Origin of the sequence: Cytobacillus sp. FSL R7-0696 (assembly GCF_038006865.1) — a bacterium.
GTDB lineage: Bacteria > Bacillota > Bacilli > Bacillales > Cytobacillaceae > Cytobacillus > Cytobacillus kochii.
Map to the genome: position 1 here is coordinate 519,043 of NZ_JBBOWA010000001.1, position 922,746 is coordinate 1,441,788.

The 922,746-nt window shown below is 37.1% G+C and carries 947 protein-coding genes, 12 tRNA genes, 6 rRNA genes, 19 pseudogenes, 19 riboswitches and 3 other annotated features; of the genes and pseudogenes, 230 read left to right on the forward strand and 754 right to left on the reverse strand.

Features of this window, described 5'->3' with window-relative positions; all coding sequences use genetic code 11:
• Window positions 1-6: 6 nt before the first annotated feature.
• The gene (locus MKX29_RS02690; protein ID WP_224935210.1) at window positions 7-354 is read right to left on the reverse strand and encodes a DUF3147 family protein; all 348 of its coding nucleotides are present in this window, start codon (window positions 352-354) and stop codon (window positions 7-9) included.
• Window positions 338-760, reverse strand: a complete 423-nt coding sequence (locus tag MKX29_RS02695) for a MarR family winged helix-turn-helix transcriptional regulator (RefSeq protein ID WP_224935207.1) — start codon at window positions 758-760, stop codon at window positions 338-340. The genes MKX29_RS02690 and MKX29_RS02695 overlap by 17 nt, the downstream gene beginning before the upstream one ends.
• A 175-nt stretch (window positions 761-935) precedes the next feature.
• Here MKX29_RS02695 and MKX29_RS02700 point away from each other — a divergent pair, with 175 nt between their 5' ends.
• On the forward strand, window positions 936-1,445 hold the full coding sequence (locus MKX29_RS02700; RefSeq protein WP_224935203.1) for a DUF6241 domain-containing protein: 510 nt from the start codon (window positions 936-938) through the stop codon (window positions 1,443-1,445).
• A gap of 412 nt (window positions 1,446-1,857) precedes the next feature.
• On the opposite strand, the gene MKX29_RS02705 is transcribed toward MKX29_RS02700, so the two are convergent.
• On the reverse strand, window positions 1,858-2,943 hold the full coding sequence (locus MKX29_RS02705) for a citrate synthase/methylcitrate synthase (protein ID WP_341103803.1): 1,086 nt from the start codon (window positions 2,941-2,943) through the stop codon (window positions 1,858-1,860).
• Between the two features lie 112 nt (window positions 2,944-3,055).
• On the opposite strand from MKX29_RS02705, the gene MKX29_RS02710 reads away from it, so the two are divergent.
• The 3 genes from MKX29_RS02710 to MKX29_RS02720 all read left to right on the forward strand — a co-directional run bounded on the left by MKX29_RS02710 (window position 3,056) and on the right by MKX29_RS02720 (window position 6,391).
• Window positions 3,056-3,934 carry a LysR family transcriptional regulator gene (locus tag MKX29_RS02710; protein WP_341103805.1) on the forward strand — a complete coding sequence of 293 codons (879 nt, stop codon included), beginning with the start codon at window positions 3,056-3,058 and terminating at the stop codon, window positions 3,932-3,934.
• A gap of 125 nt (window positions 3,935-4,059) precedes the next feature.
• The gene (locus MKX29_RS02715) at window positions 4,060-5,520 is read left to right on the forward strand and encodes an aldehyde dehydrogenase family protein (RefSeq protein WP_095370174.1); all 1,461 of its coding nucleotides are present in this window, start codon (window positions 4,060-4,062) and stop codon (window positions 5,518-5,520) included.
• Between the two features lie 19 nt (window positions 5,521-5,539).
• Window positions 5,540-6,391, forward strand: coding sequence for a methyl-accepting chemotaxis protein (locus MKX29_RS02720; RefSeq protein ID WP_095370175.1), 852 nt, complete (start codon window positions 5,540-5,542; stop codon window positions 6,389-6,391).
• A gap of 85 nt (window positions 6,392-6,476) precedes the next feature.
• On the opposite strand, the gene aspS is transcribed toward MKX29_RS02720, so the two are convergent.
• The 7 genes from aspS to pruA (MKX29_RS02755) form a co-directional block, all read right to left on the reverse strand.
• Window positions 6,477-7,793 carry an aspartate--tRNA(Asn) ligase gene (gene aspS, locus MKX29_RS02725; RefSeq protein WP_445662688.1) on the reverse strand — a complete coding sequence of 439 codons (1,317 nt, stop codon included), beginning with the start codon at window positions 7,791-7,793 and terminating at the stop codon, window positions 6,477-6,479.
• A gap of 104 nt (window positions 7,794-7,897) precedes the next feature.
• Window positions 7,898-8,130, reverse strand: a binding site (T-box leader).
• Between the two features lie 51 nt (window positions 8,131-8,181).
• Window positions 8,182-8,889, reverse strand: coding sequence for a GNAT family N-acetyltransferase (locus MKX29_RS02730; protein ID WP_445662689.1), 708 nt, complete (start codon window positions 8,887-8,889; stop codon window positions 8,182-8,184).
• Window positions 8,890-8,894: 5 nt separating this feature from the next.
• Window positions 8,895-10,010: a mandelate racemase/muconate lactonizing enzyme family protein gene (locus MKX29_RS02735; RefSeq protein WP_341103808.1), complete on the reverse strand. Its 1,116-nt coding sequence runs from the start codon at window positions 10,008-10,010 to the stop codon at window positions 8,895-8,897.
• A gap of 67 nt (window positions 10,011-10,077) precedes the next feature.
• Window positions 10,078-11,505, reverse strand: coding sequence for a Na+/H+ antiporter NhaC (nhaC, locus tag MKX29_RS02740; protein ID WP_341103810.1), 1,428 nt, complete (start codon window positions 11,503-11,505; stop codon window positions 10,078-10,080).
• Window positions 11,506-11,537: 32 nt separating this feature from the next.
• On the reverse strand, window positions 11,538-12,626 hold the full coding sequence (locus MKX29_RS02745; RefSeq protein ID WP_224935185.1) for an amidohydrolase: 1,089 nt from the start codon (window positions 12,624-12,626) through the stop codon (window positions 11,538-11,540).
• A 405-nt stretch (window positions 12,627-13,031) separates the two neighbouring features.
• Complete coding sequence (locus tag MKX29_RS02750; RefSeq protein WP_224935182.1) at window positions 13,032-14,231, reverse strand: ornithine--oxo-acid transaminase; 1,200 nt, start codon at window positions 14,229-14,231, stop codon at window positions 13,032-13,034.
• 77 nt (window positions 14,232-14,308) lie between these two features.
• Window positions 14,309-15,856 (reverse strand): L-glutamate gamma-semialdehyde dehydrogenase, encoded by a 1,548-nt coding sequence (gene pruA / locus MKX29_RS02755; RefSeq protein WP_341103814.1) that lies wholly within the window; start codon window positions 15,854-15,856, stop codon window positions 14,309-14,311.
• A 217-nt stretch (window positions 15,857-16,073) separates the two neighbouring features.
• Here pruA (MKX29_RS02755) and MKX29_RS02760 point away from each other — a divergent pair, with 217 nt between their 5' ends.
• Window positions 16,074-17,477 carry a sigma-54 interaction domain-containing protein gene (locus MKX29_RS02760; protein WP_341103815.1) on the forward strand — a complete coding sequence of 468 codons (1,404 nt, stop codon included), beginning with the start codon at window positions 16,074-16,076 and terminating at the stop codon, window positions 17,475-17,477.
• A 186-nt stretch (window positions 17,478-17,663) separates the two neighbouring features.
• On the opposite strand, the gene MKX29_RS02765 is transcribed toward MKX29_RS02760, so the two are convergent.
• The 4 genes from MKX29_RS02765 to MKX29_RS02780 all read right to left on the reverse strand — a co-directional run bounded on the left by MKX29_RS02765 (window position 17,664) and on the right by MKX29_RS02780 (window position 23,028).
• Window positions 17,664-19,475: an ABC transporter ATP-binding protein gene (locus MKX29_RS02765; RefSeq protein WP_341103817.1), complete on the reverse strand. Its 1,812-nt coding sequence runs from the start codon at window positions 19,473-19,475 to the stop codon at window positions 17,664-17,666.
• Window positions 19,468-21,192: an ABC transporter ATP-binding protein gene (locus MKX29_RS02770; RefSeq protein ID WP_341103819.1), complete on the reverse strand. Its 1,725-nt coding sequence runs from the start codon at window positions 21,190-21,192 to the stop codon at window positions 19,468-19,470. Before MKX29_RS02770 ends, MKX29_RS02765 begins: the two co-directional genes overlap by 8 nt.
• A 158-nt stretch (window positions 21,193-21,350) precedes the next feature.
• Window positions 21,351-22,241: a cation diffusion facilitator family transporter gene (locus tag MKX29_RS02775; protein ID WP_224935166.1), complete on the reverse strand. Its 891-nt coding sequence runs from the start codon at window positions 22,239-22,241 to the stop codon at window positions 21,351-21,353.
• A gap of 577 nt (window positions 22,242-22,818) precedes the next feature.
• A complete protein-coding gene (locus MKX29_RS02780) occupies window positions 22,819-23,028 on the reverse strand; it encodes a hypothetical protein (protein WP_341103823.1) in 210 nt (69 codons plus the stop codon).
• 138 nt (window positions 23,029-23,166) lie between these two features.
• On the opposite strand from MKX29_RS02780, the gene MKX29_RS02785 reads away from it, so the two are divergent.
• From MKX29_RS02785 to MKX29_RS02795, 3 genes are all read left to right on the forward strand, one after another.
• Window positions 23,167-24,543, forward strand: coding sequence for a HAMP domain-containing sensor histidine kinase (locus MKX29_RS02785; RefSeq protein WP_341103825.1), 1,377 nt, complete (start codon window positions 23,167-23,169; stop codon window positions 24,541-24,543).
• Entirely contained in the window at window positions 24,518-25,189 is a 672-nt protein-coding gene (locus tag MKX29_RS02790) for a response regulator transcription factor (protein ID WP_095370188.1), read from the forward strand. The genes MKX29_RS02785 and MKX29_RS02790 overlap by 26 nt, the downstream gene beginning before the upstream one ends.
• Window positions 25,190-25,289: 100 nt before the next feature.
• Window positions 25,290-25,868, forward strand: a complete 579-nt coding sequence (locus MKX29_RS02795) for a YdhK family protein (protein ID WP_341103827.1) — start codon at window positions 25,290-25,292, stop codon at window positions 25,866-25,868.
• Between the two features lie 221 nt (window positions 25,869-26,089).
• Here the strand turns inward: MKX29_RS02795 and MKX29_RS02800 are convergent, their stop codons facing one another.
• Together MKX29_RS02800 and MKX29_RS02805 are read right to left on the reverse strand one after the other, a co-directional pair.
• Window positions 26,090-26,575, reverse strand: coding sequence for a GNAT family N-acetyltransferase (locus MKX29_RS02800; RefSeq protein ID WP_341103829.1), 486 nt, complete (start codon window positions 26,573-26,575; stop codon window positions 26,090-26,092).
• Window positions 26,576-26,602: 27 nt separating this feature from the next.
• Window positions 26,603-27,226, reverse strand: coding sequence for a Type 1 glutamine amidotransferase-like domain-containing protein (locus MKX29_RS02805; protein WP_341103831.1), 624 nt, complete (start codon window positions 27,224-27,226; stop codon window positions 26,603-26,605).
• A 167-nt stretch (window positions 27,227-27,393) separates the two neighbouring features.
• Here MKX29_RS02805 and MKX29_RS02810 point away from each other — a divergent pair, with 167 nt between their 5' ends.
• The 3 genes from MKX29_RS02810 (at window position 27,394) to MKX29_RS02820 (ending at window position 31,060) form a co-directional block, all read left to right on the forward strand.
• On the forward strand, window positions 27,394-27,888 hold the full coding sequence (locus MKX29_RS02810; protein WP_095370192.1) for a sigma-70 family RNA polymerase sigma factor: 495 nt from the start codon (window positions 27,394-27,396) through the stop codon (window positions 27,886-27,888).
• Window positions 27,881-28,723, forward strand: coding sequence for a DUF3298 and DUF4163 domain-containing protein (locus tag MKX29_RS02815; protein ID WP_322910009.1), 843 nt, complete (start codon window positions 27,881-27,883; stop codon window positions 28,721-28,723). Before MKX29_RS02810 ends, MKX29_RS02815 begins: the two co-directional genes overlap by 8 nt.
• A 423-nt stretch (window positions 28,724-29,146) precedes the next feature.
• The gene (locus MKX29_RS02820; protein WP_341103835.1) at window positions 29,147-31,060 is read left to right on the forward strand and encodes an acyltransferase family protein; all 1,914 of its coding nucleotides are present in this window, start codon (window positions 29,147-29,149) and stop codon (window positions 31,058-31,060) included.
• Between the two features lie 375 nt (window positions 31,061-31,435).
• On the opposite strand, the gene MKX29_RS02825 is transcribed toward MKX29_RS02820, so the two are convergent.
• From MKX29_RS02825 to mtnK, 6 genes are all read right to left on the reverse strand, one after another.
• Window positions 31,436-31,621, reverse strand: a complete 186-nt coding sequence (locus MKX29_RS02825) for a hypothetical protein (protein ID WP_341103837.1) — start codon at window positions 31,619-31,621, stop codon at window positions 31,436-31,438.
• Between the two features lie 146 nt (window positions 31,622-31,767).
• Window positions 31,768-32,766: an ABC transporter permease gene (locus tag MKX29_RS02830; protein ID WP_251162915.1), complete on the reverse strand. Its 999-nt coding sequence runs from the start codon at window positions 32,764-32,766 to the stop codon at window positions 31,768-31,770.
• A complete protein-coding gene (locus MKX29_RS02835; protein WP_341103838.1) occupies window positions 32,735-34,273 on the reverse strand; it encodes a sugar ABC transporter ATP-binding protein in 1,539 nt (512 codons plus the stop codon). The genes MKX29_RS02830 and MKX29_RS02835 overlap by 32 nt, the downstream gene beginning before the upstream one ends.
• Window positions 34,274-34,347: 74 nt before the next feature.
• A complete protein-coding gene (locus MKX29_RS02840; RefSeq protein ID WP_341103841.1) occupies window positions 34,348-35,424 on the reverse strand; it encodes a sugar ABC transporter substrate-binding protein in 1,077 nt (358 codons plus the stop codon).
• Window positions 35,421-36,473, reverse strand: a complete 1,053-nt coding sequence (gene mtnA / locus MKX29_RS02845; RefSeq protein WP_341103843.1) for an S-methyl-5-thioribose-1-phosphate isomerase — start codon at window positions 36,471-36,473, stop codon at window positions 35,421-35,423. Before mtnA ends, MKX29_RS02840 begins: the two co-directional genes overlap by 4 nt.
• Complete coding sequence (mtnK, locus tag MKX29_RS02850) at window positions 36,470-37,654, reverse strand: S-methyl-5-thioribose kinase (protein WP_289433118.1); 1,185 nt, start codon at window positions 37,652-37,654, stop codon at window positions 36,470-36,472. The genes mtnA and mtnK overlap by 4 nt, the downstream gene beginning before the upstream one ends.
• A 145-nt stretch (window positions 37,655-37,799) precedes the next feature.
• Window positions 37,800-37,953, reverse strand: a riboswitch (SAM riboswitch).
• A gap of 202 nt (window positions 37,954-38,155) precedes the next feature.
• Window positions 38,156-38,259, forward strand: a riboswitch (SAM riboswitch).
• A 98-nt stretch (window positions 38,260-38,357) separates the two neighbouring features.
• On the opposite strand from mtnK, the gene MKX29_RS02855 reads away from it, so the two are divergent.
• Genes MKX29_RS02855 through MKX29_RS02870 form a run of 4 tightly spaced genes read left to right on the forward strand, consistent with a single transcriptional unit; the run spans window position 38,358 to window position 41,387 of the window.
• Window positions 38,358-39,572 (forward strand): 2,3-diketo-5-methylthiopentyl-1-phosphate enolase, encoded by a 1,215-nt coding sequence (locus MKX29_RS02855; RefSeq protein ID WP_341103846.1) that lies wholly within the window; start codon window positions 38,358-38,360, stop codon window positions 39,570-39,572.
• 3 nt (window positions 39,573-39,575) lie between these two features.
• On the forward strand, window positions 39,576-40,241 hold the full coding sequence (locus MKX29_RS02860) for a 2-hydroxy-3-keto-5-methylthiopentenyl-1-phosphate phosphatase (protein WP_341103847.1): 666 nt from the start codon (window positions 39,576-39,578) through the stop codon (window positions 40,239-40,241).
• A complete protein-coding gene (locus MKX29_RS02865; protein WP_224935127.1) occupies window positions 40,238-40,867 on the forward strand; it encodes a methylthioribulose 1-phosphate dehydratase in 630 nt (209 codons plus the stop codon). Before MKX29_RS02860 ends, MKX29_RS02865 begins: the two co-directional genes overlap by 4 nt.
• Window positions 40,854-41,387, forward strand: a complete 534-nt coding sequence (locus MKX29_RS02870; RefSeq protein ID WP_341103851.1) for a 1,2-dihydroxy-3-keto-5-methylthiopentene dioxygenase — start codon at window positions 40,854-40,856, stop codon at window positions 41,385-41,387. The genes MKX29_RS02865 and MKX29_RS02870 overlap by 14 nt, the downstream gene beginning before the upstream one ends.
• A gap of 35 nt (window positions 41,388-41,422) precedes the next feature.
• Here MKX29_RS02870 and MKX29_RS02875 read toward each other — a convergent pair whose 3' ends face one another.
• From MKX29_RS02875 to MKX29_RS02885, 3 genes and pseudogenes are all read right to left on the reverse strand, one after another.
• Window positions 41,423-41,962, reverse strand: a complete 540-nt coding sequence (locus MKX29_RS02875) for a GNAT family N-acetyltransferase (protein WP_341103854.1) — start codon at window positions 41,960-41,962, stop codon at window positions 41,423-41,425.
• Between the two features lie 60 nt (window positions 41,963-42,022).
• Window positions 42,023-43,008, reverse strand: a pseudogene (locus MKX29_RS02880) (acrylyl-CoA reductase family protein).
• 388 nt (window positions 43,009-43,396) lie between these two features.
• The gene (locus MKX29_RS02885) at window positions 43,397-44,248 is read right to left on the reverse strand and encodes an SDR family oxidoreductase (RefSeq protein WP_224935116.1); all 852 of its coding nucleotides are present in this window, start codon (window positions 44,246-44,248) and stop codon (window positions 43,397-43,399) included.
• A 127-nt stretch (window positions 44,249-44,375) separates the two neighbouring features.
• Here MKX29_RS02885 and MKX29_RS02890 point away from each other — a divergent pair, with 127 nt between their 5' ends.
• The gene (locus tag MKX29_RS02890; protein WP_341103857.1) at window positions 44,376-45,305 is read left to right on the forward strand and encodes an AEC family transporter; all 930 of its coding nucleotides are present in this window, start codon (window positions 44,376-44,378) and stop codon (window positions 45,303-45,305) included.
• 164 nt (window positions 45,306-45,469) lie between these two features.
• On the opposite strand, the gene MKX29_RS02895 is transcribed toward MKX29_RS02890, so the two are convergent.
• The 7 genes from MKX29_RS02895 to MKX29_RS02925 all read right to left on the reverse strand — a co-directional run bounded on the left by MKX29_RS02895 (window position 45,470) and on the right by MKX29_RS02925 (window position 51,639).
• Complete coding sequence (locus tag MKX29_RS02895) at window positions 45,470-47,839, reverse strand: penicillin acylase family protein (RefSeq protein ID WP_341103859.1); 2,370 nt, start codon at window positions 47,837-47,839, stop codon at window positions 45,470-45,472.
• A 127-nt stretch (window positions 47,840-47,966) separates the two neighbouring features.
• The gene (locus MKX29_RS02900; RefSeq protein WP_224935107.1) at window positions 47,967-48,506 is read right to left on the reverse strand and encodes a GNAT family N-acetyltransferase; all 540 of its coding nucleotides are present in this window, start codon (window positions 48,504-48,506) and stop codon (window positions 47,967-47,969) included.
• Window positions 48,507-48,531: 25 nt separating this feature from the next.
• Complete coding sequence (locus tag MKX29_RS02905; RefSeq protein ID WP_224935722.1) at window positions 48,532-49,575, reverse strand: ArsR/SmtB family transcription factor; 1,044 nt, start codon at window positions 49,573-49,575, stop codon at window positions 48,532-48,534.
• Window positions 49,576-49,772: 197 nt separating this feature from the next.
• Window positions 49,773-50,225, reverse strand: coding sequence for a GNAT family N-acetyltransferase (locus MKX29_RS02910; protein ID WP_289433110.1), 453 nt, complete (start codon window positions 50,223-50,225; stop codon window positions 49,773-49,775).
• The gene (locus tag MKX29_RS02915) at window positions 50,226-50,744 is read right to left on the reverse strand and encodes a YfiT family bacillithiol transferase (RefSeq protein WP_341103866.1); all 519 of its coding nucleotides are present in this window, start codon (window positions 50,742-50,744) and stop codon (window positions 50,226-50,228) included.
• A 33-nt stretch (window positions 50,745-50,777) separates the two neighbouring features.
• Complete coding sequence (locus MKX29_RS02920) at window positions 50,778-51,437, reverse strand: HAD family hydrolase (protein ID WP_224935099.1); 660 nt, start codon at window positions 51,435-51,437, stop codon at window positions 50,778-50,780.
• A gap of 37 nt (window positions 51,438-51,474) precedes the next feature.
• Window positions 51,475-51,639 (reverse strand): hypothetical protein, encoded by a 165-nt coding sequence (locus MKX29_RS02925; protein WP_224935096.1) that lies wholly within the window; start codon window positions 51,637-51,639, stop codon window positions 51,475-51,477.
• A gap of 304 nt (window positions 51,640-51,943) precedes the next feature.
• Between MKX29_RS02925 and MKX29_RS02930 the strand changes: the two genes are divergently transcribed.
• Both MKX29_RS02930 and MKX29_RS02935 read left to right on the forward strand, forming a co-directional pair.
• Window positions 51,944-52,570: a metal-dependent hydrolase gene (locus tag MKX29_RS02930; protein ID WP_224935093.1), complete on the forward strand. Its 627-nt coding sequence runs from the start codon at window positions 51,944-51,946 to the stop codon at window positions 52,568-52,570.
• 60 nt (window positions 52,571-52,630) lie between these two features.
• Window positions 52,631-52,864, forward strand: coding sequence for a DUF2651 family protein (locus MKX29_RS02935; protein ID WP_095370216.1), 234 nt, complete (start codon window positions 52,631-52,633; stop codon window positions 52,862-52,864).
• Between the two features lie 123 nt (window positions 52,865-52,987).
• Here MKX29_RS02935 and MKX29_RS02940 read toward each other — a convergent pair whose 3' ends face one another.
• The 6 genes from MKX29_RS02940 to MKX29_RS02965 form a co-directional block, all read right to left on the reverse strand.
• Window positions 52,988-53,380 carry a thiol-disulfide oxidoreductase DCC family protein gene (locus MKX29_RS02940; RefSeq protein WP_224935090.1) on the reverse strand — a complete coding sequence of 131 codons (393 nt, stop codon included), beginning with the start codon at window positions 53,378-53,380 and terminating at the stop codon, window positions 52,988-52,990.
• Between the two features lie 75 nt (window positions 53,381-53,455).
• Window positions 53,456-53,791 carry a DnaJ family domain-containing protein gene (locus tag MKX29_RS02945; protein WP_307319327.1) on the reverse strand — a complete coding sequence of 112 codons (336 nt, stop codon included), beginning with the start codon at window positions 53,789-53,791 and terminating at the stop codon, window positions 53,456-53,458.
• A gap of 79 nt (window positions 53,792-53,870) precedes the next feature.
• On the reverse strand, window positions 53,871-54,434 hold the full coding sequence (locus MKX29_RS02950) for a DJ-1/PfpI family protein (protein ID WP_341103873.1): 564 nt from the start codon (window positions 54,432-54,434) through the stop codon (window positions 53,871-53,873).
• 3 nt (window positions 54,435-54,437) lie between these two features.
• The gene (locus MKX29_RS02955; protein WP_224935082.1) at window positions 54,438-55,073 is read right to left on the reverse strand and encodes an HAD family hydrolase; all 636 of its coding nucleotides are present in this window, start codon (window positions 55,071-55,073) and stop codon (window positions 54,438-54,440) included.
• Between the two features lie 6 nt (window positions 55,074-55,079).
• Window positions 55,080-55,430, reverse strand: a complete 351-nt coding sequence (locus MKX29_RS02960; RefSeq protein ID WP_224935080.1) for a YunG family protein — start codon at window positions 55,428-55,430, stop codon at window positions 55,080-55,082.
• Between the two features lie 199 nt (window positions 55,431-55,629).
• Window positions 55,630-56,499 carry a R2-like ligand-binding oxidase gene (locus tag MKX29_RS02965; protein WP_307319337.1) on the reverse strand — a complete coding sequence of 290 codons (870 nt, stop codon included), beginning with the start codon at window positions 56,497-56,499 and terminating at the stop codon, window positions 55,630-55,632.
• Window positions 56,500-56,623: 124 nt separating this feature from the next.
• Between MKX29_RS02965 and MKX29_RS02970 the strand changes: the two genes are divergently transcribed.
• Window positions 56,624-57,106, forward strand: coding sequence for a GNAT family N-acetyltransferase (locus tag MKX29_RS02970; RefSeq protein WP_341103878.1), 483 nt, complete (start codon window positions 56,624-56,626; stop codon window positions 57,104-57,106).
• Between the two features lie 24 nt (window positions 57,107-57,130).
• On the opposite strand, the gene MKX29_RS02975 is transcribed toward MKX29_RS02970, so the two are convergent.
• From MKX29_RS02975 to MKX29_RS02985, 3 genes are read right to left on the reverse strand one after another with little or no spacing between them, the layout of a single operon-like run.
• Window positions 57,131-57,436, reverse strand: coding sequence for a hypothetical protein (locus MKX29_RS02975; protein WP_341103880.1), 306 nt, complete (start codon window positions 57,434-57,436; stop codon window positions 57,131-57,133).
• 15 nt (window positions 57,437-57,451) lie between these two features.
• Window positions 57,452-57,577, reverse strand: a complete 126-nt coding sequence (locus MKX29_RS02980) for a hypothetical protein (protein WP_341103882.1) — start codon at window positions 57,575-57,577, stop codon at window positions 57,452-57,454.
• Window positions 57,578-57,628: 51 nt separating this feature from the next.
• Entirely contained in the window at window positions 57,629-57,934 is a 306-nt protein-coding gene (locus MKX29_RS02985; protein WP_341103883.1) for a hypothetical protein, read from the reverse strand.
• A 202-nt stretch (window positions 57,935-58,136) separates the two neighbouring features.
• Between MKX29_RS02985 and MKX29_RS24430 the strand changes: the two genes are divergently transcribed.
• Window positions 58,137-58,466: a transposase gene (locus MKX29_RS24430; protein WP_251161713.1), complete on the forward strand. Its 330-nt coding sequence runs from the start codon at window positions 58,137-58,139 to the stop codon at window positions 58,464-58,466.
• Window positions 58,463-59,314, forward strand: coding sequence for an IS3 family transposase (locus MKX29_RS02990; protein WP_445662690.1), 852 nt, complete (start codon window positions 58,463-58,465; stop codon window positions 59,312-59,314). The genes MKX29_RS24430 and MKX29_RS02990 overlap by 4 nt, the downstream gene beginning before the upstream one ends.
• A gap of 64 nt (window positions 59,315-59,378) precedes the next feature.
• Here MKX29_RS02990 and MKX29_RS02995 read toward each other — a convergent pair whose 3' ends face one another.
• The gene (locus MKX29_RS02995; protein WP_251162903.1) at window positions 59,379-60,002 is read right to left on the reverse strand and encodes a DedA family protein; all 624 of its coding nucleotides are present in this window, start codon (window positions 60,000-60,002) and stop codon (window positions 59,379-59,381) included.
• 618 nt (window positions 60,003-60,620) lie between these two features.
• Between MKX29_RS02995 and MKX29_RS03000 the strand changes: the two genes are divergently transcribed.
• Both MKX29_RS03000 and MKX29_RS03005 read left to right on the forward strand, forming a co-directional pair.
• A complete protein-coding gene (locus MKX29_RS03000; protein ID WP_341103885.1) occupies window positions 60,621-62,159 on the forward strand; it encodes an AbgT family transporter in 1,539 nt (512 codons plus the stop codon).
• Between the two features lie 48 nt (window positions 62,160-62,207).
• The gene (locus MKX29_RS03005; protein WP_224935061.1) at window positions 62,208-63,416 is read left to right on the forward strand and encodes a M20 family metallopeptidase; all 1,209 of its coding nucleotides are present in this window, start codon (window positions 62,208-62,210) and stop codon (window positions 63,414-63,416) included.
• A gap of 48 nt (window positions 63,417-63,464) precedes the next feature.
• Here MKX29_RS03005 and MKX29_RS03010 read toward each other — a convergent pair whose 3' ends face one another.
• The 3 genes from MKX29_RS03010 to MKX29_RS03020 form a co-directional block, all read right to left on the reverse strand.
• Complete coding sequence (locus MKX29_RS03010; protein ID WP_224935058.1) at window positions 63,465-63,839, reverse strand: VOC family protein; 375 nt, start codon at window positions 63,837-63,839, stop codon at window positions 63,465-63,467.
• 635 nt (window positions 63,840-64,474) lie between these two features.
• Complete coding sequence (locus MKX29_RS03015; protein ID WP_251162900.1) at window positions 64,475-65,713, reverse strand: MFS transporter; 1,239 nt, start codon at window positions 65,711-65,713, stop codon at window positions 64,475-64,477.
• Window positions 65,714-66,086: 373 nt separating this feature from the next.
• Complete coding sequence (locus MKX29_RS03020) at window positions 66,087-66,509, reverse strand: Lrp/AsnC family transcriptional regulator (RefSeq protein ID WP_251162899.1); 423 nt, start codon at window positions 66,507-66,509, stop codon at window positions 66,087-66,089.
• Between the two features lie 162 nt (window positions 66,510-66,671).
• On the opposite strand from MKX29_RS03020, the gene MKX29_RS03025 reads away from it, so the two are divergent.
• The 4 genes from MKX29_RS03025 to queE all read left to right on the forward strand — a co-directional run bounded on the left by MKX29_RS03025 (window position 66,672) and on the right by queE (window position 69,152).
• Complete coding sequence (locus tag MKX29_RS03025; protein ID WP_251162898.1) at window positions 66,672-66,872, forward strand: DUF1272 domain-containing protein; 201 nt, start codon at window positions 66,672-66,674, stop codon at window positions 66,870-66,872.
• A gap of 341 nt (window positions 66,873-67,213) precedes the next feature.
• Window positions 67,214-67,258, forward strand: a riboswitch (PreQ1 riboswitch).
• Window positions 67,259-67,310: 52 nt separating this feature from the next.
• Window positions 67,311-67,970 (forward strand): 7-cyano-7-deazaguanine synthase QueC, encoded by a 660-nt coding sequence (queC, locus tag MKX29_RS03030; RefSeq protein WP_224935043.1) that lies wholly within the window; start codon window positions 67,311-67,313, stop codon window positions 67,968-67,970.
• A complete protein-coding gene (queD, locus tag MKX29_RS03035; RefSeq protein ID WP_251162897.1) occupies window positions 67,967-68,443 on the forward strand; it encodes a 6-carboxytetrahydropterin synthase QueD in 477 nt (158 codons plus the stop codon). The genes queC and queD overlap by 4 nt, the downstream gene beginning before the upstream one ends.
• On the forward strand, window positions 68,436-69,152 hold the full coding sequence (queE, locus tag MKX29_RS03040) for a 7-carboxy-7-deazaguanine synthase QueE (protein WP_224935038.1): 717 nt from the start codon (window positions 68,436-68,438) through the stop codon (window positions 69,150-69,152). The genes queD and queE overlap by 8 nt, the downstream gene beginning before the upstream one ends.
• Before the next feature lie 421 nt (window positions 69,153-69,573).
• Here queE and MKX29_RS03045 read toward each other — a convergent pair whose 3' ends face one another.
• Entirely contained in the window at window positions 69,574-71,316 is a 1,743-nt protein-coding gene (locus MKX29_RS03045) for a helix-turn-helix domain-containing protein (protein ID WP_224935036.1), read from the reverse strand.
• Between the two features lie 109 nt (window positions 71,317-71,425).
• On the opposite strand from MKX29_RS03045, the gene MKX29_RS03050 reads away from it, so the two are divergent.
• Window positions 71,426-72,037 carry a DUF3298 and DUF4163 domain-containing protein gene (locus MKX29_RS03050; protein ID WP_224935034.1) on the forward strand — a complete coding sequence of 204 codons (612 nt, stop codon included), beginning with the start codon at window positions 71,426-71,428 and terminating at the stop codon, window positions 72,035-72,037.
• A gap of 69 nt (window positions 72,038-72,106) precedes the next feature.
• Here the strand turns inward: MKX29_RS03050 and MKX29_RS03055 are convergent, their stop codons facing one another.
• Window positions 72,107-72,889: a sulfotransferase family 2 domain-containing protein gene (locus MKX29_RS03055; RefSeq protein WP_341103898.1), complete on the reverse strand. Its 783-nt coding sequence runs from the start codon at window positions 72,887-72,889 to the stop codon at window positions 72,107-72,109.
• A 158-nt stretch (window positions 72,890-73,047) separates the two neighbouring features.
• Between MKX29_RS03055 and cysC the strand changes: the two genes are divergently transcribed.
• On the forward strand, window positions 73,048-73,644 hold the full coding sequence (gene cysC, locus MKX29_RS03060) for an adenylyl-sulfate kinase (protein ID WP_224935030.1): 597 nt from the start codon (window positions 73,048-73,050) through the stop codon (window positions 73,642-73,644).
• A gap of 16 nt (window positions 73,645-73,660) precedes the next feature.
• Window positions 73,661-74,803: a sulfate adenylyltransferase gene (gene sat / locus MKX29_RS03065; RefSeq protein WP_224935028.1), complete on the forward strand. Its 1,143-nt coding sequence runs from the start codon at window positions 73,661-73,663 to the stop codon at window positions 74,801-74,803.
• Window positions 74,804-75,046: 243 nt separating this feature from the next.
• Here sat and MKX29_RS03070 read toward each other — a convergent pair whose 3' ends face one another.
• Window positions 75,047-75,967 carry a LysR family transcriptional regulator gene (locus MKX29_RS03070; RefSeq protein ID WP_224935026.1) on the reverse strand — a complete coding sequence of 307 codons (921 nt, stop codon included), beginning with the start codon at window positions 75,965-75,967 and terminating at the stop codon, window positions 75,047-75,049.
• 128 nt (window positions 75,968-76,095) lie between these two features.
• On the opposite strand from MKX29_RS03070, the gene MKX29_RS03075 reads away from it, so the two are divergent.
• Together MKX29_RS03075 and MKX29_RS03080 are read left to right on the forward strand one after the other, a co-directional pair.
• Window positions 76,096-77,142 carry a 2,3-butanediol dehydrogenase gene (locus MKX29_RS03075; protein ID WP_224935024.1) on the forward strand — a complete coding sequence of 349 codons (1,047 nt, stop codon included), beginning with the start codon at window positions 76,096-76,098 and terminating at the stop codon, window positions 77,140-77,142.
• Between the two features lie 199 nt (window positions 77,143-77,341).
• The gene (locus tag MKX29_RS03080; RefSeq protein WP_095370240.1) at window positions 77,342-78,208 is read left to right on the forward strand and encodes a sulfite exporter TauE/SafE family protein; all 867 of its coding nucleotides are present in this window, start codon (window positions 77,342-77,344) and stop codon (window positions 78,206-78,208) included.
• A 47-nt stretch (window positions 78,209-78,255) separates the two neighbouring features.
• On the opposite strand, the gene MKX29_RS03085 is transcribed toward MKX29_RS03080, so the two are convergent.
• A complete protein-coding gene (locus MKX29_RS03085; RefSeq protein WP_095370241.1) occupies window positions 78,256-79,017 on the reverse strand; it encodes a kanamycin nucleotidyltransferase C-terminal domain-containing protein in 762 nt (253 codons plus the stop codon).
• A 667-nt stretch (window positions 79,018-79,684) separates the two neighbouring features.
• On the opposite strand from MKX29_RS03085, the gene erm reads away from it, so the two are divergent.
• On the forward strand, window positions 79,685-80,542 hold the full coding sequence (gene erm / locus MKX29_RS03090) for a 23S ribosomal RNA methyltransferase Erm (RefSeq protein ID WP_224935020.1): 858 nt from the start codon (window positions 79,685-79,687) through the stop codon (window positions 80,540-80,542).
• Between the two features lie 266 nt (window positions 80,543-80,808).
• Here erm and MKX29_RS03095 read toward each other — a convergent pair whose 3' ends face one another.
• From MKX29_RS03095 to MKX29_RS03125, 7 genes are all read right to left on the reverse strand, one after another.
• Window positions 80,809-80,937 (reverse strand): hypothetical protein, encoded by a 129-nt coding sequence (locus tag MKX29_RS03095; protein WP_263624095.1) that lies wholly within the window; start codon window positions 80,935-80,937, stop codon window positions 80,809-80,811.
• 87 nt (window positions 80,938-81,024) lie between these two features.
• The gene (locus MKX29_RS03100) at window positions 81,025-81,480 is read right to left on the reverse strand and encodes an N-acetyltransferase (protein ID WP_224935017.1); all 456 of its coding nucleotides are present in this window, start codon (window positions 81,478-81,480) and stop codon (window positions 81,025-81,027) included.
• A 136-nt stretch (window positions 81,481-81,616) separates the two neighbouring features.
• A complete protein-coding gene (locus MKX29_RS03105; RefSeq protein WP_224935015.1) occupies window positions 81,617-82,072 on the reverse strand; it encodes a DinB family protein in 456 nt (151 codons plus the stop codon).
• A 26-nt stretch (window positions 82,073-82,098) separates the two neighbouring features.
• Entirely contained in the window at window positions 82,099-82,794 is a 696-nt protein-coding gene (locus tag MKX29_RS03110; protein ID WP_224935013.1) for a DsbA family oxidoreductase, read from the reverse strand.
• 15 nt (window positions 82,795-82,809) lie between these two features.
• A complete protein-coding gene (locus tag MKX29_RS03115) occupies window positions 82,810-83,391 on the reverse strand; it encodes a TetR/AcrR family transcriptional regulator (RefSeq protein ID WP_224935011.1) in 582 nt (193 codons plus the stop codon).
• A 245-nt stretch (window positions 83,392-83,636) separates the two neighbouring features.
• Window positions 83,637-84,563 carry an AEC family transporter gene (locus tag MKX29_RS03120; protein WP_224935008.1) on the reverse strand — a complete coding sequence of 309 codons (927 nt, stop codon included), beginning with the start codon at window positions 84,561-84,563 and terminating at the stop codon, window positions 83,637-83,639.
• 88 nt (window positions 84,564-84,651) lie between these two features.
• Complete coding sequence (locus MKX29_RS03125) at window positions 84,652-85,548, reverse strand: LysR family transcriptional regulator (RefSeq protein WP_095370250.1); 897 nt, start codon at window positions 85,546-85,548, stop codon at window positions 84,652-84,654.
• Window positions 85,549-85,672: 124 nt separating this feature from the next.
• Between MKX29_RS03125 and MKX29_RS03130 the strand changes: the two genes are divergently transcribed.
• Entirely contained in the window at window positions 85,673-86,407 is a 735-nt protein-coding gene (locus tag MKX29_RS03130) for an O-methyltransferase (RefSeq protein WP_341103908.1), read from the forward strand.
• Here the strand turns inward: MKX29_RS03130 and coaA are convergent.
• The 6 genes from coaA to MKX29_RS03160 form a co-directional block, all read right to left on the reverse strand.
• Window positions 86,394-87,344, reverse strand: coding sequence for a type I pantothenate kinase (gene coaA / locus MKX29_RS03135; protein ID WP_224935004.1), 951 nt, complete (start codon window positions 87,342-87,344; stop codon window positions 86,394-86,396). The two genes, MKX29_RS03130 and coaA, sit on opposite strands and share 14 nt — an antisense overlap.
• 355 nt (window positions 87,345-87,699) lie before the next feature.
• Window positions 87,700-88,416, reverse strand: coding sequence for a hypothetical protein (locus MKX29_RS03140; RefSeq protein ID WP_224935002.1), 717 nt, complete (start codon window positions 88,414-88,416; stop codon window positions 87,700-87,702).
• A gap of 1 nt (window position 88,417) precedes the next feature.
• The gene (locus MKX29_RS03145; protein WP_341103911.1) at window positions 88,418-89,293 is read right to left on the reverse strand and encodes an ABC transporter ATP-binding protein; all 876 of its coding nucleotides are present in this window, start codon (window positions 89,291-89,293) and stop codon (window positions 88,418-88,420) included.
• Window positions 89,286-89,654: a GntR family transcriptional regulator gene (locus MKX29_RS03150; protein ID WP_224934998.1), complete on the reverse strand. Its 369-nt coding sequence runs from the start codon at window positions 89,652-89,654 to the stop codon at window positions 89,286-89,288. Before MKX29_RS03150 ends, MKX29_RS03145 begins: the two co-directional genes overlap by 8 nt.
• A gap of 165 nt (window positions 89,655-89,819) precedes the next feature.
• Window positions 89,820-90,257 carry a CotD family spore coat protein gene (locus tag MKX29_RS03155; protein WP_224934996.1) on the reverse strand — a complete coding sequence of 146 codons (438 nt, stop codon included), beginning with the start codon at window positions 90,255-90,257 and terminating at the stop codon, window positions 89,820-89,822.
• Between the two features lie 108 nt (window positions 90,258-90,365).
• Complete coding sequence (locus tag MKX29_RS03160; RefSeq protein ID WP_251162893.1) at window positions 90,366-91,196, reverse strand: class I SAM-dependent methyltransferase; 831 nt, start codon at window positions 91,194-91,196, stop codon at window positions 90,366-90,368.
• An 88-nt stretch (window positions 91,197-91,284) separates the two neighbouring features.
• Between MKX29_RS03160 and MKX29_RS03165 the strand changes: the two genes are divergently transcribed.
• Together MKX29_RS03165 and MKX29_RS03170 are read left to right on the forward strand one after the other, a co-directional pair.
• Entirely contained in the window at window positions 91,285-91,866 is a 582-nt protein-coding gene (locus tag MKX29_RS03165; RefSeq protein ID WP_224934992.1) for an LOG family protein, read from the forward strand.
• A 99-nt stretch (window positions 91,867-91,965) separates the two neighbouring features.
• Window positions 91,966-92,400 (forward strand): organic hydroperoxide resistance protein, encoded by a 435-nt coding sequence (locus MKX29_RS03170; protein WP_224934991.1) that lies wholly within the window; start codon window positions 91,966-91,968, stop codon window positions 92,398-92,400.
• Window positions 92,401-92,436: 36 nt separating this feature from the next.
• Here MKX29_RS03170 and MKX29_RS03175 read toward each other — a convergent pair whose 3' ends face one another.
• The 3 genes from MKX29_RS03175 to MKX29_RS03185 form a co-directional block, all read right to left on the reverse strand.
• Window positions 92,437-93,882 carry an MDR family MFS transporter gene (locus MKX29_RS03175; protein ID WP_341103922.1) on the reverse strand — a complete coding sequence of 482 codons (1,446 nt, stop codon included), beginning with the start codon at window positions 93,880-93,882 and terminating at the stop codon, window positions 92,437-92,439.
• Window positions 93,883-94,227: 345 nt separating this feature from the next.
• Window positions 94,228-95,067 (reverse strand): YitT family protein, encoded by an 840-nt coding sequence (locus MKX29_RS03180; RefSeq protein ID WP_251162892.1) that lies wholly within the window; start codon window positions 95,065-95,067, stop codon window positions 94,228-94,230.
• Between the two features lie 250 nt (window positions 95,068-95,317).
• Entirely contained in the window at window positions 95,318-96,775 is a 1,458-nt protein-coding gene (locus tag MKX29_RS03185) for a SulP family inorganic anion transporter (protein ID WP_251162891.1), read from the reverse strand.
• Window positions 96,776-96,897: 122 nt separating this feature from the next.
• Between MKX29_RS03185 and MKX29_RS03190 the strand changes: the two genes are divergently transcribed.
• Both MKX29_RS03190 and MKX29_RS03195 read left to right on the forward strand, forming a co-directional pair.
• Window positions 96,898-97,506, forward strand: a complete 609-nt coding sequence (locus tag MKX29_RS03190) for a recombinase family protein (RefSeq protein WP_251162890.1) — start codon at window positions 96,898-96,900, stop codon at window positions 97,504-97,506.
• A gap of 123 nt (window positions 97,507-97,629) precedes the next feature.
• Complete coding sequence (locus MKX29_RS03195) at window positions 97,630-97,956, forward strand: hydrolase (protein ID WP_224934981.1); 327 nt, start codon at window positions 97,630-97,632, stop codon at window positions 97,954-97,956.
• A gap of 39 nt (window positions 97,957-97,995) precedes the next feature.
• Here MKX29_RS03195 and MKX29_RS03200 read toward each other — a convergent pair whose 3' ends face one another.
• The 3 genes from MKX29_RS03200 to MKX29_RS03210 are packed head-to-tail and all read right to left on the reverse strand — an operon-like array spanning window position 97,996 to window position 100,471.
• Window positions 97,996-99,072, reverse strand: a complete 1,077-nt coding sequence (locus MKX29_RS03200) for an LLM class flavin-dependent oxidoreductase (RefSeq protein WP_341103925.1) — start codon at window positions 99,070-99,072, stop codon at window positions 97,996-97,998.
• A complete protein-coding gene (locus MKX29_RS03205) occupies window positions 99,072-100,016 on the reverse strand; it encodes a ring-cleaving dioxygenase (RefSeq protein ID WP_224934977.1) in 945 nt (314 codons plus the stop codon). The genes MKX29_RS03200 and MKX29_RS03205 overlap by 1 nt, the downstream gene beginning before the upstream one ends.
• An 11-nt stretch (window positions 100,017-100,027) precedes the next feature.
• A complete protein-coding gene (locus MKX29_RS03210; protein ID WP_341103927.1) occupies window positions 100,028-100,471 on the reverse strand; it encodes a MarR family winged helix-turn-helix transcriptional regulator in 444 nt (147 codons plus the stop codon).
• A 153-nt stretch (window positions 100,472-100,624) separates the two neighbouring features.
• Here MKX29_RS03210 and MKX29_RS03215 point away from each other — a divergent pair, with 153 nt between their 5' ends.
• On the forward strand, window positions 100,625-101,512 hold the full coding sequence (locus tag MKX29_RS03215; protein ID WP_341103929.1) for a diacylglycerol/lipid kinase family protein: 888 nt from the start codon (window positions 100,625-100,627) through the stop codon (window positions 101,510-101,512).
• 69 nt (window positions 101,513-101,581) lie between these two features.
• Here MKX29_RS03215 and MKX29_RS03220 read toward each other — a convergent pair whose 3' ends face one another.
• The gene (locus tag MKX29_RS03220; RefSeq protein WP_341103931.1) at window positions 101,582-102,178 is read right to left on the reverse strand and encodes an isochorismatase family protein; all 597 of its coding nucleotides are present in this window, start codon (window positions 102,176-102,178) and stop codon (window positions 101,582-101,584) included.
• Between the two features lie 267 nt (window positions 102,179-102,445).
• Here MKX29_RS03220 and MKX29_RS03225 point away from each other — a divergent pair, with 267 nt between their 5' ends.
• Window positions 102,446-102,607, forward strand: coding sequence for a hypothetical protein (locus MKX29_RS03225; RefSeq protein WP_157733771.1), 162 nt, complete (start codon window positions 102,446-102,448; stop codon window positions 102,605-102,607).
• 389 nt (window positions 102,608-102,996) lie between these two features.
• Here the strand turns inward: MKX29_RS03225 and MKX29_RS03230 are convergent, their stop codons facing one another.
• The 4 genes from MKX29_RS03230 to MKX29_RS03245 form a co-directional block, all read right to left on the reverse strand.
• Window positions 102,997-104,211, reverse strand: a complete 1,215-nt coding sequence (locus tag MKX29_RS03230; RefSeq protein ID WP_095370268.1) for a Bcr/CflA family efflux MFS transporter — start codon at window positions 104,209-104,211, stop codon at window positions 102,997-102,999.
• A complete protein-coding gene (locus tag MKX29_RS03235) occupies window positions 104,201-104,908 on the reverse strand; it encodes a YjjG family noncanonical pyrimidine nucleotidase (protein WP_341103934.1) in 708 nt (235 codons plus the stop codon). The genes MKX29_RS03230 and MKX29_RS03235 overlap by 11 nt, the downstream gene beginning before the upstream one ends.
• A 20-nt stretch (window positions 104,909-104,928) precedes the next feature.
• Entirely contained in the window at window positions 104,929-105,615 is a 687-nt protein-coding gene (locus MKX29_RS03240) for a Crp/Fnr family transcriptional regulator (RefSeq protein ID WP_341103936.1), read from the reverse strand.
• A gap of 208 nt (window positions 105,616-105,823) precedes the next feature.
• Window positions 105,824-106,723, reverse strand: coding sequence for an NAD(P)/FAD-dependent oxidoreductase (locus MKX29_RS03245; RefSeq protein ID WP_341103938.1), 900 nt, complete (start codon window positions 106,721-106,723; stop codon window positions 105,824-105,826).
• Between the two features lie 417 nt (window positions 106,724-107,140).
• Here MKX29_RS03245 and MKX29_RS03250 point away from each other — a divergent pair, with 417 nt between their 5' ends.
• Both MKX29_RS03250 and MKX29_RS03255 read left to right on the forward strand, forming a co-directional pair.
• Window positions 107,141-109,105 carry a bifunctional 2',3'-cyclic-nucleotide 2'-phosphodiesterase/3'-nucleotidase gene (locus tag MKX29_RS03250; protein ID WP_341103939.1) on the forward strand — a complete coding sequence of 655 codons (1,965 nt, stop codon included), beginning with the start codon at window positions 107,141-107,143 and terminating at the stop codon, window positions 109,103-109,105.
• Window positions 109,106-109,196: 91 nt separating this feature from the next.
• Window positions 109,197-110,249 carry an ATP-binding protein gene (locus MKX29_RS03255; RefSeq protein ID WP_095370272.1) on the forward strand — a complete coding sequence of 351 codons (1,053 nt, stop codon included), beginning with the start codon at window positions 109,197-109,199 and terminating at the stop codon, window positions 110,247-110,249.
• Between the two features lie 37 nt (window positions 110,250-110,286).
• Here the strand turns inward: MKX29_RS03255 and MKX29_RS03260 are convergent, their stop codons facing one another.
• The 5 genes from MKX29_RS03260 to MKX29_RS03280 all read right to left on the reverse strand — a co-directional run bounded on the left by MKX29_RS03260 (window position 110,287) and on the right by MKX29_RS03280 (window position 113,849).
• Window positions 110,287-110,580 carry a MazG-like family protein gene (locus MKX29_RS03260; RefSeq protein WP_095373515.1) on the reverse strand — a complete coding sequence of 98 codons (294 nt, stop codon included), beginning with the start codon at window positions 110,578-110,580 and terminating at the stop codon, window positions 110,287-110,289.
• Between the two features lie 14 nt (window positions 110,581-110,594).
• Complete coding sequence (locus MKX29_RS03265; protein WP_095370273.1) at window positions 110,595-111,077, reverse strand: tetratricopeptide repeat protein; 483 nt, start codon at window positions 111,075-111,077, stop codon at window positions 110,595-110,597.
• Between the two features lie 87 nt (window positions 111,078-111,164).
• Window positions 111,165-112,022: a putative RNA methyltransferase gene (locus tag MKX29_RS03270; RefSeq protein WP_095370274.1), complete on the reverse strand. Its 858-nt coding sequence runs from the start codon at window positions 112,020-112,022 to the stop codon at window positions 111,165-111,167.
• Between the two features lie 35 nt (window positions 112,023-112,057).
• On the reverse strand, window positions 112,058-112,690 hold the full coding sequence (locus tag MKX29_RS03275) for a class I SAM-dependent methyltransferase (RefSeq protein WP_341103942.1): 633 nt from the start codon (window positions 112,688-112,690) through the stop codon (window positions 112,058-112,060).
• Between the two features lie 397 nt (window positions 112,691-113,087).
• Window positions 113,088-113,849: an SDR family oxidoreductase gene (locus MKX29_RS03280; RefSeq protein ID WP_251162884.1), complete on the reverse strand. Its 762-nt coding sequence runs from the start codon at window positions 113,847-113,849 to the stop codon at window positions 113,088-113,090.
• A gap of 189 nt (window positions 113,850-114,038) precedes the next feature.
• Between MKX29_RS03280 and MKX29_RS03285 the strand changes: the two genes are divergently transcribed.
• Window positions 114,039-114,644 carry a TetR/AcrR family transcriptional regulator gene (locus MKX29_RS03285; protein WP_224934948.1) on the forward strand — a complete coding sequence of 202 codons (606 nt, stop codon included), beginning with the start codon at window positions 114,039-114,041 and terminating at the stop codon, window positions 114,642-114,644.
• Between the two features lie 922 nt (window positions 114,645-115,566).
• Here the strand turns inward: MKX29_RS03285 and cyoE are convergent.
• Window positions 115,567-116,487, reverse strand: coding sequence for a heme o synthase (gene cyoE, locus MKX29_RS03290; RefSeq protein WP_224934946.1), 921 nt, complete (start codon window positions 116,485-116,487; stop codon window positions 115,567-115,569).
• Window positions 116,488-116,719: 232 nt separating this feature from the next.
• Here cyoE and MKX29_RS03295 point away from each other — a divergent pair, with 232 nt between their 5' ends.
• On the forward strand, window positions 116,720-116,911 hold the full coding sequence (locus MKX29_RS03295; RefSeq protein ID WP_191815185.1) for a hypothetical protein: 192 nt from the start codon (window positions 116,720-116,722) through the stop codon (window positions 116,909-116,911).
• Between the two features lie 23 nt (window positions 116,912-116,934).
• Window positions 116,935-118,122 carry a hypothetical protein gene (locus MKX29_RS03300; protein WP_341103948.1) on the forward strand — a complete coding sequence of 396 codons (1,188 nt, stop codon included), beginning with the start codon at window positions 116,935-116,937 and terminating at the stop codon, window positions 118,120-118,122.
• A 377-nt stretch (window positions 118,123-118,499) separates the two neighbouring features.
• Here the strand turns inward: MKX29_RS03300 and MKX29_RS03305 are convergent, their stop codons facing one another.
• The 3 genes from MKX29_RS03305 to MKX29_RS03315 form a co-directional block, all read right to left on the reverse strand.
• Window positions 118,500-119,615 carry an NAD(P)/FAD-dependent oxidoreductase gene (locus MKX29_RS03305; RefSeq protein ID WP_341103949.1) on the reverse strand — a complete coding sequence of 372 codons (1,116 nt, stop codon included), beginning with the start codon at window positions 119,613-119,615 and terminating at the stop codon, window positions 118,500-118,502.
• 384 nt (window positions 119,616-119,999) lie between these two features.
• Window positions 120,000-121,070, reverse strand: coding sequence for a threonine aldolase family protein (locus MKX29_RS03310; RefSeq protein ID WP_341103950.1), 1,071 nt, complete (start codon window positions 121,068-121,070; stop codon window positions 120,000-120,002).
• Window positions 121,071-121,202: 132 nt separating this feature from the next.
• Window positions 121,203-122,117, reverse strand: coding sequence for an NADP-dependent oxidoreductase (locus MKX29_RS03315; protein WP_341103952.1), 915 nt, complete (start codon window positions 122,115-122,117; stop codon window positions 121,203-121,205).
• Between the two features lie 139 nt (window positions 122,118-122,256).
• On the opposite strand from MKX29_RS03315, the gene MKX29_RS03320 reads away from it, so the two are divergent.
• Window positions 122,257-122,760 (forward strand): hypothetical protein, encoded by a 504-nt coding sequence (locus MKX29_RS03320; RefSeq protein WP_341103955.1) that lies wholly within the window; start codon window positions 122,257-122,259, stop codon window positions 122,758-122,760.
• A 30-nt stretch (window positions 122,761-122,790) separates the two neighbouring features.
• Here MKX29_RS03320 and MKX29_RS03325 read toward each other — a convergent pair whose 3' ends face one another.
• From MKX29_RS03325 to MKX29_RS03345, 5 genes are all read right to left on the reverse strand, one after another.
• Window positions 122,791-123,201 (reverse strand): MarR family transcriptional regulator, encoded by a 411-nt coding sequence (locus tag MKX29_RS03325; protein ID WP_341103958.1) that lies wholly within the window; start codon window positions 123,199-123,201, stop codon window positions 122,791-122,793.
• An 82-nt stretch (window positions 123,202-123,283) separates the two neighbouring features.
• The gene (gene prpB, locus MKX29_RS03330) at window positions 123,284-124,189 is read right to left on the reverse strand and encodes a methylisocitrate lyase (protein ID WP_224934934.1); all 906 of its coding nucleotides are present in this window, start codon (window positions 124,187-124,189) and stop codon (window positions 123,284-123,286) included.
• Window positions 124,190-124,202: 13 nt separating this feature from the next.
• Window positions 124,203-125,642 (reverse strand): 2-methylcitrate dehydratase, encoded by a 1,440-nt coding sequence (prpD, locus tag MKX29_RS03335; RefSeq protein WP_341103961.1) that lies wholly within the window; start codon window positions 125,640-125,642, stop codon window positions 124,203-124,205.
• Window positions 125,643-125,658: 16 nt separating this feature from the next.
• Window positions 125,659-126,780, reverse strand: coding sequence for a citrate synthase (gene mmgD / locus MKX29_RS03340; RefSeq protein ID WP_341108185.1), 1,122 nt, complete (start codon window positions 126,778-126,780; stop codon window positions 125,659-125,661).
• Window positions 126,725-127,000, reverse strand: a complete 276-nt coding sequence (locus MKX29_RS03345) for a hypothetical protein (protein ID WP_095370286.1) — start codon at window positions 126,998-127,000, stop codon at window positions 126,725-126,727. The genes mmgD and MKX29_RS03345 overlap by 56 nt, the downstream gene beginning before the upstream one ends.
• A gap of 163 nt (window positions 127,001-127,163) precedes the next feature.
• Window positions 127,164-127,366, reverse strand: a riboswitch (cobalamin riboswitch).
• A 228-nt stretch (window positions 127,367-127,594) separates the two neighbouring features.
• Between MKX29_RS03345 and MKX29_RS03350 the strand changes: the two genes are divergently transcribed.
• Both MKX29_RS03350 and MKX29_RS03355 read left to right on the forward strand, forming a co-directional pair.
• On the forward strand, window positions 127,595-128,038 hold the full coding sequence (locus MKX29_RS03350) for a MarR family winged helix-turn-helix transcriptional regulator (protein ID WP_341103963.1): 444 nt from the start codon (window positions 127,595-127,597) through the stop codon (window positions 128,036-128,038).
• A 17-nt stretch (window positions 128,039-128,055) separates the two neighbouring features.
• A complete protein-coding gene (locus tag MKX29_RS03355; RefSeq protein WP_341103965.1) occupies window positions 128,056-129,267 on the forward strand; it encodes an MFS transporter in 1,212 nt (403 codons plus the stop codon).
• 59 nt (window positions 129,268-129,326) lie between these two features.
• Here MKX29_RS03355 and MKX29_RS03360 read toward each other — a convergent pair whose 3' ends face one another.
• Window positions 129,327-129,512 (reverse strand): hypothetical protein, encoded by a 186-nt coding sequence (locus MKX29_RS03360; protein ID WP_224934926.1) that lies wholly within the window; start codon window positions 129,510-129,512, stop codon window positions 129,327-129,329.
• A gap of 89 nt (window positions 129,513-129,601) precedes the next feature.
• Here MKX29_RS03360 and MKX29_RS03365 point away from each other — a divergent pair, with 89 nt between their 5' ends.
• On the forward strand, window positions 129,602-130,471 hold the full coding sequence (locus MKX29_RS03365) for an aminoglycoside phosphotransferase family protein (RefSeq protein ID WP_341103970.1): 870 nt from the start codon (window positions 129,602-129,604) through the stop codon (window positions 130,469-130,471).
• 76 nt (window positions 130,472-130,547) lie between these two features.
• Here the strand turns inward: MKX29_RS03365 and MKX29_RS03370 are convergent, their stop codons facing one another.
• The gene (locus MKX29_RS03370) at window positions 130,548-131,372 is read right to left on the reverse strand and encodes a MetQ/NlpA family ABC transporter substrate-binding protein (RefSeq protein ID WP_289433050.1); all 825 of its coding nucleotides are present in this window, start codon (window positions 131,370-131,372) and stop codon (window positions 130,548-130,550) included.
• Between the two features lie 89 nt (window positions 131,373-131,461).
• Window positions 131,462-131,572: riboswitch (SAM riboswitch) on the reverse strand.
• A gap of 241 nt (window positions 131,573-131,813) precedes the next feature.
• Between MKX29_RS03370 and MKX29_RS03375 the strand changes: the two genes are divergently transcribed.
• A complete protein-coding gene (locus tag MKX29_RS03375) occupies window positions 131,814-132,977 on the forward strand; it encodes a pyridoxal phosphate-dependent aminotransferase (RefSeq protein ID WP_341103973.1) in 1,164 nt (387 codons plus the stop codon).
• A 278-nt stretch (window positions 132,978-133,255) separates the two neighbouring features.
• On the opposite strand, the gene MKX29_RS03380 is transcribed toward MKX29_RS03375, so the two are convergent.
• From MKX29_RS03380 to MKX29_RS03410, 7 genes are all read right to left on the reverse strand, one after another.
• Window positions 133,256-134,029, reverse strand: a complete 774-nt coding sequence (locus MKX29_RS03380; protein ID WP_341103975.1) for an STAS domain-containing protein — start codon at window positions 134,027-134,029, stop codon at window positions 133,256-133,258.
• Entirely contained in the window at window positions 134,016-134,666 is a 651-nt protein-coding gene (locus MKX29_RS03385; protein ID WP_224934916.1) for a cobalamin B12-binding domain-containing protein, read from the reverse strand. The genes MKX29_RS03380 and MKX29_RS03385 overlap by 14 nt, the downstream gene beginning before the upstream one ends.
• Window positions 134,663-135,034: a hypothetical protein gene (locus MKX29_RS03390; protein WP_289433046.1), complete on the reverse strand. Its 372-nt coding sequence runs from the start codon at window positions 135,032-135,034 to the stop codon at window positions 134,663-134,665. The genes MKX29_RS03385 and MKX29_RS03390 overlap by 4 nt, the downstream gene beginning before the upstream one ends.
• Window positions 135,031-135,336, reverse strand: a complete 306-nt coding sequence (locus MKX29_RS03395; RefSeq protein ID WP_224934911.1) for an antibiotic biosynthesis monooxygenase family protein — start codon at window positions 135,334-135,336, stop codon at window positions 135,031-135,033. The genes MKX29_RS03390 and MKX29_RS03395 overlap by 4 nt, the downstream gene beginning before the upstream one ends.
• Window positions 135,337-135,345: 9 nt before the next feature.
• Window positions 135,346-135,843, reverse strand: coding sequence for a GNAT family N-acetyltransferase (locus MKX29_RS03400; protein WP_289433045.1), 498 nt, complete (start codon window positions 135,841-135,843; stop codon window positions 135,346-135,348).
• A 564-nt stretch (window positions 135,844-136,407) separates the two neighbouring features.
• The gene (locus MKX29_RS03405; protein WP_341103983.1) at window positions 136,408-137,013 is read right to left on the reverse strand and encodes a TetR/AcrR family transcriptional regulator; all 606 of its coding nucleotides are present in this window, start codon (window positions 137,011-137,013) and stop codon (window positions 136,408-136,410) included.
• A gap of 27 nt (window positions 137,014-137,040) precedes the next feature.
• Entirely contained in the window at window positions 137,041-137,475 is a 435-nt protein-coding gene (locus MKX29_RS03410; RefSeq protein WP_224934904.1) for a DUF5392 family protein, read from the reverse strand.
• Window positions 137,476-137,924: 449 nt separating this feature from the next.
• Between MKX29_RS03410 and MKX29_RS03415 the strand changes: the two are divergent.
• The 3 genes and pseudogenes from MKX29_RS03415 to MKX29_RS03425 form a co-directional block, all read left to right on the forward strand.
• Window positions 137,925-138,020: pseudogene (locus MKX29_RS03415) on the forward strand (MerR family transcriptional regulator); the annotation flags it as partial.
• Between the two features lie 33 nt (window positions 138,021-138,053).
• On the forward strand, window positions 138,054-138,272 hold the full coding sequence (locus tag MKX29_RS03420) for a hypothetical protein (RefSeq protein ID WP_251162868.1): 219 nt from the start codon (window positions 138,054-138,056) through the stop codon (window positions 138,270-138,272).
• Between the two features lie 138 nt (window positions 138,273-138,410).
• Window positions 138,411-139,745 carry a hemolysin family protein gene (locus tag MKX29_RS03425; protein WP_251162867.1) on the forward strand — a complete coding sequence of 445 codons (1,335 nt, stop codon included), beginning with the start codon at window positions 138,411-138,413 and terminating at the stop codon, window positions 139,743-139,745.
• Between the two features lie 21 nt (window positions 139,746-139,766).
• On the opposite strand, the gene MKX29_RS03430 is transcribed toward MKX29_RS03425, so the two are convergent.
• From MKX29_RS03430 to MKX29_RS03455, 6 genes are all read right to left on the reverse strand, one after another.
• Complete coding sequence (locus MKX29_RS03430) at window positions 139,767-139,985, reverse strand: hypothetical protein (RefSeq protein WP_263624089.1); 219 nt, start codon at window positions 139,983-139,985, stop codon at window positions 139,767-139,769.
• A 262-nt stretch (window positions 139,986-140,247) separates the two neighbouring features.
• Window positions 140,248-141,441: a thiolase family protein gene (locus MKX29_RS03435; RefSeq protein WP_289433041.1), complete on the reverse strand. Its 1,194-nt coding sequence runs from the start codon at window positions 141,439-141,441 to the stop codon at window positions 140,248-140,250.
• Complete coding sequence (locus tag MKX29_RS03440; protein ID WP_251162936.1) at window positions 141,438-142,082, reverse strand: 3-oxoacid CoA-transferase subunit B; 645 nt, start codon at window positions 142,080-142,082, stop codon at window positions 141,438-141,440. The genes MKX29_RS03435 and MKX29_RS03440 overlap by 4 nt, the downstream gene beginning before the upstream one ends.
• Window positions 142,083-142,089: 7 nt before the next feature.
• The gene (locus MKX29_RS03445) at window positions 142,090-142,776 is read right to left on the reverse strand and encodes a CoA transferase subunit A (protein WP_289433040.1); all 687 of its coding nucleotides are present in this window, start codon (window positions 142,774-142,776) and stop codon (window positions 142,090-142,092) included.
• Window positions 142,773-143,492 carry a carboxymuconolactone decarboxylase family protein gene (locus tag MKX29_RS03450; RefSeq protein WP_341103995.1) on the reverse strand — a complete coding sequence of 240 codons (720 nt, stop codon included), beginning with the start codon at window positions 143,490-143,492 and terminating at the stop codon, window positions 142,773-142,775. The genes MKX29_RS03445 and MKX29_RS03450 overlap by 4 nt, the downstream gene beginning before the upstream one ends.
• A 202-nt stretch (window positions 143,493-143,694) precedes the next feature.
• On the reverse strand, window positions 143,695-144,540 hold the full coding sequence (locus MKX29_RS03455) for an alpha/beta fold hydrolase (RefSeq protein ID WP_341103999.1): 846 nt from the start codon (window positions 144,538-144,540) through the stop codon (window positions 143,695-143,697).
• A 458-nt stretch (window positions 144,541-144,998) separates the two neighbouring features.
• Here MKX29_RS03455 and MKX29_RS03460 point away from each other — a divergent pair, with 458 nt between their 5' ends.
• Complete coding sequence (locus tag MKX29_RS03460) at window positions 144,999-145,307, forward strand: hypothetical protein (RefSeq protein ID WP_095370307.1); 309 nt, start codon at window positions 144,999-145,001, stop codon at window positions 145,305-145,307.
• Window positions 145,308-145,765: 458 nt separating this feature from the next.
• Here MKX29_RS03460 and MKX29_RS03465 read toward each other — a convergent pair whose 3' ends face one another.
• Window positions 145,766-145,891 (reverse strand): FbpB family small basic protein, encoded by a 126-nt coding sequence (locus MKX29_RS03465; protein ID WP_095370308.1) that lies wholly within the window; start codon window positions 145,889-145,891, stop codon window positions 145,766-145,768.
• A gap of 530 nt (window positions 145,892-146,421) precedes the next feature.
• On the opposite strand from MKX29_RS03465, the gene MKX29_RS03470 reads away from it, so the two are divergent.
• Window positions 146,422-146,865, forward strand: a complete 444-nt coding sequence (locus MKX29_RS03470) for a GNAT family N-acetyltransferase (RefSeq protein ID WP_224934892.1) — start codon at window positions 146,422-146,424, stop codon at window positions 146,863-146,865.
• A 117-nt stretch (window positions 146,866-146,982) separates the two neighbouring features.
• Here MKX29_RS03470 and MKX29_RS03475 read toward each other — a convergent pair whose 3' ends face one another.
• On the reverse strand, window positions 146,983-147,249 hold the full coding sequence (locus MKX29_RS03475; protein ID WP_251162862.1) for a hypothetical protein: 267 nt from the start codon (window positions 147,247-147,249) through the stop codon (window positions 146,983-146,985).
• A 700-nt stretch (window positions 147,250-147,949) separates the two neighbouring features.
• Window positions 147,950-147,994, forward strand: a riboswitch (PreQ1 riboswitch).
• 6 nt (window positions 147,995-148,000) lie between these two features.
• Between MKX29_RS03475 and MKX29_RS03480 the strand changes: the two genes are divergently transcribed.
• Complete coding sequence (locus tag MKX29_RS03480; protein WP_224934888.1) at window positions 148,001-148,519, forward strand: QueT transporter family protein; 519 nt, start codon at window positions 148,001-148,003, stop codon at window positions 148,517-148,519.
• 36 nt (window positions 148,520-148,555) lie between these two features.
• Here MKX29_RS03480 and MKX29_RS03485 read toward each other — a convergent pair whose 3' ends face one another.
• From MKX29_RS03485 to MKX29_RS03500, 4 genes are all read right to left on the reverse strand, one after another.
• Complete coding sequence (locus tag MKX29_RS03485; protein ID WP_224934886.1) at window positions 148,556-149,377, reverse strand: TerC family protein; 822 nt, start codon at window positions 149,375-149,377, stop codon at window positions 148,556-148,558.
• 317 nt (window positions 149,378-149,694) lie between these two features.
• Window positions 149,695-151,320, reverse strand: a complete 1,626-nt coding sequence (locus MKX29_RS03490; RefSeq protein ID WP_224934884.1) for a M20/M25/M40 family metallo-hydrolase — start codon at window positions 151,318-151,320, stop codon at window positions 149,695-149,697.
• 324 nt (window positions 151,321-151,644) lie between these two features.
• The gene (locus tag MKX29_RS03495) at window positions 151,645-153,015 is read right to left on the reverse strand and encodes an aspartate kinase (RefSeq protein WP_224934882.1); all 1,371 of its coding nucleotides are present in this window, start codon (window positions 153,013-153,015) and stop codon (window positions 151,645-151,647) included.
• 431 nt (window positions 153,016-153,446) lie between these two features.
• The gene (locus MKX29_RS03500) at window positions 153,447-156,194 is read right to left on the reverse strand and encodes a GTP-binding protein (protein WP_341104006.1); all 2,748 of its coding nucleotides are present in this window, start codon (window positions 156,192-156,194) and stop codon (window positions 153,447-153,449) included.
• 330 nt (window positions 156,195-156,524) lie between these two features.
• Here MKX29_RS03500 and MKX29_RS03505 point away from each other — a divergent pair, with 330 nt between their 5' ends.
• The gene (locus MKX29_RS03505; protein WP_224934877.1) at window positions 156,525-157,442 is read left to right on the forward strand and encodes a DUF1002 domain-containing protein; all 918 of its coding nucleotides are present in this window, start codon (window positions 156,525-156,527) and stop codon (window positions 157,440-157,442) included.
• Between the two features lie 402 nt (window positions 157,443-157,844).
• On the opposite strand, the gene MKX29_RS03510 is transcribed toward MKX29_RS03505, so the two are convergent.
• The 3 genes from MKX29_RS03510 to MKX29_RS03520 form a co-directional block, all read right to left on the reverse strand.
• Window positions 157,845-158,738, reverse strand: a complete 894-nt coding sequence (locus MKX29_RS03510; protein ID WP_341104009.1) for a M23 family metallopeptidase — start codon at window positions 158,736-158,738, stop codon at window positions 157,845-157,847.
• A 111-nt stretch (window positions 158,739-158,849) separates the two neighbouring features.
• Window positions 158,850-159,203 carry a hypothetical protein gene (locus MKX29_RS03515; RefSeq protein ID WP_224934873.1) on the reverse strand — a complete coding sequence of 118 codons (354 nt, stop codon included), beginning with the start codon at window positions 159,201-159,203 and terminating at the stop codon, window positions 158,850-158,852.
• A gap of 1 nt (window position 159,204) precedes the next feature.
• On the reverse strand, window positions 159,205-159,672 hold the full coding sequence (locus tag MKX29_RS03520; RefSeq protein ID WP_341104011.1) for a GNAT family N-acetyltransferase: 468 nt from the start codon (window positions 159,670-159,672) through the stop codon (window positions 159,205-159,207).
• Window positions 159,673-159,866: 194 nt separating this feature from the next.
• Here MKX29_RS03520 and MKX29_RS03525 point away from each other — a divergent pair, with 194 nt between their 5' ends.
• Window positions 159,867-161,525: a glutamine--tRNA ligase/YqeY domain fusion protein gene (locus MKX29_RS03525; protein WP_289433025.1), complete on the forward strand. Its 1,659-nt coding sequence runs from the start codon at window positions 159,867-159,869 to the stop codon at window positions 161,523-161,525.
• A 149-nt stretch (window positions 161,526-161,674) separates the two neighbouring features.
• Here the strand turns inward: MKX29_RS03525 and MKX29_RS03530 are convergent, their stop codons facing one another.
• From MKX29_RS03530 to MKX29_RS03555, 6 genes are all read right to left on the reverse strand, one after another.
• Window positions 161,675-161,845 (reverse strand): hypothetical protein, encoded by a 171-nt coding sequence (locus tag MKX29_RS03530; protein ID WP_341104014.1) that lies wholly within the window; start codon window positions 161,843-161,845, stop codon window positions 161,675-161,677.
• 12 nt (window positions 161,846-161,857) lie between these two features.
• Window positions 161,858-161,998, reverse strand: a complete 141-nt coding sequence (locus MKX29_RS03535) for a hypothetical protein (RefSeq protein WP_341104017.1) — start codon at window positions 161,996-161,998, stop codon at window positions 161,858-161,860.
• 369 nt (window positions 161,999-162,367) lie between these two features.
• Window positions 162,368-162,559: a hypothetical protein gene (locus MKX29_RS03540; RefSeq protein WP_341104020.1), complete on the reverse strand. Its 192-nt coding sequence runs from the start codon at window positions 162,557-162,559 to the stop codon at window positions 162,368-162,370.
• A gap of 12 nt (window positions 162,560-162,571) precedes the next feature.
• The gene (locus MKX29_RS03545; protein ID WP_341104021.1) at window positions 162,572-162,712 is read right to left on the reverse strand and encodes a hypothetical protein; all 141 of its coding nucleotides are present in this window, start codon (window positions 162,710-162,712) and stop codon (window positions 162,572-162,574) included.
• A 269-nt stretch (window positions 162,713-162,981) separates the two neighbouring features.
• A complete protein-coding gene (locus tag MKX29_RS03550; protein WP_341104023.1) occupies window positions 162,982-163,332 on the reverse strand; it encodes a DUF4260 domain-containing protein in 351 nt (116 codons plus the stop codon).
• On the reverse strand, window positions 163,325-163,759 hold the full coding sequence (locus MKX29_RS03555; protein ID WP_289433021.1) for a MerR family transcriptional regulator: 435 nt from the start codon (window positions 163,757-163,759) through the stop codon (window positions 163,325-163,327). The genes MKX29_RS03550 and MKX29_RS03555 overlap by 8 nt, the downstream gene beginning before the upstream one ends.
• Window positions 163,760-163,979: 220 nt before the next feature.
• On the opposite strand from MKX29_RS03555, the gene MKX29_RS03560 reads away from it, so the two are divergent.
• Together MKX29_RS03560 and MKX29_RS03565 are read left to right on the forward strand one after the other, a co-directional pair.
• Entirely contained in the window at window positions 163,980-164,576 is a 597-nt protein-coding gene (locus tag MKX29_RS03560) for an SIMPL domain-containing protein (RefSeq protein ID WP_341104027.1), read from the forward strand.
• Between the two features lie 56 nt (window positions 164,577-164,632).
• Window positions 164,633-164,878 carry a DUF2164 family protein gene (locus MKX29_RS03565; RefSeq protein ID WP_095370322.1) on the forward strand — a complete coding sequence of 82 codons (246 nt, stop codon included), beginning with the start codon at window positions 164,633-164,635 and terminating at the stop codon, window positions 164,876-164,878.
• Between the two features lie 44 nt (window positions 164,879-164,922).
• Here MKX29_RS03565 and MKX29_RS03570 read toward each other — a convergent pair whose 3' ends face one another.
• A complete protein-coding gene (locus MKX29_RS03570; RefSeq protein ID WP_341104029.1) occupies window positions 164,923-165,642 on the reverse strand; it encodes a glycerophosphodiester phosphodiesterase in 720 nt (239 codons plus the stop codon).
• A 157-nt stretch (window positions 165,643-165,799) separates the two neighbouring features.
• On the opposite strand from MKX29_RS03570, the gene MKX29_RS03575 reads away from it, so the two are divergent.
• The 3 genes from MKX29_RS03575 to MKX29_RS03585 all read left to right on the forward strand — a co-directional run bounded on the left by MKX29_RS03575 (window position 165,800) and on the right by MKX29_RS03585 (window position 169,343).
• Entirely contained in the window at window positions 165,800-166,642 is an 843-nt protein-coding gene (locus MKX29_RS03575) for an MBL fold metallo-hydrolase (protein ID WP_341104031.1), read from the forward strand.
• A gap of 93 nt (window positions 166,643-166,735) precedes the next feature.
• Window positions 166,736-167,695 carry a D-2-hydroxyacid dehydrogenase gene (locus MKX29_RS03580; RefSeq protein ID WP_341104033.1) on the forward strand — a complete coding sequence of 320 codons (960 nt, stop codon included), beginning with the start codon at window positions 166,736-166,738 and terminating at the stop codon, window positions 167,693-167,695.
• 89 nt (window positions 167,696-167,784) lie between these two features.
• Window positions 167,785-169,343, forward strand: a protein-coding gene (locus MKX29_RS03585; RefSeq protein WP_224939358.1) for an IS3 family transposase whose coding sequence is annotated in 2 segments (ribosomal slippage) — window positions 167,785-168,439 and window positions 168,439-169,343 — 1,560 coding nt in all. Because the reading frame shifts where the segments join, the coding sequence is not laid out codon by codon here.
• Window positions 169,344-169,464: 121 nt separating this feature from the next.
• Here the strand turns inward: MKX29_RS03585 and MKX29_RS03590 are convergent.
• The 5 genes from MKX29_RS03590 to MKX29_RS03610 form a co-directional block, all read right to left on the reverse strand.
• Complete coding sequence (locus MKX29_RS03590; protein ID WP_341104035.1) at window positions 169,465-170,412, reverse strand: DMT family transporter; 948 nt, start codon at window positions 170,410-170,412, stop codon at window positions 169,465-169,467.
• 151 nt (window positions 170,413-170,563) lie between these two features.
• Window positions 170,564-171,961 carry a M20/M25/M40 family metallo-hydrolase gene (locus tag MKX29_RS03595; RefSeq protein WP_341104037.1) on the reverse strand — a complete coding sequence of 466 codons (1,398 nt, stop codon included), beginning with the start codon at window positions 171,959-171,961 and terminating at the stop codon, window positions 170,564-170,566.
• 418 nt (window positions 171,962-172,379) lie between these two features.
• Complete coding sequence (locus tag MKX29_RS03600) at window positions 172,380-172,940, reverse strand: NAD(P)/FAD-dependent oxidoreductase (RefSeq protein ID WP_289433015.1); 561 nt, start codon at window positions 172,938-172,940, stop codon at window positions 172,380-172,382.
• A gap of 85 nt (window positions 172,941-173,025) precedes the next feature.
• Window positions 173,026-173,475 (reverse strand): GNAT family N-acetyltransferase, encoded by a 450-nt coding sequence (locus MKX29_RS03605; RefSeq protein ID WP_251166493.1) that lies wholly within the window; start codon window positions 173,473-173,475, stop codon window positions 173,026-173,028.
• Window positions 173,476-173,491: 16 nt separating this feature from the next.
• A complete protein-coding gene (locus MKX29_RS03610; protein WP_289433013.1) occupies window positions 173,492-173,725 on the reverse strand; it encodes an excisionase family DNA-binding protein in 234 nt (77 codons plus the stop codon).
• 175 nt (window positions 173,726-173,900) lie between these two features.
• On the opposite strand from MKX29_RS03610, the gene MKX29_RS03615 reads away from it, so the two are divergent.
• Window positions 173,901-175,553 (forward strand): PAS domain S-box protein, encoded by a 1,653-nt coding sequence (locus MKX29_RS03615; RefSeq protein ID WP_341104045.1) that lies wholly within the window; start codon window positions 173,901-173,903, stop codon window positions 175,551-175,553.
• A 162-nt stretch (window positions 175,554-175,715) separates the two neighbouring features.
• Here MKX29_RS03615 and MKX29_RS03620 read toward each other — a convergent pair whose 3' ends face one another.
• The 9 genes and pseudogenes from MKX29_RS03620 to MKX29_RS03660 form a co-directional block, all read right to left on the reverse strand.
• Window positions 175,716-176,897, reverse strand: a complete 1,182-nt coding sequence (locus MKX29_RS03620; RefSeq protein WP_224934841.1) for a toxic anion resistance protein — start codon at window positions 176,895-176,897, stop codon at window positions 175,716-175,718.
• Window positions 176,894-177,550, reverse strand: coding sequence for a 5-bromo-4-chloroindolyl phosphate hydrolysis family protein (locus tag MKX29_RS03625; RefSeq protein ID WP_224934839.1), 657 nt, complete (start codon window positions 177,548-177,550; stop codon window positions 176,894-176,896). The genes MKX29_RS03620 and MKX29_RS03625 overlap by 4 nt, the downstream gene beginning before the upstream one ends.
• Before the next feature lie 297 nt (window positions 177,551-177,847).
• Entirely contained in the window at window positions 177,848-179,290 is a 1,443-nt protein-coding gene (locus tag MKX29_RS03630) for a PAS domain S-box protein (protein ID WP_224934837.1), read from the reverse strand.
• Between the two features lie 61 nt (window positions 179,291-179,351).
• Window positions 179,352-180,275: a ketopantoate reductase family protein gene (locus tag MKX29_RS03635; RefSeq protein WP_224934835.1), complete on the reverse strand. Its 924-nt coding sequence runs from the start codon at window positions 180,273-180,275 to the stop codon at window positions 179,352-179,354.
• A 140-nt stretch (window positions 180,276-180,415) separates the two neighbouring features.
• Complete coding sequence (locus MKX29_RS03640; protein ID WP_373370947.1) at window positions 180,416-180,949, reverse strand: class D sortase; 534 nt, start codon at window positions 180,947-180,949, stop codon at window positions 180,416-180,418.
• A 358-nt stretch (window positions 180,950-181,307) separates the two neighbouring features.
• Window positions 181,308-181,790, reverse strand: a complete 483-nt coding sequence (locus tag MKX29_RS03645; RefSeq protein ID WP_251162848.1) for a hypothetical protein — start codon at window positions 181,788-181,790, stop codon at window positions 181,308-181,310.
• A 614-nt stretch (window positions 181,791-182,404) separates the two neighbouring features.
• Window positions 182,405-182,853, reverse strand: a pseudogene (locus tag MKX29_RS03650) (hypothetical protein).
• A 45-nt stretch (window positions 182,854-182,898) separates the two neighbouring features.
• Window positions 182,899-183,924 (reverse strand): DUF3231 family protein, encoded by a 1,026-nt coding sequence (locus MKX29_RS03655; protein ID WP_341104051.1) that lies wholly within the window; start codon window positions 183,922-183,924, stop codon window positions 182,899-182,901.
• 376 nt (window positions 183,925-184,300) lie between these two features.
• Window positions 184,301-185,038 (reverse strand): membrane lipoprotein lipid attachment site-containing protein, encoded by a 738-nt coding sequence (locus MKX29_RS03660; RefSeq protein ID WP_224938899.1) that lies wholly within the window; start codon window positions 185,036-185,038, stop codon window positions 184,301-184,303.
• Between the two features lie 631 nt (window positions 185,039-185,669).
• Between MKX29_RS03660 and MKX29_RS03665 the strand changes: the two genes are divergently transcribed.
• Both MKX29_RS03665 and MKX29_RS03670 read left to right on the forward strand, forming a co-directional pair.
• Window positions 185,670-186,299, forward strand: a complete 630-nt coding sequence (locus MKX29_RS03665) for a hypothetical protein (protein ID WP_341104054.1) — start codon at window positions 185,670-185,672, stop codon at window positions 186,297-186,299.
• A 135-nt stretch (window positions 186,300-186,434) separates the two neighbouring features.
• On the forward strand, window positions 186,435-186,830 hold the full coding sequence (locus MKX29_RS03670) for a DUF3888 domain-containing protein (protein WP_224938897.1): 396 nt from the start codon (window positions 186,435-186,437) through the stop codon (window positions 186,828-186,830).
• Between the two features lie 48 nt (window positions 186,831-186,878).
• Here the strand turns inward: MKX29_RS03670 and MKX29_RS03675 are convergent, their stop codons facing one another.
• From MKX29_RS03675 to MKX29_RS03685, 3 genes are read right to left on the reverse strand one after another with little or no spacing between them, the layout of a single operon-like run.
• On the reverse strand, window positions 186,879-187,316 hold the full coding sequence (locus tag MKX29_RS03675) for a hypothetical protein (RefSeq protein WP_224938896.1): 438 nt from the start codon (window positions 187,314-187,316) through the stop codon (window positions 186,879-186,881).
• Between the two features lie 44 nt (window positions 187,317-187,360).
• Window positions 187,361-187,972 carry a hypothetical protein gene (locus MKX29_RS03680; protein WP_224938895.1) on the reverse strand — a complete coding sequence of 204 codons (612 nt, stop codon included), beginning with the start codon at window positions 187,970-187,972 and terminating at the stop codon, window positions 187,361-187,363.
• 26 nt (window positions 187,973-187,998) lie between these two features.
• Window positions 187,999-188,568, reverse strand: coding sequence for a recombinase family protein (locus MKX29_RS03685; RefSeq protein ID WP_009336472.1), 570 nt, complete (start codon window positions 188,566-188,568; stop codon window positions 187,999-188,001).
• An 809-nt stretch (window positions 188,569-189,377) separates the two neighbouring features.
• Between MKX29_RS03685 and MKX29_RS03690 the strand changes: the two genes are divergently transcribed.
• Genes MKX29_RS03690 through MKX29_RS03700 form a run of 3 tightly spaced genes read left to right on the forward strand, consistent with a single transcriptional unit; the run spans window position 189,378 to window position 193,237 of the window.
• Window positions 189,378-190,943, forward strand: coding sequence for a spore germination protein (locus tag MKX29_RS03690; RefSeq protein ID WP_095373807.1), 1,566 nt, complete (start codon window positions 189,378-189,380; stop codon window positions 190,941-190,943).
• On the forward strand, window positions 190,943-192,133 hold the full coding sequence (locus MKX29_RS03695; protein ID WP_341104058.1) for a Ger(x)C family spore germination protein: 1,191 nt from the start codon (window positions 190,943-190,945) through the stop codon (window positions 192,131-192,133). The genes MKX29_RS03690 and MKX29_RS03695 overlap by 1 nt, the downstream gene beginning before the upstream one ends.
• Before the next feature lie 33 nt (window positions 192,134-192,166).
• Complete coding sequence (locus tag MKX29_RS03700) at window positions 192,167-193,237, forward strand: GerAB/ArcD/ProY family transporter (RefSeq protein ID WP_281203336.1); 1,071 nt, start codon at window positions 192,167-192,169, stop codon at window positions 193,235-193,237.
• Between the two features lie 144 nt (window positions 193,238-193,381).
• Here the strand turns inward: MKX29_RS03700 and MKX29_RS24435 are convergent.
• The 3 genes and pseudogenes from MKX29_RS24435 to MKX29_RS03710 all read right to left on the reverse strand — a co-directional run.
• Window positions 193,382-193,498: pseudogene (locus MKX29_RS24435) on the reverse strand (tyrosine-type recombinase/integrase); the annotation flags it as partial.
• A gap of 56 nt (window positions 193,499-193,554) precedes the next feature.
• A pseudogene (locus MKX29_RS03705) lies at window positions 193,555-195,312 on the reverse strand (Tn3 family transposase); the annotation flags it as partial.
• A gap of 187 nt (window positions 195,313-195,499) precedes the next feature.
• Window positions 195,500-196,069, reverse strand: a complete 570-nt coding sequence (locus MKX29_RS03710; protein ID WP_223254522.1) for a cupin domain-containing protein — start codon at window positions 196,067-196,069, stop codon at window positions 195,500-195,502.
• A gap of 300 nt (window positions 196,070-196,369) precedes the next feature.
• Between MKX29_RS03710 and MKX29_RS03715 the strand changes: the two genes are divergently transcribed.
• Window positions 196,370-197,287, forward strand: a complete 918-nt coding sequence (locus MKX29_RS03715; RefSeq protein WP_224938870.1) for a class I SAM-dependent methyltransferase — start codon at window positions 196,370-196,372, stop codon at window positions 197,285-197,287.
• A 161-nt stretch (window positions 197,288-197,448) separates the two neighbouring features.
• Here MKX29_RS03715 and MKX29_RS03720 read toward each other — a convergent pair whose 3' ends face one another.
• From MKX29_RS03720 to MKX29_RS03735, 4 genes and pseudogenes are all read right to left on the reverse strand, one after another.
• Window positions 197,449-197,922, reverse strand: coding sequence for a GNAT family N-acetyltransferase (locus MKX29_RS03720; RefSeq protein WP_036578618.1), 474 nt, complete (start codon window positions 197,920-197,922; stop codon window positions 197,449-197,451).
• Window positions 197,923-198,180: 258 nt separating this feature from the next.
• On the reverse strand, window positions 198,181-198,537 hold the full coding sequence (locus MKX29_RS03725; RefSeq protein ID WP_036578620.1) for a glyoxalase superfamily protein: 357 nt from the start codon (window positions 198,535-198,537) through the stop codon (window positions 198,181-198,183).
• Between the two features lie 207 nt (window positions 198,538-198,744).
• Window positions 198,745-199,095: a VOC family protein gene (locus MKX29_RS03730; protein ID WP_141130782.1), complete on the reverse strand. Its 351-nt coding sequence runs from the start codon at window positions 199,093-199,095 to the stop codon at window positions 198,745-198,747.
• 215 nt (window positions 199,096-199,310) lie between these two features.
• Window positions 199,311-200,576: pseudogene (locus MKX29_RS03735) on the reverse strand (DUF4158 domain-containing protein); the annotation flags it as partial.
• A gap of 285 nt (window positions 200,577-200,861) precedes the next feature.
• Here MKX29_RS03735 and MKX29_RS03740 point away from each other — a divergent pair.
• Complete coding sequence (locus tag MKX29_RS03740; RefSeq protein ID WP_010731423.1) at window positions 200,862-201,707, forward strand: AraC family transcriptional regulator; 846 nt, start codon at window positions 200,862-200,864, stop codon at window positions 201,705-201,707.
• 139 nt (window positions 201,708-201,846) lie between these two features.
• Window positions 201,847-202,182: pseudogene (locus MKX29_RS03745) on the forward strand (recombinase family protein); the annotation flags it as partial.
• Between the two features lie 62 nt (window positions 202,183-202,244).
• Here the strand turns inward: MKX29_RS03745 and MKX29_RS03750 are convergent.
• From MKX29_RS03750 to MKX29_RS03770, 5 genes and pseudogenes are all read right to left on the reverse strand, one after another.
• A pseudogene (locus tag MKX29_RS03750) lies at window positions 202,245-202,475 on the reverse strand (DUF4158 domain-containing protein); the annotation flags it as partial.
• Window positions 202,472-203,137 carry a recombinase family protein gene (locus MKX29_RS03755; protein WP_251162682.1) on the reverse strand — a complete coding sequence of 222 codons (666 nt, stop codon included), beginning with the start codon at window positions 203,135-203,137 and terminating at the stop codon, window positions 202,472-202,474. The gene MKX29_RS03755 and the pseudogene MKX29_RS03750, both read right to left, overlap by 4 nt.
• A gap of 806 nt (window positions 203,138-203,943) precedes the next feature.
• Window positions 203,944-204,111 (reverse strand): YtzI protein, encoded by a 168-nt coding sequence (ytzI, locus tag MKX29_RS03760; RefSeq protein ID WP_251162683.1) that lies wholly within the window; start codon window positions 204,109-204,111, stop codon window positions 203,944-203,946.
• A 73-nt stretch (window positions 204,112-204,184) separates the two neighbouring features.
• Window positions 204,185-204,643, reverse strand: a complete 459-nt coding sequence (locus MKX29_RS03765; RefSeq protein ID WP_251162684.1) for a DNA mismatch repair protein — start codon at window positions 204,641-204,643, stop codon at window positions 204,185-204,187.
• Between the two features lie 148 nt (window positions 204,644-204,791).
• The gene (locus MKX29_RS03770; protein WP_251162685.1) at window positions 204,792-204,995 is read right to left on the reverse strand and encodes a hypothetical protein; all 204 of its coding nucleotides are present in this window, start codon (window positions 204,993-204,995) and stop codon (window positions 204,792-204,794) included.
• A gap of 578 nt (window positions 204,996-205,573) precedes the next feature.
• Here MKX29_RS03770 and MKX29_RS03775 point away from each other — a divergent pair.
• The 4 genes from MKX29_RS03775 to MKX29_RS03790 all read left to right on the forward strand — a co-directional run bounded on the left by MKX29_RS03775 (window position 205,574) and on the right by MKX29_RS03790 (window position 208,547).
• Window positions 205,574-207,334 carry a SulP family inorganic anion transporter gene (locus MKX29_RS03775; RefSeq protein WP_307317466.1) on the forward strand — a complete coding sequence of 587 codons (1,761 nt, stop codon included), beginning with the start codon at window positions 205,574-205,576 and terminating at the stop codon, window positions 207,332-207,334.
• 27 nt (window positions 207,335-207,361) lie between these two features.
• A complete protein-coding gene (locus tag MKX29_RS03780) occupies window positions 207,362-207,700 on the forward strand; it encodes an ArsR/SmtB family transcription factor (RefSeq protein ID WP_251162687.1) in 339 nt (112 codons plus the stop codon).
• Window positions 207,701-207,902: 202 nt separating this feature from the next.
• Window positions 207,903-208,247 carry a zinc ribbon domain-containing protein YjdM gene (locus MKX29_RS03785; RefSeq protein ID WP_251162688.1) on the forward strand — a complete coding sequence of 115 codons (345 nt, stop codon included), beginning with the start codon at window positions 207,903-207,905 and terminating at the stop codon, window positions 208,245-208,247.
• A 39-nt stretch (window positions 208,248-208,286) separates the two neighbouring features.
• Window positions 208,287-208,547, forward strand: a complete 261-nt coding sequence (locus MKX29_RS03790) for a hypothetical protein (protein ID WP_251162689.1) — start codon at window positions 208,287-208,289, stop codon at window positions 208,545-208,547.
• Window positions 208,548-209,463: 916 nt separating this feature from the next.
• Here MKX29_RS03790 and MKX29_RS03795 read toward each other — a convergent pair.
• Together MKX29_RS03795 and MKX29_RS03800 are read right to left on the reverse strand one after the other, a co-directional pair.
• Window positions 209,464-209,745 (reverse strand): heavy metal-binding domain-containing protein, encoded by a 282-nt coding sequence (locus MKX29_RS03795; protein WP_251162690.1) that lies wholly within the window; start codon window positions 209,743-209,745, stop codon window positions 209,464-209,466.
• 15 nt (window positions 209,746-209,760) lie between these two features.
• Window positions 209,761-210,129: pseudogene (locus MKX29_RS03800) on the reverse strand (C40 family peptidase); the annotation flags it as partial.
• A gap of 271 nt (window positions 210,130-210,400) precedes the next feature.
• On the opposite strand from MKX29_RS03800, the gene MKX29_RS24440 reads away from it, so the two are divergent.
• The 3 genes and pseudogenes from MKX29_RS24440 to MKX29_RS03805 all read left to right on the forward strand — a co-directional run bounded on the left by MKX29_RS24440 (window position 210,401) and on the right by MKX29_RS03805 (window position 210,902).
• Complete coding sequence (locus tag MKX29_RS24440; RefSeq protein ID WP_373370939.1) at window positions 210,401-210,472, forward strand: ZinT/AdcA family metal-binding protein; 72 nt, start codon at window positions 210,401-210,403, stop codon at window positions 210,470-210,472.
• Window positions 210,473-210,531: 59 nt separating this feature from the next.
• Window positions 210,532-210,636: pseudogene (locus MKX29_RS24445) on the forward strand (hypothetical protein); the annotation flags it as partial.
• A gap of 17 nt (window positions 210,637-210,653) precedes the next feature.
• A complete protein-coding gene (locus MKX29_RS03805) occupies window positions 210,654-210,902 on the forward strand; it encodes a ZinT/AdcA family metal-binding protein (RefSeq protein WP_281202960.1) in 249 nt (82 codons plus the stop codon).
• Between the two features lie 115 nt (window positions 210,903-211,017).
• On the opposite strand, the gene MKX29_RS03810 is transcribed toward MKX29_RS03805, so the two are convergent.
• From MKX29_RS03810 to MKX29_RS03880, 15 genes are all read right to left on the reverse strand, one after another.
• The gene (locus MKX29_RS03810; protein ID WP_224934831.1) at window positions 211,018-211,845 is read right to left on the reverse strand and encodes an STAS domain-containing protein; all 828 of its coding nucleotides are present in this window, start codon (window positions 211,843-211,845) and stop codon (window positions 211,018-211,020) included.
• Window positions 211,846-211,961: 116 nt separating this feature from the next.
• Window positions 211,962-213,227 carry a dicarboxylate/amino acid:cation symporter gene (locus MKX29_RS03815; protein WP_251162692.1) on the reverse strand — a complete coding sequence of 422 codons (1,266 nt, stop codon included), beginning with the start codon at window positions 213,225-213,227 and terminating at the stop codon, window positions 211,962-211,964.
• A 142-nt stretch (window positions 213,228-213,369) separates the two neighbouring features.
• Window positions 213,370-214,287 carry a phosphotransferase gene (locus tag MKX29_RS03820; RefSeq protein WP_251162693.1) on the reverse strand — a complete coding sequence of 306 codons (918 nt, stop codon included), beginning with the start codon at window positions 214,285-214,287 and terminating at the stop codon, window positions 213,370-213,372.
• A gap of 220 nt (window positions 214,288-214,507) precedes the next feature.
• The gene (locus MKX29_RS03825; RefSeq protein ID WP_251162694.1) at window positions 214,508-215,227 is read right to left on the reverse strand and encodes a glycerophosphodiester phosphodiesterase; all 720 of its coding nucleotides are present in this window, start codon (window positions 215,225-215,227) and stop codon (window positions 214,508-214,510) included.
• 4 nt (window positions 215,228-215,231) lie between these two features.
• Window positions 215,232-216,557: an ABC transporter substrate-binding protein gene (locus tag MKX29_RS03830; RefSeq protein ID WP_224934823.1), complete on the reverse strand. Its 1,326-nt coding sequence runs from the start codon at window positions 216,555-216,557 to the stop codon at window positions 215,232-215,234.
• 22 nt (window positions 216,558-216,579) lie between these two features.
• Window positions 216,580-217,392 carry a carbohydrate ABC transporter permease gene (locus tag MKX29_RS03835; protein ID WP_224934821.1) on the reverse strand — a complete coding sequence of 271 codons (813 nt, stop codon included), beginning with the start codon at window positions 217,390-217,392 and terminating at the stop codon, window positions 216,580-216,582.
• On the reverse strand, window positions 217,389-218,300 hold the full coding sequence (locus MKX29_RS03840) for a carbohydrate ABC transporter permease (RefSeq protein WP_251162837.1): 912 nt from the start codon (window positions 218,298-218,300) through the stop codon (window positions 217,389-217,391). The genes MKX29_RS03835 and MKX29_RS03840 overlap by 4 nt, the downstream gene beginning before the upstream one ends.
• Window positions 218,301-218,319: 19 nt before the next feature.
• The gene (locus MKX29_RS03845) at window positions 218,320-219,405 is read right to left on the reverse strand and encodes an ABC transporter ATP-binding protein (RefSeq protein WP_224934818.1); all 1,086 of its coding nucleotides are present in this window, start codon (window positions 219,403-219,405) and stop codon (window positions 218,320-218,322) included.
• A gap of 339 nt (window positions 219,406-219,744) precedes the next feature.
• Window positions 219,745-220,005 (reverse strand): YciI family protein, encoded by a 261-nt coding sequence (locus MKX29_RS03850; protein WP_224935714.1) that lies wholly within the window; start codon window positions 220,003-220,005, stop codon window positions 219,745-219,747.
• A 39-nt stretch (window positions 220,006-220,044) separates the two neighbouring features.
• Complete coding sequence (locus MKX29_RS03855) at window positions 220,045-221,364, reverse strand: GntP family permease (RefSeq protein WP_251162695.1); 1,320 nt, start codon at window positions 221,362-221,364, stop codon at window positions 220,045-220,047.
• Window positions 221,365-221,401: 37 nt separating this feature from the next.
• Window positions 221,402-222,685, reverse strand: a complete 1,284-nt coding sequence (gene hisD, locus MKX29_RS03860) for a histidinol dehydrogenase (RefSeq protein ID WP_251162838.1) — start codon at window positions 222,683-222,685, stop codon at window positions 221,402-221,404.
• A gap of 208 nt (window positions 222,686-222,893) precedes the next feature.
• Window positions 222,894-223,877, reverse strand: coding sequence for a LacI family DNA-binding transcriptional regulator (locus MKX29_RS03865; protein ID WP_224934814.1), 984 nt, complete (start codon window positions 223,875-223,877; stop codon window positions 222,894-222,896).
• A 144-nt stretch (window positions 223,878-224,021) separates the two neighbouring features.
• Window positions 224,022-224,564 carry a signal peptidase I gene (gene lepB, locus MKX29_RS03870; RefSeq protein ID WP_095370347.1) on the reverse strand — a complete coding sequence of 181 codons (543 nt, stop codon included), beginning with the start codon at window positions 224,562-224,564 and terminating at the stop codon, window positions 224,022-224,024.
• 81 nt (window positions 224,565-224,645) lie between these two features.
• Window positions 224,646-224,831 (reverse strand): cysteine-rich CWC family protein, encoded by a 186-nt coding sequence (locus MKX29_RS03875; protein ID WP_224934812.1) that lies wholly within the window; start codon window positions 224,829-224,831, stop codon window positions 224,646-224,648.
• A gap of 102 nt (window positions 224,832-224,933) precedes the next feature.
• On the reverse strand, window positions 224,934-225,812 hold the full coding sequence (locus MKX29_RS03880; RefSeq protein ID WP_251162696.1) for a helix-turn-helix domain-containing protein: 879 nt from the start codon (window positions 225,810-225,812) through the stop codon (window positions 224,934-224,936).
• 386 nt (window positions 225,813-226,198) lie between these two features.
• Between MKX29_RS03880 and MKX29_RS03885 the strand changes: the two genes are divergently transcribed.
• The gene (locus tag MKX29_RS03885; protein WP_251162697.1) at window positions 226,199-227,218 is read left to right on the forward strand and encodes a beta-carotene 15,15'-monooxygenase; all 1,020 of its coding nucleotides are present in this window, start codon (window positions 226,199-226,201) and stop codon (window positions 227,216-227,218) included.
• Window positions 227,219-227,281: 63 nt separating this feature from the next.
• Here the strand turns inward: MKX29_RS03885 and MKX29_RS03890 are convergent, their stop codons facing one another.
• From MKX29_RS03890 to MKX29_RS03910, 5 genes are all read right to left on the reverse strand, one after another.
• Window positions 227,282-228,478 (reverse strand): aminotransferase-like domain-containing protein, encoded by a 1,197-nt coding sequence (locus MKX29_RS03890; RefSeq protein ID WP_224934806.1) that lies wholly within the window; start codon window positions 228,476-228,478, stop codon window positions 227,282-227,284.
• A gap of 35 nt (window positions 228,479-228,513) precedes the next feature.
• The gene (locus tag MKX29_RS03895; protein WP_095370352.1) at window positions 228,514-229,290 is read right to left on the reverse strand and encodes an ABC transporter ATP-binding protein; all 777 of its coding nucleotides are present in this window, start codon (window positions 229,288-229,290) and stop codon (window positions 228,514-228,516) included.
• Window position 229,291: 1 nt separating this feature from the next.
• Window positions 229,292-230,089 carry an ABC transporter permease gene (locus MKX29_RS03900; protein WP_224934804.1) on the reverse strand — a complete coding sequence of 266 codons (798 nt, stop codon included), beginning with the start codon at window positions 230,087-230,089 and terminating at the stop codon, window positions 229,292-229,294.
• 111 nt (window positions 230,090-230,200) lie between these two features.
• Window positions 230,201-231,190: an ABC transporter substrate-binding protein gene (locus MKX29_RS03905; protein WP_251162698.1), complete on the reverse strand. Its 990-nt coding sequence runs from the start codon at window positions 231,188-231,190 to the stop codon at window positions 230,201-230,203.
• A 29-nt stretch (window positions 231,191-231,219) separates the two neighbouring features.
• On the reverse strand, window positions 231,220-232,314 hold the full coding sequence (locus MKX29_RS03910) for an iron-containing alcohol dehydrogenase family protein (protein WP_224934800.1): 1,095 nt from the start codon (window positions 232,312-232,314) through the stop codon (window positions 231,220-231,222).
• Window positions 232,315-232,623: 309 nt separating this feature from the next.
• Here MKX29_RS03910 and MKX29_RS03915 point away from each other — a divergent pair, with 309 nt between their 5' ends.
• On the forward strand, window positions 232,624-233,511 hold the full coding sequence (locus tag MKX29_RS03915) for a carbohydrate kinase family protein (RefSeq protein WP_251162699.1): 888 nt from the start codon (window positions 232,624-232,626) through the stop codon (window positions 233,509-233,511).
• A 435-nt stretch (window positions 233,512-233,946) separates the two neighbouring features.
• Here MKX29_RS03915 and MKX29_RS03920 read toward each other — a convergent pair whose 3' ends face one another.
• The 9 genes from MKX29_RS03920 to MKX29_RS03960 form a co-directional block, all read right to left on the reverse strand.
• Entirely contained in the window at window positions 233,947-234,723 is a 777-nt protein-coding gene (locus tag MKX29_RS03920; RefSeq protein ID WP_224934796.1) for a sulfite exporter TauE/SafE family protein, read from the reverse strand.
• 68 nt (window positions 234,724-234,791) lie between these two features.
• Complete coding sequence (locus tag MKX29_RS03925) at window positions 234,792-235,919, reverse strand: MBL fold metallo-hydrolase (RefSeq protein ID WP_341104091.1); 1,128 nt, start codon at window positions 235,917-235,919, stop codon at window positions 234,792-234,794.
• Window positions 235,920-235,986: 67 nt separating this feature from the next.
• A complete protein-coding gene (locus tag MKX29_RS03930; protein ID WP_341104093.1) occupies window positions 235,987-236,556 on the reverse strand; it encodes a sulfurtransferase TusA family protein in 570 nt (189 codons plus the stop codon).
• Between the two features lie 50 nt (window positions 236,557-236,606).
• Window positions 236,607-236,903, reverse strand: coding sequence for a rhodanese-like domain-containing protein (locus tag MKX29_RS03935; RefSeq protein ID WP_341104095.1), 297 nt, complete (start codon window positions 236,901-236,903; stop codon window positions 236,607-236,609).
• Between the two features lie 71 nt (window positions 236,904-236,974).
• Entirely contained in the window at window positions 236,975-237,184 is a 210-nt protein-coding gene (locus MKX29_RS03940) for a hypothetical protein (RefSeq protein ID WP_289432995.1), read from the reverse strand.
• An 18-nt stretch (window positions 237,185-237,202) separates the two neighbouring features.
• Window positions 237,203-237,682 (reverse strand): DsrE/DsrF/DrsH-like family protein, encoded by a 480-nt coding sequence (locus MKX29_RS03945; RefSeq protein WP_095370362.1) that lies wholly within the window; start codon window positions 237,680-237,682, stop codon window positions 237,203-237,205.
• A 13-nt stretch (window positions 237,683-237,695) separates the two neighbouring features.
• Window positions 237,696-237,923 (reverse strand): sulfurtransferase TusA family protein, encoded by a 228-nt coding sequence (locus MKX29_RS03950; RefSeq protein WP_341104098.1) that lies wholly within the window; start codon window positions 237,921-237,923, stop codon window positions 237,696-237,698.
• A 78-nt stretch (window positions 237,924-238,001) separates the two neighbouring features.
• Window positions 238,002-238,259: a metal-sensitive transcriptional regulator gene (locus MKX29_RS03955; RefSeq protein ID WP_341104099.1), complete on the reverse strand. Its 258-nt coding sequence runs from the start codon at window positions 238,257-238,259 to the stop codon at window positions 238,002-238,004.
• Between the two features lie 74 nt (window positions 238,260-238,333).
• Window positions 238,334-238,957 carry a M15 family metallopeptidase gene (locus MKX29_RS03960; RefSeq protein WP_341104102.1) on the reverse strand — a complete coding sequence of 208 codons (624 nt, stop codon included), beginning with the start codon at window positions 238,955-238,957 and terminating at the stop codon, window positions 238,334-238,336.
• 418 nt (window positions 238,958-239,375) lie between these two features.
• Between MKX29_RS03960 and MKX29_RS03965 the strand changes: the two genes are divergently transcribed.
• The 5 genes from MKX29_RS03965 to MKX29_RS03985 all read left to right on the forward strand — a co-directional run bounded on the left by MKX29_RS03965 (window position 239,376) and on the right by MKX29_RS03985 (window position 243,309).
• The gene (locus MKX29_RS03965; RefSeq protein ID WP_341104104.1) at window positions 239,376-239,885 is read left to right on the forward strand and encodes a DUF4178 domain-containing protein; all 510 of its coding nucleotides are present in this window, start codon (window positions 239,376-239,378) and stop codon (window positions 239,883-239,885) included.
• A gap of 33 nt (window positions 239,886-239,918) precedes the next feature.
• Complete coding sequence (locus MKX29_RS03970; protein ID WP_341104106.1) at window positions 239,919-240,584, forward strand: PspA/IM30 family protein; 666 nt, start codon at window positions 239,919-239,921, stop codon at window positions 240,582-240,584.
• A gap of 74 nt (window positions 240,585-240,658) precedes the next feature.
• Window positions 240,659-241,258: a DUF4247 domain-containing protein gene (locus MKX29_RS03975; protein WP_289432989.1), complete on the forward strand. Its 600-nt coding sequence runs from the start codon at window positions 240,659-240,661 to the stop codon at window positions 241,256-241,258.
• A gap of 27 nt (window positions 241,259-241,285) precedes the next feature.
• Window positions 241,286-241,681 carry a DUF350 domain-containing protein gene (locus MKX29_RS03980; protein ID WP_289432988.1) on the forward strand — a complete coding sequence of 132 codons (396 nt, stop codon included), beginning with the start codon at window positions 241,286-241,288 and terminating at the stop codon, window positions 241,679-241,681.
• Between the two features lie 14 nt (window positions 241,682-241,695).
• Window positions 241,696-243,309, forward strand: a complete 1,614-nt coding sequence (locus MKX29_RS03985) for a polyamine aminopropyltransferase (protein ID WP_341104112.1) — start codon at window positions 241,696-241,698, stop codon at window positions 243,307-243,309.
• 354 nt (window positions 243,310-243,663) lie between these two features.
• On the opposite strand, the gene MKX29_RS03990 is transcribed toward MKX29_RS03985, so the two are convergent.
• Window positions 243,664-244,227 carry a DNA-3-methyladenine glycosylase I gene (locus tag MKX29_RS03990; protein ID WP_341104114.1) on the reverse strand — a complete coding sequence of 188 codons (564 nt, stop codon included), beginning with the start codon at window positions 244,225-244,227 and terminating at the stop codon, window positions 243,664-243,666.
• Between the two features lie 251 nt (window positions 244,228-244,478).
• On the opposite strand from MKX29_RS03990, the gene MKX29_RS03995 reads away from it, so the two are divergent.
• On the forward strand, window positions 244,479-244,859 hold the full coding sequence (locus MKX29_RS03995; RefSeq protein WP_224934775.1) for a hypothetical protein: 381 nt from the start codon (window positions 244,479-244,481) through the stop codon (window positions 244,857-244,859).
• Between the two features lie 61 nt (window positions 244,860-244,920).
• On the opposite strand, the gene MKX29_RS04000 is transcribed toward MKX29_RS03995, so the two are convergent.
• Window positions 244,921-245,559 carry an O-methyltransferase gene (locus MKX29_RS04000; RefSeq protein ID WP_224934773.1) on the reverse strand — a complete coding sequence of 213 codons (639 nt, stop codon included), beginning with the start codon at window positions 245,557-245,559 and terminating at the stop codon, window positions 244,921-244,923.
• The gene (locus MKX29_RS04005; protein ID WP_341104118.1) at window positions 245,546-245,866 is read right to left on the reverse strand and encodes a hypothetical protein; all 321 of its coding nucleotides are present in this window, start codon (window positions 245,864-245,866) and stop codon (window positions 245,546-245,548) included. Before MKX29_RS04005 ends, MKX29_RS04000 begins: the two co-directional genes overlap by 14 nt.
• 170 nt (window positions 245,867-246,036) lie before the next feature.
• Here MKX29_RS04005 and MKX29_RS04010 point away from each other — a divergent pair, with 170 nt between their 5' ends.
• On the forward strand, window positions 246,037-246,852 hold the full coding sequence (locus MKX29_RS04010) for an STAS domain-containing protein (protein ID WP_341104121.1): 816 nt from the start codon (window positions 246,037-246,039) through the stop codon (window positions 246,850-246,852).
• 102 nt (window positions 246,853-246,954) lie between these two features.
• On the opposite strand, the gene MKX29_RS04015 is transcribed toward MKX29_RS04010, so the two are convergent.
• Entirely contained in the window at window positions 246,955-247,389 is a 435-nt protein-coding gene (locus MKX29_RS04015) for a carboxymuconolactone decarboxylase family protein (protein WP_341104123.1), read from the reverse strand.
• A gap of 126 nt (window positions 247,390-247,515) precedes the next feature.
• Here MKX29_RS04015 and MKX29_RS04020 point away from each other — a divergent pair, with 126 nt between their 5' ends.
• Entirely contained in the window at window positions 247,516-247,950 is a 435-nt protein-coding gene (locus MKX29_RS04020; protein ID WP_307317228.1) for an Lrp/AsnC family transcriptional regulator, read from the forward strand.
• A 30-nt stretch (window positions 247,951-247,980) separates the two neighbouring features.
• Here the strand turns inward: MKX29_RS04020 and MKX29_RS04025 are convergent, their stop codons facing one another.
• The 22 genes from MKX29_RS04025 to MKX29_RS04130 all read right to left on the reverse strand — a co-directional run bounded on the left by MKX29_RS04025 (window position 247,981) and on the right by MKX29_RS04130 (window position 266,011).
• Complete coding sequence (locus MKX29_RS04025) at window positions 247,981-248,289, reverse strand: SDR family NAD(P)-dependent oxidoreductase (protein ID WP_341108193.1); 309 nt, start codon at window positions 248,287-248,289, stop codon at window positions 247,981-247,983.
• A 236-nt stretch (window positions 248,290-248,525) separates the two neighbouring features.
• Window positions 248,526-248,930, reverse strand: coding sequence for an NUDIX hydrolase (locus MKX29_RS04030; protein WP_341104125.1), 405 nt, complete (start codon window positions 248,928-248,930; stop codon window positions 248,526-248,528).
• Window positions 248,931-249,120: 190 nt separating this feature from the next.
• The gene (locus MKX29_RS04035) at window positions 249,121-249,531 is read right to left on the reverse strand and encodes a hypothetical protein (RefSeq protein WP_341104128.1); all 411 of its coding nucleotides are present in this window, start codon (window positions 249,529-249,531) and stop codon (window positions 249,121-249,123) included.
• A 151-nt stretch (window positions 249,532-249,682) separates the two neighbouring features.
• Entirely contained in the window at window positions 249,683-250,936 is a 1,254-nt protein-coding gene (locus tag MKX29_RS04040; RefSeq protein WP_341104130.1) for an acyl-CoA thioesterase/bile acid-CoA:amino acid N-acyltransferase family protein, read from the reverse strand.
• An 8-nt stretch (window positions 250,937-250,944) separates the two neighbouring features.
• A complete protein-coding gene (locus MKX29_RS04045) occupies window positions 250,945-251,151 on the reverse strand; it encodes a hypothetical protein (protein WP_224934755.1) in 207 nt (68 codons plus the stop codon).
• A gap of 410 nt (window positions 251,152-251,561) precedes the next feature.
• The gene (locus tag MKX29_RS04050; RefSeq protein WP_445662702.1) at window positions 251,562-252,602 is read right to left on the reverse strand and encodes a hypothetical protein; all 1,041 of its coding nucleotides are present in this window, start codon (window positions 252,600-252,602) and stop codon (window positions 251,562-251,564) included.
• Window positions 252,603-252,923: 321 nt separating this feature from the next.
• Window positions 252,924-253,568, reverse strand: a complete 645-nt coding sequence (locus MKX29_RS04055; protein WP_341104133.1) for a cupin domain-containing protein — start codon at window positions 253,566-253,568, stop codon at window positions 252,924-252,926.
• 108 nt (window positions 253,569-253,676) lie between these two features.
• Entirely contained in the window at window positions 253,677-253,916 is a 240-nt protein-coding gene (locus MKX29_RS04060; protein WP_341104135.1) for a hypothetical protein, read from the reverse strand.
• Between the two features lie 427 nt (window positions 253,917-254,343).
• Window positions 254,344-254,934, reverse strand: a complete 591-nt coding sequence (locus tag MKX29_RS04065) for an ankyrin repeat domain-containing protein (protein ID WP_341104137.1) — start codon at window positions 254,932-254,934, stop codon at window positions 254,344-254,346.
• Window positions 254,935-254,981: 47 nt separating this feature from the next.
• Window positions 254,982-255,803, reverse strand: coding sequence for an SPL family radical SAM protein (locus MKX29_RS04070; protein WP_341104139.1), 822 nt, complete (start codon window positions 255,801-255,803; stop codon window positions 254,982-254,984).
• Between the two features lie 22 nt (window positions 255,804-255,825).
• The gene (locus MKX29_RS04075) at window positions 255,826-256,431 is read right to left on the reverse strand and encodes an ABC-2 transporter permease (RefSeq protein WP_341104141.1); all 606 of its coding nucleotides are present in this window, start codon (window positions 256,429-256,431) and stop codon (window positions 255,826-255,828) included.
• Window positions 256,424-257,293 (reverse strand): ABC transporter ATP-binding protein, encoded by an 870-nt coding sequence (locus MKX29_RS04080; protein ID WP_289432966.1) that lies wholly within the window; start codon window positions 257,291-257,293, stop codon window positions 256,424-256,426. Before MKX29_RS04080 ends, MKX29_RS04075 begins: the two co-directional genes overlap by 8 nt.
• A complete protein-coding gene (locus MKX29_RS04085) occupies window positions 257,293-257,670 on the reverse strand; it encodes a GntR family transcriptional regulator (RefSeq protein ID WP_224934739.1) in 378 nt (125 codons plus the stop codon). Before MKX29_RS04085 ends, MKX29_RS04080 begins: the two co-directional genes overlap by 1 nt.
• Window positions 257,671-257,860: 190 nt before the next feature.
• Window positions 257,861-258,934, reverse strand: coding sequence for a helix-turn-helix domain-containing protein (locus MKX29_RS04090; RefSeq protein ID WP_341104146.1), 1,074 nt, complete (start codon window positions 258,932-258,934; stop codon window positions 257,861-257,863).
• A 160-nt stretch (window positions 258,935-259,094) separates the two neighbouring features.
• Window positions 259,095-259,889 carry a fumarylacetoacetate hydrolase family protein gene (locus MKX29_RS04095; RefSeq protein WP_289432963.1) on the reverse strand — a complete coding sequence of 265 codons (795 nt, stop codon included), beginning with the start codon at window positions 259,887-259,889 and terminating at the stop codon, window positions 259,095-259,097.
• Window positions 259,890-259,908: 19 nt separating this feature from the next.
• Window positions 259,909-260,520, reverse strand: a complete 612-nt coding sequence (gene ttdB, locus MKX29_RS04100; protein ID WP_224934735.1) for a L(+)-tartrate dehydratase subunit beta — start codon at window positions 260,518-260,520, stop codon at window positions 259,909-259,911.
• Window positions 260,517-261,431, reverse strand: a complete 915-nt coding sequence (ttdA, locus tag MKX29_RS04105) for a L(+)-tartrate dehydratase subunit alpha (RefSeq protein WP_224934733.1) — start codon at window positions 261,429-261,431, stop codon at window positions 260,517-260,519. Before ttdA ends, ttdB begins: the two co-directional genes overlap by 4 nt.
• A gap of 571 nt (window positions 261,432-262,002) precedes the next feature.
• Complete coding sequence (locus MKX29_RS04110; RefSeq protein WP_224934731.1) at window positions 262,003-263,277, reverse strand: SLC13 family permease; 1,275 nt, start codon at window positions 263,275-263,277, stop codon at window positions 262,003-262,005.
• Window positions 263,278-263,764: 487 nt separating this feature from the next.
• Window positions 263,765-263,941: a hypothetical protein gene (locus tag MKX29_RS04115; protein ID WP_289432960.1), complete on the reverse strand. Its 177-nt coding sequence runs from the start codon at window positions 263,939-263,941 to the stop codon at window positions 263,765-263,767.
• 453 nt (window positions 263,942-264,394) lie between these two features.
• The gene (locus MKX29_RS04120) at window positions 264,395-265,009 is read right to left on the reverse strand and encodes a DedA family protein (RefSeq protein ID WP_341104154.1); all 615 of its coding nucleotides are present in this window, start codon (window positions 265,007-265,009) and stop codon (window positions 264,395-264,397) included.
• Window positions 265,010-265,113: 104 nt separating this feature from the next.
• Window positions 265,114-265,593, reverse strand: coding sequence for a GNAT family N-acetyltransferase (locus MKX29_RS04125; protein ID WP_224935708.1), 480 nt, complete (start codon window positions 265,591-265,593; stop codon window positions 265,114-265,116).
• Window positions 265,586-266,011 carry a VOC family protein gene (locus tag MKX29_RS04130; RefSeq protein ID WP_224934721.1) on the reverse strand — a complete coding sequence of 142 codons (426 nt, stop codon included), beginning with the start codon at window positions 266,009-266,011 and terminating at the stop codon, window positions 265,586-265,588. The genes MKX29_RS04125 and MKX29_RS04130 overlap by 8 nt, the downstream gene beginning before the upstream one ends.
• A gap of 137 nt (window positions 266,012-266,148) precedes the next feature.
• Between MKX29_RS04130 and MKX29_RS04135 the strand changes: the two genes are divergently transcribed.
• Together MKX29_RS04135 and MKX29_RS04140 are read left to right on the forward strand one after the other, a co-directional pair.
• Entirely contained in the window at window positions 266,149-266,991 is an 843-nt protein-coding gene (locus tag MKX29_RS04135; RefSeq protein ID WP_341104159.1) for a hypothetical protein, read from the forward strand.
• Between the two features lie 299 nt (window positions 266,992-267,290).
• The gene (locus tag MKX29_RS04140) at window positions 267,291-268,610 is read left to right on the forward strand and encodes an alkaline phosphatase (RefSeq protein ID WP_289432954.1); all 1,320 of its coding nucleotides are present in this window, start codon (window positions 267,291-267,293) and stop codon (window positions 268,608-268,610) included.
• A 40-nt stretch (window positions 268,611-268,650) separates the two neighbouring features.
• On the opposite strand, the gene MKX29_RS04145 is transcribed toward MKX29_RS04140, so the two are convergent.
• Window positions 268,651-269,031, reverse strand: coding sequence for an SLAP domain-containing protein (locus MKX29_RS04145; protein WP_341104162.1), 381 nt, complete (start codon window positions 269,029-269,031; stop codon window positions 268,651-268,653).
• Between the two features lie 418 nt (window positions 269,032-269,449).
• Between MKX29_RS04145 and MKX29_RS04150 the strand changes: the two genes are divergently transcribed.
• Window positions 269,450-270,142, forward strand: a complete 693-nt coding sequence (locus tag MKX29_RS04150; protein WP_341104164.1) for a toxin regulator — start codon at window positions 269,450-269,452, stop codon at window positions 270,140-270,142.
• 410 nt (window positions 270,143-270,552) lie between these two features.
• Here the strand turns inward: MKX29_RS04150 and MKX29_RS04155 are convergent, their stop codons facing one another.
• From MKX29_RS04155 to MKX29_RS04175, 5 genes are all read right to left on the reverse strand, one after another.
• Window positions 270,553-270,762, reverse strand: coding sequence for a hypothetical protein (locus MKX29_RS04155; protein ID WP_095370390.1), 210 nt, complete (start codon window positions 270,760-270,762; stop codon window positions 270,553-270,555).
• Between the two features lie 262 nt (window positions 270,763-271,024).
• Window positions 271,025-271,885: a helix-turn-helix domain-containing protein gene (locus tag MKX29_RS04160; RefSeq protein WP_289432950.1), complete on the reverse strand. Its 861-nt coding sequence runs from the start codon at window positions 271,883-271,885 to the stop codon at window positions 271,025-271,027.
• A 357-nt stretch (window positions 271,886-272,242) separates the two neighbouring features.
• On the reverse strand, window positions 272,243-273,520 hold the full coding sequence (locus MKX29_RS04165) for a histidine--tRNA ligase (protein ID WP_341104167.1): 1,278 nt from the start codon (window positions 273,518-273,520) through the stop codon (window positions 272,243-272,245).
• A 593-nt stretch (window positions 273,521-274,113) separates the two neighbouring features.
• Window positions 274,114-274,572 (reverse strand): DUF3888 domain-containing protein, encoded by a 459-nt coding sequence (locus MKX29_RS04170; protein ID WP_341104169.1) that lies wholly within the window; start codon window positions 274,570-274,572, stop codon window positions 274,114-274,116.
• Window positions 274,573-274,627: 55 nt separating this feature from the next.
• The gene (locus MKX29_RS04175) at window positions 274,628-275,044 is read right to left on the reverse strand and encodes an NUDIX hydrolase (protein WP_224934710.1); all 417 of its coding nucleotides are present in this window, start codon (window positions 275,042-275,044) and stop codon (window positions 274,628-274,630) included.
• Between the two features lie 414 nt (window positions 275,045-275,458).
• Between MKX29_RS04175 and MKX29_RS04180 the strand changes: the two genes are divergently transcribed.
• The 4 genes from MKX29_RS04180 to MKX29_RS04195 all read left to right on the forward strand — a co-directional run bounded on the left by MKX29_RS04180 (window position 275,459) and on the right by MKX29_RS04195 (window position 278,417).
• Window positions 275,459-276,016, forward strand: coding sequence for a copper resistance CopC family protein (locus MKX29_RS04180; protein ID WP_251162715.1), 558 nt, complete (start codon window positions 275,459-275,461; stop codon window positions 276,014-276,016).
• A gap of 3 nt (window positions 276,017-276,019) precedes the next feature.
• Window positions 276,020-277,120, forward strand: a complete 1,101-nt coding sequence (locus tag MKX29_RS04185) for a copper resistance D family protein (protein WP_341104172.1) — start codon at window positions 276,020-276,022, stop codon at window positions 277,118-277,120.
• A 393-nt stretch (window positions 277,121-277,513) separates the two neighbouring features.
• Window positions 277,514-277,798, forward strand: coding sequence for an autorepressor SdpR family transcription factor (locus MKX29_RS04190; protein WP_095370398.1), 285 nt, complete (start codon window positions 277,514-277,516; stop codon window positions 277,796-277,798).
• Complete coding sequence (locus MKX29_RS04195) at window positions 277,779-278,417, forward strand: SdpI family protein (protein ID WP_224934704.1); 639 nt, start codon at window positions 277,779-277,781, stop codon at window positions 278,415-278,417. Before MKX29_RS04190 ends, MKX29_RS04195 begins: the two co-directional genes overlap by 20 nt.
• 48 nt (window positions 278,418-278,465) lie before the next feature.
• Here MKX29_RS04195 and MKX29_RS04200 read toward each other — a convergent pair whose 3' ends face one another.
• From MKX29_RS04200 to MKX29_RS04215, 4 genes are all read right to left on the reverse strand, one after another.
• Window positions 278,466-280,115 (reverse strand): SLC13 family permease, encoded by a 1,650-nt coding sequence (locus MKX29_RS04200; protein ID WP_341104174.1) that lies wholly within the window; start codon window positions 280,113-280,115, stop codon window positions 278,466-278,468.
• Between the two features lie 154 nt (window positions 280,116-280,269).
• A complete protein-coding gene (locus MKX29_RS04205) occupies window positions 280,270-280,599 on the reverse strand; it encodes a DUF3870 domain-containing protein (RefSeq protein WP_224934700.1) in 330 nt (109 codons plus the stop codon).
• 66 nt (window positions 280,600-280,665) lie between these two features.
• Window positions 280,666-281,775 carry a muconate/chloromuconate family cycloisomerase gene (locus MKX29_RS04210; RefSeq protein ID WP_289432945.1) on the reverse strand — a complete coding sequence of 370 codons (1,110 nt, stop codon included), beginning with the start codon at window positions 281,773-281,775 and terminating at the stop codon, window positions 280,666-280,668.
• A gap of 571 nt (window positions 281,776-282,346) precedes the next feature.
• Window positions 282,347-282,928 (reverse strand): TetR-like C-terminal domain-containing protein, encoded by a 582-nt coding sequence (locus MKX29_RS04215; protein WP_341104177.1) that lies wholly within the window; start codon window positions 282,926-282,928, stop codon window positions 282,347-282,349.
• A 160-nt stretch (window positions 282,929-283,088) separates the two neighbouring features.
• Between MKX29_RS04215 and MKX29_RS04220 the strand changes: the two genes are divergently transcribed.
• On the forward strand, window positions 283,089-283,841 hold the full coding sequence (locus MKX29_RS04220) for an SDR family NAD(P)-dependent oxidoreductase (protein ID WP_224934695.1): 753 nt from the start codon (window positions 283,089-283,091) through the stop codon (window positions 283,839-283,841).
• A gap of 123 nt (window positions 283,842-283,964) precedes the next feature.
• Here the strand turns inward: MKX29_RS04220 and MKX29_RS04225 are convergent, their stop codons facing one another.
• Window positions 283,965-284,405: a cytidine deaminase gene (locus MKX29_RS04225; protein WP_341104181.1), complete on the reverse strand. Its 441-nt coding sequence runs from the start codon at window positions 284,403-284,405 to the stop codon at window positions 283,965-283,967.
• A gap of 101 nt (window positions 284,406-284,506) precedes the next feature.
• Between MKX29_RS04225 and MKX29_RS04230 the strand changes: the two genes are divergently transcribed.
• On the forward strand, window positions 284,507-285,028 hold the full coding sequence (locus MKX29_RS04230) for a topology modulation protein (protein WP_341104183.1): 522 nt from the start codon (window positions 284,507-284,509) through the stop codon (window positions 285,026-285,028).
• A gap of 314 nt (window positions 285,029-285,342) precedes the next feature.
• Here the strand turns inward: MKX29_RS04230 and MKX29_RS04235 are convergent, their stop codons facing one another.
• The 6 genes from MKX29_RS04235 to kdgD form a co-directional block, all read right to left on the reverse strand.
• Window positions 285,343-285,666 (reverse strand): nucleoside triphosphate pyrophosphohydrolase, encoded by a 324-nt coding sequence (locus MKX29_RS04235; RefSeq protein ID WP_251162721.1) that lies wholly within the window; start codon window positions 285,664-285,666, stop codon window positions 285,343-285,345.
• Between the two features lie 351 nt (window positions 285,667-286,017).
• Window positions 286,018-286,560 carry a competence protein ComK gene (locus MKX29_RS04240; protein WP_289432938.1) on the reverse strand — a complete coding sequence of 181 codons (543 nt, stop codon included), beginning with the start codon at window positions 286,558-286,560 and terminating at the stop codon, window positions 286,018-286,020.
• A gap of 1,094 nt (window positions 286,561-287,654) precedes the next feature.
• Window positions 287,655-289,013, reverse strand: coding sequence for an enolase C-terminal domain-like protein (locus MKX29_RS04245; RefSeq protein ID WP_341104185.1), 1,359 nt, complete (start codon window positions 289,011-289,013; stop codon window positions 287,655-287,657).
• A gap of 18 nt (window positions 289,014-289,031) precedes the next feature.
• Complete coding sequence (locus MKX29_RS04250; protein WP_341104186.1) at window positions 289,032-290,387, reverse strand: MFS transporter; 1,356 nt, start codon at window positions 290,385-290,387, stop codon at window positions 289,032-289,034.
• A 95-nt stretch (window positions 290,388-290,482) separates the two neighbouring features.
• Complete coding sequence (gene gucD / locus MKX29_RS04255) at window positions 290,483-291,943, reverse strand: alpha-ketoglutaric semialdehyde dehydrogenase GucD (protein ID WP_341104188.1); 1,461 nt, start codon at window positions 291,941-291,943, stop codon at window positions 290,483-290,485.
• Window positions 291,944-291,947: 4 nt separating this feature from the next.
• Window positions 291,948-292,880, reverse strand: coding sequence for a 5-dehydro-4-deoxyglucarate dehydratase (gene kdgD, locus MKX29_RS04260; protein ID WP_341104190.1), 933 nt, complete (start codon window positions 292,878-292,880; stop codon window positions 291,948-291,950).
• Between the two features lie 175 nt (window positions 292,881-293,055).
• Between kdgD and MKX29_RS04265 the strand changes: the two genes are divergently transcribed.
• On the forward strand, window positions 293,056-293,742 hold the full coding sequence (locus MKX29_RS04265) for a FadR/GntR family transcriptional regulator (RefSeq protein ID WP_251162722.1): 687 nt from the start codon (window positions 293,056-293,058) through the stop codon (window positions 293,740-293,742).
• 56 nt (window positions 293,743-293,798) lie between these two features.
• On the opposite strand, the gene garD is transcribed toward MKX29_RS04265, so the two are convergent.
• Window positions 293,799-295,334 carry a galactarate dehydratase gene (garD, locus tag MKX29_RS04270; protein WP_341104192.1) on the reverse strand — a complete coding sequence of 512 codons (1,536 nt, stop codon included), beginning with the start codon at window positions 295,332-295,334 and terminating at the stop codon, window positions 293,799-293,801.
• A gap of 291 nt (window positions 295,335-295,625) precedes the next feature.
• Here garD and MKX29_RS04275 point away from each other — a divergent pair, with 291 nt between their 5' ends.
• Complete coding sequence (locus tag MKX29_RS04275) at window positions 295,626-296,576, forward strand: zinc-binding dehydrogenase (RefSeq protein WP_289432933.1); 951 nt, start codon at window positions 295,626-295,628, stop codon at window positions 296,574-296,576.
• 334 nt (window positions 296,577-296,910) lie between these two features.
• Here MKX29_RS04275 and MKX29_RS04280 read toward each other — a convergent pair whose 3' ends face one another.
• The 12 genes from MKX29_RS04280 to MKX29_RS04335 all read right to left on the reverse strand — a co-directional run bounded on the left by MKX29_RS04280 (window position 296,911) and on the right by MKX29_RS04335 (window position 307,713).
• Entirely contained in the window at window positions 296,911-298,524 is a 1,614-nt protein-coding gene (locus MKX29_RS04280; RefSeq protein WP_409338354.1) for a glycerol-3-phosphate dehydrogenase/oxidase, read from the reverse strand.
• A gap of 102 nt (window positions 298,525-298,626) precedes the next feature.
• Window positions 298,627-300,117 carry a glycerol kinase GlpK gene (glpK, locus tag MKX29_RS04285; RefSeq protein ID WP_224934650.1) on the reverse strand — a complete coding sequence of 497 codons (1,491 nt, stop codon included), beginning with the start codon at window positions 300,115-300,117 and terminating at the stop codon, window positions 298,627-298,629.
• 19 nt (window positions 300,118-300,136) lie between these two features.
• Entirely contained in the window at window positions 300,137-300,847 is a 711-nt protein-coding gene (locus MKX29_RS04290) for an MIP/aquaporin family protein (RefSeq protein ID WP_341104197.1), read from the reverse strand.
• A gap of 453 nt (window positions 300,848-301,300) precedes the next feature.
• Window positions 301,301-301,843 carry a glycerol-3-phosphate responsive antiterminator gene (locus tag MKX29_RS04295; protein WP_307319033.1) on the reverse strand — a complete coding sequence of 181 codons (543 nt, stop codon included), beginning with the start codon at window positions 301,841-301,843 and terminating at the stop codon, window positions 301,301-301,303.
• 277 nt (window positions 301,844-302,120) lie between these two features.
• A complete protein-coding gene (locus MKX29_RS04300; RefSeq protein WP_251162726.1) occupies window positions 302,121-302,780 on the reverse strand; it encodes a DUF975 family protein in 660 nt (219 codons plus the stop codon).
• A gap of 417 nt (window positions 302,781-303,197) precedes the next feature.
• Window positions 303,198-304,166: a serine hydrolase domain-containing protein gene (locus MKX29_RS04305; RefSeq protein ID WP_341104200.1), complete on the reverse strand. Its 969-nt coding sequence runs from the start codon at window positions 304,164-304,166 to the stop codon at window positions 303,198-303,200.
• Window positions 304,167-304,254: 88 nt separating this feature from the next.
• Window positions 304,255-304,686 (reverse strand): pyridoxamine 5'-phosphate oxidase family protein, encoded by a 432-nt coding sequence (locus MKX29_RS04310; RefSeq protein WP_251162728.1) that lies wholly within the window; start codon window positions 304,684-304,686, stop codon window positions 304,255-304,257.
• A 12-nt stretch (window positions 304,687-304,698) separates the two neighbouring features.
• Entirely contained in the window at window positions 304,699-305,055 is a 357-nt protein-coding gene (locus tag MKX29_RS04315) for a carboxymuconolactone decarboxylase family protein (protein WP_224934642.1), read from the reverse strand.
• Window positions 305,056-305,210: 155 nt separating this feature from the next.
• Window positions 305,211-305,387 (reverse strand): hypothetical protein, encoded by a 177-nt coding sequence (locus tag MKX29_RS04320; RefSeq protein ID WP_341104206.1) that lies wholly within the window; start codon window positions 305,385-305,387, stop codon window positions 305,211-305,213.
• Window positions 305,388-305,498: 111 nt separating this feature from the next.
• On the reverse strand, window positions 305,499-305,963 hold the full coding sequence (locus MKX29_RS04325; RefSeq protein ID WP_341104208.1) for a YfmQ family protein: 465 nt from the start codon (window positions 305,961-305,963) through the stop codon (window positions 305,499-305,501).
• Between the two features lie 21 nt (window positions 305,964-305,984).
• The gene (locus MKX29_RS04330) at window positions 305,985-306,176 is read right to left on the reverse strand and encodes a hypothetical protein (protein ID WP_224934635.1); all 192 of its coding nucleotides are present in this window, start codon (window positions 306,174-306,176) and stop codon (window positions 305,985-305,987) included.
• Window positions 306,177-306,282: 106 nt separating this feature from the next.
• Entirely contained in the window at window positions 306,283-307,713 is a 1,431-nt protein-coding gene (locus MKX29_RS04335; protein WP_224934633.1) for an aminotransferase-like domain-containing protein, read from the reverse strand.
• A gap of 703 nt (window positions 307,714-308,416) precedes the next feature.
• Between MKX29_RS04335 and MKX29_RS04340 the strand changes: the two genes are divergently transcribed.
• Complete coding sequence (locus tag MKX29_RS04340) at window positions 308,417-309,337, forward strand: MBL fold metallo-hydrolase (protein WP_341104212.1); 921 nt, start codon at window positions 308,417-308,419, stop codon at window positions 309,335-309,337.
• A 61-nt stretch (window positions 309,338-309,398) separates the two neighbouring features.
• On the opposite strand, the pseudogene MKX29_RS04345 reads toward MKX29_RS04340, so the two are convergent.
• From MKX29_RS04345 to MKX29_RS04390, 10 genes and pseudogenes are all read right to left on the reverse strand, one after another.
• A pseudogene (locus MKX29_RS04345) lies at window positions 309,399-309,514 on the reverse strand (DUF1801 domain-containing protein); the annotation flags it as partial.
• A 120-nt stretch (window positions 309,515-309,634) separates the two neighbouring features.
• Window positions 309,635-311,146, reverse strand: coding sequence for a tripartite tricarboxylate transporter permease (locus MKX29_RS04350; RefSeq protein WP_224934629.1), 1,512 nt, complete (start codon window positions 311,144-311,146; stop codon window positions 309,635-309,637).
• Window positions 311,147-311,162: 16 nt separating this feature from the next.
• Entirely contained in the window at window positions 311,163-311,612 is a 450-nt protein-coding gene (locus MKX29_RS04355; protein ID WP_095370437.1) for a tripartite tricarboxylate transporter TctB family protein, read from the reverse strand.
• 15 nt (window positions 311,613-311,627) lie between these two features.
• Window positions 311,628-312,605: a tripartite tricarboxylate transporter substrate binding protein gene (locus MKX29_RS04360; protein WP_224934627.1), complete on the reverse strand. Its 978-nt coding sequence runs from the start codon at window positions 312,603-312,605 to the stop codon at window positions 311,628-311,630.
• A 230-nt stretch (window positions 312,606-312,835) separates the two neighbouring features.
• Window positions 312,836-313,513, reverse strand: a complete 678-nt coding sequence (locus tag MKX29_RS04365; RefSeq protein ID WP_224934685.1) for a response regulator — start codon at window positions 313,511-313,513, stop codon at window positions 312,836-312,838.
• Window positions 313,506-315,116 (reverse strand): sensor histidine kinase, encoded by a 1,611-nt coding sequence (locus MKX29_RS04370; protein WP_224934625.1) that lies wholly within the window; start codon window positions 315,114-315,116, stop codon window positions 313,506-313,508. Before MKX29_RS04370 ends, MKX29_RS04365 begins: the two co-directional genes overlap by 8 nt.
• Before the next feature lie 251 nt (window positions 315,117-315,367).
• Window positions 315,368-316,438 (reverse strand): zinc-dependent alcohol dehydrogenase, encoded by a 1,071-nt coding sequence (locus MKX29_RS04375; RefSeq protein WP_224934622.1) that lies wholly within the window; start codon window positions 316,436-316,438, stop codon window positions 315,368-315,370.
• Between the two features lie 21 nt (window positions 316,439-316,459).
• Window positions 316,460-317,137 carry a cyclase family protein gene (locus MKX29_RS04380; RefSeq protein WP_224934620.1) on the reverse strand — a complete coding sequence of 226 codons (678 nt, stop codon included), beginning with the start codon at window positions 317,135-317,137 and terminating at the stop codon, window positions 316,460-316,462.
• Between the two features lie 15 nt (window positions 317,138-317,152).
• Complete coding sequence (locus MKX29_RS04385; RefSeq protein ID WP_224934618.1) at window positions 317,153-318,484, reverse strand: short-chain fatty acid transporter; 1,332 nt, start codon at window positions 318,482-318,484, stop codon at window positions 317,153-317,155.
• Window positions 318,485-319,423 (reverse strand): 3-hydroxyacyl-CoA dehydrogenase NAD-binding domain-containing protein, encoded by a 939-nt coding sequence (locus tag MKX29_RS04390; RefSeq protein ID WP_341104214.1) that lies wholly within the window; start codon window positions 319,421-319,423, stop codon window positions 318,485-318,487.
• Window positions 319,424-319,750: 327 nt separating this feature from the next.
• On the opposite strand from MKX29_RS04390, the gene MKX29_RS04395 reads away from it, so the two are divergent.
• Complete coding sequence (locus MKX29_RS04395; protein ID WP_095370442.1) at window positions 319,751-320,098, forward strand: DUF3870 domain-containing protein; 348 nt, start codon at window positions 319,751-319,753, stop codon at window positions 320,096-320,098.
• 142 nt (window positions 320,099-320,240) lie between these two features.
• Here MKX29_RS04395 and MKX29_RS04400 read toward each other — a convergent pair whose 3' ends face one another.
• Entirely contained in the window at window positions 320,241-320,906 is a 666-nt protein-coding gene (locus MKX29_RS04400) for a YczE/YyaS/YitT family protein (protein WP_224934614.1), read from the reverse strand.
• Window positions 320,907-321,036: 130 nt separating this feature from the next.
• Here MKX29_RS04400 and MKX29_RS04405 point away from each other — a divergent pair, with 130 nt between their 5' ends.
• Entirely contained in the window at window positions 321,037-321,921 is an 885-nt protein-coding gene (locus tag MKX29_RS04405; RefSeq protein WP_224934612.1) for a LysR family transcriptional regulator, read from the forward strand.
• A gap of 310 nt (window positions 321,922-322,231) precedes the next feature.
• A complete protein-coding gene (locus tag MKX29_RS04410; RefSeq protein ID WP_251161429.1) occupies window positions 322,232-323,587 on the forward strand; it encodes an IS1182 family transposase in 1,356 nt (451 codons plus the stop codon).
• 114 nt (window positions 323,588-323,701) lie between these two features.
• Here the strand turns inward: MKX29_RS04410 and MKX29_RS04415 are convergent, their stop codons facing one another.
• Both MKX29_RS04415 and codB read right to left on the reverse strand, forming a co-directional pair.
• A complete protein-coding gene (locus tag MKX29_RS04415) occupies window positions 323,702-324,973 on the reverse strand; it encodes a cytosine deaminase (protein ID WP_341104217.1) in 1,272 nt (423 codons plus the stop codon).
• Complete coding sequence (gene codB, locus MKX29_RS04420; protein WP_224934608.1) at window positions 324,942-326,219, reverse strand: cytosine permease; 1,278 nt, start codon at window positions 326,217-326,219, stop codon at window positions 324,942-324,944. The genes MKX29_RS04415 and codB overlap by 32 nt, the downstream gene beginning before the upstream one ends.
• A gap of 715 nt (window positions 326,220-326,934) precedes the next feature.
• On the opposite strand from codB, the gene sstT reads away from it, so the two are divergent.
• Entirely contained in the window at window positions 326,935-328,155 is a 1,221-nt protein-coding gene (sstT, locus tag MKX29_RS04425) for a serine/threonine transporter SstT (protein ID WP_224934606.1), read from the forward strand.
• 239 nt (window positions 328,156-328,394) lie between these two features.
• Window positions 328,395-329,743, forward strand: a protein-coding gene (locus tag MKX29_RS04430; RefSeq protein WP_224935613.1) for an IS3 family transposase whose coding sequence is annotated in 2 segments (ribosomal slippage) — window positions 328,395-328,839 and window positions 328,839-329,743 — 1,350 coding nt in all. Because the reading frame shifts where the segments join, the coding sequence is not laid out codon by codon here.
• A 180-nt stretch (window positions 329,744-329,923) separates the two neighbouring features.
• Here the strand turns inward: MKX29_RS04430 and MKX29_RS04435 are convergent.
• Entirely contained in the window at window positions 329,924-330,874 is a 951-nt protein-coding gene (locus MKX29_RS04435) for an NAD(P)H-dependent flavin oxidoreductase (protein ID WP_341104221.1), read from the reverse strand.
• Window positions 330,875-330,956: 82 nt separating this feature from the next.
• Here MKX29_RS04435 and MKX29_RS04440 point away from each other — a divergent pair, with 82 nt between their 5' ends.
• Window positions 330,957-331,481, forward strand: coding sequence for a gamma carbonic anhydrase family protein (locus MKX29_RS04440; protein ID WP_289432919.1), 525 nt, complete (start codon window positions 330,957-330,959; stop codon window positions 331,479-331,481).
• 13 nt (window positions 331,482-331,494) lie between these two features.
• Here the strand turns inward: MKX29_RS04440 and paaX are convergent, their stop codons facing one another.
• The 13 genes from paaX to MKX29_RS04505 all read right to left on the reverse strand — a co-directional run bounded on the left by paaX (window position 331,495) and on the right by MKX29_RS04505 (window position 343,184).
• The gene (gene paaX / locus MKX29_RS04445; RefSeq protein ID WP_095370450.1) at window positions 331,495-332,379 is read right to left on the reverse strand and encodes a phenylacetic acid degradation operon negative regulatory protein PaaX; all 885 of its coding nucleotides are present in this window, start codon (window positions 332,377-332,379) and stop codon (window positions 331,495-331,497) included.
• 71 nt (window positions 332,380-332,450) lie between these two features.
• Window positions 332,451-333,227, reverse strand: a complete 777-nt coding sequence (locus MKX29_RS04450; RefSeq protein ID WP_095370451.1) for an enoyl-CoA hydratase-related protein — start codon at window positions 333,225-333,227, stop codon at window positions 332,451-332,453.
• A 287-nt stretch (window positions 333,228-333,514) separates the two neighbouring features.
• The gene (locus MKX29_RS04455; RefSeq protein ID WP_224934595.1) at window positions 333,515-334,720 is read right to left on the reverse strand and encodes a thiolase family protein; all 1,206 of its coding nucleotides are present in this window, start codon (window positions 334,718-334,720) and stop codon (window positions 333,515-333,517) included.
• On the reverse strand, window positions 334,717-335,592 hold the full coding sequence (locus MKX29_RS04460) for a 3-hydroxyacyl-CoA dehydrogenase (protein WP_341104225.1): 876 nt from the start codon (window positions 335,590-335,592) through the stop codon (window positions 334,717-334,719). Before MKX29_RS04460 ends, MKX29_RS04455 begins: the two co-directional genes overlap by 4 nt.
• An 81-nt stretch (window positions 335,593-335,673) precedes the next feature.
• Window positions 335,674-337,191: an aldehyde dehydrogenase family protein gene (locus MKX29_RS04465; RefSeq protein WP_341104227.1), complete on the reverse strand. Its 1,518-nt coding sequence runs from the start codon at window positions 337,189-337,191 to the stop codon at window positions 335,674-335,676.
• 18 nt (window positions 337,192-337,209) lie between these two features.
• On the reverse strand, window positions 337,210-337,983 hold the full coding sequence (locus MKX29_RS04470) for an enoyl-CoA hydratase-related protein (RefSeq protein WP_341104229.1): 774 nt from the start codon (window positions 337,981-337,983) through the stop codon (window positions 337,210-337,212).
• Window positions 337,984-337,997: 14 nt separating this feature from the next.
• Entirely contained in the window at window positions 337,998-338,774 is a 777-nt protein-coding gene (locus tag MKX29_RS04475) for an enoyl-CoA hydratase/isomerase family protein (RefSeq protein ID WP_224934587.1), read from the reverse strand.
• Window positions 338,771-339,076, reverse strand: a complete 306-nt coding sequence (locus MKX29_RS04480) for an EthD family reductase (RefSeq protein WP_341104232.1) — start codon at window positions 339,074-339,076, stop codon at window positions 338,771-338,773. Before MKX29_RS04480 ends, MKX29_RS04475 begins: the two co-directional genes overlap by 4 nt.
• Window positions 339,077-339,091: 15 nt before the next feature.
• Window positions 339,092-339,592: a 1,2-phenylacetyl-CoA epoxidase subunit PaaD gene (paaD, locus tag MKX29_RS04485; RefSeq protein WP_224934585.1), complete on the reverse strand. Its 501-nt coding sequence runs from the start codon at window positions 339,590-339,592 to the stop codon at window positions 339,092-339,094.
• A 31-nt stretch (window positions 339,593-339,623) separates the two neighbouring features.
• Complete coding sequence (paaC, locus tag MKX29_RS04490) at window positions 339,624-340,433, reverse strand: 1,2-phenylacetyl-CoA epoxidase subunit PaaC (protein WP_289432915.1); 810 nt, start codon at window positions 340,431-340,433, stop codon at window positions 339,624-339,626.
• Window position 340,434: 1 nt separating this feature from the next.
• Complete coding sequence (gene paaB / locus MKX29_RS04495; protein ID WP_095370460.1) at window positions 340,435-340,773, reverse strand: 1,2-phenylacetyl-CoA epoxidase subunit PaaB; 339 nt, start codon at window positions 340,771-340,773, stop codon at window positions 340,435-340,437.
• A gap of 13 nt (window positions 340,774-340,786) precedes the next feature.
• Entirely contained in the window at window positions 340,787-341,737 is a 951-nt protein-coding gene (gene paaA, locus MKX29_RS04500; protein WP_224934581.1) for a 1,2-phenylacetyl-CoA epoxidase subunit PaaA, read from the reverse strand.
• Between the two features lie 121 nt (window positions 341,738-341,858).
• Window positions 341,859-343,184 (reverse strand): phenylacetate--CoA ligase family protein, encoded by a 1,326-nt coding sequence (locus MKX29_RS04505; protein WP_095370462.1) that lies wholly within the window; start codon window positions 343,182-343,184, stop codon window positions 341,859-341,861.
• A gap of 495 nt (window positions 343,185-343,679) precedes the next feature.
• Here MKX29_RS04505 and MKX29_RS04510 point away from each other — a divergent pair, with 495 nt between their 5' ends.
• The gene (locus MKX29_RS04510) at window positions 343,680-343,925 is read left to right on the forward strand and encodes a ferredoxin (RefSeq protein ID WP_095370463.1); all 246 of its coding nucleotides are present in this window, start codon (window positions 343,680-343,682) and stop codon (window positions 343,923-343,925) included.
• 344 nt (window positions 343,926-344,269) lie between these two features.
• On the opposite strand, the gene MKX29_RS04515 is transcribed toward MKX29_RS04510, so the two are convergent.
• The 6 genes from MKX29_RS04515 to MKX29_RS04540 all read right to left on the reverse strand — a co-directional run bounded on the left by MKX29_RS04515 (window position 344,270) and on the right by MKX29_RS04540 (window position 349,676).
• The gene (locus MKX29_RS04515; protein WP_341104235.1) at window positions 344,270-344,398 is read right to left on the reverse strand and encodes a hypothetical protein; all 129 of its coding nucleotides are present in this window, start codon (window positions 344,396-344,398) and stop codon (window positions 344,270-344,272) included.
• Window positions 344,395-345,255 carry a hypothetical protein gene (locus tag MKX29_RS04520; protein ID WP_341104237.1) on the reverse strand — a complete coding sequence of 287 codons (861 nt, stop codon included), beginning with the start codon at window positions 345,253-345,255 and terminating at the stop codon, window positions 344,395-344,397. Before MKX29_RS04520 ends, MKX29_RS04515 begins: the two co-directional genes overlap by 4 nt.
• Window positions 345,256-345,542: 287 nt before the next feature.
• Window positions 345,543-346,526 (reverse strand): ABC transporter substrate-binding protein, encoded by a 984-nt coding sequence (locus MKX29_RS04525; protein WP_341104239.1) that lies wholly within the window; start codon window positions 346,524-346,526, stop codon window positions 345,543-345,545.
• Between the two features lie 15 nt (window positions 346,527-346,541).
• On the reverse strand, window positions 346,542-347,852 hold the full coding sequence (locus MKX29_RS04530; protein WP_224934575.1) for an NtaA/DmoA family FMN-dependent monooxygenase: 1,311 nt from the start codon (window positions 347,850-347,852) through the stop codon (window positions 346,542-346,544).
• A 240-nt stretch (window positions 347,853-348,092) separates the two neighbouring features.
• Complete coding sequence (locus MKX29_RS04535; protein WP_224934573.1) at window positions 348,093-348,998, reverse strand: ABC transporter ATP-binding protein; 906 nt, start codon at window positions 348,996-348,998, stop codon at window positions 348,093-348,095.
• Complete coding sequence (locus tag MKX29_RS04540) at window positions 348,999-349,676, reverse strand: ABC transporter permease (protein WP_224934683.1); 678 nt, start codon at window positions 349,674-349,676, stop codon at window positions 348,999-349,001. It abuts the gene before it with no gap.
• 145 nt (window positions 349,677-349,821) lie between these two features.
• On the opposite strand from MKX29_RS04540, the gene MKX29_RS04545 reads away from it, so the two are divergent.
• The gene (locus MKX29_RS04545) at window positions 349,822-350,529 is read left to right on the forward strand and encodes a response regulator transcription factor (protein WP_095370469.1); all 708 of its coding nucleotides are present in this window, start codon (window positions 349,822-349,824) and stop codon (window positions 350,527-350,529) included.
• Entirely contained in the window at window positions 350,526-352,229 is a 1,704-nt protein-coding gene (locus MKX29_RS04550) for a sensor histidine kinase (RefSeq protein WP_224934571.1), read from the forward strand. The genes MKX29_RS04545 and MKX29_RS04550 overlap by 4 nt, the downstream gene beginning before the upstream one ends.
• 94 nt (window positions 352,230-352,323) lie before the next feature.
• Here MKX29_RS04550 and MKX29_RS04555 read toward each other — a convergent pair whose 3' ends face one another.
• Window positions 352,324-353,085 carry a TerC family protein gene (locus tag MKX29_RS04555; protein WP_224934569.1) on the reverse strand — a complete coding sequence of 254 codons (762 nt, stop codon included), beginning with the start codon at window positions 353,083-353,085 and terminating at the stop codon, window positions 352,324-352,326.
• A gap of 389 nt (window positions 353,086-353,474) precedes the next feature.
• Window positions 353,475-355,157 carry a YrzE family protein gene (locus tag MKX29_RS04560; protein WP_251162741.1) on the reverse strand — a complete coding sequence of 561 codons (1,683 nt, stop codon included), beginning with the start codon at window positions 355,155-355,157 and terminating at the stop codon, window positions 353,475-353,477.
• 130 nt (window positions 355,158-355,287) lie between these two features.
• Between MKX29_RS04560 and MKX29_RS04565 the strand changes: the two genes are divergently transcribed.
• Window positions 355,288-355,992 carry a polysaccharide deacetylase family protein gene (locus MKX29_RS04565; RefSeq protein WP_341104248.1) on the forward strand — a complete coding sequence of 235 codons (705 nt, stop codon included), beginning with the start codon at window positions 355,288-355,290 and terminating at the stop codon, window positions 355,990-355,992.
• Window positions 355,993-356,177: 185 nt separating this feature from the next.
• On the opposite strand, the gene MKX29_RS04570 is transcribed toward MKX29_RS04565, so the two are convergent.
• From MKX29_RS04570 to MKX29_RS04580, 3 genes are all read right to left on the reverse strand, one after another.
• Window positions 356,178-357,134, reverse strand: coding sequence for a hypothetical protein (locus MKX29_RS04570; protein ID WP_341104250.1), 957 nt, complete (start codon window positions 357,132-357,134; stop codon window positions 356,178-356,180).
• A gap of 225 nt (window positions 357,135-357,359) precedes the next feature.
• Window positions 357,360-358,277: a macrolide 2'-phosphotransferase gene (locus MKX29_RS04575; protein WP_251162744.1), complete on the reverse strand. Its 918-nt coding sequence runs from the start codon at window positions 358,275-358,277 to the stop codon at window positions 357,360-357,362.
• A 13-nt stretch (window positions 358,278-358,290) separates the two neighbouring features.
• On the reverse strand, window positions 358,291-359,751 hold the full coding sequence (locus MKX29_RS04580; protein ID WP_341104254.1) for an Msr family ABC-F type ribosomal protection protein: 1,461 nt from the start codon (window positions 359,749-359,751) through the stop codon (window positions 358,291-358,293).
• Window positions 359,752-360,141: 390 nt separating this feature from the next.
• Between MKX29_RS04580 and MKX29_RS04585 the strand changes: the two genes are divergently transcribed.
• Window positions 360,142-360,543, forward strand: coding sequence for a nuclear transport factor 2 family protein (locus MKX29_RS04585; protein WP_341104256.1), 402 nt, complete (start codon window positions 360,142-360,144; stop codon window positions 360,541-360,543).
• Window positions 360,544-360,554: 11 nt separating this feature from the next.
• On the opposite strand, the gene MKX29_RS04590 is transcribed toward MKX29_RS04585, so the two are convergent.
• The gene (locus MKX29_RS04590; protein WP_445662691.1) at window positions 360,555-361,079 is read right to left on the reverse strand and encodes a dihydrofolate reductase family protein; all 525 of its coding nucleotides are present in this window, start codon (window positions 361,077-361,079) and stop codon (window positions 360,555-360,557) included.
• Between the two features lie 176 nt (window positions 361,080-361,255).
• On the opposite strand from MKX29_RS04590, the gene MKX29_RS04595 reads away from it, so the two are divergent.
• From MKX29_RS04595 to MKX29_RS04605, 3 genes are all read left to right on the forward strand, one after another.
• Entirely contained in the window at window positions 361,256-361,669 is a 414-nt protein-coding gene (locus tag MKX29_RS04595; RefSeq protein WP_341104261.1) for a VOC family protein, read from the forward strand.
• A gap of 412 nt (window positions 361,670-362,081) precedes the next feature.
• Entirely contained in the window at window positions 362,082-362,612 is a 531-nt protein-coding gene (locus tag MKX29_RS04600) for a TetR/AcrR family transcriptional regulator (RefSeq protein ID WP_341104263.1), read from the forward strand.
• A gap of 67 nt (window positions 362,613-362,679) precedes the next feature.
• Entirely contained in the window at window positions 362,680-363,804 is a 1,125-nt protein-coding gene (locus MKX29_RS04605; protein WP_341104265.1) for an MFS transporter, read from the forward strand.
• A 935-nt stretch (window positions 363,805-364,739) separates the two neighbouring features.
• Here MKX29_RS04605 and MKX29_RS04610 read toward each other — a convergent pair.
• The 6 genes from MKX29_RS04610 to MKX29_RS04635 all read right to left on the reverse strand — a co-directional run bounded on the left by MKX29_RS04610 (window position 364,740) and on the right by MKX29_RS04635 (window position 371,516).
• Entirely contained in the window at window positions 364,740-364,862 is a 123-nt protein-coding gene (locus tag MKX29_RS04610; RefSeq protein WP_341104267.1) for a hypothetical protein, read from the reverse strand.
• 112 nt (window positions 364,863-364,974) lie between these two features.
• Window positions 364,975-365,217, reverse strand: a complete 243-nt coding sequence (locus MKX29_RS04615) for a hypothetical protein (RefSeq protein WP_224934545.1) — start codon at window positions 365,215-365,217, stop codon at window positions 364,975-364,977.
• Between the two features lie 33 nt (window positions 365,218-365,250).
• The gene (locus MKX29_RS04620; protein WP_341104270.1) at window positions 365,251-365,883 is read right to left on the reverse strand and encodes an HNH endonuclease family protein; all 633 of its coding nucleotides are present in this window, start codon (window positions 365,881-365,883) and stop codon (window positions 365,251-365,253) included.
• 452 nt (window positions 365,884-366,335) lie between these two features.
• Complete coding sequence (locus MKX29_RS04625) at window positions 366,336-366,827, reverse strand: GNAT family N-acetyltransferase (RefSeq protein WP_341104272.1); 492 nt, start codon at window positions 366,825-366,827, stop codon at window positions 366,336-366,338.
• A 12-nt stretch (window positions 366,828-366,839) separates the two neighbouring features.
• On the reverse strand, window positions 366,840-368,507 hold the full coding sequence (locus tag MKX29_RS04630) for an FAD-binding dehydrogenase (protein ID WP_341104274.1): 1,668 nt from the start codon (window positions 368,505-368,507) through the stop codon (window positions 366,840-366,842).
• Between the two features lie 996 nt (window positions 368,508-369,503).
• Entirely contained in the window at window positions 369,504-371,516 is a 2,013-nt protein-coding gene (locus MKX29_RS04635) for a methyl-accepting chemotaxis protein (RefSeq protein WP_341104276.1), read from the reverse strand.
• A gap of 225 nt (window positions 371,517-371,741) precedes the next feature.
• Here MKX29_RS04635 and MKX29_RS04640 point away from each other — a divergent pair, with 225 nt between their 5' ends.
• Window positions 371,742-372,614: a glucosaminidase domain-containing protein gene (locus MKX29_RS04640; protein WP_341104278.1), complete on the forward strand. Its 873-nt coding sequence runs from the start codon at window positions 371,742-371,744 to the stop codon at window positions 372,612-372,614.
• Window positions 372,615-372,776: 162 nt separating this feature from the next.
• Here MKX29_RS04640 and MKX29_RS04645 read toward each other — a convergent pair whose 3' ends face one another.
• From MKX29_RS04645 to MKX29_RS04720, 16 genes are all read right to left on the reverse strand, one after another.
• Complete coding sequence (locus MKX29_RS04645) at window positions 372,777-373,940, reverse strand: Ger(x)C family spore germination protein (protein ID WP_341104280.1); 1,164 nt, start codon at window positions 373,938-373,940, stop codon at window positions 372,777-372,779.
• Window positions 373,937-375,379: a spore germination protein gene (locus MKX29_RS04650; RefSeq protein WP_251162757.1), complete on the reverse strand. Its 1,443-nt coding sequence runs from the start codon at window positions 375,377-375,379 to the stop codon at window positions 373,937-373,939. The genes MKX29_RS04645 and MKX29_RS04650 overlap by 4 nt, the downstream gene beginning before the upstream one ends.
• Window positions 375,357-376,457 (reverse strand): GerAB/ArcD/ProY family transporter, encoded by a 1,101-nt coding sequence (locus MKX29_RS04655; RefSeq protein WP_341104284.1) that lies wholly within the window; start codon window positions 376,455-376,457, stop codon window positions 375,357-375,359. Before MKX29_RS04655 ends, MKX29_RS04650 begins: the two co-directional genes overlap by 23 nt.
• A gap of 357 nt (window positions 376,458-376,814) precedes the next feature.
• Window positions 376,815-377,543 carry a hypothetical protein gene (locus MKX29_RS04660; RefSeq protein WP_341104286.1) on the reverse strand — a complete coding sequence of 243 codons (729 nt, stop codon included), beginning with the start codon at window positions 377,541-377,543 and terminating at the stop codon, window positions 376,815-376,817.
• Window positions 377,544-377,632: 89 nt separating this feature from the next.
• Window positions 377,633-377,800: a hypothetical protein gene (locus MKX29_RS04665; RefSeq protein ID WP_341104288.1), complete on the reverse strand. Its 168-nt coding sequence runs from the start codon at window positions 377,798-377,800 to the stop codon at window positions 377,633-377,635.
• A 36-nt stretch (window positions 377,801-377,836) separates the two neighbouring features.
• A complete protein-coding gene (locus MKX29_RS04670) occupies window positions 377,837-378,004 on the reverse strand; it encodes a hypothetical protein (RefSeq protein ID WP_341104290.1) in 168 nt (55 codons plus the stop codon).
• Between the two features lie 300 nt (window positions 378,005-378,304).
• On the reverse strand, window positions 378,305-379,183 hold the full coding sequence (locus MKX29_RS04675; RefSeq protein ID WP_289432890.1) for a hypothetical protein: 879 nt from the start codon (window positions 379,181-379,183) through the stop codon (window positions 378,305-378,307).
• Window positions 379,184-379,196: 13 nt separating this feature from the next.
• Entirely contained in the window at window positions 379,197-380,147 is a 951-nt protein-coding gene (locus tag MKX29_RS04680; RefSeq protein WP_341104293.1) for a hypothetical protein, read from the reverse strand.
• A complete protein-coding gene (locus tag MKX29_RS04685) occupies window positions 380,140-381,015 on the reverse strand; it encodes a cell division protein FtsX (RefSeq protein ID WP_341104296.1) in 876 nt (291 codons plus the stop codon). Before MKX29_RS04685 ends, MKX29_RS04680 begins: the two co-directional genes overlap by 8 nt.
• Complete coding sequence (locus tag MKX29_RS04690) at window positions 381,005-381,652, reverse strand: cell division ATP-binding protein FtsE (RefSeq protein WP_341104297.1); 648 nt, start codon at window positions 381,650-381,652, stop codon at window positions 381,005-381,007. The genes MKX29_RS04685 and MKX29_RS04690 overlap by 11 nt, the downstream gene beginning before the upstream one ends.
• Window positions 381,653-381,654: 2 nt before the next feature.
• Complete coding sequence (locus MKX29_RS04695; protein ID WP_251162763.1) at window positions 381,655-382,263, reverse strand: hypothetical protein; 609 nt, start codon at window positions 382,261-382,263, stop codon at window positions 381,655-381,657.
• The gene (locus MKX29_RS04700) at window positions 382,260-382,895 is read right to left on the reverse strand and encodes a phosphate starvation-inducible protein PhoH (protein ID WP_341104300.1); all 636 of its coding nucleotides are present in this window, start codon (window positions 382,893-382,895) and stop codon (window positions 382,260-382,262) included. The genes MKX29_RS04695 and MKX29_RS04700 overlap by 4 nt, the downstream gene beginning before the upstream one ends.
• Before the next feature lie 3 nt (window positions 382,896-382,898).
• Window positions 382,899-383,693 carry an ABC transporter ATP-binding protein gene (locus tag MKX29_RS04705; RefSeq protein WP_341104302.1) on the reverse strand — a complete coding sequence of 265 codons (795 nt, stop codon included), beginning with the start codon at window positions 383,691-383,693 and terminating at the stop codon, window positions 382,899-382,901.
• Window positions 383,690-385,378 carry a dipeptide/oligopeptide/nickel ABC transporter permease/ATP-binding protein gene (locus MKX29_RS04710; protein ID WP_341104303.1) on the reverse strand — a complete coding sequence of 563 codons (1,689 nt, stop codon included), beginning with the start codon at window positions 385,376-385,378 and terminating at the stop codon, window positions 383,690-383,692. Before MKX29_RS04710 ends, MKX29_RS04705 begins: the two co-directional genes overlap by 4 nt.
• A complete protein-coding gene (locus MKX29_RS04715) occupies window positions 385,371-386,384 on the reverse strand; it encodes an ABC transporter permease (RefSeq protein WP_341104305.1) in 1,014 nt (337 codons plus the stop codon). The genes MKX29_RS04710 and MKX29_RS04715 overlap by 8 nt, the downstream gene beginning before the upstream one ends.
• Window positions 386,385-386,399: 15 nt before the next feature.
• Window positions 386,400-388,046 (reverse strand): ABC transporter substrate-binding protein, encoded by a 1,647-nt coding sequence (locus tag MKX29_RS04720; protein WP_341104307.1) that lies wholly within the window; start codon window positions 388,044-388,046, stop codon window positions 386,400-386,402.
• A gap of 564 nt (window positions 388,047-388,610) precedes the next feature.
• On the opposite strand from MKX29_RS04720, the gene MKX29_RS04725 reads away from it, so the two are divergent.
• A complete protein-coding gene (locus MKX29_RS04725; protein ID WP_341104309.1) occupies window positions 388,611-388,916 on the forward strand; it encodes a putative quinol monooxygenase in 306 nt (101 codons plus the stop codon).
• An 88-nt stretch (window positions 388,917-389,004) separates the two neighbouring features.
• Here MKX29_RS04725 and MKX29_RS04730 read toward each other — a convergent pair whose 3' ends face one another.
• Window positions 389,005-390,498: an FAD-dependent monooxygenase gene (locus MKX29_RS04730; RefSeq protein ID WP_341104310.1), complete on the reverse strand. Its 1,494-nt coding sequence runs from the start codon at window positions 390,496-390,498 to the stop codon at window positions 389,005-389,007.
• A 181-nt stretch (window positions 390,499-390,679) separates the two neighbouring features.
• On the opposite strand from MKX29_RS04730, the gene MKX29_RS04735 reads away from it, so the two are divergent.
• Entirely contained in the window at window positions 390,680-390,811 is a 132-nt protein-coding gene (locus MKX29_RS04735; protein ID WP_341104312.1) for a hypothetical protein, read from the forward strand.
• Window positions 390,812-390,821: 10 nt separating this feature from the next.
• On the opposite strand, the gene MKX29_RS04740 is transcribed toward MKX29_RS04735, so the two are convergent.
• From MKX29_RS04740 to MKX29_RS04820, 17 genes are all read right to left on the reverse strand, one after another.
• Window positions 390,822-391,667 (reverse strand): GNAT family N-acetyltransferase, encoded by an 846-nt coding sequence (locus tag MKX29_RS04740; protein WP_341104314.1) that lies wholly within the window; start codon window positions 391,665-391,667, stop codon window positions 390,822-390,824.
• Between the two features lies 1 nt (window position 391,668).
• Window positions 391,669-392,217, reverse strand: a complete 549-nt coding sequence (locus tag MKX29_RS04745) for a GNAT family N-acetyltransferase (protein ID WP_341104316.1) — start codon at window positions 392,215-392,217, stop codon at window positions 391,669-391,671.
• A gap of 995 nt (window positions 392,218-393,212) precedes the next feature.
• Window positions 393,213-393,383: a hypothetical protein gene (locus MKX29_RS04750; RefSeq protein ID WP_341104317.1), complete on the reverse strand. Its 171-nt coding sequence runs from the start codon at window positions 393,381-393,383 to the stop codon at window positions 393,213-393,215.
• A 20-nt stretch (window positions 393,384-393,403) separates the two neighbouring features.
• Window positions 393,404-393,778 (reverse strand): permease, encoded by a 375-nt coding sequence (locus MKX29_RS04755; protein ID WP_341104318.1) that lies wholly within the window; start codon window positions 393,776-393,778, stop codon window positions 393,404-393,406.
• 1 nt (window position 393,779) lies between these two features.
• A complete protein-coding gene (locus tag MKX29_RS04760) occupies window positions 393,780-393,992 on the reverse strand; it encodes a helix-turn-helix transcriptional regulator (RefSeq protein WP_095370514.1) in 213 nt (70 codons plus the stop codon).
• Between the two features lie 121 nt (window positions 393,993-394,113).
• A complete protein-coding gene (locus MKX29_RS04765; protein WP_095370515.1) occupies window positions 394,114-394,341 on the reverse strand; it encodes a helix-turn-helix domain-containing protein in 228 nt (75 codons plus the stop codon).
• Between the two features lie 9 nt (window positions 394,342-394,350).
• Entirely contained in the window at window positions 394,351-394,824 is a 474-nt protein-coding gene (locus MKX29_RS04770) for a DUF2975 domain-containing protein (RefSeq protein WP_224934506.1), read from the reverse strand.
• A gap of 292 nt (window positions 394,825-395,116) precedes the next feature.
• Window positions 395,117-395,920, reverse strand: a complete 804-nt coding sequence (locus tag MKX29_RS04775) for a nucleotidyltransferase (protein WP_341104319.1) — start codon at window positions 395,918-395,920, stop codon at window positions 395,117-395,119.
• A gap of 305 nt (window positions 395,921-396,225) precedes the next feature.
• Window positions 396,226-396,375 carry a hypothetical protein gene (locus MKX29_RS04780; RefSeq protein WP_341104320.1) on the reverse strand — a complete coding sequence of 50 codons (150 nt, stop codon included), beginning with the start codon at window positions 396,373-396,375 and terminating at the stop codon, window positions 396,226-396,228.
• 26 nt (window positions 396,376-396,401) lie between these two features.
• A complete protein-coding gene (locus tag MKX29_RS04785; protein ID WP_224934491.1) occupies window positions 396,402-396,554 on the reverse strand; it encodes a hypothetical protein in 153 nt (50 codons plus the stop codon).
• A gap of 710 nt (window positions 396,555-397,264) precedes the next feature.
• A complete protein-coding gene (locus MKX29_RS04790; protein ID WP_224934489.1) occupies window positions 397,265-397,915 on the reverse strand; it encodes a protein kinase family protein in 651 nt (216 codons plus the stop codon).
• A 251-nt stretch (window positions 397,916-398,166) separates the two neighbouring features.
• Window positions 398,167-399,300, reverse strand: coding sequence for a M20 family metallopeptidase (locus tag MKX29_RS04795; protein ID WP_224934487.1), 1,134 nt, complete (start codon window positions 399,298-399,300; stop codon window positions 398,167-398,169).
• Between the two features lie 20 nt (window positions 399,301-399,320).
• Complete coding sequence (locus MKX29_RS04800; RefSeq protein WP_341104321.1) at window positions 399,321-400,319, reverse strand: ABC transporter ATP-binding protein; 999 nt, start codon at window positions 400,317-400,319, stop codon at window positions 399,321-399,323.
• A 7-nt stretch (window positions 400,320-400,326) separates the two neighbouring features.
• The gene (locus MKX29_RS04805) at window positions 400,327-401,304 is read right to left on the reverse strand and encodes an ABC transporter ATP-binding protein (protein ID WP_341104323.1); all 978 of its coding nucleotides are present in this window, start codon (window positions 401,302-401,304) and stop codon (window positions 400,327-400,329) included.
• Window positions 401,305-401,318: 14 nt separating this feature from the next.
• Window positions 401,319-402,227: an ABC transporter permease gene (locus MKX29_RS04810; RefSeq protein ID WP_409338351.1), complete on the reverse strand. Its 909-nt coding sequence runs from the start codon at window positions 402,225-402,227 to the stop codon at window positions 401,319-401,321.
• 15 nt (window positions 402,228-402,242) lie between these two features.
• Window positions 402,243-403,160, reverse strand: coding sequence for an ABC transporter permease (locus MKX29_RS04815; protein ID WP_095370522.1), 918 nt, complete (start codon window positions 403,158-403,160; stop codon window positions 402,243-402,245).
• A gap of 80 nt (window positions 403,161-403,240) precedes the next feature.
• The gene (locus tag MKX29_RS04820) at window positions 403,241-404,803 is read right to left on the reverse strand and encodes an ABC transporter substrate-binding protein (protein ID WP_251162777.1); all 1,563 of its coding nucleotides are present in this window, start codon (window positions 404,801-404,803) and stop codon (window positions 403,241-403,243) included.
• A 444-nt stretch (window positions 404,804-405,247) separates the two neighbouring features.
• On the opposite strand from MKX29_RS04820, the gene MKX29_RS04825 reads away from it, so the two are divergent.
• Window positions 405,248-405,730 carry a hypothetical protein gene (locus tag MKX29_RS04825; protein ID WP_341104326.1) on the forward strand — a complete coding sequence of 161 codons (483 nt, stop codon included), beginning with the start codon at window positions 405,248-405,250 and terminating at the stop codon, window positions 405,728-405,730.
• A 71-nt stretch (window positions 405,731-405,801) separates the two neighbouring features.
• On the opposite strand, the gene MKX29_RS04830 is transcribed toward MKX29_RS04825, so the two are convergent.
• The 4 genes from MKX29_RS04830 to MKX29_RS04845 are packed head-to-tail and all read right to left on the reverse strand — an operon-like array spanning window position 405,802 to window position 409,498.
• A complete protein-coding gene (locus MKX29_RS04830; RefSeq protein WP_289435118.1) occupies window positions 405,802-406,509 on the reverse strand; it encodes a DNA alkylation repair protein in 708 nt (235 codons plus the stop codon).
• Window positions 406,510-406,528: 19 nt separating this feature from the next.
• Complete coding sequence (locus tag MKX29_RS04835; protein WP_341104328.1) at window positions 406,529-407,500, reverse strand: quinone oxidoreductase family protein; 972 nt, start codon at window positions 407,498-407,500, stop codon at window positions 406,529-406,531.
• 16 nt (window positions 407,501-407,516) lie between these two features.
• On the reverse strand, window positions 407,517-409,001 hold the full coding sequence (locus MKX29_RS04840; RefSeq protein ID WP_341104330.1) for a PH domain-containing protein: 1,485 nt from the start codon (window positions 408,999-409,001) through the stop codon (window positions 407,517-407,519).
• Complete coding sequence (locus MKX29_RS04845; protein WP_341104332.1) at window positions 409,001-409,498, reverse strand: PH domain-containing protein; 498 nt, start codon at window positions 409,496-409,498, stop codon at window positions 409,001-409,003. The genes MKX29_RS04840 and MKX29_RS04845 overlap by 1 nt, the downstream gene beginning before the upstream one ends.
• Before the next feature lie 474 nt (window positions 409,499-409,972).
• Here MKX29_RS04845 and MKX29_RS04850 point away from each other — a divergent pair, with 474 nt between their 5' ends.
• A complete protein-coding gene (locus MKX29_RS04850; protein WP_341104334.1) occupies window positions 409,973-410,998 on the forward strand; it encodes a serine hydrolase domain-containing protein in 1,026 nt (341 codons plus the stop codon).
• Between the two features lie 242 nt (window positions 410,999-411,240).
• Here MKX29_RS04850 and MKX29_RS04855 read toward each other — a convergent pair whose 3' ends face one another.
• Window positions 411,241-411,705, reverse strand: coding sequence for an SRPBCC family protein (locus tag MKX29_RS04855; RefSeq protein WP_341104337.1), 465 nt, complete (start codon window positions 411,703-411,705; stop codon window positions 411,241-411,243).
• Window positions 411,706-412,386: 681 nt separating this feature from the next.
• Here MKX29_RS04855 and MKX29_RS04865 point away from each other — a divergent pair.
• Together MKX29_RS04865 and MKX29_RS04870 are read left to right on the forward strand one after the other, a co-directional pair.
• Entirely contained in the window at window positions 412,387-412,863 is a 477-nt protein-coding gene (locus MKX29_RS04865) for a DUF2243 domain-containing protein (RefSeq protein ID WP_409338375.1), read from the forward strand.
• Window positions 412,864-412,881: 18 nt separating this feature from the next.
• A complete protein-coding gene (locus MKX29_RS04870) occupies window positions 412,882-413,664 on the forward strand; it encodes a cytochrome c oxidase assembly protein (protein ID WP_341104339.1) in 783 nt (260 codons plus the stop codon).
• A 62-nt stretch (window positions 413,665-413,726) separates the two neighbouring features.
• Here the strand turns inward: MKX29_RS04870 and MKX29_RS04875 are convergent, their stop codons facing one another.
• Both MKX29_RS04875 and MKX29_RS04880 read right to left on the reverse strand, forming a co-directional pair.
• Entirely contained in the window at window positions 413,727-414,086 is a 360-nt protein-coding gene (locus tag MKX29_RS04875; RefSeq protein ID WP_224934464.1) for a n-acetylglutamate synthase, read from the reverse strand.
• On the reverse strand, window positions 414,083-414,454 hold the full coding sequence (locus tag MKX29_RS04880; protein WP_224934462.1) for a DUF3221 domain-containing protein: 372 nt from the start codon (window positions 414,452-414,454) through the stop codon (window positions 414,083-414,085). The genes MKX29_RS04875 and MKX29_RS04880 overlap by 4 nt, the downstream gene beginning before the upstream one ends.
• A gap of 188 nt (window positions 414,455-414,642) precedes the next feature.
• On the opposite strand from MKX29_RS04880, the gene MKX29_RS04885 reads away from it, so the two are divergent.
• A complete protein-coding gene (locus tag MKX29_RS04885; protein ID WP_251162784.1) occupies window positions 414,643-415,782 on the forward strand; it encodes an endonuclease in 1,140 nt (379 codons plus the stop codon).
• A gap of 69 nt (window positions 415,783-415,851) precedes the next feature.
• Here the strand turns inward: MKX29_RS04885 and MKX29_RS04890 are convergent, their stop codons facing one another.
• The 6 genes from MKX29_RS04890 to MKX29_RS04910 form a co-directional block, all read right to left on the reverse strand.
• Window positions 415,852-416,994: an MFS transporter gene (locus tag MKX29_RS04890; protein WP_224934458.1), complete on the reverse strand. Its 1,143-nt coding sequence runs from the start codon at window positions 416,992-416,994 to the stop codon at window positions 415,852-415,854.
• A 166-nt stretch (window positions 416,995-417,160) separates the two neighbouring features.
• Window positions 417,161-418,552, reverse strand: coding sequence for a sodium/glutamate symporter (locus MKX29_RS04895; protein WP_341104346.1), 1,392 nt, complete (start codon window positions 418,550-418,552; stop codon window positions 417,161-417,163).
• 586 nt (window positions 418,553-419,138) lie between these two features.
• Window positions 419,139-419,315, reverse strand: coding sequence for a GntR family transcriptional regulator (locus MKX29_RS24450; RefSeq protein ID WP_445662703.1), 177 nt, complete (start codon window positions 419,313-419,315; stop codon window positions 419,139-419,141).
• A 174-nt stretch (window positions 419,316-419,489) separates the two neighbouring features.
• Window positions 419,490-420,068, reverse strand: coding sequence for a hypothetical protein (locus MKX29_RS04900; RefSeq protein ID WP_341104348.1), 579 nt, complete (start codon window positions 420,066-420,068; stop codon window positions 419,490-419,492).
• Window positions 420,069-420,498: 430 nt separating this feature from the next.
• Window positions 420,499-422,394 (reverse strand): endonuclease MutS2, encoded by a 1,896-nt coding sequence (locus MKX29_RS04905; RefSeq protein ID WP_341104350.1) that lies wholly within the window; start codon window positions 422,392-422,394, stop codon window positions 420,499-420,501.
• A gap of 397 nt (window positions 422,395-422,791) precedes the next feature.
• Window positions 422,792-423,760 carry a tRNA dihydrouridine synthase gene (locus MKX29_RS04910; RefSeq protein WP_251162843.1) on the reverse strand — a complete coding sequence of 323 codons (969 nt, stop codon included), beginning with the start codon at window positions 423,758-423,760 and terminating at the stop codon, window positions 422,792-422,794.
• A gap of 211 nt (window positions 423,761-423,971) precedes the next feature.
• Here MKX29_RS04910 and MKX29_RS04915 point away from each other — a divergent pair.
• Both MKX29_RS04915 and MKX29_RS04920 read left to right on the forward strand, forming a co-directional pair.
• Window positions 423,972-424,193: pseudogene (locus MKX29_RS04915) on the forward strand (cyclase).
• A gap of 117 nt (window positions 424,194-424,310) precedes the next feature.
• The gene (locus MKX29_RS04920) at window positions 424,311-424,946 is read left to right on the forward strand and encodes a DUF998 domain-containing protein (protein WP_224934450.1); all 636 of its coding nucleotides are present in this window, start codon (window positions 424,311-424,313) and stop codon (window positions 424,944-424,946) included.
• 15 nt (window positions 424,947-424,961) lie between these two features.
• Here the strand turns inward: MKX29_RS04920 and MKX29_RS04925 are convergent, their stop codons facing one another.
• The 15 genes from MKX29_RS04925 to MKX29_RS04995 form a co-directional block, all read right to left on the reverse strand.
• Window positions 424,962-425,111, reverse strand: coding sequence for a hypothetical protein (locus tag MKX29_RS04925; RefSeq protein ID WP_341104354.1), 150 nt, complete (start codon window positions 425,109-425,111; stop codon window positions 424,962-424,964).
• Between the two features lie 256 nt (window positions 425,112-425,367).
• Complete coding sequence (locus tag MKX29_RS04930) at window positions 425,368-425,649, reverse strand: hypothetical protein (protein WP_251162791.1); 282 nt, start codon at window positions 425,647-425,649, stop codon at window positions 425,368-425,370.
• Between the two features lie 10 nt (window positions 425,650-425,659).
• Window positions 425,660-426,049 carry an SHOCT-like domain-containing protein gene (locus MKX29_RS04935; protein WP_341104356.1) on the reverse strand — a complete coding sequence of 130 codons (390 nt, stop codon included), beginning with the start codon at window positions 426,047-426,049 and terminating at the stop codon, window positions 425,660-425,662.
• 14 nt (window positions 426,050-426,063) lie between these two features.
• The gene (locus MKX29_RS04940) at window positions 426,064-426,429 is read right to left on the reverse strand and encodes a DUF2089 domain-containing protein (protein WP_341104358.1); all 366 of its coding nucleotides are present in this window, start codon (window positions 426,427-426,429) and stop codon (window positions 426,064-426,066) included.
• Between the two features lie 151 nt (window positions 426,430-426,580).
• Window positions 426,581-427,078, reverse strand: coding sequence for a YehS family protein (locus MKX29_RS04945; RefSeq protein ID WP_341104360.1), 498 nt, complete (start codon window positions 427,076-427,078; stop codon window positions 426,581-426,583).
• 154 nt (window positions 427,079-427,232) lie between these two features.
• Entirely contained in the window at window positions 427,233-427,421 is a 189-nt protein-coding gene (locus MKX29_RS04950; protein ID WP_341104362.1) for a hypothetical protein, read from the reverse strand.
• Window positions 427,422-427,610: 189 nt separating this feature from the next.
• Window positions 427,611-428,411, reverse strand: coding sequence for an SMI1/KNR4 family protein (locus MKX29_RS04955; RefSeq protein ID WP_341104364.1), 801 nt, complete (start codon window positions 428,409-428,411; stop codon window positions 427,611-427,613).
• Between the two features lie 304 nt (window positions 428,412-428,715).
• Window positions 428,716-430,245, reverse strand: a complete 1,530-nt coding sequence (gene ahpF, locus MKX29_RS04960; RefSeq protein ID WP_341104366.1) for an alkyl hydroperoxide reductase subunit F — start codon at window positions 430,243-430,245, stop codon at window positions 428,716-428,718.
• Between the two features lie 13 nt (window positions 430,246-430,258).
• Window positions 430,259-430,822, reverse strand: a complete 564-nt coding sequence (gene ahpC / locus MKX29_RS04965) for an alkyl hydroperoxide reductase subunit C (protein ID WP_095370569.1) — start codon at window positions 430,820-430,822, stop codon at window positions 430,259-430,261.
• Window positions 430,823-431,213: 391 nt separating this feature from the next.
• The gene (locus MKX29_RS04970; RefSeq protein ID WP_341108206.1) at window positions 431,214-431,441 is read right to left on the reverse strand and encodes a zinc-binding dehydrogenase; all 228 of its coding nucleotides are present in this window, start codon (window positions 431,439-431,441) and stop codon (window positions 431,214-431,216) included.
• Window positions 431,442-431,532: 91 nt separating this feature from the next.
• Window positions 431,533-432,012 (reverse strand): GNAT family N-acetyltransferase, encoded by a 480-nt coding sequence (locus MKX29_RS04975; protein WP_341104368.1) that lies wholly within the window; start codon window positions 432,010-432,012, stop codon window positions 431,533-431,535.
• Between the two features lie 2 nt (window positions 432,013-432,014).
• A complete protein-coding gene (locus tag MKX29_RS04980) occupies window positions 432,015-432,206 on the reverse strand; it encodes a hypothetical protein (RefSeq protein WP_341104370.1) in 192 nt (63 codons plus the stop codon).
• 33 nt (window positions 432,207-432,239) lie between these two features.
• Window positions 432,240-432,479 (reverse strand): hypothetical protein, encoded by a 240-nt coding sequence (locus MKX29_RS04985; protein ID WP_341104372.1) that lies wholly within the window; start codon window positions 432,477-432,479, stop codon window positions 432,240-432,242.
• 81 nt (window positions 432,480-432,560) lie between these two features.
• Window positions 432,561-433,025: an NUDIX domain-containing protein gene (locus MKX29_RS04990; protein ID WP_341104374.1), complete on the reverse strand. Its 465-nt coding sequence runs from the start codon at window positions 433,023-433,025 to the stop codon at window positions 432,561-432,563.
• Between the two features lie 167 nt (window positions 433,026-433,192).
• The gene (locus MKX29_RS04995; RefSeq protein ID WP_341104376.1) at window positions 433,193-433,747 is read right to left on the reverse strand and encodes a GNAT family N-acetyltransferase; all 555 of its coding nucleotides are present in this window, start codon (window positions 433,745-433,747) and stop codon (window positions 433,193-433,195) included.
• A 113-nt stretch (window positions 433,748-433,860) separates the two neighbouring features.
• Here MKX29_RS04995 and MKX29_RS05000 point away from each other — a divergent pair, with 113 nt between their 5' ends.
• On the forward strand, window positions 433,861-434,169 hold the full coding sequence (locus MKX29_RS05000; RefSeq protein WP_341104378.1) for a hypothetical protein: 309 nt from the start codon (window positions 433,861-433,863) through the stop codon (window positions 434,167-434,169).
• A 418-nt stretch (window positions 434,170-434,587) separates the two neighbouring features.
• Here MKX29_RS05000 and MKX29_RS05005 read toward each other — a convergent pair whose 3' ends face one another.
• Entirely contained in the window at window positions 434,588-434,917 is a 330-nt protein-coding gene (locus MKX29_RS05005) for a hypothetical protein (protein WP_341104380.1), read from the reverse strand.
• A gap of 131 nt (window positions 434,918-435,048) precedes the next feature.
• Here MKX29_RS05005 and MKX29_RS05010 point away from each other — a divergent pair, with 131 nt between their 5' ends.
• The gene (locus MKX29_RS05010) at window positions 435,049-435,531 is read left to right on the forward strand and encodes a hypothetical protein (RefSeq protein WP_341104383.1); all 483 of its coding nucleotides are present in this window, start codon (window positions 435,049-435,051) and stop codon (window positions 435,529-435,531) included.
• 691 nt (window positions 435,532-436,222) lie between these two features.
• Here MKX29_RS05010 and MKX29_RS05015 read toward each other — a convergent pair.
• From MKX29_RS05015 to MKX29_RS05025, 3 genes are all read right to left on the reverse strand, one after another.
• Complete coding sequence (locus tag MKX29_RS05015; protein WP_341104385.1) at window positions 436,223-436,732, reverse strand: hypothetical protein; 510 nt, start codon at window positions 436,730-436,732, stop codon at window positions 436,223-436,225.
• Between the two features lie 589 nt (window positions 436,733-437,321).
• The gene (locus MKX29_RS05020; RefSeq protein ID WP_341104387.1) at window positions 437,322-438,368 is read right to left on the reverse strand and encodes a 5-methylcytosine restriction system specificity protein McrC; all 1,047 of its coding nucleotides are present in this window, start codon (window positions 438,366-438,368) and stop codon (window positions 437,322-437,324) included.
• A gap of 111 nt (window positions 438,369-438,479) precedes the next feature.
• Window positions 438,480-440,456 carry an McrB family protein gene (locus MKX29_RS05025; protein ID WP_341104389.1) on the reverse strand — a complete coding sequence of 659 codons (1,977 nt, stop codon included), beginning with the start codon at window positions 440,454-440,456 and terminating at the stop codon, window positions 438,480-438,482.
• A gap of 635 nt (window positions 440,457-441,091) precedes the next feature.
• Between MKX29_RS05025 and MKX29_RS05030 the strand changes: the two genes are divergently transcribed.
• Window positions 441,092-441,487, forward strand: coding sequence for a VOC family protein (locus MKX29_RS05030; protein ID WP_341104391.1), 396 nt, complete (start codon window positions 441,092-441,094; stop codon window positions 441,485-441,487).
• A gap of 86 nt (window positions 441,488-441,573) precedes the next feature.
• Here MKX29_RS05030 and MKX29_RS05035 read toward each other — a convergent pair whose 3' ends face one another.
• Window positions 441,574-441,945, reverse strand: coding sequence for a VOC family protein (locus MKX29_RS05035; RefSeq protein WP_341104393.1), 372 nt, complete (start codon window positions 441,943-441,945; stop codon window positions 441,574-441,576).
• 245 nt (window positions 441,946-442,190) lie between these two features.
• Between MKX29_RS05035 and MKX29_RS05040 the strand changes: the two genes are divergently transcribed.
• The gene (locus MKX29_RS05040) at window positions 442,191-442,568 is read left to right on the forward strand and encodes a VOC family protein (RefSeq protein ID WP_341104397.1); all 378 of its coding nucleotides are present in this window, start codon (window positions 442,191-442,193) and stop codon (window positions 442,566-442,568) included.
• A gap of 457 nt (window positions 442,569-443,025) precedes the next feature.
• On the opposite strand, the gene MKX29_RS05045 is transcribed toward MKX29_RS05040, so the two are convergent.
• The 3 genes from MKX29_RS05045 to MKX29_RS05055 form a co-directional block, all read right to left on the reverse strand.
• Window positions 443,026-443,478 carry an SgcJ/EcaC family oxidoreductase gene (locus MKX29_RS05045; RefSeq protein ID WP_341104399.1) on the reverse strand — a complete coding sequence of 151 codons (453 nt, stop codon included), beginning with the start codon at window positions 443,476-443,478 and terminating at the stop codon, window positions 443,026-443,028.
• Window positions 443,479-443,745: 267 nt separating this feature from the next.
• A complete protein-coding gene (locus MKX29_RS05050) occupies window positions 443,746-444,453 on the reverse strand; it encodes a DNA alkylation repair protein (protein WP_341104401.1) in 708 nt (235 codons plus the stop codon).
• A gap of 136 nt (window positions 444,454-444,589) precedes the next feature.
• Entirely contained in the window at window positions 444,590-444,967 is a 378-nt protein-coding gene (locus MKX29_RS05055; protein WP_341104403.1) for an iron chaperone, read from the reverse strand.
• Between the two features lie 902 nt (window positions 444,968-445,869).
• Here MKX29_RS05055 and MKX29_RS05060 point away from each other — a divergent pair.
• Window positions 445,870-446,892: a DUF3231 family protein gene (locus MKX29_RS05060; protein ID WP_341104405.1), complete on the forward strand. Its 1,023-nt coding sequence runs from the start codon at window positions 445,870-445,872 to the stop codon at window positions 446,890-446,892.
• Between the two features lie 5 nt (window positions 446,893-446,897).
• The gene (locus tag MKX29_RS05065; RefSeq protein ID WP_307315096.1) at window positions 446,898-447,353 is read left to right on the forward strand and encodes a hypothetical protein; all 456 of its coding nucleotides are present in this window, start codon (window positions 446,898-446,900) and stop codon (window positions 447,351-447,353) included.
• 617 nt (window positions 447,354-447,970) lie between these two features.
• Here the strand turns inward: MKX29_RS05065 and MKX29_RS05070 are convergent.
• From MKX29_RS05070 to MKX29_RS05085, 4 genes are all read right to left on the reverse strand, one after another.
• Window positions 447,971-448,411: a DUF4275 family protein gene (locus tag MKX29_RS05070; protein ID WP_341108208.1), complete on the reverse strand. Its 441-nt coding sequence runs from the start codon at window positions 448,409-448,411 to the stop codon at window positions 447,971-447,973.
• A 78-nt stretch (window positions 448,412-448,489) separates the two neighbouring features.
• Complete coding sequence (locus tag MKX29_RS05075) at window positions 448,490-449,314, reverse strand: SMI1/KNR4 family protein (RefSeq protein WP_281203136.1); 825 nt, start codon at window positions 449,312-449,314, stop codon at window positions 448,490-448,492.
• Window positions 449,315-449,512: 198 nt separating this feature from the next.
• Complete coding sequence (locus tag MKX29_RS05080) at window positions 449,513-449,746, reverse strand: CPCC family cysteine-rich protein (protein WP_341104410.1); 234 nt, start codon at window positions 449,744-449,746, stop codon at window positions 449,513-449,515.
• Window positions 449,747-449,777: 31 nt separating this feature from the next.
• Window positions 449,778-449,999 (reverse strand): hypothetical protein, encoded by a 222-nt coding sequence (locus tag MKX29_RS05085; protein WP_341104412.1) that lies wholly within the window; start codon window positions 449,997-449,999, stop codon window positions 449,778-449,780.
• 25 nt (window positions 450,000-450,024) lie between these two features.
• Between MKX29_RS05085 and MKX29_RS24455 the strand changes: the two genes are divergently transcribed.
• From MKX29_RS24455 to MKX29_RS05095, 3 genes are all read left to right on the forward strand, one after another.
• Window positions 450,025-450,132 (forward strand): hypothetical protein, encoded by a 108-nt coding sequence (locus MKX29_RS24455; protein WP_445662692.1) that lies wholly within the window; start codon window positions 450,025-450,027, stop codon window positions 450,130-450,132.
• Window positions 450,122-450,445 (forward strand): DUF3885 domain-containing protein, encoded by a 324-nt coding sequence (locus MKX29_RS05090; RefSeq protein WP_341104414.1) that lies wholly within the window; start codon window positions 450,122-450,124, stop codon window positions 450,443-450,445. Before MKX29_RS24455 ends, MKX29_RS05090 begins: the two co-directional genes overlap by 11 nt.
• 155 nt (window positions 450,446-450,600) lie before the next feature.
• Window positions 450,601-450,837 (forward strand): hypothetical protein, encoded by a 237-nt coding sequence (locus tag MKX29_RS05095; RefSeq protein WP_341104416.1) that lies wholly within the window; start codon window positions 450,601-450,603, stop codon window positions 450,835-450,837.
• A 368-nt stretch (window positions 450,838-451,205) separates the two neighbouring features.
• On the opposite strand, the gene rlmD is transcribed toward MKX29_RS05095, so the two are convergent.
• From rlmD to MKX29_RS05110, 3 genes are all read right to left on the reverse strand, one after another.
• Window positions 451,206-452,579 (reverse strand): 23S rRNA (uracil(1939)-C(5))-methyltransferase RlmD, encoded by a 1,374-nt coding sequence (gene rlmD, locus MKX29_RS05100; RefSeq protein ID WP_341104418.1) that lies wholly within the window; start codon window positions 452,577-452,579, stop codon window positions 451,206-451,208.
• A 115-nt stretch (window positions 452,580-452,694) separates the two neighbouring features.
• Entirely contained in the window at window positions 452,695-453,405 is a 711-nt protein-coding gene (locus MKX29_RS05105; protein ID WP_289432859.1) for an alpha/beta hydrolase, read from the reverse strand.
• 73 nt (window positions 453,406-453,478) lie between these two features.
• A complete protein-coding gene (locus tag MKX29_RS05110; RefSeq protein ID WP_095370585.1) occupies window positions 453,479-454,402 on the reverse strand; it encodes a diacylglycerol kinase in 924 nt (307 codons plus the stop codon).
• A 290-nt stretch (window positions 454,403-454,692) separates the two neighbouring features.
• Between MKX29_RS05110 and MKX29_RS05115 the strand changes: the two genes are divergently transcribed.
• Together MKX29_RS05115 and MKX29_RS05120 are read left to right on the forward strand one after the other, a co-directional pair.
• Entirely contained in the window at window positions 454,693-455,793 is a 1,101-nt protein-coding gene (locus tag MKX29_RS05115; RefSeq protein ID WP_341104422.1) for an MBL fold metallo-hydrolase, read from the forward strand.
• Window positions 455,794-455,808: 15 nt separating this feature from the next.
• A complete protein-coding gene (locus MKX29_RS05120; RefSeq protein ID WP_341104424.1) occupies window positions 455,809-456,066 on the forward strand; it encodes a DUF3006 domain-containing protein in 258 nt (85 codons plus the stop codon).
• Between the two features lie 78 nt (window positions 456,067-456,144).
• On the opposite strand, the gene MKX29_RS05125 is transcribed toward MKX29_RS05120, so the two are convergent.
• The 6 genes from MKX29_RS05125 to MKX29_RS05150 form a co-directional block, all read right to left on the reverse strand.
• Window positions 456,145-456,435, reverse strand: coding sequence for a hypothetical protein (locus tag MKX29_RS05125; protein WP_281203145.1), 291 nt, complete (start codon window positions 456,433-456,435; stop codon window positions 456,145-456,147).
• Window positions 456,436-456,442: 7 nt separating this feature from the next.
• Window positions 456,443-456,904: an ASCH domain-containing protein gene (locus MKX29_RS05130; protein ID WP_251162826.1), complete on the reverse strand. Its 462-nt coding sequence runs from the start codon at window positions 456,902-456,904 to the stop codon at window positions 456,443-456,445.
• A complete protein-coding gene (locus MKX29_RS05135) occupies window positions 456,882-457,040 on the reverse strand; it encodes a hypothetical protein (RefSeq protein ID WP_289432855.1) in 159 nt (52 codons plus the stop codon). Before MKX29_RS05135 ends, MKX29_RS05130 begins: the two co-directional genes overlap by 23 nt.
• A gap of 95 nt (window positions 457,041-457,135) precedes the next feature.
• Complete coding sequence (locus MKX29_RS05140; RefSeq protein WP_341104427.1) at window positions 457,136-457,279, reverse strand: hypothetical protein; 144 nt, start codon at window positions 457,277-457,279, stop codon at window positions 457,136-457,138.
• 589 nt (window positions 457,280-457,868) lie between these two features.
• Window positions 457,869-458,468 (reverse strand): TetR/AcrR family transcriptional regulator, encoded by a 600-nt coding sequence (locus tag MKX29_RS05145; RefSeq protein WP_341104429.1) that lies wholly within the window; start codon window positions 458,466-458,468, stop codon window positions 457,869-457,871.
• Between the two features lie 47 nt (window positions 458,469-458,515).
• On the reverse strand, window positions 458,516-459,130 hold the full coding sequence (locus MKX29_RS05150; protein ID WP_251162831.1) for a GNAT family N-acetyltransferase: 615 nt from the start codon (window positions 459,128-459,130) through the stop codon (window positions 458,516-458,518).
• Between the two features lie 232 nt (window positions 459,131-459,362).
• On the opposite strand from MKX29_RS05150, the gene MKX29_RS05155 reads away from it, so the two are divergent.
• Window positions 459,363-460,214 carry a pentapeptide repeat-containing protein gene (locus MKX29_RS05155; RefSeq protein ID WP_341104432.1) on the forward strand — a complete coding sequence of 284 codons (852 nt, stop codon included), beginning with the start codon at window positions 459,363-459,365 and terminating at the stop codon, window positions 460,212-460,214.
• 317 nt (window positions 460,215-460,531) lie between these two features.
• Here MKX29_RS05155 and MKX29_RS05160 read toward each other — a convergent pair whose 3' ends face one another.
• The 11 genes from MKX29_RS05160 to MKX29_RS05210 all read right to left on the reverse strand — a co-directional run bounded on the left by MKX29_RS05160 (window position 460,532) and on the right by MKX29_RS05210 (window position 469,617).
• A complete protein-coding gene (locus tag MKX29_RS05160; protein ID WP_341104435.1) occupies window positions 460,532-461,782 on the reverse strand; it encodes an FtsW/RodA/SpoVE family cell cycle protein in 1,251 nt (416 codons plus the stop codon).
• A complete protein-coding gene (locus MKX29_RS05165) occupies window positions 461,779-462,210 on the reverse strand; it encodes a PadR family transcriptional regulator (protein ID WP_341104437.1) in 432 nt (143 codons plus the stop codon). Before MKX29_RS05165 ends, MKX29_RS05160 begins: the two co-directional genes overlap by 4 nt.
• Before the next feature lie 2 nt (window positions 462,211-462,212).
• A complete protein-coding gene (locus tag MKX29_RS05170; protein ID WP_341104439.1) occupies window positions 462,213-462,758 on the reverse strand; it encodes a sigma-70 family RNA polymerase sigma factor in 546 nt (181 codons plus the stop codon).
• Between the two features lie 433 nt (window positions 462,759-463,191).
• Window positions 463,192-463,653, reverse strand: a complete 462-nt coding sequence (locus MKX29_RS05175; RefSeq protein WP_341104441.1) for a GNAT family N-acetyltransferase — start codon at window positions 463,651-463,653, stop codon at window positions 463,192-463,194.
• Between the two features lie 158 nt (window positions 463,654-463,811).
• Complete coding sequence (locus tag MKX29_RS05180) at window positions 463,812-464,303, reverse strand: DUF3291 domain-containing protein (protein ID WP_095370607.1); 492 nt, start codon at window positions 464,301-464,303, stop codon at window positions 463,812-463,814.
• Between the two features lie 123 nt (window positions 464,304-464,426).
• Window positions 464,427-465,203: a class I SAM-dependent methyltransferase gene (locus tag MKX29_RS05185; protein WP_341104442.1), complete on the reverse strand. Its 777-nt coding sequence runs from the start codon at window positions 465,201-465,203 to the stop codon at window positions 464,427-464,429.
• Window positions 465,204-465,522: 319 nt separating this feature from the next.
• A complete protein-coding gene (locus MKX29_RS05190; protein ID WP_341104444.1) occupies window positions 465,523-466,449 on the reverse strand; it encodes an AraC family transcriptional regulator in 927 nt (308 codons plus the stop codon).
• Window positions 466,450-467,017: 568 nt separating this feature from the next.
• Window positions 467,018-467,767 carry a formylglycine-generating enzyme family protein gene (locus MKX29_RS05195; protein WP_341104447.1) on the reverse strand — a complete coding sequence of 250 codons (750 nt, stop codon included), beginning with the start codon at window positions 467,765-467,767 and terminating at the stop codon, window positions 467,018-467,020.
• A gap of 223 nt (window positions 467,768-467,990) precedes the next feature.
• On the reverse strand, window positions 467,991-468,278 hold the full coding sequence (locus tag MKX29_RS05200) for a CPCC family cysteine-rich protein (protein WP_341104449.1): 288 nt from the start codon (window positions 468,276-468,278) through the stop codon (window positions 467,991-467,993).
• Window positions 468,279-468,509: 231 nt separating this feature from the next.
• Entirely contained in the window at window positions 468,510-469,235 is a 726-nt protein-coding gene (locus MKX29_RS05205) for an HAAS domain-containing protein (RefSeq protein ID WP_341104451.1), read from the reverse strand.
• A 55-nt stretch (window positions 469,236-469,290) separates the two neighbouring features.
• A complete protein-coding gene (locus MKX29_RS05210; RefSeq protein ID WP_224938945.1) occupies window positions 469,291-469,617 on the reverse strand; it encodes a PadR family transcriptional regulator in 327 nt (108 codons plus the stop codon).
• 294 nt (window positions 469,618-469,911) lie between these two features.
• Here MKX29_RS05210 and MKX29_RS05215 point away from each other — a divergent pair, with 294 nt between their 5' ends.
• Window positions 469,912-470,862, forward strand: a complete 951-nt coding sequence (locus MKX29_RS05215; protein ID WP_251163228.1) for a lytic polysaccharide monooxygenase — start codon at window positions 469,912-469,914, stop codon at window positions 470,860-470,862.
• 152 nt (window positions 470,863-471,014) lie between these two features.
• On the opposite strand, the gene MKX29_RS05220 is transcribed toward MKX29_RS05215, so the two are convergent.
• The 5 genes from MKX29_RS05220 to MKX29_RS05240 are packed head-to-tail and all read right to left on the reverse strand — an operon-like array spanning window position 471,015 to window position 475,340.
• A complete protein-coding gene (locus MKX29_RS05220; RefSeq protein WP_251163229.1) occupies window positions 471,015-471,617 on the reverse strand; it encodes a YIP1 family protein in 603 nt (200 codons plus the stop codon).
• Window positions 471,618-471,672: 55 nt separating this feature from the next.
• Window positions 471,673-472,866, reverse strand: a complete 1,194-nt coding sequence (locus tag MKX29_RS05225; protein WP_341104456.1) for an ABC transporter permease — start codon at window positions 472,864-472,866, stop codon at window positions 471,673-471,675.
• 2 nt (window positions 472,867-472,868) lie between these two features.
• A complete protein-coding gene (locus MKX29_RS05230; RefSeq protein ID WP_341104458.1) occupies window positions 472,869-473,555 on the reverse strand; it encodes an ABC transporter ATP-binding protein in 687 nt (228 codons plus the stop codon).
• On the reverse strand, window positions 473,552-474,673 hold the full coding sequence (locus tag MKX29_RS05235) for an efflux RND transporter periplasmic adaptor subunit (RefSeq protein ID WP_341104460.1): 1,122 nt from the start codon (window positions 474,671-474,673) through the stop codon (window positions 473,552-473,554). Before MKX29_RS05235 ends, MKX29_RS05230 begins: the two co-directional genes overlap by 4 nt.
• A gap of 7 nt (window positions 474,674-474,680) precedes the next feature.
• On the reverse strand, window positions 474,681-475,340 hold the full coding sequence (locus MKX29_RS05240) for a Yip1 family protein (RefSeq protein ID WP_095370628.1): 660 nt from the start codon (window positions 475,338-475,340) through the stop codon (window positions 474,681-474,683).
• 221 nt (window positions 475,341-475,561) lie between these two features.
• On the opposite strand from MKX29_RS05240, the gene MKX29_RS05245 reads away from it, so the two are divergent.
• Entirely contained in the window at window positions 475,562-475,753 is a 192-nt protein-coding gene (locus tag MKX29_RS05245; RefSeq protein ID WP_341108209.1) for a hypothetical protein, read from the forward strand.
• Between the two features lie 270 nt (window positions 475,754-476,023).
• Here MKX29_RS05245 and MKX29_RS05250 read toward each other — a convergent pair whose 3' ends face one another.
• Both MKX29_RS05250 and sipW read right to left on the reverse strand, forming a co-directional pair.
• Entirely contained in the window at window positions 476,024-476,626 is a 603-nt protein-coding gene (locus MKX29_RS05250) for a TasA family protein (RefSeq protein WP_224938951.1), read from the reverse strand.
• Window positions 476,627-476,676: 50 nt separating this feature from the next.
• Window positions 476,677-477,237 carry a signal peptidase I SipW gene (sipW, locus tag MKX29_RS05255; RefSeq protein WP_404826636.1) on the reverse strand — a complete coding sequence of 187 codons (561 nt, stop codon included), beginning with the start codon at window positions 477,235-477,237 and terminating at the stop codon, window positions 476,677-476,679.
• A 235-nt stretch (window positions 477,238-477,472) separates the two neighbouring features.
• Here sipW and MKX29_RS05260 point away from each other — a divergent pair, with 235 nt between their 5' ends.
• A complete protein-coding gene (locus MKX29_RS05260) occupies window positions 477,473-479,197 on the forward strand; it encodes a M4 family metallopeptidase (RefSeq protein ID WP_341104466.1) in 1,725 nt (574 codons plus the stop codon).
• A 429-nt stretch (window positions 479,198-479,626) separates the two neighbouring features.
• Here the strand turns inward: MKX29_RS05260 and MKX29_RS05265 are convergent, their stop codons facing one another.
• Window positions 479,627-480,238 (reverse strand): hypothetical protein, encoded by a 612-nt coding sequence (locus MKX29_RS05265; protein WP_341104470.1) that lies wholly within the window; start codon window positions 480,236-480,238, stop codon window positions 479,627-479,629.
• 178 nt (window positions 480,239-480,416) lie between these two features.
• On the opposite strand from MKX29_RS05265, the gene MKX29_RS05270 reads away from it, so the two are divergent.
• Together MKX29_RS05270 and MKX29_RS05275 are read left to right on the forward strand one after the other, a co-directional pair.
• Window positions 480,417-481,649, forward strand: a complete 1,233-nt coding sequence (locus MKX29_RS05270; RefSeq protein WP_341104472.1) for a helix-turn-helix domain-containing protein — start codon at window positions 480,417-480,419, stop codon at window positions 481,647-481,649.
• Window positions 481,650-481,943: 294 nt separating this feature from the next.
• A complete protein-coding gene (locus MKX29_RS05275) occupies window positions 481,944-483,155 on the forward strand; it encodes an MFS transporter (protein ID WP_341104474.1) in 1,212 nt (403 codons plus the stop codon).
• Window positions 483,156-483,188: 33 nt separating this feature from the next.
• On the opposite strand, the gene MKX29_RS05280 is transcribed toward MKX29_RS05275, so the two are convergent.
• The 3 genes from MKX29_RS05280 to MKX29_RS05290 all read right to left on the reverse strand — a co-directional run bounded on the left by MKX29_RS05280 (window position 483,189) and on the right by MKX29_RS05290 (window position 485,472).
• Complete coding sequence (locus MKX29_RS05280; protein ID WP_341104476.1) at window positions 483,189-484,529, reverse strand: DUF4179 domain-containing protein; 1,341 nt, start codon at window positions 484,527-484,529, stop codon at window positions 483,189-483,191.
• Window positions 484,495-485,043: a sigma-70 family RNA polymerase sigma factor gene (locus MKX29_RS05285; protein ID WP_341104479.1), complete on the reverse strand. Its 549-nt coding sequence runs from the start codon at window positions 485,041-485,043 to the stop codon at window positions 484,495-484,497. The genes MKX29_RS05280 and MKX29_RS05285 overlap by 35 nt, the downstream gene beginning before the upstream one ends.
• A gap of 132 nt (window positions 485,044-485,175) precedes the next feature.
• On the reverse strand, window positions 485,176-485,472 hold the full coding sequence (locus MKX29_RS05290) for a hypothetical protein (RefSeq protein WP_341104481.1): 297 nt from the start codon (window positions 485,470-485,472) through the stop codon (window positions 485,176-485,178).
• A 119-nt stretch (window positions 485,473-485,591) separates the two neighbouring features.
• Here MKX29_RS05290 and MKX29_RS05295 point away from each other — a divergent pair, with 119 nt between their 5' ends.
• Window positions 485,592-486,182 carry a hypothetical protein gene (locus tag MKX29_RS05295; protein ID WP_224938959.1) on the forward strand — a complete coding sequence of 197 codons (591 nt, stop codon included), beginning with the start codon at window positions 485,592-485,594 and terminating at the stop codon, window positions 486,180-486,182.
• 8 nt (window positions 486,183-486,190) lie between these two features.
• Here MKX29_RS05295 and MKX29_RS05300 read toward each other — a convergent pair whose 3' ends face one another.
• From MKX29_RS05300 to MKX29_RS05315, 4 genes are all read right to left on the reverse strand, one after another.
• The gene (locus MKX29_RS05300; RefSeq protein ID WP_341104484.1) at window positions 486,191-486,502 is read right to left on the reverse strand and encodes a hypothetical protein; all 312 of its coding nucleotides are present in this window, start codon (window positions 486,500-486,502) and stop codon (window positions 486,191-486,193) included.
• Entirely contained in the window at window positions 486,503-486,934 is a 432-nt protein-coding gene (locus MKX29_RS05305; protein ID WP_224938961.1) for a hypothetical protein, read from the reverse strand.
• A gap of 69 nt (window positions 486,935-487,003) precedes the next feature.
• Complete coding sequence (locus MKX29_RS05310; protein WP_341104486.1) at window positions 487,004-487,459, reverse strand: hypothetical protein; 456 nt, start codon at window positions 487,457-487,459, stop codon at window positions 487,004-487,006.
• Window positions 487,449-488,027, reverse strand: a complete 579-nt coding sequence (locus MKX29_RS05315) for a histidine phosphatase family protein (RefSeq protein ID WP_341104487.1) — start codon at window positions 488,025-488,027, stop codon at window positions 487,449-487,451. The genes MKX29_RS05310 and MKX29_RS05315 overlap by 11 nt, the downstream gene beginning before the upstream one ends.
• Before the next feature lie 234 nt (window positions 488,028-488,261).
• Here MKX29_RS05315 and MKX29_RS05320 point away from each other — a divergent pair, with 234 nt between their 5' ends.
• Window positions 488,262-489,455, forward strand: coding sequence for an MFS transporter (locus MKX29_RS05320; RefSeq protein WP_341104489.1), 1,194 nt, complete (start codon window positions 488,262-488,264; stop codon window positions 489,453-489,455).
• Here the strand turns inward: MKX29_RS05320 and MKX29_RS24460 are convergent.
• Genes MKX29_RS24460 through MKX29_RS05330 form a run of 3 tightly spaced genes read right to left on the reverse strand, consistent with a single transcriptional unit; the run spans window position 489,396 to window position 490,306 of the window.
• Window positions 489,396-489,761, reverse strand: a complete 366-nt coding sequence (locus tag MKX29_RS24460) for a GNAT family N-acetyltransferase (RefSeq protein WP_425389321.1) — start codon at window positions 489,759-489,761, stop codon at window positions 489,396-489,398. The two genes, MKX29_RS05320 and MKX29_RS24460, sit on opposite strands and share 60 nt — an antisense overlap.
• The gene (locus MKX29_RS05325; protein ID WP_341104491.1) at window positions 489,762-489,941 is read right to left on the reverse strand and encodes a hypothetical protein; all 180 of its coding nucleotides are present in this window, start codon (window positions 489,939-489,941) and stop codon (window positions 489,762-489,764) included.
• Window positions 489,938-490,306, reverse strand: a complete 369-nt coding sequence (locus MKX29_RS05330; protein ID WP_224938966.1) for a VOC family protein — start codon at window positions 490,304-490,306, stop codon at window positions 489,938-489,940. Before MKX29_RS05330 ends, MKX29_RS05325 begins: the two co-directional genes overlap by 4 nt.
• Before the next feature lie 340 nt (window positions 490,307-490,646).
• Here MKX29_RS05330 and MKX29_RS05335 point away from each other — a divergent pair, with 340 nt between their 5' ends.
• Window positions 490,647-491,144, forward strand: coding sequence for a hypothetical protein (locus MKX29_RS05335; protein ID WP_224938967.1), 498 nt, complete (start codon window positions 490,647-490,649; stop codon window positions 491,142-491,144).
• A gap of 405 nt (window positions 491,145-491,549) precedes the next feature.
• Here the strand turns inward: MKX29_RS05335 and MKX29_RS05340 are convergent, their stop codons facing one another.
• The 10 genes from MKX29_RS05340 to MKX29_RS05385 all read right to left on the reverse strand — a co-directional run bounded on the left by MKX29_RS05340 (window position 491,550) and on the right by MKX29_RS05385 (window position 498,910).
• Window positions 491,550-492,155 carry a uridine kinase gene (locus tag MKX29_RS05340; protein ID WP_341104495.1) on the reverse strand — a complete coding sequence of 202 codons (606 nt, stop codon included), beginning with the start codon at window positions 492,153-492,155 and terminating at the stop codon, window positions 491,550-491,552.
• Window positions 492,156-492,336: 181 nt separating this feature from the next.
• On the reverse strand, window positions 492,337-492,879 hold the full coding sequence (locus MKX29_RS05345) for a histidine phosphatase family protein (protein WP_341104496.1): 543 nt from the start codon (window positions 492,877-492,879) through the stop codon (window positions 492,337-492,339).
• A gap of 4 nt (window positions 492,880-492,883) precedes the next feature.
• Complete coding sequence (locus MKX29_RS05350) at window positions 492,884-493,339, reverse strand: GNAT family N-acetyltransferase (RefSeq protein WP_341104498.1); 456 nt, start codon at window positions 493,337-493,339, stop codon at window positions 492,884-492,886.
• Window positions 493,336-493,878, reverse strand: a complete 543-nt coding sequence (locus MKX29_RS05355) for a GNAT family N-acetyltransferase (protein ID WP_341104500.1) — start codon at window positions 493,876-493,878, stop codon at window positions 493,336-493,338. The genes MKX29_RS05350 and MKX29_RS05355 overlap by 4 nt, the downstream gene beginning before the upstream one ends.
• A gap of 126 nt (window positions 493,879-494,004) precedes the next feature.
• Window positions 494,005-494,814: a glycerophosphodiester phosphodiesterase gene (locus MKX29_RS05360; protein ID WP_095370651.1), complete on the reverse strand. Its 810-nt coding sequence runs from the start codon at window positions 494,812-494,814 to the stop codon at window positions 494,005-494,007.
• A gap of 212 nt (window positions 494,815-495,026) precedes the next feature.
• Complete coding sequence (locus MKX29_RS05365; RefSeq protein ID WP_281202902.1) at window positions 495,027-495,809, reverse strand: tyrosine-protein phosphatase; 783 nt, start codon at window positions 495,807-495,809, stop codon at window positions 495,027-495,029.
• A gap of 96 nt (window positions 495,810-495,905) precedes the next feature.
• Window positions 495,906-496,835, reverse strand: a complete 930-nt coding sequence (locus MKX29_RS05370) for a hypothetical protein (RefSeq protein WP_341104505.1) — start codon at window positions 496,833-496,835, stop codon at window positions 495,906-495,908.
• A 7-nt stretch (window positions 496,836-496,842) separates the two neighbouring features.
• Complete coding sequence (locus tag MKX29_RS05375) at window positions 496,843-497,910, reverse strand: hypothetical protein (protein WP_224938973.1); 1,068 nt, start codon at window positions 497,908-497,910, stop codon at window positions 496,843-496,845.
• A complete protein-coding gene (locus tag MKX29_RS05380) occupies window positions 497,907-498,368 on the reverse strand; it encodes a hypothetical protein (RefSeq protein WP_289432826.1) in 462 nt (153 codons plus the stop codon). Before MKX29_RS05380 ends, MKX29_RS05375 begins: the two co-directional genes overlap by 4 nt.
• The gene (locus MKX29_RS05385) at window positions 498,365-498,910 is read right to left on the reverse strand and encodes an RNA polymerase sigma factor (RefSeq protein ID WP_341108213.1); all 546 of its coding nucleotides are present in this window, start codon (window positions 498,908-498,910) and stop codon (window positions 498,365-498,367) included. The genes MKX29_RS05380 and MKX29_RS05385 overlap by 4 nt, the downstream gene beginning before the upstream one ends.
• 215 nt (window positions 498,911-499,125) lie before the next feature.
• On the opposite strand from MKX29_RS05385, the gene MKX29_RS05390 reads away from it, so the two are divergent.
• From MKX29_RS05390 to MKX29_RS05400, 3 genes are all read left to right on the forward strand, one after another.
• Complete coding sequence (locus MKX29_RS05390) at window positions 499,126-499,560, forward strand: cell wall hydrolase (RefSeq protein ID WP_224938975.1); 435 nt, start codon at window positions 499,126-499,128, stop codon at window positions 499,558-499,560.
• A 592-nt stretch (window positions 499,561-500,152) separates the two neighbouring features.
• Window positions 500,153-500,767 carry a glycerol-3-phosphate 1-O-acyltransferase PlsY gene (gene plsY / locus MKX29_RS05395; protein ID WP_095370658.1) on the forward strand — a complete coding sequence of 205 codons (615 nt, stop codon included), beginning with the start codon at window positions 500,153-500,155 and terminating at the stop codon, window positions 500,765-500,767.
• An 11-nt stretch (window positions 500,768-500,778) separates the two neighbouring features.
• Window positions 500,779-501,588: a GNAT family N-acetyltransferase gene (locus MKX29_RS05400; protein WP_341104508.1), complete on the forward strand. Its 810-nt coding sequence runs from the start codon at window positions 500,779-500,781 to the stop codon at window positions 501,586-501,588.
• Here the strand turns inward: MKX29_RS05400 and MKX29_RS05405 are convergent.
• The 4 genes from MKX29_RS05405 to MKX29_RS05420 all read right to left on the reverse strand — a co-directional run bounded on the left by MKX29_RS05405 (window position 501,568) and on the right by MKX29_RS05420 (window position 504,386).
• A complete protein-coding gene (locus MKX29_RS05405; protein ID WP_289432822.1) occupies window positions 501,568-502,680 on the reverse strand; it encodes an alpha-hydroxy-acid oxidizing protein in 1,113 nt (370 codons plus the stop codon). The two genes, MKX29_RS05400 and MKX29_RS05405, sit on opposite strands and share 21 nt — an antisense overlap.
• Before the next feature lie 23 nt (window positions 502,681-502,703).
• Window positions 502,704-503,285: a class I SAM-dependent methyltransferase gene (locus MKX29_RS05410; protein ID WP_341104512.1), complete on the reverse strand. Its 582-nt coding sequence runs from the start codon at window positions 503,283-503,285 to the stop codon at window positions 502,704-502,706.
• A gap of 148 nt (window positions 503,286-503,433) precedes the next feature.
• Window positions 503,434-504,180: a metallophosphoesterase family protein gene (locus tag MKX29_RS05415; RefSeq protein WP_341104514.1), complete on the reverse strand. Its 747-nt coding sequence runs from the start codon at window positions 504,178-504,180 to the stop codon at window positions 503,434-503,436.
• Between the two features lie 2 nt (window positions 504,181-504,182).
• The gene (locus MKX29_RS05420; RefSeq protein WP_341104517.1) at window positions 504,183-504,386 is read right to left on the reverse strand and encodes a hypothetical protein; all 204 of its coding nucleotides are present in this window, start codon (window positions 504,384-504,386) and stop codon (window positions 504,183-504,185) included.
• Window positions 504,387-504,636: 250 nt separating this feature from the next.
• On the opposite strand from MKX29_RS05420, the gene MKX29_RS05425 reads away from it, so the two are divergent.
• The 3 genes from MKX29_RS05425 to MKX29_RS05435 all read left to right on the forward strand — a co-directional run bounded on the left by MKX29_RS05425 (window position 504,637) and on the right by MKX29_RS05435 (window position 507,365).
• The gene (locus MKX29_RS05425) at window positions 504,637-505,563 is read left to right on the forward strand and encodes a manganese-dependent inorganic pyrophosphatase (protein WP_341104519.1); all 927 of its coding nucleotides are present in this window, start codon (window positions 504,637-504,639) and stop codon (window positions 505,561-505,563) included.
• A gap of 108 nt (window positions 505,564-505,671) precedes the next feature.
• Complete coding sequence (locus MKX29_RS05430) at window positions 505,672-506,163, forward strand: DUF3888 domain-containing protein (protein ID WP_251163261.1); 492 nt, start codon at window positions 505,672-505,674, stop codon at window positions 506,161-506,163.
• Window positions 506,164-506,231: 68 nt separating this feature from the next.
• Window positions 506,232-507,365 (forward strand): zinc-dependent alcohol dehydrogenase, encoded by a 1,134-nt coding sequence (locus MKX29_RS05435; RefSeq protein WP_251163262.1) that lies wholly within the window; start codon window positions 506,232-506,234, stop codon window positions 507,363-507,365.
• Window positions 507,366-507,854: 489 nt separating this feature from the next.
• Here the strand turns inward: MKX29_RS05435 and MKX29_RS05440 are convergent, their stop codons facing one another.
• Window positions 507,855-508,952 (reverse strand): NADH:flavin oxidoreductase, encoded by a 1,098-nt coding sequence (locus tag MKX29_RS05440; RefSeq protein WP_341104522.1) that lies wholly within the window; start codon window positions 508,950-508,952, stop codon window positions 507,855-507,857.
• Window positions 508,953-509,087: 135 nt separating this feature from the next.
• On the opposite strand from MKX29_RS05440, the gene MKX29_RS05445 reads away from it, so the two are divergent.
• On the forward strand, window positions 509,088-509,939 hold the full coding sequence (locus MKX29_RS05445; protein ID WP_341104524.1) for a LysR family transcriptional regulator: 852 nt from the start codon (window positions 509,088-509,090) through the stop codon (window positions 509,937-509,939).
• Window positions 509,940-510,012: 73 nt separating this feature from the next.
• Here MKX29_RS05445 and MKX29_RS05450 read toward each other — a convergent pair whose 3' ends face one another.
• Window positions 510,013-510,876, reverse strand: a complete 864-nt coding sequence (locus MKX29_RS05450; protein ID WP_341104526.1) for a DUF3231 family protein — start codon at window positions 510,874-510,876, stop codon at window positions 510,013-510,015.
• Between the two features lie 7 nt (window positions 510,877-510,883).
• The gene (locus MKX29_RS05455) at window positions 510,884-511,027 is read right to left on the reverse strand and encodes a DUF3231 family protein (protein ID WP_341104529.1); all 144 of its coding nucleotides are present in this window, start codon (window positions 511,025-511,027) and stop codon (window positions 510,884-510,886) included.
• 196 nt (window positions 511,028-511,223) lie between these two features.
• Between MKX29_RS05455 and MKX29_RS05460 the strand changes: the two are divergent.
• A pseudogene (locus tag MKX29_RS05460) lies at window positions 511,224-511,680 on the forward strand (hypothetical protein).
• Between the two features lie 300 nt (window positions 511,681-511,980).
• Here the strand turns inward: MKX29_RS05460 and MKX29_RS05465 are convergent.
• The 13 genes from MKX29_RS05465 to MKX29_RS05525 form a co-directional block, all read right to left on the reverse strand.
• Entirely contained in the window at window positions 511,981-513,171 is a 1,191-nt protein-coding gene (locus MKX29_RS05465; RefSeq protein WP_224938986.1) for a cytochrome P450 family protein, read from the reverse strand.
• Between the two features lie 204 nt (window positions 513,172-513,375).
• Complete coding sequence (locus MKX29_RS05470; RefSeq protein ID WP_341104531.1) at window positions 513,376-514,068, reverse strand: LrgB family protein; 693 nt, start codon at window positions 514,066-514,068, stop codon at window positions 513,376-513,378.
• Complete coding sequence (locus MKX29_RS05475; RefSeq protein ID WP_251163266.1) at window positions 514,038-514,442, reverse strand: CidA/LrgA family protein; 405 nt, start codon at window positions 514,440-514,442, stop codon at window positions 514,038-514,040. Before MKX29_RS05475 ends, MKX29_RS05470 begins: the two co-directional genes overlap by 31 nt.
• A gap of 44 nt (window positions 514,443-514,486) precedes the next feature.
• Window positions 514,487-515,143 carry a GntR family transcriptional regulator gene (locus tag MKX29_RS05480; RefSeq protein WP_251163267.1) on the reverse strand — a complete coding sequence of 219 codons (657 nt, stop codon included), beginning with the start codon at window positions 515,141-515,143 and terminating at the stop codon, window positions 514,487-514,489.
• A 222-nt stretch (window positions 515,144-515,365) separates the two neighbouring features.
• Window positions 515,366-515,806: a GNAT family N-acetyltransferase gene (locus MKX29_RS05485; protein WP_251163268.1), complete on the reverse strand. Its 441-nt coding sequence runs from the start codon at window positions 515,804-515,806 to the stop codon at window positions 515,366-515,368.
• 83 nt (window positions 515,807-515,889) lie between these two features.
• Window positions 515,890-516,402: a hypothetical protein gene (locus tag MKX29_RS05490; protein ID WP_341104533.1), complete on the reverse strand. Its 513-nt coding sequence runs from the start codon at window positions 516,400-516,402 to the stop codon at window positions 515,890-515,892.
• A gap of 113 nt (window positions 516,403-516,515) precedes the next feature.
• Window positions 516,516-517,586: an NAD(P)H-dependent flavin oxidoreductase gene (locus MKX29_RS05495; RefSeq protein WP_251163270.1), complete on the reverse strand. Its 1,071-nt coding sequence runs from the start codon at window positions 517,584-517,586 to the stop codon at window positions 516,516-516,518.
• Between the two features lie 13 nt (window positions 517,587-517,599).
• Window positions 517,600-518,151: a thioredoxin family protein gene (locus MKX29_RS05500; protein WP_251163271.1), complete on the reverse strand. Its 552-nt coding sequence runs from the start codon at window positions 518,149-518,151 to the stop codon at window positions 517,600-517,602.
• 56 nt (window positions 518,152-518,207) lie between these two features.
• Complete coding sequence (locus MKX29_RS05505) at window positions 518,208-518,657, reverse strand: DinB family protein (protein WP_289432816.1); 450 nt, start codon at window positions 518,655-518,657, stop codon at window positions 518,208-518,210.
• A gap of 22 nt (window positions 518,658-518,679) precedes the next feature.
• Window positions 518,680-519,405: an MOSC domain-containing protein gene (locus MKX29_RS05510; protein ID WP_341104538.1), complete on the reverse strand. Its 726-nt coding sequence runs from the start codon at window positions 519,403-519,405 to the stop codon at window positions 518,680-518,682.
• Between the two features lie 116 nt (window positions 519,406-519,521).
• Window positions 519,522-520,658, reverse strand: coding sequence for an N-methyl-L-tryptophan oxidase (gene solA / locus MKX29_RS05515; RefSeq protein WP_341104539.1), 1,137 nt, complete (start codon window positions 520,656-520,658; stop codon window positions 519,522-519,524).
• A 248-nt stretch (window positions 520,659-520,906) separates the two neighbouring features.
• Window positions 520,907-521,143 (reverse strand): hypothetical protein, encoded by a 237-nt coding sequence (locus MKX29_RS05520; protein WP_251163275.1) that lies wholly within the window; start codon window positions 521,141-521,143, stop codon window positions 520,907-520,909.
• A gap of 189 nt (window positions 521,144-521,332) precedes the next feature.
• Complete coding sequence (locus tag MKX29_RS05525) at window positions 521,333-522,442, reverse strand: M24 family metallopeptidase (RefSeq protein WP_251163276.1); 1,110 nt, start codon at window positions 522,440-522,442, stop codon at window positions 521,333-521,335.
• A gap of 100 nt (window positions 522,443-522,542) precedes the next feature.
• On the opposite strand from MKX29_RS05525, the gene MKX29_RS05530 reads away from it, so the two are divergent.
• Together MKX29_RS05530 and eutH are read left to right on the forward strand one after the other, a co-directional pair.
• The gene (locus tag MKX29_RS05530) at window positions 522,543-523,085 is read left to right on the forward strand and encodes a cupin domain-containing protein (protein WP_251163277.1); all 543 of its coding nucleotides are present in this window, start codon (window positions 522,543-522,545) and stop codon (window positions 523,083-523,085) included.
• 28 nt (window positions 523,086-523,113) lie between these two features.
• The gene (eutH, locus tag MKX29_RS05535; protein ID WP_341104545.1) at window positions 523,114-524,208 is read left to right on the forward strand and encodes an ethanolamine utilization protein EutH; all 1,095 of its coding nucleotides are present in this window, start codon (window positions 523,114-523,116) and stop codon (window positions 524,206-524,208) included.
• A gap of 870 nt (window positions 524,209-525,078) precedes the next feature.
• Here the strand turns inward: eutH and gatB are convergent.
• The 22 genes from gatB to MKX29_RS05645 all read right to left on the reverse strand — a co-directional run bounded on the left by gatB (window position 525,079) and on the right by MKX29_RS05645 (window position 549,605).
• Window positions 525,079-526,506, reverse strand: coding sequence for an Asp-tRNA(Asn)/Glu-tRNA(Gln) amidotransferase subunit GatB (gene gatB / locus MKX29_RS05540; RefSeq protein WP_224939000.1), 1,428 nt, complete (start codon window positions 526,504-526,506; stop codon window positions 525,079-525,081).
• A gap of 16 nt (window positions 526,507-526,522) precedes the next feature.
• The gene (gene gatA, locus MKX29_RS05545) at window positions 526,523-527,980 is read right to left on the reverse strand and encodes an Asp-tRNA(Asn)/Glu-tRNA(Gln) amidotransferase subunit GatA (protein ID WP_341104547.1); all 1,458 of its coding nucleotides are present in this window, start codon (window positions 527,978-527,980) and stop codon (window positions 526,523-526,525) included.
• A gap of 16 nt (window positions 527,981-527,996) precedes the next feature.
• Entirely contained in the window at window positions 527,997-528,287 is a 291-nt protein-coding gene (gene gatC, locus MKX29_RS05550) for an Asp-tRNA(Asn)/Glu-tRNA(Gln) amidotransferase subunit GatC (RefSeq protein ID WP_341104549.1), read from the reverse strand.
• 471 nt (window positions 528,288-528,758) lie between these two features.
• Window positions 528,759-530,009: a glycosyltransferase family 2 protein gene (locus tag MKX29_RS05555; RefSeq protein ID WP_341104551.1), complete on the reverse strand. Its 1,251-nt coding sequence runs from the start codon at window positions 530,007-530,009 to the stop codon at window positions 528,759-528,761.
• Entirely contained in the window at window positions 530,002-530,784 is a 783-nt protein-coding gene (locus tag MKX29_RS05560; protein WP_341104553.1) for a hypothetical protein, read from the reverse strand. Before MKX29_RS05560 ends, MKX29_RS05555 begins: the two co-directional genes overlap by 8 nt.
• A 105-nt stretch (window positions 530,785-530,889) precedes the next feature.
• Window positions 530,890-531,459, reverse strand: coding sequence for a hypothetical protein (locus tag MKX29_RS05565; RefSeq protein WP_251163282.1), 570 nt, complete (start codon window positions 531,457-531,459; stop codon window positions 530,890-530,892).
• On the reverse strand, window positions 531,452-531,976 hold the full coding sequence (locus MKX29_RS05570; RefSeq protein ID WP_224939005.1) for a GNAT family N-acetyltransferase: 525 nt from the start codon (window positions 531,974-531,976) through the stop codon (window positions 531,452-531,454). Before MKX29_RS05570 ends, MKX29_RS05565 begins: the two co-directional genes overlap by 8 nt.
• Before the next feature lie 497 nt (window positions 531,977-532,473).
• Entirely contained in the window at window positions 532,474-533,829 is a 1,356-nt protein-coding gene (locus tag MKX29_RS05575) for a tripartite tricarboxylate transporter permease (protein ID WP_095370693.1), read from the reverse strand.
• Window positions 533,826-534,290 carry a hypothetical protein gene (locus tag MKX29_RS05580; protein WP_251163283.1) on the reverse strand — a complete coding sequence of 155 codons (465 nt, stop codon included), beginning with the start codon at window positions 534,288-534,290 and terminating at the stop codon, window positions 533,826-533,828. Before MKX29_RS05580 ends, MKX29_RS05575 begins: the two co-directional genes overlap by 4 nt.
• Before the next feature lies 1 nt (window position 534,291).
• Complete coding sequence (locus tag MKX29_RS05585) at window positions 534,292-535,557, reverse strand: hydroxymethylglutaryl-CoA reductase, degradative (protein ID WP_224939007.1); 1,266 nt, start codon at window positions 535,555-535,557, stop codon at window positions 534,292-534,294.
• Window positions 535,558-535,713: 156 nt separating this feature from the next.
• Window positions 535,714-536,331, reverse strand: a complete 618-nt coding sequence (locus tag MKX29_RS05590; protein ID WP_251163284.1) for a helix-turn-helix domain-containing protein — start codon at window positions 536,329-536,331, stop codon at window positions 535,714-535,716.
• Between the two features lie 67 nt (window positions 536,332-536,398).
• Complete coding sequence (locus MKX29_RS05595; protein ID WP_251163285.1) at window positions 536,399-536,839, reverse strand: YueI family protein; 441 nt, start codon at window positions 536,837-536,839, stop codon at window positions 536,399-536,401.
• Window positions 536,840-537,077: 238 nt separating this feature from the next.
• Entirely contained in the window at window positions 537,078-537,215 is a 138-nt protein-coding gene (locus MKX29_RS05600) for a hypothetical protein (RefSeq protein ID WP_251163286.1), read from the reverse strand.
• A gap of 200 nt (window positions 537,216-537,415) precedes the next feature.
• Window positions 537,416-538,042 (reverse strand): hypothetical protein, encoded by a 627-nt coding sequence (locus tag MKX29_RS05605; RefSeq protein ID WP_341104560.1) that lies wholly within the window; start codon window positions 538,040-538,042, stop codon window positions 537,416-537,418.
• A gap of 205 nt (window positions 538,043-538,247) precedes the next feature.
• A complete protein-coding gene (gene aceA / locus MKX29_RS05610) occupies window positions 538,248-539,543 on the reverse strand; it encodes an isocitrate lyase (protein WP_289432800.1) in 1,296 nt (431 codons plus the stop codon).
• Between the two features lie 391 nt (window positions 539,544-539,934).
• Window positions 539,935-540,165 (reverse strand): hypothetical protein, encoded by a 231-nt coding sequence (locus MKX29_RS05615; protein ID WP_341104562.1) that lies wholly within the window; start codon window positions 540,163-540,165, stop codon window positions 539,935-539,937.
• 346 nt (window positions 540,166-540,511) lie between these two features.
• A complete protein-coding gene (pruA, locus tag MKX29_RS05620; protein WP_341104564.1) occupies window positions 540,512-542,059 on the reverse strand; it encodes an L-glutamate gamma-semialdehyde dehydrogenase in 1,548 nt (515 codons plus the stop codon).
• A 284-nt stretch (window positions 542,060-542,343) separates the two neighbouring features.
• Window positions 542,344-543,564, reverse strand: a complete 1,221-nt coding sequence (locus MKX29_RS05625; RefSeq protein WP_281202887.1) for an MFS transporter — start codon at window positions 543,562-543,564, stop codon at window positions 542,344-542,346.
• Between the two features lie 243 nt (window positions 543,565-543,807).
• Complete coding sequence (locus MKX29_RS05630) at window positions 543,808-545,316, reverse strand: SagB family peptide dehydrogenase (protein ID WP_341104567.1); 1,509 nt, start codon at window positions 545,314-545,316, stop codon at window positions 543,808-543,810.
• A gap of 24 nt (window positions 545,317-545,340) precedes the next feature.
• Window positions 545,341-547,269, reverse strand: a complete 1,929-nt coding sequence (locus tag MKX29_RS05635) for a TOMM precursor leader peptide-binding protein (RefSeq protein ID WP_341104570.1) — start codon at window positions 547,267-547,269, stop codon at window positions 545,341-545,343.
• Window positions 547,269-549,170, reverse strand: a complete 1,902-nt coding sequence (locus tag MKX29_RS05640; protein ID WP_341104572.1) for a putative thiazole-containing bacteriocin maturation protein — start codon at window positions 549,168-549,170, stop codon at window positions 547,269-547,271. Before MKX29_RS05640 ends, MKX29_RS05635 begins: the two co-directional genes overlap by 1 nt.
• A gap of 195 nt (window positions 549,171-549,365) precedes the next feature.
• A complete protein-coding gene (locus MKX29_RS05645) occupies window positions 549,366-549,605 on the reverse strand; it encodes a heterocycloanthracin/sonorensin family bacteriocin (protein ID WP_341104574.1) in 240 nt (79 codons plus the stop codon).
• 162 nt (window positions 549,606-549,767) lie between these two features.
• On the opposite strand from MKX29_RS05645, the gene MKX29_RS05650 reads away from it, so the two are divergent.
• Both MKX29_RS05650 and catA read left to right on the forward strand, forming a co-directional pair.
• Complete coding sequence (locus tag MKX29_RS05650; protein WP_341104576.1) at window positions 549,768-550,475, forward strand: class I SAM-dependent methyltransferase; 708 nt, start codon at window positions 549,768-549,770, stop codon at window positions 550,473-550,475.
• 227 nt (window positions 550,476-550,702) lie between these two features.
• Window positions 550,703-551,353, forward strand: a complete 651-nt coding sequence (catA, locus tag MKX29_RS05655; RefSeq protein ID WP_341104577.1) for a type A chloramphenicol O-acetyltransferase — start codon at window positions 550,703-550,705, stop codon at window positions 551,351-551,353.
• Between the two features lie 78 nt (window positions 551,354-551,431).
• On the opposite strand, the gene MKX29_RS05660 is transcribed toward catA, so the two are convergent.
• The 8 genes from MKX29_RS05660 to MKX29_RS05695 all read right to left on the reverse strand — a co-directional run bounded on the left by MKX29_RS05660 (window position 551,432) and on the right by MKX29_RS05695 (window position 562,466).
• Window positions 551,432-551,893, reverse strand: coding sequence for an SRPBCC domain-containing protein (locus tag MKX29_RS05660; RefSeq protein ID WP_289432790.1), 462 nt, complete (start codon window positions 551,891-551,893; stop codon window positions 551,432-551,434).
• Between the two features lie 471 nt (window positions 551,894-552,364).
• Window positions 552,365-553,540, reverse strand: coding sequence for a CamS family sex pheromone protein (locus MKX29_RS05665; protein WP_224939026.1), 1,176 nt, complete (start codon window positions 553,538-553,540; stop codon window positions 552,365-552,367).
• A gap of 12 nt (window positions 553,541-553,552) precedes the next feature.
• Window positions 553,553-555,559 (reverse strand): NAD-dependent DNA ligase LigA, encoded by a 2,007-nt coding sequence (ligA, locus tag MKX29_RS05670; RefSeq protein WP_341104582.1) that lies wholly within the window; start codon window positions 555,557-555,559, stop codon window positions 553,553-553,555.
• 18 nt (window positions 555,560-555,577) lie between these two features.
• Window positions 555,578-557,806 (reverse strand): DNA helicase PcrA, encoded by a 2,229-nt coding sequence (pcrA, locus tag MKX29_RS05675; protein ID WP_341104583.1) that lies wholly within the window; start codon window positions 557,804-557,806, stop codon window positions 555,578-555,580.
• 72 nt (window positions 557,807-557,878) lie between these two features.
• Window positions 557,879-558,565: a heptaprenylglyceryl phosphate synthase gene (locus tag MKX29_RS05680; protein ID WP_341104585.1), complete on the reverse strand. Its 687-nt coding sequence runs from the start codon at window positions 558,563-558,565 to the stop codon at window positions 557,879-557,881.
• 735 nt (window positions 558,566-559,300) lie between these two features.
• Window positions 559,301-559,609, reverse strand: coding sequence for a YerC/YecD family TrpR-related protein (locus MKX29_RS05685; RefSeq protein ID WP_095370712.1), 309 nt, complete (start codon window positions 559,607-559,609; stop codon window positions 559,301-559,303).
• A gap of 23 nt (window positions 559,610-559,632) precedes the next feature.
• Window positions 559,633-560,682 carry a DUF3048 domain-containing protein gene (locus MKX29_RS05690; protein WP_341104587.1) on the reverse strand — a complete coding sequence of 350 codons (1,050 nt, stop codon included), beginning with the start codon at window positions 560,680-560,682 and terminating at the stop codon, window positions 559,633-559,635.
• 41 nt (window positions 560,683-560,723) lie between these two features.
• The gene (locus MKX29_RS05695; RefSeq protein WP_341104589.1) at window positions 560,724-562,466 is read right to left on the reverse strand and encodes an adenine deaminase C-terminal domain-containing protein; all 1,743 of its coding nucleotides are present in this window, start codon (window positions 562,464-562,466) and stop codon (window positions 560,724-560,726) included.
• Between the two features lie 160 nt (window positions 562,467-562,626).
• Between MKX29_RS05695 and MKX29_RS05700 the strand changes: the two genes are divergently transcribed.
• Window positions 562,627-562,920 carry a YgaP family membrane protein gene (locus tag MKX29_RS05700; RefSeq protein ID WP_224939033.1) on the forward strand — a complete coding sequence of 98 codons (294 nt, stop codon included), beginning with the start codon at window positions 562,627-562,629 and terminating at the stop codon, window positions 562,918-562,920.
• A 47-nt stretch (window positions 562,921-562,967) separates the two neighbouring features.
• Here MKX29_RS05700 and purD read toward each other — a convergent pair whose 3' ends face one another.
• From purD to MKX29_RS05770, 14 genes are all read right to left on the reverse strand, one after another.
• On the reverse strand, window positions 562,968-564,245 hold the full coding sequence (gene purD, locus MKX29_RS05705; protein WP_341104591.1) for a phosphoribosylamine--glycine ligase: 1,278 nt from the start codon (window positions 564,243-564,245) through the stop codon (window positions 562,968-562,970).
• A gap of 18 nt (window positions 564,246-564,263) precedes the next feature.
• Window positions 564,264-565,799: a bifunctional phosphoribosylaminoimidazolecarboxamide formyltransferase/IMP cyclohydrolase gene (gene purH, locus MKX29_RS05710; protein ID WP_341104593.1), complete on the reverse strand. Its 1,536-nt coding sequence runs from the start codon at window positions 565,797-565,799 to the stop codon at window positions 564,264-564,266.
• Window positions 565,800-565,830: 31 nt separating this feature from the next.
• Window positions 565,831-566,403, reverse strand: a complete 573-nt coding sequence (gene purN / locus MKX29_RS05715; protein WP_289432783.1) for a phosphoribosylglycinamide formyltransferase — start codon at window positions 566,401-566,403, stop codon at window positions 565,831-565,833.
• Between the two features lie 16 nt (window positions 566,404-566,419).
• Window positions 566,420-567,445, reverse strand: coding sequence for a phosphoribosylformylglycinamidine cyclo-ligase (gene purM / locus MKX29_RS05720; protein WP_224939037.1), 1,026 nt, complete (start codon window positions 567,443-567,445; stop codon window positions 566,420-566,422).
• A gap of 129 nt (window positions 567,446-567,574) precedes the next feature.
• A complete protein-coding gene (gene purF / locus MKX29_RS05725; RefSeq protein ID WP_224939038.1) occupies window positions 567,575-568,987 on the reverse strand; it encodes an amidophosphoribosyltransferase in 1,413 nt (470 codons plus the stop codon).
• The gene (purL, locus tag MKX29_RS05730) at window positions 568,972-571,188 is read right to left on the reverse strand and encodes a phosphoribosylformylglycinamidine synthase subunit PurL (RefSeq protein WP_251163303.1); all 2,217 of its coding nucleotides are present in this window, start codon (window positions 571,186-571,188) and stop codon (window positions 568,972-568,974) included. The genes purF and purL overlap by 16 nt, the downstream gene beginning before the upstream one ends.
• Window positions 571,172-571,858, reverse strand: coding sequence for a phosphoribosylformylglycinamidine synthase subunit PurQ (purQ, locus tag MKX29_RS05735; protein WP_191816441.1), 687 nt, complete (start codon window positions 571,856-571,858; stop codon window positions 571,172-571,174). Before purQ ends, purL begins: the two co-directional genes overlap by 17 nt.
• The gene (gene purS, locus MKX29_RS05740) at window positions 571,855-572,109 is read right to left on the reverse strand and encodes a phosphoribosylformylglycinamidine synthase subunit PurS (protein WP_341104598.1); all 255 of its coding nucleotides are present in this window, start codon (window positions 572,107-572,109) and stop codon (window positions 571,855-571,857) included. Before purS ends, purQ begins: the two co-directional genes overlap by 4 nt.
• Window positions 572,102-572,821, reverse strand: a complete 720-nt coding sequence (purC, locus tag MKX29_RS05745; protein ID WP_341104600.1) for a phosphoribosylaminoimidazolesuccinocarboxamide synthase — start codon at window positions 572,819-572,821, stop codon at window positions 572,102-572,104. Before purC ends, purS begins: the two co-directional genes overlap by 8 nt.
• A gap of 92 nt (window positions 572,822-572,913) precedes the next feature.
• Window positions 572,914-574,206: an adenylosuccinate lyase gene (gene purB, locus MKX29_RS05750; RefSeq protein ID WP_095370723.1), complete on the reverse strand. Its 1,293-nt coding sequence runs from the start codon at window positions 574,204-574,206 to the stop codon at window positions 572,914-572,916.
• Window positions 574,207-574,209: 3 nt separating this feature from the next.
• Window positions 574,210-575,364 (reverse strand): 5-(carboxyamino)imidazole ribonucleotide synthase, encoded by a 1,155-nt coding sequence (purK, locus tag MKX29_RS05755; protein WP_289435111.1) that lies wholly within the window; start codon window positions 575,362-575,364, stop codon window positions 574,210-574,212.
• Window positions 575,351-575,839 (reverse strand): 5-(carboxyamino)imidazole ribonucleotide mutase, encoded by a 489-nt coding sequence (gene purE, locus MKX29_RS05760; protein ID WP_095370724.1) that lies wholly within the window; start codon window positions 575,837-575,839, stop codon window positions 575,351-575,353. The genes purK and purE overlap by 14 nt, the downstream gene beginning before the upstream one ends.
• A 142-nt stretch (window positions 575,840-575,981) precedes the next feature.
• A riboswitch (purine riboswitch) is annotated at window positions 575,982-576,083 on the reverse strand.
• Between the two features lie 94 nt (window positions 576,084-576,177).
• Window positions 576,178-576,372 carry an NETI motif-containing protein gene (locus MKX29_RS05765; protein ID WP_251163305.1) on the reverse strand — a complete coding sequence of 65 codons (195 nt, stop codon included), beginning with the start codon at window positions 576,370-576,372 and terminating at the stop codon, window positions 576,178-576,180.
• Window positions 576,369-576,911, reverse strand: coding sequence for a DUF2179 domain-containing protein (locus tag MKX29_RS05770; RefSeq protein ID WP_095370725.1), 543 nt, complete (start codon window positions 576,909-576,911; stop codon window positions 576,369-576,371). The genes MKX29_RS05765 and MKX29_RS05770 overlap by 4 nt, the downstream gene beginning before the upstream one ends.
• 193 nt (window positions 576,912-577,104) lie before the next feature.
• On the opposite strand from MKX29_RS05770, the gene MKX29_RS05775 reads away from it, so the two are divergent.
• On the forward strand, window positions 577,105-577,593 hold the full coding sequence (locus MKX29_RS05775; RefSeq protein WP_224939044.1) for a hypothetical protein: 489 nt from the start codon (window positions 577,105-577,107) through the stop codon (window positions 577,591-577,593).
• A 105-nt stretch (window positions 577,594-577,698) separates the two neighbouring features.
• On the opposite strand, the gene rrf (MKX29_RS05780) is transcribed toward MKX29_RS05775, so the two are convergent.
• The 28 genes from rrf (MKX29_RS05780) to MKX29_RS05915 all read right to left on the reverse strand — a co-directional run bounded on the left by rrf (MKX29_RS05780) (window position 577,699) and on the right by MKX29_RS05915 (window position 611,830).
• Window positions 577,699-577,815 (reverse strand): 5S ribosomal RNA (gene rrf, locus MKX29_RS05780).
• 232 nt (window positions 577,816-578,047) lie between these two features.
• Window positions 578,048-580,980: ribosomal RNA gene (locus MKX29_RS05785) — 23S ribosomal RNA — on the reverse strand.
• A gap of 392 nt (window positions 580,981-581,372) precedes the next feature.
• A 16S ribosomal RNA gene (locus MKX29_RS05790) occupies window positions 581,373-582,921 on the reverse strand.
• Together the 16S, 23S and 5S rRNA genes form the textbook arrangement of a ribosomal RNA operon.
• Window positions 582,922-583,687: 766 nt before the next feature.
• Complete coding sequence (locus MKX29_RS05795) at window positions 583,688-585,016, reverse strand: NCS2 family permease (RefSeq protein ID WP_095370727.1); 1,329 nt, start codon at window positions 585,014-585,016, stop codon at window positions 583,688-583,690.
• Between the two features lie 127 nt (window positions 585,017-585,143).
• Window positions 585,144-585,247: riboswitch (purine riboswitch) on the reverse strand.
• A gap of 164 nt (window positions 585,248-585,411) precedes the next feature.
• Entirely contained in the window at window positions 585,412-585,924 is a 513-nt protein-coding gene (locus MKX29_RS05800) for a GNAT family N-acetyltransferase (protein WP_251163563.1), read from the reverse strand.
• A gap of 72 nt (window positions 585,925-585,996) precedes the next feature.
• The gene (gene guaA / locus MKX29_RS05805; RefSeq protein ID WP_180317050.1) at window positions 585,997-587,517 is read right to left on the reverse strand and encodes a glutamine-hydrolyzing GMP synthase; all 1,521 of its coding nucleotides are present in this window, start codon (window positions 587,515-587,517) and stop codon (window positions 585,997-585,999) included.
• A 207-nt stretch (window positions 587,518-587,724) separates the two neighbouring features.
• A riboswitch (purine riboswitch) is annotated at window positions 587,725-587,826 on the reverse strand.
• A 69-nt stretch (window positions 587,827-587,895) separates the two neighbouring features.
• On the reverse strand, window positions 587,896-590,088 hold the full coding sequence (locus MKX29_RS05810; protein ID WP_341104603.1) for a transglutaminase TgpA family protein: 2,193 nt from the start codon (window positions 590,086-590,088) through the stop codon (window positions 587,896-587,898).
• On the reverse strand, window positions 590,085-591,281 hold the full coding sequence (locus MKX29_RS05815; RefSeq protein WP_341104605.1) for a DUF58 domain-containing protein: 1,197 nt from the start codon (window positions 591,279-591,281) through the stop codon (window positions 590,085-590,087). The genes MKX29_RS05810 and MKX29_RS05815 overlap by 4 nt, the downstream gene beginning before the upstream one ends.
• A gap of 1 nt (window position 591,282) precedes the next feature.
• Entirely contained in the window at window positions 591,283-592,236 is a 954-nt protein-coding gene (locus tag MKX29_RS05820; RefSeq protein ID WP_224939194.1) for an AAA family ATPase, read from the reverse strand.
• A gap of 478 nt (window positions 592,237-592,714) precedes the next feature.
• Window positions 592,715-594,418 carry a transglutaminase domain-containing protein gene (locus MKX29_RS05825; protein ID WP_341104607.1) on the reverse strand — a complete coding sequence of 568 codons (1,704 nt, stop codon included), beginning with the start codon at window positions 594,416-594,418 and terminating at the stop codon, window positions 592,715-592,717.
• A 456-nt stretch (window positions 594,419-594,874) separates the two neighbouring features.
• Window positions 594,875-595,453 carry a hypothetical protein gene (locus tag MKX29_RS05830; RefSeq protein WP_251163559.1) on the reverse strand — a complete coding sequence of 193 codons (579 nt, stop codon included), beginning with the start codon at window positions 595,451-595,453 and terminating at the stop codon, window positions 594,875-594,877.
• 368 nt (window positions 595,454-595,821) lie between these two features.
• Window positions 595,822-595,998: a hypothetical protein gene (locus tag MKX29_RS05835; protein WP_251163558.1), complete on the reverse strand. Its 177-nt coding sequence runs from the start codon at window positions 595,996-595,998 to the stop codon at window positions 595,822-595,824.
• Between the two features lie 73 nt (window positions 595,999-596,071).
• A complete protein-coding gene (locus tag MKX29_RS05840; protein ID WP_341104609.1) occupies window positions 596,072-597,451 on the reverse strand; it encodes a VWA domain-containing protein in 1,380 nt (459 codons plus the stop codon).
• Window positions 597,452-597,612: 161 nt separating this feature from the next.
• Window positions 597,613-598,857 (reverse strand): DUF5068 domain-containing protein, encoded by a 1,245-nt coding sequence (locus MKX29_RS05845; protein ID WP_341104612.1) that lies wholly within the window; start codon window positions 598,855-598,857, stop codon window positions 597,613-597,615.
• A 133-nt stretch (window positions 598,858-598,990) separates the two neighbouring features.
• Complete coding sequence (locus MKX29_RS05850; protein ID WP_251163555.1) at window positions 598,991-599,197, reverse strand: hypothetical protein; 207 nt, start codon at window positions 599,195-599,197, stop codon at window positions 598,991-598,993.
• Window positions 599,197-599,886: a hypothetical protein gene (locus MKX29_RS05855; protein ID WP_251163554.1), complete on the reverse strand. Its 690-nt coding sequence runs from the start codon at window positions 599,884-599,886 to the stop codon at window positions 599,197-599,199. The genes MKX29_RS05850 and MKX29_RS05855 overlap by 1 nt, the downstream gene beginning before the upstream one ends.
• Window positions 599,887-599,899: 13 nt before the next feature.
• The gene (locus MKX29_RS05860; RefSeq protein WP_251163553.1) at window positions 599,900-600,751 is read right to left on the reverse strand and encodes a hypothetical protein; all 852 of its coding nucleotides are present in this window, start codon (window positions 600,749-600,751) and stop codon (window positions 599,900-599,902) included.
• Between the two features lie 13 nt (window positions 600,752-600,764).
• The gene (locus MKX29_RS05865) at window positions 600,765-602,015 is read right to left on the reverse strand and encodes a hypothetical protein (protein ID WP_341104613.1); all 1,251 of its coding nucleotides are present in this window, start codon (window positions 602,013-602,015) and stop codon (window positions 600,765-600,767) included.
• 25 nt (window positions 602,016-602,040) lie between these two features.
• Window positions 602,041-602,757, reverse strand: coding sequence for a hypothetical protein (locus tag MKX29_RS05870; protein WP_251163551.1), 717 nt, complete (start codon window positions 602,755-602,757; stop codon window positions 602,041-602,043).
• On the reverse strand, window positions 602,758-603,147 hold the full coding sequence (locus MKX29_RS05875) for a TadE/TadG family type IV pilus assembly protein (RefSeq protein WP_251163550.1): 390 nt from the start codon (window positions 603,145-603,147) through the stop codon (window positions 602,758-602,760).
• A gap of 16 nt (window positions 603,148-603,163) precedes the next feature.
• A complete protein-coding gene (locus MKX29_RS05880) occupies window positions 603,164-604,558 on the reverse strand; it encodes a VWA domain-containing protein (protein WP_251163549.1) in 1,395 nt (464 codons plus the stop codon).
• A gap of 31 nt (window positions 604,559-604,589) precedes the next feature.
• Window positions 604,590-604,820, reverse strand: a complete 231-nt coding sequence (locus MKX29_RS05885; protein WP_251163548.1) for a hypothetical protein — start codon at window positions 604,818-604,820, stop codon at window positions 604,590-604,592.
• Window positions 604,821-604,925: 105 nt separating this feature from the next.
• Window positions 604,926-605,861 (reverse strand): type II secretion system F family protein, encoded by a 936-nt coding sequence (locus tag MKX29_RS05890; RefSeq protein ID WP_251163547.1) that lies wholly within the window; start codon window positions 605,859-605,861, stop codon window positions 604,926-604,928.
• 4 nt (window positions 605,862-605,865) lie between these two features.
• Window positions 605,866-606,792, reverse strand: a complete 927-nt coding sequence (locus tag MKX29_RS05895) for a type II secretion system F family protein (RefSeq protein ID WP_251163546.1) — start codon at window positions 606,790-606,792, stop codon at window positions 605,866-605,868.
• 14 nt (window positions 606,793-606,806) lie between these two features.
• Window positions 606,807-608,135 (reverse strand): CpaF family protein, encoded by a 1,329-nt coding sequence (locus MKX29_RS05900; protein ID WP_341104619.1) that lies wholly within the window; start codon window positions 608,133-608,135, stop codon window positions 606,807-606,809.
• A gap of 23 nt (window positions 608,136-608,158) precedes the next feature.
• Window positions 608,159-609,319, reverse strand: coding sequence for an AAA family ATPase (locus MKX29_RS05905; protein ID WP_251163544.1), 1,161 nt, complete (start codon window positions 609,317-609,319; stop codon window positions 608,159-608,161).
• A 32-nt stretch (window positions 609,320-609,351) separates the two neighbouring features.
• On the reverse strand, window positions 609,352-610,116 hold the full coding sequence (cpaB, locus tag MKX29_RS05910; RefSeq protein WP_251163543.1) for a Flp pilus assembly protein CpaB: 765 nt from the start codon (window positions 610,114-610,116) through the stop codon (window positions 609,352-609,354).
• A gap of 703 nt (window positions 610,117-610,819) precedes the next feature.
• A complete protein-coding gene (locus MKX29_RS05915; RefSeq protein ID WP_251163542.1) occupies window positions 610,820-611,830 on the reverse strand; it encodes an ABC transporter substrate-binding protein in 1,011 nt (336 codons plus the stop codon).
• A gap of 211 nt (window positions 611,831-612,041) precedes the next feature.
• Between MKX29_RS05915 and MKX29_RS05920 the strand changes: the two genes are divergently transcribed.
• Window positions 612,042-612,506 carry a hypothetical protein gene (locus tag MKX29_RS05920; RefSeq protein WP_341104622.1) on the forward strand — a complete coding sequence of 155 codons (465 nt, stop codon included), beginning with the start codon at window positions 612,042-612,044 and terminating at the stop codon, window positions 612,504-612,506.
• Between the two features lie 42 nt (window positions 612,507-612,548).
• On the opposite strand, the gene MKX29_RS05925 is transcribed toward MKX29_RS05920, so the two are convergent.
• A complete protein-coding gene (locus tag MKX29_RS05925; protein ID WP_095370760.1) occupies window positions 612,549-613,442 on the reverse strand; it encodes an SDR family oxidoreductase in 894 nt (297 codons plus the stop codon).
• Window positions 613,443-613,533: 91 nt separating this feature from the next.
• On the opposite strand from MKX29_RS05925, the pseudogene MKX29_RS05930 reads away from it, so the two are divergent.
• A pseudogene (locus MKX29_RS05930) lies at window positions 613,534-613,677 on the forward strand (winged helix-turn-helix transcriptional regulator); the annotation flags it as partial.
• 107 nt (window positions 613,678-613,784) lie between these two features.
• Here the strand turns inward: MKX29_RS05930 and MKX29_RS05935 are convergent.
• The 9 genes from MKX29_RS05935 to MKX29_RS05975 form a co-directional block, all read right to left on the reverse strand.
• Window positions 613,785-614,408 carry a queuosine precursor transporter gene (locus MKX29_RS05935; protein ID WP_224939150.1) on the reverse strand — a complete coding sequence of 208 codons (624 nt, stop codon included), beginning with the start codon at window positions 614,406-614,408 and terminating at the stop codon, window positions 613,785-613,787.
• Window positions 614,405-614,905, reverse strand: coding sequence for a preQ(1) synthase (queF, locus tag MKX29_RS05940; RefSeq protein ID WP_095370762.1), 501 nt, complete (start codon window positions 614,903-614,905; stop codon window positions 614,405-614,407). Before queF ends, MKX29_RS05935 begins: the two co-directional genes overlap by 4 nt.
• Before the next feature lie 100 nt (window positions 614,906-615,005).
• A riboswitch (PreQ1 riboswitch) is annotated at window positions 615,006-615,053 on the reverse strand.
• 69 nt (window positions 615,054-615,122) lie between these two features.
• Entirely contained in the window at window positions 615,123-616,175 is a 1,053-nt protein-coding gene (locus MKX29_RS05945; protein WP_224939151.1) for a hemolysin family protein, read from the reverse strand.
• A 38-nt stretch (window positions 616,176-616,213) separates the two neighbouring features.
• Entirely contained in the window at window positions 616,214-617,551 is a 1,338-nt protein-coding gene (locus MKX29_RS05950; protein ID WP_224939152.1) for a hemolysin family protein, read from the reverse strand.
• Between the two features lie 38 nt (window positions 617,552-617,589).
• On the reverse strand, window positions 617,590-617,961 hold the full coding sequence (locus tag MKX29_RS05955; protein WP_224939188.1) for a MerR family transcriptional regulator: 372 nt from the start codon (window positions 617,959-617,961) through the stop codon (window positions 617,590-617,592).
• Between the two features lie 1,399 nt (window positions 617,962-619,360).
• Window positions 619,361-620,731, reverse strand: coding sequence for a magnesium transporter (gene mgtE, locus MKX29_RS05960; RefSeq protein ID WP_224939153.1), 1,371 nt, complete (start codon window positions 620,729-620,731; stop codon window positions 619,361-619,363).
• A 242-nt stretch (window positions 620,732-620,973) separates the two neighbouring features.
• Window positions 620,974-621,138, reverse strand: a riboswitch (M-box (ykoK) riboswitch).
• A 95-nt stretch (window positions 621,139-621,233) separates the two neighbouring features.
• Window positions 621,234-622,661, reverse strand: a complete 1,428-nt coding sequence (locus tag MKX29_RS05965) for an aldehyde dehydrogenase family protein (protein WP_289432767.1) — start codon at window positions 622,659-622,661, stop codon at window positions 621,234-621,236.
• A 364-nt stretch (window positions 622,662-623,025) separates the two neighbouring features.
• Window positions 623,026-624,045 (reverse strand): DUF3231 family protein, encoded by a 1,020-nt coding sequence (locus MKX29_RS05970; RefSeq protein WP_251163539.1) that lies wholly within the window; start codon window positions 624,043-624,045, stop codon window positions 623,026-623,028.
• A gap of 117 nt (window positions 624,046-624,162) precedes the next feature.
• A complete protein-coding gene (locus MKX29_RS05975) occupies window positions 624,163-625,539 on the reverse strand; it encodes a UDP-N-acetylmuramoyl-tripeptide--D-alanyl-D-alanine ligase (RefSeq protein ID WP_251163538.1) in 1,377 nt (458 codons plus the stop codon).
• Between the two features lie 175 nt (window positions 625,540-625,714).
• On the opposite strand from MKX29_RS05975, the gene MKX29_RS05980 reads away from it, so the two are divergent.
• Complete coding sequence (locus MKX29_RS05980) at window positions 625,715-626,122, forward strand: NUDIX hydrolase (protein ID WP_251163537.1); 408 nt, start codon at window positions 625,715-625,717, stop codon at window positions 626,120-626,122.
• A gap of 25 nt (window positions 626,123-626,147) precedes the next feature.
• Here the strand turns inward: MKX29_RS05980 and MKX29_RS05985 are convergent, their stop codons facing one another.
• The 13 genes from MKX29_RS05985 to MKX29_RS06045 form a co-directional block, all read right to left on the reverse strand.
• Window positions 626,148-627,413: an MFS transporter gene (locus MKX29_RS05985; RefSeq protein WP_251163536.1), complete on the reverse strand. Its 1,266-nt coding sequence runs from the start codon at window positions 627,411-627,413 to the stop codon at window positions 626,148-626,150.
• Between the two features lie 88 nt (window positions 627,414-627,501).
• Window positions 627,502-628,104: a TetR/AcrR family transcriptional regulator gene (locus tag MKX29_RS05990; protein WP_224939159.1), complete on the reverse strand. Its 603-nt coding sequence runs from the start codon at window positions 628,102-628,104 to the stop codon at window positions 627,502-627,504.
• An 86-nt stretch (window positions 628,105-628,190) separates the two neighbouring features.
• Window positions 628,191-629,063, reverse strand: a complete 873-nt coding sequence (locus tag MKX29_RS05995; RefSeq protein ID WP_251166503.1) for an acyltransferase — start codon at window positions 629,061-629,063, stop codon at window positions 628,191-628,193.
• A 282-nt stretch (window positions 629,064-629,345) separates the two neighbouring features.
• Window positions 629,346-630,137: a 2-keto-4-pentenoate hydratase gene (locus tag MKX29_RS06000; RefSeq protein WP_341104630.1), complete on the reverse strand. Its 792-nt coding sequence runs from the start codon at window positions 630,135-630,137 to the stop codon at window positions 629,346-629,348.
• A gap of 92 nt (window positions 630,138-630,229) precedes the next feature.
• A complete protein-coding gene (locus tag MKX29_RS06005; protein WP_341104632.1) occupies window positions 630,230-631,084 on the reverse strand; it encodes an alpha/beta fold hydrolase in 855 nt (284 codons plus the stop codon).
• 14 nt (window positions 631,085-631,098) lie between these two features.
• On the reverse strand, window positions 631,099-632,034 hold the full coding sequence (locus MKX29_RS06010; RefSeq protein ID WP_341104635.1) for a DODA-type extradiol aromatic ring-opening family dioxygenase: 936 nt from the start codon (window positions 632,032-632,034) through the stop codon (window positions 631,099-631,101).
• A 67-nt stretch (window positions 632,035-632,101) separates the two neighbouring features.
• The gene (locus MKX29_RS06015) at window positions 632,102-633,511 is read right to left on the reverse strand and encodes a PucR family transcriptional regulator (RefSeq protein WP_289432759.1); all 1,410 of its coding nucleotides are present in this window, start codon (window positions 633,509-633,511) and stop codon (window positions 632,102-632,104) included.
• Window positions 633,512-633,721: 210 nt separating this feature from the next.
• Window positions 633,722-634,600 (reverse strand): 3-(cis-5,6-dihydroxycyclohexa-1,3-dien-1-yl)propanoate dehydrogenase, encoded by an 879-nt coding sequence (hcaB, locus tag MKX29_RS06020; RefSeq protein ID WP_341104639.1) that lies wholly within the window; start codon window positions 634,598-634,600, stop codon window positions 633,722-633,724.
• Window positions 634,601-634,629: 29 nt separating this feature from the next.
• A complete protein-coding gene (locus MKX29_RS06025; RefSeq protein ID WP_289432757.1) occupies window positions 634,630-634,989 on the reverse strand; it encodes a non-heme iron oxygenase ferredoxin subunit in 360 nt (119 codons plus the stop codon).
• A 192-nt stretch (window positions 634,990-635,181) separates the two neighbouring features.
• Window positions 635,182-635,742, reverse strand: a complete 561-nt coding sequence (locus tag MKX29_RS06030) for an aromatic-ring-hydroxylating dioxygenase subunit beta (protein ID WP_341104640.1) — start codon at window positions 635,740-635,742, stop codon at window positions 635,182-635,184.
• A 34-nt stretch (window positions 635,743-635,776) separates the two neighbouring features.
• Window positions 635,777-637,129, reverse strand: coding sequence for an aromatic ring-hydroxylating dioxygenase subunit alpha (locus MKX29_RS06035; protein ID WP_289432755.1), 1,353 nt, complete (start codon window positions 637,127-637,129; stop codon window positions 635,777-635,779).
• A gap of 809 nt (window positions 637,130-637,938) precedes the next feature.
• Entirely contained in the window at window positions 637,939-638,565 is a 627-nt protein-coding gene (locus tag MKX29_RS06040) for a hypothetical protein (protein ID WP_289432754.1), read from the reverse strand.
• A gap of 75 nt (window positions 638,566-638,640) precedes the next feature.
• Window positions 638,641-639,267 carry a hypothetical protein gene (locus MKX29_RS06045; RefSeq protein WP_289432753.1) on the reverse strand — a complete coding sequence of 209 codons (627 nt, stop codon included), beginning with the start codon at window positions 639,265-639,267 and terminating at the stop codon, window positions 638,641-638,643.
• 960 nt (window positions 639,268-640,227) lie between these two features.
• Here MKX29_RS06045 and MKX29_RS06050 point away from each other — a divergent pair.
• Window positions 640,228-641,565 (forward strand): hypothetical protein, encoded by a 1,338-nt coding sequence (locus MKX29_RS06050; protein ID WP_341104643.1) that lies wholly within the window; start codon window positions 640,228-640,230, stop codon window positions 641,563-641,565.
• A gap of 165 nt (window positions 641,566-641,730) precedes the next feature.
• On the opposite strand, the gene MKX29_RS06055 is transcribed toward MKX29_RS06050, so the two are convergent.
• The 3 genes from MKX29_RS06055 to groES all read right to left on the reverse strand — a co-directional run bounded on the left by MKX29_RS06055 (window position 641,731) and on the right by groES (window position 644,302).
• Window positions 641,731-641,967, reverse strand: a complete 237-nt coding sequence (locus MKX29_RS06055) for a hypothetical protein (RefSeq protein WP_289432751.1) — start codon at window positions 641,965-641,967, stop codon at window positions 641,731-641,733.
• Between the two features lie 361 nt (window positions 641,968-642,328).
• On the reverse strand, window positions 642,329-643,957 hold the full coding sequence (gene groL / locus MKX29_RS06060) for a chaperonin GroEL (protein WP_095370803.1): 1,629 nt from the start codon (window positions 643,955-643,957) through the stop codon (window positions 642,329-642,331).
• Between the two features lie 60 nt (window positions 643,958-644,017).
• The gene (gene groES, locus MKX29_RS06065) at window positions 644,018-644,302 is read right to left on the reverse strand and encodes a co-chaperone GroES (protein WP_095370804.1); all 285 of its coding nucleotides are present in this window, start codon (window positions 644,300-644,302) and stop codon (window positions 644,018-644,020) included.
• A gap of 266 nt (window positions 644,303-644,568) precedes the next feature.
• Between groES and MKX29_RS06070 the strand changes: the two genes are divergently transcribed.
• From MKX29_RS06070 to MKX29_RS06080, 3 genes are all read left to right on the forward strand, one after another.
• On the forward strand, window positions 644,569-645,297 hold the full coding sequence (locus MKX29_RS06070; RefSeq protein WP_328199980.1) for a CPBP family intramembrane glutamic endopeptidase: 729 nt from the start codon (window positions 644,569-644,571) through the stop codon (window positions 645,295-645,297).
• A gap of 6 nt (window positions 645,298-645,303) precedes the next feature.
• Entirely contained in the window at window positions 645,304-645,507 is a 204-nt protein-coding gene (locus MKX29_RS06075) for a DUF4305 domain-containing protein (protein WP_095370806.1), read from the forward strand.
• 109 nt (window positions 645,508-645,616) lie between these two features.
• Window positions 645,617-646,950, forward strand: a protein-coding gene (locus tag MKX29_RS06080) for an IS3 family transposase (RefSeq protein ID WP_341104648.1) whose coding sequence is annotated in 2 segments (ribosomal slippage) — window positions 645,617-645,998 and window positions 645,998-646,950 — 1,335 coding nt in all. Because the reading frame shifts where the segments join, the coding sequence is not laid out codon by codon here.
• A 56-nt stretch (window positions 646,951-647,006) separates the two neighbouring features.
• On the opposite strand, the gene MKX29_RS06085 is transcribed toward MKX29_RS06080, so the two are convergent.
• Window positions 647,007-647,645 (reverse strand): redox-sensing transcriptional repressor Rex, encoded by a 639-nt coding sequence (locus MKX29_RS06085; RefSeq protein ID WP_095370807.1) that lies wholly within the window; start codon window positions 647,643-647,645, stop codon window positions 647,007-647,009.
• A gap of 23 nt (window positions 647,646-647,668) precedes the next feature.
• Entirely contained in the window at window positions 647,669-648,151 is a 483-nt protein-coding gene (gene moaC / locus MKX29_RS06090; protein WP_095370808.1) for a cyclic pyranopterin monophosphate synthase MoaC, read from the reverse strand.
• Window positions 648,152-648,294: 143 nt separating this feature from the next.
• Between moaC and MKX29_RS06095 the strand changes: the two genes are divergently transcribed.
• On the forward strand, window positions 648,295-650,220 hold the full coding sequence (locus tag MKX29_RS06095) for an ABC-F family ATP-binding cassette domain-containing protein (protein WP_341104650.1): 1,926 nt from the start codon (window positions 648,295-648,297) through the stop codon (window positions 650,218-650,220).
• A 284-nt stretch (window positions 650,221-650,504) separates the two neighbouring features.
• Here the strand turns inward: MKX29_RS06095 and tsaD are convergent, their stop codons facing one another.
• The 21 genes from tsaD to MKX29_RS06200 form a co-directional block, all read right to left on the reverse strand.
• On the reverse strand, window positions 650,505-651,527 hold the full coding sequence (gene tsaD / locus MKX29_RS06100) for a tRNA (adenosine(37)-N6)-threonylcarbamoyltransferase complex transferase subunit TsaD (protein ID WP_224939219.1): 1,023 nt from the start codon (window positions 651,525-651,527) through the stop codon (window positions 650,505-650,507).
• Complete coding sequence (gene rimI / locus MKX29_RS06105) at window positions 651,524-651,976, reverse strand: ribosomal protein S18-alanine N-acetyltransferase (protein WP_224939218.1); 453 nt, start codon at window positions 651,974-651,976, stop codon at window positions 651,524-651,526. Before rimI ends, tsaD begins: the two co-directional genes overlap by 4 nt.
• Window positions 651,973-652,680, reverse strand: a complete 708-nt coding sequence (tsaB, locus tag MKX29_RS06110; RefSeq protein WP_341104654.1) for a tRNA (adenosine(37)-N6)-threonylcarbamoyltransferase complex dimerization subunit type 1 TsaB — start codon at window positions 652,678-652,680, stop codon at window positions 651,973-651,975. Before tsaB ends, rimI begins: the two co-directional genes overlap by 4 nt.
• Window positions 652,677-653,132 carry a tRNA (adenosine(37)-N6)-threonylcarbamoyltransferase complex ATPase subunit type 1 TsaE gene (tsaE, locus tag MKX29_RS06115; protein ID WP_224939216.1) on the reverse strand — a complete coding sequence of 152 codons (456 nt, stop codon included), beginning with the start codon at window positions 653,130-653,132 and terminating at the stop codon, window positions 652,677-652,679. Before tsaE ends, tsaB begins: the two co-directional genes overlap by 4 nt.
• A gap of 61 nt (window positions 653,133-653,193) precedes the next feature.
• On the reverse strand, window positions 653,194-653,823 hold the full coding sequence (locus MKX29_RS06120; RefSeq protein WP_341104658.1) for a hypothetical protein: 630 nt from the start codon (window positions 653,821-653,823) through the stop codon (window positions 653,194-653,196).
• Window positions 653,824-654,292: 469 nt separating this feature from the next.
• A tRNA-Asp gene (locus tag MKX29_RS06125) sits at window positions 654,293-654,369 on the reverse strand.
• A gap of 3 nt (window positions 654,370-654,372) precedes the next feature.
• Window positions 654,373-654,446, reverse strand: a tRNA-Met gene (locus MKX29_RS06130).
• A 26-nt stretch (window positions 654,447-654,472) separates the two neighbouring features.
• A 5S ribosomal RNA gene (rrf, locus tag MKX29_RS06135) occupies window positions 654,473-654,589 on the reverse strand.
• A 233-nt stretch (window positions 654,590-654,822) separates the two neighbouring features.
• Window positions 654,823-657,755: ribosomal RNA gene (locus MKX29_RS06140) — 23S ribosomal RNA — on the reverse strand.
• Between the two features lie 325 nt (window positions 657,756-658,080).
• Window positions 658,081-659,629: ribosomal RNA gene (locus MKX29_RS06145) — 16S ribosomal RNA — on the reverse strand.
• Window positions 659,630-659,747: 118 nt separating this feature from the next.
• Window positions 659,748-659,821: transfer RNA gene (locus MKX29_RS06150), tRNA-Gly, on the reverse strand.
• Between the two features lie 25 nt (window positions 659,822-659,846).
• A tRNA-Pro gene (locus MKX29_RS06155) sits at window positions 659,847-659,923 on the reverse strand.
• An 8-nt stretch (window positions 659,924-659,931) separates the two neighbouring features.
• Window positions 659,932-660,008, reverse strand: a tRNA-Arg gene (locus MKX29_RS06160).
• Between the two features lie 65 nt (window positions 660,009-660,073).
• Window positions 660,074-660,160 (reverse strand) — tRNA-Leu (locus MKX29_RS06165).
• Between the two features lie 15 nt (window positions 660,161-660,175).
• Window positions 660,176-660,248, reverse strand: a tRNA-Lys gene (locus tag MKX29_RS06170).
• Between the two features lie 7 nt (window positions 660,249-660,255).
• A tRNA-Gln gene (locus MKX29_RS06175) sits at window positions 660,256-660,330 on the reverse strand.
• 11 nt (window positions 660,331-660,341) lie between these two features.
• Window positions 660,342-660,418, reverse strand: a tRNA-Asp gene (locus tag MKX29_RS06180).
• A gap of 15 nt (window positions 660,419-660,433) precedes the next feature.
• Window positions 660,434-660,505: transfer RNA gene (locus tag MKX29_RS06185), tRNA-Glu, on the reverse strand.
• 40 nt (window positions 660,506-660,545) lie between these two features.
• Window positions 660,546-660,636 (reverse strand) — tRNA-Ser (locus MKX29_RS06190).
• Window positions 660,637-660,640: 4 nt separating this feature from the next.
• Window positions 660,641-660,715 (reverse strand) — tRNA-Asn (locus MKX29_RS06195).
• A gap of 91 nt (window positions 660,716-660,806) precedes the next feature.
• On the reverse strand, window positions 660,807-661,262 hold the full coding sequence (locus tag MKX29_RS06200) for a SprT family protein (RefSeq protein WP_341104659.1): 456 nt from the start codon (window positions 661,260-661,262) through the stop codon (window positions 660,807-660,809).
• Between the two features lie 115 nt (window positions 661,263-661,377).
• On the opposite strand from MKX29_RS06200, the gene cmpA reads away from it, so the two are divergent.
• On the forward strand, window positions 661,378-661,497 hold the full coding sequence (gene cmpA / locus MKX29_RS06205; RefSeq protein WP_095370816.1) for a cortex morphogenetic protein CmpA: 120 nt from the start codon (window positions 661,378-661,380) through the stop codon (window positions 661,495-661,497).
• Between the two features lie 78 nt (window positions 661,498-661,575).
• Here cmpA and MKX29_RS06210 read toward each other — a convergent pair whose 3' ends face one another.
• The 14 genes from MKX29_RS06210 to acpS all read right to left on the reverse strand — a co-directional run bounded on the left by MKX29_RS06210 (window position 661,576) and on the right by acpS (window position 673,000).
• Complete coding sequence (locus MKX29_RS06210) at window positions 661,576-663,741, reverse strand: Tex family protein (protein WP_341104661.1); 2,166 nt, start codon at window positions 663,739-663,741, stop codon at window positions 661,576-661,578.
• Between the two features lie 149 nt (window positions 663,742-663,890).
• The gene (locus MKX29_RS06215; protein WP_224938125.1) at window positions 663,891-664,484 is read right to left on the reverse strand and encodes a PP2C family serine/threonine-protein phosphatase; all 594 of its coding nucleotides are present in this window, start codon (window positions 664,482-664,484) and stop codon (window positions 663,891-663,893) included.
• Window positions 664,481-665,275, reverse strand: a complete 795-nt coding sequence (gene sigB, locus MKX29_RS06220; protein WP_224938126.1) for an RNA polymerase sigma factor SigB — start codon at window positions 665,273-665,275, stop codon at window positions 664,481-664,483. The genes MKX29_RS06215 and sigB overlap by 4 nt, the downstream gene beginning before the upstream one ends.
• On the reverse strand, window positions 665,253-665,726 hold the full coding sequence (gene rsbW, locus MKX29_RS06225) for an anti-sigma B factor RsbW (protein WP_095370819.1): 474 nt from the start codon (window positions 665,724-665,726) through the stop codon (window positions 665,253-665,255). Before rsbW ends, sigB begins: the two co-directional genes overlap by 23 nt.
• Window positions 665,723-666,055 (reverse strand): anti-sigma factor antagonist, encoded by a 333-nt coding sequence (locus MKX29_RS06230; protein ID WP_095370820.1) that lies wholly within the window; start codon window positions 666,053-666,055, stop codon window positions 665,723-665,725. Before MKX29_RS06230 ends, rsbW begins: the two co-directional genes overlap by 4 nt.
• Before the next feature lie 60 nt (window positions 666,056-666,115).
• Entirely contained in the window at window positions 666,116-667,129 is a 1,014-nt protein-coding gene (locus tag MKX29_RS06235) for a PP2C family protein-serine/threonine phosphatase (RefSeq protein WP_095370821.1), read from the reverse strand.
• A 12-nt stretch (window positions 667,130-667,141) separates the two neighbouring features.
• Complete coding sequence (locus tag MKX29_RS06240; protein ID WP_095370822.1) at window positions 667,142-667,543, reverse strand: anti-sigma regulatory factor; 402 nt, start codon at window positions 667,541-667,543, stop codon at window positions 667,142-667,144.
• 4 nt (window positions 667,544-667,547) lie between these two features.
• The gene (locus MKX29_RS06245) at window positions 667,548-667,904 is read right to left on the reverse strand and encodes an STAS domain-containing protein (protein ID WP_066192954.1); all 357 of its coding nucleotides are present in this window, start codon (window positions 667,902-667,904) and stop codon (window positions 667,548-667,550) included.
• 4 nt (window positions 667,905-667,908) lie between these two features.
• The gene (locus tag MKX29_RS06250) at window positions 667,909-668,727 is read right to left on the reverse strand and encodes an STAS domain-containing protein (RefSeq protein WP_095370823.1); all 819 of its coding nucleotides are present in this window, start codon (window positions 668,725-668,727) and stop codon (window positions 667,909-667,911) included.
• A gap of 390 nt (window positions 668,728-669,117) precedes the next feature.
• Window positions 669,118-669,468: a type II toxin-antitoxin system PemK/MazF family toxin gene (locus MKX29_RS06255; RefSeq protein ID WP_095370824.1), complete on the reverse strand. Its 351-nt coding sequence runs from the start codon at window positions 669,466-669,468 to the stop codon at window positions 669,118-669,120.
• 4 nt (window positions 669,469-669,472) lie between these two features.
• On the reverse strand, window positions 669,473-669,754 hold the full coding sequence (locus MKX29_RS06260; protein WP_095373546.1) for a CopG family ribbon-helix-helix protein: 282 nt from the start codon (window positions 669,752-669,754) through the stop codon (window positions 669,473-669,475).
• Between the two features lie 217 nt (window positions 669,755-669,971).
• Window positions 669,972-671,120 carry an alanine racemase gene (gene alr / locus MKX29_RS06265; RefSeq protein ID WP_341104665.1) on the reverse strand — a complete coding sequence of 383 codons (1,149 nt, stop codon included), beginning with the start codon at window positions 671,118-671,120 and terminating at the stop codon, window positions 669,972-669,974.
• 275 nt (window positions 671,121-671,395) lie between these two features.
• A complete protein-coding gene (locus MKX29_RS06270; protein WP_095370826.1) occupies window positions 671,396-672,415 on the reverse strand; it encodes a LolA family protein in 1,020 nt (339 codons plus the stop codon).
• 228 nt (window positions 672,416-672,643) lie between these two features.
• On the reverse strand, window positions 672,644-673,000 hold the full coding sequence (acpS, locus tag MKX29_RS06275; RefSeq protein WP_341104667.1) for a holo-ACP synthase: 357 nt from the start codon (window positions 672,998-673,000) through the stop codon (window positions 672,644-672,646).
• 91 nt (window positions 673,001-673,091) lie between these two features.
• Between acpS and MKX29_RS06280 the strand changes: the two genes are divergently transcribed.
• On the forward strand, window positions 673,092-673,817 hold the full coding sequence (locus tag MKX29_RS06280) for a rhomboid family intramembrane serine protease (RefSeq protein WP_341104670.1): 726 nt from the start codon (window positions 673,092-673,094) through the stop codon (window positions 673,815-673,817).
• Window positions 673,818-673,874: 57 nt separating this feature from the next.
• Here MKX29_RS06280 and MKX29_RS06285 read toward each other — a convergent pair whose 3' ends face one another.
• From MKX29_RS06285 to MKX29_RS06385, 21 genes are all read right to left on the reverse strand, one after another.
• Entirely contained in the window at window positions 673,875-675,311 is a 1,437-nt protein-coding gene (locus MKX29_RS06285) for a PH domain-containing protein (protein ID WP_224938130.1), read from the reverse strand.
• Window positions 675,304-675,783, reverse strand: coding sequence for a PH domain-containing protein (locus tag MKX29_RS06290; protein ID WP_095370830.1), 480 nt, complete (start codon window positions 675,781-675,783; stop codon window positions 675,304-675,306). The genes MKX29_RS06285 and MKX29_RS06290 overlap by 8 nt, the downstream gene beginning before the upstream one ends.
• Before the next feature lie 176 nt (window positions 675,784-675,959).
• The gene (gene fosB, locus MKX29_RS06295; protein ID WP_289432742.1) at window positions 675,960-676,379 is read right to left on the reverse strand and encodes a metallothiol transferase FosB; all 420 of its coding nucleotides are present in this window, start codon (window positions 676,377-676,379) and stop codon (window positions 675,960-675,962) included.
• A 227-nt stretch (window positions 676,380-676,606) separates the two neighbouring features.
• Window positions 676,607-678,088 (reverse strand): DEAD/DEAH box helicase, encoded by a 1,482-nt coding sequence (locus MKX29_RS06300; RefSeq protein WP_224938132.1) that lies wholly within the window; start codon window positions 678,086-678,088, stop codon window positions 676,607-676,609.
• 441 nt (window positions 678,089-678,529) lie between these two features.
• The gene (locus tag MKX29_RS06305) at window positions 678,530-679,216 is read right to left on the reverse strand and encodes an alpha/beta hydrolase (RefSeq protein ID WP_224938133.1); all 687 of its coding nucleotides are present in this window, start codon (window positions 679,214-679,216) and stop codon (window positions 678,530-678,532) included.
• Window positions 679,217-679,422: 206 nt separating this feature from the next.
• Complete coding sequence (locus MKX29_RS06310) at window positions 679,423-680,796, reverse strand: UDP-N-acetylmuramoyl-tripeptide--D-alanyl-D-alanine ligase (protein WP_251162945.1); 1,374 nt, start codon at window positions 680,794-680,796, stop codon at window positions 679,423-679,425.
• A 96-nt stretch (window positions 680,797-680,892) separates the two neighbouring features.
• Complete coding sequence (locus MKX29_RS06315) at window positions 680,893-681,969, reverse strand: D-alanine--D-alanine ligase (RefSeq protein ID WP_224938135.1); 1,077 nt, start codon at window positions 681,967-681,969, stop codon at window positions 680,893-680,895.
• An 874-nt stretch (window positions 681,970-682,843) separates the two neighbouring features.
• Window positions 682,844-683,563, reverse strand: a complete 720-nt coding sequence (locus MKX29_RS06320) for an ATP-binding protein (protein WP_341104677.1) — start codon at window positions 683,561-683,563, stop codon at window positions 682,844-682,846.
• Window positions 683,560-684,066 carry an ECF transporter S component gene (locus MKX29_RS06325; protein ID WP_341104678.1) on the reverse strand — a complete coding sequence of 169 codons (507 nt, stop codon included), beginning with the start codon at window positions 684,064-684,066 and terminating at the stop codon, window positions 683,560-683,562. The genes MKX29_RS06320 and MKX29_RS06325 overlap by 4 nt, the downstream gene beginning before the upstream one ends.
• A gap of 3 nt (window positions 684,067-684,069) precedes the next feature.
• Window positions 684,070-684,651, reverse strand: coding sequence for a cob(I)yrinic acid a,c-diamide adenosyltransferase (locus MKX29_RS06330; protein ID WP_095370838.1), 582 nt, complete (start codon window positions 684,649-684,651; stop codon window positions 684,070-684,072).
• A gap of 16 nt (window positions 684,652-684,667) precedes the next feature.
• On the reverse strand, window positions 684,668-685,108 hold the full coding sequence (locus MKX29_RS06335; RefSeq protein ID WP_224938137.1) for a bifunctional adenosylcobinamide kinase/adenosylcobinamide-phosphate guanylyltransferase: 441 nt from the start codon (window positions 685,106-685,108) through the stop codon (window positions 684,668-684,670).
• The gene (locus tag MKX29_RS06340; protein WP_224938138.1) at window positions 685,060-685,665 is read right to left on the reverse strand and encodes a histidine phosphatase family protein; all 606 of its coding nucleotides are present in this window, start codon (window positions 685,663-685,665) and stop codon (window positions 685,060-685,062) included. The genes MKX29_RS06335 and MKX29_RS06340 overlap by 49 nt, the downstream gene beginning before the upstream one ends.
• On the reverse strand, window positions 685,623-686,420 hold the full coding sequence (gene cobS / locus MKX29_RS06345; protein WP_341104679.1) for an adenosylcobinamide-GDP ribazoletransferase: 798 nt from the start codon (window positions 686,418-686,420) through the stop codon (window positions 685,623-685,625). Before cobS ends, MKX29_RS06340 begins: the two co-directional genes overlap by 43 nt.
• Window positions 686,417-687,919 (reverse strand): cobyric acid synthase, encoded by a 1,503-nt coding sequence (locus tag MKX29_RS06350; RefSeq protein ID WP_341104680.1) that lies wholly within the window; start codon window positions 687,917-687,919, stop codon window positions 686,417-686,419. The genes cobS and MKX29_RS06350 overlap by 4 nt, the downstream gene beginning before the upstream one ends.
• Window positions 687,885-688,484, reverse strand: coding sequence for a bifunctional adenosylcobinamide kinase/adenosylcobinamide-phosphate guanylyltransferase (locus tag MKX29_RS06355; RefSeq protein ID WP_341104681.1), 600 nt, complete (start codon window positions 688,482-688,484; stop codon window positions 687,885-687,887). The genes MKX29_RS06350 and MKX29_RS06355 overlap by 35 nt, the downstream gene beginning before the upstream one ends.
• The gene (gene cobD, locus MKX29_RS06360) at window positions 688,463-689,539 is read right to left on the reverse strand and encodes a threonine-phosphate decarboxylase CobD (RefSeq protein ID WP_341104682.1); all 1,077 of its coding nucleotides are present in this window, start codon (window positions 689,537-689,539) and stop codon (window positions 688,463-688,465) included. The genes MKX29_RS06355 and cobD overlap by 22 nt, the downstream gene beginning before the upstream one ends.
• A complete protein-coding gene (gene cbiB / locus MKX29_RS06365; protein WP_341104683.1) occupies window positions 689,526-690,479 on the reverse strand; it encodes an adenosylcobinamide-phosphate synthase CbiB in 954 nt (317 codons plus the stop codon). The genes cobD and cbiB overlap by 14 nt, the downstream gene beginning before the upstream one ends.
• Window positions 690,469-691,944, reverse strand: coding sequence for a heme ABC transporter ATP-binding protein (locus MKX29_RS06370; RefSeq protein ID WP_341104684.1), 1,476 nt, complete (start codon window positions 691,942-691,944; stop codon window positions 690,469-690,471). Before MKX29_RS06370 ends, cbiB begins: the two co-directional genes overlap by 11 nt.
• A 7-nt stretch (window positions 691,945-691,951) precedes the next feature.
• Entirely contained in the window at window positions 691,952-693,010 is a 1,059-nt protein-coding gene (locus MKX29_RS06375) for a FecCD family ABC transporter permease (protein ID WP_224938145.1), read from the reverse strand.
• A complete protein-coding gene (locus tag MKX29_RS06380) occupies window positions 692,976-693,938 on the reverse strand; it encodes an ABC transporter substrate-binding protein (RefSeq protein ID WP_341104685.1) in 963 nt (320 codons plus the stop codon). Before MKX29_RS06380 ends, MKX29_RS06375 begins: the two co-directional genes overlap by 35 nt.
• Window positions 693,939-694,045: 107 nt before the next feature.
• A riboswitch (cobalamin riboswitch) is annotated at window positions 694,046-694,225 on the reverse strand.
• A 53-nt stretch (window positions 694,226-694,278) separates the two neighbouring features.
• Window positions 694,279-695,058, reverse strand: a complete 780-nt coding sequence (locus MKX29_RS06385) for a hypothetical protein (RefSeq protein ID WP_224938147.1) — start codon at window positions 695,056-695,058, stop codon at window positions 694,279-694,281.
• A gap of 457 nt (window positions 695,059-695,515) precedes the next feature.
• Between MKX29_RS06385 and mgtE (MKX29_RS06390) the strand changes: the two genes are divergently transcribed.
• The 3 genes from mgtE (MKX29_RS06390) to argS all read left to right on the forward strand — a co-directional run bounded on the left by mgtE (MKX29_RS06390) (window position 695,516) and on the right by argS (window position 700,225).
• Complete coding sequence (gene mgtE / locus MKX29_RS06390) at window positions 695,516-696,874, forward strand: magnesium transporter (RefSeq protein ID WP_251162946.1); 1,359 nt, start codon at window positions 695,516-695,518, stop codon at window positions 696,872-696,874.
• A gap of 158 nt (window positions 696,875-697,032) precedes the next feature.
• Complete coding sequence (locus MKX29_RS06395) at window positions 697,033-698,220, forward strand: FtsW/RodA/SpoVE family cell cycle protein (RefSeq protein ID WP_224938149.1); 1,188 nt, start codon at window positions 697,033-697,035, stop codon at window positions 698,218-698,220.
• Window positions 698,221-698,265: 45 nt separating this feature from the next.
• Window positions 698,266-698,483 (forward strand) — a binding site (T-box leader).
• A gap of 56 nt (window positions 698,484-698,539) precedes the next feature.
• Window positions 698,540-700,225, forward strand: a complete 1,686-nt coding sequence (gene argS, locus MKX29_RS06400; protein ID WP_373370950.1) for an arginine--tRNA ligase — start codon at window positions 698,540-698,542, stop codon at window positions 700,223-700,225.
• A 211-nt stretch (window positions 700,226-700,436) separates the two neighbouring features.
• On the opposite strand, the gene MKX29_RS06405 is transcribed toward argS, so the two are convergent.
• Window positions 700,437-701,303, reverse strand: a complete 867-nt coding sequence (locus MKX29_RS06405) for a sulfite exporter TauE/SafE family protein (RefSeq protein WP_251162947.1) — start codon at window positions 701,301-701,303, stop codon at window positions 700,437-700,439.
• A 121-nt stretch (window positions 701,304-701,424) separates the two neighbouring features.
• Here MKX29_RS06405 and MKX29_RS06410 point away from each other — a divergent pair, with 121 nt between their 5' ends.
• The 3 genes and pseudogenes from MKX29_RS06410 (at window position 701,425) to MKX29_RS06420 (ending at window position 703,267) form a co-directional block, all read left to right on the forward strand.
• On the forward strand, window positions 701,425-702,000 hold the full coding sequence (locus MKX29_RS06410; protein ID WP_251162948.1) for a YqaA family protein: 576 nt from the start codon (window positions 701,425-701,427) through the stop codon (window positions 701,998-702,000).
• 97 nt (window positions 702,001-702,097) lie between these two features.
• Window positions 702,098-702,544 (forward strand): Dps family protein, encoded by a 447-nt coding sequence (locus tag MKX29_RS06415; protein ID WP_224938152.1) that lies wholly within the window; start codon window positions 702,098-702,100, stop codon window positions 702,542-702,544.
• A gap of 143 nt (window positions 702,545-702,687) precedes the next feature.
• Window positions 702,688-703,267, forward strand: a pseudogene (locus MKX29_RS06420) (pyridoxamine 5'-phosphate oxidase family protein).
• Window positions 703,268-703,363: 96 nt separating this feature from the next.
• Here MKX29_RS06420 and MKX29_RS06425 read toward each other — a convergent pair.
• The 3 genes and pseudogenes from MKX29_RS06425 to MKX29_RS24465 form a co-directional block, all read right to left on the reverse strand.
• On the reverse strand, window positions 703,364-703,816 hold the full coding sequence (locus tag MKX29_RS06425) for a GNAT family N-acetyltransferase (protein WP_224938154.1): 453 nt from the start codon (window positions 703,814-703,816) through the stop codon (window positions 703,364-703,366).
• 54 nt (window positions 703,817-703,870) lie between these two features.
• Window positions 703,871-703,978: pseudogene (locus MKX29_RS06430) on the reverse strand (IS66 family transposase); the annotation flags it as partial.
• Window positions 703,952-704,134: a hypothetical protein gene (locus MKX29_RS24465; RefSeq protein WP_370873341.1), complete on the reverse strand. Its 183-nt coding sequence runs from the start codon at window positions 704,132-704,134 to the stop codon at window positions 703,952-703,954. The gene MKX29_RS24465 and the pseudogene MKX29_RS06430, both read right to left, overlap by 27 nt.
• A gap of 220 nt (window positions 704,135-704,354) precedes the next feature.
• Between MKX29_RS24465 and MKX29_RS06435 the strand changes: the two genes are divergently transcribed.
• The 6 genes and pseudogenes from MKX29_RS06435 (at window position 704,355) to MKX29_RS06460 (ending at window position 708,527) form a co-directional block, all read left to right on the forward strand.
• Complete coding sequence (locus MKX29_RS06435; protein ID WP_224938155.1) at window positions 704,355-704,684, forward strand: hypothetical protein; 330 nt, start codon at window positions 704,355-704,357, stop codon at window positions 704,682-704,684.
• A gap of 611 nt (window positions 704,685-705,295) precedes the next feature.
• Window positions 705,296-706,516 (forward strand): peptide ABC transporter permease, encoded by a 1,221-nt coding sequence (locus MKX29_RS06440; RefSeq protein ID WP_224938156.1) that lies wholly within the window; start codon window positions 705,296-705,298, stop codon window positions 706,514-706,516.
• Entirely contained in the window at window positions 706,513-707,175 is a 663-nt protein-coding gene (locus tag MKX29_RS06445) for an ABC transporter ATP-binding protein (RefSeq protein ID WP_224938157.1), read from the forward strand. The genes MKX29_RS06440 and MKX29_RS06445 overlap by 4 nt, the downstream gene beginning before the upstream one ends.
• Before the next feature lie 278 nt (window positions 707,176-707,453).
• Window positions 707,454-707,690: pseudogene (locus MKX29_RS06450) on the forward strand (SRPBCC family protein); the annotation flags it as partial.
• Entirely contained in the window at window positions 707,687-707,950 is a 264-nt protein-coding gene (locus MKX29_RS06455; RefSeq protein WP_224938321.1) for an ArsR/SmtB family transcription factor, read from the forward strand. The pseudogene MKX29_RS06450 and the gene MKX29_RS06455, both read left to right, overlap by 4 nt.
• Window positions 707,951-708,095: 145 nt before the next feature.
• A complete protein-coding gene (locus MKX29_RS06460) occupies window positions 708,096-708,527 on the forward strand; it encodes a DUF4395 domain-containing protein (protein WP_224938158.1) in 432 nt (143 codons plus the stop codon).
• Window positions 708,528-708,572: 45 nt separating this feature from the next.
• On the opposite strand, the gene MKX29_RS06465 is transcribed toward MKX29_RS06460, so the two are convergent.
• A complete protein-coding gene (locus tag MKX29_RS06465) occupies window positions 708,573-709,307 on the reverse strand; it encodes a glucose 1-dehydrogenase (RefSeq protein WP_224938159.1) in 735 nt (244 codons plus the stop codon).
• Window positions 709,308-709,507: 200 nt separating this feature from the next.
• On the opposite strand from MKX29_RS06465, the gene MKX29_RS06470 reads away from it, so the two are divergent.
• Window positions 709,508-710,086, forward strand: coding sequence for a TetR/AcrR family transcriptional regulator (locus MKX29_RS06470; protein WP_095370861.1), 579 nt, complete (start codon window positions 709,508-709,510; stop codon window positions 710,084-710,086).
• 297 nt (window positions 710,087-710,383) lie between these two features.
• Here the strand turns inward: MKX29_RS06470 and MKX29_RS06475 are convergent, their stop codons facing one another.
• The 18 genes from MKX29_RS06475 to MKX29_RS06560 all read right to left on the reverse strand — a co-directional run bounded on the left by MKX29_RS06475 (window position 710,384) and on the right by MKX29_RS06560 (window position 728,968).
• On the reverse strand, window positions 710,384-710,629 hold the full coding sequence (locus tag MKX29_RS06475; RefSeq protein WP_224938160.1) for a hypothetical protein: 246 nt from the start codon (window positions 710,627-710,629) through the stop codon (window positions 710,384-710,386).
• 146 nt (window positions 710,630-710,775) lie between these two features.
• Window positions 710,776-711,798 carry a siderophore ABC transporter substrate-binding protein gene (locus MKX29_RS06480; RefSeq protein ID WP_095370862.1) on the reverse strand — a complete coding sequence of 341 codons (1,023 nt, stop codon included), beginning with the start codon at window positions 711,796-711,798 and terminating at the stop codon, window positions 710,776-710,778.
• 348 nt (window positions 711,799-712,146) lie between these two features.
• Window positions 712,147-712,917: an iron ABC transporter ATP-binding protein gene (locus tag MKX29_RS06485; protein WP_341104688.1), complete on the reverse strand. Its 771-nt coding sequence runs from the start codon at window positions 712,915-712,917 to the stop codon at window positions 712,147-712,149.
• Entirely contained in the window at window positions 712,914-713,870 is a 957-nt protein-coding gene (locus MKX29_RS06490) for an iron chelate uptake ABC transporter family permease subunit (RefSeq protein ID WP_095370864.1), read from the reverse strand. Before MKX29_RS06490 ends, MKX29_RS06485 begins: the two co-directional genes overlap by 4 nt.
• A complete protein-coding gene (locus tag MKX29_RS06495) occupies window positions 713,857-714,813 on the reverse strand; it encodes an ABC transporter permease (RefSeq protein WP_095370865.1) in 957 nt (318 codons plus the stop codon). Before MKX29_RS06495 ends, MKX29_RS06490 begins: the two co-directional genes overlap by 14 nt.
• A gap of 595 nt (window positions 714,814-715,408) precedes the next feature.
• Complete coding sequence (locus tag MKX29_RS06500; protein WP_341104689.1) at window positions 715,409-716,191, reverse strand: serine hydrolase; 783 nt, start codon at window positions 716,189-716,191, stop codon at window positions 715,409-715,411.
• The gene (locus MKX29_RS06505) at window positions 716,188-717,204 is read right to left on the reverse strand and encodes an ABC transporter ATP-binding protein (RefSeq protein ID WP_224938164.1); all 1,017 of its coding nucleotides are present in this window, start codon (window positions 717,202-717,204) and stop codon (window positions 716,188-716,190) included. Before MKX29_RS06505 ends, MKX29_RS06500 begins: the two co-directional genes overlap by 4 nt.
• Complete coding sequence (locus MKX29_RS06510) at window positions 717,194-718,123, reverse strand: C40 family peptidase (protein ID WP_341104690.1); 930 nt, start codon at window positions 718,121-718,123, stop codon at window positions 717,194-717,196. Before MKX29_RS06510 ends, MKX29_RS06505 begins: the two co-directional genes overlap by 11 nt.
• The gene (locus MKX29_RS06515) at window positions 718,113-719,216 is read right to left on the reverse strand and encodes a dipeptide epimerase (protein WP_341104691.1); all 1,104 of its coding nucleotides are present in this window, start codon (window positions 719,214-719,216) and stop codon (window positions 718,113-718,115) included. Before MKX29_RS06515 ends, MKX29_RS06510 begins: the two co-directional genes overlap by 11 nt.
• A 16-nt stretch (window positions 719,217-719,232) precedes the next feature.
• Window positions 719,233-720,159 carry a S66 peptidase family protein gene (locus MKX29_RS06520; RefSeq protein WP_251162956.1) on the reverse strand — a complete coding sequence of 309 codons (927 nt, stop codon included), beginning with the start codon at window positions 720,157-720,159 and terminating at the stop codon, window positions 719,233-719,235.
• A 231-nt stretch (window positions 720,160-720,390) separates the two neighbouring features.
• Window positions 720,391-722,019 carry a peptide ABC transporter substrate-binding protein gene (locus MKX29_RS06525; RefSeq protein ID WP_224938168.1) on the reverse strand — a complete coding sequence of 543 codons (1,629 nt, stop codon included), beginning with the start codon at window positions 722,017-722,019 and terminating at the stop codon, window positions 720,391-720,393.
• A gap of 71 nt (window positions 722,020-722,090) precedes the next feature.
• The gene (locus tag MKX29_RS06530; RefSeq protein WP_095370872.1) at window positions 722,091-723,089 is read right to left on the reverse strand and encodes an ABC transporter ATP-binding protein; all 999 of its coding nucleotides are present in this window, start codon (window positions 723,087-723,089) and stop codon (window positions 722,091-722,093) included.
• Between the two features lie 5 nt (window positions 723,090-723,094).
• On the reverse strand, window positions 723,095-724,045 hold the full coding sequence (locus MKX29_RS06535) for an ABC transporter permease (protein ID WP_224938170.1): 951 nt from the start codon (window positions 724,043-724,045) through the stop codon (window positions 723,095-723,097).
• A complete protein-coding gene (locus MKX29_RS06540; RefSeq protein ID WP_095370874.1) occupies window positions 724,045-724,977 on the reverse strand; it encodes an ABC transporter permease in 933 nt (310 codons plus the stop codon). The genes MKX29_RS06535 and MKX29_RS06540 overlap by 1 nt, the downstream gene beginning before the upstream one ends.
• 12 nt (window positions 724,978-724,989) lie before the next feature.
• The gene (locus tag MKX29_RS06545; protein WP_224938171.1) at window positions 724,990-725,814 is read right to left on the reverse strand and encodes a M55 family metallopeptidase; all 825 of its coding nucleotides are present in this window, start codon (window positions 725,812-725,814) and stop codon (window positions 724,990-724,992) included.
• Window positions 725,815-725,972: 158 nt separating this feature from the next.
• The gene (locus MKX29_RS06550) at window positions 725,973-726,290 is read right to left on the reverse strand and encodes a DUF3870 domain-containing protein (protein WP_224938172.1); all 318 of its coding nucleotides are present in this window, start codon (window positions 726,288-726,290) and stop codon (window positions 725,973-725,975) included.
• Between the two features lie 175 nt (window positions 726,291-726,465).
• Entirely contained in the window at window positions 726,466-727,665 is a 1,200-nt protein-coding gene (locus MKX29_RS06555) for an alanyl-tRNA editing protein (RefSeq protein ID WP_224938173.1), read from the reverse strand.
• Window positions 727,666-727,669: 4 nt separating this feature from the next.
• Window positions 727,670-728,968, reverse strand: a complete 1,299-nt coding sequence (locus tag MKX29_RS06560) for a D-serine ammonia-lyase (RefSeq protein WP_224938174.1) — start codon at window positions 728,966-728,968, stop codon at window positions 727,670-727,672.
• A gap of 100 nt (window positions 728,969-729,068) precedes the next feature.
• Between MKX29_RS06560 and MKX29_RS06565 the strand changes: the two genes are divergently transcribed.
• Window positions 729,069-729,512 (forward strand): hypothetical protein, encoded by a 444-nt coding sequence (locus MKX29_RS06565; protein WP_224938175.1) that lies wholly within the window; start codon window positions 729,069-729,071, stop codon window positions 729,510-729,512.
• A 407-nt stretch (window positions 729,513-729,919) separates the two neighbouring features.
• Here the strand turns inward: MKX29_RS06565 and MKX29_RS06570 are convergent, their stop codons facing one another.
• The 5 genes from MKX29_RS06570 to MKX29_RS06590 are packed head-to-tail and all read right to left on the reverse strand — an operon-like array spanning window position 729,920 to window position 734,314.
• Complete coding sequence (locus MKX29_RS06570; protein WP_251162959.1) at window positions 729,920-730,486, reverse strand: 5' nucleotidase, NT5C type; 567 nt, start codon at window positions 730,484-730,486, stop codon at window positions 729,920-729,922.
• Between the two features lie 12 nt (window positions 730,487-730,498).
• Entirely contained in the window at window positions 730,499-731,587 is a 1,089-nt protein-coding gene (gene ribD / locus MKX29_RS06575) for a bifunctional diaminohydroxyphosphoribosylaminopyrimidine deaminase/5-amino-6-(5-phosphoribosylamino)uracil reductase RibD (RefSeq protein WP_289432718.1), read from the reverse strand.
• On the reverse strand, window positions 731,580-732,335 hold the full coding sequence (locus MKX29_RS06580) for a GTP cyclohydrolase II (protein WP_251162961.1): 756 nt from the start codon (window positions 732,333-732,335) through the stop codon (window positions 731,580-731,582). The genes ribD and MKX29_RS06580 overlap by 8 nt, the downstream gene beginning before the upstream one ends.
• Window positions 732,336-732,354: 19 nt before the next feature.
• Entirely contained in the window at window positions 732,355-733,446 is a 1,092-nt protein-coding gene (locus MKX29_RS06585) for an FAD-dependent monooxygenase (RefSeq protein ID WP_341104692.1), read from the reverse strand.
• Window positions 733,447-733,459: 13 nt separating this feature from the next.
• On the reverse strand, window positions 733,460-734,314 hold the full coding sequence (locus MKX29_RS06590; RefSeq protein WP_341104693.1) for a VOC family protein: 855 nt from the start codon (window positions 734,312-734,314) through the stop codon (window positions 733,460-733,462).
• Between the two features lie 140 nt (window positions 734,315-734,454).
• Here MKX29_RS06590 and MKX29_RS06595 point away from each other — a divergent pair, with 140 nt between their 5' ends.
• Entirely contained in the window at window positions 734,455-734,769 is a 315-nt protein-coding gene (locus MKX29_RS06595; RefSeq protein ID WP_095370884.1) for a winged helix-turn-helix transcriptional regulator, read from the forward strand.
• 183 nt (window positions 734,770-734,952) lie between these two features.
• On the opposite strand, the gene MKX29_RS06600 is transcribed toward MKX29_RS06595, so the two are convergent.
• The 3 genes from MKX29_RS06600 to MKX29_RS06610 form a co-directional block, all read right to left on the reverse strand.
• Complete coding sequence (locus MKX29_RS06600) at window positions 734,953-735,546, reverse strand: DUF1641 domain-containing protein (protein WP_224938181.1); 594 nt, start codon at window positions 735,544-735,546, stop codon at window positions 734,953-734,955.
• The gene (gene fdhF, locus MKX29_RS06605) at window positions 735,539-738,493 is read right to left on the reverse strand and encodes a formate dehydrogenase subunit alpha (RefSeq protein ID WP_341104694.1); all 2,955 of its coding nucleotides are present in this window, start codon (window positions 738,491-738,493) and stop codon (window positions 735,539-735,541) included. Before fdhF ends, MKX29_RS06600 begins: the two co-directional genes overlap by 8 nt.
• A 304-nt stretch (window positions 738,494-738,797) precedes the next feature.
• Window positions 738,798-739,676 (reverse strand): YitT family protein, encoded by an 879-nt coding sequence (locus MKX29_RS06610; RefSeq protein ID WP_095370887.1) that lies wholly within the window; start codon window positions 739,674-739,676, stop codon window positions 738,798-738,800.
• A gap of 330 nt (window positions 739,677-740,006) precedes the next feature.
• Between MKX29_RS06610 and MKX29_RS06615 the strand changes: the two genes are divergently transcribed.
• The 3 genes from MKX29_RS06615 to cydS are packed head-to-tail and all read left to right on the forward strand — an operon-like array spanning window position 740,007 to window position 742,502.
• Window positions 740,007-741,359: a cytochrome ubiquinol oxidase subunit I gene (locus MKX29_RS06615; protein ID WP_341104696.1), complete on the forward strand. Its 1,353-nt coding sequence runs from the start codon at window positions 740,007-740,009 to the stop codon at window positions 741,357-741,359.
• Entirely contained in the window at window positions 741,349-742,374 is a 1,026-nt protein-coding gene (locus MKX29_RS06620; protein WP_251162965.1) for a cytochrome d ubiquinol oxidase subunit II, read from the forward strand. Before MKX29_RS06615 ends, MKX29_RS06620 begins: the two co-directional genes overlap by 11 nt.
• Before the next feature lie 17 nt (window positions 742,375-742,391).
• Entirely contained in the window at window positions 742,392-742,502 is a 111-nt protein-coding gene (gene cydS, locus MKX29_RS24470) for a cytochrome bd oxidase small subunit CydS (RefSeq protein WP_373370948.1), read from the forward strand.
• 313 nt (window positions 742,503-742,815) lie between these two features.
• Here cydS and MKX29_RS06625 read toward each other — a convergent pair whose 3' ends face one another.
• From MKX29_RS06625 to MKX29_RS06650, 6 genes are all read right to left on the reverse strand, one after another.
• The gene (locus MKX29_RS06625) at window positions 742,816-743,130 is read right to left on the reverse strand and encodes a DMT family transporter (protein WP_341108216.1); all 315 of its coding nucleotides are present in this window, start codon (window positions 743,128-743,130) and stop codon (window positions 742,816-742,818) included.
• Window positions 743,130-743,480: a DMT family transporter gene (locus MKX29_RS06630; RefSeq protein WP_341104698.1), complete on the reverse strand. Its 351-nt coding sequence runs from the start codon at window positions 743,478-743,480 to the stop codon at window positions 743,130-743,132. Before MKX29_RS06630 ends, MKX29_RS06625 begins: the two co-directional genes overlap by 1 nt.
• An 88-nt stretch (window positions 743,481-743,568) precedes the next feature.
• Entirely contained in the window at window positions 743,569-744,153 is a 585-nt protein-coding gene (locus MKX29_RS06635) for a TetR family transcriptional regulator (RefSeq protein WP_341104699.1), read from the reverse strand.
• Window positions 744,154-744,281: 128 nt separating this feature from the next.
• On the reverse strand, window positions 744,282-746,006 hold the full coding sequence (locus MKX29_RS06640) for an ATP-binding protein (protein ID WP_341104700.1): 1,725 nt from the start codon (window positions 746,004-746,006) through the stop codon (window positions 744,282-744,284).
• A gap of 1 nt (window position 746,007) precedes the next feature.
• On the reverse strand, window positions 746,008-747,171 hold the full coding sequence (locus tag MKX29_RS06645; RefSeq protein ID WP_341104702.1) for a beta-ketoacyl synthase N-terminal-like domain-containing protein: 1,164 nt from the start codon (window positions 747,169-747,171) through the stop codon (window positions 746,008-746,010).
• 306 nt (window positions 747,172-747,477) lie between these two features.
• A complete protein-coding gene (locus tag MKX29_RS06650; RefSeq protein WP_341104704.1) occupies window positions 747,478-747,990 on the reverse strand; it encodes a YbaK/EbsC family protein in 513 nt (170 codons plus the stop codon).
• 274 nt (window positions 747,991-748,264) lie between these two features.
• On the opposite strand from MKX29_RS06650, the gene MKX29_RS06655 reads away from it, so the two are divergent.
• Together MKX29_RS06655 and MKX29_RS06660 are read left to right on the forward strand one after the other, a co-directional pair.
• On the forward strand, window positions 748,265-749,317 hold the full coding sequence (locus MKX29_RS06655) for a lactonase family protein (RefSeq protein ID WP_341104706.1): 1,053 nt from the start codon (window positions 748,265-748,267) through the stop codon (window positions 749,315-749,317).
• A gap of 168 nt (window positions 749,318-749,485) precedes the next feature.
• Entirely contained in the window at window positions 749,486-749,833 is a 348-nt protein-coding gene (locus tag MKX29_RS06660; protein WP_224938190.1) for a hypothetical protein, read from the forward strand.
• Here the strand turns inward: MKX29_RS06660 and MKX29_RS06665 are convergent, their stop codons facing one another.
• A complete protein-coding gene (locus tag MKX29_RS06665) occupies window positions 749,834-750,292 on the reverse strand; it encodes a chemotaxis protein CheX (protein ID WP_251162971.1) in 459 nt (152 codons plus the stop codon).
• A 499-nt stretch (window positions 750,293-750,791) separates the two neighbouring features.
• On the opposite strand from MKX29_RS06665, the gene MKX29_RS06670 reads away from it, so the two are divergent.
• The 4 genes from MKX29_RS06670 (at window position 750,792) to MKX29_RS06685 (ending at window position 755,431) form a co-directional block, all read left to right on the forward strand.
• Complete coding sequence (locus MKX29_RS06670; RefSeq protein ID WP_341104710.1) at window positions 750,792-752,354, forward strand: Vga family ABC-F type ribosomal protection protein; 1,563 nt, start codon at window positions 750,792-750,794, stop codon at window positions 752,352-752,354.
• Window positions 752,355-752,596: 242 nt separating this feature from the next.
• Entirely contained in the window at window positions 752,597-753,691 is a 1,095-nt protein-coding gene (locus MKX29_RS06675; protein ID WP_251162973.1) for a LytTR family transcriptional regulator DNA-binding domain-containing protein, read from the forward strand.
• Window positions 753,692-753,878: 187 nt separating this feature from the next.
• A complete protein-coding gene (locus tag MKX29_RS06680) occupies window positions 753,879-754,727 on the forward strand; it encodes an ABC transporter ATP-binding protein (protein ID WP_289432711.1) in 849 nt (282 codons plus the stop codon).
• On the forward strand, window positions 754,724-755,431 hold the full coding sequence (locus tag MKX29_RS06685; protein WP_341104712.1) for an ABC transporter permease: 708 nt from the start codon (window positions 754,724-754,726) through the stop codon (window positions 755,429-755,431). The genes MKX29_RS06680 and MKX29_RS06685 overlap by 4 nt, the downstream gene beginning before the upstream one ends.
• A gap of 37 nt (window positions 755,432-755,468) precedes the next feature.
• On the opposite strand, the gene MKX29_RS06690 is transcribed toward MKX29_RS06685, so the two are convergent.
• Window positions 755,469-756,026, reverse strand: coding sequence for a nucleotidyltransferase family protein (locus tag MKX29_RS06690; protein ID WP_341104715.1), 558 nt, complete (start codon window positions 756,024-756,026; stop codon window positions 755,469-755,471).
• A 259-nt stretch (window positions 756,027-756,285) separates the two neighbouring features.
• On the opposite strand from MKX29_RS06690, the gene ade reads away from it, so the two are divergent.
• Window positions 756,286-758,055 (forward strand): adenine deaminase, encoded by a 1,770-nt coding sequence (gene ade / locus MKX29_RS06695; protein WP_445662704.1) that lies wholly within the window; start codon window positions 756,286-756,288, stop codon window positions 758,053-758,055.
• Between the two features lie 284 nt (window positions 758,056-758,339).
• On the opposite strand, the gene MKX29_RS06700 is transcribed toward ade, so the two are convergent.
• The 10 genes from MKX29_RS06700 to MKX29_RS06745 form a co-directional block, all read right to left on the reverse strand.
• The gene (locus MKX29_RS06700; protein WP_445662693.1) at window positions 758,340-758,921 is read right to left on the reverse strand and encodes a GNAT family N-acetyltransferase; all 582 of its coding nucleotides are present in this window, start codon (window positions 758,919-758,921) and stop codon (window positions 758,340-758,342) included.
• Between the two features lie 152 nt (window positions 758,922-759,073).
• Window positions 759,074-759,757 carry an HAD family hydrolase gene (locus tag MKX29_RS06705; RefSeq protein ID WP_341104719.1) on the reverse strand — a complete coding sequence of 228 codons (684 nt, stop codon included), beginning with the start codon at window positions 759,755-759,757 and terminating at the stop codon, window positions 759,074-759,076.
• Window positions 759,758-759,776: 19 nt separating this feature from the next.
• Entirely contained in the window at window positions 759,777-760,715 is a 939-nt protein-coding gene (locus tag MKX29_RS06710; RefSeq protein WP_341104721.1) for a glucosaminidase domain-containing protein, read from the reverse strand.
• A gap of 29 nt (window positions 760,716-760,744) precedes the next feature.
• Window positions 760,745-761,974 (reverse strand): MFS transporter, encoded by a 1,230-nt coding sequence (locus tag MKX29_RS06715; protein WP_341104722.1) that lies wholly within the window; start codon window positions 761,972-761,974, stop codon window positions 760,745-760,747.
• Window positions 761,975-762,106: 132 nt separating this feature from the next.
• On the reverse strand, window positions 762,107-763,108 hold the full coding sequence (locus tag MKX29_RS06720) for a DUF3231 family protein (protein ID WP_341104724.1): 1,002 nt from the start codon (window positions 763,106-763,108) through the stop codon (window positions 762,107-762,109).
• 129 nt (window positions 763,109-763,237) lie between these two features.
• Entirely contained in the window at window positions 763,238-763,504 is a 267-nt protein-coding gene (locus tag MKX29_RS06725; protein WP_095370909.1) for a Parvovirus coat protein VP1-like protein, read from the reverse strand.
• Window positions 763,505-763,663: 159 nt separating this feature from the next.
• On the reverse strand, window positions 763,664-764,158 hold the full coding sequence (locus MKX29_RS06730; protein WP_341104726.1) for a DUF1648 domain-containing protein: 495 nt from the start codon (window positions 764,156-764,158) through the stop codon (window positions 763,664-763,666).
• Window positions 764,159-764,478: 320 nt separating this feature from the next.
• Complete coding sequence (locus tag MKX29_RS06735; RefSeq protein WP_341104730.1) at window positions 764,479-765,756, reverse strand: O-acetylhomoserine aminocarboxypropyltransferase/cysteine synthase family protein; 1,278 nt, start codon at window positions 765,754-765,756, stop codon at window positions 764,479-764,481.
• Window positions 765,757-766,044: 288 nt separating this feature from the next.
• Window positions 766,045-766,136: riboswitch (SAM riboswitch) on the reverse strand.
• Window positions 766,137-766,223: 87 nt separating this feature from the next.
• Window positions 766,224-766,622, reverse strand: coding sequence for a hypothetical protein (locus tag MKX29_RS06740; RefSeq protein ID WP_341104732.1), 399 nt, complete (start codon window positions 766,620-766,622; stop codon window positions 766,224-766,226).
• A 386-nt stretch (window positions 766,623-767,008) separates the two neighbouring features.
• Window positions 767,009-767,761, reverse strand: coding sequence for an IclR family transcriptional regulator (locus MKX29_RS06745; RefSeq protein WP_341104733.1), 753 nt, complete (start codon window positions 767,759-767,761; stop codon window positions 767,009-767,011).
• Between the two features lie 340 nt (window positions 767,762-768,101).
• Here MKX29_RS06745 and MKX29_RS06750 point away from each other — a divergent pair, with 340 nt between their 5' ends.
• The 5 genes from MKX29_RS06750 to MKX29_RS06770 all read left to right on the forward strand — a co-directional run bounded on the left by MKX29_RS06750 (window position 768,102) and on the right by MKX29_RS06770 (window position 773,479).
• Window positions 768,102-769,043 (forward strand): fumarylacetoacetate hydrolase family protein, encoded by a 942-nt coding sequence (locus MKX29_RS06750; protein WP_095370915.1) that lies wholly within the window; start codon window positions 768,102-768,104, stop codon window positions 769,041-769,043.
• 2 nt (window positions 769,044-769,045) lie between these two features.
• Window positions 769,046-769,543 carry a DinB family protein gene (locus MKX29_RS06755; protein WP_341104734.1) on the forward strand — a complete coding sequence of 166 codons (498 nt, stop codon included), beginning with the start codon at window positions 769,046-769,048 and terminating at the stop codon, window positions 769,541-769,543.
• Window positions 769,544-769,563: 20 nt separating this feature from the next.
• Window positions 769,564-770,673 carry a cupin domain-containing protein gene (locus MKX29_RS06760; RefSeq protein WP_341104735.1) on the forward strand — a complete coding sequence of 370 codons (1,110 nt, stop codon included), beginning with the start codon at window positions 769,564-769,566 and terminating at the stop codon, window positions 770,671-770,673.
• A 123-nt stretch (window positions 770,674-770,796) separates the two neighbouring features.
• Window positions 770,797-772,008 (forward strand): FAD-dependent monooxygenase, encoded by a 1,212-nt coding sequence (locus MKX29_RS06765; RefSeq protein WP_341104736.1) that lies wholly within the window; start codon window positions 770,797-770,799, stop codon window positions 772,006-772,008.
• Window positions 772,009-772,126: 118 nt separating this feature from the next.
• Window positions 772,127-773,479 carry an MFS transporter gene (locus MKX29_RS06770; RefSeq protein WP_341104737.1) on the forward strand — a complete coding sequence of 451 codons (1,353 nt, stop codon included), beginning with the start codon at window positions 772,127-772,129 and terminating at the stop codon, window positions 773,477-773,479.
• A 51-nt stretch (window positions 773,480-773,530) separates the two neighbouring features.
• On the opposite strand, the gene phaZ is transcribed toward MKX29_RS06770, so the two are convergent.
• Window positions 773,531-774,394: an intracellular short-chain-length polyhydroxyalkanoate depolymerase gene (gene phaZ, locus MKX29_RS06775; protein WP_341104738.1), complete on the reverse strand. Its 864-nt coding sequence runs from the start codon at window positions 774,392-774,394 to the stop codon at window positions 773,531-773,533.
• Between the two features lie 113 nt (window positions 774,395-774,507).
• Between phaZ and MKX29_RS06780 the strand changes: the two genes are divergently transcribed.
• A complete protein-coding gene (locus MKX29_RS06780; RefSeq protein WP_341104739.1) occupies window positions 774,508-774,852 on the forward strand; it encodes a DUF6176 family protein in 345 nt (114 codons plus the stop codon).
• 336 nt (window positions 774,853-775,188) lie between these two features.
• Here MKX29_RS06780 and MKX29_RS06785 read toward each other — a convergent pair whose 3' ends face one another.
• Window positions 775,189-775,509 (reverse strand): hypothetical protein, encoded by a 321-nt coding sequence (locus MKX29_RS06785; RefSeq protein ID WP_224938214.1) that lies wholly within the window; start codon window positions 775,507-775,509, stop codon window positions 775,189-775,191.
• Between the two features lie 155 nt (window positions 775,510-775,664).
• Here MKX29_RS06785 and MKX29_RS06790 point away from each other — a divergent pair, with 155 nt between their 5' ends.
• The 3 genes from MKX29_RS06790 (at window position 775,665) to MKX29_RS06800 (ending at window position 778,266) form a co-directional block, all read left to right on the forward strand.
• On the forward strand, window positions 775,665-776,264 hold the full coding sequence (locus MKX29_RS06790; protein ID WP_224938215.1) for a glycosyltransferase family 2 protein: 600 nt from the start codon (window positions 775,665-775,667) through the stop codon (window positions 776,262-776,264).
• A 40-nt stretch (window positions 776,265-776,304) separates the two neighbouring features.
• Entirely contained in the window at window positions 776,305-777,300 is a 996-nt protein-coding gene (locus MKX29_RS06795; protein ID WP_341104740.1) for a polysaccharide biosynthesis protein, read from the forward strand.
• Window positions 777,301-777,498: 198 nt separating this feature from the next.
• Complete coding sequence (locus MKX29_RS06800) at window positions 777,499-778,266, forward strand: IclR family transcriptional regulator (RefSeq protein WP_341104741.1); 768 nt, start codon at window positions 777,499-777,501, stop codon at window positions 778,264-778,266.
• A gap of 218 nt (window positions 778,267-778,484) precedes the next feature.
• Here MKX29_RS06800 and MKX29_RS06805 read toward each other — a convergent pair whose 3' ends face one another.
• The 9 genes from MKX29_RS06805 to MKX29_RS06845 all read right to left on the reverse strand — a co-directional run bounded on the left by MKX29_RS06805 (window position 778,485) and on the right by MKX29_RS06845 (window position 786,622).
• Window positions 778,485-779,240 carry a 3-oxoacyl-ACP reductase gene (locus MKX29_RS06805; protein ID WP_289432691.1) on the reverse strand — a complete coding sequence of 252 codons (756 nt, stop codon included), beginning with the start codon at window positions 779,238-779,240 and terminating at the stop codon, window positions 778,485-778,487.
• 92 nt (window positions 779,241-779,332) lie between these two features.
• A riboswitch (TPP riboswitch) is annotated at window positions 779,333-779,434 on the reverse strand.
• An 85-nt stretch (window positions 779,435-779,519) separates the two neighbouring features.
• Entirely contained in the window at window positions 779,520-781,055 is a 1,536-nt protein-coding gene (locus MKX29_RS06810) for a glycosyltransferase family 2 protein (RefSeq protein ID WP_289432690.1), read from the reverse strand.
• A gap of 117 nt (window positions 781,056-781,172) precedes the next feature.
• Window positions 781,173-782,837: an ABC1 kinase family protein gene (locus MKX29_RS06815; protein ID WP_251162995.1), complete on the reverse strand. Its 1,665-nt coding sequence runs from the start codon at window positions 782,835-782,837 to the stop codon at window positions 781,173-781,175.
• Between the two features lie 29 nt (window positions 782,838-782,866).
• Entirely contained in the window at window positions 782,867-783,169 is a 303-nt protein-coding gene (locus MKX29_RS06820) for a phasin family protein (RefSeq protein WP_224938221.1), read from the reverse strand.
• 439 nt (window positions 783,170-783,608) lie between these two features.
• The gene (locus MKX29_RS06825) at window positions 783,609-784,028 is read right to left on the reverse strand and encodes a disulfide oxidoreductase (protein ID WP_251162996.1); all 420 of its coding nucleotides are present in this window, start codon (window positions 784,026-784,028) and stop codon (window positions 783,609-783,611) included.
• A gap of 2 nt (window positions 784,029-784,030) precedes the next feature.
• Complete coding sequence (locus tag MKX29_RS06830; protein ID WP_224938223.1) at window positions 784,031-784,717, reverse strand: DsbA family protein; 687 nt, start codon at window positions 784,715-784,717, stop codon at window positions 784,031-784,033.
• Between the two features lie 77 nt (window positions 784,718-784,794).
• On the reverse strand, window positions 784,795-785,265 hold the full coding sequence (locus MKX29_RS06835) for a nucleoside deaminase (RefSeq protein WP_251162997.1): 471 nt from the start codon (window positions 785,263-785,265) through the stop codon (window positions 784,795-784,797).
• Between the two features lie 18 nt (window positions 785,266-785,283).
• Window positions 785,284-785,856 (reverse strand): hypothetical protein, encoded by a 573-nt coding sequence (locus tag MKX29_RS06840; RefSeq protein ID WP_251162998.1) that lies wholly within the window; start codon window positions 785,854-785,856, stop codon window positions 785,284-785,286.
• A gap of 70 nt (window positions 785,857-785,926) precedes the next feature.
• Window positions 785,927-786,622 (reverse strand): CPBP family intramembrane glutamic endopeptidase, encoded by a 696-nt coding sequence (locus MKX29_RS06845; RefSeq protein WP_251162999.1) that lies wholly within the window; start codon window positions 786,620-786,622, stop codon window positions 785,927-785,929.
• 81 nt (window positions 786,623-786,703) lie between these two features.
• Between MKX29_RS06845 and MKX29_RS06850 the strand changes: the two genes are divergently transcribed.
• The gene (locus MKX29_RS06850) at window positions 786,704-787,417 is read left to right on the forward strand and encodes a MerR family transcriptional regulator (protein ID WP_289432684.1); all 714 of its coding nucleotides are present in this window, start codon (window positions 786,704-786,706) and stop codon (window positions 787,415-787,417) included.
• Between the two features lie 11 nt (window positions 787,418-787,428).
• On the opposite strand, the gene MKX29_RS06855 is transcribed toward MKX29_RS06850, so the two are convergent.
• Together MKX29_RS06855 and MKX29_RS06860 are read right to left on the reverse strand one after the other, a co-directional pair.
• Complete coding sequence (locus tag MKX29_RS06855; protein WP_341104747.1) at window positions 787,429-788,751, reverse strand: TrkH family potassium uptake protein; 1,323 nt, start codon at window positions 788,749-788,751, stop codon at window positions 787,429-787,431.
• Window positions 788,752-789,445: 694 nt separating this feature from the next.
• Window positions 789,446-790,794 (reverse strand): IS3 family transposase gene (locus tag MKX29_RS06860; RefSeq protein WP_224935613.1). Its coding sequence is split into 2 segments (ribosomal slippage): window positions 789,446-790,350 and window positions 790,350-790,794, totalling 1,350 coding nucleotides; the frame shifts between segments, so codons are not numbered across the junction.
• Between the two features lie 91 nt (window positions 790,795-790,885).
• Window positions 790,886-791,037, reverse strand: a riboswitch (cyclic di-AMP (ydaO/yuaA leader).
• Between the two features lie 228 nt (window positions 791,038-791,265).
• Between MKX29_RS06860 and MKX29_RS06865 the strand changes: the two genes are divergently transcribed.
• The gene (locus MKX29_RS06865; RefSeq protein WP_095370937.1) at window positions 791,266-792,165 is read left to right on the forward strand and encodes a 3-hydroxyacyl-CoA dehydrogenase; all 900 of its coding nucleotides are present in this window, start codon (window positions 791,266-791,268) and stop codon (window positions 792,163-792,165) included.
• A gap of 235 nt (window positions 792,166-792,400) precedes the next feature.
• Window positions 792,401-792,793 (forward strand): hypothetical protein, encoded by a 393-nt coding sequence (locus tag MKX29_RS06870; RefSeq protein ID WP_341104749.1) that lies wholly within the window; start codon window positions 792,401-792,403, stop codon window positions 792,791-792,793.
• Window positions 792,794-792,913: 120 nt separating this feature from the next.
• Here the strand turns inward: MKX29_RS06870 and MKX29_RS06875 are convergent, their stop codons facing one another.
• From MKX29_RS06875 to MKX29_RS07030, 32 genes are all read right to left on the reverse strand, one after another.
• Window positions 792,914-793,882, reverse strand: coding sequence for an LLM class flavin-dependent oxidoreductase (locus MKX29_RS06875; RefSeq protein ID WP_341104751.1), 969 nt, complete (start codon window positions 793,880-793,882; stop codon window positions 792,914-792,916).
• Window positions 793,883-794,035: 153 nt separating this feature from the next.
• A complete protein-coding gene (locus tag MKX29_RS06880) occupies window positions 794,036-794,305 on the reverse strand; it encodes a hypothetical protein (protein WP_341104753.1) in 270 nt (89 codons plus the stop codon).
• 76 nt (window positions 794,306-794,381) lie between these two features.
• Entirely contained in the window at window positions 794,382-795,794 is a 1,413-nt protein-coding gene (locus tag MKX29_RS06885; protein WP_341104755.1) for a catalase, read from the reverse strand.
• Window positions 795,795-796,091: 297 nt separating this feature from the next.
• On the reverse strand, window positions 796,092-797,972 hold the full coding sequence (locus MKX29_RS06890; protein WP_341104758.1) for a helix-turn-helix domain-containing protein: 1,881 nt from the start codon (window positions 797,970-797,972) through the stop codon (window positions 796,092-796,094).
• 142 nt (window positions 797,973-798,114) lie between these two features.
• Complete coding sequence (gene dmpG / locus MKX29_RS06895) at window positions 798,115-799,134, reverse strand: 4-hydroxy-2-oxovalerate aldolase (protein WP_224938233.1); 1,020 nt, start codon at window positions 799,132-799,134, stop codon at window positions 798,115-798,117.
• A 16-nt stretch (window positions 799,135-799,150) separates the two neighbouring features.
• On the reverse strand, window positions 799,151-800,026 hold the full coding sequence (locus MKX29_RS06900) for an acetaldehyde dehydrogenase (acetylating) (protein WP_251163007.1): 876 nt from the start codon (window positions 800,024-800,026) through the stop codon (window positions 799,151-799,153).
• Between the two features lie 26 nt (window positions 800,027-800,052).
• Complete coding sequence (locus tag MKX29_RS06905) at window positions 800,053-800,802, reverse strand: IclR family transcriptional regulator (protein WP_341104760.1); 750 nt, start codon at window positions 800,800-800,802, stop codon at window positions 800,053-800,055.
• A 142-nt stretch (window positions 800,803-800,944) separates the two neighbouring features.
• Window positions 800,945-802,234, reverse strand: coding sequence for an MFS transporter (locus MKX29_RS06910; RefSeq protein ID WP_341104762.1), 1,290 nt, complete (start codon window positions 802,232-802,234; stop codon window positions 800,945-800,947).
• A 65-nt stretch (window positions 802,235-802,299) separates the two neighbouring features.
• Window positions 802,300-803,091, reverse strand: a complete 792-nt coding sequence (locus tag MKX29_RS06915; protein ID WP_409338350.1) for a 2-keto-4-pentenoate hydratase — start codon at window positions 803,089-803,091, stop codon at window positions 802,300-802,302.
• A gap of 63 nt (window positions 803,092-803,154) precedes the next feature.
• A complete protein-coding gene (locus MKX29_RS06920) occupies window positions 803,155-804,012 on the reverse strand; it encodes an alpha/beta fold hydrolase (protein ID WP_289432674.1) in 858 nt (285 codons plus the stop codon).
• A 20-nt stretch (window positions 804,013-804,032) separates the two neighbouring features.
• Entirely contained in the window at window positions 804,033-804,989 is a 957-nt protein-coding gene (gene hpaD / locus MKX29_RS06925; RefSeq protein WP_251163012.1) for a 3,4-dihydroxyphenylacetate 2,3-dioxygenase, read from the reverse strand.
• Between the two features lie 34 nt (window positions 804,990-805,023).
• A complete protein-coding gene (locus MKX29_RS06930; RefSeq protein ID WP_251163013.1) occupies window positions 805,024-805,812 on the reverse strand; it encodes an FAD synthetase family protein in 789 nt (262 codons plus the stop codon).
• Window positions 805,813-805,832: 20 nt separating this feature from the next.
• Entirely contained in the window at window positions 805,833-806,312 is a 480-nt protein-coding gene (locus MKX29_RS06935) for a flavin reductase family protein (protein ID WP_251163014.1), read from the reverse strand.
• 17 nt (window positions 806,313-806,329) lie between these two features.
• Window positions 806,330-807,508 (reverse strand): acyl-CoA dehydrogenase family protein, encoded by a 1,179-nt coding sequence (locus MKX29_RS06940; protein WP_341104766.1) that lies wholly within the window; start codon window positions 807,506-807,508, stop codon window positions 806,330-806,332.
• A gap of 1,151 nt (window positions 807,509-808,659) precedes the next feature.
• The gene (locus MKX29_RS06945; protein WP_341104768.1) at window positions 808,660-808,929 is read right to left on the reverse strand and encodes a hypothetical protein; all 270 of its coding nucleotides are present in this window, start codon (window positions 808,927-808,929) and stop codon (window positions 808,660-808,662) included.
• A 581-nt stretch (window positions 808,930-809,510) separates the two neighbouring features.
• Window positions 809,511-810,542 (reverse strand): S66 family peptidase, encoded by a 1,032-nt coding sequence (locus tag MKX29_RS06950; RefSeq protein ID WP_341104770.1) that lies wholly within the window; start codon window positions 810,540-810,542, stop codon window positions 809,511-809,513.
• Window positions 810,543-810,559: 17 nt separating this feature from the next.
• Window positions 810,560-811,375, reverse strand: a complete 816-nt coding sequence (locus MKX29_RS06955; protein WP_341104772.1) for a lipid II flippase Amj family protein — start codon at window positions 811,373-811,375, stop codon at window positions 810,560-810,562.
• A 140-nt stretch (window positions 811,376-811,515) separates the two neighbouring features.
• Window positions 811,516-811,803, reverse strand: a complete 288-nt coding sequence (locus tag MKX29_RS06960; protein ID WP_341104775.1) for a DUF4190 domain-containing protein — start codon at window positions 811,801-811,803, stop codon at window positions 811,516-811,518.
• A gap of 10 nt (window positions 811,804-811,813) precedes the next feature.
• On the reverse strand, window positions 811,814-813,655 hold the full coding sequence (locus tag MKX29_RS06965; protein ID WP_281202791.1) for an LTA synthase family protein: 1,842 nt from the start codon (window positions 813,653-813,655) through the stop codon (window positions 811,814-811,816).
• Window positions 813,652-815,250 (reverse strand): aminotransferase class V-fold PLP-dependent enzyme, encoded by a 1,599-nt coding sequence (locus MKX29_RS06970; RefSeq protein ID WP_341104778.1) that lies wholly within the window; start codon window positions 815,248-815,250, stop codon window positions 813,652-813,654. Before MKX29_RS06970 ends, MKX29_RS06965 begins: the two co-directional genes overlap by 4 nt.
• The gene (locus MKX29_RS06975; protein WP_251163020.1) at window positions 815,250-815,795 is read right to left on the reverse strand and encodes a glycerol-3-phosphate acyltransferase; all 546 of its coding nucleotides are present in this window, start codon (window positions 815,793-815,795) and stop codon (window positions 815,250-815,252) included. Before MKX29_RS06975 ends, MKX29_RS06970 begins: the two co-directional genes overlap by 1 nt.
• Window positions 815,796-815,972: 177 nt before the next feature.
• A complete protein-coding gene (locus tag MKX29_RS06980) occupies window positions 815,973-816,404 on the reverse strand; it encodes an RrF2 family transcriptional regulator (RefSeq protein WP_224938250.1) in 432 nt (143 codons plus the stop codon).
• 18 nt (window positions 816,405-816,422) lie between these two features.
• Entirely contained in the window at window positions 816,423-817,319 is an 897-nt protein-coding gene (locus MKX29_RS06985) for an NAD(P)/FAD-dependent oxidoreductase (protein WP_224938324.1), read from the reverse strand.
• 222 nt (window positions 817,320-817,541) lie between these two features.
• Window positions 817,542-818,105: a PepSY domain-containing protein gene (locus MKX29_RS06990; protein WP_341104781.1), complete on the reverse strand. Its 564-nt coding sequence runs from the start codon at window positions 818,103-818,105 to the stop codon at window positions 817,542-817,544.
• 106 nt (window positions 818,106-818,211) lie between these two features.
• Window positions 818,212-818,892: a PepSY domain-containing protein gene (locus MKX29_RS06995; protein WP_341104783.1), complete on the reverse strand. Its 681-nt coding sequence runs from the start codon at window positions 818,890-818,892 to the stop codon at window positions 818,212-818,214.
• Between the two features lie 7 nt (window positions 818,893-818,899).
• Window positions 818,900-820,252, reverse strand: a complete 1,353-nt coding sequence (locus MKX29_RS07000; protein WP_341104785.1) for a sensor histidine kinase — start codon at window positions 820,250-820,252, stop codon at window positions 818,900-818,902.
• Window positions 820,249-820,944: a response regulator transcription factor gene (locus tag MKX29_RS07005; RefSeq protein ID WP_341104787.1), complete on the reverse strand. Its 696-nt coding sequence runs from the start codon at window positions 820,942-820,944 to the stop codon at window positions 820,249-820,251. Before MKX29_RS07005 ends, MKX29_RS07000 begins: the two co-directional genes overlap by 4 nt.
• Window positions 820,945-821,056: 112 nt before the next feature.
• Window positions 821,057-822,058 carry a DUF1835 domain-containing protein gene (locus tag MKX29_RS07010; protein WP_341104790.1) on the reverse strand — a complete coding sequence of 334 codons (1,002 nt, stop codon included), beginning with the start codon at window positions 822,056-822,058 and terminating at the stop codon, window positions 821,057-821,059.
• A 78-nt stretch (window positions 822,059-822,136) separates the two neighbouring features.
• Entirely contained in the window at window positions 822,137-822,457 is a 321-nt protein-coding gene (locus tag MKX29_RS07015) for a GNAT family N-acetyltransferase (protein ID WP_341104792.1), read from the reverse strand.
• Window positions 822,458-823,089: 632 nt separating this feature from the next.
• A complete protein-coding gene (locus MKX29_RS07020) occupies window positions 823,090-823,224 on the reverse strand; it encodes a hypothetical protein (RefSeq protein WP_341104794.1) in 135 nt (44 codons plus the stop codon).
• A 483-nt stretch (window positions 823,225-823,707) separates the two neighbouring features.
• A complete protein-coding gene (locus MKX29_RS07025; protein ID WP_341104795.1) occupies window positions 823,708-823,842 on the reverse strand; it encodes a hypothetical protein in 135 nt (44 codons plus the stop codon).
• Between the two features lie 426 nt (window positions 823,843-824,268).
• Window positions 824,269-825,531, reverse strand: coding sequence for a cation:dicarboxylate symporter family transporter (locus MKX29_RS07030; RefSeq protein ID WP_224938257.1), 1,263 nt, complete (start codon window positions 825,529-825,531; stop codon window positions 824,269-824,271).
• A 129-nt stretch (window positions 825,532-825,660) separates the two neighbouring features.
• A riboswitch (cyclic di-AMP (ydaO/yuaA leader) is annotated at window positions 825,661-825,816 on the reverse strand.
• Window positions 825,817-826,177: 361 nt separating this feature from the next.
• Between MKX29_RS07030 and MKX29_RS07035 the strand changes: the two genes are divergently transcribed.
• Window positions 826,178-826,633 (forward strand): SRPBCC family protein, encoded by a 456-nt coding sequence (locus tag MKX29_RS07035; RefSeq protein ID WP_341104800.1) that lies wholly within the window; start codon window positions 826,178-826,180, stop codon window positions 826,631-826,633.
• Window positions 826,634-826,651: 18 nt separating this feature from the next.
• Here the strand turns inward: MKX29_RS07035 and MKX29_RS07040 are convergent, their stop codons facing one another.
• Together MKX29_RS07040 and MKX29_RS07045 are read right to left on the reverse strand one after the other, a co-directional pair.
• Window positions 826,652-827,047: a VOC family protein gene (locus tag MKX29_RS07040; RefSeq protein ID WP_224938259.1), complete on the reverse strand. Its 396-nt coding sequence runs from the start codon at window positions 827,045-827,047 to the stop codon at window positions 826,652-826,654.
• A 64-nt stretch (window positions 827,048-827,111) separates the two neighbouring features.
• Complete coding sequence (locus MKX29_RS07045; RefSeq protein WP_318247542.1) at window positions 827,112-828,335, reverse strand: MFS transporter; 1,224 nt, start codon at window positions 828,333-828,335, stop codon at window positions 827,112-827,114.
• A 204-nt stretch (window positions 828,336-828,539) separates the two neighbouring features.
• On the opposite strand from MKX29_RS07045, the gene MKX29_RS07050 reads away from it, so the two are divergent.
• Window positions 828,540-829,055 carry an alpha/beta family hydrolase gene (locus MKX29_RS07050; protein WP_341104805.1) on the forward strand — a complete coding sequence of 172 codons (516 nt, stop codon included), beginning with the start codon at window positions 828,540-828,542 and terminating at the stop codon, window positions 829,053-829,055.
• A 20-nt stretch (window positions 829,056-829,075) separates the two neighbouring features.
• Here the strand turns inward: MKX29_RS07050 and MKX29_RS07055 are convergent, their stop codons facing one another.
• The 9 genes and pseudogenes from MKX29_RS07055 to MKX29_RS07095 all read right to left on the reverse strand — a co-directional run bounded on the left by MKX29_RS07055 (window position 829,076) and on the right by MKX29_RS07095 (window position 836,895).
• Window positions 829,076-829,465 carry a DUF2283 domain-containing protein gene (locus tag MKX29_RS07055; RefSeq protein WP_251163029.1) on the reverse strand — a complete coding sequence of 130 codons (390 nt, stop codon included), beginning with the start codon at window positions 829,463-829,465 and terminating at the stop codon, window positions 829,076-829,078.
• A gap of 84 nt (window positions 829,466-829,549) precedes the next feature.
• Window positions 829,550-830,314, reverse strand: a complete 765-nt coding sequence (locus MKX29_RS07060) for a peptidase G2 autoproteolytic cleavage domain-containing protein (RefSeq protein WP_341104808.1) — start codon at window positions 830,312-830,314, stop codon at window positions 829,550-829,552.
• Complete coding sequence (locus MKX29_RS07065) at window positions 830,221-831,777, reverse strand: hypothetical protein (protein ID WP_341104810.1); 1,557 nt, start codon at window positions 831,775-831,777, stop codon at window positions 830,221-830,223. The genes MKX29_RS07060 and MKX29_RS07065 overlap by 94 nt, the downstream gene beginning before the upstream one ends.
• Window positions 831,778-831,998: 221 nt before the next feature.
• Entirely contained in the window at window positions 831,999-832,475 is a 477-nt protein-coding gene (locus MKX29_RS07070; RefSeq protein ID WP_341104812.1) for a VOC family protein, read from the reverse strand.
• A gap of 150 nt (window positions 832,476-832,625) precedes the next feature.
• On the reverse strand, window positions 832,626-833,087 hold the full coding sequence (locus MKX29_RS07075) for a helix-hairpin-helix domain-containing protein (RefSeq protein WP_341104813.1): 462 nt from the start codon (window positions 833,085-833,087) through the stop codon (window positions 832,626-832,628).
• A 25-nt stretch (window positions 833,088-833,112) separates the two neighbouring features.
• Window positions 833,113-833,361 (reverse strand): hypothetical protein, encoded by a 249-nt coding sequence (locus MKX29_RS07080; protein ID WP_224938327.1) that lies wholly within the window; start codon window positions 833,359-833,361, stop codon window positions 833,113-833,115.
• A gap of 112 nt (window positions 833,362-833,473) precedes the next feature.
• The gene (locus tag MKX29_RS07085) at window positions 833,474-834,337 is read right to left on the reverse strand and encodes an aminoglycoside 6-adenylyltransferase (RefSeq protein WP_341053777.1); all 864 of its coding nucleotides are present in this window, start codon (window positions 834,335-834,337) and stop codon (window positions 833,474-833,476) included.
• 58 nt (window positions 834,338-834,395) lie between these two features.
• Window positions 834,396-836,041 (reverse strand): annotated as a pseudogene (gene metG / locus MKX29_RS07090) (methionine--tRNA ligase).
• Window positions 836,042-836,120: 79 nt separating this feature from the next.
• Window positions 836,121-836,397 (reverse strand) — a binding site (T-box leader).
• A 45-nt stretch (window positions 836,398-836,442) separates the two neighbouring features.
• A complete protein-coding gene (locus tag MKX29_RS07095) occupies window positions 836,443-836,895 on the reverse strand; it encodes a hypothetical protein (RefSeq protein ID WP_251163034.1) in 453 nt (150 codons plus the stop codon).
• Between the two features lie 771 nt (window positions 836,896-837,666).
• On the opposite strand from MKX29_RS07095, the gene MKX29_RS07100 reads away from it, so the two are divergent.
• Window positions 837,667-838,377, forward strand: a complete 711-nt coding sequence (locus MKX29_RS07100) for a hypothetical protein (protein ID WP_224938268.1) — start codon at window positions 837,667-837,669, stop codon at window positions 838,375-838,377.
• Window positions 838,378-838,467: 90 nt separating this feature from the next.
• Here the strand turns inward: MKX29_RS07100 and MKX29_RS07105 are convergent, their stop codons facing one another.
• The 9 genes from MKX29_RS07105 to MKX29_RS07145 form a co-directional block, all read right to left on the reverse strand.
• Window positions 838,468-838,665, reverse strand: a complete 198-nt coding sequence (locus MKX29_RS07105; protein WP_341104816.1) for a hypothetical protein — start codon at window positions 838,663-838,665, stop codon at window positions 838,468-838,470.
• 24 nt (window positions 838,666-838,689) lie between these two features.
• The gene (locus tag MKX29_RS07110; RefSeq protein WP_224938328.1) at window positions 838,690-839,418 is read right to left on the reverse strand and encodes a cytochrome c biogenesis CcdA family protein; all 729 of its coding nucleotides are present in this window, start codon (window positions 839,416-839,418) and stop codon (window positions 838,690-838,692) included.
• A 37-nt stretch (window positions 839,419-839,455) separates the two neighbouring features.
• Window positions 839,456-840,034: a nucleotidyltransferase domain-containing protein gene (locus MKX29_RS07115; RefSeq protein WP_341104818.1), complete on the reverse strand. Its 579-nt coding sequence runs from the start codon at window positions 840,032-840,034 to the stop codon at window positions 839,456-839,458.
• Between the two features lie 142 nt (window positions 840,035-840,176).
• Entirely contained in the window at window positions 840,177-840,914 is a 738-nt protein-coding gene (locus tag MKX29_RS07120) for a class I SAM-dependent methyltransferase (RefSeq protein ID WP_341104820.1), read from the reverse strand.
• 11 nt (window positions 840,915-840,925) lie between these two features.
• Window positions 840,926-841,699 (reverse strand): Cof-type HAD-IIB family hydrolase, encoded by a 774-nt coding sequence (locus MKX29_RS07125; protein ID WP_341104822.1) that lies wholly within the window; start codon window positions 841,697-841,699, stop codon window positions 840,926-840,928.
• Window positions 841,696-842,142 carry a DUF4275 family protein gene (locus MKX29_RS07130; RefSeq protein ID WP_341104824.1) on the reverse strand — a complete coding sequence of 149 codons (447 nt, stop codon included), beginning with the start codon at window positions 842,140-842,142 and terminating at the stop codon, window positions 841,696-841,698. The genes MKX29_RS07125 and MKX29_RS07130 overlap by 4 nt, the downstream gene beginning before the upstream one ends.
• A 7-nt stretch (window positions 842,143-842,149) precedes the next feature.
• Window positions 842,150-843,427: a hypothetical protein gene (locus MKX29_RS07135; protein ID WP_341104827.1), complete on the reverse strand. Its 1,278-nt coding sequence runs from the start codon at window positions 843,425-843,427 to the stop codon at window positions 842,150-842,152.
• Window positions 843,424-843,837 (reverse strand): hypothetical protein, encoded by a 414-nt coding sequence (locus tag MKX29_RS07140; protein ID WP_341104829.1) that lies wholly within the window; start codon window positions 843,835-843,837, stop codon window positions 843,424-843,426. Before MKX29_RS07140 ends, MKX29_RS07135 begins: the two co-directional genes overlap by 4 nt.
• Before the next feature lie 86 nt (window positions 843,838-843,923).
• A complete protein-coding gene (locus tag MKX29_RS07145; protein WP_341104831.1) occupies window positions 843,924-844,925 on the reverse strand; it encodes a YeiH family protein in 1,002 nt (333 codons plus the stop codon).
• 108 nt (window positions 844,926-845,033) lie between these two features.
• Here MKX29_RS07145 and MKX29_RS07150 point away from each other — a divergent pair, with 108 nt between their 5' ends.
• From MKX29_RS07150 to MKX29_RS07165, 4 genes are all read left to right on the forward strand, one after another.
• Window positions 845,034-845,912: a LysR family transcriptional regulator gene (locus MKX29_RS07150; protein WP_341104833.1), complete on the forward strand. Its 879-nt coding sequence runs from the start codon at window positions 845,034-845,036 to the stop codon at window positions 845,910-845,912.
• A 380-nt stretch (window positions 845,913-846,292) separates the two neighbouring features.
• Complete coding sequence (locus tag MKX29_RS07155) at window positions 846,293-847,132, forward strand: AraC family transcriptional regulator (RefSeq protein WP_341108222.1); 840 nt, start codon at window positions 846,293-846,295, stop codon at window positions 847,130-847,132.
• A 51-nt stretch (window positions 847,133-847,183) separates the two neighbouring features.
• Complete coding sequence (locus MKX29_RS07160; protein WP_341104835.1) at window positions 847,184-849,235, forward strand: HelD family protein; 2,052 nt, start codon at window positions 847,184-847,186, stop codon at window positions 849,233-849,235.
• 343 nt (window positions 849,236-849,578) lie between these two features.
• On the forward strand, window positions 849,579-850,550 hold the full coding sequence (locus MKX29_RS07165) for a phosphotransferase (RefSeq protein WP_341104837.1): 972 nt from the start codon (window positions 849,579-849,581) through the stop codon (window positions 850,548-850,550).
• 888 nt (window positions 850,551-851,438) lie between these two features.
• Here MKX29_RS07165 and MKX29_RS07170 read toward each other — a convergent pair.
• Both MKX29_RS07170 and MKX29_RS07175 read right to left on the reverse strand, forming a co-directional pair.
• On the reverse strand, window positions 851,439-852,413 hold the full coding sequence (locus MKX29_RS07170; RefSeq protein WP_307315715.1) for a M23 family metallopeptidase: 975 nt from the start codon (window positions 852,411-852,413) through the stop codon (window positions 851,439-851,441).
• 27 nt (window positions 852,414-852,440) lie between these two features.
• The gene (locus MKX29_RS07175; RefSeq protein WP_251163040.1) at window positions 852,441-852,683 is read right to left on the reverse strand and encodes a hypothetical protein; all 243 of its coding nucleotides are present in this window, start codon (window positions 852,681-852,683) and stop codon (window positions 852,441-852,443) included.
• Window positions 852,684-852,818: 135 nt separating this feature from the next.
• A riboswitch (TPP riboswitch) is annotated at window positions 852,819-852,923 on the forward strand.
• 101 nt (window positions 852,924-853,024) lie between these two features.
• On the opposite strand from MKX29_RS07175, the gene thiT reads away from it, so the two are divergent.
• The gene (thiT, locus tag MKX29_RS07180) at window positions 853,025-853,603 is read left to right on the forward strand and encodes an energy-coupled thiamine transporter ThiT (RefSeq protein ID WP_341104840.1); all 579 of its coding nucleotides are present in this window, start codon (window positions 853,025-853,027) and stop codon (window positions 853,601-853,603) included.
• 560 nt (window positions 853,604-854,163) lie between these two features.
• Here thiT and MKX29_RS07185 read toward each other — a convergent pair.
• The 4 genes from MKX29_RS07185 to MKX29_RS07200 form a co-directional block, all read right to left on the reverse strand.
• On the reverse strand, window positions 854,164-854,394 hold the full coding sequence (locus tag MKX29_RS07185) for a helix-turn-helix domain-containing protein (RefSeq protein ID WP_341104842.1): 231 nt from the start codon (window positions 854,392-854,394) through the stop codon (window positions 854,164-854,166).
• Between the two features lie 10 nt (window positions 854,395-854,404).
• Entirely contained in the window at window positions 854,405-854,881 is a 477-nt protein-coding gene (locus tag MKX29_RS07190; RefSeq protein ID WP_224938283.1) for a DUF2975 domain-containing protein, read from the reverse strand.
• A gap of 765 nt (window positions 854,882-855,646) precedes the next feature.
• Window positions 855,647-856,714, reverse strand: a complete 1,068-nt coding sequence (locus MKX29_RS07195) for a serine hydrolase domain-containing protein (protein WP_341104844.1) — start codon at window positions 856,712-856,714, stop codon at window positions 855,647-855,649.
• Between the two features lie 175 nt (window positions 856,715-856,889).
• A complete protein-coding gene (locus MKX29_RS07200) occupies window positions 856,890-857,240 on the reverse strand; it encodes a VOC family protein (protein WP_341104846.1) in 351 nt (116 codons plus the stop codon).
• 293 nt (window positions 857,241-857,533) lie between these two features.
• Here MKX29_RS07200 and sigY point away from each other — a divergent pair, with 293 nt between their 5' ends.
• Genes sigY through MKX29_RS07220 form a run of 4 tightly spaced genes read left to right on the forward strand, consistent with a single transcriptional unit; the run spans window position 857,534 to window position 858,904 of the window.
• Complete coding sequence (gene sigY, locus MKX29_RS07205) at window positions 857,534-858,091, forward strand: RNA polymerase sigma factor SigY (RefSeq protein ID WP_341104848.1); 558 nt, start codon at window positions 857,534-857,536, stop codon at window positions 858,089-858,091.
• Window positions 858,045-858,404: a YxlC family protein gene (locus MKX29_RS07210; RefSeq protein WP_341104850.1), complete on the forward strand. Its 360-nt coding sequence runs from the start codon at window positions 858,045-858,047 to the stop codon at window positions 858,402-858,404. The genes sigY and MKX29_RS07210 overlap by 47 nt, the downstream gene beginning before the upstream one ends.
• Entirely contained in the window at window positions 858,391-858,609 is a 219-nt protein-coding gene (locus MKX29_RS07215; protein ID WP_224938288.1) for a sigmaY antisigma factor component, read from the forward strand. Before MKX29_RS07210 ends, MKX29_RS07215 begins: the two co-directional genes overlap by 14 nt.
• Window positions 858,590-858,904, forward strand: coding sequence for a YbjQ family protein (locus MKX29_RS07220; RefSeq protein WP_224938289.1), 315 nt, complete (start codon window positions 858,590-858,592; stop codon window positions 858,902-858,904). Before MKX29_RS07215 ends, MKX29_RS07220 begins: the two co-directional genes overlap by 20 nt.
• A 355-nt stretch (window positions 858,905-859,259) precedes the next feature.
• Here the strand turns inward: MKX29_RS07220 and MKX29_RS07225 are convergent, their stop codons facing one another.
• The 15 genes from MKX29_RS07225 to MKX29_RS07295 form a co-directional block, all read right to left on the reverse strand.
• Window positions 859,260-859,454: a helix-turn-helix transcriptional regulator gene (locus tag MKX29_RS07225; RefSeq protein WP_341104853.1), complete on the reverse strand. Its 195-nt coding sequence runs from the start codon at window positions 859,452-859,454 to the stop codon at window positions 859,260-859,262.
• 1 nt (window position 859,455) lies between these two features.
• Window positions 859,456-859,758, reverse strand: a complete 303-nt coding sequence (locus MKX29_RS07230; protein WP_341098313.1) for a hypothetical protein — start codon at window positions 859,756-859,758, stop codon at window positions 859,456-859,458.
• Window positions 859,759-859,913: 155 nt separating this feature from the next.
• The gene (gene aspA, locus MKX29_RS07235) at window positions 859,914-861,341 is read right to left on the reverse strand and encodes an aspartate ammonia-lyase (protein WP_224938292.1); all 1,428 of its coding nucleotides are present in this window, start codon (window positions 861,339-861,341) and stop codon (window positions 859,914-859,916) included.
• A 133-nt stretch (window positions 861,342-861,474) separates the two neighbouring features.
• Complete coding sequence (locus tag MKX29_RS07240; RefSeq protein ID WP_251163406.1) at window positions 861,475-861,720, reverse strand: DUF4190 domain-containing protein; 246 nt, start codon at window positions 861,718-861,720, stop codon at window positions 861,475-861,477.
• A gap of 241 nt (window positions 861,721-861,961) precedes the next feature.
• Window positions 861,962-862,282, reverse strand: a complete 321-nt coding sequence (locus MKX29_RS07245) for a cytochrome C biogenesis protein (protein ID WP_341104857.1) — start codon at window positions 862,280-862,282, stop codon at window positions 861,962-861,964.
• 10 nt (window positions 862,283-862,292) lie between these two features.
• The gene (locus MKX29_RS07250; RefSeq protein WP_095371010.1) at window positions 862,293-862,475 is read right to left on the reverse strand and encodes a hypothetical protein; all 183 of its coding nucleotides are present in this window, start codon (window positions 862,473-862,475) and stop codon (window positions 862,293-862,295) included.
• Window positions 862,476-863,432: 957 nt separating this feature from the next.
• Window positions 863,433-865,109: an acyl-CoA dehydrogenase family protein gene (locus MKX29_RS07255; protein WP_341104859.1), complete on the reverse strand. Its 1,677-nt coding sequence runs from the start codon at window positions 865,107-865,109 to the stop codon at window positions 863,433-863,435.
• Entirely contained in the window at window positions 865,106-866,611 is a 1,506-nt protein-coding gene (locus tag MKX29_RS07260) for a class I adenylate-forming enzyme family protein (protein WP_341104861.1), read from the reverse strand. The genes MKX29_RS07255 and MKX29_RS07260 overlap by 4 nt, the downstream gene beginning before the upstream one ends.
• Window positions 866,604-866,996: a MerR family transcriptional regulator gene (locus tag MKX29_RS07265; protein ID WP_341108224.1), complete on the reverse strand. Its 393-nt coding sequence runs from the start codon at window positions 866,994-866,996 to the stop codon at window positions 866,604-866,606. Before MKX29_RS07265 ends, MKX29_RS07260 begins: the two co-directional genes overlap by 8 nt.
• Before the next feature lie 118 nt (window positions 866,997-867,114).
• Entirely contained in the window at window positions 867,115-867,312 is a 198-nt protein-coding gene (locus MKX29_RS07270) for a hypothetical protein (RefSeq protein ID WP_322910250.1), read from the reverse strand.
• Window positions 867,299-867,808 carry a phosphoribosylanthranilate isomerase gene (locus tag MKX29_RS07275; protein ID WP_341104863.1) on the reverse strand — a complete coding sequence of 170 codons (510 nt, stop codon included), beginning with the start codon at window positions 867,806-867,808 and terminating at the stop codon, window positions 867,299-867,301. Before MKX29_RS07275 ends, MKX29_RS07270 begins: the two co-directional genes overlap by 14 nt.
• Window positions 867,809-868,009: 201 nt before the next feature.
• The gene (locus MKX29_RS07280; RefSeq protein WP_341104865.1) at window positions 868,010-868,210 is read right to left on the reverse strand and encodes a hypothetical protein; all 201 of its coding nucleotides are present in this window, start codon (window positions 868,208-868,210) and stop codon (window positions 868,010-868,012) included.
• 52 nt (window positions 868,211-868,262) lie between these two features.
• Entirely contained in the window at window positions 868,263-868,961 is a 699-nt protein-coding gene (locus MKX29_RS07285; protein WP_341104867.1) for a hypothetical protein, read from the reverse strand.
• A gap of 82 nt (window positions 868,962-869,043) precedes the next feature.
• Window positions 869,044-869,358: an antibiotic biosynthesis monooxygenase family protein gene (locus tag MKX29_RS07290; RefSeq protein WP_341104869.1), complete on the reverse strand. Its 315-nt coding sequence runs from the start codon at window positions 869,356-869,358 to the stop codon at window positions 869,044-869,046.
• A 24-nt stretch (window positions 869,359-869,382) separates the two neighbouring features.
• The gene (locus MKX29_RS07295; protein ID WP_341104871.1) at window positions 869,383-869,820 is read right to left on the reverse strand and encodes an HTH domain-containing protein; all 438 of its coding nucleotides are present in this window, start codon (window positions 869,818-869,820) and stop codon (window positions 869,383-869,385) included.
• Window positions 869,821-869,880: 60 nt separating this feature from the next.
• On the opposite strand from MKX29_RS07295, the gene MKX29_RS07300 reads away from it, so the two are divergent.
• Window positions 869,881-870,069: a hypothetical protein gene (locus MKX29_RS07300; RefSeq protein ID WP_341104872.1), complete on the forward strand. Its 189-nt coding sequence runs from the start codon at window positions 869,881-869,883 to the stop codon at window positions 870,067-870,069.
• A gap of 5 nt (window positions 870,070-870,074) precedes the next feature.
• Here the strand turns inward: MKX29_RS07300 and MKX29_RS07305 are convergent, their stop codons facing one another.
• Genes MKX29_RS07305 through MKX29_RS07315 form a run of 3 tightly spaced genes read right to left on the reverse strand, consistent with a single transcriptional unit; the run spans window position 870,075 to window position 871,543 of the window.
• A complete protein-coding gene (locus MKX29_RS07305; RefSeq protein WP_341104874.1) occupies window positions 870,075-870,632 on the reverse strand; it encodes a DUF4256 domain-containing protein in 558 nt (185 codons plus the stop codon).
• A gap of 16 nt (window positions 870,633-870,648) precedes the next feature.
• Entirely contained in the window at window positions 870,649-871,194 is a 546-nt protein-coding gene (locus MKX29_RS07310; protein WP_341104876.1) for a hypothetical protein, read from the reverse strand.
• Complete coding sequence (locus MKX29_RS07315) at window positions 871,187-871,543, reverse strand: NUDIX domain-containing protein (RefSeq protein ID WP_341104878.1); 357 nt, start codon at window positions 871,541-871,543, stop codon at window positions 871,187-871,189. Before MKX29_RS07315 ends, MKX29_RS07310 begins: the two co-directional genes overlap by 8 nt.
• A gap of 237 nt (window positions 871,544-871,780) precedes the next feature.
• Between MKX29_RS07315 and MKX29_RS07320 the strand changes: the two genes are divergently transcribed.
• Window positions 871,781-872,494 (forward strand): class I SAM-dependent methyltransferase, encoded by a 714-nt coding sequence (locus MKX29_RS07320; RefSeq protein WP_341104880.1) that lies wholly within the window; start codon window positions 871,781-871,783, stop codon window positions 872,492-872,494.
• 50 nt (window positions 872,495-872,544) lie between these two features.
• Here MKX29_RS07320 and MKX29_RS07325 read toward each other — a convergent pair whose 3' ends face one another.
• The 3 genes from MKX29_RS07325 to MKX29_RS07335 all read right to left on the reverse strand — a co-directional run bounded on the left by MKX29_RS07325 (window position 872,545) and on the right by MKX29_RS07335 (window position 874,962).
• Window positions 872,545-873,300, reverse strand: a complete 756-nt coding sequence (locus MKX29_RS07325) for a class I SAM-dependent methyltransferase (RefSeq protein ID WP_341104882.1) — start codon at window positions 873,298-873,300, stop codon at window positions 872,545-872,547.
• 17 nt (window positions 873,301-873,317) lie between these two features.
• The gene (locus MKX29_RS07330) at window positions 873,318-873,644 is read right to left on the reverse strand and encodes a hypothetical protein (RefSeq protein WP_341104884.1); all 327 of its coding nucleotides are present in this window, start codon (window positions 873,642-873,644) and stop codon (window positions 873,318-873,320) included.
• 133 nt (window positions 873,645-873,777) lie between these two features.
• Window positions 873,778-874,962, reverse strand: a complete 1,185-nt coding sequence (locus MKX29_RS07335) for a LysM peptidoglycan-binding domain-containing protein (RefSeq protein WP_341104886.1) — start codon at window positions 874,960-874,962, stop codon at window positions 873,778-873,780.
• Window positions 874,963-875,361: 399 nt separating this feature from the next.
• Here MKX29_RS07335 and MKX29_RS07340 point away from each other — a divergent pair, with 399 nt between their 5' ends.
• Window positions 875,362-875,748 carry a hypothetical protein gene (locus MKX29_RS07340; protein ID WP_341104888.1) on the forward strand — a complete coding sequence of 129 codons (387 nt, stop codon included), beginning with the start codon at window positions 875,362-875,364 and terminating at the stop codon, window positions 875,746-875,748.
• Window positions 875,749-876,045: 297 nt separating this feature from the next.
• On the opposite strand, the gene MKX29_RS07345 is transcribed toward MKX29_RS07340, so the two are convergent.
• Entirely contained in the window at window positions 876,046-876,810 is a 765-nt protein-coding gene (locus MKX29_RS07345) for a hypothetical protein (RefSeq protein WP_341104890.1), read from the reverse strand.
• A gap of 164 nt (window positions 876,811-876,974) precedes the next feature.
• On the opposite strand from MKX29_RS07345, the gene MKX29_RS07350 reads away from it, so the two are divergent.
• Window positions 876,975-878,108: a CamS family sex pheromone protein gene (locus MKX29_RS07350; RefSeq protein WP_224938312.1), complete on the forward strand. Its 1,134-nt coding sequence runs from the start codon at window positions 876,975-876,977 to the stop codon at window positions 878,106-878,108.
• Window positions 878,109-878,225: 117 nt separating this feature from the next.
• Window positions 878,226-878,912, forward strand: coding sequence for a DUF1796 family putative cysteine peptidase (locus MKX29_RS07355; RefSeq protein WP_224938313.1), 687 nt, complete (start codon window positions 878,226-878,228; stop codon window positions 878,910-878,912).
• A 1,525-nt stretch (window positions 878,913-880,437) separates the two neighbouring features.
• Here the strand turns inward: MKX29_RS07355 and MKX29_RS07360 are convergent.
• The 5 genes and pseudogenes from MKX29_RS07360 to MKX29_RS07380 form a co-directional block, all read right to left on the reverse strand.
• Window positions 880,438-880,677 carry a hypothetical protein gene (locus tag MKX29_RS07360; RefSeq protein ID WP_224938314.1) on the reverse strand — a complete coding sequence of 80 codons (240 nt, stop codon included), beginning with the start codon at window positions 880,675-880,677 and terminating at the stop codon, window positions 880,438-880,440.
• Window positions 880,678-880,696: 19 nt separating this feature from the next.
• The gene (locus MKX29_RS07365; protein WP_251163418.1) at window positions 880,697-880,936 is read right to left on the reverse strand and encodes a hypothetical protein; all 240 of its coding nucleotides are present in this window, start codon (window positions 880,934-880,936) and stop codon (window positions 880,697-880,699) included.
• A complete protein-coding gene (locus MKX29_RS07370; protein WP_341104894.1) occupies window positions 880,926-882,413 on the reverse strand; it encodes a glycosyltransferase family 2 protein in 1,488 nt (495 codons plus the stop codon). Before MKX29_RS07370 ends, MKX29_RS07365 begins: the two co-directional genes overlap by 11 nt.
• Window positions 882,414-882,478: 65 nt before the next feature.
• Window positions 882,479-883,720, reverse strand: coding sequence for a nucleotide sugar dehydrogenase (locus MKX29_RS07375; protein WP_341108226.1), 1,242 nt, complete (start codon window positions 883,718-883,720; stop codon window positions 882,479-882,481).
• Window positions 883,712-885,223: pseudogene (locus tag MKX29_RS07380) on the reverse strand (glycosyltransferase family 2 protein); the annotation flags it as partial. The pseudogene MKX29_RS07380 and the gene MKX29_RS07375, both read right to left, overlap by 9 nt.
• A 282-nt stretch (window positions 885,224-885,505) precedes the next feature.
• Between MKX29_RS07380 and MKX29_RS07385 the strand changes: the two are divergent.
• Window positions 885,506-885,661: a hypothetical protein gene (locus tag MKX29_RS07385; RefSeq protein ID WP_341104895.1), complete on the forward strand. Its 156-nt coding sequence runs from the start codon at window positions 885,506-885,508 to the stop codon at window positions 885,659-885,661.
• A gap of 205 nt (window positions 885,662-885,866) precedes the next feature.
• Window positions 885,867-885,979, forward strand: a riboswitch (SAM riboswitch).
• A gap of 54 nt (window positions 885,980-886,033) precedes the next feature.
• A riboswitch (cobalamin riboswitch) is annotated at window positions 886,034-886,213 on the forward strand.
• Window positions 886,214-886,358: 145 nt separating this feature from the next.
• On the forward strand, window positions 886,359-888,659 hold the full coding sequence (gene metE, locus MKX29_RS07390) for a 5-methyltetrahydropteroyltriglutamate--homocysteine S-methyltransferase (RefSeq protein WP_341104897.1): 2,301 nt from the start codon (window positions 886,359-886,361) through the stop codon (window positions 888,657-888,659).
• A 20-nt stretch (window positions 888,660-888,679) separates the two neighbouring features.
• On the opposite strand, the gene MKX29_RS07395 is transcribed toward metE, so the two are convergent.
• The 4 genes from MKX29_RS07395 to MKX29_RS07410 form a co-directional block, all read right to left on the reverse strand.
• Window positions 888,680-888,970, reverse strand: coding sequence for a hypothetical protein (locus MKX29_RS07395; RefSeq protein ID WP_341104900.1), 291 nt, complete (start codon window positions 888,968-888,970; stop codon window positions 888,680-888,682).
• A 361-nt stretch (window positions 888,971-889,331) separates the two neighbouring features.
• Entirely contained in the window at window positions 889,332-890,204 is an 873-nt protein-coding gene (locus tag MKX29_RS07400; protein WP_224938927.1) for an AraC family transcriptional regulator, read from the reverse strand.
• 247 nt (window positions 890,205-890,451) lie between these two features.
• Window positions 890,452-892,065 carry an ABC transporter permease gene (locus tag MKX29_RS07405; protein WP_341104902.1) on the reverse strand — a complete coding sequence of 538 codons (1,614 nt, stop codon included), beginning with the start codon at window positions 892,063-892,065 and terminating at the stop codon, window positions 890,452-890,454.
• 18 nt (window positions 892,066-892,083) lie between these two features.
• Window positions 892,084-892,965, reverse strand: coding sequence for an ABC transporter ATP-binding protein (locus MKX29_RS07410; RefSeq protein WP_224938925.1), 882 nt, complete (start codon window positions 892,963-892,965; stop codon window positions 892,084-892,086).
• Between the two features lie 291 nt (window positions 892,966-893,256).
• On the opposite strand from MKX29_RS07410, the gene MKX29_RS07415 reads away from it, so the two are divergent.
• Complete coding sequence (locus MKX29_RS07415) at window positions 893,257-893,856, forward strand: TetR/AcrR family transcriptional regulator (RefSeq protein ID WP_224938924.1); 600 nt, start codon at window positions 893,257-893,259, stop codon at window positions 893,854-893,856.
• A 332-nt stretch (window positions 893,857-894,188) separates the two neighbouring features.
• Here the strand turns inward: MKX29_RS07415 and MKX29_RS07420 are convergent, their stop codons facing one another.
• The 7 genes from MKX29_RS07420 to MKX29_RS07450 form a co-directional block, all read right to left on the reverse strand.
• Window positions 894,189-895,052, reverse strand: a complete 864-nt coding sequence (locus MKX29_RS07420) for an anti sigma factor C-terminal domain-containing protein (protein WP_281203185.1) — start codon at window positions 895,050-895,052, stop codon at window positions 894,189-894,191.
• The gene (locus MKX29_RS07425) at window positions 895,039-895,545 is read right to left on the reverse strand and encodes an RNA polymerase sigma factor (protein ID WP_289432603.1); all 507 of its coding nucleotides are present in this window, start codon (window positions 895,543-895,545) and stop codon (window positions 895,039-895,041) included. Before MKX29_RS07425 ends, MKX29_RS07420 begins: the two co-directional genes overlap by 14 nt.
• A gap of 108 nt (window positions 895,546-895,653) precedes the next feature.
• Window positions 895,654-895,866 (reverse strand): hypothetical protein, encoded by a 213-nt coding sequence (locus MKX29_RS07430; protein ID WP_341104909.1) that lies wholly within the window; start codon window positions 895,864-895,866, stop codon window positions 895,654-895,656.
• 471 nt (window positions 895,867-896,337) lie between these two features.
• Entirely contained in the window at window positions 896,338-897,396 is a 1,059-nt protein-coding gene (locus tag MKX29_RS07435) for a hypothetical protein (protein ID WP_281203187.1), read from the reverse strand.
• 68 nt (window positions 897,397-897,464) lie between these two features.
• Window positions 897,465-897,986: a hypothetical protein gene (locus tag MKX29_RS07440; RefSeq protein WP_341104912.1), complete on the reverse strand. Its 522-nt coding sequence runs from the start codon at window positions 897,984-897,986 to the stop codon at window positions 897,465-897,467.
• 742 nt (window positions 897,987-898,728) lie between these two features.
• On the reverse strand, window positions 898,729-900,213 hold the full coding sequence (gene tcuA / locus MKX29_RS07445; RefSeq protein ID WP_341104914.1) for an FAD-dependent tricarballylate dehydrogenase TcuA: 1,485 nt from the start codon (window positions 900,211-900,213) through the stop codon (window positions 898,729-898,731).
• Window positions 900,214-900,311: 98 nt separating this feature from the next.
• Window positions 900,312-901,334: an AbrB family transcriptional regulator gene (locus MKX29_RS07450; protein ID WP_341104918.1), complete on the reverse strand. Its 1,023-nt coding sequence runs from the start codon at window positions 901,332-901,334 to the stop codon at window positions 900,312-900,314.
• Between the two features lie 210 nt (window positions 901,335-901,544).
• Here MKX29_RS07450 and MKX29_RS07455 point away from each other — a divergent pair, with 210 nt between their 5' ends.
• Window positions 901,545-902,405: a LysR family transcriptional regulator gene (locus tag MKX29_RS07455; protein WP_224938921.1), complete on the forward strand. Its 861-nt coding sequence runs from the start codon at window positions 901,545-901,547 to the stop codon at window positions 902,403-902,405.
• A 228-nt stretch (window positions 902,406-902,633) separates the two neighbouring features.
• Here MKX29_RS07455 and MKX29_RS07460 read toward each other — a convergent pair whose 3' ends face one another.
• From MKX29_RS07460 to MKX29_RS07495, 8 genes are all read right to left on the reverse strand, one after another.
• Window positions 902,634-903,122 carry a GNAT family N-acetyltransferase gene (locus MKX29_RS07460; protein ID WP_341104920.1) on the reverse strand — a complete coding sequence of 163 codons (489 nt, stop codon included), beginning with the start codon at window positions 903,120-903,122 and terminating at the stop codon, window positions 902,634-902,636.
• Window positions 903,123-903,312: 190 nt separating this feature from the next.
• A complete protein-coding gene (locus tag MKX29_RS07465) occupies window positions 903,313-903,873 on the reverse strand; it encodes a dihydrofolate reductase family protein (protein WP_251163428.1) in 561 nt (186 codons plus the stop codon).
• A gap of 165 nt (window positions 903,874-904,038) precedes the next feature.
• Complete coding sequence (locus tag MKX29_RS07470) at window positions 904,039-904,722, reverse strand: ABC transporter permease (protein WP_251163429.1); 684 nt, start codon at window positions 904,720-904,722, stop codon at window positions 904,039-904,041.
• Complete coding sequence (locus MKX29_RS07475; protein ID WP_224938917.1) at window positions 904,715-905,638, reverse strand: ABC transporter ATP-binding protein; 924 nt, start codon at window positions 905,636-905,638, stop codon at window positions 904,715-904,717. The genes MKX29_RS07470 and MKX29_RS07475 overlap by 8 nt, the downstream gene beginning before the upstream one ends.
• Before the next feature lie 136 nt (window positions 905,639-905,774).
• Window positions 905,775-906,710: a sensor histidine kinase gene (locus MKX29_RS07480; protein WP_251163430.1), complete on the reverse strand. Its 936-nt coding sequence runs from the start codon at window positions 906,708-906,710 to the stop codon at window positions 905,775-905,777.
• A gap of 3 nt (window positions 906,711-906,713) precedes the next feature.
• Complete coding sequence (locus MKX29_RS07485) at window positions 906,714-907,409, reverse strand: response regulator transcription factor (protein WP_251163431.1); 696 nt, start codon at window positions 907,407-907,409, stop codon at window positions 906,714-906,716.
• A 235-nt stretch (window positions 907,410-907,644) separates the two neighbouring features.
• Window positions 907,645-908,487, reverse strand: coding sequence for an aldo/keto reductase (locus MKX29_RS07490; protein WP_251163453.1), 843 nt, complete (start codon window positions 908,485-908,487; stop codon window positions 907,645-907,647).
• Window positions 908,487-909,698, reverse strand: coding sequence for an MFS transporter (locus tag MKX29_RS07495; RefSeq protein WP_251163432.1), 1,212 nt, complete (start codon window positions 909,696-909,698; stop codon window positions 908,487-908,489). The genes MKX29_RS07490 and MKX29_RS07495 overlap by 1 nt, the downstream gene beginning before the upstream one ends.
• A gap of 201 nt (window positions 909,699-909,899) precedes the next feature.
• Here MKX29_RS07495 and MKX29_RS07500 point away from each other — a divergent pair, with 201 nt between their 5' ends.
• Window positions 909,900-910,262, forward strand: coding sequence for a winged helix-turn-helix transcriptional regulator (locus MKX29_RS07500; protein WP_251163433.1), 363 nt, complete (start codon window positions 909,900-909,902; stop codon window positions 910,260-910,262).
• 123 nt (window positions 910,263-910,385) lie between these two features.
• Here MKX29_RS07500 and MKX29_RS07505 read toward each other — a convergent pair whose 3' ends face one another.
• The 3 genes from MKX29_RS07505 to MKX29_RS07515 all read right to left on the reverse strand — a co-directional run bounded on the left by MKX29_RS07505 (window position 910,386) and on the right by MKX29_RS07515 (window position 913,035).
• On the reverse strand, window positions 910,386-910,838 hold the full coding sequence (locus MKX29_RS07505; RefSeq protein ID WP_251163454.1) for a helix-turn-helix domain-containing protein: 453 nt from the start codon (window positions 910,836-910,838) through the stop codon (window positions 910,386-910,388).
• A gap of 373 nt (window positions 910,839-911,211) precedes the next feature.
• Window positions 911,212-911,571, reverse strand: a complete 360-nt coding sequence (locus tag MKX29_RS07510) for a hypothetical protein (protein ID WP_251163434.1) — start codon at window positions 911,569-911,571, stop codon at window positions 911,212-911,214.
• Window positions 911,572-911,607: 36 nt separating this feature from the next.
• Window positions 911,608-913,035: an aminotransferase-like domain-containing protein gene (locus MKX29_RS07515; RefSeq protein ID WP_251163435.1), complete on the reverse strand. Its 1,428-nt coding sequence runs from the start codon at window positions 913,033-913,035 to the stop codon at window positions 911,608-911,610.
• 101 nt (window positions 913,036-913,136) lie between these two features.
• Between MKX29_RS07515 and MKX29_RS07520 the strand changes: the two genes are divergently transcribed.
• A complete protein-coding gene (locus MKX29_RS07520; protein WP_341104931.1) occupies window positions 913,137-913,736 on the forward strand; it encodes a LysE/ArgO family amino acid transporter in 600 nt (199 codons plus the stop codon).
• Window positions 913,737-913,837: 101 nt separating this feature from the next.
• Here the strand turns inward: MKX29_RS07520 and MKX29_RS07525 are convergent, their stop codons facing one another.
• The 6 genes from MKX29_RS07525 to MKX29_RS07550 all read right to left on the reverse strand — a co-directional run bounded on the left by MKX29_RS07525 (window position 913,838) and on the right by MKX29_RS07550 (window position 917,920).
• Entirely contained in the window at window positions 913,838-914,491 is a 654-nt protein-coding gene (locus MKX29_RS07525; RefSeq protein ID WP_251163436.1) for a uridine kinase family protein, read from the reverse strand.
• Window positions 914,492-914,577: 86 nt separating this feature from the next.
• The gene (locus MKX29_RS07530; RefSeq protein ID WP_341104933.1) at window positions 914,578-914,748 is read right to left on the reverse strand and encodes a hypothetical protein; all 171 of its coding nucleotides are present in this window, start codon (window positions 914,746-914,748) and stop codon (window positions 914,578-914,580) included.
• The gene (locus MKX29_RS07535; RefSeq protein ID WP_341104934.1) at window positions 914,745-915,095 is read right to left on the reverse strand and encodes an SRPBCC domain-containing protein; all 351 of its coding nucleotides are present in this window, start codon (window positions 915,093-915,095) and stop codon (window positions 914,745-914,747) included. Before MKX29_RS07535 ends, MKX29_RS07530 begins: the two co-directional genes overlap by 4 nt.
• Before the next feature lie 329 nt (window positions 915,096-915,424).
• Complete coding sequence (locus tag MKX29_RS07540; protein WP_251163438.1) at window positions 915,425-915,628, reverse strand: hypothetical protein; 204 nt, start codon at window positions 915,626-915,628, stop codon at window positions 915,425-915,427.
• A gap of 470 nt (window positions 915,629-916,098) precedes the next feature.
• On the reverse strand, window positions 916,099-917,415 hold the full coding sequence (locus MKX29_RS07545; protein ID WP_341104935.1) for a DUF4179 domain-containing protein: 1,317 nt from the start codon (window positions 917,413-917,415) through the stop codon (window positions 916,099-916,101).
• On the reverse strand, window positions 917,408-917,920 hold the full coding sequence (locus MKX29_RS07550) for a sigma-70 family RNA polymerase sigma factor (RefSeq protein WP_224938933.1): 513 nt from the start codon (window positions 917,918-917,920) through the stop codon (window positions 917,408-917,410). Before MKX29_RS07550 ends, MKX29_RS07545 begins: the two co-directional genes overlap by 8 nt.
• Window positions 917,921-918,574: 654 nt before the next feature.
• Between MKX29_RS07550 and MKX29_RS07555 the strand changes: the two genes are divergently transcribed.
• The gene (locus MKX29_RS07555) at window positions 918,575-918,952 is read left to right on the forward strand and encodes a DUF2283 domain-containing protein (RefSeq protein WP_251163440.1); all 378 of its coding nucleotides are present in this window, start codon (window positions 918,575-918,577) and stop codon (window positions 918,950-918,952) included.
• A 192-nt stretch (window positions 918,953-919,144) separates the two neighbouring features.
• On the opposite strand, the gene MKX29_RS07560 is transcribed toward MKX29_RS07555, so the two are convergent.
• Entirely contained in the window at window positions 919,145-919,999 is an 855-nt protein-coding gene (locus MKX29_RS07560; protein WP_251163441.1) for an aldo/keto reductase, read from the reverse strand.
• A 960-nt stretch (window positions 920,000-920,959) separates the two neighbouring features.
• Window positions 920,960-921,862, reverse strand: a complete 903-nt coding sequence (locus MKX29_RS07565; protein WP_251163442.1) for a DUF2268 domain-containing protein — start codon at window positions 921,860-921,862, stop codon at window positions 920,960-920,962.
• Window positions 921,863-922,746: the final 884 nt, after the last annotated feature.

The following is a 922,746-nucleotide window of genomic DNA, read 5'->3' on the forward strand; positions in this document are numbered from 1 at the left end:
CGTTGATTAATTAATGTTTTTCCATAGGTTAAGTAAGACAAATTGCGCCCCGAGAAAAACTGCCCAACCAATGACACCGAAAAGAATAGAAACAGTGAAAGAAAGAGCAGCCTTTAGCGAAAAAAAGACAATAGCCAAAAGCACTATCGTACTTGGTAAACCTAAAAGAACCCCAAGTGTGAATTCACTCATCACTCCTGTATCATTTTTTTCTACCCAGAGCCAAATAAGGCTTAATAAACTGACAAGTGGCAATGCAGCAATGACACCACCATATGTAGGAAAACGTTTAGCCATTTCTGTAACAACGCCAATAATGATTGCTGAAAGAAGTATTTTAACTATTAGTTGCATTTTTCGCTCGCTCACTTAATAAGTGTAAGGCAGAATCAATGATTTGTTTCTCCGAAGGCGTCATACTAGCGAGAATTTGCGCTAATTTTCCTTCGTCAAGATTCGCATTTCTCTTTAGTACTTGCCTCCCTTGTTCAGTTAGCCTTAATATAACCATTCTCTCATCTACTGTTGATCTTTCTTTATGTATCCATGACTTATGAATCAATCTCTTCACATGTTCAGACGCAGTATTGTGTGAGACGTCAATATTCTTCGCTACTTCTTTTATTCCAATATGTTCACACTTATCTAAAAGCTGCAAAATCCTTACACCTTGATGGGATATCTTATCCTCGTTTTGATTTTGATAACGTAAGTAAAAATAGATGTCTGTCCAGTATTTATTTAGTTCAGTTGGATTCATATAATCAACCTCATTCTTTTTCATCTTATAATAAGATTATATCGTATAATACGATAAATATACAAATGTTTTTAAGTTATGGTAAAATATTCACAATAATCTGTATTACAATCAATTCTCTAAGAAAGTTTCCACCTTCACAAACCTTCCTACTTTGAAAGGGGATCAAATTAATATGAAAAAATGGCTCGTAATTATTATAATAAGTGGCTTTGTGATTATTAGCGGAGGCTGGTTTACTGCAAGTTATCTCAGTAATGATTCTCTTTCAGTAGCTAATCTTCAGGGTGATACTTCAAATAAAGCATCAAGAAAAGCTAGTATAGATGGGGATATGAATGCCTATACGGAAAACACTGGATTAAGTACAAATTCGACTCAAAGTGAAGTAATTGATGTGATGCATAAAATGACACATCAAAAAGTCAAGGCAAGTGAAAAGTGGGGTTCTGTTCGAATGTCAGAACAAGCAATTGAAGAAGTGAAAAAAACGATTGAAAACAATCAATTTGAACATGAAGAAGAGCTTTTAACTATTTTAGATAAATGGAGCAAAGGGGATTTCTCTAATGTAGATAATGACCACAATTATTTCTGGTCATTGCAAAATGGCACAATTGGTAAGGCAACTGGAATCTTATCCCCAGAAGAAGAAGAAGCTTTTATTGAGAAGTATTTTGAATAAATCGTAACTACTTACTTTTCCTCTTTTTTCTATACAGAGTAAATATAATCATCATAAAGCAGAGAAAAGCATAATAGGGATAGCCTGAAACTTTAAATGCATACAACGCTTGATCCACCACAGTAGGTGTTCCATCTAGTACAGTTGGAAAAATAAGATGATTCTTATACAACTCATCACCAATAAGATAACTACCTACAATGCTTGTAGCAACTAAATAAAAATACATGAACAAAACCAATATAAACACACTAAAACAAATAATACTTCATCCCTCCCATACAGCATTTTCAACATTACATACGCTTAATATATTTTATTTTAAATCATAAATACATGGGTAACAATGTAAAATTACACAAAAATAGTTGCCCATTTTCCGGGCAACTATTTTGTCATTTCCATACAGAGATTATTTTTCCGATCCAACATACGTCGATTGTGGTCTAAAAATGACATTATCTTCAGCTTGTTCAAGAATATGTGCTGTCCAGCCTACCATTCTAGCAGCAGTGAAGGTGGGAGTAAAAAGAGTAGAATCCATTGAGAGCGCTCTCATAATTGCTGTTGCGTAAAATTCAACATTGGTATATAGTTTTCTATCAGGTTTTAACTCAGCAAGTATTGTAACCACTTCTTTTTCAACTTCAATTGCAAAATGAAGCCAAGAATCCTCTACTTGCATCGATAGTAACTTTTCTTTTAAAGCCTCGGCTCTTGGATCAACCGTTTTATATACACGATGGCCAAACCCCATTAATTTTTCACCACTTAGTATCTTATGTTTAATCGTTTTCTTTCTATCGTTACTAACCTTCAATTCTTCTAATAATGCGATAACACCTGTAGGCGCACCTCCATGTAGTGGTCCTTTCATTGTACCAATTGCTGTTACAATACTAGAAACGATATCTGACTCAGTAGAAGCGGTCACACGAGCGGCAAATGTTGATGCGTTCATACCGTGTTCCATCGTTAAAATCATATACGTCTCTAATGCCTGAACATGAGCTATTAACGGTTTTTTTCCAGTAAGCATATATAAATAGTTTTCAACATGTGACAATTGCAGCTCTGGATGGACCACATCTTTGTTCGCTAATAGTCTCGTACGGTGAGCAATAATCGTAGGAATCACCGCTGTTAGCTTGATCGCTTGTTCCACAGTAGGGGGACCGCTGTAAGTTTGGTCACCTTCTAATGAAATAAGCGTTCGAATGACATCCATTAAACTCATATCTCTTGGTAATGCCTGCAGCACTTCCCATTGCAAAGGACTTAATGCTCTATTATCCTTGATCTTTTGAATGCACTCCTTCACTTCCCTATCCGTTGGCAATTCCCCATACCACAGTAGAGAGGCTGCTTCTTCAAATGTTAATGTTTTCGTCAATTCTCCAACGTCATAACCTCGATAAGTTAATCTTCCTTTTTCTCCATCTACAGAAGCCACTTTTGTTTCAACCGCAACGATACCCTTTAAGCCTTTACTGAACATTTTCATTCTCCTCTCTTCTTTTTTTTAGTATACGCTCGTTGTATAATTAAGAAAATTAAATATTTTTTATTAATTCATTTAATAATATTAATTGATAGGATGGTTAGGTAAATTGGAATTCCAATGGTTAAAAACCTTTATTACAGCAGCAAACTATTTAAACTATAGACAAACTGCAGAAGCTCTTTATATTTCGCAACCGTCAGTTACTGTTCATATCCGTCATTTAGAAAAAGCATTAGCAACCACTCTTTTCAAGAAAGAGGGACGTTCCATGCGTTTAACAAAAGCCGGGAAACAATTTCTTCCGTATGCTAAACAAATTCTAGCAAGTTTTGAAGAGGGTAAAAAAGCACTTAGTCATTATACGCAAGGATATACTTCCTCGCTAAGCATAGGAATTTCTCCTATTATCGCAGATACGATTCTACCTTTCGCATTAAAAAATTATATGCGCAAGCATCCATTTGTTGAAGTAGCTGTACATGTACTAGAATCCGAGGAAATGGAAAAAGCGCTCTTCGAAGAGGATATTGATATCGGCTTGAGCTGTAATCTACCTACTTCAAGAGAGGTGCAATATCAAATACTATACTCTGAAGATGTTAAATTAATCATCGCGCATGATGGAAAAGATGCTGAGAGCGCACCACCATTGGAAGAGGAAGATATTTTATTTCATCATCTTTTAATAACCGACAATCATCCCATATACTGGTCTAAACTAAAAAATGATCTTCACTATCAGTATGCCTTTATCAAAACAATGAAAGTATCGCAAATACACATTTCTAAACGGTTCATTATTGAGGGATTGGGTGTTTCCTATTTACCACTGTCCACTGTAAGAAGAGAATTAATGGAAGGATGGTTATTAGAAGTCCCCCAATCAAAAATTACATTACCCCAAGCCCATACGTACGCTTGGATGAAAAAAGAAAATAACCAACAAATTGATTTCATGAAATATTTACAAAACTACCGTTTGTGACAATTCAACGAAACATGAACAACATTAGATATAATTACCTATATATTTTACATTTACTAACTATCATTTTCGACTCTTATAGTCGATAAACATCTTAGATTCATATATTCTAAGGAGGTTATTCCATGAGTTTTCAATTATCAGTATTAAATAAGCAGTTTATAAATGGAGAATGGCGCCAAGGAAAAAGTCAAACTCTCTTACAAAATATTAATCCATTTAATGAAGACATCCTTGCAGAAGTAAATGGTGCTACATTAGAAGATATTGATGAAGCATATCAAGCAAGTGCTAAGGCAAAGCTAGAATGGGATCGTGTCAACCCCTATAAAAAAAGAGACATATTAGAAAAAGCGGTAGCCATTATCGACTCACATGAAGAAGAAATTGTCCAGTTAATTATTGCTGAACTTGGAGGTACGCGATTAAAAGCGGCTTTTGAAATTGGCCTTGTAAAAAATATGATTAAAGAGGCAGCCACTTACCCACTTCGTATGGAAGGTAAAATTCTGCCGTCTACAGAAGACCATAAAGAAAATAGATTATATCGTGTTCCAGCTGGTGTGGTTGGAGTCATTAGTCCATTTAACTTTCCTTTCTTCCTTTCTATGAAATCAGTTGCTCCTGCACTTGGCGCGGGATGTGGAGTAGTCCTCAAACCTCATGAAGATTCAATGGTAACTGGTGGTACATTAATAGGAAAGATATTTGAAGAAGCTGGTGTCCCTAAAGGATTACTAAATGTTGTATTATGTGATATTAAGGAAATTGGCGATGGCTTTGTAGAACATCCGATTCCAAGAATCATTTCTTTTACCGGTTCTACTACAGTAGGTAGTTACATCGGTCAAGTAGCAGTGAAGAACTTTAAAAAACCTTTACTAGAGTTAGGCGGTAATAGTGCTTTTATCGTCATGGAAGATGCAGATATTGATTATGCCGTTAATGCAGCAACATTTAGCCGTTTCACACACCAAGGACAAATTTGTATGTCTGCGAATCGTATTCTCGTTCAAAAATCAATTTACCCAACGTTTATGAACAAATTTAAAGAAAAGGTAGCAGCACTTAAAGTCGGGGATCCTAGCGACCCTGAAACCGTTATCGGTCCTGTTATTAACAAACGACAAGCATCAACATTAGAGGATTTAATTCATACGGGCATTCAAGAAGGTGCAGAACCTATCCTATTAGGAGAAATTAGCGGGAATTTAGTTGCACCAACGATTTTAACAAATGTGACACCTGAAATGACAGTCGCACAAAAAGAACTCTTCGGTCCTGTTGTTTGTATTATGACTTTTGATACAGAAGAAGATGCCATTAATATTGCCAACAATACACAACTCGGATTAAGCGGGGCGCTTCATACTGCCAATGTAGAACGCGGTGTTGAAATGGCAAAAAGAATTCACACGGGTATGATTCATGTAAATGATGTTACGATTAACGATGAGCCTATTGTTGCTTTTGGTGGTGAAAAACAATCCGGACTTGGTCGATTAAATGGAGATTGGAGTTTAGATGAGTTTACAACAATGAAATGGATTTCTGTTAATTATAGTCAAAGACAATTGCCATATTAATAATTAGGGAGATAAAAAGATGATTGAAACAGAACAGCAATCAATAAACGTAATGGACGCTTTTCTAAAGGTAGCACCTTACTTAAATACATTAATTCATGATGATATCACTATTGGTATATATGATACAGAGAAATTAATTATTAATTATCCAGGAAAGACATTTTCATTAAATGTCTCTCCAGGGGACCCTCTAATTGACGGTGACATTATTACAGAATCCATACGTACAAATAGCACTAAAACATCGATGGTACCAAAAGAATTATTCGGTTTTCCCCTTATTGCAAAAGCCATCCCCCTTCATAATGAGAAGGGTGAAGTAATCGGTGGAGTAGGTATTGGAATTAGTTTAGAAAAGTCCAATCAGCTCTTCGATGTAGCAGAAAGTCTTTCAGCAGTATCAGAACAAACAGCTGCAGCCATTGAAGAGATAAGTAAATCAGTGACGATTCTTGCAGATAAAGTGACTGATATGTCTTCACAAATGGGGACTGTTAGCCATAGTGCAGATGAAATCGGAAAAATATCCACTGCTGTAAAAAGTATTTCTGATCAAAGTAACCTTTTAGGTTTAAATGCAGCAATTGAAGCAGCACGAGCTGGGGACGCTGGAAGAGGATTCTCTGTAGTAGCGGAAGAGATTCGTAAACTTGCAAGTAATAGTAAAGACCATGTTTCGCAAATAGATCAAATTACGAAAAGTATAGCGGGGTTACTCACTGAGCTTAATCAATCTTTCTCACAAATTCATCAATTAACAGATACCCAAGCAGCCTCCATTCAAGAGTTTTCAGCGACGATTCAAGAAATTAGTCGCAACGCTCAACATTTAGTGGAGATGGCTGATACGACAGTAGATAGCGATTAATATTCTTTCTGTCATGTCATAGCTTGCCTTCTATAAAGAAGCACGAACAAATACTTATACCATTAGCATTTGTTCGTGCATTTTCTTATGGGGTTAATCGATGCCGATCTCGCGGGAATGCTGACGCAAAGCGGACATTAGGTCGATTCATTATTTTAGCTGTCAGTCGCTCTAAGCCTATTGCAAGACCGCCATGTGGTGGCATACCGTACTTAAAAACATTCGTATAACTTTCAAAATCTGCCACTTTTAAGTGATTTTCTTCTATTGAAGAGATTAATTCTTGATAATCATGAATCCTCAAACCGCCAGTTGTAATCTCTATCCCTTTAAACAATAAATCAAAAGAATCTGTGTATAAGGAGTGATTTTCTAATGGCTTGGCATACATAGGTCTAACTGCCTTTGGATAATGTGTGATAAAAACTAATTCACTGTTTTCCTTTTCAGAAAAATACTGACAAATTAAGCGTTCTCCCTCAGGATCCAAATCTTCCATCTCACTAGTGGATTTATGATATTCATGAGCTAAAATTTGCTTTGCTTCGTGAAGTGATATACTGGGTATTCTTTCAATTAAAGGAATTGTTACACCAACTTCTTGCAGCTCTTTTTGATAACGATCCCGAATGGTGTTAAAAATAAAACGTAATAGATTCTCCTCTAATTCCATCAACTCTTTGCTTGAAAATACAAAACCCATCTCTAAATCAAGAGAGATGTATTCATTTAAATGTCTAGATGTCGCATGTTCTTCCGCTCGATAAACAGGAGCCACTTCAAAAACTCGTTCATATCCTGCTGCTACCATCATTTGCTTATAAAATTGTGGTGATTGCCCTAAATAAGCAGGTTGATTAAAATAGTCTATTGAGAAAAGGTTCGCCCCTCCTTCCGCACCCGCTGCTACAATTTTCGGCGTGAAAATTTGGATAAAATCCTCATTTCGTAAAAAAGATGAAAAGGCGTCAACAATTGCTGACTTTATATTAAACATCAGATGCTCTTTATGGTTCCGTAGTGATAAAACACGATTATTCAATAATGTGTCCATGTGGACATCTAATTCTTTTTGATTTAATTCAATTGGTAAGGGTGCATTAGCAGTGTTTAATAACTGAAGCTTATCAACAATTACCTCTACACCCGTATCGGTTTTCATTGTCTTTACAACAAGACCCTGTACAGAAATAACTGACTCTAATGAAAGTTTCATTTCAGCCAATTCATTCTCTAATACACATTGAATGATGCCACTACGATCCCGTAACTGTAAGAAAGTAATTCTTCCTAAATGTCTAACACGGTGAACCCACCCCCATAGTGTAATCTTTCTGTTCACATGTTTCATTACATCGGAGCAATTCACACGGCTTATTCCATCATTGATCTTGACCATCATCATTCACACTCCTTATTATTTTGTTTGTATCGTCGTTATCGTCATCATCACTATCCATGTGAATCACCCCTTTCTTATCACACAAAAAAACCGAGCTTCATCCCAGAAGGGACGAGGCTCGGTTCTCGCGGTACCACCCTAATTATTACATCATTCAATGTAATCTCTTATATGCCCGTTAACGGTGGCCACCGTCCACGCCTACTTAGTAAAAACTTTTCAGATGGAACTCATTGGTGTCTTTCATCTAACTCCTTATCGCCACTCTTTCAGCTAAAATAAGCAGCTCTCTTATAGATAAGGGTGTCAAACTACTCCTCCAACTCAACGCTCTCGAATATTATTATTTAAGATACATCGCTTCACCCTAAATGTCAAACTATTTCGTTTATAAATCTACCTCATTAAAACGGGCGTAAACCACTTTTGTCTCCTGTTCTGCTATGATCATTTTCACCCCGCGCCAACCAGACTGTAAATATTGCTGTTGTTTGGTGATATCATCCATCTTTATTTCAATCACTTCTCCTTGTTGGACAACTTTAGCAGCTTGCAAATCTTTCATAAAAACATAGCGAAGGCTACCCCCATATTTCTCCTTAAGATCAATGATTTGCATATCTTGGGCAAACTTATCCTTAAGTGAAGGGTAATTAAAAGGAGCGACTGTACAACAAACATATCTATACTGATGTGATTCTTTTTTCAATTGTTCCATTAAAATTTGAGCAAGCTTTTGCTGTAATTTATTCCCTCTATACATAGGATCTACATTAGATATTTCTTGATAGATAACCGTGGATAAATCCGTTACACCAGCATCTAGACCAAGGTGCTCAGGATCATTTTCAGGTGGAACTAGCAATGCGCGAAAGGCAATTAATTGCTCTTTGACCCAAGCACCAACCATTTTTCCATTTCCCCTTAAAATATTGAGGAACTCCTCTTTCGCTAAAGGCTGTAATACTTTTTTATCCGGAAGGGCATGGATAACCTTTTGTTGCAATTGTAAAATTTGTCCAATATGCTGTTCTTCTAGATTTGTAACTTCATAAGATGGGCCTTGCTTTGTCATTTCTCTCATGATTACATTCAATCTCTTCAACTCTCCTTTAATACATCTTCAAATACAGTCAATTCTTTTAGAATCTCTTCATCAATATTTACGCCTAATCCAGGTTGGTCTTTTAAAGAAATATGAGGAATATCATAATGTAAGTCACCGATATCCTTAGAGAACTTCAGTGGTCCGGTTAATTCTACACTTGTAATATTCTTTTTAGAAAATGACACATGAAAACCTGCACTTGAAGCAATCGATGATTCTACCATTGATCCGACCTGGCACTCAATCCCGGCTAGTTCTGCCTGATATGCAAGCTTAACTGCTGGCAATATACCACCACACTTCATCAACTTAATGTTTATACGATCACAGGCATTTTTCTGAATAATCTCTTTCAACTCTCTTGCTCCCTTTAATCCTTCATCAATCATAAGGGAAACTGTTGAATGAGACCTAATAAATGCCATCCCATCAATATCATCTGCTCTTACCGGTTGCTCTAGCCAATCTATATCTACCGTTTCTAATGCCTTAATTCCTTTTAAAGTAGCAGCCGCTGTTTGCCAACCTTGGTTAACATCCACTCGTATAACGGCTTTGTCTTTAACGCTATCAGCAACTGCCTTAATTCTTGCTACGTCCCCATTCACATCTCTACCTACTTTGATTTTAAATGATGTATAACCTTTAGAGACTTGTTCCAGTGCTTCTGTCGCCATTTTTTCTGGCTCACCAATACTCAACACATGCGTGATGGGAAATTGCTCATGGTAACGTCCACCGATGAGCTGATACACGGGCACTTGTAGTTTTTTACCGATTAAGTCGTAACAAGCAATATCGATCGCAGCTTTAGCAGCAGGTGCTTGATAAATGAGCTTGTCCATGATTTCATGTACCTTTTCAATTTCCATTGGATTGATACCTAATATGGCAGGTCCAAGCGTATGTTTAATTACTTGATAAGTGCCTTCCCATGTTTCTCCTGTCACATGCTCATCAGGTACTGCTTCTCCGTAGCCTATGAGCCCTTCATCCGTTTCCACTTTTACGATAATAGATGGCATATCTTTATATGTATGATAACTGATGACAAACGGTTGTTTTAATGGTAGACGAATCGCATAGATAGCGATGGATGTAATCTTCATATTTCTCTCTCCTTATCAATAAAAGAAGAAAGCCGAAGAAAAAACTCGGCTCCCTCTTTCATTATGTTTATGCATTTAATGATGCTTCTTCTTCTTTTTCCAATGCCCTTTTCTCTTCATCAGTGATTTTAACAATGGTAAATCCTATAAAAGCATAAATGATAGAAATAATCGGAACGATGAAATTCAGGATAGCATAGGGTGCATACTCTAATGCACCTATTCCGAGTGTGGCAAGAATAAACACTCCACATGTATTCCATGGTATAAATACAGAGGTTAAAGTTCCCCCGTCTTCTAGTGCTCTTGATAGGTTCTTTGAATGCAGATTTTTATCGCGATATGCTTTGGAAAACATCCTTGCAGGAACAACAATTGAAATATATTGCTCTGATGCCGTCGCATTTGTTGCAAAGGCAGATACAATAGTGGTTGCAACAAGACTACCTGCTGACTTAGCTAGCTTTAAGATTTGATTGACTATCGCTTGTAGCATACCTGTATTTTCTAATATTCCACCAAACGTCATGGCCACAATCGTCATGGAGACGGTGTACATCATCGAATCGAGACCTCCTCTATTAAAGAGACCATCAACCATCTCATTTCCACTTTCAATTTTGTAACCGGATTGTAAAGCTGATACTGCCTCAGATAGCGAACCACCTTGTACAAAGATTTGACAAAGAACACCTAGGAGGATACCTACAATTAATGCGGGTACTGCCGGAACTTTTCTTGCTACCATAATAATAACTACAAGGGGAACAAGTAATAACCATGGTGAAATAACAAAAGAATCTTGTAAGGCAAGAATCGTTTGATTAATTTCTGCTGGATTGGCTCCTCCTTTACCAAAGTCTTTTCCTAAGAACCAATAAACTCCTAATGCAATGATAATACCAGGAACGGTCGTAAATAACATATGTTTGATATGATCAAATAAATCAGTGCCTGTTAAGCCGGATGCTAAATTTGTTGTGTCTGATAACGGAGACATCTTATCACCAAAGTAAGAGCCTGAAATAATCGCACCAGCTATCATCGGAGCTGGGATGCCCATACTCATGCCTATGCCCATTCCCGCTACACCAATCGTTCCCATTGTCGACCAAGAGCTGCCAATAGATAAAGAAACGATTGCGCATATAATCGTAATAGAGACGAGGAACAAAGATGGGGTGATGATCTTTAATCCATAGTAAATCATTGTCGCGACAATACCGCCACCAAGCCAAGAGCCGATGACTAAACCAACTAACATAATAATTATAACTGCAGGTAATGCCAGTTTAATCCCCTTATACATCGATTCCTCAATATGCTTCCAATTATATCCTGCTTTCCAAGCAACTAATGCAGCCATAATTGTTCCAATAATTAATGGAATATGAGGTCCTTGTTCTAAATAAATAACAGCAATCATCATTGTTACTATCATGACAACTAATGGAATTAGCGCCATACCGAATGTCATTTTCTGATCCTTTTTCATAGAAATCCTCCCATTTATATTTTTCACTTTAATTACGCTTTCAATAAAGCTGCTACTATTCGAGCACCCTGGTCCAATACTGTATGGTTAAAATTCATTTGCGGGTGGTGTAATCCCGGCTTTAAGTCAGCACCTAAACCAATCATTGTTGCATGGACATTTGGATGTTTGATTGTATAAAAATGAAAGTCATCACTTCCCGGGGTAATGAGTGGGGGAGCCACCCCTTCTGAACCTAATACCTCTGTTATTGCCCGTATTGCCATCTCCTCTGCTTGTTCAGAGACGACTGCACCAGGGGTATAATCTTTCCAATTAAATGAAATATCGACATCAAACAATGCCGCAATATCGCCTAACCCTTTACTCACTTTTGTTTGTATCTCTTTTAATTGTTCATTTTTTTGCGCTCTTATATCGATACCAAAGGTGGCATGACCTGGAATGATATTTAAGCTTTCTCCACCTGTTTGAATGTTAGTTAATTTGACAGAATACGCATCAAACGGAGACAAATAGATATTCTTTAAAAATTGATAAATCGTAGCAATTACATCAATTGCGCTTCTTCCTTGATGAGGCCTGGCGCCATGGGCATCTTCACCACTAATTTTCCCTTCTAATGTGACACATGCTCCGTGATGGATGGATGGTGATACCTGTCCTAAAGATAATTCTTCATGTGGTCTGAGATGGATGCCAAACAAATGTGTGACATCTTCCATCGCGCCATGCTTAATCATTTCTAGAGATCCATTTCCTTTTTCTTCAGCTGGTTGAAAAATAAAACGTATGCGCTTACTTAAAGCTTGCTTATCCAAATAAAGAATACTACCTAAAACAATAGCCATATGTGCATCATGCCCACATGAGTGATTTGCACGATACATACCATCTACTTGCTGCCAGAGGGCATCTATATCCGCCCTTACAGCAATTACATCATCTCCACTTCCCACCTCTGCTATTACACCAGTTAAATCCCCAAAAGTTTGATAATCAACCTTTAAATCACTCAGTATAGACACAATTTTTTTGGTTGTCTCATACTCTTTAAAACTAGGTTCTGGATGGTTATGAAATTCATTAAACCATTCTTGAATTTGATCTTTATAGATCATAAAATCATCCCTTTTAGATTTTAGAAAATTTTACAAAAATTCACCTTTGACTGAATCTATAGATACACAAAAAGCCTTGTACATATGTACAAGGACTTCTCACGAATGAACAGTATGGCCAGTTCTTCTTTGGTGAGAAATCTCTAGCTGAATTTGTTTGCAATAAGTTATATTACTATCATGTTTTATTAATGAATACTCTTTACCAATAAACAAATGCGATCAGGATTTTTCTAAAAAAAGAAAGCGTTTACGTTTTTAAAAGTTTGATAACTTCCATGAAATAAAGGTTTAGGAGAAAGATAAAAGTGATTAATTGTATCTTTCTCCTCTACAGCATTAAAGTGATTATTAAGATAATATCATATATAGAAAAATTATTCTAATAATTTATTAAAAACTGTCTTATCCTAAAACTTTTACTATTTTTTCAATTGCCCAATCAAGATCTTCTTTAGAAATAATAAGTGGCGGTGCAAAACGAATAACCGTATCATGTGTTTCTTTACAAAGAAGCCCTTCTTCTTTCAACGCTTCACAATATTTACGTGCGGGTTCAGTAAGCTCAACCCCGATAAACAACCCACGTCCACGCACTTCTTTAATCATTGGATTTTTAATTTCCTTCAATTGATCAACAAAATAGTTACCTAGCTCTAAAGAGCGCTCTACAAGTTTCTCTTCTTTAATTACTTCAATGGAAGCCATAGAAACCGCACATGCCATCGGGTTCCCACCAAATGTTGAACCGTGTGAGCCCGGATTGAAGACACCCAAAACTTCCTTGCTTGAAACAACACAAGAAATAGGGAAGACCCCACCACCTAAAGCTTTACCTAGAATGTACATATCAGGACTTACGCCTTCCCATTCGCAAGCAAACATTTTTCCAGAGCGTGCAAGCCCAGCTTGAATCTCATCGGCAATGAACAAGACATTCTTCTCTTTACATAATTCACGCGCTTCTTTTAGGAACCCTTCTGGAGGAATAACAATTCCAGCTTCCCCTTGAATCGGTTCAATTAAAAATGCAGCCGTATTTTCCGTAATAGCAGCTTTTAACGCAGCAATATCTCCATAAGGAACTAGCTTAATTCCTGGAAGCATCGGGCCAAAACCTTTTTGGTATTCTTCTTCTGAAGAAAGGGAGACAGCTGTCATCGTTCTGCCGTGAAAGTTTCCTACACAAGCGATGATTTCTGCTTGGTTCTCAGCAACTCCTTTTACATCATAAGCCCATCGACGAGCTGCTTTTATAGCTGTCTCCACTGCTTCAGCACCTGTGTTCATTGGCAAAGCCATATCCATGTTTGTTAACTCACAAATCATTTCATACCAAGGACCCAATTGATCATTATGGAAAGCTCTTGATGTTAATGTCACGCGTTCTGCTTGATCTTTCAACGCTTGAATAATCTTCGGATGGCGATGTCCTTGGTTAACTGCTGAATAAGCACTTAACATATCCATGTATTTGTTACCCTCAGGATCTTTTACCCAGACCCCTTCAGCTTCACTAATTACGATTGGTAGTGGATGATAGTTATTCGCACCAAATTTTTCAGATTGTTCGATCAGGTGTTTTGTTTGTACTGTATTTTTCATCTTTATCGACATCCTTCCAGTTTTGATTAATAGATTGCTAGAAAGGGATAATCATCCCTTTCTAACCTTGATTGACTTTAATACATTTCAGACGTTGTTTTTGCTTGCATATGAAGCATAATATAATCTGGTCCGCCTGCTTTTGAATCTGTACCTGACATATTAAAACCACCAAATGGCTGATAACCAACAATTGCACCCGTACAACCACGATTAAAGTAAAGATTACCCACATGGAAATCTTCTCTTGCTTGTTGGATATGTTCACGATTATTCGTGAGAACAGCTCCGGTTAAGCCATAGTCTGTATTGTTCGCAATCTCGATTGCATGATTAAAGTCTTTTGCCTTTGTAAAACCGACTACTGGACCAAAAATCTCTTCCTGCATGATACGCGCTTGTGGATCTAGGTCCGCAAATATCGTTGGTTGAATGAAATAACCTTTAGAATCATCGCCTTCTCCACCGAGCATAAGCTTTCCTTCTTCTTTTCCAATTTCAATATAACTCATAATCTTATTAAACGCTGATTGATCAATAACCGGCCCTGTAAAGTTACTTCGATCTTCAGGATTACCCGCTTGTTTATCTTTCGCGATTTCTACTGCTCTTGCTAGTACTTGATCATAAACATCTTCTACAATGACTGCTCGCGAACAGGCTGAGCATTTCTGGCCTGAAAATCCGAAAGCAGAAGCGACGATTGATTGAGCAGCAAGCTCTAAATCAGCATCTTTATCAACAACAATCGTATCTTTACCTCCCATTTCAGCAATCACACGTTTAATCCAGATTTGACCATCATTTAGTTTCGATGCACGTTCGTTAATTCGAAGACCCACATCCCTTGAGCCTGTAAATGAAATAAAACGAGTATCCTTATGGTCCACTAAATAGTCACCTACCTCTGCACCACTTCCTGGTACAAAGTTAAGTACGCCTTTAGGTAATCCAGCTTCTTCTAATACCTCTACAAATTTAGCCGCAATGATTGGTGTAGTTGAAGCTGGCTTTAAAAGCACTGTATTCCCCGCCACAATTGCAGCGACTGTTGTACCAGCCATGATGGCAAACGGGAAGTTCCAAGGAGAAATAATAACTCCTACCCCAAGTGGAATATAGTCATAACGATTGTATTCATTCGGTCGGCTATTGACAGGTACACCATCTTTAATCGCTAGCATTTGTCGTGCATAATATTCTAAGAAATCGATGGCTTCTGCTGTATCAGCATCTGCCTCATTCCAAGGCTTACCCGCTTCTTTTGTCATAAGAGCGGAAAACTCATGTTTACGTCTTCTAATAATTGCAGCTGCTTTAAACAAAACATCGGCACGCGTTTCTGGCTTTACTTTACGCCAAGATTGGAATGCCCTCACAGCCGATTGCATTGCTTTTTCTGCTAATGCTTGATTGGCTTTTGACACACGACCAATGACTTCTTCTTTATTTGCTGGATTGATAGATACGATTTTCTCATCTGTAGAGATTCTTTCTCCATCAATTAATAAATCATAATCTTGACCTAAATAGGATTTAACCGTTTCGAGTCCTTTTAAATAATCGGCTTGATTACTTTCTACGCTAAAATCAGTAAATGGTTCATGTTTATATGGCTGTACCATTCGAAATTCCTCCTACTCTATATTGTATTTCTCTTATTCTATTTTTATCGTTCCCCATTATTATTGCAAATAACGTGCCAATTACTAAAAATGCGAATTAACAATATTTTTGTCCTATTGGGTGCAAAAAATTTTTTCTTTTCGCAAAAATATTTTTCTATCTCCTGCAAAATATTTTTGCGAATGTGTATAATAAATAATTACAGGAGGGACATTCATGAACAACTTTCTAAAACGAATGAATTACTATTATGATAAAGTCTTAGATGAAATTGACGCTGGTGTCCACGTCATTGATGAAGGCGGAAATACGGTCATTTATAACCGGAAAATGGCTGAAATTGAAGGGATGGCTAAAGCCGACGTACTATATAAAAACTTACATGATGTCTTTTCATTTGAACATAATGAAGAAAGTCGTTTACTTGAAGCTGTTGAAAAAGGCATTAAAATCGAGAACGCAAAGCAAAGTTATTACAATAATCAAGGACTAGAAATTACTACGGTTAACCATACTTTACCTATTTTCTACGAAAACGAGCGTATTGGCGCAATGGAGATTGCCCGTGATATTACAAAATTAGAAAAGTTAATCAGGGAGAATAGACAACAAAGAGAAGAAACTCGCTTTACTTTCCAAAGTATCATTGGCCATAGCCCAGCCATAAGTGATGTGATCGAAGCAAGTAAAAGAGCAACGCGAACGGATTCTTCTATCTTAATCATCGGTGACACAGGTACAGGAAAAGAACTATTTGCTCAGAGTATTCACAACGCAAGTGAGCGGGCACATAAACCATTTATTTCGCAAAACTGTGCAGCCATTCCAGATAATTTAATAGAAGGCTTGCTTTTTGGCACAAAAAAAGGGGCATTTACCGGTGCAATCGAAAGACCTGGATTATTTGAAGAAGCAGAAGGTGGTACACTTCTACTAGACGAAATTAATTCTTTAAATATACACTTACAAGCAAAATTATTGAGAGTTCTACAAGAGAAAAAAGTAAGGCGGGTGGGAGATACACGAGACCGATCATTTAATGTCCGTATTATTGCTACAATCAATGAGGATCCGATTGAAGCCATTACAAATGGACATTTAAGAAAAGATTTATATTATCGGTTAGGTGTTGTTTCTTTATCCATCCCTCCGTTAAAAGAGCGAAGAGAAGACATAGAGGAACTGGCATACCATTTCATTCATAAATACAATGAGAAGTTTGCAATGGGCGTAAAAGATATTGATCCATCCCTTTTATCAAATTTTTTTCATTACGAATGGCCAGGTAATGTCAGAGAGCTAGAGCATCTTATTGAAGGCGCAATGAACTTAATCGAATATGAAGAATCCATTACCTATCATCACTTACCTTTTCATTATCGACATCGATTACAATCCCAACCATTCTTAAAAAAAGAGAAAGTATTCGATCACCCTGTCGACAGTAATAAGCATGAACACATTGGCCACACTTTAAATGACTATTTAACAAAAGCCGAGCGCCATTTTATTCAACAAGCACTTATAAGAAACCAGCACCATATTACCAATACAGCAAAAGAACTTGGGATGAGTAGACAAAATCTACAATACAGGATAAAAAAACACCGGTTAACATGACTAATAGCATGTTCTAAATAAAACAGAGGATGTTGGTCCTCCTTGGACGAACAATCCTCTCTACATAAGATATTGATTAAGATGAAGACACCTTAAATTCGCATTCATACAATATGTGATTAAATAACACAAGTTTATCATTTGTGCTCGTTTAATCCTTCACCTTATTATTGTGTATATATAACATCACTGACTTAAAAACTGCTGGTTATACATTTCTGCATAAACACCTTTTTCATTATACAAATGCTGATGAGTCCCTTGTTCAGCGATTTCTCCATCCTTAATGACCATAATATGATTGGCATTCTCAATTGTTTTGAGGCGATGGGCAATGACAAATGTCGTTTTCCCCTTCGTTAATTGTGCTAACCCCTTTTGAATTTGAATTTCGGTTTGTGTATCAATACTCGATGTGGCTTCATCTAAAATTAGAATATTGGGATTCGAAAGCATAGCTCTTGCGATAGAAAGAAGCTGCCTTTGACCTTGACTTAAATTGCTGCCGCCACTTGCTATTACCGTATCATATCCTTTAGGGAGATGTTTTATAAAGGCATGAGCTGACGCAAGCTTGGCTGCCTCTATTACATCTGTATCTTTTGCTTTAAGCTTCCCATAACGAATATTCTCCATAACTGTTCCAGAAAATAAATAAGAATCTTGTAGGACGATTCCGATATTTTTACGAAGTAGACGGATTTCATAGTCTCTTATGTCTGCACCATCAATAAAGATTGCACCCTTTGTAACATCATAAAAACGAGCGAGTAATTGAATGATTGTTGTTTTACCCGAACCAGTTGGACCAACGATGGCAATGGTCTCTCCAGCTTTCACACTAAAATTAAGCGATGATAAAACCTCTTTCTTCTCATAAGCAAAAGAAACATTCCTAAATTCAACATTTCCTACCAATGCAGACACCTTCAGAGCTTTGGGTCTATCAACTATATCAGTTTTTTCATCTAAAACTTCAAAAACACGCTCTGCACCAGCAATGGCTGATTGGAAGGTGGTAATCAAATTTGACAACTGATTAATTGGACGGTAGAAATTACGAGAATACGTCACAAATGATGCAATCATCCCTATAGAAGCCATATTTACAATCGCTAGTAACGCGCCTGTAAATATAATAAAGGCCAACCCCAAGTTATTCATAAAGTTATTCACTGGACCAAGAAACCCTGAAGATATTTCAGCACGAATAGAAGAAGTTCGTAACGTTTCATTTTGATGATTAAAAGAAGTAAGGACATCATCCTCTTTGCCATATAATGAAATGATCTCCAATCCAGAGATTGACTCCTCCACTTTCGCATTCACTTCGCCAAGATCTCGCTGTCTCGCAGAAAAATAACGACTGCTATAAGACACAATCGCTTTAGTTGCTAAAAACATAAGTGGAATCACCAAGAATGCCACAATGGCCATCACACCATTTAAAGCAATCATCGCTATCGCTACCCCGGTAATGGTTAAAACGGATGAAACTATTTGAATCACACTTTGACTAAGTGCTGCATGTAATTGATCAATATCATTTGTTACTCGACTCATTAATTCGCCATAAGAACGCTTATCGAAAAATTTCAATGATAAACTTTGGAGCTGATCAAATAATTCCTGGCGGATTTTTTTTATTGTTAATAATGACATATTTACCATTATGAGCGCTTGTGCCCATGTGGTAATAGATATAAGGATATATATACATGCAAGTATGGCGGACATGACAATGGTACCTGTAATATCACCTTTTAAAATATAATCATCAATAGTGACACCGATTAAATAAGGACCAGCTAATGTAAATAAAGTTGATAATAACACCATAAAAACAACAAGTATCATTCTTAACTTTTGTTGTTTCATATACTGCCATATACGTAGCAATGTCCCTGTAAATTTTTTCGGTGTTGCACCTTTCCCATTCATGCGGCTAGGTCCTCGGCCAAAATCTAGTGTTTTTTGTTCTTTTGGTTGATTATTCATGGCCGGCTCCCCCTTGTGTTTGGTAAATCTCCTTGTACACTCCACTTTCTTCTAACAACGTATCATGATTACCTTTAGCCACAACCTCACCCTCATGAAGAACAAGAATCTCATCAGCTTCTCTTATGGAAGATATCTTTGATGAAATAATAATTTTCGTCGAATGACGCTGCTTTAATGCTTGTTGAATTTTCTTTTCAGATAGTGCATCAACGGCAGAGGTTGAGTCATCAAGAATGAGCAAGTCTGGCTCCCTAATAAATGCTCTAGCAATGGAAAGTCTTTGCCTTTGACCACCGGAAAAATTCTTCCCTCCTTGCGCCACTTCATACTCATAACCTTCATCCAATTTATCAATGAACTCGACTGCACATGCATCATTTGCCGCTTTTTTCATTTCTTCTAGTAATGCATCGGTTTTCCCATCTTTTAAATTGTTTGCAATAGTACCAGAAAATAATAGTGCACGTTGGCTGACAAAACCGATTTGTTTCCGTAACGTTTCCTTGGTGTAATTTTTTATATCAACACCGTTCAAAAAGATTTGCCCATGATCGACATCATACAATCGAGGAATTAGTTTGGCTATCGTTGTCTTTCCACTACCAGTTGGACCGATGATGCCTAATGTCTTACCTCGTTGAATAGTGAAGTTCAAATTTTTCAGCACATACTCCCCATTTTTGCTATAACTAAAAGCAACATCTTTAAATAGTAAATGTTCCTCTTTTTGTTTAACAATGGTATATTCACCGCCAACCATATCTTGCTCAACCGTGAGTACTTCTTGTATGCGATTAGCTGAAGGGAAAGCTCTTGTTATCAACATCAACACATGGCTACTGGACATCAAGCCATTCATAATAATTGTCATATAGTTTATAAAAGCAAGGATTGCTCCCACTTCAATTGCTCCTCCATCAACCTTTATTACACCAAGCCATAAAGCGGCCACAATGCCTAAATTCACAATAAAAAGCAACAATGGCATCATGAGAGCAATCAATTGTTCTGCAGAAATATTGACCTTCGTTAACATGCTGTTTTTTTCGGCAAAGCGCTCCTTTTCATAGTTTTCCCTTCCGAATGCTTTAACAACGCGAATGCCGGCTAAATTTTCTTGTAAGCGCGTATTGATGACATCGATTGCTTCTTGCACTTTTTTAAATAAAGCTGCTGATTTTCTTGTGAAATAAATAATAATAATAAATAAAATCGGCACAGCAATCATCACAATTGGAAAAAGTTCTCTTGCAGTAAAAAAGACGATTAGGACACTGCCTATGAACAATAATGGCCCCCTTACAAAAACTTTTAACGTCATTAATATCGCACGCTGTAAAACACTGATATCATTACTTACAATCGTTATGAGCTTGCCCGAACCATATCGATCCACGTCCCTACTTGAAAATTGGACAATACGATTAAATACATCCTTTCTTATGTCTGTTGAAAAATGGACAGCAGCTTTTGTGCTGAAAATAGAACAACCAAGCCCACCAATTAATCCGATGATGGCGACAATGATCATAGAAATACCAAGCTGAATCGTCAGCTCCGTGTTATTATTAGCAATTGCGTCATCAATCATATGTTGCATGATTGTGGGCTGAAGTAAATCCATACTTACTTCAATAAACATTAATAAAGGGCCCAAACAAGCAAAAAACCAATATGGCTTTATGTAATTTAATAATTTTCCAAATGATTGCATCCATTCTCTCCTCTATTTCTTGTTGTTCTAACTTAATTATTTTAACGCTTACTGACTGTATTTGGTCAATTAGAATTTCCCCTTTTGTAAATTGTTTTGTTCTACAATAGTAAAAAAGCTCACCCGAATTTATTCAGATGAGCTTCTTTTATTTACGATTAGCCCCCATCTTCACAAGTTTCATGAGGCTCAACGTGAACATGGACATCATAAACATGATGATTCTCGATTAATTCTTTTTCAACTAATGTAGCAAGATCATGGGCAAGATTAATATCCATCGTTCCTTCTACACAAATAATCACATCTACAACGATATTATTTCCATACAAACGCCCTTTGATTTCCTTTATTTCTTTCACACCTTCAATCGCATGAATGGCATTTTCATATTCCTCAATCTTATCCTCATCAAAGCCGTCTGTTAATTGATGTGTAGAGTCCCTGAAGATCTCCCAAGCTGTTTTCACAATCAAACACCCAACTATTACAGCTGTCACAGTATCTAACCAAGGTAATCCAAGTTGAGATCCAAATATACCAATTGCAGCACCAATACTAACAAGAGCATCAGAGCGATTATCCATTGCCACTGCATATAGTGATTTACTATCAATGCTTTTTGCTAACTTTTGGTTGTAAGTAGACACAACAAACATAATTGCAGCAGCTAATAAAGCCACATATCCAGCAATCGCATGAGGAACTTCGGAAGTTTGATTTACTAAAGAGGAAAACGCTCCAATAATTACTTCTGCACCGACAGCAAACATAATAAAAGCAGCAATCAAGGAGGCAATTGCTTCACTCTTCCAATGTCCGTATTTATGATCTTTATCTGGAGGCCGTTGTGAAATTCTTAAGCCCACCAGTACGGCAATACTCGCAATAATATCTGTCACATTATTTAATCCATCTGCTTTTAGAGCAGCTGAGTTTGTCATATAAGCAACGGTCAACTTAAAAACCGATAGTATGATGTACACAATAATACTTAACTTTGCACCTTTTTCACCAATTTTTAAATTCTTATATTTTTGTTCATCCACTAAAAACACACCCTTCAATAGCTATATTTATCATAGCAATCACTAGTCGAGTGGGTCTATAGCAACCTTTTTGGCTAATTGAATTTAAATAGGGATAATAAAAAAATGTTGAAAGAGGCAAACATTTTATCGGTAATCCAAACATATCTACAATCCCCCTAGCCCCTTCATCGTATTCACATAATGTCTCCAGAATCACACCTTTCATACATAGATTGAATCCTCTTGTTATTGTTAGAGATTAATTTATATTTACACAAAAAAAGGCTGCCAACTAAATATTTGGAAGCCCTAAATATGGAAGATAAAATCTTGCTTTGTATGAGACTGAATATGTATATGATACACCACGTATCATGTCGTATATTTCTTTACTCGTGTGCAAATATGCTAAAACTTCTAGCTATTTTTCTCTTCTTGAGTTCTGAACAAATACAACCCTTTTGAGTAAATCTCCGTTACTTATTCCCCATGCCAATCTTCAACCAGCATATGATAAAGTATGCAAGGACAATAAAAGGAACTTAGGCATACAGGAAGTACGTAAATTTTCAAATTTTGAATTACCTCTCCCTTTCTATCGTCTTTTACCAAAAGAATTTCCCTTTATATATAGAACAACAATGGCAGTAATGATAAACCCCGCGATTACAAATGTCCCAATTCCTGCTCGATATACGATATAGACATCGGTATGCTTAAATACATTCATAATCAAATATATCATTAGTATTAAAGCAAGCACGATAATAATTGATGTGAATTTATTTTTACCACGGTACATCATTTCACAACCTTCCACTCCGAAAGTGACTATTCATTTGCTTTCTGCTCTATACTTATGTACAAAACAAGCTATGATATGACAAGTCACTCTGCACACATTCTCCACAACTATTCTCTATAATATGCGATAGGTGATGTTATGAAGAATTTATCCGTAAAACTAGGGCTTATATTTTTCTTGATTATATTTACTTTAGAACTCTTTCTATTTTTCTTTCTTCACTCTTCCTTAGTTGAGTCGCGAGTGGAAGAGGAACTTTTTTCCTTACAATCTAGAGGAGACGCTCATAGAGACACGTTAAAGACCAGTTTTGAAGCAGATACAATTGAGCATGTAGCCCTGATGGAAAAGGAAGCCAATACGGATGTGATGGTTACAAACTTAAAGGGAAGTGTACTTGCTTCCTCACTTTCAATTGATATGAAAAAAATAATTTCATCAGGAATGAAGCTACAAAACGGTGTCGTAGAAAATGATTGGAAAAATCAACCTTATATTGTAACTGTAAGCTTTATACCTAATCAAGGATACGTTTTCATGTTTCAAAACACTGATTCTATTCAAACACTGATTGATCGCTTAAATAATCATTTTTTTATTACCGGATTAATCACAGCTATCTTAACGATTGTGATTATAATATTGCTTTCTATCGCTTTAGTTCGACCGCTTAATAAGATGAAAGAAGCCACGATACAAATAAAAAGTGGCGATTTCTCCATATCTCTACCTGATATAGGAAATGATGAACTTGGTAAACTGGCAAAAACCATCAACCTACTTGCAAGTGAGTTAAAGCATTTAAAGGAAGAACGCAGTCAATTTTTAGCTACAATTTCTCATGAATTAAGAACACCGCTCACTTACCTTAAAGGATATGCGGACATTGTTCAAAGAAAGAATCTCTCCATTGAAGAACGTGATAAATATTTGTCCATCATTCAGGAAGAAGCCAAAAGAATAAATACACTAGTAGAAGACTTATTTGAATTAGCTAAAATAGATCAATACGGCTTTGAAATGAAGAAACAAACCATTCAGTTAAGCGACTTCATAACCCATTTACATCATAAATTTGAACCAGCTTTTTTGCATCAATCCATTAAATTACATGTGGAAATGCCCCAAAAAGATATTAATGTGAAGATCGATTCTGCTAGAGTAGAACAAATGCTTTATAACCTTTTGGATAATTCTTTGAAATATAGTCAAACAGGTACGGAAACGACATTAAAGATATGGACGCATACAAAAGATTTATATTTAAGAATGATTGATAACGGGAGCGGCATTCAAGAAAAAGACCTTCCACATATCTTTAAACGCTTTTATCGTGGGACATATAGTAACGATTCATGTAAAGGAGGTTCTGGTCTTGGTCTTTCGATTGTGAAAGAATTAGTCAACGCCCATAATGGTGAGATTACGGTCAAAAGCAACACAAAAACCGGGACAGCTTTTACTATCATGTTAAAAGGAGCGGTATTAAATGAGAAAGATACTTTTAGTAGATGACGAAATGCGGATGCTTGATCTATTAGACCTATATTTATCACAGAACGGCTTTTCTTGTATAAAAAAAACTTCCGGTGCATGTGCGCTTAATTATATGGAAGATCACGCTATTGAACTAGTTATCATTGATGTAATGATGCCTGATATGGACGGGTGGGATCTATGTCAATTGATCAAACAGCAAAGTGATGTGCCGATTATTATGTTAACAGCAAAAGGAAGTAAACCAGATGTCGTCAAGGGGCTAACCATTGGTGCCGACGATTATATTGCTAAACCATTTGATGAAGAAGAACTTATTGCTAGAATCGAAGCTGTCTTAAGGAGAACAAAATCAACTGGCAGTGAAATCATATTTAAAGAACTACAGTTAAATAAGGAATCCTATGATTTTTACTATCAAAAGAAAAAAATCCCTGTCACGCAAAAAGAATTTGTGTTACTTGAGCTTTTTTTATCTCATCAAAATCATGTTTTCTCTCGCGAACATCTTATTACGAAAATTTGGGGATACGGTGTATATATCGAAGATCGAACAGTGGATTCACATATACGAAATATAAGAGAAAAGCTACGTGAAGTTGACTTCCCTATTGATCAGCATTTACAAACCGTATGGGGAATTGGATATAAATGGGTATCATAATCTTTCCTTTTGTTCAGAATGAAGAAGACAATATTCCTTCATATAATCTGCAAATTTACGATTTATAATAATTGCAAATCCATTAAAGGAGATGACCTAAATGAAAAAGCAACTAACCTTTGGAATAATTGCCTTGTTGGCAATGGTATTTTTAGCTGCTTGTACTAACAACAATGATTCATCACCAACTAATGATGAAACGAACGAACAAGAAGAAATGAATCATGAAGAGATGGACCATGAAGGAATGGATCATTCTAGTGATGGTGAAATCCCGGAAGGCCTAGAAAAAGCGGATGAACCCACTTACGCTGTGGGATCTACAGTTACAATAAAAAATGGACATATGGAAGGCATGGAAGGTGCGGAGGCAAAGATTGTTGGTGCTTATAATACAACCGCTTATGCCGTAAACTATACCCCTACTTCTGGTGGTGACCCTGTGAAAAATCACAAATGGATTATTCATGAAGAGCTTGAAGAGCCAGGTGAAGCACCATTACAAGAGGGAGAAACCGCTGTGACTACCGCTGATCATATGGAAGGTATGAAGGGCGCCGAAGTAGACATCGCTTCAAGTGAAGACACAACCGTTTATATGATTGACTATACGCCAACCAATGGTGTGGAAAAAGTCAAAAACCATAAATGGGTTACGGAAGCTGAATTAGAAAGATAAGGGTGAGCATATCGGTTCTAGTATAATCTAAAGTTGAATCATAGCATAATATCTTGTCCACATACCTTTTAGCAATCGCCAAGAGTTATGTGGACTTGCTCATTCTATTCTGGTGTATCCACTTGAGTGGATATTTTCTATTTACCTATCCCTTATGTTTTCAAGTGTCTTGTATTATATTAGGTTGAGTTCTATCGTCTCTATGTTTTTATTGAATTCTTTTAAAATAATTTCCCCATATAATACTCATCATAATATTCTCCGTCCATTAATAACGATCTTCGTTTCACCCCTTCTACTTCAAAACCTATTTTTTTGTATAGCGCTAGTGCTGCTTCATTTTCTGATACTACTGTCAATTCAATCCGCTTGATAGCTTCATGATTGGCCCATGCCAGTACCGCCTGTAATAATTGTCCTCCAACTCCCATTCCTCTGTAATCTTTATGAACACCGACAACAATACTCGCACAATGTTTTTTCCTTCGTACCGTTTCTTTAATCACAAGTGTATACCCAATCAATCGTTCTCCATCTTCGGCACCAATAACCGTTATATGATCTCTATTAATTATGGCCTCTGCCCCTTCAACTGTTAAAGTTCTTTCCCCTGCTTCCATCAACATATAAGGACTGCTTGCCTCTACATCCTTCATTAATTGTACAAGTTGTTTCGCATCATCTACGGAAAGCTCTTTGATTATCATTCAAAACTCCACCCTTTCTCGATATAACTAGTCAAGAATATGTACATTCTTACCTTCTAACGATTCAATATGGCCATTTTTCAAATAAACACTTGCTTCATCATCCAAGCCCACCCCCTTCTCTGTCTTCGTTTCAGTCATCACAGCAAGTAGGTTCTGCTTTTCATTCCATTTTGAATAATGAGCAGCGATAATATAATCTTGTAAAATACCTAAGCCATTTAAAATCATCAGCTTATCTCCTTTATAATCGCTCGGGGAAACCATACAATATTCTGAGCAGATCAAAGCACCGGCAGAAAAGCCTGCGATTGGCACTCCTTCTTGAAAAAGTTGCTTTATTTCCTCCCCTACCCTTTTAGTTACGATATAGTGATGATAGGACAGTGTGTCACCGCCACATATAATAATGCCAGTTATTTTTTCACTACGGATTGACTTCGTCTCTTCTAATAAATAATAGCGAAAATCAGTTACACCTTCTTCTTCTAAAATATGCTGATAATTAGGCATATAAGTTTGCCAGCCTTTACGATTTAAACAAAATATCGCTACATGTCCATTTTTTTGATTACAGAGACTAGCAAACTGCTTTCCATGAATTCTTCCAAAGGGCGGACTTCCACCAAATAAAAATAAATGTTGATCCATAAACACACCTCCAGTTTCTTCAACTTTTCTTTTACATTACGAATTCTATTTCTTAAGCAAACATTAGCATAATTAATAAATAAAAAGTTTTTTTCCGCACAAACTTTTTCTATGAGATCAATCGTCTATCCATTGTACAAAGTTTTTTAAAAGGAGCTCCTTGAAAGATGAATAACCAAAATTTGTTTGTACAAATGATTGAAGAGCATAAACAAGATTACTACCGGCTTGCTTATAGTTATGTTAGAAACCAAGCAGATGCCTTAGATATTGTCAGTGAATCCATAAAAAAAGGATTGCTTTCAATGAATAAATTAGAAAATGTAGATGCATTAAGAAGTTGGTTCTATAAGATTATCGTACGTACATCGCTCGACTTCTTAAAAAAGCATAAACGCATGACTGTATCAGATCATGACACAATCACCTATTTGCAAAGTGGAGAACATGATGATTATATGCATTTTGACTTACATGATGCATTAGCACAATTGCCCTTACAATATAAAACGGTCATTTTACTACGCTATTTTGAAGACTTAAAGATTCAAGAAATTGCTACTGTAATAGATGAAAATGTCAATACAGTCAAGACTCGATTATATCGCGGCTTAAAATTATTAAAGCTTGAACTGACAGAAGGAGATGAAATGGATGAGTAACCGACTGAAAGAATGGCGTAGACAATATAATGATATACCTATACCAACAGAGTTAGATGATATTATAGAAAGTGCACTAACTAGTCACACTCAACAAAAGCATACGAAAAAGCGTTGGATATGGCCAACTAGTATTGTGGCAGCTGCGAGTATTTTTACAGCAACAGTAAACTTTAGCCCTCAGGCGGCAAAAGCAATGTCAGAAGTACCTATTTTAAAACAAATTATTGAGGTTATTACCATTGATAAAATACACGAGGAACAAGAAAGTAAATCCATTGATGTAGAGATACCAGAAATCTCTGGTCTAGAAAATCACCAACTAGAAACTCATTTAAATCAAGCTTTTCTTGAAAAAGGAAAGCAATTATATCAAGAATATATGGATAGTAATGGTCACCTAGCTATTCAAAGTGATTACTCCATTGTGAATGAAAATAATCAGATACTTTCTATTGAACTTAATACGTTTAAAGCTGAAGCATCTGGATATGAACAAAAAGATTACCTTACGATTGATAAAGAATTACAAACCGTTATTACTTTACCTAGTTTATTTACTTCAGAAGCATATGTAGAGATAATAAGTGAAGAAATTAAAAAGCAAATGAAGCAGAATATGGCCAATGATGAAAATCTTATTTATTGGCTAGATGATGTCGAATCATTTACTACTATTAATCACGATCAACCATTCTTTATCAACGAAGATAACCACCTGATCATCTCTTTTAATGAATATGAAGTGGCACCTGGTTATATGGGCGTTGTTCAGTTTGAAATTCCAACTGAGATCATCGATGAAATACTAGTAAGTGACCGTTATATAAACTAAGTATGATTTGAATAAATAGAAATGAGGCCTCTCCTACTTAAAAAAGAGGGGTCTTACTTTTTGGGAAGAAGCCATAATTGTAAACTTGAATTTCAAATGACCATTTCAAGCTTCTTTTCTCCTGTTAACTGCTTATTTTTCCCTATTAAACAGGACTTTTCCCCCTTATAATATATCATTCTTTCCACCTATCCAAATCATTACATAATAAGAGTAAAATGAATAATTGTAGTGCTTTTTTATCGCTATTCTGCAAATTTTTTTACAAGCTTTTTGAAACTAATTACGACATAATCATCGTCTATTTTATATACATAAAGTTTAATAGAAAATACGTAAATAATTTACAGGTTCACTTTAAAACGGAGGAAGGTTCCCTCCGTCAGCTAGAGTTTAATTGCATCAAAAATGGAGGACGTACATATGAAAAAAAAGACACACACACATTATATTACCGGGCTCGACGGACTGAGAGCGATTGCAGTCTTAGCCGTCATCGCCTATCACTTTCGCTTTGATTGGGCAGAAGGTGGATTCTTAGGCGTTAGCCTTTTCTTTGTTCTATCTGGCTACCTTATTACTTCCACTCTATTACCGGATCAAAACAAAAGCATGAAATTAGATTTGAAGAAGTTCTGGGTTGGCCGTGCTCGCCGCTTATTACCCGCTTCTTATGCAATGATTTTTATTACCTTTGTGTGGGTCGTTCTTTTTCATCAAAACTTGTTATCCGTTATGCGTGGCGATGCGCTAGCTTCTATATTTTATGTAAGTAACTGGTGGTTTATTTTCCATGAGGTTTCCTATTTTGATAGTTTTGCAGCTCCATCTCCAATAAAAAACCTATGGTCACTGGCGATTGAAGAACAATTCTATCTATTATGGCCACTTGCCCTAACGGCTCTAATTTATATTTTCAAGCACCGAGTAACTGTTTCAAAGATTATCTTTTTAGGCGCTTTATTATCTTGTTTATGGATGTCATTACAATATGATCCCAATGGTGATCCTAGCAGAGTTTATTATGGGACTGATACACGTTCATTTGAATTATTAATTGGTTGTTGGCTAGCACTTGTTTGGCCAATGAAAAGGCTATCAGCTAAGAAGCTATCACCCCAACTAAAACAAACGCTTAATGTAACTAGTGTCGGTGCGCTAGTGATTTTGTTACTATGCATGTTCACCATTAATGAATATAATCCGTTTCTTTATGTTGGGGGCTTGTTCCTTATTGCCCTCCTATCAGCGGTTGTTATTGCTTGTGTCTGTCACCCATCAAGTATATTAAGCAAGTGGCTATCATGGAAGCCACTTAGGTGGATTGGTACACGCTCATATGGTATTTATTTATGGCATTATCCAATTATTATTTTAACAACGCCTCTCGACCAAATAGCGGCACCGCAGTTATGGAGAGTGCTATTACAGCTCATCGCTATTTTTGCAATAGCAGAAGTTTCCTACCGATTCTTAGAGCAACCGATTAGAAAGTATGGTTTTAGAGCATTCTTTAAAAATTTCAAGAAAATAAATCCGCTTAAATGGAAAAGTTTAAATGTACAGTGTAGAGTTGGTGCAGCTTTTGTTCCATTAGTAGCTATTATCTTTATTGCTGGTATGACGGGCGTTGTCAAGGGCGAAGAGCAAGAAGAGAAACCAACAGAGTTAGTTATTTCCCAAGAAAACAGTGAAGATCAACCGAAAGAAGAAACGAAAGAAGAAGCTTCGAATGTTCCAGAGAAAAATGACTCCTCTGAAGAAGCTCCAGAGGAGAAGACAGCAGATACGGAAGAAGTTGAGAATGAAGCAGAAAAACAGGCAGAGCCACTCCCTGCCGCTGAGCATTATAACCAAATTCTGGCCATTGGTGATTCATTAATGCTTGATGTTGCACCAAGTCTACAGCTACGCTTTCCTGCTATTACGATTGATGCAAAGGTAGGGCGTCAAGTTCATCAAGCAGTCGATGTTAGCCAGCAATACACTTCCTTTAACCAAAAAGGAAATGCAATCATTTTCATGCTTGGTACAAACGGCTTTTTCCGTGAAAAGCATTTAGATGAACTGGTTGATTTATTTAGTGAAGCAGATATTTACCTTGTAAATACAAAGGTACCACGTTCATGGGAAGAAGATGTAAATAAAGCTTTATTGGAAAAAGCGGAAGTTGAAGACCATGTCACACTAGTCGATTGGCACAAACTCGGAGAAAATCATCCCGAATACTTCGGAGGTGATGGCGTCCATGTAGGAAAAACAGGGGCAGAATCACTAGCTGAGCTAATCGAAACAGAAATGAATAACTATATTGAAGCATCCATAGAAGAAAAATAATCAACAAAGTGCCGCTGAACCTAAAAATGTTCAGCGGCCTTTTTATATCAGTTACATGCTAATTGTTGAACCATTGTGGAGAGTGAAATTCCGAGAAAAAATATAGAAGTGTTTTTTCGGGTGCCTATTCTAAAATGGTGAGCTATGGTAACCCGTTTGCTCGTTCACCTGGTGGAGAATCTTCAATGTGAATATCTGCACCTATTGAGAGAGGTAACAAGAAAAAGTTGCTCCAGTTAAAACTAGGACAAATACTTACCTCCAGCGAACTCCTATCTATTCTCACCTCTATGTTTGTCCTATCTGTTTTCCTATTTCAAGCACCGGTTTCCGGTCAACGTAATGTGTAAATCACTTTTGCTTTGCTTTCGTTTACTATTTCTCGCCTGAGTGAATCGCCATACCTTTTTGCTCAGCTTTCATTTCCTGTTTTTTGTCTGAGTGACTCGCAAACACCATTTGCTCTCCTCTCGTCTCCTGTTTTCCATCTGAGCGACTCGCTGACGCTATTTGCTCACCTCTCGTCTCCTGTTTTCCACCTGAGCGACTCGCAGACACCATTTGCTAAAGCTTTCATCCCTATTTCTCTTTTTAAATGAGACACAAACCACTTTTGCCTTATCAACTAAAACATACATGTGTATCTTCCAATGGAAGTGATTAGCCTACCTGCAACTACAAAAGTGCCTCACCCACTACTACTACTTCTATAAGCTATTTGTTGAGAACTTATTTTTCGCATACATATAAGTCACTGCCAATGCTAAAACGAGTACAGTTCCTTTAATAATATCAAAAGCATAATAGGGTAGATTCAAGATAGTTAAACCATTTAATAATACGCCAATGACTGCTGCGCCAAAAAATGTACCTAACGCATTTGGTTTTCCAGCCCCTAGTACCGAGTAGCCAACAAATACAGCTGCAACAGCTTCCATCAGGAGAGGTGCACCTGCATCGATTTGCCCTGATCCTACCCTAGCAGTAAATAAAATGCCTGCTATGCTAGCAAAAATTCCTGAAATCACATAAGCCATGCATTTGATTTTCTTTACTTTTACACCAGATAAGGTCGCAGCTTCGGCATTCCCCCCAGTCATATAAAAAATTCGGCCCCATCTCGTATAATTTAAAAAACAGTAGGACGCTAACACTAGAATAATCATGATCCATACAGGTACGGGGATACCTAATAAATGGCCTTGACCAATCCATAGAAAGGCATTAGAAAACTCACCAATTGCTGTCCCACCAGATGTCAGTGGCATATGGTTATAAATAGAGTATCCTTCTGTATAAGTCCGATGTAATCCCGCTACGATGTACATACTGCTCAATGTTGCTAATAAATCGGGAATACCTATCACAACAATTAAGAACGAATTAAATAATCCAACTGCCACTCCAACGATAATTGGTAATAGTAGAACTAACCATAGAGGTAAATCATACCAAACCATCAATGAAGCAGTAAAAACAGTTGCTAATGACATCGTGGAGCCAACAGATAAATCAAAGCCGTCAACTACTAATGTAAATGTGACCCCGAGCGCGAGCACAGTGACAATCGAAATGGAACGTAATATATCTGAAAAATTATCATAGGTTAAAAAGAATGGGCTCACACTTGTAAAATAGAAAATAATAAGAATAAGTAAAGTAATTGCCCCGTATTTAAATAGAAATGCGATCAATTGGTCCTTCATGATTGACTTCCTTTCCACCACTTGCATATAACAGAATCTTTTCTTGCGTTGCCTCTTTTTGCGCAAACTCTTTCACGATTTTGCCATCATACATCACTAATACTCTATGGCAAACTGTTAATAATTCTTGGATTTCACTACTAAAATACAAAATGGCCTTGCCTTCCTTTGCAAGCTGTTGAATTAGTTTAAGAATTTCTCTTTTCGCACCGATGTCCACACCCTTAGTAGGCTCATCAAATAAATAAACCTTCGCTTCACTTGATAACCACTTACCGATAACGATCTTTTGCTGATTTCCCCCACTTAAATGATTCACCTCTACGTCCACATCATTTGCTTTCACCTGCAAAGTTGAAATTACTTCTTCAGTCGCTTTTCTCTCAGCCTTTCTGTTAATAATTCCCCCTTTTACGTACTTTTTTAGCTGTGGGAATGTTACATTCTTCGATATCGTTTCATTAATGAATAGACCTTCTTTCCGCCTTTCTTCAGGAATATGAGTGATACCACAAGCAATAGCTGTTTTTGGATGCTTCACTTGTATCTTCTTACCAGAGACTCTGATTTCTCCTGACGCGGCTGGTGTATTTCCAAATATTGTTTTTGCTAGTTCCGTCTTTCCCGCACCTACTAATCCTGCAATTCCTACAACTTCACCTTCATATACATTTAAACTAATATTTTGTAACTTTCCTAGATTGAGATTCTTAAGTGCTAAAACCTCTTCCCCTCGTTTATAACTGTGCAGAACGTTTCTTTCCTCATGCCATACTTCTCCAAGCATTTGTTCAATCACCATTTCCTGCGTTATCTGAGCAATTGGTACGGTTGAAATCCGACATCCGTCTCTCATAACCGTTACCACATCTGCAATGGCGAATACTTCAGGTAATCGATGTGTAATAAAAATACAACCAATTCCTTTTACTCTCAGTTGCCTAATTACATGAAATAGTTTCTCTGCTTCTCTATGTGATAATGGAGCGGTTGGCTCATCAAAAATAATGACTTTAGTCGTTTGAACTAACGCCCGAGCTATGAGAACCAATTGCTTTTTAGCAAGACTTAGCTTTGAAGCTGCTTGGTTTAGATCAATATCATTCACATCGAGTAATGTTAATGGTTCCTGCGCCTGACGATGTAGATCCTTACGAGAGAAGTACCACCCTTTCTCTTGTGAAAAGCAATCAAGCATAATATTTTCTGCTACAGTAAGCTGTGGAACAATGGCTGTATCAACCTCCTGATAAACGCAAAATATTCCTTTTTCTTTCGCGTCACTAGGGTGTTGAAAAGTTGCTTTTTCGTGGTTAATCAAAATTTCTCCTTGGTCTTGTCTATATACCCCAGAGAGAATCTTCATTAATGTACTTTTCCCAGCTCCATTTGCTCCAAGCAAGGCATGTATTTCTCCTTTATGAACCACTAACTCCCCGTTCTTTAATGCCGTAACTTTTCCAAAACTTTTACTCATCTTTTTCATTTCCAAAACAACTTCACTCATTTAAAGGAGACCCCCTCCATAGATAGGAAAACCGACTCTCTAAAAGTCGGTTGACTAGCTACAAACCATTTCATTCAATTGCCCTCAAGTGCTTTTAGTTCTTCCGTATAGCCTTGTTCACTTTCTCCCCAACCATCAATATATTCATGCAGTTCATTTGTTGTAATGGCCTCATCAGGTAATTGACTTTTCTCTACAAAAACAGGATCAAGGATAACTTTTTCTTTTGGAGAATCACCATTTAATTTTTGGTACAAATATCGAACTTGAATACGACCAATATCTTTTGGATCAACGGCAGCTGTCGCTTCCCATGAACTGTTTTCTTTTTGTATCAGTTGCAGATCCTCGTCACTCATATCAATCCCGTAGACTTTAATATCTTCTCTTCCTGCCTGCTCTAGCGCTCTGACAGCTCCTTTAGCAAACTCATCCCACGCTGCCCAAACTGCTGTTATTTCACCTTCATTTGGATATTGTTTTAGGATTGCTTCCATTTGTGCTTGAGTATCTAATGCTGTATTGTCGGTGGCAGCACCAAATGCTGCTACTTCCTTAATATCTGTATTCTCTTTTAAAAATTGTTCGTAAGCTACTTGTCTTCTTTCCATCGGGGCAAATCCAGCTACCCAAATCTTAACAATATTCGCTTTTCCTCCTGCATCTGCAGCAAGCTTGGTTAATGTCAACTTCGCCATTTCTTCATCGCCTTGTTGAAGTACAGTTACATCTTTCACTGCAATATCAGCATCAAAGACCACTACAGGTATATTTTGCGCAGCCGCTTTTTCTACTCCTTGCGTTAACGCTTCCTTCGTTCCATGATCAATTAATATTCCATCAAATTTTTGATTAATCGCTGCATCTAAATTGGAAGCCATTTTTGCTAAGTCACCTTCAGAAGTAAATACTTGAACGGTTCCACCAAACTTTTCTACCTGTTCTTTTACCCCTTCAATATATTGTGCAGAAAAAGTTCCTAAATTAATTTGCATGATTAGTGCGATTTTTTTATTAGCTAACGGATGTACACTATTCTCTTTAGTTGATGCAGTTGCTTCACTACTTGAATTGCTTCCTTTTGGCTGGCAGCCTGCCAAGATTAAAATAGAAATAATAAGAAACGCTAATAGTATACGATTGTTCTTCATGCCCTAACTCCCTCTTCTGCTTTATTCAATTGTGCCAATTTGTTTCGATCAGCTTCAAAAATACCTTTTTCAGTAATGATTGCAGTGATTAAATTAGCAGTTGTCACATCAAACGCCGGATTAAACACTTTCGTTCCTTCTGGTGTGATTTGGTTTGGTCCTAGATGAGTCACCTCTTCTGGCAACCTCTCCTCAATCGGAATATCTGCCCCTGATGCAATAGAAAAGTCAAATGTTGACAATGGCGCAGCTACATAGAAAGGAATTTGAAAGTAGTTTGCTAAAATAGCTAGTTGCCATGTACCGATTTTATTCGCTGTATCTCCATTGCTGGCAATACGATCTGCCCCGACTATAATCGCTTCAATCCCCTTTGTTGCTATTGTATGAGCAGCCATATTATCAGTAATGACCGTTACATCCACATTGGACTGTTGAAGTTCCCAAGCAGTTAGGCGCGCTCCCTGAAGAACCGGTCTCGTTTCACAAGCATATACTTGAAAGTCAACACCCTTTTCCTTACCTAAATGAAACGGCGCTAGCGCTGTACCATATTTTCCCGTAGCAATCGTCCCCGCATTGCAAATCGTTAATACCTTATTCCTTCCATTCAATAGACTTAGTGCATTTTCGCCAATTTGCCGACAAATCTCCTCGTCTTCTTGATGTATTTGCTTTGCTTCTTGCTCCAAACTGATAATTGTCTCCTCTGTTGAATACAACGTTTCTATTACTTTCATCATTCGATCCAAAGCCCAGAACAAATTAACAGCTGTAGGTCTTGAACCCGCTAGATAAAGATAATCTTCATGAATTCTAAGATGGAAAGTTTCGATGTCGACACCTTCGTATTTTTTTGCAGCAATCGCTAAACCATAAGCAGCAGTTATTCCAATAGCTGGCGCCCCTCTCACTCTCAACTGAATAATTGCCTCAAAGACATCTTCAATGGTTTCGAGTTCTACCCATCTTGTTTGATGGGGTAATAAGGTTTGATCAAGAATTTTCAATCTACCATCTTGCCATTCAATTGGTGTTGGTATACTCATGATGTATACGCCTCCAGTTCCTTAAGAAGTTGCGAGATTGTTCCTATGTTTTTGCGATTAATAATCAAGGATGAACCTAATTGAATCGTTGCCTTTTTCACATATAATCTAATTGAACTATCTTCTATTCCATCAAGATCCTTCACATGAGACAATCCGATTGTTCTCCGAATTAATTCACATCCCACTACTCCGATAGCATCTTTAAATACTTTAGCTAGAAAAGATTCTAGAGCGCCTGGTACTTTCGTAAAAGGATGAACAACAGAATTTTCCCAAGCTTCTGAAAAATAATGAGAAAACACATCCCATACTTCTTCAATCTGTTGACGAATAACGATTCTATCGTTTCCGTTTCGTACAAGTACTTGGAAAATAAGATGGGCAATATATTGACCGACATCAAATCCAATCGGACCATAAAAGCCGAACTCAGGATCAATCACCTTCGTCTCACTCTTACTCGCAAATATACTCCCTGTATGTAGGTCACCATGTAGTAAGCTCTCTGCTTCTGTGAGAAAAGCATATTTTATTTTGGCTACTTCAAGCTTCAACTTGTCATTAGCCCATAGTTGCTGAACCACTTCAGCCAACTCAGCTTCAAAATCATTCGTTTCCACATCAAAAAATGGATCGGTGAATACTAAATCCTCAGTGATTTTACATAGTTCCGGATTTGAAAATTTAGCGACCAATTTCTTTTTCTCAAACGGATGAAGAGCAAAATCTGAAGTTGAAAACAATGTCTTTGCCAGGTACTCCCCAATATGAGCTGATAACTTCGGATAATGATCCCCTTGAATCAATCCGTCTCTTACAATTGTCAGATGGGAAAGATCCTCCATCACAGTTAATGCTAGCTCTTCATCTGTTGCTAGTACTGCTGGGAGGAGGTGAGGAACGAATTCACCATGCTTCTTAAGGACTTCTGCCTCCAGTTTTGCTCTTTTAAGTGTTAGTGGCCAGCTTTCTCCGACTACTTTTGCATAAGGGAGTGCTTGCTTAATAATTACACTTTTACGATTAGAAGTAATACGGTAAACATAATTCAAATTACCATCACCAATCTCTTCCACCGTTATTTTTTCATCCGGTAAAAACAGCTTTAAACTCTTCACGTATTCACACGCAGATTCCTCTGTCAAAGCGCGGTAACCTATATTTTCTAAAACAGCCATATCTCTTCCCCCTTATTTCTTTATTATCTGTGGCACAAAACAGGGGTGACTACATGAAGAGATGTAGTCGGACCTGCTTTGTCACTACAGAAACAAAAATGCCCCTTTCCAGTACAGAAAGAGGCATTCGTCATGACGATTTTGCCTCTCATCTTTCAGAATAACTTCTGAATGGAATTAGCACCGTGCCTTACATTAGGCGCAGAAATTCTCTAGCTGCGCCTCGTTTCACAACGATATTACGGTCGGTTGCTGGGTTTCATCGGGCCATATTTCCCTCCACCTGCTCTTGATAAGAGTATAAAAGATTCATTTTTTGAAATATCTTGAGCAAATACTAGCACCGATTATAAAAAAGTGTCAATCTTTTTTTAAAAAACTTTTCATCTTTTTAAAGATAAAGGAATTTTGTCATATAACGTAAAAAATTCTCTGTTGACAGATAAAACACCTGGTGACATAATACAATTGTGCAAAAATTTAAAACGATAATCATAAATTTTCTTATCAAGAGCAGGCGGAGGGACGAGCCCGATGAAGCCCGGCAACCGATTCTAAATGAACACGGTGCTAATTCTTGCAGCAATCATGCTGACAGATAAGGAGAAGGTTCTATCACTGCGAACTAACCCTCTTCTTATTGATTAAGAAGAGGGTTTTTTATTGTCAATGTAAATTCGAAATCATCAGGGAGGGTTCTCATATGGGAGATGTAATTGCAACTTATCAAGTATACGCAAGACCCGGTTCATTAGAGAAAAAAGCAGAGGATATCGCTTTAGGATTAACGATAGGCTCGTGGACAGCGTTACCATTACTTGAGCAAGAACAATTACTAAAACATAAAGGCAGAGTCACTGCACTACAAGAGTTTTATGATGATGAACATCCCAATCGATTCGGTGAAGTAAGGTGCGAAATTAGTATCGCCTACCCTACATATAATTTCACATTTGATATTCCAGCAATCTTAACAACCGTATTTGGAAAGTTATCTCTAGATGGTGAGGTAAAATTATTAAACCTAGAATTTGATAATGAGGATCTTTCTCGTTTTCCAGGACCAAAATTCGGTATAAAAAATATAAGATCGAAACTAAATACTCAAGACCGCCCATTACTTATGAGTATATTTAAAGGCATCATCGGCAGGGATATTCACTTCTTAAGAGAACAGTTAAGAGACCAGGCTATGGGAGGCGTTGATATTGTAAAAGATGATGAAATTCTTTTTGATGTCAACATCTCTTTTGAAGACAGAATTATCGCAGGTAAAGAAATACTAGATGAAGTCTATGAAAAGACTGGAAAAAGGACACATTATGCAGTCAATTTATCTGGGAGAACAATGGATTTAGTAGATAAAGCAAAACATGCGACCGAATTAGGGGCGGATGCATTATTATTCAATGTTCACACTTACGGTCTAGATATGCTCCAAACACTAGCTGAAAACAGTGAAGTGCAGTTACCTATCATGGCACATCCTGCATATAGTGGGGCCTATACTTCTTCAAACTTCTATGGTGTGGCTCCTGACTTATTACTCGGTAATCTTACTCGCTTAGCAGGCGCAGATTTCTCTTTATTTCCTTCTCCATATGGTTCTGTTGCCATGGAAAAAGAAAAAACCTTAGCTATCGCTAGACAGTTAACCGAAGAAAATGGCTTGAATCAGGCATTCCCGGTCCCCTCAGCAGGCATTCATCCAGGTTTAGTTCCGTTGCTTTATCATGATTTTGGCAATGATTGTATCATTAATGCGGGCGGAGGGGTCCATGGTCATCCTGAAGGAGCAGCAGCTGGCGTGAGAGCCTTTAGGCAAGCCATTGACCACGTCATACAACAAAATACTCATCGTGTAACAAAAGCGCAAGAATTGGAAGCAGCATTAACAAAATGGGGAGGTACGTCGTAAAAGATGACAAAACCAATGATTTTTTGTGATTTTGATGGAACAATTACGAATAACGATAACATTGTAAAGATTATGGAGCATTTCGGTCCTATTAAGGCAAAACAGATCAAGGAAGATATTTTAGCTCAAAATATCTCTATCCAAGAGGGTGTTAAAAATCTCTTCTCACTTTTACCAACAAGTAAAAAAGAAGAGATTATCCATTTTGTATTAAATAGTGCAGAAATTCGTGAAGGATTTTCAGCTTTTGTTAGATATACACACGAAAACGATATCCCTCTTTATATTGTTAGTGGTGGAATTGACTTTTTTTTAGAACCAGTACTTGAACCTTATGGGCCATTTACGAAAGTATTTTGCAATCAGGCAAGCTTTGCTTTAGAAACGATAGATATTCACTATCCACACCAGTGTGATGAACTATGTTCTTCACAAGGTTGCGGCTGTTGTAAACCAACCATTATTAGAAAACACTCATCTCCAGAACACTTTAATATTCTTATTGGCGATTCGATTACAGACTTTGAAGCAGCCAAAATAGCAGATGCCGTACTTGCTAGAGATTTCTTAATTCAAAAATGTGAAGAAACTGGTATTTCTTATACTCCTTTTGAAACCTTCCATGATTGCATTGAATACCTCGATGAACTAGTTGGTGCGAAATCATGACAACGTATGAAACAGAGTGGGATACATTAGCTGATATTAAAGATGAATTAGCGGCTAGAGATTGGTTTATGGGTACTAGTGGTAATTTATCCATTCGCGTAGATGAAAACAGCTTTTTAGTCACTTCAAGTGGACTTGATAAAAGAAAGAGAACAGCCAATGATTTTTTATTAGTAGACTTAGAAGGAAGGCCCCTAGAAAACACGTCATCTAAACCTTCAGCTGAGACTTTATTACATTGTGAGATCTATAAGAAAACGTCATCAGGAGCAAGTCTTCATGTTCATACAGTTGCTAATAATGTTATTTCTGAGCTTTTCTATCAAGAAGGTGTAGTAACTTTTCAGCATCAAGAGTTAATTAAAGCATTTGGATTATGGGGAGAAGATGATATACTCACCATCCCGATCATTCGCAATGATGCGGATATCCCTACATTAGCGGACCACTTTTCTGCTTACGTCAGCAAAGAGAAAGGTGCAGTCTTAATTCACAACCACGGGATTACTGTTTGGGGAGTCGATGGGTTTGAAGCAAAAAAATTATTAGAAGCTTGCGAATTTTTATTTCAATATAAATTATCTCTTATTCAATTAAAAGGAGGCGTTTTACATGGCCACTATTAAATTTAAAAACGAAGAAAAAGTGATTACTGATCAACAAGAGGTATCTACATTTTTATCTGCACAAGAAGTCATCTATGAAAATTGGAACATTGAGCAATTAGAAGTGACATTACACGAAAAATACGATTTATCTGATGATGAAAAGCAAGCCATACTAGATGCATTTTCAACTGAAATCAAAACCATTTCTGAAAAGCGCGGCTACAAAGCTGCAGATGTTATTTCACTTTCAGACAGTACGCCAAATTTAGATGAATTATTAATTAACTTTCAAAGAGAGCACCATCATACCGATGATGAAGTCCGCTTCATCGTAAGTGGGCATGGGGTCTTTATTATCCAAGGAAAAGATGAATCGTTTTTTGAAGTCCATTTAGATCCAGGTGATTTAATTTCTGTACCTGTAAACACGCGTCACTATTTTACTTTAGCTGATGATCGAAAAGTTGTTGCTATTCGCCTCTTTGTTACACCAGAAGGTTGGGTACCTGTTTACGAAAAAGAAAAATTGAACGCTTAATATTAGGGAGGCTCCTACATAAGTGGAGCCTCTCCTTATTTCTCTATATAATAGATAAAAAATTCGCTCCATTCTCCACTATGAAATGAGAATTGAGACTGTTTCTCTTCATAATTAAAACCAATAGATTCTGCTAAATGAATGGAGGCAAGGTTATCACTATCAATATGTAATTCTATTCTTTCAGGTTGTAAATATTCAAAAATAAAAGGAATAATCGTGACTACGCTTTCTTTTCCATATCCTTTTCGCCAATATTGATTGTGAATAGCATAACCGAGTAGTACTAACTCCTTGCCATTCCTCTGTGTTCGATACATTTCTATCTTTCCTATATGTGCACCATCATTTTCTCTAAATATACCAAACTCAGATAATTGCCAAGCATCATCTTGCTTACTCCATTGCTCGATTTTCTTCTTGAATTTTTCTTTAGTATAAGCAGATAAATCTTGTGGGCGTCCTTCATCATGACGTGATTGCGAAACTAAACGGTTCTTTAATCCCTCTATCCAAGCTTCGTAATCTTCATCCATATACGAACGAATGACGAGACGGTTACTTTTCAACTGCATGTCTTTCGCTCCATTCTATCGGAAATTAGGCCGCCTTTTATCAGTTATTGTGTGTAGTTACTATATGTGTACAAGTACTCTTCCTCTCGTTTCTCCTTTTAAAAGCAACGGCAAGGCATGCTCAACTTCACTCAATGAAACTTCTTGAAAAATAAACTGATCAAACGGAAGTTTATCACTTTCTTCCGCTAATAGTTCCCAAGCTTCTTTCCTCATCTCCATTGGACAAAAAACGGAATCAACTCCCAAGAGACTCACCCCACGTAAAATAAATGGAAAAACCTTCGTAGGTACATTCGTTCCAGCTGTTAAACCACTGACCGCTACGGCACCCCCATATTGAATTTGGCTTAACAAGGATGCTAATGGCTCTCCACCGACAGGATCAACCGCTGCTATCCATTTTTGCTTGCTTAATGCGCTTATCTTTCCATCATACACTTCTTCTCTTGTAATCACTGAAGAAGCTCCTAAGTTCATTAAATAATCACGTTCATTCTTCTTTCCAGTGCTTGCAACGACCTCATAGCCACGGTTAGCTAACAAGGCAACGGCAAAACTCCCGACACCACCAGTAGCCCCAGTAACTAATACCTTCCCACTATTTTCAGTTAGACCATTCTGTTCTAATTTTAATATGGAAAGTGCCGCTGTTAATCCAGCTGTGCCAATCGTCATTGCCTTCTTTAACGTAAGTCCTTTTGGAAGTGGTAGTACCCATTGTGCAGGTACTTGTGCATATTCACTATACCCCCGTATCTGGATACACCAATTTCATAACTCGTAGCAATGACTTCATCTCCTTCGGAAAAATCAGGATGTTGAGATGAAACAACGATACCCGCTAAGTCAATGCCCGGTACCATTGGATAGTCATTAACGATATTTCCATTAGGTATACTAGCTAAACTGTCCTTATAATTTACTCCGGAGTATTTTACTTGAATTAGTACTTCTCCTGCAGGTAAATCCTTTACCTCAAGTTGACGCACCTGGATAGAAAAATCTTTATCATCTTTATCTACAACTAATGTTTTAAAACTCATTACTCTTCCTCCACCCTTCCCTTTAACTTCTCAAATAGGCTTCATTGACCTTTATTCATTTCTACTACTTCATACATGGCAATCGCTTTTATCAATGCTTCTAAATGCTTATCAACGTAAATTTATGCCTCAACTTTTGTTTATGCGCCACCATGAAATCTACTTTTTCAGACATGGCATCATCCTCTCTTTTGCCGTTCTTCCAAACTCATTCCCGTTCCTTTAAGCATGAAACCATTCAAATTATTTTTATTTGTATGTTTACACCCTTCTTCCTTGTCCTACAAGAGATTCACTTCATATTATTTTAATTCCAAAACTGATATACCGCGTACTTCTTCAATCTCACCTATTGAAGACAAATTTCACCCCACTGTTAACTTTTTTATCAGATGTTATCATTAATGGTCGTCTGTTCTATGCTCCATCTCCAGAAGTGCTCGATTAGTTGGGAATCACTCGCCCTTTTAGAGACATGGGCTTTTTTCTTGTCAATATAGTACTCACCTGATATCCCTTCTACATCCGCACTCGTGGCTAAATAGATGGTCGTTTCCGCCCCTTGCTCTGCTGTTTTAAAAAATGGCACCAGTAATTTTACCACTTTGCCACCAAATCCTGTTTCTCTATCCACACCTATGTTTGTTGCAACAGCTCCTGGATGAAGTGCATTCACTGTCACATTTGTGTGTGCTAATCTTTCATGTAAACCTTTCATAAATAATAAATTGGCTAGCTTCGATCTTCCATAACCTTTTGCTACATTAAAACCCTTTTTAAAAAACGGATCTGCAAAATCAATCTTCCCCCATTTATGAGCACCGGAAGATACAATGACAATTCTTGCAGTAGCCGAAGCCTTCAAAGCTTCTAATAATTGATTGGTTAAATGGAAATGACCGAGATGGTTTACTCCTAACATCATCTCAAATCCATCAACTGTTTCTTGCCTTTTTATTGTCACTACACCTGCATTATTAATTAAAAGATCTAAATGATGATACTTACTAAAAAAGGTTGCCACAAAATCATCGATGCTTTTGATAGAACTTAGATCACAGAGCATTAAATCTACATTTTCTTTTCCTGTAATGGCTTTCACTTTTTGTAGCGCGGCTTCACCTCTTATTTTACTTCTACAGAGCATGATTACTTTTATATTTTTATTTACAAGACCGATTGTCGTTTCTAAGCCCATTCCTGAATTCGCTCCTGTTACTATCGCTACTTTAGCAACCACTGCTACCCACACCTTTCTTATTGTCGTTAAGTATAAATGGTCCAATGATATTTTTATAGTTTTCTGCTTTTATGAACTATAAAAATATAAGAATTTTCAGTATAATTTATACTGAAAGGAGTGTCATATGGAAGTCACCTCTGTTATTCTTGCGATTTCAACAATGGGTATAATCATTGTTTTCGGAGCACTAATCGCCTTAAAGATATCAATCACAGCAGAAATGAAAAATATATTAATGATGATTATTTTACATCTAGCTGTTCCCTTTATTATATTGAATGGTGTTTTCAATACTAAGATTACGGACGTCATTTTCCAACAAGTCTTTCTCGTATTTGGGATATCCGTTGTATTTAATGCTGGAGGTATTATCCTTACATTAGTTCTAGGCCGCCTTTTATATCTTGATCAGCCTAAACAATTGGCTTTACTAGCCGCCCTAGGTAATACAGGTTTCATCGGCATCCCTCTTAGTGCTACATTATTTGGGCCTCTCGGTGGATTATTAGCCGCTGTATTTGATGCGGGGTTAGATGTCGTGCTTTTTTCATTAGGTATCTACTTATTACAAAGCAATCAAAAATTCCAATTTAAACAATTAAAAGCTTTATTAAACTTACCTTTACTAGCCATTAGTTTGGGGTTGTTATATGTAATCAGTGGATGGGAAGCACCGCTCATATTTAAGCAACTGGCTTCAATGCTATCTAACTTAGCTGCGCCATTAGCTATGTTATATATAGGCTTTCTGCTTCCAACTTTCTTTCAAGTTGGACGGCGTTTTTACTTTCAAGGCTTATGGTTTCCCTTATTAATGAAATTGATGATATTACCACTTGTCGCCATCATTTGTTTACGTTTTACGTCACTACAAACAGATTTAATTTTCTTATTAGTTATTTTAACAAGTATGCCCACCTTCATGCTGGCCTCAGTATTGTTTTCCCGCTACACAAAAGAAGAAAACGAAGCTATTATGGTAACCATATATAGCACGTTAATTTCTATCTTAACCATTCCTTTGATTTCGTGGATAGCGAGCTTTCTTTTGTAATCATTTAATTACATTTTTTAGCCAGCCAAAAAGTTTTTTTAGCTGGCTATTTCTCTTCTCATTCACCTGTCTCTAATCCGTACATATTAAAAGGGTAAAATCTTAATCGATTAAAAAGATGCGTTGGATTTATTTCTTTCATAATCTCAAAATTTCATAGATAATTATTCTTCTGGTGTTAAGAGAAGTCTCTTCCCTTCAGGCTCTTCTAAAGTGGTCTTATGATAATCACCCTCTACCCAGTCCGCCATTTGATTTTGATACCAGTCACTCGATACATGCCCAGATTGACCTGGACCGACGATATGATAAGCCTGCATTGGATTGTTCATATCCATAACAAATCGCCATGATGCTCCGTGATTCACCGTCCCATCATTTTTAAATGCAGCTGCCTTAACAGTGACAGCACTTCCTCCTGTTGCCATACTACCTTGATAATTAAATAAATAATTTAAAGGAGCTACGCTAGATAACGGGTGTGTAAAGGAAACTTGGTGATAATCTCCCCATTTCCAATTTGCCATATCCCTGCCTTCATCTTCCTCTATTTGTGAAAGTGTTTCTGTTAACGATGCAACTAATAATTCATTAATGCCCCCTACATCCTTCACCCATGGCCCCGTGTTACCTGCAAATGCATTGCGTAGAAGCTGATCAACAGCCGATCTTTTACCACCAAATAATTCTAACGTTTCTTTCGGAATCTGCTCTTTAAATAATGCTTCTCCAATTTCAACCATCCAGCGATTAAAAATATAAGGAGCAGCAAGATCTTGATGATCTTGATAGTCCCATTTCGATAAGATATCAAGGGCCGATTGGATGTGCTCACCTTTTTCGTTTGCTAATTGCTTAAGCATCACAGGCACAAATTCTTCTGCCTGAAGGTTCTTTTCATCCATTTGTAGTTCCATCATATTTTCTGCAGTTAATTGATTGCTTCCACTTAATACTTCTTGAATGCGCATTTGTCTATATGGTTGTGCCCAATTGTGACTAATATGATAAGGGTAATCATCTCCTACCACCTTATTATTGGCTGTAGAAATAAAACCTTCTTCTGGATTGACGATAGTTGGTAACTCGTCATAAGGAATCGCACCTTCCCAAGCATACTCATCTGTCCATCCCGGTACAGGTAATAGCCCATTTCCTTTTTTCCTGATAGGAATTTTGCCATTCGCTTTATAAGCAATATTTCCTTCTCTATCTGTAAAAACAAAATTTTGTGCTGGTGCTTCAAAAGCAGCTAATGCCTCCTCGAATTCTTTCCAATTTTCAGCGTGATTCATATTTAAAATCGCCTCTAGTTCTGTCGTTGCTTCTAATGCAGTCCACTGTAATGAAAGTGCCGTTTCACTAGTAGCAGCATCAGCGGCAAACTCTGAAATAATAGGCCCATGTCTTGTCTCTATGACTTTATAATCAATTGTTTCACTATCCTTTACCTTTATAGGCTCAGCTATCACTTGCGCCTTTTCCCATTTGTCGTTATAAAGAAACAAGTGAGGATCTTCTGGATTTCTTTTTTCAATATAAAGATCTTGCACATCAGGACCAGTATTAGTCACACCCCATGCGATGTTTTCGTTATGTCCTAAAATAATTCCAGGGACTCCGGCAAATATCACTCCACCTACATTCACTTCATCAGACTGTAAGTGCATTTGATACCATACAGAAGGAGTCGCCAACCCTAAATGGGGATCATCTGCTAAAAGACTTTTGCCAGTTGCCGTTTTATCTCCGCTTACCACCCAATTGTTACTCCCATTGAATTCATGTGGGATAACAGCTTGAGCAAAGGCGGTTGAAAAATCTAATTGTTCTTTAGTAATAATAGTTGGTGCCTCTTCTGGATAGGTCGGAAATAAATCATATGCTTTTTCTTCAGGAAATGCTTGCAACAGATACTGTCTGAAAGCTTGATCTTTCCAATGTCCGCCCAAATCAAAGGCCATATACTTACCAATTGTTAATGAGTCAATTGGTTTCCATGCTTCTGGTTTATAGCCAAGTATCGTAAATTCTGTTGGCCACTTTCCAGTGGTATGTAATTCTTCTATATAGGCATTTACTCCGTCTGCAAATGCATTTAATACCCGCATCCCCTCATCTGAATATTCAGCTACTGATTCTTCTGCTGCTCTTCTTAAGCCCAAGGTACGGAAATACTTATCTGTATCTACTGTCGATTCACCAATTACTTCACTTAATCTCCCAGATGCCTGCCGCCTACTTAAGTCCATTTGAAATAAACGATCTTGCGCCTGTACATATCCTTGGGAGAAGTAAAGGTCATACTCATTCGTTGCTTCTATATGAGGAACACCCATTTCATCTCGGACCACCTCAACAGCTTGTTGTAACCCATTCAGTTGAATATCACCATTAACTTGAGGTAACGGGCGATTCAAGAAATAATAAGCGCCAATGATTACAAGTAGAATGAGCCCAAGAAGACTCCCTCCCATCCATACTAGCAAGCGCTTCCATCTTACATTTTTCTTTGCCACTGTTTTAATTTCCATCTCTCATCCTCCACCCACTTTCTATCTTTAATAAGATTCTAGAAGTAAACCCTTTTTCCTACTCTATTCATAAAGAAAAGAACAAATTCTTTTGAATAGAATTTGTTCTTGCAGCAATAGTAGCTCATCACTTATATTCTCTTTTCAACAAACCATAAATAACTGTGTCAACATAATAATGATAGAGCCATTCGCCATCTCTAATCGTTCCTTCATATACAAAACCAAGCTTTTCAGGTATACGGCGACTTTTACTGTTTTTAACTGCAGCATGAATTTCTACTTTATTTAAATTAAGCTGAGTAAATCCGTAGGAAATCATCGCTTGCACAGCTTTTGTCATCACACCTTTACCTTCTGCATGCTGTGCAAGCCAATACCCGATTGTACCTATCCGATTGGCATGATTCAACTTATTAAAGCCAATGATGCCGATTAACTTTCCCTTTTCCCTAATACCAGCGGTTAAGCCAGTATTTTGATCCATTTGATCAACTGTATGGTCAATAAACGCCTTCGAATCTTGAACAGATTTTGTTCCATCTACCCATGGAAGCCATTCGCGTAAGTAAGTACGATTCTCATTAATAAGCGCAAATAGTTCATCCGCCTCTTCTAACTTAAAACCCTTCAATTCTAGCTCATTGTTAATCTTTAATCTTATCATTATCGTTCCTCACCTGACTTCAACATTATTGTGAAAGATAGATGCCCATTTCCTCATTCATCCATTGGAGTGCTTGTTGTTTTAATTTATATTTAGATGTTTCAGTATCGACTAGTTTTGCTGTTTTTAAAATTTTTAAATGGTGATGAGCTGTTGTTTTCCCAAGTGCTAATCGCTCCGTTATTTCTTGTAAGCTACATTCGCCTTCAGAAAGTAATTTCACCATTCTCATTCTTGTTTCATCGCCTAATGCCTTGTATCTAAGAACTAATGATGGATTAACTGCATAGGGCTTCGTATCTCTTATACTCTCATCCGATACTGAGTAATAGAATACTTTTGTTTCTTCTATATCAGCTTCAATATTCCATGGCCTGTATGTATATTGGGGAATGAGCATCACATTCTTTACACTTGGTTCGGGATGATAAATGATGCCTCCTGTCGCCCATTCAACTAATTCTTCAGCTGTCATCTTTTTATACATAGACTCTTTTAGTTTTTTATCTTTTTCGAGAATGTTTTGTAGCTGCTTTTCTTCAGGTTTGATAATTGCTTCATACCATCCTGTCATAACTGTAACCAAATGCCTTTTCAAAAAATCTGCATCTGCAGAGCTAATATATTCAACATATTTTGGAAAGAAAGAATTGTTTTCCGTTACTTCCTGCATATCTTTTATCGCTGTTTCATCTGTTGTTGAAGCATCACACCTTAATTGTTGGAAATCCGATCCGATATAAGGTAAACATATAAAGCGTAACGTTCTATCTGATAAATGATTAATATAATCAACAAACATATGTAAACTATCAAATTCTTTTTGATGTAATAATTGTAGCAACGCCTTCCATGTATTGTGCTTTTGGACGATCTCTAGTTCATTTAGGAGCTCGTTTGATAATTTATTTTTAATATTATCCCATTCCTCCATCGGCTTTTCCATATGTGAAATTAAACGCGTATTTGTCACGGCTGCGATTCCGAGGGCACACTCCCATAATAACGATGACTCTATCTTCACTTCATATGTTTCTCTTGCACGAATGGTATGTCTAATCAGTTCCATTTTCATGTGACACCCCTTTTCTATTTCTATAATTAAACATTTTATCGATTTCATCTTTATAATTCAATATTTTTAGAATATTGTTTTAATAATAATGGTAATTTACCATGCTAAAAGAACTAGTTAATGTATAGAAAAGCATCTCAACATGTAAATAGTAACCTTTTTATAAACGATTACACCTTTCTAAAGAACGATTAATAAGGTACTTTCCTTACCCTTTGCAATAACAAATCAGGTGATTCAACTGTTTCAAAACCAAATCTTTCGTATAACGAATGGGCATCCTTTGTTGCCAACATAAATTTACGAATATCATGTAAATCTGGATGCCAAATGATTGTTTCAACCAACCATTTTGAAAGGCCGTTTCTTCTGTATTGAGGTAAAATAAATACATCACATAGATAAGCAAATGTAGATAAATCTGTGACTGCCCTTGCAAACCCTACCTGCTCAAAATCACCGTCGAACCTTCCCCTATATAGCCCAAAAACTAGCCTACTTTCATCAATCGATTTCATCACAACTTCTCTAGGAATATTGATTGACCAATACGCTTCATTATGTAAAAACTGATAAATTAACTCTCTATCTAAATATGATTTATTAAGAGAAATCGTAAATTCTCCCCATTTTTTATCCTTCATTCATTTCTCACCATTATGCTTAGACGTAATATGAGCGAGGTGATGACGCCCATGCCATGCATACATTCCAATTGCTTTCCCAATGGAAAGTTGACCCGATTCAGGATGAACAAACGTGCGCTCCCAATCATGAATAGACAAACTTTTTAGCACAACCGTCCAACGCAAATGAACGGTTTCTATCATACTTAAAGACACTTCAATTGGTAGATGATAGTCTTCTAAACGTGCCCATTGATCTTGTTGATAATCCTTGATCATCGGATTTTCTTCTGTTAACGCTAACTTTACCCTTAAATAAGCATTTAAATGGCTATCTGCTAAATGGTGAATGAGCTGCCGTACTGTCCATCCCTCTGTTCTATAGGGTATATTTAGTTCATCTTCAGTAAGCTCTTCTACAACTTTGCGGAGTAGGCGCGGAAATTTCTCTATTTCCATTATCCAAGTATTAATCTTGTTCTCATTAATGTCCTCTTCACATACAGAAAATTCGCCTATTGGATATTGAATACTCATGCTTCTTTGCCCCCTATTCATCTATTTATTTTGTTAACTCTCGTGTAAAGCACCTAATTTTAAAAATTCCAAAAATTCATCCACTGTTATAAAAGCTGAATCTGGTATCACCTTAAATTCAGTTGTCTTTCCATCAGGTAGCCAATGCACACCCGCTGTATAAATATTCGCCTTTAACCCTGCTTCGATATCACAATTGCTATCCCCTAAAAAAATTACCTCGGATGCCGGTACATCTAGCATGGATAAGGCTAGAGTGATACCTTCTGGATCAGGTTCTGCTTGCACTACATCATCTCCCGTAACTATACAGTCAAAAATGGTTGTCATATGCAGACATTCTAAAGAAATCTGCAAACTTCTTCTCCCTTTCCCTGTAACGATCGCCAGCTTAATTCCTTCCTCTTTCAAATAGGACAATAAATGGTCAATTTCTCTATTATTATCTACTAACCTTGAATGATTGTTCTTGTACACCTTATAATAATATTCAATTGCCTCTAATTTCTGATTGCTTATTAAATGCTCTTCTATAATCTTCTTTTCCGAATTTCCTAACCACTCTTTCGCTTCTTTCACAGCTAATTCTCGCTGATCAAATTTAAGAAACACTTCCTGTAATGAATAAATGCACAGTGGCAATGTATTAGCTAATGTCCCGTCAAAATCAAATAAAACCGCTTGTATCGTCATCACCCTCTTAGTAGGAATATAAATTCATAGTTCCTTGTCATATATGTTTTCTTTTTGCCTTCTTAAAAATCAATAATGAGAATATCAAACCGATGATGAATCCACCCAACGCCAATAATAAGGAGATGCTTAATGAATCATTCATAAAATAAGACGCCCAGAAAGCTAATACTGCCAGTGCAAATGGATGTGTCCAGTTCATTGTCCCTCTCCTCTTTTTTTGAATCTTAAACATAAAAACGATAGTCATTCGTTTAAATATTCTTGTGACCATAAACCTTTTATTCCGCTTATTTCAATGTATTTACCCATAAAAAGGGTCGTACCTAACCTTCTTTATGGCAAAATCGTTTTAAAAGATGAAAAAAAGAGAGATTGATTCCCATTAATCAAAGTATTTAACATAAATTCTTGTTCATTTGACATTTTTCCTGCAAAAAGGATAAACAGAACAGATGTTTTATTGTAGAATAGAAAAAGACAACTTAGAAAAAGGTGGAATTAAAGTGAATGGTACCGCTCATGCGAGTATTGGTGCTGTTGCAGGTTTTGTGACCGCAAATACACTCCAAGCAACGCCATCGGCCACATTAGCGCTTATTGGTATTGGCACAATATCTGCACTTTTACCAGATTTAGATATCGACGGTAAACTGAGAAATAGAATCACCCTCTCTCACAAATTTATTAAAGCAACTGCGCAAATGATTGGATTATTAATTATTTTTTATAGTTTTTATGAAGCTACAGCCGTAGATCAATGGGTAAGCATGGGGATTGGACTTGCGATGTTTCTTTTATCTTCCTATATAAAGCAGCGACATATGCTTATCATTACTGGTATAGGAGTCATTGTGTGCGGAATATTATTACAAGAAGTTTGGCTTATGCTCATGGGCTGCTATATTCTTATAGCATCATTTGTCCCACATAGGAGTTACACTCATTCTATTTTAGGTGTAGTATTCTTTCATTTTATTGCTGATTTTTTTCAATTATCGACGGGCATAAATGGCGCTTATATTGCTTGTATGACGGGATATATTAGTCATCTTGCGCTTGACTCCAAACTCCTTCCTTTTAATCGTAGGGGTATTAAATTATTTCTTCCTATCTCCCAAAAAGAATTTTAAAGAACCGAAAATGGTTCTTTTTTTATTTTTCGGGTATAGAGATAATGGAGGCGATTTAAAATGACACTCGTATTAACAATACTTATCTATCCAACTATTGTATTAGCCGCTTCTATTCTTGTGGCTTGGAAAAAACGGAATATGTATCTCGTTCCTTTATTAACAGCAATTATCTTTACTTTACTCTCCTTTACAATCTATAATGGAACCTTTATGATTTGGACAGTATTGTACACAGTTCTTGCAATTTTAACTTCCTTTACAACAAAGTATTTTAATAAACCAACTGCTTAAAAAAAACAGAAGATAACCTTCTGTTTTTTTTTGTAGATTGAACGTGTCTTTTAACAACTAAATCACAATATATGTTATTAAAATGAAATGTATGCCTATTGTTTTGATTACCAATCAATCAGATTAATCAAGAAATCTTTTTCGAATTTCCGGTGAGGGTAAACGGCAACTTTCCTTTTTACCGAACCACTTATATCTCCGCTTAGCAATAAATTGATACATCTTATCTCTGATCGGTTTTGGAATGATACGGAAGACAGCTATTAGTTTCCACATTCCCCTTAATTGTTGCAATACTTTAATTGCAGCAGTTGATTGATCATAGGCACGATCGTCTTCTATATATATAAAACTATCAGTTGCCGGATCTATTTCGTGTTTTTTTAATAGAGATTGCCCGTTTTCACCTTGTAAGGAGGCAAAATAAAACTCACCCTGATGGTCCCTCTTCAATATAAACTGCACACTCTGATCACAGAAATTGCATTCCCCATCGAATAATATAATTTTATTCAAAATGATCGCCTCCTTTTTTGCAAGTATAACAGGCTGACTATCAAACGAATAAGAATCTGTTCGAGTAGACTTTTTTTACCATAGTGTTTTTGCTTTTTCTAGCCCCTCTAGACTAATTGGGTAGCGCTGCATTTGTGGTGGACAAATCGAATTGTATTTTTTAATTTTTTCATTAATGTTGGCAATATCTTGTTTACTTTGTGCTTGATGTACAAGCAATGCGATTTCCTTTTGAAGTGTTAACCATGGAGGTAAGTAACCAGCATCCTTGGCAACTTTTTGGAAGTTTTGAAAAATATCCCTCTGTAGATAGCCTTTAGGAAGTGGTTTACCTTGTCCTGGCAGTGGCGTAGATTTTTTACTTTTTAACATATCACCAATTAAATCATTACGTTCATCCAAAAATAACACACCCCTTGTGTTTTTTCTTTCAAAACCAATATATAAGTGATTACTAGTTTCTTCTGATTTATTTCATATCAAATAAATACTATGTTATCATGCAAAACTGGCGCCATTTTTCCCACTCTTGGTCAGTGAGTTCTACCCCAGTTAGTTTAAGCGCGGCAATAGCAAAAGCAGCAAATGATGTTCCTTTAGCCGTAATTATGCGATTATTTACTTCAATTGGTTGTCCTGTATAGAAGCTTGATTCGAAAAGTGATTGATACTTATCATAAGTATGTGCTAAACAAGTGAAATGCTCACCAGACAATATACCTGCTTTTCCTAGAATTAATGCCGATGCGCAGATGGATGCAATCGGAATACGTGATTGGAATGCTGATTGAATTTGTTGAATTAACCATTGATTATTCATCAGCTCGTTATCAATTCCATCACCACCGGGGAGTAAAATAAAATGGTAATCATTTATATTCAGATTTTCTAATGAGACATCAATTGCTGTTTTTAATCCACCAATACTAGTTACTGGCGATCCATCAACCGTTGCAGTAACAATTTCCATTTTTGCGACTTTTCGAAGTAAAAATAAACTATGACTAATTTCAAAATCAGCGTATGCGGGGAATAATATGACCAATGCTTTCATAAGCTATCCCCTCTCTAGCCTCATATGTAGTAGGTCTTGAAATTGTTCAATTATATGATCTTTGTCTATCACTTCTCCAAAACCGTAACTCGCATACACAAAAGGTATCCCGGCATATTTTGCCGCTTCTCTATCTCCATCTGTATCGCCAATATAAATGGGAGACTGTAGATTGTTTCTCTTTATAATGAGTTGTATATTTTCCCCTTTAGATAATCCAGTTCTTCCTGGGTTTTCAAAGTCCTGAAAATATTTTTCCAATCCATGTGCTTCGTAGAACGCTTCAATATAACCTTCTTGGCAATTACTTACGATGAACAATTGATAGGTCTTAGCCAACTCTGACAAGGTTTCCTCTACTTTTGGGTATAGTGTCCCTCCATAGTTCCGGATATGTCCTAGTTCCTCTTTGCTTAGCTCTTCTAATAATGATTCTCTTTTCTCCTTACTTAAATAAGGGAACAGTCTTTCCATAATTTCATGCATTCTTAGCCCCATTGTTGCTTTTAAATCTGCTACTGTTAATTCTTTCTTCACTTCTGCATCTTTTCGAATAACGATATTCCATGAATCAGCAACTGTTTTTCTAGAATCCCATAACGTGCCATCTAAATCAAAAATAAGGCTATCTACCATCATTTCTTCCTACCTCTCTAAGGAGTAATAAAGTCGATTGTTCATTTCCTTTGTTAAATAACGATACTGAATGATATTGGTATCCTCAAATGCTTCCTGTCTGTTAGAAACAACAGGCTTATAATCAATGGCAGTATCGAATTGACTGGCTGTAAAATCTATATAGTTATCTCCAATTTTATTATAGAAATGCCACATCTCGCCGATAAATGTTTTTACAATTTCTCCACCTAAATATTCTTGAACAACTAATGCTGTGACACCACATTGTCCTGAAGCAGGATTCTCCATCTTCCATTTTGTGCTCGTTTCAATCCCCCATGACTCTACCAGTGCTAATCCTAAATAAGATATATCCATAATGACCTCGCTATATTGACTCATTCTTTATTTTAACACTACTCAACAATCCATTTCCATTCATATCCAACCTCTATTTATATAAAGCGAGCTATAGAAAACATGTCACTAAATTCAATATTAAGAAAGGGGAAATGGACTTTACTTTTTTCAAAATAAAAAGCCATTCTTTTTGAACGGCTTAAAAGAACAGCATATCCTACTCTACAACAAGTTCCATTTTATAAATTTCTTCTAAGGTTTTACCTTTCGCTCTACGTAAAACTTCTATTCTTGCATGTAACTGCTTCAGCATAAAAGCTCGGCTATCTGCTAATTTCACCCCAAATGGGTTAACTTCTTCAGGCATTTGATTAATTGCCTCGGCAATTGGCATGAGATGATGAAGTTTATTCATAATATAATCAAACATAGAGTCATCTTCAGTAATAAGACGTTGTAGCAAAAAAGTTCCGAAGCCAATATGTCTCGACTCATCTCTTTTAATATAAGATATCCCTTCAAGTAAGCCTGGTAATTTTTTTAAGTCTTTTAGGTTTTCATAGAAATTCCAATACCCCGTTTCCGCCAATATACCTTCAACAAACATATTGTATACAACTGCTGCATCAGCTATTGTTTGTGGAGTCTGATCTACCAATAGCTTTTCCATCGTTTGCGGAAGGATTTCATCAAACACATTTAAATATGCTTCTGAATGATAATTATTCAAATCTCTTTCTATACCTACTTCTTTTAAAAACAAATGAAAGAAATCTGTATGTTTTGCTTCCTCAAAAAGAAAGGTCGTTAAATACATTTCTTCTTCAAATTGACCTTGTTTTGATATCGCATAAATCAGAGGCAGAATATCTTTTGTTACAGCCTCTTCAGCGCTATAGAACAAGGCAACTAGTCTGAGTATAGAATCCTGTTGTTCTTTTGATAAAGTGTGCCAATCTTTCTTATCTTGACTAAAGTCAATGTCACGAGGGTCCCACACACCAAATTTCTTTGCCTTCTCGTACAATTTAAACGGGAGAGATTCACGATTAATACCTCGCTTACTTTTCGATACATAACTCCTCATTTATACTCCTCCTTAGAAATGATTGATATCTTTTTCTAATAAGAGATATTACACTATTAACAATTATCTCCTTTGATAAAAAGACATTTTTTGAAAAATAGGAGATATAGAGGAGAGAATAGCTATGAAAATCGAATCATTAGTAGTTGAAGATTGGGAATCAGTAAAAGAGATCTACCAACAAGGGATAGATAGCGGCTTAGCTACTTTCGAGCAGGAAACACCAAACTGGCATAACTGGCATGAGAAACATTTACCTTATGCTCGTTTAGTTGCTAAAAATGGACAGGAAGTGGTCGGCTGGGCTGCCCTAACCCCTTATTCGAATAGAGAGGTATATAAGGGGGTTGCGGAAATAAGTATTTATATTCTCAATGGATATCAAGGAACAGGGATTGGCTCAATATTATTATCAAATTTAATCATTGAAAGTGAGAAGCATGGGATCTGGACATTGCAAGCCAGTATCTTTCCACAAAACCATGCAAGTCTCTCTTTACATAAAAAACACGGATTTCGCCAAGTAGGAATCCGTGAGAAAATCGCCAAGCATGTAGACGGATGGAGAGATGTGATTCTTTTAGAAAGAAGAAAGAAAGATAAGTGAAGTTCGACTGCTTATGGAAAAAAATTAAATTATACAGAATCCTTCTGTCGATCTAGCTCCTTTTAAAACCCTCAAGCTATCGATATACATTTTATTTATGCCCATAGCATCCTCTACTTTGCTTGTGATCTTGGCATATAAACACGACTTGGGCGCGTATTCACTACTTGCACGCAATTTCCTGCCTTTTTCTTTTGTCATTTGCGCGTAAACACTCTTTGCACGCAGTTTCCTCCATTTTTCTTTTGTCTTTTGCGCATAAACACTATTTGCACGCAGTTTCCTCCATTTTTCTTTTGTCTTTTGCGCGCATTCACTACTTGCGCGCAATTCCCTGCCTTTTTCTTATGACTTGTGCGCGTAAACACTATTTGCACGCAGTTTCCTCCATTTTTCTTTTGTCTTTTGCGCGTATTCACTACTTGCACGCAATTCCCTCCATTTTTCTTTTGTCTTTTTGCGCGTATTCATTACTTGCGCGCAATTCCCTGCCTTTTTCTTTTGTCTTTTTGCGCGTATTCATTACTTGCGCGCAATTCCCTGCCTTTTTCTTTTGTCTTTTTGCGCGTATTCACTACTTGCGCGCAATTCCCTCCATTTTTCTTTTGTCTTTTGCGCGTATTCACTACTTGCGCGCAATTCTCTCCGTTTTTCTTTTGTCTTTTGCGCGTATTCACTACTTGCACGCAATTCCCTGCCTTTTTCTTTTGTCTTTTGCGCGTATTCACTACTTGCGCGCAATTCCCTGTCTTTTTCTTTTGTCTTTTTGCGCGTATTCACTACTTGCGCACAGTTCCCTCTCTTTTCCTTATTACCCTTATGAAACAAATATTTGTCTCCTTGTGTGCCTGCCAATTTGATTGGTAACATTCTGCAAATAACTATTCAACTATTAAATTTCAAGATTTTTACTATTAAAACAAAAAAGCCATGACCTCACTAATTTTGTTAATGTCCCCTTTAAGTAGACATTCAAAAAAACCTTCATGTTACCATGAAGGAAAGAATGCTACTTGGAGGGGATTTTTCTATGGCAAAGAAAGGACAAACTTTTAATAGTTATTCGGAAGAGTTTAAACATAATGCCGTCATGAAATATGTGAATGGGTCTAAAAGTTATAAAGCATTGGCAGAGGAACTGGGAATCCGTCACTGTAGCCAGCTTAAAGTGTGGGTTAAGAAATGGAAAGAAGGAGCCCCGTTTGATGAGCGTAAAGGAGTTTCTAATCCTTTAAAAGGCAGGCCTAGGACTAAATTTAAGTCGGTTGAAGAGGAAAGGGATTATTTGAAAGCACAAGTTGAATTTCTAAAAAAGCAGTATCCAAATCTGGTAAAGGAGGAGAAAACCCCAGACGAATGAAATATGAATTGGTGGATGAGTTAAGGGTTACCTATCCGGTCTCCTGGCTGTTGGAGATTGCCTATATCAAACCGGCAAGCTACTACAAATGGAGAAAAAACAATCATAAACGAGAAGAAAAAGTTAGGGATGAACAAGAGATTCGAGAGCACATTTTGGGCATACATTTCATGCATCCCGAATATGGACGACCCCGTATTACAGACGAATTAAATGAAAACGGGTATTTAATTAATCACAAAAAGGTCTACCGATTGATGGCGGCAATGAACATCCAATCAGTCATCCGAAAAAAGAGAAAACGACATGGTCATATTCCTTCTAACCTCTTTCCTAACCGTCTGAAAAGGAAGTTCAAGGCGGTAGGACCTAATCAAAAAATGGTAACGGATATCACATTTGTGTCTGTTGGCGAAGAATATTATTATTTATCGGTCATACAGGATCTCTTTAATAACGAAATAGTAAGTTGGGAGCTAGCCCAAAGAAATGATTTGGAACTTGTGTTAAAAACGGTAGAGAAATGGACAAAGAAAAAAGACGTGGCTGGAGCCGTTCTCCATTCGGATCAAGGCTTCCAGTACACGTCAAAAATATACGGCAACCGATTAAAGGATTATGGCATCAAAGGCAGCCACTCTCGCAAAGGAAACTGCCTGGACAATGCCTGTATAGAATCATTCTTTTCACACCTCAAAACCGAGAAGCTGTATATAAGTAAGTGTAAGGGAGAAGAAGAACTAGAGCAAGCTCTTGAGGATTACATTTACCATTACAATTACAAACGAAGACAAAAGAAACTAAAGAAACGCGCGCCGATTGAATATCGACACGCGCTCACTGCTTAGCTTTTTATGTTGTCTACTTGACAGGGGCAAGACCATCTATCAGTGAGGTCATGGCTTTTCATTTTTATTTTTTTCCTAAGAAATCTGAAAGTGATTCTGCTTTTTGATTTTTCCTTCTTTTAATCAGTAAATAAATGACAAACAATATAACGAGTACTATACCAATTGGAACAAGATATTGATTTAGTATTGGTTTTACATCTGACCAATTTTCGCCTAATTGTACACCTAAGTAAACATAAAAGAATGTAATCGGGGTCATCGCTAATAATGTATATAGTGAGAAAACCCAAGGATTCATTTTTGCCATCCCACAAGGGACAGAAATCACTGTTCTCACCCCTGGAAGAAAACGAGCAGAGAAAGCAACAAATGCCCCGTGTTTAGCAAAAAACGCATCCGCCTTCTCTAAATTCTCTGGGGACATAAAAAAATACTTGCCGTACTTTTCTAATATAGGTCTACCACCGTAACGACCCACTGCATATAATGTAAGCGGGCCGACAACACCACCTAAAGAGCCGGCAATGACTACACCCCAGAACAACATGTCTCCTTCAGACACCCAAAAACCAGCCAACGGCAAAACAACTTCAGCCGGAATAAATTCAATACAAAGAGCAAGAAAAATACCTATATATGATAAATCTTTAAACCAATTTACAAGATCTAATATCAATTGTTCCATCCTATACCTACCTTTTATTTATAAACTGTTTATCATGCTGTAAACAATGTCCTATTCTTTTCACCAATACCATATTATAAGAAAAAAGAAAGAAAGGGAAGTAAGAACCTTATTCCTTAATTAGAAATAAAGAAATGGTAGGTTTTCCTTCCAAGAAAAAATAAAGCTCTTAATGGCCACAATAGAATCTCAGGGATCCACAAGACGATTTCAAATAAAACATCCCAAATGGATTCTTTCTTCTTTTTGCTCTTTTTTCTTTTGATCAACCTCATTAATTAAACACCCTCCCATCATAATGATGTACGAATCCCACAAGTTAAAGTTTCAACTTCTAACCATTTATTACAATTTTCACAAAAAAATCCTTATTACTTACTATTTAATTCTCATAGTCTTATATTTTTCACCACTTAAATTCATTAGTGAGATAAAGTATTAGAAATTACATATTCCCTTTGATATATGTAGGTTTGTCCACTTCATTCAATCATCAGAAAGTGTATAATTTTGTAGTATGATCTAAATAAATATATTTTTTTTAGAGTTCATCACATAGTTTTTTCCTCGTAATACCCTTATAATTTTCAAAAAAGTTAATCAACAAGGAGGGTATATATGAGCGCAATTCCAAAACAGCAAGCACCTTTACCGACTAAAAAGAAATTAACTGATCGATTCCTCGATAGCATTGAAAGAGCAGGAAATAAATTACCAGACCCTATTACACTATTTGTAATCATGTCAGGTATGATACTTATTTTATCTTTTTTACTTGCTAAGATTGGTGTTTCTGCTACTGACCCTAGTTCTGGAGAACCGATAGAAGTGATTAATCTCCTCAACCGAGCAGGGATTGAACAGATTCTCACCAATATGGTTAGCAATTTCACCTCCTTCGCTCCACTCGGACTAGTACTTGTCACTATGCTTGGTGTAGGCGTTGCAGAAGCCACTGGTCTTATACAACTTGTTATGAAAAAATCAGTGTTAAGTGCACCTAAGAAGCTCATCCTTCCAGTCGTTCTTTTTACAGCAATTGTAGGTGGAGTAGCTGCTGATGCAGCATTTATTGTATTCCCACCTATCGCTGCACTTATCTTTATGAGTGTCGGCAGAAGCCCGCTAGTAGGTTTAATTGCTACGTATGCTGCAGTTGGTGGTGGTTTTTCAGCTAATATTCTACTAAATTCACTAGATGTATTGTTAGCTGGTATTACCGAACAAGCTGCAAAAATGGTCGATCCTAATTATATTGGCAATCCGACAATGAACTATTATTTCTTGATTGCCTCAACCTTTCTACTCGTTGGACTAGCTACGTGGGTAACCGTTAAGTTTGTCGAACCACGATTTAGTAAATACGATGGTAAAGTAGAAGCGATTGCAGAAATTACAAGCGCTGAAAAACGGGGGTTAAAATGGGCTGGTATCACAGTTTTTGCTTATATCGCCATTTTACTTATCGCTGTTATTCCTGAAAATGGATGGTTAAGAGATGCTGAAACAGGTTCTTTTATCAATAGTCCATTTATGTCAGGTATTGTACCGATTATGCTATTCTTATTCTTACTACCAGCTATTGCTTTCGGCATTGGAGCAAAGACGATCAAATCTGATAAAGATGTCGCAGATAAAATGTTCAAATCCATTGCTGATTTAGCTCCATTTATTGTATTGGCTTTTGTCGCAGCGCAAATGATTGCTTTCTTTAATTGGAGTAACATTGGTCCTATTCTTGCTATTAAAGGCGCTGAGCTCTTACTAGCAATGAATTTCACAGGATTACCAATGTTAATTGGTTTTATTATTATTTGTGCATTTATTAATCTTTTAATTGCCAGTGCATCAGCCAAATGGGCACTTTTAGCCACTATTTTTGTACCGATGTTTATGTATTTAGGTTATAGTCCAGCATTTACACAAATGGCTTACCGTATTGGTGACTCTATAACAAACCCGATTACGCCGATGCTCGCCTACTTTGCTATTTTATTATCTTTCGCTAGAAAGCATGATAAATCAATTGGGATTGGAACTTTAATCTCTGCCTTATTACCTTACTCAATTTGTTTTGCCATCGGATGGATTATTCTGTTCTCCCTATGGTACCTTCTTGGATTACCAGTTGGACCTGGAGACTCAATTTTCTTATAATTATACTATTCAATTATTTAAATCTTTTTGAAAAGAGGCGTTCACGTAATGGAAAAATTATTTGCTTTATTAAAAGAGTACGAAGAAGAAATGATTTCTATCCGCCGGTTTCTTCATGAATACCCTGAAATCTCGTATCAAGAAGTGAAAACACCTGCTTATATAGCTGACTATCACGAAAAGCTCGGTCATGACGTTCGCACCGGTGTAGGTGGCAGGGGTGTTGTCGCTACGCTTCGTGGTGGAAAACCAGGTAAAACAGTTGCGCTTCGGGCTGATTTCGACGCATTAGCCATTCAAGAAGAAAATGACCTTCCATATAAATCAAAAATCGATGGTGCGATGCACGCTTGTGGCCATGACGGACATACAGCAACTTTACTCGTTTTAGCTAAAGCACTTAATAAAATACAGGAAGATATTGAAGGAACAATTGTTTTTATTCACCAATTCGCTGAAGAAATTGCCCCTGGTGGTGCAATTTCTATGATTGAAGATGGTTGCTTAGATGGTGTTGACGCCATATTTGGCACACATATTTGGTCAACCTTCCCTCTTGGTACGATACAAGTCAAAGAAGGACCTATTATGGCTGCAGCTGACCAATTCAATATTCTCATTCAAGGACAAGGTGGTCATGGCTCTGAACCGCATTTAACAAAAGATGCAGTGATGGTTGGCTCCCAATTTGTCGCAAGTGCACAGCAAATTGTTTCTCGCCGAGCGAACCCTCTTCATCCAGCTGTCGTCTCAGTTGGTCATTTTGAAGCATTAAACCCTTTTAATGTCATTGCTGATACAGCTAAACTAATCGGTACAGTAAGAACCTTTGATGAGGATACACGTGATTTAATAGAAAAAGAGCTTGATAACTATTTAAGTTCAACATGCCAGTTATTTGGGGCAACCTATGATTACCAATACAAACGGGGCTACCCCGCTGTTGTTAACCATCCAGAAGAGGCAGCATTTATTGCGAATATCTCTAAGGAAATTGAAGAAGTAACAGAAGTAGTAGAATGTGACCCGCTTATGGGTGGAGAAGATTTCGCTTATTATCTCCAACATGTAAAAGGAGCATTCTTCTTTACAGGGGCACAGGATCCTAATTGGCAAATTACCTATCCTCATCATCACCCACGATTTAATATTGATGAGCGCTCCCTTCTTATCGCAGCTAAAACACTAGGAACAGCTGCTTTAAAGTTTCTTGAAGGAGCAAAAACAGAAACAATTGAAGATTCACTAACTAAATAAAAAAATGAACCCAGTCCGCTTCTTTTTTGCGAACTGGGTTCATCTTTTTTACTTATTGCATAGCATCAATACATTTTCATCAGGGTCAGCAATGAGAAAATAAGCCAAATCACCTACCCATTCTATTTCTTTTACTATTTTTATATCATTCGAGATGACAAATTGATAAGCCTTATCAATATCACGGGTATACAAATTAAACATCGCATGTGAAGCCGGTTTAAAAACAAAGCTAGGGTCTTTTGTATGATCATCAAGGGTCAATCCTGTTTCACCTGTAACAGGGAGGTTAAATACAGGAGATTGAATTTTTTCCTGATCAATTGTTAACCCCATTAAAGTTGCATACCATGTGGCTGAGTACTTTAAGTTCGAGACATGAATAAAAACATTATTTATCTTACTATCAATCGTTAAACTCATTAGAAACACCTCCATCTTCATACGAGCATTCGTTTTACTAAAGATCATTTCTTATTGTGAGAAATAATCTACCATTATACCAACAAATATAATCAACACACAAAATGAAAAAGGAACCTTCTGATTGTTAATGCCTGTTCGTTCCAATATAAAAATCACTCCACCTGTTAGGAAGATATAGAGTAAACTATTGAAAAAGGAACCATTACCTATGAATAGTTGATAGAGTTTAGACGTTAGCCCCATCGTCAATAGGATTAAAGGAATTCTAAGCTTCCACCTCATTCCTTTACACCTTCTTTCAAGAAACAATCTTAAAGCCATTTCTTAACTTTTTAGTAGACTTTTACTGAATACATTACTTCCCTTCTCTCCTTAAAAACTCCTTCCTTTTATTCATGAACCACCTCAGAATAGATTAAGAATAGCGTTGACCTTTTTATCCCTTCTGCTTTTTAAATCGTAAAAATTGTTGCTTTTACGTAGAAATACTTTAGTATCAACAGGAAATTGTTAAAATGACAAAAGAAATAAGCAAGTAAAAAAGAATCCTCATGGTTTTAAATTATAGAAATTTTTAAACACGGTACCTTAAGGTAGTATTTGCATTATTTATTGATCTATCGCGGCAGCTTTTAGATTTCAGCGTCTTCTATTCGAGCTTTTCTCATTGATGAAAGACTAAACCATAATCCGCATAAAATGAGGCCAGCTATCGAAATCCATAAAGCTGTTTTGAAACCTAGTCCGTCAGCGAGGGTACCTCCTAGTGGAGCGCCGATAACGACTGCACTACGGTTGATGGATCGTAGTGTGGCATTCATGCGCCCTTGGAAGTGGGATGGCGTGACATATTGTCGATATCCCATTTCAAGAGGACCTTCGATTCCCATAGCAAAGCCATAAAAGAGCTGGCCTACAATCACAAACATGAGAGCTATGTACGGCGAATCTGAGTTGTTAGCTGCTGGAGCTAGAGCCATCAAGATTACTGCTGGGCCATAAAGAATTCGAGAAAAAGCCATTGCACGCCCGACACCAAAGCGCACCCCGGCTCGAGAAGATAGTGAGGTTCCTGCGACAGCACCAACACCTGCAGCGGCGAGGACACACCCAAGGAGTAAGGCATCGAAGCCAAGTTCAATTAAAAACATGGATACTAGGATTGTCATCGTCATGCTATGAAAGAGAAACCAGGCGTGCGTGTTTAAAGCGAGGGGACGAAGGTATTGGTGTTGATAGACCCATCGCAAACCTTCCTTGATTTGCTGACCAAGTGATCCAGTCTTCACTTTTTTTGAGGTCTGGTGTTTAATCGATGCCATTAATACACCTGAAAACAAATACGATAAGGCATCAAAAAGAAGGGCAAATGGTGCACCAATCAATGAAACAAGTCCGCCCCCAATGGCTGGACCGCTCGTTTCAGCAACCGCTGAGCTTTGTTCCAACCGTGCATTTGCACGTGTTAATAAAGGACGAGGGACTAATTGTGGCACAAAGGACTGGTGGGCAGAATCATTAAAAAGAGACAAAGTACCAAAGAGCACCAGCAGGAACATGAGTAAGCCAATACTGATTACTCCTGTAATAGACATAAAGCAAATGAAGGTAAGTATCATGCCGCGTCCTATATCTGTTACCACCAATACCGTCTTTCGATGAAAACGATCAATCAAAACCCCCGCTATTAATCCCAATAGTACATACGGAAGCCATCTAGATGCTGAAACCCAGCCAACATCAACAGCACTGCCTCCCATATTACCAACCACTAATACCTGAAGAGCCAGAGTTGTAATATATGTGCCAAAGCTTGAAGTTGTCGATGCAATCCAAAAACGAACAAAGCTTTTATGCTCCCTTAATTTCATCGGGACTTCACCTCTTTTGCCAAATTATCCATCTTATAAATATAGTAATCTATTCTCGACTCTATTCTCGACTTTCAAAAAAGTGTAAACATAGAGTTTTATATGGAACGGACCTTGGGGGAATGATGCGTTGCTCTTTTTTCTTATGGAACAAAAAGTAGGTTAGCTGAAGAAGAAATGCTAAAAAAGCAATATCATTTATAAGGTTTGCTATTTTTAATATGATTTTTGTATTCCCTTTTTATTCTCACTACAAGAGGTATATGACCTTGCGATGATGACTTACAAGAGCCTTTAGGAATATATCCATTTTCAAAACAAATACATTGGAAAAGATGATTAATAATACAGCACTTTTTCTCATCAAAAAGTCTTACTGTATTAATCTACTATCAACAGGTGAAGAGAGTCTAATCAATGTGGAGGGCTGTCCAAATGACATGGAAGCATCAATAAAGCTTTCCAAAGATTGGACAGAATCAGTTAAAACTTTAATTAAATAATTATATGATCCAGCCAGTCGATGACATTCAATAACACTAGAATGATTTTTGCAAAACTCTACAAATTGTTCACACTTGGTATTGTCGTATAGTATAAAAGCCATTATGGGTTTTTCTACTTTTTCTGGATTAATGATTGCTTTATAGCCAACAATTATCCCTTTTTCTTCAAGCTTCTTAACTCTCTCATTAACAGCAGGAGTAGATAATCCCACCTTCTTTCCTAATTCAGTGAAAGATGTTCGAGCATTTTCCTGTAAGTGCAATAATATATTTTGATCAATTTCATCCATATTTTTACCTCCTCATTAAAATTTTAAGTCAAACAAACTTTTTTAGTTAAAAAGAAAGATATTTTATAAAATTACAATAAGATTAATATGTAAAAATAGCAACCAATTTATTAGAATTAAACTAGAAAGTTTCCAAAATTATGATAATAAAGGAGATTAAATATGTCTTTAGAAATGAGGAGTAATTGCGAAAAATGTAACAAGGGACTTAATAAAAATTCTTTAGCGTATATTTGTACACATGAATGTACTTTTTGCAAGGAATGCACAGTGCATATGAATTATGTATGCCCTAACTGCGGAGGAGAACTCGTGAAAAGGCCAAGAAGGGAAATTTCATTTAGTTGTCCTATTAGTACATAAGTGTTGAGTACATTTTTAGAAATTACATGTATTTACGAAGGTAGTAAGTATTATAGAGAATATGTCTAGCATATTTCCACCAGTAAAAGGGGAAAATCATTTGAAACAAACTTTTTTAATTATTGATGCTCAACATGAAATAATTGAAGGGAATAACAAATACAATCACTCCATAAAGGAATGGTTGTTTTTTTATACCTTACAATCGGAAATTTCCAGTATTACTAAGTGAATATTTGCTGGACAACAACAATCTATGCGAAAAAGAGCCTAAAAAAGACGAATACTGCTCATTATTTATGTTATAATGACTAGCGACAACTTAAGTCAAATTCCGCTTAGCGGTAGAGGTTCTAGCTAAACCCTCTCAAAAAAACTAAGGAAAAACAGCGCCATTTTCTTAGTGGTGCTGTTTTTCTGTTTAAAAGGAGATTAATTATGAAAAAGAATGAAAAAGCCATTGTCGTATTTAGTGGCGGGCAAGACAGTACTACTTGTTTATTCTGGGCTTTGGAACATTTCTCTGAAGTAGTCGCTGTAACGTTTGATTACAACCAAAGGCATGCAATTGAGATTGACTGTGCCAAAGCAATTACAGCTGATTTACAAATTGAACATCATATTTTAGATATGACACTGCTAAACCAATTAGCGCCTAATGCGTTGACACGATCAAATATCGATGTCAAGAATGGTGAAGATGGGGCATTACCTTCAACCTTCGTACCAGGTAGAAATTTATTATTTCTATCCTTCGCTGGCATTCTCGCTTACCAAATAGGGGCAAGGCATATCATTACAGGTGTATGCGAAACAGATTTTAGTGGTTATCCGGATTGTCGTGATCAATTTATTAAATCATTAAATGTCACTTTAAATTTATCTATGGAAAGGCCATTTGTCATACATACGCCCCTTATGTGGCTAAACAAAGCAGAAACATGGGCGATGGCTGATGATTTTGGCAAACTTGATTATGTTAGAAATAAAACACTCACTTGTTACAATGGTGTCATTGCAGACGGATGTGGCGAATGTCCTGCTTGTGAGCTTCGAATGCAAGGCTTGACTCAGTATTTGCAGGTGAAAATGTCATGAAGGATTTATATGGCTTTCGTATAGTTGAGGAACTCCAGAAAATAGATGAGCATATTCAGAAAGACCAATTAAAATATCATCATAAAAGGGTACTCGTTAGTAAATCCTTTACATTTGATGCGGCCCATCATCTTCATGCTTATGAAGGGAAATGTAAAAATCTACATGGTCATACCTATGAAGTCATATTCGGCATTAGTGGCTATACTGATGATCGTGGAATCGTTGTTGATTTCGCAAATATTAAGCAACTTTGGAAAGAAGAAATTGAAATTCACCTCGATCACAAGTATATTAATGAAACACTACCACCCATGAATACAACAGCAGAAAACATCGTTGTATGGGTTTACGAAAAAATGAAAGAAGCGCTAGTAGATAGCCCGCAACAACTTAGAGTGGAATATGTCAAACTCTATGAAACTCCTACAAGCTTTGCTGAAGTAAGAAGGGAGTGGATGGAAGATGAGTAAAATACCTGTAATGGAAATCTTCGGACCAACCATTCAAGGTGAAGGCATTGTTATTGGCCAGAAAACGATGTTCGTTCGTACTGCTGGATGTGATTACGCTTGTACTTGGTGCGACTCTTCATTTACTTGGGATGGTTCTAGTAAACATTTAATTAAACAAATGACAGCGACAGAAATTTGGCATGAGTTAAAAAACATCGGTGGAGATCACTTTGATTTTGTGACTATTTCTGGAGGCAATCCAGCATTACTAAAAAACCTAGGTGAATTAGTGACGCTTCTCAAAGATAAAAAAGTGCAAACAGCTTTGGAAACACAAGGTAGCAAGTGGCAAGATTGGTTTAAGGATATCGATTTTCTGACATTATCCCCGAAACCACCAAGCTCACAAATGGAAACCGATTTCAATAAGCTAGATGAAATTATTGCTCAACTTGAAGAAAAGCAACCCAATTTAAAAGTTGTGGTCTTTAATGAAGAAGATTTAGCTTATGCAAAAAAAGTCCACTTACGCTATCCAAGACTTTCCTTCTGCTTACAAGTTGGCAACGATGACAGCATGACAGTCAATAACGATGTGCTAAGAAGTAACCTACTAGCTAAATATGAATGGTTAGTAGAGAAAACAATGCATGATAGTGAATTTAAAAGTATAAGAGTTCTCCCTCAATTACACACATATATATGGGGAAATAAGCGCGGCGTTTAACCATTGGTTTTCCTCCTATTTCATATTGGTTCATCTGATGACCCATATGAAATAATGAGGCGAATCCAATGACCAAACAAATCATAAAAGGTATCTACCTCGCTTCTATGGTTACACATATACCCTGGCGCCGGTTAGGTATATATCTGGTGGGGCTACCAGGACCTTGACCTCCTGGATGGACTTCTTGGCCTTTAGCCCTCATAAATTACAATTAATTAGACATATACTTTTTTCACCTTAAAATCAAACACGAATGCATTCTACTTAGGGAGCATGTTTTTGCATACCGAACATAGAATGACATTCGTGTTTATTTTTCATTACTATCCTAGCATCACTTTTTCTGCAGCAGACATACACCTTTCTTGCCATTGCTAACGTAAATCTTCACTATCTAGAGCTTCCATTTATTTTTATTTTACAAATGCTTTAGTTGATAAAGATCAAGTGCTATTCTTACATTCATACAATCCTCCAATGAATCAAGATTAATATTAAGCTTCTCTTCTATTTGCTGAATGCGGTAATAGACTGTATTAGGGTGTAGATGCATCTCTTCGGCTGTTTTCACTGCGTTTTTATCTGTTTGTAAGTATGCGTTAAGCGTTTTTAGCCAATCATTTTTATTTGCTTGTACAATCCCTTCTAAGAATATCATCACAAAAGCAGTAGCATCATCATCTGATACATCGTTTAAGTATCTTCTATACCCTATCTCTCTAAACACTATGACTTTACTGGAATTTTTTCCTTGCTCAACTAAAAAATCAGGCATGATTTGTACATCTTTAAATGAAATGTCAGCTTGTCTTAATGAATCGACAGGTCGTCCTATATATATTAAATTCGGATGATAATATCGTTGAAGTCTCTCTGACCTCGTTTTTAATTCTTCTTCCCTATTCAATATAGAATCTTTAGAAGCGAGCATCACATAAACCATATCCCTACCTGGAAAACAAATAGTTAGAAAGCGATCCTGAAAGACTCTTTTCACCTGATTTTCTATTGAAATAAAACTCTCTAATGCTTCATCATTCATCAACCGTTCGATACCCATAAAGATACATTTGTCTTCGATACTAATCCCATATCTCTTCAAAGCTCTTTGTACTTCTTGAGTAAAGTTATTTTTTAATATATCTTTTAATAATTCTTCTTTTTCCGTGAGTTGATGCTTCATTTGTTCTTGCTGTTTCATTTGTTCAATGGCCATAATAGATGCTGCGTGCTTAAAAGCCAATTCACCAATTAAATTTAATTCCTTCTCCTGTTCAGTTACCACCAAAAAACCAATTGTACCGAAAGAAGACATCACCCCAATTGCTTGACCTACCCATTCTTCTTTTTTATAGATATCAAGCAATCTTGGAATACTTAATTTCTTTGCATTTTTCTTTAACCATTCTTTTATATAGAAATGATGATCTTCAGAAGGAGGATAAGATGTTTTCAAGCGGTAAAGTGAATCAAAGTAAAGAATCGATCCGCTGAACTTTTCCGCTAGCTTCTTTACTAAAGAAAATGTACCGTCCCCTTTTAAAGCCACATGATTCAACTCATTATGTAAAGACAAAATGGTTTCTAATTCTTTTGTTTGTTTTTCCTTTTCTTGAAAAGCTCTAGCATTTACTATAGAAATTGCAATTTGGTGACCGATGGCTTCTAAAAACGCTAAGTCCTCATCGCTAAAAAAACCATCGTTCTTAAAATTATCTATCGTTAAAACACCGATTTTTTTATTTTGATGAATCAATGGCACAGACATACAACTTACAGGTATGGCTGCATGTACCGTTGACTCTAAATAATAATGCAAAGTTTGATTACGCATATTTCCCATTGCCTCTTTAATCTTCTCTGCCGTATGAATCATTTTGCTACAACCATCTTCAAAAACAGAGCCACTAATACCTTCCCCTGCTAAAAGCTTATTTTGTAAATACATCTCCTCTTTAAAGTTGTAAGCTCCTTCTATTTCTAAATATTCCATCTCTTCATTCCATAAAAGAAAGAAGCCTGCATCGGCCTTGTCTATTGATTCAATCACGGCCTCTATAATTTCTTGTACTAATTTTGTTAAACTCGTATTCGATGTAATATTTCTTGAGACATTGATAAATGTATTTAATCTTTGTTTTATTTTTTCATTTTCATACACAGTTATCATCCTAAATTATTGTCATCATTTTATTATCATATATAAAACTTGTCATCGCAACATAACGATTCGTTCCACTTCATATGTTAGTTTCTAGGAGGTGTATGTGATGAATACATTTAAATTACCAGTTGGTATTCAACCGATCCATATCAAGCATAATCGTATAGATATTTTTAAACCGCAGGTAACTTCTTACACGCCCCCAGCTGCCCAACAAAAAATGAATCATGCCATATCAGATAGCCTAAATCAATTAATGAAAGATCAAGGTTACGGACAACCACAAACTGAATTAACTGGTGGATTTGACTTAAAAAACAACCAAAAAGGTGTCTTAAGTTTATCTCTTACAGTTTATTCATACTCAGGGGGTGCACATGGCCTTACTTTTACACGCGGGTTAACATTTAACAGTTTGACTGGTAAGCAATATACACTTGGAGAACTCTTTAAAAAGGATAGTAATTACAAAGTAAGGCTTAACACTCTAATCAAACAGCAGTTGCAGGAAAGAGGTTTAACCACCGACCTTCTCGTACCCTATCCCGGAATCACAGATACCCAATCCTTTTATACCGCTGACCTCACATTGGTCATAATCTTTGATGTGTATAGCTTACTTCCATATGTTTATGGGACAATTTATTTCCCAATTTCACTTTATTCTTTGCAAGATATGATTAATGATGAGGGTCCCTTAGGTAAAATGTTTTCTTAAATACGAAAGGATCCTCAGATGTACTTTTTCTTACAACTGAGGACCCGCTTCATTTGATAGCAAAAAAAGTCAATATTCCCCTAGCTTATATCCGTAAAAATGCAGATCCACAGCAAAGATTTCCTCTACTAGTGCCTTCGTTTCTTCGTTAAATAAACTATTAGCTGTAGGTAAATCCGGCAAATCCTCCTCATCATTGGCAAAATTGATTACTCGGTTTGCATAATCACCCTCTAGCTTCATTCTCGATGAAAAATGATGAGAGGATCTTGCTATCTCATTCATTGGTGAAGCTTTTAGTCCCGCAAGCCTTTCTAACTTTATTAATTCTTGTTGTAAATTCTCTAATTTCACATAACAAATAGGTGCTTGTTCTTCCCCAATTGTATATTGAGGCGCAATATGTTTATCTAATACATGTATGCTTTCGCCGAATGATTTCAATTTGAAGAGATAGTCTTTAAAAGACATACCTTCTGTAATGGTACTTCCTAATTGTGTTAAAAGCCACTCTCCGCTCAATGCATGATAAAAGGAACTAACCGCTCTTCTATAAGGGTTTCTCACGATTTTCACAATCTTTTTTTCACCATTTATTAATTCCTCTTTTAATTCATCCTCGTACCCTGAGCGTTTCCGAAGGACAAAGTCACGATAGTTATGCGTCATTTCGACATTCAACTGAGACAAATCCCCAGCCGCACCGATATGGTACATAAACCATTTATTCACAATTGTGCACCCATTTTTCGGAACCCATAAGAGAACGTATGGAAAATCGGTGGAAAAAAGCGGGATATAAGAAGACATCATCATGTTTTTAACTACTATTTCATTCATTCTTTTTGTCACTGTACGTCGAACTCCTTTCTCCTACTTATAGAATATGAGAAAGGGAATAAGCGGTTACGAATTTGGTGATTTACAGGCAAATGACCTGTACAAGCTGACCTGAAAATACATATGCATAATAATAAGTGAGACAAATATAAGATTGGAGGTTATTTTGTATGGATAGTAGAAAACACATCACTTGGTCTCAATCACAAGTCTCAAAAGAAAATCGGCAAAAATTACACAATCATAAAAGTTGTATGGTTTGGTTAACTGGTTTATCAGGTTCTGGTAAATCAACCATAGCAAACATTGTACAAACTAAATTATACGAATTAAATATGAGTACTTATCTATTAGATGGTGATAACTTACGGCACGGGATCAATAAAAACTTAGGATTTAGTAGTGAAGATAGAAAAGAGAATATTCGCCGTACAGCTGAAATAGGCAAATTATTTGTAGATGCAGGCATTGTTGTTTTGGCAGCACTGATTTCCCCGTTCGAGGAAGATCGAAAGCTAGCCCGCTTTCTTTTTACCGAAGATGAGTTTATTGAAATATATGTGGAATGTTCTTTAGAAGAATGTGAATTGCGAGATCCTAAAGGACTTTACAAGAAAGCCCGTTTAGGAGAAATCAAAAATTTTACTGGCATCGATCAAATATATGAACCTCCCCAGTCTCCAGACCTTGTTATTTCGACCAACTCGAAATCAGCTGAAGAGTGTGCAAATGAACTCGTAAACTACTTAATTGAGCGACTTAAGTGAAGGAGGAATAATGGAAATGACAAACTCTATTCCACATGGTGGACATTTAATTAATAGAAAAAACATAAATGCAAACACGAGTCATATCACTAAGCAGATCAAACTCGATGGCACCTCTTTATCTGACCTTGAACTAATTAGTAATGGTGCTTATAGCCCTTTAGAAGGTTTTCTAACTTCAACTGACTATTATTCTGTCCTTCATGAAATGAGACTAGCCAATCACCTTATCTGGAGCATTCCAATTACTTTACCTCTATCAAAAAAAGAAGCCGAGTTACTAAAAATCAATGATAAAGCGAATTTAGTCTATGATGGTTGTGTTTATGGATATATTGAAATTAGCGATATTTTTCTGCCAGATAAACAAAAAGAAGCCAGTATAATTTATCAAACACTTGACCGCAATCACCCAGGTGTCGACAAACTTTTTAATCGTGGTGAAGTTTATGTTGGCGGCCATGTCACATTAACAAAAGAAATCAAAAAACCACCTTTTCTTGAAGGGTTTCAATTAGAACCAGCAGAAGTAAGAAAATATATTGCTACCCAAGGGTGGGAGACGGTTGTGGGATTTCAAACAAGAAACCCCGTTCATCGCGCACATGAATATATTCAAAAATTAGCATTAGAATTAGTTGATGGCTTACTGCTTCATCCCCTTGTTGGCGAAACAAAAAAAGATGATATTCCAGCAGAAACAAGAATGAAAAGCTATCAAGTTTTACTAGCACATTATTATCCGCAAGAAAGAGTTTTATTGTCATCTTATCCACAGGCAATGAGGTACGCTGGCCCAAGAGAAGCACTTCATCATGCGATTGCACGAAAAAATTATGGATGTACACATTTTATTGTTGGCAGAGACCATGCTGGTGTTGGTGATTATTATGGCACATATGATGCCCAGAAGATATTTTCAACATTCCCTAAGGAAGAACTAGGAATAACCATATTACCTTTTGAACACACCTTTTATTGCATTAAATGTGATGGCATGGCCTCACATAAAACATGTCCCCATGATACTTCTTTACACCTTCATCTTTCAGGAACAAAGGTAAGGGAAATGTTAAAACAAGGAACTACTCTCCCGAAGCAATTTAGTAGGCCAGAGGTTATTGAAATAATTATGGATGCTATGAAAAAGAAGGATTAAAGAATGTTTTGGATTTTTCCATTCCTCATGGAGATAACTTCGTCTCAAATATAATTCTGTAGACCCTTTCATACATGCATTTGCTATTGGTACCTTGTCCTTATAAGCCAGGAATTAAAATCTCAACCAACTCTAAATAGTTATCATGTATATAGTATTTATCTAAGGGTTCCTGGCTGATTTCAAACAATTAGTACCATCGCCTTTGAGCAAATACCTCCTTCATCTTTACCTATGCTGCCATTAATCAATCCGCTTATCTGGAGGATTTGTTCTTAGCTTATTGGACATCCTCTTAATAAACTCCCTTAAAATTCTTGAAAGCCCATTATTCTTATGATAAATATAACCAAATGCATACGTATTATTAAGCGGGGGAGCGAAATCGACAATAACAAACTCACTACTTTTTGATAAACCGACATCTGTCTTAAAAGCATAATCAAATCCAATGTTGATTGCTGTATTGTTCTCTAGTGAATTCTTAATCGTATCAATATTATTTGTTATAAGACGAATATCTAAAGCGGGTAAATTAAACCTTTTCATAAAATCAGATATATAAATATCATCATACAAGATGATTGGTTGTCCTTTAAGCATTTCTTCAGTAATTTGGCTGTATTTTGTTAGTTGAGAATTCTTATTTATTGCAGCTACCATATGTCCATCCAATAACTTATTAAAGATCAACGTACGATATTTATGTTCTTCCTTCTCGTTATAAGTAATAAGGCCAACATCAACCTCACCATCTTGAACTTTTTTAATAATTGCTTCTGTACTATTCTCATAAACAGCCGTTTTAATATCCGGATAATCCATTTTTAGTTTTGAAATAACTTCCACCAAAATGCCCATGGGGCCAGGGTAAGTAGCAACTCTTATTTCCCCACTCATTGTATTTGTATAAGCTTCTGCTTCATCAATAAAATCTTGGTATGCTAATAGGACATACTTTGCTTTTTCGATAAGTTTATGCCCTTCCTCAGTAGGTACAGATCCCCTTCGTGAACGATGAAACAAAGTAATATTTAATTCACTTTCTAAACTTTTAATCGATTGACTTAATGCAGGTAAAGTCAAATGTAATTCATCTGCTGCTTGTTTTAAAGAACCTGTTCTAGCTATCACAACAATATATTTCAATTGTTCAATATTCATAAGAAGCATCCTCTTTAGTTAAGTTTTGATTAACCTTAGTTAATAATAACTAAATTTATCATAAGGTAAATTAGTTGTATACTTTTAATCGTAACAAATTATACAAAATATTTAGGGGATGTAATGATATGAAAGCATTAAGATGGCATAACCAAAAAGACATTCGTCTAGAAGATATTGACGAACCTATCGTTCAATCAGGGCAAGTAAAAATAAAAGTCAAATGGTGCGGTATTTGCGGAAGCGATTTACATGAATATCTAGGCGGACCTATTTTTATACCTGTTGATAAGCCACATCCATTAACAAATGAAACAGCTCCGATTACACTAGGACATGAATTCTCTGGAGAGATTGTCGAAATTGGCGACAGTGTAAGTAAGCTCAAAGTTGGTGACCGAGTAGTAGTAGAACCAATTTTTGCGACACACGGACACCAAGGTGCTTATAACTTAGACGAACAAATGGGATTTTTAGGCCTAGCAGGAGGTGGCGGTGGTTTTAGTGAATACGTAGCCGTTGATGAAGAGCTACTTTTTAAACTGCCAGATGATCTCTCTTTTGAACAAGGAGCCCTTGTCGAACCTGCTGCAGTAGCTCTCTATGCAGTACGATCTAGTAAAGTAAAAGCTGGAGATAAGGTAGCTGTATTTGGCTGCGGCCCAATCGGTTTACTTGTAATAGAAGCTTTAAAAGCCGCTGGCGCAACAGATATTTATGCTGTTGAACTTTCACCTGAACGACAAGCAAAAGCAAGAGAATTAGGGGCAACTATAATAAACCCAGCCGAAGTAGATGACACTGTTGCGGAAATTGCTAGATTAACTAATGGTGGTGTGAATGTCTCTTTTGAAGTTACTGGCGTACCAGTTGTACTTAAACAAGCAATTCAATCTACTGGAATTGGTGGGGAAACAATTATCGTAAGCATTTGGGAAAAAGGGGCAGAGATCCTTCCAAATGATATTGTAATGAAAGAACGGACTGTTAAAGGAATCATCGGATATCGTGATGTTTTCCCTGCCGTATTATCACTTATGCAAAAAGGCTACTTCCAAGCCAGCCAACTCGTTACGAAGAAGATTACCTTAGACGAGGTAATTGAAGAAGGTTTTGAAACATTGGTTAAAGAAAAAGCACAGGTCAAAATTTTAGTAAAATCTGAACAATCATGACATTACCACCCTAGCCAGCTATTTTAGCTGGCTACTTTTATATGAATTTAGTTTCATTTCTCTTTAGCAAAATCCTCTATATCATTTCCCCATAAATGAGGTATTCCATTTGAGAAACACCTCATCTCATACACTTTCCATGCACTCTTGTACAAAAAAATCATATGTTAAATTAGATTACTTTTAAAGGGGAAGGACTATGAGGAAACTAATTATTTTTGCCTTTATTGGTTTTTTTGCACAGTTAATAGATGGCTCCCTTGGCATGGCGTATGGTGTAACTTCATCAACTCTTTTACTTACTTTTGGAATCGCTCCTGCTGTCGCCTCAGCATCTGTCCATTTAGCCGAAGTTGTAACGACTGCTGCCTCAGGTGCATCACACATAAAGTTTGGCAATGTTGACAAACAAGCGGTTTTTCGTTTAATTATTCCGGGATCAATTGGTGCATTTATAGGAGCTTGCTTCTTAAGTCAACTACCTGGTGATGTGGTTAAACCTTATATTGCTGGATTTCTACTTCTTTTAGGTTTATTTGTTTTTTTTCGGTTTCTTTTCCAATACGAAGTAAAAAGACAAAAACAAACTTTACATTTATCGCGAAAGCAAGCAATTCCACTTGGACTTATTGCCGGCTTTGCAGATGCAACAGGTGGTGGTGGATGGGGACCAATTGCCACACCTGTTTTACTATCCAAAAAAGGGATATCTGCTAGAAAAGTAATTGGCACAGTGGATACTAGTGAATTCGCCATTGCACTGTCTGCTAGCGTTGGTTTTTTCATTGCTTTAGGCTGGGAGGAACTGAATTGGACTTGGGTCATTGCTTTAATGATCGGTGGCATTATTGCTGCTCCTATTGCAGCTTGGTTAGTTAAAGTGTTGCCACCATATCTATTAGGAGTACTCGTTGGTGGATTTATTGTCCTTACTAACGCCAGGACGATCTTATTGACCTTCCAAACGCCTGATATATGGATTTATCTAATCTATGTCGTTATTTTCTTACTTTGGATTAGTGGTATTATTTTTGTCATCAGCAAGAATAAAAGAAATAAGAACTAGTCTCCATTACAAAAAAAGTCATCTTCTCTCGTTTTGGAAGATGACTTTTAAAATGGAAAAGAATGTGAGCGATAGTTAATTCCAAGTTCATTGAACCACTGATTGATTCCAGTCCAAAGATGCTCACAAGCTTCATATACAATTTCACTAATGTCCCAATCTCTTTGAAGAATAAGTTTCACTAATTGTTCATAGCCATGAGGTTTGGTGGCAATTCCTAATGATTCTTCAAGCATCCTTGTTTTTGAACGAAAATAATAACGATTAGCTAAGCCAATTAACTTAGCACCTTGTTCACAAAACTCCACTGCATTTAACAACAATGATGTTTCATCCTGAAGGAGCCTTAAGTTTCTTATTTTAGCCATCTTCACGTACAACTCTTCAATCATACACTTTTTCATTACATCTTTTATCTCGTAGCTAGATATTTGCAGGGGGATGCTTTTCATTTTTGAGAAAAACATAATCGGATCATAGATAGGCATCGTATGTATGAAACGTGCAACGTTTAATGACCAATCTGAATTTATTTCTTTCGCAGACGTTATGTATTGCTGTTTTTGCAGCGACTCAATGGTCACCTTAAACGGCGGATAAATAAACTGAAAATCATCGATTCGTTGTCCATCAAAAACAATCACTTGAAAATTTATATCTGAATAAGGACCATCCTCATCAAGGGCAAATGAGCCATAGACACCGATAGCCATGATTTTCTCATCATATACTTTTAATAAACGTTCCTTCACAATATCGATGAATCTGTCTTTTTCGATTCGAGATGTTGGTTGTGGAAGTAAAAACATGATATCACTGCTTTCGTTGACTGAAGATTTCCTTTAGAAAATGATAATAGGATAGGCATTCACAATATAGGATGATATTAACCGGTATACTTCTCTTCTATTATCGGTTAAATTTGAAAATAAGTCATCATTTTTGCAGAAAACTTCCTTTGTCAGTTTGGCTCTTTTTACTCTATGGCTCTATGAAGGTATATATTGATAGTGAAGTAAAAATACAACTTCCATAAAAACTTTGCACGGTAAAAAAATTCAAAATATTTTGATTTATTTTGAAGAACGAGTTATAATAAACAATGTATCATTAAATTATTATAAGGAGGATTATTAAAAATGGGTCATTCATATGTCAGACTTCGTATCTCAACTTTGAACTCATAAATTTAATACGTTCAAAGGCTCTGTTTTGTGTATACAGAGTAAACGGGATTAGTCTGCCCTTTTTAAATAATCTTCATTTCCTACAAAAAATATGTAATGTGAAGAAAGGCTGAGTTATGCTTTTCTTTTTTTACGTATGATTACCTTTCTTTTTTAGAAAAAAAGTAGGTTTATTTGGTTGCGACTATCTAGGATTTCCCCTTATCTTATGAAGATAGGCTTTCTTCCCTCTACTCTGAATCACAGGCAGATCCCTTTGATTTATTAATTTTCGAAGGGAAGAGATAGTATGACGAGGAAGAGTAAGAAGACCCATAAATACTGTGAAAAAAAATTAAAAAGTATGAAGTTCCCCAATTTTTCTGGCCAGCATCTGATGAGTAATAAGAAATTACTTAATGAAATTATTGAACGAGCAAATATAAATAGTAGTGATATAGTTTTAGAATTAGGAGCTGGGAAAGGAGCTTTAACCTCATTATTAGCGAACAGTGCAGGAAAGGTCCTTGCAGTAGAATATGATTTGAAGTATGTCGAAATTCTAAAGAAAAAAACGGCACAGAATATTAACACGCAAATTATCCATAAGGACATTATGAAGGTTTTTTTACCCAATGAGCATTTTGTCGTTGTCTCGAATATACCCTACTCCATTACAACTCCGATCATGAAGATGCTTTTAAATAATCCATCAAGTGGATTTCAAAAAGGGGTCATTGTAATGGAGAAAGGGGCTGCAAAACGCTTTACCTCAAAGTCAGTCAAAGATTCTTATGTGTTAGCTTGGAGAATGTGGTTTGATATACACTATATCAAAGACATCTCAAGAAATAATTTTTCTCCCCCACCCAAAGTAGATTCTGCAATGGTTCTAATAACTAGAAGGAAAGAACCCATTGTCCAGAAAAAATATTATTTAGCTTTCCTTGGACTGGCACAATATGCCCTAAAGCAATCTAATGCCCCTTTAGATATTGCTTTGCGAGGAATATTTACACTTCCACAGTTAAAACATATAAAAAAAAGCTTAGGTATTTCAAATGGAACACCCATTGGTTCTTTAACAAATACGCAATGGGGGATTGTGTTCAATACGATGATTAATTATGTTCAACGACCTTTATGGCCAAAAGTTAAAAAGAAGTAACTGGCTGAGGAAGAAACGAGTTATCTCTCTAATTCAAAGAAATGATTGAAAATTGAAATGTAATTATTGTACACCTATGTCAATAATTAGACCCATAAACCTGATGTTCTTCGTTTTAGTTATTTTGTACTCTAAGGAATGTCTAACTTTTGTAGACATTCCTTAGATCAATCTAATAATATTTTCCCCTTCTAAAACAAACCCGCACCCTGCTTAAGTACGATGTTTCACAATGTGTTCATGTAATGTTTAAATTAAAGAGTTTCTTATGAGTCGCTTAGTACAATTTTTTTAGCAGATTGGTTTTTATTGAGGGATGGCTTTAGCTCAGCAATTAAGATTGCAATCATAATTAATACCGCACCCGTAACGGGTTTCAATAGAGAATTGTGCATTCCGCACATCCTATAATGTGTAAACCCGACTAGCAGACTAAAAAAAAACTACTACAGGAGCTAGTGACAGCAGCATTTACATTAAATTTAAGCAATAAAACGAATCATCGCAATCTCATCACAAGCATCATTTTTAGGGCATGACATACAATCTACCCAGACCTTCTCTGGTAGTGAATGGCGAGACACTACAGTAAAATCACATTTAGCAAAGAATTCTTGCTCATAGGTTAATGAGATAAGCCTTTGTATCCCTAATTTCACAGCTTCTTCTGCCACTTTATTGACTAGCAGGCGGCCGATTCCATTACCCGCATATTGATCATCTACAACAAGGGAGCGGATTTCAGCTAGGTCTTCTCCCAATACATGTAAACCTGCAACGCCGACAATCTTCTCCTCTTCTTTCATTACATATAAACATTGTAAATGTTGATAGAGTGATAGATATGACCTTGGTAGGACAATGCCCTTATCAGCGTAAACTTTGATTAATTGATGAATTTGTTTCACATCCGTACTAACTGCATTAAAAATTTCCATTGCCGTGAACCCCTTTTATATGTAATATAATAAAAATACATCATAACGGATTTTTATTCAATATAATAATATGAAAAAAGGGAAAATTCAAATAAAAAAATACAGATAGCTAAAAAGCTATCTGCAACTTGTATTATTATTTTTCAACTATGCGCTTCATTGTATGAATTTGACCTTGATGATTTGCTTCATGATAAGCAGACAACATTGCTAGTTGGCCTACAGTTTTTTGCCCTAATATGGCTTCAGGTAATTCTTGATTGAATACATCATTGGGGATTTTATTTATTCGAACGATTTGATTTTGTAGTTGATCAATTAGAAAATTTACAGACGGGACTTCTCCTGTCCAATCACTCGGCTTTGTGCCGTAACCAAATAACTGCAAATAATTCTCAGAAAGATGATCTGTGTTGTTTGGATAATTCATTATGAATTGCTCAGTCACTGTTAGGACATGTCCAATATGCCAATGGATTGTATTATTGAAGCCTTCAGGTTGAACATCTAATAAATCTTGCGGGATGTTTTTTACTTCTCTTAATAGATTGTTTCTTGTTAATTCTAGTTGATACTTGATTGCTTCACTCATTTGTTAAACACTCCTTAAAATAAAATTTAACAGCTGCCATCTGTGCAAGCATCGCCTTGTTTAATTACATTCAATGGTTGGCTTTGCTTTTCCTCTTCGATTACTTTTGTTAATACTTCAGAAAAAACATTTGAAGGTTGAGCCCCTGAAACGGCATACTTGCGATTAAAGACAAAGAATGGCACACCTTGCACACCTAACTGCACACCCTCTTGCATATCTGCCTCTACTTCTTTTTTATATTGATCAGAAGCTAGAACAGATGTTACCTCTTCTTTATCTAATCCTACAGCTGCTGCGATATCAACTAATGATTCTATTTCCCCTACATGTTTTCCTTCGACAAAATAACTTTTAAGTAATTGCTCTTTCATTTCGCTCATCTTACCTTTCTCTTTCGCTAGGTGGATTAGGCGATGAGCATCTAAGGTATTTGTCATTTTAGCATCGTTTAGATGATAATCTAAGCCTACCTCATTCGCTTGTGCCGTTACTTGTTTTTGCATTTGTTCAACTTGCTCAACAGACTGGCCGTATTTCTTTGCCAGCATTTGATTCATCGTTTCTGTAGTATTTTGTGGAGCATTTGGATCCAATTGAAAGCTTTTATACACCACTTCTACCTCATCTTTTTGATCGAAGCCAACAAGGGCATGTTCAAACTTTCTTTTGCCAATATAACAGAAAGGGCAAGCAATATCTGACCAAATTTCTACTTTCATTCTATTCCCTACTTTCTATAAACCTTTTAGTATTTGTTTAGTGACTGATAATGCATCCATTACACGATCACTATTTGTTTTCGTACTGCTCATTACATTTATACCTTGAATGATCACCATAAGAAACCGTGCCAACAACAAGTTGTCAGTTTGCGAAGTAATTGATCGATCTTTCTTTCCTCTTTCAATAGCACTAATAAATACTTCTTCTATTTCTTGAAATTGCTCATTAATAAGCTGACAAAACGCTTGATCATGTGGACCCATTTCAATCGCTTCATTGCTTGTCATGCACCCACATGGTAAACCATCCTCTGCATGAACCATTTTTAATAAGAAGGTTTCTATTGCCTCATAACCATTATCGCCATTTTGTATGATGTCCTGAAGTTGTTTGAGCTGTTCCTCATGATACATACGAAAGGCGGCTATAAATAAGTCATATTTATTACCATACGCTTGATAAATACTACTTTTGCTTAAACCGGTGACTTCTTGTAGATCAGAGAGAGACGTTGCATGATATCCTTTTTTCCAAAACAAAATCATGACAGCTTTTAATTTTAATTGCGGATTAAAATTTAATGGACGAGCCAAAATGTCCTCCCTCCTTAATAAATGTAGTATACCAATTAAGAACCGATTAGTCCAAAACTAAAGTTACGAACTAGGTAGGTGTGTACCAAAAAAGTTCCTTATAGCAAAAAGTTGATATTAAATGAACCGCAATGAAAATATAATAATTACAATTTTAGGAGAAGACGCCATTCTTCTAAAAAATTGAAGCAGCAAAAAGGGCCAATAAATGCTATAACCAATAATTGTTGATTGAGACCCTCATATTATACATATAAAAGAAAAGATAAATAGATAACTAAAGATACAGTGAGACTGCTTAATAATGTAGAATAGAGCACAATTTGAGCAGTCAACTGAGGTTCCACGTTATATTCAAGAGCAATTGTAGCTGTATTTCTTGAAGTAGGAAAAGCACTGGCAATAAATAATGATTGTGCTAAAACCCCTTCAATTCCAAGAAGGGTAATAATAAGAAATGAAAGAGCTGGCCCTAACAATAAACGTCCAATTAAGCTCCACGTAATCACACGATGAAACATTTTTAATTGTATTTGTGATAACTGCGCACCTAATAATAATAAAGCTAAACCAATAAAACCAGCTGCCAGTTGATCTAAAGGAATCTCTATAAAAGTGGGAAGAGGGATGTTGAATAATAAGAAGAGATATCCTAATAGAAGGGCATGAATCACAGGCAATTTTACGAGCGACAATACAAGTGAACCAATCGATCGGCTAGTTGAAAGAAGATTATACATACCATATGTAAAGGTTAAAATATTTTGCACTACAATTATAATAATTTGTACGGATACACCTAGTGGATTAACAGTAAAAACAAGTTGACTCACAGGCAAACCATAATTATTAGAATTCATTAAGGAAATACTATTTTTTAACGTGGCTGCCTCTCCCTTATTTAAAGATAAACACTTCGCCATGATTTGCCCGATAATCATTAAAGCCACTGTAAAAATAAACAAATAACTCAACAGTTGGCCTAATAAACTCGCATCAAAAGATGAGCGATAAATATGTAAAAAGATAGCTGCTGGCATAAAACAATTGGTTACTAACGTAGATAGTTGCTTCAATTGAAAAGAAAACTTTCTTTGCAAGAAAGCACCTAATGCCAATAAAAGAAGAATAGGGAAAATAATTTGCAAGAATATCTCAATAAAAAATGTCATATAGAAAAAACACCTTTCCTTTATAAACCTTCTATTCTTAGCTTAAGCAACACTAGGCCATAAGTAAATTCAATATTTATTATGTTTTTCAATAATTTTTTCTAATGTTTTGTTTACACTTCTCAATAAATTGTTTGACAAGGATGGATTGTTCCTCGTTTTTACGTGTACAAATGGCAATTCTATGTTGTACAGAAACGCCCTCTACATAAACCCTTGCTAGTTGCCCATTTTTGATATGATCTTTGACAACGAGTGAGGAAATAAAATTGGCTCCATATCCGGATATGACCGTAGAAATTGTTTCACTTAGTCCATCAAATTGCAGGGCAACCTTCGGCGGATTTAGTTGATTAGCATAACAAAGTGAGACTAAATGCTCACGCATGGAACTGCCTTCTTCTCGCATAATGAATGGCTCTTTGACCATTTCTTCGAGTTTAATCGTTTGATTGGCTAATCGATGATTTGCCCCTACAACAAACCATAGTTCATCTTCTAATAATTCGTACCAATCAACATTCTCAGGGCGTTCACCAATTCCACCATATATAGCAATATCTGCTTTATAATGTTGCAGTTGATCAAAAGCATCTTTCGTATTACTTGTAGAAATGACCAAATTGACCTTTTCATGTTCACGTTTAAAACTGGCTGCTAACTTAGGTAATAATAAGTTCGCAGGTAAGTAGGTCGTAGCAATCCTTATCGTTCCTTCCTCACCATTACGGTAATCATCTATAAATGCTTCAATTTGCTTTTCTAAAGAAAACAAATGCTCTGCTTTACCAGCCAAAGCTATACCAAATTCAGTAAGAACGGCTTTTCTACCATTTTGTTGAAATAAAGGCACACCAATTTCATGTTCGAATTTCTTAATTTGGCTAGAAACAGCCGGTTGGCTAATATTTAATTGCTCAGCCGCTTTAGTGAAACTGCCGATTTTTGCCACTTGATAAAATAGTCTTAACCCATGTGTGTTCATTCAATCACCCTTTATTATAATTATTATTTATAAAACTATAAAAATAATATATTTTTTTTATTATAAATCATAACATATACTTAAAATAAAGAAACATACATTTTTCATAAAAGGGGAGATAATGATGGAAGATAAAATTGTGTGGTCTGATGTGGATGATTACTTAATCGACAAATTAATTACAATTGATAGTGAGCTCGAAGATATACTACGAGCAAATGAGGAAGCAGACTTACCTGCCATTGATGTATCACCAACTCAAGGAAAGCTTCTTTACTTAATCACAAAGTTACGTTCCCCTAAAAACATTCTAGAAATTGGCACCCTTGGAGGCTATAGTAGTCTTTGGTTTGCAAAAGCACTTAATAAAGGGGCTAAAATTTATACATTAGAAGCTAATTCAAAATATGCCAATGTTGCTCGTAAAAACATTGAACAGACTCCATTTTCAGATCAAGTTGAAATCATTGAAGGTAAAGCTTTAGAAACATTACCTATTCTTGCGGAAAAAGAAGTACCATTTAATTTAATATTTATCGATGCTGATAAAGAGAATAATCCAGCATACTTAAATTGGGCCTTAAAATTAGCTAATAAGGGAGCAGTAATTATTGCCGACAATATCGTTAGAAATGGAGAAATCATTGAAGAACATAGTACGGACCCTCGCATACAGGGTGTACGCTCCTTCTTCGACCTTCTTGAGAATCATCCCCAAGTAGAATCTACAGCTATACAAACAGTTGGTCAAAAAGGTTACGACGGATTTGTATTAGCCATTGATAGAAAAAAACTGAGTGATGATCACTCAGTTTTTTTTAGTACAGGTATTGTCGGGATTCCTTTTATAGCTTTCTAACTTTTACTTCTGTCACACGATGGCCTTCGCCTTTTTCAATAATTAAATCAGCACGGTTCTTCGTAGGCAATATATTCTTCTTTAAATTTGTATGATTCGTTTCCTTCCAAATACGGTCAGCAATTGCTAAAGCTTCCCCTTCACTCATTTTGGCAAATTTATTAAAATAAGATTTTGGATTCTTAAAAGCAGTACTCCTAAGTAGCTGGAATCTTTCTTTGTACCATTTCTCAACATTCGCTTCCTCAGCGTCGATATAAATAGAGAAGTCAAAGAAGTCTGAGATAAAGGGCTTATCTTTACCTCTCACATTTTTAGGTGGCTGTAAGACATTAATACCTTCTACAATGACAATATCAGGTTCCGTAAGCGTTTGCATCTCATCACGAACAATATTATACGTTAAATGTGAATAGACAGGTGCCTGCACAACTGATTGACCCGATTTTAATTCAGAAAGAAACTTGAAGAGCTTACTGATATCATAACTTTCCGGGAAGCCTTTCTTCTTCATAAGTCCCTTTGATTCTAATATTTCATTTGGGTAGAGAAATCCATCCGTTGTTACTAGGTCTACCTTAGGCTGTTCAGGCCACTCCGAAATCAAATATTGAATCATTCTAGCCGTCGTACTTTTACCAACTGCTACACTTCCTGCAATACCAATAATATAAGGAACCTTCTTTGTTTCCATCTGTAAGAAATGATTGCTATCTTTATGCATGTTTTTTGCATTTAAATAGTACAAATTCAAAAGTTGGGAAATAGGCTGATATACTTCTGTTACTTCTGACAATGATAATCGGTCATTTACCCCTTGTAATGACTGCAAATCCAAATCCTCTAAAGGAATGGTTGATCTCCTACTGAGTGCTGACCATTCACTTCGATTAAAAGTTAAATAGGGTGAGTAATCCTTTGTTAATTGTTTATTCAACTTTTTGTCCTCACTAACCTTAACATTTTCAATTCTTGAGTTTATTTTAACATATCATACAGTTTTTTCAGCTTTTTTATTTTTCCAAATGGCAAAAATCGATTTTTCAAGCGTTTATCTTTTTTTCCGTACTTCAATTCTCTATGCTTCTTACTTTACTGAAACATAAGATTTGAATCATGTTGTCATTACTTTCCCCATTCTTTCACTCCACATTCCAATTACCCTAATTTTCGTCTTTCTCTTACATGTCTGATTTGGTTCCTCCCCTCCTTCTCATTGTTGTTAGGTGTTCACTATATATCCTCGAAAAAAAAGCACTGCGACATGCAGTACCTTTTTCAATATATAATTGTTAATTATTCTTTAATCTTATCCCTACTAAATGGCCACCTCTTTCCAGTGGGCCGTTTCGCATAATCAAGTAGGATAAAGCCATACCGCATAAACCAGCGAATCCTAATATGTGAATGAATGTTAGTAAATGATTAATAAATAAGTCAATTATTTTACCCATTCCTTCATTTGTAAACCAAACAACCAATATGCCACCGAAAATCGTTATCCCAATTAATAGCCTAATTGTACCTAAATAAAACCATAGACTATTGACTAATAATAAGACACCAAACAAAAACACACACAGTACAACATCAGCCCACCAATAAAGAACTGGATTATCACTTTGAAATAATAAGCCAACATGTTGTAGATGAACTGGATTACCATTGTTCTCTGATAAATATAAATTTAACTGATACATCACGTTAAGAAAAGCCGTATTAATAAAGATAAATAAAACTGTATTAATTATTGTACTTAAAAGATACTGCCGCCTTGTTCCTCCTAGTGAAAGAACATACTTATATGTTTTATTATAGAGTAAAAACGGATAAATGAGAAAAAATCCATATATAGGTCCAAAAATCGCACCAGTGAAATTCTCACCAATTAAATAGCCACTAATAGAAAATAGAATAAGTATGCTCACAGTAATAGAGAGAATAATAATTGTCTGTTTCTTCAAATCTTCGAACATTAATTTAAACGGTCCATTAAAAGTAGAGAACATGTTAATCTCTCCCTTCCTGTGTCATTGTTTTTTGCACCAGATAGTCTTGCAATGAAACATTTTCTAGATGAACCTTATTTGCATTCGCGATTGTGTGCCATTCATCAGTTATTACATCATCAATCATTACTTGCATTTGGTTACGTAACTTTTTCTGTTGAAGTATTTGGTGGTGACTCTGCACGAGCTTTTGTACTTCTTCTGCAGGCCCAGTTAACATGAGCCCCCTTCGCTTTAACTCTTCCGTATCGGTATAACTAGCTAATGTTTTGTTATGAATAACAGCTATTTTCTCACATAGTGGTTCAATTTCCTCTATATGATGGGAGGAAAGTATAAACAAACGTGGATGGTCTTCATATGTCTCTAACAATACATCATAGAATTGTTTTCTTCTAAATGCGTCTAACCCATTTGTCGGTTCATCCATAATTGTTACTGGCGCCTTACTAGCTAAGCCAATGACGATTTTTATCATTGTTTGCATCCCTTTAGAAAATTTCCTTATCAGCTTCTTCTTAGGTAATTCAAACAATTCCACCAGCTCTTCAGCATATTGCTGATCCCAATTTGGATTGAAATATGCTCCAAACATTAATGCATCTTTCACATTCCAAAACTCAGAAAACGGATGATTTTCCTGCATATAAGCAATATACTTCATCCCTTCTGAATGATTGTAGGGCGAGATTCCATGAATATCAATAACGCCATTTTTTGGTTTTTCCAAACCTGCTAACAGCTTCATTAATGTCGTTTTACCTGCTCCATTCCGACCCCAAAGTCCCATAATAATAGGCTCTTCTTCTACTAAGTTTACATTCTTTAAAGCAAGTGTGGATCCGTAGTTAAAATCGAGCCCTTGAATCTTAATCATCATTCTCCCCCCTTATAAGTCGAAGAATTTCTTCTTCATTTAAATGGATGCGTTTCGCTTCATCTAACATAGGTAGCACATATTGTTTATAGAAATCTGCTTGCCTTTCTTTTAATAACAACGCCTTCGCTCCTTTCGCTACAAACATGCCAACACCTCGCTGTTTAAATACCAGCTCTTTATCTACAAGAAGCCCTAAACCTTTTTGTGCTGTTGCTCGATTGATTTGATAAAACTGAGAAAGCTCTGTCGTCGAAGGTACTTGATCTCCCTCTTTTAAGTGACCATCAACAATATCATCTGCTATCGTTTCTGCCAATTGTTGAAATATTGGCTTAGAATCATCAAAGACTGATTTCACTTTTAACCCCTTCCTACCTAGTTGATAGGTTGATTACTCGTGTAACCAACTATACATCATTTTATGTACCTTGTAAAGTCAACGTGAATACTTTTTGTAATTAACCTTTGATCACTATCAAAAAAATAAAAAAGAACTGCCATTAAAGACAGTTCTCAAAGAAATTTACCAAGGTCTTTTAGGACCCCAACCGCCTGTTTGACAAGGGTTGTAAGGCTTACCACACATGATATGTTGTTCTTTACACTCATTTACAACGGATTCAGTGTGTGGAAAATAATGTTTGTGTGTAATACAATGTTTATTAACATTTGTAGTATGACTAGGGTGTACATGATTGATATTCGTATTTGAATAATTCGGCTTTACATATTGCTGAGTTGGAGAAACTTGAGTCGGACCTTGTTGTGCTGGTGACTGAGATGGGGATAAGAATTGCGGTTGACCACCCCATGGACCAGTTTGAGCACCTGCTACTTGGTGAGGCAATTGTGCACCTGTTTGCGCACCTGCCACTTGATGAGGCATTTGTGCACCTGCCACTTGATGTGGCAATTGGGCACCTGCCACCTGATTTGGGTTATTCCATTGTTTATAGCTCACGCTAAGACCTCCATTCTGTTTTATTCCTTAATAAGGTATGTTGGAAGGTGATAAGTTGTCTAATACAAACACCTATATTAAGTACAGAAATTTCATTTGGTCCAATGGCTATTTAGCTGTAAACGCATAAACAGATAATGGCGTGATTTCATTTGTCACGCGAAAATCTTCTAATATGGACATTTGGGAAAAGATAAGCGACTTTAACTTTTCAGGTATTTCTCCTAATTGCTCTAACTCAGTATGCAAGTCCCTTACTAATTTAGTCACTTCCCATTTTGCATCTTGCAACTCTGGAGAGAAAATAATATGTTCTTTCTCTATTTCCCATCCTGCCTCCCTCACCACTTTTTGTATATCAAATGGGGTAAATAATGTACGAATATTAGCGTCACTCTCTTTTTTGAAAGACTCATATTGGGCCTGAATGAGAACTGATAATAAATGTGGATACTGTTCAACTACACTTATTCTCGTATCCCACTCAGCGAAACATAGGTTCTTTCCCCATTTTTTCACTTTTTTCATTAATGCGGCAAACTCCTCAATTGAGTTCATATACCATGCACAATGTGAAAAAACAATATGATCAAAAGATTTTTCCAAGAACTCAATTTGGTCAGATAATAAATCCATATGGAAATCGATATGAATTTGTTTGCCAATTTTTGAATTTAACAAATAGGAAATGGATTCACCTAGTGTGATTGGTGTTCCATAAGTAGGAGAAGCAATATCAATACCGTGAACAAACCCCTCCTCACCGACTAAATAAGCTAATACTGCTGTGGTGTCACCTTGGCCGCTACCTATTTCTAAAACACGATCGCCTTCTTTAATGCCCCAAAATTCTGCCAATTTCAACCGATGTACTGTTTGTACCTTTTGTATTTCAAAATTTGTCGCCATACAATCTGTAATGATGTCGACACCATTCATAGGTCCACCTGCCGCTTCAAATTTTATAAGAATATTTGCTATACTTTAGATAAGTATACTTCATTAAATAAAAAGGGGGTAGAAAAATTTGCAAGCACTCGCAGTCTTTTGTGGTTCAAGCCAAGGGGCACATCCCTCCTATATGAAAGGTGCACAAATTTTAGGAGAGCAATTAGCTAAAAGAAGTATCACACTCATATATGGCGGTTCAAGTATTGGTTTAATGGGTGCAGTAGCAGATAGTACATTAGCCAACGGTGGAAAAGTAATTGGTGTCATTCCTAAATTCCTTCAAGATAAAGAAATTGCCCATCCGAACTTAAGTGATCTAGTCATCGTTGATTCTATGCATGAAAGAAAACATAAAATGGAAGAACTTGCCGATGGATTTATTATGCTTCCAGGTGGCTGCGGAACATTAGAAGAATTTTTTGAGGTGTTTACTTGGGGGCAGTTAGGGTTACATCAAAAACCTATTGGTATCCTCAATATTGATCACTATTTTGACCTCTTAATCTCACTGATTACTCATATGAATGAACAACAATTTTTACAAGACAAATTTTTGAAAATGGCACTAGTTAGCGAGAGTCCTGCTGATTTAATTCAGCAATTTTATACTTATACGCCTCCTGAGGTCAAAACATTTATTAGAAAGAGCCAAACGTAAACCCTCATTTTTTTGAATAGATTTTAAAAAAAATGTGTAACTCATCAAAAAAAGGTTATATATATAGTACAATCTATTTCTAAAAAGGAGACGATCCAAATGGCTAAGAAATTATTTACAGCAACTGTTACAGTAAGTGGTGGACGAGAAGGTACAGCGGTATCAGAGGATGGTAACTTTAATGTCGCAATAGCAATGCCAGGAACACCTAGAGCGAAAGAAATGCCCGAAGCGACAAATCCAGAACAATTATTCGCTGCAGGATATGCAGCTTGCTTTGAAAGTGCCCTGCAAGGTGTATCTAAAATGGATCGGACACCGATAGATACGGAAGTAATTGGCAATGTCAGTCTCTTTAAGGATGAAAAAGAAGGCTATAGCTTACAAGTGAAATTAAATATTAAAGCAAAAGGGACCGATCAGGAGACATTAGAAAAACTGGTTCATAAAGCGCATGAAACTTGTCCGTATTCTAAAGCTGTACGCAATAACATCGAAGTCATCTTAGAGCCACATGCAGTAGAACAATTATAGTAAATCATAGTTAAAAAACTCGCCAAATGGCGAGTTTTATTTTGTTTCATTCTCAACATATACTCTTTTTACAAAGAAAGATAAAATCAGTCCGATGATAGAAGCAATTAGCCCAAGATAAAACGCTGTTTGAACACCGGTTGTTAGTGCTTCAGCTGCGATAGCTGTATTTGCCATACCTTCTTTAGGTATATAGCTGGATTGGCCCGCTGCCATTAAACTAATAGCAACCGCAGTACCAATGGCACCAGCAATTTGCGATAGTGTATTCATAATCGCTGATCCATCGGGATAATGCCTTTTTGACAGCTGATTTAATCCATTCGTTTGAGCTGGCATCATAATCATCGCCACGCCGATTAACATCACCGTATGAAGGAAAATAATCAAAGCTGAACTCGTTTCCGTTGTTACTCTAGTAAATAAAAAGGTCATAATTGTTGTTAAAACGAAACCAGGTATAATTAAATACCTTGGACCAAACCGGTCAAAAAGCCGCCCTGTAACTGGAGACATTAAACCGTTAATTAATCCACCTGGTAGCAACACAAGACCTGCTGCTAGTGCAGTTAGTAATAATCCACCTTTTAAGTAGAGTGGTAATAGGATAGCAGACGACAAAATCATCATCATACATAAGAAAACCATAATCGTTCCTAAAGAAAACATTGGATGAGCGAAAACACGTAAATCGAGCATTGGCTCTGGACTACGTAACTGGCGGATAGAGAATAACAATAAACTAATTACTCCAATTACAATTGGGAAGAGTACTAAAGGACTGGCCCACGACCCATTTCCCTCTCCCGCACTGCTAAATCCGTATACAACGCCACCAAAACCAATCGTCGATAATAACAATGAAACAAAATCAATTCGGGGCTTCGTAATGGTAGAAACATTTTGCATAAAAGCCATTCCAATAACTAAAGTAATGATTAATATAGGTAATGATAACCAAAATATAGAATGCCATCCCCATTGATCAATCAATAATCCTGAAATGGTTGGGCCAATAGCAGGTGCACACATAATGACTAAGCCCATAAGGCCCATCACACTTCCACGCTTATTCGCAGGGAAAATAAGTAGAATCACATTCGTCATTAATGGTAATAACAATGCTGTCCCTATCGCTTGGATCACACGACATATTAATAACATAGGAAAACTAATTGATAACGCACCAATCAATGTACCAATAATTGAGAATATAAGGGAAGCAGCGAATAATTGCCTTGTACTGAACCATTGAATAAGTAACCCTGAAACTGGTACTAAAACACCAAGTACTAATAAAAACCCTGTTGTCAGCCACTGAACCGCATGTGCTTCAATCTGATAGTCCACCATAATATTCGTAAAAGCCATGTTAAGTGCCGTTTCACTAAATAATCCAATAAAAGCAGCAATCATTAACACAATTGCAATCGGCAAAGGCTTGATTTGGACTTGTTGTAAATCATTTATCTTCTCTGTCATTTTCTTTCTCCTTCTATAAATATCTCGAATAAAACACCATCCCTCCTATTCTACATGATTTACGCCATATTTGCCTATCAGTTAGCTCATCTATTCAATGCGCAATTATATGCCACTTTCGTCTCTATAGAAAGTCAATATCCTTTTAGTGTTCTAAATTGCGCTAAGCTCTGCTGTTTTTCAACAAGTCTGACTTCCTAACTTCTTTTAAGCCACTTGAGGTAACTACGCTTCTCCAATGAGCGGCGGTCTCTCCTTTTTTGAAAATCACATTCTAAATAGTTACACTCTAATACTTCAAACTTTTACATTTCCAAAAGAAAAAGCCAGCTCATCGCCGGCTTCTCATCCTTTTGACATATCTCCAAACCCCTCACCAAACACATCGCGTACATCATGTATGGCAACAAAGGCTGTGTGATCCGTTGCTAAAACAATTTTTTTCAATTTCATAATTTCTTGTTTACTAATAACAATATATAGTACTTCCTTTGCTTGCTTTGTATAATATCCTCTTCCGTTCATTACTGTAACTCCACGGTCGAGTTTTTGATTGATTTGTTGGGCAATCGTGTCTGACTCTTTCGATATAATTGTGACTGCCTTTTTAGGATTTAATCCTTCAATAATGAGCTCCATCACTTTTGTACCGACATATAACATAATGAGTGTAATCATTACTTTCTCTGCACCAATAATGAAATAAGAACTTAAGACAACAAGAATATCAAAAAATAATAAGCTATAACTAATACTCCATCCTAAAAACTTATTTGTCATCTTCGCAAGAATGGTTGTTCCAGCTGTAGTACCACCAACACGAATAATTAATCCAATGCCAACTCCAGAGAATATTCCTCCAAAAATGGCATTAACTAATATCTCATTCGAATCAATGTTCCACCCTTCAGTTAAATGTAAGGAAAGAGAAAGCGAAATAACAGCAATAATCGTATATATGACGGTTTGTTTCGTTAAAAATTTATAACCTGCAATCAATAAAATGGCATTTAATATGAAACTCACTAATCCAGGAGACCATTCAAAAAGATAATAGAATATAATTGTCAATCCAGTAACTCCGCCTTCACTAAGTTCACTCGGGATGACAAACAGATTAATAGCTAATGCAAAAAGAAACGCACCAAAGACAATGACAATACTATCCCATATATATTTTTTCATGGCTTCTATCCTCCATCATTCAATTCGCTCTCCATTTGAGGCACCACTGCATTTTATCATGGGGTGATTAGTGACGACAATAGATTTTAGAAATAATGAATGAAAATCATTCATTAAAAAATAATTATGAATTTTCTTTTAACTCAAAGGTAAGGGAAAAAAACTTATCATTACTTTCTACAATTAAAAAGTTGCGAGTGCCGAGCATCTCGCAACTTTTTTACACATCTTAAATGATGATATCGTTTACCTAACTCTTTTGTATCTCATGTTGACTGACAGCTAATCGCTTAACTATTTGTTCACTATCATCGTTTAAACCTCGAACTCTAACGGAATTTCCGTTTTCTTTGAGCTTCAAGATCGCTTTATCCAACGCACCAACACCTGAATCATCCCAAATATGAGCTTGAGTGAAATCCAATACAATCGTCTCTTTTTTTACGTCAAAATCTATTTTTTCTAAAAAAGCATCAACTGAGACAAAGAATATTTGCCCTTGAACCTGATAATTTGTTAAACAATTTGTGTGGTCGATTGTCTTTGTTATTTTTACCTTTGATATTTTCGCTGCGAAGCATATAGCACTTAATATGACACCAGCAATAACACCTTTAGATAAGTCATGTGTGTACACAACGATCCCGACTGTAACTAACATCACTAACGAATCAGATAATGGTGCCTTTTTCAAATAAGCAAAAGAAGACCAATCAAAGGTACCTATAGAGACCATAACCATAATACCTACTAACACAGGCATTGGAATCTGGACAACGACTCCTCCTAACACAAGGATCAAAAACATTAATACAAGTCCAGCTACAAGTGTTGATAGACGTCCTCGACCACCCGACTTCACATTGATAACGGATTGTCCAATCATTGCACAACCTGCCATTCCCCCAAAGAATCCCGTTACAAAGTTAGCAATCCCTTGCCCTCTTGCTTCTTTATTCTTATCTCCAACAGTATCAGTCATATCGTCTACAATTTGAGTAGTTAATAATGACTCGAGCAACCCAACAATTGCCAAAGCAACAGAAAAGGGGAGTATAATCATCAACGTTTCTAAATTAAATGGGACATTCGGTAGGAAGAAGCTTGGTAATGTTTGTGAAATCGCTCCTAAATCCCCGACCGTTTTCATATCAGCTTGAAAAAAAATAGCGGCTGCTGAAAGGAAAACAATCGCAATGAGTGGAGCCGGTATGACCTTGATAAACCTTGGTACAATATAAATAATTAAAAGAGTAATAGCTAAAAAGATGAAAGTCATATAAGACTCTCCTAAAATATGAGGCACCTGTGCCATAAAAATGAGAATGGCAAGTGCATTAACAAACCCCATCATGACAGCTCTCGGGATAAATTTCATTACCTTAGCTATTTTAAATACACCAAATAAAAATTGAATGACTCCAGTTAAAATAGTTGCAGCAAGTAAATAATTCAAACCGTATTCTTTTACTAAAGGAACCATTAAGAGTGCCATTGCTCCCGTTGCTGCAGATATCATTCCGGGTCTCCCACCTGTAAAAGAGATAATAATAGCAATACAAACAGATGCATATAACCCTACCATTGGATCAACACCAGCTATAATAGAAAAGGCGATTGCCTCTGGGATAAGTGCAAGTGCAACTACAATGCCTGATAATATATCTCCTCTAATATTTGAAAACCACTGATCTTTCCATGTAATCAATCCTAAACACCTCATTCACATCTTTTTTTTAGGCAATGAGAAGATTTTAACACAAAAAGTTTCATAAAGGAACGTTTTTGGGATTAATTATGTCATATCAAGAAATTTTCAGGTGATGTGATATGATATCTTTAATTACGTTTGCAACTATTAGTTCTTATTTCATTTTAAGAAGAAAAGGAGCAATGATTATGTTCGCGGGATATCTACGACCTCTACATGATTTAGATATAGATGAGCAATATACCTACTTAAAAGATTGCGATATATACTTTCAAGAAGCACATACCTCACCAAAAAGAAGAAATAAATTAAAGGATTTATTAAACCATTTGCAAAAAGGTGATAAAGTGATTGTCGCTAGACTGAACGTATTAGCTGACTCCACGAATCATCTCGCAGAATTATTAAATGAGTTAGATGAGCGAAAAATTTATTTCCAAGCAATACATGAAGAAATCGATACAAGTGATGAAACGGGTAAGTATTTCTTACCCATGTTAAATAAGCTTATTTCCTTTCAAAGTGACGTAATCAGTGAAAATACCAGAAGAGGATTAACAAAAGCAAAAGAACAAGGGAAATCGAGTGGTAGACCAAAAAAGCCTGATGAAAATGTTAAAAAAGCGATTGAAATGTATCAAACAAAAAATTTCACTTTATTAGAAATTAAAGAACAAACAGGGATCAGTAAATCTACATTATACCGATATTTAGAACAATTAAGTTAAAAACAAATGATTCAATGGCATACTATTGAGGTAAGGCAAATAAAAATAGTTATTTAATAGTTTGTTTATCTACGAGTCCAACAGGGAATAACATGACTATCCGAAAAAAAAGGAGAGGTTTAAATGGACGGTAATAGAGAAGCTTACTATATCAACCTTGAAAACGGTACAATACTTGACACAATGGATGGTCATGATTGGCAGTTTAGAGTATATGCAACAGGTGCTGAAATTGCTGAGCTAAACCGCTTTTTAGATGAGAACTATAATGCCGAGTTAAAAACCTTTGCTAGAGCTCAAGTTCCTTTTCTTGAGTATCATAAAAAATCGCCTAACCCTGAATATGATCAAATTTTGATGCGTCTTTATGAGATGATTTATCAATTAGGTGATCAAGAGGCAAAAAATCATATAAAAGAGATGAATATTATCGATACTGAAAAGATATAAAAAGAAGCCACCTTCAATAGGGTGGCTTCTTTGCTTCTATTAAATTTCGGACGACTTCTCTTCTCTTGTATATTTCTTCACTGCTGGAATAATGTCATTCCCAATAATCTCTATATTTTTCATTACATCGGCGAAAGGTACTCCACCAAAATCGATTTGTGCTAAAAACCTTTGCATCCCAAATAATTCATATTGATAGAGAATTTTCTCAATAATTTGTTGCTTACTCCCAACCATTAAAGCATCCCTTACATCGGGCGCTTGTGTGAATTGCTGAATAGGGTAACCCCCTCCACCTCTAATCGCTTGAAAGCCACCATTTAGATAAGGATACATTCCTTCAAGCGCTTCTCGAGTTGTATCTGCAACATAAAATAAACTCGTAGTTGCAATTGGATATTGGTTGGCTTGGAATCCATTCTCCTCTAACGTCTGGCGATAAGCATCTACAGATATTTTGAAATTATCTGCCGGACCACCTAAGGTTGTTAATACCATTGGAATGCCCATTTTACCTGCTTTAACGGCACTAGCTGGTGGACCGCCAACACCTCTCCAAATAGGAAGTGAACCATTCAGAGGCCGTGGAAGCACTTCAGCATTATCTAATGGCGCACGGAATCTTCCCGACCATGTCACCCTTTCTTCCTCATTCAGTTGCTTTAATAAGGCCAACTTTTCCTCAAAGATATCTTCATAATGAGCCAAGTCTATACCCAATAATTGATAAGCTCCTACTCTAGAACCTCGACCCGCGACAATTTCAGCACGGCCACCTGAAAGCAAGTCAATTGTAGCAAAATCCTCATATACCCTAACAGGATCAGATACACTTAATACTGTTGCTGAACTTGATAATTTTATTTTTTTCGTTGCCTGGGCAATCGCACCAAGTACAACGGTATGTGCTTGAGTTGTAAAATAAGTTTGATGGCTCTCACCTAGGCCAAATACATCAATACCTGCTTCTTCAGCTAATTGACTTGCCTCGATGATTTCATTTAGTCTCTTTTGCGCGGATATTCGTTTGCCTGTTTTAGCATTAGGAATGTGATCACCCAATGAGTACAAGCCGAACTCCAGACCATTCTCTTTATTTATCCGGTATTTTTCCATTATTCATTCTCCTCTATAGGTTTAAGCATCTTTTCTATTTCTTCTCGGCGTTCTTCGAGGAATGGCGGAAGATCTAAAGTTTCTCCTAAATGCACGAGATCGGTATCAATTGTGAACCCGGGACCATCTGTCGCAATTTCAAAAAGGATACCATTAGATTCTCTAAAGTATAGGCTTTTAAAATAATAGCGATCGATAATACCATTTGTTAAAAAACCTTTTTCTCTTACTTTACTTTCCCAATATTTCAGTTCCTCTTCGTCTTTTACTCGGATTGCTAAATGATGAACACTGCCTCGTCCTGGTCTCTCATCTGGTCCATCTTTTTCAATCACCACAATTTCACCGAACGGTTCTCCTGCTAATGATTGATAGACCGTTAATTTTTCTTCTTGATAAGAAATAGAGTAGCCAAACATATTCACTAGCGTGTCCTGTAACTTCTCGGGTCTTCTCACTGTCATTTCAACTGGGCCCATGCCCATAATTTGATGCTCCTTAGGGATAAGTGATTGAGACCAACCTCTCCAAAATGACAGGCTTTGCTCAGAGACAATAAGCACTAATTGCAAGCCATCGGGATCTTCAAATGATAGACTGGGGCGTTGCGTATATTCTGTAATTTCTCCATGTTTTACTTTTAATTGCTTAAAACGTTCAGACCAAAACAGTAAACTCTCATAGGATGGAACAAGTAATCCAATGCGGGTAATACTATTTGTTCCTTTATGGGTTCTACCTGCCATCGGTATTTCAAAAAATGTTAATTCTGTGCCTGGACTTCCGATTTCATCTCCGAAAAACAGATGATACATAGAGGGATCATCCTGATTTACAGTCATCTTAACCCGTCTTAAACCAAGTATATTCTTATAAAAGTGATTATTTTTATTCGCATCCTTTGTAATCATAGATGTATGATGATGACCTGCAATGTACGTCATTTAATCCTCTCCTATATAATGGATTTTTTCTTCTGATCACTATTTTTTTGTAGTTTTGATAATAACTGATAAAGAATCTTCTGCTCATCCTGTGAGAGTGATTCATCAAAAAAGGAAGTTTGAAAATGTAATTGGGCCTCATATGCAGTAGCTAGTTTAGTCTTCCCTTTTGCTGTGAGAGAAATTTTTTTCGTTTTCCATTTTACTGCTTTTATAATCAATCCTTCTTTTTCTAGTTTTGAAAGCATTCTAGATACCCCCCCTTGGCTTACCGTTAATTTATCAGCTAGCTCTTGTTGGGTAATAGGTTCGTAAGCTGCTACCTGTGTAAGAACATCAAACTGGGAAGCAGTTAATTGATATTTTTTTAAAAACTCATTAGATAATAAGTTACTTTGATGTGTAAATCTAGCTATCCTCATCCATAATAAAGACCCTAAAGTATGCTTTTTCATTTTTAAAGTCACCTCGTTATATTTATCACTTTACCACTCAATTGATTTATCTTCAAGTAAAATATCTCGAATTAATAATATATTTTTTTCAAATTCATGCTACATTTACAAATAAAACGGGAAGTATGTACTTATGAAAGGGGGAATGGAGTCATGAATACTGTAGCGATTATTTTAAATCCTCATGCAGGGAACAAGAAATTATTAAATCAAATCGAAGAAATTGAAACAGAATTAAAAGAAACTTTTACAAATGTGAAAATATATCAAACAAAACAGGAGGGTGATGGCGCTAAATACGTGGAAAAACTTGCGTCTTCAGTGGATTTAATTATCGGCGCTGGCGGAGATGGAACAATCTTTGAACTAGTCAATGCATTAGCACCATTGCAAGTGAGACCAGCATTTGCTATCTTACCTGGAGGCACATGTAATGATTTTTCAAGAACCATTGGCATAAATCAAGAACCAAGATTTGCCGCCAAACAGATTAAAGAAAAAAAGATAAAACAAATAGATATCGGTACTTTTAATCATCAATACTTTTTGAACTTCTGGGGAATTGGCTTAATTTCAAAAGTATCAGAGCAAATGGATAATAATAGTAAAAAACTTGGTAAAATGTCTTACTATATTCAAGCGTCTAAGCTTATTTTTCAAAACGAAGTCTTCCATTTAAAAATTGAAAGTGATCATTGCACCTATGATGATGATGCTGTCATGGTGGTAATAGGAAATGGTTCTTATTTAGGCGGTATGCAATCCTTCTTTCCTCAAGCAAATATCCAAGATGGCTTACTTGATGTGTTAATTATTAAACAAGCCAGTATGCAAAATTTTTGGACCTGGTTCCAATCACAAGTAAAAGACGATTATCCAGATAAAAATAATGATGAAATCGTCTATTTCCGAACAAAATCATTAAAGATAGAAGCTCAACCAATTCAAAAAATTGATTGTGATGGAGAATTAATTGCCGAAACACCCACTTCAATTTCTATCTTACCTCAACATATGACAATGGTAGTCGGCGATGTTTGACTAGGAGAGTCTGCTCAACAAATATTTAGTAGGGCAGACTCTCTTGGCAACTCAGTAAGGATAAGTTTCTTATTTTAGTTGCTCTTGCTCAACTGCCCACTCCTTCCTGTATTCATTGTGAGGTGGGATAAAGACAGCTTCATGACTACCTCTTACGACTGAAAAATGATCAACATTATAGTGACCATGAAGGGTTTGATTATGGTGAGCAATGATTTTCTCAGCAGGTAAAACTGTTGAATCAATTGTCGAGTGTCCATCTTTAATTAAAGTAACATCAAAACCATTAACAGTTGCATATCGGACAGCTGTATCAATACAATATTCCGTTTGACATCCTGCAATAATTAGATGTTGAATATTCCTCTCTTTTAGGTAATTTAATAAACCAGTTTCGTAAAAAGCATTCGTCGCAAGTTTATTAAACATTTTTTTGGAAGATTTTTCAGGTACCTTAATTAAGTGATGTACTTGAAAGCCATCTCCACTCCCACCGCCTACATCTAGATCTCTTACAAATATAACGTCAATATCATTTTTCTCCGCTTGTTCAATTAATATATTTATTGTAGTAATCAGCTGCTCTTTTTGATAGACGGGCGTTTGACCGTTTTCCTCCTCAATTAATGCTTCTTGTGCATCAATTATTAATAAAACTTGATTCACTTCACATCTTCCTCTCTATTATTACTTAAACTATACTCATTCCTGCTCTGATTGAAATACTCCTTCTTTACTTAAAGAAAAATTGAAAATTAAATGAAGTTCTCTTTCTTCACTATCAATCAGGAAATTTGCACTGTATCTAGGAAAAAAATATAGGTATAATAATAAAGGTGGCAATAATGTAATGTATATAATAGACTGCCGTGCATATAATAATAGAAAGAAGGGACAACCTCTATTATTTTTCATTTAAAGGAGTTTTCATATATGCTTGATTCAATAGAAAGACAATTGATGGAAAGAGAATTGCATTTTTTGCAAGATATGAAAAAACATATTACTAACCCCCAAGATCCAAGAATTCATATTATCGATGAACATATCTCTCTTTTGCAAGAAGTGATCGATACTGATCAAGTTGTCGATTAAATGTGGTGGTTTCCCAATGTCAAAAAAACTTTCTAGAATCCGTAGTCTTTAAAAAACTTGTCCTTTTATTGCTTGAGCGAGACATTTATTTGATCCATAGATGTTTCTATGACAAAGAAAACTTCTAATTTCCTATGCCCTAAACCTACTTAACTCCTCCATTACCTACCCACTTTATACCTTTTCGTAACTATTGATTAATCAATACAAGTTCAATCTGTGCAGATTTTCCATGACTTTTTAAATAGGTGCTCAAATTCTAAATAAGAAGAGTTCCCCTCCATATTCTTCCTATCATTTGTCCATAAAGAAACTGCACCTCCATTTGTTAGATTCTAACAATTGAGATGCAGTCCAATTTGTTCAGATGAATGATTCATCCTATGCTTCTATACATTTATTTGTGTCTTTTCATCACGATTGGCAACAGTGAAGAAGAGGGTAAAACCAATAAAGGATGTAACGAACAAAATGGCTCCCATCGGTATAGCTGTTGATTCATTCAACCCTACTAATGGAGAAACCGTCGCTCCTACCACAAGAGGAAGCATTCCTAAAATGGCACTTGCACTGCCTGCACGATGTCCTTGGAATTCCATTGCTAATGTAAACGAACTTGTCAAAACCATTCCCATTGAGAGCATATAAATAAAGATTGGAATGACGATTAATGCAAGCGGTCCTTTTATAATCGTCATCAAAAGTAAGAATAATGTCGACGATGCAGCGACTGTGACCGCGATTTTTAACAATTTTTTCTCTGTCACTTTTCCACCTAAACGACCTACGATGGTGCTCCCGGTTATAATTGCAAGTCCATTTATGCCAAATAGAATACTAAATACTTGCGGTGAAACACCATAAATCCCTTGATAAACAAACGGTGTACCTGAGACATAAGCAAAACTTCCTCCATGAACAAATCCAACGATTAAAGCATAGCTAATAAAAGAACGGTCTGTACTCAACTCTGCCATTGTCCGAAACGTGGATTTCAAAGAGCTTGGTCTACGCTTCTCTACAGGTAAGGATTCCTTAAGTTTTAAAAATACAATTAAGAAAATGATTAAACCTATGATTCCTAAGCTTATAAATATCCAATGCCAACTCGCAGAAGGAAAAAGCAAAATGCCTCCCCCTGCAATGGGAGCGACTAACGGAGCAACCGCATTAATGACCATCAATAGCGCAAAAAATTTCGTTAGTTCTCTTCCACTAAATGTGTCTCTAACAACCGCTCTCGATAAGACAACTCCCGCAGAGGCAGTAGCTCCTTGCAAAAATCTTGCAATAACAAGGGTTGTAATATTAGGGGCAACTGCACATAAAAAAGAGGCACCAGCAAAAAGTAGAATAGAAATTAAAAGTGGTTTTCTCCTTCCTTTTGCGTCACTAATCGGTCCAATCACCAATTGTCCAAAAGCCAAACCAATTAAACAAGCCGTTAAACTCAATTGGACCATAGAAGCCGATGTCTCTAAGTCCGAAGCAATACTCGGAAAGCTTGGTAAATACATATCTATATTTAATGGTCCTAATGTCGCTAGCATCCCTAAAAGTAATGCTAGTATCAATCGTTCTTTACCCTTTGGATTATGAGTCAATGAACTCCCTCCTTTCTAATATAGGTAAGAGCTCGACTAACTTATTGATTTCATAAGTGGGTGTAATGTCTGTGTCATTAGCTACTTTTGCAACATTCATCCAACAAGCATCCATTCCAGCAGCAAGACCACCTTTTATATCAGCTACTAAAGAATCACCAATAATGAGTGCTTTTCCACAATTAAACTGATCTATACTCTGGAAACAATAATCGAAGTATGCTTTCATAGGCTTATGAAAACCAGTTTCTTCTGAGATAAAGATATTTTTAAAATAAGGAAACAACCCGGAATCACGTAACCTACGATTTTGCGTTTGCGCTACACCATTCGTCATAATAAAAAGGTCATATTGCGTCGATAGTTGTTGAATAAGCGAGAGCGCTCCATCTAATTGTTCATGTCCTTCGGATAAGAAATTGCGGTAACTCCGTTCCATTGTTAAGCCGTCTACTTGCTTTCCATGAAGTCGGAAGAACTCGGTAAATCTCGTGTTTAAAAGTTCCTCTTTGCCAATCTCTCCCCGTTCATGCGCATGCCATAACCCTTTATTAAAGCGGTGATAATCCCCTTTTATGTCATCAGTTAATACGATATTTTCTTGTTCAAACAAACGCTCTAATGCCCTTTTTTCCGTATGTCTAAAATCTAATAATGTGTCGTCCACATCAAAAAATAAATATTGATACTTTTTCATATATAGCCTCTCCTGTTGTTTCATTCATATAGGGACGAACCAGCCATTTCCCGCAGGCCCTCCCAATCTTTAATCTGAATCCATTTGTCTTTTCTTTCAACTAAACCAAGATCACTAAACTGTTGAACCACTCGATTTAAGTGGCGATAACTCGTTCCAATGAGATTAGCAGTATCTTTTAAATTTTTTGTACTATGCATACCCGTCACTAATGAGTGTTCCTCATCAAATGAATGCGATAATAAATAGCTAGCTAGTCTGACTTCTACTGGATAAAGCACATTCAATTTTAAAAAATTTGACTTTGCATTAAATTTATCCGTAATAACCTTTAGCAAAAACATGAGAAACGGTGAATATTGTTCGCAATGTTTACGGAGAAATTTATATGGGATTTTTATAACTGTTACTGAAGATACCGCTTCAACTGTATTGATAATATCAATGTTTTGGATATATTCAATATCCCCGATCAACTCAATCGGTGTTTGAAATGAAAGTACAAGTGTTTTTCCTTCCATAGATGTTGTAAATACTTTTGCTTTTCCTTTTACTACGATGTACAATGCCTTCGCCTGTTCTCCTTGTCTACAAAGCTGCTCTCCCTTTTCTACAGTATGCAAGCTCAGATGAGGATACAGCCTTTCCGGTAACACCTCGTGCAGATTATATTTATCCATATAAAACTGAACGTCCACTCGACTCATGTCCAACACCCATCTCCTCTTCATTCCTTTTCTTATTTAAAGATAACAAACATTTTTTGAAAAGGACATATGTCCCAATCATTCGTACTTTAATAAAAAAATAACAATAAAGAATGTAAGGAATCGATTATTTTTTATGAAGAAATTGTGGGAGGATGTGAAAGGGGGACAAACAATAACCTACAAAAAACGTGAGCCAAATGAAATCTTATTTAAAATCCTCATTTGCCAAATCACCTGAAACTGTTATAGCCGTACGCGAACCATCGCCAACAGCAATCGCTACTTGAGAAGGAGATATAAATGCAGCGTCACCAGTCGCATACACACCAAATATAGTCGTCCGATTATGAAGATCACGAACTACTCTACCATTTACATCTTTCTTGCAGCCTAATCCATATAAAATGGTGCCATTATGTTCCCATCTTGGACTGACAAAAAGGGAATCAACCTTTTCAGTTCTACCATTTGTAAAGAGTATAGCAGAAAGACTTCCTGCTTCTCCAACTAATTCCTTAATCGGAAAATCTATGATAAGGATTTGTTTACTTTGTAACTGATCCCTTGTTCTACTATCTATCGGAAAACCATTAGTACATACTACTATATGTTTAGTTATTTGATGAATAAGTTTGATCAAATGTAGCGAACCAAGATGATCGTATAAAACAGCAATTTTCTTCTCTCTCAACTCCCAACCATCACAATAAAAACAATTATGCACACTTTTTCCATACAAAGAGGCTAATCCTTTAATTTGGGGTAGTCTTTCTCTAATTCCGGTTGAAACGATGATTTTTCTTCCTTCGAATACTTCTTTATCTAACGTCACTATAACGAAAGATTGGTCATTTTTCCTTGCATGGATTACTTCATGATTTTTTATTGTAACAGAAGGGTAATGCATGATTTCCTCATAAGCTGTCTGTCTAAACTGTTCTACTTCTATGCCATCACGTGTCAAAAAACCATGTGAATAGGTGGTAAATCGGTTCCTCGGACGATGATGATCAAGTATCAGTACAGTTCTATTTGCTCGACCTAATACTAAAGCTGCGCTTAACCCCGCAGGACCACCGCCTATAATGATACAATCATACATCATGCTCGTCCAACCCCCTTATAGATCATTCAGTAAAAGCTACTTTACCATCCTATGCAACGGCATTTTAAAATATCCTCTCCTTTTACTTAGAATCATATTTTGCATCCGAACATCGTTCATATTAATAACTAAACTTAATTCCATCAAAAAAATCTAAGTAATCGTGATGATGCACTGAAAAAGAAATGAAGAAAACATTTGAACTATTTTTTTGGAAATACTCACGATAAAAGTCCCCCATTATACAAAAATTCTTGTTCTTCTTTGTTATTCTAAGGAAATTCTATAACAAAAACCCTTCTTTTCTCCTCTATCAAAAAAAATAGAAAATAGTTACTATTATGTTGAAAAATAGATTATTTATTATATGGTTTCGAGTGAAGATTAAAAAATGAATACAGAGGAGTTGTGTCGATTTTGATAAGGAAAATTACTTTTTTATGTCTTACTATTATCCTCGTAATTTCTTCTTTACCAAGAATTTATCAGGCAGAGGCAGCAGAAACGAATCATTTTCCAAATCCTTTTAAAAGCAAAGTAGATATTCGCTTATTGGGGACGACTGATATTCACACCAACCTTTCCAACTACGATTATTATCAAGACAAAGAAGTGGAGGATTTCGGACTAGCAAAAACAGCCACATTAATTAAAGAAGCAAGGACGGAGGAGAGCAATAGCTTTCTTTTCGACAATGGTGATCTGATTCAAGGGAATCCATTAGGGGATTATAAAGCTAAGATCAATCCGATCAAACCTGGAGAATTACATCCGGTATTCCAAGCTATGAAGCTTCTAGATTATGATGCTGCTACTGTAGGGAATCATGAATTTAATTATGGATTATCATTTTTAAATGAAACATTAAATGATGCCCCCTTCCCTTATGTGAACAGCAATGTCTATCACGTAAAAAAAGGGAAAGGGAAGGAAAAGCAGTATTTCCAGCCATACAAAATCATTAGAAAAATAGTAAGAGATGAGAGGGGATTTCCTCACTTATTAAATATCGGTGTAACTGGTGTTGTGACACCACAAATAACTGAATGGGATAGAGCGAATTTAGAAGGGAAAGTCTATACGAAAGATATCGTCCAATCTGTTAAAGAAACCATTCCTAAAATGAAAAGAGCCGGTGCCGATCTAGTTATTGTCCTCGCTCATTCTGGAATGGGAACGGAAAATTATACAGAGATGGATGAAGATGCTACATATGCGCTAACAAAAGTAAAAGGAATCGATGCTATTATTTCTGGTCATAACCATAAGCTCTTTCCAGGAGACTTTTCAGACTTACCGGGAGTGAATGAAGAGAAAGGGACAATTAATGGTGTACCCGTTGTTATGCCTGGTAACTGGGGTAATCATTTAGGTGTCATTGATTTATCACTTACCACTTCCTTTGGACATTGGAAAGTAAACAATGTCCAGTCTGAATTGCGAAGCGTATATAATTCAGAAAGCGAAACCAATACAATTGCCGATCCAGACATACTCGATGCCATCCAACTTTCTCATGAACAAACGTTAGAATATGTAAGACAACCTGTTGGCAATACGACTGCCAATATTCATAGTTACTTTGCATTAATAAAAGATGATCCCTCCATTCAAATTGTTACAAATGCACAGAAATGGTATTTAGAAAAACAACTAGCTGGCACACCAGAAGAGGGTACTCCGATTTTATCTGCTGGAGCTCCTTTTAAAGCTGGCGGACGTAATGGAGCAAATTATTATACTTATATACCTGAAGGAACGATAGCGATTAAAAATGTCGCTGATTTATATTTGTATCCAAACACGGTTGCAGCCATTAAAGTCACCGGCGCTGATATAAAAGAATGGTTAGAAATGTCTGCTGGTCAGTTTAATCAAATCTTACCTGGTGAGGAACAAACACAACCTTTAATAAATGAGCAATTTCCAACATATAACTTTGATGTGATAGACGGAGTCACTTATGAAATTGATGTAACAGATCCTGCCAAATATGATACTGAAGGAAAATTGATCAATGAAAATGCGAATAGAATCAAAGGTTTAAGCTATAATGGTTCACCGATTAATCTTGAGCAAAACTTCATTGTAGCGACTAATAATTATCGCGCAAGTGGGCAGTTCCCAGGTGTAAGAAACCAACAATCAGTTACTATGTATCCAGATGAAAACAGACAAGTAATCATTGATTACATTCTTGAGCAAGGCACCATCGATCCTACGGCAGATAATAACTGGACATTCACGTCTGTTTTAAATACACCAAATATTCAATTTGAATCGTCCATAGAGGCTAAAGATTTACTTAATGAAAATAGCCCCATTCAATATATTGGGCCAAGTAATAATGGATTTGGTCTATACTCCATCACAATAGAATAGAGAAGTATTGTTTTTATAAAGAGGCTTCGAGTAATTCTCTTAGCCTCTCTATTAAACTAACAATCATTTGAGAGGAGCGATTTTACATCAGATGACTACGACAAAGAACTTTTCTATCTTGCCCGAAGAGAATCGATTAAATAATATTCACCTCCACCAGATACTCCTAAATATTTCTGATGGCTGCTATTATTTAAACAAGGATATGCAACTTTTATTTGTTAATCGTTCAGCAGAAAATATGTTTAATATCGTAAAAGACGAAATACTAGGCAGAAATATTTGTGAGGCTATACCAGATTTATGTAGGAAAGTATGTAAACAGTTATATCAATCATACAAGAAGCAAAGAGGGATTAGTTTTGACCTCTCATACGCAAATACTAATTATTTTAAAGTGAAAACAATACCCGATACAAAAGGTCTTCTAGTGATTATGCAGGATATAACAGAGACGAAGAAAGAAAATGAAAGAAGAGCTTATTATGAAAAATTACGGTTGATTGGGGAAATGGCAGCTGGTGTAGCGCATGAAGTGCGTAATCCACTAACAACTGTGAAAGGCTTTCTTCAGTTAGTAGAAAAAAATGAAGATTTACTAAAATACCAAGAAATTTTTCTATTAATGATTAATGAAATTGATCGTGTCAATTCCATTATTAGTGAATTTCTAGATATGGCCAAGAATAAGCCTAGTCGAAAAGAGAAGGAACATCTCAACGAAATTATTCAATCTATCTATCCATTGCTAGAGACGAGAGCCATTAAAGAAAATAAAAAAATCCATCTTCAGCTGCACCCTTTACCACTATTAAATTTAGATCAAAACGAGATTCGTCAATTAATTATTAATATGGTAAATAATTCTTTAGATGCAATGCATGCGAAAGCATCTATACATATCAGTACATACTTAGATCGTGGTCAAGTCGTATTATCTATAACAGACGAAGGTACAGGAATTGCCCCTGAAGTAATGAACAAGATTTCTACCCCCTTTTTTACAACAAAAGAAAAGGGAACTGGTCTAGGGCTAGCTATCTCGTTTGCCATTGCCAAAAGAAATAATGCTAATATTGATTTTACTACAGACTCTTCTGGGACAACCTTTTCCATTCGTTTCACGATTCAAGATCATTACTAATTATTCAAAGGGGTTGATTTTCATTCAACCACTTTTTTTATTCCCAAGTTCTGCTGCGATTAATTTCACTTTTTTGTACAAAGGCTTTCTCTAAATCTATATCTAATTTATTCGCTAGCTCGCACACATTCCATACTACATCATATAGCTCTAAACCTAGGCGTTCTTTCACCACTTCCTTATCCTCTTCCCATGAAAGTGATAATACTTCCTTTGCCACTTCACCTACCTCCGTCATTAGAAAGAGTGCACGAGCCTCGACGCTGTTTTTATCAAAGCCTTTTTCTTTACTAAATTGTCCAACCTCTTTTTGTAACTCTGCTATATTAATCATTCGATGCTTACCTACTCCCATGTTTTATTCAATTGCTCGCGATAAAAATGAATCGCTTCTTGATAAGCAGTAATTGATTCATCCCTTGAAGTATTAGCCAATAATCTCAACAAATGATTCATCGCTAATTCATGTTCCCCTAAGTTATATAAAGTCATCGCTAAAAATGTCACTAGTGCTCCGTTATGGGGAAATTGATGGAATCCTTCCTCTAATACTGCTTTAGATTTTTCATATTCCCCTAACGTTCTAAGTGTACTGCCTAAACCAATATAAGCCCCTTCCAGGTCCTCTTTCAATCCTTTTTGAATGGCTTTTTCATAGAGGGGCACGGCTTTTCTTTCTTCACCGAGCAAGTCGTAACTCCAAGCACTTTGGTATAAAAGGTTTGCATCATCGGGAAAAGATTCCAACATCTTCAAAAAAAGCTGATTAGATAATAACCATTCACCTTGCTTTCTTAATCTTAACGCTTCCATTATCTCATCTTGCATACTTGCCTCCTCCCTTCATTTAGACTCTATGAGGCAGAATGTTTAAATAAATCCAGGGATTATAATGTATTTCCCCCAGCTTCAATTTTATTTTATTTTTCCGACGATCACTTCAAGGTCAACCGTAATTTGATTATGATCACCCTCAATAAATAACCTCTTCGTATTTTCTTGCCCACTCCATGTGAGGGGTGTCATTTTTACAAGTTGTTTCTTCTCTTCACTACTAAGTTCTACAGTGTAATGCAAACTTTTTTGACTGATAACATGAAAATGTTCTTTAAACAATTGTAGTATCTCTTGATTATCATAGTGATTATTTTTCGATAACGCACTTCTTAACTCAAATAAATAATTAGGACGGGGGACAACCTTAATTACGATGCCACCCTCTCGTAACACCCTTTTAAACTCCTGATAATTAGAAGGTGATAGAATATTTAATAGCACATCTACAGAATGGTCGGTGAAGGGTAGATTCGCCAAATCCCCAACAAGCCATATCCACTCATCATCATTGCCCGCTGCCATTTTAACTGCTTCTTTAGCAATATCTAAACCGACTCCTACATACTTTTGCTCAGTTACATTTAGCTTTTCTAAGATCATATGTAAATGCGAGCCTTCACCGCAACCAGCATCAGCAATCATCTGTCCTGGACTAAGCTCCTTTATATGCGAAATGATTAATTGTTGTAACGGATTGTATAGTTTTGTTTTTGTGATGATTTGTTTTCTTGCTTCAAATAACTCCTTATCATAATGACTGTTTACTTTATGAGTTAGGACGTTGATATAGCCCTGCTTTGTAATATCAAAACTATGAAGGTGGCTACAGATTAGTCGGCTATTGTCTTCTACCTTCAAATCTCCCTTACAAATAGGACATCTTAATGGTGAATGCAAACGTGTTATTTGCTCAATTCTCTTCTGCTTTTTATTCATGGTTCATTCCTTTCTCAATTTAGTGGGTTATATAGTTAACGTCGAACGAATAATACGCCTCCACAATGAGAGATTTGCTTATAATCTACTTTAAACTTTAATGCTATTAATTCTTCCTTTATTTCCTCATAGACGGTATAAAATTCACTATGATCCCAATCCTCATAACTTCTGTTTTTACATTGATCATGCGCACTTCTTGTTTCAAAGGCAATATCTCCAATAATAATTGACCCTCCTTCATGCAACGAAAAGGATAGCTGTTGAATCCATTCAATTTTTTTTCTATCTGTTACATGATGAAGTGCATAGGTAGAGATAATGGCATGAAATTTTTCCTTCTCAAATTCGAATGGAAGACCTTCTTCCATATTTCTTTGAAAAAGATAAGCGTTTGGCATTTTTTCCTTTGCAATGGCAATCATTTCTTTTGAGAAATCAATTCCATAGATGCTATGACCGTCATCGTACAATCGCTTTGTTAAGGTCCCCGTGCCAAACCCTACATCTAAAATGGTTGATGACGGGTGATGTCCTGCCATATGATATACAAGATTAATTACGTCTTGATAACCAGCAAAAGGATAAGCCTCTTTTCCCTCAGATAATTTTACGGATTGATCATACTCCTTCGCCCATTCATCGAACCCTCTATGATTTAATACCAATTAAACATCCCCCCGTACCTCTATTTTTTTATCACCTGCACATTGTTCTATTTAATAATTACTTCCTGTTTCATCTCGAACACTTCTCTCCATTTTGATTATATTTAGTTTATCACAAGCAATGGGAGCATTGGGATGCCGTATGATGAAATTGCTTTCATTGTTGTAGTTTAGGTGGAAACTTTGATTCCCTTTCATCTAAAGGTGGCTGTAAAACAAACACGTTTTAAGTCATAATCAGTTCATATACCATTAAAAGAGAATCACTCAATAAGAACCTAAAAAAAATATCACAGGAACCAAGAGATTGAGATAATTTATCAATAAAAAAACCCAAACACGTTGAGTTTGGGTTTCATTTACATATGGAATTATAACTGCAAGTATAAATAGTATATTAAAATGCTGCTGTCCAGCCAGCGTCAGCTGTAATGACCGTACCATTCACGAAGCTCGATTCATCAGAAGCTAAAAATAAAGCCACTTTCGCAATTTCTTCCGGTGTTCCGACACGTGGCATCACCGCTGATGCTAGTTGCGTACGGCTCATACCAAATTCATTCGGTTGTTTTAATGCAGTCCCAATATTTGTAGCCACCCCACCAGGAGCAATAGCATTACAACGGATTCCTTCTTTTGCATACATAAAACCAGTGTTTTTTGTTAAGCCAACAACTGCATGCTTAGATGCTCCATATGCTGCCCCAGCATGCGCACCGTTTAAACCGCCTGTTGAAGCTGTGTTTACAATCACGCCTTTTCCTTTTTCAAGGAAAATCGGGATAGCTTTGCGCATAGCTCGCATCACACCTTTTGTATTGATATCAAAGATAAGATCCCATTTTTCATCTGTAATGTCTCCTACAGGTTCCATTGCATCCATAATACCTGCATTATTCACTAAGATATCTAATGTACCGTATTCTTCTACAGCAGCATCAATCATCCCTTCAACTTCATCTAATTTAGCAATATTTACTCCAAGAGCTAGTGCTTGTCCACCACTCGTTTTAATAGCTTCAACAACCGCTTCTACACCTGCTTTATTTAAGTCGACAGCAACCACTTTTGCACCTTCTTTTGCGTATAACTCAGCAATTGCTTTTCCCATACCAGATGCCGCACCTGTTACAATGGCTACTTGATCTTTCAGTTTCATAGAAAATTACCCCTTTCATTTATGCACCTTCATTAAAGCGCTATCAAAATAGTTTGTACTCTTTCAGTTTAATCTTCTATAATTTAAGTAACAATATGCAAAACAGATAGCATTTGTTCAATAATAAATACATTGGGTATCACTTGTATATTAATAAAAGTTAATCAACAAAGGGAAGGTGAATTGTTGATGAAAAATGATCGAAGAATTCATAAATCTAAAAAAGGGCTAAAAGATGCTCTGATTACTTTAATGGCTGAAAAAGAGTTTGAAAAAATTACAGTGACTGACCTTGTACAAAAAGCGGATTTAAATCGCGGCACCTTTTATAAGCATTTTCAGACGAAAGAAGAATTACTAGAAGAATTAACCAACGATATATTTGATGACCTTATTCGGAGCTATCGCGAACCATATATCGGCATTGGAAAATTACATATTGAAGATTTAACAACATCAAGTGTAAAGATTTTTGAACATGTATATCAATACGGAAGTTTCTATTCAGTAATGATACATTCTCACGCACTCTCTGGATTTCAAGATAAGATTATTTCCGTTTTAACACAGCTTTCCTATGATGAAATTGGCTTTGATCACATCCCAAATGCCATTAATCATGAATTATTAACAAACTATCATGTATATGGCCTCTATGGACTTATTATTTCCTGGGTAAAAGGAGGTTTTAAATATAGTCCGACGCATATGACCGAACAATTGATAGAAATGCTGAATTATACCTCTAAGCTGCCAATCGTTAATATTAAACAAAAGGAAGCAAGAAAACCTTAAAAACATTCGGAAGGCAGGGCGCTACTTTTCTTATGCCATTAACCATGTATTGATGAATAAAATTCAATTCGCTCACGAGAAGGATCCGGTAGCATCTGATCTACTTAATGGTTAAAGTAAATAACTCGGCGACTTGACACTGCTTTTAGTCGCCTCCTCGTCAGGTATCCAATCAAATTTTTCTCCCGCCATGGATTTTTGACGCGTTTCTTACCTTTTCCTATCAAATCTTTCTCCCGCTACGAATTTTTGACGCGTTTCTTACATTTTCCTATCAAATCTTACCCTCGCCACGGATTTTTGACGCGTTTCTTACCTTTTCCTATCAAATCTTACCCTCACCACGTATTTTTGACGCGTTTCTTACCTTTTCCTATCAATTTTTACCCTCGTCACGAATTTCTGACGCGTTTCTTGCCTTTTCCAATCAAATTTCACCCTCGCCACGGATTTTTGACGCGTTTCTTGCCTTTTCCAATCAAATTTCACCCTCGCCACGAATTTTTGACGCGTTTCTTACCTTTTCCTATCAAATCTTACCCTCGCCACGGATTTTTGACGCGTTTCTTACCTTTTCCTATCAAATCTTACCCTCGCCACGGATTTTTGACGCGTTTCTTACCTTTTCCTATCAATTTTTACCCTCGCCACGGATTTTTGACGCGTTTCTTACCTTTTCCTATCAATTTTTACCCTCACCACGTATTTTTGACGCGTTTCTTGCCTTTTCCTATCAATTTTTACCCTCGCCACGGATTTTTGATGCGATGCGTTACCCCCTATTCTGATCACCATCACATGCACTTCATGCGAACTGGCAAGAACGAACATCGAACTGTCCACTGCCCAACTTGCTCACCAAATAAAAAAACTCGAACACTGTATTGTTCGAGTTCAAATGATGCTAAGATCGCATACTTAATTACTTCAAATTAAAAATAATCCCAACTAAAGAATAAATAATCACAGTTGAAAAAAGGACTGTCATATGGATAAGTGAATAGGCGAATAAAGCGTTTGCCCATTTCTTCGGATCCATCTTCTTATAACCATAGATACTAAGAATTAACCAACCAATACCAAGTAACAATGATACGAGTGTTAACCCTGGGCTTAATGGCCAAAATAAAAAGCTTGTTAAAATTAACAAAACAAGATAGACATTTGTTTGTAAATAGGTGCGACGTATTCCTTTTACAACAGGTAACATCGGTACATTTGCCGCTTTATAGTCATCATGTTTACGAATGGCAATCGCATAAAAATGTGGCATTTGCCAAATAACTTGAATGACGAATAGACCTAATATTGCCGGGTGTAAAATATCTGGATGAATAGCAGCCCATCCGATTAAAGGAGGCATCGCTCCCGAGATACTCCCAACTTCCGTATTATAAATGGTTCTTCTTTTTGTCCACATAGTATAAGGTACAACATAAAAAAACCAACCTAAAAAACCGAGCAATCCTGCTAGCGGAGTTGCTAATGATAACAAAATAATACCTACTAATCCCATCACTGTCGCTAAAATTAACACTGATTTAGTAGTGATATCTCCTGTTACTGTAGGTCTAGTCTTCGTACGCTCCATAATAGAGTCAATATCTCTATCATAAATATTATTGAAGGCACCGGCAGAGCCGATAATAAAAATAGAACCAAATAAGGCAAATAATATTGCTGGTATCTTGTCTAAAATACCATAATCATACGTATATAAGGCGAGCGTTAACCCTGCGAACATTGGAAACAAATTGGATTTAATAATCCCTGTTTTAATGGTAGCAGCTAGAATTTTTGTAATTGGTTGACGCTTTTCAAGTTGCTGCATTGAATTATTCATGCTAATACCTTTCTCCATAACAAGAGGAACTTTCCCTTCCATAAGAAATTTCAATTATATTGTAACACTAAAAAAGTATTTATAACTTTTTAAGTAAACCTTTTCACAATATCTTCAAAAAGAAGTGACAATTTATAGCTATAAAAATACAACCTCTTCCATTATAATCATAAGAAAGACATTTGACTAGATACCCCTTGTTGATTGAAAAGTATGAGAAAAGGAGAACCTCATGACTGTATTATACGGCATTATTATCTTTTTACTCATTGCTGCTATTGTTGGTACTTTATTATTGACAAGTCGCAGTGATGACAATTACCGATCTTCTACAAAGAAAAACAGTAGAAACCTTTCACTTATATATATTATCCTGATTATCCTATCTATTATTGCACTAGGGTTATATATTATCATTTACTAATACTTCTGATGAAGGAGATGATTATGATTAACCAACAATTAACTGAAGTGACTACCATTCATAAAATACTCCCAAACTATTGGCCACATTTTATCGCTTCACCTTATGCCTATTATAATCATGAATCTGTTTATTTATATCAGCATCCTCAATTTAATGGTCAAGAAGTCATTCTCCCATGGAACAATCAATTTACGGGCTCTACCTCAATAATTTTCGAAAATGAAGCAACAGCCGTTGTCGACATAAATAATCTTAATAAAGAGGAAGTATACGCCACCCTTATTCATGAGCTTTTTCATTGCCATCAATATCATAAGAAAGAAAAGCGTTTTCCCAATGAATTAGTAGGAATTGCTTATCCTCTTGAAAGAGAAAATATTCAATGGAGAATCCAAGAAAGAGAGTGTCTTAACAACGCATTACGTATTACTAATATCAATAAACAAAGAGAAGCGATTCAAGCCTTCATATATTGGCGAGAAAAAAGAAAAGAGCAGTACAATGAGTTGGTACAGTATGAAAGCCGTATTGAAACAATTGAAGGACCGGCGTTTTTTATCGAATTCCTTGCATATAAAGATATCGTCAACCAAACAGATGAACTGGTACTTGAGCGTTATATAAAGTCATTAACAGACTACTCTATTATGACAAATAGTATAAGACATAGTTGCTATCCCTCAGGTTTAGCTATTTGTTTATTACTTGAGAAATTCTCTCCAAAATGGAAAGAAGAATTATTTGAACATCAACTAACTATTTATGAAATCTTACAAAAAGAATTTGAACCAATAGCTAGAGCACCAAAGAAAATGCATCTGGCATATTCCTTAGACAATCTTATTCGGGAAGCTGAAATGAATAAAGAGCTTGAAATTAGCAGTTTTAAAAAAACAAATGGGTTGCTTCTTACATTGATAGGGAAAGGCCGGATTCAACAATTTTATCCTATGAATATCATACAATCGCATAAAAACTTCCTTCATAAAAACGGTATGACCATACGTCTTCAAGAGCAGTCCATATATTTTTCACAACCTGTATTAGCCTTAACAGAAAATGGATTAAACGATGTGTTACAGCTACAATTTGTCATTGATCACCCTCCGGAACAGACAATAGATGGCATCTTTATAGAAGGGATTGGCCATTTTTTGGGAGAGATCAAGCAAGTGGGTAATAACATCTATATCCTATTAAGTAATTAACCTATGAATCAATATTGAACAAAGTTTTGGAGAATTTTCTTCCCCTTATCCCCTATCATCTTTAGCGCGTTTTTCCTTAGCGAATGACGCCTAATTTTTTTTCTGCTCGGATTCCATCTTCTTTTTAGCTACAATTCTCCCTTTTTTTTTCTTCTTGAGTAAGATATACATCTGTTTTATATTTTCACGTAATCAATTTCCACTTACAATGAACGGCAGATTACATGGAGATTATTTCAAGCGACACTTCTACTTTTACGGCCATTCCATTTTCACTTCTATAACCTGACCCTTTATCTCTTTTTTATAAATCACAAACCTCATCCTTTCCAAAAATAATTGCCTTGGTAACAATGACCAAGGCAAAACATCATTCATTATCTTAAGGGGTCATAAGGAGTAAGATCAAATGGTAAAGTATGATTCAAAGCGATTTCACTAGCTACTACGCCTATGTAAGGACCCATTGTTATCCCTGACGGCCCCAAGCCTGTTGCTATAGTGACATTAGGATGTCCTTCCAGTTTACCTAATAACGGAAGGGTGTCGGGTCCCATTGGTCTAAAACCTACACGCATCTCGGAAATTGAACTATTTTCTAATGATGCCGCCATCTCCAGTCCTGCTTCAATCACTTCTTTCACTCCTCCAGCTGTCAATCGATAGTCAAATCCTGCCCCCGTTTCTCTCGTTGCACCTACAACGATTCTTTGATCATCAAAGGCAAGCATATAGTAACTAGAATCCGGTATAACAACTGGCCAGTCTGAAGTAATATGTTCCTTCACACCGAAATGGATAATTTGTCCACGTTGCGGTTTAATAGCAATAGAATAATGAAGGGGTGAAAGCAACTCATTTGTCCATGCGCCAGTCGTTACAATGATCTGATCACACGCATATAATTCCCCATTTACCTCTGCCCCGACTACATGCCCATTCTTTAGAGTAAGACTTGCTTTGCCTTCTACAAATTGAGCCCCATGTAAGGAAGAGGCTCTGTGCATCGCTTGACAAAGTAAATGTGCATCTACCCTAGCTCCCCCACTCACATAAAGTGCTTGATACTCTCTATTCAATAGTGGGAATAAACCTCGTGCTTCCTCCCCTGATAAGCGCTTAATATCTCCTACCTCAGGCGTACCTGCAGCCCGTTTGCTCATTGCCTCCGCTTGAAATTGTTTTATTACCTCATCCTCTTTGGTTATCGCCAGTGCACCAACCTGTTTATATCCGATATCCCATTCACCATCATGTTCCAATTTTTTAGTGAGCTCTCCATAATACAAAGCTCCCCTTCGAGCCAATGTATACCAATCTGGATGTTTATGATGAGTAATCCATGGACAAACAATGCCAGCTCCTGCAGCAGATGCCCTACCTTCATGGTTCGCATCAATTACTGTAACATCGATGCCGTTTCTACTTAAATGATAAGCAGCACTCGCTCCAACTATGCCTGATCCGATAATGATCACCTTAATTGTTAACATCTCCTTATTATCAAACTGTGATATTTGCCGTTTTTTGATGAACGGTACCCTTTTTTTGAGAAGATTCATTATGTATACATATACTAATATAAAGGCTACTTCAGAGATCCATTACAAATTTTATAGAAGGAGGAATGTCCATTGATATCATTTAAAGTTCTACTTATCCTTCTCATCTTTTTATTTTCAATCTTGATAAGCTTACTTTTCAGAAAACTCACCTTTCAGTACATTGATAGCATTGTCTTTCTTCTCATATCTATCGCCTCTTGCGTTTCTATATTTTTCCTAAAAGGGAGTCATCAATATTTCTTCCTAATAGCCTGCATAAGCAGCTTTTTGCTTTCCTGCATATATTTTTTTCTCTCATTCTATGAATAAGAATTATATATTTTGTTTGATTGTTAAAAACATTTTTTCTATTACTGTTTCTGGTATCACCGTAACTGCATCACCAAAACTAATTTCAGCAAAATACTCGTTATCTTTCTCTTGAATTCTAGATGTGATACCCACACCACATTCCTCATACACCATTTTCAACAATTGTTCTATATCCTCGATGTCTTTTTCAAAATAAAGATGGAACATATTTGATTGGGGTACTTTTGGTTTTGTATGTAAACCATTTATTTGATTAAATCGCTCAGCGAAAAATCGTGATATTTCATAATATCGCTTCATTTTATCTTTTCTTTTTTCATAATAATAGTCTGCTGGAATGATATAAGGGTAAAGACTAATGAGGTCTCCGCCGAACCTTCTTTTCCAAACCTTTGCTTCTTCAATAAGAGACTTATCACCGGCTAAAATTGCTCCAGCGATCCCACCTACACCTTTATAAAAAGAAAGATATACACTGTCAAATAATGCACTTACTTCTTCAGCACTCTTTTCATAATATGGCAGCACTTCTAATAATCTCGCACCATCTAAATGTAGTTTAATATTATTTTCGCGGCAGTGATCCGCCATTTGCAGAAGTTCTGAAAATGGGGGCACGGACCCACCTATTTCTCTCTGCGGCAACTCTAATAACAATGCAGCGAACGAATCATCTAAGTGACTAATCTCTTCATACCCTACAGGTCTACTTTCTTCACTGACGAATGTTACATCAAATTGATGCAGCATCTGAGGGCCATCTTGTTCATGAATTTCTAGGTGACTTAATGGATGATAAGCAATTTTTTTTGATTGTTTTTTATCACTCCAGATTCTCAGAGCAATTTGTTGCGCCATCGTTCCACTCGGAAAGAAGACTGCTTTTTCTTTGCCTAATAATGTTGCCATCTTTTTTTCAAATTCTGCAATGATTTGACCTTCGCCGTAAATATCGCTTGTAACATCTTCCTGGACATGTCGGAAGGCTTCTTTAAGCACTTCCACTTTTCGCACTCCATGACCGCTTAAAGTGTAGAGTGATTTTTGATAAATATCTTGCAATAGTGTCAAAGGTAGCGACCTCCTTATTCTGAATTTTCATGAATTATTATAACATGCCTAGAGGTGTTTGATAGTTAGAGAACTTCGCGTTACGAAAAGATTGTAGTTATTTTACCAAACTCCAAAAAATCTTAACTACTTTTATCCTCTATGACAGACAACCACTTCCCCCTGACAGTGACCATATTGTTTTTTTATGTGGGCTTTTTGTATACCTTCAATGTTCAGCGGATACACATGTGCCAAAACTGGAGTTAGTTTACCTTTTTCTACTAATTGTTTTATCTGTTCTAACCCCTTCTTAATTGAGTATGTAGTAATATATCTTATTGACAAACATTCTTTATCAACGACTTGATATTTCGGTTTTGTGAATTTTATCACTTCTGCTTCTGGCTTCAACCACCTTAACGCACTTAAATATGGATTGCTTTGTCCAATTGTATCAATTAGTAAATCAAAGCGTCGTTGCTTATAAATAGGATCCAGACAATCCCCATCAATATGGATTACATCTTTCTGCTTTACATCTTCGGAAAGTATGCCTACCACTGTTCCCATTGCCTTTAATATTTGAATGAGCATCAAAGCTACATTCGTTTGGCTACCTAAAATTAGAACATGGCTTTCTTCTCTCACCCTCCCCTCTACTGTTGCTTGCCATGCCGCTATACTACTTTCTAATAGAGCAGCCGATTCAATGAATGTTAAATTATGAGGCATGAGACAAACATGAGATGATGGGACTATCGTTTCGTTGGCATATGTACCATATGCAGAAATAGTTGTTAGAAAGAAAACTTTGTCACCAATTTTAAACTGGGAGACGTCTTTTCCAATTGCTTTAATGATTCCTGCTCCGGAACTTCCTAGAATGATCGGTAAGTTAAGATTGTCGCTCAAACATTGCCCAGACCTTAATTGCCAATCACTCTCTAACACTCCACTCGCTTTTATTTGAATTAATATCTCGTCATCACCAACTGGTGGTGTTACTAATACAATGTCACGTAATTGGTGAATATCGCCAAATTGATGAATGCCAATTCCCTTCATAGAATGCCTCCGCTTATTATTTTTTTTTATATTGTTCATTTTTACCAACTAGATATATTCTTAAAAATACATCTTGCACACATAATTTTATTGATGTATCACATTCTAATGATAATAAGGTTTTTAGAGGAGGGTAAACTTGAGTGCAGCTAATTTCTTTCGTGTATTTAATGCCATCATCTTATGGGGAACGATGTTTTTTATTCCTGGTAAATCAATTAAAAGGTTTCTTCCTGTTACTTTATTTTGCTCTTGCATCCTTTTAATTGAAACATTATTATCGTTTGTTTTTAAATGGTGGAGAGTAAAGGGCGGAAAGAAATATATGGTTTATGATTCAATTGCCTTTATATTGGGGCCATTTTTTACAATTAATATTTGGGTGTTCCATTTAACATACGGAAAGTTTTTTCGATATGTCGGGCTTAATCTAATTATTGACCTTTTGTTTGCCTATCCTTTCAATGCTTTCTTTCAAAAAATTGGTCATTATAAACTGTACAAATTCACATCATTTTCATTATTTATTTCTGCTTTCGCCTATTCATTAGTTAATTACGGCTTCCAATTATTATATGAACGATATCCGAAAGATCATATAAAAATGGATAAGGTGAGTAAAACAGAACTTACTGTTAAATGACCTTATCCTCTTTTATTCGGGAAAAAACCATTAGATAATTTTTGCTATTTTTTCAAGAGAAGTATTAATGGTAGATACTTGCTGTTGAAGAGAACATAATTGTTCATACGAATACGCATTAAATAAGGCATTAATATAGAACGCTCCCTCTTGTGTTAAACGAACACTAACAATTCGACGGTCATTATGTGCTCTACTTTTAGTTACATAACCAAGTGCCTTTAATTTATCACTCATATTCGTTGCAGCTGCTGGGGACATATAGAAATCTGTAGAGATATCCGTGATTTTCATTTCACCACGTTTTTTCAACTTCATCATAAGCCAAATAAGGTTATCATTGAGCGTTTCTTTTTTATGCAATAACACATTAATAAAGTATTTATTGCTGGCCATTTCCCCAATAAGATGCTGTATAATTATTTCATTCCTTGCGTTCATTTTTTCATTTCTCCTAATCTTTTATGAAGTAAAATAATTAAGGAAGATTGACGCTCGGCTGTATAACCGAACGCCTAGACAATTATTCTTCTGTCAATATTGTTTTTGCTAATGTATCATCTAATTCTTCAAAATCATCATAGCTGATTGTTTGATATAGTTCTTTTCTTGTTTGCATATTAGCAAGCGCATCTTTTTGTGAACCTGTTTCTTTAATGATATTAAAAACGTTTTCATATGCCTTCGCTGCCACTCTTAATGAAGTAACAGGGTAGATAACCATTTGAAAGCCCATTTGTGAAAATTCATCCGCTGAGTAGTAGGGAGTCTGACCAAATTCAGTCATATTTGCTAGTAAAGGAATTGAAATCGCTTGTGAAAATAGACTAAACTCTTCTTCCGTTTTTAATGCTTCCGGGAAAATAGCGTCCGCTCCAGCTTCTGCATATGCTTTCGCTCGTTCAATCGCTTCATCAAGTCCTTCCACCGCTCGTGCATCTGTTCTTGCTATTATCATTAGATGAGGGGCAACTTCTTTAATCACTCTAATTTTTTGTATCATTTCTTCTGATGTTACTAGCTGTTTTCCATTTAAATGGCCACATTTTTTCGGTAACTTTTGATCCTCTATCTGCACAGCAGCCACTCCAGCTTCTTGCATTTCCACAGCTGTTCTTGCCGCATTTAATATCCCACCGAACCCCGTATCAATATCAACAAGTAATGGTAAATTAGTTGCTCGAATAATTTCTTTCGCTCTCTCTGCCATCTCAGCAGATGTAACCATACCTAAGTCTGGCAGTCCTTTACTTGCCGTATATGCAGCGCCTGATAAATACAAAGCATGAAAGCCTGCTTGTTTTGCCATTAAGCCTGCCATTGCATCATGTGCCCCAGGTATTTGCAATATATTCTTATCTAGCATTTTTGAACGAAATTGCTCAGCTAAATCTTGTTGAGTCACAGGTTTATGAACAATCCATGCCATCTTGCATCCCCTCCTAGATTAAGAATAAATTCATAAATTCATTCACTGGCATCTCTTTTAACGTTTCTTGATCGGAAACAGCTCCAGCAATGCTTGTTTGTGCCTTGTTAGAAAAATGAGTTTTAATATTATACTCAAACTTCTGCAATACTTTTGGAATCGCTTCGTCACGGCGGAATCGGTGACCTAATGGATATTCACATTCAATCTTCTCAGAAGAAGTTCCATCTTTATAATAGATTTGAACAGCATTAGCGATTGAGCGCTTGTTCGGATCTAAATAATCCTTCGAGTATTGCAGATCTTCCACAACCTCCATCTTCTCTCGTAAGCTGTCTACTCGGGGGTCGCTAGCTACATCATCCTCATAATCCTCAGCGCGAATATTTCCTTTTAATAAACCAATAGCTGTAATGTACTGAATACAGTGATCGCGGTCAGCTGGATTATGTAATGGACCTGTTTTATCGATAATCCTAATCGCTGATTCATGTGTGGTAATCGTAATTCGATCGATATCGTTTAAATCACCTACATCACCATTTTGATGAAGTGAAACGGCACACTCTGCTGCAGTTTGCGCGTGAAATTCCGCCGGATAAGAAACTTTAAATAATACATTTTCCATTACATAAGCACTGAACTCTCTTTGTAGGGTAAGTTTTTGCCCTTTAAACAGAACGTCTTCAAATCCCCAGTTAGGTGCAGATAAGACACTGTTATAGCCCATTTCACCTTTTACTGCCATCATAGCTAACTGAACACCCCTACTTGTCGCATCTCCAGCAGCCCATGATTTTCTTGAACCCGTATTTGGCGCATGACGATATGTTCTTAATGCAGAATTATCCACCCATGCAAGTGATAGTGCATGAATCACTTCTTCTTTTGTTGCACCAAGCATCTTTGCCGTAACAGCAGTTGTTGCCACTTTAACAAACAGTACATGATCTAAACCCACGCGATTTAAACTATTATCTAGCGCTAATATTCCTTGAATTTCATGAGCCTTGATCATCATTTCCAGGACTTCAATCATTTTAACTGGCTCTTTACCCACTGAAAGACGTTGCCTACTTAAATAATCTGCAACTGCCAAAATGCCACCAAGGTTGTCAGAAGGATGCCCCCATTCAGCAGCTAACCATGTATCATTGTAATCCAGCCAGCGAATCATACAGCCAATATTAAATGCACCTCTAATAGGATCTAATTCAAATGATGTACCAGGGACTCTTGTTCCATTAGGTACAACCGTTCCTGGCACAACAGGACCAAGTAGTTTGGTACATTCAGGATAATCAAGCGCTAATATTCCACAACCAATTGTATCGAGCAAGATATAATGTGCTGTGCGATAAGCCTCTTCACTTGTTATTTCATAATCCAATACATAATCAGCAATTTTCGTTAAAATAGCATCGGTTTCAACCTTTTCATTCGTTTTCAGCATTTACTCGTACTCCTCCTCAATTTGGTAAGGTATGGCGTGCACCTGAATAAATGACCCGCGGTCTAAATAAGCGATTGTTTTCATGCTGTTCAATGACATGGGCACATAAACCAACCGTTCTTGCACTAAAGAAAATCGGTGTGTAAAGTGGGATAGGAATCCCTAACATGCCATAAACCGGTGCGGCATAATAATCTAAATTAGGGTATAGCCCTTTCTCTAGCTCCATGATTCTTTCTCCTGCTTCACATTTTCGAAGCAACGAATCATCTCCATGTTGTATGGATAACTCCTGTAGAGCTTCCTTCATCATTAATGCTCTTGGGTCCATTTTTTTCATATAAACTCTATGACCAAAGCCCATAATCTTTTCTTTTTTAAATAGTTTTTTATAGAAGAGGCCTTCCAAGCCAGCGACACTTTCCGCTTCATTCAACATGTACATAACCGCTTCATTCGCACCGCCATGCAAGCTACCTTTTAAACTTGCAACTGCACCCGTTAACGCTCCAAATAGATCGGATTGTGTAGAAGCAATTACTCTTGCTGTAAATGTTGAGTTTGGCATTTCATGTTCACTATATAAAAGTAATGACTGGTCAAATACTCTTTCTTCTAAATCGGAAGGTACTCTACCAGTTAACATATAGAAAAAGTTGGCACTATACGATAGGGATTTATCCGGTTCAATTCTCTCCAGACCTTGTAATATACGATAACTGTTAGCTACAATTGTCGGAACTCCTCCAAGTAGGCGATAAGCTCTTTCTTTATTTGCTTGCTTCGACCTATCTTCTAAGGTCGTATCATATCCAGCCAAGCTCGAGATGCCAGTGCGGAGCCCATCCATTGGATGTGTTCCTTTTGGCAAATGAGTAAAAACCTCCATGACGGCCGTCGGTATTTCATAATAGGACTTTAACGTATTAGCTAATGAAGTTTTTTCCTCGTCTGTTGGTAATTGATCTTCTAGAAGTAAATGGATAATATCTAAATAGCTTTTCGTTTTTGAAAGTTGAATTAAGTCATAACCTTTTATGACAATCTCTCCATGAACAGTATCTAAAAATGAGATGCCGGTCTCAGAAGCTATGATTCCCTCTAACCCTGGTATATACTTCTCCTCCATGCTCACAATCATTTTCCTCCCATCCAATTACATCATGCCTGACAATGCTGTAAGCCCTTTCAGCATTCCTTAAATATATTTGGATCTTCTCTTCTTCTACAGAGAGTGTTCGGATGTCTTCTTTATACTGATCTAATACTTTTCTTAAACTATAACTCTCAGCAGAATAGCTGTTCATCATGATCGTTGATTTCATTATGTTCACATAATAAGGAACGGTTCCAAACAAAGCTTTTTCCTCCGTTCTTGCTCACCTTTTTACCATATCAATCCATTAAAAAAACAACTTCTAGAAAGAAGTTGTTAAGTTCAAACGAATACTAAAATAAACATGCGACTTTGGCATGTATTCATTACCCGTACTTAACACCTCCTATATCCACGTAGGAATTGATGTTTACACTAAACAGGCAGGTCTCCTGGCTTATGGTCAACATGATACGAAACCTTCCCATCTCCAATTTTAGGAAACAGTGGTATCTTTCATATCACTCGCAAATACAGTTGCGGGACAGCGACGGAATCCAACCGTACTTCCCTTTTAAGTAAATAGACAAGCTAGCATTCTATTTACACCTATTTTTGAAAATATTAAGTTGTTCTATTTAAATATATCAATATTTTAGAAAATTGACAATTATTTTCTTAATCGCACTACTTTTCACTTTAAAATTAACACTTTTTATTATAACAATTTAAATGTCGCCTACAAACATATCTTAAAAGAAATACAATTTTAACATAACATTTACCATTTTACAGAAAAAAAGCTATCGCCCATAGACAGACAAGACGGCTTTTTGTTATAGTATATTAGTTACCATTGATAACTATTTTAAATGAGGTGAATATTATTATTGCTAGCCAAAGGTTCTTTCATCACTTTATGATGCTTTATCGCCCTTTTGAGAATAGACTGAACAGCTTATTAACGAAACATCAATTACAACGGGCACAGTGGACAATCCTTTATTATCTCTACCATTTTGGTCCAACAACTTTAGTAGAGATTGCTGCGTATCAAGGTGTTGAAAAGCCAACAGTCACGAGGACAATAAATCAGCTTGAGGAATATGGATATGTAGAAAAAATCCCAAGCATGGATAAACGTGAAAAGAAAATGAAAATAACGAACGAAGGTGAGCACATATACAAAAAAATCCGCATTCCGATTGATCAGTTCGAAATGGAAATATTAGAGGGAATCACACCTGAAGAACAAGAAGAATGTATTCGTATTTTTGATATTATTAAAAGCAATTTGTAAGGAGGAAGAAAAAGAAAATGAGTTCAACAAAAGAAAAATTATGGACCAAGGACTTTATCACCGTTTCTTCCGTAAACTTTTTTCTAACATTAGTGTTTTATTTATTAATGGTTACGATTGCCGTGTATGCCGTTGAAGCACATCATGCAACCGCCAGCCAAGCTGGCTTAGTTACTGGCATATTTATTATAGGAACATTGGTAGGAAGATTGTTTATAGGTAAATATATTGATCGTATTGGACGGAAGAAGACTTTAATCATTGGCTTACTATTATTTAGTTTATCAACAAGTCTTTATTTTATTGAAATTGATGTCAATTTCTTACTTATTACCCGCTTTATCCACGGTTTAACATTAGGGATGGCAAGTACAGCAAGTGGTACAATTGTCGCTTCAGTTATTCCGCAAACAAGGAAAGGTGAAGGAATCGGCTATTTTAGTATGAGTAATACTTTAGCTACAGCAATAGGACCTTTTATCGGTATGTTAATGAGTCAATACACAACTTTTCATACGATTTTCATTTTTTGTTTGATTCTTGGTATTATTGGCCTACTTATCGGGTTAACGGTGAATGTGAAAGAGTTAACTGAAGATCAGAAAGCTCAATTTCAATCATCTGGTTTTCAATTATCTAGCTTTATTGAACCAAAGGCACTTCCAATTGCACTCGTCACATTAACAGTCGCATTTTGTTATTCAAGCGTCTTGTCTTTTATTAACTTTTATGCAATTGAAAAGGACTTAGTAAGTGCTGCTAGCTTTTTCTTCTTTGTCTATGCCATTGCTGTCTTACTATCCCGTCCTTTCACTGGTAGGTTAATGGACAGCAAAGGGGCAAATTATGTGATGTATCCAGCGTTCATTTTATTTGGCGTAGGTCTATTCTTACTTAGTAATTCAGCAAATGGTGTTATGCTATTAGTGGCGGGGGCTTTGATTGGCTTAGGCTTTGGAAATATGCAGTCTTGTACACAAGCGATTGCGATCAAATTAACGCCACCCCATCGCATGGGGCTAGCTACTTCCACCTTCTTTATCTTTCTCGATGGTGGTTTAGGTTTTGGACCCTATTTATTAGGTTTACTGATTCCTATTACAGGCTACAGTATGTTATACATTTACATGGGGATTGTGTCAATTGCTTCAATTATTCTTTACTTTTTAGTTTATGGACGAATCGAACACAATGGGAGTAAACAAGCACATCAAACAGCATCAATGTAAAATAAGGTATGCTATAATTAAAGAAGAGACTCCAAGTAATGGAAGTCTCTTCTTTCTACTTAAAATGGTTTATTCGGTTCATATGTCGGTTGTTGATTCTTCACTTCATATTCATAACTTTTCTCCATTGCTGCTTGTACTTCTTCTGACTGTTCTAATTCTGTATCCATTTGATTGTATTGTTGAGCTTCATTTTGAGCAGCAATAATTTTCTCATCCACTTGATTATCATACTTTTTTTCCATTGCATTCACTCCCCTTTTATAAGATGTCTCGCCTATTTTCCCCCTCAAAAAAACGATTTATACAAAATAATAAAAAAGGAGACTGTTCCATGAAGGAATTAATTAAAAACCATCTCCCGCATCTTCAGGAAATACAGATTGAAAGCAATCATTCTGGTTGGGATCATCATATCTATATTGTCAATCAAAGATATGTCATCCGAATACCAAAAACAAAACAAGTATTAGTGAAAATAAAAAAGGAAATAAAGCTACTTCACCAGCTCTCATATCTTTCTTCAATTATTGAAATACCAAATTATCTTCCATTTTATAATAAAGACGGACAAATGATTGGTGTTTTTTACCACTTTATTAAAGGACAAGCATTATCTCATTCATTGATTACTCCTCCTTTATATGAAGCCAAGCGGCTAGGAACATTTCTTACAGAATTACATCGTCTGGATATAGATGAAGCAAAGAAATGTAATATAGAAGAACTACATAGTGAAAATTATTGGGAGCAATTACATCAAGCCCTGATTAAAAAAATATTTCCGTTCTTAAAAGACGCAGAAAAAGAAGAAATTGATAAAATGTTTTTAGCGGTGTCAAAATTTAAAGAAGCAAAAGTCGTGATTCATGGTGATCTAACAAGTGCCAATATCCTTTATCATCCAAGCAAAAAGGAGATATCAGGAATTATAGACTTTACAGATACGCAAATAGGGGACCCGGCGTTTGACTTTGCAGGGCTATATTGGGATTTCGGAGATCAATTCACTAAAGAAGCTCTCGCATCTTATCAAACAAAATTCAATAAAGATGAAATGTATAGAAGAGTCACTTCCTTTTATGGCTTACAACCAATATTTCACGAATGGTTGAAAAACGTCAATGACCAAGATGAAAAAGCTGTTCGACAATCCATAAATATAGGAATGACCAAAATACAAATTATGCACAGATCAGTTTAACAGTATTCTACAACTATGATTAGAAACCGAACAAATCCATATAAATTTGTCCGGTTTCTTGTTTGTTATTACTTCGTTATTCCATCCACGTTGGCTTTCCAAATCCTTGAAACTCTTCGTCGATAATTTTTTCAAATTCTGCAGACTCAACCACTTCTTTTAAGTCTTTCGCATATTGTTTATCTTCAAAGTCTGCTTTAACTGCAACCACATTGCGATAATCATCAAGCATATTTTCTAGTGTTAATGCACTTAATAAGTCCATATCGGCTGCCAACGCAAAGTTACCTGGAACTGCAGCTAGATCCACACCCTCTAGAGATCTTGGTAATTGTCCTGCTTCAATCGGTTGAAAAACTAAATTCTTTTTATTCTCCTTCACATCTTTTTCAGATACTGTTAGTGGATCGGCGTTTTCATCAATCGTAATTAAACCTTCGTCATTTAACGTATTTAAAGCGCGTGCTGCATTCGTTGGGTCATTTGGAATGGCAATGGTTGCACCGTCTTTAATCTCATCAATTGAATTAAACACATTCGAGTAAATCCCCATTGGGGCTGTTGGTACAATAATTAATGGTGTTAAGTCCATGTTATTTTCTTTCTCGAAATTCTCCAAATAAATTGTATGTTGGAAAAGGTTAGCTTGTATATCATCTTCATTTAAAGCTTTGTTAGGTTGGATATAATCACTAAACTCTACGACAGTTACTTTATATCCCTTTTCCTCTAGACCAGGTACAATAGCTTTCTTCAACATATCACTATAAGGACCGGCAGTAGCGCCAATTTTTAGTTCTTTCGTTTCATCCACCTTTTCTCCACTCGTGTCTGAACCTCCGCCACATGCTGTTAGTAAACAAACAGTTGCAATGAATAAAACAATTAGCCACTTTCTCATTATGTTTCCTCCCCATAGCTGTAACCAGAATTTTAACCAATAAAAAAAGCCACTATTCAACATCTGAAAGAGGCATTGATTTATATTCCGCCTTATCTTTCAGAATGAATGGATATCATTCTGCAGGAATTGGCACCTTCCCAATATTGGGGGTTGCCGGACGTCATAGGGCCTAGTCCCTCAGTCTCTCTGGATAAGCTTTTCATTTAATTTTTATGATATGATATTACTACTCTCTTTTATTTTTGTCAATGTTCGAAATAATGTTACATCCAATCTCCCTAGAAAACGGGTTTAGTAATCCAACTATCTCTCCTTTATTCTTTTAAAACGAAAAAGGAAAGCGAATATTTCCTTTTGTATAAAATTAACTGGACAATTTGTCTTTTTGGTTATAAAATGCGTTCGTATATAGATTAAATGAATGAAGGTGGATTAAAAATGGAATTATCGCATCGTTTGAAGCAATTACCTCAACAATTTTTTGCTTCCCTTGTTCAAAAAGTTGCTGCTGCAAAACTTGAAGGCAGAGACGTTATTAACCTAGGACAAGGCAATCCCGACCAGCCAACACCTGCACATATTGTACAATCACTTCAGCAAGCCGCAGAAGACCCAATGACACATAAATATTCTCCTTTTCGAGGAATTAATGAATTAAAGAAGGCCGCTGCTTCCTTTTATCAGCGTGAATATGGGGTAGAAATTGATCCTGAAAAAGAAGTAGCGATCCTTTTTGGCGCAAAAGCAGGTTTAGTAGAACTCCCATTATGCCTACTCAATGAGGGAGATCTAATGCTCTTACCAGATCCAGGTTACCCTGATTATGAATCTGGTGCGGTTTTGGCAAATGTAAAATACGAAACCTTTCCTTTAAAAGAAGCCAATCAGTTTCTACCTGATTACTCACAATTTACAGAAAAACAAAAAAAGGATGCCCGCCTACTATTTTTGAATTATCCTAATAATCCAACAGGCGCGACAGCTGATTCCACATTTTTTGAAGAAACTGTTGCTTTTGCTAAAGAAAACAACATGACCATCTTGCATGATTTTGCTTATGGTGCTATCGGCTTTGATGGGAAGAAACCTGAAAGTTTCTTAGCCACAGCCGGAGCGAAGGACGTTGGTATTGAAATGTATACATTATCAAAAACATATAATATGGCTGGGTGGAGAATTGGATTTGCGGTTGGAAATGAACAAATCATTGAAGCCATCAACCTTCTTCAAGACCATATGTATGTAAGCTTATTCCCTGCCATACAAAAAGCTGCAGCCGATGCATTAAATGGGGATCAAACAAGTGTAGACGAACTTGTTGCTCGATATGAGAGACGTAGAAATGCATTCATGAACGCTTGTGAAAAGGTTGGCTGGCACGGCAAGTCTCCTTCAGGATCGTTTTTTGCTTGGATGCCAGTGCCTGAAGGATACAATAGTGAAGAATTTGCTGACTACTTACTGGAAAAAGCAGATGTAGCTGTTGCCGCTGGAAAAGGCTTTGGGACCTTTGGAGAAGGTTATGTTCGGGTTGGATTACTTGTCGATGAAGAACGATTAATTGAAGCAGTAGAAAGAATTGGTGAACTCAAATTATTTTAATATAAGAGGTATAGCAACTACAAACCTAGCCCATAGAAACATGTTAACTTAAGTTCCAATGGGCTAGGTTGTTTTATTAACGATCTCAATCTCCATATTCTCTTCCTTTTAAATTCGCATTCCCGTTACAAAGGATCATCTTCATTGTTCCCATATGTCTTTACTTAGTTTTTTCAAAACATGTCGTTATCCGGCAATCTTTTCTTTTAACAAAGCCAACCCATAAACACCGCGCACCCCAATACATTTTCCACGTACCCTCTCAGGTTAATCAATGTTTATATAGCATGATCATTTATCACTGATTGAAGAAAGCTTTGTAACGATTGTTCCGTATGAACAACATTTCTTAATTGATAAGGTTGAAGTGCTTTTGCTAGCCTCGGATTTATACCAATGAGCCTCACTTCTCCACCTGTCATTAGAAGAATGCTCTTGATTAAAACCTCTAAACCGCTCGTTCCCTCATTATATACTTTAGCAACCGCTGTTAAATCAATCAGTATCCACCTGTAGTCATGATCTGACAGACGGGCAAGCGTTTGTTCCATAATCGTTGTAAATTTATCGCCCGTCATATCCCCAAACAAAGGGATATAACATATCTCTTTTGTTAAAGAGATAAAAGGACCTGATAATTCATCCAACCTTTGCAATGTTTGTTCTAATGTTTCCTTCTGCTCATAAAGTTCAAAATCTGTCTTTGCTAATCTGTTTTGAAGTGCTTGTAATTTCTCCATTAATGGTTCATTATCATCATCTTTGTATAAAAATTGCATGGACGCATTACCTTGAAAATCCCAGCTGATATGAATATCAAATAGTGCTATCGGTATACTTCTTGTTTTTAAATTAGCTTCAAATCTCATGCTTTTTTCTGGTATGGCAGCTACCCTTTCAAACTTGGAGATACTCCCTTCATCAACTATACTTTTAATCGTACCTTCTGATAAATCAAAGACTTCATCCGCTTTAGATGTATAGCTAATGATTTCACCATTCTTATTAGCCAGTATATACGGTATCGGCAAATGTAGATCAATTAATCGCATTTTTCCTCCCCTTCGTATTAAAAGCAGTGATCCATTTATCTACAGCATATAAGTTTGAAATAATTTCCGGTTTTATAGCAGTAAAAGAAGCTAAATCATATAAATTCGTCAATCTTCCACCTAATAGAACCCTAGGTTTCTTTGGTAAATAAGAAAAAGCTTCCATATATTCCGTAAGTGTCGGTAAATGAGTAGCAATCGAAACTGATAAGCCAATTACATCTGGTTTCCAATCCTTCGCAGCCTGCAAAGCATATTGTACAGGTAAATTTGCTCCTAAAAACTTGGTTCTCCAGCCATTCTCTTCAAATATACTTGCTACCATCTTTAATCCCAAATAATGTTGCTCTCCTGATAAACAAAGAAACATGGCGGTCGGTGCAGCCGTGACAGGTTTAAGCTTGTGCTTTGCAGCTAATCTTGAAAGAATGAAATCGCAAACTCCCGATGCCAAATGTTCATCTGCAACTGTAATCTCAAAATTTTCCCATTTAAGACCAATCTTAACCATAGCTGGTGTAATAATATCTTGATATATTTCTACATTGGTCAAATAATCGAATTGCTCAATATATTCCCAAGCATCAGCAACAGCTCCAGATAAAAGGATTTCTGCTAGCTCTTCTCCTCTCGTCACTGTGCCTCGCCTCCTTGAACATCTCTTAAAATAGAGACAGCCTCTCCTAACAAACCAATATATGCAGAACGAATTTCACTTTCTACCATCATACATTTCTCTAATTCCTCTTCTAAAAAAAGAAAATTATCAATCAAGGTTTGCGTCGTCATACCATGTTTAATTAAGATACCTCTTAACCAAAGGGCATAGTCAGTGAAAATCTTTGACGTATTTAATTCCATTGCCGTCTTTAAATAATCTAAGTGGTGCATATTATCAATAAATGTTTGATTTCTCCCACGTTCACCATATCGTTCAATTAATGTAGGGTCCTCTTGAAATATCCTTTTTGTTACTTCTTCTGCGATCATTTCATATTTACTCACTTTACCACAACCTTAAATTGCGACACTTTTGGAATGACTGCTGCTAATTCTTTATCTGGATACTTCTTTTCAAGATCATGAATTCGTTGAAAATCTTTACTTCTTACCCATCGCAAATAATCTTCCTTTGTTTCAAAAATTAACTGTACTGTCAATTCTCCTTTACGTTTATCATTCTGGAGCAACATAAAGTCGACGAACCCATCTGCTTTATCAACTAGACGTGAGCGATTCTTATATATTTCAATCACTTCATCTGCTTTACTTTCATTTACATCAAAAGTTGAGAATACGGTATACATAACTTCCCCCTACACATTTGGACTTGTGTTACTTCTCCATTCCATTACAATGGTTGGAATACTAAATCCGAAAATTGAATCATTCATTTCTCCTAGTTGTTTAAACCCTTTTGAATGATAAAAATCCAAAGCAGAATCATTTCGCATAACAACAGAAACCGTAATTTTATTGACATCATAAAAATATTCAAACATCGCTTTTAGTAGGGCTGTACCAATACCTCGGCGGTGGAAACTCGGCAAAATATATAAAGCACCTAATTCGATTTCTTTCTTAATATTTATTAATGAAAAATGAACGAAACCAATCACTTCTCCTTCTTCTTCAGCAACCAATAAAACCGAAGTAGATAAACTTTCCATTAAAGCATCTTCAGTATATACAGATAATAAAAAATCAACCTGTGTTCGCTCGGGAATTATGCCTTCATATGCATAACGCCAACTCTCCCTAGCAACAGATTGGATTTGTGTACTATCTTTTCTTGAGAATAATCTAATTTTCATGTTCGATACCCACTAAAAGGAAGGAAATTCCCTTAAACGTATTTTATCTATAATTGTAACAGGAAATGAAGTTTAGAAAAAGGCAAAGGCAAGAATGGTCTGTTTCATAAAATAAACAAACGTAAGTTTTTGCTCAAAGCTTGTTCCAAAAAATCATTCTATTGTATAATAGGACTAGATAAAGGCATATATTAGAAAAGATCGGTGGTGCGGCAACACCGTCCGATCTCGCAATAGCATTAGCCAATGAACAATTGACACCATCCACCTATACATGAGGTGGATTATTTTTTATCATCGTTTTTGAATTGTAGCACAGCCATTATTAAACTTGTAAATGTACAAGCAAACACCAATGCCTCAAAAACTGACAAAGCAACACCCCCCTTCTACGGGGAATAATGGCTATATTGACTATTGCTATTCTTATTATAGCACCACTATGTATATTTTTGGAATTTTGTGAAAAAATCACATAGATGCGATCTTTCAGTAGCAATTCAGCAAAAAAAAGAGTTGAAACGAAAGAATAAATTTTCATTCCAACTACTTCTCATTTCATCATTATTTCTTAAGTCCCCGTTTTAAGAGAGTGATTTCTAACTTAAAATTTCTTAGTGCATCTTCCTTCGATTGATCCTTAGAAAATGATTCAATAATACTCCGTAGTAAAACAGAAGTAAGTATTTTCATTAAATACTTAAACTCTTCCTGATTTGAGATATGCAATATTTCTTTATTTACCTTTGATTCAAATTGGACAAACTGCTGATTCGTTTCATATCCCTTGAAACTTCGACCAAATTCATGTTCCACTTCATATGTCATATTTAAAAATAAATTTTTGAGAAAGTTCCGATTCTCATCTTGTTCTGTAATCACCTTTTCGAAAAAAGCAATCATCATTTCAAAAATATCCCCATTGTGCTTATTCAATAAAAAGTAAACTTCACTTTGATTCCTTTTTACTCTCTCTTCTAGCAAGTAAAAAAAAGCATCTTCCTTATCTTCAAAATATTGATAAAAACTCCCCCTTGGAATACGGGCAGATTTTACAATATTACTGATGGATGCTTGCGATAGTGGAACACGAGAAAACTCTTGCTTCACAGCATTGATAAGCTTTTCGCGTTTTTCAATTGATAAATTATAAAAAGTGATTTTTGGCATTATACTCCCCTCCCTAAAGGAATCAATCTAAAACGAGGAACGGCGCTGTTCTTCACGCAGGAATTCCATGAATTGTGCAAGCGCCATAACAGGCTTCTCATTAATAATTATGATATATCTTTTTTTCATTTGTTCAGTTGCTATTTTGCTTTCATTAATACGTTGGATCATATAATCAACGCTTATTTTCTCAATTGCTTTTCTGCGGATTTTCGATTCCTTTGATAAAGCCATACCTACAGCACCTAAAATGGAGTAGATGAGCAAAGTAATCCAAGTGTTTTCATCCATGGGCATGGTGAAAAGAACAATGATGATATTCATGATTGAGAAAACAACAAGCGGAAATGAAAATAACGAATAACGAGAAGCAACTCTCATCGTTGGCGCTAAACGTTCATTTAATAATTCAATTTCTTTCTTAACAAATACAGGCATATCAGTAAAAGGATTCATATTCATGTGAATGCCATCCTTCCTATTTTATTTAAAAATAAATAAGGTTTTCCCCTATCTTTAGTTTCCCCTCACCTAATGGGAATACTGCCGGTAAATACATGCCGATGTTACCAAAATCAGCTGTGCATATTCCTTAAACCTTGTGGCCTTTTACATATAGAAGCCTTTATCCCTTGCAAACGAAGTTTCTTAACGATTTGGTTTAATGGCGTATTCAATATTTCCCCTCCCAAAAATGACAGTGTGTCATAATTAGCTTTAATCTTAAATGACAACGTGTCATATGTCAATTGAAAAACGATTGGATTTATTTTGTAAGTCGAAACTATTGTCAACTAAACTGGACAGGAGTATAATTTAACCATAACGTTATAGTTTGGAGGTATCACGTTGGGAACGAGAAACTAAAAATCGGTGAATTAGCAGAAAGAGTAAATTTAACTAAAAGAACCATTGATCACTATACAAACCTTGGGTTGCTTGAAGCAGAACGTTCTCCTTCAAATTATCGCTATTATGACGTATCAGCCATAGAAAGATTACATTTAATTGAAAAATGGAAATCAGAGGGTATGTCATTAGTGGATATTAAGAAAAAGTTGGATGAAAAAGATGTTCAAGAAGCAGAAGAAATTGATGTACGTGAATTAAGAATTAAGATTAATGGGTTAAAGGATGATGTTTCAGAGGTGCTTGCCCATTTAAACAAGACTGATGTAACAAGTCAGGAGTATATTAAGAAAAATGTCTCTTCCGAAAGTATGTCCCTTATTCAAACATTGCTTTTACTCTTAAAATAAACAAATAAAAAGGCATTGCTTATAGGAAAGTTGGACAATGTAATGGTAAGACATGAATTCTCGTCACTTCCTGAGACTTACATTCATGAAGCAGAATATAGGAGGTGAAAGTCTTACCAAAAGTAAGACGATTACATTTTGACGGTAACGTTAAATTTAATATTACTTGTTATACTTATTGCTTTAACTGCTTTTTTCGTGTCGACGGAATTTGCAATAGTTAAGGTTCGAATGTCTAAGATTGATCAATTGATAGCGGAAGGGAATAGTAAAGCTGTCTCAGCAAAAAAAGTAGTCACCCATTTAGATGAATATCTATCCGCATGTCAGCTAGGAATCACTGTAACAGCACTTGGATTGGGGTGGTTAGGTGAACCCACAGTACTCAAGTTATTACAGCCATTATTTAATAATTTTAATCTTAATGCCTCTCTTACACATGTGATTTCGTTTGGTGTATCATTTGCGATTGTGACTTATTTACATGTGGTCCTTGGTGAATTGGCCCCAAAAACGATCGCTATTCATAAGGCAGAAGCCATTACTCTTGGTTTTGCTAAACCTATTATTTGGTTTTACCGCATTACCTATCCTTTTATTTGGGTGTTAAATGGATCAGCCCGTCTAATTGTAGCTCTTTTCGGTTTTAAACCCGCATCTGAGAGCGAAGCAGCACACTCGGAAGAAGAGTTACGAATTTTAATGTCTGAAAGTTATAAGAGTGGGGAAATCAACAAAAACGAATTAAAGTACATGAATAATATATTTGAATTCGACGAAAGAGTAGCGAAAGAAATCATGGTACCACGAACAGAAATTATTACTTTTTCTATCGATGATTCCTTTGAAAACCTTAGAAATATTATTAAACAAGAACGTTACACTCGTTATCCAGTTGTCGACGGTAATAAAGATAATATTGTCGGTTTTGTTAATGTTAAAGAGTTTCTCACCGCAAACCTTCAGCCTGAACAAACAAAGAAGCTTTCTATACATGATTTCATTAATCCTGTGTTGCGCGTTATTGAAACCATTCCTATTAACGACTTATTAATAAAAATGCAAAAAGATCGTATACATCTCGCAATCTTAATGGATGAGTATGGTGGAACGTCAGGATTAGTAACCGTTGAAGATATTGTTGAAGAAATTGTAGGTGAAATTCGTGATGAATTTGACGAAGATGAAATTCCTGAAATTCGTAAGATAAAAGAAGGCCATTATATTCTTGATTCTAAAGTATTAATTGAAGATGTTAACCATTTGTTAGACCTTGACTTGCCGGATGATGAAATTGATACAATTGGAGGATGGTTCCTCACATTAAATTTTGATGCTAAACTTGGTAGCCAATTAGAGTTAGATGGATACTTGTTTACTGTAACCGAAATCGATGGTCACCAAATTCATTATCTCGAGGTAAAAAAAATGGATGATCCTATCATAATAAACAAAGAGCCGCTTATTGATTAATGAACGGCTCTTTGTTTTCACTTATACTAACTTTTTATCATCGAGTTTGAGCTGTGCTTCTAATTCTCTTCTCATTTTATCCGTTTCTAATAAATAATTTTGATGTTTTAGTTCTTCTAATTTTATTTGATCTTCAATTATTTTCGCCTTTAATTCGGTTTGAGAACTTAAATGGCTAGTAATAATCGCAACAATCGGTATACCAAAAATCATTATGACTGATACTAATCCAATAATCATTCTGCCTATCCCTCCTCTAACAAATCGATCTTATTTACTATATTCTATGTTCAAACAGCATTTCCTTTACTCTTAAACAACAAATGAGGTAATGCTTCACTTATCAAAAAGCAAAGTCCTGACCTATATTCATTCATTTATGAAGTTACTTTCTTGGTACGAACCTTTATATATATACGGTTTGTGCGTAAAGAAGTTTCATTTTTCAGGTATGAATGACTATTTCAAAATAAAAAGGACACCGTCAATCGATGTCCATTGGTTAAATTTGTAAATTTTCTATAATGGTGGATATACCAAGTCCACCGGCGATACAAAGTGTAACAAGAGCATATCTCTTTCCTGTTCTCTCAAGTTCATGGATAGCCTTTGTTAAAAGAATTGATCCAGTAGCTCCAATTGGATGCCCCATAGCAATGGCCCCTCCGTTCGGGTTTACTTTTTCTATGGGTAATCCAAGCTCTTTTATAACAGCTAGAGCTTGAGCTGAGAAAGCTTCATTTAACTCAATAATATCCATATCCTCTATTGTTAAATGAACTTGTTTTAACGCCTTTTGTGTGGCAGGTACAGGACCTATCCCCATATATCTAGGGTCAACACCAGCAGCTGCTTGAGCAATGATTTTCACTTTCGGTTGAATTGAGAACTCATCTGCTTTCTCCCTTGACATCAAGAGTAATGCAGCTGCACCGTCATTTCTACCACTGCTATTACCTGCAGTGACTGTCCCTCCTTGTTTGAATACGGGCTTCAGCTGTGAGAGTTTTTCTATTGTCGTTACACGGGGATGCTCATCCACCATAAAAGTAGACGATTTTTTTCTTTCATTCACAGTGTAAGGAAGAATCTCCTTTTCAAAAAAACCAGCAGCAATAGCTGACCTTGCATTTTCTTGGCTTCTTAGCGCAAATTCATCTTGTTCCATTCTTGAAATTCGATACTTTTCTGCTAAGTTTTCAGCTGTCATCCCCATCGTTAATTGACCATATTCTTCCACAGGTTGTGAACCAGGCTGACTTTCCGTATTGGGATCAAGTAAAAGCCCATTTCCTGACTTAAGGCCGAAGCGAATATTCCGCATATAATATGGTGCTGTGCTCATAGATTCCGCTCCACCTGCAATGACAACATCGGCGAATCCACTCATGATTTGTTGGGCAGCTGAGTGAACGGATTGTACTCCTGAGCCACATTGGCGATGTAAAGTATAACTTGGTATACTTTCAGGAAAACCTGCTCTTAATGTAGCTAGCCTGGCTAAATTAGAAGCATCTGCACTTTGTTTTGCTTGTCCGATAATAATTTCATCGATTTCATTTTTAGGTACCTTCATCTCTTCCATTAACCCTTTAAGTACATGGCTAGCTAAGAAATCGACCGTTTCATTACCTAAACTACCACCAAGTTTCCCAATTGCTGTCCTCTTCGCTTCCACAATCACTACATCTTTCATCGCGCTTGCCCCCCGTTATTATGCCAATCTTCCTTAAAAGGAGCTTTCGTCTTTTCTCTTATTTCTTCAATAGAGCTATTTGGCATAATTTCTATACAGTATAATTCTCCATTTCTCACCTCAAAAACAGCGAGCTCGGTAATAATTAAATTGACACTTCTTGTGGATGTAATTGGATAAGTACATTCTTTTAAAATTTTGCTCGTACCATCTTTGGATGTATGAGACATGGTCACAATAATTTTCTTTGCCCCTGTAAGTAAATCCATTGCCCCCCCCACACCCATAATATTTTTTCCTGGCACTGCCCAATTGGCAATTAACCCTTTGGCATCCACCTGTAATACACCTAATATCGCCACATCTACATGTTGGCCACGAATCATAGCAAAGGATTCCGCACTATTAAAATATGAAGCTCCAATGGCTTCACCTACAGGTAACTTACCAGCATTCACTATATTTGGATCAATATCAGCCTCGTTAACATCCGTTACCCCTAATAAGCCATTTTCTGTATGGAAAAATATATCACCATCTGCAATATGATTGGCAACAAGAGTCGGAATACCAATCCCCAAATTGACAACTGAGCCACTTTTTAGTTCTTGAGCAGCACGTTTAGCAATTAAATTTTGCATTTCATTTTTATCCAATACTTTTCACCCCATCTTTCGTTAAAATCTTCGCTGCTTTCACGATCCCATTTACAAATAGATGGGGTGTAATGATTTCTTCTGGAGATAGTTCACCGGGTTGCACAATTTCGTCCACTTCGGCAATCACATAATCAGCAGCTGTCGCCATCATCGGATTAAAGTTTCTAGCTGTTTTGTAATAAACAAGATTCCCTAATGTATCAGCTTTCCATGCACGAACTAATGCTACATTCGCTGTTAATGCGGGTTCAAAAATATATTTCACACCATTAATCTCTTTTTCTTCTTTTCCTACGGAAAGTTCCGTGCCTACACCGGTTTTCGTGTAATAGCCACCAATACCTGCACCACCTGCACGAATCGATTCTGCCAAAGTTCCTTGTGGAAGAAGCTCTAGCTCTAACTCACCTCTTTGATAGGCATCACCCACATCTCGGTTACTCGTAAAATAAGAGCCAATTCCTTTTTTTACTTTCTTTTGATTAACGAGTATACCTAAGCCTTTTCCCTTTTCGCCGAGATTGTTAGAAATAATTGTTAAGCCTGAGACATCTTTTTGTGTAAGTTCATCAATTAATGTCAGCGGTGCACCAATCAAGCCAAAGCCGCCAACCATGATTGTTTGATTGCTTTCCAATTTTTCAATTGCTTCTTTTGCCGTAGAAAAAATTTTCATTGCTCCTGCCCCATTCTTAAAGAGTCGCTTGCTTCGAACCAAGCTGGAATACCGGCTGTCAATAAACAAATGGCACCTGTTTCAGCTAACTCGGGCTCTTCTGCCCCACTTCTTCTCGCTTTTTCCATCCACGTTCCGGCTATCTTACCATTGAGAACAGTAATATAAATACCGCTCATTAATAAAAGCTTGTTCTTACGAGAAACATGACCATCACGAAGAATGACCTCTTCCATATCTCCGCCATCTTTTTTCGTTTGCAGCACGTTCTCAATAAACGCAGCATTCTCACTACCGATCATTTGTATATATTGACACAATATTTCTTCAACAGTATCTATATTTATTCGGTCTAATGTCTCCTCACCGATTAACTCACAAGCATATTGCATGGACTTTAAACCAGTTAGAAGAGCTTGTTCTCCATTATATAAATAACTAACTAATAAATATTCTGCTAATTCCGGTAACGAAGCTCCACCATCTATAGCACCCTTCGTATGGTAGACCATACTCCTTCCATATAATCTCGCCGCATTCATACCGACAAGTAATATATCTTTTTCTTTTACAGACAATGCCCCCGGTTTCATAATGTCCCCACGGAGACTTGTATACTGATCGAGCATGTTTGGACTATAATCATGCATCTGTTGTACCCATCCAGGAACTTGATCATATACTTTTTTAAAATAGGCCAATCCCTTACTACTCATATTAATATCCCACCTTTTTATAAATGTTTATTTATACGCAAAAAGGCTACTTTAAACGAGACGCCTACAAAAAGGGTAAGAGTCTGAAGAGTTTAAAGTAGCCAGTATGTCCAATAGCTTAATTAAAAAAGTTCGTTTTCTAACGGCTAATGAATAGGCTTTCATTCTGTTTGTTTTTATTTTACACCACTTTTGAAAAATTTCAACTAGTCGCATCAATATTTCTTAAAAAAGCTTTTATGCCATTGTAGATTTCTGGTCTTGAAGTAAACACTAATGTATAGTGATTGCATGGCGTCGTTATTTTCTCTATTTGCTTCGCATATACCATTGTATCAATATAATCTTCTGCATGAAATAACGGGTCCATTGCACCAATTCCACCCTCTGCATGAACAAGAAATACTGGGCAAGTCACTTCTTTAAATATTTCTTTAGGATCAAATGTATAGAAACTCTCAAAATCGGTTTTAATCTTTCCTTCACTTGCATGATTTCTCCACTTTTCACCGATTTGATGAATCTCATATAAGCCAACGTTTTGCATATGATCATCCCAAGGTACACCTAAGTTTTGATAAATTTGTTTAATCTCGTCTAAGTATGCTTGTTCACTTTCATACGCTTTGCTTAATCGGGCAAGAGAAGGTTCAACAATCTTCTTTTGATGTGGTGTACATGTCGCTGCACCATCTAGCAAGATTAATCCTCGAACTTCAGATTGAAGTCTACTCGCCACAATAGAACAGATAAAAGCGCCCATACTATACCCCATCAAAATTGGTTGATCAATATTTAACTCTTTAATCAATGCTTCAACATCTAAAGCATGCTTCCATATACTCGTATCCTCATCTGCATCCGCACTTTGCCCTCTACCTCTGACATCAATACTGACAATGCGATAATCTTTTAAACTTTCTGCATAATAGTGCATTTGCATATAATTACCCGTCAACCCATGGACAGCAATTATCGTCCCTTTCTCACCTGGGTAATCAGCTATTTGTATACTTCGACCATTAATATTTTTTTGATAACATTCCATTATGACACCTCTTTATGAAAATATAAAACTAGTTATACTCCTTATTATTTGAAATGTCAAAAACTTTTCCCATCGTTATATCCTGTAAAATTCCTTGTTGATGTTGATGGTTATATTATAAATAAAATGCTTACTTTTGGAGGAAACAAAATGAATTTCCCCGATTTAAATGCAAGACCTTTTCAGTTTTCAGTAAAAAACAAATGACTGCACGAGCTGAAATTCTAGATTCGCCATGGATAAAAGACATAAAAATTCATAGCCACTTGTTTTAGAGCAATTATAAGAATAAAAAATGATACGTTTAACTATTTACTTTTAGTCATCTTTTCGAATGTGATTAATAAATTATATTGAAAGTGGAAGAATCAGATGGATGATTTCTCTTATTCTTTTATTTTACAAATCAGCTAAAGTGGGTATAATGAATAGTAACTTGAAAGAAAGGTGGGGTACGGATGACTGGCAAAAAGATATACTCTTTTGGATTACTTATCATGTTCTGTGCATTTTTAGTTGTCCACTATCCTAGCGATCATTCAAGTTTGAGCACTTGGGGAGACCATCAGCACGCAGTCTTTAACGACTCCCATTTAAGTGATACCTCTCCATTAAAAGATGAGCTCAAAAAACATCCTCTTGTTTTCGAGCATGTTTCACTGATACTCATCAGCTTACTCTTACTTGGCATCTGCCAACTCGCTTATGTTTCTATGCAAAACAGTAGACATAAGCAGCCGATTTTCTTCCAATCTAATTATCTCTAATTATTCCTTAAATTTGTAAGAATATAACACAAATTTAAGGAGGATATGATAATGATTGTTCGTATGATTATGATTAGTATGTTTTCAATAACTGCAACTACACTTTTATTTTTCCAAGGATTAGAGATTTTTCAAGCTTTCTTTGACTATTATAAAAATAAATAAATACGTTAATTTAGCCGCTCACTTTACTTGAGCGGCTTTTATTTTACTCACTTCTTTTCCTTGTTTTTTAGTAACAACCATTAGCAGGGTAACTAGTCGATTTGCCTCATAAACCACTAGATATTTTTAATGGGAGTTGGTGGTATAGTAAATAAAAAATGGGCAAAAGCAATCCAGCCATCCTGTTGAGAGGAACTAGATATTAAATTAAACAATAAAACGAGGTTCCCCCATTCACTACAAGTAAAAAGACCAGAATAATAATTATCCTGGTCCCCTTCTATATAAAAGCTTTATTTCGCTTTTTCATGCCTTTTTTCTAAACGTTTTTCGATGACTTCAAGCTGATCTGGATTTTTTAATAACTCTTCTTTATTACGACGAACTAATTCGATGTATGATAACTTTTTCTTTCTCATAAATATTTCTCTCCTTATTCAAATGACTTTATTTTCTGAAAATAAAGTGCATATCTTTTTAGAAGAAAACAGTTTTGTAAGATTTTCTGACAAATTTAATTGTCCATACAAAATCCTTTTGAGTTTTCTTTAAATTCAGATTAATATGAAACAGAAGAAATGTCAAGACTTTTGAACCAAAATGCTATCTTTATATAATTATGTCATAAAATCTTCACAAAATTTTAACAATTAAACAAACCTTATTAAATACTGTTTTATAACATATTCAAACAATAATGAGCTGTATTCATATAGGATAATTTTCATAGACTCATTAACTATCTGGTATATCAAAAACATATTGACATAAATACCCTTTTATATTATATTTTCTTATTTATCAATGTAACCTGCCCTCTTTAGCTAAGGTCCCTGACATAGAAAATTAACTACGAAAGCGAAATAAGCAAATTTTCTGTGGTAGAATAATCCATAAATAACCGGTTTGGCTGGTTTAATAATACATTTAGCGATAAGGAGAATTTACCTTGGAATTTAAACTATTAGAAAAGCATGATTTAACTAAATGCACAGAAACATTTATTGAAGTATTCAATGATGAGCCTTGGAATGATGAATGGACATTTACAAAGGCTAAAAAATATTTACTGAGTTTTTATCAGACACCTGGATTTTTAGGCATTTTAGCGGTAGAAAACGACGAAATTATCGGCTTTATTCTTGGTGTAAAAAGAGTATGGTGGAGCGGAGATGAGTTTTTTATTAATGAAATGTGTGTAAAAACACAAATTCAAAATAAGGGTATTGGAAAAGCGATGTTAAATCATTTAATAAAAGAGCTTCATAACAGTAATATAAGTAACATTACACTTCTCACAGATAGAGGTATACCTGCAGAAGAATTTTATAAGAAAAATGGTTTTGAAGAAATAGAAAGAATCATTTTCTTGCATAAAAACATTCAACTTTAGTTCTAATTGGATAAGAGTAGACAGAAGTTAATACTAATTATTGATAAAAATTTCTAATTGAAAAAGAAGGTCTTTTACTAGCTAAAGAGCCCATCTCGATTGAGAAGGGCTCTAGTTTTATTCATCTCGATTATTATTATCATTCATATCTTCCGGGTCTTCAACGGCATCTTCTGGGTCAGGATCACTATCTTTTTCATCATCTTTAAACATAGTATCATCTTCATCTACTCCAGGTATATTCTCATCACCATTATTATCATTTTCTACACCATTATTGGTTTCTGGAGGTGGATTCTGATCTTGATTATCATTCGCTCCACATGCTGCTAATGAGAAAGACAATAAGATACTTGAAAGAATGAATAAAAACCTTTTTGCCATAACTTTCAACTCCTTTTAAATTATTGACTCTTAAGTCGTAAATATTTTCCCCTTTTATCAGAAAAATATTTATAAAAAAGTAAACCTCCCACTTAGAGGAGATCTACTTGGAAGGAGTTATACACTAATAGTATGTTCTTGACGTTTAGAAAGTATCCTTTTAATAAGGTTTTTACTCATTCTTAAAATATTGATTAACATAATTGAAGTTGATATCGCTTCTTGTTAGTGCATTCAATGCAGAAAAACGTATCGGATTTTAGTGCTAAAAGAGTAACAGAGCCAAAGCTGGATGTTAAGTATCCGATAGAAGATAATGTGAATTCAACTAGACTAAAAACGCAAGATGGATAAGCGTCTATGGATATTTTAAAGAACTTATTTGAAGTAACATCTGAAAATATTCTTAACCCTAATCTAAATTAAAAGTTTTAATCATACTGGTGTAAATAAGACCCTATTTGCTTAAAGATAAAGATATAGATGAAATATCAATTCACGGACTACACACACGGAAGTATTTTGTTTATAAAAGTCTTTCTCTAAAGGGCATGCTGATGTACATATAACCTATACATGCACTTTATAAGGGAATTAAAAAAGTTGATGAGGATTTTACTGTAAAAGTGCTAGCGGCCTTATCATTTTTTCAAAAAATACCATTTACAAACACTCCTAAAACCTGATATTATAACCTATTGTTGACGTGGTTCGAAACCATCCCACGATAAAAAACTAGGAGTGTAATCAAATGAATATTAGAATGATTGTAGCTAATGGTCTTTTGGCTGCTATGTATATTGCCATATCAATGGTATTACAGCCAATTGCTTTTTCAGCTATTCAGTTTCGTTTTGCTGAGATATTTAATCATCTCATTGTTTTAAACCGTAAATTTATTTATGGCATTGTCCTTGGTGTTTTCTTAACGAACCTATTATTTTCACCAATGAAGCCATTTGATTTAACATTTGGGGTCGCCCATTCCATTATCTGTTTACTAATTAGCTTGGTACTTTTTAAATTTGTTAAGAATATTTGGTTACGGATGTTAGTAAACACCATCGTCTTTACTGTAATGATGTGGATTATCGCCTTACAGTTAAAACTTGCTATTGGCCTTCCGTTCTTATTCACATGGCTCACAACTGCCATTGGCGAATTTGCGGTATTAATTATTGGGATGCCTATTATTTACTTTTTATATAAGCAGTTGTATAAAAGCAATTTAGATTTATCTAATGATATGAAAAAGCGTTCAACCTTTTAATGAGGTGAACGCTTTTTTTGGTAACCCACTCAAATTTTACAATTGTTCTTTTTCTTCCTTTAATGCCTGATCTAAACGGTCGTCGTCTCCAGCTCCATCTTCATCTATTTTTTCTTTAGATAAAAACCAACCGCCTACTGCGATAAGAATAAGAACGATGTAGAATGTTGCTTTCCAAACGGTTGAATGAGAGAATCCCTCCGGTAATACAGCCAGTGCAGGGTGTGCAAGAGTTGTAACTGCTAACTTTACACCTACCCAACCGACGATCAAAAAGGCAGTAATTTCTAATCCAGGACGTTTATGAAGTAAGTCAACAAAGATATTAGCTGCAAACCTCATAATAATTAGCCCGATCATACCACCTGCAAATACAACGAGGAATTGTCCTGTATCCATACTTCCAATTGTACCAATACCAGTTGGTGGTAATGCCATTGCTAAAGCAATTGCTGCCAAGATTGAGTCAATTGCAAAGGCAATATCAGCTAACTCAACTTTAAAAACCGTCATCCAAAAACCTGATTTCTTTTTCGGCTTGGCTGAAGGATCAGGCACGTCATGCTTTTTGACCAGAAACTTCCGGAATATATGATTCGCTGCGATAAAGATTAAATAAATTGCACCTAATGCTTGAATTTGCCATACATCAACAAGAAATGAAATAGCGAATAATGAAGCAAACCTAAATACAAACGCTCCAGCTAAACCATAAAATAATGCTTTCTTTCTTTCCTTTTCAGGTAAGTGTTTGACCATAATGGCTAGAACAAGTGCGTTATCCGCTGCTAATAATCCTTCTAATACAATAAGAACTAAAAGCACCCAACCATACTCTAATAATAATGCTGCTTCCAAATGAATTTTCCTCCTTCATATATGTAACATCCCCTGCGAATATCGTCTTCAAGTAAGAAAAACAGTATTAGCATTTGCTTAACATTGCCTGTTTATTTCACTTAAAAACAAAAAACCTTTACCGATTTTCGGTAAAGGTTTAAAACATAAAAGGCCTTCACCGAATTTGGTAAAGGTCTTGCTAACAACGATCAGAATTGTTGCCAACAAAGCCGAGAGCATGATACTCCGAATTGACGACTTTGCTGTAAAAGCTACTCCCCTTTGGAGATGCTATTCATTTGATACCTCTATCATATGCAAACATACCTCAGCTGTCAATCATTTTTTTGCTGTTCATGTTTTTTTATTAAATGTGCTAATAGTTTTGGTAAAGTTTCGAAAGCAAAAGGAATTTGCAGACGCTCTGTTTTTTGATGTGCGTCCCTTCCCATTGGTCCAACATTAATTACCGGGGCAGTTATCTTTGCCATTTCCTTAAATGGGATGGAATACAATTTCTCTCCTCCTGGCAAATTATCGTTATAAATATCCATATCCTTTAAATCAGCATGTAGGCCTGCATAACTCAAATCAGATATACCATTGAAATAATTGACTGGATGAATACGCTCTTGATATTTTGTGTCAGCAAACGCTATTAAAGAAGAAGATAATTCAGCAATACACTCATTCTCACTGGAATTAACAGCAGGATAATACGGTGGGGCGTAAAATAAAATAATCATCGGACCTAATTCTTGACACAGCATTGCCAATTGGTCGACAATTTGTATCGTTTGATCGCGAATATCGCCCTCAGTCTCCTTGGCAATCGATTGCTCTAATATATCTATATACTCTGCACTTGTTTTCTTGACTGCGTAAGCCCTGATCTCCTCATACAAATAAACGTGAATATGTGATAACTGTGACTCATCCAAACCATTTAATCGATATTTATCTCTTATAAATGCTTCCATTTTATCAGCGGCCTTTATAGCCACTTCCTTCATTTCATGCATGACATCAACAGGATTTCTTTTCATTAATAACACATTATAAAGACTTGCTGAGCGATGAGGAATTTGTGTCGTATAGCCTTTTTTCAAATCTCGTTGCCAAAGCAATGTCGGTGGAGGAGACATCACACCATTTACCTGCTCTGAAAGCTCTTCATTCCACTCAACTTCATTCGTTAAAATAGATGACATCCAACAAGCATTCATCCCAGAAAACGGCTCGCCGACATGAGATTCTTTCCCAAAACACAATGCTCCCGGCATAATTTTGCCTATCGTTCCTGTATAAAAGTAATGATTATCATCTTGGGGAACTTGAGAAAACATCGGCTCGGAATTTAAATATAATGTATAATTGAGACGATGTTCTTCTCCAAGAGAAACTAATCTTGGAATCACTTCTCTCATACCAACTGAATTCACTTCCTCGTCTGGGACAGCTACTAATAACAAATTGATGTTCCAGTCTTCATTCGCCGCTTTTTCTAACAAAGACATATGTTGAACTAATCCGCATTTCATATCCATCATACCTCTACCAAACAACCAATCTCCACTAATTAAATCCTCTTTTGCATCTTCCGGTAAGGTATCAAGCCGATTATGCAGCTCTCTCGTCAATTCAACAGGATTAAAAGCGAGATGCTGCAGATCACCATAGTCTTCAATATCTACTACGTCAAAATGACTAATCATCACTACCGTTTTTTCTGCTAAGTTATTTTTATATAGAGCCGTTAATATAGAACGACCATCTGAAGTCGGATGATTTACTACATACCCGGGATATTTTTGGTAATAAGGTAAAGATTTTAATACTTGTTCCACTCTTAAAGGAAAGTATTTCTCTCCTGGTGATAGGCTAACACTATCAATGGACACAAGCTCTAATAAAGTGGCCAACATTTGACTTTTAGATTGAATAAACATTTCTGTGCTCATATCACTTGCCCCCTTATTATTTTCATCACCTAGGTGGTTGCCCTGAGATACTATATGCTTATGAATAAATATAATGATGCGTGTTTTTTACTACTGTTTAAAGAATATATTAGTCCTTTGTACCAGCTAAGTAAATATATTTTTAGAAAACTGGAAACGGGATATATGTTAAACAAATAGAGGCACGCATGTGGATATAACAGAAACTACTCGGAGTATTCATTAAACATGCAGTAACTTGGGTATCGCTAAAAACAAAGAACCTGCCTACACACTCTTCTACCAGTGTATAGGCAGGTTTCCCTAAAGGCCCCTAACTTAGCTTTATCCAATTGGTAATGCGACCTCTGCAAAAAATTCTTCATACAATGCCTGAACAGCTTTTTTCTCATCTACCTCTTTAACCGCAAACATCATACTTACCTCTGAAGATCCTTGGTTAATCATTTCAATATTAACATCCGCTTTGGCTAAAGCATTCGCAGCCCGAGCCATCGTGCCAATGTTATGACGCATACCTTCGCCAACAACCATAATCAACGCCAAACTATGTTGAATATGTACTTCATCGGCTACTAATTCACTTTCTAAACGTTTAAGTAAAACTTCTTCTTCATCTTCTTGTAGTTGATTCTCTTTAATAATGACAGTTACATCGTCTATACCAGATGGTGTATGTTCATAACTAATCCCGAACTCTTCTAAAATGGCATATAATTTTCGACCAAATCCGATTTCACGATTTAATAAATATTTACTGACATAAATACTACAAAAACCAGTAGCACTCGCAATCCCGACAACTGGACCATTTTGATTTTTTCTTGTCCGTAAAATCGTCGTGCCTCTTGCACTGGGATTATTCGTATTTTTAATTTGCACAGGAATTCCTGCTTGAATGGCAGGTATAAGCGCCTCTTCATGTAAAACAGTAAAACCTGCATACGATAATTCGCGCATTTCTCGATAAGTTAATTCTTTAATTTCTTTTGGCTGATCAACGAAAGTTGGATTCACTGAAAAGACTGCATCCACATCAGTGAAATTTTCATATACATCTGCCTTTACCGCATAGGCTAAAATCGACCCGGTGACATCAGAACCACTACGAGAAAAAGTAAATATCCCTCCATTTTGGCCATAACCAAAAAATCCTGGAAAAATAATCAGTTCACAAGACTCACGTAGACGTCTAAGCTTTTCATAAGATTTAGGTAACACTTGCGCATTGCCATGCTCATTTGAAACAATTAGCCCTGCTTCTCTAGGATTCATATACTTAGCTTTCACGCCTTGTTCTTGAAAATAGCATGCAACCAATTTAGCATGATTATCTTCTCCACTTGCTTTTATACAATCTAAGTATTGTTCAGGGTTGTTTTTATCTCCAGCCAGCCTCACTAATAAATCATTTTGAATCGTCTCAATGATGGTTGGCGGTAGTATAAGGTCGTCAGCAATTTCTTTATACCGAGCGACCACTTGCTCAATATAAGGACTCGGATCTTCATTATTGATTGCATGCAAACCACATGAAATAAGTAAATCAGTCACCTTTGTATCATTCTCATGTCTTTTACCCGGAGCCGATACCACAATTATTCTTCTTTCATTGTCAGAATGCACAATATCAAACACACGCTTTATATGCTTAGCATCGGCAAGCGATGAACCGCCAAATTTAACAACTTTCATCAAGACATCTCCCAATTTATTCTCTATTTTATATCTTCATTCTACTACTGAATGAGAAATAATCAAGAACTTTTTCTACTCAGTGAGAACAAATGTATTTTTAGAAAGGACATAAATGTGATGAAATGAACAATTTGTTAGTAAATTTCAATACGAAAAATTCTTGTTTTTGTAAAGTAAACCAGTGAAATACCCTTCATTTTTCTTCAAATGCAACTGATGTGCTTTTTCTTAACAACAGCTAGTTGAAAATAAATGAAGTACTACTTCTAAACAACCTTTAATCGTTATTTCCTATCGCAACTATTACTCCATTCCTTACTTCAGTACTTTTGTCTTTTACTGACATTAGGAAACTTATCTAAAAACACCGTAGACATAGTCTACGGTGCTTCAGTTCATTCATACGGGTATTTTATCAGCTATATTGATTAAATATATTGCTTTGGTGTTTGAGACTTCTCCGTCATCCATTCATATTGCTTCCATTTTAACTCAAATAATTTTAATGGATCATGGTAGATTGCTGGATTACTTCTCATTATCTCTAGTTCTTTGTTATCATTTGCAATTGTCATATGAGATTCTTTTACTGTTTCTTCTAATACCGCAAATGGTGATTGGAAAAACATTTGAATATCACGATCCAACGCTTTCTCGAATAGTTCAAATTGCTGAATAAAGTTGTCTGTAATTTGACTTGCTACTTCACGATAGTCCTCATTGTCAACAAATTGTTTATACTTATTGTAAAGCATTGTTTTATTTTGTGGAATGAGTCCAAAGATTTTCCCTGCGCTTTTCAATAGCATTTGCGTTGGTGTATGACGGAGCATAATATTCGCTTTATCTAACCTTACAGTACCGTGAGTCAGGCGATCAGCATCGCGCTTCCAATCTTCGAGAATACGGAAATCACAGTTTAATTGTAATTTTTCAAAGCCGTATAATTCATTGAAGCTATCCGCCATCTCTACTAAGAAAGCCTGGCCTGTCAAAAATTCTTGCTCACTTTCCATAATCCAAGCTTGAATGGATTCCCTATATTCCGGTAATACCTTTTCGGATATATACTGTTGGACTCGTTCATTCATTTCATTATTCAACTCAATATGAAGCTTACTGAAGTCACTATCTTCTCGAATCAATTGGCTACACTCACGTAAAATATCTGGAATAGCTGCAGCTAGCTTATCTTCCATCGTCTTTTTAATATCACGATAAGAGTGACTGATATTTTTCACTTTTTCTTCTTCCATATCTTCTAATTGATGAATAGCACCATTCAACTTTGTTAACATTTCTTCATGCCAGTTCATATCATCAATTAGCGCATTTTCTTTTTCTACTCGTTTATCAAGAAGAAACTTAATCGATTTTTGAATATAATGCAGCATCTTCTCTGTCCGCTCTTGCATTAAATGACGTCCTTCATTTAACCCAGCTAAAAATACTGCAAAGTCTTTTAACTGCTCTGTAGGATCATATTGCGGTGAGTAAGCAAAGATTGTTGCTTTTGGAAAATAAGTAGACACTCTATCAGCCGTTTCATCCATCCACTGCATGGCTTCTTCCTCACTACTAGCTGCATCCATATGATTTAAAATAAAATGCACCGGTAGACTAGGTGATTGCTCTCGAATTTTCACGGCAACATCTAATTCTCTATCTGTTAACGGGTACTCAGCATTTAGGATAAATAATAGGCTATCGGCAAAATGCAAATATTGAAATACATCATTTCTAAACTTGTTACTGCTAGAGAGGCCCGGTGTATCCATGACCGCCATTCTTTGCTGCGATAGGAAAGGTAGAGAATGTTTATAATCGACCAATACTTGTTCCGATCTTTTTTCTCCTGTTCTTAAATCATCCATAGAGTCAAGCGGGATAATAGCAGTATCAGAAATGGAAGTGAGTTCTTTATAGTCAGCATGCTTATACATCACAGTTGCCGTTGTATTCTCTGCTTTCACATGATCTCCAAGTAATTCTTGGACAAACTCAGTCTTCCCACTCCCAGACATCCCCGCAATGATGACATGATTTGTTTCTAAATCAAGTAGTTCTTTTACCATCCATTCAAATCTTGCACCCATTAATACATCGTGTCTTCTTGCCCACTCCATGATGGATTGGAATAATTGATAATTCTCTTCAAGCGTATGCTCCACTGGCGCTGCTTCTTCTATCATTCTTTCCGCATCATTCATCACTTCAGCATCAAAACTCTTAGTAAATAGATCACTCCATGCAAGAACTGAAGCCGATGCAATAAGGCGGTAAGTATCTGAAGAGATTCTCAACCAGTTTTGTAAATGAGGTGGAACGATTTTTGAAATCTCTTTTATTTGTTTTTCGCCATTGATTAATTCGAAATAAGTATCATGATAAATAACCGATAATTCGTTCCAATGATACCCGCTTTGTGTATCTAACTTTTGCATGAGTTGGTTAAATTCTTCTAACCAGTTAAAATAGTATTCTTCCCCTTTATAGCTTTGCCAAAATGCGACAGATACAGCTTCGAACTGACGAACATCATTTTGATAAAGGATCGTTAAGGCCTCAATAAAATACTTGGGAGCCGTTTTTTTCGTTTTCCCTTCTATAACATATCCCTTTAATGTGTGGAACCAGCTAATTTCTTGCGTTCTCATGGCTTCATTTACAGCTAATTCCACTGCATTTTGCCAATCTTGATGGTCTTCAAAAAAGACGCGTGCGATTCTTGTTACATCTGGATAATCAGGATTTAAGAAGACTGCTTTTTTAATAGCATCTACTGCCTTCTCTAATTTTCCCTGTTGTATGTATAGAGAGAATAATTGGAGGAGTACTTCTATCTTCAATACATCTGAATCTGTATCAATTGATAAATAGATTTCCTCTGCAGTACCTAAGAGGTCTAATTCAAAATAGGCATCTGCGACATTTTTCCGTGCCCATGGTTGAAACTCATTATCTATATTTTCCCATTTGAAGATGGCCGCTTCATAATCTTTATGATGAAAATATACTTCACCTTGTGCAAACCGAATCATTGTCAGATCTGGCGATTCTTTTAAATTCTCTTGCATATAAGCATTCCCTAATACTTCAACGGGATGTGTATGTTCATGATTAATTGTAAATGTGTCATGGAATTGTTTATTAATTAATTGATTTTCTATACTCATGATTGTTCCCTCTCTTTGCAATTTAGGATAGAACCATTATCCTATCTGCTTCTATCCTGTTATTCTAACAAAATAATCACTGCAAATAATTTCATTTAGCTATCATTTTTGATACATAAATGTTGAAGAATGTAATATTTTTAACTTACATTTATATTATTCGTTGGATTGTTACCTTTTTTGCACGTTGAATAGGAATTAGTTATTGATAGGATTATATTTTTTAGAGTATGCCGGGTTTATACTATACATACCTCTCATCAATTTCTTTAAAATGAAACCTTTTTTATCCTGAAACGTCTATAATCTTAGTGAAAGGAGCGTCATACGATGAAGAAAAAATCGAGGGTTTTATCTATTATTACAACTATTACCCTATTATTCTCATTACAAACCACTGTTTTTGCTTCAACAGGGTCAGCCGATTCTGAGGAAAGTATTAATGAGAAATATGGATTACCAATTGTTGCCTATGGTGAGGCTTTAAGTTCAAGCCAGAAAGAAGAAACGAAGAAGTTATTAGGTGTAAAAGAAAACAGCAAAGTAGAAGAAATTATTATTACTGCTGATGATATTGTTCATTATATTAAAGGTGATCCCCGCTCTAATATGTATTCCTCTGCGAAGATTACGCGCACAGATACAGGTAAGGGTGTAATCATCAACCAAATGACACCTGAAAACATTACTGAAGTAACTGATGAAATGTATGCCAATGCCTTACTTACAGCTGGTATAGAAGAAGCCATAGTTGATATCGCTTCTCCAGTAAAAGTCAGTGGTCACTCAGCTCTAGTTGGAATATACAAAGCCTATGACCAAGGTGAAGGCGAGAAGTTGGATGAGGAAAGAACAGAAGTAGCTAACGAAGAACTAAGTATTGCGACAAATTTAGCGAAAAAAGAAGGTATGGACCAAGAAAAGGTAACCGAACTGCTCACTGAAATCAAAAAAGAAATAGCGGAGCAAAACCCTGCAACAAAGGAAGATATCCAACAAATTGTTGATGAACAAATGCAAAAGCTAGAAATACAGCTTAGCGAAGAAGACCGCAAGCTCCTTTATGACCTTTTTGAAAAAATGCGAGAACTTAATATTAACTTTGATAATGTCAAATCCCAATTAGAGGATTTGGCCAATAGTGTACAGGAAAAAATTTCAGAAGCAGTTGGTGATAAAGGTTTTCTTCAAGCTGTATCTGACTTCTTTAAGAATTTAATCGATTCTATAAAAGGAATTTTCTCCTAATTAATTTGAACCAACTCCAATTACAGAGTTGGTTCTTCTCTTTTTTAAAGATTTGAATAGGCCAAACAAACAAGACCCTTTTGCGAAACTCACTTACTTTTTTATTTCTAAAGTAGTAAATGCATGATAGCTAACTATCAATATATAAGTGAAGAGACACCATGCGGGTAATCATAATAGATAGCTCGGGAAATCGAGGGTGCACGGGTTTCTTTAGAGTTTTCAACATAGTTATCTGGACAAATCGAGATTGCTCGGCTTTCTTATGAGTTTTCAGCTTACTTAGCTGGGAAAAAATCATGTGTTTGACTATCACTTGAATTTCTGGCAGCAAACCTCCATAACTTTGTTAATCACCCAAGGGGACCAAACGATTGACATATAGCCTTTCTTCATTGACAATCACCAAACGATGCTATTTCTAACTAAAAATCTGCCATCAAATTCAATCGGAACGCCTTTTCCGTCTTTTTCAGCATGAATATGTAGATGTGGTTCTGATGTATTACCTGAATTGCCAACTAAACCGATTGGCTCGCCTACTTCTACCCTGTCACCTGATTGCACACGTACACTACCTTTTTGCATATGTGCTAGTAAAACCTCTACACCTTTACAGGATATAACAACTGAATTACCTGCTGCATTTTTAGGGTCTGCATTGGGAGGGACTAAATCTGCTAAATCATTCTCCGCTTGGACAACTTCTCCAGTACACGGACTTGTTAGCTCATCACCGAATATTTCGTATTTATCCAATTCATTTGGATAAATGCCAGTTGCTCGACTACCTAGCGCATTTAATTTCACGATATCTACCGCATAAGCTTGACTCTCATGAGCATGATGATAATTGATTCGGACATGACTGCCACCTTGCCCAACATAATAAACCCCATCTTGCAGTGGAAAATCTAACTGTACTGCCTTCATATTCGTCGAGAACCCACTAAATGTCGATACATTATAATAACCAAAAACAAGAATAAGAAGCCCGTAAATGGCCATTGATATTTTTTGCGATAAATTGAATTCTGTTTTAAACGGTAGTTTGTTCACTTTCTTCCAAGATAAAAATACAGCAGCAATGAAAAAGACCAAAATAAGAAATCGTAAGTAGTAACTAAACCAATCCCAAGGAGAGGAAAAGAACAGCCAAAGGATGAGTAAACCTGTCATCGTAGCCTGTAAAAGCCAGTCTAGCTTACTATGAAGCTTTCCTTTCCATAATGAAAAAGAAAAAACAACAGGTAAAACAAACTGAATAAACAATAAAAAGAGGATATCAAAGGTCATCGAATGTCTCCTTTTCTCGTAAAGTTATCTAAGATACGTCTGACGACTATTAAATGTTCCCTTTTTTTATGAAAATGACTTTTGACCCTGTAGAGCGACTGAATAAAACCCTCATTGCTCAGATATATTTTGTAATAACCTCTCCACTCTGTCCAAACTAATAAATAAAACAAGCATTGATCCTATGCCCCAAAAGTGCCAATATCTTGTATGATGGAAGAGTAGAACTGCTCCAATGAAAAACATTAGTAAGGAAAAAACGATACTAAGTAAGACTTTCTTATCTTTCAAAATAGTCGTTTTTAAAGAAACTCTCCTTTTTCTTACTACAATAATAGCCAAGAAACACATCCCTAAAGCAATAATATGCATAATTCCATTTCCGTTTCTACCTAATTGATCAACTGTTAAAGATAACAAAAAACTTCCAACTACAATCATGCTCACACTTAAAATGACGCGCATTTCACCCCTCACTTCCTCTACTTAGACATCGGATCCACTCATATTCAATAGCAGGTAATCCTTCTTCGTTATCACTATTAAAGGCAATCTTTTTAAATCCTTTGCCTTCGTAAAACTGCTGTGCTTTTTTGTTTACTTCGAAAGTATATAATTTTAAACGTCCGCATGAATAAGCTTTCGCATGCTCTAATAATGCCCCACCAATCCCCACTCCTTGATGAGCTAAATGTACATATAGTTGATTAATCTCGCCTTCATTATAAGCAATCATGCCAATTGGTGTTTCATTTAGCACCGCTAAATCTACTTGAAATTGTTTTGTTAACATATGATTGAGAAAATAGATATGCTCTGTCATACTATGTATTTCCTTTTGACCAATAGCTGCTTCTTTACTCTCCCTCCAAAAGCTAACTGTCGAGAGGGCATACTTCTTTTCATAAGCAATGATTCGCCAGTCTTTCACCATATAACTCTCCCCTTCATTGTCCAAGCCTTATATATATTCATGACAAAAAGATGATCCCCTCCTTATTTATATGGAGAAAAACTTTTTAAGCGCGCTTTTTTTGTATATAATAGATAGAATCAACAGGCACTTTATTTATAGGCTTATTCAGATTAAAATAAGGTAAAGAACAAGGTAGAAAGGCTGATATCGGATTGGAACAATCAAACTTTATTCGTACAATTATTAAAGAAGATTTAGAAAATGGAAAGCGCGACACTGTTGTAACCCGTTTCCCACCTGAACCAAATGGCTATCTCCATATTGGACATGCCAAATCCATCATCATTAACTTTGGTTTAGCGGACGATTTTAACGGGCAAACAAACTTACGCTTTGACGATACAAACCCACTAAAAGAAGACCAAGAATATGTCGATGCCATTAAAGAAGATGTAAAATGGCTCGGGTATGATTGGGAAGAGCTACATTATGCATCCAATTACTTTGATGAAATGTATAACCGTGCAGTGCTTTTAATTAAAAAAGGCAAAGCATATGTCGATGATTTAAACCAAGATGAAATTCGTGAGTACCGTGGGACTTTAACTGAGCCTGGTAAAGAAAGTCCTTACCGTAACCGTTCAATTGAAGAAAACCTAGACCTATTCGAAAAAATGAAAAATGGGGAATATGAAAACGGTCAAAAAGTTTTGCGTGCAAAGATAGATATGTCATCACCAAATTTAAACTTACGTGACCCTGTCATTTACCGTATCTCTCATGCGACTCATCACAATACGGGTGATACATGGTGTATTTATCCTATGTACGCTTTTGCCCATCCGCTTGAAGATGCAATCGAAGGTGTAACGCACTCATTATGCACGACAGAATTTGAAGATCAACGTCCTCTTTATAATTGGGTTGTAGCGGAATGTGAAATGGAAAACCAACCACAACAGATTGAATTCGGACGCTTAAATATTACAAATACAGTAATGAGTAAGCGAAAACTAAAGCAATTAGTAGATGAAGGAATTGTTGATGGCTGGGATGACCCAAGAATGCCAACGATATCGGGTCTGCGTCGCAAAGGGTATACTGCTAGTGCCATTCGTGAGTTTGTTCAAGAAACTGGTGTCTCTAAAGGTAGTGGTGCAGTGGATGAAATGATGCTTGAGCACTATGTGCGCGAGGATTTAAAACTCAGTGCCCCACGAACAATGGGAATCTTGAAACCTTTAAAAGTTGTAATCACCAATTACCCTGAAGGTGAATCCGAGTGGTTAGAAGCGGAAAACAATCCTGAAAACGAGGAAATGGGCACAAGACAAATTCCATTCTCTCGTGAAATATATATAGAACAAGAGGACTTTATGGAAAATCCTCCAAAAAAATATTTCCGTCTTTTCCCTGGAAATGAAGTGCGCTTAAAGCATGCTTATTTCATCAAGTGTAATGATGTGATTAAAGATGAAGATGGCAATGTTGTTGAATTACACTGCACTTATGATGTTGAAACGAAAAGTGGTTCAGGTTTTACAGGACGCAAAGTCAAAGGTACATTACACTGGGTTGATGCCAAAAGTGCCATCCCTGCTGAATTCCGTCTATATGAACCTTTAGTATTAGACGAGCAAATGAAAGAAGAAGCATCAGAAGACAAAGATTTCTTAGACTATATTAATCCAAATTCACTTGAAGTGGTGCAAGGATTTATTGAACCTAACTTGAAAGAGGTTCAACCACAAGATAAATTCCAGTTTTTCCGTCACGGTTACTTCAATGTCGATTCTAAATATAGTACACCTGAAAAACCAGTCTTCAACCGAATTGTATCGTTAAAAAGCTCTTTTAAGCTAAATAAGTAAGATATCTTACGCGAATGGTTCTACTTAATGAATCATTCGTGTTTTTTTCGTGATCTGATCTTTACACCGTTCACTTTAGAGATTATTTACTTGTCCCTTCACTAAGGGAATGCTAAGGAACTTATAAAAAGACAAAAAGAATGTTGAAATTAGCTTGCATCAATATGCGAGAGCGTTAATTCTTTCTCACATTTGTAGGCCCTTTTTGCCCTACTCATTTCTTTATTTCTCCAACTATTAGTCGCGATTCTTCCTTTTGCCTTACTCATTTCTTTGGTTCTCCATCTATTAGTCGCGATTTCTCCTTTTGCCCTACTCATCTCTTTATTCCTTCATCTATTAGTCGCGATTTCTCCTTTTGCCCTACTCATCTTTTTATTCCTCCAACTATTAGTCGCGATTTCTCCTTTTGCCCTACTCATTTCTTTGGTTCTCCATCTATTAGTCGCGATTTCTCCTTTTGCCCTACTCATCTCTTTATTCCTTCACTTATTAGTCGCGATTCTTCCTTTTGCCCTACTCATCTTTTTATTCCTTCACTTATTAGTCGCGATTTTACCATTTGCCCTACTCATCTCTTTATTCCTCTAACTATTAGTCGCGATTTCTCCTTTTGCCCTACTCATCTCTTTATTCCTTCACTTATTAGTCGCGATTTTACCATTTGCCCTACTCATCTCTTTATTCCTCTAACTATTAGTCGCGATTTTACCATTTGCCCTACTCATCTCTTTATTCCTCCAACTATTAGTCGCGATTTCTCCTTTTGCCCTACTCATCTCTTTATTTCTTCACCTATTAGTCGGGATTTCTCCTTTTGCCCTACTCATCTCTTTATTCCTTCACTTATTAGTCGTGATTCTTCCTTTTGCCCTACTCATCTTTTTATTCCTCCAACTATTAGTCGCGATTTCTCCTTTTGCCCTACTCATTTCTTTATTTCTCCAACTATTAGTCGCGATTTCTCCTTTTGCCCTACTCATTTCTTTATTCCTTCTCTTATTAGTAGCGATTCTTCCTTTTGTCCCACTCATCTCTTTATTCCTTCACTTATTAGTAGCGATTCCTTCATTTGCCCTACTCATCTCTTTATTCCTCCAACTATTAGTCGCGATTTCTCCTTTTGCCCTACTCATCTCTTTATTCCCCCAACTATTAGTCGCGATTTCACCATTTGCCCTACTCATTTTTTATTCCTTCACCTATTAGTCGCGATTTCTCACTTTTACCCTACTTCGATTTCCCTATTCCTTCACTTATTAATCGCGGAAACCCTTAATCAACCTTCCACTTCATCGCCCTATTAACTTACCTGGCAAGCCGGTTATTTTCGTCTTTCAGATTAACTAACATTTCTGATCATACCAATGATATTTATGGAGCATTTTGCTTACTAACACTTCTTTCCTATAAAAAAATGGTGCGCTACATTACCTAAATGACAGTACTTTGTTTTCTATATTTTTTGTAAATGTGTTACTTTAAACCCTTCTTCATATTTAAGACCGTATCCTAAGGCTCTATCCATACTAATGTGAGCAGACCAGATCAAAGATACCATTAATAATATAGGTTCCTTTATTACAAAATAAATTCCTAAAATCAATAAGGGGAAAATAAATGTATGGCCTATATTATAGAGAATCGCCCCTACTTTTTTGTTGAGGAGATAGCCAAACATAAAGACGTCTGGTAAAAACAAAAAAATAACAAAGGCAAGTATTGAGAATTCCCATGTAATATAAGCTACTACTTTTAATAATAGTAAAAGAATATATTCCCACTTAACAATAATGCGATTACTCATTTTCCACACCACCTATTTTCATCTGTTCATATACATGGTGAATGACTTGATCTAAGTTTCTTTGGTTCTCTTTAAAGTTTCCTTCCTTTATCATGAAACGAATCTCTTTTAAAGCTTCCAAAGCAACTGTCAAAAAGTGAAGTTTCGCTTCAACACTATCAACCTTTACACCTATTAACTGCTCCGATTTCATTTTACAATCCTCTGACGGCTGAGTCCGATCTAATATAAACAGTTCACTGATTTCTTGTAGAGAGAATCCTAATTGTTTTAACACAATGATATATTTGAGTTCTCTTTCATTTTTGTCTTTATACAATCGATAGCCATTTTCGGATCTTTCTGGAGTAATTAAACCGATTTTTTCATAGTAACGGATTGTCTCACTAGAAATATCATATTGAGAAGCGATTTGTTTAATATACATTTCCTTCCTCCTTTTCTTCTTATTTTGAAGATAACATTGGAGCTTACTACAAGGTCAATATATTTTTGAATTTTTCCAATCTTTATCTTGCATCACAGCGATACAATCATTTCTAAAAAATGTGATACGACATACACTTAATAAGATAAAGAGTTGAAAGGTGATGACCATGTACCCTTATTCATATAATGAAGTGCGAAACAAAGAACGGAGATTACATTTGAATGGTTTAGGAAGACTTTCCGTCCAACCTGATATAGCCACTATTCATATCGGTGTCATATCGGAAAATGAAGAAATACAGATAGCTGAAAAGGAAAATACACAAGCCACAGAATCTTTTCTTTCTGCTTTAAAACAAGCCGGTATCAACGAAAAGCACATACAAACGACTCACTTTAATGTACATCCCATCTACCATCAACAAGATGATTCTTCGCAGATTTCAGGCTATCAAGTGATAAATGAAGTTCGCGTTACCGTCAGTCAACTTAATCAAATAGGTACAATTATTGCTTTAGCAATGGAACACGGAGCCAATCAAATAAATAGTCTTGAATTTGGATTAACGGAGAAACAGAAATGGTATTATAAGGCATTAAATGAGGCATTAGTGGATGCGATAAGTAAAGCCCAATCTATAGCTAATGTTTTAAATGTAACAGTAGATCTTACCCCGATAAAGATTATCGAAGACAGCAGACAAATACAGCCCTTCACACAGAAAGTTGCTCTTCAATCTATTGCTTCTCCGCCCATTGAACCTGGTGAAATCATCGTGGAAGCCGTAATAACTGCCGTTTTTCATTATTCATAACATGCATCTTCATCATTCATGGTGTATGATGGTCGTATAGAAATGGAGGTCATTACATGTTTTATCGACTGACAAAAGAACAGCAACAACAAATGATTGAAGAAATCCAACAGTTTTTTCTTCAGGAAAAAGACGAGGATCTTTCCGAATTCGCTGCTGAACGTGTGTTAGATTTTTTTAAAGAATCACTCGCCCCTCACTTTTACAATGCAGCTATCCAAGAGACTCAATCCATGCTAAAAGAACAGTTTGCTAGTATTGAAGATGAAGTATTAACCTTAGAACGTCCCATTCGACGTTAATGAAAAAAGTGGCCAATTCAGCCACTTTTTTTTTTCTATTCCATTTATTGATAGTTGGATACAAATTCATCACAGAAATCGGTCATAACCACCTCAACGCCTTGATTGAGTAGTGATTGAGCATCGGACCATCGATTAATTGTATAAGTACGTAATGGGATTTTGTTTTCAATTGCCTGTATACCATGTATGGATTGCACAAATTCTTTTTGACAATGAATAGCATCGGCTCCAATATTCTGAGCTACCTTAATTGCATTAGCGTGTATACCTAAAATTAAATACCCTGTATTTATTTCATTATCTAATGTTCGTATTCTCTTCACACTCTCAGGGTTAAAAGATGAAAGAATGATTCGATCTCTTAAACCATATTGCTCAATTAAAGTTAACACCTTCTCCTCCATACCATCGTAACGAAAGACATCATTTTTCAATTCTACATTTATAACCAATTCATTATTCTCCTCTTTCGCCCATTGAAAAACCTCTTCTAATCGTGGGATTCTCGCATGGTTAAATTCGGTGTTAAACCAGCTCCCTGCATCAAATTGCACAATATCTTTATATTTAAAATCCCTGATAAACCCTGTACCATCTGTTGTCCGATTGATTTTCTCATCATGAATGATGACAAGTTCACCATCTTTAGATAATTGGACATCTAATTCGATTCCGTGAACACCAGCTTTTCTTGCAGCTTCAAAAGCAAGCATTGTATTCTCCGGAAAGCGACTACTTAATCCACGGTGGGCAAATATCATTGCTCAACCATCCTCTCCCTTTTCTACAATTGTATAAAAATTATTTAAACACAGTATGAATCGTTTGTAAAAAATTCCTTTTTATTGATGTTAAAGATTAATCGAATGTAAGCAGGGTATACTCTCATATAAAGACATGTAAAGGAGATAAAATCTTATGAGAGAGTATGATTCTGAGCAACATTATATGCCTATCACCTCAACAACGAGCGGTATGATTGTTAATTCTGCAGAAGGTGTTGATTATATAAACATTCAAATCGTTAATGTTTGTTTTGTTAAAACAGCAGAGGATGCATGGGTCCTTGTTGATGCTGGTATGCCAAAATCAGCTCAAAAAATTATTGAAGCTGCAGAAGAATTATATGGAAGGGGTGCGAAACCTGTTGCGATCATATTAACACATGGACATTTTGATCACGTAGGTGCGATTCATGAGCTCTTAGAAGTATGGAATGTCCCTGTTTATGCTCATTCGATGGAATTACCTTATTTAACTGGTCGGAAAGATTATCCAGAACCTGATAATACCGTTGATGGTGGATTATTAGCTAAGTTCTCCAATTTATTTCCTAATGAAGGTATTAATATTTCACAGCATATAAAACCGTTACCAAGAGACGGACATATTGACGAAATGCCCGGTTGGCAGTGGATTCATACCCCTGGACATACAGAAGGTCATATCTCGCTTTACCGCAAAAGCGATGGTGTCTTAATTGCTGGGGATGCCTTTTGTACCGTTAAACAAGAGTCCCTTTTTAAAGTGATGACACAGGAGCAAGAAATTAGTGGTCCCCCAAGGTATTTAACCACTGATTGGCAACTAGCAAGAGAATCTGTCAGAAAACTTTCTGACCTTAATCCTCATATCGCCATCACAGGTCATGGTATTCCTATGGCTGAACAAACTCTCCAACAAAGCCTTATTACTCTTGTAAGGGAGTTTGATGAGATTGCTATGCCTGAAACTGGTAGATATATAAAAGACGACGAATAATAGTAATATTCAATATCTTTTATTTCGGTATCCTGAAGATTTTGCTATTATTAAGGGTAGACTTGAAAAATTTCTACCGATGGAGGATACCTTATGTCTAAAAGAAAAATGATTATCACACAAAACTTAAGCGAGGAACTTAAAACAGCCATTACAGAAATCACTCCTGATTGGGAACACATCATAGGGAAGGATCACGAGGTTTGGGAGAGTCATATGAAGGATGCAGAAGTGATTGTTGCTTGGAAACATCGTATGCATGATACCTATGTGAATAATGCTAACCTTCGTTGGATTCAAACATGGAGTGCTGGTGTGAATTATTTGCCACTCGAAGACTTTGACAAGAAAAACATCCTTCTAACAAGTGCAAACGGGGTACATGCTTATCCAATTTCGGAGACGATTTTTGCATTGATGTTAGGTTTAACAAGAAGTATCGACCGTTATGTTAAACAACAACAAGAAAAAGTATGGGATGGAACTGGTAACAAACTCGAAATGCATGGAAAGACCATCGGTATAATTGGTGTTGGAATGATTGGACAAGAAACTGCTCGCATTGCCAAAGCGTTTAATATGCATGTCATTGGGGTTAGACATTCAGGCAAACCTGTCGATTACGTAGATGAAATGTATACTTCACTGGAACTTGACGACATCCTACCTAAATGTGATTATATTGTCGTCACCCTGCCTTTAACGAAGGATACATACCATATGTTCAGTAAAGAACAGTTCAAACGCATGAAACAAACAGCTTTTTTTATTAATATTGGACGCGGTGAAATTGTTGATGAAAACGCACTTTATCATGCACTTTCAGAAGGAGATATTAAAGGTGCTGGAATTGATGTTTTTGAAAAAGAGCCGCTCCCTGAAGATAGTCCATTATGGGGATTAAATAACTTAATCATCACTCCACATACATCTGGCTCAACCGAACACTATAACGAAAGAGTCATTAAAAACATCTTCATTCCTAACCTGAAAAAATATTTGAATGGCGATGCTCTTGATACGAATGTAGTGGATTATAAAAAAGGATATTAAAAAACAAAATCCGAACGATTATTGATATGCTCCCCTCTAGGTAGACAGATAAAAAAATAAAATCTGGCTACTAAAAGGGGAGTATATTTATGTCTAAAAGAGCTCATCCACTCGAAGTTAGGATAGAAGTAATAAATACATTAAAAGATGGTATTTTATCTGTAGCGGAGATAATAAAAAAGTATAAGGTTAGTAGAAGTGCCATTCGAATTTGGAAGTATAAATTTGATATGTATGGATTTGAAGGTCTTAAAGAATCGACATCCTGGAAAACGTACCCGAAGAATTTAAAAATATTAGCCATGAAGGACTACCTATCCGGCCACTATTCTTTAGAGGAAATTGCCAAAAGATATAAAATATCAGATGAGTCTGTCCTCAGGTTATGGTTGAAGAAGTATAATAGTCATAGTGAAATAAAGGATACGTCAAAAGAAAGGACGAGCTCTATGACTAAAGGAAGAAAAACAACTTGGAAGGAACGAATTCAAGTTGTACTTGATTGCTTGGGGAACGGAAAAGATTATCAGAAGACAGCTGACACTTTTCAAGTGTCTTACCAACAAGTCTATACATGGGTTAAAAAATATGAAGAAAGTGGAGAGGAAGGTCTTCAAGACAAACGAGGGAGGAATAAAACAGAAATTGAGTTAACACCAGAAGAAAAAATGAAACTCGAAATGAAAAAGCTAGCACAAGAAAATGAACGATTACGTGCAGAGAACTTATTCTTAAAAAAGTTGGAGGAACTCGAAAGGAGGCGGAAATAAGCAGGATTCGATTTAAAGATAAGTATGTCGCCATACAGGAACTACATAAGAAAGAGAATCTAAGCATAGTTCTTCTGTGTGATATCGCGGGCGTCACTCGGAGCGCTTATTATAAATGGCTAAGACGTCAACCGACTTCCCAAGAGATTCTGAATGAAGCTATTATGAAAGAGATGAAAATCCTCCATATACAAATGAAGGGGATTTTCGGCTATCGCCAAATGACTCTTCATTTGAATAGAAAATTTAATAAGCCACTGAATCATAAGAGAATCTATCGATTAATGAAAGTGGCTCAATTACGCTCGGTGATTCGAGTGAAGAAAAAACGATATAAACGTTCTATCCCCCAATATGTCACGGAAAATATATTAAATCGTGAGTTTACAGCTAATAAGCCGAATGAAAAATGGGTCACGGATGTCACAGAATTTAAATATGGTTCCTCCCAAAAAGCTTATTTAAGTGCCATTCGTGATCTCTATGATGGTTCTATTATTAGTTATGTTCTCGGGCATTCTAATAACAATGAACTGGTGTTCGATACACTTGACCTGGCGACAAAGCATTTAAAGGGAAAGGAGCCTCTCATTCATAGCGACCGTGGTTATCAATACACCTCCTATGGATTTAAAAGTAGGATAAAAAAGTTAAAAATGACTCATAGTATGTCTCGCGTTGGGCGATGTATCGATAATGGACCTATGGAATCCTTTTGGGGAACACTGAAATGTGAGAAATATTATTTACATAAATTTATGACCTATGAGGAACTTTCCAATGCCATAACGGAGTATATTCACTTCTATAATCATAATCGATACCAAAAACGACTAAACGGCTATAGCCCTATGGAATATAGAGCTATAGCCGCTTAGGTAACTTTTTATTATTTCCACTGTCTACTTGACAGGGGGCTGTTCATATTTAAACGCTGCTAAAGCTTCGAATAATTGTTCGGATTTTTCACCCCTTTTAAGAGGAAATTCATTTACAAACCTATTTGTTTGCCATGTTTCTTTCTTTTATTGGCGGCTTCATCTTCTCTGTTCTTCTTTTTCTTAATAATGATTCAATCGCACCTGATCCAAGGAGTACACCAGGAATGATAAAGACAAGACCAACCCAATGGTAAATCGTGATTTGCTCCCCTAAAAATAATGCCGATCCGACAAGAGCAAAGAATGTATTTAAGTTTAAAAAGATGGCCGCTTCAGCAGGACCAATTTTACTAATCGCATAATTGTAGCCCATTTGTCCAATAGCAGTTGCTAAAATGGCAGATGCTAAGAATAAAATCCATAAAGAACTTGGAGCATCTAATAAATTTGTAAATGCTAAAGGCTCTGAAATCAAACCTATGATGGCGAGGATGATGCCCCCAAAAACCAGCATATATCCAGTGAGTAGTCTACTATCAATAGTTTTCGCTGCCTTACTAATAAGAATAAAGCTGAATGCTTGGGATAAAATCGATAAGAAAATATAAATATCACCAAAAGAAAAACCAGATAACCCTCCATTACCGATTACAACGATAAAAGAAACACCAATAATGCCAAAGATAAAACCTATAACCTGCATACGTGAAGGCATGGTTTTAATGATAATGGCGGAGAGAATAGCCGTCAAGACTGGCCCTGACCCTAAAATCAATCCTCCGTTAGCACCAGATGTTTCCATTAACCCATGTGCTAGGAAAAAATGATGAGCCGTAATATTAAAGAGACCACCATATATAATATATTGAAATTCCTTCCGATTTGGTCTTCTAACTTTCCCTATCACCCCGAGCATAAGAAAAACAAAAAATCCCGCAACTAGAATCCTGATAGCAGTAATCGTAATCGGTGGGAAAGATGAGACAAGGATTTTAATAGCGGACACATTAAATCCCCATATCATCATTAATATTGTCATAAATAAAAATAGACCGAGCTTGTTCATTCCCATCCTTCTTTCCGTCTCTGTAATGAAGTAAATTTTAACATATATTTTCTTCGTATGGATAGAAAGTGAGCAATTGATGACCAATCGGGAAAATGAGCAAGAAAAAGATGGGAACATCCGCCCCCACCTTTACAGAACTGAACCTTACCTATTTTAAATCCTCTTCAAGAAACATTTGTGGCTCTACCTTTTTCTCTTGTTGCTTTCTAGGCTTGAACATCCGATCAATTTGCGCTTGTTGATATACCGCCGTTCCAACAATACTAGCTACATCCTTTAGTTTTTCCTTACTAATTTTATCAATCGTATCATCTGGTGTATGGTACCAAGGCTCTGAAGGGCTGTGAATAAATAAAGCTGCTGGAATACCTACCTCTGCAAATGGCACATGATCACTGCTTCCACCACTTCTAATCGGTGTCGCTTCTCCATTTAACCTCGTGCTAGTCTCTTGAGCTAACTCGGTGACAAGGTTTGGCTCCCCATCAATTGTGGCCAAAACTAAATTTCCTGCATCTCTACTCCCAACCATGTCTAAGTTAAAATTCGCCACAATTCTATTTCGCTCATCTTCCGGTAAACTATTTACATAATGTGTAGAACCAAGTAATCCTACTTCTTCAGCACCAAATGTAATAAAACGAATTTCTGTATCAGTTGGGAATAACTTAAGTACCCTTGCCAATTCAAGAGTCATCGCTGTTCCTGAAGCATCATCATTGGCCCCTGGTGCACCAGCTACAGAATCATGGTGAGCACCGATAACAATAATATCATTCGTATCTCTTAATTTTGAGGTTGGCTTTTTCTTCGCTATGACATTATGAGAAGTTTTTTCTCCTGTACTTGCCCCTTCTATATTGATAGCCGCCTCTGTAATCTCTCCGGCTTCTATACTAGCAAGCAACGCATCTCCCTCTGCTTTTGACAAAGAAATAGCAGGAACAAATTGATCATTATGTGCTCCCAAAGTTCCATTTAAAGAGCCCTCACTATTATTATAAATAATCACACCCGCTGCCCCTGCCTCTCCTGCATTCAACACTTTCTCACTGAAGCTTAACTCTCCCCGTTTGATTAAAACAATTTTCCCTGTAACATCACCTAATTCATCTGGTTTACCTAGACCGCCATTGACGATTTCCCCACTCACATTCCCACTAATAGAATACGTAAAGTAGTCAGGGTTTAGTTGTTCATTATATCCGTCTACTTTTAGTTCAATCGTATGTGGGGGTGTATAACCAACATAGGTAAACGGTTGAATATCTGCACGATAGCCGTAATTCCTAAACTCTCTTTTGATAAATTCGACAGCCTCATCTTCCTCATCTGTTCCTGCAACTCTCGGCTCTTTTGCAAGATGAGCAATATTGCGATAGATTCTGTGCTCATTTACTAACTTTGTAATTAAATAGTCATAGAAGTGATGTGAATGACTCTGTGTATCAGCAGCTTCTACAGGTTTAACAACATATCCTTGAACACCTAATGCACCAAATACAAGAGTAGTCGCTAAACTCAATTTTAAGATAGATTTCTTCATTTTTTCCTCCTATTAATTGATTTTCTAAAAGTTTAGACTATTAATTCCAAGTTATTAAGTGTAGTATTCACTATCTTTCAATAGGGAAAAAATGCTAGTTTCTCATATACGAACCTTTTAACTACAAATGATAGATGACAAATGATGGATAGAAGAGGATGATTACTATAAGGTAAACATAAATAAAAAGGAGTGATAACAAGAAGATAATTTAATGGAGAGCTTATATTTAGACCATTTAATAAATCCTTTCATTCCGTAAATTTAAAGGGCACTTCTCCTCTCCAAAATGATGGTTTTCCAATACATTAAGAATGCAAGATCGTCCTTCCATTCTCGGTCAATAGAACATGTTCTCAGACAATCGACTTCAAACCAAAAAAGCTGACCATAACAGTCAGCGTTCTTAAACAACTATTTATTTCAATACATCATGGTCAACATAACGCTCACCATTTATCTCACTAATTACATTAATAGCTACCTTCGCGCCATCTCCAGCAGTAATAATTGTATGTACACTTACACCTGCTGTCGTACCTGCAGCCCATATGCCAGGAATATTGGTTTGACCTGATGCATCTACATCAATAATGGTTTTTACTCTTGGCTCTGTTCCCGGTTTCGTTTGTACACCTGCTTTTTCGGCTAAATCAGCCAAGAACCCTGTTGCTAAAATCACATGTTTCGCTTCATAACTACCTTCAGAAGTAGTAATAACGAAAGCTGCTTCTTTTTTCTCAATAGATTCTACTGTTGCATCTACTAATTCTGCCCCAAATTTCTCTGCCTGTTTTTTACCCGTGCTAACCAAATCCGGACCTGATACCTCTAATACACCATAATGGTTTTCAACCCAAGCCCTTTTTGTTACACCTTTGTCATTATCAATAACAATCACTTTCTTCCCCGCTTTAGCAGCAAATAAAGCTGCACTCGCACCAGAAGGCCCTGCTCCAACGATTAGAATATCATACATCTTCCATTCCTCCTCTAGAAATACTCTCTCTTTTCTAGAATAGACAAAATAATTAGAAATGTAAAACATTCTATCCTTTTAGAGGTCAAAGCTGCTTTTGTAAGATCACCATATGAATGAGTTGTTTACCCCCCTCATAAATAGGGCGGTCATAATGTTTCACAAAGAAATCATCAATCTGATGAGAAATATGAAATCCACACGCCTGGTAAAAAGGGATCGTAAGGGGACTATCTCCCGTTCCTACTTGAAGCTTGCGGGCTCTCCCTTTATAGATATCTTCCACAAGCTGAATCATCTTTTTGCCATATCCTTTTCGTTTTAAATGTGGGGCAACAGCCAGATTCTTTATTTCATATATATCTTCATTCTCCTTTGTTACAACACAAACGCCGATTAACTTTTGCTTTTCCTCGAAAATATAAAGGTCTCCACGCTCTAAATACTGATCAATCATATTCTCTTGTTCATCCGCAAGCAGTAACAGATCTATATATCTTTTCTTACCTTCATTAACGAGCTTTAACTTCAACATGTCACATCCTTACGAATCAATCTTCATCCTTTATATCCCGGTCTTCTGGAATTGGTTCTTTCGATAACTCTTCCACCAATTTCTTATATTTTTCTAATTGTTGAAAGTGGCTTTTAAATTGGTCTTTATAAATGAGTACTGCTCCCTCACTATCATGAATGACACGAATTTTACCTTGGAGGATCAACTCTTCTACATAAGTGACTGACACCGATAAATATTGAGCTGTCTCTTCTATTGTTAAATACATGATTACTTCATCTCCTCCAACTAGTTTCTACTATTATAACTTATTTTTTTATCGCTTATTTATCCTACAATCATACTTAATTATTAAAATACTCAATCTTTAATGGCAAAATTTTTCATAATCGATTACTATAAAATAATAGTGATTATTTGTCTTACAGAACAGGAGCATAGATATGAAAACAAAATTCTTAATCTTCCTTTTTCTAGGGAGTATCATTTGGGTCATTTCAACAAACCTACTCATTAGTGAATTTCATACATCATCTAACCTAATCTCCATGATACATATAAAAGAAATTGTATATATCTCCTTTACAACTTGTCTCTTCTACTATTTTATAAAAAGAATTGAAGAATTAAATACATCGAAAGAAGATAAAGAGAGATTATCCACACTTATTAATGCAATGGTCGATTTCGTGAATTTTAAAGACGAAAAAGGGAGATGGATCGAAGCGAATAAAGTCGCTCTTGAACTATTTAACCTTGAAGAAGACCAATATCGGGGAAAAACAGATATTGAACTCGGCGATCAAGCAAGAAGTTTTTACAAAAACTCCTTCGCTCATTGTATGATTTCAGATGAGGAAACATGGGATAGTGGAAAAATTGCGAGAATTGAGGAAAATATTTTACAACCGGATGGAACAAAGAAGACATTCGACACAATTAAAGTTCCTCTTTTTCATGAAGACCGAAGTAGAAAAGGGCTTGTAATTATCGGTAGAGATATTTCCGAAAAAAAGAGATTGGATGAATTATTACAAGAAAGTCAACAGCAATATAAATCGCTGTTTTTGTACAGCCAAGATATGATCGTCATGATGGATCTATCCGGACGGATTACTCAAGCAAACCCCCAATTTAAGGAGATAACCGGTTATCAGCCAGAAGAAGTACTCCAACAACCTATCACCCACCTATTTCCTAAAGACTTACATGATGAAGTATTTAAAAGTCTTGAACACATACGACAAACGAATCAACATATACAATGTGAGATGGCGATGAACCATAAAAATGGGCCGCAAATCATCTTAGAATGTACAGCTGTGCCTATGATTATCAACAATAAACAAGCTGGTATTATTTGTTATGGGAAAGACGTCACAAAGCTACGATTAGCTGAAGAACAATTAAGAAAAACGGAAAAATTATCTGTTGTTGGTGAACTATCAGCGAGTGTGGCTCATGAAATAAGAAACCCACTCACTTCGTTAAAAGGATTTGTACAAGTATTAACGACAGAAGACAGTAAACATGAATTTTATTATCGCATTATGGAAGAAGAATTGGATCGCATCAATCATATTGTTAGCGAACTATTACTACTAGCCAAACCACAAGAGATTAAATTCATTCAAGCAGACATCTTTGAATTACTCCATAATGTCATTTCACTATTAAAAACGGAAGCATCACTCCATAATATTCAAATTCAATTAAAGTCATATTTACGTACGCAAATTTCTATACTGTGTGAACCTAATCAACTTAAACAATTATTTATCAATTTAATTAAAAATGCTATTGAAGCCTCAACTGACGGAGACGGTCAAATCATGATTTCATTAGAAAAGGAAGAGGATACTGCTATCATAAAAATATCCGATAATGGCGATGGCATGTCTCCAGAATTATTAACAAAACTCGGAGAACCTTTTTATTCATCCAAAGAAAAAGGTACTGGTCTAGGTTTAACTGTCAGCAATAAGATAGTTCAAAGCCACAATGGTTCCATTCATTTCTCAAGTGTTTTACACGAGGGAACAACAGTAACTGTCAAGCTACCGATACAAATCGCTTCGCGTGTCCCAGTTGGATAATGAAAAAGCCAAAAGCCGGAACATTGGTATTTTGCTTGGCTATTCTTTAGTCTTAAACATAAGTATTGATCCTTTCTAGATATGCCCTTTCAGTTCAATTATTCTTCCACTCAAAAAGGCACAAACAAATACTAAGTTAGCATTTGTTCGTGCCTAATGACATTATTTATCTTTTACTTCTAATAGTTTTAGCCTCAAGTCGTTTTCCATATGGGCTAGATCACTTTCGGCTTGTTTTCTTTTATGTCGACCTTCTTCTTGGATGCGCAATGTTTCTTCAATCGTTTCGACTAGGTTTTGCTGGGTTTTCTTTAATGTTTCTATATCTACTAAACCGCGCTCATTCTCTCTCGCTGTTTCGATGGTGTTCATTTTTAGCATTTCTGCATTCTTCAATAGTAAGTCATTCGTTGCCTTTGAGACGTGCTTTTGTGCTTCTACTGCATGGCGTTGGCGGATCAACGTTAAAGCAATAGAGACTTGATTCTTCCATAATGGAATGGCGGTCATAATAGATGATTGTATCTTTTCAACTAGCGCTTGGTTTGTATTTTGGATCAATCTAATTTGTGGCGCACTTTGGATGGTGATTTCTCGACTTAACTTTAAATCGTATAAACGTTTATCCAATCTTTCAGCAAATTGGACTAAGTCATTCACTTCCTGTACTTTCATTTGATCCTGTGATGATTCAGCTTTCTTTTTTAGAACCGGAATCGATTTCTCTCTCATTTCCTCAAGCTTTAGTTCCCCTGCAGCGATATAAATATTTAAGGCATGGAAATATTCTTTATTACTTTCATATAGCTTATCTAGCATAACAATGTCTGAGAGAAGCAAGTTTTTACTACGCTCTAACTTCACACTGATGCGATCAATTTGTGCACCTACCTTTTGATATTGCGACAATACTTCATGGACAGAACCTGAAAGCTTGCCGAATATCTTTGAGAAAAAGCCTTGTTTTTCATGTTTTAAATCATCCGGGTTCACTTCATTAAATTTTTGCATAAGTTCGCCCAAAATTGAACCTACTTCACCGACATCTTTTCTTTGCACATGGTCAAGCATCGCATGTGAAAAATTGAGTAACTTTGATTGAGCAGGCGTACCATATGAAATCATAGCTTGATGATTACTTGGGTCGATTTGTTCAGCTAATTGGTAAGCTTTTTGCCGGTTTTCCTCTGGAATGACATCAATTAATTTTACACGACTGGATGAGTCCTCACTTTTAACCTTTGTGACTGTCTCGTCGTCATTACCAAAAGGGTCCGCTAAAAGATCATCCAATATATCTGCACCAAGGGTAGGTTGATTTGACGTATTTTTTTCTTTTGTCATTTTAATCGCCTACTTTCATCATTCGTTTTCTCATCTTTTAATTTCTTAATGTTATGTTTGGCTACATCTATCTCATAATGAAGATCATCAATATCATTCGCTAGCACTGAACGTAAATCCTTATCCACATGAACCATTAGCTCTTGCAAAGTTTTTCTGGTCTCTGTTAATGATTGCTCAAGTTCCCAATCCTTCTTCGGTTGTGAGGAAAGAAAAACATATCTTTCAGCGAGTTCTACCGCTGAATCCAAATGCGAATAGAAGAATGATTCAGCTTGATAAAAGCGTCTCGGCTCCTTTTGCACAAGTTGGTAAATCCTTTTTGTCACTTTAATAAAATCTTTACGTTGACGACCAGACGGCCAATGGCGAATCGCCATTAAAGCACGATGTAAACGACTCATCTTGATTCGGGCATCATCTAAATTATCTTGTATAAAACGAAACTCTTTCCGCTTGAGTCCCTTACTTTTCAACCAACGATGGACAATAATTATTCCACTCAACCAATACGTAAATACACCCACACCAGCACCAATTAGTCCACTCATCCAAAAACCGTAATTCATAAAAAAGTAGCTAATTAACCATGTCAACACAGACACAGGTACAGTGATAAGTATCCGTAGAAAAAACACATAGAACGGGTTCAAAATTATCGACTCCTGACTTTACCGCTTATACTATTTACGTAATTCGTCTTATTTAAGTTTCAAAATAAGTGAACTTATTTTTACTTACCCTTACAGTATAAGAATACAACATTTGAAGGAGTTTTTTCCATGGACTAAGATTGTAATTCCAACTAAGCCTTAAGTCTTAAAGAAGATATTTACAAAAAAACTCGCTTAAATAGCGAGAAAGGCTGAAATAATGATCAAATATAAAAAAATGCATTTTCAAATATTAATGCATTCATTTATGTATCATTCTTAAAACGATGAATCTTTTTATGAATAGCCTAGTTCAACGGTTACTATTGTACCGCCACCTGGTTTACTATCAATCTTCATCGTTCCATTATGCTCTTGAATAATTTTATTACTAACAGTTAGTCCTAAACCGATTCCTTTATCCTTTGTAGTATAAAAAGGGGTACCTAAATAATGCAAACGATCTGAGCTTATACCTATACCCTCGTCTTTAAAATTAATTCTTACTCTTTTATTTCTTAATACTTCTATAGCTATAATTACTTCCCCACCATTTGGCATTGACTCCATAGAGTTTTTTAAGAAATTAATAAATACTTGCTTTAATTGATTTTGATTACAAAGTAATTCAATTTGTTGATCTGGCTTTATGAATCGAATTTGGACATTACACATCATGGCTTGTGGGTGAAGAAATTTGAATGTAGCTTCTAAAATCTCATAAAGGTCAAAATAATCATAATCAACTACTTGCGGCTTAGCTAAAGACATAAATTCATTGACAATTCCGTCAATACGCTCTAGTTCATGAGAAATAATTGATAAATACTCTTTCTGTTTATCTTTCTCCTCCATATAATGTAATAGTTTTGAGAAACCCTTTAACGATGTCAGTGGATTCCTGATCTCATGAGCCACACTTGCCGCTAGTTGACCAATAATGGATAGGCGATCTAAATTTCTTAGAGCGTCATCATTTTTCACACGATCAGTGACGTCCCTACCGACACAAACATACAATTGAATTTCATTAAATTCATTAAAAATCGGAGAAATATTAGACTCAATATATATGATATTCCCACTACTCGTTTTCATGCGTGATTGTAGAATTTGGGATTCTCCGGTATCATTAATTTTTTTATACAATAATTCACTGTATTCTCTTTCTTCTTTATTCATATGATCCATTACACCTTTACCCAGATAGGTGCCTTTTTCCAACCCTAATAATTCTTCAAAGGACGGGGATACATAAATAACCTTCTTATCTAGTCCGTACAGTAAAATTAAATCTGACGTGTGCTCTGTAATTAATCGACTGATTCCTAAATTATTTGAGACGATATCCTCAATACATTCAGAATCCGCCAATTCATTAATAAATGTAATACCACCAGCAATTTGCTCTAATGAATCATAAATGGGATAATGCGATAATTCCAAATTAATAAGATGGCCATCTTTATGAATACCCTTTGCTTCCGCTTTATCTTGAAAGGGCTTTAATATATTGTCTTTCTTCAACCGCAAATGAGTATATAAATTCGTACCAAGTGCATCTTGTTCACGATAGCCCAATAGATCCGTATACGATTGATTAATTTTATTTATCCGATGATTTATGCTTGTCAAAACGATAGCTGCAGATGTATGGTTCATTAATAAGTGAGTAACCTCAATTGGGTAAACCACCTTTAGGCTACTATGATTTTGAAAAAGCGCATCATTCTTTGACATAGAAACCTCCAAACTTCCTCTAACCCAGTTTATTCTACAATTTTATTCCTTTTCAGTGGTCTTAAACTGAATGACTATCAATATGTTGAATGTTTTCATATAACATCTTATTTGTGGTTGGTTGTGCTAGCTTGTGCTTTTTATACAATGCTATTACCGTTCCCGCAAAAAGCTCCACTTCACTTTTCCTTCCAGCCTCGACATCTTGTGCCATAGACGGCTTTCCCTCTGCATTTAATTGATCGAGAACATTTAACCAATAAGATAAGTCATCTTCTTTTAAAGTGACCCCTTCATACTGTGCTATACGAATCACTTCTCGCATTGCTGCAATCATCGTTTCTCTCGGCTCTCCCTCTACTTGAATGGTTCCATAATTCCCCCGATAGACTGCAACTGTCTGATTCACACCCACATTCAACATGAATTTGCCCCACTGTCTCTTTATCATATTAGTATCTACTTCATACGGAATACCTGTGCGATCGAAAAATTCAGCTACTTCCTTTGTCATTTTTGATGTCTCACCAGCCTCCTGATCGCCAAAACAAATCATCCCCATATGATGATAGCTTAGTATATTGTTTACTTTAACAGCATCCATCCCTTGGGCTACGCTATATAAAACCTTGTCTTCTCCAAATACACTACCTAATATGCGTTCACTTGAAATCCCGTTTAATAAAGAAAGAATGATTGTATGCTCACTGACAATTGGCTTAGCTAATTCAATGGCAGCATCCAACCCATCTGCTTTAACTGAAAAGATGAGTAAATCAACTGGTTTTTCTATGCTTTCTGGTGTTCTATAATCAAAATCGCAAAACTGTTGGTTTGCATAAACTCCTCTCTCTTTATATTTTTTCACTCTTGCCTCATCAGCAACAAATGTAAGTGCACCTTTTGATAATGAAAGGTTCATTTGGCTACCAAAAAGAACGCCCAACGCACCCAATCCAATAAAAGAAACTGATTGAATCCCCATTCATCTAACCCTTTCATACTTTTATTGAAAATTTTATCACAAAATTCTAAAAAAATAAGGGGCTAGAGAAAGTTAGTTTAATAATTTTATATGAATAAGGATTTCTTACCTATTTATTGCTCTATATTTTCGTCTTAAGACTATTTAACTCGCTCGGCATAAATAATGTATCTCTCAGGTGCATCTCCCACAAAACTAAAAGGGTAGCAAGTAGTAACAATTAATTCTTCTTCTGTTTGTTGCAATGTAATGACACTTGTATCTCCTTTATCTACAATTTTTGTTTTAGTAATTTTATAATCAAATTCTCCATATGGTACTTTTATAGTGAAAATATCATTTAATTTTAACTTGCCCATGCCTCTAAAGACAGTGTCCCTATGACCTGAAAGTACAATTTGACCTCCTTCATCCGGATATAAACTCCCTAGATAATGGCCAACTCCTTTTGCCAGATCATCTGCATCAACTCCCTCAATAATGGGTAATTCTGCATCAAGCTTTGGTATCAAAAGTATCCCTGCTGCTTCTCCTTTTTTTGGCAAATAAGCTTCTGCCTTTTTCGCCCCTTCAGCAACCTTTGCCTTGGCCACTTGTAATGACTGTGATTCCTTCACATTACCAGCAACAATTGTCCAAACACTAAACCCAATAAATAATAAACCAATAAACATCAGACTAAGACCGACTTTTTTCAAGCTCGTCTACACTCCATTCAGTAACGAATTAATCTACTAAATCTTAATTCCAGTATATAGTAAATCGTTAGTAATCTGGTAGCAATATTTTATTTTTTCCACCCGCCATAAATAATAATAATTACGCTCTCATACGGGGGTAGCGTCAGGAAAATGCGGATTTACAACGTTAAGGAAATTTCAATATCAAAAAGCCTAATTTCTCAATTAACTGTGAAGAAATTAGGCTTTTTTCATTTCTCAATTAAAGCGCCTGTTTGCGGAAGATTAAATTAATGATTTTCCTTTTGCTTTTAGTTGATTCACTGGCGCACCAATTTCTTAATCTTGTCATTCAAAATCCTTTACGGGCTAATTCATCGTTATCTATTCCTCTTACAATAATTTCGTATGTTTCATCTTCTTGAAGCAAGTTGGGTAATTTACTTGATTCTATAATTGCATTAGCATCTTTAATCAATTCACCTAAATGTTGATCATTATCTAAATCTGAATCTTGTATAGAAGTTTTTAAAATATATTTTATAGGTTTAGGATTGAAATCTATTGCTATACCCGTATATTGAGCATAATTCACTTTTAATTTTTCATCCATTTTTGAAACAACTTCTATCCATTTATTCTCAGGGTGCCCAACTTCAACAGCAGATGAATTAAAATTAAAGACGTTGGCATTTTCTCCATTCAGAAAAGAAAGAAAAACGATTAAAAAAATAGCTATTAACACTTCAATAGTGTGTTTTCTTTCTTGTTTTTTAAGCTCAATTATTTCTTTATATTTTTGTTGTACTCTTCTCTTTTTTGAATCTATTCTCATAAGGAGACTCCTTAAAAGTTAGAATTTAGAACCTAATTAATTATTGTGACCATTACAATCATGCATATAATATCATTAATATCCAGCCTCAAGGAAAGCTCCTTCCCTTAATGGCCCTTACACGAGAAAGAGACGTACCTAAATAAACGTAGCCGATTGCTTAATAACAATTATTTCAAAATTCACAATATAACTCAATCCTTTTATTCATTAAATAAGGCGTATTCCTTGCTCAAGAAACGCGCCCGATTGAGGAAGATCATTGCTGATTTTTAAATTTACAGAAAACCCTTCGGCAGTTGAATAATAATATTACGTGGTAGACCAAAACTGCAATTTAAAAAGGTAAGCATATGCTCACCTTTTTCTCAATGAGAAGTAGATTTTACTTTACTTATTACTTATATCAAAGAAGGTGTTCTTAATGAGTTTTTAAAATGAAAATTATTTGAACTTATTCAGAATGCCTTTCTAACTATAAAAAGTAAAATATGAAACAAGCGAATAAGGATATTCAAAGTACATCCCTCCACATTGAGTTTAGTGTTTTAACAACACTACAGTTAATTTTCACGAACCTACCTAAGATTATTAATAATACTTTTAAAACATTATTAAATCCTTTTATAACGGGTTAATACAATTCTTATAAATAAGCCAATGCTTATTCCTGGAATCAAAAACAGCATAGGTAAAAAAACAGGTCCGAGTAGTACCCCAAATATTTTTAAAGTTGAGGAATAGATTAATCCTACAGTTACGAAATAAGCACTAAAGACAAACGGGAGAAATGAATAAGATTTTGTTCCTCCTCCTTCATCTTTAAGGGCATCACATATTGCAAAAAAATATAAACACGGATAAAACATTAACCATTGATAATCAGTTTCTTGAATCGCTGTTGAAATGTCCCCTTGAAAACTAGAGATAATCGCTACATTAAAATTCGCTTGTATATTGATTAGAAATTCTAAGACTAATAACACGATACCCTTTACATATTTACCGTTTAATAATTGACCTAAGCTTGAAGAGCAATGCTCCAAAGCAATTTCCATTTCATTCTTATTACTCCTACATTTCAAATTGTTATTAGAATGAAGGCTAATTATTCCAGAGTATCTTTTTTCTTTGTTAATTGGTCCTTATCTTTTGTGGTAGGTGGCTGCTCCATCCATGCATTTTTAATCATTAGGTCGGCTCCATCTTTAGTATATTGAGCGATTTCAAGTGATAAGCGTTCATAATTTAGAATAAGGTCACTTCTTTGACTTGCAGCTGCTGCGGTTGCATAATTTCCCGTTCCTGCTGCGCTCATAAAACTCATGTGAAACATTGTTAACTTATCCGAAAATGGAGGTGTAGTTGAATCAGTAATAGCAATATCTGACGAAACAGGAGGCTGAATATCGTTATCAAGAAGTGATTTTGTAAATAAATCGACATGTTTTTTTGAAATATCTCTCCCTCTTAGCATCCATTGTTGAATTTCTTTTCTTGATGATGTTTGAGCAAAACTAATGGCTAACTTTGCTCCCATAATATTGGTTTGAATATTCATAAACAAATGGGATATTTCAACCGCATTTAGTGGCCTTTTGTTAGAAAATGGATTTAGCCCACTTAAATATTTTTTAGTGTCTATATAGTCTGTTTTACTTGGATAGGCAATATATGGCGCTCTAACAAATAATCCTTTTGAAAGAGCAATTTTTGAACTGCGCTCATACAATTCTGATGTTTCATTAAGACCTTCTCTATAATAGGCCCTTATATCATCTCTAGCACTCATAGAAACAAATCCACTGTAACCGAGCATTCCAATCTTAGCCATATGGTTGATATAGGTTAGCATAAAAGGGTCTGTATAGAGACGAGGTGCGTTCATATTCACATCATCATCATAAGTAAATCCTTTCGGCGTTGGAATCTGTTCCTCTTGAAATATGGTTGTTAGCTTTTCTATATGAGTAGATGAAATGTCATAAGAAAATTGGACAATAGACCTAATTTCTTCATCTTCAACATGTTCTAAAAAATAACCTAAAACACATTTGGACATACTATCTTGAGTATAGCTAGTCCAAATTGAAGCAATTTCAGAAGCAGTTAGTTTAGTGTGATGTTCAGTCATATTGCATTACCTCCAAAGAATATTTTTATGGCATAGATTTATTCTTTGTAAGTAACCGTATATTATGACAAAGCTAAGGAGCATTATCCTTGGCTTTTTTATTCAGTTAACCTACATATATTAGTTTAAGAACAAACTTCACAACCTCTTCTCACTATGATTATAAATCCATTTTTCTTTAGGCTACTCCACAATATGGCCCGATTGTTGAATATCGTCATGTTATTTTTTACCATAAAATCCCTCTTCGGACAATGCATATTCAAAGGGGTAAATCTTCGCATCTTTTTTATAAATATCGCAACTTTGTTTTAAACATCGCATCTTTTTTACAAACGTCGCGATTTTATTTTAAATCCACACCTAGTCCTCCTTATTATTCTTGATTTTGTTCGTCAACGCTCGGATAGGGTCCCTCATATTGTCCGAAATTATATATTTTTTTATAAATGCCTTCTTTGTTTGAGAAGTCCATTTCTAGCAAAGATGATGCTTTAACCATCCAATAAATAGACGGCTGACTATAATTTTCACCTGGTAATCGTTCGTTGAATAATCGAATTTGATAAGTAAATTGTCTTTCAAGTCCTTTATCTCTCAATTGTTCTTCCGTTAAAATCAAATTACTTTCTTTCAGATAATGAATAAAGTCTATCATTTCCATTCTCATATCTACATTATTATCAATGACTAAATCAAAGTTAAATTGATTGTTGAAAAAAACCACTTCTTCTTTTCCATCTATTTCATAATTAAACCCACGCTTTTCATTATCTGGTTCAAAAATATGCTTCATTAAATCTATTTTTGTTTTCGTATCCTCATAATAATAACGGTCTTTTCCGTATATCGTTTCTACCGCTTCCAGTATCGTTTCCGCTTTCGGCATCGCTTCGATATCATGCCAGTGATACGCTGTTATCACTCTACCGTCTTCGGTTTCCCCTTCAATTGATTTTGTATCAGGTTTGATTTCTTTACTTTCGGTATTTTCAGGTTGGGACACTTCGGTGACGACTTCTTCACCCGCTTCTACTTTCTTTTTTTTTCCTTCCTCATCTCCGCACCCCGTTAACAAAAATAAAGCAACTGTAATAAATATAGCTTTTTTCACTTTTCTAATCCCCTTATCCTTTTAATCTACCTATCTGTTTTTAATTTCATTATAGCTTAAAGGTCTAATTAAAAAGGATAATTTCTTGACAAATAAATATACAGCACCCATACATTTTAGTAGACATAACTGCTTATTATCGGCAATTGCAAAAAGCCAGAACCCTTGTGGGAACTGGCTTTTCGTTTGCGCTTTTGTTGGTCATGAAATATACATGTCAACAAACAGTGATAAAGCACGATTTGTTCTTTTTAAAGAATGAATGAAAACATGCATGAAAACGCTCGCCAACCTGCCTTATAAACAACCTTTTTCTTAAGAAAAATACCACCTTAAGGTGGCGGTCCTTAACGAAAGGATTGCTGTTTATTTTGCTTTTTTCGCTTTCTTTGGCTTCAAAGGAATACCATGTTTTTTACTATTCTCACGTATTTTTTTCGCTAACTCTTCTGCTTCTTTTTTGGTCAATTCCATTTCGGTTGTTCCTCCCTAAATCTCTTTTACTAAAAGTTTGGTCAACAATGAATCTTTTTAAACATACCTCCTCTCTATCTCTCATATACATGAAATAAATCTAGAACACTATGACACTGTTCTAAAGCAAACCAAGCGAAAAGAGGGGATTATTTTGTTGAAAGAAGGGGAGAAAAAGAAAAGACAAACACGTTCAGATAAAAAAAAAGATATCAAACCGACGATTTCCATTGACTTAAAAAATTGTATTTATCAATTGTCTTATGTCACCAATCAACCAGTAAAAGATATTGTAGAAATACTTTGCGAGAAAGGTTTGCAGTCGAGAAAAGTCATGGAATACTTGTCTCAATATTTCAGAAGAGATTACCAGTTTTTCAATACTACGTTCTTTGGACAACTGGAAAGGGAGTCGCTACAAAGAAAGTATCAATCGCCTAAAAATGAACGGGTCTCGGTTCGATTCACGCAATGGACGTATGAGGACATTCGCAAGCTGTCTGACGCCTTAGACGTCACACCATCCAAAGCAACCGCTTTATTACTAGATGCCAGCGTGTGGAATGCAAACTTATTGAATGCCATGGTGAAATTATTCTTGCATGAACAACTCGATCAATCACGCATGGATGAATTAAAACGTGTCATGAAGTATGTAAGTAAAAATAATCCATACAACGAAGAAATATCGTGGTTCAATTTATTGTCCTTTATTTTTGACGAAGTAAAAGACACGACCACGAATGTAAAAGTAGCCATTAATAATTGGTTGGGCAAAAAAGATTAAACTGTTCTGCAGATAAACCTTTTAAAAGAGAATTTCTGCAAAACACCCCAAATTGGCATACAAGTGAATATTTATATAAAAATTTAGGAATGTTAATTTTATGGTAGTTAATTTCGTTGTACAAGGAGTAATAAAATGAAATCAAAAATTCTAATAGCTCTCTTAGGAATATATTTATTTACCCAACCTCTTGTAGGAAGCGCAAATGTTAACTCGATTAATAATGAGAATTTATATGACTCTTATTTAACTTTACTGAACCCTTATGTTTATAAAATTATAAATGAAAAAGTCGGAACCGATCGTTCCTATGATTTATTTGATGCGAAAATTATTAGTATAAAAAGAAATGTACCTGGGGAGACTCCTGAAGAAAAAGAGGTTAATAAAGGAGTATATGATTTTACCGTCAAAGTCCAATACCGAACTTTCGTTGGAGCGCATAACCCGCCTCTTGGGTTAGAAACCTTAACATTAAGAGTCACTCCCAATGGAGTGAAATTGTTAGATTTTAATCATAAAGACTTATAAAAAGTGCATAAAATAAAAAAGAAGGGCTGCCACCCTTCTAAAATATAATTAATGAGTAGTATAAGTAACTCCTGATTTTTTTCCAAACTGTGCGGCATTCGCATTGTTTGTTGTATTTTTAACTCCGAAATAAATATCGAACCAGTATGCTGAAAGATTACTTTGACAGTTTGTTTGCCCCATGTCTTCTACTAAAAAGTCATCTTTATATCCATTTACAAAACCTGGGAGAAACAGTTCTGCTCTAGTGTATATTACTGTTCCATATGGAAGTCTAGTACCCGAACTAGGACTTCCGCAAATTCTAGGATGAACAGCAGCTGTTCGATATTTTGTAGGAGTTGTCCCATGATATGTTTTGCTACCTGATGGGGCAGTATAAGCAGTTACATTTTGGTTGGTATAGGTAGCCGCTAATGTCTCACCTAAAGGAGCACTTAATAGTAATACAAAACTTAATAATCCACCAAAAATAATTTTCTTCATTTTTACACTCCCCCTTTTTCTTAATTTTCAAAAAATATTATCTATTATTCACCCCCTTTATGTTCTGTTCTTCCCGTATATTTCATTTCTGTCGCATCAAAATGTACCTCTAATTGTTCACCATCTTTTTCACCTACAACAGTTAAAAACAAAACGTTATTGTCCTTAATTAATTTAAAATGATAACCTTTGAAGAGAAAGTTCTCCTCCCCTCCAGGATTCAACGAAAAATCATTTATAGCCCTTGATACTGCTTCATCAGTATTTAAATTAATTTCTTCTTTTTTAATTATTTGGTAACCTGTTTCTGCACCATCCAATATAACTGGTTCTTCTTCAACCTCCCCTTCTCTAATCATAAGACCTATCCGTTGATCTTTAGTAGGTAATACAAAAAGAAGTTGCCAGAGTGATTTTTCTCCATTTTCTCCACTCGGTTTTTTATCATCAACACTGTTCATGTGCAGAAGTTCAGCCTTTTTATCAAGCTTACGAACATATTCTAACCCAATATTATAAGTTCCTATCAAGGTCGGTTTTTTATCTTCTATGCTATTGCCATTTGTCGTAAAAAACCTATCTTTAGTAAAGATAAAAGATGCCGATATAAATATTATTATTAGGCCTAGTGACAGGGTTCCTGCTGTAGACCGCAAAGTAACTTTGGAGAAGTAATAAAATCCTATTTTTTTAGTTCTTCAAGCTTTCTTCTATTGACTGCTCTGTATAAGGAACCTTGTGATATTCCAGTTGCCGAGACAATCTCCTTTATGGAATATTCCTCACTATCATACATCCTTAGCGCAACAGCAAGCTTTTCTTTATCCAACTTGGGTCTACCTAATGTTTTCCCACGCCTTTTACTTGCTTCAAGTCCTTCCTTTACTCTCTCAGCAATAAGGTTTCTTTCTAATTCTGCAATGACACACATCATTTGGAACATGGCTTTGCCTGTAGAGGTTCTTGTATCCATATTTTCTTTTAAAGAAATGAATTGCACCCCCATCTCTTCTAACTGTTGAATAATGTTGAGGATATCCAATGTTTTACGTCCTAAACGGGAGATGCTCTCCACTACAACTGTATCGCCTTTCCGGATGACATCAAAAAGTTGGTGAAGTCCTTTTCTATCTTTAACTGTACCAGTGAATTTCTCCTCAACTATTTTTTCACAACCATATTCATTAAGCATACCAATTTGCCGATCTAAATTTTGGTCAATAGTAGATACCCGAGCATAACCAATTATCATTTGTAACCTCCAATAAACTTGTATATTTTTATTTTACTAGAGGGGCACTTATTGTAAAGGTATTTGATAATACTTTTGGTAATTATTTTTGGTAACTGCTAATCTTAATAAAATCAAAGGGTAACAGGGCGATGGGGGGACATTACAAAAACACTGGTTTTTGGTAATCTAGTTGAGTAAAAAGTTTATTAATTTAGTGTTTAAAATTTATGTGTGCTTGAGTGTGATTAAATTTACCTCTCAAACACGTTAATTATTCAAAAAAAGGGCTATTTTCTTGAATAAGAGAAGGAATTATTAGAAAGTGAATTCGAAGCTTAAGATTTCCCTATGTATAATAGGATTTGAAAAGCATTGATCTTAATTATTAATATATTGCTCTTTATGTCTAGCTCTTGGTTTTGTGCCAAGGACATTTTTAATAATGTCTTCACTCATATGTATACCATGCTTATATAACCTATTTTGTTCTTGTTATTTGTTCGTCTTCATTGAAAAAATGTAATAAGACATATTTTAGCCCAAGCCTGGAAAAGAGAATCTTCCCCTGCATACGGAAAAAAAATAATATTTAAACCAGCCAATATACCCAATAACCATGAAAAATTCATATTAAGAGCTATCATCATTTTATTAACTTTGTTTGATCCACCTTACTCCCCACCTTTCTATATTAATAAATTCCCAGTAAATTAATGTAATTCGCGCAAAAATCATTAACATATCATTTCCAAAAACGGCACATATTATTAGTTATAAAAGCCATAATAACAGTATAAAAAACAAACTTTTCTAGGATGGGTTAAACTATGCGTTATTTAAAAATTAAATCCATTATGCAAAAAATGAAGCAAAATACTAAATGGACACAGGAAGAACAATTTAATAATTCAATTTTGTTCTCATCGGATGTTCATAAAAATGAAGAAAAACTAAAACAACTGTTAGATTCAAGTGATGATATCATTTTTCATGATTTCATCATTCCATTACATGACGGTCGCACATTGAAAGCTCTACTAGTTATAGTAGACGGGTTAATTGATGAAGATGCCATTCGCAATAATGTATTAGAGCCACTGACTAAGGAATCTCTAGATAGCACTATGGGAGAAGAATTAAAACAAGTAAAAGAAAGAATTTCTATTTTTAACACAAAGAAGGAAAATAATCTAGAAAAATCTGTATACCAAATACTGAAGGGAAATACGTTACTATTACTGGATGGGTATAGTGAAGGATTACTGCTAAATGCACCAGGGTACGAGGTTCGAGCAATCTCCGAACCTCAATCTGATCGAGCTGTGAGAGGAGCACATGACGGATTTATTGAATCATCACCTACTAATATTGCATTGTTACGGCGAAGAATCCCACATCCTTCTTTACAGTTTGAAACAATTAAAATTGGTGAATATAGTCAAACGGATATTACAATCGGATATGTAAAGGACATTGCGGATCCAAAATTGATTGAACGGATCAAACAAAGATTAGAACAAATTAAAGTGGATGAGATAAATAATTCAGGGGAAATCGAACAATTCATCGAAGACCATCCCTTTTCAATCTTCCCTACGATTGGAAATACAGAACGTCCTGACAAAGCTTCAGCCTTATTAATGGAAGGAAGAATTGTGATCATTGTAAATGGGGATTCGGTCAGTTTGTTTGTTCCATCCCTATTTCTTGAAAATATAAAAAGTATAGAAGATTACAGTTCTCGACCCTATTATAGTTCCTTCATTCGAATGCTGCGTTTCGTGTCATTTGTAATCAGTATTTCTTTACCAGGCATTTATATTGCAGCTATTAATTTTCATAAGGTGATGATTCCATCTGATATGATTGTCCCTATTATTCAAGCGCGAGAGACGGTCCCATTCCCTCTAGCAATGGAAATTGCCATGATGATTTTAATGTTTGAAGTTGTCCGTGAGGCTGGTGTCAGACTTCCTCAACAAATTGGCTCAGCGTTAAGTATTGTTGGTGCTTTGATTCTGGGACAAGTCTCAGTCTCAGCCGGACTTGTTGGTGCACCGACCATTATTGTTGTATCCATATCGTACATTGCTGCATTTGTTATCACCCCAATTGCAGACGTCACCGCACTTCTTAGGATAGGATTATTTATTGCTAGTAGCTTATTCGGGGGATATGGACTAATTGTCGCCATGCTCGGTTTATTAACACATATGATCTCTTTAACATCGTTTGGGATTCCATTTATGGCGCCATTTGCACCTTTTTATTTTCAGGATTGGAAAGATTCACTGATTCGTTTGCCGTTGAGGTGGAAAAAACAGCGACCAAAAAGTATACCGAATCAGCGTAAGACTAGAATTAGATCATTACCTAAAACAGGTGATAAATGATGGTAAGGATACTAACTATCATCCCATTATTATTTTTATTAACCGGCTGTTGGAGTAGTCAAGAACTTGATAAATCAGCACTTGTACATGGGATAGGGTTGGATAAATCTGACGGACAATTACGAATTAGCGTCGAAATCATAAAACCAACTGGACCAAGTGAACAAGGTGGAGGAGAGGGGGGCGGAGGAAATGGCCAAAATATTCTATTAGAAAGAGACGCGGACTCATTGATACAAGGCGCAAGAGAATTCATAAAAGATGCGAAACGTCGGCTTTATTTTGAGCATACTCGTTTATGGGTGATTGGTGAGGAATTAGCAAAAGATAATTTTATTGACTACCTTGATGAAAGCAGACGCGATCAAATGTTTCGTTTGAATAGTTATCTTTTCATTACAGAAGAAAAGCCAATTGATATTTTGGGTACTTCTACACTTTATGAAGATCTTTCTTCGGCAGAAATAGTTTCTGCTTTAGAACAAACACAATATATTGCTGAATTTACATCCGTAAAAATGTATGAATTTTATAAGTTAATTGAGGGCCCTATTCCTAATGCCTATTTGCCGATAATTCGAACAAGAAAAGAAAAGGGTAAAGCAATTACTTCAATAGACGGCACTGCTGTTATTAACACTTATAAAATGGTCGGTAAACTGAATACAGATGAAACTGTTGGGCTGAATGTCCTTTTAAACAAGGTAAAAGGCGGAAGTAAAACTGTATCTCGAGGTAAAACTGTATCTCTGAATGACAAGGAGAAGATCTCTGTAGAGATAAAGAAATTAGAAACGGAAATAAATCCAACATTAGATGGTAATCAGCTTGAAGCATATCTGAAAATCGAGATAGAGGGAACTTTAGCTGATAATACTACGAATAGGAATATAAATGATCAATGGATAAGTAAAGTTGAAGAAGAAGTATCAAATCAGACTGAAAAATCCGTACGTTTAACTTTGAATAAGCTTCAAAAGGTAATAAAGACTGATATATCAGGAATTGGACTGGAAACCTACAGAAAATATCCTAAACAATGGAAAAATGTCCAATCTGAATGGAATGAGATTTTTTCTAATGCAGATATAATGATTGATGTTCATACAAATATTACTCATCAAGGTCTTATTAATAAAAGTGTAGAAAAAAATCACAAAAAGCCTTATAACAACCCTTATAAACGATAGATTCTATGGACAATGAAGAAGGAGATTACTGATATGTTAACGAAATGGGAGACACTTTTTTTATTAATAATGACGCTTCCAATCATGGGACATGTCGTGATTCTTCCGTTAATGCTCGATGTTGCTGGGAGAGATGCTTGGATTTCCATAATTATATCACTTCCGGCAGCATTTACGTTGGCAATCTCCATTTATCGTTTGAGACTTAAATACCCAAAACAAAATATTTCTGATATGCTTCACAATTTATTAGGAAAACCTTTTGGAGTGATGATAAAGATAATTTTCATTATCTACTTTTTATTTTTAACAATTTTCTCGTTTGCTTTGTTAGTTGATTTTATCTACATTGCCTTTTTTCCTGAGACACCACGATTGGCTATACTGGTCTGGTTTTTGTTATTCTTTGTTTATGCAGCTTCAAAAGGTATTAAAAGAATTGCATTAACGGCAGGAATACTAGCAATAATTGCTATGGCGACTGGACATACAGTCACGATTTTGGACAGACCAATGAAAGATTGGAGTGAGCTCCAACCTATATTTGAGTTTGGTTGGAATCCAATATTATGGGGATCTTTGATAATTTTAAGTATATGGGTAGAATTATTACTACTTTTATTTCTACCCATTCAAAACATTCGTGAAAAACGAATGTTTTTACTATGGAGTATTGGAATTTTGTTAAATGCACTTATGATGTTTTCAACAACTATAGGTAGTATTACGATTTTCGGATTAGGTCAGGCTGATAATTCTGTATACCCCGCATTAGAGTCAGTACGAATTATTAGTTTAGGATTCATTGATCGTTTTGATATTTATGGATTACTATTAATGGCTGTAGGGACATACATACGCTGCAGTCTATACTTCCGAATCGCTTATGATATAACTGTATCAAAGGTTTCCTCAAAGTGGATAAGACGATTTGGATTTACGGGGTTTGTTTTACTCGTATTCCTTGGTACGTACTATTTATCAAAAGAACATCTTCGGCTAGATAAAACATTAGATATTTACGCATATATGATTGTCCTGTTTCCTATTCCATTTTTGTTACTAGGTATCTCTTATTTAAAAGGAAAAACAAAGCAGAGTTAGCTCCCAAAAAGGGAAAAGTGATGCTTACCTTATGTCTTAAGTTTTGCAAAAATCATTGCTAGATAAGGGGGTATTTTCAGAGTTATGATTTTAAAAGTATAACTATCAGTTGATAAAAAAGTAAGCAAGGCAAGCACCCTATCATTGTGCAGATACATCAATACTACGGGGACTACATACCGTTTTAATTTCAGCTAGATTGGACAATTCACCTCGATCACGTATATGAATTTTTCTCGCATCAACCTCAAAGTCCTCAAGCTAATATCTTGATGGGATATTAGCTGGCTTTTGTCACCGATCAAAATGATAAAAAACTACGACACCTTCAACTTAATAGGTATTCGCTGATTCATATTGAGTTCAAAAGTTCCGTATGGATTGACATGATGATAAAATAAAGGTGTTAATCCCCTAAAATCTTCTGGAGTCATTTTCTTCAACCAATATTGGTTGTTGTCATAAAGAACCTCTTGTACCATTAAGGTATTCATATAGACTAAGCAATTTTGCAGCAATTGAAGTGATAAGGCAGACACCTCTTGATCTTCTATCGAATTGGAACGAATCTCACTGTTTTTCCCATAGAAAATATAAGTATTCACTGAGTTCCATTGTTCCACTGTATTTAATCCTTCATGGATCTCTCTTCGAATCTCTTCATAGTGTAAATAATCACATAAAAAGATCGTTTTAATCGCTTTTCCTAATTCACATAAAGCCTGATAGGTTGGATGTTTCGTATCCCTTGTAAATCGCTTTAATATGGATTCGGCAGAAGCAGTACCTAACCGTAGAGCAGTTGCAAACTTAATGATTTGTTCATACTGTTGCCGAATAAGATCCCAGTTAATCGGTCTACTTAAAACCTGTTGTAGGTGAGGATATTCCTCATTCATGCCGGATTCTGGACGATATAGCTTTTGAGATCCAATATTTTTAAACCGTGGCATCAGTTTAAAACCAAGTAGATGACAAAAAGCAAATGCAACGACACTTTGTCCGTGTGTATCGACATAATTTCTGTCAACCTCCATGTCCGTACAGTGACGAAGAACCCCTTCCATCATTGCTGCCACCTCAGAAGAAAGGCAGGACTTAAGCTGAGAATAGATACAAGCTGATTTTCGATCTGTATGCCAATAGATCATGACTCCATGCTTCTTATAACGAGGATGCCATTCTGAAAGCAAGTTCTGATCAAAAGAGCCAAAATGTTTTGAATCGGAAGCACATGCAGTGGTAGCTTCTCCCCATACCTCTTTCATTCGATTGTAGATGATATGGTTGGTAACCTCGGCGTTGGCTTTTCGCAAATGATCCTTATGAATAAATTTTTGGCGTATATATCGAAGTTCTCGATAACTATCTAGATGGTTTCCAGCAGAAACTGTTTTCAAACCTGTATTCGTTCCTAATCCAAATAAACTTAGAAGAAGCCTTCGTTGGACGGTTTCTCGATCTAAAATCTCCCGATTGGCGGTGGTTTTAAAGTTTTTGGTAAACTCCGTATGAAAATCTGTTTCTTTTAGTAAATCCAATAGGTTAATGTCGGTCCAACGGTTCTTAATCTCCTGTTTAAGCATCGTCACATGTGGAGGTTCTGGTTGCTTTTCGAGTGGAGTGACTCTAATCCATCCTTTATTATTTCTGGTAGTAATGGCTACTTTTTCGTTACTATGATCTCCTAGCCCTTGATTCAATAAATGGAGTTTATCTTTCATCAACTGTAGAATATCTTCAATAAAAGGCTCTACATCAAGTGGTGCTTTCAGTGCTTGAAAATATTCTTCCTTGTTCTCTTCAAAATCTTGAGGGAGATCTTCATCTGGGTTTCGATATCGATCAGCACCCTCAATCCAAATTTCTTTACACCGAAGTCGAGTGCGAAGCGATTGGATCACTGCAATTTCATAGTTGATTCGATTTACTCTTTCTATCCCTTTGCTGTCTGTCTCGACAATGACGTCTTTCCATTTTGGCTGAATTACGCCTTCAATGGGAACTTCATCACCAGCAGCAAAATAACGCTGCCCACTTTCCCCATACTCTCGAATTAGTTGTAGCTTTGAAATAAAGTTTGAGCAAAAAGATCTCGCAAATCCTTATTTTACGATAAATAAGAAGAATCCATTTGAAAAAAAGATTAATCAAAAAGGATTCTTCTTTAGCAGATTTAAGTTTGGTTTTTATAAAAAAGTTTGATCATTTTCTACCTGTGTTGCTCAACAATCGCGCCCGATTCCAGAAGACTATAGATTTCTAACCTTCGGCATCTGCCTTTGTTCTATGAACAGTACCAAAAGGATGATTAGGTGGTGCATAAATTGAATAAAGCTTTAACGGTATATTACCTGTATTGGTTACATTATGCCAAGTATTGGCAGGTACTATAATGGCAAAATCATCACCCGCATTTCTTACAAAATTCAGGTTATCTTTACTCTTACCCATCTGAACAAGTCCTTGACCTTCCTCAATTCGTAGAAATTGATCAACCTTAGGGTGAATTTCCAACCCTATATCATCTCCAACGTCAATACTCATTAAGGTCACCTGCAAATGACTTCCGGTCCATATAGTATCTCGATAGGTATTATTTTGTTTAGCAGCCTGATTGATATTTATTACAAAAGGTTCTTTTCCATGGTCATTTAATATGGAACTAGTATATCCCTGAGTGTTTGGATATGACCAATATTGATTTGCATAGCGCCTAGCATATGACATATTTCCATAGCCAAGACCAAACATATTATCATGATTACACATTTGCCCATTACTATAATAAGTGTTCGAATAATAAGGATACATATAAAAAGGGTTATTCATTAAAACATACCTCCAAAGATATATGATTATAAACCCATCATATGTCCCGCGGATTTAGAAGTTCATTGCTAATTCTTATTCCGTTATCTGGCCCGATTCTGGTATAACCTTATTCAATAATTGCGCCCGATTGTTGTATTGTATTTTTTGATTTTTTCATGAGATAACATTTAAATACAAGTCAATATTATTGACAAAATAATTTAATTATGCTATAATTTACAGTTATTATATTTTCGTATATAATAAGATTCTCCTGGCCAGGGGAATCTTATTTTTATTATATGGGGGAATCAATGTATGGAGAAAAATGAATCCAGTTTAACTTCCTTAATTTCAGCTTTTGGTCGAGCATACCATAGTAAATATGACACACCAAAGATTTTTGATGATTATATTGCAAAAGATTTAATTACCCAAAAGGAATTTGAAGATATTCGTAAAAACATGATTCAAGGAATTCAATTTTTTAATCATGAAATTGCTATAAAATTTCAAGATCAACCCGATGAAATATTAAAATGGATTACACAAGTTCAACTCTCACCAACTCCATTAGCACGTGCTGCCTATTGTGAAAAAGTATTATTCCATGAGATAGTACTAGGAGCTGAACAATATGTCATTCTAGGAGCTGGATTGGATACATTTTGTTTTCGGAACCCAGAATTAGACCCTAAGTTGGAAATATTTGAAGTTGATTATCCGTCTACACAAGATTTTAAAAGGAATAGGCTAGCCAAATCTAATTATCAAATTCCTTATAATTTTCACTTTGTTCCAATGGATTTCACCAAAGATATTATCCTACAAAACCTTATTGATGAGGGTTTTCAACCAAACAAAAAAACCTTTTATAGTCTCTTAGGTGTTTCCTATTACTTAACAAAAGAAGAAATTTCAAATTTAATTAAAGAATTATTTGCAGAGATTCCATTGGGAAGTTCCATCGTTTTTGATTATGCAGATGATAAACTATTTGAAGAAAAAGGATTGTCTAACCGAGTTCAGAATATGGTGCAAATGGCATCCGCTAGTGGCGAACCAATGAAATCATGTTTTACTTATGACGAAATAGAAATATTGTTAGAAGATGCAGGATTACTTATTTACGAACATTTATCACCCGATGTTATAAATAATAAATTCTTTAGCGATCGTTTGGATTATTTAAAAGCCTTTGAAACGATTCATTACATCCATGCTGTAAAAAAATAATTATTTGTTTAATATCAGCTTACCCCTTAATCCTCTATTTGATTGAGGGGTAGGCTTATTATTAATTATTACACAATCTGGCCCTTTAACGGCGCAATGCTTATTCAACAACTGCGCCCTATAAAGGAATAAACACAATAAACACTATAGTTTGAATTTCTTTAGTTAAGGGTGAGAATAAACTCTTCAACATCCTTACCACGCGCGTTTGCATACCCGCTATCTTCACCCGAAATCATGAACCCACATCTTTTTAAAACCTTTATGGATCCAGTATTGTCTTTTGCAGCGCGAGCATAAAGTGGACGAATTGAAACCTGTTTTAGAAATTCTTGTAAAGCGTTGGTTGCGATTCCCTTACCCCAGTATTCCTTTCCAATCCAATAGGTTACTTCTGGTTTTCCGGACTGCTCGAAGTGTACAATATGGCCAACTACGGTGTTCTCAACAATGATAGTTTGCTTAATAATATTCTTATTCGTAAGTATTTTGTTCCAGTGTTCAGCGAAGCTATTCCAATCATTAGGGTCCTTACTTGTAAAGGCGGCCATTTGGTTTGCCTCACTGTCCCGTTGATGCTTAAAAAAAATAGGAAGGTCATCCTCATCCACATTCCGAAGCACTAAATTGCTCATTAAACTCACCCTCTGTCGTTTACTTTATTCTAGCAAACGTACGTTCCCTAAGCAATATATTTTATCGTGTAAAACCACCTTGATATGCTTAGTACCAATTCATTTCCTTGTTCAACAAAATGGCCCTAATATGCAAGATGGGTGCTTCTCCTTATTAGGGAATAGCGCCCGATGAATCAACAATATGCGCAAGGCTTATTCCGCGAATGAGCCCTATTGCTGGAGATCAAACCCTTTAAATTAGTATTAAAAGATTGTTTATAAACGAGTACATATGCGTAATTGATTTCCATCAGGATCTACGACTGTCATCATACGAAGTCCTTCAAGATCCTCATTTGGAGGTTCCGTAATACGGATATCTTTTTTACTCTTTAATTCGTAGTACCATTTATCAACATTGGGAACAAATAAGTGAATTAACCCACCCGTTTCGCAGTCTCCAGTATGTTCAGTTAAATAAATAGTCATTTCGTCCTTAGTGATCTGAACAAAAACAGGAAAATCAGGTTCAAACCGATGCTCCCAATCAATTTGAAATCCCATTCCTTCTACGTAAAACGCCTTACTCTTTTTATAATCAGTAATGCGGAATGCAGGAACCACTTTTTGCATATTGACATCCTCCATGATAAGTTATTTCTAATTTTCAACAAGCAGGTTAGATGATCCTGCCTATTTAGTCTTTTTTAAAAAAATTAACCTCTAAATATCTTTTAGCCAGTAAACTTTGACAATCTGTCCCTTAAATGAAAACAGACGTATTTCTTAGAGAAACGCGCCCTAGTCTGGAATAAAGTCTAAACTATGTATTACTTTACATTAAATTTCTTGATACAAGCCAATCCTATTTCCGTATGGGTCTTCAAAAGAACACCAAGCAGCTGGGACACCTTCTCTGGTGTTAACACTTTCTATCTCTATGTTTAAAACTTCCACAAGCCTTCTTCTTTCATTTTCAATGTCTTCTACACCTAACCTCAATGGACCATTCCCATTTGTTGGTTCACCTTTAGCAACCTGAAGCCACGTGTTAGGAACAATCTCCCACTCTGCAAAGTCCCCGTGTGGTATGAAGTCAGGTTTCCTGTTAAAAAGCTTTTCATACCACTTTATCCCCTTTTCATAATCAGTAATTCTCACTTGAAATGTTACACCGGTATTCTTCTCCATTGACATTACCCCCCATTAAAGTAAACTGCTGCTCTTTTGTACAAAAATAAAATCAGATATAATACTACTTCGACAACCTCAGAAGCTTCTGCTTATACAACAAAATGGCCCGATTGCGGAATGAAAAATTCCTGCATTGATACAGGAATTTTAATCAAACTTTATTATAAATTATCGAACTTTTTTACAAATTAGCAGACTTTATTTTAAATCAACATTAGTTGGATAGCCTCGATAATCGGCTGATGAACTTGATTATTTGAGCGAAAAGTAAGGTTGTTTAAAATTTTAGAAAGGGACTTTCGATAATGACCTTGGTAAGAAGCGTGCATTTTCGTATAGATTTTTTCTTTGTATTCCCGGTTATTTTTTGTCATGTCCTTAATAATATCCCGAATCATATCAGAGCTAACAATAGGGAATAGAGTATCTTGAATGACCCCTTCTGGGTTATCTACGGTCGCTTTTAATAAATTGACAATATGTTTATTTTTCCCTTGGACTCTTTCTAATTCTTCTACTGCTTCTTTTCGGGTTGTATTTTTGGCCTTATTTCCGAATTTTAGCGCAATTTCATCCAATAAATCAGCTAAATAATCAATGACTTCCTCATGACGATGCGAAAATAAAATGGCAAGAAGGGTATAGCGTATAGGTGCAGGGTGAGCACGCAATTCCGTTACGGTTTCGGTAGCTGCACGTAGTCGATATTTTTTTACTAGTTTAGGAGACATCTGTTTACATAAACCATCAGGGATTTGAAGATGTTGAATGGCTAATAGTTTTTTGATTTCCATTTCCATCGTACTTACACTTGGTTTGCCTGGAGAGGATAGCAACTGGCGAAAGGTTAAAATGTCGTTGTTTTCTTCATCAGGAATTTTAGCTTCGAAATAACCATCGGACCCTTCATCAGAGTGTGATTCAAGAAAGGCATCTAATCGTGAACAGGTCTTAGGAGAAAGTTGTTGATAGGTCATTTTATATAAATTCTTTTCAAAATGATCGATAGCAGATTCAATCATTCGCTTCAAACTTCCTAATGAAGGAGGTTCAACTTTCCACGTACGAAAGAAACTGTATGCTTGATTTTTCAAGTAGTCGGTATCATGTGTAAACTGAACCTGTTCTCCTAACCACTCTGCGAAGAGATGTTTGTCGTTTGCAGTAAGTTCTCGAAATCCAAAAAGGTTACGTATTGCCTTTCGATGTTCCGTATAACTTCTTTCTTTTCCACCCCAACCATAGTTGTCAAAAAAGTCCTCTACCGAAGCATCTACTTGATCAGCTACATGTTGGACAACTTCTTTGGGCACATCTTGCTTCTTGTTAGGAAACTGTGCTTCCTGTTGGAAATATTTAAGAAGGACAGCAAACCCTAAACGGTTTGCGCTTGTTTTCTTACTTAGCACTAAGTGATTTTCATTTGGCAATAAACTAAAATGTTCATCGAGTTCATTTTGATTCCAATTTCTCTTCAATGGTTTCCCTCTTCTCACTATGTCATTTTATAAACAGTATAAATTTCGACATAGTGAGCTATCAACAATACTTATCGAAATTATCAAAAAACAACTTTACTTTTATTGGAAATAATCTTGCGGACTAGAGCAGCTACCCTGTCACTAAGCCTATCGGAAGGAAACAAATAGTTTGTCCTGATTCTATCAAAAGGTTTATTTTTTGATACCAACATTTTTAGGCATGAAATGTCGGCAATTATTATCTATTTTGTTTTAAAGTAAATATTGAAAGGGAGTAAACTTATGGATTGGCTAGAAAGAATGAACAATGCGTTAAACTACATTGAAAATAGCTTGAATGAAGAAATAGACTACAAAGAGATTGCAAAAGCAGCTAATTGTTCTGAGTTTCATTTTTCAAGAATGTTCTCTTCAATCTCAGGTATATCGCTATCAGAATATATTAGACGTAGACGGTTAACACTCGCAGCATTTGAAATTCAAAAAAGTGATATTCGGATCATTGATGTGGCAATTAAATATGGTTATGTTTCTTCTGATACTTTCTCACGTGCTTTTCAAAAAATGCATGGAGTAACCCCTTCCAATGCTCGTAATAGAGGGGTACAGTTAAAAGCCTTTCCCAGAATTTCCTTTCAAATTTCTATTAAAGGAGATACCGAGATGGAGTACAGAATTGAAAACCTTGATTTTGAATTAAGAATTGTTGGAAAAAGTAAGCCAGTAAAAACAAGCAGAGCATTTAAAACAATCCCTACGCTTTGGAACACTGCGAAAAAAGATGGATTTATGCAAGAACTAGTAGATATGTCATGGGAAAATCCAAAATGCACGCTTGAAAGCCTTCTGGGGGTTTGCGGAAAAGAAGCTGCCATAACAGATGAACAATTTTCCTATTTCATGGGCGTAAGATACGATGGGGAATCCCCAGAAAATATGGAGACGCTTATTATTCCCGCAAGTACATGGGCAGTTTTTCCGAACATAGTGGATGCATGGAAACGTTTATATTCCGAGTGGGTCCCTACCTCCGAGTATGAACTTGCAAATTTACCGTGTATAGAATGTTATTACGGTCCGAAGCATAAACCAAGACACGAACTCTGGGTCCCTGTTATCCCGAAGTAAATTACATATTCAGTAATAGAATGCTGTTTATGGAGTAACGAAAAAAGAGCCTAATTTCTCAATTTAGGTGATGGGAAATCAGGCTTTTTATATTGGAAATTCCTTATCGTTGTAAATCCGCATTTTCCTGACGCTACCCCAGTTAGAAGAGATGGGGGTGCAATTCATTTCTTTAAAAGAAAATATGGATACAAGAACCTCTACAGGCAAAGCCATGTTCCAAATGATGTGTGTCATTGCAGAATTAGAAAGAAACCTTATTGCTGAGAGAGTAAAGGAAGGACTTGAAGCAAGTAAAAGGCGTGGGAAAACATTAGGTAGACCCAAGTTGGATAAAGAAAAGCTTGCTGTTGCGCTAAGGATGTATGATAGTGAGGAATATTCCATAAAGGAGATTGTCTCGGCAACTGGAATATCACAAGGTTCCTTATACAGAGCAGTCAATAGAAGAAAGCTTGAAGAACTAAAAAAATAGGATTTTATTACTTCTCCAAAGTTACTTTGCGGTCTACAGCAGGAACCCTGTCACTAGGCCTATAAGGAAAATACTCCTGGCTCAATATCCAACTGTTTTGCCAAATAGTCAAGCAAGAAGTCGGGGATCTCCTTTATATCAGTTAAGCTCCATCCTGGATAACGGAGTAGTGCTAATTGGACAGCAAAGCCTAACCGGTTGTAGTCTCGTCGGTGACGATTTATGATTTCCAAATCATGTTGCGAGAAGGTATAGTAAGTAGCAAGCTCCCATTCACCATTGGGAGGGGTCATCCATTCTTGTCGCTGGTCTGTTGTAAGAAGTTCTTTACCGCGCAAGGTATCTGCTCCTTTCTTTGATTTTCATACTCCTTTACACGTCGATAAAAAGTATTTGGCTTTAAATCAAGACGCTTCATTCCTTCCGTCGCAGTGATTGATCCAGATTTCCACTCATCATACACCCGAATAAAATCTGCATTAATCTCGTACTTACGTCGCCCAAATCTCACACCCTTCTTCTTTGCCACTTCAATTCCTTCGGCTTGCCGTTGCTTATTTTTTTTACGTTCTTGCTCGGCTACATAAGAAAGCAGGCTTAAAAATTGGTCCTCCATTAACTTTCCAAGATCGCCCATTCTTCGGAATTTTCGGCTATCAAAAAGCGTCTCATTTTCTAGTACCACGATATCTGCGTTTAGCTGCCGTGTAATATACTTCCACTCTCGAATAATACCATCATAGTCCCGACCTAATCGGTCCAGTGCATCAAGATATATCAAATCCCCTTCGCGAATGATTAAAAGCATCGCCTGATACTGCGGCCGATTAAAATCTTTTCCACTTTGCTTGTCAATAAAGATATAACGTTCTTCAATTCCAAGTTCACGGAATTTTTTAAGCTGCCGTTCTGGATTTTGATCCTTAGCAGAAACGCGAGCGTACCCTAGTTTCAAAAATATCAACTCCTAAACTATTAAACTATGTCAAAAAGTATATCAACAAAATGAAATGTTTCAAAATAAAAAAGCACACTTTTTGACACACAGAATATTATCTGTTTTCCAACGTGTCATAAAGTATACTTTTTGACAGTAACCATAATATGAAAAATACCTTACATTACTGTTGTTAAATGACAATAAAGATATTTAAACCAGTAAATAAATACATTATTAGCGTTGTTTAAAAACGTTATTAGGTTACCTTTGTAAGATTAATACAGGAAATAGAGGTTGCATAAAACCAATTTTTTATGTAGTAAGAGGATTCTGAAGAAGCTTGAAACGTTGATTTTATCAACGATGTATTTTTAAATAAGAACCTTGTATATCCGTTTAATGGATGTTACATAATAAAACCGATAAATCACATAATATTAAAAAAAGAGTATATATTTGAGGTTATAATAAATGATAGATCCTTGGAGATGTTAGTATCGAATGATTTATTAGTAGATATTTACCGTAACGCTGTTGAGCGAAAAGTTAATAATGGTCTCATTCAAACATCCTTTAATGAAATTTAAAAAAGAAATTTAAGAATTAATAGACCTAGTGAATTACAACAGCTACTCGGGGCTTACGGAATCTGTCAGAGCCGATGTAGGAATGATGTTTATAAGTAACTAATAACGAAAGTAACCTTTCCTTAACATTAGGAAATACTTGAGTAATAGGAAATTTCTGAATTTTATTATTGTGCTCTTTTTATTATAAGGAAACAAAAAAACTGAAATGGAACAACCGTTTGATACACTGTTCTATCGTTGTTGATTGTCATTTTCTTGTTTTTTTGAATTGTTAGCAGCTGAATGGGGATCAACTGGGTCAATAGTATGTTTATATTGGTATGCTTTCGATGTAGTGGTTAAACTTAATATTAAGATAATAAAGATAATGACTAAGCTTACAATCAAAAAATTCGCCATTTTTATAGTTCCTCCTCAAATATTTATATAACTAAATGATTTTATTTATAAATTTACATGACCTTACTATCTTCTATATAAAGTTTTCTGAATTTCTAAGATCAAAATCTAGGTTCAACTTTCTTTCTAACTTATCTATATTTCCTCCCTCTTTTACAAACAATTCTAACTTTTCAGCCATCAGTTTTCCTATTTTACTATCTAACTGTTCATGATTAAGTAATGATTTTATTTTTATTGTTTCTGGGGTGTTATCCCTACGGAACCATTGTCCAGGGACCTGTTCCCATAAGTTTTCCCACTCATCTAACAATTCAATTTCATTTAAAAAGAATTTTTGTAAACCACATAACCAAGCAGTACAACTAGTATTTCTTTTTTGGCACCCTAAACCGTCTTTTAAAAGCTCACACCCTTGACAACAAGAGTTCCCACTTTTTATACAAACCTCACAAATATAATGTGACCCAACTAATTGAAGTACCTTCAATCCATATTGGATAATGTCTTCTCTTTTTATTTCTATACTCAACTTATTCGCTCCATCCGCAATTAAATTTCTCCCTTAGATTAACCAATTTTTTACCCAATCCGACCATGGCAAACAGGTAACTATGTATCCATCCACGTACCTATGAACGTTATTCTGCCCACATTGTCCACCTCTTAGTTCTGCCCATTTAGTATAATTTTCTAGTATGCCTTGTGCCCCGCATCCAAATATGTCCTTCCCCCTCTAAGTTTATCCAAACATAGTGACCTATTTTTTCTATAGCTACTACCTTACCTATTTTTTCGACATTAGGTTCATGATAAATGACCTCAACTAGATCACCTATAACAACCTTGTTCCCGTCTTTATCCTTGTAAGATTTTATGTCCATTTCCCCACCATCCTTACTAGTAATTCTATCTTTCTATAAAGGGGGATATTTCCTATTTCCATTAATTATGTTCTTAGGCTGGTGCTTGGACATAATGAGAGCACAGGTAAAAAGGAAGTCAATTAGTTCCAAAAAGTGCAATAGGTATTTAAAATATTCCTTAACTTAAGCAAAACACTCAGTAAGTACCTTCAAAAACTACTTTGTTTATTATATAGGCGTTCAGCAGTAGGAGCAGGTATTGTAGTCTCTTATCCAATGTTGAAAAGCAATAATTATATTACGAAAAGAGAAAAGACACATACTCTACCGTTGTTCTACTTTTTGTTCTTGTACTTTTTCGATTGTTCGTTTGAGATTAATTGGGTTAATAGTATGTTTAAAATATCCCGTTGGATAAAATATATAAAATTTTATATATTGTGTTATTAAACAAAACCCTTGCTCCTATTCTCATGTATTTCACCTCAAAAATTCCTTTTGACATAATTAAGGAAACAGTGTAAATTCATATCATAATATATTCAAATAATCAGATATAGAGATATGCAAATATTATAAACGAAGAAGGGTTGGTTATGCAACATAAATGGTTTTTTACTGGGAGATATAATGGGTATTCTTTACCGAATTTTCAAAAAGACCTATTGTCTGGTCTAGTCGTTGGTGTCATTGCTATACCTTTGGGTATGGCGTTTGCAATTGCTTCTGGTGTTAAACCCGAATATGGAATATATACTACAATTATTGCAGGTATTTTAATTTCACTATTTGGTGGGTCAAGGTATCAAATTGGTGGACCTACAGGAGCCTTTATTCCTATTTTATTTGGAATAGTCATGACTTATGGATATGAAAACTTATTAATTGCTGGATTTTTTGCAGGTATTATCCTATTTTTAATGGGGATTTTTAAACTTGGTTCATTAATTAAATTCATTCCAAGGCCAGTGACTATAGGCTTCACATCAGGAATAGCCGTCATTATTTTTGTGGGTCAGATTGCTAATTTTCTAGGCCTTACAGGGGTAGAAAAACATGAAACCTTTTTAAGTAATATCAGAGAAATTATCATTCACATTCATTCTATTAATTTTTATAGTGTATTAACTGCTGGAATATGCCTTATTGCGGTCTTGTTAACGCCAAAATTTTCCCCGAAGGTTCCAGGACCACTAATAGGATTATTATTTTCTACAGTGATAGCCAGCATATTTTATCCTAATCAAATAGCCACAATTGGCTCAACATTTGGTGAGATTCCAAGTGCCTTACCTCATTTTAAGGTACCTGAAATGACCTTTGAACGCGTGCAACAATTAATTGGGCCAGCTTTTGTAATTGCATTGCTTGGGGGTATCGAATCTTTATTATCTGCAGTGGTCGCTGATGGTATGACAAATAGTAAGCATAATAGTAATCGAGAATTAATTGGTCAAGGTATCGCTAATATGATTACTCCTTTATTTGGTGGAATTCCTGCAACAGGAGCCATAGCCAGAACAGCGACAAATATCAAAAATGGTGCGTTCTCGCCATTTTCCGGAATGATTCATGGAATTGTCGTTTTGTTAGTATTAGTACTTCTTGCTCCTTATGCTTCAAGTATCCCATTAGCCAGTATGGCCCCTATCTTAATGGTTGTAGCGTGGAACATGAGTGAGAGGCATGTATTTTATCACGTGTTAAAAACAAAAACGGAAGATTCACTTGTTCTAGTTGTTACTTTTTTATTAACGGTTTTTGTTAATCTTACAGTTGCTGTTGAAATAGGTCTTTTATTAGCAGTGGTTTTATTTACAAAAAGAATGAGCGATATTACGTTAACAGTCAAGGCACTACCTAACCCAAACAATAAACATGAAAAGATGGAATCTAAAATGGTGACAGATGCTCGTGACTGTCCTCAAATTAGTATTTATAATGTAGAAGGTCCTTTATTTTTTGGGACTGCTCAAGCGTTTGAGCACTCAATAATGAATACGATCAACTACAAACCGAGAGTTTTACTCTTAAGAATGGGAAAAGTCCCTTTTATGGATACAACGGGTGAATCTTATTTATCAAGTATCGTAAAGGATTTTTCCAAACACGGGGTTGTATTGATATCTGGTATTAAACCTCAACCTAAAAGCGTTCTAGTAAAAACAGGTTTATTTGAATATATAGGAGAAGGGCGTTTTTTTGATCGTACTGGAAATGCAATAGATTTTGCACTTGAACATCTAAATAAGGACAAATGTCTTGGATGCAAACATTTTGCTTTTAGGGAATGTACAGTCTTTTCGGGTGCACATGAGAACATTGAAAAAAAAGGAAAAGTAGTTACGACATCTTAATTGTATCTAGAAAGAGAGGGAAATAAATTGAACTTAGAAATGCAACGGTTTAAAGCTGAATTTTTTAAAGCTCTTGCTCATCCACTTAGAATAAGAATTCTTGAACTTTTAGCTGACGGAGACAAAAATGTAAATGAAATTCAAAATCTTGTAGGAAGTGAAGGTTCGGCAGTATCGCAGCAATTAACAGTCTTGAGAGCAAAAAATATAGTTACAGGTACCAAAGATGGTAATCGGGTCGTTTATTCCTTAAGAGATCCTATGATTATTGAGTTGCTCAGTGTTGCTCGTCAAATTTTTAATAATCACCTTGTTGATACGATAACAATGTTAGATAAATTCAATGATACAGATAATGAGGAATAGAAAAAAAGAAAAGGATAACCTTTTCTTCAAATTTGAAAAGAGTTTAAATGAATTTCATCTAATTCAAGAGATCATGACAGGATATAATCATATAAGGAACTCGCTTTCAAGTTCGTAATTGCTATTCTTACGAAGTTTTAAAAAAGGAAATTGAAATTAACTCTCATATAGAATTAACAATAATGAATGGAGGAAAGAAATTATGGTTAATGTGCCAAATTGCCCAAAATGTAGTTCAGAATACACTTACGAAGACGGAAGTCTTTTTGTTTGTCCAGAATGTGCTCATGAGTGGACTTTATTAGAAAAAGAAAATGATAATAGTGAAGATAAAAAGATTTTCAAAGATGCAAATGGAAATGTCTTAAATGATGGTGATTCTGTAACAGTTATCAAAGACCTTAAAGTAAAAGGAAGTTCATTAGTCGTAAAAATAGGTACAAAAGTTAAAAATATACGTTTAGTTGACGGAGATCATGATATTGATTGTAAAATTGATGGTATTGGAGCTATGCAATTAAAATCTGAATTTGTTAAAAAGATATAAATGTTTCTAAAGGGTATCATTTGAAAAAGGTGTGAAAAAATGGAGACACAAATTTCATCAACCTTCTACTATATAAAAACTAAAGACGAAATCGGGGATACTATAAGAACAGCTGTTTTTAAGCTTAAAAATGGATTATTTCACGCGTATTCTTCTTATGATCAAAAAGATGATAAAAAAATTATTGGTTTTGGTGAGAGTGAAAATGATAAAACAGCTATAAATTTATCAAAACAAGACCTAAGAAAAGAATGGGAAGCAAAAAAAGGCATAAATTTTTTGGATCATACCCTTTATTAAAATTTTTAATAAAGGGTATTTTAGTCAGTCTTCTATACTATTCCATAATCAGGCGCTTATCTACAGTATGTTTTTCTACCGTATCTAACGTATGTAATGATACAAAAACGACCAGATTTCTATCTATGTGGAAACATTATATACTGATATTTCTTATAGTATTCAATGTATCCAAAGGTATGGGGAAATAGACTTGGGTAACTGGAGAAAGAAACAACCTTGAAGTTTAGTGTGGAAGTGTACTTCTTCCAGATTAAACTTCAAGGACAGTAAGCGTTAGCGCGGTAGGTGTGATAGATAGGCTCGTTGCCTGATGGAAAACATACTAAGCCTAAAGTATCAATTGTACCCACTGGGGGCTCAAGTCACGTCCTTAATACGTGTATCTATGACTACATGTAATCAACGATAAAAGGTGCATTCTTTCAACTTTTATGAGCTGATACTGTAGATAACTACCCAATCGTTGAATAATTAAATCCCAATTTCTCATTTAAATCACTGAGAGATTGGGATTTTTAATACTGGAATATCCTTAACGTTGTAAATCCGCGTTTTGCTGGCGGTACCCCTATTAGCATTTTTTTCATTTCGACCATTCCTTTCTATTTTTTCAATTTTTTGTTCTTTAAGAATATATCACGATTTTATTTTTCCACAAATAGGGAATTATTCATATTTTTATAATTTTTAAAAAATTAAAGAACTATATAGGAGTACTGACAGCAAAACGCTTTTACAAAGAATAGTTCACTCTGCAGACAACCTTTCATTTACACAAAAAAAGAAATTAACAACGCTTCATTGGCTCTGTGGCGAAATTAATTTCTTTTAAACGGGATAATATCTTTTAAATGTAAATGACTTTTGATTTAAACATAGTAAAGCAGCCATTAAGGCTGCTCCGTAGTAGTTATTAATCAATCAATTTAATTACAGTGCCATATCCTGAAACCATAACATTTTTATCTTGATTAAAAAATTTAGTATCATAACGGATATGGATAACTCCATCCCCACCCATGCTTTCAGCGTATTCCATCACTTGCAAATTAATTTTATTAAATGCCTCCGAAATGAGGTCTTTTTCTTTTGTAAAACTAATTAATTTGTTCTCTTTTACAGGTGTTGTGATGTAATTATGGTAAACATCTAATACTTCATATTTTTCTTTAATATCCCCTGTCGACATAATCATTTGATTTTTCCTCCTTTAAAGTCGCTTCACTCTACCGTTAAATGTATCTTTCCAATACCCACTTGTCATATCTTCAATTGCCACACCTTTACTCGTTTGAGCACCTATGAATCTTCCATCTCCTATATAAATACCTACATGCCCATCGTCTTTATAGGTATTGAAGAAAACAAGGTCTCCTGGTTTCGCTTCTTTTAGTGATACGGTTTTACCAAGGTTCTTTAATGTATCAGTAGTAGTTGATGTTAACGGCCCGAGATTTACACCAACTTGATCAAAAGCCCAATGTACAAAGCTTGAACAATCAAAGCGCCCTGCTTCAATATCACTTTGGTTTCTTCCACCACCAAAGACGTATTCGGAATTACCAATCCATTGACGCCCAATGTCAGCTACTTCTACACCACTTAACCCCTCTGCTTATATAAAAAAAACTGCATACCAAAATATATCAACAAGTGCAAAAAAAGAAGGATTACGAAAAATGAGAGAACAAAATGAAAAAATGAAATTTATTTTCTTTGGGAGCTTCCATCTATTTATTTTAGCTGCTTGTGCAGTGAAGGAAGTCACAGATTCATCTGCAAAAAATTAGGCTGTAGATGAAACAGATACTCGTGGTCATAGTCATCACCAAGAAGACAATGACCAGCAAATTTATGAAGGATTTTTCGGTGAGGACCAAGTAAAAGACCGCTCCCTTTCTGATTGGGAAGGAGACTGGTAATCTGGAACACTTGATGAGGTATAACAGCACAAAGTTAAAGAGCATGTAGAAAAAAATACAAAGAGCATTATACAGTAGGTTACAAAACAGAGATTGATAGAATAGAAATAGCTGGTGAAAAAATGATATTTCATCATGAAGAAACTACACTTTCTGGAACATAGAATAGGATGGATTAAAGATCCTTACTTATGAAGCTGGTAATCAGGGGGTTCAGTATTTGTTCAAACGAGTGGATGGAGATCAAGCCGCACCAAAGTTTGTGCAATGTAGTGACCATCATATATATTCAACACCAAGCGCTCATTTTCATATTTATCTAGGTAATGACGATCAGGAAACTCTCCTAGAAGAACTAACAAGTACGCCAACTTATGATCCATCAGATTTGAGTGAAGAAGAAATTGTTCACGAGAAGATCGTACATTAAGACCTAAATGATATAAAAGAACCTAGGTTTGTAAGAGAAAAGAAAACAGGTTCACTCACTATGAAAATAAAATAGAACACGAAAAATTTTTCATGTTCTATTTTATTTTAACTATTTATAATGTCTTTGTATGATGAATGGCTTGTGCCAATGAAGAATAGATTTTAATATTACGGAAATTAATACCTAATTGAACAGCTGTTTGCGCAATTTCTGGTCGAATACCTGAAAGACTGGCGACGGTACCAATTAATTTCAAGCCATCTATAACCTGAAAAATTTGAGCAGCCACCATTGTATCTATGATTGCTACGCCAGATAAATCAATCACAAGCTCTTCAATTTGCATATCGTTACATTGTTCGAGTGTTTTATCAAAAATGACTTGCGCACGATGAGTATCAATATCTCCAACTAGAGGGAGAATAGCTACATCCTGTTTAATTTTTATCACTGGTGTACTAAGTTCAATAATCATCTCTTGCTGTGCTTTTAACATACGATTAGATTCTTCGATATTTCTTCTACTAAATTCACTCATAATTTTTCTAAATGATTGCGAAATCAATCGATTAAGCGTGTTAACTTCTTTATGTGATAACACCGTCGTTGATTCCTCAATATAATATTGAACTACATCGAAATATTGCTCTTGCACACTAAGAAATTCACTAATGATTTCATCTAAGGGCGTGCTTAAATGGGCAGGGTCCTTTGCAATAGAAGTAACCCATTCATCGAATGCTTCTGTTGGTGCCTCAGATTCTGTGTTAAATAACTCTGCAAAGATTTCATGGAATGCATGATTTTGTTTCTTTAATGTAGTAATTTGAGAATCGTCTGTTGTGCTATAGACACCATCTTTACTCTTATCTAATTCCGCATACCAATTCTCTGTTAAATCCCAAGTTTTCTCCTTAAAGTACTCGTAAAATGATTTCATCCGCATTTTCTCCTAATCATCAACATTGTGAGTATCACTTTCCCCAAAATATGATACCAGAATTCTTATACCCAATCACCTAAAACTATAAACCTATTTTTATAAATTTTTTTAAATTAAACTGTTTTTACATGGAGCGCCTTTTTCAACCAATCTTTTCCCTCTACTAATCTACTAACCATCATCGCGCACACCGTATTACCTGTTGAGTTCAGAAGTGTGGCTGGCGCATCAATAATTGTACTGATCACAGCTATAATCGGCAGTACTTCAGGCGGAAATCCAAATACACTCAAGATGAGCATTTCACCAATTAATCCCCCACTAGGTATCGCTCCCATAACCGCACCTACTAAAAAGGCGACAGCAATGATACTTAATATTGTTGGCAAATCTGTCATACTTTGCCCAAACAAGCTAAATATAAAAACAATCTTAATCACGCCACCAAAAACTGAGCCATCTTTATGGGTGTTTGCTCCTAATGGGATAACTGTTTCAGCAATATCTTTAGGTACGCCCATTTTCTTCGTCGCGTCAAGATTCACTGGAATACTTGCCGCACTTGAACATGTTGCAATTGCAGTCACTGAGGGTGAAATCGCATTTTTCCAAAATACACTGATTCCCTCTTTCCCACCAGCAATAAAGGCATACAATGTGAAAAAGCCAAAATAATAGACAAGTGTTATACCTAGATATAAAACAAAAGCACGAACATACCCACCTAAAATCTGCGGTCCTAATTCACCAATAATCGTTGCAAAATAACACCCTAGACCAATCGGCGCATAATACATAACAATCTTTACAATTTTCATCATAATATCTGTGCCTGATTGTAAGAAGGTAGCCATTGGTCTGCCTTTCTCACCTACTAGTGCGGTAGCCAAGCCAAATAAGATGGCGAAAACAATAAGCTGTAACATATTGCTTTTAGAGAATAAAAGATGGAAATCATTAACGGTCACCGTCTCAACTAGTTTTGCAAGTAACGAAATATTCTCAGGTTCCTCTTCTGCCACTTCCGCCTCATCCATCATAGCAATAATACTTGAAGTATCCGTTTCTTTTAATGGATCGAATAGAGAGGTACCTGCGAATCCTAATACAGCAGAAACGACTGCTGTTAAAAAGAAAACGAGGAATGTACTTCCCATAATTTTACCTAAACGTTTCATCCCACTAATATTCGCAATCGCCGATGCTATACTAAAAAAGACGAGTGGAACAATAATCATAAACATTAAATTTAAAAATAGATCTCCAAAAGGTTTCACAACAGATGTCGCAGGCCCGAACACTACCCCTGCTATACCACCAATAAGAATAGCAGCTAATAACAAAATAGTCGTACGATAGGTCGAAAATAACTTCTTCATTATAAAAAACTCCTTCCTCTCTTACTTCATGACACAAAAAGAAAACTCACCCATTGGCGAGTTACTAATGGTAGCATTCAAATGTTCTAACTAAATTGATAACCCTTGTATTTTAGCGTATTTTTAATCTTTAAGCTAGCTATTAATGATTGGAAATGAGATTCGCTAACCCTACTTTCGCTTCTCTTATAATGCCTTCATCCTGTTTATCCATCCCATAAAAAAGTAAATAGCACATCACATGCAACCCTCTGAACATAGCTAACGATTCCGTTTCTTTATCAATTGCACCATAAATAGAAAAAAAGCGTTCCCTCATATATGATGGAACGAACGTATAAGCAACAGCTAAATCAACCGCCCGATGGCCAAGATGCATATCTCCAAAATCGATTACACCTGCAAGCCGCAAATTATTACAAATCAGAAAGTTGCGGAAATAAAAATCCCCATGAACCAATGTATTCCTTGCCGTTACACTCGTATTTATTGCTAGTTGAATGATGGCTAAAAAAGGTTTTCGCGAGTCAATAACTTCATTTGCCTCCATCCATTCTAATCGTTGAATAACTTCTAGTTTTTTTGCATGAACGTCTAGCCTACCAATTTCATCCCCTATGATTCCATGAAAATGACTACTTGGTATTTGATGAAGGGCTTTTAAAAATAAGGCAATGTCCTCAACGATAGCGCCACGATCTTCCGCGCTTATCTCTCGTTCATTGATAGAAACACCCTTAATCAACGGATAACCTGTGAATGGGTATGGAAACTTACTACTTGGTTGACCAATATATATAGGTGTAGAAATTTGAAGATTACTGTGTAAGTGTTGCTTTAATTGTGGTAACCATCTATTTTCTCTTTCTATTAAGGGCACAGCAATTTTTCTTCGTGGAAATCTAAAAATGACCGATTCATTTACAACGAAGACTTTATTATCCCACCCTTCACCGCTCTCTTGAATAGTGACAGGTTCAAGTATCGGAAACTGTTCCCTAATTATTTGTTGTGCTTCGTCTATAGTAACTTCAACATCGCTATCCCATATTGCAGACAATATTCAGCCCTCCTCTTTAATAACAGTTTGCTATTTACACCTGAATCCTATCTTATCACACTAACTAAAGCTTCCTTATTTATGCTTGTAAAACTTCAATTTTAAATTCCGGAGTAAAAACTCTTTTAGACACGAAAAATACTCCCCTTTAGTAGACAGATTTTTTAAAAATCTGTCTACTAAAGGGGAGCATACAATCACACTACACTTGCCTTACTTTTTATTTAAGTTGTTCGGGTACGTCTGTCATAATGACCTCGACACCTGTTTCAACTAATTGTTCCTTTACTGCTCTTTCGTTTACGGTATAGACACGAAGAGGATATCCTTTTTCTATCGCTTCTCTTCCATAAGTAGAAAGAGCGAAACTTGGTTGACAATGAATGGCATCGGCACCGATATCCCTTGCTACTTTAATAGCTTCATGTTTCACACCAGCAATTAAATAACCAACCGAGATATTCGGATTTATCGCTTTTACTTTCTTTAAACTAGATGCATTAAATGAAGAAATAATTACTCGGTCTTGTATTTGGTACCGATCAATCAAATCTAAAACTTTTCTTTCCATCCCCTCATAAGCAATGATATCGTTCTTTAATTCTATATTTAATGTAAGGTCATTGCCCTCCTCTACAAGCCACTCTAATACTAGTTGAAGTGATGGTAAACCCTCGCCGATAAAATCAGAAGAAAACCATCCTCCTGCATCTAAGCCAAGGAGTTCTTCTAAAGTTAAATCTTTAACATAACCCTTGCCATTCGTAGTACGATTGATTTGTTCATCGTGAATAATGACTAGGTGGCCGTCCTTACTCATTTGCACATCTAATTCGATTCCCTCAACTCCAGCATCTAAGGCAGCTTGGAATGCAGTCATTGTATTTTCAGGAAAGGTACCACTCATTCCTCGATGAGCATAAATAGAAACTTCATCCACCCTCTCACTGACTCCCATTTTTTCTGTTCGCTGCCTCTAATGACTGATCTATTTCTGCTGCCGCACGATCCAATGCTTCTTTCGGTTCAACACCTTGATATAGGCTTTCCATTGCACTCACAACTTTTTGACGCGCTTCTGGGAAGACAGAAATTAATGCCCCTTGAGTCGCCTCAGATGGAATTGTATTTTTCAACTGATCAACCGTTACTTTTAGCTGTGGATACTTCTCCCACTCTTCTTGTACAACCGGTAAGTCATAGGCTGCTGGGTTAATAGAAAAATAACCTGACTTTAAATGCCATTGTGCCTGTACGTCAGGAGTGGTCACATATTTCATGAATTCCCATGCAGCACGCTGTTTTTCCTCATCAATATCTTTCGCCATCCATAAAGAAGCGCCGCCAATAATTACCCCTTGTCTGTCTACTCCATCCGGTACAGGTAAATATCCTGCACCGACCTCAAACGGTGCATTATCAACTGTCGCTCTAATACCTGCTGATGAATCTAGGTACATAGCAATTTTGCCAGATTGGAAAGCGGCCCGGATATCATCCCAATTTTGTCCAGTATTATAGAAGGTACCTTCTTTATGCATCTCACTAATTAATTCAAAGACTTTTAGCCCTTCTTCACCATTAAATACTGCCTTTTCCGCATTACCAGTACGTCCGTTATCATTATCAACAAATAATCCACCTTGGACCGCGATTAATTCCTCAATAAACCAGCCGTAATTTAAAATTGAAAAGCCCACTTGGTCATCGTTCGTTAATTTCTTAGCTGCCTCTTTTAACTCACTATACGTCTCAGGCGCTTTCTCTGGATCTAATCCAGCTTCTTTAAAAGCATCTTTATTGTAAATAAGTACCGGAGTGGATGAATTGAATGGCATCGAATATTGCGTGTCATCTACAGAATAATAATTAGTGATATTCTTCTCCCATTGATTCATATCGTATCCTTCATCATCAATAAATTTCTGCACTGGTTGTATTTTCCCTGAATCAATCATATATTTCGTCCCGACTTCAAAAGTTTGCATGATTGCTGGGGCATCTTCTGTTCCAGCTACCGTATTAAACTTCGTAATCGCTTCTTCATATGTCCCTTGAAAAACAGGTGTAACTGTAATCTCATCTTGTTCCGCATTGAAACCATCAGCTACTTCTTGCACAACATGCTCAAGCTCGCCACTCATCGAATGCCAAAATATCACTTCTGTTTTTCCATCTTCACTAGCTTCCTCTGTATTTGCCGAATCATTTGAACATGCCGTCATGAATATGAGCATACATAAGATACTGACCACCCAAAGCTTCTTCATTCTTTTCATCCTCTCCCCACTTCTACTTTATTGCTCCTCTAGTTAACCCTTCTTGTAAACGTTTTTGACCAACAAAGATTAATAGTAAAGTTGGCAAAATGACGAGCATCACCCCTGCCATTACCACCCCCCATTCAGAGGCAATTTCTTGTGTCTGCATCTGCTTTAAGCCAATTTGGACGGTCCTTACCTTTTCATCATTCGTGACAAGCAATGGCCATAAGTACATATTCCAAGCCGTCAAAAAGCAATAGATTCCGAGCGTTATTAAACTAGTTTTCGAAATCGGCAAGACAACCGTTAAGAAGAACTTAAAGCGACTCACCCCCGAAACCTGGGAAGCTTCATATAATTCAATAGGAATCGTCTTAAATTGTTGTCTAAGCAGAAAAGTCCCAAAGGCCATAGCGAAGAAAGGAATCGTTAATCCTGGAAAACTATTTAACCATCCCAGTGATTGTATCGTTTGAAAATTTGGTACCATCGTCGCTTCCCAAGGAATCATCATCGTGGAAATAAAAAGCATAAACAAAAGGTTTTTCCCTTTAAATTTTGTAAAAACAAAAGCAAAGGCTGCTAAACTGCAGAGTAGTAATTGTCCCAACATAATGACTGTGGATACGACCAAGCTATTGATCAAATACCGCAGTAACGGAACCTTTTCGAAAGCATTCAGATAGTTGGTTAGTGTAAAGTTTTCTGGTATGAGCTTTCCTTGCAGAACTTCTCCCCCTTGCATAAAACTAATCATAAAAGCGTAGACAATGGGAAAAAACATGATAAAACCTGAGAGAATAAGGACTAAATATAATAAGATTTTCTTCCCGATTGTCATTGATAATGCACCTTCCTCTCACCGAGCTTGAACTGGATCACTGTCAAGATGAAGACACATAGAAAGAGAAGAACCGCCTGTGCGCTGGCAGAACCAATATTATAGTTAATGAAGGCATCTTTATAAATGGAATACACAATCACATTGGTTGAATCGATTGGTCCTCCCTTTGTCAAAATATCGATTTGCCCAAATGACTGAAATGAATTAATCATCGTCACTGTAAGAACAAAGAAAAGTGTTGGTGATAGCATTGGGAGTGTGATTTTTCTAAAGGAATAAGAAGTACTTACCCCAGCAATTCTTGCGCTTTCATATAATTGGGAATCGATATTTTGTAAACCCCCTAGCAAAATGAGAAACGTAAACCCTGTATTCATCCAAATCGTCGCGATTGCGACTGAGAGCAACGCAGTATTCGGATCTAATAAGAAATGCATATCAGCAAAACCAAAAACGTTTAGTATTTTGTTCGCTATGCCAATCGAAGGGTTATAAATAAACATCCATATGACTGATGAGGCAGCTACGCTCATGCCCATCGTTGAGGAAAAGATGGTTCTAAAGAAACCAATGCCTTTCAATTTCTGATTAGCTAGTAAAGCCAAAGCAAGAGCGAGAATCACACCAACTGGTACCGTGTATAAAACGAATAAGAAAGTGGCCTTAGCACTTGTTAAAAAACTAGTTGAAGAAAGCAATGTAGTAAAGTTCTCCCAACCTGCAAAAGACAACGGTTTTCCTTGTGTATCAGTATAGAAAAAGCTCAAATATACCGTCCTAACCATCGGATAAAAGAGAAAAATAATAAATAAAATAAAAGATGGTAGTACATATAACCAGCCTTCAAAAGATGCAAGGGAAAATCGATTTTTTCTTAAAGTTGGCCGCTTTGGGTCAACGTTCATATTAAGTGATGACATAAAACTAAATCACCTCCACACCTTCAAGAAAAGTATTCTGTTTCGTTTGATCATCAAAGAAAACTAAGTCCTCTGTTTTGATAGCAAAAGAAACCTTCTCTCCTAAAGGGATCGCATGTTGACCTTGCCACCTTGCTGTCCACTGCAATTTATCCGTTAACTGAAAATTAATTAATGTTTCTGTCCCAAGCATTTCTACATTTGTAACGATAGCTTGCAATGTGGCCTCATCCGTATTCGTTGCTCTTACTAAATGCTCAGGTCTAATTCCAATCGTGAATTCACCGGTTAAATTATGATGAATTTGCGGGAGCGTTGTATCGCATGGCAGATGGACATTTCCATTTTGAATATATCCATTCACCATATTCATCGGCGGTGCACCAATAAAGGATGCCACAAACGTATTCGCCGGGTGATTATAAATATCAAGCGGCTTCCCCACTTGTTGCACTTCACCTTGATTTAAAATCATCATGCGATCGGCCATCGTCATCGCCTCTGTTTGATCATGTGTGACATAAATCATCGTAATACCCAATTTTCTTTGTAACTGCCTTATCTCTGAACGCATTTTTGTTCTCAATTTTGCATCAAGATTTGAAAGTGGTTCATCCATTAAACATATAGGATCTTGTGTAACGATTGCTCTAGCGAGTGCTACACGCTGCCTTTGACCACCCGATAATTCCCTTGGTTTCCTTTTCAAATATGGTGTGAGTCCAAGCATTTCTGCCGCTTCCTTACACCTCTGTGATTGTTCAACTTTCGTCAGTTTTTTCACATGTAGACCAAAGGCAATGTTTTGTTCAACTGTCATATGAGGAAACAGAGCATAATTTTGAAACACCATAGATAATTCTCTCTTACTTGGCTTTAACTTATTTGCATAAGCCCCGCCAATATAAAGCTCACCACTACTTATTTCCTCTAATCCAGCAATCATCCTTAACAACGTACTTTTTCCACAACCAGAGGGCCCGACTAACACAAAAAATTCCCCAGGCTCAATCACTATATCAATCCCTTTTAACACTTCTATATCCGCTTGGTAAGACTTTCTCATCTGTTTTAATTCCAAAGCACGCATATTCTCTCACCCCTTATACCGCCCCCTAAAGAAAGCCATATACCGATGAAGTAAAAAACCCTTTACTCGTCGAATATACGGCTTTTTGAAAGAAGGCAAGTCTATCCACTTGTTATATATTCATGATACTTTTGGAATATGAAGGAAATATTAGATTCCCGTATAATAATGTAAAATACGCTTAAACTTTATGGATATACGGTAAAGACAGTGGTGAGAACAGATCATATAATCGGTTGTTCACATCGCCGTTATCCAATCCAGCACCTACTTCCTATCTACTCTTCAAACAAAAAAAAGAACATACATAGATATGCATGTTCTTATTCCAATATATGACTACTCGATGATAGACCATTCCTTTAGCTCTAATCGACGAGCATGATGGACAATATATGGGTCATTTTCTGCTAATGTCATTGCTTCATCGTAACTATCGGCATTGTATACGACTAGCCCACCAGTTCCATCAGCAAAGGGACCTTTGGCGAAGATTTTCTGTTCTTTCTCCAGTTTGTTTAAATACGCTAGGTGATCTGGACGAATCTCCTTACTTTTCTCAATATCTACCATATGCAGAATTGCCACAAAATAAGATATGACGATAACCTCCTATGAATCTATTTACTTTTTTCTAGATTATACACCAACACCGAAAGAAAATAGAATAACCGCTAGTACAACAGCAGCAATTGGTACCACTACAGTCATTAAACCGAATGCGGGATAAGCATCTTTATGCGTTTCTCCAGCAATAGAACGAATGGTTGTCACCGCATATCCTCCATGTGGTAATGAATCAAGCGTACCTGAAGATAAGGATACCGTTCTATGGAGCGCTTCTGCATTCACACCCATATCTAAATAATGAGGTGCTAAGATTGGTAAAGCAATTGTTTGCCCGCCAGATGAGGAACCGGTTAATCCAGCGATAACCATAACAGACAATGCCCCTCCAATTAATGGTGAACCGGGAATACTGGTCATAAAATCTACAGCAGAAGAAAACGCAGGTGTGATTTTTGCTACACCGCCAAAACCAACAACAGCAGCCGTATTTCCAATTGCTATAAGAGCTCCCATTGTTCCTTCTCCCACAGCTTCCCAGAAATTTCTGAAATATTTACGATTAAGTAGCCATGTAGCTATAACACCACCTGTTAAGGCAAGAATTAATGCGGATTGCGCTAAAGAATCGTGGAAAACAAAGGCAACAATAAGAACAACTAATAAAGGAATAAGGCTTAATAAAGGATGAGGTAATTCACTTCTTATTTCATTGTTATCTGTATCTCTTCCAACAAATTTTTCTCCCTTCCTTACCGCCCTTCGTATCACTTTCATCAATAACCAATAGCCAAATATAAGCATAAATATCGCTGTTATTATACTAACTTCCCATCCGGCATATGGGTTTGTCCCTAAATAAGGAATTGGAATCCAGTTTTGTATTTCTGGTGAACCTGCAGATGTCATTGTAAAAGTTGTTGACCCAAAAGCAAGTGCAGCCGGAATAAATCGCCGAGGTAAATCGGCTTCTTTAAACAAACTTACTGCCATCGGGTAAACAGCAAAGGCAACTACGAATAAACTAACACCACCATAGGTTAATACTGCACAAGAAAGGACTACTGCAAGCACAGCATGCTTCATCCCGATTTTTGTTACAATCCAATGGGAAACGCTTTCAGCAGCACCGCTATCTTCCATTACCTTCCCAAATATAGCCCCGGCTAAAAACATCAAGTACCATGAAGTAATGAAACCGGCAAAACCATCCATATAACCCGTAATGAAATCTACTTCATCCTTACCTGCAAACTGTGGAAATAACGGAACACCATTCAGCACTGCAACAAACAGTGCTGAAAGTGGCGCCACAATTAAAAGGTTCATCCCACGCATCACAAGGACAGTAAGTAAGACTAATCCACCAATTAAACCGATCATACTTAACATTGAATATCACCTGCTTTTTATCTAGTTAAAAGCTCATTTACTGTTGATTTCCGTATCTTCTCACACGTAGTAAAGCTTGTTCTGCATGTCCTGCGAAATTTTCTAATTGACATAAACGTGCAGCATATTCACCAATATAGGCACTTTGTTCTTTTGATGTTACCTTTTGATAGGTCACTGTTTTAAGAAACTTGCCTACCCACAAGCCACCAGTATATTTGGCTGCCCCTTTTGTTGGTAGTGTATGGTTGGTACCAATCACCTTATCACCGTATGCTACATTCGTTTCTGGTCCTAAGAACAAGCAGCCATAATTCGTCATATTCTCTAAAAAGAAGTCTGGGTTTTTCGTTAATATCTCTACATGTTCAAATGCAAGTCTATCTGCTTCTGTTAAAGCTTCCTGCTCGTCCTCAACTAAAAGGATTTGTCCATAATCATTCCAAGAAACACGTGCTACATCAGCAGTCGGTAATATCTTTAATTGGCGTTCAATTTCCTTCACTGTTTCCTCTGCAATTTTTTTAGAGGTAGTGATTAATGCACCTGGAGATGTCGGTCCATGCTCTCCTTGACCTAATAAGTCAGTAGCAATCATTTCAGGATCACTGGTTTCATCAGCCACGACTAGTGTTTCCGTAGGTCCAGCGAATAAATCGATACCCACGCGACCATATAATTGACGTTTGGCTTCTGCAACAAAAGCATTTCCTGGACCAACAATCATATCAACCGCTTCCATTGTTTCCGTGCCAATTGCCATACCAGCCATTGCCTGAATTCCACCTAAAATATAAATTTCATCTGCTCCTGCTTTATGCATAGCGTACACAGTTGCTGCAGGGATTTCTCCATTGATGGGAGGAGTACAAGCGATGACCCTTTTTACCCCAGCAACTTTCGCAGTTAAAACACTCATATGCGCTGAAGCCACCATTGGATAACGTCCACCTGGGATATAACAACCTACACTATTAACTGGAATATTCTTATGACCTAAAATAACACCTGGCATTGTTTCAACTTCAATGTCTTTCATTGATTTTCGTTGCTCTTCGGCAAAATTCCTAATGTTATTTTGAGCAAACTCAATATCTAAAATAGTTTGTTCAGGAATCGAAGCGCAAATCTCCTCTATTTGTTGCTCACTTAACCGAAAAGTTTCTGGAGACCATTTATCAAATTTTTCCGATAGTTCTTTTAAAGCCTGATCCCCTTCTCTTTCAATTTTATTAATTGTGTTTCTTACAATCTCAGAAACTTTTAAATCTTCTTGTTGAATATCCTCTTCTACTTTTCCTCTTTTTAGGTAAATGACCATCATTCATTTCCTCACTTTCTGGATTTTTGCATACGTATGCAAAAACTTTTAAAAAAAATATCATTTTGTTTTGCATACGTATGCAAAGGTTATGAAATAGATGATAAATGAAGCGTTTTCATTTGTCAAATATATATTTTGTTATTTTCCTATATTCAGAAATTTTTACATAAAGAAAAATCCTTGGGCTGCAAGGACTTTCCTTCTTTTATTTTGTCGTTTGACGATGGATAAACTTACCTTGAACCTTCACTGTCTTATGCCCGGTTTCCCGCTGATTTCGTTCAAGGAGGCGAATGGTTTCATCCACCATCTCTTCAATAGGTTGAACCCATGTAGAAAGATTATAATTAGGCCAAGAGGACATTTTGATATCATCAAAACCAATCACCATTGTCTGTTCTGGCACCTTTATTTCCTTGCTTTTCAATGCATCAAGAGCACCTAATGCCGTAATATCATTAGCCCCAAATATCACATCTGGTACATACTCTTTTTCAATCAATTCTTTTGTTAAGAAAAAGGCTTTCTCGTATGTATAGTCACCTTCAAGAATCTTGACGGGGATTCCTTTGTTTTTGAAGTAATTAACAAAACCTTCTTGTCTTTCCTGACTAGTTGATGTATTTATTTTACCTGTAATAAAGACGATTTTTTCACAGTACAGGCGATCGACATATTTTGCTATTTCATTTGCTGCATTGATATTATCACAACTGACAGAATTACACTCAAGATTCTTATCATAGCGATTAAACAATGTCACTGGAATATGATTATTTTTTAGTTTAGTCACAATGTTAGATGAGAGCATTGCATCTGTAATTATAATCCCCTCGACATTATATTCAAGAAAATGATTGATTTCCTCTTGCTGTATCTCTTCATTTTCTGTATAGACAAATAAAACTGAATATCCCTTCGCTTTTAGCTTGTTCGTAAAAATCCCTAATACTTCATGGTAAAATGGGTTTTGAATATCCTTCATTGCTAATCCAATCATATTTGTTCGTTTCGTTATAAGACTTCGTGCAAGAGCATTCGGCTGATAGTTTAACTGCTCAGCCACCTCAAGCACTCGCTGTCTCGTCTTCTCGGACACGCTTGCACCTGGAGTAAATACTCTTGATACAGTTGACTGCGAAACATTTGCCAACCTCGCCACTTCCATCGCCGATACTATCCTTTTCACTGTTTTTTCGACTCCTAATTATTTTGATATGTTATAGTTTAACATTTTTTCGAGTGAATGTTAGAACCTAACATGACGTTATCAATAAAGTTCTATTCACGAAAAAAACCTAGCGAATCAACAAACTAGGTTTTTCCTTCTCCCTTATTTAACGACTTCCATATGATCCATCGGCCAAATAACCGCTTTGGCTTTCCCAAGGATTCTTTCTTCAGAGATGACACCTATGACCCTACTATCAAGACTTCGTTTTCGGTTATCTCCTAATACAAAATAATGCCCTTCAGGAACAACGGTTTGACTTACTTTCGTATCTTTGAGCTCAAAATCATCTGTAAGCATGCCTCTTTCTAGTGCTTCTTTTAACTCATCTAAATAAGGTTCATCGTATTCCTTACCATTTATGTATAAATGATCATTTTCATAAGTAATTTCATCTCCTGGCAGGCCAATTACTCTTTTAATAAAATTACGCTCTCCATCACTATCAAAGACTACAATATCAAAGCGGTCAGGTTCACCTAATTTACTCATAACAACTCGGCTTTGGTCATGTAATGTCGGTTCCATTGAAGCCCCATCTACAACGACAGGAGAAAAGATGAAAATACGGATAAGAAAAGAAATAATTAGTGCAATTATCAATGCTTTGATCCACTCAAACATTTCAGTTCGGACTTTTTGCACACACAATACCTCCTAATATTTCTCCATTTTCTATTCGCTATCAAGCGAGCAAACTCCTCCTGAATGTAAAATATATACATCTCACTTTTTATATTTTCTTATACATCTCTCACAAACACAACTTTTTCCCCTATTCTCCTGAGGAATTAATTCTAAGAGCGTTTGTGGGATACCACCAATATGGAAGCACCAACAATCCTTGAGCTTGCTCTCTTCAAGCCCACAGTTGTTTTGCTCACCACAAACTGGACATTGTTGTTTATTCATCCTTTCACCTCTCACCCAATACTACTCAGCTTTTATTATGGCATAAACAGGAGATGAAGTTCACAGAAAAATAGGAAAAGCATGTAGCCTTTCCTTTAGCATCTATTCACTAAAATCAAGATTTTGCGGTTCTTTTGGTAGACTCTCTTGAAAAGTAAGGTTCGTTGTTGGCACATGTTCACTGACCTCTACTAATTGAAACCCATCCATCCAGACCTTCCCTTTTCCAATGAGTAATACCCCAAAATGAATGGACATACTCTCTTCAGGCACATCTAATACAATGGTATAATGATTCCACTCATTTGTACCCTTAATGGGGCGATTATCCATATTATCGAACTGTAGCACATCACCATTATTGTCATCTACTCTCATCCAAGCCCCACATTTTTCTACATCTTCCGTCTTTATATAACATGTTAGTTTCAGTCTTTTCCCTCTATATTTCTCAGCTTGGAACTGTTGCATAATAGTAGCGAATTGCTGGCTATTTACATCACTAATATTTTTAAGTAAAGCAGATTGATGCCCCGTATGGAAAGTTTGTTGGTCCAATGTCATTTGATAATATTCTGGGGCGCTTCCACTTAATATCCAGCCATGAATAATTGTTTCTCTCGTCATCTTATTGTTCTCCTCCTTTAAATGGATAAGACTAAATAACTTACGGTACTTGCCCGGTGGTAGAGAATAAATCTCTTTAAAGGCCCTCGTAAAAGCCTCTTGAGATTGAAAATGAAGCAAAAAAGCAATCGAAAGAATAGATTCATCACTCTCTATTAATAACGATACTGCTAAAGCAAGCCTACGAAAACGAATATATTCACCAATTGTCCGACCCGTTTCTTGTTTGAATACCCTTATGAGATGAAACTTGGAATATCCTACATTCCTTGTTAAATCATCAAGTTGGATCTTATCTAGTAGATGCGTCTCTATAAAACAAATTGTTTTTTGCGTCGTTTCACTATACTGCACTCTCACTCACCTCCCCTTTATTTTACGATAGTTGATTGAGGTTTTTTTGATGGGGATTGCTAAAATAATTATTTATTATCCTACAGGAGGAATTTATTCGATGGTTACTTGTTGCTCATAATGGTATTGTAAATAAATGTTTAAAAAGTAAAATCAATATGAACGTCTTTTATAGAAATCCTTCCCCGTCCGAAAACACGAAACTCAAAGACTCCTGATCAAACACTTTGAATGACAAAAATGCATTAGTCCCTTTATTTTACGGCTCTGTTTTCTTTTGTACTTTCCTTTCACATCCGTACTTCAGTTATCCTGCTCATTCATTTTTTATTTGGAAGCCCCTTCTGTTCATATGGTATAATTTAACTAAATGGGAGTGATAAGACATGAAAACCATAAGCAAAGGGAAGTATCTGTGGCTTTTTTTATTACTGGCGGTTCTCTTTTTCAATACCCTTCTGTATCAGACCTCAGTTGGTGCATTGATTCTACCGGCAAATGCGCAAGACGTTGTTTTAGGTTCATTGATTGACTTCATGATCATGTTGCCATTATTTTTCATGTTATATAAAGGGAAGTTTTCTTTAAAATCTGCATTGTTACTTTGTGCGAGTGGCTGCCTTTTGGCAAGATTGATTATACCAGCGGAATTGCTCGCGCCGTATTCCTCTTTTGTATGGGGCGTTATTTTAATCGAGGTTATATTTATTTCTTTAGAACTTTTACTTATTGTAACCTTTATAAAGTATATGCCAAAAATTATTAAGGAAGTAAAACAAAGCTCATTACCAACTGTGTTCTCATATTCATATGCTGTTGATCACTACACAAAGAAGTATCAGATTATTCGTATTGTTTGTTCAGAATGTTTAATGTTCTATTATGCTTTTGCTAGTTGGAAAAAAACACCGCGAGAGGGCATAACACTTTATAAAAACTCCAGTTATATTTCTTTTCAGATTATGCTTATCCATGCCATCCTTATTGAAACCATCGCTATTCATTGGTTAATCCATCAGTATTCTATCGTTTTATCAATAATCCTATTTATCAGCAATGTGTATGCTGTTATTTTTTTCATTGGTGACATACAAGCAATGAAATTAAACCCTATTTATTATCAAAACGGCACTCTATACCTATCACTCGGATTAGTGAAACGAGTGGTTATTCCAATTGAAAATATTAAAACACTGATGGAAGAAAAGTCAGTACTTCAAGGGAAATTATCAAAGGATACCGTTGAATTTATGACTAGAGATTTAGAAAAAGTGTACCCAGATATCATTCTAGAACTAAAGGAACCTGTTCATGTAACTTATTTTATGGGATTTAAGAAAGCCTATAAAAAAGTAGCGATTCGCTCTGATTCTCCTTTACAGTTGAAAGAGTGGCTCACTTTATAAATCATCTTCACACCTTCAAACCTAAAAAGAGCGTGCACCTCAGGATTGTGCACGCTCCTACCTTTATTTATTGATTTCTTCTGCCACTACATGACTTAGAATTTCGATTCCCTTTTTAATTTCCTCTTTACTCGCATAGCTAAATGATAAACGTAAGAAGCTTTTGCCCTCGTCTTGGTGTAAGAAGAAGTATTGGCCCGGTACGTATGCTACGCCTGCTTGTTTCGCTTTCGCAAGCATAGCCGTTGTATCGACCCCAGGCACTTCAATCCACATAAAGTAACCACCTTCTGGGCGGTACCATTTCACACCCTCAGGCATGAAATGAATCAATGCTTCATATAAAATGACTGCTTTTTCTTCATATTTTTCTGTTAGTAAAACAGAACGATGGGCTAAATTCACTTTTTCTAGATAAGCAGACATCACCGACTGGGCAAAGGGATGCTCTAAATCTTTCTTGAACCAGAAAAGCGCTTCTATCCACTCACTATGTGCAGCGATCCAGCCAACACGCATGCCTGGAGCGACTACTTTTGATAGCGAGCCGACATAAAATACACGATCCTCTTCATCTAATGATTTTAATGTTGTTGGACTTTCTCCAAACGCAAGCTCACCGTAGGCATCATCTTCAAGAATGAGAAAATCATACTCTATTGCTAGTTTGATTAATTTCTCCCGCCTAGCGAAAGATAACGTCGTGCCTGTTGGATTTTGGAAGGTTGGAATTGTATAGAGAAGCTTTGGAAGAGGTTCTTCCTTCTTCGTCCTTTCGATTAATATCTCTTCCAATTGTTTTGTGTCCAAACCATCTGCATCAATAGGGATTGTGATGATGTTTTTCGTGTAATTTTGGAAGATTTCCAGTGCCTCCATATAAGTCGGTGACTCGACGATAATGAAGGCATTTTCATCTAATAAAATACGAGCAATAAGATCGATGGCCTGACAAGCACCTGAAGTCACAAGTACTTCATCCTCTTGCACTTCCATCTTTCGTTCGTTCATACGCTCGATCAATTGTGTTCTTAATTGATCAATTCTTGGACTACCAATATAGTGAAGCGGCAAATCTTGTTCTTCTGTCAATAATCGCTCTGTAGCTTCCTTTAATTCAGTTGACGGAACAAGGTTAGCAGCCGGATAACCCGAGTTCAGGCGAATACATCCTTCCGGTACTGCTGACATCCATGACCCTGGAGGTATATTGCTGAGGGCCTGCTTAACGACCTCAGGGAAATAGGCTTCTCTCTTCAATTGTACCAAGCACCTTTCTGTTTTCATTTATAAAATTAAATAGATTTTAAGCTTTCTTCTCGTATTAATGATAACAGTTCTTCTTTGTATTGTGCGAATTGATTTGTCGCTTTCACACTAAAGTCTCTTGGTCTAGCAATATCAATCGGTACCTTTTTCTTCAGCCTTCCTGGTCTAGCTGTCATTACATAAACCGAATCGGCTAGAAAAATTGATTCATCGACATCATGCGTAATAAAGAGAATCGTTTTCTTCGACTTTTCCCATGCCTTTAATAAAACCTCTTGCATAATATTTCTTGTTTGCGCATCAAGTGCACCAAATGGTTCGTCCATTAATAATACCTTCGGGTCATTTGCTAACGCACGAGCGATGGCCACACGCTGTTTCATCCCTCCAGAAAGTTGAACAGGATAGTGATTCTCAAATCCTTCTAATCCAATTAATTGAAGATAATGACGAGCGAGATCATCTCTTTCCTTTTGTTTTGCTCCCTTTAATTTTAAGCCAAAAGAGATATTTTCTTTTACCGTCAACCAAGGATATAGAGTATACGATTGGAATACCATGCCTCTATCTGGGCCAGGCCCATCGATAGGTTGGCCATCTAATAATACCTCACCGGTTGTCGCTTCCTCTAAACCAGCAACAATTCTTAATACGGTTGATTTACCACAACCGGAGGGACCAAGAATCGTAACAAATTCACCATCATCAATGGTAAAGGATGTTTTTTGTAGTGCGGTTGTGTCGCCGCTTTTTGTTCTAAATATTTTATCCACATCTTTAATTTCAAGCTTCGGTGTAGTCATATTACAATCCTTCCTTTCTCATCCATGAAAAAGATTTACGGTAAATCCATTTAAAGATGAGGTCAGTCAATAATCCTAATAAACCAATAATCAAAATACCAACAATAATTTTATCAGGTTGTAGGAATCTTGATGCCTGCATAATCATATAGCCGATTCCACTGGAAGCACCAACAATCTCTGCCACAACTAAATAAGTCCACGCCCATCCAAATGTAATTCTTAATGTATCAACAATCCCAGGCATGGTTGCCGGGAGTATCACTCTCGTAAATACTTGTAACTTAGAAGCACCTAATGTATAAGAAACATCAATTAAATCATTATGCACATTCTTTGTTACATCCATGATCATTAACGTTAATTGAAAGAATGTTCCGAGAAAGATAACACTCATTTTTTGCGTCTCTCCAAGACCAATCCATAAAATTAATAATGGAATAAACGCTGAAGCTGGCATATAACGAATAAAACCTATGAGTGGCTCAAATGCGCCTTGCATAATTCTTAGAGAACCCATTAATATCCCAAGAGGTACACCAATTAAGGCCGCCACTAAAAAACCGACTAATACTCTTGAAAAACTAATGCCTATATCTGAAAGAAGATTTCCATTGCTAAATAAATCTATGCCTGTGGTTAATACCGCTGTAGGTGTTGGTAAAAACAACGGGTTAACGAGCCCAGTATAAGTAATTCCTGCCCATATTCCTAATACAATAAGAAAAGTGATAATGCCGACTGATGAATAAAGGGACTTTGGAATTTCTTTATTCGGGGTTAATAATTTTCCTAACATTTTTTCTCACCCATTTTCTAATTTTTCCTTCTTCAACCAATTACCAGAGATAAAAATAACCTGAGCCTAACCGCTGACTGCTTGCGGTTAGGCTCCGAATAATTCATATCATTACTTGATAAAAGTAGGGTTAATAATATCTTCTGCTGCTGGCTCAGCTGTAATAATCCCTTGTTCTTTATAGAACTTTGCCGCGTTTTCAGTCGATTGGTAAATGCCGCCTTTAGCGTCTTCTGTACCAAATAATTCCTTATTCGCCTCATTATCCAAGAACTTTAATCCTTCTGCCGTTGCAACAAATTCTTCTACATCAATTTTTAAGCCTTTTGCCATTATTTCATTCGCTTCATCTTCGTTTTCTTTCCAGTAGTCCATTGCTTGACCCATGGCTGTTACAAATGCTTGTACATCTTCAGGACGCTCTTCAATGACTTTTTCCGTGAAACTAACTGTATCAACAATAATACCAGGAAGATCTTTCGTAGTTAGTAATACTTTACCGTTAGCTTCAGAACCGTTAGATAACCAAGGCTCCCAAGTAACTGCTGCGTCTACTTTACCAGCCGCAAAAGCCGCTCCTGCATCCCCAGCAGACATTGGTACAACTTCAACATCTTCTTCAGTTAAGCCCCCATCTTTTAGTGCGGTTAAAGCTAACATATGACTTGTAGACCCGACTTCAAAAGCAACTTGCTTGCCTTTTAAGTCACTGATTTCTTTCATATCATCTTTGACTAAAATACCGTCTCCACCGTAAGAATCATCCAATAACCATACCACATTTAAAGGAATATCTGATGCAGCTAATGATACTTGCACATCAAGTGCAGTAGCCATTCCATCTATTTGTCCGCTTGCTAGGGCTTGTTTTCTTTCTCCAAGACCTTCAACAATTGAAAGTTCAACATCAATTCCATTTTCTTCAAAGTAACCTTTTTCCTTTGCTAAAAATAGCGGTCCATAACCTGTCCATGTGGGTAAAGTAACTTTTAATGGTTCTTTGTTTTCGCCAGAACCCTCTTCAGATTCACCTGATCCGCCGCAAGCGGCTAATGTCACAGCAAGGACCATCATTGTGATTGCTAAAAACCATTTTTTCATGACTCATTTTCCTCCATTAACCATTCTATTTATTTTCTTAACATGTCTTTTCCATATTCATCTGCTTGCTTGACAGCTGTGATAACCATATCTGGTGTAACAGCAAATGGCATATTCTCCATATCTTCAATAGTCACTGAAACGTCTCCAAGTTCCTGCCACTGTGATTCAGACAATTCAGGCACATTCATTTGCTGTAGTGTATATGGTAGATTCACTTTTTGATAGTAAGCTATTAACTCTTTGATTTCGCTTTCTTCTTCATTTTCCATTGCTAGCATCGCTAAAATACCAAAAGCAACAATTTCACCATGATACGTTTCATGTATTTCTGGGAAGATTGTCAATCCAGAGTAAATGGCATGCGCACCCGCAGTTCGACAATCATCTCCGCCGTACCCACTCACACTTCCACTGATTAACAGAATCGCATCAATCATATCTTCAAGCTCAGTTGACAATTCCTTATTTTTCATAGATGCAACTGATTGCTCACCGATTGCTAACATCGTTTTGTATAACTGATTAGCAATAGCAATCGCTGTTTGGTTCCTTGCATTTGGTGTTGCTTTTTTAACTGATGTCTTCGTTTCAAACCACTTAGCTAACGTATCACCAATTCCAGCAATTAAATATCGAACAGGCGAGTGCAAAATAACTGTTGAGTCAACAACAACCATTTCTGGCACCTTCGCATCACGACTGATGGCAAGAAATTCACCTTGCTCACTATATGTAATCCAAATAGGAGTCGTTGCTGCGCATGTCGCTGCAATCGTCGGGAGTGCAACAAGAGGTTTATTTACGTGTGCGGCTACTGCCTTAACAGTATCAATCGCTTTCCCTCCGCCACATACAAGGATGACATCATAGTCGATTGTACTGAGTTCTTCTATTAATCTCTCAACATTTTCTCTAGAAGATTCTCCACCGTACCAAATGGAAGCAGCTAGTGTCATTCCCTCATTATTGAAACTGTCTCTTACATGACTTTCTACTATTTCACGACTCTTTATCCCACCAATAAGGACGACTTTTTCTCCATATTTCTTTACATTACTGCCAATTTTCATAAGTGCGTTTGGCTCTCTTATATACTCTGGTGTACCTACTGTTATTTTCATTAGAAAGAACCCTTTCTATCCAATTGCATAGATATGAATATTTATTAATTTTATTTAATCAATATACGACTTTCCACCTAAGCTGTCAATGAAAAATTGCGATTTTACCCTGATAATATTTGTTGTACCAGTTAGTAGTTAATTAATATAAATAAAGTGATTTTTCTAAGTTCTTATAAAGATAACTTTTTGAAAATAAAAACGAATGGTTTGTGGAAAAAGAGGAGGACATTTTGTGACTTGGAAGGCAGAGATAAATACAAAGTTATAGTATAATCAGCCTTATCAAAAACGATGGGAGACCTGATTGTGAAAAGTAAAGGTGTGATTTCTTTCGGTGAAGTAATCATGGACCGCATTATTTCACCTAATAGCCAATCCGTCATGAAAGTAGGAGGAGCAACCGCCAATGTAGCCATCCGTCTAGCTAGGAAAAGTGTTCCTACCTTTTATATGACAAAAATAGGTACTGATGAGCATAGTCAATATGCCAAACAGCAATTAGAAGATGAAGGCATCGACCTGTCTGGTACCATTACATCAGTTAATAAAAAGTTATGTATCGTATCAATTGTGCAAGAGGATGGAGAGCGTGAATTTCAATCTTACGAAAATGACACCCCTCATATATGGTTAGAAGCAAACGAGTTGAATGAAAGCATCTATCAAAAAACGCATATCTCCTATTTCGGTTCCGGAACGCTTTTTCATGACATTGCAAAGAAGACAAGCTTGAAAGCACTTAAACTAGCAAAGAAATATCAGCATTTCATCGTCATGGATGCAAATATCCGTTTAAAGAGATGGAAGAATGAATCAGATTGTAGAAAGACAATCAATTCCTTTTTAAAAGAGGCAGATCTAATTAAAATGACAGAGGAAGAGCTGCTATTTCTTTGTAAAGCCAAAGACTATAGAACAGCATTACAACAGCTTTCTTCATGGTCGAATCAGTGGATAATGATTACAAGGGGCCGTTTAGGTGCAACATTACTTCATAAAGAGAAGAGTATAACCGTTGAAGCACCTACCGTAGATGTTGTTGATACAACTGGAGCAGGAGATGCCTTCTTATCGAGTATTTTGCACGATATTTATTATCACGGGATTCCATCAGACGAGCTGGAATGGAAACATGTACTCCTTCGAGCAAATACAGAAGGAGCACATGCTGTTTCTATTTTCGGTGCTTATTAAATAGTCTACCATTTAAAGCAAAGACAATCATAAGCTGAGGCAGAGTGGGTAATGCCTCTTCATTTATATTGAACTTGGGATGATGGTTTAGGATAGCGACTATTTTCACTTCATCCCAACATTTACAAACGCAACAACCTTCCCTTTATATAAATCCAAAATCTTTTAGCTCCCGTTGAAGGTTCTAGCTCAGAAAAAGTTTCCTTTCAAACGGTTCATCAACCATTTCCTTTACCTTTAGAAACTTTCGGCATGATGATATACGGGAGGCTTCCCTGGTATGAAATGACATGTTTAATAAAAGATGAAATGTTAGTTCGTTATCTACTCAAATTGCGACGCGCTCAGCTTCTACTTTTCCTTCGAATGCGGCGATTCCCTACTCAATCTCGTATCAATATGAAAGCAGTGATTCATCGGCTCATCACTACCTTTTCAAAAAATATCTACCCATATTTTCACCGCTGTAGCTAGTATTAATAATGCGAGAATCATTTGCAACACTTTTGTATTCATCTTTTTACCAGCCATTGCACCTAAAGGTGAAGCAATTAAACTAGCAATAACCATGATGATTGCAGGATAATAGTCAACTTGCCCAGTAGTGACTTTCCCAACAGTTGCACCAATGGATGATATTAAGGTAATAGCAAGAGAAGAAGCAATCGTCATTTTTGTTGGGATTCTTAATACGGTTAACATGATTGGGACTAATAAAAAGGCACCTGCAGCCCCAACAATCCCTGCTGCCACACCGACGACAAGCGCAAGAGCTGCTGCTAACCATTTATTAAAAGTGACCTGATCAAATGGGATATCATCTATTCCTTTTTTAGGTATAAACATCATAACTGCAGCAATTAAAGCAAGTATACCGTATACGAGATTAATGCCACCTTCTGACATGAGCTTCGATCCATAACCGCCTATAAAACTACCTATTAAAATACTAGCCCCCATATAAATGATTAATGTTTTATTCAAATATCCACCTTTACGATATGCCCAAACCCCGCCAATCGTAGCGAAGAAAACCTGGACAGCACTAATACCTGACACTTCATGCGCAGTAAAAGTCGCGACACCTAGTAATGGTGGAATATATAATAGCATCGGATATTTAATGATAGAACCACCGATACCTAGTAATCCTGATAAGTAAGAGCCAATAAAACCAATTAAAAATATCGTCACAATAAATGCTAAATCCATTATGCTCATCTCCTTAAAGCTGACCTAAAAAAGGGACCCATCTCCGGTCCCTCTATATGAATATTTCTTTATCTCACCGCACAGCGATTGGGTCCAATCTCCATCTCTCTTTGTTTATCATTATCTGGAGTGATTTTCCCCATATTTGTTTGACGTATTTCTTGATACGCATTGGGTTGCGGTGGGAGATTTTCAGTGACAATCTTTCTAAATTCACTTTCATCCTCAATATTTAACCCATGGTTCTGTTTAAAAAGCACACCTAACTTCCCGGCCACACTGCCATCATCATTCAATTCATCAATCATCATAAAATGGGCAGGTAAAACGATGAGTTCACTTGATAGTTGTTTATATCGCTTATATAAACTCTCACGTAAATCTCCAACCCAGTCATCTGCAAGCCCAGCTAAATCGGGTCTACCGATAGAATCAATAAACAATATATCACCTGTTAATAAATAGCGTTCATCTACGACAAATGAAGTCGAGCCATTGGTATGTCCCGGTGAATAAAGGGCATGAATATTGATAGATGTTTCTCCAATTTTCACTTCACTACCATCTTCTAGTTTGGCATAATTGAATGTTACTTCTTCTGCATCTTTGGGTGGTAACCAATAAACAGCGTCCATCTTTGCTGCGATGTCACGTCCGCCAGAAATATGGTCTGCATGTAAATGCGTATCAAAAACATGCGTAATTTTCACCTTTTTTTCTTTCGCAAAATCAAGATATACATCTATCATTCTCGTAGCATCGATAATTGCTGCTTCACCATCTGAAATGACCATATAAGAAAGACAGCCTTTACCCATACGAACGAATTGATACATTTCTCCTCCTGTACTCAATTCCCCTACTTTAACAGGCTCTAAATGCTCACTCCATGCTTTCATTCCACCTTCTAAATAACTGACTTCCAGCCCTTCATCTGATAGCATTTCCGCCACCATTATGGAAGAGCCTTCTTTCGCACATACAACTAAGATAGCTTGATCTTTAGGCAGCTGCTCAATAATGCCTTCTACACCGTCTAATAGTTCAAAGTAAGGTATATTCAAGTAGTTAAAATCATGACCTTCTACCTTCCAATCTTGAAAATCAGCTTCATTACGAACATCTAGAATAAATAATGGCTCTTTATTAACTACCATCGTTGTTAATTCACTTGCTTTCATTTTTTTAAAAGACATCATTATACCCCCAATGGTATTTATTATTTCAAAATTTTTTGTGTTACTATCATGATTCATTGATTATTTAAATTCCTTCCACTTTCCCACTCCAACTATTCATACCTGGTACAACATTGACTGCTTTAAATTCCTTACTTTCTAATAGTTGTGCCGCCATATCACTTCGGTTACCGGTACGACAAATAACATAAATAGGCTCATCTTGTTTAAGTTTATTTAGTTCTTGCTGCAAACGTCCAAAAGGCACAGATAGCGCACCAGGTATGTGACCAAAAGCATACTCTGCTTCTTCTCGAACATCCAGAATCTGTAAAGACTCCCCCTTAGCGATTTTCTCTGTCAGCTCATCATTCTTAATGACATGTGGATGGTGCCGTTCTGGTTGTTCCTCATAATCAGAAGCCTTACGAACATAATGCTTTAGTACTTCCCCTTCCTCTACAGTACCTAGATATTGATGTCCTGTACTTTCAGACCAAGCTTTGAGGTCAGCTTTAGACCCTTTGTCAGTTGCTAGAATTTCCATTACTTGCCCTGCCTCTAATTCCTTCATGGCCTTTTTTGTCCGGACAATTGGCATCGGACAAGCTAACCTTTTTGCGTCGACTGTTTGATTTGCTTTCACTTCATTCATCTTTGGCCCTCCTTATATACCTATATGGGTATATTTAAATGTAAAAAAAATTATATTACCTTGCCATCCCATGCGAGCATTCCACCTGACATGTTCTTCACACGATAACCATGTTGTTGTAATAAAGCTGTTGCTTGCCCACTTCTTGCCCCTGAACGACAAACCATTATATAATCTTTTGATTTATCTAATTCATGCATTCGGAACTCCAATAATCGTAATGGTATATGAATGGCTGATGGAATTTTTCCTTGTTCTACTTCTTCCACTTCTCTTACATCCACAATGCTCACATCATGGTTGTTTTGCAAGAGGTCTTTAACACTTTCTGGTGATACTTGAATCATAATAAAACTCCTCTCTTACCAGGTATTCATCCCGCCCTTTATATTTGTGATTTTTGTATACCCTAGTTTCTTCAATTGCTGCAACGGATCTTTTGGAATGAAGGAATAGATCTACCTTTAAACTCTGAATGAGTTCGTACATCAACAAACTGTTTTTCCTTATCTTTTAACACCATTCGTAAATCGGCAGTTGAAATCTGCTTTATTCCTTTCACTGATATAAAACGTGTAAGAAAAAAGGCAGTAATAAAGAATAAAAGGACATCATTGATTATTTCCATTTCATATCCCCCTATTGATTAGATAAATAAATTCACATTCCCATCTTCAGCATCGGCTAAATAAGCAGCTACACCTGCATACTCAATACCGTCTAATAGTTCCTCCTGTTGTAACCCCAACAAATCCATTGTCATTGTACAAGCAACCAGTTTGATATCCTGTTCTTGTGCCATTTCAATTAAATTAGGGAGAGGGACTGCATTATGTTTTTTCATCACATTTTTAATTAATTTTGGGCCCATACCTGCAAAGTGCATATTAGATAGCCCCATATTATCGGCACCTCTAGGCATCATTTTTGCAAACATCTTTTCCATAAAACCTTTTTTTACTGGTACTAACTCTTCTTTTCTTAAAGCATTTAATCCCCAAAAAGTGTGAAAAATTGTTACTTCATGATCGTAAGCTGCTGCACCATTAGCAATAATATAAGCAGCCATAGCTTTATCATAGTCCCCACTAAATAAGATAATGGTTGTTTTTTTCTTTTCTACCATAATAGCCTCCTTCTTACCCTTTTTTAATCCAAAATTTAAAAACATCATTTTCTTCAGTATGATCGACTAATTCATGGCCACCAGATTTAGCCCATGCTGTTAGATCACTCTTTGCTCCTTTATCTGTTGCGTGAATTTCTAAAACCTCACCACTTTCCATGTCATTCATTGCCTTTTTCGTTTTCACAATCGGCATGGGACACGCCAGCCCTTTGGCATCTAATACTTTGCTTGCATTCATTATTATTTCCTCCTTTTTGATATACATATACCCCTATAGGTATAATAAAAGATAAAAAAATATATTGTCAAGAGAACTCTATCTACTTTTTACTAACATCGATACCGCCTCTTTTACCATTTCTTCATTACTTGAACCTTCAGTCCCACTTAGTACACATTCAACTAAATTATTGCTGACGATTAAACCAATCGTTCGATCTGCTGCAGAACGAACAGCTGAGAGTTGTGTTACAATTTCCCGACAATCTTTATTATCTTCCATCATTTTTACGATACCGCGTAATTGTCCTTCCATTCTTTTTACACGGTTGATCATTTGTCGATTATATTTCATTAATGCCTCCCTCCTTACAACACCCATCATATACCCCTACAGGTATAGTGTCAAATGGAAGTAAATAGAAAATATTAAATTTCTAATATCCCTCTAAAATATTTTTTTGCTCCAACCTTATTTGCCCAGCTTTTTGTTCCATATTCATAATGCCACCACTCATCTATATTCGAGATAAAACCAGCGTTCAACATCGTTCTTTTTAATAGTTTTCTATTGGCTAGGTATATATTTTCGAGTGAGGTCAATGTTTTTTTTTCCTCAAAATAATCTAACTGCGACCTTTCATGAAATTCATCAAATTCACTTCCCATTGGTAAGGGCCCATTGCCATCAAATAAGGTAAGGTCAACTGCTCCACCACTTAAATGCGGAGAAGGATGATCAATATCTTTTGTAGGCTTAGCCACATATTTTGTTAGTTCCCTTTCTAAAGAAACACCTTGGAACCCCTTTAGCATTAATTCCTTCTTTGTCGCTTCATAAATGGCAAGCTGTGTATCAAAAGAGCGCCATCCATCCCATACGTGTACCCCGATTCCTTCCGGTAGAAAAGTAACTACTTTCAAAAGTTGAGTAGCAATCTCACTTCTCACATAGCATTCGTTATAAGTCCCGTTTAGTCCCATTTTGTAGTAGTACGGTTCAATTTTGATTCTTTCCGATAAACGAGAGAGCGGCACCAGTCGTTCGGTCATTCTATGTTCACCTCTTTTTACGTCTTTTTCTATCTTTAATTTAGTACCTTCACGTCTCTGTTATTCTTTAAGAATAAGCCTCTTTTTTTACGTTATGATAATCCATTTCCCTACCCTAGCCATCTTTTTTTCATTCATTTGTTCAGGTAAATTTTTTTCGATGTAAGCTAGAGCATCATTTAACCCTTTTATTATCTGACCTTCCATAAATATAGAGTAGCAACAGATACTAAGTAAGGGTCCGACAATCCTTGCACTTATATTATCGGGAAGAAGTTATCCATTTTATTGACGCTAGTATACGAAACACCTATCATTGATTCCAAATGCGATTTTTTTATTCATAAAAAATGAAACTTCTCCCCCAATGTATCGTATGTATTAATTGTGGTAAACAGAAAGAAGTAGAGGTGAATACATGAGTTTTTTCTCAAAATTATTCGGAAAGAAGAAAAGTGATGAAAAGCCATTAGAAAAACGAAATATGTTTAATTTACAACCAGATGATATCATCACTTACAATTTTGAAGATTATCGTGTAGTTGGAAAAATCAATTATAATGATCACGGCTTCAAATGGCATGCTTATCAACTTTCCGGTATTAATGAAACCTTATGGCTAAGTGTTGAAATGGATGATGAACTTTATCTTGGTATGTATAAAAAAATAAAACTTCCCCTTAAAGAACCCATCGCAAAAGAAATAGAATATGATGGAGTGGTTTACTTTTTAGACGAAAAAGGCTCAGCAAAAGTAACAGGCGCAGGTCGTAGTGAGAATCTATCGGGACTTACTTGCTATTACTTTGATTTTTCAGACGAAGAGGAAGAAAACTTTCTCTCGATTGAAAAATGGGGTAGTGAATTAGAAGTTAGCAAAGGCAACACCATAGAGGAATATGAATTAAAAGTTATTGCAGGTAGCTAATCCCTGCGAAAAATCAGACGGAGGTCGATAATTTTGTTTAAATTTTTTAGAAGAATGAAGACGGTAGTAGAATCAGAATTAAATGCAGCTTTAGATAAAGCTGAAGATCCGGTAAAGATGTTAGAACAATATATGAGAGATATGGCAGAAGATATTAGAGAAGTTGAAACATCAGTAGCCAAGCAAATAGCTAATGAAAAAATGTTGCAAAAGAAATATACGGAAGCACAGAGCATGGTAGATAAACGTGGTGACCAAGCAATGAAGGCCGTTGAAGCCGGCAATGACGATCTTGCAAGACGTGCATTGGAAGACAAGAAAGCACATCAACAAAAAGCAGATACGCTAAAAGAATCCTATGTTTCTGCACAAAGTGATTCGATGATGCTACGCACCAAACTTGATGAAATGAAAATTGAATATCAAGAGATGGAGCTGAAGAAAGATAGCTTAAAAGCGAGAGCAGAGTCTGCTAAAACTCGTACTAAAATGAACCGCACGCTTTCAAATATCGGTAATGATACATCTAAACAAGGGTTCGCACGGATGGAAGAGAAAGTTCTACAATACGAAGCTGAAGCAGAAACGAGTGAAGATTTACGTCAATCTAATCGTAGCCTTGATGACGAATTCGCTGCTCTAGAGAAAAATGATGTCGATGATGAACTGGCAGCATTGAAGAAAAAACTTGGTAAGTAAGTTTTGTATCCTAGCCATCTGTAGAAAAGTCTCTTCAGATGGCTAGCCAATGATAATAAAAAGAAGGTGAAAAAATGAAAAAATCACTTTTCTTTGTGCTGATTTCTTTTACCCTCATGCTTACCGCATGTGGGAGTGGTACACAAACAAGCGGTTCAACTACATTTAATCATGGGATTGCAGCATTTATTAATGATCATTATACATTTTATGATGTGATTAGTAGTCAAGATAACACCTCTGATCTTTCTGAAATCTACATAGCTGAAGATCAAACGATTGACCAAGTGGTTGTCGAATTAAAAGGATATCAGGAACCAACAAACATAAGTGAAAAGCATGATATGAAACAAGTACTCGTTTATGATGATTTATTTGTAATTGTGACAGAGGACGAAAATGATACAAATAATTCAGCTATCGAAGTGGCGTCACAAGGATTTGTGAGAGATAATTATCAACCAACATTCTTTAATGGATTGTTCGCAGTTTGGATGCTTAATAACCTTTTAGGGTCAGATAATTGGGTCAATAAGAGACAAAACGAATGTCAATATAGAGAAGATTGTTACGGGGGATATTACTCCTCAGGAGGCTATTATAAAAATAGTGATAACACACGTTCCATCCGCTCATCAACCGTACGTGGTGGCGGCCCTGGTTCAGGGAAATAACTAGTTAGCTAGAAAAGGAGAAATGATATGGAACCATTTATTTTAACACTTATATACTTTCTCATTGCTGTTGCCATCATTTTAGTTGGCGTCGTTGTATTTGAGTTATTAACAACAAAATATAAAGATTGGGACGAAATTTTAAACGGTAACCATGCTGTCGCCTTATCAGTTGGCGGGAAAATTGTCGGCATATCCATTGTGCTTGCTTTCTCTATTTATAATAGTGGTACCATTTTAGATACCGTTATATGGGGATTAGTGGGGATTCTTCTACAAATGGTCGCTTATTTCCTATTTGAACTATTCACACGCAAGTTCTCAGTGGAGGAACAATTGAAAAAGGGAAATATTTCAGTAGCTATTATTAGCATGTGCGTCTCCATCGGTTTAGGATTTATCATCGGTGCTTCTATTACTTAATGAAGTATAGCAGTATGCAATCGACTAATGTTAGTCGATTGCTTTTTTTACAGAAGAAAACAAGGGAGTCCTCCTTTATGAATGATTTAAGTTTAAACAAAAGTAAAGCCATTTACTGGGCATCTGGTATTGTTTCTATATGTGGTATTATCTTTGAAGTATTATTCGGAGCAGCTGGCTCCTATCTTCTTGGAGACGGTGTAAAACAGTATACGCTCACCATTTCCTTATTTTTAACAGGAATGGGAATTGGTGCTGCAGTAAGCGAAAAAGTCACCAAAAATTTAATTCTTTCCTTCGTTTGGATTGAGTACGCCATCGGTATTCTTGGTGGATTTTCGATTTTCATTCTTTTCGGCGTGACCGCCTTCTTAAGCTCTGGTATGGATGCATTCTTTTTATATTTCATTACACTCGTTGTTGGTGCCTTAACTGGAGTTGAACTTCCCATTCTGATTAGGAAAGCAAACGAAATTGGTATTACGGTGCAAAAGAGCACAGCCAAGGTTCTTTTTTCAGATTATGCTGGTGGATTAATTGGTGGATTACTTTTTGTCTATTTATTACGTCCTCAGTTTGGACTTGTTAAAACCGCCTTTTTAGTGGCAATTATAAACGTAGTTGTCGCTCTATGGGTATTATATTATTTCAAAACAGAAATCAAACACTATAGACGCCATGCCATATCTGGATTGATCATCCTCTTCGTTCTCACACTTGGTGTCCTTTTTGGTGAAAAAACGGCCTTTTTATTTGAGCAAAAACTATATCAAGATCCGATTATTTATCATACACAAACAGATTATCAACAAGTGATCCTCACAAAAGAACAAGGCGATTTACGTTTGTTTTTGGATGGGCAATTGCAGTTTAGTTCAGATGACGAATACCGTTACCATGAAACCCTAGTTCACACTGCTGTAGCAACAGCTGATAACCCGCAGAATATCCTCATACTAGGTGGAGGAGATGGCTTAGCCTTACGGGAACTGCAAAAATATGAACAAATTGAAACAATGACATTGGTTGATCTCGATCCTATAGTCACTGATTTAGGTAAACATCATCATGAACTCACCGTGCTGAATAATCATGCATTTGAAGATGAACGCGTTAAAATTGTTAACAAAGATGCTTTCCAGTATATGAAGGAAGATGATACCTTTTACGATATCATACTTGTGGATTTACCTGATCCAAACAATGAATCACTTAATAAACTATACACACTAGAATTTTATCAGTTATTACGCAACCATCTGCTCCCTGGTGGCTCAATGATGGTTCAAGCAACAAGCCCTACTTTTGCCACTGAGGTGTACTGGTCAATTAATGAAACCATCAAAGCAACAGAACTGTATACTGAGAACTTCCACGTTGATATTCCAAGTTTTGGCGATTGGGGGTTTGTCCTTGCTAAGCGGGAGCCCATCTCACTTGAAGATGTCGATATTTCTGTTGATACAAAGTTTTTAACGAATGAGGTATTAGAAGCACTCACCGCTTTTGGAAAAGATATCGATGAGAAAATGATAGATAGTAAAGGCATGCCTATTGAGCCGGAAGTGAATACCTTGATTCATCCAACCTTAATCGAGAAATATGAACGTGCTTGGAAGAGCTATTAAAATAGAATATCTTAACACACACTCTTAAATATTTTGTCCTTACTCTACCTTTTTTCATCTGAAAGATGTTTTTTACAACATAGTTTCCTCGTTGCTTGAATGAATACGGAATTTATATCCTTATATATCTGTTGTATTCGCTCAAGCAATCTTGTTTACGATTATTGTTTGCTACTATCAAGAAGATGGATTTCCTAACTTCATGCCTAATTTTGAACTCCTATTCCTGATTAATTCAGTAGCAATAATAAATATAGAATGAGCTGGTTGGTTTAAATTTTCTTTAAGGTTACCACTTAAATAGCTTTACTTTTATTGTTATAAATAAGAAAAGGAATGACAGTCGCCATCCCTTTATTTTCCTACTGGTTCGTAGCATATACAATTAGTCACATGATCATTAACCATTCCCACAGCCTGCATAAAACTATATATGGTTACAGGACCTACAAATTTAAATCCCTTCTTTTTTAAATCTTTACTTATCTGGCTAGATAATTCCGTTTGAGCAGGGACTTGATCTTCGGATTGCCACTCATTCTGATAAGGTATATGATCTACATAGCTCCAAATGTACGCTGCAAAGCTGCCGTATGTTTTTTGAACTTCCAATAAAACGCGAGCATTATTTCTAACTGATTGTAGTTTGGCTAAATGCTTAATCACACCGTGGTTCTCTTTAATGGCTAATAGGTCGGCGTCTGTTAAACTCGCACAATATTTAATATCAAAATTATGGAACGCCTCATGGTAGTTAGCTCTTTTAGATAGAACAATCTGCCAAGATAGACCTGCCTGAGCACCTTCCAATGAAAGCATTTCAAACAAATAGCGATCATCTTTACTAGGAATACCCCATTCCTTATCATGGTAATTCTGCATTAATTGATTGCTATTTGACCAAGAACATCTATACATATATATGCCTCACTTTTTTTCTTTGACTATAACATTGTTTAATGGTCATTGCATGTATAAGAAAGACAAGATTATTTTACTAAAATATAATTCCAACTTTATACCCTCAATCAAAAGAGGCGTAAGGTTAGGGAGCTAATCCTACTCGATAAAGCAAGTGTGATAACATACGATTCGTCATATTTTCCATAAAATACTGATAGGATAAACAGGAAATTATTTTACAATCCGAACAGAAAAGAGGAATGGCGATGAAGAAAGTAAAAGCTTCTCTATGTGCATTATTAGTTATTTGTCTTATCCCTATTACTGCTACTGCTAGTAGTGGATGGGATTATTTAGGTGAACAGAGTTTATCAAGTAACGGCGCAGAAAGTGAAATTTATGCTTCTACTGGTGGCGATTATATGATTTGTCGTGATAACTATGTTGGTCCAAAAGGAAAAGTGAAAGTAGAGTTATGGGAGTACGATCCCGAAAGCTATAATGATTATGTCGGCTATCGCAATATTGCAAGGGGAGAGTGCGGGATTTTCCGCAGTATCGGTAAATTTGTTGACGGAGGAAATGAAGCAGAATTTTTCGCTAAATCTCGTACCAGTAGTAATATTCATTTGATTTTTTACGATTAATAAGCAAAAAGTGCGCGCCGGCTTACGAGGTAAGAAGCTGGTGAGCACTTTTATCTATGGGTTATTTTTTCACCCTTGAAATGGTTAAACCATCGCCTATTGGAATTAAAGTAGACTCTAGTTGAGGATGACTAGCGACTATTTGATTAAATCTCTTCATATTTTCTGTATAACGTTTAGGCTCACTACTTTCATCCGCTACACTACCATTTGCAAGTACATTATCACAGACTATTAATGCACCATCCTTTGCAAGCTTAATACAAGCAATTAAATAATTTTCATAGTTTTCCTTATCGGCATCAATAAAGAAGAAATCAAATTGTCTCCGTTCCTCTTCAAGTACTGCTAGACTTGTAAGAGCTGGACCTACGATATAAGATACTTGCTCACTAAACCCTGCTTTAGCTAAATTGCCTGAAGCTAATTCGGCAAAGCTTTTTTCTATTTCTAATGATGTTAGTTCTCCCGACTTCCCAAATCCTCGTGCTAAACAAATGCCACTGTATCCACCGAGCGCACCAATTTCAAGAACATTCTTTGCTCCTGATGTTGATACGAGCAAGGTTAAAAGCTTCCCTGTAGAAGGAGAAACAGAAATAGCTCTCATTCCATTTTCATTAATTGATTGAAGTACCTCCTCTAGGAGTTCATCGTATTGATAAAACACCTTATCAATATATCGATTAATTTGTTTCATGCTCATCCCCCTTTTCCATATTCAGTTCTGACTCACTCGCTAATTCGTTCAAATGAAAATGATTGATGTATTCTTCAATAATCATATCTATTGCTTTCAACTCTCCCACTAATATAGGATTAATGGTTTGCAATTCTGGTGATGTTAATTGTTTCTTCAAAATCGATTCCTTGAGCCTTAAGCTCTCTAAAAAAGTGAGCGCTCGTCCTCTACGAAATGTTTTAGCCCCCTCTTTATGCGGGCGGTTTCTTTTGCCCCTTCGCTCATCTCTAGGATGATCCTCAAATTCACTTTGTTTATCTTTCATTATCTCACCTCCTTCGCACATTATAATTGTATACAAATGTATACAATTAAGTCAATCTAGATTATATGGGTGACTATTAGTAGCTAGTGGATGTTCACTTGCCTTTTTCTTGAGTCATCCCTCTCACACATGCTACCATTAAAAGTGACATAAATTGGAGGCTGTGACTATTGACAATAAAAATAGAAGAACATTTACAGCAAATAACTGAAAGAATCATTACTCAAAAACCTTTATTAGCAGAAAAGCGACACATAGCAGCTAATCAATCCTATACAAATAAAACACAAGTGGATATCAAACTTTGGCGAGAAAAGTTAATAAATATTTATGCTCAATCTATCTCAACATCCGAAGAGCACACGTTTGAAACCTTACAAGAATGGGGAAAAGAAACGGTTAATCTATGGGCAAATCTTAACTTAAATCTTGAAACTGCAATTGAGGAAGTAAGATACTATCGATCACTGATCGGTGAAATCATTAAGAAAACGGCCAATGATTTCTCTCTAAGTATTGATGTATTTTACGATATCATTTCAAAATTTGATGCTGTAGTAGATCGTGCTGTTTATTGGCTGAGTATGTCTTACTCGAAACAGTTTAATCAGCGAATCCTTAGTGCAGAATCTGCAGCCGAGGAACTTTCAATTCCCATTGTAAGAATTACAGAAAAACTCGGGGTCATCCCTTTGATTGGTATTATGGATACAAATCGTGCACAAAAACTGATGCATGTCTCAATAACGTCTGCTTCTAATCTGGAATTAGAGCATATCATCTTTGATTTATCAGGCGTACCCATTATTGACACAATGGTCGCCAAGCAATTATTCGATGTAATTGAAGCACTTCAATTAGTCGGCATTTCAGCGAAAATCTCGGGTATCCGCCCAGAAATCGCTCAGACAATGGTTTCACTTGGCGTTAGTTTTAAAGTAAAAACCTACTCTAGTCTTCACCTCGCTGTAAAGGAAATCCACTAAATGAGAAAAAGAAGGGGCCACCCTTGGCCACCTCCTTCTTTTATAAATGTGTATAAGATCTTTGACCCCATTTTTTATAAGTTCGCTCATTAGGTAAATAATTTACTCTCTTGACTGAGATAAAGAACGAGAGCCTTTTAAATTCATCATTGCCCCAAAGTACTGAGAAGCTGTTGTAAAGCAAATGAAGGCACAAAGTTCACTTATTTCCTCAACGGTAAATATTTCTTTTAAAACCTCAAAAGATGAATGCGGAATGTCCCCTTTTTTCTTTAAAAATACTTCTGCAAATCCAACGGCAATTGCTGTTTTTTCATTATATTTGTCAGGTTCTGGTCTACCTTTAGCTTTACAATAAGTACAACCATTTCCTTGTGCCAAAGCTCGCCTTACTTGTTCTTTTAATTCGGCAGATAGGAACCCTTTTGTTTCTAGCGTATCACCTAATCTGCTCCAATCCTCCAATAATTCACTATTATGTCCTAATAATCTTTGAAAAGGGGTTTCTCCAATATTTGATGCGACAATTCTTGCCATTTAAAGCACCTCCTTGATAATATTTATTATTATAAGAAATAAAAAAGCCCATTTACATTAAATTCAAAATGAAAATGCAACAAATTATTTTAATATTAAACGTTATAGGAGGATTTACTTTTAAAAATGAAAATCGATGATATTGATAAGAAAATCATTAATGAATTACATCAAAATAGCCGTTTATCCATGAGTGAGATTGGTCGAAGAGTGAATTTGTCTTCCCCTTCTGTCACAGAACGCATAAGACAAATGGAGTCATTTGGAGTAATTAAAAAATATACATTAGAAGTAGATCATGAAAGATTAGGCTTGCCGATTCAATGTATCATCGAAGCAACGGTGAAAAATGGTGATTATCAATCTTTTAAAAATAATATTAAGAAATTGCCTAACGTCGCATTTTGTTATCGCATTGCCGGAAGTGCCTGTTTTATGCTTAAAATGCATTTTGAAACATTTGCGCAAGCAGAAGCATTCATTGATAAAATGAGTCCAGTTGCACAAACAGTTACACATTTTATTTTTTCACAGGTTGAAACAAACATAAGGTACGAATAGCATCTACCATTGTTTTGAATTCATTACTATTTACCTTCCCTCACTCGCATTGATTGTTTCGCCTACTATATATTTTAAGGGATCAGATGCGAGGAAGGTCACGCACACTGCTACTTCCATCGGTTTAGCAGCCATTTTAATTGATGTTGTGGCGGACATGCGTTTTAGCCGGTCATCTTTTGGGGCAAATTTTTCATGGAAAGGGGTGTCAACAAACCCTGGTGCCACTCCGTTTACAATGATACCGTACTCTATAAATTCCCTCGACATTCCAATCGTCATTGTATCCAGAGTCCCTTTAGTCGCAGCATAATGAATGCTCTCTCCCGCGCCACCTATGCTGTTTCACGCCCAATACCTGAGCTAGCTTCTGTGATTAGAGCCACTTTACCTTTTAGATTACCCATCATGACTCCCCCTGTTTTTATTTCTTCCATAAAAAAAGGTTGCGATTGCAACCAAATGTTTTGTAAAGGCTACTAATGCTTGTTCGCCAAAGTTTGTTTCTCCTTCTTTCGCAAGTTATCTCTATTCATCTACTAAATTTTCTTTCGATACAATAAGCAAGTTCGTTGCTATTTCATACAGTATATTAACAATCCCCTATCCTCTGGAAAAGATAACGATAGACTTTGCATTTCATCGATGCCCTTCCAAGCAATATCATAAATAAGATGATCTGGGTCTTGAATACTCATTTGACCTGCAATAATCTCCACTAAATAATAGTGGACTTCAATGATTATATTTAATTCTTTAAGCACATCTTTTTTGACTTTAACCTTACCAGAGATCTCACCAATATAGCCCGTCTCCTCCAGTAGTTCACGCAAACAGCAATGTTCTAAATCTTCATTTGCCTCTAAACCACCAGACGGTATAGACCATGTCTTCTCTTCTTCTGGTTTGCCTTGAAGCACCATTAGTAACTGACTTTCTTCATTTATACAAATTGCTGCTGCACCGACCCATTTTTCCACTGACCTGTTATCATCCCTTCTTTTGAAACAATGCTGTTAACAAACCTGGTACGCCAAATAAGCAATTAAGTTGTTCAAATCACTTCCATGCTTCTTATTTCTATTAAAATCAAGCATCTTTAATAAGTCTTCGTGATTATAAATAACCTCTTTCATCATTATTTCACTCCCCAAAAACAATTGATTAACTCTACTCCCTCATCCAAGCAACAGAATTAAGAGAAAATATGTATATTGGATAGACAAAAAAGCCTCCAAGAATAAATAATCCTGTAGAGGGATTAGGGCTGTCTGCAGGATAAGTAATAGGAAACAAGACGTTGTTTACATAAGAGAAAACAACTAGATAAGGAAGCCACAAGAGAAGCGACCAATAATGAATCTTTCTCTTTTCAAACCATTTAAGAATAAGAAAAATAAGCCATACTGTGATAGCAATAAAGCCGATCAAAATAGCACTTATAATAATGATATTCATTGTTCTAGTTTCAAAACCTGATAACCGTGCAAATCGATAAACGTTTGCCATTAGTGTTATTGGAAGATAAAATACCAGAGCTATACAGAAGCTAATGACATTTATGCGGAAAAAGTTTTGCAAGAAATGCACTCCTTTTCTGTAAATATATAACTGTATATTACTAATATCTTTATCGAATATCAATAAATAATACTCCTAATACAATAAATTTAATAAACATTCCGACCCTTCAGCCACTGGCTAAGTCAACTTAAACCGACAAACATATTGATTATTCATCCCCCAGTTTTTTCGCGAAACTTCTCCTAAAAAAATCGATTGTTTCTTCCCATGAGTGCACGCTCGCTTTTGCTGTTTGTGCTTTTGAACCACCCGTAAAGCCATTGGCTACAATCGGTAAATACGGTATCCCGATTTCATGGCCTGCTGCTTCATAAAAATGTTTTTGAATATTTTCATGTGTACATACATCATGAAAAACAGAAGAACGAAAATTAGCGTCTTCTTTTCCAGATATCAATAAGTATTCCTTTTTGGTTTCTTCGATAGGGATAATGGCTTTATTGAGTTCATACAAACAATCGTACCAGTACGATAATGGATTCCCTCCTCTCATCCATTGTGCCCTACAATAGGATGCTACCTCTACAGGGTTTTCTTTAGAGGCATATGGTAAGGCTTGTCCGCGAAAATTCCAAGCAGGCGGTAACGTTCTTGCTTCAGACCATGGCACAATGCCTGCAAAAGAAACGGCTGAACCATTAAGAGAGACAGCTGCTGTGATTTCATCAAACAAGACAGATGACCACAAAGCTAGCTCACCACCCCTTGATGTTCCATGGATTCCTATCCAGTTCGGATGAGCATCCCTTCTATTCGTCAACCAAATAATTGCATTTTCAATGAGTTCTAGAGGGACCTCTACCAATCTGTCATTTAATCCTTCTTCACCAAAATAAGCTAAAGCCAATGTGTTAAAGCCATATGCAGTTAATGCACTCGCAGCAAAATCGTTTGTCCCCCCTTCAGAACCTGAAACGACTATAATGGAAGGTCTTACTTTATAATGCCGATGATAATAATATCTCCCAATCAAACCATCACCATTAATTGTAATACTATCCACTTTTTTATCTTTATACCATTTCCTCACTATTATTTTCTTATCTAAACAAATATTATCTCTATAAAGAGCAATTTCATATTCATGAGGATTTAATCTTATGTACGGCTCGCTTTTATTTTCTGTTTGTTCTTCTATTTGCATCGACCAAAAAAGACCCATTGCGTCCGTTTCAGTATAAGTGCCTTCATATGGCTTTGCGCTTGCTAAGTCAATTTTCCCATGTTCATCTGCAATAAATTGAGCATAAGAAACTCTTTTAATGAGCTTATTCTTCGTTACTGAATGCCTAATAAGCTCTACTTTATACCGCTTGCCACTTTGTAAGGGATAGAAGCTTAAATGAAGTGGCTCAGCAATCAGTGAAATCCAGCGATTGTTTTTTTCATGAATTATAGTCATCTCTTAACCTACTTTTCGATATTTTGTTGCTTCATTTCTCTTTCAATTGAACGAACCATTTCTTTTAGCTCTGCTATCTCCATCAGCAATTTCTGCTGATCTTGTACTTTTGGTTGAAAAAACAACCGATAAAGCTGCGAAATTCCCCAATATACCATACATAAACTAATACCAAATACAAGGAATATAATCGCAATGGGTATGATATTCTCCATTAACAATACACCTCCATTTGTATTTCTTTCCTTTATCATTCTCTCTTTAGAAGGTTTTTCAGATAACCATATTATATATCACCATTTACTTTTTTGTATTTTTTTACAAATAAACCATAGTTTTTTTCCTACTTCTACTCAATTAATTATAAAATAATGTAATATACCTAACTTTTGAGTGTTAAATTGGTATCGGTGCCGTGCAAAGTATAAGGGATTGCTTGTCTTATATATTGAGGATTCTTCTATTAAGTAAGAAATGAAGTTCTATATGGGCATACAAGTTGAGCTGTAACCCTTAGATAAGATGGTAATTAAGAAAATAACAAACTACCATTAAAAAAGAACAAAGACTATCTTAGCTTTGTTCTTTGAATTCATAGCATATAATTGTTTCATTCATCATTTCTTTATTGAGCTGCAACCCATGGTGATAGTTGTAGACTAACATCACTTGTATTGATGTTTTGACCAATAAAAAACCCTTGTAAATTTTGTGCTCTAAAATTAATTGAAGGGGCATCTTGTGTACTAGCATAACCGGCCGTTTCTGCACCAATATTACATCCATTTACTTGATTATATACAGCTAAATAATATTGTTCTTCTGCTAGTAATGTGACTGGTGAAACAAGTGGTAAGTTAAATACTCCTGGTGTGATTGTATTAACAAGAGGTGTGACCGCAATTACTGTTGCGTTATTATTGCCTACAGGACTTAAAATAGCCATTTGAAAATCACCTGTTACGTTGCCATCTTGAACAATGTAACACGAAAGTTCTGATACCGTTTGCTCTGTTTGATTAAATACTAATGCACCTACTGCCTGAAAGTTCCCTCCACCTGCGTTAAATGGTAATTCTGCATTGATACTACCCATTGTTAATGTTTGAAGGAAATTTCCACCACCTCCACCACTTGGACCAGTTGCACCCGTCGGACCTTGTATACCTATTCCTATTGGACCAGTTGCACCCGTTGGACCAGTGGGTCCCGTTGAACCTATAGGCCCCGTTGCTCCTGTCGGACCTGGTGGACCGCCTGCTGGACCGGTTGGGCCAGTCGGACCGGTTGGGCCTCCTGCTGGACCGGTCGGACCCGTTACTCCTGTTGGACCAGCAGGGCCGCCTGATGGTCCTGTGGGGCCTGTAATTCCTATTCCTGTCGGACCGGTCGGACCCGTTTGTCCTGTGGGACCAATCGGTCCGGTTGCTCCTGTTGGTCCCTGAGGGCCTCCTGCTGGACCAGTCGGACCAGTCGGACCGGTTGGGCCACCGAATGGACCGGTCGGACCCGTTACTCCTGTTGGTCCTGGTGGTCCTCCTGATGGTCCAGTTGGACCGGTGACTCCTATTCCTGTCGGACCAGTGGGGCCGGTTGCACCCGTTACACCAGTCATACCGGTAACTCCAAATCCAACTGGACCGGTTGGACCCGTTATACCAGTCATACCGGTTACCCCAATTCCCACTGGACCGGGAGGACCCGTTACACCAGTTATACCAGTTATACCAGTTATACCGATGATGATTGCACCAGGACAACATATATTACATTTATCACAATGGGAGTAGTATCTTTTATTACATTTACGACAATATTTCTTTTTCTCTCTACTAACTAACACGATGAAACCTCCCTTTTTTTAATCTATAAATTATGTTATTTGTACAACTTCCTTTTGATTGTATTCTTGCCTATAGGCTAATACTTTGTCATATCAATCCACAATAAAAAAAGCTGCCTCAGCAGGCAGCTAATTCTAAAAGCTTCAATCATATGGTTGATACTGAATAGGGTGAAATTGTTTTTGTTGAGTATGTTGAGTTTGAGAATTAGGTTGGTAATAGTGTTGGGTATTATGATATTGGGTTGTATGTCGTTGACAATCCGCCGATGGGCCAATGATTACTGTGTTAGTAATAGGTGAAATCGCTTCTTCCCATTTATCCTGATCAAGACAATAGTTATCAGACATCACTTTACTTGGAGTTAATCGCAATATATCTGAGCCATAAATAGCTTGTGGATAAGGAGCATCAAAAATAGCTAATAAATGCGTGTTATCATCGGTCGCTACCTCATAATGCCAAAAACCTTGAGGGACATTTGCTACTTGTCCTGGTTTAATTGGTATATTTTTCAACTCATTTGTAAAGGGATTAATAAAGGAAACGACCGCAGAACCACTCACACAATAGACCAGTTCTGAAGCATTTTGATGGATATGAGGTTCTACATATTTCTCTTTACTAAGAAAAATATCTAACATTGACACATTCCCAAGCGTGTTTAGCTGATCCCTCCCTAAAGCATTAATATAGTTTTGGTTGTCCCTTTTGAAAAGTTGGTTATTTCGCAAGTCATACATATATTGGTTATTAGGTGATTGATAATCTATATATAAAACAGCCATACCACTCACTCGCCTTCCTTAAATCTCATTCGCTTTAGTATATGGGCTGGGCTGTAAGAGGTGAATACTTTTTATTTTGTGATTTGATTCCATGGAAATTCTTTAGAATCAAGCGTCATAAGGAATTTGGAATTTCTCATATGACAATGAAAAAGCTTGGTTATTATAAGGAGCATGATCACTAAATACAGCCCACTTTCCGTTATCAGTCGTCCATAAAGCGTGCGGGGCTGTTAGACTAAAAGTATACCGTAAGAAACCCGGATTAAGGATATGCCTGTTCATCACCTTTGAAAAGGTGCTAAGGACGATGATGCCTATGGATAATCGACTCTTCCTATCTATCATTGTATATCTTCTCTATATTAAGAAAGAGACTGCTCAACAATCGAGCAAAATGATCACCGGCTATTTCTATCAAATCTCTGCCTATTCTAAAGACCTAATGAATAAAAGACCCCAGTGGTTTCTTCCTCTATCCATCATGAAAAAGAGCCTAACTCGGGAATAAATGATGGTTGCACATGTGAAAGTAACCATTGATGAGGTCAAAAAATGCAGATGACTTCTTAGAATAGGGTGTCTATGGGCTAAGACCAAGATCGCCTCATCATGATTCCCCTTGACTTTAAAAATATCATTACTAGAAAACATGTCTAATTACTATTTGTACTTTCTAATCGCAGAAAAAATAAATAAAACTGACACCTTTTTAGGAGTCAGCTTATCGTTTAATTTTATATTATCTACAATTTTAACAAAGTAATTAATTAACTTACTTTGTTACCTTTTCCATTATCTCAATCATCTCTCGATACCCTCTATTCCTCGCATGTTGCAAAGGTGTTACCCCATCTTTGTCTGTAATCGTAATGTCTGCTCCATGATCAATGAGCAATTGAACAATTTCTTGATGTGTTTTGCCACCATCACTTAAAATGATGGCCTCGAGTAATGCTGTCCAGTGCAAATCATTGATATGGTTCACATCCGTATCAGAATGTGTGAGCAGTTCCTTTACAACTTCAATATGCCCCCGTTCACATGCCGGAATAATGGCAATGCCACCGTAGCGATTGGTGATTGTTGTATCGGCTCCTGCTTGGATAGCTAATTGAACAATTTCAAGGAGTCCTTCAGCACCTGCGTATAAAAGCACATTATCTAATCGTTTATTTCGAATATTGATATCTGCACCATGCGCTATTAGCACTTGCACAATTTCCATTTGATTTTGTTGGGTCGCTGCCATAACGGCTGTATTCCCCTCGTCATCTTGTGCATTTATATTCGCCCCGATATTTAACAATGTTAATAAATGATCTTTATCTCCCTCTCTAGCTGCCTTTATTAATTGTAAACTCACAATCACTAACCTCCATCTTTAAAGTGTACCTCTATATATGTTTATAGTTATGAGGGGGCAAATCCTGCTTGACTGATGTAGATTTGTTCTGGTGGGAAAACTTTTTTAAATCTTTTCTCTACGCAAGTGATAACAGACGGTTGATACCATTTTTCCAATCCTAATGCGTGATACTTCTTTTCAATCCCTAAACGACTTGTCCGTTTTCCACCACTGCCATCACCCATAAAATAATCATCGATACATACACGATCAACATATTCTTTTAATTTTGTGGGAAATGCCTCACTGCTAGGCAGTATAGGGGCAACTGCTACTTGTGTGGGGATATTGGCATCTGCTAGTTTTTTTAAGGCATTCATTCTCGCCTGAATAGGCGGTGCTTCGTTTGCAAACCGCTTACGTATTTCCTCATCATCGGTCTCAATCGTCATACTGACTCGAACACTGTTTCCTAATTTCTTTAGTAAATCAATATCCCTTGTAACAAGCGGGCTTCGTGTTTGAATAAGGAGAAAATCTGCTGGATTGCTAACAAATACTTCTAAAAGTGACCTTGTGACTTCTTCCTTATACTCCACCGGTTGATAAGGATCCGTACTGGAAGACATGAAGATTGTGACGGTTCCTTTCTTCTTTTCCCTGTTCAATTCTTTGTCTAACAACAGAGCAGCTTCCTTTTTTACATCGACCCACTCACCCCATTCTCCTTTTCGAAAAAGGGAAACAGGCATTTGCCTTACATAACAATATGCACAGCCAAATGTACAGCCCGTATAAGGATTCAGAGTATGTGTGTAGCCTGAAAGATAGCCAGTTCCTTTATTAAGAATCGTCTTCGGTTGTTTATAAAGATACTCTTTTGTCATCTTCCGAACACCCCATTATGAGTTAGAATACTTTACGACTATAAATAGTCAATGAGACCGCCCAAGAAATCAAATAAACGAAACTCACTAATACAGCGAGGAGCAGTATTTCACTAACATTTAATGAAACCATATACTCAAAAGTAGACATTAAAGTCCCAGCCATATTCAAGTCGAAAATCCTCGCTACTACCATAGTTACCCCAAATAACCCTAGTGTACCAATTAATAAATATTGACTCTTAAATTGATAAGAAAACGGAAATAGGAAAGAGATAGCCAACATTACAAGACCAAAAATAAGTAATGCCTCTTTCCAGCTTGTAAGCGTCGCATGAATTGAAATATTCCAAACAAATACTACCAGAACGACTAACGCGGTGTATATAAGTGTACCAAAATATTTTGAGCTTACGATTTCTTTTCTTGTATAAGGTAATGCATTGAGCATTTTGTTAATCTCCGGTTTTTCATCAATGGCAAATGCATTCATCGCCAAGGCAATACTGAAAATGAGCGCATTCCATATGCTAGAAGAATTTTGGGTTAAGAATAAGATAAAAATTGGTAGCAAGAAAATCATCGTGTTCTTTTGTAAGATAAAATCTTTTTTTAGCAAGTTAAACATACCTCTCTTCCCCCTTTTTCGTATAAAACATTAAATCTTCAATTGTTGGCTTCTCAGTGACGACTAAATCACCAAATACGTCATGTACTCTTCTTTTGTTCGCTGTTAATCCTTCAAAACCCGATGAGGATTTGCGAATGCCAATGAACTCTTTTTCCGTATCGCGATCTAATAACTCGATGCTACCCTTAACAATAGCGTAATCTTCTTCAATGCGATAAGCTTCTTTTGTGAAAATATGTTCACCATTATGAATGAAAGTAATATAATCTGCTATTCTATCTAAATCCGAAGTAATATGAGTAGAGAAAAAGATCGTCTTCGTCCCATCTTCCATAATTTCTTGTAAAATATCTAATAATTCTCGCCGAAAAACTGGGTCTAAGCCAGATGTCGGTTCATCCATGATAATCAGTTCAGCATGATGCGACAATGCAACTGTTAAAGACGTCTTCATTAACATGCCTTTGGAGAATGTCTTAATTTTTTTCTTTAAAGGTAGCTCAAATTTTCTTACATATTCATTAAACAATGCATCATCCCAATTACGATAAGCAGGGCGCAGAAGTTTGCGTAATTGAGCAAGAGTAATATGTTCATAGTAGACATTCTCATCAAAAACAAAGCCAATCCGTTGTTTGATTTCTTTTTCAAATTGTTTATATTCAAGTCCAAATACCTTCACGTCGCCTTTGTCCGGTTGCAGTAAATTCATCATCAAATTGATTGTTGTGGATTTCCCTACCCCATTTCCCCCGATAAACCCAGTAATAAACCCTTTTTTTACAGTTAGGTTCATGTCTGTTAATTGAAAACTCCCGAATGATTTATGGACACCTTTTAACTCAATTACATTCTCCATTAATTTTCCTCCCTGTATAGTAATGAAAGTAATTCGATTAATTCAGTAAGTGGAATGCCTATTTCCTTACTATTTTCCACGGCAGACAGTAATTGTTCTTCGATTACCTTCATTTTTCGTTCTTTCATCATTTCATTATTTTGTTCGGAAATGAAGGATCCTTTTCCAACTACAGAATAAATAAAGCCATTCTTTTCAAGCTCTTCATAAGCACGCTTTGTGGTAATGACACTGATGCCAAGATCCTTCGCTAACTGCCGCATAGAAGGCAAAGCCTGCCCTGCCCCAAGCTCGCCTTTCAGTATTTGCGTTTTCACTTGCCCACAAATTTGTTCATAAATCGGTTCTTTCGATTGATTAGAAATGATTATTTGCATCATTACCCCTCACCAACATATTGTATATATACTTTATATACAATATACACAAATAAATAAAAGTATGCAATACTTTTTATCAATACAAAAAAGGAAAAGCCTCCCCTACTTAATAGAGCGCTTTTCCTTTCAACAATACGACTATTCAATTACTTTTCCCAAATATTAAAGGCAACTTTCCAACTAACCATTAAAGAAGTTTTTCTTCTATTTTTGTTATCTTTTTGAGTGTAACATCAAGCTCTTTTCGTATTTCTTTTATTTTTTGATAATCTTCTTTATTCAATAATTCTTTTACTTCCTGTCTTTTACGCTGATAAAGAAGGTCAGATGATATTTCCGTTTCTTTCTTACCTCTTATTAATTCTTTAAACTCTTCTTCATCGAGATACCTTTTTTCCGTTAATAGACTTTGCGAATGCTTTTTTTCTGAAAGTTGTTTTCTGTACTCTGAGGGGGTTTTACCAAAGCTGTTCCTAAAGGCTGTATTAAAGGATTTCACTTCGGAAAATCCATAGGATAAAGCAATATCAGATATTTTTTCTTCCAAATTAGATAGGGCATATGTAGCTTCCCTAAGTCTTATTCTTGTCAGATACTCATAAAAGTTGATCCCAAGATTAAGCTTAACAATCTGGGAAACATAGCTCTTATTATATCCAAATACCTTGGAGAGCTCCTCTAGACTGATTTTACTTCTATAATTTTTATCAATATAGCGAATCATTTGATTCACTGCATCATTTTTTCTTTTATTACTTGCCATTTCTGTCGATGAAATCTCTTCTGGAGGAAAGTATTTGACTAAAGTTGCTGTAAGCTCATGAAGAAGACTTTCGCAGCACAATTTTTCTGTTGGTGAGTCTCCCCCCATAAATTGTATCATTTCCACAGCAAGCCTTCTTATTTTTTTAAAAGGTTCAGCATGTCGGTTTTTAGAACTTGCTATGCATCTAAACTCAAGTAAATGGTAATCACTAAAATAGGAACTAAAATAAATTGGATGGAGATGAATAACCATTGCAATAGAATTCTGTTTTCTAGCAAGTGTTGCGTGCCCTACGTTACTATTTATAATCATCATGTTATTTTCTTCCAATATATTATTCCTACCATTAATGCTCACTTCAATCTCTCCCTGAAGTACAATTAACAGTTCCATGGCATCGTGCCAATTGTAATGATAGGATCCAATATAGTATACATATTGCTTTACATCGATATCTCTTTTGTGATTTTCCAAAGTATAAAACATTCGACCCATTTAATTACCAACTCACTTTTGTATAAATTTATCATCTAAATATAATTCAAATTATACCAAACATAGTAATTATCGTTTTAACCTTGTTTTTGACTCACAAAAAAAGCAATGCTTTTCATAGCATCGCCCTTGTTATAGATTCTTATCTCTTAGTTTCTATTTATTTTACATAATTGGTGAGTTTTCCAATATTGTCCACCTCAACGACTACAGTGTCTCCCGAATTCATTGAACAACTCCCGGAAGGTGAACCAGTAGCTAGAACATCGCCTGGCTCGAGTGTCATTACCTGTGATATCCAACTAATAAGAAAAGGAATGGAAAGTGACATCTGATTCGTATTTCCTTCTTGGACAACTTCCCCATTTAATGAGGTAACAATCTTTAGGTTAGTTGGATCTATACCTTTTACAATACAAGGACCCAATGGCCCAAAAGTATCAAAACCTTTGCCCCTTGTAAACTGAGGATCTGATTTAGTCAGGTCCCTTGCTGTTACATCATTAAATATAGTGCAGCCAAAAACATAATCTAACGCCTCTTCTTCTTTTACATCTTTCGCACGTTTTCCAATTATGAGTGCTACTTCTCCCTCTAGTTCTACCTGTTTTGTCAAATTAGTTGGTGGAAGAATGATGTCACCTTGATCCGGGATTAGTGAAGAAGTCGGTTTTAAAAAGAGAAAAGGTTCACATAGATTTGCCGTGCCCCCAGTTTCTTTTGCGTGATCTGCATATGTCCAACCAAAATTAACGATTTTCGAGGGGCTTACTGGCTCCAAAATCTTTACATCACTATATTTTACTCTTACTCCGTCATATTTTAAATCGTTGTTAACAACTTCAATGAAATCACCAGACAGTTGAATAATCTCGTTATCTTCGACAATTCCGTAATAAACCTTACCCTGGTTCAGATAGCGAACTATAGTTTGTGCCTTTAGTAATGTCTTCATTTCACAAGAACTCCTTCACTTAGTTGATAAATCCAACCTGCTTGCTAATGAGTTCATATTGTTCTTCTTTCTTCTTATTGAACTCTACCTTATTTTGCTCAAACACATTGCTTCCTTCTGTATCAATTGAAACAATAAGAGGACCAAATTCTTTTACTTCACATACCCAAAGTGATTCGGGCATACCAAGGTCTTTCCAGTGGACTTCTTTAATACGTTCAACCTTTGTTGCTGCTAATACTGCATTACCGGCTGGAAATACAACATGAAGTGCTTTATGCTCCCTGCACCCCTCTTCCGTATTCTTCCCCATACCACCTTTTCCTACAATAACTTTCACACCTGTTTCTGCAATGAATTCTTTTTCAAATTTCTCCATTCTCATGCTCGTTGTCGGACCTACAGAAACAATCTCATAGTTTTCATTTCCATTATCTCTAACAATTGGACCAGCGTGGAAAATTGCATTCCCTTTAAGATCTACAGGTAGCGGAACTCCTTTTTCAATCAATCTTCTGTGGGCAACATCCCTACAGGTAACTAGTGTACCAGTTAGGTAAATAAGGTCCCCTGTTCTTATATCTTTAAGATCTTCGTCTTTTATTGGTGTGGTTAATACTTTCTTTCTCATAATGTTACCCCCTCGTGCGTACCAATTTCGTAGTTTAAGTTTGCGTCAAATGTAATTTTGCCTCTTCTGTGAGACCAGCAACCTGTGTTAATTGCCACTCCAATAGTCGATGGGTGTCGTGCTGTATTTACAACATTTACACCCATTAGGGACTTAGAACCTTTTAACCCTTGAGGTCCAAGACCAATTGCATTTATTCCATCTTCAAGAAGTTTTTCCATTTTAGCAGCATTTTCGTTAGTATTTTTACTTCCGACAGGTCTCATAAGTGCTTTTTTAGAGTTCATTGCTGCTGTTTCAACAGATGTTCCAATTCCGACACCTACTAGAAGTGGGGGACAAGCGTTAAGTCCATACGTTGTCATTCGATCAAGTACAAACTTTACGACACCTTCATATCCTTCACCAGGCATAAGAACTGTAGCAGTTCCAGGAAGAGTACAACCGCCCCCAGCCATATAGGTATAGATCTCCACTTTGTCACTATCTTCTTCAATTTCCCAGAAGATACTTGGTGAACCATTCCCAATATTTTCACCTGTATTATATTCATCAAATGTCTCTACAGAATTATGACGCAATGGCGTTTCTTTTGTTGACTTATATACACTCTGTTTTAAAATGTTATCTAGTTGACCAATTAATGGAAAATTATCTCCACACTTTACAAAATACTGTAGAACTCCTGTATCCTGACAGGATGGCCTCTTTAATTCACTAGCTAGCTTTTGATTTTCTTCCATAGTTTCATAGATTATTTTTGCAAGGGGATTTGTCTCCTCAGCACTTAGTTCTTTTAGTTTAGTTTCTACATCTTTTGGAAGCTTATAACTAACGAGAGTAATAAACTTTGAGATAATGTCTGTCATTTTTTCTACTTCCTGCTTCTTATTCATTTGCACCTTTTCCATAGTAACTCTCCTTTTTCTACTTTATTTTACATTTCAATAAAAATAATTCTTATCATGTCGAGATAACCTCGAATATTTCTAAAACTTAACTCAGGGATAATGAGCTTTTGGAAATAAAGCTCTAAATATTACCTCATATAGAATTTCACCTAGTGTATGTTTCTTACAAACATATTAAACTTTCAAAAATGTAAGCGCTATTCGATTATTTTAAGGTTGTGATTTTATATTTTATAGTTATCTTAGACCCTCAACCGTTTATTGATTTGAAACATATAAAAAATAACCATCTCATTAATTTTTTTAAAGCTTTTTATAAAGGGAATCATGTGTATACAATCTAATTTTTCATCTTTTAAAAGAGCCTTTCGGTTCTAAATTAATACCTTGGTAAATACTTTGGAGTTTTTTCAAAAAATTTTTTAATGATTATTGAATGAGCTAAGATCTTCTAGAATCATCCTTACTCATCCGAACCGATTTACAGATGTTTTTCATTGCACTCTCTCTGTTTGTTTAAAACTAAGAGAGATTTTCTTTTATTTGCGTTCATAGTAACTCTCGTTTTCTATTATGGATAGAATGGAAATAGAATTGGTAACAAAATCATTCCTACAACTATTGAGATAAGAAGCAAGGGTGCACCTGCTCTCACATAATCTTTAAATGCATACCCTCCTAAGCTGTACACCATTGTATTTGCAGGCATTCCAATAGGGGTTAAGTAAGCACAAGATCCTCCAATTACTGTTGCCATTAGAACCGCTTTAGGGTCTGCCCCCATTACATTGGCAATCGAAAGACCTATCGGAACTAAAAGTGCTGTAGTTGCAGTATTGGACATGAAATTTGTCATGATTGCAGATATCATAAATACAACAAATAACAAAACATAAGGTGAAGGATTTTCTCCTATACTGCCAATAATAGTACTGGCCAATAAGTCCCCCGCACCCGATTTCACCATTGACTGTGCAAGTGCAAGTGACCCAACAAATAGCAAGATTGTATTCATATCGATAGATCTCATTGCGTTTTTTTCAGAAATAACCTTTGTAGCAACTAATACCAATGCCCCTACCCAGGCAGAAATATATAATTTCACACCAATTAGATCTTCAAATATCATTGCCAATATTGTTAGAACAAGGACAATTAATGCGACATTCTGCTTCCATTTTGGCACCTTCGAGTAATCAGTATCTTGATTATATACATTGTCTGAATCTAGTGGGTCATCCTTTCTATCTGGAAGAAGCTTATAACCAAATAGCCCAAAATAGATAATCCCAATAATAAGCATCGGTAAACCAACTTTTGCATATTCAAAGAATCCAAACTCCAACCCCATATCCTGGAGTGCTGACTGAGCTATCATGTTACCTGGAGCCCCAATTAAACTAAGATTCCCTCCCATTGCTGAAGCCATAACCAATGGCAAAAGTAGTTTAGATCGTGCAAAACCAGACTTTGCAGATATACCAATTAGAACTGGTATAAGAACTGCGGCGGTTCCTGTATTAGAAAGAACTCCAGACATTAAACCTGTAATAATCATCACAGCAACTATTAACTGTCTTTCTGTTTTAGCAAACTTAGTAATAACACCCCCAACTTTCTGAGCCATACCAGTATCAAAAAATGCAGCACCCACAATAAACATCGCCATAAAGAGAAGTACGTTACCATCTACAAAACCGGAAAAAGCTTCTGATGCGTCCAGAACCCCTGTAATTGTAAGCCCCACTGCAACAATCATAGCTGTAATCGAAAGCGGGATTTTCTCCCAGGCAAACATAATAACAGCAAAAATTAAAAATAATAGTGTAATAATTTCTGGACTCATATTAATACCCCCATCAGATAATACAACAGTTAGTGAAAACGCTTTACACACAGAATACTAAATTATTCAAAAAATTAACGCTATTCATTTTTTTGAAAGCGTTTTAATTTTTTTCTGTTTATTTATTTACTTTAAATCTTGATTAACCTGAAATATATAAAAAATCCCCCCTTTTCAAATAACCACAAATAGCTATTTTTAAAGGAGGGAAGCATTAATATTTTTCTTAAATTGTATTTTTTATTTAAATTTCATTTAAATAATTTACTAGGAAGAGATTTTATATTATAAGTTCAAAAATATTTTTAATATAAAATCTAGAATAACGCAACAACAATGGCGATCTTAAACTGCCTTCTCTATTGCTCGGAAGTTCTTTCTTTCGAAGGGTGATAATTATAGAATTAAGTAACAAAATTTTTCGCTACTTGCCGATTACATTGGGGATATGAAAAGAAGACCTCTCATTATAAGAGGTCCACAACGTCTATTGGTAGTTTGTTTTAAAATTGAGCATTCGGAGACTGCCGAAAAATACAGCACTACTAATCATTAGAATAATAAATGGAATACCACCTTCTCCATTAGTAGATAATAGGTAAAATGTATATATAAATAAGGAAATCAAAAAAAGCAAAAGTAAAATAATCCAAGACTTTCTCATTGTAATCCCCCCTAAAGTAGTTATTATTTTATATAATTCACCATTTGAAAGGTTATCATTCACTCTGAGTAAATGTTCTTTTTGGAAATCATTTGTTTCCCTCAAAGTGAACATTGATTGGGAAGGAGAGCTTCGTTATATCATACTGTCAGACGAACGTGGAGAGTATAAGCTTACGATTAAATATAAGGGGAACCCAGAAGAATTAAAGAATGTTTTAGATTATAGCTTTAGCTTCGAGACAAGTTAGTTTGCTGGTGGAGGAACGAGAGCTTTCGATGAAAATGAAGATATACCTAATCCGCGGGTATTTAGAGATAGTGGTAGTTTAGACAACAGCTTGCATTTACAAAAGGATGAACAGATTGATGTAACGGTCAAGTGGGGAGCAAACAGAGGCTTTCACCTTAACAACTAATAAAGAGTAAGGTTGTTCCCCTTCTCGTAACAACCTTACTTTTTATGAAAAACTCTCTTTTTTAAAAAAATCATCACTATAACAATAAACACAAGAGCAATGGCGCCATAGACAATATAGGAATACATATCCATATAACCGACCACGGACTCCCATGATTCTCCTACCGCAGCACCAATAAGGACGAGGACGATATTCCAAATCAAGGTCCCAGCCGTTGTCAAAATAAGAAAAACAAGAAAATTCATATGCGCCATCCCTGCCGGTAAAGATATTAAACTCCTAATTAAAGGGATAAAACGACAAAAGAAAACGGTCCACTTTCCGTATGTTGAAAACCAACCGTTTGCTTTATGAATATCTTTTTTGGTTAATCTTAAAATATGTCCCCAACGTTCTACAATTCGCTCCACTTTTCTGATGTCAATCAGTAAGCCTACACCATAAAGAACCACTGCGCCACCTACTGACCCTAAGGTCGATGCTATGACAACGCCAGCTACACTTAAATTCGTAGTAGTCGTCATAAATCCACCAAAAGTTAAGATCACTTCAGATGGAATGGGCGGAAAGATATTTTCCAACATAATCAACAAAAAAATCCCAACATAACCAAACTGCTCCATCACACTTGTAATCCAGTTCTCCATCTGCCTTTCACCTACTACTCTATGATTCTATTACCATACCCTTTCTTTGGTGAAATATCCAATGAGTTGGAGCAATCTGATAAAATATTGCATAAAAAAGGGTGCTATATAAGCATTTTATATAATAACCACTCATCTCGGATAGGAATACCATTACTTGCCACAAATGGTATGGAAGGTTTTTCAGTTCGCGCTTTCTCTACTGCGTTTGGATAAAGTGCTTTTAATACATAACCGCGTTTTTGATAAAAAGATAATGCATGTAGATTATCATTGGTTGTGATGAGTTGAACCGCCTTTGCCCCCAAGTCTTTTGCCTTTTCTTCAATAACACACATCAAACTTGAACCTATCCCCTGCCCTTCATAGACACTGTCTAACGAAATGACTTCACATATATCTTCATTATGCCTAATGTAAGTCACTAGGCCAACAATCTCACCTTTAGTACCCTTATATACATAGCCATCCAGCTCATCACAATGATAGACGCCAGAGGAGAGAACCATCTCTGTCGTGCCCCAATGTTTCGAAAAAAAATCACTCACTTTTTCTCTATTATCCTCGTCTATCATCTCAATCATAGATAACATCCGTTCTCCTTTGTTTAAACGCTGGACTTAACTCACTCCAAACATCAAATTGATTGCCATTACAATCGTAGAAAATAAAGTTCTTGCCCGTATGACCACGATCTTCCATTGCTTCTACCAACACATCTTCCTTTATAAAAAGTGCATGCAATCTTTCCAGCTCAGCTAACCCGTCCACTTCAAAAGTAACAGAAAAATGTTCTCTGCCTTCTATGTCAACAAATTGGGAACGCTCTCCACCTTCTGCTTTTACTAAAAAGATACTTTGATTCGCTAAATCTAGAATAGCTTTATGTTGATCCTTATAATTAACAGTTGCACCCAGATGTTTCTGATACCACTTTGCGGATTGTTCCACATCTATTACAGGTAGATAAGTCGTTCCTATTCTTACTAGACGTTCCTTCATTTCTTTATCAGCTCCTTATTGCTAAAATATTCGCCTTTGCTCTTAGATTTCCTTTCACTTAATGAAAATGGAAGGATTCTAACAGTTGAGAAGCGAACACTTTATTAGCATTAAAACTAATAAGGAGGCAGCATCATTTGAGAATCGTTGATACAGTTGGAGATTTTGTGAGCCATTATCAGCCAACATCCGAATACTTAGAACAGTACTATCATCAATTTCAAGCAGACTATGATGTTTATTTTGCCCATCATTGTTTACATATTGAAACAAAAAAACGAGCTGCATTGAAGAAACACTCACCTAAGCTACCAGAACTTTTACCGATGAGAGACTTATTTCTTGAACACATACCAAAAATACTTCAACGATATGAAGAGATGTTTGATGTGAAATATACTAAAACAGTACGCTTGCTCGTCGGCTTATACGGTAGCAATGCCTTTGTGTATCAGCAATATCATCCTGATGTAGCCTTTTGTCTAGAAAAACTTCCCTATAACGAAACCTATATTAAACTTATTATTGCCCATGAGTTTGGACATGTCATGCATTATTTATATAATGACATCTATTCGCAAGATTGGCATCTTGTCAATTGGACTCATCCCTATACATGGCTCTTACAAGAAGGCATCGCAACGACCCTTTCCACGCTATTAGTAGAAGCACGCTTAGACGAACATTTCGCCTTTGAAGAAGACAGAGAGTGGCTTGACTTCGCTCAAAAAAATGAAAGTTTGATCGCGAAACAGTTTCTTTGTGATATGAAGACCATTAACGATAGTCATACAATTTATAAAGAATGGTTCTCTATTAATGGAGGGAAAAACTTCAAGCAAACCCGCTTAGGCTATTACCTTGGCTATCAAATCGTTAACGCATTATTAACACAGTATGATATAAAAGAAACATTCACCATTTGGAAAGAAGATGACTTTTTTTCTATAATGGAACAACAGCTTACAAATATGACATGACAGACATCGCGATTTGTAGTAGTCCCCCTTCTACTAATCGCGATAAGCAATCATGTGTGTAAAAGCCCTTTACACCCCCTTCACGCAACTTTTACATAAATTAGAACAAAAGTGCGATTGCCACAACAAGTTCAGCAAGCATTCTTTTCTTTCATTCGTAAAAACCCTTCTAAATCACTCCTTTCTGCCACTAATTACCCATTTTTTCTTCTTTACTCTTTTTTCACCCTCTCTTTATCAAGCGTTAAAAATTCCACCTTATAGTTATCTTGTACAAACCATTTTAGGGGGGAAGAAACATGTTGAAAAAGACTTGGAAAAAGAAACTATTGTCACTCGCACTTGTATCTACCATTGCTATCGGGGGCATCTCTACCGTACTACCTGAGCAAGAAGTAGAAGCGAAAGGGAAGCCAAAGGGGAAAGATAAAGCACAAAATGTCATTTTCCTTATTCCTGACGGTTTTTCCGCAGCCTATGCAACAAACTATCGTTGGTATAAAGGTGAGGATACCGTTCTTGACTCGATGAACATAGCGATGCAACGTACATACTCAGCGAACTCCAATATTACAGATTCAGCAGCTGCCGGAACAGCGATGGCAACTGGCGTAAAGACCAATAATGGTATGATAAGCACCGATCCGACTGGTAAAGAACTAAAAACGATTTTGGAAGAAACAGAAAGAAAAGGGAAATCATCTGGGCTAGTTGCCACTTCAACGATTACCCATGCGACTCCAGCAGCCTTCGCTTCACATGTCGCTTCTCGTGCAGATGAAGCAGATATTGCTCCTCAATTACTCGACAATGATGTGGATGTCATCTTAGGTGGAGGACAAAAATACTTTACTGACGAATTAATGGATGAAGCAAAAGACGACGGATACCAATTAGTTACAAATAAAAGAGAATTGGATCGTGTGAAGAAAACGAATAAAGTGCTTGGTTTATTTGCCGAAGAAGGAATGGCACCGGAACTTGATCGCGAAGACACACAACAGCCTAGTCTAGCAGACATGACGGAAACGGCTATCGATACATTGAAAAAGAATAAAAACGGCTTCTTCTTAATGGTGGAAGGAAGTCAAATTGACTGGGCAGGGCATGCGAATGATGCAGCATGGGCAATGAAAGACAGCGAAGCTTTCGAAGAAGCTGTCATTGAAGCAATGGATTTCGCTAAGAAAGATGGCAATACGCTTGTTGTTGTAGCTGGAGATCATGATACAGGCGGAATGTCTGTTGGCGGTTACGGAAATGGTAGTGCTAATGTGGAAATGCTACGAGATGTGACGGCTACAGGTGACTATATGGCATCCAAACTTAATAAGAAACGGACAAACGCTAAGAAGGTGCTAAAAGAATATGCAGCGATTGATTTAACGAAAGCTGAAGTCAAAGCAATCAAAAATGCTGATAATCCAGCTTCATCCATCAATCAAATCATTTCAGAAAGGGCATCTATCGGTTGGACAAGTACCGGCCATACAGGAATTGATATCCCCGTTTACACTTATGGCCCAGGATCAGAACTGTTTACTGGCACAATGGAAAATACAGATTTACCAGTAAACATGGCAAAAGCCATGAAAATGAACTTTAAGCCTGGAAAATAAAAATGAAACAAGCCATCTCCAATCAGTTGGAGATGGCTTGTTAATCTACTAAAACTAACCTTCCCACGCCTCTTTCTAGTACATCCCCCGCACCCGGAAATATAAACGTCCATGGCATTGACGTATTTGGCTCAACAAGTATTTGATTCGTTGTAAAAATATGTTGAGCAAGTGAGGTTCCATCCTCGGCTAAATAAGACACAGCAGTATGCTCTAAAACAAAGGCTTCTTTCGTTGTATTTTGAATCAGTACCGAAATCAATAAGTCCTCTCGGTGATTTTTTGCTTGCCAAATAGAGGTAAAAACAATCATTCCCTTATGTAGATGAGGAACAGATTGACTATAAATCCCCTCAATCTCTTTACGGTCCTTTTCCGATAAGGTAGAGGCCCATTTTTCTTGAAAAACTAATGAATGCATAGCTTCATCCCTTTCCTAATTAACTTAATATTAGACATTTAACTGGTAGAAGTAAAATGAAATAAAATTACCTTAATTAAGAAGGACAAGCTTTAACGAACGGTTCGAATAGTAAGGACATTAAGAAGTATCATTATATTGTTACTAGGATTGCATAAGCAGGTTAGCTGAAGAACATAAAAGTACTAACGCCCCTTCTCTTTTTATTCTCCAGTCTGATGTGATTTTTTTGTACAACTTTACGATTATTTACACAAAACAACGTGATGGATAGGTCTTTTTTTCATCAAATAAATGGAATTTATATAGTCAAAATGAATAATATAGTACAAAACATATAAGGAAAAACACCCACTATTTTATGTATGAAAGTTCATGAGAGGGATGGTGTTTTTATTTTGGGGAGAGGAAGATCTTTATGTCATTTATTAAAAAAAGATGGAAATACATTGTAGTAGCACTTATTGCATTATTTATTGGAGGTCTATCTGGTCCTACACAAGCTGAAGTAGATGATGCCAAATCTAAGGCATCCGGTTTTGAAAAAGACATAGCTGACTTACGAAAAGAAAATGAAGAATTAGTAAAACAAAATAAGGATTTGCAAAAAGAAATAGATGACTTGGCCCCTTATATCGAGCTAGCTGAAGCTGATGCTAAAGCAAAAGCTGAAGAATTAAAGAAAAAAGAAGCTGAAGAGAAAGCCAAGAAAGAAGCTGAAGAAAAGAAAAAAGCTGAAGAAGCTAAAAAGAAAGAAGAACAAGCTAAAAAAGAAGCTGAAGAGAAAGAAAAGAAGGGTTATGACACCGGGATCACATATGACCAGTTAGCCCGCACACCTGATGACTACCTTTTAGAAAAAGTAAAATTCAAAGGAAAAGTAGTTCAAGTAATGGAAGGTGGAGAGTCCACCCAGTTAAGAATTGCTATTAATGATAATATTGATACAGTCATCTATGCTGAGTACGATCCATCTATTGTTGATTCACGAGTTCTTGAAAATGATGTTATTACTATTATGGGTACTTCCGCTGGTCTTATCACATATGAATCAACATTGGGTGGTCAAATTTCAATACCTGGAGTTATTATTGATAAGATTGAAAATTAATAAAAACCAGCTTCACCTTTATCCATGGTAAAAAATTTATTCCACGAGAATTTAATAGAAACGATATTATAAAACATTTTAAATACTATAATCTATTTTATCCCCTTTTCAAAGGGGATTTTTTCATGATTTCAACAGGAGGCAATATTACTTTTATTAAAAAGAGAACGTTTACAATGATACAAAGCAAAAGCAGTGATTGGAGATCTAATAGTAGTTAATCTGGAACCTTAGGAAAGTTTGGTTATATAATTACTAATAGGAGTTTAGGTAATTTCTATATTGGTAAAAAACTAAATCCTTTATACGTTGGAGGAGCTGTGGCTTCACAAGGCAGGAAAAAAAGGGAACCACACAAGATTTGTGTGGTTCTTCAATGAAGACAGATTCATTTGACTAGCTACCGAACATCAATTCACTTTTCTATGTTGCTGATTTAACTTCTGGATAATCGTCTGATAAAACTCCACTTTTTCCTTCTGCAACAAAAACATCTGATGATTAGGGTTCTCCTCTTGCATTGGTCGTAAATCATCAAACAACGTTTTATGAACATTTACAACATCCTTAAGAATATCAATAACGGCATCTAATTCCTTTTCATTCAATCTCTGTGACATAACGAGTCCATCTTTCTATATTTGAATTGAGTTTCTTATTTGAATCAATAGCCAATATTGGTAACACATAGACTAACTTTTTTCTGTTAATTATCGTTCAAATCTCAATTGGCTATACCATTCATCAAAATAACAAAGTAATTAGCAACAGGTCTCTTATAAAATATAGATTTAAGAATAATCCTCCTTCCCACTTTATTCTCTTAAATTAATATTAATGGATAGAATAGAGACCAATAATCACATGTCATATTTGAAAATTTCATTTTGATAAGCAATTTTCCAAATATTCTTCATGATTAATTGCTAATTCTACAGATCCTAAATCATACATAATTTGTATAGCTTTTTTACAATGGTCTGTCCCTATATCGACTTTATTAGTTTTTATATCAAAAACTCCTCTAATGAATAATAACTTAGTTTTTTCATAGAATAAATCTTTATTCTTTAAGAAATCTTCTAAGGTCTTTATAAAATAGAGTGAGTCTGTATACCTTTCACCTTCAATACAATATATCAGTGCATTTAACAATATTCGTATAACTTCTTGTCTATTTACTCTCAAGTTCATATACATTTTAGTTTTCTTTAGAATCTCTTTTGATAAAATAATCATAGAATCCATAGTCAATAAATTCATCGAATTTCCAAATAATACAATTTCGAAATATCCCCATGTATCAATAGAAAGTAAATAATCACTGATATAGGTTCTATCTTCCTGTGAAACACCCTTTGAAGAGTCTAGAGTATGTATAATTGCTCCAATCATAATTGAATTTAATTTATGAGCAGGACTTTTTGTTTGTTTAAATAAATCTAGTTCCTTATTTTTATATTTTTCTAGAAGAATTATATTGTTACTTTCATATGCATCTTTTATATCATCTAATAAAATCTCTTGATCAAGTAACTTATAATCGTTTGCAATAAAAGTAAACTCTTCTATAGTAACATTGATATTATTTAAAAGTGCGTAGAATTTTGATAGAGAAATATCCGATTCATCTCTTTCGAATTTAGATAAAAAAGATATGCTTATATCTCCCTGGGCTATATCTTTCAATGAAAGGTTTTTAGCTACACGCATTGATCTAAAAACATGTCCTAATTTTTTCATACAGACCCTCCAATTTTCATATATGACAAAAAACAGGCATTATTACATATTTTATTCTATCATTTATTAGGAATAAAATCATATGAAGGTGGTGTGATATATGTTAAGAATAATGAAGAATCTTTTAGTAAGTAGCTTAGGAATCACTATCATCATTGGTGCCCAATCAATCACAACAGTATTATAACTCGAGTTAATCCCCCTTTCCATACGGAAAGGGTTTTCTATTACGTTCCTAGAAAATTTTTCATAAATTATAGTCAATATTTATGACATTTAATATTTATATAATCATAAACAAAAATTATAGTTCTTTAGAATCACTACTTAAATATAGTGCCTTACATTCTAATATTATTATTTAAACGGATAGTAAACTTCTATCTCCTCCCCCGTTCCCATATCTTTCACGTTGTACTTATTGTTCTTCACTTCATTTTCACCTATAATAATGACTTTTTTTACGCTTTCTTTATTTGCACGTTCAAGGGCTTTGCGAAGCTTCATTTTACTCATTTCTAACAATACATTGTATCCTTTTTTCCTTAAGTCATTTGCAACTGTTAATGCCTCGATATTTTTACTGAGTGGTATCACATAATAATCAACTGGAGAGGGGCTTAAATCCTGAACATTTTTCGCCATAAATGCTGTAGAAATGACATCTAAACCAAAGGATATTCCCACTGTTGGCATGGTTTCATTTGTGCCAATAAGGCCTCCAATCGCTTGATCGTATCTTCCTCCACTACCAATACTTGATGTAATTGTTTTATCCACAAGAAAGATTTCATAAATTGTGCCGGTGTAAATTTCTAATCCCCTCGCTAAAAAAGGATTAAAATTACATTGTCCCTCTATAGATAAAGCCTGCAAAAAACTTTCTAGTTCAGCGATTTCTTTGACCCCTTCTTGTACTTGAGTGGATTCATAAGATTCAAAAGAAGATAACGTTGAGTTTTCCTCTTCTTCTAAAAACCTTTGAATACTTTTTAATGTATTTCCTGAAAGATTGAGATGATTAAGTTCTTTCATCACGCCATCGGCACCAATCTTATTCAGCTTATCAATGACCAATATCACTCGATTGAGTTGGTCTTTATCGACTCCAAAGAGTGCCAACATTCCGCTTAGGTATTTCCTATTATTATATTGAATCTCCACCTGAAGACCAATTCTCTCAAACGCATCAAGGGCCATAAGCATTAGTTCCGCTTCCGCCATCTGACTTTCAATGCCAGTTACATCTACATCACATTGGGTAAACTCTCTAAGTCTGCCCGTTTTAATAGGCCCGTCCCGAAATACCTTCCCAATTTCATAACGTTTAAAAGGCATCTTCAATTGGGGATTCATCGCTATCACTTTAGCAAATGGAATGGTTAAGTCATACCTCAGAGCCAGCTCTCTTTTTCCTCTGTCTGATAAATTGTACATTTCCTTAAGGATTTCATCTCCACCGCTATATTTGGATGCCATTAATTTTGAATAATTCAGTATCGGTGTCTCTAACGGTTCACATCCGTATTGAACAAATACATCCTCCAAGGTTCGAGCAATGTCTCTTCTCACCTTTGCAATTTCCGGCAAATAATCTTGCGTCCCTTTTACATTTTGTTCTTGCATTTTCTTCATGCTACATTCTCCTTTTTTTTATATAATAAAAAAACCGCACTTGATATAAGTGTGAACTTAATCAAATACGGTTGAATGAAAAATAGCCTTCCTATTTACGATTTTTTCTCAAATCGAAATAGCAAAGCTAGATTATATGATGATGCAATTGTGAAAATGTGCAATTATCTTTTATAGGCATCATTCTTCACCTCAAATTTTTTTATTAATCTATCATATATTCCTTCATTTATCAAATTGAATTGACTGAATTATATTTTTTCTTATGAAGAGTCATCAAAATCAAACTTATTAAATATAATAACCAAGCTAAACCAGCTATAGCGAAGAATCCTGGGGTTAATGCAAAGTAGAGTGAACAGGGCAATGACCAAATAACAGCAATGAGCATGATGAACTGATTCGAGACCCTTATAAATATAATAATGAACAAAGCAGGGAGTGCCAACAAGAAGAAGGTTAATAAGGCCGTACCTATTCCTACAAAGTCAGAAGAATAAGGGTTAAAAAAAGTAAACATCCCCAATTAATCCCGCTATGAACCCGACCACTCTAGATATCTCTTTCAATCCAATCTCCTCTCTTCCATTGAACTAACTCCCCTTATACACAGCCTCTCTATGTTTATAATCTAATAACTCAACTTCCGTAGATGCTAAACTCTTATTGTTTTTCTGTGTGTTTAAGGATTGAGGCGAAATGCCAAAAGTAATTGTATCAATACCCAATTGACTAGACTTATTATTATCATATGACAATACCGTTAAACTAATCAGAAAAGAATGTCCTAGTTCATTACCTTGCTTCCATTGCTTCATTTCAACAACGTTATAGTCTTTTGCTTGCCAGTCAAATTGGATCACAGTATCCTTTTGATAATAATCATTTACTGCATTCCTTACCTCATCATTCAATATAGCTAATACAAACTGGTCTACCACTTGTTCCTTATCTTTGGCATCATGTTGTTTATATTCTTCAGCATGTACCTCCTCCAGACATACATGGCAAGCAAGTAAATATATAAGCAGAAAAATGGCGAATTTTCTCATGAAAAACATCTCCTTTTTAACATTTTTTGCTAATGGAGATCGTTTTATACGAAAACTAATTTCCCTCAAAATAATAAAGGGCAGATTGTTTTAATAAATAATGAATACCCTTTTGATGATAAGGCATCCAAGTTTCGGCTTCTGCGATACTCATCCATTTCACCTCTTCTATCGTCTCCCTATCATTTATTTCAATCTCTCCACCAATGATTTTCGCCTTAAAAGTAAAGAAAATCGCATGAAAATTTTCCTTTTCCATAAAGGCTTCATTAATTGAGACAATATCGCCAAGTGCAATATCCAAACCTGTTTCTTCCTTTGTTTCTCTAATTGCTGCCTCTAACAATGTTTCGCCTTTCTCTACCCCTCCACCAGGTGGGGACCAATTATTATGTTTAATATTCTTTACCATCAAGATATTTTCTTCGTTTTCGTCGACAATCAGTGAATAAGCTACATCTACTCGATTCATTAACTTTTCTCCTTTTGTAAATATTTTTATCATTTAGATTTTAACGACAAAAGATGATAAGAACAATATTTTTAATTGACGAGAAATATATATGAGGGATTTATGGAAAGATAAAAAGGATTCGACGTACAACCTAAGGTAATTAGATACAGGATTTTTACATACAAATTCCATATTTTCTACACATTAATGTCATGAATCTAACATTTTTTCTACATTGGTGTTCTCTTTTTTTAATTGAGTGTGTTTAATTGTTAAGTGAAGGGACCACCTATCGCTACTTAAGAGACTGTTTAGTCATAACAGTATTTTAGAAATTCACAAAAACGACACCAATCGTACACAGGTAAAAGGTTGTATCTCCTTTCTCAATTTAGTACGCTAATTACGAAAAAAAGTTTTGGAGGTCATGATATGAAAAAATTATCTATGCTACTGTTCGTAGTAACATGTTTATTTATTAGCACCAATACCGCTTTTGCACATACTCATTTAGACGGTTCAAACCCTGAAGATGGTGCGACTGTAACGGAATCAATTGATACGATTCAATTATATTTTGACACTGTTATAGAAGATAACGCTTCTTTACAAATTGAAAATAGTGAAGGAGAAGTAGTCGAAGCGAGTGACATCACTGTTAAGGAAGATGAGTTAATCGCTACTTTCTCTGAACCGATCGCTAACGGTAATTATACGGTAAGCTGGGAAATCATCGGAGTAGATGGTCATATTATGCAAGAATCTTATGGCTTTGAAGTCAATGTTCCTGAAGAAGAGGTAGAAGAAGATACAGCGGAAATGGCTCCATCTACAGAAAATGAGGAGCCAACTGTAGAAGAAGACGAGACAACACCATCCAACGAAACAGCGGATGAAACGGAATCAAACTCAAACGGGTTATTGATTGGTATCATTCTTGTTGCCATTGTTGCGATTATTGCGATCATCTTATTAAAAAGGAAAAAATAATCGATGTTTTTTCTAACCATTTTGAGTGAGGCACTTCTCTATTTATGTTTTGCTCTTCTTGCAGGCACCTTTATTTTACGATGGGTGCCTGCAAATTCTAAGCCACCTGTGAAAGTATCCATCTCAATACAATTAGTGGCGACAATGGGGATTGCCGTATTATCTTTCATTCCCTTAATACAATTAGTTACCCATCTCGCCAAACTTGATGGCCTAGGTTCTGCCTTTGAAAATATATTACTCAGTTTCCGCGTAGGGAATGCTTGGCTTTTCACATTCATCATTTGTATCGTTCTGGCATTTTACATTACCCTTTTTGGTGAGGATAAAAGAAAGGTTTCCATTATTGGAGAAATGATTCTTCTCTTCCTTCTTACCATCGGTGTCGCCTGGTCAAGCCATGCTGGCAGTATGCAAGGAGTTTATGGTATTGGAATTCATGCCCTTCATCTAATTGCTGTTTCTGCTTGGGCAGGGGTATTACTCGTCGTATCCTGGTTTTCACGGCAAACAACTAGTTGGTTGCCTTTTCTAAAATGGTTCCATCTAACAGCCATTATCTGCTTTTTACTAATTGTTTTAAGTGGTATTCTTCTAACGAATGTGACGACTGCTGAAACAGATTATAAAGATGCCTTATTGGTTTCATATGGTCAAGGGCTATTGCTAAAACTGCTTTTTGTTATGCCTTTAACTTTATTCGCTTTGATCAATGGGTTTTGGATGAAACACCGCCTAAAAAGAGAGTCTTCGTTCAACCCGAAACCATGGGTACGTGCAGAATTTCTTATCATAACCATTATCTTTATCCTTACAGGTATTTTTAATGAGCAGTCTCCACCAATGAACATCGACAATCTAATTGCTCATAGTGGCTATGCACCGATATTAAATCTTTTCTATCAAGGAACACTTGAAGGAATTTCAGTTTCATTTATTTTCACTGAAGTGAGCATCATATTCGGCATCCTTGCCCTTAGCTGCCTTGGTGGAAGCTTAGTCCTCTTTAAAATGAAACAACATGTTGCACTTTCGTTTTTAGCTTCTGTTTTATTTGTATTAATGGCATACTTCGCAATGATACAAAGCATCGCAGTTAATTAACATTGAAACTATCTGTAACACGAAAAAATGTTGGTTTAACATTAACATTTTTTCGTGTTATTTTTTATTCGCTTCTTTCAATTTCATATGATTAAAGCAATGTTTGACCTCATTTTTTTAGCCTATTACTACTTCTTATTCAGGTCATTCTCCTTAATACACTTCCCTTTCAATAATGAATGGATACATAGCCCCCTTTTACATTCACTTATATAACGATTATGTTTCATTCCCAAACGATCCTATACATTCATAATGGGGGATGAATATTCCTAAACCTAGAGCCCATCGCAAACCTATTTAGAAATTTTTCGAAACAGATAGTGATTTTTTACATATCATGTTATATAATCTATTTAGAGATATTTCTAAATAGATTGAAGAGGTGTTATCGTGGGGTTTCCAGATACATTTAAGGCTCTTTCAGACCCTGTGCGAAGAGAGATTCTTGTCTTACTGAAAGATAAAAAGCTATCTGCCGGTGAGATTGGGAAGCATTTTGAAATGACAGGAGCAACCATTTCTTATCACTTATCACAGCTAAAAAAGGCAGACCTTATACTTGAAAGCAAGTATAAGAACTTCATTTACTACGAATTGAATATTTCCGTATTTGAAGAAATTATGCTGTGGTTTACACAATTTGGAGGGAAAGAAAATGACAAGAAAAATGAATAGGACACTTGTGATTACGACGTTACTTTGTTTACTTCCTATTATTCCTGGCTTGATTGTATATCCTGATTTACCTGATCAAATCGCCATCCACTGGAATACAGCAGGTGAAGCTGATAATTTCACCTCCAAAGCCATTGCTGTGTGGGGATTGCCCCTATTAATGGCCGCCATTCACTTATTTACTATTTTTATGATAAATAATGACCCAAAGAAAGAAAATACCGCTAAAGCACTCAAACAATTAATTATATGGGTAATTCCAATTATGACGCTTATCATCGTCCCCATCACCTTATTCAAAGCACTCGGCTATGACATCCGTATTGAATCTATTGCCCCTATTCTGGTAGGACTCATTATCATCATTTGTGGAAATTATATGCCTAAAAGTAAGCAAAATTTCACGGTAGGAATCAAGCTACCTTGGACACTTACAAGTGAGGAAAATTGGAATAAAACCCATCGATTAGCCGGATATTTGTGGATTATTGGTGGGCTTGGTATGATACTCACTGGATTTATCAACTTTGCTCAGATTCTCATCATGATTATTTTAGTTGTGATGATTGTCATCATACCAACTGTTTATTCTTTTGTGCTCTATAAAAAAGGGATATAAGTAGAACAAAAGCCTTCTCCTATACAAGGAGTAAGGCTTTGTTTTATTTTATTTCAAAGCTGATGGATATTCGAACAAGTTCAGATCAAATACCATTGGATAAACGAAGTAAACAAATAAGATGATAAGAACGATTGCTAAAATAGAGACTAATGTTCCTCTTCTTAACATATCAACAATCGTTACTTTCCCTGTACCAAAAATAATTGCTTGAGATGGTGTACCAATCGGTAGCATGAAAGCAAAACCAGCACCTAAAGCAACAGCTGTCATTAATGGTAACGGATGTGCATCAATTGCTAACGCAAGCGTAGCCGCAATAGGTACAAATATAGTTGTCACAGCAGTATTAGGGGCAATCTGAGTAATACCAATTGCTAATAAGGTCGATATAGCCAGAATGACAATATATGGCGTTCCTTCTAACAATAATAGCTGACTACCAACCCAAGATGATAAATCGGTTTGACTGAATCCAGCCGCAATGGCTAAACCTCCTCCGACCAAAAGCAAGACATCCCAAGGCATTTTCTTAAGAGAATCCTGACCGAGTAATCTTCCTCCGTGCTTTTTAGATGCTGGGATTAAATAAAGTAATAAGGCACCGGTAATCGCAATCATTGTGTCACTTATGCCCGGAATGATATCTGTCCAGAGGAAAGATCTTGTTAACCACATAAAAGCCGTTAATGTGAATACTAACCCTACTGCCTTTTCCTCAAAACTCATTTTTCCGAGATTTTCCTTCTCATCTATTACGAATTGTTTTCCTGATTGCAGGCTTTTAACATTCATGGGGTAGGCAATTTTAGTTAAATAAAAAGCTGTTGCAATACCTAGAATGAGGATCATTGGAAAAGCAAATAAAAACCATTTAGCAAATGATATTTCTATACCGAACATTTCAGTTACTAATCCTGCCAATATCAGATTCGGTGGCGTTCCAATCAGTGTCGCACTTCCTCCGATAATTCCACCAAAGCCAATAGAGAAAATGATAGATTGAGTGAACTTCTTTTCTTCTGCAAAAGTATACTGTCCCTCTTTTTTCATTAATTCTCCTACTTTGAAAGCAATCGCTGTTCCTATCGGTAACATCATCATTACAGTCGCCACATTAGAAATCCACATAGAAAGAAAACCTGTCGCGAACATAAATCCATATACTAGACCTGACGTACTTGTTCCTACAAGGCTAATGATTGACAACGCGATCCTTTCATGAAGATTCCATTTCTCAATCGCAAGCGCAATCGCAAACCCGCCAAGAAAGAGGAAAATATTAGGATCCCCGTAACTACTTGCTGCTTCACTACCAGATATTGCTCCTAATAAAGGTAATAATACAATCGGTAACAAGGAGGTTAATCCTAAAGGCATGACCTCCAAAATCCACCATGTTGACACCCAGGCTGTAATAGCCAGGACTACTTTTCCTTCATCACTCAATCCATTTAATGGCAGTATCAACCAGATCATGAAGAATAGAACAGGACCTAATAGTAATCCGATAACCTGACTAGTTTTGTACGAACCTTGATTGTTTGTACGATTATTCTTTTCCCCTTTATCGCTTGATGAGGTTGATATCACACTTGTCTCTTTCACTTCACGTAAACTAGCAAATGTTAATAAATCTTTCGACCGCTTATGCGATTGCCAAAGCGTTTGATTCACTTGTTTAAATAGATTACTCATTTTATCTAACTCCTTTTTAAAAACGCTTTCATTATGGGTAAAAAAAATGGCCCTCCAAAAAGCAACACAGTTAATTAGTGCTCTTTTTAAAAGGCCGAATAGTTTATCTAGTTTTATTTCAAGTAGAGTCTTGAAATCGTAAATAAACGGGCAATTATTCAGTTGGTTTTTTTAGAAAAGTATCACGATACTTCTGGTGCGCGACTTTTAAGGCTACAATTAAAGCTTGTTGTGAAGGAATAATACAGTTCATCTCTATATCTAAAATCAAGTCTGATATATCTATACTAAAATCTGTCCCAATAATCATTCTCTTCAAATAATCTTTGGCAAGTCCTGTCATAAAAGTAGAATCGACATTAACGATAGTATGACTTTGTTTATTTATCTCTAGCATGATTCCAATCTGTTTATTATTTTCATACATAGGCGTATTTTGGGGAGCCTTCGCATACGCAGTTAAGAAAGCTGTTGACATCGCCATTTATAACACTCCTTTAACCATACAGTTAATTCTATTCTATCAGAATATTCTGCCCTAACCACTTTTTTATCTTTGGTAAAATTCAACTTTATCCTTATCTATTTCCATTCCAAATCCAGGACCGTCTGGAATAATTAACTCAAAATTTTCGAAGCGCAAATTGTTTACTGTTATACGATCCTTAAATAATAAAGGACCAAACAATTCAGTACCAAATGCAAATTCGCTTATTGTAGAGTAAACCGAAGCACAGACAGCTGTTCCTAATGTTGATTCAATCATTGTGCCACCATAAAGGCTAAACCCAGCACCTTCAGCAATAGCTGCTACCTTCTTCGTTTCTAATAATCCACCATGCTTACACGGTTTAAGGGCAATGCTATTCCCCGCACGCCGTTTAGTAATCTGAAAAACATCATGGATAGAATTAGCTGCTTCATCAGCCATAATTGGAACAGCATATTTCTCTGTTAATCTAGCCATTCCCTCTAAGTTCCAAGTGGGTAAGGGCTGCTCTACCATTGAAACTCCACCTTCTTGAAGTGCTGCAATACAATAATCAGCAGTTGTTTCATCCCATGCCTGATTAATATCTACCGTTACTCTTGCTCGATCACCTACGGAGCGAATAATCTCCAATACATGGTTCACATTTTTATATGGATCGCCCTTCCCTATCTTTAATTTAAAAATTCTATGACGTTTTTCCTCTAAAAATCGTTCCGCCTCTGCGATGTCTTTAGCTGTATCGCCACTTGCCAATGTCCACGCAAGTGGGAGAGAAGAATGGATTTTCCCCCCAAGTAATTCATATGCTGGTAATTGTTTTTCTTTTGCTGCTAAATCAATTAACGCTGACTCGACTACAGATTTAGCGAAATAATTCCCTCTAACCACTTTATTTAAATCGGCCATTATTTTCGCATAATCACTTGTATTTTTACCAATCAAATGCGGTGTAATGTAAGTATCAATATTGACCTTAATCGCTTCCGGTGTACCTTCTCCATAAGATGCACCACCGATCGTAGCTACTTCTGCCCAACCTTCTTGGCCTTCTTCGTTTTGAATACAAACCAATACTATCGCTTGTTTGGTTATTGTGTGCATCGCCAACTGATGTGGTCTAATTATTGGAATATCTAAAATAAAACTATTAACTGAACGAATCTTCATTCTGTTCTCTCCCTTTGACAATCCATAAAAAACCTTCTAAATAAATGGATAGCAGTACACCATCTATATTTCAAAGGACGGGCGTTTACTAATGGAGATTAAAAAAGGGAATTTTTAATCGTTAATAAACAGGCTGCTTTACAGAAGTTCTTTTTTTAAATCATGTTCCTAAAATTAAATCCAAATTTGGTTATATCATTCATCTCTAACGATTCCATCGTCGGTAACATTTATCTCCTATGCTCTTTTCAATAAAACTAGTAATTGGAGATATGCGTACATACTTCATGATGAAGTATTTCCACTCTGAAACTTTCATTCTAATATATTGACTTTTCAAAGCGCTTACATGTTTATTGTCACAAGCTAACTACTCTCGTTTACCCATACCAATATAAATAGGCTATCTCAAATACAACCGTCACCATACATTTGACAGTTATAGTTTAAGACAGCCATTCGTTCATTAGTTGTTATTACAGAAGGTTATTCTCTAATAGCTAATGAATAGGCATTAAGTTTGATTAGTTACTATTATAATCTCTAATTCTGAATTTTCAAGTACTTTTTTCTATTTTAAATAAAAAGGCCCCTTCGCCGCTATTAAGGTCAATTCTTCTGCAAGTTTTTGCGATGATATCGGAAATCCCTCTTCTAGCCACCATACAATGGACCCAATCGTACCGCTTAAAATATGAACTTCCCTTACTTTTCTCTCTGATTCGCTTAAGGCAGGAGTTTGTGTGACCGTACCAAAACCTTGGTTAGTAAATTTAATCATCCATTCTCTTAAAGCTACTGTAAATAATGGCAAACGATGCTCCACTAATAAGCAATGATAAAGCACTTGTTCACTTTTAATATATTCTAATAATTGCACTAAACCTGGATAAGGCTCTTGTAGTGATTTATGTTCTGGAAGAGAAGGAACACTATTTACGATATCCGACCAATGTTGGAAAAGGCGATTAACATAATAGGTAACAAAAGCTTGTAAATCGGCAAAATGTAAATAAAAGGTCGTGCGGTTGATTTTCGAAGCTTCCGTTAGCTTCTTAATATTGATTTGCTCGATGGCATCTGATTGGAGTAAATTTGTAAAACCTTTGCACAACAAATCAAAAGTTTGCAACACCCTCGGGTCTTTTGTCACGAAATCACCATCCTCAACACATACTTTATTTATGTCTATCTTCTTAGAAAATAAGGTTTCTTTGTACCTAACAACATCTCAAATAGTTTATCATTTAAATAGACAAGGTGTCTAACACTGAACTTGTCGACCAATTTTATTCGCAAAAGGGGATGTTTATATGAGTAAGAAAACAGCAGTTATAACAGGTGCAGGTGGAGGAATTGGACGCGCTTCTGCGATTAAATTAGCAGAAGACGGTTTTAACTTAGTCATCGTTGACTTCAATGAAACAATTGCCAATGAAACACTCGATCTAGTAAAAGAAAAAGGGGTGGAAGCCATTTTCATCAAAGCAGATGTATCTAATGCGGATGATGTTAATCACTATGTCCAAAAAGCAGTGGATACTTTCGGCACCATTGATGTATTTTTCAATAATGCTGGAGTTGTACAAAAATTCTCGATGTTCGCTGATATCGAAGAATCCGAATTCGATCGTGTGATGAATATTAATACTAAAGGAGTTTTCCTTGGAATGAAAGCGGTTTTAAAAGTGATGGAACAACAAGGCCATGGACACATCATCAATACCGCTTCTACTGCTGGCGTTCGTTCTGAGCATAGTGCTGCAGCCTATTCTGCCAGTAAACATGCTGTAGTTGGTTTAACAAAAGGGGCTGCACTCGAATATGTATCAAAAGGGATCCGTGTAAACGCCATCTGCCCCGGTGGCGTAGCCACTCCACTGACTAAAGGAGTGGAAGAACAAATGAAAACAACTGGTTATGTCCCTGCTGAAATCAGTGTGATGCGTATGGGTAGATATTCTGAACCTCAAGAAATCGCGAACGTGGTGAGCTTCTTAGCATCTGATGCATCAAGCTACATGACTGGGACAACAGTGATGGTTGATGGTGGCTTGACACTATAATTTTTCACAATAAACCACATCTGAACATAAAATCAATTTTAAAAATGATTTTATGAAGGGTGTGGTTTTATTACTACTTACACAAATAGCTTTTATTTGATTATATTTATACATTAATCCTAATCAACGCAACTTTTCTACTTTGCTATTAAAGCACTCAATTTCTTCAGTTGGATAAGCATTTGTCCAATGAAAAGGTTGAAGTTCTCCTAAAGGAACAAACTTAAGTAGCTTTTCATTTGTCGTTACTCCGACTCTTACTTTCGGTCCCCAATAGCGCAAACGCTCTTGACAAATACCACATGGTGAAAGAACCTTGAAGGGGCGATTCTCATTATCACGGACGACACATAAACAATGTGTGACATCAATATTAAATTTATGTGCTTCACAAATGGCACCAACTTCAATACATAACTCCGTACTAGCGTTAAACGTGACTGGTGCGACACTAATGAGATAACGTTCATCACCAGTATGAATCACAGCCGCTCCACCCCACCCTTTAGGATAGCGCTCTTCAATAAATGTGATGGCTCGGTTGTACATTTCTTCTTCAATCATTCTCTTTTCCTCCTATTGACAGTTACTATCATTTTAAAGGAAAATGAAGCTCTCTAATAGCGTTAATTAAGCTTATTGTAGAAGAGGAGTGAGTGTGTCGTATGAAGAAAATCATGGTTATAGGTGTATCTGCAGGTGTTGGCAAGTCTACTTTTGCTCGAAAACTTGGCAAGAAGCTACAAATAGATGTCCATCATTTAGATACCTTATACTGGCTCCCCAATTGGAAAGAATCAACAGAAGAGAGATTCATTCACCTTCAACAAGACATTATAAAACAATCTGAATGGATTATTGAGGGGAATTACACTAGTACCTTCCCCATTAGAACAGCAGCAGCAGATACAATCATCTATTTAGAACTCCCTCTCTCCACCTGTCTCTACCGGATTTTTAAACGCCGTATCCAATTTCATAAAAGATCAAGACCTGAAATAGCTGAAGGCTGTCATGAAAAAATTGACTGGGTATTCTTTAAGTTTATCGTGACTACTTATTATAGAAGAAAGAAAAAAATGCATGAGCGGTTTCGTAAATATAAAGATACTAAGCCAAATTTGAAGATAATCACACTTAGAAGTAGCAAGGAAATAGCAGCGTTTTTAACAAAGGAAAAACTCTAGAGCCTTTACCCCTCTAGAGTTTCCCTATGAAAATTACATCGTTTTCTCTATTTGATATACTTCATTTCTCTCTAAATATGATACCCAACCCTCTGATTGTTCGTATACTTCACCGATGGCTAATACTTTCCCTTCCTCAAACATCCTTCCCATGATTTAGAACCCAATAGACAGTCTTTCTGTTGTAAAAGACAGCGTCAACGAACTTATAAGGAAATGTGACATAACAAGAAAATCTATGATGCATGCATCATGTGCTTTCTTATGTATCCTTTTGTAGTACCATTGATTTTGCCTTAAACATTATAATAAACTTATTCTTGCACATTTATCAAAAGCACCCTACCCTCGAACCTTCCTCTTTGTTGAGCTTTTGTCCTTCTAATTTCATCTAATACATCCGTTGACATTTGTTGGGCTTCTGCTAATGCATAAACGACTTCGAGAATATCAGCTAACTCTTCACCTTGATCCTTCAAGTGCCCTGCCTCTAGATATTCATTCACCTCTTCTTGAAGTTTATCTTTAAGTGCCATTGTATATTCGGAGTGAGATAGTATTCTTGTATTGTATGATTTCCCTGACTTTTGGATGATGTCGGGAATTCTATCACGCACTAGTTTGTTGTAAGTTGGCAAGAGAAGTCTCCTTTCTATTTATCATAATCGAGATTGACTAACGCTAATACTAATCAAAATTCACTGAACTAGCTTTAGCGCTACTCATTTTGCGAATTCAATGGCAGGGTGGTCTTTTATTAGAAGCGACTTTACTGCTAGACCTGCTTATGTGACAAATTCTTCTTTTATTAGTAGCGATTTCACTGGTTACCCTACTTATCTCTCTAATTCTTCTTTTATTAGTAGTGATTTCACTGGTTGCCCTACTTACACGACAAAGTCTTCTTTTAATATAGCGACTTTACTCCTTGACCTGCTTATATGGCAATAACTCGTTGATTCTCGAACTGACTCTTCGTACGTATAGTATCATTCTGATTTATACTCTTCCTTTTCTTCACTAATCATTCCAGGGAGCTCCATTAAAGGAACGAATGATTGCTTATTTATTGAATCTTGAATTTGTCCACGAAGAAGGCGTGCTTGATCCCACCTTTTCTTAGCTTTGTTACAGCTAATAGAAAGATTGAAATAATAACCGCTTGTTAAAATTATTTTTGTCATATTTTTATTAAATGGTTGCATTTCATGAATATGTGCTAGAGAAACAAATGTATTATCAATATCGTATTGAGATGAAAAATAGAACCAATACATATCCTGAGCCCCCCAAATACGAATAGGCGGTGTACTTTTTTTATCTAGCTTGTACTTAGCAGCTTGGAGAGCCCCTTTATAGGTCATTCCATACTCTCTCAAACTGTCTTTTACAATGGCTATTGGTGGTTTTTCCACAATAAAAGTTGTATTCTTTCCTTCGATTACTTGTGTATGAATATAGTTATTATGTACATTTATCGCTTTTAAAGCTTCGGTTTTTCCCTTCAGTAAATAATCAGTACGGTTTAACATTTTTATCCCCTTTCTTATTTACTTATTTTCAATTAAGTAAATTAAGGGTATACTAACATCATGTTGGTATACCAACTGCACAGCGCTCAAGTCCGATGTCTGCCAGGACTGACTTGAGTGCTTTTATTTTAATTAGCTCTCCCCTAAGCTTCACCTCCTTGTCTATCGAACCAAAGAATGAGATTACAAAAACAATGCATGTTATTATCAAGAAGAACATCTGATTACTTGCTTTCAATACCCCTTTAAATGTCTTCCAACTGGCTATTGTATACTCGAACGATCCCTTAAATCCCTCCATTCTTTTTTTATGAGCTTCGTATTTGAAAGGGGAGATTCATAAACAATATTCATAGATTAGACTTTGTTTAATGGCAATTGCTTCTTTGCCAACAGGGGACCAAAATGAAATGAAGAGTCCTTTATGCCCCAATGATTCATGTCGGCAACTGGTTGAACCATCTTCTCATCTCGATATTTCTCCGCTAACTCTTTCTCTATACGTGACTGTGTTATTACATTTTAAAAATAGCGCGTTCTGTGAAGACCTTTAATCTTAGCACTTTTAACATTTGGAACAAATCCTCAACCTTACATGCTTTTCATGTTAAAAATAAAAAGTGAGAAATAAAATGGTTCGTTATTCTTTAATACTCGAATAAAGTCCCTCATCTCCCACCGCTCACTTATCTCTATCTTTCTCTTCACACTCATCAAAAGAAATAAAGATATTCATCGTTCTAAAAGACATTTTGTCGTATCTACCCTATTGATTCATACCCAAGCGCAAGCCTTTCACTGTCACTAGTACATCAATACTATAAATATAATTAACTACTAAGACCTTTATCTTAGTAATTATACATATTTTTCTAAATATTTAAAATATATTTCGCCATATTTTTTCATTTTTTTTATTTACTTTAACTCTAGCAGTTAAATCCTTCTAGTTATTCCTCTTTATCTCCTTCATACTGACAAGACTTATTTGATCGTAGACAATTGGTCTGAGATCTTACATAATAGTAAGTTTTAGAAAAGCTAAATAAACACCAGGACACAATCCTGGTGTTAACTGAACCGTTTATTTTTCCTTATCTAACCATACAAGGTTTCTTCGGATCAAATTGCCAATTTGAAATTAAGTATTGCATGCTTTTGGCATCATCTCTGCTGCCAAGACCGTATGTTTGATAGAGTTGATGAGCATCTGCTAGTTTCTCTCTATCTACCTCAATGCCTAAGCCCGGTTTTTTTGGTACTTCGATTTTTCCTTCTTTTATTATGAAGGGGTCTTTTGTTAGATGCTGACCTTCCTGCCAAATCCAGTGTGTATCAATAGCAGTTACTTTCCCTGGTGCACTAGCTGCGACATGGGTGAACATCGCCAGCGATATATCAAAGTGATTGTTAGAATGGGATCCCCATGTTAAGCCAAAGTCCTTGCATGTTTGAGCCACTCTCACAGAGCCTTGCATCGTCCAAAAATGGGGGTCGGCAAGGGGTATATCAACAGCTTGTAAGCGAATACTATGTGCCATTTGTCTCCAATCTGTGGCAATCATATTAGTTGCCGTTGGTAAGCCTGTTTCTAAACGAAACTCAGCCATAATTTCTCTAGATGAGAAGCCATTTTCAGCCCCACAAGGGTCTTCTGCATAGGCAAGTATATGATTTTTCCCTTTACATAATGCGATGGCTTCATTTAAGGACCAAGCCCCATTAGGATCAAGTGTCACTCTAGCATGAGGGAAGCGTTCTTTAATGGCTATAATGGATTCCATTTCTTCTTCTCCATTAAACACGCCGCCTTTTAGTTTAAAGTCTTTAAATCCATATCTTTCGTATGCGGCTTCAGCAAGGGCTACCACCTGCTCTGATGTGACAGCCTCTTCATGACGTAACTGAAACCAACGACTATTATCGCTTGATGGGGATTCATACGGGAGATCTGTTTTATGGCGGTCACCAATATAGAATAAATAGCCTAATACTTCAACTTGATCACGCTGCCTACCTTCTCCTAGCAAGTCCGATACAGGTACATTCAGATATTTACCAAGTAAGTCAAGGAACGCCGATTCGATAGCTGTAACTACATGAATGGTTGTACGTAAATCAAAAGTTTGTTGTCCTCTTCCCGCTACATCCTTGTTAGCAAATGCTTCATTAACCTGTTTAAGCACTTGTTGATAAGCACCAATTGAACTCCCCATAATTATCTCTGTTGCAGCTTCTAGCGTTTGACGAATAGATTCTCCTCCAGGAACCTCACCTACTCCCATTCGGCCAGAATGATCATGCAAAATTAAGATGTTTCGAGTGAAAAAAGGGGCATGCGCGCCACTTAAGTTCAAGAGCATGCTGTCTCTGCCTGCAACAGGGATGACCTCCACCTTTGTGATAACGGGTGCTTCTTTAGCTATCATTTTATCTACTATATTTGCTTCCATACCTTTCTTCCTCCCCTATTAAACTTTCTTCAATTCTACTCGCTTAATTTCACCTACAAGGAATAAATAACTTAATATTGCGACTAAAGCGCTCGCACCAACAAACAACAATGCCATATTAAAAGATCCAGTAGTGCCTACAATATAGCCAATAATGATTGGAGTAGTTATACCTGCTACATTACCAAAAGTATTAAACAATCCTCCACTCACACCTGACATCTCTTTCGGAGAAGTATCCGCAACAACGGCCCATCCCAGAGACCCAAATCCTTTGCCAAAAAAAGCAAGGGACATTACAAAAACAACTACCCATTCTGTGGTCACATAGTTAGCAATGACAAGGCTCATAGAGAGAAGTAAACCAGTAATAATTGGTATTTTCCTTGCTGCCGTTATCGAGACACCCTTCTTCAATAAGAAATCAGAGAACGTTCCTCCCAATATACCACCAATAAATCCACAGATAGCAGGTAATGAAGCAACTAAACCTGCCTCTAATATATTCATACCTCTTTGATCCACTAAATAGACCGGGAACCATGTTAAGAAGAAATAGGTCAATGTCGTTATGCAATATTGTCCTAGGTAGACGCCGAGAAGCATTTTATTGCTTAATAATTGCTTTATATATTGCCAGTTCGGCCCTTGCTTTTTCTCCACTTGATTGGCCGCAGTATCCATATCAACTAATGCGCCGCCTTCTTTTATATAATCTAACTCTGCTTGATTAATTTTAGGGTGATCTTTTGGATTGTATATCGTTTTTAACCATACAAAGGCTACAATGATTCCGATGGTCCCCATGAAAAAGAAGACATATTCCCAACCAAAAGTGAAGGTGATATACCCCATAATAGGTGCGAATAGAACGGTAGCAAAGTATTGGCCTGAATTGAAGATTGCTGCGGCGGTCCCTCTTTCCGCACTCGGAAACCATGCTGCTACAATTCGGCTATTTGCAGGGAAAGATGGTGATTCTGCCAACCCTACAAAAAATCTTAAGGCAAATAAAATGATGACAACTGTTGTGACTGATTGAAATGAACCTATTAATCCTTGTACCAAAGTAAACAAAGACCATAGGAAAATACTCCAAAAATAAACACGCTTAGAGCCAAATTTATCAAGCAACCATCCACCAGGAATCTGCCCTAATACATAGGACCATGCAAATGCAGAAAATAAATACCCCATCATAACAGAATTTATACCTAGATCACTTGATAGCGCTGGACCGGCAATTGATAAAGTAGCACGATCAGCATAGTTGATAACTGTGACAATAAAGATCATTAAAACAATTAACCATCTCGCTTTTGTTTTCTTTTCGGTTGCTGGTGTTATTTGTCTTTCCGATTTAAGGACTGCCATGGTAATCACCCTCTTTTATTTTATTGAATGTAAGCGTAAACAATCTACTGTTTTTTTAAATGATGAGTAGGTCACGCTGCCTACTCATCCTGATGCTAGCCTTTTACAAACACCGTTTTAATAGATGTAAAGAATTCTTTTGCAGCCTCTCCTTGTTCTCTTGAATGTGAACTCGATTCCTTCATACCACCGAATGGTGCTTGTAATTCAACACCAGCACTTTCAGCGTTAATCCGAATTAATCCCGCTTCCATCTCTTGAACAAATTTCAGCATTCTTGTAATATTTTGCGTAAAAATCGAGGCACTTAAGCCATAAGCAGAATCATTAGCTACTTCAACTGCGCTCTCTAATGACGAAACTTTTATGAGAGCGATAACCGGTCCGAAAATTTCTTCTCTAGCAATAGAGATTTCTTGATCTGCTACTTCAAAGATCGTTGGTTCGACAAAATAGCCGCCACTCTCCTTGTCTTCATATGGCTTACCACCTAGAAGAAGCTTTGCACCATCACTTACCCCTGTTTGAATAGCTTGTAATACATTTTTATATTGCGACTCACTTGCACATGGTCCCATCCAACTACTTGCATGAAGACCTGATCCAATCGTAATCTTTTTCGTTTCAATCACCAATTTTTCTACAAATCTATCATATACCGCTTCTTCTACAATTACTCGGCTCGTTGCTGTACACTTTTGTCCAGTAGAGAGAAATGCACCTTTAATAACGGCGTCAACTGCTAACTCTAAATCAGCATCCCTGGCAACGATTACTGGGTTTTTACCACCCATTTCAAGTTGATACTTCACGCCTCGTTTCATTGCCTCATTTGCGATTGATTTACCAACTGCATTTGACCCAGTAAAAGTAATTCCTTTTATATCTGGATGTTTAGCAATCCCTCCACCGACTACAGCGCCAGAGCCAGTGACCATATTTAGTACACCCTTTGGTAATCCTGCATCAGCAAAGCATTGAACAATTTTCGCAAAAGTAACAGCGCTTTCACTAGCAGGCTTAATGACTACCGTGTTTCCATATATCAGTGCTGGTGCCACTTTCCATATTGGAATAGCAACAGGGAAATTCCAAGGAGTAATAACGCCCACAACTCCAAGTGGTACTCTTGTCGTAAACATCAATGCTTCATTATCGGTAGATGGAATGACATCACCTACTTTTCTCATTCCTTCTCCTGCATAATATTTTAAAATCGCTATGCCACGTTTCGTTTCACCCTTCGTCTCCGCAAGTGTTTTACCCATTTCCCTCGTAGCACATTCAGCAATTTCTTCTAACCGCTCCTCCATTAACCCAGCTACTTTATAAAGTATTTCACCACGCTGGGCACCACTTAAATTTCTCCAAGGTTTCTGCGCATGTTTTGCTGCTTCAACAGCTTTATCTAGATCATCAGTTGTTGACGATTGAATCACACCAACTATTTCACTCGGTGCCGCCGGATTGATACTTTCAATTGTTTCATTTGAATTCGACGCTATCCATTCCCCATTAATATAATTTAAGTAGTTTGTCGTTGTCACTGTACTCATTCCCTTACCCCCTGACAATCTTTTGCTTTTTTGGATACTTCTCTTTTGCTCGTTGCAAAATACTTTCTAATTGTTTGTAATGTTCAAGTTCTACAGGTGTGAAAGGTGCACGAACCTTGTTCTGAACTGGTAATCCTGACAGTTCCATACCTGCTTTAATTAAGGAGACTGCATAGCCTTTTCGCTGCTTACGGATCTCATTTATTGGTAAAATAATATCTTTATATATCTCGTGGACAATTTCATTTTCCCCTTGTAACAAAGCATCATAAAACTGTCTAGAAATATGAGGGATATAATTTGAAATTGCAGAGGAATACGAATCAAACCCTAATGGAATATAAGCTGGCATTGTTACCTCAGCCATAGGCATGCCATTCAACCAGCTTAAACGTTTACCGATACGATTGGTTAAACAAATATTCAGTTCCATATTCCCTACACCATCTTTTAGGCCAACAAGCTGCTCTAAATCTAGTAATTTCTCTAATGTGCTAGGTTGTAGAATCCCGTTATTCCTTTGATAAACAATAGCATTAAGTGATGTTTCTGAAATTACTTGATACAGATAATCATATAATCCCTCTTGTTCACCTTCTGCTAAATAGGGAGGTAATACAAGAAAGCCATCTGCTTTTTTATCTTCTGATAAGCGCGCATATGAAAGGGCATCCTGAATATTTCCACCTACACCTGTATAAACAGGTACCTTACCACCTGCTTCTTGGATGGCAACATCAAGCATGATTTCATATTCCTCTTTACTTAATGATTGGAACTCTCCTGATCCACATGCGATAAAGATTGCCTCTAATCCTTCTTCAATCAAAAATCGAATATTAACTTCTAACGCTTTTTCGTCTAATTTTCCATTTTCATCAAATGGAGCTACAGGAAATCCGAGAATACCTGTAGGTGCTTTTCTAGGTGAATGCATATTTCATTCCTCCCCTTTCAATTTGTTATGTATAATTGTAAGACAAATTAAATTAACTGACAATATATTTTTTCAAAATTTTTATTTATTTTTCCAAAGAGCTTGCTATTCTTTTAATTCTATTTGTATTACAATTAGATTAATTAAACTATAGTAATTTGGATGGTGGACAATTGTGAAGAAAGATGCGCTTGATTTAATTAGTAGCCAAGTCGTACGAAAAACATTGGCTCAGCAAGTAGAGGAACAAATAATTGATTTATTAATTTCAAATAAACTTAAACCCGGTGACAAACTTCCTCCGGAAATGGAATTAATGGAACTTCTAGGTGTCAGTCGTCCCGTCATGAGAGAGGCGATGACTTCACTGGAATCTCTTGGTATTGTAAAAAGAAAAACGAGAGATGGTACTTACTTTACTGAGAGTATAAGTAATAAACCATTTTCAACCATGCTTTCCCTTGTTAGTGACAATATTGAAGCAATCGTTGAAGCACGCACCTCTTTAGAACTAGGCCTTGTTACATATGCAGCAGAAAAAATGACAGATGAAACTCTTGAAGCATTGAATGACACAATTATCAAAATGGAGGATTCAGTCGACAACGAATATGGTGAACATGATCTCATGTTCCATCGAATTATAGCCCTTAGTGTAAATAATCCTGTCTTACAAGGAATGATTGATTCGCTTTTACTCTCACATGTAAAAATCAACGCACAAATCAAATATCGTGAAAAAGAAAAAACAATCAGACATCATAAAGCCATTTATGAAGCACTAAAGAAAAAAGATCCTCAGGCTGCATTTCAAGCAATGTACAATCATTTGAAGTTTGTTGAAGGAAAAGTATTAGAATAAAAAACGAACCCAAACCGTATGTAAAGAACGGTACTGGGTTCGCTTTTTTTATCTGATTAAGTAATCGGTGCAGGATTAAATAGAGCTAAATCATTATGAAGCCCCCATTGATCTGCCCATGTCTTTCTTTCTCCACTTGCCACTTCAATAATGTGATGGAATATTTCCCATCCTACATCTTCAATTGTTGATTCACCTGTGGCAATCGTTCCCGCATTTACATCAATTAAATCATTCCACTGTTCTGCTAAAGCATTTCTTGTGGATACTTTTATGACAGGTGCCATTGCTAATCCATACGGTGTGCCCCTACCAGTTGTAAATACCTGTAGATGCATGCCAGAAGCTAACTGTAATGTACCGCATACGAAATCGCTTGCCGGAGTAGCCGCATAAAGGAGACCTTTCTGTGTTGCCTTTTCTCCTGGTGCAAGCACACCAGAAATAGCACTACTACCAGATTTAACAATTGAACCCAATGATTTCTCTACTATATTAGAAAGTCCTCCTTTTTTATTACCGGGAGATGGGTTCGCACTTCGATCTGCTTCACCTTTTTGAAGATACTCATCATACCATTGCATTTCTTTAATTAAAGCGTTTCCAATCTCTTTCGTTTCGCACCGAGGTGTCAGAAGATGAACTGCATCCCTTACTTCAGTTACTTCAGAAAACATGACTGTCGCACCAGCTCTTACTAAAAGGTCAGCAGCATAACCAACAGCAGGATTAGCTGTAACACCTGAAAAAGCATCACTTCCCCCACATTGTAAGCCAACCACTAAATCACTTACTGAGCAGATCTCTCTTTTGCGAAGGTTTAGTTTCTCTAACTTTTCTTCGGCCATATTCATAATATTTGCTACCATATCTGAAAAACCTGCCTGTTCTTGTAAAGACAATATGTCGCGATCTTTACCATCAGGTGCGAGCATTAATGGTGATAACTTTTCACACCCAAGACCGATGATTAAGGCTTCCCCTCCAAAGTTCGGATGCTTAGCTAAATTCTGCAAAGTCCTTATCGGGATGATTGCTTCTGGCGCTTGAATAGCTACTCCACATCCGTACTGATGATTAATAGCTACGACATCATCTACATTTGGATAGTTTGGCAGTAATTCATTTTTTATTCTCTTCACAGCAAAATCAAGTACACCTACAACACATTGCATACTTGTTGATATTCCCAATACATTCTTTATTCCTACACTTCCATCAGGATTGCGAAATCCTCGGAATGTATACCCCTCTAATGGTGGAAGGGCATCAGGCACACGAGTTGCTATACTTAACTTATGTAAATCTGGTGGAATAGGAAGCTCAACCATCGACTCTTCTACCCAACTTCCTTTCTTAATAGGTTTCAGCGCTTTTCCTATCACCTCTCCGTAACGGATAATCTCATCCTTTTCAGCTATTTCTTTAAGTGCTACTTTATGTCCTTGTGGTACTCTACTAGTAAGAACCAGCCCGTTAGAAAAGGTTGTACCTTCCTTTAACCCACCAGCATTAACCACAATTGCTACATTGTCTTTTTCATGAACTTTTATAAAAAGGGGCTCTTCTTTTTGTTCTGTATTCAATCGCATAAATTATCCCTCCTCATTTTGTATTATTGTAAGACAAATAAACTAAATGGTCAATGAATAGTTAGAATATTTTAAATAATATTCTAGCATTTACATTGGTGCCAAACTTTTCTTATAGAAAAGTAAGTATAGAGGAAAGCTAGTAATATATTACTATTTTTGATACAGTATACAGAATTCACAAATAGCGTTATAATTTATATTGTCGACAATGTACAATTATAATATCAATTTAATCGGCAAATCCTAGGTAGGAACCATGGTTAAACATTTTAGAAAGAAGGGGTTAATATGAAAGGCTGGGAATTTACAGCAACCAATGTACCATTGAAAGTAGTTGAAAAACCAGACCCAGTAGCAACTGAGGGTCGTGTAATTATCGATGTAAAGGCAGCTGGACTTTGTCATTCTGATGTAGGAGCTTTGCATGATCCAAAATGGATGGATATTATCGAGAAAAAACCAATCATTATGGGACATGAAGTAGCAGGTATGATTACTGAAGTTGGCGAAGGTGTAACCGATTTCAAAGTAGGTGACCGCGTTGGTGTTTGTCCTGTTAGCTTAGTTGGTATGGGACCTGGATATGGTTATGATGGAGGCTATTCAAATAAAGTATCTGCACCCGCGATTGACCTTGTACCCATTCCTGATGGTGTAACTTATGCACAAGCTGCAGCTGGCACCGATGCAGGAATGACCTCTTATCACGCAATGTTCAAACGTGGTGAAGCTAAACCAGGAATGAAAGTAGCAGTAATTGGTATCGGAGGATTAGGTCAAATTGCTGCTCGTGCAGCTGTTGTGGCTGGTATTGAAACGTATGCAGTAGATGTAAGCCCTAAAGCACGTGAATTAGCCAAAGAAATTGGTGTAAAAGATGTCTTTGAAGATATTAAAGAATTAGCCCATATTGCACCAGATTTAGTAGTCGATTATGCAGGCTTCGGTACAACAACAGCTGGCGCAATTGATGTGGTGGCACCAGGTGGTAAAGTTGTATTAGTAGGTATGGGGAAATTAGAATCTACTATTAATACTGATCCACTTATCTTAAAAGCAGCAAGCCTACTCGGAAGTGTTGGTGGAGATAAATACGATATTGCAGAAGTATATAAATTAATGGCTTCAGGCGATATCGATCCAGCCATTACTGAAATCACCTTTGATGAAATTGGGGAAGGTTTAGCTCGTTTAGAACGTCATGAAGTGACAGGACGTTTAGTAGCGATTATGGATTAATCAGACATTTAAGATACAAAATGGGTTTGGATTATCTTCCAAGCCCATTTTATCTTTTATAGATTTATTCAGTTATAGCTACTTATATTAATTCCTTAACAACGAATTTAGTAGGGTGTAAGAGGTGGACATGCAAATAATCCTTTTTCCTCAATATGCTCAATACGTTTAAATCCTGATCATGATTACTTTGACATATCACATTCAATACACTACCGGTTTTAAAACCACTAAAAAGTGAGAAAACTTGATAATTGCAACCTTAAACTTCTAAAAATTCTTTATTCTAATTCAGAAAAAAAACGCACGGCTCAAGCCGTACGTTGTTCTATCATTATGCCTTATTTATTTCCTCTTTCAACTCTCCTCTCATTTTCTCTGTCCTTTGTGCATCCCAAGCAAAATAATCGCTCATAAATGTCACAACTGCTTCACTATAATTCATTGCCCATTGTTTATTAAACAATATGGCACTTGTGCGTCGCATAAAGTAATCGGTTGGGGTTTCGGTCATTTCTTCTTCTAGGCTATAGATTAATGTAGCATAGGCTTCAAGGGATAGATTGACTTTATCATGCTCACCCTTAGCTTTTTTAGCAATTTCAAATACGTTTTTGACATTAGAGCCATAGCGTTCGACTATGCGCTTTGCTTCTTGTTCTGTGAATCCGATTGCTTTACCATTCTTTATTTGCTCTTCCACAAAAGACTGGTAGCCATTAGAACCACCTACATCACCGCCTGATAGAATGATGTGATCTGTTTGACATGATTGGGTGTTTCCTAATCTCTCTGCGACAACATCGACTGTTTTCTCGGCCATTTTGCGGTAGCCTGTTAGTTTGCCACCTGCTATGGTGATGAGCCCAGTATCAGAATAGAATATTTCATCTTTACGTGAGATTTCGGATTCTTTTTTTCCTTCTTCGTAGATGAGTGGACGAACACCCGCCCAATGTGATTCAATTTGGTCTTTAGACAGTGATAATGTTGGAAAAACCAGTTCAACTGTTTTTAGTAGATAATCACGGTCCTCTTCTGTCATTTCTGGATTTACGAGGTCTCCCTCATATTTAGTATCTGTTGTACCTAGATATGTTTTTCCATTACGTGGAATGGCGAACACCATTCTTTTATCTGGTGTATCAAAGTAAACAGCGTTTTGTAACGGAAAGTCTTGTTGGTCGAATACTAAATGGACACCCTTTGTATGAAATAATTTCTTACCACTTAGAGAGCCATCTTTTTTTCTTAGTCCATCTACCCAGATACCTGTAGCATTAACAACTTCCTTCGCATAAATAGGGAAAGCTTCGCCAGATAATACATCAACTGCATTTATACCAATGACTTTGCCATTTTCATATATAAAGTCGTCTGCTTTGACATAGTTTGCCAAGGTTGCACCGAGTTCATCTGCTTTTTTAGCGACTTCAAGTGTGAGACGGGCATCATCCGTTTTATATTCTACATAGTAACCCGCACCTTTCAGGGTGTCTTTTACAAGTAATGGCTCTTTTTTTATTGCCTCTTCTTTAGATAGCATCTTCCTTCTTTCACTTTTCTTAACACCTGCAAGAAAGTCGTAAACCCTTAATCCAATACCAGTAGTAAACGGTCCAAAGGTACCTCCTTTAATTAACGGAAGCAGCATCCATTCAGGATTGGTAACATGGGGTGCGTTCTCATAAACGATGGCTCTTTCTTTTCCGACCTCTGCCACAACACCTATTTGCATTTGTTTTAAATAACGTAGCCCGCCATGAACAAGCTTTGTTGAGCGACTACTTGTGCCAGCAGCAAAATCCTGCATATCAATTAGTCCTGTATCTAAGCCACGTGACTGGGCATCAAGAGCAATTCCAGCTCCGGTAATCCCACCTCCGAGTACAAGTAAATCAAATTTTTTGTTTTTCAATTCGTTTAAGTTTGCGTTTCTATTCATCATCTATCCATCCTTCCTTGAATAAAAAGAAAAGACCGCAAATAGCCCTTATGTACAGGGTTGATTTGCGGTCTCTCATTCTCCAACATTTTATATTAACTTGTTTTATTGAAATGCGATTGTTGCTTTAATTGCTTTCTTCCAGCCGTTATATAGTTCGTCACGCTTGCTTGATTCCATTTGATTTTCAAAGGAATCTCCAATTTTCCAGTTATTAATGATTTCTTCTTTTGTCCAGAAGTCAACAGCTAAGCCAGCTAAATACGCAGCCCCTAAAGCCGTTGTTTCATTAATTTCTGAGCGCTCAACAATAGTGTCTAGTATATCACTTTGGAATTGCATTAAGAAATTGTTTTTCACAGCGCCACCATCGACACGCAATTTCTTTAGCTCAATACCTGAATCACTTTCCATTGCTGTTAACACATCTTTTGTTTGATACGCGAGGCTCTCTAATGTGGCACGAATAAAATGTTCCTTCGTCGTTCCACGTGTCATTCCAAAAGCAGCTCCTCGAATATCACTTTCCCAATAGGGTGTCCCAAGTCCAACAAATGCAGGTACAAGATAAACACCATCAGTTGATTCTACACGCGTTGCGTAGTTTTCGCTTTCTGGGGCAGTCTTAATCATTCTCATGCCATCTCTTAACCATTGAATAGCCGATCCGGCAACAAAAATACTACCCTCTAATGCATATTCTACCTTACCATCCAGTCCCCATGCAATAGTTGTAAGTAAACCATTTTCTGATTGCACTGGATTTTCACCTGTATTCATAAGCATAAAGCACCCTGTGCCGTACGTATTTTTTGCCATGCCTTTCTCAAAACAAGCCTGACCGAATAAAGCAGCTTGTTGGTCACCAGCAATACCGGAAATGGGAATCGTGATATCCCCAAAAATCTCTTTCGCTGTTTCCACATACACTTCAGAACTGGATTTCACCTCAGGCAGCATAGACTTAGGTACTGTAAGAATATCTAATAATTCGTCATCCCAGCTCAAGTCGTAAATATTATACATTAATGTTCTTGATGCATTCGTGTAATCTGTTACATGTGCTTGACCGTTAGATAACTTCCAAATAATCCATGTATCAATCGTTCCGAAAAGCAAGTCGCCATTTTCTGCCTTTTCACGTGCTCCTTCAACATTGTCTAATATCCACTTTACTTTTGTACCTGAAAAGTATGCATCAATTAATAAGCCCGTTTTCGAACGAAAAGTATCATTTAATCCTTTTGCTTTTAATTCATTGCAGATTTCACTCGTTTGTCTTGATTGCCATACGATGGCGTGATAGATCGGTAAACCGGTATTTTTATCCCATACAACCGTTGTTTCCCTTTGATTAGTGATCCCAATAGAGGCAATATCACTGCCTTGTATGTTATTTTCACTTATGACACCCGCCATAACAGAAAGAATAGAAGCGTAAATTTCCATCGCATCATGCTCAACCCAGCCTGGCTTTGGAAAATGCTGTTTAAACTCCCGTTGATATTCACCTACAATATGACCTTCTTTATTAAAAAGTATCGCTCTTGAACTTGTTGTTCCTTGATCTAGTGATAAGATATATTTTTTTGTCATGTCGGCATCCCCCTATTTATTAGAATAAAGATTGAAATACAAATGTTGCAAGAACAGCCCCAACTAATGGACCTATAACCGGAATCCAAGCATAGCCCCAGTCCGAAGACCCTTTGCCTGGGATAGGTAGTAATGCATGGGCAAGACGCGGGCCTAGATCACGAGCTGGGTTTATCGCATAACCTGTTGTTCCCCCAAGACTCATACCAATTGCGGCAATAAAGAATCCAACGATAAGAGGATTTAATCCTTCAGCAAATGAATTTAATCCAATGGCATTCAAACCAAAGACTAAAATAAATGTCCCAAGTACTTCACTTATAAAGTTAAATGGTGTATTTTTAATTGCTGGGCTTGTTGAGAAAACGCCCAGTTTCGTGCCTTGATCACTTGTAGCTTTCCAGTGTGGATAGAAGTATAAGATAACAAACGCTGCACCAAAAAATGCCCCAATCATTTGTCCTGATACATAATATGCAACAGCTCCCCACTCAATACTACCAGCTAAAGCCGCTGCCAATGTTACCGCTGGATTAAGATGACCACCCGCACCAAAGAAATCTGAAACGTAGACACCAAACGCGACAGCAAACCCCCATGCAAATGAAGTGACAATCCAGCCACCACCATTAGCAAATGTCTTGTTTAAATTCAAATTGGCCCCAGCACCAACACCGAATACGACTAATATGAAAGTACCAATTAGCTCTCCTATAAAAATATCAGACATTCAGTAATCCTCCTAATCATTTAATAGACTATAAAACTACTTTTTACATTACCCTTTCAAGAGAAAACAAAAAGAGGCATGCGAAAGAAAATAACGATCAAACGTTATTTCGCATGCCTCTCTAAATCTCCGACAAAATAAATTAACTTGTACGAACCATATTATAATAAAATGAAAACGATTGCAAATAAATAATTAAATTTTTTAGAAGAATAAGATAAGAGACATGTAAAGAAAAATCACCAGACCGATCGGTTTTTAGCAACAAGTAAGATACTTATCTCCATATTCACAGCCTTCCGAGTCGATAAGTAAACAAATCTGACTGAAGATGAGCGCCCTTCCAAGTCATTATATTTCTTCAGCGAATAGAAAATGCAATCTTTTTTTCAGCAATAAAAAAAGCCATCCTTTTCTACCAAGCTGCTGCAAGTAGAAAAAGATCGCAGTTAATTATAGCTCCCATAGATCCCTGTTAGATGTTGAAACAGAGATAGCACCGGATTCGAGGGCTGATTCAATCTCTGATTTCTCCCTCACCAAGCCACCAGCAATTATTTTTATATCCGTTTTCTCATGAACTTCGCGAATGATTTCTGGAATAATGCCAGGTAATACTTCAATATAATCTGGCTTTGTATTCTTCAACAACTCTAGTCCATTCTCTAACGCCAGGGTATCAATGGAGAAAAGCCTTTGAATGGCTAGTACCCCTTTTTTCTTGGCTGTAATAATCGCTTGTCGCTTGGTCGAAATAATCCCAGCTGGTTTAATTTCTTGGCAAACGAATAAAGTGCCACTTTCATCATTCTTTAAACCATCAATCATATCCATATGAATGAGGATTTTTTTATTATGCTTCTTAGCTGTTGCTACAACACTTTTTATTTGTGTAATGTGAGAATCCAGTAAAATCATATACTCATATTGCGAAGAAATGACTTTCTCAAAATCCTTCATATTACGAATAGCTGGTAGGATTGATTGTTTGATCACTAAGATCAACTCCTTCTTCATTGCTCATATCTATCCATTAATAATAGAAACAGGTAAAGAAAAAAGCAATTACACTAAATACCTGTCTTAATCGTTAATCATTGGCTTCATTCATTATAAAGCATCTTCTGCACAAAAAAAAGAAAGCTAGATACTTGCTAAACCCAGATTAAAAGTGTTCCCTATTGATTTAAGAAGAAAACCTCAGGTATATACAGTAAATTATATAAAAGATAAAAAGACCAACATCTTTATAAGATGAAGGTCTTCTAAACAATTATATAATCGCTTCCTTCACAGCAACAGCACCTTCTCGGTCTCTTAAATCTTCATAAAAGTGTGCATGCGCTGTTAAAAAGTATGGGCCAAGCCAAAGAAACCCAATTCCAAGCGTTAAGATACATAGAAAAGCCCAACCGATGAAGCTTAGGTTCAAACAAAAATATCTCCACTTATGACCCTTCATCATTTTTCGACTTTCAGTTATCGCTTTGTTCACAGATAATTCTGGGCGGTCACGTAATATGTACATCGCTTGAGAATATGAAAGCGACTTAATGATGCCTGGGATAACCAATAATAAGGACCATAAGAAAATATAAATGCTTTGTAAAATCGTTAATCCCAAAGCTCTTAAGAAACTCAAATACTTAAATCCAGTAAATAATTCCTCCACTGGAAGCTTAGACCCTCTGATTAATGTAATGTACGACAATGAAAGACTTACACCAAATGGAATTAAGATGATACTAATTGCAATACTAATTAAATTATACCCTGCAGCATACTCCCATTCAGGATAAGGAATTAACAGGATTTCCATAAAAAATTCGGGGATGAACGTAATTAGAAAATATAAGAATGAGAGCAATACACCCTTTCCCCAATTGTCTCGCAATGATGCGAGAGCAAGTTGTTTAATTTGTTTACTTTTCATCTCGTTTCTCTCCTTTCACAACCAACATATTGTAACATAAGAAAAATATCCCATCAATTGCATATTTTTCTTTTTATATTCAACTATTAATCTTTAAAAAACGAACAAACATCTTTGATAATATCAAAAAATTTACCAATATATATTAATTACATTAATTACTACTAAAGGTATAAACGTATGTTTCTCATTCTAGCACCCGGTAATGCGCATACTCCCCCTCTAATAAGTTGTCATTATCCTTGTCAACTTGGCTATTTCTTAATTAAAGAAAGTAGCGTTACGAGATAATCACCACTAGAGATTCCAAGAAGGTTACTCTATCCCAGCGCTCTTTTGTTCTTTTAAGAAATTAATTACTTATGATTAATGCTTAGAAAATTTATTGGAGGTAAATTGCGTTTTTTATTTATCCTCTTACTCTTTCCCTATAAATGCCCGATAAATTTCACCGATGAGCCCATCCATTTGATGAATACCAAGCTCAGTATTCGTCAAAATTATTATCCCTTCCTTCTTTTGCGGGTATAGAGCAAGCATACTTTGAAAACCCACTCCCCAACCAAGGGAACTCAATTCAAATCCATTGGATGTACTTCCTAAAAAGCAACCAAGCCCTAACCATTCACACTCACCCTGTGAGGTAAACATTTCATTTATAGTTAGGGGTGAGAGGCCGAGCTTACTATCACCAACGATTGCATCCATGAGTTCAATCATCAGCTTACTAATGTCTTTAGATGTTGACCATAACCCTGAAGCAGCTGGATAAGGATAATGTGGGTATTTCTCTTTCACTGTTGCTCCGTTCCTATCATGTCCTTGAGAAATATTTTTCCCATAAGTAACCTCATAGGTACTACACGCCATACCCAGCAGCTGCAATACCTTCTCTATCAAGCAAAAATTCGCATCTGCATAATGAAATCTCCCCACCTGATTCTCTTGCCTGATGATAGGCTCTCGACAATATTCAGTCTTCCCAAGAAAAAGTTGTTCTACTGTAGGGTAACCCCAACGTTTTTGATAGGGTAAAAAACTATTTGGCGGATCAATGATACCTGATTGGTGACTTAATAATTGTCTAAGGGTGAGGCTGGGTGAGGGTGTATTAGAGGATATTGTCCATGTTGTGACCAATTCATTTATTGGTGTATCAAGTTGGAGGAGCTGTTCATCTATTAGTTTGCAAGCCAAGACCGTAGTAAGCAATTTACTTATAGAGCACACATTAAACATCGTATTTCCCATAACAGGAAATTGGTCGTGTTTATTACGCACTCCATATTGTTCACTTTGAAAGATTTTCTTATTTTTAATCGTTGTTACTGTTAACCCTTGTATGTGTAACGCCCTCATTCTTTCTTCTATATTTAATGCTGTCATTATATATCACTCCTTTTTTAAAGGTAACACAAACATATGTTCTGTTCAATAAAAAAAAAAATCCCGCTTAATTAACGGGATCTCTTTTCTATATAGTTACTTCTTCTGTTTGCTGATGTTCATTATTTAAAAAACGAATGGTTTGAGGGGTAATGGCTAATATGACATAGTTTGGATCCTCAGGCCCTTCAAACCAACGGGAGAAAGAATCCTGCCAAATCTTCTTTTTTATCTCTTCATCTTCACTGATTCGACAATGTCCCTTGACTTCAATGTATTCATCATTCAGACCTTTACCAGTATAACCCAAAAGAATGGAAGTATGTCCATTCTCCTCAATCTCTTCAACCTTTTCTGTATTTTTCTTTGTCGCACTATAAAGAGTGAACCCCTCACTATCTTCACAATAAAAAGCCATATAACGAATATGTGGCGCATTTGATTCTACCGTTGCCAATACACCGATAGGATGATTCTTGATGATTTCTTTTGCCTTTTTTATTACTTTTTCATTTGACATCAATTTCAACTCCTAGTTTAACGGTTTGAATTCATTGATACAATTTTGTACTAAAGTTACCCCTTGACTAATTGACGCTCCTCCACCAAAGGCTGACGAAACAGCAATGGTTTCCATAATTTCTTGTTCTGTACATCCTTGATCGATACAGCCTTTCGTATGAAAGATAATACAATATTCATCTTGTGCTTGCACACTAATTCCTAGTGCAATTAACTGCTTTTGCTTGGCACTAACCGCACCTTCTTTGAAACATTCCTCTGTAAACTCGTTAAATTTCTCTGCATATGTTGGTAAAGTGTGCGATAAATGTGCCAAACCCTCTTTAAATTGAAGAATTGATTCTGCCATATTTGATTGTTGTTCCATCTCTTTTTCCCTCCATTTTTTTCAATATGTACAGATGTAGTATGTACTATTTCACTTTTCTTAAGCACTAACTCGATCTAATGAAATCATGAAGAGGCTTAGCATTCAAAAAAGGCTCCTCAAAAAATTTGAGAAACCTTGTGTTCGTATCTATTTTATTTACTACTATAATCATGTTCGTTCTTCGATGATGAACTCGATTGTTTTTTTTGTTTTTTTCCTACTTTTTCCTCTTTTACTTCTAGTTCAATATCTTCAAGTGGTAATGGATCAACATGAGGATCTTGTTCTATTTTTTTCTTTTGCTCTTTTTTAACAGATTCTCTACTCATCTTTTTAGCCACCTTCCTTATTACTTTTGTATTTACCCTTTGAGGGAAAAATAAAACAAGGATAGCTTCAATAAATAGGTAGGCATCATTTTAGAAAAAAATTTTTGGGGATCACATGTTATTTATTTTACTATTTAAGTATATGCTATTTTCTTCATACTCAGTAAATTGCTCCTCAGCATCCATTTGATAGGCAATTACTTTCTTATTCGTTTGTTTTACAACAGTTAGATATTTTTCTTCAATATAAAGGTATAATTGTATCTTTTTCTTTCCTTTACTATAACAAATATGATAGGGGACTGTTTTTTGATTATGCGGCAAAAATAAGTCTTCATTACCAGGATAAATATGAATTCTCTTCAAAAAACTAGCTTCATTAAACATCTTAACTACTTTCTCCTTAACCTGTCCCTCTATCAGATGGTTATCATATTCTAATGTAATCTCTTTTTCATTTATTTCTTGATGAATGGCAAATTTTTTTAATACCCATGCGACAGCCGCGCTTGGTGGACTAGTAATCATCTTGATTAAAATACCTAGTATTAATACAAAACCCATTGTCCATGTCATGCCTTGATCCTCCTAAAACTTTTAGTCATAAGCAATATATATAGCTAAAGCAATGATGGACAAAGCAATCACCACTATATAAATCATTGTTAAGTTTCGATTATTTTTTCGTGAAGATGATTGATAATTATCATCACTCCTATTCGTAATTAATAGGGTAGCAATAATCGCAACCATTAGGATGCATATAATTACGCCGTATAATATAATCATCTTTTATGCTCCTTTTTTTTGTATATTTCACTTTCTCCTTTATCTTAATTGAAACGAGCATTTTAATGACCAGCCAATTCATCTATTTTTTTACCATCCACTTCATTTAAGTAAGTGCTAATGCGGCACTAAAACGTTGGATACCCGTTCTTATTTGTTCTTCATTTGCTCGTCCAAAGGTAAACCGAACAAATAACTTCTTTGATCCCATCATCATTCCAGGAAAATAAATAACTCCTTGCTTAATGGCATTCTCTAACAACTTCATTTCATCAACGTCTCTGTTTATTTCACACCAAATATGAATACCACCTTGAGGAATGGTAAACACCACCTGATCCCCTAAATATTTCTTTAAACTAGCAACTACTTCGTTTCTTCTTTGCACTAGTTCTGTTTTGATCCTATCTAAATGTACAGGGAAATGCTTTGACTCCAAAAAATCATTAGCAATCCATTGTGTATAGCTAGCATGACCAAAATCAATCTGCTGCTTTGCATCCGATAATCTTTCTATTACCGAGTTCGGCCCGATAATCCAGCCAATCCTTAAACCAGAAGCAACTAGTTTTGATAACGAACTGATGTACAATACATTTCCGTTTTGATCCATTGATTTCAATGTAGAGACAGGATTGTTATTAAAAGAAATTAAGCTGTATGGATCATCTTCAATCACTGGGATTCCGTATTCAGATGAAATATCCAAAATCTCTTGTAATTGCTCTTTCCTAAACAGCCTCCCTGTTGGATTTTGGAATGCTGGATTTAAAAAAATCATACTAATTCGGTGTTTTTTATGTAATGAAAGAAGCTCGGCAGAAAGAGCCCTATTGCTTAGTGCTGATAGGGTATAGACTTGAATGCCTGCTGATTTAAAAATAGGCAGGTTGTAATGATAAGATGGATCTTCAATCACAACAGCATCACCAGGTTTTAATAAGCATTGCACAACAAGATGCAGGGCTTGTTGTGCTCCAGAAGTAACAAGGATAGAAGCTGGTGTTGTTTGAATATTTCTGTATTTCTCCACATGTTTCGTAATGGTATTTCTTAATGCTTCACTACCCTGAGGATGGTCGTAACCTAGTCTACCAATAAACGCTTGCGTTTGCGTAATTTCTCTTAAAATATCGATTGGATATAAATCTTCTGACAACTCACCACTCGCCATATTGATAAGTTTTCTTTTTTCCATTTCCTTACGAATTTTTTGCGTAATAGGCAAATTAGGTAAGAACGAACCTGCTTCAATATATCTGTTCCAACTTGGCATACGCTTTTTTGTCATGCCCCAAATATCTTTACTTATGACTGTACCACTTCCGATTCTTCGTTCAATTAATCCTTTTGATTCAAGGTCATCATAAGCAGCAACAATCGTACTTCTATTGACTTGAAAAGTTTTAGCTAACTGTCTTTCCGAAGGTAGATTTTTATCAGCTGGAAAAGTACCGTCAGAGATTCCGTTCTCTATTTCATCAGCAATTTGTTTATAAATCGGCTTCTTCAATTCACGGTTGATTTTTTCATCCATTATATACATCCCTTTTTAGTTAATACATATAGTGTAACCAACTTATCTAATAATGGAGTAGTACTTTGTTTTCTAAGTGAAATGAATAACATAGATCTTCACAACTCTATTTAGCATTGAAAAAAGGAAGAAGTTAAAAGACAATACACTAGTATCCGCTAATGCTTCCTATCCGTTTCTCTTTTCACTTTTTTAATTCCCTCCGTCCCAACAACACAACCAACAAGTGCAAGTATCATACTAGTTGAAATGGCTTTAATAGCATAATAAAACGCTGTGCCAGTTACACAGTCTAAAATAATGAAACGTTTAATCGTTGATGCTTTTATCGAATAAAAAACGACTTGGTTTTCTTGAACTCTTTTCAGCGCGGCTCACGCACCTTTCACCTAGACATACTAAAAGTTACGTAAGGAGATTTTGTCCTATACCTACTATAAGAAATACGATGAATTTACACACCAAGAGTTACATTCATAAGAATTTATCTTTTTTTATACGCAGGACCCTCATACAAAATCCACTGGCAAGCTTTTTTTCATCAAATCTTTTTTCCCTCTACAAAACTTAAATTTTTCATAAGTTTAAATTGATGGGCATTTTCTACGTTTCAATGAATACAAAAACTTTGATATTAAAAAATGGACAGATATAATAGTTGCTAACAGATGTTTTTAGAGGAAGATGAGTTTGGAGGGTTAGAATGACAGGCAAAAAACGTTTTACCAATCTAGATAATGTAGAAAACACCAAATCATTCAATGATTTTCGTCGCTGGCAAAAAGAACGAAGACAAAATAAAAAAGATCTTACTATCCAAATTGAGCAATCGCCAACAAAAGAAATTGTGCGATTAAACAAAAATAGAAAAGATGCTTCTATTACATGGATTGGACATTCTACTTTTTTCATTCAAATAGATGGATTAAATATCGTTACTGATCCTGTGTGGGCAAACCGTATGGGTCTCGGTAAACGATTAACAGCACCCGGTATTTCTATCACTGATTTACCAGATATCGATATTGTCTTAATCTCTCACGGTCATTATGATCATTTAGATTTTCCATCAATCAAAAAACTAAAAGGCGACCCCACTTTCTATGTACCAATTGGTTTAGGGAAAAGTTTTAGCAAACGGGGATATCAGCATATATTTGAAGCGAACTGGTATGATTCTTTTAGACTTAATTCGTTGTCCCTTTCTTTTGTACCCGCTCAACATTGGACGAAAAGATCACTAACGGATACGAATACATCTCATTGGGGTGGTTGGATTATAGAAAATGAGCCACACTCTATTTATTTTGTCGGTGATACAGGTTACTTTCGTGGGTTTAAAGAGATCGCCGAAAAGTTCAAGATCAAAACTGTATTGATGCCCATTGGCGCCTACGAACCAGAATGGTTTATGAAAGTCAGTCACATTAACCCAGAAGATGCAGTGAAAGCATATATGGAATTAAATGGCGCAACCTTTATCCCTATGCATTATGGTACTTATCATTTAGCAGACGATACCGGACCAGAAGCTATTGCTAGACTAGATGCTGAATGGGAAAAGCAACAATTAGATGCCAATCAACTAAAAAAATTATTCATCGGCGAAACATTTTGGTTATAACCGATTTGGATCGACTATCAAAAAGCATATTGATAAAGTTAACTAGGAAAGAGATTATGCATCCGGACGCTTCAGTAAAGATATCTAATAACTGATAAGCATCCTCCCGCTTCTTTACTGAATCCACTTCGATAAACATCATGACATTTCATCCGTCTCTCTTTTCTTTAATTGATACTTGTTTGCTTCCTCCTTTTATCCAGTGATTCTCTAGGCTTTTTATTTTCTTTTTACAGTAAGTATCTATGAAACATTATAGGACAAATAAAAAGCTCGCCATCAATGACGAGCTTTTATTTAACCTGATATTGTTTGGTCTTCTTTTCTTTTTCTATTTTTAATCAACTTCAAAATAAGTGGATAGCATAAAGATAATACTGTAAGAATCATTAAAATAACGGAAATCCCAGAAGAAAAGAAAATACTTAGACTGCCATTAGATGATGTCAGAGCCATACGGAAATTTTGTTCCATATCTGTTCCCACGATTAGTGCTAGTACTAATGGAGCAATTGGAAAGTCTAACACTTTCATAACTAAACCAATGAGACCGAACAACAATAATAAATAAAAGTCAACTGTAGAATAACTCAACGTGTAAGTGCCAATAAAAGCCAACATAATGATAAGCGGATACAGTACTTTAGCTGGCGTGTGAAGCACCTTTACGAGTAACCCAACTAATAGGACATTAATAATCACTAAAGCAATGTTACCGATAAACATACTGTTAATAAGTCCCCAAACCATAACCGGATCATTTTCAAAAAGCATCGGACCAGGCCTAACGCCGAGCATGATTAATGCGCCGAGCATAACAGCAGTGGTTCCTGAACCTGGAATCCCCATTGTTAATAACGGAATCATTGCTCCAACTGAGGCAGAGTTATTTGCCGATTCTGGTGCTGCTAAACCTTCCACAGCTCCTTTACCAAATTCCTCTGGTTTTTTAGATAACTGCTTCTCAGTAGAATAGCTAATCATTGATGCAATGGTTCCCCCCGCTCCCGGAAGTACACCAACAATAAATCCAAGAGGTGCACTCCTGAGGATTGGCCATTTAGAACGTTTCCATTGCTCTTTGGTGAACCATGTTTTACCCATGTCTTGATTTTCTTTTTGCTTTTTCTTTTCTTTATAAATCGTTAAGAAATTATAAAATACCTCACCTACCGCATAGATTCCAATGATGACAATTAGAAAATCAATACCTTCTGCTAAATGTGGCATCCCAAGGGTAAAACGATGAACACCGGTTTGCGGATCAATGCCAATTGTACTTAATAATAACCCTAAGCACATTGCAATAAAACCTTTGATCATTTTTCCTGTTGATAGCGAAACAATAGCTGAGAGGGTTAATAGCATAAGTAAAAAATATTCCGATGGACCGAACTGCAAGGCAAAGCTTGCTAACGGTTTAGCTAAAGCGACAAATCCAAAGGTGGCTAATATCCCCCCGATAAAAGAAGCTACTGCTGAAATGGCCATTGCTTGACCAGCCTGGCCTTTCTTTGCCATCGGGTAACCATCAAAGGTGGCAGCAATTGCCGAACCATCGCCAGGTGTATTTAATAATATAGAACTTCTAGATCCGCCGTACATCGCACCATAATAAATGGCAGCCATTAATATAATGGCACTTGTTGGATCCATTCCAAAAGTAACTGGGATTAAAACCGCAACAGCCGTGGCTGGACCTAACCCTGGTAACATACCAACAACAGTCCCCAAGAATCCTCCTATTACAATCCAAATGATATTAATTGGTTGTATGGCTGTCATCAATCCTTCTACAAAACCCTCCATATGATTCCCTCCTTTTCTATGGCAAACTTACACCTAATAGTTGACTAAATCCGTACCAAGTAATGAAGGAAAAACTCACAGTAACGATGACGTTAACGAGCCATTTTCTCCAACCATTCAAATAAAATAATAAGACACCTAAGAATAAAATCGTCGAAATTAAAAATCCTAGTGTTTCAAATGTCAGTGCATAAATGATACCGAGGATGATTGTAACAACAATTAACTGTATTGCCCTCTTACTAAATACATCTGTCAGTTTCTCTTCTTTTTCATGGATATTTCTCAGCTCATTCACCAGATAAATAACACTCAGGATAAGCATCAGTGCACTGATGCCAATAGGAAAATATAGAGGTCCATTAGCACTACCTAATGTAGCTTTTGGGATCTGAAATGAGCTGATTAGGAAAACTAAACTAACGGCTATCATTAATATGGGTAAACCTATTTTGATGATTCTCACTTAACAAATCCTCCCTTACTGAACCAGCCCTGATTCGCCAATTAAATCCTTATATAATTCTGCTTGTTCATCGAAAAACGCTTTCGTATCACTACTATTCTGGTAAAAATCATCCCAATCATTATTTGTTAAAAGTTCAGCCCATTCTTCACTCTTAACCATTTCTCCCAATTTTTCATCCCAATATTTGATTTCTTCTTCTGTCATATCTGGTGGCCCCATAATACCTCGCCAATGGGGGAAAACCATGTCAATACCTTCTTCTTTTAATGTAGGTACATCTTCTAATTCTTCTAATCTATCTTCCGAAGACACCGCTAAAATCTTTAGCTTGCCAGCTATATGTTGTTCCTTAACTTCTGATAATGAAGTCGTGACCGCATTTACATGATTTCCCAAAAGGGCTGTCACTACGTCCCCACCACCGCCATCATAGACGAGGAAATTTAAGTCTTTTGCTGCCACATCCCTCATTCCTGCCGCTTGCACAAATGATAGATGATCATCATTGCCTAGACCTGGTCCTACGCCAATTTTTATAGATGCTGGATCATTCTTAATATCTTCAAACAAGTCATTTATATTTTCATATGGAGCATCTACTGATACAGCAATAGCCTGCCATTCAGTTGCTAAAGTCGCAAGAGGTGTAAAATCCTCATAAGTTAACTTACTTTGTCCTAAGAAATGATTGGTTAATAGTAGACTAGAGTTTACAGCAAGATAATGACTATCCTTCGTATGCAGATAGCTCCACCCAACTTCACCACCGCCGCCTGGCTTATTAATAACATTAATATTATTATCTACTAGGCTATTATCCTTAAGAATTTTTTGCACAGATCGAGCTGTTAAATCCCATCCGCCACCAGGTGATGCCGGAGCTACTACTTCTATATTTTTTGTTGGATATTCCCCATTTCCTGAAGTTGAATTGGAAGAACACGCTGTTAATATAAGAACAGCTAGAACGAAAACTACCAGCTTTTTCACTATATCCACTCCCCTTATCTTGTTAAATTCTGAGTTAATATTAAATTCTGAATAAATAAATGTAAACGTTTTCTTAAAATTGTCTATTAAAAACTTAAAATCAATTAAATTCATTGTGTTCATTTGTGCTTTATTTCACAATAACTATAAGTGACAATACGACATACCATACACCGACCTATGTTTTCTCTCTTATACATAAAAAAACCGGTCCCTTTACGACCAGTTTTTCAACGATAAAAATAGTTTCTCTCGGGTCTCCCCACAACCCCATATACTTGTTCAACATAAGCTTTGTTTATACTTACTAAATATTCTAAGTAACGGCGAGCTGTTGTACGAGATGCTCCCATTTTCTCTCCGACCTTGTCAGCTGTTAAACCTGTTCCTCCCTTTTGTAGAATGGAGCGCACTTTCTCAAGCGTAACGTGATCGATACCAGCTGGCAAACCCGTTTGTTTATGTAATATGTCTGTTTGCGTGCGACCAAAGAAATAATCGGCAACCTGTTGATTGACTTCAGTGACAGAAGCGAATTTCCCCTTTTCTTCTTTGTACCTTTCTAAGGTTGCAATAAATACATCCAATGAAACCGGTTTAATTAAGTAAGAGATCACTCCATATTTTAGTGCTTTCAATAAATAATCTTTCTCGTTCGCTGCTGTAATTAAAATAATATCTACAAGAGGATACTTCTCCCTTATTTCCTCTAATAGATCAATTCCTAAACGATCTGGCATATATATATCCATAAGTAATAAATCAACTGGATGCAGTTGTAACAGTTCCATCATTGCATGAGCATTTAAACCTGTTCCAATTACCTTCATCCCATCTATTCTAGTTATATACTCTTCATGAAGTTGCGCAATCCGATAATCATCTTCGGCTATTGCTACTTTAATGATTTCCATTTTTACTCCCCTCTTCCTTTGGTAAATATACTGTAAAGATTGTACCCTTATGCTCATCACTGCTATATTCAATCACACCATTTAGAGATTCTATCTCTACTTGAACATTAAAGAGCCCGTAACCACGATTTTTCCCTTTAGATGATTGTCCCTTTTCGAATAGTTGCTGTGTCATTTCTTCAGCAATTCCCGTTCCATTATCTTGGATTTCAAAAATAATCTCGTCTCCAATATCGGTAACAAAAAATTTCACTTCCTTGAGCGCATTCTCTTTTACTGCATCGAAAGCATTACTAATTAAGTTTCCTAGAATAATAATAAGGGACGATAAAGTGAGGTTATCTGGTAACCCTTCTAAAGAACTCTCTTTATCTATTACAAAGTCTATTTTCTTTTCGGAAGCTTGTCCTAATTTTCCTAATAATATCGCTTGCACTCGTTCATCCTTTATTTTTGTAAAAATGATTTTTTCTTCTTTTTTTAATAATGTTGCTTCGCTGTTTATGAATTCAATCGCTTTCTCCTTTTTATCTAATTGAAGCAAGCCTAAGATGGCATATAACTTATTCGTAAATTCATGTGATTGTGCTCGTAAATCATCAGAGTACTGTTTCACTTCAGATATGGCATCTATCATTCGTTTAATTTCAGTACGATCTCGGAGGCTTGCTACTGTACCAATTCTCTTCCCAGCTTCTATAATCGGTTGTGTATTCATGATAATGGCTTTCTCATCAATTTGTATTTCAACATTTACTTGTTTCTTACAACTCTTCAGTCCTTCAATCATTACCTCTGAAGAAATGACTTCCTCTACTAATCTCCCTTCTACTCCACTCTCTAATGTCAATAGCTGAGCAGCGGAAGTATTGACCATCGTAATCATCCCTTTTTCATCAATAGAAAGAATCCCTTCCTTCACTGAATGGAGTATAGCGTTTCTCTCTCTGAACATGGCAGCAATTTCATAAGGTTCTAAGTTTAATGTGTCTTTCCTAATACTATTAGTCAATGAATAACCAGCAAAGATACCAAGAAACAAGATGATCACAGATACTTTAAGTATTTCTCTAATATCCTCCCAAATGGCTTCATATAAATGGTTCACTTCAAAAAGGACAATGACTGCTCCCTCTACTTTTTTATATTCACCATAATCGACCATTATAGGCGCAACGGCCTTAATCACTTTTTTATCTTCTTCTACTGTTTGCATCACATAAGAGCTTCCATAAATAAGTGCCTTTTCATGCTCTTCTATTGTTAATTCTCCAAAAGTATATTCATCATCAGTCGAGGCGATAATCATGCCATTGCGTTTTTGAAAAAACACTTCCATATTGTCTATCTTTTTTACTTGATTTACTACATTTCCTAAAGTATTTACTAGTTTATAAGAGTTGTAATAGTCATGTAATGCCGGCATATAAGAAATGGTCTTTGCTGTCTGCATTGTTAACTCTTCAGCCTTAGCCATATCATCATTTAATTTCATCACGATATACATCGCCGATAACAATACAATAATAGAAATAATTAAAATAACTATAAGGACGAGAATCTTAATTTTTATAGGAACTTTCAATAACTTTTTCATACAGTTCTCCAGTATTTATAGATTCTTTACATTATAGCAGGATTCTTTCTGAATAATCTATCTACTCATACAATCAATTCTCTATAGTGTGGGCAGAAGCATACGAAATAAGACGATAAAATGATACAACCTATATTTTATTGATAGCGTAAGATTATACCGAAAATTCCTCATGAAATAATCACTAACTCAAAAAACGAACAACCCAAGATTAGAGATTGTTCGTTTGCATTTGCCCATCCTATATAAACTCATTCTCCTGATGGCTTTAATATTACCTTTACCGCTTCTTTACTTATGCCTGCTTTAAATCCTGCTTCTGCCTCTTCCAAAGCGTACGTATGTGTAATAAGTTTTTCATATGGATACTTTCCTGATGCTGCCATGGCAATCGCACGTTTCATCGTTTGTTCTGTCACTCCGTATATTCCTTTTATATCAATCTCACCACGTACAATTTCACTAGTAGCTATGGTACTTTCTTGCGGGCTAATACCAATAAGTAAGACTTCCCCACCTTTTTTGCATATTCTCACAGCATCTGTCAGTGAACCATTAAACCCACTCGTTTCAAAAACATGATCTACGCCATTTCCATTCGTCTTATGAGCAATGGCCTCTAATAAGTTTTCATCATCAACATACACAATATCAGTAGCACCTAGCTCTAATGCTAATGTCAAACGATCTTTGTCCTTTGTTAATCCAGTGACAATCAATTGTTTAAATCCATAGTTGGATAGGGAGGCAACCATTGATAATCCAATGGGTCCCGGTCCAATAACAACCGCTGTTTCACCCGGCAGAATGTTCGCCCTTTCTATTGCGCGTACACCAATTCCAATTGCTTCTAGCATCCCTGCCACCTCAATAGCAACCTCCTCGGGAAGTGGGAGTACATTTTGATAATGGATAGAAGCATACTCTGCCATTCCACCATTTTCTCTAAAACCGTATCGTAATGATTCTGCCGGCACTTTACTCATGGAACCTTTGCCATGGTCACATAGATTCGTTTGCCCTTTCAAACAATTCTCACAATGGCCACAAGGAATATACGGATTAATGACTACATTTTTGCCAATCAAATGAGCATGATCCTTATGACCAACTTCCACGACCACTCCAGCAAATTCATGTCCTAGCGTGACAGGGGTAGATACCCATTCATACGCATTCATCCCTTCGTACATATGAAGGTCACTTCCACAAATGCTAGCAGCTAGCACTTGTACTAGCACATCATTCTCTTTTAAAGTAGGCGATTCTACATCTTTTATTTCAATACCTCGTGATCTATTAGTTTTTACTACTGCTTTCATACAAAGCTCTCCCTCTCTCTTTTACCATTCTTCTATCGCTAAAGCTCTTATTGGTGAGCCCGTCATTCCTTTTAGGTTTAGTGGCGTTCCCATAAAATAAAAATGTTTCTTTGTTAACTTCTCTAGATTTACTACATTCTCAAAAATCATGATATTTCGGCCAAGTAACTCCATATGAACATTACGTTGCATATTTGTATTAATATCGGCATTAGGAAGATCAAGACCAATCGCTTTTACTTTATGTTCCACTACCCAACTAGCAACAGAAGGATCTAATGATAAGCAATCATGAAAACCTGCAGCATTCCATTCACCTGGCCAGCAGCGAAATAAAACGATATCATCCTTCTTCACTTTTAGATTGTCACGACGAACAACCTCTTCTACCATATCTCTTGTTACAGGCTCATTTGCACTCTTATGAGAAACATCTACCAACACGGCATTCCCCATTGTTGCCTCCACAGGGATTTGCTCAATTGTCCAACCATCTTTAAAGAAATGATAGGGAGCATCCATATGTGTACCACTATGATCAGACATGATAATCGTTTTACTCGCATATCCTTCACACGGAGCTTGATATCGCGGTTTGGAAAAGTCATGTGTAACATGATCCATAAATACCACCTTTGGATGAGACGGGAATGATACCAGACCATCATATAAAACAACAGATAAATCGACTACTTTCATTATTAGCTCCTCCTTTTATAGTAAGTAACCCCATATTAAACAAGCTGCAATATAAATAATTCCTACATAAAACATAATCATTACTAAATAACCCATTATATCTTTAAGCTTTAGCTTTGATAAAGCGAGCGCTGGTAAAATCCAGAAGGGTTGAATCACATCATTCCATGCATTACCAAGCATAACAGACATAGATGTTTGGCTAAGACTTGCTCCTAACTCCTTCGCCGCATCAATCATAAATGGTCCTTGAACAACCCAGTGACCGCCGCCAGATGGAGCAAAGAAATTAATAAAGAAAGAACTAATAATTCCCCAGAACGGTAAACTTTCTGCCGTTGAAAAATTAACAAATATAGCAGCAATTGTATCAACTAGACCCGATGATGCCATAATCGCCATGATTCCTGCATAAAACGGAAATTGAAGAATGATTCCTGATATTGTACCAATTCCACTATTTAAGCTTTGTGTATATTTCGCAGGTGTTCCAAGAAGAATAATTCCTAAGAAAAGAATAATAAAGTTAATAATATTAAGATTCATTGTGTTACCATCGATGAAATAGAAAAGGATATAAACTAAACCAATGATACCAATAGCATAACTAAGTAATCGGCTATTATTAATCTTAGAAGCAAAAGTATCATCGCCTAATATATTCACTGATGCTTCTTTTTTCTCTTCGTATAAAGCAGGATTTATCTCTCTTACATTCTCTTTATTCTTTGGGTGAAGAGCAGCATTAACAAGTGGCAAAGTAATTAATAAGACAACCGTTGTAATTACCATTGGTAAAGAGAAAATGGTTTCACTTAAACCGATTATGCCCATTGCCGCTTCCATTGGATGACCTGGTGTAGAAATGAGCACAGGAATACTAGCTGATAAACCTAAACCATAAAAGGTAAAACCACTATATGCCGCTGCAATAATTAAGGGATAATGCACACCTTTTACATTCATTGCTAATTTACGGGCGATAATTCCTCCGATAACTAACCCAAATCCCCAGTTTAGATAGCTACCAATCGACCCAACTAAAGTGGCCACTATAATTGCACCCTTAGGTGTTTTTACTTTAGCCGCAATTTTATTTAATAACCTATCCGTTAGAGGTGCAGTTGCTAAAACATAACCCATAGCTAAAATAACAGCCATTTGTGTCGTAAAGGCTAATAAATCCCAAAACCCATCTCCCCATGCTAGCACAAGTTCTTTTGGTGTTTGTCCCTCAATCAACATGGCTAGAATCATTGTTAAAATCGTTAATCCAATAGCAAATACAAATGCATCAGGTAAATACTTCCTCATTAAATTCGTGAAGAAGTTTGTCATTTTTTCCATCTAGTTCCCCTCCTTGTTGTCTCTATCTTTAAGCGCTTTCATTATTTGCAAAATTGCGTGATTCTTTTCTTCTACAATTGCTTGTACATTTCTATCTTGCCAATCATAAAAACCTTTCCCACTTTTTATACCCAGCTCTCCTGCTTCTACCTTTTTCACAAAAAATGGATCAGGATCTGTCCGATTTTCGAGATCTGGATATAAGTATGAAGCAATATGAAAATGAACATCTAGTCCATTTAAATCTCGTTGTTCAAGCGGTCCGCTAAATAATAACCGAGGCGCTAAACTATAACGAATAACAGTGTCAATATCTTCTGCTGATGCGACACCTGAAGCTAATAGTGAAACGGCCTCTCTTGCCATTGCATGTTGAATGCGATTGGCAATAAATCCTGGGATGTCTTTCTTAATCAGTACTGGCTTTTTGCCAACCTCTTTTAATAGTGACATCACTTTGTCTGTAGCTGCTTCCGATGTTGCTTTTGCTTTTACCACTTCAACGAGTGGAATGACATGAGCTGGCATGAAAAAATGTGTACCCATCATCCTTTGTGGATAGGTTAGGCATTCAGCTAAGCTATCAATAGACAACCCTGATGTGTTTGTTGCAATAATCGTCTCCTCTGCACAAAACCTCTCTATTTCCTGTAGCACCTGTTGTTTCAGGTCTCGTTTTTCGGGGACTGCTTCAATAATGAACTCAGCTGTTTCCACTTCACTCATTTCTACAGTCATAGAGACAGATGCCATTACACTTTTAACATCATCTGAATTGGAAAGAAGAGCAGAAAGTTGATATTCCATTCTCTCTTTTGCTAAATATAATGCTTCTTTATTCACATCTACTAACGTAACTTGATACCCATTTGTAGAAAACAATTGGGCAATCCCTATTCCCATTGTTCCTCCACCAATAACAGCGATTCTTTTAGTCATTCTAATAACTCCCCCCTCCAGCATTTATATGAATTACCTTAATTTAACAAAAACAAAAAAACCTAGCTATCCCAGGAAAATAAGAAAATTACTCGACTCTTATCTCCTTGAAAAAGCTAGGTATCCTTAAGTGTTATGAAAGGTGAATTTCATCGTTAAGAAGACGCTTTTCTTCAGAAAGAATAATATATTCAAATCATTTTGATAGTATTATCATATTTTAAAAGATTTAGATAGTCAATGGAAAATTTTCAATTCTAAAAACCTTTTAAGTTATATGATAAAATAGAACTGTTTAGTAAACCGAAATAGAAGGGAGCCACTATCATGGCACAAAATGAACTTAGCTCCGTACTTGTTACTGCTTATGCCAAAGCTCCACAAGGCACAGCGATGTATGAAGTATACAAACACGCAGGTATTGTACTCGAAATCAATTCTACTAACCATAAAATTATCAACGCAGAATTTACCTTTATAACTGGACTGACGCAAGATTTCTTTAAGAGATTAATGATTGGATTTGACATGAGTACAGACCTTCAAGGCCTTATCAACCGGATAGAAAAGCACTATTTCGCACCATCCACCACAGCAGTAATTGTTGCCTTAAAAGGAGCCCATAAAAGATATCATGAGAAATTAAAGCAATTGGAAGAGGGAGAATCAAATTGAGAACCGGTTATATTGCCGGTTTGTCTTTTATTCTCCTCCAACTAGATTAGCGTAAACAACAAAATATCTTTCTTAACTTAAAAATAACCAGCAAGGCATCCCCATCCCTCACTGGTTATGATGAATTATTTTATATTACCCCTTAGTTAATCTTACTTAATTCCTCTTGTGGCTTTGCCCACAGCCATTCTTTTAACGGTACTTCGTATAATTTTGTCATCCAACCAAGGATCTTACCAATAAAATAAGCCGCTATAACTGTGCCAACCCCGATAGCTCCTAGTGAATGGACAAAGATGAGGCAAACAGCACCGGCGACACAGACATTCAATAAATCGCTTGTAATTTTCGCCTTACTAAAAACCATCTTAAAACGCGCACTGATGGAATAGGTTAAGGCATCATAAGGCATAAGTGGTAACTTAGCATTAAAATATCCTAACAGGCCTACTGCCACAACAAATAAACTAATAAGCAAGAAGATAATTTTCATCCCAATTGTTTGTGGTGATGGAAAAAGTTGGACTAAAAGCAAAGTTAAATCCATAAATCCACCGAATAAGAACGAAATAATCAGTTGACCAACAACCTCTTTCACAATAAAAGATTTAGTCAAAATGCTTCCAACAATAATAAATAGAATATTCGCAGCGACAGTCATCATACCGATTTTCATACCAGTACTTAAACTTAACGCATAAGGTAATGATGATACTGGTGAAACCCCTAAATCAGCTTGAATAGAAAAACTAACGCCTAGTGATAAAAAAAATAAGCCTAGTACATAAAGAACTAGTCTTTTAGCCATAATTTGTTTCACCCGATTCTAATTTGTTCAATGTTTCACTTACTCATTTTATCATCGAAACAAATATATAAAAAATATATATATGATAAACTAGTTATATCAAATTACATATGATGAAAGGGGAGAAATAATGGATATCAGACAGCTTCAATATTATAAAACAATCGTCGATCAAGGGAGTATTTCTAAAGCAGCAAAAGTTCTGCATATGGCGCAACCCCCTTTGAGCCAAGTTTTAAAAAAGTTAGAAACCGACTTAGGTTCTACCTTAATTCATCGTTACCGAGAAAAATGGGAGTTAACAGAGACAGGAATCATTTTGTACAAATATGCAACACAAATGTTAATGGAAATGCAAGTTGTAGAAGAACAAATACAAGAAATCGAACGAGGAGATGCTGGAACTGTGCGAATCGGGGTATCTTCTTCTTGCTCAAATCTGCTGCTTGATTATATCAGCTTATATCGAAAGGAATTTCCCTATGTCAAGGTCAGTATTTTAAACGGTAATACCGAGGAATTATTGAAAAGACTCGACCAAAGAGAAATCGATATGGCTTTTCTATTAAGACCAATGAATAATGAGCAATACAAAATAAAAAGTTTGAACAAACGATCTTGTGTAGCGATTATTCCAAGTGAATGGGCAGATCAACTGTCTCCTGACAGAACAACTTTTGAAGAAATAGCTTCCTTTCCTTTCATCTTATTAGGAGCACTAGAAGGTTTGACTTTCACTGAAAATATCCTTAAGTCCTTTGAGGAAAGAAATTTAACTCCAAATATCATTATTGAATGTAAAGATGTGATGATGGCCATCCAACTTGTCAGTAAAGGCCTGGGGATATCGATGATTCCGCAAATGGACAATGCTCCTCAGCTGTTTGAAAATATTGAAGTTCGAGCAATACAATCTTATGAATATCAAATGGAACCTGTTATTTTGCGCCTCAAAGAGAAACAAATGTCCAAAGCCTCTTGGCACTTTTGGGAAATGATTGACGGCAAAAGTTAAGGCACTATCAGCCGCTCTACCTGCGGTGGATCCAACAGAAAACTGGCTGAGATTATAAAATGGTCTTAGTAGTTAATAATAGAGGGGTTAAAAATCGAAAAACTAGATATTATTCATACCCTTTTACTAAAACCAATCCTCTTCCTTTTGCCGATAAATAATTTAGTGTACTTCATTCAAAAACCCCCCTATAGAAAAAACCACAGATTCCTCTGTGGTTACAGCTTGTAGACAAAGTCTAAGAATTAGACCACGTCTACAAGTTTTTTTGTATAATTGAATGGAATCAATTTTATGTAGGGGATATAAAATGTTATCAAAACACGTTGAGGATGGAAGAAATCAAATTGAAATGGTAGCGTTGGATCAACTTGTTCCAGAGGATCATCTGGTTAGGAAGGTTGAACAAGCGATTGACTTTGAATTTATTTATGACCTGGTGAAAGATAAGTATTCCTTAGACAATGGTCGTCCGAGTATTGATCCCGTCGTTCTTATTAAAATGGTCTTCATACAATACCTTTTCGGCATACGCTCAATGCGTCAAACTATAAAGGAAATCGAAACCAACGTGGCTTATCGATGGTTTATTGGTTATGGGTTCACCGAGAAGATTCCTCATTTTTCAACCTTCGGTAAAAACTACGCTCGACGCTTCCACGATACAGATCTATTTGAACAAATTTTCTACCGCATTTTGAAAGAAGCGATGACCAAGGGATTGGTGGATCCATCCGTTGCGTTTATTGATTCTACTCATGTTAAAGCGAATGCTAATAAGAAGAAATTTGAAAAGAAAATAGCCCGAGTCGAAACCAGAACGTATCAGGATCAGTTAGATGAAGAGATCAATATCGACCGTGAGAAACACGAAAAAAAGCCCTTCCCCCCACAGAATAAAGAAGAGTCAAAAGAAATAAAAGTCAGCACGACAGATCCTGAAAGTGGTTATTACGTAAAAGATGAACGCGAAAAGCTATTTGCGTATTCTTTTCATACGGCAAGTGACTCCCGGGGGTTTATCTTAGGTTCACACGTCACAGGAGGGAATGTTCACGATAGTCGGATGTTGGACAAGCTCGTCACTCAAGTCACAGATAAAGTCGGTAAGCCCAGTTCTATCGCTGTTGATGCGGGATATAAAACACCACACATCGCTAAATTCTTAATGGACCAAGACATCAGGCCTGTTATGCCTTATACACGTCCGAGAACGAAAGACGGATATCTTAGAAAATACGAATACGTTTACGATGAACATTTTGACTGCTATCTATGTCCCGAAGGACAAATTCTACCTTACCGTACGACGACAAGAGACGGGTACAAGCAATACGCTTCAAATCCTTTGGAATGTAAAGACTGTCCTCTGTTAGACCGTTGTACGCAAAGTAAGAATCACACCAAAATGATTCATAGACATGTATGGCAGGATTACATAGATGAAGTAGATCATTTGAGACATACCGAACTTAATAAAACTCTATATGCGAAACGCAAAGAAACAATCGAACGAGTTTTTGCGGACGCAAAAGAAAAGCATGGCATGCGTTGGACGACCTTAAGAGGTCTTAAAAAAGTTTCAATGCAGGCGATGCTTACGTTCGCTGCCATGAATCTAAAAAAATTGGCAAACTGGACATGGCGAGGACCATGTCCAAGCTGAAAAAGAAGAAAAATCTTTTAAAATAACAGAAAACCCCACCTTCACTATAATGCAAAGGTGGGGTTTGTCTACGGTCTGAAACCACAGATTCCTCTGTGGTTATTATCGTTAGATTCATTTTTTAAAATCAACTTGCTCAACATGATCTCCAAATGTAATATTAGTTACTTGTGGCTTCGTTTCAGCTATCACTTTACCTCCGCGAATAGAATAAAGCACTGTCGCTTGTTTCCTAACGGCCTCATATTCATTTTCCGCTTCAAGGATAATAAAATTCGCCGGTTTACCTTTCTCAATACCATATTCATCCTCGATTTGTAATGTCTTTGCACTATTTTTCGTAATCAAATCGATTGAATTGACAATTTGTTCATAACCGAGCAACTGGGAAGCGTGAATACCCATATGAAGTACTTGTAACATATTGCCTGTTCCAAGAGGATACCAAGGATCAAAAATATCATCATGACCAAAGCAAATATTAAGTCCTGCTTCTTGGATTTCTTTTACCCTAGTCAATCCCCTTCTTTTTGGATACGTATCAAATCTACCTTGCAAATGAATATTGACTAATGGGTTTGAAACAAAATTAATGTTAGACATCTTTAGTAAGCGGAACAGCTTATATGTGTATGCATCATTATAAGACCCCATCGCTGTCGTATGACTTGCTGTTGTTCGTGTTCCTAAACCCCGCTCATACGCCTCTTTAGCTACAACTTCAACAAAACGTGACTGTTCATCATCTATTTCATCACAATGGATATCAATTAAACGATTGTATTTTTCGGCAAGGTCAAAAGCAATCTTCATCGACTCTACGCCATATTCTCTTGTAAATTCAAAGTGTGGAATGCCACCAACGACATCGACACCCATTTTCAACGCTTCTTCCATCAGCTCTGCCCCACTTGGATACGATAAAATCCCTTCTTGCGGGAAAGCAACAAGCTGGATATTAACATAGTCTTTCATTTCTTCTTTTACTTCCAATAAAGCTTTAACAGCTGTTAAGGTTGTATCAGTGGTATCGACATGTGTGCGAACATGCTGAATCCCTTGGGCAATTTGCCATTTTAGCGCTTGCTTCGCCCTTGTTTTAACATCTTCTGGAGTTAAAAATGCTTTACGCTCTGACCATCTTTGGATTCCCTCAAATAAAGTACCACTTCTATTCCATTCTGGCTCACCTGCTGTTAAAGTTGTATCCAGATGAATATGAGGTTCAATAAATGGAGGTAAAGTGAGCGCCCCATCAACATCAATTACTTGTTCACCATCTGAAACTTCAATTGTTTTTTGAGTAATCTCGTGAAAAACACCATCTTTAATAATTAATTGCCATAGCCCTTCTTTACCCCGTAATTTCGCGTTCTGTATGATCATTTGTTGTCATCCCCTTAGATTTTGATATTTTTGCTACAATGAAGGTTAAAACGATATAAATGATTGCTGTGCCAAACAATGCATTAAGAGGTGTAATGCCCGGCATAATTTGAGCAAAAGTAACCCCTAGTGCCCATGCTCCCATGGCCACCCAATTAATGACTTTAAATTTCACTTGCTCAAATTCTACATAGTTTCTACGTTTAATGAAGAAATAATCTGCTATGATAATCGCACCGATAGATGGTACGGCAGCACTTAGGATATTTAAAAAACCAACGAAGTTATTGTACATCCACATAGCAAAGATTGTACCAATCAAACCATTTACGACAACAAATACTTTCTTGGAAATCTTCGTAATATTGGCAAAACCAAGCCCCGATGCATATAAGGCGTTATCATTTGTTGTCCAGATGTTAAGTCCTAATACAAGTACAGCTGGAATCATCAATCCTTGTAAAAACATGACTTCAGATATATCAGCTAAACCATATGCCATCGCACCGACTGCACCAAATAAAAACATAAGTGAATTTCCTAAGAAAAAGGCGATGACTGTTGCTGTTACGGCTTGCTTAGAAGTCCTAGCAAACCTTGCAAAGTCAGGTGTCAATGTTCCGCCGCTTATAAATGACCCTATGCAGATGGACAATGCTGCAGCAACCGTCATCGTTTGCGCAGGTGTGTAATCCATTAAGCCTTCTAAGCCACCAAAAGAAGAAATTCCTTCTATAACTGAATAACCACCCAAGAGCGTGATTGCAGGTACTGCAATAAACCCTAAAATAACCAATGACTTCATCCCGTAGAGTGAAGTGATTGTCATCGCAATACCGAAACCAAAGATAAGTGCATACACATTCCAATCTAGCGCTGTTGCTACAGGAACAGCAAACATAGCCACACCAACACCAAACCAACCAACTTGTGTAAATCCTAGTAAAAAGGAAGGCAAATACGACCCTTTCTCTCCAAAAGCATATTTAGCTAAAAGATGTGTGGACAATCCTGTCTTGGCAGCAATATGTGCAAGAGCACCTGTATATATGCCTAATAGTAAATTCCCTAAGAGGACGATGACAATAAACTCACTAAAGCTCAGCCCTATACCAAGCTCTCCTCCTGCTAACATACTTGCTGAGAAAAACGTGAACCCTAACATAACGAATAATGTCTTCCAGAAATTATTTCTCTGCGATTTTGGCACCGCTTGCCACGAAAACTCTTGATCGATTTTACTCATGTAAATCCCTCCATCAGTTTTCTGATACCAAAAAGCAGAAAAAAAGAGACTAATCATCAGTAAGATCTGACAATTAGCCTCTAATTTCATTATCTGTATATGATTATATATAGTATTTCTCTCTAGAAAATACTATATCACTACAGAAATAATGTTATCCGCTGCCCTTGCCAGCCTCTCTGGACTGAATTAAAGGTACCAGTATTTAATTGAGTTTATTATTGCAGATAATCAAGCTGCAGTCAATAGTATTTCATTTATGAAATATTTTACAATAACATTCCATTCAATGGTATTTACCTGTGGAATATCTATACGATCAAGATGAAATAATAGAGCAGAAACTTACGTTTTTATAAACCTAGGTAAATTCAAATACCTTCGTCTCTGCTTTATAAATATATTAAATATGTAATAAAAAGGAAGACAATAATCATTAAGTTAAACGATCACAAAAAATCTCAAACTAGCGAACAGGAAGTAACATATCTTGCGAAAGCCATTTGCATTTACTATTTTTATTTTTTATCTATTAAAGAAAGAGCAACACATAGACTTTTTGAAGGAAAATCATCTATCAAAAATGAATATTTCGAAATAATTTCTTATTCCGTTAATGAACAATTCGTGATACACTTATTGAAAGATATTGTCCACGTGGACGTGACAACTGTACATTATATTAATATATTAAATTTGAATTTGGAGGATCATCATGAAAAACTTCATACGTAAATGGAGCGAAATTAGTTTAGTAAAGCGTATTCTAGCTGGTCTGATTATTGGTATTATATTAGCTTTAGTTGTTCCACAAGCTAGTTGGATTTCTATATTTGGTTCTCTATTTGTCGGTGCTTTAAAAGCTGTTGCGCCTGTATTAGTCTTATTTTTAGTTATTAACGCTATCAGCAGCCACAAAGTTGGGCAACAAACAAATATGAAGACGATCATTTTACTATATGCAATAGGTACATTCTCAGCTGGTGCTATCGCTGTTATTGCTAGCTTCATATTCCCTGTTAACCTGACACTTCAAACTGGAGCAGAAGATGTTACACCTCCAGGTGGTATCATGGAAGTATTGCAAACATTGTTATTTAATATAGTAGATAATCCAGTTAACGCATTAATGAATGCAAATTATATTGGTATTTTAGCTTGGGCAATCGTACTGGGCGTTGTTTTGAAATCGATTGCTGCAGATACAACAAAAATTGCATTAGCCAATATCTCAACAGCTATCACCACTATTGTTAAATGGGTAATTGAGTTAGCACCAATCGGTATTTTAGGTCTTGTTTTTGATGCGATTGCTACAAATGGACTTTCCGCATTAACAGAATATGGACAGCTTTTAATCTTGCTGCTTGGCTGTATGTTCTTTATTGCACTTGTAGTAAATCCATTAATCGTTTTCTTTTTCACAAGAGAAAATCCTTATCCAATGGTTTTACAAACATTAAGAGAAAGTGCGATTACTGCATTCTTCACTAGAAGCTCTGCTGCTAATATCCCTGTAAACTTAAATCTTTGTAAAAAGATGGATTTAGATGAAGATACTTATTCTATCTCTATTCCACTAGGTGCTACAATTAATATGGCAGGAGCTGCTGTGACTATCTCCGTATTAACACTAGCCGCTGCCCATACTCTAGGTATTGAAGTAGATCTATGGACAGCCATTATTTTAAGTGTCTTATCTGCTGTATCTGCTGCCGGTGCATCAGGTGTGGCTGGGGGGTCTCTATTATTAATTCCTCTAGCAGCTAGCTTGTTCGGGATTTCTAATGATGTAGCCATGCAAGTCGTTGCAGTTGGATTCATTATTGGAGTTCTACAAGACTCTTGTGAAACCGCATTGAACTCATCTTCTGATGTATTGTTTACTGCGACTGCAGAAAAGGCAAAAAAACGAAAACAAAATCACGTGGCATAAAGCATAGAGGTTGGGACATAAGTATATAGCTAATGATTTATCCGAATGATTAAGGCGTATCTAACATCTAATCATTCGGTTTTTTTCTGTGATTTGAATCCTTATATGAATAAGAATAGTGAAATGAAGCGGAAGACACTCGACTCCTGCGGGAAATAGAGGGAAAGCTGAGACCCCGCAGGCATGAACTGCACCCCAATTGTTAGACACTATCTACAACTATTGGAGGTGCAGTTTTTTTGTCCAAATTTACTGCGGAAATGAAGCTACAAGCCGTGACTCGCTATTTAAGCGGAAAAGAAAGTTACAGAGAAATTGGAGAATCTATTGGAATAGATCACAAATCGATTGTTAAATGGGTAAGACAATACAACTACAATGGTGCAGAGGCATTGGTGAAACGTTGTACAAGTTATACACAAATGTTTAAACTAGAAGTACTACAATATATGACTGAAAATGGTACTTCTCTATGTGAAACGGCAGCTATTTTTAATATCCCAGCGCATTCCACTCTAGCTGTATGGAAAAGAAAGTTTGAAACACAAGGGATAGATGCCCTTCAGTCACAGGAACAGGGGCGTCTATCCATGAAAAAAGATTCAAATAAACAAAGTTCTACTGACCGTTCTTTTGAAGCACTAGAAAATCGAATAAAACAACTGGAAATGGAAAATGAGTATTTAAAAAAGTTGAATGCCTTAGTTCAAAACAAGGAAAAATCACCAAACAAGACAAAGCACAAGTAGTCTATGAGTTAAGGCATAAGTATTCGGTGAAGTCACTCGTAAAACTCGCTGGCATTCCACGCAGCACCTATTATAATTTAGTAAAACGAATGAATCGACTTGATCCAGACACCGATATAAAAGGAGAAATCCAAGCCATTTATGAAGAACATGAAGGTCGTTACGGTTACCGTCGTATTCGGGATGAGCTAGTGAATCGTGGGAAAAAAGTAAATCATAAGAAGGTTCAACGAATCATGAAAGAGCTGGGTTTAAGATGCCTAGTGCGGATGAAAAGGTATAAATCTTATAAAGGCACAGTCGGTAAAATAGCGCCAAATCATTTAGACCGTCAATTTAGTGCGGACGCACCGAATGAAAAATGGGTAACAGATATTACAGAATTCAAGCTATTTGGTGAAAAGCTGTATCTATCGCCTGTATTAGATTTATTTAATGGTGAAATTATTACGTATACCATCGGTTCTCGACCAACGTATTCATTAGTTTCGGACATGTTAGAAAAAGCATTAGAATCCTTACCAGAAAGGCATCAATTACTCATGCATTCCGACCAAGGATGGCATTATCAAATGAACCAATATCGCAACTTGCTTCAAGCAAAAGGGGTTAAACAGAGTATGTCACGTAAAGGTAACTGTTACGATAACTCTGTAATGGAAAACTTCTTTGGGATACTGAAGTCAGAATTGCTTTATTTTAAGGAATTTGAAAGTGTGAACCACTTTAAACTAGAATTAGAAAAATATATAGAATACTATAATAGGAAACGGTTAAAGGGAAAATTGAAAATGAGTCCGGTACAATACCGAACTCATTTTGAACAAGTTGCCTCATGAAATAACTGTGTCTAACTTTTAGGGGTCACTACAGCAATGCCGAGGAGGCTCAGCCCCTCCCCGCGGAAAGCGAGTGTCTGTAGTGCAATGGAACGGACTTTTTTGCAAATAATTTTTTATAAACTATAATTTGTTATTGTTCGTTTTTGAAATTAGTTCATCTAGTAATGTCGTGACTCCTTATTTAAATAACTGCTGATGAATTTCACTTACCTGCGCTTCTAAATCCTTCATCATTTGTTCAATTAAGATTTTCACAGTTGGAATTCTGTCAATAAGCCCAACAACCTGCCCACCATTTATGAAGCCGTTTTCAAAATCACCCTCAATAGCGCCTAATACATGCTGTGTTTCTGATGTTTTTGCTAAATATTGTTCAACTGAATCATTTTCCTGTTCCGCAAGCACTGTTTGAGCATACGGCACAGTGATGACTCTTCTTACTTTCCCATGCGGTCTGCCCAATATCATTGTTGAAAGGTCGTCACCCTGAATGATTTTTTTCTTATAGTTTTCATGAAAAGGTGCTTCTTCTGTGGCAATAAACCTCGTTCCCATTTGGCAACCACTTGCTCCTAACATCATAGCTGCTGCTAATCCGCTCCCATCACCAATACCACCAGCTGCAACAACTGGAACATTAACAGCCTTGACGATTTGTGGAATTAACGTAAAAGTCGTAAGTTCTAAGCTTGAGTTAATTCCTGCTGCCTCAAAACCTTCCGCTACTAATATATCCGCTCCTGCTCGTTCCGCCTTCATAGCATGTTTCACTGAAGCGACAACGACAATGACTTTTATCCCCACCTCATGTAGCTTAGCTATGTATGGTGCTGGATTCCCAGCTGATAGAGAAACAATCGGCACTTTCTCTTTAATAACCAATTTCATCATCCCTATCACGTCTTCTGTAACAGTCAGAGGAATATTGACGGCAAACGGTTTTGTTGTTATTTTTTTCACTGCTTTAATCTTTACGGCTACTTCTTCAACGGATGATGTCCCACACCCGATTGTCCCTAAGCCCCCTGCTTCAGATATAGCCGCTGTTAATTGTGCAGAGCTGATATTGCCCATCCCTCCTTGAATAATGGGATATTGAATATTTAAAAGAGTTGTTAAGTATTTCATTTTTTCACCACCTGTAATAAATATGTTATAATAAATTTTAATGTATGACAATTCTAAAAAATATAAAAGTGAGGAAAAAATAATGATCATACCTTACCGAGACAAAAAACCTTCTGTAGATCAAACCGTATTTCAAGCACCAGGGTCTTATATTATTGGTGATGTAATCATTGGAAAACAATCCTCTGTTTGGTTTAATGCTGTCATTAGAGGAGATGAAGATAGAATAATCATTGGAGAACGTTGTAGTATTCAAGATAATGCAACCATTCATCTATACGAAGGTTCACCAACAATTATTGAAGATGAAGTAACAGTAGGCCATAATGCTATTCTTCATGGTTGCCATATTGGTAAGCGCTCAATTGTAGGTATGGGATCAACCATTTTAGATGGGGCACACATTGGAGAAGAATGTATTATTGGTGCCAATACGCTTATACCAGCCAATAAAAAAATTCCGCCACGCTCCCTTGTGATCGGCTCACCCGGAAAAGTTGTACGTGCAATCGATGAGAAGGATCTGGCGTTAATACAACTTTCTATTGATAGTTATGTGCAAAAAGGCGCAGAATTTCAAGGGCAACAAGTGAAAAACGATGGCTGAAATAGCCATCGTTTTATTCTTCACTCATTAAAGGATGCTTCGACACATCATAATCAGCATCTTTTCGTTTGATATCATTATCCTTCCGAAAAATCTCTTCGAAGAATTCATTAGCAGGTTCTGCAAGTAATTTATAATATTGCGTAAATAAAAGTGCTGCATGGTTCCCATTCCACTCTACAGGAAGAAGCTCCTTCGGTAGACCTGGATCGATAAAGAGAAATTTACGGTATTCATGAACAAGTAATGTCCTTTCGACAAAACATTCTGCTTTCGTCATTTTCCCATCTTGGATCATACTTTGATGAATAATATATTGCTTACTATATGTAGAAATAAACTCTTCATACTTTGCTTGAATTTCATCTACAGGCCAACTTCTCTCCACTAATGACAGGCTATCTTGAGGCCCCTTATATTCTGAAACAAAGAAGTCAACATAAGACTCTATCTCATACTTCTTAACAAGTTGCTTGACTTCTTTTTCTAGGTTATTTGGTGAGATCCAAAAACCATTTTGAAAACTACCGAATCCACTCCAAACAAGCTCTTTTCTGAACTCATCACGAACCTGGCGTTTTTCCTCTGGAATCGAATACATAAGGAAACACCATTTACCTTTCCAACTATGCGGGTTCAGTTTAAATATCCTACCCGCAGCTTCCTCCATCCGATCTTCTCCACGCGGGGTCAAATAGTAATAGCTTTTATTCCCTTTCTTTTCAGACTGAACCCAGCCTTGCTTGTACATTCGGGACATTGCTACTCTTGTTGACTGCTCATTATGGCCAAATTCTTTCAGTAGGTGGATGAGCGTACCTATCCAAATCTTATTGCCATAATGACGCAAGTAATCTCCATATATCGTAAAGATTAAAGATTGCGTATTATTGCCCATTTCTATCACACTCTTTTTCCATTCGTACTTTATCTTTTATCTTATCTAAAAAAGACAAAGAAACGCAATAGTTATTTCCCTTGAAACACCGGTTGTCTTTTTTCACTAAATGCTTGCAGTGCCTCGACACGATCATTTGTTGGTAACGTTAGTTCATATGCCTTCGATTCAATCGCCATCCCAGTTTGAATATCTGTGTTCATCCCTTGTGAGATTGCATATTTTGCCTGGATAAGCGCAACAGGCCCGCTTTTCAACATTTGTTGTGCGAAGTTAATACAAGTCGATTGTAAAGCCTCTTTCTCTACTACTCTTGTCAAAATTCCTAATCCATATGCTTCATTAGCTGATATTTTCGCGGCTGTGAAGATTAACTCCTTCGCTTTCATCTCTCCAACCACTCTCGGTAAGCGCTGTGTACCACCTGCACCTGGAATGATGGCCCAGCTCGTTTCGGTTAAACCTAATTTAGCATCTTCTACTGCGAGAGCAAAATCACAAGCAAGAATCAGTTCGAACCCTCCACCAAAGGCATATCCGTTTATTGCAGCAATCGTTGGCATCGGTAGATTAGCAATATCATTGAACACATCACGAATTAAGCGGACATTTCTTCTTGTTTGTTGTTCATTCAATGTTTTTCTTTCTTTTAAATCTGCTCCAGCACTAAAGGCTTTATCTCCTGCCCCTGTGAAAATAACCACACGTACATCAGGATTTATTTGCATATCCGCTACCGTTTCTTGAAGCTGTTTCAGTGTAGCATAATCAAAACAATTAAGGACGTCTGGACGATTAATCGTAACCGTTGCAATATGATTCTCTAGCTTGAATAATACGTTTGTCATTGAGTTTTCCTCCTTTAAAGGATACTATTTGATAGATATAATCGCTGGATGTTTAGCCTAGTGATACCATAATTGTATGGATTGTTAATATTGGGATTTTGCCATTGCTATAATGCTCTCTTTTGTGAGGCTCTCATTTACCAAGAACGAACTTACGACGTTGCATTGATCACTTTCCTCTGATAATGGTTCTTGCCTCTTCACTTATTAACACAAGATTTACTCCCTATTAAATGCCACAATGTCCCCTTATACATGAAGGGGACATGGCCAAACAATATCATTCTTTATTCTTCTACATTTTTCACAATAGCAGCAATTCCTTGTCCCACTCCAATACACATCGTTGCTAGTCCATATGTTTCTTTTCTACGTTTCATTTCATATATCAATGTCGTAAGAATTCTCGCACCACTTGCCCCTAATGGGTGACCGAAGGCAATCGCCCCTCCGTTGACGTTAACTTTGTCTGTATCTAATTCAAGTTGTTTCACGCATTCTATTGATTGTGATGCAAAAGCTTCGTTTAGTTCAACCAATCCAATATCAGCTGTAGATAAATGGGCACGATTTAGCGCCTTTCTTGATGCATAGATTGGGCCGAGTCCCATGACTGCTGGTTCTAGTCCGGCTGTTGCACCAGCAACATAGGATACTAATGGTTTTAGTCCTAACTCTTTTGCTTTATCCGCACTCATAATTAACAATGCACTTGCACCATCATTGACACCAGAAGCATTACCTGCAGTAATTGTTCCGCCTTCAAAAATAGGACGTAGTTTAGCTAACTTTTCTAATGAGGTATCGGGGCGTGGGTGCTCGTCCGTATCCACTACTACTTCATTTCCTTTACGATCGTGATAGACAACAGGGACGATTTCCTTTTTAAAAATATTAGCGTCCATAGCTTTTTTTGCACGTTGTTGGCTTTCGTAAGCAAATGCATCTTGATCTTCACGAGAAATATTGTAACGTTTGGCTACATTTTCAGCTGTTTGAGGCATAGAGTCTGTGCCATACATTTCATGAAGCTTTTTATTCGTAAAACGCCAACCAATGGTTGTATCGAACATTTCCATATTACCTCTTGGGTAGTCTTTACTCGGTTTAGCCATCACAAATGGTGCACGCGTCATACTCTCCGTACCACCAGCAATATAAACGTCACCTTCTCCAACGGCAATCGCACGTGCTGCATATAAAACAGCATCTAATCCGGACCCACAGAGACGGTTCAATGTTGTACCTGCAACATCAATAGGTAAACCTGCTAAAAGGGCTGACATACGACCAACGTTCCGATTGTCTTCTCCCGCTTGATTGGCATTGCCTAGGACCACCTCTTCTATTTGCTCAGCAGGTAACCCAGGGTTCCGATCGACCAATGCTTTAATGACTGTTGCACCTAAATCATCGGGACGGACATCCTTTAATGCGCCTTTATAGCGACCAATTGGTGTTCTTACTGCATCAACGATAACAACTTCTCTCATTTTACAGGTGCCTCCTCTGATTTTTTCGTGTAATCATAGACGCCTTTGCCAGATTTTCTTCCCAATCTGCCAGCTTTGACGTATTGTTCTAGTAATGGAGCAGGACGGTATTTTTCACCTAATTTTTCATGTAGATACCTTAAGTTGTTTAATCTTGCATCCAAACCTACCAAATCGACTAATTCGAATGGTCCCATCGGATAATTCAGACCTAACTTAATCGCTTTATCAATATCTTCTGGCGTCCCTAATCCTTCTTGAAGCATATAAAATGCTTCATTTCCGACGAGCGCACTCATACGACTAGTTACAAATCCTGGAAACTCATTTACAACAACTGTTTCTTTACCCATTTTGCCAGCAACACCTTCAATAAACGCAACTGTGTCATCATTCGTTTCTAATCCGCGAATGATTTCAATTAGCGGCATTTTATGTACCGGGTTGAAGAAGTGCATGGCGATTGTTTTTTCTGGGCGGTTCGTATAGGAGCCAATTTCCGTCGGGCTCATTGTTGATGTATTAGAGGCAAAACGACAATGTCCAGGTGCATATTGATCAATCGTTTCAAAAATGTCTTTTTTAATGCTCGCAATTTCTGGAACAGCCTCAATAACAAGATCCGCATCAGCCACTACTTGTTTCAAGTCTGTTGCATAGCTTAGATTCGCTTGAGCCGCGGCTGATTGTTCACCCGTAATTTTCCCACGAGAAACACCTTTTGCAAAAATACTTTCAATCTCTTTTTTTGCACTGTTCAATGCTTCTTCCTTTATATCATTCAAGACAACTTCGTATCCACCGACTGCGCTCACATAAGCAATCCCTCTGCCCATCACGCCTGATCCGACAACAACAATTTTACTCATCATGCTCTCCTCCTCTATTTCCCATTAATAAATGAAGGCGGATGCCAAGCGTAAATAGTCTTGGCATCCGCATATGTGTATTCCTTAAATGCCGAATGGGTTCAGCGGTTTGTTCCCAAAGTAAGAAATAATACTTTTTGTTTCTGTATAAAGATCCAATGTTTCAATACATAATTCACGACCGAAACCAGACTGTTTGTAACCACCAAAAGGTGTACCAGGAAAAGCAGAGAATGGGCAGTTCACCATAACAATTCCTGCTTCAATTTTGTTTGCTACTCTTGTTGCTTTTGCTCCGTCTTTTGTCCAAACAGCGGAGCCCAAACCATACACAGTATCATTCGCCAGTTTAACTGCTTCTTTTTCATCTTTGAATTTCATGATGACAACAACTGGCCCAAAGATTTCTTCTTTCACCACTTTCATCTCATGATTCACATTAGCAATCACTGTAGGCTCATACCAAAAGCCATTTTCAAACCCTTCTACTTGCGCACCTTTACCACCCGCAAGAATTTCAGCGCCTTCTTCTTTGGCAGATTGCACATAACCATCAATGACATCCCATTGGTTCTGATCGATAATGGCACCAACATGTGTCCCCTTATCAAATGGGTTACCTAATGTTAATGACTTTGTTTTTGCAACAAATTTCTCTACAAATTCATCGTAAATATCCTCATGTACATAGAGACGAGAACGCGCTTCACAAGATTGACCTGTGTTATAGTAAATTCCGTAGATTGATCCTACAACTGCTGCATCAATATCCGCATCATCGAAAACGATATTTGGTGATTTTCCACCTAGCTCTAATGTCACGCGTTTCAATGTATTTGAAGCTTTCGCCATAATATCTTTACCAATTGGTGTTGATCCTGTGAAAGCCACTTTATCCACTTTATCGTGCTCAACTAAGTAATTCCCTACATCTTTACCTGATCCAGGAACAATATTTACTACTCCTGCCGGGACACCTGCTTCGATGCAGATTTCTCCTAAAATAATCGCTGTAAGTGGTGTTAAGCTTGCTGGTTTCACAACGATTGAACATCCAACTGCAATCGCAGGAGCAACCTTCCAAGCAGCCATCATTAGAGGATAGTTCCAAGGGATGATTTGTGCACAAACCCCTACAGGTTCCTTTTCAGTATAATTGTGAAATTGTCCTGCCATTGGATTGACTGTTCCACGGTGACCAACAATCGCGCCTGCATAAAATTCAAAATCCTCAATCGCTTGCATTACTTGTCCTTGTGATGTGCTTAATGTTTTACCCGTATCAAGCATCTCTAATTCAACGAGTTCATTAAAGCGACTACGCATAATAGCAGCGATTTTATTCATAATACGCGATCTTTTATTAACGGGAAACTTCTTCCACTTTCCGTTGTCAAATGCATCTCTTGCTGCTAAAACTGCTTTTTCTGCATCTTCTTTTGACGCTTTTGCCACCTCTGCCAATAATTCACCAGTAGCAGGGTTATAAGTTTTGATTGTTGCTCCGCCTGTGCTTTCTACTTTTTCGCCATTAATTATCAGGTGATAGTAATCTCTCTTCATTGATACTGCTTCTTTAGCTGTTTCTTGAACTGTTGCCATGTCTACCACTCCTCATCTTTATTGCCCGATATATTCAGGTTGTCTTTTCTCTATAAATGCTTGAACGCCTTCTTTTGCATCCTTTGTTAAACCAGCAATTCGTTGCCCTTCTGCTTCTTTTTCTAAATAAGCATCTAGCGGGAGATTCTCTGCCAGTGTTAAGTATCTTTTAATTAAGCCAATGGCTTTTGTAGGCATTTTAGCTAATTTAATTGCAAATTCCTCTACTTCTTTTTGCCAAGTATCTTGTGGAATGACGCGATTAATCACACCCAGCTCCAAGGCTTTCTGCGCAGGGATTTTTTCCCCTAAAACAGAAATCTCTATCGCTTTCGCTCGGCCAACTACATGGCTAAGAAAATGTAAATTACCAGAGTCCGGAATTAGACCAATATTAACAAAAGCATTGATAAAACTAGCTTTTTCTGAAGCAAGACGGAAATCACAAGCTAAAGCTAAACTAAATCCAGCGCCTGCAGCTACACCATTCACCGCCGCAATAATAGGTTTTTCGCAAGCCATTATTGCTTTTACCATCGGTGTGTAATGATTTCTTAGTAAATCACCGTGATTCGTATCATCATTTACCTCGGCTAAATCTTGCCCGGAACAAAACGCTCTACCTTCACCAGTAATAACGATGCAGCGTACTTTTTCATCTTTAGCCGCTTGCTTTACTGCTTGTGTAATTTCGCGATTCATTTCTGCAATAAAAGCGTTCAATTTATCGGGGCGATTCAGCTTGATCCAACTGATTCCTTCATGACATTCATAATTAATTGTATTGAACATTGCCAACCTTCTTTCTATTTTCCGTGGAATTTGGGCTTTCTTTTCTCAATAAAAGCATTCATTCCTTCTTTTTGATCTTCTGAAGAGAAGAGTAGATAGAAGTTCTTTCGTTCATATTGCATGCCTTCATATAAAGAATAATCAACAGCTTTATTAACGGAATCTTTAATGAGGCGGATGGCTAGTGGCGGCTTTTCTGCAATCATTTTCGCAAACTTTAATGTTTCTTCTTCTAATAGTTCGCCAGATACAATTCTATTTACAAAGCCATGAGATTGCGCCTCTTCTACTTGAATACGTTTCGCACTCCATATCCACTCTAATGCGAGCGTGCGACCTACAAGTTTGGTTAAACGCTGTGTACCTCCAGCACCTGGCATCACACCTAGATTAACTTCGGGAAAGGAGAATTCCGTACCTTCAGCTGCAATCAATACATCACAACTTAAAGCTAGTTCAAATCCCCCTCCGAAAACAAAGCCTTGAACCGCACCGATAATCGGTTTTTTTATCACTGAAAGACGATCCCAATCTTGAAATTGGTTTAATAGCTCTAGATGAATGGGATCATCATTCGACATTTCGTCAATATCTGCGCCTGCTGAAAAAGCTCTTCCTTTTCCTTTGAGTAAGATGACTCTCACGGTATCGTCCTGATCATAACTCTCCATTACCTGAACAATTTCTTTTATCATTTGACGATTAAGGGCATTCAATTGCTTCGGACGGTTCAGCTCTATGATGCCAATATAACCCTCCACTTTTGTTTCTATAAACACGTATTCACTCATTCGTCTTCTTCACCGATAGCAAAGCTAACCAGTTTACCTGCAAACCCCATTACATCTTTCGCTGATGCTTTACCTTCAGGTGACTTCATACCATTTTTCAATGCTTCATGATTTTCATAATACATTTCACACATTAAATAAAATTTGGGCTCATCTCCTGTTGGTGTACCGCCCATTTTTGTTACTTTCATTTTTTGTAATCCAGGAATTTTTTCAGTAATTGGCACGTGTACATTGTAATAATGCTCATCGAATGCTGCCTTATCTTCCGGTTGCTTGTAAAATGCGATTAATTTGACCATTGTTTATATTCCCCTTTACATTAAGTTTGATATTGGTTTCATTGCTTCAAATGGATTTTTACATGATTTACAATATAAAATACTTCTGCAGGCTGTCGGTCCAAAAATATTATCAAGCGTGACATAGGTTGATCCGCAATAGGGGCAATCCACATGCCAAGAACCGTCTTCTGTAAAATGCTTTGGAGGCGGAGCAATACCAAACGCCTTTAGTCCTTTTTGTCCTTTTTCCGTAATGCGATCTGAAGTCCATGGAGGTGCGGTTTTGAATAATACTTCTACTGCTTCTACCCCCGCTACACTTTGGATTTGTTCGACCACATTCTTCTTGATGATTTCAAGTGCTGGACACCCTAAAAAGGTTGGAAGCATCGTAATCGATACATGCGAATCATGTATTTCTACACCCTCGATCATCCCTAGGTCTACCACACTCACTGTGCTAATTTCAGGGTCCTGAACTAATTCAAGCGCTTCCATAATGTCCTTTTCAGCTACTAAAGTCGGTTGATACATCTCTATTCCTCCTCACATGTTCTAAAAAGTCTTACCAAGGAACAGTAGGATTGAGGCGATAAACCTCTGATAACGTACTTAACGCACGGTCAAGTTCCTCAGTGTGTTCCCCTAAACGTCCATTTCGATCTGGTTGCTGTATGATAGGCGATTCGATATGAAGCGCTTTCACTACTTCTTCAAGTGCTGCTTCCCATCTTTGTTTTAATACCGTTGCATCTTCAATTAAAGCAAATTCTTTAAAGCTTTGAGATGCATTACCATAAGAGAAAACATCACCAAAGTCAGCCATTACTCCTTCAATTGCTTTGTTCATACGCTCTTTAGCCTCGTCAGATGAGGATAATAATTGCGTAAACCATGTTCTCCAGTGTATATGATGGTAAAACAATTCCATGCTAACTTTTGTGGCTACTTCAGCCAGTGGCTGATAGGTGGTTTTTTTCAATGAATCTATTTTTACTTTTTTCGCTAGCGTATAGAAATAATTGCGAACAACTGCATATGCCCAATCATATCTTGGTGTTTCCATATAGTAGCCTGCACCATTTTCGCGTTCTACTAATATACTATTCTTTCTTTCCTTCGCCGATCGTCCATGTGCTAGATCATCTATCTTTCCATACCCCAGCTCTTCTAGTAAACCGAAATACATTTTCGCATGACCCATCGTATCTTGACTGATGGAAGATGAAGCAACATCTTCTTCAATATGAGGCGCCAATCCTAGCCATTCTGAACCGCGGTAAGAGAGGAGAAAGTCATCATCAGCAAGCTGAAATAAAAGCTCAGCAAGTGCTTCTTTATGGGCTGGTGTCATTTCTACTGCATTCGTGCTCATCTTACTTCTCCCCCCATGATAGAATCTCTTTTTCATCTAACATTTGTTGCTCGTAATGGCGCCATTTTTTCTTTAAGTAGCCATACCCTTTTGTTGTTCTGTATTCCTTATTATCTAACCGGTTCAACATCTGCTTTTCTTCATAATTTAAACCACGAATTTCTTTACGATTAACCACCCAAATATCTGCTACAGGTTCACGGCGTAAAAAGTTCTCCTGGGCCATAACCATAGCCATTTCAGCGTTAGGGGCAAGCAAGCTAAATTGATGTTGAAAAGCTGCTTTTGATGTCTTCTTACTAAATACTTCGAATTCTTGAAAAAATTCATTACTACCCATCTGACTTCCTCCTTTAGCTAATCTGACCTAATGCTTCTCGCACCCAAGCATTATTTTCGTAAGATACGCGGCGAAGATTTAAGCGTTCCTGAGATTTAGGACCATTATTTTTCATTATTTCTTTTAATTTCGACCAATCAGGTTGTTGATAGATCCATTCTTGCTTCTCTTCATCAAAACGAATGGTTGGATCAGGAATCTCTAAACCAAGAGATAGAATTCTAGGTACATATTTTGTAAGGAACGCTTGACGCAATTCTTCATTTGTCTTTGGTCTGATTTTATATTTGATGGTAATATCTTGTTTTGACTTGCCTACTTGGGAACTTGGGGGTCCGAAGAATAACAGAAGTGACTCCCACCATCTTGTCACAGCATCTTGCACCATTTCTCTTTGTTCCTCTGTTCCCTCTGCTAATGCCATGATTATCGATTCACCGTGTTGAGCGTGGAAGACTTCTTCCGCACAAATACGATGCAATGCTCTTGAATAGGGTGCATACGAACTGTTAAGCATATTGGTCTGTGTAATGATAGCCGCACCATCTACTAACCAACCAATTAAACCTGCATCTCCCCAACTCGGTGCCGGCATATGAAATACATTGTGAAATTTCAATTTTCCTGTAAAAAGATCCTGCATAATGCCATCTCGTGTTTTGCCAGTAGGCTTAAGTAAGTCTTCAGCGACACGCAATAGTAATTGGCCATGCCCCATTTCATCTTGTACCTTTGCCATGATGCCGAGTTTTCTTTGTATAGACGGGGCTTTAGGTACCCATTCTTTTTCTGGAAGCGCTCCCATAATCTCACTGATTCCATGCATGGAAATCAATTTAATTAATGCATTGCGATAATCTTCAGGCATCCAATCATCAGCTTCGATTTGTTCACCGCGATTGATCCGTTCCATAAACTGTTCATACTTTTGTTCTTCTGTCTCCGCTACAACTGAACTACTCATCTACCTTCCCTCTCTTCTTTAATTTATTATCCATTTTATATAACGTTTATATAACGATATTATATATTATAGTTATGTTATAAGGCAAATTTATTTTTCTGATTATTCATTTTAATTTTTTTCACAAGATGACTTCGACTTGTCGCTTATCAACGATTCTAACAGCTTTTCCTTCTGATCTTGGAATACTCCTTGGTGGGTGTACTTTAACTTTCATCGAAACTAGACAGTTATTTTTCATGGAATGCTGGACTTTTTTCATTAAACCTAAAGTATATCCCTCTAAATCGACACCGTTCGATTTTTGATACATAACTTCATCCATTTCTACATGAAGTTCTACACTATCCAGTACACCATCATTCAATAAATGTACTTGATAGATAGGTGCCAATTCTTCTATTTGTAATAAATAATGCTCGATTTCAGAAGGGAATACATTTACACCCCGAATAATCATCATGTCATCGATTCGCCCTTTAATTCGTGACATTTTTTTCGTTGTTCTACCACAGGAACAAGTACCTGATTTTACTGAAGCTAAGTCTCCTGTACGATAACGAATAATCGGGAACGCTTCCTTCGTTAAACTAGTAAAAACAAGTTCGCCGATTTCTCCTTCAGCTACTGGTTCTAACGTATCCGGATCGATTACTTCTACCAAGAAATGATCGTCAGCAATATGCAGACCTTGTTGTTCTTCATGACATTCCATCGCTACACCTGGTCCCATCACTTCACTTAATCCGTAAATATCACTTGCCTTTATACCGAACAACTCTTGAAGTTTTTTACGCATACCTTCTGTCCATGGTTCTGCACCAAAAATGCCATATTTTAAGGAACTCTTAGCTGGATCTTTGCCTTGCGCTTTCATTTCTTCTGCAATTTTTAAAATATAAGAAGGGGTACCTGCAATCACTGTCGGTTTGAAATCCTCAATAATCATTATTTGGCGATCGGTATTGCCACCAGATACCGGAACTGTCGCCATTCCTAATCTTTCTGCACCAAAATGAATCCCTAATCCCCCAGTAAATAGCCCATAACCATAGGCATTTTGGAAAATGCCATCCGGTTCACCACCAGCTAAGGCAATCGCACGAGCAGCTAAATCAGCCCAGTTATCAACATCATTTTGAGTATAACCAACAACCGTTGGTTTCCCACTTGTACCAGATGAAGCATGTACGCGAAGGACATCCTTCATCTCTACCGCAAACAAGCCATAAGGGTAGTTATCTCTTAAATCGGATTTTTTCGTAAAAGGAAGTTTACTTAAATCATCAAGGGTTTGGATATCATTCGGAGTAATATTTAATTCTTGAAACTTATTTTGATAGAAAGGGACATGTTCAAATACTCGATTCACAGTTTTCTTTAATCCTTCTAACTGTAGCGCTTCCATTTCAGACTTACTAAAGGTTTCAGCTTTGTGTAGAATCATCTTTTTATCTCCTTATTGGTTATTGTGGCTTTTTCCTTTTGATAGCTACTCGTATAAGTACATTATTTTAATCGTTGAAACACCTCAATTGAACAGTGTTGTTATGTGGAGATTGTGTAAGTATTTTTGTAAAAAAGCTTTTGAGCACTAGCCTTCTATAGAAAAAGCCCGTTTTTAAAACGCTTTCATTTAAAAAACATATATAAATATAACCTTTTACAAGTTTTCAACCGTAAAAAAGTTATATTTATTTTCACTTAAATTATCACATAATTTTTTTAATGTAAATAAAAATCAGATATTTTAAAATAGAGTTAATATAATTAAAATAAGTTAAAAACATTGGTAATTAAGGTTATAACCGTAAATTATTTATTTCTAAAATATTTGACAAATCATAATTATCCAATTATCATTCCGTATATAACATTATTTAGTTAACCGTATTTTTTTAGTTATAACATTAGTATCTAAACTTTTATTGGAGGTTATATCATGGCCAAATATACGATTGTAGACAAAGAAACTTGTATTGCTTGTGGCGCTTGCGGTGCTTCAGCTCCAGATGTGTATGATTATGATGACGAAGGAATCTCTTTTGTCATTCTCGATGATAACCAAGGAAATGAACCAATACCGGAAGATCTCCTCTTTGACGTTGAAGACGCCATCGATGGATGTCCAACAGATTCGATCAAACTGAGTGATACACCATTTAACGGTGTGCCCGTTGAATCATAAAGAATTAATTCCTTGGGCACTTTGCGTACTCGGGTTTTATTCTTGTAAATAGTTCGCTCACTTCGTAATACATAAACCTTGCTTATATTCCTTTAGGTCTCATTTAACTGGCGAATTATTTCTTGTTAGATACAGAATACTGTCTGTTTCGTCGCTTATCCTTTCCGAAATCTTTTTAAAGAGCAACGAACTTTACAATTGCAATGATTGATAATCCAGATAATTATAAATATAGTAAAATAAGGAATAACAAATTAATATCATTATATAATTTTTCTATAGTAAGAAACTATTAATTACGGGCTTCCTTTATTTCGAACTTGCTCCAAAGATAAAAATTATACTCAGATTACCTTTTGCGAGGCGGACATCTCAGGGTTTCTTTCTGAATGACTTGCTAACATCTTTTGCGAGGCGCTCATCTCCGGGTTTCTTGCTGAGTGACTTGCTAACACTTTTTGCGAAGCGCTCATTCCCGGGTTCTTGCTGAGTGACTTGCTAACATCTTTTGCGAGGCACTCATTCCCTGTTTCCTTTCTGAGTGACTTGCTAACATCTTTTGCGAAGCGCTCATTCCCGGCTTCCTTTCTGAGTGACCTGCAAACACCTTTTGCGAGGCGCTCATCCCAGGGTTTCTTGCTGAGTGACTTGCTAACATCTTTTGCGAAGCGCTCATCCCAGGGTTTCTTGCTGAGTGACTTGCTAACATCTTTTGCGCGGCGCTCATCTCCGGCTTTCTTACTGAGTGATTTGCTAACACTTTTTGCGAAGCGCTCATCTCCAGGTTTCTTTCTGAGTGACTTGCTAACATCATTTGCGCGGCGCTCATCTCCAGGTTTCTTTCTGAGTGACTTACTAACACTTTTTGCGAAGCGCTCATTCCCGGGTTTCTTGCTGAGTGACCTGCAAACATCTTTTGCGAGGCGCTCATCTCCGGGTTTCTTTCTGAGTGACCTGCTAACATCTTTTGCGAAGCGCTCATTCCCGGCTTCCTTTCTGAGTGACTTGCTAACATCTTTTGCGCGGCGCTCATCTCCGGCTTTCTTACTGAGTGATTTGCTAACACTTTTTGCGAAGCGCTCATCTCCGGTTTCCTTTCTGAGTGACCTGCAAACATCTTTTGCGCGGCGCTCATCCCAGGGTTTCTTTCTGTGTGACTTACTAACACTTTTTGCGAAGCGCTCATTCCCGGGTTTCTTGCTGAGTGACTTGCAAACATCTTTTGCGAGGCACTCATTCCCTGTTTCCTTTCTGAGTGACTTGCTAACATCCTTTGCAAAGCGCTCATCCCCGGATTTCTTTTTGAGTGACTTGCTAACATCTTTTGCAAAGCGCTCATCTCCGGCTTTCTTTCTGAATGACTTGCTAACACGCCTTCTTTTTAGAAAATGATTAAATACTGCGAGGACAAATGAGACCACCCAATATTTTGGGTGGTCTCGAAATTCTATATAGAAAAAGGTGATCTAGTCAATTATTGTCCATAATGGATATATAGCTCAGCACGTCGGAAAGGGGGTCCATAGGCGAGAGCGAAAAAATATGGATGGTGTGTATATGGGACAATAACCGCTAGAGTACTATCATCTTTTGATGATATTCCTTAATCCTGCGATATTATTTTGATAAATCCTCTTGTAATGCTTTTAAAAATTCAACACGGCTATTTGCAGGGCCGCCTTCTAATAGTGGATCAATTGTATTTACATATACTTGATCTTCTTTAAATGCCGTAATGTTTTTCACAATTGGATCGTTTTGTAAATCTTCTAAAGCGTTTTTCGCCTCGGCATTTTCACTTTCAGCAAATTGGATGAATAGGTGGTCTGGATTCATATCTGCTAACTGCTCCATTGAAAGTTGAGCTTGGTTCTCTGCTGCTTCAATCTCTGCTGGTACTTCTAATCCTAATTCACTATATAAAACAGGATTGACGAATACATCTTGTGGATAAACAAATACTTGACCTGCGCGGATACGTACAGCTGCTACTTTTTTACCTTCTAATTCTCCAGCAATAGATGCTTTTGCAGTTTCTACATCTTCTTTATATGCATTTAATACTTCTTCTGCTTTATCTTCTTTTCCAGAAATCTCACCCATTAACTTTAAGTTTGCTTCCCAATCAGTAGAGATATAAGAAACAGGAATAGTCGTAGCAATTTTCTCTAATTTCTCTGTTACATCTGCAGGAAATTTAGATGTTGCTAAAATAACATCTGGTTGTAACTCAAGCACTTTTTCAAAGTTCGGTTGTCTTTTTTCACCGATAGATTCAGCTTTATCTGTGATAGAAGTATAAATTTCAGGAAATTCTCCTCCAACTGAAATCGCACCCACTGGATGTACATCTAATGCTAACGCATCTTCCATTGCTTCCATGGCACCAGTGATTACGATTCGCTCTGCATTAGCAGGGATTTCGTATGATTTACCTAAGTACTCAATGGTTTTTGTACCATCTTCACTGTTTTCTTCGGTTTTTGCATCATCTTCCTCTTTGTTCGAAGCATTTGACTCTTCACTACTACCTCCACCACAAGCGGCTAATACTAACATGATGAACATCATTAAACTAGCTAACATCCACTTTCTATTCACTATTATTCTCTCCTTCTAGTTCTTCTTCTTTGTTAGATTTGTTATAAATGTATTACTTTCATACTCTTCTCTGAACAATCCTTTTTCTACAAGTAATGGTAGCAGCTTATCGAAAAATAGTTGTAGTGACCTTATTGAACCACCTGGTAAAGCAATAAAACCATCCATTGCTCCTTTATCCAGCCAGTATTCAATCTGCTGTGCAGCCTCCTCGACTGTGCCGATGATTATCCAATGAGCCGAACTGATAACCTCTGGTCTTGATAGTAATTGCTGAACTGTTGGTTCATTTTGAATAATATAATCTTTTAACAGTTCTGCATGTGTTTTGCTATACACTTGAAGATTATTATGCGGTATGTGTGCTGCAGTTACTTTGTCTTCTTTAGCAAATCCACTCAAATCCAAGCCAAGTATACGCCGAACCATTGCCAATTGTTGCTCCTGACTCAGATGTGCAAAAGCAGCACGATAAAGCGCATTTGCTTCAGCAGTTGTATTTCCTAAGAAAAGTGATAATCCTGGTAATACAACAATCTCATCAGCTTTTCTACCTTTTGACTTTGCACGATTGCGCAAATCTTGACGATAACTTATCGCTGATTCGATTGTAGGTGTGGCAGCAAAAATTCCTGATGCCACACCAGAAGCAAACTCACGCCCAGTATCAGAAGCACCTGCTTGAAATAATGGTAATTCTCCAGCAAGGTGAGCAGGTAAATTCAGTGGTCCTCTCACATCATAGAAATCACCTTGATAATCAATTGGATGAATTTTATCCTTATCAGCAAATATTCCTTCATCCCGATCAACTAATAAAGCTTCAGCAGGGTAACTCCTCCACAACCTACGAATAACATCTACGCTCTCTTTCGCACGATTATATCTTTCCTCTGAAGAAGGCATATTCTTATGGCCAAAATTATCTCCACCTTCAATGGAAGTGACAATGTTCCACCCTGCTCTTCCTTCACTTAATCGATGAAGTGTCTGTAATTGCCTTGCAATCACGTATGGTGGGTTAAAAGTAGTCGAAACAGTTGTGACTAATCCAATCTGACTTGTGTGCTCTGCCAGCATTGTCATCAACAATGTCGGATCTAATCCTCCCATCGCTGGTGAAACATTGACTCTTTCTGGATGCAAAAATAATGCATCTGGTTTGAATACAAAGTCCAACTTTGCTTCTTCTGCCTTTTTCGTCAGATCTATGTAAAAATCAGCAGAAAATATACGTTCTGCACTACTATCTTTTTTGCGCCAACCCCAGCCATTTAACCAAGTAGGTGATAATGATAAACCTATACAAAGGTGCTTCTCACTCATTACTATTCAACCTTCCCTGCAGTTGCTGCTACTAACATTCTCATATAAAAAAACGATTTTCATTCAGAGATTTAGTTTGATAATGAGAATCATTTTCATTATAGGATGGAATGAAAAAAAAATCTAGTGTTATTTTGAAATTATTTGTTAATTTTTTCTTTAGCTCAAATGTAAAAAATAAAAGGTAGCCCGAACCAAGAATGGTTTTATAGGCTACCTTTATGATACTTAAAATCTGGTCTATCCTTCTAAGAATACTTCCTCAAGGCTAGGCTCATCTACCTCAATACGAAAAATATCAATTTTATATTGGTTAAAAGCTCTTACAATTTGAGCAATTTGTTCCTCCTTTTCTAAAGTTATTATTGTTTTCTCATCTTCTCGTTGTATCTCTTCACTCATATTATTTAACCATTGGATGACCGTATGTTCTTGATCTTGCGGAAAAATTGAATGTTTCATTGTCACAATCAGCTTCGACCGGTAATACGCTTTAAGTTCAGCAATTGTACCAAGTTTCTGTAGCTTGCCATCTTTCATAATTCCAATTCTGTTACAGAGCTTTTCAACTTCATATAAATTATGTGAAGTTAAAAATATCGTTTTCCCCATTTCCTTTAACTTAATGATTAATTGTTGAATTTCTATCGCAGATTCAACATCTAATCCCGAGGTTGGTTCGTCTAAAAATAATACTTCCGGATCATGAATAATCGCTTGAGCTATCCCTAGTTTTTTCTTCATCCCAAATGAGTATTTACCCACTCTTTTATTCGCATCTAAACCAAGTCCAACCCATTTTAAGACACGTAAACATTCTGCAGTCGTCACTTTTTTTCCAGAAATATTGGCAAAATATTTTAAATGAGCAATTGCATTCATATGATGATAGAATGCCGTATAGTCAGGCAATACTCCGATTCTTTTTTTCACTTCTTCATTTGGTACCTTTTCTCCTAGAATACTAAATGAGCCAGAAGTTGGTCGAAGAATACCTGTTAATATATTTATAAAAGTAGATTTTCCTGCCCCATTTCTACCAAGAAAACCGAAAACCTCTCCTTCTTCTACTTTTAAGTTTATCCCTTTTACAATATCGACTTTACCAAAGCGCTTTACTATATCTCTCGTTTCTATCACATTCATTTAACAATCCGTCCTTTTAAAAATAAAATAAGTCATACTATACATAACAGCAGCTTGTAAAAAAACGATAAGAAACTTAAAATCTTCGTCTTGCATATAGAATAGCGGCATCAAATATTTTAGATAGCTATACCATGCTGTAGATTCTAATATAACCATTTGAAAGATTGAAAAGGCCATCCCAAAAATCACACCAATAAACATTGTATATTGTGGACTCTTAATGACACTTGATAACAATAATGTAATAACGACAAGGTAAGTTAATAAACTTACTGTTTCCAAAAATAATCGCCCATCAAATGACTTAGAATAAAACAACGTTATTACATAACAGACAGTAAAACAGACAAACCAAAAAATCCATACTCCTAAAAATTTACCAAACAGAATATTTGCTTTGGATGTCTTCGTGACAAGAAAGCGCATCGTACGCTCACTCAATTCTCGATTTAAGACATCATGTGATAATGACATCACGAATAATGGACCAAAAAGTAGCAAGATTATTAGTAGACCACCCGCATACCAACTTGAAGTTTGTTCTAACTCCAGAATTGGTACTAATTGCTCCGTATACTTTGCAAAATAATAAGAACTGACTAAAAGAACAACAATCATAATAATCGATTTCACACTTTTGAATAATTGAAAGAATTCCTTCTTTGTAATTGCCATCAATGTTATTCCCTCCTTACGAACTACTATAATAGACTCACCTTACCTAATGAGTAACATCACCTTAATTCTACCTTAAATTTCCACAATCGCCTCTTAAAAATGATATGATATATGCGGAATACTAGCTAGGGGATGATAGAAATTGTATGATAGCAGACTATTAATAGTAGACGATGAACAGTCAATCTGTACGATGTTAGTGACGATTTTAAAAAAAGAAGGCTTTAACCATATACATACGACTGGCACAGCAGAAGATGCTTTATCATTATGTGAAAATAACGAGTATGATTTAATCCTTTTAGATGTGATGCTTCCATGTAAAAGTGGTTTTGACATCTGTCCAAGTATACGTGCGATCACTAATGCACCCATTTTTTTTCTAACGGCGAGAGCATCCGATCTAGATAAGTTATCGGGTTTTGCCTTAGGCGCTGATGATTATATTACTAAGCCCTTTAATCCACTTGAAGTCGTGGCACGGATACTTGCCCATTTACGTAGACAACAAACTCATTTACCATCAAAAAAATTAAAGCAATTCAACTTTGGCTCCCTTGAGATCAACATTCATTCAGGTGAAGTATATAAGAACAAGACAAAAATCGATCTCTCAGCTCAATTATTCCAATTACTCGTTTTCTTATGTAAGCACCCTAATCAACTATTCAGTAAAGGACAGCTTTATGAGCAAGTTTGGGGGGAGCCTTACTTAGGAGAAGATAATACGGTAATGGTTCATATTCGAAAGTTAAGAGAGAAAATCGAAGACAATCCTAGTGATCCAAAATGGATTGTGACTGTACGAGGGCTTGGCTATAAGTTTGTTAGTAGGGATACCCCAAAATGAGTATTCATCGACGTTTTATTACTCAATTTCTTTTGCAGTTGTTTTTTTATTTTATCTTCATTTCTTTTATTCTTTTAACCTTTACTGTTTTCTTTGGTTATCATTTATCAAAGGCGGAGATTGAAGGGAATGTTGGTAAAGCTGACGAACTATTTTTAGAGGATCAAATACAACTAAACAATGGGCATGTCACCATCCAATCAGAGTTAAAAGAGCTAGTAAAAAAGCAATCTGGATGGTTATTAATATTTGATAATAAAGGGCAGCTAATAAAGCATTTATACTCGCCTAAAGAGTTAGAAATGAACTTCTCAGCTTTGATAGATCATAAGGAGGATTACGATCGATATTATAGTTGGCAGTTATATAATGATAGTGAACAGCCACTCATTGTCATGTTTGGGCAAAGAAATGAAGCTGAGAAGCTCATTGATGAAATCGCCTCACATATGAACTGGACAACAGATGAATTGCAATTACCAAGGGATCTTCAACATGAAGTAATGAGTGTAGATGGATCCGTGTTTTTATCTACACTGGATGGGACAGTCTTGAATACCTTCAACAATGAGCAGAGACTGTCTATTAAAGAACTTTATCAATTAGGTAACAATAATAGCTTTTTGACAAAGAGTATTTCCAATCAGGAATCTAATAAGACACTCATTGTCTCTGTCCCTAATCCGATAAAAGAGGATGTTGAAGCAACAACGTTTATATATCAATTAAAATATCCACTGATTGCTCTCCTAATCGCTTTATTACTCACTTTTATTATTAGTGGATTTTTATATTCGCGTAAGTTCGCATCACCTGTAACGACAGTGATCCAATGGATTGAAAATTTAGGGAATAAACAATATACGTCTCCTACAAATATTAGACATCAACAAAAGCTCTATCATAAGTCTGGAGTTATTAAGCATAAATATAGACTTTATAAAGAAGTAATGGAAACACTCTCTGCTGTAACCATCCAACTAGAAGAAAATGAAAAAATGCGAAAAAAACAAGCTAAAACAAGAGAAGACTGGATTAGTGGCTTATCACATGACTTGAAAACACCGCTTTCTTCTATTGTAGGTTACACAAAAATGTTAAATTCCGATCAATATCAATGGAGCCTAGATGAAAAAAAACATTTCATTGACACAATCGATGAGAAATCCCATTACATGATGGAGCTTATCGAAGACCTAACTTTAACTTATCGTTTACAGAATAACAGTTTACCTATTATACAAGAATCAATAGAATTGAACGAAACGATACGTAGGACAATTATTCAGACAATGAATATGCAAGATGAGTATGCCTATACTTTTGATCTGCAATCAGAAACAAAGCAATTGATTATTTCTCTCGATCCTAAATGGTTCCAAAGAATTTTAGATAATCTCATTATGAATGCTGTGAAATACAACCCAAAAGGAACGACTATAACGATTACGACGCAGACGTTAGAAGAGAGATTGGTCATCATTACCATTGAGGATAATGGAATTGGTATGGACGATGAAACATTAAATAACCTGTTTGATCGCTACTATCGTGGGACAAATACGACTGATTCTTCTACTGGTACCGGATTAGGAATGGCAATCACTAAACAACTCGTCAAACTTCATGGAGGGTCAATTAAAGTACACAGTGATGTCGGTATGGGGACAAAAGTGAGGATTATCCTTCCCATTAATTAAGACACAACAAATTTCTTAGTGGATATGAATACTTCATTATATCCACTGCTTTTCTTTTTTAGCATGTACTTAAAACATCCTCTATAAACACAACTCATGCTGGGTTTTTACTAGAAGAAAACCAACCTATTACTGCGATCGCAAGTAATATGCCATAAAATATGATTTGCCAAAGGGCTGAATGGGCAAATCCTTCAGGTAACCAAGCAATGGCTTCGTGTGAAAGGACCATTACGAGTAGCTTCACACCTACCCAACCGACAATCAGATAAGCGGCACCCTCAAGGTTCGGACGTTTATGAAGTAAATCAACAAAGATATTAGCAGCAAAACGCATGAGAAGGACACCGATTAGTCCACCAATAAATACAACAAGGAAATGACCTGTGTTCAGTCCACCAATATGACCCCAATCTGTTTCAGGTAAGGTTACACCTAAAGCAACGGCAGCTAAAATAGAATCAATCGCAAAGACTAAGTCTGCACATTCTACTTTAAATACAGTCCACCAGAACTCTTTCTGTGTAGCGTCTTCTATGATTTCTACCTGTTGTTGAGAATGATTGTTCTTTTTCATTCTCAACCAAGTATATAGATTTTTAATTGACATGATTAATAAATATATCGCACCTAATGCTTGAACTTGCCAGACGTTCACTAAGAAAGAAATAATAAATAATGACCCGAAACGAAGGACCATTGCACCAACTAAGCCATAAAATAAGGCTTTTTTCCGTTGTTTCTCAGGTAAATGACTGACCATTAATGCTAATACGACCGCATTATCAGCAGCAAGTAATCCTTCAAGACAGATAATAACGAATAATACACCTAAATATGGTAATAACAATTCCAATCCTTTCGACTCCCCTTTTTTGCATTTGCGTAACAAGATTTTGTTCACAGATGAAGCAGTAGCAAAACAAAGAAATCCCATAGCGAGATATTCAGGATGGGCGGAGTCCCATGTTCTCTCCCCTAAACGGCAAAATGTCTCAGGCAGTTACTGCATACTTATTTTTCCTAAGTTCCTCGATTTCAACCTATTAATCCTCTATAAATTTGTTATTCATAAAATAATTTAGTAATTAACGGGTGAAATACCCTCCTCAGAAAAGAAAGAGTAAAAAATAGTTAGGCAATGGTTAAATAGATGAAAGATGGCTACCAAAAATCAAAACAATAAAAAACGCACCCAAATTCTGTTTTCATAACAGAATGGTGCGCGTTTTAAGTAAAGCATTGTTATTCTAATCCATTAATGGTCATTTCTTTAACAGGTAAAAACATTTCACCTGTATTTAAATAGGTCATCTCTACCTCATCATCTTCTTGCAAATAGATCGCTAGCGGATTGTTTTCAGTAGAGGCAATGAAATTCTTACCATCTTCCAAAAGGAAGGATACGTTTGTCGATTCTCCTACTCTTTCTTTATATACCCTAACTACTTTTCCTGTTAATTGGACTTCTTCTGCACTAGAGCTTCCTTCAACACTTCCACTTCCACGTTGTAGAGCTGTTTTATATTGCTTCAATGCATCATTTGGTGTACTAGCATAAACAGCAATTTCCGGGTTAGCAGCTGAAACGATAAAATAGTTTTGCAAGAAGCCATTTGTATCTAATACCGGTGTTAACCAGCTTGCTTCACCATAGAAATTATATAGTATTGGCATTTTACCATACCATTTTTTCTCAATGAATTTCTTTTCGATAATTTGTAATGCCCCTTGTGAATCCATATAAGACTCTTCAAGATTACCCGTATAATAAGTCGCTTCACCTGTTCTAGAATTCGTCAAAGAATATCCTAGCATAGAGTCAACGCCCTCTTTCGGACTGGTGAAATCAGTGAAATAATACATATCGCCTTTTTCATCAAAAATAGGACTCACATTCGCTTCTGTACCTTCATCTGATGGTAACTTCACATCAGATTTTCCAAATAAACTATTCCAGTAGCCATTCACATATTTTCCGAAGTAGCTATTATGCAAGCTAACTGTCTCCGGCGAAACAGCTCCGTCAATAAAAGCAGGTACATCTTTTAATTTATATTGCTTAGCAGCTCCTGTTAACGGGTCAACCATCACTATCCCCAATGGATTAAAACCGTTTCTTGCGCTAATAAATTCACCATACGTGCGAATATAAAAAGGCTTACCCTCATCATCAATTTCTAATTGCACATCACCATAGAAAATATAATCAGGGTATTGCAATCGAATTTGGCGATAAATATCTTTATTTAAGAAAGAAGATGGTGTATAAGCCATTTCCGATTTAATAAACTTTGGATTGGCACTAGAGTCTGTTGCACTTACAGTAAAATATCCTGGTGTAGTATCACCTTGTATCCATTTAAAGAAACCGGAAAATTCAACTGGTGCAATATACACATATTGCCCATCTACTTTTTGTATTTGTAAACTCCCTAATTCATAATAGCTCGTGTTTGGCACTTGCCCAAAAGCTTTCTTCATTTTATTACGAGCAAAATCAGGCGGCACACTTGCTGGTGTCTCATTTTCATCAAATGTTTCAATTTCTTCTTCGACCTGCATTTGTGCTTTTTCAAATTTTTTATCTGCATTAAAGACAAATGCGAAAGACATATAAGCGATAGCTATGATACCTATTAAACCTAATACTAATTTAACCTTACGTTCTATACCTTTAGCAAAGAAACCGCCTAGTACAGCTAACACTGTTAAACCGATAACAAGACCATTCATGTTGCGATCTAAATTAGTGAAATAATAAATACTAAAGATAATAATAAAGAGGAGAACGAAGATAAAAAGGAACCCGTTAAATGAAGGGCTTTTTTTCTTTTCTTCCCCCTTTTGAAATAAAGATAAGACTGGAAACAAAATAACTGCGCTTACCACAGCGATTATGAGTGAGAATATAAATAGTTCTCCCATGGAGTATCCCCTTTCGTTATTGCAATGTTCTACTATGTTATACGAATCTACACAGAAATAGTTTCAGTCCTTTTTCATTTTTTTGTTATAATCAAGACTAATGAAATCTAAAATGTGAGGAAATAGTAATGTGAGAAAAAAAACATACCTTAAAATCATTTTGTCGTTACTGTTACTTTGTCTGCTTTTATTCGGTAGCTATGAATTAATGAATGCAAGATCCTATCAATTATTCGGAAACATAACAAATAGCATTGAAACCGATGAAAAAGTTGTTGCCCTTACTTTCGATGATGGTCCAACTAAAAATGTGGAACAGGTTCTTCACTTGTTGCATCAATACAATGCAAAGGCCACTTTCTTTCTGATTGGTCAAGATATAGAGAAGTTTCCCGAAGAAACGAAAGCAATTATTGAAGCTGATCATCAAGTTGGTAATCATACATTTTCACATGCAAGAATGATTTTCAAGTCACCGACATTTATGAAAGAGGAAATTGATAAAACCGATGCGCTCATCCATGAAGCGGGGTATAAAGGCGAAATAGACTTTAGACCACCAAACGGCAAAAAATTAGTTTTCTTACCTTATTATCTCAAACAAAAAGAAAAAGAAACGATTACATGGAATATTGAACCTGATACTTTTTTCACTACACCAGAGGAAAAAATCGACTATGTATTAGAAGAAATCCACCCTGGTTCTATTATTCTCCTTCATCCAATGTATGATCAATCTGGTGACGAACTTCAAGTGATCGAAGAAATTTTAAAAGCTTTAACAGAAGAAGGCTATCGATTTGTTACTGTCGATGACCTACAAGAATTAGAATAAAGTTTATAAAACTTTCGCTTCAAGAATTTTTTTCACCTTTCATTCTATCTATGAAAAAACTTGTACTAAAATAAAGGGCTGGTATACCAATGGCTAGATAAAGCCAGCTCTTTGGCATCAAAAGGTTATAGAAATAACTAAATAATACAACCCAGCTAAATAAAATAATAAAATAAGCTAACTTTTTAAAGACTGTTCTTACCTCCTGTCCTTAACCCTTTCAACATATCTGTATGTTGACAATATAGCTTTCTCCCATATTGACAGATTTCCTTATAATGTATATTCAACCATTTATCCATATCTTTTTGTTCATTTTTCCTAAAAAAGTATGTAGATAGCTGCTGCATGATTTGATAAGATGCATAGTTATGTGGAATATCATTATTTATGGCTTGATGGATTAACCTTTCTAGCAAACGATGGTCTTTGTAATAGATGAGCTCGATTAATTTTGCGCGATATTCCAGCTCCCACCCGCTTAAATTCGGGTAATGTTTATAATCGTTGTAATGTTGAGCTTCATGCTTTAAAAAAGAAACGAGGAACTGATCTTCATTTAAATATTCTCTATAGCGAGGAAGTATACAATAGATTCCTTCCTTAGATGCCCATCCACCTGCTCCTATTTCTCCAAAAGTGGCATAATCTAGCCAACCCAGCATCAAAAAATCATCGAGGAAAAATACTTGAACCGTTTCTATATCATTTAAAAGTTCAACATCTACCTTTTTACTTTCTGTAGTTTGCCAAATATATGGACCATAATGTGGTAATGTCCTTCCTCCGACGAATGAATAGCCCTTCTCTTTAAATAGTTGGCTCAGCTCTTCTTCTATTTCTTCCATCGACTGCGCTTGGCTAGATGTTGATTTACCTAAACCTATTAATAGTTCACTTTCCGCTTGGGAAACATCTTTTCTCCTGGTTAAAACATCTATAAAATAGCTTTGATAACAATTAACTACATACGCTATCCACTTATCAACATGTTGAAAAGGTTCATTCTTCTGAAAGAAGCGCTGTTGATAACTTTTCAACATGGCTTCCTCTTCTGAAGTACGTTGCTCCTTTTCTATTAATTGTTGATAGATTTGTGTGATCTCACCCTGAATACAGAGTTGATAGAGTAAATGTGTCACCCGAAAACCTCCATTTGCTGTTCTTCCTATGTGGGATTCGACATTATTCTTCTATTACCTTCAATATCCTTAACGTTCAACTATGAATCACCTACGGATAACTGTCGTATGATTGCTTCACCCTGTTTTCAAAATGACGATTGTAGATTTCAAAACGAATGATAGTAAAAACAAACGAGCAAATCTTTTCACAATCTTTGCTCGCTTGTTGAGTATATCTAGGATTTATTTGCTGCTCTCATGATTATTCCCATCTACACCAAGCATCGTTTTTGCCATCTTCTCCATTTCCTCCAAACCAGAGAGTTGAGCAAATTCAGCGACTCCAACGGCTGCTGCACTGACAAGTTCGATGATATGCTCTTTCATAAATGGCCATGTCCTTCCGCCCGCTTTTTCATAAGCTGAGATGACTGCATCTAACCCCTCTTCTCCAAAAATTAAATAATGAGAGGTAAAGTCTATAGATACATCACCGACAGCTACTTCAGTCCAGTCTATCAATCCTGTTACCTCTTTCTCTTTATTCACAAGAATATGCCCTGGATGCACGTCACCGTGAAGCAATCCTGTATGATTGGGCCATAGACGATCATTCGCCAACCACTTCTGCCAACGTCTCCAAAGTTCATCGCTTACCCCGTAAATTTCCTTTACCTTATTCATTCTTGAACTCATTTCCTCTTTTGCTTGGGAACTATTAAAAATTTTAATACCAGTATCTTTCACATAGCGAATCGGCGTTCGGTGAAGTTCTGCCAGTATTTCACCTAAAGTTGTGTGATAACGTGTCAAATCACTTTCCTTATCGAAGCTCCAAACATAGTTTTGTATCTCATGATCGATTGTGCCAGCTGGTATACCGTCTAATTGTTTGTAGGCCATACAATCATTCGTGAAAACCTTCCAATGCGGTGCTTTAATGCTCGTATGTTTATAAAGTACTTCAAGTACCGCATGCTCCTGTTTTGAACGAGTCATGGAATCTTCACGGCGTGGTATACGTAATATCCACTTATTATTTTTTTTATCCACAACATGTGCAACTAAGAAATCCATACCTGACTCATTTATTTTAATTTCTTCTTCATCAATCATTAATCCATGTTTGTCAGCTAGTCTTTTCACTTCTTTTTTATCCATTTTTTTCTCTCCTTTATTTCACTTGTTTTATTTGTTGCTCTTCAATTTTAAATATATGATCCGCCACTCTTTTCACGAAAGTTCGGTCATGACTTACCAACAGTACTGTCCCTTCATATGCATGAAGAAAACTTTCTAATGCTTGTATGGCTTTTATATCTAGAAAATTGGTTGGTTCATCTAAGATGAGTACATTATCACTTCCTAAAAATAGCTGACTTAATATAAGTCTGATTGATTCTCCACCACTTAAGGTCATTACCGACTTCTGCAAGTCATTCCCTTCAAAACCCATAGAATGAAGGACTGTACGAACTTTACTTTCAGCATTTACACTGTTTTCATTCATAAATGCTAAAACCGTTTGTACACCATCTAATAAATAATTATGCTGATGATAAACACCAAATGATACATTAGGAGATAGAACTATTCCTTCCCCATTGGAGACAATATGTTTGAGTAAAACCGTTTTACCGGAACCATTCCTTCCGTCAATGGCAATGATCTTTCCTAATGGGAATTGGAAACTGGCATGTGTTAATAATCGTTTGCCATCAACAGATAAAGAGACTCTATCTCCCATTATTGGGTATTTATTATGCATTTGCAGAATTTTTGATTGTGGGAAGTAGTGCATACGATCAACTTCCGGTGTCTTTACCTCTAACTGAGTGATTCTTTGTTCAATTGCCTTTGCCTGACGATGAATATTCCTTTGACTTGTATCTTTTGATTTCGTCATGAACATTCGGTTCGCTTTTGCTTTTGCCTCTTTTTTCGACATTGAATGATTGGCTTGATTCACTTTTTCTGCTTGCTTCATTTTTTCATCCGCTGCTTGAATTAATCTTTGTTTTTCTTTCTTATATTGTTCAAATGCTTGAATATGCTGTTCGTGGGCTAGTTGTTTCTGTGACTCATAGTCAGAATAGTTGCCCACATATTCTGTTACCGTTCCATCTTCAACTTCCCATATTTTTGTTACCAATTGATCGAGCAAGTATCTATCATGACTAATAATAATAAGCGCACCGTAATAATACATAAGCTGATCTATTAAAAAATCTATACCTTCACTATCCAGATGGGTTGTCGGTTCGTCGATAAGCATTCCTTCATAATAGGTGGAAAAAAGTTGAGCAAGTTTTAACCGTGTCTGTTCACCACCACTTAAATGATTCACATCCTCATTTGGCACGGATAACCTTGATAATAACTCACCGTCTGCTTGCCTCGTTTCCGGCACTTCTTTTTGCTCAAAGTAACCAAAGTCAATCTGTTTACTCACACTTCCTTTTAAAGGATAGATCTCCCCATACATAAGCTTTAATAGGGTCGTTTTACCACTACCATTCTTCCCAACAATCCCAATTCGATCATACTGGTAGACTGATAAATAAGGAATCTCTAAAATATTACGATCTAGATATGTCACCTCAATACTTTTCATTTCTAATGTTAATTGTTCCACGTTTCCACTTCCTTTAGTTGAGTGATTAAAGGAATGTGATCATAAAAAAACACAGACGCGCTCGGTTGTCTGTGTTTAGGGTAAACGTATATGGTGGTATTTGTTTTAGAAATAACAAAAAAACACAGACAATCTGCGTTTTCTGTTCGAAATTATCACGATGAAAACCATTAAAAATGTGCAGACTACTCCCGTTTACCCTGTTTATGAAAACAGAGCCTTTGAACATTATTCAATTAGCTGTTCAAAGTAACGTGGCGTAATCTCATACTTGCAGTCATTTTTAATGATCCTCCCTTCTTTTATTAATAATAACTATATTATGTTCTCCATAGATTTGTCAATCAGGCAAAAAATCCGGTAAGATGAATAAAAAGGAGTGAAAGTATAATGGACTTTACCTTTACTTACCCAAAAGATTGTAGCAATGCACCAAAAAAAGAGACGATTAAAGAAATGATACATGCTTTTGCTCGTAAGGATCCCTCCCAAGTTTCTCACTATTTGTCAGAGGATATCCAATGGCAACGGGTGAACCATCAGTCAATCATTGGCAAAGAGAGCCTATTTCATTTCTTTGCTAACACTGAAAATAATCATGTTTTATCTCTACATATTGAGCGAATTATCACCCATGGAAAACTAGCGTCAGCGGATGGGACTTATACTATGTCAGATGGTTCAACATTTTCTTTTTGCCATATCATTACCTTCATTAGTGCCGGAAAAAATACAATGAATGCTGTCAAAACCTTTTTAATTAAACACGATTTGATTTTGACAGGACATTAATTCTCGAAACATTACCTTTTCACTACATAATGTAATTCAACAAATTGATTAAAGGTTCTCGTGCTTTTTAAAGAAAGATTGAATTGATAATCACCTGTCTTAAAAAGGGGAATGCCCTCACCAATGATTCTTGGTGCAACAGTAACAATCATTTCATCTACAAGATTTTCCTGTAAGAATGTATAGAGTAAGTCACCCCCACCGATTAGCCATATGCTTTTTCCCTCACCATTTTTCAAATGATTGGTAAATGCTTTAATATCTGGATGAATAAATTTCACATATTCCGTATCTTCATTTACTGATCGGGAAAACACAAAACATTCCTTATCCTTGTATGGAAAATCCCCCTTCTCTTGTTCCATTACCCAATCATATGTACGCTTTCCTATTAAGATTGTATCCACACCGTTGATAAACTCACCGTAGCCATTATCTCCTTCTGACTCCACACTAAATAACCACTCTAGCGAATCGTCTTTTGTTGCGATATAACCATCTAAACTTTGAGCAATATATAGTACTACTTTTCTCATCATAACCCTCCCAAAAAAGAACAATTGTTCGTATATTTTAACATACATCTTCATTTATATCATCTACACCGAATAGATAATCATACATATTTAAATCCATTGATATTTAAAAATTTAAAATATTACACTTTTTATATTATTATTATAAGGAAACCAATTTTTTAAGGAGGAAACCTATGTTTAAAGTCGGTAGCATTTTTATTCCTGTGTCAGATATTGAAAAATCTTCTTCCTGGTACGAAAAATACTTAGGTGCGACGAAAATTGATGTTTGGGAAGATGGCGCGGGATTTTATTTACCTACTGGGTCAACTCAGTTAGCTTTAATCAAAGTGAATCGTCCACAACCGACGGAATTCACTATACAAGATAAACAAAAAAACGCCTATTATAATTTTGTCGTGGATAACATCGTAACAGCTCATCAGTATTTTAATAATAATGGAGTAATAACGACTGATATTCAACATATGGGAGAGATGGCGTTCTTCGATTTTTTCGATATAGACGGTAATCCATTTAGTGTAGTAAATGAAGTAAAAGATTCACCGTATCATTCAGAGAATGTTAAAAGAATGCAAGAAAAGTGAGAAGGAAAAGTGGTCAGGATATAAGTATGCTAGCTAAGGATTTATATCGAATGATTAGGTATATCTAACAGCTAATCATTCGGGTTTTTTGTAATTTATCTTTTTATATGAAGTAAATAGTGGACCGGAGCGGAAGACACTCGACTCCTGCGGGAAAAAGAGGGGGAGCTTGAGACCCCGAGAAGGCTCAGCCCCTCCACGCGGAAAGCGAGTGTACGAGAGCGCAATAGAACGGATTTGTTTTGTAAATAATGTTTTTTAGACCATAATTTTTTATTGTTCGTATTTGAGTTTAGCTCATTTGGTTATGTCCCAGCCTCCTTTATCCAAAAAAATTAGCTTAATTGAAAAACCCCTTTTAATGGTTTACTATTTATATAATGAACGTTATATCTAAAGGATGTGTGGGTAAATGAGTAAAAAGAAAGAGCAATTACTTGAAAAATCGGAGAAATTATTTGATCAGCACGGCTTTCATACAGTTGGCTTAAAACAAATTATTAAAGAATCTAATGTGGCTCTTATGACAATGTACAACCACTTTGCATCGAAAGAAGTTCTTATTTTAGAAGTGTTACGTAGAAGAGAAGAAAGATATTTTGACATTTTAGAAAATGCCATATCCAATCAGGGCAACTTAGCTATTCGATTAGCCGAGGCACACATCAATTGGTTAAGAATAAACGGCTCAAATGGTTGTATGTTTCTGCGGGCTAGAGAGGAGTATTCTTTAGAACCTTCATTTAATGGTGAGATTGTCGGTTTTACTGAACAACATAAAAGACGGCTCATTGATTTTTTCACAAGTAAAGGATTGAATAGCAACGAGGCACTAAGGCTTGAATTGTTATTTGAAGGAGCTACCGCTTTGGCAGAAGTATTTGCTATAGAGACTGTAGCAACAGAATTTCATCATTCAGTATCAAGTTTGTTTTCGGAATAAAGGGTCTCGCTCTTTATTTCAAAAAAATATAATGAACGTTATATCTATTTGAATGAGGTGAATAAACATGAGAAAAGTAATACTACCTGGATTAGCAATGATTGCTATCACATATGCACTTGCCCGCTTAAGTTATGGCTTATTTCTCCCAAATATCTCGAATACATTGGGCATGAGTGAAGGTGAAGCTGGGCTAGGGAGTTCCATTGCATTTATCGCCTATGCACTTGCTTTATTACTTTCAGCCTTATTGATTAAACATTTTGGCTACCGGAAAGTGACTCTCTTTGCTGGTTGTACAGCCGTTTTTGGACTACTAGGGATGGCTAGTGCGCCATCTATTTTATACTTATATATCAGTCTATTTATAGCTGGTTTAGGTAGTGGATTAGCTTCTCCAGCATTAAGTCAAATGGTACAAAACACTTTATCAAAAGAAAAACTCGACCAAGGAAACACGTGGATTAATAGTGGAACCAGCTTTGGTATTATTTTGACCGGACCCATCGTTATTTTATTGACTGATCATTGGCGGTTAGCTTACTTACTCTTTGCTGTTATTGCTGCTCTTGTATTGATTTGGAATCTTTTTTCTCTTCCTCCTGATGAGAAAAAGGAATCGGTATCAGATAACAATATTAAATATCTATCTGCTATAAAAACAGCTAAATATTTATTAGTTGCTTCCCTTTTAATCGGCGGAAGTTCTTCAATTTACTGGACTTTTTCAAGAAGCTTCATAACTTCAAGCTATGGACTAGGAATCAATGAAAGTGTGATATTCTGGATTATCATAGGATTGGCTGGCATACTCGGAGGCGTTTCAGGAAACTTTATTCAAAAACTGGGATTGTCCCTGTCTTACCGATTACTTGTCTTTTTACTAGCCACGTCTATCTTTCTATTAACAATTCCAAGCGCTGTGGCTATTTACCTTTCAGCTGGTCTATTTGGCAGTACTTATGTTTTCCTCACGGGACTATGTATTGTCTGGGCCACAAGAATTTTTCCCGTTTTGCCAGCTTTAGGAGTAAGTTTATCCTTTTTCGCACTGGGAATCGGGCAATCATTAGGTTCCTATCTCGCCGGTATATCCATTGAAATGACTTCCTATCCTTTTAGTTTCAACATATTTGCCGCCTTTTGCTTAGTCGCTTTGTTTGTCACAACGAAGAAGAAGTCAACGTCATGAACAGGATTTGCCTTTTCATAGCTAATCACCGCTACACAAATAAAGAATAAGCATCAGTTATTGTTTCCTCAAACAATAACTGATGCTTATTCTCTGTTCAGAACTTTCATTTAATTTCAGAGTTGCTTATAGAATGAATGTGACCATTCAAAGAATTCACTTTTAAACTCGCTACCTTTTGTCCTTTAGATTCTTCCAATAAGCATTCCTTATAAATCGGGTTATTTTTAAATTGCTCTAAGACTCTATGAAAATCTTTCTTCTGCTCGTATTCTATACACTCAACTAATTGTTCTCTGTGATTGGTTATTTTTATCGTATGCATACTCTTTGTTGTTTCCCCCACCTATTCTTATTTATTAATATTTATACTGTATAACTGTATATTTTAATTTCCTCTTTATACAGTAACATATTCAACTTTTACTTGAAATTACATTTATAAGACAATGTTAAGATAACGTTAACAAATCAATCAACTAACTTCCACATGCATATATAATGAATGATTATACAATTCCTGAGAATACTAGGGTGCTATAATAATCCTTTCATCGAAGAGGAACTATTTTTTATTCATTTCCTTTTAGAACATCTACAAAAACACTTCTATAAGCAATAACTATCCTTTTTTCTGTATAATCCTCCAATAAAAAGGAAAAGTAAGGCGATCAGAATAATCTACTGATTGAATGTCCGTTTATAACCAACCATCTGCAAAAACAATCAATTATTTCTCCTCTCGCATTCTCAGAGGCTACAGTATAGTTCTCACTATTGTACCTATGATTGAGTCAAGATTGCCTTCGTTGTACAACACTTAAGCGCTCTCTGTTGTTTCCCAACTATCGACATGAACTTTAGCCATTCCTTGGGCATCTTCTTGTCATGTTACTCTTATGTTTATTTCTGCCATCCTCTAGTAAAAAAACCTATTATCCATGAAGGTAATAGGTTATATCAAACAAATTATTTTCTTCTTCGACAGCTAACTCATAATGAGGAGCCTTCTCCATCACAAGCAATCTCGCCTGTTCATTAGGTATTGGGTAGACCATCATACTAAACTCTTTATTAGTGATATCCTAGGCGGCGTCAATTTAATTAAAGCTTGAATACCTTCACGCAGACTTCCACACTCAAGAACGCCACATTACATTACATTTATGATTATTGCCTGTTTAATACTGCAATTAACATTCGGTGTATCACATCATGATCCCGAGTGTCATGTAACTGATAGTTTCCCCCTGGAAGTGTGTACCATTCTTCCGCATCTACATAGGTAATCGCAAGAGTGAGGTTACCTTCTTTGTCAGATGTCGTTCGTAATTCAAGATCCCCACTGATGACACCAACCTCACTAGTCATTACACCATGAGTTGCCTTAAACACAGATGAGATTGTATTCATTTAATTGACTCCTTTCATTGGTTGATTGATTGTTTAATAGGAGCAACTATTGAGCATTCCTTGAAGAGCTGTTTTTTCAGAACTCTGCAAATGCAAACCCCAATTGTATTTTGTATTGATCCACATTTTAGCATAAGCACAATTTGCACCTGCACGAGGTGGTTGCCATGTGGATGGATCTTGGTCACCTTTGGATCGATTTGAGCTGGCTGATACTGCGATGAGCTGTGGTCCATTGAGGTCATTGGCGAAGTCCTCTCTTTTAGCAGTTGACCAACTGCTTGCCCCAGAACGCCATGCTTCTGCGAGTGGAACGACATGGTCAACATCTAATTGTGAGGGGTCATTGAAAGTGATGCCATCATAATAGCTATACCATTTACCTGAAGTTACTGGACAATTACCACTATAATTGTCGGCATCACGCTTTAGGATCACTTGTCTTGTATCACAACCATCCCCTTGACTAATCCAGTGAGGGAATTTTTCTCGACTATAGCCACTCATGGATTCTTCGCTTTGTACATTTAGAGAATTAAGTTGGGCTTGGGTAGTAGATTTGGATGGCAAATCTGGAGGCAAAGCAGAAGCTAATAATAAATCATACTGAAAAACAAGCAATGATAAAACAAACGACAAAGAGAACAGCAACGACTTTTTCAACATAGAATTCCTCCTCATTATAATGGCTGACTATATCAACACTCTAATAAGAGCTGCTAATACCAATCTTGGATAGGACTTTCTATGAGTTTCAGCAAGCATTAAATCACTTTGAAATAAGTTATGTACCTACTTATTAATGGTATATCATAATTACCATAGATTGAAGTTACAATATTATTAATATTTTGTTAATTAAACTTTTTAAGTAGGTCACTTTCTACATACTATAGTTGAAAGAGGTGATTTTCCGGAAAAGAACAACATACTTGAGTTAAATTTTTTTGCTATTGGTATTACTCCTTCTATGTGTATCGCTCTCGGATTCTCTATATCTGAATGCTCCCTTGAAAGTTGTTAATTTTCGCTTTCTCCTTTGAGAACATTGATTCCTCTTTGTCCAATGCCCTCACTCCTATTTCTCCACAAACATGTGCCGTAATCTTCCCTCTCATCTAGTAACTTGTATTCAACTTCCGATCCCACTGATAGTAAATAAAACTTCCCTCTACTCCTTGCATGCCAAAGTCATTTCTTTCTAATACTTTTTGAGAGGAAATATTATCTTTCGTTGTTTTGGCCAAGAGGTGATTGATTTCCTTATTTTGCTGGAGAAGAATTTGCAGTGCATGAGTCGTTATCCCTTTCCCCGTGTATGCCTCACCTATGCGATAGCCAAGATAACCCTTTTTCTCTCGCCAGTCTATATCTACAATATTTATTCTACCGACAATTTCATCTGTTTCATTTTTAATAAGATAGAATAAAGATTTATTTTCTGCTTGCTCCTCTAATAATCCTATTAAGACTTGTAGGAACTGCTCATATATCTCATATCTTACAGGTCTAGGTGGAACACTTTTCTCAAAAAATTGTTTATTCACTTTTTCAAATTTGAACAGTTCTTTTGCGTCATCATTAGAAAGTCTTGTCAGTCTATAAGTCATCGTATAAGCTCCTCATATCGTTTCTTTATCTAATGCTGCAACGATTGCTTGGCCTGCCACTTTTCCTGTAAAAAGACAGCCACCAACAAACGTTCCCTCTAATGAGCGATAGCCATGCACTCCACCGCCACCAAAGCCGGCTACTTCTCCTGCTGCATATAAGCCAAGAACAGGAGAGCCCTTTTCATTTAACACCCTTGCTGATAAATCGGTTTGCAGACCACCTAGTGTTTTTCTACTTAGGAGATTTAAACGAACGGCAATGAGTGGGCCGTTTTTTGGATCAAGAATTTTATGAGGCTTAGCCACTCGTATTAACTTGTCCCCCAGATAGTTTCTTGCTCCTCTAATAGCTGTCACTTGCAAATCTTTTGTAAAAGTATGATCAATCTCACGGTCTCTTGCTTGAATTTGTCTCCCAATTTCATCCACCCGCAACAAATCATTGCCAGAAAGTTTATTCATTGCAGTGACAAGATCACCTAGTTGACTAGCAATAACAAAATCTTCCCCTTTATCCATAAATGCTTTAACAGGCGTTGGTACACTTTTTAATGCTCTGCCAATCACTTTACTAATGCTTTTACCCGTTAAATCTGGATTTTGTTCAGAACCAGATAAGGCAAACTCTTTTTCAATTATTTTATGAGAAAGAATAAACCAAGAATAGTCATAGCCTGTTTTTTTAATTGCCTCAAGTGTACTAAGTGTATCAAAACCTGGATAGTTAGGTGCTTGAAATCGTTTTCCATTTGCATCAAGCCAAATAGAAGATGGTCCAGGAAGAATACGAATCCCATGGTTCTCCCATACAGGCTGCCAATTCTTAATTCCCTCTGTGTAATGCCACATGCGGTCACGGTTCACAATCCTTCCGCCTGCTGCCTCTGTAACCGAAAGCATCCTTCCATCCACATGTGCCGGAACTCCAGAAATCATCTGTTTAGGTGGCTCTCCAAGTCTACTTGGCCAATTTTTACGAATTAGCTCCATATTTGCACCGATTCCTCCACTAGCGACTAAGACGATTTTTGTATCATAGTTAAAGCGACCAACTACTTCTCTATTACTTCCTTCTCCACGTTTCGCTTGGCTAGACTTTAATACGGAGCCACTTACTCCAACAATCATACTACCGTCTGTTATTAATTGCTCCACACGGTGACGCGGTTGATATTGGACCAAGCCTTTTTTCATATGTTCTCGTACTCGGCGTTCAAATGGCTCAACAATGCCTGGACCTGTTCCCCAGACAATATGAAAGCGAGGTACTGAGTTACCAGGGCCATCAGCTAACTGTCCCCCTCTCTCTGCCCAACCGACTACTGGAAAAAAACGAACCCCCATCTTGTGTAACCATGCCCGCTTTTCTCCCGCTGCAAATTCAACATAAGCTTTAGCCCATTGCAACCCCCAATAGTCCTCATCTTCTATCCGATCAAAACCAGCTGTCCCCTGCCAATCTTGCCATGCTAACTCCTTTGAATCCTGTATTCCCATTCGACGCTGTTCAGGGGAATTGACTAAAAACAGTCCTCCAAATGACCACCATGCTTGGCCACCTAAGGATGCTTCTGGCTCTTGGTCTAAAAGTAATACCCGCTTCCCACCATCCGCCATTTCTGCCGTTGCCACCAAACCTGCTAATCCTGCGCCAACCACAATCACATCGTAATCCATTGACCTTTCCTCCATTCATCCATTTATTTAGTTATCATGACTGTTTATTGTTTTTAGGGCGGGTTAACTTACTTTTTTGTTTCACTTCATTTAAATCTATCTCGGGATACGCTCTTTCTATTAATCTATATGTTTCTACTAATAGTTCTTCGAGTTCTTGTAAATCTCTCATAGTTAATTGCCCTATATGAACTTTTTCTAACCTCTCTAGAAAATTTGATGGTTTAACCTTCAATGCGTTGACAGATTTCCTTAACCATTTAAAACCAGGGTGTTGTATGAACTCTTTATTCAATGCAAATTATAATATTAAAATATTCTTTTCAACTGAAAAAAGAACTTGTTGTAACAAATACCAATCATTTCGCTCTAGTAATCCATATCTACTATGCCAGCTATTTGTTACTTCTTTATACTCTTTAATCAAATATATTGTGAGTTCTGTTGGATATCCATCCATCTGTCTTCTTAAACCTTTAAATAAGTCTTTACCAACGAGTGGTATACCACTTTGTAGGCTGGCAAGTAATACTTGTTTTTCAATATCTGCTTTTAGCTTGATTAGAAGGTCATCGATGATCCGCTGAAAAGTTCTCGTGCGAAAATTACTTATTTCATATTTTACGTTAGAGACTATATACGATTCGGACCATTCTTCACCTTCAAATGGATAAAAGTCGAGGATTTTACCCCCTCTTTCCTTTATTGGGTAAAGTCGTTCACCCTCCGTAGGGTCTTTATTCCATTAAACATTGATTTCAATATCTGAATACTCGTCTTCCCAACCACGGGAAACAGATCCAGAAATATATACTATATCAACATTATTCTTCGATAATATTCAGTTACTTTTTTAGCCTCCTCGATCAAAATCATGCATACCATCCTTTTACAAATTTTTATTAATAAACCTTAAAATACTTCACTATATACCAACCCCTAACATTCGTTAAAAAAAGAAAAAAATCCTGCTTTCACAGGATTTCTTCGTCTATGTTAAAGTTTAAAGCGACCAATTAATGATTGAACCTTTGTCGCTAAGTTATTTAAGTGTTGTGCACTTTCCGTCACATTTTCCATCGAACCGCTTACTTCTTCTGCCGATGCAGATGTTTCTTCAATGCCTGCTGCTGATTCTTCTGTCACAGAGGCAATCTCTTCAATTGTACCGTTCATTTCTTGACTATTTGCTGTAATATCGTTAAGATTTTCTGCAATTTGAGCAATACTTTCTCCCATTTCTTGCAGTGATAGGCGGATATCATCAAATGTTTGATTGGTTTCATCCATTTGCTCTTTTCCTTTTTCAACCTCTGTATATCCAGTCTGCAAGGAAACAACGACTTCTTTTGAATCAGATTGGATGGTCATGACAATTGATGTGATATCTTGGACAGATGCTGCCACCTGTTCTGCTAGTTTACGAACTTCTTCTGCAACAACGGCAAACCCACGACCATGTTCTCCCGCTCTCGCTGCTTCAATAGCTGCATTTAATGCAAGTAAATTCGTTTGCTCAGCTACTTCTTTTATCACAGCAACCAACTTTGTGATATCTTGTGTTTGTTGATCCAATGTTTTCATTTTTGCTGTCGTTTGGCTGACAATGTCATGAATTGTCTCCATTTGTTTCGTTGATTGCTGCATATTTAACGTGCCTTTTTCCGTCATAACAAAAACATCTTTTGTCTTTTCTTGAATCCATTCACCATTCGCATTGGTCTCATCAATCTTTACAACAAAATCATTCATAAAGGAAGAAATGTCACTCGCACTTTTCGCTTGTGCTTCTGAACCGTAGGCAAGCTCCTCCATTGTTGTAGCAATCTGTGAAGTACCTGCTTTTACTTCTTCAGAAATTAATTTCAATTCCTCACTTTTGGCTGTTACTGTGTGAGATACGTCTTGAACATCAACGAGAAGTGTTTTTATTTGTTGATTCATCTCATTCGTTGCTATTACAAGGTGACCAATCTCATTTTTATGTTTGATAGGAAGTGGTTCATGCGTAAAATCTCCATCTGCCATACTTTTCATTCTGCCTACTACATCATGCATCGGCTTTGTTAAAGCTCGGGTAATGAAGTACGAAGTAACAATCGCTAACAATAAAACCACACCGATAGTAATTAAATTAGGTAACACGATTGCTTCCCCTTGTTTTTCTAAATCCCTCGTTTTTACTATACCGCCTATTGTCCATCCTGTTGTAGGATTCTCAATATAATGAACAATTTCCTCCTCTAACTCAATACTTCCAAGTGATTGTTCATTAGACTCTGCGGACAAATCTAATGAAGGAGCTTGTCCAATAAGTGCTGAATCAGGATGAGCAACATATTTACCAAAAGGATCGACAATCATGCCATATCCTGTGTCACCTACGTCCATTTTATTGACCATCTCAATTAATGTGTCAACAAGTACATCTGCCCCTACCACACCTACTAATTGATCATTTTGGTAAACGGCTTCAGAAATCGTTATAATCGTTTCCCCTGTACTACCATCTTTATATGGTGCTGTCCAAACAGGATCACCTTCTGCAGCAACCGCCTCCTTATACCAATCTCTTTGCTTTGCAAGGAAATCATTTCCTAAATCAGCTTCAGGATAAATCACCACGTCACCCGTACTCTCACTAGCTGAATAAAGGTTGATGACAGAGTCCGTTGTTTCTTGTGTTTCGCGGAAATAGGCTAAGACCTCTTCATTGTCACCTTCTGACGGAATGATCTCCTCATTCATCGTCATTCGGGTCATGATTTGATGCTTCTGAGTAAAGAACATCTCAAAAGTATCATTTAAACTAATTAATTGTTCTTCTACGTTTTGGTTGAGGATCGTTGTCGTATTTTTAATACTAAAATGGTAACTAACATAACTAACCGTCATGACTGCAATGATAATTAACGCTAAGAACGGCAGCAATATTTGAAATTGAATAGTAGATGTTAAGCGGTTTAGGAATGAGTTTTCCTTCCCCTTTCGATCGAATAACTTGCCCATAAATATTCCCCTTTTTATCTAAAATGCGTGATTAATGACCTATTTAAAATAAATAACCACATCTTTTGTCCTGTTATTTTTATCGGCAGACTAGGATATCCTTACATGTTTATCTATAATGGCAGAAAATTTAGTTTATTCCTCGTATAAAGGGGTGTGACTGGAAGAATGAACATGATTCAAGTTATATTAGTAGAAAGTAATATGGAATAAGGGGACATTCGAATGAAAAAGAGCAAGTGGATTTTATTTACACTCGTTTTGTTTATAGTGGGCATCTACTTTATCGCTGTGAATAAAGAAAAAAGTATCTCCATTGACCAAACAGGACAAGTTCAAGCAGTTGTTGATGAAACGAGTAGTGGGAAAGCTCAAGTTGATTGGCGCTATGTTTCAGCTATGGCAGAAGTGAAGTATGGCATTGAAGAAATAAGTGATGAGGAAATAAGACAACTGACAAATCAATTTATTACCGAAGAAAATGATGATTTTAAAATAAAAGAGATTGATAGAGTTTTAACCGAAAATGAGTACAGCCAAGAAGAAAAGGAAGAAGTGAAAAATTACTATAATCAATTAACAGATCAAATTGAAGCAGCAGACAATAATAACCTAAAAAAAATGCAACGAAACTTTATCAATGATATTGAAGCAATTGCAATAGAAAACTATGAAACCTATCGTATCCTCCCATCAATTACGATTGCTCAAGCCATACTTGAATCCGATTGGGGTAGATCAACCCTCTCATCCGAATATAATAACTACTTTGGCATCAAGAGCCATAATTGGGACGGAGAATCAGTAAACCTAGAGACGAAAGAGTACTATGATGAAACCATTGAGGATGCTTTTAGGGTATATGATCAAATGGAGGATTCCGTAAAAGATCACGGAGAGTTCTTAGCCACTCACGATCGCTACAAAAAAAATGGGCTATTCAATGGCACAACTTATATGGAGCAAGCAGTAGCATTACAAGACGCTGGATACAGTACAATTGAAAATGAACAAGGTGAAAAAATCTATAGCGACCAATTGGCGCAGATTATTCAGCAACACCAATTGCAATTGATTGACAGTAAAGTATATCAATGAAAAGTCCATTGAAAAAATGGATGGACGACAACTACAAATTCGTAAACTAAACAATCTATATCAGGTGTACGAATAAATATTGAAAAACTCCCTTATAAGTACATCTTTACGATCCCTGTCTACTTATAGGGGAGCCAATCTACTTAAGTTTTAACCAGGTTCTTAATCTGTCTTCCCTCTTTCTTTTACTTCTTCAAACCTTTTGTTTTTAAATGCACTTGCATGTTGAATTGTTACATCAGCATTTACTGCTACTTCACTTTTTTCTAAGTAATTCTCTTTGTCCTTTTCCCAACTTTCAAAGTCATTACGATAGAGAATATGCCCAAGGTCAAGAATGTCCACACCTTCCTCTACCCCTAATTGGAAAAGATCTTTAATTTCTTTCGTAAAATTTTTCTTTGTTTCCGCAAGTAATTTGTTATATTTTTGGTCATTCACTTTATTCCCTATACTCGCTTTCACATCCAGTTGAACTTCAAATTGATATTTCCCACCCTCACTACCCAGCAACTTTTTCTTCGTTTTAATATTATCAATAATAATAATCGTATCCTGATTCTCACCATCTGGGACTTTTAATGAAGCTCTTTTTGTACCTGCTGACGTCCACCTAATTCCTTTGATTGCATCTAAACTAAAAAAACCTTTATAGTTCATTTCTTTTAAGAAAAAAGCTCCACTATAAGTCAACTTAGGTTCCTTCTTTTGATTATTCTCCCACTGATTTTCAGTAATCGTAATGCCTGGTAAAAATGTTGTCTTTCCGGGCTCAAATAACTCTCTAAAAAATTGATACAGCTTGATTGGTCTAATCATTGTACTTTGTTTACTTGATCTATCTGGATGGTGTAGTAATGTTTCAAGAGACGATTGTTTAAATAACCCTAGAGTTGACAGCACTTTATCAAGTGGATCCTTTGTAGCAAAAATCCACGGTGTGAACCGGTACTCATAATACCTCGTTAATTCATCTAATACATGATTTAATCCTCGCTTTAAAATAGATTCACTAACAACAATCGTGGAGATATGAGAGAAAATAATGACTTCCTGTTCCGATTTATATAGTTCAAAATACGCATCTAATAACGTTTTACCTGAAGAAGTAGATACATATGTTTGCGCTTGACTTTTTTCTCCCTCAGTTTTTGCAACAGAATCGAGACCCACCAATTGAACATATAATTGGTATTTCCCATCTTTAAAATCCACACCCAAGGCTGTCGCAAAATTAAGGTTCTGAATTTCTTTCATGTCAGACTCACATGCTACACATGTTAAGAGGAGAACGAAACATAGTATGAAGTTTACGACTCTTTTCATTTTCTATTTCTCCTTATGTTTACAATGCCACTCACTTTTTTATTTATGCGAATTGGATCGACCAAAAATGCAAATCGAAACTCGCTTAAATTCAAAGAAGTCACCGGCTCCAAATAAGCCACTTTGAATGACTCTAGTCTTGCTAAGTAAATCACTATACTAATTAGGCTAAGAGCAAAACCGTAAACACCTAAAAAGGTAGAAAACAACATCGTATATATCCTTAAAATGGTCACTGTGCCGGTAAGAGATTGATTTACTAGTGTAAAAGTAGCGACAGCCGCGACAGCGAAAACAACTAGCAGTGTGGGAGAAGCAAGTCCCGCTCTTATTGCAGCATCTCCAATGATAATACCTCCTACAATTGATATGGTTTGTCCTAATGCAGTCGGCATCCGTACACCTGCTTCTCTTAACAGTTCAAATAACATTAGAATTAAAAAGGACTCTAACGGTAATGAAAATGGCAGACCATGCCGGGAAATAACAATCGTTGCTATTAAAGGATAGGGCAATTGATCAATATTGATATTAGATATAGCAAGGAAAAAGGAGGGAACAAAAATAGCTATAAATAAACAAACCACTCTTAGTAACCTTTGGAAAGCTACGATATAATATGGAAAATGGATATCTTCAGGAGATTTAAGCATTCCAAATAAATTCATCGGTCCAATAAGCACAGTCGGTGATCCTTCGACAATGATAACTAATCGCCCTCTTAACAAACATTCTGAGGCAAAGTCTGGCCTCGTGGTGTATTCTAATAGTGGAAAGACAGAAAATGTTTTATCTGAAATCCATTGTTCCAATTGGCCAGCGCTAATGAGACTTTCCACATCTACGTTTTCTATCCTTCTCCTCACTTCTTCTATTATATTTTTCTTTGCTTTCCCCTCTAAATAGACCAACACAGTTTTTGTTTCTGTTTCTCTCCCAATTTGAAAGACTTCACTCTTTAACTTTTCCGTTCTGATTCTCTTTCTAATAAGAGCCAAGTTCGTATGGAGTTCTTCTGTAAATCCGTCTCTTGCCCCCTTTAACGATACTTCTGTTTGTGAATCCTCTGGTGTTCGATGAGGAATTTGAGCGATATCAATGGCAAAATAATTTCTTCTTCCATATACATAGAAGATGACATATCCTGTTAATAAATGATTCACCATATCCTTTGTTTGATGAATCTTCATAAATGTAGGCCATTGCGATAATACTTCTTTTGAGCGATATCCATCATTCAAATAGGTCACAATCGCATGTACATATCGATTATATTGTTCTCTACTAATCATTCCATCAACAAATAAAGTGAGTACATTCTGATTTGTAATTAAGTGAATATCTGATGCTTGATTAAAAAATGCCTCTAAATTCTTCGTTTCCAGCTTTCCGGCATCTAAGAGTTTATCTAATTGTTTATATCGACTTTCCACGGTCATACTCTTTTTCACCCTTTCGGCTAGGAAGATAGCTAACGAACAATAAAATAAGGGTCATAAACACCCCAAAAGATAGGGCAACCTTGTAAAAATAATGTTTAATAATATGAAAAACAATGATATCGCTCGTCTGTAAGGAAACGATGCCATATAAGATAAGGGCTGTTAAAGTGATAAGAATAACCTTCCACCACTTTTTTTGAATATGAATTATTTCCGGAATAAGAAATAAACAAAGTGAGACTCTGATGGTTACACCACTTAATAATTGAAACACCGCTAAAGCATCCACATGGGATATTAAATCCCCAATTGAAACCAGTCTCCATTGTTCAAATGCAGGAAACCGCATATTAGCAGCCATACTTGGACCAAATGATGTTAATGAACCAATGGTTGGTCCCATAATAAGTATCGTTAATACAGTTAATAACAACATTAAATACCAGTATGGTATCTTCTTTTCAAAATAGTGATGAATGATAAAGAAGATAAGTAAATCCACACTCCCACCTAGCACGATGATTACACCTTCAATAACAGAAGCGTCTTTATCAGCAAATAACGGCAATAAGTAGGAATAATCTTTTTCCTCTAAAGTCGCAATCGCGACAAACATACCTAAGCCCCATACAAAAGGCAAGAGAATGGTCGAAGTATAGATGATCGTTTTGATTCCTGAACTCGCTGCCCACACACATAACAAAATGAAGGGTAAAGCGACAATCCATATAGGTGTAAATGGCAAGAAAAAAATATGCACTGATTGGATTAAATCAAAAAATGAAACAAGACCAGCAACACTAAAATACAAGAGAAACAAACTCATAATACTATAAGCAACAAAATTACCTACTCTCTTTTTCAACCATATAAAGGTATGTTCGCCTTCCTTGTTTTTAGATAAAATAAGCTGATACAGAAATATCCAAACAAACATAATACCGTAGGCGATTAATACACTTAACCAAGCATCTCGTTTAGCTAAACCCAACAAATGGGGTAAAATGAGCACATGATTAGATATGCCTATAAATAAAATAATGATAAAAGCAAGTTGAAGGCGAGAAAACTTCATTTATCCACCCTCTCTATCTCCCATAAGATATTGGTATTATTTGTTTAATCGGCTAGCTTATTCCTATTAACTTAAATTAATATTTAGTTGGAAGTTACCTGTTTTTTTGGGGGGTTTAATTGTTCATTCAAAAAAATACAGGAGTTAAATTGCAGAGTAGGGGTCGAAACAGAAGGCTAAATGCAGCAATAAATGAAATTACTTATGTGGCCCAAGGAAGTGATTTTTGAATCAGGACACGCGCAAACTACATTTGCAACGCTTTCGTTTCTGTTTTCGGATTTGTGTATGACTCGCTATTTCCTCTTGCTTCGCTCTCATTTTGGTTTACTTATTTGAGTGAATCGCTATCACCTTTTACTGCGCTCTCGTTTCGGTTTGCTCATCTGAGTGACTCGCTATCGCCTTTTGCTTCGCTCTCATTTTGCTTTGCTCATCTGAGTGACTCGCTCTCCCCTTTTGCTTCCCTCTCATTTTGCTTTGCTCATCTGAGTGACTCGCTCTCCCTTTTTGCTGCGCTCTCATTTTGGTTTGCTCTTCTGAGTGACTCGCTATCGCCTTTTCCTTCGCTCTCGTTTCGGTTTTCTCAACTGAGTGACTCGCTCTCCCCTTTTGCTTCCCTCTCGTTTCGGAATTCTCATCTGAGTGACTCGCTGTCGCCTTTTGCTTCCCTCTCATTTTGATTTGCTCATCTGAGTGACTCGCTATCGCCTTTTGCTTCCCTCTCATTTTGGTTTGCTCATCTGAGTGACTCGCTCTCCCCTTTTGCTTCCCTCTCATTTTGCTTTGCTCATCTGAGTGACTCGCTATCGCCTTTTGCTTTGCTCTTATTTTGGTTTGCTCATCTGAGTGACTTGCTATCGCCTTTTGCTTCCCTCTCGTTTTGGTTTGCCCATCTGAGTGACTCGCTATCGTCTTTTGCTTCCCTCTCATTTCAGTTTGCTCATCTGAGTGACTCGCTATCGCCTTTTGCTTCCCTCTCGTTTTGGTTTGCCCATCTGAGTGACTCGCTATCGCCTTTTGCTTCCCTCTCGTTTTGCTTTGCTCATCTGAGTGACTCGCTACTTCCTTTTGCTTCGCTTTCATTTTGGTTTGCTCATCTGAGTGTGACTCGCTCTCCCCTTTTGCTGCGCTCTCATTTCGGTTTGCTCATCTGAGTGACCCGCTATCGCCTTTTACTGCGCTCTCATTTTAGTTTGCTCATCTGAGTGACTCGCTATCGCCTTTTGCTTCCCTCTCATTTTGGTTTGCTCATCTGAGTGACTTGCTATCGCCTTTTGCTTCCCTCTCGTTTGGGTTTGCCCATCTGAGTGACTCGCTCTCCCCTTTTGCTGCGCTCTCATTTCGGTTTGCTCATCTGAGTGACCCGCTATCGCCTTTTACTGCGCTCTCATTTTAGTTTGCTCATCTGAGTGACTCGCTATCGCCTTTTGCTTCCCTCTCATTTTGGTTTGCTCATCTGAGTGACTTGCTATCGCCTTTTGCTTCCCTCTCGTTTGGGTTTGCCCATCTGAGTGACTCGCTCTCCCCTTTTGCTTCCCTCTCATTTTGCTTTGCTCATCTGAGTGACTCGCTATCGCCTTTTGCTTCGCTCTCGTTTGAATTTTTTCTTCTGAGTGTCATGCAACTTTCTTCTACTCGCCTTTCAATCTCTTTCTTCATTTTGAATAATGCGTATGCGTATATCTTAAATACCCATCTCTAACTTGTGTGAACAAATGATAAGAACGATTTACTATCTGTTAAATTCTTCAAATATTACTAATTTATCGCCACCTCTAAACAAATAAAAAACCGTAACAGAAACGTTTAATCAGTTTCTTGTTACGGTTATATTCCCTCTCTAACTATTTCCTTTTCTTCATATACAAACCGACAACGATAAAAACGACAACAACAACTAATCCGATAAACAACCAATTGGCATAATGATTACCTTTCTCTTCTTCCACTACTTCAGCTGTTTCTTTCTTACTCTCTTCATCAATAGAAGATGTTTCTTCCTCCACTACTTGTTCTTGTACAGGCGGGTCTTCAGATATAGATAAGAACTGTGCCACCTCTTCACCGTTATCATGAGGGTCTTCCATTAATAATGAAGTTGTCACATACATTCCTTCCCAAACAGTAGGATCAACAGATGGTGCATCTACATATGGATGAGCAGCAAGTATGATTGTTTCATCACCTATTTGAATATGATATTGGTGAGTATCTTTCCCATCAACACTTATCTCTTTTTGTTCGACAGCTTCAACTTGACCAACTGGCCCTTCTGTAAAGCCAGCCTCCTCTATTAACGAACTTCCATGTTCACTAATAAACATAGCAAATGCTTCTCTTGTTAAGCTCTCAGAACCATTTTCAATTGCCAGTTCACCTGCAAAAAAAGCTTCATTTACATCAGCAAATGTCGCGTTCCCCTTGAGTGAAGAGATCCATCCTTTTTCCACTACTTGTTGGGCCGTATTTTCCCCTTCAAGGTGGTAATATGCTGCGACAAACTCGGCCAATTCTTCCATCGTCAAACTGTCATTTGGTCTGAAAGTGGCAGTTTCGTCTTGGCTATTCGTCATCCCTAAAGCGGTAATAAACAATATCTCACCTTTTGCCTCTGTATAATTTAAATCATTATAAGCATTATCAGCATTCATCACATGTGCATGAGCTTGTGACGTTATCAGTATAAATAACACCGCACATATACTGACGATTTTCTTCCACATCTTTTTTCTCTCCTTATTTGGTTTGTAATTGTAGATAACCATCTTTTTGTGTAAGATATGGTTGTTCCACGCCATCTAAGTTTTTTAAAGTTTCATAGGATAAGGTAAATGGAATCAATTCTTCCAATAACTCTTTCGGTAAGAAAAATCCATTATAAAAGCCTTCTTCTAATATCAAGCTTGCTGATTGCCCATCCTTATTCTGTAAGACTTGCCCGATTAAAATGACATGTCCCTCTGGACGCTCATACACCATATACACATGATCCGCCCGAAAATAATAGGATAAGTCACTTTCAGTATTTAACCATTCTCCCGACAATCGGTACGTACCATCAGGTTGAGCCACTACCCAATGAGTCAACTCCTCATTAATTCGCTTATTATCACGCTCAATACCTGCAATAATATGATCCTCTATTTCAGCCGTCCAATCGATATCTAGATAGTTAGCGATCTGTTCTAATCCTAACCCTTCATTTTCCGCTAAATAAGTCGCTCTAGCTTGGATATTTTTCTCAATCATCCCTAACAACTCTTGATGTCCTTCTAACGCCTTCTTTGCTGCCTCTAGTTGCTTAAACGACAGATAGAGTGTATTTAATTCCTCTAAATACGCATCAATCTGCTGTTCTATCAGCCAATAATTCCCTTGAATATCAACTATATCTTCACCATTTTCAGTCATAGCTAGCCATGTATCTAGACCAACATCACTATAAAATTGCAGCTGATCAACGGCTAGTCCTTGATCTTGCTTAAATGCTGTTTCTAGTGATTCCACCTGTGGCTCTAGTGCAGCTATTTCCTTCTCTGTTGCCTTCATCTCATCCTTTAGCTTATCAATCGTTGATTCGTCATAGACAATGGCAAGAAAGTCAGCAAAAGCGCCTGTCAAGTGAGCATAAACAGGAAGTGCGAGTCCCATAACAAGCATAATAATAAGTATGACTTTTTTAAACATCACGAATCAACTTTCTTGTTGCAAGGAAACTTGCCCCAATGCCAATCACTATACTTACAATACATTGCAAACTAAAAACAATGAGCCGATTAGAGCTATCTAACTGTATTAAAAAAGGCACAGCTTGTTCAATTGGATGTAAGACAAGTTCAAATAGAGCAAAGGTAGAGAAAAGGCTCAAGATACCACCCACTAACCCTAATAAAAACCCTTCAATTAAGAATTGGAATCTCACATGAGCAGGATTCGCTCCTACTAATAGCTTTACACGAATTTCTTTTTCTCTTTGATATAAAGCTAGATGAAAGGCAATGTAGGCAACCATACAAGCAATGATTAAAAGTATGATAGCAATGATACTACCATATGTTTCAACTTTCTTGATCCACCCGTACAGTGTCTGAGCCATCTCTTGTGGATAGATGACCTCTGCAATGCCCTGCATACCATCTAAAGACCGAGCCACTTCCTCTATTAGACTTGCATCTGTCACATGGACTTTAATAGCATCATTCATCGCCCCGTTCGTAAAGGAATCCAACAAATGCTCTCTATTCATAAAAAAATGTGAGAGACCAGCTAACACTTCATCACCTGATTCTACTTCGACAGATTGAATAAAATCATTCTCTACAAGCACATAAGATAGTTGTTCGGTATCATACCCTTCCTCCACGTACACCTTCATTGAGATTTGCGACTCCACATAAGTGATAGTATCTTCTAGAGCAAGCCTCATTAAAAGCAGACAACCGATTAAAGTGACAGCTACAAAGATAAGAATAATAGATGCAAGCGATGCACCTTTATTGCGCTTCAGTCCAGATTGGACATCGTCCCATATATAACGGAGTGACTCAAAGCTCATAAACCTTACCTCCCTCAATCACCCATGACTTCTCATTCATTTGTTGAATCAGTTGTTCAGAGTGAGTGATGACCAACATAGATACACCTTCTTCTTCATGTAGCTCTTTTAGCAAGGTTAATATTTCGAGAGAAGTTTCTCTGTCAAGATTACCAGTTGGTTCATCAGCTAGAATGAGCTTTGGTTTATTCAATAAGGCACGAACAACAGCTGTGCGTTGTTGCTGCCCTCCTGATAATTGCTTCGGAAAATGATGGAGATGGTTTGCCAGTCCTACTCTTGTTAGTAGACGAACTGCTTCGTATTCTACATCCTTTTGTGGTTTTCCTAAAACCTTTCCTGCGAGCATGACATTTTCTAACACTGTCTTTCGCTCTAATAATTCAAAGGATTGGAAAACTACACCCATTTTTCTCCTTAGTTCATATTTCTTCATTTGTCCAATCTCTTGCCCATCAATCAGAATGTCTCCGCTATCTCTCTCTATTTCTCTGTAAAGTAATTTAATTAACGTACTTTTTCCAGATCCAGATTTCCCTTTTAAAAATGCGAACTCATTCGATTGAAGCTGAAATTGGACATCCTGTAAAACCTTTCTGTCTCCATAACTCTTTGATACACGATTTAATACAATCACGATTAAATCTTACCTTCCTCAAGCCAAGGAAGAAATCCCCTTAAAAACCGTTCTGTTGCCGGCATAAAATAAGAACCGTAATGATAATCAGGATCGAGCGTCGTATTAATCCATGTTCCTTTTGAACTTACTTTATCAATATAAAATACCGCTCCACCATCTTCTGTCGCTACTAATACTTCACTGCCTTCGGGTGGCCAGTACACACCGTGTTGATGCCATGTTGCATCAGATAATGTTAAATAATTTTTGAATAGATCATGGTTTTCTCCTGTTAATACAAGACCGCTATTCGCATCTTTCTCTAACCACCACCAAAAATTCGTAATTCTGAACTCCCAATCATGTTTAGGTAACCAATCAAAGCCTTGCGGACCAAACGTCACAACAATCCCACCGTGATCTGCATAAGCATGAATTTTTTCGACATTTTCCTTTAAGAGTCCTAAATGCGTTTGTGATGGAATGAGCAAAACATCGATATCTTCAAACGATGCCTCTGCTAATTCTCTAATAGGGATTAATTGATGGAAATGTTTAGCGAACTCAGACGTTTTGTATGTGCGGTGGTGCTGTGAACTTCCTCCATAAACAACAGCAATCTTTCTCATGATTGTACCCCCTGAATGGTTTTACTATATTCCTCTTCTACCCATTTTCTTAATTGCGGAGAAATGCGTGACGTAGTTTTCTCTAGATCATTACTTCCCATATAGCCGAATAAATCAAAGCCTACATGAACAAGAATCGTCCCGTTTGTACTTTTTCGATCGATATATGTAATCGGTTCTTTTCCATCTAATGTAAGAAGCACCTCTGCCCCTTCTGGTAACGGATGATGACCGCGAGCAAAAAATCCAGCAACTCCTTTATTAAAAGTCATATCATCCTCTAGTACTCCTTCAAAAATCGGGTGACCTGATTCAATTTTGACTGCATAATCTTGAAAACTCTTAATCTCCTTCGGCACAAACGGGCGGCCGCCTGGTAACCAATCAGTGACTAGATTGCCTGAAAATATGACAATTTTCCCCTCATCTAAAAATGATGAAATTATGTCCTTATGCTCTAATAGAAAGTCCTGATCACACATCCCCCCAATAACTAAACATGCATAAGGAGTGAAGTCAGTATATGGTAACTGGTAAATATCTACATGTGTAAAGCCAGTTGAATCTTGATTTTCTAAACGAGTTTGGGCAAAAACACCACCAGCGTTTAATGAGATAAATTGAATAGTCATTTTTTAACCTCCATGATTTTCTAATATTAATAACGCTTCTATTAAAGTTTTCGTATAAGGATGTACTGGATTCATAATGACATCTAACGTTTCTCCAGTTTCAACGATTTCTCCATTTTTTAAAACAATCAATCGATCGCAAAAGTCACGTGTTAACGCAATATCATGTGTAATAAATAAATAGGATGTACCTTCTTGTTGATTCATCCTTTTCATTAACCTAATTAAATCCAGGCGTAAAGATGTATCTAGCATAGAGGTCGGCTCGTCAGCTAATATCAGTTTCGGTTTACATACAAATGCTCTTGCTAACCCCACTCTTTGTCTTTCTCCACCGGATAATTCATGTGGATAACGATTCATATAATAGTCTGGGTTGAGATTCACACTACGAAGGGCATCTTTAACCAATTGGGTTCTTTGCTCAAGATTACCCTTTTCAATTTGTAAAATATGTAGTGACTCTCCAACAATCTCATGAATCTTCATTCGGCTCGACAATGCCTCATATGGATCTTGAAAAACCATTTGAATATCTCTCGCTAATTGACATCGTACTTTCGCCTTCATTTTAGTTAGGTCATCACCAGCAAAAAGAATTTCTCCACTATCTGCTGTTTCTAAGCCACTTATTATACGACCAATCGTGCTCTTGCCTGCCCCACTTGCACCAATTAAACCGACAATTTCCCCTTCCTTCATGGAAAAAGAGACATCGGATAATACTTTCGTTTGCAAGGAAGATGAACGATAGAATGATTTCTTTAAAGAATTAATGCGTAATAAATCCGCACTCATCGGCTCACCTCCACTGTTTCTTTCTTCGGATATAGCGTTGGTATACTATCGATTAACACTCTTGTATAAGGGTTCGTGGATACCTTAGACAACTCAACAGATGGTCCTTCTTCTACCTTTCGCCCTTCCTTCATAATCATAAGTCGATCCGTCACGCTCAAAACGGAAGGAAGGTCATGGGAGATATAAATCATTGAAATACCTAACTCTTTTTGTAGTTTGCGTAATAATTGCACAATCTCTACCTGGACAATGACATCAAGTCCTGTTGTTGGTTCATCTGCAATAACGAGTTTGGGCTTATTAATTAAAGCCATCGCGATGATTACTCTCTGCTTCATTCCACCTGATAATTCATGCGGATAGGCGAAGCGCCATTTCTCATCCAAACCAACCTGTTGTAACACTTCAATAACACGCACATCCATTTCTTTGTTACTTAATTGATAATGGGCTCTGACGGCTTCTTGCAACTGCTTATCAATACGAATAACCGGATTTAGTGCATTCATGGCTGCTTGTGCAATATAGCCAATCTCCTTCCCGCGCATTTGTCTAAGCCCTTCATCATCAAAATGCTGTACGAGGTTACCTTCAAAGTAAATCTCACCTGACTCTTTCGCCGGTCTCTTTAATTGTTGAATAATCGCTGTAGCAATGGTTGACTTGCCACTTCCTGACTCGCCAACAATACCTAGCACTTCACCATGCTTAACTACGAAACTAACATCATCAACAACAGAGCGATAATCACCTGATTTTGGATATGCAACTGTAAGACTCTCAACAGACAGCAGAATACCTTTTGAAGATTGATGTTCTTTTGTTTTGACAGGTTGTTTCTTCCTTTTTTCTCTTACAGAATAATCGCCTAATCGTGGATTGAACCTTTCTTCTAAGTAGTAGCCCATCAATGAAAAGGCTAAAACAACAATCACGATACATACGCCTGGAGGAATAATCCACCACACCCAAGCTTCTGTTAAAAAAGCACTTCGGCTATTCGCATAAAATAAAATACTTCCCCAACTCTTTGTTAACGGATCACCCATTCCTAAAAAGATTAAAGACGATTCCATTAAAATAGCAGCATTCACTCCTGTTACGAACTGAGGAATAAAAATTGGTACCACGCCAGGTAAAATATGTTTATAAAATATATAAAAGTGGCTTGCGCCCATTGTTTTTGCTGCTAAAACAGGGCCAGTATGTTTGATAGAAAGGGTTTGTGCGCGAATTTGTCTCGCTTTACCTGCCCACATAACTAATGTAATAACAAACACTAAAGTAAAAATCCCAGCTCCCATATAAACTGCTACAACAATCATTAACGGAAGGAAAGGTAAGGTAAGAACGATATCTATTATTCGTAATACTACTGTTTCAAATCTACCGCCTATATATCCAGCTAACACACCTATTAAACCACCGATAAAAACTGCTAGAATAGCAGAGGCAATACCAATAAAGAGCGAAGTCCTAGCGCCAACAGCCAACTCCGCCAATATATCTTGCCCCATATCATTTGTACCTAATAGATGTTCAAGATTAGGAGATTGAAAGGGAGGTCCAGATGCTTTATAGGCATCGTAAGGAATAAGCATGGGTCCAAAAAGGGCAAATACCAACATGGCTGAGAATAAAACTAAACCCGTTAAGCCAATCCACTTTGTTGTTTTACGCATGAGTGACCTCCTCTCCCTTCTCTTCTTTCCTATTCCGCACACGCGGATCAAATAATGGATACGTTAAATCGGCAATTAAATTGGCCAATATGACACCCATTGTTACAAGTAAAAAGACACCTTGTAGCATAGGGAAGTCTCTAGCCGTTACGCTTTCATACAACAAGCGGCCAATCCCAGGGTATGAATAGACCGTTTCAATGACAACCGCTCCACCAAGTAATGTTCCCACACTTAATGTGAAATGGGTGTAAATTGGTAACAAAGCATTTCTTAAAGCATGCTTAAATACAAGTGCTCGTTTCTTAATTCCCTTCGCTTCAGCCACTGTCATATAATCTTGTCCTAATGATTCCAACATACTGGAGCGAGTGAGTAAATAATTAGAGCCGACTGTTGCTAACGTAATCGTAATCACGGGTAATATGGCATGGCTAACGACATCCTGGATGTAACCCCAAGTGGTACCATCCTGTACCATTGAAACCGCTCCGAAAGTAGGAAACCAACCAAGCTGGACAGCGAATATCGATAGAAACATCATCCCAATCCAAAAGCCAGGAATAGATTCCAATGTCAGCATGCCTGTTAATATGGTTAAATCACGTTTCTTCCCTCGGTTCCATGCCGAATATGCACCTGCACTTACACCAATTACAAGACTAAGAATTAAAGCCGTCCCTACTAACAATAATGTCCATGGAATTCGTTCTGCTAACACTTCGGTTACTGCCACACCATATTTTATTGAAGTGCCAAAATCTAAAGTGAAAACGCCTTTTAAGTACGTCCAATATTGCTCCCATAAAGACCCACCAAGGCCCAATGAATGTAGGGCCTCTTGTTTTTGTTCTGCTGTTAATTCATTGATTGTTGTTTCACCAAAGAAATATAATAACGGGTCACCCGGAGCGAGACGTGGCAAGGCAAAATTTATCGTTAAAGTAACAAATATCACTAATATATATTGGCCTATTTTGTTTTTCACCTTCGCCAAATGCTTCATTTTTATCTAACTTCCTTACTCTACTAATTGCACTGGTGTAGTGGAGGAAACTTCACGTGCTTCTTCAGGTAAAAAGCTGAATTTATTTATAATACCAAAGCCTAAAGACTCAACATATTGATCATATACATCGGCGTTATATGCATAGATTTCTTCTGGATAATAAAGGGCAATCGCAGTTGGTTGCTCATTATATAGTGTTTGCATATCAAAAGAGATTGCTTTACGATCTTCGATTGTAGTCGCGTTCATCCAGTTCGATACTAAATCATCCATTTCTGGATAAGGCAGATCTTTCGTCCAAAGATAAGAAGATCGATGAGACATAATGAACTGATCCGGGTCAGCTACACCATGAGGGCCAATTAAACTTACATAAGAATCAAAGTCATCTTCAGATACAGCCGCTGTATAAGTTGTTGGATCCATTGTTTTCACTTCGAACTGAATGCCGATTTCTTTCATTTGAGTTTGTAACATTTCTGCTGTACGGATATATAATGGCTCTGCAGAAGAAACACTAATATCAAGTTTTAATTTTTCTCCTTCTGGTGTTTCACGATAACCATCATTATTGCTATCTTCATATCCAAGTTCATCTAATAAGTTGTTAGCTTCTTCTACACTGAATGGTGTTGATAATTCGGGATTTGTCCATGGGGAATCTGGATGTGGATACCCTTTTTCACCCGCTCTTCCTTGTCCTAAAAGAACTGTACTGACAATACTCTCACGATCAATTCCAAGAGAGATTGCTTGACGGAACTCCTCTGAGTTAAATGGTTCCATCTCATAATTCAATCCAAATTGTACGATTGATAGCGGCGATGTACTTGCCAACTTCATAGAGTCTGTTTTTTGTAAAGTTTCTTGTAATTCAGCTGGTACAGTTCTTGTCGTTGTATCAATCTCACCAGATGTCAAAGCATTGAACATCGCTGTTGAATCTTTAATGATTGGCATACTCAACTTGTTCACAGTCGGTGCACCCATAAAATAATCAGTATTTGCCTCAAATTGATAATATTGATCTGGTTCATATGCCGTTAATTTGAAAGGGCCTGTTCCAATAGCTAAATCCGTATGTTTGCGTGGATTCTCAACATTTTCCCAAATATGTTTTGGTAAGATTGGTAAATCGGCAAATGTGATGGTTGCCATTGAAGGACAAGCATAAGCGCATTTGAAATCTAATGTTTCCCCATCATCTAAAATCTCAATAGTATCAACCTTTGGCACTTCACTTACATGGTGCGTGTGACGGTTTGGTGGTCCATCACGGTAGTACTCATATGTAAACTTCACATCTTCAGCGGTAAAGTCTTCTCCATCATGCCACTTAATACCAGAACGAATTTTGACACGCCAAGTTGTATCATCTAACTGCTCTGCTGATTCTGCTAACCACGGTTGTGGCTCATCTACATAAGGGGATGGCGAAAATAGTTTATCGTACACAAGATCTGTTAACCAATCCATGTTTCCTGTATAAATATTCAACGGACCAACATCACTTGGGACCCCGATTTTCAATTCCTCTACTTCTACATTATTTTTATCCTCGCTACTAGCCTTTCCTTCAGTTGATGACTCACTAGAGCTGCATCCGGCGATAATCATTAATATAGCAAGACTAATAAGACCTAATACTTTCTTAAACATCCTCCCTGTTTCCCCTCTCTTTTATATAAAATATATTAATATCATTTTTCAATAAGTAGATTATCATAGTTGAGAAAGATTATCAATATCATTTAAATGGAATAATATTCAATAAACCTTTTAAATATAGAGTTTTGTTGGCTTTGTTTAAGAAAAACATTCTCAGTAGATTCTCAATTGGGAATTTTATCATTATAATTTTTTGGTTAATATTCAAAATATTGTTAAAGTTATTTAGAGAAGGGATTCTTATTGAAGTAATCTAGGCGGAATTTGCTTGAAGTAGCGGTGCATTTCAATAGTGGATTGTACTATAAAGTTTTTTGATTAGTGGATAAACCTGATACTGAAACTCTTTATCATAATCAAGGATTCAAGTTCCTCTTTTTACAATTGATCTGTTTCATTTTCTGAAAGAATACCCCATTTGCTACAATTCTTTTTTACCTACATAAACCTCAGGAATTGCCAAAGATCAACACAAATATATTTCCAATCTTTTCAAGGGTTTTGTTTTATGAAGGCAGAACTATATGAAGTATGAGACGATTAGGAGGGATATACATGAACCAGTATAGTCAATTTACGAAATTTTTGACGAAAGATAACCAAGGTGATGTATTAGTTGATCTTCTATTACAAGCATCTGAAGAAATGGAACGCCATCAGCCTTGTCAAATTTATCTTATCAATACGGCAAAAAAAGAGGAAAATATCGTTTATGTATATGAAGTGTGGTCAAGTAAAGGGGCCCATGAAGAGTCACTTACACTAGAATTTTTTCAAAACCTAATTAAGCGATCGAAGCCAATTATTGTAAATATCGAAGTGGTCAGCACTTTTGAATTTGTTGCTGGAAAAGGGGTCTAACAATGATTTAATAAAATTACTATAGCCCCTCACTTTCTAGAAGCGTTAGGGGCTATACTATTTTCATTAAAACCTTTACCACGAGGAATCAGATTCTCACATGCCATTTTTTAACGTATGCGTTGATTGCATCCACTCCCTCTTCACAAGCTACTGCCACATGACCATCAGGTCGAATCAGAAGGACTGTCCCCTCTTTTATACCGGCTTTTTCCACAATCTTTGAATATGGAAAAGAAGTAATAGGTATATCAACAGACTTTGTGTTAAATATTACATCTCCATATACATGAATTTGCCAGTTAAAAGACTGTAACAGATCATAGTTAGTACCAGTAGCAAATGCCACCCATGGTAGGCGATCCCCAGCAGCTACTTTTCCAACTTTACCAGTCGAGAGCATAGAATCACGATAATGAATCCGTATTTGTGAAACCACTTTGAATAACATCTTTCTAACAGCAGCAAACCTCGTCAATTTAGGAATGAGCGTAGGTAGCACAATACTTCGAATCATCTGATTCCCCCTGCCTTTACCGACCATGATGGAGAATAAGCGGTCAGTGGTTGAGACTAATGTTTTTGCAAAAGCCATTCTCTCCTCTTCATACGAGTCAAGAACACGCGAATCCATTCTTCCATCGATGACAGCACCCAATTTCCAGGAAAGATTGATCGCATCACCAATACCTGTGTTCATCCCCTGTCCACCTGCGGGGCTATGAACATGACCGGCATCACCAGCAATAAATATCCGCCCTTTACGAAAATGCTCACTCATACGATGATGGACTTTGTAAGTGGAAAACCAGTTTACTTTTGTTATCACAAGAGATAACTTTTCTTGTAAATACGGAGCTATATCGGAAAAGTTTAATCCGTCCTTCTCTTTCAATAGTTCTGGGACAATACCAATCAAACGAAATGAACCGGTTGTACGAATAGGAAAAATAATACAAAATCCTCCGTCAAATAATCGCATCTGAAAACCATTTGTTTCATTTGATTCACAATAGACATCTGCCACATAAAAGAGTTGATCATAGGAACCTCCAATAAAATCAAAACCTAAAGCCTTTCGCACTGTGCTATGCGCACCATCACAACCGCAAACATATTGAAACACTTCATTTGACTTCTGTCCTTCCTTATTTAGAAGAGTACTTACCTCATTTTTACCTTCCGTGAAAGATTCTAGTTTTGTTTGCCATGCTACTTCCACACCATTTTCAGCAAGTAACTCAATAAGTATCTTTTCATGTTCATCTTGCGGCAAGCTTAAAATATATGGAAAGGGACTTTGCCCTTCCCCCATATTTTCCACATTCAATTTTGCTTTCCGTTTAACACTTTTAAAGAATTGTAAATGTTTCATTTTCATTCCTTTATCAATAACATTCTCAGCAATACCTAATTGTTCGTAAAATTCAAGAATCCTTGCCTGAACGACCATTGCTCTCGATTCCTCACCAGGTCCCTTATTTTTATCGATAATCTTACATGGAATGTTTTGTTTAGTCAGGCCTAATGCTAAAGCTAACCCCGTCGGACCTGCGCCTACAATTAACACTTGATTGTTCAAAGTACTCCCTCACCTCACAATTTTTTTCTGAGATTGCTCAGAAAAACATCCCTAAAGTATATGTTAATGGGCCATTCTATGCTGCTGGGAGTAAAAGAAATAACTCCTTACAACTCCTACCTTTTTCACTATATATCTAAACTTATCCCATTATAAAATAGGTTAAAAAGGAGCAATCCATATGTTCATTGCCGTAATAGGATTTATCATTATCATGGCTACGTTATTTTCTATGGAACGTAAATTAGCTAAATCTAATGAATTGCATGAAGAAATGATTACGTTATTGAAGGAAAAGGAAAAGAAAGAATAACCTAAATTATTTATCCAAAAGCCTGCGAGGCAATGGCAAATAGTTGACCTGTTCTTGTTGGTATCTTATCTGAATGTAACATCATCATTGGTGGCTCATTGATCAACTCAAAACCGCCTGCTACTAGCAGGTCCTGCAACTCGTTTTGTTGTGATAAAATATCTATCCTAACGCCCGTTCCTTCTCTTCTCTTAAGCTGACTGATGATTTGAAATGCTGACTGGGTATCTGGTGCAATGATGGGACCAAGAATTGTATAAACTTGACCAAAAATTGAAAGACCGTACCCGGTTATCTTTCCTTCCTTATTTTTAAGGACTAGGCAATCTTTACTTTGCCTGATTCGCTCCGAGAGAAACTTTGTTCGATTAGCACCAAAGGCTTTCTCATCTAGGGCAACCACTTCTTGAAAATCCTTTTGCTGAAATGGCACCACTTGTGGCGAGGATATAAGCGTATGATTGTTTAAAAAATGAGTTGGCGCAATCACTTTCTTTACTGCCCCTGCCATTTGAAAGCCGATTTTTTCATACATCGGCTGCCCATAGGCAGTTGCGATTAATTGAATGATTGTTTGCTCATCTACTTGGCCAATACATCCCTTCATTAAGGCCATTGCTAACCCCTTTCCTCGGTACTCCTCCTGAACAATCACCATACCAATCGAAGCAGTCTTCTCCCCGTATGGAATAATTGCTGCAGACGACACTACCTCACTAGCCTCATTTTTATGTCCAAAAACCTTACTTGAATTTAAAATAGTCGTTACTTCAGCTTGATCATAATCCCAGCCAACAGATTGTGATAGTCGGATGATGCCATCAATGTCTTGGTGGGTCAACATGTGTAGTTTCATATTATCTTGTCATCCATTCATTTTTTAATAAGGAAAAAATAATAGCATCATGTGACTCTCCATTCTGATAGAGATATTGTCTCAGTATGCCTTCTTGCTGAAATCTGAAACGATTAAGCAATTCAATCGAAGCTTTATTTTGAGGAAAAGTAATTGCACCAATACGATTTAATTGTAATGTTTCAAATGTGTATTGTAATACCTTTTCTACAGTCTCACTTGCTATCCCTTTTCTCCAAAAATCTGGATGGAGCTCATAACCGATTTCTGCTTTAGACTGGCCTCTATTTAATAAGTTAAGGCCAACTGTACCAATTAGTTTGTCAGAATCTTTCAGTACGATCGCCCATCTGATTCCCCGCTGCTTCTGAAAAGTCTCCTGCATGAGTTTAATCATATTTACTGCTTGGTTATAATCCGTTAAAGTATCCATACCATAAAATCTCGTCACTTTTTCATTCGATAAAACCGCATAATATTCCCAAGCATATACTTCTTTTACTTCTAATAATTTTAAACGACTTGTTTCTAACTCAGGAAATCCTTCCATTACCATACCACCTTTCATTAAAGGTCAGACCTAACATAGAACCGAAATGTAATCCGCATGCAATGAAGCTTGAGCCTTTGGCAGTTAATAACGCCCCATCCTGTACTAACCCGTTTGCGATAAGTTTCGTTTCATTAAATACATCAGAATTTTCTGTATATTAAAACGGTAAACCGACTATAAAATTTTCCCCCTTCAGCCCACCTGCCGTTGCCAATAAATGAGGAGAACTTGAAATGCTCCCAATTTTATAGTCATGTTTAAAAAGCTTGTTTTAATCATTTGTAGTAACCGCCCTTCCTCTAAAACAATAGATATATCCAGAACACAGACTAATCCAGCTTCACCTCGAACCGGTTCCTCGCTCACTCCCACAGTGATAATCTGTTTATTTCCTTGCATTAACACAGATTGCACCACACTTAATTCGTATTCACTGAACGGCGGATACCATACAATCGCTGTTTTTTCATTCTTACCTCCAATTGATATCGAATAATAATATAATAGTACACTATGAAAAGGATTGTGGCTCCGATTTCTAAAGTTCTTTTATCGCTGCTAATTATCTAATTGATCTATTTCATCCATTTAAGGTTTTCATTGAGCATTTAGAATACAGTCACACTTCTTTAGCTCGAAACAAGTTGAGAAAAGGAACTGACCGCTTCGCAAATGAAGTTTGCGAGTCTCTCAGTAAGAGAAAAGGAACTGACCGCTTCACAATTGAGGTTTGCGAGTCTCTCAAGATGAGAAAAGAGAATGAGCGCTTCGCAAATGAGGTTTGCGAGTCTCTCAAAAAGAGAAAAGGAACTGACCGCTTCACAATTGAGGTTTGCGAGTCTCTCAAAAAGAGAAAAGGAACTGACCGCTTCACAAATGAGGTTTGCGAGTCTTTCAAGATGAGAAAAGAGAATGAGCGCTTCGCAAATGAAGTTTGTGAGGCGCTCAGTAGGAGAAAAGAAACTGAGCGCTCCGCAAATGAGGTTTGCGAGTCACTTAAGAACAAAGAAAGCAACAAGAACAAAAATAACAGCTAATAATAAACTGAATTTCACCCAGCCCCTCTTCGTTAATAACTTTTGCTCGTTTTTATCTTTTCTAATTAAAAATACGATTGAGAGGAAAGCAATCATAAAGACGAGAAACGGGAAAAAGACATTCATCGTTTCACCACTTTCATTGATTAATAGATTTTTGCAAAAATAACAAAGCTTAGAAAAACGGTAATAATCATGAGGGCACCTAGCAAGTTTAGCAATTGCATGGCTGTTATACTGATAACACCGAATTGCAATAATCCGCTAAAAACAAAATAGTATAGCAAAAGAGCGAAAAAAGAAGCTGATAATCCCTTCGTCCGGATTAAACGCATTCGTTCATCCTTTTGCTTCCATTCGGGATATAAATACCCTAAACAATAGCACATAATAGCCATTGCAAGGGGCATCAAAAAAGTCATGGTCAGTTCCTTTGCTAAAATCGAAACAGTTAGTAAAAATAACGAGATGATAAGATAAAAAGATCCAATAACAATAAATATTTTTCTTGATCCTTCCACTTTACTCCTCTCCTTTCAATGGCTTTTCATATATAAAAATATCTTCAATCTTTGCTTGAAATAAATGAGCAATTTCAAAGGCGAGTGGTAAGGAGGGGTTATATTTTCCTTTTTCAATTGAAATAATTGTTTGCCTTGAAACGCCTAAAGTGGAAGCTAAACGATCTTGGGAATAACCAAACTCTTTTCTATAGTGCATTAAACGATTCTCCATATGTACCACTCCTAATTATATCCATTTTATAGTAAAGTTACCTTAACGTCAAGTTAACTTTACATTTTCTTCTTCGAAAAAAAACGACTTTCCTTATGAAAAGTCGCTTGTGGTAGTTGCGTTATGTAGCAGAATCGGTCTGTTTATCTTCTTGATATTCAAGTATGTCACCAGGCTGGCAATCTAATGCTTTGCAGATTGCTTCTAACGTGGAGAACCTTACTGCTTTTGCTTTACTATTTTTTAGAATGGACAAATTCGCCATCGTGATGCCTACTCGTTCTGATAATTCTGTTACACTCATTTTTCTTTTTGCTAACATTACATCGATATTGACGATAATGGCCACATTCTCACCTCAGATGGTCAAATCATTTTCTGACTTTATTTTTAATACATTATATAAAAGTTCTTGAAGGACTGCGGAAAAAATCGAGAGAATCGTTGTTACAAATATAATAGCAAATCCCATCAAAGCCACTCCTGGATGTAGGGCATCTTGCGTAAATAAAAAGATCATACCAATTAGATAGATTACACTAATACTAGCACAGGAATATTTAATAGCTCTTAGTGCAGCTACGGAATGCTCAGAAAAACTTTCATTTACACTAATATATCTTAACAGCTTAAATCCTTGATACAAAGTAAAATAGAACGGGATTGCAGTTAGGTACATCCCAAATAATACGGGATATTTTAAATAAGCATGTGCTGGATTCAGCTCTGCTGTTTCTTTTGCTAAAAAAGGTAAGCCGATGCAGATCCCTAACACAATCAAGCCAAGAATCACAATCACCACTTTTAAAAAAAGAACTTTCCCTTGTCTCATAAACACACCTCACAAATTCTAATTATGCCTATCTTACCTCATTATTTATTGAAAAACAATAAATATTTATTTCTTACCGTCCTATGTTTTTGGAATATGAAATAGCTAAACATGAATATCCACTCATGCCAGAAAAAGTATTCAATGTATATAGATAATAAAGTTGTTTAAATTTGAGTTACAAATAGGGAGTAAGACTTGTTAAAGTTGTTTTAATTTCTATTCATCTGTTTACATAATACATGAAAAATAAATAAAAAAGAGCTCCCTAATGTTTAGGAAGCTCACTGAATTAATCTATTAAAAGTGTATGAAGCTGGGATAGTAGTCGTTGTTCAATTCCTACTGTATACTCTTTTGATAAATCTACGTGTAAACTCTCGGCTAATATAATTGAATTAGTATATGCTTGTTTTATACTTTTCTCATTAAGATTAGCAGTAATCGCCCTAAATTTTTCATATGAACGTTTACTCAAGTCTTTTTCAAGATTTTTAGTGGCATTTAACCAACGTTCTACAGTATCTTCTTGTATTCTCATGAGTTGCAAAATTTGTTTTTGAACACCATTGAGAATTTCTAGTGATCGAGCATATTCCCCTCTTTTTAGCACGTTAATACCGAATATCCAATAATTAACAAAACTATTAAAAGCAAAATTTATATTTTCATCTGTTTTTCTTATTGGATTGTCTCCATTAAGGTATTCTAAAAGAGGAAACAGTTTATTGGTGCTATCATAAATAAACATTTTCTCTGGATTTGGAAATACCCCTGTAGGTTTAAAGTCTTTAATGACACCCATCTTTTGTTCAGGTAGAAAGTGAAATTCTCCACGCACAAGGTTACTAAATATAGCTACTTGTGTACCATATTCATTGAAGAATATTAATTCGACTGGAAATAATTCTTTGATCCAATTATTTGAATCAAAATTAGCGTTCATGTGATTTTTAATGAAGATATAAAACTCAACATCAGAATATTGATCACCTTCACCTTTGGTAAAAGAGCCGTACATCAGTGCAGAAGCTATATGATTGTCTAACTCACATTTATTTTTAACATGCTCAATTAATTTTTTTTGAAATAACATATAAACCCCTCTATCTATTGTTTATTTTTCAATTTAAGATAGAGTGTTCTTTCACAACTGGAAAACATGCACAACACATAAGTAATGCTCCTTCCATCCTTTAAATCAATTTAATAATAGCATTTATACATTAAAACATCACTACCTGCCTCGTAAGTTCTCTCATTGAACATATAAAAGTAAATCATCTACAGCAAAATTCCTCATACTGAAAAAAGAATTGGTCTAATTTAAGAAAATGTAAATACTCCTCATTTTCATGGTATAAATGCGTTTTGACATCGAAACCCTAAATAGCCATTACGTTATTCATCATTTTTTTTAAAGCGTGGCTTAATGAAAAATAAATCGATAAAAAAGAATGCAAGCCCAAGCATCAAGCCCCAAAAATGCTTATCTAAGAATGCAAATAGGCCTACACTGAATGCTGCAAGCAAAAACATGATTTTCATCATTCTTATCACCCTAACTGTTTAGTGAATCAACTACAATCTTGGAAACAGTTAAGAACTGTTGTAGCTCCGAGAATACCAGCAGTGTTTATACATGCATAGCAAGCTGTTCCTGCTGCAGCTGAAACAGCAGCGATACAAGCAACTCCACAAACACCAACAATTGCTGCAAATACAAACACCTTAGACGCTACACAAGACTGAGTACAATCCCATCTTTCGCCTAAACTTGCTTTAGCTACTATTTGATTGTCAGATTTATTTTCCCAACTGTACTTAAACCCTGGCTTTCACGTTGTTCGTTAACTGAGCTTAATACTTCTTATGTAGAAGCATGTTCATTAACATGGACTTCTTCACTAATGTCTTTTTTATACTATTGAACAATAGTCCGTCAAGCCAAACCTTGGATGCAACAAAATGGTTTTCATCCATATTTCCGCTTCATTCAAAAACACTTTTATATTCCCTGTCTACTGCAAAACTATATACAATGAGTCAACATCTTCTACGACATCTTCATTGTTCATCTTAACAGATTTGCAGGAAACTGAATATTCAACTTCATCATCATATTTTACTTCTTGAACAGTTCCTTTGTATGATATCGCATCTTAAAAAGATTCCGTCTTCAATTCACCTGATTTCAATAAAGCTTTTCTCTTCTGTTTTGCTCATCTTAACTTTATTTTTATCAACATACATAGTCTTAGACATTACACTGTTTACAGATCTAACAATTTCTTTTCATAGCTTTCAATTTCACTTGGTTTCGCTTGGGCTTCAGGTGTCCCCCTATGACTCCAGAACCAATCCCACTTTCTAAAAAAACAAAAAAACATGAACACTCCTTTTTATGCAGGAGTTGTTCATGTTTGATTTTATCATTCTATTATACATGTATCCCATTTTTATCCTGAAATATCACTTTTCTTACAGACATTGGAAGAAATCTCTTTTTATATATGTCGGCTATGAAATTCAAGATGACTGTAGGGATTTTTTTCGGGAACCATTTGTTAGCGTAATATCGGTAGTACGCATTCTGTAAGTCTGTCCATTGTTTATCGATGTTTTTCGAATTAAAACGAGCAATATCAATTAGTTTTATATTACCGTTTCGATCAATCATAATGTTGCGCAAATGTATATCTGACGGCTTCAAGCCTGCTTCTGTAGCTGAACGTAAGGCTAATTGGACAGACTCTATATGTTCTGATGTTATATGAATACCTTTCTCTAAGCATTGGAAGAGCGTAAAGCCTTCTATATAGTCGATGACAATATAAGCATCCCCATAATCATAAAGATGTGGATAATAGGGATTACCTTGAATTCGTTGATAATTTGCCGCTTCCACTTTTGCAATATCTTCCATTTGCGGGAAGTATACTTTTATAGCAATCGCTTGCTTCGTAATTTTGAAAACAAAAGCGCTTCTTCCAACACCAATCAGTTCTAGCTGGTCACTATATGATTTTAAAGAGGGGCGTCCCTCTACCATTTCAATTACTACGCTGCTCGCTAGCTGATTAAATTCCATTCTAATCACCTCATTTGAAGGAACAACATAACTTTATGATGTTCGCTTTAGAGTAGTTTAGTATAGATTGGGCATCACCTACAAATTTTAAGGTCCCTTCGAGTAAAAATGTATACATATAGAGAAGAAAATTACTTTACTGTAATAATTGATACAAAAAATTTACAACTTATACTTCTGAATGACCTTTAGGATATGATCTACAACTCCATAATGAAAGCTACCAAACGAGTGGTAGCTTCCAAAAAAAATCATCGAGACAAACGCTCAATTGTCTTTGCAAGAAGAATGGTTCTCTCTGTTAAAGTGTCAATTTCAATATACTCCTCTTTACTATGAGCATTCCCACCAACTGGACCTAGACCATCAACTGTAGGCACACCCGTTGCTGAAGTGAAAGAGGCATCACCACCCCCACCCGTTGCAGTATTATGGACATGAAGACCAATTTCTTCGCCTACTTCTTGAATAATGTGTAATAGCTTTTCTGTTTGCTCGTTGTATTCCATTGGTGGTCTGCTAATTGCCCCTTCTAATTGAATTTCCGTTCCTCTCACTTCTGTATTGGCACATATTCTTTTAATCTTCTTTTCTAATTCTTGTGCTTGTTCTTTCTCAGTGATGCGAATATCAATATGAGCGACGGCATTATCAGAAATGGTATTAACAGAAGAACCACCAGAAATGATGCCTACGTTAACGCTAATGCCTTGTTCATGATTTGTTAAATTATGCAGCTGGATGATTTTATAAGCTAGTTCTTCAATCGCACTCCTTCCCTTTTCTGGTTCAATACCTGAATGGGCGGCTTTGCCTTTAATCATTAGCTTATATCTTCCCCCGCCTCTTCTTGCTGTCACAAGTGAACCATCTTTTCTGGCCGGCTCCATAATCAGTGCATATTCTTTTCCCATAGATTGTTCCTCTATTAATTCACGCGATGACGGTGAACCAATTTCCTCATCACCATTTAAGATAATTTGCACGTTCTCACAGGCATTTGACCCACAGTGAACTAATGCTTTCATTGCATATAAAAGCTCAACTAAACTCGACTTCATATCAACGACACCAGGTCCATAAGCTCTGCTTCCTTTCATTTGAAACGGACGCTTCTTCACCGTACCTTCAGGAAAAACCGTATCCATATGGGCCACCAGTATAATTTTGGGGTGCAGACTATGCTCATGTCGAATAACAAGGTGATTGCCGTATTTTGCTTCTGTTTTCACCTCTACAACAAATCCAATTTCTTCGTATTTTTTCTGTAAAATTCTCCCGATTTCATCTATCCCTTTCTTTACATATGAACCACTATCAATATTGACCAGTTTTTCAATTAATTGCAGCATTTCTATTTTTCGCTGTTGTATATATCCCTCCACCTTTTATACATCTCCTTTATCTATTTTTCCAACACACCAACACCCTCTTTTAATGGAAAATGGCAGGCAACATAGTGTTCTTCCTCATGGGCAATAAATGTTGGTTCCTCGTTCTTACATTTTTCTTGTGCATGTGGACACCGTGGATGAAAACGACAGCCGGAAGGAATATTTGTTGGGCTTGGAATATCACCCTCCAAAATAACTCCGTCTTTTTTATTCCTTAACATCGGGTCAGGAAGGGGAACTGCTGATAAAAGTCCCTCTGTATACGGATGCAGGGGTTTTGAAAAGAGTTTTTCTTTTGTGGTTAGTTCAACAATTTTCCCAAGATACATGACCGCAATTTTATCACTAATATATTTAACCGCTGGTAGGCCGTGTGCAATAAATATAAAGGTTAATCGTAACTCTTTCTGTAGTTTAGACATTAAATTAAGGATTTGTGATTGAATGGAAACGTCTAATGCAGATACAGGCTCATCACAAATAATGAGCTTAGGTTGTAATGCAATGGCCCGAGCAATGCCGATTCTTTGTCTCTGACCACCACTAAACTCATGGGGGTAGCGGTGAATATATGAACGATCAAGACCTACCTGATCCATTAACGACAAAACTTCTTTTTTCAATTTTTCACTACTTAAGTTCAGATGGGTCAATAACGGTTCTGCAATAATATCAAATACTTTCATCCGAGGATTTAACGAGGAAAAGGGGTCCTGGAAAATCATCTGCATTTCCGCCCGTTTCTTTCTTAGCTCTTGTTTGGATAGAGTGGAAAGGTCTACTCCTTGGAATATGATTTCTCCTTCTGTTTTTTCTAACAGCTGCATAATCAAATTACCTGTTGTAGATTTCCCACAACCAGACTCCCCAACAATCCCTAATGTTTCTCCATGGTTCACATCGAAGGATATGTGGTCAACTGCCTTTAAGTATTGTTTTTCCTTCTTCCACCACCCTTCAGTCACATCAAAATATTTCTTTAAACCCCTTACACTTAAAATAACTGTCATGTCTTTGTCACCCCTCCTCTTCATATAACCAGCACTTCACTTGATGACGGGTATGGATGTTTGTAAGTACGGGCTCATTGTTCATACATTTTTCCATTACATATGGACAACGTGTATGAAAGCGACATCCACTTGGCATAGCATTCGGATTGGGTACAGTTCCTTCGATGACTTGCAGTTTTTCTGTTTGTTCGTGGATTTTAGGCGTACTAGCTAATAAACTCTTCGTATAAGGATGAGCCGCTTCCTTAAAAAGTGTAAACACATCCGTATATTCAACAACTTGACCGGCATACATAACAATCACTTGATCAGCCATCTCAGCTACCACGCCTAAATCATGTGTAATAAATAGAATAGAAGTTTGCTTGTCTTTTATCAGCTCTTTCATTAATTGGAGTATTTGCGCTTGGATAGTTACATCGAGTGCGGTTGTCGGCTCATCTGCAATTAATAGTTTCGGGTTACATGATAAGGCAATTGCAATCATTACACGTTGACGCATGCCCCCACTTAATAGATGAGGATAAGAGTGATATACCTTCTCCGCACGAGCTATGCCTACTTTTTTTAAAATCTCGATACTTCTCTTTTTCGCCTCTTTTTTATCCACTTTCTGATGGATTTTAATTGCTTCAGAAATTTGATTACCAACTGTAAATAAAGGATTAAGAGAGGTGAGTGGTTCTTGAAATATCATCGCCATCTCATTTCCGCGCAATTTCCTTCGATCTTTTTTTGATAGTTTTGTTACATCATTACCTTCAAATATGATGGTGCCACTTTCAATTTTTCCAGCAGCATCTAGCAACCCCATAATAGATAAAGATGTTACACTTTTACCACTGCCTGACTCACCTACAACAGCAACAGTCTCGCCTTTCTTTATCGTAAATGACACACCGTCAACTGAAGGAATCACACCATCTTCCGTATAAAAATAAGTCTTCAAATTACGCACTTCTAACAAGCTCTCTCGGCCCAACGCATTCCCTCCTCCTACACTTTCTTTTCTCTCGGGTCTAACACATCTCTTAGCCAATCACCTAAGAAAATCATGCCTAGGACGGTGATCGTTATCGCTAAACCAGGAAATGCCGCCAACCACCAACTGGTTGCTACATAATCTCTACCATCACTTAAAATGCCACCCCAAGAAATGGTCGGTGGTTGAATTCCTAAACCTAGAAAACTTAAAGAAGCTTCTAATATAATCGTGGTTGCTACGCTTAATGTAGAAATGACAATGAACGGGGATATCACATTTGGCAATAAATGTTTTAGGATAATCTTATGATCTCTCACTCCCATAGACCTTGCAGCCCTGACGAACTCTCTTTCTTTTAAAGACAGCACTTCTCCTCGTATTAAACGAGCGTACTGCACCCAATTGGTCACACCTAATACAACAATCAACGTAAGCGCACTTGGACCAAAAACAGTCAAGATGACAAGCGCAAAGAGGATGGTTGGTATCGCTAGAAAGGAATCAACTATTCTCATTAAAATATTATCTAGGAAACCACCATAATAACCTGAAACGAGACCGATAAAAATACCAATAATGCCTGCCAAAATGACAGAGGCAACCCCAACAACTAAAGAAATTTGTGAGCCATATATTATTCTGCTTAAAATATCTCTACCAAGATTGTCTGTTCCTAAAATATAGTCAGTATCCCCACCTTCTACCCAAGCCGGGGGTTTCAACATCATTGCCGCATTAATCTGGTTCGGATCGTGGGGTGCTAATAACTTCGCAAATATCGCTATAAAAATAATGAGTAATACGATTAGTAAGCCAATAGTACCCGTCTTACTTTTTAATAATAATCTGAGCCACCGCTTGAGGTGACCCTGCTTACTTTTCACTAAGACATCTGACCATTGGTTTTCCTTTGATTCCAAAACAACCACTCCTCCTTAGCGAAATGTAATGCGGGGATCCAATAATTTATAAAGAATATCTGCTAGTAGATTCATAGCAATAACAATAAATGCAATAATAAACACACTAGCCTGTACGATTGCCATATCCCTTGTATTCACTGCTTGAATGAGTAGTTGTCCTAATCCTGGCCATGAAAATACGCTCTCGGTTATTAATGTGCCGCCAACAACAGTTGAGGTTTGTAGCGCGGTAATCGTAACAACTGGAATAAGGGCATTACGAAAAGCATGCTTATGGATAACAAAAAACTCTTTTAACCCTTTACTTCTTGCCGTACGAACATAGTCTTGGTTCATAATTTCTAACATACTTGAGCGAATAAACCGTGTCATCTCAGCAGCAATCCCTGTGCCAAGCGTGATTGCCGGTAAGATCAGATGACTCCATGTACCCCGCCCTGAAACCGGGAACCATCCTAACATGACGGAGAAAATCAAAATGAGCATAATCCCTAACCAAAAATTTGGCATCGCCTTCCAAATGACCGCTCCCCCTGTCGCTACGACGTCGATAGCAGAATTCTTCTTCGTCGCCGACCAAATACCAAGAGGGATAGCTATCATTATGGCCACAATCATAGCTGCTACAGCTAATTCAATTGTCGCCGGTAAGCGCTCCAGCACAATAGGTAAGGCACTCGTGTTATAACGAAATGATTCACCAAAATCAAGTTGAGCAAGTCCGACCATATAGTTGAAATATTGAATATAAAAAGGCTCATTTAACCCGAGTGATTCACGGAGTTGTAATATATCCTCTTGACTCGCATCTTCAGGTAACATTAATGCAACAGGATCGCCTGCCACATAAACAAGGCAAAACACGATAAAAGAAATGATAAACAACACCGGTATAATTTGAAGTAATCGTCTCATAATATATTTGCCCACTATTGTCCCCCTATAGCGAAAAGTAATAGAGATGGGTAAATGGATGGAACCACCCATTCACCCACAAATATCAGCTTTTTTTATTCACTTGCTTTCCTTTTAATAGTTGGTGCATAAATCATTTCATCTGGGGTAGGAACAAAATCAATCGCATCATTTACACCGATATTGATTTTTTCCTCATGAAGCATAATATGTGGCACCTCTTCAGCGGCAATCGCTTCAATTTCTTGTATTTGCTTGGCTCGTTCTTCCTCATTCATATTGACGGCAGAGGTAGCGAGCAATTCTTCGATTCGATCATTCTTATAATCTGTATGGCCTTCAAAACGTTCAGCACGATACCAATCGACCGAGTAAGCACCGTCAAACATGGAATTACCTAGACCAATTAAATAAGCATCCTTATTCTCGTTAGCCGTACGCATTTCAACAAAATTACTCCATTCCATGAACTCGATATTTACTTTCACATTAATTTCCGCAAGCATACCCGCTATCATTTCTGCCACTTCTGCATCTTGTAAATAGCGCCCTTTCGGTGAATGCAAAGTCATTTCAAAGCCATCTGGATAACCTGCCTCAGCTAGTAATGCTTTTGCTTTTTCAATATCATAATTGTAAGTATCATAAAGGTCAGGATGATGCCCGAAATTACCTGGACCTACTCTTGTTCTTGTTGGAATACCTCCACCTTGCAAGACATTATCGGTAATCGCCTTGTTATTAATAGCAAAGTCTAGTGCCTGACGTACACGGACATCAGCAGTCGGAAGCCCTTCTGTCGCCCGCAATATTAGCATTACGACTCGGTTTGACCTTTCTTGTACAATAGATGTACCCTCATTACTATTCACTCGTTCCCAATCAGACGGAGGAATATTAACAGCCATATCAACCCCACCTGTTAAAAGCTCTGACACTCTTGTCGAGTTTTCTGGAATAACTCGGAAAACAAGCTCATCCCATTCTTCTACTTTTCCTGCGAAATAATTCTCATAGGGTGTGAAAACGATGCGATTATCACGTTTCCATTCTTTGAATTGAAATGGACCTGTACCAACGGGATTAGATAGAAAATGCTCCCAACCATTCTCTTCAATATAGTTCTTAGGCAAGATACCTGAACCAAGTCTGGATAAACGGTGGAATAAGGAAGGCTCTGGTGATTGTGTCACTATATTGAAAGTGAGCTCATCAATCACTTGAATTTCTTTTATCTGCTTATAATTGGGGTACTCCTGCAAAGTGTCATCTTTCGCTACTCTTTCTAACGTAAATTTCACATCCTCCGCTGTGAGAGGATCACCGTTATGAAAAGTGACACCTTCCTTTAGTTTTACCTGATAGGTCAAGTCATCGATTTTCTCATAGCCGGTGGCAAGTTCTGGATGAATATTGCCATCCTTATCTTTTTTAAATAAATAATTAAACATATTCACATGAATCGCTTCCGTCGACGTATTATTATGGTCATGAATATCAAATGTCACCATATCCGTTCCAACTGCCACTGTTAATACACGATCATTTCCCTTCTCTGTGACAGCACCACCTACCTCTGAGCCACCTCCAGAACAACCAGCTAGAGCGATGGCAACAACGACTAACAGGACAATCTTCCTCCAAACACTTCGCTTCAAATTGTTTCCCCCTATACGCTTATTTTTTTATAGGCAAGCCCTTTTCATCAGTTTATAAACGTATAAGCAAAACTATGATAAAAATTGTTAAGGATATGGTGTCAATCAGATTTTAATACGAACAAAAGAAAATCTGCAGAAGGGGAATATTATGAAATGTAAGGGAAAGTAAGATTGAAAAAAAGGTTGGTTATTGCGATGTTACGGGAAGAACTTAAAGAGTGATAATTATCTTTTCTTAAGTCATACGGGATGTCCATTCATTGTAGACAATACGGGGATTGCATATATTTTAATTAATCTTAATTAGAAATTTATGTTAAATGATAAAAATGCATGGAGTGTTCGTAAATCCTAAATTTGAACACCACTTCTCTTCTTATTTATGGCTTTGTGGGCTCGCAAATCTCAGATACCAACACTTCTCTTCTGGTTTATGGCTTAATGGGTTCGCAAATCTCAGATACCAACACTTCTCTTCTGATTTATGGCTTGATAGGTTCGCAAATCTCAGATACCAACACTTCTCTTCTGATTTATGGCTTGATAGGTTCGCAAATCTCAGATACCAACACTTCTCTTCTTATTTATGGCTTGATAGGTTCGCAAATCTCAGATACCAACACTTCTCTTCTTATTTATGGCTTGATGTATTCGCAAATCTCAGATACCAACACTTCTCTTCTGATTTATGGCTTAATGGGTTCGCAAATCTCAGATACCAACACTTCTCTTCTAATTTATGGCTTGGTGGGTTCGCAAATCTCAGATACCAACACTTCTCTTCTGATTTATGGCTTGATAGGTGCACAAATCTCAAATACCAACACTTCTCTTCTTATTTATGGCTTGATAGGTGCGCAAATCTCAAATACCAACACTTCTCTTCTGATTTATGGCTTGATGTATTCGCAGAGATATATGTAAACCTGTTAATGCATTAGAAAACCAACAAAAAAGCCGGAATCAATAGAATTGATCCCGACATCATTTGACTTTTAACATCTTACATATTTCCGCTTAAACCCTAGACGACCTTTATCTAAGTCTTTTTGAATATTTTCATAAGCATGAAGAACGCCATTCTTCTTTTTCTCTCTTTTGATTTCGATGGCTCCGATATCCTCTGCCACTTCAGCTGCTTTTTCACTTAGAGGAATATAGGAGATCGCAACGGTATATAAGAAGTTATTCATTGATACCTTTGTTCTTATAGGTGCGTCATAAATGTCCGCCTGCACTTGATCTAGCATATCCGATAATTTGCTCGTGACAAATTCGTCGTCTTTCCGATTACCTAATAACCAACAATAACAACTCCAACCAGCTGACATTCTCAGCTCATCCCCACTGGCAATCCATTCATCGGCAACTTCCTCGGCAATCGGTGATTCGGATAAAGTAACCGCTACGACATAGTCTGAAAGCATATAAAAATACGCATCGTCTACCCAACGATTAAAATCTTCCTTTGTCATTGCTTTTGGGTCGGCAATAATGCCTGCAAAGTACATCGCATCATAATTTCCTGTTGCATATAACTCCTCAGCTAATGATTGATCAATTTTTATTTTCTTCGCAAACGGTTTCATCGCTCCAGTTGCGACACCAAAAAGGGGCTCATGTGCACCGTTTGAGAGATAAATTTTTTTCGTTCGCTCTTTTCCTAATGCTTCTAATTCATTCATTACCTCATTGAAATCCATCAACTAAAACACTCCTCTTCTAGGATACTGTTAAGACGATTTTCCCAGTATTCTCTCTATTCTCTATCATATCATGTGCTTTTTTCACTTCATACAAGGAGTATTCTGCCCCTACTTTTACTTGTACATCCCCGTTTACCAATAACTTAAATACTTCATCAGCAACGGGCTTGATCGTTTCCGGCCTTTTCTTTCTTGTCGTACCAAAACTAAAACCAAGGACTGAACGACAACTGCTATGGAGAGCAGTTGTTGGGATCCTACCCGTTTGATTACTCGTATTGCCAAAGTGCACAATCCTCCCATATGGAGTTAAACAAGCAAAGCTTTCCTCAAATACAGAGCCAGAAACAGAATCTAAGATAAGATTAACCCCATCTCCATCGATGTATTCATTAACTTTTGAAGAAAAATCCTCATAAGTGATGGCCAAATCAGCCCCTGCTGCCAACACAGTGGAAAACTTCTCTTCCCTGCTAACCGTGCCAATTACTGTTTTCGCACCAAATAACTTTGCCATTTGGATGGCTGTAGAACCTACACCACCAGCTGCTGCATGAATGAGTACAGTCTCTCCTAATTGCATTCGTGCGATGTCCTTCAATAATTGGTAAGATAAAAAGGAAACAATAGGGCTTGCTGCCGCAGTAGTAAAATCAATTTCGTTTGGGATGGCAAATGTAAGTGCTTCGTTTGCCACAGTATATTGCGCATAGGACCCTTTTTCAGGAAAAGCTACTACTCTTTGCCCCACTTTAAGTTTCTTGACTTCAGAACCTACCTCGGCAATCGTTCCTGCCGCTTCAAGACCAAGAATCTTGGGGCCTTCCATTTTCTTCTTCAACCCTTGACGATTTTTAATATCAGCGTAGTTCACACTTGTTTTATCCACTTTTATGAGCACTTCATGAGCAGAAGGCCGTGGTATGTCTATATCCATTACTTGCAATACGTCTGAGGAACCATACGATTCTATTACTACGGCTTTCATTTTACATTCACCCTATCTATTGTTTTAATTCAATTTCTGATCCTCTCTTCTTATACCATTGATAAAACGCTAAACGAAAGGATTCGGGCACACCATACATGTGAGTGTGTCGCACAGGTTGCGCTCGATTGATAGTCGTAATCTTAGCAATGCCTAGTAATTTCTCGAGGGGGCCCCTATTCATCTCAATTTCAATCACTTTATCACGTCTAGTTAGAAATAATGTCGTTGCTAAGCTCCCAGTCTTTAATTGAATAAAACGCTCATTCAACACATAGCGGCTATTATAGTAATCTAGGACCCTTAGTAAAACAACTAAAATAAGTAAAAGCAATGAAAACAACCACCATGGCATATTCATATTTAACACATTGGGTTGGAAATAATATAATAATGCCGTTGCAATCATCCAGAGCCAACTAGGTTTCAACAACCTGGCAAAAAGAGCATTTTTCGGAAGATTGTGCATCTCTTCTTCTACTTCATAGTCTGGTAAGATTTCAGATATTAGACGAAAGGCATCCTTCTGCGGTAAAAAGGGGAACAAAGAGCTTGTCTCCATTGAGGAATCCCCGCCGCCTCCTCCTGTCTGACCAGCACTCGTTAGTTTCACTTCTGCAATACGTAAAATTCTTTTCATTAACGTTTGCGTTATTTCGACAGCTTGGACCTTTTCCTTTGAAATAGAAAAGCTTACTTCATCTAGTACGCCTCTAGAGATATAAATCCTATCATCATCTGAATAAATTCGATAATTACCATATTTTATATATGTTTTTATCATGCCAAATATCGTTGAAGCCACAATAAGAAAAATAACAACAAGTGCCGTTAACCACCAGGCACTTAATATAAAGTGAATGGCACCTTCGGCTTCTTTCTCGACATTAATAAAATCATTGATCATAAAAAACAGAGAGCCTAAAGCTGGAATTAAAAGCAAAAAGCTTAATGACGTCATTGAAGCTTTCATAATATCCTTCTTGCTGGCAGCAAAATGCAGTTTTCTATCTTCTATATATTCTTCTACCTTTTCCTCTTCACCTTGGGACACTTTGATATTGCGTGTACTTTTTTCTATCCAGTCTTCTAAATGGTCCGCTTCTTCTTTAGAAAGCACCTCGAATTTTATTGTCCCGCCATCACCAGACATACCTGTCTCAAACTTCAAGGAGGTCTTTCCTATTAATTTATGTAGAAAAGTCGTATGTCTATTTACATTTTGAACCTTACTAAAAGGAATGGTTCGTTTATGTTTTGTGAAAAAGCCTTCACGCAAGTAAAAAGCGACCTCATCGATCTTATAAGTTGTAGTCAGCCATTTAAAGATAACAAAAATAATAGAAAGAATAAGAAGTATGGCGGCAATAATTCTACCGTAACCAATCCAATCGGCCTCTCGATTAAAAATAAATAAGTAAAGAAAAGCAAAAAAGAAAAACTTCAAAACACCCCATATATGAAAAGCAATGGTTAAGCGAGAATATCGTCTATAATCCATTATTCATCTACTTCCTTTATTTTTGCATAATAAGCAATCGTATTTCTCAGTTGCATCGCTATTTCCTTTGATAGCATAGGGATTGTATGGGTTGAGCTCATCGTTTCGACAGAAAGACCATATAATTGATACCTTCTCTGTACCGGTCCTTGATTCGTTGCCACAGATTGGATCTTTGTCATTGGTACTAATTCATATTTTTCTATAAACACTCCTTGCTTAATCTGCAAGAATTCCTCATCTACTTCATAACGGAAGTTTTTATATAATAGGTATGGTTGAATGGTTAATGAATAAATCATAGATAAAATAGTAAGAGCAAGGACAACCCATAGAACCCATCCTACCCAATCCCACCAATCAAATCGAGCGTCAACGTAAAAAAGTATAGCAAGAATTGGCAACCATATCGCATTCCCAATTAGTTCACTAATTAGCATCGCTTTTATACTATTCTTAGATAATCTCTGCTTTGGTATTGGTAAATCTATATCCATCTTTATTCTCCTTCTGTATGATTTTACTAATATACGGTTAGAAGCGGGGGTTAGTTTCATTTGTTATCATTTTGCAAGATATAATCAGAGTAACAAGAGTTAAAACGAAAAGAAATATAAAGTTTTTCACTAGTACAAAACTCTAAAAACCTTGCTACATTTTTGTATAAACATGATATAGCTATTATCTTCTGTTCAACAACTTGCCTCTTTGGTCCTGAGTGTCATTTCTAAAATATATAAAGTGAGTAGCGTTTGAATCAGCTTATCTACTCTATAAACTCCTACTCTTTTTGTCTATTTTTGTATAAAATTAATATATATCATCGTAATAACAAATTGAAAAATGCTATGCTCAAAAGAGAAGGGGGAGAGCAAAATGATTCTTTATCAAATTTGAAGAAGTTAATTGAATGTGCCTCATTATATGAATTCGATTTTTTAGATGGAATACACATTCAGGAGGAATTAAAATTGGATAAACAAACGAAGTGGAAGAGTCTAACAAAAAAGCAACAGGAAGTGCAATTTTCCGGGAGTATTTATGTACGGAAGCATGATAGAACAATATTTTCAGAGAGCTTTGGTTATGCAATCTATCCTGAAAAAATCAAAAATCATTCACACACTCGCTTTTCAATTGCATCTGGTAGTAAGATTTTTACATCTGTTGCAATTTGTAAGTTGGTAGAAGAAGGTAAAATCGCATTTGACACGAAAATCATTGATTGTTTAGATATAAAATTTCCATATTTTGATAAAGAAATTACCATTCATCATTTACTAACTCATACATCGGGCATTCCAGATTATTTTGACGAAGATGAAATGGATGATTATGAAGACCTTTGGAAAGATAGGCCAATGTATCAGATTCGTTCTGTAAAAGACTTTTTGCCAATGTTTCAATATAAAAAAATGAAAACCAAAGTGGATAGCCCTTTTAAATACAATAATACTGGCTATATTATTTTAGGCCTTATTATTGAACATATCAGTGGCATGAATTTTGTTGACTATATCAATAAAGATATTTTTGAAATAGCGGGCATGACTGACTCAGGATATTTTTCAATGGATGAACTACCCGAAGACGTTTCATTTGGATATTTGGAAAAACCAGATGGAACGTTGAGATCGAACATTTACTCACTACCTGTAAAAGGTGGACCTGATGGCGGTGCCTATGTTACCGCAATTGATATGGGGATATTCTGGGAATCGTTAATGAATGGCAAACTCTTAACAAAAGATATGACTCGTAACTTATTGATTCCTCAAGTAAATGTGGAAGAAGATATCTTTTACGGTTATGGGGGTTATATGGAATCAAACGAACAGGGTATCGTGAAATATATTCAGATGGGATATGATCCAGGAGTTAATTATCGATCAGTACATTATCCAAATCAAGCTCTTACCATCGTTGTTTGCTCAAATAAATCAGAAGGGGCTTTTGAAATTCTTAAAGAAATGGAAAATATAATATTTAATCAGTAAAAGGTGAATAGGAGCTAATTTTTCACTATTAGCTCTTATCTTTCTTTTTAAATTTTTCAAAATCTAAGAGGAATACATACTTTTCCTCTCATATTCTCACTCCTTTTCACAATTCTTCTCCTTATAGACCTATACGAAGTAACATGTAAAAGGATCATCCTCTGAATGAACTGATCCTAGCGTAAAACCTTTTTTTATCATAAAAAAAGTAGCCAGAAAAAGGGCTACTCTCAGCTTATACTTCATCTTCTCTCATATTCAACTTGATAAATATATTCTATATACTGATTAAACTGCTCATCATAAACATATTTAAATGACCATTTCATCATATTAGTAACTAATTTATAGATCCAGTTTGATGGAATCAATGTAACATTCGCTATAAACTTTGTTCCTTCTGGGAGGATTTCGAGAATGTATTCTGTCCTACTTATTCCTTCTTTCGTCTTCGTCTCTACTACAGCATAAAAAGGTGGATCATACTTAGAATAAACAGCTTGTAACTCATACACCTTTTTTCCAATTTTTTGCCTTGTAGTGAACATCGAGCCTTCTTTTAAATCACTTTCAGCTCCATCATAATGATTTTCAATGATTTGTGTATTCCATTTTAATACATGTTGATCTTTATTAAGACATTCAAAAACTAAATCTATATCTGCCTCAATCTCTGCTTCAAATCTATAACATTGTATTTCTTTCATTTGTCTTTCTCCTAAATAATTTAATAAACACCCAAATATAATTATAACCTATTGAGGTAAAATTTGTTAAACTAACCATTCATTTTTACTATGCAATCGATTCATATTCATAAACTCTTTGCAAGAAGAAAGACTATTTATCTATGACATTACGAATCCCTCGGAAGCTCGTTACGAAGTATACTTCTCCACATATCAACCAATCAGAAGAACCTTCCGTTCCCTTCTTGCACGCAAAGTTATTTTAGCGACAGGGTATTCAAGGTGGAAGAGAATGCTCGTTCGAACGGCCGCTTAGATGCTCCACTACTTACTAGACGTGAAAAAGAAATCCCCCTCCCCGACCTACCATTCTTAGAGGCAGTCCCTGTTCGTTCGGAGTGTCAAATGTAGATATGGATAATCACGTCTCCCTTCTCATTTCACCTTGGGGATACCAAGTATATCGTGGAAGCTAGTAATGAAAATTTCATAGCTACTCCAAAATGCCTAACTACCTTAGCGTAGTTAGGTTCCTTTTAATTCACAATAACAACCAATTGCTATAAATACTTCCTATGAATATCGAATCAATTTCAAATTCATTATAAACTTACACTTCTATATATGTTTAGAGTTTAAACACTCGGGAAAAATAGAGGAAATACCTTACAGAAATGAGCTGATACTATCGATAATTCAATTAAAGGCGAACATAAGGAATTCCAACAGAACATAACTAAGCACTCAACATACAATCTCATCTCTGGTATTCTCTTCGGACTTGGTTTGGTTGCATTTATTGATGAGATGGTATTTCACCAACTATTAAGTTGGCATCATTTTTATGATCAATCCACAACAAAGATCGGATTACTTTCTGATGGGTTATTCCATGCGTTTAGTTGGTTCGCTACAGTAGCAAGTCTGTTTATGGTGGCTGACTTACGCAGAAGAGAATCTTGGTGGAAAAAAAGATGGATTGGCGGGGCTTTATTAGGTATTGGTTTATTTAATTTATACGATGGTTTAATTCAACATAAAGTGTTCAAATTACATCAAATTCGCTACGGAGTTGATGTGCTACCTTATGATTTGGTATGGAATATCACTGCTGCAGTGATTACGATTATCGGAATCATTATCATCCGAAAAACTAGTCAGTCACAAAGTAAGTAAAGCTAATAGGGGGACACTATGCCTGCTCAACAACACTTTGACATAACCATTCTTTCATTTATTTTAGCGACTCCTTTTTTTCTTTTAATCATTCTCTATGGAATCGCTGTCATCAAATCTAATCAATCTTACCGTCAGTGGCCATGGTATCACACAGCATGTTGGATTTGTGGAAATGTACTTTGTATATTAGCAGTTGCTGGTCCTTTAGCAGAGGCATCACACCAATTTTTCAGTGTCCATATGGTTGCCCATTTACTTTTAGGCATGATTGGCCCACTATTTATGGTACTAGCAAAACCAGTAACGCTCCTACTACGTTCATTACCTGTAAAAACGGCTAGAAAAGTGACTACTACCTTAAAAATGAGACCATTTCACCTTTTATTAAATCCCCTATTTACTACGGTGTTAAATATTGGTGGACTTTGGTTATTATATCGAACGGAATTATTCACAATGATGCATCATTCAATGGTGTTGTACACCGTCATTCATGCACATATCTTCCTAGCTGGTTATTTTTTCACAGCATCAATCATCTATATTGATAAGCTTCACCAAGGTTATAGTTTTCAATTTCGAGCCATTATACTTATTTTAGCTCTCGCTGGACATCAGATTCTAGCCAAATCTTTTTATGGTTACCCTCCTTCAAGTGTAGAAAGAATGGAAGCTGAAAAAGGAAGCATGATTATGTATTATGGAGGCGATATTGTTGACCTAGTGATTATTATTATTTTCTGTTATCAATGGTTTAAAGTGACAAAGCCTAAAAGGTATCAACCTCATTCTGTGTAATCAGAATTTGAATAGCTAGTGGACTCTTTTTGCAGTAATAGTGCAATCCACTAGCCTTCCTATCAATATACTTTCGATTCTTTTTTCATTTCCTCAATAACCGATTGCCCTTCGGTTTGATCTGCATCGTTCCATTGCCATTGTTCATGTAATCTCATTCGCCCATCTGGAAGGTATTCAGGCGTTGAAGAACAAGTACCACCTCTTACTTCATCTTTACTATTTACATGATTATAGTTAAACAATAAAGAACCATCCTCATTTACAATACCGATTAACGTTCCTTTTCTAATCTGTCCGCCATAGTAGCTAGCAGATAGGATATTCCCCTCTTGACTATAATCAAAATAAGTTTGATCAGAGACTTCACCATTATTTGTATTCTCTATTGATACAAATTTCTTTCCGTTATAATTAATCAATTTGATTCCTCGCTCTCACTTTTTATTAAAGAGACCCAATAAGCATCTCCGCCTCCAGGTGCAGAAGCTCTTATCTCCCCACTAAAGTAGATGATTACTTCATCACCGACTGACAATTGACCTACCTTTTTTTCTGACATATAAGTTGGTAATGTAAATTCAACTCCTTGATACATGTATGTTTCTCTTAACTCTTGTTTTGATTTGTATTTAATATTTTCAGCATTCGGCACAACCCAAATAGATTGCCCACTTTCTATAATGACACCCTTGTAGGTCGGCGTATATGTAAAGAAAAGAAACCCTCCAATACTAATAATGAGGAAAAGAGCTAAAGTACAGATGAGATACTTTCGTAAGATTTTCATCCTCTACCTCCTTACCACCTACTTTCACCATAAATTCCCTCTAAACAAGTTCTATTCTCCTGCAAACAAGCCGAGTAGATTTTCTTATTTTTATCAACGCCCCCTAAATTTACTTATTATTAAAAATATTTTAACAGAAAAATGGTAAGATGAAGCAGAATACAATAAAAAAATTAAAGGAGGATAATATGCGTAGATTCTTAAAGTTATCTATTGTCGCTTTTCTCGTTTTCTTTTCTACTCTATCATTCGATTCTTCGCAAATATCTGCTGCTACCTTACCAGTATCACAAGCCATCGACGTGCAAAATAACTCTGTACAATCGGTGGAAGGCTATATAGTAGGTAAGCCTACCTCAGCCAATACGGTAATTACGGGCAACTATCCAGATGATTACTCCTTAGCTATTGCTGATTCTCGCACAGAAACAAATACTGCTAATATGCTTTATATTCAGATTCCCTCACAATTCCGCACACAGTTCGGTCTTAAGAGCAACCCCGAATTACTTGGTGAAAAAATAACTGTAACCGGCAATCTCACAGCGTACTATTCACATCCTGGATTGAAAAACACAGCTGAAATGATCAAACAATCCGAAGAAGAGGAACCTGAAGGACCTGATGAGGAAAATAATGCCCCTGGTTCTTATTATGATTCTGCAACTGGAAAAACAGGCGAAGCATTAAAAACCGCGTTACACAATATCATTGATGACCATACCGAAATTTCTTATAGTGCCGTTTGGGAAGCATTAAAGGCAACGGATGAAGATCCAAATAATACGAATAACGTCATCCTTCTATACACAGGCAGATCACAAAGTAAATCAACGAACGGTGGAAATTCAGATGAATGGAACAGAGAACATGTGTGGGCTAAATCGCATGGCGATTTCGGAACATCTATGGGTCCTGGAACAGACCTACATCATCTACGCCCCACAGATGTATCAGTGAATGGCTCTCGTGGTAACAAAGATTTTGATAATGGCGGATCTCCACAAGGTGAAGCACCTGATACCTTTACGGATAATGATTCTTGGGAACCACGTGATGAAGTAAAAGGGGATGTCGCGAGAATGATTTTCTATATGGATGTCCGTTATGAAGGCGACAGTGGCGAACTGGATTTAGAGGTGAACGACCGCGTAAGCAACGGTTCAGCTCCCTATCACGGCAAACTCTCAACGTTAATTGAGTGGCATAACTTAGACCCTGTAGATGACTTAGAACGACAAAGAAATGATATTATCTATAATGACTATCAACATAATCGTAATCCATTTATCGATCACCCTGAATGGGTTGAAGAAATTTGGAATTAATTAAGGAAAAGAAAAGCAGTCTTCAATTCTGACTCTAAGAGTCTCAATTTGAAGGCTGCTTTTTTATTTTCATTTACGCTTTTGCTTAAATGCGGCCAAGATAATGAGCAAGGCGATACATGTAAAACCCCCTGCAATAAGAGGATTGATCTCCACATGATATTGATCGATGATGATTCCACCAACAGTTGAACCAATAGCCATACCAACATGAACCCCTGAATTATTTAAACTTTGTTGAATATCAGACGTTTCTGGCGCAGCAGATACAAGATAGCTCTGGATAGCGGGCTGCAAAGACCAACTTAATAAATTCCATAACAATAGTGCACAAATAAACAAAGCAAGAGAAAACTGCAAATACGGGATAAGGATAATCGTAACAATAAAAGCAGAAAGTACGATGATAATAGATCGTTTCGCACCTAAGCGATCCGTAATCTGCCCACCTAAAAAACTACCACATACAGCAACGATACCAATAATAAGGTAAATCAAACTAAGCGAATTACCAGTAATACTCATCGTCTCACTAAGAAAGGGTGTTAAATACGCATATAGACTCATATGACCGGCAAAAAAGAGAATCGATGTCAGTTGAACGAGTACAATCTTTCTATTTTTTAATGCTTTTAACTGTTCCTTTAAAGGTAAACCTCTTTTCGCCTCTATTGGACCTAATGCAAAATAAACAACAATCATGATGATTAATGTCAGAATCGAAATAAACAAGAACGGCGCTCTCCAGCTATATTCATTACCTAACCACAAGCCGAATGGAATTCCAAAAACAAGGGACGCACTGACCCCCATCAGTACAATACCAATCGCTCTCGCTCGATATTTTTCACCACTAATTTGTGAAGCAATCGTGAGACATAATGAAATAAGAAGAGCCGCACACATAGCCGATATTACTCTTCCAACCAACAAAGATACATAACCGTCCATAACAACAATCATTAAATTAGATAAGAAGAAAACAAAGAGAACGAATAGAAATAACCGCTTTCTCTCTATCTTCGCTGTTAAAGATAATAGTACAGGACCAGATATGGCAAAGCTTAATGAAAACAAAGAGATCAACATCCCCACTTCACCAAGCGACACACCTAAATCCGTTGCAATAAGTGGCAAGATGCCCGCAATAATTAACTCAACCAAACCGACAATAAAAGTAATTATGGTTAGTAAATACACTCTTTTATCCATCTGACCTTCCCTCCACGCAAAAAGGCAGCGCTCCCTATAAAAGCGGGAGGCGCTGCATTCAAACATATTCTATGCGAATTCGCTAACATGACGCCCATAGCCATGTCGCCATTATTCATTTATAAACAAAAATAATTTATCATTTTGAACATGGATTGTCAATCACTCACTTTTTCTTCTTACCAAACACTTTTACGCCTATTATCCAAAAGATAATCATTAAAATTGTACTGACAATTAATACAGGAATTGCTCCAAACTGAATAATAAATGGAACGGCTGCAGCTGTAATAAGCCCGCCACCTACCATCGGTTCAAATACAATTTGTTTATAGCCAAAGGCATTGAGTGCTGGCGATTTGTTCTCTGGATCGACTGTTTTCATTAGCATAATTCCTGTTGCAGCCACACCTGTAGACTGTCCGAAATCTCCTAATCCTCTTTCAAACCAATACTCAGGTATCATACGAGGACCCAGATATAAGAATAACCCTACATTCAAGACAATTCCAGCAATCGCTAAAATAATGAACGGAATGAAATTCTCACCAATGACCTGTAGACTAAGTGAAGCCATCGCACTAATGATTAGGAAATCAAGAGCTACACCTTGAATACGATTAATTAATTCGCGATCAACTAATTGATAACGGTCAAATTTGGATAAGAATAATTGTAACAATATTCCCCCTATCATTGCGAATGGAAATAAAGGAACATATTCAAATAAATAAACACCTATAGCTGGCCCATAAGTAACAGCCTCAAGCCATTGAAACGCTTCCAATAATAAGAACCCAATAAAAATAGATAGCCCAACAAATCCAATATGAAGCGTTAACGGCTCAATAGACATCGGCGAAGTAGTTTGCAGACCCGCTGATGAACGATTATCGACCTTAATAATACCTGACTGCTCCTCTACAGAAATCTCATCAGGGTGACTCAATGTTTTAGATTTGCCATTACGTGCTCCCCAATTGATTAAAATCATCCCTACGATGATACCTGCAAGAATACCGACTGTCGACAAACCAATTGCCAAATCATAACCTTCTTCAAAACCTAAAGAAGTAAATGTCCCTTGTAAACCCGCCACTGTTCCATGACCACCAACAAAGGCAATCTCAATTAAGGCGCCTGCAGCAGGACTAAGTCCAAAAAGAGGTGTAATGATGGTGATAGCAAGTAAAATACCCACTACATATTGAGCAAAAGAGAGTGTATAACCTAAAGCAATATGCGGCCCACCAATCCGCCACATTTTTTTGGGATTAGGTAATTTAAACCCTATAAAAAGACATGCAAAAACAATATTAATTAAAAGGCCTGGCAGACTAGCCCAAACTTCGACCATCTCAGATGTAAAAATTCCACCTTCGCGTCCAAGTAGCCTTCCTAGTATTTCTGGTCCTAATATAAGTGCAATAAAACCCGCAATTAATGATGTTGGTAAAAACAATCTTTGAAGTAATTTCACTTTAATTCTTACCCATTTACCAAGCACTAAAATAATCGCCAGGATAAGAACTGAAAAAGCAGCAATCGTTAAGTCCATTTATTCATCCCCTTTGTATTTCATTTAATTTCCCCATTTTTCTTCTAGGGAAACCTATAGAGAGTGACCCGTGAATTATACTACATGCCGAATAAACTTGTCACATGAGAGAATAAATAAAATAATTCCATCTATTCCGAGACCACCGAAGAACTACCTGCCCCAAAGAGAGCTAAATAAAAAAACGGCTATTGTGAGTTTTTCCCATACAAACCGTTTCATTCAACAATTCCTGAGAAGAAACAACAAAGAAGAGTAAGTGATATCGAATCACTTACTCTTCTTTCGGACACCATTTAGTAGTAAAGACTTCTTCTGCAGCCGAACTTCTCATCCATCAATCCTTCATCATAGCGGGTCAATCAGCGTCTCCCAACGCTCTTCTGACATCGTGCCGATTCCATTTTCAGCTGCATCCATTCCATAAACAAACTCAATTTGTAATTCTGCTTAAATTTTTTAAGAGGCAAGTTCTATGTCTGGATTATCTTTTTGAATCAACTCATTGATTTCTTCAAAGGAACCTTCATAATGTCTATACGACCATTCCAAGGCCATTTTCTCTAAAGTAATCCATATAATTCAATTAATTATTGCGATGAAAGCTGGCTAACAAAAATACTCCTCCGTTCAAAATGAAAAAAGCCTTCTGATGTAATTTATTTAATGCTTCTTTAACCGGCATTGTACTGACATTCAATTGGTCAGCTAATTTTCTAATAGAAACTCTTTTACCTGGTGGGAATATACCGGAGACATTTATACACTTCTTGAGAAAATGTGGGGACGGTAATTTCTTCGCTTATATGCATTTATGGGATCGTCACCTCCATTATGTGATATGTGATCACAGTTATAGCTTCTATGATACCTATTACATAGAGAGACGCAATGAATCTGTTAAAAATATGACAAGGAAAATTTTAGCACCCATTTACTATATTGAGACAAAAAAAGAATCTTTTCCCTCAGGTTGTTCTATTTCCTTATACAAATACTCTTTCAGCTTCCCTTCATATTCAACCTGTATAAAGGGGATATTGCGGAGATCATACGGAGTGATTAATGATAGCGGTTTTTCAAATTCGATGCTGTCAGTTGCGTGGATGACGGAAGCTACAAACTGAGAACAGAAGAAAGCTTTTCTTCTGTTCAAAGGTTTATTAAACAGCACACCAAATAGACCAAAGAGATTATAACGATAATCCTCCTTTTCAGATTCGATTGTAGCGATATATTGTTCCATTTTCCTCAGTTCTTCATTATTAACTGCGAAAGAATAAATGATGCAATCCGCATGCTTCAACAATCCTTTGTTTATATTCTCTACTACAAACCCACCGATAAAGGGATTCCGTGGCTTTTTCCTGCCAAAACTATATACTTTTGCTAATTCATGATCAAAGGCGATAGATGCATGATTATAACTTCTCTTCGTATAGAATTTTATCAATTTCGTAAAGTACGTACCTGTATCTGTAAGCAAAATATAAACCTTCTTGTCACCTAAACCCATTACCGTCTCTCCTCTAGCCAACGAATGAAATATAAACAAATCCCGATAGCCACCATTTTTTCCGATTGCATAAGATAAGCATACAAAAGGAATCATGACTGATTAACTAGCTAGAGACTAAAGTTTCGCTAGGTCTTTGGTCGTAATTCATCATACGCTTGATTCCTTTTCAGTTATTAGGTGCTTCTTACGGATGAATGGAGTGGTGGATTTATGAAAGTTAATATAATCAGCTTCGTCTATGTACCGTTTTTTTTTTTGAACACTTGCAAAGCTCTTTCGTTATGCCATCTTCCTTGGTTTCTCTCTGGATGAACGCGCTAATTCCTTTGGCTCCGCTCACTTTCTTAAACTCTTCATCAGTTTGAGTTGTTACTAAATATGAAAAACCCGAATCCTTATACATGGACTCGGGTACATCAATATTGTTTTATTTTTTCCTCATTTCCTTCTGAATTTTCCGTAGGGCTTTCTTCGATCCTCGATTAATATCGTGTTCCATTTTCCTTGTAGCGAAATCAGTGAATAAGGTTTCTAAATCGTAACCTTCTGGATATAGTTCCTGTGCTGGGAGATTTAAAGTAATTCGTTTGACATTTACTTCAATCATTTCTCCTTTATAGTAGACCACAACATTATAAAATTGATCCATTTCTTTGTAGATAATCGCAAAGTCATTATGATCCAATAGTTTTACTCTGTCCCCTTTTTTATAATCATATTTTGCTGCAACGGCTTCGCTCTTGTGTTTAGGCTGACGTATTTTATCTGGATTCACTTGCTTTAGTTGATAATCTTTATTCTCCATATAAGCTTCTGCTCGCTTTAATACGGATTCTTTCATATTCATTTTGCGAGAAATCCATAATGCGTTACTATCTCCTGATTTCCCAATAACTAACCGATACAAGGGTGATAAAGTTTCCTGATCGAATTGCATCGCTGCGTTCATAAAATCACTATGCAATTCTGAATAACGTTTGATTTCCCCATAATGAGTGGTTGCAATGGTTAGACAGCCCATATGATAGAATTCCTCTAATATCGCAATTGCAAGTGCTGCCCCTTCATTCGGTTCAGTACCACTGCCAATTTCGTCAAATAATAAAAGAGTACGATGATTGGAGGCGTTCATGATTTCCGACAAATTTTTCATATGAGATGAAAACGTACTTAATGCATTTTCTATACTTTGATTGTCGCCAATATCAACGAAAATATGTTCAAAAATGGCGATCTCCGTTCCCTGTTCTGCCGCAATATGAACCCCTAACATCGTCGCTAAAGTTAAGAGCCCAATTGTTTTTAATACAATTGTTTTTCCACCGGCATTAGGGCCAGTAATGATTAAGCTTCTATAATCTTTACCTATCTCAAACTGGAGGGGTATAGCATCTTTCGGCAACAAGGGATGCTTACCATTCACTATTTTAATATAGCCATGATCATTGACCTGCGGCTGTATGCCAGCAATATGCTTACTATATTTCGCCTTCGCAAATACCATGTCATACTGGCTAATTAACTCCATATTTACTTTTATCTTTTGTAACTCTTCTACTATCATCCCAGAGAGTGTCGCTAATATTTGGTATTCTTCCATCTCTTCTTCTACTTTAAGGCTTGCTAATTCTGCACTCAGCTTCGAAACGGTCTGTGGTTCGATAAATACAGTAGAACCTTTCGAAGATACTTCAATAATGGCACCTGGCACTTGACCTTTATAAGAGGCTTTAATAGGAATTGTATATCTGTCATCTTTTTTACTAATAAAGAACTCTTGGATATACTTCTTATTCGTGCCATTGTTTAAAAATTTATTTAAACGCTCGTTAATTTTTTCTTCTGTCGCTTCTTTTTTAAAACGGATTTTTTTTAACTCTCTACTTGCCGACGAATCAATACGACTGCCTTTAATCGTAAAATTGATCTCTTCCTCTATTGTCTTCATTTCAGACATCGACTGAGCATAAGAAGCAAGCGTTGGTGCGAAAAACTCTTTGCTTTGCATGAATTGTTTGATTTTGCGACAGCCTCGTAAAAAGTCAGATAAACTAACTAAATCACTCGGTTGCAAAATAATGTCCTTATCAAGTGAATCAATAATGCTTTCAATGTTTGTAATACCTACAAAAGGAATATGGCCCTCGGCATCTATGATTGCTCGTGCCTCAGTAGTTTCCTGTAAGCGGTTGTTCACCACTTTTATATTTGTACTCGGTGCTTGTTTATCGATTAACCTTTTACCTAAACCGCTCACACAATAAGATTGCACAATTTGTTTTAATTCGTTATATTGTAGTTTTTCAAATGTCATATTATTCAATTTCGATGCTCCTCACTCATTTTTTCATTGTGAAGACACCTACTTATTAGATTCCGATAGATTTTTAGACAGAAAAAGCTGCAGGGATACCCCGCAGCTTTTACATTTATAAGGCTAGAAGACGTCATGAACCATAAGAAAAGCTAGATATAGCTTCCCTGTTCATCACATGCTTTATAAAGTATAGTAGGTATCTTCATAGGTTGAAATCAATCCATAACAAATAGCAGGGGATCACTAATAAAATTTTTCCCATTTGTTATTGCATTCATTTCAAATTTAATTGCCTATTTAGAACCTACTGCACTCATAAAGGCACCTCTCAATTTTTATTATGGAATCTAATTACCAGTATCATATCATATCGATAAAAAGAAGTAAATATTCATCTTTTCTCTTATGAATGATTTATTCTGTCAAAATCATCAAGTAACGCACGTGCTTCATCAGTTGACTTTGTATTCATTAACTGATTTCTTAATTCTCCCGCTCCTTTAAAGCTTCGAACATAAATTTTGAAAAAACGATGAAGGCCGGTATACGGGCGCAGCTCCAACCCTGCATATTGATCATGAAGATCGAGATGCAATCTTAATAGGTCCAATAATTCTTTACTACTATGCTCTTTGGCTTCCTTTTCAAAAGCAAATGGGTTTTTAAAAATACCTCGGCCAATCATTACACCGTCAATTCCGTATTTTTCTGCCAGCTCTAATCCCACTTGGCGGTCAGAAATATCACCATTAATTGTTAACAGCGTATCAGGAGCTACCTCATCACGGAGCTTTTTAATTTCTGGAATCAATTCCCAGTGTGCGTCTACCTTACTCATTTCTTCTCTCGTCCGAAGATGAATCGAGAGGTTGGCAATATCTTGTTTTAAAATATGCGTGAGCCAATCACGCCATTCGTCGATTTCACTATAACCGAGCCTTGTTTTCACACTAACAGGCAGTCCCCCTGCTTTTGCCGCAGCAATCAGCTCAGCAGCAACATCCGGACGACAAATCAATCCGCTACCTTTACCGTTTCCAGCAACATTCGGCACAGGACAGCCCATATTAAGGTCAATGCCTTTAAATCCTAGTTCCGCCATACCAATACTCATTTCACGAAAATTCTCAGGTCTATCTCCCCATATATGCGCCACCATCGGCTGTTCATCCTCTGTAAAAGTCAAGCGACCACGAACACTTTTTTGTCCATCAGGATGACAATAACTTTCCGAATTTGTGAATTCAGTAAAAAACACATCTGGCCGTGCTGCCTCACTAACGACATGACGAAAAACAACATCCGTCACATCCTCCATCGGTGCAAGCACAAAGAATGGGCGTGGCAACTCACGCCAAAAATTTTCTTTCATCATGTATTCAATCCTCTCACGGTGAGATATCTATTTATCAAATATACCTTCTTCACTTATAGCATGTTTACACACTGCTTTTCAAACAACAGTTAATTTTGACATTTATAGTTTATCATATCGGGGAATAAGATGGTTTGTATGAGAAGGTCACTTTATGCCCCCTAAACGAATAGGAATAAAACAATAACAAGAGTGGGGGGGCAATATAATGGATAAACGCGTACAATTCGACTTCGAAATAGAATTTACCAATGGGGGAGGCTTACAGGGACAAGATTTTCGCTTGGATATTGACGAAGATACGATCTAAGATGAAGATCTAGCGAACTACATTGTAGAAGATATGAGATTGTTAATGGTGGGAACAGTGAAAATACTAAATAAAAAAATCATTCATGAAAAACATAAACGTATGAAAAGCGAGGAATAGTGAGGCCACTTAAAGCTTTTCAGCCTCAAGCCTTAAACCAATATACACAAATAGCCCATACTCTTTAGTAAATAATGGATATAAAATATACATAAACTTTCTCTCAGGAGGAATCTCATGTATATATCAAATAGAATAGGCTTCTTAAGTTGGGGGATGACTTGCCTATACTTTCTTATTGAACCTTTCTTCATTTTTACCTCAACAGCGTCTTATAGCTATTTACATCATGCTATGAGTGACCTTGGTGTAACTACCTGCGGTGAATTCACTTATGCATTCGCACCTTATGAAATATGCTCCCCTCATCATGTGGGGATGAATGGACTCTTTGTGTTTAACGGATTAACCTTTTGTATCGGAGTACTATATCTCTCCCAATATTTGTGCAAATCATTGATTAATCGAATGGCAACATCGTTTATCCTTTTAATAGGCATTTCTACCTTTATCTCAGGCATAATCCCTGCTGATGTCAATTTATTAGGGCACTCTATTCTCGTATGGATCGCTATGATAACCGTATTTCCAGGCCTACTCATTTTCGCTAAGAAACTGCCACCCATTAGAAAATGGACATATTTTTGCACAGCAAGCTTAATATCTACTACTATTCTGATTTCACTTGTTCCACTCTTTCCTCTCCCTTCAGGATTACTTCAAAGACTCTTTTATTTCATATTGTTTATTTGGGGAACAGTATCCACTTATCTTTTAATAAAGCGTTCTAAATCTTTGCCTGCATCAAATTAAGATGCAGGTTTCTCTTCAGACATCTTCTTTATTTTTGTTCCTTTTATACTTTATTAAATTACGGAATAGTATCACAAACCCAATAATAATCAAGCCCATCACTACTGCGGGTATGACGTAATAAATAAAGATAATAAACATTTCTGTCTCTTTACTCCATTCCACACCAATACACCGTCCTCTGTTTTTCCTTCTTCTCATCTGTTAGATTAAGAGTCGTTTTACATATCATCTATATAATTAGGTTGGCGATTTGATTTATTTAGGAGGAAGTTATGCGAATAACCTTTTAAGTATTCTTTTTACTGTTGCCTTTTTATTAATTACTTCTTTTTTTAGTTACCAATTTTCTTACATCCTTGTTTGCCCTGCTAACAAATAAAAAAAGGAACTGGAATTAATATAACCACTTCCCTTAAAGTTACAATCTGACCTTCACTTCAGTCCCATCATTCGCTACTACATCTACTAGTACCAATCCTTTATGACTCTTTATTTCTTTCAGAATAGGTTTCAACCATTTTTTATCCATTTGTGGGATGACAAAATCAACTTCTTTCTTTTGCAGTTGTTGATTGATTCCCGCATATACATACCGCTGAAACACTTTGGATAAAAGAATAGAGCAACCAATATGTAATGCAGCATGAGGAACTGGAATCGTTAATCGCATACCTTCTGTTCTCACCGTAATTTTCAGCATGGGATCGTCACTACTCAATAAAGACCGAAACGGTATCTCCGTCTGCTGACTTCACATCAACAATTTGGCCGTCCAATTCATTTTCAATCGCTTCGATAATTAAGTTAATATCAATATCTTTCACGTATTTCGCAGACTCAGGTATACTCGCTGCAATATTATGCCCTGCTAACAACACCACTTTGACAAGTTTGATTGGTAGATTAACTGTGACATTATCATTTTCAGATGATTTTACACGGATTTTGAGTACTTTTTCCATATACTTACTTGATGATTCGGGCTGCTTACTTTCTTTCTCTTCCTTCTCTTTTAACACCTGGATCAGCTCTGCCCCTTTATCGGCATCTATTTTTCCTTCTTGCACCATCGTTAACACTTTTGTGATTTCCTCTTTCATACCAATACGCCTCCTTATTCTCCTTTTAAGAGCTTAATTGCTTCGTCTGAATTTATTTCACCGTTTTCCAACATGGAGATGACCTTCTTCTCATCCACTTCATTCTTCTTAGCCTGTTTATAACCAAGTGATGAAATGATATCTGAAAGCTTGCTGCGAACGGTCGGATAAGAAACCCCCAATTCCTTTTCAACCTCTTTTATATTACCTCGACAAGTTAAGAACACTTCCACAAAATGCAACTGATCGTTAGACAAAGACGCTAACCTAGATAATTCGAACTCATTTTCAATCGTCGTTTGGCAATGTGCACACTGCAATTTAGTAATTTTCAATGTTTCACTACAAACGGGGCAACTCGTAATCACTTTATAAGCCATAACGCACTCCCTTCATTTAATTTTATTTGATTATATATTAATTATATTAATATGTAAATTAATATAATTAATTTTTTATATATATTTATTTAATTTAATTTATTTCAACAAAATAAAAACAGCAGGATTACTCCCACTGCTTTTATTTATATCATGCTTCCCTATATTTAATAGTCAAGCCTTTCAAAAAGTTCCTAGCAAAGTGATCTAAGCACACTTTATAGTTTTTATGTCCTTCTTTTCTAAGAAAAGCGCCTATTTCTCCTTTTGAAACGTTGAGCCCCGCTTTTCTAAAGATATCAATCATATCCTCTGTTGTTAATGCCAAGGCAATTTTGACTTTCTTTAAGAGAATATTATTGATATGACGATGGCTCGTGATCGACGGGTCCGGTGTATTCGCTTGCCCGGGTTTCGGTTCTTGTTTTCCTCTTTTATAAATAATGAGGCCATTTAAGAACGAATTCAACATCGCATCAGTTAATTCAATTCGGTTTTCCGCCTCATCTTCATCAAACTTTTTAAGAATCTTCACCACCTCTGGCACTGTAACCTCTTCCTCACCTAGCTTAAAAATCTCTGCCATTTCACTATTTTTAATATCCAACGCATATCGCAACCGGATTAAAAGATCATTATTATCAACCATGTTATTCACTCCTATCTTTAACGGACTTTGCAATGTTGTCCAATAGCCATTGTCTATTTTAACATTGTCATTGCTATGCAATCCACTTATGTTGAAATCAACTTATATCAAAGAAAAGGACAGTCTACCTAAGACCATCCCTCCATACTTAGCACTAATCAATCACACGAGCAACTTCACTGCCACAAGTTTTACATTTTCCTTTTAATATAGGTCCATAATCACCCGATTCAATCGTGTATTTCACAATCTCCGTTTCCCCACAATTGCTACAAAATACATTTCTTAAGAGCATTTCTCTAGTATCCTTGGGGATAGCAAGCCATTGTTTTGCTGCTTCCATTTTAATTGCTCCTTTTATATTGATAGTAACGATTTTTACTTGTATGTACAATTAAGCATAACATACAATTTCAAGCGGCTAAACAACGTCACACATTCCATTTCCCTCCAGAAAATTGGTGACATTTGTGGAGTGGGAACCTCCTATATACATCAACTAATCACTTATACAACAAAAACGAGGAAATAATTATCCATTCAATTCTTCAACTATTTTTTGTTTATATTCTTTCACTAAATCTAACGGTGAATCTGGAATACTATCAAAAACTGCCTGAATGGCAGACTTTTCTTGTATCTCTTCCGATGCTACTTTTCTCCATAATATCCCCGCTACTAATGCTTGAACTGACAAAAATTTAGTGTGCTGAACAATGTGAAGCAATAGACGATTGAATTCACTTTTATCTTTGCCTGTTTGACCCCAATATTCTATTCCTTGATAAATTAAATCTTCATTATCCGAGTTTACCAGCTTTTTTGCAGCTACTAAATTAGGATTACGCAGGAATTGATTGATCTCTTCTTCATGGTCATATGAATTTTCATCATCTTCTGGTTTGAGCTCGTTCATAAATTCATAAAATGTTGGGAATAACTCGATTAGCTCACCTGAATCAGAATTTAAATAAGCGACATTCGGGTTATTTTGATCCTTACTATAATCTAACACAATAAAATAATGGCCATCGCCAGAAATAACGATAAGTTGATTATGATCAATTTCCCATTCACTAAATAGATACTTCGTCTCCATGATACCTTTATTTTCTTTAATACCGAGAAGATAATCAATTGGAAGCGTATGCTCATTTTCTATCTCTACGTCTATGTTGATGCTATCTTTCAATAGGTATCCGCCATTTTGTATATGAAGTAAATCCACATATTCCCTTGGCAATTTCACACCAAAATGCTCCTCAGCTTTCAATACATCTTCTTTTGTTAATTTCTCTAACACGATACCACTAGCGTAAAAAGGTCTCCACATATTTATAGTCATCCACCCTCTAGAAATCCTTTGATTGAGTATAATTGTATCAAAATATATGTAAAAATTGTAAAAATAACATAGTTGATAAACGCTTAGTCAACAAATAAGGCCAAAAGAGGAGAGAATGAAAACTTTTTGTTCGGCTATCTTTGATGATTTTACTCTAGATGTACGAGCAAAACCCTTTTTCTTTGATTGCATGATTGAATCAGCCCAAACAATATCGATACATCCACTCCATAAAAAAAAGAGAAAGGCAAGATGAGTTTCAACTCACTTGACCTTTCTCCGCAAATATATATTAATTCCTAATCAGGTAATCAAATGCACCTAATGATGCGTTGGCCCCTGATCCCATAGAAATTATAATTTGTTTGTACGGGTTGTTCGTACAGTCACCTGCTGCAAATACGCCTGGGACGTTTGTTGCACCATGGTTATCGACGACGATTTCGCCTGTTCTTGTGCGCTCAATCGTATCGCCTAACCAATCCGTGTTTGGAACAAGACCAATTTGAACAAAGATTCCTTGAAGTTCAATATGGTGTACTTCTTCTGTTTCACGGTCTAGATAAGTGATACCATTCACTTTATCTGTACCCGTGATTTCTGTTGTTTGTGCGTTTTTAATCACTTTCACATTCGGTAAGCTATACAGACGCTCTTGTAGGACCGAATCGGCTCTTAGTTCTGCACCGAACTCAATAACTGTTACATGTTTAACGATACCCGCTAGGTCGATTGCTGCCTCGATACCTGAATTACCGCCACCGATGACCGCAACGTCTTTTCCTTCGAATAATGGGCCGTCACAATGTGGACAGTAAGCGACACCTTTATTTTTGAATTCTGCTTCACCAGGTACGCCAACGTTTCTCCATCTTGCACCTGTGGAAAGAATGACTGACTTACTCTTAAGAACCGCACCGTTTTCTAATTCTACTTCAATGAGTTCTTTTCTTTGTAAGCTTTTCGCGCGTTGTAGATTCATCACGTCGACATCGTATTCTTTCACATGTTCTTCAAGACTAGCTGCAAGCTTAGGACCTTCTGTATACTTCGTACCGATAAAGTTCTCGATACCTAGCGTATCCATGATTTGACCACCGAATCGCTCAGCAACAACTCCAGTACGGATACCTTTACGAGCAGCATAAATCGCTGCACTCGCACCTGCTGGGCCACCACCAACAACTAGTACATCAAATGGATCTTTATTAGAAAATTCAGCTGGATCTTCTGTGCTACCCATCTTCGCTAAAATTTCATCTAAAGTCATACGTCCACTACCAAACACTTCTCCATTAAGGAAAACAGTTGGTACGGCCATGATGTTTTTGCTATCGACTTCTTCTTTAAAAGCCGCGCCATCGATCATTGTGTGTGTAATGCCTGGGTTTAACACACTCATGATATTCAAGGCCTGTACCACATCAGGACAATTATGGCATGTCAGACTAACGTAAGTTTCGAAATGAAACTCCCCTTGAATATTCTTTACCTGTTCCATCACCTTATCATCTACTTTTGGCGCACGGCCACTTGCTTGTAATAAGGCCAATACTAAGGAAGTAAATTCATGACCAAGAGGAATACCAGCAAAAGCGACACCTGTATCTTCACCCATGCGATTCACGCTGAAGCTTGGTGTTCTTTTTAAAGTAGCTGTTTCTACCTTAATTTTAGATGACATTGTTGCAAGTTCATCAACGAGAGCAAGCATATCTTTTGATACGTCATCGTCTCCGGTACTTACTTTCAGTAATACATCGCCCTCCATCAGTTGAAGATACTGATGGAGTTGCTCTTTAATTTCTGCTTCTAATATCATGGGGTTCCACTCCTTAAATTTTGCCGACTAAATCAAGGCTTGGCTTAAGTGTAGAAGATCCTTCTTTCCATTTTGCCGGGCAAACTTCGCCTGGATTAGAACGAACATATTGAGCTGCTTTAATTTTATCGATAAGAATGCTTGCGTCACGACCAATACCATCTGCATTGATTTCAACTGCTTGAATGATACCATCTGGATCGATAATGAATGTACCACGATCTGCTTGACCTAATTCTTCAATAAGAACATCGAAGTTACGAGAAATTGTATGTGATGGATCACCAATCATTGTATATGTGATTTTACCAATTGCTTCTGATGTATCATGCCATGCTTTATGAGTAAAGTGAGAGTCTCTTGAAACAGAGAATACTTCTACACCTAGTTCTTGTAGAGCTGGGTATTGATCTTGAAGATCTTCAAGTTCTGTTGGGCAAACAAATGTAAAGTCAGCTGGGTAGAAACAAACGACACTCCAATGACCTTTAAGATCTGCTTCAGATACTTCAATAAAATCTCCATTTCTATATGCATGTGCGTTAAATGGTAATACTTCTTTTCCTATTAATGACATGTTGTAGTCCTCCTAAAAGTTGTTTAAATTTAATCATAGATTAACAGAATGACCTCATTCATAATCTATAATTATTATTAATTAGCATTGATTATTATTATATTACTAATATTATATTTGTCAATTAAAGCGCATGAATTAATTTATATCAATCATTCCTAATCGGTTAAATATTATGAGGAATCTACGCTAAATATAGGCTACATAAGAAGTGTATACGTTTTCAACTAAATATTACATTATTGTGAAATAAACTATAAAATAGAAAGAAAGAGTCTTCAATTGAGAATGAATAGCTTCAAATGAAAATTCTCCCCTCTCCATTCTAAGAGAGAACGGACAAATAAATACGATTTAAGAAAGGGAAAAACTAGTTCTATTATGTGAGGGACTAGTTTTTTACAGCCACTAAAAGAAAATTTAGCGCCTTTTTAATTTTTAATATGATTTTCCCTTTTGCCCTCCCTGATTCTGCATATTTCATCGCTTTTTGTGCATCGTCAAATGAAAATGCTTTATCTATGATCGGCTTTATTTTACCAGCCTCAATCAAGTCTGCGATAGCTTTTAATTGTTTGCCACTCGGTTTCATAAATAACGTTTTAATCTTATAGATCAGGTTTCATTACATAAAGAAAAGCGTTTCTGCATAAACAGAAACGCTAGTATTCCTTCAAAATAAGAAGATGGTTTGAGATAAAAATGGTCTATTACTTTATCTCTAATTTCAATATAAACTGTTCGCCAATTTCTCCTATTTTCCGCTCACCAGTATCAACAAAACCAACTTTTAAGTACAATTGCTGTGCGGGAATGTTTTTATGATTGACCGCCAAAACCACTTCATTGCACTCGGGGAAATGAGTAGTGATAAATGCTTTTAACGCGAGCATCGCTTGCTTAGCATACCCTTTGCCCTGATGTTTGTAATCTATAGAAAGGGCTGTCAATAACATAGCATGAGGATTAACGGTATATTCACTTACCCTTTTTGTACTATGTAGCAGGAAAAAGCCTACTGGAACGTCTTTTGAAAGGATAACTACTCGATATTGCCCATTAGAAACAGCTACTATTTCCTTTGGTAATGCTGTAAACTTCGCTTGATTTTCAGGTAATTCAAATCTATTTATTATTTCTAAGTGCTCCTCACGATATAACCCTAATTGAACTTCTCCAGATGTATTCAATTTCACTCTCTCCTTTTTACCTGTATTAAATCTGCTAGTTGCTTTTTAAATAAAACCACATCACCATCCCTTACCACTTCAAATAAGCGCTGTTCATCCGCTTTAAGGAGAGAGCCGGCAAGAACTTGAGTTTTTTCACTAGAAATGCCGTAACAAACCACTTGATTATTCTTTTTAAATACAATTTGGTTCATTCCTTCGTTTACTGTTTCACTTATAGTATCCCATTAATATCCGACCGTTTCATATATCCACTCTTTCTGAATATAAGGCTCAAAGAAATAAACTTTATCCCAATCCAATGGTGTGATATCCAATAAATTTACTTCTTCTACAGATGACTCAATGGACAATACCTCTTCTTTCAATAAATCAGCATTCACTTCCCAGACATCTTTCTTTAGAAAGTTAAATAAAATCACACAAAAGACACAAACCAAAATGAAAGTCGTATTTTTGTACTTCATTTAAATATTGAACCTCTTACGTTCATAATAATTCTAGCAACAAATCTTACGAATATCTTTCATTTCAAGATTCTCCTACTATCAACTTAGGGTTTGTTCTTCTATTAATCCGATATTTCTTTTCTGTTGATGATAGGTAAGAATATATTCTTCTAAATGGGGGAAAAGTAAGATATTATTTAATTCGGATAATTTAATCCATTTTACATCAGTTTGATGAGGATCAGGATACTTTGGTTGCTTAGGAACAGATTCATCGGTAAGGGTACATTCAAAAATTAACTGCAACGAATGAATATCACCGTATTTATTCGCATTCAAGTGCGGGGCATACTCATATATAAATGCTAAAGGACCTACTTTCACGTCAATTGATGCTTCTTCTTTCGCTTCTCGCTTTACAGCTTCAATGACTGATTCATTCGGTTCTACACCCCCTGCAGGCAAATTATAATGAATGCCTCTCTCATCTTCATATTCAATCAAAAGAATTGAATCATTTTCGATAATTAGCGCACATGCCCTCACTCTCACTGGATAAGTCATCACTATCCCACCTTCTATTTATATAAACCTATTATACCAGTGAATATGGTAATTTTTTTTAGAAATAATCAAAAAAAAACATTTGGCTCCTCCTTCGCCAAATGTACTGATAGCCACTGATGCTATCCCCGCTATCAATAAGATAACAATTGAGTATGAATCTCACTTTAACGATATGTAAAACGTTTATTGATTTCTAATGTCAAAGGAGTAATATCTCTCCATCCATACACAATCTCCCCATATTTCTCACCAGCCATATTCATTTCAATAGAATCAATTTTTCCCCCACCAAGGGCTTCATAAAATCGATAAGAGTGATTATCCTCCACAACTAGGACAAGCATCCCTTGATATCCCTTTTGTTTCAGTTCAGTAGTAACGGCTGAAAACAGCGCCGACCCCACTCCTTTTCTTTGATACTCTTCTAATAAATAAATTGCATACAGTTCGCCATCAAAACCGTTGTACTTCCCACTTCTCTCTTCCCCACCCGAAGAAAATCCAATGATTTCACCAACCTCATTTTCAGCCACATACACGCCACCAAGAGGTATATTGTTTAACCACAATTTTTCCCTCTTTTCATACGTAAGTCCATTTAGATATTCTTGTGGGAAAATGGTTGCATAGGTGCTGCGCCAACTATCGACGTGTACTCTTGCGATGCCCATTGCATCCTCTATAACCGCTTTTCTAATGATAAATAAAGAATGGTTCAAGGTTTTTTCCTCCTCTATGTATGTTCATTAAGTAATTCGTTTTATATTTTAAATATCCCTTTAATAGAATTGGAATATTATGCTAATATTCAATTATAAGAGGAGGAGTATGTATGAAAAGAAGTAGTTCTTTAACTATTTTCATCTTCAGCTTTATAGTATTACTTAGCGCCTGTAGCGATACACCTAGCTTTGATGTTTATAAAGGAAGCACCTTAAAGATTGCCGTAATTGGGGAAACACCTGAAATAAAAGAAGACACCATCAAATTCTTTGAAATGTCCTTTAATGAACTAGAAACAACCAAACGTTCTCTTGATGCCGTGATCGTTACTGAAGAAAACCTAACAGAAGCGTCTAAAAAACAATATGCCAAAGTTTACTTACATTCAACAAAGACTGTCAATGGTCGCCTTGCGTAAACTATGCGGTCGGCATTCTCCCCTCAAAAGTAGAAGATGCTGTGAATAGTGTAGGATGGATTATATAACGATGAATTAAAAGTGGAACATGTAAAAGACATATATTCTCGTATATTTACGACCATTAGTGAATTAGAGAGCGCTGGACTATAAAAAAGGCTAGGGACGTAGAAGTGCCATGAGCTTGCACCAATATTTTAACGTAAGGAAGTCGAATGCCATGATACTCATCTTCTTACTAATCCATATAATCGTTGGATGGTTCCTTATATTTACGTATAAAAAATTACCTTCTGCCGTTTTCACCTTTATAGGTGGTTTTGTCTTTATTAGCTTTATATATTGGACGGCAGTCGTAATCCGTTACTAATTGCAAAAAAAGTTCGCTTCTTTTAAGTTCCGCTTACTCTAAATGGACCTATTGTTTCATATTTACTTGGATTTTATTGATTATTTTCTTATAGAGTAAGAGGTTAACGTTCCTTATGATAACAAACAAAAAAAACAAGCCTAAAGTAATGACTATAGAAAAGTAAAAAATACCATCGAATAGGATGGACACTGCTAGACGCCCCTTGGTCATTTGAGCAAGTATGAAGGAAGAAATAACGACAATGATCCAAGAAGACAGAATTTGCCTCACAAAATCAGTATTTCTTCTGGCAATGACCTTTGGTAACTGATTAAATAGAAAATAAACTGCATACATGTAGCTAAGAAGAATTCCTGATCCTAACATGAGTTCCATTTCTCCGCTCTCCATTCACACATATTGTCATCATCGGTTTCCTTTATTTCCAACATACTGTATCTAGAATGTATGTATCTTCCATCCTTTAATACACATACTAAGTTTTAGTAATTTTCGGAGGAGATACCATGCTTTCTACTGCACTTAGTAATCTAGACCTTGGAGCAAAAGGATTATGGTTTCCAATCATCGTTGTTGTCGCGCTATTATTTATCCTTAACCTCATGCCCAAAAAGAGAATAAATCTAACAGAATTATATATCATTTTTTGTATTGTTGGGTTTGCAACATGGATCATGGATGCATTTATTTTACGCGTTTTCGACTTAGTTGATTTAGGTTCCCCTAAAAAGCTAGGACTCGGAGATATTCTCTCTTTTACCTTCATCCCTTCATCATTAGCTTGTATCTTCTTAAATTTCGCAAATAAGAAAAACAAATGGAGGTTAGTCATATTCTTCACCCTCATTTCATTTGGTATCGAAATTGGAATAGAATACTTTGGTTACATGATAGAAAAAGGATGGTTTAATTTTTTCTCTATTTTGTTTTATTTTATTGTGTATGGTTTTGTACTGCCTTATCAATTGGAGGTTATTAGGCGGAGGTGAATGATGTACATCAGAGAACAGGTTTTCTAATAAGATACAATTTAATTTATAACTAGTTAAATTAAATACACTTCATTATTTCCTGACAATTCTTTTTGTAAAACCTTATCCCATTTACTATAATAGAATCCTTTTTAAAGTGAGCAATCATAAAATATTCTTGATTGGCATGTTCAATAACTACATGGTTACCAGCATGGGGGTTTCAATCCATCTAATCTGGAACATTGTCTATATACTTAACAACTACTTTAATTACGATACCATCTTGTAGAGCAATAATTTCTTGATTGAATGCATAATTACTATATTGTAGCGCAGGTTGCGCCATAAGTTGTATTCTTTGTTGGAAATCATATGAGTATCTCTAATTTTCTATACAGTTTCTCAGCTTTTGAAATATTAAAAGAATGATCCTATGCAGGCATTGTTCAGACAGTTTCCTTTGCCAGTTGGCTGACTTTGATGACATAACACTTTAATCGAATACTGTATATATAAGTATTAGAGAGAAAAAGAACTAGAGTAAACTCTTGAGGATCTCATCTATCATTACAAACGGGACAATATAAAGAAACGCGCGCGATTGAATTTCGACACGCGCCCACTGCTTAGCTTTTTATGTTCCCTACTTGACATGGCCAAGACCGGTTAAAAGCAATTCTTTTTTAGATATAATAGGTCGTAAGTTTTATTCGTTTGCCTTTTTAATTTCAAATTGAGCTTCAGTATATACTATTGGTTTACTTTCCGGATTATTTTTCTCAAATTGGACAGCTGACACAGTATAAATTCCTGGTTCTAAATTTCCTTCAACTAGTTCTATTGTAGTTTGAGTAAGTTCTCCGATTTGATCAGTATTATCGTATATACCATTTATGTAAATAAAAGTTTCCTTATCTCCGTGAAAGTTAGCATATTCTACCCATACACTATCCATTAATGTATCTTCATTTACAAACAATACTGGTACATTACCATCTTGGGAATCGCCACCCGAAGTTGAAACTACAACAGATGCTTCTCCAAGTTGCTCAGTATTGTCAGGGAATGGAAATTCACTTTCCTTCTTCACATCTACTTCATTTTGTTCATTCAAATCAGATGAGTTATCTGCTTCAGTATTTGTGGGTTTATCACTACCACATGCAGCCAATGTCAATGAAACAGCCATCAATGAAAATAAAATAAGTTTCTTCATAATTAAGTTTCCCCCTAGATGTATCTTACAAATTTTATTATCGGTTAAATTCCATCAAATTTTAATATGTTTTAATTCATCCATGCTTATGTTAAAACAAGAAGGGGAAACGCATCGATTTAAAAATTTCTTCATGATCGTGACAAAGGGTTGCGAAAGTTTTCTACTTACTCAACATGAATACGACTTATTTTTCCAGTTAATCAAGAATAAAAATATAATATTTAAACGAAATAGGCTCCTTAAGTAAACTTGGGGATTTGAAGTTACAGTTACTTCCAAGTAATTGAATTATATATTGGTAAGAAAATAGCTCTGATGCGAGAAAAAAAGATATATTCAATCAATATATGGTAGAGGTTAAACAAAGATTGAATAGCATCTTATTTGTATATGAATAACCAGCAGTATAAAGCCAACTTGTATATTAAATACAAAATAGGAAACTTTATACACAAACAAAGATAGACAATAAAACATGTAGTAGTTTGCTCTGTTAAATTAAGTTACTACACTCAATTATTTATTAAGTAAAAATAAATGTTTAACTAGCACTGAGTATATATTAGATGCTTACCCACTTATGAAATTAGTTAAAGAATCGATTAACATATGCCAACAAATCAGCTTTGATACCATTAAAGTCCTGATTCAAATCAAAAGATAATACAAAAATTTGATTTCCATTAATATTGTAAGTATGGTTTGGTTGGCTTAATCCTATTGTTCTAGCATAAAGTAACATGCCACCCACTATTTCAGAAGGTTTCTTATTCCAATTATTTACATAAGTGAAAATTTGATAGAGATTATTCGATTTTTGTTTTGACTCCCCTCCCTCAAATCTTGTGCCCATATTCTCTGAATAGAACTTCGTATCTACAATCAGTGTTTTATTACTTGTTTGAAGCACAATATCTGTTTGCATGATTGGTAATGCCTCGCTAAATCCATCATCAACTTTCCATTGAATTTGAGGACGTGATACAAAATAATTCGTTTCGCGTTTGTAAAATGAAAAGATAAATTTTTCGTATAAAGCCGACAACCTTTGCTCATCCTGTATTTGTTTCATAGATTGCGATTCCGAACTTTCATCAAGCAATAGTTCTTCATAAAGATACCTGCATACATCAATGACAAATTGATAGCGGATATTTTGGCTATTATACTGGACATTTTTCCATAGCTGAAGGTTCATTTCTCTATTTGAAACCTCTTCAAAATAAGGGAGAAAACCATAAAATAATCTACGTGTTTTAGGTTTGATTTTTGCTGAATGAGATAAAAAAACAAGAGTAGCTTTAATAATTTGATTCAATAAAATATCTTCAGAAAACTCATCGTATATTACCACTAGCTTCTTATCTACCAATGCGTTTTTCTTTATGGAAGCATTTATATCAATTTTCCCTTTAATAACAGTGGATTTCTCCTCAACACATACATAATCTTTAATTAATCCCCCACGAATTAATACAGGTATTCCAATAGATAGAACCTCTGAATAGAGGTCTTTCACATTTTCAAATTTTTCTGCGCCAATATGTTTATATTCTGTAAGATTCAAAGTTTGATAGGCATAAGAAAGCATATAATAGATATTCCTAATTTGAATATTGCTATTTCTCTCCATCGTAACAGCCCCTTAGTCGGTCCGCCCAATGGTTTGCCTTCTGCTCATCATCGAACCAATACTCGAATAATTGAGGAATTATTTCATATTCAATAACCTCTTCTACTCGATTTACGGAATCAACTTTGTATGCACTCCCAACAAAATAACTATGTCCGATTTGAAAGCCTGTCCCAGTTCAACAATTCGTTTATTTAAATTCTTAATTTCCTCTATTACTCGGTTCAATATTTCTGGATTATCTAATTGATCTACATACGACTTAAATGTCTCATTCTCAAATGCTGGTTTAATTTCGACAAATGAAAACCTTCTTCTAAGAGCATAATCTAATAGCGCTAAACTCCTATCTGCTGTATTCATCATACCTATGATATATAAATTAGGTGGAACAGAAAACTTATTGTTAGAGTAGAGGAGATTGATTTGTTCCCCCCTCTTATCAGTTTCAATAAGCATCATTAATTCACCAAATATTTTGCTCATATTACCTCGATTAATTTCATCAATAATGAAAAAATAATCGCGTTCAGGATCACGCGTAGCTTTTCTTGCAAACTTCACAAATGGGCCTTGTTTCAGTTCAAAACCATCACCTTCAGCTTTCGGACGGTAACCTTCAATAAAATCCTCATAGCTGTAACTTTGATGAAACTGAACGATTTGGACACGAGTTTCATCCATTTCTTCCATCATCACGTAAGCTAAGCGTTTTGCAATATATGTTTTTCCTACTCCAGGAGCACCCTTCATAATGAGATTTTTCTTATTTTCAAGTACCGATATTAGTCTTGTTAACTCCTTTCTCTCGATAAAAACATCAGAAAGAAAGTCTGCAGTAAAATAAGGTTCATTTTCTTGAACAGTAGGTCTAGATTCAATAAAGCGAATATAATAATCGATTGAACTACCTGATACACCTTTATATTTTTTATAAGTATCATCTGATAGAACAACTTCTTTCAATTGCTTCAATTGCTCAGTATCTGTTTCTCCAAATATGTCTGTATCAAAGTGGCTTTCTATATCCTTTAATGCACTTACCTTTTGATTAACCGTCTTATCATTCAAAGTTTCTCCATTGTCTGTTACTTGATTAGACAACCAAGTACGGAATTCATTTACTTCCGCTTTAGTTGTATCAATAATGTCATCATTTATTACCTGCTCAATCTCTTGAATTAAGTCTGGGTATGGATTGAGAACGGTCAGCGTTTTTTGAGCAAAAGTCTGGCGCAGCTCCCACCTTCCCACTTGCAGCCATTCCACTTTTCTTCTATGTTTATACTCAGTTTTTTCACTATCAAAGTAATACTCTCCAACTACAATTCCTCGCGCGATGACTTTTTTGAGTCCTTCTTTAGCATATACAATGTCGCCTATCTTAATTTCACTATAAAAATCCCACACCGCTTTTGTATCATTTATAGGACGCTTTCCATCAGCTCTTTGCTCTGATATTTTTCGTTCAACCTCTTCCTTGACATTATAATTATTTAAATCTCCAAGATAATCCCAGCCAAGTCCAATTATACTGTCAGAATAAAAATCATCCCATAATCTTGATTGTTCCCCCGGCGAAACAAGCCAATAGTTGATGCTATTATCAATTTCCCCTTCGTTACTTGCTATTTTCTTTTCCTTTTTAGGATAAATTAAAGTAGGATTCTCATTATAGTAGAGAAATATTAGATAGGATCTTAGTAAAACCCCCCAATCAGGTATCCCTCCTAGATTATCCGGCTTACTTCTTTCGCCACGATCAAATTCATCTTCCGCATATTTCTGTCTAAATTGTATTCTTCTCGTTCCGAATTCTTCTGGATATCGAGGTATCCCTTTACCAGTCACAAACTTTTCTATATCCTCGTCACTTTGTTTTGTCATCTTTTGATAGACATTTTTATATTCTAAATAGGATTGGTACTCAAAGAAATTTTTCTTATATCCCATATCAAGCTGAAACTTCTCTAGTAAATAACCTAATTGTTCAAGGTATGGAGAATACCAAATTCCAGTTTTTTCTCCCAAGTTTTCAGTAGCCCAAATGATATATTTTTCTTTTTGAGAATTAACAAGGTCATTCATAAATTACCTCCAGAAATTATTTTATTTTTCTCTTTGATAACAGTCTATTTCAAATAAAGTATTGCTTTTTTCTCAAAGCTTGTCTATATCCATTTAGACATTCAATTGATTATTTTCTTAAAAATTTGAGTACTGGGCAACTAAAGACTTCGATTTTGTTTGTCTACTTCAACATAAGCCCACAAGAATAACTAGTGAGCACTGTTTTATCGGCCAGAGATTTCGCTATTTCTACTAAATCCGGCATTTCCCGAATTTTAACGACACAGATGCGCTTATTTGAAAACAATTAAGGAAATCCAACCGTATTTTCAGTAATAAAGGAACGTCTCGCCGTAAAACTCACAAGAGTAATTATTTTGTTAAAATAACGGAATCTCTGACCGCGAACGATTCTCTAAAACAAGCTTACCTTGTTTTAGAGAATTCTTTCACCTAACATTGAAGTTTTTTGCTGCACAATAATCGTCTGCTGTGTAGCAAGTGACTCTCTTTTATAAAAGGTACCTTCCGAGTGCTTGTCGATAATGTATAAAAGATAAATTAAATTCTATATTGTGAAGGAGCGCCCTACAGATTAGTAGAAATTACATACATGAGGGATTCATTTTTTCAAGAAAAATTAGGAGGTAATCATGAGTAGATTAGTGCATTTCGAAATTCATGTAGATGACATGGACCGCGCTAGAAAGTTTTATGCCGAGGTATTTGGCTGGACATTTGAAGATTGGAGCGAATTTGCAGGTATGCCTTATTTTGGGGCAGTGACTGGTGGTGAGGATGAGCCTGGAATTAACGGTGCTTTAATGCAACGTCAAAGTCCTCCTCCTGAATCAAATCAGCCATTAAATGGTTATGCCTGTACAATAGGAGTAGAAAATTACCATGCGATTGAAGGAAAAATACTTAATAATGGTAGTGTAGTAGCATTGCCCAAATATGCTCTCCCTGGCATGGCTTGGCAGGGGTACTATAAGGATACAGAAGGAAATATTTTCGGCATTCATCAACCAGATGCAAATGCGAAATAGACTAATCTCACCAGAAAGAATAGGTATTTTTCATCGCACCTTTTCTTTCTATTTTTCGGTGTGATTTTTTTCAGATGAGTTCCACCTTATCGATGTTGATCAATTAAGATTGGATTGCCGTCTGGATCTTCCAGAGTAATAAATTCCGGTCCTTCTGTTGATTCATCGGCTTCCTGTATTAATTTTACTCCTTTTTCTTTCAATTCTTTTTGGAGTTCTCGAACATCTGTAAAATCTTCTAGATTTTCAGCGTTATTATCCCACCCTGGATTAAATGTAAGGGCATTTTTTTCAAACATTCCTTGAAAGAGACCTATGACCGTTTGTTCATTCTTCAATATAAGCCAATTTTGATTAATGTCCCCTCCTAGCGTTTTGAATCCTAGATCCTCGTAAAATGCTTTTGATCGATGAATATCTTTTACATTTAAACTAATAGAAAATGCTCCTAGTTTCATCGTGTCTCCCCCTTTTAATAGATTACATAATATTTCTATTTTTCATCAATAATACCTTCTAGCTAAAGACAATCATGGAGACAATATGTGATATTTAATGTTTCTATAGGCTTTATCCTAATACAACATCCTTTTTCCTATCAAATGAATTGGAACAGCATAAAACGAAATGAAAAAATTGGTATTGTTAAAATTAAATGATAAAATTACTGGGAGTAAAGTAATAAACAAAAAAGGAGTTTTCTATGATTAACAAAATTGGTAAGGTAACTGTTTATGTAAAAGACCAAGAACTAGCGAAAGACTTCTGGATAAACAAAGTTGGTTTTGTCTTAAAATTTGAACAAGCTATGGGACCAAACATGTCTTGGATAGAAGTCGGTCCAAGTGAAGACGAATTTACAACACTTGTTCTTTACTCCAAGTCAGCAATGGAACAACAAAACCCTTTAGCTATTTCTCACCCTTCTATTCTTTTTAGCACAACTGATATAGAATCAGCTTACGAAAAAATGAACCAAAATGGAGTAGAAGTAGATGAAATGCAAAGACTTCCTTTTGGTACAATGTTCTCATTTAAAGACCAAGACGGAAACAACTACTTACTACGTGAAGATAAGTAGTATTAATCAACTTAAATAAGATTGATTGCAAAAGCATGGACATTTTGACCGGAAAATCCATGCTTTTTTTAAACCTTTACAAGTACATTCAAATCTACCGTTTATAATCCTAATAACAGAAACATTACATCGATGCTGTTCTTCTGCAACAACTATATATATTCCCCCCACTACCACATGGACAAGAATCATTTCTACCGATTTTCTGTTCTTGAATAACTGGAGATGAAATATTCTCTTCTGATTTATTGATTATCCACTACTTCTAACAATTGACCTTTTTAACCTAGATTACCACTGCCATCGCTTCTTGTTTAATGCGCATTTTATTATGCGGTTTACCACCATATTTTTATCCTAATCACCTAACGTATTGTAGTTGTTATTTCTCACTTAAATGAAAATAGGCGCCTCCATTGTTGCAGAAAGCGCCCTTTTGCTGAACAAGGCTACGACTTCAGTTATGAAGTAATTGCCTTAACTCTTCTGTCATTTCCTCCACTAACTCTGGTCTGTTATGAAACTGAGCCGGGGTATTTTGAAAAAGTTCAATTTGCCATTCATGATCTTTCTTCACGGCAACTTGCGTTTGATGAGCATTTACTGATGGGTTAATATCTGATGTTTCAGGTGAAATCATACCTGCAATAGCGTGTAAAATTGCTACATCAGTACCTAAAAGCCGTGTATCTTTCACTTTAGTAACAAAAGGAGCAGTAGGATGACCTTCAAATATGGGTGTAAGGTGCGATAAAATCTCTTCTTGTCCTATTACCTTACTTCCATCAAAACCAATTTGGACTCCCTGTTCTTCAAAGAGTACAGCCATTCCCTGGGCATCACGATTGTTCCAAGCATCTATTAGTTTTTGATAAAGATTTTGAATTTCAATATGGAATGAAACATTCATGACCTATTCCTCCTTCATTTTTAATACCCTTTCTCATTGTTATCATACAATTGATCACATTCATTTCCAAACGGTTTCTTTTGGGACTTTCATAAAATCTGCTTATATTCAATTAAATACTTCCATGAATAAAAAGAGCGAATTTCTTGCTGCAAGAAAGTACCCGGTTGTGGAGGAATGTCAAACTTTTCAATGATAATTTTCCACTTTATGTTTATTTTTCGACCTCAAACACACATGGGTAATGAGCAGGACTATACTTTATTATTAACAAATACATGTCTTCCGCTTGATTCCGATTCGATCTTTATCCTCTACTTTTTTTATATAGTCTTTTGCGAGCGGTACCTTACAAGCAGTATTTCCTACATCCACATGTACTTTTCCAATAAAATCAGCTACCTGTTTCGCTTCTTCCGTTAATTCAGGTACATAGGAGCCGACGGAAATAACAAAGGAATTCATAACATAACGAACTCGATTGCGTTCCTCATGTACAGAATCTTTCACTCTGTACAACAATGTCCTAATTTCCCCTATGTCTAGCTCCTCATCAGGAGTAATTGATAAATAATTCGCATATGTACTCCATCCAACAACTGCGATCATCTCTTGCTCTGAGCTCATCCATTCATTAGCCAATTCAAGGGCATACTCACTTTCAGCTGCTACCTGCGCAACGGTATATTCAGCGACCATATACCAATAAGCTTTCTTAGCCCAGTCTTGTAAGTCTTCTTTTGCCATTAATTTTGGATTAACGGATAGACCTGCCAAATACATCGCATCATGATTTCCTGAATGATATAGTTGTAATGCTAACTCCTGATCCTTCTTTACATACTTAACAAGCTTTTTTAAATCTCCAATTTTCACACCAAAATAAGGTTCCTTTACTCCGTGGTTCAAGAAGATTCTTTTTGTTTGGTCACTGCCTAATTCTTCAAGCTTTTGCATAATTTCTTCATAAGTCATCGTTTTCCTCCACATATGATTACATTAAATTCACTTCAGAGGCATTCTGAAGGGTTTTTTTGGCATTTATGTTTAACACGGTCAGACACCTACATATATGATCACAACGGAATTGTGACCTTCTTATCTCTCAAGCTTAACAATCCGTATTTTCACCGGCGCGCCACATATCAACGGTTTTATGAATAAATTGTTCCAATCCCGTATCTTCCATCTTTATCGTTTTTTTGATACGAATGCAGCCTTTTCCGTAATTATATCCAACTAATAGGGTCTCTGCATTTTCTACCTTATCTATTGTACCCACATAGAGACTGACATAATGTTTTTGCGCATTTAATGCAAACACATAGGTATCATCTTTACCATAATTCAACATTTTATAGCGAATTACCTCATCAAATTCAGGTGCATAAGCAAAAATCATTTGTCGAACCGCAAGCAATTTCTCTTTTCTCCAATCGTCTTCAAGCAATTCTAGATATTCTTCCGAATTCTTTGCATCATATTGCATATTGTCCCACTCCTCTATTTCTTAATTTATAGTTTTCAATTTACTTAACTCTTCTATCTATTCAAATTGTATCGTTGGTACAAAGTATTTTGTATGTATGATTATTAATTAAAGCAGGTGATGGCAATTGCTTCATTAATCAATCCTTAATCTATATCATAAATAATTCCACGTCTAAACTTAAATGCCTTTGCTAAATCGAATCATTTTAATTGGATAGACAACGGCTTAACTATTTTAATTGCAATTTTAGGAGTCTTAGGTTTTCTGCACTCACCAATTAAGCTAGAACAACCTAAATTTAAATTTAAGTATAGGTCTATGATATCATATGCTTTGCCTATCATATAGCTAAGCGAAATTTAACTAGTTAACCACAAGAATGATGACCAACCTGTTCGTTGAGTAGTAACTGTTGAATAAGCCCGAGGATTCTCATGATATTCTATACCCATTGACTTTCACTACATTCTCTTACATAGTCACAAGTCAGGTGAGTTTGATGCGCAATATACGTCTACTCCGTATTAACGGATACCTATGAATGGGTTTCGTAATAAGAATCAAAAAAGAAAAGCCGGTCAAGATAAATAACCCCAACCGGCAAACTCATTCTTTTATCTTGTCGACTAGTTTAAAGAATAAATTAAACTTTGTGATTGGTGTAGCATCTTTTATAATCTCGATGAACTGCTTGACTTTATATTTCTCGAGTAGGTTTTCGCTTTTTTTCTTGTCTTCCCACTTTTGTATAGAATACTCCACTATTTTAGTATGGCATTAAAAACATTGATGAAAACCTTTCAGGTAGTGGTGTTATTTATCTCATTATTTACCATTAATAGTTTTTTTTATCGATCAAATACTATGTTTATATTTGTTACATTTGGGAGGATATCATATTGAGTAAAACAAGTTATATACCCTTAACCTCATCAGAACTTGGTTCTCTTTGGTCAACTTACTTACAAAATAGTATGACAGAACATGTTTTAAATTACTTTCTAGTGCAAGTTCAAGACCCAGATATAGAACCGTATATTCAAATAGCCTATGACATATCTCTTCAAAGTTTGGACAATATAAAAAGTATATTCACACAAGAAGAAATCCCAATCCCCGTTGGGTTTACAGAACAAGATGTTAACCTGCAAGCACCTCGTTTATTTGATGATATCTTCTTTCTAAGTTATTTACAAAACCTTGGTAAGGCAGGAATGGCGCAGTATAGTTTGATGAAAGGTATGTCAACTAGAAAAGATATACGGGCTTTCTTTAGTTCTTGTCATGAAGAGACCTCCAAACTTTATGATCAAGTCATTGATAGCTTACTCAATAAAGGATTATTAATTCGGCCTCCACATATACCTATTCCTAATAAAGTCAATTTTATTGAAGATAAAAACTATTTTGACGGTATATCGTTTATTGGGAAGAAAAGACCACTGAACGTAATAGAAATTTCCCAATTATTCTCGAATATTCAGACGAATGTTATTGGTGTAATGCTTTCTATAGGTTTCGGGCAAACAGCAGAATCACAAAAAGTAAGAGACTATATGAATAGAGGAAAAGAAATAGCTAAAAAACACATAAAAGTTTTTGGTGATTGTTTAATTGAAAGTGATATTCAAGTACCAATGACATGGGATGCTGCTACGTTAGAATCTACAGTTCCAGTTTTTTCAGATAAGCTAATGATGTTTCATTTTAATATGCTGGTAGCAGGTGGTATAGGTAATTATGGAGTTGCCGCATCAGTTAGTCAACGAAGCGATCTAGTGTTGAATTACAATCGGCTCTCAGCTGAAATTGTAAAATATGCTAATGATGGCGCAAATATCATGATAAAAAATGGATGGATGGAAGAAGTACCAACGGCAATAAATCGTACAAATATAATAAAGAAAAGTGGAAACAAATAAATGGCGTGAAAACAATCGAAGTATTACTTTGGAGCATTATATTTCCTGGTTTTGGGCAAATATTAAATGGTAAATACCTTAAAGGCATTGTACTCATACCTTTAATTGTTTTAATTATTGTAAAAGGGAACCTAAATCTAATTATCCTATCTAGCTTACAAGGTAATGTTGAAAGGGCAATTCAACTAACTAACCACAAGTGGATTTTATTTTTTCCTTGTTTATATTTCTTTGCAATATGGGATGCCTATAAAGATGCAGGCGGTGGTGAAAAGCCGTATTCATCTTTCCTGTTTTTGTTTTCAGGGTATTTTATGACCGTAGGAACCATTTTTTCTACGAAGATAACTTTGTTTGATTTACATATAGCACCTATATGGCTACCATTGATTAGTGTGATACCAGGGATACTTGTTGGGTTGCTATTACAATGGATAATCATAAGCAAGGAAAATGGTTAAAGGAAAGTATGCTAGCGCATATCCATCCATATGTAGGTAATTAGATTTTTAATACTCAATGTAGGACAATCAGTGGTATTGTCCTTTTCTTATGTCACAAAATGGTAAATCCAATAATTCCTCTTCTTTAATTGATAGATTAATCTCCTCATTCATTTCTCCTGTTCCATTCGACTCTGAAATTTTAATTTCTGATATTTTTTTTTTAAAAGAACCATTGTTTCTCCTTGTTGTAATTGGCAACCTATTAAAGCGATAGCCATACATAAAATTGTTAATATCGAAAATATAACCTTCCAGCTATTCCCTCTCCTCTATCATCAAAGTGAGCAGAGTTGCCCACTTAATAAGACGGTTTATATATTCTATCGGTGTCGGTATCAATTACATAATCAACCTCTATGTCTTCATTATAGACAAGTTGGTCAAAGCAGTTAATTCGGCAAAATATAGCTGGAAGGTCTAAAATATTTGAAGTAAGAGCTTTGGCATTTATATACCTTTTCATAAGTTCCTTTTTTGAACAACTTTTTCCTTTAATTAGAACTTTGTGATAATATCCGTCAATTTTAACTATCAATGTCATCACGATTGACTGCTAACCAATCCATATAGCTTTAGTTTGTTTTGTCTTTTCGACTGAAATACGGACCGCACCAGCCTGTTTCATGCGTTCTTACGTAAGTCCAATTAAACTCTTTATCTACTACGTAAACATCTTCTTCATTTACAAAGTCCTCGGCTGTTAAAGAAGAAGCCTTTTCAAGTATATAAGCATCATCCAAATGCTGATAAAAAACATAACATGACTGTTTTGATTCTTTCTTAAATGCTGTATCAGCTTGTTCTTCTTTTAAATATTTCCTTTTTTCATAACTAAATACATGCCATAGGTATCCACAACAACCATCTTCATCATAAAGATAAATAGATTTCTTTTCTTTATCACTAAGATGATTGACAAAGGTATCTTCCCATTGCTTTCGTAGATATGTCCCCCACTTAGGTATTTCAATTACCTTTACCTTTTTCTTTTTAAGCAAGGTTACTAAATCAATCACACTTTCCAAAATGACACCTACTTTATATATTCATCATATCTCATTGGCATCTCTGTTAAAAAATAAATGAACATCTTACACGTTAAGTCTATTATTTAATGCTTTCAAGCTATGCAAACTGAAGTCCCTAACATCCCTATTTTTGCTCTGGGATAGTTCATTTAATATTTCCAATAAATAATCATCTTCTATAATTCCCTTATTATCACCTTCAGCACAGCATGACAAAAAAAGCAGTAAATTAAAATGCACTTTTGGTTTTTCGTGTTGTCTCATTTTTTCAACTATATATCGAATCAATTCGTTATTTGTTGAGAGAATTTTTGTAAAAAAACGTTCAATCTCTCCTGGCTTTCCCTTTTGTATTACTTCGTCAATCTTCATATAGTAATCTTTTATTTCCTGTTCGGAAAGCTCTGAATCATACGAGTCCAATTCTACATCCTCTATGTAATCTACAAGACCATTGATAAATTCTTCAAAATCCTTTGCCAACTTTATCTCTTGATTCTGCTCTACATCGATAAAAACGACAGAAGGATTTTTCCTCTTTCTATAATCCAAACAGATAAACATCGGTGGGTCTGCTGATATAATCAGCAATTTTTTACTGCGTATTCCCCATTCTTTTCGCAAATAAAGACTATCTAATAACCCTGGCTCTTGCCCTATTCCATATAAAAAATCCACATGGACAGAGTTATTAGCCCAACTATTCGGGGTATCCGTAGAAAAGTATTTATTTTTTAAATAGAACCCATTTCTTTTCTTCATTAATTGAATATAGGAATCTGGCAAGTCCATATTTAGTTCCTTCTGAATGTTTTCTACTAACTCAGAATCGACTTCACCTTTATAATATTCATCTAATTCTTCTGCCCATAATATCTCTACATTCATGTTATTCCCCCTTTATAATAAGACATTTAATGTTATGCCCCTCATACCACTTTGGCTAACCGTATGTTTCATAAGTAATGTCCATTAAAATCTTTTCGTAAGTCTCTATCTTCCTCCTAAGTTCCTTATATTTTAAAGAATAAGTTTCAAACTTTTCTAATTCAATGAACATACTCATTAAAGCCTTTTTTGATTCAATTATTTTTTCAGTAGACTTTCAATATTTTTTATATCGCGGTACATAATAAGGTGTTCTTTAAAATTCTTTCTCGCTTCTGTAAGGGAATAATCCCCATTTGGGCATCCCCACACTTCATCCGTATTTGGGTCATCTTGTCCATCGTCTCCCCAATGGCAAAGTTCGCATATGTCAAATATTCTTCGTTCTTCTATTGTTAGAAAGCCACAACAAGGACACTTTTCACGTTTCACTCTAATCTCTCCCTTTATTCAGATTAAGTATTTAACGCAAATGACGTTTATACTGCATAAAGGCTTTGTATGGTGTTAGCCCTACCGTTTCATTAGGTACATAACAATCTCTATCCTGATATGGCATTTCTAACTCTTTCCACTCAAAATTACCCTCAACACATTTGATAAATAAATCGTCGTATCCATCACCATCTGTAGGGGATAACCCTAACCTTATTTCTTTATGCTTTAATGCAACTGGCATATTCAATAAAGTTTTTCATAATACCGATGAAATGTTACTGGTCACTGACATTCATTGTGAGAGGAATGAAAAAAGACCCACAGAAGTCTACCGAAAATATATAAATGACAAGAAGTTAAGGCAAAAAAATGAAACATAAGATGTTACCAAGTGTTTTCTTAGAGGGTGAAGATCAAGATGAAGATGATTATGAGGACATGGTCACACATCGATTTGTTCTACCTTGTAAAAAGAGCGATATTCGTTATAAACCGCTCTTAACTGCTATTAGTTTTGAGAATTTTCACATCATCCCAAATTCTAAAAGGGTTATACTGCCCTGGTATTTATATGATGACCGAGGATGGGACGTTATCGCCTCAAACCAAGAAGATTTAGATTTACTTTATGAAGAACTAAATAATTGGATTTTAGACTACGACCGGGAACAGATTGATAAGATATTCAAATAATCTATTTGTTGTATAATTATAGAAAACCATTTACAAGAGGTGAAGAACTTGAATTTTCTTACCACACGTATTGTCATCATACTCAGCCTGTAATGGTCTAATCATTCTTTGGGGACTTTTACAGGCTGAGCCTTATCCCAAGGAGTTGATGACAAGTGAAGCCACATATCAAAAATCGAAGTCGTGCTTATTATCGACATCATCGAAAAAGAGTGATTCATCGTAAAACAAAGATTGCAGAACAAACTGGATGGCAATCTCGTTTTACTGGATATTTCGCAAAAGGGAAAGTTCATTGTTCGTGCTGGATGTGTTCCCAAAAGACAAAAAAAAGATGGATTTCCTCATTCGCAAAACATTCAATTGAAACGCTTAAACAGTCAATTATATGATTACTTTAGCGAAGGGGAATTTTAATCATTTAATGAGCAGGGTGATAGTTCTTCCCTGCTCTTTCATTATTTTGTAGTCTTGCGTCTCCATCAGCTATAAACAAGCATGTCCTAAATCCATTCCATCAGACCAGGTAGCAAATGCAAAAATTCTTTTCTATATTCAAATTCTTTAATTGATTCACTCGTTCAAAGTCATTCTTATTTCTTAGCAGATATTCTGAAAGACCACCCTTGTCCAGTAAGGTGGTCTTCTCGGTGAACCGCTTGGATATTCTATTCTTGTACTTCCATTATACCATTTTTCCCAAAATAAGGTTATCTTTATGATAGGGGGTTGTTATGTGGCACAGGAGTTTATTATTGTGTTACACTTTTAAAATCATCTGCGATACTACCTCAACATGCGTCGTCTGCGGAAACATATCCACCGGCTGCACCTCTACAGTCCGATACCCACCATCCTCAAGCACCCTTAAATCACGTGCTAATGTCCCAGGATTACATGACACATAAACAACCTTCTTCGGTTTCATGTCAATGATGGTTTGCAAGAGTGCTTCGTCGCAGCCTTTTCTTGGCGGGTCGACGACGAGGACGTCTGCTTTGTGTCCTTTTTCGTACCAGGCTGGGATGACTTCTTCTGCTTTTCCGACGGCGAAGTTTGCGTTGGTTATGTTGTTGAGTTCGGCGTTGCGTTTGGCGTCTTCAATGGCTTCGGGAACGATTTCGACGCCGAAGACGGATTTGGCTTTTTGGGCAAGGAAGAGTGAGATGGTACCGATGCCACAGTAGGCGTCGATGACTTCTTCTTTGCCTGTGAGTGCTGCGTATTCTAGAGCTTTGTCATAAAGGACTTTTGTTTGTTCTGGGTTGACTTGGTAGAAGGATCTTGCTGAGATGGCAAAGCGCACATCGCCAATATAGTCATAGATGACTTCTTGTCCCCAGAGTACACGGGTTTCGTCGCCCATGATGACATTTGTTTTCTTATGGTTAACGTTTTGAACAATGGATTTGACACCTGCTATATTCTTTGTGATGTCTGCGATGATTTTCTTTCTATTCGGTAGATCCTTCGCTTTTGTGACAAGGACAATCATGACATCCCCCGTAACTAAACCGTAGCGGGCCATGATATGACGAAGGTCCCCTTTATGGCGCTGCTCATCGTATGCACGCACACCATTTTTATTGCAGATGTCTTTGACTTTTTGAATAACCTCATCATTTTTTTCTTGCTGAATAAGGCAAGATTTCATATCAATGATTTGGTGGGAGCGTTGTTGATAGAATCCACCTATTAACCCGCCTTCATGTTCGCCAATTGGTACTTGGGATTTATTACGGTAACGCCACGGATCGCTCATGCCAAGGGTAGGATGAACAGTCACGTTTTCAAGCTTGCCTATTCTTGTGAGCACATCACGGACTTGTTTTTGCTTGGCTAATAGCTGGCCCTCGTAACTTAAATGCTGGAGCTGGCAGCCGCCACATTCTTTATATATTGGGCATGGCGCAGGGACACGATAAGGGCTTTCTTCGTAAGTTTCGATTAGTTTGCCAAAGCCGTAGCCTTTGCTTGTTTTCAGCACCTTAATTTGCGCTTTTTCACCTGGAAGGGCATTGGGGACAAATAGTGGATAACCGTCGACCTTTGCCACGCCCGCTCCTTCATGGGTTAAATCTTCAAAAGTAACATCTATATAATCGTTTTTCTTAACAGGTAATGTTTGCTTCATTTCATTCTTCCTCTTCTCTTAAAATCCGTGCAAATCGCTAGTCAGATTGTAACATAAAAACAAGCGCAATACGAAAGGAGGTTTCTTTCTCAATTTTAAATAAAAAAGCCATGCATTACGCATGACTAGTGATGTTTGCTTCAAACCGATCCTCCACCTCAAGAACAAACCCGTGAAAATACTTCTCAAAATAAGGATGGCGATGAATCCCTTCCGCGTCAGTGATAAACTGGAAGGTCGCATGTGGATGAACGAGCTTCTCCTCAAGTGCTTTCGTTGCTTCTATTGTATTAGGTACCATTTCTCTTAGGATATTTGGATATTCGTCTCCTTCTTTTTCACCTACGTACCAGAAGATATGTTTCTCATCCGTAATGGCTGGTTGTTTTTGCAAGAATGATAGAAAATCAGGGTACCATAGAGAAGCCGATAGTAAGAAATAATAGTCGAAATCCTCACGTCTTGTTAATAAAGAGTAAAGGGAGACGAGCGCCCCGAACGATGCTCCTGCGAGGCCTACATGCTTCGGTTCTATTGATAGATGAAATTCTTTATGTAAAAAAGGCAACAGCTCATCTTTAACCATCGTTAAATATGTATCTGCCTCACCTTCATAGGCATAGTCATCTACTTTTGCATACCAAGGAGTGTATTCTCTATTACGATCTATCGGGTCAACACCTACAAAGGCAATATGCTTCAGCGGGTGTTGCTCGAAGTACTCAAACAAATAAGAGCCATCTTGAACAATAATCGTCAGTTGCGGTGTTTCATTTTCTGGTAAAAGAATCGATAAGTTATATTCTTTCCATTGCCATTTTTTCATGGTTTCCTCACCTTCCCTTTTTTTCAAAAAAAGCTACTGAAGGCTCAATCACGACAGTAGCTTTTATTCATTCTTAATCTTGATAATCAGGGCGATCTTGTTTACGTATTTGATTGAGTGGTACAAATACATCCAAATGACGATACAAGTTCACAAATTCAGCTGGGGTGTCCCCGCCGTATTCACCGTCAAGGTTCAACATAACCGGATCTTTTGAATATACTTTTATTCTGTTCGCTTTTGCATAGATGACATGTGGATCATTGACATGCTCACCTCGTAAGGCAAGTGAGGCAATGCGAATAAACTCAGCTAAATTGGTTTTCTTCAAAATCAACAAGGTGAACATTCCATCATTAATGGAGGCATCTGGGGCTAATTTTTCAAAACCGCCGACAGAGTTTGTTAAAGCGACCAGGAATAACATCGCTTCTCCTTCAAAAATTTTGCCATCGAATTCAATCGTGACATCAGCCGGTTTAATACTTGGAAGCATTTCTATTCCTTTTAAATAGTAGGCAAGTTGACCAATCATCGTTTTTAACTTGCTTGGTACTTCATATGTGAGCTCTGTAATACGACCGCCACCAGCAATATTAATAAAATACTTTTTATCCATTCGTCCAATATCAACAGGGATTTTCTCGCCTTTGACAATAATATCCGCTGCCGCTTCTACATCACGTGGAATGTGCAGTGCACGAGCAAAATCATTCGTTGTCCCTGTCGGAATAATACCCAATTGCGGTCGGAATTCCTGCTCTGCGAGGCCATTGACGACTTCATTAATCGTGCCATCTCCACCGGCAGCTACGACAAGGTCATACTTTCTCTCAACAGCAAGTCTTGCAGCCTTTGTCGCATCACCTTCACAAGTTGTCGCGTGACAAGAGGTTTCATATCCTGCGCGTTCGAATTTCTCTAATACTTCTGCAAGATGCCTTTTAAAAATTTCACGACCAGAAGTTGGATTATATATAATTCTCGCTCTTTTCATTACCCATCATCCTATAAAATAAAATAAGTGCTTATATATGTTTTTACTGTTCTTTATACTGTAATGAGCCATTGGTTCCATCATTTTACATCATACATTGTCCACAATCAGATAGCAATATTTAACCATTTCCTCTAGCCCAATCCTATTCTAATTAATCTCGACCGTTAAGACAAGTTTCATACCTATCTATTTCATTATTTAAGGAATATTCAGATTCCCACATTTCCCTTTTCTTTTATATTATAATCAACACAGAAGCGAATGTGCGAAAGAGGAGTGACACCATCGTGACCATACATAACTGGCGTAAATCATTACTATTAATTGTTATTATACTATTCACCGTTACACTAACTGCATGTGCCACTGAAACAACAACTGAAGAACAGACAACATTTTCACCAACCTTAACAGCTCACTTTATAGATGTAGATCAGGGAGAGGCGACATTATTACAAGGTGAAGATTTTACGATTTTAATAGATAGTGGGAGACATGATGGCGATGAAGTTGTACCCTATTTACAATCAGTTGGGGTAAAAGAAATTGACTTACTCGTTGGCTCTCATCCCCATGCTGATCATATTGGACAAATGCCTGAAGTAATTGACTCTTTTCCTGTCAAAGAAGTGTGGATGAGCGGAGCAGAAACAACGTCGAGAGTATATGAAGACGCATTAGATGCCATTATCGAAAGTGAAGCAGCTTACCATATACCAAGAGCAGGCGAATCATTTACAATTGGTTCAGCACAGATCGATATTCTTCACCCATCATCTGTTGAAGAAGATTTGAATAATAGCTCGATTGGGATGAAGGTCACTTATAAAGAACAATCGTTTCTCTTCACAGGCGATGCGGAAACATCAGCCGAAAATGAGATGCTCGCCTCAGGCAACATAGAAGCAGATATTTTTAAGATCGCACATCATGGTTCAGATACATCTAATAGCGAGGCATTTATAGAAGCAATCCATCCTGAAATCGCTATTTACTCTGCTGGTGCAGACAACTCTTACGGTCACCCAAATCAAGAAGTATTGAACCGCCTTCAGCAAATGAATATAGACGTGTACGGCACAATCGAAAATGGGACGGTTATCATTCAATCAGATGGCCATGACTACCTCTCCATAATTGGGGTAAAAGAGAAAAAAGACAACAAAGCGAACGAGGAAGTTGTCATTGAAAGCTGTCCTGCAGATCATATTATGATTAATGAAGCGAATGCTGAAACATTGCAACAAATCCATGAAATTGGCCCAGATCGTGCCGAGGAAATCATCGAGAAAAGACCTTTCACTTCCTATGATGACCTGCAACGCATTGCTGGTATTGGCCCAGCCAAAGCAAAAGAAATTGAAGATCAATCTATAATTTGTTTCTAAGAGGAGTGGAGTCGAGTGAATAAAGCTGTTATAGATAGAATGGAAGAAGGCAAAGCTGTGCTCCTAGTCGGTGATGAGCAAGTGGAAAAAATAATTGCGGCTCATCTCCTACCACCTGACGCAGCCGAAGGTACATGGCTTCTTATTACAATGAAGGAAGACGAAATAACTGAAATCATCATCGATCACGAGGCAACAAAAGCTGCCAAAGAAAGAATCAAGCAAAAACAAGCGAAGTTATTAAATAGAGGCAGCCGCTTTAAACAAGACTAATCAACACTGCGAAAAAGCACATCAACATTTTACTAGATTGATGTGCTTTTTATTATCGTATACGCCCTCTAGTCATCCTCACGGGTGATAAATAAATGGGACAATGATGAGCAAGATGGCTATCATCGTGATTGTTTTCGTCAGAGACTTTGATAGCTTCTCTCTTCCTTCCCCTTTATACCAACCAGAAAATTGCCATTTATTCCGATAGAGCACAAATAATAGAAGTAAAATACCAAGAAAGCCCATCCAAGGTTGCGTAACCGTTTCTCCTCCTATTGTATAGACACCCGCTAACGCCGCACTTCCTAACCAACCTACTACTAAGAAGATAGCAATAATTCTTACAAGTTCAAAGACAATCGTCATTGTTTTGTCACTCCTTTTTATAAACAACTTCAAAGTCTTCACATACGACGAGAATTTTTTCGTGAAAGTCTTTCCCTAAAGGTGCTAGCTCTCGTTTAAAAAAGGCTTCATGTACCTCTCTCCAATAAGCTAGCGAACAATCACCCTCCCCTTCATTAAATGCATGATTCTCTGTTACCTCGTCAAAAGGCACGACCGTCACATTTGTCGTTTTAACAATCACTTTCGGCAACCCTTTGCCATCAAGAATGATATTCAACTGTCCGACTTGCGGCAAATCTTCATTTTCTAACTCGTATAAAAGGTAATTGGATGCTGTTGCTGTTTTCTTCCCTTCTGCAACTAGTTCCACCAAGGCATCCGCCATTTCTTCACTATCACCGAACGCCCATGCTGCATAAGTATCGGGCGCTTCTGAGTGCTGCTGTCGATATTGCTGCCATATTTTATCTATTGCTGTCTGACTCATCTTTTATTCTCCTATTCACTTCTTCTATTATTTGTTGCGTGGTTTCCTCTTTGCTTAAAGTGCCATCGATGACTTTATCTGCATCCATCCTGACTGTCTCAAGCATATGGATATATGCGTCTCTCCTCTTCTCCATATAATCAGCTGCCGCATGCTGTGACGCTCCATTTCGGTGAATTTCAGCTAGCAGGACCGAGTAGTATCATCCAGTGGATTGAAAATGGTGCGACCTCACGTATAGGACAACACTCCGATTGTAAAAGAGGTACAGCGATTAAACAATGCCTTCGTTATCTCTGGTTTCCCTCCACCAGAAACGGCTGAAATTGCAATAATGAAGCTGTCTTTCTCTTTTATAAACGTCTGAGATTCCACCTTTTCTGATTCATCTCCCCTATATTCTTATGTCGATTATTTTCTATCTTATAAAAATAAGTGATTTCAAAAGCGAAATAACCCATCAGCAGTCCCCCACCCATTGCCGAATAGACTCCATTAAAAATGAAAAGGGGAATAAAAGCAAAAGAACTAGTCAAGGTAGCTATCGTTGGCGGTTTCACATTAGCACTCCTTTCATATTTCCATTTTAACAAATATTGGATGATTAAACTACTGTCCATCAGTTGCATTAGCGGTACCAACTAAACACGAAAAAAGCCAAATAACTGTACTTTAAGAATTTTGGCTTCTGTATTGTTTTAATTTTATTGAACGGTCTTCATTAAATGAACACAAATAATTTCCGCATAATTAACAACAAGATACTCCACTTTCTTTTTGAGGAATATCGGCAGATTCAAACAATTTTTGCAATCTGATTCAAAGGCACTAATATTTTTCTGACTATCCCTCTTCGTTAGCTCAAAGGTTCTTTAAGTATTCAATTTCGAAACATATAGAGTTTTTTTTGCCATTTCTACTCAGAAATCACCATTACATATTTCTTCTTAACTACCGGAGAACTTCAATCCTTTATCAAAAAAGAGGTAACAATTTCTCGACTCGGTGTTATAAATTCATTATTCATAGTAATTTTCATCATCGTTAAACCTTGTATCGTCGCAAAATAGAAAAGCGCCATTTCCATGGGATCTCCCTTTTTAAATTGATCTAATATCTGACCTTTTTCAATTAATCGGGCAGTTTGATTGAACATAGCTTTACTCTGCATATTAAGCTGCTGTATTTGAGGAGACAGATTCTCTATTGTTGAGGATTGGTTCATAAGCATTTGAAAATAGGCATACTCATCATCATTATCTAAATCATTTAATATTTCCAATGTTAATTGAAGAATTAACTCAACTGGGGATTCATTGCTTTGAAACTTTTTTATAATTCCTTTTAACCCTTCCACAGCGTAAGTAACTAATTCATTAAATAAGTCTTCTTTCTTTTTATAATGACGATACATTAACCCAATGCTAATTCCCGCTTCTTCTGCAATATCCTTCACACCTGTAGCAGCAAATCCTTTCTTCGCAAAAAGCTTTATTGCTGCAGTGTGGATTTTATTTTTTGTCGCAATCCTCATTGCCTCATATTGCTCTTCTGATCTAGGCAATCTTCTTCTCCCCTTTTTGACCATTCTGTTTCCTGATAATAAGTGCTTTAATCTTTCACATATTTCAAAGACAAAAGATGATGAATACCATTTTTCTTAGATATTTTTTCTGGCATAGACTTTCTCTTGTATTCTTTAAAACCCAACTTTTCATATAACTGTATTGCCGGGATATTAGTATCTGCTACTTCGTCAATCACATAATCATCATATAGTGTGTTATCAATGATATGATGAATGATTTGAGATGCCACACCTTGACCACGAAATTTCTGAGCGGTTCCAACAAACTCAATCGATCCAGTGTTTGTTGGTAAGTGTTCGTAAGGAGCTTCAAATTCCTTTTTCAAAAAAACACTGGCTATGCTTCCTTTAAAGAAACCTAAGTGCTTTCTCAACTCTTTTGAATTTAACCTCACAGAATTACTTTTTCTATCTGTACAAGCCGCAAAACCAGCAATTTCACCATTTACTATTGCTACATAAAATTGGTCTAAAACAAACATATGAGCAAAAGCATTGGCTATGATTTTTTTATCCTTTGAAAAATAACCAAGCCATTGCGTAAAGCCTTCCGCGAAGATTTCTCCCATCTGTTTTCTTACATTTAAATCAGTTTCAGCAGCAGGAATGATTTTAAGATTTTGACAAATTGCCCCCATAGAATAACACCCCTTTTTTAATGAGTGAATATATTTTCATTATAAAACAAAAAGGCTACATTGTGAATCCCATAATCTTGTGGATTTACGAAGCTTCGCCCCCTTTGGCTAACTCTTTTTCTAAAAGGGGGTTTTTGTCTTAAAAGATTATTCCGTTAAAGAGACAGATTCTTCTGGAATCTTGTATAATAAAATCAATAGTTTTTTTCAATTAAAGATAGAGGGTATAAAAATGGATAATGAAACCGCTAAAAATATTAGAGAAAGTTTAACGGCTGATTGTACAAAGTGCTTTGGACTTTGCTGCACAGCACTTAATATTGTAGCATCAAGTGATTTTCGGATTAACAAACCGGCAGGTACTCCTTGTAGGAATTTGCAGTCTGATTACAGTTGCCAAATTCATAGTCAGTTAAGCGATAAGGGATTCAAAGGCTGTACAGTATTTGATTGTTTGGGTGCTGGACAAGTCGTTTCTCAAGTTACTTTTAACGGTCAGAGTTGGCGAGAAAACCCTGACATTGGGGAGAAAATGTTTCAAGTGTTTCCCATCATGGAGCAAATTCATGAAATGATTGCCTACGTGGCAGAAGCTCTGTCTTACGATATACCGGATGATTTAGCTGATAAGTTGAGGAAACAGTTAAAGGAATTGCAGGATTTAACGAAGTTGGACGCAGATAATTTATTGTCACTTGATTTGGTGATTTACCGATTTTCTTTAAATGAACTGCTTACTTCAGCGAGTGATTTTGTTAGGAGAAATACCATTGATAAAATGCCTGGTGATCGAAAAATTAGAGAGTTTGACCATGGAAGAGCTGATTGGATGGGCAAAAAATTAAAGGGAAAAGATTTAAGAGCAACTGATTTTAGGGGAGCCTATTTAATTGCTGCGGATATGAGAAATACGGATTTAGGGGCAGTCAATTTTATTGGTGCGGATTTGCGAGATGTTAATTTCAGTGGCGCTGATCTGTCAACCAGTCTGTTTTTGACCCAAATGCAAATTAATTCGACCAAAGGTGATGTAAAGACCATATTACCCTCTCATATACATCGACCTTCTCATTGGATGAATTAATCTTGTTCATGTTTGTTTATTAACAGAGCCTTTTTGAAGATGGTTTTACTATCAGTCTTATTCAAGAAAATGGCGCTTTATCGGAAGAACACTACATAAATGATCAAACTTTTTTTATAACAAATACTTCAAAAAAAAGCCCATTTTGATCAATCTTTATTTCAAAATAGGCTTTTTAAGTTAACGCAAAATATGGTTTTCGAGATATTTCTTGATCAAACTTTAATCTAAACCACCAGATATATTTTAATCTAGATACAGGCTTTCTATTTCAATATGTGTTTTAATAAAGTATTTGGTAACGGTTATACACTAAATTAACTTACTATTGTAGGTTCGACAATATCTTTTCTTCGATAAACGTTCAGAATAAGGCCTAGTAGTGCAGAGTAAACTAGCAACATGCTTCCTCCATAACTAATAAACGGCAGGGGTACTATCATAATTGGGACGATTCCAAGACCCATTAGAATGTTCCAACAAGCGGGAATAATAAATAATGCAGCCCCACCGATTACTAATAATCTGCCGAATACATCCTTTGTTTTAAAAGCATTTAATGAAATCCGCAAAATAAATACAAAGAGAAGTAGACAAAGGAGCATTCCGAACGCCCAGCCTAGAGAATAGACGAGAAATGGGAATACCAAATCTGTATGTGCTTCAGCGAGCTTTAGATCATTGTAAAGTCCCTTGCCGAACCAACCAGCCTCTGAAAGGATATCTTTCAGTGGTATGAGGGTACCAGAGAGAAAGATATTAGGGAAATAAAGGATCATTGTACTAATGAAAATGATACCTATAAGCAAATTACCCACGGCTACTTTAATGGCAAATTGTTTATGAACATAAGAAAAAACATACATCGCTAATACGCAAAAAAAGTATATTATACTAAACATAAATTGTGGGACCATGATGTAGAGAAGGACTGGAGTCCAAAATAGGAATAATAGCATACGTTGTTTTTTCCAATCCTTAAACTCATTGATTTTGGCAAAAATGCCGGCCCACGCTAAGAAAAATAACAATAAGGATATAGCTGGACCATCAATCGTCATACCCCCGAAAGAAATCCATCTTTTTGCTCCGTTAACCTCCATGCCAACTAAAAAAGTTGTAAAAAAAAGGATTAATCCACCTCCATAAAAATACATCCACAAATTTTTCAGTTTCCTGTAATCAAAGAATAGAAATCCTATGAGAGCAAGAATTGCAAGCACGAGCCAGACTACTTGTTTTTTCATTAAAGAAATGCTTGGTTCTGAAAAACTACCAATCAGTGGAAGAAAACTAATCCCTGCAAGAATGACAAATAAAACAATAAGGAACCAATCCATTCTCGGTTTATGAAGATAATTCATGTTTTTACCAACGGTAGAGGGATCTCCCATTTCCTCCATTGCCTTTTTATCCGCATCCTTTATAGATACTCCTCTCTCTTGAAAGGATTGGCTGAGCTCTTCCATATGATCATTAAGCTCCTTTTTGATCATACTGTGAGCTTCCTTGGATTTCACTTGAGAGATGACTTTACTTAAATATTCGTCAAATTTGGATGAACTCATAAAGAAGCCTCCTCAATTAAATAGTTCAGTGATGCGCATTGTTTAGAACCTCTATGCTCCCAAGAAGCTACATATTTTTTTCCTTTTGTAGTTAGAGAATAGTATTTCCTGTCTTCAATCCAGTTGGAAGTAATGATTTTCTTATTTTCAAGTAGATGTAAAAGGATATAAAGCTGGCCTTCATTGCTTTTGAAGCTAAGCTCATTTTTTCGAAATAGTTGGGTGGAAATATCGTACCCATGCTTTGCTCCATCTTGCAGTGACTCTAATATATTTTTTAGGGTTTCTACTTTCCAGTAATGAAGTTCTAGGTGAGATTGTTTCCTACGGATCGTTTCTTTCACCGCATTTTTTCTCTCCTCGGAAAAAGAAAGACCTGCAAAATCTTTTTTTATAGAATTCTTTAAGTTATAGAATGGATCGTCCATGATTAAACCTCCTTTTTCATCTTGTTCTTTAATAATTCTCTGGCATGCTTTAATCTAGTTTTTAATGTATTACGATTGACACCCGTAATCTTGCTGATATTTGCTAATGAAAGCTCCTCGTAGTAATGTAAAAAGGCAACTTCCCTGTATTTTACTGGTAAATCCATCACAGCACTTGTTAAACTGTCCGCTACATTTTTTGAGATTATTTCCTCTTCCACATGTTTTGACTTGGATGGGATATGGTCCCAAATTTTATCGCTAAATTTTATTTTGCGATAATGCCAACTACGCAAGTAATCCTTACAATGATTAATGGCAATTCGATATAGCCACGTTTTTATTGATGATTTATGATTAAACTGACCTAGTTTTTCATAGCACTTAATAAATATCTCTTGTGTTAAATCCTCAGCTGTCGTTCGATTCTTCACATATGAAAAAACAAGATGCAGTACATCATCGCTGTAGTTATCCATTAATTGGCCGATAATTTGTTCAGTATTATCTATATTATTAACATTTATTGCTATTTTTTCATCAGCCATCTAAGCTTCACCCCTATCACCCATTTTAGACGAAGCAAGTATCATTTTGGTTTGGAAAAATTTAAAGGAAAGTAAAGGAAATATTTATGTTTATATTGGAATTGAAATTTTAAAGAGTATGAACTAACGATGTTTTTCATCAAACTTCATTTCAAAGCAACACGAGCAGTTATGTGTGATTGAATGGCTTGAATTAGAGGGGAGATAAACACATGATTGAATTACGAAAAATCAACGGGGATAAGATGAAGTAATAGCACTTGAAGTTGCAGAAAACCAGAAAGAATCTATAATCTTAGATGCTTCTCATTTGGTTTCGTAGATACAGGAATCATTCTATGTTGGCGATTAAAAATAGAGACTTGAAGAACCAACCAACTCCTACGACTTCGTATGGTAGCTGCTCTATTTTGATGAGCAAGTACAACTATATTTAAAAAACACTAATGAAATAGTCTTCTTCTGGAAAGTCGCCTATATATACTAATCCATTCCTTAAATAAAATTCTTTTAGCTTCTCATTACCAGCCCAACAATCTAAATATAGAGTTTGGTTTAATCCTTTTACAAAAGAACAAGTAAAGTCGGTTATTACGGAACCAACATTTCTTCCTTGGAATTTGGGTAAAATAGCAATTTGAGATAAGTATTTACTTTCTTCATCACCTGTTAAATCATTGATATAGTCTATATCATTAATACAAAAGGTTTCTATTATTTTATTATGTTTTAATAATACATAAGAGTAGTTATTTTTTATTTGGTTTTGTATTTTATTCTTATCCCAAGGGTATTCCCATTGATGAATCCCTTTTTGTTGTAATTCCAATGTAGCCTCATTCAATATAAATACCACCTGCTCTAATTCCTTTAACTTAGCTAATCTTATTTCCATCTACTTTTCAATCCAATCTTTTAATATTACAATAATTAGTCCTAAAAAAAGACACGTTGCACAATAAACGCACCCTTTAATTGAATAACTAAAATCTTCATTGTTCATAAGACTTAATTTTGTTAAACTAAAGCACCTGTTTGTTTAAGTGGAACACTTCACAATTCTCTCCTAAGTGAGCCCTCGTTACTAATCATGATCCTCTCCCCTTTTTCATCAAATGCATGCTTAAAATCAAATGCAAAAGGAGTTGGGCCATGCTGAATATAATAGTTATATCTCTTAAATGCTTCCTCCCATGAGACATCCTTCAAGTTTTCTGTCCACCAAACTACATAAGAAAGGTGTTTCTCTGGATATTGCTCCATCCATTTGCTTCTATCCCGTAATGCTTGTATATGCTGTCCCGAATAGGTAAAGCGATATAAGGATTGAAGATTTCTCCATACCGTAAGAGTAAGAATAGGAGAGCCCTTTCCCTTTACAGTTTCTTCAGGGAAAGGGACTCCTTCAGGTGAAAATGCCTCTATAAGTCCTGATTTAGTTGCCTGACGATATACTCCATTTCCAACTTGATAAAATTCACGAGAGGTAGGGTGGTCATAATGATGGTTTAGCCTACCAACAGTATAGATTGACACTAATGCCATAAACAGCCCTCCATCTTATAGTCTTTTTATAGATATATTCAAGTGAAAATATAGAAATACCTTCTTCCACTAACCTGCCCCGTAGTTTAAGTGTATTTGTTCACAAAATAACAAATGATACAACTATTTAACTGCTTTCCAAATCGTCCATCTGTCTTTTTCAACTATGTTCTGCTCAGTTGAAATTAGTTCATCTATATATTTAATTAATACTTTCAATTCTCTAGCTTCTAAATCATGTAGAATACTTCTTCCTGCTCTTTTGCTTAAATCTTGAAGTAATTGTTCTTTGGAATCATACACCCTTCGAATTTCCCATAATTTAACTTCTTGAATCTCTCTGAACCCTACTTGCTGAAGTGCTTCCTCAACATATTGGCTACTATATCTCCGTTTAGTTTCTTTACTTATTAACTTTGGAAATAAATCAAAGAAATACCCTCTAATATGACTGTCACTCCCTTTTAATAAACAGTCTTCGGGCGTACGGTCTTGAATAATGAAGTATCCATTATCTTGTAATAAACTATATGCCTCCATAAAACAATGCTGTAAATCGCCTATATGATGGATCAATGCTCTTTCAAGCAAAAAATCATAACAGCCACTTTCCAATTCCGTATGTAAAGCATTTCCTTGTTTAAAAGTTATGTTCCTATAATCTTTACAGTTTTCTTTAGCACCCTCAAGTATTGCATTGGAAAAGTCGACACCAGTAATAGATTTTACGCCCATATCAGTTAATGCCTTACAATAAATTCCTCCACCACACCCTATATCTAATGCATTAGAAATTTGTTGTATTGGTACAAGCTCCTTTATAGCATCCATCCACGACTTATCTGCTTTTCGAGTCGTATAAGTCATACGATTTTCATCTTTATGAAAATCAATTCCCATACTTAACATCCCCTTTTTTGAACTGTTCTCAATTTCAATTTTACACAATTGATAATTACAAGAAATTTTAGAAATATTTATCTATTTTTATAAGTTTTTATTATAGTTAAACTACTTTTGAAAAATCCGTACTGTACTACAAACATGCCACGTTAGCATCATAACAAAGAGGCTTCCCTATTTAAGGAAAGCACCTTTTAGATTAAGTGTATCTTTTCACAATATCTTCTGTCTTTCATGGCAAAAATCTACCGTCAAGATTTTAGTCTAATCGTGTAATTCTTTTTTAACATTAGTCATTGAAGAGTTGCTTTAACCATTACTCTGCTATTTCGTCCATAGGAATTACCCAAATTTCCATACAGTTTATCCCAGCATTTTCTTTGTAATATTTTTCTGCTGAGAATGGTTGCGTCACTAGTTCGTGTTTCTTAAGCCATGTTTCAAACAGATACTTATTTGCTTGATTTAAGGCAGTTGTAACAAGTTCTTCAAAAGACTCTGCTTCAATTCTACACACTATATATTCTCCAGCAGGCAAAATTTGCTTTACCATTCCATCATTCGTACTTATGTTAGTCGAGTTTACTAATCCACCGGCAAAATAAATAAATGTTCCTTTATCGAGGTTTGCCGTATGAGACATTCCCATTTCAACATCACTGTAAAGAGAATCTGCTATTATATTTTTCTTTGAGCGAAATTCTTGCCAAAGTTGTCCTGGAACATCAATACCGGTACTTTCTCCAACTGGAATCTGACTAGAAATATATATTTCAGCTTCAAAACCAAGGTATATTTCTGATTCTTTCAATGATCTCTTCTGGATTTCCAAAACAATATTACCTACTATCAGAGGAGCATTTTCATCAATCAGTACATAATTCGCTGAAATTTCTGGTTTGTCAAAAGTGTTAAGCATTGGCAGATTCTTTCTGTATTCTTCTGGTGTCATTTGATATATTTCCTTAAATGCCCTTGTAAAGTTTGCATGACTTGAAAAGCCATAGCCCAAAGCCACATCCAGAATCCTTTGCTTTGTATTTTTCAGTTCATTTATTGCTTTTGCAAGACGACGGAGTTTTATATATTCCTGTACTGGTTTCCTTACTAATCGTTTAAATAGTCTTTGAAAATAAAACGGTGAAAGAGAAGCAATATTTGCCAGGGTTTCCGTCTGAATTTCTTCTAACAAGTTCTCCTCAATATAGGTTAGTGTTTTTTCTATTGATTCCCATGCGTACATATCAGTACCTCCTTGTTCTTTATATCTATAGAATAGCAGAAGGGTTCTGATCGAGTTTTTCACACAATGCTCTTATATAAATAAAATAAGTGGTTAATTAAAGGTGTGGAGAAATAAAATCTCTTCTTCAACAAACCTGCCCCATTAGCACCATAGGGGTAGCGTCAGGAAAATGCCGATTTACAACGTTAAGGAAATTTCAATATCAAAAAGACTAATTTCTCAATTAACTGTGAAGAAATTAGTCTTTTTTCATTTCTCAATTAAAGCGCCTGATTGTTGCATATAATTTTTTTGTTGAACAGTATCCTTGTACTGCGTAGCAAATCCATAATAATTGTTGTTCCAGTAATCCTGTACAATACAAAAAAAGCCTTCTTATTCAAGAAAAGTGCTCTTTAATGGAAGATCGTTCAACATCATTAGGTCCTTCCTATTTACATAAGATATTCCAGAAAAGCATCCTAGGAAGTTTAAGAGAAATTATCCTCTTATACCGTCTTTTGGGTTCCATGAACCCTGTACCTACCCATATATTCCAACAACGTATATCAATCAGAATTTCAAATTATTGAACGGTTGATCTAGCAATTCTGAATCCGATATCATCTATATAAAAGTCAGGCATACTCTTTCGACGACAAGTAGCTCCACATCCTCGTTCTTCTTCTGCCCAACTTCCTCCACGAATTATTCTGTAATTACCAAATGTCTCTTCATCGTATAAGTCCCAGCACCACTCCCAAACATTCCCGATCATGTCATATAAGCCCCAATCATTAGGCTTTTTTTTACCAACTTCGTGTACTTGTTCGTTAGAATTATCTTTATACCAAGCGATTTCATCAATTTCACCATACCGATATCCTTTTGATTTTGCCTTACATGCATATTGCCATTCAGCATCTGTCGGTAAACGAAAACCATTATTATTATAATTGCAAATAACTGATTTACTTTCATTATCAAAATAATAAAACTTGTCGTAACCAAGTTTATCAGATAATAAATTACAAAAATTCACTACATCTATCCATGAAACATTAACAACTGGTTTTTGAGCCTCTGTTGGTGTAAGATATTTCTCCCCCGTAATAATGGCATAAAGTTCTTCTGTCACCGTATATTTGGATAGATAAAATGGCTTGATTTCAACATCCCAAATAACTTCCTTTAAATTTTTTCTAATACCCGGCATTCCAAATTTATAGTTTGAACTAATCCATTTTTGTTCGTTTCGAAAATCTCGTAGGCTGATTTCTCCTTCAGGAATATACACCATTAAATCTTTTAAGTAGTCATTTAAGTTAGCTAACATTGTCCTCTCCTAGGTCTTGAGTTAATGTTTTTAGACACAAATTCCATATTAAGACATCTTTTAAGGATTATTGTTTAAGTATTTCTTCACAATGTCATACCAATATTAACATAAATATCCAGTTTTATTTAGAAGGATTCCACAAGTTAAAAACTTCTCTTCAACTCTTCTGCCCCTATAGCATCATAACAAAGAGTCTTCCCTTTATTTAAGGAAAGCTCCCTTAGCTGAATAACTTTCTTAAAAATTTTAATGGTTTCCAATTAGGGTCTTTTACGTCTTTCTCATTAGGCTTCCTTACAAACTCAATATATCTTTCTTCACAACCCCCAAATACAACATAGTTTTTTTGTGCTTGCCTTAAAGAAGGGATATTTGCACCGCCCTCATAATCGGGGTCACTATACTGAACTCCATCATCTTCCCAAAAACAGATACTACAAATATCATAAGTTCCTGGCGGTTCTTCATCTAATGTTTTATAACCACAACAAGGACAAGTATATTTCATACAATCACCCCGATACTTAAGTATAATAGCTTCAACGTTTTTAGACTTAACACTAAGCCCTTCCCCTTTTGTTAATTTTGCTCTAGACTTTAATTCTCCAAATTGAGTAAATCTAACCTTTTCGCTATACTCCTGGGTTGCTCTTAATGTTAAACTTTCTTGCCTATTTCTAGGACCTGTTGCGTATAGAAGGAGTGAGTATGCCTAACAAAATAAATTATTATTAGCACCTCATTCACTTCCTTGCTGCTTCTTCTTTTCCTTTGCAAAAATATAAAACAAGTACAATCCAATGAGGCTATAAGTAATGAACATGCCAATGATTAGCTTACTAGATTCAGATAGCGCCGTTTGCTTAAGTAAAATATCTGGTAAGAACAGTGCAAGTAAAACAACTGGAATAATGATCGTTTTGCTCCATATGGAGAAGGCGATGATGAGTAGGAATACAACGCTCCCCATCACAATACTGCCGATTTCTCCAAAGTTGACGATCGGTGTGTCTATCATTGTATCCAAAAATAGTACTAATAGATAAAACAGCATGCTAACGATGATTGGTAACGATAAGATGATTATTTCCTTTGTGACGGATGTCTGTTTTCTTGATGTATATTTGAATACAATGGAAACACCCATAATAAATAGCAAGGTATAAACAATGATTCCAATGATATTAAATAGACTATAAGCGAGTACTCCGTTATCAAGTAAATCTCCGAATATGGTAAAAGCAATCGGTCCCAGCAAGACAAGTGGAAAGTACTTTGCCCATGATGCAAGATCTGATTTCATTTCACCTGAAATACTCTCCATATAGGCACTTGGGGAGTCTCCTACAATTTGGTCAATCGATTTACCATTTGCTTCTGCTTCTATTAGATGATCTTCGAGTTCTGTAGTAATCTCCTTAATTTCGTTGAGGTTTTTTCCACTTGATAGTAAATAGATATGCAAGTCCTCAAGAAATTTTCTACTCTTTTCTGTGTTAATGCCACCTGTTCCACCTCCACTATTCCATTTCTTTTTTTAGGACGGCATTGACGCTTTTCTCTAGCTGTTGCCACCTCAGGATAAATTCTGCTAATGCCTGCTTGCCTTCTTTTGTAAGAGAATAATATTTTCGCTGTGGTCCAGCTGTCGATGCTCTGCGAACAGAAGTGACTAATCCTTCTCTTTGCATGCGCATGAGTAGCGGATAGATCGTCCCTTCACTCACCGCATCAAAGCCATAATCACCTAGCCGTTCAGCCATTTCATAGCCATAGCACTCATTACCATCAATAATCGCTAACAGACAGCCATCGATAATTCCCTTCATCATTTGTGTTTGCGACATTTCTTTTCCACCCATTTCACTATCTTGTTTTACAAGGTATAGGAACAGTATAAAAGATACTATCTTGTAAAACAAGGGTTATAATATTTATTTTTCAATAAAAGCGTCTCTAAATCAAACGTTTGTTAAACAATTACCCTTTTTCCCTCTATCTATACAGATATCAATTGGATATTATATTACAAAACTTGGGCTATCGTATCTAAATGAAAAATTAGGTCCTTCTGACATTTATTCATAACCAATAGAACGATACACTTTTAGTACGTTCAATTATTAAAGGAGATGAAGGATATGAATGGAAAGAAAAAACGGTACCTCAGTGTGGCGATACTTATGACTGCCATGCTTATGGCTCCAGGTGCAGCATTCGGACATGGTTATGTCGAGCAACAACCTTCTCGTGCCCTTCTATGTGCACAAGGTGCCAATGAAAATTGTGGCAGAGTTCAGTATGAACCACAATCAACCGAAACAACAAAAGGTTTTCCTGAAGCAGGTTTAGCAGATGGCCAATTTGCTTCAGCCAATGGGATATTTCCTGAATTGGACGAACAATCCGAAACGCGATGGGCAAAAGTCGATATGGATGCAGGGGAGCAAACATTTACATGGCATTTAACTGCTGCTCACTCAACCGCCAAATGGCATTATTACATAACAAAAGAAGATTGGGACCCTAATGCACCCTTAACGCGGGATCAATTTGAATTAACCCCTTTCTATGAAGAAAATGATTATGGGGCAGTCCCAGGCTCAACCGTTTCACATGAAGTAACCGTACCTGAGCGTGAAGGCTATCATGTGATCTTAGCTGTATGGGATGTGGCGAATACAAGTAACGCCTTTTATCATGTGATTGATGCCGAATTCTCTGGTGAAAATAATATACCTACACCCGAACCTGATCCTGAGCCAACACCTGAACCGGAAGAACCAAGCACAGACCCAGAACCCGAAACGCCTATTGAAGGCGATACTTGGCAGACAGACACTATTTATGTAGAAGGGGATCGTGTAATTTATAACGGTTTAACATATGAGGCACAGTGGTGGACAAAAGGGGATCAACCTGGTATATCGAGTGTGTGGCAACTCATCAGCGAAGCGGAAAACCGTGAATGGAATAGCGAAGTCATTTACTATGGTGGTGACCAAGTACTGTTTAATGGGCAACTTTTTAAGGCTAAATGGTGGTCAAAAGGGGACGTGCCAGGTGAATCTAGTGTCTGGGAAGAAATTTAAGTAGGTGAATCACTTATTGCTCTCCTAATTATACAAGAGAAGTTGTGTGGGCATTTCTCATTTGCCCACACTTCTTTTTTCATTTGGCGAAACCGCCTATGTGGACATCTCATTCCTCTTATCTACCAACTTGCACCGTCTCTCTTCCTTCATTATGGGAGGATCCTTATAATGAAAATGAAAAGAACATAAAGACTAACCACTATCCACGCCCACATTCTCCTAATTCCAGCTGTATATTGAAGACCTATACCCACGAGGATAAGTTCCCATATAAAGAATACTTCAAGTAAATGTAGCGGACTTGACACGTCACTGTTAAACAAATAACCAATACTTGTTACCTTAATTAAGCCATCACTACCAACTAGGGCTTGAATAATGACATTCAAGACATCACCAAAAGTCGTTACAATGACAATATATGTATACATGGAAAATAATTGTGTAAAGGTTGCACCTGTTTTGACCACTTTTGTTATGACCCAAATTATTAAGCTCACAACTGTTATAAAAAATATGGGACCAAATAAACTGGCAATAGAGATTGGTACGATACTTAGCCACATACCTCCCATTTCATCCAAACCGACTTCAGAAAATATACTGGATTCTACGTAAAATGCACCGAAAAACATATGAATAAAGGATAAAATAAAGACAATAAATAAGGCACTTTTCACCTTTGGTGTTTGCTTTAACTGTTTAAAGAGCATAGACGGCTCTGATACTAGTGCTTTTAAATCGTTCCACATCACGGTTCCTCCTCTAACAAAAAGAAGTGCAGCTTATCTACTACACTTCTTCTAATTATTCATAACGCAATGATTCAATAGGGTCGAGCTTTGATGCTTTACTTGCAGGTAATATCCCAAAGATGACACCGATTAGCATAGAGAATAGCATGCCTCCAGCAATGACTTGCCAACTCATGAGAGACGGCCAACCCGCAAATAGACTAATTAATGTTGTCACACCCCAACCAAGTAGAATACCGACTACACCACCAATGAAAGTAAGTGTAATTGACTCTATGAGGAATTGAGTTAATACTTGCTGTCTCGTTGCGCCTAACGCTTTTCTTATGCCAATTTCACGCGTACGCTCTGTGACAGAGACAAGCATGATATTCATGACGCCAATTCCACCGACAAATAATGAGATCCCGGCAATACTACCAATAATCATCGTCATAATTGTTGTGACCTGACCGAGTCCTTCAGCGATTTCTTCCATATTTAACACTTGGTATGCTTCTTCCGTGTTATAGCGACTGTTCATTAGAGAGGCTGCTTTCTCTCCTGCCTGCTGTAGATCATCTGCCGAATTAGTCTGTAATGTTACTTGCGATATATCACTACTGCCATAAATCGTTAACCAAGTCGAACTAGGCAAGTATACTTCCATACTACCGAAGGAGAAAATCCCTGTTGGTTTTTCTAGCACACCAATAATTTCAACCGGTTGAGCACCAAGGCGAATCACCTCACCCACTGCTGCTTCTCCTTCAAATAGCTCTTCCTGAAGTGATTGACTAACAATAACAGCCCGTTTTCCACTTAAGAAATCTGCTGTTGTAAAACCTCTTCCATCTGATAGATTTAACGGGTTCAATTGAAAATAAGATTCGTTAATCCCCATTAAAGTTGCTTCTATCTGCTGATCTCGAAACTGGACAGGCCCGAATTCTAAGCTTGACGCAACGACCCTTTTCACTTCATCAATTTCCTCTAAAGCGCGAATATCCTCTTGTGAAAAAGCCGAGGCATACAATGCATTGGGATTGGCCATTATCTCTTCATCTGACGGTTGATAAAATAAATCAACCGTATTTCCCGGGCCTGTGAGTTGTGATTTCAACATGGCTTCCCCGCCCTGGCCAATAGCAACAACAATAATAACAGAGCCTACACCGATAATGATTCCTATCATTGTAAGAATGGAACGCAGCTTATGTGCCATTAACGAACTAAGTGCCATTTTTATACTTTCAAGAAGGCTCAAAGTCATCGCCTCCCTACTTGGCGCTCATTTTCGACAATGATACCATCGCGGACGAGAATTCTACGACTCGCATAAGCGGCGATTTCCGGTTCATGTGTTACCGTTACAATCGTAGTACCTTCTTTATTTAGTTGGGTAAAAAGTTCCATAATATTTTCACTCGTTTTTGTATCGAGCGCGCCAGTCGGTTCATCAGCCAAGATCAACTTCGGTTCGTTCACAAGTGCACGGGCGATGGCTACCCGTTGCTTCTGTCCGCCTGATAACAAACTTGGAAGCTGTGCCATCCGGTCTTCTAAACCTACCTTAATGAGCGCCCGCTCAGCTTTAGCCATTCTTTCCTTCTTATTCAGACCACTATAGATCATCGGTAGTTCAACATTTTTTAAAGCCGTCAGCCTTGGTAGTAAGTGAAATTGTTGAAAGACAAAACCAATGGACCGATTTCTAATTTTCGCTAGTTCCACTTCAGAATATTGCGATATATCTTCACCGTCTAGTTGATAGGTTCCATTCGTCGGTCGGTCTAGACAACCAATAATATTCATTAATGTCGATTTTCCAGAACCAGACGGTCCCATAATTGCGAGTGACTCTCCATTTTCAATCGTTAAGTCAATGCTTTGTAAAATATCGACCATTTCATCGCCTATCTGGTAAGATTTTGTGATTTCTCGTAAATGAATCATTCGACTTCCACTTCCAAGCCATCACTCAATTCATCAGAAGGATTAGTAATCACATCATCTTCAGCTGTTAAACCATCTAATATCTCTATCTTTTCACCAGTGGCAACGCCTACACTCACGTCTTGACGATGAGCTTTTCCATCTTTTAAAAGATATACATAAGATTCACCATCGGCAGATAACACAGACTCAGATGGGACAGTAAGTGCCTTCTTACTACTTGTCTCCACTTCAATAATTAATTGGAATCCTGTGCGCAGTTCAGTAATATCATCTTCAATTTCAACTGTCATTCCATATTGCGCTGGGGTCGCTTCACCAGCAACAGACTGGTTGTTTTCATCTGGCATTAAACCGATGAAATTAACCTTCCCCTTCCATTCTTTATCAGGTAATACATCTGTCCGAATCGTCGCTTTCATCTCTTTCTCGACCTTTAAAGACTCAAATTCTGATAAAACCCCTCGGGCTACCATTTCATCCGTATTACCAATATGGATGACTGGCTGCTGAGTCATTGAATCCGTTGGTTGGTCTTCATTCACTTGTAAAATTGTTCCGTCTAATTTACTTTTTATCTCTAAATCTTTTTGTTGTGCTTCTATTTCTTTCTTTTCTAGAAGTAACTGACGAACATCTAAATTTGCCATTCTTAAATCTAATTGCAACTGATCTCTTTCCGGAGCTATTTGCTTAGCGGCTTCTTTTTTGCCGACTTGATCACGCAAATCCTTTTCTTGGTCTGAGAGTCGATCTAATTGTTTGTCCACTTGATTGATTCGTAAATAACCAGATTCAATCTGTAAACTTAACCTTTCAAGCTCCATCGCCACTCGTGTATCATCATACTTGGCGACAGCTGTACCTTTTTCAACAGCATCGCCTTCCTTTACAAGGATTTCAGCAATTTCTTCGCCTTCTACACCAGGATACACTTTCTGTTCATTTTTCAAAGATAATGTACCTGGCACAATTAACGTATCTGTAATTACTTCATTCTCAGCATTTGCAGTCGTTACAGAAGGTCCTTTCGCAAAAGCTTGATGATAGACGCTAGCGCCTATCATCACCAAAACTACACTTATCACTCCAACAATGATCCAAGTTTTTTTCTTCATATTTATCTTAGACCGCCGTAGAAGTAACTAATGCGAAAATCATACTAATAATAAAGAAGGCAATTGCCACACCGTATGCAACACCTTTACTTAATCCCGCCACTTTATGCAAACCTAAACCGACAAGGATTGTTTGCCAGATGGAGAAAACTTCAATACTCGCCCAAACACTCGTAGCTTCTGCATTTAATACAGATGCTAAACTCGTCACATTTAACTCTGGGTTGCCACCAATTATCATACGAATGACACCATTCAAGATGAGTCCAATGACACTGATAACCAGAATGTATGTATTCATTGAGAAAAGCTGCTTAAATGACACATCAGAACTGGCAATTTTACAAATTAATAGATAAATAGCTGAAGAAATTAATACCGTAAAGATGGGTGTAATGATGCCCATAATTACAAACCCAATCAGTGAAATCATATACACCATGTCTTGCTCAGCTGAAGATAACTCATCAATTCCAAGATAAGCCGGGTCCATCGATAAAGCCATAATAATCATACCGACCGTAAATAATAAAGTTACGAATAATAGTGGTACCCAAATTTTTGGACGTTGCTTAATCCGCTCAAATTGCTCTGATGGATTGGCAATCATCCCAAATAAACGCGGTTTCTTTGGTTCCTCCACCTCATGCTTTAATTCAGCTTCCATAAAAAAATCTCCCCTTTTTATAAACTTGCTACAATAATGTATACGTGGTGGCAATTGTAAAGTTTCATTTTTTTGGTAAATAATTTTAATAAGGACGCTGAATATTAACCTATGTTTCACTCATATCATTAGCAAAGAAATAAAATTGAATAGAAGGAGAATGAAATGGAGTGGAAGATAAGAGAGAACGCTTAAAAGAAGAGCCATTTAGTTTTCAAATAATGAAAAATCAATCCGTTGTGATTTCCTACAACCATAAAGTCATAAAAACAATCAATGGAAAAGAAGCGGCGAAGTTCATAAATAAGATCGAGAACGAAGAGGGAAACATTCAATTATTGTTGGCAAAACTCACTGGTAACTTTAAACGAGGAAATGAAAGGTTGAATAAGGAGCATCCAAAACAGCAGTAGGGTAACGCCCTTTTTAGGGTGCCTGATGAGAAGTTTCATCAGGCACTCTATTTAAAGGAGAAGCTTACTATATAGAAAAGCTTGATTCGAGTACATGAGGTTTTTGTGGCGCTCTTTATTGTTCATGCCTAATTTGAGAGCGCCGTCTCTAGTTTTACGAATGCCCGATGTGCCATTCTGATTTGAGTGTCCGTAATTTGTAATACTCTTAACCGGATACCCCGTTCAAGAGCAATGTTTCACATTTTTACATAAAGACATTTAACCTCATTATTGCTCATCATAGTATTCCCCGGCAGTTTGCTCAGCATTAAATGTCCAATTTACACGAAGTTGATCACCTTGAAATTGATTTTGATCTTGTCCATTATCAACAAATTCGAATAACACAAACATTTTTTCTTTCTCCCCCGCTAGGATACCATCGGGTATTTGTCCACCGCCAACGAATGTATCGATAGCCGTTAAATCTGGCTCTGTATTCGATAATTCTGCCAATGTAGTTTCGACAACAGGGACTGTTGCGCTGCTTGTATTGTACATAATCGTTACTTTGATATGTTCAGCGAAGTCTTCTACATTATCCCCATTTGCATCCACTACAGAGTAATCTGTTTGTAGCAGAACTTTATGAATATCTAATGTACCATTATTCTCTAAAGTGAATTCTCGATAGATTTCATCACCTGGCTTGATATTATCAATATTCACAACAAAATCCGGATTTACAGCTAAATCTAGTGTTCCTGCTGCAAAAGTATTTTCAGTGGCAAAACTATCACTAAAATAAGCATAAGTGCCTCCGGTAATTAATGATAATCCAAGTGCAGCTGTCATCAGATTCTTTTTTGTTAACTTAAAATTTAATCCCATGTAAACATTCCTCCTAATATATGTTTCACTCCCCTTAGTAGAGAAGAGAATTACTGCGTATATACCTCTTTTGGTTTTCTCTCCCCTGGTTGCACAAAGGCAGAGAAGAGTAAAATGATGCCTGGAATAATCATTAATAATGCGGCTCCTGCTTTTGTTTGTGCGGTATGCAGAACATAGCCTAGATAGGGGATAGTCACCCCTGCATATTCCCCAACCACATGATGTGCTGGGACTTCCCATCTATCAACAGCGTCATTATTATCACCTTTAGTCTTATACGTAATTGCCCCATCTTTTAAAGATGTTTCTACTATTCTATGTGTGATAAGGATCTCATCAAGTTTGAAAGTAATAATATCTCCTGTTTGATAGGTTTGATTTTCTTCTGTTCTGTTAATCGCTATCACTGAACCTGTTTTAAATAATGGCTCCATTGATCCAGAAAGCACTGTTTTAACCTGGTATCCAAAGAGATTGGGTTCATTACCGGTGAATCGAGCAAAAAGCATAATAAATAATAAAACACAGATAAGCAGAAATAGTAGATTACCAATTAAGCGCAGTGTCCATTTTGCTAGACTTAACAATATGAATGACTCTCCTTTCATAAAAAACTTCATCGTTTTTCTCTGCTACCAATAATATAACTGAAATATCTGATAAATAAATTGGGTTATTTTTATCTGTAAATAGACCTAATAAAGCGTGCGATTCCTATAGAAGATGATAGAGTTGAGAGTCCAAAGTCGCGTTTTATTAACCCAATCGCTAACATATTGACGTAGTATTAAATTTTCAGAATAATTGTAATTGTTTACAGAAAATGAATATGAGGTGATTGTTTTGAAGAAGAAAAATTTTACTAAGAAAGTGATTTTACCCACTGCATTAGCCTTGTCCGTCACATTCACGGGGTTTTCTCCATTGTCCACATATGCAGCGATTCAAACAGAGACCAATGAAGTCATCTGGCAAGCACCGAAAGGATTAAATAAAGAGGAGGTTGTACAAGCTTATTTACAGGACCAATTAAAAGATCAGCCCCAACCTAAAGCGCGTTCAAGTAAAATGAATGTGAATCAATTTAAGATCATTGATGAACAGGTTGATAAACAAATAGGAACAACTCATATGAAAACCGTTGAGCAAATTAACGGGGTCCCAGTTTACGGCTCAGGCCAAACAATTTCACTAGATGAGAACTTAAATGTTTATGCTTCTATCGGAGAAGTAAATAACGAGTTAGTAAAAGTAAATATCAATACAACACCTACTATTACTAAGGAAGAGGCAGAGTCTCAGGCGAAAGCTGCGATAGAAAATGAAATTGGTGCGATAAAAGATTATGATGGCATGGAAACAGATCTGATGGTATTTCAAAAGAATGATGAATACCATCTGACCTATTTAGTTAAAGCCTCCACTTCTATTCCTGAGCCTGGTTACTTCCATTATTTTATTGATGCGCATACGGGTGAAGTACAACATCACTTTAATGCCCTTCATTCTGCGGAGCCGGAAACAGAAACTGTCAGTGCTCGTGGATTAGACTTATTAGGAAAAATGCAAAATTTCAATGCGACAAAGAATATGGAAACGGGTAAAACCCATTTATATTCATTAGAAACTGTCAAAAATCGTTCAGTACCCATTCATACGTATGAGGCACAAAGAATGGGTGAAACGCCTTTTATCCTTTTGTCTGCCTTACTAGGATTTACAGGTTTTGAAGTAGAGACAGCGTCTAACTTCTTCTACGATCCAGCAGCTATTTCTGCCCAACAAAACTCGATAAAGGTAAACAAATACTATCAAAACGTACATGATCGTAATAGCTTAGATAACGATGGTATGAAGATTATTAGCACCGTGCACATTGGTGATAAGTGGAATAACGCAGCGTGGAACGGGAAACAAATGCTTTATGGAGACGGTGATGGTTCATACTTCAGTTCACTAGCAGGGGCACTTGATGTTGCAGGACATGAAATGACACATGGCGTGATAACAAATACAGCTAATTTAACGTATGAAGGTGAATCAGGCGCACTAAATGAATCCATTGCTGATATTTTCGGTGTGTTAGCAGAGAATCATTCCAAAGCTGAAGAAGATAGAAATTGGGTAATAGGGGAAGACGTATACACTCCTAATATCCCAGGTGATGGAGGGCTTCGCTCCCTAGAGAACCCGAAAGACAACTCACTTCACCCGAACTATGGGATGAAAGATGATGCTTATCCTGACCATTATGATGATCGCTATTTAGGAGAGTTAGATAAAGGTGGCGTCCATATTAATAGTAGCATTAACAATAAAGCAGCCTACCTTATTGCAGAGGGTGGAGAACATTACGGTACCACTGTTAATGGAATAGGATCAGATAAATTAGGCAAAATTCTTTATAAAGCATTAACAGTCAATTTAGTACCATCATCTAATTTTACCGAGATGAGAGAAGCTATGGTGCAATCTGCACGTGATTTATATCCTGATAGAAATGGAGAACCTTCCGCTGAAACAGCTGCTGTAATGGCTGCTTACGATTCAATTGGAGTATTAGAATAAACATTCAATCTTGTGTACTGAGGTAATCATAACGAACAAACACTATGAATAATAGTCTTTGTTCGTTTTTTTGTGGAAATGGCTAGAGTTCAAATTTCGTTGTGCCTTAGAGCCATTCTAGGATCCCACTCATATTTGGGGGTTTTCTGATTTATAGACTAAACCTACGAATAGCTCACACAACCTATTTGTCTGGCTTTCGTTTCCTGATTTGAAATTCGAATGACGTGCAAAACGCTTTTGCTGTTCGGCTTTCTTTTCGAGTTTTTCCTCTGAGTGACCAATCTTTTTTCTGTCTTTTCTGCGTATACGCCTCTTGGATGTAATTACCTACCTTTTGCTCCCTTTTGCGCGTATATACCTAATGCACGCAGTTCTTTACCTTTTCTTACTCTTTTTTGCGCGTAAACCCCTCTTGCACGCAATTCTCTATCCTTTTTTACTCTCTTTTGCGCGTAAACCCCCTCTTGCACGCAATTCTCTCTCTTTTTTTACTCTTTTTTGCGCGTAAACACCTCTTGCACGCAATTCTCTCTCTTTTTTTACTCTTTTTTGCGCGTAAACCCCTCTTGCACGCAATTCCCTATCCTTTTTTACTCTTTTTTGCGCGTAAACGCTTCTTGCACGCAATTCCCTATCCTTTTTTACTCCCTTTTGCGCGTAAACCCCTCTTGCACGCAATTCCCTATCCTTTTTTACTCTTTTTTGCGCGTAAACCCCTCTTGCACGCAATTCTCTCTCTTTTTTTACTCTTTTTTGCGCGTAAACGCCTCTTGCACGCAATTCTCTCTCTTTTTTTACTCTTTTTTGCGCGTAAACGCCTCTTGCACGCAATTCCCTATCTTTTTTTACTCTCTTTTGCGCGTAAACGCCTCTTGCACGCAATTCCCTATCTTTTTTTACTCCCTTTTGCGCGTAAACGCCTCTTGCACGCAATTCTCTCTCTTTTTTTACTCTCTTTTGCGCGTAAACGCCTCTTGCACGCAATTCTCTCTCTTTTTTTACTCTCTTTCGCAACGCGTATACAAGACTTGCGCTCATTCTCAGCTGTGTTCCTCCTGTTTACTATATTCTTGTTTATAACCTAAGAATATTTCTGTACGCCTATCAGACAAAATACCCACTAAAGTTAGAATATTAAAAATAATATACCAATTCAATAAATCTATATTACAATTGTATACATTAATCATTAAATAGATTTAGGGGGTAAGTACCATTGTCAGTAGGCCATATTATTAAATTTTATAGAGAAAAAGAAGGTATGACTCAATCACAATTAGGTGACGGTATTTGTACCGCAACACATGTGAGTAAAATTGAGAATGGTAAAACCGATTATTCATTAGAAATTATTCAATTGTTTTCGCAAAAGTTACAAATTGATTTACAAAAAGAAAGTGAAAAGTTCGAGGAAATCGAAAAAACATTGCATTCTTTCAATGAAGCTTTGATCTTGAATAAGATTAAACAGGTAGAGTCTTACCGAAGAATTTTAAATAATATACCGTACTTACTATCTACTAAGTATGCCTATTTTTATCAACTGGTAATGTTACGATATTGGTTCGTAAAGGAGGAGAAGAAGGAGATCGATGCCCTCTTAGGTTCTTTAGACAAGGTAGAAGCATGGATGAATCCTTATGAAAAAAACTTTTTACTTCATATGAAAGGATGGCATCTCATCCGCTATTCTTCTAAAAAAGATGATCATTATGAAGCCATCGCTATTTTCAATAAAATCCAGATTGCCTATTACCCAAATGAGGAATTCTATTATCATTTAGCACTTGCTTATCAATATGTAGGCAGACAAGTAATGGCATACATGTATGCAGAAAAGGCATTAAAATACTATAAAGAAATCAATAATTACGCTGATGCAATTAAGGCGGAGTCCTTATTGTTATTACACATATCTGAAGACCCTTATATCGATGTGAAACCTATGTATAACCGATTAATTTATGCGTGTGAATTAATTAATGATAATGACAAAAAAGGGATGTTACTGAACAATCTTGGAAACACGCTTCTCAGAAGAAAAGAATATAATGAAGCTTATCAATACCTGAAGGAATCTATACGCCTATGTAATAAAAAAGGTAAAGTCTACATTCATCGCCTTTTCAATTATATTCTCGTTGCAGTTGAAGGCCATTTAAGTAGTAAAAAAACCTTAAGAAAAAATATTATCGAAGGACAAAGAATAGCACTAGAACTAGAAGAAGATGTTTTTATACACCTTTTCAAATTATTGGAGTATAAATTAGAAGATGAACAAGACAAATACCAACTATACTTAGCAGAAAAGGCATTCCCATATTTCAAAGAACATCAACACTTTGCCTTAATGAAGTCATCTTTGAAGGAATTAGTCGAGATGAACCAAATGAATTCTTCCCCTCAGCTAACAAGTGAATTATTAGAAGAAGCTATTCAGCTTATATAATTTTCTAGTGGCACTATAACTGTAAAAAGTATCATCCCCTGGTATCCTTATCAAGCTGCACGACAAACAAGAGATTGAAAGTTTTAATAAACAAAGGAAATGAAGTATTTTAAACGAATATCTAAAAAGATAAAAATATACAACACATCTATTCCATATAGATCATTTTGTAGAAAGTGAGACCCCCATTATCTTTCTATTATTCGAAAGGAGTTTGAAGCATTCTTGCATAATCCAATTTGATTTACCCCTACAAATCCAACTTTAGACGAACAAAACTTGGGGGAAATAATCATGTTTCGAAACAAAAATTTTGCTTTATTAGTATCCGGACAGTCTCTTGCGAATATGGGGGATATTCTTTATATTACATCAATCATTAGTATGATGTATCAATGGACAGGGTCAAGCTTTTATACAGCATTTGTTCCTTTTACGATAACATCAGCTATGTTTCTATCAAGTTTACTTTCACCGCTTGCGATGAATCGTTGGAACTTAAAATGGCTACTCACCTTTTCACAAGTGGGGAAAACGATCATTATTATCCTACTCACCCTTCTTGTAACTGAAATGGTTGCTGTACCGTTGATCATTGTCTTTATACTCATTGCTGGCATCGGGTTGCTCGATGGCTGTGCGAATCCGATCAGCCAAACATTGATTCCTCATTATGTTAATAGTGAGCAATTAGTGAAAGCAAATGGGTTTTTCGATACGATTACACAAATCATTCAAGCTGGCATGTGGTTCATCAGTAGTTTGTTGCTCATTCGTATTGGCAGCAACAGCTTATTGTGGGTAGTGATTGGTTTATTCTTCTTATCTAGTTGTTTCCTTTCTTTTTTAAACAACGTACAAAGCTCAAACGAAAAACAACCGTCTCCGTTTGTCGAAATGAAAGAAGGTTGGCACATCCTGTATCGAACACCGATATTGCGAAAAATGGCCTATATTGAAGGGCTTGATTCCATCGCTGCTACAGTATGGATCGCTGCTATTCTCTATGTATTTGTGTGTGAAAGGCTACAAGCCGACCATCAATGGTGGGGCTGGATAAATGGCGCTTTTTTCCTTGGGCTCATTCTCGGCAGTCTTTATTGTATGAAGTATGCAAAACTAGTAGAAAACAAAATACAAAAGGTGTTTCTGCTAGGGGCCATCGCAGCGTTTTTTAGTACTTTCGTATTCGCTTTTAATACGCTACCCGTTCTTGCACTTATCCTTGCCTTTTCATTTGGTGCTTCTATGCAAATAAAAGGCATACCGCAACATACAATGATTCAAACGAGTGTGTCACTTACACAGTTATCAAAGGTGTACGCCGCACTAGGCGCTTTGGGTACAGGTATTTTCGCCCTTTCCTCTTTATTGATGGGATGGCTCGCTGAAACGTTTAATGCGCAGCTTGTTTTTCTCATCTCTGCCGCTTTAATGGCCGTGATAAGTATTTTAATAAAAGTTAATCAACAGGTTTTTGTTAAAGGAAATGTGAAGCAAACGTAAAAAAGAGGGGGCGGACATCCGCTCCCTTTTTCACTATCTTAGGGGTATCTTCATCTCATCAAGCTGTAGTGGGATATTCGCACTCAAGGAGCCTAAATTTACACGAATGATATAATCGTCTTCATCACCTTTTATTTCATAAGTGCTACGGAAATGAAGGGCTTCTTGATCGATTACTTCTGTTTTGTGCTTCATTGGCGCCTCATAAATATCCTTTCTCTCCTTCTCTACTATAGTAATATCGTTTTTAGCAAAATCTTTATAGAAGGTAAAATCACGACCGAATGTCTCTCCTTGATTTATTTGATAATCGAAAGTGACTTTCCCTTTATGAACTTCCAACTTATCAATTTCGACTGAAAAAGCCTGACGCTTTGATGCTATTTTAAATGGTAATTTGTGTTTTAATGATATAAATTGATCAGGTGTTGATAATCGGACAAAGGGTTGTAGAATTAAATCGTCTTCATTAAGCCGTTCTAGAATTATACTTCTCCCCTTCACTATAAAACGGCCATCAGCCACTCCCCTTTGTATACTATGATCAATAGATATTTCAATAGGTTTCCCACTATAATCGGATGCATTTAATTCTACAAAATCATGTTGCTCATCTTTTGGAAAAGTAGCTGTGTAATCAATAGTAGTAGAGGCCTTTCCCTTTATGACAGAGTCAATATGTAATTTCATATCCAATTTCTCATCTGTGACACTTTTGTTCACTTTCACTGTTTCATAAGGTAATTGTTTGATCGGCACATCAAATTTCCAGTTACCTTCTTGTTCACCAACGCTAAGAAAGGCCAAAGGAAAAGTAGTTTCTTTTGGAAGCTCTTTTTTGGGGTAGGGAAATTGAATATGACCAATATACCGTTCACCATCTTTCTTCATATGAACGAGTTCTTGACTTTCTGATATGTTCTCATCTCCGTCAAAAATTTCATATAATGCTTGAATCTGTTCCTCCTTGCTATCTATACCTGTGACCGAAAATACCGCTCCAACAATGGTTCCATCATAATAAACTTCATTCATCTCGATACCCATACCGTGTTGTGTAGACGTTTCGTGTAATTCAGTTACCAACCCTTGAGATTGTAAGCTCCTACCAACCGAATCATTAAATGTGGCATAGACATTACCAATTAAGGGAATTTGGGCCATAGCCTGTGAAAAAGTAGGAGAAAGAAAACTAGTAAACAATAAAATAATAGCTGCGACTGATGATAATATAACGACACTTTTTATTCGGGGTTGAGATTTACGCTTTTTTTGTTGAGCTCGATATTTACCTACTTTTATCGCCTGCTTGAGAGAATCCTGCGGTACTTCTATATCCTTATAAGCTTCTAGGTATTCTTTTTCCTTCATCATAATAATCCCCTCCTAACTTTTCCTTTAACTTTTCTTTCCCTCTGCGTAAATACGTTTTAACTGTTCCCTCGGGTATTTTCATTACTTTTGAAATTTCATTTATTGTTAGGTCATGAAAATAAAAGAGAATAATAGCATGTTTTTGCTTTTCTTTTAACGTTCGAATAACATCTAGTAGATCTAGTAATGCCTCTGATGTTGGTTCGTGCTGCTGCTTAAAAATCTCATGAGTCGCTTGAATCCTCACTTCCTTGTTCCGCTTCTTTAATACGCTATAAGCACAATGGATCAAGATTCTCGTTAACCATGTGAGGAAATACTTCTCCTGTTTTAATTGTTCTATAGCAATGAAGGCTTTATAGGAAGCTTCTTGCACGACATCAAGGGCATCCTCTCTATTTTGCACATATAAGTAAGCAGTCCGGTACAGTTGGTCACTATGTATAAGCAACAACTCTTCTAAAGATTCCATATCTCCTTTTATTGCTCTTTTAATTAAGCTACGTTCATCCAACCTTTTTCCTCCTCTTTTTGCCTATTAGAGGAATGCCTAGCTCAAATAGTTTCAATAAAATGATTACTTTTATAAAAAAACAGGAAATAAAAACGGACAAAGTAAAAACATTGTCCGCATATCTCTATCAATTTAAACCATAACCGCTTGTACAAATAAAGCAAAGACAACAAATAAATGAACAACCGCCAATATCCCAATATATAAACCATTTAGCGGAAAGAGTAATAAGTGAATCAAAATAAGTAAAAAGCACTCCACTGCAAACAAGATAACAGTCAGCCCTATTCGATTGGCTAGCTTCTTTTCATTCCTTACTCTTCCCTCTTTATAACCAGCGATAAAACTGACACTACCCTTACGTTGAATTAATACACCAATGACCACTAAAATACTACAAAGGAATAAAGCAAGAATGATCTCCACCAACCTATGTGACCTCCTACCTTCTATCTATTTTTAAAAAAAATGTATAGGAAAAAGTTTAATTCATGATAAATGAGCCTAAATAGAAACTATATATTTTTGCTAGGGAGTGTGCATATATCGTGTTTGATCTTTTTGATTGGCTTAGACTTTTATTATCTGCCATTATCATTTTGCCATTAACAACAATCGTTCGAGAGTTTGGGTATTACCTAGCAGCGACCATTTTAGGGAGCAAAGAAAAGAAGTTAGTGATTGGAAGTGGGCCGGTATTATTTAAAATACCTACTATCGAAGTGAGAAGATACTTCTTTATGAATAGCTGGATGGAGTATGAAGAATTAAATCCGAGCGGACGCTTTTGGCACGGGTTCATTTATGCTTCTCCTATTTTAACGACAGGTGGTTGCGCGATTATTGCTAATTCGCTTGTATTAGAAGGGGTCTTACCAAATAATATTTTCTGGCAAACATTTATCTTTTATTGCTTTTATTATGTATTTTTTGATATTGTCCCTGTTTATTTGCCAGATGGTCAACCTACTAACGGTCGGGCGATTTTTGACCTTATTTATTACGGGGAGCGCTCCGATTATTTAAGACAGAAAAATAGCCAAAGTAATGAGCAACGAGCTTACACTGATGAACAAGAAGAAACAATGGAGAATAGGGATCGAGATGAAAAAGAACATAGTGACCATACCCAGCCTTAATAATTTCCTTAAGCTGAAGCTGAATCTATCTCACTGTTTTCTTCACGTTTACTTAGTTGATGATAAAAAATATTGACCGCCGTGAAATAAATCATAGCACCCATTACCAAAAATATAATGAGTTGGATAACCTTTTCTTCTTTTAATAAATGTTCTGTATGATAAACAAATTGTAATTGCTCATTCAATGAAATGGGAGAGGTAAATATCGATAAAATAAAACCTAAAATAACGAAAATGCCATAAATATTTAAAACAAACCTTATCGTTAATTTTTTATCATACACGTTTACCTGCTGTTCCTGTGGTCTTGTGCCCATTTAACCTCCCCTTTCATTCATCATGATTAACACTAGAAAGAATATAAAGAAGCATATCGGTAAAAGAAAACTTAAAAGCGTTGTCTTCGTTTGATAGTTTTCCTGCTTCCTTTTTAACAAACGATCGATAACAAAAAACAACCATGCGGCAATTAAACTAATATGTAGGAGAACGAGTCCAAATATAGTATGGAAGAGAAAGGTAAGGATGATAGCTAACTTATTTTTCTTTTTAGCAAGTAAACTGGCAAGCCAATCACTAACGAGAGAAGTCGCTATTCCATAGATATAAATGACTGGAAGGCTATACATCATAACAAACCCAAGGAATTCTATGAAATAGGAATGATCTCCTACTGTAGAAATGAGAGTTAAGGTCAGTGGATAAAGCACGCTTGTAATGGAAGCCGCAATCAATTTTCGTCGAAACATATTGCCACCTCTCATGCAATTGGATACCCTAATTATAACATAATTTTGAAAACTATATGAATTTTACCATTATGAACTTGCGATTCGATCAAGCTTTTTCAATCCCGATTGTTCAAACTCATTGGCTTCCATCTTTAATCGGTTGATGTCATCCTGTTGATCTAATCCCGTTTCTAAAACTTCTTTCTCTAATTGATGTACCTCCGCCTTTAATGAGAAAGCTGTAGAGAGGTCGGCACTCGCCCCTTCAAATACGGATAACATACTTTCAGTTAGATTTTCAGGTGGCGGATATTGACTGTATAAACTTGCTAGCTTCGTTGCCTCTTCATATAAAATTTCTAGTTCCTTTAACATCTCTTCTGCTTGATTATCTTCCTTTGCTTCTTCATATGCCACTACATGAGTTTGATAAGACGATTGTTTAGCTAACATTTCTTCCTTAAATTCTTCGAAAGCAGATTTCTTTGTGCATCCGAAAAGTAAAACTATCATGAAAATGAACAGACTATATTTAAGCTTCAATTGTATCCCCCTTTGGCAAAATATAAGTACTACAGCTCCAATGCGTGTGATGAATCATTCCGTGCCACTGTCGTTTTTCTAACTCTCTAGCAATGAGGCGATTGAATATGCCATGTCCGACTAAACAGATCGATCCTTTTTCTCGCGCTTCATTTATGAGAACATCAGCCGCGGCAATAGCTCTCTCTTTAGCTTCACGATAAGACTCACACCCATGCTTGGCACCTAAAAACCATGCGATTCTTAAAAAGAGTGTCCAATGATTTGGCTTTAACCTTATAAACTTACTTAAGTAAATATGAGGAAGCTCTGCCTCCCGAAAAAGAGCATCAGCTGCATAATTTTGATTGCCACCTAAATGATGAAGAGTCGCCGTCGCACGTAACAAATCACTCGTCAGCAATGTATGTGCTTTTTGAACCTTTTCGATTGTCAGTGCTGGATATTGTTCCATTGGTTCGACTCCGGATTCATCATAAGCTTCTACCCACGAACGATACTGCTGCCCATTTATTCGTTTATTCTCTTTATGAATGGAGGCGCCATGTCTGATTAAGTTAATTTCCATCCTTATCACTTCTCTTTCCTTGCCTAACTCTACCTATGTCCACCTTCTCATAGGGATCATTCGCATAGTTAAAGCCTTTCATTAAAAGTTAAATGATACATTCTCTTCTTAAAAATATTCTATTTAGTAAACACAAATTCCTTTTCTTTTTATTCAAAATATATTGAATAAATAATTCTAAAAATATAGAATATAGACAATCTACTTATCCATTATAAGGAAAGGAGCCAATTCATGTTTCATACGCGGTCATTTAAAATATTATGGTTAGGAAATTTAATCTCTGAATTTGGTGGGTCCATCGGGGGCATTATTAATGGCTTATTACTCTATGAGCTGACAGGTTCAAAGGAATGGATGGCAACCATGTGGCTCTGCTATTTCCTACCTTCACTCTTTATTCAAAGCTTGAGTGTCCCGTTTTTAAACAATATCAATAAAGAAAAAATGTTATTTGTCATCCAACTCTTCCGCTCAGCTGTCTATCTTTTACCCTTATTAGGAAGCATAGTAGGCATAAACAATATAACCATAGTAGTGCTTGTCATTCTGCAATGTACAATCGGTATATTGCAACCAATTTATGCTAGTATCTCATTCGCTTTAATACCCATATATTGTGAAGATAACAAGCTTGTCTCAGCCAATAGTTCGCTTGATGCAACGATAAGGTTAATGAGCTTTATCGCACCAGGAATCGCTTCTTTTTTCTTACTTGTCTTCCCTCTACACTTTCTTTATCTACTCACAACATTGCTCTTTCTTCTCAGCGCTTTTACAATACACCAATTGCCATCCACAACAACAAGATCTTCAGTTAACAAAAATAAAAAAAGTTGGCGCACAGCATTCGTAGCAGGCTATCAAACCTTCTTTTCTTATCCCCCTTTATGGAAGTTAACCCTTCTCTCTTCAGCGGTGCAGTTTGCTGTAGGAGCAACAATGGTGATAAAGATTCCATTTTTTCGTGAAGAATTAGGCGGCACTTCCTGGGAGTATGCCCTATTTGCCGCTGCTTTTCCACTTGGTTATGTACTAGGTACATTCTTGTTAGCGAAGTTGCCTAAGAACAATGTAACGCTTTATCTCGGGTTGTTTGGGGGCGGACTTTCTTTTATGCTATTGTCTCTCACACCATCCATAACCTTTGCATTGGTTTCCGAGCTACTTGGCGGCTTACTATTTCCATTATTCAACGCACAGAGTGTAGCCATTTTCCAAAGAGCGGCTCCTAGGGATCAATTAGTAGAATTAAGTGCCATCCGCCTCCTCTTTTTAAGAATAACGATGCCTTTAGGGATTTTATTTGCCTCTTTGCCATTACCAACTAGGGACATCTACCTTTATATCGCTGGGCTCATTATCTTTTTAGCGATCGTTTCCTTCTTTAAGGGGGCTCGTGTTTCTAGCAAACACCTTACAACTTAAGCTTTTTTCAAATTTATAAATCACTTGCCTTGCTCCAAAACGATCAATATAACAATCAATAGTGAAACCAAGTTTTTCTAAAAGTTGACACGACCGCTTGTTAGCTACTTGTGTTTCAGCGACAACCTTTTGCTCGTTAAGATTAGAAAAAGCAAACACCAACACTTCATGGATGGTCTCTCTTGCATACCCTTTCCCCCAACCATCAGGGAAAAATTGATAAGAGATTTCTATATCCGCCTCACAATGGTGGGGGGTAAGAGCGATGAATCCTAAGTGATGATGTGTATGCTTTTCTGATACGATTCAATAATACGATGATAAGTTCATCAACATATTCTCCATTTGCTCCTTTACTTCTTCAATTGTCCTTATCCCGCCAAGATACTCTCGGACCTCGGCATTACGGTACAATTTCACCATTGTGGGAAGATGCTTTATAGAGAGCGGAGTTAATACACATCTTTCAGTCGTCAACGGCATCATTTACTAATCTCTTCAATCATTTCTACACGATTGCCGAACGGATCTCTAAATTCAAAGCGGTCAAAACCTGGAATAGGGACACCCTCTATTAAACTAATGTTTTGCTGCGATAATACTTCCTTCCAAAAGGATAGATTATCTACTTCATAAGCGATATGTGCCTTTGTAGTCGTTCTGTCAAATCCATTTTCAGTGCCAACATGGACGGCACGGTCACCTACTTGTAACCAAAAACCACCTCTCCCTTTCAATGAAGCTGGTTTTTCAATCTCCTTTAATTGCAGAACTTCGCAATAAAACCGCTTGCCTTTTTCTTCTGCTCCTTTTGGAATTGTTAATTGTACATGATGAATCCCTATAATCATAATTTACCTCCTTTATCATTCTCTCCGAAAGAATAGCACCATTAGGAAAGTCCATTTTTCTTCGTAAAACGATGAGCTGCTTTTTCGTGACTAGAGTGATTCAAGACAGATATAGTCGGTTCCATGTTTCACCAATTGCATTAGCTTTCCTCCATACCCTTTTGAACGAACAGTTGCATCCGTGACGCATTCTGACATTTACACCTACTTGCCTCAACCTGACCATTCCATCAGTCGTATCCCTTCTTTTATTTAACTTTATATTTCTACTTTTAGAAGAATATTCCTTTCATCTAACGACATAATAAAAAGAATCTTATTACAAAAGGAGCTGTTCAATATGCGTAAAAAAAGAAGAATAGTCATATTACTTTTCATTTTCATCTATATTGGCCTTGTATCAAATGTTAGTGCCCTTACCTTCGACACCTTACCCGTCGAGCAATCATCTCAACGTTGGTCCGTGGAAATAAGTGAGGGTGTGGACGATAATTCAAAACAGCAATCCAAGTTCGGTCATTATGATACACGGTCTCTAAAAGTTGAAAACATGGGAGAGAACAACCTCATAACTGCTGAAATTTCAATGTACCGAAATGAACCAAAATCCACAACAAAGTATGCCCTACAAGGTTGTCCGGAAGCATTGGATTGCAAGCAAATTTCAGAAGATCAAAAGCATACGCTTGCCGCACAATTAAATAATGGCTCCCCATATAATTTCACAGACTTTATCCTAGCTGAAAAAGCAACAGAACTTGAAGTTGAAATCACCTGGACAGAAAAAGGCAATGAAGGACGTCCACTGAAAGAAAGATTTGTTTTTTCTGAGGAATAAATGAGAAAGAAGGTTATTCTTTGCTGATAAAGAGTAACCTTCTTTAGAAGTAAAATATATGGAAGCACTATTTGATACACTGCCAGGCTGAATCCAAGTATACTGGCTTTTAATTTCGAGGGATGATACTTCCCTGATGTTTTTAAATGAAGAAGAATAAAGATAAAACCCATTGGTATGAAAAGTTGAAAATATCCCTCTTCACTAGAACTTGTATAAATCGGTAGCACAAAAGTACTGATTATAAAATAGAATAAAATTCTAATTTTTTCCGTTTCAAGTTTTTTTTGCCCAACGTACTAATAAAAAAATAATTACAATTATTGCAATGGTATATGGTATTGGAGGTAAAACAATCGACATCCCGTCTCCGAAAGGAAATTCCATTCTGCACCTTCTTGATTTTCAATTCTCTAACACCACTTGAGAAGATCCTTCAAGCGGTTTCTCCGTTGTCCAATAATAATCTTCCGCACGCCAATAACGCCGCTGATACTTAAGTAACAAATCCTTACTGCCATTATCTCTCTCCATAAGTCTGATTTGCCTGACCTCTTTAGGAACATGCAAGAATATACTATAGTCAATATATGGTCGCCACTCTTCTCTCTGAATAAACACACCTTCGATAAGAATAATGTCAAAAGAGTCAATGGAATACGATTGCATCATGGTCCGGTCTTTCCCCTCATCATAAAAAGGAAAAAAGACTTTGCGCTCACATTCTTTCACTCTAGTAAAAAACTGATTACTTATCTCCTTTATGTCCCACTGTAAATAATAGTATTCAAACCATTCTTCATAGCCGGTACCATACCTCCTAGCTGCAGGTTCGATAGCATTGTCTAAATGAAAAAGCTTCACATTGTAATAGGGTGTTAAGTATTGCTGTAGCTTTTTCGCAAATGTGGTTTTTCCTGCTCCTCCAAAGCCGTCGATGGCTATGATGAAAGGGGCTGTCTTGTTCCTCTTCTCTAACTCTATTAAAATCTGTTTAAATATTGGTGTCATACATCTTCTCCTAACCACCCAAAAACCAAACAACAATCGTCATAAGTAACGAAAGCAGTGCCATTATCTCCATTTGTCTCGCTTCTCGTAATTCCTTCTTGATGACATACTCGAAAAAAGTGAGCGTGCTATAAAATCAAAGAAGTAGAAAAGTAATCGCTAGTAGATGTAACAAAATGAATTACTTACTCCATATCCGCTCGACACTATATCCATCCTTCTTTTCACTTAATCTATAAACATCAGGATTCGATAATTCTTTCCATTCGTCAAACCCGAATGAAGCATGATACTGTTTTAGTAGTAGAGAAATAATATTTCCGTGGGCTACGATGATTGTGTGCTCGGCCTCACTGCTTCGGATTTCCTCTACGACTTGAGTGATTCGGTCCATCGCTTGTCTGCTTGATTCACCACCAGCAAAATATAAATCTAGATCATCGAAAGTGGCCTTTAACTTATCTTGCCAATCATCTAAGCTTGTTGTACTCAGCACACGTTCGGATAAACGTTTATCCACTTCCACTGTAACGCCGATTTTTTCGGCTAACGGTTCAATCGTTTGTGTCGCACGTAAAAATGGACTAGAGAGGATACGATCAATTGGCCTGTCTTGAAAGAATGACTCTAACTCTTCGGCTTGTTGCTGACCCCTTGTGGTTAGTTCAGCATCCGGTGCTTGTCCGGTTGCTTGGCAATGTCTGACGATATAGATTTCTTTCACTTTATTACCCCCCGATTACTTTTGTCATCTTCACAATTTCTTGCGAATATCCGATATGTTCGTAAAATTGGACGGCACGTTGATTATCGGAAAACACATCTAGAACGAGGACTTTGATTCCTCTTTCATGTGCCCAAGTTTCTGCAAAACGCATCAACTGCCTACCAACTCCTTTTCCCTCACCTTCAGCAGTGACCGCGATAGCAGATATATACGCTAGCTTTTCTTTTGAAAAATAATCCTCTTCTTCCTTACATTCAATATATCCTAAAAACACACCTTCTTCTTCTGCGACAAATATATTATCACTATTCTCATCAATGGAGGCCTGTGCCATTTCCAATTGTTTTTGCTGCATCTGCTCGGAATCACGGTGTGCTAGAAAGGAAATCTCACTCAAACGAGATGATAATTGCAAGATTCTTTGTTTATCTTGTTGATTGTACGACCTTATATTCATACTGTTCTCCTGTTCATATATTCCTCCTGTAATAGACCCATATGGATCATATCAAACCATTTGCCTTCTCTAAATAAACATTGCCTCACACGACCTTCTTCAATAAATCCTAATTTTTCGTAAACATGGTGTGCTCTCTTATTTAATGAAAAAACCCTCAATGAAAGGCGGTGAAGATTTAACTCCATAAAAGTATATTCTAAGAGGATTTGAACGGCGCTCGTACCAACACCTTTACCCCATTCATTTTTTTCACCAATATCGATAATGAGTTCAGCATTACGATTTTTCATGTCTATATTCACTAATGAGATCATGCCGATTGGACGTTGATGACTCTTCTCCTCAATGATATAGCATTTAGAATCCGTCGCCCCGAGAATGACTGTCTCAATGAACTCCTTTGTTTCTTCATATGTATATCTATCTAAATCTAAACTCGTAAAAGTCATCACATCTAAATCATTTCGCCATTTATGATAAATGGGTATATCATCCACAGTCATCTTTCTTAAATATAAATGTTCATTTGCAAGCATTCCTTATCACACCTTTCTTCCTTGACTTTGTTCAAGTATACCGTAACATTAAATATTTTTACTATAAATTACTTTTCTGGAAATTAAAAAAGACAAAGACGTTTGAGAACGCCCTTGCCCCACTATTTAATATACATAATCCGGATAATCAGTAATAATGCCATCCACTTTCATTTCTTTTAAGAATTGTGCTGCTTCAGGTGTACGAACAGTCCATGACTGGATTTTCATTTTGTTTTTTCTCACCTTTTTGACGAGTTCTTCATTCACAAGACCGATACTCGGGTTAAAATAATCAGCATATTTCCGAAATGCTTTGAGCGCTTCATCACTAACATCGTTAGGAGAGGAAGTTAATACGCCAATAGGCATTCTTGGTAATAATTTATTTGCCAGTTTCATAGATTCGAAGTTAAAGGATTGGACAATCACTTCTTCTCTTTTCGGTTTATCCATCTTCCGTTTCTTTAATGCTTTCGTCATTTGCTTCTCGATACCAGGATATAACTCGGGCGCTTTCAGTTCAATGAGAATACCAATTTTTCCTTTATAACGATCGAGGACTTCATCGAAACTAGGAATTTTCTCTCCTGCAAATTCCTCCCCTTTCCAGCTACCAGCATCTAGTTGTCTTAACTCCTTAAAGTCGAGGTCACCTACTTTGCCAGTTCCATCAGTTGTGCGGTCGACTGTCGTATCATGTAAAATGACTAACTTGCCATCCTTACTTCTTTGCACATCAATCTCAATATAATCTGCACCCATCGCAACTGCTAAATCAAATGCTGCGATTGTATTTTCTGGTGCATAGCCCGAAGCTCCCCGATGCGCTACGTTCGCAATTTCTTTTTCTTTCCTACTTGCCTCAGCCTCACCAAAAGGCAAAGTCACAAAAATCACTGTCGCTAGTAAACAGAAAAGTAATACTTTCTTCAAATTCCCCAACTCCTTTATTTTATCTTTCGAATCAAATGATAAAGGAGGAACTTGAAGAGAATATAAAAAGGGTGTGTAGAAGATATAATATTAAAGTAAAAATATTCAGTCTTATTTACTTATAATTTTTTACAAAGAGAGTAAGTAAAAATACATAGAACGGAGAAAAGGAGAAGTCTTTCACCCTTCCCATCATTCTCCGTATCATCTAATCAATCCAATAACCTTCTTCTTAACTTCTCTATAACCTCGCTCTCAACTGAGCATTCCTTCATAAGATAGTCCTCGATTGTATCATATTTAGAAAATATGGCTTTATAGGCTTGTTCAAGATAGGCTTCTCGTACTTCAAGCACTGGTTGAATATCTGTTTCCTTCAAACGGAAGAGGCTAGCTATCTTTAGTGCTTTTGCGGTTTTCTTCATTCTGGGCGCAATCAATTCATTGGATTGAAGGTATTCTTTCATGACCATATCGTATGGAACATCCGCTGTTAATTGAATTAACGATGACATAAAACCTGTCCGGTCTTTACCTCCTGTACAATGAATAAGCAGTGGAGCGTGCTCCTTTTCCACTATCAGGTCAAAGATTTGTTTAATTTCCCTTTGGCAACCGAACGCCATATGCTGATACATTTTAAGCATCAACTCTTCAAAGTTCATATGCCTCGCACCGGTTAGTAAAAATTTAAGCATCCCTTTTCGCGTTAATTCCCAACTAGGGTCTTGAATAGGAATTTTCACTACTGAGAGATGTTGTTCTTCATGAATTTTCGCTCGCTTTGATTCTCCTTCTGACACCGTTCTTAAGTCACAGATTGTTTTTATATTCAACTTTCGAAAAAGATTCATATCCGCTTCAGTCAAACGAGACAGTTCATCTGATCGGTAAAGCAGACCTGATTTCATTCTTAGTCCGTTGCTCGTAACAAGTCCTCCGATATCTCTGAAGTTATATACCCCTTCTAGTCGTTCCCATTCCATCGTCGTCATCAATTGTTCTCCTAACTACGCTTTTAATAATTCATTTTAACATCTTGAAGTTTAAGAAAACAAAAAAAACCGACTATAAGCCGGCTTCTCCTCAAATCACTCTTTATCTTTTATTTGCAAGTAATCACTATTATTGATTGAAATGGTATATTTACCATCGCCATACTTAAACATGGCTTTCTCTACTCTCTGTTGTTCATCATATTCATCCTGTTTTTCTGTAAAAACGATATTATTTGGTTCTTTTTCAGAGTTAAAGTCACCAACATCTGATAAAACAAGCTCGGCATTACTGTTTTTACTCATGTACACATTCACTGCAGAACTGTTATTCACGTCCCAATCTGCTGTGAGTTGACGAGGCTTCATCGTAATTTCGTTATAATTCCCGTCAATTTCTAGTGTCACATCTTGTGGAATCACAAGTGTCGGATCCAAAGTACTATAATTTTGAAACATTGCAATTGACTCACGTGGTAGTTCCTTAAATGCAATGTATAAGGTATCTCCCTTTACAGTAGTTGTCATATAATCTTCAACATCCGTAATTAATGGTTTTTTCTCTAATTGGGTGGCAGTGTACGTACCAAATACAGACAGTTCCTTTCCTGTCGATCCTTCCACACTTATACCAGTTGAGCCTGAATCAACAACGACTCTTTTCACATCATTATTCATAGCAAAATCGAATGTTGGTAAATCACCTGTTCTATGTTCAAGGTCCATGTTGGCACTCACTTTATCAACAATACCTGTCATACTAAGAAGTGCAATGGTAATACCAACTGTTCCTAACACACCCACAAAGAAAATGCTAAAGATATCATACTTTAAGTAAGGCTTTTCTTGTTTTGAGAAGAATAAATATAGCAAGATTTCGCCGCCTAAAATAACAAATATAATCGGCCACCATGAAATAAGTATACTCGAGACATCCAACTTAAATATTTGTGAAAGAAGCAAATATACGCCTAAAAATAAAAGTGATGCCCCCATTGAAAAGGTTCCTACTCTCCATGTCCTCATTTTTTCTTCACCCCTTCTTCATTTTTTTCTTTTCTTTTGTTCCAGATAAGAGCTTTAACCCGCCACCGATTAAAACGATACATACAATAGCTGTTTGGAAATAGCGATTAAACCAGTACCAGACGTCAATATTCAACACTTCAATAATACTTGGTGCAAAAGCCGGCAATAAGACATTTGTTGTCAAATAATACAAACCAACTACAACCAACCCTATGCCTAACCATTTTTGATGATTTTCAAAATAAGAAACAATCGGTACATCTTCTAACTCTTCTTCTCCATAGCGTGAGGATTTTTGTAAACCGTCGAAAAAGCTATAAAACCATATAATTGGTATGAGAAACAGGAAAATCCCTAAACGCAGAACGTCCAAAATATAGATAGAGAAAAGAAATGCAGCCATTAATTGAATCCCTCTTCGCTGTAGTCCTAAATACAAATGACCTGCTCCCGGGAAAATAGATAAGAAAGTAGCAAGTCCTTTACTTTTACGGCCCTCTTCTCTTCCTCTTTCTATATCTTCTAATAAAGTTCTGTCTACGAGCTCTTCCCCTTTTTGCTTTTTATTTAATTGTTGAATCGCATCAAAGAAACTGTATACCCATATTACTGGGAATAGTAAAAGAAAGACCATAAATTCTCCACGATCAGTTAAAAAAGCGACAAACAAAACCATAATACAGAAACCAAGTGAAGCCGTTAGTAAGGTAATCCCTCTATTCATTAATCCCAAATGAAAATGTCCCACTCCTGGAATAAAAGATAAAAGAATAGTACGGAACCGTTCATAATCCAGTTCTTCTCCGACTTTAGAGGACGGGTCTTGTTTATTCTTTAGCAACTTTGAAGCCATAATAGCTGTATCGACGAGATTAATAATATAAAGAATGACACCAGCAAAGACAACAAGTATAATTTCGCCTCCTACCCCAACCGAAAGCATGAAAAACGTAAAGGCAATAAGGGCAAATTCACCTATTAGATAGGCCAACCCGCGGAGGAATACGCCTAAATATAAAAGACCTCCTCCAGGAAAAAAACCTAATAAGAATGCCAATAAAGGGTTTTTCATTTTTTATCCTCCTCCTTCTTTGTATCCATCCAAGCAAATGTTTTATCCATAATTCCTTCTGTTATAGATGCTTTATCTTCTTTAAACTGTTTACTCTCCACATCACCAGCATATTGTGTGAGCGTTTGGAAAAAGCCCGTTGACATAAGTATTAAAGTCATCGCTGCCGCTATCCCATAATGAAAAATTGTTTTTTTATAGAAAGCAGTGGCTTTACGAGAGAAATTGTCATTCTTTGTATCTTGTTTATTATTTTCATTTGGCAATTGAGCCATAATGTTGTCGGTAAAAGCTGTTCCATCTATAATATCTGGGAGTTCCTCTGCCTCAATTGCCGTCAGATAGACCTCCAAGCATTGATCGCAGGTATAGAGGTGGTCCTCATAAAGAATTTTATCTTCACCATCTAATTCATTCTTCACATATTTCGTCCATTGTTCATAACTGTAATGTTTCATGAAAAATCGTCCTCCTTCCAATGCTTTTTCATCCATTGACGTGCTCGGTATAATTTTGTTTCGATGGTCTTCACCTGCACATTTTGCTCATCTGCCATCTGTTGATAGGTTTTTTCGTTTATATAAAAATCATAAATGACATGTCGATAGCCTTCTGGCAATTGATGGATACGTTGTCTTACTAACTCAACCGTTTCTTTCCTCATGAACTTTGTTTCAATATTACCATGTGAAGATTCCCTTCTATCAAAATCAATCACATCCATTATGTCTTCACGCTGTCGTTCTTTTTTTCTTTTCATATCAATGGCGTGATTGACGGCGATTCGTTTCATCCATGTTTTAAAACCTTGATCCTCATATTGGGGGAGAGAGTGATAGATTTTCAAAAACACTTCTTGTGCGGCATCTTCAGCAGCATTCCGATCACGTAATACCGCAAACGTAACTTTAAAAAGTTCATTGCGGTATTTTTCGACAAGTAATCGGAAAGCATGGTCGTTGCCATCTAATATTTTTTGGATAAGAACTTGGTCGCTAATGTCACTCTCCCCCTTTCTTTTTAGCTTCCATCATAATAGACGTTAAACAATCATCTTTCCCCTACACAAAAGATAAAAATAATTTCACTAGCTTTATTCAAGCAAAAATTAGCCTGCTTGACTATACTTATATTTTGCAAAATACGGGGTTCTAGACATTTTCAATCATGAATATTACTTTATCTTCATATTCTTATCTATGAGGTGAGAACAGCATGAGAGTAGCTTATACAAGTTCCGACGTAGATTTAATGGCAAGGATGATGAGAGCCGAAGCTGAGGGTGAAGGAAAGCAAGGAATGTTATACGTAGGCAATGTAATCGTTAATCGTGCAATCGCTGACTGTCTTGATTTTAGAGATGTTCGAACAATCGAGGATGTCATTTATCATGTACAAGGTGGTAATTATTCATTCGAAGCCGTGCAGAAGGGGAACCTCTTTTACAACAGAGCAAGGAGCACAGAAAAAAGACTCGCCGAGAAAAATTTGAAATATTGGCGTGAACACCCTGCTAAATATGCACTCTGGTATTTCAATCCATATGCTCCCTGCCCGCCTACTTGGTATAACCAACCTTTTGCCGGCCAGTTTAAAAATCACTGCTATTATGAGCCAATCGCTAACACATGTGACAGTGTTTATGTGTAAAAGAGAACAACAAAGAACATCCCAAAAAGGGGTGTTTTTTGTTGTTTGTTTAAGTTCGTTGATTTATTTACGAAAGAATCGCCATTTATAACCCTTAGGAATTAATTTTTTCGCGTAGATTGAAGCAATGTCTTTATCGAGGGTTTAACTTTTGTTCAAGCTACATTTTTATTTAAAATAGAGATTAGCTATTAGTAATCGAAGAACAGATATCATCTGAGGAGAGAAAAAACGTTTGACGGAACTACTAAGAAACAAAAAAACATAACGCCCCTTTCAAAAAAGAAGCCGGTTACTTAATTGTTATTCCTCACCATGAGGATATCGCAAAAGTTATTCAATCGAAATACCCAATCCCACCCCTGACTTTTAAACAGTCTAGTTGAATGATGTAATTCTCCTAACGAGAATCATTTTTATAATTTTCTGCCATCCCATCTATCACACTGTTATTTTACACTAAATAGCTTCTTTCATTTTGACAAAGATAGACATTATTTTAATATTTATTTATTATTTTATAGGATATTTTCGCATAGACTAATATGGTAAAATTAGTAATGTTAGAATTTTCTTGATAAGGAGATTAGCTATGGACTTATTTATTTTATTACTATCTTATCTCATTGGCTCGATACCTACTGCCTTGCTTGTAGGTAAACTTTTCTTTGGCATTGATATTCGTGAATATGGTAGCAACAATCCCGGCGCAACGAATACACTTCGGGTTTTAGGAAAAAGAGCAGGGGTTACTGTTTTAATTATTGATATAGGTAAAGGTGCACTTGCTGCTTCACTCCCTTTGTTACTTCAAACAGGCGGTGATCCACTGATTATTGGTTTGTTTGCAGTTGTTGGACATTGCTTCCCTATTTTCGCTGGTTTTCGTGGAGGAAAAGCCATTGCTACAACTGCTGGTGTGCTTTTGGTCGCGAATATCTGGTTATTTCTAATTGCCTATATCACCTTTGTTGCCGTGGTTTCTATCACTAAATATCTTTACTATGGTTCCATTTCTGTAGGGGTTGCTCTTTTCTTATACGCCACCCTTTCACCACTACAAAAAAATGAATGGATCTTTTTCCTATTTTTATTGTTACTCATTTATTTACACCGTTCAAATATTCGCAATCATTTACTGCAGAGGGAGCCTAAAATTAATGATAAGAAAATTAAAGATGACCGTCTGCCGCCTAAACAAGCTTAAGGAGGTCTGTTATGACTAAACAGTTAGCGAAATTCATCGCTGATTTAAATCAATTAGACAAGCATCATATCGGCTTTTGTGGAGAAAAGGAAGAGGACATTCTCCATGATATACAAGAAATAAAGCCTTATTTTATCACTTATGAATATGAGGGTGAAATTGAAGCTGCCATAGGATTAGATATTGATGAAGCTGACCGGAGTGCAGAAGTATGGGGTCCCTTTGCCAAGAATCATGAGGTAAAAAAAGATTTGTGGAACCAAGTTGTAAACTCCTATGAAAATAAGCTACAGCAATTATCGTTTTTTGTGAACGAAAAGAATAATAGCACCTTACATTTTTTACAATCAATCAATGCCACTCACCAAGGAAATCATGCCATACTCGCAGCAAAGCGAGGGATTTTCCAAAATATCTGTCACAGCTATCATGAGCAGTATCGAAACGATTTTCTGCTACTACACGAAGCAACTTTTCCGCAAACTTATTTGTCAGGAGAAGAGATACTAAAACTGTTGGATCAGCATCATAAACTGCTTCTATTGACAGAAAATGGCCAATTACAGGGCTATGTATATCTCGAAGCTGCACCACACTTTGGTGAAGGGCAGATTGAATTCCTTGCTGTATGTCCTAAAGCAAGAAAAAAAGGAAGAGGGCGACAGCTCATTGAGGCTGCGCTTGAAACACTCTTCCAGTATGAAAACATAGATAAAATCACGTTATGCGTATCGCTTGATAATCATCAGGCGATCAAGTTATATCAATCAGCTGGATTTGAGCTGAGTGCACGGTTAAAATTATTCTCTTATCAATTTTAACTGAGTTAAGTCTTTCACTCTTGCAATGCCAGCTAGGGACATGGTGATTCTCGTTTCTTCTATTAAGTTTTCTAATACTTTTTCAACCCCTACTTGGCCGTCAATACCTAAACCATATACAAACGGTCGACCAATACATACAGCTGCTGCGCCTAGTGCCAATGCCTTTACTATATCCGTCCCGCGGCGAATACCACTATCAAATACTACTGGCACTTTTTGATTAGCTGCTTTAACAACGGCAGGCAATGCATCTAGCGCAGCAACTGTTCCATCTAATTGCCTGCCACCATGATTAGAAACAATGAGCCCTGATGCGCCTGCCTCTATTGCACATTGTACATCTTCTGGATGAAGGATACCTTTAATATAGATAGGTAAGGACGTTCTTTTTGCTAATGCTGCAATATGCGACCAATTCATTTCAGGATAATGAATATTATCTAAAACAGATTGAATAATAGATTCATGGTCAGTCTTCTCACCAAGCGCATGCATAAAGGCTGGATCTGATTCGTAATTTGCTTTACCGTAACCCTCTTTTAGCGGAGAAAATTGTGTAGCGATATCCGTTTCTCTCCAGCCTGTCATGATTGTATCAACAGTCACGACAATCGCTTCATAACCTGCGCTTTCAGCTCTCTCTACCATACTGAATGAAACCTCTTCATTCCTCGACCAATAAAGCTGAAACCACTTTGGACTATCTACTGTTGCCGCCTTGATCTCCTCAATCGAGTAGCTAGAGACTGTACTCTGGATAAAAGGAACTCCGATTGTTTTCGCCGCTCTAGCAGTAGCCAACTCCCCTTCTTCATGTGTCAATTTTTGCATGCCGACCGGGGCAATAAAAATGGGGTATGGGTAAGTATGCTCTCCTAATGTCACACTCATATCTATATCTGCTACATTTCTAAGCATTCGAGGTAGAATTGACCATTTTTCGAAAGCTGTTGTATTCTTTCTTAATGTTTCCTCATTACTTGCTGCCGAGCGGACGTATCCATATGCACCCTTAGACATGATTTTTTTTGCTTCTTGTTCTAATGATTGGTATGAAACAGGGAAAACGGCTGGAACCTCAATATTCATCTGTCTATCTCCTTTTGTTAAACTCATTTGCGGCGCCTTTTTTCACATGCGAAGAGTAGGAATAGTGGGATCCTTTGGCATCTTTTCCACTCTTTTTCTGAAGAGAATGATGATTTGTCTGGTGTAGCTTCACTAAGATTTATAATATTAAATTGGCAATCTTGCAATATTTTAAAATACTGTTCGATTGTCCGATAAACCTTCACAACTTTTTCATCAATCCACAGCTCTACCCGCTCACCAATTAGAAAGTAATCATCCACTACCCAATTTCCTCGCTTACCTCCACCGCTAATGAAAGCACTTGTAAGGACCGGATGCTGTACACTAAAGACAAATTCGCAACCCGTTCGCAAACTGTTATAAATATTCTCGCAAATTTGTTTGAAATCTTCAAGATAGTGAAGCGTTAATTGTGAAAAGATACAATCATAAGTTTCTTTTTTAAAGTCATATGTTTCTAAACTAGCATGAGTTAATTTTACATTAGGAATACCTGCGAGGTTTTTTAGAGCCAATTCTAACATTTTTTGCGAACCATCTCTATCCCTGTATAAGATCGAGTAGATGGTGCCAATTTTTTTGCTAAAGTGGCAGCCCCACACCCAAGTTCAAGTACATCTTTATTGGTCATGTCACCTAGTAAATTCAAAAGGGCTATCTTTACGCATTCTTCTTTTCAAATCATTTTGTAAAAATTCATCCTTTTCATAAACGGATGATCCCCGATATTCCACTGTATCGCTCCCTTCATTATTTTGTTGGTGCTCCTCGATATCTCGCTTCACGTAGCTCGAGAGCATAGGCTGCAACATTGGGCATCCCCATTATTTCAGCTTGATGTATTTCTCTTTCTATATCATAAGGAATCCTCACTATTTCAATTGAGAAGGGACCTTCTTGTTTAGATTGATAATTGCCATGCATAATCGCAAAAGTTGCCTGTGGAATATCTAATGAATTACCGACACTGCCACAATTAAATAATGTTCTTTGCGGTTGAATTGGTTCAATGAGCGCAGCATGAATGTCTCCGAATCCAATTACATCAGGCTTCCTCTCTTGTTCAAGCGGCTTTATCCATTCACTTATTTCAAACATCTCATTTTTCTCTTTGGTCGTGGCCTTCATTGGGATGATTCTGTGATAAACACTTTTTGCTGAAGCATGATAAAGTCGTATATATTTTCCACTCATATAAAAATCATAATGGAAGGGTAAACTCTGTAAATAGTCCATAGCTTCTCCCTCAAGCTGCTTCTGATGCCACTCGATTTCTTCACTATCAATTGGCTTTGTAATAAAATCATCCCAATTCCCTTGCAGTACCATATCACATGTTTCTCTTATTTTATGTACTACCTCTAAACCACTCGGACCCTTACCAATTAAATCACCTAAGCAAAAAATCTTATCTATTTTTCTTTCTTTTATGTGATGTAGGACCGCTTCTAAAGCTGTCAAATTACCATGAATATCTGAAATAATTGCAATGGCCATGGTCATTTCCTCCTTCGTGCGTGTTGAATATAGTATTTTGTCATATATAGCAGTATTATTGTTGAATTGGTTACTCTATTTTGTTCAAGAGGGGCGATTCTTCTTTCTGTGACTATCTCAATTGTACTTCTTTCCCTGAAGTCAGTGATTACTTCTTTTGCGACGATCTCACTTGAGATTCCTTTAAGAGCTCCGCGTCCTTTCATTTGCCACTTCCTCACTTACCACCGAGGAGGGCAATACCTCTCTATTGCCAACAAACGACAATTCATTACGAAAAGTCTACTCCTCTTTCACTGAGCAGTAAAGGGTTTAGCAATTACTAAGAACTCCCCCTCTCTTCCTTCCATTTCTTTTCTACGAATTAAACATGAATGTATTGTGTTCTTGCCATGTTTACTGCTAAAATTTATGTTAAAATAGCAATGAATAATCTTTTAATCAAGGAGACGAACGATGTCAAAAGTATATATTTTCGGTCATAAAAACCCAGATACTGATACGATTTGCTCTGCAATTGCCTATGCAGATCTCAAAAAAGAATTAGGTATGGATGCAGAACCAGTTCGCCTTGGCGAAATTAACGGAGAAACACAATACGCATTAGACTATTTCAAGCAAGCGGCGCCACGCTATGTAGAAAAAGTAGCTAGCGATGTAAAAGAAGTCATTCTCGTTGACCATAACGAATTTCAACAAAGTGCAGATGATATTCGTGATGTCCAAATTCTTGAAGTCATTGACCATCATCGTATTGCCAACTTTGAAACAAGCGATCCTCTATACTACCGTGCAGAGCCAGTCGGCTGTACAGCAACCATTTTAAACAAAATCTATAAAGAGAATGGTATAGAGATTAAAAAAGACATTGCTGGTTTGATGCTTTCAGCTATCATTTCTGACTCTTTACTTTTCAAATCACCGACATGCACAGAACAAGATGTAAAAGCCGCTCAAGAGTTGGCTGAAATTGCTGGTGTCAACCCACAAGTATATGGTTTGGAAATGCTTAAAGCCGGTGCAGACTTAAGTGAAAAAACTGTTGATCAATTGATCACACTTGATGTAAAAGAATTTCAATTAGGTGAAAACAAAGCTTATATCGCTCAAGTAAACGCTGTCGATTTAGACGATGTCCTTAAACGTAAAACGGAAATAGAAGCCGCAATGATGACAACGATTGTTGATAAAGAATTAGATTTATTCCTATTTGTATTAACAGATATCCTTAACAATGATTCAATGGCTATTGCTCTTGGATCCCAAGTAAAAGCTGTGGAACAAGCATTTGAAGTCATTTTAGTAGATAATCAAGCTCTACTAAAAGGTGTTGTTTCTCGTAAGAAACAAATCGTACCACCATTAACAAATGTATTAGCTTAATTATTTATAAAAGTATCCTCATTGCAAAAAGAGGATACTTTTTTTATGGAAAAATATATGTATAAAAAAGGATATATATACAAATTTTAATAAAAAGGAGGTAATATGATGAAAAAAATCCTAACATTTATGTCCATTGTTTTTCTTGCAACTAGTGTCATGACTCCTATAGCGAATGCCGAGGGCCACCATAAACACCGAAATCATAAAATGCACGGGATGCATGAGGCATTTAACCAATTTCTATTCGACCAATTTGATGAAGAGATTAATAAAGCCGTCAGCAACTATTACAAAAACAATTCCATGAAGGTGCAGTATCATACAAAAGGTCAGCACCCTCATGCACTGGTAAAAATCGTACAATCTAAAGAAGAAAATAAACTGAGTCACCCCTATATATTAACTTTCATCGTCAATACTTACGAAGGTGATCAGACGGAACCCGCTGGTATTGATAAAATCAGCTTTGGTGTCACACCACTTGATAACAACAAAGTATTTAGCCAGCAAGCTGTGGCAGGTTCTAAAGTTGAATTAATCGAGTTTAAACATCATGACCCTAAAGAAAAAACAGAAACAAACAAAAACGCCGAATAAGGCGTTTTTTTGCATAATAGCCTACACATTTGAAAGAATAAGTATTAAAACATTTAGAGGTGATAACCATGCAAGCTGTCACATACCAGGGACCTAAAAAAGTAGCAGTAACAAAGGTAGCCGATCCAAAGATAGAAAAGAAAGACGATCTTATTGTAAAAATAACTTCAACGGCTATTTGTGGATCAGACCTTCACTTATATCAGGGAAATATGCCACTACCGGAAGGCTATATAATTGGTCACGAACCAATGGGAATCGTAGAAGAAGTAGGTCCAGATGTGACAAGGGTTAAAAAAGGCGATCGGGTTGTTATCCCCTTTAACGTATCATGTGGACATTGTTTCTACTGCGAACACCAAATGGAAAGCCAATGCGATCATTCTAACCCTCATTATGATTCAGGTGGATACTTTGGCTATGCAGAAAAATTCGGTAACTATCCTGGAGGACAAGCAGAATATTTGAGAGTTCCATTTGGAAATTTCACCCCATTTATTGTGCCTAAAGATTGTGAATTAGAAGATGAATCTCTGCTTTTTTTATCTGACGTATTACCTACTGCCTATTGGAGTGTACTTCACTCTGGAGTAAAAAAAGGAGATACAGTAATCGTTCTTGGTTGCGGACCAGTTGGGCTAATGACTCAAAAATTTGCCTGGATGATGGGAGCCAAAAGAGTAATTGCAATCGATTATTTGGACTATCGAATGAATCATGCAAAAAAAATGAACAAAGTAGAAACATTTGAATTTACAAAGTATCCTGATATGGGGGAGCATTTGAAAGAAATCACCAATGGTGGTGCGGATGTTGTCATCGATTGCGTTGGTATGGACGGAAAAAAATCTCCAGTAGAATTTCTTGAACAGAAACTTAAATTACAAGGCGGCACTTTAGGACCCATCCAAATTGCCACAAAAGCCGTAAGGAAATTCGGAACAGTTCAATTGACTGGCGTATATGGTGGCAATTATAACGCATTTCCACTTGGTTCATTTTGGGTCAGAAATATACAGCTTAAAATGGGGCAAGCTCCTGTCATTCATCTAATGCCAGAACTTTATCAAATGATACAAGAAGAAAAGCTTAATCCTAAAGAAATTATCACACATAAAATCTCTTTAGCAGATGCCAGTCATGGATACCAGATTTTTAATAACCACGAAGATCAATGTATAAAGGTCGTATTAAAACCGTAAATAATGAAAATGAAATTGGACGCTCATAATGGAAAGATGGCTTTACATTTATTTGAGAGTTACCTGTTTGACCACACTTCTTGCATAATATGAGGCAATTAGATAGCGCAAATTTTTAATCTATACATTCGATAAGTAAATGATACAAAATTTTATAACCCCCAGAGAAAGTATTGTTATATGACAAACAAAATAGAAATGAATTCCTCTCAAATGCACTGTTAATGGAAGTACTGTCTATATTGCGAGTGGATACAAGCTCACTAAAAGTCCCTAAAGATTTTAATAAAGGACAGATAAAGACATAAAGATACTGGTTTTAAGTTTATATATAAATACATCAAAATGACAGCCTTTTAGACTTTTCTATCAATATAACAAAGAAAACCCGCCTAAATTTGCAAGTTTTCTTTGTTATACTTTTGTCTCTTCTTAAATTAAAGCCTTATTAGTTATATAGCCCAAACGTGATCATTGATCAAGTTAGTATTATTCTATTTCAAAATCCTTTATATTGGCTATGGGATGAAGTGTTGCTTCGGCATTAAATGTAGAAAGTGCTTCACCTTGCTGAACCTTTTTAACCCAATCATGATCAGCTAAGGCTCCTTTACCAAGAGCCACTAGATCTGCACCTCCATCGGTTAACATTTCAATTGCTCGATCTACATTTTCGAGTTGTCCATTTGCGATTATCGGTAATTCGCTGTATTTTTTTGCAAGCGATACAAGAGAAGTCTCACTACCTTCGAAGGCAGGTTGCCAAGCTTCAAATTCTGTTACGTGAATATAATTTAATCCTGACTTACCTAATGCACTAAATATGATCTCTGCATCTACTTCTTTGCCTGACCACTTATAAAAGTAGTCATTGACTTGTGATTGTGAAATTCTCATCCCAACAATAAACTGCTCATCCGCAACGGCTTCCGTTACACCGTTGGCAACTTCAACAAGAAACCGTACTCTATTTTCGGTGCTCCCCCCATATTCATCTGTCCGAACGTTCGTGTACTCTGTTAAAAAAGCATCTAATAAATAGCCGTTTGCACCATGCAATTCTACACCATCAAAACCAGCAGATTTTGCTTTTTTTGCCGCCTCTACAAAGCTATATTTAACATCCACCATTTCCTCTTTTGTAATGGTTCTTGGCCGTTTAAAAGCGCCTTCTCCAAGATAGAATTTTAATTGCTCTCCTTTCGGTTGAACAGCGGATGGCGCTATGGTTTCTTCAGTAAATCGATTTCCTTGTGAAAGTGGTCCGGTATGTTGTAATTGCATGAAGATTTTTCCACCTTCTGAATGAACAGCGTCAGCAATTTTCTTCCATTCTTTCGCTTGTCCATCCAATGCAATACCCGGTTGAAACTGATACGTCTGACTGTTCTTTTCATCTATATAGGTGCCTTCCGTAATAATTAGCCCAAAGCCACCCTCTGCAAAAGAACGGTAGTATTTAATCATCTTGTCTGTAATGAAACCTTCTTGGTCTGCACTAATTCGCGTCATAGGTGCAACCGCTACTCTATTTTTAAGTTCTGTATTGTTGATGTTGAATGATTGAAACAAAATATTTTTATCCATCTTAAGATTCCTCCTGTTGAATTGATAATTGACAACTTCTTAGTAAATAGCTTAAATGAAGTATGTAGTTTAGTAAAATGAATATATTAAAATTAAACATTCAATAATATTGAACTAACATAAGGGGTTATAAATATGGAGTTACGTCAATTGATTACATTTAAAACCATTGTAGAAAAAGGTAGTTTTAATAGAACAGCCCAACACCTAGGCTATTCACAATCCTCTATTACAACACACATTAAAGAGCTAGAAAAAGAGTTAGACAATCCTTTGTTCGACCGATTAGGAAAAAAGGTAGTTTTAACGCATTTTGGAAAACAATTCTATCCATATGCTACCCAAATTATTGAACTTTACAATCAATCTTTAAATATAGATAAAGAACCACTTGGTCAACTAACCATTGGTATATCTGAATCGTTGACCATCTGTCGAATTCCACTTATTCTACTTGAATTTAAACAGAGATATCCAAAGGTTAATTTACATGTCAAATCAATAGAGAACTATGATGTTACTAAGAGTCTACAAAGCGGAGATATTGATTTAGCACTCATTTTGGAAAAAGAAGATTGGATTAATGAAAATCTATTTATTAAGGAATTGATTAGAGAGAAAATGGTATTAATTAGTCCCAATGAAAAAGGCTTTTCTAGAACCGCATTGTATGCTGATTTACGATGTAGTTACAAGTCTGTTTTTGATGAGTATATAAAATTTAACCAGTTAGATATTGAAGCTAGTATAGAGTTTCAGAGCATTGAAGCCATTAAGCATTGTGTTAAACATGGGTTGGGCATATCATTAGTGCCTTTGTTCTCAGTGAAAGAGGAATTGAAAAATGGGGTGTTTAAGGGGGAAAAAGTATCTAATAAGCAATCGTCAATTTCAACTTATATGACGCATCATAAAGATAAATGGATTTCTCCATCGATAAAGTGCATGATGGAAATCGTTCAAGAGCATGCAAGTCATTGGGAATAAAAAAAGAGCTTCTTAGCTCTTTTTTTATTTGCCTTCCTATTAGTATTAAGAAGAAAAAGCCACCTATTGGTAGCTATTCATTTTTTTGTTCTGCTAATTTACTTCTATCTTCAGACAATGGGGGTTGTTCGATCCAACGATTCTTAATCATTAAATCAATCCATTCTTTACCAATTTCTAGATCATCAGCAATTGCTTTCATATATTTTGGTGTTAAATCCCTTCTTGGTGAAGTAGCCCAACCGGTCCCGTAATACACCATTGCTGTTGAAAATAAAAATCCTACTTGGAACATGATGAGTTTTTCAGAGAATGGTGAGTTCGTCGAATCTGTAATTTCTGCATCAAAAATAGACGGATTCGGGAGGTTTTCTGCTAGAAAAACTTCAAAAAATGTCCTTACATGCTTCTCTTTAGTCTTTACAGCTTTCTTTAAAAATTTTTTTACATCTTTTGATTTTGCCACTTGATGTGCAAAAACTACAAATGCCTTAGCAAATATGCTTTTTTTCAAATTAAAATAAATATCTGCTATTTCAATACAGCTTAACGGCCTTTTTTCTCCCAACCACCCCGTTAAGTAACTTTTATCATCTATGTATTCTGCTCTATCTGGAGGATTAATCACAGGTGGGCGCAAATACAATCCTTTTTCTAAAAGTAAATTTTTCGTTTGATTACACAATTCAACTGAAGTGGTTATACATTCACTAAAATAATTTCGAACATCTACTCTAGTACATGTAGTTACTGCACCACTATAACCATTACAACCATGTATGGACATAATGTTTAAATAATTTAAACAAAAAACATCAGAGAAAAGTCGAGGGGCATTTGGTATGTAATCATTGTCAGAAAATCCAATGGGAATCGGAAAACTTTCACTTTTAAAGAACTCTTTAATTTTTCGTGTATGTTCGTGGCTAAGGGCCATTGCATATTCAAATACACTTCTTAATTTCAGTATCCTCTATATGTTCCAACATATGTTTGTGAATACAAATACTTGCCGTTTCGTTCATATACTGTGTCCATAATGCAGCAATCTCAGCAGACGTTAATTTTGCTTTAGATGTATTGTTCATTTTTTACTCCTCGCAGCTTTTACTCATAAGGTGTCCCATTCACCAAGTAATATTCGATGTTAAAGTTACTAAGGATAAAAAGGAAATTCAATTGCATTTTAATAAACCCTGTTTTAAAAAGAATAAAGGTAATAATTAACTTAAACTCATAATTTATTGGGAGTTTGAAAATGATAACTCGTAAAGGTGGAACAGCATGAAATATTCTCCACTAGAGAAAATATTATGGAGTATTGCTTTACCAGGACTTGGTCAATATTTAAATGGAAAACTATTTAAGGGCACCGTTTTTCTCATACTAGAAATATTTATAAAATATTAAATCACACTTTAATGAAGCCATTATATATAGTTTTAAAGGGGATATTCCTATGGCTATAGAACAAACAAATTATCACTGGCTTATGTTTTATCCTTGTTTATATTTCTATGCGATTTGGGATGCTTATCAAGAATCTGGTGCAGGAAATAAATATTCATTCATTCCATTTGTGTTTTCGGCTTATCTTGTTACAGCTGGTTTGTTATTTTCAGTAGACTTTACGATTTTCGGTATACTATTGGGACCTGTTTGGTTACCAATGTTATGTGTAATTCCTGGAATAATTATAGGAAATATATTTATGAAGTTAATACTTTTAAGTAATAATTAAATGCTAACGACGTAGAAACATTGTGCCTCCCAATCCACACTTCCGCTTCTGATTTTCCTTCTTCATTGTTAGAAAGTATGGCACAAACACATAATATTTCTTTTATTGACCGTCATTCCAAGTGGCATGAGAATCGGTATATAATACTTATTGTCCTATATTAAATAGAGAGTCAAGACTAAGAAAGAAACTAAAATAGAAAAAAAAGGAAAATGACGTGTACCTATTCACACGTCATTTTTTGTAATTTATCAATAAAAATCCAAGGACAAAGAAATTTTTGTTTATCCTCTTAGTTTTTTAGTTATTATTTAAGTTAATAAACATGGTTTTTAACCCACGAATAATGATACTTTGTCTCCACTCTAGTTCAGACTCGGGGACAGCTAAGCTTACTTTGGGAAAGGTCTGCAATAATATACGTAAAGCGATGTCCCCTTCTAATCTTGCCAATGGTGCACCTAAGCAATAATGAATTCCTTTTCCGAAGGCAATATGTGGGCTCTTCTCTCTTGTAATATCTAACCGCTCTGGATTTGAGAAAACTTGCGGATCGTGATCAGCTGAAGCAAGAGAAACAATGACATGATCACCCTTTGCAATTTCCTGGCCCATAAAGGTAAAAGACTCACTTGCCCAACGGTCCGTACTGAACTCAACTGGCCCGTTATATCGTAAAAGTTCTTCAATTGCCTGTGGCATCAAGTCTGGGTTTTCTTTTAATAATTGTAGCTGATCTGGATGTGACAATAAGGCGAGTAACCCGTTGGCGATTAAATTTACTGTTGTCTCATGCCCTGCTACGATTAATAACATGATGACACCGATTAGCTCACGCTTCGATAATTTATCCCCATCCTCCTCCGCTCGAATTAAATCAGAAAGTAAATCCGCCTGCGGAGAAAGTTTTTTTTGTTCAATTAAATTTTCCAAGTAAACAATGAATTCGCCCATCGCTTCGTCGTGATCTTCGGGATCCATTACATCTACTAACACATGTGACCATCGTTGAAAATCCATTTGATCAGCTTCAGGCACACCAATCAATTCACAGATGACACGAATAGGAATCGGAAATGCATACGCTTCTATAAAATCAACCGTCTCTTTTCCCTTCATTAGTTCCGCTTGCTCGAGAGCAATCTCTTCTACTCTTCCTTTAAGCGCATTAATTTTTTTAGGCGTAAAGCCATATTGGACAAGATTGCGTAATCTTCTATGGTCAGGCGGGTCAACAAATAACATACTACTCGCAATCGGTGGCATATTCTCATCTGTTATTTCGTCAGGATAGACTTTTCTCATATCTTTTATAAAACGTGGATCTTTCAACACCGCTTCACTCGCTTCATAACTAAATGCCATCCAAGTCTCCATACCACTGAATAACTTCACCTTTGTAAATGGCTGGTGTGGTCTAATTTCTTTGTAATAATCATAAGGGTTTTGATGAAACTGATGTGAGAAAATCTCATCTGTTTTTTGTGGCAAATCGCTTCCTCCTTTATTGACTCTGTACTGTATCTATTCTTGGCGATCGTTGAAAACCCTTTAATTTGCGTGTAAACTGATACGATAAATGAACTGATAAATAGCTAACTGACAGGAAAAGCCATCTCAGCCCTCGTCTAAGATATATTTAACACAATCAAAATGAATGCGTTAAACAAAAAAAGCCTCTATTAAAATAGAAGCTTACATTTGCAAAATCCAAACGATGAGTGGTCCGATGATTGAACCGATAATGGCACATATAGACATTGTAATGGAGCTAATGGAAAAAGCGAGCTCATCATATTCAGCCGCTTTTGCCGTACCCATTGCATGCGAGGTGCCGCCAAGTGCAATTCCACGACCAATAGATGTGTATATCCGCAAATATTTAAAAATATAAGGGGAAATAATTACGCCGAAGATTCCCGTAATCGTTACCCCGACAACTGCCATGGAAGCATTACCTTCTAACACTTTAGCTACTTCTATTGCGACAGGTGTTGTAAGTGATTTTGGTAGCATTGAAATGATCAGTGCAGAATCAATACGAAGTGCCTTTCCAAGGAGACCCACACTTAACATCGCTGTTAGAGTTGCAATAAACGCCCCACCTATAATCGTAAAAAGGTATTTTTTCAAAAAATTACGTTGTTTGTATAATGGATAGGCTAGGGCAACGACGGTCGGACCTAATAATGATGTAATGAACTGCCCACCTTCCATGTATTTATCATATGAAATACCTAAGCTTACTAGAATAATAATCATTAGAACTGTACCTGACAAAATTGGTAACAAGATGGGTAGTGGATACCTTTTATATAGCGATGAAACAACGAAGTAGATAACTAAAGTGAGAAGAATCATAGAGATTGAGAAGAAGATGTCTCGCATGCTTGATCCGCCTCTCTTTGTTGTGTCTTTTTCGCAAAATACTGGGTTGTTTTACCAGATACTGCCATTGTAATCATTGTACTCACCAATATCGCAATAATCAGTAATAATCCGTGCACAGATAGTAATTCTGGGTAATCCATAACCCCCACCGTTGCTGGAATAAAAAACAACATCAGAATACTAAGCAGAAACTGCGCACCGCTCTCTATCATTTTGACGGGCACAATGTTAAAACATAAACAAACAAATAATAGCAACATACCAATAATATTTCCTGGTATGGTTAATGAGAAAAAATGCTGAATAGAGATTCCTATAAAGGAAAAAATATATAAAATACAAACTTGTAAAATAACCAATAAAACTTTCATCATTCACGCTGCTCTATTTTCCTGAGCAACTGCCCTTCTTTCTATTAATAGGATGATAGATTGGCCATCATTTCAGAATAAAAATGATCAAGATGTCTAACCATAGCCTTTTTTGTGCGATCAATATCTCCTGACCTTAACCCTTCTATGATCAATTGATGTTCATTATAAACCGTTTCGATACTTACTCTTTTATTTAATATATATAACCCATACCAATTTACATAATCTATTAAATTACGAATAATTTGATACAATCTTTCATTGTTTGTTAACTCTGCCAAAAATAAATGAAAGGCAGAATCATGATACATAAATGCGACAGGATCCTCTTTCAATTCAAAAAGTTGCTGGTCCTTTTCCTCTAGTTTATGTAGCATCTCCTGATTTAATAATGGGATTAAAAGTTCAATGACGAGCGCTTCATTCGCTTTTCGCAATTGAAATACTTCATTGACATCTTTACGCTCTATCTCTTTCACTGAAATCCCTTTTCTCGGTAATGATTGTACCCAGCCTTCCATTTCTAATTGTTGAAGTGCTAACTTTAAAGGCGTCCGACTAATCCCTAGGCTTTCGCTCAAGGTACGTTCATGAATCGTTGAGCCTGGTGCAATATCATGTTGAATAATCGCCCTTTTTATTTCACGATAGGCATGATCCTTAAAAGAAGGTGGTTGTTCAACCTTTTGAAAAACCATACAATCTCCCCTTTGAAAATTTGGTATCTGCATCTGGTATACCAGATGCCAACTAAGAAAGTATACCAGTTGTTGCAATAAACAACAATAGGTGATTGTAAAGAATATATGCTTGATATCTTTTTATCATCACTATATATTTCACACCCACTTATTATGACAAGAAAAAGACTCCCTAAATGAGAGTCTCAATAAACAAAATATCTTACTTACCGTAGATTATCATGATTGTTTCCATTCCATTGAAATATTTCTTGGTTGGAATCCCAGTGACTCGTACAATCCAATGGCTGGGTTGCCGTGATAAGCTGTTAATCGAAATTCTTTGAACTGTTGTTTTCTTAGCTCCTTCATCGCTGCCATCATTAATTGCCGACCTATTCCTTTTCCTCTATTGTTTTCTTGCACATACAATTCATAAATGAAGCCAATTTCTTGCTCGGTCATTTCGTCTCTTTTTCCACCAAGCAGCACCCATCCCATTAATTCATCATGTTCTACAGCAACAAGATATTCTCCCCCGTTACTTCTTATAGATTGGACCATCCCTCTCAGTTTACGCTCTTCTGGTTTAGAACGGTTTAATGTACCTTCATAGACTGATTGAGCAGATAACTTTAAAATACTTTCTACCTCTTTTTCAGTTGGCTTTCTGATCTCCACTGTGTTTCTCTCCTTTTCTTGCTGGTTTCCAATGCGTCCATTGTCTTATATCTTGGTCAGCTAACCAATCGTAAAATTGCTCACTATTTATGATTCCCATCCTCTAAGACTGCTCGATACACAAAAATGGAAGGGTAGGTTAAGTCTCTCTTAGAGAGTTCCTCTTTTATTGATAGGATGTGTGTTCTTGATTCATGTGTTAACGAATATTGCATATCCTTCACAAGATCCCTAGACAAAGGTCCCTTATGACTTTTTGGGAATAACCACATATCGATTTTCCAAATTTCTAGATCATCATACTTATATAAAATCTTAAAATAGAGACCATTAAATGATTCATTCAGGTAATTGTGATATTTAATGTCTACTATTTGTGGGTGGTCAACAACCTCCGCTAACATTCTAAACACTTGATTGGCATTAGGTTCATCACAAAAGACTTCGATATCAATATCACAATCGACCATTAAATCATAAGCATAGGCCCCCACTACATATCCTTCTCCTATTCGAGACCACCTTTCAAGTAAAGAAAGCTCCTTCAATATTTGTTTAGCACGCTCTTTTCGTTTCCCTGCTCTTTCTAATAACATCGTAACCTCCAACTATTTCATTTTTAAAAATTATTTGATTTTATTAAATGTAAGAGGTTTTGTCAAGATAAAAAACGCGTGGTCTCATCTCCCACGCGTGAGTAATATAATCTTTATTCATCATCCAATTGCTGATCCAACCCTGCAACAAGATTATCCATGAGTACTTTTACAGATTGAAGGGTAGCCTTTTGATAACTTTCTCCTGCCCAAAGTGACATGAAGTCGGTCTGATTTTGTTTCGCTGCCACTAATCTTATCGCTTGTGTTAAGTCATTTTGAAGTGGATAAGGTAAGCTAGTTTGGTTTTTCATTTGTTCCATAAAACGGTTGTGAATCCCTCTTGCCCATTTACCCGAAAAGGCCTCTGTCAAACTTGTTTCCTTATTAGAAGAGACAAGCATTTTCTTATAAGCGGGATGAATGCCACTTTCTTCTGTTGCTAAAAAAGCAGTACCCAATTGGACACCCTCAGCTCCTAAGCGAAAGGCAACTTCTGCATCCGACGCATCCATTATGCCACCCGCCGCAATGACTGGAATACTGATCTCATCCGTAACTGCTGGAATAAGGTCAACTAACGGAATAAGGGAATGAAGTGCATCACCGATAAAAGTACCACGATGACCGCCTGCTTCTTTCCCTTGTACAACAAGAAGGTCACAACCTCTCTCTTCCCAGAGAACAGCTTCTTCTACTGATGTTGCTGTACCGATTACTTTTGTTCCTTCTTTTTGTAATTCTTTTATCACTGCTTCTTCTGGAATACCAAATGTGAAACTACATATCGGAATAAGAGATTTCATCACAACTTCTAATTGCTGTTCATAAAATAAGCGGTGATCTTTTCTTGGTAATTGAAGCGGTGCATCAATTTGAAGTTCGTTACGGAATACTTCTAATGATTCAATCGCCCTTTCTTCCTCTTCTTTTGTGAAAGCGATATCATTCTCAGGTATAAATAAGTTGATGCCAAAAGGGTGATTGGTTTTTTGACGAATATCATGAATCATCGTTTCCATATCCATTGGGCTCATATAACCCGCACCGATATTTCCAACACCACCATACATCGAGGTTCTACTAATTAAATCAACAGTCGTCGCTCCTCCTGCCATTGGTGCCTGGAATATTGGGTATTTCGCCTTTAACATATCTGTTATTCTATTTTGGTTCCAACTCATTTCCCCTCACCTCTTATTTTAATTTTGCAATAATGCTCTCAGCCACACTATGCCATAAACTTGGATCAGATTGATAGGTTTCTCCAATGCTTTTATAAAGCTCTTTTTGAGCCTGTTCAAAGCTTGGATCTTCCTTAGCAGGTAGGGAGGTTCTTCTCTCCATCACATAATCTTGTAATCTTGGTGCACGGGGGCCCCATACAGCTTGTTCTAAACCTGCTCCATCGATAAATACAAAAATAGGAATTGCTCGTGCTGTTCCGTTTGTTAAGTATTGATCCATTAATTCTAAGTTGCTATCTCTTAGAATAAACCGTACTTCCATACCGATTTCCTCAGCAATTTTTAATAGAACAGGATTATTAATCATCGCATCGCCACACCAATCTTCAGTAAGGACAATCGCTTGCAGATTCTTTTGCTTGACCTCTTGTAATGCTTCCTTTTCTTCTTCACTAAGTGAAAAACCTTCATAAATGGTAAGCATACCTTCTTTGTTTACTTGCATATGATGAAGATATTGCTCTTTCGTTAAACCCTTTTCAAACCATTCTCTTAATTCCATTTCAGTTTGCACATCCCTCTTACGTTTTTATCCAATCATATCATACCATTGAACGATTAAAGTATGGCACTAATTTGCTTCATATGATGTTCGTCATGTGCAGCAAGCCCGATGAGATAATCATATAGGCTTATTTTCTTATTGCCAATGATTAATGGTTTATGCCAATACGAATCTGGAATTTTAGAGATTCTTTCTATTATTAGTTTTCTTTTTACAAGCAATTCTGCAATGATTGTCTCCTGTGATTGATTTCTTGCTGCTTCCGCGGCTGTTGGATTCATTTCTTCTGCAGAAGGAGCTTTCGGTAGAGGAAGGTCTAATAAAACAAATGGTAGACGCTTTTTTAAAATAAATTCATCCCACGGAATAAAATGACCTACCACTTCAGCGACCGACCATTTTCCTTCATTTATTTCTTTTCGCCAATGGCTTGTTGGGATTGATTCTATAAATTGAATAAACTGTTCATGATGGCGGATCATCGCTTGTTTTTGCGATTGCACGGTATCACCCCTCATCAGTCATTTATAGCCAAATCTCATCACCAAGCTTTACCTTCCCCGTTTGAATCACTTTTGCATAAACACCAAAATGATTATGATTGGTTCTAATAATCTCTTTATGTATGGCAGGCTTTCTTTTTCCATTTTTCGGATCTACAGTAATAATCATGCAACGTTCGCAAGGCTTAGTTATCTCTATCACCACTTCTTCTCCTATTTTCATTTGGTTGGAGATCCAATTATGTTCCGAAAATGGCCGATCGTAATCAGTATGGATAATAAAGTTGGGACGGAAACGCTTCGGATCGATTTCACTTTTTCCAAGTTGCTTACTTAAATATTGTAGTGATGAATGGGTTACTAACAAAAGGGGAGCTTCTTCAATAGCCCCAATGGGTACATAGGATGGCGTAAAAGAATGAAAAGATAAATCCCTTCCACTTTTCAGACGAAGATCTTGCCTCCACCTCTCATCATTCCATCCGTACCTCTCTCCATTTGCTGTATGTATTTGTAACTCCGGGTATGTATCTTCTTTTTCCTCACTGACAAAAGTTGCTTGATATGCTGCCATTTCTTGATATTGAGTGATCGTAAGGTATTTTCCTTGCCTACTCTTATCTATAATGACGTGGCTTCGGTCACCATACACACCGTATGGTAAAACCCTAGTGGACTCAACATTTTCACCGCCAAATGACTTGACAGGATAACGTAATAATGACGAAAGAACACCAATTCTTTGCATGCTCTTACTCCTCCTCTATGACCTGGTGTCGAAACTTGAACCTTCTTCTATTCCTCTCCGACATAATTCCTCTTATTTCCCAGGAAAGTATCTGATTAACGACATTTCCCTCATGATTATCGCTTCAATTCAGCAAATCTCTCAATTGTGAAAGGGGAAATATCCACTGACGAAGTTTTTCCTCGGATTAGTTCGCTTAAAACATGACCAACTACACTACTAAATTTAAATCCATGACCGGAAAATCCCGCTGCGATTGCTACATTCTCATATTGAGGATGTTGATCAATAATAAAATGCTCATCTGGCGTCATCGTGTACATACAGGTTTTACCAAATTGTACATTTGTTTTTTCAGTGAAATATCTCCCTAGAAATGTTGTAAGCTCTTTCTCATCATCCTCATTAAAAGGCTGCACTTCTTGTTTACTCACTATTCTCTGAACAGCCCCATCATGCCTTCCTAGTTTCAATCCTGAACCGTCTATACTAGGAAAGCCATAATAATGACCTAATGGCGATTCAAATGTAAAAGCTGGAAACTGTTTCGCCTCATAAACATCCTCTTGTGCTTCATACCAGGCGAAAGTTTTCCGAATCGGATTTAATGGAAGCTGCAAGCCCAGATAACTAAGGATGGAATTTGTGCCAGCTCCTGCTGATACAATTAACGAGTCTCCTGAATAATGGCCATCCTGTGTAGCAATATTAACAATTCCTTCTATAATAGATAAGTCAGTAATTACACTATCAGTCACGATTTTAGCACCATAGGACAAAGAAAGTCTCCGGTATGCCTCGATACAATCTTCACACTTCAAAACCCCAGATGTCGGCTCATGATAAGCAACCATTCCTTCATCTAAATGTAATGCACTCCATTTAGTATTGACCGTTTCATGTGTGTAAACATCAAGTGGTAATTGATATTTCTCCGCACTTGTTTTGACCTCCTTCATAAAAAAAGAAGTCTCGCTACCAATATTTAAAACACCTGTTTGTAAAAACAACTCCATTTCGGATTCTTTCTCTACTTCTTCCCATAGTTGTTTAGCCTTTAACAAGAGTGGCACATAAGCATGTCCTTCACCATAAGCATATCTAATGATTCTCGTCTCACCATGATGACTTCCTTTCTGATGAGGTGGCCTATTCGCATCAATAAGCAAAACCTTTTTGCCCTCTTTCGCTAAATAATAGCCTGCCGCCATCCCCATCGAACCTGCGCCGATAATAATTGTATCGTAATGCAATTTTTATCCCCTCCAAGATGCTAAACTATAAGTGTTTTTTTTATTTAATTTTCTAAATACTATCACCATTAGCCAATATACCACAGGAACGGGAAGACTTTTGTCGAAATTTGTTGCAATTGTTTAACAATCTCTTCAAAGAAGGGGTCGTGCATACAAAAAGCAGGAAAAATTAACAAAAAAAGATTGATTTTATAAAATATAAAACTCCTCAACAATCAAAGTGTTTTATTTTATAAACCAATCTGTTATCCGAAGAAATCATTAAATGACCATATAATAAGAAAGATACTTACGACACCCCAGGCCACTGTACCTAAAATCCAGTATATAATTGCTTGCATATCTCTATCTCTTTTGTACGCCCCATTTTCACCTTGAGCCACTAGCCTCGCGAGTTTATTCTCCATCCTTTTTTTCATAGAAGCAACTGTGATAAAACCGGAAACAATGATGAATAGAATCATCCAATGCAAAAGGTTCACACCTTTCCCTCCGCTTCGTTTTAACCATCATAACATAAACTAGCGAGGTACTCTTATGCGTGGGTTAAGAAAGAAAAAATATCAAAAGAGATATAGAATATCTGCAAGTTGTTTCTATAAACTGCATTTTACCTTAAGTAAAGTGGTTGTAAGTCAAATTATTTCGATAAAAACGATCGTTGAACTAAGTTAAAAACGGTCAATTACTTGCAAGGTTGTTGGGAAAGCTGTAAGAACTTCAGCAGTTCCTTCTTCGTTTATATAGACATCTTCTTCAATTCTCACCCCACCAAATCCAGGTATATAAATCCCAGGTTCTACCGTGAAAAGTAAACCTTTTTCAACTAAATGATCGTTCTTTTCATGAATAGAAGGCTCTTCATGAACATCAATACCTAATCCATGGCCCACGCGATTATTAAAATATTGTCCATAGCCTGCCTCTTGGATCACTCGGCGAGCCGCTTTATCAATTGAGCCGATTGGGATACCTGCACGGGCTGTTGAAACACCCGAAAGTGTAGCCTGCCTTACAATTTCATAGATATTCTTTTGCTTAGTCGTTGGTTCTCCTAAAACAAAAGTACGTGTGATATCGGAACAATACCCATCCGCAACTACCCCCATATCAATTAAGAGAAAGTCACCTTTTTCGAGCTTGTTCTGATCAGGGTGCCCATGTGGTAAAGATGATTTTGCACCTGAGAGGACCGTTGTAGAAAAAGAAGGACCATCGGCACCGAATTTTCTCATTAAATAATCAAACTCTGATACTAAATCGAGCTCTGTCATCCCTTTTTCAATTTTCTTCAATCCCTCAGCGAGTACTTTTTCAATAATTGTTACTGCATGTAAAACCTTTGTCCGTTCAGCTGGCGTTTTCAGCATTCTTTGGTTTGCTATGAACCTACCTATATCTTGATAATTAAAATGCGAAAAAACGTTTTTAAGTTGTTCTTGTTGATAAAGAGTGATCTCTTTTATTTCCAATCCTACTATCTGATTATTCACTTGGATGACTGATTTTAATTTTTCATATGGATTTTCATCATCACTAATCGGAATAATGTTTTTCACATACGAATGCTCGCTAGCTGCTTCATAGTCTAATGCTGGCACAAATAAGTACTCCTCACTCTTTTGTAGATCAATAACAACCGCCATGAATCTTTCATACGGTTCACTATTAAACCCCGTATAATAGAAAATGTTTTTAGGTTGCGTGACGATAGCAAAATCAAGTTTCTGCTCATTTAAATATAACTGTAATTGTTTTAACCTTTTTTGGTAAATACTCATTTTAAATCCCCCTTTTTTATAGTATATGTAAAATTATTATACTATTACTGTATAAAACATGATAAGATAAAAAAGCAAAAAAAGAAAGGATGTCACCTCAATGGATGATATATATAAGAAAATTAAACAACTTCGGTACGAGCAAGGCATGACATTGAAAGAACTAAGTGAGAAAACGGAGCTATCTGTTAGTTTTTTATCACAAATTGAAAGAGGTGCCTCTTCATTAGCTATCACTTCTTTAAAAAGGATTGCTGATGCTTTTGGGGTTAAAATGATTCATTTCTTTGAAGAAGATGATGATTTTCATTATGTAATGAAAAAAGAGAACCAACGACCATTTAAAATGGAAAGCTCGGACTCTACTTTTATTAAACTAAGTGGTCATTTTCCTGAACGGAAATTGGAACCATTTATCGTAAAGTTAAAACCTCGACAAAAGGATGTTGAACTGCTAAGACACCCAGGTGAAGAGTTTTTCTATATATTACAGGGGGCACTCATTGTAAGAGTGGAGGATGAGGAATATCATCTAAACGAAGGAGAAACCATCCATTTTCCATCAACCGTACCTCATATGTGGGAAAACCCACTCAATCAAGAAACAATCATTATTTCAATTACAACCCCTGCAATTTTCTAATAAACATCATTTTGAATGGAGAAACAAGATGAGCATAAATGATTTGATTATTTTTATTGTTGCCGCTTTCCTTTGTGTCGGTGCACTTGATAAAATATGCGGGAATAAATTAGGACTAGGTGAGCGATTCACTGCAGGAATAATGACGATGGGCTCCCTCGCGTTATCTATGATTGGGATCATTTCTTTAGCACCCGTCATAGCAGCCATATTAACACCTGTGATTTCTCCCGTTTATGAATTTGTAGGCGCTGACCCAGCAGCGTTCGCCAATACTCTTCTCGCCATTGATATGGGGGGCTATTCCCTAGCCACTGAGATGTCCATTAGTGCGGATTCAGAACTTTTCGCTTGGGTCTTCCTTGGCACTATGATGGGACCAACTATCGTATTTACAATCCCTGTTGCCTTAGGACTCATTGAAAAAGAAGACCAACCTTATTTTGCGAGGGGTATTCTAGTGGGACTTATTACAGTACCTTTTGGTTGTTTAGTTGGAGGCCTAGTTGCTGGATTACCGTTTTTGATGATTATCAAAAACTTGATTCCTACTATTGTATTCTCTTTGCTAATTGCTTGGGGATTATGGAAAAAGCCCGAAAATATGATTCGAGGATTTGCCATCTTCGGTAAATTTATCGAAATTATTGCAATTATTGGTCTTACAGCGATTATATTTGAAACATTAACAGACCTAACACTGATCCCCCATTTAACGCCAATTGAGGAAGGGATTCAAACAGTCGGTTCGATTGCTATTTTCTTAGCGGGCGCTTTTCCTTTGGTAGCTTTTATTTCGAAATATTTCAGGAAACCACTCAGTAAGGTGGGATCTTGGTTAAAACTAAGTGATAAATCAACAGCCGGGTTGATTGCTTCACTCGCTCATAATATTCCCATGTTGATCATGCTAAAAGATATGGAACCGAGAGGCAAGGTCGTTAATGTTGCTTTTGCTGTAAGCGGAGCCTTTGTTCTAGGAAGTCATTTAGCCTTTGTCGCCGGTATTCAGAAAGAAGTCGTATTTGCCATGATTATTGGCAAGTTAGTGGCAGGCATTAGTGCCGTTTTATTAGCAATGATTGTAAGTAGGGATCTGAAGAAGCAGCATACATTTCGCTAAAGCGAGTCATCCTCTCAACTGATGATAAACTTTAGTGCTAGGGGAATTTTCTTATTTGTATAGAGACGGGAATCACAAATGAATAGTAACTGCTGGTGTTGTAAATGGTAGTAGATAAAACTGAGTTGTTCGTTTTGGATAGATTATCGTTGAAGATCCGATTATGTTAGCATGTGTTTTCTTTTTTGTAGTGTTTGTATGACAGGAGGGCTTTTATTAGTCGCGATTCTCTTGGTTACGCTACTTATATAGCATGGATCCCTTTTATCAGTCGCGATTCTCCGGGTTACGCTACTTATATAGCAAGGATTCCTTTTTTTAGTCGCGATTCTCCGGGTTGTGCTACTTATTTGGCAGCGATTCCTTTTTTTAGTCGCGATTCTTCTGGTTACGCTACTTATATGGCAAGGATTCCTTTTTTTAGTCGCGATTCTCCGGGTTACGCTACTTATATAGCAAGGATTCCTTTTTTCAGTCGCGATTCTCCGGGTTACGCTACTTATATAGCAAGGATTCCTTTTTTTAGTCGCGATTCTCTTGGTTTCACTACTTATATAACGCGGAATCCTTTTATCAGTCGCGATTCTCTTGGTTTCACTACTTATATAGCAAGGAACCCTTTTTTTAGTCGCGATTCCCTTGGTTTCACTACTTATATAACGGAGAATCCTTTTTTTAGTCGCGATTCCATCTTTTCACTCCCAAACACCTGCATTTAGCCATAAAAAAATTCTATCCGTTAAAAATACTCTTTTCATTGCAGGGCTGGCACCATTTATACAAAATGTAATGACTTTATTGAACTAATCAACTTTATTGCATTGCCATGACTAAACGAAAAAATCCAGACAATTGTCCGGATTTTTTTGATTAACGCTTTTGTATTTCCTGCATTAATAATTTATTTACGATTTGTGGATTCGCTTGTCCTTTTGTTGCTTTCATCATTTGACCAACAAGGAAGCCGACTGCTTTTTTCTTCCCATTTTTGAAATCATCAATGGATTGAGGGTTATTATCAAGGATTTCAGTAACGATAGCGAGTAGCGCTGATTCGTCTGAGATTTGCACTAATCCTTTATCTTCAACGATTTTCTTTGCTTCTCCACCATTCTCAATTAATTCTTTGAAAACAGTTTTAGCAATTTTTGAAGAAATTGTTCCATCTTCAATTAACGCAATCATTCCTGCTAACCCTTCTGCTGTTAGCTTTGTTTCATGTAGTTCGAGCCCTTCTGCATTAAGATAGGCTGATACCTCACCCATGATCCAGTTTGAAGCTTGTTTCGGCTCTGCTCCCGCTGCAACAGTCGCCTCAAAGAAATCCGCTGTTTCCTTTGTTACGGTAAGGACACCTGCATCATAGGCAGGTAAGCCGAACGTATCAATATAACGTGTTTTACGTGCATCTGGTAGTTCAGGAATTTCCGCACGAATACGGGCTTTCCAATCTTCATCAATCACAATATCTAATAAATCCGGCTCTGGGAAATAACGATAATCATCAGAACCTTCCTTCACACGCATCAACAATGTTTTCCCAGTAGCTTCATCAAAACGGCGTGTCTCTTGTTCAATGACACCGCCCTCACGAAGGACTTCTGCTTGGCGCTTCTCTTCGTACTCTAATCCTTTACGAACAAAGTTAAAAGAGTTTAAGTTCTTCAGTTCTGTTTTTGTACCAAATTCCTCCTGTCCGACAGGTCGTAATGAAATATTGGCATCACAACGTAAGGAACCTTCTTCCATCTTACAATCAGAAACACCAGTATATTGTACGATTGATTTTAGCTTCTCTAAATACGCATAGGCTTCATTTGGTGTGCGTATATCCGGCTCAGAGACAATTTCAATTAAAGGTGTTCCTTGACGGTTATAATCGACTAAAGAATAACCTTTGCCATGTGTTAGTTTACCCGCATCTTCTTCTAGATGAATACGCGTAATCCCGATTTTTTTCTTATAGCCATCTACTTCGATCTCAATCCAACCATGTTCTCCAACCGGTTTGTCGAATTGAGAAATCTGATAGGCCTTTGGATTGTCCGGATAGAAATAGTTTTTACGATCGAATTTCGTCACTGGTGCAATCTCACAGTTTAGGGCCATAGATGCCTTCATCCCGTATTCAACTGCTTTTTTGTTGACTACTGGCAGTACACCTGGGTAACCAAGGTCAACAACAGTTGTGTTTGTATTTGGCTCTGCACCGAAATGGTTCGGACTTGCAGAGAAAATTTTTGAATCTGTTTTTAATTCAACGTGGACTTCAAGTCCGATGACTGTTTCAAATTCCATTATTCCTTGTCCCCCCTTACAGCTCCGGTTTTTGTTTATGGAAATCAGTTGCTTGCTCAAATGCATGAGCAACACGATAAACCGTGCTTTCATCAAAGTGCTTACCGATAATTTGCAACCCTAATGGTAACCCTTCTGAGAATCCACAAGGTACAGAGATACCTGGTACACCAGCAAGGTTCACAGGAATGGTCAAAATATCGTTCGCATACATTGTTAATGGGTCTTTCGTTTTCTCACCGATTTTAAATGCCGGTGTTGGCGTTGTTGGTCCGATAATTACATCATACTTTTCAAAGACGTTTTCAAAATCTTGTTTAATTAGTGTACGAACCTTTTGCGCCTTTTTATAATACGCATCATAATAACCTGAGCTAAGAGCAAATGTACCAAGCATAATACGGCGTTTTACCTCATCACCAAATCCTTCAGAACGAGACTTTTTATAAAGGTCAATTAAGCTCTCTGGATTTTCAGTGCGGTAACCGTAACGTACACCGTCAAATCGTGCTAAGTTAGCTGAAGCTTCAGAAGAAGAAAGTAAATAATAGGCTGCAAGTGCATATTTAGAATGCGGAAGGGAAACCTCTTCCCATGTTGCTCCTAATTTTTCTAATACTTTAAGGGAAGCAAGCACCGATTGTTTGACATCTTCTTGCACACCTTCGCCTAAATATTCTTTCGGAACAGCGATTTTCAATCCTTTCACATCACCGGTTAAGCCTTCAGCAAAATTCGGTACACTCACATTAGCTGAAGTAGAATCCATTGGATCTACACCAGATATCGCCTGTAAAAGATACGCATTATCTTCAACAGTACGTGTAATTGGTCCCACTTGGTCAAGAGATGAAGCAAACGCCACTAAACCAAAGCGAGATACACGACCATATGTAGGCTTAAGCCCAACAACACCACAGAAAGATGCTGGCTGACGAATCGAACCACCCGTATCTGATCCTAGTGAAAATAATACTTCTCCTGCCGCAACTGCTGCAGCTGATCCACCAGACGAACCACCAGGAACCGTTTCGATATTCCATGGATTGCGTGTCGCTCTGTAACTTGAGTTTTCATTTGAAGATCCCATAGCAAACTCATCCATGTTTAATTTACCGATCGTAATGGTTTCTGCTTCTTTTAATTTCGAAACAACCGTTGCATCATAGATTGGATCAAAATTATCTAATATTTGACTTGCACAAGTTGTTCTTAAACCTTTTGTGACTAAGTTATCTTTGACACCGATTGGCATCCCGAATAACTGACCTTTTTGTTCGTCCGTTCCCAATTTACCATCGATTTCTTTTGCTACTTGACGTGCATGCTCTTCATCTAATGTTAAGAAGGCTTTTACTTTGTCATCTACTTCAGCAATTCTTTTATAAGATGCGTCGACTAAATCAGTCGCTGAAATCTCTTTTTTATGTAAAAGCTCATGAAGCCCAGACACTTTATGATCAAATAAACTCAAAATGTTTCCCCTCCAACTAATCCATGATTGACGGCACTTTAATATAGCCATCTTGTGAATCAGGTGCATTCTTCAGAACTTCCTCTTGCGGCAGTCCTTTTGTTGCCTCATCTTCACGTAATACATTGTTCATATCCAACACATGGGAAGTCGGTTCCACATGATTGGTATCTAACTCGTTTAACTCTTCGGCAAACGAGATAATTGCATCTAGCTGATGTTGGAATTGCTCTGCTTCTTCTTCCGTAATCGCTAATCTCGCTAGGTTCGCCACATGCTTAACCTCATCAATTGTAATTCTAGACATATAGACACCTCCAAATTCAAATAAAAATACACAATTATATTGATCATATCAAACTTTCACGCGTTAAAGCAACATGAAGATCTGATCGTTTTCACCACCCTTTATTTTACCACGAGTTCAATAGATCGCCTAATGGACAAATAATAGAAATTCACTTTTGATACAGGGGTCAAAAAACTTCCAGATAGAGGAGAAGGATTACGTAGTTTGTAAATTCGTTAGCTATAGAGTAAGACGTCAATGACAAAGTAGGGATGGGTGGTTCAGAGGGTTGAAGAGCCACAAGAGAACCTAGAATTCTATATCGTGGCCCTCGTTCTGATTCTTTACATGAAACCAACGATTCCCCCCTTGGACGCCCTCACCTCTGCGGCTTCATTTGCAACCGGTAATTCTTATCAGGCCCCAAGCATTTTCTACCACAACTCGACAATAAAAGTGAACCACATCCTATAAAAAAGATGAAGCCATTTATGCTGCTTCATCTTTCTCGCCTGCTTTAAAGCGTGTTGTTTTATCCCATCCAATCGTTAAGCCTCTCACACGATGATAAAGATAAATCGCAAACGCGCGAATCAGTAAGATGACGAATAGTTGAGCATACGTAAAATACATAATTGCCCCAACAAAAAGGCTTGTTAGCGAGAGCTGTTGATTTACTGCTAAACTGCTTATAATTTGGATGGAGTATACAACGTAACTCATTAACCAAATCATCAATAAAGGAGCGGCCATTTCGGGAAAATTAATACCAAATAAGCTACCGACAAAAATAACATTTGAAGTAATTAAGAAAAATATAAATACAAAATAGGTTAAAAGATGTTGCATACTATGGAAGAAAGTTTTACCTTTCCAAAAATGAATATCCTTGAAGCTCTTCTCTAGTAAATAAAGATTACCAATGAGCCACCTTGTTCTTTGTTTTAAAAAGGTTTGAAGATTCTCTGGTTCCTGTTCCCACGTTTGTGCATATGGAACAATCGGTAATACGTATCCCTTCTGGGTAATCCGTATCGTCAACTCCGCATCTTCCGCAAGTGCATACGGGTCATACCCCTCTAGCTCTTCAATGACAGAACGTCTTAAAAGCATATTAGTTCCCGGTAAAGAGCCAAGGTTAAACAATTTCCACCTACCGCTTTGCATTGTCAATTGAAATACTTGAAACTCTATTGAGATCATCCGCGTGAGCCAATTTTTATTTTGATTAAGGGTACGAACAACTCCGACAGCTCCGGCTGCATTCTCTGTTTGTTCTGCTATTTCTACTAGCTTTGTCACAGCATCTGAATCTGGCTGATTATCCGCATCGTACACAAGAAAATAATCAGATTGGCTAATACTCAATCCATAATTAAGCACTCTCGACTTTCCCTTAGGCTCGCCAGGCGGGACCTTAATATAGTGAATACGCGAAAAGTTTTCTGCAAAACTTCTAGCCACTGCAACTGTTTGGTCTATCGACTGGTCGTCTAATAAGAATACATCAAGGTGACCAGGATACCTTAATTTCATCATAGCATTCAGCGTATCCTCAAGAATTAACCCTTCATTATGAGCAGGGATTAAAATAGCAACAGAAGGATATTTCAAAAGAGGTCTACGCTTTCTTTCTCTTTCCCTTTTATAATGCAAAACACCAGAGACTAATAAAATCGTATAATAAATAAGCAAAAACCAAAAGAAAGCCATAATCAAGAGTAACACGACCTTAAACATTCGGCTTCTCCTCCAGCAACATCTGATAGACCTCGTCAAAATCGACTATAGCATAATCGCGAAATTCGATAGGTGGCTGAATCATGTTCATTTGCTGACGTAAATTACTTACCAGTCGGTTTTGAAATTTAATGACGCCTTCTTCATTCGTATTTTGCAAGAAAATAATGAAAGACGCACCTTCACTCATAAAGAAATCGAAATCACTCCGCATAGTTTCTTCTATTACATTTTGTATTAAGCCTTGCCAAGCCTTTTGAGTCACTCCACTATTTAAACCAGATACCTTTAATAGGAAACCTGTTTCATTCCTTCTATTCATTCCCCGCAATGTTATTTTGCTACGTTCATAAAACTCCTGTTTTGTAAGCATTAGTCCGTCTGAGTCCATATATTTTCTTAAAGCAACCGTTTCCGCTAATAATTCTTTCATGCGGATGTCCATACTTAAAAAGCTATGCCTGATAAAAAGGAGAGGCACAACAGATAATACATAAGATATAAATAAAGAAATCAATTGCACCTGATTAAAAACCGTTTGTAAATAACTGAAATAACATAATAGAAAACCATATAACACAGTGAGTGCACTTATAACTATATAAGACCATTTTGGGGAAAGGAAAAGAATGACCATAACACTAGCTAGTAGAACTGCCCAATGGAAAAAAAAGACCCCAAAAGATGAGGAGTGAATGGCAATCGCAAATAATAAGAAATTTCCTACCATAAAGAGAAACAATAATAAAGAGAAGTTAGCTTTCCGAATAATCATCCCATAGCCTCCGTGTGACCAAACTCAAACTTCTCTCATCATACTCGATTGTCTTACGATTTTCATTGCATAATCTTTGGTAAACTTTCATTTCACAACAGTTAATCAATCTTCCCAATAAAAATGCGCGTCAAAGACTTTGTATGGCGGTTCACTGAGTATTGTTGGGATGTCTATCTGAAAATCTAAATACTGATCTACATCTGCTTTTGTCAAAATAACATAATGATATGCTTCTACGATTTTTTTTATTGCCCAAATTTGTTTACTCCATGTCTCAGATGGCCATTCACACACAGTATGACTTGCTAAAAAGTCGCTACTTCCGCTACTACCATGTCTCGTCATTTCACCTTTACCCATAATAACTACGGGCGCTAACCTTGAAATATATAACCATAAACCCTTCATAGATACTTCACCATTTGCTAATACTTCTTCCTCTTCCTTTTTCCAGAGAAACACACTAACATAAGAGGCAAATCCACTGCCATAATGGTCAAAATCTGCTTCATACAACAACCCTTTTAATCCACCTATCTCCCCTACCAAATGGGAGATGTAGTGTTCCATCTGGGCATCATCACCTTGTATAAAAGGGTAGAAATCACCCACTCGCTTTCCTTGAATAACCTTTTTTAATAAATTTTCCGTAAGTAACGTCCTTTTATCCATTACTCTCATTCCTCCGCCCCATTAAGATCGTAGAATAATAGATATCGCCTATTTTTTTATCATCCTTTAATTCTCCTTCTACGATAAAGCCAAGTCGTTCATACAGTGCAATCGCCTTTCGATTTGTCTCTAATACTTGCAGCGTTACTTTTCTAATCCCTTTTTGATCTGCCCATTGCAACATTTCTTGAATAAGACTTTTTCCTATAGATTGTCCCCAATATTGTTTTTTCACAGCAACACCAAACTCCAATCGATGTGAAGTCCTCTTTAATTGGCCACCTTTAGCTCTTAGGAAACCCACAAGGTGACCTTTTACTTCTGCTACTAAAAATATACTATTCTTTTCAACTGACTCAGACCGTATCATCTTTTCAAAATCTGCCGTACTTAAAAAATCTTCTCCACGCTCCCGGTCAAAGTAATCCGTCTCCCCGTCCACAATCAACCTTAACTGAGATAATCCTTCCGCATCCATCACTGTCGCTTTGCGAATATGAAAAATTCTCGTTTCCATTCATTTTCTTCCTTTCTACCGCTTATGCAAACCTATACCAAAGTTGTAACACTTCCTCTAAACCACTTGTACGGTTATGTAATTATCGTTCTTGTTCAACAAAATTATCTTCTAATAATTCAGTACTATCTTCATGTACAAAAAAGTGTAAAGTTTTCTCATCAAATTTAAAAATATTTAACGCCTTCTGTTTAGATTAAAAACGAATGAATTTCATCCTCATTCGCTTAAAAAGAATCTCTCTATCTTTATATAATCGGCAGGCATTTACTCGTTTTAGTCTAATTGACAGCATCCCCAATCGCAAAATGAGAAATGTCACTCGCCCCCCCATCCATACCCGCAATCTGGCTCCTCCCTTTTTGCTTACAGAGACAGTAACTTTCGTTTGTCCTATGATGTTTATTCTTCTTATCACCATTAAAAAGAGACCGTATGCATACGGTCCCCTCCCCCGACTTTCTATCCATTTCTTCATTTTTATAAAAAATCCTTTCTTAAAAACCAAATAAAACACTAATTAACCAGGCTGATGCATAAAACACCATAAACTGAACGCCTGAACCAATTCCTAGGATTTTATTCAAAAGTCCCCCAATTGCCGCCATTGTAAAGGTGAGTACGATACCGACTAATCCTGCTTCGTGAAAAGCTAGTAAACAGGCTAAACCAATAAACATAGCAACGATTGCCTCTTGACTAATAAAGCGCATAACCAAAACGGTTGCCTTTCTCGCGTAATTCATTGAAAACGGGTAAGCAATTAGAGTGGCAATGATAAGACCAATTGCTCCATATAAAAGAAAATCTAAAGGGTCTAGGTAATTATGGAGATTATTAACCGGATCACTTGTAAACACTGGTGGTGCATTAAATAACGGTGATGCTGGCCCTAATGCAACAGGACTCAACGGAATACCAAATGCTATTAAAGGAATGATTGCTTCGGCAATATAGGTTGACTCTGTGACTCCATTCATTGTTGTTAAACTGGACGTTGATTTTTTATAAATCCCTTTCGATCTAGAACCCACAATTTCCCCCATTAAGGAAGTCATCCCTACAGGGCTAAATACAAATGTCAAAGAAGAAATAAAGCTTGTACCAGTCGTTTGCATCGTTTGCCTTTTTGTCAGTATTTTAAATGGATTAGGAAAAAATCCGGCCCATGATTTATTATCTGGTGCCAAATGATACTCTTTAGGACGATCTCTTTGAATGGTCTGTCGTGCATTTCCTGACAGTGCAAACAAAATATCAGTAAACATTGGACCGATCGCAATTCCTAAAAAGAAACTAATGGTTAAATGCTTATCTAATATGCTAAAACTTAATACATCTAAACTTTTAATAAAAAAGGCTAAAGGGATAATCATTAAAACACTTACCCATTTCCCTTTAGAGAAAAAAGCGATTAAAATGGCCGCTAACGTAAAAATCAATCCTGAAGCTGATTTAAAAAAGTCCGCAAATTGTCCAAGGAATTGTCCTAATAAGACAGCTGTCGGTAAGGCGATAAAAGCACCAATCACACCACCCGATACCATTTTCCTTAATGCAATATGAGGCATCCCTAGCCTTCTTAAAGCAGAGGCATGATCAATTAATGGAACAGCAGTTGTATCTCCCGGAATACCCATTAACGCGGTAGGAACGGCATGAGTTAAGTGTTTGGCAAGTACAGCTGCCATAAAAAAGGCAAACACAGCTGCCGGAGGAGCTCCTAACAAGATAACTAATAAGGTAAATGGCACCATTATAGCCGTTTCATCTGTTCCAGAGATTAACCCAATTAAAGAAAATAGAATAGCACCAATTAAAGCTAAGCATATGGATATGAGGAGGATACTCATTTCTTATCGTCCTCCCCAATTGTCCTAAACTTATCGAGAACGCCAAGTGCTTCCATTTCTTTTTTCGTAACAGGATCTTCTTCAATTAATAAATATTCTTCCTTTGGATCTAACTGCATATCTTTAAAAATCTCTTCCATACTTTCAAGAGAAGTTTCTTCTTCTGTCAGCACTCTACTAGGTTTAAATATAAAGGCACATAAAGCAAGTGATAATACACTACCACCAATGCCAAGCAATAACGAATACGACGATACCATCTTTTCGCTGGCAAACAGAGGAAATAATCTTTCCCCTAAAAGGTAGCCACTTAAACTAAGAATGATACTTATAATAATTGCTAGAATAATATTACGAGGTAAAACTGTATCACCTAATATTTCAAGATATTTAGGTGTTTCATTTATTTTATCTAGTTCTACGCTTTGCTTCTCCTTATCTACATGTAAATTAGGAGCCATTTTAAATCCTCCCTTGTATCTCTTTTGTTAATTGTAGGATTCGATCAAACCTTACATCTTTTTCCTTTACTGCTTCAGCAACGACTCGACCAATCTCATCCCCTGTTGCCCCAGCCATAACAGCTAAGTTTTTTGCATGAAGGGCCATATGTCCTTTTTGGATACCATCAGTTGCTAAAGCTCTCATCGCAGCTAGATTTTGCGCTAAACCAACGGATGCAATACAACAAGCTAACTCTTCTGCTGATTGAATACCTAATATTTTTAAATTTACTTTGGCAACCGGATGAGTCTTCGTAGCGCCACCAATAATACCAACAGGCATCGGAAGTTCAATAGATCCAACTAAGTCACCTGCTCGATTTTCTTCCCATTTCGTAAGGGAACGATATTGCCCAGTTACTGTAGCGAAAGCATGGGCGCCCGCCTCAACTGCCCTTGTATCATTCCCAGTCGCGAGTACAACGGCAGATATACCATTCATAATCCCTTTATTATGTGTAGCCGCTCGATAAGGGTCAGCATCTGCAAATTCGTAAGCGTTTACAATCTTTCGTACAACTTCTTCTCCACCAAGTTGATCCTTTGAAAATACCGCATGAGCTCTAGCTAATCGTCTGTCAGCCAAGTTAGAAATAATTCTAAGAAGCGCTTTTCCTGAAGTAATATTCTCTATCAATGGAGCAATTGATTCCGCCATTGTATTGACAGCATTCGCCCCCATTGCATCCTTTGTATCTACTAATAAATGAACCACAAGTAAAACCTCATTCACCGTTTGGATAATCTTTACCTCTATGTCTATTGCGCCTCCACCAATAGCTACTAGAGTTGGATCCTTTTCGTTGCATATTTTCAAAATTTCTGATTTCTTATCATACACCCTTAATCTTGCAGCATACGGATCTTCAACACCTATTACTTGTATCTGTCCAATCATTACCGATCCACTTAATGACGCAAAAAAACCACCTTTATCATACGATGCCTTCGCTGCATTACTTGCGGCAGCGACTACGGAAGGCTCTTCAGTTGCCATCGGTATAAAAGTGTCCTTACCATTAATTTTAAAATTCGTTGCTACCCCTACAGGAATTGAAATTGAACCTAACACATTTTCAATCATGGCATCTGCCGTACTAATAGAAAGGGGTTGTTTGCCAATAAGTATTTCCTTATCTTCCTCTGTCAAATGACACGCTTCTGATATTATTTGAAGTCTCTCTTCAACCGAAAATCGATGAAAACCAGATAGACGACTATTCATTCCATTCACTCCTTAGTACTTTTATTTAATATCATTCAACTAAGTTGAATGATATTAAATAAAATATTACACCCCCTTTAGGTAAAAGTAAATAAAAAATCTGAAAATTATAAAGGGTTTTGGAATCTCTTGAGAAGATCATCCAAAACCCTACTATTATCTTTCATCTGCTTGTATAAAAATGGTTAATACTTTTGCTTCCATTTTTTCTACTGGTAAAAACACATGTGGAATGGTACCAGCAAAATACGCACTATCACCTTCATGTAATAAGTATTTTTCTCCATCATAAGAGAGATAAATTGAACCTTTTAATATGTATATAAATTCGTCTTCTAAATGTGTGTATGGACCTTCTTTTGCTGAGTCCTCCAAAACCGTCACAACAACTGGATCAATCTTACTGAACGGAGATCGATTAGCTAATGTTTCATATAGATAGCCCATTTCCTTATTGCCAACCTTTGTCGTGCGGCTTTGACTCGGAGAAAGCACTAAATTTTTACTTTCATTTTCTTCAAGTACCCAAGATAAGGGAATATCTAGTTGATTAGATATTTTTAACAAAGTTGCCACAGCAGATGCTGTTTGACCATTCTCTATTTTAGAAATGAGACTTTTCGTTAGCCCACATTTTTCTGCTAAATCTTGTTGTGTCATTTGCTTGTTTAATCTAGCTTGCTTAACTCTCTTACCTATTTGCCTTAACTCGATTAGAAACCTCTCCCTCATATCTTTTAATAAAATTATATAATGAGGTTTGGATGGTTTCAAATAAAGTTTCACTCTTTTCAACTAAGTTGAATTAGAAAAAGGCCGTTATCCCACGACCTTTCTCCCTTTATTTTCTAAATATTTTTTTCATCCAATGTTTAAATCCAGCCTCAGTTTGATTCGCTTCTTTATAAACCTTACTTTGTTCTTGCACATAAATGTCATCATGATCAATGGCATAATCATATGCGAGGACAAGACCAAGGTCCGAGTTGTAGTCCTTGTTCGTGACAATGGTAAATGACATATGCTGTTCAGACGCTAGTTTGGCATATTTCGATATGTCACGATAAGCAATATGACCATTTAAATATACGCGTGCTTGTTTATTTTTCGTCATCGCTTCTTTTACTTCTTTCATGATACCTGGTTTCCTTACTTGCGCCTGTGTCAAAGCGATAACGGTTCTTTCTCTCAATGTGCCCAGAAATTTTCTACGTTCATCTGGCTTCGTTTCTTTTTTTCCATAAATTCCTTGTGTAATATAATCATCAACCTTCTCAGCCATACCGTTATTACCTCCACCTCATCAATCAAACGTTTGATTAATGGATATGTTCGTTTTAGTATACTTGCCCATTGACTTGAACTCAACTCTTTCACTTAAGCGTATGAAAATTTGGGCAAAAGGTGATTAGTGGACCTGGTATTTATTCACTTTTCTTTGGAGGACTTGGAATCGTAGTACAATCATGAGAGGAACACAAATGTACATTATCGATTATTCTAGACTGGACAAAAACATCCTAGAAAATATGCTTAATTGGATTTCGATGTGCACTCAGTTTTGGTTTTTCTTCTGAGTGACTTGCTAATCCTCTTTGATACGCACTCATATTTACTTTTCCTTCTGAGTGACTTGCTAATCCCCTTTTGATACGCACTCATATTTACTTTTCCTTCTGAGTGACTTGCTAATCACTTTTGCTATGCACTCAGCTTCCGTTTTCTTTCTGAGTGACTTGCTAACCCCTTTTGATACGCACTCATATCTACTTTTCCTTTGGAGTGACTCGCTAATCACTTTTGCTCCGCGCTCATATCTACTTTTCCTTTGGAGTGACTTGCTAATCCCCTTTGCTACTCACTCATATCCACCTTTTCTTCTGAGTGACTCGCTAATCCCCTTTGCTATGCACTCATTTCCACTTTTCCTTCTGAGTGACTCGCTAATCCCCTTTGCTATGCACTCATTTCCACTTTTCCTTCTGAGCGACTTGCTAACCCCCTTTGCTCCGCGCTCAGCTTCCATTTTCTTTCTGAGCGACTTGCTAACCCCCTTTGCTCCGCGCTCAGCTTCCATTTTCTTTCTGAGCGACTTGCTAACCCCCTTTGCTATGCACTCATTTCCACTTTTCCTTCTGAGTGACTCGCTAATCCCCTTTGCTATGCACTCATTTCCACTTTTCCTTCTGAGCGACTTGCTAACCCCCTTTGCTCCGCGCTCAGCTTCCATTTTCTTTCTGAGCGACTTGCTAACCCCCTTTGCTCCGCGCTCAGCTTCCATTTTCTTTCTGAGCGACTTGCTAACCCCCTTTGCTATGCACTCATTTCCACTTTTCCTTCTGAGTGACTCGCTAATCCCCTTTGCTATGCACTCATTTCCACTTTTCCTTCTGAGCGACTTGCTAACCCCCTTTGCTCCGCGCTCAGCTTCCATTTTCTTTCTGAGCGACTTGCTAACCCCCTTTGCTCCGCGCTCAGCTTCCATTTTCTTTCTGAGTGACTTGCTAATCCCCTTTGCTACTCACTCATTTCTACTTTTCCTTCTGAGTGACTTACTAATCCCTATTTCTTTCCGCCCTAACTGCATTAGATTACTTTCGTGGCCACCTTCGCTTTTACAAAAAAAAGACCTCCCCATCTAAAATAGGGAGGCAAAAAAATTGGAGTTATTATTAGGGCAATACAAAAAATTACACTTGAACTTCTTCATCCTTCGTAAACTGTTCTTCTTCGGTAGAGCCTTTTAGTGCGGTTGTGGATGATGTACCACCAGTAATAGTCATGGAAACTTGGTCGAAATAACCTGTTCCTACTTCACGTTGATGTCTTGTTGCCGTGTAACCATCTGCTTCACTAGTAAATTCACGTTGTTGAAGTTCAGAGTAAGCTGCCATTCCACGATCCTTATAACCTAGAGCAAGTTCAAACATGCTGTGATTTAATGAGTGGAAACCAGCTAATGTCACGAATTGGAATTTGTAACCCATTTTTCCTAACTCAACTTGGAATTTAGCAATCGTTTCTTCATCCAATTTCTTCTTCCAGTTAAATGAAGGTGAGCAGTTGTACGCTAGTAGTTTACCAGGGAATTTCTCGTGAATAGCATCTGCAAATGCCTTTGCTTCTTCTAAGCTTGGCTCTGATGTTTCGCACCAGATAAGATCAGCATATGGTGCATAAGCAAGTCCTCTTGCAATCGCTTGATCTAAACCTGCTTTGGTCCGGTAAAACCCTTCCGGTGTTCTATCACCAGTAATAAAAGCGGCATCATATGGATCAACATCACTAGTAATTAAATCAGCGGCATTCGCATCGGTTCTTGCAATGACTAGTGTTGGTACACCCATCACGTCTGCTGCTAATCTAGCAGATATTAAGTTTTTCACTGCCGTTTGTGTAGGAAGTAATACTTTCCCACCAAGGTGTCCACATTTTTTCTCCGAAGATAATTGATCTTCAAAATGGACCCCAGCTGCACCTGACTCAATCATGCCTTTCATGAGTTCATACACATTTAGCTGTCCACCAAAACCAGCCTCTGCATCTGCTACAATTGGTGCAAACCAATCAATTGATTCATCTTGTTCCATATGGTGAATTTGATCCGCTCTTTGTAGCGCTTGATTAATACGTTTCACTACATTTGGTACACTATTCGCTGGATATAAACTTTGGTCCGGGTACATTTGTCCAGAAAGGTTCGCATCAGCAGCAACTTGCCACCCGCTTAAATAAATCGCTTTTAACCCCGCTTTTACTTGTTGTACCGCTTGATTGCCTGTTAATGCACCTAATGCATTTATGAAATCTTCCTCATTAACGAGCTTCCATAACTTCTCAGCCCCTCTACGAGCAAGCGTATATTCGATATCAATTGATCCTCTTAGTTTAATAACCTCTTCTGCAGTATAAGGTCTTTCAATCCCCATCCAACGTGAATCATTTGCCCAAGCCTCTTGTAATTGTTTAACTCTTTCATTCGCCATCTGTTAAATCCTCCTTTAATCATTTGAATAAAAAACCCGTCTTTATTGTTGTATTACAATAACCTCTTAACAATTTGTATTATATAACAGACAATCCATTATTGGAACTGTTTTATTCAAAATAATCTGATATTATTTTCGACAAATATCGACAAATGCGATAAAAACATTGATATACCAATGTTTCCAAAGGCAATAAAATTTTAATTGTTATAATACAGATTGAAAAACATTCAAAATGACAAACTAGAAAACTTTCATTTGTTTGGTATTAGTTCTATTCTAATGACGAGTTGCTTTATAAAGTTTTAGAATGAGAAGTCTTGAAGTTTTTGCTCTTTTGACTGTAGGAAATCCTTTAAGGATAGCGCAGCAACCCTCTTTTGCTTTGCTATTTTGCTTTCAATTTGTATGGGTAAACTCGCTTTGCTCGGGCAGCTTTCCGTTTTTCTGTAGAGTTGCACGCACTATCTCGCTTTGTTCCGCTATCTTTCCGATTTTCAAACAGAGTTGCACGCGCAATTCCCTTTTGCTCGGCTATCTTCCCGGTTTTCGGCACAGTTGCATGCACTATCTCGCTTTTCTCCGCTTTCTTTCCTGGTTTCCACAAAGTTGCACGCACTATCTCGCTTTCCTCCGCTATTTTGCCGATTTTCCACAGAGTTGCACGCGAAACCCCTCTTTTGCTCCGCTATCTTCCCGGTTTTCGGCACAGTTGCATGCGCAATCGCCCTTTCCTCCGCTATCTTCCCGTTTCCCCACAATGTTATCCGAGCAAACTCTTTAATACTAGCTATCCAACCAGATTTCAGTAAAAGTCTACTCATAACCACCCTGGCTAAGGATTGCCGAGTAATGTTTGTCATCCACTCACTACTACTTCAACTTTCGTCAGTAGATTTGGTAAAGATACGTAGATAAAAAAAGGCACTCACCGTATTTTGGTGAGCACCTTTTGATTAGACAGATTAATACATTTCAGAAGTTGTTTTTGCTTGCATGTGTAGCATGATGTAGTCAGGGCCACCCGCTTTTGAGTCTGTTCCTGACATATTGAATCCTCCAAATGGTTGGTAACCGACAATCGCCCCTGTACAACCACGGTTGAAGTAAAGGTTTCCGACATGGAAATCTTCACGTGCTTTTTGGATATGTTCACGGTTGGTTGTAATAACAGCACCCGTTAAACCATACTCCGTGTTGTTTGCCACTTCAATTGCATGGTCGAAGTCTTTTGCTTTTGTGAAACCGACAACTGGGCCGAAGATTTCTTCTTTCATGAGACGAGCTTCTGGATCAAGATCAGCGAACACTGTTGGTTGAATGAAATAACCTTTAGAGTCATCGCCTTCTCCACCAGCTACTAATCTTCCTTCTTGTTTACCGATTTCAATATAACTCATGATTTTATCATATGCAGCTTGGTCAATAACCGGTCCTGTAAAATTGCTTGTGTCTTCCGGATTACCAGCTTGTTTCTCTTTTGTAATTTCAATTACGCGCTTTAACACTTGGTCATAAACATCTTCAACGATGACTGCACGTGAACAGGCAGAACATTTTTGACCAGAGAAACCGAAGGCTGAAGCTACGATTGATTGAGCAGCAAGCTCTAAATCTGCTTCTTTATCTACAACAATGGTATCTTTACCGCCCATTTCAGCAATGACACGTTTAATCCAGATTTGACCATCATTTAATTTTGAAGCTCTTTCGTTAATACGAAGGCCAACATCACGAGATCCTGTAAATGATACGAAACGAGTATCTTTGTGATCTACTAAATAGTCACCTACTTCTGCGCCACTTCCTGGTACAAAATTCAGTACACCTTTTGGTAGACCGGCTTCTTCCATAACTTCTACGAATTTCGCAGCCACAATTGGCGTTGTAGAAGCGGGTTTTAATAGAACGGTATTCCCTGCAACAATAGCAGCAACGGTTGTACCTGCCATAATCGCTAATGGGAAGTTCCAAGGAGAAATGATGATACCAACGCCAAGAGGAATATAATCATAACGATTAAATTCATTTGGTCGACTGTTAACAGGCACACCATCTTTAATTGCAAGCATTTGACGCGCGTAATACTCTAAGAAATCAATCGCTTCAGCTGTATCAGCATCTGCTTCATTCCATGGCTTCCCTGCTTCCTTTGTCAATAAGGCAGAGAATTCATGTTTACGTCTACGAATGATGGCTGCTGCTTTAAATAACACATCTGCACGTGTTTCTGGCTTCACTTTCTTCCATGATTGGAAGGCTTTAACTGCAGCTTGCATCGCTTTTTCAGCTAGCTCTTGGTTCGCTTTTGAAACGCGACCAATGATTTCTTCTTTATTCGCTGGGTTTACAGAAACGATTTTATCTTCAGTAGAGATACGTTCTCCATCGATTAATAAATCATAATCTTGACCTAAATAACCTTTAACCGTTTCTAAACCTTTTAAATACCCTTCACGGTTTTGCTCAACGCTAAAATCAGTAAATGGCTCATGCTTATAAGATTGTACCATTTTTTCATCCTCCTATAAGTTCACATCAGTCATTTTGAAATGTTGCTACAATTGGCACATTTCAGACTGTGAAAAGATTAACCCTAACAATTATTATACTACCATAATTAGAGAAAATTCAGCAATGATTCTACTAATACTATTTTTAGAAAAATAATAAAGTTTCTATTAAATTGATTTTTTTCTCCTATTGATCAAGGATCTACCTAGTTGATACATAATAGTATGCTAGTGATCAAAAGACCACTTCTTTTATATTAAAGTGGTCTCTCGTTTTAAATACATTAATAAGTTGACTCGTAATTTCTATACGTCTTTCCTTTCCATAAAGTGACTAGAGCAATGATTAATCCAATAACAGAAAAGGACAAAATGACTAATTGGATATCAATTCCCTTGGACACGAGTATAGTGACAGTGGCATAAGCCAACGGGTCAAAGCCGTTCATCGCTAAGAAAACAATACTCATCACTCTTCCCATAATCCTTGGGTCTGTATCTTCTTGTGCTGAAGTGAAGAATGGAATAGAAACAAATGTCATCGTAAATCCAATAAAGAAAGCTAAAGCTGTCAATATATACAAATTGGGAATTTGGCTAAATGCTATCGCAACCATTAGTGTTGCAATTAGACCAACAATAGAAGTGAACCCCCTACGGCGTATTTTAACCATCCCAATAATAGCAGTACTAACTAACATCCCCACTCCTAATGCTGATTCAATGTAACTAAGATTGATTGGTGAACCTCCGTACGTCTCTACTAAAATGGGAATCGCAATAGAAATCGCACCAAAAGCAAAGAAATTTAACGTGATTAAAATAAGAATGCCTGTGATCAAAAATTTGCTCGCTTTGACATATGAAAACCCTTCGATCAAATCTTTTATTGGTGTTTGTTTGACTGTATTGTCTACTGGACCTTCTTTTAAGAATGGTGGAAACATAAAGAAAGCAGACAACAGAACAATAATGGCTGAAACTAAATAACCTGTTGTCACGCCAGCGAACTCCATGATACTTCCAGAAATAATCGGACCAACAATAAAACCAATTTGACCTAATCCCTGAATGATTGCGTTCGCTTGTTTGATCTGGTGTACTTGTACCAACTTGGGAATTAATGAGGTTCCGGCTGGTCCAGAAAAAGCATCTAGTGTTCCAAAAAAGAACCCCAAAATAAGCAAATAAACAAATGTTAATTGACCTGCATTGTTTAGTAAAAAAATGAGTACGAGTAAAACACCTTGGATGGTACTCGTAGTGAACATAATGGTCGTCTTCTTATATTTATCAGCAAGTACTCCACCAAATGCCATCATAACTACTCTAGGTACAGTAATGGCAATGAGGATCATGCCTAGTGAACTAGCAGACCCTAAATCTGAAATTACAAACCAAGTAGTTGTCATGAAAAACATACTAAATCCAATAATCGCCAAAAAGCTACCTATAAATAAGAAAATAAAAGGGGTGTTTCTCATTAAAGAATATCGTTGTTCCATTCATACCCTGCCTCTCTCCTTCTATCTACACCCAATCATAGAAGATAACGTAACGTGAGATGCAAGCTTTTTTTTTAATAGAAAATACTTTTTTATAGATGATTGTGGTTTAAAAGGGTAAGAAAAGAAGACAAGAGAGATATTTGGCAAACTAATACTTGATAAAGCCTTCTAAGCTGAGTTAGAAGGCTTGTTTTCATAACCAAGAATTTGAGAGGGTACGTTATTGATGAGTGAACTACATCAACGTAATCCTCCTTTCAACCAAGCACGAGGCCGGTGCATGCCAACTGGAATTTGAATTAAGCTCGTTTTCCCTTTAGAAGCGAGTCCATAGAGTTGATCGCATTGACTGACAGAATACCCCAGTAGTGGATGCCCTCCCAAATCTAAAGCAGACGCATGCAAGAGTAATCGTTGTGTTAGTAGGCCTGCCTCCATCTGTTGAATACGGTATCCTCGGTAACCCAATGAATCTTTATAATGGCTTTTATCCCCTATTACATGCATACAAAGCGGCACTTGATATAAATTAACATTAGGCATCACTAAGCTTGAATGTAAAAGCGGACGATAATCACCTTCTTTCATTAGACGAAGCATATGATTTTCATTGTCATAAGCATAAGCCCCATTCGGTATCCCCTCCACATTGTATAGGCTTCCGTATAAAGCTACGCGCGCAGCAACATGGCCGTCTGTATCATCAAGATCGTGATGATAAGAGAAGGAACATGTCTCCTTTAACAAGGTTGCTAGAGTCGCTTGCCTTATTTCCCCCATCATAAAGTCTGCGTCTGGAGAATACCGTTTCTTACAAATCGATGAGAAATCATATGAATAGTTTTGTGTATTTGGCAAGGTTATATCAGTACCAGAAGTGAATGTTTCACCTTGGCGCCTTACCTTTCTAAAAGACGCTGATGAATCAAACATGGCAGCTTCATTGAGCTTTCTGAGTAACGGATAGTCCATGGTCTTTGACAGGTTATGAGGTAGGTGACCTAATTGCGCTATTTCGGCGCACAATGTATGGAAGGACACCATTTCTTTAGTCGTATGGACAATGGCTTCAGTTGATATCGGAATGACTGCGTAGACACTTTCGTCTTCTTCAGATAGACCTAGTAGATGATTCATTGCTCGGTCTAAAAATTGATAGCAAACTTTCGTATTGTAATCTAATTGATCAGCTACTTCTAATAATTGTCCAATGAGCACCCCAGTATCTAGTCCCTGTAATCGATAAGAAAAATGATTGTATTTATAAAAATTTTTCCAAAAGAAGGTGGAAATAAAAACAGTGCAAAAACAATCTTCAATCACTGTCCCCAAACTTTTGGAAACGAATGTATCAAAATTTCCTTCCCGTAACAAAATGAGGCGGTGATGAGCAACATCATAATGGTAGATGCCTGTTTTAGCATCTTCAAGTTTCATATATACATATATTTCATTAGGATAAAGCGCCCCACCGGAGGGAACAAATCTCCGCAATGATTGAGTGTCATGCGGGAGACGGACATATTGAGTTATTCCATAGGTATACCATAGCAAATGCCCAATCTCCTTCAATGTAGGCATTAGATTTTGGTGAAGGGTTGAAGGTACATTAGCGTTTAACGGAATAGCTGGTAATCCACGGTACAATTTATACGGAAGGGGGGCCCCTTCCCAATCGACCTGCCAATCGGGTGGAGCAAGTTTCTCTGTATCAAAGTGGAGATTGTGTATAAATGTATCTAACTCCAATTCTTTCGTCCTCCTCTCCTTCCATTACGGAAACGGGTGAGGAAGTGGGTTCAGCTCTTCATACGATAAGTGCTTCTTCCTATACCCTAGCTGCTTTGGCACCTTTAGTACTCTATCTAATCCTTTCACCCGTGTCAGGTGATGACCAAATGTCATTGGCAACATCCCAGGAATAATGACCTTCACACAATACAATCCATTCTCTTGAATAATTGGTGTTGTTTGGTCAACGACAATCACTTCTAGATTATTGTCACGGAACGTCTGAAGAACTTCGTGAAGGTCATCTTTCAAATCGTTGTATACGGGTGGCTTCTTGAATTCTTCAGCAAATGTACGTAATGGCCCTTGATTATTCAAAATAAACGTTAGGTATTCTTCCGCCTCGGGTAGACCGTACAACATACCATGATCCTCCATTGTTCTTACTTTAAACGGATCTTCAAGCATCTCCTCGTATTTCTGCCTATTTGTTGCTAGTTTCTCATCATGAACAAACATCATGCCCGCTAGCTCATAGATGGCACTTTTGACAGCCCTTACTGGGTCCATATGAGCACCTGCAGCACAAATAATATTTACACCTGTTTCTTTTCTATTTTTTGCTACTGCCCACACACTTGGGATACCATGTTCCATCGTCGAATTGTAAAAATGAAGGTCGTACCCTGCCACCTCACGTACCCGATCAACCATCAATTGCAATTCCTTGTCATCTGCAGAACTTAAATCAAGACGTGGCAATGGCAGTTTCGCATACCAAGTGAGTAAAAAGGAATCTCGCTCAACGACTTCCATTACTCCATGAAAAATAGCTTCCTCCAGGCTACCTCCGATTGCACATCCGTTTGAAGTCTCATAAACAAAACCTTCCCCACAACCTAAACTGTAATAAGCAAGTAATTCTGGGACAAGAATAGATCGTTCTTGTAAGAATGAATAACCCCAAACCCAATTCATTGGTTTATTTGGTTCGAATGATTGATACGGAAAATGAGGATTCTCATAATACTCAGGTGAGTGTAAACCAACAGTTGAAGGGTTTAAGGCTTGATCCATAACATCTAGATAACTTCCTCGTACAACCCTTCTTTTTCCCCTAGGCTCGATACCGCAATATCGTTCTAAACCTTCCAAAATAGCTGTTAACTCACTCATTCGATAAGAGTTAGATCTTCCAGCCACTCCCTCGCTTGCACCAAACAGTGGCATATTCATAAGAACATCAGCAAAGGGAAGTGTCCAATCCTGTATTTTTCCATTGATTACTCCCGTCCGATGATCGTAATAATCTCTTAATAGCACGGTTTCTAATTCTTCAATTGAACGACAGCGATAACCAGCACCTTGAATTTTCGGACTAGATTGCAACTTAATTTCCGCTAATTCCGCTGTATCTTCTGGAATGTCCCCACATATTGGGCACATTGGGTCAAAGGAAAAATGATGAGATGAATGCATGAACGTTTTAAGATTTGTAATGAACAGTTGATTTTCTAAATGATCGGTCTCTCCTTGAAGAATATAATCCACTTCTGTACATAATAAAGTTGTCATTTGCCAAAGACCCGTTCGTGATGCCCATGCGTCTTGCGGGCGACTTTCTCCTGATAATTTATAATATAGCCCCCACATTTCTTTAGAATCTGTACCTGCTATGATGCGCCTTACGTCGGCGCAACGTGAACATCCCCGTTTTCCCGGTTGTACAAATGGACCAATAATTCCCTCACCAAAAGAAACAAAGCCACGGAGCCATGGAATATTTTCCTTTCTGAATTTTTCTTCTGCTTGTTGATGAACGGAGGGCTGCCAATTATCATGCAATACGAGCGCCAATGTTGTATCTTCAGGAAAATCCGTTAATAGATCTTGCCGTGCGACTGTATAATTACTAGACAATTGCCTATAGACAAAATCGGCCAGTTTACCATTACCGACGATGACAATCATTAGCGTACCTCCTTACAAATCTGTACACCATAAACCCCAGCTAACTCTTTTCTTAAAAATGGTTCAAAAGAAAGATCGTAAACAACGATCTCTTTATGACCCTCTTTTAATTTGTAGATAGCAGATTGTAATAACTCCGTTTTTGTCATATGCTCACATGAAGGAATGTTTAGTTTTGCTTCTTTCCCTCTTATACCATCATGAGAGTTCATTTCCTCCCCCTCACGGATTGTTGCCTCATTTTGTACATTCAATAGTGCTTTTTGCAAAGCGTGACTTAGTGCTAGTGTGATATTTAAACCAGAACTAATGTATTTAAAGCCATTTGACTCTATGCATATAACAGGAAAGCCTAATATTTCATTTCCCATACGGATAGTGGGTGGACCATTTAAGGTGGTCAGTGACTGTAAATAATATCTACAACTACGATCCTCTATCTCCTCAAGATTTACAGGTAACAGCGATTGTTGCTGGTCAACTGGAAGACCTCTCCTTTCCTCTTCTAAATACGCTTGTAGCCCACGACAAACTGCTTCTGCAAGGCATTCACCAGCACCAATACCCATAAATCCACTTATTCTACCTTTCACCATTTGTGAAACATACATCTCCAGTCCAGTAAGCCCTGCTTCCCTTCTTGCTTCTTCATGTGTTAGACCCGAGCATAAAGCCTTCTTCAAAAGAGTAGCCGGTCCTTTTGCCAATGGATTTACTGCTTGAACATAACATTGTGAAAGCGGAAGCTGTGTTAAGTCCTTTTCTTCCCAAATATGAAGAATCCCTGTTTCTTTAGCAGTTAATAAACTAAAATATTCTAAAAGATTGTTTGCGTTGGGCTGTTCCGTATTCTCTCTCAAAAGTCGGGTGTTTAAATCATCGACAAGTTCAGGTTTAAATGTAAGATTTTCAACTAATGGATGTGAATAGTACGAAATCCATTCACCTTGCAAACTTTCAAGATTTAGCAAATAGAATTGATTGTTTTCTTTCTTATCAATGGCTCTTGTCACCTGCTTAAAAAACTCAAAAACAATAATATTCGCCAATAAAGCACCTGCGGTCGAAGAATAGGGCTGTTGCTTACGTTCTTGTCCCAATATTGCCTCATGCATTCGACGCCATGCAGATTCCCAGCATCCCTCTGTTTCTGAATCAACTACAGGCCCTGCCATTCCCACCTGCTTTAGATATAAGGCAGGAAGGAAGGCTTTCTTTTCTTCTTTACAAACCTGATTAATCTCCTTCACTTCGTCTATATCTGCATTTTGGGAAACATATAATATCCAATCAAATGACTGTACTACTTCTCTCCAATTCTTACTGTAAGGAATTTCCTCCACTTTCACGGTAGGATCATCCTTTTTGGCATGATTCACTATTTCATTAATCACCTCATGGTCTGTTGGGACTGCTTCTGTCATCATCACATGAAAGGTTGGTAGCCCTGATTCCAACAATGCAGATGTCAGCGAAACGAATAGAGAATCAGATCCCATCACTAATACCTTTGCTTGGCGATACGTTTGAAAACGATACGCACCTGAATCAACAAAACTCTCAATGAATTCAATTTGTGAAGCGTATTTTTCTAGAACACTTGCGGGTAATTGATGTGATTGATCTTGACTCGTATCTCTAACATAACCTTTCGTAAGTAAAGCCTCACCAATTTCATATACTCTGTTTCGATAGGGAGTGGTCAAACCCGCAGTGAGTTCTTCTAAAGTATGATTTCCATTAAACATAGGTATCAGCTTTTCAATCCATTGATAAATAGTGCCTCCATCCATCCAAAATGAACTGGCGTTATTCCTAAAATAGACGCCTCCCTTTGGGTCTGGTAGATAAAATGTATCATTCTTCACTTTGAGACGTGAGGTTGCTTTTAATTTCGTCATGTAGCCCCTCCTTCGGTCTAAGCATTCATTAAATATTCCTTATAATTTATGTATTTGTATTTGTCCATTATGAATAACGAAAAAGAAGCCCCTAACATAGGGACTTGTAGAGTGTATACACACGCTTCATTATTCATTTTGTGACGAGAGAACGAAGATAACTTACACTGACACTTGCCTTTAAAAAAGGAATTGTTAAATAAAGAACCCGAAGCAACCAAAACAACCAAAACAGCCTGCACATCTAAAACCGCCACAACCACCACAGCGAAAACCACCACAACCTCCACAACCTCCGCAACCACCACAGCCGCCACATCGACGCATATCATTAAATTGAACTGGTACTGGTGCTTGATATTGAATAGGTGTTAATTCACCCACCTGATATTGATCCATTCCAAGTGATTGAAGTTCATTTTGAAAATTTTGCAATTTTTCTTCCCCTTTTTAGGTTTAGTACGTAAAAAGAGAGTCTAAAACCTGCTCTCTGTAACAAACTATGATGTTTTTAGGTAGTTGTTACTGATGTAAAAGCCCATTTGGCAAAGAACATTAAATTTGTTTTTTTCATACCTTATAGAAATACAAAAGGAGGTGGTTCCCATTTATTTAGATTTCTTATCAAAGTTTGGTGTTGGAGGAGCGCACCCGGGTGGTTTTGAATTAACAAAGGCGCTTCTTATGAATGAAGAATTAGACGCTACGTCGCAAATTTTAGATGTAGGCTGCGGAACCGGCCAAACAGCCGCCTTTTTGGCTGCTAATTCAGGAGCAAACGTAACTGGGGTTGATATTAATCCTATTATGGTGGAAAAAGCAACTCATAGAATGAAAGAAGCTAAACTTCCAGTACGTATTTTCCAAGGTTCTATCGAGGCACTCCCACTTGAAGATGAGAAATTTGATTTCATTATGTGCGAATCAGTCCTTACTTTTGTCAATCAACCGAAAGCGCTTAAAGAGATTTTTCGTTTATTAAAAAAAGGGGGACGGTTCATTTCTAATGAGTTTACTGCCAATGTCCCACTCCCTCCATGGATAGCAGATGAAATCAACCGATTCTATGGGATCAACTCTGTCCTCACCGAAGCAGAATGGCAGCGTTTATTTGAAGGGGCAGGATTTACGAACATTCGCGTAAGTGGTCAAAATCAGTCGATGCTCCAATACAATCCCAACCCTGATTTTCTTTATTCAAAGCACATTGAACCAGAGCTTTATACCGTAATGACCGAACATTTTAACCTATTATTGAAATATAATGAGCTATTGGGCTACCGGATATTTGCATGTGGAAAATAAACAAATTATTATCCACCCACCCGTGATACACATGATTTCATTGGTAATAGGAGTTCCATCGGGTGGCTACCTCCTTTTCAGACAAGAACATAGATTGCATATATTTAGGTGCTAAAGCATATTACATATGTTAGGATTATTTAAATAAACTAAAGGAATGGGACCAATGAAAAAAGCAGTTCTTATAGCCTCCTAAAATCAGAATATATTTTAGGAGGCATTTAAAGATGAAATTCACTAAAATCGACATAAATAATTGGGAACGTAAAGAGGTTTTCAATCATTTCTTAAACCAACAAACTAGCTTTAGTATCACTAATAACATTGATATTACTGAGCTATACCAATTTACTAAAGAAAAAGGATATCAATTTTATCCTGCTTTTATTTTTTTAATTACACAAGTTGTCAATACAAATAAACATTTTAGAATGAATGTTACTGCTAAAGGTGAGTTAGGATACTGGAACAGAGTGATTCCTATGTATACGATTTTTGACAAGGATTCAGCGTTATTTTCCGCTATTTTCACCGATATCGATGAAGGCTTTGAAAGGTTCCACATGGATTATGTGACCGATACTGAGTTATATACTGGTACAGGAAAATTGTTTCCTAAAGCACCCGTACCTGAAAATGTCGTTAATATATCTATGATTCCATGGACTACTTTCACTGGATTTAACTTAAATATAAATACAAATCCAAATTATCTCCTGCCAATAGTTACTGCGGGTAAATTTTTCAATAAGAAGGGAAATATTTATTTACCACTTTCTCTACAGGTTCATCATGCTGTCTGTGACGGTTATCACACCGCTCTTTTTATGGACACATTTCAGCGCCTTGTTCGAAATCCTAAACAAATGCTTAAGTGAATGAGAAATTACCCACCGACTACATCAATTTAGTCGGTGCTTTTTTTAAAGTAAAGGTCATAGGCAAATACCTAAAAATTATTCCACAAATAGAGCTAGATTTTCTAATGTTGATTGTAAACCTATATCATGATCTTCCTTGTTTATTCCTTTAGGGACATTTTCACATATAATGGTGACTTTTGTTCCTTTTGCAAGAGGTTCAAATAGCCATGTCTGTTTCATTTCACCAGTGAATTCGGGGGATTCTGAGTCAAATATTACTAGTTGTATTATCTTTTTATCGGGAACTAATTCTAAAAATTTCCCTTGATACACATCACTGTTCTCAGTAGTTTTTCCATATGAGGGTTGGTTTCCTCCATAGAAGAGTGTCATTTTGTAAGTTCCCTCTTCCCGCGGTTCAAAATCTTCAACATAACCTGACATTCCTTTAGGTGGGAGCCATGATACTAAAGCTTTCGGATGGAGAAATGCCTCATAAATCGTGCGTGATTTTGCCATGATCACTCTTGAAGCTGTATCTGTTCTATTTTCCATATCAAAGCCTCCTTCGGTCTATCATTTTTTGTGCAATAAATGTTGATATCACAAATAACCTTAGTTCTACTATTTCTTCTACGGAAGCATAGATTACTCCTTCTTCAGCTAATCTGACCTATTTGATTATAATGACGCTGTTGATAGATGGGTAAGTTTCAATACAAGTTTAACGTACGATTATGAAGAATTTTAGAAAGCATGGGATGCCTACTGATTTCTTCGATTGCTTTCGCCTTGGTTGGACCGATTTACGCGGGATGTACAAGTGCACAGGCAAAATCATTCGTTGTCACTGTCGGAATAATACCTAGTTGCAGGCGGAATTCGTCCCGCTACCTTTAGAGTACTCTCTAAAAACCTTCGAAAAGACAGTATGTTGGGCACTTAATCCTTGTCTTTTTGTTCCAACCAACCTAATCCCATTGTAAATAAAAAAACGACGCTTAAAAGTAGCGGCGTTTTTTCGTTTTATTGATAAATATGAACAAATGGTTCGGCTTCGTTGGCGTTTCGGACGATTAATGATTCTGGTCCGTTGACTGATGTGACGCTTACTTGGACAGAGATGTATTCTGGAAACATACTAACGACTTTGCTGGTTACATATTGGGTGAATCCAACACTTTCTGACTTACCGTAAAATTGTATAGGTATATCTATATTTAGCTGTTGCAATTGATCCCCAATATAGAAACCTTTTCCAATGACACCATTAAAATTAGGGAAATATTTTTCAACATCTTGCTTGAAATTCAAGAAATTCGTATAGTCTTCACGATACTTCTCTTCGGCTGTATTAGATGGGAATAAAATATAGTCTTCTTTTACATCTTCCCAACCACTTAGCTGATTACTCCCCTCAGCGGCATGCGCATAGGCGAAGAAGTTTCCTGGGACGACAGACGTTCTTTCCGATTGTTCAAATAGCGCAATGGTAATCGGTACGTTCTCAAGGCCTTCTTGTTGTCTTAATCTCTTTATAATTTCCTCAGCCATCTTTTTGCCTTCTGCTTCTACTTTACTATGAGAAATATCTTCTTCATACGTGGCACCGTAGGCTTCTTTTTGATAATAATGGACGGAATTAAGTGCCAAACCAATCACGACGCCGCCAAGTTTCACCTTATTATCGCCATCTTTTACAAGATAGTTATGTTCTAAAATATGGGCTAAATAAAGAGGTGCACGGGCGTTTCTTTCTTCTTTAGTCCCTTTACCATCATCGACAGGGTTTAGACCGAGATTTTCTTCCTCCGTCATATCTTTTTCTTCTAATTGTTCTTTCGTATATTGGCGACTTAACCATGATGAAATCGTGGTTTTATCAAGGTATTGTCCTTCTTGGAAGAAGAACTTTTCCGTATCAAAATGGTTCTGAGCAACTCTCATTAAACCTGTTTCGAATTCATTAATATCATATTTTGTATTAACATTATTAACGACTAAACCGCGTGACTCACTTGGCTTAAAAGGTAGGATTGTCCGATAGTACGAATCGGATATTTTAAAGTTTGGTATGATCGCCTGTTCTTCTTCGCTGCTCTCATTTTCATTTTGCACAACCTCTTCTTGCTGGTTAAAACTAGGTGCACAACCGGCGAGTAAAAGAACGAATGACAGCGACACTGCCATGAGTTTTTTCACGATTTTCACCTCTTACGAATTTAATTCCTCAATCAATTTTTCCTCGTCCCAAATAGTAATGCCTAATTCCTGAGCTTTGGTTAATTTAGAGCCTGCGTCTTCTCCGGCAATGACTAAATCTGTTTTCTTACTTACACTGCCAGAGACCTTGCCTCCTAGAGCTTCAATTTTTTCCTTTGCTTCATTTCTAGCAAGCTGTTCTAATTTACCCGTTAACACAATGGTTTTACCAGCAAAAACAGAATCAGATTCCGCTATATTTACAGGTTTTGGTCCCTTATAAGTCAGATTCACTCCAACATCTTGTAACTCTTGAATGAGAGATGTTACTTCTTCTTGTTCAAAATAGGTGACGAGTGCATCAGCCATTTTATCGCCTATTTCATTAATGCTAATAAAATCATCCATGGTTGCCTGCTGGATTTTGCCCATCTCTCCAAATGTTTGCGCAAGCGTTTTTGCCGCTTTCGCCCCCACATGACGGATTCCTAATCCGAATAATAATTTTTCTAAAGAATTATCCTTAGAGACTTCAATGGCCTTTAGCAAGTTGTTAACAGATTTTTCGCCCATTCTCTCTAATTGAATAAGCTGTTCATACGTAAGATGATAAATATCTGCCACATCTTCAATTAACTTTTCTGCAAATAATTGGCTAATTACTTTTTCCCCTAGCCCGTCAATATTCATCGCATTTCGTGAGACAAAATGAATAAGCCCCTCTCTTATTTGCGCAGGACATTTCGGATTAATACAACGAAGTGCAACTTCTTCCTCTAAACGCACAAGCTCACTTTCACATGCCGGGCAATGAGTTGGCATATGAAAATCAACTTCTTCTCCCGTTCTTCTTTCAGGTAATACATTGACAACTTCAGGGATGATGTCGCCTGCTTTCTTAATCACAACGTAATCACCTAGCTTAATATCCTTTTCACGAATAAGGTCTTCATTATGAAGGGATGCACGTTGTACGGTAGTACCAGCCACTCTAACAGGTTCAAGTAATGCTGTTGGCGTTACAACACCGGTGCGCCCAATACTTAATTCAATATCTTTTAACTGCGTGACTACTTCTTCAGCAGGAAACTTATAGGCAATCGCCCATCTCGGACTCTTTGCTGTTGTCCCGAGTTCATCCTGTTGGTCATATGAATCGACTTTAATAACGATTCCATCAATATCATACGATAAGTCTGGTCGGTTTTCTGTCCATTTCTCGATATATTGGATGACCTCATCTATATTTTTACACTTCTGGCGCTCTTTGTTCGTTTTAAACCCCTGAGAGTCAAGAAAGTCCAGACCTTCACTATGAGAACGAATACCCGTTTTCCCCTCGTCAGCCATAGCATAAACGAATATATCTAAATTTCTTAATGCAGCGATTTTTGGATCTAATTGCCTAAGTGAACCCGCAGCAGCATTTCGAGGGTTCGCAAAGGGTTCCTCACCTCGTTCTTCTTTTCCTTTATTTAAACTTAAGAACGATTTCCTTGGCATGAACGCCTCTCCGCGTACTTCAAAGGTTACCGTTTCCTTTACCCGCAGAGGAATGGAACGAATGGTGCGAAGGTTAACGGTAATGTTTTCACCAATGGAGCCATCTCCACGCGTTGCTCCGATTGCAAACAATCCATCTTCATAGCGAAGAGAGACAGCCAGTCCATCAATCTTTAACTCGCAGACATATGAGATATGCTCACCCACTGCCTGGCGAACACGACGGTCAAAATCCCTTAAGTCTTGCTCATTAAATGCATTGGCTAAACTGAGCATCGGCGTGCGATGTTCAACTTTTTCAAACATATCTAATACTTGCCCACCGACCCGATGCGTTGGGGAATCTTCTGTTTTCAACTCTGGATGTTGCTCTTCAAGTGCAATTAGCTCATGAAGAAGCTGGTCATATTCTGCATCAGGCACAGATGGTTGATCAAGTACATGATATTCATAATTATATTGATTAAGGAGATTTTGCAAATCCTTGACCCTTTGTTCTACCTTCTTTTCCTCCAAGACGTTCAACCCTTTCCTTTAACCTTTCGAAATCGGGGCAAATTTAGCAAGTAATCTTTTAATACCTACTGGCTTTGGAAAAGCAATATCAAGCTCCATTCCATCACCTTCACCTTTGACACTTACAACTGTTCCAGTACCCCATTTACCATGCACAGCTTTATCTCCAACTATCCAATTCATCCCGCTACCACCTGTATTTTGTACAGCTGGACGAACAACTGCTTTACGAGCAGGTTGCATACGATTTCCTGAAGGACCATTAAACGTGGACTGACCTCGATTAAGAGGTTTTGCTTTTGGCTCTAATCCTTCTAATAAATCAGCCGGAATTTCCTGAATAAATCTGGACGGTGGGTTCATGTTTGTACGGCCAAATAGTGTACGAATTTGCGCATTTGTTATAAATAACTGCTCTTCTGCTCTCGTAATCCCTACATAAGCAAGTCGACGTTCCTCTTCCATTTCTGCTTCTTCCATTAATGAACGACTATGAGGGAATACACCTTCCTCCATACCCATTAAAAAGACAACTGGAAATTCTAATCCCTTTGCAGAGTGAAGCGTCATTAATACAACTGCATCCGCTTTCTCACCGTCATCATCCAACTTATCAATATCGGCAACAAGCGCCAAATCTGTTAAGAAGGCAACAAGTGTTTTATCTTCGGACGCATCTTCAAAATTCTTCGTTACAGATAGAAACTCATCTAAGTTTTCCAAACGACTTTGAGACTCGATGGATTTCTCCGCTTTTAACATGTCACGATAGCCTGACTTGTCTAACAGTTCCTCTACCAATTCTGTCACAGATAAGTATTCTTGCATTTGTGTATAATTCTTTACTAAATCACGAAACTCTATAGCAGATTTTGTGATTTTTGGGCTTAAGCCAATTAATTCGATGGATTCAAGTGCTTCAAACATTGTCATATCATGCATGGTTGCAAAATTAGCAATCTTATCAACTGATCCAGAACCAATCCCTCTTTTAGGCACATTAATCACCCGCTGTAGACTTATATCATCATCAGGGTTGGCAATTAATCGTAAATAAGCCAATACATCTTTAATTTCTTTACGATCATAGAACTTAATTCCGCCAACAATCGCATATTCAATATTCGATTTTAATAGCATTTCCTCCATGACCCGGGATTGGGCATTTGTACGATATAGAATAGCAAAATCGGCAAGCTTGCGATTCTGACTTTGCGCTAATTCTTTAATTTTACTTACGACAAATTGTCCTTCGCCTTGCTCACTGTCTGCACGGTAATACTGAATTTTATTTCCTTCAGGATTTTCCGTCCATAAGTTTTTCGCTTTGCGATTCATGTTTTTATCAATGACGCCGTTAGCTGCGTTTAAAATTCTTTGCGTGGATCGATAGTTTTGTTCTAGCAAGATGACTTGTGCTTGTGCATAATCTTTTTCAAAGGATAAGATATTGGCAATATCTGCGCCGCGCCATCTATAAATAGATTGATCCGAGTCTCCAACCACACATATATTTTGGAAACGGTTCGCTAATAATTTTACTAGCATGTATTGCGCTCTATTCGTATCTTGATATTCATCCACATGGATATACTGGAATTTACGTTGATAGTATTCTAATACCTCAGGGACGCGATTAAATAATTGAATCGTCTTCATAATAAGATCATCAAAGTCTAATGCATGATTCTTTCGCAGACGTTTTTGATAATCTGTATACACATCACTTGTCACTTGGGAGAAATAATCACCGGCAGTCTTGGCGAATTCCTCTGGTTCAATTAGTTCATTTTTTGCAGAACTAATCGTCCCTAAAATTGCTCTAGGATCGAACTTTTTCGGATCTAAATTCCGCTCTTTTAAGATACTCTTAATAACAGATTGCTGATCAGTAGAATCTAATATTGTGAAGTTACGATTGAATCCAATCCGATCAATATCACGACGTAATATTCTCACACACATAGAGTGAAAAGTAGAAATCCAGATTTCTTCAGCCACACCGCCCATCATCGCACGAATACGATCTCTCATTTCTCTTGCGGCCTTATTCGTAAACGTGATTGCTAAAATATTATATGGATTCACGCCCTTCTCTACCATTAAATAAGCAATGCGATGGGTAAGTACACGCGTCTTACCACTTCCTGCTCCAGCCATAATAAGCAAAGGACCATCTGTTGCCTTTACAGCCTGTTGCTGCTCCTTATTCAAACCATTTAATAATTTATTAGATAAATATTGCATTCCTTTTCTTCACCACCATACAAACATTTGTTCTGTTTTTAGTCTATCCTGATTAATTTGGTTAATCAAGATTTATTGTTTCACAGCTTCTACTGTTTTTAATGCGATTTTAATATCATCATAAACGACATTTCCAACGACAACTACATCTGCATAAGCGCCCATTTCTCTTGCTTGTTCCACAGAGGTAATCCCGCCACCATAAAATAATATTGTTTCTTCTAATGTTCGACTTACTTCTTTCACTATTTCTACATTGCCGTAAGTACCGCTATATTCCAGATAAAAAATCGGTAAATGAAACATTTTTTCCGCCATCGTTGCATAGGCTTTGACGTCTTCAATCGTTAAATTCGTATCCGCACTCGTTAATTGAGCAACTTTACAATCTTCATTTAGCACGCAATATCCTTGCATAAGAATCTCGTCCCAATTCATGATCTCGCCAAATTCCTTAACTGCTTGATGGTGCATTCCATTAATCCATTTGGAATCTTTACTATTTAAAACCGTCGGGATAAAAAACAAATCATACCCAGGTGTAATCGACTCAATTGTGGAAACCTCTAACACACATGGAACTGTATATCTACGAACACGCCCCATAAGATCAAGCACCCGCTCAAGCGTAATGCCATCTGTCCCCCCAATAATAATCGCGTCCGTGCCAGACTCGCACACTTTCTCTAAATCTTCATCAGATATATATTTATTAGGGTCAAGCTTAAACGCATGGTGCCACGCGCGAACATCATACATACATAGTTCCTCCATTCTATCTTTCCATTCAATCATTATATCATTTGAGAAGCATTTCAAAAAGGAAACCGCTAATGAAGTAAGAATGGATTTATTTGGCTAAATAAACATCATTGCAGACAATGCGATTCACCATGTAAATGATTCATTCGGATTCCGATGCGCTTTCTGTTTTGGCTGATCAGATTTCTCTTGGGGTCTGTTTTCTGAAGCGTTTCTCTCCTATTCCAATCAAATTTCCTCATGGTGTCCAGTTTTTGACGCGTTTCTCACCTATTCCAACCAAATTTTCTCTTGGGTCCAAGTTTCTGACACATTTCTCCTCTAATCCAATCAAATTTCCTCATGAAGTCCAGTTTCTGACTCGCTTCTCCCTTAATCCAATCAAATTTCCTCATGGTGGCCAGTTTCTGACGCGTTTCTCTCCTAATCCAACCAGATTTCCTCTTAGGTCCAAGTTTCTGACACGTTTCTCACCTATTCCAACCAAATTTCCCCTTGGATCCAGGTTTCTGACTCGCTTCTCCCTTAATCCAATCAAATTTCCTCATGAAGTCCAGTTTCTGACTCGCTTCTCCCTTAATCCAATCAAATTTCCTCATGAAGTCCATTTTTTGACTCGCTTCCCCCCTCTTTCAATCGCTTTTTCTACTAGTACCTGATTTCCGTTCCAAAACAAAAAAACCGTGGGTGCTGATTCCCTCGGTTCGGTCGCTTCTATCGCTGTGGGTTCTATTATTTTTCTGTTGTTTCTTCTTCTTTAATTCTTTCTAATGCCATTTCGTAGGCATCGTTTCCGTAGTTTAAGCAACGTTTCACACGCGAGATTGTTGCAGTACTTGCACCTGTTTCGGTTTCAATCTTATGATAAGTTTTTCCTTCTCTAAGCATACGAGCTACTTCTAGTCTTTGCGCTAATGATTGGATCTCGTTCACAGTACATAAGTCATCAAAAAATCGATAACATTCGTCTAAATCATTTAGTGATAATACCGCCTGAAATAATTGATCTAATTCTTGTCCTCTTAGTTTATTAATTTGCATAATATTTACCCCTTTTTCATTTTTTAGTTAATTGTTACCGACTGATTGATTCCTGGCTCTTGTGGAATGACATTCACCCATGTTTTCCCCGGAGCAAGTGGTTGCTCTTTTCCATCGATTACTGGATAAATTCTTCCTTCTTTATTCACCCAGTTCACTTCAGACATCATACCTCTTTGAATAAGATAACCTTTACCCCCTGAAGTCAAATCAATGTCACGTCGGCCTTCTCCATCTATCACTGTATGCTTCGCTTCTATGATTAAAATATTGCTTAATAACACAGGGTCACCTGTGTCATAGTCAGTTGTCCATTCACCATCTGAAAATCTTTTGTATGCTTTCGTTGTTTCATCATAATCATATGTGACATCAAAACGTTCATCTTTTCCATAACTTACTGCAATCTCCTCGGCCACAGAGCCACTCAGTTTATCCGCTTCTTCGTCAGTTAAATGAGCAAAAGCAGCTGGTGCCCCATCCAGCTCATAATTCTTTTCCTTAGCCCCTTGTTCAATATGTGCAAAAGAAATATATGAATTATGCGGTGCCTGGCGATCACTCACACGTTCAAAAAGTGTGCCATCATAATATAAGCCATTCAAATGATCCACATATTCATCAGCAAGCATCTTCTTTGCCTCTGGACTATTTCCATGAGCAATATAAAGACTATTAAACCCTTTCGCCAGTTCAATATAATATTCTCTGGCACTGCGTACTGGCCCAACTCTATCCGGTTGTTCACTTTGAAAAATAGCAAGGAATCGCGTGACTTCACCTTCAGCCAGTAATTCATAAACAATATCCGCTTGTGTCAATCCTGATTGTGGTCTTGCTTTCGGATGATTGTTAATCATAACTGCTATAGCACGCTGATTCCCATTTCCCTCTTGAGCTATGCCTGTGAGAGGATAAACTATCTTTTCTTCAGGCGAATCCACACTTTCTTCACCTTGATTATCCATACCATTTAACTCTTCGTTTGCTGGATCCTCAACTGTTTCATTCTTGCTGCATCCTGTCACCAAAAGTATTGCTACGAGAGACGTAGTCACCCATTTGTTCAGCATGATGCACCCCTTATCACTATATGATTACCCTCTTTTACATTTTAACGCATCATAGTTGGAAAGAGTACAGTTTTATTCATGACATCATACATTCCTCGCTGTGTAACCCTGATATAAGGGAGATGAGTGGAGGAAAAAAATAATAATGTATAAATTGGATCGGCAAAACGATAACCTCTTTCTCGCAAATAGGCTAATAAGGTTCTTTCTTCCTCAATCAAATCTTCCACTCTTTTATTCGACATGATGCCCTTTAATTTAAGTGGGATTTCTGTAACAATGTTCCCTTGCTCAGAAATAACAATTCCCCCACCTATTTCTTTCATGTGATTAAAAGCATTCATCATGTCTTTCTTGCTTTTCCCGATTAAGATAATATCACCGGTATTAGAATAAGAACTTGCTAAACCGTCTAATTCCTTAGCAAACCCATTAATCACCGTATTCACACGCCACTTGCCTTTGCGGTCAATTAACATGAAGAAACACTCGTCATGCTCCTTACTTAGCTCATCGCCGGAAATATCAATGGCTAATGAGTAAGGCTTTGTGATAACTGCGCTCTCCATTTTAATACCGAACGGCATCGAAAATTGCATATCATGAGAAGTAAGCTCCCAGTTCATTTCTAGCGGTTCAAATCCAAACTCTTCCCATGCCATATTATCTTCAAATGGTGTATTTTCACCATCTTTCCTTATCCACTTACCTTTTGCTAACACACTAACAGGCGTTGGGTTACTTTCATTCTCTAGGAAATTGATATTAGCCACTCTACCTGTAGCGATATTTCCATGCAGATGTTGGATGTTATAATACTTAGCTACGTTAATTGTACCCATATTATACGCATCTATTGTCGGCACCCCTTTCTCAAGGGCAATTCGGATCATCTGATCAATAATCCCTTGATCGGAAAAGGATGAAGAAGAGCCATCTGTTGTAAAAATAAATGATTCATAATGATCAATGCCCAATTCATGCATTTCATCCAATAACTGCGGTAAATCAGGTCGAATTGATGAATAGCGTAACGATACAGTATATCCTTGCATCAAACGATTCATAATCTCTTGTCCGTTAATCGCTTCATGGTCGCAATCAGCACCGAGCAGCATTAACTTTGCTAAAGTCTTTTCTGACGCCCCAGGAAAATGACCTTCGATTTGTTTTCTCATTCTTTTCGCTTCTTGCATCCAATGGAGCATCAAATCATCACCATCGAGTAACTTCGGCCAGCCAGTTAACTCCCCACCTTGTAATACTGCATCATGCTCTAACCAAGATTTAATATTACCATGCGAAAATGTTGTCTCTTCATTTTGTATTTCCGTTTGCGCATCAAATCGGCACCACCAGTACATCGTTGAAGGGATATTTCTCATTTCCTTCAAAAATGAAAACGCTTTCTTTTTCTCTAATTGTAATGCTAGCACCATATTATCATTAATCAAAGTGGTCGTGCCAAATTGCGCTGCATAACGAGCAAAGGAAAGGGGATTATATAACTGAAATGGATGTGCATGTGGTTCAATATATCCTGGAACAAGTGTCATTCCATTACAATCAACAATTTCACAGCCTTCTAACTTGTCAGGAAGCTTTTCACCGACATAAACAATACGATCACCGAGAATCCAGATATTCGCATGTACCCATTTTTTAATTGCTTGATTTAAGTAACGAGCATTTTTCAGTAACATCGTTGGCGCAATACGCCCATCTAGAACAGATACATGTTCACGTAGATGTTTGTTTTTCCAACGGTATCGCTGTTCTAGCACTCTGTTTCCTCCTTTTATGGTAACTACAATTATCTATTTTTATTTTTCGTTTACGATAATGAAGCAGCATTCATGTTGCCTATTATCATAACATATATAGCTTTTTAACGCAGTAAAGAATAACAAATATTTGTTAATTTTTTGTGAAGGAGGTCCTTTTATGAATGTTAAACCCAATATTGGTATCATTCAGGCATTAATCCGTATTACTTGTGGATTAACCATTGTTGCTTGGAGTGCCACAAAGCTCGTTAAAAAACCTTGGAGTGATCGCTTTCTCATTCTTATTTCACTTGGTGCAATGAAGGTCGCAGAAGGTATTGTCCGCTATTGTCCTATCATTGCCTTATTTGAAAAAGGGAAAGAGAGTATAAAAGATTCTGACCACCAGTTTAAACCACCTATGGATTTTTTAAAAGAGCAAAAGTTATTAAAGGATACTGATTTTGAATGAAAAATATGCCCCCTTATTTTTTTGGGGGGCATTTTCATTTTCCCTATCTATTTTTCTATAGTCGAATGTGCTATCGCCTTAAAGCCAATATCCCTGCGGTAAAAGACTTCTTCTGTTGTTAAATACGTTAGCGCATCATACACTTGCTTTTGTGCGGATACTAAGTCCATTGCTTTGCTACCAACAAGTAAGACTCGGCCGCCATTTGTTGTGAATGTACCTTTGGCATTTTTCGCCGTTCCTGCATGAAAGACAAATGCTTCTTCTGCTACTTTTTCGATTCCTATTAGTTCGGCACCACTCTCATATGCATCCGGATAACCATTGGCTGCGACCACAACTCCAAGCATTGCCTCCTCATGCCATTCAATCACAGGCTTATGTCCAGCAATTACTTCTAACATGACATGGGCTAAGTCTGACTTCATTCTAGGTAAGATAACTTGCGTTTCCGGATCACCAAAGCGGGCATTGAATTCAATTACCTTTGGCCCTTGTTCTGTCGCGATAAGTCCCGCATAGAGAACGCCACAAAAACTGCGATCCTCTTTAACTAATGCTTCTGCAGCTGGAATTAAAATTGTTGCAATCGCTGTTTCAACCGTCTCCTTGCTGATGTGGGGAACAGGTGAATAAGCACCCATTCCTCCTGTGTTTGGTCCTTTATCTCCATCGAAAGCGCGTTTATGGTCTTGAGCAATTTCTAAGGGAATAACTGTCTCTCCATTAACAAATGCCATTAATGAAAATTCTTCACCAGCTAAAAATTCCTCAATAACAACTGTAGCAGAAGCTTCACCAAATTTTTCTCCAACTAACATATCCGCTAACGCTGCTAATGCTTCACCTTCTGTCATCGCAACAACAACGCCTTTTCCGGCAGCTAATCCATCCGCTTTAATAACAATTGGTGCTCCTTGTTCTTTCACATAAGCACTTGCAGCCTCATACTGATCAAACACTTCATAGCTTCCTGTTGGAATGGCATATTTCTTCATGAGCTCTTTTGCAAAGGATTTACTTCCTTCAATTTCAGCCGCTCGACTTTTTGGTCCAAAAACAGTAAGTCCAGCTCCCTCCATCTTATCAGCCAAACCTTCAAGTAAAGGAACTTCAGGTCCAATAACTGTTAATTCAACATGATTATCGAGCGCAAAAGCAATCAGCTCTTCTTGTTCGTTCTCGGAAATATCAATGATCGTCGCTACATCTTCCATTCCTGGATTTCCCGGTGCAACAAACACTGTTTCCACTTGGCTGCTTTCACTTAACTTTCTACTGATGGCATGCTCACGTCCGCCTCTACCGATTACCAATACGTTCATTTCATGTTCTCCCCCAGTTTAATGTTTGAAATGTCTCACACCAGTGAATACCATTGCCAGGCCATACTCATTTGCTTTTTCAATCGATTCCTGATCTTTAATCGAACCACCGGGTTGAATAATAGCGGTAATACCAGCTTTAGCTGCTGCTTCAACTGTATCATTCATTGGGAAAAAGGCATCGGATGCCATAGTTGCTCCTTCAACTGCTTTCCCTGCTTGCTCGATCGCAATTTTTGCAGAGCCGACACGATTCATTTGACCTGCACCAATACCTAATGTTTGGTCGCTATTATTGACAACAATCGCATTCGACTTCACATGCTTCACTACTTTCCAGCCAAGTTTGAGTGATTGCCACTCTTCCTCCGTTGGTTCTCTTGTTGTCGCAACAGTAATATTCGCTTCTTCAAGACCATAAGTATCGTAATCTTGCGCTAATAAACCGCCTTCAATAGAAGTTAGACGTTTTTCAGTCTTTTTGTTCCCTTCAAAAGGAATAGTTAATAGTCTTAAATTCTTCTTCCCTTGTAAAATCTCAAGTGCTTCCGCTGAAAAAGAAGGCGCTATAATGATTTCTAGAAAGATTTCATGAAGTTTCGTTGCTGTTTGTGCATTTACTTCACGGTTAAGGGCAATAATCCCCCCAAAAATAGACACAGGATCAGCTGCAAAAGCTTTAGAGAAAGCATCATAAATATCTGTGCCATTTCCGACACCACATGGGTTCATATGTTTTACTGCAACAGCAGCCGGTCCGTCAAACTCTTTAACAATTTGTAACGCTGCATCAGCATCATTAATATTATTGTAAGACAGCTCTTTTCCATGTAGTTGTGTAGCGTTAGCAATCGAAAAGACCGACCCTAAAGGTTTGCGATAAAAGGTAGCTTTTTGATGAGGGTTTTCTCCATAACGTAATGCTTGTTTTAATTCATACGTAACTGTCAACTTTTCTGGCTGCTCTTCTTCTGCTAATTCTGTCATATATTCAGCTATCATTGCATCGTAAGCAGCTGTATGACGGAATACTTTTGCTGCTAGCTTGCGTTTGGTTGCAGCATCTACAATGTCATTTTCTTTTAACTGTGTAATGACTGTTTCGTAATCAATTGGATCAACAACAACTGTCACATGTGCGTGGTTTTTAGCAGAGGCACGTAACATCGCAGGACCACCGATATCAATATTTTCAATTGCATCTTCCACTGTCACATCTGGCTTAGCAATGGTTTGTTGGAAAGGATAGAGATTCACACATACCACTTGAATCGGATGAATCTGATGTTTTTCTAACTGTGCTTGATGAGATGAATCATCGAACTTAGCTAGTAATCCACCATGGATAAGCGGATTTAATGTTTTTACTCTTCCTTCTAAAATTTCAGGAAACCCTGTAACATCACTTACACCGATTACCGGAACCCCAGCTTCAGCAATTGCTTTTTTTGTTCCACCTGTTGAAACAATTTCAAATCCTAATTCGTGAAGTTCTTTCGCAAATGCTGCTACACCATTTTTATCTGATACACTAATAAGCGCACGTTTTTTCATCGTTCATTTTCCTCCCTGTAAGATGTTCCTCTTAGGCGTTTTCGTTTAAAAGCTTTTGTAATACTTCTGGATAAAATTGATGCTCTACTTCATGAATGCGATCCTGCAATGCTTCTTTCGTATCACCTGGTAGGATGGCTACCTTTCTTTGATCAATAATCGGACCCGTATCCATCCCTTCGTCTACATAATGAATGGTTACACCTGTTTGTTTCACCTCTGCAGAAAGCGCTTGTCCAATAGCATCTTTACCAGGGAATGCTGGTAAATAAGACGGATGGATATTAACAATTCTCCCGCCATATTCACGTAAAAGAACATCCCCAATAAGACGCATATAACCTGCAAGAACAATAAAATCTATGTTTGCATTCTCTAATTCTACTAATATTTGTTCTTCATATGCTGTTTTACTCGTAAACTCTTTCGCACGAAAAGCAAAGGTTGGAATCCCTTCATTTACAGCACGTTGAATACAGTAAGACTCTGGCTTATCACTTATCAGTAGTTTAATGTCTACCTGCAATTCATCGTTTTTAAAGGCATCAACAATCGCTTGAAAATTTGTTCCACTGCCAGATGCAAAAATGGCGATATTTTTCATGATAACCTCCGTCTAATTAAAGGATTGAAATCCCCTCTTGCTGTGTAACTTTACCAATCACACTTGCTTTTTCACCAATTTGATTAAAGTGATTGACTACTTTTTCAGCATCCTTAACAGGAACAATTGCCACCATTCCGATGCCCATATTAAATATATTGTACATATCCTTACGCGCAAGCTTACCTACTTCTTCCATCAGCTTAAAAATCGGCTGAATCTCCCAACTACCCTCGATTAATTCAGCTCCTAAGCCTTGAGGTAACACTCTTGGGATATTCTCGATAAATCCGCCACCCGTAATATGAGCGAAGCCTTTTACATCAAATTGCTTTAATGCCGATAAAACTGATTTCACATAGATTCGTGTTGGTTTTAGGAGTTCTTCACCTAACGTGCTCCCTAGTTCTTCTCTAAACTCTTGCAATGAGAGTTTTGCATCCTCTAAAAATATTTTCCGTACGAGAGAATAACCATTGCTATGGATTCCGTTCGATGCAAGGCCGATTAAAACATCACCCTCTTGAATATTTGAACCATCGATTAAATCACTCTTTTCACATGCACCGACAGAAAATCCCGCTAAATCATACTCTTCTTCACTGTACATTCCAGGCATTTCCGCTGTTTCTCCACCAACAAGCGCACAACCTGCTTGTTCACAACCGTCAGCTATTCCTTTGACAATGGCTTCTATCTTTTCTGGCTCAGCCTTCCCACAAGCAATATAATCTAAGAAGTAAAGAGGTTCTGCACCTTGAACAACGATATCATTGACACACATAGCAACGGCATCAATTCCAATTGTGTCATGCTGATTCATCATAAAAGCTAGCATCAGCTTTGTTCCGACACCATCTGTCCCTGATACAAGCACAGGTTCTTTTAAGCCAAGTGATGACAAATCAAACATGCCTCCAAAACCGCCAAGACCACCGATTACACCAGGTCTCATCGTTTTCTCCACATGCTTCTTCATACGGTTCACTGCTTCGTAACCCGCTTCAATATCTACGCCAGCTTGTTTATAAGCATTCGCCATTCCTATCCACCTCACCAATTTATTAACAGGTATTCTTTCAATCTAGCATCATACGCCAAGTATTCGCACCAAAACGTATTGTTTAATTTCTAAGAATAAAAGTAGCAAACCATGTTGCTACTTTATTATTTATACTTTTTCGTACGGATGTAGTGTGCTTGGATAAATCTCCGTTGGATACTTCCCTGTGAAGCAAGCTAAGCAAAGACCTCTTGTCTCGCCTTCTTCTTCTCTTCCAATGGCATCGATCATCCCTTTTGGACTTAAAAAAGTAAGGGTATCAGCACCAATAATTTCGCGAATCTCTTCTACAGAACGATCAGAAGCAATCAATTCTTCTTTTGTTGAAGTATCAATGCCATAGAAGCATGGGTTTTTGATCGGTGGCGAGCTGATGATTACATGTACTTCAGTCGCACCTGCTTCCTTTAACATCGTCACAATACGGCGGCTCGTTGTTCCACGTACAATGGAGTCATCCACCATGACAACTCGTTTCCCTTCAACAACACCTCTTACAGGTGATAGTTTCATCTTCACTCCTTGTTCCCGCAATGACTGTGATGGTTGGATAAATGTCCGACCAACATACTTATTCTTAATGAGACCCATCTCATAAGGAATCCCTGTTGCTTCAGCATAACCAATGGCTACGGAAATACTTGAATCAGGTACACCAGTTACGACATCTGCCTCAATCGGAACTTCGACAGCAAGCTGCTTCCCTAAATTTTTTCTCGCTGTATGGACATTGATGCCATTAATATTGCTATCTGGTCGGGAGAAATACACATATTCCATCGCACACATAGATATATTTGAAGCCATTGCGAACATTTCAGAACGGAACCCATTATCATCAATGACTAATAACTCTCCAGGTAATACATCACGAACAAACTCAGCTCCGACAATATCGAAAGCACATGTTTCGGAAGCAATTACGTAAGCATCCCCAATTTTGCCTAGAGATAGAGGGCGGAGACCATTCGGATCAACCGCAACCATCATTTCATTTTCAGTCATAATTAAGAAAGCATAAGCGCCTTTTACCATGGACAAGGCATTCTTCACACGCTCTTTATGAGAAGATACACCGCCTCGTTTAATTAAATGAGCTAATACCTCGGTATCTGAACTCGTTTGAAAAATACTTCCCTGTGCTTCTAATTGATATTTAAGGGCTGTAGCATTCGTTAAATTTCCATTGTGACATAGAGCTAGACCGCCATTTTGTGATTGGAATAAAAGTGGTTGAACATTCTCATAGCCCCCGCCACCTGCAGTAGCGTATCTAACATGACCAATTGCTGAAGTTCCTTTTAGTTCTTGAATAGCATCTTGAGAGAAAACCTCAGTGACGAGGCCCTCTCCTTTTACACCCTTCAACTTATCTCCATCTGTTACAACAATACCTGTACCTTCTTGACCACGATGTTGTAGGCTATGCAATCCGTAATAAGTAATTTGTGCTGCTTCCGGATGACCCCAAATACCAAAGACGCCACATTCCTCATTTAAACCTTTTATTTCTGCAAGCATGCTGGTATAGCTCCCTTCCACGCTTTATTTAGCACTTCTGTTTGCTCTTTGATCACAAGTTCGTCGTTCACAGTAATTTCAAGTGCTTGCTCATTTGTTACTTCACCAATGAGTGTAGCATTTGTTAATTGTTCAAATGCTTCTTTGTTCTCCTTCTTCACACTTAGAAGGAATCTAGATTGAGATTCACTGAACAATTGTGTTGTCGCTTCCCCAGTTAACTCAAGTTTTGCACCTAATTGATTCGCAAATAAGCTCTCAGCTACTGCCACTGCTAACCCACCTTCTGCAAGATCATGTGCAGATGATAGTAACCCTTGGTGAATAGCTGTTAAGACTTTTTCTTGATTGGCTGCTTCTACTGTTAAATCGATTGCTGGTGCTTGCCCGAAGATTTTTTTGTAGCTTAGCTTCTGTAGCTCACTGCCACCAAATTCTGCTCTCGTATCACCTAATAAATAAATCAGGTCGCCTGCTTGTTTGAAGTCTTGTGTTGTCACATGCTCAATATTCTCCACTAGACCAACCATCCCGATAACTGGCGTAGGATAAATCGCTGTGCCGTTTGTTTCGTTATATAATGAAACATTACCACCTATGACCGGCGTATTTAATGTACGACAAGCTTCACTGATGCCATCAGCAGATTTTTGAATTTGCCAGAAAATTTCAGGCTTTTCTGGATTACCGAAGTTTAAATTATCCGTAATTGCTAACGGCGCGCCACCAGAACAAACGATATTACGTGCTGCTTCCGCTACAGCTATTTTTCCGCCTACTTCAGGATCTAAATACATATAGCGTGAATTACAATCCGTAGTCATCGCTAGTCCTTTTTTCGTTCCACGGATACGGATAACTGCCGCATCAGATCCCGGAGCTACGACTGTGTTGGTTCTTACCATATAATCATATTGGTCATAAACCCACTCTTTACTAGCGATCGTTGGTTGTTGTAATAAAGACAGTAGCGTTTCTTTATGATCATCAACTGCGGGAATATCATTTTCCATCGCCTGGAATTCACGGTAATAAGCTGGTTCTTTGGAAGGCTTATGGTATACAGGTGCTTCTTCTGCTAGTGCATCTGTTGGTACATCTGCCACTACTTCACCTTTATGAATCAAACGTAGTTGTTTATCATCTGTCACACGGCCGATTGCCACGGCTTCTAAATCATATTTGGAGAAAAGGTCAACAATTTCTTGCTCTCTTCCTTTCGTCACAACAATTAACATTCTTTCTTGTGACTCCGATAACATCATTTCATAAGCAGTCATTCCTGTTTCGCGCTGTGGCACTAAGTCTAGGTTCATTTCGATCCCTGAACCAGCTTTACTTGCCATCTCTGCAGATGAACTCGTTAATCCTGCCGCGCCCATATCTTGAATCCCTACTAATGCGTCAGATTTTACAAGCTCAAGGCATGCTTCTAATAGCAGCTTCTCCATAAATGGATCACCTACTTGAACAGCCGGACGATTCTCCTCTGATTGATCCGTTAATTCTTCAGAAGCAAAAGTAGCACCGTGAATGCCATCACGCCCAGTTTTGGCACCCACATACATGACTGTGTTACCTACCCCATGCGCTTGCCCTTTTTTAATATCTTTATGATCAATTAAGCCGACACACATCGCATTAACAAGTGGATTCCCTTCATAGGAAGCGTCAAATTGCACTTCTCCACCGACTGTTGGAATGCCGATGCAATTACCATATCCAGCAATCCCCGCTACTACTTCTTCAAAAAGGTAGCGAACACGAGGAGTATCCAATTCTCCAAAGCGTAAAGAGTTGAGGAGTGCAACAGGTCTTGCGCCCATCGAGAATACATCGCGGATAATACCACCCACACCCGTTGCTGCCCCCTGATAAGGTTCGATCGCAGATGGGTGATTATGGCTTTCAATCTTGAATACAACAGCCTGTTCATCTCCTATATCAACAATTCCGGCACCTTCTCCTGGACCTTGTAACACATGCTCGCCTTTTGTAGGGAACTTACTTAATACAGGCTTAGAGTTTTTGTAGCTACAATGTTCTGACCACATAACAGAGAAAAGTCCGATTTCAGTATAGTTTGGTAGGCGACCTAAAATCTTTTCAACCATTGCAAATTCGTCATCTGACAAACCCATTTCCTTATAGACTTGTTGTTCTTTTAGTTGTTCTGGACTTGGTTCAAGCATTAACGACATGTGATTCCCTCCATTGTTTCACAATTGATTGAAAAAGTTTTAACCCATCAGCGCCACCTATTAGCTCATCTACCGCTCTCTCAGGGTGGGGCATCATGCCAAGCACATTGCCCGCTTTATTCGTAATACCAGCAATATTACTTAAGCTACCATTCGGGTTAACATCATGGTATGTGAAAACAATTTGATTGTTTTCTTTTAAACTAGCAAGTGTCACTTCATCACAATAGTAGTTTCCTTCACCATGCGCTACTGGTATGGTAATCACTTCATCTTGTTCATATCCTTGCGAGAACATTGTTTGATTGTTCTCGACTTTTAATTGAACTGGACGACAAATGAATTTTAAGCTTTCATTTCTTCTCATCGCCCCTGGCAGTAAGCCTGCTTCTAGTAAAATTTGAAAACCGTTGCAGACGCCTAATACCGGTTTCCCTGCCTCAGCCGCTTTAATCACTTCCTTCATCACGTGACTAAAACGCGCAATGGCACCGCTTCGTAAATAATCGCCGTATGAAAATCCTCCCGGTAATAGAATGCCATCAAAACCATCTAAGCTTTTTTCATCGTGCCAAACATATTCCACATCACAGCCCAGCTCATCTTTTACTGCATGATACATGTCAATATCACAGTTCGACCCTGGAAAAACAATCACAGCAAACTTCACTGAGCAACAGCCTCCTCGATTTCAAAACGATAATCTTCAATCACGACATTTGCAAGTAATCTTTCACACATTTCTTTTACTACTTCTTCAACAGGACACTCTGACTTTTCAATCGAAAGCTCCAAGTATTTTCCGATGCGCACATCTGACACTTCGTTGTAATTCATGGAATGCAAGGAGTGCTTAACAGCATTTCCTTGTGGATCTAATACGCTCTCTCTTAATGTGACGAACACCTTTACTTTATACATGAAGTTTTCCTCCCAGTCTGGATAAAATATTTTCATAAGCATCTGTTAAATTGCCAAGGTCGCGACGAAAAACATCTTTGTCGAGCTTTTCATTCGTTTTTAAATCCCAAAAGCGGCATGTATCAGGTGAAATTTCATCTGCTAACAGAATAGCACCTGATGCATCCTTACCGAATTCCAATTTAAAATCGACGAGGCGGATGCCCAACTCTTTAAAAAATTGTGATAATACTTCATTTACTTTCAATGCTTTTCCTTTTAAAATAGCGACTTCTTCTTCTGTTGCTAAATCCATGATTTCTATATGGTCCTCTGTTAATAATGGATCACCTAAATCATCGTCCTTATAATAAAATTCGACAATTGGTCTTGTTAATGGTTTTCCTTCTTCCACGCCAAGCCTTTTTGCAAAGCTGCCTGCTGAAGTATTTCTCACAACAGTTTCTAATGGAATGATGTCCACTTTCTTTACAAGTTGCTCATTCGGAGATATTTGCTTCACAAAATGAGAATCAATACCAAGCTCCTTTAGTTTTGAAAATAGCAAGCTAGTAATCTCATTATTTAAACGGCCCTTGCCGTCAATACTTGCTTTCTTCTCTCCATTAAAAGCAGTAGCAGCATCTTTGTATTCTAGCCAAACGATAGATGCATCATCTGTGTTGTAAACCCTTTTTGCTTTTCCTTCATAAACAAGTGAACCTTTTTGCATGACTTGCGCCTCCCAATCATGAAAATTAGCAATATTCTTACTAGGTGAAATGAATGGGGAGAGGAGGAAAAACTTCTTCTCCCCATTATTTTTTATAAACCTAAACGATTAAAGATCGTATCTACATGCTTCAAATGGTGATGATAATCGAAGCAATCATCTATCTCTTCTTTTGTTAAAAGGGAAGTGATCTTTTCATCTTGATCAATTAAGCTGCGGAATGGTACTTGTTTTTCCCATGATTCCATTGCTTTTGGTTGAACAGTATCATACGCTTCTTCACGTACAAGGCCTTTATCAATCAATGCGAGCAATACACGTTGAGAATAAATAAGCCCTAACGTACGATCCATATTTCGTTTCATATTCTCAGGATATACCGTTAAGTTCTTCACAATATTGCCAAAGCGGTTAAGCATATAATTCAATGCAATCGTTGCATCTGGTAAAATCACGCGCTCCGCTGAAGAGTGAGAAATATCACGCTCATGCCACAATGACACATTTTCATACGCGGTCATCATATAACCACGAATAACTCTTGCCATCCCTGTCATATTCTCTGACCCAATCGGATTACGCTTATGAGGCATCGCTGAAGAACCTTTTTGTCCTTTTGCAAAGAATTCTTCCACTTCACGTGTTTCACTCTTTTGCAGGCCCCGTATCTCTGTGGCAAACTTCTCGATGGACGTGGCAATTAATGCAATCGTGCTCATATAATGTGCATGACGATCACGTTGTAGTGTTTGTGTAGAAATAGGTGCTGGCTGAATACCAAGTTTTTCACAAACATATTGTTCAACAAATGGATCGATATTCGCATACGTACCAACAGCACCAGAAATTTTACCGAATTCAACGCCAGCAGCCGCCTCTTTAAAGCGTGCCAAGTTACGTTTCATCTCTTCATACCATAAAGCCATTTTCAAACCAAAAGTAGTCGGCTCCGCATGCACACCATGTGTACGTCCCATCATTACTGTGTTTTTATGCTCTTGTGCTTTTACTTTAAGAATTTCTACAAAACGCTCGAGGTCTTTTAGTAAGATATCATTTGCTTGCTTTACTATATATGAAAGTGCAGTATCGACAACATCTGTAGAAGTAAGGCCATAATGGACCCATTTACGTTCTTCACCAAGTGTTTCAGAAACGGCACGTGTAAAGGCAACGACATCATGTCTTGTTTCTTCTTCTATTTCTTTAATTCGCTCAATGTCAAATGAAGCTTTTTCACGGATTTTAGCTACATCCTCTTTAGGAATATCTCCAAGCTCAGCCCAGGCTTCGCAAGCAAGAATCTCCACTTCTAACCAAGCTTGGAAACGGTTCTGTTCTGTCCAAATAGCTCCCATCTCTGGGCGAGTATAACGATCAATCATGATTTATCCTCCGATCTTTTCTGCAGCAATTTGCCATATGTCACTTTGTTCTACTTCACGTAAAGCTTCCTCTACGTTGTCGCGAAGCAATGTCACATGACCCATTTTTCGTTTAAACTTCGCTTCTGCTTTCCCGTATAAATGAACCTTCCAATCCGTTACAGCAGGAATGGACTGAATAAGAGGTTCAACATGCTCTCCTAATATATTGACCATTACAGCAGGTTTTAGTAATTCTGTACTTGCTAATGGCCAATTACAAACTGCACGAATATGCTGTTCGAATTGTGAAGTTTCACATGCTTCTATAGAGTAGTGGCCTGAATTATGCGGCCTTGGGGCTAGTTCGTTAATATAAATCTCATCATTTTCTCCAAGAAACATTTCCACCGCAAGTGTACCAACTAGCTCAAAATCATCGGCAATTTTTTTGGCCTCTTCTAAGGCCGTTTGAGAAGCTAATTTGGAAATTCTCGCCGGTACAATCGTTTGATGTAGAATATTATCTTTATGAACATTTTCCCCAACTGGCAAGAAGGCTGTTTCACCATTGGGATTCCTGAAAACAATCACTGAGATTTCTTTTTGAAAAGGAATGAACTTCTCTAAGACGCATGCACCATGATTTAATAATTCTTTCGCCTTTTCTATTTCGGCTTCGTTATGAATTACATATTGTCCCTTGCCATCGTATCCACCCCTTGCTGTTTTTAAAACAGCAGGAAAGCCAAGCGCTTCTATATTAGCATAAATATCTTCCGTTGCGTGAATCTCTGCGTATGGGGCAACAGTCGCACCTGCTTTTGTGATCGCTACCTTCTCTTTTATACGATCCTGTGTCTGTGATAATACATGTGAACCTTGAGGCACATAAGCATTCTCACAAAGCCAATCAAGCGCCTCAGCACTAATATTTTCAAATTCATATGTCACAATATCACTTATAGCTGCTAATTGTTTTATTGCATTCATATCATCATAAGCTGAAACAATCTTCACATCTGCCACTTGACCACATGGGGAATCTTCCGTGGGATCCAGTACAGCTATGCGAAAACCATTCGCTTTGGCCGATAATGCCATCATGCGACCTAGCTGCCCTCCACCAATTATGCCGATTGTTTGACCAGGTAGTATGGTTTGTTTAGACAAGATCATCACTACTTTCTAACACTTGTTGTTTTGTTCTTTCTCGCCTATCTTCTAACCGTTTAGCAATTTCCTCATCAAAGGCGCTTAAGATTTGTCCTGCCAGTAACCCTGCATTTGTTGCCCCTGCTTTACCAATAGCAACTGTAGCAACTGGGACACCCCCAGGCATTTGTACAATGGATAATAAGGAATCTATCCCGTTTAACGCTTTAGATTGAACTGGGACACCAATGACTGGTAGCGTTGTTTTAGCGGCTACCATGCCAGGTAAGTGTGCGGCACCCCCTGCTCCTGCAATAATGACTTTGATTCCTTTAGCTCTTGCACTTTCTGCATAATCAAACATCAAATCAGGCGTTCTGTGTGCAGATACGACTTTTTTTTCATAACCGACTTCAAGCTCATCTAAAATGTCACAAGTATGTTTCATCGTTTCCCAATCTGATGTACTACCCATGATGACGGCAACTTCGATTTTCATCGTTCTCCTCCATTCCTTTTTGTCCAAAAAATGAAAAAGCCCAGATAGAATCCTCGCTCTAATCTAAGAGAGAAAGATTCTGTCTGAGCCATTCATTCATAAATTGAAATGTTATGAATTTAGAGACACTAGTCCCTTGGACAAACAAGAAGCTTTCCCTCATAGTCCGAGTATTTACGGTTCCCGGGTAGAGACTCATGGGCCATATTCCCATTATTATATGAGGGGGTAAAATGTTGTTAGGTTTTCTTTCAATTTCATCTTAACAACTTCCGAATTGTCCGTCAATGATAATCTCGAACGATTAAAGAAGTCAGAAAATTAATGTTCGTGTTTTACTACAAAAGTTGTCCTTCAAAGACTATTTTTTGCCCTGCAGGTTCATATTCTGTCTTCCCATTTTTCTTCATTTCTTTAAAGTACGGTTTTTCCATTCTTCTTATTGGAAAATAGCCTTCTTGCTTCATGCGATCTAAGCATTGATCAATGGTTTCATTTTCCAACACTTCAAATTTCTTTTTCTTTTGACTCACTTAAATAACTTACCTTTCTTAACAGATTTAACCCAGAAGCCACCATATATCGTTTTTGGTTCATAAGCAATGATAAAGGCCTTCGGATCAAGTGTTTTAATCGTATCATACAGCTTTAATTCATACTTTCTTGGAGTTAAGATTTGCAGTGCCATACGGTCCCCTTCAAGCCCATTCGCAGCCCAAGACGTTACACCATATCCTTTGGCCCGTAAATCCTTTGGTAAATCTTTGTCATACTCCTTCGTTATTACATTAACAGTAATATAGCCAAGTGCAAGCTTTTCTTCAATTTTCATCCCAACAATGACACCTATCCCATACCCGACTGCATAGGCGATAATGTTCTGTATCTGGTCTAAATTATCTAACACTAAGCCTAAACCAATGACATAAATAACAATTTCAATCATACTAATAAATGCTGCCTGATAACGCTGCCCTTTTAATGTTAATATCATACGAATCGTAAAAAAGGACACATACACAATATTAATAACCAAAATAATCGTTACCATTACAAGGCCATTCTCTAACATTTTAACACTCCTATCTCACTTCAAACCTTCTTATTACCTTTATACCCAAACTTTCAAGGTTAAATGACTACTTTCCTGTTCGATTCCCCAAATTTCCTAAATTAAACGCTTGAAACAATGTACCATCTTCATATAAAAGAATACTCTGTTATACAGGATGTATGCCTAATGATCGGAAAAGAGGTGGAGAGAGATGGTCTTTTGGTATCCATTTTACGCACATCATGCAAATTTCCAAACTGAAGGCGAAGGGGTTCGTGAAAGTGAGAGACTGGCATTACTAGGCGGCGCTCTCTCTGCTATTGGGAGCATAATCGTAGTCATTGGTCTTTTTGATCAACTAGAAGAAGATGAAGAAGGCATAACTGAATCGGAAAGTGAAGGAATACTTAGTTTAGAGTCATTTAGATTAGCCTTACTAGGAAGTATAATTGTAGCTGCCGGAGAAAGTATCGGAACCGTATCCATTATAAGGGGGATTAAAGAAGATGAAATTATCTCTCGCGAAGAAGAAAGGGAAAAGAATTTAGTAAAAACCAATATGACAAATATGCAAACACAACTCCAATATATGCAAGAAGAGTTGAATCAACTAAAGAACATTACATCAACCCTACAACAAGAAAACTATCAAATGCGGACAGAATTGTATCACTTTTATCGGTATTTACAGATTAAATAGAGGTTGCACACTTTCATACTTAAACTCAAAAAAGCATGTAATCTTATAGAGAGCTAGTAAATAATCACGAAAAAAGAGCACATAAATGATGTGCTCTTTTATTTTGCCCGGCAACGTCCTACTCTCACAAGGGGACAGCCCCTAACTACCATCGGCGCTGAGAAGCTTAACTTCCGTGTTCGGTATGGGAACGGGTGTGACCTTCTCGCTATCGCCACCGGACTATGAAATTGTAAGGGAATCGTTCCCTCAAAACTAGGTAATGTTGAAGAAGATATTTATTGAGTAATCGCCTGAATGCGTGCTGTAGGATACTACTTACGTAGTTCTGTCCAGCTGCGGCGCCTAGGTGCTCGAGGTCATAAGTCAAATTTATCATGAGGTTAAAGAACAACCTCCTGTCAAATCCGTCTTATGCTTGTCGCACCTGAACAAGGCGCCTCCGCATTTCGAATTGGTTAAGTCCTCGATCGATTAGTATTAGTCAGCTGCATGTGTCGCCACACTTCCACCTCTAACCTATCAACCTGATCATCTTTCAGGGATCTTACTAGCTTGCGCTATGGGAAATCTCATCTCGAGGGGGGCTTCATGCTTAGATGCTTTCAGCACTTATCCCTTCCGCACATAGCTACCCAGCGATGCCTTTGGCAAGACAACTGGTACACCAGCGGTGCGTCCATCCCGGTCCTCTCGTACTAAGGACAGCTCCTCTCAAATTTCCTGCGCCCACGACGGATAGGGACCGAACTGTCTCACGACGTTCTGAACCCAGCTCGCGTACCGCTTTAATGGGCGAACAGCCCAACCCTTGGGACCGACTACAGCCCCAGGATGCGATGAGCCGACATCGAGGTGCCAAACCTCCCCGTCGATGTGGACTCTTGGGGGAGATAAGCCTGTTATCCCCGGGGTAGCTTTTATCCGTTGAGCGATGGCCCTTCCATGCGGAACCACCGGATCACTAAGCCCGACTTTCGTCCCTGCTCGACTTGTAGGTCTCGCAGTCAAGCTCCCTTGTGCCTTTACACTCTACGAATGATTTCCAACCATTCTGAGGGAACCTTTGGGCGCCTCCGTTACTCTTTAGGAGGCGACCGCCCCAGTCAAACTGCCCACCTGACACTGTCTCCCATCCCGATAAGGGATGTGGGTTAGAATTTCAATACAGCCAGGGTAGTATCCCACCGACGCCTCCACCGAAGCTAGCGCTCCGGCTTCTAAGGCTCCTACCTATCCTGTACAAGCTGTACCAAAATTCAATATCAGGCTACAGTAAAGCTCCACGGGGTCTTTCCGTCCTGTCGCGGGTAACCTGCATCTTCACAGGTACTATAATTTCACCGAGTCTCTCGTTGAGACAGTGCCCAGATCGTTACGCCTTTCGTGCGGGTCGGAACTTACCCGACAAGGAATTTCGCTACCTTAGGACCGTTATAGTTACGGCCGCCGTTTACTGGGGCTTCGATTCAAAGCTTCGCGTGAGCTAACCTCTCCTCTTAACCTTCCAGCACCGGGCAGGCGTCAGCCCCTATACTTCGCCTTGCGGCTTCGCAGAGACCTGTGTTTTTGCTAAACAGTCGCCTGGGCCTATTCACTGCGGCTCATCAAGGCTTTAACACCCTAATGAGCACCCCTTCTCCCGAAGTTACGGGGTCATTTTGCCGAGTTCCTTAACGAGAGTTCTCTCGCTCACCTTAGGATTCTCTCCTCGCCTACCTGTGTCGGTTTGCGGTACGGGCACCTTATTCCTCGCTAGAGGCTTTTCTTGGCAGTGTGGAATCAAGAACTTCGGTACTAAATTTCCCTCGCTATCACAGCTCAAGGTATGTGACCATGGGATTTGCCTCATGGTCCCTCTAACTGCTTAGACGCACATCCAATCGTGCGCTTACCCTATCCTCCTGCGTCCCCCCATCACTCAAACAGAATACGGTGGTACAGGAATATCAACCTGTTGTCCATCGCCTACGCTTTTCAGCCTCGGCTTAGGTCCCGACTAACCCTGAGCGGACGAGCCTTCCTCAGGAAACCTTAGGCATTCGGTGGATGGGATTCTCACCCATCTTTCGCTACTCATACCGGCATTCTCACTTCTAAGCGCTCCACCAGTCCTTACGGTCTAGCTTCAACGCCCTTAGAACGCTCTCCTACCACTGAACATCAACGATGTTCAATCCACAGCTTCGGTGATACGTTTAGCCCCGGTACATTTTCGGCGCGGAGTCACTCGACCAGTGAGCTATTACGCACTCTTTAAATGGTGGCTGCTTCTAAGCCAACATCCTGGTTGTCTAAGCAACTCCACATCCTTTTCCACTTAACGTATACTTTGGGACCTTAGCTGGTGGTCTGGGCTGTTTCCCTCTTGACTACGGATCTTATCACTCGCAGTCTGACTCCCATGGATAAATCTTTGGCATTCGGAGTTTGTCTGAATTCGGTAACCCGATGAGGGCCCCTAGTCCAAACAGTGCTCTACCTCCAAGATTCTTACGCATGAGGCTAGCCCTAAAGCTATTTCGGAGAGAACCAGCTATCTCCAAGTTCGATTGGAATTTCTCCGCTACCCACACCTCATCCCCGCACTTTTCAACGTACGTGGGTTCGGGCCTCCATCCAGTGTTACCTGGACTTCACCCTGGACATGGGTAGATCACCTGGTTTCGGGTCTACGACCACATACTCATTCGCCCTATTCAGACTCGCTTTCGCTACGGCTCCGTCTGTCCAACTTAACCTCGCATGTAATCGTAACTCGCCGGTTCATTCTACAAAAGGCACGCTATCACCCATTAACGGGCTCTAACTACTTGTAGGCACACGGTTTCAGGATCTCTTTCACTCCCCTTCCGGGGTGCTTTTCACCTTTCCCTCACGGTACTGGTTCACTATCGGTCACTAGGGAGTATTTAGCCTTGGGAGATGGTCCTCCCTGCTTCCGACGGGATTTCTCGTGTCCCGCCGTACTCAGGATCCACTCTGGAGGGAACGAAGTTTCAACTACAGGGCTTTTACCTCCTATGGCGGGCCTTTCCAGACCTCTTCGTCTATCTCGTTCCTTTGTAACTCCGTATAGAATGTCCTACAACCCCAAGAGGCAAGCCTCTTGGTTTGGGCTAATCCCGTTTCGCTCGCCGCTACTCAGGGAATCGCGTTTGCTTTCTCTTCCTCCGGGTACTTAGATGTTTCAGTTCCCCGGGTCTGCCTTCCATACCCTATGTATTCAGGTATGGATCCTATCCCATAACGGATAGGGGGTTTCCCCATTCGGAAATCTCCGGATCAAAGCTTACTTACAGCTCCCCGAAGCATATCGGTGTTAGTCCCGTCCTTCATCGGCTCCTAGTGCCAAGGCATTCACCGTGCGCCCTTATTAACTTAACCATTGTTCGGCTTGCGATAAGCTACGCATTTCGGCGTCAGCTCACTCGTCAACATCCTCATGTGCACAAGACGCACACTCCGGTGTTTCCTCGCTCGCTTCCTTGAACTGCTTGCTTCTCACAACCCTCACGGTTGTGTTTTCTTAAAAAAGTTTAGTATCTTTACTCTATTACTATTAAATAGAGAGAAAATAACTAAGGTGGCGATTACTCGGTAATCTTCTTCATTACATTATCTAGTTTTCAAAGAACGATTGATGAATGGTAAGCTTTGGTATTCTCGTCAGCTTACGCTTCCTTGAATCCTTCGCTATTTTCATCTTATTTTGAGAGATTATACTCTCAAAACTGAACGAACAGTCTAACATCAAGTTAATTCCGTATATTCCTTAGAAAGGAGGTGATCCAGCCGCACCTTCCGATACGGCTACCTTGTTACGACTTCACCCCAATCATCTGTCCCACCTTAGGCGGCTGGCTCCAAAAGGTTACCCCACCGACTTCGGGTGTTACAAACTCTCGTGGTGTGACGGGCGGTGTGTACAAGGCCCGGGAACGTATTCACCGCGGCATGCTGATCCGCGATTACTAGCGATTCCGGCTTCATGTAGGCGAGTTGCAGCCTACAATCCGAACTGAGAATGGTTTTATGGGATTGGCTAAACCTCGCGGTCTTGCAGCCCTTTGTACCATCCATTGTAGCACGTGTGTAGCCCAGGTCATAAGGGGCATGATGATTTGACGTCATCCCCACCTTCCTCCGGTTTGTCACCGGCAGTCACCTTAGAGTGCCCAACTGAATGCTGGCAACTAAGATCAAGGGTTGCGCTCGTTGCGGGACTTAACCCAACATCTCACGACACGAGCTGACGACAACCATGCACCACCTGTCACTCTGTCCCCCGAAGGGGAAAGTCCTATCTCTAGGATTGTCAGAGGATGTCAAGACCTGGTAAGGTTCTTCGCGTTGCTTCGAATTAAACCACATGCTCCACCGCTTGTGCGGGCCCCCGTCAATTCCTTTGAGTTTCAACCTTGCGGTCGTACTCCCCAGGCGGAGTGCTTAATGCGTTTGCTGCAGCACTAAAGGGCGGAAACCCTCTAACACTTAGCACTCATCGTTTACGGCGTGGACTACCAGGGTATCTAATCCTGTTTGCTCCCCACGCTTTCGCGCCTCAGCGTCAGTTACAGACCAGAAAGTCGCCTTCGCCACTGGTGTTCCTCCAAATCTCTACGCATTTCACCGCTACACTTGGAATTCCACTTTCCTCTTCTGCACTCAAGTTCCCCAGTTTCCAATGACCCTCCACGGTTGAGCCGTGGGCTTTCACATCAGACTTAAAGAACCGCCTGCGCGCGCTTTACGCCCAATAATTCCGGACAACGCTTGCCACCTACGTATTACCGCGGCTGCTGGCACGTAGTTAGCCGTGGCTTTCTGGTTAGGTACCGTCAAGGTACCGGCAGTTACTCCGATACTTGTTCTTCCCTAACAACAGAGTTTTACGATCCGAAAACCTTCATCACTCACGCGGCGTTGCTCCGTCAGACTTTCGTCCATTGCGGAAGATTCCCTACTGCTGCCTCCCGTAGGAGTCTGGGCCGTGTCTCAGTCCCAGTGTGGCCGATCACCCTCTCAGGTCGGCTACGCATCGTCGCCTTGGTGAGCCGTTACCTCACCAACTAGCTAATGCGCCGCGGGCCCATCTGTAAGTGATAGCAGAACCATCTTTCAATCTAATTATATGTATAAATAGATATTATCCGGTATTAGCCCCGGTTTCCCGGAGTTATCCCAGTCTTACAGGCAGGTTGCCCACGTGTTACTCACCCGTCCGCCGCTAATCTTTGGGAGCAAGCTCCCTCAGATTCGCTCGACTTGCATGTATTAGGCACGCCGCCAGCGTTCGTCCTGAGCCAGGATCAAACTCTCCAATAAAGTGTTTGATTAGCTCATTTGCACCTATGGTGCTTTGTTGCTGATAAATCAGCTTTTTTAGAATTACGCTTGACGTTTTACGTTCGTTCAGTTTTCAAAGAACAATCTCGTTCGCTTCAGAAGCGACTTTATTAATATAACATTCTCGCAATCTATTGTCAACAACTTTTTAAAATTCTTTTTTCGAAAGTAATCTTAGAAAGCGTTATCAACGACTGCTTTATAATAGTATCATCCCTATCTACTTTCGTCAACAACAAATATAAAGTTTTTTTATAAAAATACTATTGTTGTATATATACCTCCTTTATAAGGCATTTAAACATTTATTTCTTAATCGTTCGAGAAACTCTTATTCTTCTTACAAAGCAATTAGATTTCCTCACTCCTTCCATTTGAGTAAGAAGAATAGAACCAATGTTTTTGTCAAAAACTCAAAATCTCGCTACTCATTTCTTCGCTTTATAAGCTTAACTGTTCCTCTTTGGCTGATGGATTCTTGTCACATCACTTTGAAATACCTGATCACACCATTTCCATCATGATTGTATCAGTTTAGTAGAATTAACTTGTAAAATCTCAGGAAATATATGTAGAAATAGAACATACATAATAGAGAAAGTAAGAGACCTTTGCAACTACCAGTCGCTAAGTTGCAAAGGTCTGCTACCAAAAATGAAATTTTCACCCTATAAATAACAAAATAGCCAGTCCCATTAAATGATGGGTACTGGCTATTTAAGGAGTGGATATTTCCTCCTAGATATTATTTCAAGAAAATAAAGTAAAGAACAAATACTACAAATAGGAAGTACATAATTGGATGAATCTCTTTCGCTCTCCCTTTAACAATCATTGTAATTGGATAAAAAATAAATCCAATTGCAATACCTGTTGCAATACTATAGGTAAGAGGCATCGCTAAGATAGTTAAGAACGCTGGTACCGCTATTTCAAATTTCGTCCAATCTATATTACCTAATGAAGCTACCATTAATACCCCTACTATAATTAAGGCCGGTGCTGTAACTGCTGATGTAACTACTGACACAATTGGGAAGAAAAAGATTGCTAGTAAGAATAAGACACCTGTTACAATAGCAGCAAAACCTGTTCTTGCACCTGCAGCGACCCCTGAAGAAGATTCTACATAAGAAGTCGTTGTAGATGTTCCTAAAATTGAACCTGCAACAGTTGCTGTTGAGTCAGCAAGTAAAGCTTTTCCTGCTCTTGGTAATTTACCGTCCTTCATTAATCCCGCCTGATTCGCTACACCTACAAGTGTACCTGCTGTATCAAAGAAGTCTACGAATAAAAATGTTAATACAACCACAAGCATTTGTGTTGAGTAGAATGATGCGTCTCCAAAAGAACCGAATGCTTCACCAAAAGTTGGTGCAATACTTGGTACTGCTCCAACGACTTTATGAGGCACATCCACCAGGCCGAAGATCATACCAACAACTGCCGTTACGACCATCCCAATGAAAATACCGCCTTTTAAACCTCTTGTCATTAAAATAACAGTAATAATAATACCAAAAATAGCTAATAACACATTACCATCAGAGAAATCACCTAAACCAACTAACACTGCGTCATCATTTGCAATAAGACCAGCGTTTTGTGCACCAACAAATGTAATAAACAAGCCAATCCCTGCAGATACTGCAAATTTTAATGGTGCTGGAATCGCATTAATAATTTTTTCTCTAATACCGGATAGTGATAATAGAATGAAAATCACACCCGAAATAAATGTTCCGGCTAAAGCATGTTGCCATGAAATACCCATTGTCAGTACGACAGTATAAGCGAAGAATGCGTTTATACCCATACCTGGAGCAAGCGCTATTGGATAACGAGCGATAACTCCCATGAGGATTGAACCAATCGCGGCTGCTAAAGCTGTAGCAACAAAGACTGCCCCCATGTCCATTCTCATAGCATCTGGAAGATCTGGTACATCTGCTAACGATAGTACAGCAGGGTTGACTGCTAATATATAAGCCATAGCTAAGAATGTTGTAATCCCGCCAATAATCTCACGGCGAAAATTGGTGCCGAGTTCGTCGAATTGGAAGTACTTTTTCATTTTTAATTTTCCCCCTAAAGTTGGCATTAAAAAAACTTCGGAAAGCAACCGAAGTCTTGACAACAGGGATGGTATAAGTAACATGGAATGTAAAAATAAGATTAGTATAATAATTAAAGCACATTCCCTTATTACGCACACACATCAAGTAGTCAAGTCATTTACGGTAACTTGGTAGAAACTTTTGGGCCATATTCCCAACATTATACGAAGATGTTTTTAATATTTAATTCTCTATTATATTAGCAATTAAAAAAGTCCTAGTCAATATAAAAAACGAACATTTTTAGTCCGTTTTTTACCATTGTTCGGAATTAGGTTTATTTTCCACTTTATTTACGTAATTTCATTTGGTTTTACTATAAACCAAATGGATTTATGAAGCAATACTTCTTTTATTTAAGCAATATTTGGTAGGCAAATCGATTACCATTTGGAACATCTAGTTCCACATCCCCAATATAGGAAAAACCAGCTTTCTGAATAACCTTTTGCATGACTTCATTTTCGGGATGGGTGTCAATGCGAATATCACGAAATCCATTGAGCCTAGCAGCGGTAATTAAATGTTGAAGCAATATCGTCGAATAACCCTTTCCTTGTATCTCTGGGTCAATCGCTACTCGATGAATCGATGCATACGGCGTTTCTGCTTTCTCCCAATTCACTAATTGCTCATAAGGTTCTTCTGGCGCAGTTAAAATCGTGCCAATACCGACTTTTCGTTCATCCGCCATCAACACGTAAGCTTCCTTATTCGAAATATCCTGTGTAATGATTTCTCGATTGGGCCCATCTCCATCCTGCCATTGTGGGATACCTCTTTTAACAATCGTTTCCCTTGCTCGGTCAACAATGGACATGATTTCATCTAACTCTTCTAATTGTGCCTGTTTTAAATATAACACCTAACACCCTCCCAAAAAGAATACTTATTAAAAAACCTTAGAATCCAAACTAGGATTCTAAGGTGTATTGTTTTATTCCCACTCAATCGTTGCTGGTGGCTTAGAAGTAATATCATACACTACGCGGTTGATATGGTCCACTTCATTAACGATTCTTGTTGAGATAACTTCAAGCACATCCCAAGGAATACGTGCCCAATCGGATGTCATTCCATCAATTGAAGTAACGGCGCGGATACCAATTGTGTAATCATACGTACGCGCATCGCCCATTACACCTACGCTACGAATGTCAGGTAGGACAGTGAAATATTGCCACACATCTCTTTCAAGACCAGCATTTTTGATTTCTTCACGAAGGATCGCGTCTGATTCACGGACGATTTCAAGTTTTTCTTCAGAGATTGCACCAAGAACACGGATACCTAAACCAGGACCTGGGAATGGTTGTCTCCAAACGATATCATCTGGAATACCTAATTCTGTTCCAAGTGCGCGTACTTCATCTTTAAATAAAGTATTAAGCGGCTCAATTAATTGGAATTGCATATCTTCAGGTAGTCCACCTACATTGTGGTGAGATTTGATTGTTTGCGCTGTTGCAGTACCACTTTCGATAATATCTGTATAAAGTGTACCTTGTGCTAAATAATCAATACCTTCTAATTTATGTGCTTCATCATCAAATACGTAAATGAATTCATTACCGATAATTTTACGTTTTTTCTCAGGATCACTGACACCTTCAAGTTTGCTTAAGAAACGCTCCTTAGCATCTACTTTAATGACATTCATATTGAAGCCTTCAGAGAAAGTTTTCATAACGCCTTCTGCTTCATCTTTACGCAATAAACCGTGATCAACAAAAATACATGTTAATTGGTCACCAATCGCTTTATGAATAAGAACAGCAACAACAGAAGAATCTACTCCGCCACTAAGTGCACAAAGGACTTTCTTATCTCCAACTGTTTGGCGAATTTTTTCCAATTCGATTTCAATGAAGTTCTCCATAGACCAATCGCCTTTACAGCCACAAATACCGAAAACAAAGTTTTTCAGCATATCATTACCGTATACAGAATGACGTACTTCTGGGTGGAATTGAACTCCGTATAACCCACGTGCTTCGTCACTAATCGCTGCAACAGGACAAGAAGGGTTAGTACCATCAATTGCAAAACCTTCTGGTGCTTCAACGACTAAGTCACCATGACTCATCCAAACCACTTGCTCTTCAGGAAGATCGGCAAATAATTTAGATTGATTTTGTAATTTTAATACAGCTTTACCGTACTCACGCTGCTTTGCACCTTCTACTTTTCCTCCGAAATGCATCGTCATTAATTGCATACCGTAGCAAATACCGAAGATTGGTAGACCTAATTCAAAAATTTCTGGATCACAACGAAAAGCATTTTCGCCGTAAACACTGTTTGGACCACCAGAGAAGATGATTCCTGTGGGATTCATTTCTTTGATTTCTTGTGCAGTAATGGTATGCGGATGTAATTCACTATAAACGCCAAACTCCCTAATTCTGCGTGTAATCAACTGATTGTACTGACTACCAAAGTCTAGTACAACGATCATTTCCTGGTCATGCAATTCTACTTTCCCCGTCACGCTGTTCACCTCGTCAACATTGATAGAATGATTCCCTCATTCTTTTATTCCACTTCATATATGAAGAGTGACTCCGAATGTATCATTTGTAGGTTATCCAACACCTACTATTTCATACAAAAAACTAGAGTTCTTCCCCCGAAAATATAGTCAGAAGGCAGAAATCTAGCTAGGCTAAATATATTCTGCCTTCATAGTCAGACTGTTATAGGCAGTCTGGTAGAGACTCTCGGACCATATTACCAAGGATATATGAAGGTTATTCGTTAAAATTATTGATAGTCATCATGCATATGAATCCATGACTTCTCATTCAACTATTTTAACAACAGGTTATTTTAACGGTCAAGCGATTGTGGCTTTTATTAAATTTTCCCACAATTCCTTATTTCTCTTCCAAATGCCCTTTTCTTGCTTACCACTATATAGATAAGCCTCGTAACTTGCCGTTAGCTGACTCATCTGTTGATGCCCAAGCAAACGATCGACCTCTTTGGCAAAAGAATGTAAGGTTTGTCCTTGTTTCCTTTTCATCCCGAACCGTGAAAATTCATGTAGTAAAACAAGGTACGCTTTCTCAAAATCCCGATCATTATTACGATGTTTGTATGTCCAAATATAGAAGTAAGGTAGCCATTTACCCCGTTTGATATACGTTAGGTAACCGATGAAAGCAAGCACGATGATTATTAAAATAATCTTTTTCCAATGTTGTTGAACCGCTTCCTTTACCGAATCCCATAGCTTCGTCAAACTAAAAGTGCTTGACGCTGTTTCTGTTTGTTCAGTCGTTTCTGCTTCATCTGGACTCTCTTCTCTTTCCGGTGTTTCCATTTCCTCGTCGTTATTAGGCGTTGTTTCTTCATCTAAATCAAACTCATATTCTACAGGATTACTAAAACCTGTTGTTGGCTCAAACGGAATCCATCCAACGCCAGGAAAATAAGCCTCCACCCATGAGTGAGCATTGTTATTCGTAATGTCATAAGTACCAACAGTTAATCCATTTGCGTTGGTTCTTTCACCTTCTGTAAACCCTTTAACCCATCTAGTCGGAATACCAGCAGAACGGGCTAGCACGATCATTGCTGTTGAAAAGTTATCGCAATAACCTAACTTCGTATCAAACAAAAATTGGTCGACATAATCTTCATCTGGTCCTGGCACAGCCACATCTCTTTGTGAATAAACAAAACCCGATCGAGCAAAATAGCCTTCAATCTCACGAATTTGGTTAAACCAATTATCATGCCCTGCCACAATCTCTTCTGCCAATTCACGCACACGATCAGGGAGATCTTCTGGTAATTGCGTGTACCTTTCATAAAACGCTGAATCTAAACCGTGATTATCATTATTAACTGTATTCAATGCATTCACGCTATAAGTTGGTTCATTAAAGATTACGTCATAAGTTGGCATGAGAGAATCCTCTGCATATCTAATTGAAAATTTCTCAAGCGCTTCATTCAATTCAAATGGGATGTTTTCACTTTGAAAACTTTTTATCCCTAATGGATAGACAATTTGAGGACGTGCTCTGTTCATTTGTACATTACTGACTCTTTCCTCAACAACGACATTTTCATTCTCTGAAAATGATTCCAAAGGCACTTCTTCTCCTGATGCAAAAAACTCGCTGCCACGATCTTCTTCTGAAAGCTCCCACCCCTTACCTGTATAGACATCCTTTGTCTCTACTTTCCAATAATGGGGATCTTCCGTTTTCGCAACAAACACAAGAGTATCATCAGGAACAAAAGAGCCACCTAATAAAGAATCATCCTCACCATAGCCAATTTTCCGCACCCCTCCAGCTTCTTCATTTCTACTATCTTCATTAAATGAGGTGATATAAGGAACAGGATCTGGCCAAATTGGATCTGCCTTTGGTGCAGCAAAGGCAATGAGAGAACTGATGAGCACCAATCCACTTAGAGGGATCATCCATTTGCTTAGTTTCGATGTTTTCGCTTCAATATCTTCCTTCTCTAGTTGACGATAGAAGGCGAGAATCCCCATCATTAAAAATCCACAAATCACGGTTCGAATAATCGCCATTTCTGCATTATATGGCGTGAATGTATCAAGAACAGTAATATAGACCAATGTCATGAAAAAGAAAATAAAAATTTGTCTCCGTTGGATGAGCCAATATTGAATAAGGTAAGACATCAACCATAAAAGAATGAAGAATAATAAAGTCCTAAACATGTCTGTTATAGCGGTCCATTGTGCTTGTAACATCGTCAAAAAGTTATCAAATAACTCTTGAATCATCAGAGGAAACGACCCAAACAGTCCATATTGATCAAGAAAATAAATATACATTAAACTGAAGAAAATAATTGCTCCATTAATGACAAAACGGATGACCCAATGCCATTTTAAAAAATCCATCGCAAGGGCAATACATAGGAAAAGTAAGAACACCCACACATTCCCTGTATCCGTTAATTGCTCTAACGGCCTAATCCACTCCCAAATAAGGAGAAAACCAAATAGATAAAGAACCAAAGTAGAAAATCTCTTCATCATCCGCTCCTCACCTCCGAGAATGCGGCAGAAAATTGACCTTCATGCACAATTTGTATACGTATTCCTCTTGAAGTAGCGGTGTCTTTTAAACGAATTTCCTCTTGTACTGCTTGCTCTTCCTTTCTTTTCACAAGAAAAATCGTCACACTTCCTTTTTGAGAATAAAAGCTCGCCTTTTCAATCAAACGTTTGTTTAGTTTGGCAGTAACAAGCAGTAGTTGATCATTTTGTTGGGCAAGACTTCTTTCTACGTCTAACACTTGTTCTAAAGGACGTTTACTATCCGCCTTCACTGTAGCTAGATGATAAAAGATTCGTTGTAGCTGCCCTTCACCACCAAGAATTGGGAACTCCACTCGATTTCTCCCCGCTGAAAGGAACCCTACCTGTGCCCCTTTTCGCAGTATTGCATGTACAAGAGAAGCGGTAAAAGAAACGATTGCTTCAAAATACACTTCAGGAAAACGATCCATGAGAAGATATACATCATGAGATTTGCGTTGTTCAAATTCTTTAACCATCATTTCATTACGCTTGGCGGAAGTTTTCCAGTTTATCCAAGAAAAACGATCACCTGGTTGATATTCACGGACGCCTGTAGCCATAGAAGTATCTCTCTGCACCCTTTCATCTGAAGCCGTCATTCCTTGATCAAATTGATGACTGAATGGTTGATAAACCATTTCTTCATAAGTAGGATACACAATCATGCGGTCTTCGAGTGACATGTTTACTTCACGTTCGATTAATCCAAGTGGATCACCTATTTTCAGCCGAACATATCGGAAAACGTGCTCTCCGCGAGGGATTTCCTTAAATGCTTGCGAAACAACGATGTTTTTACGAAATCCAGGAAATAACATATATTTCTTCATCTGGAGCGAAGAAGTTATATGATCTTCGACGACAAGAAAAAATAACGGAAAAGTCGTATCCATATGAATAGAAAGACGTATCGATAGTGTATCTCCTGCACTCACTTCTTGACTGGAAAGTTCTCTCTTTACATGGATACGATGCAACGGATACATTGCCAGTGCAAATGCATATAAACCAAACGGTAAAAAGCTATAAAATAAGAACCAGCTGACAAATCCTCCTTGAAACATCGCATATGAAAAAGTAATGAGTAGTAAAAGGAACAATAACACTAACTTCCATACACCCTTTACTGCGAATAACCACCGCCTCATCCTATTTCACAGCCTTTTGCACTGGTACCGGTGTAACATCGATAATCTTCTCAATCACTTGTTCTGCTTTGACCCCTTCAAATTTTGCTTCTGACTTGAGAATTAAGCGATGACTAAAGACCGCACTTGCTAAATATTGCACATCATCAGGGCGGACATAATCTCTTCCATGCATAAACGCATAGCTTTGTGATGCTTTCATTAAAGCAATAGACCCCCTAGGGCTAACACCTAAATACACATGTTTATGGTTTCTTGTTTGCTCAGCCATATGAACAATATAGCTTTTAATGGAATGATCGACATACACCTCTTTTACTTTCGCCTGCATGTCTCTCAGCTGTTCTAACTCCATTACTGGCTGTATTTCTTCTATCGGGAGTGCACTTTGAACACGACTTAATAATTCAATCTCTTCTGTTCCTTCAGGATAACCCATACGCATTTTTAACAGAAAACGGTCAAGCTGCGCTTCTGGGAGCGGGTAAGTTCCTTCATATTCAATCGGATTTTGTGTCGCCATAACAAAAAAAGGGCTACCTAATTGATGAGTCACTCCATCAATTGTTACACTCTTCTCCTCCATCCCTTCTAATAAGGCGGACTGTGTTTTAGGGGATGTCCGGTTGATTTCATCTGCTAATATAATCTGACCCATTATTGGACCCGGGCGGAATTCAAATGCCATTTCTTTCGGATTATAAATTGAAACGCCTGTCACATCCGATGGTAATAAATCAGGGGTAAATTGAATTCTTCTAAAGTTCGCACCTAGCGATTTTGCCAGCGCTCGAACCATCATCGTCTTACCCACACCAGGCACATCTTCAAGTAACACATGACCACCAGATAATAAGGCAACCAAGCTCAATTCTGCCACTTCTCTTTTACCGATCATTACTTTATCTATATTAATGAGCACTTGCTCGACAACCGGATTCATTTTATGATTCATTGACCATCCTCCTGATTTTTTAATAAAGGGCATTCTTCTCCTTACTTATACTTCTATTCGCTAAATCTTGCTAAATTCCTGTGAAATCTACCATTCTTCGCACAAATTCATCTTCTTTCTTCCTATGATTTAGGAAAAAAAAGAATAAAAATGAACAAACATTTATAATTCTTATTTTATATGATTTAACACTTAAGATAAATCATTCAGACTCGGTTAAGTTGGCTTATAAATGGTTATATAAATGTTCATTCCTTCACAGTTACGACTAATCCCCCCTTCCCACATATCTTATATAGTTATAACGCTATTAAAGGAAAGGAGATGTTTAATCTGTGCACAAATAATTAATCTATTTAAACATGATCTTAACGTAAATAAAGTAAAAAAATATCCTTTTCTTAACAAGGTATCCATCCGTTTTCAACATAAATGAGCCATAAAAAAACGACATTCGCTCGGGAATGTCGTTTTTTTATTAATAAGATATACCCGTACGATAATGGGTCTCGTCAAAAGAGGCTTGTTCCGGGTCAAAATAATCTTCGTTATAGGCTGCAACAAAGGTATCATTTTCTACATAACCAGAACCCCAAGTAGGATCCATTGTTAGCCATTCACCATCCACCTTCACTTCTACCCAAGCATGGCGGCCACCGAGTGCCCCTCTAGTAAAACCAGAACCAGCATTACCTTCAACAAACCTTGCTTCCATGTCACTCGCCCTCAGCAAAGCAATGGCTAAGTAGGCATAGTCTTGACAAACACCTTTTTTCGTTTCCAATGCCTTTAAGGCACTGTCATCCCAATGAAAGTCATCTGTATTATACTTCTCCACATCATAAGCGATATGTTCGGCCACATAATCATAAATCGCCTTTGCTTTCTCACGGTCGCCTTCCACCCCTTGAAGCAGTTCTTCTGCTAAACTATTAATCTTCGGATGGTCGGACTGAACTCCACGAGACGGTAACAAATCCCGGCGATCTTCACCGGTATTGTCCACCTGAAATTTAGCTACGCTATAAAAGCGAAAGGTATCACTATTTTCTTTCTTAATCTCAGGTACACTAACCGTAATATCATAAGTACCTGGTCCAAACCTCAAATAAAAGGAATCGTCAAAGCGAAAATCCTGAACTGGAATCACATCTAATGCCGTATCCTCACCCTTTTTACTCGATACATAAAGGTGTGTTGTCTCACTCGCTAATTCAGCTTCAGGTTGAATCATTCCACTAATGGTATAATCCCCATTCGATTCATCTCCACTGTATGCAGGCGTTTCTAAAGTTACCCCCCGTTCATTATAAAGGCTAGAGTACTCGATTGGCTCCATCGTTTGCTGAGATGTATTATTTACCATGAGAGTCGTAGCCGTTTGATAATAATTCTCTCGGTCAACATCCGGTACCATGACTTCCACTTTATGCAAGCCTTCTCCATAAAAGAGGGGCACCTCATAATCGAATTGGTGCTCTTGATTAACGGCGAGGACATGATTCCAATTATCCGTTCCCTTCGACACGCGAAGCATTACTGTATCTTCCTCATCCAATCCTTCTGCCACACCTTTTAATGGGAAAACTTCTTCTGCTTCAAAGAAGCTTGTATCCAACCCTAACGAAAGCCCTACTTCTTGACCATATGGTGTATACGTCACATCTCTCTTCACATCCGGATTCACATTATGAACAGTAAACCGTGCTGTATCATAATAATAATTCTCCCGCTCATCATCGGGTAATTGTACCTTTATATGATACGTACCTTCGCCATTAAAAAACTGAATATCCTGCTTGATTTGACCCTCTTTTATAGGCGCATAATATTCATGCTCTCTTCCGGCAACCCCGTCTTCCTCTGCCGTCACACTAATCCAAGCATAACCAGACTTCAATCCTCGATAATCCTCAATGCTCCCCTCAATCGTCACCGTACCATTCGCCGCAAACTCCCGGTACTCCGGCGAATCAAACGTTGCACCAATTTCATCACTATACGTCGTTAATGTCAAAGGCTCTAGCTCTAACTCCTTATTCTTTTCTTCCACTAACTGTTCATACGGATCAACCTGCTTTTTCACTTCTTCGCCACTCACGGCTCCCTTATCATTACAGCCAATCAGCAACATACCTGCCATCACAAGTAATATAGGAAACAATGAAACTCGTTTTAACATGTTAACCTCCTTACGAACCCTAATTATCAAACATATCATTACAAAAATCAGTTCAATCATACTTACGATACAAAAGGTAAAAAGTTTCTCTATCCAATTACCCCTTTTTTCACACTTTTACCACTATATGAATAACAATAAAAGATTTTCCTTTGCTTTACAAAAGGAGAAAGGAGTAAATGTGGATTTTGGGGGTTGATTCTTGGAGGTAGATGGTTTGGGATTGGTAAATATCAATTGATAAGTTGGATATTGTCAGCTATTACCTTCGTTCAAAACACTTTACCCAAGGGAATGAAACTGGAAAACACTATGAACTTATTATTCAACACTAACACCCCTAGGTATTACAAAAAAAAGCATCGGAGAGAGTCTGCAGGGTTATTCTCTTATTAGTTAGCATGAGAGATTCCCTCCTTTGGCTTGGGTTTGGTCGAAGTCGAGTTAGTCTCAACATTATTGTGGGTTTCTTAGTAAAGGTAATATCTTTTTATTAAAATCTCGCTTAGCAATCTCTTCCCTATTATTTGCTAATGATTGTTTTATATTTTGATGATCGATAGAAAGTTTCTTTCCTCTCTCATCTAATTCAAAGGTAGCCATGGACTTCTTTAAGTTTGTTTCCACTGTTGGTAACCATGCCTTTATTAGGGCTCTAATTGTAGATTTATCTTTAGACGGAACACCTAGTCCCTTTGTGGATAACAATTGACTTAATTCTTTATAAGGACCTTTTAATGCTCGCTCTCCTATTCCGAATGTATACATTAAAGTGCCATACTTTCCAAATGCATCCTGTAATCTTACTAAGTAGTTAATATCAAAATATCCAGATCCCCTAGTTACTTTTCTTTGCATTTCCCCAATATTATAATAAATCTCTTTAATTTTCTCTGGTCTTTTTGCTGCTTCTTTATTATGTTCAATCATTTGATCCAATTGTTCTTTAAATTGGGGATTACTCTTAATAATCCTATCTCGATTTTTCTCTAAAAGTTGATACATTTTTTCATACGTACTCATACCTTTTTTCATTTGAGGACCTATTCCGTTAATCGTATTATGCATTAGCGTAAAAAGGAAGTCTCCAAGAAACCCGTACCCCTAGTGACCTCCCTTTGCATATTACCTAAATTCATCACAATCTCTCTAATTTTTTTCGGCCTTTCATCCCTTCTTTACTTTGCTGCATTATGGCATTAATAGTGAATTCCATTTGAGGGTTCTCATTGAGAATATGATCTTTGTTTGTCTTAAGGACTTCATACATATCTTTGTAAGGTTTCAGACTCTTTTTCATTTGATGGACCATCTCAGTCCTTGCATTATCAGCTTTTGTATTAAATAAAACCAAGCTGTATAAAGGTACCTTCGCTTTTTCTAATGAAGGAACATTCCCATTACTATCTAAAATTAAATAACCTTTTCACTTTATCGGTTATTCTTTGTGTATAGGAAGTGATGAAATAATATTCATCATTTTGTTTAAAAGCAAAAGTCCACATATCCCACTTTTCAAATAAACGTTTATAAGCTTTAATATTTTTTTTATGATTTTTAGTTAGTTTTACATTAATCACTGGTTATACCTCTTATCTAAATAGTGGTTCCCACCTTCGCAGCACTGCTTTATTCATACTAAGTATACACTAATTAATTTGGTATATTTTCATCATATAACTTATCAATTTCATCTAAAGTTTCATCTAGATTCTCATATGATAAATCAATTAATACATCATTCAACATGTTTATAGAAGCATGATGGCTCTTATAAAACTCTTTAACAGATGAAATCATTTTATCTACCTGTTCCTTGGTAAGTTTATTATTATTCTGTAATTCATAAATTGATTGCATAATCATGTCTTCTTCTTTAAATAATTTAGCTTTCCATTCATTTTCCAGACTAATAATTCCCATTATTTCTTCGTTAGACTTTGAAATTGCACTTATTTTTTCACCACTACTCCACTTAATCCATTTCAGAGTATCATTTACTGTCTTACTTAATTCATCATTAAGCTGGTTTTGGTTATTCACATTTACATAGCTACCATCTGCTGCCTTGGCGATGTCTTTCAGTTGCTGTTCATCTTTACTGGCTAAATCAAATCCAATGACATTAACCACCGGTGAGATTCCCGAATCTTTTAATTCTTTCGCAGCTGCTACCGGATCGCCATCACATGTTTCAATTCCGTCACTGACAATATAGACAACGTTTTTATGCTCTTCTCCAGAGTACTTTGATAGATCCTCTTTCGCTTCCTTAATCGACTGAGCTAGCGGTGTCCATCCTGCTGGTTCAAAAGAATTAAGCGCAGAGGATAATTCTGACTCATTATATGTTTGCGATTCATATACTAACTCATTGGCAGCACAAGACATTTTCTTATCTTCATCTGAACCCGACCCCTCATGGCCATACACTCTTAAACTTAAATTCACATCTTCCGGTAATGTGGATGCAAACTCCTCGATCGATTCTTTAGCTAAATCCATCCTTGTTTTAGAACCCATATAATTCGCCATACTTCCACTGGCGTCCAATACAATTTCTACATTATATTGTTCTTTAGATGCTAATTCTTCGGCTTCCTTAGGCTTGTTTAAACTGCTTTCTTCAATAGAAACTTTCGGGTCTTCGTATGGCATCTTAAATACTGAATACAAATAGTTTGTCAAGTTCTGTAATTCCTCATGACTTGCATCCTCTGGTAAAGCAGGAATATCTTTTAAGATCGCCTCTATCCGCTCATCAACAAACATGATATCCTCAACACCTAACACACCAATAGGATATTCAACAACTTCTTCAATACTTTTAGGCAGTTCTCTCACAACCAATTCTTCATTATCTACGTCTTCCACTGATTCATTTTCTTCGTCCGATTTTTGTTGCTCCTCTGCTACTTCCGCTCCTGCTTTCTTTTGGTCATCTTCTTTTTGATTACTCTCCTCTTTTTCTGCTGAACAGGCGGCCAAGAGAAAGAAAAGAACAAGGAGGTAGAGTGTGGATCGTTTTTTCATGATTGAACCCTCCAGATATATAATTAAAAAATGCAATCGAGTGATTTTTTGAGGCGCCTCACTCATTTATCATTACGGATATCGCTGTTTTTTGTGAATATAAACACCGAAAAGCAGCCTGTAAGACTGCTTTCCTCCATTATACTTATTTCTATTTAGCACTATCTTGGTAAATTGAACTCTACACTTTCACCTTTGAACATATCTTTACCGTCTTCTCCAACAAACGGGCCAAACTGTAAGTCAAATGATTCAAATAGCTCGAACTCATCTTTGTTCATTAAGAAAACATGATATTTTTCACTCTGCTCTCCAGCTTTTAATTCTTTAGGTTCTTCAGGTTCTACCATACCTTGTGCTCTAATATGTCCTCTATCTTTATCTAAATCGACTTTGGAGCTAATATTCCAAAGACTAATAGGTGAATCTGTTTGGTTGTCTAAATTCAATTTAACAGTAATAGCAACGATGCCTTTATCTCCAAAGTTTCTGAAGCGCTCTTTATTATCTGGTGTTGGCTCAATTTCTGTATATTGAACACCTGCTAACGTCACTTTTACATCATCTAATTGTTTTGTTTCATTAATAGCTGTTTCTTCAAAAATCATTTCTTTATTCGCCATATTTGCAGTTGTTAACCTATCTGGATAAAATGATGTAGCGTTACTTAATTCCTCTTGCTGACCGCCGCTATAAGGGAAGTCGAAAACAGCTTGTTGTTTATTGCTACCTGAGAATTGATTATTATCGGCTGCTCCGCCTTCAATAATGAATTTAGGTTTTACAGAATCTAACGCTTTAAACTCATCATTAGTGAAAATAAAAGAAATCAAACCTGATACTTTCTCTCCAGGTGCGAATTTCCCTACTTCTGTCTCTTTTTCTGATTTCGGAGATTCTTCTCGGACAAAAGTTTTATTAATATCATTAGTTATGTAATCAAACTCACTTCCGAACTGCACTCTATATATATTATTATAATAAATACCTTTATCAGTCGTATTATCAATGGTTACTTTGGCTGTCATTACATAGCCTTCTGTTTGATCTTTAAATGGTATAGTATAATCGGCGCTAACATCTGTCACCTTTACAATTTGGTACTCATCTACACTTACTTTAAACCCATCTAAATCATTTATAAATTGAGGATCTTTGTTCGTGAACACCACTTCAACATTACCTTGGGATTCTTCTTCAATATTAGGATTAAGCATGCCGTCATTACCATTTGAAGATTCCTCTTTTTTTTCTTCTTCCACTTCTGGTTCCGTTGTTGTTTCTTCTGCTTTAACTTCTTTTGTTTCTTCCTTAGGTGTGCTATTCGTTTCTTTTGCATTTCCACATGCCGCCATTAGCATAACGGAAGAAATAAGCGTAATCAAAAAAAGTCTTTTCTGTTTCATTCACTCACGACCTTATTCTGTTTATTAAAATATTCGCTTTCTGTATGGTCCTTGTGTTAGTTAGAAACACCATAAAAGTAGACCCCAACATACATTCCATTAATAAGTCTACTTTAAGAAGCTTCTTTTAACTTCATAAACTACTACTTTCTTCTTTTCTAATGGTATTTAAATGATTTTTACGCATAAACGGCAAAGCAATGGCCACTACCGCTGCAGCAATTGGAAAGCGATCACTTGATAATAACCATTCAAAAAGTGAAATGGGAACGAAGAGGATGTAGACAAATAACATAATAAATAAATAGATTCTTCTCCATTTACGTTCTTTCTGCGACATTATATCCCTCCTTTTTCTGTCTCCCGCCAACTATTAAAAATGTTTGTCAGAAAAATCACTTGAAGTGGTAATAAAAACATGAGTAGTACGATTTTTAAAGCTAAAGTTGTGAAATACACGTCAGTATACAGAGATAATAAATAAATCATGATATTCTCGAATACCAATTGAATAATACTTAATATAAAAATAACGAAAATCGCTTTGAAAAAATGAGCTTTAATAAATCCAACTGATTTTTTCAAAGCGGTTCTTAATTTTCCATTCTCCGCTAAGAAAAAAGGAACAAAATAAAATAATACAAGGACAACTAGACCAGGAATCACATATAATAAGCCACCGATAAAAATGCAAATAGAGTACAAGCAAGCAAACAAATAAATAGGTAATGCTTTTTCTATCGCGAACGAAATCGCTTGCTTGAGGGGATGATCAGCATCCTCACTTTCTAAAAGCGTATACTTAATGAATGGCAACTGAGCAATCGTAAGAAAAACAATCATGAAAATCCCATTAGCCACATCCCCAATCAAACCGGGATATTCAGCAAACCTTGTCTCGGCATAAATATAATTAACAATTATCGCATGCAAAAATAACAAGGGGACATATGTCAAAACTGACAACAACATTAACTTTAAAAAGTCTTGTATATATAAAGAGAAGGAGCTTGATAGAATACTTTTCATAGAGTCCTCCTGGTTATTTTGGGTTTCTTAAGACGGGGACTATTTTGTTTTCGAAATCCCTTTTACCTATGTCTTCTCTGTTTTTTGATAAAGACTGCTTTATATTTCTTTCATCTATTTGTAGCTTATTTCCTCTCTCGTCTAATTCGAATGTAGCAATCGATTTCCTTAATGTATCATTTGTTTTTAACCAGTCATTTAAAAGTGTTTGCAATGTATTTTTATCTTTCTTTGAAGAAAAGATAGTTTCATTAGACATTACTTTTTTTAACTCTTCATAATCCCTTTCTAATGAAATTTCATTTTTAGCTATGGTATACATCATCGCACTATATTTCCCATATTCATCTTCAAAACTGTCCATAAATGGGATATCAAAATAACCGATATTTCTTGTTACTTCTCTTTGCATATAGCCTAAATTGTAAATAATTTCTTTTATTCTCTTAGGTCGTTCAATTACTTTTTCATTATGTTCTACAATTCTATTAATCACTTGTACCATATGAGGATATTCAGACAATAATTTTTCTTGATTATCTAATAATATACGGTTCATTTCCTTATAGGTTAGGGGTTCTTTCTTTGCTTGAATGGCCATCCCTCTACCAGCGTTGTTCGCCATCGTATTAAAAAGTAACAAATAATAAGCAGGTAGTTTTGCTTCTTCTAAGGACAATACTTCCCCAGCTTTATCCATAATTAGATAACCACTAACTTTATTATTTAATTTTGCATAATCCACTATAAAATAATGTTGACCTTTATAAAAGAAAGCAAATTTCCACATATCCCATTTCTCAAATAGCCTTTTGTGCCTTTTTATATTCTTTATTTGTTCAGGTGTTGGATTAACATTTATCATACATATACCTCATTTAACTAAATACAGATTTAAAGAACCCTGTAACAGACTCTTTAGCTTTATTGAACTTATCTTTAACATTTGAGATAATTTCTTTTCTATTCCTATATAATTTTTGACCTAAACTAGCAATTGATAATACCCCACCAACCACTACCATCCCAGCAGCTATTGGTTGAGCACCGGGTATCATAGCAACTGCTGGCGCAAGTCCAGTAATGATTTCTCCTGTATTACCAACAAGGTCCCATGCAGCATTTGTTTTCTCTTCTGAAGTACTTGCTGAGTTTAACTTCCCAACATTATCAACTGTATCTTTAATAGCAAAAGGTAATGTAACTGCGGACACAACAGCATTTGCAGGTGTGAAAGTTTTTGTAGCATTATATAAATCATCAACGCTGGCAATATCAATTATGTCACTAGAGGATCTTATCATTTCGATATTTCTAAATTCATTAACTGTTTTTAAATTATCATAAACTTCCTTCCCCTTCAGCCCAACATCCGCTACATCATAAGCAGCATCAATTGTCGGGTCACCTTTGGCGAAAGTTTTGAATCCTGCTAGAACAAGATTGGAACGACTGGATGCATAATTGCTAAAGCCAGCTGTATCACCAGCACGAACCATTTCATCAGCAAAGTTAACTGTATTACCGATGACGTCATTTGTAACAAACTTTATACCGTCATAAGCCTTTGGATCTTCAAACTCAAAAAACGACTGATTATCAGATACTGTATTATTATACCTATCTAATGTATCCAGTGTCGGATTTTGATAGTCTGGGCTATATGGTGGTTGTGGATTGCCTGCAATGGGTCCTCCGGGTAAGTTTGAAGGATCATTTGGATTGTTTGGGTTATTTGGGTTATTTGGATTGTTTGGGTTATTTGGATTGTTTGGGTCATTAGAAGTGTTATTATTGCTATTATCGGAATTTAAATTTTGTTCCCATGGTGCATGTTCCCAAACCGGTGAGGTATTCCAATACGGCGTTACCCATTCAGATTGATTTTGCCATAATTGTTCATTCCACTCTGGTGAAGTTTCCCATCGAGATTGTTCCCACTCGGGCGGTGTCTCCCATTCGGGAGGGGTTTCCCATTCTGGTGGTGTCTCCCATTGAGGTCCACTCCAAGTTGGCGCATTATTCCAAGTCCCCCATGCATGTGCAACACTGGCATAACTACCTATATTCATAAACATGATAACAAATATGGATAATAGTGCAATGAGGACACGGTATGACCTTCTCATTGACAACACCTCCTAATCTTTTTTATTAATAACTAATATTCAGTCCCCATGCGAACGAATCGAATAATTCGAAAGATGGCCCCTGTCCTGTTTGTCTCACATGCCGTTGGTTATCAGAAAAGTATTCATCATACTTAAAGGCTTCGTACTTAGTAGCTGTCTTCACTTCAATTCTTTGGTTTTCGTTTAACCAGATTTCTGTTTCTGATACTTGGCCACCATTTCTTTGAATATTCGTACTTACTTCACTATAAATCTCACTTTCCGCATTACTTAATGATGAAGCAATGAACATTCTTAAAACATGGCTATCTGGTTTATTTAACTCACGCTTAATTATTTTATTGATTGCTTGATGTTTCTTTTCAGATTCTTTTAAGTAGTTGGGAAGTGTAGGAAGGAGCTCTTCTATTTGCTTTGATAATAATTCAGGTTCCTCTAGCTCTGGTGGTTCATAATCTTCATTATCTTCGTTTTCCTCTGCTTCCTCTTTGGCTTCCTCTTCCGCTTCTTTAAATTGATCTTCTAAATACTCATCATAATCTTCTATCGATAAAGCAAGATGCTTCGTTATAATACCTGAAGCAACAATGCTTGCCTGCTCAGCATTATTGGACGCATGTTCTTTTTCAATAAACACATTGGCAAAGCTTAGGATTAAAAGAAACATTAAAAAGAACACACTAAACAATCCAATGATAAATAGCATTGTGTTTCCTTTTTCATTCTTTAAATATTTCATTTACTCCATCACCCTGCCACTTATTTCTCTCGTAAAGGAAACCTTCGGAATATATCCCGCTATGCTATCTGGGATAAAAACCAAATCTAGGTTCACATGCATCCTTAAAGTGAAATGATTGTTACCGTTATTCATCGGATCGAGATCCATTATCTGTATGTTACCTCCGGCTTTATTAACAAGATTTCTTGCAGAACTGGTTGCATCAGTTATATCCTCAGTGACTGCATATGTCTTTGCTGCTTCATTCAATGCAGATTGGGCAATAATTGCCGCATAACCCGCAACCAAAAACTGCCACAAAATCATCATAATCAAGAAAACAAGGGGCACCATTGCTAAGAACTCGATTGTCGCTGAACCATCTTCATTATTGATTTTTTTCTTCATTTGATGCCCCTCCTTTTTAGTTTGAGACATTTTTTTCATAAAGTTTATCAATTTCATCTAAAGTTTCTTTTAAGTTTTCTTTTGATAAATCCATTAAGACTGTTTTTAGTTCTTCTATAGACTCATTATGTTTCTTATAAAATTCTTCTACTTTAGAGACAATTTTTTGGGATTGGTCATCGGAAATTTTGTCATCATTCTTCAGACTATATACCGATTGTTTAGTTAGATTTTTTTCTTTACGTAGTTTATTTTTCCATTTATTATTGACACTAATGATTTCCAGTATTTCTTTGTTTTTCGTACTAATAGCACTTAACGTTTCACTGTTCTTCCATCCAATCCACTTCAGAGTATCATTTACTGTTTTACCTAATTCATCATTGAGTTGATTTTGATTGTTTACATTCACATAACTACCATCTGCTGCCTTGGCGATTTCTTTCAGTTGCTGTTCATCTTTACTGGCTAAATCAAATCCAATGACATTAACCACTGGTGAGATTCCCGAATCTTTTAATTCTTTCGCAGCTGCTACCGGATCGCCATCACATGTTTCAATTCCGTCACTGACAATATAGACAACGTTTTTATGCTCTTCTCCAGAGTACTTTGATAGGTCCTCTTTCGCTTCCTTAATAGATTGAGCTAATGGTGTCCACCCTGCTGGATCAAAGGAATCAAGTGCGTTGGACAGTTCAGACTCATTATATGTTTTTGACTCATATACTAACTCATTGGCGGCACAGGACATTTTCTTATCTTCATCTGAGCCCGATCCTTCATGGCCATACACTCTTAAACTTAAATTCACATCTTCCGGTAATGTGGATGCAAACTCCTCGATTGATTCTTTAGCTAAATCCATCCTTGTTTTAGAACCCATATAATTCGCCATACTTCCACTGGCGTCCAATACAATTTCTACATTATATTGTTCTTTAGATGCTAATTCTTCGGCTTCCTCAGGCTTGTTTAAACTGCTTTCTTCAATAGAAACTTTCGGGTCTTCGTATGGCATCTTAAATACTGAATACAAATAGTTCGTCAGCTTCTGTAATTCCTCATCATTTGCATCCTCTGGTAAAGCAGGAATATCATTAAGTACCGCTTCTACATTCCTATCACCGAACATTGTATCTTCAGAACCTAGTATGCCAATAGGATATTCAATAATTTCTTCTATATTTTTTGGCAGTTCTTTTGCAACTAATTCTTCATTGATGGCTTCCTCAGCTATTTCATTTTCTTCAGAAGCTTTCTGTAATGTTTCTTGAGTTTCAGCATCTGTCTGTTCCTTTTGATTTTGGGTTTGCTGTGGTGTATCATTACTTTTCCCTTCATCAGACGAACAAGCTACAACCATTACGGAAAATAGTAGAAGCAGACAAATATAAACTGTTTTTTTCACATTAAAGCCTCCAACCATTGTTATAGTTAAATTAGCTACCTATGCTTTCTAGCATATCACTTATTTTAGTAACAATTGTCTCTGCCAAACCACTTCCTTGACCATCCATAGCCGTCGCAACCGCAAACATTAAAGCAACGATTACTGCCGCTAATCCTACCCATTCAATTGTTGATACTCCGTCTTCGTTATTAACTGCCTTTTGTGTTCTCGCATACAGAGCCTGCATTTTCCCGTTTACTTTTTCAATAAAATTTTTCATTTGTTTTTCCTCCTAAATAATTGGTTTTATTACTTCTAATTTTTTTGATGGCGTGAGCTAACCTTCAGTTAGAAATAATCACCCCTTTCAAAGATTTATATTTTATTAACTAAAGATATTCATAATACTGTTCTCACCATAGATCATGTTGAGAATCACTAATCCAATAATCAGCAACATAATGAGTGGAGCGATAATGAATGATGTGATTAAAGTGACTTTTGGAGATGCTTTAGCTGCTTTTTCTTTTACCTGTTCTAAGCTTATTTTCCTAATATCCTCAGCTTGTGCTTTAAAAGTCGAAGCCATCGGAACACCTAATCTCGTTGCTTGAATAAGTGATTTAATTAAAGATTGAAAGTCTTCATTTTCATTTCTATCTAATAATCCAGCATAAGCTTTTTCTCGAGGAACACCCAGATCGATTTCTTGAAGGAATTGGGCAAATTCTTCTCTTATTGGACCATCAAAATATTTAATTACCTCTTTGATGGCACTATCTAAATTCGATCCTGCTTGTAAGCTAATACTTACCGTATCTAAAAAGTCTGGTAAGTCCTTTCTTAATAGATCCTGTCTTTTTTTACCTAATGACCTCACCCAAATAATGGGTATAAAAAAACCTAAAATTGGTAAAGTAACAAAAGCAATATTTGCTAGGGGGAACCCCATAATTACCATAAAGAAACCAAGTAAAAGTCCCAATAAAATAAACACGATTTTAAATCCTTGAAATCTCTTCACACTTAATTCATAAGGGTTACCTGATCTTTTTAATAGCTTATCTACCTCTTCAGATTCACTATAAAAATTAATCCTCTCTCCTAATGTGGAGAAGTCATCAGCATATCTGGCGAGAAATTGAATGATTTTTTCCAATCTGCCTTTCTTGCCAGCTACAAGTACGGAAGAGGTAACTGCTATTTCTTGTAAATGAGCTTTCAAGTATTGCTTTTGTTTAGAATACTGATATAAACTAGCTAATCCGAGAGCGAGAGATAGCCAACATAATATAACGGCGAATAATATGAAAGAATCCATAACGCTACACCTTTATGTTGGTAACAGCTCTTACAAGTAATAGCGCGATTACCATCCCTATAATAAAAATAATCATTAATATAGCTCCTGGAACAGTGAATAACAATTCCATAAATCCATCCATAATATTGTTTAACATGAACAACAAGAAGATGGGCAGAGCAGGTAAGATATACGAAACAAACCTTTGTTCAGCGGTAGCTGTTGAAATTGTTTGTCTGAGTACCTTCCTCTCCTCAAGCGTGTGAGCCATTTCATATAAAACTTGTGTTAAGTTACCCCCTGCTCTTTTTTGAATTAATAGAGCAGAGATAAATAGTTTATACTCTCTCGTAGGTACTCGAACTTCTAATTCTTTTAACGCTCGCTCGAAATCGACACCTAATCTCATATTTTGGGTTAATGATTTAAATTCGTCTTTAGCAGGAGAACTCACTTCACTCGCTACGATTTCAAGCCCTTGGACAATTGTCATGCCAGATTTCGTTGCGTTCCCGAGAATTCGGCATACCTCAGACAATTGATTGTTTAACTTCTCTATGTATTTATTCTTTCTTATTAAAAATAAAATCCAATAAGCCCCTGCACAGAGCACAACCGCAATGATTAAGCTTAAGATAAGCGGTACACTAAAGAAGCCGAATAACATGATGGTGACAGTAAAGGCGATAAATAATAGAATGGCAAAAAATTCAGAAGGTAGAATAGATATATTGGATTTTACTAACTTTTGCTTAAAGTTATCGGCAAAATCAGTTTTATCAAACCTATCACCCAATTTTGCAATAAAGCTGTTACGTTCTTCTTTTTCTTGAAATTCCTTTGCTTGCTTTTTAATAATTTCTTTCTTATCACTACGATAACCTAAGTAATTATAAACACCCCATATAAAGAGCAATGTTGCTAATCCAAAAAGTATGGCTGCCTCCATAGTTACTCCACCTCCTATCCTTTAAAAATTTCTTCATCTAGCTCTATTCCATACATCTTAATTTTTTCTAAACATTTAGGTATTTTTCCTGTTGGTTCAAATGAACCTTCAACCTGACCATTTTCCTTTAGTCCTTTACGTCTATAGGTGAATATTTCATCAATATTGATTTCACCTGATTCACTCCGATAAACTTCACAAATAGAAACGATTTTTCTTGTTCCATCTGTTAATCGTGTACTTTGAACGATAATATCTAATGCGCCCACAATATACTCTCTAACAATATTTGATGGTAAATCCATACCCGCCATGACAACCATTCCCTCGACCCTTCTCAGTGCATCAAATGGGGTATTGGCGTGTACTGTTGTAATCGACCCTTCGTGACCCGTGTTCATCGCTTGCAGCATATCAAATGCTTCAGAGCCACGAACCTCACCGACGATGATACGATCAGGCCTCATCCGTAATGAGTTTTTCACCAAATGTCTAATAGAGATTTCGCCCTCGCCCTCCATATTTTCAGGGCGGGCTTCCAATCCCACGACATTTGGTTTATCTAAGCGAAGCTCAGCGGAATCTTCAATCGTAATTATTCGTTCACCTACAGGAATAGAATCGCCAAGAACATTTAATAATGTTGTCTTACCGCTACCTGTTCCTCCTGAAATAAGCACGTTCATTTTTGCCCTTACAATCGCATCTAAAAAACGAGACATATTTTCATTTAGTGATTCAAAGTTTAATAGATCTTGAATGCGGAATGGTTCTTTGCGAAACTTTCGAATGGAAACGACAGATCCTCCTAAACTGATTGGAGGTATTACTGCATTCACCCTACTTCCATCGGGTAACCTGGCATCAACCATCGGCGAACTGTCGTCAATTCTTCTGCCAAGTGGAGCTACAATACGGTCAATGACATGTCTAACATGGCTTTCATCTCTGAATGAGATGGGCGAAAGTTGCAACTTTCCATATTGCTCAATATAGATTTCATTAAAGTTATTGATAAGAATCTCCGTAATACTCGGATCATTTAATAATGGTTCGAGGGGACCGTAGCCAATGGACTCATCTATAATCCTTGTAATCAGTAATTCTTTATCATGCCTCGGAAGAATGATTTTTTCCTCACTCATAAATTGACTGATAAGTTGTTCAATTCTGAGTCTCATTTCCCCTTGTGGCAAGCTGGTTAACAGTTCAAGATTCGTTTCTTTTAATATGCGCGTTTTGTAATGCTCTACAAGCTCTGAAATGTATTGATTTTGAACTGACGACCTTTTTATCGTTCGATTTCGATTATTATTTTCTGTTTTTTTATCAAACAAAGACATCAATCATCAATCCTTAAATTATATTATTCTAACATTTGGTTAACCCATTTCTTCACGCTCTTAGTAAATGGTATCAACTTCTTTTCGACAGCTTCTTTTCTAAATGGTTCACCTTTATTGATATGTGTTTGAACCCCTTTAATGTCTCTTGGTATCTTAAATGCTATAGGGTAAGAAATAATATCTTTTAAATCATTCGGCTTTATTTCATTTTCTCTCCCGACTTCATTTAATAACAATTCCATACGATCCTGTGTTTCGATACCAAGCCTTACAAAAAGATTTTCTACTTGTTTTAACATATTGATAGATGGTGCATCCAAATTCATCACATAATAGATTTTATCTGACTCTTCCAATGCAATATATGTCTGTTCATTCACATATGTAGGAAGATCGACAATGACAAAATCATAGCTCCTTCTACAGGTCCTCAATAATTTAGAAATAAAATCAGAAGGAAGACTTTCACTTACCTCAGCATCTTTAGGGCTTAATAACACTTCAAGCTTTGAGTATTTTTCCTTTTCTGATACGTTTCTAATATGGGTTTCCGCTAATTCGCTAATAACTGGTTGAAGATCTGCAAGCGACCTGTTCGATTCAATCGAAAGATAAGTTTCCGTACCACCGTACTGCAAATTTAAATCGATTAAAATCACTTGTGCAGTGGATTCTAATTTTAATGTTTGTGCAAAAGAACTCGATAGTATCGTGCGGCCACTTCCACCTTTACCACTATAAAACGAGAGAATCTTTCCTCTTCCCCGTTTAAAAGATTGATTAGCTGAAGCTGTTTCCTCCAACTGCTCTCTTTTTTGAATAGCCAGTTGTATAATGCTGTCCATTCTGCCATAAAGCATGGTATTTTCATCCGGTAAAACAAAATAATCAGTAATTCCTGCTCTTGTTATATCCCTTAATGTGTCAAAGTCTCTTGAGAAGGAGATATAAACAATTGGGAGTATATGATTATAAGTGTGGATATATTCAATCGTATCCACTGTTGATTCTGAAGAGGATTCGATTAGAAAGATTAAATCTGGAGATAATCGATCCAATTCTGACCTTATATCAGAATAATTAAGTGTATCTATTTTGTTATATTCATTAAATAACCCCATAATATTAGTAAGCGATTCATCACTATCACTCACTATCAGGATATTGATTTGTTCAGCCATCATGACCACCTCATTTTTGACATACCTTATAATCAGTCTTTTTTATCTGACTTTTCTTCTTTCTTCTCTTCTTTTTCTTTAGGTTCTTCTTTCTTCTCTTCTTTAGCAGGAGCTTCGTCTACCTTCTCCTCTTTCTCTACAGAAGCCGCTTCTTTTGCCTCACCATCGACTTCTTGCACTTCCTCTTCTAAACCAACATTTGCCTTTAGTACTCTCATACTATCAGCGTAATTTTGCATATGTATAATTTCTGGTGCAGCTTCAAAAGGGACTTCCACGACAATTCCTGAAAACTTTTTATCACTTTGTAAGATACGAGCAACCTTTACATCCTTCTTAAAGCTTTCAGTAACTGGATTACCGTCAAACTTGTGTGAAACAATAATGTCCACTCGATCAAGTGCCTCTAACTGTGTATCAAAGCTTACATTTTCAGTCTGCGTTATCATCACGAGACGACTATTCTCATCAGTAGCTGTTGATACAGGTTTAATCATTGGTTGTGTAATCACTTCATCTTCCTTTAATGGTACGACTAAAACTTTGTTAATTAGATCTTCAACATTTAATACATACGATTCATTTACATACCTATTAGGTATTTCAATGGCTTTCACTTGTTCTGGTTTAATAACTGTTCTAGAAGGGATATCATCTGCTGCTACATAAACTTCCGTCATCCCACCAAGATCAGCATTAAGTTCGCTCACTTTTTGAAGGACGAAAAAACCAGCTGCCACTGCTAATAATAATGAAATAGATATAAAGATTATGGCTCTTCTCTTCGATTCCAACATTCTGCTTCTTCTCTCCCACATCATTCATATTTTTCTATATTTAAGTAAAATTTGGTAAATAATTTACTACTTTTTACCTCGTTTAAAAAATTTTAAACCTGATAATTTGAAGTTTTTTCTTTTTTCCTGCTATATATTTACTAACATGAGTAGAAATTTCCGTCAAATCCACTTTTGTCCATGTCGAAATTTGTCTGTGATTTTCATACTAGTTTTCTCTCAAATTCGAGATTTTTTATGTGATTTTGGAAGGATGTCAGTACAGGAGCAGAGAAACAATTCTAATTACTTTATTGCAAATAATTGAGGAATATATATATTTATAGTCTTTTAGACTCAATTTGTAAGCAAAGTGGGTTTCAACCTAAAATATACTCATATAAGTGTTGGAAATTTCTCTGAAAAATTCCCCTCGGGGTATCGAGAGTAATTTTTCACTCCATGTGATTTATTTTCTTTAAAAGTATAATAAAAAGTTAAATAACAATTGTTTATTAGGTAAAATTTTATATTTATTTCCTTTTTATACCTTATAGTCATTTTATCAATATAGTATCATCCCATTTCAAACGACATAGATACAAAAAATGCTAACCTAGGACAAAGTAATTAAACACAAAATAAATAGTTGACAAGAATCGACAATTTTTCCATACAAAAAGAGATGTAGTTAATTACTACACCTCTCTTAACCCGAATATAATTATTCACCTATGACCTTTGCCCCTTCTAATAGTTTATCTGTTAATTCAACACCTTGTTTCTCAGCTGCATCCTTGTTAACGATTAATTCTAGATTATCAGGGAAACCAACTGGGATGTCACTTGGCTTTTTGCCATTTAATATTTCTATAGCCATTTCACCTGTTTTATAACCGAGGTCATGGTATTCAAAGCCATAGGAAGAGAACGTGCCTCTTTCAACCGAATCACTTTCACCAACAAATGTAGGGATTTTTTCTTTATTAGCCACTGTGATCACTGATTCTAAAGCTGAAACGACGGTATTGTCCTTTGGAATATAAAAGACATCGGAGCGATCAACAAGTGATTCTGCTGCTTGCTTCACTTCTGAGCTAGTTGAAATTGCCGTCAACGCATATTCAAGTCCATTCTCTTCTAATGCCTTCTTCGCATTTTCTACATTAACAATTGAGTTAGCTTCCCCGTCGTTATAAATGATTCCGACCGTCTTTGCTTCAGGGACAAACTTTTTAATAGAAGCAATCGTATTTTTAATCGCATCTGGATGGGTATCAGAAGTACCAGTTACATTTGCACCCGGCTTGTCCAAGTCTTTTACAAGATCTGCGCTAATCGGATCGGTAATGGCTGTAAAAAGAACGGGTATATCCTTGGTTGATTGAACAACAGATTGAGCACTTGCTGTTGCTATTGCAAGAATTAGGTCATTGTCAGCAGTAACCAAGTTTTGAGCAATAGACATATTATTATTAGCGTCCCCTTGAGCATTCTGATAATCTAACTCTAAATTCTTTCCTTCCTCATAGCCTGCATCTTTTAAAGCAGCCATAAAACCTTCTCTTGCAGCATCTAATGAAGGGTGCTCAACAATTTGTGTAATACCAATTTTAACAACTTTTTGCTCCTTTTCATTGTCCCCACTGCCACTTGCCTCATCAGCACCTGAAGAACCACATGCACTAAGAAGCAGCATTGAACTACCAATCAAACCTGCTAATAATTTTCTCATGACCTAACTCCCCACTTATAAAATTTTTAATATTTCGATAATAACACGCTTTGTTGATTTAAAGCAATGAATTTTTTTGCATGCGTTTTCATTATAGTAATGATACTCCACACATATTGATTCCCCTTCTTTTTCATAGAAAAATCGTGGTGAATTTTTACAATTATGTGTGCTATTCTTATATCAGATACTTACATAAAGGAGTTTTTGAATGACTGAGGGCATGTTTAACTTAAAAAAGCTGAAAAAAGCTAAAATGACCTATTATGCAGTCTCCTGCTACACGGATAAGACTTCAAGTCAAGAAACATACGATACCCAATTTGCCTTTCCTGTCGGAGACCTCGATAACGTAGAAGTGACAACAGAAATACTCGATGGTGAGTCGAACGAGGGGCAACGTGTAAAACTTCACGAGATCATGAATGAAAAACAGCTGCAGTTCCCTTTTTATATCATCAATGAAATTCATGCGGAAGATATAAGTAAAGAGATCAAGCTTCTTAAAAAAGACCACCCCTTTAAGAATTTGCTTGGGACAATTTCTTTTGAGGAAATAGTTGCAGCTGAAGATTGTGCGATTTATCAGCTTCACAAGGCTGTTGCGTATAAACAGACTGTTGCTGAAACGATTGAATTTTTGAATGGGAAGCTAGCTGGACAGAAAAGCTCATAAAAATAGCCGAGCCCTTTTAGTTAAAGTCGCTCGGCTTTTTTATTAGGAGCCAACAAAATCTCCCCCGTTAACGTGGATGGTTTGACCGGTGATGTAAGAGCCGTCATCAGATGCTAAAAGGACATAAACGGGTGCTAATTCATACGGTTGCCCTGCTCTTTTCATTGGGACATCGAGACCAAATGTTTGGATTTGTTCAGGGGATTGACTGGCAGGTTGGAGTGCCGTCCAAATTGGCCCCGGTGCAACGGCATTGACACGAATGCCTTTGTCAACAACATTATTAGCCAACGCTCGTGTGAAGCTAACAATTGCACCCTTTGTTGCCGAATAATCAATGAGATCTTTTCTACCGATATAGGCATTAATTGAGGTTGTGTTAATAATGCTGGCCCCATCTTTCAAGTGAGGCATGGCTGCTTTTGTCATATAATAATACGACCGAATATTCACGTCAAAGGTTATGTTCCACTGATCTGAACTAATATTTGTAAATTCATCTTGCAAAAACTGTACAGCGATATTATTCACAAGCACATCACATCTGCCAAAGGTTTGGATGGTCTCTTCTACAATTCGTTTACAATGCGCTTCCTCCCTTTGATCACCTGGGATCAGAAGACATTTCCCACCATAATAAGCGATTGCCTGTTTCGTCTCTTCTGCATCGCGATGTTCATCATAATAGGCAATTACTAAATTCGCTCCTTCTTTAGCAAAGGCTACAGCTGCGGCTCTCCCTATCCCACTATCGCCCCCAGTTACAATTACTACTCTATCCTTTAACTTGCCGGTACCTCTATATTGCGGATTATCATATATGGGCCTTGGGACCATTTCGTATTCCATCCCTGGCTGTCTATTCTGCTTTTGTTTAGGAAAGCTAAATACAATTTCCTCACATTTTGTTTCTTTTCCGTAATTTCCTCGTTCCATAGGGCTTCCCCTCCTCTTCATCATATTATTTTAATTGAGAGAAGGTGGTGCAAACGCGAAAATACCTAGCTCATAAAAATTTTAGGTACTAACATTGAGCACTCAACTTAAGGAGCTGGAAGCTGATGGGATTGTTCGAAAGAAAGCGTATAGTCTCACAAAAAAAGCAGAAACGCTATTACCTGTTTTAGAGCAGTTATGTGAGTGGAGAGAAAAAAACCGCAATAGTTTGTAAAATAGTCCACTAAACTCTCGTAATCTATAGAACCTTAAGTAGTGAACTGTATTAAAAAAGTCTTGCTCCAATTAAACGAAAGCAAGACTCTTGTATTTTTCACCGAATTACACTTTTTCCATGATGAATTCACGCTTTCGAATCATATGCACAACTAAATAAACAAGTGGTGTGATGCAAATTGAGGCAATAAATTTAAATAAATATTGCGAGAGAATCAATCCCAATAATGCGGAAGTTGGAATCGTTCCGTAAAAGGCGATCGTAATAAATATCGATGTGTCGACGATTTGACTAATCATTACAGACATATTATTTCTGAACCATAACTTCTTCTTACCATGACGCATTTTTAGTTGATGAAAAACATACACAACAATATGCTGGCTAATAAAATAAGACACAAGACTCGCAACTATTACACGAAAGCTACCACCTAAAATCGCCTGAAATGATGCCTGTTCGCCGAATACGGGAGCAGCAGGTAATTGGATGGTGATCATAATAAAGATAATCGCCAATATTTGTGTGATAAGACCAGCTTTCACCGTTTGTTTACCAGCTTCTTTCCCATATAATTCGACGATAATATCAATGATTGGGTACGTAAAAATAAAAACGACCACTGCTGCTGGAAGAATCGCTAAATCGCCAAGGCTGAATAATTTCACAGCAACTATATTAGCTAAAATAAGCAAGCCCACATAGATGCCGTTTAAATATAGAATCATCGATTATCCACTTTTTCTGGATAGAGATCATGGTTCATTAATCGATGCTCTGCCATCTTTTCGTATTTCGTTTCCGGTCGGCCATAATTGCACCACGGATCAATGCTAATACCACCACGAGGCGTAAATTTCCCCCAAACTTCAATATAACGGGGGTTCAATAAATCAATGAGGTCATTCATAATAATATTGACACAGTCCTCGTGAAAGTCGCCATGATTTCTAAAGCTAAAGAGATACAGTTTCAATGATTTACTTTCTACAATTTTTTCATCAGGGATGTAAGAGATATACATCGTAGCAAAATCCGGTTGGCCTGTGATGGGGCAAAGACTTGTGAATTCTGGACAATTAAATTTGACAAAATAATCTCTACCGCTATGTAAGCTGTCCACAGCCTCAAGTACTTCTGGTGCGTAATCTGATGGGTATTGGGTCTGTTGATTACCTAATAAAGTTAAATCCGTTAATCCTTGTTCTTCTTTTCTTCCTGACATAAAAAAAGCCTCCTTGAATCAATTTCGTTCAGGGAGCTAAAACCATCTGTCAACTAAGAAACAAAAAACCACGCCCGAATATGGACATGGTTTTTTTCATGCATCCATAGTTTTTTATAGAGGGTTTAAAGCTATGAACCTCTTCTGGATATCTTCCAGTCTATTCATTTACTTTTCTCAGTTTATATAAGCTTGTGATCACTGTCAATCTTTTCTGTTAGGCGTACACTTCGTTACCATCCGATTCATCTTTAATTTCACCAACAATTTCAGAAAGAATATCCTCCATTGTTACTAACCCGACCGTTTTGCCTTGATTATTTGTTACAAGGGCCATATGTGTACGTGTTTGCTGCATTTTCAAGAAAACCTCTTTAATGGAGATGGTTTCTTTATAGCTTGGTATCTCATGCATAAATTCTTTAAAATCTTCCTTACGTCCTGCAGCTAAACTCGTTAACATTTCCTTCGTATTAATGAATCCGATATATTCCTTCGTCTTAGATGCAACAGGGTATCTGGTATATTCATATTCATCGATGACCTTTAACATACTATCCAATGACTGATTCTTCTGCAGTGTAATCATTTCTTCTTTCGGAATCATAATATCTTTTAATTGACGACCATCAAAGGCAAAGATGTTCTCCAAATAAGCAAGTTCTGTTTGGTTGATTTCTCCACCTTCATAACTTTGTGTGACAATCAACTTCAACTCTTCTTCCGAGTGCACAGTATCATGACCAGCTGGCTCAACACCAAATCGTCTTAAAATAAACGTTGCTGAACCATTTAATAAACTAATAACTGGCTTCATAATGCGACCAAACCAATATAAAGCTGGCGCCAGTAGAAGTGTCATTTTTTCTGCATATTGAATCGCTAATGTTTTTGGTGCAAGTTCCCCAATAACGACGTGTAAGAACGAGACAATAGTCAGTGAGATAATATAAGAAAGTATTGTCGCTACAGCGGCAGATACTTCAAATTCAATAAACAAAGGTTCTAAAATCTTCTGTACAGTTGGTTCACCTAAAGCACCTAAAACAAGCGCTGTAATGGTAATACCTAGTTGGCAGGCAGATAAATAATAGTCAAGATTATGAGCTACTTTTTTAGCAAGTACTGCTTTTTTATTTCCTTCTGCGATCAATTGATCGAGTCTAGACATACGCACTTTCAATATAGCAAACTCGGCACCTACGAAAAATGCCGTAAATAAAATAAATAATGCAACTAAAAACAAGTTTAATATGATTATACTGTCCAATTATTTCCCTCTTCCTGAGGGATTCACCTCCAAGATGATTACGATGATTGAGGGGTTTCCTCTGCTATTTGATCTTCTAAATATTGATGGAACATGACTTGTTTAATTTGATAATTATCCATTTCAGCCACTTCCCACACATGATTATCGTGATGAACCTCGTCACCCTGCTCTACTACTTCAAGGTTTTTATATTGTATCCAACCAGCAATTGTGTCGATATCTTCACTATCTTCAAATGTTAGGCCAAACCGGTCTTCCAAATCAGTCAACAACACACGTCCATTGATGATATATTTTTGTTCACCTGCTGGACGGATATCCGCTACTTCATCCTCATCAAATTCATCTCGAATTTCGCCAACTAGCTCTTCAAGTACATCCTCCATCGTTAAAACACCAGAAGTTCCGCCGTACTCATCCATAACAACAGTCATATGGACTTGTTCTTGCTGCATTTTCAACAGCGCATCTTGTATACTTGTTACTTCTACAACAAATGGAACATCACGCATATATTGCTCTAACTTTACTTCCCTGCCACTCACAATGTGACTGAGCATTTTCTTCGCATTGACAACACCAATAATACGGTCTTTATCCCCATTTTCGACAACGGGATAACGCGTATAATTATGTTCATCTAAAATGGCGATCAGTTCATCTGGAGTCATATCCTTATCAATTGTCACAAGATCTGTTCTTGGAACCATGATATCTTTTGCTACTCTTTCATCAAAAGAAAAGACGTTCTCTAAATACTTCAGTTCTGTTTGATCAATTTCTCCACCTTGGAAACTTTGTGCCATAACGATTTTTAATTCTTCCTCAGTGTATGCCTTTTCTTGCGGAGCTGGCGCGACACCAAACATACGCAATAAAAGACGAGAAGCACCATTTAAAGCAAAAATAAACGGCGACATAATCTTACCGAACCAGTAGAGTGAAGGAGCAAGCATTAACGTCACTTTTTCCGAAAATTGAATAGCTAAAGTTTTCGGTGCCATCTCTCCGACTACCACGTGTAAATAAGTTACTAATGCAAAAGCAATAGCATAAGAAGCAACATCAGCAATAGTAGCAGAAATGTTTAACCAACTAAAAACAGGATACAACACAGCACTTACAGCCGGTTTACCTAATGCACCTAAACCAAGTGCTGTTACCGTAATACCAAGTTGACAAGCTGATAAATAATAATCCAGGTCCGCTGCTACTTTCTTAGCAAGAACCGCTTTTTTATTTCCTTCAGCAATTAACTGGTCAATCCTCGACATACGGAGTTTGACTACTGCGAACTCAGACGCAACGAAAAACGCCGTCAGAGCAAGTAAAATTACAAGCATTATTAAATTCGTAATGGTTATTATGTCCAATTATTTCCCTCTAACTGAGGGATTCACCTCCAAAATAGTTAACACTCATTCAATCGTTTGAAACAATCTGATAATTCTTTTTCAAGTAAGCGAAACACACGCTTTTTTTCGATTTCGGAACACTGTTGATATCGTTGTTCTACGATTTCAAGCTTCCCTTTTAAACGATTGATTTCCTCTTGGACCTCTATTACCATGGGGTCTACTCCTTGGTTATCCTGTGTATGAAGTACTCTCTGAATCTCTAGAATTGATAATCTCTCTTTCTTCAAAGCTTTAATCCTTTCTAACGTATTCAGGACATCCTCAGGATAAAGACGGTAGTTTGAAGAGGAACGTTCGACACTCAATAAATTCTTTTTTGTGTAATAATCAATCGTCCGTGATGTTAAACCGCTCAATTTCGCCACCTGACCAATTCGCAATAACGCCTTCCCAATGAAGTAACCCCCTTTCTATATTAAGTATTACGTTTCAGTTTTATTTAAAACCTATGTTTATAGGTTGAAACTTTTTAAGAAAAAACACAAACTATTACGTTATAGTTTATGAGAAAATTATATAATGGACTGTAACTGAAATCAAGTGGTAGCTTTTTCAGTCCACAACTCCCCATTCTCAATTATATTTTAACTGATAACAGCAGATATCTCAAAAAAAGAAACTTCATATTATATACCTCTCACTTGATAAAGAAAGATATGATTGATTATTTTACCTCTATGGTACTTTTCGGAGGATGATATAGAATGATAAACGGGCTGATGAGATGACGGTGCCTAAATTGTACTCAGCCGGAAATATTGCCTTGTTCTAGTGAACTCGAATCAGAATAGGCAAACTAGCTTTTGTAATAGTTGGAAACGCGGCAATTACTTTGAACCAACTACTATATTTGACTCGTTTAACAGACAAACGCTTTAAATTTTTCACCGCCCTCAGAATCCTGACTCGTTCTTGCTGGAAACGTATCAAATAGCATAGGGTTACTCTATATTTGACTCGTTTAAGAAGTAATCGCTCCAAAAATTTGGATATTCTGCAAATCTTGACTCGTTTTGGAAAGGAACGAATCAAACATTTGAACCTTCTACTATTTTTGACTCGTTTACCAGATAAACGCTTCAAATTTTTCACCGCCCTCAGAATCCTGACTCGTTCTTGCTGGAAACGTATCAAATTAAAGGGGGGTACTCTATATTTGATTCGTTTAACAAGTAAACGCTCCAAAAATTTGGACATTCTGCAAATCTTGACTCGTTTTGGAAAGGAACGAATCAAACATTTGAACCTTCTACTATTTTTGACTTGTTTAACAGACAAACGCTTCAAATTTTCCACCGCCCTCAGAATCCTGACTCGTTCTTGCTGGAAACGTATCAAATAAAAGGGGGGTACTCTATATTTGATTCGTTTAAGAAGTAAACGCTCCAAAAATTTGGACATTCTGTAAATCTTGACTCGTTTTGGAAAGGAACGAATCAAACATTTGAACCTTCTACTATATTTGACTCGTTTAACAGACAAACGCTTCAAATTTTTCACCGCCCTCAGAATCCTGACTCGTTCTTGCTGGAAACGTATTAAATAGCATAGGGTTACTCTATATTTGATCGTTTAAGAAAGTAAACGCTCCAAAAATCGGTACGCCTAACAAATCCTGGCTGGTTGCGAATATACGGAAACACGCCAAGAATGATACAAAGTTATCTTTCCCCGATTTCTTAATTATCTTTCTCCGGTTGCTTTTGTTTTGGATTTTCCCCATAAAAAAACACCTCCATTCTTTAAATGGAAGTGTTGGTTCTTTCATATAATTTTGTCCATCATGGTCGTTGCAATAGAGAAATAAATCAGTAGGCTAAGAATATCATTTAATGTAGTAATAAAAGGGCCGGATGCAATGGCTGGATCAATTTTTAAGCGGTTGATAATGAGCGGAACAACTGCTCCAATCACTGCGGCCATACTTAATGCTAAAAATAGTGAGGCACCGACGATAAAAGCAAGCAGCCAATTTCCTTGGTAGAATAGACCGATAATACCTGTTAATACGATCATACATACGACACCGAGCATCAAACCAGTACCCAATTCCCTTTTCACTATTTGCCATACACCGTTTTTCTCTACTGATCCAGTGGCTAATCCACGGACAGCCACAGCTAATGATTGTGTCCCTGTGTTACCTGCCGTTCCCATAATCAATGGCATAAATGCAGCGAGGATGACAATTTGTTGTAAAGTTTCTTCAAAGCGACCGATGATGTTAGCGGTAATCATACCGAAAAACATCAATAAAACAATCCAAGGTGCACGTTTTTTTGCGGCACTAAAAGCCGTTAAGTTTAAATCTGTCGCCCCTTTAGAAGCAGCAAATTCTCCGAAATCATCATCTGTCTCTTCTTCTAGTACATCGATAACATCATCGACTGTAATAATACCGACAAGCTTTCCTTCTTTCCCAATGACAGGAACCGCTAGAAAATCATATTCTTTAATCAAACGTGCCACGTTTTCTTGATCTTCATTGACCGGTACAGAAACCACTTGTGTGCTCATAATATCATCAATGATTTGATTAGGCTGTGCAATAATTAAATCTCTTAAGGAAACAACCCCAGCAAGACGCTCCTCTATATCGACGACGTATAAATAGTAAATCGTCTCAGCAGCCATTGCCGTTTCTCTTAGTTCTTCAATGACTTGGGCGGCAGTGGACTCAACTGAAATGCGAATGAATTCTTTCGTCATAATGGCACCGGCCGTTCTCGGTGCATAAGTCATCAGCTCGATGACTTTATTGGCTTCTTCTTGATCCATGGATTGAAGGATATCATCTGCATTTTCTACTTCCATTTCAAGCAAGAAATCGGCAACGTCATCAGCAGACATATAATTAAACATCGCGACAGCATATTGAAAGCCTATATGAGTAAAAACCTCTGATTGATCCTCTAAGTCTAGCCCTTGGAAAATATCAGAGAACTCTTCGGGTGTCAGAAAAAGTAGTAATTGTTTTTGTAATGGCAGTTCCATTTCTTTAAACACTTCTACTTGGTCCGTCGGATGCAATTCAAGGAACGTCTCACGAAACATTTTCAAGTTACGTTCAGTGATATATTTTAATACTTGTTTTTGGTAATCTTTTTTTTGTTTTAATTTTAATAATTGGTTCATTTCGACTCCTCCATTTCGGAAGAAGAGCCTATTTATTCTGTATAAGATGAGTGGTGCAGAACAAATACCCTCCTCTTTTCTCCCTATTGATCAATTCCTGTTTACTCGACCTCGGATTGGGAATACTATCCATCCCGCACCACCTCCTTGTTTTTTTAAAATGAAAAAGCACCTCCAACTAACCGTGGAGGTGCATAAAATGCATAGAAAATACAACATGTACGCGTATTGTACAAGCAGTAATTACCCCTCCATTCGTAGAGCTTTAGCACTGTACAGCATAGGTAAATACCAGCTACATTAAAAACCACCTTATGTCGATGGTTCCTGTTGACCCATTGGCGTCTTTGGACATTTTTGGGCAGTAGCATATCTCTATACAGGAGCCTCACCTAACGAGGATTCATATGGATTGCCATGTTCACTTTACATCTAGTGTTACATTCTGTCAACACCTTTAGAAAAATTAATAAAGGTCCCCGTACAAGGGAACCTATTAGATTTAAGCATAGTAGCCAATGATGGATTTAGGTTCTAAAAATTCTTCGATACCAAAGTCTCCCCATTCACGTCCAATGCCTGATTGTTTAAAGCCGCCAAACGGTGCTGAGAAATCAGTTTTTGAATTATTGACTTGGATTTGTCCAGCGCGAATGCCTTTGGCCACTTTTTGTAATGTGTCACGATCGCCACCGTAAACGTATCCAGCTAATCCATAAATGGTATCATTAGCGATTTCGATTGCTTCATCCAAGTTATCGTATGTGAGGATACTCATTACTGGTCCAAAGATTTCTTCTTGGGCAATCGTCATATCGTTTTTCACATTTGTAAAAGCAGTGATTTTCGTATAATAACCTTTCTCCAGTCCTTCTGGTTTTCCAGGACCACCGGCAATTAATTCTGCACCTTCTTCTGATCCTTTTTTAATATACGATTGTACCCTTTCCCATTGATCTGCATCGACAAGAGGACCAACTTGAACATCTTGACTTGTTGGATCACCGACTGGGAAGTTTTCAATCACTTCTTTTACAGCCTCAACGAATTCATCATGCATTCCTTTTGGAATGAGTGTTCTTGTTGCCGCTGTACAAACTTGACCTGTATTTCCTGCGACGAGCGCAACGGCTGTTTTTGCCGCTCCTTTAATGTCTGCATCATCTAACACGATAAGTGGTGATTTTCCACCTAACTCAAGAGAAACTTTCTTGATAGTTGAAGCTGCGTTTTCCATAATTTTTTGTCCGACTTCACCAGATCCTGTAAAGGATACGAAATCAATATCAGGATGTGAACTAATGCCATTACCAATTGTTGAACCTGAACCTGTTACTAGGTTAAAGACACCTTTTGGCAAACCTGCTGCTTCAAAGATTTCCGCTAAAATCATCGCTGCAAATGGTGTATTTGATGCTGGTTTAAGCACTACGGTACTACCAGCAGCAAACGCACTTGCCAATTTAGTAGAGGTTTGATTCGTAGGGAAGTTCCATGGTGTGATGAGTCCTGCTACACCGATCGCTTCCTTGCGAACTAATGTGTTTCCTCGTTCTTCTTCAAATTTGAACGTTTTTAATTCCTCTACCGCTTGTTTAAAGTGTTGTAAACCCATTTGATAATGGACTTTATTGCTTCGCTTAACAGGAGAGCCTAGTTCTTCTGTAATCACTTCTATAATATCGTCTTTACGTTTTTCATATTCTTGACAAATTCGCTCAAGTAACTCAATTCTTTCTTCTACTGATGTTTGAGAGAATGATGGAAATGCAGCTTTGGCCGCTGCCACTGCTTTATCTAAATCTTCTTCTGTTCCTGAACTAATTTTTCCCATTACTTCTTCCGTTGCTGGATTAATGACATCAATGGTTTTAGATCCCGTTGATGTGACCCATTCGCCATTAATATAGTGCTTAGTATAATTTCGCATAAGTATAATCAAGCTCCTTTAGGGATATTATTGATTCTACTTAACCCATTCCCTTTCTCCCCTTTATTAAACATGTCACATTCGTCATGTAACTACCAACTTTTCATCTGTATAACTTTTATTCTTTAGGAAAAGATAGGGCTACGTGCTCGTCACGTAATATCGGTGTGGAGGGATGAACGTTGGAATTTATTGCTCATTTGATTCATCTAATCCAAAGATGGTTAGTGAAACTAAACTACTCTATCTACAAGAGATCTAATCGCCTCCTAAGAATAAATAGAGCTAGGTCAATGGCGCAAAGTTAAACGTTCGGCCAATCACAGATAGTAAAAAGGTAAGCACCTTCATGATGCTTACCTTTTTATTCTTTTTCTTTACTTTTTGCCAGTTTTTCTTTATCCAACGTTCCAGGTGGTTGTTCAAGATAACCCAATTCCACCATTAAATTCGCTATATCCTTTGCATACTGACCCACTTCCATAGCTAAACGTTCATAATTGATGATCAGGTCATGCCTTTGACTTGCTGCAGCACCCGTCGCATAGTTTCCACTCCCGGCAGCTGTTAACATTCCTAATTGAAAAAGGATTAATTTATCCGAGAATACTTCGGCAGTTGAATTGGTAATACTAACATCTCCATCAATTGGTGCTTGAAGACCATTGTTAATCAAAGTAACAGCAAATAATTCCACATGTTTTTCTGAAATATCTTTGCCTTGTATACATATCTTTTGTACTTCTTTTCTTGGTGACATTTGGGCAAAGCTTGTAGCTAATTTTAGCCCAACAACATTATTGAAAAAATTAAGATGAAGATGAGAGATTTCCACAGCATTCAACGACCTCTTGTCAGCAAAAGGATTTAATCCTTTGAAATAACTTTTATCATCCACCATATCAATTTCTTTTGGATAAGGAATAACTGGCGATCGGACAAATACACCTTTATTGATTTGGATTTCTGAACTTTGCTCAAATAAATCAGCTGTCGCAAAAAGTGCCTTATTAAAAAGCTTTCTTATATCTTTTCTTGCACTTAACGCAAGAAATCCACTATAACTAAGCATGCCAGCTTTAGCCATGTGATGAATATAGGTCAGCATAAATATATCTGTATAAACTTTCGGTGCATCTCTATTTACATCAGCAGCAGTAAAACCTTTAGGAATAGGTATTTTCTCTTGTACAAAAACACTTTTTACCTTTGCTATATGGTCTTCTGAAATCTGACAAGCAGTTTGTACTAGTTGAGATATCGTGTTATCCTCCACGGTTTCTCGCAAATAACTTAAAAACTGAACGGACATCGTATTCTGCATATAAGATGTCCATAAAGACGCTAACTCCGAAGAAGAAAGGTTAATCTTTTCTTCTGTCATGCGTGCACTTCCCTTCACAATATTCTGACCTTACTATTTGTTATTGAAAGGAGAATTATACCAAATAGGAAAATAAAAAAGCAGCTCACTTAAATTTTAAGTAAGCTGCTTTTAGACTTAGATTAAGTTTTTCACTACTTCTTCTAATTTCATCTCCCTGGAGCCCTTAAATAGAATGAGGGCTTCTTTCTTCACGATTTTATTAATAAATTGAACGATTTCCGATTTTGTATAAGGAGACACCACTTTGTCTTCCCCCATCATTTGTTTCGCTTCTTTTGCAATTGCAGAGGCTAATATTCCATATGTGACGACAAAATCAATTTCATTCGGGTCAATTGCCTTTGCCATTTGTTTATGGAGAGTTTCAGCACTATCACCTAGTTCTAGCATATCCCCTAGTACTAATATTTTCTGATGATAGCCATCCATTTCCTGTACTGTTTCAATCGCAGCTTGTACAGAGTTCGGACTCGCATTCCAAGCATCGTTAATAATGGTGTATCCTTTTTTTGTTTGAATTGTTTCCATTCGCATGGCAGTCAAATCTAAATTCTTCAATCCAGCGATAATGTTTTCAGGCGTCACTCCCAATTCAAGAGCGACAGCTACCGCTGCTAACGTATTTTTCACATTATGTTTACCAATGATCGATACCTTTAGATCTTTAAATGACTGCTCTCCTGCGATATCAAACTCAAGATATTTTTTATATTCTTTTACTTTTTCATAGTAGTAATTATTCGTTACTTCATGACCGAATGTTTTAACACGCATGGGTAAATTCACATTCGCTAACGCCTGCTTTAAGTGAGCATCATCGCCATAGTATATAAATAAGCCACCATCTCTTAAACCATCAATAATTTCCAGTTTAGCATTGGCGATATTTTCTTCCGAACCTAGTGTCGCAATATGTGCCAAACCAACCATCGTAATAACTACAACATCAGGCTGAGCAATGGTTGACAGACGATGAATTTGTCCCTTTTCACTCATACCCATTTCTAGAACAAGGACCTCTGTGCCTTCTTCGACATCAAGAATGGTAAGAGGCAACCCGATTTGGCTGTTTAAATTCCCTTTTGTCTTATGGACTTTATATGTCGTCTGTAATATGGACTTAACCATATCCTTCGTTGTTGTTTTTCCATTACTCCCCGTTACACCGACAACCTTCATATTTAATTGTTCACGATAAGCAGTTGCCAACTCTTGTAATGCTTGAAGTGGATCATCGACGTAAATCACGGGTACGCCTTCTGGTGGATGCTTATGCCCCTTCTTCCAAAGGGTTGCAGTAGCACCCCGATCGAAAGCCGTATTTACATAGTTATGACCATCATCAATTCTCATAATAGGAATAAATAAATTCCCCTTATGTAATGTTCTTGTATCTATCGAAACCCCGTCAACACGGATATCAGCGTATTCTTCTTGCAGACCTGAACCATTTAACATATCCTGAATTTCAACTAAACTTCGCTTTATCATCCTAAATCCTCCACAATGATTACTTACATCAAATTGTAGACCTTTTTGCAGAAAAAGAAAACTCTTTAGTAAGGTAAAGCTGAAATATTTTAATAGATTTAACTTTTAGAAAAAAAACTCATCCATTCATGATAATATGGAATAAATTAACTAGAGAATAGCGAGGGGGGATTTTATGGCTACACCTAAACATATTGTCTCAGCAGCAACGATTGTTTTAAACGATCATAATGAAATCCTACTCATCAAAGGGCCACTAAGAGGTTGGGAAATGCCTGGTGGACAAGTAGAAGAAGGTGAATCCATCACAGAGGCAGCCATCCGCGAAACGAAAGAAGAATCTGGAATCGACGTAGAGATCATACGCTTCTGTGGCATCTTCCAGAACGTAGAAAAATCCATCTGTAACACCTTATTCCTTGCCAAACCTACCGGCGGAGAACCAACCACAAGTTCAGAAAGCTTAGCAGTTGGCTACTTCCCTATTGACCAGGCGTTACAAATGATTGAATGGCAAAACTACAGGCAGCGGGTGGAGTATTGTTTGGATGAAGGTAGGCACCCTTTTTTTGTCGGTTTTTAAACATATTATGTTTTAACCTAACCTACTATCTAGAGACTGATTTTAGGTTAATGATATTTGTTTCTTCTTGTTTCTTTTCTATGCTTACTAACCGTGCAAACAAAATAAAACTCAACCCGCCCATTAAAGCAATTACACCAGTAATAACAAGAGATGGAATCCATTCACTTACAATGACAACGACACCTGCAGCACTGACACCTAAGAAAATTGAAACACCATACAGCGACATGTAAGTACTTCTCGCATGATCAGGCACACTATTAGCGAGCAAGGCCTGCTGCATCGGGATATACATCATCTCACCAATAGATGCGAGGAACATAGCAACAATAAGCAGCATGGGAATGGTTGTAAAGCTAAGAACCGTATAACCGGTGAAAAACAGCAAAAGTCCAACCAAAAATGTCACACGTTCCTTCCATCTTTTTATGAGTGTAATTACAACGAACGTAAGAGCAACAACAAGTATAGTATTTTCTGTCTTCAAAAGTCCTAGTAGATTCACACCATCTACCTCCATAGGAATGGCGGTAATGATCTGTACTGGATTTGGGAGCTGTTCTTTTAAACGAATACCAATATAATTCGTTAATTGTTCCTCCACAGCTACAATTAATACACTAGCAAGAATAAATATGATAAAAAACTTATGCTTTAATATATTTAAATACTCTTTATACACTTGAATCGTTTGACTACTTTTTTGCCGCTGTACGTTAGGTTGATAGGTTTCTTTAATAAACACCTTTGTCATCAAAATAGAAAGTAAGGACACAAGAGCTGCACTAAGGAGTAGTAAGACAAGGTGGGGAAAAAAGAAGAAAGCGCCGACCATACTACCAATAGCAATCCCTAAATTTCGAACCCAATAGGCATAAGTGTAAATTATTTTTCTTTCTTCAGGGGAACTCACATCAATGATTAATGCTTGATAGGCTGGATTGACGACACCTGTGCTAAATTGAATGGTCATAAAAAATAGAAAAGTGATGTAAGGATAGGCACCAACGGATGTATTGGCAACTGCAGCACCTAAATACCCTATAAATACAAACAGTTCTGCAAGCAATATTACCTTCCTTCTCCCTACTCTGTCTGAAGTAAATCCACCTAATAAGGAGCCTAAAACACTTGCCAACATCACACATAGAAATAGAACACCTGTCACGGCCTTCCCAACTTCTTCAGCAAAATAAATAATGATATAAGGTAAAATCGCCATTGTTGAAATAGATGAAATGAATTGCAACAGTAATCTAATACGGATGGCTGGGTGCAGATTTTTCATACAAATTCCTCCTCTTTTTAATGATTGATTAATCAATCATTGTTGAAGCGAATGAGAAGACTTCCCTAACCGGAAAGCCCTTTATCTGTTACTCTTCAGTTGGTGCAAAAAGATTTAGTGCAGTGACAGCATATTGTTCCCACACATCACTATAGCGATTATCAGTTGAATTTAAACGAACGCCTATTAAGAGACTCGTATACAATGTAGCAACAATAAGCGGATCTTGTTTCTTAAACACCCCTATTTGCTGCCCGTTTTGTACCAATTGTCCGACCTTCCCACGAAATACATCATGGAACTCATCTAATTCCTTAAACACATCAGCATACCGTTCATGCTGTCCCACAACTTGTACAACCAATTGCAAATAACGATTCATTTCTGCAAATGCTCTAAAATGCTCTCTTAACATCTGTTTTGTTTCCAATAAAGGATCAGCAGACGTCTCATCAAAAAATAAAACGCGCTCCTTCAATTCTGCTAATGGTTCAACAACAACGGTATAAAACAATGCTTCCTTATCTTTAAAATAAGTAAACACACTACCAAAACTAACATTAGCAGCAACAGAAACCTTCTTAATTGTCGTACCCTCATACCCTTCAGTCGCAAATAACCCCATAGCCGCTTCAAGAATCTTCTTTTTCCGGAGCTCCATATTTTGAATTTGTTTTTCCGATAATGGCATTTAAACACCTTCTATAAATGATTGATTAATCAATCATTTATTATTTTATATTTATATTATACCATTTATCAACTTATGTGAAGTGATTATTCTCCTTTTGAAAATATCCCTTTAAGTAATGGCTCTTTCTGTTTCGATTTCATAGGAGTATAAAAGCGATTTTTAGGAGTATTTTCTAAGTAAGGCAATAAGATATTTACTTTCTCATCACAGTTAGCAGCATCAATTAATTGCTTTTCAATAATCTTCATAGGTTCCTTTATACTTCCATCTTCGCTATAAATGAACCGATCATCGGCAAATTGCTCTGCCGCTTCCGTTTCATTGTCTGTATACGCATGGACAGATGGGCGAGCCCAAAACACATCTTTGCGCACAATTCGAGCCGGACTTCCCGCTGCTGACACATTGGATGGTAATGATTTTGTCACAAGTGATTTTGCTCCAAGAATAGAACCAGACCCAATATTAACACCTTTTAATATCATCACATCTTGTCCAATCCAAATATGATCACCTAAATAAACGCTTTTAGTTGGATTAATGCGCTTTTTCGTTGCTGCATCATAAATCAAATGTGGATCCGCTAACCTTACAACCACACCTGTGGAAAACATATTATCATGACCAATGAAGAGATTCTTTTGCTCTGAAAGAATAAATCTAGCACTCCCATTAAAAGAATAATTCCGCCCAATAAAGAAGGCACTATTATTCCATACTGAAACATTAAATGTCGCACGTCGATTGGATTTACCAATAATGACAACTGAATGGTTGCCATTAAAATGAATATTCGTATTTTTAAATTTGGCGCCACGTTCAACAATTAATGTATTGCCCTCTCCGACAAACTTCACCTTCGAATGATCAAATGCAATTTCCTCTTCTTTCATCCCTATTAATTGGATTTCATTATTTGAAGTTGGTTTTTTAAATATATCTGTGATGGTTTCCATTATTTCTACACCTACTTTTTATTAGCATTAAAACGCATTTATTATACATAAGAATCTATTCATCATACGCATTTTAATCCTAACTTAACGACTTTGTATTTAAGATACTTTAATTTTTACATCACCTGTAATAATCACTTATCAAACGTAATCTAAAATGGTTATTTATTCCTTTATTATGAACAAAAGAAACATATCCATTCTATTAAAGTGCAAAAACCCTTATGGAGTAATCAGACTGATACTTCATAAGGGTGCATAATAGATTATTTTTATGTACCTTTAACGAAAAACAATTTCCACCTTTCCAAGCTCACTGAACTCCGCAGTAAACACATCTCCTTTTTGCGCAACGACTGCTGCGGATAAGGCACCTGATAAAATTACTTCTCCCGCTTTTAAAACAACATCATATTCGAATAACTTATTCGCTAACCATGCTACACATGTAGCTGGATGGCCTAAGACATCTGCACCTGTTCCCTTATTCGATAATTCACCATTTTTATAAAGACTCATTTCGATTTTATTTAGCTCCAAACCACTAACGGTAAATTTCTCATCTCCTAATACATAAAGCCCACAAGATGCATTATCAGCAACAGTGTCTTCTAATTTGATTTCCCAATTGTGAATACGGCTATCTACAATTTCTAATGAAGGAATAATATATTTAGTTGCGGATAAAACTTCCTCTGCTGTCACATGTGGGCCTTTTAAATCCTTATTAAGTACAAATGCAATTTCCCCTTCAACTTTTGGTTCGAAAAGTGAATCGATATCGATTGATCCCTTGTTGGGTATGCTCATACTATCTAATAAGTGACCGTAATCAGGTTGATCGACTCCTAAAAGTTCTTGCATCGCAAAGGATGTTAAACCAATCTTTTTACCAACAACTTTATGACCGTCTTTCACTTTCTGTTCAATCGCTCTTAGTTGGACTTGATATGCATCGTGAATAGTTAGGTTAGGATATTGATTAGTTAGTGGCTTAATCGCTGTTTTCGTTTGTTCAGCATGAAGTAAATGCTCGTATATTTGCTGTATACTAATCGTCTTTTGATTACTCAATGATTAAACTCCCTTTCTTGTGAATATCAAAAAAAACTTTGATAGTACATTTTTATACTTGTACTATCAAAGTCAGGTAAGATAAAACAAACTTACTTCACAGGTATTTTACTAAAAAAGTCAATAATGACCTTATTGAACGCATCAACCTTTTCCCATTGCGGCCAATGGCCCGCGTCGTTAATAACGATTAATTCACTTCCAGGTATCATCTCTTGAATCGGCATAGCTTCCTCAACAGTTGAAGTCGGGTCGTGGTCGGTCCATGCTAATAAGGTTGGCACATCAATCTTTCCACACCAGGATGGATCCCAGCTATATTTTTGTCTAAATTCTATATCTTGTAAGGCGACAATATGATCAACTGCCTTTTGATAGGATGGTTGAGTATAGATGTTGTATCGTGCCTCTATCAGTTCATCCGTCACTTGACTCTTATCATACATTAGCCATTCAAGTCGCGTTTTCACATTTTCATAGTTTGCTTCTAGCACCGCCTTAACGGTAGACTCCTTTAGTTTTTTCATCACTTCAGCCTTGTTATTCACATTTCCAGGCGTATTTAATACTAAAGCTTTAGCAATGCCAGGGTGATGGGCTGCAAACCAGGCTGCAACCCATCCACCTAGGGATTCACCAGATAAATAGACTTCCCTCAAATCTAAAGCTTGAATTACTCCTAATAGATGATCACTATAGCTATCAATTCCATATGGGTGGTTCGGCTTTTCCGTGTATCCATGCCCAAGCATATCAATACAAATGACACGGAAATGCTCACTTAATCCTCTAATATTCCGAGCGTAGGCTTCGATATGGCCTCCTGTACCATGAAGCAAAATAAGTGGTTCACCAGTTCCTGCTTCTAGCACTCTCGTTCTTATTCCATTGGCATCGACATAATAATTTTTAAAAGCTAAATCGGCTAAATCATTCCAAATTGTCATCTGAACATCCTCCTTTATACTTTATGGAACTTCACAACACCCATTCCTGTTACCCACTCAGGGATGGGTTCATAACAGGCAACCTCAGGATCAAACTCTTGCAAAATGCCAAGCAGCACAAGCCAATTATGTATCTCCTGGCCACCATTCCCCCCATTTTCTTCGATATAATCTGGAGACCATTGTCTAAGTGCCTGATAATCTTTCTCTCTAATGTATCGTAAAAATTTACGATCCCACTCTTCATTGACCGGTCCAGATTTCAAGCTTGTCACACGTGTTTTACGCGTGTTTAAATATTCATCCAGCTCTTCAATCTGTTGACGACCATTTGTCAGAACTTTAATGAGCTCTTGATCCTCAGGTTTTTCACTATCAATCTTCGGAATCGGCACCCAATGAGAAATCCCGCCTGATGCCACAATCGCTACTTTTTTATCACTTTCCCATGTTTCAATTGCCTTACGCACCACTTCTCCGACTTGGAAGCACCGATCCATTGTCGGAAGTGGAGGTGCAGCTGTATTCACGGCAATCGGCACAACTGGAATCCTTAAATCATCGTTTAAAAAGTGGATTGCTTGCGTATGACCATGATCGACTTTCATTCTCATGGAAAAAGCAAAGTCTACATTATTCCCCAATCCTGTATCAAGTACATGCTTCGCTAACGCTTTCTCGACTGGCATTTGATATTCAGGAATTTCCCAATCTCCCCATCCTTCACAGCGGTCAAGTCCAATTGTGAAGGAGGGCATATGATCATAGAAGTAACTATTAAAATGATCATCAGATATAAGCACAATCACATCTGTCCCCATATCCTTAAGCCATTGTTTCATCTCAGCAACGGTATTTAGAAAGCGTTGTCCTTTTTCACCACCGCCAGCTTCATTTGTCATGATCATTGGGCTATGTGACATTGCTACTCCTGCTACTATTTCAGCCATAACTCCCACCTCTTATGTTTTACTGTTCACTTCATATCACGGCAGGCACATATCCACCCGCCAATGATTATTCAAAATGTAGATCTCCTAAAATAATGCTTGCCTGCAATGCTAAGAAAAGCTGACTACTTGTTTGGAGATCATTAATATCTGCTTCTAAAATTTTGCCGATTTTTTGTATACGATAACGTAAACCGCCTAGTGATAAATTCATGATTTTTGCTGTTTTACACATATTTTGTCCATTTTTAATGTAGATGTATAATGTTTTGGTTAGTTCTGATTCTTTCCCGCGATCATACTCAACTAACTTTGATAACATCTTGTTACAGAAATGTCGGATGTCTTCATTTTTACCTGTACGAAATAATATCCCCACCGCACCCAAATCATCGAAGTACATGATGTCTTTTTGTTGATTATTCACATTCAATGAAATGAGCGCTTCATTGTATAGAATAGGAATATCTTCAAGCGATGTTGCTTTTGAACTTATGCCTATTTTAAAAGGATTTTGAGGATATTTCTCTTTAAGAAAATGAAGTAATTTCCGTATAAATTCATCGACGTTTATAAAATGCTTCGAGAACATATCTATAGGTAACAAAGCGGCAATGTTTTGTGCATCCTCCGATATGAGAATATTCAGATTACGTTCCATAAAATATCTTGAGAAAACTTCAATCAGATTCATTGCACCAATTGGTTCCTTTTCACTCGGATAAAAATCTGCATCCACTTTTAAAACGAGAAATTGATACTCTTTCCCTAAATCTACGCCAATATGTCTTGCCCTTTTGAACAACACGACAGGATTTAGACGATTATGAATCATGTCTTCTAACAGTCCACCTTTAATGTTTAACCTAAGCTCTGTATCTAAAATGGACTCCTTATTGTAGTTACTTACTGACCCAACCAAATGCATTTGTTTCATTTTCAACCAATCGAGTTCAGTAAAAGAAGGCTTAATAAAGGAGCAATATCCTACCACCTTCCCCTTTGAAATCATCGGTGCTATTAATCTCTTATGTTGATTAGATTGCTCCATTTCGACTACTTGCTGATTGTCTATCAGTTCATTCAATTTCGTCTGCATAGCTTTATTCTGATTGTTTTTCACAATGGTCTTTAATTGATTACTATATTGTTTAGCCAGTTCTGCATCTAACCCGACTGAATATAGGTAATTAAATCCTAAATCTTCAAGAATAATAGGATTATTGGTAAGTTGATAACATACATCAGCCAATCGTGCTTCGCCAACACCATTTAGGAAGTGTCCAATGGCTTCATTATTAAAATCTACAGCAGCTTGTAAATGATTTTTTTCTGTTAACACTCTATCTAAGCAATTCAAAAGCATTTGTGGCAATCCTGATTCGAATTCCTTCTCCGTGTAGTTAAAGTTGCCAAAATGTGAAGACATTTGTACAAATGCCTCTAAAGCTTCAGGATAATGAACCTTTTTTTGCAATATACTCACCCACTTAAGAAAGTTACTAGTTGCATTAGTTACCCGAAAAATTAGTATTTTACAATTATTCTACTTCTTTTGGAAGTATCTGTCGATTAATGACTAGTGAGCCTAAGCAAAACAGGTAAAACACTATAGTCAAATAACTTAGCTAAGTTGGGGTTTCTATTGCTCTGAGCCCACCAATGATCCGCTTACTCGAACGTTCATTTATAATCCTTCAAAAGCTTTAACCTTTAATTTCTCCAACAGACCCTCACTACCTGTTTTTCTACGAATCCCGCGTATTCCCCAACCCCCATCAAAATTCAATACAGTGCCTGTAGCGGGAATATTGTCATCGCGAGAGGCAAAAAACACATAAGAACCTGCATAATCTTCTCCTTGCAAAATACGGCCGACTGGAGATGCTGCTGCGATATTCTCTTTACCTGCTTCCAAATCTTCGTCCTCATACCATTCCTTATACATGCTTGTGACAGAGCGGCTATCCATTTCTAATGAAGCAGGTCCTCTTAAATCTGTCATGGCACCGCCAATCGCAATTCCATTCACACGAACATAAGGAGCCAACTCAAAGGCCAACTGGCGGACTAACCCAACCACCGCGTGTTTTGTGGAAGTGTAAAGCGGTCCTCCACCATTTGTATAAAACCCAGCATTGGAAACAGTAAAGATCATATTCCCTCTAGTTTCAGCCAGTTGTGGAAGACAGGCTTTAGCTGCTAGTAAATATCCCTTCACATTGACATGAAATAATTCATCAAATGCTTGATCTAATTTATCTTCTGGAAGATCGACAAGTGCCATATTGTAATCCCAGATGCCTACATTTGCAATGAGGGTGTCAATTTTGCCAAAATGTTCGCTACACTGATTGACCGCTGACTTCAAATCACTCAGCTGTCGAACATCTCCAACAATGCCCATGACATCATCGCCAAATGTCTGCTCAAGCTCTTTTAGACGTTCCACTGACTTATCAAATATTGCTACCTTCGCACCTTCAGACACGAAACGTTCTACAATCGCCCGGCCAACACCGGACGCTCCGCCTGTGATAAAGGCCACTTCATTTGTCAATTTCATCATTGTAGCTCCCCACTCGTGAAAATAAGTCAACCATCCATTACTTTGCTCTTACTTTGTTCTGCTTCAAAGTAACCATCCTCAAATGCCACAAATACATCCTCTCCCTCAACCTTTACCGGGTATTTCTTCAAAGGTTTCCATGGCGGAGCCATCTTTACAGCCCCTGTATGAGCGCAAAACTTCCCCATATGCAGTGAACAAACGATGACATCTCCATCTAAATAACCGCCCTCGGACAGTGACCATTTGGCATGAGAACAGCGATCCTGTGTGGCAAGCACTTTACCATTCACATTAAACACCGCTACTGCCGTATCTCCTTCCACTACTTTTAATCCCTCATCATCTGGTAAATCAGACAACGTGCAAACCTTTGTATAATTCATTCCATACATCCCCTTTCCTTGTTAATCATGTTTTAGAAAAGCGCAAGGCGCCCGTAATCGCCGACAAGCATAAGATGAGCCGGCAGAAAGGTTGTTCTTTAACCTTTCCTGAGATTGGCTTAGACCAAAGAGCCGATGGCGCCTAGAGCTAGACATGAAAACCCACTAAAAAACCTTATACTTTCTTATATGTCAAAAAAATACAGATAAGTTATTTGACAAAAGTGTACTCTGATCGATTAAAATCGTGCGGCGGGCTATTTTAAAACCTAATCCTCCCTCTGAACGTCTCAGCACATCCCTGCGCTCTCCTGGAAATATATCTGCCTGATTTTCAGAACGATTACGATACACGATAAAGGATGACACGACTTCATACGTGTTCGGCTCCTCCGTCTCATTAATCATCACATTCGAAATGAGATGCCTTGTGCGCGATACTGGATTCTCTGCCCAGTTCACCCCCGATACTCTTGCCCGAATACGTCCGCGCATCGTTTCATAAGTATCGTCGTAATGCCCACCTTGTCCTTTAGCCGTATACTCCTGAGCCATTTCTCTACCTAAACGGTTCATGCGAATCGGCATCCAATAATGAATATCTTTATCCATTAACGCTAACCACGCCTCAAACTCCGAATGGTCTAGTAGCTGTGCTTCCTTGTAATAAAACTGTTCAATTTCATGCTGCAGTTCCAAACTTGGGCTACTGTCTGCCCATTTAAACGGCTTAACCAGCTCTTTTACTTCCATCCTCTTTCACCCTCCTTTGTTGACTAAACACTACTCACTTAACAGTTGCGGTTGTGGCCGGCTGTGGTCTCAATGTATCCCAACTTGACTCAGACATCATACGGACCCAATGAGAATAAAACCCTCTCGCCACATCTTCTGAAAATACATAGGATGTTTGACCAGGAAATTCCGGATTATTTTTCCCTTGTACATTTAACCCCATTTGCATAGCTAGTGGAGCTGTTTTTGACTTATAGCCACGAAGGGCGTTTTGAATCTCCACCCAGTTCTCTCCATCATCTTGCTCATATACACCACCGGCACTGAATGTGCGGACATTTTGTCTAGCCAGTTCATCCTTAATTTCCTGCGGTGCATCTTTATCAACAATGACAAATGCCCAGACTTCAATTTGATTCGGACCTTTTGGATGCCATGTGCGGACAGTATTCATTCCATAAGGAAGGAATGAACAGTTCGGGAAGATTGTCATATGACTGGCACCCATTCTGTGATAAGGCATTTTAGATTCTAATCGCTCTTTTGCCTTTTCAAATGCCGGACCTTCACTATAATACTTATCTACTAATGGCCCGACACGCACCGAACCTCTTGCTGTATCAAGATAGAATCCACAACCATGACCGCCCCATTCAGAAAGAAACTGGTGACCTTTCATATGTGGTTGAAAAACAGACAAATCTTGATCTTCCGGCAATCCTGCCACTACTGCTGCCAAATGAGAAGTGGTAGCCGCATGGTACATATCACCTGCAAATTGCTCTGCCGCAAACTTCCAATTACAAGGAATCACCCACTTTTGCATCGTACCAATAACCTCTGTACCTGCCTCAGAGCGGTCCAGCATCGTATCCATATATGGTGTGGCATCACTTAAATATGTCAACAAATCCGGTGCCTCCGGGTCCCAATTGGCAAATACTAATCCTTTATATATCTCCACACGCGCCTGCAACGGCCCCCAATCTTCTTTCTTAAAATCAGAAGGAAACGCCTCTTCTTCAAATGGCACATTCACTAATTTGCCAGCTGTGTCATATGCCCAACCATGATACGTACAAGTGAACGCCTTCGCATTCCCACAATCAGCCCGGCAAATCCTCATCCCCCGATGTCGACACTGATTATGAAACACCTTAATACTGCCATCCCTCTGACGTACCATCACAACAGGATCTTCTCCCATATAAGTAGTTAAATAATCTCCCTTCTTAGGCACATGACTCTCATGACCAAGAAGCAACCACGAGCGACCAAAAACCCGCTCCAATTCCAACTCATATAACTCCTGATCCGTATAAATACGTGGATCGATTTTCCCCTGCTCTGCATCCACTAGTGAATGAATCGATTCTGATGTCCAATTTCCATTATTAAAACTCATAAACTAGAACCACCCTTTCCATTAAACTCCTAAATGAAATCGCTTTCTTAAACTAAGTTTAAAATCTTTTCCAACGAAAAAATACAACAACAATTGCTTTTTATGTCTATATTTTCTAAACATTCTGTATAGATTAAAATACATATAATTCCATATTTCTCACAAGTAATGTAAAATGGTAGGACAAATAGATGATCATTTAAATATGAAAAGAGCCGTTTTCTAATTGGGAAAACGACTCAGGCTACTTATCAACAAATCGAAACAATAGATATTTTGTTCAATACGAAAAGCTGTTATTGGGATATGTTTTAAACAATGGCTATTTTAAAGAAATAAATATAAAGAATGGATTGAAAAGAAAAAATGAGATATTTTGGGTATTTAATTTATTTTATTGTTGCAACCATAGTTTTTTACTATTTAAGTAGATTTGTAGGAAATCAAGACAGTGGTTCAATAGGACTTATTTTAGGTAATTTCCTGCGAGGTATTATTATTGTCGTAACAGGATATTTAGTTGTAATTGGATTACAAAGAAAACAAAAATAAATATTACTACTTCAGAAGCCTCCTAGAGATTAAAAAGGATGCTTCTGTGTTTTAACAAGGACGATTTAATTTAAAACTGCCCCCCTAAAACCTTATCTTCCACATTAACAAAAGCCCTTCTCAATAGCACCGAATATATTTAATCCTAGTTTACGTGTAGAAATAAATTGTCCCTTGTAAAATAAAAAGAGGCCTCCAAGCTGTTTGTACAACGCCCTATAACCTCTAATTATTTATTCAATTTTCCCGACTTTAAGTTACTGTAAATTAAAGAAAACTTGTCCGCCTAACTTTTCTTCATAGCGAAGTTGCGCATTTTCTCCTGTTTTCACCAAACCAGATATATAACCTTCTTTTTCGTTCCCCACATACATCTCGAAGCTAAAATCAGGTTCCGTTGTTCCATAAACATCCCCACTATAAATATCTCCGCTCTCACTTACCATTTCAAAATTCATGATCCCATCAACATGGAAGGATAAGTCTTCTGTTTCAGATTCAACAAATTTCACTTTTGTTTCGGCTAATACCCATTCATATCCTTCTGGAGCTACTTCATTGTACTCATTCATAGATTTTAATTTTTGGTAGGCTTCATCCCCGCGAATAACATCTTTTACTGTTAAATCAAATTTAATTGCGTACGTATTACCTTCATCATCATACAACTCATCATCTACTGTAGCCGTTTTCTGGAAAGGAACAGGATTTGTTCGTGAACCAAGTTTTGATTTTGATTCTCCTTTCTCTACTTCTTCTGGTTGTGCAGTTTCACCTTGTTGATTCTCTTCTTTCACTTCAGTATCCTTTGTATCCTGCCCACAGGCCGCAAGAAAAACGACCATTATTAATCCTAATATAAGTAGTTTGAAACTGTTGTTCAAATTTCTTCCTCCTCTTGAATGAAAACCACTCTATTACATAAACATAATAAACGAACCTGATTTAAAACCAGGGATCTACTCTGTTCCTTCTTCTGTTTCTCCCATTTCTTCTAAAGCATCAGGATAAATAACTTCATCGAAAACCTCTTCTGTTGCTTTATCTTTCACAGATACCGTTACCTTATAATCTTCTGGATTCGCTCCATTAAACATTTGATACATAGAACCTTGTAAACCTAAACCAAATATAGCAAATCCATCCATGCTATTTTCATAAGATTCTTTATCTACCAATAAAGTAAACTCTGTGAATGATTTATTATGAGTAACATCCTTGATTGAGACATAATCTTCGCTACTTTTCATCTCTTCTATTGAATCTGTGATAGATGTTCCCATTTCTGTCATCATTTTTTTGTGTTCAGATTTAGGCATTTTATAAGTGAGAGATCCATCTTCATTTTTTGTGACTTCACTTACTCCCTCTTTTTTTGCTTCAGCAATAACTGTATCTATATCTTCTCCTTCAAAAAAAGAAGCTGGTAGTGTTAATTCCACATTTAAGAGACCTTTATCGACGTTTACTGCTCCTTCTTTTTCTTCTTGCTTTTGATCTGTTGATTTTTCACCTTCTGCTGATTCATTCGAACAGGCCACAAGGAAAATCACCACTAGTACAAGTAAACAGCTTAATTTTTTCATAAATATTTCCCCCTATCTCTCTCTAATAACTAATGCAAAATGCTATTCTATTATACTAATATCCACTTTTAGAATATCCATGTATTTATTGGCATTTTTGCACTTAATTTCATTTTTTTGTACTTATTAAGCCTCATATTCAGAAGCCTTTATATTACTTATCGGCATTCCTTTAATAAAATTTACAGTTTTTACATTATTCTATAAAAACGACTCTTATGATAAAGACACTCACTCATCTTTTTAGTTATATGTATTGCTCAATTCATGTCGAGGTTAGTTTTGCACTTTAACCAATTGGACGACTAAAAAAAATCCCGATTTCACCTTACCGGATTGCTGAAGAAAATGTTGGAGTTTGAGATTATTATGAAGGGTGTTGGAGTGAAAAGAAGAACTTGTTCTGCTGCTACAAAAACGCTTAATAAACTTAGGAGAATGATTGAGGCTATAAAAAATACTGAAGAAGTTGATTAACAAGAAATGAAAAAGAGCCTCCTCAAAGTTCAGTAAACCTTTGAAGAGCCTTGATCCTTATTATTAGCATTGCAGTCATATCATACTTATGAAACCTTATTTACTAAGGTTGAGGGCAGATTAAATCATTCCACCCATGCTTTATCGTGTAATAAATAATATATTTCACTGCATTTTATTTTTAATACATTTTAAACTTTATATTTACTTCCTTTGATATGTTAAAAGTAGTAAAAAATGCCCTTTATTTAAATCTCACTTCCAACTTCCTTTCATACCTTAAACAGTACAACATTTTAAGTACAGTCTATTCTACTTTTACCTAACGAGAATGATATGAAAACTTTGTACCTATATCGTGATATTAGCACAAACAGATTATCTTATTGATTATATCTTATAGTATTAACCTATATAGTAAGGGGTGATCTCAATATTATCTAAAAAAAGGAGATGTCACCAGCAAAATAAAAAATATAAACCTTGTCAAAAACATGTTGCCAACCAATTATAATCAAAGGAACGACCGGCGCTACTGGGCCAACTGGTGTAACTGGTTCTACCGGACTTGGGATTACTGGTACTACTGGAGTTACTGGCGTTACCGGCATTACTGGATCTACTGGACTTGGCATTACGGGCACTACCGGAGTTACTGGCGTTACTGGTATCACTGGGGCTACTGGACTTGGCATTACGGGCGCTACCGGAGTTACTGGCGTTACCGGCATTACTGGATCTACTGGACTTGGCATTACGGGCGCTACCGGAGTTACTGGCGTTACTGGTATCACTGGGGCTACTGGACTTGGCATTACGGGCGCTACTGGAGTTACGGGAATTACTGGTATCACTGGGGCTACTGGACTTGGCATTACGGGCGCTACTGGAGTTACGGGAACTACTGGTATCACTGGAGCTACTGGACTTGGCGTTACGGGCGCTACTGGAGTTACGGAATTACTGGTATCACTGGGGCTACTGGACTTGGCATTACGGGCGCTACCGGAGTCACGGGAATTACTGGTATCACTGGGGCTACTGGACTTGGCATTACGGGCGCTACCGGAGTCACAGGAACTACTGGTATCACTGGGGCTACTGGTCTTGGCATTACGGGCGCTACCGGAGTCACGGGAATTACTGGTATCACTGGGGCTACTGGACTTGGCATTACGGGCGCTACCGGAGTTACGGGAACTACTGGTATCACTGGTATCACTGGCTACTGGACTTGGCATTACGGGCGCTACCGGAGTTACGGGAACTACTGGTATCACTGGGGCTACTGGACTTGGCATTACGGGCGCTACCGGAGTTACTGGCACTACTGGTTTAGGGGCTACTGGTACCACTGGAGCCACTGGCCCTGAAGGACCACCAGGACCAATTGATCCTGGGCTAGTTTTTCAATTTGTATATGAAGCGCTTAGACAGACAATCGCATACGGTACATTATATGGTACTACACCATTGTCTCTATCAAATATTGATCAACTAGTTACTTTTGATACAACACGAGCTCAGTATAATACTGGTAGTAATACTGATACGATATTCGCTTATGTATTTGGTGCTTATGAAGCAACAGCAAATGTAGTCTCGCAAGGAACCGGATCAGCAACTTTACAATTATCTGTTAACGGTAGTATTGTACCAGGCTCCACAATAGTCTTAGGTCCAGACAGTCCAACAGGAAGTACTACAATACAAATTGAACCGTTAGATAATATATCTTTGGTTGTTACTGAGTTAACAGGTGATATTAGTATAACTGATCGCAACTTGAACATTGTTCGCCTTGGTCCTCCTTTCTTTTAATATAGTTGACTTAGATAATAATAAATTAAGACCACCTTTTTAAAAGTGGTCTTAATTACTTTTCATATGCTGGTTCCTCCTTCTTCCGAACTCAAATAACCGTTTTTTCCTTACCTTTAAGGGTACGCTTATTTTTACCCCTCCCCTTAAAATAGGCAGTGCTTTTTAAATTAATGTTGATATTTTTCTAATTTCATATTCGTGAACTGCGAATTCCCCACCTGTCATAAAATGAGCAGTTGGTTTCAATGTCCTAACATAGATATAAGCACCACCATAATTTCCATCATCATCTGGTTCATTATCTAGTTCTGACGTATAACTCAAAACCCGTACTTGGAATTCAGTATCATCAGTACAAATGATTTTTATATCTTTTCCAACTGTATCTGATAACTTCACTATCTAATTCCCCCTTTAAATCGTCCTCGTCTTCGAATGAAGTATTTTTAATCCTTTTGCCGATTCCCCGCTAAATCCATTGATCCCTAAAAAATTATCAGTCATGATGAATTTTTTGTTGGTTCTTTTTCCTGAGCTTTCCCTTTCAACTTCGCCAGTACCAGCACACATCAAACAATTTTTGAATGTCTCTAGTAGCACCTACCTTTCGAATAAAACAACATTCACCTTTCATCTTTAGAAATATATCGCTACATTATATATGGAAGCATTAAGAAAAGTGGCTGAAAATTGATATAAAAAAAGAAGGCTGAATAAACAGCCTTCTTCCTCTGATATATAAGGGTCTATATGATGTTTATTACATCATGCCGCCCATTCCACCCATACCGCCCATGTCAGGCATTGCAGGTGCGTTTTCTTCTGGTTTATCAGCTACGACTGCTTCTGTTGTTAGGAACATGGCAGCAACTGAACCAGCGTTTTGTAGAGCTGAACGTGTTACTTTGGCAGGGTCAACGATACCAGCGTCGATCATGTTTACCCATTCGCCTGTTGCAGCGTTGAAGCCAGTGCCTACTTCTTCGCGTTTTAGGCGATCTACGATGATAGATCCTTCTAAACCTGCGTTGTGAGCGATTGTGCGTACTGGCTCTTCCATTGCACGTAGAACGATGTTGATACCTGTTTGAACATCGCCTTCTTCTTCTAATGCAGCAACTTTGTTGTATACGTTAAGAAGGGCAACACCACCACCAGATACCATACCTTCTTCTACGGCTGCGCGTGTAGAGTTTAGGGCATCTTCAATGCGTAGTTTACGTTCTTTAAGTTCTGTTTCTGTAGCCGCTCCAACTTTTACGACTGCTACGCCACCAGCTAGTTTAGCAAGGCGTTCTTGTAATTTTTCACGGTCGAATTCAGAAGTTGTTTCGTCCATTTGTTTACGGATTTGGTTTACGCGGCCTGCGATTTGGTCGCTTGCACCAGCACCTTCAACGATTGTTGTGTTTTCTTTTGTTACAACGACTTTAGAAGCGCGTCCTAGAGAGTCGATTGTAGCAGATTTAAGGTCACGACCTAGCTCTTCAGTGATTACTTCACCGCCAGTTAGGATAGCGATATCTTCAAGCATTGCTTTACGACGGTCACCGAATCCAGGCGCTTTAACAGCTACTGCATTGAATGTTCCACGTAATTTGTTCACTACTAATGTAGATAATGCTTCGCCTTCTACATCTTCAGCGATAAGAAGTAATGGTTTACCTTGTTGTACTACTTGCTCAAGTACTGGTAATACTTCTTGAATGCTTGCGATTTTTTTGTCAGTGATTAAGATGTAAGGATCATCTAATACTGCTTCCATTTTATCTGTATCTGTTACCATGTAAGCTGAGCTGTATCCACGGTCGAATTGCATACCTTCAACGATATCCATTTCTGTTGTGAATCCTTTAGATTCTTCGATTGTGATAACACCGTCGTTACCTACACGTTCCATAGCTTCAGCGATTAATTGTCCAACTTCTTCGTCAGCAGCAGAGATGGATGCTACTTGCGCAATAGACTCTTTGCCTTCGATTGGTTTAGAGATCGCTTGTAGCTCTTCAACTGCTGTAGCAACCGCTTTTTCGATCCCTTTACGGATACCCATTGGGTTTGCACCAGCTGTTACGTTTTTCAAACCTTCGCGGATCATTGCTTGCGCTAGAACCGTTGCAGTTGTTGTACCGTCACCAGCTACGTCGTTTGTTTTACTTGCTACTTCAGCAACTAGTTTCGCACCCATGTTTTCAAATGCATCTTCTAGTTCGATTTCTTTAGCAATTGTTACACCATCATTTGTAATTAATGGAGAACCGAATTTCTTCTCAAGAACCACGTTACGTCCTTTAGGTCCAAGAGTTACTTTTACTGCATCTGCAAGTGTATCCACACCACGAAGCATCGCGCGGCGAGCGTCTTCACTAAATTTAATATCTTTAGCCATTATTAAGTACCTCCTCTAATAGTTAAAAATCTTTATAATAAGTATATAGCTGTTTTTTTATTAACCGATCACAGCAAGAATGTCGTTTTCACGTAAAATTAAGTATTCTGTACCTTCGTATTTCACTTCTGTTCCTGCATATTTTGAGAAGATAATAAGGTCGCCTTCTGCAACTTCTAATGCTACACGTTCACCATTTTCTAGTACACGTCCAGTACCAACTGCTACGACTTTACCTTCTTGAGGCTTTTCTTTCGCGCTATCTGGTAGTACGATACCGCTTGCAGTTTTTTCTTCCGTTTCAACAAGCTCGATAATAATTCGATCACCTAGTGGCTTCAACAAGTGAAACAACCTCCTCAATTCATTCAAAAATTATTTTATTAGCACTCGTTAGTCTTGAGTGCTAACACAATTATTATATTAATCAAAACTACTCTTTTTTGCAAGTAAGAACCTTGCAATTTTGCAAAAAAAAATGCGAACCTCTCCATTCTATACAACTTCTATTTGTTTTATGCATTTCATAAGGATGTACTATTTGAAACCAATAGTGTTTAACAGGTAAAATAAATATTAGTGTAACTTCTTTAAGAATAGGAGACTAGCCATTGAAAAAAGAGTATTGGTTTATCATTATGATTTATATAGCCATGCAATTATCAGCCATCGTTGGCGTTCCTGCCATTCTTTTTTTAGGTAATATGTTAGGATACAGCTTTGATGAGGTTGCAAAAATTGCACCGCCACTCTGGATTGTCATTAGTTTTACAATTACCCTTCTCTTAACTTTGTGGTTTTTACGGAAAGAAAGCAAAGAGATGTCAATGAGGAATCAAGCACCATTATCGACTTCTATCGGGTGGGCGATTGCAGGTATTCCGCTAGCATTTATTGCTCAAACAGTTGCAGCGAATATTGAATTAATGCTCGGCATTGATATGGGGTCAGATAATACGCAGCAAATTATGTCATTAATTGAAACGTCTGCTCTTGTGATTATCGTTGTTTCCATTATTGGGCCGATTTTAGAAGAGATCATTTTCAGGAAAATCATTTTTGGTTCCTTGCATAAACGATTGAACTTCTTTTTATCAGCACTGATTAGTTCATTAATTTTCTCTCTCGCCCATGGGGAAATTGAGCACTTACTTCTTTATGCAGCGATGGGCTTTACGTTCGCGTTTTTATATGTAAAAACCAATCGTATTCTCGTACCGATCATTGCTCATGTAGCGATGAATACCTTTGTCGTTGTGATTCAATTGAATATGGATAAGCTAGAAAAATATATGACAGAATTAGAAACGGTACAAATGATTTTTAGCAGATTAGGATGATGTTAGATGAGAACACCTTTGTTCACAGGGATTATCTCCCTTCTTTTTGGATTTGTATTTATTTATTTTGCAATTATTAACCTTCAAAACGGTGGAGGTTGGGGATTTTTAACGATCTTCATTTTGATTTTTGCCACTTTTGATATTGGTGGCGGGATTAAATTAATCGCTATGCATTATCGTATGAAAAAGAAAGAGGATAAAAAATAGAGCTGACTCCATGTAAACTGTACCCTATAAGATAGACACTTTGAAAAAAGTCCATCTTATAGGGTACTTTTGTTTATAATGAGAAAAAAAGATGTCGGAGTAGATTGAAATGACGAAAAGATTACTTACAAAGAAAGAACAAGAGCAATTAAAGCAAAACCCTAACGTGAAAGCAGTGAGTGAAAAAACAATTACTTACACAGACGAATTTAAACGTCATTTCATTGTGGAGAATGAGAATGGTAAACTACCACGAGAAATATTTGAGGAGTCTGGTTTAAATGTTGATTTAATTGGAATGGGACGTATTAAAACTGCCGGAAAACGTTGGCGGGCAGCTTATCGTAAAGCTGGTGTGGAAGGCTTACAAGATACGCGTAAAACAAATTCGGGTAGGCCATTAGAACGTGAATTAACGTTAGAAGAAAAGATTGCACGATTAGAAGCAAAAAACCGATTACTTGAGGCAGAGAATGAACTATTAAAAAAGCTCGATTTACACGAAAGGCAGATGTTGAAAAAGAAGTAAAAATGGCACCAGAATTAAAGTATAAACTCATCCAGGAAACGATAAAAAAATACAAATTGAAGCGTATGGTGAGCTATTTATGTGAAGTAATCGGCGTATCTCGTTCAGGTTACTACAACTACTTCCTGGAAGAGTCCGCACAAAGGCGTACAGCTAAAGAGGAAACGGATGAAGTAGTAAAAGAAATCATTTTAAAGGCGTATCATTTCAGTGGGCGCAAAAAAGGGGCACGCCAAATTAAAATGACGCTTCAAAACCAATACCAGATCACGTACAACTTAAAACGAATTCGTCGTATTATGAATAAATTTGAGATTGTTTGTCCAATTCGTAAAGCAAATCCTTATCGACGCATGGCCAAAGCAACAAAAGAACATCGTACGTGTCCAAATCATTTACAACGCAACTTTAAGCAGGGTGTGGCGGGCAAAGTACTCTTAACTGATATCACGTATTTACCATATAAGGGTGGTAAGTGTGCTTACTTATCAACGATTAAAGATGGAGAGACGAATGAAATTTTGGCTTATGAAGTATCAGATTCATTAAGTATGGATATTGCCTTAAATACGCTTCGAAAACTAAAACGAAAAAACCATCACCTAAAAGATGACGCTTTTATTCATTCAGATCAAGGTTTTCATTATACCAATCCACAATTTCAGAAACTTGTGAAGAAAACAGGTTTAGGTCAGTCGATGTCACGCCGAGGAAACTGTTGGGATAACGCGCCTCAGGAATCATTCTTTGGGCATTTAAAGGATGAAACAAATATAAAAGAATCTGAAACACTAGAAGAAGTAAAACAAGAGATTAAGAGATATATGGTATATTACAACCATTATCGAGGTCAATGGAATTTGAAAAAGCTGCCGCCTGCAAAATACAGACAGCAGCTTCAACAAGTTGCCTAGGCTTTTTCAAAATGTCCTTTACAAAGGGTACACTTTAATGCGGGTCAGCTCCTTTTTTATGATGGATAGTGTTTTAAGAAGTATACTAATGATTGCAATTCGACCGCCAAATCAATATGATGGATGCGAATATGGGAAGGAACCGTTAACCGCGCTGGCGTAAAGTTCAAGATTCCCTTTACATGACTTTTAACGATTCGATCCGTAATTGGTTGTGCCGCATGAGACGGTACAGTCAAAATGACAACTTGAATATGGTGCTCATCAATCAACTTTTCTAGGTCATCTAAATGACGGACAGGTACCTCTCCTACAGACGTGCCAACCCTACTTTCTGAAACATCAAATGCCACTTCAATCTTTGTATTATTATTTTTTAAAAAATTATAATTTAAAAACGCTGTACCTAGATTCCCTACACCAATTAACGCTACCTTTGTCACTTCATCTTGATCGAGTGTCTTACGGAAAAATCCTAATAAGTAATTTACGTTATATCCGTAACCTTTTTTCCCTAAAGCACCGAAATAGGAGAAATCTCGTCGAATTGTTGCAGAATCTACTTTCACCGCTTCACTTAATTCTGCTGAAGAAACTCGCTGCTTTCCTGATGCGTGTAAATTTTTCAAAAAACGATAATACAAAGGCAATCGCTTAGCCGTTGCTTGAGGGATTTTCGTTGATTCATTGGACATAGGCTCCACTCCATTCCATTTACTTAAGCCCTTCTAAAATCACCGTTTTTACCACCGGTTTTCTCTACTAAATATGTTGGTCCTATTACCATGCCTTTATCTACTGCTTTGCACATATCATATACCGTTAAAGCGGTAGCTGTAGCAGCTGTCAACGCTTCCATTTCTACTCCGGTATGCCCATTTGTTTTCACTGTACAATCAATATGTAACACATACTGATCCTCTACCTCTTCCCAATTGAAGGATATATCAATTCCGGTTAAGGCGAGTGGATGACACATCGGGATGATATCAGATGTCTTTTTTGCAGCCATAATGCCTGCCACTTGAGCAACAGCAAGCACATCACCCTTTTTCATCGTGCCATCAGTAATCTTCTGATAGATTTCTTGATTTAGCTCAATACTACTATGAGCAATTGCTGTACGGGCAGTTTGTGGTTTTTCACTCACATCCACCATCTTCGCTCTGCCTTCTTCATTAAAATGTGTAAATTCAGCCATTCATAACACCTCACATGAAAATGATACACTATTTTGATTCATCTGTGTAATGTAGTTTTTTATATATTCTATCCAAATAGTGACTTTATTGCCGAACCTCACCTGATTAAGGTACACTATCACTATAACAGAGGTGAAATATAATGATATTATTACAGGTTAATCAGCTTTCGAAAAGTTTTGTGGCTGATCCTATATTAATGAATATAAAGCTTGAAGTACAAACGAGAGACCGCATTGCATTAGTTGGACGTAATGGTGCGGGAAAATCAACTCTTTTAAAAATTATTGCTGGACATATGTCCTATGATTCCGGTGAAATTATTCAATCGAAAGAAACCAAAATCGGTTATCTTGCACAAAATACAGGACTAGAATCTGAGCTATCTATTTGGGAAGAAATGCTTACCGTGTTTGATTATTTGCGTAAACAAGAGAAGGAATTGCGCTTACTAGAAACACAGATGGGCGATGCAACACTCATCGAAAACGGTGAAGCTTACGATAAAATTTTAAAAACCTATGATCAAATGCAAGTCAACTTTAAAGAACAAGGTGGCTATCAATACGAGGCAGACATTCGTTCTGTACTACATGGCCTTAATTTTCAATCGTTTAGCTATGATACAAAAATTTCTGCATTAAGCGGGGGGCAAAGGACGCGACTTGCACTTGCGAAATTATTGTTAACCAAACCTGATTTACTGATTTTAGATGAGCCAACAAACCATTTAGATATTGAAACATTGTCCTGGCTAGAGCAGTATCTTAGTGGTTATGATGGTGCTATATTAATTGTCTCACATGACCGCTATTTCCTAGATAAAGTCGTCAACCAGGTATATGAACTATCACGTAACCATATTAAAAAATACGTTGGTAACTACAGCAAATATCTTGACCAAAAAGCAGCGAATTATGAACGTGATTTGAAAATGTATGAAAAACAACAAGAAGAAATTGCGAAACTAGAAGACTTTGTTCAACGCAACCTTGCCCGTGCTTCGACAACGAAGCGTGCACAAAGCCGGCGCAAGCAGCTTGAGAAGATGGAGCGAATGGATCGCCCCCAAGGCGATGTGAAATCAGCGACATTCGGCTTTCAAATTGAACGTCAATCAGGCAATGATGTGCTAACCGCTGACTCTTTAGCCATTGGCTACCAACAAGAAAAGATCAGTGATCACATTTCATTTCGCATGTCTCGAGGCGATTCCATTGCTTTAGTAGGTCCCAATGGTATTGGAAAGTCGACTTTATTGAAGACCCTTGTAGACAAGCTACCTGCTTTAGATGGCACGTTTCAATATGGCTCAAATATCCGCATTGGGTATTACGACCAACAGCAAGCTGATTTGAGTTCAAATAAAACCGTATTAAACGAGCTCTGGGATGATTACCCTCTCATGCCTGAAAAAGATGTCCGTACCGTGTTAGGTAACTTCCTCTTCTCTGGAGATGATGTCTTGAAAATTGTCTCTACATTGAGTGGTGGAGAAAAAGCAAGATTAGCACTAGCTAAGTTGATGTTGCAAAAAGCAAATGTCCTCATACTAGATGAGCCGACCAACCATTTAGACCTTGATAGTAAAGAAATTCTTGAAAATGCACTAATTGATTTTCCAGGTACGCTCCTCTTTGTCTCTCATGACCGCTATTTTATTAATAGAATTGCAACAAAGGTGATTGAGTTATCAACAAGTGGAGCAACGGAATTTTTAGGGGATTATGATTACTATGTGGATAAAAAAGCGGAAATTGAAGAAATAGAGCTTTTTGAATCAGCAGACCTGCCACAAGAAAGTATCACTAAACCAGAAAAGCAAAGTTATCAACAAGATAAAGAAGCGAAGAAACTAGAAAGACAACGAAAAAGAAGGCTGACAGAAATTGAACAGTTAATCGAAGAGTTAGAAGCGCAAATTGAAACTTACGATGAACAACTCTGTGACCCTGAAATCTTCCAGGACCACGAGAAAGTCCTCGAGATTACAACTAAAAATGAGGCTATAAAAGCACAACTCGAGCAGTTACTTGAAGAATGGAGCGAATTGGGCGATTTAATGTAATTGAGCGTAGCTGGGGATAATCTAATTATCCCCAGCTTTTCTTTCTTCAAGTAAATTGTCCACATTTTTATTCACAGCATAAACGGATTAACAATAGGTAAAACAACACTTTTCCACATTATCCACAATTTTTATGATACTTATCAACAAAAACTCTGAAAATTTTAACATTATCCACAATTGATGTACTACCAATACTTTATTTGATATTGTGAATACCTTCTGTCATCACTAAAAATAAAAAGACTAGTGAATAGATGATCATGATTCACTAGACTTCATTATTATTGTTGAAACTGTATATCTAACCCCGGGTTTGCATTCATACTCATATCTGAGAACATCCCTTTTTCGAACATTATTGCCCCCACTGCAGCAATCATCGCTGCATTATCTGTGCATAAATGTAATGGCGGAATGACTAAGTCTATCTCTTCCTTATTCTTAAAGGTCTCTGTTAATGCTTTCCGAAGTCCTTTATTTGCTGCAACGCCACCCGCTAATAGTAATTGTTTCACATCATATGCCTCTACTGCTTTTAAGGTCTTGGTCACTAATACCTCAATGACGCTTTCTTGAAAGCTCGCTGCTAAATCCTCTGGTAAGATGGTCTCTCCACGTTGTTCAGCATTATGCACTGTGTTGATGACGGCAGACTTCAATCCACTGAAACTAAAATCAAAGGAGCCTTCTTCTAGCCACGCACGAGGAAGCTTAATTGTCGCTTCTCCTTCATGGGCAAGGCGATCAATATGCGGCCCTCCTGGATATGGCATATTTAGAACTCGCGCTACTTTATCATATGCTTCTCCAGCAGCATCATCCCGGGTTTCACCAATAACTTCAAAATCACCATGTGCTTTCATATAAACAAGCTCTGTATGGCCCCCGGAAACGACTAATGCAAGCGAAGGGAAAGTCATTTCTTTAATTAAGCGATTGGCATAAATATGCCCTGCTATATGGTGCACCCCAATAAGTGGCTTTTGATGAGCAAAGGCAATCGCCTTCGCTGCATTTACACCGACAAGTAGGGCACCCACTAACCCTGGACCTTCTGTCACAGCAACTGCATCGATATCGTTCATCGTCATACTCGCTTTATTTAACGCTTCTTCTAATACAATGGTCATTTGTTCTACATGATGCCTTGAAGCGATTTCTGGTACAACCCCGCCAAACCTTTTATGACTTTCAATTTGAGAAGCGACAACATTAGCGATGATCTCTCTACCATTTTTAATGATGGCTACTGCTGTTTCATCACAGCTTGTTTCTATCCCTAATATATATTGATCTTTTTTCATTTTATATTCACCCACATTACTAAAGCATCTTCATGATTATCCGAATAATAATTTTTTCTAATTCCGCCTTCTTGAAAACCTAGCTTGCTATACAACCGTCTTGCTATCATGTTACTCACCCTTACTTCTAGGGTCATTTTAAGGGCACCCATTTCTTTTACAACATCCATCAGCTGGACCATTAACGCCTCGCCAAGTTTCTTCCCTCTATATTTGGGTAGTATCGCTACATTTGTTACATGGGCCTCGTCTGTGACCACCCATGCCCCACCGTATCCTATCAATTCTTCTTCGTCTTCTAATACAACGTAGACCGAGAATTGGTTCAATGTCATTTCATTATAAAAGGCCTCTCTACTCCAAGGTGAAGAAAAAGATGCCTGTTCTACTTTTAATACTTCATCAATATCATCTTCGTTCATTAACCGAAACGTTAATTTACTGGTCATTGGAGCTTGCTCCCTTTCGTAGCTTCAATCCATTTTGCCTCTGCCTCAGCAAGACGGATATAATTAGGGACAAAATTATGGATATCAACAGCTTCCTTATCTCTACCTAAAATCGCCAATTCAGAAGGACGAGGATTTTGTTCAGTTACACGTGCAAAATATGCCCGATCCCCTAAGTCTGCTTTAATTTGTTCCTTGTGTATGGATAAATCATTACCGACAAATAAAACCGGTTCTTCTCTATTTAATAAACGTTGCGTCCAATTAACGGTCAACGTTAGATGATCCGATGCTAGATCTAATAACCGACTCTCTTGAAATTGATATAAGCCAGTATAAATCTGACCTCTTCTCGCATCAAATAACGGTGAAATGACACCGTTAAAATAATTACCTGCACTCGCTGCCAAAACAGCTAGACTCGATACACCTGAAAGAGGTATATTCAACGTCCAAGCTAATGTTTTAGCTATAGTTACACCAATTCTTACCCCCGTATATGAACCGGGTCCTTCTGCGACAACAATCTTTTCGATATCTTGTGGCAACGTATCGCAATCCTTTAAAAGCATTTCTATCGCGGGCATTACACGAACTGAGTGATTCTTTTTGATATTCGTGATATATTCCCCAATAATTTTGTCGTCATCTACTAGAGCGATCCCTAGTGTATAATTTGACGTGTCTATAGCTAATATTTTCATTTTACTAACTCCTCACACAGCTTCACATAGCGTTTTCCTTTTGGATGGAGCGCTATTCTTCGTTCTTCATTTCCGGTATAATGGATTGCAATCTTTAACCTTTCTTCTGGCAGTTGCTCTTCTATTAGATGTGCCCATTCCACGACGGTCACACCCTGCCCATGAAAATACTCATCAAACCCAAGATCTTCATCGCCATCTTCCACCCGGTAAACATCCATATGGTACAAAGGCAGACGGCCATTGTATTCCTTTATAATAGTGAATGTTGGGCTATTCACATTTCGTTCAATACCAAGGCCTAACGCAAGCCCTTTCGTAAATGTTGTTTTACCTGCCCCTAAATCACCTTCTAATAAAATGACATCACCTGCAGCTGCTTTTTCTCCTAGCCTCTTTGCAAATGCCATTGTTTCTTCCGTATTTTTTGTATCCCACTGGAATTGATCCATTTTATCACCTACATTTGGTCTTTCATTTATTTACAATAATAATGACACATATACATGTAGTTTACATGATTTTTTCATAGACATCAAAGAACACTTTGTTTTGTCGGGACAGTAACCTTTTGCGCGCAATTCCTTGCTCTTTTTCTCTTTGTCTTGCGCGTATCTTCCTTTTGCACGCAATTCCCGGCTCTTTTTCTCTTTCTTTTGCGCGTATCTTCCTTTTGCGCGCAATTCCTTGCTCTCTTTCTTTTTCTTTTGCGCGTATCTTCCTTTTACGCGCAATTCCTTGCTCTCTTTCTTTTTCTTTTGCGCGTATCTTCCTTTTGCGCGCAATTCCCGACTCTCTTTCTTTTTCTTTTGCGCGTATCTTCCTTTTGCGCGCAATTCCTTGCTCTTTTTCTCTTTCTTTTGCGCATATCTTCCTTTTACGCGCAATTCCCGGCTCTCTTTCTTTTTCTTTTGCGCGTATCTTCCTTTTACGCGCAATTCCCGGCTCTCTTTCTTTTTCTTTTGCGCGTATCTTCCTTTTACGCGCAATTCCCGGCTCTCTTTTCTTTTTCTTTTGCGCATATCTTCCTTTTACGCGCAATTCCCGGCTCTCTTTCTCTTTCTCTTTCGCGTATCTTCCTTTTGCGCGCAATTCCTTGCTCTTTTTCTCATTCTCTTGCGCGTTTCTTCCTTTTGCGCGCAATTCCCGACTCTCTTTCTTTTTCTTTTGCTCGTATCTTACGTTCCCGCCTAAAACTTTTCAACACTATCTTTTGCCTGTATCTACTATTTAACGGTTATTTCCGTAGAGGCAACTAAAAATAGCTATTCTTAGAAGATACTTAACATATTTTTGGTTTACGCATCCTAATTTGCATTTGTTTTTTGACAAAAAGAAAACCCGCCTAATGGCGAGCTAAAGTGATAGTTTCTCTAGTAATATACAATATGAAGGATAAACTGATCATTACAGCTATTGGGATAGATTAAACGTAAGGATTTTTGTAAATAATAAAGTGTTATATCTCTATCAAGGACTTACAAATTAGTCATGATGTACTTTTTTACGAGGCACAAAACAATTCTACTTGAACCTTTAGAACCTACGTTTTCTACATAAAAAAAACGAAACAAGTTCCTTGTTTCGATACGTTTCACATATAAAATTAAACTGGCGGTCCGGACGGGACTCGAACCCGCGACCTCCTGCGTGACAGGCAGGCATTCTAACCAACTGAACTACCGGACCAGATTGCGGGGGCAGGATTTGAACCTGCGACCTTCGGGTTATGAGCCCGACGAGCTACCGAACTGCTCCACCCCGCGATAATATTATTTTATAAAAATCATATGCCCGGCAACGTCCTACTCTCACAAGGGGACAGCCCCTAACTACCATCGGCGCTGAGAAGCTTAACTTCCGTGTTCGGTATGGGAACGGGTGTGACCTTCTCGCTATCGCCACCGGACTATGAAATTGTAAGGGAATCGTTCCCTCAAAACTAGGTAATGTTGAAGAAGATATTTATTGAGTAATCGCCTGAATGCGTTGCTGACGCGACTACTTACGTAGTGCTGTCTAGCTGCGGCGGCTAGGAGCTCGAGGTCATAAGCCAAATTTGTCATGGGGTTAAAGGACAACCTCCTGTCAAATTCGTCTTATGCTTGTCGCTCCTGGACGAGCCGCCTTCGCATTTCGTTTTTGGTTAAGTCCTCGATCGATTAGTATTAGTCAGCTACATGTGTCGCCACACTTCCACCTCTAACCTATCAACCTGATCATCTTTCAGGGATCTTACTAGCTTGCGCTATGGGAAATCTCATCTCGAGGGGGGCTTCATGCTTAGATGCTTTCAGCACTTATCCCTTCCGCACATAGCTACCCAGCGATGCCTTTGGCAAGACAACTGGTACACCAGCGGTGCGTCCATCCCGGTCCTCTCGTACTAAGGACAGCTCCTCTCAAATTTCCTGCGCCCACGACGGATAGGGACCGAACTGTCTCACGACGTTCTGAACCCAGCTCGCGTACCGCTTTAATGGGCGAACAGCCCAACCCTTGGGACCGACTACAGCCCCAGGATGCGATGAGCCGACATCGAGGTGCCAAACCTCCCCGTCGATGTGGACTCTTGGGGGAGATAAGCCTGTTATCCCCGGGGTAGCTTTTATCCGTTGAGCGATGGCCCTTCCATGCGGAACCACCGGATCACTAAGCCCGACTTTCGTCCCTGCTCGACTTGTAGGTCTCGCAGTCAAGCTCCCTTGTGCCTTTACACTCTACGAATGATTTCCAACCATTCTGAGGGAACCTTTGGGCGCCTCCGTTACTCTTTAGGAGGCGACCGCCCCAGTCAAACTGCCCACCTGACACTGTCTCCCATCCCGATAAGGGATGTGGGTTAGAATTTCAATACAGCCAGGGTAGTATCCCACCGACGCCTCCACCGAAGCTAGCGCTCCGGCTTCTAAGGCTCCTACCTATCCTGTACAAGCTGTACCAAAATTCAATATCAGGCTACAGTAAAGCTCCACGGGGTCTTTCCGTCCTGTCGCGGGTAACCTGCATCTTCACAGGTACTATAATTTCACCGAGTCTCTCGTTGAGACAGTGCCCAGATCGTTACGCCTTTCGTGCGGGTCGGAACTTACCCGACAAGGAATTTCGCTACCTTAGGACCGTTATAGTTACGGCCGCCGTTTACTGGGGCTTCGATTCAAAGCTTCGCGTGAGCTAACCTCTCCTCTTAACCTTCCAGCACCGGGCAGGCGTCAGCCCCTATACTTCGCCTTGCGGCTTCGCAGAGACCTGTGTTTTTGCTAAACAGTCGCCTGGGCCTATTCACTGCGGCTCATCAAGGCTTTAACACCCTAATGAGCACCCCTTCTCCCGAAGTTACGGGGTCATTTTGCCGAGTTCCTTAACGAGAGTTCTCTCGCTCACCTTAGGATTCTCTCCTCGCCTACCTGTGTCGGTTTGCGGTACGGGCACCTTATTCCTCGCTAGAGGCTTTTCTTGGCAGTGTGGAATCAAGAACTTCGGTACTAAATTTCCCTCGCTATCACAGCTCAAGGTATATGACCATGGGATTTGCCTCATGGTCCCTCTAACTGCTTAGACGCACATCCAATCGTGCGCTTACCCTATCCTCCTGCGTCCCCCCATCACTCAAACAGAATACGGTGGTACAGGAATATCAACCTGTTGTCCATCGCCTACGCTTTTCAGCCTCGGCTTAGGTCCCGACTAACCCTGAGCGGACGAGCCTTCCTCAGGAAACCTTAGGCATTCGGTGGATGGGATTCTCACCCATCTTTCGCTACTCATACCGGCATTCTCACTTCTAAGCGCTCCACCAGTCCTTACGGTCTAGCTTCAACGCCCTTAGAACGCTCTCCTACCACTGAACATCAACGATGTTCAATCCACAGCTTCGGTGATACGTTTAGCCCCGGTACATTTTCGGCGCGGAGTCACTCGACCAGTGAGCTATTACGCACTCTTTAAATGGTGGCTGCTTCTAAGCCAACATCCTGGTTGTCTAAGCAACTCCACATCCTTTTCCACTTAACGTATACTTTGGGACCTTAGCTGGTGGTCTGGGCTGTTTCCCTCTTGACTACGGATCTTATCACTCGCAGTCTGACTCCCATGGATAAATCTTTGGCATTCGGAGTTTGTCTGAATTCGGTAACCCGATGAGGGCCCCTAGTCCAAACAGTGCTCTACCTCCAAGATTCTTACGCATGAGGCTAGCCCTAAAGCTATTTCGGAGAGAACCAGCTATCTCCAAGTTCGATTGGAATTTCTCCGCTACCCACACCTCATCCCCGCACTTTTCAACGTACGTGGGTTCGGGCCTCCATCCAGTGTTACCTGGACTTCACCCTGGACATGGGTAGATCACCTGGTTTCGGGTCTACGACCACATACTCATTCGCCCTATTCAGACTCGCTTTCGCTACGGCTCCGTCTGTCCAACTTAACCTCGCATGTAATCGTAACTCGCCGGTTCATTCTACAAAAGGCACGCTATCACCCATTAACGGGCTCTAACTACTTGTAGGCACACGGTTTCAGGATCTCTTTCACTCCCCTTCCGGGGTGCTTTTCACCTTTCCCTCACGGTACTGGTTCACTATCGGTCACTAGGGAGTATTTAGCCTTGGGAGATGGTCCTCCCTGCTTCCGACGGGATTTCTCGTGTCCCGCCGTACTCAGGATCCACTCTGGAGGGAACGAAGTTTCAACTACAGGGCTTTTACCTCCTATGGCGGGCCTTTCCAGACCTCTTCGTCTATCTCGTTCCTTTGTAACTCCGTATAGAATGTCCTACAACCCCAAGAGGCAAGCCTCTTGGTTTGGGCTAATCCCGTTTCGCTCGCCGCTACTCAGGGAATCGCGTTTGCTTTCTCTTCCTCCGGGTACTTAGATGTTTCAGTTCCCCGGGTCTGCCTTCCATACCCTATGTATTCAGGTATGGATCCTATCCCATAACGGATAGGGGGTTTCCCCATTCGGAAATCTCCGGATCAAAGCTTACTTACAGCTCCCCGAAGCATATCGGTGTTAGTCCCGTCCTTCATCGGCTCCTAGTGCCAAGGCATTCACCGTGCGCCCTTATTAACTTAACCATTGTTCGGCTTGCGATAAGCTACGCATTTCGGCGTCAGCTCACTCGTCAACATCCTCATGTGCACAAGACGCACACTCCGGTGTTTCCTCGCTCGCTTCCTTGAACTGCTTGCTTCTCACAACCCTCACGGTTGTGTTTTTTAAAAAAAGTTTAGTATCTCTACTCTATTACTATTATATAGAGAGAAAATAACTAAGGTGGCGATTACTCGGTAATCTTCTTCATTACATTATCTAGTTTTCAAAGAACGATTGAATTGAGAGATTATACTCTCAAAACTGAACGAACAGTCTAACATCAAGTTAATTCCGTATATTCCTTAGAAAGGAGGTGATCCAGCCGCACCTTCCGATACGGCTACCTTGTTACGACTTCACCCCAATCATCTGTCCCACCTTAGGCGGCTGGCTCCAAAAGGTTACCCCACCGACTTCGGGTGTTACAAACTCTCGTGGTGTGACGGGCGGTGTGTACAAGGCCCGGGAACGTATTCACCGCGGCATGCTGATCCGCGATTACTAGCGATTCCGGCTTCATGTAGGCGAGTTGCAGCCTACAATCCGAACTGAGAATGGTTTTATGGGATTGGCTAAACCTCGCGGTCTTGCAGCCCTTTGTACCATCCATTGTAGCACGTGTGTAGCCCAGGTCATAAGGGGCATGATGATTTGACGTCATCCCCACCTTCCTCCGGTTTGTCACCGGCAGTCACCTTAGAGTGCCCAACTGAATGCTGGCAACTAAGATCAAGGGTTGCGCTCGTTGCGGGACTTAACCCAACATCTCACGACACGAGCTGACGACAACCATGCACCACCTGTCACTCTGTCCCCCGAAGGGGAAAGTCCTATCTCTAGGATTGTCAGAGGATGTCAAGACCTGGTAAGGTTCTTCGCGTTGCTTCGAATTAAACCACATGCTCCACCGCTTGTGCGGGCCCCCGTCAATTCCTTTGAGTTTCAACCTTGCGGTCGTACTCCCCAGGCGGAGTGCTTAATGCGTTTGCTGCAGCACTAAAGGGCGGAAACCCTCTAACACTTAGCACTCATCGTTTACGGCGTGGACTACCAGGGTATCTAATCCTGTTTGCTCCCCACGCTTTCGCGCCTCAGCGTCAGTTACAGACCAGAAAGTCGCCTTCGCCACTGGTGTTCCTCCAAATCTCTACGCATTTCACCGCTACACTTGGAATTCCACTTTCCTCTTCTGCACTCAAGTTCCCCAGTTTCCAATGACCCTCCACGGTTGAGCCGTGGGCTTTCACATCAGACTTAAAGAACCGCCTGCGCGCGCTTTACGCCCAATAATTCCGGACAACGCTTGCCACCTACGTATTACCGCGGCTGCTGGCACGTAGTTAGCCGTGGCTTTCTGGTTAGGTACCGTCAAGGTACCGGCAGTTACTCCGGTACTTGTTCTTCCCTAACAACAGAGTTTTACGATCCGAAAACCTTCATCACTCACGCGGCGTTGCTCCGTCAGACTTTCGTCCATTGCGGAAGATTCCCTACTGCTGCCTCCCGTAGGAGTCTGGGCCGTGTCTCAGTCCCAGTGTGGCCGATCACCCTCTCAGGTCGGCTACGCATCGTCGCCTTGGTGAGCCGTTACCTCACCAACTAGCTAATGCGCCGCGGGCCCATCTGTAAGTGATAGCAGAACCATCTTTCAATCTAATTATATGTATAAATAGATATTATCCGGTATTAGCCCCGGTTTCCCGGAGTTATCCCAGTCTTACAGGCAGGTTGCCCACGTGTTACTCACCCGTCCGCCGCTAATCTTTGGGAGCAAGCTCCCTCAGATTCGCTCGACTTGCATGTATTAGGCACGCCGCCAGCGTTCGTCCTGAGCCAGGATCAAACTCTCCAATAAAGTGTTTGATTAGCTCATTTGCACCTATGGTGCTTTGTTGCTGATAAATCAGCTTTTTTAGAATTACGCTTGACGTTTTACGTTCGTTCAGTTTTCAAAGAACAATCTTTTTCGGTAATGGAGCGGGTGAAGGGAATCGAACCCTCATCATCAGCTTGGAAGGCTGAGGTTTTACCACTAAACTACACCCGCATTTAATTAATTTGTTGGTTTCGCATGGTCGGGAAGACAGGATTCGAACCTGCGACCCCTTGGTCCCAAACCAAGTGCTCTACCAAGCTGAGCTACTTCCCGTAAGTATATGGCGCGCCCGAGAGGAGTCGAACCCCTAACCTTTTGATCCGTAGTCAAACGCTCTATCCAATTGAGCTACGGGCGCCTTGAAGCAACTCTATTATAATATCACACTAATTTTAATGAGTCAAGTATTTTTTTAAATCTTTTTGGTGCGGCCGAGAGGACTTGAACCTCCACGGGTTATTCACCCACTAGGCCCTCAACCTAGCGCGTCTGCCATTCCGCCACGACCGCATAAATTGTTTAAGATGAGCCATGAAGGACTCGAACCTTCGACCCTCTGATTAAAAGTCAGATGCTCTACCAACTGAGCTAATGGCTCATAAAAATGGCTGGGCTAGCAGGGATCGAACCTGCGAATGACGGAATCAAAATCCGTTGCCTTACCGCTTGGCTATAGCCCATTATTAAGATATGGCGGTCCGGACGGGACTCGAACCCGCGACCTCCTGCGTGACAGGCAGGCATTCTAACCAACTGAACTACCGGACCTAACCTTTAAAAAGATGACCCCTACGGGATTCGAACCCGTGTTACCGCCGTGAAAGGGCGGTGTCTTAACCGCTTGACCAAGGGGCCATAACATAAAAAAAAGAAAAAACAAATATGTATATAAGAATGGCGGAGAAGGAGGGATTTGAACCCTCGCGCCAGTTGCCCGACCTACACCCTTAGCAGGGGCGCCTCTTCAGCCACTTGAGTACTTCTCCAAAATGGCTCCGCAGGTAGGATTCGAACCTACGACCGTTCGGTTAACAGCCGAATGCTCTACCACTGAGCTACTGCGGAATATGTTAAAAGAGAATATGTAGTCAACAAGCACTGCCTTATCGACTCTTTAAATTATAATTACCACCATGTAAAAAGTCAAGCATGAATTTCAATTATTTTTATCAGCAGATATTAACACTAATTTGCCCATACATTGGCCACATCTATACTTGTTTGTGTTGATTCGACGCTTCCTTCTATAAAGTTGATTGCACTGGTTACATTTATACTTAATGTAAGAAACTTTCTGAGGTAAAGACGAACAATGCCTCGGTGCACCTACTTTAGCCATTAGCCTCCGAAAATCACTATCTCGATGTTGATAGCCTGCCCCAGCCAAATGCAGATGGTAATGACATAGTTCATGTTTAATAATACCAACTAATTCTTCCATTCCTAGATGCTGATAATATGTCGGATTAATTTCAATGCGGTGATCAGACAGCATATATCGTCCTCCGGTTGTTCTTAATCTACTATTGAATTTCGCTGTATGACGAAAAGGAAGATCGAACCACCTCAAGGATACTTCTTCAACTAACCTTTGTAATTCCTTATCACTCATTTCTTCACTCCTTTCAAGGATAAAATTAGCACGTGACAACCTATAGGCGCATACAATTGATATACATTAGCATAGCATAAAGGACCGTGGAAAGTGAGAGAAAGGAGGCTATTCCATGCCTGTTTGGTTACAGAACCAAATGAAACGTGCTTTCTTAGAGAAGGACCGTTATCAAATTAAATTATTGAATCAATGCTGGTACTTTTATAGAAAGAAGCATTGTTCTGGTACGTAGGAAACTCCTTCTCAAACAACCCCACAATGAACTACATAAAAAGCCGTTGGGGGAAATACCACGGCTTTTTATGCTTATTTATTTACCTTGTTGGAGCATGGTTAACGCCACTCTGCCTTTTTGTTGATCTACCGAATCAACCCATACAGTAACAACATCACCAACAGATACGACATCTAACGGATGTTTCACAAACCGATTACTTAGCTTTGAGATATGGACTAACCCATCTTGCTTCACGCCAATATCTACAAAAGCTCCGAAATCAACTACATTTCGGACAGTCCCTTGAAGTTCCATCCCTTCCTTCAAATCATCCAGCTTTAATACTTCTTTCTTTAATAGCGGAGCAGGTAATTCATCCCTAGGGTCTCGACCAGGTTTCATTAATGCATCAATTATATCCTTGAGCGTTAATTCACCAATATTTAACTCTTCTGCTGTTTCTTTTATAGATAACTGGCTTAGCGCTTCGATTAATTGTGCAGAGCCTAAATCGTTAGAACTCATCTTTAACATTTTAAGCAATTTACCTACTTCCCCATAGGTTTCAGGGTGAATCGATGTTCTGTCTAATGCTTCTTCTCCATCAACAATTCGTAAAAATCCAATGGCTTGCTCGTACGTTTTCGCGCCTAATCGAGGAATTTTCTTTAATTGTTTTCGATTAGTAAATTTGCCTTCTTCTTCTCTTTTCTTAACGATATTCGTTGCGACAGCCTTCGATAGACCAGCTACATGTTGTAATAGTGATGGAGAAGCTGTGTTCACATTCACTCCAACTTGGTTTACAGCCGTCTCGACAACAAAATCTAATGATTCCGTTAACCTTTTTTGAGAGACATCATGTTGGTATTGACCGACACCGACTGATTTAGGGTCAATTTTTACTAATTCAGCAAGTGGATCTTGTAGTCTCCTCCCGATTGAAACAGCGCTTCTTTCTTCAACTTGAAAGTCAGGGAATTCTTCACGTGCGATATCAGATGCGGAATAGACACTTGCCCCCGCTTCATTTACGATTAAATAATAGATTTCTTCATTCAATTCTTTTAATAAGTCAGCAATAAACTGTTCTGTTTCTCTTGATGCCGTTCCATTACCTATGGCCACCATCTTCACTTCATATGCTTTGAGCATGGAAAGGACTTTATCTTTGGCTACACCTAATTTAGAAACAGGCGGATGAGGATAGATTACATCAATCTTTAATACCTTACCTGTTTCATCAATGACCGCTAATTTGCAGCCTGTACGATAAGCTGGATCTACCGCAAGGACGACTTTCCCTTTTAGCGGTGGTTGTAAAAGGAGATTCTTAAGATTTTCAGAGAAAATTTTAATCGCTTGTTCCTCACCTTTTTCAGTAAGTTCACCCCTTAATTCTCTTTCAATTGATGGTTGAATTAAGCGTTTATAACCATCTTCAATCGCCTCTTCCACAAATGGTGCATTGATATGGTTTGATACAGTGATCCATTTTCGATTTAAATACTGTAAGATTGGCTCTTGTTCCACCTTAATACTGACTTTCAGCACGCCTTCTTTTTCCCCACGATTGAATGCTAGTATACGGTGAGGAACAATTTTACCTACGTTTTCACTATAGTCATAATACATCTCATACACATGCTTTTCGTCGATGCTTTCATCTTTTACAGTTGATTCAATCATTCCTAGTTTATATGTTTTTTCGCGAATCCACTTCCTACTTTGCGCATCATCAGATACCATTTCTGCAATGATATCTCGCGCTCCCTGAAGCGCTTCTTCAACTGTTGTGACACCTTTTTCCTCATTTAGGAAGTGTGTTGCTTTTTCTTCAGGCGTATCATCATTTTGATAGGATAATAACCAAGTGGCTAATGGTTCTAGCTCTTTTTCTTTCGCTACGGTTGCTTTTGTTCTTCTTTTTTGTTTGTACGGACGATATAAATCTTCTACTTCCTGCAATTTCTCCGCTTTTTCTATTTGATTAGATAATTCCGGGGTTAATTTCCCTTGCTCTTCTATTAACCTAAGTACTTCTTGTTTTCTCTGCTTTACGTTTTGTATGTATTGCCATCTTTCAACAATATCTTTGATTTGTACTTCATTTAACGCACCGGTCATTTCTTTTCGATAACGCGCAATAAACGGAACGGTATTTCCCTCTTCAATTAACGCGATGGTTCGATCAATTTGTTTTGTGGATAATGAAAATTCTTTTGCTATTCGTTCAAAAATATCTTTCTTATCATCCATGTCTCTTCACCTTCCTAAGTGCAAACTGTACTATTGCTTTATTCTACCAAAATTTTAAAGGTAAAGCATTTTTGGCTATAGCCCCGTCTTGATTCGTGTTTTATGTAGAGTATAAAAGAGCAAAACAAAAAGCTTGCTGATTGAAACAATCATTGCAAGCTTCCGATTATAAATGTTGCATCGTCTATAAGATTCATGTTCTGCGCCCTAATTAACTTCGCAGTTGCTTCGATTGGTAAATATTTATTCATCAGTTTTTTTATACCAGAAATGGGGTATCCATCTGAAAACATCAAGAATTTAATTCCGTTTGTATAATCAAAACGGTGAATTTTAAATGCTTGACGCTTTCCTGACAAATAACCCGATGTTGGCAGAGGGTAAATGAGCTTTTCAGTATCTCCATAAAAGAAAAAACGAATATTTCCAGTACAACAGTAGGCTAATTCTTTTGTGTGAAAATTAATCTTAATCACACCTACTGCAGCGCCTCTTTTATGTAAAAGTGACTGATTACTTAAATCCATAATGGTTGAAATATCTAAATCGTGATTTTCTCTAACTGTATTGACAACAGCAGATGAAGCTTCATTTGCATATTCTCCACTACCTAAACCATCAGCTAATACACAAATAAAATAATCATCAGTTGTGTGATAATAAAAAGAATCACCACAAACGGACTGACCACGTTTAGCAAGCTGATCGGTAATGACGTCCATTTGATGTGGATCATTCATCATAGAATATACTCCGAGCCTTCATTTTCGGCATGGATGGCTTCTTGCAATTTTTTAATTGCTCTTCTTTGCAGCCTTGATACATGCATTTGAGAAATATCCAGTCTTTCCCCTGTTTCTTTTTGGCTTAGATTTTCTAGAAATGTATACTGGATAACTTGTTTCTCTCGATCTGATAAAACATGCAACACTTTTTCAAGTACGAGCATTTGATTGACTTTTTCATAGCCATCATCCACATTACCGACAATATCCAGGAGCGTAACAGTACCACCGTCAGAATCAGCTTCAATGGAATGGTCAACTGATAACGCCTGATAACTTTTGCCCATCTCCATTGCTTCTAAAACTTCTTCTTCTGTTACTTCTAGAGCATCAGCAATTTCCTCGACCTTAGGCGAACGTTGCAAAGCAGTTGTTAATTCTTCCGCCGTAGCTTTAATCTTGGGCCCTAATTCTTTTATTCGTCTCGGTACATGCACGCTCCAAGTCTTGTCTCGTAAGAAACGTTTAATCTCACCGATGATTGTCGGAATAGCAAATGCTTCAAACGTTTTACCAAAAGAGGCGTCATATCTACGAATTGCACCAAGTAGTCCAATCACACCTACTTGAACAATATCTTCGTGATAAGGTCTACCTTTAGAATATTTTCGTGCGATGGATTCAACCAATTTGTAATACTGTTCAACAAGTTGTTCCTGTGCGTATTCGTCCTGATGTAATTGATATTGTTGTATGAGATCATTAATCTCTTCTTTTGATCGTTGTTTAGGTTGAGATTGCTTCTGCATCACTCTCCACCTGCTCTCCTTCTAGGTACTTAGTCATAAAGACTGTTACACCTTTTTGATGATGAATTTTCACTTCATCCATTAATGTTTCTATTAGGTAAAGGCCTAATCCTCCTTCTCGTAAAAATTCAACAGAATCATTTGCTTGGTAAGGACCTGCACTGTCTCTTGCTTGTTGAAAATCCAAGCTCTCACCTTCATCCGCAACCATGACTTCTAATTTATTTTTATAAAGGCCGAATCCTACAAGCACTTCACCATTTTCGTTGTTTTTGTATGCATGCTGAACTGCATTTGTACAAGCTTCACTCGTTGCAATCTTCAAATCTTCAATTTCGTCATAGTTAAATCCCATTCTACTGGCAATACCAGATAAGGTTAATCTAATAATACCGACGTATTCCGGCTTCGATGGGATTTTCATCTCAATGTAGTCGTACGACTCGGTCATTTCTTTTCACCTTCCATTTTGGTGCTGATATCAATAATGTCAGCAAGACCAGTAATTTCGAACAGCCTTTTTAAACGACTAGAAAGCCCAATGATTTTAAATTGACCATCGTGCGCACGTACATTTTTAAAAAGTCCTACAAAAACACCTAACCCGGTGCTATCCATATAGGATACACCCGAAAGATCAACAATCATCTCCACATTATCTTTTTCAGAAAGCGGTATAAGTTCTTTCTTTAATTCTGGTGCAGTGTATACATCAATCTCTCCACCTACAGTTACCTCAGTAATATTTTGATTATGATTTACATCTATATTAATGTTCATATTTTTTGCCCACCTTTTAGGAATAGCTGGTTACTCCTCATTTACCCTTTTAATTTTAGCTTAAACATTTCTTCTTAATATAATTAAAGTAAAATCATCCCTTAATTGGAAATCTTGTAATTTTTCAAGTTCTTTATATACGTTTTGCACGATATTTTGTGCTTTTAAGTGTATATTTTTCTCGATTAAGGCCAATAATTCTTCACGTTCAATAAAGCCTTCTTTTGTTCTTGATTCAGTTACGCCATCAGACATCAAAATAATCATATCCCCAGGCATCACTTCTTTTTCGTACTTTCTATATTTCGTATTCTTTTCAATACCTAATAATAAACCCTTTGCAGGCAACTCAGAAAATGTCTGTGTTTCCGCATGATAAAACAAGCCCGGTTCGTGCCCAGCAGAGGCATAGGAAAAGATATGATGATCGATATGGTATGTGCCATAAAACATCGTAATAAACATAGTTAAATCAACATTTTGTTCCACAACACGATTTAAATTCTCCAACACCAAAGTAGGTGTTTTACGATTTTCTGGCAAACTGTCCATAGCATATTTAATCATAGACATACAAAGGGCTGCTGGTAGCCCTTTTCCAATAACATCAGCTATCGCGATACTTACACTATTATTTTCATCCTCAACAAAATTAAAATAATCACCATTCATATGTTTTGCTGGAACGCTGATTGCTCCAATATCCATGTCTTTTTTACATGGAATCTCTGTCCCAAGCAATGTTTTTTGCACATTAGCCGCGATTTCCATTTCGGTTCTTAATTCCTGTTGAATATGCTTTAAATTTTGGTGTTCGCGGTAAGCAAAACCATATGCCACCATCACTTCAAGCAGTATATCAAAAGACTCCTGCATTCTATCGTTAAATTTTTCTGGAAACATCTCAGCCATAATATTTCTATGGATGCTGACAATTTCCTCTGGAGGAATGTTCCGTTCAATTGCATTCCTACTTAACTTTTGTCCTTGATATAATGCCTGCTCTGAACGGTCAGCTAAATAATTCGTTAATATCTCTCTATATTTGGACTCCAATTTCTGTCTGAAATCCATCTCAAGTTCCCCCTAACGGAGCCATTTAATCGCCCTTATATCTGTACCTTCACCTGGGCTTGAATCTATTTGAAAATCATCCATCAGTCTTTTTACCCCTGGGAGACCTGCTCCTAGTCCGCCCGATGTCGAATATCCGTCCTCCATTACTTGGCGCAAATCTTTAATACCTGGACCACTATCAATCGATAATAATCTTAGTCCCGTTTTGCCATTTTCATAGAGCTTCTCTATACAAATTTGACCTTGACCTGCATATAAGAATATGTTTCTCGCAAGTTCACTTATTGCTGTTGTAATTCTTGCTTGGTCAACCGTCCCAAAGCCCAGCTCTTTTGCAACATTCCTACCAAGCTGACGCGCTGAAACGATATCCCATTCATTGATTATTTTAACGCAGGATTGGTTGTCCATTCGGCTATTCCCCCAATTCCTGTTGTAATTTCTCCAAACCTTTTTCTAAATCTAGGGCGGTCAATACATTATTCAGACCGATTCCTAATTCAGTTAACGTAATTGCTACTGCTGGTTGAATGCCTGTAATGACAACTTTAGCACCCATTAAATGGGACATTTCAATCACATCACCTAATACTTTAGCGATAAAAGAATCAATAAAATCTATTGATGTTAAATCGATTACAACACCATTTGCACTTGTATCATGTATTTTCTTTAACAAGTCTTCTTGAAATTGAAGTGCCGTCTGGTCATCTAGTTCCCATTGAATAGAAACAAGTAAACAATCATGTAGTTTTAAAATCGGAATTCTCAAAACGTCACCCCTCCAATGGCACAATTTTACGTTTAGTCATTTCCAATGCTGCTTCTACGCCTGATTTCATCGTATTTTTCGTAATAATTCGGTTTAAGTCGATACCCAGGCTCACAATCGTTTGCGCAATTTCCGAACGAATACCTACAAGCATGCATTTTGCTCCTACTAAGTGGACTGCATCTGCTGCTTGGATAATATGGTGAGCAACCATTGTATCAACAACAGGGACACCTGTGATATCAATCAAGACAACTTCTGAACGATGTTTTACCACACCTTGAAGAAGGTTTTCCATAATTTGCTTCGCACGTTCTGTATCGATCATCCCAATTAATGGCATAACTGTAATGCCTTCAAATACAGGAATTAAAGGTGCCGATAGTTCTTGCAATGCAATCTTTTGATTAGCGATCGTTCTTTCCCAAGAAACAGTGTAATCATTAATTATTTCACTATTCATCGCTTTTAACCAATGATTCAAATCATGCATCACTTTCGCTTCATTCTCTGGACGAATATACTTATCTTTGACCATTTCATCAAATACAACATCGCCCAGTACATCTAGAGCATTTACGACAAAACGTAGAGGCCAGCCTAAACTGACAATTCTATCTGAAAAATTCTCTGATTGACGTTCGTACTCGTCCTTTTTGCCAGAAATTTTCAAGATAGCGAGCTCCACTAACTCTCTTCCATATGTCTCGAAGTTTTGATCTAGGATGACATTGGTAATTGTTTCGTCAGAATCTTCTTTCAATCGGTTCAACCATTCTTTAAAAATATCTTCTTTATTGTGTTGAATATATTTCAAAGTCATTTGTCTTCCCTTACCTCCTATACTAGCACATCTATTGGTTAGTTTTTCCTTATTATCATTGATTGTAAAAAAATCTACATGATTGTAAAAAATCCAGCAAAAATCTACAACTATTGCCTATATTATAACGCTTTCTATTTGAATCGTCTTTAACAATATATCCAAATTAAGTGTGTACCCTTTTTTGCTTATTATCAAACCTAAAACATTAAATTCCTTTTATTTTTTTTGTTCAGAAGAATATCTCAAATATAAAATTGGGGGATTTAAAGTTTAAGCTCGTTTCAATAAGTGTATTACATATATTAATAAGTCCTATCATTACAATGAATGGACTTGTTTAAGATTAGGAAGCATATAAAAAAACGCCCCAACTTTTTTGAGCGTTTTCTAAAATTCTATAAGACCTAAACTGACTTGTAAGGCTTCATTTACCTTATCCATCATTTCGTCATCAAGATGGGTGATTTTATCGGTTAATCTCTGCTTATCAATTGTACGAATTTGTTCTAACAATATTACTGAATCTCTTTCAAAAGCATATCGCTTCGCATCAATTTCAACGTGAGTAGGCAGCTTTGCTTTTTGAATCTGAGCGGTAATTGCTGCGATGATTACTGTGGGACTAAACCGATTCCCGATGTCGTTTTGTATAACAAGTACTGGACGGACACCGCCTTGTTCTGAGCCAACAACTGGGGATAGGTCTGCAAAATAAACGTCACCACGTTTAACAATCAAAGGATCAGCCTCCGCTTACAAGACGTTCAACTGCGTTTTCTGCCTCGTATTCCGCTTGAAATGCTTCAGATGCTATCGTCAAGTTTAATTTTGCCATTTCCATGTAACCACGTCTCATGGACTCACGAATATGTCTTTTCTTCCGTTCACGCAAATACATTTTCGTTGCTTGATAAATAAACTCACTTCTGTTTACGTTCTCTTGCTTCGCATAACCATCTAATTCCGTTAATAGATGTTGCGGCAGCTTCACCACTATTTCTGTTGTTGCGCTGGATTCAGACACAAACATACACCTCCACCATCACTACACACCATATTTTTTATATCTACCAATTTTCATATTACCATTATTCTCTTAGGCTGCAAAGGGGATTTTTTATTTAGTAAGAAATTATCCATAAAAACAGTTGCATTTTCTTTCAATGTCTTCCTAGGAATTTCAGTGATAATTTCCCAAATTATTAATAACTATTATCTACCAACATGTTCATTGATATGCATTAAAGAATCCCATTTCTTGTAGAAATTTTTGTTTGATCCTGAATATAGATTCTTGGTATGCGCATACCTATTTGGCAAGTTACCTCATAATTAATTGTTTCAAGTGTGTTAGCTATGTCATCTACAGAGATGGTCTGACCATTTTGAGTCCCGATTAACGTAACGACATCTCCAACTTGCTCTCCCTCACTTATACGAATCATACATTGGTCCATACAAATTCTGCCGACAATACTTACTCTTCTTCCATTAACAAGGACCTCTTGTGTAGCTAACCTCCTAATCCACCCGTCTGCATAACCGATTGGCAAGGTTCCAATTGATTCTTCTTTTTCTGCTTCGTACGTTGCTCCGTAACTCACTTTCTCGCCCGGTAGCAATTTTTTCACATGAACTATTTTCGTATGAAGTGAAAAGGCCTCTTTTAATTTAAAAGGTAAATGATTTTTAATTTCAGAAGATGGTGACATGCCATACATTGAAATCCCAAATCTAACTGCATTAAATTTCGCCTCAGGATGTCTCAAGCCAGCTGCACTATTACTAGCATGAATATATCTTGGTTGTTCAACCATCCAGCTTATCATTTCATTAAAAGTGCTTAACTGTTCATTAAAATAGGCTGTCTCAAGTTCATCCGCTGTCGCAAAATGCGTGAAAACTCCTTCAACATGGAACTTTCCTTGCTGTAGTTGATATTCAAATATTCCCCATTCTTCTTTTGATTTAATCCCTAATCTACCCATCCCCGAGTCCATCTTCACATGAACTTTTACTTCTTTGTTTATGAATGGTGCAGCTTTCATCAACCACTCAGCTTGGCAAACGGTTAAAGTAATTCCTGCTTGTTCAGCTAACCCGGCATCCTCTGGTCGTGAGAGTCCTAAAACTAATATTGGCGCGTCAATCCCTTTATTCCTAAGAGCAAAAGCTTCATCTAAAGTCGCCACCGCTAAGTAAGTGGCACCTGCCTTTAGAGCTGTCTTGGCTACCTCTATATCTCCATGGCCATATGCATTTGCCTTCACAACTGCAAACAACTCTGCTTCTTCTCCAATATGCTTAATCATTGACTCTACATTATATGTGATATAATCCAAATTTATCTCTGCCCAAGTATCACGAAAATATGGGACCTGTTGATTCATACCGTCCACTTCCTCTTTATACTTTTCCTTCTATTATTTGATTATGTCACATTAACGTATAACAGAAAAGACAAACTTTCTTCTTAAACCGACTGAAGTAAAAGCAGGGTAAGATGTAAGTAGGAAGTATATTAAACATGGCAACTAGAAGTTACCATGTATTACTAATTACTCTAGATGATATGGCGTTAATATTGGCAAAATTATCATCCGTAGAAACCGCAAACAACGCAAAGAAACCCGAGGAATCTACCTCGGGTTTATCTTATCTATATTTATTTTACAACTTCCCCTTGTACCGACTGTGCAATTTGGATCATTTCTTCTTTCGATAGGTTAGTCGATGCAATCATATAATCCACGCCATTTTGCGTCCAGGATACCATATTATCTGATACGGCTCCTACAGTGAAGCCAAGGTCAACAGGGTCACCATTCATCATCGCCTCTTCACCACCAGAGGTTTGAACAATAACAGCCTTCTCTTGAATCATTGTGAATGATTTGTCTTCACCTTCATAGGTTAGAATGACACGTTTACCTTCTTCTGTTTCTACTTCTTTTTCAGAAACAAGTTCAACTTCAGGTAGCGATTCTGGATAGAAGACAGTGAAATCTTCTTCTTCTGCTACTTCAGCCATGACTGGGAATTCTAGCTGCGCACCTGTCATATTTTTCTTCGTATCGAAATCTTTATTATCTAGCTCTTCATTAAATTTCACATTGGAGAAATCCACCGTCACAACTGGTGTTCTTTCTGCATCCATTACCTTTACACTAACTGGAGATAAATCCGATTTATTTAAGGTAATCTCTTGGAGAGGCAGCATTTGATTGTTTTGATAACTCGTTTTTGTTTCATAAACATAATGATCTTCCGTTGCTTTAAATTTTGCTTCCTTATCATTTTGAATATCTTCAATTAATGACTCATAAAGATACGCTTGACTACTATTGTTTGGCCAGTCACTTTGGAAGCGAAAACTTTTATTCAAAGCTGGCGTAAGAACAAACACACCTTCTTTGTTCTTTAAGATCATTTGACTTTGATCTTTTTCAGTGTTTTTAAGTGCCACACGATAAAATTCCGGGTTCTTATGCCATATTTCTATATCATAGGATTGCGGCTCGGAACCTGTTTGCAGCGTCATTTTCGCTTCCGCCTTATAGCTTTTTAATGATTCTAGTTTGCTCGATAAATCTTTTGTCACATCCTCCTGGGATTTTGTCCCACATGCAGCTAGTGTGACAGTTATGGCCAGTCCCATGAGTAGCCAGAAAAACTTCTTCTTCATTCCTTCAACCCCTTTGTCTTATAATCAACAGTGCTGTCAAACGCTTCCGTGGCCTGTCTCCTCCATTGCACTATTGAATATATGAGACAACCTCAAAGATTATTCCAGACGTTCTAATAGATCAAGAATATTTTTTGGAGCCTGGGGATGATTCGTATGTAATTAATTACAGGCGTTTATTTGAAGGAATAGTAGCTTAATCAACTTTACTTCCTGTCCTAATGAATATTACTCTTTTTCAATTATCACTTGAGCAATGGCATACTCTCTACTATGGGAAATAGATAAGTGTACAAGACAGCCATCAACCGGACTAACAATGATCGGTTGTCCAGTCATATGGTTAGCTGTTTCAATATCTAGAAACGAAAGTGATTGCCCGATGCCTGTTCCTTTTGCTTTAGCAAAGGCTTCTTTGGCAGCAAATCTCCCTGCTAAATATTCTATTTTTCTATGCCCAGTTAGTGTCTCATATTTCTGTTTTTCGCTTGTTGTTAAAATACGTTCGACAAACCGTTCTTTTCTTTTTACTAATTGTTTAATTCTCTGTAATTCAATCATATCGATACCAATGCCTTTAATCATTCTAATCACCATCTTCTAAATAAAATAAATGCTGCATAAAACAAACTATAGTATATTTAATGTATGAGAACATTTTAGGAGGAGTCAATTATTGTTTATCAGGACAGAAAGCTTTAAAGAATTTATTCGCTTCTATCCCATCGTTACTTCTATTATCGCTATTAATATTGTATTGTATTTACTTACTGTTTTGCCCATCCTACCAACCAATTGGTTAATGGCGCATTTTGCAGGTATTAATATTTATATTATGCAAGGGGAGTTATGGCGACTTGTTACACCTATCTTCATGCATAGCGGATTTGCTCACCTTTTATTTAATTGCTTCTCACTTGTTTTATTTGGACCCCCACTAGAGAGAGCAATTGGCAAGGGGCGTTTCATCCTTGTTTACTTCCTAGCTGGTATTGGCGCGAATATCGCAACACTCATCCTTGAACCGTTAACATATATTCACGTTGGCGCGAGCGGAGCGATTTATGGTATCTTCGGCTTCTTTATTGCTATTATTGTGTACCGCAGAGATTTACTTTCACAGCAAAATACTCAGCTCATTCTTGCCATCACAGTTATTGGTGTAATTATGACCTTCTTGCAAGCGAATGTAAATGTGATTGCCCATCTATTTGGTCTATTAGCAGGTTTCCTCACTGGTTCAGCAATGATTAAAACGAAATTAAAAGCTGGATATGGTGCAACGAGACCAACAAACCAATGGAAATCTTCAGCTAGACGATTAAAAGGCGTCCCCCTATCAACCATTCTTATCTTTGGGGGCATTATTCTTCTTGCCATTATCGGTCTATTGTCACGTTAATGATATCGTTCAAACAAACAGCAAATCCGAACAATTTATGTTCGGATTTGCTGTTTCTCATTCTGTATTCTCAGGAGTATAAGAATACCACTTGTATATAGATAATACATCTTCTACTTCTAGGTCAACTACATCTCCTCCCGTTGCACCTGAACCAGACATAGCCTTAGCAGAAATAGTAGCTAACTGATTTTGCTTCTGAAAATACGTTTCTTTCATTGAAATTGATTGTGTTCTATTCTTCCTCAAGTAAACAGTTGTTTTAGAAATAAATCGTGAACGAAGAACGAGTTGATTTCCTATAATCGTCCAACCAGCTGCTTTATAACGGTAATAAGATAAAATAAGCATCAATCCAACGAACACTAAACTAAATAAACCCCACACTGAGAAGAAATAAAGAAGGATAACTGCGACTGGAACAGAGATAAATAATCCTCTCAATATGTATCTTCTTAAAGCCTTTTTTGGTGCTGGAACAAACATATCTGTCAATTGGTAATCATTTAATCCAGTTTCTATCTTCTCGCGGATTCGGTTTCTCTTAATAATCGGTAACAGCATCACTTTCGAGCTATCCGCATCTTTTAATGACCCACCTGCACTTTCAAGGTAAACAGATGCATAGCCAATTGCTTGGCGAACTGGATTCTCATTTATCCTTAATGCTTGAATCCGATGTAGAGGAATCGTTAGTTGCTTCTTCTCCAATAGACCGCGGGTAATCACTAATTCATCTCCCACTTTTCTTACAGTGAAATTAGCATACTTTAACACTGATCCAATGAGAGCAATAAGCCAAGCAAGAACGAAACCAAGGAAAACCATTAAACTGATGAGCATAACACCGCCTGTAATAAAGACACTCAATTCATCAAATACCTTCTCATAAGGAATGACTTCAGCAAATTGTGATAAAAAGGCAAAAACAGCTGAAATCACAACACCTACTCCCCCAGAGGTCGAAGAAAGTAAAATCAACTCTCCAGGTTTAATTTGGTAAAGTATTTGTTCCTCTTTTTGTTCTGTTTCGATTTGCTCATCTAACTCTATATGTGCCTTTTTAGATTGCGATAGGATATCTTGAATCTGCTGTGCCTCATTTTTAGAAATAGCAGTCAATATAGCTTCTGCCTCTAGTCCTGAACCAGCTGTTTCAATGGTCATTTTCACTAAACCAAAAGGTCTTTGTAAAATCCCTTCTGATAAATCAAGACTTTGAATTCTTTCGAAGGGGATATATCTTTTTTTCCGAATAATTAACCCTGATTCAATTCGTAATTCTCCCTCTTCTATTCTGTAGGTAAAACGAAGCCAAGTAAGAATACCGGATATAAGAATAAGAGCGATAATACCTATTGTAATAAAGAGCTGAATTTTCCCTTCGCTATTACCAAATACGACAATAATTAAAATGGGAATAATGGAGTCCTTTAATGTTTTCAGTACATTTGATACGGCTGCAATCGGATGAAGTCTTCTCGGCTCAGACATCATCTACAGCCACCCTTGCTAAGTTAGATATAAAAAATCGCAGTTCTTCTGCTTCTTCTAGATCTAAAGCGGGTATTTCATGAACAGTTGCCGCAGTTGAAACCGTCACGGTAGCTAGTTTATATTTTCGAAGAATAGGTCCTTGGTGAGTATCTACATGCTGCACTCTGATCATTGGGACGAGTGTTCGTTTGATAATAAATATTCCATGCTGTAGTTCAATTTCATTCTCTCTCACTTCATAGCGCCACCTTTTCCACCGCACAGTCGGGAAAACTTTAATCGCTAAATAAGCATAAAGAGCAAATATAATTAATGCAACACCAATTATCCACATCGGCCAATCAAAAATGAATGTTAAAACAATAGCGCCAATTGCCAATACAAATGGGATAAGGGAATGTAGTGCACCAGATATTTTCCAAACAGTCAGACCCCGTTTAGAAATACGCTTTTGCGGCTTTGATAACATATATGTAAACCCCCTAAAATTCCTTATTAAACAACTATAGTATACATGAAAGCCATACTATTTCTCAGTAAAAACTTGGATATTTTTTCATTCTTAGTTATTAATTCTATACGATGATCTAAGAAAAAGGTTTCAATTGGAGTGAAGTTGATTAATCCCTTACCTATCTACTTCATTTACTTATAAAATGTCATATGATCTTTATCTTGTCGGTAGTAAGCTAATCGATCTTGTAAGGTACCCGTATGGAACTCAAATTTATGACCATCCGGGTCAGTAAAATAAATCGAGCGCTTATCTTTTTCGTCCCTTATGCGGCCTGATAAAATATTCACTTTTAAGTCTAGTAATCGTTGATAACAACTTTCAAAATCATCTTCATCAATAGAAAACGCAATATGAGTATAAGATTGGGTAATCTCCTGACGAGGTATGTCTTTTTCTTCATTAAGGGCAATCCACATGCCTTGACACTCAAAATATGCTGTCGTTCTCCCTTTTACAAGCAACTTAGCTACAAAGACCTTTTCGTAAAAAGCAATAGAACGATCTAAATCAGAAACAGAGAATAACATATGGTTCAAACCTTTAATCATACTGCCGTTCACCTCATCTTGATTTCATTAAATTTATCTGGCATCCTATTATCCATTATACTGAAGCAGCAGCAAATACTATAGATAAAAACACATCTAGGTTAACGGTTATAGGTTTTATGTGGCCTTTTTATTCCTCTGATTTACTCCACCATAGACCCTATTGCTACATGTCTACATAACACAAAGAACCGAGCTTCATTTCAATGCTCGGTTCTCCCAATATATTATCTATAGCTATTTGCATTTGTTTTCTTATTTCCTTGATAATTCCTTTTACCTGAAGGTTTACCATCACGGGAGCGATAGGAGTTACTTTGTCTTCCTTTCGGGCTATACCCACCTCTAGGACGGTTACTTCTATCTGTGGATCTTCTGTCTCGTTTAGCCGGTAAAGGTTTCTCTTCTGTTAGTTTTACTGGAGTCGTGTCCGGTTCTTTGATCATGAGCTTCAACAATGCTTGAACTACCGTTGTTGCGTCATGTTGTTCAAGTAATTGTTGTGCAGATTGTTGATAATATTGAAGATGATTATCCTCAATGATTTGCTCGACTTTTTCTGCAACAGCCTTTTGTTGCCCCTCTAATGCTTGATCTAACGTCGGAGCAGCCATTCTTTCCATTTTCTTTTTCGTTGTTTTTTCAACGATACGTAAGTATGATTTCTCACGTGGGTTAATAAATGTCATGGCCATTCCTTCTTTACCCGCGCGACCTGTTCGACCAATACGATGAACATAACTTTCCGGATCTTGTGGTATATCAAAGTTATACACATGTGTAACACCAGATATATCTAATCCACGAGCTGCTACATCTGTTGCGACAAGGACATCAATGGACCCTTCTTTAAACTTACGAAGGACAGACATACGTTTAGCCTGGCTCAAGTCACCATGTATTCCTTCTGCATTGTAACCTCTTAAACTTAAGGCTTCAGAAAGTTCATCGACCCTTCTTTTCGTACGTCCGAAAACAATCGCAAGTTCTGGTGATTGAATATCAAGCAGTCTTGTTAACACATCAAACTTATTTTTTTCTTGTACTTCAATATAATATTGCTCAATGAGTGGTACAGTCATTTCCTTCGCTTTCACTCGAACGATTTGTGGCTCTTTCATAAACCGCTCAGCAATACGTTGAATGGCTGGTGGCATCGTCGCAGAAAAGAGTAAAGTATGCTTCTCTTCTGGGACACTTGATAAGATTTTTTCAATATCATCAATAAAGCCCATATTTAACATTTCATCAGCTTCGTCTAAAATCACTTTTTTGACATGATCTAGTTTTAGTGTTTTTCGATTAATATGATCAAGGATTCTTCCAGGTGTACCGACAATAATATGAGGTCGATTTTTTAAAGCACGTATTTGACGGTTAATATCTTGGCCACCATAAATCGATAACACTCTCGTTTTTTTCCCAAAACCGAGTTTGTATAATTCCTCTGACACTTGAATGGCTAATTCTCTTGTCGGTGCGATGACTAAACCTTGAATAAAACTATCATTATAGTCAATATGGTCAATCATAGGAATACCAAAAGCGGCTGTTTTACCTGTACCTGTTTGCGCTTGTCCAATTAAGTCCTTATTCTGCAAGCTTAAAGGAATCGTCTCTGCTTGAATCGGGGTTGCCTCTTCAAACCCCATTCTTTTAAGAGACTTCATTGTTTCAGGGCTTATACCCAAATCTTGAAACTTAGTCAATGTATCCAATCTCCTTCTGTTCTTTGAAAAATATTTTATTTCATCAAGTAGGCAGGAAATTTCCCCAATCAAAGTTGTTATAATTACAACGATTTAAGAGAAACCCACTATAGAGAGGATGAGGGAGAATTTATTACCAATGCATGAATTGTGCTATGCTTATTTGTATAAAAAAATAAATGTATGATGACTTCCGCATCCTAAATCTAACGAACAATTACAAATAGAAATTTTTATTCAGACATGTAATGAAAAAAGACATTCTCCTACCAGTGGAGTATGTCCGGGTTTCAATGGAGTTCCTGTTGACACTTTGTTGTATATATTACCATCTCAACGCATGATTTGCAATGCTTTAGCAGGACATAGTATGACAGTAGTATAAAAATAAACCATTGACGAAAGGGAGTTCATTTGAAGAAAATCGCCTTAACTAAAAGGTTATGAAAGAAATTGAAGTACTTCTTTAAACAGTTGCTCACTTTCATCACAATGGCAAATTAAATGTTTTGACCGTTTAATAATAATTTTGTGTTTCTGTTCTGAGGTGATGTGTTTGTAAAGATAATCTGCACTGCGTACAGGAACGATGCCATCATCCTCTCCTTGAGCGATGAAAGTTGGAACCTTCACTTCTTTTAATCGAGGGCGGACCGTCGCTACTAGCTTTTGGAACTGCCTAGCTGCAGCAATCGGCGTGGAGCTGATCTTTTGTTTGTAATGTATAAATAATGGATTTTGCGTTATTCTTGTGCCTTGAAGTCCTTCTCTTAATAACCCTTTAATATCAAGGAAAATTTGTCTTGGATTTAAATAGTAGGCAGCTGCACTAAGTAAAACCAGTTTCGCTACCGGGTATTTTACCGCTAATTCACTAGCGATCATGCCTCCCATGGAGAATCCAATAATATAAACAACTTCACATTTTTCTAGTAAGTTTTTTAATTCTTCCTCTGCATGATTGATCCATTTTTGAAATACAATCCCCTTTAAGGACTGCCTTTCTCCATGACCAGGTAATGTAGGAACCGCTATTTCCCAATCCGTATGTTCCTTTATATAATTCGCCAATGGGGCCACTTCATAAGGTGCACCTGTAAATCCATGTATGCATAAACATCCAATCATCTTTTACACCGCCAATGGTAAATTTATCAGGCTATTGAACAGCTTTTCAACTTTAACATAAGCATCTAGTTTATTTTTTACCCTCTATTCGGAAAATTAAATCCTCATAACGTAAAAAATGTTAATTATTATAATATAATTCAAAAGATAGAAAAAACCTTATGTTCCATGTGAAACAATAAGGTTTTTTGAATTTTAGTATAGTATTATTGCAATCCCTCAACGACTTCTTCTAACTTCATTCCCCTAGAAGCCTTAACGAGTACAATTGTTTCATCATTGACATGTTTTTTTAGTTCTTCAATTAATGGCGCCTTTTCATCAAAAGCAAATACACGGTCTTCAGACAATACTTCCTTGGCTCCCTTTGCAATTAAGTGTCCTAATCGACCATAGGTAAATACGGCATCGATGTTTTCCGCACAGATGGATAACCCGATTTCTTCATGAAATCTCTCTTCATCTGCCCCCAGTTCCAACATATCACCAAGAACAAGTATTTTCTTCTTATATCCTGGTAAATTCGCTAATAATTCTATTGAAGCTTGCGTTGAAGTAGGGCTCGCATTGTATGCATCGTTTATTATTTTCTCGCCATTTTGACCCTGTAGTATTTCCATCCTCATATTTGTCAGTCTCACTTTCACTAATCCTGCTTCCATTTCCGCAAATGACACATTAAAATGTTGTGCAACAATCATAGCTGATAGAGCATTTAAGACATTATGCATACCTAAAATAGGTAAAGTGAATTCTATTTCGCTCGCATTGACCTGAAACTTACTGCCGTTGTCTAATTGTTGGATATTCACAGGATATAGGTCATTTTGTTCGGTTCTTCCAAAGGTTTTAACCGTAGCTTGCCCTTTATATGAATCAAAGTAATTTCTTAAAAGGGGTTCATCCCCCATGTATACCATCAATCCATCTGACTTTAAGCCATTTATAATCTCAAGCTTTGCTTCAGCAATTCCTTCTCTTGAGCCTAAATCTTGTAGATGTGATTCACCGATATTGGTAATAATCGTTGCATCAGGGCGTGCTAGCTTAGTTAGAAAGTCAATTTCACCTTTTCCACTCATACCCATCTCTAATACAGCTACCTCTGTTGTTTCTTCTAGCGCTAAGATGGTAAGCGGAAGACCAATATGATTATTATAATTGCCTTCGGTTTTTTGGACTTTATATTTCAACGCTAAAAGATTCGCCATCATATCCTTTGTCGTCGTTTTACCATTGCTACCAGTAATCCCTACCACTTTTATACTTAACTGATTACGATAGGCTCTTGCCAGCTCTTGTAATGCAGTTAACGTATCTTTAACGATGATAATGGGTAAGTGAGTCGGTGGATTTGGTACATCCTCTTGCCAAAAAGCAGCCGCAGCTCCTTTTTCAATAGCATCCGACACATACTGATGCCCATCTGTTCGCTCTCCTTTAAAGGGTATAAATAGTTGTCCTGGAGTAATCTCACGAGAATTAATACTTACACCTTGAATTTCTTTTTTTCCGTATGGTGAAAGATCATTCTCTATTTGAATCATTTCTGCTAAATCATTCAAGGTTCTCTTAATCAACTTTTCCTGCCTCCTTTTTGACAGGTGCACTGCGGGGTGCAAAACCTATCTTTCTATGTAACTGTATACGCTACAGCTTAGCTGTTCCGCTTACAATTACATTGTATGCTTAATTTTTTGTTTTTCTTGATGTCTTTCAATTGCTAAGTTGACAAGACGCTCAATAAGGGCTGGATATTCAACACCTGAATGCTTCCAAAGTAATGGGAACATACTGTATGGTGTAAAGCCTGGCATTGTGTTCACTTCATTTATATAGACTTTTCCTTCCTTTGTTAAGAAGAAATCCGCTCTAACAAGTCCCGAACAATCTAATGCTTTAAAGGCTTTAATTGCCATCGCTTCTAATTCGCTATATTCAGCTTCTGTAACATCAGCAGGAATCATTAAAATTGTATTCCCATCTTCATATTTTGCCGTATAATCGTAGAAGTTTTTATCTTTCGGAATAATTTCACCGGCAACAGAGCACTCAGGGTAATCATTTCCCACTACACCTAGTTCAATCTCTCTTGCATCTACACCTTGTTCGATAATAATTTTACGGTCGTATTTAAATGCTTCAACGAATGCCTCATGGAGCTCACTACGATTCGTACATTTGCTAATTCCTACACTAGAGCCTAAATTTGCTGGCTTAACAAAGCACGGGTATCCGATGGTATCTTCTACTTTGCGATAAGCATCCTCTTCCGCAGTTTCCCATTCCCCTCGAAGGAACCAAACATAATTAACTTGGTTTAATCCAGCTTGAGCAAAGATATTTTTCATGATCACTTTATCCATTCCTGCTGAAGAAGAAAGGACGCCATTTCCAACATATGGTAAATTTAAAAGCTCAAGCATTCCTTGAACCGTACCATCTTCCCCATTTGGACCATGCAATAATGGAAAAATCACATCAAAAGGTCGACTTTCTTGCGTCTCGAAAAGGGTTGGTGCTAACGCTAAAGGTGATAGCTGTTGGCCTTCTGAAAAAGATAATTCTTTCACTGTATCAACGGGCCCAGCAAGTTGTTGTCCCTTGATCCATTGACCTTCTTCCGAAATATAAATAGGATAAATATCAAATTTATTTGTGTTTAATGCTTTAATCACGGCAAGCGCTGTCTGCATAGAAACATGATGTTCAGCAGATTTCCCACCGTACAAAAGTCCGATCTTAATCGTCATCAATAAAACCTCCAATTTTAACAAGTAACTTAAATTTATTTTACCACTTTATAAAATAAGAGAGTAAATGTTTCAACAAGATAAATGCCTATAAAAGTATATGTATGTATAACCATGGGAAAAGGAGCTTACTTCAATTAAAAAATAGCCATTTCTCTCTTGAAAAAAGTTATATCGTCATTGGAGATTGTCCTCATATCGATTATTAATGGCAATGAGATTGAACTCATTTCAGGATATAAAGACCTAATTCCCATTATCCTGAAATATTTAATCATATACCCTTCATTCCTTCTACAACCTATAGAGAGCATCAATATAGATGCAAAATTCTTTGAAGCTGTTCTACCTACTGATATACCACTATTATACTTTTTTTCACTTACTTCTCTGTTAACATTATGTTACAAAAGCTCTAGTTTTCTATTACAAAAAGATTAATATCTGTAATCGTTATCAATATATAATAAAAAATTTCCTTTATAACGAACTGACATTAGGTATCATTCACTAAATAGCGCAAATGATTGCCAGCCCATTTTACCTCATTTATATATTTTATACTAGCTAAAATAAATGGCAAGATTAATCATCGCATCGTTACGATTACAATCGTACGATTTGTCATTTAGTAATAAAATCTGCCAAAAGACCTACCACCTTTATCTACATTCACTTTCTACCCATGCCACATTGACTGCTGTCAAAGTAAAAAGAAGCATCCGCACGCCAGTTATTGGCAATGTGCCGTACATGCTTCTTTCACAATTTGTAACTTTCTTTTGTCAGTAAAAAGAGAATATAATCGACCTTGCATTCTATTCTCTATACTCCATTCCGTTTGCCATGCCTTTGTTAAAAAAAACAGTTAAACTCATTCTTTCACCTTTACAGGATAAAAATAACCAGTAGCCATTTCTTTTATTTTCTGTTCATTTTCAAGTGTGTAACTAATAATAAAGCAGGTTGCAGGACCTGAAGAAGTAAGTAAGTCTAATTCACAAGTGATATCAGTTAGGGCAAAGACACGATTCTTAAATAATTGGTTTAACTCAGCTAATATCCCTTTAGAGCCAACAGGCATGACTGTCACTTTTTCCATATTGGCGAGTTTTGAACATAGCGCTAGCGGAGCTATATGTAGAGCATCATTAATGACGGCTTCTCCTACTAACGGTCTACCGATAACTGCTATCCGATTATCTTCTTTAAACTCTATCGCATGAATATCTTTACTCGCATGTATTTTCCCCATAACAGATACAGCTGTTGCAGATTGCTTCAACTCAAAGTTACTTTCTGTACTTCCTGTTATAGATAATTCGGTTAGGCCTAGTTCCAGCAAGCCCTTTTCAATTCCTGTTATTAATGATCGCCACACTTGATCTCCAGAAAAATTCTGCAAAATTATCGCTAACGGCGTTGCACCTATAGCTATACATTCCATCATCGACACCCTTAAAGCATAATAAGCGACATCCTCATAAGAAACTTTAATTAAATCCTCATGCTTTAATCCAATACCACCGCTATTATCACTTGCTATGACAAGTGATTCTTCCTTGTTAAATGGAATCACCAGTACATCTCTCATTTGGTATTTTCCATGGATGTTTTTACCGGTTGTATGATTTTGACCAATCTTGGAATGAGGATAAGAGCTATAGCTACGTTAAAAATAGAACCAAGTAAAAGCGAAGGAACGAGTGCCAAATAAAACGCTTCCCCCATAATAAAAAGAAATGGAAGTGGGGCTGCAAACGAGTTTCCAAGCACAAAGAGAATAGAAGCAATCCATCTATGTCCATTGCGGTAAAATAATGCAAATATATAACTTAGAATGGCCATCTCCATCGCTACTACCAAATGAAAGGGCCCCATTGGCAACCCACCTAATAGTGCTGACAATAAATGACCTGTCCCTCCAACGATTGCACCAGCCGGACCTCCTAGTAAGGCACTAGCGAGTAGCGCAGGAAATGAATCTAGTGCCACACTAGTGACAATCCCAGCTGGAATCTTAATTGCTGCACCAATCACCGATAGGGCAACAAAAACACTTAGCCATGTTATTTTAATTCCTTTCAAAAGACCCATCACTTATTCCCCTTTTCTTTTACCTCCACGGAACACTTTCGCACTACGTACATATTCTACATCCGGATTCCCTAAGCGAAAGTTGATGACGCGGGCTAATGCAAAAAAGTAATCAGATAAGCGATTTAAAAACATAACAGCTACATCCGGAACAGTATCATCTGTTTTCTTAAGTGATACGACTAATCTTTCTGCTCTTCTTGTGACGGTTCTTGCTATGTGAATAGAAGCAGATGCCTTGGCACCTCCTGGCAAGATGAAACGTTCTAATTCTGGTGCTTCTGCAATAAACACATCAATTCTCTCTTCTAAATAATCAATTGACTCTTGTTTTAGCTTCAGTTCACGTGTCTTTGTTACGTTTGCTAAGTCTCCACCACAGTCAAAAAGTTCATGTTGTATCTTCTCTAAATCATCCAAGACGTCTGCGAATTTTGCTTGATCCAACTCAGTTACAGCCTGACCGACAAAACAATTGACTTCATCAACTGTACCATAGGCTTCAACACGTATATCGTCCTTTTCTACTCTGCCGCCAATAATGCTCGTTTTTCCTTTGTCTCCTGTTCTCGTATAAATTCTCATCTAATCGCCCACTCCCTTATTTAATTTTCTGTGCTATACCATACCAAATAATATCCATTTGCGTTGCCTGTTTTGCCATTTTTTGATACACTCGTCCGCAAACATCCCGTAAAAGTCGATCTTTCTCATCTACTGGTACAATGCCCTTTGTTATATCCGTACCAATTAAGATGACTTTGCGTGTACGTTTGCTGTTTTCCCATGCTGCAAAATCAACGAGGAATTGCTGTACTCTTTGTTGTATCTCCTCTTCTCGACTGTAAGTTAATACATCCTTTACCCAATATTCTATTCCTTCCCATACAATTACACCATCAATATCTGTAAAATTTTCTACTTCAGGTGGTGCCGAACTACGGTAGGCGGAATACCAGAAATGGCTTGCTCGGTGAATACCATATTGTTTTTCTACCCATTCTCCCTTTCCGTTATAGGCTCCTCCTGTAACAAAGTGCATATAATCTCTCCCCCTTTCAATTTAACATCGATTTGATAGCCTCCACTATAAGGAATCTTCCAGTCCCAAAAAGCTTTTGTATTTTTTACTTTCGTATGTAAGATATGGCGGATCACTCCACCGTGCGTGACAATCGCCATTGTTGAAATTGCTTTCTCCAACGCTTCTGCTACTAATGAGTCCCAGGCGTGATCAAGTCGTTGACTAAATTCACTATAACTTTCTCCATCAGGAGGTGATAAGGTTTGCCAATGATTTAACCACTTTCGATATGGTTGATGATTCTTTAATTGCTCATACGTACAGCCTTCCCATTCACCGAAGTTAAGTTCTCTCAAATCACTCATCAAGACAAGCGGTTCATTAGGGAATAATTTCTTACTCGTTTCAATACATCTACCTAAATCACTTGTTACAATGATATCGCAAGGGGGTACTATCGGGACGATAGCTTTCGCCGAAACAAGCGGAGAATCACTCCACCCTAGATAAGCTTTCCTCCTATTGGCCTCTGTCATCCCATGACGAAATAATGTGATAACCAAAGAACCATCCATAAACTCCATTCCACTCCTTCCACACATGCACCAATGACATCGCCTGTTGTGCCCCCAAACCAACCTACGCTTTTTTGTTTCATAATCATAAACAAACATAATGAAATGATTAACATGCAAGTAAATCCGAATATAAGGGAAGGAAAAAAGAAGAACAGCCATATTGCAACTAGTAAAATATATACACCATACATCACAACACTTCTCAAAGTAGCTGCATCCTGAAACATTTTACCTAACCCGCTATTTTTAGCTGTCTTCACCTTCACTAGCATCATGCCCATGACCATACGACTAAAAAAAGGAATACAAGCAATAAAAAAGAAAACAGATGTGCTTTCAAACTTAATAGCAATTTCATAAATAAAAAATAGTTTTGTACTTAATAAGAGAATGACCGATAGCACACCAAAAGCACCAACTCTTGGATCCTTCATCACTTCTAATCGCTTTTGTCGATCACCATAGGAAAAGTATGCATCACTTGCATCCATCCAACCGTCTAAATGAATCCCTCCAGTGACAACGATTAATGTCACCCAAAGAAAAATGGCAGCTGCTAATGGCGAAAAAGGAGAAATCATTAATAACAAATAAAATATAAGCGCATAGATGACACCTTGTATGATACCTAACAATGGAAACGTTTTAATCGCGCCATTTAAATGCTTATTATCCATCGGTAATTGGAGAGGAATCGGAATGGCAGTGAAGAATTGCAAATTAATTAATAATCCTTTTAGCCATATTTTCATGAGGTGTGATCCTCTATACCGATGATTTCTTTAAGAAGATCAAAGTCAATATTTGATTTAAAGTGTGCTGCTAGTTCTGCATACTTTTTGTCCTTCTTGTTACTGATATAAACCGGGTCTTTTAAAGGCAAACCTTTATCTACGCGAATCTGATTTAACCAATGTGCACGCCATTCATCGTGATGAAAAACATGATGCATATATGTACCAATAACCTTGCCACCTTTACTTGTATATCCACCATAATGGCCATCCGCTTTTTTCAGAAAATAATGCCTATCATGATTCTCTACTACTGTTTCGCCTAAATGGATTTCATATCCTTTTAAAGATTGTACAAATGAGCCTTTTAACTTGGGGTGAAGCGTTCCTTCCACTTGAATGGTTGTTTTTTCAGTGATAAAAGTGGTGTCAGCTGGAATTACCCCGAGTCCATTTATCTCCTTCCCTTCAATTCCCGTATCCGCACCATAAGGGTCGGCTAATCGCCTACCTAACATTTGAAAACCACCGCAAATTCCGATGACTCTGCCGCCATTTTCTATATAATCCTTTAACCATTTATCGAGCTTTCTATCACAGAAATATTGCCAATCATGAATCGTGCTTTTCGTTCCTGGTAAAATGACAGCATCGGGCATGCCCATTTCATCACTTTGATTAACCCAGCGGAAAGATACATCATCTTCATATAAAAACGGGTCCATATCGGTAAAATTTGAAAGATACGGTGGTTGCAATATAGCAATATCTATTGGGTTATCCTTTTTAGAAACTTGTATAGATAAGGAATCCTCTGCATCGATCATATGATGATGTAAATATGGCATCACACCGATAACTGGAATACCACAGTGATCTTCTATCCACTTCTTACCGTCCGCAAATAGAGACAGATCTCCTCTAAATTTATTAATAATAATCGCTTTCACTCGATTTCTTTCGTTTTCTTCTAGTAATGATAACGTCCCAACGATACTCGCAAACACGCCTCCTCGATCGATATCAGCTACTAACAACACAGGCACATCTGCCATTTCAGCCACTTTCATATTGACTAGCTCACGATCTTTTAAATTAATTTCTACAGGAGAGCCTGCACCCTCCATCACAATCACATCATAAGTGTTTTCTAGTCTATTAAGTGCTATCGTAATCGCCTCTAGCCCCTTTTCATAGAAAGATGCTCTATAGTCCCGACCAGACTGAACGGTCTCAGCTTTCCCAAACAAAACGACTTCAGAAGTCGAGTCTGATGTTGGTTTTAAGAGAATTGGATTCATATAGACGGTTGCCTCTATTTTCGCAGCTTCTGCTTGTATACCTTGTGCCCGCCCAATTTCTTTGCCATCTTTCGTTACATAAGAATTATTAGACATATTTTGTGATTTAAACGGAGCAACACGCACACCCTCTTCTACTAAGGCTCGGCATATAGCTGTGGCAATCATACTTTTCCCCACATCAGAGGCTGTTCCAACGACCATTAAGCCTTTCATATTCTTCTCCTCCTTTCATCTGAATGAGACAGCCAGCATCTACTAGATAAGCTTCATCTGCAAGTGCCACGATTTTTTGATGGAGTCGTCCTAGCATCTTTCCATACACAAGTACAAGTGGTTCATCACTTATCACATCATGGAATATTTCGTTACTTACGAGAATTAACGTATCGACTTTACTCGAAAGTTCTTTTATTCCTTGGACAAGATTTTTAAAAATTTGTTGTTGAAATTCGTAATCAGACCAGCGATTTTCATAAAAAAACTCATTATTAAGCAGAGTTGTTAGGCAATCTAGAAGAATAATATCGTTTGAAGAGTAGTGGGTAGCTAGTTGGTGAACGTTTCTTGGTTGTTCCCATATCATCCACTTCTTACCACTCTCTTGCCTATGCTTTTGATGATGCTTAATGCGCAACACCATTTCTTTATCGCTTGGTTGAGCTGTCGCGATGTAATGTAATTGCTTCCCATGGTAGTGAGCCCTATCAATTGCCAACTTCTCAGCAAGCTGACTCTTACCACTTCTTACTCCTCCGCTTATAAAGATGATTTGCGCCATCGCTTTAATGCCTCCATCAATCGAATGTTTTCAGCCGGTGATTTTATTGCTAGTCTAAGCCAATTTCCTTCCAATCCGGGGAAGTTGTATGTATGCCTTGGAATCAGTCCCTTTTCTAATAAAAAAAGAAAAAGGCTCTCGCTTTCTTTGGAAAATGAATCTTTTAGTAAGTAAAAATTGGTAGATGAATCTGAATGTAGGTAATCATTACGTGTTAAAAAAGAAAAGATTTTCTTCCGTTCTACCTTCATCAACTCACGTGTTTTCTTCTGAAAGTTATTATCCTCAATACACAGTAACCCTATTTCCTGCGCCACACTATTGACACTCCAATGCGGTTGTATTGCCCTTAAGTCAGTTATAAATTGTTCATTCGCGAGCACATACCCTAAGCGAATCCCAGGAATGGCAAACATTTTAGTCATAGAGCGAATAATAACTAATTGATCGTATTGCAGTAATAACGGTGAGATCGCTTCATACTCATCCACAAAATCATAAAAAGCTTCATCGACAATGAGGTAAACACCTAGACATTCTGCGGCTTCAATCAAACGTTTGATTGAATCTTTCGAGAAGTATTTACCCGTCGGATTATTCGGGTTCGTCAAAAAAACTACATCAATCTCCTTAAAAGTAGCTATCAAACCTTCTATATCTAAATGCCAGTTCTTATTTAAGAAGAAATAGGTGATTTCACACGCATTCGCTCGGCAAGCTGTCTCATATTCGGAAAAAGCAGGTTGGACAATCATTACACGCTTTCTCGCAAATAATTGCCCAATCATTGAGATGATTTCGGCTCCACCGTTGGCAATGAGAACATTTTCTTTTGGAAGTAATGTGGTTTTACTGATACGCTCTGTTAATCTTGTGGCAAACGGATCGGGGTATTCGTATAATGATGAAAGTAAGCTTGACCATTGCCTTTTTACAGCTTGTGGAGGCCCTAATGGGTTAATATTCGCGCTAAAGTCAATTGTTTTTGCGGGCATATCTAACTTTAATACTTCGTATAAATATTGTGGATTCGCACCATGCTTAGGCCATTGCAATCAAAACACCCCCTAGCCATAAGATAAAGAGATACAGTGGAATGGTCTTAGTAATAATAGTATTCGCCTCTACAATATGATTCCTTGATAATGGCATATTGGATTCCCCCATCGTGGCACGATAAGAAACATGCCCTTCATATGTATTTTTACCACCTAACTGAACGCCTAATAAATAAGCCACAGCTGCTTCTCCCCAGCCACTATTGGGGCTTGGATGTTTTTTCGCATCGCTCATCACTAATTGAAAACTCTCTTTCCTTTGTATAAATCTCGGCTTATTCACGAGAAGCATACAAAATGCTGTCAGTCTACTCGGCACCCAGTTCACCACATCATCAAGCTTTGCAGACGCCCAGCCAAAATCAATGTATTTCTCATTTTTATAACCGACCATTGAGTCACAAGTGTTAATAGCGCGATAAACTAAGGCAAATGGTGCACCACCAATTAATGCAAAGAACAACGGGGCAGTAATCCCATCACTTGTATTTTCTGCTACTGTTTCAACTGTTCCCCTAACAATCTCCGCTTCATCTAGCTCGTCTGTATCCCTACCAACAATATATGAAAGCTTTTGCCTTGCCTCACTTAATTGTTCCTTCTTTAAAGGCTCGTACACTTCTATTGCCGCTTCCTTTAAACTTTTTTGGGCGATGGTAGTTGCGATTAACACCGCCTCAAATAATATTCCCACGATAGGGTGGACCGCATAGGCAATCACCACAATACTTATCGATATAACTAATACAATCAATAAGACGGTTGTTAACATAGCTACACCTTTCCATTTTCTATGCTCCCCTATATTCCATTTCTTCCTTAAAAATCCTATTAAAGAACCCATCCACTTTACAGGATGCGGCCATTGCGGCGGGTCACCTATGAATCGGTCAATGACCACTGCTACTGTTAATGCGATTAAATGTTCAATCATCATCTGTTTCCTTTTTTCTTTTACGACTCTTGTGAATCGCTTTTTGTGTACATTCGTAAATACCTTTTCCAATTATTTTTCCTAGGGGTGTAACTGTTCCAGCGAAATCTATTTTCTCTCCGCTTTGTGTTGCAGCAACTAAGATACTATCCGTAGATGTGCCCGTGGCAACTGTCCCGGTTTCTTTGTCTCGTACTTCTAAATCCATTAATACTTTTGCTTTCGCTTCAGTTGCCGTCATCATTGCTTGAATAAATGCCTCTTCAGAAAGATGACCATTGACAAATATCCAACTATTTATAGTGCCTGGGGTTACTACCTCTTTATGTTTGCTCGCCATCGAAGCATCGACAGCGTTTCCTACACCTGCTGTGACCACGATCAACACAGAGAACAGATCCATTTCGTAAAATTCGTAGATCACATCATCCGTATACACCGCTGTCATCATCCCAACCGTTTCCGAAGGCTCAAACCCTTTTTCTATAAGAAAATCTACCATCTCCTCATAAAAATCATCACAGTTATAACTTTTATCAACATGACGATTAACAAATGTTTGATACCAGCCAATGCCAGAACCAACAACGCCTGATGACATTACCCTTAGAGGTTGGGCAGACTGAAGTGTAATATATTCTTCATTCACCATTAATATAGCCGGTGTAATAATTTCTTCATTTTGCCATTTCTCCTCAGGTATTAGGACTACTTGAGGTGCTGGTACTTTCGGGTGTCCGTGCTTCTTCACTTCAGTCTCATAGACTTCTATAATACGTGCTTCTTGCAATACTTCATTAGGTTTATCATTAGAGACTATTTTTCCATCATTTAATAAAACGATTTGATCACAATATAAACCGGCTAAATTTAAATCGTGAAAAATGGATAGGACCGTTAAACCCTTTTTCTCAGTCCACTCTTTTAACATATCTAGCAATTCTTTTTGATAAGATAAGTCTAAATGATTGGTTGGCTCATCAAGTAATAATATTTCTGGTTCTTGTGCGAGACTTTGTGCCAAAAACACACGTTGTCTCTCTCCACCTGATAGCTCAGTAATATTCTTATGTGCAAAATGCTGTACACCTGTTTGTTTCATCGATTGTTGCACAACTTCTTCATCATCTTCAGACCATGTTTGGAACCAACCACTTTGATGAGCATAGCGGCCAAGCGATACAATTTCCTTTACTGTATAAGAAAAACTATGTTCGGCATGTTGAGGTAGGACAGCAACGATTTTCGCTATTTCCTTCGTGTTATAATTTTGTACTGGTTGATCTTTTAAATAAACTTCACCAGATGTGACCGGTATAAGACCACTTAGCATCTTTAAAACCGTCGATTTGCCGCTCCCATTCGGTCCAAGTATGCCAAATAACTGTCCTTTCTCTACTTCAAAGGAAACATCATGAATGACCTGCTTGCCTCCATAACCACCGTTAATTTGTCGTAAGCTATACATCATCACATTATCCTCTGCCTTCCGCTCTTCTTTTAATTAGAATGATAGCAAAAACTGGTGCACCAATTAACGCAGTAATGACACCAATAGGTAACTCAGTAGGTGAAATGATTGTTCTTGCAAATAAATCAGCAAGTATTAAAAACCCAGCACCTGTCATCATCGATAAAGGAAGCAAGTGTCTATGGTCTGGTCCCCATAGCAATCTGGTTAGATGCGGAATGACTAAGCCGACAAATCCGATTGTACCTGACACTGCTACAGCGGCACCTGTTAAAATCGATCCGGCAATTAAGACCATCATCTTACGTTTCTGTACATTTACCCCGATATGACGAGCTCTTTCTTCGCCGAATGACATCGCATTTAATTCCTTGCTATTGGCAATGAGCATCGCAGACCCAATGATAAAGAAAGGAAGGATGATTTGAACATAGTCCCAACCTCTCATCGATACGCTTCCTAACAACCACCCAATAATCTGTCTCAGTTCATCCCCCGTTAAAGCAATCATTAAGGAAATAAATGCACCTAGAAAAGAACTGAAGATAATACCGGTTAAAATGATTGTCTCTACTCTCATGCCACGATCAATTTGTCGCGCAAAGAAAAGGACAACAATTATCGTTAGAAAAGCTGTTGTAATACTAAATAACGGTAAAGTAAAGGTGCCTACAAACGGAATGGATAAACCGAGAAAGATCGTTAATACAGCACCAACAGAAGCTCCTGAAGACACCCCCAATGTATAAGGGTCGGCTAAAGGGTTCCTTAATAAACCTTGAAAGGCAGCACCTGCAATTGCAAGTGATGCCCCGACAAAGCCCGCCAATACTACTCTAGGCAAGCGAATATTCATAACAATATTACTATGCATTGGATTAACATCATTACTTATCGGTAAACGTAAGATTTCCGCTCCAATGATATTGAATATATCTAACGGTAGCACTGAAACAGTGCCTATAGAAATCCCCATCATCATTGCTACACATAAGAAAACGAACGCACAGAGATAAGCAACACCTCTATTATTTAAATACTTCTGGGTAAATCGCTTTTGCAAGCTCCTCTACTCCTTCTACAAGTCTAGGACCTGTACGAGTTACCTTATCAGAGTGCACATCATAGACTTGCTTCTCTTTAACGGCTGTTACATCTTGCCAACCTTCTCGACTTAAAAGGGTTTCTACCGCATTTTCCGTATAATACCCGTATGTAGTGATAATCACATCAGGATTCTTTTCGATGACAGCTTCCTCGTCAATTTGTGGCCAACCTTCTTCTTCAATTACATTTTCCGCTTGGATCAAATTGAGCATATCATCTATAAATGTTTTTTGACCGGCAGTATATAAAGAAGGAGCTGCAGAGATTTCAACAAAGACAGATTTTTTCTCTTCAACAGACTTTGCTTTTTCTTCGATTTCTGCCAAACGGGTTTTCATTCCCTCAACTGTTTGACTTGCTTCTTCTGTTGCTCCTGTTGCTTTACCAATCATTTCAATGGAGTCATATACTTCTTTAAAATTCTGTGCATCATTGACAATAAGAACAGGAATACCAGCATCTCTTAATTGATCTAAGCCTTCAGTACTATTATGCGCTCCTGAATTATGTGCTAATACAACATCTGGATTTAAAGCAATAATTGCTTCTACATTAAATTCTTGTCCACCGATCTTTTCAATATCAGCCACTTCTTCTGGATAATTATCAAAATCAGATACACCGACTACCTTCTCACCTAACCCTAATTCGAAAGCGATTTCAGTATTACTCGGGATTAACGAAACAATCGCTTCTGGTTCCTCTTCAATCACCACTTCTTGATCCGCAGCATCCGTTAATGTTACAGGAAAAGCGCTAGTTTCAGTACTCTCTTCAACCTTCTCTTCTCCATCTTTCTTCGGCTCAGCTGTGTCATTCCCACATCCAGCAAGAATACCTGCTGATAGTAAAATCGAGACTAAAAATAAATACCATTTCTTCATGATTGACCCTCCTTAAAATATAAAACATCCCCAGTAGTAGGAGATGTTTGGAAGGAATAATCACGACAAAGAAGCCTTACCAAACACCCCCTATCCTCGTAGGTTACAGTGTTTATGGAAGATAGGCAGGTTTCCTGGCTTATGGTTTATAATCAAAGGCTCCTCCTATAGAACCTATATAGCAGTTGTCTTTGTTTATTAACCAGTTACAGTGGCGGGACCGCATTGGTTTTACACCAATTTCCCCTATTAAGTCAAAAATTGACACCTATTTCCTTAAATCTACAATTTTCTGTCGATTTTATTATACCTTATCATATTTTGTGGTGCATTATTATTTTTATGAATCAGTTACTTGCCATTCTTTCAGTTTTTTATCAAAAACCAATCTCGCGTCTGGCGTGGCTTCCTTCCTCATTGCTTCGAACTCATCATACATATCATCCATATTAGCGAAATCTCCAACTGTCCAGAGCGGTATATTAATTTTTGTACGTGTCTGCTCACTCTGTTCAAAAGAAATCACCAGGCCTTCCTTCATTAAATTTCTTAATGCCCTTAACGCGCCTTCTGGAACTTGTGGATATGTTTTTTTCTTTTTTAGGCCTAATAAAGATTTTTCTACTTTTAAATGCTCCATCTTCATAGCAGCAACGTCGCCAAGCATTTTGTAAAAGTCCTGCCAGTCTCGGTAATAGACCTTATTTAACCAACCATCATCATGCGCTAAATAACAATAACGATTGCTTAAATGGTTATAGAAAGGTTTCTTTAAATGCTCCTTTACATGACTAAGATATAGGAGCTCAGCAATTGCTTGAGCGGGCAATTCATTTAACGATTCTTCCTCCTCGAAATCTATCCAGCAAAAATCACCATAACTATAAACATCTTCGTTTATGAGTGCTGGCAGGTCTTCATGAGCCACCCAATCAAACATGGTATGTACATTCAGTTCCCCATTATCATACTGGTGCTTCACTAATAGAAGATGCCCAGTCCTGTTCTGTAATGATTGCATAAACTCAGAAAATTCAATTCCATAAGAAATAACGGACTGGTCCTTTTCGTTTAATAAGATATAGATGAGATCTCGAACACTATGATTTTTCTTTCGCAATTTAGAAACCTCCGAACTGAAAATAGAAAGACGAAGAGCAAATTCAATAGTACCACCTTAGTTATTACCCTCATACCACACACTATTTCGTTTTACTGCAATAATTTATACTAACTACATGTCAATCATAAACAACCGATACAATGCTTCATTTCATCCATTTCATTTTAGCAAAGATAAGGAAATACGATTATTAAAAAAACATTACAAAATAACTATTTCAATTCCTGAATTTTGTTCATACCCTAAAAAAGCCTTTTTGTATCAAACCAATGATAACATTCCACTTCTAACACATACTATGAAAATAACTAATGGATTAGCATACAATCTTAACTTTTAAACCATATATTACTTTAAAAAAATCATGATTTTCCCAGTTAAAGAATGGTAAGATAAGCATGTAATCTCCGTTTACAATTTAAGGGATATCCTCGGTTGAAAGGACTTGAGCTTTATGATTCAGACGATGACAGAAAACCAAATCGCTTTATTGATCATCAAAGCATTAAAGGATAATAAACAAAAAGAATTTAACAGGATTTTAGATGAACTGCAACCGTATGATATTGCTCAAGCTTATGATCATCTGCCTGAAAAGCATAAAAAACGTTTCTTATTATTTATGACTGCTGACCGCCTTGCCCAGTTGCTAGAGGAATTGAATAAAGACATGCAGCTAGAGGTTTTAAATAAATTAGAAAATGAGAAAACAGGAAAAGTCTTGGATTTAATGGATAATGACGACCTCGCCCTTTTACTTCATGATATGTCAGCTGAGAAAATAGAAGGTCTCCTTGCCGGTATGAAACAAAGTGAATCTCGCATCATTCAGAATATGATGACCTATCCACCAGAAACTGCCGGGCGCTTAATGACTAACCGTTTTGTATGGATTCGTGATTATTACACAGTCCGAGAAGCAGTAGAAAAGTTAAAATCCTTTGCAGAATATGCTGAAACGATTAATTATTTATACGTGATTGATCAAGACAGAAAATTAGTTGGGGTTGTCTCTCACCGTGACTTACTAATCGCAGAGCCTCTCGAGGTCATCCAAGACATTATGTATGAACGGGTCATCTCAGCTGCAGTGACGACAGACCAAGAAGAAGTTGCAAACATGGTCTTAAAATATGATTTCCTTGCTATTCCAATTGTGAATGAAGAAAATGTGCTAATGGGTATTGCCACTGTTGATGACTTGATGGATGTTGTGGTCCAAGAAGCGAATGAAGATATTGAAAAGCTATCCGCTTCCGGTAAGGCAATTGACTTTGATACGAAAGCTTTCGTCGCCGCTTATCGAAGGTTACCGTGGCTCATTCTTTTATTATTCATCGGCATTATTTCAGGCAGTATCATAAGCGGGTATGAGGCTACTTTATCGCAAGTCGTAGCCCTCGCCTTTTTCATGCCCATGATTTCTGGTATGACAGGTAACACAGGTACGCAATCATTAGCTGTAGTTGTCCGAGGACTTGTATCCAATAATTTAAATAAAAAAGTGGTTACGAAACTGATCCTTAGGGAGTTAGGGGTAGGTGTGATTATTGGTGTCACTTGTGGTATTTTAATCGCACTGATTGCATTTTTTTGGCAAGGAAATATTTATTTAGGCTTAGTAGTCGGAGTTTCCCTACTTCTAACTTTAATTATCGGGACACTTTCGGGAGCCACTATCCCTTTATTGTTATACAAATTCGGGATAGATCCAGCCATAGCTTCCGGGCCTCTTATCACAACATTAAATGACATTTTCTCACTTGTTACGTATTTTGGTATTGCCACAATGTTTATTTCCTACTTAACTTAACATTACTTTTTTATTTTATATTGTAAATAAGGAAACTCTTTTTCAATTCTGTACGTCTATATATACGTTTAAACATATTCCCTTGCAGAAGATTCCTAATGGTTTTTTTCTGTTCGTAGCATGACCTTAATGTATAAAATAAAGATAGGTGTTTATATATGGATCGTATACAAAAAAAGAATGATCGCTTTGATTGGACATTAGCCCTAATATTATTTTTGTTCTGCATCATTAGTTGCACTGCTATTTATAGCGGGCAAACAACAGCACAGTATCCAGATAACTTCGTGCTACAACAAATAATCTTTTATAGTATAGGTATGATTGTGATCGCAGCCATTATGTACTTTGATTCTGATCAGATAAAGCGAATGACCTGGATCTTATTCGGTATTGGCACAATACTTCAAGCAGGACTTTTTATCGCACCAGAGTCCCTTGCCTATGAAGTAAAAGGTGCAAAGCTCTGGTACAACGGTCTGCCAGGACCTTCTTTGCAGCCATCCGAGTTCTTTAAAATATTTCTTATCCTCGCACTAAGTAAAGTGATTGTAGATCATTATGCAAAATACACCATGAAAACGGTAAAAAATGACCTTATACTGTTTATTAAACTTGGGCTCGTTACTTGTGTTCCGCTAGGACTAATCATTTTAGAAGATTTGGGTACGGCGCTCGTTATTATCGCTATTTTCACGGGGATTCTACTTGTGTCCGGTATTACTTGGAAAATTATCCTCCCTGTTTACGGAACGGTTGCAGCTGTAGGTGGAACCATCATCTATTACATTATTTGGGCTCCTGAAACATTATTAAAGTATCTATCAGTGGATAACTACCAATTAATGCGGATTTATGCTTGGTTAGATCCGTATACACATAAACAAGGAGCTGGCTTACAACTGTACAATTCTCTTCATGCTATCGGCTCGGGAGAATTGGGTGGTAAAGGTTTTTATGAGAGACAAGTTTATATCCCCGATGTTCACACAGACTTTATTTTCAGTGTCATTGGTGAAGAATACGGCTTTATTGGAGCAAGTGTCGTGATATGCTTATATTTTATACTTATTTTCCACTTAACGAAAATTGCCTTATCAGTCAATGACCCATTTAATACTTATGTCTGCGTGGGCGTTATTAGTTATATTACGTTCCATGTATTTCAAAATATCGGGATGACCATTCAAGTATTACCGATTACAGGTATTCCTCTTCCTTTTATTAGTTATGGGGGTAGTTCCTTAATCGGCAATATGATGGCTATGGGGCTTATTTTTAGCATTAGATTTCACCAAAAGAGTTATATGTTCCAAGACAGCTCTAAATATTATCGTGCATCTTAAGGTTGCTTTTTTAAAAATCTAGCGTATAATAATGGAAAATCAAACGGAAATTCAGTGACGAAGAGAGTAGATGTAGGTGAATTCTAAAGCGAAGCAGGGATGGTGAGAGCCTGCGAGAAAAGCCACATTGAAGCGCACTTCGATAGAAGCATGGCAGAATCCAAGTAGGTCATGTCGGTTGTTCGCCCCGTTACAGGCAAGTAGTAAAGGGGTTCGTTACGAACAATTAGAGTGGTACCGCGGGTTTAAGGCTCGTCTCTCAAATTATGAGAGACGGGCTTTTTTATGTTTTCTATATTTTTTGGAGGTGAAAAAGGTGATAGATATGAAAAAGACAATCAGTTCAAGTATTCAAGTTGCAATAGATAATGCCTTAAGTGAAGGTGAGATTCGTCGCTTGTTAGAAACGCCTAAAACATCCGAACATGGCGACCTCTCCTTCCCATGTTTTGCACTAGCAAAGATTTATAAAGAAAACCCAAATCTATTAGCAAAAGACTTAACAGGAAAACTAACTCATGAATGGATAGATCATGTTGAAGCTGTTGGGCCATATGTAAATATATTTTTTAATAAAAAAGCAATCAGTCAACTCATTATTCAAGCCGTACTACATCAAGGAGAGAATTACGGACAATCAGGAAGCGGTAAAGGTAAAACAATCGTATTAGACTACTCTAGCCCAAATATCGCCAAACCATTCTCAATGGGGCATCTTCGTTCGACAGTCATTGGTCATTCCCTTGCACTTATAGCAGAAAAGCATGGATATGATACAGTTAAGATTAATCATTTAGGCGACTGGGGCACACAATTTGGCAAACTCATTACTGCCTATAAGCATTGGGGAAGTGAAGCTTTAATTAAGAAGGAGCCAATTAAGGAATTACTCCAATTATACGTAAAATTTCACGAGAAAGCTGAGGAACATCCCCACTTGCATGAAGAAGCAAGAGCTTGGTTCAGAAAACTTGAACTTGATGATGCGGAGGCAAAGCAACTTTGGTCTTGGTTTAGAGACGAATCTTTAAAAGAATTCGAGAAAACCTATCAACTGCTCGGTGTCTCTTTTGACTCTAATCATGGGGAGGCCTTTTATAACAATCAAATGAACGCGATTGTCGATACACTGCAACAATCTGACTTGCTATGCACCTCTGATGGAGCAGAAATCGTACCCTTATCAGATGAAAATCTACCTCCTTGCTTAATTAAGAAATCAGATGGAGCGACTCTATATGCTACACGCGATATTACGGCGGCCATTTATCGTAAACAAACATACCAATTTGATGAGGCTCTCTATATCGTTGGTCCAGAGCAGTCCATCCACTTCCAACAAGTCAAAGCCGTATTATCTAAAATGGGGCATTCCTGGGCGACACATATCCATCACATCCCATTTGGGTTGTATTTACAAGAAGGTAAGAAGATGTCGACAAGAAAAGGTCGTGTCATATTATTGGAGGAAGTACTACAAGATGCCATACAATTAGCTTCAGAAAATATTGAACAAAAAAATCCTCATCTAAAGAACAAAGATGAGGTAGCTAAAGCTGTTGGTGTAGGAGCAATTATTTTTCATGATTTAAAGAATGAACGAATGAAACAAATAGAATTTTCTTTAGAAGACATGTTAACATTCGAAGGGGAAACCGGTCCGTATGTACAGTATACACAAGCTAGAGCGCAATCTATTTTACACAAAAGTCAGCAAAAGACTGATAAAATAGAAGGTTTATCAAGTGAATACGCTTGGCAAGTAGCTAAACTTTTATCCCTTTATCCAGATAAGCTCGTTCTTGCCCATGAAAAATCAGCACCGTCCATCATTGCCAAATATTTAATTAGTCTAGCGCAAAGCTTTAACAAATACTACGCTAACGAAAAAATACTTCATAAAGATGAACATTTATCTTCGAGACTCGGTCTTGTCAAAGCAGTAACAATCATCTTAACTGACGGTCTGCATTTACTTGGTATGAAGGCACCTCAGGAGATGTAATTTCACCTTGTACACCAGCTCCCTCTATAGCCAATTGGGAGCTATTTGATTGAATGAAGCAAAAGTACACAGTTTGTGACCACCAAAAATAGTGCGGCTACAATATGTAGCCTATTGAAAAATGCGATCTATCAGGAAAGAGCTGAAAACAGGCTTACTTCGTCATATTTCTTATTCACACTAAACCAAAGCCTACCCTGTATGTCCCTGTTTAAGAGTACCCTTTTTCTTCTCGCCAATGAGCAATATGTCTTTTCCCTAGAACAGTGAAAAAGTAGAGAAGATAAAGGACAACGATGATTAATCCCAAAATATTTTGTTCAAATGCCTTAAGTGCCACACTCAAAATCGTCGTTAAGTATAGAAATGCTAGTAATGTAGTAATTTCTTTGTTTTCAAAAACATCGGTTGATCTAGCTCCGAATTGAGAACCTAGTAGCCCACCAGCAAGTAAGAATATTCCCATAAAATAATTAATTTCTACAGTGAATGCGTAGGATAAGAAACCTGCTAAAACAATAAATAGGACTGCAAATAAGCTCGTTCCTACCGCCTTCTTAGGTAACATACCTAGAAAGGCGATCGACATTGGTACAATAATAAACCCTCCACCTACACCTAAAGAAGTGGAGACAAACCCTGCAAACAAGCCGATTAAGACCATTTTTACTATGGAAGGTTGAACTAACCCGCTCACTCCTTGCTGCGTATTTTTCTTCTTAAACATTTGAACAGAAAAGAAAGAAAGCAACACAATATACATAACAGGAATCGCCCATTCATCTAACTGATGAGCATCTAAAAAGACAACAAAAGGATGGGCAATTTGGGTAGCAATGATCCCACTCACCCCTAAAATAATCCCTGCTTTCCAATTAATATTTTTTAATTTTATATGACCGATAATCCCAGAAGATGAACTCCCAATTGTAAATAACAAACTTGTCGCAATTGCCTCAATAGGGGCAAGTCCAATGAGCATTAATAATGGTGTTAATATAAACCCTCCACCGATGCCAAAAAAACCTGACAACACACTGATTAAGGCACCTAGTAGAAAAAACAATATCAATTCCACAATTCCATCACCTTTCTATGCAAACAACCATCCCCATCATACCCCATAGTAATGAAAAGAAAAAGTGCACATATAATTTCTAAAGGACAAACCATGTAATCTTAAAAAGGGGTTTTCATATATGCAAGAAATTTTACATTTACTTAAAGAATGGTTATTGGAATATGGTGTGTTTGGACTGTTTTTCGTTTCGTTCGCTGACTCTTCTTTCTTCCCCATTCCCCCTGATTTACTTTTGATTCCAATGGGACTAGCAGATAGTGAGCACGTGTATTGGTACGCTTTTCTCACTACTTTCGCTTCTGTTGTCGGTGCAATCTTTGGCTGGTATATCGGCTTACGAGTTGGCAGGCCTGTCCTACGAGCACTTTTTAAAGAGCAACAAATTATGAAAGTAGAACTTTACTTTAAAAAACTTGGTCCATTGGCCATTCTGATATCTGCCTTTACACCATTACCGTTTAAAATATTTACGATTTTATCTGGTATCTCAAAAATGAATATACAGACCGTTGTATTATGGGCGACGATTGGAAGGGGCGCAAGGTTTTATTTTGAAGCTTTTCTCATCCATCAATTAGGCAATAAAGCTGTACCTTTCATAAAAGACCACTTTACAACTTTGACCATTTATATGGCTATATTCATTATTATTCTCTTCATTACAACACACTATATCAAAAATAGATTAAATTAATTCCTTAATTATAATTATTATAATTAAGTATTGATTTTAATTTTAAATCAGTTATAATGTAATTAAGATAAAACATTCTTGAGGAGATGACTAAATAATGATTACATTAGATACGAAATTAAACGCTGCCCTGAATACACAAGTTGCTAACTGGAGCCTACTTTATACGAAGTTACATCGCTATCACTGGTATGTAACAGGTCCACACTTTTTTACACTACATGAAAAATTTGAAGAGTTATATAATGAGGCAGCTGAGGTAGTCGATGAAATAGCTGAACGCATTCTTACAATCGGTGGCAAACCAGTTGCGTCAATGAAAGAATATCTTGAGGTAGCTACACTAAAAGAAAACCTTGATGAAAAATCAGCAGAGAAAATGGTTGAGAACTTGATCAGTGATTATCAACAGTTACGTGCTGAATTAAAAGAGATTACGAAGCTAGCGGATGAAGAAGAGGAACCAGCAGTTGAAGATTATGCAGTTGGCTTAATCAATTCTTTAGACAAACATATTTGGATGCTTAATGCCTATCTAGGCTAAGTACAATAGAAATAAAAAAAGAAGCGAGCGAAATAGACTAATAGTTTTTCAGTCTATTCGCAATCGCTTCTTTTTTATTTAGCTGTTCCCCCGTATAATAAACATAAGACAATCAACGACTGTTAAATTAAAGGAGGCAACAAATGTTCAACAATGTCATTCAATCAGAAGAAGAATTAGAAACTCTATTCACTCCCCCAAGTAAAGCAGCTGCTAATAAGGTCATATCTATAATCGATGAACATTGCAAAGACTTTCTTGCTCGTTCACCGTTTCTTTTTTTTAGCAACAACGAATAAAGACGGGCAATGTGACAACTCGCCACGTGGAGATTACCCTGGGTTCGTACAAGTGTTAGATGAGAAGCATCTAGTTATACCTGATAGACCGGGTAACAGGAGATTAGACAGTATGCACAACATCTTAAGCAACCCACAAGTTGGTCTATTATTTATCATTCCTGGTCTAAATGAAACATTAAGAATTAATGGAAAAGCTTCGATTATTCAAGATGAAGACATCCTAGCTAAAATGGCCGATAAAGGAAAGGCACCGCTCTTAGGGATCGCTGTTGAAGTTGAAGAATGTTTCCTCCATTGCGCTAACTCATTTAACCGAGCGGGAATTTGGAAGCCTGAAACTTGGCTCGCAAAAGAGTCCCTTCCTTCACCCGCGAAAATGTTCGCTGCACATATTGCTACAAATGTCATAGAAAAAGTATAAATCCCTATGACTTACAATTGTTTTAATAGGCTTATAGGTTCCTTCTAAAAGATCTTTTAGAAGGAATCTCATTACGGCTACAACCCAAGTGTAGATTTACAATTTCAACTTCATCCCCTCATGCGTTGCTTTAAACCCTATTTTCTCATAAAAATGTTTCGCCTGAGATCGTTGCTTATCTGTTGTTAATTGTACAAGCCGCGCTCCTTTTTCTTTCGCTCTAACTATGGCCTCTTTTATAAGGGCTTCACCAAAACCTTTTCCTCTACATTCACTTGCTATGCGGACACCTTCAATGATTGCTCTCCAGGATCCACGATAGGTTAAATAAGGGATATAGGTCAATTGACAAACACCGACAACCTTCTCATCCCATTCTGCTACTATTAATTCATTATGTTTATCTTTGCTAATCGCTTCAAACGCCTGCTCATATGCCTGATGCAGGGGGATGGACACATCTTCTCTACCTGTTCCTAACATATCATCTGCTAATAATTGAACAATTCTTTCTAAATCCTCTCTTTTTGCCTCTCGAAAGATAATCATACCAACACCTCCTCTCTTATCTTACTTCCCTCATCATCGCTTTAAAAGAATGCCGTGATAACCCGCATATCCATCCACATATAGATATCCTTCAAACGGAGAGAGGAATCTCTTCGGATGCTTACTCGCTCTTGTTTAATGATAATCAAACAAGATAATCGGATCGGGCCTGGATGTTTGCCAATACGCCAAAAGAAGCTCAAGCAAGTGCTGTAACGTATAGTATTGTAGAAAAAGACGAAAGAAAATGGAATAATTCCTTATGAGTATTTGAAGTTCCTGTTTACAGAGACGCCATTCTTCCATGGTCCAAGTCATTGGCAGCCTCTTGTTTTACGAAAACGAATAAATAAATCATAAAACAATCCCCACCTAATGAAAAGGTGGGGATTGTTTGACACTTACAATTGCAGCACCTGTTAATAATTACACTATTTGTGAAAATATTATTATTTATACTCCTAATTATTGTAATTTAAAGAAAGTTATGTTATTTTTATACTCGTGGTAAACAAATAATAGAAAGTAGGGATGAAATATGAAAAAGAAAATGACAAAACTTATTTGCTCGGCATTGGTAGTTGGTTCAATTGGATTAGGTGCAAATACAGCGTTTGGGGCCTCTTTCGGAAATTCTTCTAGTGGAGCCTCTACTAAAGAAGTTCTTGAAATTAGGTATAATGGGGCTGCCTGGAATTACTCTAGTTCGGCTTATAGGTCTACTTCGTTTAAATACTCACGAAATGGTAAAACTTTAATGAACAAAACCGCCTATTCTAGTAAAGTGACAGGTTCTGTTTGGGACGATTTAAGATGGGGAGACAAGTATACTACGAAATTTTCTTGGAGTCGTGGAGCAAAAAAATAATTTTCTATGATTTTAATATTCATAATTTTTTTGTAATATAATATAGGAAATCGTTCGGGCCTGATAGGTACTTTTCTACAGGGCCCGATTCGACTTTTAAATCTTATAAAATACCGCATTACTATAATTATGAATAATAACTACGTAGTTGATGTCAACTAAAAGGTGATACTATTGAAATATTCTTTATTTAGATTTATCGACGTTATCGAGGCTTTTGCTATTTACCTAATGTGTTTTTCTACAAATTTAATATTTACTTATGTAAAAACTTTGGATTTAGGAGATTCTTATATTTTAAGAACTTTTTTAGAAAGTATTATAGAGTATCAGCTTTTAATAAATATTTTTCTTACATTTGTTATGATAGTATTTCACTATCAATTTTTAAATCGTAAGAAAACAGAAATATCCTGCCGAATACTTGTAGGAGATACTATGGTAAATGTTGTGATTCGGTATATCTTGAATAGTCTAGCTATATTAGTGTTTAGTTTTTTACTATCACTCTTATTAAACTTCTATTTAGAGTTGAATATAACCAGTAATCTCTACTTAGTTTTTATTTTTATTATATATATATTAATTAGTGCAGGTAAGGTGGAAAAAGAATGAGAATTTTACGTTTTTTTATACTTAAAATATTTTTAAAAAGACCGTTACTTGTTTTGGGTATGATAACATTGCTTTTGTTAGCCAATTATCTTTCTTTTACTACTGTTCGTTCAGTTATATCAACTTTTCAAGGCTATGAAGAAATGGAAAAACTGAATCAAGAAGGGACTATTATTGCTAATCTAGATCCAGATAGTGAAGCTGATTTTAATAGAATTAAGATTGAAGATACACAAAAAGTATATGAATACTTAAACAACAATTACACTTATGCTCTGCGAGTCGATGGTTTTGTTACTTTATTGCCTAATGAACATCAGATGGAAGTTCCTTTTAATTATATCGATGAAGAGGCTTATAAGATAAATCAATTGGAATTATCTCAAGGAGACCACTTAAATTTCAATTATAAATTTAATAAAGATGACATACCTGTTTTAATAGGTGCAGGTTTAGCCAAAACATATCCTGTAGGGTCAAATATTGAGATCACGGATCCTGTGACCCAACAACTAGTTAATTTAAAAGTTCAAGGAGTTTTGAAGAAGAATGCTCAAAGTTCTAATTTTTATGCTCCCAATTCAAAGAATTATCATAACTTCTCAATTTTTCTACCTATTAATGAAGAATTTATTCAAAATGCGGGTCTTGACCTCCACGTTAATGGTTTAATGGATCTTATACTTCTAGATTCTACAAAAGAAGAAGCAATGAATTTAAGAGAAAATATCAAGGAAAATCTAGGTTTAGAATTTAACTTTTTTAATCAACAAGAAAATTTTGAGTTCTTTGAAGATTATTATTTAAATTCATTAATAATCATCTGTACTATCACCCTTATTTTAACTATAATCATTGTAGGTCTAGCTATATGGAATAATTTAGTGAGTGTTCGATTAATGATAAGAGATTTTACAATCAATTTATTAGTTGGATTAAGTTATTCAAAACTAAGAGCAATTTTCTATAGCTATTTTGGAATGTTGTTCTCTATTATTCTAGTCATAGTATCTGTGATCACCGCTTATAATAGATACAGCTCTTGGTTAAGAAACGATTCAACTTTTGCTACTTACGGAATACTTGGTTTAATAAGTATGGATTGGATGGCTTTACTTATTGTTCTTTTTATAGATGTTATTATTGCATTTGTGATTGTTGAACTTACGATAAAAAAAATCAAAAGTATTCCGATATCCGTAGGGGTGTTACAATGAATAGTATAATTAAGCTAGAAATCCAGAAAAAAACATTCAAGAAGAAAGATTTTTCTATTCTAAATGACTTTGATTTGGAAGTAAAACCTGGGGAAAGACTTTCTATTATAGGAGAGTCTGGAGTTGGAAAAACTTCTTTGCTTAATATTCTTGGTCTACTTGATACAGACTATCAAGGGAATTATAAGCTTTTTGATTCACCTGTTAATGATTTATCCCGAAATAAACTAGCTGAGTGGCGTAATCAAAAAATTGGTTTTGTTCTCCAGGAGTCCTCGCTTATTAATTCTTTAACCATAGAGGACAATATTAAACTGCCGCTTATGTATGGTAACGTTGAAAAAGACCTAACTGTACAAGAGCGATTTAAACGGATTACTAATAAAATTGGGATAGAGTCCATTTTGGAAAAAAAACCACTTGATTGTTCTGGGGGTCAGCGATCTAGAGCTGTTTTTGCTAGGGCTGTAATTATGAATCCCCAAATAATTTTATCAGATGAGCCAACTGCATCTTTAGATTTAGAAAATAAAAATAAAATTATCAATCTACTATTTGATATGAATAAAGAATTTAATACTACTATCATTACAGTGACTCATGATTTAGATGTAGCCAATCGTCATGAACGAATAATTACTCTCGAAAGGAATGAATAAAATGGGATTCCTTACAATGGTCATGTCATTCATCCTTGGCATATTCTTCACCATTCTTGGCACTTCTCGCAGAAAACGTCATTTGTTGTATAAGTTTTTATTAGCGCTAGGAATTATTCTCATTCTTTTTGCTGTTTATCTAGGATGGCCTAAATAAGAATCATAATCATTATAGATCATTAAATGAGTTATATTTAGTATCTGGGTGAAACGTTTATTTTATTTACGCAGCTTTTTTAGTGAACTGAAAAGCACATAGACATCCATATAAATAAGTAATTGATGAACCCAATAAATTATCTTTCTCTTGGGATACTGACGGATGGGTTGTCACCTTTTTACTAGAAGAAGTAGACATTAGCACAAAATTCACACTCATTCATAGTGGTTGGAAAGAAGCGAATACAATTCTTACTAAACCAAATGAAAAAAGCGAAATTATTCGTGAACGTATGAATAATGGATGGGAAGCCATCGTGCAAAAACGTTTAAGGATGGCAATAGAGCAATCATGACAGCAATTAAGCACGACGTTTTTCAGGCAATTGCTGACCCTACTAGAAGACATGTTCTCCAGCTACTTTCAAAAGAAGAACTATCTATCGCTGCAATCAGTGCTCATTTTCCAATCAGTCGCACGGCGGTAGCCAAACATCTGCATATTCTCTCTGATGCCAACTTAGTGAAGAGCCACAGGAAAGGCAGAGAAAACATCTATCATATTAATCCAGAACCTTTAACAGAAGTAAGCCAGTGGCTGCATTATTATGAATAATTCTGGAATAACAAACTCACTAAATTAAAGTTTATTGTCGAGAATGATAAAGAAGAGTAGTCCTGGTAAAGAAGCGAAAATAGGTATAATCAACTAAATTTCATGATATAATGAACTAAACACATTGGAAAGGTTGGTTTTTAAAATGAACAACCAACAAATCGCTTCTATTCCACGTCCTCTCGTTAAAACGAATCAGTGGGTAATCACCTTAAGTGTAATCGCCACATTGATTACAGGGCAATTCTTCATTTTGCTTATTCCTTTACTTGCTGGCTTGATTGGCTTACTAACAGGGAATAATCCGGTGATGATGATAGCTAAAAAGTTTCTCAAAAAACCTTTATCCTCTTATATACCTGAAGATAAAGCACAACAACAATTTAATCAGCTAATTGCTGTAGTATGTTTAAATATTGCATTCATTAGCTCTATCATTGGATGGACCATACTATCTTACTCTTTCGCCATTATTGTTGGATTAGCAGCAACCATTGCTCTTTGTGGCTTTTGTATTGGCTGTTTTATTCACTTTCAGTACAATCAGTATAAATATAGACGCTCTTTGCGTTCATAAAATAAAAAGCGAGGTCAATATGAGACCCCGCTTTTTTTATATTGATTACATTGCAGTTAATCCACCGTCAACGATGAATTCAGAACCTGTTGAATAGCTTGATTCATCTGATGCTAAATATAATACCAGGTTAGAAACCTCTTCAGGTTTTGCCATGCGTTTAAGTGGAATATGTTTAGCGAATTCTTCTACTTGTGCTTTCGTATCCTCTTGAATAATCATTGGTGTTTCAATTACTCCAGGATGTACAGAGTTTACACGAATGCCATAGTGAGAGCATTCCATTGCTGCGGCTTTTGTAATCCCACGAACGGCGAATTTCGTATCTGTATAACCGACTGCACCGGCAACAATACCATTCATTGATGAAATGTTAACGATCGAGCCACCTTCTGCTTTTTGCATGGAAGGAATAACCGCTTTCATCCCTAAGAAAACAGATACTTGGTTAATATCTACAATACGACGATATTCTTCTTCCGTTGTTTCAAGTAATGATTTAGACATTGTAATACCCGCATTATTAACCAACACATTAACAGGACCGAATACTTCCTCTGCTTTAGCTACAACTGTTGCCCAGTCTCTTTCGGTTGTTACGTTTTGTTTTACGAATAAAGCATTTTCACCTAATTCCTTTGCAACAGCCTCACCTTTTTCTGTGTTTAAATCAGTAATCACTACTTTTGCCCCTTCTTCAATAAAAAGACGCGCATGAGCCGCACCCATCCCTTGAGCCGCACCAGTAATAATTGCTACTTTCCCCTCTAATCTTGCCATGTATAATTCCTCCTCTAATCTATTAAAAGTTATTCATGAAACCAGGAAAATTGTCACCGTTTTTTATACTACATATGTAAATTAACAGAATTCTAATCCGTTGTCAAAATAAATGTTTCGAGTATGAAAATAATATTTGCTTAACGCTCTATTTTTCATGTTATACTCTTTATTAAGACACAGTATGAAAGGTGGTAGTCATGGTGGTAAAAGAAGACCGTCGAGTCGTGCGAACACGTACAAATTTAAAAAGTGCCATGTTAAAGCTGTTATCCGAAAAAGACTTTAAAGAGATCTCAATAACTGAAATATCTAAAGTGGCCAATTGTAATCGTGTGACATTTTACTCGCATTATAAAGATAGCTCTCATTTATTAGAAGATATATTTCAAGACTACCTAGAACAACTCGCTCAATATTTCCGTGATAGCTTTAAAGGAAAAAAAAGCTTCTTATTATCTGACCCAACACGTAATGTTCCCATCTTCGAATACGTACAAAAAAATCAATTCGTCTTCTCCCTTATGTTGATTGGCGAAGTGATACCAGGTTCACAAAACCATTTTTGTGAAACCATTACTAGCATTAGTCGCAGTGAGTTACAATTAAAAGAAGAAGTATGGTTTGATATAGAAGCGATTAATTTCTATGAAACCTACGCCCTTTTAGGACTATTTATCTTTTGGATAAAAGAAGACTTCCAAACAACTCCCGAGGAAATGGCTCAAAGACTTTCTTTCCTTCACTCAACCAGCTTGGGAGAGGCCATTGTTAAATAAAATGAACACATAAGCTATACATAGATTTGTCTATTAAATTGAAATCATTCTACATTGATAGGTGCATACCAACTTATATTACTATTTATTTTAGCTTTGGGTGGTGCAACAATTGTTCCCACCCTATCCTTCTTTAGTTGTGACTGTTTAACCATCTGTGAAAATGGGAATTTTTTCATCGCGTTAACCGGCACTATGCCAATTAACCCGGATAAAAGGGAGAATTAGTTAACCTTCATTTTATTGGGGATTTTTAATATTGGACCACTTAGAGGCTTTCTACTCTTGATGTACGAGCTAATTCAATTGCTCTTCTATCTTTGATACTTTCACTCTCGATGTACGAGTAAAACCCATTTGCTCTGCTATCTTTGGTATTTCCTCTCTCAATGTACGAGCAAAACCCATTTGCTCTGCTATCTTTGGTATTTCCTCTCTCAATGTACGAGCAAAACCCATTTGCTTTGCTATCTTTGGGATTTCTACTCTTGATGTACGAACAAACCCCATTTGCTCTGCTATCTTTGATACTTTCACTCTCAATGTACGAACAAATCCTCTTTCTTTGGTCTTTCCGCTCTCGTTGTAACCGCAACCCCCTTCAAAAAGGATGTACTCCAAACAAAAAAGAAGCATCTTTTTATGAATGCTTCTTTTTCTATAGGATAATCGCTTACTTTAACAGCAGATTATTTTAATTCAGCTAATACTTCTTCGATTTTAGCAAGCTCAGATTGTAAGCCGCCACCACTTAAGTACCAAAGAGCACCATCAAGGTAGATCACACGATCATTTTGGTACGCTTGTGTTTTCTTAATAATATCGTTTTCAAGATCTTTTTCGATATTAGAATTACCATCTACAGCCGCTGTACGGTCGATAACAAATAATACTTCTGGATCAAATTCTAGAATCGCTTCAAAACCGAAGTTTGAACCGTGAGATGAAGATTCGATATCTTGTGTCACTGGTTTGAAGCCGTAAACATCATAGATATAACCAAAGCGAGAGTTTTCAGCAAATCCAGAAAGTTTTCCTTCATTATACATAGTCACTAATGAAGTTTCATAGTTACCAGCTAACTCGTTAATTTCTTCAAGTGCTGTATCGTATTTTGCAAGGTATTCTTCTGCTTCTTTTTCTTTATCAAACATTTTGGCAGCTACGTCAACAGAATTTTGGAATGTATCCCAATAAGCATCTTCGCTAGTACCTACAAAAACAACTGGTGCAATTTCTTTTAATTCTTCATAAAAAGCTGATTGACGACCAGAAATAAAGATAACGTCTGGATCAAGTTCAGCAATATCTTCTAAAAGAGGACCTTTTAAAGAACCAACATTTGTATACTCATCAGATGCATATGCCTCTAAGTGAGATGGCAAAGTAGACTCTTGAGGTAAACCAACTACCCCTTCAACTCCAAGTGCATCTAGTGTATCTAAGAAACCGTAGTCAAAAACAACAATTTTTTCAGGCATGCTTTCAAATTCTACATCTTCAAAGTTAACTGTTGTTCCGGCATCACGACTTTCAGTTGAAGCAACAGTCGGAGACACAGTCATTGGATAAGCAGAACCTTCCGCTGCATTATTTTCAGTTTGTTTATCTTCTGAGTTGCCTGCATCTTCAGCAGTATCGTCATTGGAACCACATGCAGCAAGCATTAAAACAAGCGCTAGAAAAAGACTAGCTAACTTCCATTTCTTCATATGTATGACCTCTCCCTATTGTATAATCTCTTATTAGCAATGATAATCATTATCACTGATAACAATAATCATTATAGATTGATTTAGACCAATCGTCAATACCATTTGCATAATTATTTTGAATTTTTTTAGAAAAATATGCTATAATTGGAAATCAATTATTTAACTGACTGTTTATTTCATCTATCGAAACACTTGTCAAATTTAGATTTTTAACATTTGCTAAAAAAGAAGCATAAATTAAGATGGTTTAATAAAAGAAGCATTATACTGAATAAATATGCATTTTTAGTTATGTTAATTCCTTATAAAAAGGGTTGATAGTAACCCTCTCTATAAGGAATCTCTTTAAGAAATTTGCGAATTAAAATATACACATATACGGCAACCATCTTGCTCTTGAATAGGAATATCCATATCATAAATTTCTCGCAATGCGACCGAATTAATAATCTCTTCAGTCAGTCCATTCTTTACTACTTTGCCGTCTTTTAATGCGACAATCCGATCGGAATAAACAGAAGCAAAATTAATATCATGCAAAACAATGACGACGGTTTTTCCAAGATCGTCAACTAATTTACGAAGAATCTTCATAATTTGGACGGAGTGCTTCATATCCAAGTTATTTAACGGCTCATCAAGTAAGACATAATCGGTATCTTGTGCAATAACCATAGCAATAAAAGCTCGCTGCTTTTGTCCCCCTGATAACTCGTCTAAAAACTTATCTTCCATATTTGATAGGTTCATATATTCAATGGCCTGATCAACAAATTTCTTATCAGCATCATTTAATCTACCCTTAGAATATGGATACCTTCCAAACTCTACAAGATCTCTCACTGTTAACCTGACATTAATGTGATTGGCTTGTTTTAAAATCGATACGCGTTTCGCAAATTCATTGGACTTCCATTTCGTCACATCGTTTTGATCAAGCAATACCTCTCCTGTATCTGCTTCTAACAATCTACTAACCATCGATAGAAGTGTAGATTTCCCTGCACCATTTGGTCCGATAAAAGAAGTAATGGTCCCTGGCTCAATTGCGACTGTAACGTCTTCAACAACAGGCTTTTTATTAAAACGCTTCGTTAATCCTTTTATTTCAATCATCCGGCTGACCTACTTTCTTTTAATAATAGATAGATGAAGTAAATACCACCAATAAAGTTAATAATAACACTTAATGTTGTTTTTAATTCAAATACATGCTCAACTAGGAATTGTCCACCGACTAAAGCTATGATACTAATTAAACTAGCACCAAGAATGAGCGTAGAGTGCTTATATGACGAGAGAAATTGATAGGACAAGTTAGCAACAATCAGCCCAAAGAATGTAATTGGCCCAACTAACGCAGTAGAAGTGGCAATCAAGACTGATGATAGAATTAGTACATTCATAACCATACGATCATAGTTAATCCCCAGGTTAATCGCATTTTCACGCCCAAGCGACATAACATCCAATTTATCCATGATGAAATACCCGTATATAAAAGCAAGTAACAATATGCCAAAAGCAATCATTAGTAAATCAGCTTTTACATTTGTAAAACTTGCAAATAACTTGCTTTGTAAACTTAAATATTCAACGGGATCAATCATTACTTGTAAGAATGTTACCAAGCTGCCAAGCAACGTACCAATAATCATCCCAATTAATAAAAGTAAGTAAATCGGGTGTTTGTCTGCTCTGAATAAGAAGCGGTATAACAACAATGCAAAAATGACCATGGCACATATCGCGGCACCAAAATTTAAATATTTGTTTAATACCCATATCGACATAGAACCCGCGAAGAAGTAAATCATCGTCTGAACTACTTCATACATAGAATCGATCCCCATCACAGAAGGTGTTAGGATTCTATTGTTAGTGATTGTTTGGAATACAACTGTAGAATAAGCAATCGCAACTCCGGTAACCACCATAGCTGCCACACGAATCATACGCCTTGGGAAAGCATAATCAAACCCACCTTTTATATCGTAAAAACCATACAGTACTATACAAACGACAGATATGACCGCCAAAACGATTAATTTGGTACTATTTTTTCGCATATGCTCTCCCCCTAAATAACATAATTAAGAAGATGACACTACCGATTACCGCAACTGTTACGTTCACCGGTATCTCATAAGGGTGGATCACAATGCGCCCAATAATATCACAGATTAATAAGAACACAACGCCTAAAAGAGCCGTATGTGGAATCGTTTTTCGGAGATTATCTCCCATATACAGAGACACAATATTAGGTACAATTAAGCCTAAGAACGGAATGACACCGACAGTTAGTACAACAGTCGTAGCAATGATAGCAACAAGGATGAGACCAATATTTAAAACCCACTTATAGCTCAATCCTAAATTTTTCGCAAATTCTTCTCCCATACCTGCAACGGTAAATTTATTAGCATATAAATAAGCCAAAATGAAAACTGGGATACTTACATATAAAAGTTCATATCGGCCCGAGATTACTAAAGTAAAACTCCCCATTAACCATGAAGATATATTTTGCAGGATATCAGCTTCATACGCAAAAAAAGTGGTAATAGAAGACAAAATATTCCCGTACATTATTCCAATAAGAGGAACAAATATAACATCTTTAAATTTGATACGATCAAGTATTTGCATAAATACCATCGTACCGACAAGCGCAAAGGCAAAACTAAAAAGAACTTGCTGGGTATACGTTACGTTCGTAAAAAATAGCATGGAAATCATAATACCTAGCTTAGCAGCATCTAACGTTCCCGCGGTTGTCGGAGAAACAAATTTATTCCTGCTCAAACTTTGCATAATCAAACCAGCAATACTCATTCCTGCACCAGCTAAAATAATCGCTATTAATCTAGGTACACGACTAATCAGGAATATTTGTGTTTCATCAGACTCCCAATCTAGCAAATCCATTGGTTTAATATCAATCGCACCGATAAATAGTGATATAAATGACAGGACTATAGCTGCACAGATTAACATCCATATTCTCATATGTAAACCTCATTATCTGTTTATTCTCATCATGACAACTGAAAATGATTATCAATCTAAGTCCATTTATCATTATATAGTATAAAAAACCCTAAAACAACAGTGAATTCCTATAGATAGAAAGAAAAGTTAGACAATTCGAATCTAAAAAGGAGGATATATTTTGTGCCAACAAGGAATATATGCTCATATAGTTACGTTGGTCTCTTTAGTAGCCGTTATATTTTACAAGAGATGGATTGATTGCGGGCAAGTCTCCGGTCTTATGATGCATGGGTAAGTGTGCGCTTTGACTGCGGAGATTCTGATACTTTAGAGGTAGACTTTCGGTTTTCTCTTCATGTTTAACTCGATTCCTCACTTTTTTTCGGAGCTAATTCAACCGCTTTTGTAAAACCGAATTGACTCTTTTCTCAGCAATGGCGGCTTTACCGTAGCCCTGATCGACTCACATTTTTTTCACGTTTCTATCTGCGAAGAATGCAGTAATTCCCTGCTACCATCCTCCAATCGTAAAGCAATACTGATATCACCACTTAAACAAAAAAAAGGCCCCGAACACAATGGTTACCCAGAGCCTGATTTGCTATAACAACTATATTAAATACCTTTTAATCGCCATACCTATTTCACTAATAAGTTGTTTACCAATCATTTGATTAGGTAAATTAGCTGTTAAAACAGCGGCAAGAACATACTTATTCTCATGATAGAAGTAAGCACAATCATGTTGAACACCTTGTAGCGAGCCACTTTTACTTCCGTAACTAATATTTGGATGGCTCTCTTCCTCTAATTCTGCCGTTAATAATGTGAATTGTTGTTTCGTCATTATACTATCCATGAGCATGTAGCTATCTTTTATCCATCGCCCTTTGTCTTTCATTACTTTTAGCAATTGCACCATATCGTAAGCACTTGTTAGGTTATTCACGCCTCTTTCAATCGCTTGAAAGTCCATCATTTTTCTGTTTAAACATGTTTGTTCTAAATTTAAGCTTTTAATCAAACGATTGATTGTCTCCATCTCCAATCGATCAATGATCCAATTTGTTGCACTATTATCAGAGACAATCATCATTAATGTAAGGATATCTTGCCATGTAAAGGAAGGATTGGGAGATAGCGCTGATAAAACCCCTGCCCCTCCAACAGATAGTCCCCCCTTTACTTCTTCTGCTAAGTGTAAACGACCTTTTTCCACTTCACTTAATGCTGTTAATAAAATGGGCACCTTTATTAAGCTTGCTGACGAAAACACTTGATGGGAATTGACTGATAAAATGCCTTCGTCTGTTTCTATATGTACAGCTGCATCTAGACAATGTTGCTGCAACAACTCATTAACAGCTTGTTTTATTACCTCCAATTTACTCATGATTCCCTCGATGCAGCTGCTTGCTTACCATTCTTACCGTCTTGCAGGTCTTCATTATATAAGTGGCAAGCAACAAAATGTTTATCATCAACCTCTTGCCAAACAGGAGCTTGTGTCGCGCACACTTCCATAGCATGAGGACATCTCGTCCGAAACACACAGCCACTTGGTGGATTGACTGGACTTGGCAATTCTCCTTTTAAAATAATTCGTTCCCGCCTATCCTCTACATCAGGATCAGGTATGGGGATTGCTGATAGTAGTGCTTGTGTATATGGATGTAAGGGTTTCTGATAAAGGTTTTCACTTGAAGTTAACTCTACTAAATGTCCTAAATACATCACGCCGATTCGGTCACTAATATGCTTAACCATGGACAAATCATGGGCGATAAACAGGTAGGTTAACCCTTTTTTCTTTTGTAAATCTTTTAATAGATTCACAACTTGCGCTTGAACAGATACATCCAATGCTGAGATAGGTTCATCAGCAATAATAAATTCTGGATCCAACGAGAGTGCTCTAGCAATACCAATCCTTTGCCTTTGTCCCCCGCTAAATTCATGAGGGTAGCGGTTTGCATGATCCCGATTTAACCCGACATCCTCCAATAATTGATATACCCGTTCTAGTCGTTCTTTTTTATTTTGATAGAGTCCTTGGACTTCCATCGGCTCAGAAATAATCTCTTGTACAGTTGAGCGAGGATTTAATGACGCATAGGGATCTTGGAAAATCATTTGCATTTTGCGATGGAATTGAAATTTTTCTTTTTCATTCATTTTATGAATATTTTTACCATCATATAAAACATCTCCAGCCGTACGATCATATAAACCAATGATTGTTCTGCCTGCAGTCGATTTACCGCAACCTGACTCGCCAACAATCCCAAAAGTTTCCCCTTTTTTAATGTCAAAAGAAACCCCATCAACCGCTTTTAAAACGCGATCTTTCCCTAAATGAAAATGCTTCTTTAATTGTTGGACTGATAAAATCGTTTCAGCTTGCATGTGAATCTTCCCCTTTTTTCCAGAAACGCCTTGCTGCCATTAGTTCTTTCTCGTATACCGTCCCAGCGAGTGGGATTATCTCTACATTCTTTCCCGTCTTCGGTGAATGCAGTAATTTACCATCCCCATAATAAATACCGACATGATGCAGGGCACCTTTACCTTCTTCATAAGCAAAGAATAAAAGATCCCCTCGTTGTAGGGAATCAAGTGAAACTTCTTCCCCTTCAACAGACTGATCATGTGCATCTCTTGGTATGATGACACCATTCGCTTTACAAGCAGCATAACTTAATCCAGAGCAATCATAACCGTAGCTACTCATCCCACCCCAAAAATATGGTAAATCAAGAAATTGTTCAGCTGCTTCAACCACTTTCTCACCATCTTTCACCGACCAATCGGATCTAGATGAAAAAATCTCAACGTCACTCCGCTGTAAAACCCCTTCCCCGTCAGGTGTTTGTACGCTAACCAACTCACCTTTTTCTGAAATTAATGGTAATACCGTTAAGTAACTTAGAGTAAGGACTTCCTTTGTTTTAGTTAAATTGGCTTTTTTCGCAGTGACCACAGCAATCGGTCCTTGCATGACATCCCAGCTTTCACAAGCCGTCATTTGACATTTCGGTACCCAACCAGGGTAACCAACACTATTTTTGGAAGAAGGCTGAGTAGGTACAACCACATGAAACCATTCATTTGTCTCTTCTATCACGACGACTTCTTCACCATATAAAAGTTGTGATTGTACGAGATTGGCATTACATAGTTCTAAAGCTTTCTCGTAATCTAGTGATGCAATCCAAGCATTAAGGTCAGGATTTTGCTTGATGCCTTGCTCATCTATTGCTCTAGGAGATTGGGCAGACGTCCATAACGTAGCAACAGGGACATTCGTAATCCATTTATTTACCAAGAGAAACCCCTCCTTTAATATCTACATCTATTATGCCTAACCCCGATTCGTTCGGAAATGTGATCTTTTTGCTGCTATATTGAATACCACCATCAACGATATCTTTCGCCATCATTAAAGGAGCATCAAAGTCAAATCGCGTAATATTTCTTTTACTTGCAGCAAAATGAGCGGCAGCAGTAATACCTACTTTCGTTTCGATCATGCTACCAACCATACATTCTATTCCGCTTGCTTCTGCCAATTGATTGATCATCTGCGCCTGATAAATCCCACCAGCCTTCATCAGCTTAATATTAATTAAATCTGCACTGCGGTTTTTAACGACTTCCAACGCCTGCCTTGGTGTAAAAATACTTTCATCGGCCATGATTAATGTATCAACATGATCCGTTACTTGTTTTAGGCCGGCGATGTCCCAAGCTTTCACTGGCTGCTCAACTAACTCAATGCCTAAATCTAAATCTTCCAATTTTCGTATCGCAAAAATGGCTTCCTTCTTGCCCCATCCTTGATTAGCATCTAGTCTTAACTTAATTTTATTACCAATTCTACGGCGTACCTCTTTAATACGCTCGATATCAGTTGCAATACTATCTTTCCCTACCTTGATTTTTAATACATCAAACCCTTGTTGCACATAGTTTACTGCATCTTCCCCCATTTCTTCGGGGCCATTTACACTTACTGTATAATCGGTTTCTATTTCATGCGAATATCCACCTAAAAATTGATAGAGTGGTAGCTTACATAATTGTGATAAGCAATCATAGATAGCCATATCGATTGCCGCCTTCGCACTTGCATTCCCAACTATTGCCGTTTGAACTATTGAAAGCATTTGTTCATATTGGGAAAAATCCGTATGCATTAGATTCGGTGCCATCACTTCGTTAATCGCCGCTTCAATACTTCCCATCGTATCACCTGTAATAACAGCTGTCGGCGGCGCTTCTCCCCAACCAACAATTCCGTTATCGCATATTATTTTGATAATGACACTATCCGCTGTATTTACTGTGCGCAGCGCGGTTTTAAATGGCTTTATGAGTGGTATAGCTACGCGATGTGTCTCAATTCTTTTGATTTTCATATTTTGACATCCACCTTTATAAAACTCCATGTTCAATCGTTAAATCTTGTGTCTCGGCATTAAGTTTTGCAGGCACACCAAGCGGTAAAGAAAAATGCGGTGTACAATGACCAATCATAAAGCCTTTCACAGTTGGCTTTCCGATACGTTTAAAATAGTAATCTAACACTTCATCTAGTGATAATGATTGTTCTCTTTCAGGCGTACAATTCTTAAAATTCCCAATGACGAACCCAGCTGCTTGTTGGAGCTTCCCAGCCATATATAGTTGATTCAACATGCGGTCAATCGATCTCGGCTCCTCATGAATATCTTCAATTAAGATAATTTTATCCTTCGTATCAATCTCAAATGCAGTTCCTATTGTGCTAGTAAGCAAACACAGATTACCTCCGACAATGTCACCTTCTGCTACTCCTGAAACAACTGTCTCAAGATTCCCTAATGTCTTAGGATATACCCTACCTTCTGGTTCCATTATTTGCTTCATAAAAGCCTTCGATAACGTTTGATCCTCTTGCACTGAGCCGATATCTGAAGCTAGCATCGGCCCATGAAAAGTAACTAACCCCGTCTTTTGTCGAATAGCTGTATGTAGAAAAGTAATATCACTATAGCCCCAAAAAACCTTTGGATTTTCAGCGATCATTTTATAATCAATATCATCAGCAATTCTAGCTGTTCCATAGCCACCTCCTGCACAGATAATGGCTTTGACTTCCTTATCAGCAAACATCATATGTAAATCTTCTAATCTATTCTCATTCGGCCCAGCTAAATAACCGTATTGTTCAAAGAGAGACTGGCCGAGCTTTATTTTCAATCCTAATTCTTTCTCCAAATAAGCAAATGAACGTTTTAAGTTTTCTTGATTTGGTGGGCTTGCAGGTGCGATTACCCCGACTGTATCCCCCATGCGTAATCTAGCCGGTTTGATGATCATTTCCCCACATCCTTTTCATTGTCATTACTTCAATATATGCGTATGTGAATTCGGTTATTTCACAAGCAATCTTTTAAGCGTGATTAGGCAAATCTAGACATCAATCTATTTATTTCTCAGGAAATATTGTCGAAGTATAAGAGCTGTTTCACCTATCATTTCTTACTATAAGTGAAGAGTGAACCCCCGAAAGGGCTCACCTCACCTTTCAAACCTTATATCTTAATAAAATTATTTTTTATCCGCCCACTTCAGTTCGATATAGCCAACTGGATGGCGAACAATACCAGTTATATTTTCCTTCTGTAAATACACTTGATTGTAGAAGTGAATCGGCATAATCGGCATTTCTTCAAAAAGGATTTTCTCAGCTTCATACATCATTTCAAAACGTTTTTCTTCATTTGCTTCGTTCTTAGCATCTTTAATCAATTTGTCATATTCTTCATTAGACCAACCTGTACGGTTCATTGAATGTCCTGTTTGGAAATTTTCTAGGAAGTTAATTGGATCAGCATAGTCAGCTAAGAAAGAACTTCTAGAGAATTGGAACTTAAGGGCTGTTTGTTCTTCTGAAAAGACATTCCATTCCATATTCGCCAATTTCACACTAACATCTAAGTTTTCTTTAAGCATTTGTTGGATCGCTTCTGCCATTTTTTTGTGATTCTCACTTGTGCTATAAGTTAACGTGACTTCAGGAAGGGTATCATATCCTTCTTCTTCCATTCCTTTTGCTAAAAGCGCCTTCGCTTCCTCAAGATTAGTTTCTACCAGATTACCACCAGCTTCACGGAAATCCTTACCTGATGGATCTTTAAACCCTGGGGAAACAAATCCATACGCTGGCTCTTCACCATTTTTTGTGACGTAATCAACAATCTCTTGTTGATTGATTGCCATGACAAACGCCTTACGAATATTCACATTTTGGAATGGTTCCATCGTTACATTAAAACGGTAGAAATAATCTCCAGCCTGTTCGACCATTTGTGCAGAACCATCAGCAAATAATTCTTCGCTCAACTCCGCTGGAACAGCTGATGTATCAAGTTCACCAGTTTTATACATTTGATATTCTGTTGTTTCATCATCCACCATAGCCCAGTGAACTTTGTCTAACTTCACATTAGTTGCATCCCAATAGTTCTCATTTTTCTCCATTACAAAATGGCTATCATGTTGCCATTCTGTTAATTTGAAAGGTCCATTTGAAACATATGAATCAGCTTCTGCGAACCATTCTGGGTTTTCTTCAGCCACTTTTTCATTAATCGGGAAGAACGCCGGATTCGTGATAACGCTCAAGAAGTAAGCTTGTGGACTTGTTAATGTTACTTCAAATGTTTTTTCATCGACAGCCTTTACTTGAACATCATCTGCAGAACCATCTCCGTTATTAAAAGCTTCTCCACCTTCAATGAAATAACCTAAAAACGCGGCAGCCGAACCAGTATCTGGGTTTAGTAGCCTTTTCCACGCATAAACGAAATCGCCCGCTGTTACATCATCGCCATTAGACCATTTCGCATCGTCTCTTAAATGGAATGTATAAACTTTACCATCCTCAGAAACATCCCATTTCTCAGCAATTGCTGGAGCTGGTTGGTGATCTTCTCCTAATCTTGTTAAGCCTTCCATCAAGTTATTCAATGCTGACCAAGAGACACTATCAAAACCGATTGGCGGGTCAAAAGAAGTCGGTTCTTGGGCATTATTCATATACAATACTTTTTCTGCCGCCTCTTCTCCTCCTCCAGTTTCACCATCTGTTTCCTTCCCTGCCTCCTCATTCGCTGTACAAGCAGATAGAACAAGAGCGAAAACTAGTAATAATACAAGTGAGAATAGCTTCTTCATCATATTTCCCCCTTCATCTTTATAAATATTTTATATTTTCAGCTATTTCAGCTGATAAATATTAAGACTGCTTACTTGACCATCATTTTTAATTTTTGCGCCCTTTCATCTTGCAACCAACAATCCACTTTATGTGTATTGGAAAGTTTCTTTTCACGTGGAATGATCTTATCACATACTTCCATAGCAAAATCACATCTTGCTGTAAATGGACAACCAATTGGTGGTGAAAATAAATCTGGGGGTGAACCTAAAATAGGAACCAGTTCCCCACCAATTAGATCGAGTCTCGGTACAGATTGCAACAAGCCTTTCGTATAAGGATGCTGGGGTTGATAAAAAATTTCTCTCCTCGTGCCTTCCTCAACGATTTTACCAGCGTACATAACGGCAATGCGGTCAGCTACTTGGGCGACAACACCTAAATCATGTGTGATCAAAATAATAGATACATCCGTCTTCTTTTGTATTTCTTTAAATAAATCAAGTATTTGCGCTTGGATTGTTACATCCAAAGCTGTTGTTGGTTCATCAGCAATAAGAATTTCCGGCTCACACACCAGGGCGATGGCAATCATCAACCTTTGTCTCATCCCCCCACTAAATTCATGAGGGTAGTTTTTCATACGCATATCTGCATCAGGAATACCGACAAGATTTAACATATCAAGTGCCCGTTTTCTTGCCTTTTCTTTTGTTGAACCATCATGTTGTATAATGCCTTCTATTAGTTGCTTTCCTACAGTCAATGTCGGATTTAATGCCGTCATTGGGTCTTGGAAAATCATTGAAATATCCTTCCCGCGTACAGTTCTCATTTCTTTTTCAGAAATATTCACGAGGTCTTTATTTTTAAATCGAATCGCACCAGACGCAATCTTTCCTGGTGGTGAGGGGATGAGCCTCATAATACTTTGTGAGGTTACACTTTTCCCACAACCTGACTCGCCAACAATGGCTAATGTTTCTCCCTTATTTAAGTCGAAGGTAACACCTCTTACTGCTTTTACTTCTCCGCCATACGTCTTAAACGTTACATGCAGATCTTCCACTTCAAGTATTTTCTCCATGATTGTTACCTCCTTAACTTAGGATCCAATGCGTCTTGTAAACCGTCACCTAACACATTAAATGAAAACATCGTTAAACTAATAAATAACGCTGGGAAGAATAGTCTCCACCAATCTCCAGTTAATATAGAAGTGAGTGCATCATTAGCCATCGATCCCCAACTAGCTAGTGGGGGTTGAATCCCTAACCCTAAGAAGCTAAGAAAGGCTTCAGCAAAAATGGCTGATGGTACTGTTAAAGTCATCTGAACGATTATCGGTCCCATCGTATTCGGAAGTAAGTTTTTACGAATGATTCTCCCCGTTTTCGTACCAAAGGTTTTCGATGCCATTACAAATTCATAGTTTTTCACCTGAAGAACTTGCCCCCGGACAATCCTGGCCATTCCTACCCAGCCTGTGATCGACAGGGCAAAAATAATGGTGAATAACCCTGGTCCCATGACCACACTAATTAAAATCACGACTAAAAGATAAGGAAGACCGTATAATACCTCTACAATCCGCATCATTACATTGTCTGTGCGTCCACCCTTATAACCGGCGATGCCTCCATAAGCAACACCAATGGCAAAGTCAATAAGTGCTGCAGCAAGACCCACAAATAAGGAAACCTGGGCCCCTTCCCACACTCGAGTAAAGACATCTCTACCTAGTTCATCTGTGCCAAACCAAAATTCTGAAGATGGCGCCAAGTTTTGATTCGCCAGCATTTGTTCGGATCCATTATGAGGGGAAATCAACGGCCCCACAAAAGACATAATGGTTAAAAGAACAAGAAAAACGAGCCCTGACATAGCCAATTTATTCTTCAATAACCTTTTCCATGCATCTTGCCAATAAGAAAGACTCGGTCTGACAACCGCTTCCGCTTTTCTTTCATCTTTTTCTTTCGGGGAAAACCAATCATCTGGAATATCTGTATATGTATCGTTCGTGTGCTTTTGTGTCTCCATCAGTTCCCCTCCTTTTTATGAAGCTTAATTCTAGGGTCTAATATGCCGTAAGCAATGTCGACAAGGAATAACATAACGATTAATATCGAGCTGTAAAACACCGTAGTCCCCATAATGACTGGATAGTCACGCGTATTAATACTCTCAACGAAATACTTCCCCATGCCCGGGATAGCAAATATTTTCTCAATCACAAATGTACCTGTAAGAATACTGGCAGCTAATGTACCTAGCACGGTTACTACCGGTAAAAGCGCATTGCGCAATGCATGTCTAAAAACAATTGTCACAGGCTTCAAACCTTTCGCTTTCGCTGTGCGAATATAGTCCTGTGTTAACACTTCTAGCATGCTGGATCTTGTAAGCCTAGCAATAATTGCCATCGGCCCAGTCGCAAGCGCTAAAGTCGGTAGCACCATATGCATTGGACTCGACCATGTTGCTACAGGAAAAATCGGAAGGTTAACTGCAAGTTGCTGAATTAGCATGGTTGCCATGACAAAATTCGGAATGGAAATACCTAACACCGCTACAGTCATAGCTAAATAATCTATAAAGCCATTATGTCTAAGAGCGGCGATCACGCCGAGGGTAATCCCCGATATAACAGCCACTATGAGGGTGACCATCCCTAATTCAAAAGAAACAGGAAAGCCCCGACCGAGCATATCATTAACCGATTGCGCCGGCTTTTTAATCGACGGTCCAAAATCAAAGGTAACGACAGATTGGATATAAGAAAAATACTGGACATATAGTGGTTCATCTAAATGATAGAATGCTTCTAAGTTCCTTTGAACCGCTTCACTTGTTGCACGTTCATTATTAAATGGCGAACCTGGTATAGCATGCATAAGAAAGAATGTAAGTGTGATGATTACCCATAAGGTGATGACCATCGCCCCGAGTCGTTTTCCAATGTACTTAAGCATAGACACACCTCCTTAGCAATATGATGTTCTCGAAGCTAATTCAGTCATGACAAGCATGGCACGATAAGCTTCTAAGATGTCTTTCGCTTGAAATTGCACCGTTGTTGTTCCTTCTTCCAAACGTGTTCCAGGCATTAATGCCGCCCACTCTGCTTGACCATAATTGGCAAACTCAATTTTAAGAAGCGGCTTATCTGGAGGCACAAGCGGCCTAACTCTTTCTTTATTCTCTATTGCTTGCACTGTCTTTTCTTTCAATAAAATCTCTGCTTTTGCTGGCGTAAGTGACTTCACTGCTGAACGGGTAATCGTTTCTTTCACTACCGCTGTCGTTATATGAGGTATTAGGCTTTCTGCTTCTTTCGCTGCTTGGTCATCACCAGCAACCATGATGACAGGGACACCATAGTATCCAGCTACATATGCATTGAACCCCAACTCACCAACAACAACATCGTTAATAAACATATTTCTCACATTAAAAAACATAGAATGCGACATCACGCCCTTCATGGAAGCGCGGGCATGATATCCGACAAAAATTGCTCCAGCATAAGATTCATCTATACCTTCTACCATTGAAAAGGGCTTTACATCCCCTGTAATTAAACTTGTATCTGGATGGAGATATTCAATCATCAAATTATTCATTTTCGAATGACTATCATTCACAAGCACCTCTTCACAACCTTGATTGAAGGCCTCTGTGATTACATAGTTCGCTTCATCAGTCATAATTCTCCGACCACGTTCATAGTTGTTTTTAGCTGAATCTACTTGAGTATGATCAGCAAGACCTGTAATTCCTTCCATATCGACTGACACATATAATTTCATTTTGTCCCCTCCACCTTATGATTCTCAGAAAATTGAAAATATTTTTCAAAAAAATATCATACCTTCATCATTAGAAATCAAAAAAAATCCAACGACCAAGGCATAGTGAAATAAACCTTTAGTCGCTGGATTTTATCTGCGATAAACAGAAAAAGCAGCTATTTCATTTTTAATTGGTTATATTTAATAAGTGCATTGCGATACGCTACCATTATGGCTTTCTGCGATGATCCAAAATATCTCGTTTCGATTTCATTTAATAAGAAATCAGACTCCAACAAACTTTGCCCAACGAAAATAGATTGGATGAAAGCTGATGTTAAACCTATGGTTGAAGAGCATTCAGCGTCGATAATCTTCCCAGAATCTTTCTCAACCACAAAGGCAATGAAAAAACCATTGTATTGTTGCATAATCGCATTGTTAGAAGAGGTTTTACTCTCTCCAATAATATAGAGGGTATTTGGCGGAAACATTTTTCTTCCTCCTAGCCAGTATGGATATTACAAGAGGTGCTTATGTAAAAACATAAACATTCATTGTAATGCATAAGACCCTTACTTAGAATTGTAAACCATTCGTCCTAGCTTTGACAATCAATTTTCAATATTTTTCTTAATATTTTTTTAATTTTGTCTTATTTATGTTAGATTATATAACATATGAAAGTGCCTTGTCTAGCAGGACTTTTCCCTCTACACTGCGCTCTCCGCCACCTTGAGCGAAAGTTTGGTTGCCTCCACCCTTACCTTTTATCTCTTGGAGTAACTTGCTACAAATTTCCTTCATGCTAAAGTCTACTTGTGTTCCACTCGCACATATACATTGTAGCTTCGTTTCCGTTTCATTAATAAACACAATAAGATTATTATCTTTCTCTGCTGTCATCCATTTGGCCATCCATTGCAATTCACTGATTGAACGATTAAGAAAAACCTTACCGACAACCAAGCAGTTATCGTTTGTCTTTGCTGTAGTCATTAATTGACGTGCTTCAAATTGCAAAAGTTGTTCTCTATTTACTTCTAATTGCTTTTGCAAGCTTTTCATATCCACTAAAAGCTTCTTAATTGTTTGCGCTACTTCTTCCTCAGGTGCACTTAATAACTTGCTTGCTTCATTTAAAACTTTATTTTTTTGATGCAATTGCTGCAATACCCTTGCACCACAAACAAAGTAAATTCGCGTTTTCTTTTTATGTCTCTCTGTTCCGAGAATTTTAATCGCACTTACTTCACCAGTTGAAGAAGGGTGTGTACCACCACATCCATTATAGTCAAATGATGGAATAATCACTAAACGAATATGATGAGAGACCGTTGTTTCTTTGCGAAGTGGATACTTGTAAAGATCCTCTTTCTCTACCCATACTGTCTCTATTTCTCTATTTTCAAGGATGATTTGGTTCGCTACATTTTCCACCCTTTCGAGTTCTTCATCCGTTACGTCTTCAATGTCTAAATCTATTGAAACAATTTCTTTCCCTAAATGAAAGCTAATCGTTTGATAGTGAAACGTTTCAGCAAAGGCAGCTGAAAGAATATGCTGACCCGCATGCTGCTGCATATGATCAAAGCGACGGTCCCAGTTAATTTTACCATCGACTTTCTCCCCTTCGTCTAACAACTGCGCCAAATAATGCCTAATCTCACCCTCCTTTTCTTCAACATTCATTACCTCTACACCATTTAGCCATCCCTTATCAGCAGGTTGTCCACCACCGGTCGGGTAAAACGCAGTTTCTTCTAATACGACGTAGCTGCCTTCTGTATCTTTACCTACCTTCGAGATATTTGTTGTAAATGTTTGTATATAAGCATCATTATAAAATAGCTTTTTTGTGAAATTCATGTCTTTATTCCCCCGCCTTTTTTGCCAAATGTAAATATTGTAGCTGTATTTCATCAGGGACCATGCTGCCGCCTGTTCCCCATACGAGATGAGTAGCCTTACTCATATTAGTGATACCAACCTGCTCAGAGTACATTGATTGAAGGATTTTTTTCGGACCTAAGAACCCAGCTAAAGCTGAAGGCTCCAAGAAAATACCCTCCTCACTCTTGAGAAAATGCATCATTTCATACAACTCACGGTCCGAAACAGTATAAACACCGCTTATCGCTTTTTCTAGCATATGACCAACTAATTGAGAGGGGCGTCCAACAGCGAGTCCATCCGCCTCTGTCTTTAGCTCTATTCCAATATCCTGTACCGAAATCTTTTCATGGAGGCCTGTTCGCAAACCTAATAACATGGCCGGTGCGTGTGTCGGTTCAGCAAAGAAACAATGTACATGCTCACCAAAAACTTGTTTTAATCCAAAGGTAATGCCCCCTGGTCCCCCTCCTACCCCACAAGGTAAGTAGACAAATAATGGATGCTCATGATTGATGCTGATTTGCTTTTCTTCTAGCTGTTTCTTTAGACGAAAGGCAGCAACTGCATATCCAAGAAAAAGGTGTTCAGAATGCTCATCGTCTATAAAATACATGGTCGGATCGCTCTCTGCTTGTCTTCTACCTTCAGCTACCGCCGCGCTAAAATCTGAAGTATGCTCGATGACCTGTACACCTTTTTGCTTCAATAATTCCTTCTTCCACTTCTTTGCCTCACTCGACATATGTACATATACGCGAAATCCAAGTTTTGCACCCATTATACCGATGCTTAAACCAAGATTACCTGTAGAACCAACAGCCATACTATACTGTGAAAAAAATGCCTGCTGATTAAATAATTTGCTATAATCATCAGTAAGGTTAAGAATCCCTTCAGATAAAGCAAGGTGTTCTGCATGCTTTAATACTTCATATATCCCACCTCTAGCTTTAATAGATCCCGATATAGGAAGTTCATTATCTGCCTTTAGCAGTAAGTCTCCTTTGACATTTACATGTTTTTCCTTCATATTGAACAATGTGAGTAAAGGAGATTCAATGATTCCCTTCTGCTTGCTTGTTTCAGGAAAAGCTTTAGCAATATATGGAGCAAATCTTTCTAAACGTCTTATAGCATCTTCAACATGTACACTAGATAAAGGACCACGAATCGTAGAATCATATTGTTGATTCAACCATAGTACTGGTTCATATTTAACTAGCTTTTTAATAAGTGAATCATTTGCTAATAACTGTTGTATTTGATTATTTTTCATATTCTATACACCTTCTTATCATTACGCTTTATCCTTATTTTGGCCGAACTATATTGGTTTTGTCGAGTGTAATTGTAAAATTGAGAAAGGAAGAACCCCCATGACTACATTTAAAAAAATGAATCTGCTGAGCCTATTTTATGCACTCATCGCTTATTTCCCCGTACAGCTTTCAAGCAATGTTAATAGAATCAGTCGCTGGACAGGCATAAATGTCAGTATGGTTATCATTATTAGTAATACACTTATTCTGATCATCCTTCTCTTAGGTACTGCCTATATTTTTCATTTAACTACAAAATGGCTACACCATAAAAAAATAAGGTATTTTACTAGCATTACTTGGATTCCTTTCTTTTCCATCATGATGCTTATTACTGCAATATTCTTACCGTTTTCAATGACCATCGAATCACCTAATCCAGTCACCAGTATCATCATTCTTATTTGTGTCATTCTCTATCCTATTTACATATTAATTGTTAATGGGTTCATGGCCATGACTCAATCATCTGAACAACCTTTAGTAGATAAAGTGAAGTAAAGTTATTTCACCACCATATAAGTAAATTTATTCACAAAGAGTTGTACACATCTTGTGTTACAGCCTTTTGTGACTGGTTTTACTTTACGTAAAAAACTAGTCCCTCAATGGGGAGCAGGCGGCTGTTCCAAACAGTGAATACCTTTTTCAATTACTCAAAACTCTCCCTCCTCTTTTTCCAGCAAACAATTCACTTCTTAACCAATTTAAAAAAATCCAGCGTCTATCGGAATCGAGTCATGATATTTTAACGATACGGAGCACTTCTATCAACCTTTGGGAAGTGTAGACATCAAGCAATAATTGTATTTCGTTTCATTAGATTCCTTCACTTTTACTATTTCCACGAAATGCTAAAAAAACTGACTCTATATTGTCGTACGTATACGACAATCTGAGTCAGTTTTTTATTGGTCGATATTTCTTAAATACACTTGCCAGTCTTTTATTCTTTCCCAATCACAAGCCTCTTGATTGTATGATTGGTCCTTTAACAAACATGTGACCTTTGTCTCTTTGAGTGTGTGCAATATTTGTGGTTTATCGTCGACATAATAATCTAGCTGAAGATCTTGAATGATATTCACTTTTTCGTGATCCTTCATTCCACAGAAAAAATGACCTTCTTCAATTGGAAAACCGAATTGCTTCATCCAAGCTTTCGTTTGCTGGCAATAGTCCGCATCTCTTGCGGTAATATAAAAGATCTCATGCCCCATTGCCGCCAGCTTCTGTAAAAGCTCAAGTGCGCCAGGAAAAGCTTTGCAGTTCGTAAAAAAGATTTCCTCTTGATGTTGATTCCACATTTTGAAACCTTCATCATCAGTCAAATCATATAAAGAATGGATTTCAAGTGTGTTTAATTGTTGAAGTGCAGATGCTTCAATCTCCTTCTTTAATTTCCGATTATAAATACTTAATGCATGTCCTCTTAAATCGATTAAAGTATCATCAATATCAAAACCAAACCTCATCATTTCAGTCCTTTATTTGTTAGTAGGATATCCAACAAACTTAAAGTCTTTGCCAATCGGAGTCACCGTTACATGCTCTAATTCTACCGCTTCACTCATAAGAGCAACCCCTGTACCTTCTAAAAAGGTTGGTGCTTCTTTTCCACCAACTAACTTAGGCGCTAAATAAATAACTACTTTATCAATATAACCGTCCTCTAAAAAGGACGCACTGACATTGCCGCCGCCTTCAATCAGAACAGAAGAAATTTGCTCTTCTTTTAACATAGTCATTACTTCAGCGATAGTTACTTTTTCTGTTGCTGTATGAAAGAGACGAATGCCCTTCTCTTCTAGCTGCGTTTTCTTCTCTTGATCATAGTAGGAACCAGTAAAAATCCATGTTGGTGCTAATCCATCATTAACAAGCTGACTTTCCATAGGGATACGTAAAGTTGAATCTAACACAAGTCTAATGGGATTTCTACCATTTTGTATTCTAGACGTTAGAGCTGGGTCATCATGAAGCACTGTTCCAATTCCAACTAAAATCGCTTGATGGTTACTTCTTAACTGGTGTACATCTAATCTTGCTTCTTCTGAAGTAATCCACTTACTGCTAGCTGTATGTGTAGCAATTTTACCATCCAGTGAAATACCAGATTTCAGTGTAATGAAAGGACGATCAGCAGTTATATAATGATTAAATACCTCATTCATCTCTATTGCTGCTTGTTCACAAATACCAATAATTACTTCGATACCTGCTTTTTCTAATATCCTTACTCCATTCCCACTAACAATAGGATTGGGGTCTAATGAAGCGATAACGCATTTTTTTATCCCCGCTTGAACAAGGGCCTCCGCACAGGGACCCGTTCGTCCATGATGGGAACAAGGTTCCAAGGTAACATAAATCGTTGCCCCTTTCGCTTGATCCCCTGCCATATTGAGCGCATGAATTTCTGCATGTGGTTCACCTGCTTTCATATGGGCGCCGATACCCACAATCCGCTGATTATTTACAATAACGGCACCTACAAGCGGATTGGGATCTGTTTGTCCCTTCATCGCTTTGGCATTTTGCAGTGCTAACTCCATGTAAAATTGATCATTACTCATCTCTCGACACCCCTTCAGCTTGAAGATGCCCGGATTTTAACACCTTTGTTTGCAAATACTTTTCATTAAAATCAGAGATATCACCCCATAGAGGTGTACGACCTACTAATAAGGCTCCTGCATCTGTTAAAGCATCTAGTTTCTTGGGATTATTCGTGATTAATGTAATAGGCTTTTTCCTTAATTGTTGTAATACAGTGATTGCTTCATCATATTTTCGAGAGTCATCCACAAAGCCAAGCTCTTCATTTGCCTCAACGGTATCATAACCATTTTCCTGCAGTACATAAGCCATCGCTTTACTAAATAACCCAATGCCTCTTCCCTCATGATTAGCTAAGTAAAACAATGCGCCCGAACCATTTGCCACCATCATTTTCATAGATTGCTTAAGTTGGTATCCGCAATCACAACGCTTGCTGCCAAAAATATCCCCGGTATGACAAATCGAGTGGAAACGCACCAATGCATCTTCACTATCCTCAAAATCACCGTAAACAAGGACACTTGATTGCTGTGAATCAGCAAGATTAGCAGAAGATAAATGAGCGACAATCTTGCTCGTATCATCCATCACTTCAGCACTATCTAACCAGCAATACCATTTGAAATGCACAGTTTCTCCATCTAGGTTTACAGGTAAGCGAATCGGCCCTACTAAATAAACAGAACGATCCCCTCGATCAATTCTCTGAATCTTTTTTTCTAATATTTCAATTGCTTTTGTTTCTATGTTTATTTGATTCATTTATTTCTCCCCCTAAGACTCAGGCAGAGACAAACTGCTCTCTGTATGAAGCCTCCATCTTTTGTTGCTCTAATTGTAAAGATTCAATATCTGTTCTTCTATATCTTTCAAACTCATTTAAGCATGCTGCACTTGTATCGTTTGCAGCTAAAGCTTTAACTATCGTTGGATATAAAGTTTCTGCATCAATCAAGGCACTATTTAAGCCAAATGCGCCTGTTGGACTCATCGTATGAGCTGCGTCTCCCATTAGTACTAAGCCATCCTTAACCCAAGTTTGGCAACGACAACTTTGTACATTTAGTAAAATAAAATCCTGCCACGATTGAATATACTTTAACACAGATTGTTGTAAATCTGGAAATGCCTGAATTAACTTTTCTATATATGTTTCCACTGGTTGTTTCCTAATCTCTGCAAAAGCACCTTTATCTATATTCCATCCCACTTGAATATAAGCATTCGTTTGTGTAAATAGCGCTAGTTGATGATCGTTTACTAAGCCTTGTCGTATAACAGGTTGCCAATTTTGTGGTGCAGGGAATTTTGCCCAAAGTAAATCGTAATCGTGTTCAATTTTTTCAAATGGAATTTTAGCTAGCTTTCTAATCGTTGAATGCCTACCATCTGAACCAATAACAACGGAGGAGTGAATCGTTATTTCTTCTCCATTTTTCCTTTTCGCTTTTACCCCTTTTACTTTCCCATCTGAGAGCATCAATTCAGTAGCCCTTGTACCTGTTAATAGGCGATAGGCGGAGAACTGTAAAGATTCTTTTAATAGAACTGATAATAAATGCTTTTGCGGTACATGGATGCCAACATGTCTTTCATCTGGAGCAGGTGAGACAGTTCTAAGAATTCTCCCGTTCTGCCAGTACTCTATTCCTTCCATCGGCAATATACCTAATTGTTTGACCTGATCAAACAATTGATATTTTTTAAGTACATTTTCACCTAAGTGATTTAAATGTTCTCCTCTGAATTCTTTATCCATATTTTCATTACGTTCTAGCACGATGACATTGATGCCATTTTTCGCTAGTAAATATCCCAATAATGCGCCGCCAGGTCCGGCACCAACAATACATACATCGTAGTTAACATCCATAAGGCTCACCTTTCTATTCAACGACTAACTTAATATTGTTTCCAGCGGGGTCACTCACAATATAACTGTCCGCTTGCCTTTCGACCTCTATATTCATCGCTTGAAGTCTTTCAACAGCCTGTTCAAGCTTATTTTTCGGGAAAACGAGCGTATAGAAAGCCATCCCAACACTATTAGCTGAAGGTGCTACAGCCATGGTTCCGTTCCAAATATTTAAGCCAATATGATGATGGTACTTCCCAGTAGAAATAAACAATGCTTGATTACCATAATGAGTAACTACTTCAAAGCCTAGACCCTCACAATAAAAAGTTTTTGCTTCTTCTATATTATTTACATGTAAATGAATATGTCCCATAATTGTTTCATTCGGCATACCATTCCACTCATTACCGTCCCATTCACTCATAATACTTTGAACATCTAAGGCATTGGTGCCCATGACAACTTCTTCGCCCCTCCAATCCCAAGACGTTTTTGGGCGATCAGCATAAATTTCAATCCCATTTCCGTCTGGGTCTGCTAAATAAAGGGCTTCACTCACATTATGATCAGACGCTCCTTGTAAAGGATAATTCACTTTAATAAAGTGGCGAATGATCTTAGCTAAGTCATTTCTCGTTGGAAGCAGGATGGCAAAATGATATAGCCCTGTTCTTCTCAGCTCTTTTTTCTGCAAACCTTCTGGCGCATGTAATTGCACTAAAGTTTGATTCCCATCAGCTGATAATGACACTTCATGCTTGCTTTGATGCAATACTTGGAAACCTAATATATCTTGATAGAATCTTAGTGATGTTTGTAAATTTTTTACTTTAAGATCTATTTTCTGTGCGTAGATATTTGGCTCTGCATGAAACGTATTCATTTGCATTAACCCCTTTAATTGTCTTTTAGTTATGTTAGTTACTTTATGTAAGTAATTATATTTTTGTTAACTACTTGTGTCAAGTACAATAATCATGTATTGTTAAGATATAAGGAAATCATCGAATAGGGGTGACCATTTTGAATCAAGCACTGATATGTCCTCGATTCGAAAAAGCCATGAGTATCATGAGCCAACGTTGGACTGGTCTAGTAATCTATCAACTATTAGCAGGACCTAAACGCTTTTGTACATTAGAATCTTCAATGAGCATTAGCGGTAGAGTCTTGTCCGAAAGATTAAAGGACCTTGAACAACAAGGTATTGTTAAACGCGAGGTGTATCCGGAAACGCCCGTAAGAATAGAGTATTCGCTTACAGACAAAGGAATGGCCCTAGAGCCCGTTTTACGCGAAATAGAGAAGTGGTCTCAAGAATGGTTGCAAGCCGAATAAAGAACGACAATAAATCCCCATATACGTACTATGGGGACCTTTTTTTATGAGTGAGGTCTTTTGCCCACACTTCTCGCTACTTCCATAGCCGCTTATATGCGCATTTTATTCTTATCAGAGGCACCGTCCCTCTTTTCTCCCCTCCCAAAAAAAATTTCCGGCACATTGGCCGGAAATTCATTCTTATTTTCTCTTTAAAAATAACGGGATAGACATAACTGCTGCTCCACCTATAAAAAAGAGCCAATTCTTATTAAACTTTCTGGTGTCCGGATTTTGTTTTACTATCTCTTCCTTTTCCTTACCCTCACTTGAACCAAGTCCTTTTACAAAAGCAAGTAGAATACTCATTCCTTCCCTTACCTCTGAATCCCTCAGCATAGATAGCATGGTCACTTCCTTTTTTTCCTTATCTGATTGTTGAACCTCTACCATGCGGGTGAGTGCAGTATTTATTTTATCAATCATCGGTTCCCATTCCTTTAAATCCATTTTTCCCAAGACTTCAAGGAGAAGGAACGAATTTTTAATTGATCCTGTAACTTCAGGATGCTCCATTGATAACAGGACACGGTCAAGAATTTTGTCACTTTGTCCCAGCATACTTTCAACGATATGAAGGATGCCTTTTTCGTGGATTCTTTGTATTAAGTGTATAGAATCAATAATTGCTCGGCGGTTATTCACAATACTATCTTCTAGTTCCTTTAATTCCCTCTTTCTCTGCTCTTCAGGCGACACTTCAATTTTTCGAATAACTGTTGTTGCTTTAGCCATGTTTCCTCCTCCTCTCTCTCACAAGATCTCCAGGGAAAATATAGTCGCTCCTCTGCCATTTCCCTTCCACATTCACACCTACTTGCGGTTGAGGTGTGCCGAAGCGATGATTCTTTCGTGGTAATGGTGACTCTCCATTTTCTTCTATCACCTCAAGCTTTGCTGAAATCTCTTTATATGCAGGCGTATCTGTATCCTTATCTGTATGCGAACTAGTTAAATAGTTAATAGCGCCCTCTCCAGATGTATTCATTGGTAAATAGACTTGCTTACCTTTTACTCGATCAGTGACGAGACAGCTTACCCTTACACTGCCATAGGGAGAAGTTAACCTCACTTTCGTACCATCTCTAATCCCTCTTTCCGCTGCCAATTCGCCTGACACCTCCAGAAAGACATTAGGTGTTTTACCGGAAATCGCTTTAGACTTGTAAGTCATATTCCCTTCATGAAAATGCTCTAGCAGTCGACCGTTGTTGACATGGATATCATATTCTTCATTGAAAGTGAGCGGTTGTGTCCATTTCACTGGATGAAGAATAGCTTTTCCACCCGGAAGTGAAAATCCATCTGTGAATAAGAGTGGAGTATCCTTGCCATCTGCTGCTACTGGCCATTGTAGACTTTTATAGCCTTCTAACCGATCATAATTGACTCCAGCCATTAACGGGGTAAGAGATGCGGCTTCATCCATAATCTCACTTGGATGTTGATAGTTCCAATCTCCACCTAGTTGATTAGCAATAGCCATAATAATTTCCCAATCAGGCTTAGAATCACCAAGGGGTTCCATTACTCTATATAACCGTTGAATTCTTCTTTCGGTATTGGTAAACGTTCCTTCTTTCTCCAAACTAGGACTGGCTGGTAATACAACATCCGCATATTGGCATGTTTTCGAGAAAAAGATATCTTGCACAATAAACAGGTCTAGTTTTTCAAAAGCTGCTTGTACATGATTGATATTCGTATCAACAATCCCCATATCTTCGCCTTTTATATATAAAGCCTTTAATTTCCCTTCATGAATGGCTTCTACCATTTCTTGATTATTTAAACCAGGCTCACTAGGGAGATCCACACCCCACTGCTCCTCAAAACGTTGTCTGACACTTTCATCGGTTACATATTGATAACCAGGGAAACGATCTGGCATACTGCCAAAATCACTTGTTCCTTGCACATTATTATGACCTCTAAGTGGATAAGCACCTGCACCTGGTTTCATATAGTTTCCTGTTACAAGGAGCAAATTAGAGATAGCTGTACTTGTGTCACTGCCTCCACCATGCTGTGTCACACCCATCGCCCAAAGGATAGATGTTGTTTTTGCTTCATGAATTCTTTCGGCGATTGAGATCAGCTCTTCTTCTGATAAGTGCGTCACTTCAGAAGCGTATGATAATGTATAGGGCGTTAAACTTTCGAAGAAAACTTCTACATCATTGACATGCGCAGCTAAAAACGCTTCATCATGCCAGCCTTGATCGACAATATATTTTGTTACTGCTGAAAGCCAAACAAGATCGCTGCCCGGTGCAGGTTGAACGAAAAGGTCTGCTCGTTCAGCTAATTCATGCTTCCGTAAATCTGCCACAATCACTTTTTGACCGTTTAATTTCTGCGCTCGTTTCACTCTTGTAGCCAAAACAGGATGGGATTCTGCTGTATTGGAGCCGATAGAAATGATTAACTCTGCTTGAGCAATATCACTAATGCTGCCAGAATCGCCTCCGTAACCTACTGTTCTCCATAGTCCCTTTGTTGCTGGAGATTGGCAATAACGGGAACAATTATCAACATTATTTGTCCCGATGACAGCTCTCGCTAATTTTTGCATTAAATAGGACTCTTCATTTGTACATTTAGAAGATGCAACAAAAGCTAATGAATCCGGTCCATGATTCGTTTTTATCTCAGTCATTTTTGAGCGAATAAAAGTAAGCGCTTCCTCCCACTCCACTTCTTTGAAACCTTCTTCATCTCTTATCAATGGCTTAGTCAAACGCTCTTCACTATTCACAAAATCCCAGCCAAATTTGCCTTTCACACAAGTTGATACACCATTTGCTGGTGCCTCTTCCTGCGGCTCCACTTTTAATATTTGCCTTCCTTTTGTCCACACATCAAACGAACAGCCTACGCCACAATATGTACAAACGGTTTTCGTCTTTTTAATTCTTTCTTCTCGCATAGTTGCTTCTATATCTGAAATGGTTAAAAGAGACTCATAACCTGTTTCAATATTCTTCGTTAATTCAATCATCGGACGAAGAGATTGTTGTTTAACACCGGTTAAGAATCCAGCTTCCCCTTCCATCCCAACTTCCATCATGGCATTACAAGGGCAAACAGTTGAACAATGACCACAGTTTACACATGACGAGTCTTCAATCGGAGAATCCTTGTCCCAAATTACTCGTGGTCGTTTTAAATCCCAATCAATTGTTAACGTTTCATTAACTTGTAAGTTCTGACATGCCTCGACACATCTTCCACAAAGGATACATTGATCAGGATCATAGCGATAAAACTCATTTCTTTGTACTTCTGCATTTTTTGATGTATGATCAGTCTCTTGATGGGAAATCTTCATTTCTTTGACGGTATTATGTATTTCGCAATTGCCATTATTAAAGTCACAAACTGTGCAATATAATTCATGATTACCTAATATGCGATCCATAGCGATCATCTGCGCTTCATGGATATCTTCACCTACTGTTTCAACCTTATCATTTGGCCGAATGGTCGTTGAGCACGAACGGACATATTCTCCATTTACTTTTACAATACAAGTGTCACAAGTTTCAATAGCTCCTAAACTAGGATGATAACAAAGTGATGGTATCTCAATATTTTTTGTATTTAATAGCTGCATGACCGTCTTTTGATTACTCACACTTGTTGTTTCACCATTAATTGTGACCTCAAACTTCTCTGTCACTATGAGCCCCCCTTAATCCCTTTATTTCCCTATCTACTAATTCCCCTTTACCCATTCATTCCCTGCATAAACAGCGTTGTATTTTTATAATTTTCCATTAATTTTAATAGTTATAATCAAATATCCTTCTCTTAGTAATAATTAAATACGTTATGAATCGCAATACTCTACATAGAAAATAATTAAGAATTCTCATTTAAGTAGGATTCTTTTTCACTAAAAATCTCTTTTGTTTTATTTCTAAAACGAAAAAACTCATCCCCCCAAACAGTCAAGTTTGGGAAAGGATGAGTAATAAACTGAATTAGTGAATGTTCGTTTTCCTAAAGCTTCCACCTTTCACTTCTGCTACATCATAAACGGTGACAAATGCGCCGTCATCAATTTCAGAAATGATTTCTTTCATTTTGCTTTCTTCTAAACGGTTAATGACACAAGTGATTTCGATGAACTTTTCATGTGAATAACCGCCATAAGCTTCTTTATACGTAGCACTACGCCCAAGACGGTCGCGAATGGTTTCAACCATAGCCACTGGTTCAGTTGTAATGATTTTAAATGTTTTCGATCCACTTAACCCTTCCTCAACGATATGTATCACTTTACTTGCAATAAAATAAGCAATCGCAGATAAGAACGCCCCTTGGAGGCCGAACACAGTAGAAACAATTATAAAGACAAATAAATTTAAGAATAGAATTAAATCACTTGTTCCGAATGGGAGCTTTCGTGAAAGTAGCACAGCAAGCATGTCGATTCCATCAAGTGCCCCACCATTACGTAATGCTAACCCCATACCAAAACCAAGAATAATTCCACCTACAACTGTGACAAGGAGTGTATCACCTTGAATAATGACTGGTATGTGATGCATGAGGCTTGTACCTGCAGCTAATGAAGCAATACCAATAATTGAATAGATGGCAAATGTTTTACCAATTTGTTTATAACCTAACCAAACAAAAGGTATATTAAGAATTGCGATTAAAACACCTAATGGGACATCAAATAGTTGCGAACCTACAATGCTGATGCCCGTAACGCCTCCATCTGATACATTATTAGGAATCAAGACTGCCTCCAGTCCATAAGCAGCGATAAAACCACCTATAATAACAATCAGACATCTAATCACCATTCTTAGTATACTTTGTTTACTTTTCTTTTTACTTTTTGTTTCCATCATAATCTCCTCTTTACTTTTTCAAATTGATACATGGCTAGAATAAATTCCTTATCATCCCTTTCTAACGAAAATTTACCCCTAAAAAACAGTTACTTCTATTATAACTCAATTATTCTCATCCTTTGTAACAAGTTTCTGTCTGATTCTTAATAATATCCCATATTATGGGCAAACTTAGTTTGAAATAAAGGAGGAGACAAAATGTATAAAAAACAGGAGAAGAAGCTCATTTTATTAGCCTTTTCAATCGCTTTTATTCTGGGTTTATCCATCCTCGGACGCTTGTTCCACTAATGATAAAAGATAATAATGAAAGAAGGGTTTCTATTGGCTAGCGAACAAGGCGTTTTATATAGCCGTGCTTTGACAGAGTTAACATTAACTTTCCATATCATTTATGCAACCATTGGTGTAGGAATCCCACTAATGATTATGATTGCCCAATGGATCGGAATTAAAAAGCAAGATGACCATTACATATTACTTGCTCGTCGATGGGCAAGAGGATTCGTCATTACCGTAGCTGTTGGAGTTGTGACAGGAACGGCAATCGGCTTGCAGCTTTCTCTTCTTTGGCCACACTTTATGGAACTAGTAGGACATATTATTGCTCTGCCATTATTTATGGAAGTATTTGCTTTCTTCTTTGAGGCAATCTTTCTTGGCATTTATTTATATACATGGGATCGATTTGAAAATCAAAAAAAACACTTACTATTGTTAATCCCTGTTGCATTAGGTGCTTCATTTTCGGCTGTTTTTATTACTGTGGTCAATGCTTTCATGAATTCACCTCAAGGATTTGATATTGTGGATGGACAGATTGTTAATATTTCTCCATTGATAGCTATGTTTAGTCCAGCTATGCCGACAAAGGTAGCACATGTTTTAAGCACGGCCTATATGACTTCAGCTTTTATACTTGCTAGTATTGCTGCTTATCGCATGCTTAGAGGTTCAACACATCTCTATCATAAAAAAGCGCTTTATCTAACTTTAAAACTTGCACTCGTCTTCTCCATCTCCACCGCCCTGTTAGGTGACTTCGCTGGAAAATATTTAGCCGAATATCAACCAGAGAAGCTTGCTGCTGCCGAGTGGCATTTTGAAACAGAAGAAAATGCGCCTCTTATTCTCTATGGTGTATTAGATGATGAAGAGATTAAATATGCCATTCGGATACCTTACGCTTTAAGTATACTTGCCCACAGCAATCCATTTGCCGAAGTCATAGGTTTGGACCAGTTTGATGAAGATGTTACGCCACCTTTATATATTCATTATTTATTCGATATTATGGTGACTTTAGGTATGCTCCTTATTTTAATTGCTTTACTTTATATTATTGGGCTTATTAGAAACTGGTCATTTATCCATGCAAAATGGTTTTTATGGATTATGGTGCTTTCCGGTCCACTTTCAATGATCGCCATTGAGGTAGGGTGGTGGTTCACCGAAGTAGGTAGACAACCTTGGATTCTACATGGATTGATGCGGACAACTGAAGCGGCAACTAGTAATGAATATGTAGGCTGGATGCTTGTTCTGTTTGCCTGTTTATACCTCTTGCTCGGTGCAGGAAGTATTTACGTACTCACTAGTATGTTCAATAGAAACACGGTTGAACAAGAATTAGCTGATCGAAAAATAGAAAAAGGCGGTGACACTTTTGAGTCTTGAGATAATTGGTATTTTTGTACTTTGGCTGTTTTTGTTTGGTTACGTTATCGTTGCATCTATTGATTTTGGCGCAGGATTTTTTAATGCCTACAGCTTATATAGAGGCAATCAACATATTTTAAATAAAATCATTCAACGTTACTTATCCCCAGTATGGGAAGTCACCAATGTATTTCTCGTCTTTTTCTTTGTCGGTATCGTTGGGTTTTTTCCACAATCCGCTTATTATTATGGGACCACTCTGTTAGTGCCGATTAGCTTAGCCATTATTTTATTAGCCATTCGTGGATCTTATTATGCTTTTTCAACATACGGAAATCGTATGCCCAAGAGGTATACATACGTTTATGGATTATCTGGCTTATTTATCCCAGCTTCTCTTTCAATTGTTTTTACAATCTCAGAGGGCGGATTTATTTCAATCGAACAAAATGGACCTGTGCTTGATATAGCCTCCCTTTTCACAAGCCCACTCACATGGAGTATTGTTGTACTGAGTATAACGGCAGTTCTTTATATCTCAGCTGTTTTCTTAACATGGTATGCCCATTATGCCAAGGACGAAGAGGCAACTACTTTATTAAGGAAATATGCACTAATATGGGCTATCCCTTCACTCATTACAGCAATTGGGATTATCGTTGAATTAAAGTTCCACAACCCAGAGCATTTTGAACGACTTGTTGATTTATGGTGGATGTTTGCATTGTCTGTACTATTTTTCATCGGGACGTTTATCCTTATATATAAGAGAATGAACTATGGGCTCGCATTCACTTTATTATGTGGACAATATTACCTTGCCTTCTTTGCTTATGGCATTTCACATTATCCGTATTTACTGTATCCCCATTTATCAATATTTGATAGTTTCACAAATGAAGCAATGGCCATCGCTTTAATCATTGCCTTTATAGCTGGTTTAGGTTTGCTCCTACCATCGCTCTATCTTTTATTGCGGCTTTTCTTATTTAACAAGGAGTATGTACAAGGGCGAAATGATAGTCATGTATAAGAAGGGAGATCATTTAGATGAGTACATTTATTATTTTTTATGCGCCGTTTATTGTCATCTTACTATCCATTATCATCGGCTTTCGAGTTGCTTTATATGATCGATCAGCGGTTAACCGGAAAGATTAAACGTTTATAGACGTACAATGGAATTAAAAATAATCTATGTGTTTTAGGCTAATGCTTTCACTCTGCCTGCACTATACTTGGAATAATTTAAAGAGGAATAATTGTTAATTAGTATAATAGAGAAGAAAATGGAGTATGTACGAAATGAATATCACAACGTAAAAAGGGGGAAACGTTGATTACAAAGTTTCCCCAGCACAGACAAAAGGCAATCACTACCTTTCATTAACTTGGGTGCGCATTTTTATTTGCGCACCCAATTGACTTCATTTCTTCACTTGAGAATGGTGCTTCCTCCTCTTTGCAAAGAATATTATGAAGTCGCCTTCAAACCAATGACGCCGACAATGATAAACAACACGCTGATGATCCGTTTTTTACTTTTTGGTTCTCCAAAAAGGAACATACTAAGTAAAACAGCCCCTGCTGTACCAATCCCAATCCATACCGTATAAGCAATACTCACTTGTAAATATTGAAAGGAGGCATACAGTAGCGCAAAGGATATCCCAAATCCCCCCATATAAATGACAGCATTCCGAATGGTTTTTTGTTCACTATATTTTTTCAACCCAATAACACCAGTAATTTCACTTATTGCTGCTAAAATCACAAGAATCCAGCCCATCATGCTACTTGATCCTCCCTACTATGTTCTTCTATTTGATTATCAGCTAACTTCAAACCGATAACACCGACTAAAATGAATATAATAAATACTACTTTCGCTAACCCCATTTCTCCATTGAAGAGAAAGACATCCATTAAAGACGTCCCTACAGTACCTACTCCGGCAAAGATAGCATAAACGGTGCCAGTTGGTAGATTCTCACATGCTTTGGATAAACAGTAAAAATCTAATAAAATCACTGCAACTACAAGTAGCCAATGCCACCAAAGATACGCTGTATTAAAGCCAAAAACCCAAACAAGTTCAAATAAACACGTTAATATAACATAAAACCAAGATCGATTCATCTTTTTCACTCCAACTGACTGAATTTCAGTCATTTTTTATCAAAAACCCACCACTGGTGAGATTTATTTATACTACAAAAATCATATGCTAATTAGCAGAAGGTTGATAACCTAAACCGTATTTTAGAAAGGTTAGCACTTCTTCTTTTTGTTGCTTTGCTTTGTCTTCATCTGTGTGATCATACAAGTAAATTTGCTCCGCTGTAGATTCCACTAATCCAATCACAATCTTTGCTGTACTTTCTATGTTCAGATTGGAACGTACGACTCCTTCTTCTTTAGCCGTCTGCAAAAAATGACTAATCCATTCGTAAAATGGTTGGTACACAGCTTCCCATTGACGAATATGTTCGCTAGAAGCAAGGCCAGCATATACTAAGGCAAGCACTTCTCGATACTCACTCGTATATAAAAAGATACTATCAACCAATTGCTTTAATCGATCAATAAATATCGCCTCACTATTTACTTCATGATGTACTCTGGCAATTAATTTTTCTACCATTACTTCTGCAATAGCCGGCATAACAGAAAGTTTCGATGGGAAATACAAATAATAAGTCCCTTGAGCAATACCTGCTAGTTTCACAATATCGGCAATTTTTGTTTTTTCAATGCCCTTTTCTTGAAAAACTTCTATTGCGGCATGCACAATACGTTCTTTTTTGTCCATTTATCAAACTCCTTAAACATGACTGAATATCATTCATTTTAAAATGGATTTAATAAAATGTCAATGTCAACAAAGCTTCTACCCGAAGACAAAGGATATTCAACCACCTCCATTTGCCCTCGGATTTTTTAGTCTGCTTTATAAAGCATTGTTACAACTGTTCCATATCTTTCTTTACTTTTCACAAACATTTTCCCTTGATTTTCGTTCATTAATTTAAAACAAATCGTTAAGCCAATGCCATTTCCTTTTTCTTTACTTGTGAAATACGGTTCGCCAATCCTTGCTAATCTTTCTTTAGAAATTCCCTCTCCATTATCCATGACACGGATACGGATATACTCTTCATGCTCATCTAAAACAATTTTAACCTTACCACCTTCATGAATGGCTTCCAAGCTGTTTTTAATAATATTAATCATAACTTGCTTGAAGTGGGATTTATCCATATTTATATTAATCTTTTGCTTTAATTTGTTAGTAAGTTGAATTTTCTTCCCTTGTTCGGTCGCCATAGCATTGAAGAGGAGGTTAATATTATTCACTTCATCAACTGCATCAAATGGCTTAACAGAAGCCAGTTCATCAGATTTAGCCTCTGGCTTCCCGAGAATTAATAATTCTTTTAATACTTGATTAATCCGATCAATTTCTTCAATAAGAATTCTCTCGTAAGCCGAGTCGGGGTTTCTTTCTCTTAACAATTGTATGAAACCACGAATCGTAGTTAGTGGATTTCTTATTTCATGCGCTACACTCGCAGCCATTTCACCAATTACCTTCATTTTCTCTGATGAAAGAAGCAATTGCTCATTCTTCTTCTGCTCTGTTACATCATTACCAAAATAGATAGTGAACGATTGACCAGAATTTTGATATAGTTGCTTCATGCCCCACTGAATATAATAATTTTTTCCTTTATAATCTGTATAGCGGTAAGGTTGTTCAAACCCGTATGCAACCATTGGCAAAAAGTGAATAAGTGTAGAAGTTTTTTTACCTAATAAAGTACGTTCTTTCTCATCAAATAATTGACAAAAGGAGCGATTCACCTTCACAATTCGCTGATCACTACCTGTAACAAGCAGATAATTAGGATTAATATCCATAATTTCTTCTAATAGTTCACTCTGTTTAATTAACTCAATATTAATATTACGGATTCTTTGCGATTGCATTTGAAAAAAACCTAGAAATAAGATTAAGGCTGCAATGATTGAGTTAAAACTAGAAAAATAAAGCGGAGCAAAAGAAAAACCACTTATAACACCATTAATAAAAATAATCATTGCTGCTATTACTAATTGTAAGTAAAAGCTTCGATAATAAACACCTTTTAAATGTAAGGTGACGATAAACAAGAAAAACCAATTAATAAAAACAAGTAAAACATTAATGATAAACGTAAAATTCAATGGACCGTAGATAGGAATCCAATGGGAAGGTGAAACGTTCACCGTTTCAACAAATCTGTAAGACTCGACTCCAAGTGAAGTAAAGTTTATCAAATACGTAATGATACTAATGATCGTAAATAACCACATTCCCGGTTTATTAAACAATATCCCAAATCGATGTAAAAGAGGGTTTTCTTTTACTAAATAGTATGAGAAATAATAAATCGTTGGCATTATAAAAATCGGACCCATACGTAAAATACGGAACAACAAATCAATTGTTTGTAAAGAAAGCATCTGGTCAGCATAAAGAAAGGCAATATCCATTTGCCAAAATGACAACATTAAGAGGAAAATGGACAAAGCTTTTGTTAAGGAGGTTTTAGAATAGAATAATATTGATACAGAAATAAACAAGGGGATGAAAGAAACAGTTAATAATAAAACAAACTCCATCTTATGTCATCCTTTCCTTAGAGAAAAGGGCAGCATGATTGTTTCCACCATAGCCTTGTGAAGTAACAAGTACTTGTTCCACTGGGCCATGAATCACTTCATCAACGATCAGAAGCTGCTCGTACTTACCGACATCTACTCTGATGGTTGGCGGAATGAACTGTTCCTGTATACTAATTAAACCGGCCATTACTTGAAACATGCCCGATGCTCCCATCGCGTGACCAACATTTCCTTTAATAGAAGTAATGGGCACACCCTTATCTACAAAAAACTCACCATAAACCATTGCCTCAATATCATCGTTTGCTTGGGACCCTAAAGCCTGACTATTAATATAAGTCGGCATCCCCTTCTTAATTGTTCTTTCTACAGCCTTAACCATTGCCCGACCTCCTGGATCGGCAATGTAAGATGAGTAAGCAGATTGGAACATGCTAGATTCCGTTAAATACCCTATTATCTCTTTTTTTCGTTTAACCGCTACTTCCTCTGACTCCAATACTAATACCCCTGCACCTTCAGACATAGCAAAACCCTCACCTGCTGAAAAGGGACCCATGAATGTCTCTCCCGTTTGCAAGATTCTCAGTGGCAGAAATCCCGCCAATACCAAATCATTAATGGTAGAGTCTACCCCACCGACAATACACACATCTACCTCATTTGCTTGCAGAAGAATTTTAGCCATATGAATGGCGTCTAAACTTGAAGTACAACTATTTGCTAAAGAAAAGGCCGGTCCTTCAATTTGCAATGAAGTACTTAAACAATTCGCCAAAGTATGGCCATTCATATTCCCTATAGCATAGGGACTCATCCTTTTTCCTTTGTTTAACTTAGTTGAATGGTTAAAAACCTCCGTTATTACGCCACCAGAAGAGCCAACAATGATAGCAGCTGCATAATCTCTCGGTTGAATCTGTGCCATTTCTATTGCCCGATCTGTTGCATGAAGGAGCATTTGCGCTGACTTCGGTAATTTACTCGCTTTTAAATAAGAGTGGCTAATATCATTCTCATTTACTCTTCCAGTAAAAATGTGCACACCGTTAAATTCTTCTCTATTTAATATTGTCTTTTTATCTTTTAATATATTTGAAAAATCTTTGATTGATGTAATGTTAGGGCCAATCAATCCCATTCCAGTGACGACAACTCCCATAAATGCAACCCCTTTTGCATATATACACCTTTATCTTACTATTAATCTAGAAAATAAGATACGTTTCATTCATGACTAAACCCTTTCACACAACACGAATAGTACTATAGTAACATAAGAACACTAAGCGTATTCAGGTCTTTTTCACTAACAAAAAGATTTAAGCTATTTCTCCTTTAATAATAGTGTGTATTGTTAAGATTCCCAAGTAGAGGAAGCTCCACATCATTCGGATTCTTCTCCACATAAAAAGGTACCAACCTTTCCAGGCAAGTACCTCTCCTTCTTTCATTTCATTATATCCAATCAATTTTCCGTTGTAGCCGCAGTTTGTTCCCTAGCCTCGCCATTCCAATCTTTAGTTACATCCACCCATTGTTTTGCCCCTGCATATTGATATAATTCTTCACAAGTTAGTTCAATTGCTGAGTTTTTGCTACCACATGCTGGATATACCATTTCAAAACGCTGTAGGGAAGTATCGAGAAAGATATTCATTTCTTTTGTTAATCCAAATGGACAGACCCCACCAACCACATGCCCTGTATAATCAAGTACTTCTTCAGCAGAGAGCATTCTCGCTTTTATGCCAAATGTATGGCGGAATTTTTTATTATCTATTCTGGCATCACCTGCAGCAACAACTAGTAGGGCTTTTTCTCCCTCACCTCGAAAAGAGAGTGTTTTGGCAATTTTAGCTGGAATAACACCAATTGCTTCGGCAGCTTGATCAACAGTTGCACTTGTCGTATCAAACTCCAATATATCTTTATCTCGACCATATTTCCCCAAGTGAGCTTTAACACTTTCAAGTGACATAATTCTTTCGCGGCCTCCTGTCAATATAATGTAAAAGGATAACATTCTTTAACAAGTAAAAGCAAATGTATTTGTTAAAAATTCAAAAAACATACAAATCATAAAATCAAGTTAGTTTAAATAAAGTTGTAACCATCCTTTCTCCTCTCCGCTTATCATAGATTTAACCCCATTCTTTCTTACTCTGACAACATTTTTTCAATAGGACTTTTTTTCATTCCCCTGTTTAAATGTGATACAGTAAAGCTATACATAAAATGATGGAGGAATACTTATGACATCAACTACTTACACGGGCTATGTTGGTACCTATACAAAAAAGGGTAGCCAAGGAATTTACTCATTCCAGTTAGAGGATGATCAAATTAAAAATATAGAACTTGCTGCTAAACTTGAAAACCCAACTTATTTAACAATCAGCTCGAGTCAATCACATTTATACGCTGTGATGAAAGAAGGAAATTTTGGCGGTGTCGCCGCTTATGAGTTAGACAGCAGACAGAACGGACTCACTTTATTAAACAAACATCTTTCTCCAGGTGCCTCACCTTGTCATGTAAGTCTAGATCAAAAGAGTCAATACTTATTAAGTGCGAATTACCATAAAGGAACGGTTGACTATTATTCACTACTACAAAATGGCGAAATTAAAAACCTGCTAACTTCAAAAGAGATTCATGGTTCAGGACCACATGAGCGCCAAGAAAAACCACATACCCATTTCGCTGGACTCACACCTGATGAGAAGTATGTTGTTGCTGTCGATTTAGGGGCAGATGAAATCATTCTATTTCGTAGAGATGGGGATAAACTCACCAAACATTTTACTTTAGCAACACAGCCAGGCTCTGGACCAAGACACATCACCTTTCACCCCAATGGGAAATGGGCCTACTGCATGACTGAACTAAGCTCAGAAATTATTGCACTTCAATATGACGCTGAGAAAGGAGAATTGAAGGAAACTTCTTATTATAAGACGATACCTGAGGATTTTTTAGAAAACAATCAAGGTAGCGCCATCCATCTTTCTCAAGACGGCAAATTTTTATACGCTGGCAATAGAGGTCATAATTCAATTGCGATATTTGCAGTCGCCGAAGACCGATTGCATTTAACCTTTGTTGCTCATACATCGACATATGGAGATTGGCCACGTGACTTTGTACTAGACCCAACTGAAGAATACTTAATCGCAGCCAATGAACGGTCAAATAATTTAACTTTATTTAAACGAGAGGCTGAATCAGGGTCACTTCAACTATTGCAACAAAATGTTCCTGTACCTGAACCAGTTTGTGTGAAGTTTTTACCTCAACAACCATAAGTGCAAAAATAAATTTAATTTCATAACTAATAATAAAAAAGGGATGTTCTGCTCATGAATAGCCCTTTTTTGTATCCCCTCTATTGATAGGCGATGACTTTATTAACGTTCTATCACTAATAGGACATGCATAAACTAAAATAGGAGACTATTTAAGGAGGAGAAATGATGAATAAAGTTGTTTATCTAGTTGGAGTAGCCATCATTATTTGCTTTGTTTCATTAGCCGAATCCCCTAATTCAATCCTCCACCATGAGAACGAAAGAGAAAGTAAATATCCCTATATTCCAGTAATTAATGAGAATAATGACAGCGAAGAAGTAAGTCAAACCGTTGATGAAACTGACCTTGAAGGTTTAGCTCCTACTTTAGAGCTTCAACTAGTGGACACAGTTTACAAAGATGATGTCATTGTTGAAAAATATCAACAATTCGAGGTTTATAGAAATGACGAGCAGGAAGTCATTAAAGCTATTCCATTGGATGAATATGAATATTTATCGTATCAACAATAGTTAGTCAATCAAAACATGGACATGAAGTTCTATATTCTCTGGCAAATTATAAGTAAGAATATACCCTTTTGTATACCCTGATATAAAACTATGACCATCCAATATTGTCGGGGAGGTAATATCTACTTCCATTCCCTTCCCTTCGATGGCTGATACTGAACCGCCAGCAATCATATTCCCTAGTTCCCCACTAAAAGATGTTAACATTTCACCTTCTAAGTCCATCCCGAACATAGATTTCCCCAAGAATGAAAAAAGTGAACGATCACCACCAATGAACAATTTACCAGCTATGTCCCCTGAGAAACCGATGAATACCCCATATCGAACAAGGAATGATCCTTCTAGCTCAGTCCTACCCACTAATTCATGATTTATGGGAATTAGCTGTCCAATTGAAGTCTGGACACCTTTTAATAAAAGGTTCATTTTTTCTTTATCCTGTAAGACCTTTTCCATTGCCGGTCACCCCACATCAAAATAGTTGATAGTATTATAGTATATTATACCCGGTTCTTTTGCTATATTTTTCATTAAAAATATACATGATGAAACCGAAAATGAATGAGCAAAAATAACTATTTTAAAATTAAGACATGAATGGTTTTATAAAACGCTAACTTCTCTTATTCCCTTTTCAACAAACATTAAAACACATAACTTTGACAATTTCTATCCATTTAAGTATGATAATATTATTAAATGCGAAAGGGTGACTCTAAGTCAATGAAGTAAGAATCCTATTTATCGAAAACAAACAATTGAAGGTAATGAGTAAAGGAACGCTTTATTTTGCTATGCTTTCAAACGATGTTTTCAGAATAGGATTGCACTTCATAAGGTTACCCGTGGGATTTCTCCCAACTTTTTTAGTGTACCTTTATGCCTCCTATTCTGAAGAAATAGGAGGCATTTTTTTTCGAGAATTTGTCTCCCAAAACGAGAGGAGATGATTAATATGCTATTATTAGAAGCCACTGATTTGAAAATCACTATAGGTGACCGGCTATTAGCTACTGCTGAAAGACTAACTGTACAACAAAACGACCGTATTGGTTTAGTTGGCCGGAACGGGACAGGAAAGACGACAATTTTAGATACACTTGTAGGAAAAACAGCTGCCGAAGAGGGACAAATCATCCGCAATGGCACGATGGAGTTATTACCGCAGTTAAAACATGATGATCAATACAAAAGTGGTGGAGAAACAACGCAACAATATATTAAAGATGCACTAGCTAAAAACCCGGAAATATTACTTGCAGATGAACCAACGACCCATCTGGACACCTCCCATATTGAATGGTTAGAAAAGATTCTTAAGCATTGGCAAGGTGCTCTCATTCTAGTCTCGCATGACAGAACTTTTCTAGATCGTGTGTGTACAAAAATTTGGGAAATTGATGAGGAGAAAGTAAAGATATATTCTGGTAATTACTCGCAATATAAACGGCAGAAAGAATTAGCATTAGCAGAGAAACAGCAAGCTTACGAACAGTATGAACAGAAAAAAGCACAATTAGAAAATGCCCTCACCTTGAAGGCTAAGAAGGCAGAGAGAGCAACGAAAAAGCCAAAAAATTTAAGTTCTTCCGAAGCACGGATTACAGGATCAAAGCCTTACTTTGCTAAAAAACAAAAAAAGCTCCAACAAACGGCTAAATCAATTGAAACAAGATTGGAAAAGCTTGAAAAGGTAGAAAAAATAAAGGACCTCCCGTCTTTACAAATGACCTTACCTAATGAAAAAAATACGAAGAACCGAATGATTATTAGAGCGGAAAACCTTAAAGGAAAAATAGCTGATCACGTGCTTTTTGAACCCGCCTCCTTTCAAATTCGAGGAGGAGAAAAATGGGCGATTATTGGCCCCAATGGCTCTGGAAAGACAACGTTGATTAAAAAAATTTTACAGAGGGAAGAATTGACTGTCTCCCCATCTTTAAAAATTGGCTACTTTAGTCAAAACTTAGATATTCTGCAAAAGGATAAAACGATTATTGAAAATGTTAAAGAAACTTCTATTCAGGAAGAAACGGTTATTCGTACAATCCTAGCCAGACTACGCTTTTTTCGAGAAGATGTATATAAAAAAGTCTCACTTCTTAGCGGCGGAGAACGAGTGAAAGTCGCATTAGCCAAAATACTTGTGAGTGAAGTGAATACATTAGTGCTAGATGAGCCGACAAATTTTCTCGATATTGAAGCTGTAGAAGCATTAGAAGAACTATTAATGCAATATAAGGGAACTATTCTCTTCGTCTCTCATGATCGCCGTCTTACTAATAAGGTAGCAAACAGGCTACTGATTATTAAAAATAAACAAATTGAAGTATTCAGAGGCAATCACGAAGCTTACGAATCATATGAGCCGGAGGTGAAGAGGAACAATCATGAGGAAGAACGTTTACTCATCGAAACAAAAATAACAGAAGTCCTTTCACGATTAAGTATCGAGCCAACAGAGGAGCTAGAAAAAGAATTCCAGCAATTACTACAACAGAAAAAGAAATGGCAATAAGTTATACAGAGGGACCCTACTTGCATGGCATTCGAGTCCCCTTCTTTTTCTTCATATAAAGCCTCATCATTTTACTATTGCCACTTTTAATCAGCTATAAAATCCTGTAAAATCCAATTAAGGTATATTTAACTATATACAATTACGACATTCGTCCTCTTCCTCTACAATCATTTATCCTTTTTTTAAACGAAAATCTTATAGTCAATGTAAACCATACTAATCTACTCTGAGGTGTCGACATGAAGCTATTGCAGATGAATCAACTTGAAAAAACAATCGGAAATACAATTATCTTCCCTAAATTCGATTTAACTTTATATCGAAATGAAATTGTCGCACTCCAATGCAATAACGAAGTTGGCAAACATCTCATCATGATGATGATTGGAAAGAACAATATTTCAAATGGAAAAGTATTATTTGAAGATACAGAGTTAAATAAGCATTTTAAAAGCTTATCTAATAGAATTGGGCTATCTCTACTAGACGACGCTCTCTACGACCGGCTAACTCCCCGAGAATTTTTAACTTTTTATAAGAACCTGCATGACGTCAATATAGAAATAGATGCTTTAATACAAAAAATAAATTTAATAGACAAAGTAAATACAAAGATTAGCAAACTTACATTTTCTGAAAAGAAAAGGCTGCACTTAGGAAGGGCAATCCTCCACCAACCAGATTTACTTATATTAGAAGAACCCGACCAAAACATCGATATAGAAAGTAAAATCACACTACAGAAAGTATTAGAAGACCATAAACAACAAGGAAGAGTCGCCCTTATTATTACTAACAATTACGAAAGTGCACTATCAATGACGGATACAGTGTATCGTTTAAATGAGCACGGACTTAAAAAAATCGAGGTTATGGATGAAGAGAGTAGTCAACAGGATATCGAAGATGAAGAAGCACAGCCGCAACAAGATATGTTGCCTAGCGAAGAAGTCGGCCCAGCTCCTTCAGAAAAGATTCAAAACATGAACAATCCATTGCGTCTTGAAAAAATCCCTGCAAAAGTGGATGACAAAATCATCCTTTTTGATCCGACTGAAATTGTATACGTTGAGAGTAATGATGGCATTTCCCATTTACATGTAAATGGTGAAAGTTTCCCTTGTGCTCTTACGCTAAATACATTATTTGAGAGACTGCATCCTTTTGGATTCTTTCGCTGTCATCGTTCATATATTGTTAATTTGCAGAAGGTGAGAGAAGTCATTACTTGGACAAGAAATAGTTATAGCCTTATTCTCGATGATGCGAAAAAGAGTTCAATCCCATTATCAAAAGGAAAATTAAATGAGTTGAAAGAGATTATGGGCATATAGGTTGTTTCATCTTGACTCTAACAATAAAGGACACCCTATTTTCACCTACTTTCCTTGCTCCATTCACCGCTTAATTGCTCCCATTCATCTAAATATAGACGCTTTTCACCTTGATATTACTGTATTTATCCCTTTTCACAGCTAATATGGAGACAAGAAATGCAAAACGTGAAAAGGGGCCAATTAAATGGAAAATGTCATTGAAGTAAGAGACCTTGAAAAGTCTTTTCAAAACCAACTAGCTTTAAAGAAAGTAAGTTTTCAAGTAAAAAAAGGGGAAACAATTGGTTTCTTAGGACCGAGTGGTTCAGGTAAAACAACAACAATCAAAATCCTAACCGCTCAACTTCATGCAACAGCCGGAGAAGTGAAAGTATTCGGAGAACCAATTGCGAAACTAAAAGATCCCATTTATATGAAGAGAATTGGTATATTAACTGATAATAGTGGCTTATACGAAAGGCTTAGTATATACGATAATCTCGCATTATATTGTGATTTATATGAAGTAGATAAAAAAAGAATCAATGAAGTGCTCACAACGGTAAATTTAATAGAAGAAAGTAAGAAAATCGTGCAAAAACTGTCAAAAGGGATGAAGCAACGAGTGACATTAGCTAGAGCCATGCTTCATAAACCGGATTTACTCTTTTTAGATGAGCCTACTTCCGCCTTGGATCCTGTAAACACAATGCATATCCACCAAGGACTTAAAAAGCTAAACGAAGAAGGAACAACAATATTTTTAACTACTCATGATATGCAAGAAGCTGAGACAATTTGTGATCGAGTGGCATTCTTACATAATGGTGAAATCAGCTTAATTGATACACCAGAGAATATTAAAACACAACAAAGTACTTCATCCATCTCTCTATTATTGCGAAACAATCGTAAAGTGGTTGTGCAAAAAGACGAAGCGGGTGCAAAAGAAATATATAACTATATAAAAGACGGAGAAATCTTAACCATACATTCAGATGAGCCGACACTTGGTGATGTATTTGTAAAATTAACGGGGAGGAAATTATCATGATCTTTTCATTTAAACGCGTCAACGCCATATTTATTAAAGATTGGAAAGATTTGCAAAGAAATTCATATATTCTTTTTACATTAGCCATTCCACTAGTTTTTGCAGCGATGTTAGGTCGCATGAATGCAGCAACAGACGTCCTTTCTACTTATCCAATTAATCTCGCACTAATTATTGCGGGTGCTTTTATCCAAGCTGCGATGGTTGCAGAAGAAAAAGAGAAAAATACGTTGAGGGGCTTGTTATTATCACCTGCCAGTACACTAGAAATATTGATTGGAAAAAGCGCATTGTCTGGACTAATGACCATTCTTGTTATTATCGGATCAATTATTTTCTCAGGGTACACAGTCCCATCCCTTCCACTATTTTCTCTTAGCACTTTACTAGGCTTAGTCTTTTACCTTGCAACAGGAACGATTCTTGGACTGCTTTCACGGACAGTAATGGAGACAAGTATTATCGGTATGCCTGTATTAATTATATTCGGCATGAGTTCCATGTTTAAACCAATGGTTGAAAATGCAACCTTGATCAATATAATTGAGTTGTTGCCTAATGAACAATTAAATCAGATTTGGTTTGGTTTAAGTGACGGTAAGGGGGCAGCTGATATCCTCATGAATTTGTTCATTTTATTCTTGTGGGTAGCCGTTTCATTCATGCTCACCATCGTAATTTATAAGAAACGTAGATTTGATTAAGGTATCGAGGTCGGGATATGATTCCCTCTCCCCGACCTCACCAATCATATACAACAAGATTGGGCCATTTCCTTGTCTTATACTCATATATCTCCTTCGTGACCATTACTTTATTCGGTACAATCCTCATGCTAAACAGGTCATCTAAATGATAAGGCGCATATACAGTCATCTTTTCATTTTTCTCCATTTTCACCCCTACGGCAGTAGCTGTTGTTGGCCAGCTCGCGATCGCCTCATTGACGCTTGTATAAGCAGGAATCGCAAAACCAAATTTTTCTTCATACCAGAAATGGACATTCGCTTGATTCTTTATGTCTAATTGATATGGAAACGACTTGAGCATACTACTTAAAATTTGCTGAAACTCCCTTTCGCTCAATTGGTTTCCCTTGTCATAGTAAACAAGGTCAATATCTGATATACCATAATCGATTGCATTGCCAGATAAATGATTCCACACGGTATTTGCCACACATCCCGCAGCTACATAATAATCAAAGGGTAAGTCCAAATCCGATAAACAACTTAATAAATGCATGATTTCCTCATTTTCTTCTAACATTTCCTTTAACTGTTGTTCATAAATAATCATCGTAGTATCTACCACCTTTATTGATTAAAAAGCAACTAACATCATATCTTATATAAGAGTACATTTACATTATTTGGTTTCACGCTTGATTATCATTTTTAGGAAGAAGTCAAAATTCTCTTTTATTTTTCTTAGTTTAAGAACACTAGTATAATGACCTAAACAGTTTAAGCCTTCTTACTTATTGTTGGGAAGAAACAATAACATGACATAAATGAACCAACTACTTAATGGTACAATAAAGTTTAAAAAATCAAAATTGAACGGAAACACTTTTGGAGGAGGATCTTTAATGGAAAAGATGAAGAAACGAATTGAAGTAGCTTCAGGTAAATCACCTGCAGACCTTGTCATCAAAAATGCGCAAATTGTTGATGTGTTTTCAAGTGAAATTATTTCTGGAGACGTAGCCATCACAGATGGATATATTGTTGGAATTGGTGACTATAAAGGACTAGAAACAGTTGACGCTCATAACCGTTTTTTAGCTCCTTCTTTTATTGATGGACATGTACATATTGAATCTTCCATGGTAACCCCTGTCGAGTTTTCAAAAATCCTCCTGCAGCATGGGGTTACTGCTGTCATTTGTGATCCTCATGAGATTGCTAATGTCGTTGGTGAAAAAGGGATCGAGTTTATGCTTCACGCATCTGATGATATTCCATTTGATGCTTATTTCATGCTACCCTCTTGTGTACCTGCCACACCTTTTGAAAATGCCGGTGCTACATTAACAGCAAACGACTTATCTCCTTTTTATGAATATGAGAGGGTGATTGGTTTAGCCGAAGTCATGAATTATCCCGGTGTGATGAAAGGCGATCACGACTTATTGAGTAAAATTCACGAAGCGCATGAAAGAGGAAAAAAAGTTGATGGCCATGCGGCGGGGCTAAAAGGAAAACAACTAGATGTGTACATGACAGCTGGTATCCGAACTGATCATGAAGCAACTAATGCAAAAGAAGCAAAAGAACGATTGCAAAAAGGGATGTACGTCATGATTCGCGAAGGTACAGCAGCAAAAGAATTATGTCGAATCCTACCAATTGTTAATGAGAAAAATGCACGTAGATTTCTATTTGTTACAGATGACCGCCATCTTGATGATATTATTAGCGAAGGCAGTATCGACTATATGATTCGGAAAGCGATTAAGAAAGGGATTGATCCGATTACAGCGATTCAAATGGGGTCTCTCAATACAGCTGAGTGCTTTGGGCTTAAGGATCAAGGTGCCATTGCTCCAGGATATAAAGCTGACTTTGTTTTATTAGACGATCTTGAGCAAATTGAGATTCAATCTGTGTATAAAAATGGGCAATGTGTTTTTAGTGAAGGAGAATTAACTGATTTCCCTAAAGAATTAGAGCAAAAGGAATGTTCCCATCTCACTAATACCGTCCACCTTCCTGTCATTAATGAACAATCGTTTCACTTAGACATTGTCGGAGAAAAAGCACATATTATTGAAGTGATTCCGAACAGCATAGTAACCGACCATGTTATTGAAACCGTTCAGAAAGACGAACGCGATCGTTTCATCGCTTCTATCGAGAAAGATCATTTGAAAATTGCTGTCATGGAGCGTCATCATCATACTGGCAACATTGGACTCGGTGTCTTAAAAGGGCTCGGACTACAATCGGGCGCCATCGCAACAACGGTAGCCCATGATTCTCATAATTTAATTCTTGCGGGTACAACTGATAAGGATATGGCTGTCGCTGCCAATGCAATCCGCGACATGCAAGGTGGACTTGTCGTTGTCGATAAAGGAAAGGTGCTTGCTCAATTAAACCTGCCAATCGCCGGTCTCATGTCACATGAACCATATGAGAAAGTGAATAAGAGGCTAGTGGAAATCAATCAGGCATTGGATAAAATCGGAGCTAACCATACATTTAATCCATTCTTAACATTAAGCTTCCTTGCGCTACCTGTTATTCCATCACTAAAACTAACAGACCTCGGGCTCTTTGATGTCAATACCTTTAGCCATATCTCTGTATCTGTAGAGAAATAACCTAATAAATGAGAATGACCCGAACTCGTTTCGGGTTATTTTTATATTCTTTATGTTTCTTTCTTGAGAACTCCTTCATGTATTTTATCCAATTTTAATCATTTGCCAATCCTTCCCCTTCTTGTGTTCTTATTACTATCTCTGCCAAACCGGCAAGATGTTGTATATTACTGTAAACAGCTTACCTATCTTAGAGAGTCCTCCATTAGTTTTAAATAAAGCAACAGCAAGGTACTTCCCCACCTTTGTCCCTAGCTGTTTCAACTTCACTTTCATATGAACTCTTAACGAGTACATGTCCCTATTTCACTCAAAACATCAGCTTGTTGTTTAAGAATGCCATAACATACGAGGTCTATATATTTTCCATCTTTTCTTACATGTTGTTTCAACAAGCCTTCTTTCTTCATACCGGTCTTTTCAATTACCCTCATTGAAGCTGGGTTCGAGTCGAATGAGCGTGCAAACACTTTATTGTAATTTTTTGCGCTAAAGGCAAATTCAATTAATGCTTTAGCAGCCTCTGTAGCATAGCCATTCCCCCAATATTCCTCACCAATCCAATAAGCAAGCTCCCCATGATTGAACGTTTGATGATGCGAGAGCGCAATTGCACCGTATAACTTGCCAGTGATTTTATCAGTTATTGCCAACTCAAACCGCTTATTATGATTGAAATCACTAAGATGATTTTCCATCCAAATAAGAGCATGTTCAGTTAAATAAGGATAGGGAAGATTTAAAGTACTTTTATAAAGATTATAATTGTTACATAGTTTAACAACTTCTGGTACATCGACCTCATTAAACAAGCGCAGCATTAATTGGTTCGTTTCGATTTTATTTTCGTTATGATGATATATCACTAGGTACCCCTCTTTTACAATAAATTTTGATACTACTCTCATTCAATTTTTTTGTCTATTCTCCTTCTCGTCACTAGAAAAACGCATGTAAGGATCTCTATATGTAAGTTATTCGATACCAATATGGATAAAATAAAAAGACCTCATCCATTCTACAAGATTTGGTCCTTACAAAATTCAGGATTTATTTTTTTCATAATAGCTGCACATACTTCCGATAAATCAGAAACATGCTCATCCCCCATTGTTGTCAATACAGGGCGAGGCTGTTTCCATATTGTATATATCCCTACTCCACCCGCACCGACTATATCATTTTTGAGATGGTCACCTACATATATTGTCTCATCTGGAGATACGTCAAGTCTTGAAAGAGTATGTTCAAAGATATAAGGGTGGGGTTTCTTTACACCAACCTCTTCTGAAATAACAATTTCATCAAACAATGCTTCTATCTGCAATGACTTAATTACTTCTCGCTGAAATTTACTGTACCCGTTCGAAATGATCGCCATCCTTATGCCCTTTTTTTTCAAACTATTAAGCAATGTGATTGCCTGAGGATAAAGTTCGGCATGTAAAGGAAAATGAGATAAATAATCCTGCAGTAATTCTTGCCAACAAAAGTTTATTAAAGAAAACTCTTCTACCATCTGTTGATACACTTTATCTTTCCATACATAGCCGCCTTGATCTAACTTAATGAACCTTTCTGCATATACTTTCTTATCTAAATGTGGAAAGAGTCTCTCTCGCTGATTCTCAATAAATGACAAAATAGAAGCCTCTCGATTATGAAGGGTTCCGTCTAAATCAAACATCACTGCTCTTATCATTACTTGATTACACCTCCAATCATTTCACTCGTAACTTTTGCCCAACTGAAATCACATTAATATCTTTCAAACGGTTCCACTCTTGTAACTGTTGCGCTGTTAGTTTAAATCTCTTTATGATAGTTGTGACTGTATCACCTTGGTGAACGGTGTAATAGTAATGTTTTTCCCCTGTCTTGATTATTTGACCGACAGTAATCAAGTGAGGATTATGAATATGATTGATTTTTTGCAAGCTACTGACACTTGTATCGTGCACAGCTGCTATTTTTGAAAGCGTATCGCCAGATTTGACTGTATAGCTAAACTCTACTTCCTCTAATTGATTTAGGTTCACCCAAGATCCTGGCATACCTTCCACTTTTGATAGATTGAATATTTCTCCTACCTTTTTAAAAATATAATAACTTCCTGCCTTGTACAGGGACTTTTCTCGTATCTCTTTCTTTGCATCTTCAACCGTTACATAACCTTTTTTGTCTGTTGATAAATGATATTTAGGATTGGTATCATATTGTAGTAATTGATAAGTCTCAATGATACGAATGATTTTTTTGCTATAATCAGGATCTGTCGCATAACCTGATAACTGCACCTGCTCAGCAGCTTTTTTGTAATCTTTTTCTTCTAAAATAGCAAGGTATTTGTTTCGATCCCAAGATACACCATTCTTATAAAGCTTTGCTAAGTCCTCAATTGACTCCTCCCATGAAGGGTACTTTCTAAATGCAGCTTCCGTTGTAACCATTTGTCCATCAATAAATTCTTTCGTCAGCATCTTTACCGACTGCCCGTTATACTCACCCTTTATACCGAACAAATTATTACCTTCTATTGCCAATTTACTCTTCCCATGATTAGATTCATGCATAGCTTGTGCAATCACTAGTGACGGTAATATGTGATATTGTTTAGCTATTTTCTTTGCTAACGGAACGATCGCTTTAATAAAGTTCAAAATAAACACCTCTTTTTCACACTCTATTCCTAACATGATGCTTTGCTAGGGCTTTTTTTCTGTTTCTTGTATTTTAAAAAATAATAAAATGAAAATAAGAAAATACTAGAAATAATAAACCCAGTTCCACCTAATAATCCAAGCAAGCGATTAGGCATCCATACAGTGGCAAGCCCAGCTAAAAACATAGAGATACCTATCATTGTATTAGAAATCGTTGTAAATAGACCAAATATAAGTCCACTCTTATCTTTAGGTGTCTCTCTCATTAGCATCGTATCAAAGCAGGTGTTACATAATCCAGAGAAAAACGCGGCCGTTATTAAAAAAACAATGGCCATCCACACTTGTTGTGACTGGCTTAATAAGATAATGCAAAATCCTTCGAACATCAGTGCAATGAGGGCGATTCTCATTAGATGATTTTTCAATTTCTCCGCTACAGGAAAGCTTAGCATTAAACCAATTCCTAATGAACCATAGAATATACCGACACCAACATCTCCTAATTGAAATTCTTGAACTGCATATACACTTAATAACACATTATCAATGCCATTAAATAGAGGAATTAACAGTTCTGATAGCAAAATGATTAATAATAAACTCGAATGAAAAATAACATCTTTAACGATGAAGAATGAACCTTTCTTCTTATTTTTGGACATTGATTCCTCAGTTCCTTCTCTATCAAGAACGCGCAATTTAGCTAACAAAACAGCAGCAATTAAAAAGGAAGCACCATTGACAAAAAAGGTAAAATTAGCACCGAATAAAGAAGTGACCACTCCACCTGAAAACGACCCTCCAATAAGAACAACGCCTACCATTACTTGTTCAAGGCCATTAACTTTTATCATATTTTTTTCCTTAACCATCAACGGAATGGCAGATTTTCTTGTTGGTGCATAAATGGCTTCACCTGCTGCTAAGAAAAAACTCGACAAATAAACGACCCAGACAGATGAAACATCATTTACAAACACAAACGACAAAGCAAACAGGATCCGTCCTAAATCCGTACAGACTAATATTTTTCTCCGCGAAAAACGGTCTGCCATCATCCCTCCTAATGGGCCAAAGAACAGAAATGGAATGACCCTTATCGCTAAAGCAAGGCCAACAGCAAGGCCAGATCCTGTTACTTGCAATAACAAAGCTAATAACGCAACTTGACTAAATCGGTCACCTATTCCATTGAGAACACCCGCAAAGAATAAGCGCGCATAGTCTTTCTCTTCTTTTAATATGGAGATCATTCTCGTCCCCTCCTCAAACAATTAGATAATCATCTAATTTGATGTTAATCTAATATATGAATAATCGCAATCTTTATTTCAAAAAAAAAAAAGGAAAGTGCTTCATTATGAAACAAACTTTCCAATCGATTTTTATTCTCTCAAATTATTCACACTCATTCTTGGTGGCTCCTCTAACCACCCATTTTCGATCATGATTTTTGTATTTTCTCTAATAAAAAACATGATATCTTTTACAAATAAACCTAATTTGATGTTGATGTCATCTCTTAAGCTAAAACCTGCACCAAATCCCTGACTACCGAGACCGAAATTACTTAACAAAAAGGTTAAATACATCATTAATTTATCAGAAAACGGTGGAATGTTAGACTTAGAAAGCGTAAACCCATGAATTGTCGGCACCCTAATATCATCCTTAATTAGGATGTCATATGTCCCCTCCAAAATATCCTTGCTGAGCTCTTTCCCTTTAATAAAATAGTCTTTCACATCTGTATGAACTGCCGTTTGAGCAAATCCGGTCATAAGCATCATGCCAACTGTATTCGTTTGAATGGACTGGTATAAGTAACTAAACTCAATCGTATTAATATCTCTTTTTTCACCAAACAGGCGATAACCTTTGGTATAATTCATATCTGAAACAAAGTCGACCGTTGTAGGGACATTAATAAAATTAGGTAATGGGTAATATCCCTCATCCACCGCATAATTTAAGAACTTTTGATAATATTTCTGCGTTACATTTGTCATTTCACGATATAAATCAATGATATCATTTCGATAGGACGTTGCTATATGAAGGGTGTATAGTCCCATGCTGATTTCCTTTAAAACCATACACAAGAGAATATCAAATCCCTCTCCTCCAAAAAGTTTAGGCGCTTTTAAGTTCACATCGGCATTAGTAAAGCCTTGAGGTATAACAGCACCTTCATCTTTAAATATCTGTTCAATACGGTGGACATTTGGCTCTAACTCAGACCATAAACCTTGCATAAGCTTTTTCGCTTTTTTATCCTCGGACACTTCTATAAAATGTTCTAAAACCCTTAATATCATTGTCTTCTTTTGATAAGTAATCCACAGTGCACCAATTTCTGTAGATGTCATTTTACTTCGATTGACCATTCTGTCACCTACTTTTATAAAATAACCATTCTTGTGACTAAGTTTTGCTATTCTCCTACTAAATATTCCCTTTATATCAAAAAAGCTAGAGGACAGGGATAGTCGTTCCCTTACCTCCAGCTTTCTAAATTATCCCCAAAGCATACGAAAACGCATAGCTGCATCAATTACTCTAGCTGTCGCTCCTTCATGCCTGGATGCATACTTCTTTCGATTGACACAATCAATTAACATTTGATCACATTGATAACAATGGCCATATCGATCAATGCAGGCATCATGTTTCTGACAACAAGAATCCACATAATTGATGGGCTTGCCTGGACCGCTACAACCCGGGCCACAATACCGATAACCTCCAGGCAAACAAAAACCTTTTTTATTAAACCTGTTCACTATTTTCACCTTCTTATCCTTTTATATATAGTACAAACAGTAAGTCCATTTCGCCTGTGACCTTACCTAATAGGGGAATCTTTTTATCAATTTATTTCAGTGCTTATTGGTCAAATCACATAAAAAAAGCCAACCTATCGACAAAGGATAAGTTGGCAATTATTGAATTCGACTAAACTTAATCAAAGCAAATATAATTGGAACTATCGTGGCAAGTAAAAACACGGGCAAAAACCAAATACCTAAAGAGTCCGCCCATCCTAATGCTACTCTAATGGATTGAATAAGTATAAAGCCGAATAATGCGAGGCAAATATTCTTTGTGACATTTAGCATTTTTCTACTGGTTAAGTAAAATGCGGCTGCATTTGATTCATTGATGCGTGCAGGGTAATTATGAATATGAGGAAGCCGTTCAAATATCCCCATCATGAACCATAAAAACACGCCGATAATTGGTAAGATAAATAATTCATATTTAGAACCCCACCGATCAACTTCCCCTGAAGCATTGTAATGGCCCGGTACTTGTTCAGGTATAGCTGACCAAGAAACAACTAAGAATATAATCGACCCAATGAATACAATAAGACCAAGTATGTCGCATCCCCATTCCCATTTTGTACGAGGCAATTTAAGTACTGGTCTATCCATACCCCATTCCTCCTCTTTCCGTTCGTCTTTCCAATACATACGAAGGAAAAATGAAAAAGTTTCATTCATTAGATAATCAAAGGCAACTAGTTCATACAGGGAATTACGCGATGGCTCTATCTCCCTTTTTCAGGAAAGGAAACAGGGGCGTCGCAATGGTAAGATATCAGTGTTGATGTCTTTTTCTTTAAGAAAAACATAAGGTGAATCGCCTGTGACATGCGATCAACAAATTATATGGTAAAGGAAGGAAGAATGGTTCTTTTATAGGCAGGTTAACTTCACTCTTTTCACCCTTTATAATGCAAATCGTAATAAACCTACGTACATTGTTTTAACGCTTGCGTGATATCAGCCATCACATCTACAGGATCCTCTAAGCCAACAGAAAGGCGGATCATTTCGGGACTCACACCCGCCTCCGCTTGTTGCCCTGGTGAAAGACGAGCATGAGTTGTACTCGCTGGATGAATAATGAGCGTTTTCGCGTCACCAACATTTGCTAAATGTGATACCAGCTTTAGTGAGTTGATAAACCTTTTAGCTGTACTGATTCCCCCTTTGATGCCAAATGTAAAGATTGCACCTGCCCCACTCGGAAAATACTTCTTTCCGAGATGATATTGCGGATGGCTTTCTAACCCAGGGTAGTTCACCCTAGAAATATGAGGTAACTCTCCTAGCCTCTTAGCCAAAACTTGTGCATTAGCGACTTGCTTTTCTACTCTGACACTTAATGATTCCAAACCTTGAATAAATAACCAGCTATTGAAGGCAGACAGCGTTGCCCCTAAGTCATGGCCAAGTTCAAATCTTGCTTTAAGAATAAACGCTTTTTCCCTAGAAATTTCAACATAGCTGCGATTACCAATAGCAGGCTTTTTCTCATTAAAGGAAGGAAATCTTTCGTTACTCCATTCGAATCTTCCTCCATCTACAATCACCCCACCAATTGCCGTCCCATGACCACCAATGAATTTAGTTGCTGAATGAACGACTATATCCGCACCAAATGCAAGCGGTTTTAGTAAAAATGGCGTAGTGAATGTATTATCTACTACTAATGGTAGACCATGACGTTTCGCTATCTCACTTAACTTTTCTAAATGTGCTACCTCCATATTCGGGTTGCCAATTGTCTCTGTAAAAATCGCCTTTGTCCTTTTATTAATTTTTCCTTCTAAAGATGTAAAGTCCGTCCCATCAACAAAATGAACATTGATGCCGAATGTACTAAACGTTTCTGCGAATAAATGGTAGGTGCCACCATAAAGAGCCTGTGTAGAAACTATCTCATCGCCTGCTCTTGCAAGTGTTAAAAGGGCAATGGAAATCGCTGCTTGCCCAGATGAAACAGCAAATGAGGCTACGCCACCCTCTAACTGTGCCATTCTCTCCTCAAACACTGCATTGGTTGGATTTGCATTCCTTGAATAAATAAAGCCAGGCTCTTGCATCTGAAATAAGCTTGCTGCATGATCGGTATCTTCAAACACATAGGATGAAGTCATGTATATTGGAACAGCTCTCGCCTTTGTAACAGGATCTGGCACTTGCCCCCCATGAAGCGCTATTGTATCAAATTGGCGATGATTCATTTTTCATTCTCCTCTCACATTTCATTTATAATAAACAAACTCGACTCGGAAACAATCTATCAGTGATGAGCTTTTGAGTATGCCAGCACAATGGTTGTTTTTTCATAAATTGAATTTGAAACATCATTTTTTATGTCCACCACCTTTTTTCAAGAGCAGAAAAAAGACCACTTTCAATAAAAAGAGATTGTACTCTTCTATCGAAAGCCGCCTTTAGTCGTCTAATCGGCATAAATAAAGCCCCTCTTGCTAAAAGAAGAGGAACTCACGATATATCGCCATATCCTCAACTTATCTATCTTGGAATTAGCACCGTTACCTAGTTTTGGTCGGTTGCTGAGGCTTCAAAGGGCCAGTCCCTCCACCTCTCTGGATAAATTGAATTTTTTAAATTTTAAGATTCATTAATTATTAATCAGAATAACCTTATCATCCAGCGCTGTCAACAGCTTTTTATAATGAATCTTTTATGCAGCGTAAAGTCTTTCTTTCGCCTTTATTACCGACACCCAATATTCAACTGGAGATACAAAGGATTGCAAATAATTCAGCTCTTTATTATACATAAGAGCCTCCACTAAAAGATAAACAGACGTATCATGTAAATCGTTAACAATCATATCAAGCAAAGTTGCTTTCATATTCATAATATCTTCATAATCATCGATGATGGCCAACTTATCATCTAAATACGAAAGAAAAGCTTGTAAATGAACAACCTCTTCTTGTAATTCCTTCCACCCTTTATCCTCAGCTAATGCGTTTACATAATTAACAAATCGATTGTACTCTTCATGACTATCTCTTTTAATTTTCTCTGCTAATATATCAAAAAATACATGATTGGACATATCCTTATTGTTCACTATTAGAGCACCACCTTTACTATTTGTATAAAATTATAGACCTTCTCTTTTAAATATTCAATAAAATCACATCAAACTATTTTCAATTAAGGGGTCGCGTGGTGTGTAGTTTTAGTCTAAATTAAAACAAGTGGATTAGATATAAGGGTCATACAATAATTTCCCCTTCAACTTTTACGCATTTGGATGAAAGGTGAGCCATTACTAGATGTATACCCAGCTATTATGTATGCTTTGTTTCGCCCTTTTACCCGGTTCATCATTCGATTTGCTTCTTTTTAGCTTCGTTTTGCTCTTTACGTAGATCATAAACTAAATCTCTTTTAGCTGTGGTAAACAACTTTCCCTTTGATGCAACCGCCTCATATAGAGTAGGATTTAATCATTCAGCCCTTTGCTCGATAGCCAAATTGTGCAGAGATTTCTTTTCCTACTTTTATAATAGATTGACTTTTATCTGCAGAGGGGTCTTTTGGAATCGACTCTGAGAAACCAACTACTGTTATCGCACTTAATAATTCTTGATTATAATTAAAGATTGGTATAGACACAGAAGATACAGTAGGAATCAAGGGCTCATTAGCAAAGGCAATCCGTTCCTGCCTTACGCGGTTGATTTCTTCTCCCACATTCCCTTTTCCTTCTTTCCCCATAACCTTAACCCAATCTTTAGTTGTAGCTGAATCAAGGAAGCTCTCGAATATTTTCCCAGTCGATGATAGCGGTGGTAAAAGTGAGCCTAACTGCGCCCCAATATTATAGGCATGTCCCGGGTTCCATATTTTCGAGATAATTGGACCATTATATGTCCACGTAGTTAATAGGCATGTATTGTCTAGTTGCTGACTTAAATCCTTTAAATAAGGTAGAACACGTGAAATCACATCTTCCTGCCCTATAGCTGCCACCCCATATTCAATTAATTTACTTCCAAGTTGATATTGTCCATTATGTTTATCCTTGTATAGAATGTCTAATTCCGTAAAAGTGTTCAAGTATTTATATAGATTACTTTTCGTAATTCCTGTTTTTTCTTGTATATCAGATAACCTCAATGGTTCTCCACTAGCAACTAAAAGGTCAATAATTCTCATACCGACTTGAATCGATTGGATCGTAGCTTGTTTTTGATTTTTCATGTAAAAAACCCCTATTTTATATTTTTTTTAGTATATCAGAAAAACACTATGTTTTCTGATTTCATCCATGTTTTGCATCCTTTCGAAAGGATTTATTTTTCAAAAAGTTTAAAAAACCACAACAAATTCACTTGAGTTTATCTGAAAATTAGGATACTATAAATTTATCATTAATAGATAACATCGTTCACTATTAATGGAATTTAAATAACCGATGAAGAAAGAGTCTAATAAACGCTCATTAATAAAAGGTTTTATGCCTAACACTTCCACACAAAGCGTTTTACTCTTTGATCACGCAATTCCAAGACAAAAAAACTTTTCATAAAGGAGTTTGAATATGAAATTAGTTACTTTCACTCACAATAACAACACACGTATCGGAGCAGTTACAGAAGGAAATGAAGTAGTAGACTTAAACTTTGCTTACCAAGCTTTTCTTGAAGCAGAAGGTAAACTACGTTCTGAGTTAATTGCTGAAGCGTACATTCCAGCACAAATGGAAGGTTTCCTACAAGGGGGAAATGAAAGCCTTTCCATCGCAAAGGAAATGGTTGATTATGCATTAAATAATCGTGAATCGTTCAAACATCCACTTGTACATGCATTTGAAGATGTAAAAATCGAAGCACCTGTAACAAAACCCGGAAAAATCATTTGTGTGGGTCATAACTACCGTGAACATATTGCTGAAATGGGAAGAGAATTACCGCCTCACCCAGTAGTATTTGCTAAATTTGCTAACACAGTTATTGGACCACAAGATGATATTCCATTCTATCCAATTTCTGAACAATTAGATTACGAAGCCGAATTTGCTTTTGTTGTAGGTAAAAAAGCTAGAAACGTAGCAAAAGAAGACGCACTTAATTATGTAGCAGGATATACAATCGCTAATGACGTCACTTACCGCGATATCCAACGTCGTACACTTCAATGGTTGCAAGGTAAAACAGTTGAAGGTAGTGCACCAATGGGTCCTTGGTTAATCACTTCTGATGAATTACAAGATCCATCTGGTTTAGGTGTTCTTTTAACTGTAAATGGTGAAGAAAGACAAAAAACGAATACAGCCAACTTTGTTTTTGATGTTCCAACGCTTGTTGAGTTCTTATCTAACTTAATGACTTTAGAACCTGGTGATATCGTATTAACAGGGACCCCTGGAGGCGTAGGATTTGCACGTGATCCTCAAGTATTCTTGAAAGATGGCGATGTCGTTCGCATTGAAGTAGATAAAGTCGGCGTTCTTGAAAATAAAGTTTCAAAGGTGGAAAAATAATTATGAGCGAAACGAAAACGATTCAGCAATCTATTGAGTCTATTCAAACATCATTAGATCAAATCATTGAAACCGTTTCAGGATTATCTGAAGAAACCATACGTTGGAACCCATCAAAGGAAGAATGGTCCATTATGCAGGTTATTACTCATTTAAACGAGGCCCTACCTTATTGGCTAGGTGAAATAGATACAGTTGTAAAAGCCCCTGGTTCCCAATGGGGACGAGGCTTACAGGACCCTGCTCGCCTTGCAGCAGTCGAAAATACTGAACATCAATCAGTTGAAGACGAATTGAAAAAATTATCGCAAATAAAACAAGATGTTCAAACCCATTTATCTGTTTTATCTGCTGACACATTGGCTCAGGAATCACCTCATCGTAACTTTGCTAAATTCGGTAATAAATCTGTATTCTTTATTGCTGATCACTTTATCGATGAACATGCCGCTGGTCATTACAACCAAATTCAACGTAACTTGTCTAAGCTAGCAAAATAATATTAAGGTGGCGAAATATTATGGCTGAAAAACATGCATATATGGAGGATCAAGACGTAAAGGACTTTACGAAAGAAATCCAAGAATATCATCTCGGTCCATTATGGGAAGCCATCCCAGCACTGATGAACCATACACCAAAACCACATGCTGTGCCATATTTATGGTCAGATGAGCTTTTAAAGAAAAAATTATCCGAAGCTGCTGAAATCTTCACACCTGACCGTGGTGGAGAAAGACGCGCGATTTACTTTCAAAACCCCGGGTTGACTTATAGACAACCATGGGGATGGGCTTCAACCACTCAAACATTGTATGCTGCTGTGCAGTTGCTGCTTCCTGGTGAAGTAGCACCTTCACACCGTCACTCTCAAAGTGCTCTGCGCTTTATCACTGATGGCGAAGGAGCTTACACAATTGTTGAAGGTGAACGTATCTTCATGCAAGAAGGTGACTTCCTTATTACACCGAAGAACCTCTGGCATGGACATGGACATGTAGGCGATAAACCAATGATTTGGATGGATGCACTTGATATACCTACCATCTATTCAACCGGTGGAACATTCTTTGAACCATTTCCTAATAAGATTGAAACGCCAACTCGCCCAGATAACTTCTCTGAACAAAGATACAGTGGCGGAATGGTAAGACCAATTAATGACCGCTATTCAAGCGTGGCACCACTCGCCAATTACAAGTGGAAACGTACAGAAGATGCGATTAAAGGATTAACTAGATTTGAGCCAGATCCATATGATGGTTACGCTGTTGAATATATCAATCCATCAAACGGACAAACAGCTAATCCAACAATGGGAGCTTGGATGCAATTATTACCAAAAGGCTTCCGTACGAAGGCACATCGTCACACACATTCTACTATTTACCAAGTACATCAAGGTTCTGGTTATACAGTAATAAACGGTGAACGATTCGATTGGAAAAAAGGAGATTACTTCTGTATTCCAAACTGGGCATGGCACGAACATGTACCTGCTGAAGATAGCTACCTTTTCTCAGTAAATGACCTACCCATTATGGAGCGATTTGACTTAGAAAAATCTCAAAACCTTGAAGAAAACAACGGAGAACAAAAAATCATAGGCGAATTTAAAGCTTACCGTTAATTGCACAAGAACAACCGGGCACAGTTCCTCGGTTGTTCTTAAAAGATTCGAAATATAACAGTAAATGAAAACGCTTATAAAACAGAATATTTATTTTTGTAAAACAAAAGGAGGATAAACATAATGACAAACACAGCACAGAATCCATTTATTGTAATCGGTGGAGGAATCGGCGGTTTAGCTACTGCATTAGGCGTAGCAGAAAATAACCAATATGTAAAAGTGCTTGAACAAGCACCTGAATTCGGTGAAGTTGGAGCTGGTATCCAACTTGCAGCGAATGCGACAAATGTTTTGCAACGCTTAGGCGTAATGGATAAAATCAATGAAATCGCTGTATTCCCTAAACGCCTTGTACTTATGGATGCATTCTCTGGTAAAGAATTATCAGCACTTGATTTAGGAGAGGTTTACAGAGAGAGATACGGTGCTCCTTATATTGTATTACACCGCTCTGATCTACATCGTGTGCTTCTTGAAGCTTGTCAGGAAAACCCATATATTGAACTAGCAACCAACCAAAAAATTACGACAACAGAAGAAAACGATCAAGGTGTAACAGTTAAAGCAGAAAACGGTGATGTTCATAAAGGAATCGCAGTAATTGGTGCAGATGGTCTATGGTCTAATGTTCGTAAAATGTTCTCTGATGACCAACCTATTTGTTCCGGATATGTTGCTTACCGTGGGGCTATCCCGATTGAAGAAGTGAAGACCTCTATTGGGGATATGGATGACGTATATATGTGGATTGGACCAGACCTTCACTTAGTACAATATCCAGTTCGTCGTGGTGAACTTTATAACCAAGTCGTTGTATTCAAAAGTAAAAACTACCGTCCCGAAATTGAAAAGACTGAAGATTGGGGCACTCCGGAAGAAATGGACGCTGTGTTCGCTGGGTCATGTGAATTAGTGCAAAATGCCATTTTATTTATCTCACGTCAAAAACGTTGGCCAATGTTCGATCGCTTACCAATTGAAAACTGGACGCAAGGTCACATTACGCTCACTGGTGATGCCGCTCACCCAATGCTACAATATCTTGCTCAAGGTGCTTGTCAAGCACTTGAAGATGCTGCATACATGTCAGATATGCTCAGTGCACATGGTGAAGATATCCCTGCAGCATTTGCAGCGTTCCAAAAAGAAAGACAACCGAGAACAGCCTATGTCCAAGGTTCTGCACGTACATGGGGTGAAATTATTCACAATACAACAAACGAAGGTATTTTACTTAGAAACATTATCCTAGGAAAAAGGCAATCAAGTGACTTTGAATTTGTCGATCAATTCCATGGCTATAATAAAAATGCAAAACTAGTTGAAGCTTAAACCGTTCTCCACAAAGTGATCATTAATGGTTTCATCTGGAGAAGAAAGGCTTAATCCTTTCTTCTCTCTTTTCATATATGTGTAAGCGATTGCAATCTCTAATTGATGGGGGAAACAAATGAACAAAATAAACGCAGCGGAAGTGATTAATAATAGTAAATTTAATCGGTTTCATTTCGGCTTACTTGCCTGGAGCTTCCTTATTATTCTCTTTGATGGCTATGATTTAGTTGTTTATGGTACCGCCGTACCAGTTTTAATTGAAGAATGGGGATTAAGTTCGGTCCAAGCTGGAGCCATGAGTAGTTATGGATTATTAGGGATGATGTTTGGTGCCATCTTTTTTGGTATTCTTGCTGATAAAATGGGGAGAAAAAATGTGATTGCACTTTCACTGATTCTTTTTAGCTTATTTACGTTTCTTTGTGGATTTGCCTCTTCACCTACAACCTTCTCTATTTATCGATTTATTGCCGGTTTAGGTTTAGGTGGAATTATGCCTAACGTTATTGCCTTATTGACAGATTACGCGCCAACGAAAATGAAAAGTATGGCTGTTTCCATTGTATTATGTGGATACTCTTTTGGTGGGATGCTTGCACCGATTCTAGGAATCTTCGTTATGCCTACACTCGGTTGGGAATCAATTTTCTGGTTTGCAGGTCTACCATTATTACTGCTGCCTTTCATATACAAATTTTTACCTGAATCTTCAGCCCATTTAATTAAGAAAAATAAGAAACAAGAGCTATTATCTGTGCTACGTAAAGTAAACCCTGCACAAAAGATGGATGAAAAAACAGAGTTCTTCCTACAAGTCCAAGAGGAAAACAAAGTTCCTGTTGTCGGACTATTCAAAAACAACCGCGGTCTAAGTACCGTCATGTTCTGGATTGCGTTTTTCATGTGCTTATTAATGGTTTACGGCCTAAATACTTGGTTACCGAACTTAATGATTGAAGCGGGTTATGCCTTAAATTCAAGCCTAGCCTTCCTTATTACGCTACAAGGTGGAGCCATTGTTGGGACACTCATTATTGGCTGGCTCTGTGATAAATACGGTTCAAAGAAAATGCTCGTGCCCTTATATGCACTTGGTGCAGTGAGCTTAACATTACTTGGATTTGGTGGCAGTGAATTATTCATTTATTTACTCGTTGCTATAGCTGGTGCTAGTACAATCGGTGCCCAAAACCTTGTACAAGCCTATGTCTCTCAATATTATCCTCCTAATATCCGATCCACAGCATTAGGAATGGCTTCAGGAATTGGGAGATTTGGAGGCATGCTCGGGCCACTTCTCGGCGGATTCTTATTGACGGCCGCTCTTCCTATTCATATGAACTTTATCGCATTTGCCATTCCAGGGTTGATTGCTGCCATTGCCTTAGCGCTCGTCCCAATTAAACGGGCCTATAAGCCTGAAGCTACTGTGGTAAAAGAGAATGAAACGATAAAAGTTGCTAATTAACGAGGATGTAAAGAAAAGAGCCATATATTTTGGCTCTTTTCTTTTGCCTACTTATCTTTGGAAAAAGCTTTCTAATTCCCTTATCACTTCATCAACTTCTTCTATAACGAACGCATGGCCTGCATCTAATTCTCTAAAAATGACATTAACGCCAGCTCTCTTCAAATTCTCTAGTAATGTAGTCGTCATTTCCCTTGTAGTTAAGACATCCTTATTACCCCACAAAAGAAAAGTCTCTGCTTGAATATGGTTTATTTCTCCTGTTCCCGCAGCTGCATCATTATCAATATCAGTTATATTAAACACATTAGCTGCATGTGCAACATCCATCATATTCCTTTGTTGTATTGCTGCTTCTATATATCCTTCAAACCGTTCTCCTAATGCCTGCCTGCCTTTAACAAACATCAACTGTTCTATCGCTTCGGTAAAAAAAGCAAACTCTTTCATCTTCTGTGCTTCTACCAACCTATTTAACATTGGATCTTTTTCTATTGCTTCTCTTGTTTGATAACGCTTATTGTTTTCATCATAGGCTGGATATCCACCGGCTGGCATGGAGGCGAGCAAAACCATTTTTTCTACAAGGTTTGGATACATTGCTGCAAATTGCATCGCAATACCACCTCCATTTGACCAACCGATGATTGTTATTTTATTTAAAGAAAAATGATCACAAAATAATTTCAAATCATAAGCGAATGTCTTAAAATCCTCTATTGGCTGATTGTAAGTAGATCGGCCATAACCTCTTAAATCCGGAGCATAGACCGTATACTTTGAAGGTATTTTCTCTAAAAATACGTCCCAATGATTCGCTGAGGCATAATTGCCATGAATGAGAAGTAGAACCTTCTCTCCCCCATCCTTTTTCAGATAATCATACACTTCACCATTACTTAACCTGCATTCCATTTAAACACCCCTACTTTCTCCTTTAAGCCTCTCATACTATTCGATTAAAGCTATCTTTATTCCTTTTTATGTTAAAATATTACATAAACATTCTAATAAAAAGGAGAGATTGTATGAACGTTGAACTCACACGTTTTAAGGTTAAAAAAGGAAAAACAAAAGCTGTAGACGAATGGTTACAATTCCTTAATCATCATATGAAAGAAGTACTCCTCACACTTGAAGGAGAAAAAATGTATATTGAAACGATTTTTCGCGAAGTACAAAACGAAGATGAATATCTTTACTGGTATTCTGTACAAGGTAGGGGCGGGATTGAAGTGACTGAATCCACACACTGGGTAGATAAAAAACATCTCCAATATTGGCAAGATTGTATAGATGAAACCTACAAACCCGTTAATTTAACTACCGAAGTCGTTATGATCCCAGAGAAAATCAGAGCAAAGATGACTTAGCTTAAATAGACTAAGCCCTTTTCACCTTCCGTCCATATAAGAAGAACGAAATGAGCCCTAATACGGTATATAATATAACAGCATTCACCATACTACCTACCTCAAACCAATACGAAACCGGAATTATTATCGCAGCGGATGAAAAGATAAAGCCTATGATCATCTGCTTTTTTAAACGCGCGCAAATCATACCTTGGATAATAAAAGCTAGCGGAAAAAGGACATAAATCCCTAATAATAAGATTTTGCTAAACGGAAAAAATGAACATATCCACGTAAATATAAAAATACATATAGAGGGAAATAAAACGCGAAAAAACATCTTCATGTCAGTGTTCATCCCCTTCTTTTTACAGACAATATGATAGCCTTCCACCAAAACCACAATAAAACAAGATAACCGAAAACACTATACAACGCCCATAGTGCCCCATCAGAAAGCTCATGAAGGAAAAACTCCCCTTCATTCATTTCTTCACCGCGACCAATGGCGTTGAATATAGAAATAAAAGGGATTGTTAGAACAAAAAAGATGACAAATAATGCTGTTTTTCTACTTTGTTTCCTCCATACCATTCTTAACGCCATCATAAATGAAATAAACAAAAAGAGATAATACAATAGCCAAAACCATAGCGGTAAACTCACCATAAACATTCCCTCACCCCTTTTAAGTGTAATATTACACTAATAGCATTTTTTTGTAAATATTTTCTTTTCTATGTCCTAAATTCACCACTTTTGATTAGGCGCATACACTAAACGATATAACACCTGCCCTAAAATCATGCTTAATAAAGTGAGGAAAAGTCATGAAATTCAGCTTTTTATCCCCAGTTTATAACAGTGAACAATGGGTTCGCTCGATGCTTGACAGCATTCCAAAAGAATATGCCGATGAAATCATTGTTTGTGATGACGGCTCAACCGATCAAACATTAGCGATGTTAAAAGAATATCAACAACAGTACCCTCAACTAAAAATCTTAGAAAATGGGGAAAATCGTGGCGCTAGCTATTCGTATAATCGTTGTATCGAAGCTGCAACTGGAGATTATATTGCCATCATTGATAGCGATGATATTTATTTACCAACCATTCGCGAAGTACTCGCTAAAATAGATGGTGAGTACGACATTTATTATTACAGCATGGTGACAAAGGATGGCCAGCTCTTTCAAGCAACGGAAGAAAATTATCGTGAGTGGTGTGGGCAATTTAGGATCATTAAGAGAAGCTGTGTGGGAGAGGCCAGATTTTCTGAAAGAACGGATATGGCGGGGGACTGTGATTTTCATCAAGCTCTCTTAGACCAAAACCCTTCAGTACACATAACAGGGATTATCGCTTACTGGTATAACTATCCACGAATAAACTCCGAATATTATTTATACTATTTTGGATTAAAGTAAACCCACTGTGGTAAATGACAGAAAGGTGCGTTCCATACTTATGTTTAAAAATAAAACGCTATTAATTACAGGTGGAACCGGCTCGTTTGGTCATGTGGTGTTAGAACGTTTTTTGCATAGTGAAATAAAAGAAATACGTATCTTTTCTCGTGATGAAAAAAAACAAGACGACATGCAAAAACAGTACGCAGATGGAAGAATCTCTTATATCCTCGGCGATGTTCGGGATATGAGTACTTTATTACCAGCTGTGGACGGGGTTGATTACATTTTTCATGCAGCAGCCTTAAAACAAGTACCCTCATGTGAGTCACATCCACTAGAAGCAGTGAAAACGAATATTCTTGGCACCGATCATGTATTAAGTGCAGGCATACAAGCAGGAGTAAAGAAAATTGTCTGCCTATCAACGGACAAAGCAGCCTACCCAATTAATGCAATGGGTATGTCTAAAGCTTTAATGGAAAAGACATTTATCGCTAAATCGAGACAAGCTAACGCTCGTGGTACCATTATATGTGGCACAAGATACGGAAATGTCATGGCATCAAGGGGGTCCATCATTCCGCTTCTCATAGAACAAGTAAAGGAAGGAAAGCCGCTAACTGTTACGCATCCTTTAATGACCCGTTTTATGATGAGTTTAGATGAGGCTGTCGAACTCGTATTGTACGCTTTTGAGAATGCTTGTAATGGGGATATTATGGTACAAAAATCGCCTGCTGCCTATATTACAGATTTAGCACAAGCGATTAAAGAACTTTTTCACGTTAACTTTCCTTTAGAATTAATTGGCACACGGCCGGGAGAAAAGCTCTATGAAGTTTTACTAACAAAAGAAGAAGCAGCGAAAGCCATTGATCTTGAAGGCTTCTATCGCATTCCTCGAGATACCAGAATAGAAACTGATACAAACTCTGTAGAAGAATATCACTCCAATAATACGTATCGTCTCTCTGTAGCTGAACTAAAAGAAAAACTACAATCATTATCCTATGTTCAGAAAGAGCTAAAAAAATGGAAAAGGTTAAATTAATATATTTGACCGCTCCCTATTTTTCGTGAGTTGAGCGCCTTCATTGACTATGTTAATAAATCGCCAACTCACTAACTATTCTTATATATACTGAGTTTATAGGGATATCCTACCAACCCTCTAAAGGGAGGTTGTTGTTTAATGTAGTTTCTGATAAATTAGGATTCAACATGACTAGCATAATGAGGAGTTACATACATGGAAATACAAAAAAGTAGTACGATGATACAATCCTTGCAAATAGGCATTTCTATCATCGAACTAATCTATCAAAAAGATACCCCAATGAAATTCTCAACCATTCAAGAAGAAACCGGTATTACCAAAAGTAATTTATATAAATATCTAAATACACTTACACAATTGAACATGCTCTATCGTGAAAAAGGGACAAACCTGTATTATCTTGGCAGCAAATTGATTCAATATGGTACAGCCGCCTTTGGTAGTCGTGATATTGCCGATGCAATCACTCCTTATATGCAGGAACTTTCTTCGCTTACTTCCTGCACCGTTTCGTTTTCATTATGGACAAACAACGGACCAATTACGACAAAGATTTGTCATTCGAATGAACCACTTCATATTGGTACACAACTAGGCGGAAGCTTGCCACCAACATCTGCCGCGGGGAAGATTTTCTTAAGTTTCTTAAACCCAGTACTGACAAAAGATTGGCTTGGAAACGGGGATGCGATCGATAACGCAGAATGGCAAATGATTCAACAATCGAAAATCTCCTTCGCTACCGAACCTTTAATTCCATCAATTTCTTCTGCTTCCGTCCCTTTGCTAGACTACCAAAATCAATTACTCGGTGCAGTGACAGTTGTTGGATTTAACGAAAAGATGCCTAAGGAAGCAAAGGATTCGATGAGCAAGCAACTGCTGAAGTTTCACTTACAAGCATCGTCTATGTTTGGCTATCGATATAAACAAGGGAAAAAATTGAACAATACTGATTGAGCGTTCAATCAACCGTTTTAACATCTAGAAGAATAAAATACTAGCGAGAAAATTAAGTTAAATTTTTAAAAACATTCTTTTCTGCGAATAAATTGGAATTTAGCTTCGACTTAGTCTCACATTTGCTGATATAAGCTCTTTACTGATTTATCGACCTACAAAATAAATCCATTCATTGAAAAAGGCCGCCATAAACAAAGATGACGACCTTTTTTATCTTAGTTCATCGTCAATCCATGATCAACGACTAGATTTTGTCCCGTAATCGCTTTAGCGCCTGGAGAGGCTAAGAAAACAACGGCTTCTGCTACGTCTTCTGGTTTTGTCACACGGCGGATAGCAGAGTTATCAGCCACAATCGCAAATACCTCAGGGGTAGTGACAGCACTTGCATCCGTTGTTTCTAATAATCCACCGGAAACCATATTCACATTAATATCATACTGTCCGATCTCTTTGGCCATATTGCGTGTAAAGCCAATTAATGCCGCTTTGGCTGTTGTATATTCATGGTAGGCAACGACTGGGTTCTGGTAAAGATTCGTGCCAATACCAATCACACGGGCTTGCTGTGAATCCTTTAGAGCCGGAAGAGCAGATTGAACAACATTTAAGCTTGCTTTTATCGCGCCTTCAAACTGGGTTTGGTAGCTAGCCCAAGATAATTCCTCTACTTTCGCCTGTGCCACAGGATCAAATTTAAATTGAACTAATGCATTATTGACAACGATATCCAAGCGGCCAAAATGAGCAATTGTGTCTGCTACCATTGCTTTTACTGCTTGTTGATCTCTGACATCAGCTTGGATAGCCAATGCACGATCTTGCCCGATTTGTTCAACTACTGCATCGGCTTTTTCTTTATTATTATAATAATTAACGACTACCTTGTAGCCCTCCTTACCGAACTTCTGAGCAATTGTAGCTCCTAATCCACGACTTGCTCCTGTTACTAACACGACTTCTTCTCTCACGCTATTCCCTCTTTTCAATAGATGTAATTAAAAATGTTCAGGAAAACAAAACAAAAGGCTCCCCGAAAATGGAGAGCCTACCATACGTATGCATATAGTTGGAAGATGCTCCCTACGATCGTCTTAACGAACAGGTTCTAAGGGTCAGGTTTTAACCTTCTCAACTCATTTTCTGAGTCCCCCTGCAACAATTTTTAATTATTTTTAGTTTAGCATACAAATAGTTTCCTAGCTATGAATCGAAGTTCAGTTCTTAATTGACCATTTCCTTTATGTTTCTCACCATTGTTTTAAACGGGGATTCTTATCTAAAATCGATTCATATTGTTTCTCATTACCGTATAGGCTATTCGGGTCAAGCAGCTTATATCTCTCATACTTTTCTAATCGATCTTTTTCTTTTGCCCAGCCTAAATGCTTGACTCGTATTGTGGATAAACTGTGGGTAAGTTGGAAGATGTTTTCTGGAAATCTCCCACAATGTTGAGGTGTTTCTTTCCAGACAGGCTGAAAGGTTGATTCAACTCTTGCTAGAAATGGACGGTATAAGAAATGTGCTTGCCAGTATTCATCTTCACGATAATGGTCTTCATCCCACATATCATACAGTCTAAAACAGTACAGGTCGATAGTATCCTGTTTAACAAAGTCATCAATATAATCAATAAAACTCTCCTCAAACCATTCATCTGCATCAAGATTTAATACCCAACCTAAAAAACCATTCGTTGCTTCTAACCACTGTTGTTTTCTTAGTTCCACTTCATTGGCAAACTGGGAGCTTGCATTCTTGACCAATTTAATTGGCATACCTTTTAGTTCTTGCAAGAAAATCGATATAGTCTGATCAGTACTAGCATCATCTATAATCACAGCTTCATCGATAAATGGCTTTACTTTCTTTAACATCGTTTGTAAATAACGACCTTCTTCATTCTTCACAATCATCGATAAGCGAATTTGATGGCTTTCTGCTTTTTCTGGATAAATAGGTAGTTCGCTATACGCATACTGACATTTTTCTTTAAATGCGGGTATGCCTGTAAGGTCAGAAGAACGATAAATATGATAAGCTGGCAGATGTGTGTCTACATGTAGATCCAGTCCTAATGCCACAGCTCTCACACAAAAATGTCGATCTTCTCCCCAAAAACTGAGATTTTTAATTTTACTAAAATGAACACCTGCTAACAAAGCCTTCCTGCTAATTAGCGTGCACGCACCTAATCCTCCTACTTCATAAACACCTGGAGTTTGTAACTGTTGAATAAAGGCCTCGGTTTGAACGGCCTTTTCTTCGTTAGTTATAACACCTTCATCCGCCTGTCTCCAGTGGGTATATTCATCTGTTAACCACACTTGCGGATAAGGAATTGTCCCCTCTTGCCAAGCCGTCCAAAATACCTCTGAAACAATTTCTTTTTTCGTGGAAATAAGTGTATGAAGGGTATCCGGGTGTAAAAGCAAATCAGAGTCAACTAAAAACAAATAATCAAATTCTTCAAATTTTGCCTGCTCAATAAGCATATCTTTGAAGCGAGCAACCTTCCAGATGAGAGCATCATTCCAGAAATGTGTAAAGTCGGTGCGAATATAGATACTATCTTCTTTTGCGGATAAAATCGCAACATCGTTCTTCCATCTGGCAAAATGACGTAGTAGTCTACTTGATTCTTCATTCTGATTATCATCTATGAAAAAATAATGAATCTCCATTGTATCCGTTTGTAAATTAGCTAACGAAAGCAGAAACTCTTTTAAAATATCGGGATCTTGATTAATTGGACTACCAATGAGAATTTTTGTATTAATCATAAGCAACATTAACGTTTATTGACAAAATCGTTCACCTCTCTACACTATATTCTCCCCATGATTTGCTTGTGTAGTGAAATCAGAAAAATTGTAGCCAAAACAAAAAGCAGAGAGTCGTCAGAATCTCCCTGCTCTAATGATGGTGTATATAAGAAATAAGAACATTAATATCGCAATGACGAAGCCGATTTCTACTGCTGGTATATTCCATAGGAGAGATGATTGCCTGCCAAGGGCGGAGCCGATAATTAAGCCTACCATTATAATGCAAAATGCCAGCAACACGATACTAAATGCTAGCCGGTTGCTGATACGGTCAATTCTCGTTAGAAATTTTTCACTGTTTGGCAAGTTCAACTCGAGCGGGATTTTTCCCTTTTTGATAAGAGCAATCAAATCTTTCAAATTATACGGTGCTTCCTTAAGAATATCAAAATACTCGCCGATATGAGCTAGCGAATCTTTCGCCAAATGATCAGGTCGATATTTATTAACAATTAATCGTCTACCAAAAGGCTCAGCAATTTTTAAAATGCTTATATTAGGGTCAAGTTTTTCAACAATACCTTCCATTGTCAACAATGTTTTCCCCACTAATGTTAGGTTTGTTGGGATATGTATATGATGTTGATTGGCAACGGAAAACAAATCATTAACCGCCTCGCCAATTGATATTTCACTAAATGGAATATCATAGTATCTTTCTCTTAGTAAATCAACATCAATTTTTAAAAGTTCAACATCGACATCATCTTGGACAATTCCCATTTTAGTGATGGCTTTAATGACTCCATCGGTGCTTTGCCGCAACATGGCAATAATTAATGATGCTAAATTTTCTTTCATATCCTCAGTTAAACGTCCCACCATACCAAAATCCATGAAAACAATCACATTTCCTGGTAATACACAAATATTACCTGGATGAGGATCCGCATGGAACACACCTTCCTCTAATATCTGCTGGAGGATGCCTTCAACGATTCTTTCGGCGATTAGTTGTTTATTAAATCCTTGTTCCGCCAAACTTTTATTTTCAAGGATGCCGCAACCTTCAATATATTCCATAGTTAACACTTTTTTCGTCGTATATTTCCAGTATGTTTTTGGGATTTTATAATGATTATTGTCTTCAAATTGATTGGCAATTTTATCGGCGTTACGACCTTCAAGTAAATAATTCAACTCATTTAACAATGCTTTAGAAAATTCTTTCATCATTTCCACTAACTGATATTGCGATGCCCAATGTAGCCTTCTTTCTGCAATTTTAGCAATTTCTATCAAAATTTCTAAATCTGTTCTCATGGTCTTCTCAATATCAGGCCGTTGTACCTTAACAGCTACTTTTTCACCAGAATGGAGAACACCATAATGGACTTGACCGATAGATGCCGATCCTAATGGCTCCTCCTGAAATTCTGTAAAGAGGTCATGTAGTTCTTCCCCTAGTTCGGTTTCAACAATTTTTTTTACCTCTGCAAATGAAAATGACGGAGCATGTTCCTGCAATTTTTCCAATTCCCTAATGATTGATTCCGGAAAAATATCTGACCTTGTACTCGCAATCTGACCAACTTTAATAAACGTCGGTCCAAGCTCTTCTAAAAACAGACGAACACGTTCACCTGTCGTCTTTTCATGAATTTCCTCTTGCTTTCGCATGAACATACGTTTAGGTAGTGACAATACTTCATGCAAGCCTAATTCTTTTAAGAGATAACCAAAACCGTAATGAGAGAAGGCTACGGCAATTTCACGATAGCGATGAATATGGCTCATCTTTGGTTTGAAAATGGCAAAAACCTCCCTTAATCCTCTTCTCGATGTTTTGCCTCAAGTGCTAGAATCCGTTCCTCTAACCTTAAGACATCATCCTTTGTAGCGATATTCAAATCATGCAATAAACTTGTCATTCGTTGATGGGCTTTGTCGTCTATCTGCGTTTGCTTCTCTTGGCCTTTCGTCCTTACCTCCTGCATAAAATCCTTCGCTTCCTGTTTTGTTAACTCTCCTCTTTTCACTAACTCATCCATCATTTCTTGTGCACGGTCTTTCCCTGCTGCTGCTAAACCTAACCCTAACATCATCCCTTGTTTTATTGGATTTTTCATCTCATTTCCTCCTTTAATAAATGGCAGATTTTCACTAACATTATTTTACCCATTTTCAAGTGGATTAAGCATGAAAAAACATATATCACAAGTGTACTAACAGATGGGATATTCAGTGATAGTTAAAATGAATCGAAGAAAATACAATGCTTCACAGACCTTCTTTTTTACGCTCTTGTCCATCCCTAGAAACTAGATAAAGAGTGGGCAAGTCGGATTTAAGCGGAATTGGTCACGGAATTTGCGGATGAATGGCGATGTCGGATTTTCCGATTTACACGCAATTTTATTTTCAAATGAATAGTGGGCATGTAATGCGATCTTACGCTTGTCTCATGTCTCAAGCAGCTTCCCTTTTTCCATTTACAAATTCACACCCGATTTCTACTTTATTACGAACAAAACAAAAACCCCGTACAATCATATGTACGAGGAATGTTTATGATGCTTGATTGTCTTTTTTCATCATCAGACAAAAGAAGATAATAAGCGTGAAAGCCGTTAATGCCAAGAAAGGAATGGTGATAAACCCGAGCCAATTGATATATTGGCCACTACATGGTACACCGTTTGAACATGGGGTGACCTCAGCGAGTCCAGGCACTTTTTGTACAAGATAATGATAGAGAGAAATACACCAGCCAATAAATGCCATTGGTAGCGCAAATCTTCTCACAGAAATATCTTGGTAGAACGTACCAATCCCCAAGATTAAAACGAGTGGATACATGAATATTCGTTGATACCAACAGAGCTCACAAGGAATAAACTGCTTAATTTCACTAAAGTATAGACTGCCTAATGTTGCTATGAGTGCGACCACCCAAGAAAAATACAACATGATTTGATTTTTCTTCATTCTTATCCCTCTAACTCTTCTTCAATCAAACGTTTGATTGAATCATAATCAAATGGATCTGTCACCATTTTATCGTTAATCATAATCGTCGGTGTGAGCTGGACTTCATATTCACCTACGAGTGATGTGTCATGATTAACCGCCTCTATTGTTGCGCTTTTTTTCATTTCTGCCAATAGATCTTCTAGTGGAATTGACGTCGTTTCTGCGACGACTTCCTCTAGTACTTCCGTTGTTAACCAGACAGAATCATGTTGACCACTCTCTGGCTGCTTAGCAAACAAACCTTTATGGAATGCCCAGTATGCATCAGGTTCCAATAGATGAACAGCTTCGGCTGCAACTGAACCTAATTTAGACTCATCCCCATGGAAGAGCACATTGATATAAGAGAAATTCACTTGATTCGTGTCTACATAATCTTCCACTAATTGCGGATAAATGGTCTCACCCCATTGTTTACACGCTGGACATTTAAAGTCGCCAAATTCTACGATTTGTACAGGCGATTCCACCTTGCCTAAAACAGGCTGTCCTTCAATAGGGGGCGCATTTTCAAAAGATGTATACTCATCCTTTTCATTTCCTTGATTGTTTATGAACACCATGATAACAACTGCGATAACGACAATAATCGTAATAAAAAATAATAACTTCATCGGTTGGAATTGATTTTTATTTGTGCCCATGCTGCTCTCCTTTATGTAGAGGTATCACTTTTAAGAATAATATATCCTTATGCAGAAAGTAAGGAATTTCCGTGAAGTCAATATGAAGTTCGATTGACTTGCTTACTCCAAGCATCAAAAGGGAGCTGTGATTGATTTAGTGTCAATTGTACAAACGGAAGACCTCTATCTTTCGGGTCTATGCCAATCTCTTGGTAAATAAAATCATCATCAAAAAGCGCTTTTGCCGCATCTTTCCGATCCGCTGCGTAATACACATTTTCCAAACGCGCCCAGTAAATCGCACCTAAACACATGGGACAAGGCTCACAGCTTGTATAAAGAGTACAGCCTGTTAATGTGAAAGATTGTAACTTCGTACATGCTTCCCTAATAGCCATTACTTCCGCATGCGCCGTTGGGTCATGAAGATCTGTTACCCTATTCACACCTTTGGCAATCACCTTCCCGTCCTTTACAATGACTGCTCCGAAAGGTCCTCCTGCATTTCCTACGTTTTCTACTGCTAGATGTACTGCCTCTGTTAAAAATTGTTCATGATTACTCATCTCGTCCCTCCCATTTATTTAGGCTTTTTGTTTAATACCATGAGATTCTAACAGGATTTGCAACTGTTCATAAGCCTCTATTGAAGTAACTAGTAAACTAACCTGACTCGAACGACCTGAATGAAGCTTCATCTCAAAACCATCATTTACTTTTTTATCAAAACCAAAATGACGGTTATGAATATCAATAGACTGAACTTCATAAGAATCAATTTTATGCCAAGGGATATACTTTAGCCCTTTAACAATCCCTTTTTGGAGAAAAACTAATTGGTTAAACAGAAACTCCATTTGAAAAAGAGGTACAAGTAACAGCAGATAATTCGAAACATCTAACTGATCGGAAAAAACAATAAACATGATCGCGATAAACACCATACATGTGATAAAAATATAAGTAAAGATACTGCCCTTCTGACTAGCTACCTTTGGCTCTGCTATCGGTCTTTGCGGCTCAATACGTATGTCCTCTAATACTTCATCTGGCAATGGGAATACCCTATTTTTCTTAATCTTAAAGAAAACATTAAATAAGCGATAATAATAAAAAAGTAATAGCATAAGCAGTAAAATAGCAAATAACCATTTCATTCTATTCACCCCCTCTTTTATTTATGATTATTCGCTTCATAGCTTCCTTGGAAACTAAAAATTAAGATAATTAAGTAAAGGCAGTTAGTAGAATCGCCAGTCCGTTAAAAACGCTATGGATAATCATCGCAGGATAGATGGAGCCTGTTTTCTCATAAGTCCAAGCGAAGATAAGTCCACTGAAAAAATTAACTGGTAATGTGTTATAAGTCGGTAAATGTACCACCGTAAAAATCGCGGAACTAATGAGCATACTCAGTCCAATATTACATTTAGCCCTTAACCATTTGTATATAAAGCCACGATACAAAATTTCTTCATAAATGGGTGACACAATGGCCGCAGATATAAATGCAATGAGAATCGTAAATCCATTCAGTTCTGCTGTTAATGAAGCCGTTTTCTTATTTTCTACGCCAACACCGAATAAATCCATGAGAATAACAAGCAATACATTGCCCACTATTAGAAAAATCGTCCATCCGATAATCGGTAGCCAATAGCTCTTAGCAAACGACCTCAAGCCAAGCGACTGCCAATTCAATCCATATGGTTTAATCGTAATATAATAAAGAGCCACTGTAAAGGCAATTGCCATGATTAACCCTGTCAAAGTCCCCGCATATAAATCATTTTGAAATAACCGCTGCAATAGGTCCTGTGCCCAATTTTCAATGAATATCGGCACTATGATGAAGACAAACATCAGAATAAGTAAAAACGTTTGTATTGACCAGCGTGATTCTTTTGAAAATAAGGTATTCACTCCATTTACCCCCAATTTATTTGATATATTAAGAGTACCTGGTTACGTTACGTCATCTTCAAGTTCAAAGGAGAGAAAAAGATGAATTATTTTTCGACGGGTAAAATTGCTAAAGATTGGTCCATTTCTGTTAGAACTTTACGATATTATGATGAAATTCAATTAGTCACCCCTACTTATAAAGATGATTATGGTAAACGTTTCTATACACAACTGGACTTACTTCGTCTGCAAAAGGTATTGCTATTAAAAAAAGCGAATATGTCGTTAGAAGATATACAAAAGCTCATTGACGAAACGACTGTATCATCAGTGCTAGATATCCATCTTCAAACATTGAAAGCGTCAATTGACGATATCGTACAAGCGCAAAAATATACACAAACTTTAAGGAACAGTGTAGATTTAGAAGGAGAGATTGGTTGGGAACAACTTCTTCCCTTAACGTTAAAAGAGAGTGAAGATCATACACAGCCAACAAAAGAATGGGAGACATCACTTCCCAAATTAGAGAATGATGATGGTCAAATTAAGAAATGGATGAATATTATTAAGCGCATAGAACTTTGTTTAAAAAACGGAGAAGCGCCTTCTTCTGACGTTGCCCAATTAATTGCGAGTGATGTGGAAATCTACTCAATGGAAATGTTCAACGGTAATCAAGCACTATCTGAACAATTTTGGGAAGCACGAAGATCAAAAGAGCAGTCAGAAGAATTAAACTTATATCCCATTAATCAAGAAGTTATCGAGTTTCTCGAGTCAGCCTTTACCTATATGAAGAATAAAAGCTGACACAATTATATTTAACCTGTCATGATATCTTCACTCGGATATCTAATCTTCTCTTGTCTTGGTTTGGCTAGAGAAAAGGCAAATGTTAATGGTCCAATTTTTCCGAGAAACATAATAAATACTATAATAATCTTACCGATGTTAGATAGATCAGCCGTAATCCCCATAGAAAGCCCAACAGTCCCAAAAGCTGAGACCGTTTCAAATAATAATTCTAAAAACGGCTCTGGTTCTGTAATATTGAGAATAAATACAGCTAAGAAGATAAATAAGAAACTAATCATAGAAATGGCCAATGATCTAAATATGATGGTTTCTTTAATTGCTCTATTAGCAATGGTAATTTGCTGCTTTTGCTTTAAAAAACTCCTAACTGATAATACGATGACTAAAAAAGTCGTTAACTTAATTCCACCACCAGTAGAGCCGCTACCCGCACCAACAAACATGAGAAGGAGCATGAAAGTAATGGTTGCTTCATGCATATTACCTATATCGATTGTATTGAACCCTGCCGTCCTCGGTGATGTCGCTTGAAAGTAAGCTGCCCAAAGTTTATCACTCATTTCAGACATAGCGCCTAATGTATGTGGATTATGGAACTCCATCACGAATATAACTAACATCGCAAAAGCATTGATAACTACAGTGCCGACAATCATCAGTTTTGAATGTAAGCTCAGTTTCTTAAATTTGCGTTTATACCAAATATCCGCTAAAACCGTAAAACCAATACCGCCAATAATGAACAAGAATGAAATAATAAGATTAACAATCGGGTCCCCCACATATCCCATTAAATTATCAGGAAACAGCGATAAGCCAGCATTATTGAAAGCGGAAATGGAGTGAAAGAAGCTGAGGTACATGCCCCTTCCCCAACCAAATTCAGGAACCCAAGTAATGGCTAAAAAACACATAGCAATTAATTCAATCGTGAAGGAATAAATGAATAAACTTTTTACTAATTTAATGACTCCACCAATAGATGTATGGTTTAATGACTGTTGAACTAATAACCGCTCCCTAAACCCTATCCTTTTACCAAGGAGCATAAAAATTAACACTGCAAATGACATGATCCCTAATCCACCAATTTGTATTAACGCAAGGATGACTAATTGCCCAAATAGTGTATAGACCGTACCAGTATCTACAACAGCTAACCCTGTTACCGTCATGGACGAAGTTGCTGTAAATAATGCATCTGTCCAAGTAACCTGTGTTGTCGTTGCAAATGGAAGTTTTAAAAAAATCGTCCCAAATATAATGAAAAACAAGAACACTAACAATAACAACTGAGATGGGTTTAACCGAACGATTGCGTTGTTCATCTTTCTATGCTCCTTCTTTTTCAAAGCGTATAATATCTCTTTTTTTTACCCAATACTATTAACATATCATTCAACTGAATTGGTTCCTTTTCACTTGGAGAAACAGTAAAGTTCTGTTCTCGCCTGAAGACCGACAATATGACAATCAAACCGCTTAGCAATTCGTAAATCTTTCAATTTACACCCCCAAAAATTTCTTTCCTACAAGGATTTCAGCGATGGTATAATCACGAGCTAATCAAGAAAATCAACCATTGAATTTGAGACAATATTTTCTGCAACTCTTATCGCCATATTTCTCTGGATCAATCACTCGGTCAACACCTATCTTTTCTAACACTTTCGCATGAAAATTGTGATGCGCTTTGCCCCCATACCCTTCAGAAGAAAGGCGGTAAAATACTTCCCTGCACATCTTCTCCAAACAAAATAAAAGTATGATCTACATTATTCATCCCGATTTGCCTTGACATGTGCTCATCTAGTGACAGAAAACAGCAGCATGTGTAGATCCTTATCGACCGCTAAAAATGCCTCATTCATTTCTTTCAATTCTGGTAGCATCGTTGCCCCAAAGTGCCCCAAACCATATCCCATCCTTACTATCGATTTGTGAGTTCTTCAATGAGAAAAAAGGAACAGCAAAAAGACCACAGAGGGATGTAGTGACCCCTAAAAGTTAGACACAGTTATTTCATGAGGCAACTTGTTCAAAATGAGTTCGGTATTGTACCGGACTCATTTTCAATTTTCCCTTTAACCGTTTCCTATTATAGTATTCTATATATTTTTCTAATTCTAGTTTAAAGTGGTTCACACTTTCAAATTCCTTAAAATAAAGCAATTCTGACTTCAGTATCCCAAAGAAGTTTTCCATTACAGAGTTATCGTAACAGTTACCTTTACGTGACATACTCTGTTTAACCCCTTTTGCTTGAAGCAAGTTGCGATATTGGTTCATTTGATAATGCCATCCTTGGTCGGAATGCATGAGTAATTGATGCCTTTCTGGTAAGGATTCTAATGCTTTTTCTAACATGTCCGAAACTAATGAATACGTTGGTCGAGAACCGATGGTATACGTAATAATTTCACCATTAAATAAATCTAATACAGGCGATAGATACAGCTTTTCACCAAATAGCTTGAATTCTGTAATATCTGTTACCCATTTTTCATTCGGTGCGTCCGCACTAAATTGACGGTCTAAATGATTTGGCGCTATTTTACCGACTGTGCCTTTATAAGATTTATACCTTTTCATCCGCACTAGGCATCTTAAACCCAGCTCTTTCATGATTCGTTGAACCTTCTTATGATTTACTTTTTTCCCACGATTCACTAGCTCATCCCGAATACGACGGTAACCGTAACGACCTTCATGTTCTTCATAAATGGCTTGGATTTCTCCTTTTATATCGGTGTCTGGATCAAGTCGATTCATTCGTTTTACTAAATTATAATAGGTGCTGCGTGGAATGCCAGCGAGTTTTACGAGTGACTTCACCGAATACTTATGCCTTAACTCATAGACTACTTGTGCTTTGTCTTGTTTGGTGATTTTTCCTTGTTTTGAACTAAGGCATTCAACTTTTTTAAATACTCATTTTCCATTTCCAGTTGTTTTATTCGATTTTCTAGTGCTTCAAAAGAACGGTCAGTAGAACTTTGTTTATTTGAATCTTTTTTCATGGATAGACGCCCCTGTTCCTGTGACTGAAGGGCATCTATCCCTTGTGTTTCAAACTTTCTTTTCCATACAGCTAGAGTGGAATGCGCTGGGATATTAAAAATAGCTGCCGTTTCACATAGAGAAGTACCATTTTCAGTCATATATTGTAGTACTTCTAGTTTAAACATTTGTGTATAACTTGTACAACGTTTCACCAATGCCTCTGCACCATTGTAGTTGTATTGTCTTACCCATTTAACAATCGATTTGTGATCTATTCCAATAGATTCTCCAATTTCTCTGTAACTTTCTTTTCCGCTTAAATAGCGAGTCACGGCTTGTAGCTTCATTTCCGCAGTAAATTTGGACAAAAAAACTGCACCTCCAATAGTTGTAGATAGTGTCTAACAATTGGGGTGCAGTTCAGGATCCCCCGTGGTCATGTTATTTGATCACAAGTTTACCATCTTTTCTTAACGCTTACGAAGTTAGCTGTCGGATTAGGGTCAAGAATAACCCTTCCTTTTTACATTCTTTAAAGGATTCACCCCAAGTAGATTACCTCTACAAAAGTGGTTCCTCCGCTCCAATTAAGGATTCAGCGATTGAGATGATATTTAATTGATGAAGTTATATTACTCCCCTTTTTGTTATCTGTAAAGATAAAATAAAAAATGTTTACCAAACCATCCATTTACCTACATTAATGAAGAGGAGCCATGATAACGAATAAAGAGGTTTCAGTTTTACTTAACAATCCTTCTATAAGTCGAAAGTCATAGAAGGTAAGACTATGCCATAATGAAAATGTGAAAATAACTTTTTATAAAGAGGGGATTACAATGGGATTCAAACATATCACAGTTGCAGGTAGTGGGGTACTTGGCAGTCAGATTGCTTACCAAACAGCGTATAGTGGATTTCAAGTAAGTGTGTATGACATTTCTGAGGAAGCACTAGCAACAGCAAAAGGTAGAATATTGAAGCTGAAGGAAAGCTATAAAAATGATTTACAGGCAACCGATGAACAAGTCGATGCGGCATTCGAACGGATGTCTTTTTATACTGATTTATCTAAAGCTGTCGAGCAAGCTGATTTAGTGATTGAAGCTGTTCCAGAAGTGGTTAGCATTAAAGAAGACTTTTATACAAAGTTAAGTGCAGTCGCACCGAAAGAAACCATCTTTGCAACGAATTCATCCACATTACTTCCTAGCCAATTTGTAGCTTTCACAGGGAGACCGTCACAATTTCTAGCATTGCATTTTGCAAATGAAATTTGGAAAAACAATACGGCTGAAGTAATGAAACACCCCGGTACAGACATGAATGTTTTTAACCAAATCGTTGAATTTGCAAGAGAAATAGGGATGGTCCCTCTACAATTGCATAAAGAACAACCAGGGTATATCTTAAATTCCTTACTCGTTCCATTATTAGAGGCAGGACAAATGTTATTAGTGAATGAAGTAGCTGACCCAGAAACCATTGATAAAACATGGATGATTGGCACTGGTGCTCCACTAGGCCCGTTCGCTATTCTTGATGTCGTTGGAATCCGCACAGCTTACAATATCTCACAAGCAAAAGCCGATGCAACCGGCAATGAAGCCTTTAAAAAATTAGCTCACCTATTAAAAACGGAATATATTGATAAAGGTAAACTTGGACGAGAAACAGGAGAAGGCTTCTATAACTATCCGAATCCAAGTTTTGCTGATCCTGAGTTTTTAAAAAGGTAACGAGGACGCAATTGAAAATTGAATATCCTTAGAAACCTTAGTATTTGTTAGGGCGCCTAAAAGTCGGCAATGAGACTTTCTGGATGCCCTTACTATTGTAAATGTTTTGCCCACTTGGGTTCACATTTCCGTTTTACCAACACTTCTTCTCGCTTTTCACCCCACTTATGTTCACATTTCTCATTTACCAACACTTCCTGGTGCTTTTCACCCCACTTGGGTTCACATTTCCGCTTTGCCAACACTTCCTGGTGCTTTTCACCCCACTTGGGTTCGCATTTCTCATTTACCGACACTTCTCGGCGCTTTTCATCCCACTTGGGTTCGCATTTCCGCTTTACCAACACTTCTCGGCGCTTTTCATCCCACTTGGGTTCGCATACCCGCTTTACCAACACTTCTCGGCACTTTTCATCCCACTTATGTTCGCATTTCTCATTTACCAACACTTCTCGGCGCTTTTCATCCCACTTGGGTTCGCATACCCGCTTTACCAACACTTCTCGGCGCTTTTCTTCCCACTTATGTTCGCATTTCTCATTTACCAACACTTCTTCTCGCTTTTCAACCCGCTTGTATTTGTATTTACTATTTGCAGGCACAACTCGTCACTATTAATCCCAGTTGAGTTGGTATTTCGGATTTGCGGGAAAACCCTTCCTCTTCTTCTCCACCTTTACACTTGCCAACACATTTTTTGTTAGTTAAATCTATTGATATGTGTACTACTTGAGAGTTATCCACATCATCAGAAAAAAATTTCTGCAATGCGTTCATAAGATTGGCGTTGATCAGCAAAGTGATAGGTGTTATTTAATAATAACCAGTGGTCACATTCATAAAGTTCGCTCCATTTGCTTAGCTCTTCTTTTACTTTTGCTGGCCCACCGATAATCATTCTTTTTCTATTCAAAGCGATTCTTTTTTTATCTTCTGTTGTTAACCGCATTGCTTTTGCTTCCTCAAGTGTCGGAATCCGACTATCAATTCCTTTTTCCGTCCTTAATAACCATATATCTTGTGTAACGGCCAATTCCTCTGCTTCTTCATCTGTCGCACCACAAATGACAAAGACAGCAGTAATCGCTTTCGGATTTACAAAAAAGCCCGGCTGAAAATACTCCCGATATTGTTTGTGGGCCTGCACGCCTCTTCCAGATTGAATAAAGTGACCAAAGACATAACCAATGCCAAGCTCTGCTGCTAGCTGGGCACTATTCTCCCCAAGACCCAGACTATAAAGCTGCGGCGATACCCTCGGCCTAGGTGTCGCTTGCACCGACTGATCCCCTGCGAAATAATGCAGCATTTGTTTTATCTTTTCAGGATAAATGCCCGTTTCATTCTTCACACCATTAGCTAAGGCCTTACGTATTCGTTCCGGTCCCCCTGGTGAACGTCCTACACCTGCCTCAATCCTACCCGGAAAAATTGATTGAAGTTGCAGCATTTGTGTAGCCACTTTATACGGACTATACTGAGACAATAAAATCCCGCCACTGCCAACTTTAATGGTCTTTGTTTTTGCCGCTGCCGTTGCCATTAGGATTTCAGGTGCACTAGAAGTCATCCCTTTTGTCCCATGATGCTCAGCAAACCAATAACGCTCATATCCCCATTCTTCTGCCATTTGTACTTTATGAATGGTTTCTTCTACCGTTTCCTCAACTGACAAGTGACGTGGTCTCGGCATTTGATCAAGAATTCCTAGATGCATGCTCCATACCCTTTCTAAACGATTGTTTTAATAAAGAAAGTATACCAGTCTGTTAATCAACTTCAAACGGAGTTGCTTGAATAATCGACTCCAAATAGGTATGCATCTATCTAATCTTTTCCAATCCATAAAAAAAACCAGCTGATAGCTGGTTTATTCGACTTCCACTATATCAGGACTGATTTCTAACCTCTCAGCAATTTCTTTCTTAATATCATCAGCTGAATTGAATTCAAAATCATAAAAGTGGTCCCATTCTTTCGCTGGCTCATAATCATTTAGAAGCTCCATATTTTTCCCGTAAAACAAAACGGTATCGACTCTTAATAAAGCGTCTGCTGCTTCCTTCTGATCATTATCGTCTGTAAAATATTCTTCCATCTCATCCAATAATACGACTTTCACAGCTGTTAATTCTGCCATTTTTATATCGCCTCCATCTCTTACGTATTAATTACCTCGTAACAGATTATTTTAAACGGAGGTTATGCTGAGAATTTTAGACATGCTTGGCAATCGCTTCCCCAAGTTCTGAAGAAGCTCGGTGAAAATATGACAATACCACTTCTTTTATATCTTGATCAATCCCTTTTAAATCTGCAGCAATATTATCGACTAAATGTTCTTTCTCTTGTGGACTTAAAGCGTGATAAAATTCTCCAGCCTGCGCATAATCATTTTGTTTTATTAAATCACTTCTTTGTAATTTCCCTTCAACAAATCGGCCATCTCCACTTGTCACCTGGTTGGCAGGTGTCCAATCTGCTTGGTCATTTACTGGCAACTTCCTAAACCCCGGTCCGATTCGTCTTCTTTGTGAATCGCTATAAATATTCGCTCGACCTTGAAGCATCTTATCATCGGATAACTCTGCTCCCTCTAGCAGGTTGACAGGTGAAAAAGAGACCTTCTCTACTTCTTCCATATAATTTTTGGGGTTTCTATTTAAAACCATTCGACCAACTGGTACCAATGGATACTGTCTTTCATCCCACACTTTCGTATCATCAAGCGGATCATACGATAATTTTTCCTCATCCATGGGATCCATTAATTGAACGTATAGTCCGTACTCTACTGTTTTGCCAGATGCAATGGTATCAAAAAGATCTTTCCCAGCATAATCTGGATTCTCACCGGCTAGTTTGCCCGCTTCCTGCCTCGTAATATATTCAATACCTGCAAACGGATACCAATGATATTTCACATATTTCCTTTCTCCCTGCGCATTCCGCCAGACATATGTATTCACACTATGTCCTGGGATATGACGCAAACTTTTCACTGTTCCAGCATCTGAATATAGATGGACAACAAAATTTAACGACTCTGGTGCTCGTGCTACAAAGCTCCAGAAGCGATTGGGATCCATTAGATTATTGACTGGAGATGGTAAAAACGCTTTAATCGCCTCAGGGAAACGAATCGTATCACGCACAGAGAAAACAGGTATATGATTACAAATTAAATCAAATATCCCCTCTTCTGTATAAAACTTAGTTGCAAACCCTCTTACATTCCTTGACGTATCAGGTGTTCCTTTCGTACTCACTGCTAATGAAAATCGCACCATAACAGGTACTTGTTGACCAGGACGCTGTAGGAAACTAAGCTGTGTATGTTCTTTCATTGAATGCACCGTTTGAAAATAGCCAAAAGCACCGAATCCTTTAACATGAACAGGTCGTTCAATGATTTTCTCATGGATAAATTCTTGCAGTGTTTCATGTTCTACACTATCCTGTTTTAAGATAGGTCCTCTTTTGCCAACAGTTTGTGAATGAAGCTTTGCAGGTTCGTCCCCTTTCCATTTATTTATATCCCTCTCTTCCACTTCTTCTTGCGCTTGACTTCCTCGACTATTGAAATGAATCTTTGCTTGTCGCTGATGTTTTTCGTTGTTTTCGTCCATATTTCCCTCCATATTCTTCTATGTCTTCCTGTTAATTAGATATGAAGGACAACTACGTTTTATGTTTCTTTCTATAACAACTTTCACTTAGAATTCTATCGAAGCATTCAAGCTGCTCATTACAACAAAGATTTAATAGATAGGAGTAGTTTATTAAAAAAAGTGGAGGGAGTGCCTTCGATATGACTTATTAAAAAGTTTGAACCTCACTATTATCCATTTAATAGGAATTGAAGGTAGTCAATTACATTAAAAAACCACCAGAACCAACTCTGGTGGGGTAATATAATCATCTATTTAGTTCATTTTCAATTCTCCTAAAGCAATTAAAGATTGCATAATTAAGAATAGTTGATGTGTTTCTTGAGGATTACGCAAATCCTTATCTAATGTATGTTCAATCTTTCGAATGCGATGGCGAAGACCGCTCATAGATAAATTCAGATCTGCTGTCGTTTGTTCCAATTTTCCTCCATTTAGTAAAAACACATATAAGGTTTGCAATAAGTCCACCATCTTGCTATCCGATAAATCATATAGTGAGCCTAATTCCTGTTTGGCAATTGTTTTCACCCCAGCTGTATTTTTAGAATTAATCAGAACACCAACGATTCCTAATTGTTTAAAGGACATCATATTTTCCTTTGAAGATAGTCTTAAAGAAACAAGGGCTTCTTCATAGTGTTGATGGGCACTTGTAATCTCATTTCCTTGATTGCTAAGACCAATTGTAAATTCACCATTAGGAAAGTCCGCACGTAAGGTCTTCATTAATGGGCGGAAGAATGTTTCATGATGCTCATATGAAAGTGCCGCATCCGGGATTAGAATGATTAGATGATGATCACGCATATTGATTAATACACTTTTCTTTTTTTCACTAAAGTATTGAATCATCCATTCATATATATCTTCCTGCAACTGAAATTCTTCCTCAAAGGATTCTGTTCCAATACTAAAATCAATCATGACTAAGAAATAGGACTGTGTTAAATCAATACCCGTATATTTACCCCTTTTAATAATCTCTGCTTTAGACGTTTCTCCTTCTAATATACGTTCAAGGAAACTACCCTTCATTCTCTCTAACGAATCAAAGCGTGTTTTTTCATTTAATAATATAAGGGAAGCAGCATTAGCAAATCGTTCCAGTAATAAATAGTCAGATTCATGACTGTTATCTATCGTTGGTTCATAAACAAATGAGCAGTACCCTTGAATTTTCTTTTGCACTAAAATTGGGGCCATCAGCCTTGTTTGCTTTTCAGTATGGACGATTCTCTTTTGAAAAAACAATGGATAGGTAGAGTGCTTTTCTTCCTTATCATTCATAGGAAATGAAAAATATTGCTTCATATCATCCGTCAGTTCACCGCATTCATCTGGAGATAAGCCTGCACTAGACATTTGATAAAAATCAATAGACTCTATCACAATTGGTATTTGCATATGATCGTAGACAAGTTCAGTAATTTCTTCTAAACTACTGCCCCCAGAAATCTCTTCAGTTAATTTACTTTGAAATTCAGCCAGTTTTGTTACAAAATTACGCTGTTCTAATAATTGTTCATATGTATAAGCTAATTCTTTAACGATGGGGGTTTCTTCATATGGTGAATGAGCATCTTCACCCTCCATCTCCCATTGTTCTTGCGATTGGATTGTCCATTTGCATTCAGCATCACCCTTCGCCACACAACACGTTTCTTTTACTAGCAGCGACACACCTGTGATAGTAGTCATATAGCCGCTAGCATAACCTACTAATGTATGACATTGAGGTGTATCACTATAGCCATGTAGTCTTATATGTTCTTCAGCCTCATAAGAACCATACCAAATCCCCTCTGAATAGAGAGATTTCACATGCTGATTGTCTTCACACATTGTTAAATGGCAAATATGCTTCACACCTGTGATTTGCCCATTTTCCTTATGATACAGGGGACCGTGCTTGATTAAATAAGGAATTGAAGTATGCTCTTTCATTGCCTTTTTAGCATCCTTTACACCATTCTCCCATCCAAAGGAAAATAAGAAACTTTTTAGGCGTTCAAAACCTATATGCTTAACGAGTTGATGACGCAAAATACCTAGTGATGCCGATGGTGTCGAAACGACTCTTTCATGTCCTTTTGTAATAGGATTGATTGAAACTTCATCAACAACAATATGCATAGATAACCTCCTAAAGCGCAAGATTGAAAGCGCAAACATTTCTATTTTTATAAAAAAGGGGAAATTTCGCCCCTTCCAGTCTATTTTATTAGAAAATTGAATCATTCGCGAGTTTTGAAACGAAGTTCGGCTGCTTTGAACTTTAGACGAATGTTTTTACTTTTGCTAACTCTGCCGCCACATCAACAATCATATCTTCTTGCCCGCCGACAACTTTTCGGTTACCTAGTTCAATTAAAATATCTCGTGCATCTAAATTGAACTTTTCTGCTGCACGCTGGGCATGTAAAGCAAAACTAGAATAAACGCCTGCATATCCAAGAACTAAACTATTTTTAGTAATTTCTTGAGGAACAGGTAAGATCGGTGCCACAACCTCTTCTGCTAGATCCATCATTTTATAAAAATCCACACCTGTTTCAATGCCCATTCGATCTAATACCCCTACTAACACTTCTGTTTGCGTATTACCCGCACCTGCTCCAAGACAACGAACACTTCCATCGATTCTTGTTGCGCCTGCTTCAATGGCAGCTAACGTATTTGCCATTGCTAATGAAAGATTATTATGAGCATGGAAACCAATTTCCACACCAATGGTTTCTTTCATTGCTTTGATTCTTGTTGTTACTTGATTTGGTAATAAAGCTCCAGCAGAATCAACGACATAAACAATATCGGCACCGTAACTTTCCATTAGTTTTGCTTGTTCCACGATTTTCTCCGGTTCTGCCATATGAGACATCATTAAGAATCCAACCGTTTCCATTCCAAGCTCTTTGGCAGCGTAAATATGTTGGGCAGACACATCTGCTTCTGTCACATGTGTAGCGATACGCGCCATCTTCGCCCCTAATTGCTGGGCTTGTTTCAATTCTTTAACTGTCCCTATACCAGGAATTAACAACACAGCAACCTTTGAAAAGTCAGTTACAGCAACAGCTGCTTCTATTAATTCAAACTCATTTGTTTTTGACCTGCCATATTGCAAAGAAGATCCCGCTAGGCCGTCTCCATGAGCTACTTCAATATAAGGCACCTTAGCCTCATTCAAGCCTTTGGCAATCCTCTCTACTTGCTGAACAGTATATTGATGTGAAAGGGCATGACTCCCATCTCGCAATGCCACTTCCGTTAATAATACCTTTTGACGTTCGGTCATATGAATCTCTCTCCTTTTACTGTGTAATTAAATTCTTTGCAAACTCTTCAGCTACCTTTACACCAGCCGCTGTCATAATATCTAGATTTCCTGAATATTTTGGTAAATAATCGCCGGCTCCTTCCACTTCTATAAAGATAGTTACTTGATTACCGTCGATCATTGGCTCCGTCCGTAATCGGTAGCCTGGCACATAGCTCTGCACGGTTTTTTCCATATCAGCAATTGATGCTTTTATCTCTTCTTCCTTCATCGTCCCCTCTTCCACTAACGTGTAGACGGTGTCTCTCATGAGTATTGGCGGTTCTGCTGGGTTTAATATAATAATAGCTTTCCCTTTTTTCGCGCCACCCACTTCTTGAATCGCCCTTGAAGTGGTTTCAGTAAATTCGTCGATATTAGCCCTCGTACCAGGTCCGGCACTTTTACTTGAGATTGTCGCAACGATTTCAGCATAGGCAACTGGACTCACTCGGTTCACCGCATGTACCATTGGTATAGTCGCCTGACCGCCACATGTAATTAAATTGATATTCTCAGCATCTAAATGTTCCTTTGAATTAACTGGGGGAACAATCAACTTACCTACAGCTGCTGGTGTCATATCAATGACCTTCTTCCCTGCTGCTTTTAAAGCTTTTGCATGACGAATATGCGCTTTTGCTGATGTCGCATCAAAAACAATATCTGCAAGTTCCGGCTGTTCTAAAAACCCATCAATCCCTGTATCAATGGCGACATACCCTAATTCCTTCGCACGTCTTAAGCCATCAGAATTTGCATCAATACCAATCACCGTTGTAAGTTCTAAAATGTCTGAACGACCTAATTTAATCATCAAATCTGTTCCAATATTACCTGATCCTAAAATCGCTACTTTTACTTTACTCAAACCTCAGTTCCCTCCTTAATTTCCTTCTAATATCCAAGTGCAGTTGAAATTTCATTGGCAGCAGTTTTAATTCCAGTAGTAACCTCTTGTTGATGTGCCTCATTTAATCGCACTGTTGGTACCGCACAACTAATGGAACCAACTACCCTTCCTTGATAATTAAAGATCGGGCTTGCTGTACATATAAGACCGATTTCAATCTCCTCATTATCAACAGCGAATCCCTGCTCTTTCACTACAGCTAATTCCTTTACTAATGCTTGCTTAGTGACAATGGTATTCTCAGTGAACGACTTTAAAGTAAGGGGTTCGATGATTTCTTCTTGTTCTTTTTTTGGCAAAAATGCCAATATCGCTTTCCCTACTCCCGTACAGTGAAAGGGTGCCCTCCTACCAATCTGCGAATAGATTCGCAAAGAATGAGGACCTTCCTTCTTTTCAATGTAAATCGCTTCACCTTGCTCAAAAGTTACTAAATGCACCGTTTCTTTTAGAGTAGTAACAAGCTTATTGATGATTGGTCTCGAAACTTCAGCAAAATCGAATTGGTTCTCAACGATATGACCTAGTTGAAAAAGCTTCATACCTAAACGATACTTACCACTTTCCTCATTTTGATAAAGATAACCTTTCGAGGCCAAAGTTTTTATTAAACCATGTACCGTGCTTTTAGAGAGTTCCATGGCTTCCGCTATTTCTTTTACACTTAACTCTTTTTGACCATTAAGAAATAATTCTAAAATGTCTGTTGCACGCAAAACTGATTGTATCGTCATACATCCTCCAACGTTCGATAATGTCGAATAGTATTCGTTAATATCATATTAAAATTGTAGGATGTTTTCCTTTTGTTTGTCAATATAATTATTCTGATTTTTTATTTTTTTCAAAAATTACTTGTAACCGCATTCATTTTCTTTATGCTACGTTTGATTGAATATTCTCATCCTTCTTCGGCCTGACAAATAACCATACAAGTCCACCGCAAATAAGAAGGATTATACCGCATAATTGAAATGCCATATGAAAGCCCGCTGCTTGTGTTGCAGATCTTTCAATAAGAAGACCCGTAATATAAGGACCAACGATTCCTCCTAATGAGGTAAACGCCATAAACCATCCTTGCACTTTACCTATATGCTCTTTTGAGACCATACTCGAAAGAATAGTCGGACCAAGCACAAGTGTAATACAACCGAAAGTAAGCCCTAAAGAGAGAAAGGCAATGACCAACATATTTGCATTTAGTATTGTCCCTAAAAAGTAACTAACTGCTCCCTCTAGCATCACCGGACCGAGTACAAACACTCGCCCCTTCACGATACTTTTCGTTTTCTTAAATAATCGGTCTGAGACAGTAGAGAAAGTGATTTGAGAAATGGTAATCATTATCCATGGGAGTGCTGCTACTATAGATAAGGTTTCTGCACTCAATTGACGGACATTTTCCAAGTAATTAGGAAGCCAATTTAAACCAATGGTAAAAGACCAATACGTCGCAAAACCACAAAGGGCAATAAGAATAAAGTTTTTTGACCTTAGCACTGGTCCAAATTTACTTACTGCTGTTTGTTGGCCTTGTTGTCGATTAGCTTTGTATTTTGCTATTGCTTCTTTGCGATCATTTTCTGCAATCATTAGCCAAAATACAACCCAAATCAAACCGACAATACAAGTCGCTAGAAATGCCGAACGCCAACCAAATTGAGTGATTAAAGAAATAAGTATAGGTGCCGACATAGCTACCCCTAAAGGACCACCTACAGAAACAAGTGTTAAACCTATCCCAAGCTTCTCTTTTGGTAGATATTTTGTTGCAGCAGTCATAGCGAGTGAATAAGATGGCCCCTCCCCTGCGCCTAGTATAATGCGTGTTATCAATAAAAAGGTAAAGCTTGACACAAATAGGGTAGAAAACTGCACAGTCGCCCAAACAATTGCCATAACAGCAATAACAATTTTTGCACCGAATCTGTCAGCTAACGTTCCCCCGATAATAGCAAAAATAGAATATAAAAAGAAAAAGGCACTTCCAATGATACCCCACTGTTCAGCATTCAACCCTAATTCTTCCATCAGAGGAACAGATGCAAATCCAATAATCGCTTTATCTGCATTACTAATCACTGTCAGTAAAAATAATAAAATAATAATTAGAATAGCCTGACGCGAGATTTTACCTTCTTTCGTACGAGGATTTTTCGCCATTTAGATGACCTCACTCTCAAGATTTTTAAGAAAAAGTAAGCGAAGGACTACGCTCCGCTATGTTTTTAAAAACTCACTTCTACACTCTCAAGCCCACTAAATTCTGCTTTAAATGAATCGCCTTTCTCCACAGGAATCGCTGCAGATAACGCACCTGATAAAATGACTTCTCCTGCCTTCAAGTGAACACCATAGTCAGACAGCTTATTAGCTAACCAAGCAACACAAGTTATCGGATTACCTAATACATCCGCACCATAGCCTTTATTAATCAATTTGTTATTTTTGTATAACTTCATTTCCATTTCTTTTAGCTTCACACTATCGACAGCATATCGTTCTTCACCTAAAACAAATTGGGCACTTGAGGCATTGTCAGCAATAGTATCTTCCAGTTTAATTCGCCAATTTTCGATTCGACTATCCACAATTTCTAAAGCAGGGATAATATAATCAGTGGCTGCTACAACATCTGCCTCTGTTACGTTCGGTCCCCGCAAATCATGCTTCAATACAAACGCAATTTCTCCCTCAATTTTCGGCTCAAATAATTGATCCATAGGAATGGCCGATTTTTGCATTGTGACATCCATGCTACTTAATAAATGGCCATAGTCTGGCTGATCAACCCCTAAGGCCTTTTGCATAGCTAGAGAGGTTAGACCGATTTTCTTTCCAACTATCTTTTCTCCTTGAGCCAACTTCACATCAATATTTTCCATCTGAATCTGATACGCCTCATCAACTGATAGCTGCTGGATGTCATCTGTTAATGGCTGGAGGGATTTCTTTGTTTCCTCCGCTTCTAAAAGCGCTTGAGCAGCTTCTTTTAGTTGATCATTTAACTGTAGTGTCATCATTGAACCTCCTTCTATATGGAAAGACCCCGCCACTTTGTTAAGAGACGGGTGTATAAATATTTATTTAGATACCACTTGTTTTTTTAAAAAATCAATGGTCACCTGATTGAATTCTTCCGGTTTCTCCCATTGTGGCCAGTGACCAGCCTCATTGATTACTGTCAGTTCACTCCCTGGAATCATCTCTTTGATCGGTTCTGCTTCTTCTACTGTTGAAGTTGGATCATGGTCAGTCCAAGCAAGTAATGTTGGTACATTGATTTTGCCACACCATGATGGGTCCCAACTAAATTGTTTTCTTGCTTCGATATTTTGCAAATGGACAATATGATGGACAGCTTCCTGATAAGCAGGTTGAGTATAAATATTGTAACGAGATTCAATTAACTCATCTGTTACTTGCGATTTATCATACATTAACCACTCTAATCTCGTTTTCACATTTTCATAGTTTGCTTCAAGTACAGCTTTTAATGTTGACGCTTTTAGCCCTGCCATAACTTCAGGTTTGTTATTCACATTACCAGGAGTATTGAGCACCATGGATTCCACATAGGTCGGATGGTGAGCAGCAAACCAGGCAGCCACCCATCCACCAAGAGATTCGCCAGATAAATATACTTTCTCTAAATCAAGCGCTTTGATTACAGCTAATAAATGGTCACTGTAACTATCAATACCGTACGGATAGTCTGGCTTTTCTGTATATCCATGACCTAACATATCGATACATATCACGCGGAAATGCTCAGCCAATCCTTTGATATTTCTTGCGTAAGCCTCGATGTGCCCCCCTGTACCATGTAAAAGCAAAAGAGGCTCTCCAGTTCCCGATTCTAGTACTCTCGTTTTCACCCCATCTGCATCGACAAAATGAAGTTTAAATTCGATATCTGCTAAATCGTTCCAAATAGACATATAATCCTCTCCTATTCTCTTTATTTTGTCACTTTCTCTTTCATCCACTCGTCATTCACTGGTGTTGTTTCAAAGAAAGAATCTGGCACTGATGGTCCCCACCATAAACGACCCTTTGTATCATATTCTTCCTTTGTCCAACCAATTGGTGGTAAATCAGTATCACGTTTATAATCACCCGAATAAATCTCAATACGATGACCGTCTGGGTCTCTTACATATAAGAAGAAGGCATTTGTTACCCCATGACGACCTGGTCCATAATCGATATTTGCGCGGTAGCCTGCGTCTGCAAGTAAGTCAGCCGTTTTCACAACGGAAGAAATACCGTCTACAATATAAGCAATATGATGCAGAGATGTTTCTTTATGTTGGACAAGGGCCACGTCATGTGTAGATGTTTTCGCTCTTGTCCATGCAGCAAATTTCCCCTCATCTCCTTGAACATATTCTGAAATGCTAAAGCCAATTGCTTGCCAGTATTCTAATGCTTTATCTACATTTGTTACACGCAGGTTCATATGATCGATTGCTACTGGCGGTATACCACGATGTAAATGGGAGTATCTCATTGGCAAGGCATCTACTCCGCCACTTTCGTTCCCTACATTCATCTCTTCCATTGCATGATAGAATTCAACCGGATGACCATTTGGCTCAGCTACTTTAAGAACTGGCCCTTTTCCTGGGTGAATACTATTCTCGACATATTGAGTGGCAACTCCCATTTCTTGATGTTGCTTCTCTAACTCTCTTAAATACTCAGGACTAGATACACGTAGACTAAAACTACCAAGAGCTGCTTTTGGCTTTTGCGTTAAAATTAAAGAATATCGATCAAATTCATCAATCGCACGCAAATATAGACTTGACTCTGTTCTTTCCACTTCAATAAACCCTAGTACATCTACATAAAAGTCTTTAGACTTATTTAAATCTGTTACAAACAGCTCGATTTGCCCTAAACGAAGAATCATTACTCTTCACTCTCCTATTGATCAATATATTGATTTAACTGATTTGTTCTTTTGCATCTGTTTTTTTCAACCAATGAATGCTTAATTCTTTTGGTAAGGTCTTGTTCGATTGCCATTCTACTTCTTCTTTGCTAAGGACTTTGACTGTATGCATATCCCCTTGGCAATTCACTTCATATTCACCAAGTGCAGGTAGAGTATAAAAAGGTTTAACCCAGTACGTGCTACCGTTCCTTTGCAACTTCACTTGATACGGCCTACCAAGAAGCGCATGTGCTAAATCTACTTCCCCCTGCTGTAAACAGCTGCGGATATAAGAGGAACTAATTTTCAACCCATTTCTGCTCAATTTTGAAACAGATGTTGTCGTTATTTGATAGCCTGAATCAGTTGCTAATCTGGCCATATGTCCGACTCCCTTGTTACCATAATGAAAGTCGAAACCAGCAACTGCATGTTTCACGCCAAGTGTGAGTAAATATTGCTTAACAAATGCTTCTGGGGAGAGGCTAGCAAATGCATGATTAAAAGGAACGACATAGAAAAGATCGACACCAAGAGAACTCATTCTCTTTTTCTTTTCCTCTAATGGCATTAAATAAGGAAAGTCAGATCGCTTCATTAACACCGTTTTCGGATGAGGAAAGAAACTCATGATTGCTAGTGGCAGGTTGCGTTTATTTGCTTCCACCTTTGCTTGGCGAATGACTTCTTGATGACCAATGTGAAGGCCATCGAAAAATCCGAGCGCCATCACACATGATTCTATATTTTTACCTAATACGCCATGGAGCTCTTCCTCATTTAAGACGATGGTTTTCATCTGACTTCCCTCCTTTATTGTTAAGAAATTGGCTCTTCTACTGCTATCATTGAACGGTATTTGCCGTTAAAGAATAATAATGGATCTTTTTCTTCTAAATACACATCCTTCACCCGACCAATAAATAACGTATGGTCACCTTCTACATGTGTGGCCGATACTTCACATGCCATTTGTGCCACTGCCCCGTCAATGACCGGCATGTCATTTAATCTAGCGAATGACACTTCCTTTGTTTCCTTTAACTGTCCAGCAAAATTCATTGACAGCTCTTTTTGATCATCAGCCAAAATATTGACGGTGAATATCCCACTATCTTTAATTTTCGAAAGGATATTCGCTCGCTCCCCAATAGAGATAACGATTAATTTAGGATCAAGTGATACCGACATAAAAGCATTAGCCGTCATCCCATGAACATTTCCATTTGTTTCGGTTGCAATCACCGTTACGCCGGTGGCAAATTTACTCATTGCATTTCTAAATAAACGATCATCCATCTTTACCTCTCCTTTCATTAACCTCTGACGCCACTCTCAAATCCAAATAGGTCTTGCCCGTAAGCAGCAACAGAATCTTCATAAAGTGATGTTTTATGTGTAGCCACAGATAAAATATCGCGGATAAACATTTCTAAAGTCCCACCTTTATACAGTGCAGCACCACCAAGTGTTAACATGGCACGAACAGCAATATCTGTACAAAGCTTTATAATTTTAGTTCTAATGGCAAAAAACTCCCCGAGTGGTGCCATTTCGCCATCCTTGTCGTAATTTTCTAATAAAGAAATGTATTGAGCCATCAACCCTTTTGCTGCATGCAAATCGGTAGAAATTTCTGCTATTACACGTTGACTTCGAGGGGACTCACTTTCTCTCATCCCATCCATCAAACGAACACGCTTTTCAGTTAACACTTTAAACTCTTCAATCACTCTTTCCGCACCACCGATAGCAATCGCTGGGAATCCAATATAAAATGCCGGATAAAATGGCACATGATAAAACGGATAACTTTTATCATAATCTTCTTCTGGTGGCCTTCTTGTTGATTCCGCTTTTTCTAAATCGAGAATACGCTCTTTCGGTACGTACACATTATCTGCAATAATTTGGTTACTTCCCGTCCCTCTTAATCCAAAAGTATCCCAATTTTTAACGATTTCAACCTCAGATGTTTTCAAAATGGGTAGGCAGACTACTGGTTTATCACGTCCTGGTAATTGAACTTTCACCCCTACGCCAACCCAATCACTATGAAGAATGCCACTGACAAAATTCCATTTCCCACTAATTCTTAATCCATCTCCATCAGGTTCTGCTGTACCTAATGCTGCAAAGATATCTGCAATCAATCCACCTTGATTGACTACTTCATCTCTTCCTGCTTTCGGTAAATAAGATGGTAATGAATTGTGTAAAGGGTAAAGGAAGGTTAACCAAGCAGCAGAAAGATTATAATTTGCCACCTTTTGAATCACTTTTGCAAAGGTAGATAAACTCGCTTGTGGCCCACCATATTCCCTCGGTAACATCATCCTTGAGATTTGTGTTTCTTTTATCAAATTCACGACATTTGCTGAAACCGTGGCATTCTTATCAGCCTCATGCGCTTCTTCTTCAGCGAGCATACCAATCTTCTCGGCTCCCTGTAATAGCGCTTCTTCCGTTATATTATCCACCGTATTAACATTCATTGTTACTCACCCCGTTTATAGAATATAAAAACAATTAATTTGATATCGCTTACATTGATGATTCGAAATTTTCTTTTAATTAAGTTTCTACTGTTAGTGTAGTGAAAAATGAAAATTCAAACTAGAACAAAAACTGTTCATGATTTTTGATTTTTTCGTCTTTATTTGTTCATGTCGGAAAACTTTTTCACAAAATAACTGGCGTAAAATGAAAAAGAAGCGTTCAAATGAAGAACGCTTCTTTTTTGTGATTTTATGAAAATATCGTCTAATCATACAGAGAGGAGTTGCTGTGATAATCAACTATTAATTTCCATTGGGCCCCTAGTAGAGGATTCTTTTTTGTGATGCTCTCGACTCTGGAATCTTTCCTGGCAGCCTCGATGAATGTACAAAAACAAATATCTGCTATATACATTTTAACTCACAACTTTACTTGTTTTTCTTGTACCATTTTGCGCGTAAACACGTCTTGCACGCAGTTCTTTACCTTTTACATCCTTATCAGTCGCGGTTTCCTCTTTTATGCTACTTATCTTTGTGTTTTTGCTCAGATTAGTCGCGATTCCCTCTTTTAACCTACTTATCTTTGTGTTTTTGCTCGGATTAGTCGCGATTTCCTCTTTTTCTCTACTTATCTTTGTGTTTTTGCTCAGATCAGTCGCGATTTCCTCTTTTAACCTACTTATCTTTGTGTTTCCGCTCTGATTAGTCGCGATTTCTCCTTTTTCGCTACTTATCTTTGTGTTTTTGCTCAGATCAGTCGCGGTTTCCTCTTTTATGCTACTTATCTTTGTGTTTTTGTTCAGATTAGTCGCGATTTCCTCTTTTATGCAACTTATCTTTAAGTTTTGGCTCAGATTAGTCGCGATTTCCTCTTTTTCACTACTTATCTTTAAGTTTCCACTCTGATTAGTCGTGACTCTTCCTTTTACCCTACTTATCTTTGATTTTCTGGATGACTTTTGCTCATATACGCAACTTGCCCCAATTTCTCTTTCTTTTCCTATTAGTTTTTGTCCGCAAACTCAACTTCTTAAGCAGGCAGACGTTTTTTCTTTTCTGCGCCCTCTTGTAATTCTTCCTTTCACAACGCTCACAGCTCCGGTTCTAATATCAAGGAGACCATATATCAAATACCATATTTACAATCAAAGGAAAGAAACAAGCAAAGCAATAATAGGAAAAAAAACAAAAAACCCATTTAACCCTTGCAAAAAAATAATGAGCGGGCTCATGCTATTTTTGTTTCTAATATAAAAGAAAGAAATGATAGCTAAAATGGGGGTGAGTAATCCAAAGATGCCATAGACCTTACCCGTTGTGTCTAAAAGCTCTTGAATAATTAAAGAAGTAAGAACGATATTTACTAACAACAACAATAAAGGAATAAGCATTTTCTGTGCTTTGTACTGCTCCACCTCTATCACCATCCTTATCAGGTCTCTTTCAACTAATGAAAAACAGCCACAAAAAAAGCAGACCTATTATCATATAAAGAAGCTTATATTTACCTTTTTGTATCCAGGCTTCTATCGAATCTAGTAGAAAACTAAAAGCAAGTATGAAATATAACCAACCTGATATAAAGAGTTCAGTGTTTTTGATTCCTATCAAGATATAGAATAATAGCAAAAAAGCGAGAATGAACCGTAGTATCATAAAAGCCTTGATAGGTTCTTCTTTACTTTTTTCAAAAAACAAACCCATATCCTTCACCGTCTCTCAAGTTTTTTTAATTCCTTATTCCGACGTTTCAAAAAATAATATATAAGCAAGCCTCCGATTAAGAAAAAGAATAGTGAGCCCCAAACCCCCCTTGATAAACTAGCGAAAAAATAGAAAAACACCGCATTCACTAACATCCAAAATGTAAAAAGGATAGAAAAAACCAAACCTCTCATAGTCTTATTTGCCCTTTTTGCTAACAACCAAATTCCTACAATACATTGCAATAATATAAAACCAATGATTGAACTCATCCAATAATTATAAACTAACACTACTCCACACCATTTTCTAAGATGGCAAAGGAGCCAAGATCAGCATCAATCTGAGCAGTTGCCCCATAAGGCAAAATAAATTTTGGTTCCGTATGTCCGAAATTCAAGTTATAAAGGACCGGTACATCAGTTAAACCGTATTCCTGTAAAACGGTTAATATCACCATCTTGTATTCTTCATAGAATGCTTCATCATAAGGCTTAGCAAATACGATTCCATTTGCTGCTCTTAATATCCCTTGCGCTGCATAATTCCTGAGCCAATACTTCACATAATCAGGGGCCGTCTTATCTTCGGACGTTTCAAAAAACAAAATACTACCTTGCCAATACTCTTTCTCTGGCCAAAGACTGGTTTGCTTAGCAAACTCCAGCACTTCAATACAGCCGCCAATTAACGAGCCTTGTACCTTACCTCTTCCTTGCAGGACCTCATAGCCGTTATTCTTATTCATTTTTCGCCGCTTCTCTTTATTGACTTCTATCCACTCAAGCCTCTCACTCGTCCAATGTGGAGCAGGCGTCAGTTCACCAATTGTAGAAGAGGAAAATAGTGTACGTTCGATGCTTTCAACGGTGTACGGATCCATCTCAACATTCTCGGCAAAATCTGTTAAAATCGCAGGTCCATAGAAAGACGATAGCCCTGCTTTGTGACAGAATAAATGAGTAATCGTGACATCTGAATAGCCCATAAAAATTTTAGGATTTTCTTTTATCACATCAAAATCAATATAGGGCAGCAAGCGAATACTGTCTTCTCCACCAATATTGGCAATAATGGCTTTAATACTATGGTCAGAAAAAGCTGCCATTAAGTCTTCGGCGCGCGCTTCGGGATGTTGATATAAATAATCTGCCCCCTTCAGGCTGTGCGGCATTGCGACGACTTCTAGTCCAAATACTTCTTCAAGCCGCCTTACCCCTTGTTCATAACGCCACCTAATTTCTTCTTCACCTGCACCTCCCCATGAAGGACTCACCGTTGCTACTCGGTCACCTCTTTGCAATCTTTGTGGTTTTCTTAACATATATATCCCCCCATCTGTTATATCCAACGTGCAAACCAAGCTACATAGTAAGCAGCAGGCAAGAATATGATTTGCGCTGCCAACGTGCCAACAAACTTAGAACTAACCATTGTTAATGAATAACTTTTCAAATAAATATATTTGCTTGGGTTAGTTACCACCCTATCAGCTAATACTGAAGCTTTTGGGTCAATAAATAATGTCAGAATAATTGTTGCTACACCGTTTATGATACCCGACGACATTAACGCTGCTTGCGCATACTCTGGTGCAATAATGGAAGCATAGATAGATGATAGCACCCCTGTCGTAAACACCGCTGTGACAATTACATTCAAGCAAAATAAGCGCTTAGGAATGGTTTGTAACGTAATTCCTTTTAAATAATAGAAACGAGGGATTCTAATACATGAAAGCATACGCTTGATTCCTCGTAAGTTAGTATTTTTCTTTACTAATGCGGGGATTGAGCCCCGCTGTTCTGACATTTGCACGATTGCCTTTGAAAATATCAAAATAAATGTAGGGAAGAGCAACATGCCTAGCAATACACCTATTGAAGTAACACCTATTAACAGGCGGTACTGTTCTTCAATGAACTTCATGACATTCCCTTCAGGTGCTGCATTAATCAACTTTGCCGTCATCGGTTGCTGAATCATCGTCGAAAATCGTGAGACAATCACTAATGTACTAAACAATGAGATTGCTGTAGCAATCAACCTTACTCTTGTTCCAGCAATCCTAGTCGAGTAAGCTAAAGTCTCTACTAATGTAACGATTAATAGAAAACATGCGATCAAAAGTAATTTTGCTGTGATCAATTCTGTCATTAACTTGTTCACTCCAGCTTTTTATATTAAAAGCAATTATAAATCAAGTGGGATAAATTAACAATAATAAATACCATCCTTTTCCTTTTGTATTTGGGCATAAGAAAAACGCTCCTTCCACTAGAAGCAGCGCATTTCCGTTAAGGCATTTCCTGTATCTCTGTTTCAAATGTTGAAAAAGCAAAGATACCAAGTAACGCAAATAATATCCATATGACCGTAAGAATGATACCTATAATACCAAAGATAAGACCGGCCGTTGCTAGCGATTTCCCTTTTTCTCCAGTTTGGAGGATTTCTTTTGCTGACAACCTTCCAAAAACAATACTAATAACCCCTAATAAGATGCCGATAAATGGAACGAGCAATGAGAGAATCCCTAGGGTCAGGGAAACCACTGCTTTCGTATTTGTTTTTTGTTGTTCCATTCTTTCCCTCCTATTCCATAAACCTAAATAAATCGCCTAAAATAATTTCATCAGATAACTTAAGTTCTTTACGTACCGTTTCTAGATAAGTTTCACAGTTTTCTTCTTCAGTTAGTGATTCAGTATTCATGCTGTAACAAGCATTGTTAAGATAAGCGTATTCACTAGCTACCATACTGCCATCACGAAAGACAACAGGTTTATTAGGATCTCTCGTAAAGAGGTTTTCACTAAAATTTGTTCTTTTCTCCTCATCAATACCCATTAGTTCGAGGATAGTCGCATGAATATCAATTTCGCCACCGATGGTTTCAAATATCGCACCTTCTTGGCCAGGTATATGAATAATAAGAGGAATTTGCTGCAATTGAAGATGATTAATCGGCGTTTCCGATTGATCTAATAACTCATGCACGCCTTCTTCAAATTCTTGAGAAATCCCATAATGATCACCATAGATAACGAAAATGGTGTCTTCATACATCCCTTCTTTTTTTAACAAATCAAAGAATCTTTCAATCGCTGCATCTTCATAATTAACCGTTGTCACATAACGATTAACAACGTCAACCGACGTATCAGCAGGAGGTATTCGTTGGTCCTCATTTTCTAATAAAAAAGGAAAATGATTTGTTAATGTAAGGAAACTAGCCATATAAGGTTCCGTCAGCGTTGAAAGATGTGTGATTGATTGTTCAAAAAAAGGAATATCTTTAATACCATAGTTTACGGAATTCTCTTCTGTAATATGATAGTCCTCTTGAGAAAAATATTGATTATAACCTAAGCTCGGATACATTTGCTTTCGATTCCAAAAATTAATGCTGTTACCATGGAAAGTGGCAGCGCTATAATTATTTTTTGCTTTCAATAATTTAGGTAGAGAAATAAACTCATTCTCAGGTCGTCTAACAAAGACAGAACCACTGGATAAAGGGTATAAGCCCGTATGAATCATGAATTCTGCATCTGACGTTTTTCCTTGTGCTGCTTGCTCATATATATTTGAAAAATAATAACTATCTTCTATTAAGGAGTTAAGGAATGGGGTAATTTCTTCCCCATTGACTTTACGGTTAATGACGAAATTCTGCGTAGACTCTAAGCTAATCAATACTAAATTCTTTCCCTCAGCAAGACCAAAATAGTCTGATTTAGCATCAGGCATCCCCTGTAAATAGTTAGTTACAGGTTCAACACTTTTATCACTAGCTAATACTTTCATCATTGGTGATTGCAAACTATTAATAATGTTGAACACTTGATAATTATATAGCCCTAATGACTCAACAAGCTGTTCCCTGTCATAGTTCGCTTGAAGCACGTAAGGATTTCTCAATAATGCGAGGGAAACGGTCATCATGATTAAGACCATAGTCAAGCCAACATACTTCTTTTTATGAGGCATAGCTGGTTGCCACTTTGTTTGTTTTGTTTTTCGCCATACATAAACAAAAAAGATAATATCTAAGAATAATAGCAAATCTAAAGGCGAAATTAACTCTAACGTACTTGGTCCAAGTCCACCAACATTATTTAGCTGCATAAGTACAGATACTGTTACAAAATCAATATAGAAACGATAATATAGTAAGTTCGCATATAACAAACCAATAAGCAACACATAGGCAATTAACACGCCTATCATGGAAAATCTTTTTTTGAATATAAAAGCAAGGCCCATAAGTAGCAGACTAATACCAATTGGATTAACGAGAAGGACGAGAAAGTCTAGCCATGTCTCGACGGTTAAATTGAAGCCTACCCATGTAACAACCACTACCTTTACCCATAACATGACAAAGAGTGCAGCTAGATAATGCTTACCAACCCAATTTATAAAGTTTTTCATCCCATTACCTTCCTACTATGAAAGCTGTCATAGACTTTAAGCAAGCGAATCATCGCATCCTCAACCTCTGCCTTTTTCTGTTCCCCCATTAGTGCAATCTGAAACCAGTTTCTCTCAAGCAAATAGTTGCTTTCATAACTGACATAAACCCCTACCAGCTTCAATTGATCGCCAAAATCTCTTGAACTAATTTCTGTCTTTAATTGAACAGTCAAAATACCCGGAGAATAATTTTCCCCATAAAACACTCTTAAGCCTGCCTCTACTAACTTTTGACGTACTAATTCATATAAAGCATGACTTGCAAAATGATGATTCTCTATCGCTATAGAAAGTGCATACAGCCCATTTGATGAATGTGTAAACGGAATGCTCGCCTTGGCCTGATACACACCAATATCGAGATATTTCGGTAATTGATGATGAGGCTTGATTTGTGTTTGATGAAAAACCAGCGCTAAACCAGGATAGGAACCTAAGCCTTTCCCACTAACCGCACTCGTGATATATACATTCTTTAGATGAACTGGAACAATTCCTAGCGAACTGCAAGCATCTACACATAGCTTCACATTATACTGCAGACAAAGCTGTTCCAATTCTTCTAATGGAAAAAGATAACCTGTAGATGTTTCACAGTGTACAGTCCAAATCCAGCCAATATCTCGATTGTCCCGTAACATGTTCTCTACTTCGCTTATATCTATAGGTGCGTTCCATGGTTTCTCAACTGTCGCAAAAGGTAATTTGAAACGCTTACCATGCTCAATGAGCCGGTACCCAAATTCACCGTTTGCTAAAATGAGCCCCTTCTCATTTACTATTGATAAATGGGCAGCAACCATATCATTTGCCATTGTTCCTGTACCAACAGCTATTTCGACTTCATTAGCATTAGTTAATGCGCAAAGCTTCTTTTTTAGCTGGCTCAACATGGAGCTTACTTCATGAGAACGGTGGGACACTGGCTCTCTCCCCCACGCCTCCTTTACCTTATCTGCGATCGAAACTGGACCAGGAAGGAAAAAATGTCCATGCTCTTTCGCGTTCCGCCTCAGCATTTTTTGAAAAAGCTTAGATGCTGCCTCGAAACTTTGTTTTGTTAAATACATTGGTTGGTATGGCGCTTCCTTTGTACCTACCAAAGGACCAAAGGGGCGGAATCCAAGATGTCTATATAACTTTGTCTGTCTTAATGTTCCAGAAATGATTGCCATTGTATAATGCTCTTCAAGACAGAAATCAACTAACGCTTTGCTTAACTCGTAAAATACGCGACTCCCACGATAAGGTGTTTTGATAGATAATAACCGTATCTCACATAAGGTTTCGTTCGGTGGCAGGTACGCGTCTAATTGATCAAGCTTTTCGTCTAATGAAAATGGTCTCGTCCCTTTTACAGCAATCATACCCACGACTTCATCTTCTTTTTTAGCGATAATATATGTATTGGCATCATGAAAGCGATCAACTAATTTTCTTTGTTCATTCACTCTATGTTGCGGTATTTCCTCTACAAATGTTTCATAGTTTAATTGATGAATCTGCTCCAGTTCAGAACTTTGATCTGCACGCTTATAAACAATTGCTGTCATCATTCCACTCCTCCACTTCTATGCAGCCTTACAATAATGAATAGCATAAAAAAGTATGCCGCCGCTAACATCCAACTACTTTTTATCATAAGTAGAATAGGCATGATAAAAAAACTAGTTAGTGTAGGGATAGTCAACTTCTTTGTAATGATATATAGCAGGAGAATGAGTCCTCCGACGATCAGTAAACCCATTGGCAACAAAACCAATGAGACAGCTAGATAGACAACGATTCCCTTTCCCCCATGAAACTGTAATTGCACTGGCCAGATATGACCACATAAGATGGCTACCACAACGCAAGCGAGTACTAGATTACTAGCTTCCCCCAAATAAATGACTACTAACAAAGGGAAAATGGTTTTGAGTGCATCAATAATTACGGTATACACAAAAGCTTTCCTACCCATCACTCTACCGGCATTACGTGCACCTGCATTACCACTTCCCTTTACTCTTATATCCTCACCATATAAAAATTGACCAATATAATAGGCCCCATTTAAACAACCACAAGCATACGCAAAAAGAACCCATAAAACCAAATTCAGGAAGGGTCACCTCTCTTTTTTAACATAACTACATCCCTCATATCTTAACATTATTATCCAATGTGTAGGAATACCCTAAATGTCATTTTTTACATAGGTTTTAAAATATAAAAAAGACTCAAGCCACCAATCATTTAGAGTCTCGAGCCTTTTCATTCCATTTTCATTTACTTAATTTAAATCAACTGCTTTTTGAGAAGCTTTCATTTGTTCAGCGATGTCACTAATGAAGGTTTGCTCCAGCTGTTTCACCATTTGCTCTTCTGCTCTAAGCATTGCCTGCTCAATTAAACAGCCTTCATTATGTGGGTGGTCGTGATCAAGTGAACAGTGAAACAGTTGATTACTTCCTTCTATCGCTTGGATCACTTGTAAAAATGAAATATCTCCATTACGCTTCACTATACGGTAACCACCTTTTGCTCCGGGTGTGGATTCAATTAACCCCGCTTTTACCAGCTTTGTTAATATTTTCGATAAATAAGTCGGCGATAGATCTTGCACTTTTGCTAACACGTCCACTCCGACAGATTCACCTTTTGGAGCCAAGTATAAGAAAGCCATTGTGTGTAAACCATAATTCGTCGCACTTGAATATTTCATTTTTACTACTCCTTTTTTCTAAAAATCTTCGGCTAATAAATCACTCACAACAGCAATGCCAGCTCTACTTCCGTCACTAGCCGCAAATATAAGTTGAGCCATTGGCATTGTTGATGTGTCACCACTAGCATAAACACCTTCTATATTTGTTCTACCAAATTCGTCTGTGATAATGCCACCATTTTCATTCACTTTACAACCTATTATATCAGCTAAAGGAGAAGCTTGCTTTGACATCATCCCAACAAATCCACCATTCCTTTCTAATCTTTCCCCATTTGTAAAGACAACTTCTTGTAATTGTCCCTCTTCACCATGTAAATAAGCAATTTCATCCTCCAATACACGGATCCCTTTCGAGGCTAACAGTTCTTTTTCTTCTCCTGTTAAAATCTTCTTCCCATTAGAGCATACAATAATATCATCACTCCAATTCGTTAGTAATTTAACCATATGGGTAATACCTTCCATCTCAGAAACAACCACGAGTTTTCTCTCCCTTAACTCCCAACCATCACAAAAAGGACAATGAAAGACACTTTTGCCATATAACTCTTTTAACCCTTTAATAGGAGGTAACTGATCCTTCACTCCTGTTGCTAAAATCACTTTTCTCGATTGTATCAGATTGCCTGAGCTTGTCTTAATGAGGAATATATTGTTTTCTTTTTTAAGCCCCGTCACCTTTTCTGTCTTTAATGAAATGCTTGGATATTTCTGAAGATCTTCTTTTGCTAAACGTTTAAATTCAGCTGGTGCAATTCCATCTCGTGTAATAAAACCATGTGATTCATGTGTAACACTATTTCTCGGTTTATCTTCATCAAAAAGCACGATATTTTTTCTTGCTCTCCCTAATACAAGTGCCGCATTCATACCTGCTGGACCGCCACCAATAATCACACAATCTAACATTGTATTACTCACTCTCCTATATAAATATATTATAGACCTTTAATATCTATAATAAGGAGTATACCGATTAAAAACAAGGAAAACAACTCACACTTTAGAGTAAAGACTTTTTAGTAGATAAAAATTAATAGCATTTGTTGGCGATATACTCTCGTTATATGTACACTTATGTTCATAATAAAAAGTGCTCACCAGAAGATGAGCACTCTCTTATTACTTTTATTAATCATCTAGTTCAACTTTTAGTACTTTACCAGTTAAAGCATCAATTTTTATTTCTGCTTCTTGTTTGCCTTCTAATTCAATATCGTAAATAAGTATCCCATTATCGTGATCAAGTTGCAGTTCACTGAACTCTCCGTCTGCTTCTTTTTCAGCTAATTGAATGGCATCACTTGCCGAGAAAAGCTTTTGATCCAGTGTAATTTCTTCGTCCTGCTCATCTTCTTTCTCTGATTTCACTTTAAGCACTTCACCAGTATTTGCATTTAACTCTACATCTGTTTCAGTACCATTCCCTTGTAGCTCTACATTATATACGAGATTTCCTCTTTCCCACTCTAATTCAACATCAGTTACTTTTCCTTTCCCTTCCTCTTTTGCTTTCTTGATTGCTTCTTCAATTGAAAGGGTTCCTTCATTTGTATTGCTTGTTTGTTTTTGTTTCACTTCTTCACCATTTGTTACCGTTGCTTTTGGGGCATCATCATTGGCAAATGTGGTTGCAGCAAAAACGCCTCCTAATGTAATAGCTCCTGCTAATAAACCTACTCCTACTTTTTTCATTTTAATTTCCTCCTGTTTGTTATGTCTATACTGTTATATTAAACAGCTATCATGAGATAAAATTGTGAGGAAGATTAAAATAAGATTAGAATTCACTTCTTTTTCATTAATCCCAAGTCACAGTTGATTCGCCTGTAATGGCATTCACTTCAACTAAAGCCTCTTTTTCATCACCCGTTTCAATTTCGATAAGATAGAAGACATGATCCTCTTCATTTTCCAAGTCAACATCATCTACTTCGCCTTGAACAGCTTGGAGAGCAATTTCAATCGCTTCTTCTTCTGTCAGAATCGTATTTTTCGGAGGCTGTTCATTGGCTAGCTCATTTGAAAGGACTTTCCCAGTTACTGCATGTAAGGTAATTTCACGCGCTTCTCCGTCTTTGACTACTTGAGCGACAAATACTTCTTCGCCTGACTTTTCTTTTAGGTTTACTGAATCAATTTCCCCTAAAGAAGCAGTTTGCACTAATTCCTTGACTTCTTGTTCCGTTAAACGTTGCTTTTCTTCTCCTATTCTTGACATTTCTTCTATTTCACCGCTTGCACGATTAATGTGTAGTTGATACATTTGCCCCGCGCGATCGAAAGAAACGATAAACTCTTTACCTTTATTCTCTGTTTCTTGGATAACGCCTCCATATCGTTCCTCAACTATCTGCTTTACCTCGCTCTCAGCTAATTCATCCGATGGCAACACAAACGGTTTGAGCAAGAGCCAGACAATAATGATCATGATGAAAAACAACAGAATGAATCCTAAACTACTAATTACCTTCTTCTTCATTTTCTCATCACTCCTGACTTTGCCCTTTATCAAAAAGTATTTTCACTTTCGTTCCTATTCCTAATTCGCTTTGAAGCGTTAACTCAACATCAATCGCTTCTGAGATTTCTTTTGCCAAAGATAAACCGAGTCCGCTACCATTTTTCCCCCGCTTCCTTGCGGGATCTACTTGGTAAAAGCGATCAAACACTCTCGCCTGATCAGCTTTAGAAATACCAACTCCTGTATCAATTACTTCAATAAATGTTTGCTCATTTGCCTTCCCGATAACAATTTCAATCTCATTTTCACTATATTTCCTAGCGTTATCTAAGAGGATAAACAATAGCTGCTTAAGCTTTTGCTCATCAGAAGTGACCGTCGTTTCTTTTAAGCCAGTTATTGTAATGTGGCGCTGATACGCCCTCTCAAATGAACGACTAACTTCAGAAAGGAACGGGGAGAGTGTAATCTCTTGTTTTTGTACATTCCATTCTTCGTTATTCTTCGCCAAAAGAAGCAATTGTTCAGTTAGTTCTCGCATCCTTATTGCCTCTGAGTGGATAGCTTCAACAGATTCATCGACTAAATCTTTATCTTGGTACCCTCGTCTTTTAAGCAAATTAGCATAACTTTCTATGATTGTTAATGGTGTTTTTAATTCATGAGAAGCATTAGCAATAAATTGCTTTTGTTTCTCATCATTCTCCTCAAGCAACGTAATCATATGATTGAAGGTTTCACCCATTTCCCTCAATTCGATGTCTGCATTTCGATGGAGCTCCAGCTGTTTAAATTGGCCACTATTTCTAATTTCCTTCATTGTTGCAGTTAAAGAAAGAATCGGCGTAGTAATCACGTTGCCGACAAACCTACTTGAAAGGAATACAGGTATCGTTGCAACTAGCGTTACGATAAAGAGAACGGTCTTTAATATATTTAAATTTCGATAACTTGCTTCAATATCTTTTCCTATTTGTAAGTTTGCCACTTCTCCACTAGGCAAAATCATTGGTGTTGAACTAATAACTATATGGTCGTTCTTAATAATTTCTGTCTTATCACTTGCTCCAAATTGAAAAGCCAGCTTATCTACCTTTTCATTATTCATCGAAGTGGTTGTTGTTGCTTCTCCATTTTCATGAATAATTCTTATAAACCCATCAACCGGCACATACGCCCTTAATAAGCTTCCTTGAGGTAGAGTGCCTAGGGATTGATGGAACTCAGTTAAAACCCTATTTAATTCTTCTTTCGCCTGCTCCTTCTCACCCTCTAGCGTAATGGATTGAAAAATAAAGTATATTGTAAAGTTCATTACAATGAGTAAAACAATAAATAAGACCGCAGTATATAAATGAATTCTATTTTTGATCTTCATGTTGGTTGCCTGAGGGTATAGCCCACACCTCTTACTGTTTGAATAAGCGGTTTGACATCATCCGATACTTCTAACTTCCTTCTTAAATAACGAATATACACATCAACCACATTTGTATCACCGCTGTAATCGTACCCCCACACTTTAGACAATATTTGGTCTCTTGTCAGCACTTGGCGTTCATTCTCAGCTAAATAGAGCAATAAATCGAATTCCTTAGCAGTCAACTCAATGGATTGTTCCCCTCGCATGACTTCTCTCGTCTGCTCATTCATTTTTAAATCGCTACAAGTTAACCATTTTCCTCCTTCTTCCTTACCGCCTTTTTGTTTCAATCGCAAAGCTGCTCTCACTCGTGCTAGCAATTCTTCTATTTGAAAAGGCTTGGTGACATAGTCATTCGCCCCAAAATCAAGTCCAGTTACTTTATCTTCTACTGCACCTTTAGCCGTTAGTAATATAACCGGTGTAACCGTATCATTCCCTCTAATTCTACGTAGAATTTCCATCCCACTTAAACCTGGTAGCATCACATCTAAGAGGATAAGATCCCACTCTTTTTCTCGGTAATGATTCATCGCCTCCATGCCATCATACACCTTTGTCACTTGATAACCTTCATACGTTAATTCAAGCTCTAATAAGCGTGCAATTTTTTCCTCATCCTCAACAATAAAAATCTCCTCTGCCATCCACCACGCCTCCTTTTACAGTTATTATTAACTTACCAAAAGAACATTAAAAACAAATTAAAATTTTCATTAAATAAACCTCCCTTTTTTGGAGGAGGTCTCACCATATTAATTATTCGTTCGGCTTGAGGCGTACACTATAAAATCTCATTGCCCTCGGCACACCCTTCAATTCAAAAACACCTAAGAACGCTAGCGTTCTTAAACGGTACTCAATAAACAAATCCCCAATGGGTTGGTCTAAATGTCCAATGACCTCACCAATTAGGCGGGCAGACTTCATAAATTCTTTTCCCTTTTGAAGTTCCCTTGCCTTAGCAATAATCATCTCATCTAAATAATTTTCACTGACAGGAGTTAACCTTCCTTCTTCCCATGTCCTTAAAAAGACGTCCTTCGATTGAGCAAGCGTAACCCAAAGTTCTATCCATTTTTGACGTTCATCTATTGATAAGAGGAGATAATTTCCCACATTTTTTATATATTCCATCCACTGCTCGGGCGCAAGCTCACCCGTATGTAGAATATCTTGACGTGTTAAGCTTTGCTGGTGCTCCTGATCTAAACCTATATATATTTGATTGTTTTTCTCCCGTAATAGGTAGACGGCATAGGCTATTCCTGTCTGTTCATGCGCATTTTCGCATCCCCAAATAAAAATTTTACATTGTTCGGGTAATGCCTGTAACTTCATCCAACTTTCTTCTATCCGTGGAATATAGTCAAAGATAAATTCATCTTCTAAATTAATATGTTCAAACAACCAGTCCTTGCGCTTCTCAAGACCCTCTATTTGATGCAATTGCCATAATGACCCTATCGAAAAATTAATTGGAATCGTAATGACTCTATCACTTATATTTAATTTCTCTATTGCTTGTTTTAAACTCCCCGCACTCGAATCGCTAAAAACAATATGTATATTACCTCCTTGAATAGGAGGAGTTTCCTTATCAAATGTTAACACAGCTCGATAAAACTTCTTCATGCTAGTCATATAATCCTCATCAGAGTAATTTCCTGAACGAAGCATTTCAGTATGTAATAACATTTGTAACAGTAAGGATCTTGCTTCATGATCCGATAATTTATCTACTTGCTGTTTAATTTGCAACTGCTAATCCACTCCCTATACACTTTTATTACAATCAAAGACCATATTCATAAACTCATAAGTACTTCCATTTGTTTCTTACATATATATGCGACTCGTGCGAAACCCCATTCGTTTATATAGTTTAATAGCCCTTTTATTGAAAGTAGCTACAGATAATGTCATCTGTTTAGGTTCATCATTCATTCTTAAAAAACACATCGCTGCCTTTAAGAAAGTGACACCTTTTCCTTGACCAGTTAAGTCTGGTCTCATTCCAAGGCCTATATCCATTGAGTAACCCATATGCTCAATCATCAAAAAAGCGATAAGCTCTTCTTCATCCTTTACAGAAAAAACAAACTCTCCCCGTTCTTTTTCATCCAAAAATGCAACTAAATCCGCCTCATCTTCTTCCATATTATAAAAATCATAGGGGGCATCCTACTGCCAAGTTAAAGCAATTTCCTCAGCTTCCTGTTGCGACATTTAAATGAATCGGCATATAGATTCCACCTTATTTTAGTAAATTATACCACTTCCTATCTATTCAAGGCCCTAACTAGCCATTTAATATGCAGGGCCCTGCTTTTGACAGCGAAGTCCGCATTGAGCGCGATACTTTTGGAGTAAAGTGTTTCCTGCTTTTTTTAGACTTGTATGCGTATTTTGCGTAATTTCTCGGCTACCTCTATACCACTTTTGCGCGTATCTAGCATTTGCGCGCAACTCTTCTTCGCTTTCTCATAACTTGTGCGCATATTTGGCTCTTTCGCGCATTTCCTCCCCCTTCTCTATACCTCTTTTGCGCGTATCTGGCTTTTGCGCGCAATTCTTCTTCACTTTCTCATAACTTGTGCGCATATTTGGCTCTTTCGCGCATTTCCTCCCCCTTCTCTATACCTCTTTTGCGCGTATCTGGCTTTTGCGCGCAATTCTTCTTCGCTTTCTCATAACTTGTGGCGCATTTGGCTCTTTCCCGCAATTCCTCCCCCTCCTCTATGACCCTTTTGCGCGTATCCGGCATTTCCGCGCAACTCTTCTTCGCTTTCTCATAACTTGTGCGCGTATTGGGCTCTTTCCCGCAATTCCTTCCCCTCCTCTATGACTCTTTTGCGCGTATCCGGCATTTGCGCGCATTTCTTCTTCTCTTTCTCACAACTTGTGCGCGCATTTGGCTCTTTCACGCATTTCCTCCCCCTCCTCTATGACTCTTTTGCGCGTATCCGGCATTTGCGCGCAACTCTTCTTCGCTTTCTCATAACTTGTGCGCATATTTGGCTCTTTCGCGCATTTCCTCCCCCTTCTCTATACCTCTTTTGCGCGTATCTGGCTTTTGCGCGCAATTCTTCTTCTCTTTCTCATAACTTGTGCGCGTTTTTGGCTCTTTCCCGCATTTCCTCGGCTTCCTCTATACCCCTTTTGCGCGTATTCGGTATTTGCGCGCAATTCTTTTTCTCTCTCTCATAACTTGTGCGCATATTTGGCTCTTTCGCGCATTTCCTCCCCCTTCTCTATACCTCTTTTGCGCGTATCTGGCTTTTGCGCGCAATTCTTCTTCACTTTCTCATAACTTGTGCGCATATTTGGCTCTTTCGCGCATTTCCTCCCCCTTCTCTATACCTCTTTTGCGCGTATCTGGCTTTTGCGCGCAATTCTTCTTCGCTTTCTCATAACTTGTTCGCGTTTTTGGCTCTTTCACGCATTTCCTCGGCTTCCTCTATACCTCTTTTGCGCGTATCTGGCTTTTGCGCGCAATTCTTCTTCGCTTTCTCATAACTTGTGCGCGTTTTTGGCTCTTTCACGCATTTCCTCGGCTTCCTCTATACCTCTTTTGCGCGTATCCGGCTTTTGCGCGCAATTCTTCTTCGCTTTCTCATAAATTGTGCGCATATTTGGCTCTTTCGCGCATTTCCTCGGCTTTCTCTATACCACTTTTGCGCGTATCTGGCTTTTGCGCGCAATTCTTCTTCTCTCTCTCATAACTTGTGCGCGTTTTTGACTCTTTCGCGCATTTCCTTCCCCTTCTCTATACCTCTTTAGCGTGTATCTGGCATTTATGCGCAATTCTTCTTCTCTTTCCCTTAGCTTGTGCGTGTATTTGATTCCTGCCACATAGTTTCTTATTCTCTTCCCTCGCATTTTAGGTTATGCAACCAAGTTAGACTATTAATCGCAAACAAAAAAACCACAGAATTAAATTCTGTGGCATACAAATTCTATGATAACTTTTAAGAAGCTTTTTGAACTTTATTATCAGCTGGCGGGTTAAATTGGCCTTCCCACTTTGCGATAACAAGTGCTGCAAGGGAATTACCAACTACGTTTACTGCTGTACGACCCATATCTAGGATACGGTCGATACCTGCGATAAAAGCAAGTCCTGCTGCAGGCAGTCCAATTGTACTGAAAGTAGCTAGTAGAACAACAAACGAAACGCCTGGTACACCTGCCATACCTTTAGAAGTAATCATTAGTACAAGCATTAATGTGATTTGTTCAACAATACTTAACTCAATACCAAACATTTGTGCAATAAATAATGCTGCAATGGCTTGGTATAAAACGGAACCATCAAGGTTAAATGAGTAACCAGTTGGAATAACAAAAGAAGCGATATGTTTCGGGCTTCCTGCTTGTTCCATCTTGTCCATAATTCGTGGAAGAACCGTTTCTGAACTCGCTGTTGAGAAAGCTAGAAGTAATTCTTCTTTAATGGATCCAAGTAATTTAAAGATATTCACACCGATAATTTTAGCCATAATTCCTAAAATAACGATAACGAAGAATGCCATTGTTCCATACACAGTTAACGCTAATTTCCCTAAAGGAATCAATGAAGCAAAACCATATTTTGAAATCGTCACACCAATTAACGCAAACACCCCTATTGGTGCATACTTCATAAATAAGTTTGTTACATAAAACATCGCCTTAGCTGTGCCTTCAAAAAATCTTAATACTGGTTTCCCTTTTTCACCTATTGCAGCGACTCCTAGTCCAAATACAACGGCAAAGAAAATAATTGCAAGCATGTCACCTTCCACCATTGCTTGAACCGGATTTGTCGGTACAATATGCAATAGCGTGTCGGCTATTGATTTTCCTTCTTGCTCTTCATTCGTTTGAACATATCCAGAAATATCATTCTGTTCTAAGCTCTCCATATCCAAACCTGCTCCAGGTTGGAATATATTAGCAGAAATAAGTCCCACTGCAATCGCTACCATTGTCATTCCAATGAAATAAAACAGTGATTTTCCGCCGAGCTTACCGACTGATTTAATGTCACCAACACCAGCAATAGCAACGATGATTGTTGAAAGGACGATCGGTACGACGATCATTTTAATTAAACGGATAAATAAATCACCAAAAGGCTGTAAAAAACTTTGAGCGGTTTCATTTCCGTAGAAAATACCACCAATGACAATACCTAAAATAAGACCAATCAAAATTTGAGTAGCTAGACTCATTTTAAATATTTTTTTCATAAAAAAACCTCACCTTCTATAAATTTGATCTAGTGCTTAGGCAAGGGAAACAAGGTTAATTAATTTAAGGTGAAAATAAACCAAAAAAAAAAGCCTTTTCAGTCATTTTCCCGCAATCATATAAACTCCTTTTGTCTCCTTTAATGCTGACGAGGTTAGCTTTCGGGTTAGGACTAAGGGAAACAGTAAGCCCCTCTAACATACATAGATTCACCCCAAACGGACATGTCCGCTGTAAATATTGGGTCCCCCGTTCTTAGAAAAAAGATTAAGCAATATATTACAAAATACTTTTCTATTATATTATTAATACATTGAAATTGTAAATAGCAAGAATTACCGAGGATATTTAAAGCTGTGCGTTCACTATAGCGCACCTATCTAGAAAAACCTTTATAATTCTCGCAAATACTTATTATTTCTCTTGTTTACTACAATAACCTTCAGTTTAATTCTTCCGATTATTCCTCTTTTTTTAAATAAAAATTAAAGAAAAATATACACAAATTTTACAAAACTAATTTTTCTGAAATATTAATTATTTAGTCTATCTAAATAATTAATCAACGGTTACCGCAATGATCTTGTTTATGGTGGTTGATTTCTTCGAATGCTTTTGTTATCACTAAAATAAGGGGGTTTACACATGCCTGTCATTAAACATCGTTTGTTGATTCATGCCGATATTCACTTATGTTTTGATTTAGCAAGAAATGTGGAAGTACATACGGAGACAACAAAGCAATCACAGGAGCGAGCTGTTGCAGGAGTGACTTCAGGTTTACTCAGGAGTGGGGACACAGTAACCTGGGAAGCTATACATTTTGGTGTAAAGCAAAGACTAACAGCAAAAGTAACGGAGATGGAACGCCCCTACCAATTTACAGATGTATTGGTAAAGGGTGCTTTTCAATCATTTATTCATGTTCATGAGTTCCGCGAGCATGAGGAAGGAACAGAAATGATAGATTCATTTTCTTATATCTCACCATTAGGATTGATTGGGAAGATAGCAGACTTCCTCTTTTTAAAAGCTTATATGCAACGATTCATAACCAAAAGAGCGTTAGCATTAAAAAAGATGGCAGAGGGGATTACATAACCCTCGCCATCTTTTTACTTAAGGTAGATTGATTTGCCAAGATACACCGAAGCGATCATTAATCCAAGCAAATTGTTGACTAAAACCATAATCACCTAAAGGCATTAATTCCGTACCACCGTCTACTAGCTTTTCGTAGACAACACGAAGTTCTTCCGCAGTATCACAATTCAAATAAAAGGAAAAGCTCGGGGTGAAATTGAACTGATGGGCGATATTACTATCAATGCACATCACTTCTTGGTCCTTTAGCTTGAATATGGCATGCATTACTGTCCCTTCATCACCCGCTTCATTTTCACCATAGCGGGCAATATTTATAATGCTTGAGTCTTCAATAATCGACGTATAATAATTCATCGCTTGCTCTGCTTGACCATCTTGAAACATAAGAAATGGCATGACACTTTTCATCTCTAATCTCCTTTATCTCTCATTTCCATTCATCATACTTCAATAAGAAGCTAGGAGCAAATCATTAGCTAGAGACAGCCTTATCTTCAAAATAACTTGCTTTTGATGGGCGATAGATAGTTGCGACTAACGCAATAGAAACAATTCCACTAATCACTGCAAAAGCAACACTGACTTCTTGTAAGGTAAACCACTCAGCTAGGAGACCCAGTAGTAATGTCAAACCAATTTGGACGATTCCTTGCAATAGATCAGCCACACTTGCAAACCTTCCCATAATGTCAACAGGTACTTGTTTTTGGAAAAAAGTGACGTAACCTGCATTTGCAAACGTAAAGAAGAACCCTAATATGACAAAGGCTATGGTTGCAGTTAAATAATGTGAAGATGCATAGAAGACTATGTAACCGATTGATGTCAATAACATCCCCGCACCAATATATAGTTTTAATGATAATTTTTTCGCTAATAAACTTGAACATAAACCGCCAAATATAGCACCGATACCTGTCATGGCCACAATATAGCCATACGCTTCATTAGATAGGCCAAGATCTCTCGTTAAAAAGGTAACTTCTTGAGAATCCAGGGCGACACATATGAGCATCGTCGTTTGGAATAACAAGTATACAGATATAAAATATTTGGCTCCTTTTGAGAACCGGATAATTGTTCGCCAATCTTCTACTAATGTTTTTAAACGAATTCGCTCTCTTACATGATTATTCTGCTCATCCACATTCGGAAGTAAGAAAATAAAGAAAGCACAAATAATAAAAGTAGCCGCATTAATATAGAAGCAGACCGCCAAACTAACTGTCGTCATTAATACACCTGCAATAGCTGGACCAATCATAATTGCCCCATTACCTGCCATTCCGATAAGAGCATTAACTCGCTTACGTTCTGACTCTGGAATTAATTTGGTTATGTATACCTGTGAGCTTGGTCCAAAAAAACTACCAGCCAAATTAATAAGTAACAATAAAAAGTAAATCAACCACAATGAATGTAAAAATGGTAAACAGACAACTAAAAGACCACGTACAATATCGATAAAAATCATTAACCTTCTTTTATTTACTCTATCAATCACGCTTCCTGACCAAAGGTTGGTCATAAGCATTGCTAGAGGTCTAATAATATAAAGACCCGCAACTGCAGCTGCAGAACCGGTTAAGTCAATAATATATACGTTCAACGCAATCAAATAAATCCAATTTCCTAAATAAGAAACGCCTATACCCAATATAAGCAGCGCAGGATTTCTCCACCCGATAGGTATCACCCCTTAAAAAAATACAAGATTCAGAAAATACAGTACAGGAAATATGTTACACTACTTATAAAAAATAACAAGGGGAAATCGATGGAAATTCACGAAAGAAACTTACAAAAAGAGGAAAAAGTAGTTAGATATACTCATATAAATTCAGGTGCTCCGTCCGTATGTATTATGTTTTCAGGAGCGGGATAGAACTATAATCATCCATTGTTTTACTACGCTACGATGATGATAATTGAACAGGGCATTGATGTTGTTCATCTCCATTATCAATATGAAGCAAATTTATTAAAAACACATAGAGTAGAAGACATTTCATCCTTAATGATGGAAGATATTCACCTAGTTATTACGGATCTATCTCAAAAACATATCTATCAAAAAACCATCCTGTTGGGCAAATCTCTTGGTACGATACCGATCACTTTACACCTTACGAAAGAGGAAATTTTCCGTGAGGCACAGATTATTCTTTTAACACCGTTATTAAAATTCCCATCAATCGCTAAGGCAACAGTACTTATAAAGCAAGAGGTCTTACTCGTCATTGGTAATCAAGATTTACATTTCCATCATGAAACAATCGAAGAAATAAAAGGACGTACCGTTCAACTAAAGATAATCGATGGCGCAAATCACTCACTTGACATCGACTATCATACAGACCAATCCCTTCAAGCGTTAAAAACAGTAATGGCTGAATTGAAGAGATTTATTTCTTGATAAGGCTAAAAAACTAAAAATTACTTTACTATGCTTTTTAAAGTCTGTTTCTTATATTTATGAAAATCAATAATGTCGAAGCCGATAAAATATTTACACTGCTCATCAGCAAAATAAAATTGGATGCCTTTCAGTAGATAATGTTTCTTAACAGCTTGTCCAGATAGCCGGAAAGATAGGGTTTCACCATTTTCGTGATATATTTTTTCTGACCCTGCTATCGGGGATAATCTTTGCGCAATCTCTCCAAAACATTCTATACCAACGATTCGATCATGCTCATCAATATCGACTAGTAATGGAGAATCACCCACATCTTCTGTTGCTTGAATAGTATACGTTTCTGAATCAGGCAGTAAATAAATATAGCCAGCCTTCGCCTCTGTATCAAATGTAATTCTAGATTCCAATCCTTATCCCCCTCAGATTTTTAGTTCGATGAATATTATGTAAACATAGGATTCCTTTGTATAGAAACCCTACATTTTTAGGATTTAATTATAGTTATTATTGATTGTATTTGCCAATTGGGAAAGCATTTGTTTCATTTCTTGTTGTTCTAGTTGATATCGGTTAGAAAGCTCGATTATTTCACTTTCATTGCCTTTTATCATAATAATGACTTGATTAGCAGCCGTTCTTTTTATCACGCGATACCCTTGCTGTGAAGTAGTTGCTATTCCTTCATCATTTGGTAAACAATAGCCATTCACTTGACAACTACCATCATCTCTTACTCTTAATTGCCCCAATAACCCTACTGCAGACCACTCTTGTCTATCTTGTCTTGAAACATAAGATTGCGATGGATCCCATTTCGTACTAATGATCGGTTTGGTCTCTGTAACCGATGAGCGAGGTTCTCCATTTTTTGAAGCTGGCAAAGGTACTTCAATATGGGTGTACATTCTACGTCCCCATTCATCTAATTCATATTTCCCCTGCCAATTCAAGCTTGCACTATTACCTAATAAACTTGGAGTAGCACTTGTTACACCAAGAATATAACTATCAGATGCAGTTGCCTTTCGCATCTTATCTCCTTCTAATGTAACAAAGTATCCTGGATCAATTGCCGAGCCATCTATACTTTCAAACATCTCTGCTATATCTGCCCCACCAGTATTGTATGTGGCTCCATCAATATACATTTCACCATTACTAGCTAACCATTTAGCACCGAGGCTTCTTGTATCTGCAGCTGTACCGTTGCCAATAAACCAGGAGTAAGGTTCTTCAGCATCACCGTATCTACCCATAATATGCGCGCCCGCTTGATCATTTGTACTTGTACCAAGTCCCTCCGCATGAGAGTAATCACCTGAAGCGATCGTATTGTGCCTTCCGCATGACTTGCTAATCCACTCGCCACATTGTTAAAACCTTCAACATGGGAACTATTACCACTTGCAGTGTTAGGCGCTGGTAAGTTTGCTCCATCTGATCCCCCTTCTGCGTGTGCTGAGAAACCACTGGCCGTATTTTCAGTTCCTTCCGCATGGGACGCATTTCCACTGGCGGTTGTTCCTAACCCTTCGGCATGGGCATAAGGTGCGTCAAATGCTGTACTAGATAAGTAGCCCTCGGCATGGGAAGCAGTGCCTGCTGCTATTGTACTCTGCCCCTGGGCATGTGCAAAAGTGCCTGAAGCAATTGTTGAATTTCCTTCCGCATGTGAATTGTAACCAGACGCCTCTGATCCATCACCCTCCGCATGAGACCAAGTTCCCGAAGCGATTGTTGAAGTACCTTCGGCATGAGCCGCACCTCCACTCGCTGTTGTAAAGTAACCTTCCGAATGAGAATAGTCACCTTGTGCCTGTGTATTACCTCCTTCTGCATGAGAGTAGGCTCCTATCGCTAGAGTATTGTACCCTTCGGCATGAGTGCCAAAGTTACTTGCTACACTTAGAAAACCCTCGGCATGTGCCCCAGAATTAGATGCAGTTGTTTGAATGCCCTCTGCATGTGCACCATAAGCTGTTGCATTTGTTGAACCACCTTCGGCATGGGAGGCGGTAGCAGTAGCAGTAGTAGATAAACCCTCGGCATGTGCAGCATTACCAGAAGCTAACGTACCATCCCCTTCCGCATGAGAGGCATCCCCACTCGCGGTTGTACCTAACCCTTCTGCATGCGCAGCCCCTCCACTTGCTGTAGATTCTGAACCTTCTGCATGCGAAACATCTCCGCTTGCATTTGTTTCTGAACCTTCTGCATGAGAGGTTTCCCCACTAGCCGTTGTGGCATAACCTTCTGAATGACTATTATCTCCAATCGCCGATGTATTTGTTCCTTCCGCATGTGCCTCATTTCCAATTGCCGAAGTATTAATCCCCTCGGCATGAGAGGCATATCCACTTGCTTCAGTCCCATGTCCCTCAGCGTGTGATACTCCACCGATGGCCAAACTTTCAAATCCCTCCGCATGAGACGCTTGCCCACTCGCTAGTGTATTAAACCCTTCACTATGTGCGGCGACCTCCGTCGCATTAGTGCTTGAGCCTTCCACGTGAGAAGCTGCACCTGTTGCTATTGATGCATAACCCTCGGCATGAGAGGTCTCTCCAGTCGCTATACTATTATAGCCCTCCGCATGAGACGCTGTGCCAGCAGCTTCTGTTGTACTACCCTCCGCATGCGAAGCCACACCACTTGCAGTAGTATTATAGCCACCTGCATCGGAACATGTTCCTAAAGCATTTCTATTACAATCAGCCAAATGTAGCACTCCTTTCCACAAAAAAATTTAAATCTTTATCCTGATAGTTTATTAAAAGGAGATCATTTTCGTGTGGACAAGTTGCCTAATCTTATCACTTCATCTCTTTGACATTTAATAAAGGTATAACCGTCTTACCGCTCGCCTCTTACAAGGCAAAAAAAAAAACGAAAAAATGATCAATGAAACAACATTTTTTCGTTTACTCCATTACTTTTATTTTAGAAATCTTGTAGCTTAAGTCCCTTCAAAGATTCTTCCCATTCCGTGATAGACCACTTTTTGCAAACTTTCTGCAACTCCTCTGGTGTATCCACCGTACACATCAACTCTAAACTATTGCCGTCTGGGTCTTTAAAATAAACTGAAGCATTACTTTGATGTGACCGAATAAATGGAGCCACCGACTTTCTGCTGCCAAATCGCACTGCTTCAATTCCCTTTGTTTCTAACCAGTTTAATGACCGCTTTAAATTTTCATAGGAAACGCGAAAGGCAACATGTCTAACAGAAGGATGATAGGGCAACTTGTACTCTTCTCCTTGCCATAGACCTAACCAACTTTTATCCTTTTCAATCCAGAGAAATACTGTCTCTTCATCCCTTAATGCCACCTGTAACCCTAGATTCGTATAAAATTCAATCGCGTCATCTAAATTTTTGACTGGTAAATGAGCTTCATATAAGCCTTCTATCATTGCATCATCAGTCCTCCTTTATCTAATTATATTTTTATACAAAAGAGAACTCATCACGACCGATAAAAGCTGTATCTTCCTTACGACTTTTGATGGAGAGCGGACTTTGCAATATATGCTACTCTCTTGAATCACAATCGCCAACTCCTCCTAATCCCTCCACGATTTCTCTGGTCGATCTGATGGAAAGCCATTTGTTATGCGATACGCCTTTCTCTCATCCGTGAAGTCAAACCATTTTTTAGGCATTTGCTTATTGTTAGCGAAATGAATGACACAGCGAATTTGATCTTCCACACAGCCATCCGTTCTCACACCCATTTCTTTTTCCAGCAGATCAAATAGTTGTCCCGGGTTTTCATTCTTTATATCTTCTAAACGATAGATTTGCAGATATCGAACAAGTTTATCCGCTAATTCAAAACCAATTGAGGGCACCAATTGGAAGTCTGCCCATCCCTTAATCTTCCGTGCCCTTTCATCTGATATATTTAAATGCTTACTAATTTCTTTTATCCCAAGTATATGTATTTGGCTGATCTTCAATCTTGCCTCTCGTATTCTAGACCTTTCATCTGCTGTTAAAGGTAATTTAGGTTGATAAGATGGCATCGGCTTCCTCCTTACTGGCTTACATTTATAGTGTTAGTGGTTTATAACCTTTTCTTTTTTTATAATGTTCAAGTGTACCCATCTCTAAGTTAGCTACCATTTCCATTCTCTCTAAATCTCTTCTTGTCACAACAGGATCCTCCGCATTCCAGCGCACAGTGCGAATGAAATAATACGTTTTAATTGGGTGAAAGACTACTTTTGAATGGGGAAAAGCATCGAAAGTAAATTCAATCGCTCCCCGTTTTTTATAAGAATAGGAAAGAATATTCATTGTGTTGATCCATCCCTTTGCTTTTAAGTCGTACAATTCTTTACCCTTATACGAAAGGTCTTCAATCCCTTTTTCCGCTTTTTCCTCTCATTCTTTAAGTAGCCTATCTCCTTCACGCTTTCGGTAATTGCCTAACCCCCTCCAAATACGCAAGCATGCGACGATCATCATTGATAGGATAAGAGAATCGAAGGTGATTAGCCACTTCTTGAGCTAACGCACGAAACAATTCGCATGTGGTCATAACTGCTTCCCACATATTTTCCTCATCTCCATCACTATAAGTTTTTCTGTACATCTCCCAATAGGAAGGAGGGAGATAACACTTATAATATTTTCCTAACTTACCAGTAGAAATACGAAAATCATATTGAATACCGATCCACCAATCGACCATTTTGTTTAATGCGTCTCTTATGTCAGAGTTAAACATTGCTTGAGCATATGGCCATTCATCTCGCCAAATACCTTTCGCCACATTTTGTAGACACCACCAGAAGTTATTTGTATAAGCATCATATTCACCTTCACTCGGTGTTTGCACGTGGTAATCGACATCTGTCGGAGGAGGAATAATGGGCAAGTACTCACCTTTATCTAATAAAGGAACAGTCAGTTTATCTTCCCCATATTCTTTTCGCATCACTTCCTTCGTTTGAAAGCGAAGATCGATGCGATTGCCGTCTGTAAATAGCATCAGAAAACCATAACTCTTGAAGTCTTGCACTATTTCTTTACCAAAATCATTTTTATCTGGTTCTTGCTTCATAATCAACTCGCCGAATGATGCGATCCAATTTTGATTTTTAATAAAAGGCTCGGTATCTTCAACGACATAAACAATATCATAATCTTGAAACTGGTCTCTTGGGACATTTATATTTGTTCTGGAACCGTTCATATAGACGGCAAAAATCCTTTCTTCGTTTTTTGCAAAGTCTATAATCGTCGCCATCATTTCTGTTTCAGACCTCATCACTTCACCACCCAAGTATTGGTTCTTTGTTTGCTAAGTAAAGTCCTGCTTCCGGCGATTATTCGGCAAGTGATTGTGCTTGTAATCTCGTTAATTCTTTTTCAATGTTCTCTACATCAATGCGCGCAAACAATGGTTCAACTGGTGCAGTGAGTGTCACACCATTCAAAACAACCTCTTGCCATCTCCGCTCTTGGACATTGAGTAATTCAAATACCTTTTCACTTGAAAACGGTAAAAAAGGAGAAAGTAATTGCGCGAGGTTGGCAAGAAGATAAACACAATTAGCTAACGTTTTTTCACAAGTCCCTTGATCCTCATGCCATTGTTGCCATGGCTTTTGCTCATCAAAATATTTATTAGATTTTCGCACATAGGCGAATATATTCTCTAGGGCTTGCTTCATGCTTCCTTGTTCGATGAGGTTTCCAACTTCTTGATATAAGCAGTTTATTTCTCCTTTTATCTTTTCATCAATATCCGACGTTGTAATGACACCGGCAAATGATTTTTCAATAAATTTCAACGTACGATTCACAAAATTCCCATATGCACCAAGCAATTCGCTATTATGGCTATAGATAAACTCTTTCCAAGAAAAATCGGCATCGCGATTTTCCGGTGCATTAATCGTAAGAAAGTAGCGTATCGAATCTGGTTCATATCTTTCTAAGAAATCAGGCACCCAAACAGCCCAATTTTTACTCGTCGATAACTTCTTTTTTTCTAAAGTAACATATTCGTTGGAAATCACCCTTGTCGGCAATGCCGCAATTCCTATTCCTTGTAAAATGGCGGGCCAAATGACCGTGTGGAACGGGATATTATCTTTTCCGTGCACATAATACGAGGTTGTTTCACTTGACCAAAAATGATGATCATCCTGATTGTTTTCTTCGGCCCACTTTTTACTTGCCGAATAATAGCCTGAAACCGCCTCAATCCATACATACACCTTTTTATCTTCATAACCAGAAACAGGGACACTGACACCGATTGGTAAATCTCGAGAAATAGCTCTGTCGTGCAAGCCTTCACCTAAATACCTCTTCGTTAAATGCAATGCATTCTCTCTCCATAAATGTTGCACTTCAGCCCTTTGTGTATATTTCTCCAAATCAGCTTGTAAGTCACTTAGTGCAAAATATAAAAATGTTCTGTCTCCCTTGTCGTCGGTGTGTGACCACAAATTTTACAGCTGCGTTCATGAAGTTCAAGGGGCTCTAAAATGGTTGCACAATGATCACATTGATCACCTCTGGCAGGTTCATTGCAAACTGGACATAATCCTTCCACATAGCGGTCTGGCAAGAACTGCTGACAATGCTCACAATAGGTTTGCTCTACCTTTCGCTTGTAGATCAAGCCTTTTTCTAAAAGCGCTAAAAATATTTCTTGTACTACATGATGGTGATGAGCTGTATCTGTTCTTGTATAAATATCATAAGAAAAACCTAATTGTGTAAAGCAATCAACAAACTCTTTGTGATAGTGATCTGCTATCGCCTGCGGCTCTACCCCCGCCTGTCTTGCTTTCACAGTAATCGGTGTACCATTACAATCACTGCCTGAAGCATATAGCACTTTTTCTCCTTTTAAACGATAATATCTTGCCAAAATGTCTCCAGGTAGCAAACTTGAAACATGACCGAGATGCAAAGATCCATTTGCATAAGCCCACGCCCCACCAATAAAAATACTCATCTTCTATTCCCCCTAAATTATTAGCTGATTGATTGAGACACGACTGCAAACAAAAAACCTCGCCCCATAGCTATTGCTAGCTAAGGGCGAGGTTTACACCACGCGTTACCACCTTATTTTACAAATAGGTTACCCTACTTGCCTCATCAAGTACGCCAGTCCCAATCGGCCTTTATACTGTGACATTGATAACGAGTGCCAAAACTCGGCGTAGCCTACTTATACTAATAAACAAGTATGTTCAGTACACAGCTCAGAGACCATTTTTCGAATGATTGCTTTTTGCTTCTTCTCAGCTACCGAAGCTCTCTGCTTAAAAAACGACACATTCTACTTTTTCTCTTCATTGCTTTTGAAGTAAAAATATATAAGGGTAATTTTAATCAACTGGGTTTTGAAAGTCAATGGGAGAAGTGAAAGGCAAATGTGTTTTGCTCGGCTTTCTTGACGGAATTTCTAGTTGAATGACTTGCTAATGCTTTTTGCTCGGCTTTCGTGACGGATTTTCTGACTGAATGACTCGCTAATGCTTTTTGCTCGGCTTTCGTGACGGATTTACTGTCTGAATGACTTGCTAATGCTTTTTGCTCGGCTCTCGTGGGGGATTTTCTAGTTGAATGACTTGCTAATGCTTTTTGCTCGGCTCTCGTGGGGGATTTTCTAGTTGAATGACTTGCTAATGCTTTTTGCTCGGCTTTCGTGACAGATTTTCTGTCTGAATGACTCGCTAATGCTTTTTGCTCGGCCTTCGTGACGGATTTTCTGACTGAATGACTTGCTAATGCTATTTGCTCGGCTTTCGTGACGGATTTTCTGTCTGAATGACTCGCTAATGCTATTTGTTCAGCTTTCATGGCGGGTTTTCTGACTGAATGACTTGCTAATGCTTTTTGCTCGGCTTTCGTGGCGGATTTTCTAGTTGAATGACTTGCTAATGCTTTTTGCTCGGCTCTCGTGGGGGATTTTCTAGTTGAATGACTTGCTAATGCTTTTTGCTCGGCTTTCGTGACGGATTTACTGTCTGAATGACTCGCTAATGCTTTTTGCTCGGCTTTCGTGACAGATTTACTGTCTGAATGACTCGCTAATGCTTTTTGCTCGGCTCTCGTGGGGGATTTTCTAGTTGAATGACTTGCTAATGCTTTTTGCTCGGCCTTCGTGACGGATTTTCTGACTGAATGACTTGCTAATGCTTTTTGCTCGGCTTTCGTGACGGGTTTTCTGACTGACTGACTCGCTAATGCTATTTACTCGGCTTTCATGACGGGTTTTCTGACTGACTGACTCGCTAATGCTTCCTTGTTTTACTTTTACAATTGCTAGTTGTGTATTTCGGCCCAATCACGGGTCTTTATCTATTTCTCGGTGGCACGGAAAAACAATATTTGCCGACGATTTATCTCTCGATTACCAATGAAAGGCCTGGGCTCATCGGGCAGGCACGCGGCTTCATCTACCACTCACCATGGATTATTCTTTTCCCTCTCATAGCTTACTTATTACTACTATTGGCCTTTTATCTCGTCTCGTCAGGTTAAATAACCAGGCAAATAAAAATTGGCGGAGGGTGACTCATTATGATTTTTGGGTATATAGAAGGGTAAAGAAATAGGAGGGGAATCACCATGACCATTGAATCCATCATCATTGGCGTTATTCTTATATTCATCCAGCTTTTTGCACTAAAGATTGTTAAGTGGCTACCAATGAGAGAACAAAAAATACTGTCGCTATCCGGCGGTGTCGCGATCGCTTATGTATTTGTATATATTCTCCCTTCCATGCATGAAGAACAAGACAAGTTAGGTGGCACACTAGCGATCGATTCCGAACTATACTTCTTGGGGTTGATCGGATTAATTGTTTACTATAGTGTGTATAAATTCGCAAAATCTACAAAAGCGCAAAAAATGAACCAAAACGCCGCCTATTTTGTGCAAGCAACTTTTTTCGCTATCTATACATTTATGGTTTCTTATATTGTATTCTCATCTGATGTTCACTCTGGTGAAGCTTTATTTTATGGATTAGCCATCGGTCTTCACTTTATCGGCATATCCTATCATATTGGAAAAGGTAACGAAGATGTTCACCATCAGTACGGACGCTTTCTATTTGCGATAGCTACGCTTATAGGGGCACTTGCCGGATCAATGGGCCCTACTTCAGGGTTATTCGTCCACTCCATCATCGCTTTCAGTTCAGGCGCAATGATCTTTAATGTCATCAGTAAAGAGTTACCGGAGGAAGACTATGCCCATCTGCCCACTTTCTTATTGGCTTCCCTTTTGTACTCATTGATTCTCTTTACTCTTAAAACCGTCTTTAATTGGTAAATAAAACGAGATAACCCAATTTAAATGACATGAGCAAATTCCCAGAAACTTTTGTTCATGTCTTTTTTATGGAGTTGTACTCAGCTCTTCCTAGTTACTTTTTCTGTAAAGAATAGCACTAGTAAGAATCATAAAGACTGTACCAATCATTAATAAACCGTTTGGGATCCAATACAATTCACTCGGTAAAGTACTAAATAATATGATAGACAGCACGATTAAAGGTATCATGCCTAAAATATACAGACGGATGATTGGATTTTGCCACTTTATATTAAACTGATTCAACTAATTGTCCCCCCTTTATGCTAGCTAGTAACCATCCCCCCACAACCCTTTCAAAAAGAATTCCGCCTTCGCTCCCCAAATGTTGATGACATACACTTGATCAAAATAGACCATTACACCAATAATAATCAAAATGAAACCACCAATTTTCATCAAATGGCTCGAATATTTATGAAAGAATCGCACCTTCTCAATAGCAAAACCTAGTAAGATAAACGGTATAGAAAATCCTAACGAATAAGCCGTAATATGGATAAAAGTTTGTTCTGGTGGTTGAGCCAAACTAGCGTAAATAATAGCACCTAAGATGGGGCCAATACATGGGGTCCAAGCTGCAGCAAAAATGACGCCTACTAAGTATGAATTCAAACAAGTTCCTGCTTGTTTATATTTGAAGAGGCGTATCTCCTTCATAAAAAGTTTCGGCTGAAAAAGTCCCATTAGAAATATCCCCATCATAACAAGGAAAATCCCACCAAACATGCGAATGAGATCATTATATTCTCTAAAAAACTCCCCGAGAAAGCTCGCAGAAAAGCCCAATACATAGTTTAAAGATGCTAATCCGAAACAAAACGCAACCGCATGAAGGATTACCTTCGACTGTGCACCACGCTTTTGTTTCAGGTCATTTACCGATACCCCGGTAATATAAGAGATAAAAGTCGGATATAACGGTAGCGTACACGGAGAGAAAAATGCCAATAGCCCGCCTAATAATGCTAAGGTTACTGTCATATTCATTATATCCATCACTAGGTATCCTCCTGATCCATTTAAGTAAGTGTTTTCAGTATCTTACAAGTAATTCTAACCACTTATGATGTGGCATATGTAATTGAATCGCCGTTTGTAGCCATTTCTTTTCTTCAGAAGATAGGAAATCGACGAATCGAAGAAAGTCCTCTTGATCTTTCGCTCTCGTATCTTTCGCTTTATATAACAACACCACTTCGGGGCTCAAATATGGAATATCTTCTATGTGTACGGACTTCATTTTTTCAAATGAATAACGAATACGCTCATCTCTTCTAAAGATCCAATCGTTATGTTGGATTTCATTTAACAATACTTCTAAAGAAGTACCATCTATCACATTCTGGCAATGAATTTCATGAATCGGTCGCTGTAAATTTTCCCCTTCCCAAGTAACTAGTTCACCATTCACCACCTTCTGAAACCTCCATTGTTTAAGGTGATTTTTTACATGCGCTTGATCCTGACGAAATACAGCGATTTCAATATCTTTATGTTCTCTAGTCTTTTGACCGATATGCAAATCAATCGCCCAACCACCCGCAATAAACCACGGTTTATCAAATCCCGACATGAGTTCCTTTATTCTATGACAAAGTTGGAACTCCGTCATAATTTCAACCCCATACATAAAGCTCCTGCTACCGGATTGTACGTATATGGCGGAATTTCATAAAACTGGTTAAGAGAATAATTTCTTGAAACGACCAAATCATCTACTCCTTTCTTCAACAACCAACCATCATTGATATTTACTACTCGTATTTAGTCGCCGAAATGATGATCATCATGGGTCTTCTCATTTCATTCTTCATTTCCTCTGTATGCATCATATGTTCTGGTGGCTTTGGTTCCACTATTCTTGTGATTTGAAAACCTTGCTTTAGTAAGCCATCAAGATAAGTAGTCAAAGTTTTATGGTATTTCGTTACTTTTTCTCCCAAAAAGGTTGTTTGTCTTTCTCCTTCAAAGAAATAATGGTCAACAGGAAAATGAGAAACCTCTTGCTGTGCATCATAGAACCAATCTTGACTACCTTGTGCTGTAAAAATAGGATGTTCTACAGAAAAAATAAATTGTCCTCCTTTTACCAATCCCTTATGAACATTATTAGCCACTTCTTCAAAGTTAGGTACATAGTGAAGGGCAAGTGAACTTACTATCAAATCATAATGCCTCTCTTCTATTTGCATATCCTCTATCGTGGATCGAATATATGTAACATTTTCATAGTCTTTTGACATTGTTTTTGCTTTCGAGATCATTTTTTCAGAAATGTCTACTCCCACAACTGATTTAGCTCCATGCTCTGCCGCGAATCGGCAATGCCAACCGAAACCACAACCTAAATCTAAGACGGTTTTATCCTGAAAGGTTGGCAGCATACCTTTTAATGTTTGCCATTCTCCAGCTCCTTCCAGGCCTTTTACCGATCGTGTCATTTGACTATATTTTTCAAAAAAGGATGCTTGATCATATATATTCTCCTTCATAACGAACCTCCTTATATAATATTGAACTTCTTTAACGCCTCACTTATCCCTCCTTCACTCGCCCTGGAGGTCACATAATCGGCAGCAGTCTTTACGCCTTGGCTACCATTACCCATCGCAATTCCTAGCCCAACAAGTTTCACCATATCAATGTCATTGTCGCCATCACCAAAAGCAATTGCTTCATGGGGGTACACATTGAAATAGGCTAATACTTCTTTTATTGCTACATACTTAGATACCTCTTTTTCAACTACATTTAAGATATAAGGGTGCCACCTCTTAAAGATTAAATAAGGAAACGTTTGCCGATAAATATCTACTACTCTATCATTCGCAAATAAACATAATAGATAGACCTCTTCCTCAAGAATAGCAGGCTGTGTACTCGGATAATCAGCAAGAGATAAAGTCTCATTAAGTGCTGTAAGAATAGCTTCTTCTTTAACACCATTCATATAAAGGGATTCAGTATAAAAAGATAAACCATGTTTCATTTTTTCTGCAAAGTTCATCACGTCTATTAATCTCTCTTTATTAAATGGAATCTTATGTATGACCGTCTGTTGATGCTTGGCATATCCTCCGTTAGCTGTTATAAATGTCTCTATCCCTATTTCCCGCAACTCTTCACACATGGATAATGGCCTACCAGTAGCCGCAACAACGTGTATACCTTTCTCCATCAGTTTTCTAATCGCTACCTTAGTTGTTGGTGGTATACTCCCATCTTTTTCACTCGTTATCGTACCATCCACATCAAAGAATACCACTTTATAAGTCATCTTCTCTCAACCTCTTTATGATGATAAAAATAGGGTCCATACCGCGGGTTTTCATGCGTTCTTATATATGTCCAAGTAAAATCAACATCTACCACATAGATATCACTTTCTCTCTCTAAATCAAGCGCCTTGAGTGATGTTACCCGATCAATGATATACGCACTATCCTCCATCTCGTAAAAAATATAACAAGACATATTTTTCATTTGTTCTAACTTACCTCTAGCCTGTTCTCCTTTAAGACAAGTGACTGTCTCATAACTAAAAACATGCCATAAATATCCACAAATTTTTCCTCTTTCATATAAATAGATCTCTTCTTTTTCACGCTCATTCAAGTGACTAGCAAATGACTGCTCCCAGCGATATTGTAAATAAGTACCCCATTTCGGTATCTCGGTTACTTTTACTCCCCGATCTCGCAATCTTGTTACTAAATCCACTACTCCCTCACTTCCTATCCGCCAACAAGAAAACCTCACCGGTATTGGCATCAACCCCATACAAACTATCAATCATTGCACTTAAAATATATTTTCGTGTATCAAAGTCATACACATAACAAGGTTTTAACACAATGAATTCCTTGATTTTTTCATAGGCTTCTTCTTTTGATAGGACAACCTCTTCCGGTCCATCATACGATTTAAATTGATCACTTAATAACTGGTTGTCTATATAATTAATCACCTCGAGCGAACAGGGATCGATAAAGACTTTCAGTTTCCGCTGGAAAACAAACGAGTTTTTCTTACTTCCTTTTAAATTTGCGTGAATATAACCAATATCGCGATTGAAAGAAGTTAATAACCATTCCCCTGAATACTCTGGGTATACTTGTCTTAAAAACGTTTGAACGACGTCAATATAAGCAGTTACTTCACTTTCATTAATCGGTTCAGTATCAGCACTAGGTTCATTCGTGAATGCCTGTTTTGCTGAGATATCTTCTATCCATTCCATTTCTTTTCTAGCAAAGGGTGTTTGTAACGGCTCTGTCCAATTCAATACTTCCTGCACTTCTACCTGCCCAATCCCAGTCGCAAAACCTTCATAAGGAATCGTTTTAGAAAGATCATTGGTTACATAAATTTCCTCTATGCCATAAATAGCGTGGATTTTTTCCTCTTCAAAGGAAGGATCATGTATCAACCTGATTTGCGCCAGTGCGTTTTTTTCCACTTGCTCAACGGTCAATGTATATTCCTCTTCTTCCACCCATTCATCCGTTGGAAAATAACCATGAATGCTATAAAAAATCAAATCCCCATCTCTATTTACTTTCAGTTCAATATAACCAGACGGGGAAATGTCCATCCCTTTATAAGATCCTTTAAAAGAATACTCCTCCTCATTATGTGAATCCAGTTGAAAATGCCTACCATATATCAAATTCGTTTCCGCTTCTATCCATTTGATAATGCTTTCTACATCCCGCTGTTGAAAGACAACACCATGCTCTGCATATGTTGCCCCTTCCACAAAAATCGCGGATTCTACCTTATTTGTTTGCAAATCGATCGTAATTACTGCCGTTCCCTCAGGATTTAAATTTTCCTCAACAATATCTGCCTCTTTAGGAAACCACTCCATACAAAATTGGTAAACTGTTTCATTGAACAGTGTTACGCGGCGACTGTAACTACTACGACATAAATCATAATGAGCTAAGCCGAACTTTAATCTGGTCCATTCTATTATTTTTTGTTCTTGTTCGTTTATAATCATTTCTTAACCATCTCCTTTAACACATTTGTCATGTCGCCTGTGGTCAAATACGTCTCCCCATCATTAACCATATACATGAGAATACTAGGATCATCTTGTTCTCCTACCCATAAATGAATGGCATGAGTAGGTAAACCCTTTTTATACTCAACCATTACATCATAATCTGGCAGTCTTTCATTTAATACTGTTGGCTCTTTTACAGCTGTTAAAATGACTTTTTCCACTGTTTTTATGTCTGCATCTTCTTTGATAGAAAAAAGGATGGTTTCATTTATTTCACCCACGCCTTTTGATGGTGAAAAATGAATAGCTTTAATTGGCTCGTCCAATAACACCATCGGCTCTCCCTTTTCACAACCGATGAGAACGAATACGTTTAAAACGATAGCGAGGTATATGATTTTCATACTTACTCCTTCATACACATAAATGGAAATATATGCTTATTATCATACAATGGAACAAAAAAAAGAGCCACACTTCATGTGACCCTTTACATAATAAAAATAATGATAAATCCTAATAAAACAAGCAGTATCGTACCAAGTAATGCCGCATAAAAAATCTGCAGGCCCATTTTCTTAAAAGCGGAGAGTTCTACATTTAACCCTAAGCCCGCCATTGCCATTGCTAATAATAAATATGATCCACTAATAAGCCATTGAACAAGTTCAGTCGGCAACCACCCCAACGTATTGATGGCACTCATCGCGAGAAAACCGAAAATAAACCAAGGAATCGGTAACTTGTTCTTTGTTGCGCTCTCTTGACTTTCCCGCTTCTTCATATAATAGCCGATAAGAATAGCCACTGGTACAAGTAAAATGACTCTTGTTAGTTTAACGATAATGGCGATATTCTCTGCCTCCACACCACCAACAGAAGAAGCAGCAACAACGTGCGCAATCTCATGCAGGGTGCCTCCAGTTAACATACCATATTGGTAATCGGTTATTGGTAAAATCGGATAAAGAAATGTATAAAGTAACGTGAATAGCGTACCAAGCACAGCAATCACACCGACACTGACAGCAGTCACACTTTCCTTCGCTCTGACAACAGATGCAATCGCCACAATCGCAGCCGCACCACAAATCGCCGTACCACATGCCGTTAATAAACTTAATGTCTTATCCACACGAAGCATCCTAGCGAAGCTATAAACTGCTAGGAGGGTGACACATAATAAGAATGCCGCATAAAGAAAAGTACTTACACCTGCATGAGCTAAATCGGATAAATTAAGGCGCAAACCTAACAAGATAATGCCTAGTCTTAATAATTTTTTACTAGAAAAATCAACACCGACTTTATATGAACGGTTCCAACCAATCGTATGAGACCAAATTATACCTAGCAAAATGGCTAAAACGAGCTGACCGATAATCGTCAGGTAAGGTAGTTTGGCGAGAAGCCCAGCCACAATTGCAATAATCAATGTCGTTCCTATTCCAAAATAAAAGGAGCCTGTTCTCAAAGATGACTTTAAATCCATTGCTGCCTCCCCTTTCTCTATTACAGTATAGTTTTGTCCTTTTTATTTTGGAAATAAATATATATAATAATACTTATTCATTTTATTAATAAATGGGGTGGTTTTATAATGCATATGGAGGAACTTGAGACGTTTCTTGTCCTCGCACGCGAGAAAAATTTTACAAAAACAGCTAAACAAAGGGCATTATCTCAACCAACCGTTAGTGTCCATATAAAAAACCTGGAAAATGAATTTGCGACCTCACTCATTCAGCGCACAACAAAAAAAGTCCACTTAACAGCAGAAGGGGAACTTTTTTACAATCAAGGCTTAAAAATATGGGATGTGTATGAACAGCTTAAAGAAACATTATATAAGAAAAAACAAGTCGCCTCAGGTCTCATACGAATCGGAGCTAGCTTTACAATTGGTGAATACATTTTGCCGAGCGTTATCGCACAATTACAAGCAACACATGAGCAATTATCCTTCCATGTGACGATTGGTAATACAGATCAGGTGATTAATAGTGTGAGGCGGTTAGAAGTAGATATCGGTTTAGTGGAAGGGCAAACCTATGCAAGAGAGGTGGTCCAAACACCCTTTGCAGAAGATCGTTTAGTGATTGTCTGTTCACCTGCCTATGAAGGAAATTTTCATTCGATAAATGATTTGCATGATCAAGAATGGATTATCCGTGAAGAAGGTTCGGGGACAAGGCAATCATTTGACCACCTGATCGAATCTCATCAAATGAGAGTCAAATCCACCTTCATCATCAGCTCTACCCAAGGAATAAAAAGTAGCGTAAAAAGTGGACTAGGACTCGCCTTACTATCCGAGGCAACCATACAAGAGGAATTAACATACGGTCTATTGAAGATTGTACCGATAGAAGGCCTTTATGCAAAACGAGCCTTTTCTTATATCCTGACCAAAGGAACAAACCTTAATCGCAATACGCAATTATTAGTCGATACGTTGAAATATGGTACTGAAGCTTAGTATTTAAACAAACGTTTGATTAAATGGGATGAATGGAACAAGTGACAGGTTCTATTCGTTCCTTTTTCTACTCGACCAAACCACCTATTTTTAAGCATTGTCCATTTTAAGGTGATAGTTATTTCAATATATAAGTAAACTTCTGAACTCCACCTAACATTGTAATGATAGTATGAGCTATCAACAAAAAAATAGTTTGTTATTCGTATAAATCCCTTCATTTCCAATACTAAATGTATATTACTCTCCCTTCATTGTCATATTTAAATATAATATTGCTGGCATCCGCTAGTATATGTGTAAGAAAAGAGCAAGAATAATGAAAAGATCTTTAGGTTTTCTTGTTATTATTTGTGAGGGAGGGTCAAGCTTTGAAAAAAGTGAATCTAATCATGGATACCATTGATTATATCGAAGCTCATCTATCAGAGAAAATGAACCTAGCACTTGTTGCACATGCCTTGCATTATTCGAAGTATTATCTGCATAGGGTATTTTCGCAAACAGTAGGTATGACTATTCATGATTATGTACAGCGAAGAAAGTTAACTGAGGCAGCAAGGATGCTTGTATTCTCCGATAAGTCTATTCTAGAAATCGCATTGATTGCTGGTTACGAGAGTCAGCAAGCATTTACCACTATATTTAAAGCAATGTATAAGAAATCACCCCTTCAATACCGTGAGGAAAAAGACTATTATCCATTACAGTTACGATTCCAATTTAATCATGAATGGACTCAGACGAGTAACAATAAAGAATTAGAGAACTTAAGAATAATTAAAGAAGCTACCAAGGATAATGTACCATCTTGGATGGCTTTTGTAAGCCTCGTAATTGATGGCTTTCCTCACTTGCAAGAAGCAGAGCATAGAAAGGTACTTCAAACATACATTGCTGACAGACGTGCCTTCATCATGATAGAAAATGGATTAATCATTGGAAATATGTTGATTTCCCACATAAATGGGGGAATTGATTTCCTGGGGGTTCATCCTTTATATGATAAACCAGAGATTATACATCTTTTTATAAAGATGACCGATTTGGCAAATTACGAAAAAGTCCACATCACGTCTTTTAGAAAAGGAGATAAAGCTGACCTAGGCTACCGAAATGCATTAATTCAACTAGGTTTTAGAGAAGCAGAACTTCTGACTGAATTTGGTTATCCTACTCAGGAAATGGTTTTATACCAACAAGGAGAGATACATGATTAAGCCAGTTACACTTTATTTATGAAAACTTAAGTATAAGAAAGGAGTGCTATAATGACATCTGATATATTCCAGGAAGAAAGTATACGATTAAAAGAAATGATTAGTCATTTGGAAGAAGAAAAAGATTACATCAATCATAAAATTAATAACCACGATGAAGATTATCATGATTTAAAGCATTATTTATCTGAGTTTACTGCTGATCCGATGGAAATGTACCAAAATTATCGGTCTATGACTAATATTGATAAAACAATTGACTTTTATTATAGTCAATTAAATAAAATAAAAAAGCTTTTAGAAGCACCTTATTTTGGCCGTATCGATTTTAAATTTGAGGATGGCGATGAGGTAGAAGAATTTTATATTGGAAAGTTTAACTTAACTGATCGAGATAACGATATATTAATTTATGATTGGCGAGCACCGATATCGAGTATGTATTATGAATATGAACTTGGACAAGCATCTTATGAAGCACAGGTTGGTATGATACATGGGGAAATCAGCCGAAAGAGACAGTATAAAATTATGAATAAGCGATTACAGTATGCATTAGAGAGCTCAATGACTATCCAAGATGATGTCCTTCAAAAAGAATTGAGTACAACGTCTGATGATCGAATGAAAACAATTATATCAACCATACAGAAAGAACAAAATAAGATTGTACGAAATGAATCTGCTCATACTCTCGTCATTCAAGGGGTTGCTGGTTCAGGGAAATCAGCCATTGCTCTTCATCGCATTGCCTATTTGCTTTACAAGCACAAAGAAAAGTTATCGTCTGATCAGATCACAATCATATCACCGAATAAAATATTTGCTGATTTTATAGCAAATGTTTTGCCGGAATTGGGTGAAGACCCAGTTCATGAACAGACATTTGATGATATTGCCACAGCACTTCTTCCAAAGAATATAAAAGCTGAATCTTTATACGAACAAACCAAAAGGATCATAGAAGAACCTCATTCTAAGTATACGCTTCGAGTAAAACTAAAATCTTCATTAGCTTTTTTTAAGCAATTGAGTAATTATATAAAGAATATTGATTCAAACATCTTTCAACCAGATGAAAATATGCATTTTGGAGAAACTATCATAACAAAGGAATACCTTATATCAAGATTTCAAAGTTATAATAAACTCCCTGTAAAACAACGGTTGGATGAATTATCCAATGATGTCTTAGACATTATAAAGGCGAGTAAGGCAGCAGAAATTAAAAAAATCCCTTCAAAAATTGAATTAAAAAAGCGACTTAGCAGCTATTTAAAATTTAGTGATGCCCAATCTATTTATATACACTTTTTTAACGTGATCAATAATTGTGATGCATTAAATTGGAGTAAAGAAAGACTAGAATATCAAGATGTCTTTCCATATATATATTGTATCTACTATTTTGAGGGTATCCAGTCTTTTGACTTAGTTAAGCATTTAGTTATTGATGAAATGCAAGATTACAGTCCCGTTCATTACGCTGTGATAAATAAATTATTTAGGTGTAAGAAAACAATCTTAGGTGATTTTGGTCAAATGTTGAATCCTTTTAGTTTAAATTCCGATAAATCATTCAGTAACATATTTGATAGCATGGAATTTGTAGAATTGATAAAAAGCTATCGATCGTCTTATGAAATTATCGAGTTTGCGAAGCAATTTATGCCGGATTACTCCATCGAAGCAATTGATCGCCATGGAGAAAAACCAGAAATTATAGCGTATACAAACCAGCATTCTTTGATTGTTGAATTACAAAGATTGATCAGCCAGTTCCAAAATAACTCGTTTAATCGTTTAGGTATCTGTAAAAGCGAAGCACAAGTAAATCAATTATATGATGAACTAAAACAGTTTTTTACACTTAATAAACTAAGTGATACCAGTGAAACATTTGAGCAAGGGATAACCGTAACAACAATCCAATTAGCTAAAGGATTGGAATTTGATGAGGTAATCATTCCTTTTGCAAATGCTGATATATATAAGTCGAAATTTGACAAAGGCTTATTGTATATCGCAGTAACTAGAGCGATGCATAAGTTGACTGTACTGCACAAGAAAAACGAATTAACTCCTTTAATGAAAGACGTGTAAAAACTACCCCATTCTAAAAAAGATTGGGGTTTTCTCTTTTTATCAATCAATTGTCACTATTCTCCCCCTTTAGCAACTAACTAGAAGAAATTCCCTTTATTTAAAGAAATAAAGTAACTATCAACCAACCAGAGCAGACTAATATAAAAACTATAACTATGTGTAAAGAAACTATCTAGAGGAAATAACTTAGTTATTACCGTTTTGTTTTACTTGATATTACTCTATATGCTTTATAGAATATTAATCAGATTAATGAAGGAGGATTTTTGTTTGAATAACTTATGTTTAAGTCTGGTTCATAGCTTTTCTCAAAAATAATTCATCGAGGAGAGTGTAATTAATGAACTTTTATATAATGAAAGATATACTGAACGAACAGTTCGATTTAAAAATTACTCACATGACACAACTTACCGATCATAATATATCTGCAACCTATTATTTAAATACAGCTAAAGGAAGTTACGTTCTAAAACGTATTCCTTCCTATATTCAAGATACCGAAATAGAAGGCAAATTGGTTAAGTACCTTTACGAAAACGAAATTCCTGTAGCACAAGTTATTAAATCTAATCAAGGAACTTATTCATTCTCCATAAACGGGGAAAAATACCACTTACAAGAATATATAGATGGGGAAATTTATGACTTAAATAATGGAACTGACTGGTTTAAGGATGTATCCGCTCAAAATTTAGGAAAAATTCAACATGTATTATCTCAAACCCCCAAATTAAAAACAGGAATGATTAATAAAGAATTGTTTACTAACGGTCAAATTATTAAGGCAAAAAAATCCTACCTCAGGACTTTTAAAAAAGCACAACAGTCAAACGATACGACAACTATGAAAGATATTATTAACCGATTAGAGTATCTAGATACAATTAATAACTATACGTTTGATTATTCTAAGTTTACATGTACTAATTCGCATGGAGATTATTATACTTCTCAAATCATATGTAAGGAAACAAAATTGTATACAATTGATTGGACAGACGCCTGTCATTTACCTGCATGTTGGGAAGTAATGATGTCTTTCGCTTATGCGGACCCTGTTGCTAAGAGTGGAAAAATTGAATCTAATGCTTTTAAACGTTATATAGATAACTATTCAAAATGGTTTACCTTGACTAAGTACGATTTGTTCCATATGCCGTATCTGTATTTCTTTCAGCTAGCTGTCAGTAATTTTTACGAACCATATGGAAAGTTACCAAAAGAATATTTAAAAATTGCTAGGCTGACAACAAAGCAGTTAGCATGGCTAAATAAGAATGTTGATTCTTTAGCCATGAAGTTAGTTTAAAAAACGCAATCTTTTGTCTTGTCCCTGTCAAGTAGACAACATAAAAAGCTGAACAGTGAACGTGTGTCGATATTCAATCGGCGCACGTTTATTTAGTTTCATATGACTACGTTTAGAATGATCATTACCTAGAGCTTATTCTACTTTTGTTTAACACTTATTCAGTTTTGAGTGTGGAGAGGTTCTATAATTATATGAAAAAAACAAGTTGCCTTAGGGTTTATACGAATCGGGTCCTAGCTTTAAGATTGGTAAAGGTATTTTGCCAAGCGTTATCGCACAATTACAAGCAACTCATGATCAATTATCTTATCATGTAACAATTGGCAATACCGAATAAGTAATTGATAGTGGCAGGCACCCTAAGAAGTAGACATCGGCTTGTGGAAGGGCAAACCTATGCGAAAGAGTTGTTCAGGCCCCCTTTGCAGAAGATTGCTTATTGACCTTCTGTTCACCCACATATGGAAAGGCATTTTCATTCGATAGAGGATTTATATGACCAAGAGTAGGGCATGAAAAAGGCACCTGATTGAATTACATCAAATTAGCGTCAAATCGACGTTCATCAGCTCTACACAAGGTATAAAGAGGAATGTAAAAAGTAGCTTAGACGCTCCTTATTTTCCGAGGTAACTATAAAAGATGAGTTGACATACGGCCTGTAGAAGCTGGAAGGCTTTAAGAAAAACATTCCTTCTCTTATGTGTTGATCAAAGGAACGAACTTGAATCACAGTATCCAGTTATTAGTTGATACGTTAAAAAACCGCACTGAGACTTACGAAAAGAGCATTATCAAACCACTTTTTTTGCGATTTAAATAAATGGTTGATTGAATTGCGGGCAAGGAGGCCTGCACAAGCGACCTCCATTTAACTGTATTTCTCTATTTAAAAAGCTGGATAATTGCTCTGGGAACGGCAAAAACATAGTCTGCTATTGTCATCGTATTTTCAACCTTGTCGAACTTCTCTTCGAATCGATTAAGATATTTTGTTAAATGATTTGTTACGATTTCTCCTTGAATCGGTTCTACACCATTTTTAAAACGAATGCGAACTGATTTTCCTTTATGAAGATCTTCTGAATCCATGATTTGAAAATGGATATGCGCTTCAGAAGAGTTACCCGAGTTCCCACATTTGCCAAGTAATTGTTTTTGAAGAACTTCCTCTCCTTCTTGGACAATGATACTGTCTTTTTTAAAATGAGCAATCATACTATATTCCTTATGCGCATGCTCTATCACAATATAGTTGCCTGGGGGGTGTTCTTCATCCATCTGCCCTGGAATATTATCATCGAGACCATCAACCACTTTTATTACTTTGCCATTTTGAGGGGCGATAACTTCCTCTGCAAATGCGTAATAACTCTCATTTTTTTCAGGTCTACCATTATATGTAGAGCCATCCTTCACCTTTAATAGATCATACGCGTACCTTTGATGTTCATATACGTAATGGTAATTAATAAATTCATTTGTGCCACCCCAGAAAACAAACCAATCATCCATCACTGGCATAATGTATTCATTCTTTGTATAAATCTTATCTGTTTCTGGAAAGACAAAGTAGGGTTTCAAATAGAAACTGACAATTGTATATTTATCATCGAAACCAACCACAACTGCTTTTGCTTTTGAGTTATCTACCCATACGAACTGACCAATGCCTAAGACATCCGTCCGTGACGTAAGATGATAACTACGCACACCTTCATTAAAAGCTGCGCTCATCTCAATAAATGCCGATAATGAAACCATTCCTTGAAACACTTTTGAAGTTGCTTCATAAATTGTTTTAAAATCTTCTCTTAACCAATGATCTATAAACCTATCAGGATCCATTGACCCGACCATTCCATCTACCCCCTAGGTTTCTATTCTTTATATAGAAGAGAAAATCAAACGATTCTCAAGAAATATTTTGCAGTTAATAGTTAAAAAACCACCAATAGTTACTTTAATTCGACTTGAATCTTCTAACTTTCCTTCCAAATCTCCTCTTATAGCAAGTCCTAAATTTTCATCCTGTAATTCGCCATTTACATATAGCTTTTCACCATTAATCCAGTAATTCTCAACTAGTATATGATCTCCCTGATGGTTCACTTCAAAAACCTTCTTCATGTAAATCACTCCTCGTTTATTTTTACGACTAACTCGGGAATAAGTTTCACAAATAATCTGTTTTTCTCTTACCAAAAAAAAGATTCTTGAATTATGATGAAAGTCATAGTATATTCTAACCGAGGATAAATTTAATATTTCCACAAGGGGAGCCTAATATGGCTGAGAGTGAGCGAGTTCGTTCTGACCCTAAGAACCTGTTAGATAATGCTAGCGTAGGGATCGTGGTTTTGGATATGAGCAATACTAGGCATCCATCACCGCCTATGTATTGCTTTTTTTCATAAAAAAGTAATACAGGTTTACTCGTTCGCTTCTCTTTTCGGAGAAGGAGGAAAAACATGAAACAAAATAAAACACTTTTTATGGTGGAAATTGCTATATTTGCAGCTTTGGCATTATTACTTGATTTCTTATCGGGCTTACTGATGGGGAGATTTTGGCCACAAGGTGGGTCCATCTCACTTGCTATGGTACCGGTTTTCTTAATGGCCTTTCGTTGGGGTATTAAAGGTGGCGTCTTAACGGGCTTATTATTAGGAGGACTACAAATCTTAACAGGAGCTGTTCCTTTTCATTTCGCCTCATGGATCATTGACTATTTCGTAGCCTTTGCTGTTGTCGGACTCGCAGGCATCTATATGAAAAAAGTTGTACAAAATTATCAAGACGGCCAATTTGGCAAAGCAAACATGTATGTTATTAGTGGCGTTTTCTTAGGAAGTTTCTTACGCTTTTTATGCCATTATTTATCAGGCATTATCCTATTTGGTGCCTATGCTCCGGCAGATCAACCTGTCGCACTTTACTCACTCGTATATAACGGAACATATATGCTACCTACCTTTATCGTATGTGCCTTAGTCGTTGTCATGCTTTACACAACAGCCAATAAGGTCCTTCTGAAAAAAGCATATTAATCATCTAAAGGCTCTGGGGGAAACTCAGGGCCTTTTTTTAAGATAACTTTTTGGGAGATTTTCGCACGATGATGGAACTGAGGAATCAGGGTGGCATGTACATCGCCATGATATTCAGTAAGATAACCATGCAATCGACTCTTCACAATACTTCCAAAATGAAAGCGTCAAAAGCAGCTAGGCAAACCTCCATCATCTCTTCTATTTTCTGGCCGGCCATGATGATCCGAAGAAGACCATGATTTATACAACGCCGAATCTGCAGGAAGTTGGCAACCGACTCGATAGTTTATATCACGAAGTAGATTGAGTGTGATAGGAGAAATTTTATTAATATCGAATATAAAGGAAACGCAAACGAAATGAGCTAATGATACACATCATTAGCTCATTTGAATTCCCCTTTATGCCGATATAAGAGTGCCTCTTCATGATTCCTCTCAATCGAAATAACAGAAATTTTAATGCTGTAGAAATTGGGCTTTTTAATATTGTAATTTCTTAACGTTGTAAAATCGCATTTTCCTGACGCTACCCCGATTATGGAATAAATTTATTTTCTATACTTTATTATTCTTGAGTTCTTCGTCGCTTTTGTACTCCAATATGTCGCCTGGCTGACATTCCAAAGCCTTACAAATGGATTCTAAAGTGGATAACCGAATCGCTTTTGCCTTTCCATTTTTCAAAATAGAAAGATTAGCCATCGTGATTCCAACCCTCTCCGAAAGTTCTGTGACGCTCATTTTCCTTTTCGCCAACATCACATCGATATTAATTATAATCGCCAATTCCTTCACCTCAGACCGTTAAATCATTTTCTGATTTTATATTTATCGCTTCTTGTAAAAGCCTTTCCAGAACTGCAGCGAATACTGCAATTACCATCGAAGCAAAGATAGGGACCATTCCGATTATTGCACCACCTGGGGCATCGTCTACTTGAGCTAACATAAAAACGAATGGCAAAATTGCCACATATAAGATACTGAATATGGTTGCACAGAGTTTTATATGCTTCAAAGCTTTTACGGAAATTTGCGAAAAAGCTTGATTCTTGTCAATATAACTTAAAAGCTTAAAAGCTTTATAAAGTGCAATGTAAAAGGGAATTGCCGATAAATACATTCCGATTACAATGGGATATAACATATAGGCATAATCTGGATTTGCCGGATTATTAGGTAACCAAATCAACCCAATTATACCCAAGGAAAAAACGGGAGTACCAATAAAGAAAACGGCTATTTTTAAAAAGAGTGTTGAACCACGTTTCATAAAAAGCACCTCACTTATTTATTTCTATTTGATTTTAATATAAAATTTATCGTTTCACAATATTTTTTTGTTCCTAATCATTATTAATTTGTTGTTATAATCTTTGAATTTTAGACAAATATAAAAAAGCATTCCTTATTACAAAGAAATGCTTTAACTATTGGATTTATAAATCGTTCAACAAATTAGAAAGTATCTCATTTTCGAACATTCAATTATCTTCATTATTATACTTTTGTTCATTTAAAAAAGAGCAGTAAAGCGAACCTCATGTAATAATACACCTTGCAATACAAACCTTTCTTGACAAAGAAATATACAGCGCCCATACATTCTAGTAAACATAACGTCTCATTTATCGGGAATTCCAAAAAGCTAGAACCCTTGTGGGAACTGGCTTTTCGTTTGCGCTTTTGTTAGCCATGAAATATACATGCCAACAAACAGTGATAAAGCACGAATTGTTCTTTATAAAAAATGAATGAAAATATGTATAAAATCCTCGCACATCTCTCTCATTTAATGTGTTATTTTTACACAAAACGGAATATTGTATGTGTAGTTTGAAATAGAGCTTGAGCAAAAACACTTCGTAAATCCTTATTTTACGGTAAAAAAGAAGAATTCATTTTGAAGAAAGATTAATCAAAATGGATTCTTCTATACCAATTTTAAGGTTGTTTTTTATAAAAGAGTTTGATCATTTTCTGCCTGTGTTACTCCACAAACGTGCCCTTTAACTGAATATAAGAAGTCGCATTTCTTTCATTTAATTTTACTCAATTGGTTTATTACTTTCATTAACATAAATTTGACACCTTTTCTTTCATAAGAAAAGTCATTAAAAGTACCAATTAAATAGGTATCCATCTTAGGGTGATAAAATAAATAGGCTCCTGTGGCACCTGCATGTCCCCAGACATTAAATATTTTCGGCATGAGTAGTGGAACTGATTTAAACTGCATAATTCCATACCCATACTCAATTCCTACCCCATACTTTGCTTTATCATTCATCATTTTCTCAAGCGTTTCCTTTTTCAATAATTGATAGGATACTAACGCTTTCATAAATTTCAACATATCTTCTCCAGTAGATACTACTCCACCGCCTGCATAGTCGAGACCTGCGTATCCTTTGTGATTAGTTAGGTTGTTTTTATTAATATAAAAGTCTGCTAAATGTTGGGTATCTTTGTCTAATGGATTAGAATAGTGTAACACAGATGAATTCATCATACTGAGGGGCTGATAAATATATTGTTTCATAGCTACATGAAAAGATATTCCTGTTATTTTTTCTATGATTAAGCCTAATAGATGATAGTTTGTATCAGTATATTTAAAGCCGTTACCTGGAGGGAAATGAGGTTTTTGATGTGTTTTTGCCCAAGTAATTGCCTCTTGTGGGGTTATGGTAAAGTTTGGATCATCCAGAAGCCTTTCAAGTAATGGACGGAAATTATCATACAAACCAGACGTTTGATTTAGTAGATGTTTAATTTTAATGTCATTCGTATAATCTTTACCTTGATAAACATGAAGGTGTTTGACTAATTCTCGATCTAAATATTTGGTAATACCGTCTTCGAATGATAATTGACCGTTTTCATATAAAATACTAACCAAAACTGACGTGAATATTTTTCCTACGCTTGCCATATATGCTGGCTGTTTTGGATTCATTGACCCTTCTGCGATATTTAAATGGATACCTTTCTTTTCAGAATGAACAAGTAAAAATGCACTCTTTAAATTTTTGTTTTTTTGGACTTGTTTTTTAAATGATTTTTCAATTGAATTGATTACTTTTTCACTTTGTTTTGTTTGCACAGACATCCCCCCACTAATTTTATTCCTAAACGCCGTTACTAACAAATACAAAAACGCCATTTTGAAAAAAGATTGAATCTAAATGGCGTAATACTTTTAAATTTATATGAATTTTTTATAAAAAAGATTGATCATTTCAATGTGCCTTATGCCGCGAATGCTAACTGCAACAGTTTTAACATTTGCAAACCATTAAATGGTTCCCATCAGGGTCTTTGAAATTAAACCATTGGTTATGCTCAATTTCTGTTGTCAATTCGACATTCTTACCCTTCATATACTCATATGCTTGTTCTATATTATTAGTATTCAAATGAAAAGGTGGAGTTTTGAAAATATTATCCTCTGAATAAATCTTGCTATCTAATACAATTCCTGTTCCGTTCATAGGTATTATATACAAATGACCAAATAATATTTCACCATCTGCTGATAAACCTAATATGTCACAATACCATTTACGAGCTTCTTCAATGTTGCTTACGGGAATAAACACAGTACCAACTTGATTTAAAATAGGGTTCATAGATTACCTCCAAATTTAGCTATATAGGTTTAATTCGTCATGTATTAAATATCCCCTTCTTGTTGAATTATACTGTCCCAGTTAGTGAAATATCGAAGTGTAGCTAATTCTGGTACATCTTTTTTATAAAGGCACATGATAGAAAATCATTTACATTTTTATTCATGCACACATAACTTCTATGCGATAACAAGAGATAATCTCTATCTCCATTTAAAAAATTTTATTTTTCGTGAACGAAAGGAGAACACTAATCGTCATAGTAGTAAATCCATAGAAAAGGGGGGCAAGGTTTGGAAGAGAAAAAATGGATTAAAGCAGCGAAACAAGGCGATAACCAGGCGTTAGCTCACTTATTTAAAGAGAGTTATCCCCTTCTCGTTCATTATTTAATGAAGCTCACCCTTAATCGAGAAGAAGCTGAGGATTTGGCACAAGAGACGATGACAAAAGCGATTGAAAAATTAAATCAATTTCAGGTAAAATCGAAATTTTCCACTTGGCTCATATCCATTGGCACAAAATTATATATCGATCAAAAAAGGCGCCAAAAGCGAGCTGATGCTTTTAAAGCACAGCATATGCGGAAATTAAAATGGCAGGCACAGTCACAAAATGAGGATTGGGATTTCTTATTAGCTTCTCTCGCTGAATTAGAAGATGAATTAAGAGTGCCGATTATTTTAAAACATTATTATGGCTATGCGTATGATGAGATTGGCAAAATGCTTGGAATTGCTGAAGGAACAGTAAAATCTAGAGTTCACCGCGGAATTAAAACCATTCGAAAGGAGATGGGTGAAGATGAGAAAGGCCCAGGAACAATGGAAAACCCTATCAAACAAGGATGAAGAAGATTTTTCAAAAGAAATGACACGTTCTTTTGCACAGTTTGAGGAAAATAACCCCATCTCTACTCCTAGTGAAGATTGGTTTGAAAAAATGGTCATCGCTAAAAAGGATGCAGCTAGTAGAAAATGGCGAAGAGAATTACTCTTATTCGGCGGAATAGCAACACTTATTCTCGTTTTATTTTTTACAACATTAACCCAAATACCAGTTGTCTTTATCACATTACAAGGTCTTACAGTCCTTCTAGTCATCTGTTATACCTTGCTGCAAATCCAAAAACATAGAGAGAAGGTACGACATGACGAATATTGATTTCTTTTTACTATTCTTAGTAGCTATTATTTTATTATCACAAAGTATCTTTTTATTTACTAATGCAAAGAAAAATGGGATGAATCATTGGTTCTGGGGTATTATCGCCTTAATTCAAGCACCCGTACCACTAATATTCTATATCATCGTAAGAAACGTTCGTAGAAAAGAGGAGGATGAATTAAATGATTATCGTGACTACTGAAACAATACCAGGTAAAGAAATAAAAGAGTTAAAGGGTTTTGTTAGGGGAAATTCAGTCCAATCGAAACATATTGGAAAAGATATCGTGGCCGGATTACGTACGATTGTCGGTGGAGAAGTCTCGGAATATACAGATATGATGACGGAATCTCGCCAGAAAGCAATCGGTCGGATGGTAGAGCATGCCAAAGAAAAAGGGGCAAATGCGATTATCGGTGTACGTTTACAAACGTCAGCTATAATGGCAAACGCCAGTGAAATATTGGCTTATGGTACGGCGGTGTATGTGGAGTAAACAAGAGGTTATATATATTTGTTGGCTGTCGACTTCTTGACAGCTTTTTTTGCGGAGTACCTTAAATCTATTCAGAATAAGGATTGGGCAAATTCCTAACCCTAATTCTAACGCTTAAGCCTCCGCTGCTGTATCATTCTTTTAATATCATAGCAAGCAAATGTCCCACAAATAATGATACCAGCACTAAAAAAAAATACTAAAAACCAATTCTCTCCCCAACTGACATAGGCACAGTAGAGACAAAGTAACGCAGTGACGAGTGATGCATAATTCGCCTGATACAGCTCTAGTTTTGACCTTTGATTTTCTTCCAGTATCCTCAACTCCCTTTATTATTTTGTTATCCAATTTTCTACTCTTCACTCACAAACAATTCATCTACTGTGGTATCCAATACTTTGGCTAAATTAAACGCCAACTGCAGTGTTGGATCATATTTGTTATTTTCAATAGCATTAATCGTTTGCCTCGTTACTTTGCAATGTTTCGCTACATCCTCCTGCGATAGTTTCATTGACTTCCTTAAATCACGAATTCGGTTTTTCATCTTAATTACCGTATTTTCTCTTATAAAAAAGTAAAGTAATCAAGTAGATAATGCAAATACTTAGTAGAAAGGAGAATGGTGAGATTCCTTCATAAGTGTTGCTTCCCCAAAAAGCTGAATAAACCTTCTTCCCCATTTCAAAAACTAACACGGCTATAACTACTGCAAAGGAATAAGATTGTGCTTTCATTTTAATTAATTTTTTCCTTTCATCACCGAGCTGAGGTAACGTACTGATTGTAAAAAAAATGAGTATCAAACTTAAAACTAGCAGTGAAAAAAAGATAATAACAATCCCGTTCAAAATGATTCCTCCTTCAAAATGTAAAAAGTATTTGACACTTATTATACTAACACCCTCCAAAAATGTAAAATACTTTATACATTTTTTAGACCAACACACGCTAATGTCTGAAATACAAAAATGCTTAGAGTCATTATCAACTCTAAGCATTAAAATTAATCTCTATTTAACAAAGACACACCCGCGATACCTGGGTTCGTCATTTCGTATGGGTTCAAGATAAGATCCAATTCTTCTTCAGTAAGCACATCGTATTTTAAGCACAGTTCACGAACGGATTTGCCATTGATGATTGCTTCTCTCGCGATGCGTGCTGCGACTTCGTATCCGATATGTGGATTCACTGCTGTAATGATTCCTGCACTGTTTTCTACATATTCTTTCAAACGCGTTTCATTCGCTTCAATGCCTGATAAACAGTAATCTGTAAAAGCACGGAAAGCGTTGTTCATAATACTGATTGATTGTAATAAGTTAAAAACAAGTACCGGCTCCATTACGTTTAATTCTAGCTGTCCTGCCTCGGATGCAAGGCAAATGGTATGGTCATTACCGATGACTTGGAATGCCACTTGGTTAATCATTTCAGGCATAACAGGATTCACTTTACCTGGCATGATAGAAGAACCTGGTTGACGCGCAGGCAATGAAATTTCGCCTAGACCAGCACGTGGGCCTGATGCCATTAAACGAATGTCATTAGCAATCTTAGACATATTCATCATACAGACTTTTAACGCTGCAGAAACTTCTGTATAAGCATCTGTATTTTGAGTCGCATCGACAAGATGATCAGCTCCAACAAGAGGTAAGCCCGTAATCTCAGCCATATGTTTAACAACACTTTCAATATAAATAGGGTCTGCATTTAGTCCCGTTCCTACAGCCGTTGCCCCCATATTGATTTCATATAAATGCTGACGAGATTGCTGGATCCGTTTAATATCTCTTGTGACTACACGACTGTATGCTTCAAACTCTTGTCCAAGACGAATCGGAACCGCATCTTGCAGATGTGTTCTACCCATTTTAATCACATGATCAAACTGCTTCGCTTTCTCCTTAAATGTCGCAAGCATATGCTCCATCGTTTGTGTCAGTTTTTCCAATGCATTCAATGTAGCAATATGAATCGCTGTTGGGAAAGCATCATTTGTTGATTGTGACATGTTGACATGACTATTCGGACTTAAGTGTAGTGCATAGTCTCCTTTATTCTTCCCTAGTAACTCTAGCGCACGATTGGCAATCACTTCATTGGCATTCATATTAATGGATGTCCCAGCGCCACCTTGAATCGGGTCAACAATAAAGTGATCATGCCATTTACCTTCAATAATTTCATCAGCAGCCTGAACAATAACATTGCCAAGCCCTTCATATAATCTTTTTGTGTCCATATTTGCTAACGCGGCTGCCTTTTTAACCATAGCAATTGCGATGATCAGCTCTTCATGAATGCGATATCCGGTAATTGGAAAGTTTTCAACTGCACGTAAGGTTTGAACACCATAATATGCATCTATTGGCACTTCTTTCGAACCTAAGAAATCGTTTTCAATCCTTACTTTATCATTTGACATTTTTATTTTCGCCTCGCCTATTTTCATCATTTAACTATAGATATATCATCTTGCTTTAAGACGATATACCTCCTAAATAATAGCACAGTCTAATTCTTTTATAAAGGCGGGGAGCCACAAAGATTTTTTCTGCTTACACACTGGTTAAGAAAAAAATAATAAGAGAAAAACTTAATAAAATGAGCAGAATAGTATGAAGGAAAATACCAATCACACTGCATACTTTTCCAGCAGAAATTAACTTTCTTCCTTCAGGTCCATTAATATTGCACAATAACTTTGATGCATAGATGCTACCAAAGATACCTATAACAAGTCCAATATACGGTGTGATGATAGAAAGTATTCCTAAAATAAGAGAGAGATGAACTTTTGACACATGTACGCCTCTTTTCAAAAGTAAGCTTATAGGTTCATCTTATTACACGATAAATATTTATATACGGAAAAATGGCTCAAATGATGAGAGAGGTTCATTCTAAGAGGTTTTTGATACATTTTTTGGGATCGGAATTACACAAGGTAAAAACTTCACGAACCTAGTCATCATCAATCGGCCCGAATTGGTTATAATCAAGCTTTGTTTAAATCATAAACCTTCCATATTGGCCTACCTTATATTAAACGAACACCGGATGAAAATAGATCACTGGCTCTTCATATGGATGGATGCGTTTGATGATCGTTTTCACTTCTTCCATCTGGCTATATAGGCAACGAAATTCCATCTTACATTCAGTCCCAAACGAGATGTTCCCAATTTGGCCGAAGTAAGGATTTGCGTCTTCTAAAGGTCTATAGTAACCTTTTACCGCTGAGTAGGATATAACATGATCATAATTCCCTACTGTTAATGTTCCTATTGCATTCAATTCATCTCTTAATCTCACAATATATTCGCCTGGTATTAAAACTTCGACTTTTACAAATTCAAATTCCATGAAGTTTCACCTACCATTTAAAAGACACGCTTTGAAAAAGCGAAATAGTCAATATCACTGTTGTTAAAGTGCCAGCAGTCATCAAAGTAATTAACTTCGAGCGACTATTTTCCGTTTTTAAAACTTCATTCGATACCGCAAGCCATATAACGATAGATGCGATTGCAATAATTGATAGCATTCCTGTAGACATCTTTTATCCCCCCCAGGATTTTTTTAGATTCTTCTCTACTATTCTATACGATTTTGTGAGACATTTAGTTTCAAAAAGTAAAAATTAGTCTTAAGTCTGAGTCAGGGTTACGGCATTAGCATGAGTTGCATTAGGGTTTTTGCTAAATCAAGCTAATATTTTAATTTTCGCTGGTGGCTTGGTGTTATCCATCTTGCTATGTTCGCATTTTTTATTTGACAACACATTCTTGTGGTTTTCATTACTCTTGTGTTCTTATTCCCCATTTCACAACACTTCTTCGCATTTTTCTCTACTCTTGTGTTCTTATTTCTGAATTACACACACATCCTTGTGGTTTTCATTACTCTTGTGTTTTTATTCCCCATTACCCAACACTTCTTCGCCTTTTTCTCTACTCTTGTGTTCTTATTTCTGATTTACAAACACATCCTTGTGGTTTTCATTACTTTTGTGACCGTATTTCTGATTTGACAATACTTCTTCGCGTTTTTCTTTACTCTTGTGTTCTTATTTCTGATTTACAAACACATTCTTGTGGTTTTCATTACTCTTGTGTTCTTATTCCCCATTTCACAACACTTCTTCGCCTTTTTCTCTACTCTTGTGTTCTTATTTCTGATTTACAAACACATCCTTGTGGTTTTCATTACTCTTGTGTTCTTATTCCCCATTTCACAACACTTCTTCGCCTTTTTCTCTACTCTTGTGTTCTTATTTCTGAATGACAAACACATTCTTGTGGTTTTCATTACTCTTGTGTTCTTATTCCCCATTTCACAACACTTCTTGCCCTCCTTCCACCCATTTGAGTGGACATTCTCTTTTGAGCAAACTTACTGGCGAATTATTTAACCCTTTAATCCTTTCCCTCAATATACCACCCTACCTGATTCAGATCTCATCCCCCTACCCAAATATAAAAAAACACCCCTAGCACTCTAGGGATGCAACTGATTATATAACGATCTTACTTAACTCCAAAACCCGTGTTTCTTCTCCATCAACACTCCCCCAAGTTTGCTTTAAGTAGAGTTCGGCGATCGCTTCATATTTACCCTTAAATTTCTGCGCATATTCTAATGCGATGACACTTTCATAAAGATGAGCCATTATTTTCATTAATGGTTTCGCTTGAAGTTGCTGCACTAGGGGATCAGCTTTAGCGAATTGTTCCAGCTGTTGTTTCACTTCAGCAAACTTTACTTCAACGAGTGCGGTCTGTTCACCTTTAGCTAGTAAAGCAATTCGATCAAACGTTTGATTGATAAATAGTTCGTCTGCAGAAAATTTATTAACGAGACGGATTAATTCCTGACCGAGTATGTTCGCCGTGCCCTCCCATACCGTTAGCACTTGGGCATCTCGTAAAAGCCTTGGGGTGATAAAATCCTCTATATAACCGTTTCCTCCATGCATCTCTATTGCTTCATGGGCAAAATGAATCGCATTTTCTGCTGATTCTTTTTTCAAAAGGGCAATATAGAGTCGATGTAGAATAACCTCCGAATCGCTTGCCTCACCCGCTACAACCTTGTCGTATAGTTCTACTAAATCAAAAATTGCGACGACTTCTACCTCAAGCTTTGCCTTAAGTTGAGAAAGTGTTTGTTGAATCATTGGCAAATCAATCAACTTTTGACCGAACGCTTCCCTAGCTATGGCATACTGCTTTGCTTCCTCATACGCTCGCTTCATGATGCCGATCGATGCGACAGCATTACATATCCGAGAAAGGTTTAATGCTTCCATCATATAGTAAAAACCTTTTGATTCATCGCCAACTGCATAGGCAACACTACCATCAAATTCTACTTCTCCAGATGGGACAGCACGCACACCCAATTTATCTTTTAATCTTCTAATGCGAAGATGATTTAGCTCGCCATTGTCTTTTTTCCACGGAACAGCGAACAATGTTAAGCCCCGCGTTCCTTCTTTGGCGCCTTCCTTTCTTGCTAACACCATTGCTACACCACATTGGCCAGCATTGGAAGCAAAGTATTTCTCACCAAACAACCGGTATTGTCCCTCTTCTTTTACTGCTCTCACGACATTTGCACCTACATCTGACCCGCCTTGCCGTTCAGTTAAAAAAGTCGCTCCCTCGTATAATTCCTCATCAGCATTTGTTGCACACAGATGTGGTAAAAAGCGTTTCTTCACTTCTTCATTCCCATAATGATCCAATAGATAGGCGGTCGCCATTGATAAAGTAACTGGACAATAAAATCCTGGCTCTGTTTGTGAAAGGAGATACCCTTGCGCATAACTGTAAATATAGTTGCCTTTTCTACCAAGCTCAGGGATTTCCTTATGCACATAGCCCACCATACCCGTACCGTATGATTCTTTTACTGTTTGTTTGTAGCCGCTATTCACCCACACTTCAGAAACTTCTTCACCATAGCGGTCATACTGTTTTAGCACTGGTTGTCCTTCTCGATCAGTGTATTTAGCACGTTCATCAATCGGACCAGCACATTGCGCGCCGTACGCTGTTAATTTTTCAACTGCGTAATCAAAAAACGCAGGAGGAAGCTTTTCTCTTAAAATATGAAGTAACGTCTCGTCTTCTTTGAAAAAATTAGTCGCATAGTCACTTTTCTTTTCCGGTTCCTTCAATACTTTCATACTTGCTCCACCCCTTCTTTTAACACTCTTTTTAATATTTTTCCTGACGCATTTCTTGGCAACATGTCAACTTGATGGTAGGAACGTGGGATTTTATATTTTGCTAGATGGTCAACGAGGAATCGATTGAGCTCCTCACTATTTACCTCTTCTGTTGCTGAGAAGAAGGCTGTTACGGTTTCTCCCCATTCTCGGTGTGGGAGACCGATAATCGCAACTTCTTGCATAGTGGGATACTTCATCATAACGTCCTCGATTTCTTTAGGATAAATATTTACACCACCTGAGATAATAACATCCTTTTTACGATCGACTATCCATATATAGCCCTCTTCATCCCGTCTTGCTAAATCCCCAGTCTTTAACCAGTCACCGTTAAATGTTTCTTTTGTTAATGCCATATTTTTGTAGTAACCCACCATGTTGCCTTCTCCACGCAAGACAATTTCTCCAACTTCACCTGCCGGGATCACTTGACCGTGTTCATCAACAATTCTTAACTCGGTATGAAGGGGTGCTCGCATACCAATGCTACCTGTCTTTTCTCCATGCTCTTCAGGTAACATGATGGCGCCACTTGGTCCTGCTTCCGTTAAGCCATACACGCTTGTTAGTCGATCCGTGTGAAATCTTTCAGCAATAAGATCAATTTGTTCCTTGGCAAGCGGCGCTCCTCCGTAAACCCACCATTTCATCGTTGATAGGTCGTAGTTTTTTATTTCTGGGTGTTGTGCGGTCAGTAAATAAGCGACCGGTGCACCAAAAAAGTGTGTTGTTCGGTAAGTTGCAACCGCTTTCAAAAGTAGGTCTGGTGTAAAGGTAGGAGTAATGACAACTGCTGCCCCGACAACCGTTGCTGACATGAGGAATAAATGTAGGGGGGCTGAATGCGTTAATGGCATCATTAAAAGCATTTTACTATCTGGTTTTACTTCCATTTCAACCGCAATCATTTGCGCCACTGTTAAAATATTGCGGTAGCTAAAAAGAACACCCTTAGGATCACCTGTAGTTCCAGATGTATAAAGAATGGTACTGTAATCATCTTCCGTTAGATTACACTCAACCTCTTTTCCAGGAGAAAGGGCCAATAACTGCTCAAAGCTTTCCCAATTCTGCGCATGCTCTCCCGTTTTAATCTTCAATGGTACTTTTTCAATACTCTCAACTGCTGGAAAAATAATCTCATGTGCGAAAATAGCTTTCGCTTCACAATGATCGACAATGTACTGCACCTCATCCAATGTGAACTTGGCATTAATCGGTATAACAACAGCACCCACTCTTTGCACAGCAAAATAGGTAATGATAAATTCAAATGTATTAGGCATAAACAAACAGACATTGTCTCCTTTATCAATTCCTCTTTCCAATAAACCGTTTGAAAGCGCATTTACTTTATCGTTTAACTCTTGAAAAGTAAGACTTCCTTCAAAACCAATTACTGCCTGTGCTTGAGGATACTTTCTGGCATTTCTTGCGACTAATTGCGAACTATTCATGACGATCCCTCTCTTCTACTAGTTTTTCGAGCCTTTCACTAAAGCTCTTCTTCAAAGACAGCAACTCTTCTTTCATTTCCAACAGTTCTTCAATGGCTTGATCAATTTGCTTGATGCGCTGATTACCATAAGTAATCGTACGTTCTAACTGGGCCATACCGGTTCTGTCATAATCAAATAGCAGCACCATTTCTTTAATTTCTTCCAATGAAAAACCATACCGCTTTCCACGAAAAATCAACTTTAACTTGGCACACTCTTTCTTTGTATACAAACGATGATTGCCTTCAGAACGAGTCGAGCTAATTAACCCTAGCTCTTCATAATAGCGAATCGTCCTTGTGGAAACATCAAATTTTGCAGCTACTTCACGTATTGTCTTCAGTCATCAGCACCTCCTTTTTCTTAGTATACAATTGACGTTAACGTTAACTTCAAATGTTTTTTGTCTATTATCAAAATTCTTATATTTAAACAAAAAAGAATGATATCTGTCTTAGATATCATTCTTCTCTGTTCTTATGCTTTTTTTTATTCCAATCAAAAGGAATGTTGGTCCATTCAAAAAATAGATACCCAAGAAACACCAATAAACTTACCATTATATTCTCAAACCAAGAAATGGGCTGACTACTTATTAATTGCCATATCGTTCCCGTTAAAAAGAAGATCACCGCAAAAGAAAGGCTATTCTTTAGCATGATTTCCCCCCTTATGTAAATAAGTTATTTTCTCCCTATCTTTATCATTATTTTGATCAGCACGATAACTATCTTTAGAAGAAGCTTGATAAACCTTTAAATATTGCTCGTGATTTAATAAATAATACTTACTATTATCAACTTGTTGTAGCATTAATTCTGCTAAGGGAATTCCAGCAAAGCTAGGTAACGTATCGATAATTCCAAACTCAACCGACAAACCCTCTTTCATAAATTCATGTTCATGCAAATCGACTAATTGATATCCCAGCGATACCATCACATCAACAATCTTTGGCCACTCAAAAACATTCTGATCCGGAGGTACGGCCCACCCTCGCTCATCACCTGGCACATGAATATCTAAATCTCTTGCTTGCCAATCCACTCCTGTCAAATGCTCAAGCCCCACCGAACCCATTAACAAAGGAATGATATTCACTTGATTCAGCGCTTCTGTTATTCTTAAAAACTCTTTAAATTTAAGACTGTCCACATGTGGCCCCCCTTTTCCTTTGATAATGATTTAAGATTACTAGATTATGTACATTTTACTCTCATATCATGCTGCGATTTTTCTGCGATGTATGCCTTTCACTTTACTCTTTCCTGTTGGCTTTGATTTTCTTTTTGTTTTGCTCATATTTTGTGGAGACTCTCAATTAGTCCCGATTTCTTCTTTTGCCCGACTCATTTCCTACTGAGACTCTCGATTAGTCCTGATTTCCTCTTTTGCCCGACTCATTTCTTGCTGAGACTCTCGATTAGTTCCGATTTCTTCTTTTGCCCGACTCATTTCCTGCTGAGACTCTCGATTAGTCCTAATTTCCTCTTTTGCCCGACTCATTTCCTGCTGAGACTCTCGACTAGTACTGATTTCCTCTTTTGCCCGACTCATTTCTTATTCAGGCTCTCTATTAGTTTCAATTTGCCTCATTTGTCATAGCATGTTACTTAAAATAATAAGAGTGAAGGATGAGAGACATGATATACTCTGATCGATCGTCGGTTACATTTATCGATTGTACATTACTTATCAAATGATTACGCCGCAGTAAGCCTTCTTTCTTGTTATCTCTCATTAACGAGATCGATGAAGTAATCGTCAATGCATTTGTGGTCCAGGTTTCCTCTTCTATTTCAAAAAAAATCACTTCCTTCAGCTTAGACATATTTTTCACATTCATTACTGTGTTAGCTTTGCCAATTACGATACCATTTTTGTAAATCAGCCATTGCTCCTGTTGAGAAAACCCCCTACTTCTTTTCCAACGTACATCAAAGGAATCCTCTTCTATATATATGCGCAAAGATAAATACCAGCGTAAATCAAAGATATCACTCACAACATATTGCCATCTCTGCGTAAAATATTGCTGAATGAAACCGCGTTTTTCCTCACCCTTAAAAAGCGGCTTTTTATTCATGAATGTTCGTTGCAGATGATAAAACGACCACCCGTCTTTATCGGGAGGTTGATAGTTATCTTCTTTTCCAGCCATCCGTTTACTTACTAAATAAATAATAAGCGCGGTTGTTGGGAATAAAAATATCGTAGCCCAATGCCACAAGTTAAATGCATTAAACAGCATGAAGCGTACAAACAAAATGAACGATAGCAAAACAAATAATAAATTTAACTTAACCAACCAAACACCCCTTCGTTTACATACGAAAAAAATGGTAAATAGTTTCAATTCTAAATAAAAAAGCCTACTTCTAAAGTAGACTTCATCGTTCAAAACCATAACTCTCTTCCACCTTGCAAATACGCACCTGATAGTTCTCATACCAGTCCGATTTTCCTTTTTCCTGTGCGACTTTATGGGCCGCATGGTCCTTCCACCTTTTAATATCCTCAAATGTTGCCCAATATGAAACAGTAATTCCTAATTGTGAGTCCCTGGCACTTTCGATCCCGAGGAAGCCTTCTTCCTTTTGCGCTAAATCCTCCATGGCCAATGCCATTTTTTCATATCCGTTATCGCCAATTGTCCTTTTGGAAGTAAAGATCACAGCATAATATGTTGATGGTAGCTCCTGCATGATTGACCTCCAATAAATAAGATATTATTTACAAATATAATGTAAAAATAGTACAGGCACAGCTAGTTTATATTTCGTTTCAACAGACACCGAGTTGCGATCAGCAAGAAAATTCTTGATGTCTTCTTCGCTCACTCCTGTATAAATAGAAATCGTTTTGACACTAATACCATAATTTGTTTGCAAAACGTCAATGACCGCTTGCAAACGACTATCCACATCACAAGCAAACATGCCAGAAGTTAATAAAGCTAAAAGGTGATTGAAGTCCATACGTCTATCTACACCATGAAGCTCTCCCCAATCACAAGTACTATCTTTTTTTCTATACTTCTCTATAGCCATCTGATTAATGCCAGATATTTTCTCTAATGTTTGCGCATCCATTCTCAACTCATTCATCAACACGGTGATAAAATCCCTCGGGTCATTAATGGAAAAAAGCCTTTGTGGATCTTTCAAGTACAGCACCACCTATTTGTATATAATGGTAATAATAATCCATTTTGAGGAGGTTTTTCTATGAATCAGACTGTTACATTCTCCATGCAAGTAAAAGGAATGTCTTCACCACTTACCGAAACCTTTACGCTTGAAGAACTATCTCTACATAAACAGATGGCAACCGAAGAGCTAGAGAACAGAGTAGATGCCATTTTTCAAACGTGGGTTTGGAGTCATATTAGCTTTTCTCAAACCATCAATCATTAACAACATCAAACCCTTAACTCACCACGGAAACCTCTAGCCCCGTAGTATGAATCGGCGCCGTTATGGTAGACAAATACATGATCATAGCGGCGGTCACAAAATAATGCACCTCCGAGGTTTCTAATATTCTCTGGAGTCTGTATCCAGCTAGATGTTTTAAGGTCAAAATTTCCTAGCTGCTGCAATGATTCATACTGTTCTTCAGTAAGAATTGTAATGCCCATCTCATTTGCTAAATCCATCGCGCTCGTTTCTGGCTTATGTTTTTTTCTTGCCTCAAGTGCCTCTCTGTCATAACAAACACTGCGGCGCCCCTTTGGACTTTCTTTTGAACAATCGAAAAAGAGGTACTCGCATGTGGATTCATCATAGCCCACCACATCAGGTTCACCTTCTGTTCTCTCCATTTCATGAAGGGACCACAGCTTGTCTGGCTGTGCTACTAGTTTTTCTTGCACGTTCTCCCATTCAATACCTTCATGTCTTTCCAAGTTTTTCTCAAAACGTAATTTTAAAATGGATAATAACTCTTCTTGGTTTTCTGTTGATAACTTTTTAGTCATTCTTTTTAACCTTCCTTTATCTCATACTTTTTCGTACGAATTGTAGTAGTTTTTCTTTTCCATGTAAGCATTGCTCCATCGTTACAATACAAAAATATGGTTGACACATCAAGTCCCCTAAGAAGCAATCATCATATATAACCTGTACAAACAAGGTTTTCCTTGGGGAAGACTCAGCTAAATCACGATAGATATTACTTATCTCTTCATCTACTGTCCTTGTGACGGCCAGTTTCCCCGTTAGACTCTGCCACCATACTTTAAAAGATTGATAAACTTCATTAAAGCTTATATAATCCATAAACAAGCCTTCAAAAAAGAAGTTTTTATAATTATAAAATAATTTTTCTCCATTAAATCGATTCTCCGCCACAAGCTGAACCGTTTCTGCCCACTTCTCTTTATAGCTATCTTCAAAGTTTTGACTAAAAGCATACTCTCTAATCATATAAGGAAATCTGCGCTCATTCTTTTTCGTCTGATTACCATATATATTTTGAATATAGATAAAAAAATTTAACGCAGGACAGGCTTCAGTCATAATATAGAATTCCTTATTCATCTAGCCACCACCTGACCTCCAATTGTGTATACGGTTTTGCTTTTACAAAATGCTGCTCAATAAAAGAAAGCACGCGGTCATTGCCAGGCACAGTTATTTGCTGAAGTGCCACCTCGAATGTGAACCAGGCATAATCGCTATGCTCTTCGTTCAACTTCACCTGCTCTTCTTCGCCAACAAAGCCCACAAAAACCGGCGCCATATAGATAAAATCACTTTTTGGATGATAGTATTGCTCAAATGTATTGCTGACATATAAACGAATATCCGGTAGGCCCGTTTCTTCTCTCACTTCTCTTAATGCTGCTTCCCTTGCCTTCTCATCTTCTTCAATAGCACCATTCGCCATGAAAAGGCTCTGTATTCCTTTTCATAAGCAGGACCAACGTATCATTCTCATACTTTTTTAATAAAACAACGGCTATGCCATTACAGTAAATGGGGAGATTCGTCATAGAAAAACACCTCACTTATTTATTCGATTAGATAAAGCCATTTCCTTTAAAGGGTTTGCTTTTACTAGTGTCGAAATTGAAATATACAATTGTAAACCTTTATTTACTTCCAAAGGAGACTGGACACTAAGATGATACCTTTGATATATGACCAAATGTACAAAATGGGACCGGGAGATAAATTTTTATTATCTATCATTCACACTTTACAGATTCATCATTTAGCAGATTTAGGATGTGGTACAGGGAGATTAACGAGTTACTTAGATACGAAGGGATATGAAATTACGGCAATTGATCCCGATAATGAGGCGATCGACGTCGCTAAAGGTAAAGGGTTAACAAATGTCCAATGGCTCGTAGGCGATAGTCGACTCTTGCAGGCAAACACCTACGATGCTGTCATCATGACAGCAAATGTTGCCCAAGTATTTTTAACAGATGAAAGCTGGGCAAAAACGCTTTCTGATATCCATCAGGCTTTACAACCTAATGGCTCCCTTATTTTTGATTGCCGCAACCTTCATGCAAAAGAATGGGAGAACTGGATGGAGGATGAGACACCTGACTATACAAATCATCCCTATACTGGAGAGAAACTTACCATTATTTCTTCCTATGAAGGAATGGAAGATGATGTTTTCACCTTCTATGAGACCGTTCAGTATTGTGACAACGGTGAACTCTTCACTAGGAGAAAGCATCAAATAAGGTTTCGCACGCTCAAAGATATTGAAGGCTCTTTAACAAGAGCCGGGTTTACGATCAAATCATGTTACGGAGATTATCAAGATAAACAAGCGAATGATGATTCCGTTAGTTTTGTTTTTCACTGTATGAAATAAAGTGAGTAAAGTCAGTGGTGTGGTCACTGGATTTTTTTAGCATGCTTGCTCTATTTCGCTACTGCCTCAAATGTAATCGATTGATGAGCATTAGTAGGATATAGCCCTTGTTCATAATCGGCTGAAATAATGATGCTGTGGAAACCCGTTGCCTCAAGAATGGTCTTAAACTCTTCGACTCCATACCAACGTAGGGGAAAATGTTCCAATTCTGTTTGTATCAGCTGCCCATCTCTCCATTTTTCATAACGATGGTGAGAAACTGTGTACTGTCCTATATAATCGACTTCAATCACCTTTTTCTCCAGCGTAATTACATCGCCATTTTCTGTTCTCCATGTCTTAGTCGATGCTTGATTTAGAGTAACGCCCGGTTGTAAAAAAATATCTACAATCAACTTTCCACCTGTCGAGAGATGGTGGTGGAAATTCTTTAATGCCTTTATAGAGTCCTCTCGTTCATGCAGCAATAGAAAAGTACCTGTTGGAATAATTATCGCTTCATATTTTGTTGGTAAACTAAACGACTCCATTTTCCCACTAAATACATTGGTCTCAAGCCCCCTTTCTGCACAATGACGCCGACATATACGGAGCATCTCATCTGATACATCAAACCCTTCAACCGTAAAACCCGCTTCTAAAAGGGGAATAAGCGTCCTCCCCGTACCCACTCCAGGTTCAAGAATCCTGCCTTTACAAGTAGCTAATCTATCTCGGTAAAAGGCAATGTCTCCAAATGTTGAACCTATATTTTTATCTAAATCATATACTTCAGCAGAAAGTTTACTATAATAACTTAACAATGACTCTCACATCCTTCCTAAAGGAGCATGTCTAATTTATTTTTACTAGATGAATAATAATAAATGTCTTTACCTTTACTCTTTGCGTATTGTATTTCCTTTCGTGTACTCTCTCCAATGTATTCATCCTCATTAATTACATAAATGGCGTCACTCAAATCAATCTTTCTTAAATGTAACTCTTGTAGCATATGTAACTTCTCATTCGATAAATAAATGTCATCACTATGTTCAAAGAAACCAAGACTTAAAACGATATGACCATGGTAAGTCAATGTCGCTTCTGTATGTATAAATTGTTGTTTAAATTTGGTTGAACCACAAAGTGTTATTATCAGCCGCATACCCTTCTCATTTAGTCATTTAACAAATTATACTATATTACTAAATATTTAGAAATTTAAACAACGAGTACTGATTTCGTGAAAGATTATAAGAAGGCTGAACCCCTCGCGTTAGGTTCAGCCTTTTTAGTCTTTATTTCCCTATAAACATCTGCACCCAATTATGACCATTACTCTCATAACCTATGCCGATTTCTGTAAAATTACCGTTTAATATATTTGCTCTATGACCTTCAGAGTTCATCCAGCCTTGGACAACCGCTTTAGGTGATGTATAGCCTTTAGCAATATTTTCACCCGCAGTAAGATAGGTAACCCCATTTGCCGTTAACATTTCAAATGGTGTTCCATATGTGGGAGAAGTATGACTAAAGTAGTTGTTATCGGCCATATCCTTCGCCTTCAAATACGCAACTTTGGAAACGTCTCCATTAAGTTTTAATGCAGGCAACCCGTTATTAGCACGCTCTACATTTACCAATGATACGACTTCATTCATGTATTGCTCATGATTTCCTGCAGACGCATTTCCGTCATTTTCTTCCTCTGGGTCTGTTACTCCGGGCTTCTCTTCTTCCGGTTCAGCCGCCTCTGGTTTTTCTTCCTCTGGCTCAGTCACTTCCGGTTTTTCTTCTTCCGGTTCAGTCGCCTCTGGTTTTTCTTCCGGCTCAGTTACTTCCGGTTTCTCTTCTTTCGGTTCAGTTGCCTCTGGTTTTTCTTCCTTTGGCTCAGTTACTTCCGGTTTCTTTTCTTCCGGTTCAGTCGCCTCTGGTTTTTCTTCCTTTGGCTCAGTTACTTCCGGTTTCTCTTCTTTCGGTTCAGTTGCCTCTGGTTTTTCTTCCTTTGGCTTAGATCTATTTTGTTCCTCAACTTTTGGCTTTGATACTTTGTCCGTATTGGCTTGTGGTTTTATAATGTTAGAATCATCTTGTTCCAAAAGTTCTCCGTCTCTTCTCTCAGGTATTTTAATTTTTTGCCCTGGATAGATGAGGTTTTTATTCGTAATTTCTGGGTTCGCATTTAGTAGTTTTTCAAAATTAATATTTAACTTAATGGCAATTCTCCACAAGGAGTCACCCGGTAAAACAGTATAATAAATAGAGCTCGTTTTAGGTAATTGAATGATTTGCTCAGGGAAAATGAGATCTTTATTAGGAATTTGACTATTAACGTCTAATAATTCATAAAAATCAACACGCTGTTCCTCTGAAATGTCCCATAAATTATCACCTTGCTTGACTGTATATTTATCAGCAAATGTGGTCATTGGACTTAAAAAAACAAGGGTAGATAAAGTAATTGCTAGTTTTTTCTTCATTATACGTATGTTGGCCTCCGTTATTCCTCGTATATTACCAACTATTACCTAGGATGACTAGTTTAATAATATTCAATTATAATAGCTTCATTCGTCGACTAATTTGGTTAACCACTTTGTAAATTATACGATAGTAATAATACTGTCAAGTTGCCTTTTGACTATATATTTTAGAAGAATTTTATAAGTTATAAAAAATACCAATTTCTAATGATTTTCTACCTATTCATCAGAGAGTTGCCGATTTAATTGAATTAAAATCTTACTATTTTACAATATGTTCTAACCTCTTATTATAAGAGATTATTTTTAAATTCCGTCGTAGACAACAAAAATGAACGATTGTAAATAAGATATTTTTAGTGTAAAATCACACTAAAAATATGAAGGTGGTTTAAATTGAAACACAAGCTGTTCGTTTTCTTATTAACCGTTAGTCTACTACTGAACATATATTACTTCTGCAAATGGTTCATATTTGAACAATGGTCTGAAGCGACAAGAGAAGAAGCTATCATTTTAAGTGAAATGATACTAAAAACGGTTGAAAGTGAGGATTACTTAGCTTTAAGGGAAAGAGAAAAAATCATTGCCATCGAATCAGATATTAACAAGTTTAAAGGTGGTGTCTTCCCGTATTATATGGAAGTCAGCGTTAGAACTGAGCAACAAACGTACCTATTTTATTGTAGCGATAAGCAATGTTCGAGTATAGAAAATGGAGGTTTGAGTTATTCCATCTATGAAGAGGAAAAACCGCGCCTTCCATTTCAAAATACGGACTAATAAAATTTACTACAATCCAAAATCACCTAATTATATATAGCTCGAAAGAAGGGGGAAGATAAAAAACCTATTTACAGTCGTATATTTGAACCAAAGCACGACAACGGGTGCCGGGACATTCCTCACCACTCTTCTTACCAACAAACAGCGTTCTGATTTAAAACATTTTGTTTTAGCATGGATATCATTTTTATTGCTTGGTTGATTAAGATATATATTAGAACGTAGTTAGGTCGTCCATTTATTTAATGCAGAGTCAAAATGATTCAATTCAAAAATACCACGGCTCATGTCGTATTATTTATTTTGAAAAGCGTGATATAGCTTTAACATCTCCAACAAAATTTCTTTATTATAACCCGTTTTTTCATGAATTTTCATTACCCACTCATCGATACCAACTAATGGACTGTCTTTTATTAGTCCATGATTCGTGCTCAAAAAGCTAATCCAATTTGTAAATTCCCAGTGTGCTACTTCTGTTTGATAGGGAACTCTACATTCGAGTAAGGGAGTGGGCTTAATGAGATTTTGCGAATGTTCAGCTGCATGGAGAAAAACATCACAATCAATCGGGCGTGTATCATATATTTGTTTTGATTCTTTCCCATTTGGTCTATGATAGCGCACCTCAACCATATATTCATTCGGTATCATTTGTATATTAGCACCTGGGAAAAAACCGCCAAGTTTCTCACTTGTGAAATTTTCTCGTTTCTTATCTATTAACACCGGATTTAACCACTGATCCCCCAAATCACATAAGTAGCGGCCACCATTATCGTCCAGTGCAATTACTGCTACATGGGCATTTAGTGTCCCTAGATGATGACCGATTGGAAATGCTTGAATCTTTGCTTGTCGAAAGGCATCCAACAACCAAATGGCTAAATCAAAACAATTACCCGCCAGGCCATATTGATCTCTATGTTCCTTCATTAAGGATAGCTCTCTTTGCTTTCTCTCACCCCCCTTTTGGTAATGCCATATTTTCGTTAGATTTTCCATCGGGAACGTATTAAATTGTTCCCAAACACGCTGAATACTTTCGGTTGCTCTCATTATTATTCACATCCATCTTTCTTTTCTAACCCTTTCTATTCCATCTTTCATAATCCTCCTTTTTCAAGCAAGCTATGAAAATATCATTTGTACATAATGTCATTATATGGTACCTTTTATTTGCAAGATGATTGGTTCAAAAACATACAAACAAGGAGTTAACCATGAGAAGGCTTCTACTACTTACACTTACACCATTACTACTTATTACGCTAACAGCATGTATGAATAAGGACGAGGAAGAAACCACGGATCAACCCGAAGATATCGTCATTCCAACGCAAATTGAGAATAATATATTCAAAGTCAAGCAACCGTTTGAGCCAGCTAAGGCACGAGGTGCAATTACAGCAAATGTGTCTAATAACTACGATATCACTGAGATTGAACTGGGGTTGATGGATATCACTTCTGAATATTTTTCACCAGAAGACCACCTTTATCAATCAGGGCAATACATAGATAGTGACTTGCTCAATGAATTACTTGCTAGAGAGTCTAATGATACGCCTAATGGACTGAACCCCAAAATGAAAGCAACAAAAGATCGACTGGAAGATGAGGAAAAAACCCCTAAAATCATCTCTCATATTCACGAACAAAATTACTTAAATGAAAAAGGTAAAGTTGTTGGGATTTCATTAGCTATTTCTATCAATGATTACTACCATATTCGGGTAATGGATGATGCCGGATTAGTTCACACAGGTGAAGTAAGAGTGAATGATGTTTATAAAGACAAGAGTTACAACGAAAAATATGCGAAAAACATCGCAAAAAATGTTATTTCTGCCGTTAGAGGGATTGAAAATGTCCCTAACGTACCAATTATCTTATCTATCTATGAAGAGGCAGGCCAAAATGAAATTACACCTGGCCAATTTCTTGCTCATACTTATATTGATAAAGGCAAACAAGGTATTGGCAGCTGGGAAGAGGTTGAAAAAGACCAATATGTCTATCCTTCAGATGAATTAAATGAAGTGGATAAAAGTCTCCATGATAGTCTCAATTATCTATCAGATGACCTTCTTACCTACTTCACAAATTTAGATTTGAGATTAAACGGCGATATTAATTATGAGCATGATAATTTAACAAATATAGAATTAAAAATCTATGCACCAGGTATTTCAAAGGCAGAGTTAACGAGCATCCTTAACTTTTGCGGTACGAAAATTAATTCTATAGCAGGCGACCATGTCCCCGTCTCCATTCGCATCATCAATGTAGATGAAGAACTTGGGCTCATGATTTGGGATACAGAGAACAAAGAGATCTTAACGGAAATATTATAAAAGTAGGGCTTCTTCTTTTTTTAAAAAAGGAGGAGCCTTTTCTACTGCATTTAACTGTTTGTCCAATCACTTCCTCTTCTTTATTAATAAAATAATTATAAGTAAAGGAGTGATAACTTGAAGCTATCAGAAACAAAAGGCGTATATGATCTCGTTGTAAGTTTAGGCTGTTGGTGTGGTCCTGCCATCTTCACAAAAGAGCATCACTTAAGAAAAAATTCATTCCCTTTTGATTGGGTACAGTCGCCATATCTTAACATGGTCAATCAGCTACTTAGAAACAGGTTTAAAAATTACATGGAAAAAGATCACATGGAGGAAAAGAATATTACCGCACATTTCGTTCATGAAGGACAAGTCATTTATGAAGAAGGAGGAACCACCCCTGCAAGGGCTCATTTTGTTCATGACCGTCTATATCAAATTGATTCTGTCCACGATTTCCCTATGATCGCCAACCAACAGTGGACCGATCAGTACCCAGCATTCAAGCAAAAGCTCAACAAACGCATTCAAAACTTTCTCAAAAAAATACAAACTAGCAAAAAAACGTTATTCATCCGATATGAATGGGAAATTGCAAAATACGATGACATTATTGAATTGCATACGACCCTCTCCAAAATTACCCGCGGCCCCTTCAACCTCCTTATCATCCAACAAGTAAATATACCATTAGAACGACCACTCATTGATGCGGAATGGCCACATGAAGGAATCTGCTTCGTTAAAATACCCATTAACCATCATTATGATAAACAAATATGGAAGGAAATCCTTACTGGTGTGAGTTTGAGGAAGTAAAGACAGTCGATTATGCACTGTCTTTTTTATTTAGTACTTAGATATCGAAAGGAAATAAGTGTGTAGCTATATTTTGATCACTGCGTCTCTCATCCCTAGACCAATTGGTTTGATTTTCTTATAAATGATAGTAAATTCCGTTTGTTCGGCTTTCGTGGGTGGTTTTCCTTTAAGTGACGTGCAAATCCAGTTTGCTCAGCTTTCATTGAGGGGTTTTTGTTTGAGTGACTCGCCATTTCATTTTGCTAACCTCTCGTTGGGAGATTTCTGTTTGAGTTACTCGCAAATCAGTTTGTTAACCTCTCGTGAACAGATTCCTACTTGAGGGACTCGCAATTCCGGTTTACTTACCTCTCGTGAACAGATTCCCTCTTGAGAGACTCACAATTACAGTTTGTTAACCTCTCCTTTACAGATTCCCATTTGAGAGACTCGCAATTACAGTTTGCTCACCTCTCCTTAACAGATTCCCTCTTGAGAGACTTGCAATTCCAGTTTGCTTACCTCTCATTAACAGGGTTCCACTTGAGAGACTCGCAATTACAGTTTGCTTACCTCTCGTGAACAGGGGTTCCACTTGAGGGACTTGCAATCACAGTTTGCTCACCTCTCATTAATAGGTGTCCACTTGAGAGACTCGCAATTACAGTTTGCTTACCTCTCCTTAACAGGGTTCCACTTGAGAGACTCGCAATTCCCGTTTGCTTACCTCTCCTTAACAGGGGCTCCACTTGAGGGACTCGCAATTCCCGTTTGCTCACCTCTCCTTTACAGATTCCCTCTTGAGGGACTTGCAATTCCAGTTTGCTATCCTCTCCTTAACAGATTCCCTCTTGAGAGACTTGCAATCACAGTTTGCTCACCTCTCCTTTACAGATTCCCTCTTGAGAGACTCGCAATTACAGTTTGCTTACCTCTCGTGAACAGGGGTTCCACTTGAGAGACTTGCAATCACAGTTTGCTCACCTCTCCTTTACAGATTCCCTCTTGAGAGACTTGCAATTCCAGTTTGCTTACCTCTCGTGAACAAGGGTTCCACTTGAGGGACTCGCAACTCCAGTTTGCTATCCTCTCCTTTACAGATTCCCACTTGAGGAACTCGCAACTCCAGTTTGCTATCCTCTCGATAACTCATTTCCGTTTGAGTGATTCGCAATTTATGCATACTTGGCTCTCGTTAGCCCATTTCAGCCTGAATGAAGAACAAGAATTCAAATTCAACATCTCTGAGGATGGTGCACAAAATTAATTTTTCTCTTTTCTATTTCTCTCCAATCGAGCAGGGCTTAAAAGTGAGATATCCCCTCCTATTCGACGGTGTCTCTTTTTTCCCGTTATCAACATATATTAGCATCCCAAGAGCGACTGTTTTCCTTTTTTTCCCGCAGTTCTTAAGTTGACTTTGACCGACTAGACAAGAGTTTCTCTCTATTCCTCCTCACTCTTAAACGCATCTACCATCCATCATTTATGATAAAAAGAACCTCACACCAAAATGGTATCAGGTTCCGTACTCCTTATTTGTTCAAGAATAACCTGGCAAAGATAAACTGACGAGTTGTGCATCTGCACGCAAGGAGTCTCTTAAGGTTGTTTCCACACAGGCAACTAGTGGAATCGTGATGATTATGATGCCATCTTCGAATTCAAACTCAAGACCTGGGCAGACCTCATCGCATTGCACTTCCGTTTCTGCTCTTCCTGTTCTCGTATTTACCATGATTTTCAGACAAATATCAAAACAACTTTTATGACTACATGCCATTTCCATTCACTCCTTGTGTTTATTGATAGCCTGGTAAAGATAAGCTTGTTAGCTCTGCACTCGCACTTAAATCATCTTTTAATGTCGTCTCCACACAAGCTACAAGTGGTAAAGTGATTTGAATGACGCCATTTTCAAATTCGAACTCGATACCACCGCAAGCTTCATCGCACTCAACGGACGTTTCTGCCCGTCTGCTATTCGTATTTACCACCAATTTTAGACATACATCAAAACAACTTTCATTTTTACAAGCCATTCTTTTTCTCTCCTTTTTTTTGTAAATTCCCTAAATATATCATCGCCTCTAAATGATCACCGACGATGACTGAAGTAGTGGGGGCTAGACATCCTTTTCGATTAGCATAATGAGTATGCGGGCGAAAGCGATTGATTTTATCCACTTCTACATGGTGTACATTTTCGACTACACAATGATTAACAATTAACTTTACGTAAGCTAATACAGGATTAGCTAGTGACCCAACACCGACTTTTTCAATACTTTTCCTTCTCAAGGCATGGGGGACAGCAACAATGGAGCCCACACCTAAATCAGCTCGATTACAAGCTACATTTATTGCGTATTTACAGGCAGTAACTAAATGAAGCGGCCAGTGCTGTTTTATGCTAGCATTGAGGTCATTTACTGCAACATCAACGCCCCTCTCTACAGCCTGTACAAATGGCTGTAAGTCTTCCATCGCGATGACAAAATCGCCATCAACAAATAACAAAATCTCGCCGGTGGCAAAGTGTGCACCTATCGCCCTACCAGTATCTAAACCTAGTTTTTCAGCAAACTGAATAACCGTTGCCCCTGCATCATATGCATGAACCGCTGTCTGATCATTTGACCCATTCACAATAACAATGATTTCTAACGGACCTAATCGCATACACTCCTCAATTACTGCCTTAATTCGCGCTTGTTCATTTTGAGCTGGGATGATAACTGATAACCGGGATAAGGGGTTGTTGGCATGGTCATTTTTTCTAATAGTTGGCTGATGGCCCTGGATAACAGAATCTAGTACATCTAATCTTCTTTCACCATCAGAAAACTTTGATCGGCTATTAGGCGGGAATCTTTGTGTGTAAGCTTGTAAATAATCGTCTATTCTTCTCCTGTCATCTTTCCTATCCCACACTTGATTTTGCAGCTGAAAGATATTTCGAATAGGAAGCTGATGCGACAATACATAGCCTTGTTGAACTAATTTCACATGTGCTTCAACAGGATTGCTAAGCGTATCGATACCAATAGTATCTACTGCTTTTCTTGAGAGTCCATAAGGGACGAACATGATTTGGTCTATTTTTAAATCCGAACGATGGATAAAAGCATTGGTTATTTGCGGGAAAATAGTAGAAGGAATGTGGCGGTGTTTTTTTTGAAATTCATAGTCCATATTATTGAGAACAGCGTCCGCGCTATTGTCCATCAGCGGTTGTAAAAATTGCTGGAGCGTTGGTACCGTAATATGTTGGTTGAGATCTAAAAATAACATACATGGTCTCGTTGCCTTTTTTGCCCCGATGACATGTGCTTCGTAGACATGTTGCCAAGCATCATTTACTACGAGACGAAACGGATCAACATTTAGTGATTTATGGGCAACAAAGATTAGCTCAACATTTGTGATAGATTGATAGGTCTGGATCAACTTACTCACATACTGATTACTCGCATCCCGACTAATAGGGACAATCAAAGATAAACACGAACCATCCAAAAAGCATCGTCTCCTTACATCCTTAAGTGGCATCACCCCCTTACAAGGAATATGGTATTGCTTGTTCATTTCCCTGTTTTTAATACATGCCTCGTATCAATGATATTTTCTACTTTCGATAAAAGTTTATAATCCAAATTACTATGGTCAGTAAGAAGCAGGGTTAATTGATACTTTGATAATGTCTCCTTTGTTAACGGAACGGATTGATAGCTTTTATTTTCAAGAACAACAGTTGGTACATAAGGATCGTGATAGTCTACCTGATAACCTTTCTGCAAGAGTTCGTTAAATATTGTTAAAGCTGGGGATTCACGGACATCGTTCACATCCCTTTTATACGCTAGGCCAACAACAAGAATTGCCCCAGTCTCCCCTGCTAATTCAGCTTCTACTTTTTTGACGATTTTTTGAGGCATCGTATCATTAATTTTTCTTGCTGCTGCTACAAGCTGACTGCTTAAGCCGTATTGATTGAGTTTCCATTGTAAATATATCGGATCAACAGGGATACAATGTCCACCTATTCCAGGACCAGGCCAATAAGGAGTAAATCCAAATGGCTTTGTCGCAGCTGCCTGCAGGGCTTCATAAAAATCAATGTCTAATCGATCACATAGCTCGTCCAACTCATTCACTAGTGAAATATTGACTAATCGCTGTGTATTTTCAAATAACTTTGCTAACTCTGCAACTTTCGGTGAACTTACTGGCACAACTTGAGCAAAATACTTTGCATAAAACTGATCAATTTTCGCAAGAGAGCTCTCTGTTTGACCACTAATCACTTTTGGGATAGACGCTAATGTATATTGCTTATTTGCTGGATCAATTCTCTCGGGTGAATAACATAAGTAGTAGTCTTCACCAGCTTGAAAGTGATGGCGTGTGAATATAGGCTCAATCACCTCTTCTACTGTTCCCGGATAAGTAGAGCTTTCATAAATAATCGTTTGTCCCGTCTGTAAATATTGGCAAAGATAGTTAGTAACTGCAATCATCGCTCTTAAATCTGGTTCATGACGTTCGTCAATTGGGGTTGGAACTGTGACGATGATATACTCAGCGGCTTTAAGCAAAGCTACAGCTGCATCCGTATGTTTTGGAATGAAATTTAGAACCGCTTGCAGCTCTTCATCTTTTACATCAGGAATATAACTGCTCCCTTGCTGTAATAACTCAATCTTATGAGTATCTTGATCGATGCCCGTTACATGACAGCCCTTTTTTGCTAAGTGGAGAGCCAGTGGGAGACCAACATAGCCGAGACCAATAACAGCAACTCTATCTATTTGACCTTGGAGCATGTCCCATTTTCGGTTGCCATCTGTATAACCGCATCTCTGATTGAACGATAGTAAATATGAAAATGCTTCAATGTGGTCACCTAGAATCCGGTCAGTTGATTCGACCCGACCATCGGCTTGCCTGTGATGCTGTTTTCTAATTTTATTTGGCTTGACGACATCGACATAATGAATGGATTCGACTTTAAATCCTTTTAGAATTGCCTTTGCTTGAAATAAAGGTGGAGACATTAATGTGAGGATACCAATCTCTTCAATCACTTTCCTGCTCATTGCGTGTGGAATAGCAGTGAGAGAATTAACGGTGAGGTCCTCTCTTTTCAGCGCCATATTCAGAAGGTACTTAGCAGCACTCACAGAATGCAACGGATGGGCACGGTCGAGCAATATCTCTAAATCATTTAAAGCAATATCTGCCCCTTCTTCTACAGCATGTATAAAAGGGGTTAAATCTTCTGCTTTGATAACAAAATCACTATCTAAGAACAAACAGATATCTCCTGTACTGTGAAGCGCACCAATCGCTCTTGGAATGTTATGTCCGAGTGCCTGGTCAAACGCAATCACTTTCACACCTGACTTTTCTACCTTTTCCTTTGTTCGTTCATCTGCTCCATTTAACACAACAATGATTTCATCAATGCCTGCCTTCTTTACCTCAGCAATCACTTCAGCAATCGTATCCGGCTCCTTCCCTACAGGAATAATCGCACTATACTTCGCTCGTTTCTCTTCCTTTACCGAAAAGGCTTGTACATATTCCTTAAAAGATTGCCGATTTCGCCTGCCATCATTTAAACCACCGCGATATCCTCTCTCTTCAATCAGTTGCGCCACTGCACGTAAGTGGTCACCAATTATTAAACTTGTTGAAAATGAAAAAGAGGAGCCCGTAATCTTCTGTTGATGTTTCGGTCGAATCTTATTTGTAGCAATCACGTCAATGGCGACTGGTGCACTCATCTTTAATTCTTTCATCACAGCTATACTATGAGCTAATGGCGGACAAGCTAAATTCTCCCAACCAATTGTATCAAGCGCTGATTTTTTCATCACATGAGGAACAGCGACTAAGGAATTAACGGATAACTCACCTTTACCTAAAAAATGATTAAGAGAGAACTTTGATACTGCTGTCGGATGTGGTCTAATGGGGCGCTTCATTGTCCAGCTTAAATCATTTAGGGCAATATCAGCCCCATCCCGAATGCCATCAAGCAGTGCTTGTAGCTCCTGTGCTCTAACGACAATATCACCATCAATAAAAAGAAGCGTATCTCCTTTTGCCTCCCTTGCACCAATTGCTCGTCCAATATCCACCCCTAGAGGTTCTTTATAAACAAGCTTTCTACATTCAAATGCTTCCGCTATTTTCTCCGATCCATCTGTTGAACCATTCAAAACAGCGATGATTTCATATGGCTCAATCTTCATTAACTCTTCTAAAACGGCTGACAACGTAGATTCTTCATTCTGAATGGGAATAATAACAGATAGATTCATAACACTTCACTTCTCTCCTTCAGCAAAATTAATAGTCTCCTTTGTGCTAACTATAGCCTTTTCCATCACAAACCCGAGAAAAACACTAAGTAATATCAATATATACAGCTTGGCCATTTTTGTTCTCGGACAAGTATACAATCTATGAAAGATGGTGCGATAGACAGGGTAGATTGGTTTAATTATGGGGGCATTGATCGGATTCGGCACTAAAAAATAGATTATTACTATTCGTTAGGAGATGTTAAAGTAGATATATATGTATTTAAGGGGGATTACAAATTGGAATTCGAGTTGAATTTTATTTGGATTGCCGTCGGTTTAGCATTACTTGGCTATTTCATAGGCAATGGGTTGAAGCAATTTAGTAGTAAAAATGAAGGTAATATGAATCATTTACTTGTGGAGCAAAGCCACCTTCATCTTTACTTTATTTAAGTGAAGCAGACATGAAGGATCTATTACAGAAGCATCCTCACGCACCAAAAGTCATTCTTAATGGCAAGCATTATTACCATCTACATAAATTTCGCAAGTGGCTTGAATCTGATGATATATATCACTCATGAAGAATTTATTTTGACAGCTTCCATTTATTATGCTAATATATCTGTAAAATTCAAAATATTATAAATATGTAATTCTCTTATTCAGAGAGGTGGAGGGACTGGCCCGATGAAACCCAGCAACCTTTAACAATTATTTGTTAAAAAGGTGCTAATTCCTGCAAAGTGTAATAGCTTTGGCAAATAAGAGAGGATAAAGACCTCTCTATTTTTAATTTAGAGAGGTCTTTTGTATCTTCAAAACTAAATAACAAAGGCAACGGATGCATGATTGCTTAAAAGGGAAGCCCGGTGGAATGCCGGCACGGTCCCGCCACTGTGAAGGAGAGCGACTTATCATTAACCACTATTTCATAATTAAAATGGGAAGGGATAACAAGCGATGATCTGAAGTCAGGAGACCTGTCTGTTGTTTGCACTTAGACTCTACGGATGCATAGAGAGGAGTGATGAATACGTGTTGAGCAAATCAAATGGTCTCAACTCTTTATTGCGTATGAATCTCTCATTTAATAATAGATAGAGAGATTGTTTGTTGAGAAAATACAATCATAAAAGGAGTGTTTAAAATGACTGAAGTAAAAAGCTCAAATGTAGGTTATCCAAGAATTGGCGAGAAGCGGGAGTGGAAGAAAGCTCTAGAACAATTTTGGAGTGGTATGTTGAATAAAGAGACTTTTCTGCAACAAATGGAAGTCATACGTTTATCCTCTCTCGAGAAACAAAAACAACTTGGCGTTGATCTCATCCCGGTTGGTGATTTCACACTGTATGATCATGTCCTCGATACAGCTGTGATGTTTGGACTTGTTCCTGAGCGTTTTACATACAGAGGTGGGAAGGTTGATATTGAAACGTATTTTGATATTGCCAGAGGGAACAAAGATGCCGTGGCAGCTGAAATGACCAAATGGTTTAACACAAACTATCACTACATCGTGCCAGAACTCACCAACCTCAAGCCAACACTTGCTGAAAACCGGCCACTTGCCTTTTATAAAGAAGGAAAAGAGAAGCTTGAAATCGACGGAAAACCGGTTATCTTGGGCCCGATTACTTTTGTGAAATTATCAAAAGGCTACAAAGAAAGTGAATTCAAATCAATCGTCAATCAATTCGTTCCTCTTTATGCACAAATTTTAAAAGAATTACAGCAAGAAGGTGCCTGGTGGGTGCAAATCGATGAACCTATTTTAGCCACTACCCTCACAGAAGAAGACATCTCACTCTATCAAGCAGTTTACCAAACATTACACGAGGCAGCACCACAGATAAATATCATTTTACAAACGTATTTTGAAAGCATCACTCATTATGAAGCTGTTACCTCTTTACCTGTGCAAGCGATCGGCCTTGATTTTGTCCATGATGCAGGTCAAAACCTCGCTTCCTTACAAAAATTCGGCTTCCCAAGTGATAAAGTATTAGCTGCAGGTGTCATCGATGGCCGTAATATCTGGGGCGCCAAACTTGATAATAAGCTCTCTCTTCTAGAAGAAATTACAGCAATTGTTCCGAAGGATCGCTTAATCATCCAGCCTTCATCCAGCTTATTGCATGTACCCGTTACAGTCAAAATTGAAGAAACACTTGATCATACATTAAAGACCGCACTCGCCTTTGCTGATGAAAAATTACAAGAAATCGTAGTGCTAACAAAAGGAATAAGAGAAGGAAAAGAGCAAATCCAAGATGAGGTAAACAAGAGACGAACTGCTATCGAGGCGCTAAATCAATCTTCTATTAGAAACAATCAACAAGTACAAACAGCCATTCAAAACTTACCATCATCACTAGCAGAGCGCGAAGCACCTTATTCTGTTCGTCAAGCAGCACAAAAAACAGCCTTCCAACTACCACTCCTACCTACAACAACGATTGGAAGCTTCCCACAAACACAGGAAGTGAGAAGAAATCGTTTAAAATGGCGTAAAGGAGAGTTAACTGCTACTGACTATCAAACATATATCAAAACGGAAATTAAAAAGTGGATTGATATTCAAGAAGAGCTAGGCCTTGATGTGTTTGTTCATGGTGAATTCGAACGCACAGATATGGTCGAATACTTCGGTGAAAAATTAGCCGGATTCCAATTCACAAAATTCGGTTGGGTGCAGTCTTATGGCTCTCGTTGTGTCAAACCACCAATTATTTATGGAGATGTCTCATTCGAACAGCCAATGACAGTTGCAGAAACAGTCTATGCCCAGTCCTTAACAGATCACCCGGTAAAAGGTATGCTCACTGGTCCGATTACGATTTTAAACTGGTCATTTGTCCGCGACGATATCCCTCGTTACGAAGTCGCAAACCAAATTGCCCTTGCCCTTCGAGAAGAAGTAGAAGCACTAGAAGCAAATGGTATCCGGATGATTCAAGTAGACGAACCAGCCATTCGTGAAGGATTACCACTCAAACAAGAGAAGTGGGAAGATTATCTGAACGCTGCTGTTTATGCTTTTAGACTAGCCACCACTTCTGTCAGAAATGAAACACAAATTCATACGCATATGTGCTACTCCGATTTCGAAGACATTATCTCAAGCATTCAAGCACTCGACGCTGATGTCATCTCCATTGAAACATCAAGAAGTCATGGCGAGCTGATTCACTCATTTGAAGAAAGCACCTACGAACAAGGTATCGGCCTAGGCGTATATGACATTCACAGCCCTCGAGTGCCACAACTCGACGAACTAACGAAAAACATCGACCGTGCCTTACAAGTACTAGACCCACAACTTTTCTGGATTAACCCTGACTGCGGTCTCAAAACAAGAGGCATTGACGAAACCGTCGCAGCCCTAAAAGTCATGGTGCAAGCTGCCAAACTGTCGCGGGAAAAATTACTTGTAAAAAAAGGCGAATAACCAAACAGAAATCCGAACGATTATACATTCGTTCGGATTTCCTCATTCAATAACACAGCGTTTAACTTCTTATCCATCTTCTTTTGATAAGGACGATGATTAAATCTCCTTGTGTTAAAACCACCAATCAAATTCCGTACTCGTTCATTATGGGTAATGAGGTGCTGATATATCTCATTCTGCAAATAAGCATTAAACCAATTATACTCCTTTAATTTCCGCATGTTATATGTAACATCCTCTTGTGTGACTTGTGTAATAAAGGGAGAAAAAGAAATAATACTTATAAAATTCAGGAAAAACTTTTTCATTAATGAATACATCCTCTCTTTATGATTTGTATGTGATTGACTGTGAACGCTCTTTGCGGAATATAAATTTCCGGAATTAGCTCATTCGCGTAATTTATGGGTTTACGTTGCTTATATTTCCTAGAACTCCATTATTAGCTACGGTTCTCGACTTTAATGTTGCTCATTTCTAAAGAACTTTTTTATTATCCAGGATTTCGAATTTACGGTCATTTACTATAAATTATACCAACCATTAATTCTTTTACAAATATATACTTTTATAAGCGTCGAAGATTCAACCGTATAAAAGCAAAAAAGAACCACAGCAACAATCTAAACTGTGGTCACAATCATTCGTATTTATTGATTTTTACCTTTATTATTTTTCACCTTTCCTTTTCACCGCAAACCAAATCTCACTATACACATTATTTAAGTCCGTCATATCTCCAGTAAATGAAATATTGGGCGCATTTACTAATTCATAATCTGACGAAGGAAGCCATTCAGAGGCAAATTTCGCCCAAGTTTCTTGCATGACTGTTGGAAATGCTCCTTTAGAAGAGAAAATGGCCCAAGTAAGAGCTGGCACATCTACTACCGTAAATTCATTAGCGGTGACTTCTTTTTTTGTCAAGAATCCAATCATATGATCGAGACTGCCCTTTTCATCCATACAACCGTCATCCAAATTATATGAAGCGTTCACGACTTGATAAGGTTCCATATCCCCATAGCTATGCAATGCTTTTCTTTGTTCTGGTGTAATGCTTTTTGCTAATTTTATTATTTCTTGATTTTCTCCATTAAATTGAATAGGTACTCTCTTTTGAACACCGACTATCTTAAAGGCTTCTTTTTTCTCGATTCTGTAATCCATATTTATTCCTCCTTGCAATACTAATTGAAAGGAGAGCTTAGGAAATGCTTTAAGGTTATTTTTCTTTTTAACCTCTGATGGTTTGATTCCTGACCATTCTCGAAATGCGCGAGAAAAGCCATCAACTGATTCATACCCACACTTAAATGCTGCGTCAGTCACGCTCATTCCCTCATTCAGCAAATCAAATGTAGCATTAGATAATTTTCTACTGCGAATATACTCCCCTAAAGTCATGCCAGAGAGGAATGAAAACATTCGGCGAAAATGATAAACAGACGTACCTGTAATGCGCTCCAATTCCGATTCTTCAACCTCGTCATACAAATGCAATTCAATATAATCCATGGCTTCATTCATACTCTTTAGCAAGTCTATCTCTCCCTTCATAGGTTTATTTTAATCCCTAACACACAAATAAAACCCGATGAACAAGATACGGATATCATCGGATTCAAATTCAAATAAAACAGGAAAGCTTGCACGATTTTTCATTATCTTTCGATTTAAATATCTAATTGAGTAAAAAGTACACACTTATATTGGTAATTAAGAAAAGGTTCTATTCACTTGTAAGTCTCCCTGCTCGAGACCAACAACAATACATTTTTTATACCGTTTAAGCGCCTTCGACAAAATCTCGCCTTTTATAGCCAATAAAGCCAATGAACATTAGAGCCACACTAATGACAGTTATTATAATAAAAATCGGCGCTTCAAAATGATCCATTGGCATTTGCGGCAACCAACCTTGTACCGCTGTTTTTGAAACCCACTTTGGCAGGTCTAACATACTGCCGAAATAATTTAATATAAACGAATAGCCCAAATAAATATATACGGCTTTACCTAGCCTAGGTGCCCATCCTAGTGCTAAAGCAGCAAGCCCTGTAAAGAATAACACCGATGGCAGAAAATTATAACCTGATGCAAGGAAATGACCCATATCTAATACGGCACTGTCATCCATTACAGATACAGCTGTGCCTCCAAGTGCCCCTGCAGCAAAAAGGATTCCTATTAATCCAGTAACAATAGCTAATCCGATCGTAGTCCAATAGAATTGACCACGGGTAACTTTCGTGGCGTAAAGCTGACTTAAATGCAAACGACTTTCCTCAACAAAAAGTTTATTGACGATGGCAATCGGTAATATAGAAACTAAAGCAATCATCACCATCATAATTGTTCCTGTAAAGGATTTTTCGATTGACACACCTGTTTGGGCAAACATTTGCTTCATCATTTCATTGCTCTCAAGGAATGATTGCATATCTCCATAAATCGAACCATAAGCTGCTCCCATAACCACAAAACCAATCATCCAGCCAATCATGACACCATTATTAATCTTAATAAATAACCCACGGACAGAAAGCAAAGATTTTTTCGCCCTTTCCCTTCCTTCTCTCTCAGGTAAATAACCTGAACCCAAATCTCGACCGCCTTCAAGAGTAAAAGCGATAACTAACATAACTACAGAAAAAATACAAACAAATGCAAATGGCATCCAGTTATTATCTGTAAACGGAAAGGTTAAATAGGTCCAACTTAGCGGATTGAACTGGGATAAATCCACATTGGACACATCTGTTCCTGCACGAATGATGTAAAGTAAGCCAATTATCCCTAGAGCTGAACCTGTTGCACTCGAAGAAGTCGGCATAATTTGAGCCATGACAAGGCCGATTACTCCACCAATCACACCCGCCATTCCAACAGATGCTCCAAATAAAAAAGCCCCTTCTAGCGTAATTGTATCTGCTCCAAAACTCATCAGTATGGCGCTAATAAAAATGGTCAATAACATTTGAATAACAACTATTTCTACCATCACAGCAAATGAGTTTGATTGACGACCTATTTGAAATGAGCGAATAAGCTCAGTCAATCCAAGGTCTTCTTCCTTTCGTGTATGGCCTACCACATGTATAACAGCTATAATCATTGCAAATAAACCACAAAACAACAACATCTCATGTGCATACATTGCACCTAATGTATACTCGGCTGCTATCTCAACTGGCGTAGGACCAACCATAGCTATCATAGCCGGATTTTGCAACGTTTCAAACATGCCTATCAAACCTTGCCCTTTTGCTATTTCTTCAAATGAAGAAACGAAGCCTCCAGAAAATAGGCCCATACCCAATATCCAAAGAATTATTTTTTTCCAATCACGTTTCAGATACTGTACAAACAATATATCCCAACGTGCAAACCTTTCTTTCATTAGTTATTACACCTCCTATTACCCCTCGTAGTGACGCATAAATATATCTTCAAGTGTCGGCGGGACAGCTTCAAACTTTTTAACCCCTAATTTCGTCGCTTCTAGTAAGATGTCATTTATATATTTATTATCAGCTGAAAATGTAGCTTCATTATCATTGTGAGTGAAGTCATGTACGCCTTCAATGAGTTCCATTTTTGCCACATCACCCACTGTTGATAATGTTATCGTAGAACGCGTTAAGTGCCTTAAATCATCCAATCTACCAGACTCTACAATTTCTCCCTGACGAATGATAACAACCCTATCTGCCAATCGTTCTACCTCACTTAAAATATGGGAAGACAACAAGATAGACTTACCTGAAGCTTTTATTTTCTCTACTTCTTCCTGAAAAACAGCTTCCATCAAAGGATCCAATCCAGAAGTAGGTTCATCAAAAATATACAAATCGGAATCAACAGACAATGCAGCGATTAAACCAACCTTTTGCCGATTTCCTTTAGAATAACTTTTTGCTTTTTTCTTCGGATCTAATTCAAAGCGTTTAATGAGCTCATCTCGCTTTTCCTTATCTCCGCCACCATGTAATTTCAAGAACAAGTCAATGATTTCTCCACCCGTCAGACTTCCCCAAAGTGCGACATCACCAGGAACATATGAAATGCGTTTATGGATTTCCAAGCTGTCTTGCCAAACATCTTTACCAAAAATCTTGGCTTGCCCCGCATCACGTTTAATAATTCCCAACAAAGTACGGATCGTTGTTGATTTACCAGCACCATTGGGTCCAATAAAACCAACAACCTCTCCAGTCTCAATAGAGAAGGTCACATCTTTTAACGCTTGAAATTTACCAAACTTTTTCTGCAATCCTTGTAAATTCACAACCTCTGTCATAGTTTTGACACTCCTTCTCTTCATAATTACATTTTTAACTGGATTTCCATCAAAGAAAACAATTCTAAACAATTAGTTTAATTATAGTTCATTTTCATTCATTTAACACTATATTTTAAACTATATAACAATATTAAGTTCAATATTACCTATATAATTTGGTTTAATCAATAAAATAAATACTTTTTCTAATTTGCTAGTCCATAATTACATATATATAATATAGAAAAGATTATATTCTCGATTGGAAATATTTTCAGGAAGACGTTTTATAGAAAGTGGGTCATGCAATTGAATGGTTTTGAAAAGAGAACAGAAGAGAAGAAGAAGAAAATATTAGAAGTAGCTTTTGAGCTTATGAATAAATATGCGGATGGAAATATAACAATGGAGAATATCGCTAAGCATGCCAACGTTTCTAAAGCCACCTTATTTAAATATTTTAGTAATAAAGAAAACCTCATACACGAAGTTTTTAAGTACTATTTAGAAAACATGGTAACAATGGCGAATGAAATTATGGATAAAAATAAACCGTTTGATGAAACATTAATTGCCTTGAGTCAAAATAAAATCAGCTTTTTAAATAAAATTAACCACTCATTCTATTTAAAAATGATGGAATATCTAACCCAAAAGGATGAAGATGGTTCGACTGTGTTAATGCAAAAATATACACAGGAAAATTATAATGTCATGTTAGACTTATTCCACCGTGGCCGTAAGGAAGGAAAAGTTGACTTAAAATACTCAGATGAATTTCTATTGTTATATTTCCAAGCGATTGTAGAAGGAATTTCCCATTCACATATATATGAAAAACTCCTGCCTTATACAGAAGAATGGACAGAGATGCTCATTAAGGGAATAGCACCAAAAGAGAGTAATTAGGGACAAGCATAAACATAAAAGTGCTTACCCAACAGCTAGACGGACATTGAAGAAGATGGGGTATTCAATCGAATCATTTATACTTAAGTTCCGAAAAAATAAAATACGAACATATTGAATTGGATAAATCATACTTTGTGTAAAGTGTGAAAACCATTTAAGTACAGTTGGACACGACGTTAAACCCATTTCAACAATAGCACTCAGAAAGACGTACACAACAACCATCATGACGCTGCTAATCGTTCTAGACTACTATCAGCGTCACCGTGCTTATTTTCAGTGATTTCTCCCTAACTTTAGATATAACATAACAAATCCCACGCTCTTCTCTAATATTTATCAATCGTAACCCCTAAAACAGAAGCCCTAATGATACTTATCTCTCTAAACCTTTCTAATTCCTCTGGTGTGCCGCTTATCACGGCTCCACTAATCAGCGTTTCTGATTCATTTTTATAATAAGAGTCGTCTTCTGATACGCTATAACCATAAGCGTTATCAGCATTTAAAACATGATGTGAATCAGATTCCCCCTCTATTTGTTTCGGTGTGTACTTATTGACCCACAACCAGTCGATATTTTCCGCACCCATAATTTCACCCAATTCCTTAGTCGTTATCGGTTCATCAAATGATATCGCTACTTCTATTAATGTATTCTTATCTAGTCCTACAGCTATATCAATTTCCTGGGGCAAATAACTATATTTGATTTGAGGATAATAAAAATCGGTTATGCGCTCATTATTCATTTGGTTATAGCGCACCACCCTCTTAGTTTCTTCATTTACCTTGTTCATTTCCGTTAAGCCACTTAAACGACTTACAGTAGTGATTTCACCAATCGCAGGGTATTCTTTTGTTTCTTTATCCCAAACAAATTGCCTTCCTCCAATTTCCTTATAATAAACCGTCTCGCCAAGCGCGCTAAAAAGATTATAATGGAAGCTAGTATGGTTACTTATAACGCCAGCCCCTTTCGACAACCTATTCAAATTATCATCAAATCCACTATCTATTTTTTTATTGATAAGATATTGAACACCACTAAAAACTAAGAAGATTAAAATAAGAACGGAAATCGTAGAAATTAAAAAATATAAGCCGAATTGTTTCCATCTTGCCTTTTTTATAGAATGCCGGAATAGTGAATCACTTATAAAATCTACCTCACCCTTTTTATGATTCGTCATGGCGTGTCTCCTCCAAACATTTCAATAATTTTTTTCTAGCGCGGAATAAATTAATCTTCACGGCGCCAATGCTTATCCCTAAAAGGTTAGCTATCTCATCATATGAGAGGTCAGACTGATACTTTAATAGTAGAATCTCTGCATAAAATGGCTTTAACTGATTGAGCATGCTAGACATTTCCCTCGAACGTTCTTTTGCTATAACTAGCGACTCGGGGGTTTCCATAGCTTCAGGCTCATCACTATGTTTATCTAAAGTAAATTGGTATTTTTTATTCTTTCGACACTGATCATAATAGTAATTCAATGCCACTCGAATCAACCAGCTTCGTACCTTTGATGCACGAATCGTATCAGATAATTTGATATACTTAATCGCCGTTTCTTGCACAGCATCCTGAGCATCTATGCAGGGCACACCTTTTTTTAATAAATATTTAAAAACAATATTTAATTCCCTATTCAAGGCTTCAATATTAAACGATTCTCCCATATCCCTCCTCCTATGCTTATAAGACGTAATAGATAATTGTAATGTTATCAAAATTTCCAAAAATATAATTTATGAACTTAAATAGTTTGAAGACAAACATTTTATGTGCTAGTTACTTAATAATATCTGTTTTTCTCCCTCCGTATTAGGCAATTTTTTTTGTTTTTGTATCCATTCAAGTGCTTTAATTCCTATATACCAATCAAGATTATTCTTAAATTCATAATCGCTAATGAAAAAGCTATGTCGTTTTATACCCATACTTCCTTCGGTATTAAACTTTGTCATTGTCATTGTAATTATCATTATCACTACTTTCATTTGAATTGCCTTTTTGTATATTTATGTTAAATAAAGACATAATTAACATACCCAGATAATACTATTAATGTTCTTATAATGACTACCTATTTATCTAAAAAATATACGAGGTGAATCCATTTTGAAAAGTACAGGAATTGTAAGAAATGTAGACGAGTTGGGAAGAGTTGTAATACCAATTGAATTAAGGAGGTAATGGCAAGATCGTATTAAGTACTGCTGCAATTCAACTTCTTCAAGAAGAATTTAAAGACTACATAACTACTAAATAAGGTGTCTTAATTGTACATACTCAAAGGAGGACTTGAACTAAGTCCTCCTTTTCATTCTTGATGCTGTTCATCAACGATGGGAATAACACAATCTGAAGTTTTCACCATGAATGCTGATACATTTGAAGAAATCACTGGTGAGAAAACTGTCCATTATAAATTTGGATAGAAAAACGTGCGGCGTACACGGCTGCACGTTTTATTTATCTTCCTCAATTTTCTTTTGAAATTCAATAATAGAGTTATATGTAGTTGTAAAAACCTTTTTATCTTTATCTAATGCTTCTAAGTCTGTTATTAATTCTTCGCCCCGATTATTCATAATCAGGAAAAACTGTCTATGCTCATTGTCATAAATATCATTTATAATACCATCTTCTATTGAAATGTAGGTTTCTTTATTTTTAGTAACCTTTACTTTTTCTTTTATAGCAGTATTGTTACCAAACTCGTCAATTAACAGAATATCTACTTCTGTTTCATACGGTATTGGAAGTAATTTTAAGCCATTAATTTTTTCTTTCATATAAAGTTTATCATCTACAAATTTTTCTTCTATATTTTGTTTATCTGCATTAACCCAATAAGGTATTGGAAAGATGTTTTCAATTTCCATAATCTCTTCTTGATTCAGTTCAAAAGTATGGTTTTCAAAGGAGGTTGTCTTCACTTGGTTTTTATCTAATTCTAGATAAAAGCGAGAAATTGCATTGTTCGCACCATTATAGAAATCACTACTAGTCGTTAAATCAAAAGGAAAAAAGGTTAGTTCGTTTTCACCGTTATTATTTATTTTTAAATCTATATCGATATTTACAGAAGAAAACGGAGCAACTTTGTATTTAATGGCATTATAATAATCATCTTCGCTTGATAATTTTATTTTAGCGACTTTATTACCTTGAAAGAATAAGGATTGTATTTCCATAGGGTTTTTTGTATTGTTCTCAAATATCAAACTCCCAGAAACACTTGAAGAATCAGATGGGGTTAGATATAAGACTTGTTCATCTTTAACATTTAAATACCTACTGTTTTCTTTTTGTGGTACAAATGCTTTAACTTGGGTAAAGGGTGCTGAAGTATCAGCAACATTAGAAGATTGCTCTAAGTGTTCCATCTCTTTTGTAACATTTACATCTTCATTATCATTTTGTTTCAATTCCAAAACACCTTCTTCTCCGAAAACTTGTTTAGATTCATCGTTGGCACAACCGAATAAAAGAAAAATTAATGATATATATAATATTTTTTTCATAGATTAAATACTCCTTAAAAAAGGTCAAAACATTAATATTAACGTTTCGACCTTTTTACATTTAAAGATTAGTATGATTTAGTATTACCAGTTTGAGAAGAGTATAGTTTCCCATTATCTGTAGCTGTATGTACAGTTACACCAGTAAATGGAGATTTACCTTTTGAATTACCAAGTGTAGTTGTAGAATTTGCAGTAAACGTTCCTACTGCCATCCTTTTACCTCCTTGTGAAGTATATCCTTTAGCAATATCTCTTAAACTAGTTGTAGCAGAAGTTACAGTAGTTAAGATTCTACCTTTGGATTTACCAGTACTTTTAACCGTACTACCAGATAATGAAACAGCAGTAGAACCAGTAGCTAATGAACCCATAGATAAAAGTTCAATACCACCTTCATGTGGAGATACATTTCCGAATTCTACTTCCTCACTATAATCGCCTACATTAGACCAAATTTCTTCCCAATTAACCGTATGATTTTCAGTTAGTTGTTCATCCATTGATTGAGCAGATGCTTGTCCACCGTTAGTAAATATAGATAAAGAAAATACGCTAGCCAATCCTATAGTCAATGCTTTACTTTTCATTTTAAGACTCCTTTGTTTTTAAATTATATAGCTAAAATTACATAAATTGTTAACATAAAATAATTAACATATTTTTCATTAATATACAATATTTAAGTTATTTAAATAAATTAAGGAAATTATTATTTCTAAACAACAAACCTACTTTGTATGAATTTGTAATTATAAAATGTTCATTTCTAGTTATATTCAATAAGGAACAACTTTACAAACAAATATACACCTTTCATACATTTTATTAGACATAACGTCTCGACAGTTACGAAAAGACCGAACCCTTGTGGTATCTGGCTTTTCGTTTGTTCTTTTTGTGGCCATGAATTATGCCAATACAAACAGTGATAGCACGATTTGTTCTTTTTAAAGAATGAATAAAATCCTGTATAAATCCCTCGCTAACCTCCCCCATTTACTGACACAAGAAGAGAATTTGTCAAACTGGAACAGCTTCAAGGAGATTTAGCGGAGTTATTGACATTATATATAAAATTAGGCATGTACAAATTAAAAAAGCACGCTGGGGAAAACTTACTGATCAAGAGAAATTGATTTTCATTCTATCTATGAAGTCAAGTCGATTTTATTAAAATAAGAACGGCGTGGTAATGTCTTCTTCCTTTTATGTATTAGAATACCAAGCGTAATCCTTACTAAATTAGCAATCTACTATCCAATCATCTCTATCCATAATTAATCAGACGACTCCCACCTTTTGAAGATGGGAGTCGCCTGAAAGATAGAATCAATTATTAACTTTTTGTGCATGGCGTGAAGCCGCTGCACCAGCTAATTTGCCAAAGACCGCGCCGGACATCAAGCCTGAGCCCCCGGGATAATTCTCATAGAAGATACCACCAATCATTTCTCCAGCAGCATATAAGCCTTCGATTGGTTCATTTACTTGATTGACTACTTCCCCTTCGATTGTTGTCGCTAATCCCCAAAATGAGAAAGTAATTCCGCATGTCACAGGATAGGCATAGAATGGGCCTTCACTTATGGTTTGTGCCCAGTTAGATTTGGCTGGGGTAATGCCTTTTGTCGATTTACCGTCCTTTTCTGAAGGATTGAATTCACCTTCTTGAACCGCTGCATTATAGTCAGAAATGGTTTGTAGGAACTGTTCTTTATTTATATCTAATTGATCTGCAAGCACTTCAAGTGTAGCTGCTTCAATGACGGTCGCTTCTTCTAAATCATACTCCGCACGTAAGATTGGGCGAACTTTAGCATCATAAATTTGGTAGGCTATATTTTTCGGTTGCTTTAATATTTCTTTACCATATTTTGCATAGGTGTAGTTACGAAAATCAGCTCCCTCGTCTACAAAACGTTTGCCTTCCACATTGACCATCACGCTATATGGGTAAGAATGCTTTTTGAAAATATCACCTGGTTTTTGGAAATCGCCTACTCTTGGTGCATTGGCATCTGTTCCAATGGCATGACAACCATTCCTTTGACCAAACGTTTGCGCACCGATTGATACCGCCATATCAATGCCATCACCCGTGTTAAACTCAGTCCCTCTAACGATTGCTTCGTTCCACTCCATTCCTAACGCTTCCGCACGCTTCTTTTTGTCCGCTTCTATACTTCCACATGCTAAAACAACACTTTCACATTGAATCGTTTGCAGTTGCTCTTTTGTTTGCACTTCAATCGCCACCACTGTCTCATTTTCTGTGACAATGTACGTGGCTGCACTTTCATACCAAACGTCAATTCCCAACTCTTCACAACGTTGAAATAAACTGCGCATTAAGCCAATCCCTTTATCAACGGTTTTAACTGGTAAACCGCCCCAGAAATGAACCTTTCCTTCTTTTTCAAAAGATTGGTTCGCATAGTTCAACTCAAATACGACACCTTGTGTTTTCATCCACTCAATCGTTGGTAAGGATTGATCAACTAATTGACGAATCAACTCAGGTTTACTTTGATTTTTTGAAACTCTCATAATATCATTATAGAAATCTTCTGTGCTGTATTCGGGCATATCAATTTTATTAATCGTGTCCTGATCTAAATCAATCACTTTCGTAATGGCATCTAAGTTTTGATAAGCTACACGAATGGCGCCGTCAGTAAAGAATGAATTACCACCACGTTTTTCAATTGGTCCTTTCTCTAATACAAGTACCGAACTCCCTTGCTCTTTTGCAGATATCGCGGCACATAAGGCCGCATTTCCCGCCCCAACAATTACTACGTCATATTTAGCCATCAAACATATCCCCTTTATTTGTTGATAGATTAACTATAAGAAATGATTAGAAATAAATAAAATACATAATTTTTAAACATATCCATAAAAATTTTTTATCACTTGAATATCTTCCACTTTAATACAGGTAGAATAACGACATAAATGAATAGCATGCGGAATAATTGAAAAATCGTTACCTGTGTAGCATCTGCTTGTAATGCGGTAGCGATGAGTCCCATTTGATCCATTCCACCTGGAGCTGTACTTAAATAGCTGGTGGCAAAATCCATGTCAAATAATAAAACCATTCCCTCTGCAATTATAAAGGTGATGATTAACAGTAATATTGCACTACTAACCCCTCCAATTAATATGCGAACGGGTAATCGTAAAGATTTCGGATGTAAAAGTAATCCAATGTACGCACCAATACAAAGCTGTGCTATATGCAACAGGTGACTATCCATTGGGGCTAAATCTACTTTAAATAGACTTAATAGTAAGCCCATAAGGACAGGCGTTAAAAAATGTGGCACCGGCAATCTTAATTTTTTCCCAATCGGCAAAAACAGAAGTCCCAATAGGATTAGACCGATATTATGCAGAACATTATTTGAACTTTGTATGACTGATTCCGACGCCTCTCCAGTTAGGGAAACAACAATCGGAATAAGCCCAACAACAAACAGAACACGAATGACATGAAAAAACGTTACTATAGCTACGTTAATATTCTCTTGTTCCTCTGCAAAAATAACTAATTGAGATAACCCACCGGGAATACTAGCTGTTATTGCTGTCGCAAATGGTATATGCGCCCATATTTTTAAGAGATAGGCTAATCCAAAGCAACATACACTCAAAGAAATATTGAGCATGAGCATAAAAAGTAAAGTGTCTTTCATCGAGACTAATATATGAAAAGTAAAAAGTTGACCAATTGCTGTCCCTACTATAAGTAGCCCAATATTTCGCATCATAACGGGCCACTTCATAGGTATTTTCCATATCAGTTGTGTGAGCAATACGCCAAATAACGAACCTAACATCCATGGCATAGGAAAGGAGAGTAATTGAAAGATACCTACACCAGCAATGGCTACAATCACCACTGTGGCAATAGGAAGAATTGCGCGCATTAAATCCCCTCCTAAGATTAAACACTCATACCTCCAGTAATTACGCCTACTATATCAAAAACAATAGCCGTAAAAAAACAAAGAAAAAACTCCCCAGATTCAAATTTATTTTTCCTTTTACAGAATATATGATATATTCCAATGAATAAAATAAATTAATTTCAGCGACACCGATAAAAAATTTTTATATCAATGCGGAAGGAAATTGCTATGAACCTTAATGATTGCCACCTATTAATTGATTTGTACAAGACGAAGAATATTACACACACTGCTAATAATTTATATACATCGCAACCTGCTCTCACCTACCGTATTAAACAGCTCGAAAAGAAATATGAAATAGAGTTGATTGTAAGAGGGTCAAAAGGAGTTGACTTTACAGATGAGGGAAGAATTCTTTATGAACATGCAGAACAAACCTTACATAACGAAAGATTACTCGTAGATCAATTAGCTAATCTAGCTGTAGAAATAAGGGGAACCATTGCAATCGGCGCTTCTGGTTTGTTCTCGCTATACCATCTCCCCAAAATATTGAACGCTTTTAAAGAACTTTACCCTAATATACACATACAACTGAAAACAGGGTGGAGCAGCGAGATGAAAGAAGCACTCAATGCAGAAGATATTCACTTAGCCATCATACGTGGTAATTACTCACTGAATGCCCAGAAATATACACTATGTAATGAGGAATTATTTGTCGTATCAAAAAATCCGTTTCAAAAAGAAGATATTCCTCACCTCCCATTTATCACATATAAAACCGATCCACCCTTAAGTCTCTTGATTGATAAATGGTGGCGCACCAACTTTCAACAACCAATCCATCCTAGCATCGAAACAGATCAAGCCGCAACTTGCAAGGAAATGGTAAAGTATAACGTTGGTATTGCCGTACTACCCGGCATGAGTATTGAAGGAGAAGAATTATATACCATTTCACTGAATGAGTTTGGAGAAGACATCTATTACCGAGAAACCAGTCTTTTCTATAACCCATTCGTCGAAAACTTACGTCATGTTAAATTGTTTATAGATTTTTTAAAGAGTCATTATAATGTGTAAATAGCTGAGGAGGGAGCCAAGCGTTAGCGTTTGGCTCGTCTTTAAAGCGACTGATATATACTATTAAAATCTTTTTTTGACCACTAAAAAACTGATTTACTTTTGCCCTGAATTCACATTCTTTAACGTCAGATAAAAATTCAGGATCGTAGTCGCCTTCCTAAAGAAAAATGCTATCGTCTGCTGTATGGTTTGATCTTTCGCATTCAAAATGTTGTACTTTAAGATTTATACTTTAAATGTTTGAATCAAGCATAGTTCATCGTCAATTATATCTTGCTTTTCTTCGTATGGAATATTGAAATTTTTATATATTTTTCTCCAAAAAGATACTGCAGTTCTATTTTCAATCAGTTCAATGACGTAATACTTTCCTTGTTTCTTATGAAATATATCTTTCATAGCCTGCGTACTATTTCCTTTCCCTCTGTATTTATTAAGCAAGAAAATATCATTCACTGCAAAATCATACTCTTTTCTTAGAAACGGACGCTCTAATAAGAGGATAAACCCTATAATACGCTCTTCTATTAAGATGAAATATGGGGATAGCCCATCTACTTCCCAAAACTGATCAACCCCCTCGTATTCAAAGATACCGTCTGGCCCAATATCCAGTGTTGATGTGTATCTTGTAAGGTCATGAAGGTACAGGGAGTAAAGGTTTTTTAAAATATTCTTTTCTGATTTTAATACTTCTCTAAGCGCCACAGGCATTATATAAGCTCCTCCTTTTTAATCTATCTAACATCTCCATTCACATTAATTATATAAAGGTTATTTCATTTATATAAAAATGTAAGAGCCTTGCTACATCTTATTGTAGTAAGCTCTATTAAGTTGTTTTGCTTGGTATTCTTTTAATGGTGTTTGTAATGAAAAATACGTGGGTACACAAAAAACTACTTTACTTGTATATAATTCTGTATTTAGGCAATAAAACCCCATTATTATATTTTTTAAGGTCAATTAGTTCTAGTTGGATTTGTTTTTTGCTCGAACCAAAAAGTGAAATACCTTTTCCTATCATGACGGGATTCACTTTAAGTATAAGAGTGTCAATTAATTCATGGTAAAGCAGTGAATGAGCAAGTTCACCACCGCCACAAAGCCAAATTCTCTCATTCGCTGTCTTTTTTAAATGTTTGACAAACTCAATTGTATTTTCTTTTACAAACTTCACTTCCTCATTTGACTCCATCTCCATTTTACTCGAGAAAACATAGTGCTTAAGGTCGGGATTGGCAAACTTTGCAAGAGGCCATGGTTCACCTGGCTTCACTCCATCTTTTAATCCGACTTCGTATGTCTTCCCGCCCATTAAAGCAATACCGTATCCTTTAATATCAGCTAAAAAATCCGGACCATGGTCGCCTTCATAAAGAAAAATGCTGTCATCTGCTATATCGTTTGGATCTGCAATATATCCGTCTGCCGTAATTGCCACATGATAAATCAATTCTGCCATTCCTTTGTCCTCCTTTTTTATACAAGCTATATCGTACTCTTTTATGGCTATGCAAAATTAGGGCTACGTTTACCTTCATAAGAATTGATTTTTAGTTTCTTAAGAAATGAATCCATGGTACTTAAAACCTGTATCTCCCATCCCCTCTCTAATATCAACTTAGTACTAAACATCCCCCACTCTATCAACCATCTTAATTGAAAGAAACACACTAACCGCTCCCAAAAGACATAGACCTGCATTCACAAGATCAGAATTGAGATTTATATTAAGAAGGGAAGAAAAGTTTTGAAATTGCATGAGGAACATGGCACAAATGACGGTTGGTATCGTTGCTCTTTTCCAAATCCCAAAGAAAAAGAGGGGAATGAAACTAATCAGTGTAATGAAAAAAGAATGAATGATCATCTTACTAGCAAATGAAGTAATATCTGCAACGGTTGGTTGCCCATTAATGATATATAACAGATGATCAAGAAGATACGTGACGATACCTGACAACAGAAAGGATACGAGTGTACAGAGAAAAACAACGAGTGAGATAAAGAGCACTTTTGCGATAATTAACTTTTTCCGACTAATTGGATAGCCAAATGAAAGAGAGAACGTTTTGTTCTTATACTCATCTATAACCACCTGATTAATAAGAGAAGCCCCAAATAGGACCCAACCCATTTGTATGGCCAAAATCAGTTGAATAATTGTCGCATAACTTTGCCCGAAATCAGCGCTTACCATTTTAATAAAGAAAATCGGCATAAACATAAGAATACCCGCATAAATAATAATCTCACCCATCACCATTTTTTGCTTTAGTTTCCTCCACTCCAGCTCCATTAATTTAAACATGCTGTTCACCTCCATGGATAATTTGATAGAAATAATCTTCCAGTGTACTTGTATGTTTTTGTATCTCTTCTATATCAATCTGATGAAGAATTAACGCCTTAGAAATCTCGCTTGGGGACAAGGTTAAATCATATATGCGAATTCTATTGTCTTCTACAATCTTCATATTAGAAATACGGAGTTCGTACTCTAGTAAATACACTGATTTTTCTACATTCGATGTCACAATCTCAATGTATTCCGTTTGCTGCTTCCTAATATCAGCCAAAGTGACTTCATTCACTAATTGACCATCCCTAATCACACCGATTCTATCAACAACCTGTTCCATTTCCCCTAAAATATGACTAGAAAGGAGAAAAGTCATGCCATATTCTTTATTTAACATGCGAATTAAATCTCTCATATCTTTTATACCAATGGGATCAAGACCATTGGTCGGTTCATCGAGAACAATCAGTTCCGGCTTTGTTATGATGGCTCTGCCAATCCCCAATCTCTGCTTCATCCCAAGGGAAAAATCCTTCACTTTTTTCCCTTCAATTCCTTTTAAATGAACCATATCTAAAGCTTGCGTAATGGCTTTTTGATCATAAAATCCTAAATATTCACAGTGAAGCTGTAGATTCTCTCTCGCTGTTAAATGCTCATAAAAGAGCGGATATTCAATAATACTACCCACACGCTTCAACCCAGACTTCTTATTTTCTGTAAGCCTTTCACCAAATAACGCAATCTCTCCTGAAGAAGGATGAATTAATCCCGTGAGCATTTTCATGATCGTCGTTTTCCCAGCCCCATTTTGTCCGAGAAATCCGTATATTTCTCCTTTTTTAATATGAAGATTTACATTAGATACAAGCACCTTATCTTTGACCTTTTTCGTTAAGCCATTGGTTTGCACAACGTAATCCATTGTCTTAACCTCCTTTATGATTGTTACTTATAGCTTAAGCAAAGAAAGTATCTTTTTTCTTTCTCATTTCTTACATGTTTCTTACGTTTGAATAAAAAAAGAGCCGTTCCAACAGAACACCCCTTTTCGCGAAGTCTTAATATGTCATTTGTTTAAACCTGCAAGTAAAAGTCGTCTTCTCAAATGGTTGGCTATTCACGTGCAGCGTGCCATTCATTGCTTCTGTTAAGCGTTTCGAAATACTTAAACCTAATCCACTGCCTTGAAATTGAGGGTTTCTAGCATCATCTAATGTATATAGTCGTTCAAACACCCGATCCTGGTGTACCTCTGCAATTCCTTTCCCCTTATCCCAAACCTCTACGGCAATGGTTTCCCCATCTCCTCGAAGGGTGAGACCTAAAACGCCCCCATCATTTCCATATCGAATCGCATTCGAGATAAGATTACTCAGCAACCGATTAATTGCCTCTTCATTACCAAGAATGTAAAAATTCCGCTCTGGAATGTCTATCTCTACCTGAAAACCTTTTGATACAAGCAAATCGTAAAACTCTAATACATTCTTTCTACATATCTCATTAAGTGAAACCTTACTCAACGGCATGAGATAATCATCGGATTCTAGTTTAACAAGATCAAAGGATTGATTAAGTAAAGAAACGAGACCCATTACTTTTTCGTGCAGGCGTAAAATGACGATTTCTTTTTCGTCCTTAGCCATCGTTTTATCCAGCTTTATTTTTTCTACATAACCTAAAATAACCGTTAGGGGTGTTTTCAAATCATGTGACATGTTGGCTATCATTTTTCTTAAACTATCTTTTGTTTTGGCGTAATCGGCAAATATTTTTTGATTGTTATCAAGCATTCGGTTGATTTGAATAAGTAAAAGTTGAATGGCCTCCTGATCTGTTTGGAGTAACACTTTTTCAGCTGTCTGTTGTTCCATGATATTTGTTAACTTATCACTGATTTCATTTATATGTTGCTTTGTTTTTTTATGAGAATAATATTGCCATCCATTCATTACAATTAAAATGGCCATGATAACAATTAAAGTAACCATCATAGACTATTCACCTAATTTATATCCGATTCCCCAAATGGTTCGAATATACTTTGGATGAGACGGATCCTCTTCTATTTTTTCTCGTAGCCTTCTTATATGCACATTGATTACATTTTCATTGCCATAATAATCATCTTCCCAAATAAAATGATATATTTGTTCCTTTGTAAACACTCGATTTTGATGGGTCATAAACAGCTTTAAAATATGGAATTCCTTAGAAGTAAGCTGCACAACCTTATCTTTCATTTGTACAGAAAAGGTATGTAAATCGAGGGATAGTTCCTTAAAATGAATGTTATGAGATATAGCTGGAGTCCCCGAAGGACGATATTGCGTTGCCCTACGAATAGCCGCATGGACCCTCGCTGTTAGTTCGATCATTGAAATCGGTTTGCTTATATAATCATCGGCACCAAAGCCTAATCCTAACGCCTTGTCTAAGTCACTATTCTTCGCTGAAATAATCAATACAGGCATTAAACTCTTTTCTCTGATGCGTTTTAAAACAGCCATACCACTTAACTGCGGAAGCATTAAATCCAACAAGATTAAGTCAAAGTCCTCCTTATGGAAAAGGGATAAAGCTTCCTCCCCATCAAATGCGGTAAATACCTCGAAACTCTCCTGCCTCAAAATATCTGTTATCAATTCACTAATCTCCCTGTCGTCTTCCACAAGAAGAATACGCTTTTGCATACTTCCACATCCAATCCTTTGTACTAACCATGCAATGAATCAATCACCTTTAACTCTCCCTTTATTTCTATAAAGGGGGCATAATTCCTTCTATAATATATAACTGATGCTATAAAAAAAGACTGCTGATTTTCATTCGTCAGACTAATTCGAGATAAAAGCTGATTACCTCTCTCATGCAGGACACATGAAAAAGTGTAGGGAAAGTATGCATCCCTACACTACAAGTTCTTTATTAAAAATCAAAATTGTCTGGGTCTGGCCCTACACGAAGATTCTGATTTAATCCATCAATGATTTGCATCTCTTCTCTCGTTAATTCAAAATCAAACACATTTGCATTTTCTACAATTCGATGCTCTTTTGTTGATTTTGGAATGGTGACAATCCCATTCTGTAAATCCCAACGCAAAATAATTTGCGCAACTGACTTATGATGCTTGTTCGCGATCTCCTGTAACACTTTATTATCTAGCAATTGTCCTTGCATTAATGGTGACCATGCTTCCAGCTGAATCCCATTGTCTTGACAAAATACTTGTAACTCTTTTTGAGATATCCTCGGATGGCATTCTACTTGATTAACCATCGGTTTAATTTCAGCATCCTTCATTAGTTCTTCCAGATGATGAGTTTGAAAGTTACTCACTCCAATGGCTTTTACACGACCTTCTTTATAAAGCGTTTCTAAAGCTCTCCAAGCATCCTTATATTTCCCTTCAACCGGCCAATGGATCAAATATAAATCTAAATACGCTAAACCAAGCTTCTCTATGCTTGCTTCATAAGCAGCGATTGTTGATTCATATCCTAAATCAGCATTCCAAACTTTAGAAGTGACAAATAGCTCTTCTCTAGAAATCCCTGCATCTCTTATACCTTCTCGGATACCTTCACCTACACCTACTTCATTCTCATAAATTGCTGCTGTATCCACGCTGCGGTATCCATGGTTAATCGCTGACTTTACTGCGTTTACTAATTCAGGACCTTCTTCCACTTTAAAAACACCTAATCCAAACCAAGGCATTTTCACACCGTTATGCAAAGTAGTAGTATCTTGTAAATGTTTGACCATCATCTTTCAACCTCCAAAGTGATATTATTTTCTTGATCTTTTCGTTCCAAAGCTCTGCTAAACCCCGTTAAAACGGCTGCCACTAAAACCATAAGCGCTCCAATCCAAGATGTATGAATCAGTCCAATCGAATCCGTAATCATACCACCTAAATAAGAGCCAATGGCAATACCAGCATTAAATGCTGCAATATTGATGGCAGATGCGACATCCACTGCACTCGGAACAAAGCGCTCTGCCAACATCACCACATAGACTTGTAAACCCGGCACATTCATAAATGCTAATAACCCCATTAGAAAAATCGTTATCAATCCAGCCACTTTAAAAGGTGCTGTAAACATCAAAGTAAATAACACAACCGCCTGTACAATAAACATATAGAACAATGCGCGGATAGGATTTTGATTCGATAACTTCCCGCCAACCATATTCCCAATTGCAATCGCTATGCCATAAACCAATAAAATGATTGCTACAGTTCCTTCTTCAAATCCAGTGATATCTTGAAGCAATGGCGATAAGAAGGTAAACACGACGAAGGTTCCACCATAACCTAGTGCTGTAATGATAAATAAGAGCAATAACCGGCCATTTTTCACAAGTTTCAGTTGATCACGAGAGGATGTTTTGACCCCTTTTCGTAAATGTGATGGAACGAGAATACTATTAGCAATTAAAGCAATAACACCAATAATGACAATCGTCATAAACGCTGCTCTCCACCCTAATTGTTGACCGATAAAGGTGCCAAACGGAACACCTGTAACAGTAGCGACCGTCAGACCCGTAAACATAATGGAAATCGCACTCGCTCTTCGATTTTCTGGAACTAAATCAGCAGCGATTGTCGATCCGATTGACATGAAGACCCCATGGGAAAATGCTGAGATCACACGTGCAACGAGTAATAACCCTATAGTCGTTGAAAAGGCAGCAACCGTATTCCCGATTATAAAAACAATCATAATCCAAAGTAATAAAGTCTTGCGGGACATTCTCGATGTCAAAGATGTCAAAACAGGGGCACCAAATGTTACCCCTAAGGCATATAGAGAAACCGTTAACCCTGCAGTGGTTACCGGAATACTTAAATCATTTGCAATAAGGGGTAATAAACCAACACTGATAAATTCAGTCGTCCCGATTGCAAAGGCACTTACTGCCAAAGTAAGCAAGGCCATTGTACTTTGCTTTCTGCTTAGATTCATATATTCTTCACCTTTTTTCTTTTATATAAATGGAAAATTTCCTTTTCGAACATAATAATTTTAAAGGAAAGTATCGTTTCAATCTGCCGGCAAATGTTATTATGATACATATAGAACACAAAGAGAAGTACGCACTTTAAGGTGATATAGAAACCAGAAAGTAATATAGGTACTTTTTAGTTCCTAAGGAGGGAAACAAGAATGCAGAAGAAGAAATACAATATTTCTGTCGAAGCAACTTTAGAAGTCATCGGAGGAAAGTGGAAATGTGTAATCCTTTGTCATCTCACACATGGCAAAAAGCGAACAAGCGAATTAAAGCGTCTCATGCCTAACATTACACAAAAAATGCTTACCCAACAGCTACGCGAGCTTGAAGAGGATGGTGTCATCAATCGTATCGTGTACAATCAAGTTCCACCAAAAGTAGAATACGAACTCAGCGAATACGGACAAAGCTTAGAAGAAATCTTAAATTCGTTATGTACCTGGGGAGAGAACCATTTGACCAAGCTATATGGGGATAAATTCTCGGTATTAGAAGAAAGTATATTGAACGAATAGGTTAAGTAATAAATGGGCTCAAAACAGCTTTTCATAAAGGTAATGGCTAAACTCCAAACATAACAGAGAAGCTTCAATGGCATACCCTCTGAAGCTTCTCCCTCTCTTTATAAATAAATTTTCTTACTCCGTTTTATATTTTTTTGCCAACGTTTCACTCCCAATCGCTCCAATGATTGAAGCAGTGAATGGAAGAAACGCATAAAGAATCGAACCTTGGAAAAACGTTATATTAAAGTCAAAAAATTTATTACCCACTACGATAAGAATTTTGATAACAACTAAAAATAAGCCAACAAGCAGAAGAAGATCAAAAAACAACTTTAACTTGGGATACGCTAATTGCTTTCCATCTTCAATAATGCTCTCCTTCAAATGATCATCTCCTTTTAATAATTCATCAATGGTAATATCAAAAATTTCACTTAGTTGAATGAGAGATTCAATGCTGGGATATCCTTCTCCACGTTCCCATTTTGATACTGATTGTCTACTAATTTTAAGTAATTCACCGAGCTGTTGTTGAGACATTTCATGTTTCAAACGTTGTTCTTTTAATTTTTGGGGGAAATCCATTTTCTTCATCTCCTAACAACTCCAGTATATTTGCATCTCTAACTAAACGTAAAGAACCGTGTCGTTGCAACGATGTAAACGAATAGTTGCGGGATAAAATGAGTAATTATTTTACCATGTTATATTATATCAGCTATCACTTTACCTATATTTCCCATTGTCATTTATACTTATTATGCTGTTTTCTATTTGAAGATACCCGTGGGGGAATTTCCAGTATAAGAAAACGGCCATTCCCTTATACCACTAAAGTAAAAAAGGAAGTGACCGTTTCTATCAAAGCTTTATATAAGTTTATCTTTACAAACATCTTACACCTAATATTTACCAATAGGGCAGATGATAAAGCACCTTAATGTTGTAAGCCACATCTTTAAAGACGGTTCTCCAATGATTCAATCGCCAGTTGAAGCGCAATTAATCGTCGCTCATTTACTGTTTTTTGAGGACTACCATCTTTTGCTTTTGCTATCTGTTTTTCAATAGGTGGAATAGTACTTTGCAAAATATCTTTAGATGTTAGAATAACTTCTTCTTCATATGAGAAGTCTTCACCGTTCCAAATATTCTTTAAGCTAGCTAAACCGACTCTTATAGCGTCTCGTCTCTTTCTTACAAGAGTAGTATTGGACCCCTTTTCAGTCATGCTTTTATAAGCATTTGAAAGTTTACTAAATGTAGACTCTAAGGATTTAACGGATAACTCTTGTATTTCTTGGTTAATTGACTCCATGTAGACTTCTCATCACTTTCTATTATTTAGTAGTATTCATTCATGATTACAGAGTAATAATAAAGCATGTAGACCTTCTTTTATTTCTGCTAGTGAAGCATACGCATAAGACAGTCTTATATGGTGAGAATCACCTGAATGATAGATATAACCTGGGTTGATTAAAATATTTTGATTGAGAAGGTTTAGAAATAGTGCTTTGTTTACGATAGGTTTATTAAACCTTAACCAAATGTAAAAGCCACCCTCTGACTTATTCCACGTAGCAATCTTTCTAAATTGCTTTTCTAATATATTTTCAATAAATGCCGCTCTGTTCTTTAGTTGTTCACGAAGATTTTTTAAGTGATTTTCGTATAAACCAGTTGATATCCAATGTGCGACGATCTCTTGAGAAAGAGCACTTGAACCATAATCCGTTTGCATTTTTATATCAGCTAGCCGTTCAACCACAGGTGAAGGTGCGACAATCCATCCAATACGTAACCCAGGACTTAATGTTTTCGACACACTACCAAGATAAAGTACTTGTCCTGACTTGTCTAAAGACTTTAAAGTAGGTAAAGGATGATCAAATAGTAATTCATGATATACATCGTCTTCAATAATAGGAATCTGTAACTCTTTGCATATATTGTATAGATTTTTCTTTTCCTCCAACAACCAATTAACTCCAGTAGGATTATTTAATGTCGGAACACAATAAAATATAGATTGTTTTTTCCTCTTAAAAACTTTTAAGTTCTCAGCTAATTTCGGGTGATTACGCATTACCGTATGCATACGCATGCCAGCAGATTGAAAAGGATGAATAGAACTTAAATAAGATGGCTCTTCATGGAAAATCACAGAGCCTTCTTCTAATAATCCAATGGCAATTAGTTGAAGCGCCTGAAGGGCGCCAGAAACAATTAGAATGTTCTCTGGTTCCGAATGAATACCTCTTCTTTTCAGATAGTCACATAATACTCTTCTAAGTCTTTCATTTCCTTTTGGTGATGAATAACCGATAGATTTTGCATCAAGGGTGATTTCTTTTAATGACTGTTCAAGTTGTTTTGTTGGGAGTAATTCCGGTGATAATTCACCTGTTCCAAGGCGAATGATATGATTATATTGCTCGTATTCATTGATAAGTTGAATAGTATGGTCATTTGCTCTATGGATACTTGATTCAATATGCTTTTTCCAATTCGGTTGAGTTTTATTTAAAAGTACATTCCAAGAAGTATTAGTTACAAATACACCTGATCCTAATTTTGATTGAAGTAAACCATCTGCCTTCAGTTCATCAAGAGCAAGTTGAACTGTACTTCTATTGACATTAAATTGTATCGCTAGTTGACGCTGTGTGGGGATTTTTGTTCCAACCGCCCAATCTCCACTTTCTATACGAAATTTCATCCAATCTACAATTTGTTCGTGAAAAGTTAAATGAGAATCACTATTCGGTTTCCATTTCAAGATAATCCCCCCTTAAATTGGGTGGATAAAAAACCATCCAATTGGTTGTTTTCTTTCAGTTTTATCATAGTACGATAGTAATTGAAAGAGAGTTGATTTGAATGGAACCTATTCTGCACGGATTAATTTTGGCATTCGGACTTATTTTACCTTTAGGGGTACAGAATGTCTTTGTATTTTCTCAAGGAGCAACGCAACTTAGATTGGCTCAGGCACTTCCAGCCACGATAACAGCTGCAATCTCTGATACACTTTTAATCTTATTATCTGTATTTGGTTTATCAATGATTGTCCTTCAATTTGAATGGTTACGAGTAATTTTAATGATTACCGGTATCTTATTTTTATTGTATATGGGATATGTCATTTGGAAATCCGAAACGACAAAAAAAACGAATAAAGCTTTACCTATTCGTCAACAAATTATCTTTGCTTTATCTGTTTCTTTTTTAAACCCTCACGCCATCTTAGATATAGTCGGTGTTATTGGGGTAAGTGCAATAAAATATGCTGGAAAAGAACAATTTCTTTTTACTATTACTTGTATTACAGTATCTTGGATTTGGTTCTTTGGGCTAATGATCGCAGGAGCATTTGTGAAAAAGTTAGATGGCAAAAGAAATGTATTGCAATTATTTAATAAATTCTCTGCTATCTTTATCTGGGGTACAGCCATTTATATTTTTCTTGATTTAATGTAATATCCTTGGAATTATCATTTCATATGTAAAAAGCGAAAGCCTTCTGTCTAGTTGCAAGGGAGAAGGCTTAAAAGGTAAGATTTCCTTTTTAAAAAAGTAGTTTATTCTTTCACTTCAAATGTATTTTTCTCTATACATATCGCTGCTGCAGACGTATTTATAATAATATCAAAATCCTGACTGTATGGATGCATAAACACTTCGTACTGTATCCTTCGTTCTTCATGGGATTGCCTTAAATAATTGAGATCTGCTCCCCTTTCAACGATGTCCCGATTCGACCTCCTTAATAATTCAGTTTCACCATCTGTATAGAAATAAATTTTCAAGTCAAATAAATCAGGATGAATAAATGCTACACTCATTCCCTCAACAATCGTTACTTTATTCCTCGAGGAAATTAATTCGCTTTTCATATAATGTGTATGCATTGTGTATAAATCTAAACCATCTCTAATCATCTGAACATCTCTTTCTAAAGATAACAAATGATGCGCTGATGGGTGGCAAGCTGTCATTTTATAACGATGATTTTCGTTTTGATATGTATAGTCAATCATTGCATGTTTTCGTATATTCGAGCTAACAATATACGGGTCTGTATTTATATAATTCACTCCATCTTGATTTAATACGTTTATAAGCTTATTGGCAAACGTTGTTTTTCCAGCAGCACCATGTCCGGAAATACAAATAATAAGCTTTTTATCCGTTATTGTAATCCAATTTAGGATGTCTTGTATTAACTTATCCATCAATCTCCCCCCGTCACTAGATTTGCTTTTTTCAACTTACTTTTTAAGATGTCTATACTTCTAATGATGAGTGCTATATTCTCCACTTAATTCGAATCAAATGCTTCCCGATAAAACTCCCTTAACTCCGCTCCGTTATCCGGCCATTCGGGCAGCTGTTCGTTAGCCAACATAACCAATGCATCAAGACAGCGATGCCATCCTGCTGCTGTTGCCGCTGCCCAAGACCGGTCATCAAACGTATGCTGAAAATTCATTCGGCACCCGTCATGGTATTTTGCAACTCGATTCTTAGCAAATCAGCGCCTTCATGAAAGGCAAAGACGACAGGTGGTTGATATTCAGTAATTATGCCTTCGTACTCCGTCCCCTCGCCATCATCAAAAGCTATTTTGCCACCTTCATTAAGATCCATCTCTCCAGTTGCAAATGGATACCACTTGGTAAAGTAATCAGGATCTGTTACGCAACGGAAAACACTCTCTGGTTTATGGGTAAACAAACGTTCAAATTGCAAAACATAGCGACCATTCACTTCATATAACTTTCCGTATTTAGTCATCTTTTTCTCCTTTACATTTTTATTCCTTATTAAGGTTAACAAAAAGTTTCATCTTAAACTATGCCCGTTTGCGAAATAAAATTTCCGAAAAAAAACCTTCTCTGAATCATCATGTCCAAAGGGTAGAAACATCGCAATTTATGCTGATTTGGAATAAGTTTGATCAAAATTAAATATGACGAATATGCTTCAAATAGTTTATTAACCTGCATCTAGCTGTTTTCTAGGTGCAAATGTATAACTATCTCACACTTTTAACTAAAATCATTATAACCCTTAGTTAATAATTACTAACATAAATGTGTTGTCTAAATTGATAAAATGATGAAAATCCCTACCTACTCATGGTCGGGATTTTCATCATCTTGTCTTCACTTTTTGTCATCAAATTCATTTAAACGTTTTCGAAGGAACAGAGACGAGACTGTGAACACCACACAAGCTACTGCTGAGCCAACAGCAAATGTCAGCTCAAAGTTTCCTATTGGTGATTTGAATAATAGAGGGACTGAGATTATTAAAGCAGCACCACTAATGCCCAATCCCAAAATAGACATCGCTAAAATTTTATTCATAGAAACACCCACCTTTTCTAGGGTAATTAAAGTAATCTACTACTCCAGCAATCCCAACAGGTCCGCTGCTTTTACACCATCGGTTAAATCTCATAAGGCTCTTCTGCAAGCAAATCTTCATCTGACATATTAGGAACCCCGGTATACTCGGATGTAACAAGCGAATCATCCAAATATGTCTCAACCTGGAAGTTGACTATCTCATTCTTAGTCACTACTGCATTACAGTACCATCCTCATCGATGAAAAGGGTATGTTACTAGGGAGACTATAATCCCCATGTACAGGAACTGTAAGCACATATTACCTTAATGAGGAACTATTAGATTCAGTCGAGATTATTATTAAGAGGTCTTTAATCCCTTTGGTAATTCCCCAAAGAGAAAGCAAATGTGCTTACAGACAGTGGTTTTTTATAAAAAATTCACCTTTTATTTAACGGAGTACCTGATGACATTTGCATTGGGCTATTACTTTATTTTCACATTAGCCTCTGCACTGATAGAGGCTGGATAATCAAGCAATTCAAGTTTAACAGGTCCTAAGTCAGTTGCTTCAGATGGGAAAGGAACGGAATACAATACATAGTCGTCGACATAGGAATAGGAGATACCATATGGTTCATCCTTACTTATTACATTTCCATCTGCACCAATTGCATGCCTAAAAATTGCTGATTTGAATTGATTCGGATTCGTATCTAATTTAATGGACATCTCGCCTTGCTCTATCTCTACATCTGTTAATTTCCCGTCTTTCGGTGCCTTAAGTATTTTCTTTTTTATCGGGTCTACTTCAACATTGAGCTCTTCCTTATCAAGCGCACGAATTGAATTGAAACGCAAATATAATTCTTTAGGATTAGTAAAGTAGTTGCTCTGTAAATAAATGATTGTTTCGTTCTCATTGATTTGTGTAGTCTCTATTACACTTGTATTCCATGTTTCTCCTTTTTCATCTATTAGATGCAAGTCATTAATACCAAATATCTTTTTACTATTTTGCGAATGATAATATACATGTACAGCTGTTTGAGAAGGATACATTGTTACGTCCTTGATAGTTAATTGCTGTCCTTCAATTTCTAATGTTTTATCCACATTATACACTTTCTTTCCAACAATTTTACCTTTATCTAAAGTAAAGGGAATTTCCCAAACTCCGTCTAGAAGTTTCTTATCTTTAGAAAACTGAGTTGAAAGAATTAGTTCATTTGGCAGATTATCCCCTTCTTTTAAAGGAACCCTGATTTCCAGCAAAGAATCCGGATTATCATTCCAATATTCACCAACTATATGATAAGGCAATACCTCTCCTTTTTCATTAAGCAATTGAAAGCTTTCTGGAGTAATAACTACGTCTTCTTCATCTGATTGATATTCATAAAAAATGATCAATGATTTTTCATCATGAATAATTGAATTCAAAGTAAACTCTATACCTTTGTTATTCACACTTGAATCCACTTTTTGTATGTAATTATTTTCAACAGCTGCAAGTAGCCCTTTGTCATATCGGACAAAATCAACAATTTTCCCCATACCAGGTACATTTGACATGTAATATGCAACGGGTTCGGATACATTAACAGATGTAATAAACGAAAGCCCTAAAATACATGCAGCAGTGAATGTCTTAATGGGCAGCTGCACTCTCTTTTTCTTTTTCTCTGCCTTTGCTTGCTGTATCCCCCTTAGAATTGCCTGGTCAGAGCGATCGTCAGAAATGGATAGATCCTTCATTATTTTTTTTGATTCAGCCAATTCACTTTCTTCTCTTTCAAACATTTAGCCCACCCCCCTTATTTAATTGAACCTGAAGTGCTTTTAGGCCTTTGTATAGCCAGGTTTTAATGGTACTCTCCGACTTTTCGAGAATTTCGGCAATATCTTTTATCTTTAAATCGTTATAATACTTTAAAATAATGACTTCTCGAAAACGCGCATCTATTTTTAGTAATGCTTCCTCTATTTCTAACGTCTGGTTGTCATTCTTCGTTACCATTAAATTATCAATATACTTAGGATCTGCGATTCTTTTTCTTTTACGAATTTGATCATGGCAGTAATTAAGCATAATCCGGATGACCCATGTTGAGAAGTATTCTGCATGTTTCAATTTATTCAATGAAAGATAAGCCCTAAAAGTTACTTCCTGCAAAGCTTCTAAGGCCTCCTCCTCATTATGTAAGTAACCCAAGGCTATTTTTAATAGTCTACTTTTATGGATTTGGATTAATTCGTAGAAAGCATCATCATCTCCCTTTCTTGCTCTATTGACTAGGTTTTTCACTTCCAAGCGCGCTTCCCCCTTTTCTCTTTCTAATTATTAGACATAACAAAGAAACAAAAAGTCTTAAGTTTTTACTTTCTGCGGAATTTTTTGGTATTTGATAATCGAATAATCTATTCCTAAGGTGTACCCGTTGTAAAAGTCCTTTTTAAAAAACAAGTAATTCAGTAAATCTAGTTTATACTTATAAAAATTGTATAGATTTTTTGAATGCTGCTTCTCCTTGATATTGTAAATGTATAATCCAACAATGATAAGTTTTTTTCTATTTCTATTTTAAATTTTAGAGAACTTAACCATAAAAAAACTGCACCCCATTTGTTAGACCATGTCTAACAAATGGGGTGCATATCAGAATTTTAAAAACGGTATCACTCTTATTTAAATTTTATACAATTACTTGTAGCCTTGGAATAAAGTTTGATCAAAAGTACCTCACAAAGCCACATAAATGATTCAGCGTAATATCTCACCGAAACAAATTTATTATGCATATACAAAAGGTACGAAGTATAGCGATCCAGATGATCCAAATACAACGGTATATCACTACAAGGGTACAGATGTACTAGAGAAGGTGATACTTTAATTAACAGTTTATAATCAAGCTAAACCTAAATCGAGATGGAAAAAAAGTAAAGGCGGTGTATTAAAATGATTAAGAGAATTGAGTTTAACAAAGAAGTAAAAATAGGGTATATTCAAGTTATCAAAGAAATAAAAGCTGGTATGGTTCATGAAACTGATGAATTAAAAGTTAATCCTTATATAAATTTAGACTTAGATAAGGATAATAGAATTATAGGCTTAGAGATATTTAGAGGTGAAGCTAATGCCCTTAAAAATGCATCTTCTAAAGATAACTTTTACCTTAAAAGAGATAATATGTATTCGTTACGACTAAATGATAATGAAGTAGCTTCGAGATATTCTTATTTAGGATTAGAATTCTGTTTTTCAGAAGAAAATCACAGAGGATTTATAGGTTTCGACATTCTAGATATATCAAAATATCCTGAAAAGACTTTATAGTTTACTATACTAATTTTCATAAAGAAAATTCGGGAATATATTGTAAAAAACCAAAAGAGGATCTGCTTAAAACAGACCCTCCTTTTATCTATTGTTCAAAAATATCTAATTCAGAGTTTCCAATCGAATATCGTATCAAAAACGATATTTATTTTATGAATGAATACTATACGATGTTATATATTGTCCTGCCTATACATATTCGTGATATTCATTTGGGTGCTGCCCTTCTACACGACCGGCTTCTCCTTTATCCAATGAATCAATTGTTTCAATATCCTCAGGTGCTAATTCAAAGTTGGTACTATTGAAATTATCTTTTTGATGCACGGGATTACTTGATTTTGGTATAGAAAATACGTCTGCTTGATAATTCCAATTTAAAATAATCTGCGCCGGGCTTTTATCGTACTTATCCGCAATTTCTTTAATTGTGTTATTTTTTAGCACGTCATTCAGATAACCTCTACCAAAAGGGCTCCAAGATTCAGTAAGAATGCCCCGTTTTTTATTTTCTTCTACCATGCGGTTATTATTAAAATACGGATGACGCTCCACCTGGTTTGTAGCAGGTGTCACACCTGTTGCTTCGATAATGTCGTCCAGATGTTCTGGTTCAAAGTTTGAAACGCCAATGGTTCTGATTAACCCTTGTTTTTGAGCATCCACTAAAGCCTTCCAAGCTTCTACATACTTGCCATCCTTAGGGTTCGGCCAATGAATTAAATACTTGTCAAAATATTTTAATCCAGTGCGGCGTAGAGATTCTTGGATAAAGATAAATGCCTTGTCATATTCATGGTAAGCACCGGGCAATTTCGTACTAATCAAAATTTCCTCTCTAGGCAGTGCGGACCGACGCACAGCTTCACCGACAATCCCTTCATTGTCGTAGTTTGTTGACGTATCGATTAAGCGATATCCTATATTCAAGGCGTTTAAAATTTCAAATGTACCCTGATCCCCGTTAATACCGATTGTGCCTAATCCCACAAAAGGAAGTTCTGTACCATCATTTAGAGTAAAACCATTATTATTTAAAGTCAAAACCTCATCTCCTTTTAAAAATTTTGCAATGTAAGTTGAGATTGGAAATAACTATTTCCATGATGTCTATAATTACAATACCCGATTTAAAAAAATCCTACACCAACGAATTGATTGCTATGCCTTTGTGACTTTCTTGGTTTCTCACCAACCCCCCTCCATCCTTTCTCCCCCACGATCCATCCCCTCATTTACGCCTGAAGGCAATGTTATTAAGCTCTTCCCAAAAGCCCATTTTCGACCTCTTTTTTACGTTCTGGCTTGTATCGAATAAGGACAATGTTAAATAGATGTTCTCTGAATGGGAACAGAAATAGGAAAAAAACATGAGCAATGAGAATAAAAAGTATCTTTCCCAGCACTCTTATTGCTTCTATCTCGTTTTCTTAGAACTGTATAGAAACAATACGACAAACAAACGAACACACTATAACTCTTATCAGACAATGTTTTTGGGGAAATATTGGCCAAAGAAAAGGACTGAACCCTATTGGATTCAGCCCGGATTTGTATTGAGATTTTGAATAACCTTAAATGATTGTCTGCCTATTCGTGTTTCCCCCGCTCTCCCCCCGACTCCTTTACCGTTAGGATACCAACTTAGTTCCATAAGAGAAGAACAAAGTTACGTGAGAACCAAGAGAGTTAAAGGAGACAAATTCTGTATAAAGATAATAAAGACGTTTAATTTTGAAATGAAAAACAAGAACCTTACTACGATTTATTGTAGTAAGGATTTTTTAACGTTTATCAATATAATTATTCTTATCCTCGAATCTGATAATAAAGTTGTTTGATACTTTTAATCTAAAGCACCTGTTACTTTAAGTACATTAATTTACAATCTTTTTCTAAGAACATAGTTCAGAATTGAAACTAAATTAGCCAAAAAAGGACACCCCTATACAGGTGTCGACAGTCTATTGAGAAAATTATATAAAGACGTAAATCTTTTCCACCCTACCTAGAAAACAAACCAGATCCTTCAATAATCTCTTCGCTCGAAAGTAAAGTTGCTTCATAAATCAATATATTTTTATTTTTCAAAAATGATTGAACAACCTCATAACCAACTGCATATCCCGCACAAAATGAAAGCCCTACAGGTTGATACCCCTCTTGACGAGCAAAGTCATCGCCATACATATAACTACTTACTTCAGCAAACCCTTTTACATCTAGGGCCTCTCCTATAACATGGATAGAATACTCTAAATCATCTTGATCCATGCTAGTTACCCATGGTCCAAGCAATTCTTTTCCATATAACTCCTGTGCAAATGACTCAGCTAACCCTTCTATCACGATATAATCTCCAACTGTTATATCACCGTGGTTCCACTCAAAATAGGAAAAACGAATATTATGGTGAACCTCATGAGCAATTACGGCAGGGATTCTTGGCACATTATAAGGATTTGGGGAAATGTTGACAGTAATATATCCAGGTATCCCTCCGAAACCTGCGTAGCCATTCGCATGGTTTAACTTAATAGAATCTGCCAAATAAAACCCAAAGGTTAATTCTTCTGCATTGACTTTGAGACCTGCATTCTCTGCTCTTACAAAACAAGTGTTCAGGGTATTCTCAGCTAAAGTATACACATCATTTTCTCGTAAAACTTTTAAGCCTTCTCGTATTTGTTTATCATCAGTAATATCAACATACCCTAACATACTTGTAGCCATTAATACATCATAACCATTCACCTCTTTAGCCTTAATCGGGACATTTAAGAAACTCCACATCTGATGAAATGGCTTCATCATCGTATACCGAAAGTAATCATTTCTCTTTTCAACATCTTCTATTCTAAGTAGTTCCTCATATTGCTCCAAAGATTGCATGATTTTATAGTTCATTTTTCTCAACTCCCTTGTTAAATCTAGTACGTATCTAACAATAAAGTATTACGTCGCGTCAATGTCAAATACCAAGTTTGATTAAAAATCCCTCGAAAACCCTTATTTTACATTAAATAAAAAGACCCCGTTTTGAAAAAGGTTGATTAAAACGGGATTTATTCTTTGTGAAACATTATATATTTTTTTAAAATTTGATTATTTTCTACCTCTTATACTAATCACTCTTTCATAATTATTAAAAGATATAACTATTTAGAGATCTATTCTTGACTGGGTCCTCATATTTCTAACGACTTTTATTAATTCCTCTTGCTTAGGTTCTATCTCATTTCACTTCCTCCAAAAATCTACTGTATTACTTTCCGGTTTTATATTTAGGCTCATTTAATTTAATTTTTATTAGTATTAACCTATCGTAATTAGTGCAAATAACAACTAAGCCCCGTTTCAGGTATTCTAAATCTTTTGATAAAATTTGAAAAACGTAATTTATTCTCACCAGTAGTTACCCTATGTATTACTTGTCTTTCCTCTTCTTTTATATAATTTGTTGTTAAGTTACGTATAGCTACTTCTATATCTTCATTAGGCGGATACTTTAACAGTGTTCAGCACTTTCATTCTTCTATCTCGTGTTCTTTCGAACTCTATAGAAAGAGATATGAAAACCACTTGAACACGCTATGGACAAGGGATTGGAGAGGTATTGAGCAAGAGAAAAAGACTGAACCCGTATTGGATTCAGCCTGGATTTGTATTGATTTTACGATTAAAAAACGATTGAATCGGAACTACCTGCTGCACTTCCCACTTCCTTTACCGTTTGGATACCAACTATTTAGCAGTAGGTACCGACTTTTTAGCAGAGAGAAGTGGAAAGT

Bases quoted from the DNA above. Each gene is read 5' to 3' on its own strand.
- MKX29_RS05240 (WP_095370628.1), bottom strand. From the start codon at position 475,340: ATGGAAGCTGAATTAAAGCATGAGGTGGAGGAACCAAAGAAACCGCGT.
- MKX29_RS07545 (WP_341104935.1), bottom strand. From the start codon at position 917,415: ATGTTTGAAAGAGAAGAAAGTGAATTGGCTGAATCAAAAAAAATAATG.
- ttdA (WP_224934733.1), bottom strand. From the start codon at position 261,431: ATGGAAAAGGTGCAAATGAATAAGAAGCAGGAAGTAGAAAAAATGACA.
- MKX29_RS04305 (WP_341104200.1), bottom strand. From the start codon at position 304,166: ATGACAGCATTAAATATAGAAGAAAGAATGAGGGCGTTACACATACAA.
- MKX29_RS03375 (WP_341103973.1), top strand. From the start codon at position 131,814: ATGGAATTATCGCATCGTTTGAAGCAATTACCTCAACAATTTTTTGCT.
- MKX29_RS03840 (WP_251162837.1), bottom strand. From the start codon at position 218,300: ATGAACGTTGACCCAAAGCGGCCAACTTTAAGAAAAAATCGATTTTCC.
- prpD (WP_341103961.1), bottom strand. From the start codon at position 125,642: ATGCTGAAAACGAATGAAAAGGTTGAAACCGATGCTATTTTAACGAAA.
- MKX29_RS05605 (WP_341104560.1), bottom strand. From the start codon at position 538,042: ATGGAAGCTGAGCGCGGAGCAAAGGGGGTTAGCAAGTCGCTCAGAAAG.
- MKX29_RS03810 (WP_224934831.1), bottom strand. From the start codon at position 211,845: ATGAAATCATTTTACGAGTACTTTAAGGAGAAAACTTGGGATTTAACA.
- MKX29_RS03725 (WP_036578620.1), bottom strand. From the start codon at position 198,537: ATGCAAAAAGTGGTTCCTGCATTCCGCATTACTGATTATAAAAAGAGT.
- MKX29_RS04830 (WP_289435118.1), bottom strand. From the start codon at position 406,509: ATGGATTTCAATGAGGTAATGAATGAATTAGAAGCATTAGGAAAAGAG.
- MKX29_RS07140 (WP_341104829.1), bottom strand. From the start codon at position 843,837: ATGAAAATCATATACCTCGCTATCGTTTTAAACGTATTCGTTCTCATC.
- MKX29_RS06965 (WP_281202791.1), bottom strand. From the start codon at position 813,655: ATGAAAAACTTTATAAATTGGGTTGGTAAGCATTATCTAGCTGCACTC.
- MKX29_RS02915 (WP_341103866.1), bottom strand. From the start codon at position 50,744: ATGAGTATTCAATATCCAATAGGCGAATTTTCTGTATGTGAAGAGGAC.
- MKX29_RS02925 (WP_224935096.1), bottom strand. From the start codon at position 51,639: ATGAACTGGACACATCCATTTGCACTGGCAGTATTAGCTTTCTGGGCG.
- MKX29_RS05885 (WP_251163548.1), bottom strand. From the start codon at position 604,820: ATGAAAAATTTTATTGAAAAAGTAAACGGGAAAATGCAGGCTCTGTAT.
- MKX29_RS04315 (WP_224934642.1), bottom strand. From the start codon at position 305,055: ATGGAACAACAATCAAATATGGCAGAATCAATTCTTCAATTTAAAGAG.
- MKX29_RS06670 (WP_341104710.1), top strand. From the start codon at position 750,792: ATGCTATTATTAGAAGCCACTGATTTGAAAATCACTATAGGTGACCGG.
- MKX29_RS06460 (WP_224938158.1), top strand. From the start codon at position 708,096: ATGAACAACCAACAAATCGCTTCTATTCCACGTCCTCTCGTTAAAACG.
- MKX29_RS04370 (WP_224934625.1), bottom strand. From the start codon at position 315,116: ATGAAAAAGTTATTGAAAGTTCCTATAAAAATTAAGATTCTCGTCCTT.
- MKX29_RS05575 (WP_095370693.1), bottom strand. From the start codon at position 533,829: ATGAGTATCCTCCTCATATCCATATGCTTAGCTTTAATTGGTGCTATT.
- MKX29_RS04940 (WP_341104358.1), bottom strand. From the start codon at position 426,429: ATGGCTTATAAAGTGATTACGAGTTGCCCCGTTTGTAGTGAAACATTG.
- MKX29_RS07430 (WP_341104909.1), bottom strand. From the start codon at position 895,866: ATGAAAGTAGTGATAATGATAATTACAATGACAATGACAAAGTTTAAT.
- ttdB (WP_224934735.1), bottom strand. From the start codon at position 260,520: ATGAGAAAGAAAGTATTAACCACACCAATAAAAGACGAAGATCTTAAA.
- MKX29_RS05215 (WP_251163228.1), top strand. From the start codon at position 469,912: ATGAATGGAAAGAAAAAACGGTACCTCAGTGTGGCGATACTTATGACT.
- MKX29_RS06835 (WP_251162997.1), bottom strand. From the start codon at position 785,265: ATGAGTAATCATGAACAATTTTTAACAGAGGCAGTACATCTAGCAGTA.
- MKX29_RS05030 (WP_341104391.1), top strand. From the start codon at position 441,092: ATGAGTAGATTAGTGCATTTCGAAATTCATGTAGATGACATGGACCGC.
- MKX29_RS05770 (WP_095370725.1), bottom strand. From the start codon at position 576,911: ATGTTAGAGAATGGCCTTGTAATGGTAACGATTATTTTGGTTATTAAT.
- MKX29_RS03815 (WP_251162692.1), bottom strand. From the start codon at position 213,227: ATGAAGAAGTTATTTTCGACCTATCGTACGACTATTTTGTTATTAGCT.
- garD (WP_341104192.1), bottom strand. From the start codon at position 295,334: ATGCGATTGAATACAGAACAAAAAGAAGAGCCCCTTTTTATAAAAGTT.
- MKX29_RS06625 (WP_341108216.1), bottom strand. From the start codon at position 743,130: ATGGGCTGGATTCTTGTGATTTTAGCAGCAATAAGTGAAATTACTGGT.
- MKX29_RS03640 (WP_373370947.1), bottom strand. From the start codon at position 180,949: ATGTTTATTGGTTTATTATTTATTGGGTTTAGTGTTTGGACAATTGTT.
- MKX29_RS06820 (WP_224938221.1), bottom strand. From the start codon at position 783,169: ATGAAAAATCCAATAAAACAAGGGATGATGTTAGGGTTAGGTTTAGCA.
- MKX29_RS06785 (WP_224938214.1), bottom strand. From the start codon at position 775,509: ATGTTTATGGTGAGTTTACCGCTATGGTTTTGGCTATTGTATTATCTC.
- MKX29_RS07125 (WP_341104822.1), bottom strand. From the start codon at position 841,699: ATGACTTATAAAGTGGTATTCTTTGATGTGGATGGTACGATAACGAGT.
- MKX29_RS03195 (WP_224934981.1), top strand. From the start codon at position 97,630: ATGGACGGTAATAGAGAAGCTTACTATATCAACCTTGAAAACGGTACA.
- MKX29_RS03695 (WP_341104058.1), top strand. From the start codon at position 190,943: ATGGTAAGGATACTAACTATCATCCCATTATTATTTTTATTAACCGGC.
- MKX29_RS04505 (WP_095370462.1), bottom strand. From the start codon at position 343,184: ATGATTCTACACAAAGCTGAAACCTTTAGTAAGTCTGAAATGGAAGCG.
- MKX29_RS06665 (WP_251162971.1), bottom strand. From the start codon at position 750,292: ATGGAAAAGGTCTTACAGGATAAAGAAAAAATGAACCTTTTATTAAAA.
- MKX29_RS04880 (WP_224934462.1), bottom strand. From the start codon at position 414,454: ATGAAAATCTTACGAAAGTATCTCATCTGTACTTTAGCTCTTTTCCTC.
- MKX29_RS06690 (WP_341104715.1), bottom strand. From the start codon at position 756,026: ATGATTATTTATGAACAACAGTTAAAGGAAATGTTAGAAGAAAATGAG.
- purB (WP_095370723.1), bottom strand. From the start codon at position 574,206: ATGATTGATCGTTATACTCGCCCAGAGATGGGAGCTATTTGGACAGAA.
- MKX29_RS05815 (WP_341104605.1), bottom strand. From the start codon at position 591,281: ATGAGGCGGTGGTTATTCGCAGTAAAGGGTGTATGGAAGTTAGTGTTA.
- MKX29_RS02795 (WP_341103827.1), top strand. From the start codon at position 25,290: ATGAAAAAGCAACTAACCTTTGGAATAATTGCCTTGTTGGCAATGGTA.
- MKX29_RS04625 (WP_341104272.1), bottom strand. From the start codon at position 366,827: ATGACTTATAGACTGACAAGACTTTCTAATGATGACGCAAAAGAACTG.
- MKX29_RS03435 (WP_289433041.1), bottom strand. From the start codon at position 141,441: ATGAAAGATGTAGTGATTGTGGAAGCGAAGAGGACAGCAATTGGGAAA.
- MKX29_RS06590 (WP_341104693.1), bottom strand. From the start codon at position 734,314: ATGAATACGTTTCATGCAGAGCCAAATATCTACGCACAGAAAATAGAT.
- MKX29_RS03675 (WP_224938896.1), bottom strand. From the start codon at position 187,316: ATGAAGAAAATTATTTTTGGTGGATTATTAAGTTTTGTATTACTATTA.
- MKX29_RS03580 (WP_341104033.1), top strand. From the start codon at position 166,736: ATGTCTAAAAGAAAAATGATTATCACACAAAACTTAAGCGAGGAACTT.
- MKX29_RS07215 (WP_224938288.1), top strand. From the start codon at position 858,391: ATGACGAATATTGATTTCTTTTTACTATTCTTAGTAGCTATTATTTTA.
- MKX29_RS03200 (WP_341103925.1), bottom strand. From the start codon at position 99,072: ATGGAAAAATACCGGATAAATAAAGAGAATGGTCTGGAGTTCGGCTTG.
- MKX29_RS06970 (WP_341104778.1), bottom strand. From the start codon at position 815,250: ATGACAGCAATTGTTTATAAGCGTGCAGATCAAAGTTCTGAACTGGAG.
- purM (WP_224939037.1), bottom strand. From the start codon at position 567,445: ATGGCGAATGCTTATAAACAAGCTGGCGTAGATATTGAAGCGGGTTAC.
- MKX29_RS06290 (WP_095370830.1), bottom strand. From the start codon at position 675,783: ATGTTATCAAAGCCGCAAAAGCGTATTTCTAAACGGGGTCTGACTGTT.
- MKX29_RS06455 (WP_224938321.1), top strand. From the start codon at position 707,687: ATGACAGCAATTAAGCACGACGTTTTTCAGGCAATTGCTGACCCTACT.
- MKX29_RS05035 (WP_341104393.1), bottom strand. From the start codon at position 441,945: ATGAAACTAGGAGCATTTTCTATTAGTTTAAATGTAAAAGATATTCAT.
- MKX29_RS03710 (WP_223254522.1), bottom strand. From the start codon at position 196,069: ATGAATAACCCTTTTTATATGTATCCTTATTATTCGAACACTTATTAT.
- MKX29_RS04050 (WP_445662702.1), bottom strand. From the start codon at position 252,602: ATGACTGGTATAACGGGTCCAACCGGTCCAGTTGGATTTGGAGTTACC.
- MKX29_RS05700 (WP_224939033.1), top strand. From the start codon at position 562,627: ATGAATGTTAAACCCAATATTGGTATCATTCAGGCATTAATCCGTATT.
- MKX29_RS05965 (WP_289432767.1), bottom strand. From the start codon at position 622,661: ATGCGAAATTATACTAAGCACTATATTAATGGCGAATGGGTCACATCA.
- MKX29_RS05390 (WP_224938975.1), top strand. From the start codon at position 499,126: ATGAGAGTAGCTTATACAAGTTCCGACGTAGATTTAATGGCAAGGATG.
- MKX29_RS03140 (WP_224935002.1), bottom strand. From the start codon at position 88,416: ATGTTCTCTACTTTTAATGGACCGTTTAAATTAATGTTCGAAGATTTG.
- MKX29_RS07395 (WP_341104900.1), bottom strand. From the start codon at position 888,970: ATGAAAAAGTTTTTCCTGAATTTTATAAGTATTATTTCTTTTTCTCCC.
- MKX29_RS03605 (WP_251166493.1), bottom strand. From the start codon at position 173,475: ATGTTGAAGTTAAAGCTCGTTAATGAAGGTAAGAAAAGATATATAGAT.
- MKX29_RS06515 (WP_341104691.1), bottom strand. From the start codon at position 719,216: ATGAAAATCAAAAGAATTGAGACACATCGCGTAGCTATACCACTCATA.
- nhaC (WP_341103810.1), bottom strand. From the start codon at position 11,505: ATGAAAAAGGATCAGAAAATGACATTCGGTATGGCGCTAATTCCATTA.
- MKX29_RS03670 (WP_224938897.1), top strand. From the start codon at position 186,435: ATGAAATCAAAAATTCTAATAGCTCTCTTAGGAATATATTTATTTACC.
- MKX29_RS06800 (WP_341104741.1), top strand. From the start codon at position 777,499: ATGGAAATACAAAAAAGTAGTACGATGATACAATCCTTGCAAATAGGC.
- MKX29_RS03440 (WP_251162936.1), bottom strand. From the start codon at position 142,082: ATGCAAAATTTAATTGCTAAACGTGCTGCTCAAGAACTAAAAAGTGGC.
- MKX29_RS05195 (WP_341104447.1), bottom strand. From the start codon at position 467,767: ATGTTAGCTAACTTAAATGACTACTTAAAAGATTTAATGGTGTATATT.
- MKX29_RS04340 (WP_341104212.1), top strand. From the start codon at position 308,417: ATGACAGGCAAAAAACGTTTTACCAATCTAGATAATGTAGAAAACACC.
- mgtE (WP_224939153.1), bottom strand. From the start codon at position 620,731: ATGAACCAATTATTAAAATTAAAACAAAAAAAAGATTACCAAAAACAA.
- MKX29_RS05970 (WP_251163539.1), bottom strand. From the start codon at position 624,045: ATGACAGAAGAAAAGATTAACCTTTCTTCTTCGGAGTTAGCGTCTTTA.
- cpaB (WP_251163543.1), bottom strand. From the start codon at position 610,116: ATGTTGGAATCGAAGAGAAGAGCCATAATCTTTATATCTATTTCATTA.
- MKX29_RS03715 (WP_224938870.1), top strand. From the start codon at position 196,370: ATGGAGAAAAATGAATCCAGTTTAACTTCCTTAATTTCAGCTTTTGGT.
- MKX29_RS02865 (WP_224935127.1), top strand. From the start codon at position 40,238: ATGACAACGTATGAAACAGAGTGGGATACATTAGCTGATATTAAAGAT.
- MKX29_RS03360 (WP_224934926.1), bottom strand. From the start codon at position 129,512: ATGGAAAAAAAGTATGATAATCAAGTGGATGAGAAAATTATTGCTGCT.
- MKX29_RS06915 (WP_409338350.1), bottom strand. From the start codon at position 803,091: ATGACACTACAGTTAAATGATCAACTAAAAGAAGCTGCTCAAGCGCTT.
- MKX29_RS06320 (WP_341104677.1), bottom strand. From the start codon at position 683,563: ATGAGAGATGTACTGGTGATTCCATTTAACAAGGAAGAATCACTTGTC.
- MKX29_RS02690 (WP_224935210.1), bottom strand. From the start codon at position 354: ATGCAACTAATAGTTAAAATACTTCTTTCAGCAATCATTATTGGCGTT.
- MKX29_RS03190 (WP_251162890.1), top strand. From the start codon at position 96,898: ATGATATCTTTAATTACGTTTGCAACTATTAGTTCTTATTTCATTTTA.
- MKX29_RS02720 (WP_095370175.1), top strand. From the start codon at position 5,540: ATGATTGAAACAGAACAGCAATCAATAAACGTAATGGACGCTTTTCTA.
- purS (WP_341104598.1), bottom strand. From the start codon at position 572,109: ATGTATAAAGTAAAGGTGTTCGTCACATTAAGAGAGAGCGTATTAGAT.
- paaC (WP_289432915.1), bottom strand. From the start codon at position 340,433: ATGAGCACGAATGCAGTAGAAATGACACCAGCCCATAAAGAAGCACTT.
- MKX29_RS03630 (WP_224934837.1), bottom strand. From the start codon at position 179,290: ATGTCAAAGAATGATGCGCTTTTTCAAAATCATAGTAGCCTAAAGGTG.
- MKX29_RS04870 (WP_341104339.1), top strand. From the start codon at position 412,882: ATGCCTGCTCAACAACACTTTGACATAACCATTCTTTCATTTATTTTA.
- MKX29_RS03225 (WP_157733771.1), top strand. From the start codon at position 102,446: ATGCTTGATTCAATAGAAAGACAATTGATGGAAAGAGAATTGCATTTT.
- MKX29_RS05130 (WP_251162826.1), bottom strand. From the start codon at position 456,904: ATGAGTCAGACAGCAATAGATAAAATATGGCAGCAATATCGACAGCAG.
- MKX29_RS04900 (WP_341104348.1), bottom strand. From the start codon at position 420,068: ATGGGTTTAGGTGACAAGAAGGTTTATATTTTGCTTACAGATACAGGT.
- prpB (WP_224934934.1), bottom strand. From the start codon at position 124,189: ATGGCATGGATTGTTCATAAACCTGTGACTCAACAAGATTTAGCTGAG.
- MKX29_RS05155 (WP_341104432.1), top strand. From the start codon at position 459,363: ATGGATAATGAAACCGCTAAAAATATTAGAGAAAGTTTAACGGCTGAT.
- MKX29_RS05230 (WP_341104458.1), bottom strand. From the start codon at position 473,555: ATGATTCATTTACGAGAAATCACAAAATCTTACCAGATAGGCGATGAA.
- MKX29_RS05635 (WP_341104570.1), bottom strand. From the start codon at position 547,269: ATGATTGTCATCGTCGGTAATGGTAAACTGGCCGATTTTGTCTATAGG.
- MKX29_RS02955 (WP_224935082.1), bottom strand. From the start codon at position 55,073: ATGATGGTAGATAGCCTTATTTTTGATTTAGATGGCACGTTATGGGAT.
- MKX29_RS06470 (WP_095370861.1), top strand. From the start codon at position 709,508: ATGGTGGTAAAAGAAGACCGTCGAGTCGTGCGAACACGTACAAATTTA.
- MKX29_RS03430 (WP_263624089.1), bottom strand. From the start codon at position 139,985: ATGATTATTGGATTAGTATCAGTCATAATGATTTTTGGTATACCGATT.
- MKX29_RS02785 (WP_341103825.1), top strand. From the start codon at position 23,167: ATGAAGAATTTATCCGTAAAACTAGGGCTTATATTTTTCTTGATTATA.
- MKX29_RS06610 (WP_095370887.1), bottom strand. From the start codon at position 739,676: ATGGAAACAAAAAGTAAAAAGAAAAGTAAACAAAGTATACTAAGAATG.
- MKX29_RS03845 (WP_224934818.1), bottom strand. From the start codon at position 219,405: ATGCGTGCTTTGGAATTAAAACAGATGAGAAAGTCTTACCAAGCGGAT.
- MKX29_RS05450 (WP_341104526.1), bottom strand. From the start codon at position 510,876: ATGGCCCTTAGCCACGAACATACACGAAAAATTAAAGAGTTCTTTAAA.
- MKX29_RS03545 (WP_341104021.1), bottom strand. From the start codon at position 162,712: ATGAGTAGGGCAAATGGTGAAATCGCGACTAATAGTTGGGGGAATAAA.
- MKX29_RS07405 (WP_341104902.1), bottom strand. From the start codon at position 892,065: ATGAAAGAAAGGTTTGCACGTTGGGATATATTGTTTGTACAGTATCTG.
- moaC (WP_095370808.1), bottom strand. From the start codon at position 648,151: ATGGCTGAATTTACACATTTTAATGAAGAAGGCAGAGCGAAGATGGTG.
- acpS (WP_341104667.1), bottom strand. From the start codon at position 673,000: ATGATTAAAGGCATTGGTATCGATATGATTGAATTACAGAGAATTAAA.
- MKX29_RS03450 (WP_341103995.1), bottom strand. From the start codon at position 143,492: ATGAGTAGTAAGGGATTGGCCTATTTTAAAAAAGTATATGATCAAGTT.
- MKX29_RS04330 (WP_224934635.1), bottom strand. From the start codon at position 306,176: ATGATTATATTATACGGCGTAATTATATGCATCCTAATGGTTGCGATT.
- MKX29_RS04640 (WP_341104278.1), top strand. From the start codon at position 371,742: ATGAAAAAGAGCAAGTGGATTTTATTTACACTCGTTTTGTTTATAGTG.
- MKX29_RS03235 (WP_341103934.1), bottom strand. From the start codon at position 104,908: ATGAAAAAGTATCAATATTTATTTTTTGATGTGGACGACACATTATTA.
- MKX29_RS04930 (WP_251162791.1), bottom strand. From the start codon at position 425,649: ATGCTGAAAATTACGGTGAGAACAGAAGGTATGCGATTAACGATTCCA.
- MKX29_RS05405 (WP_289432822.1), bottom strand. From the start codon at position 502,680: ATGAATATTGAGGTTCCAGCCGTTTTCCCTGTTTCATACCAATCATTA.
- MKX29_RS03100 (WP_224935017.1), bottom strand. From the start codon at position 81,480: ATGGAAATTTTTAATGCAGTTAGTACGGATGTGAAACAAATTCATCAA.
- MKX29_RS04910 (WP_251162843.1), bottom strand. From the start codon at position 423,760: ATGAAAGAAAATTTTTGGCGTGAGTTGCCACGCCCATTCTTTGTGCTT.
- MKX29_RS05595 (WP_251163285.1), bottom strand. From the start codon at position 536,839: ATGGCTGAGAAGGTTGATGATTATATTACACAAGGAATTTATGGAAAA.
- MKX29_RS07270 (WP_322910250.1), bottom strand. From the start codon at position 867,312: ATGCTAAAGAATAGCCTTTCTTTTGCGGTGATCTTCTTTTTAACGGGA.
- MKX29_RS04530 (WP_224934575.1), bottom strand. From the start codon at position 347,852: ATGAGTGAGAAGCACCTTTGTATAGGTTTATCATTATCACCTACTTGG.
- MKX29_RS05810 (WP_341104603.1), bottom strand. From the start codon at position 590,088: ATGATGAAGAGATTTTCTACTTTGGTTCTTTATCTATTTGGTTTTCTC.
- MKX29_RS04040 (WP_341104130.1), bottom strand. From the start codon at position 250,936: ATGACTATAATTCATGAAAAAAACAATCGCTGGATTTCACTGATTGCT.
- MKX29_RS07320 (WP_341104880.1), top strand. From the start codon at position 871,781: ATGATACCTTTGATATATGACCAAATGTACAAAATGGGACCGGGAGAT.
- MKX29_RS04055 (WP_341104133.1), bottom strand. From the start codon at position 253,568: ATGGCTGTTTTATATATAGATTATCAATCACCTAATAACCAATATATG.
- queC (WP_224935043.1), top strand. From the start codon at position 67,311: ATGAAAAAGAATGAAAAAGCCATTGTCGTATTTAGTGGCGGGCAAGAC.
- MKX29_RS04840 (WP_341104330.1), bottom strand. From the start codon at position 409,001: ATGGATTATAGACGATATTCTCGCTTAACCATTGCTTTTCATATATGG.
- MKX29_RS06850 (WP_289432684.1), top strand. From the start codon at position 786,704: ATGAATTATTTTTCGACGGGTAAAATTGCTAAAGATTGGTCCATTTCT.
- aspA (WP_224938292.1), bottom strand. From the start codon at position 861,341: ATGTCAAATGATAAAGTAAGGATTGAAAACGATTTCTTAGGTTCGAAA.
- phaZ (WP_341104738.1), bottom strand. From the start codon at position 774,394: ATGGAATGCAGGTTAAGTAATGGTGAAGTGTATGATTATCTGAAAAAG.
- eutH (WP_341104545.1), top strand. From the start codon at position 523,114: ATGAGCATAAATGATTTGATTATTTTTATTGTTGCCGCTTTCCTTTGT.
- MKX29_RS06935 (WP_251163014.1), bottom strand. From the start codon at position 806,312: ATGGATGATCGTTTATTTAGAAATGCAATGAGTAAATTTGCCACCGGC.
- MKX29_RS04895 (WP_341104346.1), bottom strand. From the start codon at position 418,552: ATGGACTTAACGATTGCTGCTTTTTCAGTTCTTATCCTGGCGATTATT.
- MKX29_RS04200 (WP_341104174.1), bottom strand. From the start codon at position 280,115: ATGAGTAATCTATTTAAACAAGTGAATCAAACGCTTTGGCAATCGCAT.
- MKX29_RS02830 (WP_251162915.1), bottom strand. From the start codon at position 32,766: ATGAAGGACCAATTGATCGCATTTCTATTTAAATACGGGGCAATTACT.
- MKX29_RS05855 (WP_251163554.1), bottom strand. From the start codon at position 599,886: ATGAAAAGTATTCTATCAAGCTCCTTCTCTTTATATATACAAGACTTT.
- MKX29_RS06770 (WP_341104737.1), top strand. From the start codon at position 772,127: ATGAACAAAATAAACGCAGCGGAAGTGATTAATAATAGTAAATTTAAT.
- MKX29_RS05920 (WP_341104622.1), top strand. From the start codon at position 612,042: ATGACTGAGGGCATGTTTAACTTAAAAAAGCTGAAAAAAGCTAAAATG.
- MKX29_RS03365 (WP_341103970.1), top strand. From the start codon at position 129,602: ATGAAGGAATTAATTAAAAACCATCTCCCGCATCTTCAGGAAATACAG.
- MKX29_RS03300 (WP_341103948.1), top strand. From the start codon at position 116,935: ATGATTAACCAACAATTAACTGAAGTGACTACCATTCATAAAATACTC.
- MKX29_RS07115 (WP_341104818.1), bottom strand. From the start codon at position 840,034: ATGACGGAGTTCCAACTTTGTCATAGAATAAAGGAACTCATGTCGGGA.
- MKX29_RS04250 (WP_341104186.1), bottom strand. From the start codon at position 290,387: ATGGCAGTCCTTAAATCGGAAAGACAAATAACACCAGCAACCGAAAAG.
- MKX29_RS07335 (WP_341104886.1), bottom strand. From the start codon at position 874,962: ATGAAGAAAAAACTAGCAATTACTTTATCTACCCTTGTTTTTTTAAGT.
- MKX29_RS07500 (WP_251163433.1), top strand. From the start codon at position 909,900: ATGCAGAAGAAGAAATACAATATTTCTGTCGAAGCAACTTTAGAAGTC.
- MKX29_RS04675 (WP_289432890.1), bottom strand. From the start codon at position 379,183: ATGTGGAAGAAAATCGTCAGTATATGTGCGGTGTTATTTATACTGATA.
- MKX29_RS03180 (WP_251162892.1), bottom strand. From the start codon at position 95,067: ATGAAAAAATATATATGGGATAGTATTGTCATTGTCTTTGGTGCGTTT.
- MKX29_RS05865 (WP_341104613.1), bottom strand. From the start codon at position 602,015: ATGAGAAGGTCATACCGTGTCCTCATTGCACTATTATCCATATTTGTT.
- purF (WP_224939038.1), bottom strand. From the start codon at position 568,987: ATGCTTGCAGAAATAAAAGGTTTAAATGAGGAATGTGGCGTCTTTGGT.
- MKX29_RS06795 (WP_341104740.1), top strand. From the start codon at position 776,305: ATGTTTAAAAATAAAACGCTATTAATTACAGGTGGAACCGGCTCGTTT.
- MKX29_RS03720 (WP_036578618.1), bottom strand. From the start codon at position 197,922: ATGAGCAATTTAGTGCTTCGGAATGTGGATGAGGATGACCTTCCTATT.
- MKX29_RS04770 (WP_224934506.1), bottom strand. From the start codon at position 394,824: ATGAGACAAGGGAAAGTTCTTTTTTTAAAAGTGGTGATTGTGATTCTT.
- MKX29_RS04535 (WP_224934573.1), bottom strand. From the start codon at position 348,998: ATGAATGTGATAGAAACGAGAGATATAGTAAAGCGCTTTGGTAAAGTC.
- MKX29_RS03395 (WP_224934911.1), bottom strand. From the start codon at position 135,336: ATGTATACCGTATTCTCAACTTTTGATGTAAATGAAAGTAAAGCAGAT.
- MKX29_RS03620 (WP_224934841.1), bottom strand. From the start codon at position 176,897: ATGACAAAAGAAAAAAATACGTCAAATCAACCTACCCTTGGTGCAGAT.
- MKX29_RS03985 (WP_341104112.1), top strand. From the start codon at position 241,696: ATGCAATCGACTAATGTTAGTCGATTGCTTTTTTTACAGAAGAAAACA.
- MKX29_RS03885 (WP_251162697.1), top strand. From the start codon at position 226,199: ATGAAAACCATAAGCAAAGGGAAGTATCTGTGGCTTTTTTTATTACTG.
- MKX29_RS03940 (WP_289432995.1), bottom strand. From the start codon at position 237,184: ATGGAAATAATCAATGATGTCCTTTTATTCTTTATTACTGCCTTTTTT.
- MKX29_RS03370 (WP_289433050.1), bottom strand. From the start codon at position 131,372: ATGAGAAAGTGGCTAATTGTTTTATTCATTGCAACTGTTTGTTTACTA.
- MKX29_RS06250 (WP_095370823.1), bottom strand. From the start codon at position 668,727: ATGACTTTGAAATATATTCAACACAATAAAGAAGATATTTTTAAAGAA.
- MKX29_RS04155 (WP_095370390.1), bottom strand. From the start codon at position 270,762: ATGTCACAGAGATTGAATGAAAAGGAATTAGATGCCGTTATTGATATT.
- MKX29_RS06505 (WP_224938164.1), bottom strand. From the start codon at position 717,204: ATGCAAGCTGAAACGATTTTATCAGTCCAACAATTAAAGAAGCATTTT.
- MKX29_RS05510 (WP_341104538.1), bottom strand. From the start codon at position 519,405: ATGCAAAGAATTGGTGTTCTTTCGTCATTATTACGTTATCCTGTCAAG.
- MKX29_RS03855 (WP_251162695.1), bottom strand. From the start codon at position 221,364: ATGTTAAGTATGATCGGTTTAATTGGTGGATTAGTCTTACTTACTGTC.
- MKX29_RS04115 (WP_289432960.1), bottom strand. From the start codon at position 263,941: ATGAGAAAGTCTTGGATTATTTTACTTTTGCTTTTTTTGATTTCCTTA.
- MKX29_RS06215 (WP_224938125.1), bottom strand. From the start codon at position 664,484: ATGATGAATGATCCACATCAAATGGACGTCATTACCGATCAGCTTGCT.
- MKX29_RS03380 (WP_341103975.1), bottom strand. From the start codon at position 134,029: ATGCGATTAATTGATCTACATTTGCCGATACCGTATATACTGGCTAAT.
- MKX29_RS04620 (WP_341104270.1), bottom strand. From the start codon at position 365,883: ATGTTGAAAAAGTCGTTGCTGTTCTCTTTGTCGTTTGTTTTATCATTG.
- MKX29_RS03730 (WP_141130782.1), bottom strand. From the start codon at position 199,095: ATGGAGAAGAATACCGGTGTAACATTTCAAGTGAGAATTACTGATTAT.
- MKX29_RS07110 (WP_224938328.1), bottom strand. From the start codon at position 839,418: ATGGATATAATGAATATGACAGTAACCTTAGCATTATTAGGCGGGCTA.
- MKX29_RS05160 (WP_341104435.1), bottom strand. From the start codon at position 461,782: ATGAGTTCATCCAAATTTGACGAATATTTAAGTAAAGTCATCTCTCAA.
- MKX29_RS06755 (WP_341104734.1), top strand. From the start codon at position 769,046: ATGAGCGAAACGAAAACGATTCAGCAATCTATTGAGTCTATTCAAACA.
- MKX29_RS04085 (WP_224934739.1), bottom strand. From the start codon at position 257,670: ATGCAAATAATCATTTCTAATCAATCGAAAGAACCGATTTATGAACAA.
- MKX29_RS05775 (WP_224939044.1), top strand. From the start codon at position 577,105: ATGGTCTTTTGGTATCCATTTTACGCACATCATGCAAATTTCCAAACT.
- MKX29_RS04140 (WP_289432954.1), top strand. From the start codon at position 267,291: ATGTTGAAAAAGACTTGGAAAAAGAAACTATTGTCACTCGCACTTGTA.
- MKX29_RS07160 (WP_341104835.1), top strand. From the start codon at position 847,184: ATGACATCTGATATATTCCAGGAAGAAAGTATACGATTAAAAGAAATG.
- MKX29_RS06035 (WP_289432755.1), bottom strand. From the start codon at position 637,129: ATGAGTTTTAATAATGGAAATTGGACATCAGAATCGATTCATTCACTA.
- MKX29_RS05925 (WP_095370760.1), bottom strand. From the start codon at position 613,442: ATGGAACGAGGAAATTACGGAAAAGAAACAAAATGTGAGGAAATTGTA.
- MKX29_RS06675 (WP_251162973.1), top strand. From the start codon at position 752,597: ATGAAGCTATTGCAGATGAATCAACTTGAAAAAACAATCGGAAATACA.
- MKX29_RS02815 (WP_322910009.1), top strand. From the start codon at position 27,881: ATGAGTAACCGACTGAAAGAATGGCGTAGACAATATAATGATATACCT.
- MKX29_RS07040 (WP_224938259.1), bottom strand. From the start codon at position 827,047: ATGAAAAGTGTCATGCCATTTCTTATGTTTCAAGATGGTCAAGCAGAG.
- MKX29_RS03025 (WP_251162898.1), top strand. From the start codon at position 66,672: ATGTCTTTAGAAATGAGGAGTAATTGCGAAAAATGTAACAAGGGACTT.
- MKX29_RS06325 (WP_341104678.1), bottom strand. From the start codon at position 684,066: ATGGGTCTTTTGAAAGGAATTAAAATAACATGGCTAAGTGTTTTTGTT.
- rsbW (WP_095370819.1), bottom strand. From the start codon at position 665,726: ATGACCGAGTCGTACGACTACATTGAGATGAAAATCCCATCGAAGCCG.
- MKX29_RS05150 (WP_251162831.1), bottom strand. From the start codon at position 459,130: ATGGGGGCAATTTGTCAAAATCTTAAAATCATTCCTGCTGCTGAAACT.
- MKX29_RS06645 (WP_341104702.1), bottom strand. From the start codon at position 747,171: ATGGGAGTTGTCGTCACTGGAATGGGATTGATTGGCCCTAACATTACA.
- MKX29_RS04595 (WP_341104261.1), top strand. From the start codon at position 361,256: ATGTTTAAAGTCGGTAGCATTTTTATTCCTGTGTCAGATATTGAAAAA.
- MKX29_RS06980 (WP_224938250.1), bottom strand. From the start codon at position 816,404: ATGAAATATTCAAGTGCGACGAATTATGGTTTACACACAATGGCTTTC.
- MKX29_RS03965 (WP_341104104.1), top strand. From the start codon at position 239,376: ATGAGTTTTTTCTCAAAATTATTCGGAAAGAAGAAAAGTGATGAAAAG.
- MKX29_RS05075 (WP_281203136.1), bottom strand. From the start codon at position 449,314: ATGAATGTAGAGATATTATGGGCAGAAGAATTAGATGAATATTATAAA.
- MKX29_RS04325 (WP_341104208.1), bottom strand. From the start codon at position 305,963: ATGACATGGACAATGGGTTTTGTATTAATACTAGGTATTTTAATCAAG.
- MKX29_RS06500 (WP_341104689.1), bottom strand. From the start codon at position 716,191: ATGAGTAAATTGGAGGTAATAAAACAAGCTGTTAATGAGTTGTTGCAG.
- MKX29_RS03980 (WP_289432988.1), top strand. From the start codon at position 241,286: ATGGAACCATTTATTTTAACACTTATATACTTTCTCATTGCTGTTGCC.
- MKX29_RS06885 (WP_341104755.1), bottom strand. From the start codon at position 795,794: ATGGACGAAAACAACGAAAAACATCAGCGACAAGCAAAGATTCATTTC.
- MKX29_RS04350 (WP_224934629.1), bottom strand. From the start codon at position 311,146: ATGGAGGGTTTTGTAGAAGGATTGATGACAGCCATACAACCAATTAAT.
- MKX29_RS05685 (WP_095370712.1), bottom strand. From the start codon at position 559,609: ATGCAAATTAATAAACTAAGAGGACAAGAATTAGATCAATTATTTCAG.
- MKX29_RS03480 (WP_224934888.1), top strand. From the start codon at position 148,001: ATGAATATTAGAATGATTGTAGCTAATGGTCTTTTGGCTGCTATGTAT.
- MKX29_RS04645 (WP_341104280.1), bottom strand. From the start codon at position 373,940: ATGAAAAGAGTCGTAAACTTCATACTATGTTTCGTTCTCCTCTTAACA.
- MKX29_RS05480 (WP_251163267.1), bottom strand. From the start codon at position 515,143: ATGGTTTTTCAAAAGGTTGAACAACCACCTTCTTTTAAGGATCATGCC.
- thiT (WP_341104840.1), top strand. From the start codon at position 853,025: ATGAAACAAAATAAAACACTTTTTATGGTGGAAATTGCTATATTTGCA.
- MKX29_RS03740 (WP_010731423.1), top strand. From the start codon at position 200,862: ATGGATTGGCTAGAAAGAATGAACAATGCGTTAAACTACATTGAAAAT.
- MKX29_RS05415 (WP_341104514.1), bottom strand. From the start codon at position 504,180: ATGGCCATTGCAATTATTTCAGATATTCATGGTAATTTGACAGCTTTA.
- MKX29_RS06825 (WP_251162996.1), bottom strand. From the start codon at position 784,028: ATGAAGAAAAATCAAATCATGTTGTATTTTTCTTGGGTGGTCGCACTC.
- MKX29_RS03540 (WP_341104020.1), bottom strand. From the start codon at position 162,559: ATGAGTGGGACAAAAGGAAGAATCGCTACTAATAAGAGAAGGAATAAA.
- MKX29_RS06830 (WP_224938223.1), bottom strand. From the start codon at position 784,717: ATGGGCACAAATAAAAATCAATTCCAACCGATGAAGTTATTATTTTTT.
- MKX29_RS04635 (WP_341104276.1), bottom strand. From the start codon at position 371,516: ATGGGCAAGTTATTCGATCGAAAGGGGAAGGAAAACTCATTCCTAAAC.
- MKX29_RS06085 (WP_095370807.1), bottom strand. From the start codon at position 647,645: ATGTCCAATGAATCAACGAAAATCCCTCAAGCAACGGCTAAGCGATTG.
- MKX29_RS07075 (WP_341104813.1), bottom strand. From the start codon at position 833,087: ATGCCATCTTATCAACCTAAATTACCTTTAACAGCAGATGAAAGGTCT.
- MKX29_RS02825 (WP_341103837.1), bottom strand. From the start codon at position 31,621: ATGGTGTCTGCGAGTCGCTCAGGTGGAAAACAGGAGACGAGAGGTGAG.
- MKX29_RS04440 (WP_289432919.1), top strand. From the start codon at position 330,957: ATGATCATACCTTACCGAGACAAAAAACCTTCTGTAGATCAAACCGTA.
- MKX29_RS02705 (WP_341103803.1), bottom strand. From the start codon at position 2,943: ATGTTCAGTAAAGGCTTAAAGGGTATCGTTGCGGTTGAAACAAAAGTG.
- MKX29_RS05220 (WP_251163229.1), bottom strand. From the start codon at position 471,617: ATGTGGAACGATTTAAAAGCACTAGTATCAGAGCCGTCTATGCTCTTT.
- tsaE (WP_224939216.1), bottom strand. From the start codon at position 653,132: ATGGATCAATTCCAGTGGGATACAAAAAATACGGAAGAAACAATGGCA.
- MKX29_RS03975 (WP_289432989.1), top strand. From the start codon at position 240,659: ATGAAAAAATCACTTTTCTTTGTGCTGATTTCTTTTACCCTCATGCTT.
- MKX29_RS04835 (WP_341104328.1), bottom strand. From the start codon at position 407,500: ATGAAAGCCGTAGTAATAGAATCGTATGGTTCCTCAGACGTATTGCAA.
- MKX29_RS07530 (WP_341104933.1), bottom strand. From the start codon at position 914,748: ATGAATTTTCAGCATACGTTTGATGACCGGTCTTGGGCAGCGGCAACA.
- MKX29_RS04780 (WP_341104320.1), bottom strand. From the start codon at position 396,375: ATGATGAAAATCATGTTTTTGCTTGCAGCATTCAGTGTAGGCCTATTT.
- fosB (WP_289432742.1), bottom strand. From the start codon at position 676,379: ATGATTAAAGGTTTGAACCATATGTTATTCTCTGTTTCTGATTTAGAT.
- MKX29_RS06780 (WP_341104739.1), top strand. From the start codon at position 774,508: ATGAACGTTGAACTCACACGTTTTAAGGTTAAAAAAGGAAAAACAAAA.
- MKX29_RS04985 (WP_341104372.1), bottom strand. From the start codon at position 432,479: ATGAAGTACAAAAATACGACTTTCATTTTGGTTTGTGTCTTTTGTGTG.
- MKX29_RS05190 (WP_341104444.1), bottom strand. From the start codon at position 466,449: ATGTACGCATGGGAATCAATAGAAAAAACACTAACCTATATTGAGGAG.
- MKX29_RS06960 (WP_341104775.1), bottom strand. From the start codon at position 811,803: ATGGAACAACAAAAAACAAATACGAAAGCAGTGGTTTCCCTGACCCTA.
- MKX29_RS04650 (WP_251162757.1), bottom strand. From the start codon at position 375,379: ATGACCGTGGAAAGTCGATATAAACAATTAGATAAACTCTTAGATGCC.
- MKX29_RS06435 (WP_224938155.1), top strand. From the start codon at position 704,355: ATGAAAAAGAAAATGACAAAACTTATTTGCTCGGCATTGGTAGTTGGT.
- MKX29_RS04615 (WP_224934545.1), bottom strand. From the start codon at position 365,217: ATGAATACAATCTCATCTGTGTTTAAGGCAACTCATGGTGTAATGACT.
- MKX29_RS04120 (WP_341104154.1), bottom strand. From the start codon at position 265,009: ATGGAGAACTGGATTACAAGTGTGATGGAGCAGTTTGGTTATGTTGGG.
- MKX29_RS05430 (WP_251163261.1), top strand. From the start codon at position 505,672: ATGAAAAAAATCCTAACATTTATGTCCATTGTTTTTCTTGCAACTAGT.
- MKX29_RS03930 (WP_341104093.1), bottom strand. From the start codon at position 236,556: ATGAATGAAGTGAAAGCAAATCAAACAGTCGACGCAAAAAGGTTAGCT.
- MKX29_RS05425 (WP_341104519.1), top strand. From the start codon at position 504,637: ATGTCAAAAGTATATATTTTCGGTCATAAAAACCCAGATACTGATACG.
- MKX29_RS07410 (WP_224938925.1), bottom strand. From the start codon at position 892,965: ATGACAGAGGTTGTGAATTTACAAGGATTGCAGAAAAAGTTTGGTAAA.
- MKX29_RS06235 (WP_095370821.1), bottom strand. From the start codon at position 667,129: ATGGATTTCAGACAGAAATTGGAGTCCAAATATAGAGAGATATTAACG.
- MKX29_RS02760 (WP_341103815.1), top strand. From the start codon at position 16,074: ATGAACAACTTTCTAAAACGAATGAATTACTATTATGATAAAGTCTTA.
- MKX29_RS04610 (WP_341104267.1), bottom strand. From the start codon at position 364,862: ATGGTCTACCCAATACCTAATGAACAGGCGAGATTGCTTGTGATGGAG.
- MKX29_RS05025 (WP_341104389.1), bottom strand. From the start codon at position 440,456: ATGAATGACCTTGTTAATTCTCAAAAAGAAAAATATATCATTTGGGCT.
- sstT (WP_224934606.1), top strand. From the start codon at position 326,935: ATGAAAAACTTCATACGTAAATGGAGCGAAATTAGTTTAGTAAAGCGT.
- MKX29_RS05625 (WP_281202887.1), bottom strand. From the start codon at position 543,564: ATGGAACAACGATATTCTTTAATGAGAAACACCCCTTTTATTTTCTTA.
- MKX29_RS03570 (WP_341104029.1), bottom strand. From the start codon at position 165,642: ATGATATTTGCCCACCGTGGATTAAGTAGTCGCTTTCCGGAGAATACA.
- MKX29_RS06370 (WP_341104684.1), bottom strand. From the start codon at position 691,944: ATGTATAGCTTACGACAAATTAACGGTGGTTATGGAGGCAAGCAGGTC.
- MKX29_RS06445 (WP_224938157.1), top strand. From the start codon at position 706,513: ATGAATAGTATAATTAAGCTAGAAATCCAGAAAAAAACATTCAAGAAG.
- MKX29_RS07190 (WP_224938283.1), bottom strand. From the start codon at position 854,881: ATGAAACGTGGTTCAACACTCTTTTTAAAAATAGCCGTTTTCTTTATT.
- MKX29_RS03555 (WP_289433021.1), bottom strand. From the start codon at position 163,759: ATGTATATTAAACAAATCGCTTCTCAATATGATATTTCTAGTGAGACA.
- MKX29_RS06560 (WP_224938174.1), bottom strand. From the start codon at position 728,968: ATGAAAAATAATCAAATACAACAGTTATTAGCAAATGATTCACTTATT.
- rimI (WP_224939218.1), bottom strand. From the start codon at position 651,976: ATGACCAGTAAATTAACGTTTCGGTTAATGAACGAAGATGATATTGAT.
- MKX29_RS04470 (WP_341104229.1), bottom strand. From the start codon at position 337,983: ATGTTCAATACAATTAATTATGAATGTCATGAAGGAATCAGTTGGATC.
- paaB (WP_095370460.1), bottom strand. From the start codon at position 340,773: ATGGGTAGTAATGAATTTTTTCAAGAATTCGAAGTATTTAGTAAGAAG.
- MKX29_RS03530 (WP_341104014.1), bottom strand. From the start codon at position 161,845: ATGAGTAGGGCAAAAGGAGAAATCGCGACTAATAGATGGAGAACCAAA.
- cmpA (WP_095370816.1), top strand. From the start codon at position 661,378: ATGCCTGTTTGGTTACAGAACCAAATGAAACGTGCTTTCTTAGAGAAG.
- MKX29_RS04450 (WP_095370451.1), bottom strand. From the start codon at position 333,227: ATGACAAACGTATTATTCAAGCTAGAGAATCATATTGCAACGGTTACG.
- MKX29_RS03505 (WP_224934877.1), top strand. From the start codon at position 156,525: ATGAAGAAAAAATCGAGGGTTTTATCTATTATTACAACTATTACCCTA.
- MKX29_RS06525 (WP_224938168.1), bottom strand. From the start codon at position 722,019: ATGAAGAAGCTATTCTCACTTGTATTATTACTAGTTTTCGCTCTTGTT.
- MKX29_RS05000 (WP_341104378.1), top strand. From the start codon at position 433,861: ATGAAAAGAAGTAGTTCTTTAACTATTTTCATCTTCAGCTTTATAGTA.
- MKX29_RS06930 (WP_251163013.1), bottom strand. From the start codon at position 805,812: ATGAAAACCATCGTCTTAAATGAGGAAGAGCTCCATGGCGTATTAGGT.
- MKX29_RS07245 (WP_341104857.1), bottom strand. From the start codon at position 862,282: ATGGAATTTGAATTTGTAAAAGTCGAAGTTTTAATACCAGGCGAATAT.
- MKX29_RS05795 (WP_095370727.1), bottom strand. From the start codon at position 585,016: ATGAAAAAGTACTTCCAATTCGACGAACTCGGCACCAATTTTCGCCGT.
- hcaB (WP_341104639.1), bottom strand. From the start codon at position 634,600: ATGAAATTGACAAATGAAGTGGCCTTTATCACAGGCGGAGCGTCCGGT.
- metE (WP_341104897.1), top strand. From the start codon at position 886,359: ATGACTGAAGTAAAAAGCTCAAATGTAGGTTATCCAAGAATTGGCGAG.
- MKX29_RS03410 (WP_224934904.1), bottom strand. From the start codon at position 137,475: ATGAATATGAATCCTTTTACTGATATGCCTGTATTTGTTAAGAAAGAA.
- MKX29_RS02820 (WP_341103835.1), top strand. From the start codon at position 29,147: ATGAAAAAAAAGACACACACACATTATATTACCGGGCTCGACGGACTG.
- MKX29_RS04760 (WP_095370514.1), bottom strand. From the start codon at position 393,992: ATGGAGAATCGTTTAATGCACTATAGAAAAGAGTTTGGTTATTCCCAA.
- MKX29_RS05500 (WP_251163271.1), bottom strand. From the start codon at position 518,151: ATGGAATTAAGAGAATGGTTTGAAAAGGGTTTAACGAAAGAGCAATAT.
- MKX29_RS03285 (WP_224934948.1), top strand. From the start codon at position 114,039: ATGAAAAATGATCGAAGAATTCATAAATCTAAAAAAGGGCTAAAAGAT.
- MKX29_RS05640 (WP_341104572.1), bottom strand. From the start codon at position 549,170: ATGACGAAATTAAAAGCAACCTCACGTCTCAAAGTGAAGAATGATACA.
- MKX29_RS04110 (WP_224934731.1), bottom strand. From the start codon at position 263,277: ATGAGTCCAGAAATTATTACACTATTATTTTTAATTTTTGCTGTTATT.
- MKX29_RS04125 (WP_224935708.1), bottom strand. From the start codon at position 265,593: ATGATTGAGATGATAGACGAGGATAATAGAGAAAAAGTGAGTGATTTT.
- MKX29_RS04175 (WP_224934710.1), bottom strand. From the start codon at position 275,044: ATGAATCGAGTAGATGTAGCTTATTCACTGATTGTCGACGAAAACGAA.
- MKX29_RS04455 (WP_224934595.1), bottom strand. From the start codon at position 334,720: ATGAGAGAAGTTGTTATCGTTGATGCAGTAAGAACACCAATTGGTCGC.
- MKX29_RS06905 (WP_341104760.1), bottom strand. From the start codon at position 800,802: ATGACGATACAATCAGTTTTGCGTGCAACAGACATTTTAGAATTATTT.
- pruA (WP_341104564.1), bottom strand. From the start codon at position 542,059: ATGGTACAATCTTATAAGCATGAGCCATTTACTGATTTTAGCGTTGAG.
- MKX29_RS05555 (WP_341104551.1), bottom strand. From the start codon at position 530,009: ATGTTTAAGGTCGTGTTACTCTTGATTATGGCTTTCTTTTGGTTTTTG.
- MKX29_RS03610 (WP_289433013.1), bottom strand. From the start codon at position 173,725: ATGTATTTAACAATAGAAGAGACAGCTCAATATTTATCGGTGTCAGTC.
- MKX29_RS03325 (WP_341103958.1), bottom strand. From the start codon at position 123,201: ATGAACGCAAGGAATGAAATAATTATACAGCATCTTATTGGGGAAATG.
- MKX29_RS04290 (WP_341104197.1), bottom strand. From the start codon at position 300,847: ATGTCTGATATTTTTATAGGAGAGCTAATTGGTACTTTCATATTAGTC.
- MKX29_RS04075 (WP_341104141.1), bottom strand. From the start codon at position 256,431: ATGTTTAACTTGCTAAAAAAAGATTTTATCTTACAAAAGAACACGATG.
- MKX29_RS04220 (WP_224934695.1), top strand. From the start codon at position 283,089: ATGAGTAAGAAAACAGCAGTTATAACAGGTGCAGGTGGAGGAATTGGA.
- MKX29_RS05185 (WP_341104442.1), bottom strand. From the start codon at position 465,203: ATGGGAATTGATTTTCATAAAGATGAAAATCGTATGACTTATACGACT.
- MKX29_RS03875 (WP_224934812.1), bottom strand. From the start codon at position 224,831: ATGAATAAACAACAATGTCCAGTTTGTGGTGAGCAAAACAACTGTGGG.
- MKX29_RS03295 (WP_191815185.1), top strand. From the start codon at position 116,720: ATGACTGTATTATACGGCATTATTATCTTTTTACTCATTGCTGCTATT.
- MKX29_RS04510 (WP_095370463.1), top strand. From the start codon at position 343,680: ATGGCCAAATATACGATTGTAGACAAAGAAACTTGTATTGCTTGTGGC.
- MKX29_RS05985 (WP_251163536.1), bottom strand. From the start codon at position 627,413: ATGAAAAATCTGCACCCAGCCATCCGTATTAGATTACTGTTGCAATTC.
- MKX29_RS05175 (WP_341104441.1), bottom strand. From the start codon at position 463,653: ATGGAAATAAGATTAGCTAAGTTAAAGGAATTAGAGCAGGTGGTATTT.
- MKX29_RS07425 (WP_289432603.1), bottom strand. From the start codon at position 895,545: ATGGGAGAATCGTTTAATATTGAAGCCTTGAATAGGGAATTAAATATT.
- MKX29_RS05370 (WP_341104505.1), bottom strand. From the start codon at position 496,835: ATGAGGACATGGAGAGTAGGAACCTTTTCAATGGGGGCATCACTTTTA.
- MKX29_RS03520 (WP_341104011.1), bottom strand. From the start codon at position 159,672: ATGGTGAAAGACTGGCGAATCATTGCTTATGAAAAGAAGTATGCCCTC.
- MKX29_RS04540 (WP_224934683.1), bottom strand. From the start codon at position 349,676: ATGGCAATTACAAAGAAGGAATTCTTTCAATTATTCAAAAGTGTGAAA.
- MKX29_RS03995 (WP_224934775.1), top strand. From the start codon at position 244,479: ATGAAGAAAGTAAAAGCTTCTCTATGTGCATTATTAGTTATTTGTCTT.
- MKX29_RS07375 (WP_341108226.1), bottom strand. From the start codon at position 883,720: ATGCTCCAAGGTCAAATAGATAGAGTTGCTGTTATTGGTCTCGGCTAT.
- MKX29_RS06585 (WP_341104692.1), bottom strand. From the start codon at position 733,446: ATGGATGTTAACTACGATGTATGTATTGTTGGTGCCGGACCTGGCGGC.
- gucD (WP_341104188.1), bottom strand. From the start codon at position 291,943: ATGAGTACAGTGACAACGACAAACTACTTAAATTATATTAATGGGGAA.
- MKX29_RS03645 (WP_251162848.1), bottom strand. From the start codon at position 181,790: ATGAGAATAGATTCAAAAAAGAGAAGAGTACAACAAAAATATAAAGAA.
- MKX29_RS05165 (WP_341104437.1), bottom strand. From the start codon at position 462,210: ATGGACGATCCATTCTATAACTTAAAGAATTCTATAAAAAAAGATTTT.
- MKX29_RS05585 (WP_224939007.1), bottom strand. From the start codon at position 535,557: ATGAATAGTCGTCTATCTGGTTTTCATCGATTTTCGGTTGAAGAGAGA.
- MKX29_RS05580 (WP_251163283.1), bottom strand. From the start codon at position 534,290: ATGGCTCCTAATTTACATGTAGATAAGGAGAAGCAAAGCGTAGAACTA.
- MKX29_RS02860 (WP_341103847.1), top strand. From the start codon at position 39,576: ATGACAAAACCAATGATTTTTTGTGATTTTGATGGAACAATTACGAAT.
- MKX29_RS06580 (WP_251162961.1), bottom strand. From the start codon at position 732,335: ATGAATCAAATAAACATAGAAACAAAAGCAATTGAAATATTAGAAAAA.
- MKX29_RS04715 (WP_341104305.1), bottom strand. From the start codon at position 386,384: ATGAAGCATTTGGCGAAGGTGAAAAACAAAATAGGCCAATATATATTA.
- MKX29_RS07150 (WP_341104833.1), top strand. From the start codon at position 845,034: ATGCATATGGAGGAACTTGAGACGTTTCTTGTCCTCGCACGCGAGAAA.
- MKX29_RS03900 (WP_224934804.1), bottom strand. From the start codon at position 230,089: ATGTTAGGAAAATTATTAACCCCGAATAAAGAAATTCCAAAGTCCCTT.
- glpK (WP_224934650.1), bottom strand. From the start codon at position 300,117: ATGACAAAAAAATATATCTTATCACTAGATCAAGGAACAACAAGTTCA.
- MKX29_RS06555 (WP_224938173.1), bottom strand. From the start codon at position 727,665: ATGAATTTCACAAAAAAGCTATTTTATAATGATGCTTATATACAAACA.
- paaX (WP_095370450.1), bottom strand. From the start codon at position 332,379: ATGGGCAATAATACGCAATCTTTAATCTTTACGATATATGGAGATTAC.
- MKX29_RS07465 (WP_251163428.1), bottom strand. From the start codon at position 903,873: ATGGCAGAATTGATTTATCATGTGGCAATTACGGCAGACGGATATATT.
- MKX29_RS04395 (WP_095370442.1), top strand. From the start codon at position 319,751: ATGGCACAAAATGAACTTAGCTCCGTACTTGTTACTGCTTATGCCAAA.
- MKX29_RS05380 (WP_289432826.1), bottom strand. From the start codon at position 498,368: ATGAAACATTACAGTTATGAACAATGGACGAAATATGTGAAGAATGAA.
- MKX29_RS06715 (WP_341104722.1), bottom strand. From the start codon at position 761,974: ATGATCTCCATATTAAAAGAAGAGAAAGACTATGCGCGCTTATTCTTT.
- MKX29_RS03515 (WP_224934873.1), bottom strand. From the start codon at position 159,203: ATGCGCGTCATTTTAAGTGTGAGCATGATTGTAGTTGGAAGTTTTTTG.
- MKX29_RS07015 (WP_341104792.1), bottom strand. From the start codon at position 822,457: ATGGAAGAAGATGAGGCGGATTTAGTTGCATTTTTGGATGAAAAAGAA.
- MKX29_RS04400 (WP_224934614.1), bottom strand. From the start codon at position 320,906: ATGGCTAAAAGACTAGTTCTTTATGTACTAGGCTTATTTTTTTTATCA.
- MKX29_RS02840 (WP_341103841.1), bottom strand. From the start codon at position 35,424: ATGAAGAACAATCGTATACTATTAGCGTTTCTTATTATTTCTATTTTA.
- MKX29_RS04165 (WP_341104167.1), bottom strand. From the start codon at position 273,520: ATGAAGAAAATGCAAGAACAAAATGTAAAAGGGACGCAAGATTATTTG.
- MKX29_RS06010 (WP_341104635.1), bottom strand. From the start codon at position 632,034: ATGGCTGAAATAGTAGCAGGAGTAGCAATGTCACATAGCCCAATGATC.
- MKX29_RS04600 (WP_341104263.1), top strand. From the start codon at position 362,082: ATGAGTAAAAAGAAAGAGCAATTACTTGAAAAATCGGAGAAATTATTT.
- MKX29_RS07035 (WP_341104800.1), top strand. From the start codon at position 826,178: ATGCCTGTCATTAAACATCGTTTGTTGATTCATGCCGATATTCACTTA.
- MKX29_RS07060 (WP_341104808.1), bottom strand. From the start codon at position 830,314: ATGGGTAGATACGGTGATGCTGAAGAACCTTACTCCTGGTTTATTGGC.
- MKX29_RS05455 (WP_341104529.1), bottom strand. From the start codon at position 511,027: ATGAACAATACATCTAAAGCAAAATTAACGTCTGCTGAGATTGCTGCA.
- MKX29_RS05250 (WP_224938951.1), bottom strand. From the start codon at position 476,626: ATGGGATTAAATTTTAAGTTAACAAAAAAGAATCTGATGACAGCTGCA.
- MKX29_RS06440 (WP_224938156.1), top strand. From the start codon at position 705,296: ATGAGAATTTTACGTTTTTTTATACTTAAAATATTTTTAAAAAGACCG.
- MKX29_RS04475 (WP_224934587.1), bottom strand. From the start codon at position 338,774: ATGAGTGAATACGTGTTTATAGAAACAAAAGTGGAGGGTTATATTGGC.
- MKX29_RS04275 (WP_289432933.1), top strand. From the start codon at position 295,626: ATGAAAGGCTGGGAATTTACAGCAACCAATGTACCATTGAAAGTAGTT.
- MKX29_RS03960 (WP_341104102.1), bottom strand. From the start codon at position 238,957: ATGACCGAACGACTGGTGCCGCTCTCTCGTTTATCGGAAAGAATCAAA.
- MKX29_RS04225 (WP_341104181.1), bottom strand. From the start codon at position 284,405: ATGATTGAAGAAGAAATGTACAACCGAGCCATCACATTTATTGAAGAG.
- MKX29_RS03050 (WP_224935034.1), top strand. From the start codon at position 71,426: ATGAATACATTTAAATTACCAGTTGGTATTCAACCGATCCATATCAAG.
- MKX29_RS03990 (WP_341104114.1), bottom strand. From the start codon at position 244,227: ATGTATAGATGTTCTTGGTCAAATAGCAATCAATTAATGCAGAATTAC.
- MKX29_RS04465 (WP_341104227.1), bottom strand. From the start codon at position 337,191: ATGGCAACAGTTCAAGAAACAGCTAAAGAAGCAGTATCAATGAAGAGA.
- MKX29_RS05170 (WP_341104439.1), bottom strand. From the start codon at position 462,758: ATGGCTGATGAAAAAATAGCAATAAATGTTAATAATATAGATAATACT.
- MKX29_RS07220 (WP_224938289.1), top strand. From the start codon at position 858,590: ATGATTATCGTGACTACTGAAACAATACCAGGTAAAGAAATAAAAGAG.
- MKX29_RS03245 (WP_341103938.1), bottom strand. From the start codon at position 106,723: ATGATGTATGATTGTATCATTATAGGCGGTGGTCCTGCGGGGTTAAGC.
- MKX29_RS03590 (WP_341104035.1), bottom strand. From the start codon at position 170,412: ATGAACAAGCTCGGTCTATTTTTATTTATGACAATATTAATGATGATA.
- MKX29_RS03110 (WP_224935013.1), bottom strand. From the start codon at position 82,794: ATGAAAGTAGAAATTTGGTCAGATATTGCTTGCCCTTTCTGTTATATT.
- MKX29_RS07520 (WP_341104931.1), top strand. From the start codon at position 913,137: ATGGAACCTATTCTGCACGGATTAATTTTGGCATTCGGACTTATTTTA.
- MKX29_RS07495 (WP_251163432.1), bottom strand. From the start codon at position 909,698: ATGAATCTAAGCAGAAAGCAAAGTACAATGGCCTTGCTTACTTTGGCA.
- MKX29_RS03895 (WP_095370352.1), bottom strand. From the start codon at position 229,290: ATGACTACACCGAAGCTTGAAATTAAAGATGTGGATAAAATATTTAGA.
- MKX29_RS06315 (WP_224938135.1), bottom strand. From the start codon at position 681,969: ATGACGATTAAGATCGGACTTTTGTACGGTGGGAAATCTGCTGAACAT.
- MKX29_RS06600 (WP_224938181.1), bottom strand. From the start codon at position 735,546: ATGGCTAAAGCAACAACAGTTATTCGAAAAATTGAAGTGTCGCCTGAA.
- MKX29_RS07450 (WP_341104918.1), bottom strand. From the start codon at position 901,334: ATGCGCGCAATTCTTCCTATTGCCACAGTGGTGATTGTAGCCATTGCT.
- MKX29_RS04725 (WP_341104309.1), top strand. From the start codon at position 388,611: ATGAACCAGTATAGTCAATTTACGAAATTTTTGACGAAAGATAACCAA.
- MKX29_RS05850 (WP_251163555.1), bottom strand. From the start codon at position 599,197: ATGTCGCAGAAAGAACGTAAATGGAGAAGAATCTATTTATTTATTATG.
- MKX29_RS04655 (WP_341104284.1), bottom strand. From the start codon at position 376,457: ATGAAGTTTTCTCGCCTTCAACTTGCTTTTATCATTATTTTATTTATA.
- MKX29_RS06685 (WP_341104712.1), top strand. From the start codon at position 754,724: ATGATCTTTTCATTTAAACGCGTCAACGCCATATTTATTAAAGATTGG.
- MKX29_RS04945 (WP_341104360.1), bottom strand. From the start codon at position 427,078: ATGGTTGATAATAATGATCTTTTAATCCGGTTGCGATATGCGTTGGAT.
- MKX29_RS03685 (WP_009336472.1), bottom strand. From the start codon at position 188,568: ATGATAATTGGTTATGCTCGGGTATCTACTATTGACCAAAATTTAGAT.
- MKX29_RS04070 (WP_341104139.1), bottom strand. From the start codon at position 255,803: ATGACAAAAGAGTATCTTTATAAACAACCGAAGACGATTCTTAATAAA.
- MKX29_RS02980 (WP_341103882.1), bottom strand. From the start codon at position 57,577: ATGAATACGCGCAAAAAGACAAAAGAAAAATGGAGGGAATTGCGTGCA.
- MKX29_RS03170 (WP_224934991.1), top strand. From the start codon at position 91,966: ATGGCTAAGAAATTATTTACAGCAACTGTTACAGTAAGTGGTGGACGA.
- MKX29_RS02910 (WP_289433110.1), bottom strand. From the start codon at position 50,225: ATGAAGGATAAAAAATGGGGAGAATTTACGATTTCTCTTAATAAATCA.
- MKX29_RS03280 (WP_251162884.1), bottom strand. From the start codon at position 113,849: ATGAAACTGAAAGATCAAGTAGCCATTGTAACAGGTGCGGCATCTGGT.
- MKX29_RS05040 (WP_341104397.1), top strand. From the start codon at position 442,191: ATGATTAACAAAATTGGTAAGGTAACTGTTTATGTAAAAGACCAAGAA.
- MKX29_RS04605 (WP_341104265.1), top strand. From the start codon at position 362,680: ATGAGAAAAGTAATACTACCTGGATTAGCAATGATTGCTATCACATAT.
- MKX29_RS04130 (WP_224934721.1), bottom strand. From the start codon at position 266,011: ATGAAGGAACGTCTAGTAAGAATAGGAACGACTTATCTACCTGTAATA.
- MKX29_RS06200 (WP_341104659.1), bottom strand. From the start codon at position 661,262: ATGAGTGATAAGGAATTACAAAGGTTAGTTGAAGAAGTATCCTTGAGG.
- MKX29_RS06655 (WP_341104706.1), top strand. From the start codon at position 748,265: ATGACATCAACTACTTACACGGGCTATGTTGGTACCTATACAAAAAAG.
- MKX29_RS03535 (WP_341104017.1), bottom strand. From the start codon at position 161,998: ATGAGTAGGGCAAAAGGAGAAATCGCGACTAATAGATGGAGAACCAAA.
- MKX29_RS06465 (WP_224938159.1), bottom strand. From the start codon at position 709,307: ATGGCAAGATTAGAGGGGAAAGTAGCAATTATTACTGGTGCGGCTCAA.
- ribD (WP_289432718.1), bottom strand. From the start codon at position 731,587: ATGAGTAATGATCAATTTTACATGGAGTTAGCACTGCAAAATGCCAAA.
- MKX29_RS05005 (WP_341104380.1), bottom strand. From the start codon at position 434,917: ATGGAACTCATGTTAGGATCAGGAATTCTTCTTAGCTACATGTATGCA.
- purL (WP_251163303.1), bottom strand. From the start codon at position 571,188: ATGTCGTTAATGCTTGAACCAAGTCCAGAACAACTAAAAGAACAACAA.
- purH (WP_341104593.1), bottom strand. From the start codon at position 565,799: ATGAAAAAACGTGCGCTTATTAGTGTATCAGATAAAAATGGTGTAGCA.
- MKX29_RS05010 (WP_341104383.1), top strand. From the start codon at position 435,049: ATGCTTTCTACTGCACTTAGTAATCTAGACCTTGGAGCAAAAGGATTA.
- MKX29_RS03910 (WP_224934800.1), bottom strand. From the start codon at position 232,314: ATGAAAATAACAGTAGGTACACCAGAGTATATAAGAGAGCCAAACGCA.
- paaD (WP_224934585.1), bottom strand. From the start codon at position 339,592: ATGTATCAACCGACTTTAGTAGCTGAAAAGGACATTATGGAAGCGCTT.
- MKX29_RS06570 (WP_251162959.1), bottom strand. From the start codon at position 730,486: ATGAGGTTTGGTTTTGATATTGATGATACTTTAATCGATTTAAGAGGA.
- MKX29_RS05300 (WP_341104484.1), bottom strand. From the start codon at position 486,502: ATGGGCACAAGACCACAGGAACAGCAGGTAAACGTGTATGATAAAAAA.
- MKX29_RS04825 (WP_341104326.1), top strand. From the start codon at position 405,248: ATGGGTTCGCAAATCTCAGATACCAACACTTCTCTTCTGATTTATGGC.
- MKX29_RS03000 (WP_341103885.1), top strand. From the start codon at position 60,621: ATGAGCGCAATTCCAAAACAGCAAGCACCTTTACCGACTAAAAAGAAA.
- MKX29_RS04375 (WP_224934622.1), bottom strand. From the start codon at position 316,438: ATGAAAGCAGTAGTAAAAACTAATAGATCACGAGGTATTGAAATAAAA.
- MKX29_RS05525 (WP_251163276.1), bottom strand. From the start codon at position 522,442: ATGAGTATTTACCAAAAAAGGTTAAAACAATTACAGTTATATTTAAAT.
- mtnK (WP_289433118.1), bottom strand. From the start codon at position 37,654: ATGGCTGTTTTAGAAAATATAGGTTACCGCGCTTTGACAGAGGAATCT.
- MKX29_RS03790 (WP_251162689.1), top strand. From the start codon at position 208,287: ATGGAGACACAAATTTCATCAACCTTCTACTATATAAAAACTAAAGAC.
- MKX29_RS05235 (WP_341104460.1), bottom strand. From the start codon at position 474,673: ATGAAGAAAAAAACTTGGATCATTGTTGGAGTGATAAGTGTAGTTTTG.
- MKX29_RS03210 (WP_341103927.1), bottom strand. From the start codon at position 100,471: ATGAAAAAGCATACTTTAGGGTCTTTATTATGGATGAGGATAGCTAGA.
- MKX29_RS07470 (WP_251163429.1), bottom strand. From the start codon at position 904,722: ATGTTTAAATTAATGGAGCTGGAGTGGAGGAAACTAAAGCAAAAAATG.
- MKX29_RS04720 (WP_341104307.1), bottom strand. From the start codon at position 388,046: ATGTTTAAGAAAGTATTAGGTCTTATTAGTCTTGCTATATTAATGATT.
- MKX29_RS03770 (WP_251162685.1), bottom strand. From the start codon at position 204,995: ATGGACATAAAATCTTACAAGGATAAAGACGGGAACAAGGTTGTTATA.
- MKX29_RS02960 (WP_224935080.1), bottom strand. From the start codon at position 55,430: ATGGATATATCTTATTTAGGATTAGCACTGGTAGAGTCATGGGGGATT.
- MKX29_RS07210 (WP_341104850.1), top strand. From the start codon at position 858,045: ATGAGAAAGGCCCAGGAACAATGGAAAACCCTATCAAACAAGGATGAA.
- MKX29_RS02935 (WP_095370216.1), top strand. From the start codon at position 52,631: ATGACACTCGTATTAACAATACTTATCTATCCAACTATTGTATTAGCC.
- MKX29_RS02855 (WP_341103846.1), top strand. From the start codon at position 38,358: ATGGGAGATGTAATTGCAACTTATCAAGTATACGCAAGACCCGGTTCA.
- MKX29_RS04230 (WP_341104183.1), top strand. From the start codon at position 284,507: ATGAAGAAAATCATGGTTATAGGTGTATCTGCAGGTGTTGGCAAGTCT.
- MKX29_RS05890 (WP_251163547.1), bottom strand. From the start codon at position 605,861: ATGGATTCTTTCATATTATTCGCCGTTATATTATGTTGGCTATCTCTC.
- MKX29_RS03085 (WP_095370241.1), bottom strand. From the start codon at position 79,017: ATGTTTTTACTTCCACAACCAACATCTCGAATCGAAAAAGACAGATTC.
- MKX29_RS07485 (WP_251163431.1), bottom strand. From the start codon at position 907,409: ATGCAAAAGCGTATTCTTCTTGTGGAAGACGACAGGGAGATTAGTGAA.
- MKX29_RS06815 (WP_251162995.1), bottom strand. From the start codon at position 782,837: ATGAGCCATATTCATCGCTATCGTGAAATTGCCGTAGCCTTCTCTCAT.
- MKX29_RS04415 (WP_341104217.1), bottom strand. From the start codon at position 324,973: ATGATCATACAGAACGCGAAATTACGGGGTAAAGAAGGGCTATGGCAA.
- MKX29_RS05995 (WP_251166503.1), bottom strand. From the start codon at position 629,063: ATGGAAACCATCACAGATATATTTAAAAAACCAACTTCAAATAATGAA.
- MKX29_RS04575 (WP_251162744.1), bottom strand. From the start codon at position 358,277: ATGGATAAAAAAGAAGTGAAAAGACTAGCTGACAAACATGGATTAATG.
- MKX29_RS07300 (WP_341104872.1), top strand. From the start codon at position 869,881: ATGAATCAGACTGTTACATTCTCCATGCAAGTAAAAGGAATGTCTTCA.
- MKX29_RS03700 (WP_281203336.1), top strand. From the start codon at position 192,167: ATGTTAACGAAATGGGAGACACTTTTTTTATTAATAATGACGCTTCCA.
- MKX29_RS05375 (WP_224938973.1), bottom strand. From the start codon at position 497,910: ATGAAAAACCCTTTATTGGCATTCTTATTAGGTTTTTTTCCTGGAGGA.
- MKX29_RS06210 (WP_341104661.1), bottom strand. From the start codon at position 663,741: ATGGATGATAAGAAAGATATTTTTGAACGAATAGCAAAAGAATTTTCA.
- MKX29_RS07225 (WP_341104853.1), bottom strand. From the start codon at position 859,454: ATGAAAAACCGAATTCGTGATTTAAGGAAGTCAATGAAACTATCGCAG.
- MKX29_RS04245 (WP_341104185.1), bottom strand. From the start codon at position 289,013: ATGGAAGCAAATATAGTAGATAAAATGATAGCTAAAGAAGCACCCGTT.
- MKX29_RS07030 (WP_224938257.1), bottom strand. From the start codon at position 825,531: ATGAAAAAAATATTTAAAATGAGTCTAGCTACTCAAATTTTGATTGGT.
- MKX29_RS06480 (WP_095370862.1), bottom strand. From the start codon at position 711,798: ATGAAGAAATGGAAGTTAGCTAGTCTTTTTCTAGCGCTTGTTTTAATG.
- MKX29_RS07100 (WP_224938268.1), top strand. From the start codon at position 837,667: ATGACCATTGAATCCATCATCATTGGCGTTATTCTTATATTCATCCAG.
- MKX29_RS07525 (WP_251163436.1), bottom strand. From the start codon at position 914,491: ATGGATAAGTTAATACAAGACATCCTAAATTGGATTACAATAACGGAT.
- MKX29_RS07120 (WP_341104820.1), bottom strand. From the start codon at position 840,914: ATGAAGGAGAATATATATGATCAAGCATCCTTTTTTGAAAAATATAGT.
- MKX29_RS06760 (WP_341104735.1), top strand. From the start codon at position 769,564: ATGGCTGAAAAACATGCATATATGGAGGATCAAGACGTAAAGGACTTT.
- MKX29_RS04195 (WP_224934704.1), top strand. From the start codon at position 277,779: ATGACAAGAAAAATGAATAGGACACTTGTGATTACGACGTTACTTTGT.
- MKX29_RS05840 (WP_341104609.1), bottom strand. From the start codon at position 597,451: ATGAAAAAACGATCCACACTCTACCTCCTTGTTCTTTTCTTTCTCTTG.
- purN (WP_289432783.1), bottom strand. From the start codon at position 566,403: ATGAAAAATATCGCCATTTTTGCATCTGGCAGTGGAACAAATTTTCAA.
- MKX29_RS06415 (WP_224938152.1), top strand. From the start codon at position 702,098: ATGATTACATTAGATACGAAATTAAACGCTGCCCTGAATACACAAGTT.
- MKX29_RS05110 (WP_095370585.1), bottom strand. From the start codon at position 454,402: ATGAAAAGAGCGAGAATTATATATAATCCAACTTCTGGTCGTGAAATT.
- MKX29_RS02805 (WP_341103831.1), bottom strand. From the start codon at position 27,226: ATGGATCAACATTTATTTTTATTTGGTGGAAGTCCGCCCTTTGGAAGA.
- MKX29_RS04585 (WP_341104256.1), top strand. From the start codon at position 360,142: ATGGACTTTACCTTTACTTACCCAAAAGATTGTAGCAATGCACCAAAA.
- codB (WP_224934608.1), bottom strand. From the start codon at position 326,219: ATGAGTAAAATCGATCAAGAGTTTTCGTGGCAAGCGGTGCCAAAATCG.
- MKX29_RS06535 (WP_224938170.1), bottom strand. From the start codon at position 724,045: ATGGAGACACAAAAGCACACGAACGATACATATACAGATATTCCAGAT.
- MKX29_RS03215 (WP_341103929.1), top strand. From the start codon at position 100,625: ATGAATACTGTAGCGATTATTTTAAATCCTCATGCAGGGAACAAGAAA.
- MKX29_RS04515 (WP_341104235.1), bottom strand. From the start codon at position 344,398: ATGAGCGCTTCGCAAAAAGTGTTAGCAAGTCACTCAGCAAGAAACCCG.
- MKX29_RS03595 (WP_341104037.1), bottom strand. From the start codon at position 171,961: ATGAAGAAATCTATCTTAAAATTGAGTTTAGCGACTACTCTTGTATTT.
- MKX29_RS04845 (WP_341104332.1), bottom strand. From the start codon at position 409,498: ATGGATATAGATTTACCAATACCAAAGCAGAGATTATCTAAGAATAGT.
- rlmD (WP_341104418.1), bottom strand. From the start codon at position 452,579: ATGAAGCAAACATTACCTGTTAAGAAAAACGATTATATAGATGTTACT.
- MKX29_RS02765 (WP_341103817.1), bottom strand. From the start codon at position 19,475: ATGAATAATCAACCAAAAGAACAAAAAACACTAGATTTTGGCCGAGGA.
- MKX29_RS06335 (WP_224938137.1), bottom strand. From the start codon at position 685,108: ATGCACTTTGTTACAGGAGGAGCCTATAACGGAAAGGGAGAATGGGTA.
- MKX29_RS05565 (WP_251163282.1), bottom strand. From the start codon at position 531,459: ATGGATAAAAGGACGTTACTTACGGAAAATTTATTAAAAAAGGTTATT.
- MKX29_RS05125 (WP_281203145.1), bottom strand. From the start codon at position 456,435: ATGACGATTGTCTTTGAACTTGTAAGAATTATTGCTATCTTCTTAGTA.
- catA (WP_341104577.1), top strand. From the start codon at position 550,703: ATGAAATTCACTAAAATCGACATAAATAATTGGGAACGTAAAGAGGTT.
- MKX29_RS03145 (WP_341103911.1), bottom strand. From the start codon at position 89,293: ATGATTAAGATTCAAGGGCTCGATTTTAACTACGGATCCACACTTGCT.
- MKX29_RS03575 (WP_341104031.1), top strand. From the start codon at position 165,800: ATGAGAGAGTATGATTCTGAGCAACATTATATGCCTATCACCTCAACA.
- tcuA (WP_341104914.1), bottom strand. From the start codon at position 900,213: ATGGCTAAATATGACGTAGTAATTGTTGGGGCGGGAAATGCGGCCTTA.
- MKX29_RS03775 (WP_307317466.1), top strand. From the start codon at position 205,574: ATGCAACATAAATGGTTTTTTACTGGGAGATATAATGGGTATTCTTTA.
- MKX29_RS02990 (WP_445662690.1), top strand. From the start codon at position 58,463: ATGAAATATGAATTGGTGGATGAGTTAAGGGTTACCTATCCGGTCTCC.
- sipW (WP_404826636.1), bottom strand. From the start codon at position 477,237: ATGAAAGGAGAGTCATTCATATTGTTAAGTCTAGCAAAATGGACACTG.
- MKX29_RS03550 (WP_341104023.1), bottom strand. From the start codon at position 163,332: ATGAGTAATCGCATTATTGTTAAGTGGGAATATATTCTTTTACTATTA.
- MKX29_RS07315 (WP_341104878.1), bottom strand. From the start codon at position 871,543: ATGGCGAATGGTGCTATTGAAGAAGATGAGAAGGCAAGGGAAGCAGCA.
- ahpC (WP_095370569.1), bottom strand. From the start codon at position 430,822: ATGTCATTAATAGGAAAAGAAGTATTACCATTTAACGCACATGCATAT.
- MKX29_RS07305 (WP_341104874.1), bottom strand. From the start codon at position 870,632: ATGACTAAAAAGTTATCAACAGAAAACCAAGAAGAGTTATTATCCATT.
- MKX29_RS04180 (WP_251162715.1), top strand. From the start codon at position 275,459: ATGAAAAAATTATCTATGCTACTGTTCGTAGTAACATGTTTATTTATT.
- cbiB (WP_341104683.1), bottom strand. From the start codon at position 690,479: ATGATGATTGAACATTTAATCGCATTAACAGTAGCAGTGGTCATTGAC.
- MKX29_RS05045 (WP_341104399.1), bottom strand. From the start codon at position 443,478: ATGAATGTTTCATTCCATATTGAAATTCAAAATCTTTATCAAAAACTA.
- MKX29_RS03690 (WP_095373807.1), top strand. From the start codon at position 189,378: ATGCGTTATTTAAAAATTAAATCCATTATGCAAAAAATGAAGCAAAAT.
- MKX29_RS07460 (WP_341104920.1), bottom strand. From the start codon at position 903,122: ATGCCTGTGGCGCTTAGAGAAGTATTAAAATCAGAAAAGAATATTTTA.
- queF (WP_095370762.1), bottom strand. From the start codon at position 614,905: ATGTCAGGAAGAAAAGAAGAACAAGGATTAACGGATTTAACTTTATTA.
- MKX29_RS04020 (WP_307317228.1), top strand. From the start codon at position 247,516: ATGAAAATCGATGATATTGATAAGAAAATCATTAATGAATTACATCAA.
- MKX29_RS07260 (WP_341104861.1), bottom strand. From the start codon at position 866,611: ATGAATAGTTCGCAATTAGTCGCAAGAAATGCCAGAAAGTATCCTCAA.
- MKX29_RS04320 (WP_341104206.1), bottom strand. From the start codon at position 305,387: ATGAGTAGAGAATCTGTTAAAAAAGAGCAAAAGAAAAAAATAGAACAA.
- MKX29_RS06635 (WP_341104699.1), bottom strand. From the start codon at position 744,153: ATGGACAAAAAAGAACGTATTGTGCATGCCGCAATAGAAGTTTTTCAA.
- MKX29_RS06045 (WP_289432753.1), bottom strand. From the start codon at position 639,267: ATGAAAAAATTAAGCTGTTTACTTGTACTAGTGGTGATTTTCCTTGTG.
- MKX29_RS05340 (WP_341104495.1), bottom strand. From the start codon at position 492,155: ATGACACCAATATTTAAACAGATTTTAATAGAGTTAGAGAAGAGGAAC.
- MKX29_RS05020 (WP_341104387.1), bottom strand. From the start codon at position 438,368: ATGGAGAGAAATAGCAATATTCAAATTAGGAATATCTATTATATGCTT.
- MKX29_RS02745 (WP_224935185.1), bottom strand. From the start codon at position 12,626: ATGATCTATAAAGATCAAATTCAAGAATGGTTTAATGAATTTCATAAC.
- MKX29_RS06735 (WP_341104730.1), bottom strand. From the start codon at position 765,756: ATGAATCATCGCCAATTTGATACAATAGCGCTTCATGGGGGGCAAGTG.
- cobS (WP_341104679.1), bottom strand. From the start codon at position 686,420: ATGAAAATATGGCTAAAAGGATTATTAATTAATTTGCAATTCTTCACT.
- MKX29_RS06095 (WP_341104650.1), top strand. From the start codon at position 648,295: ATGATATTATTACAGGTTAATCAGCTTTCGAAAAGTTTTGTGGCTGAT.
- MKX29_RS04775 (WP_341104319.1), bottom strand. From the start codon at position 395,920: ATGTTATTTCAAAAAAAATTAATTGAGCATGTTAAAAATAAATGTGAG.
- MKX29_RS04240 (WP_289432938.1), bottom strand. From the start codon at position 286,560: ATGTTAAACCGTACTGATTATTTACTGAAGGGAAAAACCGAAGCTTTA.
- MKX29_RS06495 (WP_095370865.1), bottom strand. From the start codon at position 714,813: ATGAGAATATGGATGTTAATCTGTGCAGCTATAGTCCTGTCATTTATA.
- MKX29_RS07200 (WP_341104846.1), bottom strand. From the start codon at position 857,240: ATGAACCCTATTTTAAATCAAGTTGGTACTGTGTTTATTCCCGTAAGC.
- MKX29_RS05905 (WP_251163544.1), bottom strand. From the start codon at position 609,319: ATGGCTGAACAAATCAATATCCTGATAGTGAGTGATAGTGATGAATCG.
- MKX29_RS03010 (WP_224935058.1), bottom strand. From the start codon at position 63,839: ATGAGTTTAACGATTGATAGTAAGATAAATAATGTTTTTATTCATGTC.
- MKX29_RS04385 (WP_224934618.1), bottom strand. From the start codon at position 318,484: ATGGAAAAAATGACAAACTTCTTCACGAATTTAATGAGGAAGTATTTA.
- MKX29_RS05980 (WP_251163537.1), top strand. From the start codon at position 625,715: ATGGCTACACCTAAACATATTGTCTCAGCAGCAACGATTGTTTTAAAC.
- MKX29_RS07255 (WP_341104859.1), bottom strand. From the start codon at position 865,109: ATGAAAGTATTGAAGGAACCGGAAAAGAAAAGTGACTATGCGACTAAT.
- MKX29_RS06550 (WP_224938172.1), bottom strand. From the start codon at position 726,290: ATGTTTCCGCCAAATACCCTCTATATTATTGGAGAGAGTAAAACCTCT.
- MKX29_RS06030 (WP_341104640.1), bottom strand. From the start codon at position 635,742: ATGGAAGTAAAAGAGCTGGTTAAGCCGTTTAAATGGGCAGACAGTAGC.
- MKX29_RS07145 (WP_341104831.1), bottom strand. From the start codon at position 844,925: ATGGATTTAAAGTCATCTTTGAGAACAGGCTCCTTTTATTTTGGAATA.
- MKX29_RS06840 (WP_251162998.1), bottom strand. From the start codon at position 785,856: ATGAAATGGTTATTTGCTATTTTACTGCTTATGCTATTACTTTTTTAT.
- MKX29_RS05820 (WP_224939194.1), bottom strand. From the start codon at position 592,236: ATGAATCATAAAATGAATCCGGTTGTCGAGCAAGTGCTCATTAATATA.
- MKX29_RS04790 (WP_224934489.1), bottom strand. From the start codon at position 397,915: ATGGAATTTAATCAGCTAGCGAGCAGCGTAGTAATTGAAATGGTAGAG.
- cyoE (WP_224934946.1), bottom strand. From the start codon at position 116,487: ATGAATAATTCAATGCAGCAACTTGAAAAGCGTCAACCAATTACAAAA.
- MKX29_RS03490 (WP_224934884.1), bottom strand. From the start codon at position 151,320: ATGAGCACAGAAATGTTTATTCAATCTAAAAGTCAAATGTTGGCCACT.
- MKX29_RS03315 (WP_341103952.1), bottom strand. From the start codon at position 122,117: ATGAAGGGAATTGGCATTCATCAATTTGGCGATATTCACCAATTACGT.
- MKX29_RS05470 (WP_341104531.1), bottom strand. From the start codon at position 514,068: ATGCGAGACATCTTCTTCTCAATCTCTATGATTCTTCTCACTTTAGTT.
- MKX29_RS04885 (WP_251162784.1), top strand. From the start codon at position 414,643: ATGCGTAGATTCTTAAAGTTATCTATTGTCGCTTTTCTCGTTTTCTTT.
- MKX29_RS05680 (WP_341104585.1), bottom strand. From the start codon at position 558,565: ATGTATGATGTTCGCGCGTGGCACCATGCGTTTAAGCTTGACCCTAAT.
- MKX29_RS03240 (WP_341103936.1), bottom strand. From the start codon at position 105,615: ATGAGTCGAGTGGACGTTCAGTTTTATATGGATAAATATAATCTGCAC.
- MKX29_RS03355 (WP_341103965.1), top strand. From the start codon at position 128,056: ATGAGTTCAACAAAAGAAAAATTATGGACCAAGGACTTTATCACCGTT.
- MKX29_RS07345 (WP_341104890.1), bottom strand. From the start codon at position 876,810: ATGAGAGCAACCGAAAGTATTCAGCGTGTTTGGGAACAATTTAATACG.
- mgtE (WP_251162946.1), top strand. From the start codon at position 695,516: ATGATTCAGACGATGACAGAAAACCAAATCGCTTTATTGATCATCAAA.
- MKX29_RS04920 (WP_224934450.1), top strand. From the start codon at position 424,311: ATGTATATATCAAATAGAATAGGCTTCTTAAGTTGGGGGATGACTTGC.
- MKX29_RS03830 (WP_224934823.1), bottom strand. From the start codon at position 216,557: ATGAAGAAGCTTTGGGTGGTCAGTATCTTATGTATGCTCATATTCATG.
- MKX29_RS03925 (WP_341104091.1), bottom strand. From the start codon at position 235,919: ATGTCTTTTAAAAAAATGAAAGCAAGTGAATTAACAACGATGGTAGTT.
- MKX29_RS05315 (WP_341104487.1), bottom strand. From the start codon at position 488,027: ATGGAAATTAACTTAATCAGACATGGCGCCTCCATTCATAAAGAGAAT.
- MKX29_RS04935 (WP_341104356.1), bottom strand. From the start codon at position 426,049: ATGAAAGAGGAAATCACAAAAGTGTTAACGATGGTGCAAGAAGGAAAA.
- MKX29_RS03460 (WP_095370307.1), top strand. From the start codon at position 144,999: ATGACTGGCAAAAAGATATACTCTTTTGGATTACTTATCATGTTCTGT.
- guaA (WP_180317050.1), bottom strand. From the start codon at position 587,517: ATGATCGTTGTACTAGACTTTGGTAGTCAGTACAATCAGTTGATTACA.
- hisD (WP_251162838.1), bottom strand. From the start codon at position 222,685: ATGGTCATTTACCTAAAAAGAGGAAAAGTAGAAGAGGATATTCAACAA.
- MKX29_RS07435 (WP_281203187.1), bottom strand. From the start codon at position 897,396: ATGAAAAAAATATTATATATATCATTAATTTTTCTTTTATTCGGTTGT.
- MKX29_RS03905 (WP_251162698.1), bottom strand. From the start codon at position 231,190: ATGAAAAAATGGTTTTTAGCAATCACAATGATGGTCCTTGCTGTGACA.
- MKX29_RS04990 (WP_341104374.1), bottom strand. From the start codon at position 433,025: ATGACTTATCCAGTGAGAGTGAGGGCATGTGCGCTAATTATCGAAAAT.
- MKX29_RS04480 (WP_341104232.1), bottom strand. From the start codon at position 339,076: ATGGTCAAATTAATCGCATTTTACAAGCAACCGGAAGATAAGGCAGCA.
- MKX29_RS02770 (WP_341103819.1), bottom strand. From the start codon at position 21,192: ATGCAATCATTTGGAAAATTATTAAATTACATAAAGCCATATTGGTTT.
- MKX29_RS07350 (WP_224938312.1), top strand. From the start codon at position 876,975: ATGAGAAGGCTTCTACTACTTACACTTACACCATTACTACTTATTACG.
- MKX29_RS07455 (WP_224938921.1), top strand. From the start codon at position 901,545: ATGAACCTTAATGATTGCCACCTATTAATTGATTTGTACAAGACGAAG.
- MKX29_RS06680 (WP_289432711.1), top strand. From the start codon at position 753,879: ATGGAAAATGTCATTGAAGTAAGAGACCTTGAAAAGTCTTTTCAAAAC.
- MKX29_RS03795 (WP_251162690.1), bottom strand. From the start codon at position 209,745: ATGATTATGTCGACAGGGGATATTAAAGAAAAATATGAAGTATTAGAT.
- MKX29_RS04460 (WP_341104225.1), bottom strand. From the start codon at position 335,592: ATGATGAGTAAAATTGTTGTTGTCGGATCAGGCGTGATGGGCAGAGGG.
- purC (WP_341104600.1), bottom strand. From the start codon at position 572,821: ATGCAAAAAGGTTCACTTGTTTATGAAGGAAAAGCAAAAAGGGTTTAC.
- MKX29_RS03075 (WP_224935024.1), top strand. From the start codon at position 76,096: ATGAAAGCATTAAGATGGCATAACCAAAAAGACATTCGTCTAGAAGAT.
- MKX29_RS04955 (WP_341104364.1), bottom strand. From the start codon at position 428,411: ATGTGGAGACCTTTTTACGCTAGTGGTATCGTGTTAGAGAAATTAACA.
- MKX29_RS05445 (WP_341104524.1), top strand. From the start codon at position 509,088: ATGGAGTTACGTCAATTGATTACATTTAAAACCATTGTAGAAAAAGGT.
- sat (WP_224935028.1), top strand. From the start codon at position 73,661: ATGACAAACTCTATTCCACATGGTGGACATTTAATTAATAGAAAAAAC.
- MKX29_RS05355 (WP_341104500.1), bottom strand. From the start codon at position 493,878: ATGCTTGCAAATGAACATTTATATTTAAGAAAGATGACTGTGGATGAT.
- MKX29_RS04980 (WP_341104370.1), bottom strand. From the start codon at position 432,206: ATGAACCAAATTGTATTTAAAAAGAATAATCAAGTGGTTTGTTACGGC.
- MKX29_RS05350 (WP_341104498.1), bottom strand. From the start codon at position 493,339: ATGAATATAAGGTCGTACAATCAACAAGATAAACAAAGAATCTTGCAA.
- MKX29_RS05245 (WP_341108209.1), top strand. From the start codon at position 475,562: ATGAAAAATCAATCCGTTGTGATTTCCTACAACCATAAAGTCATAAAA.
- MKX29_RS03400 (WP_289433045.1), bottom strand. From the start codon at position 135,843: ATGAAAATTAGATTATTCTCAAGAAAAGATAGTACACAAATCCAATCT.
- queE (WP_224935038.1), top strand. From the start codon at position 68,436: ATGAGTAAAATACCTGTAATGGAAATCTTCGGACCAACCATTCAAGGT.
- MKX29_RS03205 (WP_224934977.1), bottom strand. From the start codon at position 100,016: ATGACGTACATTGCAGGTCATCATCATACATCTATGATTACAAAGGAT.
- MKX29_RS05875 (WP_251163550.1), bottom strand. From the start codon at position 603,147: ATGAAGAAAAAAATCAATAATGAAGATGGTTCAGCGACAATCGAGTTC.
- MKX29_RS05860 (WP_251163553.1), bottom strand. From the start codon at position 600,751: ATGATAAATGTTAATCCAACACCTGAACAAATAAAGAATATAAAAAGG.
- gatC (WP_341104549.1), bottom strand. From the start codon at position 528,287: ATGTCTAGAATTACAATTGATGAGGTTAAGCATGTGGCGAACCTAGCG.
- MKX29_RS06005 (WP_341104632.1), bottom strand. From the start codon at position 631,084: ATGACAATTTGGAATGATTTAGCCGATTTAGCTTTTAAAAATTATTAT.
- MKX29_RS04080 (WP_289432966.1), bottom strand. From the start codon at position 257,293: ATGGAGAATGTAATTGAGTTAAAAGGTGTCCATAAATCATTCGGGAGT.
- MKX29_RS03120 (WP_224935008.1), bottom strand. From the start codon at position 84,563: ATGACATTTTTTATTGAGATATTCTTGCAAATTATTTTCCCTATTCTT.
- MKX29_RS05690 (WP_341104587.1), bottom strand. From the start codon at position 560,682: ATGCTGAACAAATGGGTGACTACGTCTCTCGTAGCAATACTTTTGGTG.
- MKX29_RS03785 (WP_251162688.1), top strand. From the start codon at position 207,903: ATGGTTAATGTGCCAAATTGCCCAAAATGTAGTTCAGAATACACTTAC.
- MKX29_RS05090 (WP_341104414.1), top strand. From the start codon at position 450,122: ATGAAACATAAGATGTTACCAAGTGTTTTCTTAGAGGGTGAAGATCAA.
- MKX29_RS03465 (WP_095370308.1), bottom strand. From the start codon at position 145,891: ATGAGAAAGAAAAAGTTATCATACATCGAATTAGTTCGTCGTAATAAA.
- MKX29_RS02900 (WP_224935107.1), bottom strand. From the start codon at position 48,506: ATGATAAGATTAAAGATTAACAATGAGCTAGAATTGAAGGGTTTTAAG.
- MKX29_RS05325 (WP_341104491.1), bottom strand. From the start codon at position 489,941: ATGATGCCGTTGACGACTGAAAGATGTGTATTAACTCCGCTCTCTATA.
- dmpG (WP_224938233.1), bottom strand. From the start codon at position 799,134: ATGACCGAACGTCAAAAGGTATTATTAACGGAAGTGGCATTGCGAGAT.
- MKX29_RS05420 (WP_341104517.1), bottom strand. From the start codon at position 504,386: ATGAAAGGACGCGGAGCTCTTAAAGGAATCTCAAGTGAGATCGTCGCA.
- MKX29_RS05335 (WP_224938967.1), top strand. From the start codon at position 490,647: ATGCGTAAAAAAAGAAGAATAGTCATATTACTTTTCATTTTCATCTAT.
- MKX29_RS03955 (WP_341104099.1), bottom strand. From the start codon at position 238,259: ATGAAATATAATCGACAAATGATCAACCGTGTAAAAAGAATGGAAGGA.
- MKX29_RS07165 (WP_341104837.1), top strand. From the start codon at position 849,579: ATGAACTTTTATATAATGAAAGATATACTGAACGAACAGTTCGATTTA.
- cysC (WP_224935030.1), top strand. From the start codon at position 73,048: ATGGATAGTAGAAAACACATCACTTGGTCTCAATCACAAGTCTCAAAA.
- tsaB (WP_341104654.1), bottom strand. From the start codon at position 652,680: ATGAAAATATTAGCTATAGACACGTCAAATTATACACTAGGGATCGCT.
- MKX29_RS04740 (WP_341104314.1), bottom strand. From the start codon at position 391,667: ATGAAACTACACATGTTGACCCACCAAGACATTGATGGCATCATCCGA.
- MKX29_RS05320 (WP_341104489.1), top strand. From the start codon at position 488,262: ATGTTTCATACGCGGTCATTTAAAATATTATGGTTAGGAAATTTAATC.
- MKX29_RS03635 (WP_224934835.1), bottom strand. From the start codon at position 180,275: ATGGGGATTCAATCAGTTTCTTTTATTGGATTGGGTGCGTTGGGCGTT.
- ytzI (WP_251162683.1), bottom strand. From the start codon at position 204,111: ATGGCGAATTTTTTGATTGTAAGCTTAGTCATTATCTTTATTATCTTA.
- MKX29_RS03945 (WP_095370362.1), bottom strand. From the start codon at position 237,682: ATGGTAGAAAAGAAAAAAACAACCATTATCTTATTTAGTGGGGACTAT.
- MKX29_RS05280 (WP_341104476.1), bottom strand. From the start codon at position 484,529: ATGATGAAGGAAAAAGAATACCTAGAAGCTTATAAGGATATAGAAGTA.
- MKX29_RS07000 (WP_341104785.1), bottom strand. From the start codon at position 820,252: ATGAAGATCAAAAATAGAATTCATTTATATACTGCGGTCTTATTTATT.
- MKX29_RS03105 (WP_224935015.1), bottom strand. From the start codon at position 82,072: ATGAGTGAAGCAATCAAGTATCAACTAGAATTAACAAGAAACAATCTA.
- MKX29_RS07095 (WP_251163034.1), bottom strand. From the start codon at position 836,895: ATGAAAGCTGAACAAATAGCATTAGCGAGTCATTCAGACAGAAAATCC.
- erm (WP_224935020.1), top strand. From the start codon at position 79,685: ATGACGAGGAAGAGTAAGAAGACCCATAAATACTGTGAAAAAAAATTA.
- MKX29_RS03405 (WP_341103983.1), bottom strand. From the start codon at position 137,013: ATGCCAAAAATCACTTTTTATAATTTATCAATTGAAAAACGCGAAAAG.
- MKX29_RS07365 (WP_251163418.1), bottom strand. From the start codon at position 880,936: ATGGCTTGTAAAAATGAAAGTTGTTTTGATGTATGTCTAAAATTGGTG.
- MKX29_RS03655 (WP_341104051.1), bottom strand. From the start codon at position 183,924: ATGACTGAACATCACACTAAACTAACTGCTTCTGAAATTGCTTCAATT.
- MKX29_RS04890 (WP_224934458.1), bottom strand. From the start codon at position 416,994: ATGGATAAAAGAGTGTATTTACTAACCATAATTACTTTTATTGTCGGT.
- MKX29_RS06865 (WP_095370937.1), top strand. From the start codon at position 791,266: ATGGGATTCAAACATATCACAGTTGCAGGTAGTGGGGTACTTGGCAGT.
- kdgD (WP_341104190.1), bottom strand. From the start codon at position 292,880: ATGCATTCACCTAGAAAAGCACCTACAGGTATTCTCGGATTTCCTGTA.
- MKX29_RS06985 (WP_224938324.1), bottom strand. From the start codon at position 817,319: ATGTTAGATTGTGTGATTATTGGTGGCGGTCCAGCAGGTATGAATGCG.
- MKX29_RS02895 (WP_341103859.1), bottom strand. From the start codon at position 47,839: ATGGAAATTAAAACAGTGGCAAAGAAAAATGTAAGATGGAAGCGCTTG.
- MKX29_RS04735 (WP_341104312.1), top strand. From the start codon at position 390,680: ATGTTCATTGCCGTAATAGGATTTATCATTATCATGGCTACGTTATTT.
- MKX29_RS04550 (WP_224934571.1), top strand. From the start codon at position 350,526: ATGAGTATTCATCGACGTTTTATTACTCAATTTCTTTTGCAGTTGTTT.
- MKX29_RS04280 (WP_409338354.1), bottom strand. From the start codon at position 298,524: ATGATGAATAGAAACGCAAACTTAAACGAATTGAAAAACAAAAAATTT.
- MKX29_RS02965 (WP_307319337.1), bottom strand. From the start codon at position 56,499: ATGAGGAGTTATGTATCGAAAAGTAAGCGAGGTATTAATCGTGAATCT.
- MKX29_RS04015 (WP_341104123.1), bottom strand. From the start codon at position 247,389: ATGGCAAGAATTGTCGCATCAAATATTGGAGAAACCCCTTTTCAAAGA.
- MKX29_RS02735 (WP_341103808.1), bottom strand. From the start codon at position 10,010: ATGAAGATTACATCCATCGCTATCTATGCGATTCGTCTACCATTAAAA.
- MKX29_RS03500 (WP_341104006.1), bottom strand. From the start codon at position 156,194: ATGAGTATAGAAAATCAATTAATTAATAAACAATTCCATGACACATTT.
- MKX29_RS07135 (WP_341104827.1), bottom strand. From the start codon at position 843,427: ATGATTATAAACGAACAAGAACAAAAAATAATAGAATGGACCAGATTA.
- MKX29_RS24465 (WP_370873341.1), bottom strand. From the start codon at position 704,134: ATGACTTGGACCATGGAAGAATGGCGTCTCTGTAAACAGGAACTTCAA.
- MKX29_RS03475 (WP_251162862.1), bottom strand. From the start codon at position 147,249: ATGGCAAAAAGGTTTTTATTCATTCTTTCAAGTATCTTATTGTCTTTC.
- MKX29_RS05975 (WP_251163538.1), bottom strand. From the start codon at position 625,539: ATGATAAAGCGAAGTTTAGTTGAAATTCAGGATATGTTAAATGGTTCA.
- purE (WP_095370724.1), bottom strand. From the start codon at position 575,839: ATGAAAATCGAAGTTGCCGTCATCATGGGTAGTACATCAGATTGGGAA.
- MKX29_RS03095 (WP_263624095.1), bottom strand. From the start codon at position 80,937: ATGCACAATTCTCTATTGAAACCCGTTACGGGTGCGGTATTAATTATG.
- MKX29_RS04210 (WP_289432945.1), bottom strand. From the start codon at position 281,775: ATGAAGATTCGTTCAGTTAATAGTTTTATTTTAGATATTCCAATAATT.
- MKX29_RS02995 (WP_251162903.1), bottom strand. From the start codon at position 60,002: ATGGAACAATTGATATTAGATCTTGTAAATTGGTTTAAAGATTTATCA.
- MKX29_RS03600 (WP_289433015.1), bottom strand. From the start codon at position 172,940: ATGTATGATATTCTAATCGTTGGAGCAGGGCCTTCTGGTGCGAGTGCA.
- MKX29_RS07310 (WP_341104876.1), bottom strand. From the start codon at position 871,194: ATGAATAAGGAATTCTATATTATGACTGAAGCCTGTCCTGCGTTAAAT.
- MKX29_RS04150 (WP_341104164.1), top strand. From the start codon at position 269,450: ATGTCATTTATTAAAAAAAGATGGAAATACATTGTAGTAGCACTTATT.
- MKX29_RS06720 (WP_341104724.1), bottom strand. From the start codon at position 763,108: ATGGTCAATCGAAGTAAAATGACATCTACAGAAATTGGTGCACTGTGG.
- aspS (WP_445662688.1), bottom strand. From the start codon at position 7,793: ATGATGGTCAAGATCAATGATGGAATAAGCCGTGTGAATTGCTCCGAT.
- aceA (WP_289432800.1), bottom strand. From the start codon at position 539,543: ATGGCGAATGAAAGAGTTAAACAATTACAAGAGGCTTGGGCAAATGAT.
- MKX29_RS06240 (WP_095370822.1), bottom strand. From the start codon at position 667,543: ATGGACAACCAATCCTGCGTTAAAATAATCAATGAATGGGATATCGTT.
- MKX29_RS03015 (WP_251162900.1), bottom strand. From the start codon at position 65,713: ATGAAATTAAGGGAGCATAAAAGCTTTGTTCGTTTTTGGATTGCATCG.
- MKX29_RS06025 (WP_289432757.1), bottom strand. From the start codon at position 634,989: ATGAATTATACAAAGGTTTGCACGTTGTCTGATTTACCAGATGATGAG.
- MKX29_RS06340 (WP_224938138.1), bottom strand. From the start codon at position 685,665: ATGGATGGTTCTTTGGTTATCACATTATTTCGTCATGGGATGACAGAG.
- MKX29_RS07540 (WP_251163438.1), bottom strand. From the start codon at position 915,628: ATGAATAAAATTTTAGCGATGTCTATTTTGGGATTGGGCATTAGTGGT.
- MKX29_RS06410 (WP_251162948.1), top strand. From the start codon at position 701,425: ATGCAAGAAATTTTACATTTACTTAAAGAATGGTTATTGGAATATGGT.
- MKX29_RS06270 (WP_095370826.1), bottom strand. From the start codon at position 672,415: ATGAAGAAGAAGTTTTTCTGGCTACTCATGGGACTGGCCATAACTGTC.
- MKX29_RS06350 (WP_341104680.1), bottom strand. From the start codon at position 687,919: ATGAAAGGCTTAATGGTCGTTGGAACAGCCTCTGATGTGGGGAAAAGT.
- MKX29_RS04000 (WP_224934773.1), bottom strand. From the start codon at position 245,559: ATGAAACAAATTAATCGATATATTGATAAGGTGTTTTATCAATACGAT.
- MKX29_RS04710 (WP_341104303.1), bottom strand. From the start codon at position 385,378: ATGCGTAAAACAACAAAGTGGATTGGCTTAACGGGTTTAGTTTTATTC.
- MKX29_RS03510 (WP_341104009.1), bottom strand. From the start codon at position 158,738: ATGACCTTTGATATCCTCTTTTTATTGTTTATTCAGTTTGTTTTACCT.
- MKX29_RS07070 (WP_341104812.1), bottom strand. From the start codon at position 832,475: ATGATAGAAGGCTTATATGAAGCTCATTTACCAGTCAAAAATTTAGAT.
- MKX29_RS04590 (WP_445662691.1), bottom strand. From the start codon at position 361,079: ATGAGAAAAGTAGTACTATATATTGCTCAAAGTTTAGATGGTTATATC.
- MKX29_RS06890 (WP_341104758.1), bottom strand. From the start codon at position 797,972: ATGCATATTGTTGTTGATGAAGTTTCAATCAATCCTATTACAAAAGGA.
- MKX29_RS03455 (WP_341103999.1), bottom strand. From the start codon at position 144,540: ATGGAATGTTATCAAAAAAATATTAATGGTCGAAGTATACAAATAGCT.
- MKX29_RS04680 (WP_341104293.1), bottom strand. From the start codon at position 380,147: ATGTTTAAAAAAGTCATACTTATTATTATGCTTGTTATGGGACTCGCA.
- MKX29_RS04750 (WP_341104317.1), bottom strand. From the start codon at position 393,383: ATGAATGTCTTTTTCCCGTTTCTCGTCTTTATGATTGCTTTCCTCTCA.
- MKX29_RS05400 (WP_341104508.1), top strand. From the start codon at position 500,779: ATGACTAAACAGTTAGCGAAATTCATCGCTGATTTAAATCAATTAGAC.
- MKX29_RS06920 (WP_289432674.1), bottom strand. From the start codon at position 804,012: ATGTCTATTTGGAACGATTTAGCAGATATCGAATTTAAACTTCATTTT.
- MKX29_RS06565 (WP_224938175.1), top strand. From the start codon at position 729,069: ATGACTACATTTAAAAAAATGAATCTGCTGAGCCTATTTTATGCACTC.
- MKX29_RS06880 (WP_341104753.1), bottom strand. From the start codon at position 794,305: ATGGCAGAATTAACAGCTGTGAAAGTCGTATTATTGGATGAGATGGAA.
- groL (WP_095370803.1), bottom strand. From the start codon at position 643,957: ATGGCTAAAGATATTAAATTTAGTGAAGACGCTCGCCGCGCGATGCTT.
- MKX29_RS04410 (WP_251161429.1), top strand. From the start codon at position 322,232: ATGTTATCAAAACACGTTGAGGATGGAAGAAATCAAATTGAAATGGTA.
- MKX29_RS05180 (WP_095370607.1), bottom strand. From the start codon at position 464,303: ATGGCATTAGTGTCAATCTATACTGTTGGTAGGCTAAACCATCATTAT.
- MKX29_RS02950 (WP_341103873.1), bottom strand. From the start codon at position 54,434: ATGAAAGCATTGGTCATATTATTCCCCGCATACGCTGATTTTGAAATT.
- cydS (WP_373370948.1), top strand. From the start codon at position 742,392: ATGAGTACATTTATTATTTTTTATGCGCCGTTTATTGTCATCTTACTA.
- MKX29_RS04380 (WP_224934620.1), bottom strand. From the start codon at position 317,137: ATGAAAGTAGTCGATTTATCTGTTGTTTTATATGATGGTCTGGTATCA.
- MKX29_RS04745 (WP_341104316.1), bottom strand. From the start codon at position 392,217: ATGGAAGGATTTCCTGAGTTAGAAACAAGTCGTTTAAAATTATTAGAA.
- MKX29_RS02790 (WP_095370188.1), top strand. From the start codon at position 24,518: ATGAGAAAGATACTTTTAGTAGATGACGAAATGCGGATGCTTGATCTA.
- MKX29_RS06950 (WP_341104770.1), bottom strand. From the start codon at position 810,542: ATGTTAAGAAAACCACAAAGATTGCAAAGAGGTGACCGAGTAGCAACG.
- MKX29_RS03080 (WP_095370240.1), top strand. From the start codon at position 77,342: ATGAGGAAACTAATTATTTTTGCCTTTATTGGTTTTTTTGCACAGTTA.
- MKX29_RS07565 (WP_251163442.1), bottom strand. From the start codon at position 921,862: ATGAACTATAAAATCATGCAATCTTTGGAGCAATATGAGGAACTACTT.
- MKX29_RS06875 (WP_341104751.1), bottom strand. From the start codon at position 793,882: ATGCATCTAGGAATTCTTGATCAAATGCCGAGACCACGTCACTTGTCA.
- MKX29_RS07505 (WP_251163454.1), bottom strand. From the start codon at position 910,838: ATGGATTTCCCCCAAAAATTAAAAGAACAACGTTTGAAACATGAAATG.
- MKX29_RS04800 (WP_341104321.1), bottom strand. From the start codon at position 400,319: ATGACAGTTATTTTAAGTGTAAGGGGTTTAAAGAAATATTTTGATGTG.
- MKX29_RS04045 (WP_224934755.1), bottom strand. From the start codon at position 251,151: ATGGAGAATATCATACCCATTGCGATTATATTCCTTGTATTTGGTATT.
- MKX29_RS04095 (WP_289432963.1), bottom strand. From the start codon at position 259,889: ATGAAGACATTACTAAAGGCACAAACTATAGTTCGCTATCTGAACCAG.
- MKX29_RS05990 (WP_224939159.1), bottom strand. From the start codon at position 628,104: ATGCCATTATCGGAAAAACAAATTCAAAATATGGAGCTCCGGAAAAAG.
- MKX29_RS05895 (WP_251163546.1), bottom strand. From the start codon at position 606,792: ATGGAGGCAGCCATACTTTTTGGATTAGCAACATTGCTCTTTATATGG.
- MKX29_RS04405 (WP_224934612.1), top strand. From the start codon at position 321,037: ATGGATATCAGACAGCTTCAATATTATAAAACAATCGTCGATCAAGGG.
- MKX29_RS04090 (WP_341104146.1), bottom strand. From the start codon at position 258,934: ATGGGTCGAATGTTTTATACTTTGGAAAATCACAAAAGAGATATCGAT.
- plsY (WP_095370658.1), top strand. From the start codon at position 500,153: ATGGACTTATTTATTTTATTACTATCTTATCTCATTGGCTCGATACCT.
- MKX29_RS02800 (WP_341103829.1), bottom strand. From the start codon at position 26,575: ATGATAATCAAAGAGCTTTCCGTAGATGATGCGAAACAACTTGTACAA.
- MKX29_RS06395 (WP_224938149.1), top strand. From the start codon at position 697,033: ATGGATCGTATACAAAAAAAGAATGATCGCTTTGATTGGACATTAGCC.
- MKX29_RS04855 (WP_341104337.1), bottom strand. From the start codon at position 411,705: ATGAAAGAAATACAATGTTATAGATTTGAAGCAGAGATTGAGGCAGAT.
- MKX29_RS06940 (WP_341104766.1), bottom strand. From the start codon at position 807,508: ATGAATGTTAATACGGTGGATAATATAACGGAAGAAGCGCTATTACAG.
- MKX29_RS04665 (WP_341104288.1), bottom strand. From the start codon at position 377,800: ATGAGAGCGCAGCAAAAGGGGAGAGCGAGTCACTCAGATGGGCAAACC.
- MKX29_RS04170 (WP_341104169.1), bottom strand. From the start codon at position 274,572: ATGAGAAAATTCGCCATTTTTCTGCTTATATATTTACTTGCTTGCCAT.
- MKX29_RS06810 (WP_289432690.1), bottom strand. From the start codon at position 781,055: ATGATTAATACAAAAATTCTCATTGGTAGTCCAATTAATCAAGATCCC.
- MKX29_RS05660 (WP_289432790.1), bottom strand. From the start codon at position 551,893: ATGGAAAATAGAACAGATACAGCTTCAAGAGTGATCATGGCAAAATCA.
- MKX29_RS05495 (WP_251163270.1), bottom strand. From the start codon at position 517,586: ATGAGTTGGAACCAAAATAGAATAACAGATATGTTAAAGGCGAAATAC.
- MKX29_RS07475 (WP_224938917.1), bottom strand. From the start codon at position 905,638: ATGGATTACGTTGTGCAAACCAATGGCTTAACGAAAAAGGTCAAAGAT.
- MKX29_RS24455 (WP_445662692.1), top strand. From the start codon at position 450,025: ATGTTACTGGTCACTGACATTCATTGTGAGAGGAATGAAAAAAGACCC.
- MKX29_RS05055 (WP_341104403.1), bottom strand. From the start codon at position 444,967: ATGCAATATGATGCAAAGAATTCGGAAGAATATCTAGAATTGCTTGAA.
- MKX29_RS04560 (WP_251162741.1), bottom strand. From the start codon at position 355,157: ATGGGAGAACTATTTATATTCTCACTCATAATCGCTGTGGTAAGCGCA.
- MKX29_RS06990 (WP_341104781.1), bottom strand. From the start codon at position 818,105: ATGAAAAAAGTAGGAGTAGGTTTATTAGCAGGAGCTATTACATTAGGA.
- MKX29_RS07420 (WP_281203185.1), bottom strand. From the start codon at position 895,052: ATGACGAATCATAAAAAGGGTGAGGTAGATTTTATAAGTGATTCACTA.
- MKX29_RS06075 (WP_095370806.1), top strand. From the start codon at position 645,304: ATGAGAACACCTTTGTTCACAGGGATTATCTCCCTTCTTTTTGGATTT.
- MKX29_RS04145 (WP_341104162.1), bottom strand. From the start codon at position 269,031: ATGCATTCATTAGTTTTTCAAGAAAAATGGGCCTCTACCTTATCGGAA.
- MKX29_RS03175 (WP_341103922.1), bottom strand. From the start codon at position 93,882: ATGACAGAGAAGATAAATGATTTACAACAAGTCCAAATCAAGCCTTTG.
- MKX29_RS05330 (WP_224938966.1), bottom strand. From the start codon at position 490,306: ATGATTATAGGGATTCATCATGTACAATTAACAATTCCAAAAGGAGCA.
- MKX29_RS03615 (WP_341104045.1), top strand. From the start codon at position 173,901: ATGAAAACAAAATTCTTAATCTTCCTTTTTCTAGGGAGTATCATTTGG.
- MKX29_RS06995 (WP_341104783.1), bottom strand. From the start codon at position 818,892: ATGAAGAAGAAGGTAATTAGTAGTTTAGGATTCATTCTGTTGTTTTTC.
- MKX29_RS04950 (WP_341104362.1), bottom strand. From the start codon at position 427,421: ATGGAAGCAGCAAAACAATGGCTTGCTATCCCCAAGGATACTAGAGAA.
- MKX29_RS06855 (WP_341104747.1), bottom strand. From the start codon at position 788,751: ATGAACAACGCAATCGTTCGGTTAAACCCATCTCAGTTGTTATTGTTA.
- MKX29_RS02780 (WP_341103823.1), bottom strand. From the start codon at position 23,028: ATGATGTACCGTGGTAAAAATAAATTCACATCAATTATTATCGTGCTT.
- sigB (WP_224938126.1), bottom strand. From the start codon at position 665,275: ATGCAGAAGCAATCTCAACCTAAACAACGATCAAAAGAAGAGATTAAT.
- MKX29_RS04705 (WP_341104302.1), bottom strand. From the start codon at position 383,693: ATGAGTGCGGATTTATTACGCATTAATTCTTTAAAGAAATCATTCTAT.
- MKX29_RS05935 (WP_224939150.1), bottom strand. From the start codon at position 614,408: ATGATTCTATATTTAAACGGCATCTATGTGGGCTTGCTTATTTTAGCT.
- MKX29_RS04060 (WP_341104135.1), bottom strand. From the start codon at position 253,916: ATGATAGATAGGAAGAGTCGATTATCCATAGGCATCATCGTCCTTAGC.
- MKX29_RS05475 (WP_251163266.1), bottom strand. From the start codon at position 514,442: ATGAAAGTTTTATTGGTTATTTTACAAGTTTGTATTTTATATATTTTT.
- MKX29_RS07080 (WP_224938327.1), bottom strand. From the start codon at position 833,361: ATGAATATTCTTTCCTATTCTTATAAAAAACGGGGAGCGATTGAATTT.
- MKX29_RS03070 (WP_224935026.1), bottom strand. From the start codon at position 75,967: ATGAATATTGAACAATTGAAATATATTGTTGTGATAGCTAGAACAGGT.
- MKX29_RS05135 (WP_289432855.1), bottom strand. From the start codon at position 457,040: ATGGAGAAGAGGAGAGACGCATATATCCATATGCTTGAGACAGTCAGG.
- MKX29_RS07360 (WP_224938314.1), bottom strand. From the start codon at position 880,677: ATGGCATGTAGTCATAAAAGTTGTTTTGATATTTGTCTGAAAATCATG.
- MKX29_RS06540 (WP_095370874.1), bottom strand. From the start codon at position 724,977: ATGCTTAAGTACATTGGAAAACGACTCGGGGCGATGGTCATCACCTTA.
- MKX29_RS24430 (WP_251161713.1), top strand. From the start codon at position 58,137: ATGGCAAAGAAAGGACAAACTTTTAATAGTTATTCGGAAGAGTTTAAA.
- MKX29_RS06640 (WP_341104700.1), bottom strand. From the start codon at position 746,006: ATGGAGTTTGTTTTATTATTAACTGTTTCTTTCATCCCCTTGTTTATT.
- MKX29_RS06285 (WP_224938130.1), bottom strand. From the start codon at position 675,311: ATGTCTGAGCCGAGAAGACTTCATCCGATTGCAGCCGTATCAAATGTA.
- MKX29_RS06765 (WP_341104736.1), top strand. From the start codon at position 770,797: ATGACAAACACAGCACAGAATCCATTTATTGTAATCGGTGGAGGAATC.
- MKX29_RS07005 (WP_341104787.1), bottom strand. From the start codon at position 820,944: ATGGCAGAGGAGATTTTTATTGTTGAGGATGAGGAAAAAATTGCACGC.
- MKX29_RS03255 (WP_095370272.1), top strand. From the start codon at position 109,197: ATGACTACGACAAAGAACTTTTCTATCTTGCCCGAAGAGAATCGATTA.
- MKX29_RS02715 (WP_095370174.1), top strand. From the start codon at position 4,060: ATGAGTTTTCAATTATCAGTATTAAATAAGCAGTTTATAAATGGAGAA.
- MKX29_RS07280 (WP_341104865.1), bottom strand. From the start codon at position 868,210: ATGAGTCGGGCAAAAGAGGAAATCAGTACTAGTCGAGAGTCTCAGCAG.
- MKX29_RS06530 (WP_095370872.1), bottom strand. From the start codon at position 723,089: ATGGAGAAAATACTTGAAGTGGAAGATCTGCATGTAACGTTTAAGACG.
- MKX29_RS06745 (WP_341104733.1), bottom strand. From the start codon at position 767,761: ATGAAAAATCAAAAACAAGCTACGATCCAATCGATTCAAGTCGGTATG.
- MKX29_RS03565 (WP_095370322.1), top strand. From the start codon at position 164,633: ATGTTTTATCGACTGACAAAAGAACAGCAACAACAAATGATTGAAGAA.
- MKX29_RS05530 (WP_251163277.1), top strand. From the start codon at position 522,543: ATGGATGATATATATAAGAAAATTAAACAACTTCGGTACGAGCAAGGC.
- MKX29_RS05830 (WP_251163559.1), bottom strand. From the start codon at position 595,453: ATGAAAAAAGGTATGAGTACGTATGAAAAAATGTATCAACTTTTAGAG.
- MKX29_RS03265 (WP_095370273.1), bottom strand. From the start codon at position 111,077: ATGCAAGATGAGATAATGGAAGCGTTAAGATTAAGAAAGCAAGGTGAA.
- MKX29_RS04185 (WP_341104172.1), top strand. From the start codon at position 276,020: ATGTTTTTTCTAACCATTTTGAGTGAGGCACTTCTCTATTTATGTTTT.
- MKX29_RS05015 (WP_341104385.1), bottom strand. From the start codon at position 436,732: ATGAAGAAACTTATTTTATTTTCATTGATGGCTGTTTCATTGACATTG.
- MKX29_RS03005 (WP_224935061.1), top strand. From the start codon at position 62,208: ATGGAAAAATTATTTGCTTTATTAAAAGAGTACGAAGAAGAAATGATT.
- MKX29_RS07555 (WP_251163440.1), top strand. From the start codon at position 918,575: ATGATTAAGAGAATTGAGTTTAACAAAGAAGTAAAAATAGGGTATATT.
- MKX29_RS03125 (WP_095370250.1), bottom strand. From the start codon at position 85,548: ATGAACACACATGGGTTAAGACTATTTTATCAAGTGGCAAAAATCGGC.
- MKX29_RS06730 (WP_341104726.1), bottom strand. From the start codon at position 764,158: ATGGATAGACCAGTACTTAAATTGCCTCGTACAAAATGGGAATGGGGA.
- MKX29_RS07250 (WP_095371010.1), bottom strand. From the start codon at position 862,475: ATGTCTACAGGAATGCTATCAATTATTGCAATCGCATCTATCGTTATA.
- MKX29_RS06490 (WP_095370864.1), bottom strand. From the start codon at position 713,870: ATGCGAAAAAATAGTACCAAATTAATCGTTTTGGCGGTCATATCTGTC.
- MKX29_RS02970 (WP_341103878.1), top strand. From the start codon at position 56,624: ATGAAAATCGAATCATTAGTAGTTGAAGATTGGGAATCAGTAAAAGAG.
- MKX29_RS07480 (WP_251163430.1), bottom strand. From the start codon at position 906,710: ATGATGGTTACTTTAATTGTTATCATGGCCATTTTAATTGTAATGAAT.
- MKX29_RS02870 (WP_341103851.1), top strand. From the start codon at position 40,854: ATGGCCACTATTAAATTTAAAAACGAAGAAAAAGTGATTACTGATCAA.
- MKX29_RS05305 (WP_224938961.1), bottom strand. From the start codon at position 486,934: ATGTTTCGACGAAAATTGATTGCGGCTTCCATTACAAGCGTGCTTTAT.
- purK (WP_289435111.1), bottom strand. From the start codon at position 575,364: ATGATCTTGTCTAAACAAACCATACTACCTGGTCAAACAATCGGCATA.
- paaA (WP_224934581.1), bottom strand. From the start codon at position 341,737: ATGAGTAGTTCAGTTGTAGCGGAGACAGAAGAACAAAAGTATGAACAG.
- MKX29_RS05210 (WP_224938945.1), bottom strand. From the start codon at position 469,617: ATGTCGCAAACACAAATGATGAAGGGAATTATCGATGGCTGTCTGTTA.
- MKX29_RS03835 (WP_224934821.1), bottom strand. From the start codon at position 217,392: ATGACAATCGGGAAGAAAATCTTATTATATTTAGTCCTTATTCTCTCA.
- MKX29_RS04300 (WP_251162726.1), bottom strand. From the start codon at position 302,780: ATGAAAAGTAAACAAATTAAACAACTTGCTCTCGCATCATTGCGAGAC.
- MKX29_RS06355 (WP_341104681.1), bottom strand. From the start codon at position 688,484: ATGGCGCAAATCATCTTTATAAGCGGAGGAGTAAGAAGTGGTAAGAGT.
- MKX29_RS04335 (WP_224934633.1), bottom strand. From the start codon at position 307,713: ATGGATGAAAAAATCAACCGTGAATTGAAGAAGCCGATTTATAAACAA.
- MKX29_RS05275 (WP_341104474.1), top strand. From the start codon at position 481,944: ATGTTTCGAAACAAAAATTTTGCTTTATTAGTATCCGGACAGTCTCTT.
- MKX29_RS04435 (WP_341104221.1), bottom strand. From the start codon at position 330,874: ATGAAATACTTAACAACTCTTTTAAATATTCAATATCCCATTATTCAA.
- MKX29_RS06330 (WP_095370838.1), bottom strand. From the start codon at position 684,651: ATGAGAATTTATACGAGAACAGGAGACAAAGGAAAAACGAGCATTATT.
- MKX29_RS06705 (WP_341104719.1), bottom strand. From the start codon at position 759,757: ATGATAAGAGCAGTGATGTTTGATTTAGACGGAACCCTTCATAATCGA.
- MKX29_RS02835 (WP_341103838.1), bottom strand. From the start codon at position 34,273: ATGAGTGAAGTTGTTTTGGAAATGAAAAAGATGAGTAAAAGTTTTGGA.
- ahpF (WP_341104366.1), bottom strand. From the start codon at position 430,245: ATGATATTAGAAGCAGAAATTAAAGAGCAACTCCATCAGTATCTTCAA.
- MKX29_RS05105 (WP_289432859.1), bottom strand. From the start codon at position 453,405: ATGAAAAAATGGCAATGGAAAGAATATAACTTATCGATTCTTTTACCA.
- MKX29_RS04695 (WP_251162763.1), bottom strand. From the start codon at position 382,263: ATGAGAAAGATTGCTGTTGTTTATGGAGGAAGTTCACAGCACCACCGC.
- MKX29_RS05440 (WP_341104522.1), bottom strand. From the start codon at position 508,952: ATGGATAAAAATATTTTGTTTCAATCATTCAACATCAACAATACAGAA.
- MKX29_RS06790 (WP_224938215.1), top strand. From the start codon at position 775,665: ATGAAATTCAGCTTTTTATCCCCAGTTTATAACAGTGAACAATGGGTT.
- MKX29_RS02750 (WP_224935182.1), bottom strand. From the start codon at position 14,231: ATGAAAAATACAGTACAAACAAAACACCTGATCGAACAATCTGAAAAA.
- MKX29_RS05265 (WP_341104470.1), bottom strand. From the start codon at position 480,238: ATGAGCGCAAGTCTTGTATACGCGTTGCGAAAGAGAGTAAAAAAAGAG.
- MKX29_RS06750 (WP_095370915.1), top strand. From the start codon at position 768,102: ATGAAATTAGTTACTTTCACTCACAATAACAACACACGTATCGGAGCA.
- MKX29_RS04685 (WP_341104296.1), bottom strand. From the start codon at position 381,015: ATGAGCTTTGAGTCACTCCGTTATATATGGGACGATGTCCAATCTGGA.
- purD (WP_341104591.1), bottom strand. From the start codon at position 564,245: ATGAACGTATTGGTAATCGGTAGAGGCGGACGTGAGCATGCCATCAGT.
- MKX29_RS05560 (WP_341104553.1), bottom strand. From the start codon at position 530,784: ATGATTATTCGGAAAGCTAACTTCTCTTTATTATTGTTTCTCTTTATG.
- MKX29_RS05570 (WP_224939005.1), bottom strand. From the start codon at position 531,976: ATGGAAACGAGAATTTTTCATATTCGCAAAGCGACAGTGATGGATGCG.
- MKX29_RS06485 (WP_341104688.1), bottom strand. From the start codon at position 712,917: ATGATTGAAATAAAAGGATTAACGAAGCGTTTTAATAAAAAGCCTGTT.
- MKX29_RS02875 (WP_341103854.1), bottom strand. From the start codon at position 41,962: ATGCAGTTGAAAAGTAACCGTCTCGTCATTCGTTCGTATATGGATGAA.
- MKX29_RS07085 (WP_341053777.1), bottom strand. From the start codon at position 834,337: ATGAGGTCTGAAACAGAAATGATGGCGACGATTATAGACTTTGCAAAA.
- MKX29_RS03495 (WP_224934882.1), bottom strand. From the start codon at position 153,015: ATGAAAGTTGTTAAATTTGGCGGTTCATCGCTTGCCGATGCTAAGCAT.
- MKX29_RS06650 (WP_341104704.1), bottom strand. From the start codon at position 747,990: ATGTCACTTGAAAGTGTTAAAGCTCACTTGGGGAAATATGGTCGAGAT.
- MKX29_RS07170 (WP_307315715.1), bottom strand. From the start codon at position 852,413: ATGGTCGGGTCAATGGATCCTGATAGGTTTATAGATCATTGGTTAAGA.
- MKX29_RS02905 (WP_224935722.1), bottom strand. From the start codon at position 49,575: ATGGAACTGATTAGACATACCATTCGTGCAAGAGAAACATATGAAGTG.
- MKX29_RS06230 (WP_095370820.1), bottom strand. From the start codon at position 666,055: ATGAACATTAATATAGATGTAAATCATAATCAAAATATTACTGAGGTA.
- MKX29_RS04160 (WP_289432950.1), bottom strand. From the start codon at position 271,885: ATGAAAAAATTAGGACATGTTTTTAGATCAATGCGTGTAGCTAAAAAC.
- MKX29_RS03305 (WP_341103949.1), bottom strand. From the start codon at position 119,615: ATGTTAACAATTAAGGTGATCATTATCGGATCAGGCATAGTTGGAGCG.
- MKX29_RS07290 (WP_341104869.1), bottom strand. From the start codon at position 869,358: ATGCAGGAGCTACCATCAACATATTATGCTGTGATCTTTACTTCCAAA.
- MKX29_RS07440 (WP_341104912.1), bottom strand. From the start codon at position 897,986: ATGAAAAGTAAAGCATTGACTATAGGATTGGCTAGCGTATTTTCTTTA.
- MKX29_RS05200 (WP_341104449.1), bottom strand. From the start codon at position 468,278: ATGAAATATACTTGTCCTTGTTGTGGTTATAAAACATTAGATGAAGAA.
- MKX29_RS07175 (WP_251163040.1), bottom strand. From the start codon at position 852,683: ATGAAGAAGGTTTTTGAAGTGAACCATCAGGGAGATCATATACTAGTT.
- MKX29_RS04660 (WP_341104286.1), bottom strand. From the start codon at position 377,543: ATGAAAGCGAAGCAAAAGGAAGTAGCGAGTCACTCAGATGAGCAAAGC.
- MKX29_RS06425 (WP_224938154.1), bottom strand. From the start codon at position 703,816: ATGATTATCTTTCGAGAGGCAAAAAGAGAGGATTTAGAAAGAATTGTT.
- MKX29_RS04670 (WP_341104290.1), bottom strand. From the start codon at position 378,004: ATGAGAGGGAAGCAAAAGGGGAGAGCGAGTCACTCAGATGGGCAAACC.
- MKX29_RS06380 (WP_341104685.1), bottom strand. From the start codon at position 693,938: ATGAAGAAATGGTATTTATTTTTAGTCTCGATTTTACTATCAGCAGGT.
- MKX29_RS05915 (WP_251163542.1), bottom strand. From the start codon at position 611,830: ATGAGAAAATTATTAGCAGGTTTGATTGGTAGTTCAATGCTGCTTCTT.
- MKX29_RS04005 (WP_341104118.1), bottom strand. From the start codon at position 245,866: ATGAAAGATAAACAAAGTGAATTTGAGGATCATCCTAGAGATGAGCGA.
- MKX29_RS05050 (WP_341104401.1), bottom strand. From the start codon at position 444,453: ATGACTTATGAAGAAATTATGCAAAAGCTTGAAGAATTAGGCAGTGAC.
- pruA (WP_341103814.1), bottom strand. From the start codon at position 15,856: ATGGTACAGCCATATAAACATGAACCATTTACTGATTTTAGCGTAGAA.
- MKX29_RS05490 (WP_341104533.1), bottom strand. From the start codon at position 516,402: ATGTTATTAGAAAGAGCAGGGAAACGAAAAGAGCGTGCTAAACAAATA.
- hpaD (WP_251163012.1), bottom strand. From the start codon at position 804,989: ATGATTCTTCGTTTAGGGCAAATCGAGCTGTTTGTAACAGATTTAAAT.
- MKX29_RS05825 (WP_341104607.1), bottom strand. From the start codon at position 594,418: ATGTTAAAACGAGTTTCATTGTTTCCTATATTACTTGTGATGGCAGGT.
- MKX29_RS02700 (WP_224935203.1), top strand. From the start codon at position 936: ATGAAAAAATGGCTCGTAATTATTATAATAAGTGGCTTTGTGATTATT.
- MKX29_RS04205 (WP_224934700.1), bottom strand. From the start codon at position 280,599: ATGGCGATGTCAACAGCTTTCTTAACTGCGTATGCGAAGGCTCCCCAA.
- MKX29_RS05870 (WP_251163551.1), bottom strand. From the start codon at position 602,757: ATGAAATATTTAAAGAATGAAAAAGGAAACACAATGCTATTTATCATT.
- MKX29_RS04700 (WP_341104300.1), bottom strand. From the start codon at position 382,895: ATGACTATTCAATTTATCTCATTAAACGCTGGTGGTGTTTTTGCCCAA.
- MKX29_RS06660 (WP_224938190.1), top strand. From the start codon at position 749,486: ATGAATAAAGTTGTTTATCTAGTTGGAGTAGCCATCATTATTTGCTTT.
- MKX29_RS03020 (WP_251162899.1), bottom strand. From the start codon at position 66,509: ATGGATGAAATTGATCAAAATATATTATTGCACTTACAGGAAAATGCT.
- alr (WP_341104665.1), bottom strand. From the start codon at position 671,120: ATGAATCAACAGGTCCCATATTTTCGTGATACTTGGGCAGAGATAAAT.
- MKX29_RS05845 (WP_341104612.1), bottom strand. From the start codon at position 598,857: ATGAAACAGAAAAGACTTTTTTTGATTACGCTTATTTCTTCCGTTATG.
- MKX29_RS02920 (WP_224935099.1), bottom strand. From the start codon at position 51,437: ATGACGATACAAGCGGTTTTATTTGATTTTGACGGGACATTAGCTAAT.
- MKX29_RS04390 (WP_341104214.1), bottom strand. From the start codon at position 319,423: ATGACTAAAAGAATCGCTGTTATTGGTGGAGGAACAATGGGAATAGGG.
- MKX29_RS03130 (WP_341103908.1), top strand. From the start codon at position 85,673: ATGGAAGATAAAATTGTGTGGTCTGATGTGGATGATTACTTAATCGAC.
- pcrA (WP_341104583.1), bottom strand. From the start codon at position 557,806: ATGCAATATTTATCTAATAAATTATTAAATGGTTTGAATAAGGAGCAG.
- queD (WP_251162897.1), top strand. From the start codon at position 67,967: ATGAAGGATTTATATGGCTTTCGTATAGTTGAGGAACTCCAGAAAATA.
- MKX29_RS03950 (WP_341104098.1), bottom strand. From the start codon at position 237,923: ATGAATGCAAGCAAAGTATTAGATGCCAAAGGGCTGGCGTGTCCCATG.
- MKX29_RS02890 (WP_341103857.1), top strand. From the start codon at position 44,376: ATGGAAGTCACCTCTGTTATTCTTGCGATTTCAACAATGGGTATAATC.
- MKX29_RS06630 (WP_341104698.1), bottom strand. From the start codon at position 743,480: ATGAATCGATCTTGGTTTTATGTTATATTAACGTGTTTATTTGAACTT.
- MKX29_RS06955 (WP_341104772.1), bottom strand. From the start codon at position 811,375: ATGACAGAATTGATCACAGCAAAATTACTTTTGATCGCATGTTTTCTA.
- MKX29_RS03270 (WP_095370274.1), bottom strand. From the start codon at position 112,022: ATGAATAAAAAGCAGAAGAGAATTGAGCAAATAACACGTTTGCATTCA.
- MKX29_RS06545 (WP_224938171.1), bottom strand. From the start codon at position 725,814: ATGAAATTATATGTGTCAGTCGATATGGAAGGAATTACAGGTCTTGCT.
- MKX29_RS05900 (WP_341104619.1), bottom strand. From the start codon at position 608,135: ATGTCTTTGTTTGATAAAAAAACAGAAAATAATAATCGAAATCGAACG.
- MKX29_RS02695 (WP_224935207.1), bottom strand. From the start codon at position 760: ATGAATCCAACTGAACTAAATAAATACTGGACAGACATCTATTTTTAC.
- mtnA (WP_341103843.1), bottom strand. From the start codon at position 36,473: ATGAGTATACCAACACCAATTGAATGGCAAGATGGTAGATTGAAAATT.
- MKX29_RS03445 (WP_289433040.1), bottom strand. From the start codon at position 142,776: ATGAAAATTTTTTCTACGGCAAAAGAAGCAATTGAAAAATTGGAAAGC.
- MKX29_RS06910 (WP_341104762.1), bottom strand. From the start codon at position 802,234: ATGGCGAAAAATCCTCGTACGAAAGAAGGTAAAATCTCGCGTCAGGCT.
- gatB (WP_224939000.1), bottom strand. From the start codon at position 526,506: ATGGAATTTGAAACAGTCATCGGACTTGAAGTCCACGTTGAATTAAAA.
- MKX29_RS03920 (WP_224934796.1), bottom strand. From the start codon at position 234,723: ATGGATTTAGCATTTATTGTGACGATATTTTTAATTGGTTTTATTGGC.
- MKX29_RS07510 (WP_251163434.1), bottom strand. From the start codon at position 911,571: ATGGAGTCAATTAACCAAGAAATACAAGAGTTATCCGTTAAATCCTTA.
- MKX29_RS05365 (WP_281202902.1), bottom strand. From the start codon at position 495,809: ATGACGACGATGGAATGGGAACGACTAGAAGGGGTATATAACTTCAGA.
- MKX29_RS04630 (WP_341104274.1), bottom strand. From the start codon at position 368,507: ATGGATTACGATGTGATTGTGGTTGGCGCAGGATTAGCAGGTTTGGTG.
- MKX29_RS05435 (WP_251163262.1), top strand. From the start codon at position 506,232: ATGCAAGCTGTCACATACCAGGGACCTAAAAAAGTAGCAGTAACAAAG.
- tsaD (WP_224939219.1), bottom strand. From the start codon at position 651,527: ATGAAAAAAGATCAATATATATTAGGGATAGAAACAAGCTGTGATGAA.
- MKX29_RS06305 (WP_224938133.1), bottom strand. From the start codon at position 679,216: ATGATTGGATGTTTATGCATACATGGATTTACAGGTGCACCTTATGAA.
- MKX29_RS03160 (WP_251162893.1), bottom strand. From the start codon at position 91,196: ATGAATGGTGTCGACATCATTACAGATTGTATGGCGACAAATTTTGAA.
- MKX29_RS06520 (WP_251162956.1), bottom strand. From the start codon at position 720,159: ATGATCATCAAACCGGCTAGATTACGCATGGGGGATACAGTCGGGGTA.
- MKX29_RS03935 (WP_341104095.1), bottom strand. From the start codon at position 236,903: ATGATTCAAGTATCACCAGAAAGTGTTAAAGACCTCTTGCAAAACAAC.
- MKX29_RS07490 (WP_251163453.1), bottom strand. From the start codon at position 908,487: ATGGTCAAACATTTACAAGATACTACTACTTTGCATAACGGTGTGAAA.
- MKX29_RS02810 (WP_095370192.1), top strand. From the start codon at position 27,394: ATGAATAACCAAAATTTGTTTGTACAAATGATTGAAGAGCATAAACAA.
- MKX29_RS07330 (WP_341104884.1), bottom strand. From the start codon at position 873,644: ATGCGGCTGATAATAACACTTTGTGGTTCAACCAAATTTAAACAACAA.
- MKX29_RS04310 (WP_251162728.1), bottom strand. From the start codon at position 304,686: ATGTCAAATGAAAAAGTAATAAAAAAGGCAAAAGAAATCATCAAGAAT.